This window comes from Brevundimonas mediterranea (genome assembly GCF_011064825.1).
In the GTDB taxonomy this organism is placed as follows: domain Bacteria; phylum Pseudomonadota; class Alphaproteobacteria; order Caulobacterales; family Caulobacteraceae; genus Brevundimonas; species Brevundimonas mediterranea_A.
The window spans coordinates 2,235,297-3,129,088 of record NZ_CP048751.1; the positions used below are offsets into that span (position 1 = coordinate 2,235,297).

General features: G+C 67.3%; 873 protein-coding genes, 14 tRNA genes, 3 rRNA genes, 1 other RNA gene, 2 pseudogenes, 5 riboswitches and 1 other annotated feature (2 of these 899 cut by a window edge). Of the genes and pseudogenes, 494 read left to right on the plus strand and 399 right to left on the minus strand.

All coding sequences use genetic code 11. From position 1 onward, the window contains the following. On the plus strand, window positions 1-127 hold the 3' portion of the coding sequence (locus GYM46_RS10940) for a monovalent cation:proton antiporter-2 (CPA2) family protein (RefSeq protein ID WP_008261974.1). The gene continues 1,736 nt to the left of window position 1, outside the view; only the last 127 of its 1,863 coding nucleotides appear in the window; the start codon falls outside the window, past its left edge; it ends in the stop codon at window positions 125-127. A gap of 4 nt (window positions 128-131) precedes the next feature. Here the strand turns inward: GYM46_RS10940 and GYM46_RS10945 are convergent, their stop codons facing one another. After that, window positions 132-758, minus strand: a complete 627-nt coding sequence (locus GYM46_RS10945) for a DUF4168 domain-containing protein (RefSeq protein ID WP_008264139.1) — start codon at window positions 756-758, stop codon at window positions 132-134. Window positions 759-976: 218 nt separating this feature from the next. Here GYM46_RS10945 and GYM46_RS10950 point away from each other — a divergent pair, with 218 nt between their 5' ends. From GYM46_RS10950 to GYM46_RS10965, 4 genes are read left to right on the plus strand one after another with little or no spacing between them, the layout of a single operon-like run. Continuing rightward, window positions 977-1,993, plus strand: a complete 1,017-nt coding sequence (locus GYM46_RS10950) for a hypothetical protein (protein WP_008264296.1) — start codon at window positions 977-979, stop codon at window positions 1,991-1,993. Then, window positions 1,993-2,691 (plus strand): tetratricopeptide repeat protein, encoded by a 699-nt coding sequence (locus tag GYM46_RS10955; protein WP_008263408.1) that lies wholly within the window; start codon window positions 1,993-1,995, stop codon window positions 2,689-2,691. The genes GYM46_RS10950 and GYM46_RS10955 overlap by 1 nt, the downstream gene beginning before the upstream one ends. A gap of 20 nt (window positions 2,692-2,711) precedes the next feature. Continuing rightward, complete coding sequence (locus tag GYM46_RS10960; RefSeq protein ID WP_008259056.1) at window positions 2,712-3,461, plus strand: sulfotransferase family protein; 750 nt, start codon at window positions 2,712-2,714, stop codon at window positions 3,459-3,461. Between the two features lie 10 nt (window positions 3,462-3,471). Then, on the plus strand, window positions 3,472-4,281 hold the full coding sequence (locus tag GYM46_RS10965; RefSeq protein WP_008260772.1) for an RNA methyltransferase: 810 nt from the start codon (window positions 3,472-3,474) through the stop codon (window positions 4,279-4,281). A 59-nt stretch (window positions 4,282-4,340) separates the two neighbouring features. Here GYM46_RS10965 and GYM46_RS10970 read toward each other — a convergent pair whose 3' ends face one another. Then, on the minus strand, window positions 4,341-5,177 hold the full coding sequence (locus GYM46_RS10970) for a hypothetical protein (protein WP_050771669.1): 837 nt from the start codon (window positions 5,175-5,177) through the stop codon (window positions 4,341-4,343). 377 nt (window positions 5,178-5,554) lie between these two features. Between GYM46_RS10970 and GYM46_RS10975 the strand changes: the two genes are divergently transcribed. Then, a complete protein-coding gene (locus GYM46_RS10975) occupies window positions 5,555-6,106 on the plus strand; it encodes an OmpA family protein (RefSeq protein ID WP_008263328.1) in 552 nt (183 codons plus the stop codon). A gap of 60 nt (window positions 6,107-6,166) precedes the next feature. On the opposite strand, the gene GYM46_RS10980 is transcribed toward GYM46_RS10975, so the two are convergent. Together GYM46_RS10980 and GYM46_RS10985 are read right to left on the minus strand one after the other, a co-directional pair. After that, a complete protein-coding gene (locus GYM46_RS10980) occupies window positions 6,167-6,868 on the minus strand; it encodes an NAD-dependent deacylase (protein WP_008259429.1) in 702 nt (233 codons plus the stop codon). A gap of 195 nt (window positions 6,869-7,063) precedes the next feature. Further along, on the minus strand, window positions 7,064-7,939 hold the full coding sequence (locus GYM46_RS10985) for a LysR family transcriptional regulator (RefSeq protein WP_008262851.1): 876 nt from the start codon (window positions 7,937-7,939) through the stop codon (window positions 7,064-7,066). A 165-nt stretch (window positions 7,940-8,104) separates the two neighbouring features. Here GYM46_RS10985 and GYM46_RS10990 point away from each other — a divergent pair, with 165 nt between their 5' ends. The 5 genes from GYM46_RS10990 to GYM46_RS11010 are packed head-to-tail and all read left to right on the plus strand — an operon-like array spanning window position 8,105 to window position 11,663. Continuing rightward, a complete protein-coding gene (locus GYM46_RS10990; RefSeq protein WP_008262056.1) occupies window positions 8,105-9,211 on the plus strand; it encodes an S-(hydroxymethyl)glutathione dehydrogenase/class III alcohol dehydrogenase in 1,107 nt (368 codons plus the stop codon). A gap of 18 nt (window positions 9,212-9,229) precedes the next feature. After that, window positions 9,230-9,616 (plus strand): VOC family protein, encoded by a 387-nt coding sequence (locus tag GYM46_RS10995; protein ID WP_008264038.1) that lies wholly within the window; start codon window positions 9,230-9,232, stop codon window positions 9,614-9,616. Beyond that, window positions 9,616-10,449, plus strand: coding sequence for an S-formylglutathione hydrolase (gene fghA, locus GYM46_RS11000; RefSeq protein WP_008259606.1), 834 nt, complete (start codon window positions 9,616-9,618; stop codon window positions 10,447-10,449). Before GYM46_RS10995 ends, fghA begins: the two co-directional genes overlap by 1 nt. Window positions 10,450-10,451: 2 nt before the next feature. Beyond that, complete coding sequence (locus GYM46_RS11005) at window positions 10,452-11,420, plus strand: DUF4350 domain-containing protein (protein WP_008262737.1); 969 nt, start codon at window positions 10,452-10,454, stop codon at window positions 11,418-11,420. A 15-nt stretch (window positions 11,421-11,435) separates the two neighbouring features. Continuing rightward, entirely contained in the window at window positions 11,436-11,663 is a 228-nt protein-coding gene (locus GYM46_RS11010) for a hypothetical protein (RefSeq protein WP_008259897.1), read from the plus strand. A 9-nt stretch (window positions 11,664-11,672) separates the two neighbouring features. Here the strand turns inward: GYM46_RS11010 and GYM46_RS11015 are convergent, their stop codons facing one another. Beyond that, window positions 11,673-11,963, minus strand: coding sequence for a hypothetical protein (locus GYM46_RS11015; RefSeq protein WP_008259730.1), 291 nt, complete (start codon window positions 11,961-11,963; stop codon window positions 11,673-11,675). 146 nt (window positions 11,964-12,109) lie between these two features. Between GYM46_RS11015 and GYM46_RS11020 the strand changes: the two genes are divergently transcribed. Together GYM46_RS11020 and GYM46_RS11025 are read left to right on the plus strand one after the other, a co-directional pair. Continuing rightward, window positions 12,110-12,721 (plus strand): superoxide dismutase, encoded by a 612-nt coding sequence (locus GYM46_RS11020; protein WP_008263343.1) that lies wholly within the window; start codon window positions 12,110-12,112, stop codon window positions 12,719-12,721. An 81-nt stretch (window positions 12,722-12,802) separates the two neighbouring features. Next, a complete protein-coding gene (locus tag GYM46_RS11025; RefSeq protein ID WP_008259315.1) occupies window positions 12,803-13,738 on the plus strand; it encodes an MBL fold metallo-hydrolase in 936 nt (311 codons plus the stop codon). A gap of 21 nt (window positions 13,739-13,759) precedes the next feature. Here the strand turns inward: GYM46_RS11025 and GYM46_RS11030 are convergent, their stop codons facing one another. After that, window positions 13,760-13,969: a hypothetical protein gene (locus GYM46_RS11030; RefSeq protein ID WP_008263434.1), complete on the minus strand. Its 210-nt coding sequence runs from the start codon at window positions 13,967-13,969 to the stop codon at window positions 13,760-13,762. A 252-nt stretch (window positions 13,970-14,221) separates the two neighbouring features. Between GYM46_RS11030 and rpsD the strand changes: the two genes are divergently transcribed. Together rpsD and GYM46_RS11040 are read left to right on the plus strand one after the other, a co-directional pair. After that, on the plus strand, window positions 14,222-14,839 hold the full coding sequence (rpsD, locus tag GYM46_RS11035; protein WP_008260153.1) for a 30S ribosomal protein S4: 618 nt from the start codon (window positions 14,222-14,224) through the stop codon (window positions 14,837-14,839). A 182-nt stretch (window positions 14,840-15,021) separates the two neighbouring features. Further along, window positions 15,022-15,396 carry a hypothetical protein gene (locus GYM46_RS11040; RefSeq protein WP_008262318.1) on the plus strand — a complete coding sequence of 125 codons (375 nt, stop codon included), beginning with the start codon at window positions 15,022-15,024 and terminating at the stop codon, window positions 15,394-15,396. Between the two features lie 7 nt (window positions 15,397-15,403). On the opposite strand, the gene GYM46_RS11045 is transcribed toward GYM46_RS11040, so the two are convergent. Further along, on the minus strand, window positions 15,404-16,501 hold the full coding sequence (locus GYM46_RS11045) for an NADH:flavin oxidoreductase/NADH oxidase (protein ID WP_008263042.1): 1,098 nt from the start codon (window positions 16,499-16,501) through the stop codon (window positions 15,404-15,406). 275 nt (window positions 16,502-16,776) lie between these two features. Here GYM46_RS11045 and GYM46_RS11050 point away from each other — a divergent pair, with 275 nt between their 5' ends. Beyond that, window positions 16,777-17,157 carry a hypothetical protein gene (locus tag GYM46_RS11050; protein ID WP_154726371.1) on the plus strand — a complete coding sequence of 127 codons (381 nt, stop codon included), beginning with the start codon at window positions 16,777-16,779 and terminating at the stop codon, window positions 17,155-17,157. On the opposite strand, the gene GYM46_RS11055 is transcribed toward GYM46_RS11050, so the two are convergent. The 7 genes from GYM46_RS11055 to map form a co-directional block, all read right to left on the minus strand. After that, a complete protein-coding gene (locus GYM46_RS11055) occupies window positions 17,141-17,578 on the minus strand; it encodes an acyl-CoA thioesterase (RefSeq protein ID WP_008258943.1) in 438 nt (145 codons plus the stop codon). The two genes, GYM46_RS11050 and GYM46_RS11055, sit on opposite strands and share 17 nt — an antisense overlap. Continuing rightward, the gene (grxD, locus tag GYM46_RS11060; protein WP_008264037.1) at window positions 17,578-17,931 is read right to left on the minus strand and encodes a Grx4 family monothiol glutaredoxin; all 354 of its coding nucleotides are present in this window, start codon (window positions 17,929-17,931) and stop codon (window positions 17,578-17,580) included. Before grxD ends, GYM46_RS11055 begins: the two co-directional genes overlap by 1 nt. 81 nt (window positions 17,932-18,012) lie before the next feature. Then, window positions 18,013-18,921 (minus strand): aldo/keto reductase, encoded by a 909-nt coding sequence (locus tag GYM46_RS11065; protein ID WP_008261640.1) that lies wholly within the window; start codon window positions 18,919-18,921, stop codon window positions 18,013-18,015. Between the two features lie 4 nt (window positions 18,922-18,925). Beyond that, a complete protein-coding gene (locus tag GYM46_RS11070; protein WP_035308550.1) occupies window positions 18,926-19,168 on the minus strand; it encodes a BolA family protein in 243 nt (80 codons plus the stop codon). Between the two features lie 56 nt (window positions 19,169-19,224). Then, window positions 19,225-19,749: a GNAT family N-acetyltransferase gene (locus GYM46_RS11075; protein ID WP_008262045.1), complete on the minus strand. Its 525-nt coding sequence runs from the start codon at window positions 19,747-19,749 to the stop codon at window positions 19,225-19,227. Continuing rightward, the gene (gene radC, locus GYM46_RS11080; RefSeq protein ID WP_008262272.1) at window positions 19,746-20,477 is read right to left on the minus strand and encodes a RadC family protein; all 732 of its coding nucleotides are present in this window, start codon (window positions 20,475-20,477) and stop codon (window positions 19,746-19,748) included. Before radC ends, GYM46_RS11075 begins: the two co-directional genes overlap by 4 nt. A 54-nt stretch (window positions 20,478-20,531) precedes the next feature. Next, window positions 20,532-21,350 carry a type I methionyl aminopeptidase gene (gene map / locus GYM46_RS11085; RefSeq protein ID WP_008263795.1) on the minus strand — a complete coding sequence of 273 codons (819 nt, stop codon included), beginning with the start codon at window positions 21,348-21,350 and terminating at the stop codon, window positions 20,532-20,534. A gap of 349 nt (window positions 21,351-21,699) precedes the next feature. On the opposite strand from map, the gene GYM46_RS11090 reads away from it, so the two are divergent. Then, entirely contained in the window at window positions 21,700-23,022 is a 1,323-nt protein-coding gene (locus GYM46_RS11090; RefSeq protein ID WP_008259723.1) for an OmpP1/FadL family transporter, read from the plus strand. 116 nt (window positions 23,023-23,138) lie between these two features. Here GYM46_RS11090 and GYM46_RS11095 read toward each other — a convergent pair whose 3' ends face one another. The 6 genes from GYM46_RS11095 to GYM46_RS11120 form a co-directional block, all read right to left on the minus strand. Then, window positions 23,139-24,671 (minus strand): DEAD/DEAH box helicase, encoded by a 1,533-nt coding sequence (locus GYM46_RS11095; protein WP_008258836.1) that lies wholly within the window; start codon window positions 24,669-24,671, stop codon window positions 23,139-23,141. 233 nt (window positions 24,672-24,904) lie between these two features. After that, window positions 24,905-26,542 carry a phosphoglucomutase (alpha-D-glucose-1,6-bisphosphate-dependent) gene (pgm, locus tag GYM46_RS11100; protein WP_008262077.1) on the minus strand — a complete coding sequence of 546 codons (1,638 nt, stop codon included), beginning with the start codon at window positions 26,540-26,542 and terminating at the stop codon, window positions 24,905-24,907. A 103-nt stretch (window positions 26,543-26,645) separates the two neighbouring features. Beyond that, a complete protein-coding gene (ypfJ, locus tag GYM46_RS11105; RefSeq protein ID WP_008260526.1) occupies window positions 26,646-27,500 on the minus strand; it encodes a KPN_02809 family neutral zinc metallopeptidase in 855 nt (284 codons plus the stop codon). Window positions 27,501-27,566: 66 nt separating this feature from the next. Beyond that, window positions 27,567-27,965 (minus strand): hypothetical protein, encoded by a 399-nt coding sequence (locus GYM46_RS11110; RefSeq protein WP_050771726.1) that lies wholly within the window; start codon window positions 27,963-27,965, stop codon window positions 27,567-27,569. Between the two features lie 55 nt (window positions 27,966-28,020). Beyond that, window positions 28,021-28,671, minus strand: a complete 651-nt coding sequence (locus GYM46_RS11115) for a class I SAM-dependent methyltransferase (RefSeq protein ID WP_008264375.1) — start codon at window positions 28,669-28,671, stop codon at window positions 28,021-28,023. Then, window positions 28,668-29,636 carry a fatty acid desaturase family protein gene (locus GYM46_RS11120; RefSeq protein ID WP_008262802.1) on the minus strand — a complete coding sequence of 323 codons (969 nt, stop codon included), beginning with the start codon at window positions 29,634-29,636 and terminating at the stop codon, window positions 28,668-28,670. The genes GYM46_RS11115 and GYM46_RS11120 overlap by 4 nt, the downstream gene beginning before the upstream one ends. A gap of 127 nt (window positions 29,637-29,763) precedes the next feature. Here GYM46_RS11120 and GYM46_RS11125 point away from each other — a divergent pair, with 127 nt between their 5' ends. From GYM46_RS11125 to GYM46_RS11135, 3 genes are read left to right on the plus strand one after another with little or no spacing between them, the layout of a single operon-like run. Beyond that, the gene (locus tag GYM46_RS11125) at window positions 29,764-30,171 is read left to right on the plus strand and encodes a hypothetical protein (RefSeq protein ID WP_035310980.1); all 408 of its coding nucleotides are present in this window, start codon (window positions 29,764-29,766) and stop codon (window positions 30,169-30,171) included. Next, the gene (locus tag GYM46_RS11130) at window positions 30,168-30,365 is read left to right on the plus strand and encodes a helix-turn-helix transcriptional regulator (RefSeq protein ID WP_008264044.1); all 198 of its coding nucleotides are present in this window, start codon (window positions 30,168-30,170) and stop codon (window positions 30,363-30,365) included. Before GYM46_RS11125 ends, GYM46_RS11130 begins: the two co-directional genes overlap by 4 nt. A gap of 39 nt (window positions 30,366-30,404) precedes the next feature. Next, window positions 30,405-31,337 carry an alpha/beta fold hydrolase gene (locus tag GYM46_RS11135; RefSeq protein ID WP_008258689.1) on the plus strand — a complete coding sequence of 311 codons (933 nt, stop codon included), beginning with the start codon at window positions 30,405-30,407 and terminating at the stop codon, window positions 31,335-31,337. Here the strand turns inward: GYM46_RS11135 and GYM46_RS11140 are convergent, their stop codons facing one another. From GYM46_RS11140 to GYM46_RS11160, 5 genes are all read right to left on the minus strand, one after another. Beyond that, window positions 31,338-32,171 (minus strand): DUF3298 and DUF4163 domain-containing protein, encoded by an 834-nt coding sequence (locus GYM46_RS11140; RefSeq protein ID WP_040349750.1) that lies wholly within the window; start codon window positions 32,169-32,171, stop codon window positions 31,338-31,340. Window positions 32,172-32,182: 11 nt separating this feature from the next. Further along, complete coding sequence (locus GYM46_RS11145; protein WP_040349749.1) at window positions 32,183-33,214, minus strand: UbiA family prenyltransferase; 1,032 nt, start codon at window positions 33,212-33,214, stop codon at window positions 32,183-32,185. Between the two features lie 729 nt (window positions 33,215-33,943). Continuing rightward, window positions 33,944-34,726, minus strand: a complete 783-nt coding sequence (locus tag GYM46_RS11150) for a GIN domain-containing protein (protein ID WP_008264122.1) — start codon at window positions 34,724-34,726, stop codon at window positions 33,944-33,946. After that, the gene (locus GYM46_RS11155) at window positions 34,723-35,328 is read right to left on the minus strand and encodes a DUF1700 domain-containing protein (RefSeq protein ID WP_008261069.1); all 606 of its coding nucleotides are present in this window, start codon (window positions 35,326-35,328) and stop codon (window positions 34,723-34,725) included. Before GYM46_RS11155 ends, GYM46_RS11150 begins: the two co-directional genes overlap by 4 nt. Next, window positions 35,325-35,711, minus strand: a complete 387-nt coding sequence (locus GYM46_RS11160; RefSeq protein WP_008261972.1) for a PadR family transcriptional regulator — start codon at window positions 35,709-35,711, stop codon at window positions 35,325-35,327. The genes GYM46_RS11155 and GYM46_RS11160 overlap by 4 nt, the downstream gene beginning before the upstream one ends. A 279-nt stretch (window positions 35,712-35,990) precedes the next feature. Between GYM46_RS11160 and coxB the strand changes: the two genes are divergently transcribed. The 12 genes from coxB to GYM46_RS11220 all read left to right on the plus strand — a co-directional run bounded on the left by coxB (window position 35,991) and on the right by GYM46_RS11220 (window position 45,576). Further along, window positions 35,991-37,031 (plus strand): cytochrome c oxidase subunit II, encoded by a 1,041-nt coding sequence (coxB, locus tag GYM46_RS11165; RefSeq protein WP_008264349.1) that lies wholly within the window; start codon window positions 35,991-35,993, stop codon window positions 37,029-37,031. 15 nt (window positions 37,032-37,046) lie between these two features. Next, a complete protein-coding gene (gene ctaD, locus GYM46_RS11170; RefSeq protein WP_008263055.1) occupies window positions 37,047-38,726 on the plus strand; it encodes a cytochrome c oxidase subunit I in 1,680 nt (559 codons plus the stop codon). Window positions 38,727-38,813: 87 nt separating this feature from the next. Further along, window positions 38,814-39,797 (plus strand): heme o synthase, encoded by a 984-nt coding sequence (gene cyoE / locus GYM46_RS11175; RefSeq protein ID WP_008261302.1) that lies wholly within the window; start codon window positions 38,814-38,816, stop codon window positions 39,795-39,797. A gap of 3 nt (window positions 39,798-39,800) precedes the next feature. After that, a complete protein-coding gene (locus GYM46_RS11180; protein WP_008261146.1) occupies window positions 39,801-39,971 on the plus strand; it encodes a hypothetical protein in 171 nt (56 codons plus the stop codon). Further along, window positions 39,968-40,516: a cytochrome c oxidase assembly protein gene (locus GYM46_RS11185; protein ID WP_008263478.1), complete on the plus strand. Its 549-nt coding sequence runs from the start codon at window positions 39,968-39,970 to the stop codon at window positions 40,514-40,516. The genes GYM46_RS11180 and GYM46_RS11185 overlap by 4 nt, the downstream gene beginning before the upstream one ends. Before the next feature lie 4 nt (window positions 40,517-40,520). Further along, a complete protein-coding gene (locus tag GYM46_RS11190; protein WP_040350181.1) occupies window positions 40,521-40,940 on the plus strand; it encodes an NUDIX domain-containing protein in 420 nt (139 codons plus the stop codon). A 265-nt stretch (window positions 40,941-41,205) separates the two neighbouring features. Then, window positions 41,206-42,114 (plus strand): cytochrome c oxidase subunit 3, encoded by a 909-nt coding sequence (locus tag GYM46_RS11195; RefSeq protein ID WP_008260260.1) that lies wholly within the window; start codon window positions 41,206-41,208, stop codon window positions 42,112-42,114. Next, window positions 42,111-42,569 carry a DUF983 domain-containing protein gene (locus GYM46_RS11200; RefSeq protein WP_008262962.1) on the plus strand — a complete coding sequence of 153 codons (459 nt, stop codon included), beginning with the start codon at window positions 42,111-42,113 and terminating at the stop codon, window positions 42,567-42,569. Before GYM46_RS11195 ends, GYM46_RS11200 begins: the two co-directional genes overlap by 4 nt. Continuing rightward, on the plus strand, window positions 42,566-43,279 hold the full coding sequence (locus GYM46_RS11205) for an SURF1 family protein (protein ID WP_164952701.1): 714 nt from the start codon (window positions 42,566-42,568) through the stop codon (window positions 43,277-43,279). The genes GYM46_RS11200 and GYM46_RS11205 overlap by 4 nt, the downstream gene beginning before the upstream one ends. 50 nt (window positions 43,280-43,329) lie before the next feature. After that, a complete protein-coding gene (locus tag GYM46_RS11210; RefSeq protein WP_008259728.1) occupies window positions 43,330-44,544 on the plus strand; it encodes a M16 family metallopeptidase in 1,215 nt (404 codons plus the stop codon). A 63-nt stretch (window positions 44,545-44,607) separates the two neighbouring features. Then, window positions 44,608-45,165, plus strand: coding sequence for an NADPH-dependent FMN reductase (locus GYM46_RS11215; RefSeq protein WP_008263781.1), 558 nt, complete (start codon window positions 44,608-44,610; stop codon window positions 45,163-45,165). 81 nt (window positions 45,166-45,246) lie between these two features. Beyond that, complete coding sequence (locus GYM46_RS11220; protein WP_154726533.1) at window positions 45,247-45,576, plus strand: hypothetical protein; 330 nt, start codon at window positions 45,247-45,249, stop codon at window positions 45,574-45,576. A gap of 93 nt (window positions 45,577-45,669) precedes the next feature. Here GYM46_RS11220 and GYM46_RS11225 read toward each other — a convergent pair whose 3' ends face one another. After that, window positions 45,670-45,882: a cold-shock protein gene (locus tag GYM46_RS11225; RefSeq protein ID WP_008260410.1), complete on the minus strand. Its 213-nt coding sequence runs from the start codon at window positions 45,880-45,882 to the stop codon at window positions 45,670-45,672. Window positions 45,883-46,119: 237 nt separating this feature from the next. On the opposite strand from GYM46_RS11225, the gene GYM46_RS11230 reads away from it, so the two are divergent. The 4 genes from GYM46_RS11230 (at window position 46,120) to GYM46_RS11245 (ending at window position 50,494) form a co-directional block, all read left to right on the plus strand. Beyond that, window positions 46,120-46,314 (plus strand): hypothetical protein, encoded by a 195-nt coding sequence (locus GYM46_RS11230; RefSeq protein ID WP_008262034.1) that lies wholly within the window; start codon window positions 46,120-46,122, stop codon window positions 46,312-46,314. Window positions 46,315-46,438: 124 nt separating this feature from the next. Then, window positions 46,439-47,041 (plus strand): GNAT family N-acetyltransferase, encoded by a 603-nt coding sequence (locus tag GYM46_RS11235; protein ID WP_008260583.1) that lies wholly within the window; start codon window positions 46,439-46,441, stop codon window positions 47,039-47,041. A 13-nt stretch (window positions 47,042-47,054) separates the two neighbouring features. Further along, window positions 47,055-48,722, plus strand: coding sequence for a putative bifunctional diguanylate cyclase/phosphodiesterase (locus GYM46_RS11240; protein ID WP_008264118.1), 1,668 nt, complete (start codon window positions 47,055-47,057; stop codon window positions 48,720-48,722). A gap of 65 nt (window positions 48,723-48,787) precedes the next feature. Beyond that, window positions 48,788-50,494 carry a bifunctional protein-serine/threonine kinase/phosphatase gene (locus tag GYM46_RS11245; protein ID WP_008262534.1) on the plus strand — a complete coding sequence of 569 codons (1,707 nt, stop codon included), beginning with the start codon at window positions 48,788-48,790 and terminating at the stop codon, window positions 50,492-50,494. A 64-nt stretch (window positions 50,495-50,558) separates the two neighbouring features. On the opposite strand, the gene GYM46_RS11250 is transcribed toward GYM46_RS11245, so the two are convergent. Both GYM46_RS11250 and GYM46_RS11255 read right to left on the minus strand, forming a co-directional pair. Then, a complete protein-coding gene (locus GYM46_RS11250) occupies window positions 50,559-51,011 on the minus strand; it encodes a chemotaxis protein CheW (RefSeq protein ID WP_008264018.1) in 453 nt (150 codons plus the stop codon). Window positions 51,012-51,136: 125 nt separating this feature from the next. Beyond that, window positions 51,137-51,706 (minus strand): YqgE/AlgH family protein, encoded by a 570-nt coding sequence (locus GYM46_RS11255; RefSeq protein ID WP_008264211.1) that lies wholly within the window; start codon window positions 51,704-51,706, stop codon window positions 51,137-51,139. A gap of 116 nt (window positions 51,707-51,822) precedes the next feature. Between GYM46_RS11255 and GYM46_RS11260 the strand changes: the two genes are divergently transcribed. Then, window positions 51,823-52,308: a peroxiredoxin gene (locus GYM46_RS11260; protein WP_008263696.1), complete on the plus strand. Its 486-nt coding sequence runs from the start codon at window positions 51,823-51,825 to the stop codon at window positions 52,306-52,308. Between the two features lie 63 nt (window positions 52,309-52,371). Next, window positions 52,372-52,806, plus strand: coding sequence for a very short patch repair endonuclease (locus GYM46_RS11265; RefSeq protein ID WP_008262989.1), 435 nt, complete (start codon window positions 52,372-52,374; stop codon window positions 52,804-52,806). Here GYM46_RS11265 and GYM46_RS11270 read toward each other — a convergent pair. The 5 genes from GYM46_RS11270 to GYM46_RS11290 form a co-directional block, all read right to left on the minus strand. Next, the gene (locus tag GYM46_RS11270) at window positions 52,779-54,671 is read right to left on the minus strand and encodes an ATP-binding protein (protein ID WP_008259082.1); all 1,893 of its coding nucleotides are present in this window, start codon (window positions 54,669-54,671) and stop codon (window positions 52,779-52,781) included. The two genes, GYM46_RS11265 and GYM46_RS11270, sit on opposite strands and share 28 nt — an antisense overlap. A 72-nt stretch (window positions 54,672-54,743) precedes the next feature. Next, the gene (locus tag GYM46_RS11275) at window positions 54,744-55,793 is read right to left on the minus strand and encodes a quinone-dependent dihydroorotate dehydrogenase (protein ID WP_008263371.1); all 1,050 of its coding nucleotides are present in this window, start codon (window positions 55,791-55,793) and stop codon (window positions 54,744-54,746) included. Continuing rightward, a complete protein-coding gene (locus GYM46_RS11280; protein WP_008261625.1) occupies window positions 55,790-56,134 on the minus strand; it encodes a DUF952 domain-containing protein in 345 nt (114 codons plus the stop codon). Before GYM46_RS11280 ends, GYM46_RS11275 begins: the two co-directional genes overlap by 4 nt. Continuing rightward, window positions 56,131-56,634 (minus strand): SixA phosphatase family protein, encoded by a 504-nt coding sequence (locus tag GYM46_RS11285; protein WP_008258782.1) that lies wholly within the window; start codon window positions 56,632-56,634, stop codon window positions 56,131-56,133. Before GYM46_RS11285 ends, GYM46_RS11280 begins: the two co-directional genes overlap by 4 nt. Window positions 56,635-56,693: 59 nt before the next feature. After that, window positions 56,694-57,443, minus strand: a complete 750-nt coding sequence (locus GYM46_RS11290) for a methyltransferase domain-containing protein (protein ID WP_008259778.1) — start codon at window positions 57,441-57,443, stop codon at window positions 56,694-56,696. Between the two features lie 46 nt (window positions 57,444-57,489). On the opposite strand from GYM46_RS11290, the gene gloB reads away from it, so the two are divergent. Then, complete coding sequence (gene gloB / locus GYM46_RS11295) at window positions 57,490-58,218, plus strand: hydroxyacylglutathione hydrolase (RefSeq protein WP_008260401.1); 729 nt, start codon at window positions 57,490-57,492, stop codon at window positions 58,216-58,218. Here gloB and GYM46_RS11300 read toward each other — a convergent pair. The 7 genes from GYM46_RS11300 to GYM46_RS11330 all read right to left on the minus strand — a co-directional run bounded on the left by GYM46_RS11300 (window position 58,208) and on the right by GYM46_RS11330 (window position 63,091). After that, complete coding sequence (locus GYM46_RS11300) at window positions 58,208-58,927, minus strand: DUF4908 domain-containing protein (protein WP_230307690.1); 720 nt, start codon at window positions 58,925-58,927, stop codon at window positions 58,208-58,210. The two genes, gloB and GYM46_RS11300, sit on opposite strands and share 11 nt — an antisense overlap. 99 nt (window positions 58,928-59,026) lie before the next feature. Next, window positions 59,027-59,752: an acetoacetyl-CoA reductase gene (gene phbB, locus GYM46_RS11305; RefSeq protein ID WP_035310400.1), complete on the minus strand. Its 726-nt coding sequence runs from the start codon at window positions 59,750-59,752 to the stop codon at window positions 59,027-59,029. Window positions 59,753-59,870: 118 nt separating this feature from the next. Continuing rightward, window positions 59,871-60,932 carry an NAD(P)-dependent alcohol dehydrogenase gene (locus GYM46_RS11310; protein WP_008262280.1) on the minus strand — a complete coding sequence of 354 codons (1,062 nt, stop codon included), beginning with the start codon at window positions 60,930-60,932 and terminating at the stop codon, window positions 59,871-59,873. 84 nt (window positions 60,933-61,016) lie between these two features. Continuing rightward, window positions 61,017-61,766, minus strand: coding sequence for a DUF72 domain-containing protein (locus GYM46_RS11315; RefSeq protein ID WP_008258846.1), 750 nt, complete (start codon window positions 61,764-61,766; stop codon window positions 61,017-61,019). Next, window positions 61,763-62,071, minus strand: a complete 309-nt coding sequence (locus GYM46_RS11320) for a type II toxin-antitoxin system RelE/ParE family toxin (protein WP_008263996.1) — start codon at window positions 62,069-62,071, stop codon at window positions 61,763-61,765. Before GYM46_RS11320 ends, GYM46_RS11315 begins: the two co-directional genes overlap by 4 nt. Continuing rightward, the gene (locus GYM46_RS11325) at window positions 62,068-62,361 is read right to left on the minus strand and encodes a type II toxin-antitoxin system ParD family antitoxin (protein WP_369733658.1); all 294 of its coding nucleotides are present in this window, start codon (window positions 62,359-62,361) and stop codon (window positions 62,068-62,070) included. Before GYM46_RS11325 ends, GYM46_RS11320 begins: the two co-directional genes overlap by 4 nt. Before the next feature lie 298 nt (window positions 62,362-62,659). Next, window positions 62,660-63,091, minus strand: a complete 432-nt coding sequence (locus tag GYM46_RS11330; RefSeq protein ID WP_008264126.1) for a hypothetical protein — start codon at window positions 63,089-63,091, stop codon at window positions 62,660-62,662. Window positions 63,092-63,285: 194 nt separating this feature from the next. Between GYM46_RS11330 and GYM46_RS11335 the strand changes: the two genes are divergently transcribed. Then, entirely contained in the window at window positions 63,286-64,311 is a 1,026-nt protein-coding gene (locus GYM46_RS11335) for an IS110 family transposase (RefSeq protein ID WP_008258776.1), read from the plus strand. Window positions 64,312-64,593: 282 nt separating this feature from the next. Here GYM46_RS11335 and GYM46_RS11340 read toward each other — a convergent pair whose 3' ends face one another. The 4 genes from GYM46_RS11340 to GYM46_RS11355 form a co-directional block, all read right to left on the minus strand. Beyond that, a complete protein-coding gene (locus GYM46_RS11340) occupies window positions 64,594-65,214 on the minus strand; it encodes a DJ-1/PfpI family protein (RefSeq protein WP_008263552.1) in 621 nt (206 codons plus the stop codon). 266 nt (window positions 65,215-65,480) lie between these two features. Continuing rightward, complete coding sequence (locus GYM46_RS11345) at window positions 65,481-66,218, minus strand: prephenate dehydrogenase/arogenate dehydrogenase family protein (protein ID WP_040349742.1); 738 nt, start codon at window positions 66,216-66,218, stop codon at window positions 65,481-65,483. Between the two features lie 145 nt (window positions 66,219-66,363). Beyond that, on the minus strand, window positions 66,364-67,695 hold the full coding sequence (locus tag GYM46_RS11350; protein WP_008259409.1) for a dihydroorotase: 1,332 nt from the start codon (window positions 67,693-67,695) through the stop codon (window positions 66,364-66,366). Between the two features lie 102 nt (window positions 67,696-67,797). Continuing rightward, complete coding sequence (locus tag GYM46_RS11355) at window positions 67,798-68,781, minus strand: glycosyltransferase family 9 protein (protein WP_008259003.1); 984 nt, start codon at window positions 68,779-68,781, stop codon at window positions 67,798-67,800. 100 nt (window positions 68,782-68,881) lie between these two features. On the opposite strand from GYM46_RS11355, the gene GYM46_RS11360 reads away from it, so the two are divergent. The 3 genes from GYM46_RS11360 (at window position 68,882) to GYM46_RS11370 (ending at window position 71,229) form a co-directional block, all read left to right on the plus strand. Then, window positions 68,882-69,112, plus strand: a complete 231-nt coding sequence (locus GYM46_RS11360) for a hypothetical protein (protein ID WP_008260114.1) — start codon at window positions 68,882-68,884, stop codon at window positions 69,110-69,112. Then, complete coding sequence (locus GYM46_RS11365) at window positions 69,109-69,654, plus strand: hypothetical protein (RefSeq protein ID WP_008258964.1); 546 nt, start codon at window positions 69,109-69,111, stop codon at window positions 69,652-69,654. The genes GYM46_RS11360 and GYM46_RS11365 overlap by 4 nt, the downstream gene beginning before the upstream one ends. 123 nt (window positions 69,655-69,777) lie before the next feature. Then, the gene (locus GYM46_RS11370) at window positions 69,778-71,229 is read left to right on the plus strand and encodes a hybrid sensor histidine kinase/response regulator (protein WP_008260926.1); all 1,452 of its coding nucleotides are present in this window, start codon (window positions 69,778-69,780) and stop codon (window positions 71,227-71,229) included. A gap of 41 nt (window positions 71,230-71,270) precedes the next feature. Here the strand turns inward: GYM46_RS11370 and GYM46_RS11375 are convergent, their stop codons facing one another. The 10 genes from GYM46_RS11375 to GYM46_RS11420 all read right to left on the minus strand — a co-directional run bounded on the left by GYM46_RS11375 (window position 71,271) and on the right by GYM46_RS11420 (window position 82,151). Further along, window positions 71,271-72,842 (minus strand): PAS domain-containing hybrid sensor histidine kinase/response regulator, encoded by a 1,572-nt coding sequence (locus tag GYM46_RS11375; protein WP_008261756.1) that lies wholly within the window; start codon window positions 72,840-72,842, stop codon window positions 71,271-71,273. Window positions 72,843-73,070: 228 nt separating this feature from the next. After that, window positions 73,071-74,432, minus strand: coding sequence for a glutamate--cysteine ligase (locus GYM46_RS11380; protein WP_008263221.1), 1,362 nt, complete (start codon window positions 74,430-74,432; stop codon window positions 73,071-73,073). Between the two features lie 102 nt (window positions 74,433-74,534). Beyond that, window positions 74,535-75,395: a 16S rRNA (uracil(1498)-N(3))-methyltransferase gene (locus GYM46_RS11385; RefSeq protein ID WP_040349740.1), complete on the minus strand. Its 861-nt coding sequence runs from the start codon at window positions 75,393-75,395 to the stop codon at window positions 74,535-74,537. 70 nt (window positions 75,396-75,465) lie between these two features. Further along, window positions 75,466-76,629, minus strand: a complete 1,164-nt coding sequence (locus GYM46_RS11390; RefSeq protein ID WP_008258988.1) for an acyl-CoA dehydrogenase family protein — start codon at window positions 76,627-76,629, stop codon at window positions 75,466-75,468. A 171-nt stretch (window positions 76,630-76,800) separates the two neighbouring features. Continuing rightward, window positions 76,801-78,585, minus strand: coding sequence for an acyl-CoA dehydrogenase C-terminal domain-containing protein (locus GYM46_RS11395; protein WP_008264142.1), 1,785 nt, complete (start codon window positions 78,583-78,585; stop codon window positions 76,801-76,803). 3 nt (window positions 78,586-78,588) lie between these two features. Continuing rightward, complete coding sequence (locus GYM46_RS11400) at window positions 78,589-79,068, minus strand: MerR family transcriptional regulator (protein ID WP_008261152.1); 480 nt, start codon at window positions 79,066-79,068, stop codon at window positions 78,589-78,591. A gap of 180 nt (window positions 79,069-79,248) precedes the next feature. Beyond that, window positions 79,249-79,665, minus strand: coding sequence for a DoxX family protein (locus tag GYM46_RS11405; RefSeq protein WP_008263834.1), 417 nt, complete (start codon window positions 79,663-79,665; stop codon window positions 79,249-79,251). 203 nt (window positions 79,666-79,868) lie between these two features. Continuing rightward, on the minus strand, window positions 79,869-80,090 hold the full coding sequence (locus GYM46_RS11410) for a helix-turn-helix domain-containing protein (protein WP_008264105.1): 222 nt from the start codon (window positions 80,088-80,090) through the stop codon (window positions 79,869-79,871). A 10-nt stretch (window positions 80,091-80,100) separates the two neighbouring features. Further along, a complete protein-coding gene (locus GYM46_RS11415) occupies window positions 80,101-80,619 on the minus strand; it encodes a DUF2975 domain-containing protein (RefSeq protein ID WP_156796459.1) in 519 nt (172 codons plus the stop codon). Window positions 80,620-80,738: 119 nt separating this feature from the next. Next, the gene (locus GYM46_RS11420; protein WP_008263973.1) at window positions 80,739-82,151 is read right to left on the minus strand and encodes a protein adenylyltransferase SelO family protein; all 1,413 of its coding nucleotides are present in this window, start codon (window positions 82,149-82,151) and stop codon (window positions 80,739-80,741) included. A 216-nt stretch (window positions 82,152-82,367) separates the two neighbouring features. Here GYM46_RS11420 and nhaA point away from each other — a divergent pair, with 216 nt between their 5' ends. From nhaA to GYM46_RS11435, 3 genes are all read left to right on the plus strand, one after another. After that, the gene (gene nhaA, locus GYM46_RS11425) at window positions 82,368-83,561 is read left to right on the plus strand and encodes a Na+/H+ antiporter NhaA (protein WP_008260132.1); all 1,194 of its coding nucleotides are present in this window, start codon (window positions 82,368-82,370) and stop codon (window positions 83,559-83,561) included. 264 nt (window positions 83,562-83,825) lie between these two features. Further along, a complete protein-coding gene (locus GYM46_RS11430; RefSeq protein WP_040349739.1) occupies window positions 83,826-86,462 on the plus strand; it encodes a TonB-dependent receptor in 2,637 nt (878 codons plus the stop codon). 209 nt (window positions 86,463-86,671) lie between these two features. Beyond that, on the plus strand, window positions 86,672-87,451 hold the full coding sequence (locus tag GYM46_RS11435; protein ID WP_008259880.1) for a hypothetical protein: 780 nt from the start codon (window positions 86,672-86,674) through the stop codon (window positions 87,449-87,451). A gap of 257 nt (window positions 87,452-87,708) precedes the next feature. On the opposite strand, the gene GYM46_RS11440 is transcribed toward GYM46_RS11435, so the two are convergent. After that, the gene (locus tag GYM46_RS11440; protein WP_008258646.1) at window positions 87,709-90,801 is read right to left on the minus strand and encodes an efflux RND transporter permease subunit; all 3,093 of its coding nucleotides are present in this window, start codon (window positions 90,799-90,801) and stop codon (window positions 87,709-87,711) included. A gap of 9 nt (window positions 90,802-90,810) precedes the next feature. Continuing rightward, complete coding sequence (locus GYM46_RS11445) at window positions 90,811-91,959, minus strand: efflux RND transporter periplasmic adaptor subunit (protein WP_008260095.1); 1,149 nt, start codon at window positions 91,957-91,959, stop codon at window positions 90,811-90,813. A 185-nt stretch (window positions 91,960-92,144) separates the two neighbouring features. Between GYM46_RS11445 and lepA the strand changes: the two genes are divergently transcribed. Then, complete coding sequence (lepA, locus tag GYM46_RS11450; RefSeq protein WP_040349737.1) at window positions 92,145-93,953, plus strand: translation elongation factor 4; 1,809 nt, start codon at window positions 92,145-92,147, stop codon at window positions 93,951-93,953. 328 nt (window positions 93,954-94,281) lie between these two features. Then, window positions 94,282-95,055, plus strand: coding sequence for a hypothetical protein (locus GYM46_RS11455; protein WP_156796458.1), 774 nt, complete (start codon window positions 94,282-94,284; stop codon window positions 95,053-95,055). 223 nt (window positions 95,056-95,278) lie between these two features. On the opposite strand, the pseudogene GYM46_RS17040 reads toward GYM46_RS11455, so the two are convergent. From GYM46_RS17040 to uvrB, 4 genes and pseudogenes are all read right to left on the minus strand, one after another. Next, a pseudogene (locus tag GYM46_RS17040) lies at window positions 95,279-95,495 on the minus strand (DUF559 domain-containing protein); the annotation flags it as partial. 151 nt (window positions 95,496-95,646) lie between these two features. After that, entirely contained in the window at window positions 95,647-96,546 is a 900-nt protein-coding gene (locus tag GYM46_RS11465; RefSeq protein ID WP_008260248.1) for a DUF3883 domain-containing protein, read from the minus strand. A 333-nt stretch (window positions 96,547-96,879) separates the two neighbouring features. Continuing rightward, window positions 96,880-97,755, minus strand: a complete 876-nt coding sequence (locus GYM46_RS11470) for a hypothetical protein (protein ID WP_083793387.1) — start codon at window positions 97,753-97,755, stop codon at window positions 96,880-96,882. A gap of 141 nt (window positions 97,756-97,896) precedes the next feature. After that, complete coding sequence (gene uvrB, locus GYM46_RS11475; RefSeq protein WP_008261817.1) at window positions 97,897-100,239, minus strand: excinuclease ABC subunit UvrB; 2,343 nt, start codon at window positions 100,237-100,239, stop codon at window positions 97,897-97,899. A gap of 404 nt (window positions 100,240-100,643) precedes the next feature. On the opposite strand from uvrB, the gene GYM46_RS11480 reads away from it, so the two are divergent. The 5 genes from GYM46_RS11480 to GYM46_RS11500 all read left to right on the plus strand — a co-directional run bounded on the left by GYM46_RS11480 (window position 100,644) and on the right by GYM46_RS11500 (window position 110,555). Beyond that, window positions 100,644-103,553: a TonB-dependent receptor domain-containing protein gene (locus GYM46_RS11480; protein WP_230307675.1), complete on the plus strand. Its 2,910-nt coding sequence runs from the start codon at window positions 100,644-100,646 to the stop codon at window positions 103,551-103,553. 254 nt (window positions 103,554-103,807) lie between these two features. Further along, window positions 103,808-107,062, plus strand: a complete 3,255-nt coding sequence (locus GYM46_RS11485; RefSeq protein WP_164952702.1) for a TonB-dependent receptor domain-containing protein — start codon at window positions 103,808-103,810, stop codon at window positions 107,060-107,062. 154 nt (window positions 107,063-107,216) lie between these two features. Beyond that, on the plus strand, window positions 107,217-107,549 hold the full coding sequence (locus tag GYM46_RS11490) for a PadR family transcriptional regulator (RefSeq protein ID WP_008261789.1): 333 nt from the start codon (window positions 107,217-107,219) through the stop codon (window positions 107,547-107,549). Between the two features lie 26 nt (window positions 107,550-107,575). Further along, the gene (locus GYM46_RS11495) at window positions 107,576-108,688 is read left to right on the plus strand and encodes an HAAS signaling domain-containing protein (RefSeq protein ID WP_008264212.1); all 1,113 of its coding nucleotides are present in this window, start codon (window positions 107,576-107,578) and stop codon (window positions 108,686-108,688) included. 91 nt (window positions 108,689-108,779) lie between these two features. Then, on the plus strand, window positions 108,780-110,555 hold the full coding sequence (locus GYM46_RS11500) for an SLC13 family permease (protein ID WP_040349734.1): 1,776 nt from the start codon (window positions 108,780-108,782) through the stop codon (window positions 110,553-110,555). A gap of 39 nt (window positions 110,556-110,594) precedes the next feature. On the opposite strand, the gene GYM46_RS11505 is transcribed toward GYM46_RS11500, so the two are convergent. Next, on the minus strand, window positions 110,595-110,924 hold the full coding sequence (locus GYM46_RS11505; RefSeq protein WP_008261145.1) for a hypothetical protein: 330 nt from the start codon (window positions 110,922-110,924) through the stop codon (window positions 110,595-110,597). 103 nt (window positions 110,925-111,027) lie between these two features. Continuing rightward, window positions 111,028-113,658, minus strand: coding sequence for a M14 family metallopeptidase (locus tag GYM46_RS11510; protein WP_040349733.1), 2,631 nt, complete (start codon window positions 113,656-113,658; stop codon window positions 111,028-111,030). 112 nt (window positions 113,659-113,770) lie between these two features. On the opposite strand from GYM46_RS11510, the gene GYM46_RS11515 reads away from it, so the two are divergent. The 5 genes from GYM46_RS11515 to GYM46_RS11535 all read left to right on the plus strand — a co-directional run bounded on the left by GYM46_RS11515 (window position 113,771) and on the right by GYM46_RS11535 (window position 116,801). Further along, window positions 113,771-114,472, plus strand: coding sequence for a hypothetical protein (locus tag GYM46_RS11515; RefSeq protein WP_008262521.1), 702 nt, complete (start codon window positions 113,771-113,773; stop codon window positions 114,470-114,472). Beyond that, window positions 114,465-114,674: a helix-turn-helix transcriptional regulator gene (locus GYM46_RS11520; protein WP_008260510.1), complete on the plus strand. Its 210-nt coding sequence runs from the start codon at window positions 114,465-114,467 to the stop codon at window positions 114,672-114,674. Before GYM46_RS11515 ends, GYM46_RS11520 begins: the two co-directional genes overlap by 8 nt. A gap of 69 nt (window positions 114,675-114,743) precedes the next feature. Beyond that, window positions 114,744-115,814 (plus strand): bifunctional transcriptional activator/DNA repair enzyme AdaA, encoded by a 1,071-nt coding sequence (locus tag GYM46_RS11525; protein ID WP_244304252.1) that lies wholly within the window; start codon window positions 114,744-114,746, stop codon window positions 115,812-115,814. Further along, window positions 115,807-116,337 carry a methylated-DNA--[protein]-cysteine S-methyltransferase gene (locus GYM46_RS11530; protein WP_232216254.1) on the plus strand — a complete coding sequence of 177 codons (531 nt, stop codon included), beginning with the start codon at window positions 115,807-115,809 and terminating at the stop codon, window positions 116,335-116,337. The genes GYM46_RS11525 and GYM46_RS11530 overlap by 8 nt, the downstream gene beginning before the upstream one ends. Before the next feature lie 65 nt (window positions 116,338-116,402). Further along, window positions 116,403-116,801 carry a host attachment protein gene (locus GYM46_RS11535; RefSeq protein ID WP_008259789.1) on the plus strand — a complete coding sequence of 133 codons (399 nt, stop codon included), beginning with the start codon at window positions 116,403-116,405 and terminating at the stop codon, window positions 116,799-116,801. Window positions 116,802-116,859: 58 nt separating this feature from the next. On the opposite strand, the gene ilvA is transcribed toward GYM46_RS11535, so the two are convergent. Next, window positions 116,860-118,374 carry a threonine ammonia-lyase, biosynthetic gene (gene ilvA / locus GYM46_RS11540; RefSeq protein WP_040350178.1) on the minus strand — a complete coding sequence of 505 codons (1,515 nt, stop codon included), beginning with the start codon at window positions 118,372-118,374 and terminating at the stop codon, window positions 116,860-116,862. A 207-nt stretch (window positions 118,375-118,581) separates the two neighbouring features. Here ilvA and nadA point away from each other — a divergent pair, with 207 nt between their 5' ends. From nadA to nadC, 4 genes are read left to right on the plus strand one after another with little or no spacing between them, the layout of a single operon-like run. Next, window positions 118,582-119,661 carry a quinolinate synthase NadA gene (gene nadA / locus GYM46_RS11545; protein WP_008263146.1) on the plus strand — a complete coding sequence of 360 codons (1,080 nt, stop codon included), beginning with the start codon at window positions 118,582-118,584 and terminating at the stop codon, window positions 119,659-119,661. Between the two features lie 22 nt (window positions 119,662-119,683). Further along, on the plus strand, window positions 119,684-120,574 hold the full coding sequence (locus GYM46_RS11550) for a metalloprotease (RefSeq protein WP_008260742.1): 891 nt from the start codon (window positions 119,684-119,686) through the stop codon (window positions 120,572-120,574). Continuing rightward, entirely contained in the window at window positions 120,574-122,106 is a 1,533-nt protein-coding gene (locus tag GYM46_RS11555) for an L-aspartate oxidase (protein ID WP_040349729.1), read from the plus strand. Before GYM46_RS11550 ends, GYM46_RS11555 begins: the two co-directional genes overlap by 1 nt. Continuing rightward, complete coding sequence (gene nadC, locus GYM46_RS11560) at window positions 122,103-122,963, plus strand: carboxylating nicotinate-nucleotide diphosphorylase (protein WP_008259434.1); 861 nt, start codon at window positions 122,103-122,105, stop codon at window positions 122,961-122,963. Before GYM46_RS11555 ends, nadC begins: the two co-directional genes overlap by 4 nt. Window positions 122,964-123,009: 46 nt before the next feature. On the opposite strand, the gene GYM46_RS11565 is transcribed toward nadC, so the two are convergent. Then, window positions 123,010-124,182 carry a cell wall hydrolase gene (locus GYM46_RS11565; protein WP_155988186.1) on the minus strand — a complete coding sequence of 391 codons (1,173 nt, stop codon included), beginning with the start codon at window positions 124,180-124,182 and terminating at the stop codon, window positions 123,010-123,012. 444 nt (window positions 124,183-124,626) lie between these two features. Here GYM46_RS11565 and GYM46_RS11570 point away from each other — a divergent pair, with 444 nt between their 5' ends. Continuing rightward, a complete protein-coding gene (locus GYM46_RS11570; protein WP_035310966.1) occupies window positions 124,627-124,812 on the plus strand; it encodes a hypothetical protein in 186 nt (61 codons plus the stop codon). Window positions 124,813-125,044: 232 nt separating this feature from the next. Next, window positions 125,045-125,401: a DUF6481 family protein gene (locus GYM46_RS11575; RefSeq protein WP_008263506.1), complete on the plus strand. Its 357-nt coding sequence runs from the start codon at window positions 125,045-125,047 to the stop codon at window positions 125,399-125,401. 87 nt (window positions 125,402-125,488) lie between these two features. On the opposite strand, the gene GYM46_RS11580 is transcribed toward GYM46_RS11575, so the two are convergent. Then, a complete protein-coding gene (locus tag GYM46_RS11580; protein ID WP_008264117.1) occupies window positions 125,489-129,226 on the minus strand; it encodes a PAS domain S-box protein in 3,738 nt (1,245 codons plus the stop codon). Between the two features lie 134 nt (window positions 129,227-129,360). Here GYM46_RS11580 and GYM46_RS11585 point away from each other — a divergent pair, with 134 nt between their 5' ends. The 4 genes from GYM46_RS11585 to GYM46_RS11600 all read left to right on the plus strand — a co-directional run bounded on the left by GYM46_RS11585 (window position 129,361) and on the right by GYM46_RS11600 (window position 133,542). Next, window positions 129,361-129,840 (plus strand): Dps family protein, encoded by a 480-nt coding sequence (locus GYM46_RS11585; RefSeq protein ID WP_035310050.1) that lies wholly within the window; start codon window positions 129,361-129,363, stop codon window positions 129,838-129,840. A 101-nt stretch (window positions 129,841-129,941) separates the two neighbouring features. Next, window positions 129,942-131,039: a cell wall hydrolase gene (locus GYM46_RS11590; protein ID WP_008263730.1), complete on the plus strand. Its 1,098-nt coding sequence runs from the start codon at window positions 129,942-129,944 to the stop codon at window positions 131,037-131,039. A gap of 88 nt (window positions 131,040-131,127) precedes the next feature. Beyond that, complete coding sequence (locus tag GYM46_RS11595; protein ID WP_197019796.1) at window positions 131,128-133,065, plus strand: PAS domain-containing protein; 1,938 nt, start codon at window positions 131,128-131,130, stop codon at window positions 133,063-133,065. A 69-nt stretch (window positions 133,066-133,134) separates the two neighbouring features. Further along, a complete protein-coding gene (locus GYM46_RS11600) occupies window positions 133,135-133,542 on the plus strand; it encodes a response regulator (RefSeq protein ID WP_008261670.1) in 408 nt (135 codons plus the stop codon). A gap of 45 nt (window positions 133,543-133,587) precedes the next feature. On the opposite strand, the gene trxB is transcribed toward GYM46_RS11600, so the two are convergent. Beyond that, the gene (gene trxB / locus GYM46_RS11605; RefSeq protein ID WP_008264248.1) at window positions 133,588-134,595 is read right to left on the minus strand and encodes a thioredoxin-disulfide reductase; all 1,008 of its coding nucleotides are present in this window, start codon (window positions 134,593-134,595) and stop codon (window positions 133,588-133,590) included. A gap of 70 nt (window positions 134,596-134,665) precedes the next feature. Between trxB and GYM46_RS11610 the strand changes: the two genes are divergently transcribed. Further along, entirely contained in the window at window positions 134,666-134,959 is a 294-nt protein-coding gene (locus GYM46_RS11610; protein WP_008262681.1) for a hypothetical protein, read from the plus strand. 196 nt (window positions 134,960-135,155) lie between these two features. On the opposite strand, the gene GYM46_RS11615 is transcribed toward GYM46_RS11610, so the two are convergent. The 6 genes from GYM46_RS11615 to GYM46_RS11640 all read right to left on the minus strand — a co-directional run bounded on the left by GYM46_RS11615 (window position 135,156) and on the right by GYM46_RS11640 (window position 138,362). Further along, window positions 135,156-136,142 (minus strand): mitochondrial fission ELM1 family protein, encoded by a 987-nt coding sequence (locus GYM46_RS11615; protein ID WP_040350176.1) that lies wholly within the window; start codon window positions 136,140-136,142, stop codon window positions 135,156-135,158. Then, window positions 136,139-136,561 carry a VOC family protein gene (locus tag GYM46_RS11620; RefSeq protein WP_040349726.1) on the minus strand — a complete coding sequence of 141 codons (423 nt, stop codon included), beginning with the start codon at window positions 136,559-136,561 and terminating at the stop codon, window positions 136,139-136,141. Before GYM46_RS11620 ends, GYM46_RS11615 begins: the two co-directional genes overlap by 4 nt. A 4-nt stretch (window positions 136,562-136,565) precedes the next feature. Continuing rightward, window positions 136,566-137,039 (minus strand): transcription elongation factor GreA, encoded by a 474-nt coding sequence (gene greA, locus GYM46_RS11625; protein ID WP_008260399.1) that lies wholly within the window; start codon window positions 137,037-137,039, stop codon window positions 136,566-136,568. A 146-nt stretch (window positions 137,040-137,185) separates the two neighbouring features. Beyond that, window positions 137,186-137,386, minus strand: a complete 201-nt coding sequence (locus GYM46_RS11630; protein WP_008259424.1) for a hypothetical protein — start codon at window positions 137,384-137,386, stop codon at window positions 137,186-137,188. A 53-nt stretch (window positions 137,387-137,439) separates the two neighbouring features. Next, window positions 137,440-138,105, minus strand: coding sequence for a glutathione S-transferase family protein (locus GYM46_RS11635; protein ID WP_008258644.1), 666 nt, complete (start codon window positions 138,103-138,105; stop codon window positions 137,440-137,442). A 56-nt stretch (window positions 138,106-138,161) separates the two neighbouring features. Further along, window positions 138,162-138,362, minus strand: a complete 201-nt coding sequence (locus tag GYM46_RS11640; protein ID WP_008264128.1) for a hypothetical protein — start codon at window positions 138,360-138,362, stop codon at window positions 138,162-138,164. 125 nt (window positions 138,363-138,487) lie between these two features. On the opposite strand from GYM46_RS11640, the gene GYM46_RS11645 reads away from it, so the two are divergent. Beyond that, entirely contained in the window at window positions 138,488-139,783 is a 1,296-nt protein-coding gene (locus GYM46_RS11645; protein ID WP_008260092.1) for a dicarboxylate/amino acid:cation symporter, read from the plus strand. A gap of 7 nt (window positions 139,784-139,790) precedes the next feature. Here GYM46_RS11645 and GYM46_RS11650 read toward each other — a convergent pair whose 3' ends face one another. Further along, a complete protein-coding gene (locus GYM46_RS11650) occupies window positions 139,791-141,110 on the minus strand; it encodes an amidohydrolase (protein ID WP_008262376.1) in 1,320 nt (439 codons plus the stop codon). A gap of 134 nt (window positions 141,111-141,244) precedes the next feature. On the opposite strand from GYM46_RS11650, the gene GYM46_RS11655 reads away from it, so the two are divergent. Further along, window positions 141,245-144,625: a class I SAM-dependent DNA methyltransferase gene (locus GYM46_RS11655; protein WP_008263410.1), complete on the plus strand. Its 3,381-nt coding sequence runs from the start codon at window positions 141,245-141,247 to the stop codon at window positions 144,623-144,625. A 54-nt stretch (window positions 144,626-144,679) separates the two neighbouring features. Here GYM46_RS11655 and carB read toward each other — a convergent pair whose 3' ends face one another. Next, window positions 144,680-147,979, minus strand: coding sequence for a carbamoyl-phosphate synthase large subunit (carB, locus tag GYM46_RS11660; protein ID WP_008260617.1), 3,300 nt, complete (start codon window positions 147,977-147,979; stop codon window positions 144,680-144,682). Window positions 147,980-148,004: 25 nt separating this feature from the next. Continuing rightward, window positions 148,005-148,379: a ribonuclease E inhibitor RraB gene (locus GYM46_RS11665; protein WP_230307711.1), complete on the minus strand. Its 375-nt coding sequence runs from the start codon at window positions 148,377-148,379 to the stop codon at window positions 148,005-148,007. A 213-nt stretch (window positions 148,380-148,592) separates the two neighbouring features. Here GYM46_RS11665 and GYM46_RS11670 point away from each other — a divergent pair, with 213 nt between their 5' ends. Beyond that, window positions 148,593-151,577: a TonB-dependent receptor plug domain-containing protein gene (locus tag GYM46_RS11670; protein WP_156796457.1), complete on the plus strand. Its 2,985-nt coding sequence runs from the start codon at window positions 148,593-148,595 to the stop codon at window positions 151,575-151,577. A gap of 82 nt (window positions 151,578-151,659) precedes the next feature. Further along, a complete protein-coding gene (locus tag GYM46_RS11675; protein ID WP_008259146.1) occupies window positions 151,660-152,454 on the plus strand; it encodes a hypothetical protein in 795 nt (264 codons plus the stop codon). A gap of 4 nt (window positions 152,455-152,458) precedes the next feature. On the opposite strand, the gene GYM46_RS11680 is transcribed toward GYM46_RS11675, so the two are convergent. After that, on the minus strand, window positions 152,459-153,157 hold the full coding sequence (locus tag GYM46_RS11680) for an HAD family hydrolase (protein WP_008262965.1): 699 nt from the start codon (window positions 153,155-153,157) through the stop codon (window positions 152,459-152,461). A 41-nt stretch (window positions 153,158-153,198) separates the two neighbouring features. Between GYM46_RS11680 and GYM46_RS11685 the strand changes: the two genes are divergently transcribed. Beyond that, complete coding sequence (locus GYM46_RS11685) at window positions 153,199-153,909, plus strand: SDR family NAD(P)-dependent oxidoreductase (RefSeq protein ID WP_008264106.1); 711 nt, start codon at window positions 153,199-153,201, stop codon at window positions 153,907-153,909. Window positions 153,910-153,950: 41 nt separating this feature from the next. Further along, the gene (locus GYM46_RS11690) at window positions 153,951-155,234 is read left to right on the plus strand and encodes a S41 family peptidase (RefSeq protein WP_008262583.1); all 1,284 of its coding nucleotides are present in this window, start codon (window positions 153,951-153,953) and stop codon (window positions 155,232-155,234) included. 1 nt (window position 155,235) lies between these two features. Here GYM46_RS11690 and GYM46_RS11695 read toward each other — a convergent pair whose 3' ends face one another. Then, a complete protein-coding gene (locus tag GYM46_RS11695; protein WP_369733635.1) occupies window positions 155,236-155,499 on the minus strand; it encodes a YbdD/YjiX family protein in 264 nt (87 codons plus the stop codon). Further along, complete coding sequence (locus GYM46_RS11700) at window positions 155,492-157,579, minus strand: carbon starvation CstA family protein (RefSeq protein WP_008259890.1); 2,088 nt, start codon at window positions 157,577-157,579, stop codon at window positions 155,492-155,494. The genes GYM46_RS11695 and GYM46_RS11700 overlap by 8 nt, the downstream gene beginning before the upstream one ends. Before the next feature lie 279 nt (window positions 157,580-157,858). On the opposite strand from GYM46_RS11700, the gene murC reads away from it, so the two are divergent. The 9 genes from murC (at window position 157,859) to lpxC (ending at window position 168,446) form a co-directional block, all read left to right on the plus strand. Then, window positions 157,859-159,271: a UDP-N-acetylmuramate--L-alanine ligase gene (gene murC, locus GYM46_RS11705; protein ID WP_008262028.1), complete on the plus strand. Its 1,413-nt coding sequence runs from the start codon at window positions 157,859-157,861 to the stop codon at window positions 159,269-159,271. Continuing rightward, window positions 159,268-159,753: a DMP19 family protein gene (locus GYM46_RS11710; RefSeq protein WP_050771667.1), complete on the plus strand. Its 486-nt coding sequence runs from the start codon at window positions 159,268-159,270 to the stop codon at window positions 159,751-159,753. Before murC ends, GYM46_RS11710 begins: the two co-directional genes overlap by 4 nt. Next, window positions 159,753-160,667, plus strand: coding sequence for a UDP-N-acetylmuramate dehydrogenase (gene murB, locus GYM46_RS11715; protein ID WP_008260935.1), 915 nt, complete (start codon window positions 159,753-159,755; stop codon window positions 160,665-160,667). The genes GYM46_RS11710 and murB overlap by 1 nt, the downstream gene beginning before the upstream one ends. Before the next feature lie 63 nt (window positions 160,668-160,730). Continuing rightward, a complete protein-coding gene (locus GYM46_RS11720) occupies window positions 160,731-161,999 on the plus strand; it encodes a hypothetical protein (RefSeq protein WP_008259308.1) in 1,269 nt (422 codons plus the stop codon). Between the two features lie 69 nt (window positions 162,000-162,068). Next, window positions 162,069-163,010, plus strand: coding sequence for a D-alanine--D-alanine ligase (locus GYM46_RS11725; RefSeq protein WP_008260748.1), 942 nt, complete (start codon window positions 162,069-162,071; stop codon window positions 163,008-163,010). Then, window positions 162,998-163,882 carry a cell division protein FtsQ/DivIB gene (locus tag GYM46_RS11730; RefSeq protein ID WP_040349724.1) on the plus strand — a complete coding sequence of 295 codons (885 nt, stop codon included), beginning with the start codon at window positions 162,998-163,000 and terminating at the stop codon, window positions 163,880-163,882. The genes GYM46_RS11725 and GYM46_RS11730 overlap by 13 nt, the downstream gene beginning before the upstream one ends. 59 nt (window positions 163,883-163,941) lie before the next feature. Then, window positions 163,942-165,234: a cell division protein FtsA gene (gene ftsA, locus GYM46_RS11735; protein WP_008263640.1), complete on the plus strand. Its 1,293-nt coding sequence runs from the start codon at window positions 163,942-163,944 to the stop codon at window positions 165,232-165,234. Window positions 165,235-165,761: 527 nt separating this feature from the next. Beyond that, the gene (gene ftsZ / locus GYM46_RS11740) at window positions 165,762-167,357 is read left to right on the plus strand and encodes a cell division protein FtsZ (RefSeq protein WP_008261244.1); all 1,596 of its coding nucleotides are present in this window, start codon (window positions 165,762-165,764) and stop codon (window positions 167,355-167,357) included. A gap of 189 nt (window positions 167,358-167,546) precedes the next feature. Then, the gene (gene lpxC, locus GYM46_RS11745; protein ID WP_008258678.1) at window positions 167,547-168,446 is read left to right on the plus strand and encodes a UDP-3-O-acyl-N-acetylglucosamine deacetylase; all 900 of its coding nucleotides are present in this window, start codon (window positions 167,547-167,549) and stop codon (window positions 168,444-168,446) included. 191 nt (window positions 168,447-168,637) lie between these two features. Here lpxC and pgeF read toward each other — a convergent pair whose 3' ends face one another. The 3 genes from pgeF to lgt are packed head-to-tail and all read right to left on the minus strand — an operon-like array spanning window position 168,638 to window position 171,356. After that, on the minus strand, window positions 168,638-169,408 hold the full coding sequence (gene pgeF, locus GYM46_RS11750) for a peptidoglycan editing factor PgeF (protein ID WP_008262105.1): 771 nt from the start codon (window positions 169,406-169,408) through the stop codon (window positions 168,638-168,640). Beyond that, complete coding sequence (locus GYM46_RS11755) at window positions 169,405-170,490, minus strand: class I SAM-dependent methyltransferase (protein WP_008262785.1); 1,086 nt, start codon at window positions 170,488-170,490, stop codon at window positions 169,405-169,407. Before GYM46_RS11755 ends, pgeF begins: the two co-directional genes overlap by 4 nt. Beyond that, window positions 170,487-171,356 carry a prolipoprotein diacylglyceryl transferase gene (lgt, locus tag GYM46_RS11760; RefSeq protein WP_008259759.1) on the minus strand — a complete coding sequence of 290 codons (870 nt, stop codon included), beginning with the start codon at window positions 171,354-171,356 and terminating at the stop codon, window positions 170,487-170,489. Before lgt ends, GYM46_RS11755 begins: the two co-directional genes overlap by 4 nt. 175 nt (window positions 171,357-171,531) lie before the next feature. On the opposite strand from lgt, the gene GYM46_RS11765 reads away from it, so the two are divergent. The 3 genes from GYM46_RS11765 (at window position 171,532) to GYM46_RS11775 (ending at window position 173,229) form a co-directional block, all read left to right on the plus strand. Continuing rightward, window positions 171,532-171,843 (plus strand): accessory factor UbiK family protein, encoded by a 312-nt coding sequence (locus GYM46_RS11765; RefSeq protein ID WP_008262205.1) that lies wholly within the window; start codon window positions 171,532-171,534, stop codon window positions 171,841-171,843. A 76-nt stretch (window positions 171,844-171,919) separates the two neighbouring features. After that, on the plus strand, window positions 171,920-172,423 hold the full coding sequence (locus tag GYM46_RS11770) for a YbjN domain-containing protein (protein WP_008260608.1): 504 nt from the start codon (window positions 171,920-171,922) through the stop codon (window positions 172,421-172,423). After that, window positions 172,423-173,229, plus strand: a complete 807-nt coding sequence (locus tag GYM46_RS11775) for a pyrroline-5-carboxylate reductase family protein (RefSeq protein ID WP_008260415.1) — start codon at window positions 172,423-172,425, stop codon at window positions 173,227-173,229. Before GYM46_RS11770 ends, GYM46_RS11775 begins: the two co-directional genes overlap by 1 nt. Before the next feature lie 48 nt (window positions 173,230-173,277). Here GYM46_RS11775 and GYM46_RS11780 read toward each other — a convergent pair whose 3' ends face one another. From GYM46_RS11780 to GYM46_RS11790, 3 genes are all read right to left on the minus strand, one after another. Further along, window positions 173,278-173,754, minus strand: coding sequence for a hypothetical protein (locus tag GYM46_RS11780; RefSeq protein ID WP_008260251.1), 477 nt, complete (start codon window positions 173,752-173,754; stop codon window positions 173,278-173,280). A 124-nt stretch (window positions 173,755-173,878) separates the two neighbouring features. After that, the gene (locus GYM46_RS11785; RefSeq protein WP_008264280.1) at window positions 173,879-175,246 is read right to left on the minus strand and encodes an ATP-binding protein; all 1,368 of its coding nucleotides are present in this window, start codon (window positions 175,244-175,246) and stop codon (window positions 173,879-173,881) included. Between the two features lie 16 nt (window positions 175,247-175,262). Beyond that, window positions 175,263-175,994 carry a response regulator gene (locus tag GYM46_RS11790; RefSeq protein ID WP_369733943.1) on the minus strand — a complete coding sequence of 244 codons (732 nt, stop codon included), beginning with the start codon at window positions 175,992-175,994 and terminating at the stop codon, window positions 175,263-175,265. 88 nt (window positions 175,995-176,082) lie between these two features. On the opposite strand from GYM46_RS11790, the gene GYM46_RS11795 reads away from it, so the two are divergent. Further along, a complete protein-coding gene (locus GYM46_RS11795; protein WP_008262906.1) occupies window positions 176,083-176,961 on the plus strand; it encodes a branched-chain amino acid aminotransferase in 879 nt (292 codons plus the stop codon). 7 nt (window positions 176,962-176,968) lie between these two features. Here GYM46_RS11795 and GYM46_RS11800 read toward each other — a convergent pair whose 3' ends face one another. Both GYM46_RS11800 and GYM46_RS11805 read right to left on the minus strand, forming a co-directional pair. Next, the gene (locus tag GYM46_RS11800) at window positions 176,969-177,604 is read right to left on the minus strand and encodes an NrsF family protein (protein WP_008261328.1); all 636 of its coding nucleotides are present in this window, start codon (window positions 177,602-177,604) and stop codon (window positions 176,969-176,971) included. Next, window positions 177,594-178,136: a sigma-70 family RNA polymerase sigma factor gene (locus GYM46_RS11805; RefSeq protein WP_008262768.1), complete on the minus strand. Its 543-nt coding sequence runs from the start codon at window positions 178,134-178,136 to the stop codon at window positions 177,594-177,596. The genes GYM46_RS11800 and GYM46_RS11805 overlap by 11 nt, the downstream gene beginning before the upstream one ends. A 152-nt stretch (window positions 178,137-178,288) precedes the next feature. Between GYM46_RS11805 and GYM46_RS11810 the strand changes: the two genes are divergently transcribed. The 7 genes from GYM46_RS11810 (at window position 178,289) to GYM46_RS11840 (ending at window position 183,266) form a co-directional block, all read left to right on the plus strand. Continuing rightward, window positions 178,289-178,582 (plus strand): BufA1 family periplasmic bufferin-type metallophore, encoded by a 294-nt coding sequence (locus GYM46_RS11810; protein WP_008261434.1) that lies wholly within the window; start codon window positions 178,289-178,291, stop codon window positions 178,580-178,582. Continuing rightward, window positions 178,582-179,430 (plus strand): MNIO family bufferin maturase, encoded by an 849-nt coding sequence (bufB, locus tag GYM46_RS11815; protein ID WP_008260307.1) that lies wholly within the window; start codon window positions 178,582-178,584, stop codon window positions 179,428-179,430. The genes GYM46_RS11810 and bufB overlap by 1 nt, the downstream gene beginning before the upstream one ends. Then, entirely contained in the window at window positions 179,427-180,191 is a 765-nt protein-coding gene (locus GYM46_RS11820) for an HvfC/BufC N-terminal domain-containing protein (protein ID WP_008259636.1), read from the plus strand. Before bufB ends, GYM46_RS11820 begins: the two co-directional genes overlap by 4 nt. Next, on the plus strand, window positions 180,188-180,616 hold the full coding sequence (locus GYM46_RS11825) for a DoxX family protein (RefSeq protein ID WP_008261438.1): 429 nt from the start codon (window positions 180,188-180,190) through the stop codon (window positions 180,614-180,616). The genes GYM46_RS11820 and GYM46_RS11825 overlap by 4 nt, the downstream gene beginning before the upstream one ends. 83 nt (window positions 180,617-180,699) lie before the next feature. Then, window positions 180,700-181,974, plus strand: a complete 1,275-nt coding sequence (locus GYM46_RS11830) for a NupC/NupG family nucleoside CNT transporter (protein ID WP_008261852.1) — start codon at window positions 180,700-180,702, stop codon at window positions 181,972-181,974. Between the two features lie 26 nt (window positions 181,975-182,000). Beyond that, window positions 182,001-182,621 carry a glutathione S-transferase family protein gene (locus GYM46_RS11835; protein ID WP_008258672.1) on the plus strand — a complete coding sequence of 207 codons (621 nt, stop codon included), beginning with the start codon at window positions 182,001-182,003 and terminating at the stop codon, window positions 182,619-182,621. 6 nt (window positions 182,622-182,627) lie between these two features. Continuing rightward, window positions 182,628-183,266 carry a YoaK family protein gene (locus GYM46_RS11840; protein WP_040349723.1) on the plus strand — a complete coding sequence of 213 codons (639 nt, stop codon included), beginning with the start codon at window positions 182,628-182,630 and terminating at the stop codon, window positions 183,264-183,266. Here the strand turns inward: GYM46_RS11840 and GYM46_RS11845 are convergent. Beyond that, window positions 183,250-183,684, minus strand: a complete 435-nt coding sequence (locus GYM46_RS11845; protein WP_008262173.1) for a PaaI family thioesterase — start codon at window positions 183,682-183,684, stop codon at window positions 183,250-183,252. The genes GYM46_RS11840 and GYM46_RS11845 overlap by 17 nt on opposite strands. 47 nt (window positions 183,685-183,731) lie before the next feature. Between GYM46_RS11845 and GYM46_RS11850 the strand changes: the two genes are divergently transcribed. The 10 genes from GYM46_RS11850 to flhA all read left to right on the plus strand — a co-directional run bounded on the left by GYM46_RS11850 (window position 183,732) and on the right by flhA (window position 193,912). Beyond that, a complete protein-coding gene (locus tag GYM46_RS11850; protein WP_035305639.1) occupies window positions 183,732-184,034 on the plus strand; it encodes a DUF3253 domain-containing protein in 303 nt (100 codons plus the stop codon). Beyond that, window positions 184,024-184,632, plus strand: a complete 609-nt coding sequence (locus tag GYM46_RS11855; protein WP_008262127.1) for a uracil-DNA glycosylase family protein — start codon at window positions 184,024-184,026, stop codon at window positions 184,630-184,632. Before GYM46_RS11850 ends, GYM46_RS11855 begins: the two co-directional genes overlap by 11 nt. After that, complete coding sequence (locus tag GYM46_RS11860) at window positions 184,629-185,672, plus strand: alpha/beta fold hydrolase (RefSeq protein ID WP_008264358.1); 1,044 nt, start codon at window positions 184,629-184,631, stop codon at window positions 185,670-185,672. Before GYM46_RS11855 ends, GYM46_RS11860 begins: the two co-directional genes overlap by 4 nt. Before the next feature lie 96 nt (window positions 185,673-185,768). Next, window positions 185,769-187,406: a flagellar basal-body MS-ring/collar protein FliF gene (gene fliF, locus GYM46_RS11865; RefSeq protein ID WP_008259645.1), complete on the plus strand. Its 1,638-nt coding sequence runs from the start codon at window positions 185,769-185,771 to the stop codon at window positions 187,404-187,406. Continuing rightward, entirely contained in the window at window positions 187,406-188,440 is a 1,035-nt protein-coding gene (gene fliG, locus GYM46_RS11870; RefSeq protein ID WP_008262778.1) for a flagellar motor switch protein FliG, read from the plus strand. Before fliF ends, fliG begins: the two co-directional genes overlap by 1 nt. Before the next feature lies 1 nt (window position 188,441). After that, on the plus strand, window positions 188,442-189,089 hold the full coding sequence (locus GYM46_RS11875; protein WP_008263439.1) for a hypothetical protein: 648 nt from the start codon (window positions 188,442-188,444) through the stop codon (window positions 189,087-189,089). Continuing rightward, entirely contained in the window at window positions 189,089-189,421 is a 333-nt protein-coding gene (fliN, locus tag GYM46_RS11880) for a flagellar motor switch protein FliN (RefSeq protein ID WP_008258919.1), read from the plus strand. Before GYM46_RS11875 ends, fliN begins: the two co-directional genes overlap by 1 nt. Window positions 189,422-189,490: 69 nt before the next feature. Then, window positions 189,491-190,909, plus strand: a complete 1,419-nt coding sequence (flbD, locus tag GYM46_RS11885) for a sigma-54-dependent transcriptional regulator FlbD (RefSeq protein WP_008260706.1) — start codon at window positions 189,491-189,493, stop codon at window positions 190,907-190,909. Between the two features lie 14 nt (window positions 190,910-190,923). Then, window positions 190,924-191,808 carry a class A beta-lactamase gene (gene bla / locus GYM46_RS11890; RefSeq protein WP_008260492.1) on the plus strand — a complete coding sequence of 295 codons (885 nt, stop codon included), beginning with the start codon at window positions 190,924-190,926 and terminating at the stop codon, window positions 191,806-191,808. 7 nt (window positions 191,809-191,815) lie between these two features. After that, window positions 191,816-193,912, plus strand: a complete 2,097-nt coding sequence (flhA, locus tag GYM46_RS11895; RefSeq protein WP_008260312.1) for a flagellar biosynthesis protein FlhA — start codon at window positions 191,816-191,818, stop codon at window positions 193,910-193,912. 18 nt (window positions 193,913-193,930) lie between these two features. Here the strand turns inward: flhA and GYM46_RS11900 are convergent, their stop codons facing one another. Further along, window positions 193,931-194,647, minus strand: a complete 717-nt coding sequence (locus GYM46_RS11900) for a hypothetical protein (RefSeq protein WP_008258917.1) — start codon at window positions 194,645-194,647, stop codon at window positions 193,931-193,933. Window positions 194,648-194,778: 131 nt separating this feature from the next. Between GYM46_RS11900 and GYM46_RS11905 the strand changes: the two genes are divergently transcribed. The 5 genes from GYM46_RS11905 (at window position 194,779) to GYM46_RS11925 (ending at window position 198,486) form a co-directional block, all read left to right on the plus strand. Beyond that, entirely contained in the window at window positions 194,779-196,305 is a 1,527-nt protein-coding gene (locus GYM46_RS11905; RefSeq protein WP_008263096.1) for a sensor histidine kinase, read from the plus strand. After that, window positions 196,302-196,727 carry a response regulator gene (locus GYM46_RS11910; protein WP_231492442.1) on the plus strand — a complete coding sequence of 142 codons (426 nt, stop codon included), beginning with the start codon at window positions 196,302-196,304 and terminating at the stop codon, window positions 196,725-196,727. Before GYM46_RS11905 ends, GYM46_RS11910 begins: the two co-directional genes overlap by 4 nt. After that, window positions 196,724-197,764, plus strand: coding sequence for a sensor histidine kinase (locus tag GYM46_RS11915; RefSeq protein WP_008260327.1), 1,041 nt, complete (start codon window positions 196,724-196,726; stop codon window positions 197,762-197,764). The genes GYM46_RS11910 and GYM46_RS11915 overlap by 4 nt, the downstream gene beginning before the upstream one ends. A 13-nt stretch (window positions 197,765-197,777) precedes the next feature. Continuing rightward, complete coding sequence (locus tag GYM46_RS11920; protein WP_008262403.1) at window positions 197,778-198,221, plus strand: NUDIX domain-containing protein; 444 nt, start codon at window positions 197,778-197,780, stop codon at window positions 198,219-198,221. 85 nt (window positions 198,222-198,306) lie between these two features. Then, the gene (locus tag GYM46_RS11925) at window positions 198,307-198,486 is read left to right on the plus strand and encodes a CsbD family protein (RefSeq protein WP_008260033.1); all 180 of its coding nucleotides are present in this window, start codon (window positions 198,307-198,309) and stop codon (window positions 198,484-198,486) included. 76 nt (window positions 198,487-198,562) lie between these two features. Here the strand turns inward: GYM46_RS11925 and GYM46_RS11930 are convergent, their stop codons facing one another. Genes GYM46_RS11930 through GYM46_RS11940 form a run of 3 tightly spaced genes read right to left on the minus strand, consistent with a single transcriptional unit; the run spans window position 198,563 to window position 200,836 of the window. Beyond that, a complete protein-coding gene (locus GYM46_RS11930; RefSeq protein WP_008263540.1) occupies window positions 198,563-199,063 on the minus strand; it encodes a hypothetical protein in 501 nt (166 codons plus the stop codon). A 46-nt stretch (window positions 199,064-199,109) separates the two neighbouring features. Then, entirely contained in the window at window positions 199,110-200,288 is a 1,179-nt protein-coding gene (locus GYM46_RS11935; protein ID WP_008262925.1) for a vWA domain-containing protein, read from the minus strand. 20 nt (window positions 200,289-200,308) lie between these two features. Further along, a complete protein-coding gene (locus GYM46_RS11940; RefSeq protein ID WP_008259783.1) occupies window positions 200,309-200,836 on the minus strand; it encodes a GNAT family N-acetyltransferase in 528 nt (175 codons plus the stop codon). Between the two features lie 197 nt (window positions 200,837-201,033). Between GYM46_RS11940 and GYM46_RS11950 the strand changes: the two genes are divergently transcribed. The 6 genes from GYM46_RS11950 to GYM46_RS11975 are packed head-to-tail and all read left to right on the plus strand — an operon-like array spanning window position 201,034 to window position 206,471. Beyond that, window positions 201,034-201,696, plus strand: a complete 663-nt coding sequence (locus GYM46_RS11950; protein ID WP_008258932.1) for a histidine phosphatase family protein — start codon at window positions 201,034-201,036, stop codon at window positions 201,694-201,696. 48 nt (window positions 201,697-201,744) lie between these two features. Next, window positions 201,745-201,996: an exodeoxyribonuclease VII small subunit gene (locus tag GYM46_RS11955; RefSeq protein WP_008260204.1), complete on the plus strand. Its 252-nt coding sequence runs from the start codon at window positions 201,745-201,747 to the stop codon at window positions 201,994-201,996. Beyond that, entirely contained in the window at window positions 201,993-202,334 is a 342-nt protein-coding gene (locus GYM46_RS11960) for a tRNA-binding protein (RefSeq protein ID WP_008261106.1), read from the plus strand. Before GYM46_RS11955 ends, GYM46_RS11960 begins: the two co-directional genes overlap by 4 nt. Window positions 202,335-202,339: 5 nt before the next feature. After that, a complete protein-coding gene (locus GYM46_RS11965) occupies window positions 202,340-203,245 on the plus strand; it encodes a polyprenyl synthetase family protein (RefSeq protein ID WP_008261771.1) in 906 nt (301 codons plus the stop codon). A 57-nt stretch (window positions 203,246-203,302) separates the two neighbouring features. Continuing rightward, entirely contained in the window at window positions 203,303-205,216 is a 1,914-nt protein-coding gene (dxs, locus tag GYM46_RS11970; protein WP_196066344.1) for a 1-deoxy-D-xylulose-5-phosphate synthase, read from the plus strand. 10 nt (window positions 205,217-205,226) lie between these two features. Next, window positions 205,227-206,471 carry an MFS transporter gene (locus GYM46_RS11975; RefSeq protein ID WP_008260513.1) on the plus strand — a complete coding sequence of 415 codons (1,245 nt, stop codon included), beginning with the start codon at window positions 205,227-205,229 and terminating at the stop codon, window positions 206,469-206,471. Here GYM46_RS11975 and GYM46_RS11980 read toward each other — a convergent pair. The 8 genes from GYM46_RS11980 to GYM46_RS12015 form a co-directional block, all read right to left on the minus strand. Then, on the minus strand, window positions 206,455-208,149 hold the full coding sequence (locus GYM46_RS11980; protein ID WP_008263515.1) for an alkaline phosphatase D family protein: 1,695 nt from the start codon (window positions 208,147-208,149) through the stop codon (window positions 206,455-206,457). The two genes, GYM46_RS11975 and GYM46_RS11980, sit on opposite strands and share 17 nt — an antisense overlap. Window positions 208,150-208,159: 10 nt before the next feature. Further along, window positions 208,160-210,640 carry a TonB-dependent receptor gene (locus GYM46_RS11985; RefSeq protein ID WP_231492440.1) on the minus strand — a complete coding sequence of 827 codons (2,481 nt, stop codon included), beginning with the start codon at window positions 210,638-210,640 and terminating at the stop codon, window positions 208,160-208,162. Window positions 210,641-210,859: 219 nt separating this feature from the next. Beyond that, window positions 210,860-211,900 (minus strand): LacI family DNA-binding transcriptional regulator, encoded by a 1,041-nt coding sequence (locus GYM46_RS11990; RefSeq protein ID WP_198004296.1) that lies wholly within the window; start codon window positions 211,898-211,900, stop codon window positions 210,860-210,862. Between the two features lie 66 nt (window positions 211,901-211,966). Beyond that, window positions 211,967-213,511: a tryptophan halogenase family protein gene (locus GYM46_RS11995; protein ID WP_008264259.1), complete on the minus strand. Its 1,545-nt coding sequence runs from the start codon at window positions 213,509-213,511 to the stop codon at window positions 211,967-211,969. Between the two features lie 8 nt (window positions 213,512-213,519). Further along, a complete protein-coding gene (locus GYM46_RS12000) occupies window positions 213,520-215,049 on the minus strand; it encodes a tryptophan halogenase family protein (RefSeq protein ID WP_008262805.1) in 1,530 nt (509 codons plus the stop codon). A gap of 71 nt (window positions 215,050-215,120) precedes the next feature. Then, complete coding sequence (locus tag GYM46_RS12005; protein WP_232216253.1) at window positions 215,121-218,282, minus strand: TonB-dependent receptor; 3,162 nt, start codon at window positions 218,280-218,282, stop codon at window positions 215,121-215,123. A 49-nt stretch (window positions 218,283-218,331) separates the two neighbouring features. Further along, window positions 218,332-220,620, minus strand: coding sequence for a beta-glucosidase (locus tag GYM46_RS12010; RefSeq protein WP_008260334.1), 2,289 nt, complete (start codon window positions 220,618-220,620; stop codon window positions 218,332-218,334). Between the two features lie 448 nt (window positions 220,621-221,068). Beyond that, window positions 221,069-221,860, minus strand: coding sequence for a PhoH family protein (locus GYM46_RS12015; protein ID WP_154725752.1), 792 nt, complete (start codon window positions 221,858-221,860; stop codon window positions 221,069-221,071). A 311-nt stretch (window positions 221,861-222,171) separates the two neighbouring features. Here GYM46_RS12015 and GYM46_RS12020 point away from each other — a divergent pair, with 311 nt between their 5' ends. Next, complete coding sequence (locus GYM46_RS12020; RefSeq protein ID WP_008259342.1) at window positions 222,172-222,699, plus strand: gamma carbonic anhydrase family protein; 528 nt, start codon at window positions 222,172-222,174, stop codon at window positions 222,697-222,699. 37 nt (window positions 222,700-222,736) lie between these two features. Here GYM46_RS12020 and GYM46_RS12025 read toward each other — a convergent pair whose 3' ends face one another. The 4 genes from GYM46_RS12025 to GYM46_RS12040 form a co-directional block, all read right to left on the minus strand. Continuing rightward, the gene (locus tag GYM46_RS12025) at window positions 222,737-223,666 is read right to left on the minus strand and encodes a bifunctional riboflavin kinase/FAD synthetase (protein ID WP_008260029.1); all 930 of its coding nucleotides are present in this window, start codon (window positions 223,664-223,666) and stop codon (window positions 222,737-222,739) included. After that, window positions 223,666-224,127 carry a MaoC family dehydratase gene (locus tag GYM46_RS12030; protein ID WP_008263736.1) on the minus strand — a complete coding sequence of 154 codons (462 nt, stop codon included), beginning with the start codon at window positions 224,125-224,127 and terminating at the stop codon, window positions 223,666-223,668. Before GYM46_RS12030 ends, GYM46_RS12025 begins: the two co-directional genes overlap by 1 nt. A gap of 39 nt (window positions 224,128-224,166) precedes the next feature. Further along, window positions 224,167-225,036, minus strand: a complete 870-nt coding sequence (locus GYM46_RS12035; RefSeq protein ID WP_008260392.1) for a TIGR01459 family HAD-type hydrolase — start codon at window positions 225,034-225,036, stop codon at window positions 224,167-224,169. Between the two features lie 77 nt (window positions 225,037-225,113). Then, entirely contained in the window at window positions 225,114-226,388 is a 1,275-nt protein-coding gene (locus GYM46_RS12040; protein ID WP_008258738.1) for an EAL domain-containing protein, read from the minus strand. Between the two features lie 108 nt (window positions 226,389-226,496). On the opposite strand from GYM46_RS12040, the gene GYM46_RS12045 reads away from it, so the two are divergent. Further along, the gene (locus GYM46_RS12045) at window positions 226,497-227,267 is read left to right on the plus strand and encodes an SDR family NAD(P)-dependent oxidoreductase (protein ID WP_008260395.1); all 771 of its coding nucleotides are present in this window, start codon (window positions 226,497-226,499) and stop codon (window positions 227,265-227,267) included. A 79-nt stretch (window positions 227,268-227,346) separates the two neighbouring features. Next, entirely contained in the window at window positions 227,347-228,276 is a 930-nt protein-coding gene (locus tag GYM46_RS12050) for a lysophospholipid acyltransferase family protein (RefSeq protein ID WP_008258824.1), read from the plus strand. Here the strand turns inward: GYM46_RS12050 and GYM46_RS12055 are convergent. The 6 genes from GYM46_RS12055 to GYM46_RS12080 form a co-directional block, all read right to left on the minus strand. After that, window positions 228,219-228,728: a response regulator gene (locus GYM46_RS12055; protein WP_035305571.1), complete on the minus strand. Its 510-nt coding sequence runs from the start codon at window positions 228,726-228,728 to the stop codon at window positions 228,219-228,221. The two genes, GYM46_RS12050 and GYM46_RS12055, sit on opposite strands and share 58 nt — an antisense overlap. Window positions 228,729-228,795: 67 nt before the next feature. Continuing rightward, window positions 228,796-229,671, minus strand: a complete 876-nt coding sequence (locus GYM46_RS12060) for a M23 family metallopeptidase (RefSeq protein ID WP_008260618.1) — start codon at window positions 229,669-229,671, stop codon at window positions 228,796-228,798. Next, window positions 229,668-229,865, minus strand: a complete 198-nt coding sequence (locus GYM46_RS12065) for a DUF2093 domain-containing protein (protein WP_008261088.1) — start codon at window positions 229,863-229,865, stop codon at window positions 229,668-229,670. The genes GYM46_RS12060 and GYM46_RS12065 overlap by 4 nt, the downstream gene beginning before the upstream one ends. A gap of 43 nt (window positions 229,866-229,908) precedes the next feature. Continuing rightward, window positions 229,909-231,177 carry a cation:proton antiporter gene (locus tag GYM46_RS12070; RefSeq protein ID WP_008259579.1) on the minus strand — a complete coding sequence of 423 codons (1,269 nt, stop codon included), beginning with the start codon at window positions 231,175-231,177 and terminating at the stop codon, window positions 229,909-229,911. Between the two features lie 702 nt (window positions 231,178-231,879). Beyond that, window positions 231,880-233,319 carry a hypothetical protein gene (locus tag GYM46_RS12075; RefSeq protein WP_008259884.1) on the minus strand — a complete coding sequence of 480 codons (1,440 nt, stop codon included), beginning with the start codon at window positions 233,317-233,319 and terminating at the stop codon, window positions 231,880-231,882. Between the two features lie 18 nt (window positions 233,320-233,337). Continuing rightward, complete coding sequence (locus GYM46_RS12080) at window positions 233,338-234,843, minus strand: tetratricopeptide repeat protein (protein ID WP_008259937.1); 1,506 nt, start codon at window positions 234,841-234,843, stop codon at window positions 233,338-233,340. Between the two features lie 250 nt (window positions 234,844-235,093). Between GYM46_RS12080 and GYM46_RS12085 the strand changes: the two genes are divergently transcribed. The 6 genes from GYM46_RS12085 (at window position 235,094) to GYM46_RS12110 (ending at window position 239,551) form a co-directional block, all read left to right on the plus strand. Further along, on the plus strand, window positions 235,094-235,591 hold the full coding sequence (locus GYM46_RS12085; protein ID WP_008260090.1) for a GAF domain-containing protein: 498 nt from the start codon (window positions 235,094-235,096) through the stop codon (window positions 235,589-235,591). A gap of 33 nt (window positions 235,592-235,624) precedes the next feature. Further along, window positions 235,625-236,302 (plus strand): SDR family NAD(P)-dependent oxidoreductase, encoded by a 678-nt coding sequence (locus tag GYM46_RS12090; protein ID WP_040350171.1) that lies wholly within the window; start codon window positions 235,625-235,627, stop codon window positions 236,300-236,302. Next, window positions 236,302-237,147, plus strand: coding sequence for an HpcH/HpaI aldolase/citrate lyase family protein (locus tag GYM46_RS12095; RefSeq protein WP_008261273.1), 846 nt, complete (start codon window positions 236,302-236,304; stop codon window positions 237,145-237,147). Before GYM46_RS12090 ends, GYM46_RS12095 begins: the two co-directional genes overlap by 1 nt. A gap of 68 nt (window positions 237,148-237,215) precedes the next feature. After that, complete coding sequence (locus GYM46_RS12100) at window positions 237,216-238,529, plus strand: Hsp70 family protein (RefSeq protein WP_008259600.1); 1,314 nt, start codon at window positions 237,216-237,218, stop codon at window positions 238,527-238,529. Between the two features lie 212 nt (window positions 238,530-238,741). Then, entirely contained in the window at window positions 238,742-238,885 is a 144-nt protein-coding gene (locus GYM46_RS12105) for a hypothetical protein (RefSeq protein WP_008261469.1), read from the plus strand. 285 nt (window positions 238,886-239,170) lie between these two features. After that, a complete protein-coding gene (locus GYM46_RS12110) occupies window positions 239,171-239,551 on the plus strand; it encodes a COG4315 family predicted lipoprotein (protein ID WP_231492527.1) in 381 nt (126 codons plus the stop codon). A 308-nt stretch (window positions 239,552-239,859) separates the two neighbouring features. Here GYM46_RS12110 and GYM46_RS12115 read toward each other — a convergent pair. Then, a tRNA-Ile gene (locus tag GYM46_RS12115) sits at window positions 239,860-239,935 on the minus strand. Between the two features lie 235 nt (window positions 239,936-240,170). Between GYM46_RS12115 and GYM46_RS12120 the strand changes: the two genes are divergently transcribed. Then, window positions 240,171-240,923 carry an SIMPL domain-containing protein gene (locus GYM46_RS12120; protein ID WP_035309072.1) on the plus strand — a complete coding sequence of 251 codons (753 nt, stop codon included), beginning with the start codon at window positions 240,171-240,173 and terminating at the stop codon, window positions 240,921-240,923. Window positions 240,924-241,021: 98 nt separating this feature from the next. Here GYM46_RS12120 and panD read toward each other — a convergent pair whose 3' ends face one another. Then, window positions 241,022-241,378 carry an aspartate 1-decarboxylase gene (gene panD / locus GYM46_RS12125; protein WP_008263195.1) on the minus strand — a complete coding sequence of 119 codons (357 nt, stop codon included), beginning with the start codon at window positions 241,376-241,378 and terminating at the stop codon, window positions 241,022-241,024. A gap of 221 nt (window positions 241,379-241,599) precedes the next feature. On the opposite strand from panD, the gene sppA reads away from it, so the two are divergent. The 3 genes from sppA to GYM46_RS12140 all read left to right on the plus strand — a co-directional run bounded on the left by sppA (window position 241,600) and on the right by GYM46_RS12140 (window position 244,590). Further along, the gene (gene sppA / locus GYM46_RS12130) at window positions 241,600-243,378 is read left to right on the plus strand and encodes a signal peptide peptidase SppA (protein ID WP_008263743.1); all 1,779 of its coding nucleotides are present in this window, start codon (window positions 241,600-241,602) and stop codon (window positions 243,376-243,378) included. A 115-nt stretch (window positions 243,379-243,493) separates the two neighbouring features. Further along, complete coding sequence (locus GYM46_RS12135; protein WP_008259396.1) at window positions 243,494-243,817, plus strand: hypothetical protein; 324 nt, start codon at window positions 243,494-243,496, stop codon at window positions 243,815-243,817. Between the two features lie 11 nt (window positions 243,818-243,828). After that, window positions 243,829-244,590: an N-acetylmuramoyl-L-alanine amidase gene (locus GYM46_RS12140; protein ID WP_008262983.1), complete on the plus strand. Its 762-nt coding sequence runs from the start codon at window positions 243,829-243,831 to the stop codon at window positions 244,588-244,590. On the opposite strand, the gene GYM46_RS12145 is transcribed toward GYM46_RS12140, so the two are convergent. After that, window positions 244,571-245,446, minus strand: a complete 876-nt coding sequence (locus GYM46_RS12145) for a hypothetical protein (protein ID WP_230307517.1) — start codon at window positions 245,444-245,446, stop codon at window positions 244,571-244,573. The genes GYM46_RS12140 and GYM46_RS12145 overlap by 20 nt on opposite strands. A gap of 118 nt (window positions 245,447-245,564) precedes the next feature. On the opposite strand from GYM46_RS12145, the gene rnpB reads away from it, so the two are divergent. From rnpB to GYM46_RS12210, 13 genes are all read left to right on the plus strand, one after another. Further along, window positions 245,565-245,954: RNase P RNA component class A (rnpB, locus tag GYM46_RS12150), an RNA gene on the plus strand. Between the two features lie 472 nt (window positions 245,955-246,426). Further along, window positions 246,427-246,903 carry a division/cell wall cluster transcriptional repressor MraZ gene (locus tag GYM46_RS12155; RefSeq protein ID WP_008263595.1) on the plus strand — a complete coding sequence of 159 codons (477 nt, stop codon included), beginning with the start codon at window positions 246,427-246,429 and terminating at the stop codon, window positions 246,901-246,903. Next, window positions 246,900-247,868: a 16S rRNA (cytosine(1402)-N(4))-methyltransferase RsmH gene (gene rsmH / locus GYM46_RS12160; RefSeq protein ID WP_008261132.1), complete on the plus strand. Its 969-nt coding sequence runs from the start codon at window positions 246,900-246,902 to the stop codon at window positions 247,866-247,868. Before GYM46_RS12155 ends, rsmH begins: the two co-directional genes overlap by 4 nt. Further along, window positions 247,865-248,296 (plus strand): cell division protein FtsL, encoded by a 432-nt coding sequence (gene ftsL / locus GYM46_RS12165; protein WP_050771666.1) that lies wholly within the window; start codon window positions 247,865-247,867, stop codon window positions 248,294-248,296. The genes rsmH and ftsL overlap by 4 nt, the downstream gene beginning before the upstream one ends. 38 nt (window positions 248,297-248,334) lie before the next feature. Then, window positions 248,335-250,065 (plus strand): peptidoglycan D,D-transpeptidase FtsI family protein, encoded by a 1,731-nt coding sequence (locus GYM46_RS12170; protein WP_232216286.1) that lies wholly within the window; start codon window positions 248,335-248,337, stop codon window positions 250,063-250,065. Beyond that, complete coding sequence (locus GYM46_RS12175; RefSeq protein ID WP_008261843.1) at window positions 250,062-251,519, plus strand: UDP-N-acetylmuramoyl-L-alanyl-D-glutamate--2,6-diaminopimelate ligase; 1,458 nt, start codon at window positions 250,062-250,064, stop codon at window positions 251,517-251,519. The genes GYM46_RS12170 and GYM46_RS12175 overlap by 4 nt, the downstream gene beginning before the upstream one ends. Beyond that, a complete protein-coding gene (locus GYM46_RS12180; RefSeq protein WP_008262827.1) occupies window positions 251,512-252,942 on the plus strand; it encodes a UDP-N-acetylmuramoyl-tripeptide--D-alanyl-D-alanine ligase in 1,431 nt (476 codons plus the stop codon). The genes GYM46_RS12175 and GYM46_RS12180 overlap by 8 nt, the downstream gene beginning before the upstream one ends. A gap of 10 nt (window positions 252,943-252,952) precedes the next feature. Continuing rightward, window positions 252,953-254,062, plus strand: a complete 1,110-nt coding sequence (gene mraY, locus GYM46_RS12185) for a phospho-N-acetylmuramoyl-pentapeptide-transferase (protein WP_008259852.1) — start codon at window positions 252,953-252,955, stop codon at window positions 254,060-254,062. 136 nt (window positions 254,063-254,198) lie between these two features. Further along, window positions 254,199-255,602, plus strand: coding sequence for a UDP-N-acetylmuramoyl-L-alanine--D-glutamate ligase (gene murD / locus GYM46_RS12190; protein WP_008261777.1), 1,404 nt, complete (start codon window positions 254,199-254,201; stop codon window positions 255,600-255,602). Then, complete coding sequence (locus GYM46_RS12195) at window positions 255,599-256,777, plus strand: FtsW/RodA/SpoVE family cell cycle protein (RefSeq protein WP_008262287.1); 1,179 nt, start codon at window positions 255,599-255,601, stop codon at window positions 256,775-256,777. Before murD ends, GYM46_RS12195 begins: the two co-directional genes overlap by 4 nt. A gap of 136 nt (window positions 256,778-256,913) precedes the next feature. Continuing rightward, window positions 256,914-257,603 (plus strand): DUF4870 family protein, encoded by a 690-nt coding sequence (locus tag GYM46_RS16845; RefSeq protein ID WP_008260020.1) that lies wholly within the window; start codon window positions 256,914-256,916, stop codon window positions 257,601-257,603. A 10-nt stretch (window positions 257,604-257,613) separates the two neighbouring features. After that, window positions 257,614-257,997, plus strand: a complete 384-nt coding sequence (locus tag GYM46_RS12205; protein WP_008261355.1) for a hypothetical protein — start codon at window positions 257,614-257,616, stop codon at window positions 257,995-257,997. 60 nt (window positions 257,998-258,057) lie between these two features. After that, window positions 258,058-258,342 (plus strand): GNAT family N-acetyltransferase, encoded by a 285-nt coding sequence (locus tag GYM46_RS12210; RefSeq protein WP_008260942.1) that lies wholly within the window; start codon window positions 258,058-258,060, stop codon window positions 258,340-258,342. A gap of 57 nt (window positions 258,343-258,399) precedes the next feature. Here the strand turns inward: GYM46_RS12210 and GYM46_RS12215 are convergent, their stop codons facing one another. From GYM46_RS12215 to msrA (GYM46_RS12250), 8 genes are all read right to left on the minus strand, one after another. Then, the gene (locus tag GYM46_RS12215) at window positions 258,400-259,386 is read right to left on the minus strand and encodes an SDR family oxidoreductase (RefSeq protein WP_008261767.1); all 987 of its coding nucleotides are present in this window, start codon (window positions 259,384-259,386) and stop codon (window positions 258,400-258,402) included. Window positions 259,387-259,453: 67 nt separating this feature from the next. Then, the gene (locus tag GYM46_RS12220; RefSeq protein WP_008263590.1) at window positions 259,454-259,771 is read right to left on the minus strand and encodes a hypothetical protein; all 318 of its coding nucleotides are present in this window, start codon (window positions 259,769-259,771) and stop codon (window positions 259,454-259,456) included. A 130-nt stretch (window positions 259,772-259,901) separates the two neighbouring features. Next, complete coding sequence (gene mdoH, locus GYM46_RS12225; protein WP_008262960.1) at window positions 259,902-261,866, minus strand: glucans biosynthesis glucosyltransferase MdoH; 1,965 nt, start codon at window positions 261,864-261,866, stop codon at window positions 259,902-259,904. 151 nt (window positions 261,867-262,017) lie between these two features. Continuing rightward, entirely contained in the window at window positions 262,018-263,865 is a 1,848-nt protein-coding gene (locus GYM46_RS12230; protein ID WP_198004295.1) for an acyltransferase family protein, read from the minus strand. Between the two features lie 63 nt (window positions 263,866-263,928). After that, window positions 263,929-264,228: a HigA family addiction module antitoxin gene (locus GYM46_RS12235; protein ID WP_008259525.1), complete on the minus strand. Its 300-nt coding sequence runs from the start codon at window positions 264,226-264,228 to the stop codon at window positions 263,929-263,931. Beyond that, a complete protein-coding gene (locus GYM46_RS12240) occupies window positions 264,228-264,515 on the minus strand; it encodes a type II toxin-antitoxin system RelE/ParE family toxin (protein WP_008260460.1) in 288 nt (95 codons plus the stop codon). Before GYM46_RS12240 ends, GYM46_RS12235 begins: the two co-directional genes overlap by 1 nt. A 58-nt stretch (window positions 264,516-264,573) precedes the next feature. Then, a complete protein-coding gene (locus GYM46_RS12245; protein WP_008261448.1) occupies window positions 264,574-265,896 on the minus strand; it encodes a VOC family protein in 1,323 nt (440 codons plus the stop codon). A 93-nt stretch (window positions 265,897-265,989) separates the two neighbouring features. Next, window positions 265,990-266,640 (minus strand): peptide-methionine (S)-S-oxide reductase MsrA, encoded by a 651-nt coding sequence (gene msrA, locus GYM46_RS12250; protein ID WP_008262798.1) that lies wholly within the window; start codon window positions 266,638-266,640, stop codon window positions 265,990-265,992. A gap of 138 nt (window positions 266,641-266,778) precedes the next feature. Here msrA (GYM46_RS12250) and GYM46_RS12255 point away from each other — a divergent pair. From GYM46_RS12255 to GYM46_RS12285, 7 genes are all read left to right on the plus strand, one after another. Further along, window positions 266,779-266,868, plus strand: a tRNA-Ser gene (locus tag GYM46_RS12255). A gap of 177 nt (window positions 266,869-267,045) precedes the next feature. Next, the gene (locus tag GYM46_RS12260; RefSeq protein WP_008261754.1) at window positions 267,046-268,125 is read left to right on the plus strand and encodes a LacI family DNA-binding transcriptional regulator; all 1,080 of its coding nucleotides are present in this window, start codon (window positions 267,046-267,048) and stop codon (window positions 268,123-268,125) included. A 92-nt stretch (window positions 268,126-268,217) separates the two neighbouring features. Then, the gene (locus GYM46_RS12265) at window positions 268,218-269,633 is read left to right on the plus strand and encodes a glycoside hydrolase family 30 protein (RefSeq protein ID WP_008264341.1); all 1,416 of its coding nucleotides are present in this window, start codon (window positions 268,218-268,220) and stop codon (window positions 269,631-269,633) included. Between the two features lie 121 nt (window positions 269,634-269,754). Next, window positions 269,755-272,670 carry a TonB-dependent receptor gene (locus GYM46_RS12270; RefSeq protein WP_008264324.1) on the plus strand — a complete coding sequence of 972 codons (2,916 nt, stop codon included), beginning with the start codon at window positions 269,755-269,757 and terminating at the stop codon, window positions 272,668-272,670. A gap of 93 nt (window positions 272,671-272,763) precedes the next feature. Next, a complete protein-coding gene (locus tag GYM46_RS12275) occupies window positions 272,764-274,722 on the plus strand; it encodes a glycoside hydrolase family 3 protein (protein WP_008261605.1) in 1,959 nt (652 codons plus the stop codon). A 19-nt stretch (window positions 274,723-274,741) separates the two neighbouring features. Continuing rightward, window positions 274,742-276,241: a tryptophan halogenase family protein gene (locus GYM46_RS12280; RefSeq protein WP_035305407.1), complete on the plus strand. Its 1,500-nt coding sequence runs from the start codon at window positions 274,742-274,744 to the stop codon at window positions 276,239-276,241. 228 nt (window positions 276,242-276,469) lie between these two features. Further along, window positions 276,470-276,706, plus strand: coding sequence for a HipA domain-containing protein (locus GYM46_RS12285; RefSeq protein ID WP_232216251.1), 237 nt, complete (start codon window positions 276,470-276,472; stop codon window positions 276,704-276,706). Between the two features lie 17 nt (window positions 276,707-276,723). Here the strand turns inward: GYM46_RS12285 and GYM46_RS12290 are convergent, their stop codons facing one another. Beyond that, window positions 276,724-277,233: a nuclear transport factor 2 family protein gene (locus GYM46_RS12290; RefSeq protein WP_197019686.1), complete on the minus strand. Its 510-nt coding sequence runs from the start codon at window positions 277,231-277,233 to the stop codon at window positions 276,724-276,726. Window positions 277,234-277,526: 293 nt separating this feature from the next. Between GYM46_RS12290 and GYM46_RS12295 the strand changes: the two genes are divergently transcribed. The 3 genes from GYM46_RS12295 to GYM46_RS12305 are packed head-to-tail and all read left to right on the plus strand — an operon-like array spanning window position 277,527 to window position 282,167. Next, a complete protein-coding gene (locus GYM46_RS12295; protein ID WP_008261505.1) occupies window positions 277,527-278,030 on the plus strand; it encodes a sigma-70 family RNA polymerase sigma factor in 504 nt (167 codons plus the stop codon). Beyond that, window positions 278,027-279,007, plus strand: a complete 981-nt coding sequence (locus GYM46_RS12300) for a FecR family protein (protein WP_008258647.1) — start codon at window positions 278,027-278,029, stop codon at window positions 279,005-279,007. Before GYM46_RS12295 ends, GYM46_RS12300 begins: the two co-directional genes overlap by 4 nt. A 46-nt stretch (window positions 279,008-279,053) precedes the next feature. Next, complete coding sequence (locus GYM46_RS12305; protein ID WP_008260040.1) at window positions 279,054-282,167, plus strand: TonB-dependent receptor; 3,114 nt, start codon at window positions 279,054-279,056, stop codon at window positions 282,165-282,167. Here GYM46_RS12305 and GYM46_RS12310 read toward each other — a convergent pair. The 11 genes from GYM46_RS12310 to GYM46_RS12360 form a co-directional block, all read right to left on the minus strand. Continuing rightward, window positions 282,151-282,768: a phospholipase domain-containing protein gene (locus tag GYM46_RS12310; RefSeq protein ID WP_035305330.1), complete on the minus strand. Its 618-nt coding sequence runs from the start codon at window positions 282,766-282,768 to the stop codon at window positions 282,151-282,153. The genes GYM46_RS12305 and GYM46_RS12310 overlap by 17 nt on opposite strands. Continuing rightward, window positions 282,765-283,646, minus strand: coding sequence for a glycerophosphodiester phosphodiesterase family protein (locus tag GYM46_RS12315; protein WP_008262132.1), 882 nt, complete (start codon window positions 283,644-283,646; stop codon window positions 282,765-282,767). The genes GYM46_RS12310 and GYM46_RS12315 overlap by 4 nt, the downstream gene beginning before the upstream one ends. After that, the gene (locus GYM46_RS12320; protein ID WP_164952703.1) at window positions 283,646-284,947 is read right to left on the minus strand and encodes a purple acid phosphatase family protein; all 1,302 of its coding nucleotides are present in this window, start codon (window positions 284,945-284,947) and stop codon (window positions 283,646-283,648) included. Before GYM46_RS12320 ends, GYM46_RS12315 begins: the two co-directional genes overlap by 1 nt. Before the next feature lie 65 nt (window positions 284,948-285,012). Further along, the gene (locus GYM46_RS12325) at window positions 285,013-287,937 is read right to left on the minus strand and encodes a TonB-dependent receptor (protein WP_008262745.1); all 2,925 of its coding nucleotides are present in this window, start codon (window positions 287,935-287,937) and stop codon (window positions 285,013-285,015) included. Window positions 287,938-288,058: 121 nt separating this feature from the next. Then, window positions 288,059-289,063, minus strand: coding sequence for an alpha/beta fold hydrolase (locus GYM46_RS12330; RefSeq protein ID WP_008261901.1), 1,005 nt, complete (start codon window positions 289,061-289,063; stop codon window positions 288,059-288,061). A gap of 41 nt (window positions 289,064-289,104) precedes the next feature. Beyond that, window positions 289,105-289,563, minus strand: a complete 459-nt coding sequence (locus GYM46_RS12335; RefSeq protein ID WP_008260774.1) for a hypothetical protein — start codon at window positions 289,561-289,563, stop codon at window positions 289,105-289,107. 76 nt (window positions 289,564-289,639) lie between these two features. Beyond that, entirely contained in the window at window positions 289,640-290,062 is a 423-nt protein-coding gene (locus GYM46_RS12340) for a DUF6491 family protein (protein ID WP_008259527.1), read from the minus strand. 67 nt (window positions 290,063-290,129) lie between these two features. Further along, entirely contained in the window at window positions 290,130-291,902 is a 1,773-nt protein-coding gene (mnmC, locus tag GYM46_RS12345; RefSeq protein WP_008259130.1) for an FAD-dependent 5-carboxymethylaminomethyl-2-thiouridine(34) oxidoreductase MnmC, read from the minus strand. 80 nt (window positions 291,903-291,982) lie between these two features. Further along, on the minus strand, window positions 291,983-292,306 hold the full coding sequence (locus GYM46_RS12350; RefSeq protein WP_008259486.1) for a hypothetical protein: 324 nt from the start codon (window positions 292,304-292,306) through the stop codon (window positions 291,983-291,985). Between the two features lie 149 nt (window positions 292,307-292,455). Further along, on the minus strand, window positions 292,456-293,322 hold the full coding sequence (gene motA, locus GYM46_RS12355) for a flagellar motor stator protein MotA (RefSeq protein WP_008260718.1): 867 nt from the start codon (window positions 293,320-293,322) through the stop codon (window positions 292,456-292,458). 86 nt (window positions 293,323-293,408) lie between these two features. After that, window positions 293,409-295,241, minus strand: coding sequence for a long-chain-acyl-CoA synthetase (locus GYM46_RS12360; protein ID WP_255343266.1), 1,833 nt, complete (start codon window positions 295,239-295,241; stop codon window positions 293,409-293,411). Between the two features lie 288 nt (window positions 295,242-295,529). Here GYM46_RS12360 and GYM46_RS12365 point away from each other — a divergent pair, with 288 nt between their 5' ends. Then, complete coding sequence (locus tag GYM46_RS12365; RefSeq protein WP_008258812.1) at window positions 295,530-296,114, plus strand: hypothetical protein; 585 nt, start codon at window positions 295,530-295,532, stop codon at window positions 296,112-296,114. Between the two features lie 53 nt (window positions 296,115-296,167). Here the strand turns inward: GYM46_RS12365 and GYM46_RS12370 are convergent, their stop codons facing one another. Beyond that, window positions 296,168-296,719: a lipocalin family protein gene (locus GYM46_RS12370; RefSeq protein WP_008261607.1), complete on the minus strand. Its 552-nt coding sequence runs from the start codon at window positions 296,717-296,719 to the stop codon at window positions 296,168-296,170. A gap of 168 nt (window positions 296,720-296,887) precedes the next feature. Here GYM46_RS12370 and cysD point away from each other — a divergent pair, with 168 nt between their 5' ends. Together cysD and cysN are read left to right on the plus strand one after the other, a co-directional pair. Then, complete coding sequence (cysD, locus tag GYM46_RS12375) at window positions 296,888-297,847, plus strand: sulfate adenylyltransferase subunit CysD (protein ID WP_197019689.1); 960 nt, start codon at window positions 296,888-296,890, stop codon at window positions 297,845-297,847. Further along, window positions 297,847-299,760 (plus strand): sulfate adenylyltransferase subunit CysN, encoded by a 1,914-nt coding sequence (gene cysN / locus GYM46_RS12380; protein WP_008264058.1) that lies wholly within the window; start codon window positions 297,847-297,849, stop codon window positions 299,758-299,760. The genes cysD and cysN overlap by 1 nt, the downstream gene beginning before the upstream one ends. A 22-nt stretch (window positions 299,761-299,782) precedes the next feature. On the opposite strand, the gene GYM46_RS12385 is transcribed toward cysN, so the two are convergent. Next, entirely contained in the window at window positions 299,783-300,760 is a 978-nt protein-coding gene (locus tag GYM46_RS12385) for an NAD-dependent epimerase/dehydratase family protein (protein ID WP_154725390.1), read from the minus strand. Further along, entirely contained in the window at window positions 300,757-302,073 is a 1,317-nt protein-coding gene (locus GYM46_RS12390) for a UDP-glucose dehydrogenase family protein (RefSeq protein ID WP_035305362.1), read from the minus strand. Before GYM46_RS12390 ends, GYM46_RS12385 begins: the two co-directional genes overlap by 4 nt. Window positions 302,074-302,298: 225 nt before the next feature. Between GYM46_RS12390 and GYM46_RS12395 the strand changes: the two genes are divergently transcribed. Both GYM46_RS12395 and GYM46_RS12400 read left to right on the plus strand, forming a co-directional pair. Beyond that, window positions 302,299-302,943 (plus strand): glutathione S-transferase, encoded by a 645-nt coding sequence (locus GYM46_RS12395; RefSeq protein WP_008262183.1) that lies wholly within the window; start codon window positions 302,299-302,301, stop codon window positions 302,941-302,943. Between the two features lie 95 nt (window positions 302,944-303,038). Further along, window positions 303,039-303,179, plus strand: a complete 141-nt coding sequence (locus GYM46_RS12400; protein WP_154725362.1) for a hypothetical protein — start codon at window positions 303,039-303,041, stop codon at window positions 303,177-303,179. Window positions 303,180-303,182: 3 nt separating this feature from the next. On the opposite strand, the gene GYM46_RS12405 is transcribed toward GYM46_RS12400, so the two are convergent. Further along, window positions 303,183-304,877, minus strand: a complete 1,695-nt coding sequence (locus GYM46_RS12405) for a lytic transglycosylase domain-containing protein (protein WP_008260649.1) — start codon at window positions 304,875-304,877, stop codon at window positions 303,183-303,185. A gap of 101 nt (window positions 304,878-304,978) precedes the next feature. Further along, on the minus strand, window positions 304,979-305,776 hold the full coding sequence (locus GYM46_RS12410) for a uracil-DNA glycosylase (protein ID WP_008261821.1): 798 nt from the start codon (window positions 305,774-305,776) through the stop codon (window positions 304,979-304,981). A 195-nt stretch (window positions 305,777-305,971) separates the two neighbouring features. On the opposite strand from GYM46_RS12410, the gene GYM46_RS12415 reads away from it, so the two are divergent. Next, a complete protein-coding gene (locus GYM46_RS12415; RefSeq protein WP_156796558.1) occupies window positions 305,972-307,627 on the plus strand; it encodes an electron transfer flavoprotein-ubiquinone oxidoreductase in 1,656 nt (551 codons plus the stop codon). Between the two features lie 19 nt (window positions 307,628-307,646). Here GYM46_RS12415 and GYM46_RS12420 read toward each other — a convergent pair whose 3' ends face one another. Together GYM46_RS12420 and GYM46_RS12425 are read right to left on the minus strand one after the other, a co-directional pair. Next, complete coding sequence (locus GYM46_RS12420; RefSeq protein ID WP_008264285.1) at window positions 307,647-307,982, minus strand: type II toxin-antitoxin system PemK/MazF family toxin; 336 nt, start codon at window positions 307,980-307,982, stop codon at window positions 307,647-307,649. After that, window positions 307,969-308,184 (minus strand): AbrB/MazE/SpoVT family DNA-binding domain-containing protein, encoded by a 216-nt coding sequence (locus GYM46_RS12425; protein ID WP_035305435.1) that lies wholly within the window; start codon window positions 308,182-308,184, stop codon window positions 307,969-307,971. Before GYM46_RS12425 ends, GYM46_RS12420 begins: the two co-directional genes overlap by 14 nt. A gap of 100 nt (window positions 308,185-308,284) precedes the next feature. Here GYM46_RS12425 and GYM46_RS12430 point away from each other — a divergent pair, with 100 nt between their 5' ends. From GYM46_RS12430 to GYM46_RS12455, 6 genes are all read left to right on the plus strand, one after another. Next, window positions 308,285-310,186 carry a tetratricopeptide repeat protein gene (locus GYM46_RS12430; RefSeq protein WP_164952704.1) on the plus strand — a complete coding sequence of 634 codons (1,902 nt, stop codon included), beginning with the start codon at window positions 308,285-308,287 and terminating at the stop codon, window positions 310,184-310,186. A gap of 5 nt (window positions 310,187-310,191) precedes the next feature. Beyond that, entirely contained in the window at window positions 310,192-311,064 is an 873-nt protein-coding gene (locus GYM46_RS12435) for a 4-(cytidine 5'-diphospho)-2-C-methyl-D-erythritol kinase (RefSeq protein WP_008260339.1), read from the plus strand. Between the two features lie 85 nt (window positions 311,065-311,149). Then, the gene (locus GYM46_RS12440) at window positions 311,150-312,043 is read left to right on the plus strand and encodes a glycine--tRNA ligase subunit alpha (RefSeq protein WP_008259607.1); all 894 of its coding nucleotides are present in this window, start codon (window positions 311,150-311,152) and stop codon (window positions 312,041-312,043) included. Next, window positions 312,043-314,415: a glycine--tRNA ligase subunit beta gene (gene glyS / locus GYM46_RS12445; RefSeq protein WP_008260445.1), complete on the plus strand. Its 2,373-nt coding sequence runs from the start codon at window positions 312,043-312,045 to the stop codon at window positions 314,413-314,415. Before GYM46_RS12440 ends, glyS begins: the two co-directional genes overlap by 1 nt. 453 nt (window positions 314,416-314,868) lie before the next feature. Further along, window positions 314,869-317,547 (plus strand): pyruvate, phosphate dikinase, encoded by a 2,679-nt coding sequence (gene ppdK, locus GYM46_RS12450; RefSeq protein ID WP_040349718.1) that lies wholly within the window; start codon window positions 314,869-314,871, stop codon window positions 317,545-317,547. Window positions 317,548-317,884: 337 nt separating this feature from the next. Beyond that, window positions 317,885-318,412, plus strand: a complete 528-nt coding sequence (locus GYM46_RS12455; RefSeq protein WP_008260069.1) for a porin family protein — start codon at window positions 317,885-317,887, stop codon at window positions 318,410-318,412. Between the two features lie 64 nt (window positions 318,413-318,476). Here the strand turns inward: GYM46_RS12455 and GYM46_RS12460 are convergent, their stop codons facing one another. Further along, on the minus strand, window positions 318,477-318,737 hold the full coding sequence (locus GYM46_RS12460) for a hypothetical protein (RefSeq protein WP_008260179.1): 261 nt from the start codon (window positions 318,735-318,737) through the stop codon (window positions 318,477-318,479). Window positions 318,738-318,970: 233 nt separating this feature from the next. Here GYM46_RS12460 and GYM46_RS12465 point away from each other — a divergent pair, with 233 nt between their 5' ends. Beyond that, complete coding sequence (locus tag GYM46_RS12465) at window positions 318,971-319,432, plus strand: DoxX family protein (RefSeq protein WP_164952705.1); 462 nt, start codon at window positions 318,971-318,973, stop codon at window positions 319,430-319,432. Between the two features lie 3 nt (window positions 319,433-319,435). Here GYM46_RS12465 and GYM46_RS12470 read toward each other — a convergent pair whose 3' ends face one another. From GYM46_RS12470 to ileS, 3 genes are all read right to left on the minus strand, one after another. Further along, window positions 319,436-320,587 carry a beta-ketoacyl-ACP synthase III gene (locus GYM46_RS12470; RefSeq protein WP_164952706.1) on the minus strand — a complete coding sequence of 384 codons (1,152 nt, stop codon included), beginning with the start codon at window positions 320,585-320,587 and terminating at the stop codon, window positions 319,436-319,438. Between the two features lie 28 nt (window positions 320,588-320,615). Further along, window positions 320,616-322,670: a capsular polysaccharide biosynthesis protein gene (locus GYM46_RS12475; protein ID WP_008262530.1), complete on the minus strand. Its 2,055-nt coding sequence runs from the start codon at window positions 322,668-322,670 to the stop codon at window positions 320,616-320,618. A gap of 510 nt (window positions 322,671-323,180) precedes the next feature. Further along, window positions 323,181-326,102 carry an isoleucine--tRNA ligase gene (gene ileS / locus GYM46_RS12480; RefSeq protein WP_164952707.1) on the minus strand — a complete coding sequence of 974 codons (2,922 nt, stop codon included), beginning with the start codon at window positions 326,100-326,102 and terminating at the stop codon, window positions 323,181-323,183. Window positions 326,103-326,445: 343 nt separating this feature from the next. Between ileS and GYM46_RS12485 the strand changes: the two genes are divergently transcribed. Beyond that, on the plus strand, window positions 326,446-327,315 hold the full coding sequence (locus GYM46_RS12485) for a hypothetical protein (RefSeq protein ID WP_035305393.1): 870 nt from the start codon (window positions 326,446-326,448) through the stop codon (window positions 327,313-327,315). Between the two features lie 138 nt (window positions 327,316-327,453). Here GYM46_RS12485 and GYM46_RS12490 read toward each other — a convergent pair whose 3' ends face one another. Next, the gene (locus GYM46_RS12490; RefSeq protein WP_008260386.1) at window positions 327,454-330,333 is read right to left on the minus strand and encodes a M16 family metallopeptidase; all 2,880 of its coding nucleotides are present in this window, start codon (window positions 330,331-330,333) and stop codon (window positions 327,454-327,456) included. A gap of 370 nt (window positions 330,334-330,703) precedes the next feature. On the opposite strand from GYM46_RS12490, the gene GYM46_RS12495 reads away from it, so the two are divergent. Further along, window positions 330,704-332,464, plus strand: a complete 1,761-nt coding sequence (locus tag GYM46_RS12495) for a hypothetical protein (protein WP_156796454.1) — start codon at window positions 330,704-330,706, stop codon at window positions 332,462-332,464. 156 nt (window positions 332,465-332,620) lie between these two features. Here the strand turns inward: GYM46_RS12495 and hfaD are convergent, their stop codons facing one another. From hfaD to hfaA, 3 genes are read right to left on the minus strand one after another with little or no spacing between them, the layout of a single operon-like run. Then, entirely contained in the window at window positions 332,621-333,877 is a 1,257-nt protein-coding gene (gene hfaD / locus GYM46_RS12500; RefSeq protein WP_198004293.1) for a holdfast anchor protein HfaD, read from the minus strand. Further along, window positions 333,804-334,820 (minus strand): holdfast anchoring protein HfaB, encoded by a 1,017-nt coding sequence (hfaB, locus tag GYM46_RS12505; protein WP_035310629.1) that lies wholly within the window; start codon window positions 334,818-334,820, stop codon window positions 333,804-333,806. The genes hfaD and hfaB overlap by 74 nt, the downstream gene beginning before the upstream one ends. Further along, complete coding sequence (gene hfaA, locus GYM46_RS12510; protein WP_008264276.1) at window positions 334,817-335,266, minus strand: holdfast anchoring protein HfaA; 450 nt, start codon at window positions 335,264-335,266, stop codon at window positions 334,817-334,819. The genes hfaB and hfaA overlap by 4 nt, the downstream gene beginning before the upstream one ends. 119 nt (window positions 335,267-335,385) lie before the next feature. Here hfaA and GYM46_RS12515 point away from each other — a divergent pair, with 119 nt between their 5' ends. From GYM46_RS12515 to GYM46_RS12550, 8 genes are all read left to right on the plus strand, one after another. After that, window positions 335,386-336,090, plus strand: a complete 705-nt coding sequence (locus tag GYM46_RS12515) for a rhomboid family intramembrane serine protease (RefSeq protein WP_008263420.1) — start codon at window positions 335,386-335,388, stop codon at window positions 336,088-336,090. A gap of 93 nt (window positions 336,091-336,183) precedes the next feature. Next, window positions 336,184-336,612 (plus strand): CBS domain-containing protein, encoded by a 429-nt coding sequence (locus tag GYM46_RS12520; protein ID WP_008261184.1) that lies wholly within the window; start codon window positions 336,184-336,186, stop codon window positions 336,610-336,612. A 631-nt stretch (window positions 336,613-337,243) separates the two neighbouring features. Then, window positions 337,244-338,704 (plus strand): 16S ribosomal RNA (locus GYM46_RS12525). A gap of 207 nt (window positions 338,705-338,911) precedes the next feature. Next, window positions 338,912-338,988 (plus strand) — tRNA-Ile (locus tag GYM46_RS12530). 88 nt (window positions 338,989-339,076) lie between these two features. Then, window positions 339,077-339,152 (plus strand) — tRNA-Ala (locus GYM46_RS12535). Between the two features lie 200 nt (window positions 339,153-339,352). Next, a 23S ribosomal RNA gene (locus GYM46_RS12540) occupies window positions 339,353-342,139 on the plus strand. 89 nt (window positions 342,140-342,228) lie between these two features. Further along, window positions 342,229-342,343 (plus strand): 5S ribosomal RNA (gene rrf, locus GYM46_RS12545). The 16S, 23S and 5S rRNA genes sit together here with 3 tRNA genes alongside, the layout of an rRNA operon. A 103-nt stretch (window positions 342,344-342,446) precedes the next feature. Then, window positions 342,447-342,523, plus strand: a tRNA-Met gene (locus GYM46_RS12550). Here GYM46_RS12550 and GYM46_RS12555 read toward each other — a convergent pair. From GYM46_RS12555 to GYM46_RS12565, 3 genes are all read right to left on the minus strand, one after another. Further along, window positions 342,509-342,829: a hypothetical protein gene (locus GYM46_RS12555; RefSeq protein WP_008263495.1), complete on the minus strand. Its 321-nt coding sequence runs from the start codon at window positions 342,827-342,829 to the stop codon at window positions 342,509-342,511. The two genes, GYM46_RS12550 and GYM46_RS12555, sit on opposite strands and share 15 nt — an antisense overlap. A gap of 175 nt (window positions 342,830-343,004) precedes the next feature. Continuing rightward, a complete protein-coding gene (locus GYM46_RS12560; RefSeq protein WP_008264056.1) occupies window positions 343,005-343,835 on the minus strand; it encodes an alpha/beta fold hydrolase in 831 nt (276 codons plus the stop codon). Window positions 343,836-343,891: 56 nt separating this feature from the next. After that, a complete protein-coding gene (locus GYM46_RS12565; protein ID WP_008259602.1) occupies window positions 343,892-344,683 on the minus strand; it encodes an alpha/beta fold hydrolase in 792 nt (263 codons plus the stop codon). A gap of 524 nt (window positions 344,684-345,207) precedes the next feature. Between GYM46_RS12565 and GYM46_RS12570 the strand changes: the two genes are divergently transcribed. Further along, on the plus strand, window positions 345,208-345,675 hold the full coding sequence (locus GYM46_RS12570) for a MarR family winged helix-turn-helix transcriptional regulator (protein ID WP_035309100.1): 468 nt from the start codon (window positions 345,208-345,210) through the stop codon (window positions 345,673-345,675). A gap of 35 nt (window positions 345,676-345,710) precedes the next feature. Here GYM46_RS12570 and GYM46_RS12575 read toward each other — a convergent pair whose 3' ends face one another. The 3 genes from GYM46_RS12575 to GYM46_RS12585 form a co-directional block, all read right to left on the minus strand. After that, window positions 345,711-347,840, minus strand: coding sequence for a TonB-dependent receptor domain protein (locus GYM46_RS12575; RefSeq protein WP_008261188.1), 2,130 nt, complete (start codon window positions 347,838-347,840; stop codon window positions 345,711-345,713). Window positions 347,841-348,003: 163 nt separating this feature from the next. Further along, window positions 348,004-348,483, minus strand: a complete 480-nt coding sequence (locus GYM46_RS12580) for a hypothetical protein (protein ID WP_008260144.1) — start codon at window positions 348,481-348,483, stop codon at window positions 348,004-348,006. A 221-nt stretch (window positions 348,484-348,704) separates the two neighbouring features. Then, window positions 348,705-351,680: a TonB-dependent receptor gene (locus GYM46_RS12585; protein WP_035309098.1), complete on the minus strand. Its 2,976-nt coding sequence runs from the start codon at window positions 351,678-351,680 to the stop codon at window positions 348,705-348,707. Between the two features lie 227 nt (window positions 351,681-351,907). Between GYM46_RS12585 and GYM46_RS12590 the strand changes: the two genes are divergently transcribed. Next, window positions 351,908-353,575 carry an FAD-binding dehydrogenase gene (locus GYM46_RS12590; RefSeq protein WP_035309095.1) on the plus strand — a complete coding sequence of 556 codons (1,668 nt, stop codon included), beginning with the start codon at window positions 351,908-351,910 and terminating at the stop codon, window positions 353,573-353,575. A gap of 9 nt (window positions 353,576-353,584) precedes the next feature. Here the strand turns inward: GYM46_RS12590 and GYM46_RS12595 are convergent, their stop codons facing one another. Further along, window positions 353,585-354,019 (minus strand): DUF2147 domain-containing protein, encoded by a 435-nt coding sequence (locus GYM46_RS12595; protein WP_008261622.1) that lies wholly within the window; start codon window positions 354,017-354,019, stop codon window positions 353,585-353,587. Continuing rightward, window positions 354,019-354,804: a Coq4 family protein gene (locus GYM46_RS12600; RefSeq protein ID WP_231492528.1), complete on the minus strand. Its 786-nt coding sequence runs from the start codon at window positions 354,802-354,804 to the stop codon at window positions 354,019-354,021. The genes GYM46_RS12595 and GYM46_RS12600 overlap by 1 nt, the downstream gene beginning before the upstream one ends. A gap of 60 nt (window positions 354,805-354,864) precedes the next feature. Here GYM46_RS12600 and GYM46_RS12605 point away from each other — a divergent pair, with 60 nt between their 5' ends. Together GYM46_RS12605 and GYM46_RS12610 are read left to right on the plus strand one after the other, a co-directional pair. Further along, complete coding sequence (locus tag GYM46_RS12605; RefSeq protein ID WP_008261603.1) at window positions 354,865-355,479, plus strand: TetR/AcrR family transcriptional regulator; 615 nt, start codon at window positions 354,865-354,867, stop codon at window positions 355,477-355,479. A gap of 80 nt (window positions 355,480-355,559) precedes the next feature. Beyond that, window positions 355,560-356,534, plus strand: a complete 975-nt coding sequence (locus GYM46_RS12610) for a bile acid:sodium symporter family protein (protein ID WP_008261800.1) — start codon at window positions 355,560-355,562, stop codon at window positions 356,532-356,534. On the opposite strand, the gene GYM46_RS12615 is transcribed toward GYM46_RS12610, so the two are convergent. Continuing rightward, on the minus strand, window positions 356,527-356,937 hold the full coding sequence (locus tag GYM46_RS12615) for a hypothetical protein (RefSeq protein ID WP_155988139.1): 411 nt from the start codon (window positions 356,935-356,937) through the stop codon (window positions 356,527-356,529). The genes GYM46_RS12610 and GYM46_RS12615 overlap by 8 nt on opposite strands. 178 nt (window positions 356,938-357,115) lie before the next feature. On the opposite strand from GYM46_RS12615, the gene GYM46_RS12620 reads away from it, so the two are divergent. Further along, entirely contained in the window at window positions 357,116-357,766 is a 651-nt protein-coding gene (locus tag GYM46_RS12620; protein ID WP_008262215.1) for a helix-turn-helix domain-containing protein, read from the plus strand. Between the two features lie 31 nt (window positions 357,767-357,797). Here the strand turns inward: GYM46_RS12620 and GYM46_RS12625 are convergent, their stop codons facing one another. Both GYM46_RS12625 and cydD read right to left on the minus strand, forming a co-directional pair. Further along, the gene (locus GYM46_RS12625) at window positions 357,798-359,456 is read right to left on the minus strand and encodes an amino acid ABC transporter ATP-binding/permease protein (protein WP_040349707.1); all 1,659 of its coding nucleotides are present in this window, start codon (window positions 359,454-359,456) and stop codon (window positions 357,798-357,800) included. A gap of 2 nt (window positions 359,457-359,458) precedes the next feature. Further along, window positions 359,459-361,063, minus strand: a complete 1,605-nt coding sequence (gene cydD, locus GYM46_RS12630) for a thiol reductant ABC exporter subunit CydD (protein ID WP_008258957.1) — start codon at window positions 361,061-361,063, stop codon at window positions 359,459-359,461. A 198-nt stretch (window positions 361,064-361,261) separates the two neighbouring features. Here cydD and GYM46_RS12635 point away from each other — a divergent pair, with 198 nt between their 5' ends. From GYM46_RS12635 to GYM46_RS12680, 10 genes are all read left to right on the plus strand, one after another. After that, window positions 361,262-362,854: a cytochrome ubiquinol oxidase subunit I gene (locus GYM46_RS12635; protein WP_035308384.1), complete on the plus strand. Its 1,593-nt coding sequence runs from the start codon at window positions 361,262-361,264 to the stop codon at window positions 362,852-362,854. A gap of 27 nt (window positions 362,855-362,881) precedes the next feature. Further along, entirely contained in the window at window positions 362,882-364,030 is a 1,149-nt protein-coding gene (cydB, locus tag GYM46_RS12640; RefSeq protein WP_008258857.1) for a cytochrome d ubiquinol oxidase subunit II, read from the plus strand. Between the two features lie 19 nt (window positions 364,031-364,049). Next, a complete protein-coding gene (cydX, locus tag GYM46_RS12645) occupies window positions 364,050-364,196 on the plus strand; it encodes a cytochrome bd-I oxidase subunit CydX (protein ID WP_008259678.1) in 147 nt (48 codons plus the stop codon). Beyond that, window positions 364,183-365,562 (plus strand): oxygen-independent coproporphyrinogen III oxidase, encoded by a 1,380-nt coding sequence (hemN, locus tag GYM46_RS12650; protein ID WP_008259457.1) that lies wholly within the window; start codon window positions 364,183-364,185, stop codon window positions 365,560-365,562. Before cydX ends, hemN (GYM46_RS12650) begins: the two co-directional genes overlap by 14 nt. A gap of 122 nt (window positions 365,563-365,684) precedes the next feature. Next, window positions 365,685-366,350: an OmpW/AlkL family protein gene (locus GYM46_RS12655; protein WP_008261548.1), complete on the plus strand. Its 666-nt coding sequence runs from the start codon at window positions 365,685-365,687 to the stop codon at window positions 366,348-366,350. Between the two features lie 152 nt (window positions 366,351-366,502). After that, complete coding sequence (locus GYM46_RS12660; RefSeq protein WP_008264144.1) at window positions 366,503-367,447, plus strand: DUF808 domain-containing protein; 945 nt, start codon at window positions 366,503-366,505, stop codon at window positions 367,445-367,447. 77 nt (window positions 367,448-367,524) lie between these two features. Beyond that, on the plus strand, window positions 367,525-369,234 hold the full coding sequence (locus tag GYM46_RS12665; RefSeq protein ID WP_008259564.1) for an alkaline phosphatase family protein: 1,710 nt from the start codon (window positions 367,525-367,527) through the stop codon (window positions 369,232-369,234). 150 nt (window positions 369,235-369,384) lie between these two features. Beyond that, window positions 369,385-370,830 carry a pyruvate kinase gene (gene pyk / locus GYM46_RS12670; protein WP_008262602.1) on the plus strand — a complete coding sequence of 482 codons (1,446 nt, stop codon included), beginning with the start codon at window positions 369,385-369,387 and terminating at the stop codon, window positions 370,828-370,830. Window positions 370,831-370,900: 70 nt separating this feature from the next. After that, a complete protein-coding gene (locus tag GYM46_RS12675) occupies window positions 370,901-371,938 on the plus strand; it encodes a DNA adenine methylase (RefSeq protein ID WP_008258884.1) in 1,038 nt (345 codons plus the stop codon). Between the two features lie 62 nt (window positions 371,939-372,000). Then, window positions 372,001-372,309 carry a hypothetical protein gene (locus GYM46_RS12680; protein ID WP_008263567.1) on the plus strand — a complete coding sequence of 103 codons (309 nt, stop codon included), beginning with the start codon at window positions 372,001-372,003 and terminating at the stop codon, window positions 372,307-372,309. A gap of 16 nt (window positions 372,310-372,325) precedes the next feature. On the opposite strand, the gene GYM46_RS12685 is transcribed toward GYM46_RS12680, so the two are convergent. The 7 genes from GYM46_RS12685 to GYM46_RS12715 all read right to left on the minus strand — a co-directional run bounded on the left by GYM46_RS12685 (window position 372,326) and on the right by GYM46_RS12715 (window position 377,371). Then, complete coding sequence (locus GYM46_RS12685; protein ID WP_008263979.1) at window positions 372,326-372,967, minus strand: ribonuclease HII; 642 nt, start codon at window positions 372,965-372,967, stop codon at window positions 372,326-372,328. Further along, the gene (locus GYM46_RS12690) at window positions 372,960-373,559 is read right to left on the minus strand and encodes a DNA-3-methyladenine glycosylase I (RefSeq protein WP_008262559.1); all 600 of its coding nucleotides are present in this window, start codon (window positions 373,557-373,559) and stop codon (window positions 372,960-372,962) included. Before GYM46_RS12690 ends, GYM46_RS12685 begins: the two co-directional genes overlap by 8 nt. Before the next feature lie 203 nt (window positions 373,560-373,762). Continuing rightward, on the minus strand, window positions 373,763-374,521 hold the full coding sequence (locus GYM46_RS12695; protein ID WP_008263650.1) for a 3-oxoacyl-ACP reductase: 759 nt from the start codon (window positions 374,519-374,521) through the stop codon (window positions 373,763-373,765). Between the two features lie 9 nt (window positions 374,522-374,530). Continuing rightward, window positions 374,531-375,349, minus strand: coding sequence for a YgfZ/GcvT domain-containing protein (locus GYM46_RS12700; protein WP_008261580.1), 819 nt, complete (start codon window positions 375,347-375,349; stop codon window positions 374,531-374,533). 57 nt (window positions 375,350-375,406) lie between these two features. After that, complete coding sequence (locus GYM46_RS16955; RefSeq protein ID WP_008259298.1) at window positions 375,407-376,354, minus strand: alpha/beta hydrolase; 948 nt, start codon at window positions 376,352-376,354, stop codon at window positions 375,407-375,409. Between the two features lie 34 nt (window positions 376,355-376,388). Next, window positions 376,389-377,069 (minus strand): SdpI family protein, encoded by a 681-nt coding sequence (locus tag GYM46_RS12710; protein ID WP_008258852.1) that lies wholly within the window; start codon window positions 377,067-377,069, stop codon window positions 376,389-376,391. Then, window positions 377,066-377,371 carry a metalloregulator ArsR/SmtB family transcription factor gene (locus tag GYM46_RS12715; protein WP_008263350.1) on the minus strand — a complete coding sequence of 102 codons (306 nt, stop codon included), beginning with the start codon at window positions 377,369-377,371 and terminating at the stop codon, window positions 377,066-377,068. The genes GYM46_RS12710 and GYM46_RS12715 overlap by 4 nt, the downstream gene beginning before the upstream one ends. Before the next feature lie 146 nt (window positions 377,372-377,517). Here GYM46_RS12715 and GYM46_RS12720 point away from each other — a divergent pair, with 146 nt between their 5' ends. The 3 genes and pseudogenes from GYM46_RS12720 to GYM46_RS12730 all read left to right on the plus strand — a co-directional run bounded on the left by GYM46_RS12720 (window position 377,518) and on the right by GYM46_RS12730 (window position 381,027). Further along, entirely contained in the window at window positions 377,518-379,752 is a 2,235-nt protein-coding gene (locus tag GYM46_RS12720; RefSeq protein ID WP_040349704.1) for a TonB-dependent receptor, read from the plus strand. Continuing rightward, window positions 379,662-380,848: pseudogene (locus GYM46_RS12725) on the plus strand (PepSY-associated TM helix domain-containing protein). The gene GYM46_RS12720 and the pseudogene GYM46_RS12725 overlap by 91 nt, the downstream one beginning before the upstream one ends. Next, entirely contained in the window at window positions 380,845-381,027 is a 183-nt protein-coding gene (locus tag GYM46_RS12730; RefSeq protein WP_008260908.1) for a hypothetical protein, read from the plus strand. Before GYM46_RS12725 ends, GYM46_RS12730 begins: the two are co-directional and overlap by 4 nt. A 6-nt stretch (window positions 381,028-381,033) precedes the next feature. On the opposite strand, the gene erpA is transcribed toward GYM46_RS12730, so the two are convergent. Next, a complete protein-coding gene (erpA, locus tag GYM46_RS12735) occupies window positions 381,034-381,351 on the minus strand; it encodes an iron-sulfur cluster insertion protein ErpA (RefSeq protein WP_039245694.1) in 318 nt (105 codons plus the stop codon). A gap of 142 nt (window positions 381,352-381,493) precedes the next feature. Between erpA and GYM46_RS12740 the strand changes: the two genes are divergently transcribed. From GYM46_RS12740 to scpB, 5 genes are all read left to right on the plus strand, one after another. Next, window positions 381,494-382,684 carry a deoxyguanosinetriphosphate triphosphohydrolase gene (locus GYM46_RS12740; protein ID WP_008264115.1) on the plus strand — a complete coding sequence of 397 codons (1,191 nt, stop codon included), beginning with the start codon at window positions 381,494-381,496 and terminating at the stop codon, window positions 382,682-382,684. 80 nt (window positions 382,685-382,764) lie between these two features. Further along, a complete protein-coding gene (locus GYM46_RS16960; protein WP_008258912.1) occupies window positions 382,765-383,547 on the plus strand; it encodes an SPOR domain-containing protein in 783 nt (260 codons plus the stop codon). Further along, window positions 383,544-384,593, plus strand: coding sequence for a beta-N-acetylhexosaminidase (gene nagZ, locus GYM46_RS12750; protein ID WP_008259475.1), 1,050 nt, complete (start codon window positions 383,544-383,546; stop codon window positions 384,591-384,593). Before GYM46_RS16960 ends, nagZ begins: the two co-directional genes overlap by 4 nt. Before the next feature lie 54 nt (window positions 384,594-384,647). Continuing rightward, window positions 384,648-385,469, plus strand: a complete 822-nt coding sequence (locus GYM46_RS12755; RefSeq protein ID WP_008260826.1) for a segregation and condensation protein A — start codon at window positions 384,648-384,650, stop codon at window positions 385,467-385,469. Continuing rightward, a complete protein-coding gene (gene scpB / locus GYM46_RS12760) occupies window positions 385,466-386,131 on the plus strand; it encodes an SMC-Scp complex subunit ScpB (RefSeq protein WP_008262461.1) in 666 nt (221 codons plus the stop codon). The genes GYM46_RS12755 and scpB overlap by 4 nt, the downstream gene beginning before the upstream one ends. Window positions 386,132-386,151: 20 nt before the next feature. Here scpB and ispH read toward each other — a convergent pair whose 3' ends face one another. Then, a complete protein-coding gene (gene ispH / locus GYM46_RS12765; RefSeq protein ID WP_008261647.1) occupies window positions 386,152-387,123 on the minus strand; it encodes a 4-hydroxy-3-methylbut-2-enyl diphosphate reductase in 972 nt (323 codons plus the stop codon). Between the two features lie 237 nt (window positions 387,124-387,360). Between ispH and GYM46_RS12770 the strand changes: the two genes are divergently transcribed. From GYM46_RS12770 to GYM46_RS12790, 5 genes are all read left to right on the plus strand, one after another. Beyond that, a complete protein-coding gene (locus tag GYM46_RS12770; RefSeq protein WP_008261665.1) occupies window positions 387,361-387,720 on the plus strand; it encodes an AtpZ/AtpI family protein in 360 nt (119 codons plus the stop codon). A 6-nt stretch (window positions 387,721-387,726) separates the two neighbouring features. Beyond that, window positions 387,727-388,512 (plus strand): F0F1 ATP synthase subunit A, encoded by a 786-nt coding sequence (locus GYM46_RS12775; RefSeq protein WP_008262197.1) that lies wholly within the window; start codon window positions 387,727-387,729, stop codon window positions 388,510-388,512. Between the two features lie 57 nt (window positions 388,513-388,569). Beyond that, entirely contained in the window at window positions 388,570-388,794 is a 225-nt protein-coding gene (locus GYM46_RS12780) for a F0F1 ATP synthase subunit C (RefSeq protein WP_008261286.1), read from the plus strand. Between the two features lie 68 nt (window positions 388,795-388,862). Further along, on the plus strand, window positions 388,863-389,435 hold the full coding sequence (locus tag GYM46_RS12785) for an ATP synthase F0 subunit B' (protein WP_008263958.1): 573 nt from the start codon (window positions 388,863-388,865) through the stop codon (window positions 389,433-389,435). After that, window positions 389,435-389,950: a F0F1 ATP synthase subunit B gene (locus GYM46_RS12790; RefSeq protein WP_008258724.1), complete on the plus strand. Its 516-nt coding sequence runs from the start codon at window positions 389,435-389,437 to the stop codon at window positions 389,948-389,950. Before GYM46_RS12785 ends, GYM46_RS12790 begins: the two co-directional genes overlap by 1 nt. 76 nt (window positions 389,951-390,026) lie before the next feature. On the opposite strand, the gene GYM46_RS12795 is transcribed toward GYM46_RS12790, so the two are convergent. From GYM46_RS12795 to gcvT, 6 genes are all read right to left on the minus strand, one after another. Further along, window positions 390,027-390,497: a DUF6789 family protein gene (locus tag GYM46_RS12795; protein ID WP_035309002.1), complete on the minus strand. Its 471-nt coding sequence runs from the start codon at window positions 390,495-390,497 to the stop codon at window positions 390,027-390,029. A gap of 133 nt (window positions 390,498-390,630) precedes the next feature. Then, window positions 390,631-391,035: a hypothetical protein gene (locus tag GYM46_RS12800; RefSeq protein WP_154725560.1), complete on the minus strand. Its 405-nt coding sequence runs from the start codon at window positions 391,033-391,035 to the stop codon at window positions 390,631-390,633. Between the two features lie 356 nt (window positions 391,036-391,391). Then, the gene (gene gcvPB, locus GYM46_RS12805) at window positions 391,392-392,960 is read right to left on the minus strand and encodes an aminomethyl-transferring glycine dehydrogenase subunit GcvPB (RefSeq protein WP_008261196.1); all 1,569 of its coding nucleotides are present in this window, start codon (window positions 392,958-392,960) and stop codon (window positions 391,392-391,394) included. 12 nt (window positions 392,961-392,972) lie between these two features. After that, complete coding sequence (gene gcvPA / locus GYM46_RS12810) at window positions 392,973-394,319, minus strand: aminomethyl-transferring glycine dehydrogenase subunit GcvPA (protein WP_008260361.1); 1,347 nt, start codon at window positions 394,317-394,319, stop codon at window positions 392,973-392,975. A 131-nt stretch (window positions 394,320-394,450) separates the two neighbouring features. Continuing rightward, window positions 394,451-394,816 carry a glycine cleavage system protein GcvH gene (gcvH, locus tag GYM46_RS12815; protein WP_008262168.1) on the minus strand — a complete coding sequence of 122 codons (366 nt, stop codon included), beginning with the start codon at window positions 394,814-394,816 and terminating at the stop codon, window positions 394,451-394,453. Window positions 394,817-394,949: 133 nt separating this feature from the next. Continuing rightward, window positions 394,950-396,062, minus strand: coding sequence for a glycine cleavage system aminomethyltransferase GcvT (gcvT, locus tag GYM46_RS12820; RefSeq protein WP_008262688.1), 1,113 nt, complete (start codon window positions 396,060-396,062; stop codon window positions 394,950-394,952). Between the two features lie 55 nt (window positions 396,063-396,117). After that, window positions 396,118-396,207, minus strand: a riboswitch (glycine riboswitch). A 4-nt stretch (window positions 396,208-396,211) separates the two neighbouring features. Further along, window positions 396,212-396,310: riboswitch (glycine riboswitch) on the minus strand. 167 nt (window positions 396,311-396,477) lie between these two features. Between gcvT and GYM46_RS12825 the strand changes: the two genes are divergently transcribed. Together GYM46_RS12825 and GYM46_RS12830 are read left to right on the plus strand one after the other, a co-directional pair. Continuing rightward, complete coding sequence (locus GYM46_RS12825) at window positions 396,478-397,449, plus strand: class 1 fructose-bisphosphatase (RefSeq protein ID WP_008259819.1); 972 nt, start codon at window positions 396,478-396,480, stop codon at window positions 397,447-397,449. After that, window positions 397,449-398,081 carry a nicotinamidase gene (locus tag GYM46_RS12830; RefSeq protein ID WP_008261932.1) on the plus strand — a complete coding sequence of 211 codons (633 nt, stop codon included), beginning with the start codon at window positions 397,449-397,451 and terminating at the stop codon, window positions 398,079-398,081. Before GYM46_RS12825 ends, GYM46_RS12830 begins: the two co-directional genes overlap by 1 nt. Before the next feature lie 7 nt (window positions 398,082-398,088). Here the strand turns inward: GYM46_RS12830 and GYM46_RS12835 are convergent, their stop codons facing one another. The 10 genes from GYM46_RS12835 to xseA all read right to left on the minus strand — a co-directional run bounded on the left by GYM46_RS12835 (window position 398,089) and on the right by xseA (window position 407,580). Then, on the minus strand, window positions 398,089-399,390 hold the full coding sequence (locus GYM46_RS12835) for a type VI secretion protein ImpB (protein WP_008262090.1): 1,302 nt from the start codon (window positions 399,388-399,390) through the stop codon (window positions 398,089-398,091). A 116-nt stretch (window positions 399,391-399,506) separates the two neighbouring features. Then, window positions 399,507-400,532 carry an adenosine deaminase gene (locus GYM46_RS12840; RefSeq protein WP_008264345.1) on the minus strand — a complete coding sequence of 342 codons (1,026 nt, stop codon included), beginning with the start codon at window positions 400,530-400,532 and terminating at the stop codon, window positions 399,507-399,509. Further along, window positions 400,529-401,053 carry a type II toxin-antitoxin system VapC family toxin gene (locus GYM46_RS12845; RefSeq protein ID WP_083793379.1) on the minus strand — a complete coding sequence of 175 codons (525 nt, stop codon included), beginning with the start codon at window positions 401,051-401,053 and terminating at the stop codon, window positions 400,529-400,531. The genes GYM46_RS12840 and GYM46_RS12845 overlap by 4 nt, the downstream gene beginning before the upstream one ends. Next, the gene (locus tag GYM46_RS12850; protein WP_008261351.1) at window positions 400,957-401,196 is read right to left on the minus strand and encodes a FitA-like ribbon-helix-helix domain-containing protein; all 240 of its coding nucleotides are present in this window, start codon (window positions 401,194-401,196) and stop codon (window positions 400,957-400,959) included. Before GYM46_RS12850 ends, GYM46_RS12845 begins: the two co-directional genes overlap by 97 nt. 46 nt (window positions 401,197-401,242) lie before the next feature. Further along, window positions 401,243-402,004, minus strand: a complete 762-nt coding sequence (locus GYM46_RS12855; protein ID WP_008262807.1) for an NYN domain-containing protein — start codon at window positions 402,002-402,004, stop codon at window positions 401,243-401,245. Window positions 402,005-402,125: 121 nt separating this feature from the next. After that, on the minus strand, window positions 402,126-403,928 hold the full coding sequence (gene argS / locus GYM46_RS12860; protein WP_008258648.1) for an arginine--tRNA ligase: 1,803 nt from the start codon (window positions 403,926-403,928) through the stop codon (window positions 402,126-402,128). After that, complete coding sequence (locus tag GYM46_RS12865; RefSeq protein ID WP_008260559.1) at window positions 403,928-404,605, minus strand: hypothetical protein; 678 nt, start codon at window positions 404,603-404,605, stop codon at window positions 403,928-403,930. The genes argS and GYM46_RS12865 overlap by 1 nt, the downstream gene beginning before the upstream one ends. Window positions 404,606-404,673: 68 nt before the next feature. Next, the gene (locus GYM46_RS12870) at window positions 404,674-405,240 is read right to left on the minus strand and encodes a DUF3035 domain-containing protein (protein ID WP_008261403.1); all 567 of its coding nucleotides are present in this window, start codon (window positions 405,238-405,240) and stop codon (window positions 404,674-404,676) included. Window positions 405,241-405,414: 174 nt separating this feature from the next. Then, entirely contained in the window at window positions 405,415-405,921 is a 507-nt protein-coding gene (gene lspA, locus GYM46_RS12875) for a signal peptidase II (RefSeq protein WP_008261136.1), read from the minus strand. Window positions 405,922-405,978: 57 nt separating this feature from the next. Then, window positions 405,979-407,580, minus strand: coding sequence for an exodeoxyribonuclease VII large subunit (gene xseA, locus GYM46_RS12880; protein WP_008261226.1), 1,602 nt, complete (start codon window positions 407,578-407,580; stop codon window positions 405,979-405,981). A 64-nt stretch (window positions 407,581-407,644) separates the two neighbouring features. On the opposite strand from xseA, the gene GYM46_RS12885 reads away from it, so the two are divergent. Both GYM46_RS12885 and purD read left to right on the plus strand, forming a co-directional pair. Continuing rightward, window positions 407,645-407,806 carry a hypothetical protein gene (locus GYM46_RS12885; RefSeq protein ID WP_008261803.1) on the plus strand — a complete coding sequence of 54 codons (162 nt, stop codon included), beginning with the start codon at window positions 407,645-407,647 and terminating at the stop codon, window positions 407,804-407,806. 56 nt (window positions 407,807-407,862) lie between these two features. Then, window positions 407,863-409,137, plus strand: a complete 1,275-nt coding sequence (gene purD, locus GYM46_RS12890) for a phosphoribosylamine--glycine ligase (protein ID WP_008259322.1) — start codon at window positions 407,863-407,865, stop codon at window positions 409,135-409,137. 3 nt (window positions 409,138-409,140) lie between these two features. Here the strand turns inward: purD and GYM46_RS12895 are convergent, their stop codons facing one another. Beyond that, window positions 409,141-409,824 carry a murein L,D-transpeptidase catalytic domain family protein gene (locus GYM46_RS12895; RefSeq protein ID WP_035307683.1) on the minus strand — a complete coding sequence of 228 codons (684 nt, stop codon included), beginning with the start codon at window positions 409,822-409,824 and terminating at the stop codon, window positions 409,141-409,143. Between the two features lie 114 nt (window positions 409,825-409,938). Between GYM46_RS12895 and GYM46_RS12900 the strand changes: the two genes are divergently transcribed. Beyond that, on the plus strand, window positions 409,939-411,264 hold the full coding sequence (locus GYM46_RS12900; RefSeq protein WP_008263301.1) for a metal-dependent hydrolase family protein: 1,326 nt from the start codon (window positions 409,939-409,941) through the stop codon (window positions 411,262-411,264). Here GYM46_RS12900 and lpxK read toward each other — a convergent pair. The 4 genes from lpxK to GYM46_RS12920 are packed head-to-tail and all read right to left on the minus strand — an operon-like array spanning window position 411,249 to window position 416,069. After that, window positions 411,249-412,265 carry a tetraacyldisaccharide 4'-kinase gene (lpxK, locus tag GYM46_RS12905; protein ID WP_008263960.1) on the minus strand — a complete coding sequence of 339 codons (1,017 nt, stop codon included), beginning with the start codon at window positions 412,263-412,265 and terminating at the stop codon, window positions 411,249-411,251. The two genes, GYM46_RS12900 and lpxK, sit on opposite strands and share 16 nt — an antisense overlap. After that, the gene (locus GYM46_RS12910) at window positions 412,262-413,566 is read right to left on the minus strand and encodes a 3-deoxy-D-manno-octulosonic acid transferase (protein WP_008262050.1); all 1,305 of its coding nucleotides are present in this window, start codon (window positions 413,564-413,566) and stop codon (window positions 412,262-412,264) included. Before GYM46_RS12910 ends, lpxK begins: the two co-directional genes overlap by 4 nt. Beyond that, complete coding sequence (locus GYM46_RS12915) at window positions 413,563-414,246, minus strand: lysophospholipid acyltransferase family protein (protein ID WP_008260632.1); 684 nt, start codon at window positions 414,244-414,246, stop codon at window positions 413,563-413,565. The genes GYM46_RS12910 and GYM46_RS12915 overlap by 4 nt, the downstream gene beginning before the upstream one ends. Further along, window positions 414,243-416,069: an ABC transporter ATP-binding protein gene (locus tag GYM46_RS12920; protein ID WP_008263308.1), complete on the minus strand. Its 1,827-nt coding sequence runs from the start codon at window positions 416,067-416,069 to the stop codon at window positions 414,243-414,245. The genes GYM46_RS12915 and GYM46_RS12920 overlap by 4 nt, the downstream gene beginning before the upstream one ends. 136 nt (window positions 416,070-416,205) lie before the next feature. After that, a riboswitch (FMN riboswitch) is annotated at window positions 416,206-416,349 on the plus strand. A gap of 97 nt (window positions 416,350-416,446) precedes the next feature. Here GYM46_RS12920 and GYM46_RS12925 point away from each other — a divergent pair. Next, on the plus strand, window positions 416,447-417,418 hold the full coding sequence (locus GYM46_RS12925; RefSeq protein ID WP_008262679.1) for a DMT family transporter: 972 nt from the start codon (window positions 416,447-416,449) through the stop codon (window positions 417,416-417,418). A gap of 31 nt (window positions 417,419-417,449) precedes the next feature. Beyond that, window positions 417,450-418,115, plus strand: coding sequence for a fused DSP-PTPase phosphatase/NAD kinase-like protein (locus GYM46_RS12930; RefSeq protein ID WP_008264112.1), 666 nt, complete (start codon window positions 417,450-417,452; stop codon window positions 418,113-418,115). Between the two features lie 119 nt (window positions 418,116-418,234). Here the strand turns inward: GYM46_RS12930 and GYM46_RS12935 are convergent, their stop codons facing one another. The 19 genes from GYM46_RS12935 to folE all read right to left on the minus strand — a co-directional run bounded on the left by GYM46_RS12935 (window position 418,235) and on the right by folE (window position 432,754). Further along, window positions 418,235-418,384, minus strand: coding sequence for a hypothetical protein (locus tag GYM46_RS12935; protein WP_008260331.1), 150 nt, complete (start codon window positions 418,382-418,384; stop codon window positions 418,235-418,237). 67 nt (window positions 418,385-418,451) lie between these two features. Further along, window positions 418,452-418,697, minus strand: coding sequence for a DUF4170 domain-containing protein (locus tag GYM46_RS12940; RefSeq protein WP_008262601.1), 246 nt, complete (start codon window positions 418,695-418,697; stop codon window positions 418,452-418,454). 92 nt (window positions 418,698-418,789) lie between these two features. Next, window positions 418,790-419,584 (minus strand): 3'(2'),5'-bisphosphate nucleotidase CysQ, encoded by a 795-nt coding sequence (locus GYM46_RS12945; RefSeq protein ID WP_008260397.1) that lies wholly within the window; start codon window positions 419,582-419,584, stop codon window positions 418,790-418,792. Then, on the minus strand, window positions 419,581-420,948 hold the full coding sequence (locus GYM46_RS12950; protein WP_008263313.1) for a TldD/PmbA family protein: 1,368 nt from the start codon (window positions 420,946-420,948) through the stop codon (window positions 419,581-419,583). Before GYM46_RS12950 ends, GYM46_RS12945 begins: the two co-directional genes overlap by 4 nt. Before the next feature lie 54 nt (window positions 420,949-421,002). Beyond that, the gene (locus tag GYM46_RS12955; RefSeq protein ID WP_008260162.1) at window positions 421,003-421,410 is read right to left on the minus strand and encodes an MAPEG family protein; all 408 of its coding nucleotides are present in this window, start codon (window positions 421,408-421,410) and stop codon (window positions 421,003-421,005) included. Window positions 421,411-421,413: 3 nt separating this feature from the next. Continuing rightward, window positions 421,414-423,246 carry a M14 family metallopeptidase gene (locus GYM46_RS12960; RefSeq protein WP_040349703.1) on the minus strand — a complete coding sequence of 611 codons (1,833 nt, stop codon included), beginning with the start codon at window positions 423,244-423,246 and terminating at the stop codon, window positions 421,414-421,416. A 38-nt stretch (window positions 423,247-423,284) separates the two neighbouring features. Next, window positions 423,285-423,734, minus strand: coding sequence for a hypothetical protein (locus tag GYM46_RS12965; protein ID WP_008259661.1), 450 nt, complete (start codon window positions 423,732-423,734; stop codon window positions 423,285-423,287). Further along, window positions 423,735-423,917 carry a hypothetical protein gene (locus GYM46_RS16865; protein ID WP_232216248.1) on the minus strand — a complete coding sequence of 61 codons (183 nt, stop codon included), beginning with the start codon at window positions 423,915-423,917 and terminating at the stop codon, window positions 423,735-423,737. An 86-nt stretch (window positions 423,918-424,003) separates the two neighbouring features. After that, entirely contained in the window at window positions 424,004-424,471 is a 468-nt protein-coding gene (locus GYM46_RS12970; RefSeq protein WP_050771661.1) for a hypothetical protein, read from the minus strand. A 71-nt stretch (window positions 424,472-424,542) separates the two neighbouring features. Then, window positions 424,543-426,072, minus strand: coding sequence for a UbiD family decarboxylase (locus GYM46_RS12975; RefSeq protein ID WP_008259916.1), 1,530 nt, complete (start codon window positions 426,070-426,072; stop codon window positions 424,543-424,545). A gap of 8 nt (window positions 426,073-426,080) precedes the next feature. Beyond that, complete coding sequence (locus tag GYM46_RS12980; protein ID WP_008264193.1) at window positions 426,081-426,743, minus strand: Pr6Pr family membrane protein; 663 nt, start codon at window positions 426,741-426,743, stop codon at window positions 426,081-426,083. A 15-nt stretch (window positions 426,744-426,758) separates the two neighbouring features. Beyond that, window positions 426,759-427,601: an aldo/keto reductase gene (locus GYM46_RS12985; RefSeq protein ID WP_008260052.1), complete on the minus strand. Its 843-nt coding sequence runs from the start codon at window positions 427,599-427,601 to the stop codon at window positions 426,759-426,761. A 32-nt stretch (window positions 427,602-427,633) separates the two neighbouring features. After that, window positions 427,634-428,518 carry an alpha/beta hydrolase family protein gene (locus tag GYM46_RS12990; RefSeq protein ID WP_008260673.1) on the minus strand — a complete coding sequence of 295 codons (885 nt, stop codon included), beginning with the start codon at window positions 428,516-428,518 and terminating at the stop codon, window positions 427,634-427,636. Window positions 428,519-428,575: 57 nt separating this feature from the next. Further along, the gene (locus GYM46_RS12995) at window positions 428,576-428,917 is read right to left on the minus strand and encodes an MmcQ/YjbR family DNA-binding protein (RefSeq protein ID WP_008259624.1); all 342 of its coding nucleotides are present in this window, start codon (window positions 428,915-428,917) and stop codon (window positions 428,576-428,578) included. Beyond that, entirely contained in the window at window positions 428,914-429,312 is a 399-nt protein-coding gene (locus GYM46_RS13000; protein WP_008263354.1) for a type II toxin-antitoxin system VapC family toxin, read from the minus strand. Before GYM46_RS13000 ends, GYM46_RS12995 begins: the two co-directional genes overlap by 4 nt. Continuing rightward, complete coding sequence (locus tag GYM46_RS13005) at window positions 429,309-429,551, minus strand: AbrB/MazE/SpoVT family DNA-binding domain-containing protein (protein WP_008263152.1); 243 nt, start codon at window positions 429,549-429,551, stop codon at window positions 429,309-429,311. The genes GYM46_RS13000 and GYM46_RS13005 overlap by 4 nt, the downstream gene beginning before the upstream one ends. Before the next feature lie 24 nt (window positions 429,552-429,575). Further along, window positions 429,576-431,405 carry a gamma-glutamyltransferase family protein gene (locus GYM46_RS13010; protein ID WP_008261056.1) on the minus strand — a complete coding sequence of 610 codons (1,830 nt, stop codon included), beginning with the start codon at window positions 431,403-431,405 and terminating at the stop codon, window positions 429,576-429,578. A 127-nt stretch (window positions 431,406-431,532) separates the two neighbouring features. Beyond that, a complete protein-coding gene (locus GYM46_RS13015; RefSeq protein WP_008260299.1) occupies window positions 431,533-431,967 on the minus strand; it encodes a biopolymer transporter ExbD in 435 nt (144 codons plus the stop codon). 157 nt (window positions 431,968-432,124) lie between these two features. Then, window positions 432,125-432,754, minus strand: coding sequence for a GTP cyclohydrolase I FolE (gene folE / locus GYM46_RS13020; RefSeq protein ID WP_008262458.1), 630 nt, complete (start codon window positions 432,752-432,754; stop codon window positions 432,125-432,127). A 129-nt stretch (window positions 432,755-432,883) separates the two neighbouring features. Here folE and cysS point away from each other — a divergent pair, with 129 nt between their 5' ends. Further along, window positions 432,884-434,293, plus strand: a complete 1,410-nt coding sequence (gene cysS / locus GYM46_RS13025; RefSeq protein WP_008263751.1) for a cysteine--tRNA ligase — start codon at window positions 432,884-432,886, stop codon at window positions 434,291-434,293. 3 nt (window positions 434,294-434,296) lie between these two features. Here the strand turns inward: cysS and GYM46_RS13030 are convergent, their stop codons facing one another. Then, entirely contained in the window at window positions 434,297-435,319 is a 1,023-nt protein-coding gene (locus GYM46_RS13030; RefSeq protein ID WP_008259500.1) for a DNA topoisomerase IB, read from the minus strand. Window positions 435,320-435,459: 140 nt separating this feature from the next. Between GYM46_RS13030 and rlmJ the strand changes: the two genes are divergently transcribed. Both rlmJ and GYM46_RS13040 read left to right on the plus strand, forming a co-directional pair. Then, a complete protein-coding gene (gene rlmJ / locus GYM46_RS13035; protein ID WP_008262539.1) occupies window positions 435,460-436,275 on the plus strand; it encodes a 23S rRNA (adenine(2030)-N(6))-methyltransferase RlmJ in 816 nt (271 codons plus the stop codon). Window positions 436,276-436,304: 29 nt separating this feature from the next. After that, window positions 436,305-437,036 (plus strand): GMP synthase, encoded by a 732-nt coding sequence (locus tag GYM46_RS13040; protein WP_008262549.1) that lies wholly within the window; start codon window positions 436,305-436,307, stop codon window positions 437,034-437,036. A gap of 195 nt (window positions 437,037-437,231) precedes the next feature. On the opposite strand, the gene GYM46_RS13045 is transcribed toward GYM46_RS13040, so the two are convergent. Then, a complete protein-coding gene (locus tag GYM46_RS13045; protein WP_198004291.1) occupies window positions 437,232-438,203 on the minus strand; it encodes a YeiH family protein in 972 nt (323 codons plus the stop codon). A 172-nt stretch (window positions 438,204-438,375) separates the two neighbouring features. On the opposite strand from GYM46_RS13045, the gene GYM46_RS13050 reads away from it, so the two are divergent. Further along, window positions 438,376-439,251: a LysR family transcriptional regulator gene (locus tag GYM46_RS13050; protein ID WP_040350153.1), complete on the plus strand. Its 876-nt coding sequence runs from the start codon at window positions 438,376-438,378 to the stop codon at window positions 439,249-439,251. Window positions 439,252-439,528: 277 nt separating this feature from the next. Here the strand turns inward: GYM46_RS13050 and GYM46_RS13055 are convergent, their stop codons facing one another. Both GYM46_RS13055 and hemF read right to left on the minus strand, forming a co-directional pair. Continuing rightward, window positions 439,529-439,720 carry a hypothetical protein gene (locus GYM46_RS13055; protein WP_040349701.1) on the minus strand — a complete coding sequence of 64 codons (192 nt, stop codon included), beginning with the start codon at window positions 439,718-439,720 and terminating at the stop codon, window positions 439,529-439,531. After that, window positions 439,717-440,598: an oxygen-dependent coproporphyrinogen oxidase gene (gene hemF, locus GYM46_RS13060; protein WP_008262465.1), complete on the minus strand. Its 882-nt coding sequence runs from the start codon at window positions 440,596-440,598 to the stop codon at window positions 439,717-439,719. Before hemF ends, GYM46_RS13055 begins: the two co-directional genes overlap by 4 nt. Window positions 440,599-440,742: 144 nt before the next feature. Here hemF and GYM46_RS13065 point away from each other — a divergent pair, with 144 nt between their 5' ends. Both GYM46_RS13065 and GYM46_RS13070 read left to right on the plus strand, forming a co-directional pair. Beyond that, complete coding sequence (locus GYM46_RS13065) at window positions 440,743-441,987, plus strand: dipeptidase (protein ID WP_008260400.1); 1,245 nt, start codon at window positions 440,743-440,745, stop codon at window positions 441,985-441,987. Between the two features lie 45 nt (window positions 441,988-442,032). Continuing rightward, window positions 442,033-442,094: a sequence feature (sul1 is cis-regulatory element that is thought to sense ions involved in sulfur or methionine metabolism; They are found in Alphaproteobacteria), on the plus strand. 58 nt (window positions 442,095-442,152) lie between these two features. Beyond that, window positions 442,153-443,634 carry a SulP family inorganic anion transporter gene (locus tag GYM46_RS13070; RefSeq protein WP_008263009.1) on the plus strand — a complete coding sequence of 494 codons (1,482 nt, stop codon included), beginning with the start codon at window positions 442,153-442,155 and terminating at the stop codon, window positions 443,632-443,634. A gap of 192 nt (window positions 443,635-443,826) precedes the next feature. Here GYM46_RS13070 and GYM46_RS13075 read toward each other — a convergent pair whose 3' ends face one another. From GYM46_RS13075 to GYM46_RS13090, 4 genes are all read right to left on the minus strand, one after another. Continuing rightward, on the minus strand, window positions 443,827-445,401 hold the full coding sequence (locus tag GYM46_RS13075; RefSeq protein ID WP_230307527.1) for an EAL domain-containing protein: 1,575 nt from the start codon (window positions 445,399-445,401) through the stop codon (window positions 443,827-443,829). Window positions 445,402-445,482: 81 nt separating this feature from the next. Next, on the minus strand, window positions 445,483-445,920 hold the full coding sequence (locus tag GYM46_RS13080; RefSeq protein ID WP_008259237.1) for a hypothetical protein: 438 nt from the start codon (window positions 445,918-445,920) through the stop codon (window positions 445,483-445,485). Continuing rightward, complete coding sequence (locus GYM46_RS13085) at window positions 445,917-446,228, minus strand: rod-binding protein (RefSeq protein ID WP_008263546.1); 312 nt, start codon at window positions 446,226-446,228, stop codon at window positions 445,917-445,919. The genes GYM46_RS13080 and GYM46_RS13085 overlap by 4 nt, the downstream gene beginning before the upstream one ends. Window positions 446,229-446,230: 2 nt before the next feature. After that, the gene (locus tag GYM46_RS13090; protein WP_035308278.1) at window positions 446,231-447,346 is read right to left on the minus strand and encodes a flagellar basal body P-ring protein FlgI; all 1,116 of its coding nucleotides are present in this window, start codon (window positions 447,344-447,346) and stop codon (window positions 446,231-446,233) included. Between the two features lie 184 nt (window positions 447,347-447,530). Here GYM46_RS13090 and GYM46_RS13095 point away from each other — a divergent pair, with 184 nt between their 5' ends. Together GYM46_RS13095 and dksA are read left to right on the plus strand one after the other, a co-directional pair. Further along, on the plus strand, window positions 447,531-447,962 hold the full coding sequence (locus GYM46_RS13095; RefSeq protein WP_008260169.1) for a flagellar assembly protein FliX: 432 nt from the start codon (window positions 447,531-447,533) through the stop codon (window positions 447,960-447,962). A 169-nt stretch (window positions 447,963-448,131) separates the two neighbouring features. After that, window positions 448,132-448,566, plus strand: coding sequence for an RNA polymerase-binding protein DksA (gene dksA, locus GYM46_RS13100; protein WP_081836181.1), 435 nt, complete (start codon window positions 448,132-448,134; stop codon window positions 448,564-448,566). A gap of 2 nt (window positions 448,567-448,568) precedes the next feature. On the opposite strand, the gene GYM46_RS13105 is transcribed toward dksA, so the two are convergent. Together GYM46_RS13105 and GYM46_RS13110 are read right to left on the minus strand one after the other, a co-directional pair. Then, complete coding sequence (locus tag GYM46_RS13105; protein ID WP_008260490.1) at window positions 448,569-448,961, minus strand: type II toxin-antitoxin system VapC family toxin; 393 nt, start codon at window positions 448,959-448,961, stop codon at window positions 448,569-448,571. Then, window positions 448,958-449,260, minus strand: a complete 303-nt coding sequence (locus GYM46_RS13110) for a type II toxin-antitoxin system VapB family antitoxin (RefSeq protein ID WP_156796453.1) — start codon at window positions 449,258-449,260, stop codon at window positions 448,958-448,960. Before GYM46_RS13110 ends, GYM46_RS13105 begins: the two co-directional genes overlap by 4 nt. A gap of 65 nt (window positions 449,261-449,325) precedes the next feature. Between GYM46_RS13110 and gltX (GYM46_RS13115) the strand changes: the two genes are divergently transcribed. After that, window positions 449,326-450,660: a glutamate--tRNA ligase gene (gene gltX, locus GYM46_RS13115; RefSeq protein WP_008260282.1), complete on the plus strand. Its 1,335-nt coding sequence runs from the start codon at window positions 449,326-449,328 to the stop codon at window positions 450,658-450,660. Between the two features lie 16 nt (window positions 450,661-450,676). On the opposite strand, the gene GYM46_RS13120 is transcribed toward gltX (GYM46_RS13115), so the two are convergent. Both GYM46_RS13120 and GYM46_RS13125 read right to left on the minus strand, forming a co-directional pair. Further along, complete coding sequence (locus tag GYM46_RS13120; RefSeq protein ID WP_035308281.1) at window positions 450,677-450,970, minus strand: CC_3452 family protein; 294 nt, start codon at window positions 450,968-450,970, stop codon at window positions 450,677-450,679. A 104-nt stretch (window positions 450,971-451,074) separates the two neighbouring features. Further along, window positions 451,075-451,680 carry a TIGR00730 family Rossman fold protein gene (locus GYM46_RS13125; RefSeq protein ID WP_008259935.1) on the minus strand — a complete coding sequence of 202 codons (606 nt, stop codon included), beginning with the start codon at window positions 451,678-451,680 and terminating at the stop codon, window positions 451,075-451,077. 110 nt (window positions 451,681-451,790) lie between these two features. On the opposite strand from GYM46_RS13125, the gene GYM46_RS13130 reads away from it, so the two are divergent. Next, window positions 451,791-452,534 (plus strand): hypothetical protein, encoded by a 744-nt coding sequence (locus GYM46_RS13130; protein ID WP_008263486.1) that lies wholly within the window; start codon window positions 451,791-451,793, stop codon window positions 452,532-452,534. Between the two features lie 122 nt (window positions 452,535-452,656). Here the strand turns inward: GYM46_RS13130 and panC are convergent, their stop codons facing one another. After that, complete coding sequence (gene panC / locus GYM46_RS13135; protein ID WP_008259248.1) at window positions 452,657-453,517, minus strand: pantoate--beta-alanine ligase; 861 nt, start codon at window positions 453,515-453,517, stop codon at window positions 452,657-452,659. Between the two features lie 120 nt (window positions 453,518-453,637). On the opposite strand from panC, the gene GYM46_RS13140 reads away from it, so the two are divergent. From GYM46_RS13140 to GYM46_RS13150, 3 genes are all read left to right on the plus strand, one after another. Beyond that, window positions 453,638-454,300 (plus strand): SPOR domain-containing protein, encoded by a 663-nt coding sequence (locus GYM46_RS13140; protein WP_008262580.1) that lies wholly within the window; start codon window positions 453,638-453,640, stop codon window positions 454,298-454,300. Window positions 454,301-454,427: 127 nt separating this feature from the next. Further along, complete coding sequence (locus GYM46_RS13145) at window positions 454,428-455,264, plus strand: division plane positioning ATPase MipZ (RefSeq protein WP_035308288.1); 837 nt, start codon at window positions 454,428-454,430, stop codon at window positions 455,262-455,264. A gap of 16 nt (window positions 455,265-455,280) precedes the next feature. Then, window positions 455,281-455,709, plus strand: coding sequence for a J domain-containing protein (locus GYM46_RS13150; RefSeq protein WP_008261021.1), 429 nt, complete (start codon window positions 455,281-455,283; stop codon window positions 455,707-455,709). A gap of 707 nt (window positions 455,710-456,416) precedes the next feature. On the opposite strand, the gene GYM46_RS13155 is transcribed toward GYM46_RS13150, so the two are convergent. Beyond that, complete coding sequence (locus tag GYM46_RS13155; RefSeq protein WP_008259957.1) at window positions 456,417-457,028, minus strand: TIGR02466 family protein; 612 nt, start codon at window positions 457,026-457,028, stop codon at window positions 456,417-456,419. Between the two features lie 229 nt (window positions 457,029-457,257). On the opposite strand from GYM46_RS13155, the gene GYM46_RS13160 reads away from it, so the two are divergent. Beyond that, entirely contained in the window at window positions 457,258-459,222 is a 1,965-nt protein-coding gene (locus tag GYM46_RS13160; RefSeq protein WP_008263534.1) for an acetyl/propionyl/methylcrotonyl-CoA carboxylase subunit alpha, read from the plus strand. Here GYM46_RS13160 and GYM46_RS13165 read toward each other — a convergent pair. Continuing rightward, window positions 459,219-459,509 carry a putative quinol monooxygenase gene (locus tag GYM46_RS13165; RefSeq protein WP_008259000.1) on the minus strand — a complete coding sequence of 97 codons (291 nt, stop codon included), beginning with the start codon at window positions 459,507-459,509 and terminating at the stop codon, window positions 459,219-459,221. The two genes, GYM46_RS13160 and GYM46_RS13165, sit on opposite strands and share 4 nt — an antisense overlap. Before the next feature lie 95 nt (window positions 459,510-459,604). On the opposite strand from GYM46_RS13165, the gene GYM46_RS13170 reads away from it, so the two are divergent. The 3 genes from GYM46_RS13170 to metG all read left to right on the plus strand — a co-directional run bounded on the left by GYM46_RS13170 (window position 459,605) and on the right by metG (window position 463,211). Then, window positions 459,605-460,003, plus strand: a complete 399-nt coding sequence (locus GYM46_RS13170) for a DUF1489 family protein (RefSeq protein WP_035311052.1) — start codon at window positions 459,605-459,607, stop codon at window positions 460,001-460,003. Between the two features lie 51 nt (window positions 460,004-460,054). Then, complete coding sequence (locus GYM46_RS13175; protein ID WP_156796452.1) at window positions 460,055-461,404, plus strand: MATE family efflux transporter; 1,350 nt, start codon at window positions 460,055-460,057, stop codon at window positions 461,402-461,404. Window positions 461,405-461,492: 88 nt separating this feature from the next. Next, window positions 461,493-463,211 (plus strand): methionine--tRNA ligase, encoded by a 1,719-nt coding sequence (gene metG, locus GYM46_RS13180; RefSeq protein ID WP_008262540.1) that lies wholly within the window; start codon window positions 461,493-461,495, stop codon window positions 463,209-463,211. Between the two features lie 88 nt (window positions 463,212-463,299). Here metG and GYM46_RS13185 read toward each other — a convergent pair whose 3' ends face one another. Continuing rightward, on the minus strand, window positions 463,300-463,632 hold the full coding sequence (locus GYM46_RS13185) for an ArsR/SmtB family transcription factor (protein ID WP_050771659.1): 333 nt from the start codon (window positions 463,630-463,632) through the stop codon (window positions 463,300-463,302). A gap of 44 nt (window positions 463,633-463,676) precedes the next feature. On the opposite strand from GYM46_RS13185, the gene GYM46_RS13190 reads away from it, so the two are divergent. After that, complete coding sequence (locus GYM46_RS13190; RefSeq protein ID WP_008258902.1) at window positions 463,677-464,024, plus strand: carboxymuconolactone decarboxylase family protein; 348 nt, start codon at window positions 463,677-463,679, stop codon at window positions 464,022-464,024. Here the strand turns inward: GYM46_RS13190 and GYM46_RS13195 are convergent. Genes GYM46_RS13195 through rlmB form a run of 3 tightly spaced genes read right to left on the minus strand, consistent with a single transcriptional unit; the run spans window position 464,021 to window position 466,084 of the window. Continuing rightward, window positions 464,021-464,350: a rhodanese-like domain-containing protein gene (locus tag GYM46_RS13195; protein WP_008259958.1), complete on the minus strand. Its 330-nt coding sequence runs from the start codon at window positions 464,348-464,350 to the stop codon at window positions 464,021-464,023. The two genes, GYM46_RS13190 and GYM46_RS13195, sit on opposite strands and share 4 nt — an antisense overlap. Further along, window positions 464,347-465,168 carry a TerC family protein gene (locus GYM46_RS13200; RefSeq protein WP_008262837.1) on the minus strand — a complete coding sequence of 274 codons (822 nt, stop codon included), beginning with the start codon at window positions 465,166-465,168 and terminating at the stop codon, window positions 464,347-464,349. Before GYM46_RS13200 ends, GYM46_RS13195 begins: the two co-directional genes overlap by 4 nt. A 31-nt stretch (window positions 465,169-465,199) precedes the next feature. Continuing rightward, window positions 465,200-466,084, minus strand: coding sequence for a 23S rRNA (guanosine(2251)-2'-O)-methyltransferase RlmB (gene rlmB / locus GYM46_RS13205; RefSeq protein WP_008261285.1), 885 nt, complete (start codon window positions 466,082-466,084; stop codon window positions 465,200-465,202). 148 nt (window positions 466,085-466,232) lie between these two features. Here rlmB and GYM46_RS13210 point away from each other — a divergent pair. The 3 genes from GYM46_RS13210 to tuf (GYM46_RS13220) all read left to right on the plus strand — a co-directional run bounded on the left by GYM46_RS13210 (window position 466,233) and on the right by tuf (GYM46_RS13220) (window position 467,714). Next, a tRNA-Tyr gene (locus GYM46_RS13210) sits at window positions 466,233-466,316 on the plus strand. Window positions 466,317-466,397: 81 nt separating this feature from the next. Continuing rightward, a tRNA-Gly gene (locus tag GYM46_RS13215) sits at window positions 466,398-466,471 on the plus strand. 52 nt (window positions 466,472-466,523) lie between these two features. After that, a complete protein-coding gene (gene tuf / locus GYM46_RS13220) occupies window positions 466,524-467,714 on the plus strand; it encodes an elongation factor Tu (protein WP_040349698.1) in 1,191 nt (396 codons plus the stop codon). Between the two features lie 141 nt (window positions 467,715-467,855). Here the strand turns inward: tuf (GYM46_RS13220) and GYM46_RS13225 are convergent, their stop codons facing one another. Next, entirely contained in the window at window positions 467,856-468,515 is a 660-nt protein-coding gene (locus GYM46_RS13225) for a COQ9 family protein (protein WP_008261005.1), read from the minus strand. A gap of 187 nt (window positions 468,516-468,702) precedes the next feature. On the opposite strand from GYM46_RS13225, the gene rpsU reads away from it, so the two are divergent. Continuing rightward, window positions 468,703-468,963, plus strand: a complete 261-nt coding sequence (gene rpsU, locus GYM46_RS13230; RefSeq protein WP_035310689.1) for a 30S ribosomal protein S21 — start codon at window positions 468,703-468,705, stop codon at window positions 468,961-468,963. 101 nt (window positions 468,964-469,064) lie between these two features. Here rpsU and GYM46_RS13235 read toward each other — a convergent pair whose 3' ends face one another. The 8 genes from GYM46_RS13235 to GYM46_RS13270 all read right to left on the minus strand — a co-directional run bounded on the left by GYM46_RS13235 (window position 469,065) and on the right by GYM46_RS13270 (window position 476,204). Then, on the minus strand, window positions 469,065-470,423 hold the full coding sequence (locus GYM46_RS13235; RefSeq protein WP_008260990.1) for an ABC transporter permease: 1,359 nt from the start codon (window positions 470,421-470,423) through the stop codon (window positions 469,065-469,067). Then, window positions 470,420-471,370: an ABC transporter ATP-binding protein gene (locus GYM46_RS13240; RefSeq protein WP_008263140.1), complete on the minus strand. Its 951-nt coding sequence runs from the start codon at window positions 471,368-471,370 to the stop codon at window positions 470,420-470,422. The genes GYM46_RS13235 and GYM46_RS13240 overlap by 4 nt, the downstream gene beginning before the upstream one ends. A 75-nt stretch (window positions 471,371-471,445) precedes the next feature. Beyond that, a complete protein-coding gene (locus GYM46_RS13245) occupies window positions 471,446-473,332 on the minus strand; it encodes a CocE/NonD family hydrolase (RefSeq protein ID WP_040349697.1) in 1,887 nt (628 codons plus the stop codon). 62 nt (window positions 473,333-473,394) lie between these two features. Beyond that, the gene (locus GYM46_RS16965) at window positions 473,395-474,030 is read right to left on the minus strand and encodes a M23 family metallopeptidase (RefSeq protein WP_008262584.1); all 636 of its coding nucleotides are present in this window, start codon (window positions 474,028-474,030) and stop codon (window positions 473,395-473,397) included. A 146-nt stretch (window positions 474,031-474,176) separates the two neighbouring features. Then, window positions 474,177-474,797, minus strand: coding sequence for an SAM-dependent methyltransferase (locus tag GYM46_RS13255; protein WP_008260655.1), 621 nt, complete (start codon window positions 474,795-474,797; stop codon window positions 474,177-474,179). A 64-nt stretch (window positions 474,798-474,861) separates the two neighbouring features. Next, a complete protein-coding gene (locus GYM46_RS13260) occupies window positions 474,862-475,086 on the minus strand; it encodes a YdcH family protein (RefSeq protein ID WP_008264154.1) in 225 nt (74 codons plus the stop codon). Between the two features lie 36 nt (window positions 475,087-475,122). Next, complete coding sequence (locus GYM46_RS13265; RefSeq protein WP_008259634.1) at window positions 475,123-475,608, minus strand: TIGR02444 family protein; 486 nt, start codon at window positions 475,606-475,608, stop codon at window positions 475,123-475,125. Next, complete coding sequence (locus GYM46_RS13270) at window positions 475,605-476,204, minus strand: UbiX family flavin prenyltransferase (protein ID WP_050771658.1); 600 nt, start codon at window positions 476,202-476,204, stop codon at window positions 475,605-475,607. Before GYM46_RS13270 ends, GYM46_RS13265 begins: the two co-directional genes overlap by 4 nt. Before the next feature lie 115 nt (window positions 476,205-476,319). Here GYM46_RS13270 and GYM46_RS13275 point away from each other — a divergent pair, with 115 nt between their 5' ends. Next, entirely contained in the window at window positions 476,320-476,493 is a 174-nt protein-coding gene (locus tag GYM46_RS13275; protein WP_008262715.1) for a YdcH family protein, read from the plus strand. Window positions 476,494-476,602: 109 nt separating this feature from the next. Here the strand turns inward: GYM46_RS13275 and GYM46_RS13280 are convergent, their stop codons facing one another. Next, entirely contained in the window at window positions 476,603-477,268 is a 666-nt protein-coding gene (locus GYM46_RS13280; protein WP_008263868.1) for a DUF1013 domain-containing protein, read from the minus strand. Between the two features lie 220 nt (window positions 477,269-477,488). Here GYM46_RS13280 and GYM46_RS13285 point away from each other — a divergent pair, with 220 nt between their 5' ends. Beyond that, complete coding sequence (locus GYM46_RS13285; RefSeq protein ID WP_008260432.1) at window positions 477,489-478,100, plus strand: beta/gamma crystallin-related protein; 612 nt, start codon at window positions 477,489-477,491, stop codon at window positions 478,098-478,100. On the opposite strand, the gene GYM46_RS13290 is transcribed toward GYM46_RS13285, so the two are convergent. After that, window positions 478,097-479,068 carry an NAD(P)H-quinone oxidoreductase gene (locus GYM46_RS13290; RefSeq protein ID WP_040349696.1) on the minus strand — a complete coding sequence of 324 codons (972 nt, stop codon included), beginning with the start codon at window positions 479,066-479,068 and terminating at the stop codon, window positions 478,097-478,099. The two genes, GYM46_RS13285 and GYM46_RS13290, sit on opposite strands and share 4 nt — an antisense overlap. A 91-nt stretch (window positions 479,069-479,159) precedes the next feature. Between GYM46_RS13290 and GYM46_RS13295 the strand changes: the two genes are divergently transcribed. Both GYM46_RS13295 and GYM46_RS13300 read left to right on the plus strand, forming a co-directional pair. Continuing rightward, window positions 479,160-479,363 carry a DUF1192 domain-containing protein gene (locus tag GYM46_RS13295; RefSeq protein ID WP_008263967.1) on the plus strand — a complete coding sequence of 68 codons (204 nt, stop codon included), beginning with the start codon at window positions 479,160-479,162 and terminating at the stop codon, window positions 479,361-479,363. 107 nt (window positions 479,364-479,470) lie between these two features. After that, a complete protein-coding gene (locus GYM46_RS13300) occupies window positions 479,471-479,986 on the plus strand; it encodes a DUF1465 family protein (protein WP_050771718.1) in 516 nt (171 codons plus the stop codon). Between the two features lie 185 nt (window positions 479,987-480,171). On the opposite strand, the gene GYM46_RS13305 is transcribed toward GYM46_RS13300, so the two are convergent. Together GYM46_RS13305 and rpmE are read right to left on the minus strand one after the other, a co-directional pair. Then, complete coding sequence (locus GYM46_RS13305) at window positions 480,172-481,734, minus strand: L,D-transpeptidase family protein (RefSeq protein ID WP_008262733.1); 1,563 nt, start codon at window positions 481,732-481,734, stop codon at window positions 480,172-480,174. A gap of 191 nt (window positions 481,735-481,925) precedes the next feature. Further along, window positions 481,926-482,150, minus strand: a complete 225-nt coding sequence (gene rpmE, locus GYM46_RS13310; protein ID WP_008258897.1) for a 50S ribosomal protein L31 — start codon at window positions 482,148-482,150, stop codon at window positions 481,926-481,928. Window positions 482,151-482,286: 136 nt separating this feature from the next. Between rpmE and GYM46_RS13315 the strand changes: the two genes are divergently transcribed. Further along, a complete protein-coding gene (locus tag GYM46_RS13315; RefSeq protein ID WP_008259192.1) occupies window positions 482,287-484,167 on the plus strand; it encodes an ABC transporter transmembrane domain-containing protein in 1,881 nt (626 codons plus the stop codon). Window positions 484,168-484,180: 13 nt separating this feature from the next. Here the strand turns inward: GYM46_RS13315 and GYM46_RS13320 are convergent, their stop codons facing one another. The 6 genes from GYM46_RS13320 to GYM46_RS13345 all read right to left on the minus strand — a co-directional run bounded on the left by GYM46_RS13320 (window position 484,181) and on the right by GYM46_RS13345 (window position 488,363). Continuing rightward, window positions 484,181-485,206 carry a glycerophosphodiester phosphodiesterase gene (locus GYM46_RS13320; protein ID WP_008263782.1) on the minus strand — a complete coding sequence of 342 codons (1,026 nt, stop codon included), beginning with the start codon at window positions 485,204-485,206 and terminating at the stop codon, window positions 484,181-484,183. Window positions 485,207-485,416: 210 nt separating this feature from the next. Then, the gene (locus GYM46_RS13325) at window positions 485,417-486,223 is read right to left on the minus strand and encodes an inositol monophosphatase family protein (RefSeq protein ID WP_008262938.1); all 807 of its coding nucleotides are present in this window, start codon (window positions 486,221-486,223) and stop codon (window positions 485,417-485,419) included. A gap of 117 nt (window positions 486,224-486,340) precedes the next feature. Continuing rightward, a complete protein-coding gene (efp, locus tag GYM46_RS13330) occupies window positions 486,341-486,907 on the minus strand; it encodes an elongation factor P (protein WP_008264088.1) in 567 nt (188 codons plus the stop codon). A 99-nt stretch (window positions 486,908-487,006) separates the two neighbouring features. Then, a complete protein-coding gene (locus tag GYM46_RS13335) occupies window positions 487,007-487,567 on the minus strand; it encodes a tryptophan-rich sensory protein (RefSeq protein ID WP_008261886.1) in 561 nt (186 codons plus the stop codon). Window positions 487,568-487,622: 55 nt separating this feature from the next. After that, window positions 487,623-487,865, minus strand: a complete 243-nt coding sequence (locus GYM46_RS13340; protein WP_035308935.1) for a helix-turn-helix domain-containing protein — start codon at window positions 487,863-487,865, stop codon at window positions 487,623-487,625. Then, window positions 487,866-488,363, minus strand: a complete 498-nt coding sequence (locus GYM46_RS13345) for a hypothetical protein (protein WP_008262565.1) — start codon at window positions 488,361-488,363, stop codon at window positions 487,866-487,868. Window positions 488,364-488,492: 129 nt separating this feature from the next. On the opposite strand from GYM46_RS13345, the gene GYM46_RS13350 reads away from it, so the two are divergent. Together GYM46_RS13350 and GYM46_RS13355 are read left to right on the plus strand one after the other, a co-directional pair. After that, window positions 488,493-489,395 (plus strand): ABC transporter ATP-binding protein, encoded by a 903-nt coding sequence (locus tag GYM46_RS13350; RefSeq protein ID WP_244304257.1) that lies wholly within the window; start codon window positions 488,493-488,495, stop codon window positions 489,393-489,395. Beyond that, entirely contained in the window at window positions 489,395-490,117 is a 723-nt protein-coding gene (locus GYM46_RS13355) for an ABC transporter permease (RefSeq protein ID WP_008259772.1), read from the plus strand. The genes GYM46_RS13350 and GYM46_RS13355 overlap by 1 nt, the downstream gene beginning before the upstream one ends. 7 nt (window positions 490,118-490,124) lie before the next feature. Here the strand turns inward: GYM46_RS13355 and bfr are convergent, their stop codons facing one another. Together bfr and GYM46_RS13365 are read right to left on the minus strand one after the other, a co-directional pair. After that, window positions 490,125-490,625, minus strand: coding sequence for a bacterioferritin (gene bfr / locus GYM46_RS13360; RefSeq protein WP_008259683.1), 501 nt, complete (start codon window positions 490,623-490,625; stop codon window positions 490,125-490,127). A 138-nt stretch (window positions 490,626-490,763) separates the two neighbouring features. Continuing rightward, window positions 490,764-490,949, minus strand: a complete 186-nt coding sequence (locus GYM46_RS13365) for a (2Fe-2S)-binding protein (protein ID WP_035308943.1) — start codon at window positions 490,947-490,949, stop codon at window positions 490,764-490,766. A 131-nt stretch (window positions 490,950-491,080) separates the two neighbouring features. Between GYM46_RS13365 and thiE the strand changes: the two genes are divergently transcribed. From thiE to GYM46_RS13380, 3 genes are all read left to right on the plus strand, one after another. Further along, window positions 491,081-491,734 carry a thiamine phosphate synthase gene (gene thiE / locus GYM46_RS13370; RefSeq protein ID WP_040349690.1) on the plus strand — a complete coding sequence of 218 codons (654 nt, stop codon included), beginning with the start codon at window positions 491,081-491,083 and terminating at the stop codon, window positions 491,732-491,734. Between the two features lie 73 nt (window positions 491,735-491,807). Then, window positions 491,808-493,490 carry a sensor histidine kinase gene (locus GYM46_RS13375; protein ID WP_008263986.1) on the plus strand — a complete coding sequence of 561 codons (1,683 nt, stop codon included), beginning with the start codon at window positions 491,808-491,810 and terminating at the stop codon, window positions 493,488-493,490. A 619-nt stretch (window positions 493,491-494,109) separates the two neighbouring features. Then, window positions 494,110-494,451 carry a hypothetical protein gene (locus tag GYM46_RS13380; protein WP_050771657.1) on the plus strand — a complete coding sequence of 114 codons (342 nt, stop codon included), beginning with the start codon at window positions 494,110-494,112 and terminating at the stop codon, window positions 494,449-494,451. A 6-nt stretch (window positions 494,452-494,457) separates the two neighbouring features. Here GYM46_RS13380 and GYM46_RS13385 read toward each other — a convergent pair whose 3' ends face one another. Then, window positions 494,458-494,799 carry a VOC family protein gene (locus tag GYM46_RS13385; protein WP_008261978.1) on the minus strand — a complete coding sequence of 114 codons (342 nt, stop codon included), beginning with the start codon at window positions 494,797-494,799 and terminating at the stop codon, window positions 494,458-494,460. Between the two features lie 99 nt (window positions 494,800-494,898). Between GYM46_RS13385 and GYM46_RS13390 the strand changes: the two genes are divergently transcribed. Continuing rightward, window positions 494,899-495,042, plus strand: a complete 144-nt coding sequence (locus GYM46_RS13390; protein ID WP_156796451.1) for a hypothetical protein — start codon at window positions 494,899-494,901, stop codon at window positions 495,040-495,042. 25 nt (window positions 495,043-495,067) lie between these two features. Here GYM46_RS13390 and aroC read toward each other — a convergent pair whose 3' ends face one another. The 4 genes from aroC to GYM46_RS13410 are packed head-to-tail and all read right to left on the minus strand — an operon-like array spanning window position 495,068 to window position 497,526. Then, window positions 495,068-496,153: a chorismate synthase gene (gene aroC, locus GYM46_RS13395; RefSeq protein WP_008263701.1), complete on the minus strand. Its 1,086-nt coding sequence runs from the start codon at window positions 496,151-496,153 to the stop codon at window positions 495,068-495,070. Between the two features lie 8 nt (window positions 496,154-496,161). Further along, entirely contained in the window at window positions 496,162-496,533 is a 372-nt protein-coding gene (locus GYM46_RS13400) for a type II toxin-antitoxin system VapC family toxin (RefSeq protein WP_008259808.1), read from the minus strand. After that, a complete protein-coding gene (locus tag GYM46_RS13405) occupies window positions 496,530-496,733 on the minus strand; it encodes a type II toxin-antitoxin system VapB family antitoxin (RefSeq protein ID WP_008258922.1) in 204 nt (67 codons plus the stop codon). The genes GYM46_RS13400 and GYM46_RS13405 overlap by 4 nt, the downstream gene beginning before the upstream one ends. A gap of 58 nt (window positions 496,734-496,791) precedes the next feature. Further along, the gene (locus GYM46_RS13410; RefSeq protein ID WP_008260444.1) at window positions 496,792-497,526 is read right to left on the minus strand and encodes a J domain-containing protein; all 735 of its coding nucleotides are present in this window, start codon (window positions 497,524-497,526) and stop codon (window positions 496,792-496,794) included. Between the two features lie 178 nt (window positions 497,527-497,704). Here GYM46_RS13410 and pdxH point away from each other — a divergent pair, with 178 nt between their 5' ends. Both pdxH and GYM46_RS13420 read left to right on the plus strand, forming a co-directional pair. Further along, the gene (gene pdxH / locus GYM46_RS13415; RefSeq protein WP_040349687.1) at window positions 497,705-498,379 is read left to right on the plus strand and encodes a pyridoxamine 5'-phosphate oxidase; all 675 of its coding nucleotides are present in this window, start codon (window positions 497,705-497,707) and stop codon (window positions 498,377-498,379) included. A 77-nt stretch (window positions 498,380-498,456) separates the two neighbouring features. Further along, window positions 498,457-500,052 (plus strand): carboxylesterase/lipase family protein, encoded by a 1,596-nt coding sequence (locus GYM46_RS13420; RefSeq protein WP_008260370.1) that lies wholly within the window; start codon window positions 498,457-498,459, stop codon window positions 500,050-500,052. Here the strand turns inward: GYM46_RS13420 and GYM46_RS13425 are convergent, their stop codons facing one another. Both GYM46_RS13425 and GYM46_RS13430 read right to left on the minus strand, forming a co-directional pair. After that, complete coding sequence (locus tag GYM46_RS13425; protein ID WP_040349685.1) at window positions 500,053-501,108, minus strand: L,D-transpeptidase family protein; 1,056 nt, start codon at window positions 501,106-501,108, stop codon at window positions 500,053-500,055. 46 nt (window positions 501,109-501,154) lie between these two features. Further along, entirely contained in the window at window positions 501,155-501,316 is a 162-nt protein-coding gene (locus tag GYM46_RS13430) for a hypothetical protein (RefSeq protein ID WP_008259259.1), read from the minus strand. Between the two features lie 173 nt (window positions 501,317-501,489). Between GYM46_RS13430 and GYM46_RS13435 the strand changes: the two genes are divergently transcribed. The 3 genes from GYM46_RS13435 (at window position 501,490) to GYM46_RS13445 (ending at window position 504,550) form a co-directional block, all read left to right on the plus strand. Further along, window positions 501,490-502,650 carry a GNAT family N-acetyltransferase gene (locus tag GYM46_RS13435; protein ID WP_008258735.1) on the plus strand — a complete coding sequence of 387 codons (1,161 nt, stop codon included), beginning with the start codon at window positions 501,490-501,492 and terminating at the stop codon, window positions 502,648-502,650. A gap of 10 nt (window positions 502,651-502,660) precedes the next feature. Beyond that, window positions 502,661-503,575 (plus strand): hypothetical protein, encoded by a 915-nt coding sequence (locus tag GYM46_RS13440; RefSeq protein WP_008259981.1) that lies wholly within the window; start codon window positions 502,661-502,663, stop codon window positions 503,573-503,575. A gap of 84 nt (window positions 503,576-503,659) precedes the next feature. Next, a complete protein-coding gene (locus GYM46_RS13445) occupies window positions 503,660-504,550 on the plus strand; it encodes a GIN domain-containing protein (RefSeq protein ID WP_008264255.1) in 891 nt (296 codons plus the stop codon). A 140-nt stretch (window positions 504,551-504,690) separates the two neighbouring features. Here the strand turns inward: GYM46_RS13445 and GYM46_RS13450 are convergent, their stop codons facing one another. Beyond that, window positions 504,691-505,446 (minus strand): porin, encoded by a 756-nt coding sequence (locus tag GYM46_RS13450; RefSeq protein WP_008258753.1) that lies wholly within the window; start codon window positions 505,444-505,446, stop codon window positions 504,691-504,693. A gap of 244 nt (window positions 505,447-505,690) precedes the next feature. Next, window positions 505,691-505,893, plus strand: a riboswitch (cobalamin riboswitch). A 107-nt stretch (window positions 505,894-506,000) separates the two neighbouring features. Here GYM46_RS13450 and metE point away from each other — a divergent pair. The 32 genes from metE (at window position 506,001) to GYM46_RS13610 (ending at window position 526,270) form a co-directional block, all read left to right on the plus strand. After that, on the plus strand, window positions 506,001-508,358 hold the full coding sequence (metE, locus tag GYM46_RS13455) for a 5-methyltetrahydropteroyltriglutamate--homocysteine S-methyltransferase (protein ID WP_008260122.1): 2,358 nt from the start codon (window positions 506,001-506,003) through the stop codon (window positions 508,356-508,358). Continuing rightward, on the plus strand, window positions 508,355-509,122 hold the full coding sequence (locus tag GYM46_RS16875; RefSeq protein ID WP_040349684.1) for an acyl-CoA thioesterase: 768 nt from the start codon (window positions 508,355-508,357) through the stop codon (window positions 509,120-509,122). Before metE ends, GYM46_RS16875 begins: the two co-directional genes overlap by 4 nt. A gap of 296 nt (window positions 509,123-509,418) precedes the next feature. Beyond that, the gene (gene rpsJ, locus GYM46_RS13465) at window positions 509,419-509,724 is read left to right on the plus strand and encodes a 30S ribosomal protein S10 (protein ID WP_003164367.1); all 306 of its coding nucleotides are present in this window, start codon (window positions 509,419-509,421) and stop codon (window positions 509,722-509,724) included. A 21-nt stretch (window positions 509,725-509,745) separates the two neighbouring features. Beyond that, a complete protein-coding gene (rplC, locus tag GYM46_RS13470) occupies window positions 509,746-510,495 on the plus strand; it encodes a 50S ribosomal protein L3 (RefSeq protein WP_008259444.1) in 750 nt (249 codons plus the stop codon). After that, on the plus strand, window positions 510,495-511,133 hold the full coding sequence (rplD, locus tag GYM46_RS13475) for a 50S ribosomal protein L4 (protein WP_008260438.1): 639 nt from the start codon (window positions 510,495-510,497) through the stop codon (window positions 511,131-511,133). The genes rplC and rplD overlap by 1 nt, the downstream gene beginning before the upstream one ends. Further along, window positions 511,133-511,435, plus strand: a complete 303-nt coding sequence (locus tag GYM46_RS13480) for a 50S ribosomal protein L23 (protein WP_008260292.1) — start codon at window positions 511,133-511,135, stop codon at window positions 511,433-511,435. The genes rplD and GYM46_RS13480 overlap by 1 nt, the downstream gene beginning before the upstream one ends. 4 nt (window positions 511,436-511,439) lie before the next feature. Then, a complete protein-coding gene (gene rplB, locus GYM46_RS13485) occupies window positions 511,440-512,276 on the plus strand; it encodes a 50S ribosomal protein L2 (protein ID WP_008259904.1) in 837 nt (278 codons plus the stop codon). Window positions 512,277-512,278: 2 nt separating this feature from the next. Then, a complete protein-coding gene (gene rpsS, locus GYM46_RS13490; protein WP_008262211.1) occupies window positions 512,279-512,557 on the plus strand; it encodes a 30S ribosomal protein S19 in 279 nt (92 codons plus the stop codon). A 3-nt stretch (window positions 512,558-512,560) separates the two neighbouring features. Beyond that, the gene (gene rplV / locus GYM46_RS13495) at window positions 512,561-512,941 is read left to right on the plus strand and encodes a 50S ribosomal protein L22 (RefSeq protein WP_008262904.1); all 381 of its coding nucleotides are present in this window, start codon (window positions 512,561-512,563) and stop codon (window positions 512,939-512,941) included. Next, window positions 512,941-513,696, plus strand: coding sequence for a 30S ribosomal protein S3 (rpsC, locus tag GYM46_RS13500; protein ID WP_008264251.1), 756 nt, complete (start codon window positions 512,941-512,943; stop codon window positions 513,694-513,696). Before rplV ends, rpsC begins: the two co-directional genes overlap by 1 nt. A 3-nt stretch (window positions 513,697-513,699) precedes the next feature. Next, window positions 513,700-514,140 carry a 50S ribosomal protein L16 gene (gene rplP / locus GYM46_RS13505; RefSeq protein ID WP_008259917.1) on the plus strand — a complete coding sequence of 147 codons (441 nt, stop codon included), beginning with the start codon at window positions 513,700-513,702 and terminating at the stop codon, window positions 514,138-514,140. Beyond that, window positions 514,140-514,337: a 50S ribosomal protein L29 gene (rpmC, locus tag GYM46_RS13510; RefSeq protein WP_008263673.1), complete on the plus strand. Its 198-nt coding sequence runs from the start codon at window positions 514,140-514,142 to the stop codon at window positions 514,335-514,337. Before rplP ends, rpmC begins: the two co-directional genes overlap by 1 nt. 10 nt (window positions 514,338-514,347) lie before the next feature. Continuing rightward, window positions 514,348-514,590 (plus strand): 30S ribosomal protein S17, encoded by a 243-nt coding sequence (gene rpsQ, locus GYM46_RS13515; RefSeq protein WP_008262472.1) that lies wholly within the window; start codon window positions 514,348-514,350, stop codon window positions 514,588-514,590. Between the two features lie 18 nt (window positions 514,591-514,608). Continuing rightward, on the plus strand, window positions 514,609-514,977 hold the full coding sequence (gene rplN, locus GYM46_RS13520) for a 50S ribosomal protein L14 (protein ID WP_003164378.1): 369 nt from the start codon (window positions 514,609-514,611) through the stop codon (window positions 514,975-514,977). A gap of 1 nt (window position 514,978) precedes the next feature. Further along, a complete protein-coding gene (rplX, locus tag GYM46_RS13525) occupies window positions 514,979-515,287 on the plus strand; it encodes a 50S ribosomal protein L24 (RefSeq protein ID WP_008263379.1) in 309 nt (102 codons plus the stop codon). Beyond that, window positions 515,287-515,847, plus strand: a complete 561-nt coding sequence (rplE, locus tag GYM46_RS13530; protein WP_008262588.1) for a 50S ribosomal protein L5 — start codon at window positions 515,287-515,289, stop codon at window positions 515,845-515,847. Before rplX ends, rplE begins: the two co-directional genes overlap by 1 nt. A 19-nt stretch (window positions 515,848-515,866) precedes the next feature. Then, on the plus strand, window positions 515,867-516,172 hold the full coding sequence (gene rpsN, locus GYM46_RS13535; RefSeq protein ID WP_008259854.1) for a 30S ribosomal protein S14: 306 nt from the start codon (window positions 515,867-515,869) through the stop codon (window positions 516,170-516,172). A gap of 15 nt (window positions 516,173-516,187) precedes the next feature. Then, window positions 516,188-516,586 (plus strand): 30S ribosomal protein S8, encoded by a 399-nt coding sequence (rpsH, locus tag GYM46_RS13540; protein ID WP_008262310.1) that lies wholly within the window; start codon window positions 516,188-516,190, stop codon window positions 516,584-516,586. 1 nt (window position 516,587) lies between these two features. Further along, on the plus strand, window positions 516,588-517,121 hold the full coding sequence (gene rplF / locus GYM46_RS13545) for a 50S ribosomal protein L6 (protein WP_035307166.1): 534 nt from the start codon (window positions 516,588-516,590) through the stop codon (window positions 517,119-517,121). A gap of 3 nt (window positions 517,122-517,124) precedes the next feature. After that, entirely contained in the window at window positions 517,125-517,481 is a 357-nt protein-coding gene (rplR, locus tag GYM46_RS13550; protein WP_008259637.1) for a 50S ribosomal protein L18, read from the plus strand. A 12-nt stretch (window positions 517,482-517,493) separates the two neighbouring features. Then, window positions 517,494-518,102 (plus strand): 30S ribosomal protein S5, encoded by a 609-nt coding sequence (gene rpsE, locus GYM46_RS13555; RefSeq protein WP_008262674.1) that lies wholly within the window; start codon window positions 517,494-517,496, stop codon window positions 518,100-518,102. Window positions 518,103-518,104: 2 nt separating this feature from the next. Continuing rightward, window positions 518,105-518,293, plus strand: a complete 189-nt coding sequence (gene rpmD, locus GYM46_RS13560) for a 50S ribosomal protein L30 (RefSeq protein WP_008258716.1) — start codon at window positions 518,105-518,107, stop codon at window positions 518,291-518,293. A gap of 260 nt (window positions 518,294-518,553) precedes the next feature. After that, window positions 518,554-519,147 carry a 50S ribosomal protein L15 gene (rplO, locus tag GYM46_RS13565; RefSeq protein ID WP_008260404.1) on the plus strand — a complete coding sequence of 198 codons (594 nt, stop codon included), beginning with the start codon at window positions 518,554-518,556 and terminating at the stop codon, window positions 519,145-519,147. 130 nt (window positions 519,148-519,277) lie between these two features. Continuing rightward, window positions 519,278-520,657, plus strand: coding sequence for a preprotein translocase subunit SecY (gene secY / locus GYM46_RS13570; protein ID WP_008262163.1), 1,380 nt, complete (start codon window positions 519,278-519,280; stop codon window positions 520,655-520,657). Between the two features lie 33 nt (window positions 520,658-520,690). Beyond that, complete coding sequence (locus GYM46_RS13575) at window positions 520,691-521,251, plus strand: adenylate kinase (RefSeq protein WP_008260031.1); 561 nt, start codon at window positions 520,691-520,693, stop codon at window positions 521,249-521,251. Window positions 521,252-521,281: 30 nt separating this feature from the next. Next, on the plus strand, window positions 521,282-522,016 hold the full coding sequence (locus GYM46_RS13580; protein WP_008259585.1) for an energy transducer TonB: 735 nt from the start codon (window positions 521,282-521,284) through the stop codon (window positions 522,014-522,016). 179 nt (window positions 522,017-522,195) lie between these two features. After that, entirely contained in the window at window positions 522,196-522,564 is a 369-nt protein-coding gene (gene rpsM / locus GYM46_RS13585; RefSeq protein ID WP_026108555.1) for a 30S ribosomal protein S13, read from the plus strand. 9 nt (window positions 522,565-522,573) lie between these two features. Continuing rightward, on the plus strand, window positions 522,574-522,963 hold the full coding sequence (gene rpsK / locus GYM46_RS13590; protein ID WP_008264180.1) for a 30S ribosomal protein S11: 390 nt from the start codon (window positions 522,574-522,576) through the stop codon (window positions 522,961-522,963). 91 nt (window positions 522,964-523,054) lie between these two features. After that, window positions 523,055-524,074, plus strand: coding sequence for a DNA-directed RNA polymerase subunit alpha (locus GYM46_RS13595; RefSeq protein ID WP_008260430.1), 1,020 nt, complete (start codon window positions 523,055-523,057; stop codon window positions 524,072-524,074). A gap of 104 nt (window positions 524,075-524,178) precedes the next feature. Continuing rightward, a complete protein-coding gene (rplQ, locus tag GYM46_RS13600) occupies window positions 524,179-524,598 on the plus strand; it encodes a 50S ribosomal protein L17 (RefSeq protein WP_035307159.1) in 420 nt (139 codons plus the stop codon). A 94-nt stretch (window positions 524,599-524,692) separates the two neighbouring features. Beyond that, on the plus strand, window positions 524,693-525,151 hold the full coding sequence (locus tag GYM46_RS13605) for a GNAT family N-acetyltransferase (RefSeq protein WP_040349681.1): 459 nt from the start codon (window positions 524,693-524,695) through the stop codon (window positions 525,149-525,151). A gap of 189 nt (window positions 525,152-525,340) precedes the next feature. Continuing rightward, complete coding sequence (locus tag GYM46_RS13610; protein WP_008263806.1) at window positions 525,341-526,270, plus strand: LysR substrate-binding domain-containing protein; 930 nt, start codon at window positions 525,341-525,343, stop codon at window positions 526,268-526,270. Here the strand turns inward: GYM46_RS13610 and GYM46_RS13615 are convergent. Together GYM46_RS13615 and GYM46_RS13620 are read right to left on the minus strand one after the other, a co-directional pair. Then, window positions 526,230-527,087, minus strand: a complete 858-nt coding sequence (locus tag GYM46_RS13615) for an ABC transporter permease subunit (protein WP_008263210.1) — start codon at window positions 527,085-527,087, stop codon at window positions 526,230-526,232. The genes GYM46_RS13610 and GYM46_RS13615 overlap by 41 nt on opposite strands. Continuing rightward, window positions 527,077-528,003 carry an ABC transporter ATP-binding protein gene (locus GYM46_RS13620; protein ID WP_008260680.1) on the minus strand — a complete coding sequence of 309 codons (927 nt, stop codon included), beginning with the start codon at window positions 528,001-528,003 and terminating at the stop codon, window positions 527,077-527,079. Before GYM46_RS13620 ends, GYM46_RS13615 begins: the two co-directional genes overlap by 11 nt. A 99-nt stretch (window positions 528,004-528,102) precedes the next feature. Between GYM46_RS13620 and GYM46_RS13625 the strand changes: the two genes are divergently transcribed. Both GYM46_RS13625 and GYM46_RS13630 read left to right on the plus strand, forming a co-directional pair. Next, a complete protein-coding gene (locus GYM46_RS13625) occupies window positions 528,103-529,359 on the plus strand; it encodes an ectonucleotide pyrophosphatase/phosphodiesterase (RefSeq protein ID WP_008264240.1) in 1,257 nt (418 codons plus the stop codon). Between the two features lie 755 nt (window positions 529,360-530,114). Continuing rightward, window positions 530,115-530,351 (plus strand): hypothetical protein, encoded by a 237-nt coding sequence (locus GYM46_RS13630; RefSeq protein WP_008258972.1) that lies wholly within the window; start codon window positions 530,115-530,117, stop codon window positions 530,349-530,351. Here GYM46_RS13630 and udk read toward each other — a convergent pair. Then, window positions 530,348-530,995 carry a uridine kinase gene (gene udk, locus GYM46_RS13635; RefSeq protein WP_008264107.1) on the minus strand — a complete coding sequence of 216 codons (648 nt, stop codon included), beginning with the start codon at window positions 530,993-530,995 and terminating at the stop codon, window positions 530,348-530,350. The genes GYM46_RS13630 and udk overlap by 4 nt on opposite strands. A 189-nt stretch (window positions 530,996-531,184) precedes the next feature. On the opposite strand from udk, the gene GYM46_RS13640 reads away from it, so the two are divergent. Together GYM46_RS13640 and GYM46_RS13645 are read left to right on the plus strand one after the other, a co-directional pair. Then, on the plus strand, window positions 531,185-532,819 hold the full coding sequence (locus tag GYM46_RS13640; RefSeq protein WP_008263562.1) for a long-chain-fatty-acid--CoA ligase: 1,635 nt from the start codon (window positions 531,185-531,187) through the stop codon (window positions 532,817-532,819). Window positions 532,820-532,834: 15 nt separating this feature from the next. Next, window positions 532,835-533,521: a DUF1499 domain-containing protein gene (locus tag GYM46_RS13645; protein WP_008263510.1), complete on the plus strand. Its 687-nt coding sequence runs from the start codon at window positions 532,835-532,837 to the stop codon at window positions 533,519-533,521. On the opposite strand, the gene GYM46_RS13650 is transcribed toward GYM46_RS13645, so the two are convergent. Continuing rightward, complete coding sequence (locus tag GYM46_RS13650) at window positions 533,518-534,420, minus strand: MBL fold metallo-hydrolase (RefSeq protein ID WP_008263654.1); 903 nt, start codon at window positions 534,418-534,420, stop codon at window positions 533,518-533,520. The two genes, GYM46_RS13645 and GYM46_RS13650, sit on opposite strands and share 4 nt — an antisense overlap. A 551-nt stretch (window positions 534,421-534,971) precedes the next feature. Between GYM46_RS13650 and GYM46_RS13655 the strand changes: the two genes are divergently transcribed. Together GYM46_RS13655 and GYM46_RS13660 are read left to right on the plus strand one after the other, a co-directional pair. Further along, a complete protein-coding gene (locus GYM46_RS13655; RefSeq protein WP_232216247.1) occupies window positions 534,972-538,049 on the plus strand; it encodes a TonB-dependent receptor in 3,078 nt (1,025 codons plus the stop codon). Window positions 538,050-538,181: 132 nt separating this feature from the next. After that, window positions 538,182-538,751 carry a hypothetical protein gene (locus GYM46_RS13660; RefSeq protein ID WP_008258839.1) on the plus strand — a complete coding sequence of 190 codons (570 nt, stop codon included), beginning with the start codon at window positions 538,182-538,184 and terminating at the stop codon, window positions 538,749-538,751. A gap of 42 nt (window positions 538,752-538,793) precedes the next feature. Here the strand turns inward: GYM46_RS13660 and metH are convergent, their stop codons facing one another. The 7 genes from metH to ettA are packed head-to-tail and all read right to left on the minus strand — an operon-like array spanning window position 538,794 to window position 547,616. Next, the gene (gene metH / locus GYM46_RS13665) at window positions 538,794-541,460 is read right to left on the minus strand and encodes a methionine synthase (RefSeq protein WP_008264160.1); all 2,667 of its coding nucleotides are present in this window, start codon (window positions 541,458-541,460) and stop codon (window positions 538,794-538,796) included. Further along, window positions 541,460-541,924, minus strand: coding sequence for a hypothetical protein (locus tag GYM46_RS13670; RefSeq protein ID WP_155988135.1), 465 nt, complete (start codon window positions 541,922-541,924; stop codon window positions 541,460-541,462). Before GYM46_RS13670 ends, metH begins: the two co-directional genes overlap by 1 nt. Beyond that, window positions 541,924-543,018 (minus strand): homocysteine S-methyltransferase family protein, encoded by a 1,095-nt coding sequence (locus GYM46_RS13675; RefSeq protein ID WP_008262470.1) that lies wholly within the window; start codon window positions 543,016-543,018, stop codon window positions 541,924-541,926. Before GYM46_RS13675 ends, GYM46_RS13670 begins: the two co-directional genes overlap by 1 nt. Then, complete coding sequence (gene metF / locus GYM46_RS13680) at window positions 543,018-543,971, minus strand: methylenetetrahydrofolate reductase [NAD(P)H] (RefSeq protein WP_040350142.1); 954 nt, start codon at window positions 543,969-543,971, stop codon at window positions 543,018-543,020. The genes GYM46_RS13675 and metF overlap by 1 nt, the downstream gene beginning before the upstream one ends. Beyond that, on the minus strand, window positions 543,971-544,945 hold the full coding sequence (locus GYM46_RS13685; RefSeq protein ID WP_008264168.1) for an ArsR/SmtB family transcription factor: 975 nt from the start codon (window positions 544,943-544,945) through the stop codon (window positions 543,971-543,973). Before GYM46_RS13685 ends, metF begins: the two co-directional genes overlap by 1 nt. A gap of 47 nt (window positions 544,946-544,992) precedes the next feature. Continuing rightward, a complete protein-coding gene (locus GYM46_RS13690) occupies window positions 544,993-545,919 on the minus strand; it encodes a 2-hydroxyacid dehydrogenase (RefSeq protein ID WP_008260277.1) in 927 nt (308 codons plus the stop codon). Between the two features lie 29 nt (window positions 545,920-545,948). After that, window positions 545,949-547,616, minus strand: a complete 1,668-nt coding sequence (ettA, locus tag GYM46_RS13695) for an energy-dependent translational throttle protein EttA (RefSeq protein WP_035308847.1) — start codon at window positions 547,614-547,616, stop codon at window positions 545,949-545,951. Window positions 547,617-548,084: 468 nt separating this feature from the next. Here ettA and GYM46_RS13700 point away from each other — a divergent pair, with 468 nt between their 5' ends. The 3 genes from GYM46_RS13700 (at window position 548,085) to GYM46_RS13710 (ending at window position 551,997) form a co-directional block, all read left to right on the plus strand. Continuing rightward, the gene (locus GYM46_RS13700) at window positions 548,085-549,032 is read left to right on the plus strand and encodes a mechanosensitive ion channel family protein (protein WP_008259530.1); all 948 of its coding nucleotides are present in this window, start codon (window positions 548,085-548,087) and stop codon (window positions 549,030-549,032) included. Then, window positions 549,032-550,048: a threonine aldolase family protein gene (locus GYM46_RS13705; RefSeq protein ID WP_008260021.1), complete on the plus strand. Its 1,017-nt coding sequence runs from the start codon at window positions 549,032-549,034 to the stop codon at window positions 550,046-550,048. The genes GYM46_RS13700 and GYM46_RS13705 overlap by 1 nt, the downstream gene beginning before the upstream one ends. A 125-nt stretch (window positions 550,049-550,173) precedes the next feature. Continuing rightward, window positions 550,174-551,997 carry an ABCB family ABC transporter ATP-binding protein/permease gene (locus tag GYM46_RS13710; RefSeq protein WP_232216246.1) on the plus strand — a complete coding sequence of 608 codons (1,824 nt, stop codon included), beginning with the start codon at window positions 550,174-550,176 and terminating at the stop codon, window positions 551,995-551,997. On the opposite strand, the gene GYM46_RS13715 is transcribed toward GYM46_RS13710, so the two are convergent. From GYM46_RS13715 to GYM46_RS13735, 5 genes are all read right to left on the minus strand, one after another. Further along, window positions 551,982-552,470 (minus strand): hypothetical protein, encoded by a 489-nt coding sequence (locus GYM46_RS13715; RefSeq protein ID WP_040349675.1) that lies wholly within the window; start codon window positions 552,468-552,470, stop codon window positions 551,982-551,984. The genes GYM46_RS13710 and GYM46_RS13715 overlap by 16 nt on opposite strands. Further along, window positions 552,467-552,949: a response regulator gene (locus tag GYM46_RS13720; protein ID WP_230307721.1), complete on the minus strand. Its 483-nt coding sequence runs from the start codon at window positions 552,947-552,949 to the stop codon at window positions 552,467-552,469. The genes GYM46_RS13715 and GYM46_RS13720 overlap by 4 nt, the downstream gene beginning before the upstream one ends. A gap of 136 nt (window positions 552,950-553,085) precedes the next feature. Then, window positions 553,086-554,033 (minus strand): acetyl-CoA carboxylase carboxyltransferase subunit alpha, encoded by a 948-nt coding sequence (locus tag GYM46_RS13725; protein WP_008263509.1) that lies wholly within the window; start codon window positions 554,031-554,033, stop codon window positions 553,086-553,088. A gap of 176 nt (window positions 554,034-554,209) precedes the next feature. Then, complete coding sequence (locus GYM46_RS13730; protein WP_008259650.1) at window positions 554,210-554,503, minus strand: DUF1902 domain-containing protein; 294 nt, start codon at window positions 554,501-554,503, stop codon at window positions 554,210-554,212. A 17-nt stretch (window positions 554,504-554,520) separates the two neighbouring features. Then, window positions 554,521-555,441: a tyrosine recombinase gene (locus tag GYM46_RS13735; RefSeq protein WP_008259312.1), complete on the minus strand. Its 921-nt coding sequence runs from the start codon at window positions 555,439-555,441 to the stop codon at window positions 554,521-554,523. Between the two features lie 125 nt (window positions 555,442-555,566). On the opposite strand from GYM46_RS13735, the gene GYM46_RS13740 reads away from it, so the two are divergent. From GYM46_RS13740 to GYM46_RS13750, 3 genes are read left to right on the plus strand one after another with little or no spacing between them, the layout of a single operon-like run. After that, on the plus strand, window positions 555,567-556,133 hold the full coding sequence (locus GYM46_RS13740; RefSeq protein WP_035309752.1) for a shikimate kinase: 567 nt from the start codon (window positions 555,567-555,569) through the stop codon (window positions 556,131-556,133). After that, entirely contained in the window at window positions 556,130-557,236 is a 1,107-nt protein-coding gene (gene aroB, locus GYM46_RS13745; protein ID WP_008261052.1) for a 3-dehydroquinate synthase, read from the plus strand. Before GYM46_RS13740 ends, aroB begins: the two co-directional genes overlap by 4 nt. Further along, a complete protein-coding gene (locus GYM46_RS13750) occupies window positions 557,236-557,823 on the plus strand; it encodes a GNAT family N-acetyltransferase (protein WP_008258780.1) in 588 nt (195 codons plus the stop codon). The genes aroB and GYM46_RS13750 overlap by 1 nt, the downstream gene beginning before the upstream one ends. Here the strand turns inward: GYM46_RS13750 and GYM46_RS13755 are convergent. Together GYM46_RS13755 and tadA are read right to left on the minus strand one after the other, a co-directional pair. After that, a complete protein-coding gene (locus tag GYM46_RS13755; RefSeq protein ID WP_008264014.1) occupies window positions 557,820-558,263 on the minus strand; it encodes an MliC family protein in 444 nt (147 codons plus the stop codon). The two genes, GYM46_RS13750 and GYM46_RS13755, sit on opposite strands and share 4 nt — an antisense overlap. Window positions 558,264-558,302: 39 nt before the next feature. Further along, window positions 558,303-558,761, minus strand: a complete 459-nt coding sequence (gene tadA / locus GYM46_RS13760) for a tRNA adenosine(34) deaminase TadA (RefSeq protein WP_050771716.1) — start codon at window positions 558,759-558,761, stop codon at window positions 558,303-558,305. 12 nt (window positions 558,762-558,773) lie between these two features. Between tadA and GYM46_RS13765 the strand changes: the two genes are divergently transcribed. Beyond that, entirely contained in the window at window positions 558,774-560,333 is a 1,560-nt protein-coding gene (locus GYM46_RS13765) for a pseudouridine synthase (protein WP_008259504.1), read from the plus strand. Window positions 560,334-560,336: 3 nt separating this feature from the next. Then, window positions 560,337-560,900 carry a 16S rRNA (guanine(966)-N(2))-methyltransferase RsmD gene (gene rsmD, locus GYM46_RS13770; protein ID WP_008260140.1) on the plus strand — a complete coding sequence of 188 codons (564 nt, stop codon included), beginning with the start codon at window positions 560,337-560,339 and terminating at the stop codon, window positions 560,898-560,900. Here rsmD and GYM46_RS13775 read toward each other — a convergent pair. Continuing rightward, complete coding sequence (locus tag GYM46_RS13775; protein ID WP_008261542.1) at window positions 560,887-561,477, minus strand: hypothetical protein; 591 nt, start codon at window positions 561,475-561,477, stop codon at window positions 560,887-560,889. The genes rsmD and GYM46_RS13775 overlap by 14 nt on opposite strands. Further along, complete coding sequence (locus GYM46_RS13780; RefSeq protein WP_008263309.1) at window positions 561,474-561,989, minus strand: RNA polymerase sigma factor; 516 nt, start codon at window positions 561,987-561,989, stop codon at window positions 561,474-561,476. The genes GYM46_RS13775 and GYM46_RS13780 overlap by 4 nt, the downstream gene beginning before the upstream one ends. Before the next feature lie 98 nt (window positions 561,990-562,087). Here GYM46_RS13780 and GYM46_RS13785 point away from each other — a divergent pair, with 98 nt between their 5' ends. After that, window positions 562,088-562,381 carry a hypothetical protein gene (locus GYM46_RS13785; protein ID WP_008261540.1) on the plus strand — a complete coding sequence of 98 codons (294 nt, stop codon included), beginning with the start codon at window positions 562,088-562,090 and terminating at the stop codon, window positions 562,379-562,381. Window positions 562,382-562,575: 194 nt separating this feature from the next. Here GYM46_RS13785 and GYM46_RS13790 read toward each other — a convergent pair whose 3' ends face one another. The 5 genes from GYM46_RS13790 to GYM46_RS13810 form a co-directional block, all read right to left on the minus strand. Further along, entirely contained in the window at window positions 562,576-562,905 is a 330-nt protein-coding gene (locus GYM46_RS13790; RefSeq protein WP_244304260.1) for an endonuclease domain-containing protein, read from the minus strand. A 197-nt stretch (window positions 562,906-563,102) separates the two neighbouring features. Then, window positions 563,103-563,582, minus strand: a complete 480-nt coding sequence (locus GYM46_RS13795) for a low molecular weight protein-tyrosine-phosphatase (protein ID WP_008264169.1) — start codon at window positions 563,580-563,582, stop codon at window positions 563,103-563,105. Between the two features lie 24 nt (window positions 563,583-563,606). Continuing rightward, a complete protein-coding gene (locus GYM46_RS13800; protein WP_155988189.1) occupies window positions 563,607-564,791 on the minus strand; it encodes a hypothetical protein in 1,185 nt (394 codons plus the stop codon). A 4-nt stretch (window positions 564,792-564,795) separates the two neighbouring features. Then, complete coding sequence (gene mutL / locus GYM46_RS13805; protein ID WP_164952709.1) at window positions 564,796-566,682, minus strand: DNA mismatch repair endonuclease MutL; 1,887 nt, start codon at window positions 566,680-566,682, stop codon at window positions 564,796-564,798. Window positions 566,683-566,745: 63 nt separating this feature from the next. Continuing rightward, the gene (locus GYM46_RS13810; RefSeq protein WP_008260206.1) at window positions 566,746-568,518 is read right to left on the minus strand and encodes a response regulator; all 1,773 of its coding nucleotides are present in this window, start codon (window positions 568,516-568,518) and stop codon (window positions 566,746-566,748) included. 103 nt (window positions 568,519-568,621) lie between these two features. Here GYM46_RS13810 and GYM46_RS13815 point away from each other — a divergent pair, with 103 nt between their 5' ends. Genes GYM46_RS13815 through GYM46_RS13825 form a run of 3 tightly spaced genes read left to right on the plus strand, consistent with a single transcriptional unit; the run spans window position 568,622 to window position 570,112 of the window. Beyond that, a complete protein-coding gene (locus tag GYM46_RS13815; RefSeq protein ID WP_008259369.1) occupies window positions 568,622-568,903 on the plus strand; it encodes a type II toxin-antitoxin system RelE/ParE family toxin in 282 nt (93 codons plus the stop codon). Window positions 568,904-568,910: 7 nt separating this feature from the next. Further along, window positions 568,911-569,192, plus strand: a complete 282-nt coding sequence (locus GYM46_RS13820) for a HigA family addiction module antitoxin (RefSeq protein WP_008261157.1) — start codon at window positions 568,911-568,913, stop codon at window positions 569,190-569,192. Between the two features lie 11 nt (window positions 569,193-569,203). After that, complete coding sequence (locus GYM46_RS13825; RefSeq protein WP_040349671.1) at window positions 569,204-570,112, plus strand: DUF5677 domain-containing protein; 909 nt, start codon at window positions 569,204-569,206, stop codon at window positions 570,110-570,112. On the opposite strand, the gene cobS is transcribed toward GYM46_RS13825, so the two are convergent. Both cobS and GYM46_RS13835 read right to left on the minus strand, forming a co-directional pair. Further along, complete coding sequence (cobS, locus tag GYM46_RS13830) at window positions 570,109-571,113, minus strand: cobaltochelatase subunit CobS (protein WP_008262747.1); 1,005 nt, start codon at window positions 571,111-571,113, stop codon at window positions 570,109-570,111. The genes GYM46_RS13825 and cobS overlap by 4 nt on opposite strands. 57 nt (window positions 571,114-571,170) lie before the next feature. Next, complete coding sequence (locus GYM46_RS13835) at window positions 571,171-571,599, minus strand: organic hydroperoxide resistance protein (protein ID WP_008263551.1); 429 nt, start codon at window positions 571,597-571,599, stop codon at window positions 571,171-571,173. Between the two features lie 137 nt (window positions 571,600-571,736). Here GYM46_RS13835 and GYM46_RS13840 point away from each other — a divergent pair, with 137 nt between their 5' ends. Both GYM46_RS13840 and prfB read left to right on the plus strand, forming a co-directional pair. Continuing rightward, window positions 571,737-574,148 (plus strand): penicillin-binding protein 1A, encoded by a 2,412-nt coding sequence (locus tag GYM46_RS13840; RefSeq protein ID WP_008260750.1) that lies wholly within the window; start codon window positions 571,737-571,739, stop codon window positions 574,146-574,148. A gap of 119 nt (window positions 574,149-574,267) precedes the next feature. Further along, a protein-coding gene (gene prfB, locus GYM46_RS13845) for a peptide chain release factor 2 (RefSeq protein WP_156796449.1) occupies window positions 574,268-575,393 on the plus strand; the annotation gives its coding sequence in 2 pieces (ribosomal slippage) (window positions 574,268-574,336 and window positions 574,338-575,393; 1,125 coding nt in all). Window positions 575,394-575,471: 78 nt separating this feature from the next. Here the strand turns inward: prfB and GYM46_RS13850 are convergent. From GYM46_RS13850 to tyrS, 4 genes are all read right to left on the minus strand, one after another. Then, entirely contained in the window at window positions 575,472-576,029 is a 558-nt protein-coding gene (locus GYM46_RS13850; protein ID WP_040350235.1) for a bactofilin family protein, read from the minus strand. After that, window positions 576,013-577,158, minus strand: coding sequence for a peptidoglycan DD-metalloendopeptidase family protein (locus tag GYM46_RS13855; RefSeq protein ID WP_008264420.1), 1,146 nt, complete (start codon window positions 577,156-577,158; stop codon window positions 576,013-576,015). Before GYM46_RS13855 ends, GYM46_RS13850 begins: the two co-directional genes overlap by 17 nt. 158 nt (window positions 577,159-577,316) lie before the next feature. Continuing rightward, window positions 577,317-577,784, minus strand: a complete 468-nt coding sequence (locus GYM46_RS13860; RefSeq protein ID WP_008264421.1) for a peroxiredoxin — start codon at window positions 577,782-577,784, stop codon at window positions 577,317-577,319. Window positions 577,785-577,919: 135 nt separating this feature from the next. Further along, window positions 577,920-579,173: a tyrosine--tRNA ligase gene (tyrS, locus tag GYM46_RS13865; RefSeq protein WP_008264319.1), complete on the minus strand. Its 1,254-nt coding sequence runs from the start codon at window positions 579,171-579,173 to the stop codon at window positions 577,920-577,922. Window positions 579,174-579,373: 200 nt separating this feature from the next. On the opposite strand from tyrS, the gene GYM46_RS13870 reads away from it, so the two are divergent. The 7 genes from GYM46_RS13870 (at window position 579,374) to GYM46_RS13900 (ending at window position 586,263) form a co-directional block, all read left to right on the plus strand. Continuing rightward, on the plus strand, window positions 579,374-579,880 hold the full coding sequence (locus tag GYM46_RS13870) for a DOMON-like domain-containing protein (protein WP_008261504.1): 507 nt from the start codon (window positions 579,374-579,376) through the stop codon (window positions 579,878-579,880). Further along, window positions 579,877-581,079, plus strand: coding sequence for an exo-beta-N-acetylmuramidase NamZ family protein (locus tag GYM46_RS13875; protein WP_008264397.1), 1,203 nt, complete (start codon window positions 579,877-579,879; stop codon window positions 581,077-581,079). Before GYM46_RS13870 ends, GYM46_RS13875 begins: the two co-directional genes overlap by 4 nt. A 128-nt stretch (window positions 581,080-581,207) precedes the next feature. Continuing rightward, window positions 581,208-582,146, plus strand: coding sequence for a hypothetical protein (locus GYM46_RS13880; RefSeq protein ID WP_154725771.1), 939 nt, complete (start codon window positions 581,208-581,210; stop codon window positions 582,144-582,146). Window positions 582,147-582,153: 7 nt separating this feature from the next. Then, window positions 582,154-582,711, plus strand: coding sequence for a hypothetical protein (locus GYM46_RS13885; RefSeq protein ID WP_035306922.1), 558 nt, complete (start codon window positions 582,154-582,156; stop codon window positions 582,709-582,711). Window positions 582,712-582,905: 194 nt separating this feature from the next. After that, window positions 582,906-583,469: an alkyl hydroperoxide reductase subunit C gene (ahpC, locus tag GYM46_RS13890; RefSeq protein WP_008260815.1), complete on the plus strand. Its 564-nt coding sequence runs from the start codon at window positions 582,906-582,908 to the stop codon at window positions 583,467-583,469. 159 nt (window positions 583,470-583,628) lie between these two features. Then, window positions 583,629-585,215, plus strand: coding sequence for an alkyl hydroperoxide reductase subunit F (ahpF, locus tag GYM46_RS13895; RefSeq protein ID WP_008259856.1), 1,587 nt, complete (start codon window positions 583,629-583,631; stop codon window positions 585,213-585,215). Window positions 585,216-585,303: 88 nt separating this feature from the next. Then, window positions 585,304-586,263 carry a DMT family transporter gene (locus GYM46_RS13900; RefSeq protein ID WP_040349668.1) on the plus strand — a complete coding sequence of 320 codons (960 nt, stop codon included), beginning with the start codon at window positions 585,304-585,306 and terminating at the stop codon, window positions 586,261-586,263. A 19-nt stretch (window positions 586,264-586,282) separates the two neighbouring features. On the opposite strand, the gene GYM46_RS13905 is transcribed toward GYM46_RS13900, so the two are convergent. Further along, a complete protein-coding gene (locus GYM46_RS13905) occupies window positions 586,283-587,569 on the minus strand; it encodes an NAD(P)/FAD-dependent oxidoreductase (RefSeq protein ID WP_008264127.1) in 1,287 nt (428 codons plus the stop codon). A gap of 32 nt (window positions 587,570-587,601) precedes the next feature. After that, window positions 587,602-588,252, minus strand: a complete 651-nt coding sequence (locus tag GYM46_RS13910) for an alpha/beta hydrolase (protein ID WP_008262115.1) — start codon at window positions 588,250-588,252, stop codon at window positions 587,602-587,604. Between the two features lie 158 nt (window positions 588,253-588,410). Here GYM46_RS13910 and GYM46_RS13915 point away from each other — a divergent pair, with 158 nt between their 5' ends. From GYM46_RS13915 to GYM46_RS13970, 12 genes are all read left to right on the plus strand, one after another. After that, window positions 588,411-588,893, plus strand: a complete 483-nt coding sequence (locus GYM46_RS13915; RefSeq protein ID WP_008264270.1) for an Rrf2 family transcriptional regulator — start codon at window positions 588,411-588,413, stop codon at window positions 588,891-588,893. Continuing rightward, window positions 588,890-590,029 carry a cysteine desulfurase family protein gene (locus GYM46_RS13920; protein ID WP_008261458.1) on the plus strand — a complete coding sequence of 380 codons (1,140 nt, stop codon included), beginning with the start codon at window positions 588,890-588,892 and terminating at the stop codon, window positions 590,027-590,029. Before GYM46_RS13915 ends, GYM46_RS13920 begins: the two co-directional genes overlap by 4 nt. Then, entirely contained in the window at window positions 590,029-591,495 is a 1,467-nt protein-coding gene (gene sufB / locus GYM46_RS13925; RefSeq protein ID WP_008263662.1) for a Fe-S cluster assembly protein SufB, read from the plus strand. Before GYM46_RS13920 ends, sufB begins: the two co-directional genes overlap by 1 nt. Then, window positions 591,492-591,941: a hypothetical protein gene (locus GYM46_RS13930; RefSeq protein ID WP_040349666.1), complete on the plus strand. Its 450-nt coding sequence runs from the start codon at window positions 591,492-591,494 to the stop codon at window positions 591,939-591,941. Before sufB ends, GYM46_RS13930 begins: the two co-directional genes overlap by 4 nt. Before the next feature lie 159 nt (window positions 591,942-592,100). Beyond that, a complete protein-coding gene (locus GYM46_RS13935) occupies window positions 592,101-592,361 on the plus strand; it encodes a hypothetical protein (protein WP_040349664.1) in 261 nt (86 codons plus the stop codon). Continuing rightward, window positions 592,358-592,660: a type II toxin-antitoxin system RelE/ParE family toxin gene (locus GYM46_RS13940; protein WP_008260743.1), complete on the plus strand. Its 303-nt coding sequence runs from the start codon at window positions 592,358-592,360 to the stop codon at window positions 592,658-592,660. Before GYM46_RS13935 ends, GYM46_RS13940 begins: the two co-directional genes overlap by 4 nt. A 6-nt stretch (window positions 592,661-592,666) precedes the next feature. After that, on the plus strand, window positions 592,667-593,416 hold the full coding sequence (gene sufC / locus GYM46_RS13945; protein ID WP_008260455.1) for a Fe-S cluster assembly ATPase SufC: 750 nt from the start codon (window positions 592,667-592,669) through the stop codon (window positions 593,414-593,416). Beyond that, window positions 593,413-594,435 (plus strand): Fe-S cluster assembly protein SufD, encoded by a 1,023-nt coding sequence (gene sufD, locus GYM46_RS13950; protein WP_008262359.1) that lies wholly within the window; start codon window positions 593,413-593,415, stop codon window positions 594,433-594,435. The genes sufC and sufD overlap by 4 nt, the downstream gene beginning before the upstream one ends. A 77-nt stretch (window positions 594,436-594,512) precedes the next feature. After that, a complete protein-coding gene (locus GYM46_RS13955; RefSeq protein WP_008259106.1) occupies window positions 594,513-595,724 on the plus strand; it encodes an aminotransferase class V-fold PLP-dependent enzyme in 1,212 nt (403 codons plus the stop codon). A gap of 4 nt (window positions 595,725-595,728) precedes the next feature. Beyond that, on the plus strand, window positions 595,729-596,118 hold the full coding sequence (locus tag GYM46_RS13960; protein WP_008261147.1) for an SUF system Fe-S cluster assembly protein: 390 nt from the start codon (window positions 595,729-595,731) through the stop codon (window positions 596,116-596,118). Then, the gene (locus GYM46_RS13965; protein WP_008260022.1) at window positions 596,118-596,507 is read left to right on the plus strand and encodes a HesB/IscA family protein; all 390 of its coding nucleotides are present in this window, start codon (window positions 596,118-596,120) and stop codon (window positions 596,505-596,507) included. The genes GYM46_RS13960 and GYM46_RS13965 overlap by 1 nt, the downstream gene beginning before the upstream one ends. 1 nt (window position 596,508) lies before the next feature. Then, window positions 596,509-596,865 carry a TfoX/Sxy family protein gene (locus GYM46_RS13970; protein WP_008262703.1) on the plus strand — a complete coding sequence of 119 codons (357 nt, stop codon included), beginning with the start codon at window positions 596,509-596,511 and terminating at the stop codon, window positions 596,863-596,865. On the opposite strand, the gene GYM46_RS13975 is transcribed toward GYM46_RS13970, so the two are convergent. The 5 genes from GYM46_RS13975 to GYM46_RS13995 all read right to left on the minus strand — a co-directional run bounded on the left by GYM46_RS13975 (window position 596,858) and on the right by GYM46_RS13995 (window position 601,985). Then, complete coding sequence (locus GYM46_RS13975) at window positions 596,858-597,607, minus strand: lysophospholipid acyltransferase family protein (RefSeq protein ID WP_008263754.1); 750 nt, start codon at window positions 597,605-597,607, stop codon at window positions 596,858-596,860. The two genes, GYM46_RS13970 and GYM46_RS13975, sit on opposite strands and share 8 nt — an antisense overlap. Before the next feature lie 27 nt (window positions 597,608-597,634). Then, window positions 597,635-598,687 (minus strand): GGDEF domain-containing protein, encoded by a 1,053-nt coding sequence (locus GYM46_RS13980; RefSeq protein ID WP_008263078.1) that lies wholly within the window; start codon window positions 598,685-598,687, stop codon window positions 597,635-597,637. Between the two features lie 80 nt (window positions 598,688-598,767). Continuing rightward, a complete protein-coding gene (locus GYM46_RS13985) occupies window positions 598,768-600,405 on the minus strand; it encodes a DEAD/DEAH box helicase (protein ID WP_008264252.1) in 1,638 nt (545 codons plus the stop codon). A gap of 219 nt (window positions 600,406-600,624) precedes the next feature. Next, on the minus strand, window positions 600,625-601,794 hold the full coding sequence (locus tag GYM46_RS13990; RefSeq protein ID WP_008262637.1) for an MFS transporter: 1,170 nt from the start codon (window positions 601,792-601,794) through the stop codon (window positions 600,625-600,627). Between the two features lie 23 nt (window positions 601,795-601,817). Continuing rightward, window positions 601,818-601,985 carry a hypothetical protein gene (locus GYM46_RS13995; RefSeq protein WP_008259443.1) on the minus strand — a complete coding sequence of 56 codons (168 nt, stop codon included), beginning with the start codon at window positions 601,983-601,985 and terminating at the stop codon, window positions 601,818-601,820. A gap of 97 nt (window positions 601,986-602,082) precedes the next feature. Here GYM46_RS13995 and GYM46_RS14000 point away from each other — a divergent pair, with 97 nt between their 5' ends. Further along, on the plus strand, window positions 602,083-602,979 hold the full coding sequence (locus tag GYM46_RS14000) for a LysR family transcriptional regulator (protein ID WP_008261683.1): 897 nt from the start codon (window positions 602,083-602,085) through the stop codon (window positions 602,977-602,979). Between the two features lie 61 nt (window positions 602,980-603,040). Here GYM46_RS14000 and GYM46_RS14005 read toward each other — a convergent pair whose 3' ends face one another. Then, window positions 603,041-603,661: a transcriptional regulator gene (locus tag GYM46_RS14005; RefSeq protein ID WP_156796448.1), complete on the minus strand. Its 621-nt coding sequence runs from the start codon at window positions 603,659-603,661 to the stop codon at window positions 603,041-603,043. A 97-nt stretch (window positions 603,662-603,758) separates the two neighbouring features. Here GYM46_RS14005 and GYM46_RS14010 point away from each other — a divergent pair, with 97 nt between their 5' ends. Genes GYM46_RS14010 through GYM46_RS14025 form a run of 4 tightly spaced genes read left to right on the plus strand, consistent with a single transcriptional unit; the run spans window position 603,759 to window position 607,524 of the window. Further along, window positions 603,759-604,625 (plus strand): 50S ribosomal protein L11 methyltransferase, encoded by an 867-nt coding sequence (locus tag GYM46_RS14010; RefSeq protein ID WP_008260451.1) that lies wholly within the window; start codon window positions 603,759-603,761, stop codon window positions 604,623-604,625. A gap of 18 nt (window positions 604,626-604,643) precedes the next feature. Beyond that, a complete protein-coding gene (locus GYM46_RS14015) occupies window positions 604,644-606,449 on the plus strand; it encodes an aminopeptidase P family protein (RefSeq protein WP_164952710.1) in 1,806 nt (601 codons plus the stop codon). A 2-nt stretch (window positions 606,450-606,451) separates the two neighbouring features. After that, window positions 606,452-606,835, plus strand: a complete 384-nt coding sequence (locus GYM46_RS14020; RefSeq protein WP_008259560.1) for a CidA/LrgA family protein — start codon at window positions 606,452-606,454, stop codon at window positions 606,833-606,835. Next, window positions 606,832-607,524: an LrgB family protein gene (locus tag GYM46_RS14025; RefSeq protein ID WP_008258778.1), complete on the plus strand. Its 693-nt coding sequence runs from the start codon at window positions 606,832-606,834 to the stop codon at window positions 607,522-607,524. The genes GYM46_RS14020 and GYM46_RS14025 overlap by 4 nt, the downstream gene beginning before the upstream one ends. Here GYM46_RS14025 and GYM46_RS14030 read toward each other — a convergent pair. The 3 genes from GYM46_RS14030 to GYM46_RS14040 form a co-directional block, all read right to left on the minus strand. Further along, the gene (locus tag GYM46_RS14030) at window positions 607,490-609,253 is read right to left on the minus strand and encodes a patatin-like phospholipase family protein (RefSeq protein ID WP_008260389.1); all 1,764 of its coding nucleotides are present in this window, start codon (window positions 609,251-609,253) and stop codon (window positions 607,490-607,492) included. The two genes, GYM46_RS14025 and GYM46_RS14030, sit on opposite strands and share 35 nt — an antisense overlap. 15 nt (window positions 609,254-609,268) lie before the next feature. Further along, the gene (locus tag GYM46_RS14035; protein WP_008259539.1) at window positions 609,269-609,823 is read right to left on the minus strand and encodes an FKBP-type peptidyl-prolyl cis-trans isomerase; all 555 of its coding nucleotides are present in this window, start codon (window positions 609,821-609,823) and stop codon (window positions 609,269-609,271) included. 194 nt (window positions 609,824-610,017) lie between these two features. Then, window positions 610,018-610,854: an alpha/beta hydrolase gene (locus GYM46_RS14040; RefSeq protein ID WP_008261104.1), complete on the minus strand. Its 837-nt coding sequence runs from the start codon at window positions 610,852-610,854 to the stop codon at window positions 610,018-610,020. Between the two features lie 383 nt (window positions 610,855-611,237). On the opposite strand from GYM46_RS14040, the gene rpoB reads away from it, so the two are divergent. Then, window positions 611,238-615,353, plus strand: a complete 4,116-nt coding sequence (rpoB, locus tag GYM46_RS14045) for a DNA-directed RNA polymerase subunit beta (RefSeq protein ID WP_008260904.1) — start codon at window positions 611,238-611,240, stop codon at window positions 615,351-615,353. Window positions 615,354-615,470: 117 nt separating this feature from the next. Then, a complete protein-coding gene (gene rpoC / locus GYM46_RS14050) occupies window positions 615,471-619,667 on the plus strand; it encodes a DNA-directed RNA polymerase subunit beta' (RefSeq protein ID WP_008263311.1) in 4,197 nt (1,398 codons plus the stop codon). A gap of 62 nt (window positions 619,668-619,729) precedes the next feature. On the opposite strand, the gene GYM46_RS14055 is transcribed toward rpoC, so the two are convergent. Next, complete coding sequence (locus tag GYM46_RS14055) at window positions 619,730-620,557, minus strand: hypothetical protein (RefSeq protein ID WP_008263034.1); 828 nt, start codon at window positions 620,555-620,557, stop codon at window positions 619,730-619,732. Beyond that, a complete protein-coding gene (locus GYM46_RS14060) occupies window positions 620,554-621,174 on the minus strand; it encodes a hypothetical protein (protein ID WP_008263485.1) in 621 nt (206 codons plus the stop codon). Before GYM46_RS14060 ends, GYM46_RS14055 begins: the two co-directional genes overlap by 4 nt. A gap of 471 nt (window positions 621,175-621,645) precedes the next feature. Between GYM46_RS14060 and rpsL the strand changes: the two genes are divergently transcribed. The 4 genes from rpsL to tuf (GYM46_RS14080) all read left to right on the plus strand — a co-directional run bounded on the left by rpsL (window position 621,646) and on the right by tuf (GYM46_RS14080) (window position 626,117). Continuing rightward, window positions 621,646-622,020, plus strand: a complete 375-nt coding sequence (gene rpsL / locus GYM46_RS14065) for a 30S ribosomal protein S12 (RefSeq protein ID WP_008260482.1) — start codon at window positions 621,646-621,648, stop codon at window positions 622,018-622,020. A gap of 81 nt (window positions 622,021-622,101) precedes the next feature. Beyond that, the gene (gene rpsG / locus GYM46_RS14070) at window positions 622,102-622,575 is read left to right on the plus strand and encodes a 30S ribosomal protein S7 (RefSeq protein ID WP_008260172.1); all 474 of its coding nucleotides are present in this window, start codon (window positions 622,102-622,104) and stop codon (window positions 622,573-622,575) included. Window positions 622,576-622,741: 166 nt separating this feature from the next. Then, entirely contained in the window at window positions 622,742-624,820 is a 2,079-nt protein-coding gene (fusA, locus tag GYM46_RS14075; RefSeq protein ID WP_008258868.1) for an elongation factor G, read from the plus strand. Window positions 624,821-624,926: 106 nt separating this feature from the next. Continuing rightward, window positions 624,927-626,117 (plus strand): elongation factor Tu, encoded by a 1,191-nt coding sequence (gene tuf / locus GYM46_RS14080; protein WP_008260274.1) that lies wholly within the window; start codon window positions 624,927-624,929, stop codon window positions 626,115-626,117. A gap of 87 nt (window positions 626,118-626,204) precedes the next feature. Here tuf (GYM46_RS14080) and GYM46_RS14085 read toward each other — a convergent pair whose 3' ends face one another. The 3 genes from GYM46_RS14085 to GYM46_RS14095 are packed head-to-tail and all read right to left on the minus strand — an operon-like array spanning window position 626,205 to window position 631,276. After that, the gene (locus GYM46_RS14085) at window positions 626,205-626,993 is read right to left on the minus strand and encodes a thioredoxin domain-containing protein (RefSeq protein ID WP_008263179.1); all 789 of its coding nucleotides are present in this window, start codon (window positions 626,991-626,993) and stop codon (window positions 626,205-626,207) included. A 31-nt stretch (window positions 626,994-627,024) separates the two neighbouring features. After that, window positions 627,025-628,425: a M48 family metalloprotease gene (locus GYM46_RS14090; RefSeq protein WP_164952711.1), complete on the minus strand. Its 1,401-nt coding sequence runs from the start codon at window positions 628,423-628,425 to the stop codon at window positions 627,025-627,027. Between the two features lie 58 nt (window positions 628,426-628,483). Beyond that, entirely contained in the window at window positions 628,484-631,276 is a 2,793-nt protein-coding gene (locus GYM46_RS14095) for an Rne/Rng family ribonuclease (protein ID WP_040349659.1), read from the minus strand. A gap of 517 nt (window positions 631,277-631,793) precedes the next feature. Here GYM46_RS14095 and GYM46_RS14100 point away from each other — a divergent pair. Both GYM46_RS14100 and GYM46_RS14105 read left to right on the plus strand, forming a co-directional pair. Beyond that, window positions 631,794-632,963 (plus strand): N-acetylmuramoyl-L-alanine amidase family protein, encoded by a 1,170-nt coding sequence (locus GYM46_RS14100; protein ID WP_008258855.1) that lies wholly within the window; start codon window positions 631,794-631,796, stop codon window positions 632,961-632,963. A gap of 42 nt (window positions 632,964-633,005) precedes the next feature. Further along, window positions 633,006-633,686 carry an SDR family oxidoreductase gene (locus tag GYM46_RS14105; protein WP_008263877.1) on the plus strand — a complete coding sequence of 227 codons (681 nt, stop codon included), beginning with the start codon at window positions 633,006-633,008 and terminating at the stop codon, window positions 633,684-633,686. A gap of 23 nt (window positions 633,687-633,709) precedes the next feature. Here the strand turns inward: GYM46_RS14105 and GYM46_RS14110 are convergent, their stop codons facing one another. Then, window positions 633,710-634,378, minus strand: a complete 669-nt coding sequence (locus GYM46_RS14110; protein WP_008261316.1) for a J domain-containing protein — start codon at window positions 634,376-634,378, stop codon at window positions 633,710-633,712. Between the two features lie 45 nt (window positions 634,379-634,423). Here GYM46_RS14110 and GYM46_RS14115 point away from each other — a divergent pair, with 45 nt between their 5' ends. The 9 genes from GYM46_RS14115 to selD all read left to right on the plus strand — a co-directional run bounded on the left by GYM46_RS14115 (window position 634,424) and on the right by selD (window position 644,425). Next, window positions 634,424-634,729 carry a BolA family protein gene (locus GYM46_RS14115; RefSeq protein ID WP_035306246.1) on the plus strand — a complete coding sequence of 102 codons (306 nt, stop codon included), beginning with the start codon at window positions 634,424-634,426 and terminating at the stop codon, window positions 634,727-634,729. An 85-nt stretch (window positions 634,730-634,814) separates the two neighbouring features. Then, window positions 634,815-636,632: a response regulator gene (locus tag GYM46_RS14120; protein ID WP_008263581.1), complete on the plus strand. Its 1,818-nt coding sequence runs from the start codon at window positions 634,815-634,817 to the stop codon at window positions 636,630-636,632. 121 nt (window positions 636,633-636,753) lie between these two features. Then, complete coding sequence (locus GYM46_RS14125) at window positions 636,754-637,266, plus strand: RcnB family protein (RefSeq protein WP_008262246.1); 513 nt, start codon at window positions 636,754-636,756, stop codon at window positions 637,264-637,266. 97 nt (window positions 637,267-637,363) lie between these two features. After that, on the plus strand, window positions 637,364-639,052 hold the full coding sequence (locus GYM46_RS14130) for a cisplatin damage response ATP-dependent DNA ligase (protein ID WP_008260322.1): 1,689 nt from the start codon (window positions 637,364-637,366) through the stop codon (window positions 639,050-639,052). Window positions 639,053-639,374: 322 nt separating this feature from the next. Beyond that, window positions 639,375-639,719 carry a hypothetical protein gene (locus tag GYM46_RS14135; protein ID WP_035306194.1) on the plus strand — a complete coding sequence of 115 codons (345 nt, stop codon included), beginning with the start codon at window positions 639,375-639,377 and terminating at the stop codon, window positions 639,717-639,719. 49 nt (window positions 639,720-639,768) lie between these two features. Beyond that, the gene (locus tag GYM46_RS14140) at window positions 639,769-640,416 is read left to right on the plus strand and encodes a hypothetical protein (RefSeq protein WP_008260233.1); all 648 of its coding nucleotides are present in this window, start codon (window positions 639,769-639,771) and stop codon (window positions 640,414-640,416) included. 435 nt (window positions 640,417-640,851) lie between these two features. Next, on the plus strand, window positions 640,852-641,361 hold the full coding sequence (locus tag GYM46_RS16705) for an integrase arm-type DNA-binding domain-containing protein (protein ID WP_008259432.1): 510 nt from the start codon (window positions 640,852-640,854) through the stop codon (window positions 641,359-641,361). Between the two features lie 91 nt (window positions 641,362-641,452). Beyond that, entirely contained in the window at window positions 641,453-641,851 is a 399-nt protein-coding gene (locus GYM46_RS16710; protein ID WP_040349657.1) for a hypothetical protein, read from the plus strand. 840 nt (window positions 641,852-642,691) lie between these two features. Next, on the plus strand, window positions 642,692-644,425 hold the full coding sequence (gene selD / locus GYM46_RS16880; RefSeq protein WP_008261363.1) for a selenide, water dikinase SelD: 1,734 nt from the start codon (window positions 642,692-642,694) through the stop codon (window positions 644,423-644,425). Window positions 644,426-644,454: 29 nt separating this feature from the next. Here the strand turns inward: selD and GYM46_RS14155 are convergent, their stop codons facing one another. Together GYM46_RS14155 and GYM46_RS14160 are read right to left on the minus strand one after the other, a co-directional pair. Continuing rightward, window positions 644,455-645,771 (minus strand): MBL fold metallo-hydrolase, encoded by a 1,317-nt coding sequence (locus GYM46_RS14155; RefSeq protein ID WP_008260588.1) that lies wholly within the window; start codon window positions 645,769-645,771, stop codon window positions 644,455-644,457. A gap of 50 nt (window positions 645,772-645,821) precedes the next feature. Continuing rightward, window positions 645,822-647,537, minus strand: coding sequence for a S8 family peptidase (locus tag GYM46_RS14160; protein ID WP_164952712.1), 1,716 nt, complete (start codon window positions 647,535-647,537; stop codon window positions 645,822-645,824). Window positions 647,538-647,884: 347 nt separating this feature from the next. Between GYM46_RS14160 and mobC the strand changes: the two genes are divergently transcribed. The 4 genes from mobC to GYM46_RS14180 all read left to right on the plus strand — a co-directional run bounded on the left by mobC (window position 647,885) and on the right by GYM46_RS14180 (window position 650,769). After that, window positions 647,885-648,406, plus strand: coding sequence for a MobC family plasmid mobilization relaxosome protein (gene mobC / locus GYM46_RS14165; RefSeq protein ID WP_008260944.1), 522 nt, complete (start codon window positions 647,885-647,887; stop codon window positions 648,404-648,406). Further along, window positions 648,403-649,404, plus strand: a complete 1,002-nt coding sequence (locus tag GYM46_RS14170; protein WP_198004289.1) for a relaxase/mobilization nuclease domain-containing protein — start codon at window positions 648,403-648,405, stop codon at window positions 649,402-649,404. The genes mobC and GYM46_RS14170 overlap by 4 nt, the downstream gene beginning before the upstream one ends. A gap of 148 nt (window positions 649,405-649,552) precedes the next feature. Next, the gene (locus GYM46_RS14175; RefSeq protein WP_156796447.1) at window positions 649,553-650,005 is read left to right on the plus strand and encodes a hypothetical protein; all 453 of its coding nucleotides are present in this window, start codon (window positions 649,553-649,555) and stop codon (window positions 650,003-650,005) included. Between the two features lie 311 nt (window positions 650,006-650,316). Beyond that, window positions 650,317-650,769, plus strand: a complete 453-nt coding sequence (locus GYM46_RS14180) for a DUF305 domain-containing protein (RefSeq protein ID WP_050771654.1) — start codon at window positions 650,317-650,319, stop codon at window positions 650,767-650,769. 149 nt (window positions 650,770-650,918) lie between these two features. Here the strand turns inward: GYM46_RS14180 and GYM46_RS14185 are convergent, their stop codons facing one another. From GYM46_RS14185 to GYM46_RS14200, 4 genes are read right to left on the minus strand one after another with little or no spacing between them, the layout of a single operon-like run. Beyond that, window positions 650,919-651,596 (minus strand): NnrU family protein, encoded by a 678-nt coding sequence (locus GYM46_RS14185; protein ID WP_008260452.1) that lies wholly within the window; start codon window positions 651,594-651,596, stop codon window positions 650,919-650,921. 51 nt (window positions 651,597-651,647) lie between these two features. Next, window positions 651,648-652,295, minus strand: a complete 648-nt coding sequence (locus GYM46_RS14190) for an anaerobic ribonucleoside-triphosphate reductase activating protein (RefSeq protein ID WP_008259894.1) — start codon at window positions 652,293-652,295, stop codon at window positions 651,648-651,650. After that, the gene (gene nrdD, locus GYM46_RS14195) at window positions 652,288-652,467 is read right to left on the minus strand and encodes an anaerobic ribonucleoside-triphosphate reductase (RefSeq protein ID WP_008261541.1); all 180 of its coding nucleotides are present in this window, start codon (window positions 652,465-652,467) and stop codon (window positions 652,288-652,290) included. Before nrdD ends, GYM46_RS14190 begins: the two co-directional genes overlap by 8 nt. A gap of 31 nt (window positions 652,468-652,498) precedes the next feature. Continuing rightward, complete coding sequence (locus tag GYM46_RS14200) at window positions 652,499-654,223, minus strand: ribonucleoside triphosphate reductase (RefSeq protein WP_008263442.1); 1,725 nt, start codon at window positions 654,221-654,223, stop codon at window positions 652,499-652,501. A gap of 270 nt (window positions 654,224-654,493) precedes the next feature. On the opposite strand from GYM46_RS14200, the gene GYM46_RS14205 reads away from it, so the two are divergent. After that, a complete protein-coding gene (locus tag GYM46_RS14205) occupies window positions 654,494-655,672 on the plus strand; it encodes an NnrS family protein (RefSeq protein ID WP_008261079.1) in 1,179 nt (392 codons plus the stop codon). A gap of 38 nt (window positions 655,673-655,710) precedes the next feature. Here GYM46_RS14205 and ftrB (GYM46_RS14210) read toward each other — a convergent pair whose 3' ends face one another. Continuing rightward, window positions 655,711-656,538 carry a transcriptional activator FtrB gene (ftrB, locus tag GYM46_RS14210; protein WP_008259927.1) on the minus strand — a complete coding sequence of 276 codons (828 nt, stop codon included), beginning with the start codon at window positions 656,536-656,538 and terminating at the stop codon, window positions 655,711-655,713. 587 nt (window positions 656,539-657,125) lie between these two features. Between ftrB (GYM46_RS14210) and GYM46_RS14215 the strand changes: the two genes are divergently transcribed. Beyond that, window positions 657,126-657,536, plus strand: coding sequence for a response regulator transcription factor (locus GYM46_RS14215; RefSeq protein WP_008262946.1), 411 nt, complete (start codon window positions 657,126-657,128; stop codon window positions 657,534-657,536). Here GYM46_RS14215 and fixJ read toward each other — a convergent pair. Beyond that, entirely contained in the window at window positions 657,511-658,149 is a 639-nt protein-coding gene (fixJ, locus tag GYM46_RS14220; RefSeq protein ID WP_232216245.1) for a response regulator FixJ, read from the minus strand. The genes GYM46_RS14215 and fixJ overlap by 26 nt on opposite strands. Next, window positions 658,112-659,629: a PAS domain-containing sensor histidine kinase gene (locus GYM46_RS14225; RefSeq protein WP_008258641.1), complete on the minus strand. Its 1,518-nt coding sequence runs from the start codon at window positions 659,627-659,629 to the stop codon at window positions 658,112-658,114. The genes fixJ and GYM46_RS14225 overlap by 38 nt, the downstream gene beginning before the upstream one ends. Before the next feature lie 171 nt (window positions 659,630-659,800). Here GYM46_RS14225 and GYM46_RS14230 point away from each other — a divergent pair, with 171 nt between their 5' ends. The 5 genes from GYM46_RS14230 (at window position 659,801) to nirK (ending at window position 664,229) form a co-directional block, all read left to right on the plus strand. Next, a complete protein-coding gene (locus GYM46_RS14230) occupies window positions 659,801-660,244 on the plus strand; it encodes a pseudoazurin (protein ID WP_008261193.1) in 444 nt (147 codons plus the stop codon). Between the two features lie 102 nt (window positions 660,245-660,346). Next, entirely contained in the window at window positions 660,347-661,036 is a 690-nt protein-coding gene (locus GYM46_RS14235) for a helix-turn-helix domain-containing protein (protein WP_008260097.1), read from the plus strand. Between the two features lie 33 nt (window positions 661,037-661,069). Continuing rightward, window positions 661,070-661,762 carry an alternative oxidase gene (locus GYM46_RS14240; RefSeq protein WP_008260472.1) on the plus strand — a complete coding sequence of 231 codons (693 nt, stop codon included), beginning with the start codon at window positions 661,070-661,072 and terminating at the stop codon, window positions 661,760-661,762. A 15-nt stretch (window positions 661,763-661,777) separates the two neighbouring features. After that, window positions 661,778-663,133: an oxygen-independent coproporphyrinogen III oxidase gene (gene hemN, locus GYM46_RS14245; protein ID WP_008263113.1), complete on the plus strand. Its 1,356-nt coding sequence runs from the start codon at window positions 661,778-661,780 to the stop codon at window positions 663,131-663,133. 94 nt (window positions 663,134-663,227) lie between these two features. Further along, the gene (gene nirK, locus GYM46_RS14250; RefSeq protein WP_008262185.1) at window positions 663,228-664,229 is read left to right on the plus strand and encodes a copper-containing nitrite reductase; all 1,002 of its coding nucleotides are present in this window, start codon (window positions 663,228-663,230) and stop codon (window positions 664,227-664,229) included. Here the strand turns inward: nirK and GYM46_RS14255 are convergent. Next, on the minus strand, window positions 664,223-665,323 hold the full coding sequence (locus GYM46_RS14255) for an NAD(P)/FAD-dependent oxidoreductase (protein ID WP_008260419.1): 1,101 nt from the start codon (window positions 665,321-665,323) through the stop codon (window positions 664,223-664,225). The genes nirK and GYM46_RS14255 overlap by 7 nt on opposite strands. Before the next feature lie 163 nt (window positions 665,324-665,486). Between GYM46_RS14255 and GYM46_RS14260 the strand changes: the two genes are divergently transcribed. Genes GYM46_RS14260 through GYM46_RS14280 form a run of 5 tightly spaced genes read left to right on the plus strand, consistent with a single transcriptional unit; the run spans window position 665,487 to window position 668,730 of the window. Then, window positions 665,487-665,999, plus strand: a complete 513-nt coding sequence (locus GYM46_RS14260) for a 6-pyruvoyl trahydropterin synthase family protein (RefSeq protein ID WP_040349654.1) — start codon at window positions 665,487-665,489, stop codon at window positions 665,997-665,999. Beyond that, window positions 665,996-666,511, plus strand: a complete 516-nt coding sequence (gene ubiT / locus GYM46_RS14265; RefSeq protein WP_008262680.1) for a ubiquinone anaerobic biosynthesis accessory factor UbiT — start codon at window positions 665,996-665,998, stop codon at window positions 666,509-666,511. The genes GYM46_RS14260 and ubiT overlap by 4 nt, the downstream gene beginning before the upstream one ends. Further along, the gene (gene ubiU / locus GYM46_RS14270; protein WP_040349652.1) at window positions 666,508-667,503 is read left to right on the plus strand and encodes a ubiquinone anaerobic biosynthesis protein UbiU; all 996 of its coding nucleotides are present in this window, start codon (window positions 666,508-666,510) and stop codon (window positions 667,501-667,503) included. Before ubiT ends, ubiU begins: the two co-directional genes overlap by 4 nt. A 5-nt stretch (window positions 667,504-667,508) precedes the next feature. Continuing rightward, window positions 667,509-668,390: a ubiquinone anaerobic biosynthesis protein UbiV gene (ubiV, locus tag GYM46_RS14275; protein WP_230307532.1), complete on the plus strand. Its 882-nt coding sequence runs from the start codon at window positions 667,509-667,511 to the stop codon at window positions 668,388-668,390. 31 nt (window positions 668,391-668,421) lie between these two features. Beyond that, entirely contained in the window at window positions 668,422-668,730 is a 309-nt protein-coding gene (locus GYM46_RS14280; RefSeq protein WP_008262817.1) for a chorismate mutase, read from the plus strand. Here the strand turns inward: GYM46_RS14280 and GYM46_RS14285 are convergent. Genes GYM46_RS14285 through GYM46_RS14295 form a run of 3 tightly spaced genes read right to left on the minus strand, consistent with a single transcriptional unit; the run spans window position 668,712 to window position 671,953 of the window. Continuing rightward, window positions 668,712-669,185, minus strand: a complete 474-nt coding sequence (locus GYM46_RS14285) for a membrane protein (protein WP_008259168.1) — start codon at window positions 669,183-669,185, stop codon at window positions 668,712-668,714. The two genes, GYM46_RS14280 and GYM46_RS14285, sit on opposite strands and share 19 nt — an antisense overlap. A gap of 50 nt (window positions 669,186-669,235) precedes the next feature. After that, window positions 669,236-669,679 carry a hypothetical protein gene (locus GYM46_RS14290; RefSeq protein WP_008263475.1) on the minus strand — a complete coding sequence of 148 codons (444 nt, stop codon included), beginning with the start codon at window positions 669,677-669,679 and terminating at the stop codon, window positions 669,236-669,238. Between the two features lie 21 nt (window positions 669,680-669,700). Continuing rightward, the gene (locus GYM46_RS14295) at window positions 669,701-671,953 is read right to left on the minus strand and encodes a TonB-dependent receptor family protein (RefSeq protein ID WP_198004288.1); all 2,253 of its coding nucleotides are present in this window, start codon (window positions 671,951-671,953) and stop codon (window positions 669,701-669,703) included. Between the two features lie 173 nt (window positions 671,954-672,126). Here GYM46_RS14295 and GYM46_RS14300 point away from each other — a divergent pair, with 173 nt between their 5' ends. Further along, on the plus strand, window positions 672,127-672,825 hold the full coding sequence (locus tag GYM46_RS14300; RefSeq protein ID WP_208861700.1) for a Crp/Fnr family transcriptional regulator: 699 nt from the start codon (window positions 672,127-672,129) through the stop codon (window positions 672,823-672,825). Window positions 672,826-672,836: 11 nt separating this feature from the next. Here GYM46_RS14300 and GYM46_RS14305 read toward each other — a convergent pair whose 3' ends face one another. Next, the gene (locus GYM46_RS14305; protein WP_008263563.1) at window positions 672,837-673,244 is read right to left on the minus strand and encodes a hypothetical protein; all 408 of its coding nucleotides are present in this window, start codon (window positions 673,242-673,244) and stop codon (window positions 672,837-672,839) included. Window positions 673,245-673,624: 380 nt separating this feature from the next. On the opposite strand from GYM46_RS14305, the gene GYM46_RS14310 reads away from it, so the two are divergent. From GYM46_RS14310 to cobA, 10 genes are all read left to right on the plus strand, one after another. Continuing rightward, on the plus strand, window positions 673,625-675,034 hold the full coding sequence (locus tag GYM46_RS14310) for a CmpA/NrtA family ABC transporter substrate-binding protein (protein WP_156796446.1): 1,410 nt from the start codon (window positions 673,625-673,627) through the stop codon (window positions 675,032-675,034). A 22-nt stretch (window positions 675,035-675,056) separates the two neighbouring features. Continuing rightward, window positions 675,057-676,154: an ABC transporter permease gene (locus tag GYM46_RS14315; RefSeq protein ID WP_008259493.1), complete on the plus strand. Its 1,098-nt coding sequence runs from the start codon at window positions 675,057-675,059 to the stop codon at window positions 676,152-676,154. Continuing rightward, complete coding sequence (locus GYM46_RS14320) at window positions 676,151-677,836, plus strand: ABC transporter ATP-binding protein (RefSeq protein WP_008259779.1); 1,686 nt, start codon at window positions 676,151-676,153, stop codon at window positions 677,834-677,836. The genes GYM46_RS14315 and GYM46_RS14320 overlap by 4 nt, the downstream gene beginning before the upstream one ends. After that, window positions 677,836-678,828, plus strand: coding sequence for a siroheme synthase (locus GYM46_RS14325; protein ID WP_008261796.1), 993 nt, complete (start codon window positions 677,836-677,838; stop codon window positions 678,826-678,828). The genes GYM46_RS14320 and GYM46_RS14325 overlap by 1 nt, the downstream gene beginning before the upstream one ends. A gap of 38 nt (window positions 678,829-678,866) precedes the next feature. Continuing rightward, window positions 678,867-679,460: an ANTAR domain-containing response regulator gene (locus GYM46_RS14330; RefSeq protein ID WP_008262932.1), complete on the plus strand. Its 594-nt coding sequence runs from the start codon at window positions 678,867-678,869 to the stop codon at window positions 679,458-679,460. After that, window positions 679,457-680,593: a CmpA/NrtA family ABC transporter substrate-binding protein gene (locus tag GYM46_RS14335; protein WP_008259029.1), complete on the plus strand. Its 1,137-nt coding sequence runs from the start codon at window positions 679,457-679,459 to the stop codon at window positions 680,591-680,593. The genes GYM46_RS14330 and GYM46_RS14335 overlap by 4 nt, the downstream gene beginning before the upstream one ends. A gap of 241 nt (window positions 680,594-680,834) precedes the next feature. Beyond that, window positions 680,835-683,324, plus strand: a complete 2,490-nt coding sequence (gene nirB, locus GYM46_RS14340) for a nitrite reductase large subunit NirB (RefSeq protein WP_050771652.1) — start codon at window positions 680,835-680,837, stop codon at window positions 683,322-683,324. Window positions 683,325-683,341: 17 nt separating this feature from the next. Further along, complete coding sequence (gene nirD / locus GYM46_RS14345) at window positions 683,342-683,656, plus strand: nitrite reductase small subunit NirD (RefSeq protein ID WP_008260425.1); 315 nt, start codon at window positions 683,342-683,344, stop codon at window positions 683,654-683,656. Next, window positions 683,628-686,228, plus strand: coding sequence for a nitrate reductase (locus GYM46_RS14350; protein ID WP_230307534.1), 2,601 nt, complete (start codon window positions 683,628-683,630; stop codon window positions 686,226-686,228). Before nirD ends, GYM46_RS14350 begins: the two co-directional genes overlap by 29 nt. A 14-nt stretch (window positions 686,229-686,242) precedes the next feature. After that, entirely contained in the window at window positions 686,243-687,091 is an 849-nt protein-coding gene (gene cobA / locus GYM46_RS14355; protein WP_008260222.1) for a uroporphyrinogen-III C-methyltransferase, read from the plus strand. Between the two features lie 21 nt (window positions 687,092-687,112). Here cobA and mobA read toward each other — a convergent pair whose 3' ends face one another. From mobA to GYM46_RS14410, 11 genes are read right to left on the minus strand one after another with little or no spacing between them, the layout of a single operon-like run. Continuing rightward, complete coding sequence (mobA, locus tag GYM46_RS14360; protein ID WP_008262656.1) at window positions 687,113-687,706, minus strand: molybdenum cofactor guanylyltransferase; 594 nt, start codon at window positions 687,704-687,706, stop codon at window positions 687,113-687,115. Continuing rightward, window positions 687,703-688,386, minus strand: a complete 684-nt coding sequence (locus tag GYM46_RS14365; RefSeq protein WP_008258838.1) for a carbonic anhydrase — start codon at window positions 688,384-688,386, stop codon at window positions 687,703-687,705. Before GYM46_RS14365 ends, mobA begins: the two co-directional genes overlap by 4 nt. After that, a complete protein-coding gene (locus tag GYM46_RS14370; protein ID WP_008263206.1) occupies window positions 688,383-688,964 on the minus strand; it encodes a hemerythrin domain-containing protein in 582 nt (193 codons plus the stop codon). Before GYM46_RS14370 ends, GYM46_RS14365 begins: the two co-directional genes overlap by 4 nt. Before the next feature lie 4 nt (window positions 688,965-688,968). Next, on the minus strand, window positions 688,969-690,192 hold the full coding sequence (locus GYM46_RS14375) for a hypothetical protein (RefSeq protein WP_008263836.1): 1,224 nt from the start codon (window positions 690,190-690,192) through the stop codon (window positions 688,969-688,971). Between the two features lies 1 nt (window position 690,193). Beyond that, window positions 690,194-691,306 carry a peptidylprolyl isomerase gene (locus tag GYM46_RS14380; RefSeq protein WP_154725584.1) on the minus strand — a complete coding sequence of 371 codons (1,113 nt, stop codon included), beginning with the start codon at window positions 691,304-691,306 and terminating at the stop codon, window positions 690,194-690,196. After that, window positions 691,303-692,022 (minus strand): respiratory nitrate reductase subunit gamma, encoded by a 720-nt coding sequence (gene narI / locus GYM46_RS14385; protein WP_008263174.1) that lies wholly within the window; start codon window positions 692,020-692,022, stop codon window positions 691,303-691,305. The genes GYM46_RS14380 and narI overlap by 4 nt, the downstream gene beginning before the upstream one ends. An 11-nt stretch (window positions 692,023-692,033) precedes the next feature. Next, on the minus strand, window positions 692,034-692,744 hold the full coding sequence (narJ, locus tag GYM46_RS14390) for a nitrate reductase molybdenum cofactor assembly chaperone (protein WP_008262296.1): 711 nt from the start codon (window positions 692,742-692,744) through the stop codon (window positions 692,034-692,036). A gap of 2 nt (window positions 692,745-692,746) precedes the next feature. Continuing rightward, window positions 692,747-694,273 (minus strand): nitrate reductase subunit beta, encoded by a 1,527-nt coding sequence (narH, locus tag GYM46_RS14395; RefSeq protein ID WP_008261108.1) that lies wholly within the window; start codon window positions 694,271-694,273, stop codon window positions 692,747-692,749. Then, the gene (locus GYM46_RS14400; RefSeq protein ID WP_008262730.1) at window positions 694,270-698,001 is read right to left on the minus strand and encodes a nitrate reductase subunit alpha; all 3,732 of its coding nucleotides are present in this window, start codon (window positions 697,999-698,001) and stop codon (window positions 694,270-694,272) included. Before GYM46_RS14400 ends, narH begins: the two co-directional genes overlap by 4 nt. 2 nt (window positions 698,002-698,003) lie before the next feature. Next, on the minus strand, window positions 698,004-699,395 hold the full coding sequence (locus GYM46_RS14405; RefSeq protein ID WP_008262382.1) for an MFS transporter: 1,392 nt from the start codon (window positions 699,393-699,395) through the stop codon (window positions 698,004-698,006). Between the two features lie 12 nt (window positions 699,396-699,407). After that, entirely contained in the window at window positions 699,408-700,745 is a 1,338-nt protein-coding gene (locus GYM46_RS14410) for an MFS transporter (protein ID WP_008259837.1), read from the minus strand. A gap of 296 nt (window positions 700,746-701,041) precedes the next feature. On the opposite strand from GYM46_RS14410, the gene ftrB (GYM46_RS14415) reads away from it, so the two are divergent. Then, complete coding sequence (gene ftrB / locus GYM46_RS14415) at window positions 701,042-701,827, plus strand: transcriptional activator FtrB (protein WP_040349641.1); 786 nt, start codon at window positions 701,042-701,044, stop codon at window positions 701,825-701,827. On the opposite strand, the gene moaA is transcribed toward ftrB (GYM46_RS14415), so the two are convergent. After that, window positions 701,828-702,820 (minus strand): GTP 3',8-cyclase MoaA, encoded by a 993-nt coding sequence (gene moaA, locus GYM46_RS14420; protein ID WP_008264188.1) that lies wholly within the window; start codon window positions 702,818-702,820, stop codon window positions 701,828-701,830. Next, window positions 702,810-702,944, minus strand: a riboswitch (molybdenum cofactor riboswitch). (Overlaps the previous gene by 11 nt.) A gap of 158 nt (window positions 702,945-703,102) precedes the next feature. Between moaA and modA the strand changes: the two genes are divergently transcribed. From modA to modC, 3 genes are read left to right on the plus strand one after another with little or no spacing between them, the layout of a single operon-like run. Beyond that, on the plus strand, window positions 703,103-703,906 hold the full coding sequence (gene modA, locus GYM46_RS14425; protein ID WP_008263547.1) for a molybdate ABC transporter substrate-binding protein: 804 nt from the start codon (window positions 703,103-703,105) through the stop codon (window positions 703,904-703,906). A 9-nt stretch (window positions 703,907-703,915) separates the two neighbouring features. Further along, window positions 703,916-704,611: a molybdate ABC transporter permease subunit gene (gene modB / locus GYM46_RS14430; RefSeq protein WP_008262437.1), complete on the plus strand. Its 696-nt coding sequence runs from the start codon at window positions 703,916-703,918 to the stop codon at window positions 704,609-704,611. Continuing rightward, window positions 704,608-705,675 (plus strand): molybdenum ABC transporter ATP-binding protein, encoded by a 1,068-nt coding sequence (gene modC / locus GYM46_RS14435; protein WP_008264113.1) that lies wholly within the window; start codon window positions 704,608-704,610, stop codon window positions 705,673-705,675. Before modB ends, modC begins: the two co-directional genes overlap by 4 nt. Window positions 705,676-705,681: 6 nt before the next feature. On the opposite strand, the gene GYM46_RS14440 is transcribed toward modC, so the two are convergent. Both GYM46_RS14440 and GYM46_RS14445 read right to left on the minus strand, forming a co-directional pair. Continuing rightward, a complete protein-coding gene (locus GYM46_RS14440) occupies window positions 705,682-706,866 on the minus strand; it encodes an NnrS family protein (protein WP_008260150.1) in 1,185 nt (394 codons plus the stop codon). A gap of 34 nt (window positions 706,867-706,900) precedes the next feature. Further along, a complete protein-coding gene (locus tag GYM46_RS14445; RefSeq protein WP_008263253.1) occupies window positions 706,901-709,162 on the minus strand; it encodes an adenosylcobalamin-dependent ribonucleoside-diphosphate reductase in 2,262 nt (753 codons plus the stop codon). Between the two features lie 69 nt (window positions 709,163-709,231). Between GYM46_RS14445 and GYM46_RS14450 the strand changes: the two genes are divergently transcribed. Further along, a complete protein-coding gene (locus GYM46_RS14450) occupies window positions 709,232-709,996 on the plus strand; it encodes a DUF542 domain-containing protein (protein WP_008262219.1) in 765 nt (254 codons plus the stop codon). A gap of 3 nt (window positions 709,997-709,999) precedes the next feature. On the opposite strand, the gene GYM46_RS14455 is transcribed toward GYM46_RS14450, so the two are convergent. The 5 genes from GYM46_RS14455 to GYM46_RS14475 are packed head-to-tail and all read right to left on the minus strand — an operon-like array spanning window position 710,000 to window position 712,931. Then, window positions 710,000-711,187, minus strand: coding sequence for a molybdopterin molybdotransferase MoeA (locus tag GYM46_RS14455; RefSeq protein ID WP_008259348.1), 1,188 nt, complete (start codon window positions 711,185-711,187; stop codon window positions 710,000-710,002). Further along, on the minus strand, window positions 711,184-711,675 hold the full coding sequence (gene moaC, locus GYM46_RS14460; protein WP_008261425.1) for a cyclic pyranopterin monophosphate synthase MoaC: 492 nt from the start codon (window positions 711,673-711,675) through the stop codon (window positions 711,184-711,186). Before moaC ends, GYM46_RS14455 begins: the two co-directional genes overlap by 4 nt. Then, window positions 711,672-712,211 carry a molybdenum cofactor biosynthesis protein B gene (gene moaB, locus GYM46_RS14465; RefSeq protein ID WP_008262424.1) on the minus strand — a complete coding sequence of 180 codons (540 nt, stop codon included), beginning with the start codon at window positions 712,209-712,211 and terminating at the stop codon, window positions 711,672-711,674. Before moaB ends, moaC begins: the two co-directional genes overlap by 4 nt. Continuing rightward, window positions 712,211-712,675, minus strand: coding sequence for a molybdenum cofactor biosynthesis protein MoaE (locus GYM46_RS14470; RefSeq protein WP_154725593.1), 465 nt, complete (start codon window positions 712,673-712,675; stop codon window positions 712,211-712,213). The genes moaB and GYM46_RS14470 overlap by 1 nt, the downstream gene beginning before the upstream one ends. Before the next feature lie 7 nt (window positions 712,676-712,682). After that, window positions 712,683-712,931, minus strand: coding sequence for a MoaD/ThiS family protein (locus GYM46_RS14475; protein ID WP_008263543.1), 249 nt, complete (start codon window positions 712,929-712,931; stop codon window positions 712,683-712,685). Window positions 712,932-713,358: 427 nt separating this feature from the next. On the opposite strand from GYM46_RS14475, the gene chrA reads away from it, so the two are divergent. Next, window positions 713,359-714,591, plus strand: coding sequence for a chromate efflux transporter (gene chrA / locus GYM46_RS14480; RefSeq protein ID WP_008259501.1), 1,233 nt, complete (start codon window positions 713,359-713,361; stop codon window positions 714,589-714,591). A 585-nt stretch (window positions 714,592-715,176) separates the two neighbouring features. Here the strand turns inward: chrA and GYM46_RS14490 are convergent. Then, window positions 715,177-715,252 (minus strand) — tRNA-Lys (locus GYM46_RS14490). A 155-nt stretch (window positions 715,253-715,407) separates the two neighbouring features. On the opposite strand from GYM46_RS14490, the gene GYM46_RS14495 reads away from it, so the two are divergent. After that, window positions 715,408-716,820, plus strand: a complete 1,413-nt coding sequence (locus GYM46_RS14495; protein ID WP_008261041.1) for an amino acid permease — start codon at window positions 715,408-715,410, stop codon at window positions 716,818-716,820. Beyond that, on the plus strand, window positions 716,820-717,173 hold the full coding sequence (locus GYM46_RS14500) for an Hpt domain-containing protein (protein ID WP_008259521.1): 354 nt from the start codon (window positions 716,820-716,822) through the stop codon (window positions 717,171-717,173). The genes GYM46_RS14495 and GYM46_RS14500 overlap by 1 nt, the downstream gene beginning before the upstream one ends. Here GYM46_RS14500 and GYM46_RS14505 read toward each other — a convergent pair. Genes GYM46_RS14505 through GYM46_RS14515 form a run of 4 tightly spaced genes read right to left on the minus strand, consistent with a single transcriptional unit; the run spans window position 717,170 to window position 718,836 of the window. Then, the gene (locus GYM46_RS14505; protein WP_040349638.1) at window positions 717,170-717,442 is read right to left on the minus strand and encodes a type II toxin-antitoxin system RelE/ParE family toxin; all 273 of its coding nucleotides are present in this window, start codon (window positions 717,440-717,442) and stop codon (window positions 717,170-717,172) included. The two genes, GYM46_RS14500 and GYM46_RS14505, sit on opposite strands and share 4 nt — an antisense overlap. Beyond that, window positions 717,435-717,623 carry an antitoxin gene (locus GYM46_RS16890; protein ID WP_008262014.1) on the minus strand — a complete coding sequence of 63 codons (189 nt, stop codon included), beginning with the start codon at window positions 717,621-717,623 and terminating at the stop codon, window positions 717,435-717,437. Before GYM46_RS16890 ends, GYM46_RS14505 begins: the two co-directional genes overlap by 8 nt. A 25-nt stretch (window positions 717,624-717,648) precedes the next feature. Continuing rightward, window positions 717,649-717,981, minus strand: a complete 333-nt coding sequence (locus GYM46_RS14510) for a chorismate mutase (RefSeq protein WP_008261936.1) — start codon at window positions 717,979-717,981, stop codon at window positions 717,649-717,651. Window positions 717,982-718,020: 39 nt separating this feature from the next. Further along, window positions 718,021-718,836 carry a ferredoxin--NADP reductase gene (locus GYM46_RS14515; RefSeq protein ID WP_008259687.1) on the minus strand — a complete coding sequence of 272 codons (816 nt, stop codon included), beginning with the start codon at window positions 718,834-718,836 and terminating at the stop codon, window positions 718,021-718,023. Window positions 718,837-718,944: 108 nt separating this feature from the next. Between GYM46_RS14515 and GYM46_RS14520 the strand changes: the two genes are divergently transcribed. The 6 genes from GYM46_RS14520 to egtB all read left to right on the plus strand — a co-directional run bounded on the left by GYM46_RS14520 (window position 718,945) and on the right by egtB (window position 727,108). Continuing rightward, window positions 718,945-721,194 carry a S9 family peptidase gene (locus GYM46_RS14520; RefSeq protein WP_008262801.1) on the plus strand — a complete coding sequence of 750 codons (2,250 nt, stop codon included), beginning with the start codon at window positions 718,945-718,947 and terminating at the stop codon, window positions 721,192-721,194. Next, window positions 721,128-722,636, plus strand: a complete 1,509-nt coding sequence (locus GYM46_RS14525; RefSeq protein WP_081836101.1) for an amidase — start codon at window positions 721,128-721,130, stop codon at window positions 722,634-722,636. The genes GYM46_RS14520 and GYM46_RS14525 overlap by 67 nt, the downstream gene beginning before the upstream one ends. A gap of 32 nt (window positions 722,637-722,668) precedes the next feature. Further along, window positions 722,669-722,947: a SemiSWEET family sugar transporter gene (locus GYM46_RS14530; RefSeq protein WP_008259199.1), complete on the plus strand. Its 279-nt coding sequence runs from the start codon at window positions 722,669-722,671 to the stop codon at window positions 722,945-722,947. Window positions 722,948-723,206: 259 nt separating this feature from the next. After that, window positions 723,207-723,512 (plus strand): SCP2 sterol-binding domain-containing protein, encoded by a 306-nt coding sequence (locus tag GYM46_RS14535; protein WP_008258997.1) that lies wholly within the window; start codon window positions 723,207-723,209, stop codon window positions 723,510-723,512. Window positions 723,513-723,616: 104 nt separating this feature from the next. Beyond that, window positions 723,617-724,828 (plus strand): acyl-CoA dehydrogenase family protein, encoded by a 1,212-nt coding sequence (locus tag GYM46_RS14540; RefSeq protein ID WP_008259750.1) that lies wholly within the window; start codon window positions 723,617-723,619, stop codon window positions 724,826-724,828. 117 nt (window positions 724,829-724,945) lie between these two features. After that, on the plus strand, window positions 724,946-727,108 hold the full coding sequence (gene egtB, locus GYM46_RS14545; protein ID WP_008262291.1) for an ergothioneine biosynthesis protein EgtB: 2,163 nt from the start codon (window positions 724,946-724,948) through the stop codon (window positions 727,106-727,108). A 938-nt stretch (window positions 727,109-728,046) separates the two neighbouring features. On the opposite strand, the gene GYM46_RS14550 is transcribed toward egtB, so the two are convergent. The 3 genes from GYM46_RS14550 to GYM46_RS14560 form a co-directional block, all read right to left on the minus strand. After that, complete coding sequence (locus tag GYM46_RS14550) at window positions 728,047-729,072, minus strand: IS110 family transposase (protein WP_008258776.1); 1,026 nt, start codon at window positions 729,070-729,072, stop codon at window positions 728,047-728,049. A gap of 241 nt (window positions 729,073-729,313) precedes the next feature. Then, window positions 729,314-729,532: a general stress protein gene (locus tag GYM46_RS14555; protein WP_035306217.1), complete on the minus strand. Its 219-nt coding sequence runs from the start codon at window positions 729,530-729,532 to the stop codon at window positions 729,314-729,316. An 80-nt stretch (window positions 729,533-729,612) separates the two neighbouring features. Then, window positions 729,613-729,813, minus strand: a complete 201-nt coding sequence (locus GYM46_RS14560) for a hypothetical protein (protein WP_008263693.1) — start codon at window positions 729,811-729,813, stop codon at window positions 729,613-729,615. Between the two features lie 109 nt (window positions 729,814-729,922). Between GYM46_RS14560 and GYM46_RS14565 the strand changes: the two genes are divergently transcribed. Beyond that, a complete protein-coding gene (locus GYM46_RS14565) occupies window positions 729,923-730,216 on the plus strand; it encodes a DUF883 C-terminal domain-containing protein (protein WP_040349637.1) in 294 nt (97 codons plus the stop codon). A gap of 1 nt (window position 730,217) precedes the next feature. Here GYM46_RS14565 and GYM46_RS14570 read toward each other — a convergent pair whose 3' ends face one another. Continuing rightward, window positions 730,218-730,919, minus strand: a complete 702-nt coding sequence (locus GYM46_RS14570; RefSeq protein ID WP_008258867.1) for an MBL fold metallo-hydrolase — start codon at window positions 730,917-730,919, stop codon at window positions 730,218-730,220. A 192-nt stretch (window positions 730,920-731,111) separates the two neighbouring features. Between GYM46_RS14570 and tig the strand changes: the two genes are divergently transcribed. From tig to GYM46_RS14585, 3 genes are all read left to right on the plus strand, one after another. Next, on the plus strand, window positions 731,112-732,455 hold the full coding sequence (gene tig, locus GYM46_RS14575) for a trigger factor (protein ID WP_040349636.1): 1,344 nt from the start codon (window positions 731,112-731,114) through the stop codon (window positions 732,453-732,455). A gap of 162 nt (window positions 732,456-732,617) precedes the next feature. Next, on the plus strand, window positions 732,618-733,265 hold the full coding sequence (locus GYM46_RS14580) for an ATP-dependent Clp protease proteolytic subunit (RefSeq protein ID WP_008264353.1): 648 nt from the start codon (window positions 732,618-732,620) through the stop codon (window positions 733,263-733,265). Window positions 733,266-733,337: 72 nt separating this feature from the next. After that, complete coding sequence (locus GYM46_RS14585; RefSeq protein WP_008260378.1) at window positions 733,338-733,658, plus strand: hypothetical protein; 321 nt, start codon at window positions 733,338-733,340, stop codon at window positions 733,656-733,658. Between the two features lie 3 nt (window positions 733,659-733,661). On the opposite strand, the gene GYM46_RS14590 is transcribed toward GYM46_RS14585, so the two are convergent. Continuing rightward, window positions 733,662-734,333 carry an HAD-IB family hydrolase gene (locus GYM46_RS14590; RefSeq protein ID WP_035306226.1) on the minus strand — a complete coding sequence of 224 codons (672 nt, stop codon included), beginning with the start codon at window positions 734,331-734,333 and terminating at the stop codon, window positions 733,662-733,664. A 194-nt stretch (window positions 734,334-734,527) separates the two neighbouring features. On the opposite strand from GYM46_RS14590, the gene clpX reads away from it, so the two are divergent. Then, window positions 734,528-735,796, plus strand: coding sequence for an ATP-dependent Clp protease ATP-binding subunit ClpX (gene clpX / locus GYM46_RS14595; protein WP_008260240.1), 1,269 nt, complete (start codon window positions 734,528-734,530; stop codon window positions 735,794-735,796). A gap of 231 nt (window positions 735,797-736,027) precedes the next feature. On the opposite strand, the gene GYM46_RS14600 is transcribed toward clpX, so the two are convergent. The 3 genes from GYM46_RS14600 to GYM46_RS16970 are packed head-to-tail and all read right to left on the minus strand — an operon-like array spanning window position 736,028 to window position 736,550. Next, a complete protein-coding gene (locus GYM46_RS14600; RefSeq protein ID WP_035306228.1) occupies window positions 736,028-736,219 on the minus strand; it encodes a hypothetical protein in 192 nt (63 codons plus the stop codon). After that, on the minus strand, window positions 736,216-736,425 hold the full coding sequence (locus tag GYM46_RS14605) for a hypothetical protein (RefSeq protein ID WP_040349635.1): 210 nt from the start codon (window positions 736,423-736,425) through the stop codon (window positions 736,216-736,218). The genes GYM46_RS14600 and GYM46_RS14605 overlap by 4 nt, the downstream gene beginning before the upstream one ends. Then, window positions 736,422-736,550 carry a hypothetical protein gene (locus GYM46_RS16970; protein ID WP_008261949.1) on the minus strand — a complete coding sequence of 43 codons (129 nt, stop codon included), beginning with the start codon at window positions 736,548-736,550 and terminating at the stop codon, window positions 736,422-736,424. Before GYM46_RS16970 ends, GYM46_RS14605 begins: the two co-directional genes overlap by 4 nt. A 987-nt stretch (window positions 736,551-737,537) precedes the next feature. Here GYM46_RS16970 and lon point away from each other — a divergent pair. The 3 genes from lon (at window position 737,538) to GYM46_RS14620 (ending at window position 740,442) form a co-directional block, all read left to right on the plus strand. Next, entirely contained in the window at window positions 737,538-739,934 is a 2,397-nt protein-coding gene (gene lon, locus GYM46_RS14610; protein WP_008262217.1) for an endopeptidase La, read from the plus strand. A gap of 109 nt (window positions 739,935-740,043) precedes the next feature. After that, window positions 740,044-740,319 (plus strand): HU family DNA-binding protein, encoded by a 276-nt coding sequence (locus tag GYM46_RS14615; protein ID WP_008260193.1) that lies wholly within the window; start codon window positions 740,044-740,046, stop codon window positions 740,317-740,319. Window positions 740,320-740,365: 46 nt separating this feature from the next. Further along, window positions 740,366-740,442 (plus strand) — tRNA-Val (locus tag GYM46_RS14620). A 56-nt stretch (window positions 740,443-740,498) separates the two neighbouring features. On the opposite strand, the gene GYM46_RS14625 is transcribed toward GYM46_RS14620, so the two are convergent. Then, window positions 740,499-743,798, minus strand: coding sequence for an autotransporter outer membrane beta-barrel domain-containing protein (locus GYM46_RS14625; RefSeq protein ID WP_040349594.1), 3,300 nt, complete (start codon window positions 743,796-743,798; stop codon window positions 740,499-740,501). Between the two features lie 324 nt (window positions 743,799-744,122). Here GYM46_RS14625 and GYM46_RS14630 point away from each other — a divergent pair, with 324 nt between their 5' ends. After that, the gene (locus GYM46_RS14630; protein ID WP_008259167.1) at window positions 744,123-745,373 is read left to right on the plus strand and encodes a glycosyltransferase; all 1,251 of its coding nucleotides are present in this window, start codon (window positions 744,123-744,125) and stop codon (window positions 745,371-745,373) included. 116 nt (window positions 745,374-745,489) lie between these two features. Here the strand turns inward: GYM46_RS14630 and GYM46_RS14635 are convergent. The 3 genes from GYM46_RS14635 to GYM46_RS14645 form a co-directional block, all read right to left on the minus strand. Further along, a tRNA-Asp gene (locus GYM46_RS14635) sits at window positions 745,490-745,566 on the minus strand. A gap of 81 nt (window positions 745,567-745,647) precedes the next feature. Further along, window positions 745,648-745,724 (minus strand) — tRNA-Asp (locus tag GYM46_RS14640). Window positions 745,725-745,820: 96 nt separating this feature from the next. Further along, window positions 745,821-747,452 (minus strand): AbgT family transporter, encoded by a 1,632-nt coding sequence (locus GYM46_RS14645; RefSeq protein ID WP_008263077.1) that lies wholly within the window; start codon window positions 747,450-747,452, stop codon window positions 745,821-745,823. A gap of 205 nt (window positions 747,453-747,657) precedes the next feature. Between GYM46_RS14645 and GYM46_RS14650 the strand changes: the two genes are divergently transcribed. The 24 genes from GYM46_RS14650 (at window position 747,658) to GYM46_RS14765 (ending at window position 768,591) form a co-directional block, all read left to right on the plus strand. Beyond that, window positions 747,658-748,035: an NADH-quinone oxidoreductase subunit A gene (locus tag GYM46_RS14650; protein WP_008262515.1), complete on the plus strand. Its 378-nt coding sequence runs from the start codon at window positions 747,658-747,660 to the stop codon at window positions 748,033-748,035. Then, window positions 748,005-748,628 (plus strand): NuoB/complex I 20 kDa subunit family protein, encoded by a 624-nt coding sequence (locus GYM46_RS14655; RefSeq protein ID WP_154725271.1) that lies wholly within the window; start codon window positions 748,005-748,007, stop codon window positions 748,626-748,628. The genes GYM46_RS14650 and GYM46_RS14655 overlap by 31 nt, the downstream gene beginning before the upstream one ends. Beyond that, the gene (locus tag GYM46_RS14660; RefSeq protein ID WP_008260708.1) at window positions 748,625-749,254 is read left to right on the plus strand and encodes an NADH-quinone oxidoreductase subunit C; all 630 of its coding nucleotides are present in this window, start codon (window positions 748,625-748,627) and stop codon (window positions 749,252-749,254) included. The genes GYM46_RS14655 and GYM46_RS14660 overlap by 4 nt, the downstream gene beginning before the upstream one ends. Continuing rightward, on the plus strand, window positions 749,254-750,528 hold the full coding sequence (locus GYM46_RS14665) for an NADH-quinone oxidoreductase subunit D (protein ID WP_035306242.1): 1,275 nt from the start codon (window positions 749,254-749,256) through the stop codon (window positions 750,526-750,528). The genes GYM46_RS14660 and GYM46_RS14665 overlap by 1 nt, the downstream gene beginning before the upstream one ends. Continuing rightward, window positions 750,525-751,202 carry an NADH-quinone oxidoreductase subunit NuoE gene (gene nuoE, locus GYM46_RS14670; RefSeq protein ID WP_008263733.1) on the plus strand — a complete coding sequence of 226 codons (678 nt, stop codon included), beginning with the start codon at window positions 750,525-750,527 and terminating at the stop codon, window positions 751,200-751,202. The genes GYM46_RS14665 and nuoE overlap by 4 nt, the downstream gene beginning before the upstream one ends. Beyond that, on the plus strand, window positions 751,202-751,483 hold the full coding sequence (locus tag GYM46_RS14675; protein ID WP_008263388.1) for a hypothetical protein: 282 nt from the start codon (window positions 751,202-751,204) through the stop codon (window positions 751,481-751,483). The genes nuoE and GYM46_RS14675 overlap by 1 nt, the downstream gene beginning before the upstream one ends. A gap of 393 nt (window positions 751,484-751,876) precedes the next feature. Further along, window positions 751,877-753,190, plus strand: a complete 1,314-nt coding sequence (gene nuoF / locus GYM46_RS14680) for an NADH-quinone oxidoreductase subunit NuoF (protein WP_008264145.1) — start codon at window positions 751,877-751,879, stop codon at window positions 753,188-753,190. 2 nt (window positions 753,191-753,192) lie between these two features. Next, window positions 753,193-753,684, plus strand: coding sequence for a hypothetical protein (locus tag GYM46_RS14685; RefSeq protein WP_035311073.1), 492 nt, complete (start codon window positions 753,193-753,195; stop codon window positions 753,682-753,684). Further along, window positions 753,684-753,929: a hypothetical protein gene (locus tag GYM46_RS14690; protein ID WP_035311070.1), complete on the plus strand. Its 246-nt coding sequence runs from the start codon at window positions 753,684-753,686 to the stop codon at window positions 753,927-753,929. The genes GYM46_RS14685 and GYM46_RS14690 overlap by 1 nt, the downstream gene beginning before the upstream one ends. Continuing rightward, entirely contained in the window at window positions 753,929-755,974 is a 2,046-nt protein-coding gene (gene nuoG / locus GYM46_RS14695; RefSeq protein ID WP_008263983.1) for an NADH-quinone oxidoreductase subunit NuoG, read from the plus strand. The genes GYM46_RS14690 and nuoG overlap by 1 nt, the downstream gene beginning before the upstream one ends. A 3-nt stretch (window positions 755,975-755,977) precedes the next feature. Beyond that, window positions 755,978-757,057, plus strand: a complete 1,080-nt coding sequence (nuoH, locus tag GYM46_RS14700; protein WP_008261920.1) for an NADH-quinone oxidoreductase subunit NuoH — start codon at window positions 755,978-755,980, stop codon at window positions 757,055-757,057. After that, window positions 757,058-757,291 carry a hypothetical protein gene (locus tag GYM46_RS14705; protein ID WP_040349591.1) on the plus strand — a complete coding sequence of 78 codons (234 nt, stop codon included), beginning with the start codon at window positions 757,058-757,060 and terminating at the stop codon, window positions 757,289-757,291. After that, on the plus strand, window positions 757,288-757,512 hold the full coding sequence (locus GYM46_RS14710; RefSeq protein WP_008262419.1) for a hypothetical protein: 225 nt from the start codon (window positions 757,288-757,290) through the stop codon (window positions 757,510-757,512). The genes GYM46_RS14705 and GYM46_RS14710 overlap by 4 nt, the downstream gene beginning before the upstream one ends. Further along, complete coding sequence (gene nuoI / locus GYM46_RS14715; RefSeq protein WP_008264332.1) at window positions 757,512-758,003, plus strand: NADH-quinone oxidoreductase subunit NuoI; 492 nt, start codon at window positions 757,512-757,514, stop codon at window positions 758,001-758,003. Before GYM46_RS14710 ends, nuoI begins: the two co-directional genes overlap by 1 nt. Before the next feature lie 72 nt (window positions 758,004-758,075). Further along, on the plus strand, window positions 758,076-758,702 hold the full coding sequence (locus GYM46_RS14720) for an NADH-quinone oxidoreductase subunit J (protein WP_008262516.1): 627 nt from the start codon (window positions 758,076-758,078) through the stop codon (window positions 758,700-758,702). Further along, window positions 758,702-759,010: an NADH-quinone oxidoreductase subunit NuoK gene (gene nuoK, locus GYM46_RS14725; RefSeq protein WP_008264046.1), complete on the plus strand. Its 309-nt coding sequence runs from the start codon at window positions 758,702-758,704 to the stop codon at window positions 759,008-759,010. The genes GYM46_RS14720 and nuoK overlap by 1 nt, the downstream gene beginning before the upstream one ends. Window positions 759,011-759,012: 2 nt before the next feature. Then, window positions 759,013-761,106, plus strand: coding sequence for an NADH-quinone oxidoreductase subunit L (gene nuoL / locus GYM46_RS14730; protein WP_008258936.1), 2,094 nt, complete (start codon window positions 759,013-759,015; stop codon window positions 761,104-761,106). Between the two features lie 4 nt (window positions 761,107-761,110). Then, window positions 761,111-762,595: an NADH-quinone oxidoreductase subunit M gene (locus tag GYM46_RS14735; protein ID WP_008259479.1), complete on the plus strand. Its 1,485-nt coding sequence runs from the start codon at window positions 761,111-761,113 to the stop codon at window positions 762,593-762,595. Between the two features lie 8 nt (window positions 762,596-762,603). Beyond that, window positions 762,604-764,046, plus strand: coding sequence for an NADH-quinone oxidoreductase subunit NuoN (nuoN, locus tag GYM46_RS14740; protein ID WP_008260532.1), 1,443 nt, complete (start codon window positions 762,604-762,606; stop codon window positions 764,044-764,046). Between the two features lie 4 nt (window positions 764,047-764,050). Beyond that, on the plus strand, window positions 764,051-764,800 hold the full coding sequence (locus GYM46_RS14745) for a biotin--[acetyl-CoA-carboxylase] ligase (RefSeq protein WP_008261559.1): 750 nt from the start codon (window positions 764,051-764,053) through the stop codon (window positions 764,798-764,800). After that, complete coding sequence (locus GYM46_RS14750; RefSeq protein ID WP_040349588.1) at window positions 764,797-765,576, plus strand: type III pantothenate kinase; 780 nt, start codon at window positions 764,797-764,799, stop codon at window positions 765,574-765,576. The genes GYM46_RS14745 and GYM46_RS14750 overlap by 4 nt, the downstream gene beginning before the upstream one ends. Next, window positions 765,577-767,250 (plus strand): ribonuclease J, encoded by a 1,674-nt coding sequence (locus GYM46_RS14755; protein WP_008262826.1) that lies wholly within the window; start codon window positions 765,577-765,579, stop codon window positions 767,248-767,250. It abuts the gene before it with no gap. Between the two features lie 54 nt (window positions 767,251-767,304). Continuing rightward, on the plus strand, window positions 767,305-768,213 hold the full coding sequence (locus tag GYM46_RS14760; RefSeq protein ID WP_008263175.1) for a hypothetical protein: 909 nt from the start codon (window positions 767,305-767,307) through the stop codon (window positions 768,211-768,213). Between the two features lie 39 nt (window positions 768,214-768,252). Next, entirely contained in the window at window positions 768,253-768,591 is a 339-nt protein-coding gene (locus tag GYM46_RS14765) for a DUF3088 family protein (RefSeq protein WP_008258985.1), read from the plus strand. A 24-nt stretch (window positions 768,592-768,615) separates the two neighbouring features. Here the strand turns inward: GYM46_RS14765 and GYM46_RS14770 are convergent, their stop codons facing one another. Next, window positions 768,616-768,969: a 5-carboxymethyl-2-hydroxymuconate Delta-isomerase gene (locus tag GYM46_RS14770; RefSeq protein ID WP_008259371.1), complete on the minus strand. Its 354-nt coding sequence runs from the start codon at window positions 768,967-768,969 to the stop codon at window positions 768,616-768,618. A gap of 76 nt (window positions 768,970-769,045) precedes the next feature. Between GYM46_RS14770 and GYM46_RS14775 the strand changes: the two genes are divergently transcribed. The 4 genes from GYM46_RS14775 to GYM46_RS14790 all read left to right on the plus strand — a co-directional run bounded on the left by GYM46_RS14775 (window position 769,046) and on the right by GYM46_RS14790 (window position 772,686). Beyond that, complete coding sequence (locus tag GYM46_RS14775; protein WP_008259708.1) at window positions 769,046-769,312, plus strand: DUF1467 family protein; 267 nt, start codon at window positions 769,046-769,048, stop codon at window positions 769,310-769,312. A 77-nt stretch (window positions 769,313-769,389) separates the two neighbouring features. Continuing rightward, entirely contained in the window at window positions 769,390-770,706 is a 1,317-nt protein-coding gene (gene proS / locus GYM46_RS14780) for a proline--tRNA ligase (RefSeq protein WP_008259431.1), read from the plus strand. Then, window positions 770,703-771,989: a lipoprotein-releasing ABC transporter permease subunit gene (locus GYM46_RS14785; RefSeq protein WP_008262947.1), complete on the plus strand. Its 1,287-nt coding sequence runs from the start codon at window positions 770,703-770,705 to the stop codon at window positions 771,987-771,989. The genes proS and GYM46_RS14785 overlap by 4 nt, the downstream gene beginning before the upstream one ends. Further along, window positions 771,982-772,686, plus strand: coding sequence for an ABC transporter ATP-binding protein (locus tag GYM46_RS14790; RefSeq protein ID WP_008262155.1), 705 nt, complete (start codon window positions 771,982-771,984; stop codon window positions 772,684-772,686). Before GYM46_RS14785 ends, GYM46_RS14790 begins: the two co-directional genes overlap by 8 nt. A 30-nt stretch (window positions 772,687-772,716) precedes the next feature. Here GYM46_RS14790 and msrA (GYM46_RS14795) read toward each other — a convergent pair whose 3' ends face one another. Further along, entirely contained in the window at window positions 772,717-773,355 is a 639-nt protein-coding gene (gene msrA, locus GYM46_RS14795) for a peptide-methionine (S)-S-oxide reductase MsrA (protein WP_008263724.1), read from the minus strand. A 484-nt stretch (window positions 773,356-773,839) separates the two neighbouring features. Between msrA (GYM46_RS14795) and dnaE the strand changes: the two genes are divergently transcribed. The 18 genes from dnaE (at window position 773,840) to lpxB (ending at window position 793,612) form a co-directional block, all read left to right on the plus strand. Beyond that, window positions 773,840-777,301 carry a DNA polymerase III subunit alpha gene (gene dnaE / locus GYM46_RS14800; protein WP_008262079.1) on the plus strand — a complete coding sequence of 1,154 codons (3,462 nt, stop codon included), beginning with the start codon at window positions 773,840-773,842 and terminating at the stop codon, window positions 777,299-777,301. A gap of 104 nt (window positions 777,302-777,405) precedes the next feature. Next, window positions 777,406-777,807, plus strand: coding sequence for a DUF3224 domain-containing protein (locus tag GYM46_RS14805; RefSeq protein WP_008264245.1), 402 nt, complete (start codon window positions 777,406-777,408; stop codon window positions 777,805-777,807). Between the two features lie 96 nt (window positions 777,808-777,903). Next, window positions 777,904-778,500, plus strand: coding sequence for a DUF4142 domain-containing protein (locus tag GYM46_RS14810; RefSeq protein WP_008263364.1), 597 nt, complete (start codon window positions 777,904-777,906; stop codon window positions 778,498-778,500). 223 nt (window positions 778,501-778,723) lie between these two features. Continuing rightward, entirely contained in the window at window positions 778,724-779,632 is a 909-nt protein-coding gene (gene rpsB, locus GYM46_RS14815; RefSeq protein ID WP_008264289.1) for a 30S ribosomal protein S2, read from the plus strand. Window positions 779,633-779,781: 149 nt separating this feature from the next. Further along, window positions 779,782-780,723, plus strand: a complete 942-nt coding sequence (gene tsf / locus GYM46_RS14820) for a translation elongation factor Ts (RefSeq protein WP_008260965.1) — start codon at window positions 779,782-779,784, stop codon at window positions 780,721-780,723. Window positions 780,724-780,852: 129 nt separating this feature from the next. Continuing rightward, the gene (gene pyrH, locus GYM46_RS14825) at window positions 780,853-781,587 is read left to right on the plus strand and encodes a UMP kinase (RefSeq protein WP_008263497.1); all 735 of its coding nucleotides are present in this window, start codon (window positions 780,853-780,855) and stop codon (window positions 781,585-781,587) included. Window positions 781,588-781,626: 39 nt separating this feature from the next. Next, window positions 781,627-782,184, plus strand: a complete 558-nt coding sequence (gene frr, locus GYM46_RS14830; protein ID WP_008263615.1) for a ribosome recycling factor — start codon at window positions 781,627-781,629, stop codon at window positions 782,182-782,184. Between the two features lie 37 nt (window positions 782,185-782,221). Next, on the plus strand, window positions 782,222-782,980 hold the full coding sequence (gene uppS, locus GYM46_RS14835) for a polyprenyl diphosphate synthase (RefSeq protein ID WP_008262574.1): 759 nt from the start codon (window positions 782,222-782,224) through the stop codon (window positions 782,978-782,980). Beyond that, a complete protein-coding gene (locus GYM46_RS14840; protein ID WP_008260129.1) occupies window positions 782,980-783,801 on the plus strand; it encodes a phosphatidate cytidylyltransferase in 822 nt (273 codons plus the stop codon). Before uppS ends, GYM46_RS14840 begins: the two co-directional genes overlap by 1 nt. Continuing rightward, a complete protein-coding gene (gene dxr, locus GYM46_RS14845) occupies window positions 783,798-784,994 on the plus strand; it encodes a 1-deoxy-D-xylulose-5-phosphate reductoisomerase (RefSeq protein WP_008262610.1) in 1,197 nt (398 codons plus the stop codon). Before GYM46_RS14840 ends, dxr begins: the two co-directional genes overlap by 4 nt. Window positions 784,995-785,018: 24 nt before the next feature. Next, window positions 785,019-786,236: a M50 family metallopeptidase gene (locus GYM46_RS14850; RefSeq protein ID WP_008264213.1), complete on the plus strand. Its 1,218-nt coding sequence runs from the start codon at window positions 785,019-785,021 to the stop codon at window positions 786,234-786,236. Window positions 786,237-786,274: 38 nt separating this feature from the next. Beyond that, window positions 786,275-788,680 (plus strand): outer membrane protein assembly factor BamA, encoded by a 2,406-nt coding sequence (gene bamA, locus GYM46_RS14855; RefSeq protein WP_197019730.1) that lies wholly within the window; start codon window positions 786,275-786,277, stop codon window positions 788,678-788,680. A gap of 36 nt (window positions 788,681-788,716) precedes the next feature. After that, on the plus strand, window positions 788,717-789,322 hold the full coding sequence (locus GYM46_RS14860; protein ID WP_008263651.1) for an OmpH family outer membrane protein: 606 nt from the start codon (window positions 788,717-788,719) through the stop codon (window positions 789,320-789,322). 7 nt (window positions 789,323-789,329) lie between these two features. Then, complete coding sequence (gene lpxD / locus GYM46_RS14865; RefSeq protein WP_008259881.1) at window positions 789,330-790,343, plus strand: UDP-3-O-(3-hydroxymyristoyl)glucosamine N-acyltransferase; 1,014 nt, start codon at window positions 789,330-789,332, stop codon at window positions 790,341-790,343. A 2-nt stretch (window positions 790,344-790,345) separates the two neighbouring features. Then, a complete protein-coding gene (gene fabZ, locus GYM46_RS14870; protein WP_008261247.1) occupies window positions 790,346-790,822 on the plus strand; it encodes a 3-hydroxyacyl-ACP dehydratase FabZ in 477 nt (158 codons plus the stop codon). Then, window positions 790,822-791,610: an acyl-ACP--UDP-N-acetylglucosamine O-acyltransferase gene (lpxA, locus tag GYM46_RS14875; RefSeq protein ID WP_008259983.1), complete on the plus strand. Its 789-nt coding sequence runs from the start codon at window positions 790,822-790,824 to the stop codon at window positions 791,608-791,610. Before fabZ ends, lpxA begins: the two co-directional genes overlap by 1 nt. Next, entirely contained in the window at window positions 791,607-792,446 is an 840-nt protein-coding gene (gene lpxI / locus GYM46_RS14880) for a UDP-2,3-diacylglucosamine diphosphatase (RefSeq protein ID WP_008264294.1), read from the plus strand. Before lpxA ends, lpxI begins: the two co-directional genes overlap by 4 nt. Beyond that, the gene (gene lpxB / locus GYM46_RS14885) at window positions 792,443-793,612 is read left to right on the plus strand and encodes a lipid-A-disaccharide synthase (RefSeq protein WP_008259241.1); all 1,170 of its coding nucleotides are present in this window, start codon (window positions 792,443-792,445) and stop codon (window positions 793,610-793,612) included. The genes lpxI and lpxB overlap by 4 nt, the downstream gene beginning before the upstream one ends. Before the next feature lie 79 nt (window positions 793,613-793,691). Here lpxB and gltA read toward each other — a convergent pair whose 3' ends face one another. Together gltA and gltX (GYM46_RS14895) are read right to left on the minus strand one after the other, a co-directional pair. Beyond that, complete coding sequence (gene gltA / locus GYM46_RS14890) at window positions 793,692-794,993, minus strand: citrate synthase (RefSeq protein WP_008261264.1); 1,302 nt, start codon at window positions 794,991-794,993, stop codon at window positions 793,692-793,694. Between the two features lie 66 nt (window positions 794,994-795,059). After that, window positions 795,060-796,475, minus strand: a complete 1,416-nt coding sequence (gene gltX, locus GYM46_RS14895) for a glutamate--tRNA ligase (protein WP_008258945.1) — start codon at window positions 796,473-796,475, stop codon at window positions 795,060-795,062. Here gltX (GYM46_RS14895) and GYM46_RS14900 point away from each other — a divergent pair. Next, entirely contained in the window at window positions 796,474-798,651 is a 2,178-nt protein-coding gene (locus GYM46_RS14900) for a ComEC/Rec2 family competence protein (RefSeq protein ID WP_083793363.1), read from the plus strand. The two genes, gltX (GYM46_RS14895) and GYM46_RS14900, sit on opposite strands and share 2 nt — an antisense overlap. Here the strand turns inward: GYM46_RS14900 and lexA are convergent. The 4 genes from lexA to GYM46_RS14920 all read right to left on the minus strand — a co-directional run bounded on the left by lexA (window position 798,632) and on the right by GYM46_RS14920 (window position 801,892). Further along, entirely contained in the window at window positions 798,632-799,333 is a 702-nt protein-coding gene (gene lexA / locus GYM46_RS14905; protein ID WP_008264265.1) for a transcriptional repressor LexA, read from the minus strand. The two genes, GYM46_RS14900 and lexA, sit on opposite strands and share 20 nt — an antisense overlap. 123 nt (window positions 799,334-799,456) lie before the next feature. Continuing rightward, on the minus strand, window positions 799,457-800,251 hold the full coding sequence (trpC, locus tag GYM46_RS14910) for an indole-3-glycerol phosphate synthase TrpC (RefSeq protein ID WP_008259229.1): 795 nt from the start codon (window positions 800,249-800,251) through the stop codon (window positions 799,457-799,459). Next, entirely contained in the window at window positions 800,248-801,285 is a 1,038-nt protein-coding gene (trpD, locus tag GYM46_RS14915; protein WP_008262568.1) for an anthranilate phosphoribosyltransferase, read from the minus strand. The genes trpC and trpD overlap by 4 nt, the downstream gene beginning before the upstream one ends. 16 nt (window positions 801,286-801,301) lie before the next feature. Continuing rightward, window positions 801,302-801,892 (minus strand): anthranilate synthase component II, encoded by a 591-nt coding sequence (locus GYM46_RS14920; protein WP_008259403.1) that lies wholly within the window; start codon window positions 801,890-801,892, stop codon window positions 801,302-801,304. An 88-nt stretch (window positions 801,893-801,980) separates the two neighbouring features. On the opposite strand from GYM46_RS14920, the gene GYM46_RS14925 reads away from it, so the two are divergent. After that, entirely contained in the window at window positions 801,981-802,187 is a 207-nt protein-coding gene (locus tag GYM46_RS14925; protein WP_035307384.1) for a hypothetical protein, read from the plus strand. Here GYM46_RS14925 and trpE read toward each other — a convergent pair. Then, window positions 802,184-803,716, minus strand: a complete 1,533-nt coding sequence (gene trpE, locus GYM46_RS14930) for an anthranilate synthase component I (protein ID WP_008261930.1) — start codon at window positions 803,714-803,716, stop codon at window positions 802,184-802,186. The two genes, GYM46_RS14925 and trpE, sit on opposite strands and share 4 nt — an antisense overlap. Continuing rightward, on the minus strand, window positions 803,713-805,620 hold the full coding sequence (locus GYM46_RS14935; protein ID WP_008259785.1) for a peptidylprolyl isomerase: 1,908 nt from the start codon (window positions 805,618-805,620) through the stop codon (window positions 803,713-803,715). Before GYM46_RS14935 ends, trpE begins: the two co-directional genes overlap by 4 nt. 138 nt (window positions 805,621-805,758) lie before the next feature. Here GYM46_RS14935 and tpiA point away from each other — a divergent pair, with 138 nt between their 5' ends. The 4 genes from tpiA (at window position 805,759) to GYM46_RS14955 (ending at window position 809,084) form a co-directional block, all read left to right on the plus strand. Continuing rightward, window positions 805,759-806,508, plus strand: a complete 750-nt coding sequence (tpiA, locus tag GYM46_RS14940; protein WP_008264231.1) for a triose-phosphate isomerase — start codon at window positions 805,759-805,761, stop codon at window positions 806,506-806,508. Window positions 806,509-806,583: 75 nt separating this feature from the next. Further along, window positions 806,584-807,030: a preprotein translocase subunit SecG gene (secG, locus tag GYM46_RS14945; RefSeq protein WP_008262390.1), complete on the plus strand. Its 447-nt coding sequence runs from the start codon at window positions 806,584-806,586 to the stop codon at window positions 807,028-807,030. A 123-nt stretch (window positions 807,031-807,153) separates the two neighbouring features. Beyond that, window positions 807,154-808,806 carry a CTP synthase gene (locus tag GYM46_RS14950; RefSeq protein WP_008263745.1) on the plus strand — a complete coding sequence of 551 codons (1,653 nt, stop codon included), beginning with the start codon at window positions 807,154-807,156 and terminating at the stop codon, window positions 808,804-808,806. Between the two features lie 116 nt (window positions 808,807-808,922). Next, on the plus strand, window positions 808,923-809,084 hold the full coding sequence (locus tag GYM46_RS14955; RefSeq protein WP_008258848.1) for a hypothetical protein: 162 nt from the start codon (window positions 808,923-808,925) through the stop codon (window positions 809,082-809,084). 4 nt (window positions 809,085-809,088) lie between these two features. Here GYM46_RS14955 and GYM46_RS14960 read toward each other — a convergent pair whose 3' ends face one another. Genes GYM46_RS14960 through hemB form a run of 4 tightly spaced genes read right to left on the minus strand, consistent with a single transcriptional unit; the run spans window position 809,089 to window position 812,438 of the window. Beyond that, the gene (locus GYM46_RS14960; RefSeq protein ID WP_008261654.1) at window positions 809,089-810,426 is read right to left on the minus strand and encodes a hypothetical protein; all 1,338 of its coding nucleotides are present in this window, start codon (window positions 810,424-810,426) and stop codon (window positions 809,089-809,091) included. Window positions 810,427-810,477: 51 nt separating this feature from the next. Further along, the gene (locus GYM46_RS14965; RefSeq protein WP_008259487.1) at window positions 810,478-810,831 is read right to left on the minus strand and encodes a hypothetical protein; all 354 of its coding nucleotides are present in this window, start codon (window positions 810,829-810,831) and stop codon (window positions 810,478-810,480) included. A gap of 39 nt (window positions 810,832-810,870) precedes the next feature. After that, on the minus strand, window positions 810,871-811,440 hold the full coding sequence (locus GYM46_RS14970) for a GNAT family N-acetyltransferase (protein ID WP_008264134.1): 570 nt from the start codon (window positions 811,438-811,440) through the stop codon (window positions 810,871-810,873). Further along, window positions 811,440-812,438, minus strand: coding sequence for a porphobilinogen synthase (gene hemB, locus GYM46_RS14975; protein ID WP_040349585.1), 999 nt, complete (start codon window positions 812,436-812,438; stop codon window positions 811,440-811,442). The genes GYM46_RS14970 and hemB overlap by 1 nt, the downstream gene beginning before the upstream one ends. Before the next feature lie 165 nt (window positions 812,439-812,603). On the opposite strand from hemB, the gene GYM46_RS14980 reads away from it, so the two are divergent. Further along, the gene (locus tag GYM46_RS14980; protein ID WP_198004280.1) at window positions 812,604-813,404 is read left to right on the plus strand and encodes a class I SAM-dependent methyltransferase; all 801 of its coding nucleotides are present in this window, start codon (window positions 812,604-812,606) and stop codon (window positions 813,402-813,404) included. Here GYM46_RS14980 and GYM46_RS14985 read toward each other — a convergent pair. After that, a complete protein-coding gene (locus GYM46_RS14985; RefSeq protein WP_008260443.1) occupies window positions 813,388-813,681 on the minus strand; it encodes a hypothetical protein in 294 nt (97 codons plus the stop codon). The genes GYM46_RS14980 and GYM46_RS14985 overlap by 17 nt on opposite strands. Before the next feature lie 756 nt (window positions 813,682-814,437). Beyond that, complete coding sequence (locus GYM46_RS14990) at window positions 814,438-814,980, minus strand: DUF924 family protein (RefSeq protein WP_008262047.1); 543 nt, start codon at window positions 814,978-814,980, stop codon at window positions 814,438-814,440. Between GYM46_RS14990 and ilvC the strand changes: the two genes are divergently transcribed. Then, window positions 814,979-816,013 carry a ketol-acid reductoisomerase gene (gene ilvC, locus GYM46_RS14995; protein WP_008259233.1) on the plus strand — a complete coding sequence of 345 codons (1,035 nt, stop codon included), beginning with the start codon at window positions 814,979-814,981 and terminating at the stop codon, window positions 816,011-816,013. The two genes, GYM46_RS14990 and ilvC, sit on opposite strands and share 2 nt — an antisense overlap. A gap of 68 nt (window positions 816,014-816,081) precedes the next feature. Here ilvC and GYM46_RS15000 read toward each other — a convergent pair. Further along, window positions 816,082-816,158: transfer RNA gene (locus GYM46_RS15000), tRNA-Pro, on the minus strand. 199 nt (window positions 816,159-816,357) lie between these two features. Between GYM46_RS15000 and GYM46_RS15005 the strand changes: the two genes are divergently transcribed. From GYM46_RS15005 to GYM46_RS15030, 6 genes are all read left to right on the plus strand, one after another. Continuing rightward, window positions 816,358-816,431 (plus strand) — tRNA-Gln (locus tag GYM46_RS15005). A gap of 115 nt (window positions 816,432-816,546) precedes the next feature. After that, the gene (locus tag GYM46_RS15010) at window positions 816,547-817,074 is read left to right on the plus strand and encodes an RNA polymerase sigma factor (protein WP_081836117.1); all 528 of its coding nucleotides are present in this window, start codon (window positions 816,547-816,549) and stop codon (window positions 817,072-817,074) included. Next, on the plus strand, window positions 817,071-818,036 hold the full coding sequence (locus GYM46_RS15015) for a FecR family protein (RefSeq protein WP_008263178.1): 966 nt from the start codon (window positions 817,071-817,073) through the stop codon (window positions 818,034-818,036). Before GYM46_RS15010 ends, GYM46_RS15015 begins: the two co-directional genes overlap by 4 nt. A gap of 137 nt (window positions 818,037-818,173) precedes the next feature. Continuing rightward, complete coding sequence (locus GYM46_RS15020) at window positions 818,174-821,092, plus strand: TonB-dependent receptor (RefSeq protein ID WP_198004279.1); 2,919 nt, start codon at window positions 818,174-818,176, stop codon at window positions 821,090-821,092. Window positions 821,093-821,099: 7 nt separating this feature from the next. Further along, window positions 821,100-821,708 carry a biliverdin-producing heme oxygenase gene (locus tag GYM46_RS15025; RefSeq protein ID WP_008261440.1) on the plus strand — a complete coding sequence of 203 codons (609 nt, stop codon included), beginning with the start codon at window positions 821,100-821,102 and terminating at the stop codon, window positions 821,706-821,708. Further along, the gene (locus GYM46_RS15030) at window positions 821,705-822,442 is read left to right on the plus strand and encodes an energy transducer TonB (protein ID WP_008261718.1); all 738 of its coding nucleotides are present in this window, start codon (window positions 821,705-821,707) and stop codon (window positions 822,440-822,442) included. Before GYM46_RS15025 ends, GYM46_RS15030 begins: the two co-directional genes overlap by 4 nt. A gap of 60 nt (window positions 822,443-822,502) precedes the next feature. Here GYM46_RS15030 and GYM46_RS15035 read toward each other — a convergent pair whose 3' ends face one another. The 5 genes from GYM46_RS15035 to GYM46_RS15055 form a co-directional block, all read right to left on the minus strand. Next, window positions 822,503-823,807 carry an aminotransferase class V-fold PLP-dependent enzyme gene (locus GYM46_RS15035; RefSeq protein WP_050771638.1) on the minus strand — a complete coding sequence of 435 codons (1,305 nt, stop codon included), beginning with the start codon at window positions 823,805-823,807 and terminating at the stop codon, window positions 822,503-822,505. Window positions 823,808-823,911: 104 nt separating this feature from the next. After that, window positions 823,912-826,578, minus strand: a complete 2,667-nt coding sequence (locus GYM46_RS15040; protein ID WP_208861701.1) for a TonB-dependent receptor — start codon at window positions 826,576-826,578, stop codon at window positions 823,912-823,914. 89 nt (window positions 826,579-826,667) lie between these two features. Then, the gene (locus GYM46_RS15045) at window positions 826,668-827,618 is read right to left on the minus strand and encodes a FecR family protein (protein WP_008260080.1); all 951 of its coding nucleotides are present in this window, start codon (window positions 827,616-827,618) and stop codon (window positions 826,668-826,670) included. Further along, entirely contained in the window at window positions 827,618-828,226 is a 609-nt protein-coding gene (locus GYM46_RS15050; RefSeq protein ID WP_052004839.1) for an RNA polymerase sigma factor, read from the minus strand. The genes GYM46_RS15045 and GYM46_RS15050 overlap by 1 nt, the downstream gene beginning before the upstream one ends. Before the next feature lie 284 nt (window positions 828,227-828,510). Further along, complete coding sequence (locus tag GYM46_RS15055) at window positions 828,511-829,026, minus strand: hypothetical protein (protein WP_050771635.1); 516 nt, start codon at window positions 829,024-829,026, stop codon at window positions 828,511-828,513. A 179-nt stretch (window positions 829,027-829,205) separates the two neighbouring features. On the opposite strand from GYM46_RS15055, the gene GYM46_RS15060 reads away from it, so the two are divergent. From GYM46_RS15060 to GYM46_RS15070, 3 genes are all read left to right on the plus strand, one after another. Then, window positions 829,206-829,721, plus strand: a complete 516-nt coding sequence (locus tag GYM46_RS15060) for a Dps family protein (protein ID WP_197019716.1) — start codon at window positions 829,206-829,208, stop codon at window positions 829,719-829,721. Window positions 829,722-829,803: 82 nt separating this feature from the next. After that, on the plus strand, window positions 829,804-830,172 hold the full coding sequence (locus GYM46_RS15065; RefSeq protein WP_008258840.1) for a hypothetical protein: 369 nt from the start codon (window positions 829,804-829,806) through the stop codon (window positions 830,170-830,172). Between the two features lie 60 nt (window positions 830,173-830,232). Next, a tRNA-Leu gene (locus GYM46_RS15070) sits at window positions 830,233-830,317 on the plus strand. Between the two features lie 146 nt (window positions 830,318-830,463). On the opposite strand, the gene GYM46_RS15075 is transcribed toward GYM46_RS15070, so the two are convergent. Then, window positions 830,464-832,038 carry an amino acid permease gene (locus tag GYM46_RS15075; RefSeq protein ID WP_008260640.1) on the minus strand — a complete coding sequence of 525 codons (1,575 nt, stop codon included), beginning with the start codon at window positions 832,036-832,038 and terminating at the stop codon, window positions 830,464-830,466. 166 nt (window positions 832,039-832,204) lie between these two features. Here GYM46_RS15075 and hrpB point away from each other — a divergent pair, with 166 nt between their 5' ends. Next, window positions 832,205-834,652 (plus strand): ATP-dependent helicase HrpB, encoded by a 2,448-nt coding sequence (hrpB, locus tag GYM46_RS15080; RefSeq protein WP_008264080.1) that lies wholly within the window; start codon window positions 832,205-832,207, stop codon window positions 834,650-834,652. 63 nt (window positions 834,653-834,715) lie between these two features. Next, entirely contained in the window at window positions 834,716-836,002 is a 1,287-nt protein-coding gene (locus GYM46_RS15085) for an MFS transporter (protein WP_040349582.1), read from the plus strand. On the opposite strand, the gene GYM46_RS15090 is transcribed toward GYM46_RS15085, so the two are convergent. From GYM46_RS15090 to GYM46_RS15100, 3 genes are read right to left on the minus strand one after another with little or no spacing between them, the layout of a single operon-like run. Then, window positions 835,999-836,808: a TrmH family RNA methyltransferase gene (locus GYM46_RS15090; protein WP_040349581.1), complete on the minus strand. Its 810-nt coding sequence runs from the start codon at window positions 836,806-836,808 to the stop codon at window positions 835,999-836,001. The two genes, GYM46_RS15085 and GYM46_RS15090, sit on opposite strands and share 4 nt — an antisense overlap. After that, window positions 836,805-837,716 carry a class I SAM-dependent methyltransferase gene (locus tag GYM46_RS15095; protein WP_008259027.1) on the minus strand — a complete coding sequence of 304 codons (912 nt, stop codon included), beginning with the start codon at window positions 837,714-837,716 and terminating at the stop codon, window positions 836,805-836,807. Before GYM46_RS15095 ends, GYM46_RS15090 begins: the two co-directional genes overlap by 4 nt. An 18-nt stretch (window positions 837,717-837,734) precedes the next feature. Further along, on the minus strand, window positions 837,735-839,120 hold the full coding sequence (locus GYM46_RS15100) for a glycosyltransferase family 2 protein (RefSeq protein WP_008260364.1): 1,386 nt from the start codon (window positions 839,118-839,120) through the stop codon (window positions 837,735-837,737). Between the two features lie 131 nt (window positions 839,121-839,251). Here GYM46_RS15100 and GYM46_RS15105 point away from each other — a divergent pair, with 131 nt between their 5' ends. Genes GYM46_RS15105 through GYM46_RS15120 form a run of 4 tightly spaced genes read left to right on the plus strand, consistent with a single transcriptional unit; the run spans window position 839,252 to window position 842,422 of the window. Further along, the gene (locus GYM46_RS15105; RefSeq protein ID WP_008263027.1) at window positions 839,252-839,881 is read left to right on the plus strand and encodes a TetR/AcrR family transcriptional regulator; all 630 of its coding nucleotides are present in this window, start codon (window positions 839,252-839,254) and stop codon (window positions 839,879-839,881) included. After that, complete coding sequence (locus GYM46_RS15110; protein ID WP_040349580.1) at window positions 839,878-840,684, plus strand: ABC transporter substrate-binding protein; 807 nt, start codon at window positions 839,878-839,880, stop codon at window positions 840,682-840,684. Before GYM46_RS15105 ends, GYM46_RS15110 begins: the two co-directional genes overlap by 4 nt. Next, a complete protein-coding gene (locus tag GYM46_RS15115; RefSeq protein WP_008259987.1) occupies window positions 840,681-841,670 on the plus strand; it encodes a FecCD family ABC transporter permease in 990 nt (329 codons plus the stop codon). The genes GYM46_RS15110 and GYM46_RS15115 overlap by 4 nt, the downstream gene beginning before the upstream one ends. Continuing rightward, a complete protein-coding gene (locus GYM46_RS15120; protein WP_008260235.1) occupies window positions 841,667-842,422 on the plus strand; it encodes an ABC transporter ATP-binding protein in 756 nt (251 codons plus the stop codon). Before GYM46_RS15115 ends, GYM46_RS15120 begins: the two co-directional genes overlap by 4 nt. Here the strand turns inward: GYM46_RS15120 and GYM46_RS15125 are convergent. Continuing rightward, entirely contained in the window at window positions 842,416-844,476 is a 2,061-nt protein-coding gene (locus tag GYM46_RS15125; RefSeq protein ID WP_008262878.1) for a lytic transglycosylase domain-containing protein, read from the minus strand. The genes GYM46_RS15120 and GYM46_RS15125 overlap by 7 nt on opposite strands. A 125-nt stretch (window positions 844,477-844,601) precedes the next feature. Between GYM46_RS15125 and dapA the strand changes: the two genes are divergently transcribed. Further along, window positions 844,602-845,486, plus strand: coding sequence for a 4-hydroxy-tetrahydrodipicolinate synthase (dapA, locus tag GYM46_RS15130; RefSeq protein WP_008260157.1), 885 nt, complete (start codon window positions 844,602-844,604; stop codon window positions 845,484-845,486). Further along, window positions 845,486-845,959 carry an SsrA-binding protein SmpB gene (gene smpB, locus GYM46_RS15135; protein ID WP_008259266.1) on the plus strand — a complete coding sequence of 158 codons (474 nt, stop codon included), beginning with the start codon at window positions 845,486-845,488 and terminating at the stop codon, window positions 845,957-845,959. Before dapA ends, smpB begins: the two co-directional genes overlap by 1 nt. Before the next feature lie 10 nt (window positions 845,960-845,969). Here smpB and GYM46_RS15140 read toward each other — a convergent pair whose 3' ends face one another. The 3 genes from GYM46_RS15140 to GYM46_RS15150 all read right to left on the minus strand — a co-directional run bounded on the left by GYM46_RS15140 (window position 845,970) and on the right by GYM46_RS15150 (window position 847,442). Beyond that, window positions 845,970-846,164 carry a hypothetical protein gene (locus tag GYM46_RS15140; RefSeq protein ID WP_035309522.1) on the minus strand — a complete coding sequence of 65 codons (195 nt, stop codon included), beginning with the start codon at window positions 846,162-846,164 and terminating at the stop codon, window positions 845,970-845,972. A gap of 100 nt (window positions 846,165-846,264) precedes the next feature. After that, complete coding sequence (locus GYM46_RS15145; protein WP_008260955.1) at window positions 846,265-846,903, minus strand: uracil-DNA glycosylase; 639 nt, start codon at window positions 846,901-846,903, stop codon at window positions 846,265-846,267. Beyond that, complete coding sequence (locus GYM46_RS15150; RefSeq protein WP_008260254.1) at window positions 846,900-847,442, minus strand: NYN domain-containing protein; 543 nt, start codon at window positions 847,440-847,442, stop codon at window positions 846,900-846,902. The genes GYM46_RS15145 and GYM46_RS15150 overlap by 4 nt, the downstream gene beginning before the upstream one ends. Between GYM46_RS15150 and folK the strand changes: the two genes are divergently transcribed. The 10 genes from folK to GYM46_RS15200 all read left to right on the plus strand — a co-directional run bounded on the left by folK (window position 847,441) and on the right by GYM46_RS15200 (window position 856,466). Further along, window positions 847,441-848,016 carry a 2-amino-4-hydroxy-6-hydroxymethyldihydropteridine diphosphokinase gene (folK, locus tag GYM46_RS15155; protein ID WP_008263120.1) on the plus strand — a complete coding sequence of 192 codons (576 nt, stop codon included), beginning with the start codon at window positions 847,441-847,443 and terminating at the stop codon, window positions 848,014-848,016. The two genes, GYM46_RS15150 and folK, sit on opposite strands and share 2 nt — an antisense overlap. An 84-nt stretch (window positions 848,017-848,100) precedes the next feature. Further along, on the plus strand, window positions 848,101-848,460 hold the full coding sequence (gene rpoZ, locus GYM46_RS15160) for a DNA-directed RNA polymerase subunit omega (protein WP_008259724.1): 360 nt from the start codon (window positions 848,101-848,103) through the stop codon (window positions 848,458-848,460). Window positions 848,461-848,579: 119 nt separating this feature from the next. Next, complete coding sequence (locus GYM46_RS15165; protein WP_155988154.1) at window positions 848,580-850,751, plus strand: RelA/SpoT family protein; 2,172 nt, start codon at window positions 848,580-848,582, stop codon at window positions 850,749-850,751. A 38-nt stretch (window positions 850,752-850,789) separates the two neighbouring features. Further along, entirely contained in the window at window positions 850,790-851,374 is a 585-nt protein-coding gene (gene pyrE, locus GYM46_RS15170) for an orotate phosphoribosyltransferase (protein WP_008264313.1), read from the plus strand. Between the two features lie 24 nt (window positions 851,375-851,398). Continuing rightward, a complete protein-coding gene (locus GYM46_RS15175) occupies window positions 851,399-852,139 on the plus strand; it encodes a pyridoxine 5'-phosphate synthase (protein ID WP_008264343.1) in 741 nt (246 codons plus the stop codon). After that, window positions 852,136-852,537 carry a holo-ACP synthase gene (gene acpS / locus GYM46_RS15180; RefSeq protein WP_008258744.1) on the plus strand — a complete coding sequence of 134 codons (402 nt, stop codon included), beginning with the start codon at window positions 852,136-852,138 and terminating at the stop codon, window positions 852,535-852,537. Before GYM46_RS15175 ends, acpS begins: the two co-directional genes overlap by 4 nt. 58 nt (window positions 852,538-852,595) lie before the next feature. Continuing rightward, on the plus strand, window positions 852,596-853,561 hold the full coding sequence (gene lepB, locus GYM46_RS15185; protein WP_156796436.1) for a signal peptidase I: 966 nt from the start codon (window positions 852,596-852,598) through the stop codon (window positions 853,559-853,561). Further along, a complete protein-coding gene (gene rnc, locus GYM46_RS15190; RefSeq protein WP_008260468.1) occupies window positions 853,561-854,271 on the plus strand; it encodes a ribonuclease III in 711 nt (236 codons plus the stop codon). Before lepB ends, rnc begins: the two co-directional genes overlap by 1 nt. Then, window positions 854,268-855,215 (plus strand): GTPase Era, encoded by a 948-nt coding sequence (gene era, locus GYM46_RS15195; protein WP_008260354.1) that lies wholly within the window; start codon window positions 854,268-854,270, stop codon window positions 855,213-855,215. The genes rnc and era overlap by 4 nt, the downstream gene beginning before the upstream one ends. Window positions 855,216-855,230: 15 nt before the next feature. Then, window positions 855,231-856,466 (plus strand): serine hydrolase domain-containing protein, encoded by a 1,236-nt coding sequence (locus tag GYM46_RS15200; RefSeq protein ID WP_230307629.1) that lies wholly within the window; start codon window positions 855,231-855,233, stop codon window positions 856,464-856,466. 7 nt (window positions 856,467-856,473) lie between these two features. Here GYM46_RS15200 and GYM46_RS15205 read toward each other — a convergent pair whose 3' ends face one another. Next, window positions 856,474-857,985: an acetyl-CoA hydrolase/transferase family protein gene (locus GYM46_RS15205; protein WP_008260237.1), complete on the minus strand. Its 1,512-nt coding sequence runs from the start codon at window positions 857,983-857,985 to the stop codon at window positions 856,474-856,476. 190 nt (window positions 857,986-858,175) lie between these two features. Here GYM46_RS15205 and GYM46_RS15210 point away from each other — a divergent pair, with 190 nt between their 5' ends. The 14 genes from GYM46_RS15210 (at window position 858,176) to GYM46_RS15275 (ending at window position 864,318) form a co-directional block, all read left to right on the plus strand. After that, a complete protein-coding gene (locus tag GYM46_RS15210; RefSeq protein WP_008259261.1) occupies window positions 858,176-858,676 on the plus strand; it encodes a nuclear transport factor 2 family protein in 501 nt (166 codons plus the stop codon). Beyond that, window positions 858,676-859,407: a DNA repair protein RecO gene (gene recO, locus GYM46_RS15215; RefSeq protein WP_008262763.1), complete on the plus strand. Its 732-nt coding sequence runs from the start codon at window positions 858,676-858,678 to the stop codon at window positions 859,405-859,407. The genes GYM46_RS15210 and recO overlap by 1 nt, the downstream gene beginning before the upstream one ends. Window positions 859,408-859,637: 230 nt before the next feature. Then, window positions 859,638-859,976: a RebB family R body protein gene (locus GYM46_RS15220; protein WP_008262254.1), complete on the plus strand. Its 339-nt coding sequence runs from the start codon at window positions 859,638-859,640 to the stop codon at window positions 859,974-859,976. A 39-nt stretch (window positions 859,977-860,015) separates the two neighbouring features. Further along, a complete protein-coding gene (locus GYM46_RS15225) occupies window positions 860,016-860,339 on the plus strand; it encodes a RebB family R body protein (protein WP_008259391.1) in 324 nt (107 codons plus the stop codon). A gap of 74 nt (window positions 860,340-860,413) precedes the next feature. Next, a complete protein-coding gene (locus GYM46_RS15230; protein ID WP_040349577.1) occupies window positions 860,414-860,779 on the plus strand; it encodes a RebB family R body protein in 366 nt (121 codons plus the stop codon). A gap of 17 nt (window positions 860,780-860,796) precedes the next feature. Further along, the gene (locus tag GYM46_RS15235; RefSeq protein ID WP_154726195.1) at window positions 860,797-861,111 is read left to right on the plus strand and encodes a hypothetical protein; all 315 of its coding nucleotides are present in this window, start codon (window positions 860,797-860,799) and stop codon (window positions 861,109-861,111) included. 27 nt (window positions 861,112-861,138) lie between these two features. Continuing rightward, window positions 861,139-861,363, plus strand: a complete 225-nt coding sequence (locus GYM46_RS15240; protein WP_008260453.1) for a RebB family R body protein — start codon at window positions 861,139-861,141, stop codon at window positions 861,361-861,363. 3 nt (window positions 861,364-861,366) lie between these two features. Then, window positions 861,367-861,702, plus strand: a complete 336-nt coding sequence (locus GYM46_RS15245; protein ID WP_008262017.1) for a RebB family R body protein — start codon at window positions 861,367-861,369, stop codon at window positions 861,700-861,702. A gap of 19 nt (window positions 861,703-861,721) precedes the next feature. Beyond that, window positions 861,722-861,955: a RebB family R body protein gene (locus tag GYM46_RS15250; RefSeq protein ID WP_008262209.1), complete on the plus strand. Its 234-nt coding sequence runs from the start codon at window positions 861,722-861,724 to the stop codon at window positions 861,953-861,955. Window positions 861,956-861,986: 31 nt separating this feature from the next. Next, window positions 861,987-862,370 (plus strand): hypothetical protein, encoded by a 384-nt coding sequence (locus GYM46_RS15255; RefSeq protein WP_008259273.1) that lies wholly within the window; start codon window positions 861,987-861,989, stop codon window positions 862,368-862,370. 23 nt (window positions 862,371-862,393) lie between these two features. Then, window positions 862,394-862,744: a hypothetical protein gene (locus tag GYM46_RS15260; protein WP_008263224.1), complete on the plus strand. Its 351-nt coding sequence runs from the start codon at window positions 862,394-862,396 to the stop codon at window positions 862,742-862,744. A 19-nt stretch (window positions 862,745-862,763) separates the two neighbouring features. Next, window positions 862,764-863,024, plus strand: a complete 261-nt coding sequence (locus tag GYM46_RS15265) for a hypothetical protein (RefSeq protein ID WP_035310421.1) — start codon at window positions 862,764-862,766, stop codon at window positions 863,022-863,024. After that, on the plus strand, window positions 863,021-863,350 hold the full coding sequence (locus GYM46_RS15270) for a hypothetical protein (RefSeq protein ID WP_008261577.1): 330 nt from the start codon (window positions 863,021-863,023) through the stop codon (window positions 863,348-863,350). Before GYM46_RS15265 ends, GYM46_RS15270 begins: the two co-directional genes overlap by 4 nt. A 428-nt stretch (window positions 863,351-863,778) precedes the next feature. Next, window positions 863,779-864,318, plus strand: a complete 540-nt coding sequence (locus GYM46_RS15275) for an RNA polymerase sigma factor (RefSeq protein WP_164952713.1) — start codon at window positions 863,779-863,781, stop codon at window positions 864,316-864,318. Here the strand turns inward: GYM46_RS15275 and GYM46_RS15280 are convergent. Beyond that, a complete protein-coding gene (locus GYM46_RS15280) occupies window positions 864,315-866,045 on the minus strand; it encodes a cytochrome c biogenesis protein DipZ (RefSeq protein ID WP_164952714.1) in 1,731 nt (576 codons plus the stop codon). The genes GYM46_RS15275 and GYM46_RS15280 overlap by 4 nt on opposite strands. 149 nt (window positions 866,046-866,194) lie before the next feature. Here GYM46_RS15280 and parC point away from each other — a divergent pair, with 149 nt between their 5' ends. After that, window positions 866,195-868,408, plus strand: a complete 2,214-nt coding sequence (parC, locus tag GYM46_RS15285) for a DNA topoisomerase IV subunit A (RefSeq protein ID WP_008263816.1) — start codon at window positions 866,195-866,197, stop codon at window positions 868,406-868,408. A gap of 172 nt (window positions 868,409-868,580) precedes the next feature. On the opposite strand, the gene GYM46_RS15290 is transcribed toward parC, so the two are convergent. Together GYM46_RS15290 and GYM46_RS15295 are read right to left on the minus strand one after the other, a co-directional pair. Next, a complete protein-coding gene (locus GYM46_RS15290) occupies window positions 868,581-869,318 on the minus strand; it encodes an arginyltransferase (RefSeq protein WP_040349575.1) in 738 nt (245 codons plus the stop codon). A 114-nt stretch (window positions 869,319-869,432) separates the two neighbouring features. Further along, entirely contained in the window at window positions 869,433-870,332 is a 900-nt protein-coding gene (locus tag GYM46_RS15295; protein ID WP_035310903.1) for a flagellar motor protein MotB, read from the minus strand. A 128-nt stretch (window positions 870,333-870,460) separates the two neighbouring features. Between GYM46_RS15295 and GYM46_RS15300 the strand changes: the two genes are divergently transcribed. Beyond that, entirely contained in the window at window positions 870,461-871,321 is an 861-nt protein-coding gene (locus GYM46_RS15300; protein WP_008258803.1) for an NAD(P)-dependent oxidoreductase, read from the plus strand. Between the two features lie 23 nt (window positions 871,322-871,344). On the opposite strand, the gene GYM46_RS15305 is transcribed toward GYM46_RS15300, so the two are convergent. Then, window positions 871,345-873,567, minus strand: a complete 2,223-nt coding sequence (locus GYM46_RS15305; RefSeq protein WP_008264101.1) for a S9 family peptidase — start codon at window positions 873,565-873,567, stop codon at window positions 871,345-871,347. An 89-nt stretch (window positions 873,568-873,656) separates the two neighbouring features. Here GYM46_RS15305 and GYM46_RS15310 point away from each other — a divergent pair, with 89 nt between their 5' ends. Continuing rightward, on the plus strand, window positions 873,657-874,460 hold the full coding sequence (locus GYM46_RS15310; protein ID WP_008258666.1) for a trypsin-like serine peptidase: 804 nt from the start codon (window positions 873,657-873,659) through the stop codon (window positions 874,458-874,460). Window positions 874,461-874,470: 10 nt separating this feature from the next. Here the strand turns inward: GYM46_RS15310 and GYM46_RS15315 are convergent, their stop codons facing one another. Then, complete coding sequence (locus tag GYM46_RS15315) at window positions 874,471-876,255, minus strand: acyl-CoA dehydrogenase (RefSeq protein WP_008261745.1); 1,785 nt, start codon at window positions 876,253-876,255, stop codon at window positions 874,471-874,473. Between the two features lie 119 nt (window positions 876,256-876,374). Between GYM46_RS15315 and GYM46_RS15320 the strand changes: the two genes are divergently transcribed. Both GYM46_RS15320 and GYM46_RS15325 read left to right on the plus strand, forming a co-directional pair. Then, the gene (locus tag GYM46_RS15320; RefSeq protein ID WP_008260517.1) at window positions 876,375-876,926 is read left to right on the plus strand and encodes a cytochrome b; all 552 of its coding nucleotides are present in this window, start codon (window positions 876,375-876,377) and stop codon (window positions 876,924-876,926) included. Continuing rightward, a complete protein-coding gene (locus tag GYM46_RS15325) occupies window positions 876,923-877,852 on the plus strand; it encodes an L-threonylcarbamoyladenylate synthase (protein ID WP_008264089.1) in 930 nt (309 codons plus the stop codon). The genes GYM46_RS15320 and GYM46_RS15325 overlap by 4 nt, the downstream gene beginning before the upstream one ends. Here GYM46_RS15325 and GYM46_RS15330 read toward each other — a convergent pair. The 7 genes from GYM46_RS15330 to metC form a co-directional block, all read right to left on the minus strand. Next, on the minus strand, window positions 877,849-878,913 hold the full coding sequence (locus GYM46_RS15330) for a patatin-like phospholipase family protein (protein WP_008264379.1): 1,065 nt from the start codon (window positions 878,911-878,913) through the stop codon (window positions 877,849-877,851). The two genes, GYM46_RS15325 and GYM46_RS15330, sit on opposite strands and share 4 nt — an antisense overlap. Window positions 878,914-878,937: 24 nt before the next feature. Then, a complete protein-coding gene (locus GYM46_RS15335) occupies window positions 878,938-879,807 on the minus strand; it encodes a 3-hydroxybutyrate dehydrogenase (RefSeq protein WP_008259939.1) in 870 nt (289 codons plus the stop codon). Between the two features lie 52 nt (window positions 879,808-879,859). Continuing rightward, entirely contained in the window at window positions 879,860-880,630 is a 771-nt protein-coding gene (yaaA, locus tag GYM46_RS15340; protein ID WP_040349574.1) for a peroxide stress protein YaaA, read from the minus strand. 720 nt (window positions 880,631-881,350) lie between these two features. Beyond that, a complete protein-coding gene (locus GYM46_RS15345) occupies window positions 881,351-882,763 on the minus strand; it encodes an FAD-binding oxidoreductase (protein WP_008260564.1) in 1,413 nt (470 codons plus the stop codon). A 47-nt stretch (window positions 882,764-882,810) separates the two neighbouring features. Beyond that, window positions 882,811-884,910, minus strand: a complete 2,100-nt coding sequence (gene parE, locus GYM46_RS15350; RefSeq protein WP_008258683.1) for a DNA topoisomerase IV subunit B — start codon at window positions 884,908-884,910, stop codon at window positions 882,811-882,813. Continuing rightward, entirely contained in the window at window positions 884,885-886,234 is a 1,350-nt protein-coding gene (locus tag GYM46_RS15355) for an O-antigen ligase family protein (protein ID WP_008261053.1), read from the minus strand. The genes parE and GYM46_RS15355 overlap by 26 nt, the downstream gene beginning before the upstream one ends. A 23-nt stretch (window positions 886,235-886,257) precedes the next feature. Then, entirely contained in the window at window positions 886,258-887,436 is a 1,179-nt protein-coding gene (gene metC, locus GYM46_RS15360; RefSeq protein ID WP_008260086.1) for a cystathionine beta-lyase, read from the minus strand. Between the two features lie 81 nt (window positions 887,437-887,517). On the opposite strand from metC, the gene GYM46_RS15365 reads away from it, so the two are divergent. Then, window positions 887,518-888,612, plus strand: a complete 1,095-nt coding sequence (locus tag GYM46_RS15365) for an amino acid ABC transporter substrate-binding protein (protein ID WP_322298616.1) — start codon at window positions 887,518-887,520, stop codon at window positions 888,610-888,612. Between the two features lie 33 nt (window positions 888,613-888,645). Then, window positions 888,646-890,007, plus strand: a complete 1,362-nt coding sequence (locus GYM46_RS15370) for a dicarboxylate/amino acid:cation symporter (RefSeq protein WP_040349573.1) — start codon at window positions 888,646-888,648, stop codon at window positions 890,005-890,007. Window position 890,008: 1 nt separating this feature from the next. Here GYM46_RS15370 and sseA read toward each other — a convergent pair whose 3' ends face one another. Genes sseA through GYM46_RS15385 form a run of 3 tightly spaced genes read right to left on the minus strand, consistent with a single transcriptional unit; the run spans window position 890,009 to window position 893,570 of the window. Beyond that, window positions 890,009-890,845, minus strand: a complete 837-nt coding sequence (gene sseA / locus GYM46_RS15375) for a 3-mercaptopyruvate sulfurtransferase (RefSeq protein ID WP_008262486.1) — start codon at window positions 890,843-890,845, stop codon at window positions 890,009-890,011. A gap of 15 nt (window positions 890,846-890,860) precedes the next feature. Continuing rightward, entirely contained in the window at window positions 890,861-892,081 is a 1,221-nt protein-coding gene (locus tag GYM46_RS15380; RefSeq protein ID WP_008261280.1) for an SAM-dependent methyltransferase, read from the minus strand. 22 nt (window positions 892,082-892,103) lie between these two features. Beyond that, window positions 892,104-893,570 (minus strand): cryptochrome/photolyase family protein, encoded by a 1,467-nt coding sequence (locus GYM46_RS15385; RefSeq protein WP_008259551.1) that lies wholly within the window; start codon window positions 893,568-893,570, stop codon window positions 892,104-892,106. A gap of 97 nt (window positions 893,571-893,667) precedes the next feature. On the opposite strand from GYM46_RS15385, the gene kdsA reads away from it, so the two are divergent. Then, window positions 893,668-893,792: the beginning of a 3-deoxy-8-phosphooctulonate synthase gene (gene kdsA / locus GYM46_RS15390; protein WP_369733378.1), read on the plus strand. The gene runs 754 nt beyond the window's last position; the window shows 125 of its 879 coding nt (coding positions 1-125); it begins with the start codon at window positions 893,668-893,670; its stop codon lies off the right edge, out of view.

Sequence of the window (893,792 nt, forward strand, 5' to 3'; positions counted from 1 at the left end):
GCGCGGCAATATGCCGACGCCGCAACCCGCTCCCTATGTGAAGCCGCGTCGCGAAGGCCGACTGCTGAATGAGGACGAGGCGGGTCCGGCCGCACCGGACACACGGCGCGAACCCGCCGAGACCTGACGCCCTATTGGGCGCCGGCCTCCTGTTGTCGCGCGCCGATCAACTCGGCCCGGGCCCGCAGGCCGGCGTCCTGGGACACGGCGGTGGCGACGGCGTTGAAACGGTCCACCGCCACGCCGGACCCCTCGACCGCCGCCGTCAGCTGGGCGCTCTGTTCCGGGGTGGCCTGGCCGTTCTGGACATTGGCGGTGACGGCGCGAATCTTGGTCATGGCTTCAACGAACTGGCGCAGTTCCGCGTCGCTGACGCCGGCCGCGACCGATCCGGGAGCAGGCTTCGGCGCCTTCATGGCGTTGATGCGGGCGTTGATCACCGGGCTTTCGGCGGCGGCGTTGGAGATGGCGTTGAAGCGCACGACCTCGAGGCCGGACTCCTGAACTGCAGCCGCCATTTCGGCCTGTTGTTCGGGCGTCGGCTGGGCGCCGTTCAGGGTGTCGCTGACCGCGCGGACGCGGGTGATGGCGACATCGTACTTGCGCAATTCGTCGTCGGTGAAGTCGGCTGCGCCCGGGGCAGGCGCCGCGGTCGGGGCGGTCTGGCCCGAGGCTTCATAAGGGGTTTGGGCGTGTGCGCCGGCGGCGGTCAGCAGAGCGGCGGCGGAAGCAAAAAGAGCGAGGCGGGGCGCGCGCATGGTGCGTGGTCCTTTCGATCTGGCGTCCACTTATGCCGTGCAAGGACGGCGACGACGCAATCACGTCATCGCTCCCCGATGGCTGTGGCGCCTGTAAGGATAAAGGAGCGGGGAGCCCGCTTAATCTAGGCGTTCGCGGCGTGATCGCCACCCCGGCGGGCTGGAGAGCCGATCAAGGATACGTTAGACGGGCGTGATCTCACTGAGGTTTGTCCGTCATGAAACGTCTCGTCATCGCCGCCCTGGCCCTCGTCGCCGTCGCCACTCCCGCCGTGGTCGACGCCTGGGGCAACACCGGCCACCGGCTGATCGGGATCGCCGCAATGCGCGCCCTGCCGGCCGACATGCCGGGCTTTCTGAAGACGCCCGGCGCCATCGCCGACGTCGGCGAGCTGGCGCGCGAACCCGACCGCTGGAAGGGCGCGGGCCAGCCTCACGACCGCGAACGCGACACCGCCCATTTCATCGACCTGGACGACGCCGGCCACGTTTTCGACCGGCGCGGCATGCCCCTGGCCGAGCTGCCCCGTCTGAAGTCGGAATACGACGCCGCCCTGACCAAGGCCGGCCTGGACGTCGATGACGCCGGCTATCTGCCCTACGCCATGATCGACGCCTGGCAGAATCTGGGCCGCGATTTCGCCTACTGGCGCGTGCTGAACGCCGCCGAAAGACGTGAGACCAATATGGAGCGCCAGGCCTGGTACCGGGCCGACCGCCTGCGCCGCGAGGCCCTGATCCTGCGCGACATCGGGGTCATGGGCCATTATGTCGGCGACGGGTCGCAACCCCATCATACGACGATCCACTACAACGGCTGGGGCGAGTTCCCGAACCCCGAAGGCTTCACCAATTCGCGCCAGACCCACGCCCTGTTCGAAGGCGCCTTCACCAACCGCGTCGCCCGCCTGGACGCGGTCGAGGCCGCCATGCCGGCCGCCGATCTGGACGGTTTCGACGTCAAGGCGCGCACCGTCTCCTATCTGACCACCACCCTGGGCACGGTCATCCCCTTCTACCGGCTGGAGAAAGCCGGGGCTTTCCGCGACAGTGATCCGCGCGGCGCCGCCTTCGTCAATGAGCGTCTGGCGGCGGGCGCGGCCGAGCTGCGGGACTTCATCGCCTCCGCCTGGACCGCCTCGGGCAGCGCCTCCATCGGCTGGCCCGCCGTCAAGGTGGCCGAGGTCGAGGCTGGAACCGTTGATCCCTGGATCGCCATGGTTGGTGAAGACTGATGTCCGACGCACGCCAAGTCCGCCTCGCGCAAGGCGCGACCCTCGAGCGCCAAGGGCGCATCCCCGAGGCCGTGGTCCTCTATCAATCCGTCGTGGCCGAGCGACCGGAACTGGGCGACGTCTGGTACGATCTCGGGCGGCTTCTGCGGCGCATGCGCCGCCTCGACGACGCCCTGGCCGCCTATGATCAGGCCCTGGCCCAGGGCGCGCGCGATCCGCAGGAAATCCATCTGAACCGCGCCGTGATCCTCGCCGAGGATCTGAACCGGCCCGACGCGGCCGAAGCCGAACTGAAGACGGCGCTCGAACTGGCGCCTGCCTATGCGCCCGCCTGGCTCAACCTGGGCAATCTGCATGAGGACGCCGGGCGACGCGACGAGGCGCGGCAGGCCTATGAGTCCGTCCTGGCCATAGATCCCGGCCATGGAACCGCCCTGGCGCGGCTGGCGGGCTTGCAGACGGCGACGACGCCGGACGATCCCCTGATCGGTCGGCTGCGATCCGCCCTGGCCGCCACCCCGGAAGGGCTGGAACAGGCGGACCTGGGTTTCGCACTGGGACGAATCCTGGATGTGGCGGGCGACTACGACGCCGCCTTCGACGCTATGTCGCCGCCAACCAGGCGAGCGCGGCCCTGGCTCGGGCCAAGGGCGTCATCTATGATCCCGCCAAGGCCGAGGCCTTTGTCGATCGTCTGATCGCCGCGACGCCGGCGCCGGTGACTGGGCTGGACGACGACGATCCCTCGGCCGCGCCGATCTTCATCTGCGGCATGTTCCGCTCCGGTTCGACCCTGGTCGAGCGCATCCTGGGCGGACACAGCGGCGTGCGCGCCGGTGGAGAGCTGGACCTGCTGCCGACCCTGGCCGCCAACGTCTTCAATCCCTTCCCCGAGGCCCTGGGCGTGTTTGACGACGCCAGCCGGCGCAAGATCCGCGACGTCTATCTGAACGCCGTGCGCGAGCGCGTGCCCGGCGTCGGCGTCGTCACGGACAAGCGGCCGGACAACATCCTCTACATCGGCCTGGCCAAGACCCTGTTCCCCAAGGCCCGGATCATCCACACCGTGCGCAATCCGATCGACAACGCCTTGTCGGTCTTCTTCCTGCACCTGTCCTACGACATGGCCTATGCGCTGAACCTGGAGCACGCCGCCCATTGGACGGCCCAGGAACGACGGCTGGCGGCGCACTGGAAGTCGGTCTGGCCGGACGACGTGCACGAGGTCGACTATGACGACCTGGTGGCGCGGGGCGAGCCGGCCGTGCGCGATCTGGTGGCGGCCTGCGGCCTGGCGTGGGAGCCGTCGGTGATGGACTTCCATCAGCGCCAGGGGCCGGTCCGCACCGCCAGCGTCTGGCAGGTGCGCGAGCCCCTGTACGCCCGTGCCTCAGGGCGGTGGAAGAACTATGCGCCGCGCCTGGACGATCTGCGCGCCGCTCTGGCCCGTTACGGTCTGGACGAGTAGGGAGGCGGCCATGTCCGCTTCTTCCGAATTCGCCCCCCCCGACCTTACGCCCCCCGCCGTCATCCTCGACAAGTCCCAGATGGCCGAGAATATCGGCGCCGTGGCGCGGGTGATGGCGAACTTCGGCCTGACGGACCTGCGTCTGGTGACGCCGCGCGACGGCTGGCCCCAGGAGCGGGCCTGGGCCACGGCCTCGGGCGCCGACTGGGTGCTGGAGGGCGTGCGGGTGTTCGACAGCGTCGCCGAGGCGGTGGCCGACCTGAACACCGTCTTCGCCACTACCGCGCGCCCGCGCGAGACGCGCCAGCCGGTCCGCACCCCGCGCGAGGCCGGCCGCATCCTGTATGACGACACGGCCTCGGGCCTGAAGACCGGCCTGTTGTTCGGCGGCGAGCGGGCGGGGCTGGAGACGACCGACATCGCCCTGTGCGCCGGCATCGTCACCATTCCCATCGACCCGAAACACCATTCGCTGAACCTGGCCCAGGCGGTGGCGATCAACGCCTATGAGTGGCGGACCCTGATCCTGGACGCCCCGCCGCCGCGCTTCCGCGACAGTGAGCCGCCGGCGTCGAACGACCTGCTGGTCGGCATGTACGAACATCTGGAGGCGGAGCTGGAGCTCGGCGGCTTCTTCTATCCTCCCGAGAAGAAGCGTTCGATGAGCCAGAACCTGCGGGTCATGCTGGGCCGCGCCGCCTTTTCCGAACAGGAGGTCGCCACCATGCGCGGCGCCATCCACGCCCTGGCCAAGGGACGGGGGCGTGTGCTGGCCAAGCTGGCGGCCGAGCGGGCGGCGAAGGGGAATACGAGCGAATAAGGAGTCGCTCCTTCTCCCCGTCATCCTCGGGTTAAGCCCGAGGATGACGCAAGAGGTCGTCACCCCGCCCCCAGCAGATCCGACCAGCGCCAGCTGCCCTTGCCCAGGGCGATGCGCGCGCCGTCGGCGCCGTCCTCAAGCTTCAGCACGGCCAGGCCTGTCATCCGCTGGGTCCTGCACTCGGCCGGGGCGAAGGCGACCTCCAGGGCGATGGCCTGGCGCACCCCGGCCAGACCCTTGCCGGACTGGTTGCGGCTTTGCAGCCAGTCGCCGTTCCAGACCAGGATGGCCCGGCCCGAGGCGTTCATCTCCTCGCTGGCGGCGATGACGGCGCGGCGCACGGCGGCGTCGTCACGCACGGCGTCCTGAACCCAGCGGACCATGTCGCAAGTCCCGCCGCCCGAGCCTGATCCGGCGCCGGATCCGCCCGTCCCGCCGGCTCCGCCCACGCCGTTTCCAGCGCCGCCGCCCGGACCCGATCCAACCGTGGCGGCGCCGGCCAACTGAGCCGCGCCCAGCAGGGGCAGGGGCGGTCCCGGCGGCGCGGGGGCGGCGGGCAGGGGCTCGACATCCGGCGGCGGCTTGGCGACGACTTTTCGGGGACGCGCTGCGGCCACGGCGGGCGGTCGAAGCTGGGGCGCGGGTTTGGGCGGCGCCGGGGTCTGAGCCGCTGCGGCCGGCGCGTCGGGCGTCGGCGCCGGATCGGGCGCGGGGATGGGGGTGGGCGGAGGCGGCGGCTCGACCAATTCGACCATCACCGGCGCCGCTTCATGGGGCGTCGCGAGCGGTTCCGGCCGCGCGGCTGTCATGACCAGCACCAGGGCCGCATGGCCAGCGACGACGCAGGCGGTCGCCAGGGGCCAGCGCCGGGTCCGGTCGGGCCGCGCGGCGCTCAATCGCCGATCCGTGATGTGTCGAAGATGATCGGTCGCATGGTCATCCGTCACCAATCCCTGTAAAAAATCACGACGCCCTGTTGAAAACATTCGGTCGCGGCAGGAAGGTGGCGTGGTTGCGAATACAACCGCCCGCTGTTCAAGATCAGCGATAGATCAGTTCATCCGCCACAGGGCGTAGCCTGTTGGCGGGCTAACGTGCCAGCTCGCGCTCCGGTTCCGATCTGACGCAATAATCATGCGAATTCGTTACGGATTATATGGCTAAGCTGACATTTTCCGGCCCAAAGCACGTCATTACTCCGCCTTGTCGCCTACGCCATTTTCATCTGGCGCATGAACTGGGTGTGGCGCCCCCGGCAAGAAGGAGACAGAACTTGAGCAGATCGAAACTCAGGACGGCGGTCGTCGGCGGCGCCCTCATCGCCCTCGGCTTTGCGGCCAGCGGCTGCGCCAGCCATCGTTTCGTGCGTGATCAGGTCGAGGTGGTGGACACCCGCGTCACCGGGGTCGAAGGCACTGCGGGCCAGGCCCTGCAACGCGCCAACGACGCCCACAAACTGGCCGAGGGCAAGTTCCTCTATCAGGTCGTCCTGTCGGACGATTCCGTGAAGTTCCCGACCGACGCCTCGGCCCTGTCGCCTGAGGCCGAGCAGCGCCTGGCCCAGTTCGCCCAACGCCTGCGCGACGAGAACAAGAACGTCTATCTGGAAATCCAGGGCTATACCGACGCCACCGGCCCGGTCGAACACAACAACCAGCTGGGCGAGCAGCGCGCCGAGGCCGTGCGTCGCTTCCTGAACCGCCAGGGCGTCGCCTTGAACCGGATGTCGACCATCTCCTACGGTCCGGAAGAGCCGGTCGCCTCCAACGACACCCCCGAGGGCCGGTCGCAGAACCGCCGCGTGACCATCGTGGTCCTCGCCTAAGCGCTTTCAGCCCTCAAGGCCTGAACGGCGGCCGCATCGCAGCGGCCGCCGTTTTCGCATCTACAGGGCGTCGAAGAAGGCGGGCAGGACTTGCGTCGCGGGGCCATAGACGCCTTCGTCGAACAGGTGCACCCCTTGCGTCGGCGCCAGGTTGATCTCGACCGTCCGCGCCCCCGCGTATCGCGCCGACTGCACGAACCCCGCCGCCGGATAGACCGCCCCCGAGGTGCCGATGGAGACGAACAGGTCACAGGTCTCCAGCGCCGTCTCGATCCGCTCCATGGCTAACGGCATCTCCCCGAACCAGACGATGTGCGGCCGCATCCGCCCCTGCGGATGATGCGGCGAGGCTTCGTCGGCCGCTATGTCGCCGGCCCAGTCCATCACCACCCCCGACCGGGTGCAGCGGGCCTTCAGCAGTTCGCCGTGCATATGGATCAGTTCGAACCCGGCGCCCGGCGGGGCCTCGGCGTGCGCCCGGTCGTGCAGATCATCCACGTTCTGCGTCACCAGCAGGAAATCCCCCTCCCACCGCGCCGCCAGCTCGGCCAGGGCGCGATGGGCGGCGTTCGGCTGAACCTGCGCCAACTGCCGCCGCCGCTGGTTATAGAAGTCCTGCACCAGGGCGGGATCCGCCGCATAGCCCTCCGGCGTCGCCACAGCCTCGACCCTGTGGCCGCACCACAGACCATCCTCGGCTCGAAATGTGGGCACGCCGCTTTCGGCCGATATGCCGGCGCCGGTCAGGACGACGAGGTTCATGATGCGATTGTTTGCCTGACCTGCGGCTCGGTCAGCAAGCGCCAAAATTCGCCAGAAAGGCGGCGTAGTCGGGCCGGCCAAGAATCCATCGGCGCGCGATGTTGTTCCAGCCGTTCCGGGTCCTCTGTCGGCGCAGGGACCCCCGCAGCTGGATCAGACGATCGTTGCGCGTGGACGATGCAGGCCCGTGATGTGTCAAGCCGCCAGGCTGGCGCGCAGATGGTCGATCATCAGCCGCACCTTGGGGGGGACATGGCGGCGGTGCGGATGGACGGCCCAGACGCCTTCATCGGGCGGACGGTGCTCGGTCAGCAGGGCGGTCAGGACGCCGGCGCGTAGCGGCTCGGTGACATAGAAGTCCGGCAGTTGGCACAGGCCCAGCCCCTGGATCGCAGCATCCAGCACGGCGGCGCCCGAGTTGCAGCGCCATCGGCCCTGGGGACGGAAACTGGTTTCGCGCCCCGCCTCGCTGAAGCGCCAGTGTTCCGATGATCCGGTCAGCAGATCGTGGGCCGGCAGTTCGGACAGGTCCCGCGGCGCGCCCCGCCGGGCCAGATAGGCAGGCGCGGCGCACAGGATCAGTCGCCGTGACGCCAGTCGTCGGGCGATCAGTCGCGAGTCCGTCAGATGCCCGAACCGGATCGCCAGATCATAGCCGTCGCCGACAAGGTCGCGCAGCCGATTATCCAGGTCCAGCTCGATCGACAGCTCGGCATGATCGCGGGCGAAGCGGTTGACCGCCGGGGCCACGAAGCGCTCGCCATAGGAGACCGAACAGGTCATCCGCAGCAGGCCGCGCGGGGCGCTGTCATCCGGCTGAACGGCCGCCAGGGCCTCGTCCCTTTCGTCGATCAGCCGGCGACAACGCGCCAGGAAATCGCGGCCTGCATCAGTCAGTTCGACCCGGCGGGTCGTGCGGTTCAGCAGCCGGGTCTGCAGTCGGTCCTCCAATCGCGCGATCTCTCGGCTGACCGCAGAGGTGGAAAGGCCCAGCCGCTTCGCCGCCGTCGAGAAACTGGCCTGTTCAGCCACCGCCGTGAATTCGTCGATCCCGTCCCAACGACTGCTCATACGGAAGGTCCAACACGATTGTCCCTGCCTGGCAATAATGTTTTGCGTTTATCGCCGTTTCATCGATGCCGGGAGCGGCCTAGAACAGGATCACATCATCCAGCCTGTTCCTCATGTAGCAAGCCGCGCGCGGCGAGCGGTAGGGACGTCCGAAGGACCAAAATTATGAAAACCCGCGCCGCCGTCGCCTTTGAGGCCAAACGTCCGCTCGAGATCGTCGAGGTCGATCTGGAGGGGCCGCGCGCCGGCGAGGTGCTGATCGAGATCAAGGCCACCGGCATCTGCCACACCGACGCCTATACGCTGGACGGCCTGGACTCCGAGGGCATCTTCCCCAGCATTCTTGGCCACGAGGGCGCGGGCGTGGTGGTCGAGGTGGGGCCGGGCGTGGCCTCGGTCGCCGTCGGCGACCACGTGATCCCGCTGTACACGCCCGAGTGCCGCCAGTGTAAGTCGTGCCTGTCGCGCAAGACCAACCTGTGCACCTCGATCCGCGCCACCCAGGGCAAGGGGCTGATGCCCGACGGCACGTCGCGCTTCAGCTACAAGGGCCAGGCCATCGCCCACTACATGGGCTGCTCGACCTTCTCGAACTTCACCGTCCTGCCCGAGATCGCGGTGGCGAAGATCCGCAAGGACGCGCCGTTCGACAAGGCCTGCTACGTCGGCTGCGGCGTGACCACCGGCGTCGGGGCCGTGGTCAACACGGCCAAGGTCGAGCCAGGCGCCAACGCCGTGGTCTTCGGCCTGGGCGGCATCGGCCTGAACGTCATCCAGGGGCTGAAGATGGTCGGGGCCGACATGATCGTCGGCGTCGATCTGAACCCCGACAAGGAAGAGTGGGGCCGTCGCTTCGGCATGACCCATTTCGTCAATCCGAAGGACGTGCCGGACGTGGTGGCCCATCTGGTCGAACTGACCGGCGGCGGCGCCGACTACACCTTCGACTGCACCGGCAACACGGTGGTCATGCGCCAGGCGCTTGAGGCCTGTCACCGCGGCTGGGGCGAGAGTATCGTCATCGGCGTGGCCGAGGCGGGCAAGGAGATCGCCACCCGCCCGTTCCAGCTGGTCACGGGCCGGGTGTGGCGCGGCTCGGCCTTCGGCGGCGCGCGCGGCCGCACCGACACGCCGAAGATCGTCGACTGGTACATGGACGGCAAGATCGAGATCGACCCGATGATCACCCACACCTTCCCGCTGGAAGAGATCAACAAAGCCTTCGACCTGATGCACGCCGGAGAGAGCATCCGGTCTGTGGTGGTCTTCTAGTTCAAGGGAGAGAGACGCATGTTCACCCACGTCACCGTCGGCGCCAACGATATCGAGGCGTCGCGCCGCTTCTATGACGCCGCTCTCGGCGCTCTCGGCATCGACTCCGCTCAGGGGCCGGATCCCAAGGGCCGCTACTGGTGGCGCACGGCGCACGGCGCCTTCGCCGTGGGCAAGCCGATCGACGGCGAGCCGGCCTGTCACGCCAACGGCGGCACCATCGGTTTTGCGGCCAAGGACACGGCCATGGTCGACGCCTTCCACGCGGCAGGCGTCGAGGCCGGCGGAGCCACGATCGAAGATCCGCCCGGCCTGCGCCAGGGCGCGTTCGGGAAACTGTATCTCGCCTATCTGCGCGATCCCTCGGGCAACAAGATCTGCGCCATGCACCGGGTCGTCGACTGATGCAGACCACCAAGACCCACATCGTCCACGGCGGAACCCTGCGCTATCTGAAGCACGACAGCGCCGTGACCGGCACACCGATGACCCTGTCGGTCTTCACGCCGGGCGGGCAGGGGCCGTTCCCGGTGCTGATCTGGCTGTCGGGCCTGACCTGCACCGAGGACAATTTCACCACCAAGGCCGGCGCCTATCGCGCCGCCGCTGAACACGGCGTCATCATCGTCGCGCCCGACACCTCGCCGCGCGGCGAGGGTGTGGCCGATGATCCGGCCTATGACCTGGGCCAGGGCGCGGGCTTCTATGTCGATGCGACCCAGACGCCCTGGGCTCCGCACTTCCGCATGGAGTCCTATGTCACGGACGAACTGATCGCCCTGATAGACGCCCAGTTCCCGACCACGGGCGCGCGGTCGATCAGCGGCCATTCCATGGGCGGCCACGGCGCCCTGACCCTGGCGCTGCGCCATCCCGACCTGTTCCGCTCGGTCTCGGCCTTTGCCCCCATCTGTTCGCCGACCCGCTGCCCCTGGGGCGAAAAGGCTTTCACCGCCTATCTGGGCGAGGACCGGGCCGAATGGGACCGCCACGACGCCGCCAGACTGATCGAGGCCGGCGCCGCCAAGTCTGTCTATGACGACATCCTGATCGACCAGGGCGACGCCGACAGCTTCCTGACCGACCAGCTCAAGCCCGAACTGCTCCAGGCCGCCGCCGACGCCGCCGGTCAGAAGGTCACCATCCGGCTGCAGCCCGGCTACGACCACTCCTACTTCTTCATGACCAGCTTCATCGCCGACCACATCGCCTTCCACGCTGAACGGCTGAAGGCCTGAGGATGATGCGCCTCGGCTCGGGCCTGATGCTGGGGCTGCTCGTGGCCTTAAACGCCTCTTTGGCCGCAGCGCAGGAACAGGCGGGCGATCTCGACTGGCGTCCGCAGGTCGCCGTTCCAGCCTATACGGCTGATGGACCCCTGATCCGTGTCGATCAGGGGCATGGAAGCCTTCAGACTATCGACGGCCGATATGCCGGGTTTGCCGCCCTCATGCGGGCCGACGGCTATGGGGTTGACGCGGGGCGCGGGCGACTGGATGCGCCGGGCGCGCTGGATGGGGTCGCGGTGCTGGTGATCGCCAACGCCGCCAGCCCCGAGAACGGCTCTCGCGTTTCGGCCTTTGACGAGGCCGAGATCGAGGCCATGGCGCGGTGGGTCGCACTTGGCGGTTCCCTGCTGCTTGCCGTCGATCACGCGCCGCATGGAACGGCGGCCGAAGCGCTGGGCGCTCGGTTCGGCGTGACGATGGGCAAGGGTTACGCCTTTCAATCTGTTCGCAACGACGTCACGGCCAATCTGGTCTTTCCGCGACAGGCGCTGGGGGATCACCCGATCATCGCCGGTCGTGGGGGCGGCGAGGGCGTGCAGATCGTCAAGACCTTCACCGGCCAGTCCCTCAAGGGACCCGACGGATCGACCGTGTTGCTGGCGATGAGCGACGACGCGTTCGAAGCGCCGGATCTCGCCACCCTTCAGGCCATTCGGCAGCGCCTGCGCGCGGGCGAGGATGTGGAAGTCGTGACGGCGGAGCTGGCGCGGCCCGCCCTGCCGGCCCAGGGGCTTGCCTTCCCGTTCGGCGCGGGCAGGGTCGTGGTGCTGGGTGAAGCCGGCATGCTGACCGCGCAGATCGTGCGTTTCCCCGACCAGCCGGACCGCACACCCTATCGTTTCGGCCTGAACACCGAGGGGCATGACGACCGGCTGTTCGCACTGAACCTGATGCACTGGCTGTCGCGTCTCATCCCCTGATGCTAGAGGGGCGCGATGAGCGCCACCGATCCCTATGAGCCGATGTTTTCCGCCCTGTGCCGCGAGGTGGGCTACTGTCTGCACGAGAAGGGACAAAAGCGCGTGATCGCCGCCCTGCCGAACGGGCTGGACGCCGCCGTGCGCGCCGTCTTCGCCGCCGAGGGCGTTGACGAGCCCAATGCGCCGGGCGACGTCAAGCGCGCCGTGCGCGAATGCCTGAAGGCGAACTTGCCCGTCGGCTGACTTTATCCCTTACGGCGTCGGCACGATCTCGGTCGTTGTTCCTGACGGCGTCGTGACGGTGCGGGTGGTGACGGGCTCCTTGCCTGTTTCCTCTACGGTCGTGGTCGTTGAGGACCGAACTGTGTGAGTGATCGTGCAGGTCTTGCCGCCATAGTTGTCGACGCCGACTGCGGGTTCCTGGGTGCAGGTCGGCGTCTGGTTGGCCAGATCGGTCGCGGCCTGATCCAGCGCCCGCAAACTGGTGCAACCGCTTCCCGAAACGGCCAGCGCCGTCAGGGCGATGAATCTGATGCGCGACATGACAGCCTCCGATTGACGTATGGACAATCGTTCGTCTTGTCAGGCAATGCAAATGGCCAAGCTGAACAAAAACTGGATTAATTCGCTTGGGTCAGACGCCACAGCCCCTAAATGGGGTTAAGAACAACCGTCTTCAGGAGACAGACATGGCCTTCACCTTGCCCCCGCTGCCCTACGCCTATGACGCGCTGGAGCCGGCCATCGACAAGGAGACGATGACCTTCCACCACGACAAGCACCACCAGACCTATGTCGACAACCTGAACAAGGCCATCGATGCGGCTGCGGATTTGCAGGGCAAGTCGCTGGAAGAAATCTTCACCAGCATTTCGACCGCCCCCAAGGCCGTGCGCAACAACGGCGGCGGTCACTGGAACCACAGCCTGTTCTGGGAACTGCTGGCCCCCGCCGATCAGACCGGCGAACCCTCGGCCGAGCTGAAGGCCGCCATCGACAGCGACCTGGGCGGCATGGACAAGTTCAAGGAAGACTTCAACGCCGCCGGCGCCGCCCAGTTCGGTTCGGGCTGGGCCTGGCTGATCGTCCAGAACGGCAAGCTGAAGATCACCTCCACGCCCAACCAGGACAATCCGCTGATGGATGTCGTGGAAGAGCGCGGCGAGGTCGTCCTGGGCGCCGACGTCTGGGAACACGCCTATTATCTGAAATACCAGAACCGCCGCGCCGACTACCTGAAGTCCTTCTGGTCGGTGGTGAACTGGAACAAGGTCAACGAACTGTACGCCGCCGCCGTCTAAGCCTGGCCTAAGCGACAAGACGACGCCCGCCGGAACCTCCGGCGGGCGTTTTCGATTCAGCCTGCACACAGGAGTGAAACGATGCGGATTCTTATGGCGACGGCGGCCGTGACGGCCCTGACCCTGGCGGCCTGCTCCCCGGCGGCGAACGATCAGAAATCCGGCGAGCCTGCGCCGCCGAATCCGACCCAGACGGTCGCCGCCCCGGCGGAGAAGCCTGTCTATCGGTTCAAGATCGGCGCCCTGGACGCTATCGCCCTGTTCGACGGCCAGAACCCCGTGCCGAACAACAACAAGGTCTTCGGCGTGGGCCTGACGCCCCAGGCGGTCGCCGCCCCCCTGACCGCCGCCGGACAACCGGCCGACCCCATCATGCTGGAGATTCATCCGCTGCTGGTGCGGAACGGCGCCCGGACCATGCTGTTCGACGCCGGTCTGGGCGCGGGCAAGGGTCAGTTGATGCAGAGCCTGCAGACCGCCGGCGTCGATCCGGCCAGCATCACCGACGTGATGATCTCGCACGGCCACCCCGACCATGTGGGCGGTCTGGTCGCCGACGGCGCCCCGGCCTTCCCCAACGCCGCGATCCGGATGTCGGAGGCGGAATGGGCGTTGATCCGCGCCAATCCGGAAATGGCGGACCTGGTCCGCGTGATCGCGCCCAAGGTCCAGGCCTTCCGTCCAGATGAAGAGGTCGCGCCGGGCGTGGAGGCCCAGGACACGGCCGGGCATACGCCGGGCCATGTCGCCTATCTGATCACCGACGGCCAGAACCAGCTGTTGTACACGGGCGACCTGATGCACCACTGGGTCCTGTCGGTCGAACATCCGGACTGGACCGTCGGCTATGACGACGATGCGACGGCGGGCAAGAAGGCGCGTCTGGATGAAATCACGGCCCTGCGGGCGTCGGGCGCACACATCTACGCCTATCACTTCCCCTTCCCTGGCCTGGGGAAGATCCAGACCCGGGAGGGCCGGGCGATGTTCATCAGCGAGGCGCAGCCGGCCGCCTGATCGTGGCCTGGCGTCGGGGGCTCAGCTCAGCGACGCCAGGCGCGCGCGTTCCGTCATGCGTTCGGCATGATGCTGCCGCAGGGTGCGTCGCTGACGCAGCAACTCGTGGATCCCATCGGCGAGATCCAGCAACTGGCTGTCGGACAGCGGTTCGACCAGGTCGATCAGCTTTTGCTTCAGCCTGTCAAAGGCCTCGTCGGTCAGGCCGGTCGTCGTTGTCGCATGCGCCATTTCGCCCTCCGCGAGGGGATCAGGAGATGTGCCTCCGACGACAAAAAGATCGGCCGAGGTCGTGGGGTTCCTGTCCATCGTGCTTAACGCTCACCACGGCTTGACTCCGGGGACCTGTGTGGCGATAAGCGCCGCCTTCCACGTTTCCGGTTCGCCGGAAGCGGGATTGATGACGGAAGATGCGTGGACCGCCGTTGAGATCGCATTCCCAATCGAGGGGATGCCGGGCCGTATCGTCGAAAAGAGAATAGAATGTCCAAGCGCCACAGCGCCAAATACAAGATCGACCGGGCCATGGGTGAGAACCTGTGGGGCCGCGCCAAGTCGCCGGTCAACAAGCGTTCTTACGGTCCCGGTCAGCACGGTCAGCGTCGCAAGTCGAAGGTTTCGGATTTCGGTCTGCAACTGAAGGCCAAGCAGAAGCTGAAGGGCTATTACGGCAACATCACCGAGAAGCAGTTCGCCAAGACCTATGACGAGGCGGCTCGCCGCAAGGGCAACACCTCGGAAAACCTGATCGGCCTGCTGGAATCGCGTCTGGACGCCATCGTCTACCGCGCCAAGTTCGTCCCCACCGTCTGGGCCGCCCGCCAGTTCGTCAGCCACGGCCACGTCCTGGTCAACGGCAAGAAGGTCGACATCTCTTCCTACCGCGTGAAGCCGGAAGACGTCGTCACGGTGAAGGAAAAGTCGCGCAACATGGCGCTGGTCATCGAAGCCCAGCAGTCGTCGGAACGTGACGTGCCGGATTATCTGGAACTGTCCGACCGTTCGTTCTCGGTCCGTTACGTCCGCGTGCCGGAACTGACGGACGTGCCGTATCCGGTGAAGATGGAACCGAACCTGGTCGTCGAATACTACGCTTCGTAATCGAAGCCTTCTCTGGCGCGGCGATCGTCCCTCGGGCGACCTGAGCGGCAGCAGAAAATTGAGTTGGAAGGGCCCCGGATCCGTCCGGGGCCCTTCGTTTATCGGCCTGTTCCCTTCCGGGGCGAACAGGCGCATTCTCGGGCTGTTCAGGGTTCGACGGAGCAGGGGAGGCCGCCTAAGCGATGCGCGCCGTCTTCAAATCTATGGCGTTTATCGCCGCTGTGTCGGGCGTATCCGCCTGCGCGGGGGTGGATGCGCCCAGTGTTTCGACCGTGGGCATGCCCGGCGCGCTTGAACCGATCCACGCCGCCGCCTTCACCAAGGACGCGGCCGTCTTCTGGGTCAGTTCCAACGGCTGCACCCGCAAGGAAGACCTGATCCCCATCGTCAGCATCAAGGGCGCCGATGCGGTCATCACCCTGCGCCGCCTCGATGAGGACACCTGCAAGGAGCCCCTGGTCGACGGGGTCGAGCTGAAGTGGTCGTTCGAGGAACTGGGCCTGGCGCCCGGCTCGCCCGTCAGCGTCAACAACCCCTATCAGTTGCCCCAGACCTGAGCCGCGCTTACCGGCCGTAACCCGGCCAGTGCGCCTTGCCCGCCCGCTCATATTGGGGCGGCAGACCCTCGCCCTGGCCCAGGGCCACGGCGGCGTGGTGGGGCCAGTTGGGGTCGTCCAGTGCTGCGCGGGCGATGGCGATGATGTCGGCCTGGCCCGAGGCGACGATGTCCTCGGCCTGTTGCGGATCGAAGATCATGCCCACCGCCATGACGGCGGCGTCCGGCACGGCCTGTTTGACCGCCTCGGCGAAGCGGACCTGATAGCCGGGCTCGGCGCCCGGAATGTCGGCGCGGGCGACATTGCCGCCCGAGGTCAGGTGCAGATAGTCGTAGCCCATCTCATGCAGGGCGCGACCGAAGGCGATCACCTCGTCCAGGGCCACGCCGCCCTCGATCCAGTCGGACCCGTTGAAACGCACACCCAGGGCCTTGGTCCTGGGCCAGGCTTCGCGCAGAGCCTGGGCCACCCGTAGCGGAAAGCGCATCCGCGCCTCGGCTGAGCCGCCGTACTGGTCCGCGCGGTGGTTCGACAGGGGCGACAGGAATTCGGTGAGCAGATAGCCGTGGGCGGCGTGCAGTTCGACCAGGTCGAACCCGGCGCGGTCGGCGCGGCGAGCCGCGTCCTCAAAGCCGGCGACCACCCGGTCCATGTCGGCCTCGGTCATTTCGGCGGGGGTGTGCCAGTCGTCGCGGAAGGGCAGGGCCGAGGGGCCATAGGTCCGCCAGGCGCCCGCGTCCGGGCCCAGGGCGCGGCCGCCCTTCCACGGCGCCGAGGTCGAGGCCTTGCGGCCGGCGTGGCCCAGCTGAACCCCGATGGGGGTGTGGGAATAGGTTCGGATGCCGCGCAGGATCTCGGCGAAGGCGGCCTCCTGTTCGTCGTTCCACAGGCCGGTGTCGTCGGGCGTGATCCGGCCGGCGGCCTCCACCCCGGTGGCCTCGATGATGACCAGGCCCGCGCCAGACACCGCCAGACGGCCGATATGCTGGACGTGCCAGGGCTGGGGCACGCCGTCGATCGCGGAATACTGACACATCGGCGCGATGACGATGCGGTTCTTCAGCGTCAGGGGGCCGATGCTGCGCGGCGAAAAGAGCTGGCTCATGGGGGCGTCCGGGGAGGGGAGAGGGACGGTAGCTATGCCGGTTGCAGTCGCGATCAAGGCCCGACCTTTCCGATTGTTCACCTGGCTTGCCGAAAATTCACGTGCCTGGCGCGTCGACGCGCGCCACAAAAGCGTCAAGCTCATTAGGGGATCACACCAATGCTTCGTCTCGCTCTCGCCATCGCCATCGCCGCCCCGCTGCTGTCGGGCTGTATCATCGTCTCGACCGAAAAGCCGACCACGCGGGTCATCACCGCCCCGGCGGCGGACCAATGATGCGCGGCCTGCTGAAGGGTCTGGCGGTCGCAGCGTGCGTCGCGCCGCTGCTGTCGGCCTGCGTCATCTATGACAGCGATGCGGGCGAGAACGTCTCGGTCAACGTGACCCGCAACGACGCCCCGCCGGCCGAAGCCATTCGCGAGGCGCGCTTTGCGGACGGCGCCCTGGTCGTCCGGGTCGATTCCAACGGCTGCACCCAGGCTTCGGACTTCGAAGTGTCCGTGGCCGAGAATTCGCCGACCGAGATCACCCTGCGTCGCACCAAGCCGGACCTGTGCAAGGCCCTGCTGCCCGACGGCGTGGAACTGCGCTGGACCTACGCCGACCTGGGCCTGGAGCCCGGCGCGCCGGCGCGGATCCTCAATCCGCTGAAGTAGTCTCGAACACCTTCAGCATCGACGACGGTATGCGCTGCGGCCTCAGGGTCGCAGCGTCCACCAGACACCATTCCGAGACGCCCTGGGCGCAGACCCGGCCCTCGGCGTCCTCGATGCGGACATAGCGGTTGAAGCGTGGTCCCTGCGGGTCGCCCACCCAGGTCCGGGCCACAATCCCGGTCGCGCCGGGCGCGATGGCGCGCAGATAGTCGATCTCGTGCCGCAGGGCGACCCAGGAGCATCGCGCCCGGGTCTCCGCGTCGAAGCGGGCGTTCCAATGGGCCGTGCCGACGTCCTGAAGCCAGCCGACATAGACGACATTATTGACGTGGCCGTTGGCGTCGATGTGTTCGGGGCGGACCTCCAGCGGCACGACGAAGACCTCGCGATCCTCGCGCGGCGTCAGGACCGGGCGAGCCATCAGGCTTCGCCGAGCGGCACGCCCTTCTCGGCCATCAGGGCCTGAAGTTCGCCGGCCTGGAACATTTCGCGGATGATGTCCGACCCGCCGACGAATTCGCCCTTCACATACAGCTGGGGAATGGTGGGCCAGTCGGTGAAGCTCTTGACGCCCTCGCGCAGGGCTTCGTCCTGCAGCACGTCGACGCCGACGAAGGACGCCCCGACATGGTCCAGGATCTGGACGGCCAGCGAGGAGAAGCCGCAGCGGGGCTGGTCCGGCGTGCCCTTCATGAACAGCACGACGTCATGCTGGGCGACAGTGTCGCCGATGAAGGCGTGGACGGGATCGGCGGCAGGAACGGTGTCGGTCACGGGAGAGGGCCTTTCGTGAAGGTCGTCAGCTAGGGAGAGGCGACGGCCGGGTCAAGGCGTGGTCGCGTCTATGCTTCGAGATCAGGCCGCAGCCGAGGCCGTGACCCGGCCCATTTCGATCTGGGCCGCCAGGCCCGGGGGCAGGTCGCGTTCCGGCGTCGAGGCCAGCATGCTCAGCCGTTCCACGTCATTGGCGCGTATGATGACGCTGGAGATGGTCGGATCGGTCAGGACATAGCTGAGGCAGATCGCCTCGGCCGGCCAGTTGGGCGTGCGATACAGGAAGCCGAAGGCGTCGCTTTGCCGCGATTGGGGCGGGCGTTTGGGCGCGCCGCCCAGGCCGAAGAAGCCCTTTTTCGCAACAGGCTCGGTTCCACGCGGTTTGGCGCGGCGGTCCGTGAAATAGTCGTAGGCGAAGACCGACATGTCCTGTTCGCGGGCGGCGCGGACACGATTGCGCAGCCTCCAGTCGGCGTTGATGTCGAACGGGGTCACCAGGGCGTCGAAGGCGCCGGTGGAGACATAGGTGTCCATGACCTCGCCGCCGCCCGCCACGCCCAGCAGCTTGATGCGCCCGGTGGCGCGCAGGGCCTTGAGCGCGTTCAGCGACGACTGCGGCAGCTCGTGTTCGCCCGGCTCGTGCAGCACCGCGACATCGATCCAGCCCAGGCCCGAGAAATGCAGCACCCGGTCGATGGCGCCGGTCATGCCTTCGGCCGAGAAATCGCGCGCCGCCTCGCGGCCTGCGCCGACGCCCAGGGTCAGGCTGACACAGACCAGCTTGCGATCCACATGGGCCAGGGCTTCGCCCAGCACCTCGGCCGCAACCGGATCGGCGGTCTCGAGCCGATAGGAATTCACCCCGGCTTCCAGGGCGGAATAAAGCAGGTTCAGCGCGCCCTCACGACCGCGCGCCAGATTGTCCAGCCCGAAGCTGAGGGTCAGGTTGGAAATGGCGGCGCCGGACACGCCGAAGGGGCGATAGCGCATGGGATCAAGCCTCCTTGGGCGGGGCGGCGGTTTCGAGCGCCAGGGCGTGCAGTTCGCCGCCCATCTGTCCCTTCAGCGCGGCATAGACCAACTGGTGCTGGCGCACGCGCGGCATGCCGGCGAAGGCGCTGGAGACGATGCGGGCGCGATAGTGGTCGCCGTCTCCGGCCAGGTCGTCGATGGCGATCTCGGCGTCGGGAAAGGCCTCGACCAGATGCTGGCGCAGGGTTTCGACGGACATGGGCATGGGCGGGGCTCTTGGATCGTTCTCCTTCAGCATGCCCGATAAACCTTAATGCCGGGCTACGCCTGTTTCGGCCGTTCAAAGAGCTGAACCGTACTGTCCTTGTAGGTCGTCGTCGCATAGGGGCGGTAGCCGACCCGTTCCGCCAGCCGAACGGAGGCGAGGTTCTCCGGCGCGATCATGCAGACAGTGCGTGCGGCCGGCAGGCGGACGTCCGCCCAGTCCAGAACCGCTTGCACGGCTTCAGAAGCGAAGCCCTGGCCTTGGAAGGCCGGCGAAAGGCCCCAGCCCAGTTCGGGGTCGGTCAGAGGCGGATCGATCAATCGTCGGTGATCCAGTATCGAGACGCTGCCCAGATAGGAGCCGTTGTCCGCCAGGCGGACGGTCCAGGCGCCGTAGCCGGCGACGCTCCACTGTCCCAGGTCGCGTAGCAGCCGAAACCAGACCTCCTCGCTCGTCAGGGGCCGACCCGTGATGTGTCGGGTGAATTCTTCGTCGGCCCAAAGCGCGATCAGGGAGCTTAGGTCGTTCACCTCGACCGGTGTCAGAACCAGCCTCTCAGTCTTGAGAATCTCAGCGTTCACATCAGGCCCAGTTGCTTGAAGCTGGCCACCCCGTCGCGGCCGACGACCAGATGGTCGTGAACCTCGACGTTAAGGGCTCGGCCGGCCTGCACAACCTGTTTCGTGATCTCGATGTCGGCGCGGCTGGGGGTGGGGTCGCCGGACGGATGGTTGTGGACCAGGATCAGGGCGCTGGCCGACAGCTCCAAGGCGCGCCGCACGACTTCGCGGGGATAGACGGGGGCGTGATCGACCGTGCCGCGGTTCTGCACCTCGTCCAGGATCAGCTGGTTCTTCTTGTCCAGATACAGCACCCGGAACTGTTCGCGCGGCTCATGTTGCAGGGCCACGCGGACATAGGCCAGCAAAGCGCTCCAAGACGAGATGACCGGCCGTTTCGCCGTCGGCTCGCGCGCGATCCTGCGAGTCACGTCGAAGATCAGCTGCAGGTCCAGCGCGACCGCCCGCGTCGCCTTGCCGGGCACATAGGCCAGGGTCCGCGCCACCTGGTCCTCGACGGCCTCGTGACTGGCGGCGCCTATGCCCTCCAGCCCGCCGAACCGGGCCAGCAGATCCTTGGCCAGCGGCTTGACGTCCTTGTAGGGGATGGAGCGGAACAGCAGCAGTTCCAGCAGCTCATAGTCGGGCAGGGCGCCCAACCCGCCCTTGGCGGCCCGTTCGCGCAGCCGGTCGCGATGGCCGCTGTGACGCGGCTTCGGTTTGGGTTCGGGTGTCAGGTCGTCCAGCATGTCCCCTGCCTCTCCTGCCGCAACCTGTGCGGAAGACGAGGGGGGATCAAGGGTTCAGTTGGGGCGGAACAGTCCGGCCGGGCTGACGGTGAAGATTTCCAGCCCGTCTTCCGTCACCCCGATGGTGTGTTCGCACTGGGCCGACAGGGACTTGTCGCGCGTCACGGCGGTCCAGCCGTCGGACAGGACCTTCACATGGGGCTTGCCCAGGTTCACCATCGGCTCGACGGTGAAGAACATGCCGGGCTTCAGCACGGCGCCCTCGCCCTTGCGGCCGTAGTGCAGGACATTGGGGCTGTCGTGGAAGACCCGGCCGATGCCGTGGCCGCAGAAGTCGCGCACCACGCTCATGCGCTGGGCCTCGACGAATTTCTGGATGGCGAAACCGATGTCGCCGAAGGTGTTTCCCGGCTTGACCTGTTCCAGGCCCAGGTCCAGCGACTGATAGGTCACGTCGATCAATTTCTTGGCGCGGGCGTTGATCTCGCCGACCGCATACATGCGGCTTGAGTCGCCGTGCCAGCCGTCGACGATGACCGTGTGGTCGATGTTGACGATGTCGCCGTCCTTCAGGACCCGGTCGCCGGGAATGCCGTGGCAGACGACGTGGTTGATCGAGGTGCAGACGGTCTTCTCGTAACCCTTGTAGCCCAGGCACGCCGGCAGGCCGCCGTGGTCCAGAGTGAACTCGCGGATCAGGTCGTCGATCGTGCTGGTCAGCACGCCCGGCTGAACATGGGGGGTGATCATGTCCAGCGCCTCGGCGACCAGACGGCCGGCCTTGCGCATCCCCTCGAAGTCCTCCGCCTGGTGAATGCGGATGGCGCTGGTGCGGACCAGGGCGTCGGTTTCGAGATCGGGCGTTTCGTACATGGTTCAATCAGCAGCGGCGGGTATTTTCAGATGACCATCCTATCATGGATACGCAAGGCGATTGTGCGGCGGTCAAGGATTCCTTACCCGACGTCATGCCAGACTGTGTGTTGCACGACACTGTCGCCTGACGGAATGAACCTGCCGCCGCGTAACCTCTCGCCGGTGTGATCGTGTGCGATTTTTCCGACACAGTTTCGCCCGTTTCCCGGCCGAGACCCGCCACGCATGCAACGTTTTCCTGACGAAAGCGCTGCCGTGCACAACCCTCCCCGATACCCACCGCCGCGTTTGATGGCGGGGGCAACACTATAGGAATGGCTTAATGACTCCCAGGAATCTCGCTCGTATGGGCGGCATCGCCCTGACCACCGTCCTGCTGGCCGGCGTCGCCGCGCCTGCCATGGCCGGTTCGTTCTACGTGCAGGAACAATCGACCCGCGGCCAGGGCCGCGCCAACTCGGGCGAAGGCGCCGACAAGGGCGTGCAGTCGCTGTGGTGGAACCCCGCCGCGATCGCCGGAACCCAGCGCCAGGTCTACACCGGCATGCACGGCCTGATCCTGGACTCAGACGTCAACGATCGCGGCTCCAGCCTGACCTACAACGTCCCCACCCCGGCCATCGCCAGCCGGACTGCGCCGGTCAACGGCGATCCGCACGTCCATAACGTGGTCGAAAGCGGCATCATCCCGAACTTCGCCGTCTCCATGCCGATCGGCGAGCGCTTCAACGTCGGCATGGCCGTCCAGGCGCCGTTCAACTTCACCACCAAGTACGAGCCGACCGATTTCGCCCGCTACGACGCCCTGACGTCGGAACTGCGCTCGGCCAACGTCAGCCTGGTGGCCGCCATGACGGTCACGGACTGGCTGGATATCGGCGCCGGCTTTGACGCCCAATACGCCAAGGCGACCCTGAGCTCGGCCCTGCCGAACGTGGCCATCCCCGGCGTCTTTGCTCCGACCTATGCCGTCTCGCCCAGCACCGACGGCCGCAACCAGCTTGAAGGAGACGGCTGGGATTACGGCTGGAACGCCGGCGCCCAGATGCATTTCGGCAAGCTGGACCTGGGTCTGTCCTATCGCTCCAAGATCGAGCACGAGCTGGAAGGCACCGTGAACCTCTCGGGCCTGACCGGCGTTCTGGCGGCCGCCAACGTCTCGGCTGACGGCGTCGCCAGCTTCACCACCCCCTGGTACGCCACCGTCTCGGCCCGTTACGCCGTCAATGACCGCCTGACGCTGAACGCCCAGGTCAACCAGATCGGCTGGAGCGAGTTCGACGCCATCCGCGTGACCTATGGAACGTCCGGTTCCTCGACCATCGTTCAGGACTATGACGACGTCACCTCCGGCGCGATCGGCTTCGACTACAAGATCGATCCGACCATGACGGTCCGCGCCGGCCTGGGCTACGACCCGACCCCGACGCCGGACGATCACCGCACCGCCCGTATCCCGGACGGCGACCGGTTCCTCTACACCGCCGGTCTGTCGAAGAGCGTGGGCTCCATGACCTTCGACGGCGCCGTGACCTATATCGACATTGATACGGCCACGATCAACGACACCCGCGACGTGTATGGCAACGGCCTGGTCGTCTCCACCCTGCGCGGCGAGGCCAAGGGCCACGGCGTCGGCTTCTCGATGGGCGCGACCTGGAACTTCTAAGGTCCACAGCCATCGGCTGAAACAAGAACGGCGGCTCCTGCAAAGGAGCCGCCGTTTTTTGTCGTCGATTTCCGGTCCGCCACCCTCGGGGCAAGCCCGAGGGTGGCGAGCGGGGATCAGGCCTTGGCCGCGCCGCCGTAGCCCTTGCCGCCGTTCGACGGACGGCGACGGGGACGGCGCTTCATTTCGCCTTCCGCAGGCTTGGCGTTGTCGTTGATCGAGGGCACGCGCTCACCGGCCAGGGGGTTGTAGGCGCGCTCGGGACGCGGAGCGGCCGGAGTCTCGCCGGGACGGGCGCGGCGCTGGCGATGCGGCTGGCCGCCGCCTTCCGGACGGACGCCGTCGCGGTGCGGCACGCGGCTGCGCCCACGACCACCCCGGCCGCCTTCATTGCGCTCGCCGCCCTCGCGTTCCGGCATGGTCGCCTTCTTGCCGACGCCGGTCGCCATGATGGTGGCGTCCAGCTGGCCCAGGGCCTTGTCGTTGCGGCGGTCGATGGCCGGGATCTTCTGGCGCGTGACCTTCTCGATATCCTTCAGCAGCTTCATCTCGTCGCCGGCGACGAAGCTGATGGCGGTGCCGTCGGCGCCCGCGCGGGCCGTCCGGCCGATGCGGTGCACATAGGCCTCCGGCACATGGGGCAGTTCGAAGTTCACGACGTGCGAGACGCCGTCTACGTCGATGCCGCGCGCGGCGATGTCGGTGGCGACCAGGACGCGCAGCTTGCCCTTCTTGAAGGCGTCCAGCGTGCGTTCACGCTGGGGCTGGGACTTGTTGCCGTGGATGGCGCCGGCCTCGACCCCGCCCGCTTCCAGATAGGCCGCGACCTTGTCGGCGCCGTGCTTGGTCTTGGTGAAGACCAGGCAGCGCGTGTACTCGGGATCGCTGAACATTTCGGTCAGCAGGGCGCGCTTGCGGCCCTGTTCGACGTGGACGACCGACTGGCTGATGCGCTGGACGGTGGTGGATTGCGGCGTGACCTGGACCTTGACCGGGTCCTTCAGCAGCTCGCCCGCCAGCTTGCCGATCTCGGTCGGCATGGTCGCCGAGAAGAACAGGTTCTGGCGCTTGGCCGGGATGCGGCTGACGATCTGGCGGATCGGCTTGATGAAGCCCAGGTCCAGCATCTGGTCGGCTTCGTCCAGGACGAGGATCTCGGTCGAGGACAGGTCCAGGTTCTTCTGCTGGATGTGGTCCAGCAGACGGCCGGGCGCCGCGACCAGGATGTCCAGACCCTGTTGCAGGGCCCGCTCCTGGGCGCCGTATTTCACGCCGCCGAAGATGACCGCGACCCGGAAGCCCAGGTGGGCGCCGTAAGCCTTGAAGCTGTCGCCGATCTGGGTGGCCAGTTCACGCGTGGGCGACAGGACCAGCACGCGCGTCGTGCGCGGCTTGGGGGCGATGCGGTTCTCGGCCAGGCGATGCAGGATCGGCAGGGCGAAGGCGGCGGTCTTGCCGGTGCCCGTCTGGGCGATGCCCAGCAGGTCCTTGCCCTGCATGACGTCGGGGATGGCCTTTTCCTGGATCGGGGTCGGCTTGGTGTAGCCTTCCGACGCCAGCGCCTGAAGAAGGGCCTTGTTCAGGCCCATGGATTCGAATGTGGTGCTCACAGCAGTGTCTTTCGCGTGCGGCAGGGCGCTTTCAGCCATGGCATGACGCCTTAGGGCCGCGCACCGCCAGTCCCGGCCGGGCTTCGGAATGAAGCCTGCGGGGTGGATCGGGCGCCGCCCCGCGTGTCCGGGCAGCGAATGAACTTGAGGGGCCGGCGGCTTCTACAGACAGGTCCGAGATGGACTTACACGCGCTGGAGACGCCGGAGATCGCGATTGTGCGACGCAGCGCAAATGGAGGTTCGCGGACATAAAGTCAAGCCTCAAGCCCTTCAGCCCGCCAGGGCGGCGGCCACGAGCGTCCTGGCCTCGGCCTGGACCTGGGCCAGGTGATCCGCTCCCAGGAAGGACTCTGCGTAGATCTTGTAGACGTCCTCGGTGCCCGACGGGCGGGCGGCGAACCAGGCGTCGGCGGTCACGACCTTGAGCCCGCCGATGGCCTCGCCATTGCCGGGGGCCTTGGTCAGGATGTCGGTGATCGGCTGACCGGCCAGGGTGGTGGCGGCGACGTCGGCGGAGCTCAAGGCGGCCAGACGCGCCTTCTGCGTCCGATCGGCGGGGGCGTCGATCCGGGCATAGGCGGGAGCGCCGTATTGTTCGGTCAGGCCGGCATAGAGCTGGCTGGCGCTCTGACCCGTGCGGGCCTGGATCTCGGCCGCCAGCAGACACAGCAGCAGGCCGTCCTTGTCTGTGGACCAGGCCGTGCCGTCGCGCCGCAGGAAGGTGGCCCCGGCCGATTCCTCGCCGCCGAAGCCGACGGTTCCGTCCAGCAGGCCCGGCACGAAATGCTTGAACCCGACCGGAACCTCCAGCAGGCGGCGGCCCATGCCGGCGACGACGCGGTCGATCATCGATGACGAGACCAGGGTCTTGCCCACCGCCACGTCCGGGCCCCAGCCGGGACGGTTGACGAACAGATAGGCGACGGCCGCCGCCAGGAAATGATTGGGGTTCATCAGGCCGCCGTCGGGCGTGACGATGCCGTGGCGGTCCGCGTCGGCGTCATTGCCGAAGGCCAGATCATAGGCCGATCCGCCCTGCATCATCCGGATCAGATTGGCCATGGCGCTGGGCGACGAACAGTCCATGCGGATCTTGCCGTCGGCGTCCAGCGGCATGAAGGCCCAGCGCGGATCGACGACGTCATTGACCACGGTCAGGTTCAGCCGGTGCCGGTCGGCGATCTCGCCCCAATAGGCCACGGCCGCTCCGCCCAGCGGATCGGCCCCCATGCGGACCCCGGCGTCGCGGATGGCGTCCAGGTCCAGCACGCTGGGCAGGTCGTCGATATAGGCGCCCAGGAAGTCGAACCGGCCCGCCGTGGCGTAAGCCCTGTCGAACGGGACGCGCTTCACCTCGGCCAGGCCGCCCTCGATCAGCTGATTGGCGCGGGCGGCGATGGCGCCGGTGGCGTCGCTCCCGGCCGGACCGCCGGAGGGGGGATTGTATTTGATGCCGCCGTCGCGGGGCGGATTGTGCGACGGGGTGATCAGGATCCCGTCGGCCTGGCGCGTATTGGCGCGGTTGTAGGCCAGGATGGCGTGGGACACGGCCGGGGTCGGGGTGAAGCCGTCACGGGCGTCGATCAGCACCTCGACGCCATTGCCGACCAGCACCTCCAGCGTCGTGCGCCAGGCGGGTTCGGACAGGCCGTGGGTGTCGCGCCCAACGAACAGCGGGCCGTCGATCCCCTGCGCCGCGCGATATTCGGCGACCGCCTGGGCGATGGCCAGGATGTGGCTCTCGGTAAAGGCGCCGTCCAGAGCCGAGCCCCGGTGTCCCGAGGTGCCGAACACCACCCGCTGGGCCGGGTCGGCCATGTCGGGCCGGCCGGATCCATAGGCGCCGATCAGGGCGTCGAGGTCGATCAGGTCTTCCGGTAGGGCCTGGCGGCCGGCGCGAGCGTGCATGGGAATGTATCCGTCGGTCTGTGCGTCGCGGGGGCGCGCGAGGCGGTGTTAGGGGCGCGGGACCACACCCGCAACCCGCAGAATCCATCACCGAAACCCTTGTTCAGGCGCCGCTGAAGGTGTCGCAGACGGCCGGGTCGCCCGACTGATAGCCGCGTTGCAGCCACTCGACCCGCTGGGCTGCGGAGCCGTGGGTGAAGCTCTCTGGCGAAACGCGCCCGCCGCCCCGGCGTTGCAGGGTGTCGTCGCCGATAGCCTGGGCGGTCTTCATGCCTTCCTCGATGTCGCCGGGCTCCAGGGCGACCTGGCCGTTCGAGACGGCCGAGGCGTTTCTGGCCCAGACGCCGGCGTAGCAATCGGCCTGAAGCTCCAGCGCGACGGAATACTGGTTGGCTTCGGCTTCCCCTTGCGCGCGCTGCTGGGCCTGACGGACCTGGGCCGAGGTTCCGGTCAGGGTCTGGACGTGGTGGCCGAACTCGTGGGCGATGACATAGGCGCGGGCGAAGTCGGCGCCCGAGGCGCCCAGTTGCGTCTCCATCTCCTGCCAGAAGCCCAGGTCCAGATAGACGGTCCTGTCGGTCGGGCAATAGAAGGGGCCCATGGCCGATTGGCCATAGCCGCAGCCGGTCGATGTGCCCTGTTCGTAGATGACCACCTTGGGCGGTTCGTAGCCGTTCAGCTTCTGGGTCCAGACGTCGTTGATATTGCCCCCGACGACATCGACGAACCGACCGGCCTGATCTTCAGGCGTCCCGACCTGACCCTGCTGCTGCTCGGCGCCGACGCCGCCGAACTGGCTGGCCAACTGGGTTGTGGTCGCCGGATCTATGCCGAACACGAGATAGCCGATGATCGCCAGGACCCCGACGCCGATCCCGCCGCCCGCCAGCGCCCCGCCGCCGAGACCGCGCCGATCCTCGACCCCGCCGCCGCCTGTCCGTCCGCCCTGCCAGCGCATGCCCGTTCCCTCCGCCTGATCCGTCTTGAAGCTAGGCCGGAACGCGGAGGAAAGGGAAGGGATGCGTCAGTTCGGCCGATCCAGCCAGTCGTCGATCTGGGTCACGCCCTGGCGGGTCTGTTGGCGACGAGCGGCGGCGCCTTCGCGCAGGCCGCGCTCCTGGGCGACGTCATACAGGGGGCGGGTGGGGACGGCCGGCGACACGGTCGGTTCGCGCGCGGCCTCGATCTGCATCAGTCGCTGACGGGTTTCGATCTGCTGCTGTCGGGCCAGGGCGGCGTTGGCCTCGGATTGTCGCCGCAGCCGGTCGTTTTCATAGCGATGCTGGTCGGCGATCGCCGCAGGACCGCCGCCGGGATAGGCGCCGTGGGGCGCGGCGTAAGGTGGGACATAGGGCGGGGTTTGCGCCACGGCGCTGGAGGCCATGGCGGCGATCACTACGGAAAAGGTCGCGATCGGTCTCATGTCCTTGAAGATGGGCGGCGACGGCGCGAGGGGCAAGCGCGGCCGCGCCGTGACCTCAGGGCATGGCCCAGACGGAGGACCGCTTGATTTCCAGGTCCTCCAGCTCTCTGGTCGTGGGCACGCTGTATTCGGCCAGGAAATCCAGGCCCGAGCGGGGAAAATAGGTGCGGCCGGGATCGCCGATCAGGACACGGGTTCCGGCGGCGCGAGCCTGGCCCAGCCAGGCCAGCACGGCCTCGGTCATCGGCTTTTCGTAGCAGATGTCGCCGGCGCAGATGACGTCCACGGCCGGCGGCGGGGCGTCCAGCAGATTGAGCGGTGTGAAGCCTAGGGCCACGCCGTTGGCCTGGGCGTTGGCGGCGACGGCGGCCTGGCAGAAGGGATCGATGTCGGCGCACAGGACCGAGGCGGCGCCCGCCCGCATAGCCGCCACCCCGACCAGGCCCGAACCGGTCGCGAAGTCCAGCACCCGCTTGCCGGCGACCTCTTGCGGGTGATCCAGCAGATAGCGGCTCAGCGCCTGGCCGCCGGCCCAGGCGAAGGCCCAGAAGGGCGGCGGCAGGCCCAGTTCGCCCAGTTCCTCTTCCGTCATGCGCCAGATCGGCGTGATCTCGTCCGCCAGCCACAGCGAGATTTCCGGCGCATGGGGCACGGGCTGGAGACGTGTGTTGGCGTGGATGAAGGCGGCCGGATCGGGGATGGTCATGCCCGGCGACGCGTCGCGGTCTTCAGCACGTCGGCATACCCGGGCGCGACCTCCATGCCGGCGGCCTGGGGACGGGTGTGGACGGCGCGGTGCAGGGCCGGCAGCTTCCAGCACGGCACATGCATGAACAGGTGATGTTCTGCGTGGAAATTGACCCAGTAGGGGGCGATGAAGGCGCGCTCCCACCAGGCGGCGCGGGTGGTTCGGGCGGCGCGGAAGGCGTCGGCGGCCGAGCCGTCGACGCAGGCGTGTTCGGCGATGTTTCTCAGCCGCGTCACCATCGGGAACCAGGTCGCCATCGGCAGCAGCCACAAGGCGAAGAAGGCCCACCAGACCCCCGCCGCGACGAAGCCCGCCAGCAGGAGGGCGTTGAAGGCGAGGAAGGGCAGGACCGAGCGGCCGGTGACGACGGCCTCATATTGGTGGGCGCTATCGCGCATTGTTTGTGCGCCATCGCCCTTCGGGCTGCCTGAGCGCCTTTGGGCCAGCGGCAGCAGCACCCGCTGCTTGAAGAAGGTCTGGCCGGTCAGGTCGCGGATCAGCTTGCGCCGCAGGGAGGCGGGCGAGACGGGAAAGGGCGCCGACAGCATCAGGTCGGGATCCTCCGGCTGCTGGGCGAAGCGGTGGTGGGCCAGGTGATAGGGGCGATAGGCGGTCAGGCTGGCGCCGATCGGCACGGCGCAAAGCCAGTGGCCGAGGAAATCGTTCAGCCGCAGGTTCCGGGACAGGCCGCCGTGCGCCGCCTCGTGCATCAGGATCGCCAGGCCCAGCTGGCGCGTGCCGATCACCATGACGCACAGCGGGATCAGCCAGGGGATCAGCACCCCCGCGACGACCGCAATCGCGATCACGGCCCAGCAGTGGGCGACCAGCAGCGGCCCGACCCATGCCGAGCGGGCCTGGAACGGAGCCCATTCCTCGGGCGTGAACAGGGCGGATGCGGCTAAGCGCGGGGCGGCGGGCATGGCGGCAGTCTAGTCCCTAAGGCGGGTCTGGACAAAGCAATGCGATGATGTGTGGTGTTCCTTACAAAAAGTCAGGTTGACATGACATTTGACCGATGTAAGGTTGGCCTTACACAAGGAGGCGGACATGCTGTCTTTCGGAAAATCGACCACCCCGGCGCACCGGCGATACGTCATTCGCACCATGGCCTTCACCATTCCCTATGTGGCCATTTGCGTGGCCATGATGACGACCGACGCCTTCGACGAAGTGATGGGAAAGCCGGCGGCCTGGGGGCTGGCGGCGGCGGTCTCGGGACCGGTGATCGGCCAGATCTGGGCCGTCTTGTCCTTGATGCGCGAAAGCGACGAGTTCGTCCGCAGCCTTACGGCTAAACAGTTCATCGTCGCTTCGGGACTGGCCATGGCGGTCGCCACCTTCTGGGGCTTCGGCGAGAGCTTCGCAGGCGCGCCCCATATCGAGACCTGGCTGATCGTACCCCTGTTCTGGGGCATGTACGGAATCAGCGCGCCCTTCATCCGGACCAGCCGATGAAGAACCGGCTGAAACTGCTGCGCGTCGAGCGCGGCTGGACCCAGGAGCAACTGGGCCAGGCGCTGGGCGTGTCGCGACAGGCGGTGATCGCCCTGGAGACCGAGCGGCACGATCCCTCGCTGGACCTGGCCTACCGCATCGCTGCGGCCTTCGACCGACCGGTCGAGGAAATCTTCGAGAACCCGCACGCCTGACGGCGGCGGACCAAACCTAAAACCCAAGGGAGACATCCGATGTTCAACGCCTTCTTCAAGGCGCGCCCGCGCCTGCGCGCCGCACTGTTCGGTCTGGCGGTCTGCACCCCGTCGCTGATGGTCGGCGTCACCGCCGCCTTCGCCCAGCCAGGCGCCCAGGCGTCCGCCTTCGTCTCGGACCGCCTGTCCGTGGAGGTGGTGGGGGCGGGCCCCGATGTGATCCTGATCCCCGGCTTCGGCTGTTCGCGGGAAGTGTGGCGGACCACGGCGGATCGGCTGAAGGCGACGCACCGGGTCCATCTCGTGCAGCTGGCGGGCTTCGCCGGCGAGGCCTGGAGTCATGGCGACGGCCCCTTCGTCCAGCCGGTGGTCGAGGAACTGGACCGCTACATCCGCAGTCAAGGGTTGGAGCGGCCGGCGGTGATCGGTCATTCGATGGGCGCCCTGGCGGGACTGGTGCTGGCCCAGCAGCATCCTGAGGCTGTCGGCCGGTTGATGAGCGTGGACAGCCTGCCCTTCTTCGGCGCGCTGCGGGGGCCGCAGGTGACGGTCGAGGCCATGAGACCGGCGGCGGAACAGACGGCGCAGACCCTTCTGGCCCTCTCGGACGAATCCTTCCGCGCCGCCCAGGTCGGCAGCGCCCAGGGCATGACGCGGGACGCGGCATTGCGGGTCAGGCTGGTCGACTGGACGACCGGGTCGGACCGCAAGGCCATGGCGGCGGCCATGCGGGACGTCCTGCTGACGGATGCGCGGCCAGGTCTTGCGAACCTGAGCGTGCCGGTGACCGCCCTCTACGCCTCGGATGCCGACGGCGGGGCGCCCGCCGCCCAGGCGGATCAGGCCTGGGGTCACGAATATGCGACCCTGCCCGGCGTCAAGCTGATCCGGGTCGACGGCAGCCGGCATTTCATCATGGCCGACCAGCCTCAGCGGTTCGCCGAACTGGTGGATCAGTTCCTGGCCGACTGATCAGCCGTTCTTCGGCGTCACGTCCCCCGCCTTGACCGGCGCGCCGGCGAACTCGTCGGCGTAGGCGGGGTTCAGCAGGGAGCGGAAGACCGACTGGGGCAGGGCGATCTGGTAGGGGCCGTCCGAATAGGGGCCGATCTGATAGGCGCCCAGCAGGAAGGTGATCCCGCCCGCCTTGCCCGGCGTCGTGCCCGGCGTCAGGACGAAGGGGGTGGCGACGGCCTTGGGGCAGGTCCACATCTTGCCGCCCAGGGTCGCGGTCTCCGACCCCGGCGAGCGGGCCTGTTTGGCGGCGTTGGCGGCGTCGCACAGGGCCTTGTCCAGGCCCGCCAGATCGGCGCCCGGGCGGAACAGGTCGGCGAAGCCCAGCCGCTTCTTCATCGCCTTGTCCCACAGCACGGCCGAGAAACTGGTGTTGGGATGGGCGCCGCCGGTGAACTCGAAATCGGTGCGGGCCAGGCTGAACAGCTTGCCGGTCTCGGCGCCGGGTTCGAAGGCGATGGTCTTCTCATAGCCGCCGGGGCCGCCGCCGGCCTCGGACAGGTCGGCCTGGGCGCCTTCGGAGAACTGGCGCAGGTCGCGCACGGCGGCGGCGTAGAGGGGGGCGTGCAGGTCGGGCTTGGATTTGACCGCGTCCGGCAGGGTCAGTTTGACCGTGGCGTACTGGGTCTTGGAATCGAAGCCCATCGGGGCGCCGGCGGCGGCGGGACTGACCGGGGCGGCGGCGGTCGGGGTCGGCGCGGAGGCGTCAGCCTTGTCCTCGCGCCTCTGGCAGGCGGCCAAGGTGGCGGCGACGGCGGCGGACAGCAGCAGGATGCGAACGGTGGAGGTCATGGGGGGCTCCTTCACAGGCCGAGGGATCCGAGGGCGAGGGCGGCGAGCAGGATGAAGCCCGCCTCTCGGTTGGACTTGAACAGTTTCAGCGCCAGGGCGCCGTCGGTGCGGTCGAGGCGGAGGACCTGGCGGGTCAGATGGGCCGCGTAGAGGGCCAGGCCCAGCCAGAACAGCGGGCCGAGACCCGCGGCGAGGCCGGCCGAGGCGGCCATGACTAGGCTGATCACATAGAAAACGGCGACGCCGGGGCGGACGGCCGAGGCCAGGCGCCGGGCGGAGGATTTGACGCCGACCATGGCGTCGTCCTCGATGTCCTGAAGGGCGTAGATGGTGTCGTAGCCCAGGGTCCAGAAGACGCCGCCGAGGTAGAGGAGGACGGCGGGGACATAGGCCTGCCAGACCAGGGCGACGGCGTGGCCGCTGTCGCTGGGGGCGGACCAGAGGAAGGGGCGGAACTCGCCGGCGATCTCTGCGGGCAGCAGAAGGGCGGCGGCGGCCAAGGGGAGGGCGGCGGCGAAGCCCATCAGGGCGCCCCAGTTGAAGGTCAAGCCCAGCCAGGCCTGGGGCCACCAGGTGATCCGCTTCATGAAGGGATAGGCGGCGACCAGGGCCAGGGAGCCGACGCCGAGGGCAATGGCGACGACGGGCAGGGTCAGCAGGATCAGCAGGCTGATCAGGCTGCAGCCGATCACGAAGGCCCAGGCCTGTTTGACGCTGATCAGGCCGGCGGGGATGGGGCGTAGGGCGGTGCGGGCGACCTGGGCGTCGAAGTCGCGATCGACGATGTCGTTGAAGGCGCAACCGGCGGCGCGCATCAGACAGGCGCCGATGCCGAAACCGACGAACAGCCACAGGTCATAGAGGCCGGGCGCCTGCCGATACTGGGCCAGGGCCAGGACGATCCCCTGCCAGCCGGGCAGGAGCAGCAGCCAGATGCCGATGGGCCGGTCGAACCGGCCCAGCTTCAGCCAGGGCTTCAGCCGCTGCGGCGCATGGCGATCCACCCAGTTGGCGCCGGCGTCGGGAAGAGGGGCGGAGGTCATGGGCATGGCTTAGCGGGAATGAAGGGCAGGGTGAAGGCGTGACGAAACGCTCCGTCCGTTCGGCGGAGTTTGGAGGCCCTTTGGAAGCGGAGGGCTGGGCGGGGCGCCGGGCCTTCGCCCGGAGTTTGATCTAGAAATACCGTTTCGACGAAGGTTTGACGCCCCGCGCGGTTGGTTGGCCTGCAAGCTCGGGGCGCCGAGCGGTGGCGGTCTTATCGCCTAACCCCATAAGCCTGCGACGGGTCGGCAGGGTCTGCGAAACCCCGTCCCGAGTGCGGCCGAGTATCCCCCTCGACCCTCCGGCGGCGTTTTGAGGCGCCGCCGGCGCGGAGGAGTTGCACCCCCGCTCCCGTTCCATCCGCTCTCGCCGCCGCAAGGTCGCAGGCCTTACGAGCCCTCCAAGCGACGAGACCGGGGAGGATTATAGGGGACGGGGAAACCCCGGCGGGGAAGTCGGGGCGAGAATCTGGCAAGCTGTTGGAATTGCTGGAGTGAGGCCAGCGTCATTGTGACAGTTGGACCCGTTCGGGCCCCCTCCGTCTCGCCGGCTTCGCCGGCGATCCACCTCCCCCAGAGGGGGAGGATTTCGGTGCTCGCATTCCTCCCCCCTTGGGGGAGGTGGATCGCCGGCGAAGCCGGCGAGACGGAGGGGGCCTGTAAGGTTCAGCCCCGCACCACGTTCATGCAGTCGCGGCCCCTCCCCCGCAAGCGAGGGAGGGGCTGGTCCTTTCAGTTCTGATAGACGTCGCCGGAGCCGGCGATTTCGCTGGTCAGCTTGGCGGGGCGGGTCGCCAGGCTGACGTCGCCGGAGCCCGCGATGCTGACCTGGACGTCGCCGGTGGGGGCGATGTCGGCGTCGCCGGAGCCGGCGATGTCGACCTTGGCGTCCTTGGCGTCCAGAGCTCGAAGATCGGCGTCGCCCGAGCCGGCGATGTCGAGGTCCAGGGCGTCGGTGCGGCCCGAGGCGGTGACATCGGCCGAACCCGAGATCGACAGGGCCATCGAGGGCTGGTCATAGCCGCTGATGTCCAGGTCGCCCGAGCCGTTGGAGGCGAAGCGGCGGACATTGGGCGCCGTGACGACGACGCGCAGCTCGTCGCGGTCCGACCGGGCGGAGAAGTTTCCGCCGTCCCAGCCGAACACGATCCGTGTGTCGCCGTCGCCCAGGGACAGGCGGCCATCCGTCAGGGTGACGCGGTCGGTCAGCCTCTTGGGGCCAGTGATGACCACGGTGTTGGCCGGGCCCTGGACGTATTCGACGTCGATGCTGGAATCGATGGTCAGGGCCTCGCCGCCGGTCCAGGTCAGGGTGCGGGTTGTGAAGGGGCCGAGATCGTCGGTCCCGCCGCTCTTGATCCGTTCGAAGCGGATCGACTCGCCGTCCCGGTCCTTGATGGTCCAGGCCCAGCCGTGGCGTTGCAGGTCGTGGCCGCCGAGGGCGATGGCCCCGCCCAGGGTGACCATGCAGAGCACCAGGGCGGCGCCGGCGATGATGAACAGTGTGCGGATCATAGCGAGCCTCCCGTGCTCGTAGCGTCAGACTGGGCGTCGGATTGGGGTTCAAGCGCCGGCTTGAGCAGCCGGTAGTGCAGGCGGGCGAACCAGACGATCCCGTTGACCAGCCAGATGGTGACGATGGTCAGAAGGGCGCCGATGAAGACGGCCCCGGCCATCAGGCCCAGACCCATCAGGACCGCCGCGAACGGGCCGCCGGGGAAGCCGGCGAAGGGGCCGGCCACCATGACGCCGCCGCCCGAGATGAACAGGGCGATGGCGGCGATGAAGAAGCCGAAGAGGGTCCCGACCACGCCCATCAGAATGGGCAGGAGGATCAGGATGTCGACTGCCCCCAGGCCCAGGACGGCGAAGACGGCGGCCGCGGCGGCGGAGGGGTTCTTCTCCTGGCGCCAGCGCTGGATCCCGGCCTCGGCCTTCAGTTCGCGGGCCAGCCGGCCCGGATCGCCCAGGGCGGCGGCCACCTCGGCCTCGGTGCGGCCGGCGGCCAGACCGTCGGCGAAATGGGTCTCATAGTCGGCGACGATGTCGGTCGCCGTGGCGGTCGGAAGGCCGACCAGGCCGCTTCTGAGACGGGCGATGAACTCCGCGCGCGTCATTGTTCCGTTTCCTCCGGTTGAGCCTCGGCCGCCTGGGGCGCCGAAGCCTGGATCGTGTTCGCGTCGCTCGCCAGGACGGCGTCGACGGCTTGGGTGAAGGCCGACCATTCGGCGGTCTGGGCGGCGAGGGCCGTCCGTCCGGCGTCGGTCAGACGATAGTATTTGCGGGACGGGCCGGACGAGGATTCGACCAGATAGGTCTCGACCTGTCCGTCCGACTGCATCCGCCGCATCAGGGGGTAGATGGTGCCTTCCCCCATATCGATCGCGTCCGACAGGCGGCTGGCGATCTCGTAGGCGTAGCTGTCGGCCCGGTTCAGAAGCGCCAGGACGCAAAGCCCCAGAACCCCCTTCTTCAGCTGTATCTCGATGGTTTCGGTCACCTCGATGTCTCCTTTGATGGAGATTGAGTACGACAAGGTACCTTGCGACGCAAGGTACCTGTTTAAACATGACGAAGGTTTAATCCAACGGGGTTCGATGAGGGGGCGGACGGGTTTGGGGCGAGTTTGCGGCGGATGGAGCGGGGATCGCTTGGCAAGCGAAGGGCGATCCGATAGGGACTCAAGGAAGTGACGGGTGGAGAACATGCCCGCGCGAAGACTTGAGATTCGTTCTCAAGTCTCTGCTGAAAAACGATATTGTGGGGACTTCGTATGGGAATGGGGACGCGAGCCCTGGGAAGAGCGAAGGCAGGAGCGACGGCGGCGACGACAGCCGTCGGGATCGCACTGTTCTCCGCCGCGCCGACGTGGGCGCAGGATCTGATGGGCCAGCCGACGCCGGGCGGCATCGATCTTCAGCCGGCCGCCGCGCCGCTGAAGCACGACGCCATCTGGTTCCATGACATCGTCCTGATGCCCGTCATCACCGGCATCACCCTGCTGGTGCTGGGCCTGCTGGCCTGGATCGTGTTCCGCTACAACAAGAGATCCAATCCGACGCCCGCGCGCTGGAGCCACAACACCACGGTCGAGATCATCTGGACCGTTCTGCCGGTGGTGATCCTGGTGGGGATTTCGCTGTTCTCCTTCCGCCTGCTGTTCGCCTATCACGACATGCCGGAACCGGATCTGACGGTGAAGGTGACGGGCAACCAGTGGAACTGGGCCTATGAATATCCCGACCAGGGCGTGGCCGAGTACATCTCCAACATGGTGCCGGAAGGCGAACTGGCCGAGCGCGGCCTGTCGCACGCCGTCTATCGCCTGGCGGCGGACGAGCCGATGGTGGTGCCGGTCGGCAAGACGGTGCGTCTGCTGATCACGGCGTCCGACGTCATCCACGCCGTGGCCCTGCCGGCCTTCGGCCTGAAGACCGACGCCGTGCCCGGCCGGGTCAACGAGACCTGGTTCAAGGCCGAGCGCACCGGCGTCTTCTACGGCCAGTGCTCGGAACTGTGCGGTGTCGATCACGCCTTCATGCCGATCCAGATCAATGTCGTGACCCAGGCCGAGTTCGAACGCTGGATCGCCTCCAAGGGCGGCTCCATGACGCCGAAGACGGCCGAGGCCGCGCCGGGCGGAACCGCCGCTCAGGTCGAGGCCGGCACGACCGGCGCCCCCGTGGTCGGTACGGCGACGACCGGCCCCGAAGCCGGCGCCCAGACCGGCATACCCACCGCCCAGACGGCGACGACGCCGACCGCGCCGACCGTTCAACCCGCTCCCGCCGCGGCCTCCGCCGCGCCGGCCGCCCAGTAAGAGGCGAGCAGTTCCATGGCTGACGCAACCGTTTCGACCCGCGACGTCCTTCCCGCCCACGACGCTCACCACCACGACGATCACAAGGTGGGCTTCTTCACGCGCTGGTTCCTGTCCACCAATCACAAGGACATCGGCACCCTGTATCTGATGTTCGCCATCATGGCGGGCATCGTGGGCGGGGCGCTGTCGGGCCTGATCCGCTGGGAGCTGGCCGAGCCGGGAATCCAGATCTTCAAGGAAGGCTCGTCGATCCAGCTTCTGGGTCTCGTGGAGCAGTCCAAGCACGGCTATAATGCGGTGGTCACCGCCCACGCCCTGATCATGATCTTCTTCATGGTCATGCCCGCCATGATCGGCGGCTTCGGCAACTGGTTCGTGCCGATCATGATCGGGGCGCCGGACATGGCCTTCCCGCGCATGAACAACATCTCCTTCTGGCTGCTGGTCGCCGCCTGGTGCCTGTTGATCCTGTCGATGTTCGTCGACGGCGGGCCGGGCAAGGGCTTCGGCGGGGGCTGGACGGCCTATCCGCCCCTGTCGACGGTGGGCCACGTCGGCCCGGCCTTCGACCTGGCCATCTTCGCCCTGCACGTCGCGGGCGCCAGCTCCATCCTGGGCGCGATCAACTTCATCACCACCATCCTGAACATGCGCGCGCCGGGCATGACCCTGCACCGGATGCCGCTGTTCGCCTGGTCGGTGCTGATCACCGCCTTCCTGCTGCTGCTGTCGCTGCCCGTCCTGGCCGGCGCCATCACCATGCTGCTGACCGACCGCAACTTCGGCACCCACTTCTTCGACCCGGCCGGCGGCGGCGACCCGATCATGTACCAGCACCTGTTCTGGTTCTTCGGCCACCCGGAGGTCTACATCCTGATCCTGCCGGGCTTCGGCATCATCAGCCACATCGTCTCGACCTTCAGCCGCAAGCCGGTGTTCGGATACCTGGCCATGGCCTACGCCATGGTGGCCATCGGCTTCGTCGGCTTCGTGGTCTGGGCGCACCACATGTACACGGTCGGAATGAGCGTGAACCTGCGCGCCTATTTCATCGCCGCGACCATGATCATCGCCGTGCCGACCGGGGTGAAGATCTTCAGCTGGATCGCCACCATGTGGGGCGGGTCCATCAGCTTCAAGACGCCCATGCTGTGGGCCATCGGCTTCATCTTCCTGTTCACCGTCGGCGGGGTGACCGGCGTGGTCCTGTCGAACGCCGGCATCGATTACAGCCTGCACGACACCTATTACGTGGTGGCCCACTTCCACTATGTCCTGTCGCTGGGCGCCGTCTTCGCCATCTTCGCGGGCTTCTACTACTGGTTCGAGAAGATGTTCGGGGTGAAGTACAACGAGTTCCTGGGCGCGACCCATTTCTGGATCATGTTCGTGGGCGTGAACCTGGTGTTCTTCCCGCAGCATTTCCTGGGCCTGCAGGGGATGCCGCGCCGCTATATCGACTACCCGGACGCCTTCACCCTGTGGAACCAGATCTCGTCGATCGGTTACGCGATCACGGCCGTGGGGGTGCTGGTCTTCCTGGTCATGCTGGCCGAGGCCGCCATTCGCCGCCGGCCGGGCGTCGCCAATCCGTGGGGCGAGGGCGCCACGACCCTGGAATGGACCCTGTCCTCGCCGCCGCCGACCCACCAGTTCAACGAACTGCCGGTGGTCAAGGGCGACGAGCACTGATCCCGGGCTGACATCCCGAACGGCGGGCCGCTCTTTCCACGGAAGGGGCGGCCTTCTGCTTTGGGGTATGCTATGCGGCCCTCACCCATGACACCCGAACCCATGACCCAGGACGTCCAGACCCGCCCCGCGATTTCGACCGCCCAGCCGGAAGACTTCTTCCAGCTGCTGAAGCCGCGCGTCATGTCGGTGGTGGTCTTCACCGCCGCGACCGGACTGGTGATGGCGCCGGGATCGATGAATCCGCTGGTCGCCGCCATCGCCATCCTGTGCATCGCCGTGGGCGCAGGCGCGGCCGGGTCGCTGAACATGGCGCTGGAAGGCGAGACCGACGCCCTGATGCGGCGCACGCGCGGCCGGCCGGTGGCGGCGGGGCGGGTGCGCAAGAATGACGCCATGGCCTATGGCGTCATCCTCAGCCTGTTCTCGGTCATGCTGCTGGGGATGAACACCAACTGGTTCGCGGCCGGGCTGCTGGCCCTGACCATCGTCTATTACGCCGGCTTCTACACCCTGTTGCTGAAGCGCAGGACGCCGCAGAACATTGTCATCGGCGGGGCGGCGGGCGCCTTTCCGCCGGTGATCGGCTGGGCGGCGGCGACGGGCCAGGCGCCTTGGCAGGCCTGGCTGCTGTTCCTGATCATCTTCCTGTGGACCCCGCCGCACTCCTGGGCCTTGGCCCTGTATTCGGCCGGCGACTACGCCAAGGCGGGCATACCGATGATGCCGGTGGCGCGGGGGGCCAGGTCCACCCGGCTGCAGATCCTGATCTATTCGCTGGTCTTCGTGGCCTCGGCCGTGGCCCCGGCCCTGGTGGGCATGGGCGGGATGATCTACGCGGTGGTGTCGGTCGCCGGCGGCCTGGGCTTCCTGGGCCTGGCCTGGCGGCTGTACCGCTCGCGCGCCGGCGACGAGCCGGACAAGGCCGACACCGTGGGACGCGAGGCCGCATTGTATGATGTGAAGGTCCAGGCCAAACCGGCGCGTGACCTGTTCGCCTTTTCGATCCTGTATCTGGTCGCCCTGTTCTCGGCCTTCCTGGTCGAGGCGGTGGCGGGCCTGGGAGCCTGAACCATGCGTCTGACGCCCGAGGAACTGCGCGCCCGCAAGCGCCGCAACGTCTGGATCGCGACGGCCCTGGTGGCCTTCATCGTCCTGGTCTTCACCACCACGGTCCTGCGCCTGCAACAGAACCAGGCGGCTGAGCGCGCCCTGTTGCAAGAGGCGACGGGGGCGCCGCGATGAACAATCCCGGCCGCAAGAACCTGATCGCCATCGTCTGCGTCCTGGGCGTGATGGGGATGACGGGCGCGGCCTTCGCGGCTGTGCCCCTGTACCGGATGTTCTGCCAGGTCACGGGCTTCGACGGCACGGTGCGCCGGGCCGACAAGGCGCCGGACACGGTGCTGGACCAGACGGTGCTGGTGCGATTCGACACAAACGTGCGCGGCCTGCCCATGACCTTCCGCGCCGAACAGACGACCCAGAGGGTGCGGATCGGCGAGACGGGCCTGGCCTATTTCGACGTCACCAACACCTCGGACCAGCCGATCCAGGTGCGGGCCGGGTACAATGTCGTGCCGGAATACACCGGCCCCTATTTCCAGAAGCTGCAATGCTTCTGCTTCTCGGATCAGACCCTGGCGGCGGGCGAGACGCGCCAATTCCCGGTCCAGTATTTCATCGCCCCCGAACTGGCCACGGATCGCGAAGCCAGGGGCGCGCGCGAGATCACCCTGAGCTACACCTTCTATCCGTCGGTCGATGCGCCGACGGGGCCGAACGCCTGATTTCGTGGCCCGACCGGGTGTGGACTTTCCGGGCGTCGGCTGCGGGCTGGTGATCCAGCGCGCCGACGGGCGGGTGCTGCTGTGCAAGCGGCTGAAGGCCCCTGAGGCGGGACACTGGAACATCGTCGGCGGCAAGGTCGATCACATGGAAATCTCCGCCGAGGCCGCGCGTCGCGAGGCCGAAGAGGAGAGCGGCCTGACGATCGGCGCGGTCGAGTTCCTGTGCGTGTCGGAAGAAATCATCGCGGCGGACCGCCAGCACTGGGTGTCGCTGATCTATCTGGCGCGCGACTTCACCGGCGAGCCGTGGCTGACCGAGCCGGACAAGCTGTCGGAGATCGGCTGGTTCGATCCGACCGATCCGCCGCAACCCTTGTCGGTGTTCTCGAAGACGGCCTTTGAGGCCCTGAAGGCGCGGGTGTAGCGCCGCAACCCCGTCACCCTCGGGCTCGTCCCGAGGGTCCACGCCTAATGCGATTACAAGCTGTGGAGTTTAGACACCGGACCCTCGCCCGACCTGAGGTGCGGCGGACAGGTGGACCCTCGGGACGAGCCCGAGGGTGACGCGTTTGGGGGCGGCCTGGAGATCGCGGCGGAAACACGGCGGCGCACTGGCGCGACGCAAAAGCGGCGGTTATAGCTGGGGGATAAGGCGAGTTCATCGCCAGCCCAATATAGAGATGAAACGCATGGCCGACGCGCACGCCGCTCCGCACCACGACTATCACCTCGTGCCGCCCAGTCCGTGGCCGCTGCTGTCGTCCATTGCGGCGACCATCATGTTCATCGGCGCCGTGATCTGGATGAAGGGGCTGGCGCCGGCCGAGAACGGGCCGATCGCCGCCAACTTCCTGGCCGAAGGCAAGCCGGGCGTCTTCTTCGCCGGTCTGGCGGGGGTTCTGCTCTCGGCCATCGGCTGGTGGTCGGACGTGATCAAGGAATCCAAGGCGGGCGACCATACGCCGGTCGTCTCGATCGGCCTGCGCTACGGCATGATCCTGTTCATCGCGTCGGAGGTGATGTTCTTCGTCGCCTTCTTCTGGATGTTCTTCGACATGGCCCTGTTCCATGAATCGCGGGCCCTGACGCCGGAAGTCGGGACCTGGGCGGACACGGCCAAGGCCTGGTCGACCTGGCCGCCCAAGGGGGTCGAGGTTCTGTCGCCCTGGCAGCTGCCGCTGCTGAACACCGTGACCCTGCTGCTGAGCGGCTGCACCGTCACCTGGGCCCACCACGCGATCCAGGTCGGCGACCGCAAGGGCGCCAAGATCGCCCTGATCATCACCGTGGCCCTGGGCGTCTTCTTCACCAGCGTTCAGGCCTATGAATACCAGCACATCCTGCACGAGCACCTGTTCTTCAATGAGGAAGCCGCCAACTCGGGCCTGTATGGGTCGATCTTCTTCATGGCGACCGGTTTCCACGGCTTCCACGTCCTGATCGGCACCATCTTCCTGGCGGTCTGCCTGATCCGCCTACTGGCCGGCGACTTCACCCCGCAGAAGCATTTCGGCTTCGAGGCGGCGGCCTGGTACTGGCATTTCGTGGACGTGGTCTGGCTGTTCCTGTTCGCCTTCGTCTACGTCGTCTTCGGTTGATCCCGGACACCACCGACAAGATCGCGGCGGCGGGGGACGAGGGATCGTCTCCCGCCGTCGCCGTTTCCGCCGTGCGGGCGGGACTGAAGGGGCGGTGCCCGCGCTGCGGCCAGGGGCGTCTGTTCGCCGGCTTCCTGAAGGTGCGGGCGGGATGCGAGGCCTGCGGGCTGGATTTCTCGACCATCCAGACCGGCGACGGGCCGGCCAGTTTCATCATGCAGATCGCGGGCTTTCTGGTCGGGTTTTCGGCCCTGGCGGTGGAGATCAAATTCCATCCGCCCATGTGGCTGCACCTGATCGTCTGGCTGCCGCTGGTCGCAGCCCTGTCGCTGGCGCTGATGCGGCCGGGGCGCGGGCTGATGATCGGCTTGCAGTACAGGAACCAAAGCGCCCCCTCCACCGCTGCGCGGTCCCCCTCCCCCGATCCGCTTCGCTCCACGGGGGAGGATATATGAGGCGGTTTCCCTGGATATTGACGCTGCTGACGGTCGCGGCCCTGGTCCTGCTGATCGGGTTGGGCCTGTGGCAGGTCGAGCGGCTGAAGTGGAAAGAGGGGCTGATCGCGGCGTCCGAGGCGGCGGCGGCCAAGCCGCCCGCGCCGCTGGATCAGGTGCTGGCGGCCGATCCGGACGGGGGCGATCTGGAGTTCCGCAAGGCGTTGATCGTCTGTCCGGGTCTGGCGACCGCGCCCTATGTCGAACTGCAGTCCATCCATGACGGCGTGGCGGGGGTGCGGCTGATCTCGGCCTGCCGGCCCGTCGATGCGGATTTCAGCCTGCTGATCGACCGGGGCTTCGTCGCCGACGAGATTTCAGGCCGGCCGCGCGTGGCGGAGTCCACCCTGCCGCTGGTGCTGATCGGCGAGTTCCGCCGCTTCGATCCGCCGGGCGGCATGACGCCGTCCCCGACGAACGGCCGCTTCTATGGCCGCGACACGGCGGCCATGGCCAGGGCCCTGAAGGTCCAGGGCCCGGTGCGGCCCGAGGCGGTGTTCGCCGTCAGCCCGACCAATCCCGAGTTCGGCGCCCTGAAGCCGTCCGCCCCGCCGGCGGCCTTTTCCAACAATCATTTCGGTTACGCCCTGACCTGGTTCGGGCTGGCGATTGTGCTGGCGGGCTTCTATGTGGCCCTGCTTCGAAGACGCCTGAAGAAAGACACCCCCTGACCGCCACCCTGCACACCCTGTCCAACGGCGTCCGCGTCATCTGCGACCCCATGCCCGGCCTGAAGACCCTGGCCGTCGTCGTCACCGTCAAGGGCGGGGCGCGGTGGGAGCCGCAGGATCGCTCAGGCTGGTCGCACCTGCTGGAGCATCTGGTGTTCAAGGGCGCCGGCGACATGGCCGCGCGCGAGATCGTCGAGCGGATCGAGGCCGAGGGCGGCACGATCAACGCCTCCACCGGCTATGAGCGGACCAGTTTCGAGGTGCGGGGGCTGGAAGGCACCCTGGCGCTGAACATGCAGGTGCTGTCGGACCTGGTGTTCCGGCCTGCCCTCGACCCCGCCGAGATCGAGCGCGAAAAGGACGTGGTGGCCCAGGAGATCGCCGAGGCCTTCGACACCCCCGACGACCATGTGTTCGAGATGGTCCAGACGCGCGCCTTCACCGGCCAGCCGCTGGGCCGGCCGATCCTGGGCTCGGTCGACAGCCTGAAGCCGGCGGACAAGGCCAGCGTCGAGGCCTGGCGCGCGCGGCTGTATTCGCCCGACCGGATGGTGGTGTCGGCGTCCGGCGCGGTGGAGGAGGGCGAACTGCTGGCCCTGGCCGAGCGCTGGTTCGGCGACGCGGTCGCGACCCCGGTTCCGGCCCCGGCGCCGGCGGCCTTCGTCGGCGGGCATGCGACCCTGACGCGCAAGATCGAACAGGCCAATCTGGTGTTCCAGCTGCCGGCCCTGTCGGCGACCGATCCGGCTCTGTCGTCGATGCGGCTGTTCGGCGAGATCCTGGGCGGGGGCATGGCCTCGCGCCTGTTCCAGAGCGCGCGCGAGGAGCGGGGCCTGGCCTACGCCATCGACGCCTATCAGGAGCCTTACGAGGACACCGGGGTGCTGGGCATCTATGCGGGCGCGGCGGCGGATCGGGCGAAGGAGCTGGCCCAGGTGGCGGCGGGCGAGGTGCGGGCCCTGGCCGAGACCGGGCCGACCGAAAAGGAGCTGTCGCGGGCCAAGGCGGTGATGAAGGCCGGTCTGTGGATGTCGGACGAGAACCCGATGAGCCGGGCGGGACGCAACGCGGCCCAGACCCTGATCTTCGGCGCGCCCCGGTCCAGCCTCTCCATGACCGAACAGCTGGAGGCCCAGACGGTCGAGGCCGTGCGGGCGGTCGGCGGTCGGATGCTGGCGGGGGGGCAGGCGGCCAGCGCCGTCCTGGGGCCGAAGTCGGCGGCGCCGGCGGGGGAGGCGTTCGCGGCGGCCCTGTTCGGGGGGTAGGGAACATCCACCCTCGGCATCTGTTATGCTGACGCTTGAACCATCCAAACCCGGAGCCGCCCCATGTCCGTCCGTGTCGCCCTGATCGTCGGCAGCCTGCGCGAGGGCTCCTATTCCCGCGCCATCGGGCTCGAGATGAAGGCCTTGGCCGCGCCCGAGCTGGAGCTGGACCTGATCGAGATCGGCGACCTGCCGCTGTATAATCCCGACCTGGATACGGAGACGCCGCCGGCGGCCTGGTCGCGGTTCCGAGAGGAGTTGGCGACGACCCAGGCCGTGCTGTTCGTGACGCCGGAATACAATCGCTCCGTCCCCGGCGCCCTGAAGAACGCCCTGGACGTCGGCTCGCGCCCCTACGGCCAAAGCGTCTGGGCGGCCAAGCCCGCCGCCATCGTCAGCGTCTCGCCCGGCGCCCTGGCCGCCTTCGGCGCCAACCATCACCTGCGCCAGCCCCTGGTCTTCCTGAACATGCCCACCATGCAGCAGCCGGAAGCCTATATCGGCAATGTCGCCGGTCTGCTGAACGAAGAGGATGGGACGCTGAAGAACGAGGGGACGCGGGAGTTCCTGAAGGGGTTCCTCGATGCGTTCGCGGGGTGGATCGAGACGACGAAGGGGTGAGGCTGTCGCCAGTAAAACCATGCGGAGCGAATGCTCGACATGGTTGATAGAGCGTGTAGCATCCGTTGTCGGAGGCGATTCATGCAAAAGTGGCTCACGATCCTTAGCGGCGTTGTCCTCGCTTCATGTGGCGATGGCTCATACTCATCCGCTGCAGAAGATACGTCGTCGGAATTTGTCCAAAGCACCTCAAGCACTGGCATGCCAACTGCGACCCGCTCTATGGACTTTGAATCGTGCCTCACTGCGATTCGCAGCATGGCGGACGATCTTGCGATCGCGCCGGTGAACATCGTCGAAAGCAACGAACTAAGAATTGTCCGCTTCAATACGAGCGACGGATCAGTGCTTGTGACCTGCTCGCGACCGGACCGAAAAATGATTGTCGTGCAAAGCCCGCATCAAGGATAGCTCGGCCATCTTTCCGGTTACATTGCGACGCCCCAATTGAAAACGGCGGCTCCTTTCGGAGCCGCCGTCGCCATATCAGCCGTGAAGCTGAAATCAGCCGATGGTTTGCAGCTGGCCAGCGGATTCCTTGCCCGAACGCTTGTCGCGTTCCAGCTCGTAGGAAACCTTCTGGTTTTCATCCAGGCCGCGCAGGCCAGCGCCTTCAACGGCGGAGATGTGGACGAAGACGTCCTTGCCGCCGTCGTCGGGTTGGATGAAGCCGTAACCCTTGGTCGGGTTGAACCATTTGACAGTGCCGGTAGCCATTTTGAGACCTCCGTTAGAAGTTGACCGAGGGAACGTCCCTTCGGCCTGTCGGGTCTGAATGGGAGCGGCCTTGACTCGTGCGTTCGCAGAGAGAGTGGGCGTTACGCAGAGAGATCGACGAAGTCTATGTACTCAGGTCTTCGTGACAAATGCAAGCGCGGCCGCAACAAGGATTTTACAGTCGGTGGAACGGTCCAGCTTGGAGCGCGTTAGATTGGTACACGCAAAGGCTCTACCATGAACCGCATCCACGTTGTGGAGCGCGCCTACCAGCTCGCCCGCACTCCTGACTGTCTGAACACCGGCGACGTCGTCAAGGCCCTGTCTGCCGAAGGCTATTCCGGCGCCGAGATGTCCCATTTCCAGGGCAGCTCGATCCGCGCCGATCTGAACCGCATCTGCAAGATCCCGGTCGAGACCGAGGTCGCCTGATCAAACCTGGCCGACGCCGTGATCGTCGGTCCGAGTGTAACGCCTCGGAAACAAAACTCCGTCGCGGATCAGATTCGCGTGCATCTGTCGCCAAGCGGGCGGCGGCGCGCTAGGTTGTGTTTCGATGGCCCTCCTGGACTGGATGAGCGATGTAGCCGGACCCGTGGTCCGGGGCGACGGCGTGCTGTTGAGGCCGCCGCGGGCGTCCGATTATGCAGCCTGGTCCGCCCTGCGCGACGGGTCGCGCGACTATCTTCAACCGTGGGAGCCGGCCTGGCCGGACGACGATCTGAGCAAGGGCGCGTTCCGGCGTCGGCTGTCGATCTATGCGCGGGAGATGGAGCTGGGCAACGCCTGGCCGTTTTTCGTCTTCGTCGACGGCGGCAAGACCCTGGTCGGCGCCGTCACCCTGTCGAACGTGCGCCGCGGCGTCGCCGAGACCGGCACCCTGGGCTACTGGATCGGCCAGCCCTACGCCGGGCGCGGCTATGCGACGGCGGCGATGCGGGCGGTGGTCGGCTACGCCTTCGACCGGCTGAAACTGCACCGGCTGGAGGCGGCCTGCCTGCCGACCAACCAGGCCTCGCGCCGGGTGCTTGAGAAATCGGGCTTCCAGAACGAGGGTCTGGCGCGGGCTTATTTGAAAATTAACGGCGAGTGGGCAGATCATCTGCTGTTCGGCCTCGTCGAGGACGAGATCGATCGCGGCGGCCGGACGCCGTCTTGAGAGGGCGACAGCTTTGACCGCGCGACCCCGATCCCTGGCCTGGGACGCCACGAGCGCCATCGAGGCGCTGGCGGCCGCCGACACGGCCCTGTGGGTCTGGACGCCGTCGCAGGATCAACTGCGGTTCACCGGCGCGACGCGCGTCCTGGGCCTGGGGCCGCTGGCGCCGGAATGTTCGGGCGCCGGCTTCGTCGCCTCGACCCTGCCGCAGGACCGGTCGCTGGCCGAGAAGATGCTGAAGCCCCAGGACGAAGGGACCGAGGTCGCCGTGCGCCTGCGCATGCGCGGATCCGACACCTGCATGTGGCGCGGGGTCTGGCTGGAGGACGGGCTGCGCGCCGCCGGGGTGGTGGCGCTGGAGACCAAGTTCGCCGGGTCGGACCGGGATGCGCTGACCGGCCTGCTGGATCGCCGGGCCTTCATCACGCGGGTCGGCGAGGTCCTGACCCAGGCCGGCGAATACGAGATCGTGGTCGGCGACGTCGACCGTCTGAGGCGGCTGAACGAGGCCCTGGGCCACGAACGGACGGATCTGGTGCTGTCGGCCCTGGGGTCGCGCCTGGCGGCCGCCTTCTCCAAGGAGGCCTCGCCTGCGCGGATCGGCGAGGACGAGTTCGCCGTCATCGTGCAGAAGACCGCCTCACACGCCAGCTTTCGCCTGCGCGAGGCGCTGGAGCAGCCGCTGCGGGTCGCGGGCTTCGACATCTATCCGACCGTCTCCATCGGGGCCGTGGTGGTCGAGGGCGGGCCGGACGCGCCGGACGCCTCCGAGCTGCTGCGCCGGGTCGAACTGGCGGTCGAATCGGCCAAGGGCGCCGGGCGCGGCGGATCGGCCGCCTATGGCCGGGCGCTGGAGAGCGACAGCCTGAGCCGTCTGGCGCTGGAGGCGGATCTGAGGAACGCCTTCGTGCGCGGCGAGATCGTGCCCTTCTTCCAGCCCATCGTGAACCTGAAGACCGGGGCGGTGGCGGGCTTCGAGGCCCTGGCGCGCTGGCGTCACCCCAAACGCGGCCTGGTCCCGCCGGACGAATTCCTGGGCCTGACCGCCGACCTGGGCATGATGAACGACCTGGGCCTGCTGATGATGACCCAGTCGGCGCGGCAACTGGCCGAATGGATCCAGCGCCACCCCCTGGCCGGCAAGCTGTTCTGCAGCGTCAACCTGTCGGTCGGCGAGATCGAGCGGCCGCACCTGTGCGAGGACGTGGCCCGGATCATCAAGGAAAGCGGCCTGCCCAAGGGGGCGCTGAAGCTGGAAGTGACCGAGGGCGACATCATGCGCGACACCGCGCACGCCGCCGAGGTGCTGCAGTCGCTGAAGGACGTCGGGGCGTCGCTGGCGCTGGACGACTTCGGCACCGGCTTCTCGTCGCTGTCGTATCTGGCGCGCCTGCCGTTCGATACGCTGAAGATCGACCGCTATTTCGTCCTGACGATGAACAAGGACGAGGGCTCGGCCAAGATCGTCAAGTCGGTGGTCAATCTGGGCCGCGACCTGTCGCTGGAAGTCGTCGCCGAAGGGGTGGAGAACGCCGAACTGGCCGCCCTGCTGCTGGAGGCCCAGTGCCACTACGGCCAGGGCTTCGGCTATGCGCCGGCGCTCCCGGCGCAGGAGGCGGAGGTCTATCTGGCCGAGAGCCTGGCGGACGGCACGGCGCCGCTGAAGCAGCGGTCGGCGTAGATTTCACTTTCCAAGTTTCGCACGCCTAGGCCTTGTGCCTAGGATGGCGGCTCGGGGAGGGGATCGTGACCGACGCCAGACTGGAGATCGCCGCCGGCTTCGCCACTGCGCAGGGGCCGAAGGCGGACAATCAGGATTTCGGCGGGGTGCATCTGGGCACCCCGGCCGAGCAGCGCGAGCATGGGGTCGTGGCGGTCATCGCCGACGGGGTGTCGGGCTCGAAGGCCGGGCGGATGGCGGCCGAGCTGACGACGCGCAGCTTCATCGACGGCTATCTGGACCAGAACCCGCTGAACGGCATCGCCGCCAACGGGATCAAGGCGCTGCGGGGTTTCAACCGCTGGCTCCATGCGCGGGGCAAGATCGATCCGGCCATGGAGGCGGCGGCGACCACCTTCACCGCCCTGATCCTGCGCGGACGGGAGGCGGTGGCGCTGCATGTGGGGGACAGCCGGGCGTATCATTTTCGCGACGGGGTGCTGACGCGCCTGACCGAGGATCACACCCGGGCGCAGCAGGGGCTGAGCCATGTGCTGTACCGCGCCGTCGGGATCGAGGCGGACGTCAAGCTGGACGTGCGTCATGTCGGCCTGGCGCCGCATGACCGGCTGCTGCTGACCACGGACGGGGTTCACGGGGTGCTGACGGACGAGGCGCTGGCGCGGCTGCTGGCGCGGCGCGGATCGCCCGACGCCGACGCCCAGGCCATTCTGGCCGAGGTGGCCGAGGCGGGCGCGCGCGACAACGCGACCGTCCTGGTCATCGACGTCATGGGGATCGGGGCGCCCGACTGGGAGGCGATCACCGCCGAGGCCGAGGGGCTGGCCATCCTGCCGCCGCCGAAACAGGGCGAGACGGTGGACGGGTTCCATCTGGAGCGGCTGGTGGCGGACGGCCGCTACACCCGGCTGTTCCTTGCGCGGTCCGGCGACGCCCGGTCCGGCGACGAGAGGGTCGTCCTGAAGTTTCCCAAGCCTGCGGCGGTGTCGGAGCGGGGGGCGCGGACCGCCTTCCTGCGCGAGGCCTTTATCGGGCGGCGGATCGACAGCCCTTTCGTCGGCAAGGTGCTGAGCCTGGATGCGGGGCGCCAGAGCCGGCTCTATATCGTCCAGCCCTTCTATCCGGGCCAGACCCTGCATGCGCGGCTGGCCGAGGACGGGCCGTTCGAGATCGCCGAAGGGATCGGCGTGGCCCTGAAGCTGGCGCGGGGCGTGGCGGCCCTGCACCGGGCGGGGGTGACGCACCGCGACATCAAGCCGGACAATGTGATCCTGGAGACGAACGGCGGGCTGAAGCTGGTCGATCTGGGCGTGGCGCGGCTCAAGCGGGCCGAGGAGTTCGCCGAGGCCGAGGCGCCCGGCACCCCCGGCTACAAGGCGCCCGAAATGTACGACGGCGAGAGCGGGAGCGCCGCCACCGATCAGTTCGCCCTGGGCGTGACCCTGTACCGGCTGTTCACCGGCGCCTATCCGTGGGGCGAGGTCGATCCGTCGGACGCGCCGCGCTTCGACCGCGCGCCCGTATCGCTCGGACGACGCCGGCCCGACATGCCCGCCTGGCTGGAGGCCGCCGTCATGCGCGCCGTTTCCGTCGATCCGGATGAACGGTTCGAGGACGTGGAGGAGCTGATCCATGTGCTGGAGACGGGCAGCGCCGCCGCCGCGCCCGCGCCCCGCCCCCTGTCGCTGATCGAGCGCGATCCGGTGCGGTTCTGGCAGGGGCTGTGTCTGGTCCTGGTCGTGCTGCTGATGGTGTCGCTGGCGACGCGATAGGCGCGGCTATGACACGCCGTTCGGCAATATCGCCGTCGGGTCAGGATTCCGGTCGGGTCAGGACTCAGGCGGCCTCGGCCAGCGGCGGCAGCACATTGTTCAGGTCCAGCAGGCTGATCATCTCGCCGTCGACGGCGAATATGCCGGCGATCACGCCGGGGCCGCCGTCGTCGCCCATGTCAGGCGTCTGTTGGCGCATCCCGTCGTCCAGTTCGACGATGTCCGACACCGCCTCGACCAGAAGACCGACCGTGCGCGAGCCGCATTTCACCACCATGATGGCGTGACGGGCCGAGGGTTCCTTGGTCGGCAGGCCGAGGCGCGCCGCCAGGTCGATGATGGGCAGGACGACGCCGCGAAGATTCACGACGCCCTTCATGTAGTCAGGCGCACGGGGCAGGGGCGTGGTGGGCGTCCAGCCGCGGATTTCCAGCACCGAGGTGATGTCGATGCAGAAGGCTTGCTCGCCGACGCGGAAGCCGACCAGTTCGCGACGATCACCCTTGGAAATCAGCATCACAAATTCCTCCCGACCCAGGCCAAACCGATTGGCTGATCCCGAGGCAGACCCCAGTCTCGCGCACCAGCCTAGCGATTTCGTTAATGCGGACGGAGTTTCGGATGGCGCGGCCGAAGCCGGGTTCAGGCCCGCCCGCCCTGGCTGGAAAGCCGGCCCGCATCGACGCCCATGCGGGCCAGGGCGCGGGTCCATTTGGACTCGTGGTCGCCGTCGAAAATCAGATCCAGGTCGGCGTCGGCGGTCAGCCAGACGTTTTCGGCCAGTTCGTCCTCCAACTGGCCCTCGCCCCAGCCGGCGTAGCCGAGCAGCAGGGCCGACCGGCGCGGGCCGGCCACGGCGTCGGTCATGGCGGCCAGGGCCTCGCGCGTTCCGGTCATGGCCAGGCCGTCGCCGAAGGGCAGGGTGTCGTCGCCCGTGCTCCAGTCGTCGGTGTGCAGCACGAAGCCCCGTTCACGTTCGACAGGCCCGCCCATCAGGACGACCCGACCGACCGAATCCTCCGGCGCCGGCGCGTCCAGCTTGTCCAGAACAGTCTTCAGATCGACGCCGGGCGCCGGGCGGTCGATCCGCAGTCCCATGGCGTGATCCGGCCCGTGCGCGCAGATCAGGATGACGGCGTGTTCGAACCGGGGGTCGCCGATGCCGGGCATGGCGACCAGGAGACGGCCCGTCAGGGATGAGGCGTCGGTCATGATGATCCTATCATCGGGCGTGAAACGGGCGGGCGCAAGGCGTTGCCGCTTGCGATGACGGCGGCGACGTCTATCTGTCGCGGGCGCACCCATCCAACCCGCGCGGAGAGAGCCCCATGACCATCCAGATCGGCGACCGGATTCCGAACGCGAGCTTCGCCCGGGCGACGGCCGAAGGCCCCAAACCCGTCAATACGGCCGACATCTTCGCCGGCAAGACCGTGGCCCTGTTCGCCGTGCCGGGCGCCTTCACCCCGACCTGCTCGGCCCGCCACCTGCCGGGCTTCAAGGACAATCTGGAGGCCATCAAGGGCAAGGGCGTGGACGTGGTCGCCTGCATCTCGGTCAACGACGCCTTCGTCATGAAGGCCTGGGCCGAAAGCCAGGGCATCGACGACGAGTCCATCGTCATGCTGGCCGACGGCAACGGCGACCTGACCCGCGAACTGGGTCTGGTGCTGGACGGCTCGGGCTTCGGCCTGGGTCAGCGGTCGCAGCGCTATTCCATGCTGGTCAAGGACGGCACGGTCACCCAGCTGAACATCGAACAGGGCGGCGAGTTCAAGGTGTCTTCGGCCGAGCACCTGCTGGCGCAGCTCTGATAGGGGTTGGTCCAGGCTGCCGCTTCGCGACTTGAGCTTCGTGACTTGAGTTCTGGACCGATCATGAGCACCGACGTCTTCAGTCCTGAACAGCGCAGCGCGGTGATGCGGCGCGTGAAGGGGCGGGACACGTCGCCGGAACTGGCCGTGCGCAGGATCCTGCGCGCGGCCGGGATCGGGTATCGGCTGGGCGGCCAGGGCCTGGCCGGTCGGCCGGATGTGACGATGAAGGGGCGCAAGGTCGCCGTCTTCGTCCACGGCTGTTTCTGGCATGGGCACGACTGCGCGCGGGGGGCGCGCAAGCCCAAGGCCAACGCCGAATACTGGAGCGCCAAGATCGACCGCAACCGCGCCCGCGACGCGCGGGTGACGGCCCAATTGCGGGATGACGGCTGGCGGGTTCTGACGGTGTGGGAGTGCGACCTGCGCACGCCGGGCTTCGCCGAACGGCTGGTCGCGGATGTCCGGGATCAGGCGGCGGCGATCTCGGCCGCCTGAGCGGAGTCGTCCAGCACATGCTGCAGCGCGCCCAGCAAGGCCGGGGGCGTCAGGGGTTTCGACACGAAATAGGCCATGCCTGCGGCCTGACAGGCGGCGACGTCTTCGGGGGCGGTGTCGGCGGTGACGGCGACGACGGGCGTCCGGGCGTTGGGGCCGCCCTCGGCGCGCAGGCGGCGGGTGGTCTCGCGCCCATCCAGCTCCGGCATACGGACATCCATGAAGATGACGTCGAAGACCGTCTCGGCGCAGCGCTCCAACGCGATCATGCCGTCGGCGGCCGTGACGATGTCGCAGCCGAGAGGCTGCAGGATCAGTTGGACGGCGCGACGGTTGATGTCGTGGTCGTCGACCACCAGCAGGCGCAGCGGACGGTCGTCGTCGGTCTGGTCGGCGGTTTCGGCCGTCGGGGAGACGTCGGCGTCCCGTGGGACGGCCGGCGACGTTCCGGCGTCCAGCCCCGCGGCCAGCGGCCGGGCCGCCAGGGCCAGGGCGATGTCCAGACGGCTGTCGTCGCCGGGAACCAGGATCGGCGCGGCGTTCTCGCCGAAGGGCAGGCTCAGGGAGACGGTGAAGCTGGCGCCCTGGCCCGGCGCGCTGCGCGCCGTCAGGCGGCCGCCCATCAACTCGACCAGGTCGCGGCTGATCGCCAGACCCAGGCCCGAACCGCCGTACCGGGCGCTGACTCCTTCGGCCGTCTGGTCGAACGGGTTGAACAGCCGCGCCAGCTGATCGCCGGTCATGCCGGGGCCGGTGTCCTGAACCTCAAGCAGAACACAATAACCGGAGGGCTCTTCGGCCCAGGCGTCCAGGCGCAGGGTGATCCGGCCCTGGGGCGTGAACTTCACCGCATTGGACATCAGGTTGTTCATCACCTGACGGATCCGCATGGCGTCGCCCTTGACGCTGCGGGGCATGCGCGCGGCGCCCTCGACGCGCAGCTTCAGGCCCTTGGCCTCGATCGGTCCGCGCCACAGGCGCAAGGTCTGGGCCAGCGTGGCGCGCAGGTCGAAGTCGACGGCCTCGACCGTCATCCGGCCGGCGCCGATCTTGGAGTGATCCAGCAGGTCGTCCAGCAGGGCCTTCATCATCAGCCCGGCGTCGGTGATCAGATGGGCGTTTGACCGCGAGTTCGCGTCCAGCGCCTGAAGCTCTGCGGCGCCGGTCAGTATGGCGCCGATCGGGGTGCGCAGATCGTGACCGATGGCGGCGAGGAAGGCGGTGTGGGCGACCAGGCTCTCTTCGGCCTTCACGCGCAGGCGCTCGGCCTCGGCGTGGGCGCGCATCTGGTTCTCGGTCGCCTCGCTCATCTTCTGCCAGCTGATGATGGTGAAGAAGATGACCAGGACCACGGCTGCGGCGGCCGTCATCACCAGGGGCGGCGGCGCCCCGAACCAGGCGGCCAGGAAGGGAACCGCCAGCAGATACAGCATCGGCGGCGTCAGGGAGGAGACCAGTATCGATTTCGAGCGCGGCGAATTGATCATCGAGAAGAGCATCAGGGCCGGCAGCATCAGGGCCGCGCAGACCCCGCCCAGCGGACCGCCGATCAGCCACATCGGAATCGACAGACTGCCGAACAGCGAGGCGCTGGCGAACAGGCTCAGGCAGGCCGTCACCCGGCCCCACAGGGGGATCTTCCCGTCGCCGTCACGATTCACGCGCGCGAAGGCGAGCAGTTCCAGACCCTGCATCAGGCCATAGGCCGCGAACCAGGCCAGGCAGATCCGCCAGCCGATCATGGGCGTCACGACAAGGGCGACGGCGGCCCCCAGTCCCAAACGCTGCAGCAGATTGCTGCGGCGATGGCGGGCGGCCACTGTCCAGCCGCTTGCGGCGGTGTCGACTGCGGTCGTCTTGGACATCCAGCTTCCCGGCAATACGAACCGTGGTCGTTCGCTTGGCGGTACTAGACGCAGATCGAGGCTAACGCTCTGTCAACGCGAGGCCCCGATAGCGGCCGAAATTGAGGAAAAACCATCGGCGCGCAGTCGCGCCGCCAGATCACGCTTGATGCGGGTGATCAAACCGGGCCCGTCGTAGATCAAGGCGGAATAGACCTGAACAGCGCTGGCCCCCAGACGGATGCGGGCATAGGCCTCGGCCCCGCTGTCGATCCCGCCGACCGCGATCAGGGGCAGGCGCCCCTGGGCCGCTTCGGCGGCGGCGCGCAGAGCCTTTTCCGCGAACGGGCGGATCGGGGCGCCCGACAGGCCGCCCGTCTCATGCGCATCGGGGGATCGCAAGGTCTCGGGCCGTTCCAGGGTGGTGTTGGAGACGATCAGGCCGTCGATCCGGTGCGCCAGCGAGGCCTCGACGATCATGCCGATCTCGTCGGCGATCAGGTCGGGCGCGATCTTCAGGAAGACCGGCACGCGGGCGGCGGGGTCGGCGGGGCGGGCGGCGTCGATCCGGCCCAGCAGATCGTCCAGCTGTTCACGCCCTTGCAGGGCGCGCAGACCGGGCGTGTTGGGCGAGGAGATGTTGACGGTGAAATAGGAGGCGCGGCCGGCCAGCCGCTGCAGGCCTGCGACATAGTCGGCGGCCTTGTCTTCCGTATCCTTGTTGGCGCCCAGGTTGGCGCCGACGACCACGTCCGTGGGGCGGCGATCCAGACGGGCGGCGAAGGCCTCCAGGCCTTCATTGTTGAAGCCCATCCGGTTGATGATCGCCCGGTCCTCGGTCAGGCGGAACAGGCGGGGCTTGAGATTGCCGGGCTGCGGGCGGGGCGTGACCGAGCCGCATTCGACGAAACCGAAGCCCAGCCGCGACAGGCCGCGCAGGGCCTCGCCGTTCTTGTCCAGGCCGGCGGCCAGGCCGACGGGATTGGGCAGGGCGAGCCCCGCCAGCGTCGTATGCAGGATCGGATCGTCGGCCGCCGGGGCGGGAAGGGGGGCGAGGGCCAGGCCCTTGATCGCCACCTGGTGGGCGGTCTCGGGATCGAGGCGGCGAAGGGCGGCGGCGCCCCAGTCGGCCAGCAGGCTCATGCCGGATCCTCGAACAGCATGGCTCCGTCCTCGGCGACCGAGAGGGCGCGCACGGCGGTGACGGCGGCGACGGGCAGGGGCGCGTACAGATGCGGGAACAGGTCGCCGCCGCGCGACGGCTCCCACACCAGATCCGCGCCGAACCGCGCCAGATCGACCGTCAGCAGCATCAGATCGTCGCGGCCCGCGTAATGGCGGCGCGCGGTCTCGACCAGTTGCTCGCCGGTGGACATGTGGATGTAGCCGTCCGCCAGATCGACGGCGGAGCCTTCGTAACGGCCCTCGGCCACGGCGGCGCGCCATTCCTCGGCGGCGAGGATCTTGTAGGCGGTCCCGGTCATGCGACCCCCAGGTCGCGCGGAGTCAGGAAGCCTTCGAAGACGCAGCGCCCCGCGACATCGACGGTGAACAGGGCGGCGGCGGCGGTCGGGAAACCCCCGGCCAGACGGTCCAGAATGGCCGGCGAGGCCGCGCTTTCGGACAGGTATTCGGTGGCCAGCACATGGACGCCGGGATTATGGGCCAGCAGCATCAGGCAGCCGGCCTCGTCCTCGCAGGACTCGACGAAGCGACGCAGCACGTCGGACGGCGCATTGTACAGGCGCGGTTCGTGGCGGACTTCGACGTCGCCGAAGGCGTCATGCATCTGGTCCCAGGTCTGGCGCGTACGGACGGCGGACGAGACCAGGGCCAGGTCGGGCTTCAAACCGCGCTCGGCCAGGGTCTGGCCCATCCGCACGGCCTCCTTGCGTCCGGTGTTGGACAGGGGGCGGGCTTCGTCGCCGCCGGACGGGCTGGAGGCCTCCGCCTGGGCGTGCCGCATGAGGATCAGTCGATGCATGAGGCTCGCCATAAGGCCGTTCGCGTCCGACGAACAGATGGGACGATCTCAACTCCCTGTCAGGGGTGCGGACGGGGCGTCGGGGAGGAGGTCGAGGCGGCGGGCTGGGGCGTCAGCGCCGGCCGGGCCGGAACGCGCTGGGCCAGGCCGCTGGGACGGATGCGCGCATAGGCCTGTCGCGACGCCTCCAGCAGGATCACGCCCGCGGTGTTCGGCGCGATGCGCCGCCCGACCTGTTCGAAACCGTCGGCCAGGGGCAGCAGCGGCGTCCAGGGCGGGACATACAGGGTCTGGGACCAGGCCGCCGGCTCCAGCCCCGCCTCGCGCACCAGCCGCTCCAGCTGGCCCCGGGTGAAGGGGCGGCCGTGGCCGAAGGGGGTGTTCTCGGCCCGCGCCCACAGGCCGCCGCGCGCCGCCGCCGCCAGGATGATGCGCCCGGTGGGGGCCAGGGCGCGCACCGCCTCCAGCAGCAGGGCGGCGGGATCGTCGGCCTCTTCCAGGGCGTGGACCAGCAGGATGCGGTCGAACGACCCGGCGGCGAAGGGCAGGCGGCGGTCGTCGACCAGAAGGGTGCGGTTGCGCCCCACGCTGGGCCAGTGTTCGACGCCCTGGCCGCTCGGCATGGCGGCGACCACGCGGCGGGCGCCGACGAAGGCGTCCAGCCAGGGCGTGGCGTAGCCGACGCCCAGAACGTCGCAGTCGGGGGCCTCGCCCCAGGCGTCGTCCAGGCGCCGGGCCAGCAGGCGGCGCACCAGGGCCCCGGTCGGCTCGCCGTAGAAGGTTCGAAGCTCGTCGATGCTGCGCCGCATGGGGTCCACCATAGGCCCGCCGGAGCCGTCCTGCTAGAATGACGTCATGACCCTGGATGTTCACCTGTTTCCGTGCCGCAGCGACAATTACGGCTTCCTGATCCGCGATACGGCGACCGGCGTGGTCGCGGCGGTGGACACGCCGGATGCGGAGCGAATCCTGCAAGAGTTGGAGGCCCTGGGCTGGGGGCGGCTGGACCTGATCCTGAACACCCACTGGCACCCGGATCACACCGAGGGCAACGAACGGCTGAAGGCCGAGACGGGCTGCGAGATCGTGGGGCCGGAGGAGGTGCGCCGCGTCGCGCCGCTGGACCGGGTGGTCGCGGACGGCGACGTGGTGATGGTCGGCGAGACGCGGTTCGAGGTCACGGCCACGCCCGGCCATACGCTGGGCCATGTGGTCTTCCGCTCGGTCGAGAACCAACTGGCCTTCGTCGGCGACACCCTGTTCGCCCTGGGCTGCGGCCGGTTGTTCGAGGGGACGCCGGAGCAGATGTGGGCCAGTCTTCAGGCCCTGGCCGCCTGGCCCGAGGCGACCGTGATCTGGTGCGCCCACGAATATACGGCCTCGAACGCGCGTTTCACCCTGACCCTGGACGACCGGCCCGAGACCCGGGCCCATGCCGAGGCGATCTTTGCGGCGCGGGCGCGGGGCGAGCCCACCGTGCCGACGACGATCGGGACGGAGCGGCGGTTCAATCCGTTCCTGACGGCGGTCGATGCGGCCCAGTTCGCCGCGCGGCGGGCCGCAAAGGACGGCTTCAGCGGCTGAGGACGTCGTCCGCGACCACGCGGACGATCAGGGCCGAGGACGGCCGGCCGGCCACGCCGGCGCGCGGCATGATCACGATGCGCAGGACGCCGCGTGAGAAGGTCGCCTGGGGGCCCCGGCCCTGATCGACGATCTCGATGCGGCGGATCTTGTCCGCCTCGCGGCGCAGGGCCGGTGATCGGGCCATGCGGGCGATGGCGTCCACGGCGGTCGACAGGGCGTCGGCGGCCACGGCTTCCGAGCCGGGCTGAATGTCCACGTCCACGACCACCAGTCGGCCCAGGGCGCGGCTGGCCCGGTCGCTCTGGCGGATGATGTAGTTCCACAGCTGGACGGCCGTCAGGGCCGGGGCCAGCAGGGGCGCGGCCTCGCCCGACGGCGAGACGGGCGAGCCCTGGGGCGCCGTGGTGGTGTACAGGGTCATGCCGCCGTCGGCCGTGACGCGCAGCACCTGGTCGCCGTTGTCGTTGCGATAGACGATGTCGCCGCGCGGGGCGGGGGCGGGACGCAGCACCCAGATCTCGGTCGAACGGTCGAACCGCAGCAGGGGGCGCGACCCGGTCACGTCCAGCACGAACCCCTGTCCCGTGCCGGCCACATAGCGGGCCGAGGGCGGCAGGTTGCGGCGCGACTGGGCGTGGCAGTCTGAGGGCAGGACCGCAGGCGCAGCCACGGACAGACCCACGGTCACGACGGCCGCCAGGGCCATCGCGGTCACGCGAGGCGACTTTTTCGCCCAGTCCGTTTCCGTCAACTTCATGAGACTGTGGATGAAACCGTCACGCGGCGGATTTTGGGCGAAGCCGCTTCACCCGACCAGGTACTGACCGCCGTTCAGAGACAGGGTGCAGCCTGTGACATATCCAGCACGCTCGCCCACCAGCCAGGACACCATGTCGGCGATCTCCTCGCCCTTGCCCAGGCGGCCCACGGGGATCTGGGCCACGATGGATTCCAGCACCTTGGGGTCCATGGCGCCGACCATCTCGGTGTCGATATAGCCGGGGGCGATGCAGTTGACGGTCACGCCCTTGCGGGCGTTCTCCAGGGCCAGGGCCTTGGTGAAGCCGATCATCCCGGCCTTGGCGGCGGAATAGTTGGTCTGGCCCACCTGGCCCTTCTGGCCGTTGATCGAGGAGATGTTGACGATCCGGCCGTGGCCGCGGTCGCGCATGCCGTTGATGACCTGGCGGGTGGTGTTGAAGACGCTGTCCATGTTCACCCGGATCACGTCGGACCACTGGTCATGGCTCATCTTGTGGAAGAAGCCGTCGCGGGTGATGCCGGCGTTGTTGACCAGGATGTCGACCGGACCCAGCTCGGCTTCGACCTCCTGCACCGCGCGCGCGCAGTCTTCGAAGCTGCCGACATTGCCCTTCACTACGAAACAGCCGGTGGCCCTGGCCGTGGCCTGGGCGGCTTCGTCATTGCCGGAATAGCCGGCGGCGACGCGAACGCCGTCCTCGCTGAGGCGCTGGACGATCGCCCTGCCGATGCCTCGGGTGCCGCCGGTCACGAATGCCACACGCGCCATGATCGTTTCCTTGTCCCTTTGGTCCGTCTGCTGCGGACCGTGGTTAAAGGTGTAGCGACGCCTCGGCCGCAGGCAAGCCCGATTTCCGCGGGGGAAACCGGGCTTGATGTCGCACGGATCAGGCCGCCAGCTTTTCCATGTCGATGACGAAGCGGTAGCGGACGTCGGACTTCAGCATCCGCTCATAGGCTTCGTTGATCTGGTCGGGGGCGATGGTCTCGATGTCGCAGGCGATGCCGTGTTCGGCGCAGAAGTTCAGCATCTCCTGGGTTTCGGCGATGCCGCCGATCAGGGAGCCGGCGATGCGGCGACGACGCCACAGCAGGGGCACGGCGAACACCGGCAGGCCCTCGGTGGTCAGGCCCAGCATGACCATGGTCCCGTCACGCGCCAGCAGCTGGACCTGGCTGGAGATCTCGTGCGTGGCCGAGACGGTGTTGATGATCAGGTCGAAGCTCTCGGCCGCGGCCTTCATCGCCGCCTTGTCCGAGTTGATCAGGAAATGCTTGGCGCCCATCCGCTCGGCGTCGGCCTTCTTGCGGTCCGAGGTGGACAGGACCGTGACCTCGGCGCCCATGGCCGCCGCCAGCTTGACCGCCATATGGCCCAGACCGCCCAGGCCGATGACCGCGACCTTGGATCCCGGTCCGACGCCCCAGGTCTTCAGCGGCGAATAGGTGGTGACGCCGGCGCACAGCAGGGGGGCGGCGACGTCCAGCGGCAGGCTGTCGGGGATGGACAGGACGAAATGCTGATCGACGGTGATGTGGTCGGAATAGCCGCCCTGGGTGATGGTCTCGGCCGTGCCGCCCTTCCTGTCCTTGCCGCCGTAGGTGCCGGTGAACCCGGGCACGCAATACTGCTCCAGCCCTTCCTGGCACGACGAACATTCGCGGCAGCTGTCGACCATACAGCCGACGCCGACGCGGTCGCCTTCCTTGAAGCGGGTGACGTTCGAGCCGACGGCCGCCACCACGCCGGCGATCTCGTGACCGGGCACCAGCGGGTACTGGGCCTGGCCGGTCTCGCTGCGGGCCATGTGCAGGTCGGAATGGCAGATGCCGCAGTATTTGATGTCGATCAGTACGTCGTCGGGGCCGGGATCGCGCCGTTCGAAGCTGTAGGGGGTCAGGGGCTTGTCGGCGGCGGTCGCGGCGAAGGCGCGTGTGGCGATCGGCATGGGAGGTCCTTCAGGCTTTCGGGCAGGCGGTGGGGCGTGGGGGGCAGATGTGGCCCGGCGTGACCGGTCGCAAGGCGGCGCGCGTCATTTCAACTGGGCGATCAGCGCCTGGGCGGCCGCCGGGTTCCGCACCTTGGCCCCCGAGATGAAATAGGCGAAGACCTCGCCGCGTTCGGCCCAGGCCTTGGCTTGGTCGGCGACGGCGGACAGTTCGGCGGCGGTCATGCCGGTGGGCTCGTCCTCGCGGCTGGACATCAGCCGGGCATAGGTAAAGTCGGCGGTCGCCTCGTCGATCTGGGGCCAGGTCGGCTCCTCGTCATCGACGGCGTAGACGATGGCGACGCCGTATTTGCGGGCCAGGTCGTAGAACTGCTCGGTGGCGAAGCTCGGGTTGCGGACCTCCAGGGCGTGACGCAGGCGGATGCCGTCCTTCTCCGGGGGCAGTAGTTTCAGGAAGCCCTCGAAATCCTCGGGGTCGAACTTCTTCGTCCCCATGAACTGCCAGTTGATCGGGCCCAGCTTGTCGCCCAGTTCGGTCAGGCCCTGGGACAGGAATTTCTCGAAACTCTCGCCGCCGTCCGACAGGATCTTGCGATTGGTGCAGTAGCGGCTGGCCTTGACCGAGAAGACGAAACCGTCCGGCGTCTCGTCGCGCCATTTGCGCCAGGAGTCGGGTTTGAAGGTCGAATAATAGGTGCCGTTGATCTCGATGCTGGTCAGTTTCGACGCCGCGTATTCCAGCTCGCGCTTCTGCACCAGACCCTCGGGATAGAAGACCCCGCGCCAAGGTTCGAAGGTCCAGCCGCCGACGCCGATGTGGATGGGGTGGGTCATGGCCAGTCGCTTCCCAGAGGTGAGGCCGTCCAGTCCTCGCGTGCGCTGCGGATGCGGAGGACTGCGACGATGTCGTCGATGTGTTCGTAGATGATGACGTGAGCGCCATAGGGCTGAACCCTGACGGGCGGCTGGATATCCGTGTGCAACCGGCCCGTATCGGGGAACAGGAGCAACTGCTGCAACTGGTCTTCCAAGCCTGAAATATAGGTTTCGGTCTGGCGGGCGCCGAACATTTCCAGGCCCTGCCAGAAAATCAGGCGCAGATCCGCTTCGGCGTCTTCGCTCAGCCGCAGGCGGGTCACGCCGCGCCCTTGCGTCTTTCGAATTCGGCGCGGACTTCCTCGAAGATCTCACGTGGGGTCTTTTCGCTGATCCCGCCGGCGCGCGCCTCGTCCACCAATCGCTGCATATGGGCGATCTTCTCGGCCTTGACCTGTTCGCGGCGGATCAGGTCACGGACGACGTCCGAGGCGTTGGCGTAGCGGCCTGATTTGGCCTGTTCCTCGACCCAGGCCTTCATCGGGTCGGGCAGGGAGATGTTCATCGTCGCCATGGGGTCTGCTCCTGTCCGGTCAGAATGGGAGTTTGGCAATCTTTGTCAATTGTCGCAGGGGATTTCAGACGGTGCGGCGAAAAAACAGTGTCTGAATAGTCTGAATTGTCTGAAATCGGGGTGGGACGAAATTGCGCGGAGCCCTCGAACCCAGGGCGAGGCGCCAGAGTCTGCAACTGAATGAGCCTCCCTTCCAATGCCGACGACGGAAGTATAGGCCCGCAGGGAAGGGCGGGGGGTGGCGACGGGATTTTTCAGTCAGGCGGTTGTTTCGTCGACAGAATGTCTGCGGAATTAGGATAGGTGGCGCCTGCGCCGACCGTCCGCGCGCCGGCCCTTATGATCGGCGCGCCATGGTCACGGCGCCGATATGGCCGCCGATGGGGAGCAGACGGACCCTCAGACTCGCGTCGCCCTGGAACCCGCCGCGCGACCGACCCGTCAGGGTGAAGGTCATGCGCACGCCGCCCGAGGCCATGACGACGACCAGCTTGCCGTCCCTTATGCGGCAGTCCGCCGGATCCCCGTCGAGGACGCACGAAAGCCGGCCGCGCGGCTGGGGCGTGACCGTCAATGGGAAATCCAGCTGGTTTCCGCTCTTGGACTTGAAGGAGATGTTGAGGTCCTGCCGCTCGGCCGGCGTGATCTTCAGCATCCAGTCGCCGGCCACCTCGCCACCGGTGATGGGCGGCGCTGCCTGAGCCAGGGCCGTTCCGCAAAGGGCGCAGGCCGCCAGGCCGCCCGCCAGGAACGCTCGCCGCTTCGCCATGCCCGCCTCCGACCGTTCAGCCTGGAGTAGGGTAGGGCGATGATGCTGGATTGCCGCGTGAATTATTGGAAAGGTTGGGGATCAGCGGACTGTGCGGAGGTCTTAAAGGGGTGAAAGGGGTGATGGGGTGGACGCCCCCCGACGGCATCTATGTGCCAGAGTGAGGTGTTGAACAGCACTCGAAGGAGGCGTCCGTGGAACAAGTTAGCACTGTCGGTCTGGATCTCGCCAAGAACATCTTTCAAGCGCATGGCGCTGATGCCTCGGGCGAGGTGGTGTTTCGCAAGAAGTTGGGTCGAGGCCGATTGCTGGCGTTCTTCGCTGGCCTGTCGCCCTGCGTGGTGGCGATGGAGGCCTGCGCCGGCGCCCATTACTGGGGGCGTGAGCTGGCCCGCCAGGGTCATACGATCCGATTGATCCCGCCCATCTATGTAAAGCCGTTCGTGAAGCGTCAGAAGAACGATGCGGCCGATGCCGAAGCCATCTGTGAGGCGGCGCAGCGCCCCAGTATGAGGTTCGTGCCGCTGAAGGAGGAGGAGCAGCAGGCCAGCAGCGTGGTCTTTCGGGCCCGCGACCTTCTGGTCCGGCAGCGAACCCAGACGATCAACGCCCTGCGCGGTCACCTGGCCGAATACGGCTGGATTGTTCCCAAGGGCGTTCCGCACGTCGATAGGTTGATCGCGCGCGTCGAAGATCCGGCAGAGGCGCTTCCAACCGCCGCGCGGACGATTCTTCTCGTCCTGGTCTCGACCCTCCGATCGCTGGACCAGCAGATCGCCGTGCTCGATGCGGAGATTGCTTCCCGGGCCAAGAACGATCCGGTTGCGCGTCGACTGATGACCATTCCCGGGATCGGTCCCATCACAGCTACAGCCTTGGTCGCACTGGCCCCGTCACCCGAAGCCTTCAAGAGCGGTCGGCACTTCGCCGCCTGGCTGGGACTGACGCCGCGACAACGATCCACCGGCGGTCAGCAGAAGCTCGGCGCGATCACCAAGATGGGCGAGCGAACGCTTCGACGGCTGCTGACCATCGGGGCCAGCGCGGTGATCAAACAGGCCGTCATTCGGGGCGCGCCAGCAGGTTCCTGGCTGAGCCAGATGCTGGAGAGAAAGCCCAAGATGTTGGTCATCGTCGCCTTGGCGAACAAGAACGCCCGCATAGTCTGGGCGCTCTTGGCCAAGGGCGATGTCTACCGAGCTCCGGTCGTGTCGGCCTAGCCAGCACGACCGCGAGACGTCGAAGCGTAGGGATGAGCGAAGGAGCGTATGGCGCAACAGTCGGCGAGACGGGATCAGGAAAACCAGGGCTTTCCACTGTGCTTCGAGCACGCCGTGGGTGATTTGGACCGGATCCGCGAACTCCCATACAGGCCAGCGGTCTTTGAGCGACCGCATCAACAGGCCGGACAGATGGCAGCATCCGACTACGTGTCAGAAATTCCCGAAAATCACTCTTGCGCTGAAGGGGGCGTCCACAGATGAGAAGCGGACGACCATGGATTATGCAGCCCGTGTTTCTCCGACGTTCAAAAACGGCGTCACCGCCGCCATCGCGCGCTGGACGTATTCAGCCTTCTCGCCGACGGGCGCGACGTAGTGAATGGCTTCTTCTGCGTCACGCAGGGTCGCCAAGCGCGCAATCATCCAAGCGGCAAGGTATTGCGAGGCTAGGCAACCGCCGGCGGTTGCGACATTGCCGTGCGCGACGAACGGCGCATCAACGACATTTACGCCCGCCTCGATAACCCAAGGCTTGGTCGTCAGGTCGGTGCAGGCGGGCAGGTCGCCGATCAGCCCCAGCTTGGCCAGTAGAAGCGTGCCGGAGCACTGAGCGCCGATTAGCTGGCGCGACGGGTCCAGCGGGAGGCGCGACAGGAACGTGGGATCGGCGGCGTAATCGCGGGTCTTGATCCCGCTGCCAATCAGCACCGCGTCGGCGTCGGCCAAGAACTCCAGCGGCTTCTGGCGCTGAATCGTCACCCCGGCCATCGAGGTGACCTCCGGCGTGGGGCAGGTGATGTGGGCCGCCCAGCCCTGTGATTTCATCCGGTTTAAGATGCCTGCTGCGATGAAGGAATCCAGCTCGTTGAAACCATCAAGGGTTAGGACGGCGATCTGCATGACGGGCACGGCGCTAGGAGATGATGAGGAAGACGGCAGGGTCGCCGAGTTATAGGGCCGCCGCAAGAGCGGACATTCTGGTTGCCCGGTTCGGGTCGTCTTGCGAAATCGCCGCCGGTTCGCAAAGCAGACTTGGGAGCAGGGCTCTCACCCGCTGCTCCGGTTGTGACCGGTATGTTCGATTACACCATCCCAGGCCCAGGTTCAGCGAACCGAGACGCCTCGTCAACCGATGTGAGGCATGGCGTGGTCGGATGCTTCCCCACTCACTCCCCGTCCAGTTCCCCCCGCGCCGCGTCCGCCAGGGCGAAGAAGCGGTTGCGGATTTCGGCGGCGAAGGGGTTGTCGCGTTCGATGGCGCGGAAGACGGCGGGGCTGTCGTGGCGGACCATGTCGACGGCCTGCATCAGCCGGTCGAAACTGGTGGTGGTCATGCGGGTCGGCAGGGGCTCCATGGCCAGCAGCAGGCGGGCGATCAGATGGGTCAGGCCCTGGACCGTGGCGGCCTCGCGGTCGTGATCCTCGGGGCTGACCTGAAACACCTTCAGGGCCAGGGCGCGGCGGCAGAAGGCGGCGACGCGGCGGGCGTCGCGTTTGCCGCGCACCTCGCAGACGGCGAGGCGCAGGCCGGCGATGCCGGCCTTGCCGCTCTGGGGGCCGAACAGGGGGTGGGTGCCGACGATCCGCACGCCGGGGGGCAGGAGCTCGGCCATCAGCCGGGCGGGTTTGACCTTCACCGAGCCGACGTCGATCACCAGAGCGTCGGGGCGCAGGTGGGGGCGGATTTCGGTCAGGGTGGCGGCCAGGGCCTCGACCGGGACGGCCAGGATGATCGTGGGGCAGGCGGCGGCGGCAGCCAGGTCGGTCAGGGTGGCGTGGCCGTCTGCGTCCGTAGCGGCCGGGTCATGGGCGTGGATGTCGAACCAGGGCGACAGATGCCGCGCCGTCAGCCGCCCGAAGGCGCCGAAGCCGATCAGGCCGAGTTTTTCCTTCTCCCCCGTCATCCTCGGGCTTGACCCGAGGACCGGGCGCGGATCGGGCTGTGCGCCCGCCGCTGACGCAATGCGGCGGACCCTCCGGTCCTCGGGTCAAGCCCGAGGATGACGGGGGTGGGGGTGGAGCGGGTGACGGATTGTGTAGAGGCCGACCTCACAGCGTCTCCATGAACCGCACCGGCCGACCATGGGCCGCGCCGATCAGTTCGCCGTCCTGCATCACCACCCGGCCGCGCACGAGGGTGGCCATGGGCCAGCCGGTCGCCTCGAACCCGTCGAACGGGGTCCAGCCGCAGCGCGACGCCTGCTGGTCGTGGGTGATCACGCGCTTCGCCTTCAGGTCGACGATAGTCAGATCGGCGTCATAGCTGACGGCCATCCGCCCCTTGTTGGCCGTGCCGAACACCCGCTGGGCGCCGGCCGAGGTCAGGTCGATGAACCGCTCCAGGCTGAGCCGGCCCTGGGCCACATGGGTCAGCATCAGGGGCACCAGGGTCTGGACCCCCGGCATGCCCGACGGCGAGGCCGGATAGGGCTTGGCCTTCTCCTCCTTGGTGTGTGGCGCATGGTCGGACCCCAGAACGTCGGCGACGCCCTGCTGCATGCCCCACAGCCATAGGGCGTCCACATGCTCCTGCGACCGGATCGGCGGGTTCATCTGGGCGTAGGCGCCCAGCCGCTCATAGGCCTCGGGCGCGGCCAGGGTCAGGTGTTGCGGCGTGATCTCGACGGTGGCGACATCCTTGTGGAAGCGCAGGAACTCCATTTCATCTTTCGTCGTGACGTGCAGGACGTGGATGCGGGCGCCCGTCTCCTGGGCCAGGCCGACCAGGCGGCGCGTCGAGCGGATGGCGCTCTCGGCGTCGCGGACCTCGGGGTGGCTGGTCCAGTCGCCGGTGCGGGCCAGGCCGCGCCGCTCGACCAGCCGGTATTCGTCCTCGGAATGGAAGGTGGCGCGGCGGCGCACGTTCGACAGGACCTTGCGCACCCCCTCGTCGTCGGCGATCAGCAGGTCGCCGGTCGAGGCGCCCATGAAGACCTTGACCCCGCAGCAGCCGGGCAGCCGCTCCAACTCGCCCAGATAGTCGGCGTTCTCGTGGGTGCCGCCGACATAGAAGGCGTGGTCGGTCCACATCCGGTCCTTCGCCCTTGCCAGCTTGTCGGCCATGGTGTCCGGGTCGGTGGTGTTGGGATTGGTGTTCGGCATCTCGAACACGGCGACGACCCCGCCCAGGGCGGCGGCGCGTGACCCGGTCTCCAGGTCTTCCTTCCACTCCAGGCCGGGTTCGCGGAAATGGACCTGGGTGTCGATGACGCCGGGCAGGACCGTCAGGCCCGTGGCGTCGAAGGTCTCGCCGGCCGAGGCCTGGGACAGGTCGCCGATGAAGGCGATCTTGCCGTCGATCACCCCGACGTCGGCCCGGCCGCGCCCCGCGTGATTGGCCACCTCGCCGCCACGGACGATCAGGTCATAGGTCTGGGTCATGGGGGCGGCTCCTGAGGCTGGCTATGCGAGCTTCTAGCGGATGCGGCACGGGTCGCGAAACGGCTAAACCTCTCCCTCCCCGGACGGGGAGGGAGATTGTCGTCAGCCCCGTTCCTTCAACAGCCGAACCGACGCCTTCAGCACCCGTTCCCACGGCAGGTCCATCATGTGCTGGATCGCCTGGTTCAGCCGGGGATCCAGCGCCTTGAACTCCTCGAAGCTGCGGGGGCCGCGCACGGCGACGCCGTTCCAGGGGCCGCGCGTCGCCTCGTCGGAGGGGCCGAAGGCGGCCACGACGGGGACGCCCGAGGCGACGGCCAGATGGGTCCAGATCGAGTCCGCGCCGACGTAGAGGCTGGCCTTCGACAGGGCGGCGACGGTCTGGAGCCGGGTGAGTTTGCCCTGGAGTTCGATGACGCGGGCGCGGGGGACGGCGTAGCGGATGGTGTGGGCCGCCTCGCGGTCGATCTCCTCGCCGACGAGCATCAGCCGGCCGCCCGCCAGGGGGCCGTCGTCGGCCAGCAGCTTGGTCGCCACCTTGGCGTAGCGTTCGGCGGGCCAGCGGCGGCCCATCCATTCAACGCCGGGGCCGATCGCCAGGATGGGCCGATCCTTTTCAGAATTGGCGCCGCCGGATGCGGGGATCAGGGCCTCGACCTGGGCGCGCGTCTGATCCGAGACATGGAGGCGGGGGGCCGGAACCTCATGCGGCTCCAGCTTCAGCACCGCGGCCGCCGCCTGGACCGCGTGCAGGCCGGGCTGAGCGGTCTTGTCGCGCACCGCCCGTTTCACACGGCGCAGCTTGCCCGACAGGTCCGAGCCGCGCATGTCCACGATCAGGCCCCACTTGGTCCCGCGCACCTGGTTCCACAGGGCGATCCAGTCGAAACGGCCTTCGCGCTCCAGCACCAGGAGGCGTTCCAGGCGCGGGGTGTCGGCGAACAGGGGGGCGCTGGCGGCCGAGCCGACGACGGTGAAGCCGGCCTCCGGCAGGCTGTCGACCAGATGCGCCAGAACGCCCGAGGACAGCACGGCGTCCTCGGCGTCGGCCTCGGCGATATAGAGGATGGGGAAACGCCCGATCATCCGTGGACCTCATACAGGGATTCTGGCCGGGGTTCAGCGTCAAACGCCCGTATCCACAGGCTGGTTTCCCCTGAAGACGCGATGGGCTAGAGCCACGGCCATGAGCAAGACCCCGAATTCGGCCCCCGATCCCGCCGCCCAGGCCGCCCTGGAACGGTTCAAGGCCCAGCGCGTGACGGCCATCTACCGCCTCGATCTGATCGCTCAAGGCGCGACCATCGCCTATGAGGACGGGACGCCGGTGGACATGGCGTCGGAGAAGACGCGGCTGGAGGCCGTCGTCGCCGACATGGATCGTCGCATCGCCCGGCTGGAGCGGGCGGGCGAGTGAGCCTGCCGCTGCTGCCCGACCGGACCTGCGGGGCTTGCGTCGAATGCTGTCGCGCCATTCCGCTGGACCTGCCCGAACTGGCCAAGCCGACCGGCGAGCTGTGCGCCTATTGCGTCGAGGCCGCCGGCTGTTCGGTTCATGAGATCCGGCCCCAGACCTGCCGGGTCTGGTTCTGCCTGTGGCGGGTGGTCGAGCTGTCGGACGACTGGCGGCCGGACCGCAGCGGGGTGATCGTGCGCCCCGACGGAATCGAGGACGGGGTCATCACCCTGTATGTCATCCGGCCGTCTGACTTCCTGGCCTCGCCGGACTTCTTCGCCACAGTGGCCGGCTGGATCGCCGAAGGGGTCGAGGTGGCGCTGAGCATTCCCGGCCCGGTCGGGACCTACCCCGCCCGCGCCGTCGTCACCGACTGGCTGCGGCCGGCGGTGGAGGCGGGCGATCCCGCCGCCTTCCTGGGGCGGGTGCTGCGGTCGCTGGACAAGCTGGCGGAGCATGATTTCCAGCCGGACGGGGTCGTGGCGCGCTACGCCGTGGCCTGAGCTGACGGCTTTGGGACGCGCGGCGCATACGGGGTTTCCGCAGGTTCGACTTAGCCGGTTCTTAACAGCGTTCCGTCAGTGATCGTCCTACAATAACCGTCGTCCAGAAAGGGCACCGCAGCTATGCACGAATGGGACGCCCTGCGTCGCCCGATATGGTTGTTCGATCCGGTCAGCCGGCGCGGCGTCTACGCCAATCCGGCGGCGCTGGAGCTATGGGAGGCGGACAGTCTGGAGGCCCTGCTGGCCCGTGGCTTCGGCCAGTTGTCGCCGGCGGCCGTGGCGCGCGTCGAACGGCTGGCGCGCGAGACCGCCGACGGGTCGGTCGTCTGCGACCAGTGGACCTTCTACCCCAACGGCCACCCGGTGACGGTGGCGGCGGTGATCTCGACCTATCTTCTGGAAGACGGGACGCCGGTGCTGCTGGTCGAGGCTTCGCCCATCGCGGCGGACGGCGACGAGAACCGCGCGGCCGAGGCCCTGCGCCATACCTCGACCCTGATCAGCCTGTTCGATCCCGAGGGGCGGCCGATCTTCTCCAATCCGGCGGCCTTCGCCGCCTACGGCACGGCGACCGACGGGTTCGAGGCGCGGTTCGCCGAGCCGGAGCGCGCGCCGCCGCTGCTGGCCGCCGCCCTGGCCGGAAACGCCGTCACCGACGTCTGCCAGGTCGTCACGCGTGACGGGCTGCGCTGGCATCAGCTCGACGTGCGGCCGGTCACGGATCCGGCGACCGGCCAGATGAGCGTGCTGCTGGACGAACGCGACGTGACCGCGCGGGTCCAGGCCCAGAACGCCCGCGCGGCGGCCGAGCAGAAGGCCGCCATGGCCGAGGCGCGCCAGGCCTTCCTGACCGAAATGTCGCACGAGCTGCGCACGCCGCTGAATACGGTGATCGGCTTCTCGGACCTGTTGGCGACGTCCAGTCTGAATGTCGAACAGGCCGACCATGTGGGGCGGATCAACAACGCCGGTCAGCGCCTGCTGTCGGTCGTCAACGAGATGATCGACCAGTCGGGCAGGGACGCCTCGGAAGGCGACGCCGCGCCCGCAGCGACCGGTCTGACCGTCGTCGAGTCAGAGGTCGGGGCGAAGGCTCCGGCCGAGTTTCCGGCCGAGGTTTCTGGGGCCTTCGAAGCCATCGAGACGGAAGGGTCGGGGCGGACGCCCAGGATCCTGTATGTCGATGATCACGACTGCAACCGGGCCCTGGTGGTCGCGGTGCTGGAGGTCCAGGGCATCGCCTGCGCCACGGCCGAGGACGGCGCCCAGGGGCTGGAAGCCGCCCGCACCGGCGACTGGGACCTGATCCTGATGGATATCCAGATGCCGGTCATGGACGGGGTCGCCGCCACCCGCGCCATCCGCGCCCTGCCGGGCCATCGCGGCGCCACCCCCATCGTGGCCCTGACCGCCAACACCCTGGCGGAACAGAAGGCCGAGTATTTCGCCGCCGGCATGGACGATTGCATGGCCAAGCCGATCAACATCGTCGAGCTGACCCACATGGTCCTGAGCTGGACCAGCAGCGACTGGCGCCGAAGCGGGCCGCCGCTGATCGCCGCCGTCGCCTGAAGGGGGCGCGCCGCGAGGCGCGCTTGTTTTTCAGGCGGTCTTCAGGCCGGCAGGACGGACTGGATGCCCGCCAGCAGACTGGCGGCGGTGATGGGCTTGGGCACATGGATGTCGGCGCCGGCCTGGATCGCCTGCTCGCGGTGCTGGGCCATGGCGTTGGCGCTCAGCATGATGATCGGCGTGTGGATGTTGGCGGCGCGCGTCGCTTCCAGTTCGCGGATCGTGCGGGTCGCCGTCAGCCCGTCCATGCCGGGCATCTGCATGTCCATCAGGATCACGTCGAAGCTGCCGGCCTGGAAGGCGGCGACGGCCTGGGCGCCGTCCTCGACCGTGATCAGTTCGACGGGGTGTCCGGCCAGGATCAGCTGAACCACGCGCTGGTTGGTCGGATGATCTTCCGCCAGCAGGACCCGGATCGTGTGCATCGGCGCCGGGACCTCGGCCGCCCGGGCGCGTTCGCCGGCGACATAGTCGGACAGGGAGGTGCTGCGGGCCAAGGGAATCTCGATCCTGAAGCGGCTGCCCTGTCCGGGCGTCGATTCGGCCGTGATCCGTCCCCCCATCATCTCCACCAGGGCGCGGCAGATCGACAGGCCCAGGCCCGTGCCGCCGAAGCGCCGGGTGATGGTGGCGTCGGCCTGGCTGAAGCGGTCGAACAGGCGGGGGGCGTGTTCGGCGTTGAAGCCGACGCCGGTGTCCTGGATATCCACGATCAGATGGGTCAGGCTGTCGTGGTCTTCGTCCAGGGCGATGCGGACGGAGACGCCGCCCTGGTGGGTGAATTTCACTGCGTTGGACAGGAGGTTGCCGATCACCTGGCGGATGCGGGTGCTGTCGCCGACGAAGACGCCGCGCGCCTCATCGTCGCGGATGACGTCGAATCTCAGGCCCTTTTCGTCGGCGCGGACACGCATGACGTCCAGCGGCGCGTCCAGGGCCTCGTCGAGGTCGAAGGGGCGGGTCTCCAGCGTCAGCTCGCCCGCCTCGATCTTGGAGACGTCGAGGATGTCGGACACCAGCCGTTCCAGGGTGACGCCGGACGCCCGGATCAGATTGACCATCTCGGTCTGGGCGGGATCCAGGGCGGTGCGGGACAGCGCATCGACGATGCCGATCACCCCGTTCAGGGGGGTTCGCACCTCGTGGCTCATATTGGCCAGGAAGTCGGACTTGGCGCGGCTGGCGGCCTCGGCGGCGGCCTTGGCCTCGATCAGGGCCTTTTCGGCGGCGACCTTGGCCGTCACGTCGCGCGCGACCGCATAGATTCGGTCGCCGAACCTCTGGGCGCGCCATTCCAGGGTGACGTAGTGGCCGTCCCTGTGCCGATAGCGATTGGTCTGACCCAGAACCGGGTCGCCGGGGCGGCGGTTCGTGACCTCCAGGATGGCCGTCTGTGTGGCGGGCTGGTCGTCGGGATGCACGAGACTGGGCAGAAGCTGACCGACCAGTTCATCGGGCCGATACCCCAGGACCGAGAACCAGGAGGCGCTGGCCTTGACCACCGGCCCGTCCAGTTCACGCACGACCAGAAGATCCAGCGACACGTCGAAGAAGGTGTCCAGATCCACGTCGGTCGGCGGTGGGCGCAGCGCCTCGGCGGGCGAACGGATCATTGCAGCAATTCCTCGCGAAGTGAATCAGCCACTACGCCAGATCGGTTAAGGCCGCATTTGCGCGCACGAGGTCGTTTCCACTGGGCTCATATGTCGCGTCGGTCTGGGTGAGGTCATGATCGCCGCACGGCTTGTCTTCGCCGCCCTCCGAACCGTCCCTGCGGCCTCGCTCAAAGATCGGCTTGAGAAGGGACAATGGGGCCGGTCCAGCGCGACGAGCCGCAGGTTTCAGTAGGCGAAGTCGGCGTAGATCCGTTTCACGTCGCCCTGCCAGACGCCGTGATACAGGTCCAGCAGGCGTTCGGCCGGAGTGATCCCGCTGTCGGCGATGTCTTCCAGTTCCGACAGATAGCCGCGCTCGTCCACCATGCCGCCCGAGAAGCGGGCGCGGTTCTTCAGGCCCTGTTTGGCGATATTGACCAGATCGACGGCGATGTCGCGCACGCTGCGGCCCGCCACCTCGGCCTTCAGGCCCAGACGGGTCACGTCGCGGCGCAGGCGCTCGTGGTCGGCGATGTCCCAGTCCTTGACCAGATCCCAGGCGGCGGCCAGCGACGGGGCGTCGTACAGGACCCCGGCCCACAGGGCGGGCAGGGCGCAGATCCGGCTCCACGGGCCGCCGTCGGCGCCGCGCATCTCCAGATAGGCCTTCAGCCGCACCTCGGGGAAGAGGGTGGTCAGATGGTCGTTCCAGTCCTTGATCGTCGGATATTCGCCCGGCAGGGCGGGCAGTCTGCCGGCCTGGAAATCGCGGAACGACTGGCCCGAGGCGTCGACATATTTGCCGTCGCGCTTGGCGAAATACATCGGGGTGTCCAGCGCATAGTCGGCATAGCGTTCGAAGCCGAACCCATCCTCGAACACAAAGCCCAGCATTCCGGTGCGGTCGGCGTCGGTGTCGGTCCAGACATTGGCCCGGGCCGACAGGAAGCCGTTCGGCCGACCCTCGGTGAAGGGCGAACAGGCGAACAGGGCGGTGGCGATCGGCTGCAGCGCCAGCGAGGTGCGGAACTTGGCCACCATGTCGGCTTCGGAATCGAAGTCCAGGTTGGCCTGGATGGTGCAGGTGCGCAGCATCATGTCCAGGCCCAGGGTGCCGACCTTGGGCATATAGGCGCGCATGATGTCGTAGCGGCCCTTGGGCATGACCGGCACCTGTTCGCGCGTCCACAGCGGGTCGAAGCCGGCGCCCAGGAAGCCGACGCCCAGCTGGTCGGCCACTTGCTTGACCTCCATCAGGTGCTGGCCGGTCTCGTTGCAGATGTCGTGGATGGTCTTCAGCGGGGCGCCGGACAGTTCGAACTGGCCGCCGGGCTCCAGGCTGACAGAGGCGATGAAGCCTTCGTCGTTGCGGCGCTCCAGCCCGATCAGGACGCCGTTCTCCTCGACCCGCGACCAGCCGAACCGCTGCAGGCCTTCCAGCATGGCCTTGATGCCGCTCGGCCCGTCGTAGGCGGGGCGGGCCAGGGTGGTCTTGTCGAAGCCGAACTTCTCGTGCTCGGCGCCGATCCGCCACTGGTCCTTGGGCTTGGCGCCCTTGGACATGGCTTCGATGAGGACGTCCCGGCTCAGCGGCGCGTTGTCGGTCATGCGTCAGATCCCCTCCGGCGCATCTGTGAGCGACCGTGTGTCGCGGCTAGATGGGCGAGGTTTGGGTCCGGCTCAAGGGGGCAGGAAATAGCGGAGTGAAAATCAACGCTCCCAATCGCCCACGGCCGCCTGCCACAAGGTCATGGCGGCGATGGCGGCGGTGTCGGCGCGCAGGATGCGCGGACCCAGAGAAACGGCGGTGGTGAACGGCAGGGACCGCAGGCGTTCGCCTTCTTCGGGCGAGAAACCGCCCTCGGGGCCGATCAGGATGGACCATTTTGGTTGACCTTCTCCCTCCCCGTCCGGGGAGGGGGGCGAAGGCGCAGCCGAAGCCGGGTGGGCAGGGCCAGGCAGGGCGTCCGGTTGCTCGGCCCGCCCCACCCCGTCGTCGCTGCGCGCCAACGCCCCTCCCCTGAGGGGGGAGGGAGAATAGGGTGCGAGCGCCCGCATCGCCGGCGCCCCTCCTGTCTCGTCGCAGAACATCAGCCGGCGTCCCGCCTCCCACTCGTCCAGCAGGGCGTCCAGTTTCACCGGATCATCGACCGGGGGCACGTCCAGCCGCCCGGTCTGTTCGGCGGCCTCTTCGGCGATGGCGTCCAGCCGGTCCAGGCGGATGCGGTCGGCGTTGGTCCGTTTGGTCAGGACCAGCCGCACCCTGCGCGCGCCCAACTCTGCGGCCTTCTCGACGATGGTCTCGACCCGGGCCTTCTTCACCACGGCGACGATCAGCTCCAGATCGGGGCCATAGGTCTGGGGCCGCGCCTGTTCCTCGGCGCGCAGGATGACGCCTTTCTTCAGGACTTCGGCGACGGTGCAGCGCCATTCGCCATCGCGGCCGTTGAACACCAGCAGTTCGTCCCCGACCTTCAGCCGCATGACCTGGGTCAGATAGCGCGACTGGTCGAGCGTGGGGGCGACGGCGGCGGCGGCGGCGAGGGGGGAAGGGACGTGAAGACGGATCATGTCCGCCTTCCTATCTCCGTCCCTTCCATCCGTCATCCTCAGGCTTGACCGAGGATGACGGAGGGGGCGATCAGAGGGTGCGCGCGATCAGCAGCTTCATGATCTCGTTCGTGCCGCCGTAGATCCGTTGCACCCGCGCGTCCTTGTACAGCTGGGCGATGGCGTATTCGTTCATGTAGCCATAGCCGCCGTGCAGTTGCAGCATCTCGTCGATGGTCTCGCCCTGGATGTCCGTGACCCAGTATTTGGCCATGGAGGCCGTGGCGGCGTCGAGCTGGCCCTTGAGGTGCAGGCCGATACAGTGGTCGACGAAGACCTTGGCGACCGTGAGTTTCGTCTTCACCTCGGCCAGTTTGAACTGGGTGTTCTGGAAGTCGATGACCCGCTTGCCGAAGGCCTTGCGTTCCTTGACGTAGGCGAGGGTCGCCTCCAGCCCGCGCTCGGCGGCGGCGACGCCCTGGACGGCGATGTTCAGACGTTCCTGGGGCAGTTGCTGCATCAGCTGGACGAAGCCCTGGCCCTCGGCGCCGCCGATGATGTTGTCGCCGGGGACCTTCACGTCGTTGAAGAACAGCTCGGAGGTGTCGTTCCCCTCCATGCCGATCTTGTGCAGGTTCCGGCCGCGTTCGAAGCCTTCGGCGCCGTCCGTTTCGACCACGATCAGGGAGGTGCCCTTGGCGCCCTCGGCCGGGTCGGTCTTGGCGACCACGATGATGAAGTTGGCCAGTTGGCCGTTGGTGATGAAGGTCTTGGAGCCGTTGACGACATAGCCGTTGCCGGACTTGACCGCCGTGGTCTTGACCCCTTGCAGGTCGGAGCCCGCGCCCGGTTCGGTCATGGCGATGGCGCCGACCAGTTCGCCGGACTGGAGCCGGGGCAGCCAGCGCGCCTTCTGCTCCTCGGTGCCATAGTGCCAGATGTAGGGGGCGACGATGGCGTTGTGCAGGCTGATGCCGAAATGGTCCGCGCCCTTCCAGCCCAGCTGGCGCATCAGCACCACCTCGTGCCGATAGTCGCCGCCCATGCCGCCGTCTTCTTCCGGCATGGACAGGCCCAGCAGGCCGTCGGCGCCGGCCTGGCTCCACAGGTCGCGCGGCACGGACGAGTTGGCGATCCAGGACTGGACCTTTTCCGGCGGCGCGTGCTCGTCGATCCATTTGCCGACGCTGTCGGAGAAGAGGACAATCTCCTCTTCACGCATGAAATCGGGGTCGGGGCTGTTGAGGATGTTCATGAGCGTTTCCTGGACGTCTCCCTCCCCGTCCGGGGAGGGGGGCCGCGAAGCGGCCGGGTGGGGACGGCAGGGTGAGCGGGCTCGGTCTTTGTGTCGCCGAGCCCTCCCCACCCGGTCGTCGCTGCGCGTCGACCGCCCTCCCCCGAGGGGGAGGGAGAGGTTAGCGCCGGCTCAGAACGCTTCGGCCGGCATGGCCATCAGCACGTCCGCGCCGGTCTTCAGCTTGGCCAGATGGGCGCCGGCGTCGGGCAGGATGCGCTCGACGAAGTAGCGGCCGGTCTGGAGCTTGGTGGCGTAGTAGGGGTCGGTCGAGCCGGCCTCGACCTGGGCCTGGGCGACCTTGGCCATCTGGGCCCACATATAGGCCAGCGCCGTCAGGCCGAAGACGTTCAGATAGTCGGTCGAGGCGGCGCCGGCGTTGTCCGGGTTGGCCATGCCGTTCTGCATCAGCCACATGGTGCCTTCCTGCAGCTTCTTCTTGGCGTCGGCCAGGCCGTCGACGAAGGGCTTGATCGCCTCGTTCGCGCCGTTTTCGGCCACGAAGGCGTCGATCTCGCCGAACCAGGTCATGATGGCGCGGCCGCCGTGGGCCGGCAGCTTGCGGCCGACCAGGTCCAGCGCCTGGATGCCGTTCGTGCCCTCGTAGATCATGGTGATGCGGGCATCACGCAGATACTGGCTGGCCGGGAAGTGTTCGGTATAGCCCGAACCGCCGTGAACCTGCATGGCCAGCGAGGCGACGTGGAAGCCCTTGTCGGTCAGATAGGCCTTCAGCACGGGCGTCAGCAGGCCCATGTAGTCCTTGGCCTTGGTTGCGACGGCCTCGTCTTCCGACTTCTCCAGATCGGCGTGCAGGGCGGTCCACAGGATGAAGGCCTGGCCGCCTTCGACGAAGGCGCGGGCCTCCAGCAGCATGCGGCGCACGTCGGGGTGGACGATGATCGGATCGGCCGGGCCTTCGGGGTTCTTGGGTCCGGTCAGGCTGCGGCCCTGCAGGCGGTCCTTGGCGAACTCGGCGGCGGCCTGATAGGCGGCGGTGCCGATGGCCAGGCCCTGCAGGCCGGTGCCCAGGCGGGCCTCGTTCATCACCACGAACATATTGTTCATGCCGCGGCCTTCCTCGCCCAGCAGCCAGCCCTTGGCGCCGTCATACTGCATGACGCAGGTGGCGTTGCCGTGGATGCCCATCTTGTGCTCGAGGCCGGCGCATTCGAGGGTGTTGCGCTCGCCCAGCGAGCCGTCCTCGTTGACCAGATATTTGGGCACGACGAACAGGGACAGGCCCTTGATGCCCGGAACCGCGCCTTCGATGCGGGCCAGGACGGTGTGGATGATATTGTCCGAGAAGTCGTGTTCGCCGGCCGAGATCCAGATCTTCTGGCCGGTGATCGAATAGGAGCCGTCGCCGTTCGGCACGGCCTTGGTGCGGACCATGCCCAGGTCCGTGCCGCACTGGGGCTCGGTCAGGTTCATGGTGCCGGACCATTCGCCCGAGACCATCTTGGGCAGGTATTTGGCCTTGATCTCGTCCGAGGCGCTGGCGTGGATGCCGGCATAGGCGGACGACGTCAGGCCCGGATACATGGAGAAGGCCGCCGAGGCGCCGGCGGTCATCTGACCGAAGGCCGAGGCGACGATGCTGGGCATGCCCTGGCCGCCGTAGGCCGGATCGGCGGCCAGCGCCATCCAGCCGGCTTCAGACATGGCCTTGTAGGCTTCCTTCCAGCCCTTGGGACCGGTGACGACGCCGCCCTCGGACCAGTGGCAGCCTTCCTTGTCGCCCGGATTGTTGATCGGGGCGATGACCTCGTCGGCGAACTTGCCGCCTTCTTCCAGAATCTGGCCGACCAGGTCCGAAGACACGTCCTGGAAGCCGGGCTGGTTGGTGTAGCGGTCGATCTCCAGCACTTCATTCAGGATGAAGGTGAAATCGCGGACGGGCGACTTGTAGGCCATGGGTCAGGCTCTCGCTTTGAAGGGGTGATGGTCGTGGTTGAGGCGTGCGCGCAGCAGCTTCTCATAGTCTTCGGCACCGGGCAGCAGGTCCGGCCGGTGTTCGCCCAGCTTGGACTCCATCCAGGCGCAGGCGTCTTCCGCCGTCTGGATGGCGCCTTCGATGTCTTCCAACTGCTGCTTCAGGGCGGCGATCTGGGCGCGGTGGCGTCTCAGGGCCACCGCCATCTGGTGGACGTTGTGATCCTTGCGGTCATACAGGTCCAGCATCTCCTGGATTTCCTGCAGGGTGAAGCCGATGCGGCGGCCTCTCAGGATCAGTTTCAGCCGCGCGCGGTCGCGGGAATCATAGACGCGCGTCTGCCCCTTGCGGGCCGGCGTCAGCAGACCCTTGTCCTCGTAGAATCTGAGGGCGCGGGCCGTGGCGTCGAACTCGCGGCACAGCTGGCGAATGGAATAGGTGCGGTGATCGTCGGCGGTGGCCATGCGGGCACCATAACTTTACGTGCGCGTAAAGGAAAGGCTTTACGTGCGCGTAAGGGTAAGCTTTCGCCGAGATGGACGGCAGGCAAAGAAAAGCCCGGAGCCAGGGGGGAGAAGGCTCCGGGCGCGACACACCGGGACAGGAGGGGGAGAGGGTCCCGGCGATCGATCTTCAGGGGCGGGTCAGGCCGTGCGGCGACCCAGCAGAACCGGGATGGTGAAGCCCAGCAGAATGAGGTTGACCACGGCCAGGCCGATGTCCTGGCTGAGGGCGTGGATGATCAGCATGGTCGATTCCAGCACGATCAGGCCGGCGGCCGAGGTCAGCAGCAGGGGGCGGCCGACGCGCCAGGAGATCAGCGGGGCCAGAACGCCCAGCGCCAGCACCAGCTCGACCACGCCCATGCCGCGCACCATGTTCTCGGGCGCGACGGCGGGCCAGCCCATCAGGGTGATGAGGTTGGTCATCGGCTCCGTCAGCTTGGCGTAGCCGGCGGCGATGAAGAACATCGCGATCCAGCCCTGCAGCGTCCACAGGGTGATGTTCTTGTAGGCGGCGCGGCTGCGGGCCTGGGCGACGGGCAGATGGGTTGTGGTCATCGGGAGGGGCCTGATTGGTAACAGTTGCGATATCGGATTGAGCGGCTCCGTTCGCAAGGGGGTATCTAGAGGCCCTTTCATCATTTGTCATCACGCGATGACATCAATTGATGACATCAGTTGATGACTTTGTGTTTCAGGGGCGGCGCGAGTGGCCCGATTCGCACCGACCCTGCAACGGGTTCTGACGATATTTCAGCCGATCAGGGTTCTTCCGATTGGGGCCCCGGCGTCTGGACGATCAGGTCGCCGGGCTGGCAGTCCAGTTCGCGACACAGGGCGTCCAGGGTGGAAAAGCGGACGGCGCGGGCCTTGCCGGTCTTCAGGATCGACAGATTGGCCAGGGTGACGCCGACGCGGTCGGACAGTTCGGTCAGGGACATGCGGCGTTCGAGCAGCAGCCGGTCCAGCTGGATCATGATCATGGCGCGTCTCTCAGACCGTGGTCAGTTGTTCGTCGCGCATGGCCGCGCCCTGGCGGAACACCTCGGCCAGGATGAAGACCACCAGGATGCCCAGCCAGGATCCGAGGTCGAAGTCATAGTCCGAGGCCGACTGGCCGATGGCCTGGGGTGCGACGATGGACAGCATCAGGGAGGTCAGCTGAATACCCAGCAGGCCAAACCCGACGGCCTGGAGCCGTTTGACATTGGCGAACTCGAAGGCGTCGCCCTGGTTCACCGAAAGCAGGATGCGGCGCAGCCGATTGATGACCCACCAAGTCAGGCCGCAGGCCAGGAAGCCCCCCAGCAGGGTCAGGCGACCGGTCAGCTCGTAGTTTCCGTCAGGATCCGCCGCCCCGTCGCGCAGCGGCTCCATCCAGTCGACGCCGATGATCATGCTGGCGACTAGGAGGACGCCCACGGCGACGGCTCCGATCGTGACGAAGACGTTGAAGAAGCCCAACAGCCAACGCAGTGCGCTGGCGGCCGAATATTTGCCCACGAGTTTCATCCGATAGCCCTCCATTGGGGTCGCCCTCCGCGACGCCTTCGTGACTATCGATATGGATTTATCGATAAACGGGCAAGAGCATTATCGATAAACGAGATGAAGCTTTCGTAAGGTTCGGCTCAGGCGGTGAACCCCCAGGCCGTGCGGGCGGCCTCCAGCCGGGCCAGCTTGGCGTAGAAGGGCGCCCAGTCGTCGGCGGCGTCGATGGCGGCCCAGATCGCCTCGACCTCGTCGATCAGCATCTCCTCCGGCTCGCGGGCGGCGAACATGGGATGCTCCAGCCGTTCGATCCGGTCGGGCTCATGTTCCATCAGGGCGAAGCGGAAAACGTCGAAGGCCTCGCCCTGGTACAGTCTGGCGCGCGGCCCCGACAGGGCGCGGGCCGAGGAGGCGAAGCCGCCGAACCAGTCGAAGAACAGAGGCTCCCACCGCAGGGCCTCGCCGCCTTCGCGCAACAGGGCCAGGGTCGCATCGACCAGCCGCTGGTCAGCCGCCTCGCCCAGGCTGAGCACGCCCAGCCGCATCAGGAAGGCGGCGCGCAGTTCGCGGATATAGGCCGGGCCGAAGCTGTTCAGGGCGTCGGTCAGGGGCTCGGCCCCGGCGACCAGTTTCAGACAGCCGGCCAGTTGCGTCAGGTTCCAGAACACCGCCTCGGGCTGGCGCGCGAAGGCGTAGAGGCCGGTCTGGTCGAAATAGGCGGCGGTGAAGGCCGGGTCGTATTCGGGCAGGAAGCGCCAGGGGCCATAGTCGAAACTCTCGCCCGTGACGTTCAGATTGTCGGTGTTCAGCACGCCATGGACGAAGCCGGCCGCGATCCAGCGGGCGGTCAGTCGGGCCGAGGCCTCGACGACGGCGCGCAGCAGGCCGGGCGCGTCCCCGGCGGCGACCGTCGGGTGATAAAGAGTGCGGACGTGTTCGATCAGGGTCTCGATCTGATCGGCGCGACCCAGATAGGCGGCGCGCTGGAAGGTTCCGAAGCGGATATGGGAGTGTGACAGGCGCACCAGGACAGCCGAACGAGTCGGCGACGGCTCGTCCCCCCGCTCCAGCGCCTCGCCGGTCTCGATCAGGGAGAAGGCCCGGCTGGTGGGGACGCCCTGGGCCTCCAGCATCGACGCGGCCAGCACCTCGCGCACCCCGCCCTTCAGCGTCAGCCGCCCGTCGCCGCCGCGCGACCAGGGCGTCGTGCCCGAACCCTTGGTGCCTAAATCAAGCAACCGGCCGGAGGCGTCGCGCATCTGCGCGGCCAGAAAACCCCGCCCGTCGCCCAGGTCCGGATTGTATTGGCGGAACTGGTGCCCGTGATAGCGCATGGCGAGAGGGCCGGGCTGACCGGGCAGGGGCGCGAACCGGCCGAAGGCGGCGATCCATTCGGCGTCGTCCAGCCCCTCCAGCCCCACATCCGCGGCGGCGCGGTCGTTGCGGAACCGCAGCACGGCCTGGGGAAAATCGGCCGCCTGGACGGCGTCGGCGAAATCGGGGCCCAGATCGAAGACGCGCGCTTCGGGGCGATAGGCGGGGGAGGGGGGCATGGGGGCTAGGTGCGACCGCCGCATCTGTTTCGCAAGTCGCCTATGGTGACGGTTTCGGTTGAACCTCTGGGCCCATGCCGTATTCTTGTCGGCAGACATCAGGCTGCGCTTGCGGCCAGGCTGGCGCCGTCTTCACACGATGAAGCGGCGAACCCGGTCCGACGCCCGTCGATAACCTGGCGTCACGACAGCTCATCCTTTCGATCGGAGGCCGCCGTGGCGCGCAAACTGACTCTCGACTTCCTCAAGACCGAGGCCGCGTCCGGCTCGGCCCTGGCCCTGGCGGCCATCGCGGCGGTGCTGGTGGCCAACTCGCCCTGGTCGGCGGACTATTTCACCTGGCTGAAGAGCTATCATGTGCTTCAGATCGGTCCGATCCGGCTGGAGGAATCGATCTCCGACTGGATCAAGGAAGGCCTGATGGCGATCTTCTTCCTCGTCGTGGGGCTGGAGATCAAATACGAGATCGTGCGCGGGGAGCTGAGCGACCCGCGCAAGCTGGCGACGCCGGTGCTGGCGGCCCTGGGCGGCATGGCCGGGCCGGCCGCCGTCTATCTGCTGCTGTCGGCGACGATGGGGGCGCCCCATGCGGGCTGGCCCATTCCGCTGGCCACCGACATCGCCTTCGCCCTGGCCATCTTCGGCTTCGTCGGCAAGGGCCTGCCGTCGTCGCTGCGGGTCTTCCTGCTGACCCTGGCCATCGTCGACGACCTGGGGGCCATCGCCCTGATCGCGGTCCTGTTCAGCGAGGGGGCCAACTGGGCGCCGCTGTTCTGGGCCCTGGGCCTGATCGCCGTGGGCGGCCTGGTGGCGCACCGGATCCGGATCCCGACGCCCTTCTGGGTGCTGGGCTTTGCGGCGGTCTGGTATCTGACGGTCCTGTCGGGGCTGAGCACCTCTCTGACCGCCGTGGCCTTCGCCATGATCGTGCCGATCGCGGCGCGCAAGGAGGATCACCAGAGCCCGCTGAAGGAGGCGATGCACGACCTGCATCCGTGGAACGCCTTCCTGGTCCTGCCGCTGTTCGCCTTCGCCAAGGCGGGAGTGTCCTTCGCCGGTCTGACGATGGATCAGGCCCTCGCGCCCCTGGTCGTCGCCATCGCCCTGGGCCTGTTCTTCGGCAAGCAGATCGGCGTGCTGGGCATGGCCTGGCTGGCCTCGGCCCTGAGGATCGGTGCCCGGCCGACCGACGCCACCTGGCTGCAGGTCTATGGGGTGTCGCTGCTGTGCGGCGTGGGCTTCACCATGAGCCTGTTCATCGGCGTCCTGGCATTCCCCGGCGCGGTCGATTCGCCCGAACAGGTCGAGGTCAAGCTGGGCGTCATCGGCGGCTCGATCCTGTCGGCCGTGGCGGCGGCTGTCGTTCTGGGTCTGGCGGGCCGGACCCGGTCGAAGGTCAGGGGCGAATAGCCCCCGATTTCGCCGCGAAAGCCGCGACTGCGGTGCAAAAACTGACCTAGCGTAAGCGTTTTCTGTCTCTTCCTTGTCACAGGAAGGTCGAACTGCGGCGAAAAATCGTCGCGGGTAACAACGCTCGCTTGTAGCTCACGCCCAAGCGGGCTTAGCCTCTGCGGTACTGAACGCGTCTCCACGCAGAGGCGCGTCGATTGGGAACTAGGAAACGCTGCGGTCTCGCTCCGCGTGACCGGGCTTCAGAGCCGGGAGGACGCTTTCATGCGCCACACTAACCGCTATCTCCGGACCACCGTGTCCGCCGCCGTCGTCGGCGCCGCCGTGTTCGGCTTCGCTGGGATCGCCGCCGCCCAGGAGGCGCCCGCCAGCGTGGACGACATCATCGTCACCGCCCAGAAGCGCGAACAGAGCCTGCAGGACGTGCCGATCGTGGTCACGACCCTGTCGCAGGAAGTGCTGGACGGCGCCGGGGTGCAGGACATCAAGGATCTGCAGATCCTGACGCCGGGCATGACCGTCACCTCGACCCAGTCGGAAGCCTCGACCACGGTCCGTATCCGCGGCGCCGGCACCGTCGGCGACAACCCCGGTCTGGAATCCTCGGTCGGCGTCGTGATCGACGGCGTCTATCGCTCGCGCAACTCGGTCGGCTTCGGCGACCTGGGCGAACTGAGCCGCATCGAGGTGCTGAAGGGGCCGCAGGGCACCCTGTTCGGCAAGAACACCTCGGCCGGGGTCATCAACATCATCACCGAACGCCCGTCGTTCGACCCGTCGGTTTCGGCCGAACTGACCGCCGGCAACTACGGCGCCATGGGCGGCTCGGTCTCGGCGACCGGCCCGCTCAGCGACATCATCGCCGGCCGCATCTTCGTGGCGCACCGCGAGCGCGACGGCTTCTATGACGTCAACGTCGGCGACGGCCCGCGCACCCTGACCGAGGACAACACCCAGGACTACTGGACCGGTCGCGGCCAGCTGCTGATCCTGCCCAGCGACGAGGTGTCGATCCGCCTGATCGCCGACTACACCAAGCGCGACGAATTCTGCTGCTCGGCGGTTCAGACCCGCGTCGGCCCGACCCAGGCCTTCATCGCCGCCCTGGCCGCGCCGAACGGCCCCGGCCAGCGGCCGCCCGTCGCCGGCTTCGGCACGGTGCCCTTCAGCCGCACCGCCTATTCGAACCGCGAGACGCCTCAAGAGATCGAGGACATGGGCCTGTCGGCGGAAGCCACCATCGACCTGCCCAGCCTGAACGCCACCCTGACGTCGCAGACCTCGTGGCGCGACTGGTCGTTCCAGCAGGGGATGGACCTGGACTATACGGGCGCCGACATCCTTCACCGCGAGAATGACGGGTCCAACGGCTACGGCGTCGACAACCTGACCCAGGAATTCCGTCTGGCCGGCGCGACGGACAAGTTCGACTGGCTGGTCGGCCTGTTCGCCACCAAGGAAGGCGTCTATCGCGACGACTCCTATTCCTACGGCGCGGACTACAACGGCTTCGCCTCCTTCCTGCTGACGGCGACCCTGCCGGCCGCCGTGGGGGGACCGAGCCCCAGCCGCCTGGGCTGTTTCACCAATCCGCAGGGCTTCCTGGTCACCGCCGCCGCGCCGAACACCCCGCTCTGCGTCGTCGGCGCCGTGGCGCCCAGCGCCGCCGCCCCGACCTTCGCGGCGGGCAAGGCCTATGAGGACCACTATTCCCAGCGGTCGGAATCGGTGGCCCTGTTCACCAACAACACCTGGCGGGTGACCGAGGCCTTCGACCTGAACCTGGGCCTGCGCTACACCTATGACAGCAAGCGTCTGCTGGGGGTTCAGGACAATCTGGGAAGCAATGGCGCGGCCTGCGGCGGCGCCCTGGCGAACCAGAATCCGGCCAACCGCGCGCCGTCGGCCATCCCCGGCACCGTCAATGTGGGGACCCCGGCCGCGGCTGTGGGCCTGCTGTGCCTGCCCTGGTCGAACCCGCTCTATGACAATCGCCGGATCCAGGAGAAGTTCAGCGACACCGACATCAGCGGCACGTTCAAGGGCTCCTACCGGTTCAACGACGCCGTCATGGCCTACGCCTCCTATGCGCGGGGCTACAAGGGCGCGGGCTACAACATGGACCGGGTGCAGACGGGGGTGACGCCGGACGCCTCGCTGTTCTTCGACGCCGAGACGGTGGACAGCTACGAGCTGGGGGTGAAGACGACCCTGTTCAACCGCTCGATGCTGCTGAACCTCACCTACTTCGATCAGAAGTTCGAGAACTTCCAGCTCAACACCTTCCTGGGCACCGCCTTCGTGGTGGAATCCATCCCGGAACTGACCTCGCGCGGCGTCGACGCCGACATGGTCTGGTTCACCCCGGTCGAGGGCCTGATGTTCCAGGGCGGCGTCACCTATACGGACGCCAAGTACAACGACTTCACCGCCGCCGACCTGTCGAACCCGGCGCGCTTCCCCGCCCTGTCCCTGCTGCCGGGCGCCCGCGCCTCGTTCGCTCCGGAATGGTCGCTGACCGGCGCCCTGGCCTTCGACCGCTCGCTGGGCGGCGGCCTGCGCGGCGGCTTCAACCTGTCGGCTAAATATTCGACCGACTACAACACCGGTTCGGACCTGCTGCCTTACAAGGACCAGGAGGCCTTCACCGTCGTCAACGGCCGCATCACCATCGGGTCGGAAGACGAACGCTGGACCATCGACGTCTGGGGCCAGAACCTGCTGCAGGAAGAATACACCCAGGTCGGCTTCGCCGCTCCGCTGCAGGGCACGGCCTTCACCAACACCACCACGCCCCAGGCGAACGGCACCTACTATAATATCGCCACCGACACGGCGACCTACAACGCCTACCTGGGCGCCCCGCGCACCTGGGGCGTGACGCTGAAGGTCAAATACTGATCGTCCAGCCGCCCGGGCCGTAAGGCTCAAAGGGGGGAACGACGAAGGGCCGACCGGGAAACCGGTCGGCCCTTTTTCTTGGGCCTTTCATACGATCGTAGAGGTTTGTTGGCTCTCTAACGGGAGTTGTCTGCGGTCCTTGGGAGGCCTGAAGTCGTGACCAGATCTGCACCGCCTTATGCGAGCTCGCGTGGCCTGGAGCGGGTTCGATGAGGGCGAAATCCGACCAGGGCGAAGGTCGAACCGGTCCATCAACGGGATTGCCGCGCCGGGCGGTGCTGGCCGGTCTGGGCGGAAGCCTGGCAGGCTGCCTCGATCAGGACAGGCCCCCGTCGGGCAATCAGCTGGGATCGCGTTTCCGTCTAACGCTGGAGGTTCTGATCGACGGTCGGCCGATCCGTGGCAGTTCGATCCGTCAGTTCAAGTATTTCAACGACCCCGGTTGGTTCCCCTCGGACGGCGCCGGTCAGTCGTCCTGGCAAGGCGACGCCACGCCGCTGGCGCTCCCGGGCGGCGCCTATCTGTTCGCCATGCTCGAGGGCTATGTGATCGTGGATGGCCATCGTCGGCGTTCCTATGGCCCGTGGACGGCCTACGGTGTGGTGCTGGGCCGCCTCGGTAAACGGGTCGTGACCCAGAGCGACTATGAAGCCCTGTCGGCGGGCGAGCGGCAGAACGTCGTCAGCCCCGCCCAGGCGCGGGCGCTCGTCGGTACGGCGCCCATCGTCCTCGCGCTGGACGAACTACCGATCCTCGCTCTGTTCCGGACGCCTAGTGTCCCGGGCAGCGGATTGATCCTCCTGCCCGAGGATTTGCCGAAGCAATTCCCCAGTCTGACCTGGGGGCGATGCACGGTGCAGGTCACCGACGAACCGCTCGACATCGGGCAGGTCGAGAAGATCATGCCGTGGACGAGCCAGAGGGGCCGGGGCGCCTATTCGCCCGACGGCATCGGATTCGTAGCGCAAGAATTTTCGAGGAATTGGTAGAGGGGCTACACGTTCCGCTCAGTCTGTTCCGGTCCGGATCAACGCGGGAAACTTGCCGCTTAAGCCCTTTTTAAAGCCGTCACCCTCGGGCTTGTCCCGAGGGCCCACTTTTCCGCCTCGCCCACGTGTGAGGGGGCGAGGCCGTAGATGCATCTCAAGTCCGCATCTGAAGCCGCCGTGGGCCCTCGGGACAAGCCCGAGGGTGACGGAGGTGGTGACGGAGGCGGGGGTGACGGAGGTGCGGTGAGCGGAAGCCGCTACTCCACCAACGGCGCCTGCCGCGGTTTCGCCAGTTCCCGCTGTCCCGCCGTCGAGCGGCGCAGGATGCGCCGCGCCCACTGGGCCACGTCATCGACGATGGTGAAGATGGCGGGGATGTAGAGCAGGGACAGGAAGGTCGAGGAGATCAGTCCCCCCAGCACGGCGATGGCCATCGGCGAGCGGAACTGGACGTCGGCCCCGATGCCCATGGCGATCGGCACCATGCCCGCGCCCATGGCGAAGGTGGTCATCAGGATGGGGCGGGCGCGCTTGTGCGCGGCGTCCATGATGGCCTCACGGCGCGGCATCCCGTCCTTCTCGGCCATGATGACATAGTCGACCAGCAGGATGGAGTTCTTGGCCGCGATCCCCATCAGCATCAGCACCCCGATCAGGGCCGACATGGAGAAGTTGGCGCCGCCGATGGCCAGGGCGATGAAGGCGCCGCCGATGGCCAGGGGCAGGGCCGCCATGATGGTGATCGGATAGGCGAAGCTTTTGAACAGCAGGGTCAGCACCGCATACATCAGCAGAATGCCCGAGGCGAAGGCGATGCCGAAGCCGGTCAGCATCTCCTGGATGAACTCCTCGTCGCCGGCCGGCACCTGGCGCACGCCGGCGGGCAGCTTCTGGACCGAGGCCAGGCGGTTGACCGCCACGCTCGCCGCGCCGGTGGTGATGCCGTCCAGTTCGGCGCTGATCGAGGCGATACGCGACCGGTCCTGACGGGTGACGGTGGCCGGACCGGCGCCGAACTGGATGTCGGCGACGGCGCTCAGCGGCACCGAAGCCCCGCCCGTCGCCGGCACACGCAGGTTCTCCAGCACGCTCAGGTCCTCGCGCGCCGCTTCGGTCAGCTGCAGCCGGATCGGGATCTGGCGGTCGCCCAGGTTATATTTGGGCAGGTTCTGATCGACGTCGCCGATGGTGGCGACCCGCACCGCCTGGGAGATGGCGCCGGCCGACACGCCCGCCAGGGCGGCCTCGTCCGGACGCGGCGTGACCAGGATTTCGGGACGCGCGATGGCGGCCGAGTTGACGACATTGGCCAGACCCGACACGCCGCGCATTTCTTCCTCCACCTTGCGCGCCGCGGCGTTCAGGGCGACGGGATCGTCGCTCAGGATCGAGAAGGTGTAGGTGGTGCCGTCGCCGGGGCCGCCGCCCTGCTGGCTGATGCCGGCGCGGATGCGGGCGCCGGGGATCTGTTTCATCTCGTCGACCATGACCCGCGCGAAGGCCTGCTGGCTCAGCTCGCGGTCGCCCTTGGGCACCATGTCGGCGTAGATATTGGCCTGGGTCACGTCCTGGCCGCCGACGGCGGCATAGACCGAGGTGACCTCGGGGCGGGCCTCCAGCTTGCGGGTGATCTGCTGCACCACGGCGTCGGTCTGGCGCAGGGTCGAACCCGGCGGCAGTTCCACCTGGAAGGCCGCGCGCGCCGTGTCGCCGGGCGACATGAACTCGAACGACATCTTGGCCACGATCGAGGTCGCGATCGACCCGACCAGGAACAGGATGCCGATGATGAAGACCTTCCAGCGGTTGCCCAGGCACCAGTGCAGGGCCTTCAGATAGCCGCCCATCCAGAACGGGTCGCGATCCTCGTGGTGGGAGTGTTTCAGGATGAAGGCCGCCATCAACGGCGTCAGGGTCCGCGCCACCAGCAGCGAGAAGGCCACGGAGACACAGGCCGCAAGCGCGAAGGCCTTGAAGAACTGGCCGATGATGCCGGGCATGAAGCCGACCGGCGCGAAGACGGCGATGATGGTGGCGGTGGTGGCCACGACCGCCAGACCGATCTCGTCCGCCGCCTCCAGCGAGGCGTCATAGGGCGGTTTGCCGTCGCGCATGTGGCGGACGATGTTCTCGATCTCCACGATGGCGTCGTCGACCAGAATGCCGATGGTCAGGGACAGGGCCAGCAGGGTGACGACGTTCAGCGACTGGTCCAGCGGGCCCAGGATGGCGAAGGTCGGGATCAGCGACATCGGCATGGCCGTCGCCGCGATCAGGGTGGCGCGCCAGTCGCGCAGGAAGATGAAGACGATGATGACGGCCAGGACGGCGCCCAGCAGCAGGGCCTCCAGCGAGGCCAGATAGCTCTCTTCGATCTCTTCGACGCTGGCCGTGACCTGGCTGATGGTCAGCTCGGGATGGGCCTCGTCGATCTTCTTGACCTCTTCGCGGACCTTTTCGGCGACCTTGACCTCGGACGCGGTGCGCGAGCGCAGGAAGTTGAAGGTGACGGCCTCCTGGCCGTTGTAGCGGGCCAGGCGGCGCGGTTCGCTCCACTTGTCCTCGACCGTGCCCAGATTATCCAGGCGCACGGTCTTGCCCTCGCCCAGCGGCACCAGGGTCTCGCGCAACTGCGCCACCGAGGTGGCGGCGCCCAGGGTGCGGACGGCGCGCTCGGACCCGGCGATGGTGACGCGGCCGCCGGGCAGGTTGTTGTTGACGTTGGTCAGGGCCTGGCTGACCTCGGCCGCCGTGACGCCGTAGGCGGCCAGCCGCTGCGGATCCAGCTCGACCCGCATTTCGCGGTCCACGCCGCCCGAGCGGTTGACCTGGCCCACGCCGCCCAGGGCCAGCAGGGCGCGGCTCATCTCGTTGTCGATGAACCAGCTGATCTGTTCCGGCGTCATGGTCGGCGAGCGGACCACATAGGTGATCAGGGCGTCGCCGGTGATGTCGATGCGCTGGACCCCCGGCTCCTGCATGTCCTGGGGCAGGCTGGCGCGCAGTCCGGTCATGGCGTTGCGCACGTCGTTGGTGGCCCGGTCGGTGTCCGTGCCCAGTTCGAACTCGATCACCGTCGTCGAGACGCCGTCGCTGATGTTCGAGGTGATGTGGCGCACGCCCGACAGGCCGGCCAGCGAGTCCTCGATCAGCCGCGTGACCTGGACCTCCATTTCCGCCGGGGCGGATCCGGGGCGGGCGGCGGTGACATTGACCAGCGGGAAGTCGATGTCGGGGTTGGAGTTGATCCGCATCCCCATGAAGCCGACCACGCCGCCGAGGGTCAGCAGCAGGAACAGCAGGATGATCGGAATCGGGTTCTTGATCGCCCAGGACGAGATCTGGTTCATGGGTCGGTCCTACTTGGCCGCAGGCTGGGCGGCGGCGGCGGCGGGGACAGCAGAACGGGCGCCGCCGGGGGCCTGGGCGACGTTGACGCGGTCGCCCTCGTTCAGGAAGCCCGCGCCGCTGACGATGACCTGGGCGCCGACATTGACGCCGGTGACGGCCGTCTGGGTGTCGGTCCGCGACAGGATGACGACCGGCTGGAAGTGAACCCGGCCGTCGGCGACCAGGGTGAAGACCCCCGGCTTGTTGTCGCGATACAGGACCGCGCCGGTGGGTACGGTGGTGGCCGGCTGGTCGCCGACGTCGATGTCGGCGCGGGCGAACATGCCCGGCCGCAGCTGGGCGCCGGGCGACAGCGAGATGCGGGCCAGGCCCAGGCGGGTGCTGGCGTTGACCTCGGGCGTGACGATCCGGACCGTGCCCGCGGTGGTTCCCGCCTCGCTGGAGGTCACGGTCGCCGACTGGCCGGCGCGAACCTGGGCCAGCTCGGTCTCGGGCACCTGGGCGTCCAGCTCCAGCCGGCCGTCGCGGACCATGCGGAACAGTTCGGTCCCGGCCGAGATGATCTGGCCCTTGGTCACGCTGCGGCTGATGATCAGGCCGGCGACGGGGGCGCGGATGGTGGCCTGGGCCAGATGGGTCTGGGTCTGGGCCAGGGTGGCGCGGGCGGCGGCCAGATTGGCGTTCGACGCCCGCTGGTTGGCCAGGGCGGTGTCCAGCGAGGCCTGAGACAGGAAGCCGCGCGCCTTCAGCTGCTGCGCCCGCTCCAGCGCCGCGTCGTCGCGCGCCACATTGGCCTCGCCCAACTGCACCTGGGCCTGCTGCTGGCGCAGCTGGGCGCGCAGCAGGACGTCGTTCATCTGCACCAGGGGCTGGCCCTGACGGACATAGGAGCCCTCATCCACATAGACGGCGACGGCGGTCAGGCCGCCGGTCTCGGCCGCGACCGGCACTTCCTCCCAGGCCGAGACGCTGCCCGAGGCGGTGACGGTGCGGCGCAGATTGGTCAGGGTCACGGTGGCGGCGGTGACGGTCTGGCGCGAGCCGCCGGCGGCCTTCTCCTCGGTCTTCTCATCGCCATGTCCGCCGCAACTGGCCAGCAGGAAGGCCGACAGGGCCATGGCGCCGAGGTTGAGAGCGTTTCGGGTCGTCTTGGACACGGGGAGTTCCTCGGTTGCAGGCCCCGGCTCGCGCCGGTTATCGGGAGGCGCGACCCATACCGCGTCCGCGAGCCGTTCTCAAACGCGGATACATATTGTTGCAAAGCCTTAATCTAGCACGGCCAGCGGGCGCGGATCGCCGCGCCCGCTGGTCCCGGACCTCTACGCGTGATAGGGCCGCGCGGATGACGACTCCCCCTATCTCGAACATTCGGAACTTCAGCGTGGTCGCGCACATCGACCACGGCAAATCCACCCTGTCCGACCGACTGATCCAGTTCACCGGCGGCCTGACCGCGCGCGAGATGTCCGAGCAGGTGCTCGACAATATGGATATCGAGAAGGAGCGGGGGATTACGATCAAGGCGCAGACGGTGCGCCTGAACTACCGCGCCAAGGACGGGCAGGACTATGTCCTGAACCTGATGGACACGCCGGGGCACGTGGACTTCGCCTATGAGGTGTCGCGCAGCCTGGCGGCGTGCGAGGGCTCGCTGCTGGTCGTGGATGCGTCGCAGGGAGTCGAGGCGCAGACGCTGGCGAACGTCTATCAGGCCATTGATAACAACCACGAGATCGTCCCCGTCCTGAACAAGGTCGATCTGCCGGCCGCCGAGCCCGAGCGGGTCCGCGCCCAGATCGAGGACGTCATCGGCATCGACGCCTCCGAGGCCGTGCTGTGCAGCGCCAAGTCCGGCATCGGCATCGAGGACGTCCTCGAGGCCATCGTCACCAAGCTCCCGGCCCCCAAGGGCGACCCCGACGCCCCGCTGAAGGCCATGCTGGTCGACGCCTGGTACGACCCCTATCTGGGCGTCGTCGTCCTGGTCCGCGTCTTCGACGGCGTGCTGAAGACCGGCATGCGGGTCAAGATGATGCGCAACGGCTCGACCCACCTGATCGACCGCGTCGGCGTCTTCCTGCCCAAGAACACCCCGGTGGACCAGCTCGGCCCCGGCGAGGTCGGCTTCATCACCGCCCAGATCAAGGAAGTCGCCCACGCCGCCGTCGGCGACACCATCACCGACGAGAAGAAGCCGACCGCCGAACCGCTGAAGGGGTTCAAGGAGGTCCAGTCGGTGGTCTTCTGCGGCCTGTTCCCGGTCGACGCCGCTGATTTCGAGGATCTGCGCGCCGCCATCGGCAAGCTGCGGCTGAATGATGCGTCATTCACCTACGAGATGGAATCCAGCGCCGCCCTGGGCTTCGGCTTCCGCTGCGGCTTCCTGGGCCTGCTGCACCTCGAGATCATCCAGGAACGGCTCAGCCGCGAGTTCAACCTTGACCTGATCGCGACCGCCCCGTCGGTGGTCTACAAGATCGGCCTTCGCGACGGCTCCGAGATCGACCTGCACAACCCGGCCGACCTGCCCGACGTGATGCAGATCGAGACCATTTCCGAGCCCTGGATCAAGGCCACCATCCTGACGCCCGACGAATACCTCGGCAGCGTCATCAAACTGTGCCAGGACCGCCGCGGCCAGCAGATCGAACTGTCCTACGTCGGCGCCCGCGCCATGGTGGTCTACGAACTGCCGCTGAACGAGGTGGTGTTCGACTTCTACGACCGTCTGAAGTCGATCTCGAAGGGCTACGCCTCGTTCGACTACGAGATCACCGAATACAAGGTCGGCGACCTGGTGAAGATGAACATCCTGGTCAACGCCGAACCGGTGGACGCCCTGTCCATGCTGGTCCACCGCGCCCGCGCCGAGACGCGCGGCCGGGGCATGGTCGAGAAGATGAAGGAACTGATCCCGCCCCACCTGTTCGTCATCCCGATCCAGGCGGCCATCGGCGGCAAGATCATCGCGCGGGAAACGGTGCGCGCGCTCCGCAAGGACGTGACCTCGAAATGCTACGGCGGCGACGCCACGCGCAAGAAGAAGCTGCTGGAGAAGCAGAAGGCCGGCAAGAAGAAGATGCGTCAGTTCGGCAAGGTCGAAATCCCGCAGGAAGCCTTCATCGCCGCCCTGAAGATGGACGAGGACTAAAAGACCTTCCCCCGCTTGCGGGGGAAGTGTCAGGTCGTGGCGCGTAGCGACACGCCTGACGATGGGGGGAGTTTTGCTTCTTTAAGAAGACTTCCCTCTCCGACCCTGGTTCGGCTGCGCCGAACGCCGGGCCACCTCTCCCGCAAGCGGGAGAGGGTCTTTCCAGCCCTGCCGTTCCCACCCGGTCTCGCCTCCGGCTCGACCCCCCTTCCCGGAACGGGGAGGGAGAGGAATTAGGAGCGCTGGCGGGTTTGAACTGACATATCGACTTGTGTGATTTCAGGCGCTTAACCCCGAATATCGCCGACTTTCCAGCCAGGGTTTCTCCATGGCCCATACTGGCGGCATGGAAAGACGCAAATACAAGATTCAACCCGCCGAAGTCTGGGACAAGGTGCGCCAGGACTATCTGGCCGGCCTGGGCGCCGAAGAGGTCGCGGCCAAATATGACGTGACCGCCCACGCCCTGCGCGCCCGCGCCACGCGCGACGGCTGGTCCCGCTATCTGCACGCTCCGGCCGAGCCGGTCGATCCGCCGCCCCCGCCGCCGAGCCTGTTCGACGTATCATCCGACGATGCGGCCGGCGGGGACCCGGCCGTCCTGGCCGAGGCCGCCGCCCAGGCCTCGGGCCGGGCCATGCGCGCCGGCCGGCTGTTGGAGGCGCGCGCCCTGGCGGGGCTGGCCGCCACCTATCGCAAGCTGGAGGCGCGGGGCGAGACGGCGCACGGGGCCATGACGGTCGAGAATGCGCCGCTGCAACTGGTGTACGACATACTGATGAACCCTCTGGCGGCGAGCGACCGATTGGCCATCCGCCCCGGCGCCGCCGACACCCATCTGGCGCTGAAAGAAGCCTACTGGACCCAGCAGCAGACCCTGGGTGAGAAGAACCAGGAGTTTCGGCACGCCCAGCTGCACCGGCGCGCGGCGCTGGACCGTCGGGTCGCCGCCCTGGAGGACCAGCTGAAGGCGGCCGGGATGGAGCCGGTCGCCGAGACGGAAAGCGCCCGACGCATCCGCACCGGGGTCGATATGGTCATCGACTGCTGCGGCAAGGTCATGTCCGCGAAGGACTGGGACAAGACGCTGGACGGGTTGTGAGCGGCGTCTTCCTTCTCCCCCTGCGGGAGAAGGTGGCCCGCAGGGCCGGATGAGGGGTCGGTTCGGCCTGAACCGTCAGGGCCGGTGAAACCCCTCATCCGTCAGCCTTCGGCTGCCACCTTCTCCCGCAAGGGGAGAAGGAAGGTTTAGTCGCGCGTCAGGCCTTCCTCCGTCGCCGCCACAATGGCCGACAGCACCTCTTCCCGCTGGTTCCCGATCATCCCATTCGCAAACCGCAGCACCCGGAACCCCTGTTCGCGCAGCCAGGCGTCCCGCTCGGCGTCCTCGATCCGGTCGTCATGCTGCGGCCCGTCCGCCTCGACGATCAGCCGATGCCTCAGACAGACGAAGTCGACGATATAGCGCCCGATCACCATCTGCCGCCGAAACTTCAGCCCCGCCAGCCGCCGATCCCGCAACAGCCCCCACAGCCGCCGCTCATAATGGACGGGCTCGCGGCGCATCTGTTTGGCGCGGGATTGCAGCCAGTCGTTCATATTAAGATTGTGCGGAACGCTCGTCAAGATTGCAACTCCTTCCTTCTCCCCCTGCGGGAGAAGGTGGCCGAGCGCAGCGAGGTCGGATGAGGGGTCAGAAGGACGCCCGCCACGCCTCCGGCGTCAGCACCACTGCTGTTTCCAACGGCGGCGCGAGGACGAAGAATTCCGGCCGGACGGGCAAGCTATGCACCCGGTAAAGCCGCCACGCGTCAGGCCGCTCCTGCGCCACCTCGCATTCCGTTCGCGTGAGGAAGAAGTCCGTCGATGGGCCGCCACGCGTGGCCTTCACCTCGATCAGTCGCTCACGACCATCCATGGGGTCGAAGCTGCGGATGTCGTATCCGGCCCCGTCTCCGCGTTCCTGCGACGTCCATTCAACCTTCGTCGCTAGATCCGCCCGGTCATGAGCGATCAGACGGGCGCGTTCGTGATGGAAGATGCGCTCTTCGCCTAACAAGCCAAGCTGCCGGTTCCGCTGATCGCGAGCCGCCGGATCGAATTTCCGAACCAGTCGCGACAGACCCGCGGGTCGTCGGGGCCTATCCGCGCCAAGGGGAGGGGCCGAGGTCATCAGCAGGGGCGCAGGCTCAAACGTGGTCGAGGGCTCCGACACTCCGCTTCCATACGTCGGCTGTTCGGTCGCTTGGGCCCGCAGGGAGTCGCGCAATGGCATCCCGATGTCCCAAGCGGCTGGATTCTGGTCGAGATGGCGTTCTAGTGCGGAGAAGATGGCCTCTTGGTAGTTCGGCCGACTACCGAAACCATTCAGCTTGGGCATGCCCAGTTCGGTCAGGACGGCGGAGATGTTTCCGTACTTCTGACCGACCGAGCCGACGGTTCGGCCGATCTGCTGTGACAAGGCCTTGGCATGGTGCAACTTGACCAGCGGACGACCAGAGACGGCGTCGTCGAGCATGGCGAAATAGTCGGCGACGATGAGGTCTAACTCCTCCTCATCCCAGTCGCGGCCATATTTGCCCTGATCGACCAACCCATTCTCCCCGCCAACCTTAGGTTAGTATGACGGCGACGGTCTTTACCAGGGCGCTAATCGCCCTTCCTTCTCCCCTTGCGGGAGAAGGTGGCCCGCAGGGCCGGATGAGGGGTCGGTTTGGCGTGGATCGTCAGGGCCGGTGTAACCCCTCATCCGACCTCGCTGCGCTCGGCCACCTTCTCCCGCAAGGGGAGAAGGGACCAGAACGGTGATGAAGGCCCAGGGCATGACCTGCACCACAGGGGCGCTAAAATGGCGATCAAGGTCGGCCAACTGACAACGTCCTCACTTTGGAGGCGTCAACCTTAGGCCTTTAGCACATAGCGATCCTCAGACGGCTGCACGCAACCTATCGGCTGTATCGTAGCCCCTGGCGGTCACTTCGAAGACCTCGCCTTTGACCCCTCTAGCTATCAGGAAGCCCTGATCTACCAGTTCCTCGATAGCATATTCCCATCTCGCATTCGATCGACGGTCACGAGGGTCTCCAAATGACTTCCCATTTGCTTGGACATAGCGACCGCCCAGTGTTGCCAGACGCATGATCATCCCATCATTGCCTGCTGTCGCTTCTAAAAGAAGCTCCTTGGCTTCGGCTGACATGAGCGATTCCGGTGCCTGGGCGGGAGGAGGTATTGCAGCGCTCTCTACTCCCTTAGCATCGGTGCTAGTTTGGGTGGATAAGAGTTCGACCAGGTAGGGATTTTTCCGAAGCTGGATTTGAAGTTGCCGTACGAACTTGTCTCTAAAATCTGAGTAGTTCGAATATGTTTCGATAATGCCTTTGGCTTTGCACCAATCCCGAAACTCACTTAAAGCAGCGTATTGAGTAGGATCTAAACTCTCAGGGGCTACGGGCGCAGAGGAAAAATACACCATGGCAGGCTTGCCGGCATCTAGGTGCTTCTGAATTTCTTCGACCGTGCCGCTGGCTGAGTCGCCAGTCGGAGTGCCGAGGCGAGTCCAAAAAATTCCGACTAAAAGATCGCAGTCTGCGAGCACGCGATCGTTTATGAGTTCTTGAGCGCGACCTCCTAGATCTGGTGCGGAATGAGTTTCCCAACCTACAGGCATTAAAGCGGTCTGTGTCGATAACGAATGTATATAGTTCCATTCGTGCATTGCATCTCTAGCTATGCTTCGCTCTTCTAGTACATCGCCCGGAGAAGCGAGCATTATTGGAATCATCGTTGCAGTGTAAGCCATCCAACCGCGCCTCAAAGCTCTCTAATTGAGCGTGTGCCCAAAGCACGTAAAGGATGTCTTTAGCCGCCGGAAGTCAACTAGCTGAGCTGCCTCGGTAATAGCCATTTAGCTTTGTCGCTGCACAACCTTAGCGATCCTCCCCTACAGCCGCCCCTTCCTAAACGCCTCCGCCTTCTCCGCCGCCGCTTCCGCGCGCCACTTCTTCGGCGCCGACCGGTCCACCTCTTCGCCCGCCCCCGTCAGGGCCTCGTTGGCGAATTCCAGGTCCAGCAGCTTCATGCGCTTGATCTCGTCGCGCAGGCGGCCGGCTTCCTCGAACTCCAGGTTGGAGGCGGCTTCGCGCATGCGGCCTTCCAGGTCCTTGAGGGCGGCCTGGAAGTTTGAGCCGACGAAGGGTTTGGAGGCTTCGGCGACGCCGGGGCGGGTCAGGCGGTCCATCTCGCGGGACTCATAGGGGCTGTCCATCAGCTCCTTGATGTCGCGCTTGACGCTTTCGGGCGTGATGCCGTGTTCGGTATTATAGGCCATCTGGCGTTCGCGGCGGCGGTCGGTCTCGGCGATGGCGCGCTCCATACTGCCGGTCATGCGGTCGGCGTACAGGATGACGCGGCCGTCGATGTTGCGCGCGGCGCGGCCGATGGTCTGGATCAATGAGGTCTCGGAGCGCAGGAAGCCCTCCTTGTCCGCGTCCAGGATGGCGACCAGGCCGCACTCGGGGATGTCCAGCCCCTCGCGCAGCAGGTTGATGCCGATCAGACAGTCGAAGGATCCCAGACGCAGGTCGCGCAGGATCTCGATCCGCTCAAGCGTGTCGACGTCGGAGTGCATGTAGCGGACGCGGATCCCCTGTTCATGCATATATTCGGTCAGGTCCTCGGCCATCTTCTTGGTCAGGGTGGTGACCAGGGAACGGTAGCCGGCGCGGGTGGTGGCCTTGACCTCGTCGATGACGTCGTCGACCTGGTTGCGGGTCTGGCCCGAGACCGGGCGGATCTCGACGGGCGGGTCGATCAGGCCGGTGGGGCGGATGACCTGTTCGACGAAGACGCCGCCGGCCTGGTCCATCTCCCAGGCGCCGGGGGTGGCGCTGACGTGGACGGTCTGGGGGCGCATGGCCTCCCATTCCTCGAACTTCAGCGGGCGGTTGTCGATGCAGGAGGGCAGGCGGAAGCCGTATTCCGCCAGGGTGGATTTGCGGCGGTAGTCGCCGCGGAACATGCCGTTGATCTGGCCGATGGTGACGTGGCTCTCGTCCACGAACAGCAGGGCGTTGTCGGGGATATATTCGAAGAAGGTGGGCGGGGGCTCGCCGGGGGCGCGGCCGGTCAGCCAGCGGGAGTAGTTCTCGATGCCGGCGCAGCTGCCGGTGGCCTCCATCATCTCCAGGTCGAAACGGGTGCGTTGTTCCAGGCGCTGGGCCTCGAGCAGTTTGCCGTTCTCGATCATCCAGTCCAGCGTCTCCTTCAGCTCGGCCTTGATGCCCTGGGTGGCCTGGTTCAGCGTCGGGCGCGGGGTCACATAGTGGCTGGCGGCGTAGACGGTGATCTCGGTCAGGTCGGCGGTCTTCTTGCCGGTCAGGGGGTCGAACTCCTGGATCGCCTCCAGCTCGTCGCCGAACAGGCTGATGCGCCAGGCGCGGTCCTCGAGGTGGACCGGGAAGATTTCGATGACGTCGCCGCGTTTGCGGAACATGCCGCGGTCGAAGTTCAGGTCGTTGCGCTTGTACTGCAGCGCGATCAGATCGGCCCGCAGCTTCGCCTCGTCGATCTGGTCCCCCACCTTCAGGGTGAAGGTCATGGCCGTATAGGTCTCGACCGACCCGATGCCGTAGATGCAGGAGACGGAGGCCACGACGATCACATCCTCCCGCTCCAGGATCGCCCGCGTCGCCGAATGCCGCATCCGGTCGATCTGCTCGTTTATGGACGAGTCCTTCTCGATATATGTATCAGTTCTTGGTACATATGCTTCAGGCTGGTAGTAGTCGTAGTAGCTGACGAAATATTCGACGGCGTTGTCCGGGAAGAATGACTTGAATTCGGAGTAGAGCTGGGCCGCCAGGGTCTTGTTGGGGGCCAGGATCAGGGCCGGGCGCTGGGTCTGTTCGATGACCTTGGCCATGGTGAAGGTCTTGCCCGAGCCGGTGACGCCCAGCAGCACCTGGTCGCGGTCGCCCGCCTCGGCCTGGGCCACCAGTTCGGCGATGGCGGCGGGCTGGTCGCCGGCGGGGGTGTATTGGGTCTCGAGCCGGAAGCGGCCGCCCTTCTTCTTGCCCTCGTGCGAGGGGCGGTGGGGCACCCAGTCGGCGGGGGCGGCGACGGGCTCCTCCGGCGTCAGGCGCGGGCCGGTGACCGGGGCGAACATCGGCATTTTCCCGGTGTCGCGCTTGAAGGCGGCGGCGGCCTCGCGCACGCCGGGGTCGGGCGTGTGCACGGGCTTGGCGGGCTTGGCGGCGGCGGGCTTCGGCGTCGAAGAACGGTTCATGAACAGAACTTAGTGCGCAGGAAGCGGCGGCGCCAGAGAGGGGGCTTGCGGCGGTGAACGGCCGGTTCAAGGCCTAAAAATGGCGACAAAGCGGCGTGATGTGGAAGTAAAATGCTTCAATACGCCGCAACATGTGACCTATCGCGCCCAATTCCTCCATTTTTCGTACAATTATGCGACTTTTTGGTTGCGGTGTGTAAAACGTATGCCTAACAAGGTCGTATAACGGATGTATTTAACATACCATCGGTATATATCCGCGATATCTAGCTGTTTCCCTAAGTATTGTTCAATACTGTTTGTGAATGAGGCGTATGCGTACTCGTAAAAATTACCTTCTGTCGTCGACTGTGGTCGGCGGAATTGTGGCGGCTTCGCTGTCCATGCTTTCAGCGCCTGTCGCGATGGCTCAAGACGCCACCGTTACTCAGGCCGATGAGTCCGCAAGCGTCGAAGACATCGTCGTCATCGGCTCCCGTATTCGCCGTGACAACTATAACGCCCCCTCGCCGACCCAGGTCGTGACGCGCGAAGAGGCGACCCTGCAGGGCTTCGCCTCGACCACGGAGGCGCTGCAGAGCACGGCCGTCACCGGCGGCACCTCGCAGATCAACAACTCGTACGGCGGCTACGTCACCAACGGCGGCCCCGGCGCCAACACCATCGGCCTGCGCGGCATGAGCCCGAGCCGCACCCTGGTGCTGCTGAACGGCCGTCGCGTTTCGCCGGCCGGTTCGCGCGGTTCGGTCGGCGCGGCCGACCTGAACGTGCTGCCGACCGCCATCATCGACCGCGTCGAAGTGCTGCGTGACGGCGCCTCGTCGGTCTATGGTTCGGACGCCGTCGCCGGCGTGGTCAACATCCAGACCCGCAACAACTTCGAAGGCGTCACCTTTGAAGGCCAGCGCAACGAGCCGTTGGAAGCCAATGGCGCGGGCGGTTCGACCCGTCTGTCGCTGACGGCGGGCGTCCGTGCCGACCGCTGGCGCGCCGCCGGTTCGGTCGAACGCTACGAGCGTGACGAACTGACCCTGCGCGACCGCGAGTTCACGCGCTGCCAGACCGACGGCTTCCGCAACGGCCAGGACTATATCGACCCGCTGACCGGCCAGTCGAAATGCTATCCGATCACCACGACCGGCTCGAACGGCGTGACGATCAACACCGTCGCCCTGGGCGTGGAGGGTCCGCCCAGCGCCAGCGGCGCCCGGACGTTCATCGGCACGGCGGGCGTCGGCGCGCCCGGTTCCGTCGGGACGGTGTTCAATCGCTGGCGTCCGAACGCGGGCGTCGCCGGCGGCGTGCCCGGGTTTGAAGGCGTGGGCGGCCCCGGCAACGACCTCAACGTCCGCGACACCTTCGAAGACCGGATGCTGAACGAGTCGCTGATCTCGCCGGTGGACATCACCACCCTGTACGGCGAAGTCGGCTATGACCTTCACGCCCTGGGGAACGCCGAGGTCTATGGCGAAGCCCTGTTCAACCAGCGCAAGTCTTCGCAGACCGGCTATCGCCAGCTCTCGCTGGACTACGCCAAGGGCAGCCCGCTGATCCCGGACAGCCTGGCGTTCAGCACGATCTCGGGCGATCAGGGCCTGAACAAGGGCCAGGATGTCGGCGCCCGCGCCTTCATCGGCTTCGGCAACGACCATTCCGAACAGGAAGTGGACTTCGGCCGCTATGTCGCCGGCATCAAGGGCGACCTGTTCCTGCCGGAATGGCGCTATGACGCCTACGTCAGCTATTCGCGGTCCAAGTCGACCTACACCAGCGAACAGTTCCTGACCGATCGCATGATCGAGTCGCTGGACGTGGTGGAAACGGCGCCCGGCCAGTTCCAGTGCGCCGAACTGGCTTCGAACCCCGGCTGCGTCGCCGCACCCGCCCTGAACGCGCAGACCATCCGTGGCGCCTTGCCGCAGGACTGGGTCGACTATGTCTTCCGTCCGGTGACCGGCACGACCGAGTTCACCGAAAAAGTGGTTAGCATCGGCATCGACGGCCCGCTGTTCAGCCTGCCTGCCGGCCGCGTCATGGGCTTCTTCGGCGCCGAATGGCGTGAGTCCGAAATCGACGACACGCCGGGCCTGGATAGCCAGCTGGGCAACACCTACAACTTCTCGACCTCGGCCATCACGCGCGGCTCGGATTCGGTGAAGGAAGTGTTCGGCGAAATCGAAGCGCCGATCCTGGTCGACCTGCCGGGCGTCCGCGAGCTGACCCTGAACGGGTCGTTCCGCTACACCGACTATGACTCGTACGGCGACGACACGACCTACAAGGTCGGTCTGGTCTATCGTCCGATCGACTGGGTCACGGTTCGCGGCACCTACGGCACCTCGTACCGCGCCCCGGCGCTGTTCGAACAGTTCGTCGGCGCCACCACCGGCTTCCTGTCGAACACCAACGACCGCTGCAACAACTACGGCGCGCCGGGCGTGAACCCGAACCGCGTCGCCAACTGCACGGCCGAAGGCCTGGCGGGCGACTTCCAGTCGACCAACAGCGTCACGGTGATCACCGCAGGCGGCGCAGACGCCGGCCTGGCGGCCGAAACCTCGACCAACATGACCGTCGGCCTGGTCGTCCAGCCGCCGCTGCCCTCGGGCTGGGGCGATCTGGCCTTCGCCGTCGATTATTACGAGATCGAGGTCGAGAACGGCGTGTCGCGCACCGGTGCAGCCCAGATCCTGACCCGCTGCTATGACTCCAACCCGGCCGACTTCGCGGCCGACGCCGGCTTCTGCCGACTGGTCACGCGCGATGCGGTGGACAACAGCCTCACGGTCCGCGACAGCTACGTCAACCTGGCGACGGACAATGTGAAAGGCCTGGATTACACGGTCCGTTATCGCAAGGACGTCGGCCCCGGCACGGCGTTGTTCAACCTGGCGATCACCCAGTACACGGAAATCTCGAACAAGCTGTTCGCCGAAGATCCGCTGGAAGACTACACCGGCATGATCGACAATCCGGAGTTCACCGGAACGGCCGACGTCTCCTACGCCTGGGACAAGTGGCGCGTGCGCTACGGTGTCGAATGGATCCAGGGCACCGACAGCTACGCCTACTACGGGGAAGATCCGGCTACGTCGGACTACGACCTCGCGACCGATGACTACTGGCTGCACAACACTTCGGTCCAGTATGCGTCCGATGGTTGGACCGCCACGCTCGGCGTTCGCAACCTGTTCAACGACAACCCGCCGACCATCTCGTCGGGCGTGTACAACCGGGTCGGCAACGCCCCGCTGTACTCGGGCTATGACTACCTGGGCCGCACGGCCTTCGTGAACCTGACCAAGTCCTTCTAGGGATCGCGGTCGATTCGAAATGAAGAGGGCGGCGGGCTTCGGTCCGCCGCCTTTTTCTTTGTCACTCGACTAAGTTGATAGCGGAACAATCAAAAGGCGCAAACTTGTCACCAAATTGATACGCAGGCGCCAAATATATGTCTGTTTTGCTGAAATGAGGTGGCGTCGCCTCGCTCTCATGTGCATTGCGGCGACTATTAGTCGCTCAATTCGGGGAGTTATGCATGCGAGTGAATTTGGACGCTGGACGGACTTTGCGTGGGGCCCTTCTGGCCGGAACAGTGCTGGCCGGAGTGATGGGGAGTGTCGGCGCCGCCGCCGCGCAGGAGGCCGAAGGCTCGCAGGCTGCCGAAGTTGGGGAGATCGTCGTCACCGGGTCGCGCATCCGCCGCGACGCCACCACCGCCGCGACGCCCCTGATCCAGATCGGCCAGGAAGAGGTTTTGCAATCGGGTGAATCTAACGTCATCGACTTCCTCGCCGACATTCCCGCGCTTTCATTCTCTCAAGTGCCGGAAGACACTACAGGATCGAACCTGAACGATGGCGGCCTGTCGCTGCTGAACCTGCGCGGCTTGGGCTCGGCTCGTACGCTGGTCCTGGTCGATGGCCGTCGCCATGTCGGGTCCTCGCCCGGTTCTCTGGCCGTCGATGTCGATACGATTCCGCGTCTTTTGATCGAGAACGTCGAAGTGATCACCGGCGGTGCTGCGGCCGTTTACGGTGCAGACGCCGTGTCGGGCGTGGTCAACTTCACGCTGCGCAAGGATTTCGACGGGCTCGAGGTCGATGCATCGCTGGCCGAGGTCAACCAAGACGGACAGATGAGCGAGCGGCTCTCCGCCCTGTGGGGGGGCAAGTTCCTGGAAGATCGTCTGAACGTCTATGTCTCTGGCGAGTATCAGCGCAGCGACGAGGTATTGGACCGCGATGTCGACTGGCGTCGGGAGGGCTGGGGTTTCATCAGCAACGACGCAGACCCGTCCTCAGCGTCCAGCGACGGCGTCATCGATCTGATCCTGGTCAACAACCTGCGCACCTATATTCGCGGCACAGACCGAGGCGGGATCACGATTCTGTCCACCGGCGTGCAACGTAGCCCCGCCAGCGATCCGGACGTGCCGTTCGCGACCTGCTCGGCCACCTCGTTCTCGGCGAACTGCTTCTCGGTCGCGCCGACCAACAATCCGAACAACAGCTATCTGTATACCGACGCCGGCGCCTCGCAGGCTGTGGTGTTCGGCCCGATTCGCCAGCAGACGGGTCTGTCGCGCACCGTCAGCAACGGGGGGCTGGGTCAGAACCCCAATACCGAGCAGGGCCAGAACAGCCGCCTTCCGGAATCGGAGAACTACCGCTTCCAGACCGGCTTCAACTTCAAGCTGACCGATTCCATCGAGGCCTTCGGAGAGGCCAAGTACGTCAAGGAAGAAACCTATGACGCCGGTCAGCGGGTATTCCACGACTTCAACATCCGCCAGTTCGCGCCGGGCACGGTCGGGGCGATCACGGCGACGTCGGCGTTCGAGATCGGGCTGGACAACGCCTATCTGGCGGAAGATGTGCGCCTGGCGATCACGAATAACCGCCGGCAAGTCTATAACTCGGCCGGGGTTCTGACCGGAACGGTCGCCGACCCGCGCGCCCAGCACAAGCTGTATGGCCCATCCCGGACTCAGGAAAACACCCGCGAACTGCAGCGTTATGTGCTGGGTCTGCGGGGCGATGCGCCGGACTTCGGCTTCGTGCGCAATATTCGGTGGGAAGCGGCCTATACCTATGGCCAGATGGACAATGAAAACGTCGAACTGGGCGTGGATATCGTTCGTTATCAGGCGGCCGCTGACGCGGTGGTTGACACCGCTGGCATCGTCAACGGCCGTGCGGGCGAGGTGGTCTGCCGCGTGCAACTGCTGAACGCCCAAGGCGTCGCCGTGCCGAACGCAAGCCTCACCAGCGGCGGCGTCACCACGACCTATTCGCGCCAGGGCGACGTCATCAGCGACTGCACCCCTGTGCGGGTGTTCGGCGCCGGCGGCTTCTCGCAAGAGGCGCTGGATTATATTCAGGCTTCGATCAAGGTCGAAGATCAGAACAAGCAGCACGATTTCGTCGCCTTTACCGGCGGCGATCTGTGGGACTTCTGGGGCGCCGGTCCGATCGGTGCGGTCGTCGGTTACGAGTACCGCAAGGAGATCACCAGCGGCATCGGGCGTGATCGGGACCGCGCAGGGCGTCTGCTGTTCCTGAACAGCGGCGCGGATTTCAAGGAAGCGTCGTATGACACCAACGAGATGTTCGCCGAGCTTCAGGTCCCGATCATGCGCGACACCTGGTTGGGCCGGTCTATGGACATCAACGGGGCTTACCGCTTCTCCGACTATTCCAACGTCGGCGAACAGGAGACGTATAGCCTGGGCGTAACCTATCGTCCGTTCGACCAACTGCTGCTGCGCGCCACCAAATCGACCGCGATCCGCGTGCCGAACCTCAGCGAGACCAACGAGCCGCTGGGGCAGACCTTCGCCAACGGCTTCTCGGATCCTTGCAGTGCGACCGTCATCAACAATCTGGCTGACCGCTCGATCGCGGCCAACCGGATCGCCAACTGCGGCGCGCTTGCCTCGGCTGCCGGTCTGGATCTGAACTTCGCCGACCTGGGCGCGACGAACGCCTATCTGCCGAACTACGGCAGCGGTTCGGTGCCCGGCCTGGCGGGCGGTAACCAATTCCTGCAGCCCGAGACTTCGGAAAGCTTCAGCTACGGCTTCGCCTGGACGCCGGACTACCTGCTGCCGAACCTCGCGATCACGATGGATTACTACGATATCGAGATCAACGACGCCATCGACTCGGTGAGCGCTCAGGCGGCCGCAAACCAGTGCGTCAGCGGCGATCAGGTCAATACTCTGGCCTGCTTGACCCAGACGCGGGACGCAACCAGCTTCCAGGTGACCAGCTTCATCCAGGGCTCGCTCAACTATGCGGCGTTGACGGCTAAGGGCGTCGATTTCTCGGCCCGATGGGGCGGCGATCTGTTCCGCTTCGGCGGGCGTGGATGGGGCTCGTTCCGTCACGCCATCCGCGGCAACTGGCTGATCGAACAGGTCGATTACGTGAACATCGACGATCCGGCGGACGGTACGGATTATCAGGACACCGTCGGTTCGCCGCGCGTGCGCTTCTTGTCCACCCTGACCTGGTCGCCGACGGACACCCTGTCGTTCAGCTGGGACTGGGACTGGCAGGCCAGCCAAGAAATCGAGGACATCGACAATATCCTGGCCAATCCGGACCGCTACGAGAGCCTGAAGTACATCGAGACGGGCGATTTCAGCCAACACGATTTCTCGGTGCGTTGGGATGTGCGGGACGACGTCACCCTGCGTGCAGGCGTGGTCAACGCCTTCGACGCGGAGCCGGCGCGCTGGCTCGGTAATACGACGGCGGATAACTTCGATCTGTTCGGCCGACGCTTCTTCATCAGCGCAAACTTCCGCAGCTTCTAAGCGGATCGACGCATCGTCGGCATTGGGGCGCGGAGGGGAAACCCTCCGCGCCCTTCTTCATGCGGAAACCATCGCTCGCTTGACTCTCTCGCACAGTATGTCTCATGCACTGTGCGTCACACACTATGCGACGTCGTGGATCGGGAGCGCGGGTTTGAGCCAGGATGAGGAACTGCTGTTCGAGAGTCTGCGGCTGGAGCTGCGGCGGGGGTCGTTGATCCTGGCCGTGCTGGCGAGCTTGCGGCGCGAGCAATACGGCTATTCGCTGCGGGTCGCCCTGGGCGAGGTCGGGGTCGAGATGGAGGAGAGCACCCTGTATCCGCTGCTGCGCCGGCTGGAGAGCCAGGGGCTGCTGGACAGCGAGTGGCGCGAGGAGGAGCGGCGCAAGAAGCGGTTCTACCGCCTGTCGCCGCGCGGGGAGGCCATGCTGGCGCGGCTGGCGGCCGAATGGCGGGGCCTGTCGGCCTCGCTGGAGAAGATGCTGTGAACATCGGGAAAGAGGGAGAGCGTGGGATGGACCTGGTTGAATCCTATCTGAAGGCCGTGGCGGCCCAGTTGCCGAAGGCGACGCGCGACGACATCGTCGCCGAGCTGCGCGACGAGATCATGGGCCGGCTCGAGGCGCTGGAGGACCGGCTGGGCCGGGCGCCGAGCGACGACGAGGTCGAGGCCCTGCTGCGCGAGGTCGGCCATCCGCTGACGGTGGCGGCGCGTTATCGGTCGGGGCCGCAGGCGCTGATCGGGCCGGAGCTGTATCCGTGGTGGCTGTTCGCGGTGAAGACGGCGCTGCTGGTGATGGCGTGCGTCACCCTGATCGGACTGGCGGCGCGGGTGCTGGCCGGCGACATCTACGCGGGTCAGGCCATAGGCCAGGCCTTCGCCAGCCTGTTCAGCGGGGCGGTGTCGGTGATCGGGGTCGTGACCCTGATCGGCTTCGTGCTGGAGCGGCAGGAGAAGAAGCCCGACTTCATCGCCAGATGGCGGGTCAAGGATCTGGGCCTGTTCGAACTGGGCGGCGATATCGACGCCGAGACCTGGGGCCAGAGGCTGGCGCGCGGCGGGGCGACGCTGCGTGAAGGCGCGGCCGCCAAGTCGGGGCCGGCGGTGCGCAAGAGCGCCGAGATGTCGCCGGCCGCGCGGGCGGTGTCCAGCGCCATCGCCTGGGGCGTGCTGCTGCTGTGGTGGACCGGCCTGTTGCCGATGGCCTCGATCCGGCCGGAGGAACTGGCCGGGGTGGTGGACGGCGTCGACTACGGCCGGATCCTGGTCCAGGTCGTCGATGCGGCCTACTGGCCCGTGACCCTGTTCGTCGTGGCGCGGATCCTGTTCGACCTGACGCGGGCGGCGTCGGGGGGGAATGTGCGGCTGACGGCCCTGGGCGACATGGCTTTCGGCGCCGCAGCGGCCTGGGGCGTGGCGTGGCTGTGGTTCTGGTCGCCGCTGACGCCGGTGATCTGGGTCGGGACGGTGACGGAGTTCGCCGAACGGGCGCGGGCGCTGTTCCATCCCACGGCGGACGACGCGGGCGGTCTGGCGGCGATCCTGATGATCATCGTGGTCTGGGCCTTCCTGGCCGAGATCTGGCGGATCCTGCGGGCGGCGGGGCGACTGGTCGTCGGCCGGTAAGGGACGCCGGCGCGGATGTGTTGAACCTCCGGCCGTTTCCGCCGTTGCTGTCCGTCGGCGGCGCTGGGCGGCCGGGGGCGAGAGCAACTGAGTGACACTACAACAGGGTTTGGCCTTCGGCCTGGTCGGCCTGACGGTGGCGGCCTTCATCTGGGGCCGGTTCCGCTATGACCTGGTCGCCGTGGCGGCCCTGGTGGCGGGTCTGGCCATCGGGGTGATCCCGGCCGAGGCGGCGTTCGAGGGCTTTTCCAACGATGTGACGGTGATCATCGCCTGCGCCCTGGTGGTGTCGGCGGCCTTCGCCAAGTCGGGCATCGTCGAACTGGCGCTGAAGCGGATCCTGCCGCACCTGAAGACCGAACGCAGCCAGGTGCCGGTGCTGACGGCGGCCGTGACCCTGTTGTCGATGGTGACCAAGAACGTCGGCGCCCTGGCCATCATGATGCCGGTCGCGCTGCAGGTCAGCCGGCGCACCGGGACCAAACAGTCGCGGCTGCTGATGCCCATGGCGTTTGGGGCCATGGCGGGGGGGATGGTGACCCTGGTCGGGACCGCGCCCAACATCCTGGTGGCCGAGGTGCGTCAGGACATGGTCGGGGCGCCGTTCCAGATGTTCGACTATGCGCCGGTGGGCCTGATCCTGACGGGGGCCGCCCTGGTGTTCCTGACGTTCGGCTATCGGCTGCTGCCCAAGGACCGGACGGGGACCATAGGTCTGTCGGCGGCCCTGTCGGCCAACGCCTATCTGACCGAGGCGCGGGTTCCCGACGACTGGACGCTGGCGACCAAGCCCATCAGCGCCCTGAAGGCCATGGCGCCGGACGAGATCCAGGTGATGGCCCTGATCCGCGACGGCAAGCGCAAGGCCCGGCCGCGCGGCAACACCCTGATCCGGGCCGGGGACACCCTGCTGATCAAGGGCGACCAGGAGGCGCTGGAGGAATTCATCGTCGCCACCAAGCTGAAGCTGGTGCGCGGCGACCGGCCGGTGCTGCTGGAGGAGGCCAAGGACGAGGTCCATCTGGTCGAGGCGGTGATCGGGGCGGACTCGTCCCTGACCGGACAGTCGGTGCGGTCGCTGGACCTGTACGGCCAGTACGGGCTGAACCTGCTGGGGGTGTCGCGCAGCGGCTATGAGCTGACGCAGCATCTGCGGACGGCCAAGCTGCAGGCGGGGGATGTGCTGTTGCTGCAGGGGTCCGAGGCCGGCCTGCCGGGGCGGCTGGCGACCCTGGGCCTGCTGCCCCTGGCGGAAAGGGACATGCGGCTGGGCGGCCAGCGGCGGAAGTTCCTGCCCGCCGTGGTTCTGGCTGTCGCCATGGTGATGGTGGGGTTCGGCCTGATCCCCGTGGCCATCGCCTTCTTCGGCGCGGCGGTGGTGATCGTGGCCCTGGGCGGGTTGAAGATGCGCGAGGCCTACGCCGCGCTGGACGGGCCGCTGCTGGTGCTGATCGCCGCCCTGATCCCGGTGTCGGACGCGATCCAGCAGACGGGCGGGGCGGATCTGATCGCCGGGGGGCTGAAGTCGATCTTCCAGGGCATACCGCCCGTGGTGGCGGTGGCCGGCATGATGTTCGCGGCCATGGCGGTGACGCCCTTCCTGAACAATGCGGCGACGGTTCTGGTGGTGGCGCCCATCGCCGCGACCCTGGCCCAGCAACTGGGCTATCGGCCTGACCCCTTCCTGATGGCCGTGGCGGTGGGGGCGGCGTGCGACTTCCTGACCCCCATCGGGCACCAGTGCAATACGCTGGTCATGGGGCCGGGCGGGTACAGGTTCTCGGACTATCCCAAGCTGGGGGCGCCGCTGAGCCTGCTGGTGCTGGTGATCGGTCCGCCGGCGATCCTGCTGTTCTGGCCCATGTGATCGGGCCCGGCCCCGGCGTATCCGGGGCCGGGGCGGGCGTCAGCGTGTGCGGGCGGCGGGCGCCGCGTCGCACGTCAGGCGGCCGTTGTCGTTGCGGACCTGGGCGCCGCGGCAGGCGCGGACGCTGAGGGTCGAGGCCACCGACTGGCCGTCCTTGGCGATGCAGCGTGCGCGCAGCCGATCCCCGTTCAGCGAGATGTTGCGGCAGGTCTCGCGATAGCTGCCGACCGGCAGGGCGCGGCCGGAAACGGCCGGCTGGGGATCGGGACGAGTTTGGGCGACAGCGACGGCGCCCACGGCGAACAGGGCGGCGGCGGCCCCGACCGAGGCGCCGATCGAGACGAGTTTGGAAACAGACAGACGAACCAAGGCGTAACTCCCATTTTTCTATTTGCGCCTCTGCGGGCGAAAAACGAGGTTATGCGCGTCTGAGCCTGTGTCCAGTCCTGATCGCGATCAGGCGTCTGGGACTTCACCAGCGCGGCGAGACGTGGGCCGGTCCCTTGAACACCGCATTGGCGAACAGGGGCTTCAGGCCTTCCAGATAGCCGCGCACCGTCGGATCCTGGGTGAAGGCGATCATCTGGCCCGACCCCAGGGACTCGACCATGACCACGGGCTTGAAGCCCAGCTGGGCCTGGTTCTCGGCCCACAGCTGGCCCGAGGCCAGCAGCCGGTCGGAGCCTTCGAACCGCACGGCGTTGGTCCCTTCGCCACGCTTCAGGGGGGCGTAGATGTCGGCCCCACGCACCAGGACGTTCAGCGTTTCGGGCAGGCCGGCGCCGATCCAGTGGTCGGGATCGACATGGGCGCGGGCCAGGACGCCGGCGACCGAGTCGGGGCCGTGGTCGCTGTGGGCCAGCAGGGCGGCGTAGTCGGTCTGGTTGGCGATCCGGGCGGGGGCGGCGGGCTTGTCCTCGTCCTTGTCCAAGGCGCCGTCCTCGCGGCGCGAGGCCAGCATGTCGCTGTCGGCGTCAGCCAGCAGGCGGGTGGCGGTTCCCAGACTGATCAGGGTGCCGCCGCGCGAGACCCAGTCGTGCAGGGCCTTGACCCCGGCCTCGCCCAGGACGGAGGCGTAGTCGCGGCCCTCTGGCAGGATCAGGACCTGATAATGGGCCAGGTCGGCCTCGCCGAAGCTGGCGGTGCGGATGGCGGTGACGGGATAGCCCAGGTCGCGTTCCAGCAGCCAGCGGGTCGCGCCGGCGGCGTCGGGGGCGGTCGGACTGTCCCAGGCCAGGGCGATGCGGGGCGCGCGGAGACGCACCACGTCGCTGGAGCCGAAGCCGGCGCCGCGCTCGACCCAGGATTCGTCTACGCCCACGACTTCGGCGCCCGTGTCGGCGGCGAGGCGGTTCAGGGTGGCGATCAGGTCGGCGGGCGCGCCCGCCTTCGGCAGGATCAGGGTTCCGGCGGGCCAGTCGCGGCCGTTCTGGGTGAAGGGCTGGTCGGCCGAATTGACCGTCAGTCCGGCCTGAAGGGCGGCGGCCAGGAAGCGGGGCTGGGCCGAGCCGGGCGCGACCAGGAATCCGTAGCGGGCCTCTGCGTTCCGGACGGCGGCGGGCGTGACCAGTTCGGGGCCGCGCGCCTCGACGGCGACGCTCGGCGCGCTGTCGCAGCGGGTCGCATCGACGCCGAACATCAAGGGCAGGGACCAGGCTGTGACGTCATAGATCTCGTCGCCCAGGCCGCGCGCGCGGCGCCGCTCCTGTTCGGCCAGGAAGTCGGGCGGGACAGGCACGTCGCGGGTCAGCAGCACCTCGGCCATCCGGCGCTGGGGCTGGGCCAGGTTGATCACATAGTCGCCCGCGCGGTGTTGGCCGGCGCAGGCGAAGGCCTGGCGCGCGACCCCGACCTCGATGCCCGATCGGACCAGAAGTCCAGCCAGACGGTCCGCCGCCGCCGGATCCGACGCACGCGACAGAACATAGGCGCCCCGTCCCGCCACGCCGTCGCGGTGATAGGCGTAGAAGTCGTTCAGCAACCGGTCGTGATTGCGCGAGGCTGTCTCGATGGTGGCCAGGGTGGCGGTCAGGTGGGCGCTCACGGTGTCGGCGTAGGTGAAGACCTCGCCCGAGCTGCGGCGGGCGGCCAGGCCCCGGGCCGACCCGACCTCGTAGGTCATGGAGACGGCGCCCAGATAACCCGGCCAGCCGTCGCCATAGCCGGGATAGAAGGCGTCGAAGACCTTGCGGTTGAAATAGGCCAGACCCGCCGCATCGAACCGGGCGCCGGTGTTGCGGCCGAACAGGGCGCGGTTCTCCAGGGTGCGCGGCCAGATCCACGGGTTCAGCGGCTCGGCCTCGGGCGGGAAGAAGAAGGTCTCGTCCGAGCCCATCTCGTGGCTGTCGACGACCACCTGGGGCCGCCAGTCGCGGACCAGAGCGGCGTGGCCCTGGGTTTCGGGCTGGGTCTGGATGAACCAGTCGCGGTTCAGGTCGAACAGATAATGGTTGTAGCGGCCGCTGGGCCAGGGCTCGTCCCGCTCGGCCGAGGCGGGGTCGGGATTGGGCAGGGAGCCGCGGCCCGAGGCGAAGCTGTTGAGGAAACGCTCGCGCCCGTCCGGGTTCTGGGTCGGGACGAAGACGACGACGGTGTTGGCCAGCCAGGCCTGGGCGGTCGGGTCGGTCAGCAGGCGACGGGCGGCCTGCATGGCGGCGTCGGCGGGGCTGATCTCATTGCCGTGGACCGAATAGGCCATCCAGACCAGGACCGGCTGATCCGCGATCAGGGCGGCGGCCTGCTGGGGCGAGGTGCGGCGCGGATCGGCCAGGGCGCGGGCGTCGGCCTTGATCTGGTCCAGCCGGGCGATGTTGGCGGGCGAGCCGACGGCGGCCCAGAACAGGGGGCGGCCCTCCCAGGTCGTCGCATAGTCGCCTATCGCCACCCTGTCCGGAGCGGCGGCGCGCAGGGCTTCGAAATAGCGGCGCACGTCGGCGGCGCGCGTGATCTCCTGACCGCTGTCATAGCCCAGGGTCTGACGCACCGTGGGGATGTCGGCGCCTGTCTGGCGCGCCGAGACGGGCTGGACCGCGAGCAAGGCGGCGGCGCAGGCGCCGGCCAGGCTGAAGGCGAGCGGACGCACGGAACGACGATGACTGGACATGAACTGACCCCCCGGGAGGCGGACACCTTAGTCGGGGCACGGAAAAAGAAAACGGTCTTGACGTGTAACCTATAGGTGATATGTAACCTCAAGGTTACGTCAGGAGGGCGACATGAGCAACAGCGACGATCAAGCGATCCAGCGCGTGAAACTGGAAAGAAGACGGTGCTGGTGGACGGCGCTCGCCCTGGCCGTCGTCGGCGCCGTAGCCATGGTCGGCGGCGCGGGGTTCGCGTTGGTTTCCGGCGTAGAAGGCGATGAGGCGACGGCGGCGGGCGTGGCGACAGGGATCGGATTTGCTCTGACGCTCATCGGGGCGATCTGGGCGTGGAGCGCGCGTCCAGGCCAGTCAATCATCGTGGCGGCGAGCGGAGAAGGGGCGCGGCGTGACAAGTTGGAGCGGGCGCGCACCCAACAGCTGGTGATGCTGCCCGTGGTGCTACTTCTCTTCATGGCTCAGGCGCATCGGGCGATGGAGCGGATCCTGGGTGGAGACCATAATCTGGGCGCCTATGTGCAGGTTCTTCTGCCGGTTCTTTACGGCTGGCTGATCCCGCTTATCGTCATGGGCTGGGACGCACACACACGCAAAAACCGCCGGTTCCTGGAAGACGAGCTGACCCAGCTCATGCGGGCCAGATCGATGATCCTGGCCTTCGTCGTGCTGATGACGGGCCTGACCGTGGCGCTGGGCCTGGGGCTGTGGCGTCCCCAGTACGGGATCATGGCCTTGCCCTATGTCCTGGCCTTGGGCGGGGCGTCGGCGGGGCTGCGATTCGCCTGGCTGGATCGGGAGGCCGGGCGCGATGGGTGATCCAAGGCTGGGTTCGCGGCTGAAGGAACTGCGCACGGCGGCTGGGTTCACGCAGCAGGGGCTGGCCGACAAGGCTGGCGTGTCGCGCAAGACGATCAACACGGTGGAGAACGGGGTCTTCATCCCCTCGACCATTGTGGCCCTGGATCTGGCGCGGGCGCTGAACACGACGGTCGAGGCGATCTTCTATCTGAAGGACTGAGCATCCATGTCCGAAAACCGCGAGACATCGCCGGGCTGAGCCGCCATCCTGCGGGTCATGGAACAGTCGTTGGATCAGGAGGCCTGCTGGCGGGCCTTGGGGGCGCGGGACGCCCGGTTCGACGGGCGGTTCTTCACGGGCGTGACCTCGACGGGGATCTACTGCCGGCCGGTCTGCCCGGCGCGGACGCCCCGGCGCGAGAATGTGGTGTTTCATCCCACGGCGGCGTCGGCGGAGGCGGCGGGGTTTCGCGCCTGTCTGCGGTGTCGGCCCGAGACGGCGCCTGAGATGGGGGCGTGGCGGGGGACGTCGAACACCGTCAGCCGGGCCCTGGCCCTGATCGAGGCGGGGGCGCTGGACGGGGGCGATGCAGACGCCCTGGCGGCGCGGCTGGGGGTGGGCGAGCGGCATCTGCGGCGGCTGTTCCGCCAGCACCTGGGCGCGGCGCCGGTCAGCGTGGCCCAGACGCGGCGCGTGCTGCTGGCCAAACAGCTGATCCACGAGACCGACCTGTCGATGGCCGAGGTGGCGATGGCGTCGGGCTTCGGCAGCGTGCGGCGGTTCAACGAGACCTTTCAGGCCCTGTATGGCCGTCCGCCGTCGGAACTGCGGCGGCGCAAGGCGGAAGGCGAGGGCGGAGGCCCGGTGAAGCTGGGCCTGGCCTATCGCCCGCCCTATGACTGGAGCGCGATGATGTCGGCCCTGGCGGCGCGGGCCGTCCCGGACGAGGCGGTGGCCGACGGGGTCTGGCGGCGCAGGCTGCGGACGGCGACGGACGGGACGGACGGCGAGGTCTCCGTGCGGTTGGGGTCTGAGGGCAAGGCGGCGGTCGAGGCGCGGGTGGACGAGCTCAAGGCTCTGCCCGGCGTGCTGGCGCGGGTGCGGCGGGTGTTCGACCTGGCCGCCGATCCCGAGGCGATCCGGCGCGATCTGTCGGCGGATCCGGACCTGCGAGCGGCGCTTGAGGCCTGGCCGGGACTGAGGCCGGCGGGCGACTGGATCGACGCCGGAGAGGATGCGCCCAGCGACCGGCTTGCGACCGTGGATGCGGCCCTGGCGGCGCGGGCCGAAGCCTGGCGCCCCTGGCGCGCCTATGGCGCCCTGTACTGGAACCGTGTGACGGAGACGGCCGATGCCTAGACAATCAACGCCGATGACCCTGACCCTGGATCGGATCGCCTCGCCGGTGGGCGAGGTGCTGGTGGCGACCGACGCCGAGGGGGCGGTGCGGGCGCTGGATTTCCATGATTACGAAGACCGGATGCGCCGGCTGCTGCACCGCCACTACGGCCCGGTCGAACTGGTCGAGGGGCGGGCGCCGGAGGCGGTGCGTCGGGCGGTCGAAGCCTATTTCGGCGGTGATCTGACGGCGTTCGACGCGGTGGTGGTCAAAACCGGCGGGACTGTGTTCCAGCAGGCGGTGTGGGCCGCGCTGCGGGCCATTCCGGCGGGCGAGACGCGCAGCTATGGGCAGCTGGCGGCGGCGATCGGGTCGCCCAGGGCGGTGCGGGCGGTGGGTCTGGCCAACGGCTCCAACCCGGTGGGGGTGATCGTGCCCTGCCATCGGGTGATCGGGGCGAACGGGACCCTGACCGGCTATGCGGGCGGGCTGGAGCGGAAGCGCTGGCTGCTGGCGCACGAGGCCGGCGGCCGGCTGCTCTGATCGGCGAGGCAACGGCATCGGTCCCCGACCGTTACCCAAGTCCACAGACCGAAAGAGTATCGACGATGAAACTATCCAATGGCGCCCTGGTGGCGGTGGTCGACGGCGAGAAGCTGGTCCTGTTCAAGAACACGAACGCCCAGGAAATCCGGCTGTCGCCGCTGGAGATTCCGGCGATGGAGGATCGGGTTTCCGGCTCGTCCGGCCGCCGTTCCAGCGAGGCCAACCCGGACAACGACACCCAGGCCGAGGACGGTTTCGCCATGGGCGTGGCCGAGGTGCTGAACAAATGGTCGGTCACGAACAAGATCGACGAACTGCTGGTGATCGCGGCGCCCAAGACTCTGGGGGAGTTGCGCAAGCACTGGCACAAGGATCTGGAATCCAAGCTGGCCGGCGAGATCGCCAAGGACCTGACCGGCCACTCCAGCGACCAGATCGCGGCGGCGATCGAAAAGGCCTGAGCTGAATCAGGGCGGGTTTGAGGGCGGCGGCCGGAGACGGCCGCCGCCCTTGGCGTGTCTAGACGCCGTCCAGGAACAGGCGGCAGGCGGGGTTGGCGGTTTCGTCGACATAGGGGTAGCCCAGGTCGGCGAGGGCGGCGAACAGTTGGGCCTGTTCTTCGGGGGGGACGCTGACGCCCGCCAGCACCCGGCCGACGTCGTCGCCGTGGTTGCGGTAGTGGAACAGGGTCAGGGCCCAGGCGGGCTGGAGGCTGTTGAGAAAGCGCAGGAAGGCGCCCGGCCGTTCGGGGAACTGGAAGCGCAGGATGCGTTCGTGGGGCAGGCCGACGGTGCGGCCGCCGACCATGTAGCGGACGTGCAGCTTGGCCGTCTCGTTGTCGCTCATGTCCTCGACGGCGTAGCCGCCGGAGCGGAGGGTCGCGATCAGGTCGTCACGCTCGTGCGGGCCGTTGCGCAGGGCGACGCCGACGAAGATCTGGGCGTGGCCGTCGCCGGACCAGCGATAGTTGAATTCAGTGACCGAGCGGCCGTCGAGACTGTCGAGGAAGCGGCGGTAGTCGTCGCGGTCGTCCTTCATCGCCACGGCCAGCAGGGCCTCGGCGCCCTCGCCGATCTCGGCCCGTTCGGCGACGTGACGCAGACGGTCGAAGTTCAGATTGGCGCCCGAGTTGATGGCGATCAGCGTGCCCGCGCCGGGGTGGGCGGCCGCCCAGGCCTTGAGGCCCGCAAGCGCCACGGCGCCCGAGGGTTCGGCGATGGCCCGGCTGTCGTCGAAGATGTCCTTGATGGCGGCGCAGATGGCGTCGGTGTCCACCAGGACGATCTCGTCCAGCAGGTCCTTGCACAGGCGGAAGGTCTCGGTCCCCGCGCGGCGCACGGCGACCCCGTCGGCGAACAGGCCGACCTCGTTCAGGGTCACGACCTCGCCGGCGTCGATGGCGGCCTTCATGGTGGGGGCGTCGACCGGCTCCACGCCGATGACGCGGGTGTCGGGGCGCAGGAATTTGATGATGGACGCGACGCCGGCGGCCAGGCCGCCGCCGCCGATGGGCACGAAGACGGCCTCGATGGGGTCGGCGTGCTGGCGGGCGATCTCAAGCCCCACCGTCCCCTGGCCGGCGATGACCTCGGGATCGTCGAAGGGGTGGATGAAGGCGGCGCCGGTCTGGCTCTCCAGATGGCGGGCGTGGGCGTAGGCCTCGTCGAAACTGTCGCCGTGCAGGACCACTCCGCCGCCCAGGGCGCGGACGGCGGCGACCTTGATGCCGGGGGTGGTGGTGGGCATGACGATGACAGCGGGGATGTTGCGGCGGGCCGCGGCCAGGGCCACGCCCTGGGCGTGATTGCCGGCCGAGGCGCAGATCACGCCCCTGGACAGTTCGGCCTGCGACAGGCCGGCGATCTTGTTGTAGGCGCCGCGAATCTTGAACGAAAACACCGGCTGCAGGTCTTCGCGCTTCAGCAGCACGGGCCGGTCCAGCCGCGCCGACAGGCGGCGCAGCGGATCAAGCGGGGTCTCCTCCGCCACGTCATAGACGCGGGCGGTGAGGATGCGGCGGATGGTGTCTTGCATCAAAATGTCGGTCGAGGCGTGGGTGAGGAAATGAAGTCGCCGTTCGTCTAGGCGATTTTGCCCCATTTGTGAAAGGTTCGTGCGCTCAAGACGGCGAGTCTCCCGTGCTTGGCGGGGACGCGATGATTTCTCTTGCGCGCGGCCTCCATCGGCCTACATTGGATGTGCTTATGCTAACTTTGAGCATAAGGGTCTAGGGAGACGGTCATGGCGGACGGCGCCTTTGGTCTGACGAAGGAACTGGAGCGGGAGACCGCCGGGGTGTGGGCGAAGGTCAAGGACCATGTCACGCCGCTGGAGTGGCCCGAACAGGCGCGGCTGATCAGCGAGATCAACCGGCTGAAGCGCGAGCGCGACGCCGTGATCCTGGCCCACAACTATATGACGCCCGAGATCTTCCACGGGGTCGGCGACTATGTCGGCGACAGCCTGGGCCTGGCCAAGGAGGCCGCGCGGTCGGATGCGAAGGTGATCGTCCAGGCGGGCGTGCACTTCATGGCCGAGACCTCGAAGATCCTGAGCCCGGAAAAGACGGTGCTGATCCCCGATCTTCGGGCGGGCTGTTCGCTGGCGTCGTCGATCACGGGGGCGGACGTGCGGCTGATCAAGCAACGCTATCCGGGCCTGCCGGTCGTGACCTATGTGAACACCACAGCCGATGTGAAGGCCGAGACCGACATCTGCTGCACCAGCGCCAACGCCGTGCAGGTGGTGGAATGGGCGGCCAAGGAATGGGGCGTGGATCGGGTCATCCTGATCCCCGACGAATATCTGGCGCGCAACGTCGCGGCCCAGACGACGGTCGGGATCATCGCCTGGAAGGGCCGCTGCGAGGTGCATGAACGGTTCACGGTGGACGACATCGCCGAGATGCGCGCCGCCTATCCGGGCGCGGAAATCCTGGCCCACCCGGAATGCCCGGAAGACGTGCTGGCGGCGGCGGACTTCGCCGGTTCGACGGCGGCCATGACCGACTATGTCGAGGCGCGTCGGCCGAAGCAGGTGGTGATGATCACCGAATGCTCGATGGCCTCGAACGTCGCCGGCGACGTGCCGGGGGTGCAGTTCATCGGGCCGTGCAACCTGTGCCCGCACATGAAGCGGATCACGCTGCAGAACATCCGCGACTGCCTGCTGCACATGCAGTTCGAGGTGACGGTTCCGGCCGACATGATCGAACGCGGACGGCTGGCGGTGCAGCGGATGATCGACCTGCCGCCGCCCGCCGTTCCGGCGCGCTATGACCTGGTCAAGGCGCGGCATCACGTCGATGTGGAGCTGATCTGAGCGAGACGCGGCGATCGGTCCCGTGGTCGGGACCGATTGCTGCGCCCATCTGGACGCCATGAGCAATATCGACACCCCGAACCGCACGCCTGATCGCATCCCCGGCCCCTGGGATCCCAAGCCCGAGGACCCGGCCGTGCGCGCCGCCCCCGCAGCCCCGGCCGAGATTCCGGTCGAGAAGGATCAGAGCCTGGTCTGGGCCCTGCTGTCCACGGCCCTGATGGGCGGCTTCCTGTGGTGGATCACCGGCAGCGCCATTGTGGCGGGCGCCGTGCTGATCGGCCTGTTCGTCCATGAGGCGGGGCACGCCCTGGCGATGAACCGGATGGGGATGGGGCCGGCGCGAATCTACATTATTCCGTTCCTGGGCGGGCTGGCCAAGGCGCGGCGGGAGCCGAAAAGCGAATGGGACGGGGTGCTGGTTTCGCTGGCGGGCCCGGCGTTCGGTCTGTTGGCCATGATCCCGTTTGTCGGGGTGTGGCTGGCGACCGGGCAGGGCGAATGGCTGATGGGCGCCTTCTTCATCGCCATGCTGAACCTGGTGAACCTGGTCCCGGCGCCGCCGCTGGACGGATCGAGAGCCCTGGGGCCGGTGCTGACGCGGGTGCATCCGCGGCTGGAGCAGATCGTGCTGCTGGTCATCGGCGTGGCCGTGGTCTGGTGGGGACTGTCCACCGGGCGATTCATCCTGGCCGCCTTCCTGGCCCTGTCGGTCTTCGCCCACTTGAAGCGCGGCGTCTGGCGCGCGGCCTGGGGCACGCTGAGCTGGCCCGAGGCGGGCAAGAGCCTGGTCCTGTACCTGCTGACCCTGGCCGTCTGCGCGGCGGCGGCCCTGGGCGCATTGCTGCCCATGGTCGGGGGCTATCCGGCCGGGGCGGTGAGCCTGGGCCTGAACTCTCTTGGAGTGCGCTGATGAACCGAACGCGACATGACGGGCCCTTGGTCGTCGGCGCCGGTCTGGCGGGCCTGTCGGCCGCGCTGGACGCGGCGCGGGCGGGGGCTGAGGTTCTGGTGCTGACGCCGGAGCCCTTGCTGAACGCCTGTTCGTCCGCCTGGGCGCAGGGCGGGATGGCGGCGGCCCTGACGGCTGTGGATTCGCCGGAACTGCACGCGAAGGACACCGAGGCGGCGGGCGCGGGTCTGGTCGAGCCGATGGCGACGCGGGCCCTGACCGATGCCGGGCGCGAGACGGTGGAATGGCTGGCGGCCCTGGGCGCGCCGTTCGACCGGGATGCGGACGGCGGCTTCGTGGTCAGTCTGGAGGCCGCCCATTCGGTGGCGCGGGTGGCGCGGGTCGGCGGCGACGGGGCCGGGCGGGCCATCCTGTCGGCCGTGGTCGCGGCCGTGCGGGCGGAAAAGCGGATCACGGTCTGGGAAGACGCGCGGCTGAAGGCCCTGTTGCTGGACGCCGACGGCCGGGTGGTCGGGGCGGTGGCGGCGCGCGGGCCGGGCGGGCGTCTGGTCGAGATCACGGCGACGGCGGTGGTTCTGGCTACAGGCGGGGCGGGCGGTCTGTTCGCGGCCACCACGACGCCGGCGGCCCTGAAGGGCGAAGGCCTGGCGCTGGCGGCGCGGGCGGGGGCGGAGATCCTGGATCCCGAGTTCGTGCAGTTTCACCCCACCGCCATCGACGTGGGGCTGGATCCTGCGCCCCTGGCGACCGAAGCCTTGCGCGGCGAGGGTGCGCGGCTGATCGACGGCGAGGGGCGGTTCCTGCTGGGCGAGGCTCCGGACGCGGACCTGAAGGCGCGCGACGTGGTGGCGCGGGCGGTCCATGCCGCGCGGATGGAGGGGCGGGGCGCCTATCTGGATGCGCGCACTGCCATCGGCGAGGCCTTCCCGCACGAGTTTCCGGCCGTGTTCGCCGCCTGTATGCGCAGCGGGCTGGACCCGCGCCTCAGCCCGATCCCGGTGATGGCGGCCTGCCATTATCATATGGGCGGGATCGCCGCCGATGCGGACGGGCGCACCACGGTCGCGGGCCTGTATGCGGTCGGGGAATGCGCCGCGACGGGCGTGCATGGGGCGAACCGGCTGGCGTCCAACTCCCTGCTGGAGGCGGCGACCTTCGGGCGGCGCGCGGGACGGGCGGCGGCGCTGGAGACCGGCGGCGGACGGCCATTGCCGGTCGAGGTCACGCCGGATCTGCCCGAGGCGGCCATGTCCGAACTGAGAACCGCGATGACGGCTCATGCGGGGGTGGTGCGGAATGAAGCGGGCCTGTCGGGCCTGATCGCCCTGATCGGCCGGCTGGAGGCGCAGCATGGCCGGGGCGCCGTTCTGGAGGCGGCGCGTCTGGTCGTGCAGGCGGCGCTGGATCGGCGTGAGAGCCGGGGCGGGCACTATCGCTCGGATTATCCGCAGACGGCGGCTGTGGCGGACCATACGCGGGTGCGGAATGTGCGCCCGGCGATGCGTCCGGCCGTGCTGGAGCCCGCCGCGTGAGCCGGTCCTTGCCGGATGTGCTGATCGAGCCGGTCGTGCGGATGGCCCTGGCCGAGGATCTGGGACGGGCGGGCGATGTGACGGCCATGGCCTGTATTCCCGCAGACGCCCGGATGAAGGCAGGATTCGTGGCGCGCAAGCCCGGCGTCCTGGCGGGTATCGACTGTGTGCGGCTGGCGGTGCTGGCCATGGATCCGCAGGCGTCGGTCGATCTGCGGCTCGAGGACGGCGACGCCTTCGAGGCCGGGGCGGTGCTGGCGGTGGTCGAAGCCGAGGCGCGGGCCTTTCTGTCGGCCGAGCGGACGGCGCTGAACCTGGTCGGGCGGTTGTCGGGCGTGGCGACCCTGACGCGGGCCTATGTTCAGGCGGTCGCCGGGACCAAGGCGCGGATCGCGGATACGCGCAAGACCACGCCCGGCCTGCGGGCGCTTGAGAAACATGCGGTGGCGTGCGGCGGGGGGATCAACCATCGCTTCGGCCTGGATGACGCCATTCTGATCAAGGACAACCATGTGGCCGTGTGCGGCGGGGTGGCCGAGGCGGTCCGTCGGGCCAGGGCCTTTGCGCCCCATCTGATGAAGGTCGAGGTCGAGGTGGACGGACTGGATCAGCTGGAGGCGGTGCTGGGCCTGATCGCCGAGGGAGCGGCGCCGGACGTGGTCATGCTGGACAACTTCAGCCTGGACGACCTGAGGACCGCCGTGGCGCGGGTCGCGGGGCGGCTGACGCTGGAAGCCTCGGGCGGGGTCGATCTGACGACCGTGCGGGGCATCGCCGAGACCGGGGTGGACGTGATCTCGGTCGGGGCCCTGACCCATTCCGCGCCCGTGCTGGACATAGGTCTGGACGCGCTTTGAGCCTTTAGAGCGGGAGCGGTCTCTCGAAGCCGCTCCCGTCCATGGATCAGACCGGGTTGGAGACGTCCGTGGCCTCGACCTTTGCGGCGGTCTTGGCCGACGTGACCGCAGGGCGGCTCGTGCGGGCGGCGGCGGTCTGGGCGGCCGGCTGGGGCGACGGCTGGGCGCGCGAGGCGGCTTCCGGTTGCGGCTGGGCTTGCGGGCGCGGCTGAGCGGCGGGGGCTGCCGGTTCCGGCGCGGACAGGCCTTCCTGGGCCAGGACCAGGGAATAGGCCACGGCCTGTCCGGCCTGGCGGGCGGCCTCGACCGGATCGAGCCCGGCCTGGATCAGACGGGGCTGGTCGCCCGCGGTCGAGGGACGCGCCGCGTAGGTGAAGGCCCCGCTGGCGCCCGAACGTCCGCCGAAGCGATAGAAGAGGTGGCTGCCGACCTGATTCACCCGGATCAGCGAGTTGCGCCAGACCGGCGAGACGCCGGTGGTGTGGAAATGGGTGGCGTTGCCGACGGCCGAATAGACCGATCCCGACAGGGCGCCCGAGGCGATGCTCTTGGCGCGGTTCCAGGCCCCCGAGTTGACGCGACCGCGCATCGCGCCGTTGCAGGTGAACGAGAACTGGCAGCCGGTGCGGCGCGCGGCGCCCTGATAGACGACGCCGCAGATGGTCTTGGGGAAGGCGGGGTGGCGGACGCGGTTCAGGACCACCTGGGCCACGGCCTTCATGCCGTCGCGGCCTTCGCCGCGGGCTTCGTAATAGACGACCTGGGTCAGGCAATCGAGATCGCGGCTGGCGTCCAGGGCGTTGGCCATGCGGAACGGCCGGGCGCCGACCGGCGTGGTCAGATTGGCGCGACGCAGGTTCGGATCGCGGTTGTCGTTCAACTGGTCGAGGCGGGCGGCCAGGAGTTCCGCCTGGCGGTCGCGCTGGGCGGCGCCCGCGCTGGTATAGGGATCGTGTCGGCGTGCGATCGAGAGCGCGCTGGCGTCCAGGCCCCCGGCGGCGGCCGAGAGCGCTTCTTCGGTGAAGCCGGCGGCGGTGGCGCCGTGAATCCGTTCGGCCTGGGCGCGCAGCGTATTCGCCTGCGCCAGGGTTCCGCCCAGATAGGCGCCGCCGATCGCCAGTCCCACCAGACCGCCAAAGGCCGCTGCAGCCGTCATGGGCTTGATCTTCGCCACACGATCGGCGCGCGACGCGGCGCGCGTCTGAGAGGAATGCGACAACGAGTTAGTCCTGTTCAGCAGGGCGAGAAACGCTGCCCCCGGGGTAGTCTCGCCTGCTGGGCGACTCTGACGGTCGCGTTCCAACTGCGGTCAACGCACGGCTCATGCTGCCCGGCGTCGAGGACGGGCCTATATAGCGAAGTTTGTGACCTGAATGTGGCTGATTCGCAAGCCTGCGGTTAAGGCGTCGAAACGATTAGGTATTTTCACTGTATCGCACGGGGGGAATGACAATCCGGGCCGGAATGTGACAGTCGTGACGACGAATACTGTATTGTATTGCAGTAGGTCTTCATTCGCAAATGTGACAGCCTGCGATATCAGCTAAAGCGCCTGCCGGGTTCTGTTCATTTTGCGATCATGGGCCGTATTCGCGACTTGACGCCAGGGAGGGAACCTGTGCGTTGCGGTCGCGTTGAAGCGTGACCTTTGGAGAGAAGCCCCATGTCGAGACCCCTTGTGATGGCGGCTGTCGCCGCCGCGACCCTGGCCCTGGCCGCCTGCGGAACCACGATCGAACAGAAGGCGGCGAGCGGCGCGGTGGCCGGGGCTGTCGTCGGCGGACCGGTCGGCGCGGCTGTCGGCGGCGCCGCCGGGGCCGTCGTCGGCCAGGCCCAGAAACCCAACTAGAACGCGTCGCGCCCTTGTTTCGGCAGGGGCGCGACCTATCTGCATCACTGGACGGGCGATGCGCGGCATATGCGCGTCAAATCGTGCGTCCGTCCGATTTCGCTGCGGTGAACCTTGCTTTTGGCGCGCGTATCGGCTTTGTGCGGCCCGCTTCTGGCCGTGCGTTTTTTCGTCGCCGCCTGATCCCCGATAGCCGCCCCTGGCTGTTCACAAGGAACCCTGACGCTTTCGCATGAAAGATCTGAAGACCGGATTTTCCGACCGCATTACCGCCCAGCAGGAGGCCAAAAAGGCCCTGCTCGCCAAATTCAAGCCGAAGGCCGCCGCCCCCGACCCTGAATTCGAACGCCTGGCTGAAAAGCGCGCCGCCGAAAAGGAGGCCCTGCGCCAGCAGCACGAGCTGGCCAAGGCCGAGCAGCGCCGTGAAAAGGCCGAGAAGGACGCCGCCCGCATGGCCGCCGATCTCGAAGCCCAGGAAGCTCTCGAGGCGGAGAAGCGCGCCGACCGCAAGGCGCGCAAGCAACTGACCAAGGAAGAGCAGAAGGCCAAGCGCGACGCCCGCTACGCCGCCCGCAAGGCGCGTCGCTAAGTCGCTCAAGGCCCTGCACTGAAGGATCGACGCGTCGCGGGTTTCTGCGGCGCGTTTTTCTTTGGCCGCCCTATTGGGCGGACGGACCTATTCAGCAGGAAGGCTGGCGCGGCCGTCGATGATGCTGCGCAACTGTTCCGTCGAATAGGGTTTGCGCAGGAAGGGCCAGGGGGTGTCGGCCAGCACCTGGTCCACGTCGTCGCCGACATAGCCCGAGGTCAGGGCGATGCGCATGTCCGGCCAGTCTCGGGCCGCCTGCCGGGCCAGATCGACGCCGCTCATGCCGCCCGGCATGACGATGTCGGTCAGCATGATGTCGAAGCGCGCCGCCTGTAGCGCCTTGAGCGCGTCGGGACCGCTTTCGGCCAGCACCACTTCGAGACCGAAACTCTCCAGAAGATCCAGAGCCACGGCCGCCACGCTGGCGTCGTCCTCGACCAGGAGCATGCGGCCGCCCTTGGCGAAGGCGACGTCCGCGCTGACGGGAACGGGGGCGGGGGCCGCGGTCTCCTGGGGCTGGAGGGGCGGCAGATAGAGACGGATTTCGGACCCGCGCCCGACCGTGGAGGCGATATGGACCCCGCCGCCCGACTGGCGTGCGAAGCCATAGACCTGGCTGAGCCCCAGTCCCGTGCCCTTGCCGACGGGCTTGGTCGTGAAGAAGGGTTCGAAGACGCGGTCGATGACCTCGGCCGGCATGCCGGATCCGTTGTCCGACACCGACACGCAGACATAGTCGCCCGGCGCCAGTTCGGCGACCTGACCGGGTTCGACCGAACAGGTCATCGTCTGGACGGTGATCCTCGCTCCCTCGCGGACCTGCGCGGCCGGGGGCGCGCCCATTGGGGCGCCGTCGCGCATAGGGCCGCCGGTGACGTCGCCCAGGGCGTCGCGGGCGTTGACGATCAGATTCAGCAGGGCGGCCTCGAACTGGGCCGGGTCCACGTTCGCGCGGACGCCCCCGCGCTTCAGCTTGACCTTGAAGTCGACTGCCTCGCCGACGGCGCGACGCAGCAGGGGCTCGCCCTCGCGGATCAGGCCGTTCAGGTCGATGGCTTCGGGGCGCAGGGCCTGGCGGCGCGAGAAGGCCAGCAACTGGTGGGTCAGGCTCTCGCCGCGCCGAGCGGCGGCCAGGGCGGCCTCGCCCAGCTTCTTCTTCTTGGCCGGGTCGTCCGAGCGCAGGATGATGTCCAGGGCCCCGATGACGACCGTCAGCAGATTGTTGAAGTCGTGGGCCACGCCTCCGGTCAGCCGGCCCACGGCCTCCATCCGCTGGGCATGCATCAGGTGGGCCTCGGCGGCGGCCTTTTCCGTCAGGGCCTCGGCCACCCGGTCCTCGAGCAGCTCATTGATGCGTTTCAGGTCGTCCTCGGCCCGTTTGGCGTCGGTGACGTCCAGGCTGGCGCCGACATAGCCCTGGAAGACGCCCGAGGCGTCGAAGCGCGGCACGCCCTCGGTGCGGATCCATCGCAGGCCCAGGGTGGGATGATTGACCCGGCTGAGCGCCTCGAACCGGTCCCGGGCCTGGAAGGCGCGGGCGAAGGCGGCGTCGAACACCGTTTCGTCGTCAGGATGGATCAGGCGCCGCCAGGCGTCGGCCAACTGCCGATTGGAGCGGATGCCGCAGAAGATGCGATAGCGCTTGTTGCCGAAGATGATCGACGGCGTGGCGTCCGTCATCCAGATCAGGGCCGGGGCGCTGTCGGCGACGGTGCGGAAGCGGACTTCCGATTCAGTCAGCCGCGCCTGGGCCTCGCGCATGTCGGTGACGTCGAAGGCGACGCCGACGAAACCGACCACCGCCTGTCCCGTCAGGCGGGGACGCGAAAAGGACTTGAGCCAGCGCCATTCGCCGTCATGGCGACGATAGCGGGCCTCCATGGAAAAGGGCTGGCCGGTCGCCTCGCCGTTGGCCGATTCCTGGACGATGCGGGCGACGTCGTCGGGATGGAGGGACGAACGCCAGTCTGCGGCCCGCGCCGATTCATAGTCGGCGCCGAAGAAGTCGACATAGGCCTGGTTGACGAAGGAGCGCTGGCGATCCTGATCCGTGACCCAGATCAGCACCGGCGCCGTATCGGCGATGGCCCGGAACCGTTCCTCGCTCTCGCGGGTCTGGGTCTCGGCGCGGGCGCGCTCGACCTCGGTCCAGGTGCGGGCGGCGACTTCCTCCAGAAGGCGCGCCTCGGCCTCGGTCCATCGACGGGGGCCAGAGGCGTGGGCGAACAGGAAGGCGCGCAGACGGCCTGCGCGGATCAGGGGCGCGCGGATCAGGGCCCGAGTGCCGATGGCGTCGAAGGCGCCCGCGACGTCGGCGGTGCGCGGATCCTCGTACACGTCGTCGATCCGGACGGTGCGGCCCTGGGCCAGGTCGGCGATCAGGCCCTCGCCAAAGGCGTCAAGGCTGATGCTGTCCCGAACGGCCCCGTCGTCGGCGGTCCACTGGCTGGTCACTGAGATGAGGCCGCTGTCGGGATCGATCTCGCCATAGCCGACGCGGTCGGCTGCGATCAGGCGTCCGATCGACGCCTCGACCTCGCGCATGATGAGACCCGGGTCGGACAGGTCGCGCAGCCGGTCGCTGAGGGCCAGCAGGAAAGCCTGCTGCCGTTGCGCGCGGGCGGCGGTTTCGAGCGCCTCCCGGTTCTCGGTGGTGTCGAAGGAGATGCCGGCGTAGCCGAGAAAGACCCCGGCCTTGTCAAAGCGCGGCTCCACGGCGACGCGCATCCAGCGCCACGCCCCGTCGTGACGCCGGAACCGAGCCTCGAACCCATAGGGGCGAAGATCAGGCCGGGCGCCGGCCTGGGCGGCCTCGACCTGCGGCTGATCATCGGGATGGATGGTCTGTTTCCAGCCGTGGCCGCTCAGGGAGGCGGCCGTGCCGCCGTAGAAGTCGGTCAGGGCGATATTGGCGAACTCGACCGCCCCATCGACATCCGTCAGCCAGATGGGCGAGGGGGCCGTGTCCGCCAGAAGACGGAACCGGGTTTCGCTGTCGCGCAGGGCGGCCTCGGCGGCGCGGGCCTCGGTGACGTCGATGTTGACCCCGATCATGCCCATGAAGCGGCCGTCGGCGTTCAGGCGGGGCCGGGCCTCGCTGCGCAGGACGCGCCATTCGCCGTCGTGGCGACGGTGACGCCCCTCGACGACATAGGCGACATGGTCCCGATCAGCCTGACGGCAGACGGACAGCACATGGTCCCGGTCGTCGGGGTGAAGGAAGGCGTCGGCGTCGAAATCGCTGGGATCGTCCAGCCCGCCCCAGAACAGGCGCTGGTCGTTGTTCAGATGGATGATGCGGCCGGTCTCGTCGGTCATCCAGAGCATGACGGGGGCCAGTTCGCTGACGATCTGCAACCGTCCTTCGGTCTCGTCGATGCGCGCGTTGGACAGGGACAGCGCCGAGACGACCGCGTCCAGCTGCGCCAGCGCGCCGCGCAGGCAGGCGCCCAGCCAGGCGCAGAACAGGCCGACCACGATGAAGTTGAAGGTCGCCACGACGCTGAGACCGGGGGGCATCCCCGGCTTCGAGCCGCTGCTGACGATCACCAGGGACCAGCCCCCGATCAGGCATGCCGCCAGCGCCGTGGCGCCCGAAAGCCGGCCCCCCGCCAGGGCCGCCAGGATGACGCCCGGCAGAAGGATCATGAAGCCGGTGATTTCGCCGTAGAAGGCCGCTCCGGCTGCGCGCAGCAACAGGGCGGCGCCGGCCCCGATCAGTCCGATGAAAATCCGGGTCCAGACCGAACCCGGCTTGAGCCGCGCAAGCGCCAGCAGACCTCCGTCGGCGTCCCGAAGTCGCTTGAAGACCACGCCTGGGTCCATGCTTCGCCCGCTCCCGACGCGTCGTTCTAAAGTGACGCTTGTCCATGCAACGCTCGCTCGCGCTTCGCGTTCCTGACAGCCATATTCGACCGGACCCGTTCCGGCGTAAAGTTAATCAACCCATGGAGCGCAACATGACTGACACGATCGACACCGGCCTGTCCCAGACCGAGCGTGGCGACGTCGCCCAACAGCTGACACGCGTTCTCGCCGACGCCTACGCCGTCTATCTGAAGACCCACGGCTATCACTGGAACGTGCGGGGGCCGGAGTTCTTCGCCCTGCACAATCTGCTGGAGCAGCAGTATCGCGACCAGTGGGAGGCGCTGGACGACATCGCCGAACGCATCCGGGCGCTGGGCGAGTTCGCGCCTCAGGGCTATGGCACCTTCGCCAATCTGACCAGCATCCGCGACGGCGACCCGGAAAAGGACGCGCCCGAGATGCTGCGCGAGCTGATGCGCGACCACGAGACCCTGATCGCCACCATGCGGGCGGCTCTGGACGTGGCCGACGGCGATGGAGACGACGTGACCGTCGATCTGCTGACCCAGCGCCTGGGCTCGCACGAAAAGTTCGCCTGGATGCTGCGCTCCACGCTCGGCGGCCGATAACATCGGTCTGCGGGCGCCCGAAAACGGCCCCGAAGTCCGCGCATAGGGCTGACGACGACGACGCTCCGGCTCCCGGAGCGTCGTCTCCTTCCTGGATTTGAATGACATTGGCCCACTGGAAGATGATCTGGACGGCGCTGAAGCGCTCGGCGGCGGCTCTGCCCGCGGCCGGCGCGGTGCTGGGCGTCGCCATGGCCGCCGGGTCCAGCGTGCGTCCCGACGCCGACCGCACGGCCGAGGCCGTGGCCCGGATCACCGGCGGGGACATGAGCGCTCAGGGGCTGGACGCCGTGAAAGGGCGACTGACGCCTTCGCAACTGGCCCTGGCGCAGCGTCATGACCCCAGCCTGCTGCAGCCGGCGGCCTATTCCACCGACGGGGCGATCCTGGCGACCGGCGCCCTGCGTCCCGCCCGGTCCTTCGTCTTCAAAGGCAGCGCCGAGGATCGGCGCCGCGCCCTGCGATGCCTGACCCAGGCCGTCTATTTCGAAGCGGCGCTGGAGCCGGGCGCCGGTCAGGCCGGCGTGGCCCAGGTGGTGCTGAACCGGGTGCGCGATCCCAACTACGCCAACACCATTTGCGGCGTCGTATTCGAGGGCGCCGAGCGGACCACGGGCTGTCAGTTCAGCTTCACCTGCGACGGATCCCTGTCCCAGGCGCCGGTCGCCTGGGCCTGGGAGCGGGCGCGCAAGGTGGCGGAGAAGGCGCTGAACGGCGCGGTCGCCCAGCAGGTCGGGACCGCCACCCATTACCACGCCGACTATGTGAACCCCTGGTGGTCGCCGTCGGTGGCCCGGGTCAACAAGATCGGCGTGCATGTCTTCTATCGCTGGAAGGGCCTGTACGGCGAAACCGCCGCCTTCCGCACCGTCTACAAGGGCCATGAGCCGGTGATCGACGAGGCGCGGTTCTCGCGGCCGCGGCCGGGCGTCCAGCCCGGTCAGGCGACCGGGGGCGCCGATCCGGACACTGTGGCGGCGCCGGGCGGGGATGCGCCGATCAAGACCGTCGAGATCAACGGCCAGCAACGCGTCGTCGGCGTGGTCAGTCTGGGCGGCCGTCGCCTGCCGACCCAGGAGGAAGTCGTCGCCATAAACGCCCGGCTGCGCACGCTGGAACAGCCCGCTGCAGCCGTCGCGGTCGCGCCCGAAGGCGTGGCGGACATGCCGGTCGAGGAAGTCGGCCGACCGGCGTCCTGAAACGAGCCGACCCGCGCTTTGCAACGCTTCGCGTGGGCAGAGCATTCACATGATCGGCCGGAACGACCGGCCCAGCGAGGACGCCTGCTTGACCCACGCCGATAAAGACAGTCCGCGGTGGGACGAGTCCAAGCGCCTGGCGATCCTTCGGGACTACGGGGTCCTGGACACCGACCGGGAGGCCGCCTTCGACGACATCGTCGCCCTGATCGCGCGGATCTGCGAGGCGCCCATCGCCGTGGTCAATCTGATCGATGCAGACCGCCAGTGGTTCAAGGCCGAGGCAGGTCTGGGCGTGCGAGAGACGCCTCTGGCCACCTCCTTCTGCGCCCATACGCTGTTGCAGGCGGACGGAATGGTGGTGCGCGACGCGTCCCTGGACCCGCGCTTCGCCGCCAATCCCCTGGTGACGGGCGAACCCCATTTGCGTTTCTACGCCGGGCGGCTGTTGAAGACGCAGGACGGCGTGCCGCTGGGCGCCCTGTGCGTGCTCGACACCAAGGCGCGTCCCGAGGGACTGACCGATCTGCAGCAGATGGCGCTGCAGACCCTGGCCGATCAGGTCATGTCCCAGCTGGAGCTGCGCCGCGTTCTGCGCCAGCGCGAGGAAAGCGAGGACACCACCCGCCGGGCGTTGCAGGCGTCGAACTATGTCGGCGCATGGGACTGGGACATCGTGGCGGACCGGGTCGTCGCCGACGAACGGTTCGCGGCCATGTACGGCGTCGATCCCGTCGTGGCCCGCGCGGGCGCGCCGATCGCCGACTTCACCCGATCCGTGGATCCCCAGGACGAAGCGCGGGTCCAGGCGGAGATTCAGGCCGCCATGTCGGGGGAAGGTCGTTTCCATAGCGAGTACCGGGTGCGCGACGCCCAGGGCCAGGCGCGCTGGATCGTGGCCCGCGGCCAGGTCTATTTCGATCCGACCGGCGCGCCCGTGCGGTTTTCGGGCGTCGTCGTGGATATCACCGACCGGAAACAGGCGGACGCCGAGTTGGAGGCCATCGCCGCGCGGCTCAGCGCCAGCGAGGCCCAGTTTCGGGTCCTGGCGGACGCCATGCCGCAGATGGTGTGGTCGACGCGACCGGACGGCTTCCACGATTACTACAATGCGCGCTGGTACGAGTTCACCGGCGTGCCCGCCGGATCGACCGACGGCGAGGGCTGGACCGACATGTTCCATCCCGAGGACCAGCCCAGAGCGATGGAGCGCTGGAGGCGATGCCTGGCGACCGGCGAACCCTATGAGATCGAATACCGGCTGAAACACCATTCCGGCGTCTATCGCTGGACCCTGGGGCGGGCGGCGGCCGTGCGGAACCCGGACGGCGAAATCAGCCGCTGGTTCGGCACCTGCACCGACATCGATGAGCTGAAGCGGCTGGAGCAGGGCCGCGAACTGATCAGCCAGGAGCTGAGCCACCGCATCAAGAACATCTTCGCCGTCATCACGGCCCTGGTGGCCCTGTCGGCGCGGCAGTACCCGGAGGCGCGGGCGTTCGCCGCCTCCTTGCGGACGCGAATCACGGCCCTGGCGCGCGCCCACGAGTTCGTGCGGCCGCACACCGAGACGTCGCAGCCGACGGTCGGCGCCAATACGCTGCACGCCTTCCTGTCCGACCTGTTCCAGGCCTATGCCGATGACGCAGGCGCGGCCCGGGTCCATCTCGCGGGCGACGACGCGGTTTTCGACGATCAGGCGGCGACGTCGGTGGCCCTGCTGTTCCATGAACTGGCGACCAACGCCGCCAAGTACGGGGCCCTGTCCCGGACCGGGGGGCGGGTGGATCTGGCGACGCGGCGGGAAGAGGACCGGTTCATCCTGACCTGGATCGAAACCGGCGGCCCCCCTGTTTCAGAGGCGCCGACACGAACGGGCTTCGGATCGTCCCTGGCATCGCTGTCCGTCGAAGGCCAGCTGGGCGGGCGGCTGGTTCGGGATTGGCGTCCCGAAGGCCTTCGAATCCTGGTGGATTTGCCGGCCACGGCGCTTTCCCGTCGCAGGGCGGCCGAAAAGGCGCATTAGATCGCCTTGGCCTGAAACCGATCCCTTCCATCTGCGTTGTGTTCGTTCCCGCACACAAGTTCAGTATCCATGACCGCGCGTATCCTCATCATCGAAGACGAAGCCCTGGTCGCCATGGAACTGCGCTTCGTCCTGGAGGATCTGGGTCATGAGGTCGTCGGCGTGGCCACGACGGCGAAGGGCGCGCGCGACATGGCGCGAGAGATCGATGTGGATCTGGCCCTCGTCGATATCCACCTCTCCGACGGACCCACCGGCATCAGTCTGGGTCGGGAACTGGGTCAGGACATGGGCGTGACCGTCCTGTTCATGACGGCCAATCCCGGCATGGTGCGCGACGGCGTGGCCGGCGCCATCGGCGTCCTGTCGAAGCCGACCGACGAGCGATGCGTCCAGAAGGCGATCGACTACGCCCTTCGCTGCAGACACGGCGAGCCGGTGGAATACGCGCCGCCGGGCCTGCAACTGTTCGCCTGACGTCCTCCCGGTCCCTGAGGTTTCAGGCGGCCGGGCGGCAGGCGTTCACCAGACCCCGATCTTTTCCGCTTCCTTGTGGCTGATCGGATTGTGAGCCTTGGCGTGGTCTTCCTCGGCTAGGAAACGGCTGACCTCCAGCGCGGCCATACAGCCCATGCCGGCGGCGGTGACAGCCTGGCGATAGATGTCGTCGGTCACATCGCCCGCAGCCCAGACGCCCTCGATGGCCGTCGCGGCCGTGCCCGGCTTGACCCGCAGATAGCCGCCCGAGTTGGTTTCGAGCTGGCCCTTGAACAGTTCCGACGACGGGGCGTGGCCGATGGCGATGAACACGCCGTCCGCCGGGATTTCCTGCGTCGAGCCGTCCTGGACGTTCTTCAGCCGCACGCCGGTGACGTTCTTGGCCATGCCGTCGACGACGCCGACGATCTCCTCGATCGCCGAGTTCCAGATCACCTCGACCTTTGGATTGGCGAACAGGCGGTCCTGCAGGATCTTCTCGGCGCGGAACTCCTCACGGCGGTGGACCACCGTGACCTTGGCGGCGAAATTGGTCAGGAACAGCGCCTCTTCCACGGCGGTGTTGCCGCCGCCGACGACCACGACTTCCTTGCCGCGGTAGAAGAAGCCGTCGCAGGTGGCGCAGGCCGAGACGCCGAAGCCCTGGTAGGCGGCCTCGGACTCCAGGCCCAGCCATTTGGCCTGGGCGCCGGTGGAGATGATGACCGTCTCGGCCAGGATCTCCTCGCCGCCGTCCAGCTTCAGCCGGAACGGGCGTTGCGACAGGTCGGCGGAGACGACGATGTCGTGGATGACTTCCGTGCCGACGTGCAGGGCCTGAGCCTGCATCTGCTCCATCAGCCAGGGGCCCTGGATGGTCTCGGCGAAGCCGGGATAGTTCTCGACATCGGTGGTGATGGTCAGCTGGCCGCCGGGCTGGATGCCGGCGATGACGACGGGGTTCAGCGAGGCGCGGGCGGCGTAGATGGCGGCGGTCCAGCCGGCGGGGCCGGAACCGATGATGGCGACGCGGACGGTACGAGCTTGGGTCATGACGCCTATTTAGGCGCTGATTCCCGTTTGCGCGATGCTAGTCTCGCCTCGGGTGCAAAGGGAGGCGGGGATGAGCGACAACAAGGCGGCTGTCTTTCCGGTCGGCATAGGCGTGGGGATAGCGATCGGGGTCGCACTGGGCCTGGCCCTGGACAATCTGGCTCTCGGGATCGCTCTGGGCGTCGCCATCGGCGCTGGACTGGGCGCAGCCTCCAGCACGAAAGCCAAATCCAAGAAGGGCGACGGGTCGGACGGCGGCGGGACGGTGACCCCGGCCGGCGACACGCATCGTCACGGAGCCAAGGACAGTAGCTCCGACGGCGGCTCCGACGGTGGTGGGGATGGCGGAGGCGGGGGCGACTGAATCCCTCCTTTCGTCATCCTCCGGCGAGCGTAGCGAGACCGGGGGACCCAGCGGCGCGCGTGAGCGCGAACCTGTCGCGGACCAGGTCTTCCCGCATCTTGCCGCGGAAAGATTTCGCCTTCGGCGCCGCTGGGTCCCCCGGTCTGCGCCGCGAAGACGCGGCTTGCCGGAGGATGACGAAGGTGAAGGGTGCGATTTACCGTGTCCCCATCGCTTCCAGCACAGCCCGCGCCGCGCGCTCGGTTTCGGCCAGGGGGTCGTAGGTCCAGCCGTCCAGTGTCCCGTCGAACGGACGGGTGGCGCCGCGTTCGGCCAGGTCGTCGTGCAGCCGGGCGAACTTGTCGCCGGACTTCAGCGGGATCATGGGCAGGACGTGGACGGGCTTTCCGGTCGAGGCGGCCTCGGCGGCCATATTGGCGCTGTCCTCGGTGACCAGGATATGGTCGGCGTAGTGCAGGAAGCCGAACAGGGGGTTGTCGCCGGTCCCGTCCCAGATCCAGCCCGGTAGGTCGGACAGGCGCGCGGTCATGACGGCCCTGGCGGCCTCGGGCGTGCGGCGCGAGAAGGTCAGCATCAGCGATCCCCCGGATGCGCGGACGGCGTCCGCGATCTGGTCGGCCAGGTCCGCCGCATGGGCCTCGGTCAGGTCGAAGGCCTTGGATATGCCGCCGATCAGCACCGCGACACGGGGATGGGGCAGGGGGGCGATCCGGTCGGCGAAGGCGGGCGCGGCCTGGGCGATCCGCGCGGGCGTGATGCGGTGGGGCGAGCCGGTGATCTCGAAGATATTGTCGCCCGACAGGCCGTCGTGTGCGGGGGCGACGATCATGTCGTAGCTGGTGTTCGACCAGCGCGGGTCCTGGGTCTGGACCACGAAGGTGCGGCCCTGGCTCCAGGCCTTGACGCGGGTCGAGAGCGGCAGGGTGGCGCGGCCGGTGGCGATCCACAGATCGGGCCAGGGCGCCGTCAGCGGGTCGGACGTCGGCGCCAGCATGGCCGGGGTCTTGAAGGCCGACGGCAAGCGGTCGAACAGGGGGCGCCAGCGGATGTGTTTGACGGCGATCTCGGCCGGGGTCAGGCGTTCCACCGCCTCGGCGAGGCCCAGGGCCTGGTTCTCGATCCCGGCGCGGCCGTCCGAGACGACCCAGATGGTCAGGGCGCGGGAAGACGAGGGGGCGGTCACGCGTCGATCGACGCCGGCCTGACCCATGTCATGGCCTCGAGCTTGTTTCCGTCAGGGTCGCGCAGGAAGGCGGCATAATAGCCCGGCGCGTAGTCGGGCCGGAACCCGGGGGCGCCGTCATCGCGGCCGCCTGCCGCCAGGCCCTGGGCGTGGAAACGATCAACGGCGTCCCGATCAGATGCGGCGAAACAGACATGCACGCCATTGCCTGCCGAGCATGGCTGGCGGTCATGGGGGATGGAGGCCCAGAATTCGGGAAAGGCGCGGCCATAGGCCATGCCCATGACATGGTCCATGACCCTGCCGATCCCCAACGCGCCGAGCGCGGCGTCATAGAAGGCGCCCGCCTTCTCCAGATCGGAGACGCCCACAGAAACATGCGACACCAGAGGCTGGTGTGTTTCTGCGGCGTCGGTCACGATCTTACTTCCACTCGACCTTGAGGATTTCGTAGGCCTTGACGCCGCCGGGGGTGTTGACCTCGACCACGTCGCCGACCTCCTTGGAGATCATGGCGCGCGCGATGGGCGAGGCGATCGAGACCTTGCCCTTTTTCACGTCGGCTTCGTGTTCGCCGACGATCTGGTACCGGGCCTCGTCCTCGGTGTCCTCGTCGACCACGGTGACCGTGGCGCCGAATTTGACCTGACTGCCCGACAGTTTCGACACGTCAATGACCTGGGCGCGGCTGATCTTGTCCTCGATCTCGGCGATCTGGCCTTCGATCCAGCCCTGACGCTCCTTGGCGGCATGGTATTCGGCGTTTTCGGACAGGTCGCCATGCTCGCGGGCCTCAGAGATGGCCGCAATGACGCTCGGCCTTTCGACCGACTTCAATTGCTTCAGTTGATCGTCGAGGACACGGTAGCCCTCGGCCGTCATCGGCACTTTTTCCATTGGTGTCGTGATTTTTCTGGTTCGCCCGGAGACTGGAAAGACGCGGAGTAGGCACACAAAAGGCCGCGGGGCGGGCGCGGCCGGGCATCAATATTAGGGTTTCTCGTTCAGGATTTCAAGAGCGAGCCCCGTTATCGATGGAGGCGTCAGGCGCGGGCAGGCGGTTCGGACTTGTCGTCGCGGTGCACGACGCCCTTGATCAGGCTGTAGGCCAGCCAAGCGACCGCCGCGAGACCGGCCAGCATGAAGAGGCCGGACACGAGGGCGGCGCCGGCGGCCATGAAGGCCAGAACGAAGGCTACCGCCGCCGTCAGGCCCGCTACGATCTGAATGGTTCGAAACTGCATGGGCTCTTAACGCCCGTGACGTCGCCGGGTTGCGTCCGAGCCGTGTCTTCGCCTCAGGCGTAGCTGTAGGCCCCGCCCCGTTCCAGTGCGCGGCGATAGGCCGGGCGGGCGTGGATCTTGTCGAGGAAGGCCCTCAGTCGGGGTTTGGTCGCCGGGTCGAAGGCCCGGTCGGCGCCGGCCTCCACCGGGAAGCTCATCATGATGTCGGCGGCGGTGAACTGGTCGCCTGCGAACCACTCCGACCGTCCCAGTTCGTCCTCCCAGAAGCCGACGTGGGCCCGCAGCTGCGGATCGACGAAACCGGTCAGGGCCTTGGCGGCTATGCTCTTGACCAAGGGTCTGACGAGGCCGGGCGCGCGCCGCGGCAGCATGGAGAACACCAGCTTCAGCAGCAGGGGCGGCATGGCGGAACCCTCGGCGTAGTGGAGCCAATAGGTGAAGCGTCGGGCGTCCTCGGAACCGGCGGCCGGGCGCAGGCGGCCCTCGCCATAGGTGTCCAGCAGATACTCGACCACGGCGCCGGTCTCGGCGACCGTGACGCCGCCGTCCTCGATCACGGGCGACTTGCCGAGCGGATGGATGGCCAGCAGTTCCGGGGGCGCAAGCCGGCTGGTCGCGTCCCGTTCGTAACGGACCACCTCATAGTCCAGGCCCAGTTCTTCCAGCAGCCACAGCACGCGCTGAGAACGGCTGTCGTTCAGATGATGGACTTTGATCATGGAGGCTCCGTTCAAACGGGTTCGACTATCCCCATCGTGAGGCCGGAAGTCGAGGCCTATCGCGGGGAGCGGCCGCTCCAGCGCGGACGGGGGCCGGGGCGGACCTTGGGGCGGGCGCCCTCGCGTCGGTTGCGCCAGACCTCATAGGCCAGGGTGGCCAGGGCCAGCTTGCCGGCGTGACGCCCGGCGACGCGGCGGCCGCCCCGGGACAGCAGCAGGCCGCCGAGCAGGGGAACGAGTTTGTGCAGACGGGACATGGAATCTCCTTCGTCGGCTCAACGCCTCGGCCGGCGGCGCGTTTCGACCTGCGACGACATGAACTGAAGGCCGATCACAGAAGGTTTGGCGCGCGCGACGGCGAAAGCGATGCTAGCCGTGCGTCATGAACAGATCTCGCGTCGCCGCCTTCTTCACCTCGCTGAGCTTTTTCGTCATCGCGGCCCTGGCCGCCGGCGTCGTCGTCGGCGCCCTGGCGCAGGAGACTGACGCCCCCTGGCTGACCGGCGCGCTGGGCGTGGTCGAGAGCCTGGGCCAGGTGTGGTTGAACGCCCTGCGGATGACCGTCATCCCCCTGGTGTTCAGCCTGCTGGTGACGGGCATCGTCTCCATCGCCGACGCGGCGGCGACGGGGCGGATCGCGGTGCGGTCGCTGACGGTGTTCGGCCTGCTGCTGGTCGGGGCGACGGTCTATGCGATCCTGGCGGGCCTGGGGCTGCTGGCGCTGTGGCCCATTGATCCGGAGGCGGGGCGGGCCCTGTTGGCCGGGGTTCCGGCGGATTCGCTGGCGACGGTGGGCGAGGCGGCGCGGACGGACGGCCTGCGCGCCTTCCTGGCCAGTCTGGCGCCGGCCAATCTGATCAAGGCGGCGGCGGACGACGGGGTGCTGGCCGTGGTGGTCTTCGCCCTGGCCTTCGGCTTCGCCGCGACCCGGATCAAGGCCGACCTGCGCCGACCCCTGGCCGGCTTCTTCGAGGCGGTGGCCGAGACCCTGGTGGTGATCGTCCACTGGGTGCTGCTGGCCGCGCCGTTCGGGGTGTTCGCCCTGGCGCTGGGCGTGGGCCTGAGAGCGGGCCTGGGGGTGGCGGGCACCCTGGCCCATTATGTCGCCATCGTCTGCCTGAGCCAGATCGGCCTGATCCTGCTCATCTATGTCGTGGCGACGGTCTGGGGGCGGATCTCGCTGGGCCGGTTCGCGCGCGCCGTGGCCCCGGCCCAGGTGGTGGCGGTCTCGACCCAGTCGTCGCTGGCCAGCCTGCCGGTGATGATCGAGCGGGCGCGCGACTGGCTGGGCGTGCCCCAGACCTCGGCGGGCCTGGTCCTGCCGCTGGCGGTGGCGGTGTTCCGCATCACCAGCCCGGTCGCCAATCTGGCGGTCTGTCTGTATGTCGCCCAGCTGAACGGGGTGGAGCTGAGCCTGGCCGCCCTGGTCGCAGGCGGGCTGACGGCCATAGCCGTGTCCATCGCCTCGGTCGGCCTGCCGGGCCAGGTCAGCTTCTTCGCCAGCGTCGGCCCCATCTGCCTGGCCATGGGCCTGCCGCTGGGGGTGCTGCCCCTGCTGCTGGCGGTCGAAGTCATCCCCGACATCTTCCGCACCGTCGGCAACGTCACCGGCGATCTGGCGGCGACGCGGATCGTGGCGGGGGAGGACGGGGAAGAAGCGGCGGCCGAAGCCGCCTAGTTGACCTCTAGTTCGTGCGGGGCATCAGCCCCTCGGCCGCCGCGACCGAGGCCTCGACGCCCAGGGTGACGGCCGGTTCCGGCGTGATCTTGAACAGGGGGGAGTGGTGGCCGGCGGCCTGTTCCAGCTCGGCCTCGGGCGTGCCGCCGACGCTGAAATAGACGCCCTTCACCCCGGTCTCGGGCTGGACGAAATAGGCGAAGTCCTCGGCCCCCATGCCGCCGCGCGGGGTGTCGCGCAGCACGTCAGGGCCGAAGGTCGAGGCGAAGATGTCGCGCACCCGCTGGGCGGTCTCGCGATCGTTGATGGTCGCCGGCGTGGTCTCGGTCGCCGAGCGGGTCACGACGGGCAGTCGGTCCTCGGGCACGTTCAGGGCCAGGGCCGTGTTGCGGGCCACCCGGTCGATGCCGTCCAGCAGGGTCGTGCGAACCTCGGGGCTGTCGGCGCGGACGGTCAGTTGCAGATCCACCTGTTCGGGAATGATATTGTGCTTGATCCCGCCGTGGATCGAACCGACGGTGACCACCGCCCCCTCCAGCGGATTGACCTCGCGGCTGCGCAGGGTCTGGAGCGAGACCACGATCTGGGACGCGACCAGGACGGGATCGACCCCCAGGTGCGGATAGGCGCCGTGGGTGCCTACGCCGCGCACCGCAATGTCGACGCTGTCCGAACTGGACGAGGTGATGTCCAGCGGGGCCTCGATCTTGCCGGTCGGGGTGTCGGCCGAGACGTGGAAGGCCAGGGCGTAGTCCGGCTTGGGGAAACGGGAATAGAGGCCGTCCTGCATCATGGCGCGGGCGCCGAAGATCCGTTCTTCCGCCGGCTGGCCGATCAGGACCAGGGTGCCGGACCAGTTGGCCTTGCGCGCCGCCATCTGACGCGCCGTGCCGACCAGGGCGGTGATGTGCACATCATGGCCGCAGGCGTGCATGACGGGCTTTTCGACCCCGTCGGCGTCCAGCTGGCGCGCCGTCGAGGCGTTGGCCAGGCCCGAGCGTTCCTGCAAGGGCAGACCATCCATGTCGGCGCGGATCATGACGGTGGGCCCGTCGCCGTTCTTCAGCACGGCGACCACGCCCGTGCCGCCGACGCCGGTCGTGACCTGATAGCCGAGCGCCGTCAGCTCGCGCGCCAGCCGCGCCGAGGTCTGGACCTCCTGCCCCGACAGTTCGGGATTGCGGTGGAACCAGTCGAACAGGGTCGCGAGATTGGCGTCATAATCCGCCTTCACCGCCGCCTTCAGACCGGCGTCCTGCGCCAGGACGGGCGTCCCGGCCGCCAGGGCCAGAGCCAGAGCGGCCGTCGTCAATATCGCGCGTTTCATCCGTGATCCCCTTGTTCCCTAAGGCCACCTTAGAGGATGGCGTCTGATCGGCAAGAAGGCGTCATTGGGGGTGAAGGCCGGTTCCTCCCCAAGAGATCATACTCTAGGGTGTGGCGCGGACACGGGGCGCATCATTGGATATCGACACCTTCATTGAGCGTTGGAGCGCCGCGCGGGGCGGGGCCGAGCGCGCCAACTATCAGATGTTCCTGACGGAACTGTGCGAAGCCCTGGATCTTCCGCGTCCCGATCCGGCCAGCGACGACACCCGCACCAACGACTATGTGTTCGAGCGAGGCGTGAAGCGGCGCGAGTCGGAGGGGCTAGCCTCGACCCTGCGGATCGACCTGTACAAGCGCGGCTGCTTCATCCTGGAGGCCAAACAGTCGCGGGCGGCGCATCGCGACGATGGCCAGGGCGCGCTGTTCAAGGCGGACGAAACCGCCTCAACCGCCGCGTCCCAGGGCAAGTGGGACGTGCTGATGCGCAACGCCCGGCGTCAGGCCGAGGACTATGTCTTCCGCCTGCCGGCCGACCACGCCGCCCCGCCCTTCATCATCGTCTGCGACGTCGGCTATGTGTTCGAGGTCTATGCCGACTTCTCGGGCAGCGGCCGGGCCTATTCGCACTTCCCCGACCGCAAGGGCTTCCGGGTCCGGCTGGAGGATCTGCGCGACGAGAAGATCGTCAAACGGCTGAAGGCGATCTGGACCGAGCCGCTTTCGCTGGACCCGACCCGCGAGTCGGCCCGCGTCACCCGCCAGATCGCCGAGCGGCTGGCCGAGGTGTCGAAACGGCTGGAGAAGAAGCATCCGGCGGAAGAGGTCGCCCATTTCCTGATGCGGTGCATCTTCACCATGTTCGCCGAGGATGTGGACCTGTTGCCGCGCGGGCGGTTCACCGCCCTGCTGAAGGACCAGCTGGACCATCCCGAGAGCTTCGCGCCGATGCTCCAGGCCCTGTGGAAGAGCATGGACGCGCCGGATTACGAGAGCCGGTTCTATGCCGGCTTCGGCCTGCACCTGAGACATTTCAACGGCAGCCTGTTCAAGAACGCCAAGGCCTTCCCCCTGGGACGCGAGGAGATCGGGGAACTGCTGGCCGCCTCAAGCCACGACTGGCGCTATGTGGAGCCGGCCATCTTCGGCACCCTGGTCGAACAGGCGCTGGAGCCGGGCGAGCGACGCAAGCTGGGCGCCCACTACACCCCGCGATCCTATGTCGAGCGGCTGGTCGAGGTGACGGTGATGGAGCCGTTGCGCGGCGACTGGAACGCCGCCCTGGTCAAGGCCGGGGATGCGCGCGAACGGGGCGAGCACAGGGAGGCGGTGGCGGCCGTCCGCGCCTTCCACCATCAGCTCTGCATGACCCGCGTGCTGGACCCCGCCTGCGGCACCGGCAACTTCCTGTATGTCTCGCTGGAGCTGATGAAGCGGCTGGAGGGCGAGGTGCTGGAGGCCCTGGCCGAACTGGGCGAGACCGAGGGCATCGGCTTCGAGACCGTCGATCCGCACCAGTTTCTGGGCATCGAACTGAACGTCCGCGCCGCCGCCATCGCCGAACTGGTGCTGTGGATCGGCTATCTGCAACAGCATTACCGCAACAGCGTCGAACACCCCGCCGAACCGATCCTGAAGGCCTTCGGCAATATCCAGCAGAAGGACGCGGTCCTGACCTGGGACGGCTATCCCGAACATCAGTTCGAGATGAGGGACGGGGTTGCGGTTCAGGTCTATCCGAACGCGCGACGGCCGGACTGGCCGGCGGCGGAGTTCATCGTGGGGAATCCGCCGTTCTTGGGCAAGGGAGCGGCGATGCGCGGCCCGCTTGGTGATGCTTACGTGGCGGCGCTGTCAGGTGCCAACCCATTGATGAACGAGAGTGCGGACTTCGTTCTTTACTGGTGGGACCGGGCTGCTGAATTGCTAGCCCGTAAGAAGAGTACAACGCGACGAATGGGTTTCGTGACTACCAATTCGATTGGTCAGTTTTTCAATAGGCGGATAATCGAGCGCCACCTCGGCGGCAAAACACCTTTGAGCCTGATCTACGCTATTCCTGATCATCCGTGGACCAAAGCCACAAGGGACGCGGCAGCAGTTAGAATTTCTATGACGGTCGCATCGCTCGGCTCGACCCAAGGCCGCGTCGAAGAGGTCATCCTTGAGCAAGGACTCGACACGGACGAACCTCGTATCGAGTTTTTGGAACGCGTCGGAACGATCAATGCCGACCTTTCGGTCGGCTCCAACATCAGCGCAACTTCTGCTTTGATGGCGAACAAGAGCATGGCGTCGATGGGACCGGCTCTTGGCTCTCGGGGGTTCCTGTTCACGCCTAAGGAGATTGATCATCTTTGGGAACTGATGAATTCATTTGAACGTCAATCTCTCGTTCCGCTCAGAAACGGCGATGATCTTCTCTATGGACCTCGAGAGGTCTTCGTATCCGACCTCCGATCGGTCAACAGCGAGGCGGCTCTGCGAATGAAAGCGCCGCAGATCTTTCAGGTCTTAAAGGAGCGCGTCTATCCGAAACGAGCCACGGATCGGGACCCAAAACTGAGAGAATTTTGGTGGAAGTTCCGGCGCTCCAATGAAGACTACTTCGCGCTTAAACAGGGCTTGCCGCGATACGTGGCCACTGTGGAGACGGCGAAGCACCGCTTATTCTTCTTCGTAGACGCCTCGATATTGATCGAGCACGGGACGATAGCTTTCGGGATGTCTGACGCCGCCAATCTCGCGATGCTGTCGGCGAGACATCACATTGTTTGGTCTCTCGCGTCTGGAGGAACACTGGAAGATAGACCGCGCTACAATAAGGTCCGGTGCTTCGACCCATTCCCCTTCCCCGAACCCACCGACGCCATCCGCACCACCCTCCGCGACCTTGGCGAGGAACTCGACGCCACGCGCAAGACGGTGCAGGCCGAGCATCCGGACCTGACCCTGACCGGCCTCTATAATGTGCTGGAGAAGATCCGCGCCGGGACGCCGCTGGACGCCAAGGATCAGGACGTCAAGGAACGCGGCCGGGTGCTGATCCTGAAGGATCTGCACGACCAGATCGACCGGGCGACTGCCGACGCCTATGGCTGGCCCCACGACCTGAGCGACGAGCAGATTCTGGAACGGCTGGTCGCCCTGAACGCCGAACGGGCGGCGGAAGAGGCGGCGGGCCATGTGCGCTGGCTGCGGCCCGACTATCAGATTCCGCGCTTCGCCAAGGGCGCCGCCGCCAAGTCCGGCCAACTGGACCTGGGCGAGACGGTCGTCGCCATCGACAAGAGCCTGCCGGTCTTTCCCAAGGACAAGGGCGAACAGGTCATGGCCATTCGCGCCGTTCTGGTTGCATCCGGCCGTCCGATGGACGCGGCCGCCGTGTCGCGCGCCTTCAAGGGCGGCGGCAAGAAGATCGAACAGCGGGTGGTCCAGGCGCTCAACACCCTGGTCCGCTACGCCGAGATCAGCGCCCTGCCGGGTGGAACCTACGCCGCGCGCCGCGCGGCCTGACGGTCGGTCATAGGGCGAAGTGGAGGGGCGTCTGCACGCCCCTCCGGTCCGTGATCAGGCGTAATCCTGGATCGGTCGGACATCCAGGTCGCCGGCCTTGATGGCGCCGATGGCCTGGGCCGCCGCGAGGGCGCCGGCGGTGGTGGTGTAGTAGGGGATCTTCATCATCAGGGCGGTGCGGCGCAGGCTGAAGCTGTCCTGCAGCGACTGCTTGCCTGAGGTGGTGTTGAAGACCAGGTGGACCTCGCCGTTCTTCATGGCGTCCACGATGTGCGGGCGGCCTTCCAGCACCTTCTTGACCAGGCCGACCTCGATCCCCTGGGTGGCCAGATAGTCGCGGGTGCCGCTGGTGGCGATGATGGAGAAGCCTTCGGACAGCAGGGTCTTCACCGCATCGACGATGAAGGGCTTGTCGTCCTCCTTGACCGAGACGAAGGCGCAGCCGGCGGTGGGCAGGGTGGTGCCGCCGCCGATCTGGGACTTGGCGAAGGCGCGGGCGAAGGCGGGGGCCATGTCGGCCTCGCCCTCACGCTTCCAGTCCAGGCCCATGACCTCGCCGGTCGAGCGCATTTCCGGGCCCAGGATGGTGTCCACCCCGGCGAAGCGGGCGAAGGGGAAGACGGCTTCCTTGACCGCGATATGGTCATAGGGCTTGTCGGTCAGGCCGAAGGATTTCAGCGGCACCCCGGCCATGACCTTGGCGGCGATGGAGGCGATCGGCTGGCCGATGGTCTTGGCCACGAAGGGCGCCGTGCGGGAGGCGCGCGGGTTCACCTCCAGCACGAAGATGCGCGGGTTCTCGCTGTGCGGCTCCTCGATGGCGAACTGGACGTTCATCAGGCCGCGCACCTTCAGGGCCTTGGCCATTTCGGTGGTCTGGCGCTTCAGCTCGGCCACCGTCTCGGCCGACAGGGACCAGGGCGGCATGGAGCAGGCGCTGTCGCCCGAGTGGACGCCGGCTTCCTCGATATGTTCCAGCACGCCGGCGACGAAGACCGTCTCGTCGTCGCACAGGGCGTCGACGTCCACCTCGGTGGCGCGGTTCAGATAGTGGTCGATCAGGACGGGGTCCGAGCCCGAGACGCGCATGGCCTCATGGACATAGCGGTCCAGCTGCTCGCGGTCGTGAACGATCATCATGCCGCGACCGCCCAGGACGTAGGAGGGGCGTAGGACGACGGGATAGCCGACCTCTTCCGCCTTTTGCGCGGCCTCTTCGGCGCTGCGGGCCAGGCCGTTGGGCGGCTGTTTCAGGCCGATGGCCTCCAGCATCTGCTGGAAGCGCTCGCGGTCCTCGGCCAGGTCGATGGAGTCGACGCTGGTGCCCAGGACAGGGATGTTGTCCTCCTGCAGCGCGTGGGCCAGCTTCAGCGGGGTCTGGCCGCCGAACTGGACGACGCAGCCGATGAGGTCGCCGTTCGAACGTTCGACCTCGATCAGCTCCAGCACGTCCTCGGCCGTCAGGGGCTCGAAATACAGGCGGTCGGAGGTGTCGTAGTCGGTCGAGACGGTCTCGGGGTTGCAGTTGACCATGATCGACTCGACGCCGATGTCGTCGAAGGCGAAGGCCGCGTGGCAGCAGCAGTAGTCGAACTCGATCCCCTGGCCGATCCGGTTCGGACCGCCGCCCAGGATGATGGCCTTCTTCTTGTTCGTCGGCTGGGACTCGCACTCGGGGATCTGGCCCAGGGCGCCGGTCTCATAGGTCGAATACATATAGGCGGTGGCGCTGGCGAACTCGGCCGCGCAGGTGTCGATCCGCTTGAACACCGGGCGGACGTTCAGGCCGCGACGGGCCAGGCGCACGGCCTTTTCGGTCGCGCCGGTCAGCTGGGCCAGACGGGCGTCGGAGAAGCCCTTGGCCTTCAGGCGACGGAACTCGGTCGGGTCGGTCGGCAGGCCCTTGACCCGGACATGGCCTTCCTCGCGCACGATGTCGGCGATCTGGCGCAGGAACCAGGGCTCATAGGAACAGGCGGCGTTGACCTCTTCCACCGTCAGGCCGTGGCGGAAGGCCTGGGCGATGACGCGGATGCGGTCGGGCGTCGGGATGCCCAGGGCGCGGACAACGGCGGCGCGGGCGGCGCCGGCGTCCTCGACGTCGGCGACGCCTTCGATCTCGATCTCGTCGAAGCCGGACAGGCCGGTCTCAAGCCCGCGAAGGGCCTTCTGCATCGATTCCTGGAAGGTGCGGCCGATGGCCATGACCTCGCCCACCGACTTCATCGAGGTGCCCAGCAGGGGCTCCGAACCGGGGTATTTCTCGAAGGCGAAGCGCGGGATCTTGGTGACGACATAGTCGATCGACGGCTCAAAGCTCGCCGGCGTGACCTGGGTGATGTCGTTCTGCAGTTCGTCCAGGGTGTAGCCGACGGCCAGACGCGCGGCGACCTTGGCGATGGGGAAGCCGGTGGCCTTGGACGCCAGGGCGGACGAACGCGACACGCGCGGGTTCATCTCGATCACCACCATCCGGCCGTCGGCGGGATTGATGGCCCACTGGACGTTCGATCCGCCGGTCTCGACGCCGATCTCGCGCAGGACGTTGATCGAGCCGGTCCGCATCCGCTGATATTCCTTGTCGGTCAGCGTAAGCGCAGGGGCGACGGTGATGGAGTCGCCCGTGTGGACGCCCATCGGGTCGATGTTCTCGATCGAGCAGATGATGATGCAGTTGTCCGCCGTGTCGCGGACGACCTCCATCTCGTATTCCTTCCAGCCCAGCACCGATTCCTCGATCAGCACCTCGGTGGTCGGCGACAGGTCGAGGCCGCGCAGCACGATCTCCTCGAACTCCTCGCGGTTGAAGGCGATGCCGCCGCCGGTGCCGGCCAGGGTGAAGGAGGGACGGATGACGGCGGGCAGGCCGACGTACTCCAGCCCCTCCAGCGCCTCTTCCATCGAGTGGGCGGCCTTGGAGCGGGGGCTCTCCAGGCCCAGCTTGTCCATGGCGTCACGGAATTTCTGGCGATCCTCGGCCTTGTCGATGACCTCGGCCTTCGCGCCGATCATCTCGACGCCGTATTTCTTCAGCGCGCCCGAGGCGTCCAGGGCCAGGGCGGTGTTCAGCGCGGTCTGGCCGCCCATGGTGGGCAGAAGGGCGTCGGGGCGTTCCTTGGCGATGATCTTCTCGACCATCTCGGGCGTGATCGGCTCGATATAGGTGGCGTCGGCCACCTCGGGGTCCGTCATGATGGTGGCGGGGTTCGAGTTGACCAGGATGACCCGGTACCCCTCGGCCTTCAGCGCCTTGCACGCCTGGACGCCGGAATAGTCGAACTCGCACGCCTGACCGATGACGATCGGGCCGGCGCCGATGATGAGGATGGATTTGATGTCTGTGCGCTTGGGCATCGCCAGCTCTTCTTCTTATTGAACGCTAATGGGTCACGACCGCGCATTCCCAGCCGTCGTACTCCAGCTGGAAGGCCGCGGCCCAGGTCTGCATCATGGACGAGACGGGAGCGAAACTCTCCGCGTCCACGGCCATGGTGGTCTCGAGAATCGTCATGTCGCCGTCGCCGCGCGCGATGAAGCCGGCGCGCCGCGCCACCTCGCACAGGTCGCCATGGGCGTCTTCGTCGCCGAGGAAGAAGAACAGCGTGTGGCGCGGAGTCACGCCGCTGTCGCCCTGTTCGGCCAGCGCCGCGCGCACCATGGCGTCGCGTTCGTCATGACTGATGTCCGAGGCGTCCAAGGGGCGACGTCTTCCTTCGTAGTTTGCGCGCGCGTAGCCGCCGCAGGGCGTCGCCATGCGGAGCTCGCGTCGGGTTGTCGGTTAAGCGGCCCGTTTAGAGAGGGAGGGGCGGGGGGGCAAGAGCTTTCGGGCTCTCAAATCAGGTCAAAAAAGTGATGCGAGTTTGCCACATCGTTGCGACAAGGTGTCGACTTTGCGTCATTGAGGTGGCCTGCGGTTCGAAATTCACATTTAGTAGGCAGTTCATTTAGAGCTGAACTGGGGAATTCCATGACTCGTCGGGTGGGACTTTTGAATGCTTCTGCCTTGGTTGGCGGCGCGTTCGCTACTCTGATGGCCGCCGCGCCGGCAATGGCACAGGAAACTCAGCCTACGGCTGCGGAGACTGAGGCCACGTCCGAAGTAGAGGAAATTGTAGTCACTGGTTCGCGCATCCCGAGGAACGAATACACGAGCGCTTCGCCCGTGCAGGTGCTGACCGCGCAGAACGCCCAAGCGCGTGGTCTCAGCGACACGGCGCAATTGCTGCAGCAATCGACCCTGGCCGCCGGCTCGCCCCAAGTCACCTCGACGATCTCCAGCTCTTTCGTTACCGACGGAGGACCGGGCGCGGCGACGGTTTCGCTGCGTGGCCTAGGCGCCAACCGCACCTTGGTTCTGCTGAACGGTCGTCGCGCCGGTCCGGCCGGCACACGTGGCGGCGTTTCGGCGTTCGACCTGAACGTCCTGCCGCAATCGGCCCTGTCGCGTGTCGATATCCTGAAGGACGGCGCCTCGTCGATCTACGGGTCTGACGCCGTAGCCGGTGTGGTGAATCTGATTACCGGCGTCGAGCAGGACGGCGGCGAGTTGACCGCCTATTATACCGCGCCCTTCGAAGGCGGTGGCGAGCAGATGAACTTCTCCGGCACCTTCGGCAAGACGTTCGAACGCGGCAGCTTCAGCATATCTGGCGACTACTACAAGCAGTTCGAGCAACTGCAGGGTGATCGCGACTACACCAGTTGCGCCGCACAGTATGTCTTTGACGCTCAAGGCAATCGTGCGGACCGGATCGATCCGCGTACCGGCAAGCCCGCGTGCCTAGACCTGTTGTGGGGCCATGTCTGGGCCTATGACAACACCTTCGCCTCGTTGCCGGGCCGTTTCCAGTATGATTATGACGGCGACCTGGGCAACTACATCCCGACCGTGCCGGGCAGCCTGGCCGGTCAGGTGCCGGTCCCGCCTCCAGGCTTCTATCTGGTCGGCTATGACGGCCCCAGCACGGCGGTCATGAACGGCAACCACCCGTTTGACGACGAACAGACCCTGATCCCCGAGGTTGAGCGTTACACGGTCTTCGCCGAGGGCAAATACCAGCTGACCGAGCACGCCGAGGCCTATGCCGAAGTCCTACTGAACCGCCGCAAATCCTCGACCAAGGGCTACCGCCAGTTCTGGAACTACGCCTACGCCGGCGACTGGTCTTACGGCGCTGGGTACGGCTATGAAAGCTGGGGCGGCGACTATCTGCTCAGCCCCACGCCGATCACGAACCACAACTCGGCCAGCCAGCAGGTCGATTACGCCCGCGTCGTCGGTGGCGTCCGGGGCGACTTCGTCGATCCGGGCAGCTTCCTGAACGACTGGAAGTGGGACGTCTTCTTCCAATACAGCCGTTCGGACGGCGACTATACCGCCGACGTCATCCTGAAGGACGCCGTCGACAGCCAGAGCTACCGCACCGATTCCTGCGCCGGCGAGATTATGGCGGTCAGCGGTCGGACCTGCATCGACATCAACTGGGCCGATCCGGACTTCCTGGCCGGTAATCTGACTGATGAACAGCGCGCCTTCCTGTTCGACGTGGACAAGGGCAACACTGTCTATGAACAGGCCTATATTGAAGGCTTCATGGGTGGCGAGCTGTTCGACCTGCCAGCCGGCCCGATCGGGGCGGCCCTCGGCTTCCATGTTCGTCACGACGAAATCAACGACGTCCCGGGCGAAATCACGCGCAGCGCCAACGCCTGGGGTTCGTCCAGCGCCGGCATCACCCAGGGCTCCGAGCGCACGGCCGAAATCTTCACCGAACTGTCGATCCCGGTTCTGAAGGATATGCCGTTCGCCTATGGCCTGGACCTGAGCCTGTCCGGCCGGGTGACCAACACCAAGACGTCGGGCAGCGCATCGACCTACAAGGTCGGCGTGAACTGGGAGTTCTTGCCGGACGTTCGCATGCGCGCCACCACGGGCACGTCGTTCCGAGCCCCGGCTCTGTTCGAACTGTATCTGGCCGACCAGAGCAGCTTCGCCAGCCAGCGCACGGTGGATCCCTGCATCAACTGGCAGCAGAACCTGACTGACGGCACCATCAGCCAACGCCTGGCCGACAACTGCGCAAATCCGAACGGACCGGGCGGCGGCGTGCCCGGGACCCACAACGGGGCCGGCAGTTCGGCGACGCTGTTCGAGGGCGGCGGATTGGGACAACTTGAGCCGGAAACGTCCACGGCCCATGTTATAGGTTTGGTCTGGACGCCGAAGTTCATCAACTTCAGCGCTGCGGTCGATTATTTCGAGATCGAGATCGAGGACCAGGTCACCAGCCTGGGCTCGAGAACCGTCTCGGCCTGCTACCTCTCGGACAATTTCCCGACCGACCCGGTCTGCAGCCAGTTCGTCCGTAACGAGGGAACGCACCGGATCGACACCATCTCCGGCAAGTTCATCAACATCGCCGAACAGACCAACCGGGGCATCGATTTCACAGCGCGTTACGCCCACGACCTGCCTTGGGGCGACCGGTTCTCGATCGACGGCCAGGCGACCTGGCAGTTGGAATCGCGAGAAGCCCTGTTCGCCGACAATATCGTCGACACCCTCGGCGAAGTCGGTAATCCGCAGTTCGTGGGCAATCTGAACCTGCAGTACGAACGAGGCCCCTGGACCGGCGTTTGGGCCGTCCAGATGATTGGGCACCAAGGCAACTACGCCTCTTATGGCAGCGACACCGCCACGGTCGGCGGACAGGAAGTCTATCTGAAGCTTGATGCGCCCTTCACGGCCTTCCACAGCTTCTCTGTTCGTTATGATGCCGAAAGCTGGTCGATCCTGGCAGGTGTAGCCAATCTGTTCGACGAACTGCCGCCGCAACTGACTACCCTGAACCTAGGCGAATTCAGCACCGTCGGCACCTCGGCCTTCACCTCGCAATATACCGAAGGCATGTACGGCCGCCGCGGCTTTGTCCGCATCAGCAAGTCGTTCTGATCGACAAACGGGCTATATGGTCTTGACGGGGCGGCGGGTTCTCCAACCTGCCGCCTCTTTTGTCTTGCGGAGAGTGTGAAATATGGCGGTCATCCTGGGCATGAAGGATACGCTGGACGAGGATGTGGCGCGCTTTGATCCCGCGCCACTGTCGACGCCCCTCTTCCTGAACAGCATTCCCAAGGGCGGCACTCACCTTATTCGCAACATCCTGCGGATGTTCGTGCCGGTGGGGCAGCACTATGGGCGCGAGTTCGTGCAGATTCCCAACCTGGCCCAGCATCGTCATCTGTTCGATCCGGCTCGGCCGATGATGAGTTGCGGCCATCTGCTGTTCAGCGATTCCGGCGTCCACGCCCTGGGCGCCGCGAGACATATCGTCCTGGCGCGCGATCCGCACAGTTGGGTGCTGGCGCGGGCGCGCTTTTATCTGTCCGACGAATTTCAGCAGGTCAATCTGGCGCATCTGAAGAGCGGCGCCATACCGGCCGACGAACTGATCAATATGATGATCTTCGGCATTCACGAGCGGACGCCGACGCTGGAAGACATGTACACCCATAATGTCGTCGCCTGGATGGGCACACGGGCGGTCCTCTACCGGTACGAAGACATCGTCGCTGCTGTGGAAGATCTGAACAGCAAGGCTTCGGAGGTCTTCTTCCTACGTTTGCTGGCGGATTGCGGCCTCGAGGCCGTGCCCGCCGATTGGCGCGAGCGGGTCAGGGTCGGCGCAGACAAACGACAGAGCCGAACGGCGCGCCAGAACCTGAATGTGTCCAGCGCGGTCGTCCTGCCCGACGAGATCTCAGAGGCGCAGAAGAAGCTGATCGAATTTCACGCTCCGGGCTTGCGCGCTCTCTTGGGCTACGCCTGAGGCGTCACGCCTCTATCGCCGCGATCCAGTCCGGCAGTTCGTCGATCCGGGCGAGCGAGACATAGCGCGGCTCGTTCACCGGGGCGTCGGCCAGTTCGTGGGCCCAGGTGACGTGGTAGGGGATGTGGACGCCGAAGGCGCCGGCGGCGATGGCGGGCAGGACGTCGGACTTCATCGAATTGCCGGCCATGACGGCCTCGGCCGCGCCGGTGCCGTGGCGGGCGAAGACGCGGTCGTAGGTGGCGCGGTCCTTTTCCGAGACGATCTCGACCGCCGCGAACCGGTCGCCCAGGCCCGACGCCGCCAGTTTGCGCTCCTGGTCCAGCAGGTCGCCCTTGGTGATCAGGACCAGGCGGTAGTGTTCGGACAGTTCGGTGACGACCTCGTCCACGCCGGGCAGGGTCTCGACCGGATGGGCCAGCATCTCGCGGCCGGCGGCCAGGATCTCGCGCACGACTTCGGGCGGGGCGCCGCCGTCGCACAGCTCCATCGCCGTCTCGATCATCGACAGGGTGAAGCCCTTAACGCCATAGCCGTAGAGGCGCAGGTTGCGCTGTTCGGTCTCGGCCAGGCGCGCCTCGATGGTCGCGGCGTCGCCGTGATCGTCCAGCAGATCGACGAACCGCGCATGGGTCAGGCGGAAGATCGTCTCGTTGTGCCAGAGGGTGTCGTCGGCATCGAGACCGACCGTGGTGATGTTCATGCCGCGCCCCTATCATGGGACGAAACGCGAGGGGAGACGGGATGAACGGATCGGCGGTGGTGATCGGGGCGACGGGCGGCCTCGGCCGGGCCCTGGTCGATCGCCTGATCGTGGAGGGCAAGCACCAGACCGTCTGGGCGATTTCGCGAACCGGGAAAGAGGTCGCGGGCGCACAGGCCCTGGCGGCCGACCTGGAGGACGAGGCCAGTCTGGCGGAGACGGCGCGGCGAATCGGCCAGTGCGCGGCGCCGACGCTGATCGTGCTGGCGACGGGCGTGCTGCATGACGGGTTCCAGCCCGAGCGGAGCCTGCGGCAGCTTGAGGCGGATCACATGCTGAGGGACTATCGCGTCAACGCCGTGGGGCCGGCGCTGGCGGCGAAACACCTGCTGCCGCTGACGCCGCGCGACCGGCGGGCGGTGTTCGCGGCCCTGTCGGCGCGGGTGGGGTCGATCGGCGACAACCGGTTGGGCGGATGGCACAGCTATCGGGCGTCCAAGGCGGCGCTGAACATGATCCTGCGCAATCTGGCGATCGAGATGGCGCGCAGTCATCCGCTGGCCGTGATCGCGGGCCTGCATCCCGGCACGGTGGATACGGGCCTGAGCGCGCCGTTCCAGAAGGGGGTGGCGGAGGGGCGGCTGTTCACGCCCGACTATTCCGCCGAGCGGCTGCTGGCGGTCATGGCGGCGCTGACGCCGGCCGACAGCGGCGGGGTGTTCGGCTGGGACGGGGCGCGTATCCCCGAATAACGCATATTCGTGACTTGAGGACGGGACCGGTCTTGCGTCACATGGCCGGCATGTCCGTCAAAGGTTCCGCCCGGCTTTTCAGCCTCTTGTTGCTCAGCTTGCCGCTTTGCGGCGGGCCGGCGGCCCTGGCCTACGCCGAGACCCCGGCGGCGGCGGTCGTGGCCGCGCCCAGCCGCGAGCGGGCGCGGATGAACCAGCGGGTGTTCGACACGGTCTGGAGCGAGGTGCGGCGCGGCTATTACGATCCTGATCTGCATGGAGTGGACTGGGGCGCGGCGCGCGACCGGTTCCGGCCCCAGGCCCTGGCGGCGGCCGACGACCGGGCGCTGTACCGGGTCGTCAATACGATGCTGGACCTGCTGGACGACGGCCATGCCGGCGCCAGCCCGCCGGCCGCCGTGCGCCGCCAGGACGCCCAGTATGCGCGCCGGGCCGTCATGGGCATGACCCTGATGCGGGGCGAGGATCCCGATCTGTGGACGGTGGAGCGGGTGCGCGACGGCTCTCCGGCCCAGGCGGCGGGGGTGCAGCTGGGCTGGACCCTGGACAGCGTCGATGGTCGGCCGTGGGGACCGGACGTGGAGGTGCAGGAGGGGACGCCGGTCCATCTGGTCCTGACGGACGAGACCGGGGCGCGCCGCGACACCATCCTGACCCCGCAGCTGATGGACGGGCCGCAGCCGTTCACGGCCGACAAGTCCCGGCCGGGGGTTCTGGTGCTGACGGTGGAGCAGTTCGATGCGGGGCTGGGGCGCTGGCTGGGCGGCGAGCTGGACGGTCTGCCGTCGGATGTGGACGTGATCCTGGACCTGAGAGCCAATCCCGGCGGCCGGCTGTGGGAGGCCGAGTCGGTGTTGACCTGTTTCCTGCCCCGCGACCAGGTCTGGGCGACCCGGACCGGGCGGAACGGGCGGCCCGTGATCCTGCGGGCCTCAGGCGACTGCGGCGACCGCAGCGCGCCGGTGGCCAATCCGGTCGCGGTCCTTGTGGACCGGGGCAGCCGCAGCGCGGCCGAACTGACGCCCGCCGCCCTGCAGGAGGCCGGGCGGGGCATAGTGGTGGGCGAGAAGACCATCGGCTCGGTCCTGATCGCCCAGGAGACGGACCTGCCGGACGGGGGCAAGCTGACGCTGAGCCGGGCGAACTTCGTCACGGCGGGCGGGGTGCGGCTGGAGAAACGCGGCGTCACCCCGGACATCGCGGCGCCCCGCACCGTGAGCCAGCGCCGCGCGGGCGAGGACCCGACGCTGGAGGCGGCCATCGCCGCGCTCCAGGCGCAGGGAGCGGACCGGGTCCGGTCGGCCGACCAGCCCGCCGGCCTTTAGATCAGCAGCATTTGAAGGCGCCCGAGCCGCCGAAGCGACGCTGTTCGTGCAGGCGGAAGAAGGCGATCTTGTCCAGCGGGGGCTGGTCGGGATGGGTCGTGGCCGCGTGGCGGACATAGGCGTCGTAGTCGGGCTGGCCGATCATGGCCCCCGCCGTCCGCTTGACGCCGCGACCCCACCGCAAGGCGGTGTCGCGGCACAGGCAGAGCAGGTCGTCCGGCGTGGCGGCGGGAGCCGGCCCGGACTGGAGCCCGGACTTAGGCACGGGCGATATCCGCCGCGTCGTCGGACGCCGTCAGCTCGTGCGCCTCGGGATATTCGCGCACGGTCGGCCGGTTGCTGCGATAGGCCTTTAGGCAGGCCAGGACGCCGTAGACCACCATGGTCACGACCACGAACAGGAAGGCCGCCGTCAGCGTCGAGTTGACGTAGTCGTTGACGATGATGCGGTGCATGTCGCCCACGGTCTTGGCCGGGGCGATCAGTTCGCCGGCGCCCAGAGCCTCCTGGTACTTGCGGGCGTGGGCCAGGAAGCCGATGCGGACCTCGGGATGAAACAGCTTCTGCAGGCCCGCCGTCAGGGTGCAGATCAGCAGCCAGGTCGCCGGGACGACCATGACCCAGGCGAACTTCTCGCGCTTCATCTTGAACAGGACGACCGTGCCCAGGATCAGGGCGATGGCGGCCAGCATCTGGTTGGCGATGCCGAACAGGGGCCACAGGCTGTTGATGCCGCCCAGGGGATCGACCACGCCGGTGTAGAGGAAATAGCCCCACAGGCCGACCGTCAGGGCGGTGGCGACGACATTGGCGCCCCAGGACTTGGTCTCGCGCATCTTCGGCACGGCCACGCCCAGCAGATCCTGGATCATGAAGCGGCAGACGCGGGTGCCGGCGTCGACCGTCGTCAGGATGAACAGGGCCTCGAACAGGATGGCGAAATGATACCAGAAGGCCATCATGGCCTTGCCGCCGATCACGCCCGACAGGATGTGCGCCATGCCCACGGCCAGGGTCGGGGCGCCGCCCGCGCGCGACAGGATCGAGTGCTCGCCCACGTCGCGGGCCAGTTGCTCCAGCTCGCCGGGGGTGATGTGGAAGCCCCACTGGGCCACGGCGGCGGCGGCCGAGACCGCGTCATTGCCGATGATGGCGACCGGGCTGTTCATGGCGAAATAGACGGCCGGGTCCAGGACTGTGGCGGCGATCAGGGCCATGACGGCGACGAAACTTTCGCACAGCATGGCGCCATAGCCGATCAGCGGAATCTGGCTCTCGTTCTCCAGCAGCTTGGGCGTGGTGCCCGAGGAGATCAGGGCGTGGAAGCCTGACACCGCGCCACAGGCGATGGTGATGAACAGGAAGGGGAACAGGGCGCCGGCGAAGACCGGGCCGGTGCCGTCGATGAAGGGGGTGACGGCGGGCATCTGCAGATGCGGACGGACGATCAGTATGCCGATGGCCAGGGCGACGATGGCCCCGATCTTCAGGAAGGTCGACAGATAGTCGCGCGGCGCCAGCAGCAGCCAGACCGGAATGACCGAGGCGATGAAGCCGTAGACCATCATCAGTATGGCCAGGGTCGGGCCCGTCAGGGTGAAGGCCGGGCCCCAGAACGGGTCGGCCGCCACATGGCCGCCGCCGATGATGGCGAGGATCAGCAGGACGACGCCGATGATCGAGACCTCGCCAACGCGGCCGGGCCGCAGATAGCGGGTGTACAGGCCCATGAAGATGGCGATCGGGATGGTGGCGGCGACGGTGAAGGTTCCCCACGGGCTTTCGGCCAGGGCCTTGACCACGACCAGGGCCAGGACGGCCAGGATGATGACCATGATCATCAGGACGCCGACCTGGGCGATGATGCCGGGGATATTGCCCATTTCGGTGCGGATCATGTCGCCCAGCGACTTGCCGTCGCGCCGGGTGGACATGAACAGGACCATCATGTCCTGCACCGCGCCGGCCAGCACCGCGCCGACCAGGATCCACAGCACGCCGGGCAGATAGCCCATCTGGGCGGCCAGCACCGGTCCGACCAGCGGCCCCGCGCCGGCGATGGCGGCGAAGTGGTGGCCGAACAGGACGTTCCTGGGCGTCGGCACATAGTCGAGGCCGTCGTCGCGACGGACGGCGGGTGTCGGGCGCGAGGGCTGCAGCTGCATGACCTTGTTGGCCAGGAAGCGGCTGTAGAAGCGATAGGCGATGGCGTAGGTGCAGACCGCCGCCACCACCATCCAGACCGCGCTGATGCTCTCCCCTTGGTGCAGGGCGATGACGCCGAGGGAGACGGCCCCCAGAATGGCGATGACGCCGAAGATGATAGGGGTGCTGAGTTTGCCCACGAAAATACTCCTGCCTGACCGCCTGGCGGTCACTCAACGCCTGTTTGCACGACAAGCTTCCGCAAGGCCAATCGACTAAAGTCGTAGGCGGCCGAGCGGCGGCCGTTTCAGACCCTGTGCCCGAAAAACAGGGTCTGAATAGTCTGAATAGTCTGAAATCGACCGAACCGCGTTCGCCGTCATGCCCGTTCTCCCGCGCGACGCCTATCACGTCCCGACGTCGGAATTGGACGCAGACACCCCCGTGCATTCCGCCCGATCCCTTGCTAAGCGCATTGGATGATCGCTCGCCTTCGCCCCGTCCCGTTCGACCTCGGTCCCGTCCATTTCGTCGGCGTCGGCGGCATAGGCATGAGCGGCATCGCCGAGATCATGCTGAAGATCGGCTATTCGGTTCAGGGCTCGGACGCCAAGGCCAGCGCCAACACCGAACGGCTGGAGAAGCTGGGCGCGCGGATCTTCATCGGTCACGACGCCGCTCACGTCAGCGAGGGCGTGTCGGCGGTGGTCTATTCGACGGCGGTCAAGGCCGACAATCCGGAGATGAAGGCCGCCCGCGAGCGCCGCATCCCCCTGGTGCGCCGGGCCGAGATGCTGGCCGAACTGATGCGTCTGCAATTCTCGATCGCGGTCGGGGGCACCCACGGCAAGACCACGACGACCTCGATGGTCGCGGCCCTGCTGGATGCGGCCGGTCTGGACCCGACGGTGGTCAACGGCGGCATCATCAACGCCTATGGCACCAACGCCAAGGTCGGCGACGGCGACTGGATCGTGGTCGAGGCGGACGAGAGCGACGGCAGCTTCCTGCGACTGAAATCGACGGTCGCCATTGTGACCAATATCGACCCCGAACATCTGGACCATTACGGCGACTTCGACGCGGTGCGGAAGGCCTTCGTCGATTTCGTCGAGAACATCCCCTTCTATGGTTTCGCCGCCGTCTGCCTGGACCACCCCGAGGTGCAGAAACTGGTCGCCTCCATCGATAACCGGCGGCTTGTGACTTACGGGATCAATCCCCAGGCCATGGTGCGGGCCGACAACTGCCAGATGGGGCCGGACGGCGCCCGCTTCGACGTCGTGATCCAGAACGGCGAGACCTACCGGATCGAGAACCTGCACCTGCCGATGGCCGGCTGGCACAATGTCTCCAACGCCCTGGCCGCCATCGCCGTGGCGCGCGAGCTGGACGTGTCCGACGAGGCGATCCGCGAGGGTCTGGCCGGCTTCGGCGGGGTCAAGCGCCGCTTCACCACCACCGGCGTCGTCAACGGCGTGCGAATCGTCGACGACTATGGCCACCATCCGGTCGAGATCGTCGCCGTGCTGAAGGCCGCGCGCCAGGTGACCGAGGGGCGGGTCATCGCCGTGGTCCAGCCGCACCGCTACACCCGGCTGCGCGACTTGATGAACGAGTTCTCGACCGCCTTTTCCGACGCAGACAGCGTGATCGTCGCCGACGTCTATCCGGCCGGGGAGCCGCCGATCGAAGGGGTGGACAAGCACGCCCTGACCGACGGCATCCGCCGCTATGGCCACCGCCATGTCCAGGCGCTGGAGAACGCCGCCGTCCTGCCGCGCCTGATCAAGGAAGAGGCCCGGCCGGGCGATGTGGTCGTGCTGCTGGGCGCCGGCGACATCACCAGCTGGGCCTATGGCCTGCCGGCGCAGCTGGAGGCGTTGGGGTGAAGTCCAAAACGCCGCCAGCCTATTGGCTTTTGATCGAACCCTACTGGGAGAAGATCAGCATCTACGATGGCCCCGAGCAATTTCTTCGAGAATTCCAGACGGCGCCTCTTACTGTCCGGAATCTGTTCGCATCGCACTGGTTGCAAAGCGAGGTGCTGAACGGCGGCTTTGGCCAGTTCTTCGACAACAGCACAGGCGTTCTTGCGCCCGAGGCCGCTGACGGGTTTCTCGCCATTGGAATGCCTGAGGCATCCAAATTCATTCGTCATGTAATGAGCGGGTTTGGTGAGATCTATCCTCGAGACAGGGACCAACGGTTCGAATTCCTGGAGGATTTTTACGACAATGCGGAAAGTGCTGGGAAGGAATACGCGGCAAATCCTCTGAGCAGCTACTTGGACGAGGATTTTTTCGAGCTTGTCGAGTCTGAGAACGGCGGATTCTGGGTTTCGGCAAATCGTTACGCGGAGCGAAGTGAATAATGACTTGGCGTGACAAACTTCCCACCGTGCGCGGCAAGCTGCTGCGGGACGAACCCTTGGCGCCTTTCACCTGGTTCCGGGTGGGCGGGACGGCCGAGGCGCTGTTCATTCCGGCGGACGCCGAGGACCTGGCTGACTTCCTGAAGGCGTTGGATGAAGCCGTACCCGTGACTGTGCTGGGCGTCGGCTCGAACGTCATTGTCCGCGACGGCGGGGTCGAGGGGGTGGTCATCCGCCTGGCCGGACGGCCCTGGGCGCAGGTGACGACGGACGGCGACGCCATCACGGCCGGCACCGGGGTGCTGGACTCCATGGTGGCCAAGGCCTCGGCCAAGGCGGGGATCGCCGGGCTGGAATTCTATGCCGGGATTCCGGGTACGGTCGGCGGGGCGCTGACCATGAACGCGGGTTGCTACGGCGCGGAGACCAAGGATGTGCTGGTCTCGGCCTGGGGGCTGAACCGCAAGGGCGAGCGGGTCGATTACGCCCTGGCCGACTTCGGCTATACCTATCGCCATTCCGAAGCGCCGGCCGACATCATCTGGGTCGAGGCCGTCTATCGCGGAACGCCGGACGAACCTGCGGCCGTCCAGGCCCGGATCGACGAAATCACAAGCCGCCGCGAAACCACCCAGCCGATCCGCGAAAAGACGGGCGGTTCGACCTTCAAGAATCCGCCCGGCCATTCGTCGTGGAAACTGGTCGACGAGGCCGGCTGGCGCGGCAAGCTGCACGCCGAGACCGGGGGAGGGGCCATGTTCAGCGACCTCCACTCCAACTTCATGATCAACCCCGGCGAGGCCACCGCCGCCGACATCGAAGGCCTGGGCGAGGCGGTGCGCGCCGACGTTCTTGCGAAGACCGGCGTTCAGCTGGACTGGGAGATCAAGCGGATCGGCCGGCCTCTGTCGTAAATCTGAGATTGATTGACGGGGCGACTTAGCGTTAGCGGAACGGGACTCGGGGGAGAACCGCAGATGAAACGCTTAATCGCCGCCGTGGGCGTCTTGGCCGCCGTGGCCGGTCCGGCTCAGGCTCAACTCGTCACGCGCGCGCCCGTCGGCGCGGCCGTCGGCAGCGAAGGGCCCCGTGTCGACATCACGCGATCCAGCGCCGGTTACGCCTATTTCAACCGCGCGGGCGCGGACATCGACCAGCACGACGCCGCCGTCCGCGCCTGTGTGGTCGAGGCGCGGCGGATGCGCCAGCCTGACGACAACGGAGCGGCGGGCGCTGCGGCGGCTGGGGGCCTGTTGGGCGCCCTAGTCGTCGGCGTCATCCAGGGCGCCGTCAACGGCATGCAGGAACGGCGGGGCGTCGCCGCCAATCTGGAAAACTGCATGGTCGTCAACGGCTGGCGCGTCGTGCGGCTGGAAGAGGCAGACGGCAAGACCCTGGCGGACTTGGAGCAGCCGGCCCTGCGCGCCGCACTGGCGACCCGCGTCGGCGCCGATCAGCCCGCAGGCGAGGTGGTTCGGGTCTACGACAATGACGCCGCACGCGGCACGACGGTGGTGATCGGTCGTTCGGGCGACCTCGACAAGCCGTCCCTCAGCCTCCAGTCCCTGGCGCCGGACACGACCGAGCCCGCTGCCGCGCGGAAGGGCCCCGAGGCGCCGCGCAGCGCCCGCCCCCCGCGCGCCCTGAAGCCCGAGGATGTCGCCCTGACCGAGGGGAGCGCCCTTGTGACCGTTCGGTTGACCGGAATGGCGGAGCAGGGCGGACGCACCCTGTTCTTCACCCGCGCGGGGCCGCGACCCGACGTCTATGGCTGGGAGGCCGACGGCCGGCCGGCGCTGTTCGCCGTCGCCTTGCCGACCCGTGGCGCGGTGCGCGGCGACCGCACGCGCGCCGTGACCCAGACCTTCTCCGTGCCGCCCGGCCGCTGGCGGCTCAGCGCCCTGAATGTCGGACAGTACATCACCCACTTCTGCCTCGGCGCCACCGGCTTCGACGTCAGGGACGGTGAGGCGGTCTACGCCGGCGCCTTTGACCTGTCGGGCGAGCGGCTGGCGCCGGACATGCGCGTGCCGGACGACCTGCTGGCGCCGTCGGCGCCCGCCGCCACGGCCGGAGTGCGCCATAGGGCGGCCGAATGGTCCTATGGCGACCGGGAACAGTGCCAGGGCGCCTATCTCTACGCCCTGGACGTGACTCCCGCCCCAGCGTCGCCTGCGCCTTCGGTCACGGTCGAAGCGACGCCGGTCGTCGTGGTGGAAACATCCCCAGCCGAGGCTTCGCAATGATGTCCGAGCCCGTTTGGTTGACGCGCTGTTAAGAACCTGCGCGGCATCCAGACAGCTCTGGAGCCGCCGATGACCCGCGCAATCAAAGACCTTCATGTCGCCGTCCTGATGGGCGGTCTTTCCGCCGAGCGGGAGGTGTCGCTGACCTCCGGCGAACAGTGCGCTCAGGCGCTGGAGCGGCAGGGCGTGCGCGTCAGCCGCGTGGATGCGGGGCGCGACCTGGCCAATGTGCTGTCGGGTCTGATCAAGCCGGACGTGGTGCTGAACTGCCTGCACGGCGCCTGGGGCGAGGACGGCTGCGTCCAGGGCGTGCTCGAGACCCTGCGGATCCCCTATACTCATTCCGGCGTGCTCGCGTCGGCCCTGGCCATGGACAAGAACAGGTCCAAGGCCGTGCTGAAGGCGGCGGGCGTCAAGGTGCCCGGCGGCGGCTTGTACGACCGGCATGAGGTGGCGTCGCGCCACGTGATCGAGCCCCCCTATGTGGTCAAGCCGAACGCCGAAGGCTCGTCCGTCGGCGTCTATCTGGTTAGCGAGGGCGCCAATCGGCCGGTCGCCGAGGTGGGCGAGCCCGGCTGGGCCTATGGCGAACAGGTGATGGTCGAACCCTATATCGCCGGCAAGGAGCTGGCCGTCGCCGTGATCGGCTATGCGGACGGACCGCGCGCCCTGACCGTGACCGACATCACCCCGACCAAGGGCTTCTACGACTACGAGGCCAAGTATGCGCCCGGCGGTTCGGTCCACGTCCTGCCCGCCGTCCTGCCGCCCGCCGTGTTCGAGGCGGCCCTGCGTCAGGCGGAGGCGGCGCACGTCGCCATGGGTTGCCGAGGCGTGTCCAGAAGCGACTTCCGTTATGACGATGTTAAGGACGATCTGGTTCTGTTGGAGGTCAACACTCAGCCGGGCATGACGCCGACCTCGCTCGCTCCCGAGCAGGCCGCCCATACCGGAATGAGCTACGAAGACCTGGTTCGGTGGATGGTGGAGGACGCCTCATGCCCGCGGTAGTTCGCGGCGGTCGGCGACAGAGTTCGGGTTCCTCGCGTGGCGTCGCCTCCAAGAAGGGCGGGCGGCCACGCGGCGGCGCGCCCAAGCCCGCGTCCGCCATCCCCGGCAAGATGGCCGCCATCGGCCGTATCGATGTTTCACCCCGCACCGTCATGATCGCCCTGGGCGCCAGCGCCCTGCTGGTGATCGGGGTTCTGGCGACCGGCGCCCGCGCCGAACGGATCGGCCAGTCGGTTTCGCACGGGATCGACGGGGTGACGGCGGGCATGGGGCTGACGCTGAAGCGGGTTCATATCACCGGCGCCTCGGCCGAGGCCGAGCCGGCGATCCAGCAGGCCCTGGGCCTGTATTCCGGCCAGCCGATCACCAGCCTGGACCTGAACGCCATCCGCGAACGCGTGCAGGGCGTCGGCTGGGTGCGCGAGGCGCGCGTGGTGCGCCTGTTGCCCGACACCCTGATCGTCGAGATCAAGGAACACGATCGTCTGGCCGTCTGGCAGGACGCCGGCCAGATCAAGGTCATCGACGCCCAGGGCCAGGTGATCCAGGGCGCCGACGCGCGCCGCTATCCGACACTGCCCCTCGTCGTGGGCAAGGGCGCCGACCTGGCCGCCGGCGAGGTCCTGCCCCTGCTGGCCCAGCGCCCGCGCCTGATGAGCCGGGTGGACGCCCTGGTGCGGGTGGACGAACGCCGTTGGGACCTGCGCCTGAAGGACGGCAGCCTGATCCAGCTGCCCGCCGTCGAACAGGAGGCGGCCCTGATCCGTCTCGACGCGCTGGATCAGCGCGAACGCCTGCTCGACCTGGGCTTCGCCCGGGTCGATCTCAGAACGCCGGACGAGGTCGCCGTGCGACCCGCCGCCGACGCTTAAAGGACCAGTAAGACATGGCGGGAAAGCAGCGCGGATCGGCGAATGACCAGGGCCGGGGCATGGACCCCCGCGCCGGCCGCGCCCCCGTGATCGCCGCCCTGGACATCGGCCAGTCCAAGGTCTCGTGCTTCATCATGAAGCCTGACGGCGTGCGGCACGCCGACCGCACTATCCGCGTCGCCGGCGCCAGCCATGTCCAGTCCAAGGGCGTGAAGGGCGGCGCCATCATCAATATGGACGAGGCCGCCCAGGCCATCGGCCACGCCGTCGAACGGGCCGAACGCGCGGCCCAGAGCCCGGTCTCCGGCGTCGTCGTCACCACCGCCATCGGCCAGATGGCCAGCCACCGCGTCCAGGCCCGGGTGTCTCTGGGCGCCAATCCGGTCGGGGACGCCGATCTGGCGCGCGCCATCGGCATGGCCCTGGCCCAGATCCGCCTGCCCAACCGCCGCCCGATCCACGTCCTGCCCATCGCCTGGTCGGTGGACGGCGCGCGCGGCGTGCATGATCCGCGTTCGATGCGCGGCGGTTCGCTGGGGCTCGACCTGCTGGTTGTGTCCATGGCCGAGAATGTCTTCACGACCCTGAGCCACTGCCTTGAGCTGGCGCATCTGGACCTGCAGGGCGTGGCCGCCGCGCCCGTCGTCTCGTCCCTGGCCGCGCTGGAAGAGGACGAGATGGACCTGGGCGCCGTCTGCATCGACATGGGCGGCGGCTCGACCAGCGCCGCCGTCTGGGGCGGCCGGTCCCTGTTGCACATCGAAAGCCTGAACGTCGGCGGCGACCATGTCACCTCGGACATCGCGCGCGGCCTGTCGACATCCAAGGCGGGCGCCGAACGGCTGAAGACCCTGCACGGCTCGGCCATGGCCAGCGCCAACGAGGACCGCGAAATGCTGGAGGCTCCGCCGCGCGGCGAGGACGCCTCGGCCGGCCCGGTCATCGTCCCGCGCGCCATGCTGAAGACCGTCATCGCCCCGCGCGTGGAAGAGACGCTGGAACTGCTGCGCGACCGGCTGAAGAACGCCGGCGTGGGCCTTGAGCCCGGCGCGGGCCTGGTCCTGACCGGCGGCGCCAGCCAACTGAACGGGGTGCGGGAGCTGGCTGTGCGGGTGTTCGACCGCCCGGTCCGCCTGGGCAAGCCTCAGCGCGCGCCACATTTGGCCGACGCCGCCTCCGGTCCGGCCTTCTGCGCCACCGCCGGAGTCCTGCTGCGCGCCGCCTACGGCCCGCGCGAAGCCGTGTCCGCCCGGAAGCTTATGGCGCGGCAGATCACGGCGGCGGACGCGCCGAGAATCCATCGGGGCAATGTGGTAGGGCGTGTCGCGGGCTGGTTGCGCGACAACCTATAAAAACGGGTGGTGTCGCTGTCAGAACTGGGCTTTCGCAGCAATACAGCGACCATCGAGAGCTTTGCGCCGTTGACCATTGGCGATCAGTATCTTCATGATCTGTCCTTGGCTTAAACTTGGGAAAACAGCTTCGGCATTGGCGCGCGTGATCGCACGCCCGTCTCCAAGTGTGCAATGCTCGACAGCGAGCCGCTCCTTGTGCACTAAGTGCACTAACTGCGTGGGCGTTTATGACCTCACCGGACGCTATTATCAGGTCGGCCTGACGGCTCGCTTCTAGGTCCAGTCTTTCTAAAATAAGGAAAGGGCTGCTCTCACGGGCCGCCCTTTTTCCTGAAGGTCGTCGTTTTTCGAAGAAACTGCAGCCAAGCTCGCAGTTTGTGCTTTCCTCGAGTCCGACTCACATTATCGCCGTAACCTTCTCTTAACCCTCATGGGTGCAATCCTTAACACGCTCATAACCAATGTGATTCGGCGGGGCGGTCGCATCGGTTTGAAGGGGTCAGGGTCGGAAGGTCGGAAAAGAAATGTCGCTCTCATTGGTCAAGCCGCAACACACTGAACTGAAGCCCCGTATCGTCGTGTTCGGCGTCGGCGGCGCCGGCGGCAACGCCGTGAACAACATGATCGACGCCGGCCTCGAAGGGGTCGAGTTCGTCGTGGCCAACACCGATGCGCAGCACCTCAGCTTCGCCAAGACGGATCGCCGCATCCAGTTGGGCGAGACCATCACCCAGGGCCTGGGCGCCGGCGCTCACCCCGAAGTCGGCATGAACGCCGCCGAGGAATCCGCAGACGAGATCCATCAGCACCTCGAAGGCGCGCACATGGTGTTCATCACCTGTGGCATGGGCGGCGGCACCGGCACCGGCGCGGCCCCCGTCATCGCCAAATGCGCGCGCGATCGCGGCATCCTGACCGTCGGCGTCGTGACCAAGCCCTTCACCTTCGAGGGCCGTCACCGGATGCGCCTGGCCGACGCGGGCGTCGCCGAGCTGCAACGCTATGTCGACACCCTGATCGTCATTCCGAACCAGAACCTGTTCCGCGTCGCCAACGAACGCACCACCTTCGCCGACGCCTTCGGCATGGCCGACCAGGTGCTGCACTCGGGCGTGCGCTCGATCACAGACCTGATGATCCTGCCGGGCCTAATCAACCTCGACTTCGCCGACGTCCGCGCCGTCATGTCCGAAATGGGCAAGGCGATGATGGGCACGGGCGAGGCGTCCGGCGACGACCGCGCCCTGCTGGCCGCCCAGAACGCCATCGCCAACCCGCTGCTGGACGAGACCTCGCTGAAGGGCGCCAAGGCCGTGCTGGTGAACATCACCGGCGGTCTGGACATGACCCTTCTGGAAGTCGACGAGGCCGCCAACGCCATTTCGGCCGAGGTGGACGGCGACGCCAACATCATCTTCGGCGCCGCCTTCGATCCGGCGCTGGACGGCAAGATTCGCGTCTCGGTGGTCGCCACCGGCATGGACGAGAGCGGCGTGCAACGCGCCGAACCCTCGGCCCCGGCCGCGCCCTCCCAGACCGCGCCCCTGGCGGATCACGGCGCGCGCCGTTCCGCCGGCGGCCTGTACGGAACCCAGGCCTCGCGTGCGCCCGAGCCCGCCCGCGAACCCTACCGGGAGCCGGTCCGCGCCGAACGCGCGCCGGAACCGCGTCCCGAGCCCCGGATTGAGGCCGCCCCCGTCGTCCCCAGCTTTCAATCCCCTCCCGCGCCGGAGCCCCGGCCCGAGCCGGTGATCCGCGTCGCGGAACCGACCCCGCGCGCCCTGGACCCGATCGTCGATCCGTGGGTCGAGGAGTACGAAACCACCCGCGCGCCGGCCACGCAGTCGAGCCGCGCGCCCGAGCCCCAGGGCGACCTGTACGCCGCCCGTTCGCCCGAGCCGGCCGTCGATGACTATGACGACCGTGACCACCGCCGCAGCGGCTGGAGCCTGTTCGGTCGCGGCAAGCGCGCCCAGCCGCAGCCCGAGCCGACCTACAGCCCCCGTCCGACCTCGCAGATGCGGTCGGCGGCCCAGCCGCAGGCCCAGGCCGAGCCCGAGACGGGCCATGCGGACGACGACCTGGAGATTCCTTCTTTTCTCCGCCGTCTCGCAAACTGACCGACTGAAATTCTGAAAGCCGCGCCCCGAAGCCACTGGCTTCGGGGCGTTTTCAATTGCGACGGTCCCATAACGAAACAATCCGAAACCCGACTTTCATTTCGCACTTGCGGGGGCAGGGCTAGATCACTCGAGGGGCGTAATCCGCACTTAGAGGCGGGACCCAATCAGATTGAAGCGAGTTTGAGTTTGTCGGTCAGAAACGACCATCACGAGCGCACCATCGTCGCGCCGGCCATCATCGCCGGCGTCGGGGTGCACACCGGCCGCCGGGTGCGGCTGGCGGTTCGTCCTGCGCCTGCGGGGGCGGGGATCGTCTTCGTGCGCACCGACGTGACCGACCGCGACAACCGCATCCCCGTCTCGGGCGAGGCCGTTGTCGACGCCCGCCTGAACACCATGATCGAGAACGCCGCCGGCGTGCGGCTGTCGACCATCGAACACCTGATGGCGGCTTTCTGCGCTCTGGGCGTTTCGAACGCCGTGGTCGAGGTGGACGGGCCGGAGCTGCCGATCCTGGACGGGTCGGCGCTGGAGTTCGTGCAGTTGCTGGACCGGGCGGGCTTCCGTCCCCAGGCGCAGCCGCAGCGCTATATCGAGATCCTGGAGACGGTTCACGTCACCGAAGGCGACAAGCACGCGGCCCTGTTGCCGTGCGACCGCTATGAAATGCGGTTCGAGATCGACTTCCCTTCGGCGGTGATCGGCAACCAGATCATCGATTTCGTCGTGGACGAGCCGACCTTCCGCAAGGAAATCATGGCCTGCCGCACCTTCGGCTTCGCCCATGAGGTCGAGGCCCTGCGTCAGGCGGGTCTGGCCCGCGGCGGCTCGCTGGAGAACGCCGTGGTCATCGACGGCGACGACATCCTGAACCCCGGCGGCCTGCGGATGGAACGCGAGTTCGTGCGCCACAAGGCGCTGGACGCGATCGGCGACCTGTATGTCCTGGGCGCGCCCCTGCTGGGCCGTTACGAAGGCTACAAGGCCGGGCACGCGGTCAACAACAAGCTGGTCCGTGCGCTGCTGGCTGCGCCCCATGCGTGGCGCGAGGTCACACGCGTGCCGGAGATGGCGCAGGCGGGCTGACAAGCGCATCAGCCTTTCCCTCCCCAGCGGGGGAGGGGGGCGAAGGCGCAGCCGAAGCCGGGTGGGACGGGCAGGGCGCCGGTCCACTGATTTATCTTTTCGGAAATAGTGCGTCCCTGCCGGGCCGCCCCCACCCCGTCGCTGCGCGACGCCCCTCCCCGGACGGGGAGGGAGAATTATCGTGCGCGCGCCTAAACCCCGATCACGCTGATCAATCGGCCGAAGTCCGGTTCGCCCTGCTGGAACGCCCGGCGGTTGGAGTAGAAGCGCGCCGCGTCGGCGCAGGTGTCGTGGCCGGTCCAGACGGCCTGGCCGACGCCGGCCTGTTGCAGGCGCCACAGGACGAAGCCGGGCAGGTCGAACCGGCGTTTGTCGTCGGTCTCGCCCGGATGGAAGAAGCGCTCGCTGCCCGGGTCGTGGTGGGCGAAACGGTCCTGGAAGTCGAGGCCGACCTCATAGCTGGCGGGGGCGATGCAGGGGCCGACGACGGCGCGGATGTGACGGGGATCGGCGCCCAGGGCCTGCATGGCCGCGACAGCGGAATGGACCACTCCGCCCAGGGCGCCCTTCCAGCCGGCGTGGACGGCGGCGACGATCCGCGTCTCGGGATCGGCCAGCAGAATCGGCGCGCAGTCGGCGGTCAGGACCGAGCACAACAGGTCGGGTTCCGCGGTGACGACGGCGTCGCCCTCGGGCCGGTCGCCCTGCCAGGGACCGTCGGCGACGCGGGCGACGGCGGAATGGATCTGGTAGCAGCCGTTCAGATGATCGACGTCGGCGCCGAAATGGGCGGCGACGCGACGGCGGTTCTCGGCCACGGATGCGGGATCATCCTTCGAACCGACGCCGGCGTTCAGGCCTTCATAGACGCCGGTGGAGACGCCGCCGGCGCGGGTGAAGAAGCCGTGGTCGAACCCGGCGGCGGTCAGCAGCGGATGGGTGATGGGGGCCAGGTCGCTCACAGGTCCCACCCCGGCACGATCAGCGCGCGGGGGGAGAAGATCGCGGCGGCCTTGAACAGGCTTCCCATCTGGTCCTCGGCGGTCAGGCGATGCAGTTGGCGGTCGATCACGGGGGCGGCGTCGGGCCGTCCCGCCTTCAACCGTTCAGCGCGCGCTTCGATCCCCAGCCGTCTCAGGAACTCGCCCTGGGTCAGGCAACCGGTGACATCGGCGCCGGCGCGGACGGCGGCTTCCAGCACGCGCGGAAAGTCGGCCCACTGGGTCAGGTCGGCCTCGCCGGGGCTGTCCAGCGGATCGACCTTCTGGTGGCGGCGCAGGGCCTGGAGGGTGTCGCCGGCCTCGGGCCGGGCGCGGCCGTAGTCGATGAGCAGGGCGGCGCCCGAGGCGGCCTTCAGCAGCCCGGCCAGGTCGCGGCCAAAGATCGCCTGCTGTTCCGAAATCTCGAACACCTCGCCGGGCTCGATGTCGAAGGCGGGTTTTTCGAACCCGCCCGAAATCGCGGTCAGGCCGAAGATCAGGTCATTGTCGTCTGTGACGCCGATGCGGCGCTCGGCCCAGCCGCCATCGGTGCGGACGAACTGGCGTGCGGGCAGACAGTCCAGAACCTCGTTGGCGATCAGGATGACCGGGGCGTCGGTCTCGATCCGCGTCAGGTCGCGCACCCAGCGCGGCGACAGGTCGGCGCCGGCCAGGGCCTTGGCCTGAAGGTCCCGCAACGGAGCGCTGGGCTCGATCAGGATCAGGTCGCAGGCTTCGAGGAAGCCGGGGACCAGGCGGGCGGCGCGCAAGGCGTCGCTCATCAGGGTTCCGTCGCCGGGGCCGACCTCGACCAGGCGGAACCGTTCGGGCGCGCCCAGCCGGTTCCAGGTCTCGACCGCCCACAGGCCGATCAGTTCGCCGAACATCTGGCTGACCAGGGGCGCGGTGATGAAGTCGCCGCCTTCCCCCAGAGCAGGGCGCGAGGCGTAATAGCCGCCCTTGGGATCATGCAGGCAGCGGGTGACATAGTCGGCGACCGTCATCGGCCCCGTCAGAGCGATCTCGCGCGCCAGACGGGTTTTCAGGGTTTCGGCGTCGCTCATGCCTGGACGGGCGGCCGGTTCCAGGCGCGCCAGATCAACCAGCCGCCGACCAGGATCATCGGGATGGACAGCATCATTCCCATGGTCAGGCCCAGCGGGAAGTCGGGCATGCCGAAGTCGGGCTCGCGCACATTCTCCAGCGCGGCGCGGCAGACGCCGTAGCCGACCAGGAACAGGCCGGTGATATAGCCCGGCTTCTTCAGCAGATCGAACTTCCAGATGCCCAGCGACAGGATGGACAGAAGCACGATCCCCTCCAGTCCCGCCTCATAAAACTGGCTGGGGTGGCGAGGCGCGTCGCCGGCGGGGCAGAAGCCGTACATCTGCTGGATACGGGCGTTGCAGAAGCGGACGGCCCAGGGAACGGTCGTCTCGCGACCCCACAGCTCGCCGTTGATGAAGTTGGCCAGGCGGCCGAACATCAGGCCTATGGGCACGACCGGGGCGATGACGTCGCCGAGGCGCAGCATGTCGATCTTCTGGGCGCGGGCGTAGAGGAAGATGGCCAAGCAGACGCCCAGGAAGCCGCCGTGGAAGCTCATGCCGCCGGTCCAGAGCTGGAACAGTTCGAACCGCTCGCCCAGGGTCTGACCCGTGAACAGCTGGACGTACATGATCGGCTTGTAGAACAGGGCGTAGCCCAGGCGGCCGCCCAGGATGATGCCCAGCACGATCCACAGGACCAGGTCGTCCAGCTGGGTGGTGTTGATCGGCGGCTTGCCCGGCGCCCACAGGCGTTCGGTCTTGACCAGACGGGCGGCGTACCACCAGCCCAGGACGATGCCGGCGACATAGGCCAGGGCGTACCAGCGGATCGGAAGCGGTCCGAGATGGATCAGGACCGGATCGAATTCGGGAAAGGGCAAGGGGCGTTCCTGTGCAAGCCTGTCTCAGAAGGGCGGTTTAGCAAGCGTCGCCGGCTGCGTCGCCTGTGAAGAAAGATCACGACGCCTTGATGGCGTCCGCGAAGCAGCAGAAAGAAAGGTTTCATTCACCATAGTCGGTGAAGCTTCGTTAACGACGTTGAAGTCGGAGACCGCCATGCAGACCCGCAATCCCATCCTGGACGAGTTCGCCAAACTGACCACCGGCGCCATGGGCCTGGCCCAGGCGGCGGGAGAAGAGGCCAAGACCGCCTGGCGCGCCCAGACCGACCGGATCGTCGCCGAGATGGACCTGGTCCGCCGCGACGAATTCGATGTGCTGAAGGACGAGATCGCCGCCCTGCGGGCCGAGATCGCCGAACTGAAGGCGGCCCAGAAACCTGCCAGCAAGCCCGCCGCCAAGGCTTCCGGCAAGCTCGCGACGGGAACGTCCACAGATGGAACTCAACCCGGGGACGCAGCCGGTTGAGCCGAATCCGCGAACAGGCTTACCACTCTGTTAACGGCCGCGATTCTCGCGGACGCAGCGCGAATCGAGAGACTTGATGGACATCGCCCGGCCCGAGGAAATGGACACGCCCTTCGACCCGCTTGAGGTCGTCGAGCATGTCCTCACGGCCGAGAACCTCCCGTTCGACCGCACCGACGACGGCGACCTGGCCTTCGCCCTGGCAGGGGACTGGAAGGATTACGAGCTGTGGTTCGCCTGGCGGCCTGAGGGGGATTGTCTTCAGCTGTGCTGCGCCCTGGATCTGCGTGTGGCCAAGAGCCGCAAGACGGCCGCCTATGAACTGGTCGGCCTGATCAACCAACGCACCTGGATGGGGCATTTCGAGGTCTGGGCCGAGGACGGGGAGATCGTCTTCCGTCATTCGCTGGCCTTGCCGATGGGCGAGCGCCCGACCCTGGCCCAGGCGGCCTCGATGATCGATGCGGCCATTGAGGCGGCGGATCGCTATTACCCCGCGTTCGACTTCATGGTGCGCGGGAACAAGAAACCGCAGGAGGCCATCGACGCCTGCCTGTTCGAGACCGTCGGCAACGCCTGATGGCGGGGTCCGTCCGGTCCGGGGGACCTGTCGTCCTGGTCGGCTGCGGCCGGCTGGGCTCGGCCATTCTGGAAGGCTGGCTGCTGACGGAGACGGTCGCGCCGGCCGATCTCATCATTCTCAGTCCGTCGGAAAAACCCGCCGCCGAAGCGGCGCGGGCCAAGGGCGCGCGGATCAATCCGCCGCTTGAGGCCCTGACCGAGGCGGGTGTGATCGTGCTGGCGGTCAAGCCGGCGATCTGGCGCGAGGTGGTGACGCCCCTGGCGCCCTTCCTGAACGACCAGGCCGTGATCCTGTCGGTCATGGCGGGAGTGACGGCGCCCACCCTGGCCGAGGGGATCGGCGGCTGGCCCATCGTGCGCGTCATGCCGACGACCGGGGTGTCGCGCGGGCGCGGCGTGGCCTCGATCTGGTCGGCGGATGATCGCGCCCAGGCCCTGGGACGGGCCTTGTTCGAGCCGATGGCTGAGACGGTCGTTCTGGCGGACGAGGCCCTGATGGATGCGGCCACGGCGGTGGCCGGATCGGGCGCGGCCTATTTCTACGCCTTTACCGAAGCCCTGGCCCGAGCGGGTCAGGCCAGCGGCCTGGACGCGGCGACCGCCGACGTCCTGGCGCGAGCGACCCTGCGGTCGGCGGCGGATTCGATGGGCGACGATGATCTGGAGGCCCTGATCGGCCGCATCGCCTCGCCCGGCGGCTCGACCCGCGCCGGGCTGGACGCCCTGGCGAAGGACGGCCGCCTGACGCGGATGCTGGACGAGACGGTCGCGGCGGCCGTGCGGCGAAACCGCGAGATGGGCTGAAACCCGGCGCCTCTCTTCCGTCGCGAAACGGGAGAGAGGCCTGCGGGATCAGAAGCGGCCCTGTTCGATCTGGTCGCCCAGACGTCCGAAGGCGCGGTCCGCGTCATGCCAGACGCCGTAGCCCCAGACGTCGCGGATGTTCGGCGAGAAGTAGGAGAAGTCCACTGGCCGGGACTGGCCGTTGGCAGTGACGATCTCGCCCTTGATCGCCGCGCCGCCGATGGACACGCTGCGGATCGGGTCCAGGCCCGGCGTCTGGCGGATCTGTTCGAAGGTGGGGCGGTTCGGCTTCAGGTCGACCAGGACCAGATTGGCGGTGGCGCCGGGATAGCGGTGCTCCAGCGCCTGACCGACTTCAGCCTTCAATTCGTCGATCTGTTCGTTGACTTCACGTTCGCCGAGTTTCTCGATCTGACGTTGCAGTTCGGGGCCGACGGTGACGTTGACTGTGGGGGTTTGCGCCTGGGCCATGGCGGCGACGGCGAGCGCCGCGGCCAGAGGGGCGAAGAAGGCGAGTTTACGCATCGTGTTTTGTCTCCATGCCCTGTCGGCATGAAGATGATCCTTCCTGCACGGTTCCGCTAGACGCCGGACATCCAAATCTCGCTCCGACCGCCCGTTTCAGCGCCCTGGTCCAAAAAATACGCCGTCAGGCGGCGGGAACGACGGTCGCCTGGCCCGGCACGCGGATGATCGCCTTCAGCCCGCCCAGGTCGCTGCGCTCCAGGGTGACGTCGCCGCCGTGGCCGCGCGCCACGTCGCGGGCGATGGCCAGGCCCAGGCCGACGCCCTTGCGGTTCTGGTTGCGGGACTCGTCCAGACGGGAGAAGGGGCGGAAGGCCTCGTCATACAGATCTTCGGGAATGCCGGGGCCGTCGTCCTCGACGGCGATCTCCAGCCCGCCCGAGGCCAGCGACCGCGCCGACAGACGCACATGCTCGCCGTGAGAGGCGGCGTTGCCGGCCAGGTTGACTAGGGCGCGCTTGAAGGCGAGCGGGCGAAGCGAGGCGGTCAGGCCCTGGGCGACCGAAAGTTCGACCTCGGCCCCGGCGCGCCTGGCGTCTTCGCCCGCCGCCTTCAGCAGGTCGAGGATCGACACCGGTTGGGGCGGTTCGCCGGCCTCGCCGCGGGCGAAGTCCAGATATTCGTCGATCATATGCTCCATCTCGTCCAGGTCGCCGCGCATGGCGGCCTGACGCTTGAACGGCGGGGCCAGGGCCAGTTCCAGCCGGAGCCGGGTCAGGGGGGTGCGCAGGTCGTGGCTGACCGAGGCGAGCAGGGCGGTGCGCTGGTCGATGTGGCGCTGGATCCGGTCGCGCATGGCCAGGAAGGCCACGGCGGCGGCGCGAACCTCGCGGGCGCCGTGCGGCTTGAACCGGGGCACTGTCTCGCCCCGGCCGAAGGCCTCGGCGGCGTCGGCCAGGCGTTCGATGGCGCGGACCTGATTGCGGATGAACAGGATCGCCACCCCCATCAGCAGGACGGTGGCGATGGTCAGCCACAGCACGAAGATGTGGGCCTGGGTGGCCACGGCGCGCTCGCGCGGGGCGATGATGCGCAGCACGCCCTGCGGCTCCTGCACCTGGATGTCGACATAGGCGGGGTAGCGGGTGGTGTCGAACCAGTAGGGGCGGTCCAGTCGGGCCGCCAGCGCCTTGTCCAGCACGCGGTCCACCACCCCGATGGGGCCGCGCCTCTGTTCCGTCGGCAGGGTCCGGCCCTCCTGCAGCGCGATCGACAGGGACATGGATCGCTCGGCCCGATCGGCCAGTCGCTCCAGATTGCGTTGGCTGGGGTCGTCCTCATAGCTCTCAACGGCCCAGGCGATATCGCCGGCCAGGCCCTCGGACAGGCGCGCCGTCACGGTCTGCCAGTGGGCGTCGAAGAAGATCCAGGTCACCACCACCTGCATGACCAGCACCGGCAGGACGATGATCAGCAGCGACCGCCCCCAGAGCGAGGTCGGCAGGCGCCGCTTCAGAAAGCGCGGCCACAGATAGGCGGGCAGCAGCCGCATGGTGTTCGTCGCCGGCTCAGTCGGGCGCGAGCATATAGCCCACGCCGCGCACGGTCTGGAGATAGCGCGGATTCTTGGGGTCGGCTTCCAGCTTGCGCCGCAAGCGGGTGACCTGAACATCGACGGCTCGGCCGGTGATGTCGGCCGTGTCGGGCGACAGGCTCATGCGTTCGACCGGGGCGTGGGCGTGAAGCGCCAGGGTCTTCAGCAACTGGGCCTCGGCCTCGGTCAGGCGTTGGGGCGCGCCGTCGCGGATCAGCTCCAGCCGCTCCATGTCGAACACGGCCGTGCCCAGCTTGATCTCGCGTGGGCCGATGGGCTTGCCGCCCGTGCGGCGCAGGATGGCCTCGATCCGCAGCACGAGTTCGCGCGGTTCGAACGGCTTGGACATATAGTCGTCGGCGCCCCGCGACAGCCCCTCGATCCGATCCTCGGGATCGCCGCGCGCGGTCAGCAGCAGGACCGGCGTCTTCGAGGTCTCGGCCTTGGCGCGAACCCAGGAGGTCAGGTCCAGGCCGCTTTCGCCCGGCATCATGACGTCCAGCACGACCAGGTCGAACTCGATCAGCTCCATCATCCGCTTGGCCGCCGCCGCGTGGGCGGCGCCGGTGACGCGGTAACCCTCGCGCGACAGATACTCCTTCAGCAGTTCGCGGATGCGGTCGTCGTCGTCGACGATCAGCAGATGGCGACCCACGCCCGGCCCGGCGATGGGACCCGAGCGGCCATATGCGCGCGTTTCGGCCATGCTCATCCGCGATTCTCCCGATCCCGGCCGTTGACCTGAGCGATTCGGGGAGCTCTAACAGACAGACTTCTGCAGGAGACGTGTTTCAATGGCCTTCGTTCCTTTCGACGATCGTGATGGATGGATCTGGTTTGACGGCGATTTCGTGCCCTGGCGGGAAACGAAGACGCATATTCTGACCCATGCCCTCCACTATGGCTCGTCGGTATTCGAGGGTGAGCGTATGTACGGCGGCGAAATCTTCAAGCTGACGCCGCATTCGGAGCGCCTGAAGCGGTCCGCGAACCTGCTCGATTTCGAGATACCTTACAGCGTCGCTGAAATCGACGCCATCTGTAACGAAACCTGCGCCAAAAACGGCTTGCAGGACTGCTACGTGCGCCCGGTCGCCTATCTCGGCCCGGAACAGACCAGTGTTTCGGCCCTGAACAACAAGGTCCATCTGGCGGTGGCCGTCTGGGACTGGCCCAGCTATTTCGACCCCGAGGTCAAGGCGCGAGGCCTGCGTCTGGAATGGTCCAAGTGGCGCCGCCCCGATCCGAGGACGGCGCCGACGACCGCCAAGGCGGCCGGCCTGTACATGATCTGCACCATGTCCAAGAATACGGCCGAGCGGAACGGCTTCGCCGACGCCCTGATGCTGGACTGGCGCGGCTATGTGGCCGAAGCCACCGGCGCCAACGTCTTCTTCGTCAAGGACGGCGTGCTGCACACGCCCAAGGTCGAGCACATCCTGGACGGCATCACCCGCCAGACGGTGATCGAGATCGCCCAGGCCAAGGGGATCGAGGTCGTGGTGCGCGACATCCTGCCGGAAGAACTGTCGGACTTCTCGGAGTGCTTCCTGACCGGCACCGCCGTCGAGGTGACGCCGGTGGCCGAGGTGGGCGACTATCGCTTCACGCCGGGCGCCCTGTCGCTGGACCTGATGGAGACCTACGGCCGGCTGGTGCGCCGCCAGGCCTGAGGCGGCGTCACCAACGCAGGGCGAAGCGGCCGACGGCGGCGCCGATCAGGCCGGCGGCCGCGACCCCCAGCGTATACCAGGTGGCGACGAAGGCGGCGGTCGCCTCGCCACAGTGCAGCAGACCATAGGCGGTGGCGGCGATGCCGCCCGTCGCCAGACCCAGCGCCAGACCGGCCGTCGTCGGCCGTGTCGGCGCCAGCCGTCGCGCCGACAGGAAGACCAGCGGCGCGGCGAAGGCCGAGACCAGCACGATGTTGCGGCCGCAGATGTCCCAGGTCTGGCCCAGCCAGCCGGCCATCCGTTGGCCCGGCGGCGTTAGAACCGTCTCGATCCCGCCCCAAGCCACGGCGATCCCGACCACAGCCAGCAGGGCGAACAGGGCCGGCCGCGGGTCCAGGCCGGGCCGTCCCAGCCGCGTCGCCAGCCAGATCGCCGTCTGGGCCAGGGCGGCCGTATAGATCGCCTTCAACCAAGGCGTGGGCGCCTGCAGCGCCTGGGTCAGGTCGGACCGCGCCCCCAGCAACAAGATGACCGCCACCGCAGCCGCGCCGCCGGCCCAGGCCAGCAGCGCCGGGTCCAGTCGGGCGGGGCGCACGGGCTCTATACCGGCGGCCAGGGCGTCGATCAGGTCTTCAGTCTTCATTTGGGTTCACGCTGGCGACCAGCGTCTTCATGGAGCGGTGGACGCTGACCTTGGCTGCGCCCTCGGTAAAGCCGTTGCGCTGAGCCGCTTCGGCCAGGCTGAACCCGCCGATCCGCACATCCTCGATGAGGCGGCGCTGGCGCAGCGGCAGGATGGACAGGACCTTCTTCAGATCCCGGCGGACGACGCCGTCCTCGACCGTGTGATCTGCCAGCAGGACCGACGCCTCCTCCAGCGGCACGTCGTGACGGCGGCCCTGGCGGCGGAAATGATCGATCAGCTTGTAACGCGCGATCGCATAGGCCCAGGCCGTGAAGGGCAGCGACCGGTCATAGGTCGCGCGCTTGGCGTGAATGGCGATCAGGCAGTCCTGCACGAGATCCTCCGCATCGGCTTCGCAGCCGGTCAGGCGACGTTTGAAGAAGGGGGTCAGGGCGCCGCGCATTTCGGTCAGCAGGGCGCGCCAGGCCGCGGGGTCGCCGTCGAGACCCCGCAACATCAGACGTTTGAGCTCGGCTTCCTTGTCGACCACGCAGCATCCCATTCGCGCCGGACGGGGCGAAGGTTACACGCCCGGCGGCGGACGACGACGAAATATTTCTCGTAACCTTCGCCGCGCCGGGACCGAAACCTCTGCTGTCAGGCCGCTCCGCCCCGGACGGCTGTCACACAGGAAATCGTCCCATGAATATCTCCGCCAAGATCCTGGTCGGCGCCGGCGCCTTGCTGGCCCTGGGCGCCAACGCCGCCGCCGCGCAGAACCGGCCCACGGCCCAGCAGGAAAACGCCATGGAGAAATGCTATGGCGTGGCCAAGGCCGGCCAGAACGACTGCGCCGCCGGGCCCGGCACCACCTGCGCCGGCACCTCGGTGCGCGACTATCAGGGCAATGCCTGGAAACTGGTCGCCAAGGGCACCTGCGCCTCGATCCAGACGCCCAAGGGCAACGGTTCGCTGACCCCGATCGCGAACCGCTGATGTCCGCCGCTCCGACCGCCGGACTGGGCCTGAAGCCCCAGCACTATTCGGAGGCCGCGGCCTGCCCGGCGGCCGGAGCCCAGCGCGGCCTGTGGTTCGAGGTTCATCCCGAGAACTACATGGTCGCGGGCGGCCCCCGCCTGTGCTGGCTGGAGACGGTGCGCGCCGTTCGCCCGCTGTCGCTGCACGGGGTAGGCCTGTCCCTGGCTGGAGATGAACGCCCGGACCGCGACCATCTGGCCCGTTTCCGCGCCCTGATCGACCGGTTCGAGCCCTTTGTGGTGTCCGAACACCTGGCCTGGTCGCGGCGGGGCGGCGTCTATCATCCCGATCTCCTGCCCGTCCCGCGCAGCCGCGAGATGCTGAACCTGGTGTGCGACCATGTCGACGAGGTGCAGCGCGTCCTGGGGCGGCGGCTGCTGATCGAGAACCCGTCCGCCTATCTGGCCCTGGCCGGTCATGAGTGGGACGAGGTCGAGTTTCTGGTCGAGATCGCGCGGCGGACCGGCTGCGGCCTGCTGATCGACGTCAACAATGTCCATGTAAGCGCCTCGAACATGGGCTTCTCCGCCGAGGCCTGGCTGGACGCCGTACCCGGCGAGCTGGTGGGCGAAATCCATCTCGCGGGCCATCGCCCCGATCCCGTCTGGGGCGAGGCCCTGCTGATCGACAGCCACGACGCCCCCGTGTCCGAGATCGTCTGGGCGCTCAATGACCGTCTGATCGCGCGCATCGGTCCCCGGCCGACCCTGGTGGAGCGTGACGGCGATGTTCCCGAATTCCCGGTCCTTCTGGCCGAACAGGCGCGCGCCGCCGCAGCGATGACCGCCGTGGAAGCCGTGGCGTGACCGGGTTTCACGCCGCTTTCGACAGGGCGTTGACCGGCGACCTGGACGCCCTGTGGCCGCACCTGGAGCCGGGCGACCGGACGCTGGGGGCGCTGTCCGTCTATCGCAACACGACGATCAAGGCGCGGATCGACGCCCTGGAGGCCAATTATCCCACCGTGTTGCAGATGGTCGGCGAGGACTGGTTCCGCGCCGCCGCCGCCGCCTGCGTCGCAGAACAACCGGGCGATACGCCGGTCCTGGCTGACTACGGCGCAGGCTTTCCCGACTGGCTGGCCCGCTTCGAGCCGGCGCGGGACATGACCTATCTGGCGCCCTGCGCCCGGCTGGACCGGGCCTGGACCCAGGCCCATCTCGCGGAGGATGCGACGCCGTTAAAGGCGCAGGAGGCCGCCGCGCTCGGACCCGCCCTGGCGGGGGCGACGGCGGCTCTGCACCCATCGGTCCGGCTGTTCTGGTTCGAGTGGACGGCGCCCTCGCTCTGGCTCGCGCATCGCTATCCGTCCCCTGACGCGTCTCTTGAATGGCGGGCCGAGGCTGAAGGCCTGCTGGTGCACCGCTCGGGCGCCGAGGTGCAGGCGCGGCGGTTGAGTCGCGCGGAATGGGTCTTTCTGGACGCCTGCCGCCTCAGCCGGCCGTTCGGCGTCGCTGCGGCTGCGGCCCAGGCCGCCTCGCCCGGCCTGGATCTGTCCGCTGTTTTCGCCGCCCTCATCGCGCTCGGCGTCTTCACTTCACCCTCAATCCCGAAGGACCGATCATGAACCGCATCGCGGATATTCACCGAGGCATCACCGCCGCCGTACCCGAGGCCGGTCTCGCCCTGTTGCTGCGCGTGGGCGTCGCCACGCCCTTCTTCCTGTCGGGGCGGACCAAGGTCGAGGGGCTGCTGACGATCACGCCCTCGACGCGCTACCTGTTCGCCGAGGAATACCGCCTGCCCCTGCTGCCCGCTGACCTGGCGGCGCATCTGGCGACCTATTCGGAACATCTGCTGCCGATCCTGCTGGTGCTGGGTCTGGCGACGCGGCCGGCGGCGGCGGGCCTGCTGTTCATGACCCTGGTGATCCAGGTCTTTGTCGAGCCGGGCGGGTGGCCTGTCCACCTGCTTTGGGCCGGACCGCTATCCTATCTGATCGCGCGGGGACCGGGCGCGATCAGTCTGGACCGTGTGCTGAAGATCGACTGATACGCGCACGCCCCTTGTCAGCCGCGTCACTTTGTCCTTGAAGCGGATGAAGCCGGCGCGGGCCGGTCAGGGATCCATCTTTCATGTTCAGCCTTCTGAACCTCCAGAGCCTGTTCGGCCTGGTCGTCATCATCACCCTGTGCTGGGCGATTTCAGAGAACCGCCGTGTCTTTCCCTGGAAGCTGGCCCTGGGCGCCGTGGCGGTTCAGGCCGGGCTGGTGCTGGCGCTGTTCGGCATTCCGGGGTCGCGCACGGTGCTGGCGGCGGTGACGGGCGCCATCGACGGGCTGGCGGTTGCGACGGCCCAGGGGACGCGGTTCGTGTTCGGCTATCTGGCCGGCGGGGACCAGCCCTATGCGGTTCAGAACGAGGGGGCGCTGTTCACCTTCGCCTTCAACGTCCTGCCGCTGATCATGGTGATCTCGGCCCTGTCGGCCCTGTTGTGGCACTGGAAGATCCTGAAGTGGCTGATCCGCGGCTTCGGCCTGCTGTTCCAGCGCACCATGGGCCTGGGCGGCGCCTCGGCCCTGGCGGTGGCGGCCAACATCTTCCTGGGCACGATCGAGAGCCCCATCGTCATCAAGGCCTATCTGGACAAGCTGAGCCGGTCCGAGATCTTCCTGATGATGACCGTGGGCCTGGCGACCGTGGCCGGTTCGACCATGGTCGCCTACGCCAGCATCCTGTCCCAGACCCTGCCCAACGCCGCCGGCCACGTCCTGGTCGCCTCCATCGTTTCGGCCCCGGCCGGGGTGCTGCTGGCGCGGATCATCGTGCCCGAGCCGGACAAGGAAGCCATCCAGTCGATCAGCTATGACTCGGCGCTGAAGTACGACAGCAGCATCGACGCCATCTCCAAGGGCACCTCGGACGGCCTGATGGTGGTGCTGAACATCTCGGCGGTGCTGATCGTCTTCGTGGCCCTGGTGGCTCTGGTCAACATCATGCTGGGCGGCTTCGTCGTCTTCGGCGAGCCGCTGACGGTCGAACGGATCCTGGGCGTCCTGTTCACTCCCTTCGCCTGGCTGATCGGGATCGAGGCGCGCGAGGCGGCCCTGGGCGGCTGGCTGCTGGGCGTCAAACTGACCCTGACCGAGTTCGTGGCCTTCATCAATCTGGGCAAGCTGCCGGCCGAGGCGATGAGCGAGCGGACGCGGATGCTGATGACCTACGCCCTGTGCGGCTTCGCCAATATCGGCTCGGTCGGCATCACCGTAACCGGTCTGTCGGTGCTGATGCCTGAACGCCGGCACGAGGTGCTGAGCCTGATCTGGAAGGCCCTGTTCGCCGGCTTCATGGCCACCCTGATGAGCGCGGCCGTCGTCGGCGCCTTGCCAGCGGCTGTGTTTGGGCAGTAGGTTTTTCAAAAGAACGGAGGCGCCCGATGAAGCTCTACACCTCGCACCGCGCGCCCAATCCGCGCCGGGTCCGCTGGGTCATGGCCGAGAAGGGCGTCGAGGACGTCGAACTGGTCGAGATCGACATTCTGACGGGTGATCACAAGAAGCCGGAATATCGCGACAAGGTCGGGGTGCCCCACCTGCCGGCTCTGGAGCTGGACGACGGCACGACCATTTCGGAATCCGTGGCCATCGGCCGCTACCTGGAGGCACTGTATCCGGAACCCAATCTGTTCGGTCGCGATGCGCGCGAACAGGCGGTGGTCGAGATGTGGACCCGCCGGTGCGAATTCTATCTGTCCAACCCGATCATGCTGAACGTGCGCCACTCGCATCCGGCCCTGGCGGCGCTGGAGGCGGTGCAGATTCCCCAGGTGGCCGACTACAACCGGCTGTCGGCCGAGCGGTTCATGAAGACCCTGGACCGGCATCTGGCCGAGCGGGAGTTCATCGCCCTGGACCGGTTCACCATCGCCGACATCGTCGCGGTGGTCGGCCTGGATTTCGCGCGGATGGTTCGCTATCGCCCCCCGGCCGAGTTCGAGAACCTGCACCGCTGGTTCGACGCCTGCCGAGACCGACCGGCGGCCAAGGCCGGGGTCTGAACGGCCTTGCGGTTGCTGACGCCGTCGGATCGTTGGCTGGCCCTGCTGCTGGCGGGGTTGGCGGGCTATGTGGACAGTCTGGGCTTTCTGCATCTGGGCGGCGTGTTCGTCTCCTTCATGAGCGGAAACTCCACCCGGTTCGCCGCCAGCGTGGCCGAGGGACAGTGGCCGGCGGCGGCGCATCTGGCCGCCATACTCGGCCTGTTCGTCCTGGGATCCTTCGCCGGCGCCCTGGTCGCGGGCGGCGAGGACGTACGCTCGCGTAGTCGGGTGCTGATGTTCGAGGCCTTGCTGCTGGCGCTGGCCGCCGCTGCGGCGGGCGCGGGGCTGACGCCTGCCGCCGTCGGCCTGATGGTCATGGCCATGGGCGCCGAGAACTCGGTCTTCCTGAGAAACGGAGAGGTCGGGGTCAGCTTGACCTATATGACCGGAACCCTGGTCAAGCTGGGGCAGGCCTTGGCCGGCGCTGTAAAGGGCGGAGACCGATACGCCTACAAGGCCTATCTGACCCTGTGGGCAGGGCTGAGCTTCGGGGCTGTGCTGGGCGCCCTGACCTTCGGCCGTCTGGGACTGGCGGCCCTCTGGCCCGCCGCCGGCTTCGCCGTGCTTATGGCCCTGATCGTGCGGCTCAACCGCGCGGCGTGAACTTGCGGATCACGCCCGAGAAGGTCATCAGCAGCCGTTCCCCCGTGTTGATCTGGCCGCGCACGAAGATCAGGCTCTTGCCCGCCTTGGTGACCTGGCCGGTCGCCTCGATCAGTTCGCCGACATAGGCGCCGTCGATGAAGGTGGAGTCCAGCTGGACCGTGACGCCCGAGGCGCCCTCCATCTCCTGATAGGCGATCTGGAACATGGCGATGTCGGCGAAGGTCATCAGGCATCCGCCATGCATCCGCCCGCCGGCGTTCATGTGCTTCTGCTCGGCGCGGAAGGCGCAGCGCATGTGACCGTCAGGATCGAGCTTGCCGTAGAAGGGCCCCACCACGACGTCGAAGGTGTCGTGGAGGTCATAGGTCTGCCAGCCGGCGAATTCGCCCTCGGTGACGGTGATTTTCTTCGGCATGACGACTCGGCCTTACTTCTGGTCTCGCTGTGCAGCATATAGGCGCAATGAGCGATCCGATCGAAACCGCAATCCTGAACAAAATCGCCGGGCTGGAGCCCGGCAAGAGCATCGAGCCGGCTGAAGTGGCCAAAGAGCTACAGCCGGAGCAGTGGCAGCGCATGCTGCCCAAGGTGCGCGCCCTCGCCCTGAGCCTGATGCGCCAGGGCAAGCTGACCATCACCAAGAAGGGCAAGCCGGTCGATCCGGACAATTTCCGAGGGGTGACGCGTCTGCGCCAGCCGACCGAGGAAGAGACGGCCCTGGCGCTGAGCCGCCGTCCGCCGGTCGTCGAGGATGATGACGACTGATCTCGATGCAGTCCTGAGCGACATCCGCGCCTGCCGCGCCTGTGCGGGCGTGCTGCCGCATACGCCGCGCCCGGTGGTGCGGGTCTTTCCCGAGACGCGGCTGCTGATCTGCGGCCAGGCGCCGGGGCGGCGGGTGCATGAAAGCGGCCTGCCGTTCAACGACCCGTCGGGCGACCGGCTGCGCGACTGGATGGGCGTGGACTATGACAGCTTCTACGCCGACCGCCGCATCGGCGTGGCGGCCCAGGCCTTCTGCTATCCGGGCACGGCCCCGAAAGGGGGCGACCATCCGCCGCCGAGCCGGTGCGCCGACCTGTGGCGGCCGCAGTTGCTGGACGCCCTGCCGCAGATGGAGCTGACCCTGCTGGTTGGCGGCTACGCCCAGGCCTGGGCGCTGAGCGAGCGGGCGAAGCGGAACATGACGGAGACCGTACGGGCCTGGCGAGACTATGCGCCGGACATTCTGGCCCTGCCGCATCCGTCCTGGCGCAATACGGCCTGGTTGAGGAAGAACCCCTGGTTCGAGGACGAGGTGGTTCCCTATCTGCGGGAACGGGTGCGTTCGATCCTGACGCCCCCCGCAAGGATGCGCGCATGAAAGCCGCCTTCCCCGCCGCCGCCATCGCTCTGACCTTGGGAGCGTCCGCCTGCGCCGCGCCCCACATCCAGCCGCCGCTGACGCCGCCGCCGGACTTCGCCGGCGCTCACGTCGAGGATCGCGCCCTGGTCATGTCGGACGGGGCGCGGCTGCCCTATCTGCGCTGGGGGCCGACCGATCGGGCGCCCTGGGCGGTGATCGTGGCCCTGCACGGCATGAACGACCACGACGCCAGCTTCCGTCTGGCCGGCCCGTGGTGGGCCGAGCAGGGGATCGAGACCTGGGCCTATGACCAGCGTGGCTTCGGCGCCGCGCCGGGGCGGGGCGTCTGGGCCGGGCAGGCGCGGATGACCGACGACCTGCGCGAGGTCACGGCCCTGGCCCGCGCCCGCTATCCCGACGCCGTCATCGCCGTGGTGGGCGAGAGCATGGGCGGATCGGTGGCGGCGGCCGCCTTCGGTTCAGACAATCCGCCGGACGCCGACCGGCTGGTGCTGCTGGCGCCGGGGGTCTGGGGGTGGTCGACCCAGGGGCCGCTGAACAGCGCGGCCCTGAACATCGCGGCGCGCGCGCTCGGCGATGTGGCGCTGGAGCCGCCCGAGTTCATCACCCGCGACATCCACGCCTCCAGCAATACGCTGGAGCTGATCCGCAACGGGCGTGATCCGATGAACATTCTCGCGACCCGGTTCGACACCGTCTACGGCCTGGTCGATCTGATGGAGACGGCGTCGCGCAGCCTGGGCCGCATCCGGGGCGACGCCGTGCTGATGTATGGCGCGCACGACGAGATCGTGAAGCGGGGGCCGATGCGTCTGGCCCTGGAGCGGGCGCTGGCTGACGGCGGCGCCCTGAAGACGGCCTGGTATCCGAACGGCTGGCATCTGCTGAATCGCGATCTGGACGCCGAGATCGTTTACCGGGACGTCGCCGCCTGGCTGAGGAATCCCGACGCGGCGTTGCCGTCGGGCGCGCCCGCGGTGCTGCCGGAGCTGGAGAAGCCGGCCGCTCCCGATGGCCGAGCGGCGAGCCGGCGGTGACCCCGTAAACGTCTCTTAACGTGACGTTTACCATCCAGGCGGCATTTTCTGCCTAGCGGGGCGTCAGTGTCTCCCGCGAGTTTGGGGCGGGAACGCGTGGGCGGCTTTACAGCGGCGTTGCAGAAGTTCGGGATCGGCCGTCTGGCGGCCGTCCTCGGCGTCGCCGCAGGCGTGACCGCCGTGCTGGTGGCCGTCATGCTGCGCATGGGTCAGGCGCCGGACGCCCTGCTGTATTCCAATCTGGATCTGCGCGAGGCCGGCGAGATCACCACGGCCCTGCAACAGGCCGGCATCAAATACACCTCGAAGGGCGACGGTTCGACCGTGATGGTGAACCGGGACGACGTCGGTACCGCGCGGATGCTGATTGCAGGAAAGGGCCTCGTGACCTCTGGGTCGGTCGGCTACGAAATCTTCGACAACCAGTCGGTGCTGGGCCAGACGGAGTTCCAGCAACAGCTGAACGAGCAGCGCGCCCTGCAGGGCGAACTGTCGCGCACCATCATGTCCATGCGCGGCATCACCGCCGCTCGCGTCCACATCACCATGCCGCGTCGCGAGATGTTCACCGCTGCGGCCGGAGATCCCACAGCGGCCGTTCTGGTCGGGCTGGGCGGTCGGGATCTGACGCCTGACCAGGTGCGGGCGATCCGCAACCTGGTGGCCTCGTCCGTGCCGAACCTGAAGCCTGACCGCGTCACCGTCGCCGATCAGAACAACCGCACCCTGGCGGCCGGGTCCGATGACGGAACCTTCTCGTCCGCCTCCGCCGCCGAGACCAAGGGCAATACCGAGGCCCAGCTGCAGTCGCGGATCAAGGATATCGTCGAAGGCGTGGTCGGCATCGGCGCCGCGCGCGTCCAGGTCACGGCCGACATCGATCAGAGCCGCTCCACTACCCAGGAGCAGAAGTTCGATCCCGACGGTCAGGTCGTGCGCTCGACCACCGCCAATGGCTCGCAATCCTCGGACACCACGGGCCAGAACGACGGCGGCGTGACGGCCGCCAACAACATCCCCGGCGGCGCGCCGCCTGCCACCACGCCGGCCGGCGCGACCAGTGCGGAAAACGCCGAGACGACAAATTACGAGATCTCGAACACCACCACCACGACGACCAAGGAGCCGGGCGAGGTCAAGAAACTCGCCGTCGCCGTCGCTGTCGATGGCAAGTGGACCCCGGCCGCAGACGGCAAGGGCGAGCCGACCTATGCGCCGAGAACCGCCGAGGAGATCGCCCAGATCAAGTCCCTGGTCGCCGCCGCCGCAGGCATCGACGAGGCGCGGGGCGACAAGATCGAGGTGATCAATGTCCGCTTCAACCACGACACCGGCATCGCCGGCGGTCTGGAAGGCAAGTCGTCGCTGCTGGACTTCTCCCGCACCGACGTGATGCGTCTGATCGAACTGGGCATCCTGGCCGTCGTGGCGTTGCTGCTGATCTTCTTCGTGCTGCGTCCGCTTTTGAAAACGGCGGGCGGCGCGGCGCCTGGGGCTGTGGCCGCAGCCCCCGCCGGCCTGCCCGTGGCCACGGTGACGACGACCGTCATCGGCGCCGACGGTCAGCCCCAGCTGGTGCAATTGCCGGCCCCGAACGAAATGGATCAGAAGATCGACATCGCCCGTATCGAGGGTCAGGTGAAGGCGTCTTCGGTCAAGAAGGTCGCGGATTTCGTCCAGGCGCACCCGGATGAGGCCGCCGGGATCCTGCGCAACTGGGTGGCCGAAGGCTGATGGCCAAGCTCGTGACCAAGAAGCTGTCGATCGACGATCCCAACAAGCTGACGGGGCCTGAAAAGGCGGCCGTCATCCTGCTGGCTCTGGGCGAGGAGCACACCGCCCTGTGGGAACGGCTGGACGACGAGGAGGTCAAGGAGATCTCCCAGGCCATGGCCACCCTGGGCAATGTCACCGCCGAGGCGGTCGAGGCCCTGATGATCGAATTCGTCTCGGGCCTGGCCGGCTCGGGCTCGGTCATGGGCAGTTATGAACAGACCCAGAGGTTGCTGGCCGCCTTCCTGCCCAAGGACCGCGTCGATGGCCTGATGGAGGAAATCCGGGGTCCGGCCGGCCGGACCATGTGGGACAAGCTGGGCAATGTGAACGAGGCGGTTCTCGCCAACTATCTGAAGAACGAATACCCGCAGACCGTCGCCGTCATCCTGTCCAAGGTGCGTTCGGACCACGCCGCCCGCGTGCTGACCGCACTGCCGGAAGATTTCGCCCTGGAATGCGTGCAGCGGATGCTGCGCATGGAGCCGGTGCAGCGCGAGATTCTGGACAAGATCGAGGCGACGCTGCGGACCGAATTCATGTCGAACCTGGCGCGCACCTCCAAGCGCGACAGCCACGAGATGATGGCCGACATCTTCAACAGTTTCGATCGCCAAACCGAGGCGCGCTTCATCGGCGCCCTGGAAGAACGCAGCCGCGAATCCGCCGAACGGATCCGCGCCCTGATGTTCGTGTTCGAGGATCTGTCCAAGCTGGACCCCGGCGGCGTGCAGACGCTGCTGCGGGCGGTGGACAAGGACTCCCTGGGCCTGGCCCTGAAGGGCGCCTCCGAGCCACTGCGCGAGATGTTCTTCTCCAACATGTCCGAACGGGCCTCCAAGATCATGCGCGAAGACATGGAATCCATGGGGCCGGTCCGGCTGAAGGACGTCGACACCGCTCAGATGGCCATGGTGCAGGTGGCCAAGGATCTGGCCGCCCGCGGCGAGATCATGCTGGCCGGCCAGGGCACCGACGACGAGTTGATCTACTGACATGAGCACTCCCTTCGCCTTCGATACCGAGTTCGACGCCGACGGTTCGGTGGTGCGCGAAAGCGCCTGGAAGCCGACCAAGCGCAGCTATCTGCCGGCCGAGGTGGACGCCCTGGTCGCCCATGCGCAGCTGGAGGCGCGCCAGCAGGCGCTGAACGAGATCGAGAACATCCGGGCCATGGCTCTGACCAATATCGCCCAGGGCGTGGCGGCGGCCTTGCCCTCGCTGAGGAACGTGGCCCAGACGCATCGTGAACAGTCGGCCGACCTGGCCCTGGCGGCCGCCCGGGCCATCGGCGGCGCGGCGCTGGAGCGTTTCCCCCAGGCCCCCTTGCGCGCCGCCCTTGAGGCGCTGGCCCAGGAGATCGACGCCTCGCCGCGTCTGGTCGTGCGCGCGGCCGGTCTGGACGACGAAGGCCGCGCCCAGATCGAGAGCGCCTGCGCCGACAGCGGTTTCACCGGCGTCGTCGCCTTCCGCGACGAGCCGGGCATGGGAGTTGCGGCCTTCCAGCTGGAATGGGCCGACGGCCGCGCCGACCACGATCCGGAAGGCTCGGCCACACGCGTGGCCGAAGCTCTGACCGCCGCCCTGGCCGCCGAGGCCGGGCACGCCGAACCCCCTATCAATACTGACCGGAGTGATTTCTGATGGCCTCCGACGATCTTTCGCTCGAGGAGTTCCCGGACTCCACCGCCCTGGCCGTGGTCGATGATCATGGCGACAAGACCGCCGCCGACCTGGCCACGGTCTTCGAGGTGCCGGTGAACATCTCGGCCGTGCTGGGCAAGTCGCACATGTCGGTGGCCCAGCTGCTGAAACTGAACAAGGGGTCGGTGCTGGAGCTGGACCGCAAGGTCGGCGAGGCCATCGACATCTTCGTCAACAACCGTCTGATCGCGCGTGGCGAGGTCGTCGTCGTCGACGACCGGCTGGGCGTGACCATGACGGAAATCATCAAGACCGAGGACTCGGGGGGCTGAAGCGACGCCGCGCAGGTTCTGCGCGGCTGAACAACGGCGACCCGGATGAAAGTTTAGAGGAGAAGAACAATGCGTCTTCTGGTGGTAGGCAGACTGAGCGGACAGCTCGCTTCGGCGGTGAAGATGGCCATGGCGCACGGCGCCAAGGTCAGCCACGTCGAGCGCGCGGATCAGGCGACCGAGCAGTTGCGACGAGGGCAGGGCGCCGACCTGCTGATGGTCGATTACCAGCTCGACATCGCGGCCCTGATCGCCGCGAACGAGGCCGAACGGATTACGGTGCCGGTGGTGGCCTTCGGCGTCGACGCCGATGCGCGTGAGGCTGCGGCGGCGATCAAGGCCGGGGCCAAGGAGTTCATCCCCCTGCCGCCCGACGCGGAACTGATCGCCGCCGTCCTGGCCGCTGTCGCCGACGACGAGAAGCCGATGATCTCGGCCGACCCGTCGATGAAGGCGGTGTTGCAACTGGCCGACCAGGTGGCGCGCTCGGAAGCCTCGATCCTGATCACCGGCGAAAGCGGCGTCGGCAAGGAGGTGATGGCGCGCTACATGCACGACAATTCGCGCCGGTCGGAACGTCCCTTCATCAGCGTCAACTGCGCCGCCATTCCCGACAATCTGCTGGAATCCGAACTGTTCGGGCACGAGAAGGGCGCCTTCACCGGCGCCGTCGCGCGCCGGATCGGCAAGTTCGAAGAGGCCGATGGCGGCACCCTGCTGCTGGACGAAATCAGCGAAATGGACGCCCGGCTGCAGGCCAAGCTGCTGCGCGCGATCCAGGAACGGGTCATCGACCGCGTCGGCGGCTCCAAGCCGGTGTCGGTCAATATCCGCATCATCGCCACGTCCAACCGCGACCTGGCCCGCGCCGTGTCGGAAGGCACGTTCCGCGAAGATCTGCTGTACCGGCTGAACGTCGTCAATCTGCGCCTGCCGGCCCTGCGGGAGCGGCCGGGCGACATCGGGGTTCTGGCCGAGCATTTCATCAAGAAATACGCCGCCGCCAACGGCGTGCCGGTTCGGCCGATCTCGGCGCGCGCACGCCAAGCCATCAGCGCCCACCGCTGGCCCGGCAACGTCCGTGAGCTGGAAAACGCCATGCACCGGGCGGTGCTGCTGGCGACCGGGCCGGAGATCGACATCGACGCCATCCGCCTGCCGGACGGTCAGCCCCTGACCCCGGCCTCGGGCATGATGGGCGCGGCCTCGACGGGTCAGGAAAACCCCTACGGCGGCGGCGTCGCGGCGCGGGCGGCCCAGGCGGCCGATGCGGTGACGCGCAGCTTCGTCGGTCAGACGGTGGCGGCGATGGAAAAGACCCTGATCCTGGACACCCTGACCCACTGCCTGGGCAACCGCACCCATGCGGCCAATATCCTGGGCATCTCGATCCGCACCCTGCGCAACAAGCTGAACGAATACGCCGACGAGGGCACGACCATCCCGGCGCCCCAGTCGGGCGTCTCCGCCTCGGGCTACGCAGCCTGAGCATGGGGCGCGGTGTGGACAGACGAAAGCTGATCGCCGGCGCCGGTGCGCTGGGCCTGGCCGCCTGCACGCCGCGCACACAGGACGAGATCCCGGCCGAAAAGGCGCCGGACTTCTTCCTGAGCGATCTTGAAGCGCGTCACGGCGGCCGGCTCGGCGTCGCGGCCCTGGACGTCGCCAGCGGCCGACGCGTGCTGTGGCGCGGCCAGGAGCGGTTCGCCTTCTGCTCGACGTTCAAGGCCTTTCTGGCCGCCGCCACCCTGGAGCGGGTGCAGCGCGACGAGGAGAGCCTGGATCGCGCCGTCGCCGTCACCCGCGCCGATATCGTCCCCCATGCGCCTGTGACCGAAAAGGCCGTGGGCCGTACGCTGACGATCCGCGAACTGATGCAGGCGACGGTGGAGGTCAGCGACAATCCGGCCGCCAACATCCTGATCCGCGAAATGGGCGGAATCGCCGTATGGCGTTCGTGGTGGCCGACCTTCGGCGACACCACCACCGTGATTTCGCGCCTGGAGCCGGACCTGAACACCGCCCTGCCCAACGACCCGCGCGACACCTGCCTGCCCGAGCAGACGTTGGCCAATATCCGCGAGATGGCCTTCAGCGAGCGGCTGACGCCGGAGAACGACGCCCTGCTGCACGGCTGGCTGACGGCCTCGCCAACCGGCCCGAACCGGATCAAGGCCGCTGCGCCCGAAGGCTGGACCGTGGCCCACAAGACCGGGACCGGCGCCAACGGCACGGCCAACGACATCGCCATGCTGACGCCGCTGAGCGGTTCGCCGGTCATCGTCGCCGCCTATTTCACCGGCGCGACCGAGGCGACCGACGATCAGCGCGACGCCGTGATCGCCGAGGCGACCCGCCGCGCCCTGAAGGCGCTGGGCCGTGACTGATACGCCCATGATGATGAAGGACGGCATGGCGCGCCCCACCGGGCGCGACGTCCTGGGCTGGGTCAACCGCGGCGAAGTGCTGATGGCCGTCGGCGTGATCGGCGTGATCATGCTGCTGATCCTGCCGGTCCCGAAGATGCTTCTGGACCTGCTGCTGGCGATCTCGCTGGTGTCCAGCGTGCTGATCCTGATGACGGCCGTGATGATGAAGCGGCCGCTGGACTTCGCCATCTTCCCGACGGTCCTGCTGGTCTCGACCCTGTTCCGGCTGGGCCTGAACCTGGCCTCCACACGCCTGATTCTGACCCACGGCCAGGAAGGCCACGACGCGGCGGGGCAGGTAATCAACGCCTTCGGCCAACTGATGATGGGCGGTAATTTCATCATCGGGGTGATCATCTTCGCCATCATCCTGGTGGTGAACTTCGTCGTCATCACCAAGGGCTCGACCCGGATCGCCGAAGTGTCGGCTCGCTTCACCCTGGACTCCATGCCCGGCAAGCAGATGGCGATCGACGCCGATCTGTCGTCGGGCCTGATCACCGAGGATCAGGCCAAGCTGCGCCGCAAGGAGCTGGAGCAGGAATCGACCTTCTTCGGCGCCATGGACGGCGCGTCCAAGTTCGTGCGCGGCGACGCCGTGGCCGGTCTGATCATCACCTTCATCAACGCCATCGGCGGCGTCCTGATCGGAACCCTGACACACAGCATGCCGGCGATGGAGGCCGCCAACACCTATGTGCAGCTGACCATCGGCGACGGTCTGGTGACGCAGGTGCCGGCCATCATCATCTCGATCGCCGCCGGCTTCCTGGTGTCCAAGGCGGGCGTCGAGGGTACGGCGGACAAGGCCATGGTGACCCAGCTGGCCACCAACCCGGTGTCGCTGGGCGTTGTGTCCGGCGCCGCCGGCCTGATCGGCCTGATCCCCGGCATGCCGCTGATCCCCTTCGCCGCCCTGGCCATCGGTTCGGGCTTCATGGCCTGGAAACTGGGACGCAGCCGGCTGAAGCCGCAGCCGACGGAGGCCGAGATCGCCGCCGCAGCGGCCAAGCCCAAGGAGGAGGTCGAAGAGCCGATCTCCAGCATCCTGACCATCGACGAGGTGAAGATCGAGCTGGGCTATTCGTTGCTCAGCCTGATCAATGATCTGGAGGGGCGTCGCCTGACCGACCAGATCAAGGCCCTGCGCCGGTCGCTGGCCCAGGAATACGGCTTCGTCATCCCGCAGGTGCGCATCCTCGACAATATGCGCCTGCCGACCCAGGGCTACGCCATCCGCATCAAGGAGATGGACGCCGGCGCAGGCGAAGTGCGTCTGGGCCATCTGATGGCGATGGACCCCGCCGGCCGCCAGGTGGAGCTGCCGGGCGAACACATGCGCGAACCCGCCTTCGGCCTGCCAGCCACCTGGATCAACGAGAACCTGCGCGAGGAAGCCACCTTCCACGGCTACACCCTGGTCGATCCCTCGACGGTGCTGACGACCCACCTGACGGAGATCCTGAAGGAAAACATGGCCGACCTGCTGTCCTACAGCGAGGTGCAGAAGCTGCTGAAGGAACTGGGGGTCGAGGAGAAGAAGCTGGTCGAGGAACTGATCCCCAGCGTCGTCACCGTCACCACCCTGCAGCGCGTGCTTCAGGCCCTGCTGCGCGAAAAGGTCTCGATCCGCGACCTGCCGGCGATCCTGGAGGGCCTGGCCGAGGCGGCGCCCCACAGCACGAGCGTCACCACCCTGGTCGAACACGTCCGCGCCCGCCTGGCCCGCCAGCTGTGCTGGCAGCACCAGGGCGGCGACGGCGCCCTGCCCATCGTCACCCTGTCGCCGGAATGGGAAAGCGCCTTCGCCGAGAGCCTGGTCGGCGGCGGCGAGGACAAGCAACTGGCCATGGCGCCGTCACGGCTTCAGGACTTCATCCGCTCCGTGCGCGAGACCTTCGAACGGATCGCCATGTCGGGCGAAAACCCCGTCCTGCTGACCGGCCCGCAGACCCGCCCCTATGTCCGCTCGATCATCGAGCGCTTCCGCGGGCAGACGGTGGTGATGAGTCAGAACGAGATCCACCCGCGCGCCAAGCTGCGCACCCTGGGGCAGGTTTAGACCAGACTGGATCGCGGCCTAGTTCGCCACCCTCCAGCCGCCGGCGGAGGCGTTGCGTGCGACGTCGTTGACGGGGCGGGCGACCAGACCCGACTGGGTGATCCAGACCTCGTAACGGGCGCCGTCGGCCATCGGCATATAGGCGGCCGAGCCGTACAGGGTGTCCGCAGCATCCACATAGCGCCGGTAGCGGCGGATGGCGTCCCAGGCCTCGACCTTGAAGGGGACGGCGCCGTTGCGGGCGTTGGCTTCGGCCGCCGCCAGGTCATAGGCGCTGCGTTCGCCGTGCAACTCCTGTTCGATGGCTCGATACCGGCCGGACAACCGGTCCAGCCGGTATTGCGCATCCAGCCCCAGAACATTGGCCCAAGGCTTCCACTTCAGGACCTGGGCCTCGATCCGCCAGTCGTCGCCGTGAACCGGATAGAGGGCGCCCGCAGCGGCGGCCTGGCCCTCGCGCGGGGGCTGGACCAGGTTGATCTCGTAATACTGCGGCCCGATCTGGCGCAGGGTCAGGGTGGCGACCGGACGCTCGTAGGTGAGGCGGGCGTAGGTCTGAATATTCATGCCGAACAGGGCGGCCAGGCAGGCGGCCCAGAGAATGGCCCCGCCGAAGACTGCACCCAGGCCCCCGCTCAGAGGCTTGCCGCCGAACAGAGCCCGCAAGCCCCGGATCAACAGAACCAGCCCGATCAGCGCCACCGCCGTCGGCAAAATCCACCACCACCCGATCATCGTCCCGTCCCCGATTAAGCCCCGCCCCCGCAAGGTCATGCCGGGCCATATTAACCACAAGCCGCGAAAAGCCCGCAGGTTTCGTGCAACAGGCGTTTGACGCACGCCCCGGCGCCGCTAATGCTCGTGGCATGACACCTCGACAAAGCCAGAACTGGTCGCGTTTCAGCACCTTCCTGCGGACGCCGTCGCTTGTGCGATCCGTCTCGGGTTTGCTGATCCTGGCCTTCGTCCTGCTGCTTACGGTGAATATCTCGACCTTCGTCATGATCCGGCGCACCGCGACGGTGAACGACACGATCGAACATGCACAGCAGATGCGGCGGGCGTCACGCACCGTCCTGATCTCCATGCTGGACGCCGAGACGGCGCAGCGCGGCTTTCTGCTGACCGGACGGAGCGACTTCCTTCAGCCCTTCGAGGCCGCAAGGGCGGAGCGGGAGCCGGCCCTCAGCTTTCTGGAGCAGGGCGTGGTCGGCGACCCTGTCCTGGAGGAGCCGGTGGCGCGCATACGACGCCTGGCGGACGCCAAGCTTCAAGAAATGGAGGGCACGCTGGCCCTGGCGCGCGCGGGTCGCATAGGGCAGGCGATCCAGTCCGTGCGCTCCGGCGAAGGCAAGCGCTACATGGACGAACTGCGCGTGGCCATCGACGACTTCGACGCCCTCAAGTCCGCCCGCATCGCCGACCGCACCCATGCATCCGAGCGATCCGCCTTCGTCACGGTATTGATGAACGCCATGACCGGCCTTCTGGTGCTGATTTTGGCCCTGCTGTCGGCCTGGATGGTGCGTCGCTACGTCGGCGAGATCCAGAGGGCGCGCGAGGAACTGGATGCGGTGAACGCCGGCCTGGAGGACACGGTCCGCGACCGCACCGCCGCCCTGACCCGCGCCAACGACGAGATCCAGCGGTTCGCCTATATCGTCAGCCACGATCTGCGCGCGCCCCTGGTCAATGTCATGGGTTACACCTCCGAACTGGAGCAGGCCGGCAAGGTGATCGATGCGGCGATCCGAGAGGCGGAGGCCGAAGGCCCTGTCAGCGCCGACGTCGTCACGGCCGTGCGCGAGGACATGCCGGAGGCCCTCGGCTTCATCCGGGCCTCCACGGAAAAGATGGACCGGCTGATCAACGCCATCCTGAAACTGTCGCGCGAGGGGCGGCGCAATCTGGCGCCGGAGCCGCTGGACATGACCGCTATGGCCCAGAACATCGCCGACAGCGTCCACCATCAGACCGAGGCCTCCGGCGCACGGATCGTCGTCGAAAGCCTGCCGCCGATCGAGAGCGACCGTCTGTCGATGGAACAGATCCTGGGCAATCTGATCGACAACGCCGTCAAATATCTGGACGCCGGCCGGCCGGGCGAGATCGTCGTCTCGGGAGAAGAGGTCCCCGGCGGCTGGATCGTCTATCGGGTCGCCGACAATGGACGCGGCGTCGCGCCCAGGGACCATGAACGAATCTTCGAACTGTTCCGTCGTTCGGGCAAGCAGGACCGCGCCGGGGAGGGACTGGGCCTGGCCTTCGTTCGCAACAGCGTGCGCAGGATCGGCGGGGTCATCGATCTGGAGTCCGAGCTTGGCAAGGGCTCGACTTTCCTTCTGAAATTCCCCAAACGACTGATCCTGTCGGAACCCGGAGGCGTGCTGTGACGCAACCCGTCAAAATCATCATGGTCGAAGACGACCACGGTCATGCCAAACTGATCGAGAAGAATATTCGCCGTGCGAATATCAGCAACGAGATCAAGCATTTCGACGAAGGCGGCGCGGCGCTCGACTATCTGTTCAGTGCGGAAATCCTGGCCAACGGCCCGCTGCTGATCCTGCTGGACCTGAACCTGCCGGATATGTCGGGCACCGACATTCTGGAGAAGGTGAAATCCGACGACCGACTGAAGCGCGCGCCCGTCGTGGTTCTGACGACCACGGACGACAAGGTCGAGATCCAGCGCTGCTACGATCTGGGCTGCAACGTCTACATCACCAAGCCGGTCGATTATGAATCCTTCGCCGGCGCGATCCGCCAACTGGGTCTGTTCCTGTCGGTGATGCAGGCCCCGGAGATCGAGTGACCGCAATCTCCGGCGCCATTCGACTGCTCTATATCGACGATGACCGCGGCCTGTCGCGGCTGGTCGAGAAGGAGTTGAGCCGCCACGGCTTCGCCGTGACCTGCGCGCCCGATGGTGACGCCGGGCTGGCGCTGCTTGCGGCCCATGAGTACGACGTCTGCGCCCTGGACCACTATATGCCCAGCCGCGACGGGCTGGACGTTCTGCCGGACATCCTGACCCTGAACGCGCCGCCTCCGGTCGTTTACGTGACCGGCGCCCAGGAGGGCCGGATCGCTGTGGCCGCCCTGCGTGCGGGCGCTGCGGATTATGTCATCAAGGACGTGTCGGAAGACTTCACCTCCCTGTTGCGGTCGGCCCTGGAAGACGCCGTGCTGCGTCGCCGGCTGCAGCGTGAGAACGACATCGCGCAGGAGGAAGTCCGTCTGGCCCGTGACCGGGCCGAGGCCATGTTGCGCGAGGTCAATCACCGGGTCGGCAATTCGCTGCAACTGGTGTCCAGCTTCATGTCCCTGCAGATGCGCCAGATCACCGACGAGGGCGCGCGCGAGGCCTTGCGGGAATGCCAGGCGCGGATCGAGGCCGTGGCCCACGTCCATCGCCGCCTCTACACCTCGGGCGACATGAGCCGGGTGGCCATGGACGAATATCTCGAAGGCCTGATGCACGAACTGTCCAAGTCCGTCGGTCCGGGCGAAGGCTCGCCGCGCCTGGTCGTGGACGCCGCGCCGATGTGGGTGACGACAGATCAGGCCGTGTCCCTGGGCGTCGTCGTCGCCGAACTGGTCACCAACGCCGTGAAATACGCCTATCTGCCGGGCCAGGGCGGCGAAATCCGCATCAAGCTGCAGCCCGAGGGCGAACATCGCGCCATATTGACGGTCGAGGACGACGGGCCGGGCCTGGGCGACGGCGCGCCCAAGGGCACGGGGCTGGGCGGCAAGATCATCTCGGCCATGGCCTCGGGACTGCGTTCGGCCGTCGAGTTCGACGCCGCCCACAAGGGCGTGCGCGCCCGGCTGGCCTTCGACCTCTAGGGTCAGTTTAGTCATGCTTCAGTTCGGCGTTCGCAATCCTGCAATCGACTACCGCCACCGGGCGACGGCGTTCGGCGTCGTCGAACGCGACGGCCTGATCGCCTGCGTGCGGGTCGAGCGGACGACCGGAGCCTATTTCGACCTGCCCGGCGGGGCCGTGGACGGGGACGAGAGCGAGGTTCAGGCCCTGGTGCGAGAATTCGTCGAGGAGACCGGCCTGGACGTCAAGCCGCTGAACCGCATCGCCGAGGCGGGCCAGTATCACCTGAAAAGCAATGGCGAGCCGTTGTGCAACATCGGCGGTTTCTGGACCGGCGTGGTCACGGGCGAAAATCCTGACGCCAAATGCGAGGACGATCACACCCTGGTCTGGCTGGACCCGACCGTCGCCCTGTCGCGCCTGCGGCATGACGCTCACGCCTGGGCGGTGGCGGTCTGGCTGCGTCGCGCAAGCTGAGCCTTACGGAACAAGCCCGACGGCTTTCCCGTTTCTTCTGTGAGTCGCGACGTCATGACGACGTCGCTCGAACAGGAGAATTAGCATGGCCGATCATGACCGTATCGAAGGCTCCGCCAAGAACATGGGCGGCAAGATCAAGGAAGGCGCGGGCAAGCTGACCGGCGATTCCAAGCTGCAGGCCGAAGGCAAGGCCGATCAGGTCGAGGGCAAGGTCCAGAACGCCGTCGGCGGCGTGAAGGACAGCTTGAAAGACGACAAGTAAGCCTTCCCCCGATCCGTAACCGCCCGAACGCCGTCCGCGAAAGCGGGCGGCGTTTCGGTTTGGGCGGACCCTGTTTTCAGTCGTCCTTGCCGCCCCAAAGACGTAGCGACAGACCCTTGTTTTTGGCCTCATCGACCGGCCGGCACTCGGAGCTGAAACCGCCTTCGACGGGACGGGGGCGACAATCCATTTCCTGCGGGGTGGACGACGCGGCGGGCGTCCGCGATTGCGGCCCGCATTGCAGGCCATAGGGCGATCCGCGCTCCGTCGCCTGCGTCATCTGGCAATCGCCCGCCATGCCGACGGGTCGCAGCGCATCCGGCAAATCCTCGCCCAGGGCCAAGGCGAGTTGTCCACGCACCTTGGCCTGACAGTCCTCCAGCGTCCTGGCGCCGCGCAGTTGGGGGCTGCAGCGCGCGCGCTCATAGCCGAAGGGATCCGCCAGGCCCCATTCCGGCACCGTATGTGAAGGCGCCGCGATCGGCGTTTCCGTCGCAGGTTCGGCGGCGGGCGCTTCCCACACGACGGAGGGGGCGGTCTGTTGCAGCAACAGCAGGGCGAAGGCGGCGGCGATCATCGGTCAGGCCCTTCGTAATGGGGCGCGTTCGCTTCGAACGCGAAATCTACCTTGTCAGGGCGCGCATCGCCTTGTCGAGGCCTTCCAGCGTCAGGGGGAACATCCGCTCGTCCATCACCTCGCGCAGCAGGCCGACCGAGGCGGTGTAGCTCCAGTATCGTTCCTGCACCGGGTTCAGCCAGATCGACTTCTCCCACTGCTGACGGGCGCGTTTCATCCAGACCGCGCCGGCCTCCTCGTTCCAGTGCTCGACCGAGCCGCCCGGCATGGTGATCTCATAGGGCGACATGGTCGCGTCGCCGACAAAGATGGCCCGCCAGTCCCCAGGATACTTGTGCAGCAGGTCCCAGGTCGGAATCCGCTCGGTGTGACGCCGCCGGTTGTCCTTCCAGACGCCTTCGTACAGGCAGTTGTGGAAGTAGAAGAACTCCAGGTTCTTGAACTCGGTCCGGGCCGCCGAGAACAGCTCCTCCACCAGCTTGATATGGCCGTCCATCGACCCGCCGATGTCGAGGAACAGCAGGACCTTGATCGTGTTGCGCCGCTCGGGCCGCATCTGGATGTCCAGCCAGCCCTGGCGCGCCGTGCCGTCGATGGTGCCGTCGATGTCCAGTTCTTCCGCCGCCCCCTCGCGCGCAAACCGGCGCAGGCGGCGCAAGGCCACCTTGATGTTGCGCGTGCCCAGCTCGACCGTGTCGTCCAGGTTCCGGAACTCGCGCTTCTCCCACACCTTGACCGCCCGGCCATGCTTGCCCGGCCCGCCGATCCGCACCCCCTCAGGATTATAGCCGCCGTGGCCAAAGGGGCTGGTCCCGCCCGTGCCGATCCATTTCGAGCCGCCGGAATGGCGTTCCTTCTGCTCTTCCAGCCGCTGCTTCAGCGTCTCCATCAGCTTGTCGAAGCCGCCCAGCGCCTCGATCTGCGCCTTCTCCTCGTCGGTCAGATATTTTTCGGTCAGCAGCCGCAGCCAGTCCTCGGGGATGTCGGTGGTCAGATCCTCGCCCGCGCCGACCGATTCCACGCCCTTGAACACCGTCCCGAACACCTGATCGAACCGGTCATAGTGTTTCTCGTCCTTGACCAGAACCGCGCGCGACAGGTGATAGAAGGCCTCGATCTCGCGCCCCGCCAGATCGCGATCCATGGCCTCCATCAGATGGAGCCATTCCTTCATCGACACCGGAACCTTGGCGTCGCGCAGGGCGGTGAAGAAGGGGAGGAGCATGGAAAGGATGTGAACCCGGATCAGCCGCGCCGCAAGATGAACTCGTGGTCGCGCCAGGCGCCGACCGGGTATTCGTATTCGCCCGCCTTCTCGAACCCATAGGCGGCGTACAGACGCTGGGCCTTTTCATTTCCGCTCCAGACGCCGATCCAAAGCGGCCCCTGGGTATGGGCCTCCATCCAGTCCAGCGACAGGGTCAGCAGTTTCGTGCCCAGGCCCAGGCCTTGCGCGGCCTTCGACACATAGAGGCGGCGCAACTCCATGTGCTCCGGGCGCGCCTCGGGGTGGGGCAGGCCGTTGGGACCCGCGTTGGCGAAGGCCAGCAGGGCGCCGTCCCGCTCGGCCACCCACCAGGCGCAGCCGGGTTCGGTCAGCTTCTTTCGCGTCGGCTCGGGGTCGAAACTGGCGTCCAGGAAGGCCTTCAGGTCCATCTCTGGATAGGGGATGGCGAATCCGGTCACGAAGGTGTCGATGAAGGTCCGGCGACCTAGGGCGCCCAGGGGTTCGGCGTCTTCGAGGCGGGCAGGGCGGATCAGAGTCTCGGTCATGATCCGGCTCTACAATGGGGCGAGACGCGCGTCACCGCCGACAGGCGGCGCGCAGACATGTTCGGGCAAGGTTGTGTCCGCGCTCGAGGGCGGTTACGACCTTGAAGGACTAGGCCGCTCCGCGGTCGCACACGTCGCCGCGCTCGGGGAGGAATAGGACGTCTAAAGCCTTGAAACTTAAGGGCCGTCCGATCGCCATGTCATCCCCCGCCCTGTCCCTCGATTCGACCGATCAGCCTGCGCCGCAGGCCGCAGGATCGACTGAGTCCGGCGCTGTAACGGCTCTGCGGCCGGGCGCCATCACCCTGACGCGCCACGGCGAGCCGGCCCTGTCGCGCAAATGCCTGATCACCGCGCGTCAGTACGGCGACTGGTGGGCCAAATACGAGATCGGCGGCCTGCTGGCCGGCCAGACTCCGCCGCCCGAACTGGTCGCCACCGCCCAGGGCGCCGGCGCCATCTACGCCTCGACCCGCCAGCGCGCCCAGGAGACCGCCGCCGCCGCCGCCGCCGGGCGTGAGGTCATGTCGGACGTCCTGTTCATCGAGGCGCCCCTGCCGCCGCCGCCAATTCCCGACTGGATCAAGCTGTCGCCGAAATGGTGGGGCGTGGTGTCGCGCTTCTGGTGGCACGCCTTCGACCACCACGGCGGCCAGGAAACCCGCGCCGAGGCCGAGGCCCGCGCCGAACAGGCGGCGCGCAAGCTGATCGCCCGCGCCGAAACCGGCCAGGACGTGCTGGTCTTCGCCCACGGCTATTTCAATCACATGGTCGGCGCCCGTCTGAAGGCCGACGGCTGGAAACTGGTGCATAATCAGGGCTTCAAATACTGGTCCCAGCGCCGCTACGAGAAGCGATAGCCGCATCCACCGTTGATGCAGGCTTCGACCCCCTCTAGGGTCCGCGCCATGACCGATACCGCCGCCGCCATCCCCGCCGACCTCAGCTTCGAAGACGCCCTGCAGCGCCTGGAGACCATCGTGTCACGCCTGGAATCAGGCCAGGCTCCGCTGGAGGAATCCATCGCCCTGTACGAAGAGGGCGCCAAGCTGAAGGCCCATTGCGAGGCCCGTCTGAAGGCGGCCCAGCTGCGCGTCGAGAAGATCGTCGTTGGACCGGACGGCCAGGCCAAGGGCGTCGAGGCGGCGTCGTTCGAATGACGCCGACCATCGCCTTCGACGACTTCATGAAGGTCGATATTCGCGTCGGCCGGATCGTCAAGGCCGAGCCGTTTCCTGAGGCGCGCAAGCCGGCGTTCAAGCTCCAGATCGATTTCGGCCCCGAGATCGGCGTCAAGAAATCCTCGGCCCAGATCACCCGCCACTACACGTTGGAAGAACTGGAAGGCCGCAAGGTCGCCGCCGTCGTCAACTTTCCGCCGCGCCAGATCGGGCCGGCGAAGTCCGAGGTTCTGACCCTCGGCTTTCCCGATGCGGACGGCGAGGTGGTGCTGGTCGGGGTGGACCGCGACCTGCCGCTGGGCGGGCGACTGTTTTGACCCCTATGCTCGCCGCCAATTCGCCCGAACAGGCCGTGATCGACCGGGTGGCCGAGGTCGCAGATCTGGTCACGGTCGCGCTGGACCAGTTGTTGCCGCGCGCCGACGGACCGGAAGCCCGCCTGACCGAGGCCATGCGTTACGCGGCCCTGGGCCCCGGCAAACGGCTGCGCCCCTTCTTCGCGCTTGAGGCCGCGCGCCTGTTCAATATCGACGAACGGTCGGTGCTGCGCGCCGCCTGCGCCCTGGAATGCGTCCACGCCTACAGCCTGGTGCACGACGACCTGCCGTGCATGGACGACGATGACATGCGGCGTGGGCGCCCAACGGTCCACCGCGCCTATGACGAGGCCACGGCGGTCCTGGCCGGCGACGCGCTTCAGACGGCGGCCTTCGACATCATCCTGCACGAAGACACCCACGAGGACGCGGTCGTGCGGTGCGAACTGGCGGCGCGGCTGTCGATGGCCTCGGGCGCGCGGGGCATGGCCGGCGGTCAGATGATCGACCTGCTGGGCGTGCGCGACGATCTGGGCGGCGTCGCCCGGATGCAGCGGCTGAAGACCGGCGCCCTGTTCGCCTACGCCTTCGAGATTCCGCTGATCATCGCCGAGGCCTCGGCCCAGCACCAGCACGCCCTGATCAGCTTCGCCCACGATGTCGGCCTGGCCTATCAGATCGTCGATGATCTTCTGGATGCGGAAGGTTCGGCCGAAGAAATGGGCAAGGCCGCCGGCGGCAAGGATGCGGCCTTGGGCAAGACCAATTTCGTCACCCTGCTGGGGCTCGAGGCGGCGCGACAGAGGGTCGCGCACCTGTCTGACCAGGCCAGGGCTCACCTGGAGCCGTTCGGGCACGAGGCGGAAATCCTCAAGGCGAGCGTGGACTTTGTGCTAAAGCGCCGGTCCTGATACGAAACATTGATCTCCCCCAGGGGTTGATTGATCAGACTTTCAAGGTTTTCCCGGCTGATGCCCGACACCCCGCTTCTCGACACCGTCAAGTTTCCCGCCGACATGCGGGGCTTCGACATCGCCCAGCTGAAACAGCTGGCGCAAGAAGTGCGGGCCGAGACCATCGACGCCGTCTCGGTCACGGGCGGCCACCTGGGCGCGGGCCTGGGCGTGGTCGAGTTGACTACGGCGCTTCACCATGTGTTCGAGACGCCCAAGGACATCCTGATCTGGGACGTCGGCCACCAGTGCTATCCCCACAAGATCCTGACCGGCCGTCGCGACCGCATCCGCACCCTGCGCCAGCCCGGCGGCCTGTCGGGCTTCACCAAGCGCAGCGAGAGCGAGTACGACCCCTTCGGTGCCGCCCACGCCTCGACCTCGATCAGCGCCGCCCTCGGCTTCGCCGCCGCACGCGACCAGAAGGGCGAGAAGAACAAGGTCGTGGCGGTCATCGGCGACGGCTCCATGTCGGCCGGCATGGCCTATGAGGCGATGAACAACGCCGCCGAGGCGACCAATGGTCAGCTGATGGTCATCCTGAACGACAACGACATGTCCATCGCCCCGCCGGTCGGGGGCATGAGCGCCTATCTGGCCGGTCTGGTGTCCGGCGGCGCCTATCAGAACGTCCGCCGCCTGGGCCGCTCGGTCGCCCAGCACCTGCCGCGCCCGTTCCGCAACGCGGCCAAGAAGGCCGAGGAATACGCCCGCGGCATGGTCACCGGCGGCACCCTGTTCGAGGAGCTGGGCTTCTACTACGTCGGCCCCATCGACGGGCACGACATGGAGAATCTGGTCCCGATCCTGAAGAAGGCGGCGGCCATCGAGGACCGGCCGGTGCTGGTCCATGTCGTGACGCAGAAGGGCAAGGGCTACGCCCCGGCCGAGAGCAGCGCCGACAAACTCCATGCGGTGGTCAAGTTCGACGTGGTCTCGGGCAAACAGGCCAAGTCCGTGTCGAACGCGCCCAGCTACACCAAGGTGTTCGGGACCGAGCTGATCAAGCACGCCGCCCTGGATCCCTCGATCGTGGCCATCACCGCCGCCATGCCCTCGGGCACGGGGCTTGACCTGTTCGGCCAGGCCTTCCCCGACCGCACCTATGACGTCGGCATCGCCGAACAGCACGCCGTCACCTTCGCCGCCGGCCTGGCCGCTGACGGGATGAAGCCGGTCTGCGCCATCTATTCCACCTTCCTTCAGCGCGGCTATGACCAGGTGGTCCATGACGTGGCCATCCAGTCGCTGCCGGTGCGGTTCGCCATGGACCGGGCCGGTCTGGTGGGCGCAGACGGCGCGACCCACGCCGGGTCGTTCGACATCGGCTTCATGGGCGCCTTGCCCGGCATGGTGCTGATGGCCGCCGCCGATGAGGCCGAACTGGCGGGCATGATCTCGACCAGCCTGGCCATCGACGACCGCCCCAGCGCCTTCCGCTATCCGCGCGGCGACGGCGTCGGGGTCGAGATCCCGGAACTGGCCGCCCCGTTCGAGATCGGCCGGGGCCGGATCGTGCGCGAGGGGACCTCGGTCGCCATCCTGTCCCTGGGCACCCGCTTGCAGGAATCGCTGAAGGCCGCCGATCTGCTGGCCGCCCGGGGCGTGTCCGCCACCGTCGCCGACGCCCGCTTCGCCAAGCCGCTGGACGCCGACCTGATCCTGCGCCTGGCGCGGGAGCACGAGGCCCTGATCACGGTGGAGGAGGGGGCCATGGGCGGCTTCGGCGCCTTCGTGCTGCAACTGCTCGCCGAGAAGGGCGCGCTGGATCGCGGTCTCAAGGTCCGCACCCTGAACCTGCCCGACGTCTTCCAGGACCAGGACGCCCCCGCCGCCATGTATGCTCTGGCGGGGCTCAACGCGGACCATATCGCCGCCGCCGCCTTGCGCGCGCTGGGCGTCGAGACGGCGCGGGCCGCCCGGGCCTGAGACCCGCAGCATGACCGCCGGCGTGTCTCCCCGGCCGGTCGGGTCGGCCTTCCTGATCGGTTACGCCGTCGCCTATATCGGCGCCTTCATCGGCGTGGCGCCCCTGCTTCAGGTGCTCGCGCCCCTCCACGCCGAGATGATCGACGGTCAGGCCAAGGGGCCGTTGCTCAGCCAGGCCCTGTTCTGGGGCTGTATGGCCGCCGGGCTCGGCAATATCATCGGCGGCGCCCTTAGCGACCGGACACGGTCGCGGCACGGCCGGCGGCGGCCGTGGATCGTGGTCGGCGCCGTTCTGACGGTCGGCAGTTACGCCGCCATCCAGCAGTCCTCGACCCCTCTGGGACTGATTTTGGGCCTGGTCTGTTTCCAGCTGACCTTCAACATCCTGCTGGCCCCGCTGATCGCCCTGTTCGCCGACCGGGTGCCCGAGAACCGGCGCAGCGCCATGTCGGCCGTGATGGGCATGGCCTATCCGCTGGCCGCCATGATCGGTTCGGTCGTGATGGCCTGGGGGCCGCAGGGCGAGGTGGCGCGCTTCGCGACCCTGGCCGCCGTGGTCCTGGCGGCGACCGTGCCCTTCGCCCTGCTGTCGCGCGAGGATCCGGCGCCCGCCGACCGGGTGCGGGCGCCCTTGTCAGGGTTTTCTCTGCCCAGCCTGCTGCACCCCTTCGCCGTTCGCGACTTCACCCTGGCCTGGACCTATCGGTTCCTGGTGGTGACCGGCTATTCGCTGGTGGCCTTCTATCTGCTCTTCTACATCGCCGACGCTATCGGCTTTCCGATCCTGTTTCCCGGCCGCTCGGCCGAGGCCGGCCATTCGCTGCTGACCGCCATCGCCGTCGTGGGGGTGGTCGGGGTCAGCACCGTCGTCGCCATGGGCGGCTCGCGCATCACGCGGCGCAAGCCGCTCGCCATCGCCGGCGGGGTGCTGCTGGCCATCGCGGCGGCTGTGCTGGCGACCACTCAGGACTGGACCACGGTGGTCGTCGCCTTCGCCCTCTATGGGGTGGGCCAGGGCTGCTATGGCGCGATCGACATCGCCCTGATGACCGATGTCCTGCCCTCGGTCGAGGACCGGGGCAAGGATCTGGGCCTGATCAATCTGGCCGTGACCCTGCCCCAGGCGATCGCGCCCCTGATCGCCCTGGTCCTGCTGGAGAACCTGGGTCTGGACTTCCGCAGCCTGTTCCTGGCCGCCGCCGCCTGTTTCGGCGGGGCGACCCTGGCGGTGGCCTCGATCAGGCGGGTTCGGTGACGTCTTCCAGCGGACCCAGACCGGTCGCGGTCTGAGCCAACCGATAGCGTTTCACCGTCTTGTTCTGATACGGCTTGGCCAGGATGGTCGAGACGGCGCGCAGTTCGCCCACCGCCTGATCCCGGTCCAGGGTCAGCAGGACATAGCCCTTGGACGCCTGGTCGCAGAACTTGACCTCGGGATTGGCGGCTTCCAGCGCCAGGCCCAGCGGCAGGCCGCCGACCATGTCGCCGGGCGACGGACTGGAGATGGCCGAGGTCCCGAACTCCACCGCGCGACGCTGGCCGCCGTTGTCATACAGTTCGTTGACCCAGAAGGCGTGGCTGTCGCCGGCCAGGACGATCGGCTCGACGCCCGCCTGTTTCATCGTCTCGTACAGACGCTCGCGACCGGCCGGATAACCGTCCCAGCTGTCCAGGTTGAACGGCAGGCCTAGCTTGAACAGCTGGATCGCGGCCTCGACCTGGGGCTGGATATCGGCCGGCAGGCTGGCGATCATCTGCGCCACCTGGGCGGGCGGCAGCATCTGTTCGATGTTCGGCCCCTTGACCCGCGCCATGACCACCTGGTTGCCCAGGATCTGCCACGGACGACCGGCGCCCTTGGACTGGCTCATGGCCTCGCCCAGCCAGCGGCGTTGACCCTCGCCCAGCAGGTCGCGCGACGGCTCCTGACGCTGGGCCTCGAAGGCGGCGATGTCCGGGCGGCCGTCGGCGGTCTTGGGGATGTTGGCGAAGTCCATCTGTTCGGCGCGGGCCGTCAGACGGGTTTCGACCATGTGCAGGCTGGCCAGATCGCCGAAGTGGAAGCTGCGGTTGATCGCTTCCTTCATGGCGCCGGCCTTGGCCTCGCGGATCGGCATCCATTCGTAATAGGCGCGAAGGGCCGCCGCCTTGCGCGTGGCGAAGTCGCCTTCGGTCGCCGGCTGATGGTTCTCGGCCCCCATCATCCAGACGTCGTTGGCGACCTCGTGGTCGTCCCAGACGCAGATGAAGGCGGCGCGGGCGTGGGCGGCCTGCAGATCGGGATCGGTCTTGTATTGGGCGTGGCGCGTCCGATAGTCGGCCAGGCTGATGATTTCGTGGGGCGGCAGGGGCGCCCGGTTCAGCGGCGCGCCCGTCGCCATGCCGTAGTCGCCCGGCGCCGCGCCGTATTCGTAGATGTAGTCGCCCAGGTGAACGACGGCGTCCAACCGGTCCAGCTGCGAGATGGCCTCATAGGCGTTGAACAGGCCGCCCGGATAGAGCTGGCAAGACACCACGGCCAGGTTGACCTGCGGCGTCGCGCCCTGGGGCAGGGTGCGGACCCGACCCGCCGGCGAGGTCACGCCATTGGCGATGAAGCGATAGAAATACTCCCGACCCGGCTCCAGGCCGCGACCGTTCAGGTCGTGCTTGACGGTGAAGTCGCGCTCGGCCCGGGCGGTCAGGTCGGTAAAGCGACGCACCATGTCGGTGAAGTCGGCGTCCCTGGCCACTTCAAGAACCACCGCAATCTCCCCGACCGACGGATCGGCCGGGGTGACGCGGGTCCAGAAGACCGCGGAATGCTGATCCGGATCGCCGCTGGCCACCCCGTGAAGGAAGGCGACCTGACCGGCATGGGCGGTCTGGGCGACGGCGGGCGTCGCCGCCCCCGCGCCGATCAGTCCCAGAAGGCTGCGGCGATCCAGATTCATCGTTCGATCCTCAGAGTTTCAGTTTGAACACCAGGCCGTACGCCGCCGGGCGACCGGCGATGAAGGTCGGCATGCCCAGGGCGTCGCCGGTGTTGCCGGCGTCCTTGATGTATTCCTCGTCGAGAATGTTCTCGCCGAAGGCTTCGACGCCCCAGTTGGTCGAGTCCGGGGTGTAGCGGATACGCAGGTTCAACAGACCGTAGGCGTCCTGATATTCGTCCTGGATCAGGTCGGCGACGAAGTTGGCCGTCTGCAGCGCCGGGATGTCGTTGTCGTCGCTGAAGAAGACCTTGGACTGCCAGGTGTAGGTCGGCTGGACCTCGATCTCGCCGCCGGTCACCGGCAGGCGCCAGGTCGCGCCGATCGAGGCGGCGTTGTCTGGCGACAGGCGGAACTGGTTGCCGTCGTAGATGCCGTTCTCGAAGCGCGAGTGGTTGTAGGCGTAGGTGGCGAACAGGTCGAGCATCGAGGCCACGGCGAAGTTGGCCTGGCCCTCGAAGCCGTAGGACTTGGCCTCGCCGGCGTTGGTGGTGATGAACTGCGTGCCTTGCTGGATCGTCGTCTGGAAGTTTTCGTAGTTGTACATGAAGACCGCGCCGTCCACGCGCAGGCGCCCGTCCAGCAGGGCCGATTTGGCGCCGATCTCGTAGCTGTCGACGGTTTCCGCATCGACCGGGCTGAAGCGCGCCGCGCCGCCGGGGGCGGACGGACCCGAGGCGCTGATCACTTCCGGACGACGGCCCCGTGCATAGTTGGCGTAGAGATTGGTGTCGTCGGTCAGTTCGTAGCGGGCCGTGACCCGCCAGGTGACGCCGTCGTCTTCCGAGTCATAGTAGGAGAAATCGCCGTTGTTGGCCGTCGGCTGCGATGTCAGGCCGAACAGCGGGAAGACGCTGGCGGGCAGGTTGGCGAAGGCCGGATTGGCCATGGCGGCCAGGAAGGCCGGCACCTGGGCCGCCGGGATCGCGCCGGCCTGGATCGCCAGCAGGGCGCCGAGGGCCGACCGGCTATCGACCGAGCTGGCATAGCCGGTGGTCTTGTCGTCGCGGGTGTAGCGGACGCCAGCCGACATTTCGAACTTGTCGGTGAAGGCGTAGGTGGCGTCGGCGAAGACGTCATAGGACGTCAGTTCCGAGCTGTTGGTCGAGGTCTCGATATGGTTCGAGTCGAGATTGGCGGTGATCGGAGCAGCGTAGGCGCCGGCGCCCAACGGCGTCAGCATAGATGTCAGCACGTTACGCGCCACCGTCGGATAGACCGACAGCGGCAGGGTGTTGTCGCCGACCGCCGTCGGCGATCCGTCCAGCAGCCCGGCCAGTTGTGCCAGAACCAGACGTTCGTCGAACTGGGCCGGGGCGCGCTGGTAGCCTTCCTCGTGGAACCAGCCGGCGCCGACGAAGCCCGTCAGGCGACCGCCGTTGTCGAAGCCCAGGCGCAGGTCCTGGCTCCATTGTTCGCCATGGGTCTCTTCCGCCGCCGTCAGGATGGGCAGGGAGACGCCGTCCGCGTCGAAGGTCTCGTAGTTGTCGAACTCGCGATAGGCGGTGGTCGAGTTCAGGGTCCAGGCCGAATTCAGATTGATCCGGGCCAGACCCGTCACGCCCCAGACTTCGCGGCTCAGGCCCAGCGTCTTGCCGCCGTCGAAATCGCCGCCCGGCGTCAGGGCCGCGCCCTCCCAGGGCTCCTTGCCGCCCAACACCGCGCCGGTGTTCGGATCGGCCGGTTCGTAGGCGATCGACTTGAACGAGGTGCCCGAGGCGTGGTCGTTCTGATAGTTGCCGATCACGTCGAACCGCATGGCGTCCGACGGCGCCCAGGCGCCCGACAGACGCACGGCCTTGGTCTCGATGGCGTTATAGTCTTCGCCGCCCAGCAGGTTCTCGACCGAACCGCCGCGCGTCTTCAGGCGGGTGGCGAGGCGCAGGCCTCCCGTCTCGCCGACGGGCAGGTTCAGCGCGCCCTCGACCATCCGATAGTCTTCGTTGCCGGCCTCGATATTGGCGTAGGCTTCGGTCTCACCCGGCTGAGCGCGGTTCTGGACCAGGTTGACGGCGCCGATCAGGGCGCCGCGGCCGTACAGGGTCGATTGCGGACCCTTGGCGATCTCGACGCGCTCCAGGTCGAACAGTTCGACATAGGAGCCGCGCGACTTGGAGATCGACACGCCGTCCTGGAACACCGAGACGCGGGGTTCGGCCGTGGCGGCGCCCGAGTCGGAGGTGATGCCGCGCATCACGAAACCGGGGTTGTTGGGCGACTGGTTCTGCACCAGGAAGCCGGGCACGAAGGCCGACAGCTGTTCGAACTCCTGAATGCCCAGGTCTTCCAGGAACTGGCCGGAATAGGCGGTCAGGGCGAACGGGACCTCAATGGTCTTCTGTGCGCGCAATTGGGCCGTGACGATGATCTCGTCCAGCGTCGCCGGCTCCGCCGACTGGGCCTGGGCCCCGTGCGCCGCCGCCATCACGCCGGTCAGCGCCGCGGCAGCCATAAGCCGCGTCTTGAATTCACTCGCCATCGTTTTTCCCCAAGCTTGGCCTGAACGGCGATCAGTAACCGGCGGTGATGTCGCCGAGGCGACACTGCGAACGCCGATGCATGACGTTGAGGCGGCGGATGAAAGACAATTAAGCCGTGTACGTTTCATTAACCGCCCAGGCCGCGACGACAGCGGCGTCGGGCGTTTGGCCGAGCGGGTCCGGACGACGGATCAGGTCGTCGGCGGCGCCGTGGAGCCTCTGGGGGCGAAGCCGAAATCGACCATGCTCTGCCGGGGCAGTTCGGCGTCGCCGGCCGTGGAGCGGATCAGCAGTTCGGCGGCGACCGCGCTCATTTCGGCGATAGGCTGAATGACGGCGGTCATGTCGGCGAACCGGGCCAGGGGCGTGTTGTCGAAGCTGATGACCGACAGGTCGGCAGGGACCGCCAGGCCGTTCCGTCTGGCCGTGCGCAGGGCCGCGTGGGCCATGCGGTCGTTGCTGGCCAGAACGGCGGTGGGCCGCGACGGCAGGGCCAGCAGGGTCTCCATGGCGGCGACGCCGGACTCGTAGGAAAAATCGCCGCGCGCGACCAGCGTCTCGTCCAGGCCGTGCGCCGAGGCCGACATGGCGCGGCGATACCCCTCCAGCCGCGCCCCGCTGACCGCATATTCCTCGCTGCCGGTTATGAAGCCGATGCGGACATGGCCCAGGCCCAGCAAATGGTCGGTCGCAAAGGCGGCCGCCTTGGCGTCGTCCATCGACACCGCGAATCCGTCCCCTTCTGCGATCGAGGCGATCCGGGCGAAGGGCAGGCCCAGCTGGCTCAGCAGGCCGGTGATGGCCGGGTTCTCAGAGTGGGGAGGGGTCAGGATGACGCCGTCGGGGTGCAGGGCGGCGATGGCCCCGCGCACCGCCGCATCGACGTGGTCCGAATGGGTGTCGACCAGTTCGAAGATCATCCGATAGCCGTGGGCCTCGCACTTCAGCATGCCGCCCATCAGCATCTGATCGACCCAGTCGGTGCCCTCGCCGGACTTCCAGCCCTCGATGGTCCGGTCTCGGTCGTTCAGCGCCATCAGCAGATAGGAGCGTGATCCCCCCATTCGCCGCGCCGCCAGACTGGGAACATAGCCCAGCTTGGCCACGGCGGCGCGTACACGCTCCTGCACAACCGGTCGAACATTCGGCTCGTTGTTGATGACCCGCGACACGGTCTGCAGCGAAACGCCCGCCTCGGCGGCGACGTGTTTGATGGTGACGGCGCGACGCAAACTCTGATCCCTTATCCCCTGCGCCATTGTGTCAGCCTTGGCCGCGCGAAGGCAAGCACGCCGGTATCAGGCCGGCACGGCCAATGGGGCGGGCAGGTCCACCGACGGGGCTGGACAATGGGTGTCGATGAAGGCCTGATGCGTCGGCAGGTCGGCGACGAAGGCGTTCAGAATATTGGCGGCGCGGTCCATCTCGTCGGTCAGGCCGGTGGAATCGATCCGGTCCACCAGCGGCGGATAGGACCGGGGCCTCACTCCCATGCCGTCCATCACCGCATACCAGCTGACATTGCGGAACAACGGGTCCAGCGCCTCGACAAGGCTGCCGTTGGCGCGGAAGACCTCCAGCTTGTGCTGCAGCCCTTCGGGCAGGACCATGTCGCGGCATTGCCGCCAGAAGGCCGTGTCGTCCCGCCGCGTCAGGGCGTAGTGCAGGATGATGAAATCGCGAATCTCCTCGTAATCCACCGTCATCCGCCGATTGTACTCGGCCGCCAGGTTCGGATCGCAGTCCAGGTCCGGCATCAGGCGGAACAGGAAGTCCATGCCGCGATAGATCAGGTGGATGGCCGTCGATTCCAGCGGTTCGATAAACCCGCTCGCCAGACCCAGCGACAGGACGTTCTTGTCCCAGATCTTCTCGCGCACTCCGGTCTTGAACGGCACCACCATCGGATTGACCACCGGCCGCCCTTCGACCTGCGCCAACAGGCGCGCCGTCGCCTCGTCGTCCGACATGTAGCGGCTGCAGAAGACATGGCCGTTGCCGGTGCGGTGCTGCAACGGGATGCGCCAGCGCCAGCCGCAGTCCTGAGCCTGAGCCAGGGTATAGGGTGTGGGCGGCCCCACATTCTCGGTCTGGACGGCGATGGCCCGATCGCACATCAGCCATTCGGACCAGTCCGTATAGCCGACGCCAAGGGTCTTGCCGATCAGCAGGGCGCGGAAGCCGGTGCAGTCGATGAAGAAGTCCGCCTCGACCGTCTGGCCCGATTTCAGCTTCAGCCCGCTGACGAAGCCGTCGGGCCGCGTCATCACATCCTCGACGATCCCCTCGGTGCGTTTGACGCCCCGCGCCTCGGCGAAGTCGCGCAGATAACGGGCCACCCGTTTCGCATCGACATGGACGGCGTAGGACGCGCCACCGATCGGGGTGCGCTGGGCCTTGAACGGCAGCATGAAACGCCCTTGGGACGCCATCCGGGCCGCAGCGGCGAAATCCATCAGCGGCCGGTCATAACCGTTCATCCGCGCCTTCAGCCAGACCGGATAGAAGTCGCTGATATCCACCGGAACCCCAACGGCGCCGAACGGGTGGAAATAGCTCTCGCCCTTCTGCGTCCAGTCCTCGAACTGGATGCCCAGCTTGAAACTGGCCTGGGTCTTCTGGATGAAGTCGCGCTCGTCGATGCCCAGCCGCTTCAGCATTTCCAGAAAGGGCGGCACGGTGGACTCGCCGACGCCGATCGTGCCGATGTCGTCGGACTCGACCAGTTCGATCTCGGCCATCCGCCCCTTGAAATGTTCGGCCATCAGGGCGGCGGCGACCCAGCCGGCGGTGCCCCCGCCGACAATGCAGATCTTCTTCAGGGGGCGGCGGGGCTGGTCCATGTCGGGTCTCATGCGGCGGAGGCGGCAGGGTCTAGCCCCGCCAGGAATTGGGCGTGTTCGGGGGTGCGGGCGACCAGATCGGCGATATTGGCGCGCATCTCGGCCAGGCTGCGCGCCAGATAGGCCGGGTCCATGGCGTCCACGGCGGGATCATGATGGTCGGGGTACAGGCCGAAGCCGTCATAGATGGCCAGCCAGCTGGCCGGGTGGAACATTTCCCACCGATAGCGGACGAACTGGCCCCGCGCGGTCCACAGGGCGATCTTGCGCTCCAGCGTCTCGGGGACCGGCATCTCGCGACAGTCGCGCCAGAAGTCCGTGTCGGTCCGCCGGTTCAGCTTGTAGTGCAGGATGATGAAGTCGCGGACCCGCTCCATCTCGCGCGCGGTCTGGTCGTTGAACTCGTCCAGGATCGGCTGGGCGAAGCGGCGGTCGGGGAACAGGGCTTTCAGCCGTTCGATCCCGGTCTCGATCAGGGCGATACTGGTGCTCTCCAGTGGCTCCAGGAAGCCGGACGACAGACCTATGGCGACGCAGTTCTTGGCCCACGCCTGCGATCGCCGACCGGGGCGGAAGGGAATGCGGCGCGGCTCCGTCAGCGGATCGCCCAGCAGGTGTGGCATAAGCTCGGCCAGGGCCTGATCGTCGCTCAGATGGGCGCTGGAGAAGACCAGTCCGTTGCCCGCCCGGTGTCGCAGCGGGATCCCCCACTGCCAGCCGGCCGATCGGGCGGTGACGCGGGTGAAGGGCGCCGGCGCGTCGCCGGGCCGGTTCTCGCTCTGCACCGCATAGGCGGCGTCGCACGGCAGCCAGCGGCCCCAGTCCTCGAACCCGACGCCCAGCGCCTCGCCGATCACCAGCCCCTTGAAGCCCGAGCAGTCGACGAAAAGATCGCCCTCGACCTCGCGTCCGTCGTCCAGGGTCAAGGCGCGCACGAAACCGTCCTCGGGCCGCAGCTCGACCGAGCGGATGCGGGCGTCGATCCGGGCGCAGCCCCCGGCCTCGGCATAGGCGCGCAGATGCTGGGCGAACAGGCCGGCGTCCAGATGAAGCGCCCAGTCGAACACCGACAACTGCGACGGCGGATGGGGCGAGGGCAGGGTGAACTTGCCGCCCGCGGCCAGCGCCGCCCCCAGCGAATAGGCCGCCAGCGGAGCGGCGTCGCCCGCGCGGCGCTGTTTCAGCCAGTAGTGATGAAAGCCGATCCCTTTGACGTCCTGTCCATACAGGCCGAAGGGATGGATGAAGTCCGAGCCCGGCCCGGACCAGTCCAGAAAACGAATACCCAGTTTGCAGGTCGCCTGGGTCGCGCGCATCACGTCGTCGTCGCGCAGCCCCAACTGGCCATAGAAGCGACGGATGGTGGGAATGGTCGCCTCGCCCACGCCGATCGTGCCGATGTCGGACGACTCGACCACGGTGATCTTCAGCGGCGCAGTGCGGAAATGCTGGACCAGGGCCGCAGCCGTCATCCAGCCGGCGGTGCCGCCGCCGACGATGACGACAGAACGGATGCGAGGATCGTCGATCTCATCCATGGACGAATACCAATACGCGAAAAAAGAGGCCGGCGACACGAATGTCGCCGGCCAGTCTGCTCAGGAAGAGATCAGAAGCGAGCGCGCACGCCGAGCATGTAACGGGGCTCGAACTGATTGCGGCTGTGGAACTGCTTCTGGCCGGGTTCGAACTCGAAGTAGTATTCCTCGATTTCACCGAAGACGTTCGAGCCGTTGGCGTAGACGGTCACCATGTCGTTGACGTCATAGGTGATGTTGGCGTCCACGTACTGCGACGTATCCTGGTAGATCGGGATTGCGCCAAAGGTGTTGGCCAGTCGCGGCGTGCGATAGTTCCACGCCACACGAACCTGCAGACGGTCGCCCTGGTACCAGACGGCGGCGTTCATCGAATGCTCGGAGTTGTCGGGGAAGGGCAGGTCCTCGCCCGACAGGTTCTGCGCGTTCTGTGAACTGTCCGAATAGGTATAGCTGCCGTCGAAGCCGAAATCGCTCCAGATCGGCGTGTCGATGAAGTCCGACAGGCCGATCTTGGCGCCCAGTTCGACGCCCTGCAGTTCGCCACCCTCGCCCTGGACTGGGCGATTGACGTCGACCATGCGGCGAATGATGCCGTCGCCGTCAGGATAGGAGCCGCTCAGGGGCACGGTTTCGCGCTTGACGAAGCTCTCGATGTTCAGGCGGAAAATGCCCGCATTGAACATGGTCGCCGGGCCGAAATAATACTCCAGCGCCAGATCGTAATTCGTCGAGCGCCAGGGATCGAGTTCGACCGTGCCGCCGATGGTCGCGCCGGTGACGCGTCGGATGCCGAGGGGCGGGGCGCTGGGATCGTCTGGCGTCGGACCCAGGGAGTCCACCGTCGAGATCGTCACGCCACCGCCGTAGTTGCCGAGATCCAGAGGGATCATCGTCTTGGCGTAGGACGCGCGAAGTTTCAGCTTGTCGGTGAAATCGTACCGGAAGTTCGCCGTCGGCAGCCAGTCCGTATAGCTTCGGCTCGAGATGGTGTCGCCGACGTCGTTGTTGGTGTCGCCATAGGCACGCGTATCACCCGTCAGATTTTGGCGAGCCCGCAGTTCCGTGCGCACCATCCGCACGCCCAGGTCTCCGGTCAGATTGCCGAAGCCCAGGGCGAAGTTGGTGTAGGCGCTGTCCTCGTACAGATCGACGTCATAAGTGTTGCCCGGAATGATGACCTCGTAGGCGTTGCCGAACACGCGCTCCTGGAAAGCGCGCACGTCGTCGAAGTCGCGCGGATCAGCCACCCACACGCCCGGCAGGCCTGAGGTGATCGAGCCGTAGTCGGACATGAAATAGGTGTTGTTGTTCTCGCGCAGCAAGGTCGGACGGTTGACCGTATAGCCTTGGAAGCAGGTCGGGGTGTTCGCGACGGTCCCAGCGGTGCAACTGTTTGGCGTCGCATCGACCGGAAGCGACGCGTTGAAGCCGGGGTTGGTGACGAACTCACCCGACTGGCACTGCGTGTTGTCCATCACGACGTCGATGGCTTTCCACTGGGCCGCGCAGCCCGCCTGGTTCCCTGCGCCTTGTCCGGCGTAGAAGTCGGAGAACAGGTGGAAGTTGCGGATTTCGACCTCTCGGCCGCTGTGCCGGACGCCGACGTCGATCTTGTTGACGAAGCCGAACAGCGGCGTGTCCTGGAACTCATAGCCGCCGTCGAAGCGCACCACGGTAAGGTCGGAGTTGTTGCGCTGGTTGCCTTCCGACGAATAGGCGCCGACCGTGTAGGAATCGAGATTGGACATGTAGTCGGTCAGCGGCACGGTCCCCAGACCGCCCGGCAGCGGCGTGTCGAAACCGCTCCAGGCCAGACTGGAGCCCGTCTGGCTGATGTGCAACTGCGGGTCCGCGCCATAGCCGAACGGGTTGGGCGAAATGTAACGTCCGCCCTGGCTGCCGACGACGCCGTTGGAATAGCGCGAGGCGGGATAAAGCGCCGCGATCGAGGCGGGATAGAAGGTGCCGCGCGTCCGGTCCGCGCCTTGGCGGAACAGGGTGAAGGTACGATCAGGACCGTATTCCCAGTTGGACAGATCGCCCTGGACCTGACCGTTCATACTCTCCAGGTTGGCTTCGGCCTTGATGGCCCTTGCGCTGAAGGTGAACGGGCCGCCCTTGTCGTAATCCAGCTCCAGATTGAAGTTCTTGGACTCGTTCTCGGTCGCCCGGTTCACGGTGAATGAGTTCATCCACCAGACGTCGAGGTCGTATTCGCTGACATTCAACCAGGGCAGACCATTGGGGCCGCCGTTCACGCCGGTCTCGACGAAGTCTGTCGGCGTCGTCCAACCCAGCCCGCTCCAGCGGTTCGAGATGTTCAGGCCGGCGGCGCGGTTGTATTCCTGCTGGTGGGTGTAGAAGACCTCGGCCGTCAGGCGGACGCCGTCCTCGATGTCGAACTGGAAGGCGCCGTTCAGGCTGTAGCGTTCGCGCTCAACGGCCCGGCTGAAGCTGTCGTAACCATGAGGCGAAATCCAGTTGGGATCGGTGGAATCAGGACCGCTCCAGTCGTTGTTGCCCAGAACGCTCTGGCTGATGCCCGAATAGTTATTGCCCAGGTTCGACTTGCTCATCACCCCCGAGATCATCACGCCCAGCCGGTCGCCGCGCCAGTTCAGCAGGCCGTTGACCAGATAGTCGTCTTCCGCCGTGCGTTCGCCGGTCTGATACTCGGCGGCGGTGAAGACGGTCGGGCCGTAGTCGAAGTCCATCGGGCGGCGCGTCCGCAGGTCGATGGTGCCGGAGATGCCGGAAAGGGCGTTCGACACGTCCTGCGACTTGAACACGACGATCGAGTTCATCAATTGCGACGGCACGTCGTTCAGGTTCGGCTGGGCCGTACCCAGGTTGCCGGGCGCCAGATATTGTTCACCGTTCAGCAGGGTGATCACCTGAGGCAGGCCGCGGATGTTGACGGTCGAACCCTCGCCCGCGGACCGCTGCACCTGGATGCCCGGAATACGCTGCAGGGCGTCGGCGACGGTGACGTCGGGCAGTTTGCCGATGTCTTCCGCCGAGATGGCGTCGACCAGAGCGGATTCGTTGCGCTTGATGTTGATGGCCTGGGCCTGCGACGCCCGGATGCCGGTGACGACGATTTCGCCGACCTCGGTCGGGTCTTGGGGCGCCGGGATCGGCGCCTGTTCCGGGGTCTGGGCATAGGCCGGCGCGACAAGCGCCGAACTCGCCATCAAGGCCGCCAGCATGGGCCTCTTGTGGATTCTCATCTCGTTTTCCCTCCTCATTGGCGCCGCGTTTTTGTTGTGCGGCATTGGCTCAAGGCTTGATGATCGACCCTGAAAGCGTGACGTTCGCGCTCAACCCCGCCTCGGCGGCGTCGCGGGCGACGGTGATGCGGTAATCGCCCGGCGCGATGCGCCAGCCGGGCAGTGCGGTGTCATATTCGGCCAGGATGCGCGGCTCGGCCTTCAGCACGATGCGACGCGTCTCGCCCGGCGACAGCGTCATCCGCGCAAAGGCGGCCAGACGCCTGGGCTGGTCGGCCGAGGCGACATACAGCTGGGCCACCTCGGCTCCCGCCCGGTCGCCACTGTTGGTCACATCGACGGCGACGCTCAGACCCTGGGTGTTCGAGACCGCCAGGTTGGAATAGGCGAAGCTTGTGTAGCTGAGGCCGTAGCCGAACGGGAACAGCGGCTTGCGCCCCTCGCGTTCGTACCAGCGATAGCCGACGTCCGACCCCTCGACATAATCGACGGCGAAGGGCTGCAGCACGGCCGCCTGCGGCGCCCCGGGGTTGGAGGCGGCGGCGGCGTCCACGGCCTTCATCTCGGCCAGGCCTGGCACGGTCGGGCGCGGCGCCTGATCGGCCGAGGCGGGGAAGGTGATCGGCAGGCGGCCGGACGGATTGACCTCGCCGAACAGGATGCGGGCGATGGCTTCGCCGCCGCGCTGGCCGGGGTACCAGGCCTGGATCACCGCCGGGGGCTTCTCCAGCCAAGGCATCAGCACCGGCCCGCCGGTCTCCAGCACCACCACCGTCCTGGCGTTGGCGGCGGCCACGGCCTCGATCAGCCCGTCCTGGTCGTCCGGCAGCGACAGGCTCTCGACGTCCTGGGCCTCTGTGGTCCACTGGGTGGCGAAGACGACGGCGATGTCCGCCGCGCGCGCCGCCGCAGCCGCCGCCGCAGGATCCCTGCCATCGACATAGGTCACGGTCGCGTCCGGCGTGACGGCGCGGATCGCGTTCAGCGGCGAGGACGCATGCCAGGTCATCCGCGCGAAAGACGCCGCAGCGCCTGAGGTCAGCGGAATCTCGACCGGCGCGCCGCCGACCGACCGCACCTGGGACGATCCTCCGCCCGACAGCACGCCGACATCGGCATGGCCGCCGATGAGCACGATCCGCTTCGCCGTCCTGGCCAGGGGCAGGACCCCGCCCTCGTTCTTCAGCAGCACGATCCCCGCCTCGGCCGCGCGCTGGGCGATCTCGGCGTTCCGGGCGTAGTCGATGGGCTGCGGGGTCGTGACCACCGGCGCGTCCAGCACCCCGGTCTCGATCAGGCCGACCAGCAGGCGACGCACCATGTCGTCCAGCCGCGCCTCGGGGATCCGCCCGGCGTCCAGGGCTTCACGGAAGGGGGCGTCGAAATACAGGGCCCGGTCCAGCTCCTGGCCCGAGGCCTGGTCCAGTCCCGCCAGGGCCGCCTTCTCGGTCGAATGGACCGCGCCCCAGTCGGACATGACCCAGCCGTCGTATTTCCAGTCGCGCTTCAGCACCTGGTTTAGCAGGAAGTCGTTCTCGCAGGCCCAGTCGCCATTGACCTTGTTGTAGGCGCACATGACCGAGCCGGGATTTCCCCGCTCGATGGCGATCTGGAAGGCCAGCAGGTCGCTTTCGCGCAGGGACGCCTCGTCCAGGCGCGCGTCCATGATCATTCGCCCGGTCTCTTGCGCGTTGAAGGCGAAATGCTTGATGGTCGAGACGATCTTGTTCGACTGGACGCCGCGGATATGGTCCCCGGCCATGACCCCGGCCAGCAGCGGATCCTCGCCCAGATATTCGAAATTCCGCCCGTTCCACGGGTCGCGCGTCAGGTTCACCCCGCCGGCCAGCAGGATGTTGAAGGTCTTGGCTCGCGCCTCGGACCCGATCATGGCCCCGCCGGCATAGGCGATCTCGGGATCGAAGGTGGCGGCCGTCGCCAGGCTGGAGGGCAGGGCGGTGGCGACGTCGCCCTTGCGCTGTTCGACCTGGTTGGCGACGCCCAGGCTGGCGTCGCTTTCGCGCAGGGTCGGTATGCCCAGGCGGGGTATGCCGGGGATATGGCCGGCCGAAGGAATCATGTCGGCGACGGGAGCGCCGGGCGTCTGCGCGGCCATCGGCGGGAAATAGCCGTGGATCAGCTGCAGCTTCTCGTCACGCGTCATCCGGGCCAGCAAGGCGTCGGCCCGGGCGGCGGCTTCGGTTGGGACGGGGGTGGCCGAGGCGGGTTCGCTCGAGACTGCCCGGCCGTCCGTCTGGGCGAAGACCGCGACAGGCGTCATGCCGATGGCCGTCGCCAGGGCGAGACGACTGATCAGCGACAACGAGAGGAAATTCATACCGGCTCCCAAACTCATCCAGGGACGGCGACGGCCGTCAGAACAGAAGTTGGGACGCGGCGCACACCATCGGGGATGACGGCGGGCAGCCGACATCGTTGCTCGCCGAGGCGAGCTTTTCGATCATGTTTGCGGATGGCGTTTGTCGCGCCGTGGTTCGCCGGCCCGAATGGCCGATGATCGTTCCGCTCCCTGCACGGAGGATCTTCGTCCTCTCGCAAGCAAAGGAAAGCACGGATTGAGAGCGTTCACAATACGAAATGGATGTAATGGAACGGCGTTATGCCTGATGGGCGGATCACAAGTCGTTTCAGTCAGAGGTCCAGTCAAACGCCGCAGCGCAAGTCCGCCCGGGCGCACCTAAGCGTAAAACCCAGGCGCGCACTGCGCCTGGGTTCGCCGGTCCGTCTGACGACATAGAGAAGCTTGGATGCAGGGCGGTTCGGGCTCAGATCACCCCGATCATCGAGGCCACCAGCGGGTGGCGCACGATGTCGCGTTCGGCGAGGCGCACCACGGCGATTTCGTCGATGGCCTCCAGACGGGCCGAAATATCGGCCAGGCCGGAAATGCCCGGCAGCAGGTCGGACTGCTGCGGGTCGCCCGTGACCACCATGGTCGAATGCCAGCCCAGCCGCGTCAGCAGCATCTTCAGCTGGACGTAGGTGCAGTTCTGGGCCTCGTCGACGACGATGAAGGCGTTGTTCAGGGTGCGGCCGCGCATATAGCCGATGGGCGCGATCTCGATCAGGCCCTCCGCCATCAGGGCCTTGACCCGCTTCATGCTCAGCCGGTCCGAAAGGGCGTCGTAAAGCGGGCGCAGATAGGGGGCCAGCTTGTCCTCCATGTCGCCGGGCAGGAAGCCGATCGACTCCCCGGCCTCGACGGCGGGGCGGCTCAGCACGATGCGGCCGACCTTGCCGGCCTCCAGCGCCTCGACCGCCTTGGCCACGGCCAGATAGGTCTTGCCCGTGCCTGCCGGGCCCAGCGCCATGACCAGATTATGCGCGTCGATGGCCGCCATCATTTCCGTCTGGCCCTCCGACTTCGGCTTCAGCGTCTTCAGATAGCCCTGCTCGCGGTCGTCGTTCGAGGAATGGGGCGACCATCCTGACCGTTCGTTATGGGGGGCGTGGAGCCGACGCACCTTCGACTCCTCCATGAACTCCCGCGAATCCAGGATTCCGTTTTCACGGGACTGACGCTTCATTGCCGCACGCTTTGTCATGGACGTCTCCAGGGCATGAAAAAAGGCGGACCCATACGGGTTCCGCCTTGGCTGGTCTTGGGGAGGAAAAGGCCGTGGCCCGTGTCGTGACGGCCGCCCGGATCGACAGCTTGGCCGTCAGAAACGGGACTGACCCGCCGCCCAACAACCGAACCCGGATCCCAACGCGCCACGCGAAGCCCCGACTAATGACCGGATCGGGCTTGATCCGGCTTCGGATCCGGGGCCGAAATGGCGACCCACGAATCGCATCAACACTCTGATGCTAACGTGGTTAGAAATCTGTTAAAGCCCTCGTTTTTAGAAGATTAGGCGGCGTTCTGATGACCATTTACACATTGGGCGACAGCAAACCGCAGTTTCCCGCGCCTGGCGAATACTGGGTCGCGCCGAGCGCATCGGTGATTGGGAACGTGATTCTGCACCCCAACGCCAGCGTCTGGTTCGGCGCGGTGCTGCGTGGCGACAACGAGCCGATCGTTGTGGGGCCCGACAGCAACATCCAGGACGGCAGCGTCCTGCACACCGACATGGGCTCGCCCCTGACCCTGGGCCGGGGCGTCACCGTCGGCCACCAGGCCATGCTGCATGGCTGCGAGGTCGGCGACTACAGCCTGATCGGCATCGGGGCGGTGGTGCTGAACGGGGTGAAGATCGGCCGCAACTGCATCATCGGCGCGAACGCCCTGCTGACCGAGGGCAAGATCATTCCCGACAACAGTCTGGTCGTGGGCCAGCCGGGCAAGGTGGTGCGAGAGCGCGATCCCGACCAGATCGCCGTCCTGCAGATGTCGGCCGAACATTACGTGCAGAACTGGAAACGGTTCGCGGCGGATCTGCGCGCCCTCTAGTCTCCGCTCAACCCGGCTAGCGCCGGGATGCGCGGGATCAGGAGGCTAGAATCCTTCGCGCCGCGTCGGCGTCCTTGTCGATCTGGGCCTTCAGGGCGCCCAGCCCGTCGAAGCTTTCCTCGCCGCGCAGCCAGGCGACCAGTTCCGTCTCGATGACCTGGCCGTACAGGTCGCTGTCGAAATCGAACAGCCAGACCTCGAGCAGCGGGGTCTCCAGCGCATACATGGGCCGCACGCCCAGGCTGGCGACGCCGTTGACGACCCGCCCGTCCGCCAGACGGCTGCGGGTCGCATAGACGCCGTAGGCGGGGCGCATGTAATCGCCCAGCGCGATGTTGGCGGTCGGCACGCCGATGGTGCGGCCGCGCTTGTCGCCGTGGATCACCTCGCCCTGAAGAGCAAAGGGGCGGCCCAGGATGGCGGCGGCCCGGTCCATGTCCCCGGCCTTCAGGGCTTCCCGCACGGCGCTGGATGACAGTTTCAGCCCGTCGGCGTCATCCAGCCGCTCGGCCACCGAAACCGTGAAGCCCAGCCGCTCGCCATAGGTCTTCAAGGCTTCGGGCGAGCCGGACCGCCCCTTGCCGAAGGTGAAGTCGAAGCCGACGGCGGCATGGCGCACGCCAAGCCCCCGCGCCAGCACCTTTTCGGCGAAGTCCGCATCGCTCATGCCCGCCATCTCGCCGTCGAACGGCAGCAGATACAGGATGTCGACCCCCAGGGGCGCCAGGGCCTGGGCCATCTGGTCCGCCGTCATCAGGCGAAAGGGCGCCGCCTCGGGTTGGAACCAACGGCGCGGATGGGGATCGAAACTGACCACGCCGAGCGGCGCGCCCAGCCGTTCGGCGGCGGCCTTTGCGCCCGCAATGACCGCCTGATGCCCCCGGTGCACGCCGTCGAAGGCGCCGACCGCGACCGCTGCGCCCCTCAGGGCGTTCGGCAGGTCGCGCCAGTCGCGGACGATCTGCATCAGCGCTGGGAGGGCTTGCGCCGGCGCGGAACGCGGACGACGGCGACGCCGTCCATGATCATGGTCTCGCCGACAAAGCCTTCGCAGCTCAGCTTGACCCGTGCGCTCTCGGCCTCGACCTCGATCACCGTAATCAGGATGCGGACGACGTCGTCGATCCGCACCGGCTGATGAAAGGCCAGGGTCTGGGAGATGTAGATCGACCCGGCGCCCGGCAGGATGGTGCCGACCACGGCCGATCCGAACGAGGCGCTCAGCAGGCCATGCGCGATCCGGCCGCGATAGGCGGTCTTGGACGCAAAGGCCTCGTCCAGGTGGACAGGGTTGAAGTCGTCGGACGCCTCGGCGAACAGCCGAATCCGGTCCTCCGTGGCGACCACGATTTTCTCGGCGGCCATGCCGACGTGAAGTTCGTCCAGGATGTAACCACCGGACGGATGCTGCTGTACCAATTCGACCATGCTGCAGGCTTTAGCTGCGGTGCGACAAAATGGCGAGCCTTACCAGGCGAGTTCGAGCGCGGCGTATCGCGCATATGTTGTTTCAGCCTTCAGCAGATCGCCGGCGCGGGCGGGATCCAGCGTCCCGTCCTGGCCCCGGGCCTGGTCGCCGTGGATGCCCTGGGCGATGAACAGGCAGTCCAGGGCCTGGGCGTTGGCCCCCATGATGTCGGTGACGACGCCGTCGCCGATGCACAGGACGCGCGACCGATCGACCGGTCGGCCCAGCAGCGTCTGCGCCTCCTTGATCGCCAGATCATAGATCGGGGCATAGGGCTTGCCCGCCATGACGACCCGGCCGCCCAGCGACTCGTACAGGTCGGCCAGCGCCCCGCCGCAGTAGATCAGCTTGTCGCCGCGCTGAACCACCCGATCGGGGTTGGCGCAGATCAGCTCCAGATCGCGCGCCGCGCCGACCGCGAACCGCTCGCGATAGTCCTCAGGCGTTTCGGTCGTGTCGTCCACGGGGCCGGTGACGGAGATGAAGGCGGCGTCCTCTGCGCCGGCGGCGCGGTCCAGCCCCAGCCCGGCGTAGAGGGGGGCGTCACGCTCTGGCCCGACGATCCAGGCCGGGCCAGGCGCCCGCTTGGCCAGTTCGGCGCGCGTGGCGTCCCCGGAGGTGACGAAGGCCTTCCAGGCCTCGCGCGGCACGCCCAGGCCGTCCAGCTGGGCGATTACGTCCGAGGCCGGCCGGGGCGAGTTGGAGATCAGCACCACATGCCCGCCCTCGCGGTTGAACCGCGTCAGAGCATCGCACGGGGTCGCCCAGCTTTCGCGCCCGTTGTGGATCACCCCCCAGACGTCGCAGAGCAGGATGTCATAATCGCCGGCGACGGCGCCGAGGTGGGGCAGGGCGTGGGGGAGGGTCATGGGCGTCTGAGTAGCCGCTCGGACGCCATGACGAAAGTCTCCTCCCCATCAAATGGGGAGGAGGCAGACAGGCCGGTTCAGCTGAACCGACGCCTTTGTTCGGCGCTGCGCAGGGTGGAGCGCAGGAAGTCGGCGGGGGGGTCGGTCTCGGCCAGCACCTGTTCCTTGATGGCGCGGGGTTCGCCGAACAGGTGGCCCTGGCCCATCGCGACGTCCAGCTCGAGGATGTCGACGACCTGACGCTCGTTCTCGACCTTTTCGGCGATGACCTCGACGCCGTAGCGGCGGGTCAGGGCGGCGAAGTCGGCGGCCTGGATGTCGGGCATGGAGCGCAGCGGCGCTCCGCCGTCGAGATCCAGAAGCTGTTCGATCAGCAGGTCGGCCGACACCTTGATGAACTTGACGTCCGCCCGCTGCAGGTCGGCGAAGTCGAGGTCCAGCGTCTGGACCTTGTCCAGCGAGAAGCGGAATCCCATGTCGGCCAGCCGCGCCATGTTGCGCGCCTCCACGGCGCCGCGCGCGTCGAAATTGGCCTGGCCCAGCTCGAAGATCAGGGCCTGGTTCAGATCGCGGTTCTCGCTGAGGAACTCCAGGAAACGCGGGAAGAAGGTCTCGTCGCCCAGCGAGGTCAGGGCCACGTTGCAGAAGACCCCGACCTTGCGGTCCTGGCGCGCCAGCCGGCGCACGATCTGGGCGCAGCGGAACAGCAGCAGATTGTCGATGGCGGGCACCAGGCCCTCGCCTTCGGCCAGCGACAGATATTCGGCCGGCATCATGACCCGGTCGGTCGCGTCGCGCAGGCGGGTGAAGCTCTCGTAAAAGATCGTGCGGCGCTGGGGCAGGGATACGACGGGCTGAAGATAGAGGTCCACCCGACCCTCGCTGAGCGCCTCGTGGATGGTGCGCAGCAGGACGTTCGACTGGGCCTGGCGCCGGCCTTCGAAGGTCTCGACCCCGATGCTGGGGGCGGCCGACAGCCGGTGGTCGATGCTCTCGCTCATCTGCTGGACCAGGGTCTCCAGCATTCGCACTTCGCCGGTCAGGGCGTCTGTGTCTGACAGGGCGCCGCTCTCGATGGCGTGGGCCAGTTCGGTCAGGGCGCCCTGGGTCGACTCCATCGCATCGGCCAGCAGGCGGTGGGCCTCGCGGACCTGGTCGATCTCCTTCTTCAGGGCGCGACGGGCGGCGACGCCCGTGACGATGCCATGGAAGGCACCCAGCAGACCCAGCGCCCCGAGCGCGCCCGCCACGCCCGCGCCGGCGCCCAGGCCCGCACGCCACAGGAAGGCCCCCACGGTCATGCCGAGGAACAGATAGGCGAAGTACAGAAAGCCCGTGGTCAGGTTACGCATCGGCTGGCGGTGGCCACTCCCGGATGGAATCGCCTGAGTATCAGGCTATCAATGTCGTTCGGCTAGAGCCGGGGCGCAAATAACCCGGCGGAACTCAAGGGAAACCCAATGGAACTGTTCGATCTCACCGGCAAGGTCGCCATCATCACCGGCTCGTCGCGCGGCATAGGCAAGGCGATCGCCGAGCGGCTGGCCGAACACGGGGCCAAGGTGGTCATCTCCTCGCGCAAGGCCGGGCCGTGCGACGAGGTCGCCGCCGAGATCAACGGCAAGTACGGCGAGGGGCGCGCCATCGCGGTTCCCGCCAATATCGCCTCCAAGGAGGATTTGCAGCGGCTGGTGGACGAGACGAACGCCGCCTTCGGTCAGATCGACATCCTGGTCTGCAACGCCGCGACCAATCCCTACGCCGGGCCGATGGGCGGGATCGCCGACGATCAGTTCGAGAAGATCCTGCAGAATAACGTCATCTCGAACCATTGGCTGATCCAGATGGTCGCGCCGCAGATGGTGGAGCGCAAGGACGGGGCGATCCTGGTGATCTCGTCCATCGGCGGCCTGCGCGGCAACGCCCTGATCGGCGCCTACAATATCTCCAAGGCGGCCGACATGCAACTGGTGCGGAACCTGGCGGTGGAGTGGGGCCCGTCGAACGTGCGGGTCAACTGTATCGCCCCGGGCCTGGTCCAGACCGATTTCGCCAAATATCTGTGGGAGAATCCCGAGCTGCTGAAGACGGTGACGGAGCCCGCGCCGCTGAAAAGGATCGGCCAGCCGGATGAAATCGCCGGCACGGCGGTCTATCTGTGCAGCCCCGCCTCGGCCTATGTGACGGGGCAGACCCTTGTGGTGGACGGTGGATTGACGATTGCCTGGTGAAAACACGCGAGAAGAGCCGAAGTTTGAGCGCGCCACAGAGGCGCGCTCAAACAGCCCGAGGGGCGGCAGCGCCACAAGCGTGCGGCAGGATCTGATCTGGCGCCTGCAGGCCGTCGCCTTCCAGGCGCTGTTTTCGTTCCTGCGCCTGCTCGGGGTCGAGCGCGCCTCGGGCCTGGGCGGCTGGCTGTTGCGGACGCTGGGACCGAAGACGGGCACCCAGAAGACGGTGATGCGCAATCTGCGGATCGCCTTCCCCGACATGACGGACGCCCGGCGCGAGGCCCTGGCGCTGGAACAGTGGGACCGGACGGGGCGGACCTTCGCCGAACTGGCGGTCATGGATCAGCTGACGCCCGAGGGCGGACGGGTCGAGGTGGTCGGGATGGAGCGGCTGCACGCCCTGCGTGACAGCGGCAAGGCGGCGGTGCTGATCTCGGGCCATCTGGCGAATTTCGAAGTCATGGCGGCGGTGATCATGGCCTCCGGCCTGCCGTGCCAGGTGACCTATCGGGCGGCGAACAATCCCTATGTGGACGCCCTGATCCGCCAGAGCCGCGAGCGCTACGGCATCCGCCTGTTCGCGCCCAAGGGCGACGGGACGCGCGAGCTGATGGCGGGGATGAAGCGGGGCGATTCCATCGCGCTTCTGGTCGATCAGAAATACAATCAGGGGCCGGAGGTCGAGTTCTTTGGTCAGCCGGTCAACGCCTCGCCGGGGGCGGCGCGACTGGCGCTGAAGTTCGGGGCGGTGATCCAGCCCCTGTCGGTGGTGCGTCTGCCTGGCGTCCGGTTCCGGGTGACGGCGCATGAGCCGATCATGATCCCCGAGACTGCGGACAAGGCGGCTGATGTGCTGGCGGGCGTCCAGGCGGTGAACCGCTTCGTCGAGGATCGGGTTCGCGAGGTTCCGGAGGACTGGTTCTGGGTTCACCGGCGCTGGCCGGACAGGGTCTATGCGGCCCTGGGCGATCGCCTGGAATCGGCCGCGCGGCGGAACGGCCCGGCATAGGCCTCGACGTCGCGACGTCGGCGGCAGGGACCGCAGTAGGCGCTCGTCTTGATGAAGGCGCGGGGCTTGAGGATGACCGCGTTTATCCGGTCGAGGATGGCCTTGGCGGTGATCGGCTTGACCAGGAATTCGGTGACGCCGGCGTCGCGGGCCGCATAGATGCGGCTCTTTTCGGCATGGCCGCTCATCATGATGATGGGCAGGTAGATGTTGGCGCTGTCCGGGCCGGTGCGGACCAGCCGCGTGAACTCGACGCCGTCCAGCGGGAACATGTTGTAATCGACGATGGCCAGATCGACGGGCTGGTGGCTGAGAATGTCCAGGGCCACGGCGCCGTCGGGCGCTTCGTGAACCTTGTGGATGCCGGCGGAATTCAGCACGGCCGAGGTGATGGCGCGCATATGCTGATTGTCGTCCACCAGCAGAACGGCCAGCGATTGAAGCGATGACATCGGAGCCCCCGAAGCGAGGCGGGGAAACTACGTGTTTATCCTTACTATCGCAAGCTGAGCCATAAAATCAGGCCAGACGCCGGGGCGCGCTGGCGCCGACCAGCAGGGACGGGTCCAGATTGCGGTCGCGCCATTTCAGGCGCCAGCACAGATGGGGGCCGGTGGCGCGGCCTGCCATGCCGACGCGGCCCAGGGCATCGCCGCGCCGGACGGGCTGGTTCGGGGTCACGTCCAGTTGCGACTGGTGCAGATAGGCGCTGATCAGGCCCTGGCCGTGGTCGATCAGGGTCAGGCCGCCCTCGAAATGCATGTTCGGGCGGGTGAAGACGATGCGGCCGTCGGCCGGGGCGCGGATCACGGTCCCGGCCGGGGCGGCCAGATCGACGCCGTAATGGGGCCGCGCCGGCGTGCCGTTCAGGATGCGCTGGGCGCCCCATTCGCTGGAGATGCGGTAGGTCTCGAGCGGCCAGATGAAGCCGTCGCGGAAGTCGTCGGCGTCGGCCCGGCTGGCGAAGGCCTCGGTCTTGAGGGCGACCTCCTGGCGGATGCGGTCCAGAAGCGCCGGATCGCTGGGTTCGACCGTGGCGGGGGGCAGGCCGTCCACGCGGGTCGAGGGGAAGGCGTAGGGCGCGACGTCCAGGACGCGGCGGGTGGATCGGGCGCCGGATCGGGCCTCGATCTCGGCCAGGGCGGGGGCGTCGCGGTCGAAGCCGACGATGAAGAGGCCGTCGGTCGAGGCGGTGGACAGGGCCTCGCCGTCCACGAGGATCAGGGCGCGCGGCTCGGTGCGGCCCAGGGCGTAGCCGCCCTGACGCCAGGCGCCGTTCAGGACCAGATCGACCGCGCCCTGAGCCGCGCCCTGGGGCAGGGCCGAGGCGCCCAGCATCCGCGGAGTCGCCAGGGCCGCGCCGAAGCCGAGCAGCAGCGGGCGGCGGCCGATCAAGGGGCGGTCATCCGGGCGATGAATTCGGCCGGGCCGAAATAGGCCTCCTGCCGGGTCGGGCTCCAGTAGCGCAGCACCTCCAGCGGGATCGGCTTTTCCGTGACGGCGCAGCGCACGAACCGTCCCGGCTTCAACACCGCGAATTCGCCGTCGCCATAGTGGAGGGCGGCCTGTGTCGTGTTCGTCGCGTCCATGGGGTCAGTTAACGATGATCGGGGTTCGAGGCCAAGGACAGTTTCACGCCGTCGCCGGGTTGGGGCCGGCCATTTCGGCCTTGTGATCGATGGCGGCCTGTTTGGCCTCGGGCGAACCCGAGACCGGCGGGCGGGGCCGGCCGCCCATCCGGTCGGTGAACAGGAAGACGAAGGGGTTCAGCGAGATCGACAGCAGGGCGGCGGCCAGGATCAGGTCGTGGGTCTCGCGGCTCATGGCCCCCAGGCTGACGCCCAGGGCGGCCAGGATGAAGGAGAACTCGCCGATCTGGGCCAGGGAGGCGGCGACGGTCAGGCCGGTGGAGCGGTCCAGCCTGAAGACGCGGGCGATGGCCAGGGCGGCCAGCGACTTGCCGATGATGACGATGCCGAGGACGCCCAGAACGGCCCAGGGCTGGCGCACCAGGATCATGGGGTCGAACAACATGCCGACCGAGACGAAGAACAGCACGGCGAAGGCGTCGCGCAGGGGCAGGGACCGTTCGGCGGCGTTGTGGCCCAGCGGCGAGGCGTTCATCACCAGGCCGGCCAGGAAGGCGCCGAGCGCGAACGAATGGAACAGATAATAGGCCAGCCAGGCGATGCCGAGGGCGATGGCCAGGACGCCCAGGGTGAAGAGCTCGCGCGACCGGGTGTGGGCGATGCGGACCAGCAGCCAGGGGATCAGTTTGCCGCCGACGACCAGCATGCCGGCGACGAACAGGCCGACCTTCAGCAGGGTCCAGCCGATGCCCATGCCCAGGGCGGCGAGGTCGGTCTGGGTTCCGGCGGGCACGATGATCATGGGCAGCATGACCAGGGCGATGACGATGACCATGTCCTCGACGATCAGCCAGCCCACGGCGATGCGGCCGACCTCGCCCTTGACCTGTTTGCGCTCTTCCAGGGCGCGCAGCAGGACCACGGTGGAGGCGACCGACAGGGCGAAGCCCATCAGCAGGGCCTCGACATCCCCCAGGCCCAGCACCACCCGGCCCAGGGCCCAGCCCAGGACGGTGGCGACGGCGATCTGGACCAGGGCGCCGGGCACGGCGACCTGGCGCACTTGCATCAGATCCCGGGGCGAGAAGTGCAGCCCGACCCCGAACATCAGCAGGATGACGCCGATCTCGGCCAGTTGCGGCGCCAGTTCGGTGTCGGCGACGAAACCGCCCGTATAGGGGCCGACGGCGACGCCCGCGACCAGATAGCCGACCAGGGGCGACAGCTTCAGCCGATTGGCCAACATGCCGAACACGAAGGCGAGGACGAATCCTCCGACCAGGGTGAGAATCAGGCTGTCGGCATGCGGCATCGAGGCTCCTGTCGCGGGCGAAGGGGTGATTTTTGGATAGGTTCAGGTGGGGCGCTTTGCCCCGTCTGACAAGATGACGCAGTGTCGCGTCGGGTCGAATTGGCGTCGTCTTCGCGCTTTCGTTGCGAAGTTTATGGAGGGCTGGGCGGGGCGCCGGGCCTTCGCCCGGAGTTTGATCTAGAAATACCGTTTCGAAGGTTTGACGCCCCCGCGCGGTTGGTTGGCCTGCAAGCTCGGGGCGCCGAGCGGTGGCGGTCTTATCGCCTAACCCCGTAAGCCTGCGACGGGTCGGCGGTCCCTGCGAAGAACCGTCCCGAGTGCGGCCGAGTATCCCCCTCGACCCTCCGACGGCGTTTTGAGACGCCGTCGGCGCGGAGGGATTGCACCCCGCTCCCGTTCCATCCGCTCCCGCCGCCGCAAGGTCGCAGGCCAAGCGAGCCCTCCAAGCGACGAGACCGGGAGTGATTATAGGGGGTGGGCGAACCCAGGCGGGGAAGTCGGGACGAGAATCTGACAAGCCGCTGGAATCGTTACGGCAGGACCAGCGTCATTGTGATAGTTGGACCCGTTCGGGCCCCCTCCGTCACGGCGCTCTGCGCCGCGCCACCTCCCCCAAGGGGGGAGGATCTCCGTCATCCCATTCCTCCCCCCTTGGGGGAGGTGGATCGCCGGCGAAGCCGGCGAGACGGAGGGGGCGCGGACCTAGAACCAGCCGCCGCGGCGCCAGCGGTCGTCGCCGCGGTAGCGGTCGTCGGGGATGTAGCGGCCGGCGCGGTCGTACCAGCCATAGCCCTGCTGGTAGCGGTCGTAGCCGTCGAGGACGTAGGCCTGGTCGAAATAGGGACCGTCTTCCGCCTCCCACCAGTCGCGGGGGTAGGGGGTCTGCTGGCAGTCGTACCCGCCGTCGTTGCCGTTCCAGGACGGGGCGTAGCGGTCGCGGTAGCGGTTCTCGAAGCGGGGGCGGCACAGATCGCGGGACCAGACGCTGTTGCCGCGCGCCTGGATGGTCGCGCGTTCCTCGGCGTAGATGGCGTCGCGGACCCCGGCGAAACTGTTGCCCGTGACCACGGCCCGGCCCGAGGCGGCCGCGACCCCGACCTGGTTCACGCGGACGCGGTTCTGATCGAACAGCAGCTCGCCGTTATAGAGGACCGCCCCCTTGTCGCCCTTGCAGATCCGGCTGTTGGAGACCGAGACCGAGGCGCCCTCGACCGCCACGCCCTCGACATAGCCGCAGATCTTGGCGTTGCTGACGGCCACCTGGCCGTAGTCGCGCGCGGCGCGGACGATCAGGCCGATGGCGCGGGGGCCGAAATTGTTCGGCTGTTCCGAGCCGATCAGGGTGACCGAGGTCAGGGTGGACGGGGCGCCTGATCCCGGCGTCAGGTCGACGCCCGACTGGGCCCCGGCGACGGCGGTCTCGTACAGGGTCACGGCGGCGCCGTCGGCGACGATGGCGGCCGAGACGGTGCGGGCGTCGATCAGGACGTCGCGCAGGTCCAGCAGGCCGCCGTCGACATAGAGGGCGGCCTCGTCGCCGACGTGGCGGAAGCCGACCCGGCTCATGACGATCTCGGCATTGTAGCCGACCACGCAGGCCGCATCGCCGCCGCGGGGCGAGGCGAAGACCAGGTCGCGGACCTCGACCCGGACGCCGGGCGCGACGGTCAGGCAGGGCAGGCCGTCCGGCGCCTGAAGGGTCGGCGTCGCCGCATCCCAGCGGCGCGGATCGAAGCCGCTGTCGCCGATGACGGTCATCGGCTTGTCGATGTTCAGCCAGCCGACGCAGGCGCCGGCCCGGGCGCGGATGATCAATGTGCCGCCGGGGCGCACGCGCTGGACCGCGCTTTCGATCGCGCCGGAACCGGGATTGCCGCCGCAATCGACCAGGACGACCTCTTCCTGGTGCGGCGGACGGGGCAGGGGGCGCCAGTCGGGGCCGCGATACCGGCCATAGTCATAGCGGCGATGGGCGCGCGGCCGGCTGCGGGTCGGCGGGTCCAGCAGGACGCCGAAGTTGGGCCGGGTCTGGGCCTCGACCTTGGCGGCGACTTGAGCCTGAACCGGGTCGGGCAGGGCCGCCAGGGTGGATAGGGCGAAGGCCGCGAGGAGCGAGACTTTCGCGAGCGAGCGGATGTTCATGCGACCAGACCCTCCCTGTTAACGGCGCTGTTGTTGGGCGCGGGACACCTGGGACAGCAGGGCCTGCAGGCGCGAGGCCGAGGGGCCGAAGCCCGACAGCGCGGATTCGATGCGGTAGGCGACGGCGTCGGCCTTGTCCTGGTCCGCCACACCGGCGACGCCGAGGGCGAAATAGGTGGACATGGCGAACTTGGCCTCGGGGCTACCCTGGCGGGCCGCCTCTTCGAACCACTTGAACGACCGGGCGTAGTCGGCGGGCAGGCCGATGCCCTCGGCGTACATGACCGCCAGCACCAGCTGGGCCTCGGACGAGCCGTTGACGGCGGCCAGCTGGATGGCGCGGACCCGTTCGACCGGGGACAGCCGGCTTTCGGTCGCATGGCCGATCATGGCCTCGAAGGCCTCGATCTGCTGACGGGACAGTTGCTCGGGCGCGGTGACGGCCTCGGGGGTCACGCCCAGATAGCGCAGGGCGCGGCCGACGTGGACGAAGGGTAGTTCGCCCTGCATCCGCGACAGGGCGTATTCATAGGCGTCGCCGCGCGGGCGGCTCTCGTCCGAGAAGGGCACGCCGGAAGCCGGGGCCTCCAGCGGATAGAATTCGAACGGCGGCGTCCACTGGCGCGCCTTGGCCTCGACGAAGCCGGCGTACTGGGCGCGGCCGGGCGAGGAACGTTCGAAATCCTTCATCAGCACATAGGCGCCGACGTCGCCGGTCTGGACCGCCAGATAGTTGTACAGATAGGCGTCGACGTCGTTGCGCTGGAACAGGTTGATCGCGGCCCAGTAGCCGCCGCGCGGACGCTTCTGGCCGAGGCCCTGGCCGTCGGCCGCGCGGCCCAGGGCCTCGCGCGCCTCGGGATTGTCCTCGGGCTCGCCGAACGGGCCGTACAGACCGTCATGCAGCCGGGCCAGGGTGCGATAGCCCTCGGCGTCCTGGGTCGAGAGGACGTAGATGACCCGGTCGCGCACCGCCTCCTGCTCCTCGCGGCTCATCCGCGACAGCTGGCGGTCCAGCACCTGATAGGCGCGGTGGCGTTCGAAGGCGCGGCAGTCGTCGTAGCGCGACAGCGGGCGCCAGCCGCCGCCGAACAGTCCGCCCCTGTTGCGTTCGACCCGGTTGATCGGGGCGTAGCCCTCGTCATTGGCCAGGGCCATGGCGTACCAGACCGCGCTTTCGATCGGGTCCTCGATATTCTTGTCGGTGGCGCGGACGGCGGCGTAGCGCGAACCCAGCTCCAGCTGGGCGAAGACGTCGCCGCGGAAGGCGGCGCGGCGCAGGGCCCGCAGACCGGCCTCCTGGGCGTTGAACTCGGACCCCGTCACCGAGGCGGGGCGGGGGCAGGAGAGGGTGGCGTCATTCTGGCCGCCCCGACGCCAGAAGCCCGGCCGGCCGTCGCCGCAACTGGCCAGGAGCAGAACGGCGATCAGAAGGACCACGATCGCCAGGGCGCCGCCGGCCAGGGGCGTGCGATGCCGCTGGAGACGGAAGGGGTCGTGCGCCGTTTTGTCGTGCTCCTTCATCAGTCGCTGTCGCCCCCGGTAATCCTGTGTACGCCATGACGCAGGACGACGCCCACGTGCGCCGACAGGTCCGATCGTTCATCATGGTTAACGCTGTTTTGCGACAAAGCTGTGCGGCAGCAAGCCCCTATTTTCAGGCCGGAGAACCTTGTTGTTTGATTTCCGATGCTTAGAAAATTCGGTCCTGAGACGAAAGCTCGCGTCGGAGACGACCGCCCCCTATATCGGCTGCGAATCGAAGGAGCCGCCCATGTCCTACGTCGCCCGCGACGACCGCCCCGCCGACAAGGCTGACCGTTACGCCGAGGTCGAGGCCGAGGTGCTGGCCGTGCTGGAGGGGGAGCCCAATCTGACGGCGCGGATGGCGACGGTGGCCTCGATGCTGGCCGACGCCTTCGACGACTTCTTCTGGACGGGCTTCTATGTGGTGGCGCCGGACAAGGCCGACGAACTGGTGGTCGGGCCGTATCAGGGCACGCTGGGATGCCTGCGCATCGCCTTCGGGCGCGGGGTGTGCGGGGCGGCGGCGGCGACGCGGCGGACCCAACTGGTCGAGGACGTTCACGCCTTCCCCGGCCATATCGCCTGCGACAGCCGTTCGGCCAGCGAGATCGTGGTTCCGGTGCTGGACGCGGCGGGCGAACTGATCGCCGTGTTCGACGTGGATGCGACGACGCCGGCCGCCTTCGACGTCGTGGACCAGGCGGGGTTGGAGCGGCTGATGGCCAAGGTCTTCGCCGCCGGTTGAGCTGAAAAACAGGGGGAAGGGATGGAGGACGAGATGACGCAACGGGTGATGGTGATTACCGGCGGGCACGGGGTGCTGGGCCGGGCCGTGCTGGAGGCCGCGCAGGCGGCGGGGCTGGCGGTGGCCGTCATCGACCACGCCGAGGGTCATCCGGTCCCGGCCGGGGTGCTGGAGATCGGCGGGGTGGACCTGACCGACCCGGCCCAGGCCGAGGGGGCCGTGGCCTCTGTCATCAGCCGGTTCGGGCGGCTGGACGTGCTGGCCAATATCGCCGGCGGCTTCGTGTGGCAAACGACGGACGACGCGGCGCCGGCCTGGGACCGGATGCAGGCGCTGAACCTGACCACCGCCCTGAACGCCAGCCGCGCGGCCCTGCCCTATCTGAAGGCGGCGGCCGACGGGCGGATCGTCAATGTCGGCTCGGCCGCGGCGCTGAAGCCCGGCGCGGGCATGGGGGCCTATGGGGCGGCCAAGCTGGGCGTTCACGCCCTGACCCAGGCCCTGGCGGAGGAGCTGAAGACGACGGCGGTGACCGTCAACGCCGTCCTGCCCTCGATCATCGACACCCCGACCAATCGCAAGGACATGCCGGACGCCGATCCGGCCGCCTGGGTGGCGCCGGCCGATCTGGCGGCGGTGATCCTGTTCCTGGCCTCGCCCGAGAGCCGGGCCATGACCGGGGCGCTGGTGCCCGTGACCGGGCGGGTCTGATGCGGGGCGAGCTGGTCCGCAGCGTGCTTTATCTGCCGGCGTCGAACGCGCGGGCGGTGGAGAAGGCGCGGACGCTGGACTGCGATGTGGCCATTCTGGACCTGGAGGACGCGGTGGCGCCCGAGGCCAAGGCCGAGGCGCGGGCGGCGGCGGTGGCGGCGGTTCGCGCCGGAGGTTTTGGGCCGAGGCTGGGGGTGCGGATCAACGCGCTGGACAGCGACTGGGGCGAGGATGATCTGGACGCCCTGGCGGAGGCCGGCGCCGGCCTGATCGTGGCGCCCAAGGTGGAGACGGTGGAGACGGTCCATGCGATCTCGGTTCGGGCGCCGGGGGCGGCGCTGTGGGCCATGATCGAGACGCCGCGCGGGTTGATCGGGTTGAACGACATTGCTGCGGCCGGCGGGCGGCTGGACGGGCTGATGCTGGGGGTCAACGACCTGGCCAAGGCGCTGGGAACCGGGGCGTCGCCGGACCGCGAACCGTTCAAGCCGTGGCTGGCGGCTCTGGTGGTAGCGGCGCGGGCGCAGGGACTGCTGGCCATCGACGGGGTGTTCAACCGGATCGAGGATGCGGACGGACTGGCGGCCGAGGCGGTGCAGGGGCGGCTGTACGGGTTCGACGGCAAGAGCCTGATCCACCCGTCGCAGATCGCCTGCGCCAACGCCGCCTTCTCGCCGTCGGAGGCCGAGGTCGCCCGGGCGCGCGACATTGTCGAAGCCTTCGCCGCGCCGGAGGCCGAGGGCCGTGGCGCGATCCGGGTCGGGGGCGCCATGGTCGAACGTCTGCACCTGGACCAGGCCGAAGCCTTGCTGGCGCGACACGCCGAGGCGACGAACCGCCGGTAAAGCGCCGATCCGGCGTTTCCTATTGCGCCCGGACGCTGTAGGAAGCCCGCCCTTCGAGGAGCCGGGTCATGACCACGCCACAGCCGCTGACGATCGGCATAGATTTCGGTACGACCAATTCCGTCGTCGCCCTGGCCGATCCGAAGACGGGCGCCGTCCTGGTGCAGTTCGCGATCGAGGGCGGCGAGACCGCCACCTTCCGCTCGGCCCTGAGCTTCCAGTTCCACGCCGCCGAGGGCGAGGGGCGGCCCGAACGGATCGTCGAGGCCGGGCCCTGGGCCATCGAGGCCTATGTCGAGGATCCGCACGACACCCGGTTCATCCAGTCGTTCAAGACCTTCGCCGCCAGCGCCGCCTTCACCGAGACCCGCATCCACGACCGCCGCTATACGTTCGAGGACCTGCTGTCCGCCTTCCTGCTGAAGCTGCGCCACCATGCGGGGGCGGCCATGGCCGACCTGCCGCCGCGCGTCATCGTCGGCCGGCCCGTCACCTTCGCCGGCGGGCGGCCGGACGAGGCCCTGGCCCTGGAGCGCTACGAGACCGCCTTCAAACGGCTGGGGTTCGAGGACGTCCGCTACGCCTATGAGCCGGTCGGCGCCGCCTTCTATTTCGCGCGGACCCTGAAACAGGATGCGACGGTGCTGGTCGCCGATTTCGGCGGGGGCACCAGCGACTTTTCGATCATCCGTTTCGAACACACGCCCGACGGGCTGAAGTCCACGCCCCTGGCCCGGTCGGGCGTGGGGGTGGCGGGCGACGCCTTCGACTACCGGATCATCGACAATCTGGTGTCGCCGGAACTGGGCAAGGGCAGTTTCTACACCAGCCTGGGCAAGACCCTGCCGGCGCCCCAGCGCTATTATTCCGCCTTCGCCCGCTGGGACCAGCTGGCCCTGCTGCGGGCCTCGCGCGACATGCGCGACATCCGGGGCCTGGCCTCGACCTCGCTGGAGCCCGAGAAGATCGAGCGGCTGATCGAGGTGCTGGACGACAACCACGGCCACGCCCTGTACCGCGCCGTCTCGACGTTGAAGCAGGACCTGTCGCGCGCCGAGACGGCCCAGTTCTCGTTCGTCGCCGGCGGGGTGCGGATCGAGGCCCCGGTCGCCCGCGCCCAGTTCGAGGCCTGGATCGCGCCGGAGCTGACCGCCATCGAGACCGCCCTGGACGAGGCGCTTCAGGCCTCGGGCCTGCCGCTGGAGGGGATCGACCGGGTCTTCCTCACCGGCGGCACCTCCCTGACCCCGGCCGTGCGCGCCCTGTTCCACCGCCGCTTCGGCGCATCGCGGATCGAGACCGGCGGCGAGTTCGAATCCATCGCCGCCGGCCTGGCCCTGATCGGGCTCCAGCCCGACGTGGAGCGCTGGACCGAGGGCTGAGCCGCCGCCGCGGTGCGGGAACATCGGCGGCGCGCGGGTCTTATTTCCTGAAACCCAGGAGATAGACCATGACCGACCGCAACCGCGAGCAACAGGCCTAGGACGCCCTGCCCCAGGGCGTCGCCCGGGGCCGATCGCTGAACACCCCGCCCGAGGAGCTGCGGCTGCGCGCCGGCGGAATCGGGCCGGGCGGCCAGATCGGGCCCGACCCCATGACGCAGCGGCTGCAGGAAGGCCCGTCGTCCAGCCGCCAGCCCGAAGGCGACCTGCCCCAGGGCCCCCTCAGCGCCGACCCCCGCACACCGGTCCCGACCACCGCGAAGGATGAGGACGTCGACGACCTGGACCAGAGCTGAGGCCGATGGGGGCGGGGAGGCGGCGTCGCCTCAAGCGGAACCCTTGCCGCCGCCCTGCGGCTTGAGCTGAAAGGGGGGCGGACGGTTGGGCTGACGTCGGGTGCGAGCGCTTGTGGAGCTCCACGCCGGGTCTCGCCATGGAGGTGAACAGCCGGCGGAAGGGGATTTCCCGGCAGCTCTCAAACCTCTGTCGACCCGTCCGCGCGAGATTTAATCAGGGGGTCGGGAATAATCGCCGTGCGTGGGCTGTCTATTGCAGGTCCAGCCCACAGAAGGAGTTGACCTGTGATAACCCGCGCCATCATCGCAACCGTGCTCGCGCTGTCCGTATCCACCGCCGCGCTGGCCGCTGATCCGGCCAGAACGGGGGAAACCGCAAAAGGTCCCGCGCTCACGAACGCGCAGGGCATGACCCTCTATACGTTCGATAAGGACAGCGACGGCAAATCGGTCTGCAATGGACCCTGCGCCGCAAACTGGCCGCCCTTCGCCGCCGATGCGGATGCGCAAGCGAGCGGAAGCTATACCGTCGTCATCCGGGACGACGGCTCCCGTCAATGGGCCTACCAGGGCCGCCCCCTCTACACCTGGACCAAGGACGCCAAGCCGGGCGACATCACCGGCGACGGCGTCCTCAACGGCGCTTGGCGCATCGCGCAGCCCTAGGCGCTCTAGGCTGCGGACGCGAGATTAGCAGCTGGCGTGACGGCTGTCCGGACACGACCTCGCCGTTGCGACTATCGGCAGCGGCCGGGGCTCGTTCGGAGCCGCACGGACCTGGCCTCGCAATGGCTCAGCTGAGCCTTCGCAAGCGACTTTGCCTTCCGAATGAGCCCTGTTCGCCGAAAGCGGACTTTCTCGATGTCCCTTAGAGTCAGGCGCGGACAGCCAGCCGGTGCATGGCCGATGACTCCAGTCGCTGAGCCGCTCTTAACCGAATTTGACCCACCTCTTAAGTGGTCTCGACACAGAGTTGGTAGGCCCGGAGGGACTCGAACCCCCAACCAGACCGTTATGAGCGGTCGGCTCTAACCATTGAGCTACAGGCCCCCAGGACGCGACGGGACCGGCGGTCCTGGCGCGCGGTGCGGCGGGAGGAACCGCCTAGCAGGGGTTGGCGCGGCTTGCCAAGGGGCGCGGGGTCGTCGGACGGTTTTCGGCGAATTCATCAAGATGAACGGAAACCGACGGGGAGGCGCGGACGTTGGTTCAGGTGTAAAAGGCCAAGGTTGCGGCCATGGATCGACGAACCCGTCGGTCGGGATCGTTCTACGGAGACTTCTGCATGAAACGCGCGTTCAAAACCCTGATGCTGGGCGGGGCCCTGACGGCCGCTGTCGCCCTGGGCGCGGCCGCGCCGACGATGGCCCAGACCCTGCAGCCGGGCGCGATCCAGATGATGCAGCCGGCCCCGTCGCTGAACCTGTCGGCCTATGGCGAGGTCAAGGCCGCGCCGGACATGGCCACCATCAGCTTCGGCGTCCAGACCGAGGCGGCGACGGCCCAGGAGGCCATGCGCGACAATGCGACCCGGATGACCCAGGTCATGGCCGCCCTGCGCCGCGCCGGGATCGCCGAGCGCGACGTCCAGACCTCGGGCCTGAACCTGTCGGCGCAATATGACTATGTGCAGAACGAACCGCCCAAGCTGCGCGGCTATCAGGCCGTGAACCGGGTGACGGTGACGATCAACGACCTGAGCAAGGTCGGAACCACCGCCGACGCCGTCGTCGCCGCCGGGGTCAACCAGATCGACGGCATCAGCTTCGGCCTGAAGGATCCGAGCGCGGCCGAGGATCGCGCGCGTCAGCTGGCCGTGCGCGCCCTGCAGGCCAAGGCGCAGCTGTACGCCCAGGCCCTGAACGTCCAGCTGGCCGGCATCCGCAACCTGAGCGAAGGCGGCGGCTATTCGCCCGCGCCGCCGCAGCTGTTCGCCGTGCGCGCCATGGCGATGGAAAGCCGCGACAGCACCCCGGTCGCCGCCGGCGAACTGACGGTCCGGATCGACATCACCGGCGTCTACGACATCGCCCGCTGATCCGCGGTTCGGAATGAAGAAAGGCCCGCCGGCGACGGCGGGCCTTGTTGCATTCGGCGTGAGGGTCGATTGTTTCCCTGGTGGGAAAGGGGCGGGCGTCAGCCGGCGCGCTTGATCTCGTTGGCGTCGTCCAGCAGCACGACGTTCGGCGTCCACTGGCGGGCTTCTTCCTGGGGCAGCTGGCCGTAGGTGACGACGATCACCTTGTCGTTCTTCTGGACCAGGCGGGCGGCGGCGCCGTTGACGCCGATGACCCGGGAGCCGCGCGGCGCCTCGATGGCGTAGGTGGTGAACCGCGCGCCGTTGGTGATGTTCAGCACATCGACCTGTTCGTGCGGAAAGATGCCCGCCGCGTCCAGCAGGTCCATGTCGATGGCGATCGAGCCTTCGTAATCGAGGTCGGCCTGGGTCACCGTGGCGCGGTGCAGCTTGGATTTCATCAGGGTGACCAGCATGGGGCGGTCTCCGGTCTATGGCGCGGGCGACAGGCCCCCGCTCGCTTGCGGCTCATATAGGGATTTCCGGGACGCGCATCAATCGTCACGCGGCGCCGCAACATGGTGGATCCGGGGCGATCCGACGCGCCTACGTTGCGGGACGTTCATTTGACGGTGACCGTTCCGAGGCTATGGTGAAGCCGAGCCATTTTCGGCCCCTTGCGAGCGCGCCTTCTCCCATGAAGCAATTCTTCCTGACGGTCCTGGGTGTCTTCACCGGACTGATCCTGTTCGTCGTCGTCATTCCGGTGGTGCTGCTGACCGTGGCGATCGCCGGCTCGTCCAAGCCGACGGCGCCCGCGACCTCGGTGCTGGAGCTGGACCTGCGCGAGGGCGTCAGCGACCAGCCCTCGACCAACCCGTTCGCGGCCTTCGGCGGGTCCGGCCTGTCGGTGACCCAGGTGGTGGACGGCCTGGCCCAGGCCGAGGAGGACAAGAGCGTCAAGGCCCTGCTGATCCGCCTGCCGGAAAGCGGCATGACCCCGGCGACGGCGGACGAACTGCGCCAGGCGGTCCGCCGCTTCCGCGCCTCGGGCAAGCCGGTCATCGCCCACAGCCAGGGCTTCGCGCCCATGGGGGCGGTGATGTCCACCTATATGGTCGGGGCCTCGGCCTCGGAACTGTGGATGCAGAACACGGCCGGCTTCCAGGCGACGGGCTTCTCGGCCGACAGCGTCTTCCTGGGGCGGGCGTTCGAGAAATACGGGGTGCGCGCCGATTTCGAGCAGCGCTACGAGTACAAGAACGCCGTCAACGAATACACCCAGAGCGACTATACCGGCCCGCACCGCGAGGCCATGACCGCCTGGATGACCTCCCTCTATGACAGCGCCCTGGCCAATGCGGCCCAGGACCGCAAGACGACGCCGGCGGCGCTGAAGACCGTGATCGAGGCCGGCCCCTATTCGGCCGAACAGGCCCTGGCGAACAAGTTGATCGACAAGATCGGCCAGGTCGAGGAGGCCGAGGCCGAGATCAAGCGCCGCGCCGGCAAGGGCGCCGAAATCGTCGAGTTCGACCAGTACACGTCGGACAAGGGCGAGCGGACCGGCTCGGGCAAGAACGCCATCGCCATCGTCGGCGGCGAGGGCGCCATCGTGACCGGACGCAGCGACGGCGGCGGCTTCGGCGGCGGCTCTTCGATCCATTCGGACGACACGGCCGAGGCCATCTATGACGCCATCGAGGACAAGGGCGTGAAGGCCATCGTCTTCCGCGTCTCTTCGCCGGGCGGATCGCCCGAAGCCTCGGAACAGATCCTGGCCGCCGTGCGCGCGGCCAAGGCCGCCGGCAAGCCGGTGGTGGTGTCCATGGGCGCCTATGCGGCCTCGGGCGGCTACTGGATCAGTTCGGAAGCCGACTGGATCGTGGCCCAGCCCTCGACCCTGACCGGCTCGATCGGCGTGTTCGGCGGCAAGTTCGTGATCGCCGACGCCCTGGGCCGGTTCGGCGTGGACATGCGTGAACTGACGGTCGGCGGTCCCTACGCCGACGCCTTCTCGCCGACCCAGTCCTTCACCAACAGCCAGCGCGCCGCCTTCGCCGGCTCGATGGACCGGATCTACGACGACTTCATCACGCGGGTGGCCACGGGCCGCAAGCTGGAGCCGGCCCGCGTGCGCGAGATCGCCAAGGGCCGGGTCTGGACGGGGGCCCAGGCCCTGCCGCTGGGCCTGGTCGATCAGTTGGGCGGCCTGACCGAGGCGGTGGCCAAGGCCAAGGCTCTGGCCAAGATCCCCGCCGGGGAATCGGTCCGCTTCAAGCATTTCCCCAAGTCGAAGTCGCCGTGGGAAGCCCTGTCCGAGATGTTCGGGGTCCAGAGCGAGGCGGCCCAGGCCCTGGTCATGCTGGGCGGCGTCATGGCCGATCCCCAGGCCCAGGCGGTGATGCGCCGCATCGAAGGCGAGCGGATGCGCAGCGAGGGCGCGGTGGTCCTGGCCGACCAGCCGATGTTCTGAGGCCGGCAGTGACGATCCATCGCACGCAGGCTTGAAGGCGGATCCATTGACCGCGAGGCCCGATGGACCGACATTGTGGAATGGGCGTTCTTCGGGACGCCTGAAAGGATGACCCATGTTCCAGCCTGAACGTCTCGCCACCATCGGCTTCGCCGCTCGCCGCCGGCCCAACGGCCTCGTGGCCTCCGTGATGTGGATCGCCGGCATGATCGCCGCCGTCGCCGCCATGGCCGTGGGCGCGGTCCTGGCCGTCTTCACCGCCGCCGCCGTCGCGGTGATCGCCCTGTTCGCCGGGGTGCTGGTCTTCCTGGCCGGTCTGGCCATGCGCGCGCGCCGCAACCTGGCGCCCCGCCGCCGCGCCGGGGATCCCGACGTGATCGAGGCGCACAAGGTGGACGGGACTTGGGTCGCCTACGGCTGGGAACGCCACGGCCGCTGAGGCCTGAAGCCATGATTGACCTGATTGCGGCGCCCTCGCCGAACTTCGACACGCGTCGGGCGCCGCCCGACATGCTGGTGCTGCACTATACCGGCATGGAGACGGGCGAGGCCGCCCTGGCGCGGCTGCGCGACCCCGAGGCCAAGGTGTCGGCCCATTATCTGGTCGAGGAGGACGGCCGGATCTTCCAGCTTGTGCCCGAAGAACGGCGCGCCTGGCATGCCGGGGCGGGGGGCTGGCGCGGCGAGGACGACTGCAACGCCGCCTCCATCGGCATAGAGATCGTCAATCCGGGCCATGAGTTCGGCTATCGGCTGTTTCCCGAGGCCCAGATCGCGGCGGTCATCGCCCTGATCGGCGACATCCGCGACCGCTGGACCATTCCCGACAACCGCATCATCGCCCATTCCGACCTGGCGCCGGCGCGCAAGACCGATCCCGGCGAGCTGTTCCCGTGGAAACGCCTGGCCGAGGCGGGCCACGGCCTCTGGTTCGAGCCCGCCGCCGACCGGATCAAGGCCCTGGGCGGCCTGTTGCAGAAGGGCGACCAGGGGATCGGGGCCGTGGTCCTGCGCGCCGGCCTGCACCGGCTGGGCTATGGGCTGACGCCCGGCGGCGACTATGACGCCGAGACCGAAACCACTGTCCGCGCCTTCCAGCGCCACTGGCGCCCCGACCGCATCGACGGCGTCGCCGACGGCGAGACGCGGGCGCGGCTGGTCGGCCTGCTGCAACTGGCCAGCGTCGAAAGCGTCACGGGCGTGCTGGACTAGGGGGCGGCCTGCGGTGCAGGGCCGCCAGCAGGCCTACGCCCAGCCAGGCGCCAAGAATGGGGCTCATGCCGATCCCGACGAGAGGGACGGGGAAGGCGCCGAACATCGGCGTGACCGCCCACAAGGCCAGGCAGAGGCTCAGCGCCGCGCCGGCCAGAGCCGATCCGGATTTGGATGGACTCAGGGCGGCCGGAACCGCAACGACGCCGATCAGGGCGATCAGCGCCAGGCCGCCGATGACGGGCGACAGTCGAAAGGCCATCCCGACGATCTCCTCCACTTCGGCGACCGGTTGCAGGGGATCGGGCCGCATCCAGGCCACAGTGGTCAACAGACCGGCGCCCGCGATGGCCAGCGCCTTCATCACGCGGGTCTTCAGCGAAAAGGCGGCGACCAGCCCGATCACCCCGGCCATCGCCGTGGCCTGGGACGCGTCCGGCTGGGCGACCAGGAGCGCCAGGGCGACGAAGGCCGCGATCCAGACCGTCAGGCGGTCCGCCGCCATCGCCAGAGCGACCGCTGCGGCAGGCGAAACGACCATGGCGACATTGACGTGAAGGGGACCGACGTCGATCCAACGATGAACGCCCTCCTGGGCCGGATTGAAGAAGGTGGTCGCCAGCCCTGCGCCCGCCAGCCAAGGCACGATAGGCAGGACCGCAGGCCGCGCCGTCGCCGCCAAACCCGCCGCAGCCAGCCCCCCAACCATCCAGGCCGCCAGATTTCGCACCCAGGATCCTGTCGGCACGCCGCTGGCCGCGCACACCCACGCCCCCACGCCGACCGCCGCCAGCGAGGCGGCTCCGAAGATCACCAGCAGCCGCGCGCGCCCGTTGGCCGCCCCATACTTCATCATGTCCGCCATCCTCCGACAGGCTTATCAGCCATGGCGGTTCTGTCTCGTCAATCAGCCGCGCAGGGCCTCGCCCAGCTAGTTGTTGACCTGCGCGACGTGGCGGCGCATCTAGCCCCCGCCAGACGGCTGGGCGGTCGCGGCGGGACTTGATCTCGTCGAGGAAAGTCCGGGCTCCACGGTGAAAAGGCGGCGGATAACTTCCGCCCGGGGCGACCCGAGGGATAGCGCCACAGAAAGCAAACCTCCGGCCTCGCGAGACCGGTAAGGGTGAAAGGGTGGGGTAAGAGCCCACCGCGTGCCTGGCAACAGGGACGGCATGGCAAGCCCCGCCTGGAGCAAGACCAAATAGGGACATCGCGCGGGGTTCGCCTCGCGGGGCTCACCGCCTCAGATGTCCGGGTAGGTCGCGAGAACCGTTCAGCAATGGACGGTCCAGAGGAATGATCGTCGTCGTTCCAGGTTTCGGCCTGGGGCGGAACAAAACCCGGCTTACAGGCCGTCTGGCATATTTTCCCAAGGCCTATCGCGCTTCGCGCTGCTTGAGGCGGTTTTCTTGGGCCTATCGCGCTTCGCGCTACTTGAGGTCGAATTTTCTCGGGCCTATCGGCCTTCCTGAGCCCGTGGGGTGGGACGCCGGCGCCTCCCCATTGCGCGTCGCCTGGTCCGAGTTCGGATTATCCCCGCATTTCAGTGTTCTGACGACGCTCCCGCAGTTTTGCGGTCGTTAACCTGTTGACGGGGCAGGGAAGGTTAGAACGCCCCACAGCCTGTGAATACTAGGCGTGTTCCGTGTATGTTCTGTATGTTCAAGCGTGCCTAAGTCGTCACATGTCAAAACATGGTTAAATCTTGGCTTCGATCCCATTGAGACCCATTTCGTCCCATGCTATCCCAGTCGCATGATTTGGGGCTGAGAGGCGGGCGCGTCGGGCGTTCGTCGGGCATCTAGGGACGGGCCGAAGGGTTCGATTGGGCAGAGCGTGTTTCTCTCGACCTACGAGAAGCAGCTGGACGGCAAGCGCCGTCTCCTGATCCCGAACGATTTCCGCACGACCGAAAACGGCGCCGCCGGCGGCGTCTTCATCTTTCCCTCCATCGAGGCCGACTGTCTGGAAGCGGGCGGCGACCGCCTGTTCGCCGTCTATGCCGAGATGATCGAGTCCCTGCCGTTCGGCTCCGAAGAACGTTCGGCGCTGGAGTGGCAGGTGATGGGCGAACAGGTGCGCCTGGCCTATGATTCCGGCGGTCGCATCACCCTGCCGGAAGGCCTGTGCGCCGAGGCGGGGCTGGAGGACACGGTCGTCATCGTCGGCCTGAACGACCGGTTCCAGATCTGGTCGCGCGAGAAGTGGGCGGCCCGTCGCGCCGAACAGCGCGCCCTGGCCAAGGCCGGCATGGCCCAGATCGGCGCCCTGAAGCTGGCGGCCCAGATGAAGCTGGCGGGAGGCGGGTCTTGACCGAAGCGCCCCACGCCCCCGTCCTGCTGGCCGAGGTGATCGAGGCGTTGAAGCCCGGTCCCGGCGACGTCGTGATCGACGCCACCTTCGGCGCCGGCGGCTACACCCGCGCCATCCTCGCGACCGGCGCCCAGGTCATCGGCCTGGATCGCGATCCGACGGTTCAGCCGCACGCCGACGCGGTCGCCAAGGACTTTCCCGGTCAGTTCCAGTTGATCCGCACGCCCTTCTCGGGTCTGGCTCAGGCCTTCGCCGACAGCGGCAAGGCGAAGCTGGACGGCGCCGTGTTCGACATCGGCGTCTCCTCGATGCAACTGGATCAGGCCGAGCGCGGCTTTTCCTTCATGCGCGACGGGCCGCTGGACATGCGGATGTCGGATGAGGGCGAGACGGCCGCCGACATCGTCAACAGCTGGGACCACGGTCCCCTGGCCCATATCTTCAAACTGTACGGCGAGGAGCGCCAGTCGGGCCGCGTCGCCACCGCCATTCTGCGCCGCCGCGTCGAGCAATCCTTCACCCGGACGCTGGACCTGGCCGAGGTGGTGGAAAAGGCGCTGGGCGGGCGTCGCGGCGCGCCGATCCATCCGGCGACGCGGGTGTTCCAGGCCCTGCGCATCGCGGTGAACGACGAACTGGGCGAGCTGGAGCGCGGGCTGGAGGCGGCCGAGGCGACCCTGGCGCCCGGCGGCCGCCTGGCGGTGGTCACCTTCCATTCGCTGGAGGACCGGATCGTCAAGGCCTTCCTGACCGAGCGGACCGGCAATACGCCGGCCGGATCGCGTCACGCCCCCATCGCCGTCGATCCGCGCAAGCCCAGTTTCACGCTTCAGTTCAAGGGCGCGCGCGAGGCAGGGGAGGGGGAACGCTCGACCAATCCTCGCGCCCGCTCGGCCAAGCTGCGCGCCGCCGTCCGCACCGAGGCGCCGGCCTGGGGCCGGATCGGCGGGAGGGCTGCGGCATGACCACGGCGCCCTTCTTCACCTATTCCCGCACCGCGCTGCATCGCCTGTTCGACTGGAAGGTGCGCGGCGTGCGCTGGATCGAGATCATCGGCGTGGCCCTGGTGGCCGTGATGATCGTCTCCGTCTATGCGGCCAAGGCGGCGGCGGCGCGCGAGAGCAGCCGCATCGCCCAGCTGGAGCAGGACATCCGCGAGAACGGCCAGCGGGTCCGCCTGCTGCGCGCCGAGGTCGCCCGGCTGGAGCAACCGGCGCGGCTGGAAAGCCTGTCGCGGCAGATCGGCCTGGCGCCGGTCGAGGTGCATCGCCAGGCCAAGGAAGACCAGCTTCCTGCGCTGAAGGCTGCGCCCGCCCCGGCTCCGGCCACGCCCGCCGTCGCGCAGGCGGCCCCCGCCGAAGTCGCCGCCGCTGCGCCGGAGGCGGTGCAATGAGCGTTCAGGACCATCGCTATCACCGTCCCGCGCCGGGCATGGACCTGCAGGGCCGGCTGTCGCCCTTCTGGCGCGGCCTGTCGGAGCTGGTCTGGCGGCTGGAGCACGGATTCGAGCGGGCGCGCGCCGATGGGCGGCCCGAAGAGGACACGCGGGTCCGCATCTTCCTGATCCTGATCGTCTTCTCCTGCGTCTTCGCCGGTCTGGCCATCGGCGCCTCGTACAAGGCTCTGTTCGGCGAGGCGGGCGGCCGCTGGGCCGGGGCCAATCCCGACGCCCTGGTGCGCGGCGACCTGACCGATCGCAACGGCGAACTGCTGGCGACCAATATCGTCCACTACGGCCTCTATCTGGACCCGGCCGAGATCTGGGATCGCGACCTGGCCTTCCGTCAGCTGCGCCGCGCCCTGCCGCGATTGCAGGCGGCGCGGCTGCGCAGGGTGCTGGACGGGGACCGTCGCCTGATCGTGCTGACCGGCCTGACGCCCCAGGAGAAGGCGGCGGTTCACGACCTGGCCCTGGGCGGCGTGACATTCGAGCCGGAAGACCGCCGCGCCTATCCGCTGGGAACCTCGGCGGTGCATCTGATCGGGGATGCGGACACGGGCGGCCAGGGCGTCTCGGGCGCCGAACTGGCGTTCAACGACGAGATCCGGGCGGCGGGTCAGCGGGGCGAGAGCTTCCCCCTGTCCATCGACCTGCGCGTTCAGGGCGTGCTGGAGAACGAACTGGCCGCCGCCGCCGTCAAGAACCAGGCCAAGGGCGCGGTCGGCATCGTCACCGACGTCCAGACCGGCGAGGTCCTGGGCATGGCCAGCTGGCCGAACTTCAGCCAGTCCAATCGCGGCGCCGCGCCCGACGGGGCGACGCTGAACCGCGCCGTCTCGGGCCACTATGAGATGGGGTCGGTGTTCAAGACCTTCACCGTCGCCGCCGGGCTCGACACCGGTCGCGCCGACATGAACACCCTGTTCGACGCCTCGCAGGCCTTCCAGATCGGCGACCGCAAGATTAAGGACTTCCACGCCCAGAACCGGGTGATGACGCTGGAGGAAGTCTATCTGCACTCGTCCAACATCGGCACGTCGCAGCTGGCGGTGCAGATGGGGCCGGACACGATGCGCGACTATTTCCGCCGTCTGGGCCTGCTGGACGCCGCCGGGATCGAGCTGAAGGAATCGGCGCGTCCGGTCGTGCCGCGCCGTTGGGACAGTTCGACCCTGGCCTCGCTGTCGTTCGGCTACGGCATCATGATCACCCCGGCCCAGATGGTTCAGGCCATGGGCGCGCTGACGAACGGCGGGCGGATGGTGCCGCTGTCCCTGCGTCGCGGCGGCGCGCGCGGGGCCCAGCCGCACCAGATCGTCACCGAGGAGACCTCGCGCGCCATTCTGGAGCTGATGCGCAGCAATGTGGTCAAGGGGTCGGGCGGGTTCGCCGATGCGCCGGGCCTGCGGGTCGGGGGCAAGACGGGTTCGGCCAACAAGCTGGTCAACGGCCGCTATGATCCCAGCCGTGCGCTGGGGTCTTTCGCCGCCGTCTTCCCGGTCGACGGGCCGCTGGAGGCCAAGCGCTACGCCGTCTTCATCCTGATGGACGAGCCGGGAACCTATCCCAAGACCGGCGCCTATGTGGCCGCGCCCGCGGTGCGCAATGTCGCTGACCGGATCGCCGGCTTCCTGGGCGTCGAGCGCCGCGCCGACCGCTGGCGCACGGCGACCGGCGAGAAGATTCCGGAATATCAGGACGTGCAGGGAGACGGCCTGTGAGCGCCCTGCACCTGTCCGATCTGCTGCGCCGCGACGTGGCCAGCGATCCGATCATCACCGGCGTGACCTCCGACAGCCGCAAGGTCGCGCCCGGCGCCCTGTTCGTCGCCCTCCCGGGCACGGCGGCGGACGGCCGCGCCTTCATTCCCCAGGCCCTGGCCCAGGGGGCGGCCGCCGTGCTGGCGCCGACCGACACGCCGGACAGCGCCGCGCCGGTGCTGGTGACCTCGGGCGACGTGCGCCGGGCCTACGCCATCGCCGCGCGCGGCTTCTACGGCGCCCAGCCCAGGACCTGCGTGGCGGTGACGGGCACCAACGGCAAGACCTCGGTCGCCGCCTTCTGCCGCCAGATCTGGGCCGGCCTGGGCCACAAGTCGGCCAGCATGGGCACCCTGGGCGTCGTCGGCCAGAAGGGCGACAGGACCTACGCCCTGACCGGCCCCGGCCTGACCAGCCCCGACGCCGCCGAGGCCGCGCGCCTGATGGCCGAGCTGGCCGCCAAGGACGTGACCCATGTGGCGGTCGAGGCCTCGTCCCACGGCATCGACCAGCGGCGTCTGGACGGGGTGGCGCTGAAGGCGGCCGCCTTCACCAACCTGACCCAGGACCACCTCGATTATCACGGCACGATGGACGACTATCGCGCCGCCAAGATGCGTCTGTTCGAGGCCCTGCTGCCGCGCGGGCGGACGGCGGTGCTGAACGCCGATTCCGACGCCTATTCCGCCTTCGCCGCCGCCTCGATCATGGCCGGGCTGGGCGTGATGGGGGTGGGCGAGCGCGGGCGCGACCTGGCCCTGATCGGCCGCCAGGCGACGCCGGAGGGCCAGCGCCTGACCCTGGACGTGCGCGGCGATGTCCGCGACATCCTGCTGCCGCTGGCCGGCGCCTTCCAGGCCTCGAACGCCCTGGTGGCGGCGGGTCTGTGCATCGCGGCCGGCGACCGTCCTGACGAGGTGATCAGCGCCCTGGAAGGCCTGACCGGCGCGCAAGGCCGCCTGCAACGGATCGCCGCCGAGACGGGACGCGGCGAGGTCTATGTCGACTACGCCCATACGCCTGACGGGCTGGAGACGGTGCTGACCGCGCTGCGGCCCCATGCGACGGGCCGGCTGATCGTGGTCTTCGGCGCCGGCGGCGACCGGGATCGCGGCAAACGGCCCCTGATGGGCGAGATCGCCGGCCGTCTGGCCGACGTGGCCATCGTCACCGACGACAATCCCCGCAGCGAAGACCCCGCCTCGATCCGCGCCCAGGTCCGCGCCGGCTGCCCCGAGGCGCTGGAGATCGGCGACCGTCGCGCGGCCATCGAGGCGGCGATCGAAATGATGCGCGACGGGGATGTGGTGGTCATCGCCGGAAAAGGGCATGAACAGGGCCAGATCGTCGGCGGGACGACTCATCCGTTCGACGACGCCACCGTCGCGTCCGAGGCCCTGTCGCTGAATGCCTGAATCCACCGCCCGCCCGCTCTGGACGGCCGCCGAAGTCGCCGCCGCCACGGGCGGCGTGCTGCACGGCGACGACCGCCCGATCACGGGCCTGACCTACAACAGCCGCGAGATCGTGGCCGGCGACCTGTTCCTGGCCCTGAAGGGCGCGCGCGACGGGCATGAGTTTGCGGCGAACGCCTTTGCGGCGGGCGCGGCGGCGGCCCTGGTCGAACGGCCGGTCGAGGGCGGGGCCTCTGTCGTCGTGCCCGACACCCTGCACGGGCTCGAAGCCCTGGGCGTCGCGGCGCGCGAGCGGGCGCCTCATGTGAAGCGCGGCGCCGTCACCGGCAGCGTCGGCAAGACCAGCGTGACCCAGGCGATCAAGGCCGGCCTGGATCTCGCCGGGCCTGCCCACGCCTCGATCAAGAGCTACAACAACCATATCGGCGTGCCCCTGACCCTGGCGCGGATGCCGGTCGAGACCCGGCGCGCCGTGTTCGAGATCGGCATGAACGCGCCGGGCGAGATCGCGCCCCTGTCGCGCTTCGTCGCCCCGCACGCCGCCTGCGTCACCACCGTGGGTCCGGTCCATATCGAGGCCTTCGCCGACGGCGAGGCGGGGGTGGCGCGCGAGAAGGCCGCCATCTTTCAGGGCCTGGTTCCCGGCGGGACGGCGGTCGCGAACGGCGACGTGGCCTTCTCCGGCGTCCTGTGCGACGCGGCCAGGGCGGTCGGGGCGCGGCTGGTCGTCTTCGGGACCGATCCGGGCCACGACGCCCGGCTGCTGGACTTCCGCCCGGACGCCGAAGGGGCGGCGGTCGCGGCCGAGCTGTTCGGACGGCGGATCGACTACCGGCTGGCCCAGTCCGGCGCCCACTGGGGACTGAACAGCCTGTGCGTCCTCTTGATGCTGGATGCGCTGGACGTGGCGCTGGAGACGGGGCTTCAGGCCCTGGCCGGCTTCCAGCCGCTGGCGGGGCGGGGCCAGACGCGCACGGTCGCCGTGCCCGGCGGCGCCTTCACCCTGATCGACGAGAGCTACAATGCCAATCCCCTGTCGATGACCGCCGGGTTCAAGAGCCTGGGCGCTCGCCCGACGGCCGGCCGGCGGATCGTGGTCCTGACCGACATGCTGGAACTGGGCGACCAGAGCCACGCCCTGCACGAGGGTCTGGCCCAGCCGATCGAGGCCGCCGGTCTGGATCTGGTCCATGCGGCCGGCCCCGAGATGCGGCGCCTGTACGACGCCCTGCCAGCCTCGCGACGCGGCCTGTGGCGCGAAACCGCCGTCGAACTCGCGGCGGAGGCGTCCGCGCTGGCGGAGGCCGGCGATATCGTCATGGTCAAGGGATCGAACGGATCCAGGGCGTCCCTGATCGCCAGGGCCCTGGCCGACCTGCAAACCGCCTCTTCAAGCCCAGACGCGCCGCGCGCGACCCGATAGAGACCCCCGCATGTTCTACCTTCTGTATCTCTATTACGCCGACGTCGCGCACCAGTATCCGCTGCTGAACCTGATCCAGTACCAGACCGTCCGCGCGGCCCTGGCCCTGGCGACGGCGGCCATCGTGGCGGCGGCCATGGGCAGCCGGTTCATCAACTGGATCCGCGCCAAACAGGGCAAGGGCCAGCCGATCCGTGACGACGGCCCGGTGTCCCACCTGTCCAAGGTCGGCACCCCCACCATGGGCGGGCTGATGATCCTGGCGGGCATCGGCGTCGCGGTCTTTCTGTGGGGCGACCTGACCAATCCCTATATCTGGATCGTCTCGGGCGTGACGGCGGCCTTCGGCGTGCTGGGCTTCATCGACGACTACGCCAAGGTGACGAAACAGACCTCGGCCGGCCTGACCTCGAAACAGAAGCTGGCGGCCCAGACGGTGGTGGCGGTGATCGCGGGCGTTCTGACCGTGCTGTGGATGAAGGTCTCGCCGACCTCGCCGGGGCTCGAGACCTCGATCGCCTTCCCCTTCTTCAAGGCCGTGCTGCTGAATATCGGCTGGTTCTATGTGGCCTTCGCCGCCTTCACCATCGTCGGCTTCTCCAACGCCGTGAACCTGACCGACGGCCTGGACGGACTGGCGACGGTGCCGGTGATGATGGCGGCGGGGGCGTTCGGCCTGATCGCCTATCTGGCCGGCAACTTCGTCTTCGCCCAGTATCTTCAGGTCCACCATGTGCCGGGCGCCGGCGAACTGGCCATCTTCTGCGCCGCCATGATCGGCGGGGGCGCGGGCTTCCTCTGGTACAACGCCCCGCCGGCCAAGATCTTCATGGGCGACACCGGTTCGCTGGCCCTGGGCGGGGCCCTGGGCGCCATCGCGGTCACGACCAAGCATGAGCTGGTGCTGGGCATCGTCGGCGGCCTGTTCGTGATGGAGGCCGCCTCGGTCATGATCCAGGTCGGCTATTACAAGCTGACCAAGAAACGCATCTTCCTGATGGCCCCGATCCACCACCATTTCGAGAAGATGGGCTGGCCGGAGTCGACCGTGGTCATCCGCTTCTGGATCATCGCCGGGGCGCTGGCGCTGATCGGCCTGTCCACGCTGAAGCTGAGATGAGCGGGCTCCCCCATCCTCCGTCATCCTCGGGCTTGACCCGAGGATCGGGCGCCGGTCGGGCTGTGCGCCTGGCCGTTCGCACCAGCGGCGGATCCTCCGATCCTCAGGTCGAGCCCGAGGATGACGGGGGGCAGAGATGATCCCCGTTCCCGGTTTCGAGGGCAGGCGGGTCGCGGTCTTCGGCCTGGGACGGTCGGGGATCACGGCCGCGCGCGCGCTCAAGGCCGGGGGCGCCACGCCCATCCTGTGGGACGACGGCGTCTCGGGCCGGCTTCAGGCCCAGGCCGAGGGCTTCGTGGTTGAGGATCTGACGACCGCCGACTGGTCCGGTTTCGCCGCCCTCGTCCTTTCGCCCGGCGCACCCCTGACCCATCCCAAGCCGCACTGGACCGTGGACAAGGCGCGCGCGGCGGGCGTGCCGGTCGTCGGCGATATCGAACTGTTCGCCCGCGCGCTGGACGCCCTGCCGGAAGGCCGGCGTCCCTGGGTGATCGCCATCACCGGCACCAACGGCAAGTCCACGACCACTGCCCTGATCGGATGGGTGCTGCAGCAGGCGGGTCTGACCGTCCATGTCGGCGGCAATATCGGCATCGGCGTCCTGGCCCTGCCCGAGCCGACGCCGGGCGCCGTCTATGTGATCGAGGTCTCCAGCTATCAGCTGGACCTGACGACCGGCTTCGCGCCCGACGCGGCGATCCTGACCAACATCAGCCCCGATCACCTGGACCGTCACGGAGGGATGGAGGGCTATGTCGCCGCCAAGCGGCGTATATTCCAGTCGCGAAAGACCGCGCCCTATGTGGGGATTGACGATCCCTACGGCTTCGCCATCTGGCAGGAACTGAAAGCGGAGGGGAGAGCTGTCGATCCTGTCTCGGTCGAGCGGCCGATGGATGACGACCTCGGCATGTATCTGATGGACGATTGGCTGACCTATAATGCGGGCGGTCGTCCCGCCCCCATCGTCGATCTGTCGAAGGCTCGTTCCTTGCCGGGTCGGCATAACGCCCAGAACGCAGCCTTCGCCTTTCTCGCCGTGAATGACATGGGCATTCCCGAGGAGACGGTGGTCAAAGGCCTGCTGACCTTCCCCGGCCTGGCCCACCGGATGGAGGCCGTCGGCCATATCGGCCACGTTCGCTTCATCAACGATTCCAAGGCCACCAACGCCGACGCCGCGCGTCAGGCCCTTGCCTCCTATCCCAAGGTCTTCTGGATCGCGGGCGGCAAGCCCAAGGACGGCGGCATCGACGACCTGGCCGATCTCTTCCCGCGCGTGGCCAAGGCCTATCTCATCGGGGAGGCGGCCGAAGCCTTCGCCGCCACCCTCGGCGACACGCCCCACGTCATCTCAAAGACCATGGACGCCGCCGTCGTCGCCGCCGCCGCAGACGCCGCGTCCGCAGGCGGCGACCAGATCGTGCTATTGTCGCCCGCCTGCGCCAGCTTCGACCAGTACCCCGACTTCGAGGTGCGCGGCGAAGCCTTCCGCGCCGCCGTGCTGAACCTCGGCGCAACCCCGGAGACAGCCCGATGAGCGCCTCCTACACCCCCGCCTTCTCGCGCAACGACCAGAGCCCGGTTGCCCAGTGGTTCTGGACCGTGGATCGCGGCCTGCTGGGCGCGGCCCTGGCGCTTATGGGCCTGGGGGTGGCGCTCAGCTTCGCCTCCAGCCCCGCCGCCATCCTGGCCGATGAATCGATCACCGATCCCTTCCACTATTCCTGGCGGATGATGGTCTTCTCGGGCGCGGGCCTGACCCTGATGCTGACCAGTTCGCTGCTGTCGCCGCGCGGGGTGCGGCGGATCGCCGTCCTGGCCCTGTTCGGCGCCATTGTGGTGATGATGGCCCTGCCCTTCATCGGCGACACGGTGAAGGGCGCCGCCCGCTGGGTGAATTTCGGCCCCTTCAGCCTGCAGCCGTCCGAGTTCGCCAAGCCGGGCCTGATCGTCTTCGCCGCCTGGATGTTCGCCGAGGCGCAGAAGGGGCAGGGGGTGCCCGGCGTCACCATCGCCTTCGGCTTCTACGCCCTGACCGTCTGCCTGCTGCTGATCCAGCCGGACATCGGCCAGACCCTGCTGATCACCACCACCTTCATGGCCGTCTTCTTCATGGCCGGGGTGCCGTTCAAGTGGATGGCGGTCCTGGCCAGCGCCGGGATGGCGGGCCTGGTGTCGCTGTATTTCGTGTTCGGCCACATGCGCGACCGCCTGAGCCGCTTCTTCTCGCCCGAGACCACAGACACGCATCAGATCGACAGCGCAGCGGAGGCCATTCGCGCCGGCGGCCTGGTCGGACGCGGCATCGGCGAAGGGGTGATGAAGCGCCATGTTCCCGATCTGCACACCGACTTCATCTATTCGGTCGGCGCCGAGGAGTTCGGCCTGGTGCTGAGCCTGACGATGATCAGCCTGTACGCCTTCATCGTGGTGCGCGGCATGCGCCGGGCGATGAAGCTGACCGATCCGTTCGAACAGACGGCGGCGGCGGGCCTGTTCATGCTGATCGGGCTTCAGGCCTGCATCAATGTGGCGGTGAACCTGAACCTGATCCCGACCAAGGGTATGACCCTGCCCTTCATCAGCTATGGCGGCTCGTCCATGCTGGCCATGGGCCTGACCATGGGCTTCGCCCTGGCCCTGACGCGGCGCCGGCCGGGGGCCTATGAACCGGGGGCCAGCCTGTCGCGACCGGGGCGGCGGCTGCTTTAGACCCCGCCGCCGTCCAGAGCCCGCCTTGCCCGGATTGACGAAAGGGCGAGGGTCAGGTTGCGTCCATGGCCGCGCACGGCCATTGTCGGTCGCGAATCCAGTCGCTGCTGCGGCGTGAGAGAAGCGTTCGAGAGTCATGGCCGAACCCGGCGATCCGACAGGCCCAGGGGCTGCGCAAGACGACCACGATCACGACGCCCATGTCGGCTTCGTCTCGCCCGCGTCGCTGGCGGGTCGTCCCAGAGCGCCAGAGCCCGCGCCCGCTGTGTCCAAGCCTTTGGAGCGTGAGCCGGACCTGTTCGACCCGCCGGAACCTGCGCCGGTGTCGCCTGTGTTCGCTGCGGAAGCCCGCCCGGAGCCCAGGCCTGAACCGGGACCTTTCGACCGCACCGAGCCCTTCACCGCTGCGCGCGAGACGCGGTTTTCGGCGGGGCGCGAGCGGGCGGCCAAGGACGTTCAGCCCCCCCGACGCGAACCCGCGGGCCGCAACGCGCCGCAGACCGCGCCCATGAGCCTGTACGCCGTCTATGTGCTGATCCTGCTGGCGGTGCCGACGCTGGGCGTGGCGGCCGTCCTGGCCCTGCTGGCGGTGACGGGCCGCGACGGGCCGCAGGAGCCCGTGGCCGCCAGTCACTTCATCTATCAGCAGCGCACCCTGTGGAGCGCGGCCGTGGCCGTGGTGCTGGGCGCCCTGCTGGTGATCGTCAATATCGGCGTCTTCGTCCTGTTCCTGCTGGCCCTGTGGGTGCTGGCGCGCGGCGTCTTCGGCGTCATGCGGCTGAAGGCCGGGCGGCCGATCGACAATCCTCGCACCTGGCTGTTCTGAAAGGACGATCATGACGACCGAGCCGAACTTCACTGCAGGCCAGGAGCCGGAAGGCAAGGTCGCCGCCCTGATCGCCTGGGCCCTGTTCATCCTGTCGATCCCCAGCGCCAATGTGCTGGTTCTGGTCGGTCTGGTCGTGTCCTATGTGGCGCGGGGGACGGCCGTGGGCGTGGCGCGCCAGCATATCGAGGCCCAGATCAGCCTGTTCTGGTCGGTCTCCTGGTGGACCATCGCCGCCTGGATCGGCATCGCCGTCAGCGCCCTGGCTTCGGTGTTTCTGGTCGGCATTCCCTTCCTGCTGCTGTTCGTCCTGATCTGGTTCCTGCTCAGCGTCTGGTTCACCGTGAAGAGCGTCCTGGGCCTGATCAATCTGCTGCAGAACCGGCCGATCTGACGCGATCCGCCGATGGAACATCCCGCCTCCCAAGCTGTTGAAGGCAAAAGGGAGTTGAGTATGGGACCGTTCAAGGACGCGACGCTGGAAAACCGCTTCGAGCAGGAGTTCGACAGCGAAAACGGACATGGCCGGGTCTGGGCCGACTACGCCGTGCGCGGCGGGGCGCGGATGATCCTTCATGTCGAGGCCGAGCAGGGGCTGCGCGGCACGGGCGCGGCCGGCCGTTTCATGCAGTCGATGGCCGAATATGCGCGGGAGAAGGGGCTGAAACTGTTCCCGCGTTGCAGCTACGCCGTCGCCTGGCACAAGCGGCATCCCGACTACGACGACGTGCTGGCCTGAAACCTTTCAGCGCGGCCGGGACGCCGCCCCCTCGCGCGAGGGGGCGGCGTCTTCAATTCAGCCGCCCGAATAGCCGCCGATGATGGGCAGGATCTCGCCGGTGATGAAGCTCGACATCTGGGGCGAGGCCAGGAAGACGTAGGCGGGGGCGATTTCCTCGGGCTGGGCCGGGCGTTTCATCACCGTCTGGGCGCCGAACTGCGACGTGGCCTCGGCGTCCTTGTCCGCCGGGTTCAGCGGGGTCCAGACCGGGCCGGGGGCGACGACGTTCACCCGAATGCCGCGTGGCGCCAGATGCGTCCCCAGCGAGCGGGCGTAGGCGTGGATGCCGCCCTTGGTCATGGAATAGTCCAGCAGGGCCTGGCTGCCCATCAGCCCCGTGACCGAGCCGGTCATGACGATGGCGCCGCCGGGCTTCATGTGCGGGACCGCCGCCTTGGTCATGTTGAAATAGCCGTAGAGGTTGGTCTTCAGGGTCCGGTCGAAATGCTCGTAGGTCAGGTCCTCGAAGGTGTTGACGTGTTCCTGAAAGGCGGCGTTGGGCACCAGGACGTCCAGGCGGCCGAAGGCGTCCAGCGTGGCCTTCACCGCCGCCTCTGCGAAGGCCGGATCGGCGACGTCGCCCTTCAGCACCACGGCGCGACGGCCCTCGGCCTCGACGGCCGCCTTGGTGGTCTCGGCGTCATTGTCCTCGTCCAGATGGCAGATGACGACGTCGCAGCCCTCGCGGGCGAACAGGACGGCGACCGAACGGCCGATGCCGGAATCGGCGCCGGTGATCAGGGCCGCGAAACCCTCAAGCTTGCCCGAGCCCTTCCAGAAGGGGGCGTCGTACATCGGGGCCGGGTCCAGCGCGGCCTCGTCGCCGGGCTTGGTCTGGTGCTGTTTGGGGAAGGGCGGCGCGGGATAGGCGCGGGCGCCGGCCTGGACGCCGCCGGAGGCTTCATCGCCGCCGGACTGCTGGTCCTTGGCGTCGATGTCGCGCTGGATGGCGCGTTCCTGGTCGGCGATGTCGTCGGCGCGGGCGTTGAAGCGGTCGTCCATGACGGGTCTCCTGAAGACTGGGGGGTTCTTCAGGAGAGCGATCCAGGCGGCGAGCCGTTCCCCGTTTTTAGCCGACCCGGCCGACGATGGTGCGGATGGTCTCGGCCCGGGGCGGCAGGTCGGCGGCGAGGCGCGCAGCGATTTCACGCACGCCGACCGGATAGGCGTCGCCGCCCGAGGCGATGTCTTTCGCCTTTTCCGCAGCCTGGGTCAGCAGTTTCTCGAACTGTTCGATCTCCTCCAGGGCCAGGGCGTGGGCTTCGAGCTGGAGGCGTTTGACCCGTTCGGCGTTGCTCTGGGGCGCGCGCATCAGGTCATAGACGGCGGCCTCGGTTCCGACGAGCCGCAGGTCGGGTTTGGAATCGGCGCCGGTTTTCTTGGTCATGGAATCGGGTCCCCAGCAGAGCTGAGGATCGAAAATGGCGGCTGCGCCCCGGCGCGTCGAGCTTGACCGTAGCGGTTATGACGGCGCTGTGGCCGCCATGCATCGGTTTTCGCTGGCTTAAAGCCGGGACCTACAGTTCCGGGGCGCGGGCGGGGACCATGGCCGGGGCTGCGACCGGGGCCAGGACGCCGCCGGCGACCGCCCGCAGGGGCGAGCGCGGCGCGTGCAGGACGGCCGGGTTGACGCTGACGCCGTCCTGAACCGGGGTGACCAGGAAGCCCTTGGCGGCCAGGGCGTCGCCCGAGCGGACGCGCGAGGTCCAGACCGCGATCGGGGCGGCCAGCAGCAGCGGCAGGACGATCGGGGCGAACCAGGTGGCCAGGTCGGGGCGGACGCACAGGGGCAGGATGAAGCCGACGCCGGCGACCATCTGCCAGCGCATGGCGCGGAAGGCGTCGGACCAGGCCAGGCCGTCGGCCTCGCGCTGCTGGGTGGTCCAGCCGGTGTCGTGGCCCGACAGGATCTGGATGAAGGCCTTGGTGTTGGCGACCATCAGGATGGGGGCCAGGATGGCCGACAGGGCGATCTCGGCGGCCATGCCCTTGGCGATGGCGCGACGCCCGCCGAAGGCCCGCAGCTCGGCCGGACGGCTGAGGACCAAGGCGGCGCCCATGAACTTGGGTCCGATCAGCAGCACGCCCGACAGGAAGGAGGCCAGCATGAAGGGGGTGAACTGGGGGTTCAGGATGTAGAAGAAGCTGGTCCAGTCGACCGGATAGAACATCTGGATGAACAGGCCGACCATCAGCGACGCCAGCCACAGGGGCGAGGACAGATAGGCCATGCAGCCCATGGCCAGCTGCAGGCGGCTCATCGGCGACAGGCCCTTGGCGCCGATCAGGCCCAGGTGCTGCAGATTGCCCTGGAACCAGCGGTGATCGCGGCGGATGAAGTCGGTGATCGACGGCGGGGTCTCTTCCCAGGATCCGTCCAGCGCGGCGGTGACATGGACGGCCCAGCCCGCACGGCGCATCAGGGCGGCCTCGACGACGTCGTGGCTCATGATGTGGCCGCCGAAGGGCTTGCGACCCTTCAGGTGGGGCAGGCCGCAGCAGGCCGCGAAGGCGCGCGTGCGGATGATGGCGTTGTGGCCCCAGTAGCTGGATTCCGAACCGGTCCAGTAGGCCAGGCCCGCAGCGGCGACGCGGCCGTACAGGCGCACTGAATACTGGGATACGCGGGCGAAGATGGTGCGGGCCTTGATGATGACCGGGGCGGTCTGGATCAGACCGACGCCGGGATTGCGCTCCATGGCGTCGACCATGCGCAGCAGGGTCTCGCCGGCCATGGTGCTGTCGGCGTCCAGGACGATCATGTTTTCGTAGGCGCCGCCGAACCGACGGACCCATTCGGCCAGGTTGCCGGCCTTGCGCTCGGCGTTGTCCGAGCGGCGGCGGTAGAAGGACTTGCAGCCGGCGGCCAGGCGGAAGGCCTGGAAGACCGAACGTTCGGAGGCCGCAGCCTCTTCCTTGGTGGAATCGCTCAGCACGAAGATGTCGAAGGCCGAGGCGGCGCCCAGGCGGGTCAGCGACTGGTCGATCATCGCCAGACGGGCGAAGGAGGCGCGGGCGTCCTCATTGTACAGCGGCATCAGCAGGGCCGTGCGCGTGCGCGGCAGGGCCGGGTGGGGGGCGAAGGCCAGATCGGCCTGATCCTTGCCGCGCAGCATGACGGCCAGGCCCATCAGGCCGCTGACGAACCAGCAGGAGATGGCGGTGATCAGCAGCATGAAGATGCCGAAGGCCAGCATCTCGGTCGGGTCCCAGCCCTTGCGGGCGTACAGGTAGAAGGGGGTGATGGCGGACAGGCCCGTCAGGGCCACGGTGCCGGCCAGCAGCATCAGGCGGCGCAGGGCGACCGTGCGCGGGGCGGTGGCCGGGGTCGTATCGGCGACGGCGTCGGGCGCGGCCAAGGATTGAACCGGCATGGCCAGCGGCGCCTCGTCAGGCAGCCAGGACCACGACGGCCCTTGAGCCGCCTGGTTCGTCGTCTCGAAATCAGCCTGTTCGACAGGCCGGATCGCCAGCTTGTTCATGCCGCTCTGGACGCCCCCGTGTTGACCGACCCCGCTTCCGAAGGCAGGAAGGGGGCGGCGCGCTGCATTGCAGCACGAGCCCTATAGTCGATCACATTCGCGCGACTTTCAATCACGCAATGTTGATATGGGCAAAAAATATCGGGAATCTTTACCCAGGTTTGACCGCCGGGGCGGCGTCAGGCAGGCGCTGCGGGAATTTCACCGCGTCCTGCAGCAGTTTACGGTCCAGAACCCAGGCCGCGATCCCCACCCAGCACACCAGAACAATGGCGTAGGCGCGCTCCCACCAGCCGACATTGTCGTCGTTGACCGTGCCGGGGAAGACGAGGTGTTTTGTAACAACCGTCAGAATCGCCATGATGACAAAAGTGGCGGCCAGGAAGATTTTCAGCCGGGGCGCGTCCCGGCGCGACGCCAGCCCCCACAGCAGCAGAACCGGCGCCAGCTGGATGCCCAGGGCCAGGTTGATGATCATGTGGCGCGGATCGGGCCAGGGATACAGGGTCGAGGCCGACATGCCCGCCCCGGCCAGGACGAAGACCACGGCGATCACGGCGGCGGCGATCCGCTTTTCCGTCAGGGCGTAGACGGCCAGGCCGAAGCCGATCCCCGCCAGGGCCGCCATCACCCCGGCGACGAAGACCCCGCCGTTGAAGATGATCGGCGCCGGGGCCGTCGCCCCGCCCAGTTCGCTCAGATACTGGGTGGCGTTGTCGAAACCGGGATAGGCGGCGATGGCGGCGGCCACCACCGTCAGGGCCAGCAGCGGTGCGGCCACGCCGATGGCCAGCAGACGCCGGCGGCGGTGATAGCGGGCGGTCGGGCGTCGCAAGGCCGCCAGGTCCACCGGCCAGGGCCGGCCGTCCAGCGGCTTCAGCCCCCACAGGGGGCGGATGGCGGGGATTCGCTTGACGACCTCGAAGACGGCGAAACTGCCCGCGAAGGTGATCAGCAACAGGGACAGGGCTTCCAGCCCGACGGGCAGGCGGGCGGGCCGGATGATCCAGACGGCGGCGACCAGGATGGTCTGGTGCGCCAGATAGAGGGGGAAGGTGGCCTCGGTCAGGTATTTCAGCACCGGTCCGCCGCGCGACCGAAGATGTTTGCTGCCGAAGCCCAGGATGGCGACGATCGTCGCCCACTGGTCCAGGCCATAGACCATGGCCTTGGGCACGCCCCAGAAGGCCCGCCCGCCCGGATGCCAGACCTGGGCCATCATGACCGGCAGGGCGACCGCAGCCAGACCCAGGGCGACCCAGCGATACCGCTCCATGTCGCGCCAGATCGTCTCGCGCCCGACGATGCAGAAGCCGAAGACGAAGGCGCCCAGCGACAGGGCGTGATTGTACCAGTCCCAGTGCAGGATGTTCGTCACCCCGAACCAGGGGAACAGCAGGATGCGGATGGCGATCAGGTAGAGGATCGGCAGGATCAGCACCCGCGGTCCCGCCAGCGCCTTCTCCAGCCACGCGCCCATCTGGTCGATCAGGCCCGGCCGACGCCACAGCAGCACGGTGACGACGCTGTAGGCGGCGATATAGACGATGAACCACAGGTGGTTGACCGGAACCCCGTCGGCTAGGCCGCTCCAGCTGAACTCATGCACCATCCAGGCGGCGAAACCCGCCAGGCCGCTGGGCCAGCCGGCCTTGTCCATCGCCTCGATCCACGACTGGATCGGCACCAGGATCACGGCGCCGAACAGCAGGGGCGGGACCAGTCGCGCGAACCGGGCTCGCGCCACCTCGCGCGGACTGCGCCGGAAGGTCATGAACCGCAGCGCCGCCCCTGACACCAGGAACAGCAGGGTCAGCCGCCAGGGATTGGTGATCAATATGGCTTCGCGCATCCACTCGAAGGTGTGGACGCTGTGCACGTGCCAGCCATAGACCCCGTAGACCAGGCCGACATGGTACAGGATCAGCAGGCCAAAGGCCCCGACCCGGATCCAGTCCAGATCATAGCGGCGCGTGGACGAGGGAGCAGAGGGGGGCACGGCCGCGTCTATGATCCGGTGCGCGGCGTCAGGCAATACGGGTATGATCTGGAGAGGGGTTCGTCAGGCTGCGGCCAGCGGACGCACCCGGATGTCCTGCTCGTGGGCGCGGGCCTTGGCGAGGTCATGCCTGGCCTGCATGCGCACCAGGGTGTCGGCGCTGACGCCGAACAGTTTTTCGAAGCGGATGGCCATTTCGGCGGAAACGCCCGACCGGCCATTCAGCAGGTTGCTGGCGGCCTGACGCGTCACGCCGAGCGCGTCGGCCAAGGCCGTGACGCTGAGATTCCGGGGCGTCACAAGCTCGTCCCGAAGCCAGGCGCCCGGGTGGACGGCGAAGGCGGAATGAAGTCGGATAGCCATCAGTGATAATCCTCCAAGTCCATGTCCTCGACCGCGAGGGCGTCGTTGATTCGGAAGGTGAGCCGCCAGTTCCTGGTGAGGGTCAGGGACCAGACGCCCGCGCGATCCCCCGTCAGCCGGTGTGCGCCAAAGTTGGGCGGCGCCAGCAATTCATCTTCTGTGGCGATGGCGTCGAGATAGGCCAGGATATTGGTGATCCGGCCTACCAACGCGGCGGGCAGACCCTTGGCTTTTCCCGTTTCCGCGAAATGCCGCAGAGCCTTGTGCCTGATGCTTTCGATCTCCACGTGGCAATGTCACGTCCGGCGTGATAACTGTCAAGTGACAGTTGACGGATTTCGAGGTTCAGGCCGGCGCCGTGGTCAGTCCCAGGGCCTTCAGCGTCGCGGCGATCGACGCGTCCTGCTCCGCCTGATACAGGGCCATCTCGTCCAGCACCGACCGGCCCAGGGCCTGTTCGAAATCGGCCTTGGCCGGGTCGACGGCATAGGCTTCGCGCACCTCGGCCCCGAGGTTGGACTGGAAGATGCCGGCCGCGCTGACGGGCAGGAAGTCCTCGTAGGTGATCGGCTCCGCGACGACGTGTCCCAGGGCGATCAGGGCCTCCAGATCGGCGGTCTCGGCGCGGGCCGCCTGGCCCTGGGGCGTCGCGCGATAGCGGAACCAGGCCAGGCCGTCCCGGCGCAGGGCGGCCCAGTCGTCGGGCAGGGCCGAGAAGTCCTTGTTCGCCAGGGCCGCATCGTACAGGGCCCGGCCGACAGGGGTCAGGGCGCAGCCGCGCTGTTCGATCTCGCCGAAGCGGGCGGTGTGGACGCCCTGGGTCGTCCCGTCCGCGTCGGGGAAGGCGATGGCCTCCTGCAAGGCTTTGAAACTGGTCTGGCGCAACAGGATGGCGCAGGCGCGGTCGGGCGGACCCTCGATCGTCTCCTTGGGCGTGATGCCGCGTTCGGGCATGGCGGCCTGGGCGGCGTCGATGTCGAGCGTGCGCGGGGTCAGGTGGTTGATGTGCGGTCCCTTGAAGCTGACCACGTCGGCGATCAGCCGGTGGGCGGCGACCAGCCGCTCATAGGTTGGTGCGCTGACCGTCGCCTGGGCGTGCCAGCGGAAGGTCTCCAGCAGCTCGGAGACGAACCGGTCGGTCTGAGCCTCGTCCAGGCCGCCGGCGGTCTCGGCCGTTTCGATCAGGGTGCGGGCGCCGGGGGTGAAGATGTCGCGCCGGGCCAGGGCGGCGGCGGCTTCCGCCCTCAGGGCCTCGTCCTCGATCAGCTCCAGCCGCAGCAGGGAGCAGAAGACCCGGAAGGGATTGCGCGCCAGGGCGGCCGGATCGACCGGGCGGAAGGCCGTCGAATGGACCGGCACCCCGGCGGGCGCCAGATTGTAGTAGCTGACCGGCGCCATGCCCATGACGGCGAAGGCGCGGGCGATGGTGGCCAGTTCATCGGCCGTGCCGACGCGGATGGCGCCGTGACGTTCTTCGGACAGCCGCGCCAGTTCGCCCGAGGCCGCCAGACGGTCCGCCGCCGCCGGATCGGCCTTCAGAACCCCGGCGTTGATCTCGGCCACCAGGGCCAGAAGCTCGCCGTACTGGGGCACCTCGGCCCGGTACATGGCGGACAGGGCGGCCGAGAAACGGCTGCGAATTTCATCGGGGTGGACGAAGTCGGACATGAGGGCTCCCTGGACCTTTTCGCCGTTCCCTACGCCTGTCGGCCGCCGACGCCTAGCCGGCGGCCACAGGACATTTCGCCCGATAACGGGGGATCAGGCCTCGACGCCGACCCCGATGGGGCAGACCACGCCGGTGCCGCCGATGCCGCAATAGCCGGCCGGGTTCTTGGCCAGATAGCCCTGGTGATAGGCCTCGGCGTAGAAATACTCCCCCGCCGGTTCGATCTCGGTGGTGATGGTCCCACGCCCCGCCGCCGTCAGGGCCGCCTGATAGGCGTTGCGCGACGCCTCGGCTTCGGCCTGTTGTTCGTCGTTCAGGGTGTAGATGGCCGAGCGGTAGGTGGTGCCCACGTCATTGCCCTGGCGCATGCCCTGGGTCGGGTCATGATTCTCCCAGAAGGCCTTCAGCAGTTCGGCGTAGGTGATCACCTTGGGGTCGAACACCACCTTGACCACCTCGGCATGGCCGGTGCGGCCGGTGCAGGTCTCCTCGTAGGTCGGATTGGGCGTGATCCCGCCGGAATAGCCGGCCGAGGTCACCCAGACGCCCGGCAGGCTCCAGAAGATCCGCTCCACGCCCCAGAAACAGCCCATGCCGAAGATCGCCGTCTGGAACCCGTCCGGATAGGGGCCCTTCAGCGGATGGCCGCTGACATAATGGACCTCGTCGGTCGCCAGGGGCTCTGCGCGGCCGGGCAGGGCGGTCTCTGCGGTGGGCAGTTCCGCGCTTTTCTTGAACAACATCGGGGCTCCTCGGACGAAAAATGACTTCGACGCCTATATGGGGATGTCAGAGGCGCTTGCCGAGGGGGCGAGTGTGTTCTATCAGGCCCGCCTCCCGCCGGATCGACCTCCGGCGGCGCGCAAGACGTGGCGTGAAACGGACAGGTGGCGGAGTGGTCGATCGCGCACGCTTGGAAAGCGTGTGTAGGTGAAAGCCTACCGAGGGTTCGAATCCCTCTCTGTCCGCCACGCGTTGCAGCCTGTGAAATACTAGGCTCTGTAGACAGCGGAGTGAGAGCGCCCAGATCCGCACCAAAAACAAGTTTGGGCGAATTTGGGTTCAGCGGATCCCCGCCCCTCCAAAAGAAGCGTGGATTGGGTGTTGCGGATAGGAAGCGCTTGCGGCTGCTTGCAGTCGCCGGCGCCATGGGTCATCCAGAGATCATGTGGAGACCGGATCAGGGCCTGTCGGCCAGAAAACCCACGATCGACGATGTGGCGCGTCTGTCGGGCGTGGGGCGGACGACCGTATCGCGGGTGCTCAACGGCGGGCCGAACGTCCGGGAGCCGGTGCGGCGCAAGGTGCTGGAGGCGGTGCAGACGCTCGACTATCGCGTCAATCCGCAGGCGCGGTCCCTGGCGGGCGGCGGCAGCCGCATGCTGGCGCTGGTTCTCGCATCGGATCTGGATGCGGAGCCCAACTCCTTCTACGCCTCGGCGCTGGAACTGGGGGCGGTGCGGCAATGCCTGCATTCGGGCTTTCAGCTGTTCACGCGCCATGTACCGCAGGACGATCCCGCAGCAATCCAGCAGGTGATCGACATCGCGCTCAACCAGAGATGCCAAGGGGTGATCCTGACGCCGCCGTTCTCGGACAACGCCGACCTGATCCAGCAATTGAGAGCGAGAGGCGTACACTTGGCCGCCATCTCGCCGGGCGGCGGCGGGCTGGGGCTGGTCGACGCCGTCGGCATCGACGACGAGGCCGGCGGGCGCGACATCGCGCGGTATCTGTTGGAGCTTGGCCATCGCCATCTCGCCTATCTCGGCGGCATCGCCGGGCACCTGTCGGCCGAAAGTCGGCTGGACGGCGTGAGGCGGGCGATGCGGGAGGTGGGGCTGCCGGACGACGCCCTCACGGTGGAACGCGGGGATTTCACCTTCCGGTCTGGAAGCTTGATCGCCGCGCGAATGCTGGCGCGTTCACCACGTCCCACGGCGCTGATCTGCGCCAACGACGACATGGCGGCGGGCGCGCTGTCGGTCGCCCATGCGCGCGGCCTCCAGGTGCCGGGCGATGTGTCGATCTCCGGCTTCGACGACACGCCGGTCTCGGCCATCGTCTGGCCGCCCCTGACGACCGTGCATCAGCCGCTGAAGGCCATGGGCGGGGAGGCCGTTCGACTGCTGTCCGAGCGGATCACCGGTGGGGGCGGGGATTGGGCCTTCCGCACCTTGCCCCATTCGGTCGTCGTGCGGGAATCCGCCGGCGCCTGGGAGGCTTAAGACGGTCATCGCTTGACGCCCCGGTCTGCGGCGTCATTATGGAAGCGCTTCCAATTAAAGGGCGCGTGCGAGACGCCTGTAGGGAGGATGGCATGAAACGACGGGATCGGCTGTGGGCGAGCGCCTGCGCCATGGCTTTGGCCGCGCTGGCGGCGGCCGGATGCGCATCGGCGCCGGACGGCGGCTGGGTGACGTCGGGCGATCGGTCGCGGCTGCTCACGCCGGAGCGGCTGGTGATGAAAGCAGAGGTCGCCGGCTCCGGGGCGCCGACGATTCTCCTCGACCCCGACGCGCCGCTGCAAACCATGGTCGGCTTCGGCGCCGCCGTGACGGATGCGACCGCCCATCTGATCCAGACTCGAATGACGCCGTCCCAGCGCGACGCCTTGCTGCGTGATCTGTTCGGACGGGAGAACGGCGGCCTCGGGTTCGATTTCACGCGGGTGACGATCGGGGCGTCGGACTTTTCGCTGAACCATTACAGTCTGGCGGACGCCGAGGATCCGTCGCTGGCCGGCTTTTCGGTTGCACCCATGGCGGCTGAGGTCTTTCCGACGGTGCGCCAGGCGCTGGCGATCAATCCCGAGCTCAAGGTCATGGCCACGCCTTGGAGCGCGCCGGGCTGGATGAAGACCACGGGCTCGATGATCCAGGGCGAACTGAAGCCTGAATACTATTCCACCTACGCCGACTATCTGACGCGCTACATCTCGGCTGCGGCCGACGCGGGCGTGCCGACCGACTATATCAGCATCCAGAACGAGCCGGACTTCGAGCCTGACTCCTATCCTGGCATGCGCTGGGGCGCCGAGGGACGGGCGCGGTTCATCGGACGCGACCTGGGGCCCCGGTTGGAGCGGGCGGGTCTTGAGACGAAGATCCTCGACTGGGATCATAACTGGGACAAGCTGGAGCAGCCCCTGGGCGTGCTGAACGACCCTGTGGCGCGGCCCTATGTCTCCGGGGTGGCCTGGCACTGCTACGCGGGCGACGTGGCGGCCCAGTCCCGGGTGTTCGACGCCTATCCTGACAAGGACGTCTTCTTCACCGAGTGCTCGGGGGGCGACTGGGCGTCCGGCTTCAAGGACAGTTTCGTCTGGACGATGAAGTCCCTGATCATCGGTTCGGTCGAGAACCATGCGCGCGGCGTGCTGATGTGGAACATCGCCCTGGACGAGAACCATGGCCCCCACGCCGGCGGATGCAGCGATTGCCGCGGCGTGGTCACGATCGACAGCCGCACGGGCGCGGTTCAGAGGAACCAGGAATACTACGCCTTCGGGCACGCCAGCCGGTTTGTGCGTCAGGGCGCGCGTCGCGTCGCCGTTTCCAAACCGGAGGGGCTTGAGGCGGTCGGTTTCGTCAATCCCGACGGCCGACGGGTGCTGGTGGTCCTCAACGCGTCTGACGTCGAGGCCCGGTTCCAAATCGGCGAAGACCGGCTGCGGGCTGTGGTCGCTCTCCCGCCAGCAAGCGCTGCAACCTACGTGTGGAGCGGACCCCGCTAAAGCTCGTATTGCCAAAGACGAATAAGGCGGTATGGTGTTGGAAGCGCTTCCAATACGGCGCCAAAGAGATGGACGCCGGGCTCAAAGGGCCCGCGCCAAGGGAAACGTGAGGGGAGATCACATGCGCAGCGCATTTGCTGGGTTTCATTCAATTCGTCCGCGCGCGAGCGCGCTTCATCTGACGGCCTCGGCCCTGGCGCTGGCCATGGCGCTGCCGGCGGTCGCCGTCGCCCAGACGGCGTCGCAGACCGAAGACGGCGCGACGGAGGTCGAGGAGATCGTCGTCACCGGGCTGCGGCGCGGCCTGGCGGACTCCATCGCCACCAAACGCCGGGAGACCTCCATCGTCGAGGCGGTCTCCGCGGAGGACATCGGCAAGCTGCCGGACGTCTCGATCGCCGAATCCATCGCCCGTCTGCCGGGGCTGGCGGCGCAGCGTGTCAACGGCCGGGCTCAGGTCATCTCGATCCGCGGCCTGGCGCCGGACTTCACCACCACCTTGCTGAACGGTCGCCAGCAGGCCAGCTCGGGCGACAATCGCGCGGTGGAGTTCGACCAGTATCCGTCCGAGCTGCTGTCGGGCGTGGTGATCTACAAGACGCCGGACGCCGAGGTGTCGGGCATGGGTCTGTCGGGCACGGCCGACCTGCAGACCGTGCGGCCGCTGGCGTTCGGCCAGCGCGCCCTCGCCGTGAACCTGCGCGGAGAGATGACCGAAGGCGACAAGCTGAACGACGACGTCCGCAACTACGGCGGTCGCTTCTCGATCAGCTATATTGATCAACTGGCCGACGGCACGCTGGGGCTGGCCCTGGGTTATGCGCATCTGGATTCGCCGTCGCAGAACAAGCATTACAAGGCCTATGGCTACGAGGCTTTCGGGGGAGTCTGCGAGCCCATCGCACCGCAAACGGTTTGCGTTCGCGAGGACGGAACCGAACGCGAGGAGTCGGTGCAGCCCGACAGCGCCGATGCTGCTCTGCTGCTGAACGGCCAGGAGATATTCGCGACCTCGCGTCTGAACCAGCGGGACGCCGTCATCGGCATCCTGGAATGGCGTCCGACCGACCAGCTTCACTCTACCCTGGACGTCTACTACTCCAAGTTCGAGCAGGAAGAGACGACGCGGGGCGCCCAGTGGTTCTCCAACGCCTGGGCTGACGACGCCTATTTCACCGACGTTGTGACCGAAGACCGGGGCGGTTCTCTGATCGGGCGGAGCGGTACGATCCACAACGCCACGCCGATCATCCGAAACGACCACAACACCCGCGAAGACGAGATCTTCTCGATCGGTTTGAACACCGAATACGAGATCAACGACCGGACGCGGATCGTTGCGGACCTGTCCTATTCGAACAACCGTCGCCGCGAGACCATTCTGGAGACCTACGCCGGATATGGACGGGGGACGGGCGGGGTCACGCCGGGAACTCCGAACATCGGCCGGACCCTGGACGTCATCGACTTCACCGTGAACGACGACGGCTATCCGACCTATTCCGAGGGCCTGAACTATGCGGACGCCTCTCAGGTGACGCTGGGCGATCGCGCGCCGTGGAACGGCTGGGGCCATGACGGCGCCATTCGGTTCCCGGACGTCGAGGAAACCATCAGCTCGGCGGATCTGAAGATCCAGCGCGACATGGACGGCTTCTTCAACACCTTCACCGCCGGCGTGAATTACGCCAAGCGCGAGAAGTCCAAGCGCGTCGACGACTATGATCTGTTCCTGAAGAACGGCCGCCAGCAGGTCTATGTCGACGCCCAATATTTGGAGGCGCCCGTTTCGCTGGCCTGGGCAGGCTTCGGCGACGTGCTCGCCGTGGACATGAGCCGGGCGCTCGACGTCTATTACGACCGCGCCCCGATCCTCGACGCCAACTATTTCGACAAGAACTGGGACATCGAGGAACAGGTCACCACGGCCTTCGTCAAACTGGACTTCGAGGGCGGTCGCTGGCGCGGCAACGTGGGCATGCAGGCCGTCGTTCAGAACCAGGAATCGACCGGCGTCGTCATCAACGGCACCGAGCCGGGCGCGCCCATTGATCCGATCTCGGTCACCAAGGGCGCCGACTATCTGGACATCCTGCCCAGCCTGAACCTGATCTACGACCTGGGCGGCGGCCACCGTCTTCGCTTCGCCGCCTCGCGCACCATGGCGCGGCCGCGCATGGACGAGATGCGGGCCAATGTGACGCCGGGCTTCAACGCGCTGGTCTGTTCGACCCAAGCTTGTCCGCAGGGATCGACGGTCAACCCTTGGTCAGCCTCAGGCGGCAATCCGGAGTTGGAGCCATGGCGCGCGAACGCCTTCGATCTGGCCTACGAGTGGTATGTGGATTCCACCACGTATCTGTCGATCGCAGGCTTTTACAAGGACCTGGAAACCTACATCTACGTGCAGAACGGCACGTTCGACTTCACCGGAATTCCCTTGCCCAAGGGCGGACAGGCTCTTCTCGATGAAGGTCTGATTATCAGCCCTATTGGCCAGATCAGTCTTCCCGCAAACGGCGACGGCGGCACGGTGCAGGGGCTGGAAGTCAGCGGCGCGCTGAACTTCGGCACCGTCTGGGAACCGCTGGACGGTCTGGGAATGCTGGGCAGCATCTCCTTCACGGAGTCGGATTTGAATCCTGATGCGGAGGGAAGGGAGGTCCGGATTCCGGGCCTGTCGGGCATGGTCTACAACATCACCGGCTACTACGAGCGCGGCGGCTTCCAGGCGCGGATCAGCAAGCGGTTCCGCGAGGCCTTCAAGGGCGAGGTCGTGCAGTTGTTCGCCACGCGCGGCTACACCGAAATCCTGGACGACGAACAGATCGACGCCCAGATCGGCTACACCTTCGAACAAGGCCCGCTGGAAGGCCTCGGCGTGCTGTTCCAGGTCAACAATCTGACCAACTCGCCTTACCGGACCCGCCTGGGACTGGACAGCGGCGGCACGACCACGGCGGACGGCGGTTCGCTGCCCGAAACCTATGAAGAGTACGGCCGGCAGTTCCTGTTCGGCGTCAACTACCGATTCTAGGGCGTCACTCTCCAAGCCCTTAGCCTCCGGGGCGAGGCGGCCATGCCGTCTCGCCCTCTTTTTTTGATCGATACCTGTAACCGAGAGACGGCCATGACCTTCCGCAAGACCAAGCTTCTCCCGCTGCTGCTGCTGCTGGCCGGATGCGCCCTGGCCCCGATGAGCGCCGCCGCTCAGCAGGAGCGGACGGAGTGGCCGGCCCTGACTGCGGCCCACGCGCCCGACGCCGCCATGGAGGCCCGGATCTCCCGCATCGTCGCCGGCATGACCCTGGCGCAGAAGGTGGGTCAGATGACCCAGCCGGACGTCCGCTACATTACGCCCGAAGAGGTGACACAGTATTATATCGGCTCGGTCCTGAACGGCGGCGGCGCCTGGCCCGCCATGAACAAGCATGCGACCGTGGCCGACTGGGCCGCCCTGTCGGACCGCTATCATGACGCCGCTCTCGCCGCAGACATGACGGTGAAGATTCCGCTGATCTGGGGCACCGACGCGGTCCACGGGCACAACAACGTCTCCGGCGCGACGCTCTTCCCGCACAACATCGGGTTGGGCGCCGCCCATGATCCCGAACTGATTGAGCGGATCGGCCGGGCCACCGCGCGTCAGGTGCGGGCCACCGGCATCACCTGGGTCTTCGCCCCGACCCTGGCAGTGGGCGAGAACCGCCGCTGGGGCCGCACCTATGAGAGCTATTCCAGCGATCCTCAGCTGGTCGCCGAATACGGCGAGGCCCTGGTGCGCGGGCTGCAAGGGAATCTGACCGGCGACGGCGACGTGGTCGCCACGGCAAAACACTATATGGGCGACGGCGGCACCTTCAACGGCCAGGACCAGGGCGAGGCCCGTGCGAGCCTCAGCGAGATGATCAATCGCCACGGCGCCGGCTATTATTCGACCATCGAGGCCGGCGTGCAGACCGTCATGGCCTCCTACAGTAGCTGGAACGACGTCGCCGCCGGTCATGACTACGGCAAGATGCACGGCAGCCGCGAGATGCTGACCGACGTGCTGAAGGACCGACTGGGCTTCGACGGTCTGGTCGTGTCCGATTGGAACGGGATCGAGCAGGTCCCCGGCTGCACCAAGGCCGAATGCGCCCAGGCGATCAACGCCGGCATCGACATGATCATGGTCCCCGAGGACTGGAAGGCCTTCATCGGCAATACCATCGCCGACGTCGAAGCCGGGCGCATCCCGATGTCCCGCATCGACGACGCCGTGACGCGGATCCTGCGGGTCAAGATGCGCTCTGGCCTGTTCGACCGTGCACCGTCGGAAAGCCGCTACAACGGGCAGGCCTCGGCCGTGGCCGCGACCGATCTGGCGCGCGAGGCGGTGCGCAAGTCGGTCGTCCTGCTGAAGAACAACGACCGCGCCCTGCCGCTGGTCCAGGGCGAGAAGATCCTGGTCGTGGGCGACAGCGCCGACAGCCTGTCCAACCAGACCGGCGGCTGGTCTCTGACTTGGCAGGGTACCGAGAACGTCAACGGCGACTTCGCCACCGGCGCCACCCTGTTGCAGGCTCTCACAGCGCAGTTCGGCGCGGACAACATCGTCTATTCCAGAGACGCCGTCGGCGTGGACGTGACCCGGTTCGCCAAGGTCGTGGTCGTGCTGGGCGAGACGCCCTATGCCGAATATCACGGGGATGTCCGCTTCCCCGCCCCGATCCAGTACAGCCATCGTCGCCCCAACGACCTGGCGCTGCTGTACGCGGTCTCGGGCAAGGGGGTGCCGGTGGTCTCGGTGCTGTATTCGGGCCGGCCGGCCTACGCCAACGACCTGATCAATCTGTCGGACGCCTTCGTCGCGGCCTTCCTGCCCGGCACCGAGGGCGCGGGGCTGGCCGATGTGCTCTCGGGCGGTCGTTACGACTTCGCCGGGCGGCTGTCCTTCGCCTGGCCCGGTTCGGCCTGCAGCACCGGCGAACATGCGGGCGACGTGGTGCAGTTCGCGCGGGGCTTCGGACTCAGCTACGCCCGGCCCGCGACGACGGGTGAACTGCCCTTGCCGACCACCCCCGGCGTCTGCGACGCTGTCGACTGACAGCGTTTTGGGGGCGGATGTGCGGCAACTGAAGACAATCCTGATCGTCGGCGGCGGTTCCGCCGGCTGGATGGCCGCCGCCCTGTTCTCCAAACTGTTCAAGGGGCTTTATGACATCACCCTGATCGAGTCCGAGGCCATCGGCACGATCGGGGTGGGCGAGGCGACGATCCCGGCGATCAAGACGTTCAACGAACTGATCGGCCTGGACGAGAACGACTTCATGCGCCGCACTCAGGCCAGCTTCAAACTGGGCATCCAGTTCGTCGACTGGGACCGGGTCGGATCAAGCTATATCCATGGCTTCGGCGTGATCGGCCGGGATCTGAAATGGCTGCGCTGCCATCAGTACTGGCTGAAGATGCGGGCTGAGGGGAAGGTGTCCGACCTCGCCGCCTATTCGATCAATACGGCGGCGGCCCTGCAAAACCGCTTCATGCGCGCCGACCCGAAACGACCGGGCTCGCCGCTGGGCCATATCGCCCACGCCTTCCATTTCGACGCCGGCCTCTACGCCAAATATCTGCGCGGGATGTCCGAGGCGGCGGGCGTGCGCCGTCGCGAAGGCAAGGTCGTCTCGGTCCAACTCAGGCCCGAGGACGGGTTTGTGGACTCTGTCACGCTTGAGGATGGAGCGGTCGTATCGGCCGACCTGTTCATCGACTGTTCGGGGTTCCGCGGTCTGATCATCGAGCAGGCGATGAAGACCGGGTACGAGGACTGGTCGCACTGGCTGCCGTGCGACCGGGCGATGGCCGTGCCCTGCGCGCGGACCGAGCCCTTTACGCCCTATACCCGCTCGACCGCCCGCCCGGCCGGCTGGCAGTGGCGTATTCCGCTGCAGCACCGCACGGGCAACGGGCACGTCTATTCCAGCCGCCATATGGACGACGGAGAGGCCGAACAAATCCTGCTGTCGAACCTGGACGGCGCCCAGATGGCGGAACCAAATCGAATCCGTTTCGTCGCCGGCAAGCGTCGTCAGATCTGGAACCGCAACTGCGTGGCGGCGGGCCTGGCCTCCGGTTTTCTCGAGCCGTTAGAATCGACCAGCCTGCACCTGATCCAATCCGTGCTGATCCGGCTGGTGCGCCTGATGCCGGACGCCGGTTTCGATCCGGCGACCATCGCCGAGTTCAATCGTCAGACCGATTTCGAATACGAGCGGATCCGCGACTTCATCATCCTGCACTACAAGGCTACGGAACGCGACGACACGCCGTTCTGGCGCTATTGCCGCGACATGGATGTCCCTGTGACGTTGGAGCGGAAGATCGACCTGTTCCGCGCCAACGGCCGGATATTCCGCGAAGACGACGAACTGTTCGCCGAGGAAAGCTGGATACAGGTGCTGCTGGGGCAGGGGATCATCCCGGTCGGCTATGACCCGCTCGTCGATGTGACGCCGGAACCGGACATTGAGCGGTACCTGGCGGATGTGGAGACCGTCATAGGCAAGTGCGTCGCCCTGATGCCGTCTCATGCGGACTATGTCGCCAAGGCGTGTCCGGCTGCGTGAAGGGCGCGCTGTCGCTTGCCTCGCATTGGGAATACGGACTGCCGCGATCCCTTGAGAACGGCTTCGGCGCCAGAGCAGCCCGATGCGGCGCAAGCAGGGCGATCCATAAGTGAGCCAGGCTCAGAGCGTCTCAAAAGCCGTTGCGAGCCGGGGCAGGCGTGATCGTATCGCGCTCTAGATCGACGCGTGCAGGGGCTCGTGAAAATCGGCGGCATCGGGGCGAGGGCCGTGTCCGTCGCGCTGTCGGCCATCGGCGGCACGGACGTCCACGCCAAGAACTACGCGTTTCTCATTGCGGAGGAGGGCCAGGTGCGGCTGGCGCCGCTCTACGACATCTCCAGCGCCCTACCGTATGACGGGCTGCAGTATCAGCGTCTGAAGCCGGCGATGAAACTCGGCGGCGAATATTATCTGCGCGACATCGGCCCCGTCAGGTCGCCAGGTTGGCGACCGAACGCCAAATGAGATAGCCGCGTCGTTGCCTAGGGCAAAGGTCCGTGATCGTAACTGAAGACGCGGGCCAGTTTCCAAGAACCGCCTTCGAGCTTCCACATTTGAGCAAATCGAGCTCGGCCGACACGGCTCTCTTCGCCGTCGCCCTGACGTTCATAGAAGACATGCTCGCCGGTTTCGACGGCGCCATACTGCTCTATCGGGAAGACGGCGACGGTTTCGTCCAAGGCTTCCCGGCGCGACCGCCACGCGTCCGGAGCATCTCGACCCTTACAGCGCGTGGCGTACTGGGCGACGAAAGCGTCACCGTCTGTCGCGACCAGGCCGCCGCGGTCATCAAAGAATTCGAAGTCGTCGGTCACCATGGCGCGGAGGGCGGCGGGGTCGCACCGCTCCATGAACAACTCGAAGAGACGGGCGTCCGCTGCAACGACCTGGGATCGCAGGTCAGGGCGACCTGCTGCCATGGTAGGGGCCGCGCCCACCGTCAAACCGAGCGCGATAAAGCCTGCAACAAGCGTCTTGATTTCAGAGCTCACGAAACACTTCTCCAAAATGGGCGGGTGGACTCTTCGCCGGTCAGGCGCCGGCAGCACAACTGCAGAAGGCGATCCTGTGTCGCCATGGGCCTGGGAAAATGGCGAAGGTGAGCAACAAAGCCCGCGTCAGCCCCATGACGGTATTCACATGCCGTCTGCGGCGCGCCCCTATCAAGTTAAGCTTAGGCAATGCTCCAGGTCGTTCCGCCGCTCGATTATTCGTCGGACTGTTTTCGCACCGTCATCGTTGAGCCGTAAAAGCGCGGCCCAACGGGTGCGCCCGCGGGGGTAGGATGTCTGTTCAGGATCTGAGTGCGGGGCGATTGCTGGCGAAGAACGCCGTGCGTCTGCGCGCCTTTGTCCGCAGCCGGGTCCACAACGACGCCGACGCCGACGACATCAGCCAGGAGGCCTACGCCCGCGTCCTGGCCCGATCCCGGGCCACGCCGCTGAAGGATCCGGTGGCCTACGCCTTTCGGGTCGCGCTCAATCTGCTCAGCGATCAGAGGCGCCCCGGCGCCCCGGATGTGAACGAACCGATCGACGACGCGGCGGCCTCGGACGCGCCCTCCCCGTTCGAAGTTCTCGACATGAAGCAGAGAGCGGACCTTTTCACCCGCGCGCTTCAGCGCATGCCCCGGCTCAGGCGAGAAGTCTTTGTTTTGCGCCAGTCCGCCGATCTCAGCTATCCGGAGATCGCCGCGCGGCTGAACATCTCGGTCGAGGCCGCCCAAAAACACTTCAGTCGCGCCGCCCTCGAAGTGCGCAAGGCTGTGGACATGGAGCGTGCGCGATGAAGAATTCTGCGCGCGTCTCCGAAGAACAGGCCGCCCTTTGGGCCGACCGTCGGCGTCACGGCGAAATGGACGACGCGGCGGACGAGGCGCTGCGCGCCTGGCTGGCCGCAGCGCCGGAGCGCGCCCGACTGCTGGAGGCCCAGGAGCGGTTGCTCGCCGATCCGGCCCTGGCGGCCGCCAGCGCAACACTGGCGGCTGAAGCGGGCCGGCGTCGGCGCGCCTGGCGGGTTCGGCCCCTTCCACTCTCGCCATCCCTCTGGGCCGGCGGCATGCTGGCCGCGGCCTCCGTGATGCTCGCCGTGCTGATATGGCCGTCCCAGCCCGCCCTGGTCGAACAGAGGCTGGAGGGAACGGCGGGACGCAGCCTTCAAGCGGCGCTGGACGACGGCTCTTCGGTCCAGCTGAACGGCGACAGCCGGGTCCGCACGGCCTTCGGCCCGGAACGGCGGGACGTCTGGCTGAGCGGGGAAGGCTTCTTCTCGGTGGCCAAGGACGCCAGACGCCCCTTCTCGGTCATCACGGCCACACATCGGATCACGGCCCTGGGCACGCGCTTCAACGTCGATGAACGCAGCGGCGGCGCGGTGGAGGTGACGGTCCTGGAGGGCCGGGTCGAGGTGGTGCCTTTGAACCACCCCGAGCGCGGCCAGGTGCTGAACGCAGGCGGTCGATTGCTGAGCGACGGCGCGACCGCCCGAGCCGGAGCGATCGAACGCCTGGACCCGGAGGTCAGGGCGCCGGATTGGACCGAGGGATGGATCGACGCGGACAATATGAGCCTGGCCGACCTGCTGATCGAGTTGAAACGCCGATCGCCCGGCCTGGAGGCCGAGTTCGCCGATCCCGCCCTGAGCCGGCGCCGGATCAGCGGGCGGTTCGCCGCTTCTCGACCGCAGGACGTCCTGACCGTGGTCGCGGACATGCAGGATCTGACGCTTCGCAGGGACGCCTCCGGCCGTCTGCTGATCGATCGGTGAACCCAGGATGTGGGCGGGCCGCGCAAGGTTTTGGAGCGCAGCAGCGGTGACGAGCCTGTGGCTTGCCGCGGGCGGCGCCGCAGCTCAAGCCCATGCCCCGGCCCCGTTCGCCGCCGCCGCCGACCAGACCCCGCACAGGTTTCGGATTTCCAGCGGCCCTCTTGCCCAGGCCCTGCGTGATCTTTCCCGGCAATCGGGCATGGCCGTTCTGGCCGACGCCGATCTGATGAACGGACGTCGCACAGCGCAGTGGCAAGGCCGAACCACCGCCTGGAACGCCCTGACCCGGCTGCTGGCCCCCCATCCGGACCTGCAAGGCCGCATCGTCGGGGAGACCCTGATCATCGAGCGGGCGCAGGCTGCGCCGGCGCCGACGACCGTGACCCAGCTCGAGGAGGTGGTGGTCCTGGGCCGCAAAGGGGCCCTCCAGGAGGCTCTGGAGATTAAACGGGCCTATGACGGCGTCAGCGATGTGGTCAGCGTCGACGACCAGGGCCTGTTGCCGACCAATAATCTGGCGGAAAGCCTCGCGCGCCTGCCCGGCGTCAACGCCGTCAGAAACCACCAGACCGGCGAAGGCGATCGCCTGACGATCCGCGGCATGTCGACCGAATGGAACGCTTATCGGATCAATGGCGTGCGCCTGGGCGGCGCCGGGTCGCGGGCGGACAAATTCTATCGTGGCGTCCGCCTCAGCTATCTGCCGCCCGAAGGAATCCAGAACCTGATCGTGCGAAAGACCCTGACGCCCGATCTGGACGGAGACGCCCTGGGCGGCCTGATCGACATTCAAACCCCGACGGCCTTCGACGCGGACCACGACTATGTGCGGCTGTCGGCGGAAAACGGCTGGTTGACCCGGTTCGACCGACCGAAGTCGGGCAAGTTGGCCTTGGCCGTCTCGCGCCGTCTCTCGGATCAGCTGGGCCTCTTCGTCGCCGCCAACTGGAGCGACGCCCGCTCGCAATTCGAGATGGTCGGCGGCGAGAGCGACGACCTGCCGCCCGTCTGGTTCGACACCTTCTATTCGACCGGCTGGGATTTCGACCGTTTCATCATGAGGGGCATGGAACTGGCCATCGGCGAGACCCAGGTGCGCCGCCTTGGGGTGAACGGGAGCCTGGATTGGCGAGGCGGGCAGCAGGAGCTTCACCTGCGGCTTCAGTACAACCGCTACGAGGGCGAGGAGTACCGGAACCGTCTGAATTTTCGGAACGACGGCCTGGCGGGAACCGAGCGGCTGGTCCAGGTGGACAGCGGTCGAACCGGTCTGGCGCAGCCGGACGCGATGGTGGTCGGTTCGGATCCGGATTTGGGGCGCATCTACGGCTACTCGACTGCGGACATGAAGGATGTGGACGGGGATGGGCGGATCACCGACGCCGACCGCGACGTCCGCTCCGTCTATAGTCTGGCTGGCGCATCGGGCGTGTGGGATCCAATGGGCTTCCGACTGAGACGGTTCTGGGAAGCGACGCGGGAATCCGGCCTGTTGTCGTCCATCACCCTGGGCGGACGGCGGTGGGACGGGCCGTGGCGGATCGACTATGATGTCTCGCTGTCGCGCTCTCAGGATGATCTGGACGAGGGCGCGCTCCTGGAATTCAGGACCGACGCCGTCGAATGGCTGGGCAATCGCGGCGTCCGGGTGATCGAGACCGACGATCCGCGCTTTCGCCTGTGGGGGCTCAATCCCGCCGGCATGGCGGCGGTTCAGGATCCGGCCGCCTATGATTTCAGACATCTGGGCGATGAGTGGGAACAGACGTCCGAGACCCTGGCCCAGGCCCAGTTCGGTCTGACCTATACGCTGACCGGCGGCTGGCTGGAGTCGGTCCAGGCCGGAGGGCGCTATATGCACTCGAACCGCCGCAGCGCGGGAGGCGCCCGCCCCGATCTGATCGGTCCGGAGACCCTGGCCGATCTGGAAGGGCTGTTCGGCGCGCCGGTCACGGACTTGTTCGACGGCCGCTATGTCGGGGACCACCGGCTGGGCGTGGTCTTGGACAGCCGACGGATGTCGGCCGAGATCGAACGGGCCTATCGCGGCGACAGCGCCTATTTCACCGTAGACCCCGCGTTCGAGCCCCAGGCCGACGCCGAGAGGTTCCGGCTGAAGGAACAGGCGGCGGCCGGCTATGTCATGGCCGCAGCCCGATGGGCCGGAACCGAGATCACGGGCGGCGTGCGGGTCGAGCACACCCGATCAAAGGTGAGTTTTCCCATTCTGGATGCGCTCCGTGGCGACGGACGGGATCAACGTCGAAACAGTTTCACCAATGTCCTGCCCTCGCTGCATCTGCGGCGCGCCCTGGAGGGCGACAAGGTCTTGCGGGCGGCGATCTGGACCAGTTTCGCCCGACCGGACATCGCCCGAATGACGTCGGCGCGGCAGTATGTCTACGATCAGGATCCCGACCGCGACGGCGAGGTCAATCCCGAGGCGGACTGGATCCTTCAGGAAATCCGCCAAGGCAATCCGGACCTGAAGCCTATGGAAGCCATCGGCTATGATCTGTCGCTCGAACACTATGGCCGATCGACAGCCTGGTCGGCGGCCCTGTTCCACAAGGACATTCATAATTTTCTCTATAGGGCCTCAACCAGTTCGATCCGCGACGGCGGACTGATTGACCGCGGGGATGAGAACGGGACGCCCGTGCGGGCCTACGCCAACGGTCGGCGGGCGCGGATCAGCGGGGTCGAACTGGCGATACGCCACGGCCTGGACTGGGCGCCCGCCCCGCTGGATGGGCTGGGCGTCACGGCCAATCTGACCTGGCAGGTCAGCCGCGCCGACGCCAACATCGTCTGGCGCGTCGGCGATCGGCTTCCCTTTACGGAGACGCCCGAGACCCTGGCGTCCGTCGAACTGTTCTGGCAGGGCGGCGGATGGGAGGCGGCGGCCGGCTGGAGCCGCCAGGGCGGCTTCCTCGAAGGTATGGATAGTTTCGCCAACGACCCCTACGAACAGGCCTACAGTTTTGTGGACATCAGCCTTCGACGACGGTTGGGCGGCGACGGCTTGGCGTCGATTCAGATCCGCAACCTGCTGAACAGCCATACCTATTGGTACACCTTCGGCTCGGGGCCGGAGGATTTGCGGGAGTACATCCGCACCGGGCCGACGGTGACCCTGGCGATCAGCCGCAGCTTCTGAGCGGATCCTGCGACGCCAGGCGGCCCGCGAACCTTCGGCTGAAGGCGCCGCCGAGGCGCGAGACGGTCAGGTCGTAGGCGCCGTCCGGCAGGACCGGAAGTCGCAGGCGCAAGGGCGCTCCAGCGCTCAGCCTGTAGCGACGCGTGGGACACAGGCCCGTCTCGTCATTGACGCAGAACCAGGCGTCCTCGGCCGGGACGATCTCCAGGATCAGGCCCCGACCTCGGCGCGGCTCTTTCAGGCGCGCCGCGACAGGGCCGTCTTCGGCCAGACAGCCGGAGAAGCGCCTGCAGAAGCCGTCGGGTCCAAGCAGGCGCAGATCATAGGGGGCGGCCGTCCGGATCAGTTCGACCTGATCGCCGGGCGACAGGCTGAAGGCGTCCATGGACGCCGACGGCTGATGCGCATCGAGGATCTGAAGATGCGCCACATCGCCGCCGGCCGCGTTGCACACCGTCAGCAAAAGCTCATCCTGGGCGAAGTCAAAGCGATCCGTCACGGAGAGGCTGCACGCCCCGGAAAGATCGCGCGTCTTCGTGGTCAGACGGGGATTGAAGGCGCCGCCCGCTCGGCCCCCGCGCCTTTGCATGGCTTCGATCATGGCAGCGCCGCGAGCCCGCAGTCGCTCACGGCGCGCCGAAGGCCCCGTGGCCGATCCGTCTGAATCACATTGGCGTCCAGGACCAGCAGTCCCTCCAGCCGGGAACACAGGTCGGTCGCCCGGACCGCCAAGGCCTCATCGACATCGCCCAGACTGTTGACCCAGATCCGCGCCGGCAGGGCCCGCGCCCCGTTGCGGAGCTGCGGGGTCAGAGACTCGGGGTCGCCGTGAATGATCGTCGCCGCCGGCAGCCCCTCGACGGCGGCGGCCAAGCCGTCGGAACGGCTGACGCGCGGCATGAGCAGGGCGCGCGGCGCGAGCTCACGCACCGCCCGCAACACCGCCCCGTCGGAGTCGAAGAAGACGACCTGGTCCGTCATTCCCAGCCCCTGCACCGCCGCGACCACGGGGCCGATGCGATCCGTCTTGAGGTCCAGATCAACCAGCACCCGTCCGCACGTCTTGCGAAACGCCTCGACCAGGGTCGGGGGCGGCTCGGAACTGTCTTCCAGCCGCAGGCGACGCAGTTGGGCGTAGGTCAGGCTCTCGGCCTCGCCGGCGCCGCCGGTGGTCCGAGTCACCGTTTGATCGTGCATCAGAAAGGGCACGCCGTCGGCGGAGACCTTGACGTCGATCTCCACGATGTCGGCGCCCTCGCGCACCGCTTCGTCGATGGCGGCCAGCGAGTTCTCGGGCGCTTCGAGATGGCCGGCCCGGTGCGCGGCGATCAGCAGGGCGCCGCGCGGCTTCGCCAGTTCGGCCTGAAGGCGCGACATGACGGCGGTCTGCCCGCAGACCGGATCGGCCAGGGCCGGCGTCGCCGCCAGCCCCGCCGCCCATGCCGCGAGCAGCCCGACGATCGCGGTACGCGCTATCACTACTGGTCCTCGCGCCGCAGGATCAGTTCCGGCGTCGCCGGCTTCAGATCGGTCAGGCGCGCCGGACCCGCGCCGGGCTTGTCCAGTTGGAAGGCGTCGTACAGGGCGCCGTCCATGGTGAAGGCCCGCATCGTCAGTCGGGCCGCAGAGACCTCGACCTGCTGGAACACCTGCACGCCGCTGGCCTTGCGCTCCGTCCAGTTGAGGTCGCCCAGCGGATACTGCTTCGGCCCGACGTTGGAGACCATATAGACCGGGCCCTGATCGTGGGGGCGGCCGCGTCCATAGGTGTGGTCATGGCCGGCCAGCACCAAGTCGACGTGATAGCGGTCGAACAGGGGTTGCAGCACGGCGCGCAGTTCCTCGCCGCTGCGGCCCCGGGCGGTGGAATAGAGGGGGTAGTGCAGGAAGACGACCGTCCAGCGCGACGGGTTGTCGGCCAGTTGCCGCTCCAGCCAGGCCACCTGATCCCGCGCGGCCTGGGGGTCTTCGTCGATCATGTCGGCGTCGAGCGAGATGATGCGAACGCCCTGATAATCGACCCGATACACGGTCTCGGTCAGCATGTCGGACGGGCCGTTCTCGGGCAGGGTGAATTGCAGCCGCCACTGGGGCGCCAGCATTTGCGGGGTCGAGCCCTGGGGCTTCATGTATTCGTGGTTGCCCGGCGTCATCAGCGACGGGGTCTCGGCCAGACGGTGGGCGTCCATATCGAACCATTCGCCCCATTCCGCGTCGTTGTCGGCCCGGTTGATCAGGTCGCCGGCGAACAGCATGAAGGCCGCGTCCGGGGTCTGGCGCAGGGCGCGGCGCACGGCCAGGCCGCCCATGGAGCGGATGTCGTTCTGGACGTCGCCCATATAGAGGAAGGTGAAGGGACGAACCTCGGCGGCGGCGGTCTTGACCTGGCGCCCGGGCGACCAGGCGCCTTCCTTGCCCACGCGATAGACGTATTGGGTGTCGGGGGTCAGGCCGGTCAGCCGCACGCTGTAATAGTCGGCGGCGACGTTCTGTTCGTCCCGCGTCGTGAAGGCGGCGGAGGTGCGCTGCGCCGGCAGGCGGACGGCTTTGGCAGGGTAGGCCGGCCCCGGCGTCAGAATCGCATATTCGATGAAGCCGTCGCCCGCACCCGCTTCGGCGCGCCAGTTGAAGGCCAAGCTGGTCGACGGCGTCTCGGTCAGATTGACGATGACGCGTTCGGGCAGGGAAGCCGTCTGGGCTTGCGCCGGGACGGCCTGGAGGGCGGCGAAGGCCAGGACGCTGCAGGACAGGGTCGCGGCGAGGCGCAGGGACAGGCGCATGAGGTATCCTCGATGTCTGGAAAAGGCGCCGCTCGCGGGAGATCTCCCGCGAGCGGCAGGAACGGTCAGAGCCGCCAGTTCAGGTTCAGGCTCAGGTAACGACCGTTCTCGATGTAGTCGCGGACGCCGCCCTTTCCTTCACCGAAGGTGTAGAAGTAGGTGTAGTTGTCCAGCAGGTTCTGCACCTTGAAGGTGGCCGTCAGGTTCGGCGTGATCTGACGCCGCGCCATCAGGTCCACGAAGTGGTAGTCCTGCTCATAGGGATCGTTGCCGAAGTCCTCGATGTCTTCCAGAGACACGTCCTGATAGTTGTAGGCCACATAGGCCTCCCAGCCGTTGCGCTCCCAGAACAGTTCCAGGTTCACGATGTGGTCGGGGGTTTCCATGAAGGGCAGGGTGTAGCCTTCAGGGTGCCAGGACAGGCCGGTTTCGGCTTCCGAGCGCTGGATGGTGGCGTTCGCCGCCACGCCCAGCCCGTCGAACGGCGCCGGCAGCCAGTGGAGCTGCTGGCGGGCGTTGATCTCGACGCCGCGGATCTCGGCCTTGCGACCGTTCATCGGCATGGAGACGGGCACGCCCGACGGATCGTCGAACTCGCCCTCCGTGCCGTCCCGAATGACCGACGACGAGGAGCGGAACAGGAACTTGTCCAGATCCTTGTAGAACAGCGCGACGGAGTAGGCGCCCGTGCGTCCGTTGTAATATTCCGCCGACAGGTCGTAGTTGACCGAGGTCATCGGCTCGAGATCGGGATTGCCCTGGACGATGCCGGTCAGCACCCATTCGCTGGTCGGGTTGGTCACGCCGTCGCCGTCGGGATCGCCGTCGTAGCTGTATTCCTTGACCGAGGTCATCCGTTTGATGTCCGGACGCGAGACGCTGGTCCAGATCGCCGCCCGCAGCTTGGCGTTCCAGCTCACGTCATAGTTGACGTGGATCGAGGGCAGCCAGTTGGTGAAGCCCGAGGTGTCGGTGGTGTAGTCCTCGCCCCGCACCGGGTTTTCGGTCCAGGCGCGGATGTCGTTGCTGGTGTCCTCGACCCGCACGCCGGCGATCACTTCGGCCGCGCCGAAACGAGCCGTGCCCATCACATAGGCAGACACTACCTGTTCGTCGTAGAACCAGGTGGAGGCGTAGTCGATCGAGTCCGCCTCGTTCAGCGTCAGCAGGGTCGAATTCCCCGCCTTGGCGCGTTCGATCTCGGCCATCATCTTGTCGGTGTCGATGACGGGGCCGAGTTGGTACTGGCCGGTGTAACGGCCGTCGAACATGTCGGTGATCGCTTCGCCGAACAGGGCGGAATAGTCGGCCATGGTGCCCCGGGGCTCCAGGTCGATCAGCGAACCTTCCAGGCGTTCACGCTCGGACTTGTAGTATTTGGCGCCGGCGCGGACCTCTTGCAGCCAGGAGCCTGTCGGCTGGTAGCGCAGGTTGAACTGGGCCTGGTTCAGGGTTTCCTTGGCGCCGCCGTAGCTGCCGCTCAGGCTGGAGGCGGTGTACTGGGTCAGGTCCTGGACGCCCGCCATGCCGGCGGGGTTCAGCACCCATTTCAGGTACTGCGGATCCCCCTGGCTGACGATCTCGACGCCTTCATTGCCCTTCCACAGATAGGCGTTGCGGCCGAAATACATCTCGTAGCTGTCGACGATATTGTCCTCGGATTCCGAGTGCGACAGGTCGTAGTCGAGGGTGAACTCGCGGAAGCGGCTTTCGCCGCCGAAGTTGACCATCTGCAGCACGCCTTCGGTCGTGCCGCCTTCCCAGTAGCGACGCAGGCGGAAGCCTTTGGGATCCCACGAGCCCGACGAGCCGTTCAGGCTGTAATAGCTGTTGGAACCCTTGTCCGCGTCGGTGATCTTGTCGTCCTTGTCGCGGTCGACGATCTGGGCGGTGGTGTAGTTGTAGATGGCGCCCTTGATGTCATCGTAGCCGATGACGGCGTTCGCCGGCTGGATCAGGTCGCCGCGCGACTTGTCGACCTGCTCCAGGCGCGCCGAGGCGCTGGTGCCGGCCTCGTTGCGGAAGTTGAGGCGGTTCCTGAACTGGGTCTCTTCATACTCATTGTACTGACCACGCAGGTGGAAGTCGTGATTGTCGCCGCGCCAGTCCAGCGAGCCGTTGAAGCCCCAGCGCGTCACGTCCGTGTCGCCGGTGGACATTTCCAGACCGCGGGTCACGAAGGTCTGGGGATCGAAGTCCAGGCTCTGGGCCTTGCTGTACCAGTTACGGGGCATATTATCCCCGGAGTTGCCGATCTGCTCGAACTGCGAGGCGCGTTCCGAGTAGTTGCCGGTCACGAACAGGCCCAGCCGATCGGAGAACTGCTTGCCGAAGGCCACATCGGCGGCCCATGAGGTCCGGTCGTCGCGCTGTTGCAGCAGGGTGCCCTCGATCGAGCCCGCCACATGGGTCGGATCATAGTCGAAGGCCGTCGGCGTCTTGATGTCGATGGTGCCGCCGATGGCGTCGCCGTCCATATAGGGCAGCAGGCTCTTGTAGACGGTGATCGCATCGACGCCCGACGTCGGCAGGAAGCTGAGGCGCACGCCGCGGAAGAAGTTGTCGCCCGGCGATCCGGTGCCGCCCATGCGCACGCCGTTGACGGCGTAGGCGTTGTATTCGGTCGCCATGCCCCGGATCACCACCCGGTCGCCTTCGCCGGTGAAGTGGTTGCGGACCGCCGACACGCCCGGAATGCGCGATGCGGCCTCGGTCAGGTTGGACGACGGCAGCTTGCCCATGTCGTCGGCGCTGACGCTGTCCGAGATCATGTCGCTGTTGCGCTTCTCGTCGATCGAGCGGCGCAGGCCCTGCAGATAGCCGGTGACGACGACTTCATCGAGGACGGCGGGGTTGGGTTGCGCCGCCGTTTCCGCCTCGGACGAGGTCGATTGCGACTGCGACTGCGATTGGGCCGCCGCCCATTGCGGAAAGGCCGCGATCAACGCCAGGCCTCCGGCCGCCGCCAGATAGCGAGATTTGGTTTTCATGATGTAGTCCCCCGTGGTCTGCCAAGGCGCAGACGACAGAGAGACTGAACGACCCGAACAAGCTGACAGGCGTCGTCAATATTTCATACGCACGTCGTCAATCTGTACTGGACAATCAACCTCAGATACACAGATCCGCCCCGTCATTGACGAACCGGCAACCTTCTTCGGCTCCGTGCCGAGGCTTTGCGCCGCGATGCCGCACGGGCCGCAAGGGTAGGGGGATCATCCAGCCCGGACCGCACTGAGCCTTCGGCGTAGGGTGCGGCGCTGAATGTTGAAGCGGCGCCGCGCTCCGTCCCGGTCGAGACCCGGCCGGTTCAGCCGGAGACCGGCATTGGACGGCGGCGGGGAGGCAGACGCTTGCGGCCTGGGGCAGGGCGTCGCCCCTGGCCATTGTTCTCGCGTCCATTCCGTCTGGCGCGGCGGGCACGGTCTCCGCCGTGTCCGGCGCGTATCCGGCTGACTTCAGAAACCGGATCATGGACTGGTTGAACAGTTCCGGGCTCTGCCAGGGCGCGAAATGCCCGCTGTCCGCCAGATACTGAAGACTGGCGCCCGGGATGGCGTCCGCAATATAGGCGGCATGCTGCGGCGTTATGAATTCATCCTCCGAGCCCGCGACGATCAGAACCTGGGGCGCCCGGATCAGGGCGAGTTGACCGGGGCCGTAGTGAAGTCGCGTTGTCTGCATGGTCCTGACCGCCTGGGTCAGCCCGGAGAAATCCGGGGCGGGCGAGAGCTCGGCATAATCGGCGGCGAGGCGGGGCCCTACCTGCCGCAGGATCGGCGCATCGCCGGCGTCCTTGCGGACACCCTGCAGATCCATATTGGCGCCGAACGCATAGATGGGGCCGAGTTGATCGCCTCGGTCCATGCCGAGCACGAGCGCCGTTATGGCGCCGTCGCTCCAGCCTATGATTGCGGGTCGGTTCAACTGCAGATGATCGATCACCGCTCCGACATCCTCGGCCAACTGATCGTAGCTCAGAGGTGTCGAACCCAGGGTGCTGCGACCGTGGCCCCGGCTGTCAATGAGGATGACCTGATAGCCGGCGTCAAGGAGAGCGGGGACCTGTCGGCCCCAGGCCTGATGGCTGGACAGTCCTCCGTGCAACAGGATCACAGGGGGACCGCTGCCGATCACGCCGTACCAGAGATGGGCCCCTAGCCCCCGCGCCCGCCGGCGATGAAGGCGGCGATGGTCGGCCAGGGCGCGCCCTGGGGGCGCATGTCGTCGCAGGCGAAGGACTTGAGGGCGCCGTACACGCCGCCGGAGGGGGTGGCGTCCCAGGGGGCGTCTTCGGCGATCCGTTCCGCTTCCGCGCCGTCCGGGCCGTGGACGATGGTGGCGACGGTGCGGGACTGGCCGTCCGAGCAGCGGACCGCCAACTCCTCGACCTCATGGCTCTGATCGGCCGCGTCGCCGTGTGCGGGAACGCGGGCGAAGCGGGCCGTAGCGACGCCGTCGACCGGCGTCAGGGTGTCCTGATCGATCAGATAGACGGTTCGGTCGCTGGCCGAGAAACGGGTCCAGGTCTCGGCTGCGGCCGGCGTCGCCGCCGTCAGGGCCGCGACGCCGACAACCGTCAGTGTGGCAAAGGTCAGTTTGGCGATTCCGCGCATGTCTTCCTCCCGTGAATGAGAGGATTTGATACCCGTGGTCGCCCGATTTCAAGCCGCCCCTGCGACCGGCGGCGGATCAGGGTCTGGCGCGATCCGGCAGGGCGGCCACCTCTTCCGCGGTCAGCGACTTGGTGACGAAGGCCCGGCAGGTGCGGCGACCCGGGTCGGCGTTCGGCACGATGATCTGGACCGGATCGCCGACGCAGACGGTGTCGGATCCGCCGAGGGTCGGCGTCACGGCGATGGACACCGCCGAATCCAGATCCCAGCAGGCGCCGCTGGTGTTGATCTGGAACACATCGTCGCGCAACGACCGGATATAGAGGTCGGACTGGCGATCGGTGCGGAAGTTGCGCACGCTGTCTGTACGGAAGCAGCGGGCGACGGACTTTTCGCCGTCGGCGGCGGCCGCGGCCCTGGTTGCGGCGGGCGCGCAGGCGGAAAGGCTCATGGCCGCCACCGTCGAGGCGGCGAGCGCGGAGGTCAGCAGGATACGCATCGAAGTCTCCAATACGGAATCTGGAACAAGGAAGAGACGCCGCACATGAACACAGCCTGAAGGCCGATCAAGCCGGCCCCAGACGGTCAGGATCGATCCGTCCAAAAAGCGTTGCAGGAAGCGGCGAAGGCGTACCGGCGATCAGGGCGGCGACATGTTCGCCCAGCAGGGGCGCCACGCAGAAACCGCGTGAACCCAGGCCCGACAGCAGATAGAGCCCGTCCGCTCGACGCCCCGCCAACGGCAGCCGGTCGCGTGTCGTGGCCCGGATGGCGACCCGACGATGGCGGACGCCCGTCTCAGCCTGGGCGGCCAGATGCGGCAGGCGCGCGCGCAGGGCGTCCAGGTTCCGGGCGCTGTCCGCATCGCGCGCCTCCAGGGTCACGTCGCCGCGGTCGTGGGTTGCTCCGAACAGGACGCCCGTGCCGGTGGGCGCGACATAGCCGCCCCAGGCCACGCCCGGAGACGCCGGACCCTCGACCCAGTCGGCCTGGCCCCGGACGGGCGACAGGCCGGCGTCCGCCAGCAATCCGGCCGTTCCCCAGCCGGCCGTCACCACCACCGCGTCCGCCTGGGCCAGGATCCGGCCCTCGGCGTCACTCAGGGTCCAGCCGGCGTCGCCGCGCTCGATCCGGGCCACGGTCGCGGTGATCATGGGCACGGCCTTCAGCCAGGCCGACAGGATGGCGGCGGCGTGAATCACGCGGGCGTCGGCCATCATCAGCCCGCCCTCGGCGGTCGGTTCGCCCAGTCGGTCTGCAGCGGCCTCGGCGTCGATCACCGACATGGCGCCGTCGCGCCACAGGGACTGGGCGGCGATCTTGTCGAAGCGCGCCGGATCGCGCGCCGCCTGGGGCAGTTGCAGGACGCCCCGGCTCAGAACGGCCCCCGGCGTGGCGTCATACAGATGCCGCGCCCGTTCCAGCGCCTGGGCGTACAGGCCGGCGATGGCCGCATCCCCGGCGTCGAGGCGCGGCGTCGCCAGTCCGGCCGGAAACCCCGATCCCCCCGCGCCGGGCCGCTCGCCCTCGATCACCACCGGCGTGATTCCTGATGCGACCAGGGCGCGGGCCACGGCCGCCCCGGCCACTCCGGCCCCGATGACGGCGACGCGGGGGGCCTGGTCGGGCGCAGGGGCGCCGTCCCGCCGCGCCTCCAGCCGTTCACGCTTGCGGCCGTGGCCGGGCTTCTTCTCGACCACGAAGCCGCGTTCCGACAGGCCGCGTCGAACCGCGCCGGCGACCGTGAAGGTGGCGACTCGCGCGCCGGGGGCCGACCGGGCGGCGATCCGGTCCATCACCGTTTCGGACCACATGCCGGGGTTCAGGGCCGGCGAGAAACCGTCCAGGAACCAGGCGTCGGCCGCTCCCGACCACTGGTCCAGGGCCCAGTCGACGTCGCCGACGGCGACGTCGAGCACCGCGTGGAACCCCGGCAGATCGACCCGGTGAAAGCCCGGCGTCCGCTCCGGCCACGCTTCAGTCAGGGCCAGGGCCGCCTCCGCCAGTTCGGGCCAGGCGCCCAGGGCGCGCCGCGCCTCGTCGGCGGTCAGGGGAAACCCCTCGATGGAGAAGACGTGCAGCCGCCCGCCCTCGGGCCGGGTCCGGCTCCACAGGTCCAGCAGGGCGGCGATGTTCAGCCCGGTGCCGAACCCCAGCTCGGCCACGGTGAAATGGCGTCGCCCGGCCCAGGCGTCCGGCAGGCCGCAGCCTTCCAGGAAGACGGCGCGGGTCTCGGCCAGACCGTCGTCGCGTGAGAAATAGACGTCGCCGAACCGGCCGGAGCGCGGTTCGTCGTCATCGGTCCAGGTCAGGTGCGGGGCGGTGTCGTCGGTCGTCATGGCGCGGCTCTAGCACCTCCGCCGCCGATACGAAAAAGGGCCGCCCGCGGGGCGGCCCCTTTGTGGGTCGGGGGAAGGACTCAGTGGCCGGCGGCCTCGGCCGATCCGTGGTCGGTCGCCGGGGCGGCGGCTTGCCCGGCCGCCGTGTCTGTCGCCGCAGGCGCGCCTTCGGGGGGCTGTGCGGAGGCGGAGGCGGTGGCGGCGCCGGCGTCCTGAGCGGCCTCATTGGCGGCGGCGGCGGCTTCCGCAGCGGCCTGGTCGGCGGTCAGGGCGGCGTCGGCGGCGGTTCCGGCCGCTTCGACCGCGTCGCTGGCGGCTTCCTGAGCCTTTTCTTCCGGCGCCTTCTGGCACCCGGCGATGATCAGGGCGGCGGCCGAGGCGGCGATGAGGGCGGTGATGCGCATGGGACAATCCTCCGAAGGCTGTTCGCGAGGCCGAAAGCCTCGCTGGAAACGATAACGCCGCCGTGAACCTCGGGGCAAGCCGGGATCACGGCGGCGTCATGCCGCGTCTGAAACTCGTCGCGCGGCCGGACGTTCCGGCCCGCTCAGCTTCAGTCGTTGCTGATATTGTTCAGCGCTTCTTCCATTTCGGCGAAGGACGGCTGGGAGGCGGAGGGAATGTCGCCGCGGCCGATCTCGACCGAGATCTGGGCGGCGTTGCCGTGCAGGTGGGCGATCAGCACGGACTGGATCATCTTGTAGTAGGCCGCTTCCTCATTGATGATCGAGGTCAGGCGCGCCGCGAACGGGCCGACCAGGCCATAGGCCAGGAACACGCCCATGAAGGTGCCGACCAGGGCGCCGCCGATCATGCCCCCCAGAACTTCCGGCGGCTCGGTGATCGAGCCCATGGTCTTGATGACGCCCAGCACGGCCGCGACGATGCCCAGTGCGGGCAGGGCGTCCGCCAGGTTCTGCAAGGCGTGGGCGTTGTCGAGATGCTCGTGGTGATGCTTCTCGAGCTGCTTCTCCATCGCATCCTCGACCTGGTGCGGATCCTCCAGGTTCATCGTCATCATCCGCAGGGTGTCGCAGATGAAGTCGACGGCGAAATGGTCCTTCAGCACCTTGGGGTACTTCTGGAAGATGGTCGATTCCTTGGGCTTTTCGATATGGCTTTCCAGCGCGACGACGCCCTTGGATTTCATGGTCTTGGTCAGCTGGAACAACAGGGACAGCAGGTCCTTGTAGTCCTGCTTCTTCCATTTCGGACCGGCGAAGGCCTTGCCCAGACCCGCCAGCGAACCCTTGACCACCGTCATGGAGTTGGAGATCAGGAAGGCCGCGATGCCCGCGCCGCCGATCGCCATCAGTTCGTGGGGCGCGGCGTGCATGATGACCTCGAACTTGCCGCCCGAGATGGCGTAGCTGCCGAACACGAGGCCGAACAGCAGTACGATGCCGATGATCTGGAACATGGAGACGCGGTATCCTGACGCGAGAGGCGTCAAGTGATGACCGTTATTGATTAAGACGGCGTTTCGGGAAACGCCGTCTTATACCGTCACAGCCGGCCTTCGCCGTTCAGAATGGCCGTCCGCCCTGCCGTCGTCAGCTTCTGGTAGCCGGTCTTGCCGCCGCGCACATACAGGGTCGCGCCGGTTTTTTCCGGATCGAACCCGTCGGCCACCAGATCGGCCTTGCGGTATTTGAAGGTGCCGGTCGTTTCGGCCGCCTCGATCAGCCGCACGAAGACGGGCTGGGCGTAGGCGGGCAGGCGGGCCTCGACGTGTTCGGCGAAGGCCTTGGGGTCGAACTTGGCGTCCGTCACCAGGGCGGCCATCCCCGCCTTGCCGTCCTGGCCGGGCACGGGGACGCCATAGACGATGGCCTCGGACACGCCGGGGCCTTCCATCAGCACCTGTTCGACCTCGGAGGTCGAGACGTTCTCGCCCTTCCAGCGGAAGGTGTCGCCCATCCGGTCGACGAAGTAGAAATAGCCCTCGGCGTCCTGTTTCATCAGGTCGCCCGTGCGGAACCAGCGGTCGCCCTTCTTGAAGACGTCGGTCAGGATCTTCTTCTGCGAGGCGGCCTTGTCAGCATAGCCCGAGAAGTCGTGGCGGATGTCGTTGCCGATCTCGCCGATGGCTTCGCCGATCTCGCCGACGCGGGTCAGGCGGCACAGGCCGTCCGGGCCGCGGATCGGCTGTTCGCTGTCCACGTCGAACTGGACCAGGCGGATATTGATCTGTTTCTTCAGGTAGCTCGGCACCCGGCCGATGGCGCCCTGTTTGCCGTCGAAGTTGAACAGGGAGACATTGCCTTCGGTCGAGCCGTAGAACTCCAGCACCTCGGGAATATGGAACCGGCTCTGGAATTCGGGCCAGACGTCGGCGCGCAGTCCGTTGCCGAAGGCCAGACGCAGCTTATGCTTCTGCTCATAGGCCTGGGGCTTGCTGTTCACCAGATAACGGCACAGCTCGCCGATATAGACGAACATGGTGGCGCCGGACGCCACCACGTCGGGCCAGAAGCTGCTGGCCGAGAACCGCTTGCGGATCACCAGACGCGCCCCGTTCAGCAGGGCCGCGCCGACGCCGACCAGGCCCCCGGTCGAGTGATACAGCGGCAGGACGTTGAAGATCCGGTCCTTGGGCGTCGAACGGGTCGCGCCGGCGAAAGCGCGCATATAGGTGCGGGCCCGCGAATGCGGGATGCGGGCCGCCTTGGGCAGGCCGGTGGTGCCGGAGGTGTAGATATACAGGGCCGTGTCGCGGTTCGTCAGGCCTTCGCGCACCGACCGGGACGGCCGCACGGAGGAGGCGCCGCGCACCGGCTTGTCCAGGCCGCGCCGGTCGCTGGATTCGTCCTCGTCGCCCAGGCCCAGGACCCACAGCATCAGGGTGTGGCCGACCAGGGGGCGGGTCGCCTCGACCTGGCGCCAGCAATCCTCGTCCGCCACCACCTGGAAGGCGTTGGAGATGGTCAGGCAGTGGGCCAGCCCCTGGCCCGTCAGATTCGTGTTGATCAGGGCGGTGGCGATGCCGACCTTGGAGAAGCCGATCCAGGCCGCCAGATATTCGACGCGGTTGGTCATCATCAGGGCGATGGTGTCGCCCCGGTTCAGGCCGCGCCCCTTGGCCCAGTGGGCGTAGCGGTTGGCCATGGCGTCCAGGTCGCGATAGGTCAGGCTGCGGCGCTCGTCCTCGACGGCGACGTTGTCCGCGAACTTGTCGACGGCTTCTTCAAAGTCGTCGCACAGCAGAATGTCGCTATCCAGCTCGATCGGCTTGATACGCTTGAGCAGGCGGAACAGTCCGCGCGCGAAGCGCACGTCCCTGCGGATATTGGCTACAAAACCCATGCTCGCCGTTACTCCGGTCTTTGCGTGTTCCACCCGCGCTCGTGATGAACGAAAGGAGCCTGTTCGGTCAACCGCGAGGCGGACAAACGCCTTAGAAACCACCGCGATCAGACAAGGCCGTGTCCCATTTGTTTCGGTGACGTCGGGGAAATCCAGAGCGAAACGCGCATTTTTCGCCTTATTCGTTCTTTTCTGGCCTATAATAGATCTGATTTCGCCTTAGCCGGGGCCGTATCAGTGCTTCTTCAAGGTCATTGACCGTTTATCGGAACGACCTCGAAGAACAGCGTGTTTTCCTGCCGATCTCATGGAGGACACATCATGTCGATGACTTATGCAGACGTTACGACCAACACAGCCGCCGTCGATGCGACGGGGCGTTCCGCCGACGAGGTCTTCGTGCCACGCTATGCTCAGCGTCGCAGCCGAAGCAACAAATCCGTCAAGACCTGGATGATCATCGCCCCGATCGGCGCCCTGGCGGTGATCGGCACGGCGGCGGCCCTGATGATGGGCGGCGACGCGCCGGCCGCGCCGGCGTCTTCGGCGCAGCCGCTTTCGACCCCGGCGCCGCAGATGCAGACCGCGCCGACGGCTTTGACGCCGGTTGAGACTCCGCTCGCCCAACCCGTCCCTGTCCAGACGACGCCGCAGACGACGCCTGCCCCGGTTCCGCGTCGCGCCGAGCCCGCTGTGCGCCGGGCGGCCCAGTCGGCGCCACCTGCGGAACGTCCGGCCCCGCGTGTGGATAGGCCTGTCGAGCCGACCGGCCCGCGTCCCTACAGCGCCGCCACGGCGGCCTTGAACACGGCGGCCTTGAACACGGCGGCCAGCCCTGCGGCGTCCGCCCCGGCCTCGGTTCAGATCCAGCCGCCCCCGACCGTGTCCGTCGAGCCGGTCAACTGACGCCGTCACCCATGAAAAGGCCCCGGCGTTCGCCGGGGCCTTTTGCTGTCGGCCTATCGCCTGGGCAGGGCGGGAAACTCCAGCCGACTGACGTCATAACCCAGGGCCCGCGCCCGATCCGTCAAGGCGCGCACCTCCGCCTCGCTGGGAACCTCGCGGGTGTAGATGAACAGCCGCTCGAAGGTCGGATCCGCCGAAATGAACCAGCTGTAGTCGTCCGCCCGGTCCAGCACCCAGTAGTCCCAGGTCACCAGACCATGCAGGTACCGGACCCGCAGCTTGGCGTTCATGCCGGGGTCCAGAATACGGCCGCCGCCCTCGATGGCCTTTTCCTTGCCTTCCGGCGAGCCGACCTGACAGGTGTCGCGCACATGGATGCGGTCCGCCTTGACCGGAGTGTAGATCGAGGCGCCGGCGACGCAGCCGGCGGTCAGCCGGTCGGGCAGGCGGGCGACCTCATGCCAGCGCCCGGACCACAGACGATCCACGTCGACGGCCTTGATCGGCTGGGGCGCACGGTATTCGGCGGGGGAGGGGGCTGTGACGCAGGCCGCCAGCGCGGCCGAGGCGACGACGGCGGCGATCAGGGATTTGACGATGGGCATTGCGACTCCATTTCAACGCCATAAAGTCGCCACACGCGGCTCAGTTCCACAAGGCGGACGCCGCCCCTCGACCGCCAGGTCCGAAAATCTCACAGTGTGTGGCAGTATCAATCGCTTGCGACCCGTCGCACACTGGCGTTTCACGTCAGCGTTCGATGGAGACCTGACTTGGTGGACGCCGCTATTCTGACCGAAACCCCGACCCCGTCCGCGCCGCCGCCCGGTCCCGAGCGGCTGACCCATCTTCAGCGCCTGGAGGCCGAGAGCATCCACATCATGCGCGAGGTGGCGGCCGAGGCCGAGCGCCCGGTCATGCTGTATTCGATCGGCAAGGATTCTGCGGTGATGCTGCACCTGGCGCGCAAAGCCTTCTATCCGTCCACGCCGCCTTTTCCCCTGTTGCACGTCGACACGACCTGGAAGTTCCGCGCCATGTACGCGATGCGCGAACAGGCCGCCGCCGACCTGGGCGTCGAACTGCTGGTCCACCAGAATCCTGAGGCCCTGGCGCGCGGGATCAATCCCTTCGATCACGGCTCGGCCCTGCACACCGACCTCTGGAAGACCGAGGGGCTGAAACAGGCCCTGACCTTGCACGGCTTCGACGCGGCTTTCGGCGGCGCTCGCCGCGACGAGGAGAAGTCGCGGGCCAAGGAGCGGATCTTCTCCTTCCGCACGGCCGAGCATCGCTGGGACCCCAAGAACCAGCGCCCGGAGCTCTGGCGGCTCTACAACACCCGCAAACGGCCGGGCGAAAGCATCCGCGTCTTCCCCATCTCCAACTGGACCGAGCTGGACGTCTGGCAATATATCCATCTGGAACAGATCCCCATCGTGCCCCTGTATCTGGCCGCTGAACGGCCGGTGGTCGAGCGCGACGGCGCCCTGATCATGGTGGATGACGACCGCTTCCGCCTGCGGCCCGGCGAGGCGCCGCAGATGAAGTCGGTGCGGTTCCGCACCCTGGGCTGCTACCCCCTGACCGGGGCGGTCGAGAGCACGGCCGCGACCCTGCCCGAGGTCATTCAGGAAATGCTGCTGACCACCACCTCCGAACGCCAGGGTCGGATGATCGACCACGACCAGTCCGCCTCGATGGAGAAGAAGAAGCAGGAGGGCTATTTCTGATGGCTCACCAGTCGGACCTGATCGCCCGCGACATCGACGCCTATCTGGACGCCCATCAGCACAAGAGCCTGCTGCGCTTCATCACCTGCGGCAGCGTCGACGACGGCAAGTCCACCCTGATCGGCCGGCTGCTGTACGACTCCAAGATGATCTTCGAGGATCAGATGGCGGCGCTGGAGGCCGACAGCCGCCGCGTCGGCACGCAAGGGGGCGACATCGATTTCGCCCTTCTGGTCGACGGCCTGGCCGCCGAGCGCGAGCAGGGCATCACCATCGACGTGGCCTATCGCTTCTTCTCGACCGAAAAGCGCAAATTCATCGTCGCCGACACGCCGGGCCACGAACAATACACCCGCAACATGGTCACGGGCGCCTCGACCGCCGACGCCGCCGTCATCCTGATCGACGCGCGCCGGGGCGTCCTGACCCAGACGCGCCGTCACGCCTATCTGGTCAGCCTGCTGGGCATTCGCCACGTCATCCTGGCTGTGAACAAGATGGACCTGATGGGCTGGTCCCAGACCGTCTTCGACACCATCGTCGCCGACTTCTCCGCCTTCGCCGACCAGATCGGGCTGAAGACCTTCGACGCCATCCCCATGTCGGCCCTGCGCGGCGACAATATCACCGAGGCCAGCGCTCATTCGCCCTGGTACGCCGGTCCGTCGCTGATGAGCCTGCTGGAGATGCTGGAGGTCGGCGACGATCTTCAGGCCGACCCCTTCCGCCTGCCGGTGCAGTGGGTGAACCGACCCAACCTCGACTTCCGCGGCTTCTCCGGCCAGATCGCCGCCGGGACCGTGCGCCCCGGCGATCCCGTCCGCGTCCTGCCGTCGGGCAAGACCTCGACCGTCGCCCGCATCGTCACCGCCGACGGCGATCTGGCCCAGGCGGTCGCCGGCCAGTCGATCACCCTGACCCTGGCTGATGAGATCGACGTCTCGCGCGGCGACGTCCTGGCCAGCGCCGACGCCCCGCCCGAGGCCGCCGACCAGTTCGAGGCCACAGTCGTCTGGATGGACGACGAACCCCTGCTGCCGGGCCGTCCCTATCTGCTGAAGATCGGCGCCAAGCTGGTGGGCGCCACCATCACCGAGCCCAAGCACAAGGTGAACGTCAACACCCTGGAGCAACAGCCGGCCAAGCGGCTGGAGCTGAACGAGATCGGCGTCTGCAACCTGTCGCTGGACGCCCCCGTCGCCTTCGCCCCCTATGCCGAGAACAAGGACCTTGGCGGTTTCATCCTGATCGACCGGATCTCGAACCGCACGGTCGGGGCGGGCCTGCTGCACTTCGCTCTGCGCCGCGCCCACAACATCCACTGGCAGGCCCTGTCGGTGGACAAGGCCGCGCGCGCGGCCATCAAGAACCAAAAGGGGCGCGTCATCTGGCTGACCGGCCTGTCGGGCGCCGGCAAGTCCACCATCGCCGATCTGGTTGAAAAACGTCTCTACGCCGACGGCCGCCACACCTATCTGCTGGACGGCGACAATGTCCGCCACGGCCTGAACCGCGACCTGGGCTTCACCGAGGAGGACCGGGTCGAGAATATCCGCCGCGTCGCCGAGGTGTCGAAACTGATGGTGGACGCCGGCCTGATCGTCCTGGTCAGCTTCATCTCGCCCTTCCGCGCCGAGCGTCGCCTGGCCCGCGACCTGCTGGGGCCGGGCGAGTTCGTCGAGGTCTATGTCGACACGCCTCTGGCCTTCGCCGAAAAGCGCGACGTCAAGGGCCTCTACAAGAAGGCCCGCGCCGGCGAACTGAAGAACTTCACCGGCATCGACAGCCCCTACGAAGCCCCCGAGGCCCCCGAGATCGTCGTGGACACCACCACCATGTCCGCCGAGGACGCCGCCGAACGGATCGTCGCCTGGCTGGACGGCCGGTTCTCGACCGAGGATTTCAGCATCTGATCCGGTGGGGGGAGGGCGGCGGTCAGCCGTTCTCGTATCCCCGCCACCATTTGACAAAGCGCGGCAGGCCCTCGGCCAGGGTGACCTTGGGTTTGTACCCGGTCAGGGCGTTCAGCTTGGAGACGTCGGCATAGGTGGCGGTGACGTCGCCGGGCTGCATGGGCCGCATGACCTTGTCCGCCTCGGCGCCCAGGGCGTCTTCCAGGGTGGTGATCATCTCCATCAGGCCGACGGGCGAACTGTCGCCGATGTTGTAGATCTCGTGCCCGCCCTGCGCGGGCGGATGGTCCAGCACCCCCACGATCCCGTCGACGATGTCGTCGATATAGGTGAAGTCGCGCGCCATCTCGCCTTCGCCATAGACCTCGATCGCCTCGCCGCGCGCGATCTTCCGCGTAAAACTGAAATAGGCCATGTCGGGCCGGCCCCACGGGCCATAGACGGTGAAGAAGCGCAGGCCCGACTGGGGAAAGCCGTACAGCTTGGCGTAGCTCTGGCTCAGCAGTTCGCACGAGCGTTTGGTCGCGGCGTACAGGGACACGGGATCTGTCGTCGGATCGTCTTCCCGAAAGCCCGAACCTTCCAGCGGCCGGTCGCCATAGACCGAACTGGACGAGGCGTAGACCAGGTGTTTCACGCCGTTGTGGCGCGCGGCCTCGAGCATCGACAGATGGCCGGCCAGGTTGGACCGCTCATAGGCGAAGGGGTTCTCGATCGAGTAGCGAACCCCGGCCTGGGCGGCGAGATGGACGATCCGCTCCACGCCGTGGTCGCGCACCAGGGCCAGCATCCGCTCGTGGTCGGCGATGTCCGCCCGCACCATGGTGAAGCCCTCGCGGGCCTCCAGACGGGCGGCGCGGGCGTCCTTCAGGGCAGGGTCGTAGTAGTCGTTGAAATTATCGACCCCGATCACGGTTTCGCCGCGATCCAGCAACCGTTCGGCCGTGTGCATGCCGATGAAGCCGGCCGCGCCGGTGACCAGGATCGGCGCCGCCATCAGCCGCGTCCGATGCCGGAATATCTGAAGCCGCGCTTCAGCATGTCCTCGGGGCGATAGACGTTCCGCAGATCCACCAGCACGGGCTGGTTCATCAGCAGCTTGACCCGGTCCAGGTCCAGGGCCCGGAACTGGTCCCATTCGGTGATGATGACGACGGCGTCGGCGCCTTCGACGGCGTCATAGGCGTTGGCCTTCATGATCACGTCCGGCAACAGCTTGCCCGCCTCGTGCATGCCTTCGGGATCAAAGGCCTGGACCCGTGCGCCGGCGGCGATCAGGGCCGGGGCGATGTCCAGCGACGGGGCGTCGCGCATGTCGTCGGTGTTCGGTTTGAAGGTCAGGCCCAGCAGGGCGATGGTCTTGCCCGCGACGCTGTCGCCCAGGGTCGTCTCGACCCGGCCGGCCATGGCCTTCTTGCGCGCGTCGTTGACCTCGACCGTGGTCTCGATCAGCCGCACTGGTGCGCCGTACTGCTGGGCCGTGCGGACCAGGGCGATGGTGTCCTTGGGGAAGCAGGAGCCGCCGTAGCCGGGGCCGGCGTGCAGGAATTTCGAGCCGATCCGCTTGTCCAGGCCGATGCCGCGCGCGACCTGCTGCACATCGGCGCCCACGGCCTCGCACAGGTCGGCCATCTCGTTGATGAAGGTGATCTTCATCGCCAGGAAGGCGTTGGCCGCATATTTGATCAGCTCGGACGTGCGCCGGCCGACGAACAGCAGGGGGCTCTCGTTCAGGTTCAGCGGACGATAGAGTTCGCCCATCACCTCTCTGGCGCGCGGCGCCGTCTCGCCGTCGTTGACGCCGATCACGACCCGGTCGGGGCGTTTGAAGTCGCCGATGGCGGCGCCTTCGCGCAGGAACTCCGGATTGGACACGACGGCGAAGTCGGCGTTCGGATTGACCCGGCGGATGATGGCCTCCACCTCGTCGCCGGTGCCGACCGGGACCGTGGACTTGGTCACCACCACGGTGAAGCCGTCGATCAGGCCGGCGATCTCCTCGGCCGCCGCATAGACATAGCTCAGGTCCGCATGGCCGTCGCCGCGGCGGGTCGGGGTGCCGACGGCGATGAAGACGGCGTCGGCGTTGCGGATGGCCTCGGCGCTCTCCAGCGTGAAGAACAGCCGGCCTTCCTCGACGTTGGCGGCGACCAGATCGTCCAGGCCGGGTTCGAAGATCGGGATTTCGCCCCGCTCCAGCCGTTCGATCTTCGACGGGTCCTTGTCGATGCAGGTCACCACATGGCCGAAGTCGGCGAAACAGGCTCCAGACACCAGGCCCACATAGCCTGTGCCGATCATTGCGACGCGCATCTAGAAAATCCCGTTCATCGTTGTGCAGCCTTAGAATCCGGCACGTTTCAACGCAACGGCGCGGGAGGCCCATGCGTCAAACGCAGTGTCGGGCGCCCCCCTATATACGGCCGGGCTTCCTGGCGGGTCAGGCCGGATGCATAAATTCGCCGGATGGGGCAAAACGCCATCCCATCAGACGCGCCGCCCGGCGTGTCCGCCTGCGAATCGAGCGAAGGACGCGACATGGAACTGATCATCGGCCCCCGCACCTATTCGACCTGGTCGCTGCGCGGCTGGTTGATCCTGAAGCACACGGGCGCGGACTTCGGCGTCATCGACGTGCGCTACGACACAAAGGCCCAGAAGGCGGCGCTGCGGGATCTCTCCCCGTCCGGATTCGTGCCCGTGCTGCGGGTGGACGGCGAGATGATCTGGGACACCCTGGCCATCGGCGAATGGGCGGCTGAACACTATCCCCAGGCGCGGATGTGGCCTGCCGATCCCGTCGTCCGCGCCCTGGCCCGGTCGGCGACGGCCGAGATGCATTCCGGCTTTTCCGCCCTTCGGACCTTCTGCGGCATGGGACCGGACCGGCCCATGGTCGGCGACGCCCGGTCAGAGACCCCGTCCGACCCGGTGCTGGACCGGGATCTGGCGCGGATCGTCGCCCTGTTTCGGCAGATGCGGCGTCGGTTCGGCGGGGACGGTCCCTGGCTGTTCGGCGACTGGTCGATCGCCGACGCCTTCTTCACTCCGGTCGCGGCGCGTGTCCGCCATTTCCAGATCGATCTGGCCGACCACGGCGACGACGGCGTCGCTGCGGCCTATGTCCAGAGCCTGCTGGCCCACCCGGACTTCCGCCTGTGGGAGACGGAGGCTCTGACTTAAAAGCCGGGAAACCAAGCTTTCGCACCGGGTGTTAAGGCGACGTCGTTATCCCGGATGTGAACGCGGATCGCGCGTCTCGCCGGGGAGAAAGACCGATGCCGACCCGCTTAGTCGTGGCGAAACAGGGGGCGGAGGTCCCGGTTCAGGCCCGCCCGCTTAATCCCGTCATGGCCTATGTGCTGGCCGCCGTCGTCGGCGCCGCCTTCTGGGCGATGCTGCTCACCGCCCTGTTCTGAACCCTATCGACCGCCGCCGACGGTGGCCGCCTGGGCGACCAGTACGGGTTCGGCGACCGGCGCGGGCGGCACATAGTCCAGCGACACCGGAACCAGTTTCGCGCCCGAGGCCACGGCGTCCAGGGTGTTCAGCGGTCCGCCGAACATCCGCTGATAGATCCAGTAGCTGGCCACGACCTTTTCCACGTAGTCGCGCGCCTGGGGCACGTCGATCGTCTCGATCAGCAGCAGGGGATCGGCGTCCGGCCCCAGCTTGCGCACCGCCGTCAGCATCGGCCCCGGTCCGGCGTTGTACGAGGCCACGGCCCGCAGCAGGTCGCCCTGGAAGGCCGGCAGCTGGAGCATCCGGTTGATATAGGCCTGGCCCAGCCGCATGTTGGTCGCGGGAACCAGCAGTTTGGACGGATCGGTGACGAAGGTCCGGTCCCCGGTCATCTCCGCCGCCGTCGTCGGCATCACCTGCATCAGCCCATAGGCGCCGGCGCTGGACCGGGCGTCGGGATTGAAGTCGGTCTCCTTGCGCGCCAGGGCGTAGACCAGCGCCTTCTCGATGACGAAGCCGCCCTCCGGCTCCAGCACGGGCATGGGGAAGCGCATCGCGTCGATCCGGGTCGCGTCGCCCCCATTGCCCGACATCATCACCCGCGCCAGAGCCGTCCACATGCGCGCGGCGTCGCCCACGGCGGTGCGCAGGCCCGAGCGCAATTCGCTTTCGCCCTCGGTGCGTCGGCCCACTTCATAATAGGCGACGGTGCGTTTGGCGCGGGCGTCGGTCTGGACAAAGGCTTCCAGTTCGCCGGTCTCGACCCGCGCGCCCTGGGGCACATAGGCGGCGCGTTGCAGGCGCGGTTCCGCCTGGTAGGCGCGCGGCCCCATGTTCTCGATGGTCGGCTCCTCGCCCAGCTGACGCAGGGCGATCTGGCCGTAGAAGGTGGCCGGCCACTGTCCGGCCAGGCGCAGATAGTCGTTGACCCGGTCCTGCCGGCCCGACTGCGAGGCGGCGCGCGCGGTCCAGTAGGCGGCGCCGGCGCGGACCCAGGGGTCTTCGGTCGGATCGTTGGCGACGCGTTCGAAGGCGGCGAAGGATTCGTGGAACTGGCCCAGCCGCCATTCCGCCAGTCCGACCGTCCACCAGTCGCCGATCTCGCGCCCGACGGCCGAGGCGCCGGTCAGGTCGTCATTGTTATAGGCGATGCGCGCCGCCTTCATCGGATCGACGGCCGGGCCGCCCGAGACGGCGGAAACGACGCTGTTCCAGGTCCGACCCAGAAGACCGCCGGGCTTGACCGGTTCGGGCGCTCCGTCGGGCCGGCGGCGCAGGGCCAGGGTATAGACCCGGTCGGCGCAGGGCAGGTCGGAATAGGTTTCAAGCCAGGCCGTCAGTTCGTCATAGGTGGCGACGTGATCGGGGTGGAACAGGCTTTCGAACTCGACCTGGCCCAGCAGGACCCGGTCCTGGGCCTGACGGGCCGAGGCGCGGGCGGCCTCGATGTCGCCGCGCCGCAGGGCGTCGAAGGCGGTGGTGTAGGACAGGCGGTCGGCCGAACTCAGGGCCGTGGGGCGGGCGGAACCGGACGCGGCGCCGGACATTCCGTCAAAAGGCGTTTCCGCCAGGGCCGAGCCTGCGGCGGCCCAACCTGAAGCGGCGAGCGCAAAAACCAGCGTCGAGGCCAGACTAGCCCGGCGGAACATATTCATACGCGGCGGCCCCGTTGGCGTCACCCTGCCCGTTCTCGTCAGGCGGGGATCGTTTGGCGTTGGTCGTCAAACGACCAGCATGCCTTAAAGCGGCGCTAACCTCAACCTGAGCCGTCCAGTTTTGCTGCAAATGCGAGAAGATCGGCCCAGACCTGCCGTTTGGCCTGGGGCTGACGCAGCAGGAAGGCGGGGTGCAGGGTCGGCAGGGCGGGGGCGGACACGCCCCCTTCAGCCAGCCGCCATTCTCGCCACTGGCCGCGCATCTTCATGATCCCGTCTTCGGTCTGCAGCACCGACTTGGCCGCCGCCGCGCCCAGCAACAGGACCGCCTTGGGCTGCAGCAGGGCGAAGGCGCGTTCGACGAACGGGGCGCACACGGCCTGTTCCTGCGGGGTCGGGGTGCGATTGCCGGGCGGGCGCCAGAAGACGGTGTTGGTGATGAAGACCTTGTCGGTCAGGCCCGCCGCCGCCAGCATCCGGTCCAGCAGCTTGCCGGCCCGACCCACGAAGGGCTGGCCCAGCCGGTCCTCGTCCGCGCCGGGGCCTTCGCCGATGACCATGACGGGGGCGTTGGGATTGCCCCGCCCGAACACCGACTGGCTGGCCCCCATGCCGCGCAGGGGACAGCCCTCGAACGCCGCCACCGCCGCCGCCAGATCCTGCAGGGTCGAGGCCCCCGTCGCCAGACGCCGCGCCTCGGCCAGGGCGTCCTGGGCGCTGGGTCCGGCCAGGGGCATGACGACCGAGGCGGTGGCCTTCTGCACCGCCTTCAGGGCCGGGGGCGGGGCCAGATGGGTGTGATCGACCGGCGCATCGCCATAGCAGGCGTCCACGCCCGCATCCCGCCAGAAGGCGAGCAGGCTTTCGACTGCAGCTATGTCATGGGGTTGCGCGTTCATGTCTAAGGTACCGATAGGCCTTGACCGCCCTCGCGTCACCTTCCGATAAGCGGCATAACCATACGAACAAGCTGGATTTCAGGGGAAGACATGGCCGAAGAAGCCATCGAGGGCGGCGCAGAGAACGCCCGCCAGGAAGCGATCATCGACAATCTGCCGCCGCTGGAGGCGCTGCAGGGCGTCGAGCGCGAGGTGATGGAATACGACGTCGTCGTCGTCGGCGGCGGTCCCGCCGGCCTGTCGGCGGCCATCCGCCTGAAGCAGCGGGCGGAAAAGGACGGCAAGGAGATCACCGTCGCGGTGCTGGAAAAGGGCGCCGAGGTCGGCGGCCATATCCTGTCGGGCGCCGTGATCGATCCCAAGGCGCTGAACGAACTCTTCCCCGACTGGAAGGACCGTGGCGCGCCGCTGGAGACCCCCGTCACCAGAGACAAATTCCTTCTGCTGGGGCCGCAAGGGTCGGCGTCCCTGCCCATGCCCCTGCTGCCGCCCTTCATGCACAACCACGGCTGCTACATCGCCTCGCTGGGCAATGTCGCGCGCTGGCTCGGCGAACAGGCCGAGGCCCTGGGGGTCGAGGTCTATCCCGGCATGGCCGCCAGCCACGTCGTCTGGGAAGAGGGCACCGGCCGGGTGAAGGGCGTCGTCGCGGGGGTCTTCGGCATCGACCGCGAGGGCAAGCCGACCGGCGACTTCCAGCCGGGCATCGAACTGCACGGAAAATATGTCTTCATCGCCGAGGGCGTTCGCGGCTCCCTGGCCAAGACCATCATCGCCAAGCACAGGCTCCAGGACGGCAAGTCGCCCCAGAAATACGGCATCGGCCTGAAGGAGCTGTGGCAGGTGCCCGCCGAACAGCATCAGCCCGGCCTGGCCCAGCACACCACCGGCTGGCCGCTGGACGAACACACCGGCGGCGGCAGCTTCCTGTACCATTTCGGCGACCGCTACGTGGCCATCGGCTATGTGGTGCACCTGAACTACAAGAACCCGTTCCTGTCGCCGTTCGACGAGTTCCAGCGCTTCAAGCACCACCCGTCCATCGCTTCGCATCTGGAGGGCGGCACGCGCATCTCCTACGGCGCCCGGGCGATCACCGAGGGCGGCCTGCAGTCGATTCCGAAGCTGTCGTTCCCCGGCGGCGTCCTGATCGGCTGCTCGGCCGGCTTTGTGAACGTGCCCCGCATCAAGGGCAGCCATAATGCGATGAAGACCGGCATGCTGGCCGCCGACGCCGCCTATGACGCCGTTCAGGCCGGGCGCGGCGGCGACGAACTGGTCGAATACCAGACCGCCTTCGAAAAGAGCTGGGTCCACAAGGAGCTGTCCCTGGTCAGGAACGCCAAGCCCCTGCTGTCGAAGTTCGGCACCACCCTGGGCGGGGCGCTGGGCATGTTCGACATGTGGTGCCGCACCCTGCTGGGCGGCTGGTCGCCGATCCCGACGCTGAAGCACGACAAGACCGACGCCGCCTCGACCGAACTGGCGGTCAAGCACAAGCCCATCACCTATCCCAAGCCGGACGGGAAATTGTCGTTCGACAAGCTGTCGTCCGTCTTCATCTCCAACACCAACCACGCCGAGGACCAGCCGGCCCACCTGAAGCTGCTGGACCCGTCCAAGCCGATCCAGGTCAACCTGCCCAAATACGGCGAACCGGCCCGGCTGTACTGCCCGGCGGGCGTCTATGAGGTCGTCTATGCGGACGAGGTCGCCAAGACCGATCCGCGCTTCGTCATCAACGCCCAGAACTGCGTCCACTGCAAAACCTGCGACATCAAGGATCCGTCGCAGAACATCGTCTGGGTCACGCCCGAAGGCGGCGGCGGCCCGAACTATCCGAACATGTGACGCAACACCGGCGCTGGGGTCATAGCCAGCGCCGGATCGTCTCCATGACGACGGCCAGTCGCGCCTCGTCCAGCCGGCCGATCCTTTCGGCGGCTGAGGCTTCAATAGTGGCGATCTTCGAGGGGCGCACGACCGAAGGGGCGGGCAGCCCTGCCTCCCCGTAACGGTCCTCCAGGTCCAGATCATCGGGCCAGCGTCGGTTGGCGGCGCTGGTGATCATCACCACCCAGATCAAACCGGCCTGATCGCCGATCCCGCCTGCGGACACCACCAATCCCGGCCGATGCTGGCGGGTGTTGCGGTCGGTATAGGGAAAGGGGATGCGGACGACGTCGCCGCGTTCAAAGTCCGGCATAGGCCTTGCGGTCCGCCTCGCTGTCCCATTCCTCGAAGGTCGCAAAGGGATCGTCGGCCGCCGTTTTGCGCGCCTTTTTCAACAGAACCCGTTCTCCCTCGATCTCGTAGATCAGCTCGTCGCCGTCCTGCAGTTTCAAGGCGGCGCGCACCGGCTGGGGGATGGTGGTCTGGGCCTTGGACGTCAGGCGGCTTGTGATCATCATCGCCTCGGTAAGGATTTTCCTTACGATACGCCGTCGCCCGCCCTCGTCAACCATCTGTCCTCTTGCGGGGGCAGGGGAAACCGTGAAGGGTCGCGGCATGATCGCCTCCCGTTCGCGCCTGCTCGCCGCCTCCCTGACCGTCCTCGCCCTGGCCCTGGCCCAGGGGGCGGCGGCGCAGGACATGGGCCCCGCTTCGGCGCCCGCCAATCCGTCCGACACCCATCCGCCCGCCGTCATACTTGAACCGGACCAGGTTCAGGAGGCCGCGCCGTTCGAGGACGAACCGGAAGACGGCGCGCCCCAGACGCCCGAGGGCGATGTCCCGCCCCATATCGTCATCGCCGACGACCCGGCCGAGCCCGCCATTCCCGAGGTCTGGGCGCCGGTCCCGCTGAACGCCCAGGGCCGCAGCGCCTATGGCCTGTACCTGGCCGGCAAACTGGCCCTGATGACGGGCGAGGGGGCCAAGGGCGCCGATTGGCTGGCCCAGGCCGCGGCCCTGACGCCCGAACAGCCCCGCGTGCGCGAACAGGCCTTCACCTCGGCCCTGCTCAGCGGCGATCTGGACGTGGCGGGCCGACTGGCGCCGACCGCCGACGCCGCGCCCGCCTTCACCGAGATCGGCCGGCTGATCTCGGCCGTCCAGACCTTCGTCCACGGCGACGCCCGCGCCGCCAACGCCGCCCTGGTCGCCCGGCCCATCGCCGCGCCGCACAGCCGCGCCGGTCTGATGGTCGCGCCCTGGATCGCGGCGGCCGCCGGCGACTGGACCCGCGCCCTGGCCGCGCCTCCGGCCCAGGGCGACGTCCTGACCCTGGCCTTCGCCCGCCAGAACCGGGCCCTCCTGCTGGAGAAGCGCCGCAACTACGCCGAGGCGGAGGCCGAGCTTAAGGCCCTGTCCGACATGCCGACCATCGGCGCCCTGTTCCACCGCCCCTATGGCGAGTTCCTGGAGCGACGCGGCAAGCGGGACGAGGCCCTGGCCGTCTATCAGGCGGCGATGCAAGGCCAGCAGGTCGATCTGGCCACCGCCCGCGCCCTGGCGCGGCTTCAGGCCGGCGGCCGCGCGCCGGCGGCGCCCGACTTCCGCCAGGGCGCGGCCCAGGCCCTGACCACGGCGGCGGCCCAGGCCGTGGCCGAGCGCGGCAATGAGTTCGCGGTGGTCTATCTGCGCCTGGCCCTGAACCTGAAAGAAGACGCCGCCACCCAGATTCAGCTGGCCCAGGTGCTGGACCGGGTCGGGCTGAAGGCCGCCGCCCGCACCGCCCTGTCGCGCGTCGGGCCGGAGGATCCGGTGCTGTACGCCAACGCCCGCGCCCAACTGGCGCTGAATCTGGAAGAGGACGGTCAGTCGCAGGCCGCCCTGACCGAGCTGCGCGCCGCCGCGGCCGCCGAGCCTGACGATCCCCGTATCGCCCTGGTCATGGCCAGCCAGCTGATGCAGCTGGAGCAGTATGAGGCGGCCCTGGCCCTGTTGAGCGGCCCGCTGCTGAACACGGCGACCCAGGGCGCCCAGATCCATTTCCTGCGCGGCGCCGCCCTGGAATCCCTGGACCGCATCCCCGAGGCCGAGGCGGAGCTGTGGGCCGCGCATCTGGCCGATCCGAACAACGCCAACACCCTGAACTATCTGGGCTATCTCTGGGTGGACAAGGGGCTGCGCGTCGATCAGGGCGCGGGCCTTCTGGCCCAGGCCTACGCCATGGAGCCCGAGAACGGCAACATCCAGGACTCCCTGGGCTGGGCCCAGTTCAAACAGGGCTATTTCGACACCGCCGTCGTCACTCTGGAGGAGGCGGTCGACAAGGAGCCCGCCAATCCCGAGATCAACGACCACCTCGGCGACGCCTATTGGCGGGTGGGCCGCCAGCGCGAGGCGGTCTGGCTGTGGAACCGCGTCCTGAGCCTGGATCCCGAGCCCGAGCGCAAGGCCGAGGTCGAGCGCAAGATCGCCAACGGCCTGGACGACGCGGCGCCCGCGACCGGCGGGTCGCACTAGGCCTCATGTCCGCGCTCACGGCCCTGGCTCCGGCCAAGATCAATCTGTTCCTGCACGTCGGCCCGGTGGACGCCGATGGCTATCATCCGCTGTCCAGCCTGGTCGCCTTCGCCGATGTCGGCGACCGGGTGACGGTCGAACCGGCGGCGCGGCTGTCCCTGACCGTGACCGGCCCGTTCGGCGCGGGCCTGGCGGCCGAGGGCGACAATCTGATCCTGCGCGCCCTTCGAACCCTGGGCGAGGCGACCGGCGCAGGCGAACCGCCGCTGAGGGTCACGCTGGACAAGCGCCTGCCCATCGCCGCCGGCCTGGGCGGGGGCTCGTCCGATGCCGGGGCGACGTTGAAGCTGGCGCGTCAGGCTCTGGGGCTGGACCTCGACGATGCGACGCTGGAGGCCGTGGCGGGGGTGATCGGCGCCGACGGCCCCATGTGCCTGCGGATGCGCACCGCCTGGGCCGAGGGCCGGGGCGACGTCCTGACCGACGAGCCGCGCCTGCCGCCGCTCCACGCCGTCCTGTTCAATCCGGGCGTTCCGTCGCCCACCGGCGCCGTCTACCGGGCCTATGACGCCAGTCCGCCGCGCGCCGCCGACCGGCCTGCGCCGCCTGCCGACTGGAGCCCCGCGGCCGTCGTCGACTGGCTGGCCGGCCTCCGCAACGATCTTCAGCCGCCCGCCGAGGCCCTGACCCCGGCCATAGCCGACGGGATTCAGGCGGTGGCGGCGACGCCCGGCGTGGCCCTGGCGCGCATGTCCGGCTCGGGCGCCACCGTCTTCGGCCTGTGCCGGTCCAGCGCGGACGCGACCGCCGCCGCCGCCGCTCTGTCCGCCGCCCATCCGGCCGCCTGGGTCGCCGCAACCCGGCTCGCCGCCGCCTGAGCCATAAATCCCCAGCGCGTGTTGAAGCGCGCGGCGCCGGGCCCTATGGTCCGCCGTCCTTTTTCCAGCCCCTCCCGAGCCCGATTTGACCACCTCGACCGAGCCGCTCGCCTTCCAGGATCTGATCCTGACCCTGCACCGCTATTGGGGCGAGCAGGGCTGCGCCATTCTCCAGCCCTATGACATCGAGGTCGGGGCCGGCACGCTGCACCCCGCCACCGTGCTGCGCGCGCTCGGCTCAAAGCCGTGGAAGGCCGCCTATGTCCAGCCCAGCCGCCGCCCCGGCGACGGCCGCTATGGCGAAAACCCGAACCGCCTCCAACACTATTACCAATACCAGGTCATTCTGAAACCGAACCCGGACAATCTTCAGGAACTGTACCTGGGGTCGCTGGCGGCGATCGGGATCGATCCGAAGCTGCACGATATCCGCTTCGTCGAGGACGACTGGGAGAACCCGACCGTGGGGGCCTGGGGCCTGGGCTGGGAGGTCTGGTGCGACGGGATGGAGGTGACCCAGTTCACCTATTTCCAGGGCGTCGGCGGCATCGAGGTGGACGTCGTCTCGGGCGAGCTGACCTACGGGCTGGAGCGTCTGGCCATGTATGTCCAGGGCGTGGACAACGTCTATGATCTGAAGTTCACCAAGGAAGGCCTGACCTATGGCGAGGTCTTCCTGGAGAACGAGCGCCAACAGTCGGAAGCCAATTTCCACGGCTATGACGTGGACGGGCTGAAGCGCCGGTTCGAGGACATGGTGTCGGAGGTTTCGCGACTGCTGGACATGACCGGACCCCAGGGCCAGCCCCTGGTCCTGCCGGCCTATGACCAGGTGCTGAAGGCCAGCCACCTGTTCAACCTGATGGACGCCCGCGGCGCCATCGCCGTCGCCGAGCGCCAGAGCTACATCGGCCGCATCCGCGAACTCTGCAAAGCCTGCGCCCTCGCTTACGTTGAACAAGAGCGGAAAACCGCCTGATGCCCCAACTCCTCCTCGAAATCTTCTCCGAAGAAATCCCCGCCCGCATGCAGCAGGGCGCCGCGCGCGACCTTGAGCGCATGGTCTCCGACCGGCTCAAGGCCGCCGGCCTGACCTGGGACGCCCTGACGACCTACGCCGGGCCGCGCCGCCTGACCCTGGTCATCGACGGTCTGCCCGCCGCCACGCCCGACCGCGAGGAAGAGGTCAAGGGCCCGCGCGCCTCGGCCCCGGAACAGGCGCTGGAAGGCTTCCTGCGCAAGACCGGCCTGACCCGCGATCAACTGACCGAGCGTGACGGTGTCCTGTTCGCCGTCCTGTCGTCCAAGGGCCGGGCCACCACCGATCTGGTCGCCGAGACGGTGGACCAGGTCATCCGCACCTTCCCCTGGCCCAAGTCGATGCGCTGGGGCTCCGGAACCCTGCGCTGGGTCCGTCCGATCAAGCGCATCCTGTGCCTGTTCGACGGCAAGGTGGTCCCGTTCGAGATTGACGGGATCCCATCCGACGCGATCACCGAGGGCCACCGCTTCCTGGGCTCGGGCCAGTTGCTGAAGGTCAGCGACTTCGTCGACTACCGCACCCAGCTGGAACAGAATTTCGTGCTGCTGGACGTGGCCGACCGCAAGCTGCGCATCCTCGATCAGGCCAAGGCCGCCTGCGCCGCCAAGGGCCTGGTCCTGGTCGACGACGACGGCCTGCTGGACGAGGTGGCGGGCCTGGCCGAATGGCCGACCCCGATCCTGGGCGACATGGACCCGCAGTTCCTGGCCCTGCCGCCCGAGGTCGTGCGCCTGTCGATGAAGGTGCACCAGAAGTATTTCGCCGTCCGCGATCCGTCGAAGGACGGCCTGGCTCCCAACTTCCTGGTCGTCGCCAATGTCGAGGCGACCGACGGCGGCAAGGCCCTGGCCGCCGGCAACAGCCGCGTCCTGTCCGCCCGCCTGAACGACGCCCGCTTCTTCTGGGACGAGGACCAGAAGGTCGGCTTCGACGCCTGGAACGCCAAACTGTCCGGCGTCACCTTCCACGCCAAACTGGGCTCCTTGGCCGACCGGGTCGAACGCATCGCGGCGCTTGCCCGCGAGATCGCCCCCTTGGTCGGCGCCGACCCCGACGAAGCCGAGACCGCCGCCCGCCTGTCCAAGGCCGACCTGCTGTCGGGCATGGTCAGCGAATTCCCGGAACTGCAGGGCGTGATGGGCGGCTATTACGCCCGCCTGGCCGGCAATTCCGACGCCGTCGCCGACGCCGTCCGCGACCACTACAAGCCGCAAGGCCCCGCCGACACGGTCCCGACCGCGCCCGTCACGGTCGCCGTCGCCCTGGCCGACAAGCTGGACACCCTGGTCGGCTTCTTCGCCATCGACGAAAAGCCCACGGGGTCTAAGGATCCGTTCGCGCTCCGGAGAGCGGCGTTGGGGGTGATCCGGTTGGTGCTGGAGAATGGGGTGCGGGCATCTCTGGGCGCGCTATTAGCGGCTTTTGTGAACTCGGTTCTCCGCGCTCATGAAATGCACAAACTGTCAGACTGGCTTGTCGATTTAAACGAGACGCCAAGTCTCGATGGATTGAAACGGCTCGCCAGCGCTACCGCTCGCTTAGGTTACGTGGCCGGATTTGCCGGGCTTACAAATGAAGAAGCTGCTCTGGTTGCTCGATCAGATAGCATTGTTGCTCAAGAATATTTCAAAGATGCTGCTTGGATTGATCGTCTCGACACCTACTTGGTTTGGCGAGGGCTCGAAGATGATCTCTCTCGCTATCCAGATGATGAGTTCGTGGAGAGCCGCACACGAGACTGGACAGGTTTTGATCTCGAACTTCAAGCTTGGGTTCAGGGCTTAGTCGGCGATTTGGTCGCCTTCTTCGCCGATCGCCTGACCGTCCTCCTCCGCGACCAGGGCCAGCGCCACGACCTCGTCGCCGCGGTCTTCGCCCTGGGCGACGACGACCTCGTCCGCATCGTGCGCCGGGTCGAGGCCCTGGCCGCCTTCCTCGCCACCGACGACGGGGCCAATCTCCTGGCCGGCTACAAGCGCGCCTCCAACATCCTCCGCGCGGAGGAGAAGAAGGGACCGGTTCCGACCGGCATGGTCCAGACCGGCCTGCCGAACCAGCCCGAGCCCGAGACCGTCCTGGCCTTCGCCGTCGGCGCCGCCCGCACCGCCGTCGAGGCCGCGCTGGAGACCGAGGACTTCGCCGCCGCCATGACCGCCCTGGCCCGTCTGCGCGCGCCGGTGGACCGGTTCTTCGAGGACGTGCTGGTCAACTCCGACGTGCCCGCCGAACGCGACAACCGCCTGAAACTGCTGGGCCAGGTGCGCGACGTGATGGGCCAGGTCGCGGACTTCGGCCAGATCGCCGGCTGATCTCCCGTCTCCTCTCCGCTGTGCGGGGAGGAGACGACGACTCGGGCGGGGTGAAGGCCGCGAAGGCCTTGCCCTCTCAATTCCGCCTGTCCGGTTCCAGGGATTCCAATGGCTTGCAACAATCTTGCCCACCTGATCCCGGCGCCCTCCAAAACCATGCGATCCTGGTTTCGCCTCCGGCCCGGGGGCGGGGCAGGGGGATTTCAGACTAATTAGACTCTTTAGACGGTGTTTTTTCGACGCCGAGTCTGAATCCGGACGACTCGACCGCCCTGTCGGCGCCCCGGCGACCGCTGTTTTCCGCCCACAGGCGCATCCGACCCCCAAGGAAACCGGTTTCGTGCTCACGCTTTGTTACATGCGCCATGGTCAAGCCGGTTTCGCCACGCTAGTCATGCCGCGTGCGAGCGGGGCGAACCCGCCGGACCTTATACAAAGCTCAGGGACTGCAAGATGACTCAGTGGGTGTACGGCTTCGGCGGAGGCTCCGCCGACGGCGATGCGTCGATGAAGAACCTTCTCGGCGGAAAGGGCGCCAATCTGGCGGAAATGTCTTCGCTGGGTCTGCCCGTCCCGCCGGGCTTCACCATCACCACAGAGGTCTGCACCCACTATTACGCCAACGGCGAGACCTATCCCGCCGATCTGGAAGCCCAGGTGAAGACCGCCCTGGACAAGGTCGAGGCGATCGTCGGCAAGACCTTCGGCGACGTGAACAATCCCCTGCTGGTCTCGGTCCGTTCGGGCGCCCGCGCCTCGATGCCGGGCATGATGGACACGGTGCTGAACCTGGGCCTGAACGACCAGACGGTCGAGGGTCTGGCCAGGCTGTCGGGCGACCGGCGCTTCGCCTTCGACAGCTACCGCCGCTTCATCACCATGTATTCGAACGTGGTGCTGGGCCTCAGCCACGACGATTTCGAGGAGGTGCTGGACGCCCACAAGGACCGGCTGGGCGTCAGCGTCGACACCGACCTGAAGGCCGAGGACTGGGAGCGGGTCGTCGAGGACTACAAGGCCGTGGTCGAACGCGAACTGGGCCATCCCTTCCCGCAGGACCCGCGCGACCAGATGTGGGGCGCGGTCGGCGCCGTCTTCGCCAGCTGGATGAACGAGCGGGCCAAATTCTATCGCCGCATGCACGACATCCCCGAAAGCTGGGGCACGGCCGTCAGCGTCCAGTCGATGGTGTTCGGCAATATGGGCGAGACCTCGGCCACCGGCGTGGCCTTCACCCGCAACCCCTCGACCGGCGAGGCGCGGCTGTATGGCGAGTTCCTGATCAACGCCCAGGGTGAAGACGTGGTCGCGGGCATCCGCACGCCGCAAAGCCTGACCAAGATCGGCCGCGAGGAGATGGGCGAGACCGCCCCCTCGATGGAAGAGGCCATGCCCGAGGTGTTCGGCCAGTTCGTCGAGGTGGTGAACAAGCTGGAGAGCCATTACCGCGACATGCAGGACATCGAGTTCACGGTCGAACAGGGCCGGCTCTGGATGCTGCAGACCCGCAACGGCAAGCGCACCGCCAAGTCGGCGCTGAAGGTCGCCGTCGATCTGGCGGCCGAGGGTGTGATCACCCAGGAGGAAGCCATCAGCCGGGTTGAGCCCTCCGCGCTCGATCAACTGCTGCACCCGACCCTGGACCCCGAGGCCGCCCGCACCGTGGTCGCCGCCGGCCTGCCCGCCTCGCCCGGCGCGGCGACAGGCAAGATCGTGTTCGACGCCGACGAGGCCGAGCGCCTGGCCGGTCTGGGCGAGGCGGTCATCCTGGTGCGCGAGGAGACGAGCCCCGAGGACATCCACGGCATGCACGCCGCCCGCGGCATCGTCACGGCGCGCGGCGGCATGACCAGCCACGCCGCCGTGGTGGCGCGCGGCATGGGCCGGGCCTGCGTCTCCGGCGCCGGGGAGATCCATATCGACGAGGCCAAGGGCGTCTTCACCGCCCGCGGCCGCACCTTCAAGGCCGGCGAGATCATCACCATCGACGGGTCGAAGGGCGAGGTGCTGGACGGCGCCGTGGCCATGATCGAGCCGGAACTGACCGGCGACTTCCAGACCCTGATGGCCTGGGCCGACAAGGTGCGCCGCCTGAAGGTCCGCGCCAACGCGGAAACGCCGCTGGACGCCAAGACCGCGCGCGGCTTCGGCGCCGAGGGCATCGGCCTGTGCCGGACCGAGCACATGTTCTTCGACGACACCCGGATCGCCGCCGTGCGCGAGATGATCCTGGCCGACGACGAGGCGGGACGCCGCACGGCCCTGGCCAAGATCGCGCCGTTCCAGAAGTCGGACTTCGTCGAACTGTTCGAGATCATGACCGGCCTGCCGGTGACGGTGCGCCTGCTGGACCCGCCGCTGCACGAGTTCATCCCGCACACGGACGAGGACATCGACGCCCTGGCCGCCTCGTCGGGCATCGACGCCGAGAAGCTGAAACGCCGCGCCAAGGAGCTGCACGAGACCAACCCCATGCTGGGCCACCGCGGCTGCCGCCTGGGCGTGGCCTATCCCGAGATCTACGAGATGCAGGTTCGGGCCGTGCTGGAGGCCGCGCTGGAGGTGAAGAAGACCTCGGGCCAGGCGCCGATCCCGGAGATCATGCACCCGCTGGTCGCCCTCGGCCTGGAGATGAAATATCTGCGCGAACTGACCGACCGCACGGCCAAGGCCGTGTTCGCGGACGCCGGCGACAGCGTCGAATACCTGGTCGGCACCATGATCGAACTGCCCCGCGCCGCCATCCGCGCCGGGGACCTGGCCGAATACGCCCAGTTCTTCAGCTTCGGCACCAATGACCTGACCCAGACGACCTTCGGCATCAGCCGCGACGATTCGGGCCGGTTCCTGCAGGCCTATCTGGACAAGGGCATCTTCGAGACCGATCCCTTCGTGCGTCTGGACCAGGACGGCGTCGGCGGCCTGATCGAGATCGCCGCCGAGCGCGGCCGCGCGGTGCGGCCCGACGTCAAGCTGGGCATCTGCGGCGAACATGGCGGCGATCCGTCGTCGATCGCCTTCTGCGAGAAGGCCGGCCTGGACTACGTCTCCTGCTCGCCCTACCGCGTGCCCATCGCCCGTCTGGCGGCGGCCCAGGCGGCGCTGAACGTGGAACGTGAAAAGGACCGCTAGGCCCGCACCGTCATCCTCGGGCTTGACCCGAGGATCGGATGATCCGCCGCTGGTGAGATGCCGTTGACGCACAGCTGTCCAACGCTCGATCCTCGGGTCGAGCCCGAGGATGACGGAGTGAAATGAAATCAGGGGCGGCGCCGCAGGGCGACGCCCCTTTTCCTTGCGCGTCGCATTTCTGTCGTGATTGACGGAACGCAGTATGTGTCTCACCGCGCACAGACGGCGTCATGTGACGGCCGCCTATGGAACAGACGAAGGCGTCACCTATTTAAGCATTCGCTGGATGGGGCTGATGATCCAACCGGTCATCACATCTAGGAGTTAATAAGAAACAATGCGTAACATTCTTCTCGCCGCTGTCGCCGTCTCCGTAATCGCCGCGCCGGCTTTTGCTCAAACCAATCCCGAACCGCGTGGTTACGGATCGCTGGGTTACACTCATCTTGAAGGCGACAATGCAACCACGGGCGCCGTCACCGGTCGTCTGGGCGTAAACCTGAACCGTTACCTGGCCGTCGAGACCGAAGCCTCGGTCGGCGTCAAGGACGACGACTTCACCGTCGCGGGCGTCGACGGCTCGATCAAGCACGAGTGGGACGCCGCCGGCTATGTGGTCGGCAAATACCCGGTGTCCGACAAGCTGGAGCTGTTCGCGCGCGGCGGCTACGGCCACACCGAGCTGAAGCAGGAGTTCCCGGGCGCCAACACCGACGTGGGCGGCGACAGCTGGAACTATGGCGCCGGCGCCAACTACTATCTGGATGGCGTGAACGGCGTGCGGGCCGACTGGACCCGTCGCGACTATCGCGACGATGCAGGCGAAGCCGACGCCTATTCGGTCAGCTACATCCGCCGCTTCTGATCCCCACGATCAGGCGAAAGAACAAAGGCGCGCTCCGCAAGGGGCGCGCCTTCTGCTTTGTGGTTTAGGCGAAGTCGCCGGCGAGGGCCCAGCGCTGCGAGCCTTCGCCGAACGGACGCACGAACCAGTCGCGATACTGTTCGAAGGTCTCGATGATCTTCTGACGCAGGTCCGGCGTGTTGACCGCCTCGCCGCGCTGACGTTTCAGGGCCGCGACGCAGTCCACGACCAGATTCTGATGGGCCGAACCGCCCATGCTCTTGAGCACGGCGGCGATATCCTGAGCCAGGCTTTCCAGCACCGTCTTCGGTGTCGTCTGAGCCATCTGGGAACTCCCCTGTTCTCGACAATCAAAGGCCTCGCAAAATCCAGTACAGGATTCAAGCGTAGCCTGAGCAATTATCTTCTCAGATCAGGATTAACCTGACGTAACGGCGGTCGAACTTTTTGGTTCTCTCCCGTCGGGTCCATTTCTCCGGCTTCTGTCGGCGGGGCTCGCGTCGGCAACCGACCGCGCGCCGAGGCATTGATGAACCCTGCCTGCGGAGCCTTTGTCCTATGATCGATCTGTATCGCGCCCTGGGCCTTGGCGCGCCTGCGCTGATGGATGTTGCGCTGCTGGTCGCGCGGATCGTGGTCGGGGGAATGTTCTTCCTGTCGGGCTTCTACAAGCTGTTCGCCCCCTCCCAGGCGGAGAAGATGCAGCAGACGATGGTGGAGGCGGGCGTCGTCGCGCCACGTCAGACCGCCCGGTTCGTGTCGGTGTGCGAGTTCGTCTTCGGAGGCCTGCTGATCCTGGGCCTGTTCACCAGCCTGTCGGCCCTGGTGCTGATCGTGATCTGCATGGTTGCGCTGGCGACGGTCGCCGCCAAGTCGGTGGAGGGCGCCAGCCTTGGCTATCGCCTGTCGAGCTATTTCGACCTGCCCGAGACCCTGCTGATCGTCATTCTGTTCGGGCTGATCGCCGGTGGGCCGGGGCGGTGGAGTCTGGACGTCGTCCTGTTCCTGCCCCGGCCCTGATCGTCAGGCGCGCTTGCGCACGAACACCGTCCCGGCCGAATAGCCGGCGCCGAAGCTGCAGATCAGGCCGGTCTCGCCGGGGGCGAAGCCGTCGTTGTGCAGGTGGAAGGCGATGATCGAGCCGGCCGAGGAGGTGTTGGCGTAGTCGTCCAGGATGATGACGTTCTCGTCCGACGAGGGCTCGCGGCCCAGTACCTTCTTGCCGATCATGGTGTTCATGTTGATGTTGGCCTGGTGCAGCCACAGCCGCTTCAATTCGTGCGGATCAAGGCCCAGCTCGCCCGCATGGTCGACGATCATGTCCGACACCATCGGCACCACGTCGCGGAAGACCTTGCGACCCTGCTGGATAAACAGCTTGTCGTTCTGCACGCTGTCATCGGCGACCGGCGAATCGAGATGGGCGGTGTCGCGGGCGTTGCGGTTCAGGAAGCCGAAATTATTGCGGATATTGTTCGAGAAGACCGTCTTCAGACGCGTGCCCAGTACATCCCAGCCGCCCGGACCGGCCGTCTCGGCCGATTCCACGATCACGGCCGTGGCCACATCGCCGAAGATGAAATGGCTGTCGCGGTCGGTGAAGTTCAGGTGGGCCGAGCAGACCTCCGGGTTGACCATCAGCACGGCCTTGACCGACCCGCCGGCGATGAAGTCGGCCGCCGTCTTGACGCCGAAGGTGGCCGAGGAACAGGCCACATTCATGTCGAAGGCGAAGCCCTCGATCCCCAGGGCCTGCTGCACCTCTATGGCCATGGCCGGATAGGGGCGCTGCATGTTGGAGGCGGCGCACAGGACGGCGCCGATCTCGCTGACCGGCTTGCCCCAGGCCTCGATCGCCTGGCGGGCGGCCTTGACCGCCATCTCGGCCAGGATCGACAGTTCGTCATTCGAACGTTCCGGCAGGTTGGGCGCCATCCGTTCGGGGTCGATCACCCCGGCCTTGTCCAGGACGAAGCGGCTCTTGATGCCCGACGCCTTCTCGATGAACTCGGGCGAGGAGTGCGCCTTGGCCTCCAGCTCGCCGGCTTCGATCTGGGCGGCGTGACGGGCGTTCCAGCCGTCGGCCCAGGCGTTGTAGCTGTCGACCAGTTCGGCGTTGGAGACCGATTGTTCGGGGGTGAAGAGGCCGGTGGCGGCGATAACGGCGTGTTGCACGGGTAGACAGTTTCCTTTGCGAACGCCTTCAATAGGACGGCGGCGGCCTGCGGTCGAGAGAGGCGATGATCCCGGCGGCCCAGCGCTGGACCTGGCCGCGCGGCGCCTTGGGCGGGGGCTGATCGCGGGCGGCGATCAGGGCCTGGACCAGATCCTCGGCCTCGCAGGGCCAGCCCGTCGGGGTGACATAGAGGGGATAGTGGATCAGGGCGGCCAGGATCAGATGATCGACCGTCGCCCGGCGGCTGCGACGTTCGAAGGCCAGCCGGTCGTCGGTCAGGCCCCATCCCGCATAGAAGGGCCGGCCATAGACCGACACCGCCTTGCCTCGCATCAGGGCCTCGAACCCGGTTAGGGAGGTCAGGGTCGCCACCCGACGGCAGGCGTTCAGGCAGTCGATGATGTCTAGCCCGTCCGCGCTGGCGTCCACCGAGGCCAGGGCCGAGGCCTCCAGCCGTCCCGGCCGATTGCCGGCCAGGACGTCGGGGTGGTTGCGATACACCAGGAAGGCGTCGGGGTGATCGGCCCGTGCGGCCTCGACCAGGGCGGAGTTGGTGGCCAGATCGGGTTCGCAGCCCAGCAGAATCGACTTGTCGTTCTCGACCTGGCCGACGACCAGCAGGATGTCGCGATCCGCAGGCCAGTCCGCCGGCGCCTGGCCCTTCAGGTTATATTTCGACAGGCCCGCCTCGACGATGCGGGACCGCAGGGCGGCGGCGCGGGCCAACTGGGCGGGCGTGGCCTCGGTCGTCTCGATCAGGGTCTCCAGCCGCGACGGGCGCGACGGGTCGTAATAGACGCCCTGATCGTCCAGGGCGACCGACAGGGCGCCGACGAAGTCCGACCCCAGGCCGCGCGAGCGGATGAAACCGTCCTCCATGCGGACAGTCGGGCCGCTAAAGTCGGCGGCGGCCTGGCGCACAGCCTCGCTCTCCTTGCCCGCCCACCAGATCAGCCGGCCGTTGGTCGCGGCGGCGTGGGCGGCGGCGCGCGACGGCGACATGAAGTATCGCATCCGCGCCTTGGGCGAGTTCAGCAGGCGACGCACCGGCGGGCGTTTGGCCGGGGCGAAGCCGACGGCCGCCCAGTCGCCGGCCAGACGGTCGGCGCGGTCCCGCAGGGCGATCAGCCGCTCCAGCGCCTGTTCGGCCTCGCACCGTTCGCCGGTGACGGGATCGACATAGCGGCTGTAGGCGATCAGGGCGGCGGCGGCGACCTGTTCCACCGTGCGCGCCACGCCGCGGCGGCCGGTGTCCACGGCGTCGGTCGTCAGGCCCCAGCCGGAATAGAAGGGCGCGCCGAAACAGCGCACCGGCAGGCCGCGCAACAGGGCCTCGAATCCGAGCGCGGACGTGACGCAATAGACGGCGTCCACCGCCGCCAGCAGGTCGGCGGGCCGCACGTCGGCGTCCACCAGGGTGACGCCGGCCAGGTCTGTTATGCACCCCCGCTTCTTGCCCGCCGCCACCGCCGGGTGGCGTTTGACGATCAGCTGGGCCTCGGGTTCGTCGCGGCGGGCGGCGGCGACCATGGCGTCGAAACTGTCTTGCGTCGCCAGCCCATAGCCGATGGAGGCGTCGCCGAAGGTCTGGTCCACGATCAGGACGCGGCGGCCGGGCCGCAGCAGACCGGGGTCCAGCGGCCCGCCCATATTGGTCTTGGACACGCCCGAGGCGGCGATCCGGTCGATCAGGGCGCGGGCGCGGGCGATGGTGGCGGCGTCGCACCAGGCGTCGGCGGTCTGGATAAGCTCTTCCAGCCGGCTGGGCCGGGTGGCGTCATAATAGACGCCCAGGTCATCGACGATCAGGCTGAGACTGGCCGCCCCCGCCTCGCCGATGCCGACGGAGCGCAGGAAGCCGTCCTCCAGCGCCACATAGGGGCGGTCGTTGGCTGCGGCCCAGCGTCGCCCGGCGGCGGCCGTCGGCTTCATCCCCCAGCCCAGCACGGCCTGAACCTGATCACCCGGCAGGCGGTGCAGGGCGTAGTCCGCCAGGAAAACCTCGAGGAAGGGGACCTTCAGCACGCCGGGCGCGCAGACCCAGGCGGGGGTTTTGGCGGCGATGTCCGAGGCTGGGGTCAAGGCGGGTCCGATTCAGACGCGAAAAACAGGGTCTGAATAGTCTGAATAGTCTGAAATGGCCGCGCTGAAATTGAACGGCGCAGGGGGAAACCGGTGCAACAGGCGAAACAGTGCAATTCGGCGACGCCTCATCCCTTCGACCTCCGGCGGTTTCAACGGCGACCATCCTAGCAGGGTTTTGACGGGCGCCAGGTCGATGGGGGCCGGCGATGGGCAAGACGTTGGAAACGCGGGGATTGGGGCAGCGTCATTAGGAGGGTTGGGAGGCCCGCCGCCACGCGTGACACTTCCCCCGCAAACCGGGGAGGGGCTGAGCATCAGCCCCGCGTCACCTCCCTGCGCGCGCAGGCGCGCGGGGAGGACAGGTCGCGTAGCGACCAGGAGGGGGCGACTCTGACGATGGTGATGACCACAGCGGCTTCAGGCGCCGAGTCGCCCCCTCCTGGCGCTCGCTGACGCGATCGCCTGTCCTCCCCGTCGGCCTTCGCCGACGGGGAGGTGAACGCGCGGTCAGGCGTGCGTCTGGTCCCAGTATCGGACCGCATCGGCGTCGCGGGCCGAGAGGTCGGGGTAGGCGGGGTCCGAGCCGACGTCGGGGACGCGGCGCCACGAGCGGGCGCATTTGGGATAGTCGGCCAGGGCCACAGCCACGGCGAGCGCGTCGCCTTCGACCAGTTCGGCGCCCGAGGTGCGGAAGATCTCGGCCGCGTCCAGACCGTCGAAGGGGGCGAAGGTTCCCGCCGGCGCCGTGACGGTCGGCCAGGCGTCCAGCGCCCCGCCGATCAGCTTATCTCGACGCGCGGCTTCCAACGATTCATTGACCACTTCGAGGACGGTGTTGATCGCGGCCCAACGCTCGGCCTCGGCCGGGTTGTTCCATTCCGCCGGCGTCTCCGGGATCACCCGGGCGCAGTTCGTGCCCGCATCCGGGAAGCGCGTCGTCCAGGCCTCTTCCATCGTGAAGGGCGTCAGCGGCGACAGCCAGGCGGTCAGGCGCATGAAGACCGCGTCCATCACCGTGCGGGCGGCGCGACGGCGCAGGGCGTCGGGGCGGTCGCAGTAGAGGCTGTCCTTGCGGATGTCGAAATACAGGGCCGACAGGTCGTTGGAGCAGAACTCCAGCACCGGGCGGACGACGTCCTGGAAGCGGTATTCGACGTAGGCCTGGCGCACATGGGCGTCCAACTCCCACAGCCGGTGCAGGATGAACTTCTCCAGCGGCGGCATCTGCTCCAGCGGCAGACGTTCAGCCTCGTCGAAGTCGGCCAGGGCGCCCAGCAGATAGCGGACCGTGTTCCGCAGCTTGCGATAGGCGTCCACCGTGGTCTGCAGGATCTGTTTGCCGATCCGCTGGTCTTCCGAATAGTCGACCAGGGCCACCCAAAGACGCAGGATGTCGGCGCCGCTTTCCTTGATGACCGTCAGCGGATCGGTCGTATTGCCCTTGGACTTGGACTGTTTCTCGCCCTTCTCGTCGAGGGTGAAGCCATGGGTCAGGACCGCCTTGAACGGGGCGCGGCCACGGGTGCCGCAACCTTCCAGCAGCGACGACTGGAACCAGCCGCGGTGCTGGTCCGAGCCTTCCAGATAGAGGTCGGCGGGCCAGTGGGCCGGGCGGTCGCCCGTATAGCCATGCTCGGGCAGGCGCGGGTCAAGAACGAAGGCGTGGGTCGAACCCGCGTCGAACCAGACGTCCAGGATGTCCTCGACCTTCTCGTACCGGGCCGGGTCGTGGGCGCCCAGGAAGTCGCTGTCGGGCGCGGTGAACCAGATGTCGGCGCCGTGTTCGGCCACGGCCTTGACGATCCGGGCGTCGACCTCGGGATCGTGCAGGGGCTGGCCGGTCTGTTTGTCGATGAACATGGCCAGGGGCGTGCCCCAGGCGCGCTGGCGGCTGACCAGCCAGTCGGGACGACCCTCGACCATCGAGCGGATGCGGTTCTTGCCCGCCGCCGGGTGGAAGGCCGTGTCGTCAATGGCGGTCAGGGCCATCTCGCGCAGGGTGTCGCCCGACTTCAGGGGCTCGTCCATGCGGATGAACCATTGGGGCGTGTTGCGGAAGATGACTGGCGCCTTGGACCGCCAGGAGTGCGGGTACGAGTGTTCCAGCCGGCCGCGCGCGAGCAGATTGCCGGCCTCGATCAGCTTGTCCATCACCGCGCCGTTGGCGGGACCGAACTTGCCGGTCTTCTTGCCCTCGGTCTCCAGCACCTTCAGCCCCGCGAACAGGGGGACGGTGGGGTAGTAGGCGCCGTCGGGATCGACCGTGTCCGGCACCTCATGATGACCATGGGCCTTCCACACCTCGAAGTCGTCGGCGCCGTGGCCCGGCGCGGTGTGGACGAAGCCCGTACCCGCGTCGTCGGTGACATGGTCGCCGGCCAGAAGCGGCACCGAGAAGCCATAGCCGCTGTCCAGCGCGGCTAGCGGGTGGGCGCATTCCAGGCCCGACGGATTGATGTCGTAGATGCGGGTCCAGGCGGCGATCTTGGCGGCCTTGAACACCTCCTCGGCCAGCTTATCGGCGACGATCAGCCGGTCGCCCGGCTTGGCCCAGGGCGCGAACTCCAGACCCTCTTCCATGGCCGTGACCTCATACAGGCCATAGGCGATCTCGGGGCCGTAGCTGATGGCGCGGTTGGCCGGGATGGTCCAGGGCGTGGTCGTCCAGATGACGATGGACGGGGTGCTGGTGCGGAAGGCCAGCAGGTCGTCGGGGTGGTCGTCGGACACGCCCGTGACCGGGAACTTGACCCAGATCGTCGGCGACACATGATCGTGGTACTCGATCTCGGCGTCGGCCAGGGCGGTGCGCTCGACCGGCGACCACATGACGGGCTTGGAGCCGCGATACAGCTGGCCCGAGTTCTTGAACTTGTGGAACTCGGCGATGATGGCCGCCTCGGACGTGAAGTCCATGGTGGCGTAGCGGTTGGCGAAGTCGCCGGTGATGCCCAGGCGTTTGAACTGGTCGCGTTGCAGGTCGATGTATTTGCCGGCGTATTCGCGGCAGGCAGCGCGGAACTCGTCCTTGGAGACCTCGTCCTTGCGGCGGCCCTTGGCGCGGAACTGTTCCTCGATCTTCCACTCGATCGGCAGGCCGTGGCAGTCCCAGCCGGGGACATAGTCGACGTCATAGCCCAGCAGGAACCGGCTGCGGACCACGAAGTCCTTCAGCGTCTTGTTCAGCGCATGGCCGATGTGGATGTCGCCGTTGGCGTAGGGCGGGCCGTCGTGCAGCACGTAGAGCGGGGCCTTCTGCGCCTGGCGCTCGGCGCGCAGGGTCCCGTACAGGTCGCCCCACTGCTCCAGGATCAGCGGCTCCTTCTGCGGCAGGCCGCCGCGCATGGGGAAGGGCGTCTCGGGCAGGAAGACGGTGTCGCGATAGTCGCGGCCGGAGGGGGTGTCGGTGGTGTCTGTGGCGTCGGCCATGGGTCGTCTCGGCGTCGTGAAAGTGATGTCGCTGTCTTCGTTCGCCCTGTCGCGCTTCGCGCTGCTCGAGGGCGGCTTCGTTCGCCCGAACAGAGGGCGGTCTTCCCGGCGTGCACGGGGCCACAGGGCCCGGAAGCGCTACGCCGGGCGGCTAATCGAAATCAGGCGAATGGAGACGCGGACGGTCATGATGCGGGCGGTCTAGCAGACGGATGCGGCATTGCGCCATCCCCGAAGACTTTCCCATCTCAACGGAAACGAAAGGCTTTTGTCGTCTTGGTTAAGGTTGGATCGTCCGGAAGTCTGTCCAGGCGACGTGAGAATTCGTTCGGGAGTCCCGCCGATGCGGCAGCGGATCAGGAATTGGATGCTGGGTCTGGCGGCCGGCGGGGCCATGTTGGGCGTCGCGGGCGCGGCGACGGCCCAGAGCTGTGGCCAGCCGGCGTGCGAACCGCCGCCGCCGCCGTGCTGCGAGCCTCCGCCTCCGCCGCCTTCCTGCGGGGGTGGATCGTGCGGGGGCGGGAACGGCGGCTGGAACTCGAACACCAACGTCAATGTGAACGTCAACGTCAATGCGGGGGCCAGCGCCAATGCGAACGCCGGGTCGCGGGCCTTTGTGAATGCGCGGGCCGGCGGCTTCTCCGGCGGTTACGGCGGGGGCGGCGGCGCGGCCTATGTGACCGTGGACCAGCCCTATCCGACGACCATCCAGGGCCTGGCCGTCGAAGGCCTGGCCCAGACGGTGCGGACGCCCTTCACCGCCTGGCGTCGGTCGATGAAGCGGGTGGTGATCCAGGCGGTCTGCATCGACGACCGCCAGGTGCCGCACCCCGCCTCTCAGGTAAAGCCGGATCGCGAGATCGCCGACGGCTATGACGGCGAGATCTATCGTTGCCTGGCCGGCACCTGGCTGCAGGCGACGATCGCCGACTATGAGGGCGACATCAAATTCGACCACGGCACGACCCTGACCTGCAGGAAGCACGAGGCCCTGTGGTTCGGCGGCGAAGGCAAGCTGGAATGCCGCCCCGAAAAGCCCGAGCGGGACTGCAACGAACGCTCGCTGCTGCGTCGCTACGGGGCCGGGGTGAAGATCCTGACCATGTACCGCGAGGAAGAATACACCGAATACCGCGAGGAACAGGTCCAGAGCGCGACCGTCATCACCGGCGCCATCACCCTGGACGGCGGCGTCGGCGGCCGGGTGTTCTGAACCGGACCTGACGCGACCCGTTCAGGCGCGGCTCAGGCCGTGTGACGCAAGACAAGATCGTCGGCTCTCCGTCGACGATCCTGAAGACTGGCCCCAAAAAGGCTCGGCCCCGGTTCCTGCGAACCGGGGCCGTTTTTCTTACTGGGCCAGCTTGTCCGAGACGACCTCGGCGCGCCAGGCGGCGTCGGGCTTCAGATACTGCCGGGCCAGGCTTTGCAGGTCGGCTGCGGTGACGGCCTCCAGCACCGCGATATTGTTGCGGGTCTGGTCCAGCGAGGCCGGGTCGGACTGGGCTTCGGACAACTGGGTCAGCCAGTAGCCGTTGTCGGCCATGCTGCGCCGCAGCCGCTCCACCGCCGGACGGCGGGCGCGGTTCAGTTCATCCTCGCTGACCGGATTGTCGCGCAGGTCGGCGGCGATCACGTCCACCGCGTCGAACAGTTTCGTCAGGGACTCGGGGGGCGTTTCGGCGCCGACGGCGATATAGCCGTAGCCGGGGAAGGCGTCGGAGCTGGTGGCGCTGGCGCTGGGCGAATAGGCGATGCCCTGTTTCTCGCGGATCTCCTCGTTCAGGCGCAGTTGCAGCACGGCCGACAGGATCGCCAGTCGCCGGGCCGTGGTGCGGTCTTCGATCTGGTCGGTGGTGGGCCAGGCGACGAAGCCCAGAGCCTGTTCAGCCTGGCCCGTGTGGGTCAGACGGATCGGGGTCGCGGTCGGGGCGGGGAAGCGACGCTCGGCCGATCCAGGCGGCGGGGTCGGGGCGGGACCGCGCGCGGGCAGGGCGCCGAAGGTCGAACCCACGGCGGCGATGACCGCGTCCACGTCCACATCGCCGACGACCGTGATCTCGATCGGGCCGGAGGCGAGGGCCGCCTTGATCTGTTCGCGCAGGGGTTCGATCTCGACCGACTGGAACTGTTCGTTGGTCGGGGTGGCCGCGCGCTTGTCGCCCCCGGCCAGCAGTTCCCCGGCCTTCAGACCGAAGGCGCCGCCGGGCGTGGCGGCCTGTTGTTCCAGCGCCTGCGGATAGGAGGATTTGGCGCGTTGCAGCGGCGCGGCGCGCAGACCCGGATCCGTCAGGAAGGCGGCCAGAACCTGAAGTTCCAGTTGCAGGTCCTCCGGGCGGGTGGAGCCGCCGAAGCTGTAGCTGTCCGTACCCTGGCTGACGCTGGTGTTGACGACGTGGCCGGCCAGGACGCGGTCGGCCTCATCCACCGTCAGCTTGCCCAGGCCGCCGGCGTTCAGCACGGTGTTGGCGGCGAACAGGGGCGAGAAGCGGTCGGCGGGAAGACCCATGCCGCCGATGCCCGTATTGGCGCGGATCAGGATCTGGTCATCGCGGAAGTCGGTCTTCTTGATGTTCAGCAGGGTCCCGTTGGGGAAGCGGACCAGGGTGGCGCCCAGATCGGCCACCTCGGTGCGCGCGGCGGGAACGGCCGGCGCGCCGAAGTTCGTGTAGGGCCATTCCAACGCCGACTGATCGCCGGGCGCGGCGACGGGAACCTGACGCGAGGCCTCCAGCGCGGCGGTGACGGCGGCCTCGCCGCCCTCGACCGGGACCGGGCTGGTGAACAGGACCAGAGGCCCCTGGCCTTCGAACACCGGACGCACGGCGGCGTTGACCTGTTCCGGCGTCAGATCGGCGACGATCTTCTCGAACTGGTCCAGGCTTTCCTGGGGCGAGGTGAAGACCGTGTCGCCATTGACCGCGTTCAGCAGGGCGCCGGCCAGGGCGGGGGTGGAGCGGGTCGCCTCCGTGGCCACCGCATTCTGCAGGCTGGTGCGATATTCGGTGATCTCGCGCTGCAGCTCGGGGGCGGTGACGCCGTACTGGGTCAGACGGCGGGCCTCCTGCTCGGTGGTCTCCAGCGCGCGTTTCCATTCGCCCGGCGTGAAGGCGACCGACAGGATTCCGGCGTCCAGGCTGTCGAACAGCGACTGATAACCGCCGCCGGCGCCCAGGAAGGGCGGATTGTCGGCCCGCGCCATCTCGCCCAGGCGACGGTTCAGCACCGCCAGGCCCAGGCTGCGGCGAACGGCCTCGGTGCGTTCGGCCAGGCTGTCGGGGTCGAGGTCCGGCGCCTTGATCCAGTTGATCTGGATCGACGACTGGACGCCCGGCTCGACGATGATGCTGGTCTCCGGCTGGCGCGCGGCGACGGTTCCCAGGTCGGGCTCGGGCCCGTCGGCGGCCTTGGGCGTCCAGTCCGCGAAGGTCGTGCGGATCTTGGCCTCCATCGCGTCCAAGTCGAAGTCGCCGACAGCGATGAAGGTCGCGCGCGAGGGCCGGTAGTAGGCGTCATAGAAGTCGACGAACCGTTCGCGCGGCGCGGTGCGGATCACCTCCAGGTCGCCGATCGGCAGGCGTTTCGACAGGCGCTGGCCCGGCGCCAGCAGGGCCAGCTGGGTCTTCAGCACCCGCATCTGCGGCGAGTTGCGGGTCCGCTCCTCCCCGACGATGACGCCCCGCTCGGCGTCGATGGCGTCCGACGCCATCAGGGCGTCGCCCATCATTTCCCGCATCACATGCAGGGACGTATCGACCGTCTCGTCCTGGGTGTTGGGCAGTTCCAGCATATAGGCCGTCTGCTCGAAGCTGGTGAAGGCGTTGGTGTCGGCGCCGAAGGCCAGGCCCAGGCGTTCGAGAATGCGCAGCATCTCGTTCTCGGGGATGTCCTTGGTCCCGTTGAAGGCCATGTGCTCCATGAAGTGCGCCAGCCCCTGCTGGTCGTCCCGCTCCATCAGCGAGCCCGCGTCGATCCGCAGCCGGAACGAGGCCTGACCCGGCGGGGTGGCGTTGTGCATCAGGGCGTAGCGCATGCCGTTGGGCATCAGGCCGTAGCGGACGGCGGGGTCGGCCGGAACGTCGCTGGTCGCCTGCGCCCAGGGATCGGAGGGTGGGACCTGGGTCTGGGTTTGGGCGGCGGGCGCGAAGGCCAGGACGGGGACGGCGAAGGCCCCCGTCGAAAGAGCCAGGCCAGAGGCCGCGACAAGCAGAAGGCGACGCGCAGAACGCATGAGTTTACTCCGAAACGCCGCAACCCCCGATGGAACGGCTGATGTCTGGAGTAGGGGAGGGCGGGGGCGAGGGCAAGGCGACCGTTTGGCAGGCGCCTCAGGAGAAGGGCGCGAGTCACCATCGCGTCTCTTTCCAGATCGTATCGCGGCCAACGCGAACGACTCTTGCATAACAATGGTTTTTGGAGTTCCTTCTGACAGGCGGAGACATGAGAAGACAGCCATAGCGTTCCGTACAGTATCTCTCGTGGTCTTTGCTGGCGGCGTGCCGGGAGGATGCTTGCACAGGCGTTCACACTCACCGGCTTGCAATCCGGCGTAGATTTTTGACCCAACCTAGTTCGTCCGCAGCCGTATGGAGACATTTGACATGTACGCTTCCACATTGATGGCCGTCGCGGCGATCTCGTCGATTCCGGTCGTGGCGTCCGTCCCGACGGCGCCTGCTTCGGTCCCGGCCACAGCGGGCCTCCAGAACACCCTTAGCTCCTTCGTAAACGGGGAGTTCAAGGAAGTAGGAAAGACTTGTTTGCCTGCACAGGCCGCGCGTCGTTTTGGCTTCCTAACGGGGCGCCGCTCTGCAACGCCTGCTTCATATGTGCCCTCTGACGTACAGGGATGGTCGGTGCTCAAGGATCACTGGGATGCGCCGGTCGAGGTGCAGTCAGCCCAGTCGTTGAACGCCGTCTTTGCGCAGGTTTTTGAGGTCATTGGTGAAGGCGAGGCCGCCACCCGCAGACCTCTCGCGCAGAGGCTAGGCGTTGCTTGGCCATCCACGGACAGGCCGATCCTCTACGAGCACGCCAGCAATGCGCAAAGGCAGCATAATTGTGTCACCATGCTCGGCAGCAATGCGCAGCTTTCGGCGGGTCTGTCGGCGGCGGATCTGCGGGCGGCTTTTACAGCCACTACCACCCGTGCAGATACAGAGACCGCGTTCGCCTATGCAGGCGTTATGGTCTCGCCTATCGCAGCCGTGCTTGGCCTCAACACGACGACGGTCGATGCGCCAACAGGCGTTTCCAGTTTCCGGATCGCCTCGGCCATCTGGCAGTGGTACCGGCGGACGAAGCCTGCTCCCGGTGCCCATTTACAGATACGAAATCAGGTGGAGGGTCTTGCCGTTTACCGAGTGATCGGACTCACCCAGACCGCTCTTTTGACGGCTGAAGGCGCGGCCGGATTGAATGTGCCATTCTTCTCTGCGCGGGCGACTGTTTCCGGCAACACGCAGACCAGCACTACGAGCTCGGAGCGCAGCTATGCTGTAGCCTATTGGGTTGGGGAGAGTGATTTTATCGACTTGCCGGACAAGGCTCAAATCGAAAGGCACATGCGTTCGGCTGCCGATTTTTCTGCAACCCAAGGGCAAAACCTGTCGGTGCAAAGCAACTCCCGCGTGGAGTTTTCAGCTGACTTGGCTGACCTTCCCTCCAACTACTGCCGTACCGCTGAATGGGGGCTTGCGGCGCCACAACAGCACGCGGGAGAGCCGAGCAACTTGGGCGAGGCCAGCGATCTGCGGGTGGCGCCCGCGCCGGGCACGCCGGGGTCATGTAGGTTTACGGTTAGTGTCACGCCAAAGAGCACATCGCGTTCCGTCGTCGGCGCCGTTATCGCCGTCCGCGCCGCCGAGGACACATCGGGGCCGCCCCTGTTGGAATCGCGACGTTACGATATCCCAGACTATCGGGCCGACCTGGTCATAGGGAGTGGCGATGGCCCCCGTTTCGTAGCGTTCACGGCGGCCTCGACGCCGCTAAACTATATGATTTCCTACTCTGTCCGATCCAAACACGGCCGGTCGATCACTCTGGACGGCGCGACGCGTGTCACCGTCTCATGCCAGGGGCGACCTGAGCGGGCGATACTGCTTCAAACCACGGATGTCGAAGTGCCCAAATCGAACGATCGGATCTCACTGAAGGTGCCTTTGCCGGGGGATCTAATCGATGCCTCTACCTCGTCTGTCAGCTGCACTCTTGGTGGAACCACCCATCTGAAGGGCGGTAACACGGCGACTGAAGAACTCCAGTTTCCCAGCTACGACATCTCTGTGACCCGATCTGCGGCGACTCCGCTGCCGGCACCCTCGGTGACGCCTCTGCCTTCGGCGGCTCCGGCCGCTTGAAATGCGGTTTTTCAAGTGCACGCTTGCGTTCGTGTAGCTGCCTTGGGCACAGAACGAGACCTTGCCCCTATATCGAGGCGGTCGCTGACGCGGGATGTTGGGAGGATGCGTTTCAACATAGAAGTTTCGACCGCCTTTCGGGGTCGAATATCCGCCTCACCCGCCCGGACGGCTCACATAGAAGGTCGCGCTGTTGCCGACGGCGGTGGTCCCGATCACGGCGGCGCGGCCGGAGCCGATGGTGGCGTTGGTCGTGGCGGTGACGGCGGCGTTGTTGGTCTGATTGTTGGTGATGTTGACCTCGCCGCCGCACTGGGAACAGGCGGAACCGGTGACGCTGTTGCCGACGGCCTCGGCGCCGACATAGGCGTCATAGCCGCTGACGCCCGTATAGGTCGCCGTCGCCTCGACCCCGCCGGTGTTCAGCTGGGTGTTGTCCAGCGCCAGATAGATGTCGGTGTTGCCGGCGATCACTTCATTGGCGACGGCGCGGGCCGAGACGGTGGTCTGGCCCTGCAGATTGGTCCGGGCCCGGGAGACGGCGCGGACCCGGCCCTGGTTGGTCTGGTCGGTCGCGGCGACCAGGGAGCCGCCGGCGTTGGACAGGACGGTCTGGTTGGCCCCGGCCTTGGCGCGGGCGGCCAGGTTCCAGGCGTTGTCGACATAGACGTCGGTGCGCGCCTCAATCGTCGAGGCGGCGTTGGTCTGGCGCACCGTCAGATCCTGGTGAGAGGCGCCGGTGGTCGAGGCCTGGACGGCGTTGGCCACGGCCTGGGACGAGAAGTCGGCGGGGGCGGGGATGTACTGCACGTCGGCGACCGTCTCGGCCAGGACGGTGGTCTGGGCCGACTGATCGACTGCGCCGGTGATGGAGGAGGACGGACCGCCCAGGGCGACGCTGTTGGCGACGGCCGCCGTGCCGGCGAAACCGCCGGCCAGCATATGGCCGGTCGGCGACTGGACGACGGTGCGGGCGGTGACGTCATCGCCGGTCGCGACCTGGGCCGCATCAAGGGCGAAGGTCGCGCCGTCAGTGGAGACGCCCAGATAATCGCCGCGCGCCAGGGTCGTCGATCCGATCACCCCGTCCGACTCGCCGTTCAGGACGAGGGTCGTGTCAGCGCGTGTCGCGCCGGTCATGGTCTGGCGCGCCGTCAGGGACCCGGACGAATCCTCGATCCCGCCCGCGAGCGAATTGCCCGTGGCCGAATTGGTCACCTCGAGCTGATCGACCGTGACGTTCAGGTTCACCGACCCGGTCACGTCGCCGGACTGGGTCTGGGTAGTGCAGGTCGGGTCGGTCTGCGGATCGCAGAGCGGCGTCTCCTGCGCCGTCGTCTCAGTAGCGGCTAGGGCGAACGTCGCCGTCGCGGCGATCATGCCAGCGAGACGGATCGGCGCGGGTCTGGCCATTGTTCGTCTCCGTGGTGGGGTAGGCCGGATAATAGCCGCCGGTCGGACCGACAGCGGAATCGCCAAGCGGGTCGTTGGCGGCGTTGAGGCAGATTTCGGGGCCGGGCGCCCCATAGAGATTGGCCATGAACTCGACCGTGGCCCGTTCGACCAGGGCGCGCACGGCCAGCTGCGTCGGCTCCATCCCGCCGGACCCGGCCGAGATGTCGAAGACATTGCCGTTCAGGAAGTCGAACACCCCGGCCGAGATCTCGCGGCCGATGATCTGCTTCTGGTACGAGACGACGTCCACGACCTCGAGGGTGGTGGTCTGAACCAGCCGCAGATCCATGGCGATGTTCATCACATAGGTGCGGTAGGTGGCGATGCCCGAGCCGGGACGGTCGCTGTCCACCTGGCCTCCAGCGGCGTCGAAGCCGCCCGAGCGGATGTTGTAGTTCACCTCGGTGACGCCGCCGACGATGTAGAAGTCCGAGCCGGGCACCTGGCCGGCCAGGATGCGGCGGTACTGGGTGTCTTCCGGTCCCTGGGCGCCGGGGGTGTTGTCGCCGATCAGCTTGTTGTTGGCGTAGCGCAGCTCCAGCTCGGACACCGAGGTGTCGTAGCGTTCGACGATCCGGGCGCCGGCCTTGGCCAGGGCCGAGTTCGCCATCAGCGAGGCGCCGCCGGTGATCTGGCGTCCGCCGTCCGAGGAGACGGTGCCGGTGTAGTCGCTGATCCGGCCCACGGCCATGCGCGGCGAGGGCAGGTTGTAGCGGCGGGCGTAGTCGGCCAGGCAATAGAGCGCCGCCGAATAGGGGGTGGGGTTGGCCGTGACCGGCGCATTGCCGATCGGCGTCGCATATTGACCCGACGGCCCGGCCACCGGGCTGACGCAGCCGGCGAGCAGCAGGGCCGCAGCGGTCACGACGGCGCCGGTGCGAAGGAGAGGAGGGCGGCTCATGGCAGGGTGATGTTTCCGTTCAGGGCCGTGCCGGCGTTGATGTCGCCGTTGTTGGTCTGTTTCGAATTGACGATGACGGTGTTGTGGCTGCCCTGGACCACGACGTTCAACTGATTGCCGATGGCGGTGGAGCCGCCGATGGTCGTGCCGTTGCCGGAAGACGAGCCCGCCCCGGCATAGGCCGAGGCCACGCCGCCGGACTGGCTGGAATAGGAAGAGGCGCCGGACTGGATGAGGCCGTTGACGATCAGGCGATTGCCGTTGGCGTCGCGGGTCAAACCGGTGGCGGCGGTGTTGGTCAGGTTGCGCGCGGAGCCATAGCCCTGCTGGAAGCGGGCGGCGCCGCCGGAGCCCGTCGTCTGGGCCATGGCGATAGACGGGGCGGCGGCGACGAACAGGGTCGCAAGCACGGTCGGCAGGGTGGCGATCAGCCTCTTGACCGGCATGGATAATACTCCTGGCGCGCAAACGGACGACGGACCGAAACCACGATCCGCACCCCAAACTGCGTTAAGGTTATTAAGAAGCGCTTGAGATCGCAGAAATCGTTGCGCATTGGTGAGGCATGTCCGACCCCGATGGCCGATTCGCAGCGCCCCCGAATTCAGAAGGGCCAAAGTCCGAAAGACTGTTCAACGCCCCGGTCGCGGTGGTGCTGATCGCCCTGTCGATGCCCGTGCTGTTTTTCTTCCAGCGCCAGTTGCCGGACATGGGCGCAGCCATGGCCTTCGCACCCATCGATCTGCAGAACGGGCGGTGGGGCGGCTTGTTCACCGCCATGCTGCTGCATGGCAGTTGGACCCACGCCCTAATGAATGCGATCGGCGCCCTGGCCTTCGGCGCCCCCGTGGCCCGGCTGTTCGGCGACCGGATCGGGCCGACCGTCTTCCTGCTCTTCTATATCGGGTGCGGCGTGGTTGCGGCCCTGGGCTACGGCCTGGTCCACTGGGGCTCGACCGAGGCCATGGTGGGAGCGTCGGGGGCCGTGTTCGGCCTGATTGGAGCAGCGACCCGCCTGATGGGCGGACGGGGCAGGGTGCTGAACCTGTTCGATCGGCGCGTGATCGGGGCGTCCATCGCCTGGATGGCGGTCAACGCCGTCACCGGGCTGATCGGCTATGCTCCGGGAGCGGAGGGCGCCCGCATCGCCTGGGAAGCCCACGCCTTCGGCTTCATCGCCGGATTGCTGGTCATCGGCCCCTTGGGCCGCGCCTTCGGCAAGGGGCCTTTGCCCATGGGGACGTCGGCCCGGCCCGAATCGGACGTTTGATTCCGGGGCGCGGCTGCGCGATCATGGTTATCGAGCGGCCCTGTCGCCATCCCGGCCCGGCGGTCGTCTCCTAACCATAGAGAAGGAGCCGCGATGTTCGTCGCCGAGATCCTCAAGACCAAGGGAAACGCCGTCTTCTCCATCGCGTCCGACCTGACGGTGGCGCAGGCGTGCGGAGAGCTGGAGCGCAAACGCGTCGGCGCCCTGGTCGTCCGTGACGGCGAATCCGTCGCCGGCGTCTTTTCCGAAAGGGATGTGGTGAAGGCCCTGGCGGTCGACGGACCCAACGCCCTGGGCCGTCCCGTCTCCGATTACATGTCCGCCCGGGTGATCTTCGCCGAACCGGGAGAAACCCTGTCCGCCGTGATGGGGCGGATGACCGACCGGCGGATTCGCCATCTGCCGGTTCTGAGCGAGGGCCGGCTGGTCGGCGTCATCTCCATCGGCGACGTCGTCAAATGTCAGATCGCCGATCACGCCCGCGAGGCCGAAAGCCTCAGAACCTATATAGCGACGGGCTGAAGCGGGCGCCGGCACGGGTTCGAAGAGTCCGACTCCGCGAGAATTTTCATGGTTTGGTCAGAATCCGGTTGCGGCGGAAAAGAGCGGCCCGTATAGGACCGCCTCGCTCGGAAACGGGCCGGCCCTGAGGGCTTCGGAGCTTTGGTTTCGGAGGTTTTGAGGGGAAGAAAGAGTTGAGAAACTTCTTGCTTTCCTGGGTTGGTTTCAATAGGTTCCGCGCTCCAATCGAATCGCCGAACGGTTAAGAGGAAAGCCTCTGCGTTTTCCTCCGGTGGTTTTTTGTGGTTTTGAGGCTTCGGTCTTAGTTCTGCAAAATCTCTGAAAAGAGCGGTTGACACGAGGTTCGCGGTTCTCTAAATCGCCGCCTCCGCCGACGACGAGGCGCTAAACAAGTCGGGCCGCTGAGGCGGTTCTGGGTCTTTGACATTGTTGATATGGAAAGAGAAACGCAGGCGGCGGTGTTCTAGCGATGACCTTCGGGTCATTATACGACACTGACTATCTGCGGTCTTTTTGAAAAGATACCATGCGTCGGTCTTCGGATCGATGACGTGGGAACTCGTCAATAAAATACGTAGAACTAATGCCAAGATCACTTCGGTGGTCTTCAAGCTTAGGTCAGAAGTCAACTCAACCTGAGAGTTTGATCCTGGCTCAGAGCGAACGCTGGCGGCAGGCCTAACACATGCAAGTCGAACGAACTCTTCGGAGTTAGTGGCGGACGGGTGAGTAACACGTGGGAACGTGCCTTTAGGTTCGGAATAACTCAGGGAAACTTGTGCTAATACCGAATGTGCCCTTCGGGGGAAAGATTTATCGCCTTTAGAGCGGCCCGCGTCTGATTAGCTAGTTGGTGAGGTAAAGGCTCACCAAGGCGACGATCAGTAGCTGGTCTGAGAGGATGATCAGCCACATTGGGACTGAGACACGGCCCAAACTCCTACGGGAGGCAGCAGTGGGGAATCTTGCGCAATGGGCGAAAGCCTGACGCAGCCATGCCGCGTGAATGATGAAGGTCTTAGGATTGTAAAATTCTTTCAGTAGGGACGATAATGACGGTACCTACAGAAGAAGCCCCGGCTAACTTCGTGCCAGCAGCCGCGGTAATACGAAGGGGGCTAGCGTTGCTCGGAATTACTGGGCGTAAAGGGAGCGTAGGCGGACATTTAAGTCAGGGGTGAAATCCCGGGGCTCAACCTCGGAATTGCCTTTGATACTGGGTGTCTTGAGTGTGAGAGAGGTATGTGGAACTCCGAGTGTAGAGGTGAAATTCGTAGATATTCGGAAGAACACCAGTGGCGAAGGCGACATACTGGCTCATTACTGACGCTGAGGCTCGAAAGCGTGGGGAGCAAACAGGATTAGATACCCTGGTAGTCCACGCCGTAAACGATGATTGCTAGTTGTCGGGATGCATGCATTTCGGTGACGCAGCTAACGCATTAAGCAATCCGCCTGGGGAGTACGGTCGCAAGATTAAAACTCAAAGGAATTGACGGGGGCCCGCACAAGCGGTGGAGCATGTGGTTTAATTCGAAGCAACGCGCAGAACCTTACCACCTTTTGACATGCCTGGACCGCCAGAGAGATCTGGCTTTCCCTTCGGGGACTAGGACACAGGTGCTGCATGGCTGTCGTCAGCTCGTGTCGTGAGATGTTGGGTTAAGTCCCGCAACGAGCGCAACCCTCGCCATTAGTTGCCATCATTTAGTTGGGAACTCTAATGGGACTGCCGGTGCTAAGCCGGAGGAAGGTGGGGATGACGTCAAGTCCTCATGGCCCTTACAGGGTGGGCTACACACGTGCTACAATGGCGACTACAGAGGGTTAATCCTTAAAAGTCGTCTCAGTTCGGATTGTCCTCTGCAACTCGAGGGCATGAAGTTGGAATCGCTAGTAATCGCGGATCAGCATGCCGCGGTGAATACGTTCCCGGGCCTTGTACACACCGCCCGTCACACCATGGGAGTTGGTTCTACCCGAAGGCGCTGCGCTGACCGCAAGGGGGCAGGCGACCACGGTAGGGTCAGCGACTGGGGTGAAGTCGTAACAAGGTAGCCGTAGGGGAACCTGCGGCTGGATCACCTCCTTTCTAAGGATGCTTCTCCAGGCCGTCTCTCACGAGGCTGTCTATTGAGGCTCCGATTTAGCGGAGCGCTTCACAGCGCCGAGCACTATGCGGAATGCCGCCGTCTCCGTTTCTCTTTCCACTTTCGTCATCGACGCATCGACCATACGGGTTGATGTATTGGTGACGCGATCGCGAGCCTGGGTCTCTTGACCTGGCTGTCGCTGCCATAGGCCCGTAGCTCAGGTGGTTAGAGCGTACGCCTGATAAGCGTAAGGTCGGCAGTTCGAGTCTGCCCGGGCCTACCAGCTCATGCTGGTTGCTGGGGTTGGCCTCCAGCCCACAGGCAGTATCGTATGACAGCTCTCCTGGGCTTTGCACCATTCCTGTTGAAATGGGGCCATAGCTCAGTTGGTAGAGCGCCTGCTTTGCAAGCAGGATGTCGTCGGTTCGACTCCGTCTGGCTCCACCAGGATCTTGTGATCGCATTCAAGTTTGCCGTTGGCCGTAAGGCCGGCGTGCATTGAAATCGTAAAGGAAGAACGTGACCGGCTCCCCTGAGCTTGTAGGTCTTGTTCGAGAAGAAGACATTGTCTGACAAAAATCAGGCTCGGTCCCCCGGCGACTTTCCAGTCGGGCGGAATAAACCGAGCATGAGTTTTGCTGAGAAACGATCAAACGTTGAAGGGCTTCTGACGGATGCCTTGGCGTAGAGAGGCGATGAAGGACGTGGCAAGCTGCGATAAGAACCGGGGAGGCGCTAGCACCCTTTGATCCGGTTATTTCCGAATGGGGAAACCCACCTTTACAGTCTTCCAACTCTGCTTCGGTTTCGGCCGGAGCGGCGATTGGCGGATTGTTGAAAGGTATAATGAGCTGAATACATAGGCTTCATTAAGCGAACCCGGGGAACTGAAACATCTCAGTACCCGGAGGAGGAAAGGACATCAACCGAGACTCCCGTAGTAGTGGCGAGCGAACCGGGACCAGGCCAGTGCTCTTGTGAAATAAAGACGAACGATCTGGAAAGGTCGGCCATAGTGGGTGAAAGCCCCGTAGTCATCAAACAGCAAGAGACTCGAGTAGGGCGGGACACGTGAAATCCTGTCTGAACATGGGGGGACCACCCTCCAAGCCTAAGTACTCCTCTACGACCGATAGTGAACAAGTACCGTGAGGGAAAGGTGAAAAGCACCCCGACAAGGGGAGTGAAACAGATCCTGAAATCGGAAGCCTACAAGCAGTCGGAGCCCCCAAGCGGGGTGACGGCGTACCTTTTGTATAATGGGTCAGCGACTTCATGTGTCGAGCAAGCTTAAGCCGTTAGGTGTAGGCGCAGCGAAAGCGAGTCTGAATAGGGCGCTAAGTTCGACGTATGACGACCCGAAACCAGGTGATCTATCCATGAGCAGGTTGAAGGTTGGGTAACACCAACTGGAGGACCGAACCCGTGAATGTTGAAAAATTCTGGGATGACTTGTGGATAGGGGTGAAAGGCCAATCAAACCTGGACATAGCTGGTTCTCCGCGAAATCTATTTAGGTAGAGCGTCCGACGAATTCCTTGGGGGGTAGAGCACTGGATGGTTGCGGGCTGCGCGAGCGGTACCAATACTAACCAAACTCCGAATACCCAAGAGAACTATCGGGCAGACACACGGCGGGTGCTAACGTCCGTCGTGAAAAGGGAAACAACCCTAACCATCATCTAAGGCCCCCAAGTCACGGCTAAGTGGGAAACGATGTGGGATTGCTTTGACAATCAGGAGGTTGGCTTAGAAGCAGCCATCCTTTAAAGAAAGCGTAACAGCTCACTGATCAAGCGATCCTGCGCGGAAAATGTAACGGGGCTCAAGCCGTGCGCCGAAGATATGGGTTTGCAGTTTACTGCAAGCGGTAGCGGAGCGTTCCGTAGGCCGGTGAAGGTCAGGCGTGAGCCTGGCTGGAGGTATCGGAAGTGAGAATGCTGACATGAGTAACGATAAGAGTGTGAGAGACACTCTCGCCGAAAGACCAAGGGTTCCTGCGTAAAGCTAATCTGCGCAGGGTTAGTCGGCCCCTAAGGCGAGGCTGAAAAGCGTAGTCGATGGGAAGCAGGTAAATATTCCTGCACCAGCTGGAAGTGACGGATGGCTTAACTCGTACCCACTTATTGGATTGTGTGTGCGGGGGCGTTGTCCCAGGAAATAACTCCAGCAGAGACCGTACCCGAAACCGACACAGGTGGTCAGGTAGAGCATACCAAGGCGTTTGAGAGAACTATGCTGAAGGAACTCGGCAAATTGCACGCGTAACTTCGGAATAAGCGTGACTCACCCTGGGCAACCAGGACTGAGTGGCACAAGCCAGGGGGTAGCGACTGTTTAGCAAAAACACAGGGCTCTGCGAAGCAGCAATGCGACGTATAGGGTCTGACGCCTGCCCGGTGCCTGAAGGTTAAAGGGAGTTGTGAAAGCGACGAACTGAAGCCCAGGTAAACGGCGGCCGTAACTATAACGGTCCTAAGGTAGCGAAATTCCTTGTCGGGTAAGTTCCGACCTGCACGAATGGCGTAACGACTTCCCCACTGTCTCCAGCATAGGCTCAGTGAAATTGAATTCCCCGTGAAGATGCGGGGTTCCCGCGGTCAGACGGAAAGACCCTATGAACCTTTACTATAGCTTCGCCTTGGCGTTAGCGACCGTATGTGTAGGATAGGTGGGAGACTATGAAACCGGGGCGCCAGCTCTGGTGGAGTCGTCCTGAAATACCACCCTTACTGTCGTTGACGTCTAACCGAGGGCCGTTATCCGGTCCCGGGACATGGCGTGGTGGGTAGTTTGACTGGGGCGGTCGCCTCCTAAAGTGTAACGGAGGCGCGCGATGGTGAGCTCAGAGCGGTCGGAAATCGCTCGTCGAGTGCAATGGCATAAGCTCGCCTGACTGCGAGACTGACAAGTCGAGCAGAGACAAGTCGGCCATAGTGATCCGGTGGTCCCGAGTGGAAGGGCCATCGCTCAACGGATAAAAGGTACTCTAGGGATAACAGGCTGATTTTGCCCAAGAGTCCATATCGACGGCAAAGTTTGGCACCTCGATGTCGGCTCATCACATCCTGGGGCTGGAGCAGGTCCCAAGGGTATGGCTGTTCGCCATTTAAAGTGGTACGTGAGCTGGGTTCAGAACGTCGTGAGACAGTTTGGTCCCTATCTGCCGTGGGTGTTCGAAGCTTGAGAGGATCTGTCCCTAGTACGAGAGGACCGGGATGGACATACCTCTGGTGTACCTGTCATGGCGCCAGCTGTGCAGCAGGGTAGCTAAGTATGGAATAGATAACCGCTGAAAGCATCTAAGCGGGAAACTAACCTCAAAACAAGGCTTCGCTGAGGATCGTGGAAGACTACCACGTTGATAGGCCAGGTGTGGAAGTGGGGCGACCCATGCAGCTTACTGGTACTAATAATCCGATCGGTTTGATCGTTTCTCAGCAAAACTCATTCGATGATCATCCTTGACCCGATGATCGTCACGACAATGTCTTCTTCGCAATCTCTCTGTCCGCCCCGTTGACCCGGTGGCTATGTCGGAGGTTCCCCACCCGATCCCATTCCGAACTCGGTCGTTAAGCCCTCCAGAGCCAATGGTACTTCGTCTCAAGGCGCGGGAGAGTAGGTCGCCGCCGGGTCTACCGGGCGGACAGAGTGATTGCTAAATACATGGGCTATCGCGCTTCGCGCTACTTCAGCCCAGGCTTCTCGAACCGTTCTTCCTTCACGACTACCGCTTGCCGCGGGATGGAGCAGCCCGGTAGCTCGTCAGGCTCATAACCTGAAGGTCGTAGGTTCAAATCCTACTCCCGCACCCAAACAAAACAGCCGCTGAGCACTACGCTCAGCGGCTTTTTGCTGGCCGAAGTCCAGACCCCTCGAAAATCCACCGTCGAAGCCACGTGGAAGCTCAGCTGGGTGGAAAAGCCCGCCCCGTTCTGCTGTGCTTCGATCAGGCCTTCGCGGCCTGTGATCAGGTGCCGGATTGGTTCGATGAAAGAGAACTGACCGACATACTGCTGATTGAAGCTTCGGGCGGTATCCACCGATATCGTCTCGTTAGCTCCGTCGAACTTGCCGATCGCCGGGGAGATCCGCGCGCGCCCATGATCGAGGCGACACACGGCGCGGCGTGAACGCCAACTTCGGGCAGGCTGGCTAGCTGGCGGGTGTGCGGGTCAACCCCGGGGGCCGTGGAGGACACGCTCAACATCATTCCGGGCCTGGAGTCTGTGACCCCCGGCCCGGAAGCCGAATGCCGAGAGGCCCGGTTCCCTGCATTCGGCCGCTAGACCCTGCCTATCCTTGAATGAACGCCAGCAGGTCGGCGTTGACGACGTCCGGATGGGTGGCGAACAGCCCGTGGGACAGGCCGGGATAGGTCTTCAGCGTTCCGTTCGACAGCAGCTTGACAGCCTGGCGCGCGGACGCGTCGATCGGCACGACCTGATCGTCCTCGCCATGCAGCAGTAGCACCGGCAGGGACACGGCCTTCAGGTCCTCGGTGAAGTCGGTTTCGGAGAAGGCGGTGATGCAATCGTATTGGGCCTTTGCGCCGCCCGCCATGCCCTGGCGCCACCAGTTGCGGATCAGGCCTTCGCTCACCTCCGCCCCTTCTCGGTTGAAGCCGTAGAAGGGACCCGACGGCACATCGAGGAAGAACTGCGCGCGGTTCTGCTTGAACGCGTCGCGGAACCCGTCGAACACCGCCATCGGCAGACCGCCGGGATAGGCCGCCGTAGCCAGCATGATCGGCGGCACGGCGCCGATCAGCACGGCCTTGGCGACGCGGCCGGGCCGGCTGCGGGCGACGTAGCGGATGACCTCGCCCCCGCCGGTGGAGTGACCGATATGGATGGCGTTCTTCAGGTCGAGCGCCTCGGCCAGTTCCGCGACGTCCGCGGCGTAGGTGTCCATGTCATTGCCCGTGTCGGTCTGATCCGATCGACCGTGGCCGCGGCGGTCATGGGCGATGACGCGAAATCCCTTGTCCAGGAAGAACAGCATCTGGTTGTCCCAGTCGTCGGCGCTGAGCGGCCAGCCGTGGTGGAAGACGATCGGTTGGGCGTCCTTGGGGCCCCAGTCCTTGTAGAACAGGCGGGTGTCGTCGGAGAGGGTCAGGTAAGTCATGGCTATGTCCTTTGAGAGGGTGGTTTGAGGCGAGGGTTTCGGTGGGTTTGCAGGCGTCAGTTCGGCCGGTCGCCGGCGCTGCGGGCGGCCTGGTCGATCACGTCGGCGACGGCGTGCGGTTGTGAGATCATCGGGACGTGGCTGGCGCGAATCTCGACCTTGACGGCGCCGATCTTCTCGGCCTGCTGACGCAGCATGGCCGGGGCGATGGCGGCGTCCTCGGTGGCGACGATGAACCAGCTCGGGCGCGTCCTCCAGGCGGCCTGGGTGACCGGCGTGGCGAAGGCCGACATGGCGATGGACACTTGAGAGTCGCGCATGAAGGCGGCGTCCGCGTCGCCGACGTCGGCGGCGAACCCCTCCTGGAAGCGTTCGGCGCTGATGAAGCCGAATCCGTCGGCCTGTTCCTCGATCACGAAGGTCGAGGGGATGCCGAAGCCCTTATACTGGTCCCCGGCCGTCTCGCCGACATCGGCGGTCAGGGCGGAGACATAGACCAGGCCCTTCACCTTTTCGTCGACGCCGGCCTCGGTGATCACCACGCCGCCCCACGAGTGGCCGACAAGAATGGTTCCGCCGTCCTGGCGGGCGAGGGCGCGCCGCGTGGCGGCCACGTCGTCGGCCAGGGAGGTGAGGGGGTTCTGGACGATGGTCACCCGGTATCCGCGAGCGGTCAGGTCGTCATAGACGGCCCTCCAGCCCGAGCCGTCGGCGAAGGCGCCGTGGACGAGAACGACGTTGCGGACGGTCTGAGCCGCCGGAATCGTCTGGACGGACTGGGCCTGAGCGGCTCCGCCGATGCTGGCGGCGCCGACGGCGGCGAGGAGGATGTTGCGAAACTTGATCATGGTCGTTTCCTTTGGAGCTGGGTTGGGACGGTGGTGGCGGACGTGAGAGTGAAGGTGGTATCGCGATAACAGTTATCGCGCTAAAAGAAGATGCGTGAAGCGCCGGAGTTCTGTCAAGCCAATATTTATCGCGATATATAACTTTCTGTCGCCTCCCGGTCTGAGGCGGGGCGCCGGGCATGGCGTCAGCCCTCCGTGAGGGTCGGAATGAACGCCAAGCTGGCCAAGAGCGGCGGCTGGTCCACCACCCGTCGCAGGACTGCGAGGGCCGCCGCGGATATGCACAAGTAAGGTGTTCGGCATGGTCGGCTTTGGCTCGGGCGGGCGGCTCTGACGTTAGACGTCTCAAGAGGGCCAATTATTCCCGCCGGCTGCCCCTTTCGCGCGTCCACTTCGAAGCGCGCCGCATCCAATCCCGGGACCGGCCCACGATGAGACGGGCCTGGCGAGGCAGGCCATCGGTCTTGTTAAGAGAATAATTATCGCGATATACTCTCGTCCTGTGCAGGAGCGAGTAGGTCGGAATGTCCAAATCCAAAGGTCCGGTCCCGATGGAGGACCAGCTTTGCTTCACCGTCTATTCGACCGGCATGGCCATCCAGCGGGCGTACAAGCCCCTGTTGGACGATCTGGGCGTCACCTATCCGCAGTATCTCGTGATGAACGTCCTGTGGCGGGAGGACGGCCGGACGGTCGGCGATATCGCCGACGAATTGGCGCTGGAGCCCAGCACCATGACGCCCTTGCTGAAACGGCTGGAGGTCGCCGGCCTTGTCCGGCGGGCGCGCAACCCCGCGAACGAGCGCCAGGTGGTGATCACCCTGACCAGCGAGGGCCAAGCCCTGCGTGAACGCGCGGGGTGTCTGGGCGAGGCCCTGCTGGACGCCTCAGGCCAGACCATGCCGGAACTCAGCGACCTCAACATCCGCCTCAAGTCTCTGCGCGACGCCGTCTACGAAAGCCTTGCGTCGCGCAAGTCGACGCAAGGCTAGGGGCCGGGGCGCCTCGGCGGGGCTGGGCTCGAGGCTCAGAAGCGTCGGCTGAGGCTGAGGCGAATGACGCGGCCCAGGGGGTCCTGATCGTCGCGACCATAGGCCGGCGCCGGGCGACCATCTCCCAGGGTCGCGGTCGGCCGCGCGTCGAAGAGGTTCTCCACCCCCAGTTCAAGCCGCAAGCCCTGGGTGCGACGGCGCGGCCCCGTGTCAGAGGCCTCGCTCCTGGGCGACGACAGGACGGTGCTGAGGGTGAAGCCGATCAGGGTCAGGGGCGACAGAAGCAGATCGTCAGGGCCGTCCTGCCCCAGATCGCGACGAAGGCGCGCGCCGCTTCGCCAGGTCGCCGCAAGGTTCAAACCCCATCGCGCGTATCGTCCGTCGAGCCGCAACGCCAACTGATGACGCGACAGGCCGCCGCCGTCTCCGGCGAGTTGATCAAGGCGGGGTAGGGCTTCGTTTATCGTGATGCGATCCTCCAGCCGCCAGGTGTGGTTGAAGGCGACCTGGACGGAGCCCCGCCTGGACGCCTCCGGCGCCCCGCTCCCGAGCGGAATATTGGCGGTCAGGCCCGACGAGAGGGTTTGGGACGAGATCGCCTTGAGATTGATCGGCCGCTGGTCGATGCCCGTCAGGCGACCTGAGGCGTCGCGCAGGATACGGTCCGGAAAGGCCGTCTCGGTCGCCGGCGTCAGGGCGGGAAGGGCTCCGATCGCATTCGTCGCCCGCGTGTTCTGAAGATCGACACTGGCCTGAAGACCCCACGCGCCGAAGGGGCCCGTCGATCCCGAGAGGGACAGGGTTTGCGTCTCCTGGGCCTGAAGATCCGGGGCGCCGCCGAGAATCGGCTGGATCTCGACGGCCTCGCCGCGGCGGAAGTCATAGAAGGTGCGCGGCGGCCCATAGCGGATCGGGTCGAACCGCTGTTCACGGGTGGGCGCATCGGTCGCCTGAGCGAATTGCGCGCCCAGACGGACTCTCCCGGACGGCGACCAGGCGACGCCGGCGTTCAGCCCCGTCCCCTGGGCGTCGGCCTCGTCGAGCAGTCTGAGGCGGCCGCCCAGATTGAGCGCCAGGTCGCCGAGCAACCGCCGGGGTCCGCCCCGGTCTGACTGCGAGGACGTGACCGGCAGCGTCAGGCCGGATCGGAGCTCGAGCGCGCGGGACGAGGGGGTTGCGGTTACGCCGGCGGCCCTGATGTCGGATCTGGAGCGAAGATACTGCGTATCGACCGTCATCTGGGCGGGCCCCGCCGGCAGGTCGATCAGGGTCCGGTCGGCCGAGAGTTTCGCGACGGCCGACACCGTGCGGGCCGTCACATCCGTCGCGCCCCTTTGCCGGCCTTCCGAGACCAGACCATCGAGCCCCCATCTCACCGACCATCCCAGGGCGCGCCCCGCCAGGCCCCCGGCCATGGTCAGGGCGTCTGTTTCCTGTCGGGTCTCCGCCCTGTCCGCAGCTGCGACCGAACTTGAGACGAAGCGGTCCTGCCGGGTCTGCAGATTTGCGCTGAACGAGGTCGACCAGTCTGACAGGGTTCCGGTCGCCGATAGATTCACCGAGCCCGTCTGCGCCTGCGGGCGGAGCGTGTTTCCGCCGCCGCCCGGATGGTCTCGACCATAGCCTGGCCGCTCGTCCGCCCAGAGCGGCGTGGTCCTCGCGCCCTGAAGGCCCATCTGGAAGGTCGAGGATCCCTGGATTTCTGATTGGCGTGCGTCGAGCGAGAGGGTCGTCGTTCCGCCGGCTGTCGGCCGGGACGCCTTCGCCAGAGCGTCACGGCTTCTGAACTCGGGCTCAAGAACGATGTTGACGACCCGCCGCCCAGGATCGCCGCCGTAGAGGGCGCCCGCCTGCGGCGGCAGGGCTTCGACGCGGACCAGGGCGTCGGGTGGGAAGCCCGTGAAGTTTCGGGCGTCCACGACCGGGCGGCCGTTCACGATCACAACGGGCGGTTGCTGGAAGCCCAGACGTTCGCTGAGGCGAGCGATCACCTCGCCTATGTCGTAGGCGCCGAGGTTGTCGATTTCTTCGGGCCCAAGCTCCTGCTCTGGCGCGACCCTGGCCGCACCGCGTCGCCCGACCACTTCGACCTCTTCTAGCTGGGCGGGCGAAGGCGAAGCGGGCGGCGCTTCCTGGACGGGGATGAGAGCCAGAAGGGCCAGCATGGACGATCAACCCCCGTCCTGGATCGTAAGTCCCATGAAATACGCGACCTCGATCACGGCATGACGATCCAGCTCGCCTCGCCGAGGGGGAAAGCGAAAAGGGCCGGGCGTCAGAGACGCCCGGCGAGGTTTTTCAGGTTTGGGATCCAGGGGAGCGCCGGGCTTAAAGGATCTGCAGGCCTGGAATGCGGATCGAGCCGCTGCGGATCGTGCAGCTGCGACCGCCGGCGTTTACGGGCGGCAGCACATTGTTGCTGAAGGTGGCCGTGCTGGTCGCATTGTTCCAGGCGGCGACGACAGTGCCGTAGCAGGGGTCGTTGGCCACGGTGTTGGCGCCGATGGTCAGGGAGATCGACGTGGTCGATCCCGGCACCACGGCGGCGCTCCAGGATCCGTAGGGTCCGACGGCGAAGCAGAGGGCGCTGCCGGGCGTGATGCTGCGGGTCGGAATGGGCGCGCTGGTCGCGCTCAGCGGGCTTGCGGTGATGGAGACATTGCAGGTCACGACGGTCGTCTGAGACAGGACGACCGAACCTGATCCCGATACGCTGCCCGAGCTGGGCGAGAAGGATTGGGCGAAGCTGGGGGAAGCCAGAGCGACGGAAGCGAGCGCCGCGGCGGCGATGGAAAGCGTCTTGATCATGATAGTCCTCCCTTTGAGTGGGTCCTTGGATGGACCCGTTGAGCGTGTGTTCACCCGCTAGGGGCAACCTACTTACAGCGCCGTTAGCAACCTGGAGTCAAGGAAAAATACGTATACTTTTCAATAGCATAATGCCACATGAGGCCGTCCGCTCGGCGTCTTTCGACGCCGGGGGGACGGCCTTGCAGGGCGGCCGGTCGTCGACCGGCCTGTCGGCGATCTCAGAACGACTTGGTCAGCCGCACGGCGAACAGCCGCGGGTCCAAGGTGAAGACGTTGGTCGTCAGCCCGGTGTCGTCCGAGTTGGTGAAGGCGTCGACGATGGGCGCATCGTCGAAGACGTTCTTGACATAGGCCTGAAGCTTCAGGCCCCGCGCCTCGTTGGTCAGGGACACTGAGAGGTTCAGATTGTCCCAGCCCTCCAGCCGGTCATATTCCGTGTTGTAGACGCGGAAGAAGCTCTCGCCCTGGCGATAGTAGTCGCCGCGCAGGGTCAGGTCCCAATCGCCCAGGAACCAACTGTACTGGGCCCCGATGTTGGCGGTCCAGTTGGGCGAGTTGGGCAGTTCGTTGCCGCTCAGGTCGGCCTCGAAGCCCCGCCCGCCGTTCGGCGCCTCGGTGAGCGGATCGTAGGTGAAGCCGTAGAACTGCCAGAAGGGCAGGCTGGAGGCCAGATCGGGATTGAAGGTCCCGAACCGCGACGACCCGGCGCATAGGGCGCTGAGAGAGAAGATCGCGAGTTCAGTTCCGAACGGGCTGTTGAGGATCTGCTCGGCCAGGTCTCTGGGCGCGATACAGTTCGACGGCACCTGGATCCACGGCCGCAGGGTGATCCAGTCTTCGTTGCCCTGCGTCCGATTCATCACGTCGATCGAACCCTCGCCATCTGCAACGCGGGTTTTCAGATACCCGAAATTGGCGTCGATCTGGAAGTTGGGCGTGGGCTTGTAGACGGTCTCGAGTTCAAGCCCCCAGATCTTGGCGTCGAAGTTTTCGTTCAGCGAGATGCGATCGACGATCTGGGAGACCTGGTAGTCCTTGTAGTCGTAGTAGAAGGCGGTGGCGTTCAGTCGGAGCATGCCGTCCAGAAGCGAGTTCTTGGTCCCGATCTCGAACGCGTTGACGTATTCTGGCTCAAAGGTGCCGGCCAGCGGCTGGTACTGGACCACGGTCGGGTTCAGGTCCAGGCGGGGCGGATTGGTGCCCCCGCCCTTGTAGCCGCGCGACAGCGACGCATAGACCAGGGTGTCGTTGGTAAAGGACAGGTCCGGCGTCCAGTCCAGCACGATCCGACCGGTGACCGCCTCCCATTTCTGTTCGACGTCGGGCAGGGCGTAATAGCCGCTGCGCACATAGCCGCCCGTGGCCAGGCCCGGATCGCCATTCAGATTGGCGCCCAGCAGCAGTTGGCTGGGATAGGGGGTCGTGTCCTTGCGATCCTCGGTATAGCGCAGGCCGGTGGTCAGCCTCAGCTCAGGCGTCAGATCCCAATATCCTTCACCGAAGACGGCCCAGGACCGGGTGTGAATGACGTTCTTGCTGCGGAAGTAGTTGTGCCCCTCTCCATTAATCTCGCTGAGCGGATTGGGATCGACATAGACGCATTCGAACGGCTGGGTGTCGTCGCACGGCCGCGTCCCGATTCCGCCGTTCGGTAGGTAATCGAAGTTGTAGAAATATTCGGCGATCAGCGAGAAAGTGTTGTTTAAGACGTAATAATCGTCCTGAGATTTGAAATCGAGATAGTTGGCGCCGAGGCTGAAGTTGAATCGACCTTCGCCCTTCGACTGAAGCCGGAACTCCTGATACCATTGCCGATTGTCCGATTGGCTGATGTCCACCGCCAGGATGCGGTCTGACGGACCCAGTTGAGGGTCGGTGTAGACCCCGCCCGGCGTCGCGGTCGACGGCGCGGGATCGCCGAAGATGTCTAAGACACTGTTGCTGTCCACAAAGGCGGGGTTGGAGACGTAGCGGGCATAGTCCTGGGACGCATAATAGTCGTCCTTGGCGTAGGCGGTCTGGGAATAGAGTGTCAGGGTGTCGCTGAGATCGAATTCCAGATTGACCTGCACCACATCGTTTTCGGCGCGGAACACCGGATCATAGCTGGTGGCGATCTCTCTCAGATCGCGGGACTGGACCACGCCTTCATAGGGGTCGAAACCGAGGGGGATCAGGTTGATCGATTCAAAATTGGGACCAAAGCCGAGGTTCGGCGCCGTGCCGAGCAGGCGAACCGGCCCGAAGGACCCGCCGTTTGGCGCGCCATAGGCGGCGTCGGCATAGAGCGAACCGGGCAGGCAGCCCTGGCTCAGCTGGTCCTGGGTGTAGGCCGTGGTGATGGACGCCGAACCGACCTGGGTCGGACCCGGATCGGTGGTGCACAGCTGTTTGCCGGTGCGCGAGCGATTGTCGTCTTCCTCGAAATGCTCCCAGATCGCATTGGCGCGGAACCGCGCTGTCGGTTCCCAGCGGGCCGACAGACGAGTGGTGAACAGGTCGCGGTCGTTCACATGGGTGTCGTTGAAGCTGTTGTAGTCGAAGCCGTCGCGCTGGGTGAAGCCGAAGGCGCCGCGCACGGCGAATGTGTCGCCGAAGGGGACGTTGAGCATGGCCTGGCCGCGCCGGCTGTCATAGTTGCCCAGTTCGCCCGCGGCGAAGCCTTCGGATCGGAACTTGGGCAGTTCGGGGAACATGTTGACGACGCCGCCGGTGGCGTTGCGGCCGTACAGGGTGCCCTGCGGCCCGCGCAGCACCTCGACCCGGGCGACGTCCAGATATTCCTGCTCGAACAGGCGGTTGCGGATAAGGGGCGTGTTGTTGAAGCTGACGGCCACCGCCGGATCGCTGGAGGCCGAGACGGCCTTGGTCCCGATCCCGCGGATCGAGAAGTTGTACATGCTGAAGTTGGACTTGGAGAAGGTGACGTTCGGCACGGCGCGCAGCAGTTCCGAACCCCCATCGATCTGACGCGACTGCAGGGCCTCGGCCGACAGGGCGGTGACGGCGATGGGGACGTCCTGCACGGATTGTTCGCGTTTCTGGGCGGTGACGATGATGTCGTCCACGACGACGGGAGCAGAATCCGGCTGAGGTGGGGTTGTCTGCGCCAGCGCGGGCGCGCCGGTCATCAGGAAGGCTGTCGCCGATACCGAGAGCGCGAGGCGCGCGCGAATGCTGACCGCTGAAGCCATGAAATCCTCCCGAAGCGCGCCGGTCTGTCGGCGGCGCGTGATGTGCGTTTCCTCCCGCCTGATGTTTCCGCTCGACGGGGCGGGGCCACCGGCGGTTGTCGGCAACTTCGCACTACTCACCGTCATGTCAATACATATTGACAGCAGTGTTGGTTGACGGTCATCCGGAACGGGGGAGTTCGGATGTCGATCTTCGCCCGCGCGCGTCGCGAAAAAGGGGAAACAGGATGGACTGTGATGCCGTGATCGTCGGCGCCGGACTGGCGGGCCTGGTCGCCGCCAACGAGCTGGTTCAGGCCGGCCGCAGAGTGGCGCTGGTGGATCAAGAGAACGCCGCAAACCTGGGCGGGCAGGCCCACTGGTCATTCGGCGGCCTGTTCCTGGTCGACAGCCCCGAGCAGCGTCGCCTGGGCGTCCGCGACGGCTTTGATCTCGCCTGGTCGGATTGGCGGGGCAGCGCGGGCTGGGATCGGCTGGACGGCGCGCTTGCCGAGGATGAGTGGGCGGTGCGGTGGGGAAAGGCCTATGTCGAATTTGCGGCCGGCGAGAAACGCGCCTGGTTACGGCGTCACGGGATACGACTGACGCCTATGGTCGGCTGGGCCGAGCGGGGGGACGGTCGCGCCGATGGTCACGGCAACTCGGTCCCCCGGTTCCATGTCGCATGGGGCACCGGGACGGGCGTGAGCGGCCCGTTCGCGGCTCGCGTGCGCGATGCCGAGACACGCGGCAGGCTGGCGTATCACCCGCGCTGTCGCGTCGACGACCTGATCGTTGAAGCGGGGCGGGTCACAGGGGTGTCAGGCGTTCGACTGGCGCCGGACGCGGCGGGGCGCGGCCGGGCCTCCAATCGGGATGCGGTGGGGTCCTTCACCCTGCGGGCTCCGTCGGTGCTGATCGCGACGGGCGGGATCGGCGGGGATCATGACAAGGTGCGGCGTCTGTGGCCCGCGCGCCTGGGAAGTCCGCCCCGCGAGATGGTCAGGGGCGTGCCCGCCTATGTCGATGGACGGGGGCTGGACATCGCCGAGGCGGCCGGGGCCCGCGTCGTGAACCGTGACCGGATGTGGCACTATGTCGAGGGTCTGCGGAATTGGGACCCGATCTGGCCAGGGCACGGCATCCGCATCCTGCCCGGCCCGTCGTCCCTCTGGCTCGACGCCCTTGGGCGCCGCCTGCCGTTCCCGGCCCTGCCGGGCTATGACACGCTTTCGACTCTTCGCCACCTGCGCACCACGCCCGACCTGGCGGCGCACGATCACTCCTGGTTCGTTCTGACCCAGGCGATCATCGAAAAGGAGTTCGCGCTTTCCGGATCGGAGCAGAATGGCGACATCACCTCTGGAGACTGGCTGAGAGTGCTCAGAACCCGGTTGGGCAAGGGCGCGTCGCCGGAGGTCGAGGCGTTCAAGGCGCACGGCGCCGACTTCGTGGTCGCCGACGCACTCGGCGACCTCGTCGCCGGGATGAATGCTCTGACCCCGACGCCCCTGCTGGACGTCGAGGGGGTGCGGCGGGTGATCGCGGCCCGGGACGCGCAGATCGACAACCCCTACGCCAAGGACCTCCAGATCCAGGGCGTTCACAATGCCCGCCGATACCTGGGCGATCGTCTCGCCCGGGTCGCAAAACCGCATCGCCTTCTGGATCCCCGGTCCGGTCCGTTGATCGCCGTCAAGCTGCATGTCCTGACGCGCAAAAGCCTGGGCGGGATTCAGACCGATCTGGACAGTCGCGTTCTCAAGCCTGACGGAACAGTGCTCGAAGGCTTGTACGCGGCCGGCGAAGCTGCGGGGTTCGGGGGCGGCGGCGCCCATGGGTACAACGCCCTGGAAGGCACCTTCCTGGGCGGATGCCTCTTTACGGGTCGCGCCGCCGGTCGGGCCATGGCCTGACCGGCGGCCCTAGGGCAGCCGCACCCAGGTCTGGGTTCGGCAGAGCAGGGGAGCGATGCAGCCTCGCACCGCAAGGTGATCGGGATCGATGAGGACCAGACGCCCGCTGGCGGCGCGCCGCCCGCTGTCCGGGTCGTAAAGCGGCCCGCCGGTCCAGGTCGTCGGGCCGCCGCGAAATCCCTCCAAAACCCTCAGCCCGCGCAGCGGACGGTCGCGCAGCGCGGGATCGTGATTGCGAACGTCCCTTTGGTCCGGATTGCGCCGGAGCGGCGCTGCATCGACCAGCCGACCGCACAGGGCCGAGCCGCAGGCGTGGATCTCGACCACGCCCCCCTGGGCGGCGGTGCGCCATCGTCCCAAAAGCCGACTGTCCGCCGCCGCAGCCGGCCCCGCAACCGCCGTGCACAGAAGTCCGGCGATCAGGACGGCTGAAAGGGGCGCCATCAAGCCGCGACCAGGAGGCTGTTGCGAAGTTCGACCGGAATCCGGTCGTAGAGGGTCGGACCGGACAGGCCGAGACGGGCGCGGGCCTGCTCCAGCGGCACCGACATCAGCGCCTCGTAGTCCAGCGCCGGCAGCCAGGCCGCCCGGCGGCCCCGAAGCCAGGCCTGAAGAACGGCGCGCGCACACGGGTGGCCCGTGCGGGCCCGGGCGGCTTCGATCGCAACACCGGCCGCGATGAGACCAAAGCCCGCGCTTCGCGTCTGCGGGAGAGAGAAGGCGACCACACAGGCTTCTCCGAGCGCGTCGGTGCGATAGCCGGTGAGAACGTGCCAAAGATCGTGCACGTCGCGCAGTCGACGCGCATACCAGGCGTAGGGGTGAGCGGCTTCGATCTCGGAGTCCGCGACCTTGCGGCTTTCCCCGGCCAGACCGTAGGCCGAGAGGTTCCGCTCGTCGATGAAGTCCAGATAGGCGCGGCCGACCGTGCCCGGCGGGAGCGACTCCAGCCACGCCCGATCATGCAGGCGGTCCGCCAATTCCACCATCATATAGGCCTGCCGAGCGCCTTCAGGCTGTTCGAGCATCTTCTCATAGCCCCGGCGGACGGAACGCCCGGCTAGAGCGTTCATGATCTCGAACACCTGAGTCGTGTCTTCCTTGTCGGCGATGAGACGGCGCAAGGCGCGAAGCGCCCGGAGCGGCTCGACGCGTCGGGGACGCAGCCGGCTGGGCGTGCGGGTTTGCGGATCGAATTTGGCGTCCGCGACCATTAGTTCGGCTGTCACTTGCTCTCTCCCAGGACTGAGCTTAACCAGTTGCTATCTACATGGATGTAACTAACACTAATGTCAATAGAGCGCGTTCGTCGTCGTCGTCGCACCCCTGATGAAGCCCGTCTGGAGGCCCTGGTCTGCGCCCGTGCGCGACTGCTGTCCGGAGGGCCGGACTCCGTCACCCTGAAGGCCGTCGCCGATGACCTCGGAATGACCCACGCCAATCTGATCCATCACTTCGGGTCGGCCGAGGGGCTTCAGTCGGCCTTGATGGGTTCGATGGTGGCGGATCTGTCTCGCGACCTCGAGGCGGCGATCGCGCGCCTGCGTACCGATGAGGGGGCGCCGCTGGAATTGGTCACCGCCGTATTCGACGCCTTCGCCGAAGGCGGGGCGGGCAAGTTGGCGGCCTGGATCGTGCTGAAGGGCGATCTCTCACATCTCGAACCCGTTCGGGACGCCGTCAACGGGCTGGTCCACGTGATTCAGGAGAAACTGGGCGACCCGTCCGACGCCAGCCGGGACCGACTGTCTTCGGCGGTCCTCTTCATCGCGCTGAGCGCGTTCGGCGAGGCCCTGATCGGAACTCCGCTCAGGAACATGCTCGACCAGGACGAGGACGCCAGTCGGCGGGTGGTGGCGGGGCTGTTGCCCTATTTTGTCGCCCGATCCGAGCGTGCGAACTGAACGATCAGAATCGGTTCGCCTCCGATGACGATCTGATGCGGGGCTTGCCGTTCGCCTGAGGCGCGGCCTAGGACCGGGCCATGAACGCGTTGCGCCGATGGATCGACCCTTACCTGCTGATGCTGATCGGCACGGTGGTTCTGGCCGCCCTGGCTCCGGCTCGCGGCGCGGGCGCGAACGTCGCCGAAGGGGCGGCGACGGCGGCCATCGGCCTGTTGTTCTTCCTCTATGGCGCGCGTCTGTCGCCCGGCGCCGTCTGGGCGGGACTGTCGCATTGGCGGTTGCAGGGGATGGTGCTGTCCTCCACCTTCCTGCTGTTCCCGCTGATGGGCCTGGCCGTGTTCTGGGCGACGGGGCCGTGGTTGGCTCAGGATCTGAGGATCGGCCTCTTCTATCTGTGCCTGCTGCCGTCGACGGTCCAATCCTCCATCGCCTTCACCGCCATCGCGCGGGGCAATGTGCCGGCCGCCCTGTGCGCCGCCTCGGTGTCCAATCTGGCCGGAGTGGTCATCACGCCCCTGTTGGTGATGCTGCTGCTGCCCGTGGGCGGCGCGGGCGTGTCGCTGTCGTCCATCGAAGGCATCGCCTTGCAGATCCTGGCGCCCTTTGTCGTCGGGCAGGCCGCGCGGCCCCTGATCGGCGGCTGGCTGACGCGGCACGGCCGTCTGACCTCGGTGGTGGATCGGGGTTCGATTCTGCTGGTCGTCTATGTCGCCTTCAGCGCCGGGGTGGTGTCCGGGGTCTGGACCCGCCTGTCTCATCTGGACCTGGGGCTGGTGGTGGTTCTGGACGTTCTGATCCTGGCGGTCGCTCTGGCGGTTACGACCCTGGTCAGCCGGCGGCTGGGCTTTTCGCGTGAGGACGAGATCGCCATCGTCTTCTGCGGCTCGAAGAAGAGCATGGCCAGCGGCCTGCCCATGGCCGCCATCCTGTTTGCGGGGCAGAGCGTCAGCCTGATCGTCATTCCCCTGATGCTGTTTCACCAGATCCAGCTGTTCGCCTGTGCGGTCCTGGCGCGACGCTACGGCCAGGCTGCGCAGGACGGGATCAGATGACGCGGTGAAGCACGGCGGCGTCGGATATCTGGCGCATGACGGCGTCATAGCCCGGCGCGTCGATTCGGCTGGAAAGGCCGATGGAGCTGCACCCCTTGCGCGCCAGATCGCAGGCGGCGGCGACGAGCGGTTCGATCAGCTTTTCCGGCCGCAACAGGTCGAAGGCGACCAGGGTGTCGACCATGAACTGCCGCTCGCCCGAGGACGTCGTCGAGATGGAATAGGCCAGTATGGCCCGGACGCAGTCATTCGCCACGGCCGCGATGACCCCGCCGACGGCCGGGGCCGAATCCACGACAGCGCGCCAGGATTCCAGAGTCAGACTGGGGTTCCCCATGTGGGCCAACACATAGGCTTGGTCGGCTTCGTCGCTGTTCAGGCGGCGATACTGGAGGGCGCTCATTTTCGCCGCCATAAGCCGTGGACGAAATGGCCGCCTTGATCTCCATCAATCCGTTTGCGTGCGTCGGTGACGAAGTCTAACCTCCTTCGTCATGCTCGAACTCCGATCCCTGCCCACGGACTGCGCCAAACGCCGACAGGAGTCGGTGTGTTCCGCTTGTGGCGCGCGGGCCTTCAGCGTGTGCAGCAGCCTGGATTCCTCCGATCTGGCCGGTCTCGACGCCATCGCCGAACGGGTGACGCTGAAGGCGGGCGAGGCCCTGATCCGCGAAGGCGATCCGGCGGTCCATCTGTTCAACATCACCTCGGGTTCAGTGCGGATCTACAAGCTGCTGCCGGATGGGCGGCGCCAGATCACGGGCTTCCTGTTCGCCGGCGACTTCGTCGGTCTGGCCACGGGCCAGGACTACGCCTTTTCCGGCGAGGCCATCGAGGACGCGACCCTGTGCCGGTTCCGCAAGACCGACTATCGCGCCCTGATCCGTGAGCGGCCCTTGCTGGAAGAGGCCTTGCTGGACCGGGCGACCCACGAACTGGCGGCGGCGCAGAATCAGATGCTGTTGCTGGGCCGCAAGACGGCCCAGGAACGGATCGCCTCCTTCCTGCTGGACCTGCCGACGCGCGATCCCCTGCGGCCGTCGACCGAGGATCAGGTCCGGCTGCCGATGACCCGGTCTGAAATCGCCGACTATCTGGGTTTGACCATCGAGACCGTCAGCCGGGTTCTGACCAAGCTGAAGACGACCGGCGTGATCCGCCTGTTGTCGCTGAACGAACTGCGGATCGAACAGCCCGACCGCCTTCGCGACATCGCCGAAGGCGAAGTCTGAAACCCGTTTCGTCGTCCAGCGATAGAACCGTCTAGACCGGCGCCAGCTGACGCGTGACGGTCAGGCGGACCTTTCCGTCTTCGGCGATCCCCTCCACCCGGATGACCCGGTCGCACAGCTGTGTCGGGGCGGGGCGGTGGCTGACGACGATCAGGCCCTGGCCCGAGTGTTTCAGACGCCGGTCGAGCGCGGCCAGCACCTGGGCCTCGGTCGTCGGGTCCAAGCCTTCGGTCGGTTCGTCCAGCACCAGCCAGGGCGCGGACCGAAGATAGGCGCGAGCCAGGCCCAGCCGTCGCCGCTCGCCGCCAGACAGTCTCTCGCCATTGGGGCCGACGCGGGCGTCCAGGCCGGCCGGATCGGCGCGGACCCGTTCGGCCAGGGCCGCATCCTCCAGCGCGCGCCACAGCGCGCCGTCTTCGGCGGGGCCGGCCAGCAGCAGATTGTCGCGGATCGTGCCGTCGATCAGGCGGATGTCCTGGGCGGCGTAGGCGAACAGGGGGCGGCGGTCGTCCGGGGCGACGCCGGCGATGTCCAATCCGCCCAAGCGCGCCTCGTCCGCCAGGGCGTCGCGCAGGCCGACCAGTCGTTCAGCCAGCGTGGTCTTGCCCGACCCGGACGGGCCGATCAGGCCCAGGCGCATCGGCGGGGCCATTTGAACGCCGTCCGCCGACAGGACCAGGCTCGCCTCCGAGGGGGCGGGCGAAGACGCAAGCGACGGGGCCGAGGCCAGGGCGTCCAGCCGCCGGGCGGCTTCGACGGCGGCGCCGTTCTGTTGCAGGGCGCCGACCAGTCCGGCGGCGGCCTCGATCCCCATGGCGGCGGCCAGGGCGGCGAGGGCCGTCATCGGCAGGGCGGCGCCCAGGGTGGCGGGTACGACTGCGGCGACGGCCAGGCCCGTGACCGTCGCCTGCCAGGCGGCCATCCAGCCGCCGGCCTGGCTGAGGACGATCTGGCTTCGGTCGAGACGGGCGGCGGCCTGGGCCGCCTCGCCGGCCGCCCAGCGGTCCAGGCCATAGGCCTTCAGTTCCGGAGAAACGGCTTCCAGGGCGGTCAGCCGATCCTTCAGAACGCCCGTGGCGATCTGAACCTCTCGTCCGGCGGGGGCGGCCAGGCGACGGGCGATCAGCACCGAACCCGCCGCGCTCAGTCCCATGGCGAGCAGCAGCATCAGGCCCGCCATGGGGCTGGCCATGCCGGCCAGCAGGGCGGCCGAAACGGCGCCCGCACCCAAGGCCCAGGGCGCCGACAGACGCACGAACAGGGTCTGGACCGCATCCACGTCCTGCACCAGTCGGGCCGAGGCCTCGCCGGACGACAAGGCCAGGGCCTGGGCGGGCGGGGCGGAGGCGAGGGCGTCGAACAGTTGCGGACGCAGCCGCGCCAGGGCTTTCAACGCAGCCTCGTGACCGGCGACCCGTTCGATATAGCGGGCGCCGGTGCGCAATATGGCCAACATGCGAATGGTCGCGCTGGGCATCATATAGTTGAAGGCCTGGACCGCCGCCGATCCGGCGACGCCGGCGATGGCGGCGCCCGTGATGAACCAGCCCGAGAGACCTAGCAGGCAGGTGGCTGCCACCGCGACGAACGCGCCGCCGGCTGCGGCGATGCGCAGGCGGCCGCGCTGGGCGCGCCGCTGGGCCGCGATCAGTTCGCCGATTCGCGAGGGCGAGGTCGTGTTCACAGTCATGGTCACAGGCGCACCACGCGGTCGGCCATCGCCGCGACAGCGGCGGAATGGGTGGCGATCAGGGTCGTGCGGCCGCGCGTCGCCTGACGAATCAGGTCTAGCATGGCCTCTTCGGAGGCGGGGTCCAGATTGGCCGTCGGCTCGTCCAGCAACAGGATGGGCGCGCGTTTCAGAATGGCGCGGGCCAGGCCCAGCCGCCGACGTTCGCCGCCCGACAGGCCGCCGCCGCGTTCGTCGATGGGCCGGTCCAGATCGCCGAACAGGCCGGCCTCGCCGGCGGCCACCAGGATACGGCCGGGACAGGCGGACGGGTCGGCCAGGCGGATATTGTCACCGAGACTGCCGGGCACGACGATGGGGTTCTGGCTGGCCCAGGCGATCTGGCCGGCGAAATCGCCCGCCTCGCTCAGGCGCGCCCCACCGACCTCGACCTCGCCGGCCGTCAGGGGCGACAGACCCAGGAACAGATGCAGCAGGCTGGACTTGCCGGAGCCGCTGGCGCCCATCAGGGCCACGATCTGACCGGGACGGACCTCCAGGTCGAAATCGGCGATCACCGGCGCGGCCTCGCCATAGGCGATGGCGACCTTGGTGAAGCGAATCGCCGGCGCCTCTTCGGGCAGGATGTGGCGATCCCGCGTGGGGCTTTCCGGCGTGACCAGGGCGGGCACGGCGGATTCGGCGGCCTGGCGGTCGTGATAGGCGGCGGCCAGTCGGCGCAGCGGCTGATAGACTTCTGGCGCCAGGGCCAGAACGAAGAAGGCGCGCGGCAGGTCCAGCGTTTCAGGCGCAGGGAAGGGCAGAAGCTTCAGCAGGTTGAAACCGCAGTAGACGGCGATCAGGGCCACGGCCAGGGCCGAGAAGAACTCCAGCACGCCGGACGACAGGAAGGCGATCCGCATCACGCGGTTGGTGCGGCGCTCCAACTCGTCGGAGGCGCGGGCGATGTCGGCGGTGGTGCGGGCGCGGGCGTCGAAGGCCAGAATGGCGGGCAGGGCGCGCACCCGGTCGACGAACAGACCTGACAAACGCTCCAGCGCCTGGAACTGGCGGCGGCTTTCACCCGCCGCAGCCGTGCCGGCCAGGATCATGCCGAAGATGAAGGGCAGCAGGGTGAACAGAAATATGCCGGCCGAAAACGGGCTGGCGACGGCGGCCACGGCGATGATCAGCAGTGGCGAAAGACCCGCCGCCATCTTCAGAGGCGTGAACCGCGACACATAGCCGTCCAGCGCGCCGACGCCCTCGACCACGGCGGTCAGCCGGTCGTCGGCGCGGCCGCCGCGTCCGAACAGGTCGGCCAGCAGCCGGTCGCGCACGTCTGTCTTGATCGACCGGCCCAGGCGCGCGCCGACCACCACCGCCGCCTGGCCGATCAGGCCGCGCGCCATAAGACTGAACACGGCCAGCAGCAGCCAAGGCGCGGCGGCCAAGGGCGAGGATCCGAAGGTCGCGACCGTCATGGCCAGGCCGCCCGCGAAGCCCACGGCCGGCGCCACGTCAGCGACAGCCAGAAGCCCCGCCAGGACCGTCAGTCGACGCCAAGGCGCCGCCGTCTGTTTCAGCCAGGCCGCAGGGGAGGAGGCTGTGATCGGCGCCGATGTCATTTGCGGACTCCAGCCGTGGGACGGCCCCAAAAGCCATTGGACAAACCGTCGTTGGGCGAAATGTCCAAGGACGATCAGTCCACTACGACCTGGGGCTACAGAGGGCTTTGATCGAAATCAAGGCGACCGCCCCGCCTTCGTTTAAGGGCGTATGAAACGTCGGTCGTCGGGGCCGGCTACAAGGAGCCTTGAGCCATGATCGACCTCGCGGTCGTCGACCTATCCAGGCTGCAGTTCGCGCTGACAGCCCTTTATCACTTCCTCTTCGTGCCCCTGACCCTGGGGCTGTCGTTCATGCTGGTCATCATGGAGTCGATCTATGTCATGACCCGCCGGCCGATCTGGCGCACGATCACCCGCTTCTGGGGCGTGCTGTTCGGCATCAACTTCGTGCTGGGCGTCGCGACCGGCATCACCATGGAGTTCCAGTTCGGCATGAACTGGAGCTATTACAGCCACTATGTCGGCGACATCTTCGGGGCCCCGTTGGCCATCGAAGGGCTGATGGCCTTCTTCCTTGAAGCCACCTTCGTCGGGCTGATGTTCTTCGGCTGGGAAAAGCTGAAGCCGTCGGCGCACCTGTTCGTCACCTTCATGGTGGCGCTCGGCACCAACCTGTCGGCTGTGTGGATCCTGGTCGCCAACGGCTGGATGCAGAACCCGGTGGGCTCGGCCTTCAATCCGGACTCCATGCGAATGGAAGTCACGGACTTCATGGCCGTGGTCTTCAACCCGGTGGCCCAGGCCAAGTTCGTCCACACCGTCAGCGCCGGCTATGTCTGCGCCTCGGTCTTCGTTCTGGGCGTCTCGGCCTTCTATCTGCTACGCGGCAAGCACGTCGGCTTCGCCAAGCGCTCGATGACCGTGGCCTCGGCCTTCGGCCTGGCGGCTTCGCTGTCCGTCGTCGTCCTGGGCGACCAGTCGGGCTATAACCTGACCGATAACCAGAAGATGAAGCTCGCTGCGCTCGAGGCCATGTGGCACACCGAGCCTGCGCCGGCTGGCCTGACCCTGATCGGCATTCCCAGCATGAAGGATCGCGAAACCCACTACGGCGTCCATGTGCCGTGGGTCATGGGTCTGATCGCGACCCGCACCATCGACAAGCCGGTCGAAGGCATCTTCGAACTGGTCGCCACCGCCGAGGACCGTATCGAATCCGGCGTCATCGCCTATGACGCCCTGGAGAAGGTCAAGGCCGATCCGGCCGATCCCGTCGCTCGCGGCGTGTTCGAAACCCATCGTCGCGACCTGGGCTATGGTTTGCTGCTGAAGCGTCACGTCGCCGATCCGCGCATGGCCTCGCCTGAGCTGATCCAGAAGACGGCGTGGGAAACGGTGCCGAACGTGCCGGCCCTGTTCTGGAGCTTCCGCATCATGGCCGGCATCGGCATGTTCATGATCCTGTTCTTCGCCACGGCCTTCTACCTCTGCACCGTGCGCAAGCATCAGACCCGCTGGTTCCTGCGTCTGGCCGTCCTGTGCCTGCCGCTGCCGTGGGTGGCCATCGAGTTCGGCTGGATCCTGGCCGAGTTCGGACGTCAGCCCTGGGCGGTCGAAGGCGTGCTGCCGACCTTCCTCGGCGCCTCGTCCCTGAGCGTGCCCCAACTGTGGGCGACCATCATCGGCTTCACCGCCCTGTACGGCGCCCTGGCTGTGGTCGAGGTCCGGTTGCTCCTCTACGCCATCAAGAAGGGGCCGTTCCACGAGCAGGAACTGTTCGGCGAACCTACGCCTGAAGCCCCGGCCCAATCGCCCAGCCAGCGCCCCGCCGCGCCCGCCGTGGCCTGACCCAGAGAGATTTTAGGACATCCGACCATGGATCTTCCCCTCGACTTCGCCACCCTACGTCTGATCTGGTGGGGGCTGCTCGGCGTACTGCTGATCGGCTTCGCCCTGACCGACGGTTTCGACCTGGGCGTCGGCTCGCTCCTGCCCTTCGTCGCCAAGACGGATGAAGAGCGCCGTATGGTGATCAACACCGTCGGCGCGACCTGGGAGGGCAACCAAGTGTGGTTCATCCTGGGCGGCGGCGCCATCTTCGCCGCCTGGCCCTTCGTCTACGCCGTCAGCTTCTCCGGCTTCTACCTGGCCATGTTCCTGGTCTTGTCGGCCCTGATCCTGCGGCCCGTGTCGTTCAAGTATCGCTCCAAGCGTCCGTCGCCCAAGTGGCGGTCCTTCTGGGACTGGGCGCTGTTCACCGGCAGCTTCGTTCCGGCCCTGGTGTTCGGCGTCGCGGTCGGCAACGTCCTGCTGGGCGCGCCCTTCCGCCTGGATAGCGACCTGCGCTCCTTCTACGAGGGCAATCTGCTGGGCCTGTTCACCCCCTTCAGCCTGATCGCCGGCCTGTTGTCGGTGGCCATGCTGCTGCTGCACGGCGCGGCCTGGCTGTCGATCAAGGCTGAAAAAGGCCCCGTGCTGGACCGGACGCGCCTGATCGGCACCGTCGCCGGCGTTCTGGCCCTGGTCCTGTTCGCGGCCGGCGGCCTCTATATGGCCTACGGCGGCGTGGGCTTCCGGATCGCCGGCGCCGTTGACATGCAGGGCTTCTCCAACCCGCTGCGCACGACGGTCGAAGCCGCGCCGGGCGCCTGGCTGGACAACTACAGCCGCTATCCGTGGATGATGATCGCCCCGACTCTGGGCTTTGTCGGCGCGGTGGTCGGTCTGGCGGGCATGTGGCTTCGGTCGGCCCCCCTGGCCTTCGGCGGTTCCTCGCTGTCGACCGTGGGCATCATCTCCACCGTCGGCCTGTCGATGTTCCCCTTCATCCTGCCCAGCTCGGTCGATCCCCAGTCCAGCCTGACCGTCTGGAACGCCTCGTCCAGCCACCTGACCCTGTTCATCATGCTGATCTGCACGGCGATCTTCCTGCCGCTGATCCTGATCTACACGACCTGGGTCTATTCCGTCCTGTGGGGCCGCACCTCGACCGCCGCCCTCAAGACCAACCCCGACCTCTACTGAGCTCAAGGAGCATCAAGCCATGTGGTATTTTTCCTGGATCCTGGGTGTCGGACTGGCGGTTGGCTTCGGCGTGCTGAACGGCCTGTGGCACGAGTTCCACCTGTTCGACGAGGGCGACGAGGGCCTGTCGGTCGATGCGTCGAAAGAGGTCGATGTCCCTCTCTAGCCCCACCGGCGCGCTGACGACGCGCGAGCTTATCGCCCGCTACGACGCCCACGCGCCGCGCTACACCTCCTATCCGACGGCGGCGCAGTTCACGCCCGCCGTCGGGGCCGCCGATTGGGGGGCGTGGCTCGGCGCCGCGCCCCTTGATCGTGCGGCGTCGCTGTATCTGCACATCCCCTTCTGCAAGCGGCTGTGCTGGTACTGCGGCTGCAACACCCGGGCGATGAACCGCGTCGGGGTCATGACCAGCTATGTGGACCTGCTGCTGAAGGAAGCCGATCTCGTGCTCGAACGGATCGGCCGCCCCGTGCGGGTCGGTTCGATCCACCTGGGCGGCGGCACGCCCAACATGCTGCCCCCCGAGGAGCTGGAGCGGCTGTTCGCCGGTCTGGCCGCCCGGTTCGACCTGGGCGACTGTTTCGAGATCGCCGCTGAACTGGATCCCGAAGTCCTGACCCAGGCATGGGTCGAGGCGGCCGGTCGTATCGGTCTGAGCCGCGCCAGCCTGGGGGTTCAGGACCTGTCGCCCAAGGTGCAGGCGGCGGTGAACCGGCCGGAATCCTTCGAGACCATCCGCTGGGCGGCCGAGGCGCTGCGCGGCCAGGGGGTCACGTCGCTGAATCTGGATCTGATGTACGGCCTGCCGCTTCAGGGGGCCGAGCATGTCGTCACGACCGTGGCGCAGATCGCTGTCTTGCGGCCCGAACGGATCGCCCTGTTCGGCTACGCCCACGTGCCGTGGATGAAACCGCACCAGAAACTGATCAAGGAAGCCGATCTGCCCGGACCCGAGGAGCGCTTCACCCAGAGTCAGGCGGCGGCGCGGTATCTGGTGCAGAAGGGTTGGCAAGCCATCGGTCTGGACCATTTCGCCCTGCCGCATGATTCCATGGCCGCGGCCGTCCGCGCCGGTCGGCTGCATCGCAATTTCCAGGGCTATACGACCGACGAGGCCCCGGTGCTCATCGGCCTGGGCGCCTCTTCGATCAGCCGCACCCCCCAGGGCTTTGTCCAGAACCATGCGCAGGAGCGGGATTGGCGCGCGGACGTCGCGGCCGGAACCTTGCCGGTCGCGCGCGGCGTGGCCCTGAATCCGCGCGACGCCTTTTTGGGCGAAATCATCGAACGGCTGATGTGCGACTTCACGGTCGACGTGGCCGAGATCGCCCGCATGCGCGGTCGTGATCTTGCGGAAGTCGCTGCGGTCTGGCCGCGGCTGCAGCGGTTTCAACTGGACGGCTTGATCGAGGTGAACGGGACGACCGTGACCGTCACGGATCTGGGCCGGCCGTTCGTTCGCGCCGTCTGCGCCGCCTTTGATCCGGGCGCCGCCGACATCGAGAAACGCCACGCCCGCGTGGTCTGAATGGACAGATTGTCCAACCCTTGGCGGGGTTTGCGCTAAATCAAGGCCGAGGCGGGGCAGGGCGCGCATTTCCCCGTCAAGACGCTCGGACAAGTCGCATGAGGCGGCAGCGGGCGTCGGGGATGAGCAAGATGAAACTGAAAACCCTGATCCTCTCAGCCGTCGCCGCCGCCGCCTTCGCTGCGCCGGCCCTGGCGCAGAGCCCGGCCGCCTGGGAGATGCCCAAGAAGGGCGACTGGATCATCACCGGCCGCGTGACCGATGTCTTCTCTGAGGCTGACAACGCCATCACCACGGCCGCCGGCGTCGATTCCGGCCTGAAGGTCGATGTGGGCGACAGTGTCATGCCGACACTGGGCTTCACCTACTTCCTGACCGACCATCTGGCGGTCGAGGCGATCTTGGGCACGACCAAGCACGAAATCCGCGCCCAGGGCGGAGCCACCGACGTCGCCGTGCACGAAACCTGGGTTGTGCCGCCGATCGTGACCCTGCAATACCGCCCGCTGACCGAGGGTCGTTTCAGCCCCTATGTCGGCGCGGGCGTCAACTACATGCTGTTCTACAGCGGCGAAGACAAGAACGGCTTCAAAGTCGATCTAGATGACAACTTCGGCTACGCCCTGCAGGCGGGCGCCGACATCGGCATCCAGGGGCCGTGGAACCTGAACGTCGACGTCAAGAAGGTCTGGGTCAATATCGACGCCGACATCAACGACGGCGCTCTGAAGAGCGATGTGGATCTGGACCCGTGGGTCGTTTCTGTGGGGGTAGGCCGTAAGTTCTAAGAAAAATCGACATCGGAAATGCGTTCGAAATGGAAGCCCCGCCGGTTCGCCGGCGGGGCTTTCGCTCTTGTGCGGATGCGCTCGACAAAACGGGCGGCGCGCCCTAGGCGGGAGACGAGCCGTTTGTTGCGGCGCAATCTCGGGATTTCCGCATGCCTTCCGGTCTGATCGCCCTGCTCGATGATGTGGCGGGGATCGCCAAGATGGCGGCGGCGTCGATCGACGACGTCGGGGCGGCGGCGGGCAAGGCCTCGACCAAGGCCGCCGGGGTCGTGGTGGACGATGCGGCGGTGACGCCGCGCTATGTCACCGGCCTGTCGCCCAGCCGCGAACTGCCGATCATCGGCAAGATCGCCCTGGGGTCGTTCCGTAACAAGCTGATCTTCATCCTGCCGGCCGCCCTTCTGTTGAGCGCCTTCGCTCCCTGGGCCATCACGCCGCTGCTGATGTGCGGCGGGGCCTATCTCTGTTTCGAAGGGGCGGAGAAGTTGATGGAGGCCTTCGGGCACGGCGGCCACGCTGACGCCGCCCCGGTCGTGGGCGACCCGGCGACCCTGGAGAAGACGACGGTGGCGGGGGCGGTTCGGACCGACCTGATCCTGTCGGCCGAGATCATGGCCATCGCCCTGGCCGACGTCTCCGCCCAGCCGATCCTCACCCAGGCGGCGGTTCTGGCCGTGGTCGGGATCGCGATGACGGTCGCGGTCTATGGGGCTGTCGGCCTGATCGTGAAGATGGACGACATCGGCCTGCATCTGGCCGAGCGCCCCAACGGCGGAGTGCGCGCCCTGGGCCGCGGCCTGGTCAAGGGGATGCCGGTGGTGATGGACGCCCTGTCGGCCATCGGCACGGCCGCCATGTTGTGGGTCGGCGGCGGCATTCTGGTTCACGGAACCCATAAGCTGGGCCTGCACTGGCCGGCCGAACCGCTTGAGCATCTGGCCCATGCGGTCGGGGCCGCGACCGGTCCGCTTCATGGGATCGTCAGCTGGTTCGTGACGGCCCTGGGGTCGGCGATCATCGGCGTGATCGTCGGCGGCCTGATCGCCGTGCTGGTCCATCAACTGGGCCGGCTGCGGGCCAAGCCCGCGCACTAAATCTCCCAGGGCCGTAGCTGTCACGCTGTTGCAATCCCGGCCCGCTAGACCCCCACGCCTGTCTCCGGAGTAAGCTCATGTCCCTGTCGCGCACCGCCCTCGCGGCCCTGGCCGCTGTTTCGCTTGTCGGCGCCGCCGTTCCAGCGATGGCGCGACAGAGCCAGACGCCGACCCCGGCTCCACAGGCCTCCGTTGCGGCCCTGACGCCTCCGAAGCTGATCGTCACCATCGTGGTGGACCAGTTCAGCGCCAATCTGTTCGACCAGTACCGCGGCCGCTACACGGGCGGCCTGCGCCGGATGGCGGACCAGGGGCTGGTGTCGATCAACGGCTATCAGACCCACGGCCTGACCGAGACCTGCCCCGGCCACTCGACGGTTCTGACCGGCATGCATCCGACCGAGACCGGAATCCCGGCCAACGACTGGATCGACGGCAAGACCGGCAAGGAAGTCTATTGCCTGGCCGCGCCCGCCAACCACCTGGCGAACGGACGCGACGACGTCGACAACGGCCCGGTCGGCCCAGAACAACTGCACGCCACGACCCTGGGCGACTGGCTGAAGGTCGTCAGCCCGCAAAGCAAGGTCTTCGCCGTCTCGGGCAAGGACCGGGGCGCGATCAACCTGGCCGGCCATCAGGGTCAGGCCTTCTGGTTCACCGAGGGCTTCGGCCTGACCACCTATGTCGAGCCGGGCGAGACGGCGCAGGCCAAGCTGGCGCCCGTGGCGGACTTCAATCGCGACTTCCGCCTGGGCATGAGCTTGGCGCCGGTCGCCTGGAACTACACGAATGACCAGTGCCGGGCGCTGGCCAGGGACTGGACCATTCGCGGCCAGACCTTCCATTCGACCCTGCCGCCGGCGGGGCTGAAGTTCGACACCTCGCCCCTGCTGGACGAGCAGACGCTGAAGGCCGCTGAATACCTGCTGGACACCCAGAAGCTGGGCCAGGGCGCGACGACCGACATGCTGGGCGTCAGCCTGTCGGCGACGGACCGGATCGGCCACATGTACGGCACCCAGGGGCCGGAGATGTGCGAGCAGATGCACCGGCTGGACGCGGCCCTGGGCGAGTTCCTGGACCGGCTGGCCCAGGTTCCCGGCGGCGCCCTGGTGGTGCTGACGGCGGACCATGGCGGTTCGGACTTCGTCGAGCGGCTGCACGACCACGGCTATCCCCACGCGCGCCGCGCCGACCTGTCGGAGATCCAGGGCGTGAACGACGCGCTGAAGGCCCGCTTCAATCTGGACGCCGATCCGCTTCAGGCGGGCGGCAGCGGCCTGATGGTCGCAGACGCCCAGCATCGGTCGCTGCCCGATCCGCTGCGCACCCAGGTGGCCGAGGCCGCCGTCGAACTGCTGCGCGCGCTGCCGGACGTCGGTTTCGCCGAAACGCGCGACCGTCTGCTGGCTGAACCCCTGCCGGACAGCCGCGAGCCCGAGATGATGAGCCTGCGCGAGCGGATGCGTCTGTCCACCGTGGCCGAGCGGTCGCCCGACATCCAGTTTTCCTTCGCCCAGAACGTCGTTGCAGGCGGCCGCGTCGGCAGCACCCTGGCCGGCCACGGCAGCCCGTTTGAATATGACCGCCGCGTGCCGATCATCTTCTGGTGGCCCGGCGCGACCGGCGAAGAGCGCTTCCTGCCGATCCGCACCATCGACATCGCCCCCACCCTGGCGCATGTGATCGGGGTGCCGGCGCCCAAGGTCGAGGGGCGCTGTATCGACCTGAACGGCTTCGCCGTGGCCGACTGCCCGGCGACGGAGGCCAGCCCGGCGCGATAAACTCCTGTTTCGCGTCGTAAACTCGTGTTTCCCAGCGGGGGCGTGACCTTACGTCGGGGACGTTTCATCGGCAGAAGGGGACAAATCGTCCAACCGTCCCTTTTCGGGGCGTGATTTGGGCGGCCTCGGAAGCGAACAGGAAACGTCCCCATGAACAGAGCCCGCCGCGCCCGCATCGTCGCGACCCTGGGTCCCGCGAGCCGCGCCCCCGGCACGGTCAAGGCCCTGGCCCAGGCGGGGGTGGACGTCTTCCGCCTGAACTTCAGCCACGGCACGCACGAGGACCACGCCGCCGCCCTGAAGGCCGTGCGTGGGGCCGAGATGGCGCTGCAGCGTCCGCTGGGCGTTCTGGCCGACCTGCAGGGCCCCAAGCTGCGGCTGGGCCGGTTCAAGGATGTCGAGATCGCCGTCAAGCCGGGCCACAAGATGCGGTTCGACCTGGACCCGACGCCCGGCGACGAGACCCGGGTGCAGATGCCGCACCCCGAGATCTTCAAGGCCCTGCGCACCGGCATGCTGCTGTTGCTGGACGACGGCCGGGTGCGGCTACGGGTCAACGACCGGACCGACGACTGGGCCGATGTGACGGTCGAGAGCGGCACGAAACTGTCGGACCGCAAGGGCGTGGCCGTGCCTGAGGCCGTCATCCCCGTCTCGGCCCTGACCCCCAAGGACCGCGAGGACCTGGCCTTCGCCCTGCGTCAGGGCGTGGACTGGGTGGCCCTCAGCTTCGTGCAGAAGCCCGAGGACATGGCCGAGCTGAAGCGGATCGTGAACGGTCAGGCGGCCTGCCTGGCCAAGATCGAGAAGCCGGCGGCCCTGGCCGATCTGGAGGCCATCCTCGACTACTGCGACGGGGTCATGGTGGCGCGCGGCGACCTGGGCGTCGAACTGGACCCCGAGGACGTGCCGGTGGCGCAGAAGCAGATCGTCCGTGCGGCGCGTAATCGCGGCGTGCCGGTGATCGTGGCGACCCAGATGCTGGAGTCGATGACCAGCGCCCCGTCGCCCACCCGCGCCGAGGCCACCGACGTCGCCAATGCGGTCTATGAAGGCGCGGACGCCCTGATGCTGTCGGCCGAGACGGCGTCGGGCGACTATCCGCTGGAATCGGTCGAGATCATGAGCCGGATCATCGAACGGGTCGAACGCGATCCGATGTGGCCCAAGCTGATGGGCGCCGAACACGCCGGCATGGACGAACATGACGTCGACGCCCTGGTCGGGGCGGCGGCCATGGCGGCCAGCGCGCCGTCCACCGGTTGTCTGGTGGTCTTCACCACCCTGGGTGGCACGGCCCGGCGGATGGCGCGTGAGCGGCCGCTGAAGCCGATCCTGGTGCTGACGCCCAATCCGAATACGGCCCGTCGGCTGGCCCTGGTCTGGGGGCTGGAGCCGCGCCTGGGCGACCAGCCCGATTCGCTGGAAGCCGTCACCGACGACGCCGTGGAAGGGGCGGTCCGATACGGTTTGGCCGAGCCCGGCCAACGCATCCTGATCCTGGCCGGCACGCCCTTCGGGGCGCCCGGGGCCGCCAATCTGCTGCGTCTCGCCCATGCGCCGGCGACCAAGGCCAAGGGGCGCAAGAAGGGCTGAGGGGGCTTTTTCGGAAGGCTGGCGCGGGCGAACTATAACGCTACTGTGCGCTGATGAATCGGCGGCCCGAATGATCAAATACATCGGCTCCAAGCGCGCCCTGCTGGGGCATGTGACCGGCGTGGTCGCGGGCCTTCTGCCGCAGGGCGGCCAGGTCTGCGACCTGTTTTCCGGCACGGCCCGCGTGGGTCACGCCCTGAAGAAGCAGGGGTTCCAGGTCTGGTCCAACGACCACAACGCCTATGCGCACATCCTGGCGACGGCCTATGTCCAGGCGGATCGCGAGCGCTGGGTCGAGCGGGCGGAGACGGTGCTGGGCGAGTTGCGGGCGGTCACGCCCCAGGCCGGCTGGTTCACCCAGGCCTTCTGCCACGACGCCCGGTATTTTCACCCGGACAATGGCGCGCGCATCGACGCCATGCGCGACCGGATCGAGGCCATGGGTCTGGAGCCCGAACTGAAGGCCGTCGCCCTGGTCAGCCTGATGGAGGCGGCCGACCGGGTGGATTCCACCGCCGGGGTTCAGATGGCCTATATGAAACAGTGGGCCCCGCGCGCGCTGAAGCCGCTTGAACTGCGCATGCCCGATATCCTGCCTTCAGTGGGCGGCGTCTGTCGCGCGACCCAGGGGGATGCGGTCGAAATGGCTGAACAGGTGGAGGCGGACCTCGTCTATCTCGACCCGCCCTATAACCAGCACTCCTATCTGGGCAATTACCATTGCTGGGAAAGCCTGGTCCTGTGGGACCGGCCGGAAACCTACGGCGTCGCCAACAAGCGGGTGGACGTGAGGACGCGCAAGAGCGCCTTCAACAGCCGGCCCGGCATCGGCCCGGCCCTGCGGTCCGTGATCGAACGGTTGCGCGCCCCCAACCTGATCGTCAGTTTCAACGACGAAGGCTATCTGAGCCGGGCCGACCTGGTCGAGATGCTGTCGTCGCGCGGCCATGTTCAGGTGGTTGAAATCGCCCACCCCCGCTATGTCGGCGCCCGGATAGGCATCCATAATCCCAAGGGGGTCAAGGTGGGCCAGGTGGGCCGGCTGAAGAACGTCGAACACCTGTTCGTCGTGACGGATCGGCCGGTCGAGCTTCCCGTGGCCGCCTGATTACAAATGGGTTTTGGCAGACTCTGTCGGGAACCCGACACAGCCGGTGTCGTTGAAGAGACATGCAACCGCTCGTCTCTCACACCCCGGCCTCCACGCGCGAAGAGGATTACCGCCTGCGGTCCGCGCCCGAGCCGAAGTCGTGGATTTCGGCTGAACCGGTCATAGAGATTTCGTCGGACCGGCTGGCGTCGCGCATCTATACCCACAACGCCGAACGGTATGGACGGCGCGAGCCGGTGGCGGTCGAGACCGCTCAGGATGACGTGGAGCCCAGCCTGGGGCAGCCGCCCCACTGGATGATGATGTTGGCGGGCGCCGCCGTCGCTGCCCTGATGGGCGCATTGCTCGGCGGCTTCATGCACATCTGACGCGCGGTTCCGCGCTTCAGACCTGTTCCAGCAAAGCCCTGATGGGCGACCAGCCGCGTCGGTGGGCGGGGCACGGACCCAGTGTCTTCAACGCCGCCTGATGAATGGGGGCGTTGTAGCCCTTGTGCCGCGCAAAGCCGTAGCCGGGATACTGCGCGTCCAGATCGATCATCAGCCGGTCGCGCGCCGTCTTCGCCAGGATCGACGCCGCTGCGATCGACAGGGAGAGGCCGTCGCCGCCGACCACAGTCTGTATTTCGCACGGCAGTCTGAACCGGTAATTGCCGTCCACCAGAGCCGCCGCCGGCTGGACCGCCAACTGCTCCACCGCCCGACACATGGCCAGGCCGGTGGCGTGCAGGATGTTCAGGTCCTCGATCTCCTCCACCGAGGCAAATCCGACGCCCCAGGCGACGGCGCGGGCCTTGATCTCGGGCTCCAGCGCCGCGCGGCGCTTTTCGGTCAGGGCCTTGGAGTCGTCGATGCCCGGCGGCAGATCGTCGGGGTTCAGGATCACCGCCGCCGCCGACACCGGCCCCGCCCAGGGCCCGCGCCCCGCCTCGTCCACGCCGCAGACGGGGCCGTTGACGCGCTGGATCAGCACGGTCTCGAGCGCCAGGGTGGGGAAGGCTTTCGGATTCGCGGGGGCTTTAGCCATGGCCCGCCATCGCACGAACCTGGGCGTGACGGAAGCAGGTCGTCTGGTGGTCGTTGACCATGCCTACGGCCTGCATGAAGGCGTAGACGATGACCGGGCCGCAGAAGTTGAAGCCGCGCTTCTTCAGGGCCTTGGCCATGGCGACGGACTGTTCGGTCTGGGTCGGGGCCTGGCGGAAGTCGGCGAAGGGGGTGTGGATCGGTTCGCCGCCGACGAAGGACCAGAGCCATTCGGAGAAGTCCTCTCCGTTGTCGCGCATCTCCAGCCAGATCTGGGCGCCGCGGATGGCGGCGTTGATCTTGGCGCGCGAGCGGATGATGCGGGCGTCGCCCAGCAGGCGCTGGATGTCGGCCTCGTCATAGCGGGCGACGATCTCGGGGTCGAAACCGTCGAAGGCGTCGCGGATGCCTTCGCGTTTGCGCAGGATGGTGATCCAGGCGAGGCCGGCCTGGAAGCCGTCGAGGACCAACTTCTCCCACAGGGCGCGGGGGTCGCGTTCCGGTACGCCCCATTCGGTGTCGTGATAGGCGATGTAGAGCGGGTCTGTGGTCCCGCACCAGCCGCAGCGGCTCGAGGCGTGTGAGTCTGTCATCTAGCGATGTTGCCGGTTTGTTCGATGAGGGGGAAGGGGCGCGACCCTCTCCCGCTTGCGGGAGAGGTGGCCCGGCGTCCGCGCAGCGGACCAGGGTCGGAGAGGGAAGTCTTACTCAGAAAGAGGACTTCCCCCATCGTCAGGCGTGTCGCTTCGCGCCACGACCTGACACTTCCCCCGCAAGCGGGGGAAGGTCTTGCGGCTCAGTCGCGCACCAAACCCCCGTCCACCACCAGGTTCTGACCCGTCACCGCCCGGCTCCAGGGCGAGGCGAAGAACAGGACGGCGTCGGCGAATTCCACCGGCGTCGTCACCGACCGCAGCGGGGTCATGCCGGCGATGAAGTCGAAGACGGCTTCCGGGGTGGCGGCGCTGGCGTCGGTGGTGCGCAGCAGGCCGCCGGAGACCATGTTGACGGTGATGCCGTCGGGGCCCAGGTCGCCAGCCGCCGTGCGGGTGAGTGACAGGAGCGCGGCCTTGGCGGCGGTGTAGTCGTGATAGGGCACGACCGGGTTCTGGAACAGGTTGGTGCCGATGTTGATGACGCGGCCGAACTTGCTGGCGGCCATGCCCGGCGCCGTGGCCTGGATGGTGTTCAGGGCGCCGCGCACCACGGTCGAGAACTGGGCCGCCAGATCGTCCCAAGCGATGTCGGTCATCTGCGACCGTGCGTCGCCGTTGAAACTGTAGTCCAGGGCGTTGTTGACGACGGTGGTGACGGGGGCGCCGAAATGGGCCTGGGCGGCGGCGACCAGGGCGTCGACGGCGGCGCGGTCGGTCACGTCAGCCTGGAGGGCGATGGCGCGGTCGCCGATCTCGGCCGCCAGGGCGGTCGCGGCCTCGCCGCTGGCGCGCCAGTTGATCACCACGCGGGCGCCTTCGCGCGCGAAAGCGCGGACGGCGGCCGCGCCGACGCCGCGTGCGCCGCCGGTGACGAGGACGATCTGGTCGGCGATCTTCATGGGAGGGTCTCAGTCGGTTGATGCGGGGAGGACGTCCTGGCCCATCCATGAGGGTTTGCGCAAGCGCACCGGGCGGCCCTCGACGGTCAGGTCGCCGTCGAGACGGTCGATGCGCAACAGGGCCATGGCCGAGCCCCCGCCATCCGACCTCTGTCGGCCCGACAGCACCTCGCCCGCGCGCAGTTCGCCCTTCAGAACCTCAGCGCCGAAGGGGGGCGGGGGACCGTCGAAGTCGATGGCCAGCATACGGTTCTTGATCGCGCCCCGGCGTTTCATGCGCGAGGTGGTCTCCTGGCCGACGAAACAGCCCTTCTGGAAGTCGATGCCGTTCAGCAGGTCGAAATCGGCCTCGATCGGATAGATCTTGTCCTGAGGGGCGTCGGCGGTCGGATCGGGGACGCCCACCGAGAGGCGGTGCTGGTCATAGTCGGCCTCGGTCGCGTCCGCAGCCGCTTCGCCGTACAGGCGGCCGCCCATCAGGGGCGTGCGGGGGTCAAAAATGAAGCCGGCGGGGGCGTCCGGCCAGGCGGCGAAGACCGGGCGGTCGTCGGCGGCGACCTGGACCTTGGCGCGGAGCTTGTACATCGACAGCCGCTGGATCAGGGCCTCGCGGCGCTCGGCGGCCACGTCCAGCAGAACCCCTTCGGCCTCGCCCAGGATGAACAGGTCGAACAGCAGCCGGCCGGGCGGGGACAGCAGGGCGCCGAACCGCAGCTCGCCGTCGCCCAGCGTCTCCACATCCTGGGTCAACAGATTGTGCAGGAAGGGCCGGGCCTCCTCGCCCGTGATTGAGATGAGGGCGCGGGAGGAGAGGCGGGCGATGGGCATGGCGCCAAGATAGGGAGGCGGACGCCCGGGCTCCAGACCTGTTGTCGCCGCAAGCCGTCAGTGCGGCGTTCGGGCCTGGATAAAGGCCGCCACATCCTCGACCACGTCGGGCGCCAGGGGCAGGTCGGGGTTGGAATAGGCGGCGATGTTTGCGGCCCGGTCTGCGGGGGCGGTCTTCAGCACATGATTGACGCCGTCCCACAGTTTCAGCGTCGCCTGCGGGGCGGCGGCGGCGGCGGCGGCGGCCAGGGCTTGGGCGTCGGCGACGCCGACCTGAATGTCGGCGGTCCCCTGGCCGATGAAGACGGGGCCGCCGTAAGCGGCGATCAGGACGGCGGGGTCCAGAGGCAGCCACGAGATCAGATAGGGCTGGACCGAGGGACGGAACAGGGCCGCCAGGGCGGGCGGCGTATCGGCCACGGTGCGGCCGGCTTCCAGTTCGGTCAGGGCGGAAAAGGCCTGGGCCTTCATTGGTTCGGGCAGGGCGGCCAGTTGTTCGCGGATGACCGCGCCCGCCGGACGACCGGCGCCGGACAGCAGGATCAGGCCGCAGACCTTGCTGGATTCGGGGCCGTCGCCGCCCTCGACGGCCTTCAGGGCGATCAGGGCGCCCTCGCTGTGGCCGATCAGCCAGGCGCAGGGCTTGCCGGCGCGGCCGGCGGCCTCGTCGGCCCAGGCGCGGGCGTCGGCGACATAGGCGTCAAAGCGCAGATCGGTCTCGGCGGGACCCGCTGCAGCACTGGCGGCGATACCCCGCTTGTCGATGCGGACCGTGGCGATTCCCTGCGCCGCCAGTCCCTCGGCCAGCAGGCGGTAGGTCGAGGCGGAAACGCCGATTGGGCTGTTCCCATCGCGATCCGTCGGGCCGGAGCCGGGCAGGATGACGGCGACGGCGGTCGCGGTGTCGGGCGCCAGCAGGGTTCCGTGCAGGGGGGCGGGCTGGGCGGGCAGGGCGATCTCGGTGGAGACCGGGCCGGCGAGCAGGGCGAGGGTCAGCATCAACATGGAGTCTCCGTGTCGGATCTGGGGCGGATGAGGTTCAGAAGGGCTGGCGGTCGGGATCGCTGCGCCAGACGCGCCAGCTCTCGAACACCGACAGGGCGGCGACGATCAGGGCGGCCCCCGTCAGCGACAGGGCGCCCAGCGGCTGGGGCGCCACGGGTGCGGCGATCAGACCGATGAGGCCCAGCAGGAAGAACAGGCGTCCCGCCAGTCGGTTGGAGCGGTCCCAGGCCAGGCGGCTCTTGTAGCTCCAGGGCGTGCGGACCCCGACCACCGGATTGGGCGCGACCCGGCCGAGGAAGGCGCCCAGGACCAGAAGGATCAGCGACACCCCCGCCATGGTCACCACCGGCCCGGTCTCGATCGTGGCGTCGCCCAGGCCCGTCCAGCTGATCAGCAGGCCGATGACGGTGAAGACGAACAGGCTTATGCCCTGGCCGATCCGCAAGGAACGACCGCCCGAGGCGTCGCCTTCCGACACGGCGCGCAGGGCGGCCAGGCCCAGACCGGCTGTGGCGATGAAGCCGATCAGGGTCATGCCGCCGAGGAAGGTCGCGAACTCGACCCGGCTGCCCCACCGATCCACCTGGAACTGGCCGTTCCAGTGCATCGGCATCGGCGTGGTCGGGCCGTTGAGGCCGACATGCAGGGCGAAGGCCGCCTGGAGCGCGAAGACGGCCAGGGTCAGATAGTCCAGCAGCGACAGGCGGTCTTTCATCGACGGGGCGCCTTTTGGGCCACGGGCAGGACTTGGGCGGTCTCGCCCGTCCCGGCGATGTCCATCAGAAAGGCCATGGCCTCTTCCACCGCCGAGATCTCCAGCCGGTAGCGAATGGTCTGGCCCTCGCGCTCGGGACTGACGAGGCCGGCCTCCTTCAGGGCGTTGAGATGACCGGTGATCGTCGGCCAGCTCATGTCGAAGCCGGCGGCGATGTCGCCCGACGCCAGGGGACCGGCGCGCAGCATGGCGATGATGCGGCGGCGCACCGGATGCGACAGGGCTTTGAACAGGGCGTTCATAGGTTTCACCATAATTAGGGAGATAGCTAATTGCAAGTCGGGTGCGGCAAGACGCGCGGCCACGAGAAGGCGTTCGCCATTGCAAAGCAATCGCATCGGGGCGTATGCAGCCGCCACTCGCTGATTTTGAGAATATGTTGCAATTCATGACTCGCCCGACCCGCCGTTTCGCCTGCGCCGCCAGCCTGCTGGCTCTCGCGGTCGCCGCGCCCGCCCTGGCGCAGGAGGCGCCGTCCGCGCCTGCCGAACTGGACGAGATCGTCGTGACGGGATCGCAGGTGCGACTGACTTCGGCCTATGCCGGCGGGCAGGTGGCGCGAGGCGGCCGGGTCGGCCTGCTGGGCAATTTGGACGTGATGGACACGCCCTTCTCGACCAGCAACTACACCGAGGCGCTGATCCGCGATCAGCAGGCGCGCGGCATCGGCGACGTGCTGCAGAATGATCCGACGGTGCGGGTGTCCAAAGGGTTCGGCAATTTCCAGGAGCTGTATGTGATCCGGGGCTTCCCGGTCTTCTCGGACGACATGAGCTACAACGGCCTGTACGGCGTGCTGCCGCGCCAGTTCGTGGCGGCCGAACTGATCGAGCGGGTCGAGGTGTTTCGCGGCGCCAGCGCCTTTCTGAACGGCGCCGCGCCGGGCGGGTCGGGCGTGGGCGGGGCCTTCAACCTGACGCCCAAGCGCGCCGGCGAACCCCTGACGCGTCTGACCGCCGGGGTGTCGGGCAATGACGAGATCTACGCCGCCGCCGATCTGGCCCGTCGCTTCGGCGCAGAAGACCAATGGGGCGTTCGCCTGAATCTGGTCAGCCGCGACGGCGAGGGCTCGGTGGAGAACGAGAACGGCCAGCTGCGCGTCGTCGGCCTGGGCCTGGACCGCCGGGGCGAGCGCGCCCGCTTCTCGGCCGACCTGGGCTGGCAGGACCACCGCATCGACGCGCCGCGTCCCAGCGTGACGCCGGGGGCCGCCATCCCTGACGCCCCGTCGGCCGACAAGAACTTCGCGCAGCGCTGGACCTACACCGACGAGGAGCAACTGTTCGGCGCGGTGCGCGGCGAGTTCGACCTGTCGGACAAGGTCACAGCTTGGGCGGCCTTCGGCGGTCGTCAGGGCAAGGAAGACAATAGCCTGGCTAATCCGGGTGTAGATGCTGACGGGAATCTAAACGCAGCCCGTTTTGACAACATTCGAGAAGACACCGTCTGGTCGGGCGACGTCGGCGTTCGAGCCGACGTGACGACCGGGCCGCTCAAACACCGTTTGGTCGCCTCGGCTTCGCAGGTGCAACTGAAGTCACGCAACGCCTACACTTATTCCGACACCACTGTTTCCTGGAATTTGTACACTCCCACCTTCGCTTCAGCTCCGACCAGCTACTATGATGGTGGTGGCGACATGAACGACCCGCAGGTGACTGAGCGTTCGAAGACTTCTAGCGTCGCTATTGCTGACGTGATGTCGCTTCTGGATGGTCGTCTGCTAGCGACAGTTGGGGTTCGCTATCAAGAGATCCAGACGAGTTCATACAATTATGTCACCGGCGCCTTTGGGTCGGGCTACAAAGGCGACGCAACCACTCCAGCCTTTGCCCTAGTCTATAAGCCCAGCGACAAGATCTCGCTGTACGCTAACTACGCCGAAGCTCTGGTGCCTGGAAAGACAGCCCCCATGCTGGCTAATGCAGTCGTGGCAGGCTGGGGAGATGTCGCCGTTCCCGTCACGGTTACCAATGGTGGCGAAGTACTAGACCCGTTCCGCGCCGAACAGGCCGAGATCGGGTTGAAGTATGACTCGGGTTCGTTCGGCGGCACGCTGAGCGTCTTCCGCACGACCCTGCCCAGCGCGCTGGTCTCGATCACATCCAACGGAGATCCCGTTACGGGCGCCCGGCCTACAGGCGTCTATACCGACGGCGGCGAGCAGGAGAACCAGGGCGTCGAACTGACCGTCTATGGCGAGCCGGTCTCGGGCCTGCGCCTGATCGGCGGGGCGACCTGGCTGGAGGCCGAGATCAACCGCTCGCTGACTGCGGCCAACGCGGGCAAATCCGCCATCGGCGTGCCGGACTTCCAGATCAACGCCAATGTCGAATGGGACGTGCCGATGGTCAGCGGCCTGACGCTGGAGGGCCGTGCGGTCCATACCGGCGCGCAGCCCGCCAATGCGACCAACACGCTGGAGCTGGAAGAATGGACCCGGTTCGACGCCGGCCTGCGCTACGCCTTCGTCGCCGGCGGCAAGGATCTGACGGTGCGGGCGCGGGTCGAGAACCTCGCGGACGAGGACCAGTGGGTCGCCGTCGGGGGCTATCCGGGTTCGAACTATCTGACCCTGGGCGCGCCGCGCACCTTCCGCCTGTCGGTCTCGGCGGAATTCTGATCGGATGAAGACGCGGACCATCCGCGCCTGGTCCTGGACGCACAAATGGTCGAGCCTGGTCTCCACGCTCTTCCTGCTGATGCTGTGCGTCACGGGCCTGCCGCTGGTCTTTTCCCATGAGATCGAAGAGGTCCTGCTGGAGCAGGCGTGGACGCCGGCCAATCCAGACGGACCGCTGCTGAGCCTGGACGAAGTGCTGGCCGCAGGCCTGGCGCTTCATCCCGGCGAGGTCCCCGCCTTCATGAGTTTCGACGAGGATCGGCCGGTGGTGAACGTCACCAGCGTGGATCCGAACGGTCCGGCCGGCGCCTACAGCTTCGAGCCGATCGACCAGACCAGCGGCGCGGTCGCCCCGCCGGTGGCGGGCCATCCGGTGATGGAGTTCCTGCTTCAGCTGCACACCGACATGTTCCTGGGCCTGCCGGGCATGCTGTTCCTGGGGCTGATGGGCCTGATGCTGGTCGTGGCGGTGGTGTCGGGGGTGGTGCTGTACGCCCCCTTCATGCGGCGGTTGCCGTTCGGCACGGTGCGCGCAGCCAAGGCGGCGCGGACGCGGTGGCTGGACTATCACAACCTGCTGGGCGTGGTGGCCGCGGCCTGGCTGTTGGTCGTGGGGGCGACGGGCGTGGTCAACACCCTGGCCACGCCGATCCTGGCCTATTGGAAGAACACGGCGCTGAAGGAACTGACCGTCGCCTATGACGCCCCGGCGCCGACCGGCGAGCGAGCCTCGCTGGATGCGGCGGTGGAGCGGGCGAAACAGGCGCTGCCGGGCAAGACGCTGCAGTTCGTCGCCTTCCCGGGCACCGACTATTCGACCGACCACCACTACGCCGTCTTCTTCCACGGCGACACGCCGCTGACGACCCATCTGACCACGCCGGCCCTGATCGACGCCCGGACCGGGGCGCTGGCGGCCGTGGCTCCGACGCCCTGGTATGTGAAGGCCCTGTCGCTGTCCCAGCCGCTGCACTTCGGCGACTATGGCGGGCTGGGGCTGAAAATCCTGTGGGCGCTGCTGGACCTGGCGACCATGGTCATCCTGGGGTCCGGCCTCTACCTCTGGCTGGTCAAGGGACGGCGGAAACCGGCATGAGCCGCAAGGACCTGAATCTGTTGGCCATCTTCGGCGCGCCCGTCGCGGTCTTCGTGCTCAGCCTGACGGGGCTGATCGGCGCCCTGCTGGGAGACGGCGTCTGGGATGCGGTCTTTTCGACCCTGCTGGCCTCGACCGTGATCGTCACCGTCTGGGCCTTGATCCGACGCCGACGCTGACCGGGTTCAGATCGAGAAGCTGACGCCGCAGCCGCAGCTGGAGGCGGCGTTTGGATTGCGGACCACGAACTGGGCGCCGGCCAGTTCGTCGACATAGGCGATCTCGGAATTCTTCAGGAAGGGGACCGAGACCGGGTCGATTAGGGCGGTCTGGCCGTCGGCCTGGATTCGCAGGTCGTCGTCCTCGGCCGTCTCGACCAGTTCGAACCGGTACTGGAAGCCCGAACAGCCGCCGCCATCGACGGCGACGCGCAGCATCAGGGTCTTGCCCTCGGCCGCGCCCAGTTTGGCCAGGCGTTTGGCGGCGCTGGCGGCCAGGACAATGCCTTCCGGCGCGCGCGTGGCGACGCTGAAGGCGGGTGTGGACGGTTCTGTGGATTGGACGGTGCTCACAGCTGTCTATATGAGGCGCGCAAGGGCGTTCGCAAAGGGCCGCCCGCATCAAAGCAGCCTCAAAGTTGATGACTTGAGCCAGACACCTCTCGCCCCGTACGCCGAACGCGCCGATCTGACCAAGGGGCGCCGCTTCTTCGAGCCGCCCAGCCGGACCCGCACGGCATTCGCGCGCGACCGCGACCGGATCATCCATGCGACCGCCTTCCGCCGCCTGAAGGAAAAGACCCAGGTCTTCGTGGCGCACGAGGGCGACCACTACCGCACCCGCCTGACCCATTCGCTGGAGGTGGCGCAGATCGCCCGGTCGCTGGCCCATGCGCTGCGGCTGGATGACGACCTGGCCGAGACGGTGGCCCTGGCCCACGACCTGGGCCACCCGCCCTTCGCCCACGCCGGCGAGGACGAACTGGTGATCCAGATGACCGACCACGGCGGCTTCGACCACAACGTCCAGAGCTTCCGCGTCGTCACCGAGCTGGAGAACCGCTATCCGCAGTTCGACGGCTTGAACCTGAGTTGGGAGACGGTCGAGGGGGTCATCAAGCACAACGGCCCGGTGTCGCACCGGCTGGACGAGCCGGCCTGGTCGGTGGTGCGGCCGTATCGGACGGGCGGGGAGGCGGGTTGGGACCTGCGTCTGGGCACCTTCGCCTCGCTGGAGGCCCAATGCGCGGCCATCGCCGACGACATCGCCTATAACAACCACGACGTGGACGACGGGGTGCAGGCGGGGCTGATCACGCTTCAGGATCTGGACCAGGTGCCGCTGATCGGGCCGATGCTGGCCGAGGTGCGGCGCGACTGGCCCGCCATCGACGACCGGATGCTTAGGATCGAGGCCGTGCGGCGGATGATCGGAGTCATGGTCGAGGACGTCCTGGCCGAGACGGCGCGGCGACTGGAAGAGGACCGGATCGGCTCGACCGAGGATGTCCGCACGGCGACACGGACCATGGTGGACTTCTCGCGGTCCATGCACGCGGACCTGGCCGTCCTGCGCAAGTTCCTGTTCGAACGGATGTATCGCCATTACCGGGTCAACCGAACCCGCAGCCAGGCGCGGCGGGTGCTGTCGCAGTTGTTCGAGCTGTTCATGGCCGAGCCGGAGGTGATGCCGCCGGAGTGGGCCGTGCCGGCGGCCACCGAAGACCGGACCCAAAGGGCGCGCGCGGTGTGCGATTACATCGCCGGGATGACCGACCGCTACGCCATAGAAGTCCACCAGAAACTGTTCAGCCTCGACCTGGCCCTCGATCTGTGATTCGAAAGACGGCGGCGGGGCGTTAAACTCATTATTCGGCGCGCCGATTCGCAGCGCCGGACCCACGGCGGAGTGCGACCATGTCTTTCGATGACGAAAACCGACCGGGCCGGGGCGCCTATACGCCCCCGACCGACGACGACCTGCCCTTCCGTCGCAACTCCTATGATCCGCGCAGCGGCCGCAATGTCGGCTCGGGCGGGGGCAAGGCGCCGCCGGTGACTTTGATCATCAGCGCGGTGGTCCTGCTGGTCCTGATCATCGCCGTGATCTTCTTCTATCGTTCGGGCATGCGCGCCTCGACCGACGCGCCGCCCGCCGTGGGCCAGCCCGTCGGCGAGATGAAGACCGCCCCGCCCGTGGACGCCCAGCCGGTGGATCCGGCCGACGGGGTGCGGGTCTATCGCGACGAGGCCGAGACGACCGACGCGCCCGTCACCTTCACCCCGCCGCCCGAGGCGCCCCAGCCGCGTCCGGCCGCGCCGCCCGCCGCCGCCCCGACCGGACAGGGCTTGCCGCCGGCCAAGGCCGCCCCGGCTGCAACCCCGGCCGCCCTTGCGCCCCGTCCGGCCGCCCCGGCCCCCGCAGCGGCGACGCCTGCGCCGGCCGCCGGCGCCGCCACGGGTTCCGCCTCGGTCCAGATCGGCGCCTTCTCCTCCACCGAGATCGCCGACCGCGAATACGCCGCCGTCGCCGGTCGCTTCGGCCAGTACGCCTCGGGCGCCCAGAAGCGGGTGACCGAAGTCACCTCGTCCAGCGGTTCAACCCTGTACCGCACCACCTTCTCGGGCCTGTCGCGCGAGCGGGCGGTCGCCTTCTGCAACGCCCTGAAGGCCGCTGGACGGGATTGCATCGTTCGGTGACCTCCGCCGCCATCTACGGCTGTTCGGGCCACCGGCTGACGGAGGAGGAACGCGCCTTCTTCGCCGAGGCGCGGCCCTGGGGCTTCATCCTGTTCCGGCGCAATATCGACACGCCGGAACAGGTGCGGGCCCTGACCGACGAACTGCGGGCCGCCATCGGCGACGCCGACGCCCCCATCCTGATCGATCAGGAAGGCGGCCGGGTTCAGCGGATGGGGCCGCCGCACTGGGCCAAATACCCGCCGGGCAATGCCTATCTGAAGGCGTCGAACGACCCGATGGACGCGCGCGAGTTGGTCCGCCTGGGCGCGCGGCTGATGGCGCACGATCTGCGCGAGGTCGGGATCAACGTCGATCTGCTGCCGGTGCTGGACGTGCCGGTGCCCGGGTCCCACGATATCGTCGGCGACCGCGCCTATGGCCAGGACCCGGCGACGGTCGCCCTGCTGGGCCGGGCGGCGGCGGAGGGCCTGCTGGCCGGGGGGGTGCTGCCCTGTATCAAACATATGCCGGGCCACGGCCGGGCCTTCGCCGACAGTCACAAAGACCTGCCGACGGTCCATGCTGATTTCGACACCCTGGACGCCTGGGACTTCGCGCCGTTCAAGGCGTTGTCCGACATGCCCTGGGCGATGACGGCCCATATCGTCTTCACCGCCGTCGACAAGAAGCGCCCGGCGACCCAGTCGAAGAAGGCCGTGCGGATGATGCGCGAGCATCTGGGCTTTTCCGGCCTGATCATGACCGACGACCTGTCGATGCAGGCGCTGAGCGGATCCCTGGGCGAGCGGGCGCATCAATCCTTGAAGGCGGGCTGCGACATCGTACTTCACTGCAACGGCGACATGGCCGAGATGCAGGCCGTGGCCGAGGCGACGGGCAAGCTGAAGGGCAAGGCGAAGGCCAGGGCCGAGGCGGCTATGGCGCGGATCGTCCGCAGTCCCGAACCCCTTGATCCTGTCGCGGGGCATAAACGCTTCTTCCGGGCGATGGCGGGCAAGATGGACGCGGCCAAGGGGCCGGACGTGGGCGAGGCGCAGGCATGAGCCGCCTGGACCCGATCGGCCCCAAGCCGCGCGAAGCGCGGTAGGCCGACAAGGATGACCGACGCCTTTCAGCCCAATCTTGATTTCAGCGCCGCCGCCGAGGTCGAGGAGCGCGAGGCCTTCGTCGTCGATCTGGACGGCTACGAGGGGCCGCTGCACGTTCTGCTGGCCCTGGCGCGGACTCAGAAGGTTGATCTGCTGAAACTGTCGATCACCCGGCTGGCGGAACAATATCTGGCCTTCGTGCACGAAGCGCGGCGCAGGAATTTCGCCCTGGCGGCGGACTATCTCGTGATGGCGTCCTGGCTGGCCTATCTGAAGTCTCGCCTGCTGTTGCCGCGCACCGAAAAGGACAAGGGCGAGGAGCCGCCGGCCGAGGCCATGGCCGCCGCCCTGGCCTTCCGGCTGCAAAAGCTGGAGGCCATGCGCAAGGCGGTGGACCAGCTTTTGGCGCGGCCCCAGCTGAAGCGCGACGTCTTCACCCGCGGCGATCCCCAGGCGACGGTGATCGTCCCCTCCGACCGGATCGACGCCAGCCTGTATGACCTGATGAGCGCCTATGTGACACAGCGCCGCCGCGAGGAGGGGCGGCGCTATTCGCCCGGCCAGCGGGTCGAGGCCTTTCCGCTGGAGGCGGCGCGCGACTGGCTGCGCGAGATCATGCCGCGCCTGGCCGACTGGACCCCGCTGGACCAGGTGGCGCCCCATCCCGAAGACCCGGACGGCCCCAGCCAGGCCAGCTATACCGCCTCGACCCTGTCGGCCAGTCTGGAGCTGGTGAAGGAGGGGGCCATGGACATCCGCCAGACGGCGCCCTTCGCGGATCTGTATCTGAAACGCCGGGGAGGCGGACATCCGCTGGAGCTGACGCCGTGAGCGACCTCTCCTTCCAACCCGACGATGGCGAGATCGAGCGCCGGGTCGAGGCGCTGTTGTTCGCCGCCGCCGGGCCGCTGAGCGCCGCCGAGATCGCCGGCCGTCTGCCCGAAGGCGCCGACGTCGCCCGCGCCCTGTCGGGTCTGCGCGCCCGATACGAGGGGCGGGGCGTGGAGCTGGACTGCGTCGCCGACCGCTGGCGGTTCCGCACGGCGGCGGATCTGGCCTTCATGATGACCGAGGAGCGAGAGGAGCCCCGCCGCCTGTCCAAGGCCGCGCTGGAGACCCTGGCCATCATCGCCTATCACCAGCCCGTCACCCGCGCCGAGATCGAGAGCGTGCGCGGCGTCACCCTGTCGAAGGGCACGCTGGACCTGCTGCTGGAGATGGGGTTCGTGCGTCTGCGCGGGCGCCGACGGACGCCGGGTCGGCCCGTCACCTACGCCACCGCAGATCGGTTCCTTGAACATTTCGGCCTGGCGACCCTGTACGACCTGCCGGGCGTGCAGGAAATGAAGGCGGCGGGCCTGCTGGACCTGTCGCTGCCCGTCGGCTTTGAACTGCCGGATCCCGGACGAGGCGCGGACGTCGACGAGGACAGTCTGACGAACGAAAACGACGCGCCGGAGTTCGCGCAGGACTTTGTCGGCGAGGAACGCTAGGCGGGATCGATAGAGGGGCGTCAGGTCGTCAGCAGCCGAGGCAGCTTGAAGGTCACGGTCTCGCGCGCCCCCCCGTCCTCGGTGACGGTGGCGTCGAACCGTTCCGCGATGGCGTCCACCAGGGCGGCGATCAGCGGTTCGGGGGCCGAGGCGCCGGCGGTGACGCCCACCGTCTGGACCCCGTCGAACCAGCTCCAGTCCACCTGGGAGGCGTCGTCGACCAGCCGGGCGTCACGGGCGCCGGCGCGCATCGCCACCTCGACCAGCCGGGCCGAGTTGGACGAGTTCTTGGACCCGACCACCAGCACCAGCTCGCACCCTTCGCCCAGCACCTTGACCGCGTCCTGGCGGTTGGTGGTGGCGTAGCAGATGTCTTCCTTGTGCGGGTCGGGCAGTTCGGGGAAGCGCCGCTTCAGCACCTTCAATATGCCCGCCGTGTCGTCGACCGACAGGGTGGTCTGGGTCGCATAGGCCAGGGGGGCGTCGCCGGGCCGTTCGAACGATTCGGCGTCGGCCTCGGTCTCGATCAGGCTGATGGCCCCCGGCGGCAGTTGACCCATGGTGCCGATCACTTCCGGATGGCCGGCGTGGCCGATCAGGATGATATGGCGGCCCGCGTCATGATGACGCTCCGCCTCCACATGGACCTTGGACACCAGGGGGCAGGTGGCGTCGAGGAACAGCAGTTGTCGCGCCTGGGCGTTGGCGGGAACCGACTTGGGCACGCCGTGCGCCGAGAAGACGACCGGCCGGTCGTCCGGGCATTCGTCCAGCTCCTTGACGAAGATCGCGCCCATGGACTTCAGCCGCTCGACGACATGGCGGTTGTGCACGATCTCGTGCCGCACATAGACGGGCGCGCCGTATTTCTTGATCGCGCGCTCGACGATCTGGATCGCCCGGTCCACCCCGGCGCAGAAACCGCGCGGCGTCGCCAGCCGCACCGCGATGGGGCGGCGTTCGGGCGAGGGGGCGGGGACGTGCATGTTCATGGCCGCAACCTAGTCGTTCGCGCGACATATCGCCATGCAGGGCGACCGAATCCCTGGTCTTGAACAGCGACGCATCGCCACGGTCAGGCCTTATCCGGCGAAAATCGAGTTCGAACAAAGATTTAACCTCCGTTCACGACGCCTTGACCTCTTGGCCGCTCACGATTAGTTTCCGCGCCGAATTCAGACCCGCCCAAACACATTGTTTGAGCGCTGAGAGCACAGGTCCTGTCCCCCATGTCGGAATCGCGCGAAGAGGCGATCAAACGCCTCCAAGACAGCGCATCCGCATTGGAGGCGCGGACCACGGTGGAGAAATCCGCCGAGCTGACCGGCCATCAGGTGTCGGGTCAGGCCTACAAGATCATCGCCGAGCTTCTCGGCGGCGTCTTCGTGGGTCTTGCGGCGGGTTTCATCGCGGACTGGGTCTTCGGGACCCGTCCGTGGGGTTTGATCGGCGGGGTCCTGTTGGGCTTCGCCTTGTCGATTTACATGGCGCGTCGCACAGCCAACCGGCTGATGGCGCAGGCCAAGGCGTTAGGTACGTCGGCTCCGGCCGATCCTTATGTCGAGGCCGACGAAGACGGGGAACGATAGGGCTTCATGGCCGATCCGATTCATCAGTTTCAGATTCAGAAGGTCATCGATCTTCCTGACGTGACCCTGCCCGTTCTGGGTACGGTCGATTTGGCCGTGACCAATTCGCACATCGCCATGACGGCCGCCTTCGTCGTGATCGTCGGCTTCCTGGCCGCCGTGACCTCGAACGCCCAGGTCGTGCCCGGCCGATTGCAGGCCGCAGGCGAGGGCGTGTTCGGCCTGATCGACAATCTGGCCGATTCCATCATCGGTCATGAAGGCCGCAAGTATTTCCCGTTCGTCTTCACCCTGTTCATGCTGATCCTGGGCATGAACATCCTGGGTCTGTTCCTGACCTTCACGGCGACGTCGCAGCTGGCCATCACCGTCACCTTCGCCCTGATCACTTTCGGTCTGGTGCTGGTGGTCGGGTTCGCCAAGAACGGCCTGGGCTTCTTCAAGCTGTTCTGGCCGATGGGCGCGCCGCTGGCGCTGCGTCCGGTCGTCGGTCTGATCGAGTTCGTCTCCTTCCTGCTGCGTCCTGTCACCCTGGCGCTTCGTCTGTTCGGCAACATGCTGGGCGGCCACGTGGCGCTGAAGATCTTCGCCGGCTTCGTCGTCTCCCTGGGCCTGCTGGGTCTGGGCGGCGGCGTCGGCCTGCTGGCCTTCCCGGTCGCGGCCCTGTCGCTGGGCATGGTCGTCGCCCTGACCGCCCTGGAGTTTCTCGTGGCCTTCCTTCAGGCCTTCGTCTTCGCCGTTCTGGCCTGCATCTATCTGAATGATGTGGTCAACCTGGATCACGCCCACTAAGGGCAGGACCAGTCTCTTCACCCCAACCACCAACGACTTAAATCTAGGAATACAATCATGGACGCTGAAGCCGCCAAGTACATCGGTGCCGGTCTCGCAACCCTGGGCATGATCGGTTCGGCCCTGGGCGTGGGCAACATCTTCGGTCAGTTCCTGGCCGGCGCCCTGCGCAACCCGTCGGCCGCCGCCGGCCAGGTCGGCAACCTGTTCGTGGGCGCCGCCCTCGCCGAAGCCCTGGGCATCCTGGCCTTCGTGCTCGGCATCCTGATGATCTTCGGCTGATATCAGCCGATACCGGCGCGCGGGGCTCGCCCGCGCGCCGTTTCATCTGATCCTGCAGCAGACGGTTCATGGCCAGCACCCACACCAATCATGCGGTTCCGGCTTCGGTCGAAGCGGACCTGCACGCCGAGACGGCGACCGCCGCCGAGCACGGCTCGGGCGGCCTGCCGCAATTCCAGTTCGAACACTGGGCGGGACAGATCGGCTATCTGCTGATCCTGTTCGTCATCCTGTATGTTCTGGTCTCCAAGGTCTTCGCGCCGCGCCTTCGCAAGGTGATGGACGAGCGGGCCGATACGATTTCCAACGCCGTCGCCACCGCGCGTCAGGTTCAGGCCGAGGCCGCCGACCAGGCAGCTCAAGCCCAGGCTGAAGTCGCCAAGGCCCGCGCCGACGCCCGCGCCATGGCCGCCGCCGCCAAGGCCCGCGTGACCGAAGACGCCGCCGCCCGCCAGGCTGCGGAAGAAGCCGTCGTCAACGCCCGCATCGCCGAGGCCGAGACCGCCATCGGCAAGACCCGCGACGCGGCCATGGCCAATGTCGCCGTGATCGCCTCCGACGCCGCCGCCGCCATGGTCGAGCGCCTGACCGGCAAGGCCGCCACCTCGGGCGAGCTGGCTACGGCCAAGGGAGCCGTCTGATGAACCTGATCTTCGAACACGGCATCTGGAGCTTCGCCAATGCGGAGATTTGGGTCGGGATCGGCCTGCTGATCTTCTTCGGCATCCTGATCGCCGCCGGCGTGCCCAAGATCGCCGCCGCCCAACTGGACGCCAAGGGCGCCAAGATCCAGGCCGACCTGGACGAGGCCGCCCGTCTGCGCGCCGAGGCCGAGGCCCTGCTGGCCCAGATCCGCAAGGAAAAGGCCGAGGCCGAGGCTCAGGCCGCCGAGATGATGGCCCAGGCGGAAGCCGACGCCCGTCGTCTGGAAGTCGAATCCAAGGCCAAGCTGGAAGAGACCCTGGCCCGTCGCCAGAAGATGGCCGAGACCCGCATCGCCCAGGCGGAGGCCCAGGCCTCGGCCGAGGTCAAGGCGGCCGCCGCCGACCTGGCCGCCAAGGCCGCGGAACAGATCCTGGCCGCCCGCCTCGCCGGCGGCGCCAAGGACCCGCTGCTGGACGCCGCCATCGCCCAGATCGGCGATCGCCTGAACTGAGGCCGGCCGGCTTAGCCGAACGAAAAAAGGCCCCCGGCGTCGCTGGGGGCCTTTTCTTGTGTCTAATGCCCCGCTGTCAGTGGGCGGTGGCGCCGCCCATGAAATGGGCCGCCTGGCGCTTCTCGCGTGTCACCAGTCGGGCGTAGACATTGCCCAGCACGATGCCGAACACCGCATGGGTGATCAGCAGCCAGCCGATGGTGCCGAAGCCGGCGGCGGCCGAGAAGGTCCGGTAATCGCCCAGCATCAGGATGGCCCCCATCATCACCACCCAGGCGCCGACGGCGAAGACGATGCCCTTGGTCTCGGGGGTGTCGGTGGGCAGGCGGGGACACATCAGACCGAACAACGGCCCCAGGATGAAGACGCCGCTGAAGGCGTGGATCGCCCAGCCGACGGCCATGTTTCCAGGCATGCCGATCATGGTGGCGATGACCCCCTGGAACGGGTCGAACCAGTTCAGGAACAGGTTGGGTATTTCAAGCAAGGAAACGGCGACGGTCGCGGCGACGCCCGCGATCATGCCCTTTTGTACGCGTGACATCATGACCTTAGCGCCTCCCAACGCATTTGGTGGTTCTCTGATAACGCCCAGACAGAATACGCCTGTAGAGGGAGAAGGGCGTTCACGATGATGTGGTTAGCAGTTGCGACAACGCAACCGCGAGACGGTCTGTCAACTAGCGGAAAAGCTTCCGGAAATAGCGACGAAGCATCTTCCGCAACCGCGTCAGACGTCGGCGGGGTCTCTTAAGCACGACCTTCTCGGCGCGCAGGGCCTGCTGCCAGAAGACAGGAGCGAACTCCGGCTTTTTGCGCATGAGCCGCCGGAACGGATAGACCCATTTGGGCCGGGCGTATTGGGCACGAATGAACAGCCGCTTGGCCCAGAAGGAGCTCTTCAGGATCAGCATCAGGCCGACGGCGATGACGGGAATGCCGCCTGGACCCGGCAGGGGCGCGATCAGAATTCCCAGAAGCACCACGAACAGCCCGCCCGCCATCAGCGCCCATCGCTTCAGCGCGCGAAGCGTACGGCTGCGCGCGCGGTAGGACGGAAGGCGGATCGCGGTTGCGAAGGTCAAGTCGGCGCCAGACAGAGAGGAGGGAGGTCCTGTGACAACGATCGTCACGACCGCCCGATCCCGACTCGGGAGAGGAAAGAGCGACCGTGGCCAGCCTGCCACAGGCTCGTTAAGACCGTGTGTCCATGGCCGATCCGTGTCTACGGCGTGAAGCTTTGGTCATGATTGATCAAGGGCTTCTGGCTGTTGCCTCCAGGACACAATAGGGGGAGGTCACCCCTCTTCAACCTTCGTCATCCTCGCCCTTGCGGCGAGGATCCATACTCCCGGTGTTTCCGCAGAATGCGCCTTCGTCTGGCGCTGGGAGTATGGATCCCAGGGACAAGCCCTGGGATGACGGGGCCTATCCGTCGCCCTTACGCCGCCTGGTTCGACCCTGCCGGCGCGGTCCAGCGCAGCACCGGCGAGCGGGCGGCGCGGGTTTCGTCCAGGCGGCGCAAGGGGGCGTGGAAGGGCGCGCCCTTGAAGCGATCGACGTCGCCGGCTTTCGCGGCCTCGGCCAACAGGCGCATCGCGTGGATGAAGCGATCCAGTTCGGCCTTGGACTCGGTTTCCGTCGGCTCGATCAGCATGGCGCCGTGGACGACCAGCGGGAAATACATGGTCATCGGGTGGAAGCCCTCGTCGATCATCGCCTTGGCGAAGTCGAGCGTGGTGATGTCCGTGCCCTTCAGCCATGCGTCGTCGAACAGGGCCTCGTGCATGCAGGGGCCATCGGGGAAGGCCGCCGACATCAGGTCCGACAGCCGGGCCTTGATATAGTTGGCGTTCAGCACTGCATCCTCGGCGACCTGACGCAGGCCGTCGGCGCCATGCGACATCATGTAGGACAGGGCGCGCACATACATGCCCATCTGGCCCTGGAAGGCGCACAGGCGGCCAAAGGCCTGCTCGGCCTCGTCTTCCTCGCGCTCGATCAGGCGATAGCCGTTGTCATCATGCACGACCCAGGGGGCCGGGGCGAAGGGCGCCAGGGCTTCCGACAGGACCACCGGACCCGCGCCCGGACCGCCGCCGCCGTGCGGCGTCGAGAAGGTCTTGTGCAGGTTGATGTGCATCGCATCGACGCCCAGATCGCCCGGACGAACCCGGCCGACGATGGCGTTGAAGTTGGCGCCGTCGCAATAGAAGTATGCGCCGGCCGCGTGCGTCAGGCGGCTGATCTCCAGGATGTCGCGCTCGAACAGGCCGCAGGTGTTGGGGTTGGTCACCATGATGGCGGCGACGTCGTCGCCCAGCTTGGCGGCCAGGTCGGCGACGTCCACGCGGCCGTCCTCAGTCTGGGCGACCTCGACGACGGTGTAGCCGACGAAGGCGGCGGTGGCCGGGTTAGTGCCGTGGGCGCTGGTGGGCACCAGAACCTTGCGGCGCTTCTCATGCTGGCCCGAGGTCTCGTGGGCGGCGCGGATGGCCATCAGGCCGCACAGCTCGCCGTGCGCGCCCGCCTTGGGCGACAGGGCGACGGCGGGCATGCCGGTCAGGGTCTTCAGCCAGTGCGCCAGCGTGTCCATCAGCTCGAGCGCGCCCTGCACCGTCGAGATCGGCTGTAGCGGGTGGATGTCCGAGAAGCCGGGCAGGCGGGCCATCTTCTCGTTCAGGCGCGGGTTGTGCTTCATCGTGCACGAGCCCAGCGGATAGATGGCCAGGTCGATGGCGTGGTTCTTCTGGCTCAGGCGCACATAGTGGCGCATGGCCTCTGGCTCGGACAGGCCCGGCAGGCCGATCGGATCCTTGCGGACCAGGTCGCCCAGGTCAGAGCCGTCCGTCTTGGGCTCGGCCAGATCGACGCCGGTCTTGCCCCAGCCGTCGCCTTCGAAAATCAGGGCTTCGTTCTGCAACAGGCCGCGGCCGCCGGTCAGGGTGGCGGGCTTGGTCGTCACGGCGTTCGGAGCGGTCGGACGGCCGACGGTGTTCATGGTGCTCATGGTCGTTATCCCTTACGCGCCGAGGACTTTGGAGAGCGACTTGGCGAGGATCTGGATGTCCACATCCAGCGTGGTCTCGGTCGCGGCGACCAGCAGGACGTCGTCCATGCCCGCATCGGGGGCCAGACGGCTGTAGGGCACGCCGGCCAGAACATGGTGATCGGCCAGGGTCGAGACGACTTCGGCCGCGTTCCTGGGCAGGCGCACCGCGAACTCGTTGAAGAAGCGGTCGGGGAGGATTTCGACGCCCGGAATGGCCGCCAGGGCGTCGCGGGTGGCGACGGCCTTCTCGTGGTTCAGCAGGGCCAGTTTACGCAGGCCCGTCTCGCCCAGCAGGCTCATGTGGATGGTGAAGGCCAGGGTGCAGAGGCCGGAATTGGTGCAGATGTTCGACGTCGCCTTGTCCCGGCGGATATGCTGTTCGCGCGTCGACAGGGTCAGGACGAAGCCGCGCTCGCCGTCGGCGTCCACCGTCTCGCCGGTCAGACGGCCGGGCATCTGGCGGATCAGCTTTTCTCGCGTGGCGAACAGGCCGACGTAGGGGCCGCCGAAGTTCAGGGCGTTGCCGATCGACTGGCCCTCGGCCGCGACGATGTCGGCGCCCATCTCGCCGGGCGACTTCAGCAGCCCCATCGACACCGCCTCGGTGACCACGACGATCAGCAGGGCGCCGGCGGCGTGGGCGGCCTCGGCGATCTTGGTCACATCCGTCGCCGTGCCGAAGACGTTGGGGGTCTGAACCACGACGCAGGCCGTGTCGGGACCGATCTGGTCGATCACGGCGGCCTCTGCGTCGACGGCGGCGGCCAGGACCTGGGTCTCGACGCCGACGGCGTGGACCACGGTTTCGGTCGCCTTGACGTAGTGGGGGTGCACGCCGCCCGAGATCACCGCCTTGTTGCGGCGGGTCACGCGGGTCGCCATCAGCACGCCCTCGGCCATGGCGGTCGAGCCGTCATAGAGGCTGGCGTTGGCCACCGGCATGCCGGTCAGGTTCGCGACCTGGGTCTGGAATTCGTACAGGTACTGCAGGGTCCCCTGGGCGATTTCCGGCTGGTAGGGGGTGTAGCTGGTCAGGAACTCGGACCGCTGGATCACGTGATCCACCGTCGCCGGGACGTGGTGCTTGTAGGCCCCTGCGCCGCAGAAGAAGGGCACCGCGCCGGCCGTCGCGTTCTTGGCCGCCATGGCGGACAGGGCGCGCTCGACCTCCATCTCGCCGGCCACGCGGGGCAGGTCCACCGGCCCGTCCAGCCGCGCCGCCTCGGGCACGTCCACGAAAAGGTCGTCGATCGATTTCGCGCCGATGGCGGCGAGCATCGCCGTGCGGTCGTCGGGCGTCAGGGGGAGGTAACGCATGTTCTTCTCACTCCGTCATCCTCGGGCTTGATCCGAGGATCGGATGCGGTGCGGGCCGTGCGTCGAAGTCTTCGCACAAGCGGTTGATCCTCCGGCCCTCGGGTCAAGCCCGAGGGTGACGGAGTTTGATACTAGAGGGTGGCGAGGAAGGCGTCGTAGGCGGCCTGGTCCATCAGGGCGTCCAGTTCCGAGACGTCCGACACCTTGATCTTGGCGAACCAGCCGTCGCCTTCCGGGGCGGCGTTGACGGTTTCCGGGGCGGTCGACAGGGCGTCATTGGCCTCGACCACCTCGCCCGAGACTGGGGCGTAGACGTCGGAAGCGGCCTTGACGCTCTCGACCACGGCGAAGCTGGCGCCCTTGGCGACGATCTTGCCGACTTCCGGCACTTCAACGAACACCACGTCGCCCAGGGCGTCGGCGGCGTGTTTGGAGATGCCCACGGTGGCGATGTCGCCGTCCAGGCTGACCCACTCGTGATCCTTGGTGAATTTCATTTCTATTCTCCTCTCCCGTCATCCTCGGGCTTGACCCGAGGATCGGATGTTGTGCGGTCCGTGCGTCGATGTCTTCGCACGAGCGGTTGATCGCCCGGCCCTCGGGTCAAGCCCGAGGGTGACGGGATGAATGTTACGCCTTCGGCTTCCGGTAATAGCGTTGCGCCACGAAGGGCATGGCGACGACTTCGGCGGCGGCGGACTTGCCGCGCACGACGACCTTCAACTCCGTACCCAGCGCGGCATAGGCCGGCGGCACGAAGCCCATGGCGATGTTCTTGCCCAGGGTGGGGGAGGGGCCGCCCGAGGTGACCTTGCCGATGACGTTCCCGTCAGCGTCGGCGATCTCGGCGCCTTCGCGGGCCGGGGCGCCTTCCTTGACGATCAGGCCGATGCGGATGCGCGAAGGACCGTCGGCCAGTTCCTTCAGGATGCGGTCGGCGCCGTTGAAGTCGGCGCGCTCCTTGCGTGACTTGGACAGGGCGAAGGTCAGGGCGCCTTCGACCGGGCTGGTCGTCGGGTCGATGTCATGGCCGTGCAGCGGCAGGCCGGCTTCGAGCCGCAGGCTGTCGCGGGCGCCCAGGCCGATCGGCTTGACGCGGGCGTCTTCCAGGATGGTGTTCCAGACGCGCTCTGCCTGATCCGCCGGCACCGAAATCTCATAGCCGTCCTCGCCGGTATAGCCCGAACGCGAGACGTAGCAGTCGACGCCGAACAGCATCAGCCGGGCGCATTCCATGAAGCCCATCTCGGCCAGGATCGGCTCATGCGCGGCCATGACTTCGGCGGTTTCCGGCCCCTGGATGGCGATCAGGGCGCGGTCCAGCACGGTCAGCTTGGCGTCGCCTTCGAGGTTTGCGCTCCAGAAGGCGAAATCCTCGTCCTTGTTGCCGGCGTTGACGACGACGAACAGGCCGTCGTGATCCGGGCGGCCGGCCATCAGGTCGTCGATGATCCCGCCGTCCTTGTTCAGCAGCAGCGAATACTTTTGCTTGCCGGCCTTCAGGATTTCATAGTCGCCGGGCACGAACCGCTCGAACTGGGCGGTCGCGTCCTCGCCGGTGATCTTGCACTGGCCCATGTGCGACACGTCGAACAGGCCGGCGTGTTCGCGGGTCCAGCGGTGCTCGGCCAGGACGCCCTCATACTGGACCGGCATGTCATAGCCGCCGAAGCCCACCATCCGGGCTCCCAGAGCGCGGTGCGCGGCGTTCAGGGGCGTGGTCTTCAGGGCTTGGTCGGTCATGGTTCAGGCTTTCACGGTCGCGTTTGGTGGCGGAGCTCCGCCGTCTTCGCGCCCCCGCTGTCCTGAAGCCTGAGAGATTCCGGCGGTCAGACCACCTTGCTCCGTCGGCGCGCCCTGATCCCGAGAAGGGGGCGACTTTCCAGCGTCCGTATGCTGTCGCGGTCCGTTTGCCTGAGCGTTTCCGGGGCGGTTGCGCCTTCGGCGTCGGGGGCCGGCCTGCCGGTCCCGAACTCTCCCGCGAGAGCATCCGACCTAAGCCACCGACTCCGGGCCCAAGTCAAGCGTTGGCGGCTTTCGGAGGCCGTCCGGCGGCGTCATTGTCGCCGTTCGCATCGCCTGTTGTTGAGTCGCCCTTGCCCTCGCGCCGTTGGCCCGCCAAGAACGGGAACCGCCTCAGCCGCACCGGACCGACCGCATGACCGCCGACCGCACCCGTCTCGACGCCCATATCGCCGCGCTCGACGCGCCCGAGGGTCTGAAAGCGGTGCTGACCGTCGTCGCCGCCACCTGCGCCGACATCAGCAAGGTCGTCGCCGGCGGCGCCCTGGCCGGGGCTCTGGGCGCCTCGGGCCAGATCAATGTCCAGGACGAGGAGCAGAAGAAGCTCGACGTCATGACCAACGACATGCTGACCGACGCCCTTCTGGCCAGCCCCGCCGTCGCCGGCGTCGCCTCCGAGGAAATGGACGAGGTCCAGCCGGCGACCCATTCGACCGGCCAATATCTGGTCCTGTTCGACCCGCTGGACGGGTCGTCCAACATCGACATCAACGCCATGGTCGGGACCATCGTCTCGGTGCTGAAGTCCACCACGCCGACGCCGACCGAGGCCGACTTCATGCAGCCGGGCCGCAACCAGGTCGCGGCCCTCTATGCCCTGTACGGTCCCCAGACCATGCTGGTCCTGACCACGGGTGCGGGCGTGAAGGGCTTCACCCTGTCGAACGACGGCGACTGGATCCTGACCCACGACGACATCGCCATATCGCCGGACACCAAGGAGTTCGCCATCAACATGTCAAACCTGCGCCACTGGTCCGAGCCGGTGCAGACCTATGTGGGCGACCTGCTGAAGGGCGACGAAGGCCCGCGCGGCAAGAACTTCAACATGCGCTGGGTAGCGGCCATGGTCGCTGACGTCCACCGCATCCTGATGCGCGGCGGGGTCTTCCTGTATCCGTGGGACAAGCGCGAGCCGAACAAACCCGGTAAGCTGCGCCTGATGTACGAAGGCAATCCGATGGCCTTCCTGGTCGAACAGGCCGGGGGCAAGGCGACGACGGACGGGACGCAGCCCATCCTGGACATCCAGCCCGAGCATCTGCACCAGCGCATCCCCGTCGCCCTGGGTTCGGCCAACGAGATCGACGCCTACGCGGGCATGTGATGCAGATTTTCGAGACCGACGCTCTCCTGGTTATCGACCCGCAGAACGACTTCTGCGAGGGCGGCGCTTTGGCGGTCGCGGGCGGGGCGGGGATCATGCCCCTGATCAACCGGCTGGCGGACCGGTTCGACCGGGTGATCCTGACCCAGGACTGGCACACGCCGGACCAGATCAGCTTCGCCTCCAACCACCCCGGCGCGGCCCCCTTCACCGAGATCGAGGTCGCCTACGGCCGCCAGATGCTGTGGCCCGATCACTGTATCCAGGGCGCGCCCGGCGCCGACTTCCATCCCGACGCGGCACCCACGGTGCAAAAGGCCCTGGCCGTGATCCGCAAAGGCTACCACCCGGCGGTCGATTCCTATTCCGGCTTCTTCGAGAACGACCATCGCACCCCGACGGGCCTGGCCGGCCTGCTGCGCGACCTGGGCGTGACCCGGGTCTTCCTCGCGGGCCTGGCCTTCGACTACTGCGTCCGCTTCACCGCGGAGGATGCGGTGCGCGAAGGCTTCGAGGCCGTGGTCATCTCCGACGCCAGCCGCGCGATCGCGCCTGAGACGGCGGCGGCGGCGCGGGACAGTTTCCGGGCGCTGGGGGTGTCGGACATTGAGGCTGCGGCCCTGCTGGGTTGATCTCAGCTCACTCCCAGAAATCCTCCGCCTCCGGAATGCGGGTGAAAGCGATCTTGGCGCCGATGAATTCGGGCAGGCCCGCCTTGGGACCGATGCTGACGGTGTCCTTGCCATAGCGGCGATTGAGGGCGTCCAGCGCCTGGGACAGGCGCAGGGACGGGGCCTCGCCGCCCTGATCCGGCCCGGTATCGAACAGGTCCGTCTCGAAGGCGTCACGGGATTTCAGCCCGTGAACCCCGACACCCACATAGCTCAGCCGTCCGGCCTCCAACTCAGGCTCGACCTTGCGCCACAGGACATCCAGCGCGGTCAGCAGGGCGAAGGTGTCCTGCGTCGGCGCGACGGGGCAACTCATAGCCGCCGTCTCCCAGCCTCGCCGGTCGCTTCTGGGCGTCGCCTTCGGTCCCATGTCCAGATGCAGGGTCAGGCTCGCCCCCGTCAGGCCCATTCGCCGCAGCCGCGCCCCGCATTTGACCACCAGCCGCCGCGCCAAGGCGCGCGCCTTGTCCGGGGTCCGCATGGCCTGGGCCAGGACGTGGCTGTGGCTGATGGAGGCCGGGGGCTTCTCCGGCGTCGGCTCGCTGTCCAGGCCATGCAGGCCACGCCAGATGCGTTCGCCCTCGATACTGTTCCAGACCGCGCGCGCCTGCCGGGCGCTCATGGTCCACAGGCCTGCGGTGTCCGCGACGCCCGCCGCCTCCAGCCGCAGTCGCATCCGCGGGCCTATGCCGGGATATTTCGACAGCGGCAGGTCCAGCAGCGGGCCGGGCAGTTCGTTCGCTCTCAGGATGGTCAACCCGGCCGGCTTCTTCATGCCGCAGGCGGTCTTGGCCAGGAACCGCGACGGGGCCAGCCCGATGGACGAGCGCAGACAGTCGCCGACATTCTCCAGGATGCCGGCCTGAATCCGTCGAGCCAGGGCGACGGCGTTCGCCTCCTGCCGTTCGGGGCCGAGCAGTTCGCACGAACATTCGTCGATGGAGCCGACCTTCCACACAGGCACGTGGCGGTCGATCTCGGCCATGATCTTCTTGTGGACCGCGACATAGAGGTCCGGCCGCGCCTCGGCGACGATCAGGCCGGGGCACAGTTTGCGCGCCTCTGACACCCGCATCCCCGTGTGGACGCCCCAGGCCTTGCTTTCATAGCTGGCGGCGATGGCCCCGGTGTATTCGCTCATCGCTGGCCGGACGATGACAGGTCTGCCCTGCCAGTCCGGGTTCATCTGCTGCTCGACGCTGGCGAAGAAAGCGTTCAGATCGACGAACAGCCAGCGTAGGCCCGCGCTGTCTTCGTTCGCCTGTTCCATAAACGGAACATATCAGGAACATTTAGCGTCGGGAAGATAAAGTGATGTTTGGCGCACTCTTTGATCCGTCATCCTCGGCACAAGGCCGAGGATGACGGGTGGGGGATGGGATGGCGTCAGACCGCCGCGTAGGCATCCACCTCAGCCAGGAACGCCGCCTTTTCAGTCTCGCCCAGGAACGACCCCTCGAAACTGTTCCGCGCCAACAGCGTCACCTGATCCTTCGTCAGCCCCACCGCCGCCGCCAGCCGGCTGTAGTTGTCGTTCACATACCCGCCGAAATAGGACGGGTCGTCCGAGTTCAGGGTGACGTGCAGGCCCCGACGCAGCATCTCCGGCACGGGGTGGTCCTTCAGGTCATTCACCACGCACAGTTTCAGGTTCGACAGGGGGCAGACGGTCAGGGTCATCTGCTCGCGCGCCAGTCGCTCCACCAGGGCTTCGTCCTCCATTGAGCGATTGCCGTGGTCCATCCGGTCGATGTGCAGCAGGTCCAGCGCCTCGTGGACATAGGCCGGCGGGCCTTCCTCCCCGGCGTGGGCGCACAGTTTCAGGCCCAGCTCACGCGCGGCGGCGAAGACGCGCTGGAACTTGGAAGGCGGATGACCGACCTCCGACGAATCCAGCCCCACCCCGATGAAATGATGCAGATAGGGCTTGGCCGCCTCCAGGGTCGCGAACGCCTCCTCCTCGGTCAGGTGGCGCAGGAAGCTGAGGATCAGCCCCGAACTGACGCCCAGTTCCGCCTTGGCCCGGTCCATCCCCGCGATCAGCCCCTCCACCACCACGCCGAAGGCCACGCCCCGGTCGGTATGGGTCTGGGGATCGAAGAAGATCTCGGCGTGGCGCACATTATCGGCGGCCGCCCGCTGGAAATAGGCGAAGGCCAGATCCTCGAAATCCTTGCGCGTCAGCAGCACGGCCGCCCCGGCGTAGTAGATGTCCAGGAAGTCCTGCAGGTTCGAGAAATCATAGGCCGCCCGCACCGCCTCGACGCTGTCATAGGGGATGGACACCCCGTTGCGCTGCGCCAGTTCGAACATCAGCTCCGGCTCCAGCGAGCCTTCGATGTGCAGGTGCAGCTCCGCCTTGGGCAGGCCGGCGATATAGGCGTCGAGGTCGGTGTCAGGTGCCAGATTCATAGGTCATTCTTTCGTGCATAGTCATCCAGACCCATGATCTCGATGTTTGTCGCGTCGGACGCCCGCGTCTTGGCGATGAGTTTCTTGTCCGCCGTCAGAAGGGGCGCGCCCAACTGTTCGGCGTGGGCGATGTAGAAGCAGTCATAGGCCGGATGGTCCAGCGCGATCGCCAATTCCACCGCTCGTTCGATCAGCCTGCGACCGGGCTCTACATCCAGGTTCATGGTTTCGATCAGTGTGACCGCCTGCATCGCCTGATCGCGAGTGATGTCGCCCATCCGACAGCGCTTCCAGATGATGTTGGCGCATTCCGACAGGATCAGATCAGGCGCCGACCAGGGCTGAGCGCGCAGGGCGGCGACGGCGATGGGGCTGTCGGGTTCATAGAGCGCGACCTTGATCGCCACGCTCGCGTCCACGACGATCAACGAGAATCCCGATCTTCGCGGATCAGGATTTCGGAGGGCGTGCTGAGCTTTCCCTTGGTGGCGTCGCGAAGGGCGGCGGCGCGGCGCTCCCACTCCGCGTCGATACGAGGCGTCAAAGCCTTGCGAAGGATCTCGCGATGCTCCGCCTCGGCCGAGCGATTGTTTTCCTGGGCGCGCTTCTTCAGGGCGATGGCGATGTCATCGTCGATGTTGCGGACGTGGAGGTTGACGGGCATGGTCGCTCCTTGTGCTAGCACATATAGCATGAGGCCCTCGTCGCCACTAGGCGTTCGACACCACCAGCCGCAGATGTCCAGCCTTGGTCTTCCCTGCGTCGTCGGTCGGCGGTGGATCGGGCGGCGGAGGCAGGCTGGGCCGGGCGCTCCAGGCCTCGGGCCGTTCGATCCAGCCCTTGGCCGTCTTCAGTCGGTCGGGCAGCATCGACTGGGCCAGCAGATTGGAGCCGATCCCGACCAGTTCGTCGGTCCAGTTGGCGATCTGGCGGTTGTGAAGCCGGCCGGGTGGGGCGACGCTGACGATCCGCTTGTCCGGATAGGCCTCGCGCACGAACCGCACCGTGGCCGCATGGTCCCCGTCGGTGGTCAGCAGATAGACGCTATCGACCCGGTTCGCCGCCACATCGTCCGCCACCGCCAGGGCCAGGTTGACGTCGCTCTGCTTCTCCGTCGCCGAACTCCAGCCGTGGCCACAGGCGCGGCAATGTTCGCCGTGGACGACGAAATGGCCCATCAGACAGCGCACGCGCCGGGCTCTCAGCGCCGTCTCATAGCGGAACTGCGCCTCCATCCGCGCCCGGGCCTGGGGCTTGTGTGCGCTGACCCAGACGACGCCAGTCAGCCGCTCCATCGGATCGATCAGCCCCCGCCCCAGGGCCCGCAGATCCAGCCACAGCCATTCGCGCCGCTTCTGGTCCAGCAGGGCGTGAAACAGGTTATAGCCGTCGACATAGAGGACGGCGCGGCGTTTCAGGAACGGCGGCGTGAAATCGCCGGGACCGAAACCACGAATGGCCCCATCGGCCATGCGAATGCGCCCGTGATGCTGACCGTAGGGTTTCCCCATCCGTCGTCCGCCCCCTGTCCCCCGTAAAGGTTAATCAGAGGAGCGCAGCGGAGTCCGCGTCTTTCAGGTCACAGAACGGCGGTCACATCCGTTCGGGCGTCTCGATCCCCAGCAGGGTCAGGGCCGTCTCGAGCTGACGCAGGGCCGCGGCCGACAGGGCCAGGCGCGAGGCGCGCGTCGCCTCGTCCGGCGCGACCAGCACCGGGCAGGCGGCGTAGAATTTCGAGAAGGACTGGGCCACCCGATAGGCGTGCTCGGCCACCAGATGCGGCATCCGCTTGTCATAGGCGTCCGACACGGCGGTCGAGAAGGCGTCCAGCGTCAGGGCCAGATCGCGTTCCGCCTGCTCGGCGATGACGATGGCGCCGGGCGTCGCGCCCTGTTCGGCGGCCTTGCGCAGCAGGGATTTGATCCGCACCGACTGGTACAGCAGATAGGGGCCCGTCTTGCCCTCGAAGCTCATGAACCGGTCCAGATCGAAGACGTAGCTGGTGGTGCGGGCGTTCGAAAGATCGGCGAACTTCAGGGCGGCGATGGCCACCTTGTGCGCGATGGCCTCGAATTCTTCCGGCGACAGGTCGTCGCCCAGCTTGGCTTCGTGCAGCCGTTCGCGCGCCTTGTCCGTCGCCTGGTCGATCAGGTCGCGCAGCTTCAGCACCCCGCCGGCCCGGGTCTTGAACGGCTTGCCGTCCTGGCCGTTCATGGTGCCGAAGCCCAGATGCTCCAGCGACCCTTCGGCGGCGTAGCCGGCCAGATAGGCCGCGCGGAACACCTGTTCGAAATGCTCGGCCTGACGTTCGTCGACGACATACAGGGCCAGGTCCGGCGCCAGGGCCTTCTTGCGGTCCAGGATGGTGGCCAGGTCGGTCGTGCCGTACATGGCCGAGCCTTCCGAGCTGATCACCAGCAGGGGCGGGGGCGAGGGGGCCTCGATCACCGAACCGTCGGCCAGCTTCTTCTTGCGGGTCTCGCCGGGCTTGGCGACATGCACCACCTGGGCCCCGTCGTCCTCGACCAGCAGACCGGTCGCCTTCAGATGCGCCAGCATTTCCGGCATCAGGGGATCGGCGTCGCTCTCGCCGTTCCACAGGTCGAAATCGACCGACAGGTCGCCGTATTCCCGCTTCAGCGCCTCGCGGCTGACGGCCACGAAATGGGTCCATAGGGCGCGATAGCCGGGACGTCCGTTCTGCAGCTCCGCCGTCGCCTTGCGGGCGCGGTCGCGGAAGGCCGGGTCTTCCTTGGCCTTGCCGGCCGCCAGCGGATACAGCCGGTCAAGATCGGCCAGGGTCACCGGACTGTCGGCCGGGAACGGGCCGTCGCCCTCGGCCAGGAAACCTTCCGCCAGGCCTTCATCGCCACAGGCGACGATCAGCAGACCCATCTGGAAGCCCCAGTCGCCGAAATGGGCGTCGCCGGTGACGTGGTCGCCGCGGAAACGGAACAGCCGCTTCAGGCTCTCGCCGATGATGGCGCTGCGCAGATGGCCGACGTGCATCGGCTTGGCCACGTTCGGACCGCCGTAGTCGATCACCACCTTGCGAGGATCGGCCACCACGGCGGAGCCCGCATGCTCGGCGTCGGCGGCCACCTCTGCGGCGCGTTCGGCCAGCAGCGCATCGGCCAGCTTCAGATTGATGAAGCCCGGTCCCGCCACCTCGACCGAGGCGAAGCGCGGGTCGGAGCTCAGCCGCTCGGCGATCCTGCCCGCCAGCTCGCGCGGATTGGCCTTCAACGCCTTGGCGGCGGCCAGGGCGCCGTTCGACTGGAAGTCGGCCAGATCGGGGCGGTCGGACGGGGTGACGCGGGCCAGGGCCGCATCCACGCCTTCGGCGGCGAAGGCGGCGGCGACCGCTTCGCTGAGGACGGTCTTCAGATCAGCCATTATTGGTTCGGCGCAGAGGCTTGGGCCGGCACGCCGGCGTTGACGCGGAAGCGGCTGCCCGAGCGGTTGAACTCGGCCATTTCCGGCGTGACGTCGAAGCCGATCAGGACTTCGAAATTGCCGCCGCTGGTGTCGATACCCGCGCGGGGGATCACGATGGTCCGCTGTTCATGAACCGAGGCGGTGCGTTGGCCGTCGAAATCCACCGGCAGGTCGAAATATTCCTTGGCCAGGATGGCGTTGTTGCGCTCGGTCACGGCGACCCAGTAGCGATAGGTCTTCTGGTCGCCCGCCGCCTTTTCGCCACGGCCCAGCTCGAACAGGATGTCCATATCCAGGCGGATCGGATCGGCCTCGCGGTATTCGCAGTCGGCGGACACGCCTTCGATCTCGCCGGTGTAGCCGACGTTGGAAACGGCCGCGCGGCCGCCTTCCAGCTCGACGTAGCGGGCGGCGTCGTACAGCACCTTCACAAAGGGGCAGGGGCCGGCGTTGGCGCGACGGCGCAGGGGCGCGATGCGCGGCGCGCGGCTGGAGGGCGCATTTTCAGACCCATCGGCCTGCTGGCCGCTGGAACCGCGATCACGCTGGCGCTGCGAGGTCTGCGCCTCGGCGGCGACGGGCAGGACAGCGGCCGCAATGGAGACGGCGGCCAGGGCGGAGAGCACGCGACGCATCAGTTATCTTCCGACAGCGAGAGGACCAACGCCGTGGCAGGCGTCCTTAGAAAAGAGGCGAAGAGGTCTTAGAGACCGGGCAGCTTGAAGCCGCCGCTGCGACGCGGGGTGATGGTGATGGCCTGTTGGCCGCCGGTCAGGGCCTGAAGACGCGCGGCCTCGGTCGTGGCGTCGATCGTCGTCTGACCTTCCGAGGTCTGGCGAACGGTCGGCGCCTGGGTCGATGCGTCATCCTTGCGCCAGAACATCAGGCGGTTGGCGAAGCTTTCGTCCTTGTGTGCGATGTCGCCGAACTCGTCGTCGACGACGTAACGGGCCAGGGGATCGGCCTGGTCGGCGCCGGCCTGGGCGACCAGGACCTGCTCGCCCGGGGTGCGGGTGACGGCCTGGCGCTGACCCAGCAGAATCTGACGGGCGGCGCTTTCAGGCGCGAGTTCCTGCGGACGCGGCTGGCCGGGTGCGGGCGGGCGAAGGCCGTACTCGGGCGGGACGCTGAGCGGGGCGGTGGAGACGGTCACGAACTCGTCCGGCACGACCTTGGTCAGGCCGATGCCTTGCTTGAGGCTGCCGCAGGCCGACACGGCGAGCGCGGCGGAGGCGGCGAGGGTCAGTACGGCGACGCTGCGGATACGCATGGGTTCAGGCTCTGATCGGCTGATGCTCGAAACGCCTCTACGGGCGTTGTTGGCATAGTGAAGACGGGGTGATTACGACTTTTCGGGGGCCGCGCCAACCTTCGAGCCTGATCCGCTGCGCCGGCGATCTCGCCGAGGCCGTGAAACGGGCTTTGGATCAGTCGAAAGCCGGTTTCAGGCCTTGGCGGCCTTGTCGGACAGGAAGCTGTCCAGAATCAGCAGAATGACGCCGATGGTGATGGCGCTGTCGGCGATGTTGAACACCCAGGGGAAGACGCCCGTGCCGGAGAAGTCGATGAAATCGACCACATAGCCGAAGCGGACCCGGTCGATGACATTGCCCAGGGCCCCGCCCATGACGAAACCGATGGCGGTGATCAGCAGGCGGCGATTCGACTGGGTCGCCCACCAGGCCAGGCCGGCCGAGACGATGACCGAGAAGATGGTCAAGCCCCAGCGCGCCTCGCCCCCGCCGAACAGGCCAAAACTGACGCCGGTGTTCTGAACAAAGGTGAAGCGCAGGATCGGCGGCAGCACCTCGGCGAAGACATAGCCGGGCGGGATCTGGCTGATCGATGCGACGTCGGGCAGGCCCAGAATCCAGGCCTTGGTCCACTGGTCCAGCACGATGATCAGAACGGCGAAGCCATAGGCGGCTAGGGCGATGCGAGGGATCTTCATGGGGCGGCGGTTAGCAGGAAGCGCCGCCGGGGCGAAGCGGAAAACGGACGGAACCGGTCAGAACAGGTCGCCTTGCCCCGGCGCGGCAGGCTTGGGCCGAGGCGCCGGCCGCGCCGGGGCGGACGCTGTACGGCCGTCGCCGCCGTCGATGATCGCGCCCCTTGCGCCGTCACCGAACACAAGACGCACCGCCTGGCCCGCCTCCAGCGTCGCCGCGGAAGTGATCCAGTCGCCGTCCGGATTTTCCACGCGGGCGAAGCCGGGCTTGGGCCGGCCGGGGTCCAGCGTGGCCAGGGCGCGCGTCAGGCCCGCCAGCCGATCCGCGTCCCGTTCCAGCCGACGCGGCATGACGCCGTCCAGCCGCGCCCCAAGCGCCTGCAACCGCGCCTCGCGCTGGTCCAGCCGACGATGCAGGGGGGCTGGCGACAGTCGCGCCGAAACCTGAAGCAGCCGCCGCTCGCCGCGCGCCACGCCGGCTTGCAAGGCGGCGCCCAGCCGGTCGCCCGCGCCGCGCAACCGGTCCTGTCCTCGCTCGATCCGCGCCCGCAACAGGGCGGGGCTCAGCTTGCCGCCCGTCACGGCCAGATGCCGTTCGTGCAGGGCGACATTGCGTTGCAGGCCCGACCCCAGGCGGCTGGCGGCGTTGTCCAGTCGCTGCTGCGCCAGGGCCAGCAGATCCTCCGGCCGCGCCGGCAGACCCCGCGCCACGGCGCGCAGCCGCGTGCGCCGATCCTCGATCAGCCGCCCGCCGGCGAGGACCATCCGCCGGTCCAGGTCGGCGACCGCATATCTCAGGTCCGCCAGCACCGGCGTCGCGATCTCGGCCGCCCCGGTGGGGGTCGGCGCGCGCCGGTCGGACACGAAGTCGATCAGGGTGGTGTCCGTCTCGTGCCCCACGGCCGAGATGATCGGGATCCGCGCCGCCGCGACCGTCCGCGCCAGCCCTTCGTCGTTGAAGCACCACAGGTCCTCGACCGAGCCGCCCCCACGGGCCACGATCAGCAGGTCGGGGCGGGGGATCGGCCCATCGACGGTCATCGCGTCGAAGCCGCGGATGGCGTTCGACACCTGGCCGCACGCCGCCTCGCCCTGGACCACGACGGGCCAGACGATCACCCGGCAGGGCCAGCGTTCGGCGATCCGGTGCAGGACGTCGCGGATCACCGCCCCGGTCGGGCTGGTGATGACGCCGATGGTGCGAGGAAACTGGGGCAGGGGCTTCTTGCGCCCCGGCTCGAACAGGCCCTCTTCGCGCAGCCGGACCTTCAGCCGCTCGAGTTGCGCCAAAAGGGCGCCGGCGCCGGCCGCCTCCATGCTCTCGATCACGATCTGGTACGACGACCGCGCCGGATACGAGGTGATCTTGCCGGTGACGATAACCTCCAGCCCCGCCTCCGGCTGGACCCCCAGGCCGCGCACCGATCCCTTCCAGATCACCCCGTCGATGGCCGACTTGTCGTCCTTCAGGGTCAGATAGATATGGCCCGAGGCGTGACGATTGACCTTGGACACCTCGCCCCTCAGCCGCACATGGCCGAATCGCTCCTCCAGCGTCCGCTTCAGGGCGAAGGACAGTTCGGAGATCGACAGGGGCGGATTGTTGTCGCGCGGGGCGGCGGCCTCGGCCGGGCCTTCGAACACATAGGAGTCGTCGCTCATCGGCCCATCCTAGCCTGCGTCGCCTCTTGCGGGAACAGGATCGACGCCGCCCCGTTCGGCTTTCATGGCCGCCGACCCCCAAGGAACCGATCCGGACGACCGCGACCCTCGCGAGCGCGACCTCATGCGTCGCAGCGGGGCGGGCGGCGCCTTGAGCCCTTGGCTGATCATCGGTGGGATCGCCTTGATCGGCCTGGTCGTCTACGTCCTTTCCGCCCTGTTCTGACGCTTCAGCCCGGCGGGCGCTTGACCGCCCGGCGCAGGCCCGTCATTGCCGACTTCATGATTATTCTTCTCGTCGGATCGGGCGGGCGCGAACACGCCCTGGCCTGGAAGATCGCCCAGTCGCCGCTGGTCACCCGCCTCGTCGCCGCCCCCGGCAATCCGGGCATCGAGAAGCTGTGCGAGCTCCGTTCGGTCAAGGCCGACGACGCGGAGGGCCTCGCCGCCCTGGCCCGCGAGATCAAGGCGGACCTCGTCGTGGTCGGGCCGGAAGTCGCCCTGGCCGCCGGTCTCGCCGACCGTCTGGCCTCGGCCGGCATCCCTTGCTTCGGCCCCACCGCCAAGGCGGCCCAGCTGGAGGTGTCCAAGGCCTTCTCCAAGGCCTTCCTGGAACGCCACGAAATCCCCACCGCCGGCTACGGCGTCTATGACACGGTCAAGGACGCCAAGGCCGCGCTGGACGTGTTCAAGCCTCCCTATGTCATCAAGGCCGACGGCCTGGCCGCCGGCAAGGGCGTGGCCATCAGCCCGGATCGCGCCGACGCCGAGGCCGAGATCGAACGCATGCTGGGCGGCCGCTTCGGCGCCGCCGGCGCCCGCGTCGTGATCGAGGAGTTCATGGACGGCGAGGAGGGCTCGCTGTTCGCCCTGTGCGACGGCAAGCAGGCCGTCCTGTTCGGCGGCGCCCAGGACCACAAGCGCGCCTTCGATGGCGACACCGGCCCCAACACCGGCGGCATGGGCGCCTATTCGCCCGCCCCGGTCTTCACCGCCGACCTGGTGCAGCAGGCCGATGAACGGATCGTCCAGCCCACCATCCGCAAGATGGCCGAGGAAGGCGCTCCCTATCGCGGCGTTCTCTACGCCGGCCTGATGGCCACGGCCGACGGCCCCAAGGTCGTCGAGTTCAACGCCCGCTTCGGCGATCCCGAATGCCAGGTGTTGATGATGCGGATGGCCGGGGACATCGTCCCCTATCTGCTGGGCTGTGCGCGGGGCGACGTCTCCGGCCTGCCGTCCCCGGCCTTCAAGCCCCAGACGGTGATCTGCGTCGTCATGGCGGCGAAGGGCTATCCCGACAGCCCGCTGGAGGGGTCGATCATTCGCGGCGTCGATCAGGACTTCGGCCCCCACGTCCAGGTCTTCCACGCCGGGACCCGACGCCGCGAAGACGGCCTGCTGTGCGCTGCCGGCGGCCGCGTCCTGAACGTCTGCGCCGAGGGCGACGACATCGCCCAGGCCCGCGAACGCGCCTATGCCGCCATCCGGAAGATCGACTGGCCCGGCGGCTTCAACCGCTCTGACATCGGCTGGCGGGCCCTGGACCGGGGCTGAGCCCTACGCCCAGGCGAACAGCAGCCGGCCTTCGCCCATGCGTTCGCGCAGTTCGGGCAGATCGGTGTGGGCGACCGAGAAACAGCCGTAGCTGCGACCCAGCTTGCCTTCGCGCGCCAGGAAGTCCGGGTCGGCGTAGTCGGCGCCGTGGATGATGATGGCCCGCTCGCGGGCCTTGTCGTTTGAATACTCCAGCCCGTCCAGCAGGACATTCGGCCCCTGTTGCGACCCCCAGCTGGCGCCGGCGGTGGCGTAGGCGCCGACCGAGGACATGTTGGAATCCGGCGTATTGGAGAAGCGCTGGGCGTAACCTGAGTGGCTGGGGTCGGAACCGCGACCGTGGCAGGTGCGCAGGACCTTGACCTCGCCGGCGACCAGATCGACCTCGTACAGCCGCTCTTCGCCCGAGAATTTCTGAAAATCGACCAGATACATGCGGTCGCGAAGCGGGATCTTGTGGTGGTGGACGTCCAACGCCGTCATGGCGCGTTCCATCAGTTCCTTGCGGACATGACCGCGCGGATCCAGCGGCGGAGGCGTCACGCTTACGGTCTGGATCGGCGCCGCAGGGGGGACGACCGGCGCGACTGTCGCGGCGGTGGTGAGCGGGGCCTTGGCGCTCGCGCTGGCGCAACCCGCCAACATGGCCGATCCGCCCAGAATAAGCCCTCGTCTCGATAGCCGCATGCGACGCCCTCGTTGCGGTTGGTCTTCAGGCGTGTTTGTTTCAAATGGTTACGGGCGAAGCAACCTTGGCCTTGTGGGGCGATTTTGCGGCGCACCTGTTTGGGGGAGAAATCGATGAAGCGTTTCGGTCTGGCTATGGCGGCATGGGGGGCGTTGGCCGCAGGCGCGGCGGCGCAGCAAAGCCCCGCAGGGGTTGGGGTTTCTCCAGAGCCGACGACGATGTTCGTCGAGGCCGGGCGATTGCTGGCCGACCCGTCGAACGGCGTTGTGCAGCGCGGTAAAACTCTCGTGATCAGAGGGAACCAGGTCGTCGAGGTGCGTGACGGCTTCGTCGGCGACCCGGCGCAAGGGCAGGTCATCGACCTGCGGACCGCCTTCGTCCTGCCGGGACTGATCGACAGCCACGTCCATCTGACGGGCCAGCAGAACCCCAATTCCCGTCTGGAAGAGGTCACCCTGTCCGACGCGGATCAGGCCATGGTCGGCGCCCGCTACGCCCGCCGCACCCTGATGGCGGGCTTCACCACCGTCGCAGACCTGGGCGCGGGCAATCAGGCGATCTTCGCCCTGAGAAACGCAGTGCGGAACGGCGACGTGCCGGGACCGCGCATCATCGCAGCCGGATCCTCGGTCTCCATCCACGGCGGCCATGGCGACATCAACGGCTATCGCGACGACGTCATGCATTTGCTGTCGTCCGAGAGCATCTGTTCGGGGGTGGACGACTGCATGCGCGCCGTCCGCACCCAGGTCCGGGCCGGCGCCGACATCATCAAGATCACGGCCACGGGCGGGGTCCTGTCCAACACCGCCGCGGGTCTGGGCCAGCAGTTCAGCGACCCCGAACTGACCGCCATCGTCGACAGCGCCCACCGCATGGGCCGCCAGGTCACGGCCCATGCCCACGGCGTGGACGGGATCAACGCCTTCCTGCGCGCGGGCGGCGACTCCATCGAACACGGCACCTATCTGGACGACCAGTCGATCCGCCTGTTCAAGGCCAACGGCGCCTGGCTGGTGCCCACGCTGTTGGCCGGCGATTTCGTCGCCCGCATCGCCTCGGGCCCCAACAACTTCTTCACCCCGGCCCAGACCGCCAAGGCGCTGGAGGCGGGGCCAAAGATGCTGGACATGGCGCGCCGCGCGCATGAGGGCGGGGTAAGGATCGCCTTCGGCACGGACAGCGGCGTCTCGGCCCATGGCGACAATGCTCAGGAGTTCGCGCTTCTGGTCCGGGCCGGCCTGACGCCCCTGGAGGCGATCCAGGCGGCCACCGTCGGGGCCGCCGAACATCTGCGGATTTCCAGCGAGGCCGGAAAGATCGCGCCCGGCATGCCGGCCGACATCGTCGCGGTGTCGGGCGATCCGCTGACGGACGTGACCGAACTGGAGCGGATGAAGTTCGTGATGAAGGGCGGGGTGGTCTATCGCGCCGACTGAAGCCGCGCGTTCAGGAAGGCGGCGAACCCCGCCTGATCCTCGAAGCGGGCGACCACCGGCCAGGCCGTCACATCGGCCCGCTGGTCGGGCGTCAGCCGGACCCAGTCCTTTTCCGTTGTGACCAGACCGGCCTGGAACACCGCCGCCCGCGCCCGCAGGAAGGCCATGTCCTCGGGTCTATAGGCCGCATGGTCGGGGAAGGGGACGAAGTCCGCCAGGTCGCAGCCCGCCGCCTTCAGCGACCGCTCGACCTTCCAGGGCTTGGCGATGCCGGCGAAGCCGACCTGCGGCCCGGCCGGCGGCGGACCTTCGGGCGTCAGGCGGCACAGGAAGACGGGCAGGGCGCCGAAGGTCGCCACCAGTTCGGGATCGGCCGTCTCGACATCGGCGGGCAGCATCACCACCACGGCGTCGGCGCGCGCCAGTCCCGCCGCCAGGGGCTCGCGCATAGGGCCGGATGGAAACACCGAGCCGTCGCCGAACGGCCATTCGTCCTCGCGTGTCTCGCCGTCCACGACGATCAGGCTGACGGTCTTCTTCAAGGCGGGGTTCTGATGGCCGTCGTCCAGCACCAGCACCTGCGCGCCCTCGGCCGCCGCCGCCCGCGCGCCCGCGACCCGATCCCGCGCGATCCAGGCGGGCGAGGCTTGCGCCAGCATCAGGGGCTCGTCGCCTACGTCCTCGGCGGTATGGATCTGCAGATCGACGCGCACCGGCCCCTCCAGCCGCCCGCCGTAGCCGCGCGACAGGGCCTGGGCCTCTACGCCCGCCGTCCGCAGCAGTCGCAACACCTCGCGCGCCACCGGCGTCTTGCCCGATCCGCCCACCGTCAGATTGCCGACCGAAATCACCGCACAGCCGGGATCGACCGGGACCGTCCGCGCGATCCGCCGCGCCGTGACGCCGGCCCAGATCCAGCCCAGGGGCTTCAGCAGGGTGCGGGTCAGCCGGGCGTGGCTGCGGTCGCGGACATACCACCAGCGGGGGGTGTTCAGCTTCATCGGCCCGACCCCGTCCTGGTCGCCGTCTTCGGCGTCAGCGGCGACAGGAAGGCCCACAGCCGGTCCAATCCGCCGCCCGCTTCGGCGGCGGCGCGCCGGGCGCGCTCGCCCATGGCCTTGGCCGCCGCAGGATCGGCCAGCAAGGGCTCGACCGCGCCGGGCAGGTCCCAGGGCGCCTGAACCAGGACCAACCCTCCGGCCTGGGCCAGGGCCGAGGTCACGGTGGCCCAGTTGGAGGCGTCGGGTCCGGTGATGGTCGGCCGCGCCAGCCGCGCCGGCTCCAGCGGATTGTGCCCGCCCACCGCCGGCAGGCCCAGGGCAGGGGCGAACGATCCGCCCATCACCACCACATCCGCCAACCGCAGGAACAGCCCCATCTCGTTCAGGGTGTCGGCCAGATAGACGTCGGTGTCTCGACCGATGGTCTCGCCCCGCGACCGCATGGCGAAGGCCACGCCCTCTCGCTGCAGGGCTGTGGCGATATGCGGTCCCCGTTCCGGATGGCGCGGCGCCAGGATCAGGCAGGCGCGGTCCGCCAGCTTATCCAGGGCGCGGACAATGGCGATCTCTTCGCCTTCATGGGTGCTGGCGGCGACGACCACCGGCCGGTCCCCGATGGCGGCGCTCAGGCGGCTGAAGGCGGCGGCGTCATGGGGCAGGGCGTCGCCCGCCAGCTTCAGATTGACCAGGCCGTCGATCCGCGCGCCCAGGCGCTCCAATCGCTCACCCGACGCCTGATCCTGGGGCAGGACCAGGTCGAAGACCCCGGTCAGCGCCCGCGCCGAGGCCGGAAACCGCGCCCAGCCCTCGACCGTCTTTTCGGTGATCCGTGCGCTGACCAGCGCCAGTTTGACGCCGCGCCGATGCGCCTCCAGCAGCATGTTCGGCCACAGTTCGCTCTCGACGAAGATCGCCAGGCTGGGCCGCCAATGATCCAGAAACCGCGCCACGACGCCGGGCCCGTCGACCGGCGCATACTGGTGGATGACGCCCCTGGGCAGCCGTTCGGCCAGGATCCGGGCCGAGGTCACGGTGCCCGACGTCACCAGCACCGTCAGGTCCGGCCGGGTCTTCACGAACCGTTCGACCAGGGGCAGCAGCGACAGGGTTTCGCCCACGCTGACGCCGTGCAGCCAGACCAGATCGCCGGCGGGTCGTTCGGCGCGGGTGAAGCCCAGCCGCTCGTCAACGCGCGCGGGGTCTTCCTTGCCCCTGTGCGCGCGGGTGTCCAGCAGGCGCGGGGCGAGCGGCTCCAGCGCGCGGGTCAGCAGTCGATAGGCCAGCAGCGGCAGGGGCGTCACGGCTTCAGCCCCGTGATCGCGTCAGCCCGCGCCTCGACCGCGTTCATGCGGGCCGTCCAGTCCTCGATGACGGCGGTCATGTCGCCGCCCTCGGGGAATTCGGCGCGGTCCCAGACGATCGCCCCCTTGCCGAAGGGCAGGGGCAGGACGGCGCGGTCCCAGCTGTTCAGGCGGATCGCCGGATTGCACGACAGGCCGATGAACAGGGCCGGCGCCTTCGACAGTTTCGCCATCAGGGGCAGGCCTTCGGCCATGGTATTGGCCGGGCCGCGCGGCCCGTCGGGCGTCACGGCCAGGGCGCCGATCTTCAACTGTTTCAAGCCGTCGCGCAGGGCCTGCGACCCGCCCTTGGCCCGGTCGGCCTTGTCCTTGTTGGCCGACGAACCGCGGACGGCGGGAAAGCCCTGACGCGCCACGGCCTTGGCGATGAACTCGCCGTCGGCCGACAGCGAGATCAGCCCCTTCGCCGGTTGCGCCCGTTCCAGCGGCCACGACGCCGGGGCCAGGCCGATCCGCGAATGCCAGAAGACGCAAAGCACGCCGCCGCCCTGAGCCCAGACCTGTTCGGCGACCGTCTGGTTCTCGTGGGTCCAGCGGATGGTGGCGAAGCAGAACTGCATCCACTGCGCCAGCGTCCAGGCCAGGACGGACTGGATCACCGGGTTGCGCAGCGGCCTCACGCGACGGTCTCGACCGTGGGCGGCGTCCCGTCCAGAGACTGCTGGCGGGCCAGTCGGGAATAGAGGCCGCCGCGCGCGACCAGGACGACGTGCGGCCCTTCCTCCACCACGCGCCCGGCCTCGATCACATAGATGCGGTCGGCGTTGCGAACGGTCGACAGACGGTGGGCGATCATCAGGGTGGCGCGCCCTTCCATCAGCCGCTCCAGCGCCGCCTGGACCAGGGCCTCGCTCTCGGTGTCCAGGGCGCTGGTCGCCTCGTCCAGCAGCAGGATCGGCGCGTCCTTCAGGAAGGCGCGGGCGATGGCGATCCGCTGGCGCTGCCCGCCCGACAGCCGCAGGCCCGCCTCGCCGGCGCGGGTCTCGTAACCTTCGGGCAGGGCGGTGATGAAGTCATGGGCGGCGGCCGAACGCGCGGCCTCCTCGATCTGGGCTTGCGTGGCGCCCGGCCGCCCATAGGCGATATTGGCGGCGATGGTGTCGTCGAACAGGAAGGGCTCCTGCGTCACCAGGGCGATATGGTCGCGCAGGTCGTTGATCCGCAGCCCACGCACGTCCCGCCCATTGATCGTCACCGCCCCGCCCGTCACGTCATAGAAGCGCGGCAACAGGCTCAATATCGTGCTCTTGCCTCCGCCCGACGGGCCGACCAGGGCCACGGTCTCGCCGGGGGCCACCCGCAACGACACCTGATCCAGCGTCGGCGCGCCGCCCGGCCCATAGGCGAACGACACCTGGTCCAGCACCACCTCGACTGGCCCGGGGGACAGGGGCGCCGCATCAGGCGCCTCACGGATCTCGGCCTCGATGTCCAGGGCGCCGAACAGGCGGCGCGCGGCGGTGAAGCCCTCGCTCATGACCGTCGCCAGGTTCGTGACCTGCCGCAGGGCCTGACCGGCGGCCAGCAGCATGCCGATGAAGGCGGCGAACCCGCCGACCGTCATCTCGCCCGACTGCGCCCGCCATCCGGCATAGGCCATGACGGCGGCGACGACGATGTAGGAGATCAGATCGCTGGACGGCCCGGCGAAGGCGCGGGCGTTGGCGCCCTTGATGACATGGCGCTGGCGGCGGGCCACCACCTCGGCGACCCGGTCCTGCTCGGCCGCCTCGCGGTTCTCGATTTTGATCAGCCGGACCCCGTCCAGATTCTCCATCAGGGCGGTGGACAGGTTCTCTGTCTCGGCCATGGCCCCTTGCGCCGCCTTGCGCGTCTTGCGTCCGAACCGGCGCAGCACCAGCGCCACCAGCGGCACCCCAAGCAGCACCACGACGGTCAGCTGCCAGTCGATGAACCCCATATAGATCAGCACCGCGATCAGGGTCAGCAGGTTCTGGGTGTAGTTGACCACGCCCGAGGTGAAGGCCTCGCGCACCAGATTGGCGTCGAACAGCACCGAGGAGACGAAGCCGCCCGAATGCTGGCTGCGCAGCCGGGCCAGGTCGGCGCGGATCATGGCCCCGAACAGACGGATCTGGATGTCGCCGACGATGGTGTGGCCCAGCCGGTTGACCAGGGCGGCCTGCCCCAGGGCCGCCAGGGTCCGCACCACCGCCACCGTCAGAATGGCGGTGGGAATGACGATCAGGGCCTCGTCCGCCGGGAAGCGGAAACGGCCGAACAGGACGATCGGCTGGTCGCCGTCCAGGAACAGGCCGTTCACCGCCGGCTGCACCAGCTGCAACAGCGCGGCGGTCAGCAGACCCGTCGTGGCCGCGCACAGGATCGACAGGATCAGCGATCCCTTGCGGCTGCTCAGATAGTCTCGCCAAATCCGCGCCAGCAGGGCGCGCAGGGGCATGGAGGGGGCGGGCTCGGTCATCGGCCTTCGGTCGTCCGAGCCGCCCCTCAAGTCAAGGCTTGTAAGGCGACGGCGGAAGAGACCCCCCTCCTCGTCGGCCCGGATCAGGTTGAAGATCGAGCGGCCTTTTTCTAAGTAGGGTGCGCAGGTTCGCCTGCAGTGTTCTCAGGGCGGGGTGCGATTCCCCACCGGCGGTAAGGCGGCGACGCCAAGCCCGCGAGCGCTCCCCCGGCTTGGGGAGGTCAGCAGATCCGGTGTGATTCCGGGGCCGACGGTATAGTCCGGATGAAAGAGAACGGGACCCAACGCCTCGCGGCGTTCGTCGCTCATGCTTGAGCGGCGGGCGCGGCGCGTCGTCGCCCGTAACCCTGGAAAACTGGTTACGGAAAGGACGACCATTGAACCAGATTTCCTCGCCTTCCTCCCGCGCCGCCGCCTGGGGCGCGCTGTTGATGCTGTCGGCCAGTCTTGTCTTCGCCGGGGGCAACGCCCTGCAATCGGTCCTGCCGCGCCAGTTCGGCATGAGTTCGACGGGCATGGCCTTCTGGCAATATCTGATCGCTTCGGTCCTGATGCTGCCGATCGTGGTGCGGATCGGACTGGACAAGCTGAAGACGCGCCGGCCCTTGGCGCATCTGATCCGCGCCTTTGCATCGGCCCTGGGTGTGCACGTTTTCGTCTACGGCTTCGTGTCGGGCGTGCCGATCTGGCAGATGGTGACGCTGTTGGCGACCGGCCCCCTGTTCGTCATCATCGGCTCGACCCTGTTTCTGGGGGAGCGGGTGTCGGCCTCGCGGATCGGCGCAGCGGTGATCGGCTTCATCGGCGCCGTCATTGTCTCAGGCGTCGGAGCCGAAGGCTTGGGATGGGCCGCCCTGACCCCGGTCCTGGCCGCCGCCCTTTGGGCCGTCACCGATGTGATGACCCGCTGGTTGGCTCGGGAGGAGACGCCCGAAACCCTGACCGTATCCCTGCTGGTCCTGATCACGCCCAGCCATCTAGCGCTTCTGCTCTTGGCGAACGCCTTCTCCTTCGCCCTTCCGGCCGGGGTGGCGACGGACCTGGCCTTCGCCCTGCCGCAGGGCGCGGGTCTGCTGCTGTTGCTGGCCCTGGGCGGCCTGACGGCCGCTGCGCAATATCTCCTGGCCTCCGCCTACAGGCTGGCCGACGCGGCCTATCTTCAGCCCTTCGCCGATCTGAAAGCGCCGCTGGCCGGTCTCGTGGGCTGGCTTCTGCTGGGCCAGACGCCCTCGATCTGGTTCTGGCCGGGCGCCGCCCTGATCGTCGGCGCCTCGATCTTCATCTTCTGGATCGAGGGTCGGGCGCCGCAGGGCGGGGCCGCCACGGCCCCCGTCGCAAGCGGAGGATGACGCGGCGGCTCAGGATCGCTATCTGGCGGCCATGGCGCGCTTTGATCTTTCGACCGCGATGGGCCGTTTCCGGGCGCATTGGCATTATTTCTGGGCGGACCACGCCTTCCTGCGCCTGGCGTTTTCCAACGCCCACTGGCTGGGGCCAGACCTTGTGCGCACCAACCAGCCGTCGCCGCGCCAGTTGGCCTATTGGAAGAAGAAGGGCGTCAAGACCGTCATCAATCTGCGCGGTCAACGCGACGAGGGCTATTACTGGCTGGAGAAGGAAGCCTGCGAACGCCTGGGCCTGACCCTGATCGACGCGCCGCTGGATTCGCGCGACCCGCCCGAGACAGACCGGATTCACCGCGCGCGTCGCCTGTTCACGACCATCGAATACCCGGTGCTGATCCACTGCAAGTCGGGTGCGGACCGGGCGGGCATGATGGCCGTCTTCTATCGCCACTTCCATCTGGGCGAACCGATCTCGGTCGCCATGGCGGAGCTGTCGAAGAAGTACCTCCACTCGCGCGAGGGCCTCACCGGTGTGCTGGACTATACGCTGGAGAAATACGTCAGCGAGATCGAGCCGCGCGGGATCAGTTTCATCGACTGGATCGACAGCCCCGACTACGACCCCAAGGCGATCCGCGCCGAGTTCAAGGCCGGCTGGTGGGGCACGCTGCTGACCGAGAAGTTGCTGAAGCGGGAGTAGGCCACGCTGTCTCTGCATCCGTCACCCTAGGAACAAGTCCGGGTTACGGGCGTGAAGGAGCGGCGGCTCAGCCCCAGGGGCCTTTCGGGGGCTGGTCTCCGCGTTCGCGGGCTTCCGCATCAAGCTCGGCGTCGCCGCGCCTTGCGGTCGGCCTCCCACTTCTTGAACCAGCGCGCATACCCGATCTGCCCGCGCAGCGAGATGCTGAAGAGGGCCAGCACCGCCAGCAGGCTGACCAGTTGGAAGATCTGTTGCGGTTCCAGGTTCATGTTCTTCCTCGCATCCAGACTTCAACGTCGGATCAGGGAGCCGGTTCGGCTCCCTGATGTCGCAGGATCAGGCCGCGTCGCCGCGCGGGTCGATCAGCTTGTGGGCGTGCAGGATGAAATAGCGCATGTGGGCGTTGTCGACCGTCGCCTGAGCGCGGGCCTTCCAGGCCTTCTTGGCTTCGTCGTAGCTGCCGAAGGCGCCGACGAATTCGATTTGCGAAAGATCGCGGAACGTCGGCTCGCCCAGGTGACGCAGTTCGCCGCCGATGACGAGGTGAAGCAGCTGGGGCGGGACGGAGGATTGATCGACCATCGGGTGTCCTTGAAGTCTGGGGAGGGCTTTGCCGGGGCATAGGCCCAGAACGCCTAAGGATCAATGTATGACAGGGTTTTTCAACCCAAGCCTTAGGTCGATAGCGGCACGTTTTTACAGCGCCGAACGATCAGCGGGTGCAGGGCCGGAGCGGCGCAGACCAGGCTGGCCTGACGCGGATCGGGTCGGTTGAACCGCCACGGCCGGCCGTGATGGTCGGTGACGCGGGCGCCGGCCTCTTCGGCGATCAGGCTGCCCGCGGCCACGTCCCAGTCCCATTTGGGCGTCAGGGCCAGGGCGGCGTCAAAGGCGCCGGCGGCGACCAGGGCCATCCGGTAGGCCAGGGCGTTGCGCTTGGCGAACCGCAGCACCGGCCAGGGCTCGTCCCAATGCGACCCCTCGATCATCCGCGCATCGCCCAGCACCGAGGCGTCGTCCAGGGTCTCGGCGTCGGACGCCCGGATCACGGCCCCATTGCGCTGCGCGCCGCCGCCGCGCGCCGCCGCATAGGTTTCCTGAACCTCGGGCGCATGGATGGCGGCGGCCACCACCTGGCCGTCCTCGACGACCGCGATGGGCACGCACCACCAGGGCTGGCGCTTCATATAGGCCACCGTGCCGTCCACCGGATCGACGACGAAGATTCGGCGCTTCGACAAGCGTTCGGGCGTGTCCGCCGTCTCTTCCGACAGCCAGCCATAGTCGGGCCGGGCGGCCAGCAGCCGGTCCTTCAGCATGGCGTCCACCGCCAGGTCGCCGCTGGTGACGGGCGACCCGCCGACCTTGGACTCGATCCTCAGCCCGGCCTCGCGCTCTGCGACCGCCAGCGCCCCGGCGTCGATCGCCGCCTGGCGGATCAGCTCCAGATCTGAGGCTAGATCGATCATTTGCCCGCTATGGCCACCGCGTCGAACATCAGGCTGGGCACATTGAACCCGCCCCGGAACTCCAGGTCCGACCCGCGTTGGAGGCGCAGATAAAGCTCGGGCAGCTTGCCGGCCACCGTGACCTCGTTGACCGGATAGGCGATCTCGCCGTTCTCGAACCAGAAGCCGGACACCCCGGCGGACCAGTCGCCGGTGTTTCCGTTCAGCGACGGCCCGAACATCGACGTGACCAGCAGACCCGTCCCCGCATCGGCCATCAGGCCGGCCAGATCGCGGTCGCCCGGCTCCATGTGCAGATTGTGGGTTCCGACCCCCGGCGGTCCCGCCAGGCCGCGCGAGGCGTGACCGGTGGACTGCAGGCCCAGTTGGCGGGCCGAGGCGCAGTTCAGCAGCCAGGTGGTCAGGACGCCGTCGTCGAACAGGGCGCGCCGCTCGACCGCGACCCCTTCGTCGTCGAACGGCGTCGATCCCAGGCCGCGCGGCCGGAACGGATCGTCGATCAGGGTCACCCCTTCGGCGAACACCCTCTGGCCCATCCGGTCCTTCAGGAAGGAGGTGCCCCGCGCGATCGACGGGCCCGAAATGGCGCCGATGGCCGGCGAGACGATCTGGCCGGCCATGCGGTTGTCGAAGATGACCGGGGCGGTGGTCGAGGCGATCTTGCGCGCCCCGGTTCGGGCCACGGCGCGCTCGCCGGCCGTGCGCCCGATGATCTCGGCGCCCGGCAGGTCGACCAGATGCCGGGTCGAACGGCTCTCGCCGCCACGCTCCATGGCCCCGTCCTTTTCGGCGATCACCCCGACGCCCAGCGAAAAGGCCGAGCCCCGATAGTCGCCTTCGAACCCGTGCGAGGTGACCAGTCGCCATTGGCTGGACGACCAGGACGCATGCCCGCCCTCGGATCGGGCGACGCCCTCGACCGCCAGCGCCGCTGTCTCGGCCTCGGCGGAAACCTGTTCCAGAATCAAGGCGGTCCGTTCGCTGGGATCGAACAGGTCCAGATCGACGAAGGGCCCGCGCGCCAGCCGATCTTCGGGGGCGAAACCGGCGTGGGGATCTTCCGGCGCCAGGCGCGCCATGGCCACGGCGCGTTCCACCAGGCGGGTGCGGGTTTCGGGCGACAGGTCCGACGCCGACACCGAGGCCTGACGCTGGCCGACGAAGACCCGCAGGCCCAGATCGCGCGATTCCTCACGCTCCACGTCTTCCAGCTTGCCGTTGCGCACCCCGACCGACAGGGACCGACGATCGGCGCTGACCGCCTCGGCGGCGTCGGCGCCGGCCCTCAGGGCCGCCTGGACGATGTCATTCAGAAGATCGGGCAGAAGATCGGTGGAAACAGGCGCATCTAGGGTGTCGGTCATGCCCCGATATGGCGGACGCCCCGCCGCGCCGCAACCTGTTGCGCTGCAACAGGATCAGACGACGGCGAAGGCGATCAGGCCGACGGCGGCGGTCAGCAGCGCGACCCAGGTCAGCAACATGCCGATGACACGGCCCAGCGACGGCCCTGTCTGGAACAGCAGGCCCAGGGCATGGACCACGCGCCCGACCAGCAGGGTCGCGCCGACGGCATGCACCATCCACGCCGGAGCGCCGACGGCGGCCAGCAACAGCATGGCGATCATGCCCGGCGCCGCATATTCGGCGCAGTTGCCGAAGGCGCGGGTCGCGGCCGCCAGATCGGGGTTCCCGCCGTCGCCGAACGAGACCATGTGCTTGCGCCGCCCGCTGACCACTATCCCCGACAGGACCAGCATCAGCAGGATCAGCAGGCCGCTCCACAGGGCGGCGGCCTGGACGGCGTGCATCAGGGGTGTGGTCATCGATCAGTCCTCGCGGCCGACGGGATAGAGCAGATAGCGGTCGTCGTAGAAGGGCGTCCGCTCATAGAACCAGGCCAGCCGCGCCTGCGGATCGGCGGCGAACGCGGGCTCGGCGGCCAGCTTGGCCTCGAACTCGGCCTTCAGCGCCGGGTCGGCGGCCAGCATCTTCTCCGCCAGGGGCGCGATGGCGTAGGCCTCGATATATTCGACCCGGCTCATGACCTCGGGGAACATGCCCCAGGCGAAGAAGCTCTCGCTGGACTGCGGCTCAAGCAGCAGCACCACGATGTCGCCCAGCGGCTGGTCGGTCGGCACGCGCACCGAACCGGTCGGGAAGGTCCAGTCGCGCCGCTCGACCTCGACCGTCTTCACCGAGGCCTGGACGTGGCCCTCGTTGGCCCGCGTCGCCAGCTTGGGCTCGACCAGGCGCAACATCGACAGGTTGACCGTGCGCGGCGCCTCGACCGTTTCCATCTCGACGCCGTGGATCTTCAGCCGCTCGATGATGTCGGTGCGATAGCTGGGAATCCAATAGGCCGTCGGGCGCTTCAGGGTCAGCGTCGGCTTGGACCCATAGAAGGGCATCGACCACAACTCGGGATCGGGCCGGCCCAGCCAGCGCACCTCGTCGCGACCCGAGGCCGGGCTGTGGTACATCTCGTAAAGAACGCCCTTGAACGGCCGCGTGGAGGAGGGGGCCTCTTCCGCCTCGAAGTTCGCCAGGATTTCGGCGGGACGCAGGGCCCGGTCCTGATCCGTCGCCGCCTTCAGCGCAGCGCCCTGATCCGCCAGCAGCCGCATCGCCTCCTCGATGAAGACATAGGTCCCCAGCACCCGCTGCTCGTGCGGCTTCAGGCTGTGGTTCTCGATCAATATGGTCGGCACATGGGCCGCCGAACCCCAACCGTTGGAGAACCGTTCGCCCAGGCCGCCGTCCGACAGCCCCTTCTTCGGCTCGTCGTCGTCGATGCCGAACACCAGCTCGCCGGGGATATGACCCTCGCGCTCCAGCGCTCCGTTCATCGCCGGCTTGAACACCGTGTCCAGCCAGGCCGAGCCGTTCGGCGACCGGCTGAACGACCCGTCCTCGCCGTTGAAGCCGTAGGTGACGTCGTACTGGTAATCCAGGCCGTCGGTGACGTGGACGTCGACATACAGGTCCGGCCGGTATTTCAGGATCAGGCCCCGAACGCTGCGCATCTCGGGCTGGTCCAGCTTCAGATAGTCGCGGTTCAGGTTCTGGTTCGTCGCCGTATTGCGCCAGCCCTGAATGCGCGGCCCGCGCTGGTTCGGGCGGGAATAGGTGCTGGCCCGCTCATGGCCATCCACGCTCAGGATCGGGATCAGGATCAGATTGACCCGGTCCAGCAGGGCGTCCTTGCCGTAGAAGGCGATGTCGCGCAGCACCATCATGCCCGCGTCCTTGCCGTCGATCTCGCCGGGGTGGATGCCCGCCTGGATCATCAGCACCGGCTTGGCCGGATCGAAGGTCGCGCCATCCTTGGACGCGATCACTGCATAGATCGGCCGCCCCTCGGGCGAGACGCCGAACTGTTCGATGCGGATCAGGTCGCTCGCCTGATCCAGCCGGTCGAACCAGGCGCGGGTGTCGGCGTAGTTGGGCGAAAAATCATGCGCCGGATCGGCCTCGAACGCCGTGACCCACGCATCGCTCGCGGGACGCAGCAGGGCCTTTGACGCCCCGTCCCAGGCGGGCGCCGGCGGCAGGAAGGCTTGGTCCCACGGCGCGGTGTTGGAAAGCGTCTGGGACATGGCGGGGCTCACGCTACAGGCTAGGGCGGCAAGAAGGGCCGAAAACAGGGAAGTGGATCGCATGGCCTTTCGTGAGCCGATTGCCTCGGCCTGACAAGGCGTCAACCGCCGCCGCCCAGCGCGGGCGCCCACCCGCCGGCCTTGACCAGCAGGGCGGCTGAGTTGGCCATGCCCCACAGGCTGTAGAGCAGCACCACGATCAGGGCGCCCACGGCGACCCTGCGCCACGGCGCGAACGCCGCCGTTGCCGTCCCGGTCACGAAGATCGTCACCCCGACCCACAGCCTTGCCGACCCGGCCAAGCGGCCGAACTCCGCATTCATCTGCGCCAGGATGATCACCACCACCGCCACGATCAGATTGGCCGCCAGGACACAGCCGAACACCAGCCGCCGGTGGGCCCAGAAATGGTCGTCCAGGTCGATCCGCTCGTCGCCGCCCTCGGCCGAAACGCGCGGAAAGGTCACGCTGGCCGCCACATAGAAGGTCGCCGCAATGCTCAGCGAGACCAGTAGGACGAAGGTGTTGAACGGCGCGCCTCGGAAGATCACTCAGGCCTGGTTCCAGAAGGTGGCGATGTCGATAGCCACGAACAGGGCCAGCAGCGGCGTCAGCCAGCCGAACCGGATTCGCCGTTTCTCATGCAGGACTCGCGCAAATCCGCCGACCAGTTCAGCGACCGACAGGCCCAGCAGCAGGCCGTAAAAGCTGAAGAAGAATTCGAACGCGCTCACATGGCCCCCGGCTGAGTCGTGCTAACCTATTGCCAGCTCAGCAGCCTGTCGCTCCCAAATTCACCGCGCCATGCCGAGCGCGAATCTTAAGCTGCTCGCCGAAAATCCATGACCCAGTTCAGCTCCCAAGCCCGTCCGTCGTCGTACGAGAAATGTTGGGCCCAGCGCGGCGTCTCCGTGTTCACACGCGACCACTCGAAGCGTGCAAGGATCGGCCGCTCGCCGTCTATGTCGGGTCCTTCGAGGCGGCAGCCCTCGTCGTGAAACCGGCCAACGACCGGCGGCGTCAACCGGCCATCGCGGTCGCTTATCCAGTAGATCGACCACTCGTCGGTCGCCAGATTTAGCGTTCGCAGAGAAACGCCACGCCAACCGCGTTCGGGACAGTCGTGCTGTTCGATATTGGCGATTCCACCCATGCGGGGCTCTGTGAACGCCGTCCCGTGCGCGATGTCCCAATCATCTGAGCCGACGCCCCGGCTTACCAGTCTGCGGTGTTTAACCTCCCAGTGGCCAAACAGGAAGTCGAAGTCATGGATGTGTGAACGTATCATGGCGGCAGCTCCAGCTATGCCGCATCCCTAAAGCGCCCAATTGCCAAATGCTGTCAGCATTCGCAGGCCGTCTACTTCCAGATCGGCGTCCCGTCGCCCGGCAGACCCAGCCGGCCCCACAGGTCGTTGACCCGCTCGACTACTGCCTCGTCCATGCGGATTTCCTCGCCCCATTCGCGCTTGGTCTCGGGCGGCCATTTGTCGGTGGCGTCCAGGCCGATCTTGGAGCCCAGGCCGCTCTCGGGGCTGGCGAAGTCCAGATAGTCGATGGGCGTCGACTCGATCACGGTGATGTCGCGGGCCGGATCCATCTTGGTCGATATGGCCCACATGACGTCCTTCCAGTCGCGGGCGTCGATGTCGTGATCCACGACGATGACCCATTTGGTGTACATGAACTGGCGCAGATAGCTCCAGACGCCCAGCATCACCCGCTTGGCGTGGCCCGGATAGGCCTTCTTCATCGACACCACGGCGATCCGATAGCTGCACCCCTCGGGCGGCAGCCAGAAGTCGACGATCTCCGGGAACTGCTGGCGCAGCAGGGGAATGAAGACCTCGTTCAGCGCCTCGCCCAGCACGCTGGGCTCGTCCGGCGGTCGGCCGGTGAAGGTCGTCAGATAGATCGGGTCGCGCCGCATGGTGATCGCGCTGACCTGGAAGACCGGGAACTTCTCGACCGAGTTGTAATAGCCGGTGTGGTCGCCGTACGGACCCTCGTCCTCGAATTCGTTCAGCAGGACATGCCCTTCCAGCACGATCTCGGCCTGGGCCGGAACCATCAACGGCACGGTCTTGCACGGGACCAGCTCGGCCTTGGCCCCCCGCATCAGGCCGGCGAACTGATATTCCGACAGGGTGTCCGGCACCGGCGTCACCGCCGCCAGGATGGTCCCCGGATCGGCGCCCAGGACCACGGCGCAAGGCAGGGGCTCCTTGGGCCGAGCCTTCTTGTGCCGCGCATAGTGTTGCGCCCCGCCGCGATGCGCCAGCCAGCGCATGATCGCCCGGTCCTTACCCAGAACCTGCATCCGATAGATGCCCAGGTTGAAGTCGTCCTCGCGGTCCTCGCTCGGCCCCTTGGTGACGACCAGCCCCCAGGTGATCAGGGGCGCCGGCTCGCCGGGCCAGCACGACTGAACGGGCAGGGCGGTCAGGTCGATCTGGTCGCCTTTCAGCACCACCTCCTGCACCGGCGCCTTCTTCACCGTCTTGGGCCGCATCGACATGACGGTCTGCGCCAGGGGCAGCATTTCCATCGCGTCGCCCAGGCCGCGCGGCGGGGTCGGATTGCGCAGGAAGGCCAGCAACTCCCCGACCTCGCGCAGCTCGCCCGCTGTCGTGCGGTTCTTGCCTTCCAGCGTCACCCCCATGGCGACCCTTTTCACCGTGCCGAACAGATTGGCCAGGCAGGGGATGGGGCTGATCGTCCCGTCCGGCATGACCGGCTTCTCGAACAGCACCGCCGGCCCGCCGTTTCGCAGCAGCCGGGTCTGGATCTCGGTCATCTCCAGCACGGTCGAGACCGGCTCGGAAACCCGCACCAGCTCGCCCTGGGCTTCCAGCTGGTCGATGAAGTCACGCAGGGATTTGTAGGCCATGCCTCCGCCTAAAGCGCCGGGGCCGAACTGTCACGCCTCGTTCGACTGAAGGCCCGATCCAGCCCGACCAGCGCCAGCCCGACCAGCAGGAAACAGACCAGCAGGCCGGCGAACACCGCCAGGACCCGGCCCAGGCCCAACTCGTCCACATTGACGAACCCATAGGGCCACCAGTGGGTCATAAGTCCGTGAACCAGCGTCCAGACGCCGAAGATCAGCGGGAACCCGAGGGCCTTCACCGGATCGATCCATCGCAGTCGGCCTCTCGGCGTGAACCACAGCCAGTCCAGCAGGAAGGCGGCGGGCATGACGTAGTGCAGCACCAGATTGACGCCCAGGGTCAGCCCCTCGGGGCTCCAGTAGGGGGCGATCATGAAATGATACACCACCCCGACGATCAGGATGTAGGTCGTCACGGCGGCGCGGAAGGCCGGCGACGCCGTCCAGCGCGCCAGGGGTCTTGTGGGCTTCAGCAACGGCCCGGTCAGCGCCAGGGCGACCAGGATGTTGGTCAGTATGGTGAAGAAGCTGAAGTACTGGACGGTGCGCGTCACCACCGCCCAGCCGTCCGCCGGCCCCGCCATCAGCAGGTACTGCAGGACCAGCGCCGCCCAGCCGGTCACGGCGAAGGCGGCGCGCCAAAGACGCGGGCGATCCCGGTCACGCAACATGCGCGCCTCCCCTGATCAAGCGGCGGCCTTGTCCCACTGGTAAGCCGGATCCAGCCAGTCGCCCAGCCGCTCGCCGCGATCCAGGGCGTCCATCCGCTGCATCTCCTCGCCCGAGAGTTCGAAGTCGAAGATGTCGAAATTCTCACGCGCCCGGCTTTCCTTGGTCGTGCGCGGAATGGCGATGATCCGGTTCTGGATCAGCCAGCGCAGGGTGACCTGGCCGTTGGTCTTGCCGTGAGCCTCGGCGATTTCGGAGATCGTCCTGTCGTCGGCGATCTTGCCCTGGGCCAGGGGCGACCAGGCGGTGATCGACGACCCCAGCTCGGCCGCCGTCGCCACCAGTTGGTCGATCCCCAGATAGGGATGGTGTTCGACCTGGTTGGTGATCAGCCGCGCCTTGGACAGGCTCTGCGCCTGCCGGAACTCCTTGGACGGGAAGTTCGACAGGCCGATCGACTTGGTCAGACCCTGGTCCTTCGCTTCGTTCAGCGCGCCCAGAGTCTCTTCGAACGTCGGCGTCGGCTTGGGCCAGTGCAGCAGCAGCAAATCCGGCGTCGTGCCCAGGCTTTCGGCGGATTTCTTCGCCTGTTTCAGCAGGGCGTCATGGGTGAAATGCTCGACCCAGATCTTGGTGGTCAGGAAGATGTCCTCGCGGGCCACGCCCGAATCGACGATGCCTTCGCCGACCGCCTTCTCGTTCTTGTAGATCCAGGCCGTGTCGATGTGGCGATAACCGATCCGCAGGGCCTCCGCGACCATCCGGCGCGCGTCCGCCGGCTCCAGCTGCCAGGTGCCGAAGCCGAGCAGGGGGATCTCGACGCCATCGACGGTGATTGTGGGCTGATCGCCGTAAGCCATGGGGAAATCCTTCGTTTTCGGGAGCAGCACAGTTAGGCGCCGGCTCCGGTCTTCGTAACCCCTGCGTCGAACCAATCCAGGATTTCCTGCCACAGCGGCTCCAGCCCCTTGCGGAAGGCGCCCTCGTGGCCGACCCGTCGCACCCCATAGTCGGGGCCGTCACGCACCACGACCTCGGACGGGGCGTTGGGATAGGCTTTCAGCAGGGCCGCCCCTGTGCCCGGCGTGGCGATGGGGTCGTCCGGAAAGATCCAGGATCGGATCGGCGCCCGGACCGCATCGAACCCCTGGGGCTCCAGCGCGCCGGACTTCAGCTCGTCCAGGAAATAGGACGGCTTCAGGCACCACCGTTTCCAGGTCTCGAACACCCCGCGCGGCAGGTCGGTCCCCCGCCACAGTCTGCCGGCGCGGACATAGCCGTGGCGTCGCAGATGGTGCGGCCCGAAACCGAACCAGAAGAACAGCTCGATCGGATTATAGGTCCGGTGGTGTCCGCCCCACCATCCGGTCCCGACCGAGACGAAGGCGTGCCGCCCGATCTCGGCCTGGTTCGGCATGAAGCCGACGAAATGGCCCCCGACGCTGTGCCCGACGTGGAAGATCGGCAGACCCGGCGCCGCCTTCTTCAACGCCTTCAGCGCGGCCGGCATGTCCAGCCGACCCCAGTCGGGATAGTCCATCTCCATCGCCGCCAGATCCTCGGGCCGCGACCCGCCGATTCCGCGATAGTCATAGGTCAGGACCACGCAGCCCCGCTCGGCCATCCAGCGCGCGAACCGCGCATAGAAGCCGCGCGGAAACCCCGTGCCCGCCGAGACCAGCACCGCCATCCTCGGCGCGTCGCCGCGGAACAGCGTCGCCTCCAGCGGCCAGCCGTCCAAGGCCTTGATGACCCGATCCTCAACCGCCCGCCCCATGTGGTTTCTGTCCGTTGTTATTTTCAACGGACCCTGCATGGTTTCCCCGACGTCAGGTCAAGCGGCGTCGTAGACCTTCACCAGGCGCTTCGGCGCCACCTTGCGCCACCGCCTTTCCAGCGCCGCCTTCAGCCAGACGGGATCGACCGCAGCGATCCGCGCCAGCACGATCGGGTGGTCGCGGTAGTGGTCGGTGAAGTGAAAGGTCGCGGGGTCCATCTCGATCAGCAGTTCGCGCTCATCCAGGTTATCCAGATGCACCACGATACTGTCGTCCAGCTTCGGACGCAGCCAGGTGAAGAACTTCCCCGCCACCTTGAACGATGGCTCGCCATAGGAGACGCCGTCCTCGACGCCGGGAAACGACAGCAGCAGGGCGCGCACCTCGTCACGGGTCATGGCGCGATCAGCTCAAGCTCGGGAAAATAGGTACGATACCGCGCTCCGTCGCGCGTCAGCAGCCTGTATCCGGCGACCAGGGCGTGGGCGCCGATGAAGAAGTCAGGCAGGGGCGAAGTCCGAACACCGCCCCGCCGACGATAGGCCTGAAAAGCCTTGCCGGCCAGAAAGGCGGCTTCGAACGGCAGGCCTTCGCGATCAAACGGAGCCAGCAGTGCTTCCACCGTGTCTGCATTAAGAAACGGAATTGAGACCTCCGCATAGATGATCGGATTGATCACCAGCGCCCCTTCCGCATTCAGGATCGCTGAGGCTTGGCTCGCTGACCAGTCATGCCAAGACAGCGTCTCGTCGATCAGGTCGATCAGCACATTGCTGTCGATCAGAACCCTCATTCGCCCCGCGTCATCGCCATGACGTCGTCCGTCGTCATGTTCAGGGCGGAACGATACCGTTGCATATGCTCAATCAGTGCGCGCCCGCGGTCTTTCGCCGCGTGCGGTCGGTCGTTGGCCGCACGAATGGTCAGGACGCCGCTGTCGATCCGGACCGACAACTCGTCGTCAGGCCCGAAACCGGCCTGTTCCACCAGTTCCGCCGGAATAACGACCTGACCCTGAGCGCCGATCTTCATGACCCGATCATAACATCCCCGCCCTCAATAGGCGATGGCGATCCCGTCCTTGCGCATCTCGGTCGCCGCGCCATAGGTCCAGCGTCCGCCGGGGTTCATCTGCTTCATGATGTTCTGATAGCCGCCGAACCCGCCGTCCGGCTCGCCCAGGGTCCAGCCCATCGCTCGCAACTGCGCCTTGGTCGCCTCGGGCACGCCGCTCTCCAGGTGCAGCACCCCGGTCCCCTCCTGCGCCTGGCCGGTCGGTTCGGACGAGCCATAGTGTTGCCAGCGCGGCGCATCCCCCGCCGCCTGGGGTTCAAGCCCATAATCGACCATGTTGATGATGATCTGGGCCTGGCCCTGGGGCTGCATGGCGCCGCCCATGACGCCGAAGGCCATCCAGGGCTCGCCGTCCTTGACCGCGAAACCGGGGATAATGGTCTGGAACGGCCGCTTGCCGGGCGCATAGACGTTGGGATGGCCGTCGCTCAGGGCGAACAGCTCGCCCCGGTCCTGGAACATGAAGCCCAGCGGTTCCGATCCATTGTCCGGCGCCAGGCCCGAGCCCATGCCGCGATAGTTGGACTGGATCCAGCTGACCATCATCCCGTCGCTGTCGGCGACGCTGAAATAGGTGGTGTCGCCATGGTGCGGGGCGTCGCCGGGCATGACGCGGTCCATCACCCGGTCCGGCCGGATCAGCCTGGCCCGTTCGGCGGCATAGGCCTTTGAGTTCAGCCATTCGACCGGGGTCTTGGAGAATCGGTCGTCGGCGAACCAGCGCGCCCGGTCCTCGAACGCCAGCCGCTTGGCCTCGGCCTGGACGTGCAGCGAGGCGGCGGACTGGAAGCCCATGGATTTCAGGTCGAACTGTTCGCAGATGTTCAGGATCTGGTTGGTCGACAGGCCCTGGGTGTTGGGGCCCAGGCCGAAGACGTCCACGCCGCGATAATTGGTCTGGATCGGCTCGACCCATTCGGTGCGGTGGGCGGCCATGTCGGCGCGGGTCATCCAGCCGCCGATCCGCTTGAAATAGGCCTCGATGCTGTCGGCGATGGGGCCGTCATAGAAGGCGTCGCGCCGGCCCTCGGCGATCATCCGCAGGGTCCGGCCCAGGAAGGGGTTGGCGAAGACCTCCCCCACCTTGGGCGTCGCCCCGCCGGCGGCCCAGATGCGCTTCCTATTGTCGTTCTCCTCAATGGGGATCACGCCCCGGTCGAAGACCGCCATATTGCGTTCCAGGTAGTAGGCGATGACCTGGGGCACGGGCGCGCCCTGTTCGCACAGCTCGGCGACCGGCAGCAGGACATCCTTCCACGGCAGCTTGCCATAGCGTTGGTGCGCGCTCCACCAGGCGTCCACCGTGCCGGGCACATTCACCGTCACCGCCCCATAACGCGGCAGATAGCCTTCGATGGCCTTGGACCGCGCGGTTTCCAGGCTGAGGCCCCGCGGACTGGCGCCGGACCCGTTCAGCCCGACCACCGTCTTCTGTTTCGGGTCCCACAGCAGGCAATAGGCGTCGCCGCCGATGCCGTTGGCCACCGGCTCCAGGAAGCCCAGGGCCGCATTGATGGCGATGGCCGCGTCGATGGCCGATCCGCCGCGCCTCAGGGTGTCGATCCCGATCAGGCTGGCCGCCGGGTGCGCCGTCGCCGCCGCCCCGTTCGCGCCCCAGACGGTCGAGCGGCCCATGAATTTCGGTCCCGTCACCCGGTCGCCGATGCCGACCCCGGCGTAGGGATCGGCGGGACGGGCAGGGGCGGGGGCCGCCTCGGTCGGCTTGGCGGTCGGAGACGACTGTCGCGCCTGGACGGCCGTCGCCGCCAGGGCTCCGGCAGGCAGGGCGGACAGGAAGGTGCGACGACGCATGGGCGGACTCCTCGAACAGCCGATTTGGCATCAAGGCGGTCAGCGTGCGCGGGAGCAAGCCTCGCCGCAAAGAAAAAGGCCGCGTCCCTTTCGGAACGCGGCCCTGATCCGGGATAGAACCTCGGTCCTATTCGATGTCTTCGTTCAGCAGGCCGACCTTGAAGAAGCCGTTCTCCTGCATCTTGTTCATGACTTCCATGAACTGAGAATATTTCACTTCCGGCTGGGCGCGCACGAAGACGCGCTCTTCCTGGCAGGCGCCGCCGCCCAGGGCGGTGCAGACGTCGGTGGCCAGGTTGTCGATCGAGGTCTGCTTGTCCGACAGGAACAGCTGACCGTTTTCCTGGATGGTGATGTACACTGGCTCTTTCTCAACCGTGTTCGGCTGAGGCGGCTGCGCCGGCGGCAGGTCGAGGCGGATCGACACGGTCGCCATGGGCGCGGCGACCATGAAGATGATCATCAGCACCAGCAGAATGTCGATGAACGGCGTGATGTTGATATCCGCCGTCTGTTCGATCGTGTGCTTGTCCCCACCGGAACCGCCGATCTTCGCAGCCATGCCTAATCTCCGTTACCGCCGGCCGCGATCCGCGCCGACATTTCCCTATGGATCGCCCGAGAGCTTGTTCGGTTCTTGGCGTCCCGATGCGCGCTTGTAAAGCGGTTCTAAACGATCCGGCGTTCCGGAACGTCAATTACCCGCGACAGGCGAGGCTTTACGCCTTCGCCAGCTTCAGGAAACGGTCCATCAGGGCCGGATCGGACTTGAAGGCGCCGGTGAACCGGGTGGTGACGGTCGAAACATGCCGGTGATGCACCCCGCGCGTGGTCATGCACTGGTGCGCGGCGTCGATCATCACCGCGACGCCCCTGGGCTGCAGGTGCGATTCGATGGCCTCGATGATGTCGTTGGTCAGGGTTTCCTGATTCTGCAGACGTCGGGCGAAGATCTCCACCACCCGCGCCAGCTTCGAGATGCCGACAACCTTCTCGCCGGGCAGATAGGCGACATAGGCCTTGCCCAGGAAGGGGGCCAGGTGGTGCTCGCAATGGCTCTCCACCTCGATCTCGCGCAGGATGACCATGTCGTCATAGCCGGTCACGTCCTCGAAGGTGCGCGACAGCTCCTTGGCCGCGTCGGCCTCATAGCCGTCGAACCATTCGCCGTAAGCGTCGACCACCCGCTTGGGCGTGTCGATCAGGCCCGGACGGTCCGGATTGTCCCCGGCCCAGGCGATCAGGGTGCGCACGGCCTCCAGCGCCTGCTCGCGCGACGGGCGGCCAGACTCCTGAACCGTGGCGGTTTCGTCGCTGACGAGGACGGGCTTGGCGGGGATGACGCTCATGAACTCGATTTTCCGGCCGGGGCGGTCGGAGCCGCCCGGTATAGCTTCTACAATCCGTCGGGACTGTATATCAGGCCGCTATATGGGACGGACCCTCCGTCCTGCAAGAAAACGAAGTCCACCTATCTTATGCCGCTGCACATCCACGACACCCTGCACCGTGAAAAGCGCCTGTTCGAACCGCGCGATCCGAACCGGGTGACCCTCTATGTCTGCGGCCCGACGGTCTATGACTACGCCCATATCGGCAACGCTCGCCCGCCGGTGGTGTTCGACGTCCTGGTGCGGCTGCTGCGCCGGACCTATGGCGCGGATCATGTGATCTACGCTCGCAACGTCACCGACGTGGACGACAAGATCAACCAGAAGGCCGCCCGCGAGGGCGTGCCGATCGGCGAGGTCACCGCCCGCTACGAGGCCGCCTATCTGGCTGACATGGGCCTGCTGAACGTCTCGCCGCCAGACCTCGCCCCCCACGTCACCGACTATATCCCGGCCATCGTCGCCCAGATCCAGGCCATCGTCGACGCCGGCTGCGCCTATGCCGCTGAAGGCCATGTCCTGTTCGACGTTTCGTCCTATCCGTCCTACGGCGCCCTGTCGGGCCGGAACCTGGACGACATGATCGCCGGCGCCCGGGTCGAGGTCGCGCCCTACAAGAAGAACCCCCACGACTTCGTGCTGTGGAAACCGTCCAAGCCGGACGAGCCGTCCTGGCCGTCGCCCTGGGGCGAGGGGCGTCCAGGCTGGCATATCGAATGCTCGGCCATGATCGAACAGGCCCTGGGCCTGCCCATCGACATCCATGGCGGCGGCATCGACCTGGTCTTCCCCCACCATGAGAACGAGATCGCCCAGGGCGTCTGCGCCCACGGCCATGCTCAGGGCGACAAGGCCCACGACGAATACGCCCGCTACTGGATGCACAACGGCTTCCTGACCGTGGACGCCGAGAAGATGTCCAAGTCCGTCGGCAACGTCCTGCTGCTGCACGACCTGGTCCAGGCCATGCCGGGCGAAGTCGTCCGCTGGGCGCTTCTGTCGGCCCACTACCGCCAGCCGCTGGACTGGAACCAGGGCCTGCTGGACCAGTCGAAGAAGTCGCTGGACCGCCTGTACGGCGCCCTGCACCGCTCCAGCGGCGTCGAGGTTCTGGATCTCGATCCACCCGCCGACTTCATGAAGTCGATCGAGGACGACCTGAACACCCCCGGCGCCATGGCCAGCCTGTTCGCCCTGTCCAGCGAGATCGAGCGCGGCATGACGGCGGGCGATCTGGACGCCGTGGCCCAGGCCCGCGCCCGCCTCATGGCCTGCGCTTCCATTCTGGGGGTGCTTCAGTCCGACCCGGCCGCCTGGCTGGAGGGCGACGTCTCCGACGCCCTGCGTATCGAGGTTGAGGCCCTGCTGGAGCAACGCGCCGCCGCCCGCGCCGCCAAGGACTGGCCCGAGGCCGACCGCATCCGCGACCGCCTGAACGCACTGAACGTCGTCGTCATGGACGGTCCCGACGGCGCGACCTGGCGGATGAAGGGCTGACGCTCAGGCTGCGGCCAACTGCCGGATCAGCGCCGTCTCGAACCCCTTGGCGTCTGGGCCGGGCAGGGCGGTCTTCAGCTCGCCGCTCTCGTACAGCGCCATCACCTTCGGATGGACGTAGGAGGTCCGGCACACCGTCGGCGTATTGCCCAGCAGGCCCGCCACCGCCTTGACGCAGACGGTGATCTTGCGTTTGGCGTCGCTCGGCGAGGTCGGAGGCTCCATCTCGCGCAGGGCCCGCGCCGCCGAGACCGTGCCCGCCCAGGTGCGGAAATCCTTGGCCGAGAACTGGTCGCCCATGGCCGCGCGGATATAGGCGTTCACATCGTCCGAGGTGACGGGGCACAGCTCCCCGTCGGCCGTGCGGTATTTGAAAAGGTGCTGGCCCGGCAGTTCCTCCAGCGCCCGCACCACCCGCGCCAGCCGCCGGTCGCGGACGCTGACCCGGTGGTCCTTGCCGCTCTTGCCCCGGAACTCGAAGGTCAGGGCCGCGCCGTCCACCTCCAGATGCCGCTTGTTCAGGGTGGTCAGCCCATAGCTGCGGTTCTCCCGCGCATAGGCCGCATTGCCGACCCGGATCAGGGTGATCTCCAGCAGACGCACCGCGGTCGCCAGCACCTTCTCCTTCACCGGCCCCCTCAGACCCAGATCATGCTCCACCTGGGCGCGCAGCCGGGGCAGGGCGCGCGAAAAGGCCGGCAGCTTGTCGAACTTGTTCTCCGACCGGGCCGAACTCCAGCCGGCGTGATAGCGGTACTGTTTGCGCCCCTTCGCGTCGCGCCCGGTCGCCTGGATATGGCCGTTGGCCTTGGGGCAGATCCAGACGTCGGTCCAGGCGGGCGGAATGGCCAGGGCGCGGATACGGTCCAGAACCTTCGCGTCCTTGACCGGTTGATCCTTGGCGTCGCGATAGGACCAGCCCTTGCCGGCGCGGCGGCGGGTCAGGCCGGGGTTGTCGTCGCTGCACCAGCTCAGCCCCTGCGGAACCTCGACCGCAATATCCACGCCGTGCGATCCGTCCGCCATCAGCGGCCTTCCTTTTCATTGGTCTTTCAGCGGCTTGCCCCAGACCCGCCCCAAGACCAGCAACGAACGCCGGGTGGGGTCGCCGGGTTCCAGCCGCCGCTTCCCCTTGACCCCGCGCGCCCGGCGCGACACGAGGCGGCATGAATTATCGCCACAGCTTCCACGCCGGAAACTTCGCCGACCTGGTCAAACACGCCCTGGTCCTGTGGCTGGTGAAGACCCGCGCGGCGGCGGGCCCGCTGACGGTGCTCGACACCCACGCCGGCGCCGGCCTTTATGACCTGTCCGGCGACGCCGTGCGGTCCAAGGAGGCCGAGGCCGGAGTCGCGCGTCTGATGACCGACCCGGACCTGCCGCCCCTGATGCAGGCCCTGGCGGATCGGGTGGCGGCGCTGAACCCCGACGGCGGCGCCCGCTTCTATCCCGGCTCGCCCCTGCTGATCGCCGACGCCCTCGGGGCGGGCGGAACCTATGTCGGCTATGAGCTGAACCCGCCCGTCCGCGCCCTGCTGGATCAGGCCCTCGCGGATCGCCCAAACGCCGAGGCGCGCGAGGGCGACGGCTACGCCCTGGCCATGGCCGAGGCGGCGCGGGTCAAGGCTCCCCTGATCCTGATCGATCCCCCGTTCGAAAAGCCCGACGACTATGTCCGCTCGGCCGAAACCGCTCTGGCGGTGGTCCGCCGCGACCCCGCCGCGACCGTCGCCGTCTGGACCCCGCTGAAGGATCTGGAGACCTTCGACGCCTTCATCCGCCGGCTGCAGCCCAAGGCCGGCCCGACCCTGGTCGCCGAGGCCCGCCTGCGTCCCCTGACCAATCCGATGAAGATGAACGGCTGCGCCCTGGTGGTCGTCAATCCGCCGCCTGGCGCCGAGGACGCGGCGCGCCAGGTGTGCGGCTGGGTCGCCAACCGTCTGGGCGATCCGGGCGGCCGGGCTGAAATCTGGTCCTTCTGATCGGCGCGCCCCTTGTCTATGGTCGGGCCATGACCCGTATCGCCATTCTGGAAACCGGCCATCCGCCCGAGGCCCTGAAGGACAGTTTCGACGACTATCCGGCCCGGTTCCGCGCCCTGCTGGGCGAAAACGTCCCGACCACCCGGTTCGACGTCCAGTCCGGCCATCTGCCGTCCGACCCCGCCGCCTTTCAGGGGGTGATCGTCACCGGCTCGGCCGCAGGGGTCTATGACGACCTGCCGTGGATTCCCCAGTTGATCGACTGGCTGCGCGCCGCGCGGGGCCGGACCCGTATCGTCGGCATCTGTTTCGGCCACCAGGTCCTGGCCCACGCCTTCGGCGGCGCGGTCGAGAAGTCCGACAAGGGCTGGGGCGTCGGCCTGCACCGCTACGACGTGCACGGGACCGAGCCGTGGATGCACCCCCGCGCCCGCACCCTCGCCATCCCCGTCTCGCATCAGGATCAGGTCGTGGCCGTCTCGCCCGACGCCCGCGTCATCGCCTCCAGCGGCTTCACCCCCTACGCCGGCCTGGCCTGGGGGCAGGACGCCATCTCCTTCCAGTGCCACCCGGAGTTCCAGCCCGACTACGCCGCCGCCCTGGTCGAGGTCCGGCGCGGTTCGCGCATCCCCGAAGCCCTGGCCGAGGCCGCGCTCGACAGCCTGAAACGCCCCAACGACCGCGCCGTCCTCACCGCCTGGATCCGCGCCTTCCTGCTGCTCACCCCGCCGCCCGTGGAAGAGCAGGGCAGCGGGATCTAGCCTCTACATTTCTTTCGTCATCCTCCGACAAGCCGCTGCTTCGCGGCGCAGATCGGGGGACCCAGCGGCGCCGAAGGCGATGCGTCCGCCGCTCGATGTTTGAACACCTCGTCCGCGACAGGTTCGCGCTCGCGCGCGCCGCTGGGTCCCCCGGTTCCGCTTCGCGGCCCGGAGGATGACGAAAGTGGAGGCGATCTAAACCCCCAACACCGCGATCAGCCCCAGGCTCAGCCCCACCAGGGCCGCCAGCGACAACACCACGGCCGCCACCACACGCCCACCGGCCCGCGCCACGGCCCGGATGTCGGTTTGCAGCCCCAGCGCCGCCATGGCCGCCACAGTCAGCAGGCCCGACGCCGCCGCCATGGGCGAAAGCGCCGCCTGTGGGATCAGCTCCAGGTTCCGCAGCGCGATCATGGCCAGAAAACCGACGATGAACCACGGCAGGAGCCGGTGCAGTCCCGGCCCCTTCGCCCCCTCCGCCCGATCCCGAAAGATCAGCGACAGCACCAGGATCACCGGCCCCAGCATCAGCACCCGCGCCAGCTTGACCACCGTCCCCGTCTGGGTCGCGACGGCGCCGAACGGGGCGGCGGCCGCCAGCACTTGCGGCACGGCGTAGACGGTCAGCCCCGCCAGGGCGCCGTATTGCAAGCCGCTCATCGACATCAGTCCGCCCAGCAGGGGCAGGGTCAGAACCACCACCACCCCCAGCACGGCGGTAAAGGCGATGGAGGCGGCGACCTCCTCGCCATCGGCGTCGATCACCGGGGCCACGGCGGCGATGGCGGAGTTGCCGCAGATGGCGTTGCCGCACGCCACCAGCAGGGCCATGCGCGGGTTCAGCCCCAGCAGACGCCCGATCCCGAACCCGGCCAGAATGGCGGCGGCGACCAGGGCGAAGACCCCCGCCACGAACCCCAGCCCCAGCGACGACAGGGTCGCCGCACTGACCGAGGCGCCCAACAGGACCACGGCGACCTCCAGCAGGATCTTGGCGCTGAAATCGATCCCGGCCCTGAACCGCACGTCCGGCGTCCAGGCCGCCCGCACGCCGGCGCCCAGCAGGATGGCCAGCACCAGCGGCTCCAGCCAGACCTTGCCGACCGCCCCGCGTTCCAGGCCACCCAGGCCCACCGCCGCCAGGGCGACCACCAAGCTTATCATCAGGCCGGGCCACACCGCGCGCCCGAACGCGCCCAACCGTATCATGCGGGGCAGGGGAGGACTCAAAACGGCGTCAGGGGCAGCGGATTTCATGGTCCAGCTTGATGGGCGGCCCCTCGACCTCGGTCCAACGGATTGTTATGGTCGTTTCAATCCGATTTGGAGATTGATCGTGACCCTGGAACGCCTGCGCATCTTCGTCGCCGTGGCCGAGCGCCAGCATGTGACGGCCGCCGCGCGGGCGCTGAACCTGACCCAGTCGGCGGTCTCCAACGCCATCGCGGCGCTGGAGGCCGAGCACGACGTTTATCTGTTCGACCGGGTCGGCCGGGGCGTGGTGCTGAACCAGACCGGTCTGGCCTTCCTGCCCGAGGCCAGGGCCGTGCTGGCCCGCGCAGCGGCGGCCGAGGCGGCGCTGGCGGACATGAGCGCCCTGCGACGCGGCCGCCTGACCCTCTTCGCCAGCCAGACCATCGCCAGCGCCTGGTTGCCCCGCCGACTGGCCGCCTTTCATGCGGCCCATCCCGGCGTCGAACTGGACGTGGCCATCGGCAATACGCGCGAGGTGGCCGAGGGGGTGTTGAGCGGCGCGGCCGAGCTGGGTCTGGTCGAGGGCGAGATCGACCAGCCCTTGCTGGATCAGACGGTGGTGGGCTCGGACCGGCTGGCGGTTCTGGTCACGCCCGACCATCCCTGGGCCGGACTGCGCAGATTGGAGGCCCAGACCCTGGCGACCCAGGCCTGGGTCCTGCGCGAGGCGGGATCCGGCACCCGCTCGACCCTGGAGGCGGCGCTGCGAAACGCGGACGTGGACCCCGCCGCCCTTTCCATCGCCATGACCCTGCCGTCGAACGAGGCGGTGCTGGCGGCGGCCGAGGCGGGGGCGGGGGCCACGGCCCTGTCCGAAAGCGTGGCCTATGGATCGGTCGCCGCCGGCCGTCTGGTCACCGCCGCCTTCAGCCTGCCGGAACGCCCGTTCCGCCTGTTGCGGCATCGCGAACGCTATCGCAGCAAGGCGGGCGACGCTTTTGTCGCCGCCATGGAATGAGCCGACGGGGGATGCGCCCCTAATCCCGCTCCACCGCATTCTGAATTCTAAGGGCTTTCAATGAAATCCCCACAATCGACCCATCGCCCTTCCGGGCGCGGTTAGACTGGCCGCCAGGTCTTTGACAGTCGAACGGAAAACACGCCGCCAAACTGCACGCTTTTGCGCATCGCACCGGTTTTCGCCGGCGCAGTGCAATTCGGGGACGCGGTTTCAAGGGCGGGCGGGCCGCCGAATTCAGACGATTTAGACGATCTAGACTGTCTTTTTTTTTCGATCAGAGTCCGAACCGGGGAAACACGAACCGCTCCAGCAGCAGCGAGGCGGCGAAATAGAAGCCGATCACAACGAACAGGGTCAGCGGGATCTGCGGCTGGTGCGACAGGGTCAGATAGATCCCGTACAGCACCGCAAACAGGACCGAGGTGGCCAGGGGGCGCAGCAGGATCTTCGCAAGGGGGGACTTCACGGCCATTTCACCACCGGGGGCATGGAGCTGAGGATCGAATCGACGTTGCCGCCGGTCTTGAGGCCGAACATGGTGCCACGGTCGTACAGCAGGTTGAACTCCACATAGCGCCCGCGCCGCACCAACTGCTCCTCGCGCTCCTCCGGCGTCCAGGCCTCGCCCATCCGCCCGGCCACGATCTTCGGATAGACGTCCAGGAAGGCCAGGCCCACGTCGCGGGTGAAGGCGAAGTCGCGGTCGTGGTCGCCGCTGTCGTGGTGGTCATAGAAGATGCCGCCGGTCCCGCGCGGCTCCTGCCGATGCGGCAGGAAGAAATACTCGTCGCACCAGGCCTTGTACTTGGCGTGCCAGTCGGGATCATGGGCGTCGCAGGCCGCCTTCATCGCCGCGTGGAAGGCCAGGGTGTCCGGGTGGTCCTGGCGCCGATCCGCGTCCAGCACCGGCGTCAGATCGCCCCCGCCGCCGAACCAGCTCCGGGTCGTGGCGATGAAGCGGGTGTTCATATGCACCGCCGGAACTCTGGGGCTGACCGGATGGCAGATCAGGCTGATCCCGGTGGCGAAGAAGCGGGGGTCCTCCGCCGCGCCGGGCACCGTCTTGGCGTAGTCGGCCGGAAAGGATCCGTGGACGGTCGAGACATGGACCCCGACCTTCTCGAACAGCCGCCCGTGCATCATCCCCATGACGCCACCGCCGCCGTCCTTGCGGTCCCAGGCCGTCCGCACGAACCGCCCCGGCTCCCCCGGAAACAGCTCGTCGGGCGCCGCATCCTCCAGCGCCTCGAAGGCCGAATGGATACGGTCGCGCAGATGCTCGAACCAGGCGCGGGTCTCGACCTTCTTCAGGTCGAGCGGATCGGAAAAGGCGGCGTCGCTCATGCCGTCTCTCCTAGACGCTCGCTGCCCCGCCGGGAAACCTCTTCCTTCTCCTTGCGTGAGAAGGTGGGCCCGAAGGGCTCGGATGAGGGGTTGCCTGACCCTCTCCGTCTGTCAGTGTGCGTCGCAACATCAGGGAGTCGCATCATGATCCGTCATCTGCTGGCCGGCGTCGCCGTCGCCGCCTTCGCCACCGCCGCAAACGCCCAATCCGCCGGCGAGGCCCGCGTGCTGGAGATCCTGAAGACCACCCCCCTGATCGACGGCCACAACGACCTGCCCTGGGCCTTGCGCCAGCAGTACGGAAACGACGTCTACGCCGTTGATCTGACGACCGATCTCGAGGCGACGACCCGGCTTCACACCGACATCGCCCGCCTGCGCGCCGGCGGCGTCGGCGGCCAGTTCTGGTCCGTCTACGTCCCCGCCAGCCTGACCCCGCTGGAAGCGGTCGAAGAGACCTTCGAACAGATCGACACGGCCAAGCGGATCATCGCCGCCCACCCCGACGTCTTCGGTCTGGCGACCACGGCGGACCAGGTCGACGCCGTCTTCGCCTCGGGCCGGATCGCCAGTCTGATCGGCATGGAGGGCGGCTATTCCATCGACGACTCCCTGGCCCTGCTGCGCGAGTTCCACCGCGCCGGCGCCCGCTACATGACCCTGACCCACTCCAAGACCACCACCTGGGCCGACAGCGCGACCGACGCCCCCAAATGGGGCGGGCTCAGCCCCTTCGGCGAGGACGTGGTGCGCGAGATGAACCGCCTGGGCATGATGGTGGATCTCAGCCACGTCTCGGAGGACACCATGCTGGACGCCATGCGGGTGTCCGACGCCCCGGTCATCTTCTCCCACTCCTCGGCGCGGGCGATCACGGCCCATCCCCGCAACGTCCCCGACCGGGTGCTGCGGATGATGCCTGAAGACGGCGGGATCGTGATGATCAACCTGGCTCCGGGCTTCGTCTCCGAACGGGTCCGCGCCTGGAACGCCGACCGCGCGGGCGAGGAGGCGCGGCTGAAGACCCTGAACCCCGGCGATCCGACCGCCGTCGAGGCCGGGCTGACCGCTTGGTCCGCCGCCCATCCGACGCCGGAGGCGACCCTGGCCGACGTCGTCGCCCACATCCAGCATGTGCGTCAGGTCGCGGGGATCGACCATGTCGGCCTGGGCGCAGACTTCGACGGCATCGGCAGCCTGCCCGAGGGCATGACCGGGGTGGACGCCTATCCGCGCATCCTCGCCGCCCTGATGGACGCCGGCTGGACCGAGGCCGACATCCGCAAGATCGCCGGCGAGAACCTGCTGCGCGTCATGCGCGCCGTCGAAGCCACCGCCGCCGCCAAGGCGTCCGAGCGACCGTCGCTGGCCAAGCCGACCGCCGGATAGGCGGCTTGCCTTTAGGGCCGGGACCGGGCATCAGGCGCGCCTCACCTTGGACCCGGCCTGTTTGAAGCGTCGGGTGGCTATCCCGGCCGCCGATCCGCCGGGAAACCCGCCGCATACGATCATGGCCGCGCGCCAAGTCGGCGGCAGACCCCAGATGAACCCCACATGTCCCTTATCGCCTCCGCGCGCCAGCAATGGCTCGCCAACCCTCGCCGCGACCTGCTGGCGGGGACCGTCGTCGCCCTGGCCCTGATCCCCGAGGCCATCGCCTTTTCCATCATCGCCGGCGTCGATCCGGCCGTCGGCCTCTACGCCAGCGTCGTCATCGCCGTGACCATCGCCTTCGTCGGCGGCCGTCCGGCCATGATCTCGGCCGCCACCGGGGCCATGGCTCTGCTGATGGTCGGTCTGGTCCGCGACCACGGGCTGGAATACCTATTCGCCGCCTCCATTCTGTGCGGCGTGTTCCAGATCATCATCGGCCTGCTGAAGCTGGGCCGCTACATCAGGTTCGTCAGCCGCAGCGTGATGACCGGCTTCGTCAACTCCCTGGCGATCCTGATCTTCCTGGCCCAGATGCCCGAGCTGATCGGCGCCAACTGGCAGACCTTCGCCCTGGTCGGGGCCGCCCTGGTCGTCATCTACGGCTTCCCGCGCCTGACCAAGGCCGTGCCGTCGCCCCTGGTCGCCATCGTCCTGATCAGCGCCTTCGTCATGATGACCGGGCTGGACGTCCGCACCGTCGGCGACATGGGCCAGATGCCCTCGACCCTGCCGATGTTCCACCTGCCGGTCGTGCCCCTGACCTGGGGGACCCTGGCCATCATCGCCCCGATCTCGGCGACCCTGGCCTTCGTCGGTCTGCTGGAAAGCCTGCTGACCGCCAATCTGCTGGACGACATCACCGACACCCCCTCGGACAAGGACCGCGAGACGCGCGGCCAGGGCATCGCCAACATCCTGTCGCCCCTGTTCGGCGGCATGGCGGGCTGCGCCATGATCGGCCAGTCGATCATCAACGTCACCTCCGGCGCGCGCGGGCGGCTGTCGACCCTGTGGGCCGGCCTGTTCCTGCTGTTCCTGATCCTGGTGCTGCGCGACTGGGTGGCTCAGATCCCGATGGCGGCCCTGGTCGCCGTGATGATCATGGTCTCCATCGGCACCTTCGACTGGGGCTCGGTGCTGAAGCTGCGCTCGACCCCGTTCCAGTCGTCCGTCGTCATGATCGCCACCACCGTCACCGTGGTCGCCACCCATGACCTGTCGAAGGGCGTGATCCTGGGCGTGCTGCTCTCGGCGGTCTTCTTCATGCGCAAGGTCGGCAAGACCATCGCCGTGACCGAGATCGAGACCCCGGAGGAGGGCGTGCTGCGCTACCGCGTAACCGGCCAGCTGTTCTTCGCCTCGGCCGATCTGTTCGCCGCCAGCTTCGAACACCACGGCCATCCCAAGCGCGTCGAGATCGACATGACCGACGCCCATCTGTGGGACCTGACCGGCGTCGCCGCCGTGGACAAGGTCGTCTTCCGCTATCGCCGCCAGGGCGCCCAGGTGGACGTCATCGGCATGAACCAGGCCGCCAGGACCCTGGTGGATCAGGTGGGCCGGTTCGAGAAGGAACACCTGCCGACGGCGGCGGCCCACTAAGGACGGCCTTGTGAAACAAGGGGTCTGTGAGGTCATGCAAAACGGCCCGCCCCGGAGCCAATGAAGGTTCGGAACGGGCCGTTTTCAGGCCTGCATCCAACCCGGACTTGGCCGCGCATACCGATGGTATATGGAGCGATTCGCGTCAAGCCCGATGAAGACTGATCAGGTCAATACGTCATATCCCTGATCTCAGCCCCAGGCTTCGACCGCCCCACGGCGGCGGACGGGCGCGGCGCTGGCCAACTGGGTGCGGGGCTCCGCCTCGGCCCGGCCGAACAGCCAACCCTGGCCGTATTCCACGCCGAGCGCCTTCAACTCGGTCACCACGCCTTCGGTCTCGATCATTTCAGCGATGGTCTCGAGCTTCATGGAACGGCACAGCTCCACGATATTGCGCAGCAAGTCGCGGCCCAATTCGTCCGTCTCGAGATCGCGCACCAGGGAGCCGTCGATCTTGACCGCATCGACCGTCAGCTTGCGGAGATAGTCGTAGGAAGCGGCGCCGGAGCCGAAGTCGTCGATACAGACCTTGATCCCGGTTTCGCGCAGGGCGGCCAGGCGGCGGTTGGCCGCCTCTATGTCGGCCAGGGCTGACGTCTCGGTGACCTCGACGATCAGGCGTTTGCGCTCTGCCGGCGATCCGGCGGTCATGTGCAGCAACTGTTCGACATAGGTGTCGTCGCCCAGGGAGGATCCGGAGACGTTGATCGCCATCTTCAGCAGGCCGGCGCCCGGCGCCCGCATGCGTTTCAGCACCTTTTCGGCGACGGCGAGATCGAAGGATTCGATCAAATCCAGCTCCTCGGCCATGCGGATGGCGTTGGCCGGGCCGTTGTTGTTGGAGCTGAACCGCGCCAGGGCCTCGAAATGGTGGACTGAGCGAGAGGCGAGATGAACGATGGGCTGGTAGTGGACCTGGAACTCACGCGACTTGACCACGCTGCGGAAGGCCTCGGCGTCGCGGAAGGTGCGTTTCAGCGAGTCCGAGAAAGCGATCTGCGGATTGGCCAGGCCGTCATCCTTGAGGCAGCCTTCGATGGCGAACCGCATCGCGCGCAACACGCAAAGGGTGTCGGCGCCTTTGGGAACGCTGGAGATGAAGGACTCGGCGCCCAGGTCCACGCCTTCCGCGCGGCCAGCCTCGACGATCTCGGCCGCCAGGTCACGCGTGTCGCCGCTGGGGCGCAGGACGGCGAAACGTTCAGGCGTGATCTGGGCGGCTGAGGAGCCCTGCGCGGCGGCGGACTGCAGCGTCGCCTCGATGCGGCGATACACCTTGTCGGCGACTTCGCCGCCGAGGCATTCGAGGCCTCTGATATCAAGAAAGGCCAGAGACAGGCCTGGGGCGCCCTCGACGATACAGGCCGCCTGAGCCAGAAATCCTTCCGCATCCGACAGGGGCGGGGTCTCGACGTCCGCCAGTGCGATGGCGGGACCTTCATAGGAGATCGAGCAGGATATGGCGGGGGCCAGCTGAGGCAGGATGAAGGCCCGGAGCGAGGCGCGTCGAACCCGGTCCGTTCCGACGCGGATCAGGATCTGTGTGGCGGGACTGCGCCCGCCCGGCTTGGTGGCCAGCAGAGTTTCGACGGCCCCTGCGCCTTCATGCAGGAAATCGAGCAGCGGCTTGCCGGTCCACAGGGCGCCGACATCCTGGCCCGGAGACGGTCCGGCCCCCAAGGCGAAGGCCACGGAGCCCTTGGCGTCGATCTCGACGAGCGCATCCGCAGATGCAAAGGCCAGACCCAGGAGGCGAGCAGTCATCGACATGCCGACAGCATGCATGGCGGCGCTTAAAAAATCGGCAACGGCGACAACGACCGCGGTTGTCGAAACGCGCCGAAGTCAGGCCTTGCGGTTGAAGGCGACGGCGCGACCATCGCCCTGTGCGGCGCGGCCGTCGGCGGCATAGGCCGAAGCGGGCGTGCGGGCGGCGGCGACCTCATGGGCGATGGCGCGCACCAGGCCTTCCGATATCTTCCGCGCCGCCTCGACTGCGCTGGCGTGGCGAGACAGAACGGCGTCAAAGGCGCGCGTGGCTTCGATCAACGCCATCCGATCAGTCGCCAGGCCGCCGCTGAGCAGGGCGGGATTGGCCTTCACATGGCCGGAGTCGCGACGATAGAGGTTGGCCATCTCCTGTGTCTCGGCCAGGCTGGCGGCGACGTCCTGGGGCCTGCCTTCTTCGAAGGCCCGCGTTTCGGCGGCCAGGCGATCCGTCAGGCGGCGCGTCAGGTCGAGCAACTGGCGGACGCGGGCGGTAGCGAGTTCGGCGTCGCTCATTGCGCGCCCTCCTGCATCTTCAGCATTTCGTTCATCACCGGCCCCGCCAGGCCGATGCCGCCCGCTGCGACCGTCTTCTTGGCCATCTCGTCCAGCAGGAAGCTGCGCCAGGTCGCTTCGCCCTGACCGCCGCCGAACAGGCCGTCGGTCGACAGGCCTTCGAACATCGGCTTCAGCATCTGCGACAGGAAGGACGCTTCGAAGGCCTCGGCGGTTTCCTTGATCTTGGCCTTGGTCGCATCGCCGACGCCGGCGGCCAGGCCCTGGACGGGGCGGATCAGGTCGGTAGGGACAGACAGGTCGGTCATCGTCACATCACCTCGATGTCGGCCTGCAGGGCGCCCGACGCCTTGATGGCCTGCAGGATGCTGATCATGTCGCGCGGGCTGACGCCCAGGGCGTTCAGGCCGTTGACCAGGGTGGACAGGCTGGTTCCACCGCCGACGATCCGCATCTGGGTGCCCAGATCCTCTTCGACGCTTACCTGGGAGTCGGGGATGACGGCGGTCTGGCCCTGGCTGAAGGGCGCAGGTTGACTGACGGACAGTTGTTCATCGACCGATATGGTCAGATTGCCCTGGGCGATGGCGACGCGCGAGATCCGCACCGCATCGCCCATGACGATGACGCCGTTGACCTCGTCGATGATCACCTTGGCCGGCGAATCGACCGTGACCGCCAGGTTCTCCACACGGCTGATGAAGCCCGCCATGCCCAGCTGGCCGGGGGCGCGCAGGGTGACGACCGTGCCGTTCTCGGCCAGGGCCGTGCCGGGATAGGCGGCGTTGACCACGGCGGCGACGCGTTGGGCCGTGGTGAAGTCGGGGTTGCGCAGGTTCAGGCGCACCTCGTTCATATTGGACATCTCGAACCCGGTCTCGCGCTCGACCGAGGCCCCCGAGGCGATGCGGCCGGCGGTCGGCACGCCGCGCGTCACCGACGAGCCTGAACCGCCGGAAGCCGAGACGGCGCCGGTCTGAACCGAACCCTGGGCGACCGCATAGACCTGGCCGTCCGCGCCCTGGAGGCTGGTGACGACCAGCGCCCCGCCCAGGAGGCTCTTGGCGTCGCACATGGATGACACATTGACGTCGATGCGCGAGCCGGGCGTGGCGAAGGCCGGCAGCTCGGCCGAGACCATGACGGCGGCCATGTTCTTGGTGTTGGCGTTGGCGCCGCGGATATTGACCCCGAGACGCTCGGTCATGCCTTCCAGCGATTGACGGGTGAAGGGGCAGTTGCGGAGCGAGTCGCCGGTTCCGTTCAGCCCCATGACCATGCCGTATCCGACCAGCTGGTTGCCGCGAACGCCCTCGACGGCGGCGATATCCTTGATTCGTGACTGGGCCAGGGCTGGAGACGCGACGAGGCCCAGCGCAGCAAAGGCGGTGAGAGGCGCGACAAGGCGGGCAAGCAGATTCTGCATCGGTCGGACGTCCCAAAGGCGTTTCATTCATTATGATGCGAAGATCGTGCCGTGGCTCAAGTTACTGAAATAACTGACTTCGTTCTGTGGTGAGAGCGGGAGCGGCGGCAGTTTTTGCCTGGGCGTTAACCAAAAGGTCATTCCGTTCGCCAAAGGGTGGCCTCATGAGACGGAGCCTCCGCCGATGAAGGTCACAGGGACTACGGGACCCAGCGCGCCGACGGGCGGCAAGCCTGCGCGCGCCAGCGCCGGATTTTCGCTAGGCCAGACCGGCGCGACCGCCGCGCCGTCCGCCGCCTCCGCCAGTGCGGCGACATCGGGGGTCAATGACGTCTCGGCCCTGATGGCGCTCCAGGGGATCGAGGGACCGCTGGAGAAGCGACGCCGCGCGGTGAAACGGGGCGCTGGTCTGCTGGACCGGCTGGACGAGATGAAGATGGCCCTGTTGTCCGGCGAGCCGGACGAGGCCGTGCTGCAGCAACTCTCCCGGACGTTGCGCGAGGATCGGCCCGATGACGGGGATGCAGGACTGAACGACCTGCTGGACCAGATCGACCTGAGAGCATCGGTGGAACTGGCCAAGGCGGAGATGCGCCGCCGCAGCTCCGAAAGCTGAAAGCTTCAGTATTTCAAATCGGAGCGCGAAAACTGCGCGCCAAATGTCACGCGGTTCAACGCTTCGCCTAATCATGATCACGGAATCGCGAACGCCGTTGCCGGGACTCGCGGACCCCACTATACGGCCCATACGCCACAGGGGGGCGTGCTTAGAGAGCGTGAGTGCGATGAACGCTTTGGCGTCCGTTGTGTCCGACGAAACCGGTCCGTATCGGCCGTCTGACGACGAGCCGTTCATGAGTGAACGGCAGCTTGCCTATTTCAAGAAAAAGCTTCTGGACTGGAAGGACGACATCCTTCGAGAGTCCAAGGGCACGGTGGTCAATCTGAAGGCCGAGACCGAAAACCACCCCGATCTGGTGGATCGGGCTTCGTCGGAATCAGATCGCGCGCTTGAGTTGCGCACCCGTGATCGTCAACGCAAGCTGATCTCCAAGATCGATGACGCCCTGCGTCGGATCGAGGACGGGTCCTACGGCTATTGCGAGGACACCGGCGAACCGATCGGCCTGGGACGTCTCGAGGCCCGCCCGACGGCGACCCTGTCGGTCGAGGCCCAGGAACGCCACGAACGCCGCGAACGCGTCCACCGCGACGACTGATCTCAGACGGGCAAGGCCGGTTCGATGTCGGTCCGGCTGAAATCGTCGCCCTTGTAGAGCAGGGGCAGGTTGCGTTCCTTCGCCAGGGCGTAGGCGAAACAGTCGCCCAGGTTCAGCCTGGCTGGCGTGCGTTTGCCGAACCTTGTCTCGGCCTCCACCGCGATCCGCGCCGTCTCTCCGCCTGCGGCAGTGATCTCAATGCGAAGAGCATCCATCAGCGCGAGCAGACTTTGCTGGCCGTCGGGGCCGAGGACGCGGCGCGCGGCGACTGTCGTCTCCCAAAACCCAAGCGGCGACAACAGCGACGGTGTTTCAACCAGCAACTTTATAAAAGCGTCTGCCTCCGGCTCGCCGGCCAGGATTGCGACCAAAGCCGACGCATCCACGACGATCACTTTGGAAGGCCGTCCTCGTCATAAAAATCGTCGTCCGTTGGCCATGTCGCCAATCTCGGCATCGCGCTGACGCGAGCCAGGATGGCTTCGACCGCCGCGCGACGGCGCGCGGCGTCTTCGGATGTTTGAGCTTCGTCCGCCGCGATGCGCTCAGCCAGCATCGTCTCCACCAGTTCGGTGATCGACTTGCCTTCGCTCTTGGCGCGTTGGCGTAGTCGTTCGGCGACTTCGGGCTTCCTGATCTGCACGGGAGCGTTCATGACGGCGATAAGTCTATCATGACGGGTGTTTCGATCCAACCCGCGCCTTGACTTCGCCGGGTTGCGGCGCGACCTAGCCGCCTCGCTTTCAAGGTCGCTATCCCATGTCCGTCAAGGTTCGTTTCGCCCCGTCGCCGACGGGTAAGTTGCACGTCGGCAATGTCCGCACCGCCCTGGTGAACTGGCTGTTCGCCAAGGGGCAGGGCGGCTCGTTCGTGCTGCGCATCGACGACACCGATCTGGCGCGCTCCACGCCCGAGTTCGAACAGGGGATCGAGGACGACCTGTCCTGGCTGGGTCTGACCTGGGACGAGCGTTACAACCAGTCCAAGCGGTTCGACCGCTACGAAGAGGCCGCCGCCAGGCTGAAGGCGTCCGGCCGGCTTTATCCCGCCTATGAGACCGCCGACGAATTGGATCGCCGTCGCAAGGTGCAGTTGTCGCGCGGCCTGCCGCCGATCTATGACCGCGCCGCGCTTGAGCTGACCGAAGATCAGAAGGCCGCCTACGAGGCCGAGGGCCGTCGCCCGCACTGGCGTTTCAAGCTGGAGGGCAAGCGGGTCGCCTGGGAAGACCTGGCGCGCGGCCATGCCGAGGTCGACACCGCCTCCATGTCCGACCCGGTCCTGATCCGCGAGGACGGCCTGTTCCTCTACACCCTGCCGTCCGTGGTCGACGACATCGACATGGCCATCAGCCACATCATCCGGGGCGAGGACCACGTCACCAACACCGGCGCCCAGATCGAGATCTTCGAAGCCCTGGGCGCGACGATTCCCGGCTTCGCCCATATGCCGTTGCTGGTCGGCGCCGACGGCGCGGCCCTGTCGAAACGTCTGGGTTCGCTGTCGATCAGCGACATGCGCGACCAGGGCTATGAGCCGATCGCCATCACCAGCCACCTGGGCCGGATCGGCACCTCGGACCCGCTGGAAGTGGCCGAGTCGGTGCAGGCTCTGGGCGCCAGTTTCGCCTTCACCAAGATGGGACGTTCGCCGGCGCGCTACGACACGGCGGACCTGGACCGGCTGAACGCCCAGGCGCTGCACGTCATGGACTACCTCACGGCCCAGCCGCGGCTACAGGCGCTGGACGCCGACCTGGGCGAGGCCTTCTGGTCGGTGGTGCGGGGCAACCTCAGCAGGTTCGCCGATGTGGTTGAAATGGCGAAGATCGTGCGCGGGCCGATCCAGCCGGTGATCGAGGACGCCGCCTTCATCGACGCCGCCGCCGCCTTGCTGCCGGAAGTGATCGACGACACCGCCTGGTCCGCTTGGACCAACGCCGTCAAGACCGAGACCGGCGCCAAGGGCAAGGCCCTGTTCATGCCGTTGCGTCTGGCCCTGACGGGTCAGGCGCATGGGCCGGACATGGCGGCCATGGCGCCGCTGATCGGTCGTGAGACCATTCAGCGGCGGCTGAAAGGCGAGGCGGCCTAAGGCCGCCCCCGCCCGATCAGGCGTTGCAGACCGCCAGTTCTTCGGCGCTCAGCTCGGTTCCCTTGTAGGTGAAGGCGGTCACGGGGCCGAACTTCTGCACCACGCGGCGGCAGGCGCGCGTCGCCGGCTGTTCCGTGCCGCCCGAGGCGGTGCAGGCCGCGCCTTCGCAGGACCAGCGGGCGCCGTCGATGATGGTGGCGCGGGCCGGCGCTTTGGCCGAATCGGCCAGGGTCAGGCGGGTGGCGGCGGGGGCCTGGGCCACGGCCGGGGCAGCCGCGAACAGGGCGGCGGCGATGAGCAGGGCGCGCATGAGCAAGTCTCCGGATTGAAGAACGGCGTCGTGCCGTCGCGCCAATGTCAGTTTTCGATAAAAACTGTCAAGACGCGCCCGCATTATTTGTTAGCGCCGATCACCTATCGGCGATCATATTGCTGCACGGCCGTGTCGGGGGCACCCTGGATCAGCACCATGGCCTCTTCCACCGACTCCGCCACCGTCCAGGCGTCAAGGAAGGAGGCGGGGGTCATGCCTTCGTCCACGCTGTGACGCATCAGGGCGAAGAAGCCTTCCCAGAAGCCGTTCAGGTTCAGGAAGACAACCGGCTTCTGGTGCAGGTCCAGCCGTTTCCACGACAGCAGTTCCACGACTTCTTCCAGGGTGCCGATGCCGCCGGGCGCGACGACGAAGGCGTCGGACTGATCGTACATCAGCTGTTTGCGCTCGTGCATCGAGGTGACGACGACGGTCTCGACCTCGTCGAACAGGCGTTCGCGGCTGCGCAGGAAGGCCGGCATGATGCCGACGACACGGCCGCCGGCGTCATGGGCGCCGCGCGCCGAGGCGCCCATCAGGCCCACGCCGCCGCCGCCATAGACCAGACGCCAGCCCGCCTCGGCGGTGGCCCTGCCGAAGGCGCGGGCGGCCTCGGTGTAGGCGGGATCGGCGCGGTCGGAAGAGCCGCAGAACAGGCAGACGGACGGGCCGTCGAAGGGCTGGATCAAAACGGGGGGCAGGGACATGGAGCCTCAACTGAACGAATGCTGGGTCGGCCCATGGCCAAACCGGCGGCGGTCGGGGTAACAGAATCCCCGGGCGCTTGGCCGCCAGCCTTATATCGTCGGGACGCAGGATGAAACGTCGGATCATCGCCATGGCCGCCGTATCCGTGACTATGGTCGCGGCCCTGTCGGCCTGTTCCCGGGACGGCGAGGGCGCGCCGCGCGCGGCGGACGCCGAGGCGACCTCCCCCTGGGTGCAGCCTCCTCATGTTCAGACCGCAAGGCGCGACGGGGCGATGATCCTGGTTCAGGGCCGGGCGGGGCCGGACGCCCGCGTGGTGCTACGCGGGGCCGACGGGGCGGCGGTGGCGGTCGGCGCCGACGCTACGGGACGATTCGAGCTGCGCGTTCCGGCCGCGCCGGGGGACATCCGGCTGACGCCCGAGGTTCAGGTCGGCGAGGACGCCGCGCCGTCTCCCGAGACTCTGGTGCTGATCCGGGGCGGGGCGGGGCCTATCGTGCTGGTCGCGGCCGGCGAGCCGACGGTGCGGCTGGACGGTCAAGGCGCGCTTGACGCGGTCGATTCCGATGGATCGGCGGTCATCGTGTCCGGCCGATCGAACGGCGCGCCCCCGGTCGTTCTGATTGACGGGGAGCGCGCGGAGGTCATGCGCGGACCGGGCGGGCGCTGGCGGGCCAGGGCGCCGGGCGGCGGGGCCGCCACGATCGACGTCGACGGGACGCGGTTCGCCTTTCCCGGATTGGGCGCCCAGTCGGACTTCACCCCGGTGCGGGCAGGCGAAGGCTGGCGACTGACCTGGCCGACGGGACCCAGCGGCCGTCAGACCGTCTGGCTTCCGGATCGCGGCGCCTAGGGCGCCGAACTTAGGAAGTTGTTAACCGAAGCGTCCAATGAAGGACCTGTCCCTTTTTGGGACGCACCATCACCGAACCTTTTTCAACCCGGCGTCCGCGTCGGGTTCTTTTTGTCTTGAGCTCAGACGGCGCGGTTGTCGATCAGCCGGGTCTTGCCCAGCCAGGCGGCGGCCAGGATGCGCGCCGGGGCGTCGACGACGCCGTCGCGGAACGGCGACAGGTCTTCGGCATGGCGAACGGCGACATAGTCGATCCGTTCGAACCCGGCCTTGAGGATGGCGGAATAGGCGTCCCGTTCGACGCCGGGCAGGGGGCGGCCCGCGGCGGCGCCGGCGGCGGCCTCGGCCAGGATCACGTTCAGGCGGCGGGCGACGGCCAGTTCGGCGTCGGACAGATAGTCGTTGCGCGAAGACAGGGCCAGACCGGTCTCATCCCGCTGGGTCGGGGCGCCGATGATCTCGACCGGCAGGTCCAGGTCGCGGACGAAGCGACGGATCACCATCAGCTGCTGATAGTCCTTCTCGCCGAACACGGCGACGTCGGGCTGGACCTGGTTGAACAGCTTGGTCACGATCAGGGCGACCCCGCCGAACATCTGGGGCCGGAAATCGCCTTCCAGCCCAAGCGCAGGCCCGGCCACGGCGACGCTGGTGGCGAAGCCCTGCGGGTACATTTCCTCCGGCGTCGGGGCGAACATCAGATGGCAGCCGGCGCCGGCCAGCAGCCGGGCGTCCTCCTCCTGACGGCGAGGATAGCGACCCAGGTCCTCGTTGGCGGCGAACTGGGTCGGATTGACGAAGTTGGAGGCCACGACGCGGTCGGCGCGGCGGCCGGCCTCGTGCACCAGGGTCAGATGGCCTTCGTGCAGGGCGCCCATGGTCGGAACCATGCCGACGGTCAGGCCTTGTCTTTTCCAGTCACGCACGACGGCGCGCAGTTCCGCCACGGTGCGGACGACGGGGAGGGACGCAGGCTCGGTCATGGTGAAGCGGTTAACCCTTTGGCTTAAGCGTGTTGATGCACCAGACTTCAAACCCTGGCGGCTAGGGTCGTGTTTATGACGCCAGCACGAGCGACCCGTCCAGTTCTGATCGCGCTTACCTTGGCCCTTCCCGGCTGTGGGGCGGCCGAGGGCGACCGCCAGAGTTTCCAGGCGATGGCCGAGCGCGTGGCCGCCATCGACATCCCGCTGGATCCCAAGGCCATCGGTCCCGGCGCGGCGTCGCGTCAGACAGCGCAGGCCCAGGGCTTGCGTCCCGCCAAATTCTCGCCCGTCCATGTGGCGGTGCTCACGCCGCATCAGATGTGGGATGCGCGGGACGTCCTGAGCCGGGGCGGCTCTCTGGCGTTGGCCGAAGACAAGAGCGAAGACGGCCTGCGCGGCGCCGTGACGCGTATGGCGGAGCCGGCGGTCGAGCCGGCCCTGCGCGCCGCTGCGCCGGTCGTGGCCAGGGCCATGGTCGAACAGGCTGTCGCGCGGAGCGAGCCGCCCAAGCTGCGCCCCGCCGTCGTTGGCGCGGGGCCGCGCGCCGAAGGCCGCATGGTCCAGCTGGGCGCCTATTCCAGCCGGGCCGGGGCGCAGGCCGCCTGGACGCAGCTGAAGGCCCGCGCCAGCCTGTCGAACCTGTCGCCGGTGTTCGAGGGCGTCGAGGTCAACGGCCGCAGCCTGACGCGGCTGAAGGTCGGGCCGATTCCGGTCGAGGCCGCGTCCGCCCTGTGCGCCGCCGCCCAGGTGGCGGACCCGTGGTGCCGCCGCGCCGGCTGAACTTGGGGCTGAAGTCCACAGCTACGCGTTAACGCCTCGTTGACGTTTGCGGCCGGTGCGCCGACTCTGCCCCGTCCGAAGGCCGCGCAGTGTTGAGTCGCGTCGGTCGCCACAGAGGGTTTCCTCCATGACGCAGCCTCACGTGATCGTCCTCGGCAACGAGAAGGGCGGGGCGGGCAAGTCCACCCTGGCGATCCATATCGTCACCGGCCTGCTGCATGCGGGGCGCTCTGTCGCGATCATCGATCTGGACCTGCGCCAGCGGTCGATGCAGCGGTTCTTCACCAATCGCCTGGCCTGGCTGGCGGCGAACAGGCAGGAATTGCCCCAGCCCTTCATGCCCGACATGGGCGACGGCAAGGCTCTGGCCAAGGGCGGGGTGGACGAGCAGATCGCCGCCTTCGAACGCGCCTTCGACGAGGCCGTGGCGGCGGGCGTGGACGCCATCCTGATCGACACCCCCGGCGGCGACACCGCCGTGTCCAGCGCGGCCCACGCGCGGGCCGACCAGATCGTGACGCCGATGAACGACAGTTTCGTCGACTTCGACCTGCTGGGCGAGGTGGACCCCGTGTCGCTGGATCTGCTGAAGCCCTCGATCTATTCCGAAAGCGTCTGGGAGGCGCGCAAGGTCCGGGCGATCAGCCAGGGCCGGAACGCCACCATCGACTGGCTGGTGGTGACCAATCGCCTGGCCGTGGCCGAGGCGCGCAACCGCAAACGCCTGGAAGAGCGGATGAACAAGCTGGCCAAACGGGTCGGCTTCCGCGTCGGGCCGGGCCTGCGCGACCGGGTCATCTATCGCGAACTGTTCCCGTTCGGCCTGACCGTCGCCGACCTGTCGAACGACATCCGTCCGGTGGCCGTGTCCCTGGCCCATGTCGCGGCGCGCCAGGAACTGCGCAACCTGATGAAGGCCATGGGTCTGGAACAGGCCCTGGCGCCTCTGGACGTGGCCGCCTGAAAGGCGATTTGACCGCATGAGCCTGATCTGGCTGGCCCTGGCGGCGATCGCCGTCTGGGCCCTGGTGCGGCTGGGCCGCCAGACCGAGCGGCGCGGCCGGGCCCATTGGCGCGTGACGGCGACCCTGCTGGGATCGGTGCTGCTGGCCGGAGGCGCCTTGTCGGCGTTTCGCGGCGCCTGGCTGTGGGCGGGCGTGCTGGCGACGGCGGGGCTGTATCTGGCCTGGTCGTCGCGCATCCGGCCCGTGGTGCGATCCGAACCGATCAGCGAAGCCGACGCCCGCGCCGTTCTGGGCGTGCGTCCCGGCGCGACCGAGGCCGAGATCCGCACGGCCTGGAAAAAGGCCATGGGCCGCGCCCACCCCGACCAGGGCGGAACCGAGGGCCTGGCGACGCGGGTCAATGCGGCGCGGGACAGGCTGTTGAGAAAGACCGGACGCGACTGATCGTCCCCGCGCTTTCGCTGCGAAGTTCATGGAGGGCTGGGCGGGGCGCCGGGCCTTCGCCCGGAGTTTTGTGTTTTGGTTACCGTTTCGACGAAGGTTTGACGCCCCGCGCGGTTGGTTGGCCTGCAAGCTCGGGGCGCCGAGCGGTGGCGGTCTTATCGCCTAACCCCATAAGCCTGCGACGGGTCGGCAGGGTCTGCGAAACCCCGTCCCGAGTGCGGCCGAGTATCCCCCTCGACCCTCCGGCGACGTCCGGAGACGCCGTCGGCGCGGAGGAGTTGCCCCCCCCGCTCCCGTTCCATCCGCTCCCGCCGCCGCAAGGTCGCAGGCCTTACGAGCCCTCCAAGCGACGAGACCGGGCGTGATTATAGGGGGTGGGGAAACCCTGGCGGGGAAGTCGGGGCGAGAAACTGACAAGCCCTTGGATTCACGGGGATGGACCCAGCGTCATTGTGACAGTTGGACCCGTTCGGGCCCCCTCCGTCTCGCCGGCTTCGCCGGCGATCCACCTCCCCCAGAGGGGGAGGATTTTGGTGTTCGCATTCCTCCCCCCTTGGGGGAGGTGGCGCGGCGCAAAGCGCCGTGACGGAGGGGGCAAACGCTTCGGAAAAGTTGGTGGGGCGCCAAGAGCCCCTCCACCCCTACGGGGGTCCCGAGACAGCGCGCCATTCAATCGGGGCGACGCTGGAATGGGGCGGAAGTTCGTCTCAGGCGTAGTTGAAGCTGATCGAGATGCGGTCGGACTTGGCCTGGTTGGTCGGGACCTCGTGGCGCAGCCAGCTTTCCCACATCAGGATCGTGCCGGGGCGGGGCGTCAGATAGACGAAGGGGCGTTCGGCCTCGGTCGCGTCCTCGGTGACGGAGGGGCGGGCCATCATGAAGGGCAGGCGGGGGTCTTCCAGTTTCAGCGACGAGGCGCCGTCAGGGATGTCGATATAGACGGTGCCCGACAGGAAGGCGTGAGGGTGGATATGGCTGGTGTGGCCGCCGCCGGGCTTGAGGATGTTGACCCAGAGATTGTCGAGCCGGGGCTTGCGGGCCAGGTCGAAATTCAGGGCCTTGGCGTAGGCGACGGCGTGCCGGTCGAGGTGCCGTTTCAACTCGGCGAACTCGGGGAAGCGCTGGGGCAGGTCGTTCAGCGAGGCGTAGGAGGTGTAGCCGCGATAGGCGTTGTCGCGGCACCAGCGGCGGCCGGCCGCATCCTCCTCGGCCATCATGCGGACGACGTCGATCAGTTGCTCGTTGAACTCGGCCCAGCCTCGGCCCTCGGCGAGGGAGGCTTCATAGACCTGGGTGACGAAGAGGGGGCGCAGGGACATGGGGGAGGGATAGCGGAAGGCGAGGGAAACTTCACCTCCCTGTTCGCGAAGGCGAACGGGGAGGACCGGCGGCCGTAGGTCGCCAGGAGGGGGCGAAGGGGTGGTGAAGGCGTAGGTCTGTCTGAGACCGAGGCACCCCCGCTTGATCGCTGCGCGATCTGTCCTCCCCATCGGCCTTCGCCGATGGGGAGGTGAAGACACAGCCGCCGCGCCTCGCTAAGAACGCGTCATGTTCAAGTCCGTCCTGGTCGCCAATCGCGGCGAAATCGCCTGTCGTGTCTTCCGCACCGCCAAGCGGATGGGGTTACGCACCATCGCCGTCTATTCCGAGGCCGACGCCCAGGCCCTGCATGTGCGCGAGGCCGACGAGGCGGTGCGGATCGGGCCGGCGGCGGCGCGCGAGAGCTATCTGGACGGCGCCAAGGTGCTGGCGGCGGCCAAGGCGACGGGGGCGGAGGCGATCCATCCCGGTTACGGATTCCTGAGCGAAAACGCGGACTTTGCGGAAGCTGTTGCAGCGGCGGGTCTGATCTGGATCGGACCGGACCCGGCCTCGATCCGGGCCATGGGGCTGAAAGACGCGGCCAAGGAACTGATGATCCAGGCCGGGGTGCCGGTGACGCCGGGCTATCAGGGCGCGGACCAGTCGGAAGCGACCCTGACGGCCGAGGCGGCGCGGATCGGCTATCCGGTGCTGATCAAGGCGGTGGCGGGCGGCGGCGGCAAGGGGATGAAACGGGTCGATGATCCGGCCGATTTCGCCGCTGGTCTGGCCAGCGCCAAGCGCGAGGGGGCCGCGGCCTTCGGCGACGACCGGGTGCTGATCGAACGCTACATCACCCGCCCGCGCCATATCGAGGTGCAGGTGTTCGGGGATCGGCACGGGGATGTGGTTCATCTGTTCGAGCGGGACTGTTCGCTGCAACGCCGCCACCAGAAGGTGATCGAAGAGGCGCCGGCGCCGGGCATGAGCGAGGCCGTGCGGGCCGCCGTGACGGGCGCGGCGATCAAGGCGGCCAAGGCGGTCAACTATGTCGGGGCCGGGACCATCGAATTCATCGCCGACGCCTCGGACGGGCTGAAGGCGGACGGGATCTGGTTCATGGAGATGAACACCCGGCTGCAGGTCGAGCATCCGGTGACGGAAAGCGTGACCGGCGTCGATCTGGTCGAATGGCAGTTCCGCGTGGCGGCGGGCGAGCCCCTGCCGCTGAAGCAGGATCAGATCAAGCTGAACGGCTGGGCCATGGAGGCGCGCCTCTATGCCGAGGATCCGGCGAACGGTTTCCTGCCGTCGATCGGGCGGCTGGAGCATTTCGTCATGCCGGACGGAATTCGCGTCGATACCGGCGTGGAACAGGGCGGCGAGGTCAGCCAGTTCTACGATCCGATGATCGCCAAGCTGATCGTGCATGAGGACACGCGCGAGGCGGCGGCGGCGCGGCTGGCCGAGGCGGCGGGCGAGGTCGAGGTCTGGCCGGTCAAGACCAATGCGGGCTTCCTGAAACGCTGTTTGGACCATCCGCGCTTCGTGACGGGGGATGTGGATACGGGGTTCATCGCGGCGGAGGAGGCGGCGCTGCAGCCGGTCGAGACCGCCGAGGCGACGCTGGCGGCCCTGACCCTGATCGCGGAGGCGGCGAGCGATGGAGAGGCGGCCGGGTCTGACCGGTTCAGCCCCTGGGGCGGCCAGCCGGGCCTGTCGTATGGGGTTCGTCTGAACGCGCCCGCTCAGACGATGGTCTGGGCGCATGTGGACGGCCGGGGCGTGTCTGGGGCCGTGACCCCGGTCGAGGCGGGATGGCGCGGCGCCGAGGGAAGGACGGCCCAGATCGGATTCGACCAGGTGCAGGCCGGCGAGGCGCTGTTCGGCTATCAGGTGATCGATGACGGCTTCGTCCTGTTCGTGGACGGCGAGGCGCGCCGGGTGACTCCGCATCGCGCCGCCGTGGGCTCAGGCGCCGGAGCGGTCTCCGACGGCGCCCTTCGCGCCCCCATGCCCGGCAAGATCGTCGCCGTACCCGCGAAGGCGGGTGACGTCGTCGCCAAGGGCCAGCCCGTCGTGGTGCTGGAGGCGATGAAGATGGAGCATGCCCTGACGGCGCCCTTCGACGGGGTCGTCGAGCATGTGGCGGCTGTGGGCGATCAGGTGGTCGAGGCGGCGGTTCTGGCGGTGGTGAAGGCGGCGGACTAAAGCCCGATGCCGCCGAGAGGCCGCGTCTGGATCGAGTCGTCCATCTTGGCCATCAGGCCGTAGATGGGGCGCCAGGCGCCGCTTTGACGCAGATCCTCGCTCCAGGACAGATGGGTCGGCTGATCGGCCCAGACCTCCGTGACCCAGAGGACGTCGGCGTCGACCAGATCGTGCGCGACGATATAGGAATGACAGCCGTGCTTCCTGACGGCGGGGTCCATCAGGAGCAGAGCGAGTTCGTCGCGGCGACCCGGGTATGCGGTCAGGCGCGTGATCAATCCGTACATACTGGTTCCGTGGCGTCCGGTAGCGCGCGGGCCATGATCCGGCTTCGTCGTTAAAGAATCTGGCCAAGGCGGATAAGGGCGACTACGTGGGCGCCATGCCGCTTCACATGATCAAACTGGGCGTCGGGGTTCCCGACGTCGACTGGCTGGAGGCCCGTGCGGCCAAGGGCGGGCCGCTGGTGGTCCATACCCGGATGACGCCGAAACGCGCGCCCGAGATCGAGGACGGCGGGTCGCTGTACTGGGTGGTCAAGGGCGTGATCGTCTGCCGCCAGCGCGTGCTCGACATCGCCACCCTGGGCGAGGGCAAGCAGAGCCGGTGCGAGATCACGCTGGAGCCCAAGGTCGTTCGCACGGCGCCAATGGCGCGCCGGCCTTTCCAGGGCTGGCGCTATTTCGAGCCCAAGGACGCGCCGGTCGATCTGACCGACCTCGACGCGGGCGAGGCGCCGGAGGAACTGGTGCGCCAGCTTCGCGAACTGGGCGCCTGGTAGGCCAGAGCCACACGGTTTTTGGGTGTTGACCGGGGCGGTCGGGCGTGGCCTGTGCCGGCTCCGATGATCGCGCTCAGTTTCCAGACCCGTTCCGCCTTTCGCGACCTGCTGCACCTGGCATGGCCGGTGATCCTGGCGCGGATCGGCATCATGACCATGGGGCTGACGGACGCCATCGTGGTGGGGAATTTCTCCAGCAAGGAACTGGCCTTCCATTCGCTGGCCTGGGCGCCGACCTCGATCGTGGTGACGACGGCGGTGGGCCTGATGCTGGGCGTGCAGGTGATGACCGCGCGGATGCTGGGCGAGGGACGTCGGCACGCGGTCGGGTCTGTGCTGCGGCGGGGCATGACCTATTCGCTGCAGATCGGGGTGGTGTCGATGATCGCCCTGATCGCCGTGGGGCCGTGGGGCCTGGGCAAGATCGGGCTGGAGGACGGACTGGCCGAGGGGGCGGGGCCGGCCCTGGTGGTCTTCGCCCTGTCCATGCCCTTCTATCTGATCTCGGTGACGGGCCAGTTCTTCCTGGAGGCCCTGGGACGGCCCAAGCCCGGCATGGTGGCCATGTGGATCGCCAACGGGGTCAATCTGGCGCTCAATATCGTGCTGGTGCCGGACCTGCTGGGCATCGGCTTCGACGGCGCCTTCGCCTCGGCCTGGGCGACGTTCGGGGCGCGGGCGGCGCTGGCGATCTTCCTGGTGGTCTATATCCTGCGCCTGCCCGAGGCGCGGGCGCTGGGTATCTTCGACAAGCCCGAACGCGACCCCAAGGCGGCGCGTGAACAGGTCAAGGTAGGGCTGGGCGCCGGCGCGTCCTATTTCATCGAGGTCGGGGCCTTTTCCGGCTTCACCTTCTTCGCCGGCCAGATCGGCGCCGCGGAGACGGCGGCCTGGGCGGTGGTGCTGAACGTCTCGGCCATCGTCTTCATGCTGCCCATGGGGCTGTCGTCGGCGACGGCGGTGCTGGTGGGCCGCAGCTATGGGGCGGGCGACGGGCGAGGGGTGTTGCGGGCGGGTCTGGTCGGGCTGGGGGTGGTCAGCGCCATGACCTTCATCGTCGCCCTGCTGGTGTGGCCCAGCGCGCATCTGATCGTGGGCGCCTACAATCGCGATCCGGTGCTGCTGGCCATCGCCGCCCCGGCCCTGGTGCTGGCGACCCTGTTCTTCGTCGCGGACGGAATCCAGGTGGTGGCGGCCCAGGCGAACCGGGCGGCGGGCGACGTCTGGTGGCCCACGATCATGCATTTCGTGGCCTATGGGGCGGTGATGATGCCGCTGGGCTGGATTCTGGCGCACCGGATGGGCGTCGACGGTCTGGTCTGGGCGGTGGTGATCGCCAGCCTGGCCTCGTCTGTCCTGCTGACCGGGCGGTTCGTCAGGGTGGCGCGGCGCCTGCCATAGAATCTCCCTCCCCATGTAGGGGAGGGAGAGGTGACGTCGCCGCTTCCGCTCTCTATATCCCTGCGCTTCCCCGAACTCCTGGACGATCATGGCCCGCATCCTCATCACCTCGGCGCTGCCCTACATCAACGGCATCAAGCACCTGGGGAATCTGGCGGGCTCGATGTTGCCGGCCGACGTCTGGGCGCGGTTCAAGCGGGCCCAAGTTCTTCCTGATGGAAGCCGGCATGAGGTCCTCTACATCTGCGCCACCGACGAGCACGGCACCCCGGCCGAGCTGGCCGCCGCCGCCGCCGGCCAGGACGTGCGCACCTATTGCGACGAGCAGCACGAGATCCAGAAGGCGGCCGGCCAGGCCTTCGGCCTGAGCTATGACTGGTTCGGCCGGTCGTCGAACCCGCAGAACCATCGCCTGACCCAGCATTTCGCCGAGGCCCTGGAGAAGAACGGCCTGATCGAGGAGCGGGTGGATCGGATGATCTATTCGATCGACGACGCCCGCTTCCTGCCCGACCGCTATGTCGAGGGCACCTGCCCGCACTGCGGCCATGTCGGGGCGCGGGGCGATCAGTGCGACAACTGCGGGCGGCTGCTGGATCCGACCGACCTTATCGATCCCTATTCGTCGGTGTCGGGCTCCAAGAACCTGGAGGTGCGCGACACCCGCCACCTTTACTTGCTCCAGACCAGGATCGAGCCCCAGATCCGCGCCTGGGTCGACAGCAAGACCGGCTGGCAGGTGCTGGCCAAGTCCATCGCCTACAAGCATCTGGACGAGGGGCTGATCGACCGCGGCATCACCCGCGACCTGGCCTGGGGCGTGCCGGTGCTGAAGGACGGCTTCCCCCGCCCCGGCATGGAGGACAAGGTCTTCTACGTCTGGTTCGACGCCCCCATCGAATATATCGCCGCGACCGAGGAATGGGCCGAGGCGACCGGCGGATCGTGGCGCGACTGGTGGCGTCTGGACGAGGGGGCCGAGGACGTCCGCTATGTCCAGTTCATGGGCAAGGACAATGTCGCCTTCCACACCGTCAGCTTCCCGGCGACCATCATCGGCTCGGGCGAGCCGTGGAAGACGGTGGACCAGTTGAAGGCCTTCAACTGGTTGAACTGGTACGGCGGCAAATTCTCGACCAGCCAGAAACGCGGCGTCTTCATGGACCAGGCGCTGGAGCTGCTGCCGGCCGACTACTGGCGCTGGCGCCTGACGGCCTATGGGCCGGAACACGCGGACTCGGCCTTCACCTGGGAGGATTTCCAGGCCTCGACCAACAAGGACCTGGCCGATGTGCTGGGGAATTTCGTCAACCGGATCGTCAAATTCGCCGAGTCCAAGTTCGACGGCGTCGTGCCCGAGGGCGGCGAGGCGGGTCCGGTCGAGATCCAGCTGGAAGCCGACATCAAGGCGGGAATCGCCGAGGCGACCGAACAGTTCGAGGCCATGGAGTTCCGCAAGGCCGCGTCCGCGCTGCGCGCCGTCTGGGTGCTGGGCAACGAATATCTGCAGGTCGCGGCGCCCTGGACGGCGTTGAAGACCGACCGCGACCGCGCGGCGGTGGGTGTGCGGACCGGGCTAAATCTGGTGGCCCTGTTCGCGCGTCTGGCGGCGCCGATCCTGCCCTTCTCGGCCGAGAAGATCGCGGCGTCGGTCGGGTCCAGCGACCTGAGCTGGCCCGGGGCTGACGAGGATGTGCTGAACAGCCTGGCCGTCGGTCAGGCCGTGGCGGCCCAGGGCGTTCTGTTCGCCAAGATCGAGGACGCCCAGGTGGCCGAATGGTCCGAACGGTTCGGCGGGGCGGACTAAGCCGAACGGCCGGTTCCCCCTGAAGGCAGGGACAACGGATTAAACTCTACGCTTGAGCGCCCTGGGGGCGGCGCAAAGCCGCGCCCGGTCAGGCGTCGTCGCGCGCGCAGAAATGGTCGTACAGCACGGCCATGATCTGGATCGTCGCGGGATGGGCGATGAAATAGGTCAGGGTGCGGTGGTCGCGGCGGCAATCCACCACCCCCTCGTCCTTCAGCTTGGACAGATGCTGCGACATGGAGGCGGGCGCCACGCCCGTTTCGGCGATCAGGGCCGAGACGTTCCGCTCGCCCTGGGCCAGGGCGCACAGGATCATCAGCCGGTGGGGATTGGCCAGACCCTTCAGAAAGGCGGAGGCGTCGTCCACGCGCTGCGGAAGAGCGTGGGACAATTTCACCGTCAAGGCGTCTTTACATTCCATGCTCGTCTCATATCGTAAAAATATGAATTGAGAAGGAGGCTGTCATGGCCAAGGACTATGCGGCGCTGACCCGCGACATCTCGACCTACATCGGCGAACTGCGCCGGCTGCAGCCCGGGCCGATGCAGGCCTTTTCGGAACTGGCGAAGTCGGCCACGGCCGAAGGGGCGCTGGACAAGAAGACCAAGGAACTGATCGCCCTGTCCATCGGGGTGACGCAGCGGTGCGACGGCTGCATCGGCTTTCACGCCAAGGCGCTGAAGGATCTGGGAGCCACGCGCGACGAGATCGCCGAGGCCATGGCGATGTGCGTCTATATGGGCGGCGGGCCGGCCCTGATGTACGCGGCCGACGCCCTGAGGGCGTTCGACCAGTATTCCGAAGCGGCCTAGGCCTCGATGATCGGCAGACCGGCGGCGCGCCAGTCCTGGATGCCGCCGGTCAGGTTGAACAGGGGCTGGCCCTCGGGGCCGGTCGGGCCGACGAAGGCGCAGACCTGGTGACTGCGGCCGCCGCGCAGGCACATGACGATGATCCGGCGATCCGCCGGGAGGTCCAGCGCCTCCCAGGCGGCGGGCATGGCGCTGAGGGGGGCCAGAATCGCGCCGTCGATGCGGGCGGCGGCGAACTCGTCCGCCTCACGCACGTCGATCAGAACGGCCTCGCCCGCGCGCAGCCAGGCGGCGGCCGTTTCGACATCGACCGTGGCGACGGTCATGGCGCGGGCGTCGGCGCAGGCGCGGCGGGTTCGGCCGGGGCCGGGGTCGGGCTGGTCTCGGTGCGCTTGTGGCCCAGGTGTTTGGCGGCTTCCTCGGGACTGATCTCGATGAAGGCCGGGGCGGAGGCGTTGAACTCATCCATATTGCCGGTGCGGACCACCACCTGGCGGGCGCCGTCCCAGATCATGTGGAGGGCGACATACAGCACGACGACCAGGCCGATATAGCCGATCCAGCGGAAACGGTGCAGCAGTTTGGCGATGAAGGTCGCCGCCACCCCCATCAGGGCGATGGACAGGATCAGGCCGAAGACCATGATCCACGGATGTTCATGAGCGGCGCCGGCGACGGCCAGCACATTGTCCAGCGACATGGTGATGTCGGCGACCATGATCTGGAGCAGGGCGGCGCCGAACGACTTGCGCTTGAGCCCCAGTTCTTCGGGCGAGGGGCCGGTGCCGTGCTCGATGCTCATGGCGAGCTCGAGCTCCTTCTCCGCCTCGGCCTGGTCGTGGGTGCGCTGCTCCTGCAGTTCGCGCCACATCTTCCAGCAGACCCACAGCAGCAGCAGCCCGCCGGCCAGCAGCAGGCCGACCAGGGCCAGAAGCTGGACCGTGATCAGGGCGAAGCCGATGCGCATGACGACGGCGGCGGCCAGACCGATCAGAATGGCCTTCTTGCGCTGATCCTGGGGCAGGGCGGCGGCGGCCAGGCCCACGGCGACGGCGTTGTCGCCGGCGAGGACCAGGTCCATCAGCAGGACCTGGCCCAGCGCCGTGGCCTGGCTGGCGAGTTCGGGAGACGAGAGAAATTCCATGTCCGCTCCTTAACGCCGGTGCGGCCGTCTGTCAGCCGCGTTGCGCGCGCGCGGCTTCATAAAGTGCGACGGCGGCGGCGTTGGAGACGTTCAGGCTCTCGAATCCGCCGGGCATGGGGATCTTGGCCAGGACATCGCAGTGTTCAGCCACCAGTCGGCGGATGCCGTCGCCCTCCGACCCCATCACCAGGACGGTCGGCTGGCGGTCCAAAGCCTCCTCCAGCGTCTGTTCTCCCGTTCCGTCCAGGCCGACGGCGCGCCAGCCCAGGTCAGCCAGTCGTTCCAGCGCCCGCGACAGGTTCGTCACCCGGGCATGCGGCAGGCGTTCGGTGGCGCCGACGGCCGCCTTGGCCAGGGCGCCGGCCAGGGCGGGGGCGTGGCGGTCCTGGACGACGATGCCCCGCGCGCCGAAGGCCAGGGCCGAGCGGAAGATGGCGCCGACGTTCTGGGGATCCGTCAGTTGGTCCAGCATGACGATGACGCCCTGGGCCGGCTCGGCCAGCTCTTCCAGCGAAACGCCCTCCAGCGGCTGAACCTTGAAGGCCAGGCCCTGGTGGACGGCGCCGGCCGGCAGCATCCGGGTCAGGGCCTGAACCTCGACGACCTCGATCTTGTGGCCGTGGGCCAGTTGGCCCTGTTCGATCTCGGCGGCGCGCTCGGCCGTGGCCAGCAACCGGCCCATGCCGCGACGCGCGGGATTCGCCAGCGCGGCCAGGACCGGATGACGGCCCCAGAGAAAATTATCGGCGTCGGACTTGCTCCGGTCCGCCGAACGGGGCGCGCGAGGGGGCTCCTCGCGGCTGGAAAAGCCTTGTGTGACGGGCTTTTGCCCCTTTTCGCGCGGGCCGGAAGACCGGTTTCCGAAGACCGGTTTTTTACCGCTTTTACGGTCGTTGCGTTCTGTTTTCGACGACACTATAAGACGCCCTCCGATTTGGAGCCCCAAGGGCTTTCGGGTCTGGGCGCCCCCTCTATCCTAGAGGAGGCGACAAGCCGAAGGCTTTTGTTTCGTCCCGCTTGATTAAGGGCGGAACGAGGGGTCCATCGGTTCGACAAGGCGCGCTGGGGGAATGTCCCGAGTGGCAAAGGGGGGGGACTGTAAATCCCCTGCGTAAGCTTCGAAGGTTCGAGTCCTTCTTCCCCCACCACGCGCCTTGACGGATACGATGGATCAGGACGACGGAGAGGAACCGGCTGCGGCGTTCCCCAAGAACTTCCGCAGTCTCCGCGCGGGTATAGCACAATGGTAGTGCAGCAGCCTTCCAAGCTGAGGATGTCGGTTCGATCCCGTCTACCCGCTCCAGGTTTTTTGATCAGCATCGCGCCCCTCAACCCGGGCCATCAGGAGTTTGGCCATGGCCAAGGAAAAGTTCGAACGCACGAAGCCGCACTGCAACATCGGCACGATCGGCCACGTTGACCACGGCAAGACGACGCTGACGGCGGCGATCACGATGACGCTGGCGAAGGCCGGCGGCGCCAAGGCTATGGCCTATGCGGACATCGATGCTGCGCCGGAAGAAAAGGCCCGCGGCATCACGATCAACACGGCGCACGTCGAGTATGAGACGGCCAACCGTCACTACGCCCACGTCGACTGCCCCGGCCACGCCGACTATGTGAAGAACATGATCACCGGCGCGGCGCAGATGGACGGCGCGATCCTGGTGGTTTCGGCCGCCGACGGCCCGATGCCGCAGACCCGCGAGCACATCCTGCTGGCCCGTCAGGTCGGCGTGCCGGCCCTGGTGGTCTTCATGAACAAGGTCGACCTGGTCGACGACGAAGAACTGCTGGAACTGGTCGAGATGGAAGTGCGCGAGCTGCTCTCGTCGTACCAGTTCCCGGGCGACGATATTCCGATCACCAAGGGTTCGGCCAAGGCCGCGACCGACGGTGTGAACCCGGAAATCGGCGAACAGCGCGTTCTGGCCCTGATGGAAACCGTCGACAGCTACATCCCGCAGCCGGAACGTCCGGTCGACCTGCCCTTCCTGATGCCGGTCGAAGACGTCTTCTCGATCTCGGGCCGCGGCACCGTGGTCACGGGCCGCGTCGAAAAGGGCATCGTCAAGGTCGGTGAAGAAGTCGAGATCGTCGGCATCCGCCCGGTCCAGAAGACGACCTGCACCGGCGTCGAAATGTTCCGCAAGCTGCTGGACCAGGGTCAGGCGGGCGACAACGTCGGCGTTCTGCTGCGCGGCACCAAGCGTGAAGACGTCGAGCGCGGTCAGGTTCTGTGCAAGCCGGGTTCGATCACCCCGCACACCAAGTTCCTGGCCGAGGCCTACATCCTGACCAAGGAAGAAGGCGGCCGTCACACCCCGTTCTTCACCAACTATCGCCCGCAGTTCTACTTCCGCACGACCGACGTGACCGGCATCGTGCAGCTGAAGGAAGGCGTCGAAATGATCATGCCCGGCGACAACGCCGAGCTGAACGTCGAACTGATCACCCCGATCGCCATGGACCAGGGCCTGCGCTTCGCCATCCGTGAAGGCGGCCGCACCGTCGGCGCCGGCGTCGTCGCCAAGATCATCGAGTAATCATTCTTTTGGCCTAACGCGCTCACGCGCTACTTGAGGCCAGACGGATGTCGTCGCCTAACAGAACGGCCCCCGGAGCGATCCGGGGGCCGTTTTGCTGTGGGGCGGGGGCTGGCGGCTTTGGCGCGGCCGACGCGCGAATCAGGACGCGGGCTGGTCCTTCGCCCCGTAGCGCATCCGACTCAGGGCGTCGCTCACCCTGCGGAACGGCGCCTCGAAATCCTTGCCGGCCTTCCATTTCTCGAAGGCCATGACGTTTTCGATTCGACGGGCGACGAAGGCCTCGGCCGGCGCGCGACCGTCGAACCAGCGCATCGTCAGGGCGGGGATCAGGATGCCCGACAGGATGGTGCGCTTGGAATAGTGGTTCCAGTCCGTGGTCTCGTCGCCGGCCCAGCGCCACAGGTGGTCGGCGCTCTCCCAGGCCAGTTTCAGCCCCAGGTCGGCGTTGGTCGGCAGGGCGAGGAAGGCGGCGCAGCGACGGGTCGCCTCCAGGTCGGCGGCGCCGGCCTCCATCCGCTCGGACACGGCGCGGGCGATTCTCTCACGTATCTTCAAGGACTTGGCGTCGACTACGCCCAGGGCCTCAAGCGCACGGGCGTCATGGCGGCGCGAGAGCAGGGCGGCCAGATCGCGCGCGCCATTGGGCAGAAGCAGTTCCTCGTCGCCGCGCGACAGGCCGCAGGCCTCGCAGGCTTCCCGCACCAGACGGGCGTTCCAGCCCAGGGCGGGGGCGCGCGCGACGGCTGCATCCAGCACGGTCTGTTCGGTCCGGTCGGCCCAATCGTCGTTCTGTGTCATGGGCGGATCATACGCCCGTCTCATCGGGCTTTCGAGCCTCGAAGAATGGTTGCGACGAACTGGACAGAATGGGGCGGCTCGTGTATCAGCGCGCCTTCATCCGGGAGCCCGACTTTCGGAAGACAATTTTATTTTGTTCGCCCGTCTCCCTCACAGGACGCGGCGGGCGGCCAAAGGAGAGTTCAACCTGGTACAGATTTTCGTTCGCGATAATAACGTCGATCAAGCGCTGAAAGCCCTCAAGAAGAAGATGCAACGCGAAGGCAGCTTCCGTGAAATGAAGCGCCACGTGCATTACGAAAAGCCGTCGGAAAAGCGCGCCCGTCAAAAGGCCGAAGCTGTCCGCCGCGCCCGTAAGCTGGCCCGCAAGCGCGCTCAGCGCGAAGGCCTGCTGCCCCCGCCGAAGCCGCGGGTTCCCGGCCCCGGCGCCGCTGGCGGCAGCCGCTAAGGCTCACGCTCAGGCCAAAAGATTCGAGGCCGCCTCCGCAAGGAGGCGGCCTTTTTCTTTGTCTCCTCCCTGCGAAGCGGGGAGGAGACCGCGTCTCGCCCTCATCCCCGGCCGGTGATCGCCCGGCCGAAGGTCTTCCAGCTCAGTTTGACGTCCGACAGGGCGCCGGCCCGGAAGGCGCGGCCGGCGATCCAGACCATCAGGGCGGCGGTGGCGAACATGCCGATCAGGGTCAGGACGATCTCGACCAGAGGCGGATCGCTGGGCGCGCGGGCGCTCATCAGGAAGGGGGTGAAGAAGGGAATCCACGACAGGACCTTGACCACCGGCGCGTCGGGACTGGTCAGGGCCATCTGCATGACCAGCATGGGCACGACCAGGATCATCATGATCGGTCCCATCAGGGTCTGGGCGTCGCGCGGCGTCTCGCAGAAGGCGCCGATGGCCGCGAACAGCACCGCGTACATCAGATAGCCGCCGACCATATAGGCGATGAAATAGAAGACCAGGCCGTCGTGCATCAGCACCTGTCCGACCGTCGCCGCCGTCTGGGGCGAGGCGGACAGCAGGCCGAACGTTCCGATCCCGCCCCAGACCACCAGCACGCTCAGGGTCAGCATCGCCACGCCCAGCACCTTGCCGGTCAGGATTTCGGTCGCCGAGGCCGACGACAGCAGGACCTCCAGGATCTTATTCGACTTCTCCTCCATCACGCTGTTCAGCAGGATGGAGGCCCCGGTGATGACCAGGGACCATAGCAGGAAGCCGGCGGCCAGGCCGATGAAGGAGGGGATGCGGTCGCGCATCGAGACCTCGCCTCCGCTGGCGGCGTTGGGCGAGAAGGCCTTCACCTCGGGGCGGAAGCTCTGCACCTCCTGGGCCACGGCCGGGGCGACCCCGGCGGCGGTCAGCAGTTCGGTGCGGCGGGCGTCGCGCAGGGCGCCGCGAATGAAGCCGGAGACGTCGTTGTCGTTGGCGCGGCCGGTCCAGACCTGGGCGGCGGGCTTGCCGTCGACGCGGCTCAGGAAGACGACCGCGTCCAGGCGGCGGTCCTTGGGCGTCTCCTTGTCCAGGGCCGTCTTGATGGCGGCGTCGCGGGCCGGGCCGGTCGCCTCGGCGATGGCGGGCGGCGGGGCGACCAGGCGGATCTTGGGACCGCTGATGGAGGCGACGGCGCGGCCGGCGCCGGCCTGTCCCTTTTCGGCGGCTTCGCGCAGACGCTCGTTCTGACGGTCCAGATCGGACTGGAGCGAGGCGCGCACGGCGGCGGCCAGGCCCGTGGCGGTCGGACCGTCCTCGACGACGGCCACGGCCTTGATCGGTTCGGCCGACTGGATCAGCAGGGGAATGCCGCCGCCCAGCACGGCGAACAACGGCAAGGCCAGCAGCGACAGCCAGAAGCCCACGGTCTTGGCGTAGGCGACATATTCGCGCCGGGCGATCAGCAGGGTGCGCTTCATTGGACCGCCTCCGAAAGGGTGACGGCTTGATCGGGATGGTCCCCGGTCAGGCCGATGAAGGCGTCGTGCAGGGTCGGCTCCTTCAGGGCGAAGCCGCGCACGTCCAGCCCGTTCAGGAAGGCCGCCTTCAGCGTCTCCTGGCCGCCGGCGCCGGGCGCCAGGGCGATCTTCAGCCGTCGCACCCCGTCCTGGTCGGACAGGGTCTCGACCCCCGCCACGCCGGGCAGGGCCGCCGCCGCCTCGGGGGTGATGGCGCCGTCCAGATCAAGAAAGCGCGGCGAGGTGGCCTTGGCCTCGTCCACCGAACCCTCGAAGGCCTTCTTGCCCCGGGCCAGCAGCACGACCTTGTCGCACAGCCGTTCGGCGTGCTGCATCACATGGGTCGAGAACAGGACGGTGGCCCCGTCCGCCGCCAGCCCCCGGATCATCTCTTCGAGCCCCTGCTGGTTCATCGGGTCAAGGCCGGAGAAGGGCTCGTCCAGGATGACGAACTCGGGCTTGTGGACCACGGCGGCGATCAGCTGGACCTTCTGGGCCATCCCCTTGGACAGCTCCTTCATCATCTTCTTCTGCGCCGCGCCCAGGCCCTGCTGCTCCAGCAGCAGTTTCGCGCGTTTCTTGCCCTCGTTCATGGGCAGGCCCTTCAGGGCGCCGAAGAAGGCGATGGCCTCGACCGGGGTCATCTTCTTGTAGAGGCCGCGCTCCTCGGGCAGGAAGCCGATCCGGTCGCGCACGAACCGCCCATTGGGCGCGCCCAGAATATCGATCCGCCCCGCGGTCGCCTCCTGCAGCCCCAGGATCATCCGCAGGGTCGAGGTCTTGCCCGCCCCGTTCGGGCCCAGAAAGCCGCAGATCGAGCCCTTGGGCACCTGAAAACTGAGATCGCGCACGGCGTCGAACCCGCCATACCGCTTGCTTACGCTCTCCAGCGTCAACGCCGCCGTCATCTCGTCTCCCCCCACAGTTGCAGTCAGCCTAGCAAGGCCGAAGCGGTTCAGGCCAGCCGCTTCGCCGTCGCGCCCCTACTTCAGGACGGGCAGGTCGATATAGGAGGCGTCCTCGCCCGCGTGGTGGAGGGCGTTGTCTGCGATCACGCTCTGGGTTTCCGTCTCGTTTGGGCCGCCCGTATTCAGGTTGCGGACGAACTTCGGGAAGTTGGAGCTGGTCACCTCCACGCGGATCCGGTGGCCGGGCTGGAAGGTGTTGCTGACCGTCATCGGTGTGGGCTGCACCGTCGCCACCTGGCCGGGGACCAGGGGCGTCGGCCGCGCATAGCCGTCGCGGTAGCGCGCCCGCATGATGGTGTCGCCCAGAATATAGGCCGTCCCGTCCGGCGCCACGTCCACCAGCTTGACGGCGAAGTCTGTATCCGCCGCCGAGGATGACACCTTCAGCACCGCATCGATGAAGCCGGTCACCTGCATCGGCGCCGTCAGCGGCTCGGACGTATAGACCAGCACGTCGTTGCGCGCCTCGATCGGTCGCTGGTCGAAGGCGCCGGCCGTGACCAGGCCGCCGTTGCAGCAGTCGCCGCCGCCGATGGTCTGGACCGGGTTCATCGGATCATAGCGATAGCGGTCCGCCGCTTCGCCGACGGGCGGCGCTTCGAGGCTGAGCCGGCCATCCCCGTTCAGGCTGTTGGCCTCGCCGGCCGAGCGCAGATACATCCGCACCGTCTCGACCCCCTGCGGCGGCCACTGGGCGGCGGTGCGCCACCTGTTTTCGCCCATGTTGAAATACTGGACATGCGGGGTGGTGGCGGGGAAGGCGCGGGCCTCGCCCTTCAGCCAGCGGTCGAACCAGGCGGCGACCAGGGCGTCGCTGTCAAAGCTGGCGTCGCCCAGGTCCCGGTCGCCGGAGCGGAAGTTCGGCCCCAGGCCGCCGAAGGCGCAGTGGTTGTTCGGCCCGACCACCATATACTGGTTCTCGGCCGCCTCGCGGTCCTGAGTGGTGGAACGGGCGTGGTTGAACAGCTCCATGTTCGGTCCGATGGACACGTCGTACCAGCTGTTGAACCACAGCGACGGCACGCCCCAGCCCATGTCGTCATGATACAGGCCCCCTTCGCGCCAGGCTGGATCGTCCGGCGTCCGCGCGATCAACGCCTCGAAGGTCGCCGGCGGCTCGCCTAGGTCCTTCATCATCTCGTTGACGGGCAGGTGGCGGATCTGGCTGGGCCAGTTCACGTCCGGCTTCTCGGCGTCCAGATCGTTGTAGCGGACGATCCGGGCGCGGGTTTCCTGATCGATATCGCCGGGGATCTGGGCCCGCTGCGGATTGTCCACGCCGTACAGCCAGACGAAGAACAGGTTGCGGGGCACGCCGCCGGTGTACCAGTTGCCCTGTTCCTGGAACCGGCCGACCTTGCCGATGCCCGCGCCAGACGCTTGGGGGACCATGGCGGCGTGGGCCGGGTGGTTCTGGGCGGCCAGGGCCAGCTGCCACTCGGCCGAGGAGGAACAGCCGAGGGTGCCGACCTTGCCGTTCGACCAGGGCTGGGCCGCGATCCAGGTCAGGGCGTCATAGCCGTCGGTCTGGGGATAGCCCAGGATTTCGTAATCGCCCTGCGAGAAGTAGCGCCCCCGTTCGTTCTGCATCACCAGGGCGTAGCCCCGGCTGACCCAGGTCAGGGCGCTACGCGTCGTGCGGGCGTTATTGGCCAGTTCGTTATAGGGCGTCCTGACGAAGACGGTGGGCAGGGGCCCCTTGGCGCCCTTGGGCCGATAGATGTTGGTCGCCAGGCCCACCCCGTCCCGCATCGGAACCATCACCGCCATCTCGACATCGGCGATGCGGGACAGTTCGGACTGGGCCGCCGCGTCGCTGTAGCGGTTGTAGTTCTGGGCCGAGGCGGCGATGGGGGCGGCTGACAAGGCGGTCGCGACAACGGCGGCGACAAATCTGTTCATATCCAGTCCCTCCACAGAAAGGGGAGGTTAGGACGATCTCGGCCCGCGTCGCAACGGATTGCTCAGGCCTTGGCCTTCACCGCCACGTCGAAATGTCGGCCCATGACCTTGGTCGGGTTCACCTGGCCGCCGTTGCGGCGGACCTCGAAATGAAGGTGGGGACCGGTGGAATAGCCGGTGGAGCCGACAAGGCCGATGCGCTGGCCGGGCGTGACCGCGTCGCCGCTGGCCACGTCGATGCGGCTGAGATGGCCATAGACGGTGCTGAGGCCGTTGGGGTGGCGGACTTCGATGAAGTTGCCGTAGCCGCCGGCGTCATAGCCGGTGCGGACGATCCGGCCTTCTGCGGCGGTGAAGACGGTCGTTCCCTTGGGCGCGGCGATGTCGACGCCCTTGTGGGCGCGGGCGCGGGCCTCGATCGCCAGTTTGCGCAGGCCGTAGGGCGAGTTGATCGCATAGCCGCGCACCGGGGCCGAGAAGACGATCTGGCGCATCACCGGACCGGGCGCCTCGACCTGGGCCTTGACCGGCGGGGCCACGGGGGCGGCGGCCAGGGCGGGCGGCGGGGTCTCGCGCGTCACGCCGGGGGCGGCGGCGGCGGCCAGCACGGCCACGGCGGCGAAGGCGACCGTCTGGCCGGAGTGGATCAGAAGGCTCTTGCAGCGCGCCAGGGGCGCGTCGGTCAGCAGGCGTCGCATTCGGCGGCGTCTCCAGCGTATTCACGCTCTGGATTTGAAGGCGCGGCGGCGCGGTCTCGCGGCGGCCGTCCCAGGGGAGGCCGGCTTATGCCCGGCGGCTGGGGCGACTTTTGGGCCGTCGTCTGGCGGCGGATGGTCGCAGAGCGTCAGCCCGGGGGACGGCGTGCGATCAGATCGATCAGGGCCGAGCGGCCATGGTGGCCCGAACCTTCGTGAAGATCGGCGTCATAAGCGTCCAGCGTCTCGATCTCGAAATCCCCGAAGGCCTGGCGCAACAGCTCCGGCGTATAGAGGTGGTCCACCTGGGGCGGACCGCCGGTGCCGTATTCGATCTGGCGCGGGGTATAGCCGTGCAGCAGGATCAAGCCGCCGGGTTTGACGGCCCTCTTCATGCCCTCGAAAATCTGGTGTCTGAAATCAGGGGCGGCGAACTGGATGAAGACAGCGACGACGGCGTCATAGGCGGCCTGGGGCCAAGCCCAGTCCTGCAGGTCCTGCACCCTGAAATCCACCTCCACGCCCGCTTCGCGAGCCAGGCTTCGCGCCTTGTCCTGGCCGGACGGCGAGATGTCGGTCGCCACCACATCGTGACCCAGAGACGCCAAATACACGGAGTTGCGACCCTCGCCGTCGGCGGGGGCGAGAATTCGACTGCCCGGTGTCAGAGCCTTCGCGTGGTTCAGCAGAAAGCGGCTGGGGGCCGTGCCGAACACATAGTCGTCGGTCGCGGCATAGCGCGCGTCCCAGCCGGTGCTTGCAGTCGCCATGATCGTCCTCGTTATTTTGCGAGTCGTTATCAACATTCCGCGCCCGGCGCAATCCGCCGAAGGGTCAGGCGATGATGTCGGGCAGGATCTGGTCCTCGATCTTCACGATCTCGTCCTTGATAGCCAGTTTCTTGCGCTTCAGCCGGGCGATCATCAGCTGGTCGGGAACGGCGGCTTCGGTCAGGGCGTCGATGGAGGCGGAAAGGTCGGAATGTTCGAGGCGCAGCAGTTTGACGCGGGCGTGAAGCGCCGCCTCTTCCTCGCTGTATTCCGGAACGTCGTCATTCATCGTGCAATCCCCGAAACGATTATAGCCACAGGCGTCTCAGGCCGGAAGGGCGTCGGCCAGCCGGATCAGGGCGGGACGCGGCGTAACCTGGGCCCAGACCCGCGCCGTCGCGACCAGGGCCTCGACAAAGGGGCGAGGCGAGCCGGTCGGCGCCTCCGACGCCAGGGCCTCCAAGGCCTCGAGCAGGTGTCGCTCCGCCAGCAGCTCCAGCGCCTTGACCCGGTCGCGCACGGCCTGGCGGGGTTCGTCGTCGATGTCGGGGATCGGCGCCTTCAGGGTGCGGCGGATCGCACGCAGCGGCGCCACCACGACGCTGTCCCAGGCGCGAGCGGTGTCGCAGGCGGCCTCGATGGTCTCGGCGTCCGGATTGCGACCCGTGGCCGCGATCCAGGCGGACCACAGCAGGACCGGCACATTCTGCTCATGATTGTCCTGCAAGGCCACACAGGCCTCGCTGACGCCCGGCGCGGCATAGGCGGCGACCGCCCAGTCCCACAGGGGTGTGGATTGAGCGGCCGTCACTTGAGCCCCTCCCAGCGCCGCACGGCGCTCCAGTCCAGGCCGAACAGGTCCAGGGACCGGCCGACCGACTGGTCCACCATCTCCAGGATCGACGCCGGCCGGGCGTAGAAGGCGGGCAGGGGCGGGGCGATGATCGCCCCCATCTCGGTCAGGGCCGTCATGGTCCGCAGATGGCCCAGATGGAAGGGCGTCTCGCGCACCATCAGCACCAGAGGCCGACGTTCCTTCAGGGTCACGTCGGCGGCGCGGGTCAGAAGGGACGAGGTCACGCCGGTGGCGATCTCGCTCATCGTCTTCACCGAACAGGGGGCGACGATCATGCCCAGGGTCTTGAACGAGCCGGAGGCGATCGTGGCCCCGACGTCGGCCATCTTGTGGACGACGGTCGCCTTGGCGGTCAGCTCGGCAGGCGACAAATCCGTCTCCTGCGACAATGTGAGCAGGGCCGCCTTGGACACCACCAGATGGCTTTCGACGCCGAGATCCTTCAGGGCGTCCAGCACCCGTGCGCCATAAATCGCTCCGGAAGCCCCTGAAATTCCTACGACCAGCCGATAAGGAGGGTTCCGTATGGCTCCGTTCACATCATGGACCATTTTAAGGGTCAGCCTCCGTGGGTCCGGCGAAACCGGCTGTCACTGGAATGTGATTCCACAGCCTGCCGAACCGGGCGCTCACTCTACTGGTCCCTAACCTACGGAGGCGCAAGCCATGACCATCGAGGCTCGTATTCGCGAACTGGGTAATCGTCATCGCACCCTGGATCAGACGATCCAGAAGGAGCTCACCCGTCCGTCCGTGGACACGTTGCAGGTCAGGGAGCTGAAGCAGAAGAAGCTCCGGCTGAAGGAAGAAATCACCAGTCTGGAGGCGCGGGCCCACTAAGGGGCGCACGACCTCCCGAAAACGACGACGGCCCCGGAGCGCGATCTCCGGGGCCGTTTTTCGTTCTGTCTCCGCCCTGTCGCGTAGCGATGGGAGGAGGCGACGCGTCTCAGTCCTTGGTGCCGAACACCGACGCGGCGGTCGGTTCGGCGCCGGGACGCTGGCGGGCTTCCGGCACGAACTCGGGTTCGGCCTCGACTTCCTCCACCGGCTGGATGGTGCCGCCGCCCTTCTTCAGGTCGTCCTTGGTCTTCTTGTCGGCGGCCTTCTTGACGATTTCGTCCAGCACCAGCTGGCCGACCAGGCCCAGGGTCACGGGATCGACCGGCTTGATGTTGGCGCTGTTCCAGTGGGTGCGGTTGCGCACGCTTTCGATCGTGGACTTGGTGGTGCCCAGCAGTTTGGCGATCTGGGCGTCGGTCACTTCCGGGTGGTTGCGCACGAACCAGGCGATGGCGTCCGGACGGTCCTGGCGACGCGAGACCGGCGTGTATTTGGGCGCCGGCTTGGCCGACTTCATCAGTTCGGCGTGACGGCTGACGATGGCCTTCAGGCGATAGTTCTCGTCGGCCTGGGCCTTGTCCAGTTCCTCGCGGGTCAGCTGGCCGCCGGTGACGGGATCGACGCCGCGGATGTCGCGGGCCACGTCGCCGTCGGCGATGCCGCGCACTTCAAGCGGATGCAGGCCGCAGAAATCGGCGATCTGCTCGAAGCTGAGGGAGGTGTTGTCGACCAGCCAGACCGCAGTGGCCTTCGGCATCAGAATGTCGCTCATGGGGCGTTCGTCCCGGAATGGTGGGGCCGCCGAATGGGGGTTCGGCTGGCGTTGGATACGACGGCGCCCGGCCTTTCGACCGGGCGCTTATGGTTTCGATATAGGCCTATTCGCCCGAAAAGAAAACGCCGCCGAACATTCACGTACAGCCACGGTTCATGTGCGCCGAGGCAACCTTCGCGGTAGTCGAGGCTTTCGCCTTCGGGAGAGGAGAAACATCATGTCCATTCTGCTTGGGGCCGCCATGGCCGCAGCCCTGGCTTCGGGCCAGGACATCACCGCCCAGCGGGTCGCGCCGCGCGGCAGCTACGCCCGGTCCTGCACCGAGGCCTATACGCACCGGGGCCGCCTGTACGCCGATTGTCGCGACATGCGCGGCCAGATTCGCGGCACCTCGATCGAGCTGGCGCGCTGCGGCGATGAGGAGATCAACAACGACAACGGCCTGCTCGTCTGCGGCCGGTTCCGCGGCGACTACGAGGATCGCCAGCCCGATCGGCCCGGCGGCGGGCCCGGCAATGGGGGTGGTTGGAACGGCGGAAATGGCGGCGGTTGGAACGGCGGCGGCTGGGGCCGGTCTTCGATCACCGTCTATGAGAATTCGAACTTCCGCGGCGCCTCGCGGGAATTCGTCGGCGAGGACCGCAACCTGGGCCGCACGCCTTTCAATGACCGGATCAGTTCGGTGCGTGTCCAGGGGCGCTGGGAAGTCTGCACCGACGCCGAGTTCCGGGGCCGTTGCCGTATCGTCGAAGGCGATATCCGCAATCTGAGCGGCGGCTTCAACGACAGCATCTCGTCGATGCGCCCGGTGCGGGGCGGTCGCTACTAGGCCGTCAGCACGAACTTGCCGACGTGATCGCCCGCCTCCAGCGCGCGATGGGCGTCGGCGGCGCGCTCCAGCGGGAAGGTCGCCTGCACCGGCGGCCGGACCGCGTCCGAGACCACCCAGGGCCAGACCGTCGCCTCCACGGCGGCGGTCAACCGGGCCTTCTCGTCGGCTGAACGGCTGCGCAGGGTCGAGCCGGTCAGCACCAGCCGTTTCAGCATCACCCGCATCAGGTCGATCTCGACCTTGGACCCCGACAGCGAGGCGATGACCACCCAGCGCCCGCCGGCCTTCAGCGCCTTCAGGTTCAGTTCGGCGTAGTCCCGCCCCACCATGTCCAGCACCACATCGGCCCCGCCCGCCTCGGCGATGGCGGCGGCCAGATCGTCGGTTTTGGCGTCCAGGCTGACGTCGGCGCCCAGGGCGCGTGCGGCGGCGGTCTTGTCCGCCCCGCGCGAGGTGGCGATCACCGTCGCGCCGGCGGCCTTGGCCATCTGGATGGCGGTGACGCCGATGCCGCTGGTTGCGCCGTGGATCAGCAGGTTCTGGCCGGCCTTCAGCCCTCCCGCCTCGAACACATTGGCGAAGACGGTGAAGACCGTCTCGGGCAGGACCGCCGCCTGCACATAGTCCAGTCCATCCGGGATCGGCAGCAGATGCCGGGCGTCCACCACGACCCTGTCGGCGTAACCGCCCCCGCCCAGCAGGGCGCAGACCCGGTCGCCGACGGCCCAGCGCGTCACGCCCTCGCCCAGGGCCTCGACCTCGCCGGCGACTTCCAGCCCCATGATGTCCGAAGCCCCCGGCGGCGGCGGATAGACGCCATTTCGCTGCAACAGGTCCGGCCTATTGATTCCCGCCGCATGAACCCGAATCATCACCTCGCCGGCGCGGGCCACAGGGTCGGGCCGGTCCGCCGGCCGCAGCGCCTCGGCCGGTCCTGAACCGCCTTCGATCTCGATGACCCGCATAGTCGCTCCGCTTGCAATCGTCCGTGTCCGGGCGTTCAGATAGGCGCCCCGGCCGCGCGCGGCCATGGCAGGATGAAGAAAGGCGACGACGATGTTCGAGGATATCGAACCCCGCCCCCGGCGCGGCGAGGCCCTGACGGCCCTGGGGCGCGAAGATTTGGACCTCTATTCGATCGACGACCTCGAGGAGCGGATCGAGGCGCTGGACCATGAGATACAGCGCGCCCGCTCGGCCATAGAAGGCAAGAAATCCAAGAAGAGCGCCGCCGACGCCCTGTTCAAATTTGGAGCGTGATCGCGCAAGGATCGAAACCGTGGCATGACGGTTGCAGTCCTGACGACACGGGCGCCGTCCTTGCCCAAAGTCAGAACAAGCGTCCACTCTCGATGATGATGTCCACCATGACCCTGAGCGACACCCAGAGCACGGGCTCCAAGGCCGACCGCGGTCGCAAGGTGCAGGACTTCGCCCGCTCGGAACTGTTCGACCGCACCTTCCGCGAGGGGATGGAGCTGGTCGAGGAGACCGCCGCCTATCTGGACGGGGAGGGGCGCCGCGATTCCAAGATGCTGTCCCGCGCCGCCGCCCTGGCCTATGCCGCCGAGAGCATGAAGCTGACCACGCGCCTGATGCAGATCGCCTCGTGGCTGCTGGTCCAGCGGGCCGTGCGCGAGGATGACATGACGCCGGACGCCGCCTGCGAGCCGCGTTATCGCCTGAACGACCGCAAGATCGAGAGCGAACCCAGCCACGCCGAACTGCCCATCGCCCTGGTGGAATATCTGGTCCGGTCCGAAAAACTGTTCGACCGGGCGCTGTATCTGGACCGCCGCATGTATCTCGACGTTCAGGAAGAGCAGCCGCAAAATCCGGTGCTGAGCCAGCACGGCCTGCTGGAAGCCGCGTTCAAGGGCTGAAGCGACCCACTTCTCCCTCCCCCTGCGGGGGAGGGGGGCGAAGCGAAGCGGAGCCGGGTGGGCAGGGCAGGGCGACGTCCCACAGGCCTCGGTCTTAATAAAATCAGTGCGGCTTAGCCTAGCCGCCCCCACCCCGTCGCTACGCGACGCCCCTCCCCCGCAGGGGGAGGGAGAATATTATCCCCTTACGGCCCGACGTCGTTGACGTCGCGGCGGCCGTCGTCGACCGGTTTGGGCAGGCTGACGGCGATGCCCAGGGCCTGGGCCAGCTTGTCGTCGCGGCCATAGACGTCCTCGCGGAACGCCACCCGGCCCTGACCGTCCACGAAGGCGGTCCAGTACAGCAGTCGCACCGAGATCTCGCGGCCGGTGGTGACGCGGGTCGTCTCGCGCGTGTCCTGGGCCGTGTCGAACTGCGCCAGCTTGACCGGGTCGGGCGACAGCAGCAGCCGCGCGAACTCGACCGCATTCTGCACCCGCACGCAGCCGTGGCTGCGCTGGCGCATTGACAGGTTGAACGCCGCCTTGGACGGGGTGTCGTGCAGGAAGATGGCGTAGCTGTCGCGCAGCTCGAACTTCACATAGCCCAGTGCGGCTTTCGGCCCGGCGCGCTGGATCACCGTGCCGTTCTGAACATACATGTCGTTGGCGGCCAGATAGGCCGGCCCCTTGGGCAGGATCTCCCGGCGGGCGATGCTGGCCGGGACATACCAGGGCGGATTGGCGACCACCGAGGCGAAGGGCTTCTCCAGGCTGGGCGTCTGGTTTTCGGCCGAGCCGACGATGACGCGGTTGGAGTGGACCGGCTTGCCGTCCTTCCAATAGACCATGATGGCGGCGGCGGTGTTGACCTCGATCCGCTCGGGCGCGACGTCGCGCTTCAGCCAGCGGCGGCGTTCCAGGTTCAGGGCGATCTGGCGGGCGCGGTCCTCGGCCGAGGCCGACAGCGAACGCTGGGTCCCCGTGCCGATGCGGCCGTCGGCGCCCAGACCGTGGCGGACCTGGAAGCCCTGAACCGCCTGTTGCAGCTCCGACCCATAGGTCAGGCCCTCGGTCTTCAGCCGCGCGCCGTTCGCCGCCGTCAGGTCGCCTTCGGCCGTCAGCCGGTCGATCAGGGCCGGGATGCGCCGGTCGCTCATGTTCGGCTCGATCGTCGGGCCGGCCGGGAAGGCGGGCCAGCCGCCCTGGGCCGCCAGGCGACGATAACGGACATAGCCCGCCGACAGATTCTGATAGCCGATGTCGGTCGGCGCCAGACCCTCGAACCAGTCCAGCAGGATGTTGCGGGCCAGGGCGTCGCTCAGGCCGCGCGGCAGGTCCACGCGGTTCTTCTGCATCTCCCACAGGTCCTCGACCGTCTCGGGCCGGACCTTGCCCTCGGCCAGGACGCGGCCATAGGCCAGGGCTGCAGCCGTGGTGCGCAGATCCGACGAGGCGGGATCGGCGGCCAGGCCGACGAAGTCGAAATAGTCGCCGGCCGACAGGCCGTGCCGCTCGGTCCGACCGGCGACGGCGTTCAGGGCGCGCAGCTGATCGGCGGTCCACACCGGCCGCCAGCCGTTCATTTCATAAAAGGCGCGGACGTCGGCCTGTTGCGTCTCGGGCAGACGCGAAATCTGGTCGTTGAAACTGTTGTAGAAGGCGGTCGCCTGCGAACCGCGCTGCACGGTCACCTGCTGCGCGCGCGCCGTGGAGGCGAGGGTCACGGTCGCCGTCGCGACGCCCAGACCCAGTTCCCGTCTATTCATAACCCGTCCGCTTCCCGATGGGTCGATCCCCGTGGATCGACGCCCTTGCTTCGCCGTATGTGCGAACGCCGCTTATGTTACCGATGTTCCCGGCAAACAAAAAGCGCCGGTCCCGGGACCGGCGCTCTTCGTGAGCCGATTGCTGCTCAGATGCTGCCCAAATGCTGCAACGTGTCGCAGCCGGGACGCGCTTACTTCTTGATGAAGCCGGCGAACTTGTTGTTGAAGCGCGAAACGCGGCCGCCGCGGTCCAGCAGGTGGGCGTTGCCGCCGGTCCAGGCCGGGTGGGTCAGCGGATCGATGTCCAGGTTCAGCGTGCCGCCTTCCTTACCGTAGGTCGAGCGGGTCTGGTACGAGGTGCCATCCGTCATCACCACGGTGATGAAGTGATAGTCGGGGTGCGTATCGGCCTTCATGGTCGTCGTCCGGTCTCTGGCGCGGTGACGATGCCGACCGTCGGTGCGCGTGAAATTGAGAATCTCGCCGAAAGAGTCAGCGGGAAAGAGCGGGGCGTTTACACCGGGGGGCGTTCCGGGGCAAGAGGCGGGCGCAATGACCGATCAAACCGCCGCTCCCGCCCGTTCCGCCGCCGTTTCGGGGCGCGCCTCCGGCGTCGGAACGGCCGAAGGCCGACCCAGCGCCGGGGCCCTGTTGATGGAGCAGATGTCCGAGGCGGGCGAGAAACGCGCCAAACGCCGCGACATTCGCCCCCTGGCGCGCCTGATCCCCTTCGCCATGCGCCACAAGGGCCATGCCCTGATGGCGGTCTTCTGGCTGCTGCTGTCCACCACCGCCTCGCTGGGGCTGACGGTCCTGGCCCGCGGGGCCATCGACCACGGGTTTGAGGCCGGCGGCGCCAATCTGAACCGGTGGTTCCTGCTGCTGGGCGCCAACGCCCTGTTCCTGGGCCTGGCCACCGCCGCCCGCTATTTCTACGTCACCCGCACGGGCGAGCGCGTCATCGCCGATGTCCGCAAGGGCTTGTTCGGCCGCATCCTGACGCTGGACCCGTCCTTCTACGCCCATATGCGCACCGGCGAGGTGCTGTCGCGCCTGACGACCGACATCGCCCTGGTCGAGACCCTGATGACCACCTCGGTCTCCTATGCCCTGCGCAACTTCCTGACCCTGATCGGCGGGGTCGCCCTGTTGTTCTTCGTCAGCCCCAAGCTGACGGGTCTGGTCATGCTGATCGTGCCCTTCCTGCTGGGCCCCATCTTCATCTTCGGCCGCCGGGTGCGCAAACTGACCGTCGCCTCTCAGGACCGGTTCGCCAACGCCGTCGGCTTCGCCGGCGAGAGCGTGGACGCGATCGAGACCGTCCAGGCCTTCGGCCGCGAACGCAGCGCCATCGCCCGCTTCGGCGCGGCGGTCGAGGACGCCTTCGCCGCCTCCCTGACCCGGATGCGGGCGCGGGCCTGGATGACCGCCCTGATCATCATCGTCATGTTCGGCGGCGTCACCCTGGTGCTGTGGCTGGGGGCGCTGGACGTGGTGGCGGGGGTGATGACGCCCGGCGCATTGCTTCAGTTCGTGCTGCTGTCGGTCTTCGCCGCCGGGGCGGTCGGCGCCCTGGGCGAAAGCTGGGGCGATGTCCAGAAGGCCGCCGGCGCCATGGAGCGGATCGAGGAGCTGATGCAGGCCACGCCCGACATCGCCCCGCCGGCCCAGCCTGTCACCTTGCCGTCGCCGCCGCGCGGCGAGGTGTCCATGTCCGCCGTCGGCTTCTCCTATCCCGGCCGTCCCGACCTGCCGGCCCTGAAGGGGTTCAGCCTGACCGTCCGTCCGGGCGAGACCGTGGCCCTGGTCGGTCCGTCGGGGGCGGGCAAGTCCACTGTCTTCCGCCTGTTGCTGCGCTTCTATGATCCCCAGACCGGCGTGGTCTCGGTCGACGGCGTCGATGTGCGCCAGGCTGATCCCGTCGCCGTGCGCGACCGCTTCGCCTGGGTGTCGCAGGAGACGCCGCTGTTCTCGGGTTCGGCCCTGGAGAACATCCGCTTCGGCCGCGAGACCGCCACCCTGGAAGAGGCCCGCGCCGTCGCCGACAAGGCCCAGGCCCTGGGCTTCATCGACGCCCTGCCGGAAGGTTTCGACACCCCGCTGGGCGAACGCGGCAAGAGCCTGTCGGGCGGTCAGCGCCAGCGTCTGGCCATCGCCCGCGCCCTGGTCCGCGACGCCCCCATCCTGCTGCTGGATGAGGCGACCAGCGCCCTGGACGCCGAAAGCGAACGCCTGGTCCAGATCGCCCTCGATCAGGCCATGGAAGAGCGCACCACCATCGTCATCGCCCACCGCCTGGCCACCGTGCTCCGCGCCGACCGCATCGTCGTCATGGACGACGGCCGCGTGGTGGAGGAGGGGACCCACGACCAACTGGTGGCCAAGGGCGGGCTTTACGCGCGGTTGGCCGAACTGCAGTTCCGCGCCGGATAGACGCGCGGTCCGGCTACCTGGATCGCGCCAGGGCCGGGAAGTCGGAGAAGACGGCGTCCACACCCGCCTCCGCGAAGGCGGCGGCGTAGCCCGCCATGTCGCCATGGTCGGCGAACCCTTCGCCCCGCCGCCGCTCGGCCGGGAGGAAGGCGTTCTCGGCCCGCAGGGTCCAGATCACCACCTTCAGCCCCGCCGCATGGGCGTCCGTGACCAGGGCGCTGGGCGCGGTCGTGCGGCCTTCGGCGTCGCGCGGCAGGACCAGGGTCATCTCCGGCGCGATCCAGTCGGCATAGGCGGCCATGGCCTTCAGGCCTTCGGGCGTGATCATCTGGGCGTAGGTCTGCGACGGCCGGTCCTCCGGCGCGCCGGCTGCGCTGACCAGTTGCGCCAGCGGGACGTCGATCCTCTGCGACAGCCGCTTCAGCGGTCCGACCTCGAAACACTGGACGATGACGGGCGCGTCGGCGCCGGTCAGGCCCAGCCGCTCCAGTTCGCCCACGAAGGCGTCCTCCATCGGCAGGCCGATGGCGGCGAAATAGGTCGGGTGTTTCAGCTCGGGGGCCACGGCGATGGGGCGGCCGGTCCGGGCGGAGGCTTCGCGCGCGACGGCCACGACCTCGTCGAAGGTCAGGATGGGTTCTTGCCCGTCATAGGCGACATTGCCGGGCCGGAACTCGGGTAGCCGCTCCCTGGCCCGCAGGGTCTTCAGCTCGGCCAGGGTGAAGTCCTCGGTGAACCATCCGGTGATGGCCGCGCCGTCGATGGTCTTGGTGGTCTTGCGATCCGCGAACTCGGGCCGGTCGGCCACGTCGGTCGTACCGCTGATCTCGTTCTCGTGCCGGTCGATGAAGACCCCGTCCCTGGACATCACCAGGTCCGGCTCGATTACATCGGCGCCCTGTTCGATCGCCAGTTCATAGGCTGCGCGCGTATGCTCCGGCCGTTCGCCGGACGCGCCGCGATGGGCGATGATCAGAGGCTGGGCCACGGCGGGCGTTCCAACGAGCAGGGCGAGGGCGGTGACGATGGCGCGGATCATGCTCCTTGGATAGGGGCGCCGCGCGACAACCGAATGACGACGGCGTTTCTCCCTCCCCCTGCGGGGGAGGGGGGCGAAGCGCAGCGGAGCCGGGTGGGACGGGCAGGGCGAAGTCCCCCAGACCTGATCGCGCGCCAGCCTTGCCGCCGCCACCCCGTCGCTTCGCGACGCCCCTCCCCGGTCGGGGAGGGAGAGGCGGCTGTGCGACCGTCAGGACGCCTGCAGCACCTTGCGCAGCTGCGGATGCAGTTCGCTGTTGCTGGCCAGAACCGACACGCCCGTCTTGGGATCGCCGTCCGCCTCGATGGTGGTCACCGACCCGCCGGCCTCGGTGACGAACAGGATGCCCGCCGCCACGTCCCAGGGCTTCAGGCCGCGCTCGTAATAGGCGTCGTAGCGGCCGGCCGCGACCCAGGCGAAGTCCAGGGCGGCCGAGCCGAGGCGGCGGATGCCGGCGACGCGCTGGCCGATGGCGTGGATGTCCTTGATGGCCTGGGCGTGGCCCGGCTTGCCGATGAAGGGCAGGCCCGTGGCGACCAGGCTCTCCGACAGGTCGCGACGGCCGGCGACGCGGATCCGCTGGTCGTTCAGATAGCAGCCCTTGCCCTTCTCGGCCCAGAACAGCTCGTTCATCACGGGGTTGTAGGTCACGCCGGCCACGATCTCGCTCGAACCGTCGGGCGCCCTGCGCTCCAGCCCCACCGTGACGGCGAAATGCGGCATGGCGTGCATGAAGTTGGTGGTGCCGTCGATGGGATCGACGATCCAGGTGTGGGACTTGTCGGTCCCCTCGATCATGCCGCGCTCTTCACCCAGGAAGCCGTAGCCCGGGCGGGCCTTCATCAGCAGTTCGTACAGGGTGTCTTCGGCGCGCAGGTCGGCGGTCGTGACGAAATCGCCCGGCCCCTTCCTCGACACCTGAAGCTGCGACACCTCGCCGAAGTCGCGCAGCATGGGGCGTGCGGTCTTGCGCACCGCGTCGAGCATGACTTGGAGCAGGGCGGAAGCGAGGGCCATCGGCGGATCTCCTGGTCCGCATGTCCTGAAAAGGCCCATTCTTCAGTAGGATGGGAGCCCGGACATGCGGAGAAGTGCAAGAAAGGGAACGGCCCCGGATGAGGCCGGCAGTGTGTCTTAGTCCGCGCGGCGGACGTATTCGCCGCTGGTCGTGTCGACGATGATGCGTTCACCGGCCGACATATAGGGCGGGATCATGATCCGCACGCCGTTCGAGGCGATGGCGGGCTTGTACGAGGACGAGGCCGTCTGTCCCTTCACGGTCGGCTCGGTTTCGGCGACTTCCAGCACGACCTGATCCGGCAGCTCCAGGCCGATCGGACGCTCTTCGTGCATCTCGATGATCACCTTCATGCCCTCTTGCAGATAGGGGATCCGCTCTTCGCCGACCCAGTCCTTCTGCAGCTCGATCTGCTCGTAGGTGGCGTCGTCCATGAAGACCAGGCTGTCGCCGTTGTCGAACAGATAGGAGAAGTCCTTCTGCTCCAGCGTGACGCGCTCGACCTTGTCTTCCGACCGGAAGCGTTCGTTCAGCTTGTTGCCGGTCTCGAGGTTCTTGGCCTCGACGTTGGCGAAGGCGCCGCCCTTGCCGGGCTTGACGTGGCTGGCCTTGGTGACGACCCACAGGCCGCCATTGTGCTGCAGGACCATGCCGGGCTTGATGGTGTTGCCGTTGATCTTCATGGGGTCACATCGGGAATGGGGTTGCGCCCACGCGCCCGGATGGGGCGTGGCGAATAGGGCGCGATCCCTAGAGGAAGCCCCGGCAAAGGGCAAGGCGGCCTAATGCAGGCTGCGGCCGCCCGAGACGTCGTCCGCCTTGCGATGAAGCAGATTGCCCATCCGTACGCCCGATCCGGTCGGCGCCGCCATCTTGCCCGCCCCTTCGTCCAGCTTGCGCGCCTCGTGGGCGAAGGCGGCGGCCAGGCCCGCGGACGACATGGCCGCCAGCACCTGTTTCCACATCGACGACGGGCGCAGGCCCAGCCAGACGGCGTTGACGGTCTGGGCCGCGACCCACAGGCCCATGGCCCTGGTCCGCTCGCGCGCCGGCGGGGCGTTCCAGACACGCACGGCCGACAGGGTGGTGGCCGAGAACACCGCAGGAAGGATCAGACTGAAGGCGCCGTGGGGCTTCTCGGTGATCGGCAGGTCGCGGTCGCGAACCTGTCTCAAGGACCGTTTCGGCCTCAGCGCGCCAGAGGCTATGCCCGTCGCCAGCAAGGCGAACCCCACCGTCAGGGCGACGCCCATGGCCACATGCCCGGCGCTGCGCCCCTCGCTGTTCAGCAGGTCCACAGCTGCGTCGCGCACATCATCAATGGCGTCGTCGATGTCAGTCATGGTCCGCTCCAGCTTGCCCGTCGAAATCTAATGGCCGGGACCGGACGCGGTTCCGTCAGACCTCTTCCGGCTCGACCGGTTCCATCTCGCGCGGATCGAAATCATAGTCCAGCAAATCGCCGGGGCGACACTCCAGAACGGCGCATAGTCGCGACAGGGTGCTGAAGCGAATGCCCTTCACCTTGCCGGACCGGAACAGGGAGAACTGGGTTTCGCTCAGGCCGACCTGGGCGGCGACATCGCGCGCCTTCAGGCCCTTGCGGACCATCAGATCATTCAGGGTCACGCGAACGGGCATTCAGATCATTTCGTCCATCTCGGCCTGCAGCAGGCCCGCCTGATCGATCACCCGTCCCAGAAGGAAGAGGGCGCCGCCGATCATGCCCAGGGTCATGCCGGCGACGTCGAAATAGGCCCAACTGCTCCGCTCGTCGCCCAGAAGCCGCATCAGATTGGTGACGCCGAACACGCTGAGCAGCCCGCCGAAGCCCAGCGCCAGCCCCACACGACGCAGGGCGGACGACAGGGTCGGCTGGATCAGCCGCCCCTTGGCCAACTGCCCCAGCGCCGACCCGATCGACCAGACGGCGAACAGGTAGAGAAGCGTCGGCGAGGCCCAGACGATCTCCCGAAGCAGGAGGGTGAGGTCTCTGTGTTCTCCGCGTGCTGCGAAGACCGCCGGCACGATCACATACATCAGCGCCAGGATCGCGCCGACGCTGCAAACCATGAAAACCGCGAGCCAGCGAAACTGCCGGCACATGCGGCGAAAACGGGCGAGATCGTCGGCGGTCATGGGCTTCCCTGCGGAGTTGAACCTGTCGAGTCTTTAATCTTGACTTAAAAATCCTCCTCGCGCAACTTTATCTAAGAGTTAAATGCGGGGTGGGTTATGGCGGCCATAGAGACAGTAGGGCTGACGCGCATGTTCGGCCGTCGTTGTGCGGTGGACTCGGTGTCCATGACGGCGCCCAAGCATGCGGTCTATGGGTTCCTGGGGCGCAACGGCGCCGGCAAGACCACGACGATGAAGATGCTGATCGGGCTGTTGCGACCCACCTCGGGCGTGGCTCGGGTCTGCGGCGTCGACGTCGCGCAGGATCGCAGGGGTGCGGCCCGCAAGATCGGCGTCCTCCTGGAGGCGCACGGCTTCTACGCCCACCTGTCGGGACGAGAAAACCTGGACCTCACGCGCCGGCTTCTTGGTCTTGCGGCGACCGAGATCGACAGGGTGCTGGAGGTCGTCGGCATGACACGCGACGGCGGACGCCGGGTCGGCGACTATTCGCTGGGCATGCGTCAGAGGCTCGGCATAGCGCGCGCCCTGCTGGGGTCCCCGCCGGTGCTGATGCTGGACGAACCGACGAACGGGCTGGACCCCGACGGGATCGCCGACATGCGCCTGTTTCTGCGCGAACTGCCGATCCGCACGGGGGCGACCGTCCTTCTGTCCAGCCACCTGCTCGGCGAGATCGAACAGACCGCCACCCACGTGGGCGTGATTCACGAAGGCCGACTGGTGGTCGAGGGCGAACTGGCCAGGCTGAAGGCCGAACTGGCGCCCGAGATCGGCTTGCGCGTCGATGACCCGGCGCGCGCGCGGGCGGTGCTGCAGTCGCTGGATCTGACCCTGAGCGAAGACGCGGAGGGCCTTGTGGCGCGGCTGCGTCCCGGCAACGATCACGACCAGGTCTGCGCTGCTCTGAACCGCGAGCTGGTGGCCGCAGGCGTGGCTGTGTTCGCCATCGGCGCCCGCGCCCGTTCGCTGGAGGGCGTCTATCGCGCCGCTTCCGCCCTGTCCCAATCCCGCTTTGCGGAGTCCGTCTGATGCTCGCCGTTCTGTCCGTCGAAATCCGCAAGCTGAACCGGTCACTGGCCCTTGTGTTGGCCGCGACCGCTCCGGCTCTGATCGCCGTCTTCGCCTTTTCAATGCTGCTGCGGTCCGAGACGCCTTGGGAATGGGAGAGGTGGATCGGCAGCGCCACGGCGATCTGGGCCTATTTCATGATGCCCATGTGCGTCACCGCCCTGACCGCCCTGGTCGCCCATATGGAGCATGGGCCGCGCAGCTGGGATCACCTGCGCGCCCTGCCTGTCCCACGCTGGACCCTCTATGCGTCAAAGGCGGTCTGCGTGATCGGCCTGGTGCTGATCATGAGCGCGGCCGTGCTGGCCATGACGATCGGGGCCGTGATCCTCGGCGGCCTCATCAAGCCGGAGGCGGCGGCGGCTGGAGGACTGGACCTCGCGGCTCATGCCTGGATCCTGGCCAAGATCGCGGCGGCCGCCGTTCTGATGATCGCCCTTCAGTTCTGGACGGCGATCCGGTTCGCCAGCTTCGTGCCCGGCCTTGTGCTGGGCATCGGCGGAACCTTCTTCGCCGTGGTGGCGACCTCGGCGAAAGAGGGCGTATTCATGCCCTGGCAGATGCCGGTGAACATCCTGGCGACCGAGGCGTGGCGCGTTCAGACCGCCTTGACCCTGGGCGGCGGTCTGGGTCTCGTCGTCCTCGCGGCGGCGGTGATCCACCTGGCCCGCCGCGAGGGCTGAGGATCGATCAGCCGCCGGTGGCGCTGTTGTCGGTGACGATTTCCTTCATGGCCGACTGCAGATAGTTCTGCGCGCCCATCAGTTCGATCAGCTTGTGCTGGTTTTCCAGGAAGTCGATGTGTTCCTCGGTGTCGGCCAGGATCTTCATCAGCAGGTCGCGGCTGACGTAGTCGCGGGTCTCTTCGCACAGGGTCACGGCGGCGGCGGTCGCGACGCGGCTGTCCAGCTCGAGTTGCAGGTCGGCGCCCAGGCATTCGATCGGATCCTCGCCGACCTTCAGCTTGTGCAAATCCTGCAGATTCGGCAGGCCGTCCAGGAAGAGGATGCGTTTGATCAGCATGTCGGCGTGTTTCATCTCGCCGATCGATTCTTCGTAGATGACGTGGCCCAGATGAGCCAGGCCCCAGCTTTCGAACATGCGCGCATGCAGGAAATACTGGTTCACCGCCGTCAGCTCGTTGGTGAGCACCGCGTTCAGCGTGCGGAGGATAGCGGGGTCGCCCTTCATGGCCGTGTCCTTGGTCTTGCGACGGCGCCTTCGCCATCTGTCGAGCGACGCAATACCACAGTAAAATCGACCCTGCTTATTTGCGAGTTTTTATCACTGCATTGATAGTGCGAGTGATTTTCGGCAGCAAGCAAGGGGCTATTCAGCCGCCATAGCGAAGGCTTCGCGGCTGTCCTGGATCATCTGGCGCATCTCGCAGACGCATTTGGCGCATTGGGCTTGGCACTGGTGGCTGGCGAAGATGTCGCGCGGCCGACAGGCGCCGGCCTCGATGGCCTGGGCCACATCCCGCTTGCGAAGACCATTGCAGTTACAGACGTACACGAGAGTTCTACGCGTTCCACCGACTGAGAATGGTTCGCTATAGCACCCCTTAAGGCGATTGCAAGTCGTTCGCATGGGTGTGCGACGACGGACCCGTTGACGAATGGTCGCAGGAGGGGGAAGTCAGCCCCATGGCCAGAACCCCGACCGTTCCCGACCGCCCGCCCTGCCGGCTGTATCTGATCACCCCGCCCGCGATTCCCGATCTGGACGCCTTCGCCGCGACCCTGGACGAGGCCCTGGGCGCCGGCGACGTGGCCGCCCTGCAGATTCGGCTCAAGCCCGCCGACGACGCCGCCATCTGCGCGGCCGTTGAGCGACTGGCGCCGATCGCGCGGCGTCATGGGGTGGCGGTCCTGCTGAACGACCGACCCGATCTGGCGAAGGCCGCGGGCTGCGACGGGGTTCATATCGGGCAGGAGGACGGTTCGCTGGCCGAGGCGCGGCGCATCCTGGGGCCGGACGCCATGATCGGCGTGACCTGCCACGACGACCGCGACCTGGCCTGGGACGCGGCCGAGGGCGGGGCGGATTATGTCGCCTTCGGCGCCTTCTATCCGACCGACACCAAGACGACGGTCCACCGACCCGGTCTGGAGATCCTGACGGTCTGGCAGGAGACCGTCGAGACGCCCTGCGTCGCCATCGGCGGAATCACCGTCGAGACGGCGGCGGAGGTGGCGCGTGCGGGCGCAGATTTCATCGCCGTCAGCGCCGGGGTCTGGTCCTATGACGCAGGTCCAGCTTCAGCGGTTAAGGACTTCAATCATAGATTGAATAATTAGCATGTGACCATGTTTCAGGGGATATTAGGAACCGCATGGTTTGATGGCGCGATCAATTGCCTCGAGACCCTGCATGCCCCTGAGCCGTGTGCTCGACATCGATGTCGCGGCGCCGCCGACGCAGCCGTCGGCCGCGCGCATGCGCGCGGCTGAGCCGAGCAGCGGCGATGTCTTCGCCCACCCCTTGATTCCCGTGATGACCGGCGTGGCTGTCGCTGTTCTGGCGGCGGTGTCCATCGGCTGGGCCCATAGTCTGGGGCTCATCTCGGGACTTTGGGGCGTGTGCGGGGTGGCGGTCGCCGTCTGGCTTCGGACCGGGCGGGGGCGGCGTCACGACGTGGCCTTCGCCACCGTCCTGATGATCAGCATCCTGATCGGCGAGTTGATCGCCGGCTACAAGCCCATGCTGTCCCTGCTGTTCGCCCTGGCGAACATGGTGGAGATCATCGGGGCGGTTCTTCTGGCGCGCCGCTTCGCCCCGACGCTGAACGTGTCCAGCCTGAACGGCGTGGCGCGGTTTCTCATTTGCACCGCGGCTCTCGCGCCGATCCCGGCGGGCGTGTTCGCGTCGATCGCCTTGGCGCCGTTCGGCTCGGGCGACGTGCTGGAGACGTTTCAGACCTGGTGGTTCGGTCATGCGCTGGGTCTGGCCGTCATAGGCACGCTCGGCTTGTCTCTGACCTGGTCCACCCTGGCCCGTCTCACCCGCCCCGGCGCGCTGTTGGAGGCCGGCCTGTTGCTGGCGGGCGTGCTGGCTGTCCAGTTCTTCGGCCTGACCGGCCGTGCTGAGATCGGTGTGGCGATGATCCCCTTGTTGCTCGGGGTCGCGGTCCGACTCGGCGTCGCGGGCACGGCCTTCAGCCTGCTGGTCGTCACCCTGCTGTCGGTCGGGGGCGCCATGCTCGGCTACGGTCCCCATATCGAGACCCTGAGCCGGTCGGAACAGGTTCTGGCGGCCCAGCTCCAGGTTCTGGTCGGCTATATGCCGATCCTGCTGGTCGCGGCCCTTCTGGAGGAGCGCGACCGTCTGTCCGAACGGGCGCGATCCGGGCAGGTCCGGGCGGAGCAAGCCTCGGAGGCCAAGTCGCGCCTGCTCGCCAATGTGGCGCATGAGATCAAGAGCCCGGTCGCCGGCGTGATCGGCATCGGCAATCTGTGGTCGACCGGCCAACTCGGGCCTGTCACGCCCCAGCAGACGGAAATGGCGGACGTGCTGGTCAAGACCGCGCGACAGGTGGAGGCGCTGGCCCACGACCTGCTCGATGTGGCGCGAGCCGAGTCCGGCGCGGTCAAGGTCGATCTGCGGCCGACGGATATTCCCGGCCTGCTGGAAGACGTCAGGCGTGCAGCCATGCTCAGGTCGGAAGCCCAGTCGGTGGATGTGCAGGTGGTCTGCGAGGGCGACGGTCTGATCGCGGTGGCCGATTCCCAGCGACTGGCGCAGGTGATCGACAATCTGACCAGCAACGCCCTCAAATACGGCGGCTCGGGCGGGCGGGTGATTCTGCGGGCGCTTCGTGCGGACCAGCATATCCGCATCGAGGTGGTCGATTTCGGCCCGGGCCTGTCCTCGCAGAAGCAATCGCAGCTGTTCGAGCCCTTCAACCGTCTGGGACTGGAGCGATCCAGCGTGGAGGGCCACGGCGTCGGTCTGGCCATCGCCAAACGACTGGTCGAACTGCAGGGCGGCGCCATCGGCGTGATCTCGAGCCCCGGCGAGGGCGCGACCTTCTGGGTGAATCTGCCGCACGCCTGACCGCACGCTTGCGGTTCCTTCGGCGCCGGGTAATGGTCCGGCCATGGTCGTCATCGCTCTCGCCGTCGCTCTTGTGTCCGGGCAGGACACGTCCACGCCGCGCTCGGCCTCGGATCTGACGCGCGATCTCAACAGCGGACCGCCGTTCGCGACCTCCGCCCCAACCTCGGCTCCTGTTTCTGCTCCCGCGCAGGCCGTCCCGGCGCCTGCGCCTGCGCCCGTCCGGGTGGAGCCGGCCCCGCAGTCCAGGCCTGCGCCCCAGCCCTCGACCTTGACCCGCGACCTGAACAGCGCGCCGGCCTCGACCGCCCGGCCCGTGACGCCCGGGGCGCAGACGCCCGCTGCCCAAACGCCCGCTGCCCAAACGCCTGTTGCCCAAACGCCTGCTGCCCAGACGCCCGCTGCCCAGAGGCCGGTTACGCCGCCGCCTGCGCAGACCCCTGTCCGGTCTCCATCGACCGCCCCCGTCGTCCAGCGCCCCACCGCCGCGCCGACCCCTGCGCCGGTTCAGGCCAGTCCCGTGCGGCCCGCGCCTGCGCCCGCGCCAGCCCAGACGCCGTCAACGGTCGCTCCGGCGCCTGCGCCGCCCGTCGGGCCTCAAGGATTGGACGCTGCGGCCATGGCCGCCTTGCCGTTCACGCTGGACCTGCCGTCCGGAACCGTGCTGACCCAGTCGCGCGCCGGCGCTGACGCCCGAATCTACGCCGTCCGTCGCGGGGACACGGTTCTGGTCATGATCTACGCGGGTCCGGCGTCGCAGTTTCCCATCTATGACGGCCAGATGATCCAGGCCGGCGGACGGGCCTCCATCGTCGTGACCGAGGGCGGACGCCGCCTGGCCATCGAGCATCTGTTCCAGCGTGCGACCGCGCCGCTGGAAATCCACGTCTGGGTGGCGTCGCCGGACGGCGCCGACCGCGAACAGGGCGAACGGATCGCCCAGTCGGTCGACGCCCGCTAGGCGATCTCAGTTTTCGGACCAGACCGCCATTTCGGTTCCCGCCGGATCGGCGAAGTGGAACCGCCGGCCGCCGGGAAAGGCGTAGATCGGCTTCAGGATCACGCCGCCCGCCCCCTGGACCTTGGCCTGCATGGCTTCCAGATCGTGGGCGTAAAGGATGGGCAGGGGCGTCTTGGTCCGCTCGGCTTGGTCGGCGTCGAACCCTCCATCCAGTCCCTGGTCGAAGGCGGCGTAGGTCGGGCCGTAGTCGACGAAGGTCCAGCCGAAGGCCCGGCTGTAGAATTCCTTGGTTTCGGGCAGGCTGGCGGCGGGCAGTTCGAGGTAGTCCAGTTTTCCGTCTTCACGCACGGGTGATCTCCTGGGGTACGGCGCCACCGACGAACCTCTCTTGCACGCCGCCCGGATGTGCGCAAACCTGCAAACGGTTCGCAGTTGCAGGAGTCGCTGATGATCGTGATGACGACGGGTCTAACCGGCCTGATTGCTCTGATGCGACAGGATGAGAAGACGGCCGCACGAACGGAAGAGCGCGCCCCTGTCCGCCCGACAGTGGTTTCGGACGGTCAAAAGCTGCGCGCCCGACCAGGCTGATCGACCCGCCCTCAGTCCTTGGCCGTCAGCCCACCTGGGCGCGGTGGCGCAGCAGGGCGTCGGCCAGGACGCAGGCGGCCATGGCCTCGACCACCGGCACGGCGCGAAGGGCGACGCAGGGGTCGTGGCGGCCCTTGGTGCGAAGGTCGGTCTCCTCGCCGTCGCGGGTGATGGTCTGGCGCGGCGTCAGGATCGAGGAGGTGGGTTTGAACGCCACCCGCGCCGTCACCGGCTGGCCCGTCGATATGCCGCCCAGAACCCCGCCCGCATGGTTGGACAGGAAGACCGGCTGCTTGTTCAGGTCCAGCCGCATCTGGTCGGCGTTGTCCTCGCCCGACAGTTCAGCGGCCGCGAAGCCGGCGCCGATCTCGACGCCCTTGGCGGCGTTGATCGACATCAGGGCGGCGGCCAGTTCGGAATCCAGCTTGCCGTACAGGGGGGCGCCCCAGCCGGCCGGCACGCCTGTGACCTCCAGTGCGACCACGGCGCCGATGGACGAGCCGGCCTTGCGGATATCGTCCAGATAGGCCTCCCACGCGGACACGACGGCGCGCGACGCGGCGAACAGGGGATTGTCGTGGACGGCGTCGAAATCGATGTCTTCGGGGGCGATCCTGTGCGGGCCGATCTGGACCACGCCGGCGCGGATCTTCACGCCGTCGCCCAGCACCTTGCGCGCCACGGCGCCCGCCGCCACCCGGCTGGCGGTTTCCCGCGCCGAGGACCGTCCGCCGCCGCGCGGATCACGAACCCCGTATTTGGTCTGATAGGTGAAGTCGGCGTGGCCCGGCCGATAGGCGCGGGCGATCTCGCCATAGTCCTTGGACCGCTGGTCCTCGTTCTGGATCAGGATCGAGATGGGCGTGCCGGTGGTCACCGGGCCTTCGCCGTCGTCGAACACGCCCGACAGGATCTGGGCCGTATCGCTCTCGCGCCTCTGGGTCACGAAGCGCGAACCCCCGGGCTTGCGCTGATCCAGCCAGGGCTGGAGATCGGCCTCGGTCAGCGGGATCAGCGGCGGACAGCCGTCCACGACGCAGCCGATAGCCGGCCCATGGCTCTCGCCCCAAGTGGTCACGCGAAACAGATGGCCGAAGGTGTTGTGCGACATGGCCGACCCTAATGGTCGAGGACGGCGGCCAGGTCCAGTGTCCGGGCAGCCTCCTGTAGCCGACGATCCCGTGTCCACAGCCGCGCGCCGGGCGTCAGTCGGGTGGAGGCGAGGAGGTGAAGATCCAGATAGCCGACGCCAATCCCGAAAAGCCGGTTTTTTTCGATCAGGGTCAGCACCTCTTGGTGCGAGGCGGCGACAGCGGTCGGCAATCGCGAGAGTTGGTCGAGAAAGGCGCGGCGGTTGGCGAGGTTTCCAGCGGCCAGTTCGCCGATGATGGCGGGATGGCACAGGATGCCCTCGCCACGAAGCCGCTCAACCAGGGTCTGGTCTGTTGATCGCAGGTGCGCGATCCATACCGAACTGTCGGCCAGGATCATTCCTCGACCAATTCGGGGCGTCGCCGAGGCGCGGCTGTGGCTTTGGGGTCAGTTCCGCCCATGGCGGCCAGGCGACGCGCCGCCTCGCGGGCGACGAACGCCTTGAGGGCTTCACGAATGATCGCGGACCGCTCGGACAGACCGGAGTATTCCGCCGCCATTTCCATCAGTTCGTCATCGAGTGTCACGGTGGTTCGCATGGCGTGCCTCATCAAAAACGTCACCAGATGATGCGCTCAATGATGTGACGCTTCAAGATCAGGCCGCCAGACGCTCCGGCGCCCAGGCGCGGGTGAACCGGACCAGCATATCCTCGGCGGCCGAGGGCGCCTCCGACGACGGGGTCAGGGTCACGAACAGATGGCCCGCAGGATGGGGACCGCGCGCCGGCAGGCCCATGTCCTTGAACCGCACCCGCGCCGGCGCCGCCATCTCCGGCGTGATCCAGGCCGAGCGGGCGCCCGCATGGGTTTCGATCTCGACCCGGCCGCCTTCGTCCAGCAGGCGCGAGGGGGTGGGCCAGGTCATGAACAGGTCGTCGCCCATGACCGAAAGCCCGTCCTCGGGCCGGATCAGCACCGCCAGATACAGGTCCGAACCGTCCGTCGCGCCGCCGCGCAGCCGCAGATGCTCGCCCGTGCGCAGGCCCGCCGGGACGGCGACCCGAACCGTGCGTGCGCCCAGCCTCAGTTCGACCCGCGCGCCGGCCAGGGCCTGCATCGGGCTGAGCCCCAGCACCGGCCGCGGCGCGGGGCGTTCGGCGGGCGCCGCCAGGCTCGGACGGGCAGGGGCGTGGGCCTGGATCAGGCGGTAGGCGGCGATCACCCGCCGGAACCGTTCGGCGTCTCCGCCGGCCTGGTCCGGACGCGCCGCCTTCACCGCTGCACGGAAGGCGGTTTTCAGGGCGGCGGCGTCGGTCGCGCCGTGCAGACCCAGGATCGACAGGGCTTCGCGAACGGCGGCGGCGTCGGAGGTGGAACGGATGGCGCTCATTCCCGTACCGTTCGCGCCTTAGGGTCAATGCCGGGTTAACTTAACTTTTCGGGCTACCGCGCTTCGCGCCCCTTGAGGCCATTCATGTCGGGCTACCGCGCCTCGCGCGACTGGAGCCCGGGGGGCCGTTTTGATCCCGATCATTTCCACCGCCTCTGTCCCGCGCTAAGTCAGGCGCATGACCCCCCCCGTGATCCCGCCCAGCCCGTCGCGCGAAGAGTACGCGCGCGACTATGCCGCCGCCCTTGCCGTCAATGGCGACGAGACGATCTTTGACCGGGTCGAGCCCATCGGCCTGTTCGTCGAATGGCTGGCCGAGGCGGGGGCGCACGAGGTCAATGATTCCAACGCCATGACCCTGTCTACGGTGGACGCCGACGGCATGCCTGACGCCCGGATCGTCCTGCTGAAGGATGTGGATGGGCGCGGCTTCACCTTCTATTCGAACCGCGAGAGCGCCAAGGGTCTGGAGCTGGACGCCCGTCCGGTGGCCGCCCTGACCTTCCACTGGAAGTCGTTGCGGCGTCAGGTGCGGGTGCGCGGCCAGGTGCAGCCGGTCAGCAAGGAAGAGGCCGACGCCTATTTCGCCAGCCGCGCCCGCGAGAGCCGGGTCGGGGCCTGGGCCTCGGACCAGTCTCGTCCGCTGGACACGCGTGCGACGCTGGAAGGCGCCGTGGCGCGCGAGACCGCCCGGTTCGAAGGCGACGAGGTGCCGCGCCCCGAACGCTGGACCGGCTGGCGTGTGACGCCGCAAAGCGTCGAATTCTGGCGCGACCGTCCATTCCGCCTGCACGACCGGCTGCGCTTCACGCGCGACGGCGACGCCTGGAGCCGCGAACGCCTCTGGCCTTGATGTCGCGGCCGTTCGGCGCGAACGAAACGCTCTGGCTTCGGCCGCGTTAAGCTCGCTCGTCTCGGCCAAGGGTCTTCATGCGTTTTCTGTCGCTTCTGTTTGCGTCCCTGCTGCTTGCGGCCTGCGCCACCCATCCCGGCAAGGTCGATCATGTCCGGTTCGCCAGCGACGCCCGGTCCGTGCTGGCGACGACCCAGGCCGGGACGGTGCGCGGCGTTCAGGGCGCGGGGGTTCGCGCCTTTCTGGGCGTGCCCTTCGCCCGTCCGCCGGTCGGCGATCTACGCTGGCGCGCGCCGCAGCCGATCCAGGCCTGGACCGGCGTGCGCGATGCGACCCGGCCGGGATCGGACTGCACCCAGGCCATTGGGCGCAAGGCCATTCTGGGCGGGGGCGGCGGCCTCGTCGTGGGGGGCGAGGACTGTCTGTATCTGAACATCTATATGCCCGCCGGAGACGCCGCCGAGCTGCGGCCGGTGATGGTCTATATCCCCGGGGGCGCCTTCACTGTGGGCTCGGGCGTCAACTATGATCCGTCGAAACTGGCCGCCGATCAGGATCGGGTGGTCGTCACCCTGAACTACCGCCTGGGCGCCCTGGGCTGGCTGGCCCATCCGAAATTCCAGGCGGAGAGCGAAGGCTTCGGCGGCAATTTCGGCCTGATGGACCAGCAGGCGGCCCTGCAATGGGTGAATCGGAACATCGCGGCCTTCGGCGGCGATCCGGCCAATGTGACCCTGTTCGCCGAGAGCGCAGGGGCATGGACGGCCTGCTACCTGATGGCCTCGCCCAAATCCGAGGGTCTGTACCAGCGGGTCATCATGCAAAGCGGCGGATGTCTGGAGCCGTCGTCCCTGGTCAGCGCGGAGGAGGCGGCCAGGACCGGGGCGAAGTTTGCGGAAAACCTGGGGTGTGGCGGCTCCGATCAGATCGACTGTCTGAAGGCCCTGCCGGCCTGGCGGTTGGCGCGCGCGCCGTCCCTGCGGGCGGGGATCAATGGGCCTGGATCCTGGGGACCGGTTCATACCGACGCGACCGTGCCGGAAAACCCGGCCCTGGCGATCCATGAGGGCCGCTTCACCCGCGTGCCGGTCATCGTCGGCACGAACCTGGACGAGGGGCGGCTGTTCGCCAACGAGGTCAAGGATATGGATCGCTACCAGAAGGAGACGATCTGGATGTACGGCGATGTCGGCCCGCGCGTGCTGGACCGTTATCCGGTCGGTCCTGAGGGGCCGGCCTACGCCATCGCTGCGAACTTCACCGACCAGAGGTTCGCCTGTCCGTCCCAGGCCCTGCGCCGTCAGTTGTCCCGGTATGTGCCGGTCTGGGGCTATGAGTTCGCGGATCGCGGCGCGCCCTTCGTCCTGCCGGACTGGCTGGTCGGCCTGGACCTGGGCGCCTATCACGCCAGCGAACTGGCCTATGTGTTCGGGACCAGTTGGGTCTTCACCGATGTGAAGCGGTTCACCCCCCGACAGAAGGCCCTGTCGGATCGGATGCAGCGGCTGTGGGCCGGTTTCGGCCAGGGCGACTTCGGCCCCGAATGGCCCCGCGTCGAGGGTGCGGGGCCGGTGCGGGTGTTCACGGCCCAGGGCGACCGACTGGATAAGGACTTCTTCGGCCGCCACCACTGCGACTTCTGGGACGGAACGCCTTTCGGCGCGGTCCAGTAGTCAGACGAACCGCACGGTCACGCCGGGCTTGACCTTGTCGGCCAGCATCCAGGCGTCCCAGTTGGTCAGGCGGACGCAGCCGTGCGAGGCGGTCTTGCCGACCAGATGCGGGTCGGGCGTGCCGTGGATGCCGTAGCTGGGCTTGTTCAGATCGATCCAGACCACGCCGACCGGATTGTTCGGTCCCGGCTGAACCATGACCTTGCGGCTTCCTTCGCCAAAGCTCAGCTTGGACGGGTCATAGGTATAGTTCGGATTGCGGGCGACGCCGTTGACCTTGACCGTGCCGGTGGGCGTCGGATTGTCGCCGCTGCCGATGGTGGCCGGGAAATAGGCGATCAGCTTGCCATCGGCGGCGAACGCCTTGACCGACCCCTCGGCCTTGTTGACGTCGATATGGTCCACCTCGGCGGGCAGGGGCTTGGTGTTCACCGCCGGAACCAGCAGGGGCTGACCGACACGGTTGAAGTCTGCGCCCGGATTCATCGCCCGCAGCAGGCCCTCGGTCACGTGGAAACGTTCGGCCAGGGCTTCGACGATATTGGCGTAGCCCATCGCGGCCGCCTCGCCCTGGGCTTCCAGATCAGTCGGAACCACGCCGATATAGGGGCCGGCGACGTCCTCCTGCGTGATCCGATAGGTCGAGGTCACGGCGCCGATCCCCACGGCGCGAAGCCGGCCCATGATGTCGGCGTCCAGTTCGCCGGTGACGGGCAGACCCTGCGCCTCCTGGAAGGCCGAGATCGCCTGACGCATGTTCGAGCCGGCCAGTCCGTCGATGGCGCCGGGCGAAAACCGCGCCCGTTGCAGCAAAATCTGGGCGCGGATCAGGGCCGGTTCCGGTTGAGCCGGATTTTGCGCCGTCGTCGGGGGCGCGTCGGGTGCGGGGGGCGAATAGGCGCTGTTCTCGATGGCGTCGCGCGACAGGGGGCCTGACTGCCCGACTTCGGCGGCGGGGGACGTCGCCGCATCTCGGTCATTGTCGGCGGGCGGGGAACAGGCGGCCAGGGTCAGGACGGCGAGACTGGAGGCGAGGCAGGCGAAACGGCGGTTCATTCGGGAGCTTTCGGAGGCGACAGACAAGGGCGTGGTAGCGTCGGGTTCAGTTCTCTTCGCCCGTCGCGGGATCGGTCGCGGTCTCGCCCGAGTTGCTGGAGCCTTCCGAGCCCTTGGGTTCGGTCGCGGGGCGCGGCGGTTCGCCGTCGTGGTCCGGACGCAGGTTTTCGTTCTCTACGTTGCGATTGTCGGGGCGTGCGTCTGTCATGGGGGTCTCCTGGCGGAGCAGGCCTCCGCAGGATGGCAACGCGCGCGGGCCGGCGGGGCTCCCGGCTGTGGCGATATCACCCCGTTCACCATGACGATGAACCATACCGAAACGGGCCATGGCGCATGGTTTCTGGAATGGACCTTGCTCCCAAGGGTCGCATGAGGACGCGCATGGCCGAAACGCTGCAGGTCGAGATCATGAGCGCGGAGGCGATGGACGCCGCCGCGATCGCCCTGTGGCGCGACTGGACGACGACCAATCCGGCCCTGACCAGTCCCTATTTCCGCTGGGACTATACGCAGATCGCCGCCCGCGTCTGTCCAGGCGCGGCCGTGGCCGTGTTTCGGCGCGGCGGGCGGATCGTCGGCTTCTTCCCGCATCAGAAACGCGGTGGATCGGTGCAGCCGCTGGGTGCGCCGATGAACGACTATCATGGCGTGATCGCCGCCGAGGGCGAGACCATCACGCTGGAACAGGTGGCGCACCTGCTTCATGCACGCCGGTTGAACGTCCCCGGCTGGATCGGCGCGGCCGAGACCGGCCAGGCGCGTGAGACCGTTCAGGTCGCCATGCCGGACGCCGGCTTCGACGCCTGGTACGCCGAGCGTCGCGTGACCTTCGGCAAATATTTCAAGGACAAGGAACGGGCCCGCCGCAGCCTGGAGGCCGAGCTGGGCCCCGTTCGGGTCGAACGCGGCCTGCACGACCCCGCCCTGCTGGACCAGTTGATTGAACTGAAGGCGGCCCAGTATCGCCGCTCGGGCCTGCATGACATTTTCGCCTGCGGCTGGACGCGCGACCTGCTCCACGCCCTGATGGCGGACCCCCGGCCTGACTTCGGGGCCTCGATGGCGGCCATGCATGCGGGGGACAAGCTGGTGGCGATCGAGTTCTCGCTACACGCTGGTCGGCATTATCATTTCTGGTTCCCGGTGTATGAGCCCAGCCTGGCGCGTTGCTCGCCGGGGATATTGCTGAGCATGGACACGATGCGGCTGGCCTCGGCCGAGGGTTTCCGGGTCTTTGACTTCGGGTTCGAGGGCGAGAGCTACAAGAAGTATTTCGTCAACGCTCGCCAGACGGTGCGCGAGGCGGTGGTGATGCGGCCCGGCCTGACCCAGGCCCTGGGCGACGCAGCGGTAGGGGTGCTGGACAAGGCGGGCGGCCGGGGCGAGGCGCTGCGGGCGTCGCTGCGCCGTCGCTGGTCCACTATCGAGGCCTGCGAGGCCTCGCCGGTCGGGCGGCTGCGCGGCGCGGCCGTCGCGGTTCGGTCCGCCGTCAGCAAGGCCGCCGCCCGCAAGAAGACGCCCGCGCGCGTCGCCCATGTCTGAGGATAGGATCATGAGCGGCCGCCGCACCCGCTATCCCGGCCCCATCGCCGAGGCCAATACCCATCCGCACAGCCTGGTGGAACAGGGCTTCGCCGAGGATGCGGCCCTGGCCGCCATGCTGGACCGCTATCCGGCCGAACTGTTCGACATCAATCTGTACGATTACGACGACGCGGGCCAGGTCAGCCTGCGCACCGGCGCGCGGGGGCGGCTGTCGGGCGAGGATCTCCTGGAGGCGATCAAACAGGGCCGGCTCTGGGTCAATCTGCGCGGGGTCGAGACGGCCTGGCCCGAATTGTGGGCGGCGGCGATGAAGGATTTCGCCGCGATCCAGGCGACCTATCCGGGCTTGCGGGCGGTGCGGAACGCCGGTCAGCTGATCCTGTCCTCGCCCAAGGCGCGGGTGCCCTATCATTTCGATGCGGCGGGGGTGGTTCTGTTCCACCTGCGCGGGCGCAAGAGGCTGTTCGTCTATCCGGGCGACGAGCGGCATCTGCCCGAGCGCAGCATGGAACAGGTCGTCGCGCGCCAGACGACGGAGGAACTGCCCTATGATCTGGCGTTCGAGAACGACGCCCAGATCATGGATCTGGAGCCCGGCCGCGCCCTGACCTGGCCCTTGTACGCGCCGCATCGTGTGGAGAACCTGGACCGGTTCTGCGTCAGCCTGTCGATGGATTTCCAGACCTGGCCGTCGCGGTTCAGAAACGGCGCGCTGTTCACCAACGCCGTGATCCGCAGCCGGGGCGGCGAGCCGCGCCTCACCGACGGCATGGCGGCGCCGGAGTTGGCGGCGCGCTGGGCCGCGTCGCTCGCTTTGAAGCGGGCCGGGGCGATGAAGAGCCGGATCGCGACCTTCGAGCGCGACTTCCAGCCCGAGGTCGGGGCTGCGGACGGCGCGGGCGCCTTGAACGCCACCCGTTAATTCGAGTTCATGACCTCGAGTTAAAATGACTCGCGGGTCGCCAGCGCGCACCTTTTCCTCATATCCGGGAAAGGGAACGCCTCCATGAAAACCGCTCTGATCGCCGCCGCCGCCGTCGCCGCCCTGACGGGGTTGGCCGCCGCCGCGCCCGCATCGGCCGGCGAAGTCGAGATCCGCAACGCCGTGGCGCGCGTGGTCGTCATCGTCGAGGACCGCCAGGACATCGCCGTCGAGGTGACGCAGGGCCGGTCACGGCTGCCGGCCGTACAGGTGCGGCGCAACGGCCGTGACGTGGAGATCGACGGCGGGCTTCGCCGCAATGGCCTCTGGGGTCGTGGCGACGGCATACGCAACTGCAACTCGGGCCGCGCAGACGCAGCCCAGCCCGGCCAGGGCGCGACGGTCGAGGTGCGCGATCTGGGCCGCATCCGGCTGGAGGACGCGCCCCTGATCATCCTGCGCACGCCGCGGAACGTGGATGTCAGCGCCGGCGGCGCCGTATTCGGCGCCGTGGGACGCGGCGCGCGCTCGGTCGAACTGGACAGCGGCGGCTGCGGCGGCTGGACCATCGCCAATGTGGACGGCGACCTTGAGCTGGGCGTCGGCGGTTCGGGGTCGATCCGCGCCGGGACGTCGCGGACGCTGGACGCCAGCGTCGGCGGTTCAGGCTCGGTTTCGGCCGGCGGCACGGGCGACCTCAAGGTCGCCGTCGGCGGCTCGGGCAATGTGGAGGTCGCCAGCGCCAATGGTCAGGGCGACATCTCCATCGGCGGCTCGGGCGGGGTGAACGTCCGCCAGGGTCGGTTGGACAAGCTGTCGGTCGCCATCGGCGGGTCCGGGGACGTCCGCTACGGCGGAACGACCCGCGACCTCAGCGTCGCCATCGCCGGCTCGGGGAACGTCCGCGTCGCCGCCGCCACAGGCTCTGTGTCCCGCACCGTCGTCGGATCAGGGACGCTTCATATCGGGCGTTAAGACCCGTATCTCGCCGCGAGAGGAAAGGCCCCCGGTCGTGGAACCCTGGGGGCCTTTTTCGTGCGTCGATCCGGACATGAAAAAAGCCCCGGCGGATCGCTCCGCCGGGGCTCTTCTCATCCCGTGAGGGAGGCCGTTGCTTACAGGCCGCCCAGGACGCTCGTGATCGACGAGACGTTCAGGCCGGCGCCGGCGCGGTCACGCGCTTGCAGACCGCCGCCGAAGCTGTAGCGCAGGCCCAGCGACCAGGTGTCGACGTCGATCGAGTCGACGTCGGCGCGGGTATAGGCGGCGCCGACCGAGAACGGGGTGTTCTCGATTTCGTACTCGGCGCCCACGCCATAGGTCCAGGCGTCCACGTCGCCGCCGGCCACGTCCACGTTGTTGTAGCTGACGCCGGCGTTCAGGCGCAGGTTCGGCATGACGTAGAAGGCGGCGTCGCCGCCGACGGTCCAGATGTCGGCGTCGCTGTCGTCAGACGTGGTGTAGGCGACCAGGCCGGTCAGGGTCGCGTTGGACAGGTACTTCTGGGCTTCGGCGCCGACGGTCCAGACGGGATCGTTGCCCGAACCGATGTCGTTGGCGGCGACGAAGGCGCCGGCGCGGACGTCCGAGGTCCACATCTTGGTCAGGTGAGCGGCGGCGACGCCGGTGACGTCTTCTTCACCGAAGGCCTTGGTGTAGTCGACGGCGCCGTTCAGGGTCACGGTCCAGTCGGCGGCCGGCAGGGCGACCGTGCCGTCCACGGTCCAGACGTCGGCGTCGACGTCATCGCCGGCGACTTCGATCGACGGGTTGGAGTAGGTCACGCCGACCGAACCGATGGCGTTCTGGGCGAAGGCCGGGGCGGCGAACAGGGTGGCGGCGGCGGCCGAGGCGAGGAGGAACGTCTTCATTTTCTTTTGTCCTTAGCAGTCTGTGCCCGGGTGGAGGCCCGGGGAGGGCGGCTGCTACCAGCCGGCGCTAGAAGCTGAGCAATAAACCGTCGTTACATAAGTGTCTTGAAACTGACATGTGGCTCATCCGCCACGCCTTGTGGTCGAAATGTGTCACGCGCGCGCGTTTCCTGCGGCAAGGGGTTAACGAGCCGCAATCATATAAGGATATCCTTATATGTATTGACGGCTGCGCTTGATTGCGGTCATGTGCCCGGGTCGTGGTCTGCACGCGGTCTTCGGGGCGCGTGGAGCTAAGAGGGAAGCCGGTGTGAAACCGGCGCTGCCCCCGCAACTGTAAGCGGCGAGTCGAGGGTCCATCTCGTGTCACTGGCGTTCGCGCCGGGAAGGCCGGATCCGAGGCGTCGACCCGTGAGCCAGGAGACCTGCCCCGACAGATAACGTCCTCCGGCGGGGTGTCCGGTCAGGCCGCATGCGCGCCGCCGGACCCTTGTTCGCGTCGGCGTCCGCGCGACCCTGTCCGAAGCCTGGCCATAATACAGGTTTCGAACGTCATGACCCGCCACACTGTCCAGGTCGCCACCCTCGGCTTTCCCCGCATCGGCCCCAAGCGCGAGCTGAAGACCGCGCTTGAGGCCTATTGGGCCGGCAAGATCGACGGGGACGCCCTGCTGTCCACCGCCGCCGAGCTGCGCGCCCTCACCTGGGCCCGCCAGCGCGATCTGGGCGCCGACATCGTGCCGTCGAACGACTTCTCTCTTTATGATCAAGTGCTGGACCTGACCGCCATGGTCGGGGCCGTGCCCGCCGCCTATGGCTGGAGCGGGGATCGGGTCGATCTGGCGACCTATTTCGCCATGGCCAGAGGGTCTGGGGCGCCGGGGTCTCGCGGCGGCGACAGTCCGGTCTGCGAACACGGTCATGTCCACGGCGGCGGTGAGGGCGCGCCGGCGATGGAGATGACCAAATGGTTCGACACCAACTACCATTATCTCGCGCCTGAGTTCACGGCGGATCAGGTCTTCCGGCTGGGCTCGACCAAGGCGCTGGACGAGTATCTGGAAGCCAGGGGGCAGGGGATCGACACTCGACCGGTGCTGCTGGGGCCGGTCAGCTATCTGCTGCTGGGCAAGACGCGCGGGGCCGACTTCGACGTCCTCAGTCTGCTGCCTCGCCTGTTGCCGGTCTATGCCGAGGTGCTGCGGTCGCTGGCGCGCGCGGGCGCGACCTGGGTGCAGATGGACGAACCCTGCCTGGTCACGGACCTGAGCGACGAGGCCAAGGCCGCCTATGATCACGCCTATCGCGTGCTGGCCGATGTGACGCCGCCGATCAAGCTGATGTTGACCCCCTATTTCGGGGCGCTGGGCGACAATCTGCATACGGCGTTGAAGCTGCCGGTGCATGGCCTGCATCTCGACCTGATCCGCGCCTCGGAGCAACTGGCCCCGGTCGCTTCGGACATGCGTCCCGATCAGGTGCTGTCGCTGGGCGTCATCGACGGCCGCAATGTGTGGAAGGCCGATCTGAACGCCGTATTGGACCGGGTCGAGCCCCTGGTCGCCTCGGGCCGCCGGGTGGTGCTGGCGCCGTCCTGCTCGCTGCTCCACACCCCCATCGATCTGGAGCGTGAGACGGCCCTGGAGCCGGAGATCAGGAACTGGCTGGCCTTCGCCGTGCAGAAGGTGGCCGAACTGGCGACCCTGGCCCGCGCCCTGAACCAGGGCCGCGATGCGGTGAAGGCCGAACTGGACGCCTCGACCGCCGCCGTCGCCTCGCGCCGCACTTCGCCGCGCATCAATGATCCGAAGGTCCAGGCGCGCGCCGCGGACGCCGACCCCGCCCTGTCGAACCGCACCTCCAGCTTCGAGATCCGGCGCACGGTGCAGCAGCGGCGGCTGAACCTGCCCGCCTATCCGACCACCACCATCGGCTCCTTCCCCCAGACGGCCGAGGTTCGAAAGGCGCGCGCCGATCACGGCAAGGGCGTCATCGACGACGCCGCCTACGCCGCCTTCCTGCGCGAAGAGACGGCGCGGACGGTGAAATGGCAGGAAGACCTGGGTCTGGACGTGCTGGTCCACGGCGAGTTCGAGCGCAACGACATGGTCCAGTATTTCGGCGAGCAGTTGTCCGGCTTCGTCTTCACCAAGGCCGCCTGGGTCCAGTCCTATGGCTCGCGCTGCGTGCGGCCGCCGATCATCTATGGCGACGTGTCGCGGCCCAGGCCGATGACGGTGGAATGGTGGCGTTACGCCCAGGGCCTGACCGATCGGCCGATGAAGGGGATGCTGACCGGCCCGGTGACGATCCTGAACTGGTCCTTCGTGCGCGACGACCAGCCGCGCAGCGAGACCTGCCGCCAGATCGCCTTCGCCATCCGTGACGAGGTGATCGATCTGGAAACCGCGGGCGCCGTCGTGATCCAGATCGACGAGGCGGCCCTGCGCGAGGGCCTGCCCCTGCGCCGCGCCGACTGGGCGGCCTATCTGGACTGGGCGGTCGAGTGTTTCCGCATCACCGCATCGGGCGTGCGGGACGAGACCCAGATCCACACCCACATGTGCTATTCCGAGTTCAACGACATCATCCAGTCCATCGGGGCCATGGACGCCGACGTCATCTCCATCGAGACCTCGCGGTCCAGGATGGAGTTGCTCGACGCCTTCTCCGACTATCGCTATCCGGCCGAGATCGGACCGGGCGTCTATGACATCCACTCGCCGCGCGTGCCGTCAGTGGACGAGATGGCGGCCCTGCTGACGGCGGCGGCGGGCAAGCTGCCGGCGGACCGGCTGTGGGTGAACCCGGACTGCGGCCTGAAGACCCGCGGTTGGGCCGAGACCGAGGCGGCGCTGACCAATATGGTCTCGGCCGCGAAGGCCGCGCGCCTGGAGGCCGTAGGGGGATGAGCGTCACGCTTATAGACATGGTGTTCCCCGGCGACGCCAACCACCACGGCACATTGTTCGGCGGCGTCGGTCTGGCGCACCTGGACAAGGTCGCCTTCCTGGCCGCCGCGCGTCATGCGCGGCGGCACACGGTCACGGCGGGCTGCGAGCGCATCGACTTCGCCGCACCCGCCCGGATCGGCGAAATGGTCGAGGCGACGGGCCGGGTGGTTCGCGTGGGGCGAACCTCCATGGGGGTCGAGGTCGAACTGTGGGCCGAGGCGCCGGTCAGCGGCGAGCGCCGCCTGTGTACGCGCGGCGTGTTCAACATGGTGGCGCCCCGCGAAGCGGGGCAGGGCGACCTGCCGCCGGTTCCGGACAAGGGGGAGGAGCCGGGGGACGGCTGGCTGCGGACGGCGGAGATGGTCTTCCCGACCTGGACCAACCACTATGGCACCCTCTACGGCGGCGACGCCCTGAAGCTGATGGGCAAGGCCGCCTTCATCTGCGCCACGCGACGGGCCAGGGGCGTCATGGTCATGGCGGCGTCGAACCGCATCGACTTCTCGTCGCCTATAAGAGAAGGAGACATGATCGAACTGGCGTCGCGCGTCACGCGGGTCGGCCGCTCCTCCGTCACTATAGAGGTGGAGCTGTGGGTCGAGGCGCTGTTGACCGGCGAACGACGGCGGTCGGCCGTGGCCGAATTCGTCATGGTGGCGGTTGATGAGGCGGGGCGTTCTGCGCCGATTTCGAAGCCTGCGGCGACGCTGGAACCGGCCTGACGGAATCCTGTCGCCGCCACGGTTTCGCCGCTTGACGAAAATGGAATCGGTAGGCATAAGCCCCACTCTTGTTGGACCGGCTGTGCATCCCCGGATGCAGACGCGGTTCGCAGGAACGACCTGAGACCCTGTTCTTTGCAGTGACCCAGGACTTTAGCGGCCTTCGCAGGCGACTGCGTGGGCCGATCGTTTTTGCGGATTTGCGTTCCCTGAGGGCTCTATGCCCGAAGGCCTTCGGTCTTTGAAATGGTTCACAGGGACGCGGTCCTCCGACCGCATTGGAAGTAAGCACCGATATGGATCAAAGCATCCGCATCAGGCTCAAGGCCTTTGATCACCGCGTCCTCGATTTCTCGACGCGCGAGATCGTCAATACAGCCAAGCGCACCGGCGCGACCGTTCGCGGTCCGATTCCGCTGCCGACCCTGATCGAGAAGTTCACCGTGAACCGCTCTCCGCACGTCGATAAGAAGTCGCGTGAGCAGTTTGAAATCCGCACGCACAAACGCGTGCTCGACATCGTCGACCCCACCCCGCAGACCGTGGACGCGCTCATGAAGCTCGACCTGTCCGCCGGTGTGGACGTCGAGATCAAGATTTAAAGTAGAAAGAGGCGGGATCCGATGCGCACGGGCGTGATCGCCAAGAAGCTGGGCATGACCCGCGTGTTCGCCGATGACGGCGCGCACGTACCGGTCACTGTGCTTCAGCTCGACGGCTGCCAGGTCGTCGGCCAACGTACCCAGGAGCGTGACGGCTACGTCGCTCTCCAGCTGGGCGCTGGCACGAAGAAGGCCAAGAACACCAACAAGGCTCAACGCGAGACCTTCGCCAAGGCGGAAGTCGAACCGAAAGCCTATGTGACCGAGTTCCGCGTCGATGCGGAAGGTCTGCTGGACGTGGGCGCCGAGCTTTCGGCCGAACACTTCGTGGTGGGTCAGAAGGTCGATATCCAGGGCGAGACCATCGGTAAGGGTTTCGCCGGCGCCATGAAGCGCTGGAACTTCGGCGGCCTGCGCGCCACGCACGGTGTTTCGCTGTCGCACCGTTCGCACGGTTCGACGGGTAACCGTCAGGACCCGGGTCGGACCTTCCCTGGCAAGAAGATGGCCGGCCATTACGGGGCCGAAACCGTCACCACCCAGAACCTGACCGTCGTCCGCGTGGACGCCGAGCGTGGCCTGATCCTGATCAAGGGCGCTGTCCCCGGTCATGACGGCAGCTACGTCAAGGTTCGTGACGCCATCAAGAAGGCTCGCCCGGCTGACGCTCCGTTCCCCGGTGCGCTGAAGTCGAGCAAGTCTGCTGCTCAACCCGCCTCGACCCCGGCTGAAGAAGCCCCCGTCGAAGCGACCGAAGGCGGTGAAGCGTAATGAAACTCTCTGTCATCCAACTCGACGGCAAGGCCGCTGGCGACGTGGAACTGTCGGACGCCGTCTTCGGCATCTCCGACATCCGCGGCGACATCCTGGCCCGCACCGTCAACTGGCAGCTGGCCAAGCGCCGCGCCGGCACGCACAAGGTTCAAACCCGCAACGAGAACTCTCGTACGGGCAAGAAGATGTACAAGCAAAAGGGCACCGGCGGCGCTCGTCACGGTTCGCGCCGTGCACCGCAGTTCGTCGGCGGTTCGCGCGCCTTTGGTCCGGTCGTTCGCGACCACGGCTTCTCGCTGCCGAAGAAGATCCGCGCGCTCGCTCTGCGTCACGCCCTGTCCTCCAAGGCGAAGTCGGGCGACCTGATCGTCGTCGACACCGTCTCGGTCAAGGAAGCCAAGACCGCCTCGCTGCGCGAGACGCTCGGCAAGCTGGGCTGGACCAAGGCTCTCATCATCGCGGGTCCGGAAGTCGACACGAACTTCGGCCTGGCCGCACGCAACATCCCGCACATCGACGTGCTGCCGAACGCCGGCCTGAACGTCTATGACATCCTGCGGGCTGACAAGCTGGTGCTGACCAAGGCCGCTATCGAGGCGATCGAAGCCCGCTTCAGCGATAAGGAAGCCGCGTAATGGCCGCTCAACCTACCGCCAAGCACTACGACACCATCCTGGCTCCGGTGATCACCGAAAAGGCCACGATCCTGTCCGAGCAGAACAAGGTCGTCTTCCGCGTCGCCGACACGGCGACCAAGGACGAGATCGCCGCGGCGGTCGAAAGCCTGTTCAAAGTCAACGTCCTGAAGGTCAACACCCTGGTTCAAAAGGGCAAGACCAAGCGCTTCCGGGGTATCCTGGGTCGTCGCGTGGACATCAAAAAAGCGATCGTGACCCTGGCCGACGGCCAGTCGATCGACGTCACCACGGGGCTCTGATCAGATGGCCTTGAAACATTACAATCCGACCTCGCCGGGCCGTCGCGCCCTCGTGCTGGTCGACCGTTCGGAGCTCCACAAGGGCCGTCCGGAAAAGTCGCTGACCGAAGGCCTGACCAAGTCGGGCGGACGCGGGCAGGGCGGTCGCATCGCGGTCCGCTTCCGCGGCGGCGGCGCCAAGACCCTGTACCGCAAGATCGACTTCAAGCGTCGCAAGTGGGACATGGTCGGCACGGTCGAGCGTCTGGAATACGATCCGAACCGCACGGCCTTCATCGCCCTCGTGACCTACGAAGACGGCGAGAAGACCTACATCATCGCGCCGCAACGCCTTAAGGCCGGCGACACGGTGATCGCGGGCGAAAAGACCGACGTGAAGCCGGGCAACGCCATGCCGCTTCGTTCGATGCCGGTGGGTACGATCATCCACAACATCGAGATGAAGCCGGGCAAGGGCGCCCAGCTGGCTCGCTCGGCCGGCGCCTACGCCCAGCTGGTGGGTCGCGATCAGGGCTACGCCCAGATCCGTCTCGGCTCGGGCGAGCTGCGCATGGTCCTGGACGGCTGCATCGCCACTGTGGGCGCGGTTTCGAACCCCGACCACATGAACCAGAACCTGGGCAAGGCCGGTCGCAAGCGTCACATGGGCTTCCGCCCGCACGTCCGCGGCGTCGCCATGAACCCGATCGACCACCCGCACGGTGGTGGTGAAGGCCGGACCTCTGGTGGTCGCACCCCCGTCACGCCGTGGGGTAAGGACACCAAGGGCACCCGTACCCGCAAGAACAAGGCTACGGACAAGTACATCATCCGTACCCGCCACGTTAAGAAGGCTCGCTAAGAATGGCCCGCTCCTCCTGGAAAGGCCCGTTTGTCGACGGGTATCTGCTCAAGAAGGCCGACGCCGTTCAAACGTCGGGCCGCAAGGACGTGATCAAGACCTGGTCGCGCCGCTCCACCATCCTGCCGCAGTTCGTCGGTCTGACGTTCGGCGTCCATAACGGTCAGAAGCATGTGCCCGTGTCGGTCTCGGAAGAGATGGTCGGCATGAAGCTCGGCGAGTTCGCCCCGACCCGGAACTTCCCGGGTCACGCGGCGGACAAGAAGGCCAAAAGGAAGTAACTGATGGCCCAGACCAAGAACATTCGTCGGGTCGCCCCGACCGAGGCCCGCGCCAAGCTGGTCAACGTGCGCATCAGCCCGCAAAAGCTGAACCTGGTCGCCGCATCGATCCGCGGCATGCCGGTTCAGAAGGCGCTGAACGAGCTGGAATTCAGCCGTAAGCGTATCGCGACCGACGTCCGCAAGGTCCTGTATTCGGCGATCTCGAACGCTGAGAACAACCACAACCTCGACATCGACAACCTGGTCGTCGCCGAGGCCTTCGTGGGCAAGAACCTGGTGATGAAGCGTTTCGCGAGCCGTGCTCGTGGCCGTTCGTCGCGCATCCTGAAACCGTTCAGCGAGATCACCATCGTGGTCCGTGAAGCCGGCGAGGCCGCCTGATGGGTCAGAAAATCAATCCGATCGGTCTGCGCCTCGGCGTGAACCGTACGTGGGACAGCCGTTGGTTCGCCGCCGGCGCCGACTATTCCCGCCTGCTGCACCAGGACCTGAAGCTGCGCGAGTGGCTGCGGGAACGTCTGGCCGCCGCCGGCGTGTCGCGCATCATCATCGAGCGCCCGCACAAGAAGTGCCGCATCACCATCTACGCCGCCCGTCCGGGCGTCGTGATCGGTAAGAAGGGCGCTGACATCGAGAAGCTCCGCAAGGACATCTCGGCCCAGACCGAAGGTGAAGTTCACCTGAACATCATCGAAGTCCGCAAGCCGGAAACCGATGCGCAGCTGATCGCCGAGAACATCGCCCAGCAGCTCGAGCGTCGCGTGGCCTTCCGCCGCGCCATGAAGCGCTCGATGCAGTCGGCCATGCGTCTGGGCGCCAAGGGCATCCGGATGAACGTCTCGGGTCGTCTGGGCGGTGCGGAAATCGCGCGGATGGAATGGTATCGCGAAGGTCGCGTGCCGCTTCACACCCTGCGCGCCGACATCGACTACGGCTTCTACGAAGCCAAGACGACCTACGGCATCATCGGCGTGAAGGTCTGGGTGTTTAAGGGTGAAGTGCTCGAGCACGATCCGATGGCCCAGGACAAGCGTTGGGCCCAGGAAGCGTCGGGTCCGTCCTCGAACGAAGGCCGCGAACGCGGCGGCCCCCGTGGCGACCGCGGTCCGCGTCGCGACCGGGGACGTGAGAACTAAGTCATGTTGCAACCGAAGAAGACCAAGTACCGCAAGGCCTTCAAGGGCCGCATCCACGGCTCGGCCAAGGGCGGCTTCTCGCTGAACTTCGGGTCGTACGGCCTGAAGACGCTGGAGCCGGAACGCATCACTGCGCGTCAGATCGAAGCGGCTCGCCGCGCGATCACCCGCCAGATGAAGCGCCAGGGCCGCGTCTGGATCCGCGTCTTCCCCGACCTGCCCGTCACGGGCAAGCCGGCCGAAGTCCGGATGGGTAAGGGCAAGGGCGCCGTGGACCACTGGGCCGCGCGTTGCCACCCCGGCCGCATCCTGTTTGAAATCGACGGCGTGACGGACGAAGTGGCCCGTGAAGCGCTCCGTCTCGGCGCCGCCAAGCTGCCGGTCCGCACCAAGGTCGTGACCCGTATCGACGCCGGCGTCGCCCATGTCGAGGTAGCCGCCTAATGACCAAGATCGCCGATCTGCGGTCGCAAACGACCGACCAACTGTCCGACGAGCTGCTGAAGCTCAAGAAGGAACAGTTCAACCTGCGTTTCCAGGCGGCCACCGGCCAAATGGAAAAAACCCACCGCGTGGGTGAAGTGCGCAAAGACATCGCCCGCATCTCGACGCTTCTGCGCGAGAAGCGTGCGGCCTCGTAAGGAAACGAATATGCCCAAGCGAATTCTCGAAGGCGTGGTCGTGTCCGACAAGGGCGAAAAGACCGTCGTCGTGAAGGTGGAGCGCACGCTGCTTCACCCTGTTCTGAAGAAGATCGTTCGTCTTTCGAAGAAGTATCACGCGCACGACGAAGCCAACGCGCTCAAAGTCGGCGACATCGCTCGCATCGTCGAGTGCGCCCCGAAGTCCAAGTTGAAGCGCTGGGAAGTCCTTTCCAACGCCTCCGCCTCGTAATCAGAAGGATCTGATCTTATGATCCAGATGCAAACTAACCTGGAAGTGGCCGATAATTCGGGCGCCCGCCGGGTCATGTGCATCAAGGTGTTGGGCGGCTCCAAGCGCCGCTACGCCTCGATCGGCGACACAATCGTCGCCTCCGTGAAGGAAGCCATCCCGCGTGGCCGCGTGAAGAAGGGCGACGTTGTTCGCGCCATCGTCGTGCGCACCGCCAAGGACATCCAACGCAAGGACGGCTCGGTCATCCGTTTTGACAAGTCGGCCGCCGTCATCGTCAACAAGCAGAACGAGCCTGTCGGCACGCGGATCTTCGGCCCGGTTCCCCGCGAACTGCGCGCCAAGAACCACATGAAGATCATCTCGCTGGCTCCGGAGGTCCTGTAACATGGCCGCCAAGATCAAAAAGGGCGACCGCGTCGTCGTCCTCACCGGCAAGGACAAGGGCCGCACGGGCAACGTGCTGAAGGTCCTGCCCACCGAAAACCGCGTCCTGGTTGAAGGCGTCAACATGGTTCAGCGCCACACGCGCCCGAGCCAGGCTGACCCGCAGGGCGGCATCAAGAACAAGGAAGCCTCGCTTCACCTGTCGAACGTCGCGATCGCCGACGCCAACGGCAAGGCGACCCGCGTCGGCTTCAAGATCGATGGGGACACCAAGGTCCGCATCGCCAAGACGACGGGAGACGTCATCTGATGGCTACCGAGAAGTACACCCCGCGCCTCAAGGGCGAGTACCAGGCGCGCATCCGCCAGGTGCTGAAGGAAAAGTTCGGCTACACGAACGAAATGCAGGTGCCCAAGCTGGACAAGATCGTCCTGAACATGGGCATCGGCGAAGCCGTCGCGGACTCCAAGAAGGCGAACGCCGCCCTCAAGGATCTGACGGCCATCGCCGGTCAGAAGGCCGTCGCCACCAAGGCCCGTAACTCCATCGCCGGCTTCAAGCTGCGCGAGGGCATGGTCATCGGCGGCAAGGTCACCCTGCGCGGCGACCAGATGTACGAGTTCCTGGACCGGTTCATCACGATCGCGCTGCCGCGCGTGAAGGATTTCCGTGGTCTGAAGGGCACGTCGTTTGACGGTCGCGGCAACTACGCCACCGGTCTGAAGGAACACATCGTGTTCCCGGAAATCAACTACGACCAGATCGACCAGATGTGGGGCATGGACATCATCGTCTGCACCACGGCCAAGACCGATGAGGAAGCCAAGGCTCTCCTCACCGAGTTCAAGTTCCCGTTCGTGAAGAACTGAGCGGGAAGGGAAGAGAACAATGGCTAAGAAGAGCGCCGTAAACCGCAACGAAGCCGTCAAGGCCCTGGTTGCGAAGTATGCCGCGAAGCGGGCCGCCCTGAAGGCGACCGCCAACGACGAAAACCTGCCGCTTGAGGAGCGTTTCGACGCGCGCCTGAAGCTGGCTGAACTGCCGCGCAACTCCGCGCCGACCCGTATTCGCAACCGTTGCGAAGTGACCGGTCGTCCGCGTGCGTTCTATCGCAAGCTCAAGATGAGCCGGATTGCGCTGCGCGAACTCGGCAACCAGGGCCAGATCCCTGGCCTGACCAAGTCCAGCTGGTAAGGGGAGCGAACAGACATGATGATCAACGATCCCCTGAGCGACATGATCGCTCGCATCAAGAACGCGGCGACCCGCAAGCGTTCCAAGGTGCTGACCCCCGCTTCCCGTCTGCGTCAGCGCGTCCTCGACGTGCTGCAGGACGAAGGCTACATCCGCGGCTACAACCTGGTTCAGAACCCGGGTGAGTTTCCGCAGTTCGAGATCGAGCTGAAGTACTTCGACGGCCAGCCCGTCATCGCCGAGATCGCGCGCGTGTCCAAGCCGGGCCGCCGCGTCTATTCGGCGATCGGCGATCTGAAGCCCGTCAAGAACGGCCTCGGCATCTCGATCCTCTCGACTTCGAAGGGCGTCATGTCCGACGCTTCTGCCCGCGACGCCAACGTCGGCGGCGAAGTCCTCTGCAGGGTCTACTGATATGTCCCGTATTGGCAAGAAAACCATCGCTGTGCCGAAGGGCGTGACTGTCACGCTCGACGGTCAGACCGTCTCCGTGAAGGGCCCCAAGGGCGAGAGCTCCTGGACCGTCGCCGAGGAAATCGAAGTCACCCGGGAAGGCGACGAACTGTCGCTGGGCCTGCGGTCGGACACGCAACGCGGTCGCGCGATGTGGGGCCTGTCGCGCACGCTGGTCGACAACATGGTCGTCGGCGTCACCACCGGCTTCGAGAAGTCGCTTGAGCTGGTCGGCGTCGGTTACCGCGCCGCGATGAAGGGCAACGCCCTGTCGCTGCAGCTCGGCTTCTCGCACGAAGTCGACATCGATCCCCCGGCCGGCGTCAGCTTCGCTGTTCCGAAGCAAACCGAGATCAAGATCTTGGGTTCGGACAAGCAGGCCGTCGGTCAGATCGCCTCGGTCATCCGCAAGCTGCGTCCGCCGGAGCCCTACAAGGGCAAGGGCGTCCGTTACGCGGGCGAGAAGGTCCGTCGCAAGGAAGGCAAGAAGAAGTAAGTCATGGCTCTTTCTCTTCGACAACAAGCCAAGCGCCGCTCGGAGCGCACCCGTCGCCGCCTGAAGGCCGTCGCCAACGGCCGTCTGCGCCTGTCGGTGTACCGTTCGGACAAGAACATCTCGGCCCAGATCATCGACGACGCCCAGGGCGTGACCGTCGTTGCGGCCTCGTCGCTGGAAGGCGGCAAGGGCAAGCGCGGTTCGGACACGGCCGCAGCCGCAGCGATCGGCAAACTGATCGCCGAACGCGCCATCGAGAAGGGCGTCAAGGACGTCGTCTTCGACCGTGGCGAGTACATCTATCACGGCCGGGTCAAGGCGCTGGCGGAAGCCGCGCGCGAAGCCGGCCTGAACTTCTAAGGGACGCGAAGCATGGCGCATCAACCCCAGCGCGGCGGCGGCGGTAACGATCGCAACCGTCGTGACAATCGCAACGGTCCCGCTGTCGACGGTCCGGATTCGGACATCGTCGAGAAGCTGGTTCACATCAACCGCGTTGCGGCCACCGTCAAAGGCGGCCGTCGGTTCTCCTTCGCCGCCCTGATGGTCGTCGGCGACGGCAAGGGCCGCGTCGGTTTCGGTCACGGCAAGGCGCGTGAAGTGCCGGAAGCCATCCGCAAGGCGACCGAAGAAGCCAAGAAGACCATGATCCGCGTTCCGCTTCGCGAGAACCGCACCCTGCATCACGACGGCAACGGCCGTTGGGGCGCCGGCAAGATCATGATGCGCGCCGCCCCTCCCGGGACCGGCGTCATCGCGGGCGGTCCGATGCGCGCCGTGCTCGAAACCCTCGGCGTCCAGGACGTCGTGGGCAAGTCGACCGGCTCGTCGAACCCCTACAACATGATCCGCGCGACGTTCGAAGCGCTGAAGGTCCAGTCCTCGCCCCGTCAGGTCGCGTCCAAGCGCGGCAAGAAGGTCGCGGATCTGATGGGCCGTCGCAACGACGGCGCCTCGGCGCCCGAAGCTGTGGAGTCCTAATCATGGCCGAGCAAAAGACCGTCACCGTCAAGCAGACCGGTTCGCCGATCCGCCGCAAGAACGACCAGCGCGCCACCCTGGTGGGCCTGGGTCTGAACCGCCTGGGTCGCGAATCGACCCTCGTGGACACGCCTTCGGTTCGTGGAATGATCGCCAAGGTCGCCCACCTGACCGAGATCGTCGAAAAGTAAGACGAAAGACTCTCCCTCCCCCTCGGGGGAGGGCAGGTCGCGCAAGCGACCAGGTGGGGGCGGCTCGCAAGAGTCGCCTTTACTGCTGTTCGGGGAGCCGCTATAGCGCCCGACCTTGAGATATCCGGGACGGGCTCGCCGAGCCCTTCCCACCCGGTCGGCTCCGCCGACCACCCTCCCCCGAGGGGGAGGGAGACGATAGACTTTGAACGCCGAGTCCGGACGATGTCCGGGCGCTAGCACCCGAAAGGATCAGGCATATGAAACTGAACGAAATCCGCGACAACGAAGGCGCGCACAAGAAGCGCATGCGTGTCGGCCGTGGCCCCGGTTCGGGCAAGGGCAAGACCTCGGGCCGCGGCGTCAAGGGTCAGAAGTCGCGTACCGGCGTCAGCCTGCTGGGCTTCGAAGGCGGCCAGATGCCGCTGTACATGCGTATGCCCAAGCGCGGCTTCAACAACCCGAACGCCCTGAAGCTGGCCGAAGTGAACCTGTGGCGCCTGCAAGACGCCATCGACGCCGGCAAGCTGGACGCCAAGTCGGAACTGAAGGGCGACGCCCTGGTCGCCGCTGGCGTGATCCGTCGCGTCAAGGACGGCGTGCGTCTGCTCGGCACCGGTGAAGTCAAGCAAGCCCTGAATCTGGTCGTCTGGTCGGCCACCGCCGGCGCCAAGAAGGCCATCGAAGCCGCTGGCGGCACCGTGCTGGAACAACGTATCGAAGCCGAAGCCAAGGCCGCTGCGCGCGTCGAGAAGCGCAACGCCGCCAAGGGCAAGGCTCCGGCTCCGAAGGCCCCGCGCGGCGACGAGAACAAGATCTCGGCCCGCACCAAGCGCGCCGCCGCCAAGGCCTAAGCAACGCGTCGTCGCGGCTGGACTAGGCCGTGGCCTGATTACACCTGCGACGACGAAACAACGGAAGCGGCCCTCGCATGAGGGCCGCTTTCCGCCTATCTGACGACTCTGTCAGTCGTGGGGACGCATAATGGCTTCGGCCGCAGAACAACTCGCCGCCAATATGAACATGGGCTCGTTCGCGAAAGCGACCGAGCTGCACAAGCGCCTGCTGTTCACGCTGGGCGCCTTGCTGGTTTATCGCATCGGCACCTATGTGCCGATCCCGGGCATCAATTCGCAGGCCTTCCTGCAGTTCTTCCAGGACCCCTCGGGTCAGCGCGGCATCCTGGACATGTTCAACATGTTCTCGGGCGGCGCGGTCGAGCGGATGGCCATCTTCGCGCTGAACGTCGCGCCCTATATCTCGGCGTCGATCATCGTGCAGCTGATGGGCACCGTGTATCCGCCCTGGGAGAAGCTGAAGAAGGAAGGCGGCGAGAGCGGCCGCAAGCAGCTGAACCAGTACACCCGCTATCTGACGGTGTTCCTGGCCCTGGCCCAGTCGCTGGGCATCGCGGCGGGTCTGAACGCCCAGCCGGGTCTGGTCGACAATCCGGGGATCTTCTTCCTGGTCTCGACCGTCGTGACCCTGACGGGCGGCACCATGTTCCTGATGTGGCTGGGTGAGCAGGTGACGGCGCGCGGCGTCGGCAACGGCATCTCGCTGATCATCTTCGCCGGCATCGTGGCGGTCCTGCCGTCCACCATCGCCCGCATGCTGGGCCTGGCCCAGCAGGGTCAGATGTCCGCCTTCGCCCTGTTGTTCATCGCCGTTCTGGCCGTGGCGACCGTGGTCTTCATCGTCTTCATGGAACGCGCCCAGCGCCGGCTTCTGATCCAGTATCCGAAGCGCCAGGAAGGCAACCGCATGGCCGGGGGCGAACGCTCGTTCCTGCCGCTGAAGGTCAACACCGCCGGGGTCATCCCGCCGATCTTCGCCTCGTCCCTGCTGATGCTGCCGACCACGGTGGCCAGCCTGACCGCCAACGCGGACCTGCCCGACTATCTGGGCTGGCTGCCGCTGGTCACGTCGCAGCTGACGCACGGCCAGCCGCTGTTCATGGCCCTGTACGCGGCCCTGATCATCTTCTTCTGCTTCTTCTACACCTCGATCACCTTCAACCCGGAGGACACGGCCGAGAACCTGCGCAAATATGGCGGCTTCCTGCCGGGCATCCGTCCGGGCAAGCGCACGGCAGAGTATCTGGACTATGTCCTGACCCGTCTGACGGTGATCGGCGCGGCCTATATCACCGCCGTCTGTCTGCTGCCCGAGTTCCTGGTCGCCCAGATGGGCAACAGCCTCTACTTCGGCGGAACGTCTATCTTGATTGTCGTGTCGGTCACGATGGACACTGTGGCCCAGATCCAGTCCCAACTGCTGGCGCACCAGTACGAGGGCCTGATCAAGAAGGCCAAGCTGCGCGGTCGCGGCGGTCGTGGCGCGCCCACTCCGGTGCGGCGCTGAGTTGACTACAAGAAGCCTGGGGAGGGCCTACGCGTGAACTTGATCCTGTTCGGACCGCCGGCGGCGGGCAAGGGGACACAGGCCAAGCGGCTGGTCGAAGAGCGGGGCATGGTCCAGCTCTCGACCGGCGACATGCTGCGGGCCGCCATCGCCTCGGGCTCGGAACTGGGGCTCAAGGTCAAGGACGTGCTGGCGCGCGGCGATCTGGTGACGGACGAGATCGTCATCGCCCTGATCGAGGATCGCCTGCCCGAGGCCGAGGCCGCCGGCGGCGCCATCTTCGACGGCTTCCCCCGCACCGTGGCCCAGGCCGAGGCCCTGGACGCCATGCTGGCCAAGCGCGGCGCCCAGATCGACGCCGTGGTGCGGCTGAAGGTCGATGATTCCGCCCTGCTGGAGCGGATCGCCAAACGCTATGCCGAACAGGGCCGTCCTGACGACAATCCCGACACCTTCGTGGTGCGTCTGGACGCCTACAACCGCAACACCGCCCCGCTGCTTCCCTATTATGAAGCCCAGGGCAAGCTGACCGAAGCGGACGGCATGGGCTCCATCGACTCCGTCGCCAAGGCGATCGACGAAGCTCTGGCGTGACCAAACCGGGCGTCGGGCGTTAGACGACCGATGCCTGACGCCAAGACCCCTCATGAAAGAAGGCGCGCCCGCAGACGCTGGCGCGCCTTCGTCGTTTTCGTCGGAGTGGCCGGCGCCGAGCTGGGCCTCGCCCTGCTGCTGGGCCAGGTGAAGGGCAGGGCGCCGGAGACCTTGGGGACGCAGCCCCGCCCGGTCGAAGTCCTGCTCTATGAGCCGCCGCCGCCGATCTCGCTTGAGCCGCCTGCGCCGGAGATCGGGGGAGGCGCCCCAGCCGCGCCGTCGCGCATCCACACGCCCCCGCCGCTGAAGCAGCCACGTCCTGTCGAACTGCCCGCCCCGCCCAAACAGGCGCCTGAGCCGGCCCCGGTCGTCGGCGTCGCGCCCGCGGCTTCGCCGGCGGCCGGTTTTGGCCAGGGCGGGCAGGGGAGCGGCAGCGGATCCGGGGTAGGATCGGGCTCAGGGCCGGGCGCCGGCTCCACCCGGGCGCGGGTGCTCCGCTCTCCGCCCGTGTCGGAAATCCGCGCCAACCACCCCCGGGCGGCGCGCAGCCGATACGGCAATGCGGCCCTGTCCTGTGTCGTTCGCCTGGACCAGCGGCTGGAAGACTGCCGGGTGATCAGCGAGACGCCGGCGGGTCTGGGCTTCGGCGAGGCGGCCCTGCGCCTGGTCGATCAGTTCCGCGTCCTGCCCCCGACAGAGGGCGGCCGTCCGGTGGAGGGCCAGAGGCTGGTGGTGGGAATCGACTTCGGCAATCGGCCGCGTTGACGTCCGCACGCACGCCGGGCATTCAAGTCGCAGCGGCCTTCGCTTGTCTTCGATCCACCCAGGCGTTGACGCGATGTGAATCATCTGTATAAGGGCGCCTTCCCGCGAAGGGCGCCACGCTCCTGGTTTGTTAACCGGAGCGTTTGTTGCGTCTGACTAACGCGTATCTGGAGAATTTCGTGGCCCGTATTGCTGGCGTCAACATCCCGACCAACAAGCGCGTTGAAATCGCGCTTCAGTACATCCATGGCATCGGCCCCGCCGCCGCCAAGGACATCACCGAGAAGGTCGGCATCGAGCCGGCTCGCCGGGTGAACCAGCTGACGGACGCCGAAGTCCTGTCGATCCGTGAAACGATCGACAAGGATCATACGGTCGAGGGCGACCTGCGCCGCGAGACGTCGATGAACATCAAGCGTCTGATGGACCTGGCCTGCTACCGCGGCCTGCGTCACCGCAAGGGCCTGCCGGTCCGTGGTCAGCGCACGCACACCAACGCCCGCACCCGCAAGGGTCCCGCCAAGCCGATCGCCGGCAAGAAGAAGTAAGACAGACACATGGCCAAGGAACCGGGTCGCGTAAAGAAGCGCGAGCGCAAGAACATCACCTCGGGCGTCGCCCACGTGAACGCCAGCTTCAACAACACCATGGTGACCATCACCGACGCGCAGGGAAATGCGATTTCCTGGTCGTCGGCCGGTCACATGGGCTTCAAGGGCTCGCGTAAGTCGACCCCGTATGCGGCTCAGATGGCCGCTGAAGACGCCGGCAAGAAGGCGCAGGAACACGGCGTGAAGACGCTGGAAGTGAACGTCTCGGGTCCGGGTTCCGGCCGTGAATCGGCCCTGCGCGCGCTGCAGTCGGTCGGTCTGACGATCACCACCATCCGCGACGTCACGCCGATGCCGCACAACGGTTGCCGTCCGCCCAAGCGTCGTCGCGTCTAAGCGACACCGCCTAAAGCACCCCCATCTCCGTCGGCTCCACCATGGCCTCGTCGACAAGGCCGGAGTCTACGAAACCCGTTCGAGGGACAAAATGATCGAAAGAAACTGGCAAGAGCTGATCCGTCCCGAGAAGCCGCAGATCGAGATCGGTTCCGACGCCCAGCGCAAGGCGCGCCTGGTGGCCGAACCTCTCGAACGTGGCTTCGGCGTGACGCTCGGCAACGCGCTCCGTCGCGTTCTGCTGTCCTCGCTGCAAGGCGCGGCCGTCACCGCCATCCAGATCGACGGCGTCGTTCATGAATTCTCGTCGCTGGAAGGCGTTCGGGAAGACGTGGTCGACATCGTCCTGAACATCAAGCAACTGGCGCTGCGCATGCACGCCGAAGGCCCCAAGCGCATGACCCTGCGCGCCACGGGTCCCGGCGCCGTGACGGCCGGCCAGATCGACGTGTCGGCGGACATCGAGGTCCTGAACCCCGATCACGTCATCTGCACCCTGGACGACGGCGCGTCGGTCCGCATGGAACTGACCGTCCAGAACGGCAAGGGCTACGTCGCCGCCGAGCTGAACCGTCCGGAAGATGCGCCGATCGGCCTGATCGCCGTCGACGCCCTGTATTCGCCGGTCAAGCGCGTCGCCTATCGCGTCGAGCCGACCCGTCAGGGCCAGTCGCTGGATTACGACAAGCTGCTGCTGGAAGTCGAAACCAATGGCGCGGTCACGCCGGTTGACGCCGTGGCCTACGCCGCGCGCATCCTGCAAGACCAACTGCAGATCTTCATCACCTTCGAAGAGCCCAAGAAGGCTGTCGAGCAGTCGGACGGCAAGCCCGACCTGCCCTTCAACCCGGCCCTGCTGAAGAAGGTGGACGAGCTGGAGCTGTCGGTCCGTTCGGCCAACTGCCTGAAGAACGACAACATCGTCTACATCGGCGACCTGATCCAGAAGACCGAGGGCGAAATGCTTCGCACCCCGAACTTCGGCCGTAAGTCGCTGAACGAGATCAAGGAAGTTCTCGCGACGATGGGCCTCAGCCTCGGCATGGACGTGCCGAACTGGCCGCCCGAAAACATCGAAGATCTGGCCAAGAAGTTCGACGACCAGATCTAAGTTCAACCCTCCGCCCGTCTCCCTCGGGAGAATGCCGGGGCGGTTAGAAGATTACGGTTCCAGGTCCCTGTTGGGATACCGGTTCCGGAGTAGGAGAGACCCAGATGCGCCACGGCGCCGCCCATCGTAAACTCGGTCGCACGACCAGCCACCGCACCGCCATGTTCGCGAACATGGCCGCCTCGCTGATCAAGCACGAGCAAATCACCACGACCCTGCCCAAGGCGAAGGAACTGCGTCCCTTCGTCGAGAAGCTGGTCACCCTGGCCAAGAAGGGCGATCTGCACGCCCGTCGTCAGGCCATCAGCCAGGTTCGCGACGTGCCGCAAGTCGGCAAGCTGTTCGAAACGCTCGGCCCGCGCTACAGCGAGCGTAACGGCGGCTATATCCGCATCATGAAGGCGGGCTTCCGCCACGGCGACAACGCCCCGATGGCCGTGATCGAGTTCGTCGATCGCGACGTCGAAGCCAAGGGCAAGGACTCCGGTCCGGTCCTGGCCTTCGAAGGCGACGACGAGGCCTGAGCCTTTCGTCTCTGACGAGACTGATGTTCGAAAGGGCGGCCGGAGCAATCCGGCCGCCCTTTTGCTTTGAGCGGACATGGGGCAAGAGGCGCGGATGTCCGTCGCCATCGTCGATTACCGCCCCGACCACGCCGCCGCCTGGGCCCGGCTGAACGAGGCCTGGCTGGCCGAGGGCGGCTTCGCCATCGAGGCCAAGGACCGGCGCTCCATAGACGATCCGCACGGGGTCTTCATCGCCGGCGGCGGGCGGATCTTCATCGCCGAACGGGACGGAGAGGCGGTCGGCTGCTGCGCCCTGATCCGTATTCCTGACGGCTTCGAGGTGTCGAAGATGACGGTGACACCGGCCGCCCGCGGCCTGGGCCTGGCGCGGCGCCTGCTGGAGGCCTGCGAGGCGGCGGCGCGCGAGGCGGAGGCGACGCTTCTGTATCTCGAGACCAACAGCGCCCTGACGCCGGCCATCGCCCTGTACGAAAGCTTCGGCTTCATCCACCTGCCGCCCCGCCCGACCCCCTACGCCCGCGCCGACGTCTTCATGGAGAAGCGGCTTTAGCTGGTGAGGATCTCGCCCAGGGCCAGGATCCATATGAGCAGAACGCACAGGCCGTAGGCCCATTTGTCCAGACGGGTGCGGCGGGGCGGGCGCGGCGGCGGGTCGAACTGAGGCATGGGCCGGGTTGGAGCCGATTTCCCTGGAGCCCGAAATCGATTAAGCGGGCAGGGGTCTGTGAGGGGAAGTCACATGAAGCCCGCCGCGCCGCCGCCGCTGAACGCCCTGCGCACCTTCGAGGCCTTCGCCCGCCACGGCAGCATGACCCGCGCCGCCGCCGAGCTTTGCGTCACCCATGGCGCGGTCAGCCGCCAGATCGCGGCCTTGCAGGCCTCGCTGGGCGTGGTGCTGGTGTCCGGCCCGCGTCACGCCCTGGTCCTGACCGAGGCGGGGTCGCAGTTGGCCGAGCGCCTGACCCCGGCCTTCGGCGCCATAGCCGACGCGGTTCAGGCGACCCGTCACGGCGCCGCGCGCGAGATCGAGATCTCCTGCCTGGGCACCTTCGCGCTGAAATGGCTGATCCCCCGCCTGCCGGGGTTTCTGGAAGCCCATCCCGAGGTGCGGGTGCGGTTGTCGGAATCCTACCAGCGGGTCGATTATCGGCGGGACCGGTTCGACGGCGCCATCCGCATCGTCGAGCCGGACGAGGTTCATCCGCGCGCCCAGGCGACACGTTTTCTGCCCCAGCATCAGGGACCGGTCGGGGCCCCGGAGGTGATGGCGCGGCTGCCGACCCTGGCGGCCGTGGCCGGCGCCCCGCGTCTGCGCTCGGCCACCTTCCGTCGCGCCTGGCCGGCCTGGGCCGCCCTGGTGGGCCTGGACCTGCCCCCGGCCCGGGTGGAGCGCGAGTTCGCGCATAATCATTCGATGGTCGAGGCCGCCGTGTCCGGCATGGGCGTCGCCATCGCGCCCTGGGCCTTTGTGGCGCCGGACGTCGTGGCGGGGCGGCTGGCGGCCCCCTTCGGCTTTGTCGAACGTCCGTCCTGGTTCGCCTTCCTGCGCCCCGAGGGCCGCCGGGACGCCGCTGTGGACGCCTTCCGCGACTGGCTGGTGGTGGAAGGCGCGCGCAGCCCGCCTCCGCCTATTCCTTCGACAGATCCTGACGCTGGAACCAGGCGATAGAGGCCGCGACCGGCACGACGCACCACAGGGTCAGGCTGACGATCGCCTTCATGACCGCGCCTTCGGGCATGGGCATGGGGCCGGGAGAGACGGCGGCCTTCAGCGTATCATAGGCCAGGCCCGGCAGAAGCAGCTGGGCGGCCCAGTCGGTCGGCGCCCAGCCGATCACGGGCGTCAGCGGTCCTCCGAGGATGGACTGGGCGAAACCCAGGGCCCAGGGCACGAACAGGGCCGCCAGCAGCGAGCGACTGACCACCGCCGCCAGCAGGGCGATCAGGCCGTACTGGACGATGCGGATGAGGGACAACAGCCACAGCAGCAGGAACCGGCCCAGGTCGAAATCGGTCAGGTCGAACGCCATCGGCCGCCCGGTCACCACCGCCTGGGAGATGAAGAAGACGAAGGCGGCGATCAGCATGGCCAGCATGGCGATCATGGCCAGGGCCTTCATCACCCCGATCTTGCCCAGGATCAGCCAGGGCCGGCCGTTGCGGGCGCTGATCAGACGCCAGGTCTCCCAGCGATAGTCGCCGGCGTAGACGGTCGCCGCCGCCAGCAGCATGAAGGCCAGCAGCACGCCGTTCGCGCCGTAGGTGGCCGTAAAGCCCAGGGCGTCCGCCAGATTGACCGGCTGATTTCCCATCTCGACGGGCAGACTGGCCTTGGCCGCCAGGGCGTCGCCCTTGGTCTTGGTGATGATGTGGAAGGCCACGCCGCCGATGATGAACAGCAGCGGCGTCAGCAGGACGCTGCAGAAGACCGCCGTCCGGTTCCGCGAGACGCGATAGGCCTCGGATTTCAGCGCATCAACCAGCATGATCGGTCCCCTTCACAGGCGCGCCCTGCACCCCGGTCCAGCCGGTCTCGCTCATGAAGACGTCTTCCAGGTCGGCGCCGATCCAGCGGGCCTCCTCGATCTCGACCCCCGCCTCGACCAGGGCGCGGATCGTCGCCGCCGCCTCGGCGCGCGGCACGGCGGCGATCAGGGCGTCGCCGTCCAGCGTCGCCCGGTCGCCCAGCACGCCCAGGGCCCTGGCCAGGGGCGTGACCGACAGGCGCAGCCGCTCGCCCGAGGCGGTCAGGTCCGAGACCCGCCCCTCGGTGATCACCTTGCCCTTGTTGAAGATGGCGACGCGGTCGCAGACGCGCTGGACCTCCTGCAACTGGTGGCTGGCCAGGATGACGGTCACGCCGTCGTCGTCGGCCAGGCTGCGGATCAGGGCCCGCATCTCCTGAATGCCGGGCGGATCCATGCCGCTGGTCGGTTCATCCAGGATGACCAGGTCGGGCCTGGTCATCAGGGCCGCCGCCACGCCCAGCCGCTGCAGCATGCCGACCGAGAAGCCGCGCACCCGCCGGTCCGCCGCCTCGGCCAGGCCGACCCGCTTCAGCCAGGCCTCGATCTCGGCGGTCGGCACGCCGCCGTGGGCGTAGCTCAGCCAGACCAGCACCTGGCGCGCCGTCATGAAGGGGGGAAAGCGCGGGGTTTCGATCATCGCGCCCATGCGGCGCGTCGCCGCCGGATCGCCGATCCGCCCGCCCATGACTGTGGCCTCGCCCGCGGTCGGGCGGATCAGGCCCAGCAGGGTGCGGAACAGGGTCGACTTGCCGGCGCCGTTCGGCCCCAGAATGCCATAGACCCCGCCGCGCGGGATCGACAGGGTCAGACCGTCCAGGGCCCTGACCGTCCCATAGGTCTTGGTCAGGCCGCGGATTTCGATGACGGTTTCCATGAGGCGAGCTTGGCCCGCGAACGCCGTTCCGACAAGCCGTCGCGCGGTTGTCGTCCATTAAGTTTAGGCAATGGTTCCATGTCGCTTCGGAGTTCGCCCATGTCCCGCTTCCTGGTTTCCGGCCTGGCGCTCGTCGCCGCACTGGCGGTTGCGTCCTGCGCCGGGGCGCCGGCCTCGACCGCGCCGGTCACGCAATCCCCGGTCGTTTCGGCCGTTGCGACTCAGGCCGACCGTCCGGACCCGGTGATTCTGATTTCCATCGACGGCTTCCGCCCCGACTATCTGGGCCGGGGGGCGACCCCGGTCATGGATGGCCTGGTCGCCGGCGGCGCCTTCGGGCCGATGCGTCCGTCCTTTCCCAGCGTGACCTTCCCCAACCACTATACGCTGGTGACGGGCCTGCACCCGGACCACCACGGGATCGTCGGCAACCGCTTCACCGACGCCGAACTGGGCGTCTTCACCATGGCCAGCAAGGAGAGCGGCTTCTGGGACCAGGCCGAGCCGATCTGGGTCTCGGCTGAAAAGGCGGGCGTCCGCACCGGGACCATGTTCTGGCCGGGCTCCGAGGTCGAGATCCACGGTGTCCGGCCCAGTCGTTGGGAGCCCTTCGACCAGTCGATGTCGGGCGACGCCCGGGTGGACCGGATCCTGTCCTGGCTGGACCTGCCCGCCGATCAGCGGCCGAGGTTCGAGACCCTCTATTTCGACATCGTCGACAGCGCCGGTCACCGTCATGGGCCGGATGCGGCCGAGACCCGCGCCGCCGTCGCCTCGGTGGACGCCTCCATCGGTCGGCTGGTCGAGGGTCTGAAGGCGAGGGGACTCTATGACCGAACGCTTCTGGTCCTTGTGTCCGATCACGGCATGGCCGCCACCTCGCCCGACCGGGTGGTGTGGATCGACGACATCATCGACCCGGCGGCGCTCCAGATCGGTTATGGCGGCGCCGTCCTGACCGCCGACCCCGCGCCGGGCCGCGAGGCCGAGGTGCAGCAGAAGCTGGTCGGGCGTCACCCCCACATGGAATGCTGGAACAAGGCCGATGTCCCCGCCCGCCTGGTCTATGGCTCGAATCCGCGCGTGGCCCGGATCGTCTGCCTGGTCGAGACCGGCTGGCTGACCGCCACGCGCGACCGGCCCGTCACGCGGCCCGGCGGCGCCCACGGCTATGACAATCAGGCGCCCGAGATGCAGGCCCTGTTCATCGCCCACGGCCCCGGCGTCATCCCTGGCCGCCGCCTGACCGACCTCGACAGCGTCGATGTCCAGCCCTTCCTGGCCCGCGTGCTGGGCGTCACCGCGCCCCAGGGCGACGGCCGGGCCGAGGACACTCTGCCGGTCACCACGCATTAGAACGCCGGCTCCGCGCCCCAGACCCTCTCCCGCTTGCGGGAGAGACCATCCCCGGCGTCCGCGCAGCGGACCAGGGTCGGAGAGGGAAGTCTTCTTCCAGAAGCCAGCAAGGGTCATCATCACCGCCGGAGTCGCCCCCTCCGTCACGGCGCTCTGCGCCGCGACACCTCCCCCAAGGGGGGAGGATCTCCGTCACCCCATTCCCCCCCCCCTGGGGGAGGTGGATCGCCGGCGAAGCCGGCGAGACGGAGGGGGCCCGAACGGGTCCAACTGTCACAATGACGCTGGTCCTGCCGTAACGATTCCAACGGCTTGTCAGTTTCTCGCCCCGACTTCCCCGCCTGGGTTTCCCCGTCCCCTATAATCACGCCCGGTCTCGTCGCTTGGAGGGCTCGTAAGGCCTGCGACCTTGCGGCGGCGGGAGCGGATGGAACGGGAGCGGGGGTGAGATCCCCCCGCGCCGACGGCGTCTCAGGACGTCGCCGGAGGGTCGAGGGGGATACTCGATCGCACTCGGGACGGGGTTTCGCAGACCCGGCCGACCCGTCGCAGGCTTATGGGGTTAGGCGATAAGACCGCCACCGCTCGGCGCCCCGAGCTTGCAGGCCAACCAACCGCGCGGGGCGTCAAACCTTCGTCGAAACGGTACTCAAAACACAAAACTCCGGGCGAAGGCCCGGCGCCCCGCCCAGCCCTCCATGAACTTCGCAGCGAAAGCGCGAAGATGATCAGACCTGTCCTGAAAGGAGCCGTTGATGGCCCGTCCCAGACCCCCTCGTCCCAGACCCGGCCGCGGCCTGCCGCCGCCGGAAAGGCGCAGTCCTGAAGAACAGGCGGAAGACGACCGCCTGCGGGCGGAACTGGTCATCCAGTGCGCCCGGATGGACGCCATACTGGCCGACAAGTGGGCTGAGGCGGCGGAGCAGGTTCGCATCCAGGCCGAACGGGCCGCCGCCGGCGCCGTCTTCGCGGACGACGATCCCTGGTTCTAGGCGTCCAGCAGCGGCTGAAGCAGCGGATGGGCCAGGACCGGCGCGGCCAGGCGCACCACGGCCTGCGGATCCTCCAGCCGCACCGCCGCCGTGGCGTCGGCGATGATGAAGTCGGCATGGGTGCGCGACGGCTCGGTCAGCCGTTCGTGGCCCGGCCGCACCGTCGCCAGATACTGGGCCACGACCGAATCCGCCGAACGGCCGCGTTCGGACTGGTCGCGCAACAGGCGGCGAATGAAACGGATGTCGGACGGGGTGTCGACGAAGACCCGGATGTCGAACAGGGCCGTCAGTTCGGGGGTGCACAGCACATGGGTGCCCTCGACGATCACCACCTCGCTGGCGGGGATCGGCTCGCCGCCCGGCTCGCGGCCGTGATGGATGAAGGAATAGACCGGCGCCGTGACCGGCCGCCCGGCCTTCAGGTCCATCAGGTCGGCGATCATCAGGGCGTGGTCGCGCGCCGCCACATCGTCGAAGTCGAAGGTCGCCGCGTCGAAGCCGGGCAGGGAGGCCGCGTCGCGATAATAGGAATCCTCGCGCACCAGCACCGCCTTGCCCTCCGGCAGGGCCGAGACCAGGGCCTCGGCCAGGGTGCTCTTGCCGGAGCCGGAGCCCCCCGTGATCGCGATCAATATGGTCATGGCCGGCCTTCTAGAACGTCGGCGAAGCCTGCGCCACAGCGGCTTGCGCGAGCAGCCCCCACCAGACGATCCGGGGACGATCCGTCGCGCCGGACCTTCCCTCGGTCACGTTGCTTATCGCCGATAACCAAGTTAGCGTCCGGGCAAGCGTCGCCTCGAGCAGACGCATCCATAGGAACAGGAAACGACATGCTGGGCTTGATGCAGGACTGGCCGCTGACGGTCGACAAGATCATCGACCACGCCAAACACTGGCACGGCGACCGCGAGGTGGTGACGCGCTCGGTCGAGGGGCCGATCGTCCGCACCACCTACGGCCGGATTCACGACCGGGCCAGGCGCGTCTCCAACGCCCTCAAGGCCTGGGGGATCGCGCCCGGCGACCGCGTCGCCACCCTGGCCTGGAACACCGACAAACATATCGAGACCTGGTACGGCGTCATGGGGATCGGCGCGGTCTGCCACACCCTGAACCCGCGCCTGTTCCCCGAGCAGTTGGTCTACATCATCAACCACGCCGAGGACCGGGTCATCTTCACCGACCTGACCTTCGTACCGTTGCTGGAAGCCATCCTGCCGCACCTGCCCAAGGTCGAGCGCGTCATCATCATGACCGACGACGCCCATATGCCGCAGACGACTCTGCCCAAGGCCGAGGCCTATGAGACGGTGATCGCGGGTCAGTCGGCCGAGGTGGTCTGGGGCGATTTCGACGAACAGACCGCCTGCGGCCTGTGCTACACCTCGGGCACCACGGGCCATCCTAAGGGCGTGCTCTATTCGCACCGCTCGAACTTCATCCATACCCTGCTGGGCCTGCAGTCCACCGTTCTGGGCGCCACGCCCAACGAGGTGATCCTGCCCGTCGTGCCGATGTTCCACGCCAACGCCTGGGGCATCGCCTTCGGCGGACCGGCGGCCGGCGCCAAACTGGTCATGCCGGGCGCCAAGATGGACGGCGCCTCGATCTACGAACTGCTGGAGAGCGAAAAGGTCACCTTCTCCGCCGCCGTGCCCACCGTCTGGCAGGGGCTGCTGGGCCATATGAAGCAGAACGACCTGCGGCTCTCGACGGTCAAGCGCGTGTTGATCGGCGGCTCCGCCGTGCCCGAAAGCCTGATCCGCGCCTTCCACGACGACTATGGGATCGAGGTGCTGCAGGGCTGGGGCATGACCGAGACCTCGCCCATCGGCACCCTGTCGAACATGACCCCCGAACTGGCGGACAAGCCGTTCGAGGAACAGCTGAAATGGCGCGTCAAACAGGGCACGCCGCCGCTGGGCGTCGAGCTGAAGCTCAAGAACGACGCCGGGGCGGCCCTGCCGCACGACGGCGTGACCTTCGGCCATCTGATGGTCAAGGGTCCGACCGTCGCCCGCGCCTATTTCCGCGAGGAGGGCGACATCGTCGACGACGAGGGCTTCTTCGACACCGGCGACGTGGCGACGGTCGACGACCTGGGCTTCATGCAGATCACCGACCGGTCCAAGGACGTGATCAAGTCCGGCGGCGAATGGATCAGCTCCATCGAGATCGAGAATATCGCCGTCGGCCATCCCAAGGTCGAACTGGCCGCCGTCATCGGCGCCGCCCACGCCAAATGGGACGAACGGCCGGTCCTGATCGTGCGGCTCAAGGACGGCGAGACCCTGGACAAGCAGGAGCATCTCGACTTCCTGCACGGCAAGATCGCCAAATGGTGGATGCCCGACGACGTGGTCGCCGTGGACGAGATTCCGCTGGGCGCCACCGGCAAGATCGACAAGAAGCTTCTGCGCGAGCGGATGAAGGACTACCGCTTGCCAGAGATCCAGCCTGGTTGAAGATCCGGAGCGCCGATGTCGTCGAAAAAGCCTGTCCCCGCCCTGATCCCGGGGTTGACCGCCCTGACGGCGGTCGCCCCGGTCCTGGTGGTCGCGGCCATGGCGGCGACCCTGTTCGGCGGCGTCGATCGAGCCGTCACCTATGACCTGCTGACCTGGACCGTGGCGCGAGGCCTGGCCTGGGTCGGGATGGCGGCGGCCCTGCTCGTGCTGGCCCTGGCGCTGCGAGACCTCGGCCGGCGCTGGATCTTCGCCGTCGTCGCCCTGGCCCTGGCCGGCGCGACCCTGGCGGTGTTTCTGCATCAGGGGCAGCGGCTGGCCCAGCCGACCCCGCGCGACATCAGCACCAATGTGGCCGAACCCCCGGCCTACAGTCGCCTGTCGGCCCTGCATCCGGACGCCTCCGGCGTGACCGGCCCCGAATCCTGTTCGGCCGCCCGTTCGATCCCGACCCAGGTCCTGGCCCAGCAGGCCGTCTCGGCCCTGGTCGACGCCGGCTTCCCGATCGTCCGCGCCTCGACCTTCGAGGTCGAGGGCGTTCACGAAGGCGCCTGGTTCGGCTTCGCCTATGACGCCGTCGTCCGCATCCGCCCCGGCCGAACCGACATCCGCGTCGCCGCCCGCGACTCCCGCCCCGACGGCGGCGCGACCTGCCGCCTGATGAACAGGATCGTCACCGCCCTGGAAGAGGAGATCCGCTAGGCCAGGTGGAACACGGCCCTCAGGCCCGGCTCCGGTTCCGCCGTCGCCGCCCCGTCCTCCACCAGCTTGATCAGATGGGCCAGGACCGACAGCGACGCCGCCGGCCACAGCCGCTGATCCACCGCCGCATAGAGCACCGGCACCATCTCCGCCACGCTCCGGTCCCCCGCCCGCAGCCGCGCCAGCACCTGGGCCTCCCGCTCCAGCCGGTGCGCGCGATAGGCGGCCAGGAAGGGGGCGGGCTGCGTCACCGGCGCCCCGTGCGTCGGCCACAGCGTGGCGAAGTCCCGGGCGATCACCGCATCCAGGCTGGCCATGTAATCGCGCATGTTTCCGTCCGGGGGCGCCACCACCGTCGTCGCCCAACCCATGACGTGATCCCCGCTGAACAGGGCGTTCTCCTCTTTCAGCACGAAGGCCATGTGATTTGACGCATGGCCGGGCGTGAACATCGCCTCCATCGTCCAGCCGTCGCCCTCGATGATTTCGCCGCCCGTCAGAACCTGATCGGGCGCAAAGACCGCGTCCTCATCCTCGTCCAGCCCGCCCGAGGCGTGCGTCTCCTGCGCCGGCGGCCGGGCGGCCAGGATTACGGCGCCGGTCCGCTCGGCGAAGGGGCGGGCGAGGGGGGCATGATCGCGGTGGGTGTGGGTCACCAGAACATGGCTGACCGTTCGCCCTTCGATAGCCGCCAGCAAGGCGCTCAGATGCGAATCGTCGAGTGGTCCGGGATCGATCACCGCGACAGTTGCTCCCGCCTGCGGCCGGCCCACGATGTAGGTCCCCGTTCCCGTAAAGGTGAAGGGCCCCGGATTTTCAGCGATCACCCGATGCACAAGCGGGGAGACCTGGTCCCGGCGCCCGTAGGCGAAGTCGAAATCAAGGACGAAAGGAATCACGGTCGATTGCTCCGAAGCTGGCCTGCGCCTTGCCTTAACGCCTCGGTAACCTCTGTCGGAGCGCCGGTCATGGCCCGTTCTATCGCCTTCGCTGTCTCAAATCGGCTCCAGCCCGTCGCGGCCGCCTTTATCTGTCTGATGGCGGCGCAGATGGTCACCGCCTCCTGCACGCCGGAGCCGGCGCCTTATGCAAGCAGGGTTGAGATTGAAAGGTAAGACGCTTGAACCGGGAGCGTTGCAAGCGGAGCAGCGGAGCGTGTAACTTCCCCAAACCCTTAATTTTATAAAAAAATGTCCCGAGTTGCAACCTATTTGAGCATCGTCTGGGTCGCCATGGTCGGATGCGACGCAATTGTGTTCCGATAACGACGCTTCGGCCCTCATGTGGCCATATTGCGACAGGTCCGCGACTAAAGGGTTACGGGGCTGTAATAGTCGTAGCGTGCCGCCTTAGCCTGATTAAGGTCCATCCTAATCTACGCGCATGGGGGCGTGGAGTTGTGCAGCTGGCGTCCATGTGTGGTGCTGGTTGCGTTATGGAGGACTTGATTTTGAAGATCCAAACCATTCGAGAGCGCCTGTTGGCGGGCACGATGATTGGGGGCGTGGCCCTGGCGGCTGCGGTCGCTCTACCCGTAGCGGCTGTAGTGTTCTCGCCGACGTCGGCGAGCGCGCAAGACTTTTCGTCCGGCACGCTTACTGGGGCGGTGACCGACGCATCGGGCAGCCCGGTTGCTGGTGCCTCGGTCGAGATTCGTTCGACCGCTCAGGGCTTTGTTCGGAATGCAACCACTGACGCGTCCGGGTCTTTCCGTGCCGCCCTGGTTCCGATTGGCTCATACGTGATCACCATAACAGCGCCTGGTTATGGTCCCATTGCCCAAAGCGCTAGCGTTGGGCTTGGGGGGGCTTCGGCCTATGAGTTCACCCTGGAGAGTGCGAGTTCTTCTGACGCCGCCAGCCTTGGTGAGATCGTTGTCACAGGCGCACGTCGCACACTCGATTTCAACGAAACGACCACCGGCCTGACGGTAGATTTGGAAGAGTTGGTTAAGACCACTCCGATCGGGCGGAGCATTGCTGCGGTGACGCTCTTGGCACCCTCGGCTGTGGCGGGCGATAGCACCTTTGGTGACGTTCCGTCGATCGGCGGATCGTCGGTCGCTGAGAACGCGTTCTATGTGAATGGTCTTAACATTACGAACTTCGATAATTATATCGGCGGCGCTACTGTCCCGTTTGATTTCTATCGTTCGGTGGAAGTTAAGACCGGCGGCTATGCTGCTGAGTTTGGTCGCGCAACAGGCGGGATCATCAACGCCGTGACGAAGTCTGGCTCCAACGAATTCATGCTCGCCCTTCACGGGAACTTCGCGCCAAATTCGCTTCGTGACCAGTCGCCGGACACTTTCTCCACCCGCAACCAATTTGCTGAATCCGACAGTTCCAGCGCAACGATCGAAATCGGTGGGCCGATCATTCGCGACCGGCTGTTCTTTTATGGTTTGACGGAATTCCGCGATAACGAGAGCGCTTCATTCGGGAAGTTGTCCAACTCAAAAACGGTAGACAAAACCGATGACCCGTTCTATGGCGCAAAGATAGACGCTTATATTACAAGCGATCATCGTCTTGAGTTTACGTGGTTCGATACCACGCGTGAAACCAACCGGACGATTTATGCCTATGATCCGTTGACCGACGAAGTCGGGGCTCAGGTCGGTAGTAATCTTTATCAGTATGGCGGCGAAAGCTGGATCGGACGCTACACCGGCACATTCACCGATTGGCTGACGCTGTCAGCCGCCTACGGCGTGACTGAGGATCGGAACGTCGCCCTCGCCGGCGACGTCGTATCCAACTATGCGGCTGATGTTCGCGATGGCACTAGCAATCGCGTGTCACAACAGACGTCCGCAAGCTTCACACCGGAGCGGGCAACCAAGCGAGAAGCATTCCGTGCTGATGCTGACATTTATTTCAACCTGCTGGGCGATCACCACGTTCGGGCCGGCTATGACCGCGAAGACCTGACCCTCACCCGGTTCACGGAACGCACTGGCGGCTATTCTCTATTCTACCGCAGGGCGGCTGCCGGAACGCTGCAGGCCCAAGGTGGGAATTTGGCACCTGGTCAAGACTACCTCGAAGTGAATGTGTATCGTTCGGGGGGCAATTTCGAGAACACGAACGAGGCCCTCTACATCCAGGACAGCTGGGATGTTAACGATCAGTTAACGTTGAATCTAGGTGTTCGTCTCGATAAGTTTGAACTGAATAACGCCGACGGTGACTCGATCGTTAGCTTTGACGAGGAGATCGGTCCTCGATTTGGCTTCACCTATGACCCTGGGAATGACGGACGTAGCCGGATATTCGGTTCTTATGGCCGTTATTACCTGCCTGTAGCTTCGAATACCGCATACCGCATGGGCGCATCGGAGCTGTATTACAGGGAGTATTTCTTGCTCGGTGGCTACACGCCTAACCCTACAAACCCAGAGGCAGTCGCTGCCTATGATCAGTTCGGACAACCTCTCGCTCTCGGTGCTCAAGTTGTTGGCTGGAATGGTGCTGCAATTTGCCCAGACGCTACGCTTGGAACCGCTGGCGTGCAGGGGTGTACAGTTACAGGCGACGGCACCGCTTCGAGCACCGAAAGTCTCATCGCCCAAAATCTGCAATCGACGGCGGAAGATGAGTTCATCATCGGTTACGAGCGTCGATTTGGAGATCTTTGGACGATGAGCGCGACCTTGGCTTATCGTGACCTGCTGCGGAACGCCGAAGATGTCGCCATCGATGCTGCTGTGAACGCTCTTTGCGAAGACGAAGGCATTGCTGGATGTGAAGACATTTGGTCCGGCTTCCACCAGTATGTGATCGTCAATCCCGGAAAGGGCTCGACGATAACCTTGTCTGATCCGCTGCCAGGCGAAACCGATGTCCGCACGGTGAACTTCTCTGCAGCGTCATTGGGTTACCCGGAAGCGACCCGTACCTACACCTCTTTGACTTTTGAGTTTGAGCGTGCGTTTGACGGCATCTGGGGTCTCAACGGTTCTTATACGATCTCGGAGAGCAAGGGTAACACCGAAGGCTATGTCAAATCGGATGTCGGTCAGGCTGATGCTGGCATTACTCAAGACTTTGACCAGCCCGGTTTGACAGACGGTGCGGATGGCTTGCTACCGAATCACCGCGGACACGTGTTCAAGGTGTATGGTTCCTACCAACTGACGCGGGATTTGTTGATTGGTGCGAATGTCAATGTCTCTTCGCCCCGTAAGTTTGGTTGCATGGGCTTCCACCCCACTGATGACTACGCATACGAGTATGGTGCGGCGTCGTGGTACTGCAACGGGCAGTTGACGCCGCGCGGAACTGTGGCTGAGAGCGACTGGACCAAGCAGATAGACGTTGCTCTGCGGTATAACGTTCCCGTCGGAATCCCTGGAGATTTGGTTCTGCGCGCAGATATCTTCAACATCTTTAACTTCAAGGGCGTCACTGATATTTACGAATTCGGTGAGTCCAATGGTGTTGGCGATGCGGACCCGAACTTCAGGGCCCCCATAGGCTATCAAACGCCCCGGTATGTTCGGATCGGCTTCGACTGGACGTTCTAATAACTACTGATGTGTAAGCTGGGCGGCGGACTTCGGTTCGCCGCCCTTTTTTGTGCGCCCCACTGGCGCCATTTTAGCCGTGGAGCGTTGGGCATACCACTCGCGCGCCAGCGCCCTCGCAACTGGAATACCATGCTGAAATTTGCCGCCGCCGCGATTGCGGCGACCCTGTCGTTATCGAATACCGCCTTCGCTCAAGATCAGGACGGGCCGATCATCACTGGAAATCGAGGCGCTGAAACGGTTGACGCCCTGAAGGTGCGCGAGGCCATCGCCTATGCCAATCCGCTGCCGCGCGGCGCGCCGACGCAGGATTATCCGCTGGTGGCCTGGTGCGATGCGCTGGTCACAGGCCATGCGGATCTGGGCGAGACCCTGACGGACCGTGCGCCCGAGGACGTCGAACTGGTGCGGTTGGGGCGGCTGGAGGAGCAGGACTTCCGCAGCGCTCTAGCGGCGGCGGAGCCGCGCCAGACGGCGGCGGCGAAGGCCGCTGCGCAGCAGGCGGCGGCGGCTGTGAAGGCTCAATGGGCGCCCCTGTTGGCCAGCGAGGACGAAGCGGCGCGGAGTCAGTCGTTTGGGCTGTTTTACGGTCTGCCGGGGCGTTGCGAGCATGCGGCGCGGCGTATTCGGAACAACATCACGACCCCGCCGGCGACCCCCGCCGAAGTCGGGCTTGAGGCGCCGGCGCCCGCCAACTGATCGGCGGATGATGGACTATGGAACGGCGGCCTGAGCTTCGGGTCAGGCCGCCGTTTCGCGTTTGGCGGCGTAGGGATCGTAGTTGAGGATGGGGGCCAGCCAGCGTTCGCAGGTCGCGACGTCCCAGCCCTTGCGGCGAGCGTAGTCTTCGACCTGATCGCGGTCGATCTTGCCGACGCCGAAATAGTGACTGCCCGAATGGCCGAAATAGAGGCCCGAGACCGAGGCGGGGGGCGTCATGGCGAAGCTTTCGGTCAGGGCCATGCCGGCGTTGGCCTCGGCCTGAAGCAGGCGGAACAGGGTGGCCTTTTCCGTGTGGTCGGGCTGGGCCGGATAGCCGGGGGCGGGGCGGATGCCCTGATATTGTTCAGTGATCAGGTCGTCGATGTCGGTCGCCTCGTCGGCGGCATAGCCCCAGAGCTGGGTGCGGACTTCCTTGTGCAGCCGCTCGGCGAAGGCCTCGGCCAGGCGGTCGGCCAGGGCGGTGGCGAGGATGGCGGAATAGTCGTCGCCGGCGTCCTTGAACCGTTTGGCGATCTCCAGCTCGCCATGGCCGGCGGTGACGGCGAAGGCGCCGATATAGTCCTCGCCCTCTTCGGCGATGAAGTCGGACAGGGCCAGGTTCGGCTTGCCGTTCGACTTCTTGATCTGTTGGCGCAGGGTGTGGAACCGGGCGATCTCGGCGTCCCTGCTCTCATCGGCGAAGACGATGACGTCGTCGCCGTCGGCGCGGGCGGGCCAGAAACCGACCACGCCCTTGGCCGTGAACCATTTCTCGTCGATGACCCGCTTCAGCATGAGCTTGGCGTCCTCGAACAGGTCGCGCGCAGCCTCGCCGACGATCTCGTCCTCCAGGATCAGCGGATAGCGGCCGATCAGCTCCCAACTGGCGAAGAAGGGGGTCCAGTCGATGTGGTCGGCGAGGTCCTTCAGGTCCCAGGCGTCGAAGGCCTTCACGCCGATGAAGGACGGCTTGCCGGGCATGGGCTGGGTCGGGTCGATGCGGAAGCGGTTCTCGCGCGCCTGGGCCAGGGTGGCGCGGGCCTTGACCTCCTGGCCGCGCGCATACTGCTCGCGGATGCGGATGTATTCGTCGCGGGTGGCGGCCTCGTTCTTGGCCCGCTCGGTCTTGGACAGCAGGCCCGAGACGACGCTGACGGCGCGCGAAGCATCGACGACATAGGTGGTCGAGCCGCGGCGATAGGCGGGTTCGATCTTGACCGCCGTATGGGTGCGGCTGGTGGTGGCGCCGCCGATCAGCAGGGGGATGTCGAAGCCGCGCCGTTCCATCTCGGCGCCGACGAAGACCATCTCGTCCAGCGACGGGGTGATCAGGCCGGACAGGCCGATGATGTCCACCTTGTGCTCGACGGCGGCGTCCAGGATCCGGTCGGCCGGGACCATGACGCCCAGGTCGATGACCTCGTAGTTGTTACATTGCAGCACGACGCCGACGATGTTCTTGCCGATGTCGTGGACGTCGCCCTTGACCGTGGCCATCAGGATCCGGCCCGCCTGTTCGCGCGGCTTGCCGGCCTTCTCGGCCTCCATGAAGGGTTCCAGCCAGGCGACGGCCTGTTTCATCACCCGGGCGGACTTGACCACCTGGGGCAGGAACATCTTGCCCGAGCCAAACAGGTCGCCGACCACGTTCATCCCGTCCATCAGCGGACCTTCGATGACGTGCAGCGGACGTTCGACGCCCAGGCGGGCTTCTTCGGTGTCGGCCTCGATGAACTCGGTGATGCCGTTGACCAGGGCGTGTTCGATCCGCTTGCCGACCGGCTGGTCGCGCCATTTCAGATCGACGACGCGGGCCTGACCCTTCTCGCCCTTGTAGCGAGGGGCCATGTCGACCAGCCGCTCGGTGTTCGAGACATTGGTCCGCTGGGGGCGGTTCAGGATCACGTCCTCGACCGCCTCGCGCAGCTCGGGGTCGATGTCGTCATAGACCGGCAGGTCGCCGGCGTTGACGATGCCCATGTCCATTCCGGCCGCGATGGCGTGATACAGGAAGACGCTGTGGATCGCCCGGCGCACCGGCTCGTTGCCGCGGAAGCTGAACGAGACGTTCGACACGCCGCCCGAGATGCGGGCGTAGGGCAGGGCACCCTTGATGACCTTGACCGCCTCGATGAAGTCGACGGCGTAGTTGTCGTGCTCCTCAATCCCCGTCGCCACGGCGAAGATATTGGGGTCGAAGATGATGTCCTCGGGCGGGAAGCCGACCTCGTTGACCAGGATGTTGTAGGCGCGGGTGCAGATCTCGATCTTGCGGGCGGCCGTGTCGGCCTGGCCCACCTCGTCGAAGGCCATGACCACGACGGCGGCGCCGTAGCGCAGGCATTTGATCGCATGATCGCGGAAGGCTTGCTCGCCCTCCTTCATGCTGATCGAGTTGACGATGGGCTTGCCCTGGACGCACTTCAGGCCCGCCTCGATCACCTCCCATTTGGAGCTGTCGATCATCACCGGCACACGGGCGATGTCGGGCTCGGCCGCGATCAGGTTGAGGAAGGTCCGCATGGCGACGGCGCCGTCCAGCAAGCCCTCGTCCATGTTGATGTCGATGACCTGGGCGCCGGCCTCGACCTGCTGGCGGGCGACGTCGAGCGCGGCGGAATAGTCGCCCTCGACCACCAGCTTGCGGAATTTGGCCGAGCCGGTGACGTTGGTCCGTTCGCCGACGTTGATGAAGGTGGGGCGCATCAGGCGAGTGCTTCCTGCCAGCCTGTGATGGGATAGGAATGCACTTTTCGTGGCCCCGCCTTGATCAACCGTTGTCCTGTCTCGCCTTGTCCGATCCAGGAGAATTCGTTCAGGCCCCTCGTCGTCAACATCACTGCAAAGGCAGGCATTAAGCTCGACTTCATCGTTACATATCGAACCCGGCCATCACGGCAGGCGTCCAAGACGGCCAGTACCCAGCGGGCGTTGGCGGAAGTCATCGGAATTTCATCTTCACCCGCGCTGCCAAGAGAAAACGATAAGTCCGTCTCGGATGCGCTTACTTCAAGTCGGGGGTGTCTACGGTCGACTGGGTTGGTCCAGATGAGGATTGCATCATGGGAGCGACGAAAGCGTGCTCGAAAACCAGTATCCAGGCTGGAAACAAACTTTTCGAGTTCGTCAGAAAACGCTTCGAAATCCTCTCGAGAAATCTCCACCTTCATCACGCCACCATCTCGAAGGGCTCTAGCCCCGAGAGCCGCAAGGCCACCGGGCGTTCCGGGATGGCGCGCGGCTTCAGCGGCGCGACCTCTTCGGCGACATGCTTGATGTGGTCCGGCGTGGTGCCGCAGCAGCCGCCGACGATGTTGACCAGGCCGGAGGCGGCCCATTCCTCGATGAAGTGGGCGGTCTCGTGCGGCTCCTCGTCGTACTGGCCCATGGCGTTGGGCAGGCCGGCGTTGGGGTAGGCGGCGACCAGGGTGTCGGCTACGCGGCTGAGTTCGGCGATGAAGGGCCGCATCAGGTCGGCGCCCAGGGCGCAGTTGAAGCCGATGGCGAAGGGCTTGGCGTGACGGACGCTGTTCCAGAAGGCCTCGGCCGTCTGGCCCGACAGGGTGCGGCCCGAACGGTCGGTGATGGTGCCGCTGATCCAGATGGGCAGGGCGTCCATGCCCTCGTCCTCCAGGTCCTTGATGGCCTTGATCGCGGCCTTGCAGTTCAGCGTGTCGGTGATGGTCTCGATCAGATAGAGATCGACCCCGCCCTCGTTAAGCGCCTTCACCTGATGGCGATAGGCCTCATGGACCTGGTCGAAGGTCACGCTGCGGGCGCCGGGGTCGTTCACGTCGGACGACATCGACAGCATCTTGTTCAGCGGGCCGATGGAGCCGGCGGCGAAGCGCGGCTTGTGCGGCTCCTTTTCCGTCCAGCGGTCGGCGGCGGCGCGGGCCAGTTTGGCGCCTTCCAGATTGATGTCCCACACCGCCTGGGCGTCCAGGGCGTAGTCCTCCTGGGCGATGGTGGTGCCGGAGAAGGTGTTGGTCTCGGAGATGTCGGCGCCGGCGGCGTAATACTGGTCGTGCAGGTCCGAGATGATGTCCGGGCGGGTGATGCAGAGGATGTCGTTGTTCCCCTTCATCTGCTGCGCCTCGTCATAGCCGTTGGCGGCGACGAACCGGTCGGCGCGGAAGTCGGCTTCGGACAGGCCCCGACGCTGGATCATCACGCCCCAGCTCCCGTCGAGAACGAGGATGCGTTCCTTGGCCGCCGCATGCAGGGCGGCGATGCGTTCGGCGCGGGTGAGGGGAGAGGTCATCAGGCGGCTGCCTTCTGTTCACGCACGCCCAGCACGCGGCAGATCGCATAGACCAGATCGGCGCGGTTCAGGGTGTAGAAGTGGAAGTCGGAGAAGCCTTCTTCGTGCAGGCGGGCGCAGGTTTCGGCGGCGACGGAGGCGGCGAGCAGTCGGCGGGTTTCGGGATCGTCGTCCAGTCCGTCGAAGTGAGCCTTCAGCCAGTCGGGGATGCTGGTCCCGCAGGCGCCGCACATGCGGGTCAGTCCGGCGAAGTTGGACACGGGCATGACGCCGGGGATCAGCGGAATGGTCACGCCCGCAGCCCGCACCCGGTCGCGGAAGCGCAGGAAGGCGTCGATGTCGAAGAAGAACTGGCTGACCGCGCGGGTCGCGCCGGCGTCCACCTTGGCCTTCAGCACATCGATGTCGTGGTCGATGGAGGGGCTTTCGGGGTGTTTTTCGGGATAGGCGCCGACCGTGACGTCGAAACCGCCGACGCGGCTGATGGCGGCGGTCAGTTCGGTGGCGTTGGCGTAGCCGTCGGCGCGGGGTTGATAGACGCCGCCGATGCCGCCGCCGCCGGGTGGGTCGCCGCGCAGGGCCACGATGTGATCGACGCCGATGGTCTTGTAGCCGGCGATGACCTCGTCGACCTCGTCGCGGCTGGCCTCGACGCAGGTCAGGTGGGCGGCGGGACGCAGCGAGGTCTCGGCGATGATGCGCTGGACGGTGCGGTGGGTGCGTTCGCGGGTCGAGCCGCCGGCCCCATAGGTGACGGAGACGAAGGCCGGATTCAGCGGCTCAAGGCGGCGGATCGCCGTCCACAGATTGGCTTCGGCCTCGTCGGTCTTGGGCGGGAAGAATTCGAAGGAGACGCGAACGGCGTCGTGGTTCGAGCCGGCGCGGGCGACCGGACCCAACGGCGACAGCAGCAGGGCGCGGGCTTCGGCGAGATTGGTGGAGGACGCGGCCATCATGCGGTCTTTCTGGCCTGGGCCAAGGATGCGTTGACGGGACGTTCCGCCGTCCAGATCGTCACGGTCAGGCCCTCATTGTCGGGCGGCAGGGCGATCGGCGGGGAGGGCGTCAGACCGCTGTCGGTCAGCCAGCCGTTGATTTCGCGGTCGGCGAAGCCCAGGCGGCGATGCTGATGCGCCTCGCGCATATGTTCGAAATCATGGGGCGCGAAATCGACGATCACCAGCCGACCGCCGGGGCAGACCAGGCGCGCGGCCTCGGCCACGGCGGCGAAGGGGTCGGCCAGATAGTGCAGCACCTGATGCACGATCACCAGATCGGCGCTGCCGGCGGGCAGGCGCGTGGCGAAGATGTCGCCATGACGCAGTTCGACCTTGTTCAGCCCGGCCTTGGAGACATTGGCGCGGGCGATGTTGAGCATGTTCTGGCTCAGATCCAGCCCGACCGACATCTTGGCCTTCTTGCCGAACAGGGTCAGCATGCGGCCGGAGCCGGTGCCCAGATCGACGACCCGCTTGAACGGGCCAGGGCCGACGGCCTTTTCCAGGGCGGCCTCGACGGCGGCTTCGCTGACATAGAGGGAGCGAAGACGGTCCCATTGCGGGGCGATCTGTTCGAAATAGCTTTCAGCCGCCTGTTCGCGATCCTTGCGAACCTCGTCCAGGCGACGATGGTCCGCCTCCCCGGCGTCGTCGGCCAGGATGTCCAGAACAGTGTCGATCAACCGGCGGGCGTGGGCGTCGTGGGACAGGCGATAATAGACGCGGGCGCCGTCGGGGAATCGTTCGATCAGGCCGGCGTCGGTCATCAGTTTCAGATGGCGTGAGACGCGCGGCTGGCTCTGGTCGAGGATGCGCGACATCTCCATGACCGAAAGCTCCTCGCCGGCCAGCAGCGACAGGATGCGCAGACGGGTCGGCTCGCCGGCGGCGCGCAGGGCTTCGACAGTCTGGTCGGCGGTAAGGCTCATGAGATCATATAAGGATATCCTTATATGATTATGCAAGTAAAAACCGCCTAGAGGACGGGCGTTTTCAGCGGTTCCCCGGCGAAATGCGCCTGAAGGTTCTGCATCAGCAGCATCAGCATGCCCTGAACGCCGGCTGTCGTGGCGCCGGCGGTATGAGGCGTCAGGACCATATTGGGTACGTCGGCCCAACGGTTCGGGTCGGTCGGCTCCTCTGCGAAAACATCAAGGGCGGCTTGGCCCAGGGCGCCGGATTTCAGCGCGGCGATCAGGGCGTCCTCGTCGATCACCTGGCCCCGCGAGACATTGATCAGCAGGCCGTCGGGGCCGAGCGCCTCAAGCACCTCGCGCGAGATCAAGCCGCGGTTGGTTTCGTCGGCCTTGCAGGCGACCACGAGGATGTCGCTCTGTTTCGCAAGGCTGAGCAGAGATTCTGCCCGGGGCCATTCGGCGTCGCGGGGGCGGGGGCCCCACCACGCCACCTCCATTCGGAAGGGCGCGCAGCGAGCGGCGACGGCCTTGCCGATGGCGCCCAGGCCGACGACGCCGACCTTCTGGCCCCGGACGGAAGGGGTGAGGGTGCGGGTCTCGGCGGTCCAGTCGCCGGACCGGACCTGACGGTCGCCCGAGACGATCTGGCGGCGGGCGGCCAGGATCAGGCCCAGGGCGTGGTCGGCGACATCCTCGTGATTGACGCCGGGCGCGTGGGTGACCGGCAGGCCGCGTTCACGGCACCAGTCGACGTCGATCCCGTCGTAGCCCGAGGTGAAACAGGCGATCAGGTCGAGGGCGGGGAGTTGTTCGATCAGCGCCTTGTCCAGCGGCGCCTCGCCGGCGACGACCAGGGCGCGGATGTCATGGGCGGCCTCGATCGGCGGGCCTTCCCAGAAGCGGTAGACATCATAGGCGCTCTCGAGGATCGGCGAGAGCGGGGCGAGATGCCGCTGCATGATGAGAACGGCGGGGCGTTGGGTCATGCAGCGGCTCCTCTGTTGGGATCAGGCGATCAGCGCCCGAACTTCTGGTGCTGGATACGTTTGGGGATGATGCTGTCGGCGCCCAGGCGGCGCATCTTGTCCTGTTCGTAGGCTTCGAAGTTCCCCTCGAACCATTCGACGTGGCCGTCGCCTTCGAAGGCGAGGATGTGGGTGGCCAGACGGTCCAGGAACCAGCGGTCGTGGGAGATGACCACGGCGCAGCCGGCGAACTCTTCCAGTGCCTCTTCGAGGTTCTGCAGGGTTTCGATGTCCAGGTCGTTGGTCGGTTCGTCGAGCAGGATCAGATTGCCGCCCGAGGCCAGGGTCTTGGCCAGGTGGACGCGGTTGCGCTCACCGCCCGACAGCTGGCCGACCTTCTTCTGCTGGTCGCCGCCCTTGAAGTTGAAGCTGCCGACATAGGCGCGGGTGTTGATCTCGCGCTTGCCGACCATCATCACATCGGTGCCGCCGGAGATGGCCTGCCAGATGGTCTCGTCCGGTTTCAGGTCGTCGCGCGACTGGTCGACATAGGCCAGCTTGACCGTCTCGCCGACCTTGATCGTGCCGCCGTCGGGGGTTTCCTGACCGGTGATCAGCTTGAACATGGTCGACTTGCCGGCGCCGTTGGGGCCGATGACGCCGACGATGCCGTTGGGCGGAAGCTTGAAGGTCAGGTTGTCGAACAGGGTCTTGTCGCCATAGGTCTTGGCTAGGCCTTCGACTTCCAGCACGACATTGCCCAGGCGCGGCCCGGGCGGGATCTGGATGTGGGCGTGGGTCTGGGCGCCGCGCATCGATTCCTGCTCGTCGACCATCCGCTCATAGGCGGCCAGACGGGCCTTGGACTTGGCCTGACGGGCCTTGGCGCCGGAACGGACCCATTCCAGTTCGCGGGTGAGGGCGCGCTGGCGGGCTTCGGATTCGGACTGTTCCTGAATGACGCGCTTGGTCTTGGCTTCCAGCCACGAGGAATAGTTGCCCTCGTGCGGGTGGCCCTTGCCGCGGTCCAGCTCCAGCGTCCACTTGGTGACGAGGTCCAGGAAGTAGCGGTCGTGGGTCACCAGGATGACGCAGCCGGGGAAGTTTTCCAGGTGGTGCTGCAGCCAGGCGACGGATTCGGCGTCCAGGTGGTTGGTCGGTTCGTCGAGCAGCAGCATGTCGGGCTTGGACAGCAGCAGGCGGGCCAGGGCCACGCGGCGCTTCTCACCGCCGGACAGGTTGGCGACCTCCCAGTCGTCGGGCGGGCAGCGCAGGGCGCCCATGGCCATTTCGATACGGCTGTCGATGTCCCAGACGTCGCCGGCGTCGATCTTCTCCTGGAGGGCGGTCATCTCCTCCATCAGCTCGTCGGTGTAGTTCTCGCCCAGTTCGGCGGCGACGGCGTTGAACCGGTTGACCCACTGCTTCTCTTCGCACCAGGCCTCGACGTTCTCGCGCACGTTCAGGGCGGGGTCGAGCTGGGGCTCCTGCTCCAGATAGCCGCGTTTGATGCCGTCGGCGGCGCGGGCCTCGCCGGTGAACTCGTTGTCCAGGCCGGCCATGATCTTCAGCAGGGTGGATTTACCCGAGCCGTTGACGCCGACGACGCCGATCTTGGCGTCGTTGTAGAAGCTGAGCCAGATGTTCTCGAAGATCTTGCGGCCGCCGGGGAAGGTCTTGGTCAGACCCTGCATCTGGAAAATATATTGCTGCGCCATGAGGTGCGGTTTCGCCCTTCGGGTTTCGTCGGATTGGGAGGTTTGGGCGGATGTAGCGATCCTGGCGCCAGAGAGCAAATAAGGCGAGCGGCGAACGACGGCGCCTCCGCCGTTTTCGCGGCGGAGTTGGAGGCCCTTTGGAAGCGGAGGGCTGGGCGGGGCGCCGGGCCTTCGCCCGGAGCCCTGGCGGGAAAGTCGGGGCGAGAAACTGACAAGGGGTTGGAATCATTGGAGTGAGACCAGCGTCATTGTGACAGTTGGGGCCGTTCGGGCCCCCTCCGTCTCGCCGGCTTCGCCGGCGATCCACCTCCCCCAGGGGGGGAGGATTTCGGTGTTCGCATTCCTCCCCCCTTGGGGGAGGTGGCGCGGCGCAGAGCGCCGTGACGGAGGGGGCGTGTCGCGTCGGCGTCGTGGTGAAATTGCCTTGAGCGGGCTTCCATTCGGAGATCGAGACGTTAGACCCCCCTTATGTCGAATGCCTCCCCTATAGCCGAAGCCGTCGCCGCCGGGCGTCAGGCCGTGGCGGTCGATACCGTCATGATCGCCAAGATCACCGACATGGCCGGTGATTTCGCCATCAATCTGACGATCGCCGCCCTGATTTTTGCGGCGACGGTGATCGCGGCCAAATGGTCGGCCCGGCTGGCGCGCAACGCCCTGTCGCGGGTCGGCGCCTTCCGGCACGACCAGACCGTGCTGAGCTTCGCCGTTCAGGTCGTGCGGGTGGTGGTGTTCATCATCGGCATGATCGCCGTGCTGCAGCGGCTGGGGGTGCAGACCACCTCGATCATCGCGGTGCTGGGGGCGGCGTCGCTGGCCGTGGGCCTGGCCCTGCAGGGGACCCTGTCGAACGTGGCCTCGGGCATCATGCTGCTGGTGCTGAGACCCTATCGTGTCGGCGACGTGGTGGACGTCGGCGGCATGGCCGGCACGGTGCAGCGGCTGGACCTGTTCACGACCCAGTTGTCGAACGCCAACAACCACAAGATCGTCATTCCCAATTCCAAGGTTCTGAGCGATCCCCTGACCAATCTGACCGGTCAGCAGACGCGGCGGATCGAGATCAATTTCGGCGTGGGCTATGGCGACGACCTGAACAAGGCGCGTTGCGTCCTGGCCGACATGGCGGCGGCGCACGAGAAGGTGCTGGACGACCCGCATCCGTGGACCGGGGTGACGGGACTGCTGGACAGTGCGGTGCAGGTGACCCTGCACGCCTGGGTCAAGGTCGAGGACTGGTGGCAGACCCAGGCCGATCTGATGCAGGGCGGCAAGGAGGCGCTGGACGCCGCCGGGATCGAAATTCCCTTCCCGCATCAGGTCGCCGTGCCCTATGGCGATGAAGATGTCATGCCGGTCGTCCGTGTACGGACGGTAGAAGACGGCGGGCATGACGTGAAGGTGAAGACGCGCTGATGCGATACGATTTCGGATCCGACAACACCGCCGGCATGGCGCCGAGCGCCGTCGAAGGTCTGGCGCGGGCCAACGCCGGATACGCCCGGTCCTATGGTTCAGACGAGATCACGGCGCGGGCCGCCGATCAGATCCGCCAACGGCTGGACGCCGACGCCGAGATCCGGTTCGTCTTCAGCGGCACGGCGGCCAACGCCATCGCCCTGTCGATGCTGGCCTTTCCGTTCGAGGCGGTGCTGGCGCACAACGCCGCCCATGTCTGCACCGACGAGACGGGGGCGCCGGGCTTCTTCGGCCAGGGCGTCGGCCTGATCGGCCTGCCGGGGTTTTCGGGGCGGATCGATCCGCTGGCGCTGAAGGCGCAACTGGCCGAGCCCGAGGTCGGCCATCGCCAGCCGCCGGCGGCCCTGTCCCTGACCCAGGCGACCGAGTACGGCGCGGTCTATACCGAGGAAGAACTGCGCCATCTGATCGAGCCGGTGAAGGCCAGGGGATACGGCGTTCATATGGACGGGGCGCGTCTGGCCAACGCCGTCGCGGCCGGGTTCGACCTGAAGGATATTCCGCGCCTGGGCGTGGATGTGCTGGTGTTCGGCGGGGCCAAGGCAGGGGCGAACTGCGTCGAGGCCCTGGTCCTGTTCGACAAGAGCCTGGCGCGGCGGCTGGACAACCGGCTGAAACAGGCGGGGCAGGTGGCGTCCAAGGCGCGGCTGCTGGCCGGGCCGATGCTGGGCCTGCTGGAAAGCGGCGACTGGGAATCGGGCGGCGCCCACGCCAATCTGATGGCGAAACGGCTGGCGGCGGGGGTGGCGACCCGCTCGCCCTATGTCCTGGCCCATCCGGTCGAGGCCAATACGATGTTCGTGCGAATGCCGGCCGAGGCGCACCAGAGGCTGAACGCCCTGGGCTGGGCCTGTTATCGGTTCGACGACGGATCGGTGCGGTTCGTCTGTTCCTGGGCGACCCAGGCAGAGGCCGTGGACGAACTGATCGAGGCGATCGCGGGCCTGAACTGAGCCCTTGTCGCGCGTGCGGCCTTTCCCCGGTCGCATAGTCTGTCCATATGCGGATCATGGCGATGCGCGGAGAGCGCTCCGGCGGCCGGCGCGACCCTATGGTCAAGGCGCAACAGGCGGGGAGCATGCAGGAAAAGACAGAGGGTCCCCCGACGCTGCAGGCGTTGGCGGACCTGGTGCGGCTGGTGGGCCGGTCGGGCGCGCCGCAGCTGCGGGTGCGGCTGGTCTCGGCCGTCGGTCTGACGCTGGCGGGCAAGGCGCTGGGGGTGCTGGCGCCCCTGATGCTGGGTGCGGCGGTCAATCGGCTGGCGGCGGGGCAGGGGGCGGCCGTGGCGGTCGGCTGGGGTTTTGCAGCCTTCGCCGTGGGCTGGGCCATAGTGCGCTTCCTGTCGTCGGTGGCGCCCCAGGTGTCGGACGTGGTGTTCGCCCCGGTCCGGTCCGCGGCGCAGAGAAAGACGGCGGCCGAGGTGTTCGCCCATGCGCTGAGCCTGTCGCTGGATTTCCACCAGACCAAACGCTCGGGCGCCCTGTCGCGGACCATGGATCGCGGCTCGCGGGCGGTGGATTTCCTGTTGCGCATCCTGGCCTTCAACCTGGTTCCGACCGGGGTGGAGCTAGCGCTGGCGGCGGCGGTGCTGGGCGGCAAGTACGACTGGCGGTTCGCGGCGGTCGCGGTGGCGGTGGTGGTGGTCTACACGATCGCGACCTTCGCCCTGTCCAACTGGCGGCTGGAACATCGCCGGGTCATGAACGCCGCCGATTCAGAGGCGGCCGGCGTCTCGGTCGACGCCCTGCTGAACTATGAGACGGTCAAGTCGTTCGGGGCCGAGAGCCGGGCGGCCCAGACCTATGACCGGGCCCTGGGCGACTACGCCCAGGCGTCGCTGAAGGCCAACAGTTCGCTGGCCCTGCTGAACGGCATCCAGGCCCTGATCATGAACCTGGGTCTGGGCGTCATGGCGGTGATGGCCGGGTTCGAGGCGGCCGCCGGGCGGATGGGGCCAGGGGATGTGACGGCGGCGGTGCTGATCATGATCTCGCTGTATGCGCCGCTGAACATCCTGGGCTTCGCCTATCGGGAAATCCGCCAGTCCTTCATCGACATGGAGGAGATGCTGAAGGTGACGCGGCTGACGCCCCAGGTGGCGGATGCGGCCGACGCCGTCCCTTTGCCGCGACCGGTCGATGCGCGCGGGGCCTCGGTGGAGTTCCAGCAGGTCGGCTATCGCCACGACGCCCGGACCAGCGGGCTGGAGGACGTCAGCTTCGTCGCCGCGCCGGGCACGACCACGGCCCTGGTGGGGCCGTCGGGAGCGGGCAAGTCCACCATCGTCAAACTGGCGCTGCGGCTGCTGGATCCGCAGGAGGGGCGGGTCCTGATCGACGGGCATGACGCGCGGACGGTGACCCAGGCCTCGTTGCGGGCGGCGGTGGCCCTGGTGCCGCAGGACGTGGCCCTGTTCAACGACAGCCTCTACGCCAATATCGCCTTCGCCCGGCCGGACGCCGATGCGGCCCAGGTATGGGCGGCGGCGGCGGCGGCGGAACTGTCCGACTTCATCCAGGGTCTGCCCGACGGGATGGAGACCCGGGTCGGGGAGCGGGGGCTGAAACTGTCGGGCGGAGAACGCCAGAGGGTGGGCATCGCCCGCGCCCTGCTGGCCGATCCCTGCATCCTGATCCTGGACGAGGCGACCAGCGCCCTGGACAGCCGCACCGAGGCGGCGATCCAGAAGACCCTGCGCCGGGTCAGCCAGGGGCGGACCACCCTGGTGGTGGCGCACCGGCTGTCGACCGTGGCCGACGCCGATCAGATCCTGGTGCTGAAGGCCGGGCGGATCGTCGAGCGGGGCGCGCACCATGAGCTGGTGGCGCGGCTGGGCGGGGAATACGCCGCCCTGTGGCGCAAGCAGACACGGGCGGGCAAGGCGGCTCAGGCCGGGGACTGAGGCGACATCGGCAGTTTGCGTTTCAGGACTTCGCTCAGATTGGCCATGATGGCGATGCGAGCCTCGGCCGTGCCGGGGGCGTCCGGGGTCAGGCTGAGCAGCAGTTTCATCGCCTGGGCGTGGACCGTGGCGATGCGCCAGTCGAACCCGCCCTGGCGCGGCGCGGCGTCCAGCAGATCGCACAGACCCTTGGCCGCCGTGCACAGGTCGTCCAGGGCGAAGGGGCTGGCGGCGTCGATGACCTGGCTGGAGGCGGCGTAGGCGCTGTCCAGACGCAGGGCTTCGGGGATGTCCGGCGTCGGGGGCGCCAGCAGGGCGCCGATGTTCTCGGATATGATGGCCAGGGCCTGGTCCTTCAGCCCGTCCAGATTGGCCTTGGCCTGGGCCAGGGCGACCCCCACGCTGACGCCGCCGGGACGATCCACCATCTCCGCGAGACGGGATTTGCGCTGGACATGGGTGATGACTGTCATGCGAACTCCATGGTCTTCTTGCGGATCATGTCGGCCCGCCGTTCTTCGCCGTCATAGTCGTCGTGCCGGAACCGGCGATCCGGTCCCAGATAGTCCCCGACCTCGAGGAAGGGCCGGCTGTCGCGCGCGACCCACAGGATGCGCTCCAGCAGCATGGCGGCGCTGAACGGCTTGGTGACGACGAAATTGGCGCCGCAGTCGCGCGCTTCGGTGACGCGTCCGCGCCGAATATGGCTGGCGGTCATGATCACGGGCGTGAAGGCGTTGGGGTTGGGCCCTGACCGACGCAGCCAGCGCACCAGTTCGAAACCGTCGATGTCCGGCATGTCGGTATCGACCAACAGCAGATCGACCGGCTTCTCCTGAAGAATGCGGCGCGCCTCGGCGCCTCTGCCGACCGTGAAGGCGGGGCGAATGCCGAAACCGGCCAGGGCGCCCGCCGTCAGGGTCAGGGAGAAGGGCGAATCATCGACGACCATGGTGATGGCGCCGCTGAGGTTGAAAACCGCGCTTTCTCGAAGAGAATCGCCCTGTGTCGCCATGATTGGTCAGATTTCGCCCCGGTCAGGGGAGAGCTTCGCCTGATTTCATGGATTCGGGGTTAACGCCGTTCGGTCAAAGCGCCCCGATGGCGTAGAAGCGGTCGGCGCGCTGTTTGCGGATCTGCTGGGGCGACAGGCCTTCGAAGGCCTTCAGCTCCTCGGCCAGGACGTCGCCGACGTTGGCCATGGCGGCGGCGCGGTCGGTGTGGGCGCCGCCGACGGGTTCATCGATCAGCCGGTCCACGATCTTGAGCGCCAGCAGGTCCGGGCCGGTGATCTTCATGGCCATGGCCGCGTCGCGCGCCCGGGCGCCGTCGCGCCACAGGATGCCGGCCGCGCCTTCGGGCGAGATGACCGAATAGATCGAATGTTCCAGCATCAGCACGCGGCTGGCGGCGGCGATGGCGATGGCCCCGCCCGAGCCGCCTTCGCCCGCGATGGTGGCGATGGAGGGGACGCCCAGGGTCAGGCAGCGTTCGGTCGAACGGGCGATGGCCTCGGCCTGGCCGCGCTCCTCGGCGCCCAGGCCCGGATAGGCGCCGGCGGTGTCGATGAAGCTGAGCACCGGCAGGCCGAACTGTTCGGCCAAGTCCATCAGGCGCACGGCCTTGCGATAGCCTTCGGGCCGGGCCATGCCGAAATTGTGGGTGATGCGGGTGGCGGTGTCGTGGCCCTTTTCCTGGCCCATGATGACGACGGGCCGACCGCGGAACCGGGCCAGGCCGCCCAGTATGGCCTGGTCGTCGCCGAACTTGCGGTCGCCGTGCAGCTCGTTCCAGTCGGTGAACAGGCTCTCGACATAGTCGATGAAATGCGGCCGCTGCGGATGGCGCGCCACCTGGGTCTTCATCCAGGGATCGAGACCGGCGTAGGTCTTCTTGCGCAGCTGTTCCGCCTTCTTGCGCAGGCCCGCGACCTCGGCGTCGAAACCGCCGGAGGTCTCGGACAGGGCCGACAGTTCCTCGATCTTGGCTTCCAGATCGGCGATCGGCTTTTCGAAGTCGAGATAGTGCGTGGCCATAAAGGCGTCCGGGAACTGCAGGCGGGAAAACCGCCCCTAGGGAAGGCGGGGGAAACTAGAGAGGTCGAGGCCGCCGGGCAAGCGGGGTTCAGAGCCGCTTCCTTCTCCCATGGGGGGAAGGTGGCCCGCAGGGCCGGATGAGGGCCTGTCGGTGGGCGAGTTCGCACCCATACCCCTCACCCTTTCGCGCAAGACCGATCGCTGCGCTCTCGGGCGCTCAAGCCCTCTCCCGCTGGGAGAGGGAAGGGAAGAGCCGCGACTGTGAAATGTGCTGCAGCCTCGAACCTAATGAGGGTGTCGCCGATAACGTTCATATTCTCGGCCAGAAGCTCTGCGGCGAAATGCCGGGCCAGCACTTCGAACTCGGTCAGCGTCGCGGTTTGGATCACGAGGCCAACGATGTTGGAGTCGCTGAACCAGACTTCGGCCTCGGGATCCCAGATCGCCTTGACGTAGAAATCCTCGGCCATGGCTCGAATATGCGCCGTCAATCATCCCGCGCCAAGGGGTGGTTTTGCTGGACGACCTGGGCCAGGCGGTCGGTGGCGACGTGGGTGTAGATCTGGGTCGTGGCGATGTCGGCGTGGCCGAGCAGGGTTTGGACGACGCGCAGGTCGGCGCCGCCTTCCAGCAGGTGGGTGGCGAAGGCGTGGCGCAGGACGTGGGGGCTGACGCGGGCGGGGTCGATGCCGGCGACCGGCGCCGCCTCGTCCAGCAGCTGGGCGAACCGGCGCGGCGTCAGATGGCCGGTGCGGCCGGACGAGGGAAACAGCCAGGGACTGTCGGGCGCCTCGGGCTTTCGCCCATCTTTGCCCTTGAGCCTGGCGTCGCGCGCGGTCAGCCAGGCCTTGATCGCCTCGCGGGCGGCGGTGTTCAAGGGCGCGAGCCGTTCCTTGCCGCCCTTGCCGCGCACGATCAGATAGGCGGGGTCGCGACGCACCGCATCGACCTTGAGCCCCAGCAGCTCCGAGACCCGCAGCCCCGAGGCGTAGGCCATCTCGACCAGGGCGACCAGGCGCAGCCCTCCTGCGGCGTCGCGCGCGGCGGCGGCGGCCAGCAGGCGGTCGATCTCGTCGCGGCTGAGCAGTTTGGGCAGGGGGCGGCCTTGCTTGGGCGCGTCCAGGCGGCGCGACGGATCGTCCGTGCGCCAGCCCTCGGCCAGGGCGAACCGGTAGAACTGGCGCGCCGAGGAACGACGTCGGGCGGCGGTGGCGGCCGACAGGCCGCGCCGCGACAGGTCGGCGAACCAGACCTCAAGCGCTTCCTGGTCGGCCTGCATCAGGCCGCCGGCCTCGGCCAGGGCGGCCTCGGCGTCCGCCAGGTCGCGGCCGTAGGCGGACAGGGTGTGGGGCGAGGCGTCGCGTTCGACCGCCATCATCTCCAGAAAGGCCTCGATCTGGGGCGTCATGACGCGATCCGGTCCCTGGGCGGCTGGCGCGCGGGCGGGCTTGGTGTAGAGGTTTGATCGATCATGCCTGCCCGTTCCGCCGCCTTCGCCGTCCTTTCGACCGTCCGTTCCGCCGGAGCCGCCGGATGAGGCGGCGCGCGAATCCGGGCCCGAGCCGCACCATAGCCCTGGTCGGGCTGATGGGGGTGGGCAAATCGTCGGTGGGGCGGCGGCTGGCCAACCGGCTGAAACTGCCCTTCGCCGACGGCGACGTGGAGATCGAATCGGCGGCCGGGATGACGGTGTCCGAAATTTTCGCCGCCCTGGGCGAGGAGGAATTCCGCGCGGGCGAGGCGCGGGTGATCCGTCGCCTGCTGGAAGGGCCGCCCATTGTCCTGGCCACCGGCGGCGGGGCGATGATGAATGCGGAAACCCGCGCCCTGCTGAAGGAACGGGCCGACACGGTCTGGCTGAGGGCCGATCTGGCGGTGATCGCCGAACGGGTGGCGCGGCGCGACACCCGGCCGCTGTTGCGGGGCAAGGATCCGCTGGCGGTGCTGACGACCTTGGCCGAAGCCCGCTATCCGATCTATGGCGAGGCGGATGTGACCGTGGACGTGGGCCAGGGCTCGCACGGCCAGGCGGTGGACGCCATTCACAAGAACCTGCGCCGGCACTGGCGCCACAGACGGCGCGCGGAGACGAGGCGATGACGATCATTCCGGTCAGCGGCGGGGCCTTTGCGGCCTATGAGGTCGTGGTGGGGCGTGGGCTGCTGGCCCAGGCGGGCGAACGGATCGCACCCCTGGCCAGGGGACGGACCGTCATCGTCACCGACGAGACCGTTGCGGCGATCCACGCCGCGGCCCTGACCGCGTCCCTGTCGGCGGCGGGCGTCAAGAGCGAGATCGTGGCCGTGCCGGCGGGCGAGGCCTCCAAGTCCTTCGCCGAGCTGGAGCGGGTGCTGGACCGGCTGCTGGAGATCGGGCTGGACCGCAAGGACGTGGTCGTCGCCCTGGGCGGCGGGGTCGTGGGCGATCTGGCCGGTCTGGCGGCGGCGCTGTACATGCGGGGCGTCGACTTCGTGCAGATTCCGACCACCCTGCTGGCCCAGGTCGATTCGTCGGTCGGCGGCAAGACGGCGATCGACACGCCGCGCGGCAAGAACCTGGTCGGCGCCTTTCATCAGCCGCGTCTGGTGCTGGCCGACATCGACGTTCTGGCGACCCTGCCGGCGCGGCAGGTGAAGTCCGGCTGGGCCGAGGTGCTGAAGCACGGGCTGATCTGCGACGCGGGCTTCTTCGACTGGCTGGCGGGCGAAGGGTCGGCGGGCGCCGAGGGCGATCCGGCGGCGCTGGAACGGGCCGTGATCCGCTCGGTCGAGATCAAGAGCGCCGTGGTTGGCGAGGACGAGAAGGAGGCCGGGCGTCGCGCCCTGCTGAACCTGGGCCACACCTTCGGTCATGCGGTCGAGACGGAAGTGGGGTTTGACGAAGACGCCCTGGCCCATGGCGAGGCGGTGGCTTTGGGCTGCTGCATGGCCTTCCGGTATTCGGCGCGCGAGGGCCTGTGTTCGGCCGAGGATGTGGCGCGGGTCGAGGCGGTGGTCGCGGCGGCGGGCCTGCCGACGCGTCTGGATCAGGCGGGCGTGTTCGGCGCCGACCGGCTGCTGGCCCTGATGGCCGGCGACAAGAAGGCCGAAGGCGGGGCCCTGACCCTGATCCTGGCGCGCGGGATCGGCCAGGCCTTCGTGTCCAAAGGCATGGACGCGGACAAGGTGCGCGCCTTCCTGATCGAGGAAGGTGCGACGGCGTGATGCGGATCGTCCCGGTCCCGCTAGAGGATCGGTTCGTGCGGCTGGAGCCGTTCGAGGACGGTCTGAAAGACGAGGTTCGTGCGGCGCTGAACTGCGATCCCGAGGCCTGGGCCGCCATGGTCGGCTCGGCCCAGGGCGCGCATTTCGACGGCTGGTGGGACAGCGCCCTGACGGCCATGCGGTCCGGGACGCGGATCGCCTATGCCGTGCGGCGGCGTTTGGACGGGGCGGTGGTCGGCACGACCAGCCTGTACGAGATCAACCCGGCCTATCGTCGCTGCGAGATCGGCTCGACCTTCTATCGGCCTGAGGCGCGGGGCGGGGCGATCAATCCGGCCTGCAAACGGCTGTTGCTGGGCCATGCGTTCGATGCAGGCGCCGTGCGGGTCGAGATCATCACCGACGCCGTCAACGCCCGAAGCCGGGCGGCGATCCTCAAACTGGGCGCCAGGGCCGAGGGCGTGCTGAGGAAGCACAAGATCACTTGGACAGGGCGTGCGCGTGACACTGCGATGTTCGCCGTGATCGACGAAGACTGGCCCGAGGTGCGGGACGGGCTGGATCGAAGGCTGGCGGCGCTGGCCTAATCCACCGCTCGGCATTGCGTCGGCTGGCGGCCCTGGACGGACCAGGTGGCGAGGACGCCCTTGCCACGCAGATCGACGTTGGAGGCGCGGTACCAGATGCCGTCGGCGGCGCGTTCCTGGTACAGGTCGATGGCCTCGCCGGACGAGTTGCGGATGGTCGCCATCTGGCGCGGATTGTCGAAGTCAACCGACAGGCGTTCGCCGTTGTCGCACAGATAAACGGTGTGGACGACGCGGTTCAGGGTGCGGTCCTGCACCTCGGCGCCGGTGCGCTGGCGGGCGGTCTGGGCCTCGATGGCGCGTTCCTTGACCTCGTCGCCGGTGCTGGGGGCCTTGTCGGGATCGGGGCCGCAGGCGGCCAGAAGCGCCAGGGCGGCGACAAGGGCGGGGGCGGCCAGGCCGCGGTGGACGAGGGACGACGGCGGAACCGGCTTGAACAAGACGCTTATCCTCACAACGGCGCCGCTTGGCGCGCCGGTCTAACGTGCGCCGCTCGCGGCCGTTCCCCTCCGTTGACGGAAGAAGGATTTGAGCAGGCCGGACGACTCGTCAGCCAGAAGACCCCAGTCCGTCGTCGGGCGCCAGTGGCATGTGGGCTGTTCGAACAGGCGGGGGCCGTGGAGCACGGCGCCGCCCTTCGGATCGTCGGCGGCCCAGACCACGCGGCCGATTCGGGCATGGCTGATGGCGCCGGCGCACATGGCGCAGGGCTCCAGCGTCACATAGAGGGTCAGGCCGGTCAGTCGGTAGTTGTCCAGCGCCGTCGCCGCGCGCCGCATGGCGACGATCTCGGCGTGGGCGGTGGGGTCGTGCGCCGCAATCGGACCGTTGGCGCCGGTCGAAATTACCTCACCTGAGGCAGGATCGACAAGAATTGCGCCCACAGGCACCTCTCCTGCGTCCGCCGCCGCTTGCGCTTGGTCCAGCGCCATGCGCATGAACCGCTCATCATGGTCCGCCATACAGACGACAACGACAAGAAGCCCCGCGCCCGTCAAGACGAACGGTCGCCCCGGCCCTTTAAATCCTCCGGTCCTCGCAAGAGCGGCGACGGGAAGACCTCCTTCGGCGACAAGCCGCGCAGCCCTCGCGAAGACGGCCCCAAGCGGTTCGGCGACAAGCCGGACCGGGGAGATCGGCCGCGCGCCGGCAAGGACGGCAAGCCGTCGTCCAATGCGGGCAAGAGCGACACGCCGCTGCGCGCCGAGCGAATCGCCAAGACCATGGCCCGCGCCGGCATCGCCTCGCGCCGCGAGGTCGAGCGGCTGATCGGCCTGGGCAAGGTGGCGGTCAACGGCCGCATCCTGGACACGCCGGCCACCCTGGTGACCCGCGACGACGTGATCACGGTCGACGGCAAGCCCATCGGCTCGACCCAGGCGACGCGCGTCTGGCGCTATCACAAGCCGGCCGGTCTGCTGACCAGCCACAGCGATCCGACCGGACGGCCGACCGTGTTCGACGCCCTGCCGGCGGGTCTGCCGCGCGTGATCTCGGTCGGGCGGCTCGACCTGGCGACCGAGGGCCTGCTGCTGCTGACCAACGACGGCGAACTGAGCCGGGCGCTGGAACTGCCGGCGACCTCGCTGGTGCGTCAGTACCGGGCGCGGGCGCGGGGCAAGATCACCCAGGAACAGTTGGACAAGCTGAAGGACGGCGTGGTCGTGGACGGCGTCTCCTACGGTCCGATCGAGGCGACGCTGGACAAGGCCAAGGAAAGCAAGTCCGAGGATGGTCGCGCGCCGGCCAACCTGTGGATCTCGGTCTCGATCACCGAGGGCAAGAACCGCGAAGTCCGCAAGGTGCTGGAATCGGTCGGGCTGACGGTCAATCGGCTGATCCGCCTGGCCTATGGTCCGTTCCGCCTCGACGTCCTGCCCATCGGCTCGGTCGAAGAGGTCGGGCCGCGCGTAATCCGCGAGCTGCTGGCCGACTACATCCGGCCCGAGAACCTGCCGACCGGCAATACGGTCGAGACGCCCGCGCCCATCCCCGGTCGCCGGGTCTCGACGCCGATCGTCAAGGGACGCTCGGGCTCGGCCATGTCTGACCCGTCGCGCAAGCCCAGCCGCGTCCGCGCCGCCGAGACGGCCCAGGCCGATGCGGTCGAGCGCCGCGAGCGGCCGCCGAAGAAGGAAGGCTGGGCCAAGGCCGCGCCCAAGACCGGCCATCCGAAGAAGAGCTTCAAACCGCGCGAGGGCGCGCCGACCGACGGCGAACGCCCGGCCCGCACCTACAAGCCGCGCGAGGAGGGTGATCGTCCCGCACGGGCCTTCAAGCCCCGCGAGGGGGCTCCGGCCCGCAGCAGCGACGGGCCCAAGCGCGAGTACAAGCCGCGCACGGCGGGCGCTGACGCCGGCAAGCGCGAGTTCAAGCCGCGCGGCTTCGGCGCAGCCTCGCCCAGCGGACGCGAAACCCGGCCGCCACGGACCGGCGGCGGCAAGCCGGCCGGGCCTTCGGGCACCAGCGGCCGCGCGCCGGGGGGCAAGCCCCGCACGCCGCGGAGCTGAGGCTTGCGGATCGTTGCGGGAAGCCTGAAGGGGCGGGCCATCGTCGCGCCGGAGGGGCAGGGCACGCGCCCGACCTCCGACCGCGCGCGGCAGGCGGTGTTCAACGTCCTGGAACACGCCGCCTGGGCCGAGAGCCTGAACGGCGCGCGGGTCATCGACCTGTACGCCGGATCGGGCGCCCTGGGGTTCGAGGCGATCAGTCGGGGGGCGGGCTTCTGCCTGTTCGTCGAGACCGATGACGGGGCGCGGGGCGCGATCCGCGAGAACGCCGACGCCTATGGGGTGATGGGGCGCACGCGGGTGCATCGGCGCAGCGCGACGGACCTGGGCGTTCGGCCCGGGTCGGACGGCGAGGCCTTCGACATCGCCTTCCTGGACCCGCCCTATGGCAAGGGGCTGGGGGAGCAGACGTTGGTTCGGCTGATCGAGGGCAACTGGCTGAAGCCCGGCGCCCTGGTGGTGTTCGAGCGCGGGTCGGACGAGCCGGACATCGACACCCCCGGCTATCAGCGGCTGGATGCGCGGGATTATGGCGCGGCGCGGGTGCTGTTCCTCAAGGTCGCATAGCCGGGTCCGGCGCCGTTTCCGTCAGGGCCTCCAGCGCCGCCTGATGGGCGGCCATGCGGCGGCGGCACAGCCGGGCGTGACGCAGGTAAAAGCCGATACAGACCGCCAGAAAGACGCCGGCGCCGGCGACCACGGCCCCCGGCTGATCCCGTGCGGGCTCAACGACCCACAGCATGAGGATCAGGAAGACCATGCCCGCCAGGCTGATGGCGACGCCGGACAGGGCCCAGCGATAGCCGGTGCGGGCCTGGCCCAGGGCCGAGCGCAGCACGGCCTGGGGCGTGTCGGTCAACAGGCCGGGATCGCCGCGCCGCGACCAAAGCGTCATCCCCAGGGCGAACAGGGCGAAGGCCAGGGCGGCGCCCACGGCGGGCAGAGGAATCCCGCGATAGGCGGCCCAGCCCATGGCCGCCAGCACGACCACCCCGCCGCCCATCTCTAGCCAGAAGTTGAGCCGCGCCATCCGGTCGCGGCGGCGCAGCGACCGGATGAAGCCGGCGTCCAGCCGGGGTTCGGGGTCGGGGGTCTCGGTCCAGGCCTGGGTCAGGTCGGTCCAGTCGTCATCGGGGCGGGTCATGGGCGGACCTCTTGGGACGGTGTGGGGTTCAGGGCCTCCCGCAGCGCCGCCTTGGCGCGGGTCAGGCGGATGGAGACGGCGTTGGGGTTCAGGCCCAGCATGTCGGCGATCTCGGCCGGGGCGAAGCCTTCCAGGGTCAGAAGCGCCGGCTGGCGCAGCGACAGGGGCAGGGCGCGCACCGCCTGGCCCAGCCGGTCGTGCAGATCCCGCGTCTCGGCCGCCTCGTGCGGGGTGGGGGCGTCCGAAGGGGCGGCCTCGTCCAGAGGCTGGCGACGCGGCTCGGCCGCCTCGCGCGCCACATGGGTGACGGCGCGGTTGTGGGCCACGCGGGCGATGAAATGGCGCAAGGGCGCATCGCCCCGGTGTTTGGGCAGGGCGCGCCAGACGGCCAGCAATATGTCCTGCTCCAGCTCGCGCCGCCGCTCGCGATCCGCCTCATAGGCCGAGGCGATGCGGCGCAGCATGCCGCCGTGCTCGGCCAGCAGGGCTTCAAAGGTCTGGTCGCGTCCCAAGCGCGGCGGTCTCCGTGAAAGAATCGTCGGTCGGGATGAAAGACTCAAGGAAGGGCCGAGACTTTCAGGTCAGGCGTCGAAAAACAAAGGAGTTCGCCATGACGATCGAAACGGGGACGGTGGAGACGCCGAAAAAGGGCGTGCTGACGCGGGGCAAGGGGTTCCTGAAGGCCCTGGCGGCGGCCCTGCTGGTGGCGGCGGTATGCGCCTGGGCCGGGTTCGGGCTGGGCCTCTATCTGGATCTGGATCGCGGCGCGCGCATCACCCTGGTCCTCGTCGCGGCGGTGACGACCGAGGCCCTGTTCTGGACCACGGCGGCCCTGCTGGGGGTGTCGGTGGTCGAGGCGCGCAAGCGGATCTGGCGCAGGATCACGGGACGGGGCCGCGACTGATCGTCGAGGCCGACGGCGGGTGCGACTGCTTCGGGCGCCGGCCGCGCGCCCAGCCCCCTCCACCACCGCGCGAAGAGGCGCGGCGGTCCCCCTCCCCCAAGGGGGGAGGAATGCGAACGGCGATGACGACCGAAATCCTCCCCCCTTGGGGGAGGTGGATCGCCGGCGAAGCCGGCGAGACGGAGGGGGCAAGTCTAGCCCCTGAGCCGCAACCCGATCCCCTCCAGCACCCCGGCCATATCCGCCAGCACATCCCGCGCCGGTATCCGCAGCACGGCGACGCCCCTCTGGTTCAGCCAGTCGGTGCGGCGGGCGTCATGCCGCGCCTGATCGGGGGCGTCATGGCTGGACCCGTCGATCTCGACCGCCAGCCGGGCCGCGTCGCAGTAGAAGTCGAGGATATAGGGGCCGATCGGATGCTGACGCCGGAACCGCGCCCCGCACAGCCCGCGTTTGCGCAACGCCTGCCACAGCAGGACCTCGGGCAGGGTCAGGCTGCGGCGGAGTTCACGGGCGCGATCCACGGTTTTGCGCGATGCATCCATGGCGGGAATGTGCGTCGAGACCCGGTGCGCGGCAAGCCCCCTCCACCACCGCGCGAAGAGCGCGGCGGTCCCCCTCCCCCAAGGGGGGAGGAATGCGAACGGTGACGACGACCGAAATCCTCCCCCCTTGGGGGAGGTGGATCGCCGGCGAAGCCGGCGAGACGGAGGGGGCGCGGTCAGTCGCGCGTGCGGCGCAGTCTCCCGGCCAGCTGTTCCGCCGCCGCCGTCACCTCGGCCCAGGTGACCTCGAACCCGGCGTCGTCGCCGAAATAGGGATCGGTCACGGCCTGGCCCTCGCGGCCGGGCACGTGGTCGAGCAGCAGGCTGAGTTCGGCGACGGCGCCGCCTTCGTCGTCCCTGGGGGCGATCCGGCGCAGATCAGCCAGGTTGTCGTGGTCCAGGGCGATGACGTGGGTGAAGCGGCGGAAGTCGGCCGGCGTCACCTGCCGGCCCTGATAGCCGGAGATATCGATCCCATGTTTGCGCGCCACGGCCTGGGCGCGCGGATCGGGCGGATGGCCGACATGCCAGTTCCCCGTGCCGGCGGACTCGACGATCAGGTCGAGCCGCAGGCGTTGGGCCTCGGCGCGGAGGGCGGCCTCGGCGAGGGGGGAGCGACAGATGTTGCCGAGGCAGACGAAGAGGATGGAGGGCATGGGGAACCTTTAAGTGTTCCGGGGTTAGTTTTTCGGAACCACCTCATCGGCAGGTTTTAGAAATTGAGTGCGGAAGATTTCTGCGCCCGTTTCCTTGATGAAACCTCTGGCTGATAAAAGCGTCGAGCCGTTGAGTTCAACTTCCGCCCAAGACAAGAAGTGGCCGTTTACTTTGATAGCCAGCTTGCTGGTCGGTTTTGTGCCCGGAACCTCGAAATCCATCGCCCCGGTGCGTTGGCGTCCGTCATCGTCGATAAAGTGGAACTGCACCTTGATCGTCATCGCCGCTCCTTGAGATTTTGCATCGGTCATGAACCTCGGACCAATATCTGGCTCGAACATCGCAGAGGCGTGAGCCGCCGCGATCTGCCCGGCAAGATCAACGACGATTTCCGCAACTGGTTTGGCCTCGGCTTGACGGTCGGGATGCCAAGCGTCCTGCCGCTTCAGATTGCCGTGGAAATAAAATCCACGACGGTCGAGTAGGTGTTTGACTAAAGCATCCGCAGTGGAATGTGTGGTGAGGGTAGGTTTAGCAGCCGAACGATTGTCATCAGGATCATTTGTGATCGAAAAGATCGTTTGATCTAGCATGCTTTTGAAATCAGCGTTCCCAACCAGTTCGCGCATCAAATCGCGAGTTTGAAACTTACCGTTTCCGTACAACGCTTCGATAAGGAGAAATCCAAATCGGAAAGCGTCTATGTATTGTTGGCTGATAAGCGCTTCGCGCGCCAAGCGCGTCATGTGAGAAGCAAACGACGGATCGTCGTTACTTTCGACGGCATAAAAAGCTTGCGCCATCATATCGAAGGGAAGTGGCGGGTTTGGCCTTACGGTCTTGGAGCTGAACCCGAACATTTGTATGGATTCGCGTTCTTCATCGTTGGCAGGTATATAATCCGCTTCCATTGCATTTATATCGATTGGAACGGCGAAATATAGATTGATGTAATCGCTAAAACGTTGTGCGATGCGGCGTCCAATTGCCTCTATGCTTCCGTTGATGATAATCTCAGCCTTTATGGGGCCGTCGAGTTTTTTTACTGATGGCGCAAGGCTGGTTGGTTGGTTCTTGAAAAATAAGACAAGTGCCGTAGCTTCACCATTGGTGAACTCAAACGACATCTCGGCACCCGACCCATTTAAGATCCAGGCGTCATCCAGCTTTAATGGACGCAAGATTGGGAATTTGAGCCGGACGTCCATCCCTCTATCGCCTCCCGAACAGCTTCTCCAGATCGTGCAGCTTCAGCTCCACATAGGTCGGCCGCCCATGGTTGCACTGGCCCGAATGCGGGGTGGCCTCCATCTGGCGGAGCAGGGCGTTCATCTCGGGGGCGCTGAGGATGCGGCCGGAGCGGACGCTGCCGTGGCAGGCCATGGTGCCGCAGACCTCGGCCATCCGCTCCTTCAGCGACAGGGCGGCGCCGTGTTCGGCCAGGTCGTCGGCGATGTCGCGGATCAGGCCCTGGACGTCCGTGTCGCCCAGCATGGCCGGGGTTTCGCGCACCAGGACGGCGCCGGCGCCGAAGGCCTCGACGATCAGGCCCATTTCGGCCAGTTCCTCGGCGCGCGAGGCGACGCGTTCGGCCTCGGCCGGGTCCAGGTCGACCACCTCGGGCGTCAGCAGGGCCTGGCGGGTCACGGACCCCTCGGCCATCTGGGCCTTCATCCGCTCATAGACCAGCCGCTCGTGGGCGGCGTGCTGATCGACGATGACCAGGCCGTCGCGGGTCTGGGCCACGATATAGTTGGCGTGCAGCTGACCCCGCGCGGCGCCCAGGGGGTAGTCGAGGGGGTCTAGGGGAGTGGCGAGTGGCGAGTGGCCAGTGGCGAGGTCGTTGGCTTGGGCGGGGTGCGAGGGCCATGAGGGGCCGTCCCAGCGGGGTTCGACGCGGGCGCTGCGTTCGTTGAGGCCGGGCAGGACTTGCGCGGCGGCGGCGGGCTGGGACCAGCTGGTCCAGCCGCTGAACCCCTGGGCCGAGGGGGAACTGGGGCTGTAGGCCGGTCCGGTGGAGACGCCCGTGTGGGGCTGGAACCCCGCCATGGCGTCGGCGGCGACGGTGGTGGAGGCGCGGTGGCCGGCGGCGTGCAGGGCGTGGCGCAGGGCGCCGACGATCAGGCCGCGCACCAGGGCCGGGTCGCGGAACCGGACCTCGGCCTTGGCGGGGTGGACGTTGACGTCCACGTACAGCGGGTCGATGTCCAGGAACAGGACGGCGGCCGGGTGCCGGTCCCGCGCCAGAAAGTCGGCATAGGCGCCGCGCAGGGCCCCTTGCAGCAGCCGGTCCTTCACCGGGCGGCCGTTGACGAACAGATACTGATGCGCCGCATTGCCGCGCGAATAGGTGGGCAGGCCGGCGTAGCCCGACAGGCGCACCCCGTCCCGCGCCTGATCGATCAGCAGGGCGTTGGCCTCGAAGTCGCGACCCAGCAGGGCCGACAGCCGTTTCAGCCGGCCCTCGTCGCCGGGGTGTTCGGCGGGCAGGCGAAGCGCGACCTTGCCGTCCAGCGACAGGGTGAAGGCGACGGCCTCGTGCGCCATGGCCTGGCGTTTGATCTCCTCCGAAATGGCCATGGCCTCGGACCGTTCGGACTTCATGAACTTGAGCCGGGCGGGGGTGGCGTAGAAGAGGTCGCGCACCTCGACCCGCGCGCCGTGCGGGCCGGGGAAGGGGGCGGGGGCCAGGGGACGGGTCGCGCCGCCCTCGACCTGGATGACCCAGGCTTCGGCCTCGTCACGCGACCGGGTGGTGATCGACAGGCGGGCGACCGAGCCGATGGAGGGCAGGGCCTCGCCCCTGAAGCCCAGGGTGTGGATGCGCAACAGGTCCACGTCGCCGGCGTCGTCGGGTTCCAGCTTGGATGTGGCGTGGCGCTCGATGGCCAGGGGCAGTTCGTCTTTCGGGATGCCCTTGCCGTCGTCGGCGATCAGGATGCGCGACAGGCCCCCGCCGTCGGCCTGGATCTCGATATTGCGCCCGCCCGCGTCCAGGGCGTTCTCGACCAGTTCCTTGATGGCGCTGGCCGGCCGCTCGACCACCTCGCCGGCGGCGATGCGGTTGACGGTTTCGGGGGAGAGGCGGCGGATGGGCATGTTCACCCAAGATAGGGCGGCGAAGGGATTCGCGCCACGACGGCGTGTGGGGACGCGGCCCCGTCAGGCGTCGGCGTGCTGGGGGGCGGCCGAGAGAACGGCCTGGAGGGCGGCGATCTCGATGGGCTTGCGCAGAACGCCGTCGGCGCCGGCCGCCATGTAGCGGGCCACGTCCTCGTCGAACACATTGGCGGTCAGCATCTGGATCGCTGTGCGGGGGCGGCCGGTGGCGGCCTCCTCGGCGCGGATCGCCGTCAGGGCCTCGACCCCGTCCATGACCGGCATCATCACATCCATCAGGACCAGATCGAAGGGCGTCGCGCGCAGGACCTCGACCGCCTCGCGCCCGTTCTCGACCAGCACCAGGTCCAGGCCGAAGGACTGGAACAGCAGGGCCAGCAGCTTGCGGTTCGCCGCATGATCCTCGGCGGCCAGGACGCGGGGCGCGCGCGGGGCGGCGACGGAGGCGCTCGGGGCGTGGGGCTGGACGGCGGCGGTCGAAAGCGTCGCCCGCTCGGCCGTGAAGCGGAACCAGAAGACCGCGCCCCGGGGCTGGGCCGCCCGCACGCCGAGGGCGCCGCCCAGGGCCTGGACGCTGGCGCGACACAGGGCCAGACCCAGGCCGGCGCCGCCCGCCGCGCGGCCGGCGTCCAGTTGTTCGAACGGCAGGAAGATGCGTTCGCGCTGATCCTCGGGCACGCCGGGGCCCTGGTCGTGAACCTCGAAATCCAGGTCGATGCGGCCGTCGGCGGCGGGCAGGGCGCGGATCCGGATGCAGATGGTCCCGGCCGGCGTCAGCTTCAGCGCATTGGACAGATAGTTGATCAGGACCTGCTCGACCCGACCCTCGTCCGTCATCACGACGAAATGCTCGCGCGCGCCCTGAAGCTCGATCTTCAGGCTCAGGCCCAGTTCGTCCACGCGGGATCGCCAGACGCGCGCGATGGCGTCCAGCCGCTCGCCCAGATCGACCGGGGCGAGGCGCAGATCGATCTCGCCGGACTCGATCTTGGAGATGTCCAGGGCGCCGTTCAGCAGGCGCAACAGCATCCCCCCGGCCTCGGCCATGTCGTCGATCACGGCGGCCTCGGCCTTGGGGCGACGACGGCCGCGCAACACCTCGGTCAGGCCCAGGATGACGTTCAGGGGGGTGCGGACCTCGTGGCTGATCATGGCCAGGAAGCGGGACTTGGCCTTGTTGGCCCGTTCGGCGGCGGCGCGGTCGGTCTCGGCCTGGGCCAGGGCGGTCTGAAGCTCGCGCGAGCGTTCGGTCAGGGCCACCATCAGTTCGACCGTCTGGCGATCGCTGCGCCATTGGCGCCAGGAGGCGGCGATGACGCCCAGGACGAACACGCCGACGGCGACCTTGATCCCCGTGGTCGCCTGGGGCTGGTTGGAGGCGAGGATCATGGCCGCGATGGACGGCGGGACGACGGCGGCGGCGAAACTGCGCCGGCTGATGTGCACCTGAAGGGCGCCGACCATCAGATTGCCGGCCAGCAGCAGGCGCAGATAGTCGAGATAATGGGGCTGGGAATGCCAGACGGCGAGGATGAACAGGGCGTTGTGCGTGGAGAGGCCGAGGGTGACGGCCTCGGTGCTGAGCCTGAAACGTCGCTCGGCCCCCGGGGCGCGGGGGCGGGCGCGAGCGGTCTGGACGACGTTCCAGAGCACCAGGTAGAGGCCGAACTGGAAGACCGCGAAATTGGTCGCCCAACCCCAGCCGATCACCCACCAGCCCACGATCACGATCGCGGCGATAGTGACCAGCCGCACCGGGAACATGTCCCGGTAACGGTCGGCATAGGCTTTTAGGTAATCTGTACTGTCGGCCACTACGCCAAGTCCCCGCTTCAAGCGTGGCCTTACGCGAGGGAGCTTAACGAGGCCTCAATCGTGCTTGATTGATCGGCATAACGCCGTACGTTATGCTGCCGCCATGATCCGCAGTTTCCGTGATCGCGAGACGGAGCGCTTCTGGAACGGCGTCGCCATACGGCGACTGCCGCCGGATATCCGACGCGCGGCGCAGCGGAAGCTGGAGCTGATCGATGCGGCCTCGCGGCTGGACGACCTGAGATCGCCGCCGGGAAACCGGCTGGAGGCCTTGTCAGGCGACCGGAAGGGACAGCATTCGATCCGGATCAATCAGCAGTGGCGGATTTGTTTCCGCTGGACAGACGGAGGCGCCGAAGATGTCGAAATCTGCGACTACCACTGAGGAACTGATGGAACCGGTGACGCCGGGTGAAATCCTGCTGGAGGAGTTCATCCTTCCCGCGGGCCTGAGCCAGACTGCGCTGGCCAAGGCTATCGGGGTGCCGCCGCGCCGGATCAACGAGATCGTCCTGGGCAAGCGCGCGATCACGGCCGACACGGACCTGCGCCTAGCCCGCTACTGGGGAGTGAGCGAGGGGTTCTTCCTAAACCTGCAGAAGAGCTACGACCTGCGGATGCAGCGGGCGAAGATGGGCGATGCGCTGGAGATGATCAGGCCGAGGGCGGCTTAGCCGAGACGGTATTGATCGACCGCCTTCTGGCTATTGAAGAGCTACTCATGACCAATGATCGTGAACTAAGGGACGCCGCGTGGACCCTCCTCATCACGCAGCGAAATGATCTGCTCGACGAGGTTGAGCGCTGGGCAGAGCCGACGCCAATCCAGCGCGTCTTGCTTGCATTGTTCCAACTATTGGGGGACCGAGGTCGAGGTGTTCTGGCCTTGCTGAACGCGGGGCTGGACTGGGATGGCGAGATTGTCCTGCGATCCTTTTACGAATGTGCGAGCAAAATCATGTACCTCGCCACATCGTCGGAGTCAGACCGGCCCCGCCGCATCCATGAGTTCGAAGTGATATTGGCGGAAGCATCGGACAAGCGCCGGTCCCGCAAGGCTGCCTTCGCAGAGGCAGTATTTGACGACCACTCCGCTACCGACCGCGATGTGTTCCGGGCGCTTCAGCATCCCGATATGGTCAGAAACTCAGAGAGCGTTTCGAAGAAGGAGCGGCAAGCGATTGAGGGGAGATGGTCATTTAGCGGCATCATAGAACAACTCGCCGCGGGCCAAAACTGCGATCCCGTCCCGGAGGCAACTAGCCTTCTCCACATCTACGGCATGGCTAGTCACCTCGCGCATTCCGATGCTGGGGCGTTGGACATGATGGAGGATCGTGCGCGGCGCGGAAGCGACGAGAGAGAATTACTGGAGGCCGCTCACCGTGCTCGCATTGTCAGCGATCTAGCGAGCCTCTCATTCTATTGCGGGTTGCTGATGGAAACGCCCTTGGGGGCTACCCGCGATTGGAAGAATGGTTGGATCGCCCCGTACAAAACGGTCATGGCTCTATCTGCGGCGGCTAGAGACAGTTTCTACCCGACACAGAAGGAATTTTACGATCAAATGCTGAGGGGCGGAAAGAAACCCTAGCCCACTTTCACCCGCGTCGCCGCTTCCGGCAGGTCTTCGCCGAAGGCCCGCTGGTAGAACTCGGCGATGGTGGGGCGTTCCAGTTCGTCGCACTTGTTCAGGAAGGTCAGGCGGAAGCTGAGCGCCAGGTCGCCGCCGAAGATGATGGCGTTCTGGGCCCAGGTGATGACGGTGCGGGGCGACATGACGGTGGAGATGTCGCCGTTCATGAAGGCGTTGCGGGTCATGTCGGCGACGCGGACCATGGCGGCGATGCGGCGGCGGCCCTCGGCGTCCTTCCACTCGGGCACCTTGGCGGCGACGATCTCGGCCTCGACGTCGTGGTCGAGGTAGTTCAGCGTCGTGACGATGTTCCAGCGGTCCAGCTGGGCCTGATTGATCTGTTGCGCGCCGTGATACAGGCCCGTGGTGTCGCCCAGACCGATGGTGTTGGTCGTGGCGAACAGGCGGAAATGCTTGTTGGGGCGGATGACGCGGTTCTGGTCCAGCAGGGTCAGGCGGCCCTGGGCCTCGAGCACACGCTGGATCACGAACATCACGTCGGGACGGCCGGCGTCATATTCGTCGAACACCAGGGCGACGGGGCGTTGCAGCGCCCAGGGCAGGATGCCCTCGCGGAATTCGGTGATCTGCTTGCCGTCCTTCAGGACGATGGCGTCCTTGCCGATCAGGTCGATCCGGCTGACATGGCTGTCCAGGTTCACGCGCACCAGGGGCCAGTTCAGGCGGGCGGCGACCTGTTCGATATGGGTCGACTTGCCCGTGCCGTGATAGCCCTGGACCATGACGCGGCGGTCGAAGGCGAAGCCGGCGCAGATGGCGATCGTCGTCTGCGGATCAAAGCGATAGGCCTCGTCGATCTCGGGCACATGGCTGTCGCGCTCGGCGAAGGCGGGCACGGTCATGTCGCTGTCCACGCCGAAGGCCTCGCGCAGGGTCACGCGGCGGGCGGGTTCGAGCGTCAGCAGGGGGTCGGGAGTGGCGTCGAGCGGGGAGGTCATGCCTCCATCTAGAGGCGCCGCGCGCGCGGCTCAACACGCGCGCGGCCCTTCATGCGGTTATTTCGCACTGAGACGCACATCGACGTTGCCGCGCGTGGCGTTGGAATAGGGACAGACCTGGTGGGCTTTCTCGATCAGGTCGTCGATGACCGCCTGGTCCAGGCCATGGTCGGTGACGGTCAGGTCGACGTCGAGGTTGAAGCCCTCGCCGCGCGTATTCTTGCCGAAGCCGATTCCGGCGGTGATCTTGGTGTCCGGGCCGACCGGGGTTCCGGCCTTGCCGCTGACCAGACGCAGGGCGCCGAGGTAGCAGGCGGCGTAGCCGGTGGCGAAGAGCTGTTCGGGATTGGTGCCGTCGCCGCCCTTGCCGCCCATTTCCTTGGGCGTGGACAGTTTGACGTCGATCTTGCCGTCGTCGGTGGCCGAGCGGCCGTCCTCGCGGCCGCCGCCGGAGGCTGTGGCCTGGGCGCGATAGAGAACTTCCATGGTGGGCTCCTGGGGTTGCGAAGGCTTCAGATGGGGGCTTAACGGGAGACGGTAAGGGGGCGTTGCATCCGCGCCCTAGCCTTTAGGGGGCGACGCGGTCTAAAGCACCCTTTCGGGGCGCGTCGTCGGAGTACGCAGTGAAGATTGCCGAACGCTGGTTCGTGTGGGCGGGCATGGTTCTGCTGGGCGGCATCGCCCTGGCGGGGTTGGTGGTCGCCGTCTATGCGGCGTGGCTGTTTCACGACCTGCCGGACGCGTCCGAGCTGGCCGATTATCGGCCGCCGACGGCGACGCGGGTCTATGCCGGCGACGGCACCCTGATCGGCGAATTCTCGGACGAGCGGCGAATCTATGTCTCCTATGACCAGATTCCCCTGACCGTGGTGCAGGCCTTCCTGGCCGCCGAGGACCGCAACTTCTTCCAGCACGGCGGGATCGACGTGGGCGGCATCGGCCGGGCCTCGATCAAGAACATCTTCAACCTGGTGCAGGGGCGCCGGCTGGAAGGCGGATCGACCATCACCCAGCAGGTGGCCAAGAACGTCCTGCTGACCAACGAATCGAGCCTGAACCGCAAGCTGAAGGAAGCCATCCTGGCCAATCGCCTGGAGGCGACCCTGTCCAAGGAGCAGATCCTCAACCTGTATCTGAACGAGATCTTCCTGGGCTATCGCTCGTTCGGCATCGCCTCGGCCGCCTATAATTATTTCGGCAAGTCGCTGGCGCAGCTGACGCCGGACGAGGCGGCCTTCCTGGCCTCCCTGCCCAAGGGACCGAACAACTACCACCCCAAACGCCACCCCGGCGCGGCCAAGGGCCGGCGGGACTGGGTGCTGGGCGAAATGGAGCAGAGCGGCTGGCTGACCGAGGCCCAGCTGGTCGAGGCGCGCGCCCGGCCGCTGGTCACGCGCGATGCGCCGCAACGGTCGGAGTACAAGGACGCCGACTTCTTCGTGGAAGAGGCGCGGCGCCAGGCCGCCGCCAATCCGGACTTCGGGGCGCAGCTGCGCGCCGGCGGCTTCTATATGCGCACCACCCTGGATCCGACGCTGCAGACGGCGGCGCGCCAGGCCCTGATGCAGGGGCTGGAGAACTACGACCGACGCCACGGCTGGCGCGGGGGCTGGGGCACGACGGACTTCGCCGAGGGGTGGCAGGCCGCCGCCCTGAAGGAACAGGCGCCGCCCGAACGCCGCACCTGGCAGGCCGCCGCCATCGAGAGCGTCAGCGGAAACACCGTCCGCATCCGCACCGCCAAGGATGACGAGACCGGAACCCTGATCGCCGCCGACGCCGCCTGGGCCAACGCCAACAAGCAACTGCGGCGCGGCGAACTGATCTTCGTCGAGCGGAAGGGCGGTCAGTACGCCCTGAAACAGGTGCCGCGCGTCAACGGCGCCCTGGTGGCGATCGAGCCCCAGTCGGGCCGGGTGCTGGCGATGGTGGGGGGCTATTCCTACGCCCTGTCCAGCTTCAACCGGGCGACCCAGGCGCGGCGCCAGCCGGGTTCAGCCTTCAAGCCCTTCGTCTATGCGACCGCGCTGGAAGGCGACTTCACCCCGGCCTCCATCGTGCTGGACGCGCCGATCAGCTTCGCCGGCGGGGCCAACGGCCAGCGCTGGACGCCGGAGAACTACAGCCGCGAATACTATGGGCCGCAGAGCCTGCGGCGCGGGCTGGAGCTGTCGCGCAACGTTATGACGGTGCGGCTGGCCCAGTCGGTGGGCATGAAGAAGATCGTCGATCAGTCGGCCCGGATGGGCATCCCCGGCCTGACGCCCAACCTGTCGGTGTCGCTGGGCGCCGGCGAGGTGACGCCGCTGGAGATCACGGCCGCCTATTCCGCCTTCGCCAACGGTGGGCGGCGGGTCACGCCCTATCTGATCGACTATGTCCAGGATCGCGACGGCGAGACCATCTTCCGCGCCGACACCCGCAGCTGCCGCGACTGCGCCAGGGGTTTCTCCGGTCAGGAATCGCCGCGCCTTCAACCGCGCGGAACCCAGGTCATCGATCCCATCACCGCCTATCAGATGAGTTCGATGCTGGAAGGCGTGGTCCAGCGGGGCACGGCCGCCAGCGCGCGCGGCCTGGGCCGGTGGGTGGCGGGTAAGACCGGCACGACCAATGAATATCGGTCGGCCTGGTTCGTCGGCTTCACCACCGACATCGTGGTGGGCGTCTTCATCGGCTTCGACGACAACCGGTCGCTGGGGTCGGGCGAGGCGGGCGCCTCGGCCGCCGTGCCGGTGTTCACCGAATTCATGCAGACGGCGCTGAAGGAACGGCCGGCGCGGCCCTTCGTGCGGCCCAAGAACGCCGTCTTCCGCATGGTGAACGGCATCGAAGAGGCATTCCGTCCGGGTACGGAACGTCAGGCCCCGCGGCCGGTCCAGGCCCCGACCCAGCCCGTCGGGCCCCAGAACTATTATGAGGTGATCCGCCGCGAGCAGGAGGCCGCCGCCGCCGCAGCCGCAGCGCCACCGCCGCCCGCCGCCGCCCCTCCGCCGAAGAAGGCGCCGGCCGAGGACTTGAGCGGATTGTATTGAGGCTCTAGGTAGGCCTTTCGAACGGCGCGTCCTCGTGGCGCGCCGTTTTCCTTTAATCCGCCCTGTCGCGCGGCCTGCGGGTCTCGCTGCTTGAGGGCTTTGTGTCGCTGGAGAATGCGATGAGACCGGATGTCGAGGCCATGAAGGCCGACATCGAGCAGAGCGTCGCTCTGCTCAGGAGGCGTCTTTGACTGGGATGTCGCTCTAAGAAAGCTCGATGAGCTGAACGCGCGGGTCGAGGATCCGACCCTGTGGGACAAGCCCGAACAGGCCCAGGCCGTCAGCCGCGAACGCTCGCAGCTGGAAGCCAAGATCAACACCGTCAAGGCGATGGAGCAGGACCTCGAGGACGGGGTGATGCTGGCCGAGATGGCGGACGAGGAGGGCGACGAGGGCGCGCTGGAAGACGCGCGTGCGTCTCTGCGCGGCATCAAGGATCGCGCCGCGCGGGCCGAGCTGGAAGCCCTGCTGTCCGGCGAGGCCGACGGCAACGACGCCTATCTGGAAGTCAATTCCGGCGCCGGCGGCACCGAGTCGAACGACTGGGCCGGCATGCTGCTGCGGATGTATTCGCGCTGGGCCAAGGCGCATGGGTACGAGGTCACGATCGAGGCCCACGAGGAGGGCGAACAGGCGGGGGTCAAGTCGGCCACCATCCTGATCTCCGGCCCGAACGCCTACGGCTGGCTGAAGTCGGAATCAGGCGTTCATCGCCTGGTGCGCATCAGCCCCTATGACGCGGCGGCCAAGCGGCACACCAGCTTCGCCTCGATCGGGGTGTCGCCGGTCGTGGACGACGCCATCGAGATCGACATCAATCCGTCGGACGTGCGCACCGACACCTACCGGGCCTCGGGCGCGGGCGGCCAGCACATCAACAAGACGGACTCGGCCGTGCGTCTGACCCACGTTCCGACCAACACCGTCGTGGCCTGCCAGGCCGGCCGGTCGCAGCACCAGAACCGCGAACAGGCGTGGAAGATGCTGCGGGCGCGGCTGTATGAGCTGGAGCTGCAGAAGCGCGAAGCCGTGGCCCAGGCCCTGGCGGACGCCAAGACGGACATCGGCTGGGGCCACCAGATCCGATCCTATGTGCTGCAGCCGTATCAGATGGTGAAGGACCTGCGGACCGAGGTCGAGACCTCGGACACCCAAGGGGTTCTGGACGGCGATCTGGACGCCTTCATGGGCGCGGCCCTGGCGGCGCGGGTCGGCGAGACGCGCGGCTCCAGCGCGGACGCCTGATCGGCGCCGGGACGACCGCGGACAAGAAAAAGGGCGGCCCGGACACCGGGCCGCCCTTTTGACTTCAGGGCCTCGGGGTCAGACCGTTTCCTTCCCCTGGACGACCGGAGCGGTTTCCGGCTTCGGAGCGAGAGGGGCCGCCGCCTGCACGACCGGCGCGACCGGGGTCACGGCGGCGGGGGCGGGCGCCTGACGCTGGCCCTGGGCGACGCGGCCCTGGAAGAAGGCGCCGACGTCGATCGACAGCTGTTCGGCCGTGATGTCGCCGTCCACATAGGCGGTGGCGACCAGTTTGACCTGCTTGCCCTGGACGCCGCCGACGACCCGGCCGCGCACCTCGACATAGTCGGCCTGAACATTGCCTTCGACGGCGCCGGTCTCGCCGACGATCAGGCGGCCGACGCGGACGTCGCCCTTCACCTGGCCGTCGATCTGCAGATCGCCGGCGCCCGAGACATTGCCTTCGAACACCAGGTCGGACGACAGGGTCGACAGACCGCGGCCGGTCGGCACGGCCGAAGGGGCGGCGCCGCCGGCGCGCGGCGCGGCGGGCATGTCCGGCAGCGGCGGGATGACCGGAGCGGTCGGGCGAGCCGCCGGGGTCGGGCTCGAGGGTTTGCTAATTTTGTTGAACAAGTTGGTCTCCTGCTCTGAGGAAGCGTGCGGGGTTCTGGGGTCGGCCGTTCAGCCAGACTTCGTAATGGAGGTGGACGCCGGTGGAGCGGCCCGTCGTGCCCATCCCACCGATACGTTGGCCGAGCGCGACCGACTGGCCGGGCTGAACCCCCAGGGTGTTGAGATGGGCGTAACGCGTCTTGAAACCGCGACCATGGTCTAGCTCTACAGTATTGCCATAGCCTGAACGGACGCCGGCGTAGGCGACCACGCCCGGGGCCGTGGCGTAGATGGGCGTGTTCAGGGGAGCGGCGAAGTCCTGGCCCTGGTGGACGGCGGGCCGGCCGTTGAACGGATCGAAGCGGACGCCGAAGCCCGAGGTGGTGCGGGCCTGGGTCGGGCGTTTGAACGGCAGGCCCCCGGCGGCGTCGGTCAAGGCCCGCATCTCGTTCAGGTTGGTGGCGGCGTGGCGGATGCGGACGGCGAAGGGCTCGTCCACGTCCAGGATGGCGGCCAGGGCGCGCGGGTCGCGCGCCTCGACCAGGGGGCCGCCCAGGGGTTCGGACGCGGCGACATAGGCGGCGGGGTTCAGACCCGCCAGACGGAAGGCGAGGCGCAGGCGTTCGGCCCGGGTCTGGGCGAAGTCTTCGGCCCGGTCCAGCAGCCGCTCCTGATCCAGCCGCACGGCCAGGATCCGCTGGATCGGGCTGGCGCTGTCGGGGATGGCGGCGGGCGCGAGGGCGCGCTGGGCTCCCTCTACGCCATGGAAGTCGGTCATCACCGTGGTCAGGGCGGCGTGGCGCCGTTCGATCATGGCGGCGGTCTGTTCCAGCGAGCCGTTGGCGGCGGACATGCGGACCACCGCGCTTTCCAGCCGGGCCTGAAGGTCGGCGTTCAGACGTTCCGACGCGGCGCGTGCGCGCACGACCTCGGCGTCGGAGCGGTGCTGGGCGATGAGGTCGAACAGGAAGGCGCCGGAGGCCACCAGGGACCAGAGGACGACAGCCACGGCGACGGCGCCCAGAACCAGCTGTCTCTGCGCGGTCAGGGCATAGGCCCGGATATCGTCACGGCTGCGCAGGTAAAGGTATCGAACGGGCAAAAAACGTTCGAACCAAGATGATTCCGGCGACTGATCTTGCACGGTCATTACGCAACGCCCCCACGTCGAGGTGAGGTTTATCCGGTGCAACGATGACACGGGCAAGACTGTTCATGCCCTGTTAACCACGATTGATGCCGTTTTGCCGTCTCATCACGCGATTGTTGATTGAGATTCTCGCATTTGGCGAAACTCAGAATCGGAATTCAACCCAATGAACGGGCGGCCTCCAGAACCGCGGCTGCGTGGTCGGCGACCTTGACGTTGCGCCAGGCCCGGACGACCCGGCCGTCGGCGTCGATCAGGAAGGTCGCGCGCTCTATGCCCATATATTCGCGGCCGTAGAGCTTCTTCTGCACCCAGACGCCCCAGGCCTCGCAAGCCGCGCCGTCCTCGTCCGAGGCCAGGACGACGGCGAGGTCGTATTTGGCCTTGAATCGATCGTGCTTCTTCACCGTGTCCCTGGACACGCCGATGACCGGGACGCCCAGGGCGGCGAAGTCGGGCGTCAGGGCGTTGAAGTCCTGGGCCTCGCGGGTGCAGCCGGTGGTGTCGTCCTTGGGATAGAAATAGACGACGGCGGGCTTGCCCTTCAGGGCGGAGAGGGAGACCCGGCCGCCGTTGTCGGTCGGCAGGTCGAGGGCGGGGGCGGGGTGGCCTTCGGCAGCGGACATTCAAACTCCGATCATCCCGGCGAAAGCCGGGACCCAGTTCTTTCGAGACAGTACGTTGGATCAAGCGCTGCGGACGTCGGATGCGGCGGAGCGCCCAAAGCACTGGGTCCCGGCTTTCGCCGGGATGAGCGGAAATCAAATCGGGCGAACCAGGACGATCTTCTTCTTGCCGGCCGCCAGCTTGATGACGCCGTCCTTGAGGTCGGCCTGGGTCAGCAGCTGGGCGCCGTCGGCCACGGCGGCGTCGTTGAGGCGCAGGCCGCCCCCCTGGGCCAGGCGGCGCGCCTCGCCGTTCGAGGCGGTCAGGCCGGCCTTGGTCACGACGGCGGCGATCATGGCGCCGTAAACCTCGGCCACCGGCAGTTCGACGGTCGGCAGATCGGCGGAGACCTGACCCTTTTCGAAGGCGGTCTCGGCGGCGGCGCGGGCCTTGGCGGCTTCCTCGGCGCCATGCAGCAGGGTGGTGGCGGCGTCGGCGAGGGCCTTCTTGGCGTCGTTGATGGCCGCGCCTTCCAGGGCCTCGTATTCGGCGATCTGCTCCAGGCTCAGGTCGGTGAACAGGCGCATGAAGCGGCCGACGTCGGCGTCTTCGGCGTTGCGCCAGAACTGCCAGTAGTCATAGGGGCTGAGCTGTTCGGCGTTCAGCCAGACGGCGCCCTGGGCGGTCTTGCCCATCTTTCCGCCCGAGGCCGTGGTCAACAGCGGGGTGGTCAGGCCGAAGGCGGCCTTCTGGTCCACGCGGCGGACCAGATCGACGCCCGAGGTGATATTGCCCCACTGGTCCGACCCGCCCATCTGCAGCGTCACCTTCAGGGCGCGGTTCAGCTCCAGGAAGTCCACCGACTGCATCAGCATGTAGTTGAACTCGAGGAAGGTCATCGGCTGCTCGCGCTCGAGCCGCAGCTTGACCGAGTCGAAGCTCAGCATCCGGTTGACGGTGAAATGGGTGCCGAAGTCGCGCAGGAACTGGATGTAGCCGTAGCCCGACAGCCAGTCGTCGTTATTGACCATGACCGCGTCGGTCGGGCCGTCGCCGAAGGTCAGGAATTTGGCGAAGACCGTCTTGATGGAGTCGATGTTCGACTGGATGGTCTCCTCGGTCAGCTGGGGGCGCGACGTGTCCTTGCCGGTCGGGTCGCCGACCTTGGTGGTGCCGCCGCCCATCAGGACGATGGGCTTGCCGCCCGCCTGCTGGAGCCGGCGCAGCATCATGATCTGGATCAGGCTGCCCACGTGCAGCGACGGGGCGGTGGCGTCGAAGCCGATGTAGCCGGCGACCACGCCGTCGGCCGCCGCCGCATCCAGCTCGACCGGGTGGGTGATCTGATGGATGTAGCCGCGCGCCTGGAGGGTGCGGAGGAAGTCGGATTTGAAGGCTTGATCGGTCATGGCGGAGGCTCCGTTAGCAGGGATGCCGGCGGTCGTCTTCCATTTCCGAAGAGCGCGTCGCCAGCGAAGGCGGCGCGTGTTCGCGGGCCGCTCGCTTACAGCGGGCGGTAATACAGGCCGGCGATGGCGCGGGCGGCGAACATGGGGCCTTCGATAAGGCGGAGCGTTGACCGGCGTCAAGCCTTCGCTACGAAGGACGGATGCGTCTGCCCCTGATCCCACACCCGAGTTCGCCGCCCGCCGGGCTGACGCTGGAGGTCGAGGCGCGGCGGGCGGGGCGGATGTTGAGCCTGGAATATGTCGTGGCCGGGCCGGTTGAAATGGTGCGCTGGCCGCAGGCGGCGGCGCGGGCCAGAACGGACGAGCTGTGGCGGACGACCTGTTTCGAGGCCTTCGTGCGGACGGCGGACGGCTATGTCGAATACAATCTGTCGCCGTCGGGGGCCTGGGCGGCCTATCGGTTCGACGGCTATCGCGAGGGAATGCGAGCGCTGGAGATCACGGCGCCCTTCATCGTCACGCGCATGGCGCCCGGGCGGTTCGGGCTGACGGTCGATGTGGACCTGCCGGAGGATGCGACGGACGCGGTCGGGCTGACGGCTGTGGTCGAGGGGGTGGGCGGGGCGATCGCCTATTGGGCCCTGGCGCATCCTTCGGATAAGCCGGACTTTCATCATTCCGACTCGTTCGCGCTGGAACTGCCATGAATTTCGGTCTCGACCGCCTGCTGTCCGACGACGCCCTGAAGGCCCAGTTGAAGGGGCGGCGCGTGGCCCTGCTGGCGCATCCGGCCTCGGTGACGAAGGATCTGGGCCATGCGGTGGACGCCCTGGCCGCCTGTCCCGAGATCGAACTGACCGCCGCCTTCGGGCCGCAGCACGGGATGAAGGGCGACCTTCAGGACAATATGATGGAGAGCCCGGATTATCGCGATCCGGTGCACGGCTTCCCGGTCTTCAGCCTGTACGGCGAGGTGCGTCGGCCCAGGGACGAATGGATGGAGACGTTCGACGTCGTCCTGATCGACCTGCAGGACCTGGGCTGCCGCATCTACACCTATGTGACCACGCTTCTGTACGTGCTGGAGGCGGCGGCGAAACACGGCAAGTCGGTGTGGGTGCTGGACCGGCCCAATCCGGCGGGGCGGCCGGTCGAGGGGCAGACGCTGAAGCCCGGCTGGGAGAGTTTCGTCGGGGCGGGGCCGATGCCGATGCGGCACGGGCTGACGATGGGCGAACTGGGCCTGTGGTTCATCGACCAGTTCAAGCTGGATGTGGACTATCACGTCGTGGAGATGCAGGGCTGGGCGCCCGAGGCGGGGCCGGGCTTCGGCTGGCCGCTGGGCGAGCGGGCCTGGGTCAATCCCAGCCCCAATGCGCCGAACCTGAGCATGGCGCGCTGCTACGCCGGCACGGTGATGCTGGAGGGGGCGACCCTGTCGGAAGGCCGGGGTACGACGCGGCCGCTAGAGCTGTTCGGAGCGCCGGACATCGATGCGCGGGCGGTGATCGCCGAGATGCGCGCTCTGGCGCCGGAGTGGCTGGGCGGTTGTACCTTACGCGACATGTGGTTCGAGCCGACCTTCCATAAGCATGTCGGCAAACTGTGCAGCGGGGTGCAGATCCATGTCGATCACCCCGGCTATGACCACGCCGCCTTCAAGCCGTGGCGGGTGCAGGCCCTGGGGTTCAAGGCGATCCGGCGGCTGTATCCCGACTACGACCTGTGGCGGGATTTTCCGTATGAGTATGCGTTCGGGAAACTGCCCATCGACGTGATCAACGGCGGGCCGGGACTGCGGGAATGGGTGGACGACGCAGCGGCGGGGCCGGGGGAGCTGGATGCGGCGGCGCGGCCGGATGAGGCGGGATGGGAAGAGGTCAGGCGACCGTTCCTGCTGTATTGAGCCGCACAGGCCGGCCTGTTCGGTGGAGTGGCTGGAGCTGGGTGATCGGTTGAGGTCCGGCGGGCTTGGCGCGAAAACAGGGTGACAAAGCGCCAAGGTGCCAAACGGTGAGGGGCTGCGGGGCGAATATGACTGAACACCTGGACTACGAAGTCGAAGAGCATCGACGCGCGTGGGTGGACCGAAAAATAGCTTCCGTGATGGGAGATGATCACAAAGCGCGACACGGTGAATATGGTCGACTTTTGGACGGCGTGACACGAACGGCGGCCTTGGAGGCGGTTGCTGCGGGTCATAGGCACAACGACACGACTGGCCGGTATGGTCGGAACGTATTCGACGAGATGTTGGCTGCTGCGTCCGTCCCCATCGACCATCTCCGCTATGCTTTTGCTCCTTCGTGGGACGACAATAGCGGACGCGTCTGGAGCCACCGCCATTACGTTTTAAGCGATGTCACTGCCAAGCCGGAGCAACGGGCGAAGATGGTCCCGCAGTTTCAGCGTCCGGAGATCGAGGAAGTGGTCGGGCGGTACGTCGCCGGGACGGTTAAATCGGCCGAGGCCGACCGGGTGTTCGTGGACGTGATGGTGGCTATGGAGTTCTACCAGTTTGCAGATAGCGTCCTGAACGCTCCGCACATCCCGATTCTCGCTCCTAGCGCATGGAAGCGTCGGCCGATCACCGACTGGATTTTCGGCCGGTTCATGTCGGCGGTCGCTGGCTATCTCGGCTACTTGCTATTCTGGTTTGCTTCGAAGGCGTTCTTCCCCGAACGCTGGCTCTGGATCGTAGGCTTCATACTGACCGGGCTATTTTTCCTCGAAGCGACCTGGTCGCTGATCATGCTCCCGAGCGAGTGGATCAAGGTGCGGGCGCACCAAAAGAAAGTAACCCTCTATCTGGACCAGATGAATGGCCTCTACAGGTCGTTGGCGTCGGATGGTCCGATCAGCGCCAGACATATTTCGGAGTTGGTGGCCAAATCGACCGATGTCGGTGTGATCTGGCCCGCCACGCTGCACGTTTTGCTGGAGGACATCATGGCGCGAGGCGGTCGGTTCTAGCGATAAGATGATCCAAGTCCTGAACTGCACAAGAGATCAGATCACCGAGATCGCGGTCGATGAGGCGATCCGACGCCTTGGCTTGCTGCATCCATCGGCTCGCACTGCGATCATGACAATGATGAAGGATGATCAAGGTCAGCACCCCCGTTCGCTCTGTACGGCCTACCGCAAGGCTGGAGACCAGATCACGAAGGAAGAACTCAAGGCCATCGGTTTACGTGCCAGTGCTTTCATGAGCCGAGAAGCTTTGGCCGATCTGACCGACCTCGGATTGGAGAAACCGCTGGAGGCACATGTGGATACCCTCTTGCGATCCTATTTCACGGTCTCCCGCTGGCGTTCGTTTCAGGCAACTGACGAACTGGTGAGGCAAGGCGTCTCGCGTGAAGCTATCGTCTACAAATACTCCATGCTTCCACCTGTTTGTGACTGTTGCAATGCGTTGAATGGCGAGCCGACCACACCGGAGACGGCGCACATTCTCGCTCCCGATGATTGCGAGTGCGTGACCGCAAACTACTCGATCCAACAGCGAATAGACTGGTTCTACGATCTGGACTGATCGCCAGACTCGTTGGTCGATTTCAGTCTACAGGAAGGCGAAAAAAAGGGGAGTAACGGCGTTGGGCAGGGTAGCAGCGGCGTATCGTTATAACCAAAATCTATCACGCATCTGCAAATAAGTGATTGGGCTTATCTGCTGCGGTGCGGTAGGAAGCGGGCCTCCCCAACCTCCCAACGGAATGGAAGCCCTGCATGGCCCTCATCAACACGACCCTCAAACCCTTCACGGCCGAGGCCTACAAGGACGGCAAGTTCCTGACCGTCACCGACGCGGACGTGGCGGGCAAGTGGGCGATCTTCTTCTTCTATCCGGCGGACTTCACCTTCGTGTGCCCGACCGAGCTGGAAGACCTGGCCGACCACTACGCCGAGTTCCAGAAGCTGGGCGTCGAGATCTATTCGGTGTCGACCGACACCCATTTCTCGCACAAGGCCTGGCACGACTCGTCGCCGGCCATCGGCAAGATCACCTACACCATGCTGGGCGACCCCTCGGGCCTGGTGACCAACAACTTCGACGCCATGCGTCCGGGCGTGGGCCTGGCCGACCGTGCGACCTTCCTGGTCGATCCGGACGGCGTGATCCAGTTCACCGAGACCACCTCGGAAGGCATCGGCCGCAACGCCGCCGAACTGCTGCGCAAGGTCAAGGCCGCCCAGTATGTGCGTTCGCACCCGGGTGAAGTCTGCCCGGCCAAGTGGGAAGAAGGCGAAGCCACCCTGGCCCCGTCGCTCGACCTCGTCGGCAAGATCTAAGACTGACGCGACCCATCGGGTCCGGCCCGGCGCCGGACCCGTCCGTCGGCGGGGGCGCGTTGCGTTTCCAGCCCCCGCCGACATCCTTCTTCATGTCTCGCCTCGCCCGCGGTCGGGCTTGCAGGCGTCATGAGTTCAACTGTTTCAAGGACCTCTCCCATGCTGGACGCCAATCTGAAATCTCAGCTCGAGGCCTATCTGAAGAACATCGTCCATCCGGTCGAACTGGTCGCCTCGCTGGGCGCCGGGCCGAAGTCGCAGGAGCTGAAGACCCTGCTGGAGGAGATCGTCTCGGTCTCGCACGGCAAGGTCGAGATGGGCCGCGACTATGACGACGAACGCCAGCCCAGCTTCCTGATCCGCCGCAAGGGCACGGACATCGGCGTGCGGTTCGCGGGCATTCCGCTGGGCCACGAGTTCACCTCGCTGGTGCTGGCCCTGCTGCACGTCGGCGGCCATCCGTCCAAGGCGGCGCAGGAGGTGATCCAGCAGGTCAAGGACCTGGAGGGCGACTATGTGTTCGAGACCTATTTCTCGCTGTCGTGCCAGAACTGCCCCGACGTGGTGCAGGCCCTGAACCTGATGAGCGTGCTGAACCCGCGCATCAAACACGTCGCCATCGAGGGCGGCCTGTTCAAGGACGAGGTCGAGGAACGCAAGATCATGGCCGTGCCGACGGTCTTCCTGAACGGCGAACTGTTCGGCCAGGGCCGGATGGAGCTGGAGCAGATCGTCGCCCGGCTGGATTCGGGCGCCGAGGCGCGGGCCGCCGAACGGCTGAAGTCCAAGGACCCGTTCGACGTTCTGGTGGTCGGCGGCGGCCCCGCCGGGGCGGCGGCCGCCATCTATACGGCGCGCAAGGGCATCCGCACCGGCATCGTGGCCGAGCGGTTCGGCGGCCAGGTGCTGGACACCATGGCGATCGAGAACTTCATTTCGGTGCCGCACACCGAGGGGCCGAAACTGGCCGCTCATCTGGAACAGCATGTCCGCGAGTACGAGGTGGACATCATGAACCTGCAGAAGGCGGCCAGGCTGGTTCCGGCTGAGGTTCCCGGCGGTCTGCACGAGGTGGTGCTGGAGAACGGCGCGAGCCTGAAATCGCGCACCGTGATCCTGGCCACCGGCGCCCGCTGGCGCCAGATGAACGTGCCGGGCGAGGACCAGTACAAGAACAAGGGCGTGGCCTATTGCCCGCACTGCGACGGGCCGCTGTTCAAGGGCAAGCGGGTGGCCGTGATCGGCGGCGGCAACTCGGGCGTCGAGGCGGCCATCGATCTGGCGGGCATCGTGGCCCATGTGACCCTGATCGAGTTCGACAGCGAACTGAGGGCCGATGCGGTGCTGCAACGCAAGCTGGCGACCCTGCCGAACGTGCGGATCGTCACCTCGGCCCTGACGACTCAGGTGCAGGGCGACGGCGAGAAGGTGACGGGCCTGTCCTACAAGGACCGCAACTCGGACGCCCATCATGACGTCGATCTGGAAGGCGTCTTCGTCCAGATCGGCCTGGTGCCGAACACCGAATGGCTGCGCGGCGCCGTGGCCCTGACGGCGCGCGGGGAGATCGAGGTGGATCATCGCGGCGAGACCTCGCAGCCGGGCATATTCGGCGCGGGCGACGTGACCACCGTGCCCTACAAGCAGATCGTCATCGCCATGGGCGAAGGCTCCAAGGCGGGGCTGTCGGCCTTCGACTATATGATCCGCACGATTCCGGCCGAAGAGGCGGTCGAGGCGGCTTAGGGGGCGGTCGTTCCTTCGGTCTGGGGGCCGGTGTTCGCCGCCTGACAAACCGTGTAAGCGCGGCCGGGGTTGAAGGCGGAGCGCGACAATGACGGCATCCTCGGACCGGCTGTGGGGCGTGGCTTCCGGCCTGGGGGCAGGCGCGATGTGGGGGCTGGTGTTCCTGGCGCCCAAGTTCGCGCCGGAGGCGTCGCCCCTGTTGCTGACCGCCGGACGATATCTGGCCTACGGGCTGATCGCGGTCGTTCTGATCGCCCCGCGCTGGCGGCGGCTGGCGCCCCTGATCGAAGCGGGCACGTGGCGCGCCCTCGTCTGGCTGAGCCTGGCGGGCAATCTGGTCTATTTCGCCTTTGTGGTCGTCGCCGTTCACCTGGCCGGGGTGGCGGCGTCGGCCCTGATCGTGGGCATGGTGCCGGTGGTGGTGGCTCTGTGGGGGCTGAAGGATGGAGGCGGGCCGCCGGCGTCTCGAACGGCGCCGCCCATCGTCCTGGCGGCCGTGGCGGTGGGGCTGATCGGCTGGCGCGCCCTGTCGCACGGCCATGGCGTTTCCGGCGGACCAACCGGGATTCAGACTTTGATCGGTCTGGGCTGCGCCCTGGGCGCCCTGATCTCCTGGACGGTCTATGCGGTGGGCAACAGCCGCTGGATGGCGCGGCTGACACAGGTGTCGCCCCACGACTGGTCCCTGCTGACCGGGGTGGTCACGGGCGGTCTGGCGCTGCTCCTGGCGGTTCCCGCGGCGCTGACGACCCAGGGCTGGACCGGCGGCGCGTGGCTGAAGCTCGCCGGCGTCTGCCTGGGCGTGGCCCTGTTCGCCTCCATCATCGGCAACGCCCTGTGGAACCAGGCCAGCCGCCGTCTGCCGCTGACCATGCTGGGGCAGATGATCGTGTTCGAGACCGTGTTCGCCTTCGTCTACGGCTACATCTGGGAGGGACGGGGACCGGCTGTGATCGAGATCCTGGCCATACTGATGATGATCGTCAGCGTGATCTGGTGCGTGCGCGCCCACGGTCCGGCCCCAATCGCCGAGGAACCGCTGCACTGAGCCCTGGGCCGCGCGCGCCTCAGTGCAGCTTCAGCCGTCCGGAGACACGGCGGTGCAGCAGGCGCGACAGGGCCAGGATGGCGGTGCGGCGGACGCCCAGGATGGCGCGGTGATGGTCCAGGTGCAGGGCCATATAGGCCCATTTGGCGATCAGGCCCTCAATCAGGAAGTTCGGGCCGCCCAGATTGCCCATCAGGGAGCCGACGCCCCGGTCGCCGCCCAGGGACACCAGCGAACCCTTGTCATGATAGACGTAGGGGCCGGGATCACGCGACGGGTCTGACCGAGCCATGGCCAGGGCCTTGGCCAGATAGGCGGCCTGCTGGGCCGCCGCCTGGGCGCGGGCGGGGACCGGACGCCCCTCGGGCCCCGGCGCCTCGGCGCAGTCCCCCATGGCGTAGATGTCAGGGGCCGAGGTGCGCAGGTGGTCGTCCACCACGAACTGATTGAGGCGGCCGGTGGTCAGGCCCAGGTCGCGGTTGGTCTCGGCCGCCTTCACCCCGGCCGCCCAGACGATCAGGTCGGCGGGCACCTCGCCTCTTGAGGTGTCCAGCCGGCCGGCGTGGACGGCCTTGACCTTGGCGTCGGTCAGCAGGCGCACGCCCTTTTCTTCCAGGGCATGGGCGGCCTTGGCCGAGACCCGTTCGGGCAGGCCGCCCAGGATGCGGGGCGCGGCCTCGACGAGGGTGACCGCGAGGTCGAACTTCTGACCCTCGGTCAGGCCGGCCGACAGTTCGTCATGCCCCTCGATCAGTTCGGTGGACAGTTCGACCCCGGTGGCGCCGGCCCCGACGATGGCGATGTTCATCGTCTGCCCGTCGGAATAGGCGGTCGCCAGGAAGGCGGCGGTCAGCCGTTTGTTGAACGCCTCGGCGTCCGCCACGTCTTCCAGCAGATGGGCGTGTTCGGCGGCGCCGGGCGTGCCGAACAGGTTCGACCCGCTGCCGATGGCCAGGACGAGGGTGCGGAACTTCACCGTGCGGGGGCGAACCAGGACGGCGTCGTCCTGATCGCGGATTTCGCCCAGGGTCAGGGTCTTGTTCGTCGGATCGAGGCCGGTCAGATCGCCGAAGGCGAAGCTGAAATGATTGCGCCGCGCCAGCACCGGGTAGGACAGACCCTCCTGGTGGCTGTCCAGAGACCCCGCAGCGACCTCGTGCAGGCTGGGCTTCCACAGGTGGAAGATGGAGTGATCGATCAGCAGGACGCGACGGCGGCCCTCGCGCGGGCCGAACCGACGGCCCAGGCGGGCGGCGAGCTCAAGCCCGCCCGCGCCGCCGCCGATAATGACGATGTCATGTTCCATTCGGGTCTCCAACGCGCGACCCGAGGATCGGATCAGGCCGGCTTTTCTTCCAGACGCTTGTCCAGATAGGCGCCGACGCGGCGTTCGACGGCGCTGATGTGGTCCTGCCAGAAGTGGCTGGCGCCCTCTTCCAGCTCATAGTCGATGATGATGCCCTTCTGGGTGCGCAGCTTGTTGACCACGCGTTCGACCTCGGCCGGGGGCACGACGGTGTCGGCGGTGCCGTGCAGGAACAGGCCCGAGGCCGGGCAGGGGGCCAGGAAGCTGAAATCGTACATGTTGGACGGGGGCGAGACCGAGATGAAGCCGTCCGTCTCGGGGCGGCGCATCAGAAGCTGCATGCCGATATAGGCGCCGAACTGATAGCCGCCGACCCAGGTCTGGCTGGCGCCGGGGTTGTTCGACTGAAGCCAGTCCAGGGCCGTGGCCGCATCGGCCAGTTCACCGATGCCCGAATCGAATTCACCCTGCGACTTGCCGACGCCGCGCGAATTATAGCGCAGGGTGGCGAAGCCGCGCTGCTGGAACAGCTGGTGCAGGGTGACGGTCACCGGGTTGTTCATATGTCCGCCCGCCTTGGGATGCGGATGCAGAATCAACGCGATGGGGGCGTTCGGGCGCTTGCCCGGGGAATAGCGGCCTTCGATGCGACCGGAGGCGCCGGGCAGGATGACTTCAGGCATAGGGGCTCTGGAATCCGTTCAACTGTCGTTTCGCGTGTGCGTAATACTTGACCGCTGAGGTGGGACTTTCTAAGTCCCTCCGCAAGCGAGGCGCCTTTGCGAAGGCGCGGGTTCTAGCACAAGAGCCCCGAAAAGCGCGCAATTTTTGAGGCTGCAATATGCGTCTGTCGACCAAGGGACGATACGCCGTGATGGCGATGGCCGATCTGGCGAAAAACGGACGCGGCGAAAGCGGCGAGATCCGGGCGGTTTCGCTGGCTGAAATCGCCGCGCGCCAGGAGATTTCGCTGAGCTATCTGGAGCAGTTGTTCGCCCGTCTGCGCAAGAGCGACCTGGTCAAGAGCGTGCGCGGACCCGGCGGCGGCTATCGTCTGGCCAAGGGGGCGCATGAGACGGTGGTGGCCGAGATCGTGCTGGCGGTGGACGAACCGATCCGGGCGACGCGCTGCGTGGCGCATGGCTCGCCCAAGGGCTGCATGATGGCCGGCGAACGCTGCATCACCCACGATCTGTGGGAAGACCTGGGCGACGAGATCCATCGCTATCTGGCCGGGGTGTCGCTGGAAGACGTGGTGATGAACCGCACAGGCCAGCGTCGGCGTAATGTCGAACCGCCCCAGGCTGTGGGGGTGGCGGCATGAGCGCGATTTATCTGGATTACAACGCCTCGGGCCTGGTGCGGCCCGAGGTCCTCGAGATCATGACGCGGGCCCTGGCCGACAACGGTAATCCGTCGGCGGTCCATGCGGCCGGACGGCGGGCGCGGGCGCGGGTCGAGACGGCGCGGGCTCAGGTCGGTGAACTGGTCGGCGCCGATCCGACGGCGGTGGTGTTCAACAGCGGCGGCACGGAAGCCAACGCCCAGGCCATCGCCAGCGCGCTGGCGGCCGGATGCGAGCGGCTGATCGTCTCCGCCACCGAACATCCGTGCGTGGCCGAGGCCGCGGCGAATGCGGGCGCGCCCGTCGAGGTGCTGCCGGTTGATGCGAACGGCGTCGTCGATCTGGACTGGTTGGCGCAGGCCTTGGCGCGTCCGGGCCGGGCTGTGGTCGCCGTCCATCATGCGAACAACGAGAGCGGCGTGATCCAGCCGGTGGTCGAAGCCGCAGCTTTGGTGCGTGCAGCAGGGGGCTGGCTGCACGTCGATGCGATCCAGTCGGCGGGCAAGATCCCGGTCGATATGCGGGTTCTGGACGCGGACAGCCTGACCCTGTCGGCGCACAAGCTGGGCGGGCCGCAGGGCGTCGGGGCCTTGATCCTCAAGGAAGGCGTGTCGGGTGTTCGCATCCTGCACGGGGCGGGGCAGGAGCGGGGCCTGCGCGCCGGGACCGAGAATGTTCCGGGCATCGCGGGTTTCGGCGTGGCCGCCGACTGCGCCGCACGGGACCTGAAGACGATGGCTTCGCATGTCGGCTGGCGCGATTCCGCCGAGGCCAGGGTCAAGGCCGCCGGGGCGACCGTGATCGGCGCTGACGTGGCGCGCCTGCCCAACACCCTGTTCATGGCGGTCGAGGGTTGGGACAGTCCTCAACAACTTATCATTCTTGATCTGGCCGGGGTCATGGTGTCGGCGGGCTCGGCCTGTTCGTCCGGCAAGGTCAAGCCGTCCAAGACCATCAGCGCCATGGGATTGAACGCTCTGGCCACCGGGGGCGTGCGCGTCTCCGGCGGCTGGGGCACGACCGAGAGCGACTGGGTGCGGTTCGCCGACGCCTGGATCGCCGCCTACGACAAGCACAAGACACGCGCCGCCGCGCGCGTGAGAGAGGTCGCCTGATGGCCGCCGTCAAGGAAACCATCGACGCCGTCGCCGCGCTGGAGAAATACGCGCACGGTTTTACGTCGGACATCGAGCAGGAGTTTGCACCGCGTGGGCTGAACGCCGACATCGTGCGCTTCATCTCCGAGAAGAAGGGCGAGCCGGAATGGATGCTGGAATGGCGTCTGGCCGCCTATGAGCGCTGGCTGGCGATGGAGGAACCGACCTGGGCGGCGGTGAAGTATGAGCCGGTCGACTATCAGGACCTGTTCTACTACGCCGCGCCCAAGCAGAAAGAGGGGCCGAAGTCGCTAGACGAGGTCGATCCCGAAATTCTGGAAATCTACAAGAAGCTGGGCATCCCGCTGAAGGAGCAGGAGGTGCTGGCGGGGGTGCAGGGCGCGCCGCGCGTGGCCGTGGACGCCGTGTTCGACAGCGTCTCGGTGGTCACCACCTTCAAGGAGGAACTGGCCAAGGTCGGCGTGATCTTCATGCCCATTTCCGAGGCCTTGCGCGAATATCCTGAGCTGGTGCGGCAATATCTGGGGTCGGTGGTGCCGGTCTCCGACAACTATTTCGCGGCCCTGAACAGCGCGGTCTTTTCGGACGGGTCGTTCGTCTACATTCCGCCGGGCGTGCGCTGCCCGATGGAGCTGTCGACCTATTTCCGCATCAATGCGAGCCAGACGGGCCAGTTCGAACGCACCCTGATCATCGCCGACAAGGGCAGCTATTGCTCCTATCTGGAAGGTTGCACCGCGCCGATGCGCGACGAGAACCAGCTGCACGCGGCCGTGGTCGAGATCGTGGCCCTGGACGACGCCGAGGTTAAATATTCGACCGTCCAGAACTGGTATCCGGGCGACGCCGAGGGCAAGGGCGGCATCTACAACTTCGTCACCAAGCGGGCGGATTGCCGGGGTGATCGGTCCAAGGTGTCCTGGACCCAGGTCGAGACCGGTTCGGCCGTCACCTGGAAATATCCGTCCTGCATCCTGAAGGGCGACGACAGCTCGGGCGAGTTCTATTCCATCGCCATCACCAACGGCTGTCAGCAGGCCGACACCGGCACCAAGATGATCCACCTGGGCAAGAACACCAAGTCGCGGATCATCGCCAAGGCGGTGTCGGCGGGGAAATCGGACTCGACCTATCGCGGCCTGGTCTCGGTGCATCCGAAGGCGACGGGGGTGCGCAACTTCACCCAGTGCGACAGCCTGCTGATCGGCAAGGAATGCGGCTCGCACACCATCCCCTATATCGAGGCCCGCAACGGCTCGGCCCAGCTGGAGCACGAGGCGACCACAACGCGGCTGTCGGACGACCAGATGTTCTACGCCCAGCAGCGTGGGCTTTCGCAGGAAGAGGCCGTCGCCCTGCTGGTCAACGGCTTCGTCCGCGACGTCATGCAGAAGCTGCCGATGGAGTTCGCCGTCGAGGCGCAGAAGCTGGTGGCGATCAGCCTGGAAGGGAGTGTGGGGTGAAGCGGGCCCTGTTTTCTGTCACGGCGCTTCTGGCGGGGTGCGCGGGCCTCGGTCAGAAGGACATGTCCACTGATGCAGATCGCGCGACCTTTCTTGCTACCTTGCCTGCAGAGGATCGGGAGACCTTTGAGCTTTATTTTTGGGCATTGGAGGTCGATCCAGAGCCCATCAAAGACCGTTTTGGAAATTGTCTTAATGATCGCATAGGCCGGGCGACAGGTCAGGAACCTGCCGCGATAGCGGAAGAGGCCCTAGATGAGTGTTTTCCAATCGTCGATCCCTTGATCCGTGGAACGGCGATGCGCGTGTCCGCTTTGGCCACCGGCGTGACCGCAGCTGACATGAGATATTGGTCCGAACATCAAGTTAGGGAGCAGCGTGCCGAACTGCTGGTCGATCTGACCAAGCGTATCGAGAACAGTCGCTTTGGGGCGGGCCGAGATTGATATGTTGAAAACGGAGAATATCGGCGCCTGCGTCGGCGGAAAACCAATCCTCAAGGGTCGGACGCTCGAAGTTCCGGCAACCGAGGCTTACGCTGTCACGGGGCTAGATCGTGGTATCGTCGATAAATCTGGGCTGATCCTATCGTCGGGGACATTCTGATGGAAACAATCGCCGTTCCTTTCCGAGAAGACACCGCTGACCGCCTGAAGCGTGCGGCGGCCGAGATCGGGATGCCGGTCGGCGAATTTATCGCCTCGGCGGCCGAAGGTTTCATGATGGACAATGAGGCTCATCGTGGCTCGCCGTTGTCGGCGGACCAGATCGCGCAGATCGAAGCGGGACTGGCCGCGGAGCGTGAGGGGCGGATTATTTCGAACGAGGAAGCGGAGGCCCGGCTTGCGGCGCGTCGTACGCGGTGAAGGATTTCGAATGGTCTGAGCCCGCGCTGACGGCGTTCTCCGACTTTCTGGATCACCTTGACGCGCACAGTCTTGCAACTGCGGACAAGGCGGAAACGGAGATCAAAGCCACGCTCTGGCGTCTGGCCGAGCATCCTCATCAAGGTCATCTGTCCCGCTGGCCTGGGCTTCTCGAATGGAGCGCAGCCGACTGGAAGAAGATCATCGTCTATCGCGAACGCCCGGACGGCATTCGTGTCATCGCCTTCTACGACGCTCGACAGGATTTGAGCGTCGTTCATCCCACTCCGAACGACTGATTGAACATGCTCTCCATCTCCAACCTCCACGTCTCCGTCGGCGACAAGCCGATCCTCAAGGGCCTGACCCTCGACGTTCCCGCCGGCGAGGTGCACGCCATCATGGGGCCGAACGGGGCCGGGAAGTCGACCCTGGGCTACGCCCTGTCGGGTCGGCCGGGCTATGAGGCAACCGAAGGCGCGGTCGAATGGGCGGGCGAGGATCTGCTGGCGCTGGACCCGGCCGAGCGTGCGGCCAAGGGCGTCTTTCTGTCCTTCCAGTATCCGATCGAGATCCCCGGCGTGCCGGCGCTGACCTTCGTGCGGACGGCGCTGAACGCGCAGAAGCGGGCACGGGGCGAGGAGGAGGTGGCGGCGCCGGCCTTCCTGAAGCTGGTGCGGGAGGCGTCCAAGGCGCTGAAGATGGACTTCGACATGCTGAAGCGGCCGCTGAACGTCGGCTTCTCCGGCGGCGAGAAGAAGCGGATGGAGATCCTGCAGATGGCCCTGCTGGAGCCGTCGCTGCTGATCCTGGACGAGACCGATTCGGGCCTGGACATCGACGCCTTGCGGATCGTGTCGGAAGGGGTGAACGCCCTGCGTCGCCCGGACCGGGCCATGCTGGTCATCACCCACTATCAGCGCCTGCTGGACTACATCAAACCGGACCGGGTCCATGTTCTGGCCGGCGGCCGGATCGTGGCCTCGGGCGGGCCGGAGCTGGCGCATCAGCTGGAGGCGGAAGGATATGACAAATATCTTCCGGAACCCGCATGAGCGCGACCTTCGCCATCGACCTGACCGACGCGGCCACCTTCCCGTCGCGGCGGGATGAGGCGTGGAAATACAGCGACCTGAAGCGTCATCTGCGCGAGGCGCCGACGCCGTCGGGCACGGCCGCCGTGGGCGCGCCGGGGCCGTTCTACGCCTTGGGTGGAGAGGCCATCGTCTTCGCCAATGGGCGACCGGTGGGCGTGACCGACTTCATCGCCTCGGGCGAGCAGACGCTGCGGCTGCGCTATATCTCGAACGCCGTCGGGACGGGGCATACGGCCAGGGCGCGGGTCGCCGTGCGGGCGGGCGCCAAGCTGCTGCTGCTGGAGACGCACGAGGGCGCCGGCTCGGCCTATGTGGCCCACAATACGCTGGAGCTGGATGTGGCGGCCGGGGCCGAGGTGACGCGCGTCGTCCTGGTCGAGGAGCCGGAAGACGCCATTTCCATCGCCGAAGCCCATGTGAAGGTCGAGGCGGGCGGCGTCTATCGCCAGACTATCATCGCCACCGGCGCCAAGCTGCAGCGGATCGAGACCCGCATCGCTCACTTCGCCCAGGGGGCGCAGGTTCAGGCCGACGGCCTGTATTTGCTGAATGGATCGCGGCAGGCCGACCTGACCAGCGTGGTGCGGCACATGGAGCGCGACGGCGCCACGTCGCAATTGATCAAGGGCGTGGCGCGCGATACGGCGCGGGGCGTCTTCCAGGGCAAGATCGTGGTCGAGCGCGGGGCCGACGGCACCGATGCGCGCATGGGGCACCACGCCCTGATCGCCTCCGAGCGGGCCGAGATCGACGCCAAGCCCGAACTGATCATCTATGCCGACGATGTGCAGTGCGCGCACGGAAATACGGTGGGGGCGCTGGACGAGAGCGCCCTGTTCTACATGCAGCAGCGCGGCATTCCGGCCGAGGAGGCCCGCGCCCTGTTGACCCAGGCCTTCCTGATCGAGGTCATCGACCGGATCGAACATGAGGGCGCGAGAGAGGTGGCGCGGGAATGGCTGACGGCTCGGTTGTGACTGATCTTGCCCCCTCCGTCGCGGCGCAGGAGCGTCCCGCCACCTCCCCCAGGGGGAGAGGCTTTGATCCCTATGCTGTGCGGGCGCAGTTCCCGATCCTGTCGCGACAGGTGAACGGCAAGCCGCTGGTCTATCTGGACAATGCGGCCTCGGCCCAGAAGCCGCGCGCGGTGATCGACGCCCTGGTGGCGACGATGGAGGGCGGATACGCCAACGTCCATCGCGGCCTGCACACCCTGTCGAACGAGGCGACCGAGGCCTTCGAGAAGGCGCGCGAGATCGTCGCCCGTTTCCTGAACGCCGAGAGCCCCGAGCAGGTCGTCTGGACCAAGGGCGGCACCGAGGCGATCAATCTGGTCGCCAATGGGCTGGGGTTGAGCATCGAACCGGGCGACGAGATCATCGTCTCGGAGATGGAGCATCACTCCAACATCGTGCCCTGGCATCTGCTGCGCGAACGGCGCGGCGCGGTGCTGAAATGGATTCCGGTGCTCGACGACGGTTCGCTGGACATGGCGGCCTATGCGGACCTGCTGTCGCCGAAGACGCGCATGGTCGCGGTCACCCATATGTCGAACGTGCTGGGAACCATCAATCCAGTGGCCGAGATCACGCGACTGGCGCATGCGGCCGGCGCCCCCGACTCCCGGATCAAGGTGCTGATCGACGGGTGCCAGGGGGCGGTCCATGCGACGCCGGACGTGCAGGCCATCGGCTGCGACTTCTATGTCCTGACCGGTCACAAGCTGTTCGGGCCGACCGGCATCGGCGCCCTGTACGGCAAGGCCGAGGCGCTGGAGGCCCTGCCGCCCTATCAGGGCGGGGGCGAAATGATCGAGACGGTCGAGATGGATCGCGTGACATACGCCAAGCCGCCCCATCGGTTCGAGGCGGGAACGCCGCCGATCCTGGAGGCCATCGGCCTGGGCGTGGCGCTGGAATGGCTGGCCCAATACGATCGGGTGTCGGTTCAGGCGCATGAGCATTCGCTTTACCAGCACGCTGTCGATCGGCTGCAGGGGCAGAACTGGCTGCGGATCCTGGGGCAGGCGGAAGGGAAGGGTGCGATCCTGACCTTCGCCGTCGAGGGCGCCCACGCCCATGACGTGGCCCAGATCATGGATCGTTACGGCGTGGCCGTGCGGGCCGGACAGCACTGCGCCGAGCCGCTGGCGAAAAGAATGGGCGTGACGTCGAGCACACGCGCCTCCTTCGCCCTATATAACACCGTGGAGGATGCCGACGCCTTCGTGGACGCGCTGATCAAGGCGCGGAACTTCTTCGTGTAAGCCCATGACAGACGACACCATTCAAGACACCGACGCCTTCAAGAACGCCTGGGACGAACCCCAGAAGAGCGCCTTGTCCCAGGTCGAGCTGGACAAGCTGACCGAGGAGCTGATCGCGGCGCTGAAGTCGGTCTATGACCCGGAAATCCCGGTCGACATCTATGAGCTGGGCCTGATCTACCGGGTCGATGTCTCCGACGACCGTGATGTGGTGGTCGACATGACCCTGACGGCGCCCGGCTGCCCGGTGGCGGGCGAGATGCCGGGCTGGGTCGAGACGGCGGTCGAGAAGGTGCCGGGCGTGCGCAGCGCCAAGGCCAATCTGGTGTTCGATCCGCCGTGGGATCCCTCCAAGATGAGCGACGAGGCCAAGCTGGCCCTGAACATGTTCTGATGACCGAACTTCAAGCCACATCCCGTCCACGCCGCCCGCGTCCGAAGGCCGTGACCCTGACAGACGCGGCCGCCGAACGCGTGCGCGAGATCCTGGACAATGCCGAGAACGACCACATCGGTCTGCGGATCGGGGTCAAGAACGGCGGCTGCGCCGGGCAGGAGTACACCTTCGCCTATGCCGACGAGATCGGCCCGCTGGACGAGGTGGTCGAGGACAAGGGCGTCACCATCCTGATCGAACCCAAGGCCGTGCTGTTCCTGATCGGCACCGAGATCGATTACGAGACGACCCGGCTGGCGTCCAAATTCGTGTTCAACAATCCGAACCAGACCGACGCCTGCGGTTGCGGCGAGAGCGTCACCATCATTCCGGCCGCCGCCGTCTGAGATGGCGTATGACGCGGCCTTCGGCGAATGGGTGCGCGAGCATTTCGCGGGCCTGGGTCTGCTGGAGATCAAGCGGATGTTCGGCGGCGCCGGGGTCTACGCCTCGGGCGTGATGTTCGCCTTGCTGGATGACGGGGTGGTCTGGCTGAAGGGCGACGAGGCGCTGGGCGAGGCCTTCGTCGAGGCCGGGTGTAGGCAATTCAGATATCCGACCAAGGACGGGCGGACGATGTCCATGGGATACTGGACCCTGCCGGAGACGGCGCTGGACGACCCCGACGAGGCGGTCGACTGGGCGCGACGGGCCCTGGAGGTGGCGGTGCGCAAGGCGTCCGGAAAGAAACCGAAGCCTATTTAGGCGTATCCATCAGAACCGCCGGCGTGACCGGCTGGCCCGTGGCCTCGGCGATCAGTTCGGCCGTGCGGGTCTCAACCACCGCCTCCAGGCGCGCCAGGAATTCGTCCTTGGGCAGGCCAACCGGGATGGGGTCCAGGAACTCCAGCGTCGCCGTGCCTGCGTGCTTCTCGTACTTCTCCTCGGGCCAGAACAGGCCGAGGTTGGTGGCGAGGGGCACGACCGGCATGTCGAAGTCGCGGTACATGTGCCAGACGCCGGAGCGGTAGCGGTACTTCTGACCGACCGGCGCCAGATGACCCTCGGGGTAGATCAGGATCTTGCGGTTCTCGGCCTTGGCCTCGGCGGCGCGGGTGGCCAGGGCCTGGCGGGCTTCGTGGCCGCCGCAGCTGTTGACGACGATGGCCCCCAGCTTCTTCAGCACCCCGCCCAGCAGGGGAAACTTCTCCAGGTGATCGCCGGTGACGAAGGCCAGGTCGTCGAACTGGTCGTAGGTGGCGAATCCGTCGCCCCAGCTTTGATGTTTCGAGGCGATGATGAAGGCGCCCGGGGGCAGCCGTTCCTTGCCCCGCACATCCAGCCTGATGCCGGCGAAAACCGCCATGGCCTGGACCATCCGCCTGACATAGGCGCGGATGACCCGGCTGGTGGCGCCGCGTCCCGGCGCCAGGGCGGCGAAGGCGGCGGTCAGGCCATAGCTGATCGACAGGATCCAGTAGGCGATATTGAAGGCGAGGCTGCGCATGGGCCGACTATGGCAGAAAGTCGCGGCTCAGGCGGCGTTTTCAAGCGCGCGCGCGCTGGTGACGCGATTGCGGCCGCCGCGCTTGGACGCATAGAGGGCCTCGTCGGCGCGTTCGAGCAGGGCGGCGGCGCCTTCACTGGGCAGATGTTCCGCAAATCCGGCGGAAAGAGTGACGGCGCCGAGATCGTCGTTGGTGGAGCGCCGCCGCAGGGAACGGGATGAGACCTCTTCGCGGATATGCTCCAGCGCGGCCATGACGGCGCCAGGGCTTTCGCCCGGGAAGATGATCGCGAACTCCTCGCCGCCGAACCGCGCCACGAACCGATTGCCGGAACAGACGCGTGACAGGATGGTGGAGACATACCGCAGCACCTGATCACCGGTCTGATGCCCCCAGGTGTCGTTGAACCGCTTGAAATGATCGATGTCGAGGATGGCCAGGGTCAGGGGCGTGCGGCCGGCGTCGGCGCAGGCCTGTTCCAGGCGCTCGTCGAAGGCCTTGCGGTTGGCCAGATTGGTCAGGGCGTCGGTCATCGCATCGCGGCGCACCTGTTCCAGATGCTCGCGAAGACGGGCGACTTCCTTGTTGGAGCTTTCCAGGCGTTTTTCGAGGCTGGCGGTCTCGCGGCGAACGCGTTGGGTGGCCGTGGACAGTCCGCCGACCAGGCTCTTCAGGGCGGAGGCGTCCTCGACGGCGGTGTCCATGGTCTGCGAGGCGTCGGCCAGAGTCTCGCCAAAGTCGGTCTGGGTCTTGTGGGCCTTGGCGATGGCGGCGGAGACACTGGCCAACTCGCGATCCAGCACGGCGCCGGCGTCGCGAATCTCTTCCGACAGACGGCCGCGGGGCAGGAATTCGGCGGCGAGCATTTCCGAGGTCTCGTCGGATATGACGGCGTCTTCAGCCAGTAGACGCTTAATCTCGATACCCAGAGGACCTTCGGGGTCGCCGAGATAATGAATCCAGAGTTCGAAATTCAGCGGCGTGGGCCAGACGCCGGCCTTCTCCATTGCGGCGATGGCGTTGCGCGCAAGAGAATAGGCTTCCGGTCCCCGAACCGCCGTTTCGACCTGCGCTGTCATTCGCTTCTCCCGAAGTCCCGTTCTGGAACTTCGGGGAGATTAGAGGCCTATCCGTAATACCGGGTAAACGGCGTTACAAATCAGGCGCGGATGACGACGGGGCGACGCAGGAAGGCGGGGATGTCGTCGCCGAAACCCTTGACGCCCGAACGTTCGCGTTCTTCCGGACGACGCTCGCCGCGACGGTCCGACTGACGGAGCTGAGGCTCGCGGTCCGTGCGAGCGGCGCGGGCTTCTTCCGAGGGAGCGGGCTCAGCCTCGATCCGGGATTCGATCCGGGGTTCGATCTTCGCTTCGGGCCGGGGTTCAGACCGGGCGCGGCTGCGGCCGCGGCCCGCGGGCTTCTCAACGACAGGAGCCATCTCGGGTTCGACGACGGTCTCGACGGAAACCTCGGGCTTGGCCTTGCGGCGGCTGCGCGAGCGCGTCGGCGCCTCGGCGGCGTCCGTCTCGGCCAGAGCGACGGCGGGCGCGGGGGCCTGGGCCGGTTCGGCGGCGCGTGAACGGCCGCGACCGCCCGAGCGGGTCTCGTTCGACCGGGACGAACGCTTGTCGTCACGCCCGCCGTCCTTGATCGCGTCGAAGTCGATGTCGTCGAGGACCAGCTCCTGCGGATCCATCTTGATCAGCTTCAGCACCTTATCCAGCGACTTGTCGTCGGCCGGGGTCACGATCATGAAGGCCTGACCCAGCTTGCCCGCGCGACCGGTGCGGCCGATGCGGTGGACATAGTCGTCGGCGTGGTGCGAGACGTCGTAGTTGAAGACGTGGCTGACGTCCGGGATGTCCAGGCCGCGCGCGGCGACGTCGGAGGCCACCAGGATCTTCAGCGCGCCCGAGCGGAAGTCCGCCAGGGTCTTGGTGCGATGCGACTGGTCCAGGTCGCCGTGGATGGCGGCGGCGTCGAACCCGTGGGTCTTCAGCGACTTGGCGACGATATCGACTTCAGACTTGCGGTTGCAGAAGACGATGCCGTTGCGCACGTCGGTGCGGCTCATCAGGGCGCGGAGGGCGGCGCGCTTGGCCTTGGGGTCCGAGGTCGGGATGCGGACGATATATTGGGTGATGGTGTCGGCCGTCATGGCCGGACGCGAGGCCTCGATCCGGGTCGGATCCTTGAGGAAGGCGGCGGTCAGACGCGTGATCTCGGGCGGCATGGTGGCCGAGAAGAACAGGGTCTGGCGACGCGGCGGCGTCAGTTTGAAGATGCGCTCGATGTCGGGGATGAAGCCCATGTCCAGCATGCGGTCGGCTTCGTCCACCACCATGATCTCGACGCCCGTCAGCAGCATCTTGCCGCGTTCGAACAGGTCCAGCAGGCGGCCCGGGGTGGCGATCAGGACGTCGACGCCCTTGTTCAGCGCCGCCACCTGGTCGCCCATGGAGACGCCGCCGATCAGCAGCACCCAGGTCAGTTTGGTGCCCTTGGCGTATTTGGCGAAGCTCTCGGCGACCTGGTCGGCCAGTTCGCGGGTCGGGGCCAGGACGATGGCGCGCGGCATGCGGGCGCGGGCTCGGCCCGACGCCAGGCGTTCGACCAGGGGCAGGGTGAAGGCGGCGGTCTTGCCGGTGCCGGTCTGGGCGATGCCCAGGACGTCGCGGCCGGCCAGGGCCACAGGGATCGCCTGTTCCTGAATCGGAGTGGCGGTCGTGTAGCCGGTGTCGGCGACGGCCTGCAGGGTCGTGGGCGAGAGGCCCAGTTGGGAAAATTCGGTCATGAATCCTTGGGAGAGAAAGCGTCTGCGTGCGTAACAGCAACGGAACCGCCCCTCTTTGGGCGAGCGGGCGGCGCGTATCGCAGACCTGTCCCGAGGCTGGACGCGATATAGAAGTCCCCTCGCAAAAGTCAACTATTATCGATATTCCGCCGTCGCTACGCGATGGAGGATGCGACCCCGGCGTCGGCCGAGGTCGCATCTTTTCCAGGGGCTGAGCCGTCAGCCTATGGCCGGAGCCGTGGCGGGGGCGCGCTTGCGGGTCAGAAAGAGCACCAGAACCAGACCCAGGGCCGCAGAGGCGGCGCCGGCCAGGGCGACCGCCGGATAGCCCAGGCCCCCGGCGATCACCGCGCCGCCCACGGCCGCGCCGACGGCGTTGCCCAGGTTGAAGGCGCCGATATTGACCGACGAGGCCAGGTTGGGCGCATCCGAGGCGGCGGCCATCACCCGCACCTGCAGCGGCGGCACCAGGGCGAAGCTGGCCACGCCCCAGATGAAGATCACGAACGGGGCGGGAACGGCGAACGGCATGGTGAAGGCGAACAGAGCCAGGATGGCCGTCAGAGACGCCAGGGTGATGATCAGGGTGCGATCCACCGACCGGTCGGCGAACTTGCCGCCCAGCCAGTTCCCGACCGTCAGGCCCAGGCCGTAGACGACCAGCATGGCGGTGACGAAGCCGATGGAGGCGTGGGCCTCTTCATGCAGGATCGGGGCGATATAGGTGAAGACGGTGAACATGGCGCTGGAGCCGATTACGGTCAGGGCCAGGGCCGACAGAACGGGGCCGCGACCCAGGACGCGCACCTCCGCCAGGGCGTCGCCGCCGACCGGCGCCGGCAGTTTGGGCAGGGTCAGGCGCAGGGCGGCCATGACGATCAGGCCGATGCCGGCGATGGCCCAGAAGGAGGCGCGCCAGCCCAGGACGTCGCCCGCCCAGGCCGCCAGCGGCACGCCGACGACGGTGGCGATGGTCAGGCCCATGAACATGGCCGCGACCGCGCCGGCCTGTCGGTTGGGCGGCACCAGGCTGGCGGCCACGATGGAGCCGACGCCGAAGAAGGCCCCGTGGTTCAGCGAGGTGACGACCCGCGCGACCAGCAGCATGGCGTAGTCGGTCGAGACGGCCGCCATCAGATTGCCCAGGGTGAAGACGGCGGCCAGGCCGATCAGCAGGGCGCGGCGCGGCACGCGACCCGTGGTCAGGGTCATCAGGGGCGCGCCCAGCATGACGCCCAGGGCATAGGCGCTGATCAACAGACCGGCCGTGGGAATGGAGACGCCCAGGTCCGTGGCGATGACCGGCAGCAGGCCCATCGGGGCGAACTCGGTCACGCCGATGCCGAAGGCCCCGGCCGCGAGGGCGAGAAGGGGAGGATTGAGTTTCATGGGGGAGGAGACCTTCTGGACGGTCAGACCAGCGGCGGGTTCCGGCGCGCGAACCCTTCCTGCTGGCGACAGGGGCTGTGGGGATAGGGCGGCAGGACGGCGCTGGCGGCGTCGAGCGCCGCGAATGCGCCCGTGCCGAAGCTGAGGACGGGAACCCGCAGGCCCGATGATCCAAGTTGGCGATAGTCCATGACTGTCCCTCGTCTGTGTTCGGACGCACAGATGGACGCCGCGCCGCAGCGGCGGTAGGCAGGCGGGAGGCCAAGGATTTTTGATCTGGACGCAAAGATGCAGATGAATGGCGCGGACCGGGCGCGGGAGATGGAGATCTTCGTCGCCGTGACTAAAAGCGGCAGTTTCTCCGCCGCCGGGCGGGTCCTGGGCCTGACCCCGTCGGCGGTCAGCCGGACTATCGACCGGATCGAGGCGCGGCTGGGGGTGCGGCTGATGCTGCGCACGACGCGCGTCCTGACCCTGACGGCCGAGGGCCAGACCTATCTGGGCGCGGCGCGTCGCATCCTGGCCGACCTGGACGACGCCGAACAGGGCATCGCCGATCAGGGGGCGCCGCGCGGGCGGGTGCGGGTCAGCGCCTCACTGGCCCACGGACGCCAGCATGTGGTGCCTCTGCTCGGGGATTTCGTGCGTCGCTATCCGCATATCCTGATCGACATCAACCTGACCGATGTCGTGGTCGATGTGGCGGCGGGGCAGGCGGATGTGGCGATCCGGTTCGGGCCGCTGGCCGACAGTCCGCTGACGGCGCGGCGGTTGGGCGACACGGGGCGGACTATCGTCGCCTCGCCCGACTATCTGGCCCGCCGCGGGACGCCGACGGTTCCGGAAGACCTGCACGATCATGATTGCCTGAACTTCAACTTCCGCCGCGCCGAGCCCGTCTGGCCGTTTCGCCGGGACGGCCGCGACTACGCCCTGACGGTGCGGGGGCCGATCGAGGCGAACAACGGCGAGACCCTGACTCAGCTGGCGGTGGCCGGGGTCGGGGTGACGCGGGTCGGGAATTTCAGCGTGGCCGACGCCATCGACGCGGGGCGGCTGGTTCCCTTGCTGGAGGACTTCAATCCGGGCGACCGGGAGCCGATCCATGCGGTCTTCGTCGGCGGCGCCAATATGCCGGCGCGCGTGCGGGTGTTCGTGGATTTTCTGGCGGAACGGCTGCGCTGAAACGAAAATCGCCGGACGGGGCGAACCGTCCGGCGACTTCAGTCAGGCTTATGAGCCGTGATCAGCGCTTGCCGAAGATCATGTCGCCGAGCTTGGCGAAGAAGCCCTTTTCCTCAGCCTTGGGCGCAGGCGCGGCGGCCGGCGCGGGCTTGGGCGTTTCGACCGGCTTGGGCGTCGGCGCGGGAGCCGGTGCAGCGGCGGCGGGCTTGGGAGCCGGAGCGGCGACGGGTTCAGCCGGCTTGGACGCAGCGGCCGGAGCCTTGGGCGTCGGCGCCTTGGCTGCGACAGGCTTGGCCGTGGCGGGCTTGGGCGCAGACGTCTTCGGTGCGGCCTTGGCGGCGGTCTTCGTCGTCGCCTTGGGCGCGGCGGCCTTCACGGGGGCAGACTTGGAAGCGGCGGGTGCGGCCGGCTTGGCGGTCGGCTTGGCGGCCGGGGCGGCCTTGGGCTTGGCCGGCGACGTCTTGGCGACAGCGGCCTTGGGCGCGGTCGTCTTGGCGGGCGTCTTGGCCGCAGCCGGTTTGGCGGCGGCGGTCTTCACGGCGGTGGGCTTGGCGGCCTTGGGCGTGACGGTTTTCTCGGCGACGGCCTTCGCGGCGCTCGACTTCGGCGCAGCTTTAGGCTTGGAAGCGGCGGTCGCCGGCTTCGGCGACGCAGTTTTAGACGTAGACGGTGACTTGGCCATGTATTCCCCGACCCCTCGGTTCGTTAAAAAGCCCGGCGGCGTCGGGAAGACGAAGCGCCGGATCGCAGTGATTCGTCATCTTAGCGGTGTTTGAAAAATGTCCGAGTCTGCAGTTCAGATAATCGCACGGGGTCCGCGCGAAAACGCAGAGGCCGCCGCCGCCGCCATCGACGCCGATCCCACGCTTGAGGGCGCGACCTATTCCATCCTGGAAGAGGACGAGGATCGCAACATCTGGCGCATCGACGCCTTCCCGACCACGGCCGATGAGGTCGAGGGGCTGAAGGCGACGCTGGCCGGCTATCCGGTCACCGTCACGGTCGAGAAGCTGGCCGACGCCGACTGGCTGGCCATGTCGTTGTCGGGCTTGCCGCCGGTGCGGGCCGGGCGCTTCTTCGTCTATGGGGCGCATGACGAGGGACGGGTGCCGCCCAACGCCGTCAATCTGAAGATCGACGCCGGCGCCGCCTTCGGCACCGGCCACCACGGCACGACGGTCGGCTGTCTGGAGGCCTTCGACGACCTGCTGAAGCGCGAGCGGTTCGAGCGGGTTCTGGATGTCGGCTGCGGCACGGGCGTCCTGGCCATCGCGGCGGCGCGCACGGGCAGCCGGATCGCGGTCGGCACCGACATCGACGCCCCTTCGGTGCGGATCGCCAACGAGAACGCCGCCCTGAACCAGGCCCACGCCAGTTTTGTCCACGCCTCGGGCCTGAACGACCAGCGGGTGCGCCGTCATGGGCCCTATGACCTGGTCTTCGCCAATATCCTGGCCCCGCCGCTGGTGGCCCTGTCGCAGGACATCAAGATGGCGCTGAGCCTGGGCGGGGTCGCCATCCTGTCGGGCCTGTTGCGGACCCAGGAGCGCCGGGTGACGGCGGCCTATACGTCGCGCGGCTTCCGGCTGGAGAAGCGCATCCATCACGACGCCTGGAGCGCCCTGGTGCTGCGGCGGATGGGCTGAGGAACGAGAGACGAGACGATGCGCCAGACCTTTGATGAGACCACCGATCCGTCCTTCGGGGCGAAGCACCTGCCGCTGCTGCGCGCCCGAATGGCGGAGCAGGGGCTGGACGGCTTCCTGATCCCGCACGAGGACGAGCATCAGAACGAATATCTGCCGGACGCCAACGAGCGGCTGGCCTGGGCCACCGGCTTCACCGGCTCGGCCGGGGCGGCGGTGGTGTTTCAGGATCGGGCCAGCATGTTCACCGACGGCCGCTATACGGTCCAGGTCAAGGCCCAGACCGATCCGGCCCTGTTCGAACGGCGTGATCTGAACGACGTCGCCGCCTATCTGGAGACGGCGAGCGCGGGTCAGGTGATCGGCTTTGATCCGAAGCTGCACAGCCCGGACGCCCTGGTCGCCCTGAAGCGGGCGGCGCAGAAGGCCGGGGCCGAGCTGAAGCCGGTCGAAGCCAATCCGCTGGACCTGGCCTGGGGCGCGGAGCGTCCGGCCCAGCCGACCGCCCCGGTGGTTCCTCACGAGGACGTCTATTCCGGCGAAAGCCATGCGGCGAAGCGGGCGCGGATCGGTCAGGCCGTGGCCGACGCCGGCGCCGACGCCGTGGTTCTGACCGCGCCCATGTCCATCGCCTGGCTGTTCAATGTGCGCGGCGGCGACGTGATCCGCTCGCCCCTGCCCATCGGCCAGGCCGTGCTGGAGGCCGACGGCAGGGCGCGGCTGTTCCTGGACGGGGCCAAGGTGACGAATGAACTGCCGGCCTGGCTGGGCGACGACGTTCAGCTGGAGGCGCCGGAACGGCTGGCCGAGGCGCTGGACGGTCTGGCGGGCAAGAAGGTGATGATCGATCCGGCCTTGTCGTCCGCCTGGTATTTCGACCGGCTGGAGCAGGCGGGGGCGACGGTGGTGCGGGCGGCGGACCCCTGCGCCCTGCCTCGCGCGACCAAGAATGCGGTCGAGATCGAGGGCAGCCGACGCGCCCATATCCGCGACGGCGCGGCCCTGGCCAACTTCCTGCACTGGGTCGATACGACGGCCCAGCAGACCCTGCCGGACGAGCGCGAGGTGGTGGAGACCCTGGAGCGGTTCCGCGAGGCGACCGGGGCGCTGAAGGACCTGAGCTTCGACACCATCGCCGGGGCCGGTCCGAACGGCGCCCTGCCGCATTACAAGCCGGTCGGCGCCACGATCCGCCGGATCGAGAACGGCTCCCTGCTGCTGGTGGACGGCGGCGGCCAGTATCTGGACGGGACGACCGACGTGACCCGCACCATGGCGGTGGGCGAGCCGACGGCGGACCAGCGTCACAAGTTCACCCTGGTGCTGAAATCCCATATCGCCATGGCGACGATCCGCTTTCCGGCGGGGACCAGCGGCATGGCGTTGGACGCCATCGCTCGCGCCCCGATGTGGGCGGCGGGGCTGGATTACGATCACGGCACCGGCCACGGCGTCGGCTCCTATCTGGGCGTCCACGAGGGGCCGCAGGGGATCGCCAAATGGGGCACCAGCCAGCCGCTGCTGGAGGGGATGATCCTGTCCAACGAGCCCGGCTATTACCGCGAAGGCCATTGGGGCATCCGCATCGAGACCCTGCAGGTGGTGACGCCGGCCGTGGTTCCCGAGGGCGGCGAGCGGCCGATGCACGGGTTCGAACAGCTGACCTTCGCGCCCATCGATCGCAAGCTGATCGCGGTGGATCTGCTGACCCCGCCCGAACGGGCTTACGTCGACGCCTATCACGCCGAGACCCTGGCCAAGGTCGGGCCTCTGGTCGAGGGCGAGGTGCGGGCCTGGCTGGAGCGGGTCTGCGCGCCGCTGTGACCATGCTCGCCGCCATAGCCCTTCTGATGACCTGCCAGTTGATGGGCGAGGTGATCCACAGGGTGACGGGTCTGCCGCTTCCGGGGTCCGTTATCGGTCTGGTTCTGCTGCTGGGCTGGCTGGCGCTGGTCCCGCGCGAGCGGCCCACTCTGAAGGCGGTGACGGCGTGGCTGACGGCGCACCTGTCGATCATGTTCGTGCCAGCGGCGGTCGGACTGATTGACGAGGGCGAGCCCTTGTCCCGCTACGGGATCGGTATTCTGGCGGCCACTGCGGTTTCAACGCTTCTGACGATGGTGGTGACCGCGCTGGTGTTCCGGTGGGCGGTCACGCGGTTTGGGCCTGAAGACGCAGGGGACAAAGAGGGCGGGGAGGCGATGTCGTGAACGCCTTGATGACGACGCCGCTGTTCTGGCTGGCGGTTACGCTGGTGGTGTTCGAGGGCGCCGACCAGTTGTCGCGTCGCAGCGAAAGGCATCCGCTCTGCCATCCGGTTCTACTGGCGACGCCGGTTCTGATCGGTCTGTTGCTGATCACCCGCACCGGCTACGCCACCTACAGGAGCGCGACTGAGGCGCTGAGCTTCCTGCTGGGACCGGCGGTCGTGGGCCTGGCGGTTCCGGTTTGGGCGCAGCGGGCGCTGATCCGGCGACTGGCTGTTCCGATCAGCCTGGCGCTGGCGGCGGGGGCGACGACGGCGGTGGTCAGCGCGGTGGGTGTTCTGACCTTGTTCGGCGCGCCGCGTGAAATCCTGGCGTCGATCGCGCCGCGGGCGACGACGACCCCGGTGGCGATGGCCGTCGCCCAGCAACTGGGCGGGGTTCCGGCCTTGGCGGCGGTCATTGTGCTGATCGCCGGGGTGATCGGAGCCATGACCGCGACCCCCTTGTTCAATGCTCTGAAAATCCGGGATTTCCGCGCACGCGGTCTGGCGATCGGGGTGTCTGCCCACGGATTTGGCGCGGCGCGCGCGTTTCAGGTCGATGCGACGGCGGGCGCGTTCGCCAGCCTGGGCATGGCCTTGAACGCCGTGGCGACAGCTACGCTCCTGTCGGTTCTGGCCCTGCTGCTATAGCCCCTGAGCCGGGGCGATTGCGGATGCGCCCCACCGGACAGGGCAGGTCCGCCAGCGCCGCCTTGGTCGCCTCGTATCCCGCAGCGACCGGTTCGTCATAGGCTTTCCAGTCGCGGATGTCGGTTCCTCCGATCTTGGGCAGGATCAGGACGTCGGCGGCGGCGCGCGACTGGTCCATCTCCGCGTCGGTGGTGATGGTCGCCGAGCGCATCAGGATGGAGACGATGGGCGGCCCGGCCTTCCAGGCGCCCGACAGCACCCATTTCCACCAGGAGGGCGGATTTTCCAGCGCGGCCGGATCGACGCCGCGGGTCTGGGACATGTCCACGCCGATGATGGGGCCGCTGTTCAGCTGGCGCATCACGCTGGTGGGGAAGTTCTTCAGCACCGCCCCGTCGACCAGCACCTGGCCGTCCATGACCACGGGCGGCAGGACGCCGGGAATGGCGATGGAGGCGCGCATGGCCCGGCGCATCAGGCCGGTGCGATGGACCTCAATGCGACCCGAGGTCAGGTTGGACGAAACGGCGAAGAAGGGCAGGGCCAGATCGGCCAGATCTATGTCGCCATAGGCCCGCTCCAGCAGGCCCGCCACCTTGCGGGCGCGGGACATGGCGATGATGGGAAAGGCCAGGTCGGACAGGGGATCGGACTCGACGAAGGCGCGGCGGATCTCGTAGTCCAGCCGTTCGAACGACCAGCCCAGGGCGGGGCCGGCGGCCACGACCGCCCCCATGGAGGCGCCGCCCACGAAGTCGATGGGCACCCTGGCCTCTTCCAGCGCCTTGATCGCCCCCATGTGGCAATAGGCCCGTGCGCCGCCCCCTGAAAGAACCAGACCCACGGCCGTGCCGGTGATGACGCGGGCCATCCGCTCGGTGTCGGCCGCCACGCCCGAGACGCAGTGGAACCAGCGGTCGGGCTGGAGCACGTTCAGCCAGACCCGGGTGTTGGCCGGCTGGTTCATGCGTGGATCGCGCAGCAGGATCAGGTCGGTAAGACGCCGGCCGTCGCCGAAGCCCATCCGGCGGGGCAGGTCGGCGGGCGGCGCCAGGAGGCCGCTGCCGACGATGAACAGCCGGTCCACCTGGCGGGCGCACAGTTCGGCCCAGGCCGGCTGGCCCTGTTCGGCGACATAGAGGACATAGTCGTGGCCGTCCTCGACCCGGCTGAACCATTCGGCGGCCGAGGTCAGGGCCGACTGGTCGATGACCCGGCAGGTGAAGCCCATGGCCTGGATCGCGGCGGCGATCCGTTCGACGAAGGCGCGGATCGGACGAGGGCGGGCCGAGACGAAGCCGAAGACGCTGGGTTCGGCCGCGCCGCCCGCCCGCTCGCGGGCGCGGTGGATCATCAGCCGCGACAGTTCGACCATCAGGTCCGGCTCGGTCCGGGCGGCCTCGAAGAAGGCTTCGCGCGGCAGGGCCAGGATTTCGGTGTCGCGCAGGGCCACGACGTCGGCGGTGTGCGGCGTCCCCGCCAGCATGGCCATTTCACCGACCGGCTCGCCGGGACGCACGACGCCGAGCAGATGGACGGGCTGATCCGGTTCGCTGTGGAAGACGCCCAGACGGCCCGAACGGACCAGATACAGGGTGTCTGACGGATCCCCCGCCGTGAACAGCCGCTCGCCCCCGGTCAGGGCGAACCAACTGGCCCGATCGATCATCGGCCCCTCGAAGATGCGCGACAGGGCCGAGGCGAGGGTGTCGGAACGAAGCGGAGCCATGAGGGGATTGTCCGATCAGGCCGCCGGCTTCACGTCCAGAAGTTCGACCGAGAAGCGCAGGGTCGAGTTGGGCGGCAGTTCGTCGCCGCCGACCCAGCGGCCGCCGTAGCCGAGCGAGGCGGGGATGACGAACTCATAGATCTCGCCCACGCGCATCAGGGCGACGCCCTCGGTCCAGCCCTTGATGACGCGGTTCAGCGGGAACTCGGCCGGCGCGTTGCGGGCGTAGGAGCTGTCGAACTCGCGTCCGTCGATGAAGGTGCCGCGATAGTGGACCTTGACCGTGTCGGTGGCCGACGGCTGGGCGCCCTCGGGATGAGCCTTGCCGACGCGACGGTACTGCAGGCCGCTTTCGGTCGTGGTCCAGCCGCGCCGGGCGCCGTTCCAGGCCAGATAGGCGGTGTTGCCCGCGTCCCAGGCCTGTTGCGGCGTCAGAGAGGCCTGACCCTCCACCTCGGCGGCGGCGCGGGCGGCGGCCGAGGCGGTCTCGGCGTAGGTGACGGGCTGGCCGCGCGAGGCGCAGGCGGCGAGCGAGAGAGCGGCGAGCAGGGGGAGGGCGATGCGAGTCATAAGGCGACGCTAGCAGGGTGTCACGCTGTGCGGCAGAGGGATTTTCCCTTCTCCCGTTGGGAGAAGGTGGCCCGAAGGGCCGGATGAGGGAGCGCCGGTGGGCCAACTCGCACCATCTTGCCCCTCACCCTTTCGCGCTAAGGACGATCGCTGACGCTCTCGTGCGCTCAAGCCCTCTCCCGGCGGGAGAGGGTTCACAGGCCTAGCGCCGCCGCGACCCTGGTCTGGAAGTCGGGCTGTTCGCCGACGTCGTTGTGGCCGGCCTGAGGGAAGCTGAGGTGCTCGACCTTGACGCCTTCGGCCTCAAGTTCTCGGGCCAGGCGGCGACTGAGCGACGCCGGCAGGGTGTCGTCGCGGCCCGCCTCCAGCACCACCACCTTGCCGGAGTAGCCCTGAAGCGCGGCCGGGATGTCGATGCCGTTCAGATTGGGGGCGATGTGGATCCGTACGAAGGGGCGCGCCCAGCCGACCATGGTGTCCACGGCGGCGCGGGTGCTGGGGGTCGTCGTCTCCAGCACCAGGGCGTCGGCGTGCATATATTGAGCGGCCTGGGCGCAGACGGGGCCGCCCAGGGAATGGCCCCAGGCGATCAGCTTGCGGCCCTCGGCGTCGGCCTGGGCGCGGGCGGCGTCGGCGACGGCCGTGCCGGCGGCCATAAAGCTCGCGTAGTCCGCCTGGCCCGCCGTGCCGCCATAGCCGGGATAGTCGAACATCAGGGCGTCGCCGAACGGCGCCAGCTTGGCGGCGGTCCTGCCCGCGCCGGCGCTGCGCCGGAAGAGATTGCCGCCGCAGAACAGGATCAGGGGCGCGTCGGCGCGACCGGTCCGAACGCGGGTGACGCCCACGGTTCCGCCCGAATAGGGAAGGCTGAGGACGTCGGCCTCAAAACCCATGGGGATGTCGGCGGGCAGGGTGATCTTCTCGGCGGCCAGCCGGGTGTCGGGATAGAAGAAGGCGTCCTCCGGGACGTTCATCGACAGACAGCCGGACAGCAGAACGGCGGCGGCCAGGATCGTAAGGCGTAGGTGCATGTTTCGCGCTCCCCTGGAACGATCATGCGGAGGTCGCCGGGGTTGTCAATCGGGTGCGTAGGCGCCGGTTTCTCCATGCCGTCGTCTGGTTCCCGAAAAACTGCGACCCAGGTCTTTATTTCGCCGTGGAAGCGAGTATATGTCCGCGTTCCGCAACACTCCTAAAGAGTCTGCGCGCAAGCGCCGAGGCCCGGTCCGTCGCCCTCCGACCGGAGCGAAGGCGCGGCTCCTTCCCCAGGGAGCCGGTACATTTCAGGCGTCCTGGCCCGGCAGCGGGCCGAGGGTGGACGCCGAAAACCTGGCTGCGGACGCTTAAAACGCGCGCCGTGGCTGCTGCATTTCACGCGCGATTTCCCCGGATTGCGCGCCATGGGAAACACTGAATGACTGACGTCGCCCACGATCTCGCCATCAACGGTCAGATCGCTTCCGCCACTTCGTTCACCGGCAAGAAGCGCATCCGCAAATCCTTCGGGCGCATCCCCGAAGCGGTCGCGATGCCGAACCTGATCGAGGTCCAGCGCGCCTCCTACGAACAGTTCCTGCAACGCGAGGTCCGTCCGGGCCAGCGCAAGGAGCAGGGCATCGAGGCGGTCTTCAAGTCGGTGTTCCCGATCAAGGACTTCAACGAACGCGCCATCCTGGAATACGTCTCGTACGAGTTCGAGGATCCGAAGTACGACGTTGAAGAGTGCATCCAGCGCGACATGACCTATGCCGCGCCGCTGAAGGTCAAGCTGCGGCTGATCGTGTTCGAGACCGACGAGGAAACGGGAGCCCGTTCGGTCAAGGACATCAAGGAGCAGGACGTCTACATGGGCGACATCCCGCTCATGACGGACAAGGGCACCTTCATCGTCAACGGCACCGAGCGCGTGATCGTCTCGCAGATGCACCGTTCGCCGGGCGTCTTCTTCGACCACGACAAGGGCAAGACGCACAGCTCGGGCAAGCTGCTGTTCGCCGCCCGCGTGATCCCGTACCGCGGTTCGTGGCTCGACTTCGAGTTCGACGCCAAGGACGTGGTCTACGTCCGCATCGACCGCCGCCGCAAGCTGCCGGCCACGACCTTCCTGATGGGTCTGGGCATGGACGGCGAAGAAATCCTGAAGACCTTCTACGAGACCGTGCCTTACGAGAAGCGCGGCGAGGGCTGGGTCACGCCGTACAAGGCCGAGCGCTGGCGCGGTGTGAAGCCGGAGTTCGATCTGGTCGACGCCGACACCGGCGAAGTGATCGCCCAGGCCGGCCAGAAGATCAGCGCCCGCGCCGCCAAGAAGCTGGGCGACACCACGACCTCGCTGTCGCTGGCCGCCGACGCTCTGGTCACCAAGTATCTGGCCAATGACGCCGTCAACTTCGAAACCGGCGAGATCTTCGCCGAGGCCGGCGACGAGCTGGACGCCCCGACCATCGAAGTGCTGGAGCAAAACGGCTTCACCACCATCGAGGTGCTGGACATCGACCACGTCACGGTCGGCGCCTACATGCGCAACACCCTGCGCATCGACAAGAACGACACCCGCGAGGACGCCCTGTTCGACGTCTATCGCGTGATGCGTCCGGGCGAGCCGCCCACCCCGGAAGCCGCCGACAACATGTTCAACTCGCTGTTCTTCGACAGCGAACGCTATGACCTGTCGGCCGTCGGCCGGGTCAAGATGAACATGCGCCTGGAGACCCCCGAGGTTTCCGACGAGATCCGCGTCCTGCGCAAGGACGACGTGCTGAAGGTGCTGCAGATCCTGGTCGGCCTGAAGGACGGCCGCGGCGAGATCGACGACATCGACAACCTGGGCAACCGCCGGGTCCGTTCGGTCGGCGAACTGCTGGAAAACCAGTACCGCGTCGGCCTGCTGCGGATGGAGCGCGCCATCAAGGAGCGCATGTCCTCGGTCGATATCGACACGGTCATGCCGCACGACCTGATCAACGCCAAGCCGGCCGCCGCTGCGGTTCGCGAGTTCTTCGGTTCGTCGCAGCTGTCGCAGTTCATGGACCAGACGAACCCGCTGTCGGAAATCACCCACAAGCGTCGCCTTTCGGCGCTTGGCCCGGGCGGTCTGACGCGCGAGCGCGCGGGCTTCGAAGTCCGCGACGTTCACCCGACCCACTACGGCCGCATCTGCCCGATCGAAACGCCGGAAGGCCCGAACATCGGCCTGATCAACTCGCTGGCCACCCACGCGCGCGTCAACAAGTACGGCTTCATCGAGAGCCCGTACCGTCGCGTGAAGGACGGCGTGGCCCAGAACGAGGTGGTCTACATCTCGGCCATGGAAGAGTCGAAATACACGATCGCCCAGGCCAACATCGAACTGAAGAACGGCAGCATCGTCGAGGACCTGGTCCCCGGCCGGATCAACGGCGAATCCCAGCTGCTGAACCGCGACGCCGTGGACATGATGGACGTGTCGCCGAAGCAGGTCGTTTCGGTCGCCGCCGCCCTGATCCCCTTCCTGGAAAACGATGACGCCAACCGCGCACTGATGGGCGCGAACATGCAACGTCAGGCCGTGCCTTTGGTGCAGTCGGACGCGCCGCTGGTCGGCACCGGCATGGAAGCGGTCGTGGCCGTGGACTCCGGCGCCGTCGTGGTCGCCCGTCGTGAAGGCGTCGTCGAACAGATCGACGGCACCCGGATCGTCGTGCGCGCCACCGGCGACGTGGACGCCGCCCGTTCGGGCGTCGACATCTACCGCCTGTCGAAGTTCCAGCGTTCGAACCAGTCGACCTGCATCAACCAGCGCCCGATCGTGCGCGTGGGCGATCAGGTCAAGGCCGGCGACGTCATCGCCGACGGCCCCTCGACGGACCTGGGCGAACTGGCCCTGGGCCGCAACGCCCTCGTCGCCTTCATGCCCTGGAACGGCTACAACTTCGAAGACTCCATCCTGATCTCGGAGCGCATCGTGCGCGACGACGTCTTCACCTCCATCCACCTCGAGGAATTCGAAGTGATGGCGCGTGATACGAAGTTGGGCCCGGAGGAAATCACCCGCGACATCCCCAACGTCGGCGAGGAAGCCCTGCGCAACCTCGACGAAGCAGGCATCGTGGCCATCGGCGCCGAGGTCCAGCCGGGCGACATCCTGGTCGGCAAGGTGACGCCGAAGGGCGAAAGCCCGATGACCCCGGAAGAGAAGCTGCTGCGCGCCATCTTCGGCGAGAAGGCTTCGGACGTCCGTGACACCTCCCTGCGCCTGCCGCCCGGCGTCGCCGGCACGATCGTTGACGTTCGCGTCTTCAACCGTCACGGCGTGGACAAGGACGAGCGCGCCATGGCGATCGAACGCGCCGAGATCGAACGCTTGGGCAAGGACCGCGACGATGAGCTCAAGATCCTTGAGCGCAACGTCTATGGCCGCCTGAAGCCGCTGATCCTGGGCAAGAACGCCGTCTCGGGCCCGAAGGGCATCGGCCGCGGCGAACTGACCGAAGAGAAGCTGGCCGAGGTCAGCCGTGGTCTGTGGTGGCAGATCGCCCTGGACGACGAGAAGGCCATGGGCGAGCTGGAGGCGATGAAGCGCCAGTTCGAGGATGCGCGTAAGCAACTGGACCGTCGTTTCGAAGACAAGGTCGAGAAGCTGCAACGCGGCGACGAACTGCCCCCCGGCGTGATGAAGATGGTCAAGGTCTTCGTGGCCGTGAAGCGCAAGCTTCAGCCCGGCGACAAGATGGCCGGCCGTCACGGCAACAAGGGCGTCATCTCCAAGATCCTGCCGATCGAGGACATGCCGCACCTGGAAGACGGCACCCACGTGGACGTCGTTCTGAACCCGCTGGGCGTGCCTTCGCGCATGAACATCGGCCAGATCTTCGAAACCCACCTGGGTTGGGCCGCCGCCGGCCTGGGCAAGCAGATTTCCGGTCTGCTGGAAGCCTGGCAGCAGGGTGGTCAGAAGCAGGCGCTGATCGATCGTCTGACCCATATCTACGGCCCGGAAACCCCGTTGCCGCAGGATGAGGAAGAGCTGATCGAACTGGCGAAGAACCTGTCGAAGGGCGTGCCTTTCGCGACCCCGGTCTTCGACGGTGCGCACATCGGCGACATCGAACGCCTGCTGGAAGAGGCGGGGCTGAACAAGTCGGCCCAGTCGATCCTGTACGACGGTCAGACCGGCGAGCAGTTCAAGCGTCCGGTCACGGTCGGCTACATCTACATGCTGAAGCTGCACCACCTGGTCGACGACAAGATCCACGCCCGCTCCATCGGCCCGTACTCGCTGGTCACCCAGCAGCCGCTGGGCGGCAAGGCGCAGTTCGGCGGTCAGCGTTTCGGGGAAATGGAGGTCTGGGCTCTGGAAGCTTACGGCGCCGCCTACACCCTGCAGGAGATGCTGACGGTGAAGTCCGACGACGTGGCCGGCCGGACCAAGGTCTACGAGGCCATCGTCCGCGGCGACGACAGCTTCGAGGCCGGCATTCCCGAGAGCTTCAACGTGCTCATCAAGGAAATGCGTTCGCTGGGTCTGAACGTGGAGCTGGAGAATTCGTGAGGCGTGACGCGTGAGTCGTGACTGGGCCGACGCCCGTCACGACTCACCAATCACCAATCACGGCGCTGTTCTCCCTCTGAATAATTTTCGCGGCTCTAGCCGCAGCAAGGAACCAAGATGAACCAGGAAGTCCTGAACATCTTCAACCCGGTCCCGGTCACCCCGACCTTCGACCAGATCAAGATCGCTCTGGCCTCGCCGGAGAAGATCCGCTCGTGGTCGTTCGGCGAGATCAAGAAGCCGGAAACCATCAACTACCGCACGTTCAAGCCCGAGCGTGACGGCCTGTTCTGCGCCCGTATCTTTGGCCCGACCAAGGACTACGAATGCCTGTGCGGCAAGTACAAGCGCATGAAGTACAAGGGCATCATCTGCGAGAAGTGCGGCGTCGAAGTCACGCTGGCCCGCGTTCGCCGCGAGCGCATGGGTCACATCGACCTGGCCGCCCCGGTCGCCCACATCTGGTTCCTGAAGTCGCTGCCGTCGCGCATCTCGCTGATGCTGGACATGGCGCTGAAGGACGTCGAGCGCGTCCTGTATTTTGAGAACTACATCGTCACCGAGCCGGGCCTGACCCCGCTGAAGCAGAACCAGCTGCTGACGGAAGACGAATTCTATCGCTATCAGGAAGAATTCGGCGATGACGGCTTCACCGCCGAGATCGGCGCCGAGGCCGTCCGCAACCTGCTGATGGGCATCGACCTGCACGCCGAGGCTGAAAAGCACCGCGGCGAGCTGGCGGACAGCCCGTCGGAAATGAAGGCCAAGAAGGCGTCCAAGCGCCTGAAGCTGATCGAGGCCTTCCTGGAATCGGGCAACAAGCCCGAGTGGATGATCCTGACCATCGTGCCGGTCATCCCGCCGGAACTGCGTCCGCTGGTGCCGCTGGACGGCGGTCGTTTCGCGACCTCCGACCTGAACGACCTGTATCGCCGCGTCATCAACCGGAACAATCGCCTGAAGCGCCTGATGGAGCTGCGGGCGCCGGACATCATCATCCGCAACGAAAAGCGGATGCTGCAGGAATCCGTCGACGCCCTGTTCGACAACGGCCGTCGCGGCCGGGTGATCACGGGCGCCAACAAGCGTCCGCTGAAGTCGCTGGCCGACATGCTGAAGGGCAAGCAGGGCCGCTTCCGTCAGAACCTTCTGGGCAAGCGCGTCGACTATTCGGGCCGTTCGGTCATCACCGTGGGACCGGAACTGAAGCTGCACGAGTGCGGCCTGCCCAAGAAGATGGCGCTGGAGCTGTTCAAGCCGTTCATCTACGCGCGCCTTGACGCCAAGGGCCTGTCGGGCACCGTCAAACAGTCCAAGCGCATGGTCGAGCGCGAACAGCCCGCCGTCTGGGACATCCTGGACGAGGTCATCCGCGAACACCCGGTCCTGCTGAACCGCGCGCCGACGCTTCACCGTCTGGGCATCCAGGCGTTCGAACCCAAGCTGATCGAGGGCAAGGCCATCCGCCTGCACCCGCTGGTCTGTACGGCGTTCAACGCCGACTTCGACGGCGACCAGATGGCTGTGCACGTCCCGCTGAGCCTCGAGGCCCAGCTGGAAGCGCGCGTCCTGATGATGTCGACCAACAACATCCTGTCGCCCGCCAACGGCAAGCCGATCATCGTGCCGTCGCAGGACATCGTCCTGGGTCTGTACTATCTGTCGCTGGTCAAGGACGGCGAGCCGGGTGAAGGCAAGCTGTTCGCCAATATGGGCGAGATCGACGCGGCGCTGGACGCCAAGGTCGTGACCCTGCACAGCCGCATCAAGGCGCGCTGGACGGAACAGGACGCCGAAGGCAAGGAGGTGACCAAGGTCATCGACACCACGCCGGGCCGGATGAAGCTGGGCGCCCTGCTGCCGCGCAACCCGAACGTCGGCTATCGCCTGCTCGAGAAGAACCTGACCAAGAAGGAAATCGGCAATCTGATCGACGTGGTCTATCGCCACTGCGGTCAGAAGGCGACGGTCATCTTCGCCGACCAGATGATGGGCCTGGGCTTCCGCGAAGCCGCCAAGGCCGGCATTTCGTTCGGCAAGGACGACATCGTGATCCCGGCGAAGAAGGCCGAACTGGTCGCCGAAACCCGCACCCAGGTCGAGGAGTACGAGCAACAGTACGCCGACGGCCTGATCACGCGCGGCGAGAAGTACAACAAGGTCGTCGACGCCTGGGCCAAGGCCACGGACCGGATCGCCGACGCCATGATGGGTGAGATCGCGCAGCCGCGCGTTCTGATCGAGGGCGAAAACCCCGACATCAACTCGGTCTTCATGATGGCCAACTCCGGCGCCCGGGGTTCGCAGGCGCAGATGAAGCAGCTGGGCGGCATGCGCGGCCTGATGGCCAAGCCCTCCGGCGAGATCATCGAAACGCCGATCACCTCGAACTTCAAGGAAGGCCTGACCGTCCTTGAATACTTCAACTCCACCCACGGCGCCCGTAAGGGTCTGGCCGACACCGCGCTGAAGACCGCCAACTCGGGTTATCTGACCCGTCGTCTGGTGGACGTGGCGCAGGACTCGATCGTCACCGAAGACGACTGCGGCTCGACGCGCGGCATCACCCTGCGCGCGGTTATGGAAGGCGGCGACGTCCTGGTCTCGCTGGGCGCCCGCATCCTGGGTCGCTATGCGGCCGAGGACATCAAGGAGCCGGGCACGGACACCGTCCTGTTCCCCGCCGACACCTATCTGGTGGAAGAAGTGGTCGAGGCGGTCGACGCCGCCGGCGTTCAGTCGGTCAAGGTCCGTTCGGCCCTGACCTGCGAGGCGGAAGCCGGCATCTGCGCCCACTGCTACGGGCGTGACCTGGCGCGCGGCACCAACGTCAACATCGGTGAAGCGGTCGGCGTCATCGCCGCCCAGTCCATCGGCGAGCCGGGCACCCAGCTGACGATGCGGACCTTCCACATCGGCGGTACGGCCCAGGTGGCGGAAACCTCCTTCATGGAGGCGACCAACGCCGGCGTGGCCAAGATCACCGGCCCGACCGTCACCGCCGCCCACGGCGACCTGGTGGCGATGAGCCGCAACGTCATCGTGACCGTGGTCGTGGACGGCAAGGACCGCGAGACCCACAAGGCGCCTTACGGCGCCCGGATCCGGGTCAAGGAAGGCAGCGAGGTCAAGAAGAACCAACGTCTGGCCGAGTGGGACCCCTACACCACCCCGATCCTGACGGAAGTCGGCGGCCTGATCCGCTTCGAGGATCTGGTCGAAGGCCTGTCGGTCAAGGAAGAAACCGACGAAGCGACGGGCATCGCCCAGCGCGTCGTCAGCGACTGGCGCGCCAGCCCGCGGGGTTCGGACCTGCGTCCGGCCATGGGCGTCACTCTCGGCGACGCCTACGCCAAGCTGGCCTCGGGCTCTGACGCCCGTTACCTGCTGCCCGTGGGCGCGGTTCTGTCCGTGTCGAACGGCGACGAGGTCAAGCCGGGCGAGATCATCGCCCGCGTCCCGACCGAAGGCGCCAAGACCCGCGACATCACCGGCGGTCTGCCGCGCGTCGCCGAACTGTTCGAAGCCCGCCGTCCCAAGGACTGCGCGGTCATCGCCGAGATGGATGGTCGCGTCGAATTCGGTCGCGACTACAAGAACAAGCGCCGCATCAAGATCACGCCGGAAGTCAACGCCGACGGCGTGCAGGGCGAACCGGTCGAGTTCCTGATCCCGAAGGGCAAGCACATCTCCGTCCACGACGGCGATCTGATCCAGAAGGGCGACTACATCATCGACGGCAACCCGGATCCGCACGATCTGCTGCGCATCCAGGGCGTCGAGGCGCTGGCCGAGTATCTGGTGAACGAAGTGCAGGAGGTCTATCGACTGCAGGGCGTGCCGATCAACGACAAGCACATCGAGGTCATCGTCCGTCAGATGCTGCAGAAGGTCGAAGTCCTGGATTCGGGTGAAACCACCCTGATCCGCGGCGACACCGTCGAAGTGGCCGAAGCCGTTCTGGAAAACCTGAAGGTCGAGAAGCGCGGCGGCCGCCAGGCCACCACCCAGCCCGTCCTGTTGGGCATCACCAAGGCGTCGCTGCAGACCCGCAGCTTCATCTCGGCGGCGTCCTTCCAGGAGACCACCCGCGTCCTCACCGACGCCTCGGTCCACGGCAAGAAGGACATGCTGGAAGGCCTGAAGGAAAACGTCATCGTCGGCCGCCTGATCCCGGCCGGTACGGGCGCCTATCTGCGGGCCCTGCAGAAGATCGCCAACGATCGCGACGCCGAGCTGACGCAAGCCCGCGAAGACGCGATCGAGCCGTTGCCGGCCGATCTGCAACTGGAGCTGGAGAGCAGCGAAGGCTGATCTCCGGGTTCGGATGTGATGAAATGAAGAGGGCGGCGCCGGCGACGGCGCCGCCCTTTTTTCTATTCGTCCTTCCCGCCGATCTGCAGACCGCCGATGCTAGCCGAAAGGCCCTGAGGGCGGCGTTCGCCCCGGTTGATCGTCGTCTCTGCGCCCTGGCGCATGTCCACGCCCGGTACGTCGGGCAATTGCGCCCCGGCGCAGCCTGTACCGAAGTTGGATCCTGGGCAGTCCGCCGGGCCGACCACGCCGACGCCGCCGGACAGGGGGCGACGCTTGGCTTCCCATTCCGCCAGACGGCGAGCGCCCTCGCGGGCGAAGGCGGCGTCGCGCTGGGGATTGCCTGAGCCGGTGATCGGGGCGGCGTTCTCGCCGCGCCGGGCGAACGCGTCACGGCAATGGCGACGTTCGGCGTCGTTCAACAGGTCGGGCGAGGCGCAGCCGGGCAGGCCCTGGCGCAGCGACCGCGCCATGGCCCCGGACCGATTGGCGGGATCGACCCGCCAGACGTCGGCCGGCGGCGGCGCGCCTGGCGGGGCCGGTGCGGCCAGACGGGGACGCAGAGGCGCGGGCCGGGGCGCGGCCTCCGTCTCGGGCGTCCGCACCGACGGGGCGGGCGAGGCGTTCGAGGCAGAGGCGGCGACGGGGGCGACTTCCGGTCGGGTCACGGTCGGGACGCGCGGTCGCTCATCGGGCAGCAGGGGGCGGGGCTCGATGTCGAGATAGATCGGCGGCGGGGCGGCGACGATGTCGCCCCCCTCGATCCCCAGGGCCGTGAAGGACAGGGCGGCGATCAGGGCGGTGTTGATGGCGACAGCCGCCGTCGCCAGACCCGCCTTGCGCCAGTCGGGGCGTCGTCGATTCGGACGGGGCAGGGCGGACACGCTCATTCACGACGCTTTCGCAGATTGGGCAGGAGACCGTCCCGCGAAGAGAAGAGATCGACTTCGATATTGACGCCCTCGCACCCTGCGACCGGGTGGGGCGTCTCGCAAGCTGGATCGCCGCGCGGCGGTTCAGCGCGCTGCGCCTCCCATGCGGCCAATCTCCGCGCGCCGTGCCGGGCGAAGACAGCGTCGCGTTCGGCGTCGCCCGAGCCGGCGATGGGCCGCGCCGCGCCTGCGAATCGTCGCGCTCGATCTTCGCAGTAGCGACGCGCCTCGACCGACAGTCTGTTCGGTCCCTCGCAGGACAGGGGCAGGCCGCGCGTCGCCGCACCGGGGCCGACCCGCCAACGCGAATCGATGGCGTCGCCTAGGGTGGGGGCAGGAACGGCGGAAGGCTCAATGCGGCTGTCGTCGGGGCGCGGAACGCCGTCGGCGTCCTGCAGGATGCGGTGCGAGGCCGTGCGGGAAGCCGAGAAGGGCCTGACGGGCGCGCGCTCCTGGGCCAGGCGCGGGCGCGGCTCGATATAGAGATACAGGGGCGCGGCGGCCGGGGCGCCAAGATGGCCGGAGCGAGTGTCGCCGACGGACAGAAGCGCGATCAGGCCCGCATTCAGGCCCATGGAGACAACTACCAGCCCCGCCCTTCGCCCTCTCGACGGCCAGCCGCTCTCGGTCCGCATCCTGACCCCCCCCGTCACCCGAAAACGAGGCTCGGCTGCAAGCGTGGCCGCTTTCGGGCGCAGGTTGGGTTTGTTCGCGTCTTGGCTGTCGGCCAGCGCCAGGGGGCCGCCGCCGCACTTGACCAATCCCCCTATCGCGCGTAGAAGCCGCCCACTTTCGAGGCGTGGCCGGTTCGCCGGTCGCTGAGATCGTGACAATTGAACGGACGGGCTGTGCCCGCCGGAACGCCCAAAGCGCGCGTTCCGGCCCTTTGTGTTTTCCGGTGCGCCGGAGCGAACCAGGGACTGTTCGGGTCACGCGATCAGTCTCGATGACACCCGGGCGAGGGGATGGTCCCCCGTTCACAAGAAGGCGAGAGGCGCTTCGGTCGAAAGACACACGCCTCCATCAGAAGTCGAGATAAGTTTCGAATGCCTACGATCAACCAGCTGATCCGCAAGCCGCGCAAGCCCAAGCCCACCCGTAACAAGGTGCCGGCTCTGGAGGGTTCGCCCCAGCGTCGCGGCGTCTGCACCCGCGTTTACACCACGACCCCGAAGAAGCCGAACTCGGCTCTGCGTAAGGTCGCCAAGGTCCGTCTGGCCAAGAACGGCTACGAAGCCGTTTGCTACATCCCCGGTGAAGGCCACAACCTTCAGGAACACTCGGTTGTTCTGATCCGCGGCGGCCGCGTGAAGGACTTGCCCGGCGTTCGCTACCACATCCTGCGCGGCGTGCTCGACACGCAGGGCGTCAAGGACCGCAAGCAGCGTCGTTCGCACTACGGCGCCAAGCGTCCGAAGTAAGCCATTCGCGTCCGGGCCCTCGCGCCCGGAGGCCTTTTCGAGATCTTCCCGGCGAGCGCCGGGCACTGCAAGGAATACTCCATGTCGCGTCGTCACCGCGCCCAGAAGCGTGAAGTTCTGCCGGATCCCAAGTTCGGGGACCTGATCGTCACCAAGTTCATGAACTACGTCATGTACGAAGGTAAGAAGGCCGTCGCCGAGAACATCGTGTACGGCGCCTTCGACATCCTGGCCGACAAGAAGAAAGACCAGGAGCCGGTCGCCACCTTCCACGCCGCCCTGGACAATGTCGCCCCGTCGGTCGAAGTCCGTTCGCGTCGCGTCGGCGGCGCCACCTATCAGGTGCCGGTCGAGGTCCGTCCGGACCGTCGTCGCGCCCTGGCCATCCGCTGGCTGGTCAACGCCGCGCGCAAGCGTGGTGAAAACACCATGACCGAGAAGCTGGCCGCCGAGCTGCTGGACGCCTCGAACAATCGCGGCACCGCGGTCAAAAAGCGCGAAGACACCCACAAGATGGCCGAGGCGAACCGCGCCTTCAGCCACTATCGCTGGTAAGCGTCTTAAAACCGTCTCCCTTTCAAAGGTAATGGGCGGTTCCTATCTAAGACTATCCGGCGCGGGCGGTTTGAGCTAAATCGCCCGCGCTTGCTTATCCGCTGCATCGACGATCATCCCGAGGGCGCGACCCGCGTCCTAGACCTACTTCTCAAGGCACGTTTTCATGGCTCGTACGCACAAGCTCGAGGACTACCGCAACTTCGGCATCATGGCCCACATCGACGCGGGCAAGACGACGACGACCGAGCGGATTCTCTATTACACCGGCAAGAACCACAAGATCGGCGAAGTGCACGACGGCGCTGCGACCATGGACTGGATGGACCAGGAGCAGGAACGCGGCATCACGATCACTTCGGCCGCGACGACCGCCTTCTGGCAGGGCAAGCGCCTGAACATCATCGACACCCCCGGACACGTGGACTTCACCATCGAAGTCGAGCGTTCGCTTCGCGTCCTCGACGGCGCCGTGACCGTGCTGGACGGCAACGCCGGCGTTGAGCCGCAGACCGAAACCGTCTGGCGCCAGGCCGACAAATATTCGGTGCCGCGCATCGTCTTCGTCAACAAGATGGACAAGATCGGCGCCGACTTCGACGCTTCGGTCCAGTCGATCCGCGACCGCCTGGGCGCCAAGGCCGTGCCGATCCAGTTCCCGATCGGTTCGGAAAACACCCTGTCCGGCCTGGTCGACATCGTCGAGATGCGCTCGGTCGTCTGGGACAACGACGCCCTGGGCGCCAACTTCACCGTTGGCGAGATCCCGGCGGACCTGGTCGACAAGGCCAATGAAGCCCGCCAGTACCTGATCGACAACGCCGTCGAACTCGACGACGAAGCCATGCAGGCCTATCTGGACGGCGTCGAGCCTTCGGTCGAAGTGCTGAAGAAGTGCATCCGCAAGGCCGTGCTGACCGGCGCCTTCTATCCGATCCTGTGCGGCTCGGCCTTCAAGAACAAGGGCGTGCAGACGCTGCTGGACGCCGTGGTCGACTATCTGCCGTCGCCGCTGGACATCCCGCCGACGCCGGGCATCGACTTCAAGACGGAAGAGCCGATCACCCGCAAGGCCTCGGACGACGAGCCCCTGTCGGTTCTGGCGTTCAAGATCATGGACGACCCCTTCGTCGGCTCGCTGACCTTCTGCCGCCTGTATTCGGGCAAGATGGAAACGGGCATGAGCCTGCTGAACTCCAGCCGCGACAAGAAAGAGCGCGTCGGCCGGATGCTGCAGATGCACTCGAACAACCGTGAAGACGTCAAGGAAGCCTTCGCCGGCGACATCGTCGCCCTGGCCGGCCTGAAGGAAACCCGCACCGGGGACACCCTGTGCGATCCGCTGAAGTCGCCCGTCATCCTCGAGAAGATGGAATTCCCGGCTCCGGTCATCGAGATCTCGGTCGAGCCCAAGACCAAGGCCGACCAGGAGAAGCTGGGCGTCGCCCTGGCCAAGCTGGCTTCGGAAGATCCGTCCTTCACCGTCTCGACCGACCATGAGTCGGGCCAGACCATCCTGAAGGGCATGGGCGAGCTTCACCTGGACATCAAGATCGACATCCTGAAGCGCACCTACAAGGTCGAGGCCACCATCGGCGCGCCGCAGGTCGCCTATCGTGAATCCCTGGGCCGCAAGGTCGACATCGACTACACCCACAAGAAGCAGACCGGCGGTACGGGCCAGTTCGCCCGCGTCATGATCACCTTCGAACCGGGCGAGCCGGGTTCGGGCTTCGTGTTCGAGAACTCGATCGTCGGCGGCGCGGTGCCCAAGGAATATATCCCGGGCGTCGAAAAGGGTCTGAACTCCATCAAGGATTCGGGTCTGCTGGCCGGCTTCCCGCTGATCGACTTCAAGGCGACCCTGACGGACGGCAAGTACCACGACGTCGACTCCAGCGTGCTGGCGTTCGAAATCGCGGCGCGCGCCGCCTTCCGCGAACTGAAGGAAAAGGGCGCGCCGAAGCTGCTCGAGCCGATCATGGCGGTCGAGGTCGTGACCCCCGAGGAATACCTCGGCTCGGTCATCGGCGACCTGAACGGCCGTCGCGGGATGATCCAGGGTCAGGACATGCGCGGCAACGCCACCGTGGTGAACGCCTTCGTGCCGCTGGCCAACATGTTCGGCTATGTGAACACGCTGCGCGGCATGTCGCAGGGCCGCGCCCAGTTCACGATGCAATATGACCACTACGAGCCCGTGCCGCAGCACGTCGCCGACGAAGTGATCAAGAAGTACGCCTAAGCTTTTCCTTTCGGAGAAGCGGACCTAAAAGCGCCCGGCCCGAAAGCCGGGCGCCCTTAACCCCCAGACTGCAGGAACCCCGGTTCGGGGACCTAGGAGCTAGAAAATGGCCAAGGAAAAGTTCGAACGCACGAAGCCGCACTGCAACATCGGCACGATCGGCCACGTTGACCACGGCAAGACGACGCTGACGGCGGCGATCACGATGACGCTGGCGAAGGCTGGCGGCGCCAAGGCGATGGCCTATGCAGACATCGACGCTGCGCCGGAAGAAAAGGCGCGCGGCATCACGATCAACACCGCGCACGTTGAATATGAGACGGCCAACCGTCACTACGCCCACGTCGACTGCCCCGGCCACGCCGACTATGTGAAGAACATGATCACCGGCGCGGCGCAGATGGACGGCGCGATCCTGGTGGTTTCGGCCGCTGACGGCCCGATGCCGCAAACCCGCGAGCACATCCTGCTGGCCCGTCAGGTCGGCGTGCCGGCCCTGGTGGTCTTCATGAACAAGGTCGACCTGGTCGACGACGAAGAACTGCTCGAGCTGGTCGAGATGGAAGTGCGCGAGCTGCTCTCGTCGTACCAGTTCCCGGGCGACGATATTCCGATCACCAAGGGCTCGGCCAAGGCCGCGACCGACGGCGTGAACCCGGAAATCGGCGAACAGCGCGTTCTGGCCCTGATGGAAACCGTCGACGCCTACATCCCGCAGCCGGAACGTCCGGTCGACCTGCCCTTCCTGATGCCGGTCGAAGACGTCTTCTCGATCTCGGGCCGCGGCACCGTGGTCACGGGCCGCGTCGAAAAGGGCATCGTCAAGGTCGGTGAAGAAGTCGAGATCGTCGGCATCCGCCCGGTCCAGAAGACGACCTGCACCGGCGTCGAAATGTTCCGCAAGCTGCTGGACCAGGGTCAGGCGGGCGACAACGTCGGCGTTCTGCTGCGCGGCACCAAGCGCGAAGACGTCGAGCGCGGTCAGGTTCTGTGCAAGCCGGGTTCGATCACCCCGCACACCAAGTTCCTGGCTGAAGCCTATATCCTGACCAAGGAAGAAGGCGGCCGTCACACCCCGTTCTTCACCAACTATCGCCCGCAGTTCTACTTCCGCACGACCGACGTGACCGGCATCGTGCAGCTGAAGGAAGGCGTCGAAATGATCATGCCCGGCGACAACGCCGAGCTGAACGTCGAACTGATCACCCCGATCGCCATGGACCAGGGCCTGCGCTTCGCCATCCGTGAAGGCGGCCGCACCGTCGGCGCCGGCGTCGTCGCCAAGATCATCGAGTAATCGATAGTCGACCTAGTCGCGTAACAGAACGGCCCCCGGAGCGATCCGGGGGCCGTTTTGCTGTGTGGACTGCCTTGCGGCTTCAGATCAGCGCTTGGCGGCCTCGATCATCCGGGCGATCTCGGCGGGGTCGATGCTGGCGGCGGCCTTGCCGTTGACGAAGAAGGTGGGGGTGCCCTGCAGCTTCAGCGCCGCCGCCGCCGTGTGGATGTCGGCGATGTGGCGGGTGGTTTCCGGCGCGACCAGGGTCTGTTTGGCGCGCGCCATGTCCACGCCGTGTTGGGCCAGGATGCGGTCGGTGGATTCGGGCGTCAGGGCGCGCTCGGACATCAGGGCGTCGTAGACCTCCAGATACTTGCCCTGCTGGTGCGCGGCCAGCGCGGCGCGGGCGGCGTACTGGGACGCGACGTCCTCGCCTCGGTCCAGGATGGGCCAATCCTTGAAGACGAAGCGGACGTCAGGGTGGGCCGCCATCAGGGCGCGGAACTGGGGCGCCACGGCCTTGCAGCCGGGGCAGCGGAAGTCGAAGAACTCGATCACCGTCACCTTGGCGTCGGCCGGGCCGAACGCGGGGTCGCGGGCGTCGGGGGCCAGCAGGGTGGCATTGGCGGCCGCCGCTGTATTGGTGTCGTCGACGCGGGCCTGGCCCTCCTTGGCCTGAAGCGCCAGGCTGGCCTCCTGCAGCACCTCGGGGTGGGCCAGCAGATAGGTGCGGACGTCGTCGCCCGAACCGCCGCCGAAATAGGGGGCGGCGGCCAGGCCCAGGGCCACGACCGAGACGCCCAGCGCGACATAGCCGGCGACCGCGCCCGTGAGGCGGCTGCTCTTGGCGGGCGGCGGGGTGTGGGGCTCAGGCGCGGGGGCGTCGTCGGTCATGAAGGCTCGCAGTCAGTAGGGGGGCAGGGCGTCAGTTCAGCGTGGTCGGCTTGCGCGCGGCGTCGCGACGATCAAGGTCCAGCAGATCGTCGGGCGTGGCGCCTGACGCCAGGACGATGTCCACCGCCCGGCGCCATTCGATGGAATTGGGGTCCAGCATGCTGCGGGCCCGCAGGGCGAACTGGGTGGCTTCGCGCTCCTGGCCGGCGGCGAAATAATACTCGGCCGTCGCCAGACGGGCCTCGCCCTCCTTGCCCTGGGCGGCGTAGGCCTGGCCCAGCAGACGCCAGGCCATGGTGTTCTCCCGCTCGGCGACGGTGGCGTGCTTCAACTGGTCGATGGCCTCGTCCAGGTTCTTGGGATCGTCCGTGCCGATCAGGGCGTGGGCCAGGTTGATGCGCAGCAGGGGGGCGTCGGGCTTGAGCCGCACGGCCTCGCGGTGGGCGGCGACGGCCTCGACCGGACGGCCCTCCTCGAAATAGATCTGCCCCTTCAGTTCGGCGAAATAAGGGTTCTGCGGGTCCTCGGCGATCAGGGCGTCCACCGCCGACAGGGCCTTGTCGGTCTGGCCGTCGCGATACCAGGCGATGGCGCGGGCGTAGCGGGCGGGCAGGGCCGTGTCTGTCGAGGGATAGGCGCGCAGGGTGGTGTTCGGCGGATCCATGAAGGCGTGGATCTTGGCCAGGATCAGGGCGTGCTGGGCCATTCGCTCGGGGCTGTCGCGATGATCATAGTGGGGCTGGTCCTGCACGAAGCGGCGCATGGATTCGATGCGCTGCGACGACAGGGGATGGCTGCGGAAATAGGGATAGCGGCGGGCGTCGGAGAAGACTTCCTGGGCGCGGAAATTCTCGAAGAAGGAGACCAGGCCCGCGCCGGATTCGCCGGCGCCCTCCAGGGCGCGGGCGCCGGTCAGGTCGGCTTCGCCCTCCTGGCCCTGCATATACTGAAGCGCGCCGATCGTGCCGAAATACTGGCTGGAGCCCAGCAGGGCGAGGCCCGCGTCCGGCGCGCCGGCGGCGATGGCCAGGGCCCCGAGGGCCATGGTCATGAACATCGGCTGTTTGGCGGCGTTCTGGGCCCCGTCGCGCAGGGTGTGGCGGTTCTTGATATGGCCCGCCTCGTGCGCCATCACCCCCAGCAGTTCGTTGGGGTTCTTGGTCCGCAGGATCAGGCCGGTGTTGACGCCCATGATCCGCCCACGCGTGGCGAAGGCGTTCAGCTCGTTGTCATTGACCAGGAGAACTTCGACGTCGGTCGGGTTCAACCCCATGGAGACGAAGACCGGATCGACCCATTCGCGGATGATGCCCTCGATCTCGGTGTCGCGGATCAGGCTCTGGGCCGAGGCCTGGCCGGCGGCGGCGAGGGCTGCGAAGCCCACCGCCGCCGCGGCCAGAACACGAGATGCGGAACGGGGAAGCCACGTCATGGCGTACTCCAGTAGCGGCCGACCCCCGTCTGCATCCTCACAGTCTAATCGTGACCGATCAGCGGCGCCACCACCCACGTTTGGGCTTTTCGGGCGGGGCCGAGATCTGGTTCGGGTCTTCGGCGATGATCGCCTCGACGTCGATCTCGGGCGTCGGGGCGACGAACGGTTCCGGCAGAGCCGCCGGTTGGGGTTCGACAGCGACCGGCGGGACAGGCCGTTCGACCGGCGAGACCATGACCGGCTCGGCGGCCAGGGCCTCTTGCGGCGTCACGTCCAGTTCGACCGGCGCGCCTTCAAGCGCCGCCTCGTTCGGCTCGATGGCCGTGTCGGGGTGAGGCTCGACGTGCGGCTCGGCGGCGGTCTTGACCGGTTCCGGCGCGGCTTCGGTTTCCCGTGCCGGTTGGACCACGGCGTCGGCGCTGGCCGACTTGCGGCGAACGCGACGACGCTGGGGCTCGGGCGCGACGGCGGGGGCGTCCGTCTCCGGCGTCTGGGCCTGGACGGCGTCGGCCCCGGCTCCATCGGCTACGGCCATCGGCGTCAGGGGCGAACCGTCGGGCGGCATGCCCTCATTGGTGGCGCGGTTCTCGACCTTGATCTCCTGGCCGATGGCGTCGCCGCCCCGACCCCGGCCACGACGACGACGGCGACGCGAACGGCCGCCTTCCTCGCCCGAGCCTTCGGACGCCGTGGCGTCCAGACCTTCGACCTCGGCCTGTGCGGCCTGGGGACGCTCAGCACGATCCGGACGTTCGGCGCGCGCCTCGGGACGGCCCGGGTTCAGCGGGTCGAACCAGACATAAGGATCGTCCAGCGACGGGGTGCGGCCGCGGACCCAGGTGTAGACGTCACGCTCGCCGTCCTCGCGGACGCGGCGACCGCCACGGCGACCCCGGCGACGGCGACGGCCGTTCTCGTCCTCTTCGTCGTCCGAGGCGTCGTCGATGTTCAGCGTATCGGCGGCTTCGACGGTTTCGGCGACATCGGCGGTTTCGTCGTCACGACGCCCGCCGCGACGGCGACGGTTGCGGCCCCGGCCACGATCACGACCGCCGGACTCGGCGCGTTCAGCGCGTTCGCGCGGCTCGTCGTCGTCGCTGTCCTCGCGGTCCAGCGCCTCGACGTCTTCCTCGTCCTCGTCGTCGCCGACGATTTCCTCGTCGTCGTCCTCATCCTCGTCTTCGTACAGCGAGGCGTCGAAGTCGTCGTCGAGGTTGGGCATCTCGATCTCGGGCGCGACGAAGTCCTCGTTCGTCTCGGTCCGGTCGATATTGTGCTCGCCCTGGCCCAGGCTGTCGTCGATCTGGACGATGACGTTCAGGCCGCGACGTTCCAGCAGCGACTGCAGATAGGCGCGCTTGTGGTTCAGGATATACAGGCCGACGGCGGTGCAGACCTTCAGCACCACGACGCCCGCGCCGTTCTTGCCGGCCTCGATATCGACCGCGCGCAGCGTCATCAGGGCGGCGGATTCGGCGGAGCGGATGCGGCCGGTGCCCTGGCAGTGCGGGCAGGCCTCGGTCGCGCCCTCGATCACGCCCAGGCGGCGACGCTGGCGGCTGATCTCCATCAGGCCGAAGGGCGAGATGCGGCCCATCTGGATGCGGGCGCGGTCGGACGACAGGGCGTCCTTCAGCACGCGCTCGACCGTGCGGTTGTTCTTGCCCTCATCCATATCGATGAAGTCGATCACGACCAGGCCGGCGAGGTCGCGTAGGCGCAGCTGGCGGGCGGCTTCTTCCGCCGCTTCCATATTGGTCTTGAACGCCGTCTGTTCGACGTTGCGTTCCTTGGTGGCGCGGCCGGAGTTGACGTCAATGGCCACCAGGGCCTCGGTCTGGTTGATGACCAGATAGCCGCCGGACTTCAGCGGTACGACCGGCTGGTGGATCTGGGTCAGCAGCTCCTCGATGCCGTTGGCCGCGAACAGGGGGCGCGAGCCGCGATACAGGTGAACCTTCTTGGCCTGCGACGGCATCAGCACGCGCATGAAGTCGCGCGCCTCCTTGAAGCCCTCGACGCCCTCCACCTGGATGCCGTCGAAATCCTTGTCGAACATGTCGCGCACGGCGCGGCGGACCAGGTTTTCTTCCTCGTAGATGACCGAGGGGGCGTGGGAGGCGAGGGTGGTCTCGCGGATCGTCTCCCACAGCCGCAGCAGATATTGATAATCGCGCTTGATTTCGGCCTTGGTGCGCTTGGCGCCGGCCGTGCGGATGATCAGGCCCATGCCCTTGGGCACTTCCAGGGCCGAGACGGCGCTCTTCAGGCGGCGACGGTCGGAGGTGTTGGTGATCTTGCGGCTGATGCCGCCGCCCTTGCCCGTATTGGGCATCAGGACGCAGTAGCGGCCGGCCAGCGACAGCCAGGTGGTCAGGGCCGCGCCCTTGGCGCCACGCTCGTCCTTGACGACCTGGACCAGCAGGATCTGGCGGCGCTTGATGACGTCCTGGATCTTGTAGCGGCGCATCAGGCGGCGCTTCAGCCGCTCCTCGTCGGCCAGGGCGGCTTCGGGATCGGCGTCGTCGTCGGATTCGCGGCCCAGATCGTCGTCATCGTCGTCGTCATGCGCTTCGGCCATGATGGCTTCGCGGTCGGCGACCGGAATCTGGTAGTAGTCCGGGTGGATTTCGTTGAAGGCCAGGAAGCCGTGGCGGTTGCCGCCGTATTCAATGAACGCAGCCTGCAGGCTGGGCTCTACGCGGGTGACCTTGGCCAGGTAGATGTTGCCGCGAAGCTGGCGCTTCGCACGGGATTCGAAATCGAATTCCTCAATCTGGCGTCCGTCCACGATGGCGACCCGGGTTTCCTCCGGGTGGGCCGCGTCGATCAGCATTGTCTTTGACATGGAAAGTCTCTCTCTGGCGCGCACGGGCCGGCCCTTCCAGAACTCTGGACAGGGTCACGGCGGCTCGCCGAATGGGGGGAGGGGCCGGGGCGCGCGAAATCCCCTCGCCGAAAACGGCGAAGCGGGCTTGGTCAAGCCGTAGGGGGACGCAGGCGGAAAGGCCCATGGAGGTCGTCGGTCCTGAACCGTGCGCGCCAATCCGTTGGAACGGGTAAGGCCGCGACACTGGTCCGCTCTTCGAACCACCGGCGACGCCGGCGCGGTTCTCGGATTGGTGAAAAGTCAGCGCCGCGAGGAGGGCGCGCCGGGTTCCGCTGAGGCGAAGAAGGCGCGATCGGTTCGCGAGCAGTCACATCATAGTCACGCCGGACGCGAATTAAAAGGTGTTCGGCCTTAACCCCCTGAATACGAGCATCTGGCATCATGGCGACCAGGTTCCAGTAGGATTGGGTTCGACGTCGTTATGGGCGGTCGTGTTTTGACAGGTGTAGAGCGCTGGGGCGCGAGGGAATGGGCGATGACCGCCTTGGCCTTCGTCGTCATCTGCACGGTCGCCCTGTTTTCGACGCGGGGTTTCGCCTGGGGCGCCCAGGGGGATGTCCTGGGCGTGCGCTTCGGTGCGGACGGCGACCGGACCCGCGTGGTCATCGATCTGGACAAGTCGACACAGGGGCGCGTCATCGATACAGGCGCCGCGGGCCGGGTCACCCTGGCCCTGAACGGCGTCGCGCCCGGCCGCGGCCTGAACGGCGGCGGTTCGGGCCTGGTCCGCTCCTATCAGGTCAGCGCCTCGGGCGGGGCGTCACGGATTGAGCTGGAGCTGGCGCGCGGCAGCGAGATCGAGCGCCGCTTTCTGCTGCCCCCCGGCGACGGGGTGGCCCATTATCGCTATGTCGTCGATCTGAAGGCTGTCGGTGGAGCTATAGCCGCGTCACGACCCGCGCCGCGGACGACGCCGGCGCCGCGTCGCGCCGAACGCCCGCTGATCGTCATCGACGCGGGGCACGGCGGCAAGGACCCGGGCGCCAGCGGAGCCCTGACCCGTGAGAAACAGGTCACCCTGGCCGCCGCCCTGGTTCTAAAGACCGAGCTGGAGCGCACCGGCCGCTATCGGGTTCGCCTGACGCGGGCCGATGACACCTATGTCGATCTGTATCGCCGCGTTTCCATCGCCCGCCAGTCGGACGCCGATCTGTTCATCTCGCTGCACGCCGACGCCGGGTCCGATCCGGCCCTGCGCGGCGCCAGCGTCTATACCCTGTCGGAACAGGGCGCCGGACGGGCCGTGCGCGAGTTCACGCGGACCGACAATTGGCACCGCGAACTGCACCTGCCGGGGCGGGACCCGTCGGTGGACCGTATCCTGCTGGACATGACCCAGCGCGCCACCCAGAACCGTTCGGCCCAGTTCGCCCGCGTCCTGCTGACCCATCTGGAAGGCTCCGACCATCCGCTGCTGCGCCGCAGCCACCGTGACGCCGGCCTGGCCGTGCTGCTGGCGCCCGATGTGCCGGCCGTGCTGCTGGAGATGGGCTTCATCACCAATCCCGAGGACGAGCGTCTGCTGACCGACGAACGCGCGCGTCGCCGTTTGATGAAGTCGGTCGCGGACGGCATCGACCGCTATTTCCGGGAGCCGACGGCCCCGTTGATGACGGCGTCGACTGATGGAGCCGGGCAGCCCTGACTTCGGCTGCAACCAGGCTTCGGCTCAGCGGTTTGCGTGACTATGAAAAAGAGAGCGATCATCACCGGGGGCGCAGGCCTGATCGGCGCCGGACTTTGTCAGGCCCTGACGGATCGGGGCTGGGAGGTCGCCGCCTTTGACCTCAAGCCCGCCTCGTCCGGCGCTCGGTCGGTTCTCTGCGACGTCGGTGATGAGGCCTCGGTCACGGCGGCCTATGCCGAACTGGGATGGTCGGAGCTGGATCTTCTGGTCAACAACGCCGGCGTCGCCGATCCGACCAACGGCCCCCTGGCCGAACTGTCGCTGGAGGCCTGGCGCCGGACGGTGGACAGCCACCTGACGGGCGCCTTCCTGATGTCTCGCGCCGCCATCCCGATGCTGCGGGAAGGGGCCAGCATCATTCACATGACCTCGACCCGGGCGATCATGTCTGAGCCCCAGACCGAGGCCTATGCTGCGGCCAAGGGCGCGCTGTCCGCCCTGACCCATGCGATGGCGATCAGTCTGGGGCCGAAGATCAGGGTCAATGCGATCGCGCCGGGCTGGATCGCCGCGCCGGAAGGTCTGAGTGAAAGCGATCACGCCCAGCATCCCGTGGGGCGTGTCGGACGCGCCGAGGACATCGCCGAGGCCGTCCTCTATCTCGTCGAGGCCGGATTCGTCACCGGACAGGTGCTGACGGTGGACGGCGGCATGACCCGCAAGATGATCTACGCCGACTGAAGGCGCGGATCCGCCAGCCTGGTTTAGGCCAAGCCCGCCTTTTTCAGTGTCTTCCAGGCCTTGATGACGCGTTGCAGCTTGGCCTCGGCGCCGCGGTCGCCGCCGTTGGTGTCCGGATGGAAGCGTTTCAGAAGGTCGTGGTACTGAGACTTGATCTTGGCCTTCTCGGCGCCGGGATCGAGATCGAGATCGGCCAGGGCGGCGCGTTCCAGCTTGCCGATTCGGCGGTCCTCGGTCGGGGACTGCGGGGCCTGGTCGCCGCGACGGCCGAACAGGCCGAAACTGTCACGCCAGGAGCCGGCGCCGGTGTTGTTCGCTGTGCCCATCTTGGCGGAGAAGGCGGCGGCCTCGCGCGTGAACTTGCCGGCCTTCATCTCCCAGGTCGGACGACCGCCGGTCATGGCCTCGTTCTCCTGGACGGCGCGGACCTGGCCTTCGCTCATTCCGGCGTAGAAGTTCCAGCCCTTGTTGTATTCGCCCGCATGCCCCTGGCAGAACTCGTAGAAGTCGTTCAGCCGCTCGCGCGACTTGGGCGCCCTGGCGGTCGCGGCCTTGCGGCAGTCGGGCCATTGGCACGGTTTTTCGCCCGGCTTCAGGTGCAGGACGTCCGCCTTGGCGGCTTCCTCCTCGGGCTTCGGCGGCTTGACCCGAATGTCGGTGAAGCGCGGCTTGTATTGAAAGGAAGCGGACATCGCCCGAAGTGTAGTGTGGAATTGGACCTCTTCAAGGAAACGATCATGTCAGACGGCCCTGTGGCGACGATTATCCGTGAAAAACTGAACGCCGCGCTTTCGCCGCAACGGCTGGAGATCGAAGACGACAGCGGACGGCACGCCGGCCACCACCACGAAGGCGGCATGGACGCAAAGCCCGGCGGCGAAAGCCACTTCAATCTGGTGGTCGTTTCTGCGGCGTTCGAAGGACAGTCGCGGCTGGAGCGGCAGAGGACGGTCAACGGGGTGCTGAAACAGGAGCTGTCGGGCCCGATTCACGCCCTGTCGATCCGGGCTCTCACCCCCGTCGAAGATTCCCACAGCGCCTGATTGCGAAGAAAACCAGCGTTCACTCCGTCTTAGAACCTTCGTCCTAGCGTCACGCGACCAAACAGAACGTGGGGACGGCTGGAACATGGTGGAATCTGACGGCGTCGCGAAGGCCTTTGCGGGCGACCGGCGCGCGGGCGATCCTGCTCAGGCCCTGACGGCCATCCTGCAGACCCAATATCTGCGGTACCTGATCATCGCCAGCTGGGCCCTGGGTCTGCTGGGCACGGTGGCGTGGTGGCAGGCCATGATATGGTTCGTGGTCACTTTGGCGGCCGGTTCCATCCGCGGCGTCGTCGAACACAAGCTCAGCCACCGCGTCGATGTCGGTTGGGGCATGGTTTTCCCCGCCGTGGCGACCGTCACCACCGCCGCATGGGCCGCTGCGCCGCTGATGGCCTGGTTCTCGAATTCGGCGTTCGGTCAGACCCTGGCCGTCGCCCTGATCATTTCGGGCTATGTGCTGGTCTTCGCCCAGTTGCGCAATTCGCCGCGGCAGGCCGTCATCATCTCTTCGCCCTATGGCGTCGCCGCCTGTATTATCCTGTTCAGCCTGTGGGGGACGCCGCAGTTCTGGTCGATGTTGGCCGTCCTGCCGTTCACCATGGCCTGTCTGTTCGTCCTGGTCACCATGACCATGCTGCGCGAGCGTCGGATCGACGCCTTCCAGGCGCATCAGGCCCATCTGATCGAGGAGCTGGAGGCTGCACGCGACAAGGCGGACGCCGCCAACGACGCCAAGTCGAACTTCCTGGGCGTCATCTCGCACGAGCTTCGCACGCCGATGAACGGCGTCCTCGGGGCGGCCCAGCTGCTCAGTGCGACGCGACTTGAAGGGGCCCAGCGCGAATATCTGTCGATCATCCGCAATTCCGGGGACAATCTTCTGTCCCTGCTGAACGACATCCTCGACATGACCAAGATCGAGGCGGGAAAGATGACCTTCGAAGTCGTCGATGTCGTCGTCGATGACCTGCAGCGCCGGATTTCCGGACCCTTCGAGGCCCAGGCCGAGGCCAAGGGGCTGACCTTCGTGTCCGAACTGGAAGGGGACATTCCGGCCGTGGTGCGCGGGGATCCGCTACGGGTCTGCCAGGTCGTGCAGAACCTGCTCTCGAACGCGGTCAAGTTCACCGACGTCGGCGAAATCCGCTATGTCGTGCGCGGCCGACGTATTTCCGACCGCAGGGTCGGGTTCGAGTTCTGCGTCACCGACAGCGGAGCCGGCATTTCTCCGACCGATCTCGAGCGGTTGTTCCAGCCCTTCACCCAGGTGGACGCCTCCTCGACGCGCCGGTTCGGCGGCACGGGCCTGGGGCTGACCATCGCGCGACGCATGGCCAACATCATGGGCGGCGACATCAGCGTCGATTCCTCCGTGGGCCGCGGGTCGAGCTTCACCCTGACCGTCGAAGCCGAGGTGGTGGAATGGAGCCGCCGTGTCTCGATCGAACGGGTCGAGACCGAGATAGAATGCTGTGAAAGCCTGCGGGTGCTGGTGGTCGAGGACCATCCGGTGAACCGCATGATTCTGGAGGCCTGGATGAGCACGGCCTCGCATGTCACCGCCACGGCCGAGAACGGGCAACTGTCCCTGGAGGCGGCGAGCGAGCAGCAGTTCGACCTGATCATCATGGACGTCAACATGCCGGTGATGGACGGCCTGACCGCCACCCGCAGGATCCGCGAAGGCCAGGGGCTCAACGCCGACACGCCCATCGTCGTGCTGTCCGCCTCGGCGCGCAGTGAAGATCATCAGGCCGGCCTGGACGCGGGCGCGGACGCCTATCTGACCAAACCCATCGATTTCGGGGCCCTGGCCGAGATGATGAGCCGTGTTCCGGGCGGACGCGAGGCCGTGGGCCGCGCCATGTCGCCTGCGGAACAGTCGGTCGCCGCCTGATTGAGGCTGAAAGGCGGTCCTGGTCTGAACGGCAGGCGACCGCGCCGGTTCAGACCCGCCTCAGCCGCCGGTCTCCATAGTGTGGGCAGTCGAATGGTTCGGCCGCAGATGGAGACATCCCATGAAGAAGATTCTCACCGCCACGATGGCCGCGGTCCTGGCCGCCACCGCCGTGGGCGCCGCCGGAGCCGCCTCGGCCCAGTCTCGTGACGACCGCCGCTACGAACAGCGCCAGGACAACCGCCAGCACAATCGCCATGACGGGCGTGACGAAAGACGCGATGACCGCCACGACCGCCGGGATGATCGCCGCGACTTCCGTCGGGACCAGCGTCAGGATCGCCAGGAGTATCGCCAGGATCAACGGCAGTACGGCCGCTGGCAGCAGGCCCAGCGTCGCTATCATGCGCCGCGCTATGTCGCCCCGCGCGGCTATGCGGTTCGCACCTGGAGCTATGGCCAGCGCATGCCGTCCTATTACCGCAGCAACGGTTATGTGGTGAACGACTACGGCCGCTACGGCCTGCGCGCGCCGCCGCGCGGCTATCAGTATGTCCGGAGCGGCAATGACGTGGTGCTGGCGGCGGTCGCGGGCGGTCTGATCACCGCCGTCATCGCCGGACTGTTCAACTGATCATCGCGTGATCCGATCTGCGCCCCGGAGGGAAACCTCCGGGGCGTTTTTCGTTCTGGGCTGACGGCGACGTCTCGAGCGCCCCATATGGATGCCCATGCGCGCCTTCGCCGAACTTCTGGACCGCCTGTCGCTGACCGCCTCGCGGAACGCCAAGCTGGTGCTGGTGCGGGACTATCTGAAGACGACGCCCGATCCGGATCGGGGCTGGGCCCTGGCGGCCCTGACCGGCGACCTGACCTTCGATGCGGCCAAGCCCGCCATGATCCGCAAGGCGGTCGAGGCGCGGGTGGACGGGGTGCTGTTCGGCTGGTCCTATGACTATGTCGGCGACCTGGCCGAGACGGTCGCCCTGATCTGGCCGGCGCCGTCCGACCGCCGGCCCAATCGCGAGCCCGAACTGGGCGAGGTGATCGAGGGGTTGCGGACCGCGACCCGCGCCGAGGTCAAGGGCCTGCTGGAGGGCTGGCTGGACGCCCTGGAGCCCAAGGGACGCTGGGCCTTGTTGAAGCTGATGACCGGCGGGTTGCGGGTTGGGCTGTCGGGCCGGCTGGCCAAGACGGCGGCGGCGATGATGCGGCCCGAGACGCGTCTGACGCCTCCTTCACCGGACGGGGCGGAGACGATTACGCCGCTTGAGCCGGTGGACGTCTCGGCCATCGAGGAGGTCTGGCACGCGGTCCCGCCCCCCTATGGCGATCTGTTCGCCTGGCTGGAGGGACGGGCCGAACGGCCCAGCCCGGATGCGCCAGGGCGGTTCCGCCCGGTGATGCTGGCTGTCGCTGTCGACGAGGCGGTCGATTTTCCCAAGATGGACCCGGCCGACTACGCCGCCGAATGGAAGTGGGACGGCATCCGGGTTCAGGCGGTGGTCGAGGGCGCGGTCCGCAAACTGTGGTCCCGCACCGGGGACGAGATTTCAGGCGCCTTCCCCGATGTGATGGAGGCCCTGGCGTTCGAGGGCGCGCTGGACGGCGAACTGGTGGTCTGGCGCGACAGCGCCATCGCCCCCTTCGGCGACCTGCAGCAACGGCTGAACCGCAAGACGGTGGACGCCAAGACCATGGCGGCCTTTCCGGCGGCGGTGGTCGCCTATGATCTGCTGGCGGACGGCGCGACGGATCTGCGAAGCCTGTCGCTGCGTGAGCGGCGGGCGCGACTGGAGACCCTGGTCCAGGGCCATGGGGGCGGGCGGCTGCATCTGTCGCCCCTGGTCGAGTATGCGGACTGGGACAGCCTGGCCCGGCTGCGGGCCGATCCGCCGGTCGGGGCGGCGGCCGAGGGGCTGATGCTCAAGCGGTGGGACAGCCCCTATGTGGCGGGCCGCCCCAAGGGGCCGTGGTTCAAGTGGAAGCGGGATCCTCACGTCATCGACGCCGTCCTGATGTACGCCCAGCGCGGGCACGGCAAACGGTCCAGCTTCTATTCCGACTATACCTTCGGGGTCTGGACGGAGGAGGGGGCGCTGACCCCCGTGGGCAAGGCCTATTTCGGCTTCACCGACGAAGAACTGAAACAGCTCGACAAGTTCGTGCGCGACCACACGGTGGACCGGTTCGGCCCGGTGCGGTCGGTGCGGGCCGAGCGGGATTTCGGCCTGGTGCTGGAGATCGCCTTCGAGGGGCTTCAGCGTTCGACCCGGCACAAGTCGGGCGTGGCGATGCGTTTTCCCCGCGTCAGCCGCATCCGCTGGGACAAGCCCGCACGCGAGGCGGACACCCTCGACGCCGTCATGGACTTGCTGGATGCGATAGAGACCGGAGGGGGGCGCATCGCCAAGGTCTAGCGCCTTGCCGCGGGTGAGACCGCGACGCGGCTTTGACCGGGTCGGGGCAAGCCCTCGCCGAACGGGGCCTTCCGGCGTAAAGACTTCGGCCTGGAAATAGGTCGAGTGCGTCTGGCTTCAGTAGCGTTGAACCAGATGATTTACTCATATCTGCCGAGCGATCAGCCAATTGCAAAGCGTTGCAGTAAAGGCCGCCGCCGTTGTCGTAGTGCAGGCGGTCGTTACGACTCTATTGCGCGGATGATGGCCCTAATTGGCGTTTCTTTCGGAACGATTTGAGGCGGCGGCCACTTCAAATCTGTATCTCGAAAGGACACGCATCATGATCAAGCCCATCTTCGCGCTCGTCGCCGCCAGCGCTCTGCTGGCCGCTTGCGGCGACAATGCCGAGACGACCCGACCGGTCGAAGGTCCGGCGGTCTCCACGTCGGAAACGCCCCGCAATCCTGCGGTGGATATGGACGACACCACCCAGACCACGGCGCTGACGCCCGGCGCCAATTCCTTCACCGAAGGCCAGGCCCGGGAAGCGATCGAGAAGCAAGGCTACACGGACGTCGGACCGCTGATGCAAAACGAGAACGGCGTCTGGTCCGCCACGGCCATGAAGGACGGCGCTCAAGCCACCGTCTCGGTCGACTACAAGGGCGTCGTCACCGCGCAATAGGCGCGCGCGTCTTCCCAGATTTTCAAACCATCAGATTCAGGAGCGCCCAATGGCGACCGTCACCCGTCTCTTCGACAGCCACACCCATGCCCTGCAGGCCGTGTCAGACCTGGAAGCCGCCGGCTTCAAGCCTGACGACATCAGCATCGTGTCCAACAACGCCGACAACTGGCACGCCGGCCATTCGCATCCCCACAAGGACGGCGCGGGCCCGCTCGGCGACCGCAACGGCGACGGAGAGAATGATGTCGCCGACGGAGCCGGCACGGGCGCGGCGACCGGCGGCCTGGCCGGGGCCGGGGCCGGTCTCCTGGCCGGTCTGGGAATGTTGGCCATCCCCGGGCTTGGGCCGGTCGTGGCGGCAGGCTGGCTCGCCTCGACGGCGGTCGGCGCCGCCATAGGCGCGGCGGCCGGGGGCGCTACAGGCGGCCTGCTCGGCGCCCTGAAGGAGGCCGGCCACTCGGACGAAGACGCCAATGTCTACGCCGAAGGGGTCCGGCGCGGCGGAACCCTGGTCAGCGTCAAGTCAGACGGTGACGATGAAAGCCGGGTCGAGGCCATCCTGAACGGCCGCCAGGGCTTTGACGCCGTGTCGCGGGGCGAAGCCTATCGCGCCTCCGGTTGGAGCCGGTTCGACAGCGATGCTCAACCCTACAGCAGTGAAGACATCTCGCGAGAGCGGGCCCTCTACCGCTAGGGGGGAGGCCGGATGCGACGCCCGCCAGCCAATACGCTGGCGGGCGAAGACGGTTGAGGGCGAGATGCGAGTTGCTGACTCTCAACCCAGCGACGCCGCGGAACCGTGATTTCGCAGTCGGTTCGACAGCCGTCTCGTTCCGGAGAACGGCTGAATTTTCTGATTTCTAAAGGGAAAGACGATGGTGGGTGATGTAGGGTTCGAACCTACGACCCGCTGATTAAGAGATGCCGATGTACGGCGTTCCGAACACCGCGAAATCAGCGAAAGTGTGCGATTCAGCCTATTGATATAATTGAGTATTTTCGCGCTACGGCGTGGGCTATCGTAGATTTACGGGTTGAAACCATGCTGCCTCCGGGCGTCAATTTCACCGTTTTTCTCACCGTTTTTCTGGCCCCGATCTCACCGTTTTTCACGCGAAAAAGTCAGCAAATGTCGAACCTGCGTTTGACCCTCACAGACAAGAATCTGATCGGCCTGCCCCTGGCCCGCGATCGCCCCTATATCGCCCGCGACACCGACCTCGGCGGCTTCTTCGTGGTCGTGGGCAAGACCTCCAAGACCTTCACGATCCAAGCCGATCTTCATGGTGAGGACGGCGCGCGGACCACCATCCGGATGGCGGTCGGCGAGGTGGGGTCCATCAACTCGCGCGAGGCGCGCAGTCGGGCCAAGGCGCTCATCGGCCGGATCGGGAAGGGCGAGGATCCTCGACCGCCCAAGGCCAAGAAGGTCAAGCCGCTCCCCGCCGAGATCGACGGAGCGCCGATCACCTCGCCCGATGGCGTGCCGACCCTCGGCGAGGCCTGGCGTCGGTTCAGGGCCTCGCATCTGCTGCGCAAGAAACGCGCGGAAGGCACGCTGCGGGGCTATCTATCCGGACAGCGGACGGACTTGGCTCTTTCCGAGCGACGCGCCGAGCGGTCATCTTCAGGAGCATAAGGAAAAGCGCGGGGTCCTGAGCCACTGGGGAAACGATCTGCGCCAGACCTATCGTACCCTGGGTCAGGCGGCGGAGGTGTCGGAGGTGGACATGCACCTCTTGATGAACCACTCGCTGCCCGGCGTGAACGCCGGCTACATCACGCGCTCCAAGCTGATGCGCGATCATCTGCGCGCCCAGCAGGAAAAACTGTCCCGGTTTATCCTGGGCGCCGCCGTCGGACGCGGCAGACGCCCCAGCGACGATCTCAGCCGTTGGCTCAACAGCACAAGCCGCGCCTTGCTCGAAGACTTGATGGCGGAGAACCCTGACGTGGCGCGGTTGAAGGGCGGATCGCGCGCCGCATTGCGCAAGCTCGAGGTTCAGGCCGCCCGGCTTGCGGTTCACGCTCTGCCGTCAGTTCTGATCGACGCTCCCTCGCGGCGCAGTCGGGCCGGGCGAACGCGCCTGGGAAGAGCCGCGGCTGAGACCCAGCGCGTCACGAGATGAGGAGAACCCAGGGAGAGCAGGCTAGCCAGGGGGGCGGCGACATTCTCCTTCTCGCAAACCTGAGGCGCCGAGATGCGGCGTCCGAATGGGGGGGCGGGCCAGGAACTTCTGCGACGAAGCCCGGCGTTTCAGCACCGGCCGCCGCCGACGTCACAGACGTCCCCCGGCTCCCGGTCGGCCCCTATCGTTCCGGAGCCCGCCGTTGATCAGTCTTGCGGACTCAGGCGGCGCGCGTCACTCGGTCCGATAAAAGCCCGTCCCCAAATGCCTCAAGCTTTGCTAGTGTGGCGGTGTCAGGGCGCGCCGACCTCGTGCCTCGACCTGCGGCCCGGCGCGCTCATCCCCCTGAGGCCGGGCCGCACCCTTCGCGCCTTGTGGACCTGCGGGCGAGACCCGGGCCTTTTACGCATCAAAGAGGCAGGGCGCCGCCAAAACCGCAGCCGCCACGGACCCGAGATCTCGACGTTGTCCTTTGACGGATCGCTGTTCCCAGCCCTCCTGTCCCGTGCTTTGCTGAAGCGCTGCGGCGTCGCCCGACGCCTCGGCAGGCGGCCGGTCATTGCGAGGACATTTCACGGGCCGGTCGCCGACCCTGCGCCCTGATGCGCCGGCCCAGCCGCGAACTTCGACCTTCTGGCGGAGGGGGGGCTTCGCGGTGAGCCTAGCGCCCCTTTCGGCGTCTGTGGGGGCGGGGAGCCAGGATGACGGGCTGCGCCACGTCGGTGTCAAGGTCAAGCTAACCCCAGGGCGCTGGTCGCCGCTGGATGAAAACTCAGAGGCAGGACATCGGCATTCGAGCCTGGAGGTTGACGTGGCCGCTGTGACGCGAGACGGCAAATCATGAAATCACCTGAACCCAAACTGACCTCCCTGGCCCATGGCGGCGGCTGCGGCTGCAAGATCGCCCCGGACGTCCTTCAGTCCATTCTGGCGGAAACGCCGCAGGCCGCACCCTTCGCCGCATTGATCGTCGGGGCCGAGACCTCCGACGACGCTGCGGTCTGGCGCCTGAACGACGGCCAGGCGCTGGTCGCGACCACCGACTTCTTCATGCCCATGATCGACGACCCGTTCGACTTCGGGCGGATCGCAGCGACCAATGCCCTGTCCGACGTCTACGCGATGGGCGCCACGCCGATCTTCTCTCTGGCCCTGGTCGGGATGCCGATCGGCAGATTGTCAGTCGAGGTGATCGGTAAGGTGCTGGAAGGTGGGGCGGCGGTCTGCGCCGCCGCCGGCGTCCCCATCGCTGGCGGCCATTCGATCGACAGCCTCGAACCGATCTACGGCTTAGTGGCGCTGGGTCTTGTTCATCCCGATCGGGTTCTAACCAACCGCGGCGCCAGACCGGGCGACGTGCTCATCTTGACCAAGGCGCTGGGCGTCGGCGTCCTCAGCGCGGCTTTTAAACAGGGGCGATTGGGGGCCTCGGGCTATGACGCCTTGATCGCCTCGACCACCCAACTGAATACGCCCGGTCCACAGCTTTCCGCCTTGTCCGAGGTTCACGCCGTCACTGACGTCACCGGCTTCGGCCTCCTCGGCCACGCCCTGGAGATGGCGCGAGGCTGCGGAGCGACCGTGGAGATCGACGCGGACGCGCCCGACTGGCTTCCGGGCTCCATCGACTTGGCGCAGGCCGGCGTACGCACCGGCGCGTCGGTTCGGAACTGGTCCGCCTATGGCGGTGATGTCTCCCTGGCTTCGGGGATATCGCCTGCGCCTTCTAGCCGGATCACTCAATCCATCGTCGCCCAGCTTGAAGCCGGGGTCCGCCCCTGGGCCCAGCCCTGGAAGAGCGCAACCTCCGTAAGCCGCCCGCTCCGGCATGACGGAACGCCGTACAACGGCATCAATGTCGTCCTGCTCTGGGGCGAAGCCGCCAGCAGGGGATTCACCCGCTCGACCTGGATGACCTTTCGCCAGGCGCTGGCGCTCGGGGCTCATGTCCGAAAGGGCGAACGCGGTTCCACCGTCGTCTACGCCAACCAGATCGTCCGCGAGGAAACCGACGAGACCGGGGAAGGCGTCGAACAGCGCATTCCCTTTCTGAAGGCCTACACCGTCTTCAATGTCGACCAGATCGAAGGTCTGCCGGATCGCTATGGTGAGCCGGACGTCCAGGACGTCAATCCGGATGAGCGAATCGCCCGCATCGACGCCTTCTTCCGGAACTGCGGCGCCGACATCCGCCATGGCGGCGGGAGCGCCTATTACGCGCCCGGCCCGGACCATGTGCAGATGCCGCCGTTCGAATGTTTCGAAGACGCCGACGCCTATTACGGCACCCTCGGTCACGAGATGACGCACTGGACGCGCCATCCCACCCGTCTTGATCGGGACTTCGGCCGTCAGCGCTTCGGCGATCCGGGATACGCCCGCGAAGAGCTGGTCGCCGAATTCGGCGCCGCCTTCCTCTGCGCGGATCTCGGTCTGGCGCTTGAGCCGCGCGAGGATCATGCCGCCTACATCGGCCACTGGCTGCAGGTGCTGAAGAACGACAAGAGGTTCGTCGTTTCCGCCGCCTCTCATGCTCAGCGGGCGGTGGCTTGGTTGCACGGCCTTCAGGGCTGATGGCCCCGCAGCGGCGCCTCGTCCGGCTTTTAACCTGGGCGAGGCGGGCCGCCGGGCTTGAGCTTGTAATCGCTCGAAGGTCTGAGCGTCGACTTGGCGACGGGGCGAGGGGTGTCGCTGATCGGGCGCGGGCGCGGGTGGTGCGGACGGGGCGGCGCATCGCCCGGGAGTTGGATGGAGACGACGTCTTCCCGAACCTCGATCGAGGGGCTCTTCTTCCACCGGTCAATGATGTCGGAGATGCCGTCCTGAGCCGGATCGAAAGACCGTTGGCGCGCCTGCTTCCAGTCGCGGTGCGTTTGGTCGCAGTGGGCTGCCGAATAGGTCAGGTGGACGACGAAACCGCCGTCCGGACGGGCGCGCTCCAGCATTTGAAGCGTTTCGCGGTCGGGGTTGCCATGGGTTCCGTCGCCCGAGACCACATAATGATCGGCATGGATGGCCTGGAAGAAGTCGTCATCAAGATTTCGGCTGGAGCCGTGGTGGGGGAGCTTGAGAATATCGACCTTAAGGGGCTGAACCCCGCCCAGACGGCCTCCCGCCCGCAGGCCGTCGAGGATTTTGTCACCGCGGGCGTCGCCGGTCAGAAGGATGGAGACGTCGTTCTGTTCGACCAGGACCACCAGGCTCGACAGATTGGGGATCGACTTGTCGAGATAGGCCGCCAATGCGGCGCGCCCGTCCGGCTTTTTCACCTCGGTCGCCCATTTGCGGCGCAACGCCTCGACCTCGGCTTGCAGTGGGCCAAAGAAGGTGAGGGTGGCCGGACCCAGACGACGAACAGGCGCGGTGACGCCGTCGAACATCAGCACGGCGGCGTCGGGCGGGTTGCGCCGGATCTTCATGGCTGCAGCAAGCGAGGCGAGGCGGCTGCCTTGCCCATAGCTCTGAAGCACCAGCAGAGCGGACGGATCGGGACTCGAAACGCCCTGAAGTCCGCCCATAGAGGTTCCGACAGCGGCGAGCACATCGGACGCCTGGAGGTTCCGGGCGGCGCCGCCTTCCCCCTCGCCGATCAGGGCGTCGAAGCTGTTGTGGAACAGCCATCGGACCTCGCAGAGCGGACCGCCGGGCGAGCGGTCATCCCGAACCTCTTCGAGGAGATCCAGTATGCCAAGGATATGATCCTCATCAATATGGCTCACCAGAACCGCATCGAGGGTCACCGGAGCCTCGCCGGGATGCGCCCTGAGTTCGGCCTCAAGGCGCGTCTTCAGGGCGTTCTGGAACACTGTCCCTGGACCGCCATCGACGAGGAGCCGGGTCGGCTCGGCGCCCGCCATTGCGCCATCGAAGGTCAGGAACAGACAGTCGCCATAGCGGGCCTTAAGCGCTTCGAACCTCATGATAGACCTCCGCCTTAAGCCCGCGCCGATCCGGCGGGGGGTGATGATGCTCAAACCGACTGGAGGGCGCGCAGGGCGTCCACCAGACCCGCTCCTTGGAAATGACGCTCGCGCCCCAGGTCTGTGGCGGTCGAGATGATGATGGCCTTCACCCGACGAGGATCGCTCACCAGTTCCGGGTGGCGCGCCATCAGAAGGGCGGCCACTCCGGAGACATGAGGAGCCGACATGCTCGTCCCGTCGAGGCGCCCAAAGCCGAGATTGGGCAGGGGGCCGTCGATCCGCTCCCCTGGCGCCACGACATCGGGCTTGGCGCGGCCATCTCCGGTCGGTCCTCGCGACGAGAAGAAGCTGACCCCGTATTCGTGAGGTCGTTCCCGATGGGTCGCGCCGACCGTGATCACGGCTTCCGCATTGCCGGGATCCGAAATCGACATGGCGGCGTAGCCTTCGAAGGCGCCTGCGGCCGTGGTGAAACTGTGCGACCCCCAGTTCCCGGCCGCGGCGACGACGGTCACGCCTGAGGCCACCGTCGTCTCGCACGCCAGGCAGACCGGCGTGCGGCCACAGGCGTAGTTCGCCTTATCGTGCAGCAGGCCGATCGAAAGATTGACGCCGTGGATCGCAATATGGCGGTTGCGGGTGTTCATCCACCGGACGAACTCGAGGGCGGCGATCACGGCGAATTCGGTGGCGTCAACACTGTTGCCCAGGACGCGCAGATCAATGAGCCTGAGGTCCGGGCAAACCCCGCGATAGATCGTCTTGTCGCCGTCCCGCCAGTCGCCGGCGAGCACCCCGGCGACATGGGTGCCATGGCCTTCGACCCGGCCGGCGGCGTCCGACTGCAGCTTGTCCGGGGCGGTCTCGAGGAGCCGGGACAGCGCATCCCAGTCGTACGGTCGGCCCCGACGCGCGTCCGCCTGCAGTCGTCCAAGCCAGTCGCTCGCTTCTGAGGTTGAAACCTGCAGGCCGCTCGCCACCTCCGCGAGGATGGCGTCATAGGCGGCAGGGTCCAGCAACGCATCATAGGACGCCAGGTCGCGGAGGCGTGTGAAGTCGAACGCTTGGTCGATCCGGGTCGCGAAGCCCGCCTTGCCATGGTCCCGAAAAGCGGGATGGGCGCCGTCGATGCCGGAATCGACGACCGCCCAGGTCAACGCGCGGCAGCTGATGTCGAACACGCGTTGAGCGGCGTCGGCCTTGATGGTCTCGACCGACACGCCAAGCGTCTCTACGGGCCGGTTCAAGGACACCCGCCAGATGAGCGGCGGATCCGCCTTCGGCTGCTGGCGATTGGGATCGGGAAAATCGACCGGCGTATCCTCCTGCGCCAACTCGGACCAGACGGGGCGGCGCGCAGTCTGGATGAGTAGGACGACGAGGGCCGTCCGCAGCGTCGGGGACAGCCGGCCCGCATTCGCAAGGCCGAAATCGAGAAGCTCCCCTATGCTCACCTGTCCTGGCGACAGGTCTCCCAGGGTCATGAGGTGTGTCCTCAGCAGATCGAAGAGCTCGCTCGCCGCATGACTGAAATCCAAGCCCGTCGCAGGAAGGACGACCTGGACGAAGGCGTCGAACGTGAGCCTGACGGCGACGGCGCCTTCGAGGGGAAACAGGCCCGAGCCTCGCGCGGCCTCGCGTTCGGACAGCGCCTTGAAGATGTGGGCGGCGAGGCTGGAGGCTTCGGTCGCGTCATACGGCGCGAGCAGCAGGTCCGGCCGCACTTCCCCCTTGGCGTAGGCTGACCAGACATCAATCGCCACCGAGTTTTCGTTCAGCAGGCGCGGTCCGGCTCGGCCCGCAAGAAGCAGTTGCCTGACAACGTCCGGATCAAACCTGGCCATGCAACCGCCCTCCGACTGGAAGGGCTAAGCTTAACGCGGCTGGGTTGCAACCGTGATCTAAAACCCTCTGTGTCGCGGGATCGCGCTCGCACCCACGAGATCGCCTCCGCCATCCGGCTGGGGCGCCCTTCAGGGCGGCGGGCGAGCGGCCGGTTTTGGCCGCCGAGGGGAGGGCGGGCAGCCCCGTAGGCCTACGGGGCGAAGGGAGGGAGGGTCTAGGGCAGGATAGGCTTTGCGCCGGCAATGTCAGACAGGCTCCTCGCCCCATGGACCGCATCACCCTCCGTCTTCCGACCGATCTCCTGGCCCGCTTCGACGCTGCAGCGACCGGGCAAGGCGGACGCTCGCGGTTGCTGCGCAAGCTTATGGAAGGGGCCGCCCAGGCGTCCTTACCAGCCCCGTCTGCAGCCCCGCTGACGGCCTCGGCGGCGAAACTGACCGTACGGTTGACGGGCGTCGATCTCGCGCGCCTGGAGGCCGAGGCGGGCGCTGTGGGCCTGTCCCGCACCCAATGGACGGTGGCGCTGATCCGGGCGCGGCTGCACGGCCGCCCCCAGCTTGGCCGTTTGGACGGGACGGCCTTTCTGGACGCGCGGCGCGAGCTGCGACGCATCGGCGTCAATATCAACCAGATCGCCCGTGCGATGAACACGGCGGTCCTGGAAGGCCAGGTGCTCGATCTGGAGGTGGCGCAACTCGCCGCCTTCCAGGTCGAGATCGCGGCCTGGATCGACGCCCTGGGCGACGCCTTCCGGGGCAATCTCGACTATTGGCGGAGGGGCGGGTGACGGAGTTCTACGTCCTGCGCGGTTTCGAGGAGGCGCTGCGGCCGCCGGTCGATGTGCGTCGCGCCCGGATCACCCCGGCGGTGCTCGGCAAGGCCGGGATGCGCGGCGAGGGCGAGGCCGCCGCCCGGGTCGCGCGGCTGGCGCGCCGCGTTCCGGAGGTGATGGTCAAGATCACCGGACGCACCCGCGACGCCGGTCATCTGAAGGCGCATCTGGACTATATCAGCCGCAACGGCGCCCTTGATCTGGAAGGCCCCGACGGCGAGCGGCTGAAGGGCGCGCGCGACGTGGCAGGGCTGTCGCGCGACTGGGCCGAGGAGGCGGCCATGGAGCCGGGCCGTCGCTGCAACTCGCCCCTGTCCTTGTCCATCATCCTCAGCATGCCGGCCGGCGTGCAGCCGACGCGGGTCCGGGATGCGGCCCGGGCCTTCGCCGTCGCCACCTTCGGCGAACGTTTCGCCTATGTGTTCGCCCTGCACGACGAGGGGCGTCATCCGCATGTTCATCTGACCGTGCGTGCGCTCGGCCGGGAAGGCGAACGGCTCAATCCCCGCAAGGCCGATCTGCAGGCCTGGCGCGAGGGGTTCGCCCGCGCCCTGCGGGATCGCGGCGTCGAGGCCGAGGCCACGCCGCGACGCGCGCGGGCCGTGACCCGCAAGGCCGAGCGCGGTCCGGTCCGGCGTATGCGCGAACGCTATCTGGCGGGGCGGGGGCCGCTGCCTCGGGTGTTGGAGGCGGCGTACCGGCAGGCCTTGCGCGATGATGCGCGGCCGACGCCGTGGCGGGCAGCGATCCGAGCGCGGGAATTGGCGATCCGACGCGCGCTCGTGGCTGAGAGCCTGAGACTTCAGCGATCTGGAAAGGTCGAGGACCGGGTTCTCGGCGCGCTCGTCGAGCGGTTCACCCGATCGCGCCGCGAGCCGGAGACCCGGGAAGAGAGCCTGGTCCGGCGGCGGACGGATCCGGTCCGAGACGACAGAAGGGACCGGGAGCGGTAGAGAGACACGGCGTGGCTGGAGATCCAGGATAGGGTATCGGCGTGGAGAGGATGCTTTTCACAACTGATTTTGGTTGTTAATGGTCTGTACAACCGAATTTGGTTGTATTGTAGAGCGTCGCAGCGACGGCGTATGGAGACGGCGGAGCATGAAACACCCGACGATCAGTCTCATAAGCCTCTTGGCTTTCGGGTCCGGTCTGGCCGGCTGTATGCCCGAAGAGGCGCTCAAACCGCCGGCGCAGGTGCAACTGGCCTGCGCCTTTGCGCAAGGCCAACCGACCATGGTTCTGGTCCTGGATACCGGGCTCGAGACGGCGCAGTGGCTCAATCTCCCGGAGCCGAGGCAGGGGACGGTCCGCGCCGCCGCCCATCAGTATCAGCTGGAGTTTCCGGCGGTCGGACGCACGCCGGCCGTTCGCGCCCGGATTGATCGTTATGAGGCGACGATCATGCGGACCGTGGGCGTAGGCAAGACGGCCGTGTCGCAGTCGGGACGGTGCGCGAAGCAAAAGACGGGACGCCGTCTCTCCGTCCACCGTCAGGCGGACGACTTGGCCGTCGCTGTTGAACAGGACGGCGGACCGGCCCTGGGCGACTAGTCTGGCATCCGGCGCGATCTTCAGACGGCGCGGCGACGGCCCAGCCTGGAACCAGGCGTCGACGGAGCCGGCGCGGCCCTTGAACAGGGGCGAGGCCCCCGCCCAGCCCCCCACGGCCGTGGCCATGCCCTGAAAATCCACAGGCGTCGTCGGATGGACCCCGGGCGGGGTGACGTCCTGGACAAGGCCGTTCGGGGCGATCGCCAGCAGCCGGGCCGGGTCCCCTACGCGACCAGGCTCTGGAAATCGCGCCGCGCCGCCGTCGCGCGCTGTTCGTCCCCGCAGGTCTCGCCGTCGCCCTGGCGATGACCATGGGGTCCTACGTCGGCCTGCACCATTTGATCTATGAGAGCACCGACCCGCATGTCGCGACCCTGCTGCGCGCGGAGTCCTCTAAACATCCTGAAACCGGAGCGGCGCCCGGAGCCTTCTGGCGCGGGCAGACCCACTACCACGGCAAGGCGGGCGCCACCCGAGCGCCTGGCGCCGGAGCGGCTGCGGCGATGCTGGCTCAGATGCAGCACATGCACGACGCCACCAACGCCGTGCAGGTGACCGGCGATCTCGATCACGATTTCACCGCCCTTATGATCCCCCACCACCAGGCCGCGGTGGATATGGCCAACACCTATCTGGAAAGCGGCGCCGATCCGGAACTGCGCCGACTGGCGCAACATATTGTGGAGACCCAGCAGCAGGAGATTCGCCAGATGCGGGCCTATGGTGGAACACCGGCATCCGCGTCCTCGGCCCACGCCCATTGAGGCCCCCGATGGAACCCGCCGCCGGCGTCTTGGGACCGAACCTGAGGAATGTCGATTCGCGCCCACGACGGCGCCGGTCTTGACGACAGTCGCGCCTGAAGCCCGCCGTCGGTCTGGACCTCGGCGCCGGCTCCAGGGACGCGCGACGCTCAGCCCGACAGGCCGGCGAGAGGATCGACGCCGATCAGCCGGGGATGGAGCAGGATCAGGGTCCCGTAACAGACCAGGCCGGCCAGACCGCGCCACAGATCCGAGGGTCGAAAAAGGCTCAGGAACGGGGTGTCCCGGGTCGCTCTTCGCATGTCGCGCCACAGGTTTAGGCGTCTTGCGCCCTCGCGACGATCAATCATGGTCTGGCCGATTAGGGCCATGGCGCCGAGCAGCCCGAAGAGCGCGACATGGGCCAGATCGCCATTGGCGACGAGATGGGCCAGGGCCCACAAGGCCAGGGCCGTCAGGATGGGGTGGCGGATCCACCGGGTCAGGCCGGGGCGGGTCGGGTCGAAAGGCGCTGGGCCGCCGCCGCCTCCGAAGGAGAAGGGATTGGGCCGTCCGAGCGTCAAGGCGAGGATCAGAACCGCCGCGGCCATCGCCCCGAGGACCAAGAGGTTCTGCCAGGGGGCCCAGGGCCAGATCATCAGGCGCGGCGCCCGGTTCGTCGCCATAATCAACCAGGCCAGAAGGCCCAGAGACAGAACCGAATAGATCCAAGTGAACCCCGTCTGTCCAAGCATCCGCTTCAGAGGCGCCCGAAGCCTCGGTCGAAGCGGTGCCCAGTGCGCGATGAAGAACGCCGCCAGGGCGGCGATGAACTCAATCCAATCCACGACAGGCTCCTGATCGAAGTCCGGGATCGGGCTCGGTCCGGCCCGTACGGGTCAGGCCGGGCCCCATTCCATCTCCTCATCCGTCACCTGCAGCCCGGAGTCCAGACAACCTGTGGACCGAAAAGCCTGAAGCCGCGACGGACCGGCGCCTTCCTGTTCCAGGTCCTCGCGCAGACGGTCGAGACGCGACGCCGGATGCAGCCGAGGGTGGATCGTGGTGCGCAGATCGTGGGGTTTTCCACTATCCAACAGCAGCTGCAGGCTGGCGCGGGCGCGACGGCCGCTGCCGCGGGCGCGGGTCAGGTCGTCATAGTCGTCGAAGGCGGTCTTGACGTCGAAACCCACCCAATCCACCAGCGGCAGAACCCGCGCCAACCGCGACGGATAGGCGCCGCCGGTGTGCAGGCCGATGCGGAAGCCCAGAGATCGAACCTGGACGACGGCCTCGACCAGGCCTTTCTGCAATGTGGGTTCGCCGCCGCTGAAGACGACGGCGTCCAGCAGGCCGCGCCGACGACGCAGAAACTCGAGCGTCGCCGGCCAGGACAGAAGGGCGGCGCCTCTGACGGGCAGGAGGTGGGGATTGTGGCAGTAGCCGCAGCGCCAGGGACACCCCTGGCAAAAGACCGTCGCCGCCAACTGACCGGGCCAGTCGCAGACCGACAGAGGCTCGAACCCGCCGACGAGCAGCTCACTCAAGACCGGCGGCCCGTTCGCTGAAATAGAGACGCTCGCGGAACTCGCCCTTCTTGCCGAGATTGAACGACGAAACGGGGCGGTGATAGCCCATCACCCGCGTCCATACCTCGCAGGGTTGACGCTCGCTCTGGGGAATACGGTCCGCAGCTGAGGCGGGACGGTTCTGAGACATGATAAGCTCCTGGCTTTCGAAGGGGACAGCGTCAGGCGGCCGCGCGGGCGCGACGGGCCAAGATCACTTCGTCGCATTTGGGGCAGAACGGGTGCTCGCCGGCGAGGTAGCCGTGCGTGGGGCAGATGGAATAGGTCGGGGTGACGGTGATGTAAGGCAGGCGGAAATTGGCCAGGGCGCGCTGGACGAGTTTGCGACAGGCCTCGGCGCTGGAAAGGCGCGCGCCCATATACAGGTGGAGCACCGTGCCGCCGGTGTATTTGGACTGCAGGATCTGTTGGCGGTCCAGAGCCTCGAACGGGTCGTCGGTGTAGCCGACCGGAAGCTGGCTCGAGTTGGTGTAATAGGGGTTTTCGGGCGTTCCGGCCTGGAGGATGTCGGGCCAACGACTCCGGTCTTCCTTGGCGAAACGATAGGTGGCGCCCTCGGCCGGCGTGGCTTCCAGATTGTACATGTGGCCGGTCTCGTCCTGGAAGGCGAGGATCCGGGCGCGCACATGGTCCAAAAGCCGCTCGGCCAGGGCGTGGCCCGCCGGGGTGGTGACGTCCTCCACGTCGTCGGTGAAGTTTCGGATCATCTCGTTGATCCCGTTCACCCCCAGGGTCGAGAAGTGGTTTCGCAGCGTGCCCAGATAACGCCGCGTGTAGGGAAACAGGCCGTCGTCCATCAGGCGCTGGATCTCCGTGCGCTTGATCTCCAGACTGTCGCGGCCCAGGTCCAGCAGCCGGTCGAGATCGGCCAGAAGCGCGGCCTCGTCGCCCTTGCGCCTGTAGCCGAGCCGGGCGCAGTTGATGGTGACGACCCCGAGCGACCCGGTCTGTTCGGCGCTCCCGAACAGACCGTTGCCGCGCTTGAGCAATTCCGTCAGGTCGAGCTGAAGTCGGCAGCACATGGACCGGACCATGTGCGGCTTGAGATCGGAGTTCAGGAAATTCTGAAAATAGGGCAGGCCGTATTTGGCCGTCATGGCGAACAGCCGTTCGGCGTTCTCGTGATCCCAGGGAAAGTCCGGCGTGATGTTGTAGGTCGGGATGGGGAAGGTGAAGGCGCGGCCCAGGGCGTCGCCTTCGCTCATGACCTCGATGAAGGCGCGGTTGATCATGTCCATCTCCGGCTGGAGGTCGCCATAGGCGAAGGGCATGGCCTCACCACCGATCATCGGAATCTGCGCCTTCAGATCATCAGGGCAGGTCCAGTCGAAGGTCAGATTGGTGAAGGGCGTCTGCGTGCCCCACCGAGAGGGCACATTGAGATTGAACACCATCTCCTGAAGACACTGACGCACCGCCTCATAGGGCATGGCGTCCTTACGGACGAACGGCGCCATATAGGTGTCGAACGAGCTGAAGGCCTGGGCGCCCGCCCATTCGTTCTGCAGGGCGCCCAGGAAGTTGACGACCTGGCCGACCGCGCTGGACAGGTGGCGAGGCGGCGCCGACTCGATCTTGTTGGCCACGCCGTTCAGACCTTCCGTGAGCAGGTTTCTGAGCGACCAGCCCGCGCAATAGCCGCTGAGCATGTCCAGATCGTGGATGTGCAGGTCGCCCTCGCGGTGGGCGGCGCCGACGGCGGGCGGATAGAGGTGGGACAGCCAGTAGTTGGCGATCACCTTGCCGGAGACATTCAGGATCAGGCCGCCCAAGGAATAGCCCTGGTTGGCGTTCGCGTTCACCCGCCAGTCCTGCCGGTCCACATATTCGCGAACCGTTTGAACGACGTCGATGGACGGGGCGGCGGGGCGGATGACGGTCAACATATGGTGTATCACTTCTGGTGGATGACTACATGTTGGGTTTTTCCTTGGGGTCGGGTCAATGCGGCGCGGTGCGGCATCGGGCCGCGCGGCGCCGTCCGATAAGCCGAATTCAGATGTCGTCTCCGGGATTGATCGCCATCAAGACGAGGACGGCGACTCCGGCGACGGGCGATGTGACGCGCCGAAACATCGATCAGAGAACAGGAGTTTGCGCCAAGGCAAGGCGCCCGTCGCCGGGCGGCGCCAGAAGGGAGAGCAAGGAGTTCCGTCATGACCACCGATCGCCCCCTTCGCGCTCTTTCAACGCCCGTCCTGTTCAGCTTAGGGCTTCGGCCCTTCTTCCTGTTCGGCGCCCTGTGGGGAGCGATGGCGGCGCCGCTCTGGGTCTATGTTCTGGCGCATGGCGACGGACGGATCGCCGGTCGCGCGGGGATGGACTGGCATATCCACGAGATGCTGTTCGGCTATGTCGGCGCCGTCATCGGCGGTTTTCTTCTGACCGCCGTGCCGAACTGGACCGGTCGCGCGCCACTCGCGGGAACGCCGCTGGCGGTGTTGTTCGGGCTCTGGGCCGTCGGACGTCTGGCCCTGTCGACCCCCGGAGCCGACGCCTTCACCCTGCTGATCCTCGACGGCCTCTATCTGACAGGGCTGAGCCTGGTCGTCTGGCGCGACGTCCTGGCGGCGCGCAACTGGCGCAATCTCGGCGTCGCCCTGGCCGTAACCGGACTGGCCGCCGCCAATCTGGCCTTCCACCTCAGGTCAGGAGAGGCCGGCGGTCTGGACGCCGTGGTGCGCGCCGGTCTAGGCCTGATCGTCATGCTTCTGGTCCTGATCGGCGGCCGTGTGACGCCGAACTTCACCCGCAATTGGCTGGCGCGCCAGGGAAGCGGGCGGCTGCCCGCCCCTGCCTCGCGGTTCGATCTGGGGGTCATGGCGTTTACCCTGACGGCTCTCGTCGCCTGGGTGTGGCGGGCCGACCATCCGGCGGTCGGAGTGGTCCTGGCCTTGGCGGGGCTCTTGAACGGCGTGCGGCTGGCCCGGTGGTGCGGCTGGCGCACCGCCGGCGAGCCGCTGGTCTGGATTCTGCACCTCGGCTACGCTTGGCTCGCCGTCGGCCTGGTCCTGCTGGGGCTGGCCGCCATGGGGGCGAGCTTTGCGCCTTCGGCGGGCGTCCACGCCCTGACGACCGGGGCCATGGGGGTGATGATCCTGGCGGTGATGACCCGGGCCACGCGCGGCCATACGGGACGGCCGCTGGAGGCGGACCGGGCCACGGTGGTCTTGTATGGGCTCGCCAATCTCGCCGCCGTGGTGCGGGTGGCGGGCGGGCTGTGGCCGGAGGTCTATGGCGCGGCCCTGATCGTCGCGGGCGGCCTTTGGGCGGCGTCTTTGCTCGGCTACGCCCTTGTCTACGGGCCGATGTTGCTAGGACCGCGCTTGAGGTGAGGCGCCGCGGCTTGACCGGTGGATCGTTCGGCCTGAACTCAGGCCGTGCGCGGCGCGGCGGAGACGCCGGAGGGGGCGGGCGGCGGAGGCGCGCCGGGCGTCGTGGTCAGGCTTTCGGTCCCCGCCCGTCCGATCGGAAGCGGGCCGGCCTTGACGTGGTTGTCGATGAGCGGCGAGGGGCGGGCCAGGCGCTCGAGCGCGCGAGGGCGCGCCAGATGAATTTCCGGGCCTCGCACCTGAACCCCGTAGTCCGCCAGTTGGGCGAAGGCGCGCGACAGATTCTCGGGCGTCATGCCGAGGAGAGAGGCCAGGACGCGTTTCCCATACGGCAAGACGATATGATGAGGGTCGCCCTGCCGGGCGCTTTGCGCCAGAAGATAGTTGGCCACGCGTTCCAGGCAGCCGCGCAGCTTGTGAGCCTTCACCATACGCACCACGCCGCGGTAGCAGCCGGCCAATTCCTGCACTACGGCGAAACCGAAGGCGGGGTCTTGCCGCGTGGTCCGGCGCAACGCCTCGCCGGACAGCATCAGCACCTCCGACCGCTCCAGGGTCCGTGCGGACATCAAGGCCGGCGCCTCGAGCATCACGGCCGCCAGAATAAAGGTCGAGACGGGGCGCAGAACGGCGAGAACCGCCTCTTTCTCTTTCCAACTCCCCTGGAGCTCCACAGCGCCGTCCAGCAAGACATATAGAAAGTCGACCGGATCGCCCTCCATCAGCAGGGTGGTGCCGGCGGGGAACCGTTGCAGAAAAGCCCCGGCCGTGGCGTCGCGGAAGACGCTCGGGGTCATGTCCGCGAACAGGGGCAGGGTGCGGATGCGGTCAAGGTCTGTCTGACGAATGGACATGACCCACAGGATCACGTCGGACGAGGTTTCCGATTGATCCCGATCAAATCGCCTTCAAAGGCGTGAAGACTCCGCCCGTCGGTGTTCAAAGGCGTCCGATTTGCGCAAAGGCAAGGCGGGCGACGCCGAGACCGGTCATTCTGAGGCGCACGAGATGTTGCGGCGGACCGGACGGCCATGGCCCCACGAGCGGAGAAGACGGGAAAGACCGGGATCCGCGCGGCCGCGTGGGCCCTGTCTCACGCCGTTCGCCTGGCGGATCGGCTGGAGCCGGTTCATGCGGCCGACGACAACTGGCCCCATGGGATGGGCGATCTACTCGCCGAATTGCAGGACGGCCTGGACCTCTGTCAGGCGCGCGAGACCGGGCGGTTCGCACAGGATCAGGCCCCGGCCTCCCGGGCGCGGCGTCGCGCTGAGATCCTTCACCGCGCTCGAGCTCTGGGGGCGGTCGAGCGCGCCATGGTCCAACTCTCGGCGTCCGCCTCCGCACCCGCAGACTGGCTTCGTCTTCAGGCGAGCTGCCGGGTCGTTACGCGCGCTCTGCGCGATTGCTGGGCGCTCGAAAGGCCGAGCGGCGGCTGCGCTTGCGCTGAGGCGGCATGATGGTCGCGCCCCTCGTCCTTCTGGTCGATGACGACCCTGCGGTGGCGCAATCCGTCGCCTTTGCGCTCGAAACCGAAGGCTTCAGGGTCCGACGATATGGCAGCGCCGAGGCGCTGCTCGAGGCCGTGGAAGATCGCGTCGGGGAGGGGGCGGGATTGCGGGCGGCGCGCTGCCTCGTCCTCGACTATCATCTGCCGGGTCTGGACGGGCTGGCGCTTCTGAATCGACTGAGAGCCGCGTCGCTCGCCGGCGGCGCCATACTGATCACCACCCACCCGCGCCGCGGGGTCTGCGAAGACGCCGCCCGCGTCGGCGCGGTCCTGCTCGAGAAACCCCTGATCGGAGGCGCCCTGCTCGAGGCCGTCAGGGACGCCTGCGGCCTCAGCCGCCTCGCGTCAGAACCGTGACGCGAACCAGCTCGGACAGGCTGCGCACCTGCATCTTGGTCATCACATTGGCCCGGTAGACCTCGACGGTGCGCGGACTGATGCCGAGATCATAGGCGATCACCTTGTTGGCATGGCCGGCGACGAGCCCCTCCAGAACCTCTAGCTCGCGTTGGGACAGCGAAGCGAGGCGCTCGGCGACGAGAGGGTCCCGTGCGGCGGTGCGGGCGCCGTCGGGTTCCGCGAGCGCGCGCTGGAGCGCCTCGATCAAGACGGCGTCGTCGAACGGCTTTTCGATGAAGTCCTGGACGCCGGCGCGCATCGCCTCCACGGCCAAGGCCAGGTCGGCGTGTCCCGTCATCACCACGATCGGAGTGGTCGCGCCGCTCGCGCGCAGACGCCGCGCCAGATCGATACCGCTCATCTCGGGCATGCGCACATCAGTGAGGATGCAGCCCGACAGGGGTTCGCGGCGCGCCGCCTCCAGCAGTTCGAGCGGTGAGGCGTAAAGCCGCGGCTCCAGGTCGTTCGTCGAGATCAGAAAGGCGAGGGAGTCGCGCAGGGCCGCATCGTCATCGACCACGTGCACTGTCGTGTCAGCCTGGATCATCGTCGCCATCGGTGTCGTCTTCATCTGCGGTCTTCAAGGTAAAGGCGAACTGCGCGCCGCCCTCCGGACGCGGGGTCGCCCAGATGCGTCCGCCATGCGCTTCGACGATGGTTCGGCAGATCGACAGACCCACGCCCATTCCCGTTCGCTTGGTGGTCACAAAGGGCTGGAAAAGCATATCCGCCACCGACGGGTCCAGTCCCGATCCCGTATCGGCGACGGTGACGCAGGCCTCGTCGGCGCATCGCGTGAGCGATATGGTCAGATCCCGCCGGGGCTGGTCTTCCATGGCTTCGATGGCGTTGCGGATCAGATTGAGCACGACCTGCTGGATCTGGACACGATCCGCCAACACCAGATCGACGTCGGGCGGGAAATCGAGCGTGACGCGCACGCCATGCTCTTTGGCGCCGACCAGCGCCAGGGCGCCGGCCTCCTCGATCAGCTTGGGCAGGCTTTCGACGCGGCGTTCCACCTCGCCGCGCGCGACGAAGTCGCGCAGCCGGCGAATGATGTCGCCCGCGCGCAAGGCCTGGGCTCCGGCCTTGCGAAGCGCGTCCTTGAGCACCTCGCGCGGCAGTTCCTCACGATCGAGCAGACGCGCCGAGCCGTTGAGATAGTTGGCCATGGCGGTCAGGGGCTGGTTCAGTTCGTGGGCGAGGGCCGAGGCCATTTCGCCCATGGCGGTCAAGCGCGAGATATGGATCAGCTCGGTCTGCAACTCCTGTAGCCGGGTCTCCGTGGCCTGGCGGTCCGTCAGGTCGCGAATAAAGCCGGTGAAGTAGCGTTCCTCGCCGGACTGCATCTCGCCGACCGCCAGTTCGAGGGGAAAGGTCGCCCCATCGCGCCTTTGACCGACCACGACCCGACCCTGGCCGATAATCCGTCTTTCGCCCGTCCGCCGATAGCGCTCGAGATAATCGTCGTGTTGCGCCTTGTAGGGCTCGGGCATCAGCCGTTTGACATTCTCCCCGACGACCTCGCTGGCCGTCCAGCCGAACATCCGCTCGGCCGCCGGGCTGAAGGACCTTATGACGCCCCTTTCGCTGATCACGACCATGGCGTCAGGGACCGTGTCCAGGATGGACTGCAGATGCGCCTCGCGCGCGCGTAGGTGAGCGTTGGCCGCGACGACGCCGCGGCGGCCCCGGTGAAGAAGTTCCCCGCCCACGCTCAAGCCGATTCCGACAGCCAGAAAGACCAGGGCGGTGGCGATGTCGCCGCCGGTCCTTGGCCCAGCCTGCCAGGTGATCAGCAAACCCCCGGCGGCGCCGAGCAAGGCGGCGAGGGCGCCGGCGCCGAATCCGCCCACGGCGGCGGCGGCCGCGACGGCAGGGACGAAGAAGAGAAAAGCGATCCGCTCGCCCAGCATGGGCGCCATCGCCCACCGCGCGGCATAGGCCAGGCCCACTCCGCCCAGAGCGATCGCGGCGCCGACCAGATGCCGGTGCGGTCGCACCCGTTCGGCCCAAAAGAGCGGCGCGCTGATTCGGCTGGTTTTCATCGGCCTCCATCCGCCTGTTCAGGCGAGTCTGGCACGTCCGCCGACGAAGAACCATCCGGGGGGAGGAGGGAGCCTTGTCCTTTGCGCGCGCGCAAAGGCGCCAAGGGCGCCGGTTGCTAAGAGACCGGCGGCGGACGGGACCGGGCCGCCGCCTGCGACGGGGAGATTTCGATGACCACGCGACGGGCGCTGCTGACGGCGGCGGCGGGATGGGGGCTCGGCGGCGCGGCCGCCGCGCGCGTCCACCGCGTTCAGATGCTGAACCGCGGGCCGGGCGGAGCCATGGTGTTCGACCCGGCCTTTCTGCGCGCCGAGATCGGAGATCTCGTTCGCTTCGTGCCGACCGATCCCGGACATAATGCGGAGGTCATCGTCGGGCTTGCGCCGACGGGAACGCCGCCGACGCGCGGCGCCATGGGGGCGGTGTTCGACCTTCGTCTCGAACGACCCGGCCTCTACGGCGTCAAGTGCGCGCCTCATTTCGGCATGGGCATGGTGGCTCTGATCGCCGTTGGCGATGTCCGCGCCAGCCGCTCCGGGTTTGAAGCCGGTGTGGCGCGCCTTCCAGGGCTGGCCCGACGACGCATGATCGAGGCGCTGACGAGACTGGGTTGATCCGAGACGGCAACTCGGGTCTTTCCCCTAGGCGACACACCCGAGTACCGAAATCGGCCTGTCCCCCGTAGCGTCACGGCGTCGAATAAACCCGAGGTCGCCATGTCCGCAGCCCTTCTCGCGATGACCCCCGAGCCGCTCGCGCGTCCGCTCCCGACGCCCGAGCCCGAAGCCATGTGCCCGCTCAACGCCGCCTTCGCCGACAGTCAGGCTCTTCGCACCACCGTCGATCTGGGCGACGACCTGTTTCTCGCCGGCGCGGCCGCCGACTACGCCTATCGCGTGGAGGCGGGCGTCTTGATGAGCTATCGCCTGCTGCGGGACGGTCGTCGCCAAGTCGTGGACTTCCATTTGCCTGGCGAGTTCCTCGGGCTTGACGCGGGCGTGGACTATACGACCGCTGTGCAAGCCGTCACGCCGGCCGTCGTGGCCGGGATGCGGCGTCGGCGTCTTTCGGCCTTGGCGGCGACCGATGTCCGCCTGACCGGCGCCCTGTGGGCGGCCTCGGTGAGGGTCTGCCAACGCAGTCAGGATCATGCCGCCATTCTCGCTCGCCAAAGCGCCACCGAACGGGTCGCCGCCTTTCTTCTCGCCTACGCCCGACGAGTCAGATCGCTCGACGACATGATCTTGCCGATGAGCCGCCAGGACATGGCTGACTTCCTGGGTCTGGCGATCCACACCGTCTCGCGCACCCTGACCCAAATGGAAGGCTCCGGCCTGATCTCGGCGCGCTCCAGTCGGCACGTCCGGCTGGTCCGCCGCGACCGGCTTGAAGCCCTTTGTTCCTAATCCGGTCTGTGAAGACCTGAAACGAGAAAGCTGATGAATATGACTGACCTTCTGAGTGATATCGACGTCCATCATGCGCCGCGTTCGGTGTCTGATCGCATCGCCTGGGGTTTTGTGAAGTCGCTCCGCTTCTGCGCGGACACCTTCTTCGCCAAGCGTTACGGCCACCGGGCCGTGGTGCTGGAGACGGTGGCGGCCGTGCCCGGCATGGTCGGAGCCACCCTGACCCACCTGAAAGCCCTGCGGCGCATGAGCGACGACCGCGGCTGGATCCGCACCCTGATGGACGAGGCCGAAAACGAGCGCATGCACCTGATGACCTTCATCGAGGTGTGCCAGCCGACCCTGTTCGAACGTTTCATCGTCATGGCCGTGCAATGGCTGTTCTATCTCTTCTTCTTCGGCCTCTATCTGGTCTCGCCCCGCACCGCCCATCGGGTCGTCGGCTATTTCGAAGAAGAGGCGGTGATCAGCTACACCCATTATCTCGCTGAGATCGACGAAGGGCGTAGCGAGAACGCCCCTGCGCCTAAGATCGCCCGCGACTACTGGGGTCTGCCCGCGTCCGCAACGCTGCGCGACGTGGTTCTGGTGGTCCGCGCCGACGAGGCGCATCACCGTGACGTCAACCATGGCTTCGCCGATGAACTGGCCGGCGGACCGGTCAAGGCCGTGCGGCCGGGTCCCGCGCATGTTCCGCTTCAACCGCATTGGACGGTTGCCTGAGGCCGGGGATCGCGCATGTCGACCTCCCTGCCTAAGGCCTGGATGACGCATGCCCGTCGGACCCTGCCGCGCTACACCAGCTATCCCACCGCAGTCGCTCTGCGGCCCGGGACGCTCGAAGAAGTCGAGACTTGGTTGATCGCGGATGAGGGGGAGAGCCTCTCGGTCTATGTCCACATCCCCTTCTGCGATCGACTGTGCTGGTACTGCGGCTGCCACACCAGCATTGTCTCGGACTATGAGCGGGTGGCGGCCTTCCAGGCCCAGTTGTTGCGGGAGATCGCGCTCTGGGCCGAACGGCCCGGGGTGCGGCGCGGGGTTGTGCGCCATCTGCATTTCGGCGGCGGCAGCCCCAACATCCTGCGGCCTGCGGATTTCGTCGCCGTCGTGGACCGGCTGAGGTCGATCTTCCGCTTCGCGCCCGACGCGGAGGTGGCGGTCGAACTCGACCCGGCCCGACTGGAGATCGGTTTCATCGCGGGCCTCGCGCAAGCCGGGGTCACGCGGGTAAGCCTTGGGGTTCAGACCTTCGACCCGGCGGTCCAGGTGCGGGTCAATCGACCGCAGCCCTATGCTCAGGTGGCTGAGGCCGTCGAGGAATTGCGGCGCGCAGGGATCGCGGGCGTCAATTTCGATCTGATGTATGGCCTGCCCGGTCAGACGCCGGACAATGTGGCCGAGACGGCGGACCTGGCGGCGGGGCTCGCGCCCGACCGACTCGCCGTCTTCGGCTATGCGCATGTGCCCTGGTTGAAGAAGCACCAGAGCATGATCGCCGAGACCGAACTCGCCGACGCCGCCGGACGTTGGGCCCAAGCCGGGGCGGCCCACGACCGACTGGTCTCGGCCGGTTACGAGGCGATCGGTCTGGACCACTACGCGCGTCCCGACGATCGTCTGTCGCGCGCCCTGGCGCAGGGCGGGCTGCGGCGCAATTTCCAAGGCTATACCGACGATCCCGCGCGGGTGCTCGTGCCGCTGGGGCCGTCGGCCATCGGTCAGTGGCCGACGGGACTGGTGCAAAACGCCGCGGATGCGCGGGTCTGGCGGCAGGCGATCTCCGATGGCCGGCTGCCGGTCGCACGGATACTGCCCCTGACATCCGAGGATCGGCTTCGGGGGGCGGTGATCGAAGCCCTGATGACCGGGCTGTCGGCGGATGTCGATCAGATTTCCCAGAACCACGGGCAGTCTTCCGATCACCTCGACGCCTGTCTGGACCGGCTTCGGGAGGCGGCGGACGCGGGCTTGTGCCGGATCGACGGGCGGCGCGTCTGGATCCCGGACGCGGCGCGGCGGCTGGTTCGCACCGTCGCGGCGGCGTTCGACGCGGCGGGCGAGCCGCCGCAACGCCATGCGCCGGCGGTTTGACGACGCCGGGGCTTGAGGGGCGTCAAGCCATTGAGCGCGAGGGGTCAAGGCGCTCGCGGTCGGGCGGGCCTAAATTCCAGACAAAGGAGACCCCATGCGCCCTCATCCCCTGGCTCGACTGGCCGCGCTCGTCGCCCTAGCGGCGGGGCAGGCCGCAGCCCAGACGCCCGCCGCGGACATCGTCCGTCGCGCCGACGACCTGCCGGCCCCGCTCACGGCCAAATCCCCGCGGACGCATCAGGTGCGGTTGGAGGCGATTGAGCGTGACGGCGCGCTGTCGGACGGACAGACCTATCGCTATTGGACCTTCAACGGTCGTACGCCCGGCCCCTTTTTAAGGGTGCGCGTCGGCGACAGGATCGAACTGACCCTCGCCAACGCCGCCGACAGTCAGATGATGCACAATATCGATCTGCACGCCGTGACCGGGCCGGGAGGCGGGGGCGGGGTCACGCGGGTCTATCCCGGCGAGAGCGCCAGCTTCCGCTTCAAGGCCCTGGCGCCGGGCCTCTATGTCTATCATTGCGCCGAGGCGATGGCGGCCCAGCACATCGCCAACGGCATGTACGGCCTGATCCTGGTGGAGCCCGAAGGCGGACTGCCGCCGGTCGATCATGAATTCTATGTCATGCAGGGCGAAATCTACGCCGAGGCGGACGGCGAGGGCCGTCTGATCGAGGATCTGGATCGGCTTCTGGAGGAGCGGCCGTCGCATTACGTGATGAACGGCGCGGTGCGCGGCCTGACGGGCGAGCGTCGCATGCGGGTGCGGGTGGGCGACACCGCCCGCCTCTATTTCGGGGTCGGCGGTCCCAACAAGACCGCCAGCCTGCATCTGATCGGCGAGATCATGGATCGCGTCTATCCCAACGCCGCCTTGACGGACGCCCCCTTGCACAATGTCCAAACCGTCAGCGTGCCGCCTGGCGGCGCGACCGTCGTCGAGTTCACCTTCCAGGTACCCGGAGACTACGCCCTGGTCGATCACGCCCTGACCCGGGTCGATCTCGGCGCCTTGGCGGTCATCCAAGCCGAAGGTCCGTCGTCGCCCGAGGTGTTCGACGGACGAGACCCGCACGGCCCTCACAGTCACTGATCCCCGATAGGGACGCGTCGAAGCCTTTGCGGAGACAGGAGGGCGGCGGTCAAATCCTCGGCGACGAGCGCCTCTGGCCAGGGGGCGCCGCCCAGCATCGCCGCGGCCGCCTGACCGAGCGCGGGCGCGCACTGGACCCCGGACCCGCCCAAGCCCGCGATCCAGAAATAATCCGCCGCATCGGTCGCCCAGCCCGCCACCGGATCGCGATCGGCCGCGAAGCTCCTCAGGCCCGCCCAGTGCGCCGTCGGCGTCCACTCGGTCCGCCCGGTCAGATCGTTCAGGCTTTCGCAGGCCAGAGCGACGGAGAGGGGATCGGACTGGGCGTCGCAGGGCGGGGACGGCGTCTCCTCGCAGGCGCTCGCCCAGACGGCGTCCCCGGCAGGACGCAGATAGCCCTGTCCGTTCGCCTGTTTGAGGATCGGCCAGGTCCGCACTTCCACGGCAGGCGGGGGCGCGGCTTCGATCAGGGTCCGCCGGTACGACTGCAGCCCCAGGGGCTGAACCCCGGCGAGACGCGCCGTCTCGTCGGCCCAGGGGCCAGCGGCGTTGACCAGGACCGCGCCGGCAAGGGTCCGCTCCGCCGATCGAAGCCGCCAACAGCCCTGACGCCGTTCGATCGTCTCGGCCTCGAAGCCGGTGACGATCGGGCCGTGCCGCAAGACGGCCCGGCGCAAGCGATCGACCAGGCCGGCCAGGTCGATCAGGCCGGCGTCCGTCTCCAGGAAGCCCAGAGCGGTCGCCCCTGCCCGGAGGCCGGGCGCGAGCTTCGCGATCTCGGCGGCGTCGATCCGTCGTCCCCGTCCCCATTGCTGGACGGCGGCGAGATCCGTCTCTTCGGACGCCAGATGGAGGGCCGCGCGCGGCTCCAGCAGATCAGGAGCCAGAAGGCCCCGAGACGCGCGCGCCAGCCTCGAGACGACGGGGCCGCCATAGGTGGGGATGAACATGGCGGCCGCCCGGCCGCTGGCGTGGCGACAGAGCCAGGCCTCGCGCTCGACCAGGCAGAGCCGGCGGTGCGGCGCCAGGGCGGCGGCGACGGCCAGACCCGCAAGGCCCCCGCCCAGGATCAGAAACTCGAATCTGTCTTGCATGGCGGCTCCCGTGGCCGGGACAGCCTATCGGCGACGGCGGCCGCAAGGATTGAGGCGGATCAAGCCCCGAAATGACGCCGGGCAGGGCGGCGATTGAGACCGGTTCAGCCCGATCAGACCCGGCTGGGTTAGGAGCCGGGGCATCCGCGACGCAGGACGCCCCATGCCCTTTTATTCCACCAAGACCTATGGCCCCGAGCGCGGCCTGTCGTGCGCCTATCGTCAATGGGACGCCGGAACCGATTGCCAACTGCTGCACGGCTATGCGCTGGGGTTTCGGTTCGTCTTTGCCGCCGAGCAACTCGATCGGCGCGGCTGGGTCGTCGATTTCGGCGACGGCGGTTTCGGCAAGATCCGGCGGTGGCTGCACAAGATGTTCGATCACACCCTTCTGGTGGCGGTCGACGACCCGGCCCGCGACGTATTCGAATCGCTCGCTGCGGCCGGGCTGGCGGACCTGCGCACCGTGCCCAGCACCAGTTGCGAGCGGCTGGCGCAGCATGTCCACGACGCCGCTCAGGAGATTCTTCACGACGCCACCCAGGGACGTTGCTGGCTGAGTTCGGTGGAATGTTTCGAGCACAGTGCGAACAGCGCTCTGTTCGAGGCGCCTGATGCGGTCCAGCGCCAGACGGTCGCGGACGTCCTGCAGGCGGTGCTGCGGGAGATGAAATGAGCCCGCGCCTGAACCGGATTGTCGAAAGCGCGGCGGCGGAAGCGGCTCTGATGGCCCTGCGCGCGATCCCCGAGGCGGTGCTCGGAACGGCCATTCGCCGTCTTCGGCAGCGACGACCGGATGTGTTCGAACGCCTCGGGACGGCCGCGTCCGCGACCGTCGTCCTGGCGCCCACGGACCTGCCGGTCCTGTTTCGACTGACCCCGGACGCCGAGCGTCCTGTTCGCGTGGCGCGCCGGGACGATGATCGCCCCAGCGCGGCCCGGATCAGCGGGCCGCTCGTGCTGTTGCTGGGGGTTCTGGACGGCGGGCTTGACGCCGATGCGGCCTTCTTCTCGCGCGAGATCCGCGTTTCGGGCGACACCGAGACCGTGGTCTCTCTGCACAACACCCTGGAGGCGGCGGCGCTGTCGCCGTCGGATCTGCTCGGCGCGCCCGCCTGGCTGCGCGGCGTCGCCGATGCGGCGGCGCGCGGGGCGCTCTCTTGGGGTCAGGCGCGAAGGACATCATGATGGGGTCCATCGAACTCGTCTGTCCCGCCGGTTCGCCGGCGATGTTGAAAGCGGCCGTCGAGGCCGGCGCTGACAGCGTCTATTGCGGGCTGCGTGACGAAACCAACGCCCGCAATTTCCCCGGACTGAATTTCTCGCCCGAGGAACTGGCCCAGGCTGCGACTTGGGCCCACGCGCGCGGGCGAAAACTCCTCGTGGCGGTCAACACCTTTGCGCGGGCGGGACAAAGCGCCCGGTGGCGCGCCTCCGTCGACGCCGCCGCGACCTCGGGCGCCGATGCAGTGATCCTCGCCGATCTGGGGCTTTTGGCCTATGCGCGGGAGCGATGGCCGGATTTGCGACTGCACTTGTCTGTTCAGGCCGCGGCCGGATCCCCTGAAGCGGTCCGGTTCTACGCCCAGGCCTATGGCGTCCGCCGCATCGTCCTGCCGCGCGTCCTGAGCGTTCAGGAAGTCGCCGCTCTCGTTCGCGAGACAGAAGCCGAAACCGAAGCCTTCGTGTTCGGCGGCCTGTGCGTGATGGCTGAAGGGCGCTGCGCCCTGTCGTCTTACGCCGCCCGCCGCTCCCCCAATCTTTGCGGCGTCTGCTCGCCGCCCGAGGCGGTGTCCTATACCGAAGAGGACGAAGGCCTGGTTTCGAGACTGGGGGGCTTCGCGCTAGACCAGTTCGCCCCGGGCGAGAAGGCCGGATATCCCACCCTGTGCAAGGGACGGTTCGAGGCGCGCGGCCTGCTCTCCTATCTGTTCGAAGACCCCGTCAGTCTGAACGCCATGAGCCTTCTCGCCGGATTGAAGGCGGCGGGGGTCACGGCCGTGAAGATCGAAGGCCGCCAGAGGGGCAAGGCCTATGTCGCCCGTGTGGCCGGGGCCTTCCGCCAAGCGATCGACGCCCTGGATTCGGGCGCCGATCCCGAGGCCTTCGCCCCTCTGCTGACGGACCTCGCCGAAGGCGGGCGGGAGACGGCCGGCGCCTATAGAAAGTTGTGGAGATGACGGCCATGCGGATCGCGCTGGGGCCCTTGCTGTTTCACTGGGCGCCGGATCGGATTGAAGCCTTCTATGCCGAGGTAGCCGACGAGCCGTCGATCGACAGGGTCTATCTGGGCGAGGTGGTCTGCGGCAAACGTTCGCCCCTCACCCAATATGCGCTCGCGGCGGCGGCGGAGACCTTGAGCGCGGCAGGCAAGGACATCGTCTGGTCGGGCCTGGCCCTGCCGGCGACGGTCCGGGATCGCAAGGGACTGGCGGCGCTCGCCGCCCTGCCGGACCTCATTGAGGTCAACGACGTCTCCGGTCTGTCGGAGCGGCGCGACCCCTTCGTCGCCGGACCTTTGTTGAACATCTACAACGAGGGGGCGCTTGGGGAGCTGGCGCGACGCGGCTGTGTGCGCCTGTGTCCCAATGTGGAGCTTTCTCTGGAGGCGATTTCGCATCTTTCGGCGGCGCAGCCACAGGTCGAGATCGAGCTGTTCGCCTTCGGTCGGCTGCCGCTCGCCCTGTCAGGGCGCTGCTACCACGCGCGCAGCCACGGCCTGCACAAGGACGCCTGCCAGTTTGTCTGTGATCGCGATCCCGACGGGATGGATCTGAGGACCCTGGAGGGCCAGCCCTTCCTCGCGGTCAACGGCGTGCAGACCCTGTCTTGGGCGATGCAATGCGTCGATGCGCCGGTCGCCGCCCTGCGTGCCGCCGGCGTCGGAGCGTTGCGCCTGTCGCCCCATTCCGGCGATATGCCGGCCGTCGCGCGGGCGTTTCGCGCCTATGCCGACGGCCTGTGCGATCCCGATGGGCTCCTCCAGCGACTGCAGGAATTGAACCCCTCCGTCGCCTTCGTTAGCGGCTATCTGCACGGTCTCGCCGGTGTCGCCGGGACCCGCTGATCCGGGAACGGCCGGGCTTGACCCGCCCGGCGTGCGCGCAATCCTTGACCGGCTCGATCGTCGGCTGGTGATCCTGCTGGCCCTGCGCCTGAAGGTCGCCGACGCCATGGCCGCGTTCAAGTCGCCCGGGACGGTGCGCGATCCCGCCCGTATCGCGGCGGTGATCGATCATGTCCGTCAGCTGGCCGAGACGGTCGATCTGTCGCCGGACTTGGTCGAGGCTCTATGGCGGCAATTGATGCAAGCCAGCGCCGTCCGCCAGGCGCGGCTTGTGGCCTTGCACCGAAAAGCCGGCGACGCCGCCGCCGGCCTTCCTGTGCATCAGAACAGCCAGCCATGACTGCCGGCGACCGCCCCGAACACCGTCGTCAAGGCCAGGACCAGCAGCACCATATGGGCGGCGTGCAGCAGGCGGAACGCCTGATCCGGCGCGCGCTTGGCCCAGGCCGGAAAGAAGCGGTGGAGCAGAAAGGGCTCCACCACAAACAGCAGCAGGACAAACACGGCCCAGACGCACACCATGGCGTGCATCCACCAGAAGCGTAGGTCGCTGAATCGGTCCCACAGCGCCATCCGCTCAACGAGATAGACGCCCGACAGGCCGACAAGCGCTACGGCCGTGCGCGCCTGCCAGATGAAGCGACGCTCGAAGGCTTCGAAAGCCGCCAGGCGGTCGGCGCCGAGAAGCCCCCTGCGAATGGCGGGAAGCGCAACGGTGGTGGCCATCGATACGCCGCCGATCCAGATCACCACGCCCAGCACGTGAATCACGCGCGCGAGAGCCAGGTCGTCCATGGGAGTTTGTCCTTGTTCTGATCGTCAAGCTCGGTCGGGCGCGCCTCTGGTCAAGGCGCTTCTCTGGAGGGGTCAGGGGCAATGGACCCGTCGCGCAGGGGCGTGATCTGGAGCAGCACATCGTCCTGGCGCGCAGCGGCCCAGTGTTCGCCCCCGACCACAGGCAGCAAGATCAGGCTGCCGGGACCAAACACCCGCTCCGCCGCCGGATCGACGATCCCGCCGTCGCCCCAGGACAGATGGCCGGACACGACCGTGATGAGCCGCAGTCCCCCTTCGCCGCCGTGCGGCGGCAGAAGTTGACCTTTTTCGATCCAAAGGAGCATGACGGCGGGACGGCCCTGAGCGTCGAGGGCGACGAGGGTGCGGCGTGCGCCGGCGACATCCGAAGACGGCAGGCGATCCACGTCCAGCCGCCGGGCCTGGGCGGCGGCGGAAAGGGGCAGGGCGGCCGATGCGACGGCGGCGAAGGCGAACAAAGACAAGCGCTTCATGATAGGGTCTTTCTTGCGAGGTTAGAATTTGAGGCTCACGCCCGCGCCGAAGGCGCGACCGTCGCCGGGAAGGAAAACCGCCTGATCGGCGCGCGCCTGGTCGACGACGAGGGTGGAGGCGGCGTAGGTTTCGTCGAACAGGTTCAGGCCTTCGGCGAAGACGACCAGGCCGTCGCGGATCTCGCGCTCAGCCCGCAGGTCGAAGACGGCGTAAGGGTCGCTGTAGAGGGTGTTGAGGTTGTCGATCGGCGTTTTTTCCGGAACCCAGCGCACCCCGCCTTGCAGCAGCCAACCCGGCCCAGGCCGCCAGTCCAGACCGGCCTGGACCCAATGCGGCGGCGTGCCGGCCAGATGATTGTCGCCGCGCAGAGGATCGTCGTGGAAGCGGAAGTCCTGCCAGGTATAGGCGAGGCGTCCGGTCAGGTCCGGCGTCATCCGTAAGCTCAGTCCCAGCTCCAGCCCCAGGTGACGGGTGCGAGGCGCATTGACCGCGCCCAATGACACGCCGGTTTCGTCGCGCAGGCTGAGGAGCTCGTTGCGCACCCAGGCGTGATAGGCGACGGCGTCCCAGGTCCAGGCGCCGGCTCGAGCGCGCCAGCCCATTTCTACGGTCGTCGCTCGCTGCGCCTTGAGCGCGGGGGTGGCGAAGACGGCTGCGGCCTGATTGGGCGCGGCGGGATTGGGGCGTCCCGGACTGCTGTTGGGCGTGCCGTTGACGGTGGCGAACAGATCATCGTGCGTCGGCGGTTCGAAGGTCTGATTGGCCGAGACGAAGACGGTTTGCCGGTGGTCCGGCCGCCAGGTCAGGCCGAGGGCCGGGCTCCAACCCTCGTAGGTTCGTTCATAGCTGGACCCGACCGTTGGGACGGCGCCGAACGGCAGAGCCAGGCCGGGATTGGCGGGACTATAGGCCGCCGTCGGCCGCGTGGACGGCGCGTAGCGGTCCTGGTTGTCGCGCGTGGCGCGCGACCAGGCCGCCGAAGGCGACAGGGTGAGCGTCCGTCCGAGCGGGAGGTTGAAGCCGCCGTTCAGGGACAGGGTGTCCGCCTTCAGTCGATTGCGGCCGAACTGCGCGCCTCGGCGTCCTGAGAGATTGAGATAATAGTCGCGGTCGGCGGTTCCGGTCACCCATTGCAGCGTGCCCTCGAACAAGGGGATGGCGCGCGCGGGATCGGGCGCATATGCGTAACGGGCGACGACGGTGGCGTCGTCGCCGCGGGTGTCGCGCACGCCCGCCGAGATCGGAAACCGGAACATGTCGTCGGTCTGGGCATAACCCAAGGCGACGTCGATCAGATGGGCGTCCATCACGCCCGTGGCCCGAACCCCCGCATGGAATTGCGTGGCTTCGCGACGGGGCTGGTCGCGCACCACATTGGGGCCTGGATTGACGGCGCCCGTCGGCGTCACGGTCGGGCCGGTGAAGACGCTGCGCGAGCCGCTGTCGAGCAGGGCGCGGGTCAAGGGACCGGCGACGTCGAAGCCGAGGTCGGCGTAGCTGGCGAAGGCGCGCACTGTCACCCGATCCGACAGTCTCACGCCGAAGTTGGCGCCCACAGCCGATCGACTCGAGCCGTTATAAGTCCGGGAACCGTCCCGCTCGGTGTGGTCAACGCGCAGCAGAGCGTCGATCGTGTCGTGGACATAACCGGCCGAGGCGCCCGTCCCGATCTGGCCGAAGTCGCCGGCGGAGGCCTTGAGGCGCAGCCCGGGCGCGCTTCGTCCCGTCGGAGAGATGAGGTTCAAGGCGCCGCCGAGCACCGTCGCGCCGAGCCGGTTCGCGGCGTGACCGCGAAAGATCTCGATCGACTGGGCCTCGGCGGGGTTGGCGAAACCGACGATATAGGAGCCGTCGGCGCGATTGACCGGCAGGCCGTTGCGCAGCATCAGCACCCCGCGCTCGACGGGGTTCTGCTGCAGGCCGGATCCGCGAATCTGGATGCGGGGCTGATCGTTTCCGCCGAAGAAGTCCTGCACGACAACGCCCGGCGCGAAGGCGAGGGCGCGTGAAATCGTCAGATTGGCGCTTTGCGGCAGGTCATCCGCCTCGATCAGCCCTGTTGCGCCGGCCGTGGCGTTCAAGCGTTCGGCGGCCGAGGCGCGGCGGCCGATGACGACCACATCTTCCACAAAGCCCGGCGTGGCGGACTGCGCCTGGGCGGGCGCGGTGACAAGGCCCGGAGCGAAGCCGAGCGCGAGAGCGCTGCAGGTCAGAGCGAGACGAGCGACGCCGTGCGGTAAGAACGGCTGGGAGAGCGGAACGGGGAGGGGCACGGCGGGTCTCGATTTGCTAATGCGACCCGTTTTCATCTAAAGCATGCCGAACGGCGCTTTATTGCGCCAGCGCAAACTGCGGCGAGAAGTCCGCCCGATCCGGTGTCGATCCGGGCCCGCAGGAGAGGAACAGGCCCATGTCCGACCCCGTCCGGAGCGAGACCATCGCCGGTTTGGATCTGTTCCGGGGCGCCGCTTCGGCGACGTGCGCCGATCTCGCCGAGACTGTCCGGGTCGATCATCATCGAGCCGGAGCCTATGTCGGCGAACAGGGCGCGAAGGTGGAGCGGGCCTATGCGCTGAGCCGCGGCAGCGCCCGTCTGATCCAGACCGGCGCCGACGGCGGGCAGGCGCTGATCCGATTTCTGGGACCCGGCGACATGTTCGCAACGGCCGCGCTCTTTGCGCAAGGGCGCTTTCCGGCGGACATTGTGGCTCTGGAGGCGGTCGTGGTTCTGAGTTGGCCCCGCGAGGTGCTGTTCCGCATTATGGAACGCGACCCCGTGGTTGCGGTGAACGTCATTCGTATTCTGGGGACGCGCTTGGCGCAATTGCAGGAGCGGATAAGGGAGAAGTCCTTCTTGCGTGCTGACCAGCGCATCGCCCTGGCCCTTCTGCGGCTTCTGGACCCGTCCGGTCGTCCTCAAGACGCCGCCGCCATCACGATCCCGCTGCGCCGCCAGGACGTCGCCGAGTTCGCCGGTACGACCCTGTATACGGCGAGCCGCATCATCGCCGGATGGGAAAAGTCCCGTTGGCTAAAGACGACAGGACGCCGTCTCATGGTGCTGGATCCCGCCGCGCTGAGACGCCTCGCCGAGGACGGCGTGAACGGGTCCAGCGCCGCAACGCACGCTGCGGCGAGCCGATAGCCGCATCCGATTCAGTCGAAAACCACGGGGTCGCCGGCGGTGTCGAAGGCGAGGAAGCGCTGGATGGCCCCGGTGTTGACAGCCTCGACCATGTTTTCGAGCGCCCGGTCTATGTCGGGCTTGGCAGGGGCGTATCCGTCGCGCCCGGCAAGGGCCGCGGCGAACACCAGGCCCCAGGGCGGTCCGGCCGTCGCCGCTTCGGCGGCGAAAACGTCGAAGCCCGCCAGGTCCTCTGGCGCCTTGTCCACGCACATCAAGGGGGTCAGGGTTCCACCCCGACCCAGGCGATGACGCTCGCGCTGCTCGGGCGTCGGGGCGTCCGGCAAGGCCACGGCGGCGAAGACGAAAAGCAGGCGGTGCGGGGTCTGCTGGGCCAAGGCGGCGGCGACGAGTTGCTGAAAATGAGAGGTCTGGGTCATCCGAGCAGAATGCCGCCTGATCCCCGCGCTGGGCTTGCGCCTGAACAAATCACGTTCGATTTGATCCTCAGCTCCATGGCGGGGTCTGTCCCGTTGGCGAACCCGAGCCCCGGTTTTCGCGCTTCGGCCAGCGCGCCCCGACAAATCTCGCTGACCCCTTGTGCGATGCAACATTCCATGCCAGCAATGTCAGGCGGCGTCCTAAAGCGCTGCGCGTAACGGGGCGTCCTCAATGAGGGGAGACGCGCCGGACATTCAGCAGATTTCGGCAATGAAGCCGCCCGGGGCGCTCTGACATGAGCGTGTCGAGGCGGCTTTCGTGCGTCCGCGATCCGCACCGGGTTTGAACAAGCCACCAAACATGGCGGGGGATGAAGGTGATGGACAAGCGCAGATTCCTGATGGCCGGCGGCGCGCTGCTGGCCGGCGCCGCAGCGGGCCTCGCCGGATGTGGCGAGAGCGAGCCGCGTTCGAACGGGGCCACGGCGCCGGCGGGGACGGTCGAAAAACCCAATCTCAAACTCGGCTTCATCAAGCTGACGGATATGGCGCCCCTGGCGATCGCCAAGGAGAAGGGCTTTTTCCTTGAGGAGGGCCTGAACGTCGCCCTCGAACCCCAGGCCAATTGGAAGGTCCTGCTGGACGGCGTGATCGGCGGCCAGCTGGACGCCGCCCACATGCTGGCGGGGCAGCCGATCGCGGCGACCATCGGTCTGGGCACCAAGGCCGATCTTATCGCGCCGCTCAGCCTGGACCTGAATGGAAACGCCATCACGGTGTCGAACCGGATCTGGGCGCAGATCGCGCCGACCCTGCCCAAGGGCGCCGACGGCAAGCCCTTGCATCCGATCTCGGCCGCCGTCCTGAAGCCGGTCGTCGAGCGTTTCCGGTCCGAGGGGCGTCCGCTCAAGTTCGGCATGGTCTTCCCGGTCTCCACCCACAATTACGAGCTTCGCTATTGGCTGGCGGCCGGCGGGATCCATCCCGGCTTCTATCTGCCGCGCGACGTGGCGGGCACGACCGGCGCGGACATCCAGCTGTCGGTCACGCCGCCGCCCCAGATGCCCGCCACCCTCGAAGCCGGCACCATCGAGGGCTATAGCGTCGGCGAGCCTTGGAACCAGGCGGCCGTCAAGAAGAAGATCGGCGTGCCCCTCATCGCCGATCACGACATCTGGCCCCGCAATCCCGAGAAGGTCCTGGGCATGACCCGGGCCTTCGCCGAGACCTATCCCGCCACCACCACCGCCCTGATCCGCGCCCTGATCAAGGCCCAGCAGTGGCTGGACGCCGACCAGGGCGCCAATCGCCCGGAGGCGGTGCAGATCCTGGCCCGCTCCAACTATGTCGGGGCCGACGCCGACGTGATCGCCGCCTCCATGACGGGGCGGTTCACCTATGCGCCCGGCGATGTCCGCCCCGCCCCGGAGTTCAACATCTTCTTCGGAAGCTTCGCCGGCTATCCGTTCGCTTCCGACGCGGTCTGGCAACTGACTCAGATGCGCCGGTGGGGCCAGATCGCCGAGGATCGTCCCGACGCCTGGTACCTGGAAACCGCTCAGGCGGTCTATCGCGCCGACCTCTATCTGGCCGCCGCGCGCGCGCTGGTCGCCGAGGGGGTGATCCCGGCCGAGTCCGTCCCGGAGACGGACGGCTTCAAAGAGGTGCAGACCGGCTTCATCGACGGCGTCGCCTACGACGGGCGCGCGCCCAACGCCTATCTGGCCAAGTTCGCCATCGGTCTGAAACAGGGTCAGCGGGTCGCCGCCTCCGGCGTCTCGCCGGCCTGATCGCGCAAAGGGGAGAAGATTGATGCTGACGAACCAGGTCGCGCCCGACGGTGAAACGCCCACCAAGGTCATCGGTCGCATACCGTCCGAGACGGCGCCGCGTCGGACGCCGTCCGAGGACGCCGCGTCCGACACCCGTTCGGCGTCGGAGGAGGGGAGAGCGTCCAGGCTCGTCCGTTTCGCCGCCGGGCTTGGAGTCAAGCTGGGGGCCAGATTGCGCGCCCTGGTTCCGCCCCTGGCGGGCATCGGGATTTTCATCCTGTTGTGGGCCATGGCGGCTCCTATGGTGAAGACCTCGTTGGGCGCCCTTCCCGGGCCCGTGGCGGTCGCGGCGCAGGGCGTCGCCCTGGCCGAGGAGTGGCAGGCCGGCCAGGCCGATCGGGCCGCCTTCTATGCGGCCCAGTCCGAGCGTAATGCCGGACTGGAAGCCGCCGGACGGGGGGGCGAGGTTCGCGATTTCCGTTACGCCGGATCGCCCAGTTTCATCGATCAGATCTTCACCTCCCTGTTCACGGTGGCCTTCGGGTTCGGCTTGGCGACGGTGGTCGCCGTGCCGCTCGGCCTGGTCTGCGGCCTGTCCAAGGGGTTCAACGCCGCCTTCAATCCCCTGGTGCAGATCTTCAAGCCGATCAGTCCGCTGGCCTGGCTGCCGATCGTGACCATGGTGGTGTCGGCGACCATGACCCGCCCGGATCCGGCCCTGCCCAAGAGCTTCGTCATTTCGGCGGTCGTGGTGATGCTGTGTTCGCTGTGGCCGACCCTGATCAATACGGCCGTCGGCGCCGCCTCGATCGACCGGGATCTGCTCAATGTCGGACGGGTGCTTCGCCTCAGCCCCTTCGCCCGGCTGAGACGCCTGATCCTGCCTTCGGCCCTGCCCTATATCTTCACGGGCATGCGGCTGTCGCTGGGCGTCGGCTGGATGGTGTTGATCGCCGCTGAGATGCTGGCGCAGAACCCCGGACTGGGCAAGTTCGTATGGGACGAGTTCCAGAACGGCAGCGAGCAGTCGCTGGCCCGCATCATGTTCGCGGTCATCGTCATCGGCCTGATCGGCTTCTTGCTGGATCGGTTGATGATGGCCCTGCAAGCCCTCGCCTCGCGGAACCACGCCAAATGAGCGCGCCGATCCTGTCCTTGCGGGGACTGAGCAAATCCTACCTGGGGGCCGACGGCGCGCGCACCGACGTCCTGTCCGGCGTGGAACTGGACGTTCAGGAAGGCGAGTTCGTCGCCGTTCTCGGCTTCTCGGGCGCGGGCAAGACGACCCTGGTGTCCGCCATCGCCGGGCTGATCGAGGCGGACAGCGGCGACATCCTGATCAAGGGCCGGCCCTGCGCCGGCCCCGGACCGGATCGCGGGGTCGTCTTTCAGAGCTATTCGCTGTTTCCCTGGCTGACTGTGGAACAGAATGTCAGGCTGGCGGTCGACGCCGTTCACCTGACGATGCCCAAGACGGAGCGGGTCGAACTGGTGCGCGCGACGGTCGCCCTGGTGGGACTGGCCCATGCGCTGGATCGCAAGCCGGCGCAGTTGTCGGGCGGCATGCGCCAACGCGTGGCGGTGGCGCGGGCTCTGGCGACAAAACCCGAGATCCTGCTGCTGGACGAACCCCTGTCGGCGCTGGACGCCCTGACCCGCGCCAAGCTCCAGGACGAGATCGAGCGGATCCGGCGCCAGGAGAAACGCACCATCGTCCTGGTGACCAACGACGTGGACGAGGCCCTGTTGCTGGCCGACCGGGTCGCGGTCCTGACGCCGGCGCCCCACGCCCATATCGGCCGAATCTTCGAGGTGGCCCTGGCTCGGCCGCGGGACCGCACCGAGCTGAACCATGACGAGGCCTATAAGACGCTGAGAAACGAGATCGTCGGCTATCTGGGGCGTCTCGCCGGCGGGGCGCGCGAGGCGGCGGCTTCGAACGTGATCGACCTGCCGACGGTGGCGCCGCTCGATCTCTTGGCGCCGCCCAAGGCCTATCAGGACGCCGCCTATAGTCCGATCCATCGCCGCTATCTCGAGTTCTACAACCTGTCCAAGGTCTATCCGACGCCCAAGGGCCCGCTGACGGTGGTCGAGAAGGTCAATCTGCTGATGGACCGCGGCGAGTTCATCTCGCTGATCGGGCATTCGGGGTGCGGCAAGTCCACGGTTCTGACCATGGCCGCCGGTCTCAATCCGATCTCTGACGGCGGCATCGTGTTGAACGGTCGGGAGATCGAGATCGCGGGACCGGACAAGGCGGTGGTGTTCCAATCGCCGTCCCTGATGCCCTGGTTGACGGCGCGCCAGAACGTGGCCCTGGGGGTCGAGCGTGTCTATCCCCACGCCACCCGCGCCGAGAGAGCCGACATCGTCGCCTATTATCTGGAACGGGTCGGCCTGGGCGACGCCATGAACAAGATGGCCGCCGATATGTCCAACGGCATGCGCCAGAGGGTGGGCATCGCCCGCGCCTTCGCCCTGTCGCCCCGACTGCTGCTGCTGGACGAGCCGTTCGGCATGCTGGACAGCCTGACGCGCTGGGATCTGCAGGACGTGCTGGTCGAGGTCTGGAACCGCACCAAGGTCACGACCGTCATGGTCACTCATGACGTGGACGAGGCGATCCTGCTGGCTGATCGGGTGGTGATGATGACCAACGGGCCGAACGCCACCATCGGCAAGGTGCTGGAGGTCGATCTGCCGCGTCCGCGCGACCGCCGCGCCCTGCTGGATCATCCGCAATTCTACGCCTATCGTGAGGAAGTGCTTCAGTTCCTGGCGGACTACGAGCACGGCGCTCACGCCGACGCCGCCTGATGCGGGTCTTTCTGGCCGGCATACCCTTGCATGACGCGCTTGTCGTCGTGGTCGGCGACGGGGAGGCGGCGCTGGCGAAACTGCGGCTGTTCGTCGGCTCGCCCGCCCGACTGGTCTGGTTCACCCCCGGCGGCCCCCCCGACGCGGATCGCCGGCCGGCGAACGCGCCCACGCCCAGGGCTCGCGCGCCGACGCGGGCGGATTTTCAGGAGGCGCGGCTGGTCTTCATCGCTCTGGAGCAGGAGGATGAGGCCGAGGCGGTCGCCCGCGATGCGCGGGCGGCGGGCGCCCAGGTCAATGTGGTGGACCGGCCGGCCTTGAGCGATTTCCAGACGCCGGCCCTGATCGACCGGGATACGATCGTCGTCGCCATCGCGACCGGCGGCGCCGCGCCGATCCTGGCGCGGGACCTGCGCAGCCGTATCGAAGCCATACTGCCCCAAGCGCTCGGCCCCCTCGCCGAGATCGCCGGCGAGATTCGTGACCAGGTCAAGACGGGCATTCCGGACTTCATGGCGCGGCGACGGTTCTGGGAACGGGCGTTTCGCGGTCTGGCCGTTGATCTGGTCGGACAAGGGCGGATATCGGCCGCCCGCGCCGAGATGATGCGGCTTATAGAGGCGGCGGCGCCGGAGGCGGGGAGTCTGTATGGTCTGGGGGCCGGATCGGGCGATCCGGAACTTTTGACGCTCAAGGCGCTGCGGATCATGCAGGACGCCGATGTCATCCTTTACGACCCGGAGGTCTCGGAGCTCGTCCTGGCGCGGGCGCGACGTGATGCGCCTCGGCGAAACCTGGCGGACGCCGGCCCCGCCGAAGCCTGCCGTCTGATGGTCGAACATTGGACTCAAGGCGAACGCGTCGTGAGACTGTATGCCGGCAATCCTGCGGCGTCTGAGCGGGCGAGGCGCGAGCAGGATGCCCTGAATGCAACAGGTTGCGAAATGATCGTCGTCCCGGTCGCGCTCGACGCGGCCCGTCTAGACTCTTGACGGAGGGCGCCGCTTACTCGCGTCGGGGAACATCACAATTGCGTATCGCCATCGTCGACGACACCGGCCTGCGCGCGACCATCCTGAAAGAGGGGCTGGCCGAGGCGGGCTACATCGATATCGAGGTCGTGGCGCCCCACGGCGGTTTCGTCGCGCGTCTGGAACGGATGGCGCCCGACATCGTGCTGATGGACCTGGGCGATCCCAGCCGCGACACGCTCGAGGAAATGCTGACCGTCAGCCGCGCTCTGGCTCGACCCATCGCCATGTTCGTCGACCGGTCGGACGATGCGATGATCGGCGCCGCCATTGACGCAGGGGTATCGGCCTATGTCGTCGATGGTCTCAGGAAGGAAAGGGTGAAGCCGATCCTGGAGCTGGCGATCCGCCGGTTCAACGCCTTCAACATCCTGAGGGCGGAGCGGGACGACGCGGTCACGGCCCTGGCCGACCGCAAGACCATCGATAAGGCCAAGACCCTGCTGATGCAGGGTCGCGGTCTGTCCGAGCCCGATGCCCACGCCCTGCTGCGCTCCACCGCCATGAACCAGAGCCGCCGCATCGTCGAGGTTGCCGAAGCCTTGATCACCGCCTACGCCCTGATCGACCCACCCAAGGGAACCGGACGATGACGCCGCTTTCAATCGCCTTTCTGCCCCTGACCGACAGCGCGGTGCTGGTCGCGGCCAAGGAGATGGGTTTCGCGGAAGCGGCCGGGCTGGACCTGACGCTGGTCCGCAACACCTCCTGGGCCACGGTTCGAGACCGTCTGGTCTACGGCCAGGTTCAGGCGGCGCACATGTTGGCGCCTCTGGCCGTGGCGGTGACCTTGGGGCTCAGCCAACAGCCGACCCGGCTGGTGGCGCCCTTCCGGCTGGGGATGAACGGCAACGCCTTGACCCTGTCGCATGAGTTCGCCGCCGCCCTGGACCCGGTGCTCGCGCATCGGGTCGAGGATCCTGTCGCGACCGCCCATGACTTCGCTTCGGCCATCGGCATGCACCGTCGCAAGCCGATCATCGGCGTGGTTCATCGGTTTTCCAGCCACGCCCTCATGCTGCGCTACTGGCTGGCGTTCGCGGGGGTCGATCCCGATCGGGACTTGACCCTGCGGGTGGCGCCGCCGTCCTTGATGGTGGAGGCGTTGCGGACCGGCGAGATCGACGGCTTCATGGCGGGCGAACCCTGGAGCAGTCTCGCCGTGGACGAAGGCCTGGGCCAGATCGCCGCTTTCGGATCACGGCTCTGGCGCCGGGGGGTGGAAAAGGTCCTGGCCGCGCGCGCCGACTGGGCCGAGGCCAATCCGGAGGTTCTGAACCGGCTCTTGATCGCCTTGGACCGTTCCGCCGCCTGGTGCGACGCGCCGGAAAATCGCCCCGCCCTGGCCCGGCTGCTGGCGGCGCCCAATTATGTGAACCAGTCGGCGGCGGTGATCGAGCGCGCCTTGGCCGGGCGACTGGTGCTCGGCCAGGGGGAAGCGCCCGTGGCCGAGGCGGACTTCCTCATGCTGCACCGCGAAGCCGCCACCGCGCCGGCGATCGATCATGGCCTGTGGATCTACTCGCAGTTCGTGCGTTGGGGCATGATCGAGGCGTCCGAAACGGCGCGCGCGGCCTCTGCGGCCGTCTTCCGTCCGGACCTGTATCGTCGCGCCGTTCCAGGCGGGGACGGGGCCGGAGCGGTCGGGAACTTCTTCGACGGCCGGCCCTTCGATCCCGACCGGATCGAGGCCTATGTCGAAAGCTTCGCCGAGGCCGCCGCATGATCGCGGACAAAAACCTCTTTGTGCGATGCAAAATGACCCCTTGCCGAGCAGGGAGAAACGAGTCAACCTCATCGAACTGAGGCAAGGACGCCTCGGATTGGTCGGAACCCTCCATCGATGGGGAGTCCCGGCTTTCGCGCCCTGACCGGATCGGTGGGGGTGATCGAGATTTGGCAAAGCCGCCATGCAGGCGCTGGGAAACCAGCGTCTGCATGGCGGCTTTTTTCGTTTGGGGCGTCGAATGGACGGTTTTGCAAAGGTCTTGGCGCGGTCCACGGGCGCGACCCGGGACACCCGGGAGCATCTGGTCGTCGTCGGCAATGGCATGGCCGGCTGCCGGGCGGTGGAGGAAATTCTCGCGCGCGACGCAGACCGATACCGGGTGACCATCTTCGGGGCCGAACCCCATGTGAACTACAACAGGATCATGTTGTCCCCCGTGCTGGCGGGCGAGAAGACCTTCGATCAGATCGTCATCAACGACCGCGCCTGGTACGCCGACAATGACATCGAACTGATCGTGTCGGATCCCGTCGAGGCGATCGATCGCGCCGCCCGGACCGTGACCGCGAAGTCAGGCCGCACCGTCGGCTATGATCGTCTGCTGATCGCCACCGGATCGGACCCCTTCATCATCCCCGTGCCGGGTCACGACCTCGACGGCGTCATCAGCTTCCGCGACATGGCCGACGTCGACCGGATGGTCGCCGCCGCGCAGCAGGGCGGGGACGCGGTTGTCATCGGCGGCGGCCTTCTGGGCCTGGAGGCGGCGCACGGCTTGAGCCTGCGGGGCATGAAGGTGACGGTCATCCATCTGATGCCGAACCTGATGGAACGGCAGCTGGACGAGGCCGCCGGCTGGCTGCTGAAGTCGGCGCTGGAGGCCCGGGGGCAGACCATCCTGACCGGCGGCGATACGGCGGAGATCGTCGGCGACGTCGGCGTCGAGGGGGTGCGACTGAAGGACGGTCGGCTGATCCCGGCGTCCCTCGTCGTCATGGCGGTCGGCATCCGACCCAATATAAGTCTAGCGCGTGCGGCCGGACTGGCCGTGGGGCGCGGCATTCATGTGGACGACCATATGGTCACCTCCGACCCGGCGGTTTTGGCCGTCGGAGAATGCGTCGAACACGCCGGTCAGGTCTATGGCCTGGTCGCCCCCCTGTGGGACATGTGTCGCGCCCTGGCCGATGGACTGACGGATCGTCATACGGGCTATCGTGGCTCGGTGACCTCGACCAAGCTCAAGGTGTCCGGCATTGACGTGTTTTCCGCTGGGGATTTTTCGGGCGGCGAGGGGGCGCAGGACATCGTCCTGAGGGACGCGTCGCGCGGCGTCTACAAGCGGGTGGTGGTGCGCGAGGACCGGATCGCGGGCGCGGTCCTGTACGGCGACACCGCCGATGGCGGCTGGTATTTCGACCTGATGAAACGGGGCGAGGACATCTCGTCGGTCCGCGACATGCTGATCTTCGGTCAGGCCTTCGCCCTGGGAGGAGGGCCGCCGGACCCTAGGGCGGCCGTTGCAGCCCTCTCGGACGAAGCCGAGATCTGCGGCTGCAACGGCGTGTCCAAGAAGACGGTTGTCGCCGCAATCGAGGGCGGCGCGGCGACGCTGGACGCCATTCGCGGCGGCTGCAAGGCTTCGGCCTCCTGCGGGTCCTGCACCGGTCTGGTGGAAACCCTGCTGGCCGTGACCCTGGGCGACGACTATGCGGGCGAGCGCGCCGTTCGGACCCTGTGCAAATGCACCAGCTTCGGTCACGACGACGTGCGTCGGGAGATCGTGGCCCAAGGGATGCGGACAATCCCTGAGGTCATGCAAAGACTCCATTGGACGACGCCCGACGGCTGTTCGTCGTGCCGTCCGGCCTTGAATTATTATCTGCTGTGCGCCCTGCCCGGAGACTATGTGGACGACCAGCAAAGCCGGTTCGTCAACGAACGTCTGCACGCCAATATCCAGAAGGACGGGACCTATTCGGTAGTGCCGCGGATGTGGGGCGGGGTCACCAATCCGCGCGAACTGCGCGCCATCGCCGATGTGGTCGAGAAATACGACGCCCCCCTGGTCAAGGTCACCGGCGGCCAGAGGCTGGATATCTTTGGCATCAAGAAGGAGGATCTGCCGGCGGTCTGGGCGGATCTGAACGCCGCAGGCATGGTGTCGGGCCACGCCTACGGCAAATCACTCCGCACGGTGAAGACCTGCGTCGGGTCGGACTGGTGCCGGTTCGGCACCCAGGACTCCACCGGTCTGGGCATCCAGGCCGAGCGCATGACCTGGGGCAGCTGGATGCCCCACAAGTTCAAGATCGCGGTGTCGGGCTGCCCCCGCAACTGCGCCGAGGCCACCATCAAGGATTTCGGCGTCATCTGCGTCGACAGCGGTTATGAACTCCATGTCGGGGGCAACGGCGGCATCCATGTTCGGGTCACCGATCTGTTGTGCAAGGTCGCGACCGAGGCCGAGGCGCTGCACTATTGCGCCGCCTTCATCCAGCTTTACCGCGAACAGGCCCGCTATCTCGAGCGCACCGCGCCCTGGATCGAACGCGTCGGACTGGAGTGGATCAAGGCCCGGATCGTCGAGGACGCCGAGGGGCGCGACGCCCTGGCCGCACGCTTCCTCTACGCCCAGAGCTTCAGCCAGGAGGATCCCTGGGCCGCACGAGTGAGCGGGGTCGATCGCGAACTTCACCAACCCCTGGTCCTGGCGGAGACGGCGTGATGCGGGCGGAGCGATGGATGGATGCGGGGGCCGTCGAGGAGATCCCCCTGCGCGGCGCCCGCACGGTGACGGTGGGTGAAGACGCGATCGCGGTGTTCCGCACAGGCGACGGCGCCGTCTTCGCCCTGATCGATCGTTGCCCCCACAAGGGTGGCCCGCTGAGCCAGGGTATCGTCCACGGCCACAGCGTCGCCTGCCCGCTGCACAACTGGAGCATCGCCCTGGCCACCGGCGAAGCGCAGGCGCCGGATCGCGGCTGCACCCCGACGATCCCGGTCAGGATCGAAGCCGGGCGGGTGCTGATTGCGACGTCCAGCCCGGTCCTCGCCTGAGGTGACCCGGCCCGTCTGCACCACCTGTCCCTATTGCGGCGTCGGCTGCGGCGTGGTCGCGCGCGTCACGGGCGAGCGCACGGTGGACATCGCGGGCGACCGCGACCACCCCGCCAATAGGGGGCGGCTGTGTTCCAAGGGCACACATCTGGGCGAGACGGTCGGACTGAACGGCAGGCTGCTGCACCCGATGATCGGCGACCGGCGCGCCGCCTGGGACGAGGCGCTGGATCTGGTGGCGGACCGTTTCGCGACCGCCGTCGCCGAGCACGGCCCTGACAGCGTCGGCTTCTATGTCTCGGGCCAGCTTCTGACCGAGGACTATTATGTGGCCAACAAGCTGATGAAGGGGTTTATCGGCTCGGCCAATATCGACACCAATTCAAGACTTTGCATGTCCAGCGCGGTGTCGGCTCATCTGCGGGCCTTCGGCGAGGACGTCGTGCCGGCCTGTTACGAGGACCTGGAGGCGGCCGATCTGATCGTGCTGGTCGGCTCCAACACCGCCTGGTGCCATCCCGTGGTCTGGCAAAGGATCGAGGCGGCCCGGTCGCGGAGCGGCGTCAAGCTTGTCGTCATCGATCCGCGCCGCACCGAGACCGCTGAGATGGCGGATCTGCATCTGCCCCTTCGCGCCGGAACAGACGTCAGACTTTTCAACAGTCTTCTGGCGGCGCTTCGTGCACGAGGGCAGGTCGATGAGGCCTATATCGCGGCCCATGTCCTCACCCCTGAAGGCTTTTGGGAGGGGATTGCGGAGGACGCGGACCCGGGCGCCGCCGCGGCGGCCTGCGGTCTCGATCCTGTCGTCCTCGACGCCTTCTTCGATCTGGCGGCCCGTCATCCCCGCACCGTCACCCTGTTCAGTCAGGGCGTGAACCAGTCGACCCAGGGCGCCGACAAGGCCAACGCCATCATCAATTTTCATCTGGCGACCGGTCGGATCGGAAAGCCCGGCGCGGCGCCCTTCTCCATCACCGGACAACCGAACGCCATGGGCGGGCGCGAGGTCGGGGGGCTGGCCTCCACCCTGGCCGCCCATATGGATTTCGCCGAGGACAATCGGGATCGGGTCGGGCGGTTCTGGGGCGCTCCGGCCCTGGCGGCCGCGCCCGGATTGAAGGCCGTGGATCTGTTCCGGGCCGCCGGCGACGGTCGGCTCAAGGCCCTGTGGATCATGGCCACCAATCCGGCCGTCAGCATGCCCGACGCCGGCGCGGTCCGCGACGCCCTGGCGGCCTGTCCCTTCGTCGTCGTCTCGGACGTGATGGCCGACACCGACACCGGCCGCCTGGCCCATGTGCGGTTCCCTGCGGCGGCCTGGGGGGAGAAAGACGGGACGGTCACCAACTCCGAGCGTATGATCAGCCGCCAGAGACCTTTCTTCCCTCCGCCGGGCGAGGCGCGGCCCGACTGGCGGACCCTCGCGGACGTGGGGCGTCGGATGGGGCACGGGTCCGGTTTCGCCTGGACCACGCCGGCCGAGGTGTTCGACGAACATTGCCGTCTGACCGCCTTCGAGAACGACGGGCGTCGGCGTCTGGACCTGTCGCCGCTGATCGGTCTGGATGCGGCGGCCTATGACCGGATGACACCCGTCCGTTGGGGCGCCGATCGCGTCTTCGCGGACGGTTCTTTTTCGACGCCGGACGGCCGGGCCCGTCTGGTGGCGGTGCGCCAGCAGCCGCTGGTGAACCACGACCTGATCCTGAACACCGGACGCTATCGGGATCAGTGGCATACGATGAGCCGCACCGGATTGTCGCCGCGCCTGTCCCAGCACCGTCGCGAACCCCTGGTCGAGCTACACCCCGACGACGCGGCGCGGTTCGGCCTGGCTGACGGGGATCTGGCCGTCGTGCGGACGGCGCAGGGCGAGAGCGTCTTCCGTCTTGCAATCACCGACGCCCAGCGACCGGGCGAGGCCTTCGCGCCGATCCACTGGACGGACCGGACGGCGTCAGGGGGGCGGACGGGGCGGCTGGCCGATCCTGCGGCGGACCCCGTGTCGGGCCAGCCGGGGTTCAAACGAACGGCCATGACCGTGACCCGGCTTCACACCGACTGGCGCGCCTTCTTGATCCTGCGGGGGGAGACCGGGGTTCAGCCGGACTGTGTCTGGTGGGCGGCGGTGACGGCCCCCGGCGGCCGACTGTTCGAACTGGCGGGGAACGGCGATCCGCACGCCCTGGAGGCCCTGCTGCCGGACGGCGAGCGGATGACGGCCGTGGACCCGGCGCGCGGGACCTTGCGGATCGGCGTCCTGAAGGACGGGCGGCTTCAGGGCGCGCTGTTTGTCGCGCGCGACGGGCGACTTCCGGCCCGGGACTGGCTGCTGGCCCAGCTGTCGGAGACGGTTGAGACCGCCGGGCTCCTGGCCGGGCGAGCGCCGGGGGCGGCCGTGGATCGCGGGCCTGTCGTCTGCGCCTGTTTCGACGTGCGCGCCCGGACCATCCTGACCGCCATCGCCGAACAGGGGCTGACGAGCGTGGCCGAGGTCGGCGCAGCCCTGTCCGCCGGCTCCAACTGCGGCTCGTGCCGCCCCGCCATCGCCAGACTGCTTGCCGCCTAGGAGAGCGACCGTCCATGACCCGCAAAGATCCGTCTCACGCCGCCTTTCCCCGTCGAACCTCTATCAAGGCTGGCGGGTCCATCGGGGGCGAGGTCTGGCTGGTCGGGGCCGGGCCGGGCGATCCCGACCTGATCACCCGACAGGCCGAACGCCTGATCCGCGCCGCCGACGTCGTCTTTTATGACGCCCTGGTCGGGCCGGGGGTTCTGGCGCTCATTCCCGATGCGGTCGAACGCGTTTGCGTGGGCAAGCGGGCCGGCGTCCATTCCAAGCCCCAGGGCGGCATCAACGATCTGCTGCTGGCGGCCGCCCTGGCAGGCCGACGGGTGGTGCGGCTGAAGGGCGGCGACCCGTCAATGTTCGGCCGGTCCGCCGAGGAATTGGCTCATCTTCAGGCGCATGGGGTGCGCGTCCATGTGGCGCCGGGGGTTACGACGGCCAGCGCCGCCGCCGCCCGCGCCGGCGTCTCTCTGACCCTGAGGGGCGTGGCGCGGCGGGTTCAGTTCGTCACAGCCCATGCCCGCGCCGGAGAAGCCCTGGACATGGACTGGGCCGCGCTCGCCGATCCCAGCGCCACCCTGGCCGTCTATATGGGGCGAGCCGCCGCGCCGGAACTGAAGCGACGCCTGATGGCGGAGGGCATGGCGGGAGATACGCCCGTGCTGGTCGCCGTCAATGTCAGCCTGGCGGACGAGAAACTGCTGTTCACGCGGTTGGACCTGTTGCCCCTGACCGTCGGCGCCCTGGCGGAGGACGCGCCGACCCTGATGCTGATCGGCCAGGCGGTCGGTCGGCAAGCCGCTGTGGCGGAAACGCCCGTCGGCGCCGACGTCGCCGCAGCCGGTTCGGCGCGGCCGTGGTGAGCGACCGTGTGTCCGTCTGGATCAGCCGTGTTCGGGCAGGGCGGCTTCAGCCAGGGCCAGGTCGTCAATCGTATTGATGTTCACGAAGGCGTCGTCGTCCTCCGCAGGCCAGTCCACGATGACGCGGCCCACGGCCTCGCTGAGGCCCTGCAGGGACAGCCGGCCCTCGTCGGCCCGGCGCCTTAGGACCGGGACGGCGGTGGTGCGCCACAGGGCGCAGACCGGATGAAGCCGGCCCCCGCTTGCGGCCACGGCCACGCCCGACTCGGCCGTCAGGGCGGACTGGAGCCGCGATAGCAGATCGCCCGGCACGCGGGGCATGTCGCAAGCCAGGGTCAGAACCTGGTCGAAGCCGGCGTCCGCCGCCCAGACCAGGGCTGCGAGCAGGCCCGCCAGGGGGCCGTCGATATCCGGCGCATCGAGCACGATCGTCTCGGCGAAACCGTCCGCCTGGGCGGGATCGCGCACCACCAGGATCACCGGCCCGGCCAGGGCGTGAGCCTTGTTCAGCGCATGGTCGAGCAGGCGCAGCCCGTTAAGCCGCCGACGCGGCTTGTCGCCCCCCATTCTTCGGCCGGCCCCGCCGGCCAGGACCGCGACAACGACGGGGCTCATGGGACCTCGCGCGGACGGGGCCGAGGCGGCTTGGCGCGCCGGGTGCGAGGCACGAGCGCAGGCGGCGCGGTCAGACTTGCGGCCTCGGCGGGACTGCTGACCGTCGTCTCGAGATCGCGCACCAGTCCGTCGCGTATGGAATAGATCCAGCCGTGAATCGACAAGACCTGGCCGCGTCGCCAGGCGTCGGTGACGAAGGGATTGCGCGACAGAGCACGGACCTGAGCCAGGACGTTCTTCTCGCAGATGAAGTTCACGCGGGTCTCGGCGTCATGGATAGCCTCTAGGTCTGTGGCGTGGTCCTCGCACAGTCTCTGGACTCGTTGCATCCAGTGATCGAGCACCCCGTGCCTCTGGCCGTCGAGCACGGCGCGAACCCCGCCGCACCCGTAGTGGCCGCAGACGATGATATGCCGGACCTTCAGGGACTCCAGGGCGAACTGGAGTACGGCGAGCAGGTTCATGTCCTGGGCCGGCGCCAGATTGGCGACATTGCGATGGACGAACAGTTCGCCCGGCTGCAGTCCGACCACCTCATTGGCGGGCACCCGGCTGTCGGAGCAGCCGATCCACAGATATTCCGGCGACTGTTGCGCCGACAGGCGACGGAAATACTCTGGATCCAGTCGGGTTCGCGTCGCCGCCCAAGCCAGATTGTTGCGAAGCAGATCCTCGATCATGATGCGGTCTCGCCCATTGGCGCCTCCAGCAGGACGCCCCGGCGCGCCGCAATACGGATGCTGAGCGATCGGAGGTCCGCCGCCGTCAGACGCAGGCGGGCGATGGGCAGGACCACGGCGTTCTCCAACGCAATATGGCGACGTTCACGCGCGGCGAAATCGACGAACAGCTGTCGCGTCTGCAGATCATGGCCAGGCGCCCGACCGTCCATCAAGGCCTTTTGCAGCCGGTCGATCAAGGTCTGCGCATGGGTCAAGTCGTCGCGATGTTCGGCGGACAGGGCGCCCAGGACCGCGTCGAGTTCGTCGGCGGGCTGACACCGCCGACGCAGCAGCGGAAAAAGGTCGTCCTCCTCGTCGATGACGTGCAGCGGCATGTCGTGGCGCAGGAAGTCCAGGATTTCCTGCGCCTCGTCGCCCAGCAGGACGGTCGCGGTACCGACGCGCTCGATCAGTTGGCAGAGCTGGCGATGGCGATAGTGTTCGGCGAACAACCAGTTCAACGGTTCATGGACCAGCTCGGGAGGCAGCCGTTCGATCAGAGAGGTCTGGCTTGTCCTCGCGTCCTGTCCCGTCATGGGTCTAGAACCGGTAGTCGACGGCGGCCCAGACCTTGTCGCGGTCGGCGAAGGCGACCTGGCTTCCATCGAAATGGGCGGCCTTCACCTCCAGAGCCCACCGCGCGTCCAGCGTCAGTCTGGCCGATACGTCGAGCTCCCGACCGTAGCGGACCGAGGCGTCTGCGTCCTGGAAGTCGCGCCAGGCGGCGGTCAAGACGGCGCTGCGCCCCAGCGGCGGTCGGGTCACCGTGTAGCTGATGGTGGCGGAAACGTCGCGCAGACCGTTGGGAGGCGTGGTCAGGAAGACGTCGGCCCAGCCCTGGAAGGCGTGCAGGGTGGCCAGGGGCGTCTGGAAGGCCTGGACGCCGTCGCCATCCAACCGCTCGAGCGCCAGCGTTCCCGTCACAGGGCCGCGCTTCAGTCCTGCGGAGATCTGCCCGTAGTCGAGATCGAACCGGGCTGGATTGGCGCCATATTCCGACTGGCGCGCGTATTCGAGGGCGAAAAGGGCAGACCATTCAGGAGACAGGGGCCGACTCCCTTCCAGTCGTGCGCCCCAGGTCGCCGAGGATTGAGCGGGCGCGTCGGCGAAGTCCAGCAGATAGCCATAGGTCGTGAGCCGTCCCACCGGAGTGGGGGCCTCGATATTGATCAAATGACTGTCCGAGCGCCATTCCCCGACAGGACTGTCGTCGCCGAAGACGCGATGAACCTTGTCAATCCAGGCCCAGGTGACGGTCAGGGGCTCGAACGCCTTGGTCGTCACCTTGACGGCGTCGAATGTCTGTTCGTTCTGGCGGAAACCGACATTACCGACGAAGCGGGCGGCGCCGAGCACGATCCGCTGGCGGCCGAGGACCACCTCGGTGTCGGGCAGGCCGGTCCAGGCGACCTGCAGCCGGTTCAGCTCAAGGGCCTCCGGATCGCCCACGACCGCCCGGTGCGCAGGGCCGTGAATCGTGTCGTTATAGTCGTCGACCAAGGCGGTGACCGCCTCGCCCTCGACCAACAGGCGAAAGCCCGAATAGACCGGACTTTGCCAGCCGAGGCGCGCGCGCAGGGTCAAGGCCGTGGCGTCGTCGAGCCCGTCTTGGCCGACGTCTTCATAGCGCAGGCGGCTATCGAACAGGATGTCGCCCGCCGGACTGGAGGCGGCCGCCGGTGCTGCGGGGGACTGGGCCTGCGCCACGGCGGGCGCCGCTGTCATCAGCAGGCCGACGGCCCAGGCGCGTCCGGTCAAAGCCATGTCAATGTCTCCGGATCAGGGTGAAGGTGCGTGCAGGCTCCACCAGTTTCGATTTCAGAATGGCGCGGACGCAGGCCAGGGCCGGGTCATCGGCGCCCTGGGCGGCGGAGATCAACCGGGTCCATCCCTCGTCGTCGGCCTCGCGGATGAAGTTGGTGATTTCCCCCTGGACGAACTCGGCGGTCGCCACGCCCGCCTGGGCCGCCGTGTCGCGGGCTCGGGCGGCCAGGCCCGGATCCGCTTCGTCGAGCCAGGCTTCCAGCCGCGCCGTCACGGCGGACTGGTCGTTCAGAAGGTCGCCCAAGGACAGGGCCGCCGAAGCGACGGCGCCGTCCTCGGTCACGCTCAGCCTCACACCGCCTTCGCGGGCCTCAGCGGCCAGACCGGAGACATAGCGGGCGGCGGCCGCCGTCCAGGCGCGGCTTTCCAGGTGCAGGGCGATGCGCGGCAGGACGTGCTCGAACGGCAACTGGCGGCCCTCTATGCGCCGATCCAGGCGCAGGACATGCCAGCCGAAGCGCGACCTGACCGGTTCGGACGCTGTTTCGCCGTCCTGAAGCGCATCGAGACCCGCTTCGACCTCGGCGGCGAGATCGCCCGGCGAGATCTGACCCAAGGATCCGCCAACGCCCTTGGACGGGCAGTCGGACAGGCGCTGGGCCAGGTCGGCGAACCGATGCGGATAAGCGGCCAACTCCGTGATCGCAGCCTTGGCCGCCGCCTGCGCTTCGGCCCAGGCGGCCTCGTCCTGAGTCTGGGGCGCCAACAGGATGTGGGAGGCCTCGGTCAGGGCCGGTGTGCAAAACCGTTTCGGCGCATGGTCATAGACGCGACGGCATTCGTCACGGCTGGGCGCGTCCACCAGGATTTCAGCCTCCAGGACCGCGCGGATCAGGGCTTCCTCGGGCGTCTCCTCGCGGCCGTCTTCATCGCACTCCGGGGCCGGGGTCAGACCCAGTTGATCGGCCCGGTCCAGCAGCAGGGCCTTGATGGCCAGGGCGTGGGCCGCCGCCTTGCGCGCCTCCTCGGCGTTCGGCGCAGGATGGTGCTGGGCCTCCTCGGCGACCAGACGCTCTGGCAGGGCCACGCCGTCGATGACGATCATAGCGCTCATCGTGCGGAGCCTCCGATGCGGCGCGTCACGGGCATGCGGCGTTTGCTGCGAACAAGCTGCCAACCGCGGCGGTTGAGATACCAGACCGGCGCGGACAGCATGTGGACGAGCCGTGTGAAAGGGAAGACCAGCAGGATCGTCAGACCCAGCGTCAGATGCGCCCGGAAGATCCAGTGGACATCGGCGATGAAGTTCGCGCTGTTCGGATTAAGGGTGAAGATGCCCTGGGCCCAGCTCATGAACTTGACCATCTCATGCCCGTCGCGGTGGCCCAGCGACAAGGGAATGGTCGCCAGCCCGAGGCAGAGCTGGGTCATGAGGATGATCAGTATGGCCATGTCGCCGAAGCTGGATGTCTGGCGGATTCGCGGATCGAACAGGCGCCGGTGGAGCAGCAACAGGCCGCCCACCAGACAGGCCGAGCCGGCCAGGCCGCCGGCCACGATCGCCAGCATCTGCTTGAAGCCATGGCTGACGCCCAGGAAGTCCCAGACGGCGATCGGGGTCAGCAGACCCACGAAATGGCCCGCGAAGATGGCCAGGATTCCGACGTGAAAGAGAACCGAGCCCACCATCAGCTGTCTGCGCCGCAGAAGCTGGGAGGAGCCGGTGCGCCAGGTGTATTGTTCACGATCGAACCGCAGCACCGAGCCGATCACCAGCACGGCCAGAGCGATATAGGGATAGACGCCGAAGGCGATGAAATTCAGGTCCATGGTCTCGATCCTCAGGCCGCAGCGTCGGCGCGGCGACTATTGTCAGGGGACGGGGCGGCGTTCATGGCGGACAGGATGGCGTCGGCCTTCGGACACCCGGCCTCGGCGGGGCCGAAGGTGACGGCGGTCTCTTCCCAAGCCTTGTCGAGGGTCTCCAGATCGTCCGGATCGTCGTCCGGCTCCTGCATCAAGGCGGCCACCGCGTCGGAATCCGGCACGGCGCCCGTCATGGCCGCCAGCGCACCGAACACGGCGCGATAGGGGCTTTCGCGCTTGTGAAGCCGCTCGGCCAGCGCCGCCAGGACATGGGCGCCTTCGCCGAGCAGAGATGCGGCGTCCTCGTCCGGCAGGGTGGACAGGAAGTCCAGGAACACCGGCAGATGGTCCGGCAGCTCATTGGCGGTCAGCTCCAGGCCGTAAGAGCCGTAGAGCTCGATCAGAGCCGCCATCGCTTGGCCCCGGTCGCGGCTCTCGCCGTGAATATGCTCATAGAGATTGAGCGACAGGGAGCGCGTTCGGTCGAAGAGGTGAACAAACCCCTCCTGAAGCTCGTACAGATCCTCGTGCTCCAGCTTGCGGGCCAGCTTGTCCAGGGCGCTGACGATGGGCGGCGGGACCAGGCCTTCCGAGCGGATGGCGGCCATGATCGCCGGGGCGGCGGTCTGGATGTCCGCCGTCGGATAGGTCAGCAGAAGGGCGAGGGCGCGATAGGTCAAAGCCATGGTCAGGCCACCTCTGCTGTGGGTTTGGCGCGTGAGCGTTTGTCGGGCCCGAATAGCCCCAGTTCGGTGCGGCCGCCGGAACAGCCGTTGCCGAAGGTGAAGCCGCAGTTGCCCCGCAGGTCATAGGCGTCTTCGACCGTCTCGCGGTGCGTCGAGGGAATGACGAACCGGTCCTCGTAGTCGGCGATGGCCATGATCTTGTACATGTCGTCGATCTGGGCCGCCGTCAGGCCGACCGTCTCGGCGAGCCCGTGGTCGATGCGGCCGTCCACCGTCCGGGCGCGCATATAGGCGCGCATGGTCAGCATGCGGCGAAGCGCCAGGGTCACCGGCTCCTCGACGCCTGCGGTCAGCAGGTTGGCGAGATATTTGACCGGGATGCGAAGCGCCTCCACGTCCGGCATGTCGCCGTCCATCTCCAGGGCGCCGACAGCGGCCGCGTTCTGGATCGGGGAGAGGGGCGGCACGTACCAGACCATCGGCAGGGTCCGGTATTCGGGGTGCAGCGGCAGGGCCACCTTCCAGTCAATGGCCATCTTGTAGACCGGGCTGCGCCGCGCGCCCTCGAGCCAGGCCTCGGGCACGCCGTCCGCCCGCGCCTGGGCGATCACCGCCGGATCGTGCGGATCCAGGAAGAGGTCGAGCTGGGCTTGGTACAGATCCTTCTCGTCCGGGGTTGAAGCGGCCGCCTCGATGCGGTCCGCATCATAGAGCAAGACGCCCAGATAACGGATCCGGCCGACGCAGGTCTCCGAACAGACCGTCGGCTGCCCCACTTCGATCCGGGGGAAGCAGAAGGTGCATTTCTCGGATTTTCCCGAGTCCCAGTTGTAATAGATCTTCTTGTAGGGGCAGGCCGAGACGCACATCCGCCAGCCGCGGCATTTGTCCTGATCGATCAGAACTATACCGTCCTCCTCGCGCTTGTAGATGGCGCCGGAAGGGCAGGCGGCTACGCACGCGGGGTTGAGGCAGTGTTCGCACAGCCTCGGCAGATACATCATGAAGGTGTTTTCGAACTGGCCGTAGATCTCCTTCTGGACGTCTTCGAAATTGACGTCCTGCGAGCGCTTGGAGAACTCGCCCCCCAGGATTTCCTCCCAGTTGGGCCCCCATTCGATCTTCTCCATCCGTTTGCCGGTGATCTGCGACCGGGGCCGGGCGGTGGGGAAATGCTTCATTTCCGGCGCCGTCTGGAGATGACCGTAGTCGAAGTCGAACGGCTCGTAATAGTCGTCGATCTCGGGCAGGTCGGGGTTGGCGAAGATCTTGGCCAGGATGCGCCATTTGGCGCCCATGCGGGGCTCGATCTTGCCGTTGGGCTTGCGCCGCCAGCCGCCGTTCCACTTCTTCTGGTTTTCCCATTCCTTGGGATAACCGATGCCCGGCTTGGTCTCGACGTTGTTGAACCAGGCGTATTCCACGCCCTTGCGGCTGGTCCAGACGTTCTTGCAGGTGACGGAACAGGTATGACAGCCGATGCATTTGTCCAGGTTCAGCACCATGCCGATCTGTGCGCGGATCTTCATTGGCCGAACTCCTTGGATTTCAGAGGCTCATCGAGCCAGTCCACCTTCTTCATCTTGCGCAGCACGATGAACTCGTCCCGGTTGGAGCCGACGGTGCCGTAGTAGTTGAAGCCGTAGGCGAGTTGAGCGTAACCGCCGATCATGTGGGTCGGCTTGAGGACGGTGCGGGTCACGGAGTTGTGGATGCCGCCGCGCCGGCCGGTGATCTCCGAACCGGGCGTGTTCACGATCTTTTCCTGAGCGTGGTACATGAAGGTCGTACCCTCGCGGATCCGCTGGGACACCACGGCCCGGGCCGTCAGGGCGCCGTTGGCGTTGAAGACTTCGATCCAGTCGTTGTCGACGATCCCGGCCTTGCGGGCGTCGACTTCAGAAATCCACACCACCGGGCCGCCGCGATTGAGCGTCAGCATCAGCAGATTGTCTGAATAGGTCGAGTGGATGCCCCATTTCTGGTGCGGGGTGATGAAGTTGAGCACGATCTCGGTCTCGCCGTTGGGCTTGAGACCCTTCACATGCGTCGTCTTCAGATCGACCGGCGGCTTGTAGACGCACAGCGCCTCGCCGAAGGCCCGCATCCAGAGGTGATCCTGATAGAGCTGCTGGCGGCCGGTGAGCGTCCGCCAGGGGATCAGCTCATGCACATTGGTGTAGCCGGCGTTGTAGCAGACCGTCTCGCTCTCGATGCCCGACCAGATGGGCGAGGAGATGATCTTGCGCGGCTGGGCGAGCAGATCGCGGAAGCGGATCTTCTCGTCCTCCTTGGCGAGCGCCAGGTGAGCGTGTTGTCGCCCCGTCTGTTTCTCGAGCGCCGCCCAGGCCTTGACCGCCACCTCGCCGTTCGTCTCCGGCGCCAGCATCAGAATGGTCTCGCAAGCGTCTATCGCGCTGTCGATCCCCGGCATGCCCTCGGTCAGCCCCGGTTCAAGCACGGCGCCGTTGAGGGCGCGCAGTTCGTCGACCTCGTGACCGGTCTTCCAACCCAGGCCCTTGCCGCCGTTCCCGAGCGTCTCCAGCAGCGGGCCGAGGGCTGTGAACTGCTTGTAGAGGTTCGGATAGTCCCGCTCGACGACGGTGATCTGGGGCATGGTCTTGCCCGGAATGGCCTCGCACTCGCCGAGGTACCAATCCTGGACCTCGAAGGGCTGAGCCATTTCACCGGGGCTGTCGTGCTGGATCGGGGTGAGCACCACGTCGTGCTCGCGGCCCAGCACCTCGGGCGCGACCGCCGAGAACTTCTTGGCGATCGTCTTGAAGATGTCCCAGTCTGATTTGGACTCCCAGGCCGGGTCCACCGCCGCGGACAGCGGGTGGATGAACGGGTGCATGTCGGAGGTGTTGAGGTCGTTCTTCTCGTACCAGGTGGCCGTCGGCAGAACGATGTCGGAATAGACCGCCGTGGTCGACATGCGGAAATCGAGCGTGACGAGGAGGTCCAGTTTGCCCTCGGGCGCCGCGTCATGCCAAACCACGTCGACAGGCTTGACCTGTCCGGCCTCGCCTAGATCCTTGCCCTGAACGCCATGCGAGGCGCCGAGCAGGTGTTTGAGGAAATACTCGTGCCCCTTGCCCGACGAGCCCAGCAGGTTGGAGCGCCAGATGAACATGTTACGCGGCCAGTTCGCCGGGTCGTCCGGATCCATGCAAGAGAGCTCGATCGAGCGGTCCTTGAGGCCATTCACCGTGTAGGTCTTGGGATCGACGCCCGCCGCCTCGGCGGCCTTGACCAGGTCCAGCGAGTTGGTCTTCAGCGCCGGCGCCGAGGGCAGCCAGCCCATGCGTTCAGCCCGGACGTTGAAGTCGATCATCGAGGCCTTCCACGGCCCTTCCGGCGCCGTCGGCGACAGCAGTTCGTCGACGCCCACGGTTTCGTAGCGCCACTGATCGGAGTGGGCGTAGAAGAAGGAGGTGGAGTTCTGCTGACGCGGCGGACGGATCCAGTCCGTGGCGAAGGCCAGCGGCGCCCAGCCGGTCTGCGGCCGCAGCTTTTCCTGACCGACATAGTGGGCCCAGCCGCCGCCGGATTGACCGACGCAGCCGCACATCACCAGCATGTTGATGACGCCGCGGTAGTTCATGTCCATGTGGAACCAGTGATTCATCGCCGCGCCGATGATCACCATTGACTTGCCGTTGGTCTTTTCGGCGTTGGTGGCGAAGCCGCGCGCCGTGGCGATGATCTGATCCCGCGGGACCGAGGTGATGGCCTCGGCCCAGGCCGGGGAATAGGGCTCCAGGTCGTCGTAGGAGCGCGGCATGCAATCGCCGCCGAAGCCCTGGTCGACGCCGTAGTTGGCCAGGAACAGGTCATAGACGCAGGCGACCAGCGCCTCGCCGTCCTTCAGCTTGACCCGGCGGACTGGGACGTTGCGCGTCAGGACGTCAGGGTGGTCGGTGGAGGCGAAGCCGTTGCTGGCGGTATTGGCGAAATAGGGGAAGCGCACGCCGGCGACCTCATCGTGCGCGTCCTTCAGGCCCAGCTTCAGCGTGGTCTCGCGCCCGGCGGCGTCTCGCTCTTCAAGGTTCCAACGCCCGTCCTCGCCCCAACGGAAGCCGATCGAGCCGTTCGGGACCACGATCTCACCGGTGGCCTCGTCTATGGCGACCGTTTTCCAGTCCGGATTGTTGGCCTGATCGAGATCCCCGACGAAATCCGACGCCCGCACCAGGCGTTCCGGCACATAGCCGCCCTCCTGGGGGACCAGGCGGACCAGCATCGGCAGGTCGCTGTATTTGCGCAGATAGTCGCGGAAATACGGTACCTGCTTATCGATATGATACTCCTTGAGGATCACGTGGCCGAAGGCCATGGCCAAGGCTGCGTCGGTGCCCTGTTTGACGGGAAGCCACAGGTCGGAGAATTTCGACGCTTCGGAATAGTCGGGGCAGATGACGACGGACTTGGCGCCGCGATAGCGGGCCTCGGTGTAAAAGTGGGCGTCCGGGGTGCGGGTCTGGGGGACGTTCGACCCCCACAGCAGCATGAAGCTGGAGTTGTACCAGTCGGCGCTTTCGGCCACGTCGGTCTGCTCGCCCCAGGTTTGAGGCGAAGCCGGCGGCAGATCGCAGTACCAGTCATAGAAGGAGCCGGTGACCCCGCCCAGCAGTTGCAGATAGCGGGCGCCGGCGGCGTAGGACACCATGGACATGGCCGGGATGGGCGAGAAGCCGAACACCCGGTCGGGGCCCCAGCGCTTGGCCGTATAGGCGTTGGCGGCGGCGATGATCTCGGTGACTTCCTCCCAGTCGGCCCGCACGAAGCCGCCGGCCCCGCGCATGCTGGTGTAGGATTTGCGCGCGGCGGGATCGTTCTGGATCGAGGCCCAGGCCGCGACCGGTTCCATCGTCTGGCGGGCCTTGCGCCATGCCCGCAGCAGGCGCGAGCGGATCAGCGGATATTTCACCCGGTTGGCCGAATAGAGATACCAACTGTAGCTGGCGCCGCGCGCGCAGCCCCGGGGTTCGTGATTGGGCAGGCCCGGTCGGGTGCGAGGATAGTCGGTCTGCTGGGTCTCCCAGGTGACGATCCCGCCCTTGACGTAGATCTTCCAGGAGCAGGAGCCGGTGCAGTTCACGCCGTGGGTCGAGCGCACGACCTTGTCGTGACGCCAGCGGCTTCGATAGGCCTCCTCCCAACCGCGATCCTCGTCGTTCATGACGCCGTGGCGATCGGAGAACAGTTCGGTCTTGCGCGTGAAGAAGGCGAGACGGTCTAGGGTATGGCTCATGATCAGGCCGCCTTGGGTGCGAGGTTCAGGATCGAGCGCCGGCGGGCGTAGAAGGCCCAGTTGACGACGGCGCAGCTGCAATAGAAGGCGAGGAAGAGGTACAGGGCGATCAGCGGATCCCCGGTCGCCTTCATCGAGTTGGCGAAGGCCAGCGGGATGAAGAAACCGCCATAGGCGCCGATGGCCGACGAGAAGCCGACGATGGCCGCGGATTCCAGCTCGGCCTGCTTCAATCGCTCCGCCGCCGTGGCGCGGGGCATCAGCCGGGGCATGTCGGCGCGGACGAGGGCCGGGATCATCTGGAAGGTCGAGGCGTTGCCGACGCCGGTCCAGAAGAACAGCCACAGGAAGCTGGGGAAGAACAGGCTGAAGGACGGTTCCGCGCCAAAGGCGCCGACGCTCTGAAGCACCGCCAACACCCCCAGGATCAGGGCGTAGAAGACGATCTGTGTGACGTTGTGCCCGCCCCAGCGATCAGACACCCAGCCGGTCAAGGCCCGAGATGCGGCGCCGACCAGGGGGCCGAGGAAGGCGATCTGCAGGATGTTCACATCGGGGAAGAGCGTCTTGCCGAGCAGGGGGAAGGCGGCCGAGAAGCCGATGAAGGACCCGAAGGTGCCGATGTAGAGAAAGCAGATCAGCCAGTTGTGCTTGCGCTGGAACACCACGGCCTGCTCGCGGAACGACGCGCGCGCCGAGGCGACGTCGTTCATGCCGAACCAGGCGGCGGCGGCGGCGATCAGAATGAAGGGGACCCAGACGAAGCCCGCATTCTGAAGCCAGACCTGATGCTGAACACCGTCTTCGACAAAGGTCTGAGGCGCGCCTAGCAGGGGGCTGAACAGGGCCACGCCGGTGATCAGAGGCGCGGTGAACTGGAGGACGCTGACCCCCAGGTTGCCGAAGCCGGCGTTCAGGGCCAGGGCGTTGCCCTTCTGGGCCTTGGGAAAGAAGAAGCCGATATTGGCCATGGACGAGGCGAAGGCCGCGCCACCCAGGCCGCAGAACAGGGCCAGGACGACAAAGACCCCATAGGGCGTCTCAGGGTTCTGGACGGCGACCCCTATGCCGATGGCGGGGATGGCCAGGGACAGGGTCGACAGGGTGGTCCATAGCCGCCCGCCGAAAATGGGGACCATGAAACTGTAGAAGATCCGCAAGGTTGCGCCCGACAGGGCCGGCAGCGCCGTCAGCCAGAACAGCTCGGCGGTCGAAAACTTGAAGCCGACCGTGTTGAGACGGGTCGCCGCCGTGGACCAGAGCATCCAGATGGAAAAGGCCAGCAGCAGATTGGGGATCGAGATCCAGAGATTGCGGCGGGCGATCCGGTGTCCGGAAGCGGCCCAGAACGCGGGGTCCTCCGGACGCCAGTCATGCAGAATGTGACGAGACATATGCGTCTTTCTCTAATGCGAACGCAGGGATGAGGAGGCGGCCTTGTCCGGGCCGACGCCCGCCAGTTCGGGGAACTCCGGCAGGTCCGCCAGAATGGGCGCGCGGCGGCGCTCCATCCGGCGCACCGCGAAGTGCATCCAGACGAGGGCGGTCAGGACCAGGAGGAACAGCAGCATGAAACAGCTGGTCCAGACGCCGGTCAGATCATTGAGGGCACCGAAGACGATGGGCATGATGAAGCCGCCCAGACCGCCGATCATGCCCACCAGACCGCCGACGGAGCCGACGTGGTCGGGGTAGTAGACGGGGATGTGCTTGTAGACGGCGGCCTTGCCCAGGCTCATGGCGAAGCCGAGCACGAACACCAGGGCCGTGAAGACCGGCAGGCTGATCGCCAGGCGGAAGCGGATCGGGCCTTCGATCCCATCGACCACATAGGCGGTCGCCGGATAGGACAGGATGAAGGTGCAGATCACGCTGATGGCGAAGGTCAGATACATGACCTTGCGGGCGCCGATCTTGTCCGACAACCAGCCGCCGAAAACCCGGAACAACGAACCCGGTATCGAATAGGCGGCCGCCAGCATGCCGGCGACGCCGATCCCCACCCCATAGGCGCCGGTGAGATAGTGCGGCAGCCATAGGGCGAGGGCGACAAAGCCGCCGAAGACGAAGAAATAATAGAGGGCGAAGCGCCAGACCCGCAGATCCTTCAGCGGGGTCAGTTGCATCCAGGCGGCGGCGGCCCTTTCACCACTGCGGCGACGCGCGACCAACTGCGGCTCGTCGCGGGTCAGCAGGAAAAAGCCAAGAGCGATGATCAGCAGGGCGCCGGCCCAGATCTGGGCGACGGCCTCCCAACCCAGGGCCAGCATCACAAAGGGCGCGGCGAACTTGGTCACCGCTGCGCCGACGTTGCCGGCGCCGAAGATGCCGAGCGCCGTGCCCTGACGGCCGGCGGGATAGAATTTCGAGACATAGGCGACGCCGACGGCGAAGGCGCCCCCGGCCATGCCGACGCCGAGGGCGGCGATCAGAAACTGGCCGTAGGTCTGGGCGTAGGACAGCAGGAAGGTCGCCGCCGCCGCCAGGACCATGACGATCAGATTGACGCGCCGTCCGCCGAACTGCTCGGTCCAGACGCCCAGAAAGACCCGAACCAGGGATCCGGTCAGGATCGGCGTTCCGACCAGCAGGCCGAACTGGGCTTCGGAGAGGCCCAGGTTGGTCTTTATCTGGACGCCAATGATCGAGAAAATCGTCCACACCGCAAAACAGGCGGTGAAGGCGAAGGTGCTGACCCACAGGGCCGATGCGGCGCCTGGGGCGGGGTTTTCGGCGGATGCCAACGGACTGCTCCCTTCACGGACGGCGTCTCAGCGGCCGCCGCTCAGCTGTCCTAGCTGGCGTCTCGTCAGTCTTATTTGATGCGTATCAATTCGCGTCTTTGTAAAAGCGGTCGTGTGGCGAATTTATACATGATTTTCTAAGTAAAGCGACATTTGGCAGTTGTTGTCTTGTCTTAGGTCGGGGCGTGGATTGATGTTTGTCAATCGACGGCCTATCGAACGGGGGCGTCGCCTAGATGGAATCAACCTGTTCCGTCGAGGAGACGACTGTCCCGACCGCATCAGGAGCCATAGCCATGACCATGCGCGCTTCCGATCTCGATCGCGTCCGAGCCCTGCCGTTGTTTTCGCGGGCCTCGCCCGAGGTCTTTCGCGACGTGACGGCGGGGGCCTTTCTTCAACGGTTTCCTGCCGGAACCACGCTTCTGATGGAAGGCGACACGGTCGACTTCCTCTATGTTCTTCTGGAAGGCGCGGTGGAGCTTCAGGGCTCGTGGAAGGAGAAGGAGACGACGCTGGCGCTGCTGCGTCCGGTCTCGACCTTCATCCTGGCCGCAGTCGTGCTTGATGCGGACGCGCTGATGTCTGCGCGCACCCTGGAGCGATCTGAAATCCTGATGCTGTCGGGCGAGGCTCTGCGTCGCACCATGCGCCAGGACGCGGACTTCAGCTTCGCCGTCGCGGAGGAAGTGTCCGGCTGTTATCGGGGATTGGTCCGGGCCGTAAAGAACCAGAAGCTGCGGGGCGGGGTCGAGCGGCTGGCCAATTATCTGATCACCCAAAGGGCGCGTCAGGGTTTGCGTGATCCGATCGTCTTGCCGCACGAGAAGCGCGTACTGGCGTCACTGCTGGGCATGTCGCCCGAAAATCTGTCCCGCGCCTTCGCTGGTCTGTCCAGCTACGGGGTCGTGGTGCGCGGCGCGGAAGTGAGCCTGGGACGTCCGGACGCCCTGGAACGACTGGCGCGCCCGCACCCGCTGATCGACAACCATATGCCCGCGCCCGCCGGCGGCGCCGGCAAGGCGGAGATCGAGCGGTGGACGACCCGCTCAGGGCGCACCTGCGGCTCCAGCCTGGCCTGATCAGCCGCCGAGCTGGGCGAGGTTTTTTAGGTCGCCCGAACGACCCGACGCCAGGTCGTGGCCGGCGGCCTTGCCGCCGAGCGAGGAGACGATACGACGGGTGAGGGCTTCGCGGTCGTCGTCGTTCTGCAGCAGTTCGCGCAGATCGACGCCCCCGTCGCCGAACAGGCAAAGCCGCAGCTTGCCTCGTGCGGTCACGCGCAGCCTGTTGCAGCTGTCGCAGAACCCCGGCGCATAGGGGGCGATGAAGCCGAGCGCGCCGGCGTGATCGGGATGGCGGTATTCGAAAGCCGGGCCTGCGTCGAAGGCGCGCGGCGTCGGCATCCAACCGTTGTGATCCAGCCAGGCGCGGAATCTGTCGGCCCTGACATGATGGCGGGTGAAGAAATCGTCGTTTTCGGTCGTCTTCATCAGTTCGATGAAGCGAACGGAGACGGGGCGGTCGCGCACGAAACGCGCCCAGTCGTCGAATCCCGCCTCGGCCGTTTCGCGCAACAGGACGGCGTTGACCTTGACGGCGGAGAAGCCCTCCTCAAGGGCGCGGTCGAGCCCCGTCAGAACCTGGCCCAATTTGTCGTGGCCGGTGATCCGATGAAAAACCTGCGGATCGATGGAGTCGATGCTGAGGTTGATGTGGGTCAGTCCTGAGGCGCGCCAGCCCTCGACCTGGCGCGCCAGGTTCCAGCCGTTAGTGGTTACGGCGATCTTGGCCACGCCGGGCGAGGCGGCGACCGTCCGCAGGATCGCGTCGAAATCCTTGCGGACGGTCGGCTCTCCGCCGGTCAGACGCACCTTGCTGAGGCCCAGGTCCGAAAATCCGGCCACCAGCCGACCGATCTCCTCGACTGTCAAAAACGACAGAGGGCCCGTCTTCTTCCAGCCGTTCGGCAGGCAATAGGTGCAACTGAAGTTGCACACCTCCGTGACCGAGAGGCGAAGATAATGGAACCGGCGGCCAAAGCCGTCGGTCATGGCAGCGGCGTCAAACGCCATGGAAGCTCCTTTCCAGAGGCGGGAGGCGGAGGGATTTCTCCCGCCGCCCTCGATCCTTGCGGATCCGGCCGTCAGACCTTGGCGCGATTGCTGTAGGTCGGACGGCTCGGAGCGAATACTGACTGATGTGTTACACGATGAACCTGCACCCGACTATGATGGGCGCGTGGAATGATCTTGACGAAGATCAAGTCGAAACCCTTCAAGTCTTGTGCGGCCGGGCGGACGACCATGTTAATCGGCCGAAGCGATGCCCGGGGCGCCGCGTGGAGAGACGAGCCCATGTCGATGAAAGAAGGCGATGTCGGACGGCGTCGCGTGCTGGCCCTGATCGGGGCGACGGCTCTGGCGGGATGCGCGCCCCGCTCATCCGAAGACCGGCCGCTCGACCTGTTCGCGGCGGCCAGCCTGCGTGAAGTGCTCGACGCCGCCGCCGCCCAGTATGATCGGTCCTCGGGGCGGCGCGTTCGCGCGACCTATGCCGGCAGCGCCCAGCTCGCGCGTCAGATCGCGCAAGGCGCCCCGGCCGATCTGTTCATCTCGGCCGACGAAGACTGGATGGACTGGCTGCAAGGCCGCGGCCTGGTCGAGATCGCCGCGCGCCGCCGCCTCGCCGCCAATCGGCTGGTGTTGGTCGCGCCGGCCTCGGCTGCGGCCGGCATGGTCGATCTGGCCTCGCCAGACGCCGTGGCTCAGCGACTAGGGGAGGGCCGTCTGGCCATTGCCGAGGCCTCAGTGCCGGCGGGCCGTTATGGGCGACAGGCGCTTATGCGTCTGAACCTCTGGTCCCAGGTCAAGGATCGCCTGGCGCCGACAGCGGATGTACGCGCCGCCCTGGCGCTGGTGGCGCGAGGAGAGACCCCGCTCGGGGTGGTCTATGCGACCGACGCCCGCGTCGAGGCGAAGGTCCGGGTGGCGGCGGTCTTTCCAACGGACGCCCATGTGCCCATCCTCTATCCCGGCGCGCCCGTCCGACGCCTTGACGGGGCCGGGGATATTCAGGGGGCGCAGGTCTTCCTCGATTTTCTGACCAGCCCCCAGGGTCAGGCTTTGTTTAGGGAATTCGGCTTTGCCCCGCCCGTTTGAGCCCGTCCGGTGATCCCGTTCAGTCTCGAGGAACAGCAGATCATCGGTCTGTCGCTGAAGGTCGCGGCGACCGCGACCCTGTTCAGCCTGCCGCCCGGCGTCGCCCTGGCCTATCTCCTGTCGCGCGGCGACTTCCCCGGAAAGGGCCTGCTGTCGGGCCTGACCCATTTGCCGCTGATCCTGCCGCCGGTCGTGACAGGTTATGGGCTCTTGCTGCTGTTCGGACGCAGCGGTCCGCTTGGCGCCTGGCTGGAGCCGCTGGGAATCGTCTTCGCCTTCGATTGGACGGGGGCGGCGCTGGCCGCCGCCATCATGGGGTTTCCGCTGCTGGTGCGGGCCGTCCAGCTGTCGTTCGACCTTGTCGATCCCCGAATCGAGCGGGCCGCTGAAACCCTGGGGGCCAGCCCCTTCATTCGTTTCCTGACCGTCACTCTGCCGCTCGCTCTGCCGGGTCTCGCCGCCGGAACCGTGCTCGCCTTCGCCAAGGCCTTGGGCGAGTTCGGCGCCACCATTACCTTCGTCGCCAACATACCCGGCGAGACCCGCACCCTGCCGCTGGCCATCTATAGTCTGACCCAGGCGCCGGGCGGCGAGGCCGCTGCGCTGCGGCTCGTCCTGATCTCCATCGGCGTCTCGATTACGGCGCTCCTGATCTCCGAGTGGGGCGCCCGGGTCGCCGCCCAGCGGATCGGGGCGACGCGATGACCCTGGACGTATCCTGTCAGATCGAGCGCGGCGATTTCTCGTTGGAGATCGATTTCTCGAGCGACGCCCGCATCACCTGCCTGTTCGGCCGCTCGGGCAGCGGAAAAACCACTCTGGCCGAGGTCGTCGCCGGCCTGATCCGCCCCCGTAGCGGCCGGGTGGCGCTGGACGGAGAGGTCTTGTTCGACGACTCAACGGGTCTGTCGATTCCGACCTGGAAGCGGCGTATCGGCTACGTGTTCCAGGACGCGCGCCTGTTTCCGCACATGACGGCGCGGGACAATCTTCTGTACGGCCCGCGACGGGCCGGCGATCCTCGGCCGGATCTGGAGGAAATCGTCGCCCTGCTGGGGCTTGAAGCCCTTCTGGAGCGGCGGCCGGGCGTGTTGTCGGGCGGCGAGGCGCGCCGGGTCGCGATCGGGCGTGCGCTGTTGACCCGCCCCCGGTTGCTGATCCTGGACGAACCCCTTTCGGGCCTGGACGGCGCCCGACGCGGCGAAATCCTGCCCTATCTCGATCAGTTGTCGCGAGCGGGACCGCCCATTCTCTACGTCAGTCACGCCGTCGAAGAGGTCGCGCGTCTGGCCGATCGTGTGGTGCTGGTCGGTGACGGTCGCGCCGTGGGCGCCGAGCCCCCGGACCAGGCTTTCGACCGGCCGGAGGCCGAGACCGCCGCCGGGCTCAGTGCGCCGCTGTCCATCCTCGACGGGCGGGTGAGCGGGCACGACCCGGCCGGCTGCGCCACGCGGATCGACCTGGCCGGAACCCCCTTCCTGTCGCCGCTTCTGGATGTCGCGCCGGGCGAGCGGCTGAGGATCGTGGTCGATGCGCGCGACGTGGCCCTGGCCCTGACCGACCCGATCGACGCCAGTTTCCAGAACCGGCTGCCGATGCGGGTGGCGAGCCTTGAAACCCGAGGAGACGGGGTTCTGACGCGGCTGGAGGCGGGCGGGCTCACGCTGAAAGCCCTGGTCACGCCTCAGGCCTGTCGCCAGCTCGATCTGACGCCCGGCTTGCCCGTGATCGCCCTGGTCAAGGCGACCGCCGCCGCGCGCTACGCCTGACAGGGATCACGGTCGGGCCAGGCGCGGCGTCGCCAGCATCGGCCCATAGGCGAACACGAATGTGAAAAAGGCCGCCGACCAGAGGGCGGCGGAGACGGTCAGCAGCAGCGGATAGAGGCTGGGCGTCAGTCCGCCCGCCACGCGGGACAGGGCGGCGGCGTTGATCAGTCCGTAGATCGCGACCTCGGTTCGCCCGGCGACCAGGGGCCGTCCGGCATGGCCCCGGCTGGCGCGGGTCATGACGGCCAGGGTCATGACGCCGACCGCCCCCGCCGTCAGGGCGTGCACGCCGACGGACGGTGACATCAGGCGCGGCGCGGTGATCGAGAGACCCATCAGGATCAAGCTCGCAGCAAGCCACATATAGCCGAGGTGCAGGATCCACACGAGCGGTTCGGTCAGGGTCGCGTGACCGCGCCATCGCCCCAGACGCAACAGCGTCAGGCCGCCCGCCGTCAGAAGCGTCGCTCCGGTCCCCGGATGCGCGGGACTGACGCACCAGGCGGTCAGGGCTGCAGCGGTGACGATCAGGGCTGCGGCGTCAAAACGACCCGCGACGGCGGGCAGCGGCCCGCCGCGTTTGATCTGCCAGTTGCGAGTGAAACTGGGCGTGATCCGGCCGCCGATCACGGCGATGAGCAGGGCGACGATTCCGAGCCCCAGTCGGGTGGACAGGGAGGCGACACCGCTCGCCTTCGCCTCAAGGTGGAAGCCGATATTGGCGAGGGCGAAGAGACTGACCATGACGGCGACAGGAAGGTTGCGGCCGTTTCGGCCCGCCGCCGCCTCTCGCCAGATCAAGCCCGCCATGACCGACAGGAACAGGCTGTCGATAATCCCGGGCCAGGCCGCGTCGGCCAGGCTGGGGGCCAGGGCCTTGGCGAGCATGGCGGCCCGACCCGCCGCCCACAAGGCGAACAACTGGGCCAGCGGACGGCCAACGACGGGCAGGCGGCCGGTCCAGTTGGGCACGGCGGTCAACAGAAACCCCGCCACGACGCCGCCCGTATAGCCGAACAGCATTTCATGGATGTGCCAGCCAAGGCCGACCGGACCTCCGGCGAGAAAGGCGTAAAGCCAGAGGGGCGCGGCCACCGCCGACCACAGGGCGCCGAACAGGAAGAAGGGGCGCAGACCCAGGCTAAAGACGGCCGGCCCCCGATAGGCCCGAAGCGCGGCGGCCGTATTCACCGCGGCCTCGGAACGACGGATTCAGCCCTGACCCTCATCCGCATTTGGAGTGGCCGCACTCGAGACAACTGTCGCAACCCTCCTTGCGCACCAGGCCTGGCGCGCCGCAGCGGGGGCAGGCCGAGGGCGCCGGCCCGGGCGCTGTGGAAACGGGGTGAGGTTCGATGGATTCGGCGGACTCGCACCCGCTTTCTGCGGCGAGGCCAAGGTGCCGCTCAATCACTGCGCCGATCGCTGCGGGAAGCGACGGCGTGTAGCGCCCTTCCATCCAGGCGCCGCCGCCGGGATCGAACACCGCCTTCAACTCCTCGGCGACAAAGGAGACGTTCCCGCCGCGCCGGAAGACCGCCGAGACCATCCGGGTCAGGGCGACGGTCCAGGCGTAGTGCGCCATGTTCTTGGAGTTGACGAAGATCTCGAACGGCCGCCGCGCGCCTTCGTCATCGGGGTCCGCGTCATTGATGGTGACGTAGACGGCGTGGGCGTCCAGCGGCCAGCGGATCTTGTAGGTCGCGCCTTCGAGCCGACCGGGGCGCGGCGTCAGAGGATCGACGTCGGACGACGGAGCCGCCGCGGGAACGGAGGCCGGCGACTCGACGCTGAGCACCGAGCCGGTGATGGCGTTGGGGCGATAGGTGGTCAGCCCCTTGCAACCCATCCGATAACCTTGACGATAGACATCCGAAAACGCCTCAAAGTCGATGTTTTCCGGGCAGTTGATCGTCTTCGAGATCGAGCTGTCGATCTGCGCCTGCGCCGCCGCCTGCATCCTCAGGTGATGCTCCGGGGTCAGGGTCTGGGCGCTGACGAAGGCGTCGCCGGGCGCGCTGTCGAGCGGCGCGTCAGGGCCTTTGAGCGTCTTCCATAACGCCAGGGCGTAGTCTTCGACGGCCTCCTCACGTCGCGTCCCATCGGGCTGCATGACCTTGCGCGTATAGGCGAAAGCAAACACGGGCTCGATGCCGGACGAGACATTGCCGGCCAGGAGGGAGGTGGTGCCCGTCGGCGCGATCGAGGTCAGACAGCCGTTGCGCAGGCCGTGAAGCCCGATCAGTTCCCGAGTCTCCGCATCCAGGCTTGCGAGATTGGGCCGCTGCAGCATCGCGGGGTCATAGAGGGGGAAGGCGCCCTTTTCGGCCGCGAGTTCAGCCGAGGCGCGATAGGCTTCTCGCCGGATCAGGCCCAGCCACCGCCCGGTCAGGGCGACGGCGCGGTCTTCTCCATAGCGGGCGCCGCAGAAGATCAGGGCGTCGGCCAAGCCGGTCACGCCGAGGCCAAGCCGGCGTTTGGCGCGGGCTTCGGCCTCCTGGGCGGGCAGAGGAAAACGGGAAATGTCGATGACATTGTCCAACATCCGCACGGCAGTGCGGGTGAGGTCGGCCAACTTCTGTTCGTCCAGCGCCGCATCGGGCTCGAAAGGCGCCGAGACGAGGCGGGCCAGATTGATCGACCCGAGAAGACAGGCTCCATAAGGCGGCAACATCTGTTCGCCGCAGGGATTGCTGGCCGCGATGACTTCGCAATGCGCCAAATTGTTCGCAGCATTGACCCGATCGATGAAGATCACGCCCGGTTCCGCCGCGTCATAGGTGGCCTGCATCAGTCGGGTCCAGAGATCCGTGGCGCGGACCGTGCGTCGGATTTCGCCGTCGAACACCAGGGGCCAGTCCGCATCCGCGTCCAATGCGGCCATGAAGGCGTCGGGAACCAGAACCGAGAGATTGAAATTCCTGAAGCGGACCGCGTCGCGTTTGGCGTCGATGAAGGCCTCGATGTCCGGATGGTCGATGCGCAAACAGCCCATCATCGCCCCGCGCCTCTGACCGGCGGACATGATGGTGCGGCACATCGAATCCCACACGTCCATGAAACTGAGCGGACCCGAGGCCTCCGCCCCGACCCCTCGCACGAGAGCGCCGGAGGGGCGGACTGTGGAAAAGTCCATGCCGACGCCGCCGCCCTGCTGCAGGGTGACGGCGGCTTCGCGCAGATGCTGGAAGATGCCGTCCAGATCGTCCGGGACGACGCCCATGACGAAACAGTTGAACAAGGTCACGGCGCGACCAGTGCCGGCGCCGGCGAGGATTCGTCCAGCGGGCAGGAACCGGTAGGCGTCCAGCGTCTCGCGGAACCGGGCCCGCCATCGCGCCCGGGTCTTGGTCGGCTCCGCTTCGGCCAGGGCGGCCGCCACACGGTCCCATGTGGCTTCGACGGTAGCGTCTCCCGTCCCCTCGTGCGGGCGGAAGCGATATTTGCTGTTCCAGATTTCTCCGGCCAAGGGACTGTCGAACGCCATAGCTGCACCCTGTCAAAACGTGGCGCTCAGACTCGGTGATTCCCTGCGGCGTGCGGAACAGGCTGCGGCATGTCGCAGGCGCCGACGAGCGTCAGCATCGCCCTTGACGCCGATCAAGCCGAGCGCGGCCTCAGCGGCCTAGAAGGAGCGAAACCCCAGGCCGGGGCGCAAAAAGGGACCCTTCGCCGCATGGCTCTTCGACATCAATCCATCGCCGCGATCGCCGCCTCTCTTCCGGGCGCTTGCGACGTCCTGCTGCGCCACAAGATCGATTTCTGCTCCAAAGGGGAGGCGACCCTGGCCCTGGCGGCGGAGGCGCGTCGTCTGAATCTCGCTGAGCTCCAAGCCGAACTATCCGCCACCGCACGCCAGGCCGAGCCCTATCCGACCGAACCCGCAGCGCTCATCGCCCACATCATCGAGCGCTACCACAAGGTCCATCGCCTCGAGTTTCCGGGTCTCATTGACACCGCGCGCCGCGTCGAAGCGACGCATAAGGATCGCTGCGACTGTCCACGCGGCTTGCACGACCTGCTGTCGCGCATGTTCGAGGACCTTGAGGACCATCAGCACAAGGAGGAGGCGATTCTGTTTCCCATCATGCTCAACGGCGGGGAGCCGAGCTTGCACCAGCCCATCGCTCGAATGCTCCAGGATCATGTTGAGTTGATCGACGCCCTCGATCTCATGGCCGATCTGACGGGCGACTTTGCTCCGCCCGCCGACGCCTGTGGCTCCTGGCGCGCGCTCTATGTCGGTTGTCGGAAGCTGGACGCGGACCTGCGGGTCCACGTCCATCTGGAGAACAACCTGCTGTTTCCGCGCTTTTCCTAGGCTTCAGAAGTCCAGAACCGGGACCATGTCGCCGGGGGGCAGGCCTGGCGCGCCTGGGCGCCGGCGGATCAGGAGGTCGGCGCCGGCCAGCGCCTTCTGGGTCGCCGAATCCTGGACCTTGAGCCCGGCGACGCCATCGCCGTCGGGACGCCCCCGTTCAAAGGTCTCGCGGTCGCCGCAAGGCTTGAGGGCTTCGGTCAGGATCATGTCCCGCCAGGCCAGCCGTTCGGCCGGATCGCGGCCCGCCAGGCCCGCGATCAAGGGCGCCAGAAACAGACGCGCCGTGACCATGGCGGATGTCGGATTGCCTGGCAGGCCCATGACCAGTTCGCGACCGGCGCGTCCGAACCAGACCGGCTTGCCTGGCTTCATGGCCACCTTGGAAAAAATCAGGTCCAGGCCGAATCCGGCGAACATCGAACGGGCGTAGTCCTTGTCGCCCACCGAGGCCCCGCCTGTGACCACGACCACGTCGGCCGTATCAAGGGCAAGACGGGCGGCGGCCTTGAGCTGGTCGGGGGCGTCGGCCAGACGACGGCGGTCCAGGACCTGGCCGCCGCTGGCTTCAACCAGGGCGGCGACGCCGAACGACACGCTTTCGGGAATACTGCCGGCTGTCTCCAGAGACTGGCCCGGCGCCGCCAGTTCATCGCCGGTGCTCAGAATGACGACCCGGGGTTGGCGCACGACGGAAAGGGCGGCGACATCGGCGGCGGCGGCGGCCACCAGGGCGCGGTAGCCGAGCCGGGTCCCCGCCGCCAGCAGCACGTCGCCGGCTTCGAAATCAGAACCGGCGGCCCGGATGTGACGTCCTGGTCCCGGCGCCGTCGCAAATAGGGCCAGTTCGCCGTCGCGGCCGACTTCCTCCTGGACCACGACGCGGTCGGCTCCGGTCGGCACAGGGCCTCCCGTGAAGACCCGCACGCAGGTCTTGGACGGCAGGACGGGAAGGTCGCCGCGCCCTGCGAAGGCCACCGAGGCGATCGGCAAGCGCGCCGGCAGGATCGACAGATCGACGTCGCGAACGGCATAGCCGTCCATGGCCGAGACCGCCGTCCGCGGCGCGGCGCCACGCGCCTTGAGATCGGTCGCCAGCACGCGTCCGCTCGCCGCTTCGAGCGCGACGACTTCGGAACCGAGCGGATTCGCCTGGGCTAGGAGGCGGGCCAGGGCCGTATCGAAATCCGTCACGCGGCGCTGTCCTCCTCGACGGTCCAATCGCCCGAGCGTCCGCCGGACTTGGACAAGAGCCTCACCTGGCTGATAATCATGCCGCGGTCGGCGGCCTTCAGCATGTCGTAAAGGGTGAGGCAGGCCACCGAGACGGCGGTCAGGGCCTCCATCTCAACCCCAGTGGAGCCGCTGACACGGGCCTCCGCCGTTACGACAAAGCCGGGAAGATCGTCGTCGACCGCCACCTTCACCGACACCTTGTCTAGGCTCAACGGATGGCACAGCGGGATCAGATCGGCCGTACGTTTGGCGCCCATGATCCCCGCCAGTTCCGCAGTGGTGATGACGGCGCCCTTGGGCGCCTTGTCGTCGCGCACCAGGGCGAGGGTGGCTGGCGCACAGAAGACCCGCCCTTCGGCCACGGCGCGTCGCGCCGTTACAGCCTTGTCTCCGACATCGACCATGTGCACCCGGCCTGCGGCGTCCAGATGGGTGAGGCCGCTCATGGGCAGATGCCCCGGAAGCGCGGAATTTGGCCGACGAGGGAGCAGGGGCGAAAGCGGCTGTCCAGTTCCTCGGCCAACACCAGGTCCCAGGCGTCGCGACAGGCGCCGGTGGAGCCGGGCACGCAAAAGACGAAGGTGTCCTCGGCCTGACCCGCCAGGGCGCGCGACTGCAGCGTCGCCACGCCGACCGTCCCCAGACTGGCCAGGTGGAACACCACGGAAAACCCTTCCAGCTCGCGTCGGAACAGCGGCTTGACGGCTTCCGGGGTCACGTCACGCGGCGAAAAGCCGGTGCCGCCCGTCGTCAGGACGACGTCCACTTCGGGGCCAGAGATCCAGACCTTCAGCTGGTCTCGGATCGCATCGACATCGTCGTGGACGATCGCCTTCCCGGCCAGCCTATGGCCGGCACCGGTCAGCCGTTCGACCAAGAGGCCGCCGGAGGTGTCCGTGGTTTCGTCGCGGGTGTCCGATATGGTCAGAACCGCGATGTTCAGGGGGTGAAACGGCAGAGTTTCATCGATTCTTCCGGCCATCAGGGGGTCTTGTCCTTCCAGCGCGCCAGGGCGGCGCGATCTTCGTCCACGGGCTCGATCCAGCGCGCGCCGGCGGGGCCGGTCTCGCGCTTCCAGAATGCGGCCTCGGTCTTGAGCCTGTCCATCAGATAGTCCGCCGCCTCGAAGGCCGTGCGCCGGTGCGGCGACGCGGTGGCGACGAAAACAATGGTTTCTCCCGGCGTAATCTCGCCGCAGCGATGCGCCACGATCAGGTCCTCGATCTGAAATCGCGCCGCAGCGGCTTCGGCGATGTCGCGCATAGAGCGCTCGGTCATGCCGGGATAATGGTCCAGCGTCAGGGCGGCGACGGTCGATCCGTCCCTGGACGTCCCGCGCGCGAGGCCGGTGAAGGTCACCACTGCGCCGTCGCCCGTCCGACCGGCCAAGAACGCCTCCAGCTCGGCCGCCGGAGACAAGGCGCCGAAGACCAGTCTAACGTCCAAGGCCACCTCATCCCCCCGAAAAGATGGAGAAGAAGGCGATCTCTTGGTCCGGTCGGGCCAGGGCGTCCTCGCCGGCGATGACCTGATCCACCGAGGCGCGCACGTCGGAGCGTATCAGGGCGTCGGCGGCGACCTCGTCCTGATCGGCGAGGCGGCGTCTTATCTCACGTACGGTCAAACCTTCGGCAGGCAGCTCCAGGGCGCCTTCTGTGCCCAGCTTTTCAGCGACGCGGCCAAAATAGAGGATGCGGGTCATGGCTATTCAGTATCCGGCCGTCGAAACGGCTCTGTTGAGGTTGCGCGGCGCGCAGAGGCGGAACCCGGCCCTGGAAGAGAAGACATCAAGCCGCTCCTTCCAATCAATAGCCAGAGCGAATCTTGGGCGAGCGAATGGGGGAGGGACAAGTTGGCTGCTCGGGTCGGCTTCGGCCATCGAGATCGACCCTCCGGCCGATCACTTTGGCGATTTCACGTCCCTTACAACACGCAGCGATAATCAGAATTGTCTTCCGTCAAATGGTGCGCTGACTCTCGTCATGCGGCGGCGGTCGCCAGAGTTCGATTTGCGTTTGATGGGCTGTTCATCGCTAAGGCGGGCCCGATGCCCCGCCGTTCGCTTGACGCTTGATGATATCGAAGATTGAACGGCCTGCTACCCTGACAGCCAACGGTGACCCGGCCAAGTGATCCATCCAGCACCAAAAGGAAACGCCGCCGAAGGCGCGGCGCAGGGTTCGGCAGGCGAGGTCTTCTTTACCTTTCTGAAGTTGGGCCTGACCGCGTTCGGCGGACCGATCGCTCATCTCGGGTATTTTCGCGACGAGATTGTTTTGCGTCGTAAATGGCTCAACGAGGCCGCCTATGCGGACCTTGTGGCGCTTTGTCAGTTCCTGCCCGGACCTGCGTCTAGTCAGGTGGGATTTGCGCTGGGTCTGATGCGGGCGGGCCCCTTAGGCGCCCTGGCGGCCTGGGCCGCATTCACGCTTCCCTCGGCAGCAGCTCTGGTTCTGTTTGCCTATGGCGCACAGTCCTTGGGTGGCCCGATCGCGCTCGCCTTAGTCCATGGGCTCAAGCTCGTCGCCGTCGCTATCGTTGCGCAAGCCGTGGTGGGCATGGCGATGACGCTCACGCCGGACGCTCAGCGGGCAGGCATCGCTGTTGGAGCGACGCTGATTGTATCCTTGGCGGCGGGGGGACTGACACAGGTCGCCGCGATCACCATGGGCGCGATCTTGGGGCTCGTCGTCTGCCGTGGCGCACCCCAGGCTCCCGTTCAGCCGCTTCCCTTTCCTGTCAGCCGGCGGGCCGGCGCTGCGGCTCTGTTGGTCTTCGGCGTCTTGCTGTTGGGCTTGCCTTTCCTCGTCATCGCCACGGATTCTCACGGCTGGGCGCTTTTCGAAGCCTTCTATCGCTCAGGAGCAATGGTGTTTGGCGGTGGCCATGTCGTCTTGCCCTTGCTGCAGGCCGGCGTCGTGGGACCGGGCTGGGTTGGCGAAGACGTCTTCCTTGCCGGCTATGGCGCCGCGCAGGCCGTGCCGGGACCGCTTTTCACCTTCTCCGCCTATCTGGGTTTTATAGGTGCCCCTGCGCCCAACGGCCTGGGCGGCGCGTTCATCGCCTTGATTGGCGTCTTCCTGCCCGGTCTCTTAATTTTGGTCGGCGTGGTCCCTTTCTGGGGCGGCGTGCGGACGCGGCCCGCCGCGCAAGCCGCACTGCGAGGGGCCAACGCCGCCGTCGTGGGTATTCTTGCGGCGGCGCTCTATGATCCGGTTTGGGAGAGCGCGGTCCTATCGCCTATCGATTTGACCTTGGCTGCTGCTGGCTTCGTTCTGCTCGTTCCCTTTCGGACGCCGCCCTGGCTCGTCGTCTTGAGCCTTGTCGCTTCCAGCATGGCGGTCTCTCTCGTCGTCGGCTGAAGCCGAAGCCCTCCAATCCAATTAGCCGACCGGACGGCCATGGCTGGGTGGCGGCGTCTTGGGGAGGGCGGCTGGATCTGAAGTGGACAGTCTCAGCCCCGCGTCCGCCCACGCAAGCAATTCATTCTCCGCATAGACCACTCGACCGCCCAGTTTTCTGTACCGGGGGCCTGTGCCACAGGTCCTATGCTTCTCCAGCGTTCTGCCGGACAAGCCAAGCAGTCGGCCAGCTTCCGGCGTCCTCAGAAATCGGCCTGGAACGCGTGTTGTTTCTTCCATGACGCAGATCCTCGATCAGTTTGGACCTGTGAGTCTCCAAACAGGATCGAGAAGACTAAATACCGATCCCTACGGTCGGAGGTTCTCGGTCCTGAAGCGGTCGGGCGGGTTGGGTCCTGCCTTAATGACGAGTCTCGTCATCATGACGGAGCATAGATTCAATCTATCGTCAGAGAACGGCTTGCGACCTTCCGGATCGGCTTTCAAAGACCTCGAAATCGACCGTTTTTTTCACCGTTTTTCTCTGGCCGAGAAACGGTGGCCCGGGAGGTTGGGTAAAAATGTTCAATGAAATCAATAAGACGATGGTGGGTGATGTAGGGTTCGAACCTACGACCCGCTGATTAAGAGTCAGCTGCTCTACCAACTGAGCTAATCACCCGACCGGTCGTCTTCGTCTTCGGGGGCGAGAGGCCTTGCCGAAGGGCGCTCCTACTACCCAGCCCTTGGGGGGTTGGCAAGCGCTTTCGCAAACTTTCTTTGACGGGCATGGTCCGCACGGAATCGGTCGCGTGGGGCGGCGGGGGAGCAAGCATCATGGCCTTCTGGAACCGGCGTCGTTCGATCGACGTCATGACGGCGCCGCACGACGGACCACGCCTGAAGCCGACGCTCAGCTGGCCGCACCTGCTGGCCCTGGGCGTGGGCGCCATCGTCGGCACCGGCATTCTGACCCTGATCGGGGTCGGGGCGGGGCTGGCGGGGCCGGCGGTGCTGATCAGTTTCGGCCTGGCCGGCCTGGTCTGCGCCTGCGCCGCCCTGGCCTATGCCGAACTGTCGACCATGATGCCGGCGGCGGGCAGCGCCTATACCTATTCCTACGCCGTCCTGGGCGAGATGATCGCCTGGGTGGTGGGCTGGAGTCTGATCCTGGAATATTCGCTGGTGGTCAGCGCCGTGGCGGTGGGCTGGTCCGGTTACGCCGTCGGCTTCCTCAGCGGTCTGGGCGTCGATCTGCCGGCCGCCCTGGTCGCCGGGCCCCACGCCGGCGGGATCATCAACCTGCCGGCCGTGGCCATCATCGGGGTGGTGACGGGCCTGCTGCTGCTGGGCACCAAGGAGAGCGCGACGCTGAACGCCGTGCTGGTGGTGATCAAGATCGCCGCCCTGGTGGTCTTTGTCGCCATCGCCCTGCCGGCCTTCAAGCCCGAGAACTTCACCCCCTTCATGCCCAACGGCTTCGGCGCCCCCTTCGTCCAGACCGGGGTGATGGCGGCGGCGGCCATCATCTTCTTCGCCTTCTATGGGTTCGACGCCATTTCGACGGCGGCCGAGGAGACCAAGAAGCCCGAGCGCGACCTGGCCATCGGCATCGTCGGCTCCATGCTGGTCTGCACGGCCCTGTATCTGGTGGTCGCGGCCGCCGCCATCGGCGCCCGGCCGGTGGCGGATTTCGCCGACAGCCCCGAGCCCCTGGCCCTGATCCTGCGCCAGATGGGGCAGGGGACGGCGGCCCAGTGGATCGCGGCGGCGGCGGTGATCGCGCTTCCGACCGTGCTGCTGGCCTTCCTGTTCGGCCAGAGCCGCATCTTCCTGGGCATGGCGCGCGACGGCCTGCTGCCGCGCCGCCTGGCCAAGGTGTCGGCGCGCGGCGTGCCGGCGGTGGTGACGGTCTTTACGGCTGTGGTGGTGGCGATCCTGGCCGGCCTGCTGCCGCTGGACGAACTGGCCTCCCTGGCCAATGCGGGCACCCTGGCGGCCTTCTGTTCGGTGGGAGTGTGCCTGGTCGTGCTGCGGATTCGCGAGCCGAATCGCAAACGGGTGTTCAAGGCGCCGCTGTGGCCCCTGGTCGGCGCGATCAGCGTGATCGGCTGCATCGTCTTCTTCCTGAGTCTGAAGCCCGTCACCCAGGTGGGCTTCGTCGTCTGGAACCTGATCGGCGTGGCCATCTATCTGCTGTGGTCGTCGAAGAACTCGCGCCTGGCCAAGGGTGAGGAAGAGGCCGCCTGATGGCGCGCCGCGATCTGACCGGCGCCGTCGACTTCAGCGTGCTTGAGGCCATGACCGGCGGCGACGCGTCGATTTCGGAAGAGGTGCTGGGCCTGTTCGTCGAACAGGCCGCCCTCTGGTCTGTGCTGCTGAACCCCAAGGCCGACGGCTGGCGCGACGGGGTGCACACCATTCGGGGCGCGGCGGCAGGGATCGGGGCCGGCGACCTGGCGTCGATCTGCGCCGAGGCGGAAGCGGCGGAACAGACCCTGGCGGCGCCGGCGCTGGACCGGGTCAAGACGGCGCTGGATGTCGCCCTGGCCGACGTGGCCGCCTATCGCCACGAGCTGATGCTGCGAGGGCTGCGAGGCTAGTCGAGGTCCTGGGCGGAATGTCTGATGTCGAGTATCACCACCATGTCTCCCACTACGCGGTAACGCAGCAAATAGGGTGGGACATGCGTCAACTGGCGGCGACCGCCGCCTATCGGCGCTCCACGTTCGGGGAAATCAGCCAGACTATCGCCGGCGGCCTTGAGCCGACTTGCTATGCGCTGACTGGCCAGCGGGTTGAAGTGGGAAATATAGGCTTGGATCGACCGGAGGCTCCGAAGGGACCTGATCGTCCAAACCACCCTAGTCATCCAGGCCCCAAGACTCCGGCGGCGGGCCTTCCTCAGGTGTGCCCCAGGTCAGAAGCCACTTTGCGACCTCTTCATGCGGGACGACCCGGCCGGCCGCGAAATCGGCCTCCGCCTCTTCCAGGGATCGGGCGTCCGCCTCGGGGTCAGGCTGGCTGAAGACAGAAGGTTCCTGATGCGCCATGTCAGGAGAATACCACTGTAAGGCGTTAGCTCCGAGTCCGGTCGTAGACCGCGAACTCGTGGGCGATGCAGCGGTCGATCAGCAGGCGCCAGACCGGCTCGGCGATCTCGGGCGCCAGGTGGTGGGTTTCGGCGGCGGTCAGGACCTTGGCCACGACGTCGTCGATGCGGGCCTGGTCGAAGACGGCGTCGCGGTCGGGCTTGATGCGGGCGGCCGCCTCCATATAGCGCTGGCGTTCGGCCAGCAGGGCGACCAGGGCGCGGTCCAGGGCGTCGACGCCCTGGCGGACCTCGGCCATCGACTGGCATTCGGCGGGATCGACGCGGGCGTCGACGGCGACAAGGGCAGGGTGGTGCATGGCCCCGGCTTTCGCCGGGATGGGCGGACTTTTCAACCCCTAGCCGACGAAGGCGCGTTCCAGCACATAGTCGGCAGGCTCGGCGTTGGAGCCTTCCTTGAGCCCATAGGTCTCCAGCAGTTCGCCCGCTTCCTTGATCATGGCCATTGAGCCGCACAGCATGGCGCGGTCGCGGGCGGGGTCGAAGCCTTCGGGCAGGCCCAGGTCGCGGAAGAAGTCGCCCGACTTGATGCGGTCGGTGATCCGGCCGGGGGTCACGAATTCCTCGCGCGTGACCGTCGGATAATAGGTCAGCTGCGCCCTGGCCTCGTCGCCGATCAAGGGATCGTCGTGGATCTCGCGGGTGAAGAAGTCGCGGTAAGCTAGGTCGGCGACGCTGCGCACCGTGTGGATCACATAGACATGGCCGAAGCGGGAATAGGTCTCCGGATCGCGCGCCACGCTCAGCCAGGGGGCCAGGCCCGTGCCCGTGCCGATCAGGAACAGCCGCTCGCCGCCGGTCAGGGCGTCCAGGACCAGGGTGCCGGTGGGCTTCTTGCCCATCAGCACTGTGTCCCCGGCCACGATCTTCTGCAGCCGCGAGGTCAGGGGACCGTCGGCGACCTTGATCGAGAAGAACTCCAGCTCCTCGGCCCAGCAGGGGCTGGCGATGGAATAGGCGCGCAGCACCGGCTTGCCGCCGTCTTCGCCCGGCAGGCCGATCATCACGAACTCGCCCGAACGGAAGCGGAAGTCCTCGGGCCGTTTCACGCCGAAGCTGAACAGGCTGTCGGTCCAGTGGCGGACCCACAGAACCTCCAGTTCGTTGAACGGGCTGGCTTTGACGGGAGCGGGGGAGAGGGCGGCGTCGGTCATCGTACGCCTCTCTAATCTGAGACCCGCTCGCAGGGAAGGAAAAGCCATCGTCCCAACGGCGACTTTTCCTCGTGACGGCTTGCAGAAGCGCCGCTAGCGTCGCCGACCATGCGCACAATTCTTCTCGCCTCGACCATCCTCCTCTCGGCCGGTTCAGCGGTCGCCCAGGAGTCGCCCTCCAATATCCTGACGCCCGAGCGGGTCTTCTCCAGCCCCAGCCTGAACGGCCCGGTGGCCAAGGGGGTCAGCCTGTCGCCCGACGGCCAGCTGGTGGCCTTCCTGCGCTCTCGCGAGGACAATGTGGACGTCCAGGACCTGTGGGCCGCCCCGACCGGCGAGGGCGAACCATACAAGCTGATCGACGCCCGCGCCCTGGTCCCCGACGCCGGCGAACTGTCCGAGGCAGAAAAGGCCCGGCGCGAGCGGATGCGGATCAGCGCCCGTGGCGTGGTCGACTATTCCTGGGACCAGCAGGGCCGCTACATCCTGGCGCCGCTGGAAGGCGACATCTTCCTGGCCAGCCGCGCCGACGGCAAGGTGCGCCGCCTGACCGAGACCGCCGCCGACGAGATCGACGCCAAGGTCTCGCCCAAGGGCAATTATGTCTCCTGGGTCCGCGACCAGAACCTGGTCATCTATGATCTGGCGACCGGCCAGGAGACCCCGATCACCGACGACGGCGCAGGCCTGATCGCCTGGGCCACGGCCGAGTTCATCGCCCAAGAAGAGATGGACCGCGACACCGGCTATTGGTGGAGCCCCGATGAACGCTACATCGCCCTGACCCGTGTGGACGAAAGCCCGGTGGACATCGTGCCGCGCTTCGAGATCACCGGCGCCGGCGCCACCATGGTCGAGCAGCGCTATCCCCGCGCCGGCCGCCCCAACGCCCTGGTCGAACTCTATGTCCGGGATCAGCAGACCGGCGCACGGGTCAAGGTGGACCTGGGGTCCAACACCGACATCTATCTGGCGCGGGTCGACTGGGCCGACGACGGCAAGACCCTGTACGTCCAGCGCCAGTCGCGCGACCAGAAGACGCTGGATCTGCTCAGCGTCGATCCGGCCACCGGCGCCTCTCGCGTGATCCTCAGCCAGAAGGCCCAGGCCTGGGTCGATCTGAACAACGACTTCCATGTCCTGGCGGACGGCCGTTTCATCTGGTCGAACGAGGACAGCGGCTGGCGCCACCTGTATCTGTACGACCGTAACGGCCGTCAGCTACGCGCCATCACGCGGGGCGACTATCCGGTCAAACATCTGGACGGCGTCAACGAACAGACCGGCGAGGTCTATTTCACCGCCTCGATGCGCGACGGCAAGGAACTGCCGATCGAACAGCAGATGTTCCGCGCCAGCCTGAACCGCACCGTCGATCCGGTGGCGGTGACCCCGGCCGGCGGCTGGTGGAACGTGTCGGTCAACGGGCCGGCGACGGCCTATGTCGGCAACTATTCCGATCCGAAGACCCCGCCCCAGTCGGCCCTGTACCGGATCGACGGCACGCGCGTGCGCTGGATCGAGGAGAACAGGCTCGACGCTGACCACGCCTTCGCCCCCTATGTCTCGCGGCTGCGCACGCCCGAGTTCGGCACGATCCAGAGCCACGGCGAAACCCTGGTCTGGCGCATGACCACCCCGCCGGACTTCGATCCGTCGAAGAAATATCCGGTGGTGATGCAGGTCTATGGCGGCCCCGGCACCGGCGCGGGCGTGCAGAAGAGCTGGCAGCCCCTGACCAACCAACTGCTGACCGAGGCCGGCTATATCGTCTTCCGCGTCGATAACCGCGGCGAGGGCGACCGGTCCCAGGCCTTCGAAACCAGCCTCTATCGCCGCCTGGGTCTTCCTGCGGTCGAGGATCAGGCCTTGGCCGCCAAATGGTTGAAGACGCTGCCCTATGTCGATCCTGACCATATCGCGGTCATGGGCTGGAGCTTCGGCGGCTTCCTCAGCCTGCTGACCCTGACCGACAAGAATGCGGACCTGGCGGCCGCCCTGGCCGGCGCGGCGCCGACGGAATGGAGCCTCTACGACACCCATTATACCGAACGCTACATGTCCACGCCGCAGGACAACCCCGAAGGCTACGCCGCCACCGACGTCCTGCCGCGCCTCGACGACCTGACCGGCCGGCTGCTGATCCTCCACGGCATGGCCGACGACAATGTCATATTCGGCAACGCCACCCGCGTGATCGACGCCCTTCAGGCCAAGAGCACGCCGTTCGAGATGATGCTCTATCCCGGCCAGAGACACGGCGTCCGCGGCGAACCGAGGCAACTTCAGCAATGGCGCACCTATCTCGACTTCCTGGACCGCATGATCGGCAAGCGGGCGGAACCGGCCGCCGACTGATCCTCGCGGCTGCGGTCGCGCTGTCCCTGGCGGGATGCGCGGCCGGGGCGGGCGGTCAGGCCGGGGAATATCCGTCCGCCGCAGCGGTGGTTGTGGCCGGCCGCCTGAACGACAGCGCCCACGCCGTCCTGCGCTGGAGTGACTCTTCGCCGACCGGCCGCGGCGTGTCCGCCGTGTCCGGAATGCCGATCCTGCTGAAGGACAATATCGAGACGACGGACATGCCGACCACGGCCGGGTCTCTGGCTCTGGCGAACAATGCGCCGGGCCGCGACGCGCCCCTGGTCGCCCGTCTGCGCGCCGGTGGCGCGGTCATCGTCGGCAAGACCAATCTGTCGGAATGGGCCAATATCCGCTCGTCGGACTCGATCAGCGGCTGGAGCGCGGTCGGCGGCCAGACCCTGAACCCCTATGATCTCGCCCGCACCCCCTGCGGCTCCTCGTCCGGCAGCGGCGCGGCGGTGGCCCTGGGCCTGACGCCGGCGGCCATAGGCACAGAGACGGACGGTTCGATCACCTGTCCGGCCTCGGTCAACGGGATCGTCGGGTTCAAGCCCACGGTCGGCCTGGTCTCGCGCACCCACATCGTGCCGATCAGCCATTCCCAGGACACCGCCGGCCCCATGGCGGCGACCGTTCGCGACGCCGCGCGGGTGCTGACCGTCATCGCCGGTTCGGACCCTGCCGACGCCGCCACCGCCGAGGCCGACGTCCGCAGGACCGACTATGTCGCCGCCCTCGACGCCGGGTCGCTGCGCGGCGCGCGCATCGGCGTGATGCGTTTCCTCAAGGGCTATTCGCCCGAGACCCAGGCGGTGTTCGAACAGAACCTCCAAGCTATGCGCGACGCCGGCGCCGTCCTGGTCGATCTGCCGGAGGGGCCTGACGGCCGCACCCTGGGCGAGGCTGAGTTCAAGGTGCTGCTGTACGAACTGAAGCACGATCTGAACGCCTATCTGGCCTCGACCGACCCGACCCAGGTCAGGACACGCACCCTGGCCCAGGTCATCGCCTTCAACGCCGCCGAGCCGCGCGAGACCGTGCTGTTCGGCCAGGACGTCTTCGAACAGGCCCAGGCCATGGGCGGGCTGGACGACCCCGCCTATATCCAGGCCCGCGCCACCTCGCTGCGACTGGCGGGGGAGGAAGGGATCGACCGGCTGATGCGGGCGCACAGCCTGTCCGCCCTGGTCGCCCCCACCACCTCGCGCGCCTGGACCAATGACCCCAAGGACGACGACGACATGCAGGGCGCCGCCAGCCGTCTGGCCGCCGTCGCCGGCTATCCCCACCTGACCGTGCCGATGGGGTTTGATCAGAATATGCCCGTAGGTCTCAGCTTTATCGGTGGAAAATGGGATGACGCGCGCATCCTTTCCCTTGGTTACGCCTTCGAACAGGCGACGCAGGCGCGGCGGCCGCCGCCTGTATCCCGGCCCTGACATCGGGCGGTCGCGGCCGCTGGGAATGCGGCATGAGCGACCTGATCGCCAATATCGTCGGCTCGGCCGCAGCGGTCTGCTCCGTGACCAGTTTCGCGCCCCAGGCGATCAAGATCTGGAAGGAACGCGACGCCTCGTCGGTCAGTCTGAAGACCTATTCCCTGACCGTGACCTGTTTCGCCCTGTGGGTCGTCTACGGCGTCATGACCCAGGCCTGGCCGGTGACCATCGCCAACTCATGCGCCCTGGTCATGGCTTCGGGGGTCCTGGCGATGAAATGGCGCTTCCGGAACGGCGATCCCGAAGCGTGACGGTTTGATCCGGATCAAGGCGAACCCTGTCTGACGGCGCAATCGTGGGCGGAGGAGATTTCGCATGCCCCAGGACGCAGTTCCATTCGTCGCCGCTATCGTCGCGGCCTTCGTCTTCTTCATGGCCGCGCTGGCCCTGGCCGGTCTGTATTCGCGCTCGTCCGACGACAAGTGACGACAGCTTTACCCGACGTGATCTTGGCGCCCTGCGCGATGCGGGTTACGGCATGTGTTCCAACGTCCAAGGGAGACGCCTCCAATGCCTGATCTCGCACAAGTCACAGAACACATCCGCGGCGCCGTCGGCGACAACTCCGGCCTCGGCAAGACCGTGAAGCTCGACCTCGGCGACGAGGGCAAGATCTTCATCGACGGCGCCTCGGTGCCGAACACCGTCACCAACGAAGACAAGCCCGCCGACGCCACCATCTCGATGAAATGGGATGACTTCATGGCCCTGTCGGAAGGCAAGCTGGATCCGATGATGGCCTTCATGCAGGGCAAGCTGAAGATCGCCGGCGATATGATGATCGCCCAGAAACTGGCCCCGCTGCTGAAGCGCTGATGGCAGGCTGAGCAACAGTTGATTGCGGCGCGGCTCCCCTCGGGGCCGCGCCGTTTTCGTCTTCAGCGCCCGTCAGAGACGCGAACGAAAAACGAGGAAACGACATGGACTTCAGACATTCCGACCGCGCCCTGGACTGGCACGCCCGCGTGCGCCGTTTCCTCGACGAACAGGTCATCCCGCGCGAGGCCGAATATTTCGCCCAGGTGCGCGAGAACCCGAACCGCCAGCCCCCGGTCATGGAGGCCATGAAGGCCGCCGCGCGCGAGGCGGGCCTGTGGAACATGTTCCTGCCGGGCGAGCATGGCGCCGGCCTGACCAACCTCGACTACGCGCCTCTGGCCGAGATGATGGGCGCCCATCTGTGGTCGTCGGAGGTGTTCAACTGCAACGCCCCCGACACCGGCAATATGGAAGTCCTGCACATGTACGGCGACGCGGCCCAGCAGGACCGCTGGCTGAAGCCGCTCATGGCGGGCCAGATCCGCTCGGCCTTCCTGATGACCGAGCCCGAGGTCGCCTCGTCCGACGCCACCAATATCCAGACCCGGATCGAGCGCGACGGCGACCACTATGTCATCAACGGCCGCAAATGGTGGTCGACCAATATGGCCCACCCGAACGTCGCCGTGACCATCGTCATGGGCAAGACCGACCCGGACGCCGCGACCCACGCCCAGCAGTCCCAGATCATCGTCCCCGTCGACACGCCCGGCTTCCGCGTCGAGCGGATGCTGTCGGTGTTCGGCTATGACGAACGCCCCATCGGCCACGCCGAGGTGGTGCTGGAGAACGTCCGCGTCCCCGCCTCGAACCTGATCGCCGGCGAGGGCCGGGGGTTCGAGATCGCGCAAGGCCGCCTCGGCCCCGGCCGTATCCACCACTGCATGCGCGTGATCGGCGCGGCCGAGCGGGCGCTGGAGCTGATGGTGAAGCGCCTCTTGAACCGCACCGCCTTCAGGAAACAGCTGGCCGAACATTCAGTCTGGGAGCAGCGGGTCGCCGACGCCCGCACCAATATCGAGATGTGCCGCCTGCTGGTGCTGAAGGCCGCCTGGATGATGGACGAGGCGGGGGCCAAGAACGCCCGCTCCGAAATCGCCCAGATCAAGGTCGCCGCCCCCCGCATGGCGCTTCAGGTCATCGACGACGCCATCCAGGCCTTCGGCGGCGCCGGCGTCTCGGGCGACACGCCCCTGGCCGAACTCTATGCGACGGTGCGCACCCTGCGGATCGCCGACGGCCCGGACGAGGTTCACAACCGCAGCATCGCCCGGCTGGAGTACGCCAAACACGGCGGCAAGCCGGTGCGTTGAATTCACCGTTACGCTTCCTAGATCAGGGGAACTCCGGCTGAGGCGTGACGTTCGTTCTGCTTGGACGACGCGACGCCCGCCGGGGCTTCGGGGCTGAGGCGGGACGGAACGGCTGACATGAATGCTCGCTTCGAGCCCGATACGCGGGCGGCGTCGGATGTGGCGCGTTTCAGGGAGACCCGGGTCGCCATGCCCGCCCTGGCCGACGGCCTTTCGCCCGAGGACCTGTCGGCCCAGTCCATGCCGGATTGCAGTCCCGGCAAATGGCACCTGGCCCACACCAGCTGGTTCTTCGAGGCCATGATCCTGTCGGCCGATCCGGACTACCAGCCGGTCGATCCGCGCTTCCAGCAGCTGTTCAACTCCTACTACGAGGCCCTGGGCGAACGGGTGCCCCGGCCCCAGCGCGGTCTGATGACCCGCCCCTCGGTGGACGAGGTCCTGGCCTATCGGCGCGAAATCGATCGCCGCATGGCCGCCTGGCTGGCCTCGGGTCCGTCCAGCGGTCAGCAACTCTATCTGTTCGAGCTGGGCCTGCACCACGACCAGCAGCATCAGGAGCTGTTCCTGATGGACCTGCTGAACCTGATGTCCCGCTCGCCGCTGGACCCGGCCGCCTATGGGGTCGAGCCGCGACAGGCCCCGTTGGAGCCCCCGCGCGGCGGCGTCGTCGCCTTCGACGGCGGCCTGGTCTCAATCGGTCACGACGGCCCCGGCTTCGCCTTCGACAACGAGGGGCCCTCGCACCGGGTCTGGCTGGAGCCCTTCGCTCTGGCCGCCGATCTCGTGACCAACGGCGACTGGCTGGGTTTCATCGCCGACGGCGGCTACGCCCGACCCGAGCTGTGGCTGTCCGACGGCTGGGCGACAGTCAAGGCCGAGGTCTGGACCGCGCCCCTCTACTGGCGCCGCGACGGCGACGACTGGAGCGTCATGAGCCTGACCGGCCGCGTTCCCGTCGACCCGGCCGCCCCGGTGCGTCATGTCAGCTTCTACGAGGCCGACGCCTACGCCCGCTGGGCCGGCAAACGCCTGCCGTCCGAGGCGGAATGGGAGCACGCCGCGACCACGGCCCCCGACGCCTTGTCCAACCTGTCGGGCGAGGTCTGGCAGTGGACGTCCAGCGCCTACGCCCCATACCCCGGCTTCCAGCCGACGCCGGGCACGGCGGCCGAGTACAATGGCAAGTTCATGGCCAATCAGATGGTCCTGCGCGGCGGCGCCTTCGCCACGCCGCCCGGCCATGCCCGCATCACCTATCGCAACTTCTTCTACCCCCAACAGAGGTGGGCCTTCATGGGTCTGAGACTGGCCGAAGACGCCCCGCACGAGCGCAAGGTTTCCCCCGAGGACGACCCCCAGACCGCCGCCTTCCGGCGTGACCTGGTCCAGGGCCTGTCGCGTGGCCAGAAGGCCGTGCCGCCCAAATGGTTCTACGACGCCGAGGGCTCGCGCCTGTTTGAGGACATCACCGCCCTGCCGGAATATTATCCGACCCGTCAGGAGACGGCCCTGCTGCGCGACCGCGCCGCCGCCCTGACCGCCGACTTCGGCCCAGACGCCGTCCTGGTCGAGTTCGGATCGGGGGCCAGCGAAAAGACCCGTCTCCTGCTGGACGCCGCGCCCGACCTCGGCGCCTATGTGCCGCTGGACATCAGCGAGTCAGCCCTGCTGGACGCCGCCGCCCGTATCCGCGCCGACTATCCCCGCCTGCGGGTCCAGCCGGTCCCGGGCGACTTCGAACATCTCGCGCCCCTGCCGGACGATTTGCCGCACGGCCGGCGCATCGGTTTCTTCCCCGGCTCCACCATCGGCAATCTGGAGCCCGAGGAGGCGGTGCGGTTCCTGGCCTCGGCGCGCCGGATGCTGGGGGAGGGGGCGCTGTTCATTCTGGGCGTCGATCTGGTCAAGGATCCCGCGACCCTGGTCGCCGCCTATGACGACAGTCAGGGCGTCACCGCCGCGTTCAACCTGAATCTCCTGGCCCGCGCCAACGCCGAACTGGACGCCGATTTCGACCTCGACGCCTTCGCCCACCGCGCCGTCTGGAACCCGGATCAGTCGCGCATGGAGATGCACCTCCAGGCCGTGCGCCAAACCGCCGCCCGCGTCGGCGACAGCGCCTTCAACTTCATGGCCGGAGAGACCATCCACACCGAAAGCTCGCGCAAGTTCACGCAGGATTCGGTCGCCGCACTGGCCAAGGAGTCCGGCTGGTCCACGGCCGGTTTCGAGGTTTCGCCCGAACCCCGCGTAGCCCTGGCCTTGTTGCGAGGTTGAGACCCTGTGGGGGCGTACACCCCCACGCCCGTCACCTCGGGCGAGCGTTGACCCAGGACGACAGTTTCCTGCAGTCGCGATCTGAAGGTCGGCTTTCTTACGGCGGGTCTATTTCGGTTTGCGACCCATTTCGGACGTCAGGCGGCTACCTAGTGAAGCTGCTTAGCGGTCCGCGCCAACCGAGTTTATGGACAGCATCCAACCGACCATCACATTGAACACAATCCTCGCCATCCCGGCTTCCCGTGGCGATCCAGATTTCTCCCTTCACGGGTAGAACGGACCAACGACAGGGCGGTCCTCCGAACAGCTCCGGATAAAGCGTAGCGTCGAAACGAACGGACGTTCGCGTGGCCTCCCCCTGGCCTTTCAAGGTCGCGAGAGGCGTCAGCTCGAACGTTCCGCGCATCAGTTCCGTCTCATCTGCGGGCAATGGGTCGGTATCCACCACCACTGCCGTAACGACGTAGAGCACCACCCTCTCAGACACTTCCATGGCTACTGGTAGGCTTGGCGACCCAGCGCTGCAGAGAGCTTCATCTGCTGGCGGGTCGGCAGACACATTGCCAGCCGCGAGCATGATCCCAGCTAATGCGAAGGCGATGCCTGCCCGTTTCATCGTGATTGGCCGTCCCAGCGATTTTAGCGAGACTGCCTCGCGTAGCTTCCGCTTTCCATCTGTGGACGCCCCCTTCAGCGCAAGAGTGATTTTCGGGAATTTCTGACACGTAGTCGGATGCTGCCATCTGTCCGGCCTGTTGATGCGGTCGCTCAAAGACCGCTGGCCTGTATGGGAGTTCGCGGATCCGGTCCAAATCACCCACGGCGTGCTCGAAGCACAGTGGAAAGCCCTGGTTTTCCTGATCCCGTCTCGCCGACTGTTGCGCCATACGCTCCTTCGCTCATCCCTACGCTTCGACGTCTCGCGGTCGTGCTGGCTAGGCCGACACGACCGGAGCTCGGTAGACATCGCCCTTGGCCAAGAGCGCCCAGACTATGCGGGCGTTCTTGTTCGCCAAGGCGACGATGACCAACATCTTGGGCTTTCTCTCCAGCATCTGGCTCAGCCAGGAACCTGCTGGCGCGCCCCGAATGACGGCCTGTTTGATCACCGCGCTGGCCCCGATGGTCAGCAGCCGTCGAAGCGTTCGCTCGCCCATCTTGGTGATCGCGCCGAGCTTCTGCTGACCGCCGGTGGATCGTTGTCGCGGCGTCAGTCCCAGCCAGGCGGCGAAGTGCCGACCGCTCTTGAAGGCTTCGGGTGACGGGGCCAGTGCGACCAAGGCTGTAGCTGTGATGGGACCGATCCCGGGAATGGTCATCAGTCGACGCGCAACCGGATCGTTCTTGGCCCGGGAAGCAATCTCCGCATCGAGCACGGCGATCTGCTGGTCCAGCGATCGGAGGGTCGAGACCAGGACGAGAAGAATCGTCCGCGCGGCGGTTGGAAGCGCCTCTGCCGGATCTTCGACGCGCGCGATCAACCTATCGACGTGCGGAACGCCCTTGGGAACAATCCAGCCGTATTCGGCCAGGTGACCGCGCAGGGCGTTGATCGTCTGGGTTCGCTGCCGGACCAGAAGGTCGCGGGCCCGAAAGACCACGCTGCTGGCCTGCTGCTCCTCCTCCTTCAGCGGCACGAACCTCATACTGGGGCGCTGCGCCGCCTCACAGATGGCTTCGGCATCGGCCGCATCGTTCTTCTGACGCTTCACGAACGGCTTTACATAGATGGGCGGGATCAATCGGATCGTATGACCCTGGCGGGCCAGCTCACGCCCCCAGTAATGGGCGCCGGCGCAGGCCTCCATCGCCACCACGCAGGGCGACAGGCCAGCGAAGAACGCCAGCAATCGGCCTCGACCCAACTTCTTGCGAAACACCACCTCGCCCGAGGCATCAGCGCCATGCGCTTGAAAGATGTTCTTGGCGAGATCCAGACCGACAGTGCTAACTTGTTCCACGGACGCCTCCTTCGAGTGCTGTTCAACACCTCACTCTGGCACATAGATGCCGTCGGGGGGCGTCCACCCCATCACCCATAATAGCCGTTTGAAAAGTCCGCTTTCGGCGACGGCGCCGTCCGGCCCTTTGCTGGTGTCGGTGTATCCTCGTCTTTTCCTGGCTTGTCCGAGGATGACGGGGACCAGAAAAAGGGCGGCGCATCTTTGACGCGCCGCCCTGCAGAATTTCACTGAAGCCGTATCACTCGGCTTCGTTCGAAGCGTCCTTCTTCGGCCCGTGCGAGGCCTCGCCGCCCTTGCGTCCGGCCTGGGCGGCCAGACTGCGATCCTGGGAGAAGCTTCTCTTTTCGCTGGGGACGCTGGCGCCCCCTTTGCGCGCGATCTCGCGCTGCCGTTCCGGATCCATCGAGGCGAAGCCTCGCTTGGAAACGCCGGAGGGTCGCGTGGGTTGGCTGTCCATCGGTGTTCCTTTCAGTGCTGCGGTTGCGCTTGCCGAAGTGAACCCTGTGACTCGGTGACGGTTCCGTGCGGAACTTCGTTTTACTGTCCCGCCTCTGAACGTCTTTGTGGTTTGACTTCAATCGGCTCCGTAGGGGCGGGATCGCCTTCGTCGCCGCCGCCGGGCTCCATCGGCGGCATTTCGTCGGGCGTGTCGGACGGATCGATTTCGGGCTGGGGCGTCGGGTCCGGCTGGATCTCGGGTTGCGGCGTTCCGGGGGGCGTGGGTTCGACATAGGTCATGGTCTTCTCCTTTGAGGCTGAAAGAACGCCACGCGACCCGCAATGTTCACGGCCGGGTTGGAACTGGATCGGGGCGCGCCGGTTCAGTGTCCGAACCCCGGAGATCACCATGACCCAGACCCCCATCACCCCCGCATCGCCCGACGACATCGTCCTGGAAGACGACACCCTGACCCAGCGTCTAGACCGTCAGGCCGACGCCATCCTGGCCGAAGGCGAGCGCCGCAGCTTCGAAGACACGACCTCCCTGCGTCAGGCGCTTCGTGAAGACGCCGAACTGATCCGCAGCAAGGTGGTCGGCCGGGTCGAAACCGCCCGCGACGGCATCCGCGATGAACCGATGAAGACCACCCTCTACGCCCTGGGCGTCGGCGTGATCATCGGCATGCTGCTGCGCCGCTGATCTAGGCCGGCCCCACCGGTTCCCGCTGGATCGGCGCCCTTTGCAGCGCCGCATCCGACACGAAGGGATTGGTCCGCCGCTCCTCGCCGAAGGTCGAGATGGGCCCATGTCCCGGCACGAAGGTCACGTCGTCGCCCAGCGGCCACAGCTTCTCGACCACGGCGCGGATCAGGGCGGGCGGATCGCTCATCGGGAAGTCGGTGCGGCCGACTGATCCCTTGAACAGAACGTCCCCCACCTGGGCGAATCGCGCCGCGCGATTGAAGAAGATCACATGGCCCGGCGTATGGCCGGGGCAATGCCGCACCTCCCAGGTCGTCTCGCCCAGGCTGACCGTATCGCCGTCCTCCAGCCAGCGGTCGGGGGTGAAGGGCCGCGCATCGGGCAGGCCGTACATCCGGCCGCTCTCCACGATCCGGTCGATCCAGAACTGATCGGCCTTCTGCGGCCCGGTGATCTGGACCCCGGTCTTCTCCTGCATCTCGGCCGCGCCGCCGGCGTGGTCCAGGTGGCCGTGGGTGATCCAGATCTGATCGATGGTCAGCCCACGCCGCTCGACCTCGCCCAGAACCGCATCGACCGCGCCGCCCGGATCGATCACCGCCGCCTTGTTCGTCGCGGTGCACCAGACGGTGGTGCAGTTCTGCTGAAGCGGGGTGACGGGCGTGACGAAGACGCCGATGGGGGAGGCGGGCTGGCTCATTCGGCCAACATAACCCCCGATGCGGCGTGAAACCACCGTCCGAGGCCACGCTCACGTTGACCTTTGGAGCCCTTCTCGACATAAGGGCGGGCTTCGAGGCGCCGCTCCCAACGGGGCGGCCTTCTTGCTTTATCCATTCCGCGCCGGCCGTCTCGACGGTCCATGCGCCCCAGAGCGTCAGAAATCCCGACCATGCAAGTCGTCGAAAAGTCGAACGAAGGCCTCAGCCGCGTGTTCGCGGTCACCATTCCCGTCGCGGAGCTGAACGAGAAGCTCGAAGCCCGCGTCAAGGAAGTCGCCCCGCAGGTGAAGCTGAAGGGCTTCCGTCCGGGCAAGGTGCCGGTCGCCCACGTCAAGAAGACCTTCGGCCGCGAGTTCATGGGCGAGATCATCAACGCCGAGCTGAACGAAACCAGCCAGAAGGCCCTCGACGAGGCCAAGATCCGTCCGGCCGCTCCGGCCGAGATGAAGCTGACCTCCGACATGGACAAGGTCATGGCCGGTCAGGAAGACCTGGCCTATGAAATGGCCCTGGAAATCATGCCGGACTTCACCCCGGTCGATCCCAAGACCCTGAAGCTGGAACGCCCGACCTACGAAGCCTCGGACGCCGATCTGGACGAGGCCCTGACCGAGCTGGCCGGCCAGGCCAAGTCCTACGAGGACAAGAAGGGCAAGACCGTCAAGGCCGCCGAGGGCGACCAACTGACCATCGACTTCCTGGGCAAGCTGGACGGCGAGCCCTTCGACGGCGGCGCCGCCGAGGACGCGGACCTGGTCATCGGCTCGGGCCGTTTCATCCCCGGCTTCGAAGAACAACTGACCGGCGCCAAGGTCGGTGAAGAAAAGACCATCGAGGTCACCTTCCCTGAGAATTATCAGGCCGCCCACCTGGCCGGCAAACTGGCCACCTTCGACGTCAATGTGAAGGCCATCAAGGCCGAGGTCGAAGCCAAGGTCGATGAGGACTTCGCCAAGCGCATCGGTCTGGAATCGCTGGACAAGCTGAAGGAACTGCTGAGCCAGAACCTGAACCAGCAATACGCCGGCGCCGCCCGCTTCAAGCTGAAGCGGGCCCTGCTGGACCAGCTGGACGCCGCCCATGACTTCCCGCTGCCGCCGAAGATGGTCGAGGCCGAGTTCGACGGCATCTGGCAGCAGGTCGAGGCCGACAAGGCCGCCGGCCGCCTGCCGGAAGAGGACGCCGCCAAGTCCGACGAGGACCTGAAGGCCGAATACCGCAAGATCGCCGAGCGCCGCGTGCGCCTGGGTCTGGTCCTGGCCGAGATCGGCCGCGCCAACAACGTCCAGGTCACCGACCAGGAGCTGAACGCCGCCCTGCTGCAGGAAGCCCGCAACTATCCGGGCCAGGAGCAGGCCGTCCTGAACTTCTACCGCCAGAACCCCAACGCCGCCGCCCAGATGCGCGCCCCGATCTACGAGGAAAAGGTCGTGGACCTGATCGTCGGCCTGGCCGAAGTGACCGACAAGCCGATCACCAAGGAAGAGCTGCTGAAGGAAGACGAAGAGGGCTGATCGCTCCCCGAGTTTGATGTTCCAAAAGGCGGGGGCCGCAAGGCCTCCGCTTTTTTCGTGTCCAGGGCCGGCCTTGTAAGGAGGTCTTCATGACGCGATATGCAGACTAACAAGGCGTGCGATCACTGATTCGCCCGTCCCCCGCATTATCGAGAAGGCCATATGCGCGATCCGATCGAACTGATGAACATGAACCTCGTCCCCATGGTGGTGGAGCAGTCCAGCCGGGGCGAGCGCTCCTTCGACATCTTCTCGCGCCTGCTGCGCGAGCGGATCATCTTCCTGACGGGGCCCTTCGAGGACACGATGGCCTCGCTGATCTGCGCCCAGCTGCTGTTCCTGGAATCGGAGAACCCCAAGAAGGAGATCTCCATGTACATCAACAGCCCCGGCGGACAGGTGTCCTCGGCGCTCGCGATCTACGACACCATGCAATACATCAAGAGCCCGGTCTCGACCGTGGTCATGGGCATGGCGGCCTCGGCCGGTTCGCTGATCCTGACGGCCGGCGCCGCGGGCCAGCGCATCGCCCTGCCGAACGCCCGGATCATGGTGCACCAGCCTTCCGGCGGCTTCCGCGGCCAGGCCTCGGACATCGAATTGCACGCCGCCGACATCCGCTACACCAAGAAGCGTCTGAACGAGATCTACGTCCACCACACCGGCCGGACCTACGAAGAAGTCGAAAAGACCCTGGACCGCGACCACTTCATGTCGGCCGAAGAGGCCAAGGCCTGGGGCATCGTCGACCACGTCTACGACAAGCGCGAACAGGCCGACGCCGACGGCGTCAAGACGCCCGGCCACTAAACCGCCGGATGATATGGCGAAAGGGCGCGCCGTCTCGGCGCGCCCTTTTCATTTTGTGCTATCGGAACCGTCATGCAGTTCACACGAGATCCCAGCGGCACGGTCGAGGTCGACGGCGAGACCTATGTTTGGGAAATCCGTCGCCAGCCTCAACCCAAGGGCGGCAACGTCTGGGAGGGCATGGCCGTGTCTTTGCGCCACGTCGATTTCAAGCGCGAAGCCATCGTGCAGTTTCCGCCGCCCTTGCGCCCCAACGGCCGGCCCGACGTCGAGAAGCAGCGCGTCAATGTCGATGCGGTCCGCAACGCCGTCGCCTCGGCCATTGAGGCGGGATGGGACCCGACCTCGCGCGGCAAGGCGGTCGTGTTTGATGTTGACGCGGACGGCGCCTGACTGTCACGGCTTCTGGCGGAACACCCTGAATCCGGGCTGCTGCGCCATGGCCAGCATCTCGCGGTCGCCCGAGGTGTCGCCATAGGCGGCGGTCAGCACCATGTCCTCGCCATAGGCGGCCTTCAGACGCCGCACCTTTTCCAGCCCGCGACAATTCGGCCCAGCGAATGCGCCCGTCACCCTCTGTTCCGAATCAAACACCAGCGGGGTGCCCAGCAAGGCCTCGGCGCCCAGTCTGAGTGCAAAGGGCGCCACCGTGGTCTCGGGCGAGGCGGTCACAATCACGCGATGGGCGCCGCGTTCGCCCCACTCGTTCCAGACCTTCAGCGCGTCGGGCCGTATGAAACGATCCCAGACGGTGTCCGCGAATTGCGTCGCCTCGGCCTCCAGGGCCGTCTTCGTCTCGCCGGCCAGGAATTCCTTCACCGAGGCGGCCTTGATCCGACCCCGATCCCGGTCCCGCGCATAGACGGCCAGGGCGGGCGCCAGCTTGACCAGGCCCAGGGCCCAGCCGCCCGGACCGGCCCGCCAGCGCAGGAATTCGGTGAAACTGTCGCGAATAGTCAGGGTGCCGTCGAAATCAAAGGCCACGATGGGCGCCGCGCCCCGGTCCGGCGCGTCTCCCGACTTCGTCCGGGACTGGCGCAAATCCTGCAAGCTCCCCATGTCAGACATTCGCCTTGATCCCCACCGACACTGATCCATCCCCGCCTTGCAACATTCCCCTGCCGCCTTCGGGGTTGTCGTTGAACGTGGGATGGGTGATTGTCATTTTTTGAAGACCTTTGCGTCCAGAGTGCTGGAATCAACGTGGAGGAAGCGCGTTTCGGGCCATTTCGGTCCGCTCCGCGGGAGTGAGATAAGGGTCTATGACCAAAGCAGCCGGCTCTGACGCCAAAAGCACCCTGTACTGCTCGTTCTGCGGAAAGAGCCAGCACGAGGTCCGCAAACTGATTGCGGGCCCGACCGTGTTCATCTGCGATGAATGCGTCGAACTGTGCATGGACATCATCCGTGAAGAGCACAAGATCGGGTTCAAGAAGACCACCGACGGCGTCCCCACGCCGAAGGAGATCCGCGACGTCCTGGATGACTACGTCATCGGCCAGTCGCACGCCAAGAAGGTCCTCTCGGTCGCCGTTCACAATCACTACAAGCGTCTGAACCACGCGACGAAGAACAACGACGTCGAGCTGGCCAAGTCGAACATCATGCTGATCGGCCCGACCGGGTCGGGCAAGACGCTGCTGGCCCAGACCCTGGCCCGCATCATCGACGTGCCCTTCACCATGGCCGACGCCACCACCCTGACCGAAGCCGGTTATGTGGGCGAAGACGTCGAGAACATCATCCTGAAGCTGCTTCAGGCCTCCGACTACAATGTCGAACGGGCCCAGCGCGGCATCGTCTACATCGATGAAATCGACAAGATCAGCCGCAAGTCGGACAATCCCTCGATCACCCGCGACGTCTCGGGCGAGGGCGTGCAGCAGGCCCTGCTGAAGATCATGGAAGGCACCGTCGCCTCCGTGCCTCCGCAAGGCGGCCGCAAGCATCCGCAGCAGGAATTCCTGCAGGTCGACACCGCCAACATCCTCTTCATCGTCGGCGGCGCCTTCGCCGGGCTGGAGAAGGTGATCTCGGCGCGCGGGGCAGGGGCCTCGATCGGCTTCGGCGCCCAGGTCAAGGAAATCGACGAGCGTCGCACCGGCGACATCCTCAAGGGCGTCGAGCCCGACGACCTGATGCGTTTCGGTCTGATCCCCGAGTTCATCGGCCGTCTGCCCGTGCTGGCGACCCTGGAAGACCTGGACGAAACGGCCCTGGTCACCATCCTGACCGAGCCCAAGAACGCCCTTGTCAAACAGTACAAGCGCCTGTTCGAGATGGAGAATGTCGAACTGACCTTCACCGACGACGCCCTGATCGCCGTCGCCAAGAAGGCCATCACCCGCAAGACCGGCGCGCGGGGCCTGCGTTCGATCCTGGAAGGCATCCTGCTGGAAACCATGTTCGAACTGCCGACCTTCGAAGGCGTCGAGGAAGTGGTGGTCAACGCCGAGGTCATCGACGGCAAGGCCCAGCCCCTGCTGATCTATTCCGAGGCCTCCAAGAAGAAGGCCGACGGCGCCGCCTGATCGGGCATCGCCTCCGCACTGAAATGAAGGGCCGGAGCGACAACGCTCCGGCCCTTTTTCTGTCTCCGCTCAGACCCTCTCCCGCTTGCGGGAGAGGTGGCCCGGCGTCCGCGCAGCGGACCAGGGTCGGAGAGGGGAGGCTGGCTTGCTGGAAGAAGACTTCCCCCATCGTCACGCGTGTCGCTTCGCGCCACGACGCGACACTTCCCCCGCAAGCGGGGGAAGATCTGATCAGCCGCCCAGCACCAGCATATGACCGGGATGGGCTTCCGCCTCGGCCCGGGCGCACTGAACGGCGCTCTTGGCGTCGGTGAAGACGCCCTCGAACAAACCGTCGCTCGAGGTGACAAGCCAGCGGCCGTTCGCGGGCTGGATCGTCAGGGTTTCGACAGCGGGCGGCGAAGGGGGAGGGGCGGCGATCATTGCGCCCGCCTGTGCTGGTCGCGGTTCAACCGATCGGCCTCGGCCTGCAGCCGCGCCGCAAGCTGTTCGGCTGCGGCCCGATCAGGCAGGGGACGGGTCGCCGCGCCGTTGACCGCGACGGCCCATCCGGCCGCGCGTGCCACGACCCTGTATCGTCGCGGCGGGACCGGCTCGGCGGCCCCGCCTTCCAGATGGCCCTGCATCATCGCGACGGCCCCCGGTGAATCGGCGCACCGAACAGAGCGCCGATGACGGTCCAGGCCATCTTCAGTGTGGACGGTTTGTCGGCGGATCGTTTCAGCGACTCCGCCAGTAGATGTGAACGGCTCATGGTCTCTCCTTCGCCGACCAGAAGACGCCCAAACCGCGTAAAGCCGCCATGTCGAAAGCGCGGGCCGGCGTAATGCGGACGTAAAGCGCTACATTCACCTCGCCGCCCTCCCTCTTTCGTCATTCCGGGCGAAGCGCAGCGGAGACCCGGAACCCAGCGGCGCCAAAGGCGAAATCCATCCGCCGCACAATGCCGGACGACCTAATCTGCGACAGGTTCGCGCTCTCGCGCGCCGCTGGGTTCCGGGTCTGCGGGCCAAGCGGCCCTCCGCCCGGAATGACGAAAGTGATGATCGACAACCTAGGCCAACACCCACAATGACGCTGGTCTGAATCGCACGATTTCAACGGCTTGCTAGATTCTCACCCCGACTTCCCCGCCATACCCGCCGGCGCCCGTATCATCCTCTCATCCCCGCCGATGGGGAGGGCGTCGGATCCAGCGCCCTGACGGCGGCGGGGCTGTGGTCGAGCGATGAAGCCGGTGGGGAGGAGACCGCCGGGGTCCTTAGGGGCGGCGATGGATGCCGCCTCCTGCTCGCCGCACGCCTAGGAAAGCGGGCCGCTGTCGATCCTTGTCGGCATGTCCGCCCCGGCGAAGCCGTCGCAAGACGGCCCGCCGATCCGGCAAGGCTCGAAGAATAGGGCCGCCAGCCGGAGCGCGTGTGGAAAACGACCGCGTGGGACGACGACTGCGCCGAAACGGTACTTAAAATCTCAAACCCCGGGTGCAGACCCGGCGTCCCACGCCCTCCCCGAACTTCGCCGTGAGAACGGCGAGGACAAGGCCAATTCCGCATGTGCGTGCGGCGTCCAAACCACGCAGGTGTGGGCCGTTCGCCAGCCACGCTTGAACCACGGCTCTTTCAAACCACATACTCATCCGAACGCCGTCGGAATCGACGGGCTGTCATGCGCTGGTCGGACCTCTTGTCCGGGCGACCGTGGCGGCGGGCCGGAGATCATCAATGGCCCAGGAGTACGCATCATGACTGAAACAAAGATCCTGCCCGTCCTGCCGCTGAGAGACATCGTCGTCTTCCCGCATATGGTCGTGCCGCTCTTCGTCGGCCGCGAGAAATCGGTGAAGGCCCTCGACGAGATCATGAAGGGCGAAAAGCAGATCCTTCTGGCGACCCAGAAGAACAGCGTCGACGACGATCCGTCGCCCGACGCCATCTATCCGATCGGCGTGCTGGCCAGCGTGCTGCAGCTGCTGAAACTGCCCGACGGCACCGTCAAGGTTCTGGTCGAGGGCAAGGGCCGGGCGCGCCTGACCCGCTTCACCGACCGCGAGGACTATTTCGAGGCCGAGGCCGTCGAGATCGAGGACGAGCCGGGCGACGCCTCCCAGACCGAGGCCATGCTGCGCGCCGTGGTCGAGCAGTTCGAAAACTATGTGAAACTGAACAAGAAGGTCCCGCCCGAGGCCCTCAGCTCCATCCCCCAGATCACCGACGCCTCCAAGCTGGCGGACTCGGTGGCCGCCCACCTGTCGGTCAAGATCATCGACAAACAGGGCCTGCTGGAAACCTTCGACGTGCCCAAGCGGCTGGAGAAGGTCTATGGCCTGATGGAGGGCGAGATCTCGGTCCTGCAGGTCGAGAAGAAGATCCGCTCGCGCGTGAAGCGCCAGATGGAGAAGACCCAGCGCGAATATTATCTGAACGAGCAGATGAAGGCGATCCAGCGCGAGCTGGGCGAGACCGACGACGCGCGCGACGAGATCATGGACCTGGAGAAGCGCATCCGGAAGACGCGCCTGTCCAAGGAAGCCCGCGCCAAGGCCGAGGCCGAGGTCAAGAAGCTGCGCAACATGTCGCCGATGTCGGCGGAATCGACCGTGGTCCGGAACTATCTCGACTGGCTGCTGTCCGTGCCGTGGGGCAAGGCCAAGCAGAAGCCGATCGATCTGGTCAAGGCGGAGGAGATCCTCGAGGAGGACCACTTCGGCCTGGAGAAGGTCAAGGAACGGATCATCGAATATCTGGCGGTCCAGGCCCGTACCGGCAGCCTGAAGGGGCCGATCCTGTGCCTCGTCGGCCCTCCCGGCGTCGGCAAGACCTCGCTGGCCAAGTCCATCGCCAAGGCGACCGGGCGTGAATATGTCCGCATGTCGCTGGGCGGCGTGCGCGACGAGAGCGAGATCCGCGGCCACCGCCGGACCTATATCGGCTCCATGCCCGGCAAGATCATCCAGTCGATGAAGAAGGCCAAGACCACCAACGCCTTCGTCCTGCTGGACGAGATCGACAAGCTTGGGTCCGACTGGCGCGGCGACCCGTCGTCGGCCCTGCTCGAGGTGCTGGACCCGGCCCAGAACTCGACCTTCGGCGACCACTATCTGGAGGTGGACTACGACCTGTCCCAGGTCATGTTCGTGACGACCGCGAACAGCCTGAACATGCCACAGCCGCTGATGGACCGGATGGAGATCATCCGGGTGTCGGGCTACACCGAGGACGAAAAGGTCGAGATCGCCAAGCGTCACGTCCTGCCCAAGCAGCTGACGGACCATGGGCTGAAGGCCGACGAACTGATCGTGCCGGAAGATACGATCCGCGACCTGATCCGTTACTACACCCGCGAGGCCGGGGTGCGGTCGCTGGAACGCGCCCTGGGCGGCCTGGCTCGCAAGGCCGTGCGCGAGATGGCCAAGACCAAGGTCACGTCGATCACGGTGGACGCCGAGAAGCTGGCCGAATACGCCGGCGTCCGGAAGTTCCGCTATGGCGAGACGGACGAGGAGGATCAGGTCGGCATCGTCACCGGCCTGGCCTGGACCGAGTTCGGCGGCGACATCCTGACCATCGAGGCCATCAAGATGCCGGGCCGCGGCCGCATGACCGTGACCGGCAACCTGAAGGACGTGATGAAGGAGTCGATTTCGGCGGCGGCCTCCTATGTGCGGTCGCGGGCCCTGGCCTTCGGCGTCAAGCCGCCGGTGTTCGAGAAGACCGACATCCACGTCCATGTGCCGGACGGCGCGACGCCCAAGGACGGCCCGTCCGCCGGCGCCGCCATGACCGTGGCCATGGTCTCGGTCCTGACCGGCATCCCGATCCGCAAGGACATCGCCATGACCGGCGAGATCACCCTGCGCGGCCGGGTCACCGCCATCGGCGGTCTGAAGGAGAAGCTGCTCGCGGCCCTGCGGTCCGGCGTCAAGACGGTGCTGATCCCGCAGGAGAACGAGAAGGACCTGGCGGACGTGCCGGACAACGTCAAATCGGCGCTCGAAATCGTGCCGATCTCCACGGCGGACGAGGCCCTGCACTGGGCCCTGACCGGTCCCCTGACACCGGTCGAATGGGATGAGGCGACGGATCCTCTGCCCGCGCCCGTGCCTCCGCTTGACGGCGCTGCAGCGACCGTCAGTCACTGAACCGCGACCTAGGTCGCAGACGAAACGCCGCCGACACGCCTGTCGGCGGCGTTTTCGCTTTTGACGCAACCGCCGATCCGCCCTTTACTGGTTCGCTTGGGAGGATGACATGACGAAAGCCGAACTTATCGGCCGTATGGCGACGGCCGCGAACATCAGCCGCGATCAGGCCAAGACGGCGCTCGAAGCCTTCACCGACGGCGTGGTGGAAGCCCTGACCCAGGGTCGGGACGTCAAGCTGATCGGCTTCGGCAGTTTCACCCCTGTCGATCGCAAGGCCGGCGTCGCCCGCAACCCCCAGACAGGTCAGGCCGTGGCCCGGCCCGCCTCCCGCACCGCGCGCTTTCGCCCCGGCGAAGGCTTGAAAAGCGCCTTGAACGGTTGAAGCCCAACGGGCATAAGCCCCGCTCCGGTTTCCACTTCGGTTTCTTGGGCGGCTAGCTCAGCTGGTCAGAGCATCTCGTTTACACCGAGAGGGTCGGCGGTTCGAACCCGTCGCCGCCTACCAAACAAAAAGGCCGCCGGAGCGATCCGGCGGCCTTTGTCTTTTGGCGATCGCCCCGGTCAGAACCGGAAGCTGGCCCGCAGCAGCAGCGAATAGCGGACGTAATCCTCAAGCAGTTCCGCGTCGCCCGTCAGGGACAGCATGCCCAGGTCGTTGCCCAGGTTCATGCGGAAGCCCAGGATCAGGCCGCCGCCCTCGACCCCGTCCGGCGACAGGACGAAGTCCGGGCCGCCGCTGGCGAAGCGGGCGATGGTCTCGCCAGCGTCGACGGACAGGTTCTGGCGATAGCCGATGCGCAGTTCCGGACGGATCCAGCCGTCCTTGCCGAAGCCGTAGCCGACGTTCATCGCCGCAACGGCCGAGAAGATGTGGCTGTCGCGCGAGTCGATATCCAGATCGAAGCCGCTGCCGCCGCCCGATTCGGAGCGGGCGCCTTCCGACAGGCGGAAGTACTCGGCGTACACCTCGGGACGGACGTTCAGGCGACCGTAGTTGCGCTCGTAGGAGGCGCCGCCGGCTGCGGCTGCAGTCCAGCCGTGCCAGTCGGATTTGTTGTTCAGATAGACGCCGTTGGCGACCAGCGACCGGTCGGCGTTGAAGCTGGCGTAGCCGCCGGCCGCGCGCGCCCAGGTCGTCCAGTACTGGCCCTGCGCACGCCAGTAGAGGCCCAGCTCCAGCAGGTTGGCCGACAGGACTTCCTCTGCCTCGGACTCGGGGTCCTTGATGTCCGACGAGGTGAAGGCGGCGGTCAGGCCGAAGGCGCCCGCGCCGGTGCCCTTTTCGACGCCGCCCGCGACGCCGAAGCCCTCAGAGCGGAAGCCGTAGGAATCGGTCTTGTCCTTGTCGGCGTAGAAGTTGATCTCCTGCACCCAGGCGCTGGTCTCGCCGGGGGCGGCGGAGGCGTTGCGGCCGGTGAGGGCGCGGGTCACCGCGTCGACGCCGGCCGACAGGGACATCAGAGGCCCGCCCGAGTGGTCCGGCAGCATCTGCTCATAGGCGTCGATGAAGCCGTCCCGGTTCGTCTGGCTCAGGAACAGGTTCCGGATCGTCTCATTGCTGCCTAGGGCGGCATAGACGGCGTCGAAGGCCGAGGCCTCGACGGGGATCAGATCGGCCTCCTGGGCGGTGCGGCGACGGGCGTCGACGTAGACCTCCCCTGCGGCTTGATCGACACCCGCCTGAACGACGTAAAGATAGGGGGAATTATCGGTCAGCAGGCTCTGGTTGATGTCACCGACGTTCAGGGCGCCAGCCTTGATCACGCTGAACCGCTCCGGCGACTCCAGAAGGGACGAGAAGCGGACGCCCAGTTGCGCGCCCGTGGCCAGGGTTGCGGCGCCGCTGACATTGAATCCGCCGGCGCGATCGCCTTGAGGGTCGACGGCGACGATCAGGACGCCCTCGGCCCCGACGTTCAGGCTGGAAATGGAAGTGGCGGTCGTCTGGGTCGCGTTCAGCGTGCCCTTGGAGACGTTGATGTCCAGAGCCCCGTCGCTGTCGGTGACAGCGCCGCTCACCGCCGCGCCGCCGCTGATGGACAGGCGGTCGGCGCCGGCGCCGAAGGACATGTCGCCGATGACCGTGCCGTTCTCGACGTTGAAGGCATCCGCGCCCGAACCGAATTTCACCGCGCCGACGATGACGGGTTCGCTGGCGTCAGGGACCCCGTCCTTGTCCGTATCGGTCGCCGTGCTGCCGGCGGCGGCCGGGATGCCGTACTGACGAACCGTGACGCCGCTGGTGTTGGCCGTCAGGTCGATGGCGGTCACCGTGCCGTCGATCGCCGTAGTGTCGGTGGAGTCCGCCGACAGCGAGCCGATGATGGAACCGGCGTTGCTCAATTGGGTCAGGGTGCCGGACTGGTCGCGGATGACCGTCGCGGCGCCGTGGTTTCCGCCGAACGAGGCCACGATATTGCCAGTGTTTGTCAGCGAACCGACATTGGCGCCGGCGCCGATGAGCACGCCCGTGGCCGTATGGGCCTGTTTGCCGGAGGCGACGGCCTGGATATTGCCCGTGTTCGAGATGGCCGGGGCGGTGACGCCGGCGCCGATCCAGATAGCGGTGGCGTTGGCGTCCACGGCTGTGGAGGCGATTCCGCCTTCGTTGCGCACCCCGCCCGCGACGGTGACGGTCTGGCCGCCGGCCACGCCCAGCTGCAGGGCGCGCGATTCGACGCCGGAATAGACGCCGGTCCCGGTGATGGAGCCGCGGTTGATCAGGCCATAGGCGGCGTCGCCGGCGCCTACGGCGCCGAGGGTCACCGCATTGGTCGCGGAGCCGATGAGCAGGACGGGCGCGCCGCCTACCGATGTCAGGGAGGCGGTCGTTTCGCTGGCGTCCGGCACGCCGTCGCCGTCGCGATCCGCATCGTCGCGGTTCTTGACGCCGTCGCCGTCGTCATCCTCGTCGCCGTTCTTGACGCCGTCCTTGTCGTCGTCGCCGTCGATCCCGGCCGAGGAATAGGCCGGGCCCGTATCCAGCAGGACGCCGCCGGCCACATTGGCGGCCACGCGCACAGCCGGACCGCCCTGCAACAGATCGTCGGCGTCCAGTTCGTCCAAAAATATGGTCGAGGCGTTGTCGTAGGTGCCCGTCGTCGGGCGGACGGGGGGCGGGGAGGTGTACCGGTAGCCCGTGGTCGTCACGGCCGAATGGATTTTCAGGGCGCCGCCGACGTTCCCTTCGATCGACACGCCCGAGGCGCCGGCTCCGGTCGCGGACACCGAGCCCGCAAGGTCGACATTGCCCGAGATCGGGCCGGTCGTGCGGATGCCGACGCTGTTGTCGCCGACGACGCGCACAGTACCGAGGCTCTGCAGCTTGCCGGTCAGTGGCGCTTCGACCGCGAGGCCGTAGGAGTTGTTGCCTTCCACGGAGATCGAGCCGCTGGATTCGACCAGGACATTGCCGACGAAGGGCGAGGCGCCCGTGACCCGAACGCCGTAGCGGCCGGTCCCGGTGGCGAATGGCCCGTCAAGGTCGCCGTCGCCGTCCGTGTCCTTGATGTCCGCCGTTTCCTGGCTGTCCGTGATGTTGATCGTTCCGCCCATTGTGACGGAGCCGGTATTGCCGCCGTTCACTAGGACGCCCGTGGCGCCGTCGGCCGCCTTGGCCATGGTGATGGAGCCGCCGCTGTCGATATCGACCGTATTGTTCGAATCTAGCGTCATCGCTGCGCCGGAGGTGACGGCGATCGAGCCGCCGCTGGCGATGCGGACATTGTCAGCCGCGGTGCCGGTGGCGTTGGACGTCTGGATCGGCGTGGTGCGGGCTGTCGAGACGACGACCTCGGCCTGAACGCCCGTAACAGCCAGCAAGGGGGCGATCGCTACGGCGGTCGCGAGTAGAATACGCATTCGGAAGAAAACCCCTGATGGTCACGCGATCACGAAGCAGACGGTCCTTTACAGGATCGACGCTAACCGTGCCCAAGTTTATCGAATTTGAGGCGAATGCAAGGCCGTGTCCAGTCTGTTGCAAGAGCGTGTCGCAACCGTAGCTTGGATAAGGGGCTGATTTCGCGGTCTATTAGGTGGGGTGCGGAAGGTTTTGGCTCAGAGGTATTGAGGTTTCCGACGGCGGGGTTTACGGGCGGAAGAACGGTCCACCGCGTTTCCCCGCGACGCATCCAACCCACGCCCCCCGGCGTTGGTTAGCCCAGACCCGGCGAGAACCTCTTCATGACACTGACCGACCTCGACGTTCACGAAAGCGAACTCCGGCTGATTCCGGGGTTGGACGTCGAGGTCGCCGACACGTTGAGAGCGCTGAAGCTGGCGTCGATGGACGACCGGCCCAGGCTGGTGGACACCACCATGCTGTATGCGCCGCGCTCGGGCGGGGTGAAGCGCTATCTTCTGTCGAAGAAGGCCTGGATCGAGGAGAATCGGCCGGGCGTCAGCCATTCGCTGATCGTCCCGGGCGCGCGGCACAAGGCGCGGGCCGACGGGATCGTGCAACTGCGGGCGACAAAACTGCCGTTCGGCGATGGCTATCGCTGGCCCAGTTCGGTCAAGCGCTGGAGCGCCTGGGTCGCGGCGATGAAGCCGTCGATCATTGAGGCCGGCGACCCCTATACGCCGGGTCAGGGCGCGCTGGAGGCCGGTCAGCGGGTCGGGTGTCCGGTCGTCGGCTTCTGTCACTCGGATCCCGCCGGGCTGGCGGCGCTGCATTTCGGCGAATGGGCCAAGAAGCCGGTTGAGAAACGCTGGGCGCGCCTGTTTTCCCAGTTCGACCGCGTCATCTCGCCCAGCCGTTTCATCGCCCGTCGACTGGAAGAGGCGGGCGTCACCAATATCGTCATCCGGCCCCTGGGGGTGGAGATCGACACCTTCCGACCCGAACGCCGGGATCGGAAATGGCTGTTGGGAGAACTGGGCCTGGGCGAGGACGCCCGCCTGCTGTGCTTCGCCGGCCGTCCCGCCAAGGAGAAGAATGTCGATATTCTCATCGAGGCGGTCCAGAAACTGGGCGCGCCCTATCATCTGGTCCTGGTCGGGGCGGGTTCAGGCATGCCCGCCGAGGACCGGGTGATCTCCATGCCCTATGAGAAGGATCCGCGCGCGGTGGCGCGGATCATCGCCAGCTGCGACGCCTTCGTCCACGCCAATGACAAGGAGCCCTTCGGTCTGATCGTGCTGGAGGCCATGGCCTGTGGCCGCCCGGTCGTGGGCGTCAACGCCGGGGGCGTGGCCGAGACTGTGGATGACACGGTCGGCCAGCTGGCGACCAGCGCCGACGCCGACGCCTACGCCCAGGCGGTCGAGGCCCTGTTTGCGCGCGACATCGAGGCCATCGGCCGCGCCGCCCGCGAAAAGGCCGTCAGCCAGTTCGCCTGGAGCCGCGTGTTCGAGGACCTGTGCATGGTTTACGGCGAACTGACGGGCGAGGCCGCCTTTGTTCAGCCCGAAGAGGCGTTCGCCGTTCACTGACGCGTTACGTCGTGATTTCGGGTCGATATCTGGACGCGAATATCCGGGCCGTCGCGTCAGGTCTGAAGATAGTCGGGAAATGAGGGGCGGCGCGCCACTTCTTCGTCTGGAAGAAGTGGCGCGAGTGACGGGGCTCGAACCCGCGACCTCCGGCGTGACAGGCCGGCACTCTAACCAACTGAGCTACACCCGCGTATCAGGTCGAAACTTTTGAGTTGTTTCGAAAACTATGAAGGGAAGGCGGTAGCGCCACTCTGTCTATTTCTAGAAAGAGTGGCGCGAGTGACGGGGCTCGAACCCGCGACCTCCGGCGTGACAGGCCGGCACTCTAACCAACTGAGCTACACCCGCGTTTCCCGGCCGAAGCGGCTGTGCGCCCCGGCGAGGGGCGTCGTTTAGGCGGGCTGACCCAGCGCGTCAAGCGGCCTTTTCCGAGAAAGACCCGCCTCAGCGCGGAAGGGGCGTGGACGGAGGGACTGCGGCCGCCTGGGGCGGGCTGTGCGGGCCCGACAGGCCGCCCGTGGCGGGCTCCTGAGCGGCGACGGCCGGGGCGGGCGGCTCGTAATGAACGCCCACGCCGGGCCCCACCGGCAGGTCGAAGGCCACCCAGGCCGCCACCATGGTCAGGCCGGCCACCAGGAAGGCCCCGGCGTAAGGCAGCATGGTCGCCATCAGGGAGCCCAGGCCGAAGCGCGGATCCCAGCGCTGGGCGAAGGTCAGGATCAGCGGGAAATAGCTCATCAGCGGCGTGGCGATGTTCGTCACCGAATCGCCCATGCGATAGGCGGCCGTCGTCATCTCGGGCGAAATCCCCAGCAGCATGAACATCGGCACGACGATGGGGGCCAGGGCCGACCATTTGGCCGAGGCCGAGCCGATGAACAGATCAAAGAAACAGGACACCAGGACGACGCAGATCAGCAGAAGGGGCGCGGGCAGGGCCAGGCTCTTCAGCTCGGCGGCGGCGTTGACCGCCAGGATCGGCCCCAGGCCCGACCAGTTGAACATGGCCACGAAATGGGCGGCGAAGAAGGCCAGGACGATATAGGGCGCCAGCTGGGCGATGCCGTCACGCATCATCCGCACCAGGTCGCGATGGGACTGGATCGAGCCGGATCCCGCCCCATAGGCCGCGCCCGTGACGAAGAAGACCACGGCGAAGAAGGCGACCAGGGATCGGTACAGGGGATTGAACCTCTGTTCCGGATCGGCGTCGGGGTCCACGAAGGGCGAACCGGGCAGCAGGGCGATCAGGGTCCACAGACCGATCATGGCCAGGAGGGCCAGGCCGGCGAATTGGAGACCGCGTCTCTGGCCCGCGGTCAGGGGCTCCTTTTCCGAGGTCGCAGGGGCGGCGACGCCTTCGGACGGGGTCCATTTGCCCAGCCGGGGCTCGATCACCCGGTCGGTCAGGAACCAGACGATGGGGGTGAAGACGAACACCACCCCGACGATGAAGAACCAGTTGCCGGCGATGTTCACCGAATAGGACGGATCGATCAGGTGGGCGGCGGGCTCGGTGATGCCCAGGATCAGGGCGTCGCTGGCGCCGGGGAACAGATTGCCGGCGTAACCGCCCGACACGGCGGCGAAGCCTGCAGCCAGGCCGGCCAGGGGATGACGCCCCGCCGCCGCGAAAATCACCGCCGCCAGGGGAATCACCACCACATAGGAGGCGTCGGATGCATGGTGCGACACCATGCCGGTGATCACGACGACCGGCGTCAATATGGCGCGGGGCGCATTCAGAAGCGCGCCGCGAATCGCCGTGGAGAACATCCCGGTTCTTTCGGCCACCGCCGCGCCGTAGATGATGGTGATGACGATCCCCAGCGGCGGGAAGTCCGCCAGGGTGCGCGGCATGCCGATGATCAGCCGTTCCAGATTTTCGGGCGACAGCAAGCTTTGCGCGACCAGCTGGTCCCCCGTCACCGGATTGACCGCCGACCAGCCCAGTCCGGCCCCGACCAGACTCAGCGCGATCAGGCCCGCGATCAGCCACAGAAACAGGAAGACAGGATCGGGCAGGCGATTCCCGACCCGCTCTACGGTGTTCAGGACACGGGCGCCCAGGCTCATGCGGATGACTTTCGGTTGGGATTTCAAGGCGGCAGTAGGGCCGGGAAGGGGCCAGAACCGCAAGCGTCGGGGCTGCGACATATGGCCCGGGAACTTGCGATCCGTTCTCAACAAAAAACCAATGGACGCAGGGGTTTGAACCTCGCGAACGTTGGGTCTAAGAAGCGCCGAATCCCGCCTCTCCCCGGCGGCCGAGGTTCTTTGAATGAACGCATTTCTGCTCGAATATCTGCCGGTCATTATCTTCGCCGGCATCGCCGCCTTCATCGGCGTGCTCTTCATCGCCCTGCCGATGCTGCTGGCGCCCAAGAGCCCCGATTCAGAGAAGCTGTCCGCCTATGAGTGCGGGTTCAACGCCTTCGACGACGCCCGGATGAAGTTCGACGTGCGCTTCTATCTGGTGTCGATCCTCTTCATCATCTTCGATCTGGAAGTCGCCTTCCTGTTCCCGTGGGCGGTGTCGATGTTCGACCTGTCGCACGCCGGAATGATCTTCGCCTTCTGGTCGATGATGGTCTTCCTGGGCGTCCTGACCATCGGCTTCATCTACGAATGGAAGAAGGGAGCCCTGGAATGGGAATAGTCGCGCCTTCCTCGCCGCTGCCCGGCGTTTCGGCGGGGCCCCTGGTTCCCGCAAATTCGGCCGCGCGTTCGATGGTCGAGGGGTATGACCCCAAGATCCACGACAAGTTCTTCGAGTCGGTCAACATGGAGCTGGGCGAGCGCGGCTTCCTGACCGCCTCGCTGGACGACGTCATCACCTGGGCGCGCACCGGCTCGCTGATGTGGATGACCTTCGGCCTGGCCTGCTGCGCCGTCGAGATGATCCAGATGTCGATGCCGCGCTTCGACGTCGAACGGTTCGGCATGGCTCCGCGCGGCAGCCCGCGTCACTCGGACCTGATGATCGTGGCCGGCACCCTGACCAACAAGATGGCTCCGGCCATCCGCAAGGTCTACGACCAGATGCCCGACCCGCGCTATGTCGTGTCCATGGGCAGCTGCGCCAACGGCGGCGGCTACTATCACTACAGCTACAGCGTCGTTCGCGGTTGCGACCGCGTGGTGCCGGTGGACGTCTATGTCCCGGGTTGCCCGCCGACGGCCGAGGCCCTGCTGTACGGGCTGCTGCAGCTGCAGAAGAAGATCCGCCGCACGGGGACCATCGACCGATGAGCTCGCTGGCTGTTCAAGAACGGTTCGAGGCCGCTTTGACGCCGATGGGCGCCGAGATGGTCGGGGCTCTGGGCGTCGAGGCGCAGGTCGCCTTCGGCGAACTGACCCTGCTGGCGCCGCGCGAGCGGATCGTCGAGGTCATGACGGCGCTGCGCGACCAGTTCGGCTTCCAGCAGCTGCTGGATCTGTGCGGCGCCGACTATCCGGATCGCGAGGAGCGGTTCGAGGTCGTCTATCACCTGCTGTCGATGACCCGGAACGCCCGGGTCCGCGTCAAGGTCGTGACCGACGAGGTCCAGCCCGTCGCCACCGTGACCGGGGTCTATCCGTCGGCCGGCTGGTTCGAGCGCGAAGCCTACGACATGTACGGCGTGATCTTTTCGGGGCATCCGGACATGCGCCGTCTGCTGACGGACTATGGCTTCGAAGGCCATCCGCTGCGCAAGGACTTCCCGATGACGGGCTATGTCGAGGTCCGCTACGACGAAGAGCAGAAGCGGGTCGTCTATGAGCCGGTCAAGCTGACGCAGGAATTCCGGACGTTCGACTTCCTGTCGCCGTGGGAAGGCGCCGACTACCCGGCGCCCGTGCTTCCCGGCGACGAAAAGGCTGGAGTGAAGGGCTGATGGCTGACGGAGCCCCCGTAACCGCGCCCGTGAACGGCGCTGTCGATCCGTTCGAGGACATGCCGGTCGATCACCGCACCGCGCACGCCAAGGACATGGACGACCGCAAGTTCACCATCAACTTCGGCCCGCAACACCCGGCCGCGCACGGCGTGCTGCGGCTGGTGCTGGAGCTGGACGGCGAGATCGTCGAACGCGTCGATCCGCACATCGGCCTGCTGCACCGCGGCACCGAGAAGCTGATGGAGGCCCGCACCTATCTGCAGAACGTGCCCTATCTGGACCGGCTCGACTATGTCGCGCCGATGAACCAGGAACACGCCTTCTGCCTGGCCATCGAGAAGCTGCTCGGCGTTGAGGTTCCCTACCGGGCCCAGCTGATCCGGGTGCTCTATTCGGAAATCGGCCGGATCGGGAACCACCTGCTGAACGCGACCATGCAGGCCATGGACGTCGGCGCCCTGACGCCCCCGCTGTGGGGCCACGAAGAGCGCGAAAAGCTGATGGTCTTCTACGAGCGCGCCAGCGGGGCGCGTCTCCACGCCAACTATTTCCGTCCCGGCGGCGTCCACCAGGATCTGCCGATGGACCTGATCGACGACATCGGTCGCTGGTGCCACGAATTCCCCAAGGCCCTGACCGATATCGAGAGCCTGGTCACCGAAAACCGCATCTTCAAGCAGCGCAACGTCGACATCGGCGTGGTGTCCAAGGAACAGGCCCTGGCCTGGGGCTTCACCGGCGTCATGCTGCGCGGCTCCGACATCGCCTGGGATCTTCGCAAGTCGCAGCCCTATGAGTGCTACGCCGAGCTGGAGTTCGATATTCCGGTCGGCAAGAACGGCGACTGCTGGGATCGGTACCTCTGCCGCATCGAGGAGATGAAGCAGTCGGTGCGGATCATGGAGCAGTGCATCCACAAGCTGCGCAACTGCCCCGGCGAACCGGTGATGCTCGAGGACAACAAGATCGTTCCGCCGCGTCGCGGCGAGATGAAGCGGTCGATGGAATCCCTGATCCATCACTTCAAACTGTATACCGAAGGCTTCAAGACGCCTGAGGGCGAGGTCTATGCCTCGGTCGAGGCGCCCAAGGGCGAGTTCGGCATCTATCTGGTGTCTGACGGCACCAACAAACCCTATCGCGTCAAGATCTCGGCGCCGGGCTTCCGTCACCTGCAGGCGATGGACTGGATCAACAGCGGCCACCAGCTGGCCGACGTCTCCGCCATCCTGGGCTCGCTCGACATCGTTTTCGGAGAAGTGGACCGATGAGCGTTCGTCGTCTCGCCAAGGAACAACCGGCCTCGTTCGCCTTCTCGGCCGATACGACGGCCAAGGCTGAATGGTGGATCAAGAAGTATCCGGAAAGCCGTCGCCAGTCGGCGGTGATCCCGATCCTGTGGCTGGTCCAGAAGCAGGAAGGCTGGGTCTCCGAGCCCGCCATCCGCGCCATCGGCGAACTGCTGGGCATGCCCTTCATCCGGGTGCTGGAGGTCGCGACCTTCTACACCATGTTCATGCTGGAGCCGGTCGGCAAGACCGCCCTGATCCAGGTGTGCGGCACGACGCCCTGCATGCTGCGCGGCGCCAATGAGCTGATGAAGGTCTGCAAGGAGAAGATCGGTCCCAAGGACCATCTGTCCGCCGACGGCCGCTTCACCTGGCAGGAAGTCGAATGCCTGGGCGCCTGTTCGAACGCGCCCATGGCCCAGATCAACGACTATTATTTCGAGGACCTGACGCCCGAGTCCCTGGCCCAGATCATCGACGACTTCGCCGCCGGCAAGACGCCCAAGCCGGGCTCCTATCAGGGGCGCGCCACGTCCGAGCCGGCCGGCGGGGCCAAGACCCTGCTGGATCCGAAACTGTACGACGGTTCGGCCGCCCAGCCGATCGCCAAACTGCCCAACAGCGACCCGGCGCCGGTCGAGAAGGCCCCCGCCTGATGCCTGCGCCCGACCTCGACAGCGACGAAGGCCGCGCCGCGTACCGCAAGGAGCTGCGCCTTGTCGCACGGCCCCTGCGCGCGGGCGGGCTCGCGCTGGTGGTCGGCGCGGCCATGCTGATTTTGCTGACCCGTCAGGGGACGCCGGGCCTGGGCGACTGGGCCTTCACCCTGTCCTACGTCATGCTCGGCGCCGGCTGGGCCTGCGTCATCGGCGCCATCTACGCCCGAAACCGGCACCACAAACGCCGGATGCGCCAGTTGGACGTCATGTCGTCATGACGCCGTTGATCGATTGTGGTTCCATGAATTCGATGCAGCGTGCCGGGGGGCGCCATGTCGATGGATCAGAAACGGGCAGGGCGCCGCGCGCCCAAGCGCGGCCGGGGCGGGTGGAGCCCCGCCGGGACGGGCCGATTGCTGGTCAATCTGGCCGGCGCAGCCAGTCTGTCGCTGAGCGCCGGCCCCGTATCGGCGCAAACCCCGCCAACATCACCTTCGGTCGCCCCCGCGCCCGCGTCCTCTACGCCTTCACCCGGTCCTGCTGATGCTTCCGAACCGCGTAACAACCCCAGCCCTGAACCGCGTCAGCCGCCGCCCGGCCAACGCGATCTCGGCCTCGAACGCCAGTCCGCTCTCGGTCCCCCCCGTCGGCGTAGACGGAGGAGCAGCCTGATGGTCGGCATTCTCGAAGACAAGGACCGGATCTTCACCAACCTGTACGGCTTCCAGGATTGGACGCTGGACGGGGCGAAGACCCGCGGCGCCTGGAACGCCACCAAGGACATGCTGGACCTTGGCCGCGACTGGATCATCAACAACGTCAAGGCCTCGGGCCTGCGCGGCCGCGGCGGCGCGGGTTTCTCGACCGGGTTGAAGTGGTCCTTCATGCCCAAGGAAGTGAAGGATCGTCCTCACTACCTGGTCGTCAACGCCGACGAATCCGAACCCGGCACCTGCAAGGACCGGGAGATCATGCGCCATGATCCCCAGCTGCTGATCGAAGGCTGCCTGATCGCCAGCTTCGCGATGCAGGCCCACGCCTGCTACATCTATCTGCGCGGCGAATATGTGCTCGAGCGCGAGCGGATGGAGGCTGCGGTCAAACAGGCCTATGAGGCCCGTCTGATCGGCAAGGACAATGTCCACGGCTGGGACTTTGACGTCTATATCCACCACGGCGCCGGCGCCTATATCTGCGGCGAAGAGACCGCCCTGCTGGAATCCCTGGAAGGCAAGAAGGGCCAGCCGCGCCTGAAGCCGCCGTTCCCGGCCGGCGCAGGCCTGTACGGCTGCCCCACCACGGTGAACAACGTCGAGTCGATCGCCGTCGTCGGCACCATCCTGCGTCGCGGCGCCGGCTGGTTCGCGGGCTTCGGCCGTCCGAACAACACCGGCACCAAGCTGATGGCCATCTCGGGCCATGTGAACGCGCCCTGCGTGGTCGAAGAGGCCATGTCGATCCCGCTGCGGCAGCTGCTGGAAGAACACTGCGGCGGCGTGCGCGGCGGCTGGGACAATCTGAAGGCCATCATTCCGGGCGGCTCGTCCGTGCCGCTGATCACGCGCGAAATGTCCGAGACGGCGCTGATGGACTTCGACAGCCTGCGCGAAATGCGCTCGGGCCTGGGCACCGCCGCCGTCATCGTGATGGACAATTCCACCGACCTGGTGAAGGCCATCGCCCGCATCAGCTATTTCTACAAGCACGAGAGCTGCGGCCAGTGCACGCCTTGCCGGGAAGGCACCGGCTGGATGTGGCGCGTGCTGGAGCGGATGTCGGTGGGCGAGGCTGATCCGTCGGAAATCGACCTGCTGCTGGACGTCGCCGGTCAGGTCGAGGGCCACACCATCTGCGCCCTGGGCGACGCGGCCGCCTGGCCGGTGCAGGGCCTGATCCGTCACTTCCGTCACGAGATCGAAGAGCGTATCGCCAACTACCGCAGCCGCCGCGCGAACTTCGCCGGCCACGCGATCGCGGCGGAGTAGGCATGCGCCTTTCACCCGCCATCGTGATCGGAGCCTTCGCACTCGCCGCCTGCGGCGAGCGTGAAGCTGCGCCCACGCCTGCGGAAAAGGTTGCGGCTGCGGCGAAGCCTTCCGACGCCGTGCAGACGGCGCCCGAGGCCCTGAACGCCGCCGACCTGCGTCGCGTCTGCCGCGCGGGTCTGGCCGCTGTTCACGGGCAAGAGCCGATGGCGATCAACGTCGACGGCGTCGACGGCGGAGTGGTTCACGCCTCGTGGCGGGCCCCGGTCGACGGCGGCCGGATGCGCGCCGATTGCCGCGTCGAGAAAGACCTGATCGTGTGGAAACCGCTCGATCTGCCCGATCCCACCCTCGTTCGCTGGATGAACCAGTCGGACGATCCCGTGATCCGCTACGTCATGGACGGTCAGGCGATCACCATCACCCAGACCCTCCCGGATGGGACGAAGGAACAGGCCGAGTTGGCCGTTCCCGCAGAAGAGGAGGCGCGGTGATGGCGGATGAACCCGACAACCTCGTCCTTCAAATCCAGCGTCGCGTCGAAGGGCTTTTGACGTCGATGGAAACCAAGATGGATCGCCTCGGTGAGGACATGCACGACCTGAAGGTCCGCATGACTCACGTGGGGGAGGGCCTTGCAGGCGTCAATCGTCGCCTGGATCGCCTGGATCAACGTATCGAACGGGTCGAGACACGTCTGACCCTGGTAGACAGCCCTTACGGCGGAGTTCGAGAATAATGCCCATCGCCAAGGTCAACGGCGTCGAAGTCGAGTTCGAGCCCGGGATGACCGTGCTCCAGGTCGCCGAGCGCGCGGGGCAGGAAATCCCGCGCTTCTGCTACCACGAACGCCTGTCCATCGCCGGCAACTGCCGCATGTGCCTGGTCGAGGTGAAGCCCGGACCGCCGAAGCCCCAGGCTTCGTGCGCCCTGCCGGCCGCCGAAGGTCAGGAAATCTTCACCGACACCCCGATGGTCAAGAAGGCCCGGGAAGGCGTGATGGAATTCCTGCTGATCAACCACCCGCTGGATTGCCCGATCTGCGACCAGGGCGGCGAGTGCGATCTGCAGGATCAGTCCATGGCCTATGGCCGCGACGGCTCTCGCTATGCCGAGAACAAGCGCGCGGTCGAAGAAAAGAACATGGGTCCGACGATCAAGACCTTCATGACGCGGTGCATCCAGTGCACCCGTTGCGTCCGCTTCATCACCGAGGTCGCCGGCGTGCCGGACATCGGCATGATCTCGCGCGGCGAGGACGCCGAGATCACGACCTATCTGGAGAAGTCGGTCGCGTCGGAACTGTCGGGCAACGTCAATGACCTGTGCCCGGTCGGCGCCCTGACGCACCGCCCCTGGCAGTACCACTATCGTCCGTGGGAACTGAAGAAGACCGAGACCATCGACGTCATGGACGCCCTGGGCTCGAACATCCGCGCCGACTTCCGCGGCTCCGAGGTCATGCGGGTCCTGCCGCGCGTCAACGAGGGCATCAACGAGGAGTGGCTGTCGGACAAGAGCCGCTATGTCGTCGACGGCCTGACCGCCCGCCGCCTGGACCGCCCGTGGATCCGCGAGAACGGCAAGCTGCGCGCCGCCTCGTGGAACGAGGCCCTGGACGCCGTCGCCGCCAAGCTGAAGGCCGCCCCTGCCGACCGCATCGGCGTGATCGCCGGCGACCTGCAGGACGCTGAGTCGATGAAGGCGACCCTGGACCTGTTCCGCGCCCTGGGCTCGAAGAACACCGACTGCCGCCAGGACGGCGCTGCGCTCGGCTATGGCCCGCGCGAGAGCTGGCTGTTCAACTCCGGCCTGGAAGGTATTGAAAAGGCTGACGCCATTCTGATCGTGGGTGTGAATCCGCGTATCGAGGCGCCGCTGCTGAACGCCCGCCTGCGCAAGAGCTGGATCAAGGGCGGGGTCGAGATCGGCGTCATCGGCGAACAGGCCGACCTGACCTTCGACTACGCCTATCTGGGCGCCGGTTCGAAGACCCTGGCCAAGCTGCCGAAGTCGGCGATGGACTTCCTGACCAAGGCCGAGCGTCCGGCGATCATCGTCGGCTCCGGCGCGCTGAACGGGGAGGGCGGCGCCGCCGTCCTGAACGCCCTGGGCGCCCTGGCCAAGAAGGTCGGCGTCATCGGCGAAGGCTGGAACGGCTTCAACGTCCTGCACCACGCCGCCGCGCGCGTCGGCGGCCTGGACATGGGCTTCGTGCCGGTTGAAGGCGGTCTGACGGTCTCGGACATGCTGAAGCCCGGCGCGCTGGACGTGCTGTTCCTGCTGGGCGCCGACGAGGTCGATCCGACCGGTTCGAACGCCTTCCGTGTCTATCTGGGCAGCCACGGCGACCGCGGCGCGCACGGCGCCGACGTCATCCTGCCCGGCGCGGCCTATACCGAGAAGTCGGGCCTGTACGTCAACACCGAGGGCCGGGTGCAGATGGCCGAACGCGTCGTCTTCCCCAAGGGCGAGGCCAAGGAAGACTGGGCCATCATTCGCGCCCTGTCCGCCCGCGTCGACCAGACCCTGCCTTACGACACCCTGGATCAGCTGCGCGCCCGGCTGATGGCCGATCATCCGACCTTCGGCCGGATCGACTATCTGCCCGCGCCGGCCGCCTTCGATCCGTCCAAGCTGGGCGTCAAGGGCGACCTGGGCGACCGGGTCTTCGCCTCGGCGATCACGGACCCCTATCTTTCCAACCCGATCGCGCGCGCCAGCGCGACCATGGCCGAGCTGTCCGCCCTGCGGATCGCCCCGGTCGCGATGGCGGCGGAGTAAGTCATGGACGCTGCTGTTTCCTTTTGGGCCACGCCGGGCGGCTGGACGCTGATCACCGTCGGTCAGATCCTGCTGATCACGGTCGGCGTGCTGATCGCCGTCGCCTTCCTGCTGCTGGCCGACCGCAAGGTCTGGGCTTCGGTGCAGATGCGCAAGGGGCCGAACGTCGTCGGCCCCTTCGGTCTGCTTCAATCCTTCGCGGACATGATCAAGTTCGTGCTCAAGGAGGTGGTCATCCCCTCCGGCGCCGACAAGGCGGTCTTCATCCTGGCGCCGATCATCACCGTGGTCCTGGCCTTCATGGCCTGGGCGGTGATCCCGTTCGCGCCGGGCTGGGTGGTGTCGGACCTGAACGTCGGCATCCTGTACATTTTCGCCGTCTCGTCGTTGGGCGTGTACGGCATCATCATGGGCGGCTGGGCTTCGAACTCGAAGTATCCGTTCCTGGGTTCGCTGCGTTCGGCGGCGCAGATGGTGTCCTATGAAGTCTCGCTGGGCCTGATCATCATCAATGTGATCCTGCTGGCCGGCACGATGAACCTGTCGCAGATCGTCGAGGGGCAGAGCGGCTATTTCTGGAACTGGTACGCCTTCGGCGGCGGGCAGGGCACCTGGCCCCTGATCGTGGTCCTGTTCCCGATGTCGATTGTCTTCTTCGTTTCGGCCCTGGCCGAAACCAACCGTCCGCCGTTCGACCTGCCTGAAGCCGAGTCCGAACTGGTGGCCGGCTATCAGGTCGAATACAGCTCGACGACCTATCTGCTGTTCATGATGGGCGAGTACGTCAACATCGTCTTCATGTCGGCGATGATCAGCATCCTGTTCTTCGGCGGCTGGAACCCCGGCTTCCTGTCGCAGGAGACGCTGGACGGCCTGCCGGCCTGGATCGCCTACACCATCTATCTGCTGACCTTCCTCACCAAGACGGTGTTCTGGTTCCTGGCCATCGCCCTGGTGAAGGCCTTCGTGCCCCGCTACCGCTACGACCAGCTGATGCGCCTCGGCTGGAAGATCTTCCTGCCCGCGTCGCTGGTGGCCGTGGTCATCACCGCCGCCTGGCGCGTCTTCGCGGTGGGTGCGTAGATGAGCCCACGCACCGTCATCCTGGCCCTGGTCGCGTCGTGGGGCCTCGCCGCCTGCACATTCGCGCCCATCGCCGCTCCGGCGCCGACCGATCCGGCCGCGTCCCTGGAGCGGCGCGAGGATGACGCGCGCCGCGGCGGCGAACGGGTCAACCTGTGCCGGATGATGAACCGGGACGATCCGCGCTATAAGGACATGGACTGCAAGGACGTGCTGCGGGGAGGCGGGGCATGAACCGTCTGAGCCTCATGCTGCTGGCGTTCGCCCCCCTGACGACGGCTTGTGCGCCCGATACGCGCATGCCCGAGTCCGGCTATCAATGGGAACGCCGCCAGGAGCGCATCGAGCGTGAATGGCGCGACGGCCAGGCCAAAGGCCAGACTCAGGGAGCGGCCCCGGCCGCGCCCGCCCAGACTTCAACCAACGGCGCCCCGGCGCCAGAGGATCGCTTCTGATGTTCACTCGTATCGCCCAGGCCGCCAAGGGCGCGATGATGCTCGACGCCATCGGCGCCATCGGCCTGACCCTGAAGTACATGGCCCGCCCCAAGGCGACCGTGAACTATCCGTTCGAGCGGAACCCGCAGTCGCCGCGCTTCCGCGGCGAACACGCCCTGCGCCGTTATCCGAGCGGCGAGGAACGCTGCATCGCCTGCAAGCTGTGCGAGGCCATCTGCCCCGCCCAGGCCATCACCATCGAGGCCGAACCGCGCGCCGACGGCAGCCGCCGCACGACCCGCTACGACATCGACATGGTCAAGTGCATCTACTGCGGCCTGTGCCAGGAGGCCTGCCCGGTGGACGCCATCGTCGAGGGGCCGAACTCCGAATACGCCGTCGAAACGCGCGAGGAGCTGCTGTTCGACAAGGCCCGACTGCTCGACAATGGGGATCGCTGGGAACGGCAGATCGCCAAGAATCTGGAACTCGACGCGCCTTACCGCTAAGGCGCTCACGCTAACGGGTCGGCGATTCCCAAACGGGGGTCGCGGCCGCTACGAAAGGGGCTTCGTCCCGACATGCTGCAAGGCATAGCCTTCTATCTGCTGGCGGCGACCGCCGTGGTGTCCGGCCTTCTGGTCGTGACCGCGCGCAATCCGGTGCACAGCGTGCTGTGGTTGATCCTCGCCTTCTTCTCGGCGGCGGGTCTGTTCGTCCTGCTGGGGGCCGAGTTCCTGGCCATGCTGCTGGTCGTCGTCTACGTCGGCGCGGTCGCCGTGCTGTTCCTGTTCGTCGTCATGATGCTGGACGTCGACTTCCTGAAGCTGCGCGAGGGCTACGCCCGATACCTGCCCATCGGGGCCGTCATCGCCGCCGTTCTGCTGGCCGAGATGATCCTGGTGTCCAGCGCCGTCATCCAGGGCGGGGCGACCGCCGGTCTGGCCGGGCCGGGCGCGCCCGATCCCGACATGAGCAATGTCGAGGCCATCGGCCGGGTGCTCTACACCGACTATATCTACTTCTTCCAGGCGGCCGGGATCGTGCTGCTGATCGCCATGATCGGGGCCATCACCCTGACCCTGCGCCACAAGCCGCATATCAAGCGCCAGAACATCACCGACCAGGTCAACCGCTCCGCCGCCAAGGCGATGGAGGTCAAATCGGTCCAGACCGGGCAGGGCGTCTCGCCCGAGGAGCTTCTCTGATGGACATCGGTCTCATCCATTATCTCAGTGTGGCGGCGATCCTGTTCACCATCGGGGTCTTCGGCATCTTCGTGAACCGCAAGAACGTCATCATCATCCTGATGTCTATCGAGCTGATCCTGCTGGCCGTGAACATCAACTTCGTCGCCTTCTCGACCTATCTGAACGACATCAGCGGGCAGATCATGGCCATGTTCGTCCTGACCGTCGCCGCGGCCGAGGCCGCCGTCGGCCTGGCCATCCTGGTGACCTTCTTCCGTAACCGCGGCGACATCGCCGTCGACGACGCCTCCGTGATGAAGGGCTGAGCGTGAACCTCCACACCCTTATCATTCTCGGGATTTTCGCCCCCCTGCTGGGCGCGACCGTCGCCGGCCTGTTCGGCCGCCGCATCGGCGACATCCCGTCGCAGACCCTCACGACCGGTCTGCTGTTCTTCTCGTGCGCCGTCGCCTGGACGGTGTTCGGCCAGTGGACCTGGGGCCATCTGGAGCCCTTCACCATCCGCCTGGCGCCTTTCATCAATGTGGGCGACTTCCAGTCGTCCTGGTCGATCCGCATCGACGCCTTGTCGGCGACCATGCTGATCGTGGTCACCAGCGTCTCGTCGCTGGTCCACCTGTATTCCTGGGGCTATATGGCCGAGGACGACAGCCGGCCGCGCTTCTTCGCCTATCTGTCCCTGTTCACCTTCATGATGCTGGCGCTGGTGACAGCCGCCGACTTCATGCAGCTGTTCTTCGGCTGGGAAGGCGTGGGTCTGGCCTCGTATCTGCTGATCGGTTTCTGGTTCAAGAAGCCGACCGCCAGCGCCGCCGCCATCAAGGCCTTCGTCGTCAACCGCGTCGGCGACTTCGGCTTCGTGCTGGGCATCATCACCATCTTCTGGATGTACGGCACGATCGAGTTCTCGGAACTGTTCCCGTTGGTGGCCACAAAGGCCGGCACGACCTGGGAGTTCCTGGGCGTCCAGTGGTCCGCGCTCGACCTGGCCGGCTTCCTGCTGTTCATCGGCGCCATGGGCAAGTCGGCCCAGTTCTTCCTGCACACCTGGCTGCCGGACGCGATGGAAGGCCCGACCCCGGTCTCGGCCCTGATCCACGCCGCCACCATGGTGACCGCCGGCGTCTATATGGTCTGCCTGCTGTCGCCCATCTATGAGTATGCGCCGGGCGCCTCGCAGATCATCGCCATCATCGGCGCGATCACGGCCCTGTTCGCCGCCACGGTCGGCCTGACCCAGAACGACATCAAGCGGGTCATCGCCTATTCGACCTGTTCGCAACTGGGCTACATGTTCTTCGCGGCGGGCGTCGGCGCCTATCAGGCGGCCATGTTCCACCTGTTCACCCACGCCTTCTTCAAGGCCCTGCTGTTCCTGGGCGCCGGTTCGGTGATCCACGGCATGCACCACGAGCAGGACATGCGGAAGATGGGCGGGCTGTGGAAGCTGCTGCCGATCACCTATGCCGTCATGACCATCGGCACCATCGCCATCACCGGCCTGGGCATCCCCGGCGTCGGCGGCTTCGCGGGCTTCTATTCGAAGGACTCGATCATCGAGAGCGCCTTCGCCTCGGCGGCCTCGGGCCATTCGGCGGTAGGCATGTTCGCTTTCTCCATCGGCCTGATCGCGGCCGGTCTGACGGCCTACTACTCCTGGCGCCTGATCTTCATGACCTTCCACAACAAGCCGGTGTGGAAGGAAGAGGGCGACGCCCATCATGCCGACGATCACGCCTCGCACGCCCAGCTGGAAACCCATTCCGAGCCGGTCTCCGATGCGCACGCCCATGACGACCATGCGCATGACGATCATGGCCATCACGGCCCGCTGCAACCGCACGAGAGCCCCTGGGTCATGCTGGTTCCGCTGATCCTGCTGTCGGTCGGCGCCGTCGCCGCGGGCTTCGTGTTCGCGCCACACTTCATCGGCCATCACGAGCATGAGTTCTGGCGCGGGGCCATCTTCACCGGCGAGCACAACCATGTGCTTCACGAAAGCCACGACGTCCCGACCTGGGTGAAGTGGTCGCCGCTGATCCTGACCCTGACCGGTACGGCCTTCGCCTACTGGATCTATGTCGCCCGCGAAGGCATGGGCCGTCGCATGGCAGAGCGGGGCGGGTTCCTGTACAACTTCCTGTACAACAAGTGGTATTTCGACGAGTTGTACGACTTCGTCTTCGTGCGCGGCTTCAAGGCCGTGGGCGACGTCTTCTGGAAGATCGTCGACGTGAAGATCATCGACGGCCTCGGCCCGAACGGCGCCGCCTGGGCGTCGCTGAAATCCGCCGCACGACTGGGCAAGCTCCAGTCCGGCTTCGTCTATCATTATGCCTTCGTGATGCTGCTCGGGGTGGCCGGTCTGCTCACCTTCGCCATCCTCGCGTGGGGAGCCTGAGCCCGTGCCCTACATCCTGAGCCTCGTTACATTCCTGCCGCTGGCCGGCGCCCTGGCGATCTTCCTCGCCCGGCTGGCGTCCAAGTCCCAGGACGCCGCCGCTCCGGCCGCGCGCTGGATCGCCCTGATCACGACCCTGGTCGTGCTGGCGGTCTCGGTCGTGCTGGTCGCCGGTTTCGATCCGTCGAACCCCGGATATCAGTTCGTTGAAATGGTCCCCTGGTTCGCCGGGGCCAGCTATCATCTGGGCGTCGACGGGATCTCGATCCTGTTCGTCCTGCTGACCGCCTTCCTGATGCCGATCTGCATCCTGGCCAGCTGGAAATCGGTCGAGACGCGCGTCGTCGAATATATGATCGCCTTCCTGGTGCTGGAGACCCTGGTCATCGGCGTCTTCACGGCGCTGGACCTGTATCTCTTCTACATCTTCTTCGAAGGCACCCTGGTGCCGATGTTCCTGATCATCGGCATCTGGGGCGGCGCCAACCGGATCTACGCCGCCTACAAGTTCTTCCTCTACACCCTGCTGGGGTCGGTGCTGATGCTGCTGGCCATGCTGTGGATGTCGCACACCGCCGGCACCACCAGCATTCCCGAGCTGAAGCAGTACGCCTTCGACCCGGCCGTTCAGCCCCTGTTGTGGCTGGCCTTCTTCGCCTCCTTCGCGGTGAAGATGCCGATGTGGCCGGTCCACACCTGGCTGCCCGACGCCCACGTTCAAGCGCCGACGGCGGGTTCGGTCATCCTGGCCGGCATCCTGCTGAAGCTGGGCGGTTACGGCTTCATCCTGTTCAACGTGCCGATGTTCCCGGTCGCGTCCGAGATGTTCCGCCCGCTGGTCTTCACCCTGTCGGTCATCGCCATCGTCTATACCTCGCTGGTCGCCTGGCGTCAGACGGACATGAAGAAGCTGATCGCCTATTCGTCGATCGCCCACATGGGCTTCGTCACCCTGGGCATCTTCTCGGGCAACTATCAGGGCATGCAGGGCGCGGTGTTCCAGATGATCAGCCACGGTCTGATCTCGGGCGCGCTGTTCCTGTGCGTCGGCGTCGTCTACGACCGGATGCATACGCGTGAGATCGCCTTCTACGGCGGCCTGACCTCGCGCATGCCCTGGTTCGCCGCCATCTTCCTGATGTTCACCATGGCCAACGTCGGCCTGCCGGGCACCTCGGGCTTCATCGGCGAAGTCCTGACCATGACGGGCGCCTATCAGGCCTCGACCTGGGCGGCCCTGGTGGCGGCCTCGGGCGTCATCTTCTCGGCCGTCTATGCCCTGACCCTGTATCGGGCGGTCATGTTCGGCGAGATCACCAATCCGAAGCTGATGACCATCGCCGACATCGACAAGCGTGAGCTGCTGCTGTTCGTGCCGCTGATCCTCGGCACCCTGTGGCTGGGCGTCCATCCGGCCGCCGTCCTCGATTACACCGGGCCCGCCGTCGAGGCCCTGACCAATGCCTATCGCGTCGCGATCGGCGGGTGAGACCAAGCATGCCTGATCTGTCCTCCGCCCTGCACCTCGCCGCCTCGGAGCTGACCCTCGCGGTCGGCGCCCTGGTCCTGCTGATGGTCGGCGCCTTCATCGGCGACAAGAGCGCCCGGCTGGTGTCCATCCTGTCGGTCCTGCTGCTGATCGCCGCCGCCGTCCTCGCCTTCATGGGACCGTGGGGCGTCGCCTTCAACGGCGCCTATGTGGCCGATCCGCTGGCCATCTACGGCAAGAGCGTCATCTATCTGTCCGCCGCCGTGGCCATCGTCCTGGGCGACGGCTGGATGAAACGCACCCACATCGCCAAGTTCGAATATCCGGTCCTGATCGTGCTGGCCTCGGTCGGCATGGGGATGATGGCGTCCTCGGGCGACCTGATCTCCATGTATGTCGGCATCGAGCTGCATTCGCTGGCTCTGTACGTCCTGGCCGCCTTCCACCGCGACGACGTCAAGGCGTCGGAAGCGGGCCTGAAGTATTTCGTCCTCGGCGCCCTGTCGTCGGGCCTGCTGCTGTACGGCTCCAGCCTGATCTACGGCTTCGCCGGTTCGATGCGGTTCGAGGACATCGCCGCCTTTGCCGTCGATCACCCCAGCCCCGGCCTGGTGTTCGGTCTGGTCTTCCTGATCTGCGGTCTGGCGTTCAAGGTCTCTGCCGCGCCCTTCCACATGTGGACGCCCGACGTGTACGAAGGCGCCCCGACCCCGGTCGTGGCCCTGTTCGCCACGGCGCCCAAGGTCGCCGCCATGGTCCTGATCGCCCGCGCCCTGGAGGGCGGCTTCAGCGAGGCCCACGCCCAGTGGTCGCAGGTCCTGGTCGCCATTTCCCTGATCAGCTTCGTCGTCGGCGCCTTCGGCGGCCTGGTGCAGAAGGATGTCCAGCGCCTGCTGGCCTATTCGTCGATCGCCAACATCGGCTACGCCCTGCTGGGCATCGCGGCCGGCACCAGCGAAGGCCTGCAGGCCATGCTGATGTTCATGACCCTGTATGTCATCGACCAACTGGGCTTCTTCGCCATCCTGCTCAGCCTGTCCAAGTCGGGCCGGCCGATCCGCCGCATCGCCGATCTGGCGGGTCTGAAGAAGGATCGTCCGGTCACGGCCGTGGCCCTGACCGTCCTGTCGCTGTCGGTCCTGGGCATGCCGCCGTTCTCGGGCTTCTGGGGCAAGTATTATGTCTTCGGCGCCGCCGCCGACGCCGGCCTGTGGCCGGTGGCTGCGGCCGGTCTGGTCGCCTCGGTCGTCGCCGCCTTCTATTATCTGCGCATCATCAAGCTGATGTGGTTCGACGCACCCGTGGACGACATCCAGATGGACAAGTCCTCGCCGGAGACCAGCATCATCGGCTGGGCCTGCGCCGCCTTCGCCTTCCCGCTGGTGATTGTCGGTCTGACCTGGCTGGAGCCGCTGACCAAGGTTGCGAGCGCCGGCTTCGGGAACGGTTAGGGCGTTGACGCCCGCCCCTCTGGTCATCCTCGACGAGATCGACTCGACGCTGTCGGAAGCCCGGCGGCTGGCGGAGGCGGGCGAGGTCGGCCCGAAGTGGATCATCGCGCGCCGCCAGACGGCGGGGCGTGGCCGGCGCGGCCGAAGCTGGGTGGACAAGCCAGGCAATCTGGCCGCGACCTTGCTGATCCGGGTTCATGCGTCGCCGCGCGAGGCCGCTCAGGCGACCTTCATCGCCGCCCTGGCCGTCGCCGACCTGCTGGACGTCTTCGTCTCGCCGGCCCTGGTCTCGATCAAATGGCCGAACGACGTCCTGCTGGACGGCCGCAAGGCGTGCGGCATCCTGGTTGAAAGCGGCGCGCATGCGTCCGGCGGGCTCTGGCTGGCCGTCGGCATCGGCGTCAACCTGGCCCATGCGCCCGAGGGAACCGAGAAGGCCTCGGCGGCGATCGCGGAAAGACTGCGCGAGGACCTCGCCTTCGCCCCGCCGGTCGAAGCCGCCGCCGAGATCCTGGCCGAGACCTTCGCCGTCTGGTGGGGGCGCTGGCAGACGATGGGCTTCGAGCCGGTGCTGGACGCCTGGACCAGCCGTCTGACCGGGCTGAACGGCCCGTGCACCGCGCGTCTGGACAACGAAACGATCGAGGGCCTGGCCGAGGGTGTGGAGCCTGACGGGGCCTTGCGCCTGCGCCTCGCCGACGGCTCCGTGCGATTGATTTCCGCAGGCGACGTCTTCTTCGGCAAGGCGGCCTGATGCTGCTCGCCATCGAACAGGGCAACACCAATACGCTGTTCGCCGTCCACGACGGTTCGGACTGGATCGCCCAGTGGCGCGCCGCCACCGAGGCCAGCCGCACCGCCGACGAATACGCCGTCTGGCTGAACCAGTTGATGGTCATGAAGGGGCTGGAGTTCGCCGCCCTGACCGGCTGCATCATCTCCAGCGTCGTGCCCCAGTCGATCTTCAACCTGCGCAATCTGTCGCGCCGCTATCTGAACATCGAACCCCTGGTGATCGGCGAGAACGCCCAACTGGGCATAGAGGTGCGGATCGCCAAGCCCAGCGAGGCCGGCGCCGACCGCCTGGTCAACGCCATCGGGGCCAAGCTGGTCTATCCGGGCGACCTGATCGTCATCGACAGCGGCACGGCCACCACCTTCGACATCGTCGCCGATGACGGCGCCTTCGAAGGCGGCCTGATCGCCCCCGGCATCAATCTGTCGCTCCAGGCCCTGCACGAGGCGGCGGCCAAATTGCCGCGCATCGCCATCCAGCGCCCCGACCACGTCATCGGCAAGGGCACGGTCGAGGCCATGCAGTCCGGCGTCTTCTGGGGCTATATTTCGTTGATCGAAGGCCTGGTCGCGCGCATCAAGGCGGAATGGGCGCGGCCCATGACCGTCATCGGCACCGGCGGCGTCGCCAGCCTGTTCGAAGGCGCGACCGACAGCATCGATCACTTCGATCCCGACCTGACTATTCGCGGCCTCCTGGAAATCTGGCGTCGTAACGCCCAAATGACTGACTGAATGAAAAAGCAAAACCAAGACGAACTCGTTTTCCTGCCGCTGGGCGGCTCGGACGAGGTCGGTATGAACCTCAACGCCTATGGCTTCGGGCCAGAGGCTGATCGTGAATGGCTGATCGTCGATGTCGGCGTCACCTTCGGCGACCTGTCCACGCCCGGCGTGGACGTGATCGTGCCCGATCCTTCCTATCTGGAAGGCGAGACGATCAAGGGCATCGTCCTGACCCACGCGCACGAGGACCATATCGGCGCCCTGGGCTGGCTGTGGCCGCGCATCAAGGCGCCGATCTACGCCACCCCCTTCACCGCCTATCTGATCCGGGACAAGCTGCGCGAGCGCGGCATCCTGGACGAGGTGCAGTTGATCGAGGTGCCGCTGGGCGGCACGGTCGACATCGGCTCGTTCGGCGTGACCTTCGTCAACATGAGCCACTCGATCGCCGAGCCGAGCGGCCTGGCCATCGACACCCCCCTGGGCGTGGTGTTCCACACCGGCGACTGGAAGATCGACGACCAGCCGATCATCGGTGAGAAGACCGACGCCCCCGCCATTCGCGCCATGGGCGACGAGGGCGTGCTGGCCATGGTCTGCGATTCGACCAATGTCTTCGTGCCGGGCGTCGCCGGGTCCGAGGGCGATGTGGCCGTCGCCATCACCAAACTGATCTCCAGCCTCAAGGGCCGGGTCGCCGTGGGCTGTTTCGCCTCCAACGTCGCCCGGATGGACAGCGTCATTCGCGCCGCCGAGGCCTGCGGGCGTCGCGTGTCGCTCGCCGGCCGCTCGATGCACCGGATCACGGCTGCGGCCAAACACGTCGGCATGCTGCAGGACGTGAAGCCCTTCCTGTCGGACGAGGAGGCCCGCGTCTGGCCCGCCGACCAGATCCTGTACCTGTGCACCGGCAGCCAGGGCGAGGCCCGCGCGGCCCTGTCGCGCGTCGCCGACGGCACCCATCCGGTCGTCAAACTGGGCCTGGGCGACCACTGCATCTTCTCGTCGCGCCAGATCCCCGGCAATGAACTGGCCATCGGCAATCTGCAGGACCGCCTCGCGGACCGGGGCGTGCGCCTCTACACCGAGAAGGATCACCCCGGCATCCACGTCTCGGGCCACCCGTGCCGCGACGAGCTGAAGCAGATGTACGAATGGGTGCGGCCGCAGATCGCGGTGCCCACCCATGGCGTGCGTCGCTTCCTGCTGGAACACGCCAATCTGGCCAAGGACATCGGCGTCAAGGAAACCGTCACCCCGCGCAACGGCGACATGGTTCGCCTGGCCCCCGGACCGGCCAAGATCATCGACGAAGTGCCCAACGGTCGCCTCTACGTCGACGGCGGCATGCTGGTGACCGAACAGGGCGAGGCCCTGAAGGAACGTCGCCACGCCTCGACCAACGGCGTGCTGATCGTCAGCTTCGCCCTGGACAAGCGCGGCCGCATCGCCAGCGACATCGACATCCGCAGCGTCGGCCTGCCCGGCGACACCGCCACGCCGCTGGGCGACGCCCTGGATAATCTGGCCGAGCGCGTCGAGCAGGTGATCAAGAGCCTGAAGGGCGACGCCCTGGACGACGAAATGGTCATCGAACAGGCTGTCGCCCGCGTGCTGAAGAAGGCAAGCCAGCAGATCTGGGACCGACGCCCCATCGTCGAGACGGTCGTCCTGCGGGTCTGATGCAACCTTGACCGTTCAGGCGCATTTCTTGCGCCTGAACGGTTGGGGAAACTCATGTCAGACAAGCCCACGCGCGGCCGCCGTCTGCTGGAACGGGTGCGCCACGCCCGTTATCCGTTGCACGGTTGGCGGCGCTGGGCTGTGATCGCAGGGCAGGGGACGGCGGGCTTCGTCGCCCTCTTCGCCGCAGTGAACCTGGCGCTCAGCCTTTCGACCTTTCGCGGCGACGAGCCTTTGTCGCGCACCGTCCACGAACTGCGCGTCCTGTGGTTCAGTCCGCCGGACGGACAGCCGATGTCGCCGACCGCCTTTCCGACCGTCTATGGCCGCGACCTCGGCCCCGCGCCCGACACCGCCGCCATCCACGCCTATCTGGAACGGGAGGCCGAGGACGGGGTCTTTCTGCTGGACCATGTGATGGTGGACCGGATCCTGACGCTGAACGGACGGATCGACGCGCGCAGCCTGCCGTCCGGCGTCTATGTCGGCGCCCACGCCCTGGGGCCGGACCGCCCGCCGCTGGTGCCCGTGACCAAATACATGGGCCACTATCTGCTGTTCCCGCGCCACGCCTATATTCTGGTCGTGCCGCAGACGGGCCCGGCCATCGCTTTTTCCGCCAGCCAGAACGCCAAGTTCGGCGTCACGGATCACCCCGACCGTCTCTCGGCCGAGATCGCCCCCTATACGCCCGACGCCTATGACTTCCCCAGTTCGGGCGAGGCCCTGCACGAGATGACGCGGATCACCAGAGACCCAGCCCGCGTCGCCGAGGCGGTCGAGGCCCTGAAGGGCGCCCAGGCCCGACTGGAGGCCGAGGGCCTGACCTACGGCCTGCTGGCCCCGAACTCGAACACCGCCGTCGGCTGCGTGCTGGAACGGTCCGGCTCCATCACCCAGGCGGAGCGGTCATCCATCCTGTTGGCGTTACGCGCGCCGGGCTTCGGCGCAGCCTGCGAATAGACGTCTCGGAATCCGGCGGAGGTCCGCTATATCCCGTCCATGACCGAACGACTCTTCCTGCTGAATCCCGACTGGCATGACGACCAGGGCGGTCCCTGGTTCTGCCCGGCCGGCGCCTATGTGGAGGGCGTGCTGGCCTTCTATCCCCGGCTGAGGGACGTTCTTGATATCGTCTATCTGGACCACCCCCGGCCGCGCCCGCTGGTCATCGCCGAGGTCGGCGAAGCGCATCAGAGCTGCCCCATCCTGATCCTCGACGGCGAACTGGACTGGCCCGAGGCTCAGGTCAGCGAAACGACGGGGCGTCGCTTCCTGCAGGATCACGCCATCGCCCCCTATCTCGCGGCGCGCTACGGCGTCGGCCGGCCGCATCCCTGAGGCGCGACCGACCGCGATGTCGTCTCAGCCGAGCGTGGCCTTGCGATAGGTCTCGTTCAGTTCGAACACCTCGGCCGACACCTCGACCTTGCCGGCCGTGCGAGCCAGGGCGGCGGTCAGGATCTCCAGCACCTTTTCGCTCAGCGCGCTCTTCTGCTGCGGCGTGCGGCCCAGCATCAGGCCGACGCGGCAGGCCAGCATGGCGGTCTCGGGCGCGCCGTCGGCGATGACGACGTGATCCAGGGCGATCAGCCGGGTCTTGCAGGCCGACAGGGCGGCGCCGGCGATCTCGACTGCGGCCTGATGGATCTCCAGGGCGACCGGGGTCCAGTCGGCGTCCGCCAGGTGGCGGGTGTATTCCAGGGTGATCTGCGGCATGTCGGGGACTCGTCCAGAGGAGGCCGATCCTCTAGACCGGTTTCAACCGGGCGCCAAAGCCCGGACAGGAGGTCCCATGCCCATCGGCCCCATCACCATGTTCGGCATCTACATCATCGTCTGGTGGACGGTGTTGTTCGGCGTGCTGCCGCTGGGAACCTCCCGCGAGACCCACGAGCCGCCGACGGACGGCGCCCAATGGGGTGCGCCGACGACGCCGAACCTGAAGCGCAAATTCATCACCACCACCTGGGTCGCGGCCCTGGTTTGGGTCTTCGTCATGGTGCTGATCTTCACCGGCTGGCTGCCCCTGCCGGACTTCTCGCGCGCGCCGGCGGTCTAATCCCCATCCCGGCCTAGCTTTCGCCCCGGTCCAGCGGCTAAAGCCTTGGTCTGTCTCTACGCCTAGGATTCCCCATCATGCGCCTGTCGCGCTTTTTCCTGCCCACGCTGAAGGAAGCCCCTTCGGACGCCCAGATTGTTTCGCACCAGCTGATGCTGCGCGCCGGCATGATCAAGCAGGAGGCCGCCGGCATCTACGCCTGGCTGCCGCTGGGCCTGCGGGTGCTGCGCAAGATCGAGCAGATCGTGCGCGAAGAGCAGCAGCGGGCTGGTGCGGTCGAGCTGCTGATGCCGACCCTGCAACTGGCCGACCTGTGGCGTGAGAGCGGCCGCTATGACGCCTACGGTCCCGAGATGCTGCGCATCACCGACCGGCACGAGCGCGAGCTTCTGTACGGGCCCACCAATGAGGAGATGATCACCGACATCTTCCGGGCCTATGTGAAGTCCTACAAGTCGCTGCCGCTGAACCTGTTTCACATCCAGTGGAAGTTCCGCGACGAGCGCCGCCCCCGGTTCGGCGTTATGCGCGGCCGTGAGTTCCTGATGAAGGACGCCTATTCCTTCGACGTGGACGAGGCCTCGGCCCGCAAGGCCTACAACCGCATGTTCGTGGCCTATCTGAACACCTTCGCCCGCATGGGCCTGAAGGCCGTGCCGATGCGCGCCGACACCGGCCCGATCGGCGGCGACCTGAGCCACGAATTCATCGTCCTGGCCGAGACGGGCGAGAGCGCGGTCTTCTGCGACAAGGCCCTGGTCGAAATGCCGGCGCCCGGCGCGGATGTGGACTGGGACGATCTTCAGTCAATCGTTGATCAACGAACCGCGCTCTACGCCGCAACCGAGGAAATGCACGACGAGGCCCGGTTCGAGGCCGAGACCGCCGAGGGCGACCGCCTGTCGGCGCGCGGCATCGAGGTCGGCCACATCTTCTATTTCGGCGAGAAATATTCGGCCCCTATGAAGGCCAAGGTCGCCGGGCCGGACGGTCAGGACGCTGAGGTCCATATGGGCAGCTACGGCGTCGGCGTGTCGCGTCTGCTGGGCGCCATCATCGAGGCCAGCCACGACGAGGGCGGCATCATCTGGCCCGACGCCGTGGCCCCGTTCGACGTGGTGGTGATCAATCTGCGCGCCAATGACGCCGCCGTCTCCGCCGCCTGCGAGGACGCGGTGGCCCAGCTGGAGAAACTGGGCAAGGACGTGCTGTACGACGACACCGACGAACGGCCGGGCGGCAAGTTCGCCACCGCCGACCTGATCGGCGTGCCGTGGCAACTGACCATCGGTCCCAAGGGCCTGGCCGACGGCGTGGTCGAGCTGAAGCGCCGCGCCACCGGCGAGAAGGTCTCCGTGCCCCTGGCTGAAGCCATCGAAAGGTTGACTGCTTGAACCTGCCGTCCCGTCCTTCCGGCGCCTTCTCCTCGTGGGAGATCGGCCTGGCCCTCCGCTACCTGCGCGCCAAGCGCAAGGAGGGCGGGGTGGCGACCATCGCGGTGATCAGCTTCATCGGCATCATGCTGGCTGTCGCGGTCCTGATCAGCGTCATGAGCATCATGGCCGGCTTCCGCTCGGAACTGCTGGGCCGGATGCTGTCGTTCAACGGCCATATGTACGTCCAGGGGCCGGTGCTGGCGTCGGAAGACCGGGACGCCGCCCTGAAACGGATCGCCGCCGTGCCCGGCGTGGTCAGCGTCACCCCGCTGAACGAGAGCCAGAGCCTGGTCCGGGTCGGCAACTTCACCACGGGCGCCATGGTGCGCGGCGTGCGGCCCCAGGACCTGGCCACCACCAAATACGTCTTCGACAGCCTGACGCCCAAGGAACGCGCCGACTTCGGCAAGGGCGCATACGGCGGCGACCGCATCCTGATGGGCGCGGCCCTGGCCAACTCCCTGGGCCTGCGGGTCGGGGATCCCGTCACCCTCTATTCCCCGACAGGCGCCGACAGCGCTTTCGGCAATCTGGGCGGTCTGGAAAAGACCTATTTCGTCGGCGGCCTGTTCCGCTCGGGCACGGCCGACTTCGACCGCGCCTTCCTGTTCATGCCGCTGGAGCAGCAGCAGCTGTTCTTCGGCAAGGAGGGGGTCTGGGACGCCATCGAGATCAAGGTCGACGACCCCGACCGCGTCGGCGAGCTGACCCCCGCCATCCGCGACGCCGCCGGCCCCGGATCTGTCATCAGCGACTGGCGCGAACGCCTGGCCGCCTTCTACGGCGCCCTGCGGGTCGAGCGGGTGGCCATGAGCATCATCCTGGGCCTGGTCGTCGCCATCGCCGCAATGAACATCATCTCCGGCATCGTCATGCTGGTGAAGAACAAGACGCGCGACATCGCCATCCTGCGCACCGTGGGCGCCAGTCCGTCGGCCATCCTGCGCATCTTCTTCATGTCCGGCGCCATGATCGGCGTGGCGGGCACCCTGGCGGGCCTCGCCCTGGGCCTGCTGTTCTGCTGGAACATCGGCACGATCCAGCATGCCATCGAGGCCGTGTTGGGGGTGCAACTGTTCAACGCCGACGTCTATCAGCTGGACGCCATCCCGGCCCTGGTCGATCCGATGGACGTGGCCTGGGTCGCCCTGCTGTCCTTCAGCATGAGCTGCCTGGCCAGCCTGCCGCCGTCCTGGACGGCCTCTCGCATCGATCCCGTGGAGGCGCTCCGCTATGAGTAGGTCTCCGATCCTGTCGGTGCGCGGCCTGACCCGAACCTATGACACCGCCAACGGCGGCCTGACCGTGCTGAAGGGCGTGGATCTGGACGTCATGCCGGGCGAGATGGTCGGGCTGATCGGCCCCTCCGGCTCGGGCAAGTCCAGCCTGCTGCACGCCGCCGGCCTGCTGGAGAAGCCGACCGAGGGCACGGTCGCCATCGACGGCGAAATGGTGGGCGACCTCGACGAGCGCGCCCGCACCCGCCTGCGCCTGTCGCGCATCGGCTTCGTCTATCAGTTCCACCATCTGCTGGCCGAGTTCGACGCCCGCGACAATGTCGCCCTGCCGATGCGGATCGCGGGCATGAGCCTGGCCCAGGCGCGCCGTCAGGCCGAGGAGACGCTGACGACCCTCGGTCTGGGCGAGCGGCTGACCCACCAGCCGGCCCAGCTGTCGGGCGGCGAGAAGCAGCGTGTCGCCATCGCCCGGTCCCTGGCCAACAAGCCCCGCCTGCTGCTGGCCGACGAACCGACCGGCAACCTGGACCCGACCACCAGCCAGTCGGTGTTCGAATCCCTGCGTGACCTGGCCAAGACCACGGGCGTCGCCGCCCTGATCGCCACCCACAATATGGAGCTGGCCGGCCACATGGACCGCGTCTTCGCCCTGAAGGACGGCCATCTGGAAGAACGGGCGGCCCAAAGTCAGGCTTATTGAGCCAGGCCTAATGACATCTGGCGGACGCCGTCACCCAACGGCCGCGTCGCCCCAGATGGCGCGCAGCTGCTGGGGCCGGCGGCAGCCCTGGCGATAGGCCTCGTAATGGGCGCGGTTGCGGCGGGCGTAGTCCTGATGCTCAGGCCCGGCGGGCCAGAACCGCTGGACCCCGACGACCGGGGTGGTGAAGCTCTTGCCCAGAACGCGCATGGCCGCATCCCGTGACGCCACAGCGGCCGCCCGCTGATCCGCCGTGGCGAAGACCGCCGCGCGATAGGACGGCCCCTGGTCGCAGAACTGCCCGTTCGGATCGGTCGGGTCTATGGTGCGCCAGTAGCGGTCCACCAGGGCGCGATAGCTGACGACGCGGGGATCGAACGTGACCTGGACCGCCTCCATATGGCCGGTCCCGCCGCGCACCACCTGCTCATAGGTCGGGTTGGCCGTCTGGCCGCCGACGAAGCCTGATACGGCGGAGCGCACCCCCGGCAGGCCGTCGAACGCCTTTTCCTCGGACCAGAAACAACCGCCGGCGAAGACGGCCGTCTGAAGCACTGACCGGGCGGGCTGGGCCTGGGCGCGGTCGGTCCGGGGCAGGGCGGCGGTCGTCACGACGACCAGGGCGGCCGCAATCGCCGCGCCAGCCAGGAATTTCAGAGACTTGGGCATGGGGACATCTCCCTTTCTCCACAGGCATACGATGCGCCGCTGCAAATGGTTTCAGACCGTCTCGCCCCTTGGGATAAGACCGGGGTTGACGAGAACAATGAGCGAACATAGAACAAGGCAAGAACATTCATGTCTGGGGATAAGTCGCCATGCCGCGTTTGATGAGAGATATGCTGTCGCTGGCCTCGTGCAGCGGTTTCGTCTGGATGGTCTGGACCCTGGCCATCAGCGTGACGGCCGCCTGATTTTCAGACTCGCACCGACAGAGTCTGAATTCGCATTATGTAAAATCAATCGCTTATGAATAATTCTAGACTATTTGGACTGTGTTTTTTCGCCGTGACGGTCTGAAGCCTCTATCCACAGCGGATCGATGATCGCGCGGCCCGGCTGAAGGTTTGCGGTGTTCCGGCGGGCGGTGATGTGAGACTCGGTCCAGGATGATGCGCGGCCTCCCTCCGGAGGCGCGACAGGCGGAGGTCCAGTGAGCGAACCGGTCAACAGTCAGGGTTTCGTCCATCTGCGGGTCCGCTCGGCCTATTCGCTGCTGGAAGGCGCGATCAAGGCGGGCAAGCTGGGCAAGCTGGCGGCGGACGCGGGCATGCCGGCCGTGGCCATCGCCGACCGGACCAATCTGTTCGGCGCGCTGGAGTTCAGCCAGTACACCCGTGACGCCGGGGTCCAGCCCATCATCGCCTGCGCCCTGCCGGTGTTCGGCATCGGCGGACACCAGGCCGTGCGCTGGGCCAAGACCCCGACCGTGGTCCTGCTGGTCCAGAACGAGGCCGGGTGGCGCAACCTGTGCGCCCTGTCGTCCTCGGCCTATCTGGACGCGGGCGAAATGGCCGAACCGGGCGTGGCCTGGGATCAGGTCGTGGCGCGGTCCGAGGGGCTGATCCTGCTGTCGGGCGGCCCCGACGGTCCGGTCGATCCCCTGTTCGCCCAGGGCAAGACGAACGAGGGGGCGGCCGCCCTGGCGACGATGAAGTCCGCCTTCGGCGACCGCTTCTATGTCGAGCTGCAGCGTCACGGGCTGGAGGACGAAAAGCGGGCCGAGCCGGGTCTGGTCGAATGGGCCTACGCCCACGAGACGCCCCTGGTCGCGACCAATGACGTCTATTACGCCAAGGCGGCCCAGGCCAAGTCGCACGACGCCCTGTTGTGCATCGCCGACGGCGCCTTCACCGGCCAGGAAGACCGCCGCCGCATCACCGGCGAACACTGGTTCAAGTCGGCCGAGGCGATGCGCGACCTGTTCGCCGACCTGCCCGAGGCCTGCGACAACACCATCGACATCGCCCGGCGCTGCGCCTTTCTGGTCAACACCCATGCGCCCATTCTGCCGCGGTTCGACACCGGGGCAGGGCGGTCCGAGGCCGACGAACTGGCGCACCAGGCGCGCGAGGGGCTGAAGGTGCGCCTTGGCCAGATCACCCCCGCTGTGCCCGAGGCGGAATACTGGAGCCGGCTGGAATGGGAGGTCGGCATCATCCAGCAGATGGGCTTCCCCGGCTATTTCCTGATCGTGTCCGACTTCATCAAATGGGCCAAGGAGCACGGCATCCCGGTGGGGCCGGGGCGGGGCTCGGGGGCCGGCTCTCTGGTCGCCTGGTCCCTGACCATCACCGACCTCGACCCGCTGCGGTTCGGCCTGCTGTTCGAGCGGTTCCTGAACCCCGAACGGGTCTCCATGCCCGACTTCGACATCGACTTCTGCCAGGAGCGGCGCGAAGAGGTGATTGACTATGTCCAGGACCGCTACGGCAAGGACCGTGTGGCCCAGATTATCACCTTCGGCACCCTGCAGGCGCGGGCCGTGCTGCGCGACGTCGGCCGGGTGCTGCAGATGCCGCTGGGCCAGGTGGACCGGCTCTGCAAGATGGTGCCGAACAACCCGGCCAATCCCGTCACCCTGGCCCAGGCCATCGACCTGGAGCCGCGCCTGAAGGAAGCCAGGGACGCCGAACCTGCGGTCCGCACCCTGCTGGAGACGGCGCTGGAGCTGGAGGGGCTGTACCGCAACGCCTCGACCCACGCCGCCGGCATCGTCATCGGCGACCGGCCTCTGGTCGAACTGGTGCCCCTGTACCAGGATCCGCGCTCGACCATTCCGGCCTCCCAGTTCAACATGAAATGGGTCGAGCCGGCGGGTCTGGTGAAGTTCGACTTCCTGGGCCTGAAGACCCTGACCGTGCTGGACCGCGCGCGCGGCTATCTGGAACGGCGCGGCGCGGCGCAGGACTGGAACGGCCTGCCGCTGGACGACGCCCGCACCTATGAGCTGATGGCCTCGGGCCAGACCGTCGGGGTGTTCCAGCTGGAATCCCAGGGCATGCGCGACACCCTGCGCAAGATGCGCTGCGGCTCCATCGAGGAGATCACCGCCCTGATCTCGCTGTATCGGCCGGGGCCGATGGAGATGATCGACACCTATATCGACCGGAAGTTCGGTCGGGCCGAGGTCGATTATCTGCACCCCAGTCTGAAGGAGGTGCTGACTGAGACCTACGGGGTCATCATCTACCAGGAACAGGTGATGAAGATCGCCCAGATCCTGGCGGGCTACAGCCTGGGCGAGGCCGACCTGCTGCGTCGCGCCATGGGCAAGAAGAAGAAGGAGGAGATGGACTTCCAGCGGGCGCGCTTCGTCAAGGGCGCGCTGGAGAAGACCGTCCCCGAGACCCAGTCCGGCTCGATCTTCGACCTGGTGGCCAAGTTCGCCGGTTATGGCTTCAACAAGTCGCACGCCGCCGCCTACGCCCTGATCTCGTTCCAGACCGGCTGGCTGAAGGCCAATCATCCGGTCGAGTTCTTCGCCGCCTCGATGAGTCTGGACCTGTCGAACACCGACAAGCTGGCGGTCTTCTATCAGGACGCCAAACGGTTCGACGTGCCGGTGCTGCCGCCCGATCTGAACCGGTCCTCGGCCGACTTCGACGTGGCCTGGGACGACAGTCGTGGGGTGGTCCTCTACGCCCTGGGCGCCATCCGCAACGTCGGGCTCGAGGCGATGAAACACGTCATCGAGGTGCGCGAGACCGGCGGTCGTTTCGCAGACATCTTCGACTTCCTGGAACGGGTCGATCCGCGCAGCGTCAACAAGCGCGCGCTGGAAGGCCTGGCCAAGGCCGGCGCCTTCGACAGCATCCATCCGAACCGCCGCCAACTGGTCGAACAGGCCGATGTCCTGATGGCCTATTGCCAGAGCGTTGCGGCCGAACGCGCCTCGTCCCAGGTCTCCCTGTTCGGCGGGGATCAGGCCCATGTCGGCCGGCCGCGGCTGAAGAGCGTCGAACCCTGGGTCGGGCCCGAGCGGCTGGACCATGAGCTGTCGGCGGTCGGCTTCTATCTGTCCGGCCACCCGCTGGACGAGATGACCTCGGCCCTGAAACGCAAGCGCGTCACCTTCGTCGCCGAGGCGATTCCCCTGGCGGAATCGGGCCACGAGGCCTTCCAGATGGCCGGGGTGGTGCGCCGCAAGCAGGAACGCGCCAGCGCCCGCACCGGCGAGAAATTCGCCTTCGTCACCTTCTCGGACCCGACCGGCGAGTTCGAATGCCTGTTCCCGCCCGAACAACTGCGCAAATGCCGCGAGGTGCTGGAGCCCGGCGCCTCGGTCATGGTGCGGGTCCGCGCCAAGGCGTCGGAAGGGGAGGTGCGGTTCTTCGGCGACGACGCCAGCCAGATGGACAATCTGCTGGATGACGCCAACATCGGACTGCGCATCCATGTCTCGGCCCGCACCGCCGACGCCGAGGCCCTGAAGGCCCGGCTGGAACGCGCCCGCTCCGGCGCCATCGGCAAGGGCGGCGAAATCTCCCTGGTCGCCTCGCTGGAAGGCCGTCAGGAGGTCGAGGTCAAGCTTCCCGGCCGCTATCGGCTGGACGGCGCCCTGCGCGGCGCCCTGAAGTCGGCACCGGGCGTCCTGATGCTGGAGGAGGCGTGATGACCGCGCTTGTGCTGGCCGCCGCGCTGGCTTCGTCTGTGATCGGACCCCAACCCGCCCCCCAATCTGCCGCCGCTGCTGCGGCCGTCGTCCGGAGCCCCGCCATGTCTCACGCCGCCGGAACCTTCGAGGTCAAGATCACGCCGGTCGCGCCCGAGCCGGACGCGCCTGCCGACGCCCCCGCCGACGTCCACGGCCGAATGAAGCTCGCCAAGACCTTCCACGGCGATCTTGAAGGAACCGGCGTGGGGGAGATGCTGGGGGTCATGGCCGGCCAGTCCGGCGCCTATGTCGCCCTGGAGCGGGTGACGGGCGTGCTGAACGGTCGCCAGGGCGGTTTCTCCATGGTCCATCGCGGCGTCATGAACGCGGGGTCGCAGGAGCTTCTGATCACCATCGTGCCGGGCTCAGGCAGTGGTGATCTGGCGGGAGTAAGCGGGGTCTTCCACCTGACCATCGCCGACGGGGAGCATCGTTATGTCCTGGACTACAGCCTGCCTGAATGACGCTCCGAGGGTGGGTTGCATATGGTCAAGCTATTGTAATTGCGGAACCGCATGAGCCGTGAAGGGTTGGTTCAGTCTACAAGGGAGACTGTTCCAATGAAAAATCTCGTTCTCGCCGGCGTCGCTTCGGTCGCTTTGCTCGGCGCCTGCAATCAGGGCGGCGACACTGCAGCCCAGAACGCCGACGAAGCCGTCAATGCGACCCAGGACGCCGCTTCCGGCGTCGTCGGCCAGACCTCCGCCACCACCATGGGCGCCAACACCGTCGAGGGCTTCGTCACCAGCCTTGCGGTCGGCAACATGTATGAAATCGAGGCCGCAAAGGTCGCCGCCGCCAAATCGACCAACGCCGACGTCAAGGCCCTGGCGGCCATGATCGACAAGGATCACACGGCTGCGGGCGAGAAGATGACCTCGGTCGTCGCGACGGCGGCTCCGAACGTCACGGTTCCCACCACGCTGGACGAACGTCGCCAGGGGCTGATCGACAATCTGAAGGCCGCCACGCCGGCTGATTTCGACAAGGTCTATCTGGAGCAGCAGGTCGCCGCTCATAACGAGACCCTGACCCTGCTGAACGGTTTCGACGACAACACCGACGCCCCGGCCCTGGCCGGTCTGGCCCGGGAGCTGATCCCGACCATCACGGCCCACCGCGATCGCGCCCAGGCCCTGATGGATGCGATGAACTAAGGGCGACGAATTTCGCCCACGAAAGGCGGTCCCGAAAGGGGCCGCCTTCTGTGTTTTGTCAGGCGGCGCTTGCTATTCGGGCCTATCCCGCCTACATGGCCCCCGCATTTCGCAACGCGGGCGAGGCGCGTTTCGGGGAGACATCCCGATCCGCTCCATTCCGAGGGTCTTGTGACCTTTAATCCCCCGCGCCACGTTTGATCGGAAAAAGGACTGAACGATCATGGCTCTGCCTGAATTCTCGATGCGCACCCTGCTTGAAGCGGGCGCCCACTTCGGCCACCAGACGCACCGGTGGAACCCGAAGATGGACCGCTACATCTTCGGCTCGCGCTCGAACATCCACATCATCGACCTGTCGCAGACGATGCCGCTGTTCCACCAGGCTCTGGTGGCCGTGCGCGACGTCGCCGCCAAGGGCGGCCGCGTCCTGTTCGTCGGCACCAAGCGCCAGGCCTCCGAGCCGGTCGCCGAAGCCGCCAAGCGCTGCGCCCAGTACTACATGAACAACCGTTGGCTGGGCGGCACCCTGACCAACTGGCGCACCGTCTCGGGCTCGATCGCCCGTCTGCGTGAACTGGAAGGCATCCTCGAGAACGGCGGCGAAGGCCGCGTCAAGAAGGAACTGCTGAACCTGCAGCGCGAGAAGGACAAGCTGGAGCTGTCGCTGGGCGGCATCAAGGACATGGGTTCGATCCCGGACATCATGTTCGTGATCGACACCAACAAGGAAGCGATCGCGATCCAGGAAGCCCGCAAGCTGAACATCCCGATCATCGCCATCCTGGACACCAACTCGGACCCGGACGGCATCACCTATCCGGTCCCCGGCAACGACGACGCCGCCCGCGCCATCCAGACCTACTGCGACCTGATCGCCGACGCGGTCCTGGACGGTCTGGCCGCCGGCGCCTCGGCCTCGGGCGTGGACCTGGGTGCTGCGATCAATCCGGAAGAGCCCATGCTGCGTGAAGCCTCGACCCCGGTCGAAGCCGACGCCGCTCCGGCCGGCACGGAAGACGTCGCCGCTGAACTGGTCGCCGCCGCTGAACCGGCTGTCGCCGATGAAGCTGCTCAGGCCGCCACTTCGGAAGCGAACGACGCCGTCGAAACCGAGAAGGCCACGGGCTGATCGCCCGACGGCCCTCCTTTTGACGCTAAGCTTGCCGCGCGGCGGCTCGCTACTTGAGCGTCAATCCGAAGGCCGTGCGTTGAACTGACACACGGCCGGGCTAAATCAGCCCGGCCGTTCCCACATACGAATCCCCCAAGGAGAAGAACATGGCCGAGATCACTGCCGCCCTCGTGAAGGAACTCCGCGAGCGTTCGGGCGTCGGCATGATGGACTGCAAGAAGGCGCTGGTCGAAAACGACGGCAACATCGAAGCAGCAATCGACTGGCTCCGCGCCAAGGGCCTGTCCAAGGCCGCCAAGAAGGCCGACCGCGTCGCCGCCGAGGGCCTGGTCGCCGTGGCGTCCAAGGAAGACGGCAAGGGCGAAGTCGCCGCCGCCATCGAGTTCAACGCGGAAACCGACTTCGTCGCCCGTAACGAACTGTTCCAGAACGCCGCCAAGTCGTTCGCCCAGCTGGGCCTGGAGCATCACACCGTCGAGGCCCTGCACGGCGCCGAACTGGAAGCCGGCAAGACGGTCCAGGACGAAGTGACCAACATGATCGCCACCATCGGCGAGAACATGCAGCTGCGCCGCGCCGCCCGCCTGTCGGTGTCGGAAGGCGTCGTCTCGACCTATGTCCACAACGCGGTTTCGCCCGGCGTGGGCCGTATCGGCGTGCTGGTCGCCCTGGAAGGCGAGGGCGACAAGACCGCCCTGCGCGAACTGGGCCGCAAGATCGCCATGCACGTCGCCGCCACGGCGCCGCTGTCGCTGAACACGGACGACCTGGACCCCGCCGCCATCGAGAAGGAACGCACCGTCCTGACCGAAAAGGCCAAGGAAGAAGGCCGTCCCGAAGCCATGATCGCCAAGATCGTGGAAGGCCAGATCAACAAGTTCCAGAAGGACGTGGTGCTGTCCAAGCAGCCCTTCGTCATGGACCCGGACGTGACCATCGAACAACTGGTCGCCAACTCGGCCAAGGAACTGGGCTCCTCCAACCTGCACCTGGCCGGCTTCGTCCGTCTGGCGCTGGGTGAAGGCGTCGAGAAGGTCGAAGGCCCCGACTTCGCGTCGGAAGTCGCCTCGATGATGGGCGGCAACTAAGCAGTCTTCCCCTCATTCGTGAGGGTTTTGTATCAGAAGGGCGCGTTCGGCTTTGATGGCCGGCGCGCCCTTCGTCTATAAGAAGTCGCCTGATTCAAAAGGCGCCGCATTCAAACGGACCCCCGCCGCATGCCCGACGCCCCCGCCAATTTTCGCTACAAGCGCGTCCTGCTCAAGGTTTCCGGCGAAGTCCTGATGGGCGATCAGGCCTTCGGCGTCGACATGAAGACCGTGGACACCGTGGCCAAGGCCGTGGCCCAGGTCGCGGCCGAGGGCGTGGAAATCTGTCTGGTGATCGGCGGCGGCAACATCTTCCGTGGCCTGTCCAAGGCGGCGGCGGGCATGGAGCGCGCCCAGGCCGACTATATGGGCATGCTGGCCACCATCATGAACGCCCTGGCCATGCAGTCGGCGCTGGAGAAGATCGGCGTCTCGACCCGCGTGCAGAGCGCCATTCCTATGGCCGCCATCGCCGAACCCTACATCCGCCGCCGCGCCCTGCGTCATCTCGAGAAGGGCCGCGTGGTCATCTTCGCCGCCGGCGTCGGCGCGCCCTTCTTCACGACGGATTCGGGCGCCGCCCTTCGCGCGGCCGAAATGGGCTGCGACGCCCTGCTGAAGGGCACCAGCGTTGACGGCGTCTATACTGCGGACCCCAAGAAGGATCCGACCGCGACCCGCTACGAGACCCTGACCTATCAGGAAGTTCTGGCCCAGGATCTGCGGGTGATGGACGCTTCCGCCATCGCCATGATGCGCGACACGGGTATTCCGATCGTGGTCTTCTCGATCCGCGAAGACGACTCCCTGCGCCGCGCCCTGACCGGCGAGGGCACCTGCACCATCATCCAGGACCGCGCCTGATCGTTCGACGATCCGTTCAAGACAAGAGAGACCAAGACCATGGCCAAGCCCGAAGTGAAAACCTATCGCGACCGCATGGAGAAGGCGGTCGTGGCGCTGAAGGAAGAGTTCAGCGGCCTGCGCACCGGACGGGCCAACGCCGGCTTGCTGGAGCCCGTGCGGGTCGAGGCCTATGGATCGGCCTCGCCGCTGTCGGCCGTCGCCGCCATCAGCGTGCCCGAGCCGCGGATGATCTCCGTCAACGTCTGGGACAAGGGCATGGTGGTCGCGGTCGAAAAGGCCATTCGCAACGCCAACCTGGGCCTGAACCCCATCGTTGACGGACAGACCCTGCGCATCCCCGTGCCGCCGCTGACCGAGGAGCGCCGCAAGGACCTGGTCAAGCTGGCCGGCAAGTACACCGAGCAACAGAAGATCGCCGTGCGCAACGTGCGCCGCGACGCCAACGACGATCTGAAGAAGGCCGAGAAGGCGGGCGAGATCAGCCAGGACGAACAGAAGAAGCTGGAGGCGGACATCCAGAAGGAGACGGACGCCGCCATCAAGCGCATCGACGAGGCCTTGAAGACCAAGGAACAAGAGATCATGCAGGTCTGAGGCGGAACGGCTTGGGCCTGAAGGGACGGAACGACAGATGACGGCAGACCGCGCCGCGCCTTCGAGCTCGCGTTCCGATGGACCACGCCATGTCGCCATCATCATGGACGGCAACGGCCGCTGGGCGAGCGCCCGGGGCCTGCCGCGCACCATGGGACATCGCGAGGGGGTCCAGGCGCTGAAGCGCACGATCCAGGCCGCGCCCGATTTCGGCATCCAATGCCTGACCGTCTTCGGCTTCTCGACCGAGAACTGGAGCCGTCCGGCCGAGGAGGTCTCGGACCTGATGGGGCTGGTGCGGACCTATGTGGCCAGTGATCTGGCGCGGCTGGAGAAGGCGGGCGTGCGCCTGCGCATTCTCGGCCGCCGCGACGGACTGCCGTCCGACATCGCCGCCATCATCGAAAAGGCCGAGCGCCAGACCGCCCACAACGACCGGTTCATGCTTCAGGTCGCCTTCAACTATGGCGGCCGGGCCGATCTGGTCGACGCCGCGCGTCGCCACATGCAAAGGCTGCTGGCGGGCGAGACGGTCGAGCCGATCGATGAAGACACCCTGGCCGCCGGCCTGGCCACGGCGGGATCGCCGCCGCTGGATCTGATCGTCCGCACCTCGGGCGAGCAGCGCCTGTCGAACTTCCTGCTGTGGGAAGCCGCCTACGCCGAACTGGTGTTTCAGGACATCCTGTGGCCCGACTATGGGCCGAAGGCGCTGGGGGAGGCGGTCGCCGCCTTCGCTCAACGCGAACGCCGCTACGGCGGGCGAGAGGACGCGCCTGCGCGCGTGTCGGCCTGATGGCGGTCAAGGGGCGGGATATCGCCTTGAGGGCGGCCTCGGCCGCCGTCCTGGCGCCGGCGGCGGTGGCCGCCACCTGGTTCGGGGGCGTCTGGTTCCTGGCGCTGATGCTGGCCGCCTGCGTCGTCCTGGCCTTCGAATGGGGCGCCATGAGCGCGCCCAAGGCTCCGCGTCCCGTCGGTTTCGCGGTGGCCCTGGCCGTCGTGGCCGCCGTCGTCAGCGCCTATTTCGGCGTCATGTCCGTGGCCTTCGTCATCCTGGTGTTCGGCGCCGCCGCTGCGGGGCTCTATGCCCGAAGCCGAGGCCAGCAGGCCGTGGATGCGGCCTATGGCGTGCTTTATCTGGGTTGGCCCTCGGTGCTGCTGATCTGGCTGCGCGACGGGGACGGCGCGGTCGGTCTGCACTGGACGGCGCTTGTCTTCGCTGTGACCTGGTCGGCGGACATCCTGGCCTATCTGGCGGGTTCGACCCTGGGCGGGCCGAAGCTGTGGCCGCGTTATTCGCCCAACAAGACCTGGTCCGGCTTCGTCGGCGGCATTCTGGCGGGCGCGGTCGCCGGTGCGGCGCTGACGGCCTGGTTCGACATGGGCCGCCTGACCATCTTCTGGGGCGCGATCCTGGGCCTGGCGGCCGCGCTGGCCACCATGGGCGGCGATCTGTGGGAGTCGGGGCTGAAGCGCCGGTTCGGCGTCAAGGACGCGGGCAACACCATCCCCGGCCACGGCGGCCTGCTGGACCGGGTGGACGGGTTGATGTTCGCGGTCGTGGTGGTGGCGGCGGGACGTCTGCTGGTGGTTCTGCTGGAAAAGGGCGCGTCTTGATCCGTCGCCGCGTCACGGTTCTGGGCTCTACCGGCTCGGTCGGCTCGTCGACCCTGGACCTGATGGAACAGGCCGAGGCCACCGGCACGGGGGCCTTCGAGGTCGAGGCCCTGACGGGCGGCGCCAATATCGCCAAACTGGCCGAACAGGCGCGGCGCTGGAAGCCGAAACTGGCGGTGACGGCCGACCCGAAGAGGCTGACCGATCTGCGCGACGCCCTGGCGGGAACCGGCGTGGCGGCGGCGGCGGGCGAGGACGCCATTGTGGAGGCGGCGACGCGGCCGGCCGACTGGATCATGGCGTCCATCGTCGGGGCCGCAGGGTTGAAGTCGGCCTGGGCGGCGGCCGAAACGGGCGCCATCCTGGCCTTGGCCAACAAGGAAAGCCTGGTCTGCTGCGGCCCGGCCCTGATCGAGCGCGTTCGACGGGCCGGGGGGCGGCTGATCCCGGTCGATTCCGAACATTCCGCCATCTTCCAGGTGTTTCCGGCCGATGCGCCCGAGCAGGTGTCGAAACTGGTGCTCACCGCCTCGGGCGGGCCGTTCCGCCAGACCCCGCGCGCCCAGATGACCGGGATCACGCCCGAACAGGCCGTCGCCCATCCGAACTGGAGCATGGGGGCCAAGATTTCGGTCGACAGCGCCACCATGGCCAACAAGGGCCTGGAGATGATCGAGGCGGCCTATCTGTTCGCCATGCCTGCGGATCGGATCGACGTCGTGGTCCACCCCGAATCGATCATCCACAGCCTTGTGGAATATGTGGATGGTTCGACTCTGGCCCAGATGGGGCCGCCGGACATGCGCACGCCGATCGCCTGCGCCCTGGCCTGGCCCCATCGCATCGCCTGGCCCGCGCCGAAGCTGGACCTGGCGGCTCTGGGTCGATTGACGTTCGAAGCGCCCGATCTGGCGCGGTTCCCGGCCCTGGATCTGGCGCGTCAGGCCTTGCAGGCAGGGGGGGCGGCGCCCGCCGTGTTCAACGCCGCCAACGAGGTCGCGGCCTTTGCATTTCTTGACCGCAAGCTGGCCTTTCTCAATATTGCCGCAGTCGTCGCCGAAACCCTTGATCGTGCGACGAAGGCGGGGATGGTTTTCGGCTCTGGAGACGCCTGTGGCGCGGCCCTTTCGGTCGACGCCCAGACCCGTCTGATGGCCGGAACCATAATCGCCGGACTGGCGAACGCGGCCTGATCGGCCAGGGGAGACGATTTTACAATGCTGGGCGCTCTGGGTCAGATCCTGATCTACATCGTGCCGTTCCTGCTGGTGCTGACCTTCATCGTCACCATTCATGAGCTGGGTCACTTCCTCGTCGCCCGCGCCTTCGGCGTGAAGGTGGACCGTTTCGCCATCGGTTTCGGCAAGGCGATCTTCAGCCGCACCGACCGGCACGGCATCGAATGGCGGCTCGGCTGGATGCCGCTGGGCGGGTATGTCAAATTCTCGGGCGATCTGGACGCTTCCAGCGTGCCGGATCAGGCGGGCCTGGCCGAACTGCGCCAGCGGGTGATCGCCGAGGGCGGGCCGGGGGCTGAGCGCGACTATTTCCACTTCAAGCCCGTTTGGCAGCGCGCCCTGATCGTCGTGGCCGGGCCCGCCGCCAACTTCCTGCTGGCCATCACCATTTTCGCGATCGTCTTCATGAGCGTGGGCACGCAACTACGGCCCGCCCGCGTGGCCCAGGTCCAGGCCGGTTCGCCCGCCGCCGCCGCCGGCTTCCAGGTCGGCGACCTGATCACCGGGGTGAACGGCAAGGCGATCAAGGACGGCGGAGAGGTGACGCGCACCGTCATGCTGTCGACCGGCGATCCCGTCCGATTCACCGTCGAACGTGCGCAGCAGGTGGTGGAGCTGACCGCCGTTCCCGAGCGTCGCGAAGAGAACGATCCCATCGCCGGGCGGGTCAAGGTCGGCCGGATCGGCCTGGGGCTCGCGCCTGCGCCGGGCGATCTGCGTCATGTTCGCTATGGGCCTGTGGACGCCGTGGTCGAAGGCGTGCGCCAGACCCGCGACGTCGTCGGTTCGACCCTGACCTACCTGGGGCGTCTGGCGACGGGTCGGGAGTCGGGCGACCAGTTCAGCGGTCCGTTGGGCATCGCCAAGGCGACCGGTTCGCTGACGACGGCGGCGGTGGAGGCCAATCCGGCGCCCGAGGCCATCGCAATCAACCTTCTGCTCACCCTGACAACCTTCGCCGCCATACTTTCGATCGGAATCGGCTTTCTAAATCTCTTGCCCATCCCTGTGCTGGACGGCGGACATCTGCTTTTCTACGGCTATGAAGCCATAGTGCGGCGGCCCGTTGCGGCGCGGTATCAGGAGATGGGCTATCGCGCAGGTCTTGCGCTTCTGGCGGGATTTATGTTGTTCGCGACGTGGAACGACCTACAGAAGCTCAACATCTTCCAATTCCTCGGCGGGCTCGTCTCGTGAGCCGACGCCAGCCCCCGATGGTTTCCAGAATGAACGACATGACATCACGCGCCGCCGTCCGACTGGGCGCCCGATCCAGCCTCCTCGCGCTGGCTGTCGCCGCAGGCTTCGCCGCCCCGGCCCTGGCCCAGACCGCAGGGGCTCCTGCGGCGCCCGCGCCCGCCGGCGAACAGCCGCCGCGCGTCGAGATCGCCGCGCCCCAGTCGCTGACGGTCAATCGCATCCTGGTTCAGGGCGCGCAGCGGATCGACCAGACCACGGTCCTGTCCTATCTGCCGATCCGCCCCGGCGACACGGTCGACGCCGCCGTTCTGGATGTCGCGGTTCGCACCCTGTCACGCACCGGCCTGTTCGCCGACGTGCAGCTGGGCGTGCAGAACGGCGACCTTATCGTCCAGATCGTCGAGAACCCGATCATCAACCAGGTGGTGTTCGAGGGGAACAGCGCCCTGTCGCAGGACAAGCTGACCAAGGAAGTCACGCTTCAGCCGCGCGGCATCTACACCCGCGCCAAGGTGCAGGAAGATGTCGGCGCCATCGTCGAACTGTATCGCCTGCAGGGCCGCATCTCGGCGACCGTGACGCCGAAACTGGTTCAGCTGGAACAGAACCGCGTCGATGTGATCTTCGAGATCAACGAAGGCCCCCAGACCGGCATCAGCGCCATCAACATCCTGGGCAACCACGCGTTTTCCGACAACGACGTGCGCGGCGTCATGGTGACCGAGCGGTCGCAGTGGTGGAAGTTCTTCTCCAGCAACGACAACTATGATCCGAACCGCCTGGATTACGACCAGGAGCAGCTGCGGAAATTCTATACGAACCGCGGCTACTACGACTTCCGCATCGTCTCGTCGGTGGCCGAGCTGCAGCCTGACGATCAGGCGTTCCAGCTGACCCTGACCCTGAACGAGGGCGACAAGTACAACTTCGGCAAGGTCGACGTCATCACCCAGAATGACCGCCTCAACGCCGAATTCCTCAAGGCGCTTGTGCCGATCCGCGAAGGCCAGCTCTACGAGAGCGACAAGATCGAACAGGCGGTCGACGCCCTGACCTTCGCCGCCGGTTCGGCCGGCTACGCCTTCGTCGAGATCAATCCGACCTATCGCGCCAACCCCGACACCGACACGGTGGATGTGACCTTCAATGTGTCCGAGGGCCAGCGCGTCTATATCGACCGCATCAATGTGGTCGGAAACACCCGCACCATCGACCCGGTCATCCGCCGCGAACTGATGCTGACCGAAGGCGACGCCTTCAACCGCGCCCTGATGGAGCGCTCGCGCAACAATCTGCGCGCGCTCGGCTTCTTCAAGGACGTGACGATCGAGGAAACGCGCGGCAGCGCGCCCGACCGTTCGGTCATCAACGTCAACGTCCAGGAACAGCCGACGGGGGAACTGTCCGTCGGCGCAGGCTTCAGCTCGGTCGACTCCTTCACGGTCAACCTGGGCATTTCCGAGCGGAATTTCCGCGGGCGCGGCCAGAACGTCGTCGCGCGTCTTGAATGGGGCTCGCTGCGTCAGCAGGTCGATTTCCGCTTCACCGAACCCAAGTTCCTGGGGCGCGACCTTCGGGCGGGCTGGGATCTGTTCCACTCGCGATATGACCTGAGCAAATATTCGTCCTACGACTACCGTTCGACCGGGGGCGGCCTGCGCCTGTCCTATCCGTTGAACGGCAATATGCTGCTCAGCACCCGCTACTTCCTGAAATCGGACGAGATCATCGTCCCGACCGGCTACTGCAACGCGACCGGCAGCGGCTCTTCGGCCCTGTGCGACCAGGTCGGCAGCTATATCAACTCTTCCGTCGGCTATACGCTTCAGATGAACTACACCAACGACCCGGTTCGCCCGACGCGCGGCTGGTCGGGCTCGCTGCGTCAGGACCTGGCCGGTCTCGGCGGCGACGTGAACTATGTGAAGACCGAAGCCGACGCAGCCTGGTACTATGGCTTCTCGCCGCGCTGGGTCGTCAGCGTCCAGGGCTCGACCGGCTATGTCAGCGGCTGGAACGGCGATCCGATCCGGATCAACGACCGCTTCTTCAAGGGCGGCAACAGCTTCCGCGGCTTCGAGACCGCCGGGATGGGGCCGCGCGACCTGCGGACGACCGACGCCCTGGGCGGCAACTTCTACGCCATCGGCACCGTCGAACTGACCCTGCCGAACTATCTGCCCGAGCAGTACGGCATCAAGACTTCGCTGTTCGCCGACGTCGGCACCCTGGGCGTGCTGGATGATCGCTACAAGTTGACAACGACCGGCACGGTCAACACCAATATCGCCGATGAGTTGTCTCTGCGGGCGTCGGCCGGCGTCAGCATCCACTGGAAATCGCCGATGGGCCCCATCCGGTTCGACATCTCCAAGGTCCTGTCCAAGGAAGACTACGACAAGACGGAATCCTTCCGCTTCTCGACCTCCACCCAGTTCTAAGCCCGCGACGCAAAAGCGCACGCACGAGGAAGTCCCATGAAAGCTCTGATCATCGCCGCCACGGCCGCCGCCACCCTGGTCGCCACCGCCGCCTCGGCCCAACAGGCCGCTGCGCCCGCCAACCCCGGTCCGGTCATCCCGGGCGTCTGCGTCTATTACAACGCCCGTCTGCTGGCGCAGTCGGCCGCCGGCCAGGCCGTCGAGGCGCGCATGCAGCAACTGGCGCAGGAAGTTCAGGGCGAACTCCAGCCCTACGCCACCGCGCTTCAGACCGAAGCCCAGCAGCTTCAGACCTCGGGCGCCAGCCTGCCGGCCGACCAGTTGCAACAGCGCCGTCAGGCCCTGCAGCAGCGCGCCCAGGAAGCGCAACAGCTGGAAGGCACGCGCGAAAACGAACTGCGCTACACCCTGGCCATGCAACGCCAGGCCATCACCGAGGCCGTGTCGCCGATCCTGACCGCCCTGTACCAGGAGAAGGGCTGCGGCCTGCTGCTGGACCGCGAGAGCGTCTTCATGATGAACCCGGCCATGGATCTGACCGATACGGCGATCCAGCGCCTGAACACGGCCCTGCCGACCCTGTCGTTCAACCGTATGGCCGTCCCGGCCCAGCAGCCGCAACAGCCGGCCGCCGCCAACTAAGTTCGACATGCCCGACACCCGCTTCTTTCAAACCCTGTCTCCTCTGACCGTCGCCGAACTGGCGGCCCAGATCGGGGGCGAGGTCGAGAGGGGCGGGGACCGGACCATCGCCTCGGTCGCGCCCCTGTCCTCTGCGGACGGGGGCGCGATCGCGTTTCTGGGCGACCGCAAATTCGTCGCGGCGCTGGCGGGGACCCGAGCGGGTTGCGTGATCGTGCCGGCCGAAGCCGTGGCGTCGGCGCCTGCGGAAGCCGCCGTCATCATCTCACGCACGCCCCAGGCGTCCTGGGCCATGGCCTCGGCCTTGCTGCACCGTCCGGTGACGCTGGACCGGGCTATCCAGGCCTCCGAGGCGGCCGAGGACGACAGCGTCGTCATCGAGCCGGGCGTCGTGCTGGGCGAGGGCGTCCGCATCGGACGCGGCACGCGCATCTGCGCCAACACCGTCATCGGTCCGGGCGTTCAGATCGGCCGCGACTGCGTCATCGGTTCGAACGTCACCGTCGGCTTCGCCCTGATCGGCGACCGGGTGAAACTGTACGCCGGCGCGCGGATCGGCGAGGCGGGCTTCGGCGCCACCGGCACGGCCGCCGGCGCCATGGATATTCCCCAGCTGGGCCGCGTCATCCTGCAGGACGGGGTGACGGTCGGCGCCAACTCCTGCATCGACCGCGGGGCCTATGACGACACGGTCATCGGCGAAAACACCAAGATCGATAATCTGGTCATGGTCGGCCACAACTGCGTCATCGGCCGCAACAATCTGATGGCCGCCAACACCGGGATTTCCGGCTCCGTGACCAGCGGCGACAACGTCATCTTCGGCGGCAAGGCGGGGATCGGCGATCACATCACCATCGGCGAAGGCGCGCGGGTCGCGGCCGGCGCCGGGGTGCTGGCGAACATTCCGGCGGGCGAGACCTGGTCCGGTTATCCGGCCCGTCCGATCCGACAGTTCTTGCGCGAAACCATCTGGCTCGCCAAACAGGCCTCTTCAAAGAAGGCCCCGAAGGAATCATAGGGATGAGCGCAGACGGCAAGATCGATTACGCCGAGGTGATGCGGCGGCTGCCGCACCGTTATCCCTTCCTGCTGGTGGACAAGGCTGAGGCCTTCGTGCCCCGGACCTCCATCGTGGGCATCAAGAACGTCAGCCATAACGAGCCCTTCTTCCAGGGGCATTTCCCGATCGATCCGGTCATGCCCGGCGTGCTGATCGTCGAGGCCATGGCCCAGACGGGCGCCCTGCTGATGTCCAAGACCCTGGACGTGGCCGTGGCCGACAAGGTCATCATGTTCATGTCCATCGACGGCGTGCGCTTCCGCAAACCGGCGCGGCCGGGCGACCAGCTGCGCATGGAGGTCAAGGTGATCAAGGCGCGCGGCGACGCCTACAAGTTCCGCGGCGAGACCTTCATCGACGGCAAACTGGCCGCCGAGGCCGAATTCATGGCCATGGTCGTGACCGTGCCCACTCCAGCGACAGAGCCCGCCGCCTGATGACCATTCACCCCACCGCCCTGATCGACGCCACGGCGAGCCTGGCCGACGGGGTCGAGGTCGGGCCCTGGTGCACCGTCGGGCCGAACGTGGTCCTGGGCGAGGGCGTGCGTCTGGTCAGCCATGTGGTGGTTCAGCAGGATACGACCGTCGGGGCGGGAACGACGATCCATCCGTTCGCCGTCATCGGCGGCGACCCGCAGCACAACGGCTACAAGGGCGAGCCGGTGCGGCTGGAGATCGGGGAGAACAACCTGATCCGCGAGCATTGCACCTTCAACCGGGGCACGCCGCAGGGGACGGGCGTGACCGTCGTCGGCTCCAACAACCTGTTCATGACCGGCGCCCACGTGGGCCATGACTGCGTGGTCGGAAGCAATCTGGTCATGGCCAATAACGCCACCCTGGGCGGCCATGCTCATATCGGCGACAAGGTCTTCCTGGGGGGGCTGTGCGCCGTCCACCAGAACGGCCGTGTGGGGCAGGGGGCGATCATCGGCGGTCTGGCCGCCGTGACCCGCGACGTCATCCCCTATGGCTCGGCCTGGGGCAATCATGCGCGGCTGCGCGGGCTGAACCTGATCGGACTGAAGCGCAAAGGCTACGGCAAGGACCAGGTGCGGCGGCTGTTGGCCGCCTATCGCGACCTGTTCGAGGGCCAGGGCGAGTTCGCCGGCCGGATCGACGGCGTGGCCCAGGCCTATGCCGACCTGCCCGAGATCATGGAGATCATCGCCTTCATCCGCGACGGCGGGCGGCGTCCGCTGTGTCTGCCGAACGCGGAATGAGCGCGCCCGGCAAGCTGGGCCTGATCGCCGGCGGCGGCGACCTGCCGGCGGCCGTCGCGGCGCGGTGCGACGCCGAGGGGCGGCCAGTCTTCATCATCCGTCTGGCCGGGTTCGCCGCCCCCCATCTGACCCGCTGGCCGGGCGCCGAGTTCGGCATGGCCCAGATCGGGGCCATACTGAAGGCGCTGAAGGCCGAGGCCTGCACGACCGTCTGTCTGGCGGGAATCGTCAACCGGCCGGATTTCAAGAGCTTGAAGCCGGACTTCAAGGGCGCGACCCTGCTGCCGGGGATCGTCGCTGCGGCGACGCAAGGCGACGACGCCCTGTTGCGCAAGATCCTGTCGGTGTTCGAGGCCGAAGGGTTTGCGGTGGAAGGCGCCGATGACGTCCTGGGCGGCGAAACCCTGGCGTCGGGGGCCTTGGGCGCGGTTTCGCCGACGCCCGACCAGATCGCCGATCTGAAGAAGGCGCTGCATGTCGCCGAAAAGTCGGGCGAACTGGACATCGGTCAGGGCGCGGTCGTCTGCGACGGTCTGGTGCTGGCGGTCGAGGCCCAGGAGGGCACAGACGCCATGTTGCACCGGGTGGCGGGCCTGCCGGCCGATCTCCGCGGTTCGGCGTCAGCCCCCAAGGGGGCGCTGGGCAAGGCGCCCAAACCGATCCAGGACCTGCGTGTGGACATGCCGGTGATCGGGCCGCGCACGGTCGAGCTGGCGGCGGCGGCGGGCCTGGCGGGCATCGCCGGCGTGACCGGGCGGCTGATCCTGATCGACCGTCCGGCTATAGTGGCGGCTGCGGACCGGCTGGGTCTGTTCGTCTGGGGGGAAGACCGATGAGCCGTCCATTGAAGATCATGCTGGTGGCGGCCGAGGCCTCGGGCGATGCGCTCGGCGCCGGTCTGGCCCAGGCGCTCCGGAAGCGGCTTGGCGACACGGTGAGTTTCGTCGGCGTCGGCGGGCCCCGCATGGCGGCGGAGGGCGTCGTCAGTCCGTTCGATATCGCCGAGCTGTCGATCCTGGGCTGGATCGAGGGCCTGCGCGCCTATGGCATGGTCCGGCGCCGGGTTCGGGAGACGGCGGCCCTGGCCGCGCGCGAACAGCCGGACGCGGTGGTGCTGATCGACAGCTGGGGCTTCACCATCCGGGTGGCCGAGGCGATCCGCGCCGCCCGGCCGGACGTGCCGCTGATCAAATATGTCGGCCCCCAGGTCTGGGCGTCGCGCCCCAGTCGGGCCAAGACCCTGGCGGGCGCCGTGGATCACCTGCTGGCGCTGTACAGCTTCGATGCGCCCTGGTTCGAGCGTGCGGGCCTGCCCACGACGGTCGTCGGCTCTTCGGCCCTGCATGTGGATATGGACAGCGCGGACGGCGCCGCCTTCCGCGCACGGCGGGGAATCGCCGCCGATGCAAAACTGCTGCTGATCCTGCCGGGCAGTCGGCCCGCCGAGATCGCGCGCATGACGCCCGTCTATGAGGCGACGATCCGCAGGTTGAAGGCCGCCGATCCTGGCCTGGCTGTGGCCGTGGTGGCTGCGGGCACCGTGGCCAAGGATGTCACCAGCCGCGTCGCCGCCTGGCCGTTTCGGGTCCATCTGGTCGATGAGGCCGAGAAATATGACGCCATGCGGGCCGCGACGGCCGCCCTGGCCACAAGCGGAACGGTCTCGACGGAACTGGCGCTGGCCGGAACGCCGATGGTCATCGCCTATCGGATCGGCGCGCTCAGCTATGAGCTGATGAAGCGGGTGGTGACGGCGAAACACATCACCCTGTTCAATATCGCCGCCGACGCGCGCATCGCGCCCGAGTTCATCCAGAACGAAGCGTCGCCGGATATCCTGGCGCCTGCGGTCCAACGGCTTCTGGCCGACCATGAGGCGGCGGCCGATCAGGCGCGGCGTCAGACCGCGGCGCTGGATCTGATGGGCCGCGGCGGCCCGGATCCGTCGGCCCTGGCCGCTGACGCGGTCCTGCAGGTCATTGAAGCCAAGCGGGGCGGCTGATCTCGGGGCGGCCGCCCCACAAACAAAAACGCCGGGGATGTCTCCCCGGCGTCTTGCATTTCAGGCCTGTGGCGCTCGATCAGCCGCGCTGGTCGATCGCCACATAATCGCGTTGGGTCGGGCCCGTGTAGAGCTGGCGCGGACGGCCGATCTTCTGCGACGGATCCGCCATCATTTCCTGCCACTGGGCGATCCAGCCCACGGTGCGGGCCAGGGCGAACAGGACGGTGAACATGGTGGTGGGGAAGCCCATGGCCGACAGGGTGATGCCCGAATAGAAGTCGACGTTCGGGAACAGCTTGCGCGAGGTGAAGTATTCGTCCGACAGGGCGACCTTCTCCAGCTCCTTGGCGACCAGGAACAGCGGGTCGTTCTCGCGGCCCGTGGCGGCCAGGACTTCATAGGCCGACTGCTGCATGACCTTGGCGCGCGGGTCGTAGTTCTTGTACACGCGGTGGCCGAAGCCCATCAGCTTGTACTTGCGGTCCTTCACGCCCTGGATGAACTCGGGAATCTTGTCGGGCGTGCCGATTTCCTTGAGCATGTTGAGCGCCTCTTCATTGGCGCCGCCGTGCGACGGGCCCCACAGGCAGGCGATGCCGGCGGCGATACAGGCGAACGGGTTCGCGCCCGACGAACCGGCCAGGCGGACGGTCGAGGTCGACGCGTTCTGCTCGTGGTCGGCGTGCAGGGTGAAGATGCGGTCCATGGCGCGAACCAGGGCCGGATCGACGTTATAGTCCTCGGCCGGCACGGCGAAGCACATGCGCAGGAAGTTCTCGGCGTAGGACAGGTCGTTGCGCGGCGAGATGAACGGCTGGCCGACGTGGTACTTGTAGGCGCGGGCCGCGATGGTCGGCATCTTGGCGATCAGGCGGATGGCCGAGATGTCGCGCTGGACCGGATCATGGATGTCCAGGCTGTCATGATAGAAGGCCGACAGGGCCCCCACGGTGCCGACCATGATCGCCATGGGATGGGCGTCGCGGCGGAAGCCCTCGAAGAAGCGGTCGAACTGGGCGTGCAGCATCGTGTGCATGGTGATGCTGTTTTCGAACTTTTCGTACTGCGCCGCAGTCGGCAGTTCGCCGTGCAGCAGCAGGTGGCAGACCTCCACGAAGTTCGACTTCGACGCCAACTGGTCGATCGGGTAGCCGCGGTGCAGAAGCACGCCGGCGTCGCCGTCGATATAGGTCAGGGCTGACTCGCACGCGGCGGTGGAGGTGAAGCCCGGGTCGAAGGTGAAGGCGCCCGTACCCGCGTACATCTTGCGGATATCGATGACATCCGGGCCGGTGGAGCCCGAAAGGACCGGAAGCTCGATGGTCTTGCCCTCGAAGGACAGGGTCGCCGAGCCGGCGGTTTTGGCTTGTTCAGTCATGAATGCCCCTTTGCATCACACGTCCAGGCGCGGGGAGGCGTCGGCCGCTTTTTTGGTTGTGGGTGATCACTTAGTCTGTTGCAGCGCATCATCCAAGCGCCCGAGACTTTCGTCGCGCCCAAGAGCGGACAAAGTTCGCGCGATATCGGGTGAAGTTGACCCTGCGGTAAGGGCCGTTCGCACCGGCGGACCGATCTTGCCGAAGCCGACCTCTTCGGATTCGGCGAAGCTCTTGAGCTCGGCTTCCAGGGCGAAGACATCCCAGGACTGGAACAGCGTCAGCCGGTCCCGCAGACGGCCGAGGCGGTCCAGGGTTTCGCCCGAGAGCAGGACGCGCGCCTTGTCGTCCAGCGCGAGGGGGCGGCTCTTCAGCACGAATTCGGTCTGGTCGGCCAGGTCCAGCACGGTCTTGGCGCGGTCCTTGACGAAGGGCATGGCGCGTTGGAGCCTGGCCTCGTCGTCTTCGGCGATGACGCGACCGCGTTGCAGGTGGACATCCAGGGTCAGCTTGGCGAGGCGTTCGTCCGCCGCGAGACGCAGCCAGTGGGAATTGACGTGGGCCAGCTTGTCGAAATCGAGCCGGGCCGGGGCCTTGCCGATGCCGGCCAGGTCGAACCATTCCACCGCCTGGGCGTCGCTGAACAGTTCGTCGTCGCCATGGGCCCAGCCCAGCCGGGCCAGATAGTTGCGCATGGCCTCGGGCAGATAGCCCATCTCGGCGTATTCATGAACCGCCTGGGCGCCGTGGCGCTTCGACAGTTTGGCGCCGTCGGGGCCGTGAATCAGCGGGATGTGGGCGAAGGTCGGCCGGGTCCAGCCCAGGGCGTCGTAGATCAGGCTCTGGCGCGCGGCGTTGTTCAGGTGGTCGTCGCCGCGGATGACGTGGGTCACGCCCATATCGTGGTCATCGACCACGACGGCGAGATTGTAGGTCGGGGCCCCGTCCGAGCGCAGAAGGACCAGGTCGTCGAGATCGTTCGTCGACCAACTGACCGCGCCCTGAACCTCGTCCGCCACGGTGACGGTCGTGGACTGGGGGCGGCGAAAACGCACGACGTGAGGCAGGGCCAGGTCGTCGACGGTCGGCGCGCGGTCGCGCCACGGCGACTCGAAGGCGCGACGTTCGGCCTTGGCGGCGTCCCGCAGTCGGCCGGTCTCCTCGGCCGTGGTGAAATCGCGATAGGCGTGGCCGGTCTCAAGCAACTGGTCCACCACCTCGCGGTGGCGGTCGGCGCGGCTGTACTGGAAAACCGGTTCCTCGTCGGCGAACAGCTCCAACCAGCTCAGCCCGTCGAAGATGGCCTTGACGGCGTCGTCGGTGGACCGCTCGCGGTCCGTGTCCTCGACCCGGATCAGGAAACGCCCTGCGTGTCGTTTGGCGTACAGCCAGTTGAACAAGGCGGTTCTCGCCCCGCCGATATGCAGATAGCCTGTCGGCGAGGGGGCGAAGCGCGTGACGACAGTCGAGGAAGGTGAGGTCATGGGGGAAGGGTCCGTAAGCGAGGCCCTTATACGCCCCGAGACGACAAAGCCTACCCCCGGCGCGCGATTGCGGGCCTGGTTGGAGGACGAGGCTGCGGCGCAGAGGCTGAGATGGCGGCTGTGGGCGCCGGTGGCCTTTGGCGGAGGCGGGGCGATCTATTTCGCCCTGCGGTCGGAGCCGGCCCTGTGGCCGCTGCTGCTCGGGGCGATCGTCTCCGGCGCGGGCTGGCTGGCGGCGCGACGGCGGGGATGGGCGCGGCGCCTGACCTGGCCGCTGATGATGCTGGCCTGTCTGGCCGGCGGGCTGGCGGCGGCCAAGATTCGCACGGAGATGGTGGCGGCGCCCATCGCTCCAGCCCTGGGTGAAGCGACGGTGATCGAGGCCTGGGTGGTGGATGTGGACAGCCCCGGCCAGAGGGGCGCGCGGATCGTGGTCGCGCCGGTCAGGATTCGGGGGCTGGCGCCGGACCGGACGCCGGTTCGGCTCAGGGCCACGGTGCGGGGTGATCCGCCCCGGCCCGGCGAGGCGGTCCGTCTGTTCGCCATTCTCAATCCGCCGCCCGCACCGGCCAGCCCCGGCGCCTATGACTTCGGCCGCAACGCCTTTTTCCAGGGCATGGGCGGGATCGCCTTCGCCCTGGGGGAGACGCGACGGCTCGACCTGCCGTCGGCGCCGTGGCGGCTGCGCCTGGAAATGGCGGTGAACAGCGCCCGCTACGCCCTGGCCGAAAGGATCGTGGCGCGGCTGGGCGAACGGACGGGCGGGATCGCGGCGGCCATGACCACCAGCCATGAGACCTGGATCAGCCAGGAGGACATGGACGTGATGCGGGATTCGGGCCTGGCGCACATTCTGTCGGTGTCGGGCCTGCACATGGCCATCGTCGGCGGCTTCGTCTTTTTCGCGGCCCGACTGGGCGTGGCGGCCTGGCCGTGGCTGGCGTTGCGGGTTCCCGGCAAGAAGGTCGCGGCCCTGGCCGGACTGACGGCGGTCGGCGCCTATCTGGTCGTGTCGGGCGCGCCGCCGCCGGCCGAGCGGGCCGCGATCACGGCCTCCATCGCCTTTCTGGCCATACTGCTGGATCGGCAGGCGGTGACGATGCATGGCCTGGCTGTGGCGGCCTTTGTGGTGTTGGCCATCCAGCCCGAGGCCATCGTCACGCCGGGCTTCCAGATGTCCTTTGCGGCCACGGCGGCCCTGGTGGCCCTGGTCGAGGTCTGGCCGCAGCGGATGCGAGAGATTTCGGCGCCCTGGCCCATCGTGGCGGTGCAGAGGTTCGGCGGCTGGTTGACGGCGGCGGTGGCGGCCAGCGTCGTGGCCGGACTGGCGACGGGGCCGTTCGCCATGCAGCATTTCAACCGCACGGCCATGTACGGGCTTCTGGCCAATCTGGGCACGGCGCCGGTCGCGGATTTCGTCCTGATGCCGGCTCTGGCTCTGGGAGCGGCGTTGGAGCCCTTGGGCCTTGGCGGGCCTTTCCTGGCGGTGGCGGGGTGGGGCGTCGATCTGATGCTGGCGATCGGGGCTTGGACGGCGGGGCTGCCGGGTGCGGTGCAGACGGTGGCCAGCGCGCCGGACTATGTGCTGCCCATGGCCTTTCTGGGGGTGTTGTTCGTCTGTCTGTGGCAGGGGCGGCTGAGGTGGCTGGGCCTGCCGCTGGCGGCGGCGGTTCTGGTCTGGCCCAGGGCGCCGACGCCGGATCTCTGGATCGGGGACGGCGGGACCAACGCCGCTTTTCATCACCAGGCCCAGGCTGTCGTGATCCGGCCCGGCGTGCGCGCCTTCGCCGTTGATCTTTGGTCGCGGCGGCGGGGCCTGACGACGGCGGATCGGCCGGAGGCGGGCTGGACGTGCGACCGGTCTTCCTGTCGGCCGGAGACGCCGGAAGCCGGGCCGGTCGCCCTGTGGTGGGGGCGCGAGGCCCCGGATGCGGAGCAGATGGCCGACCTGTGTCGGGCGGCGTCCGTCGTCAGCGTGCGGGCTGCGGTCGCCGCCCTGCCGGCCTCATGCGACGGCCGTCTGGTGCTCGACGGCGTCGATTTCACGCGCGGCGGGGCGGTGGAGTTGTGGCGGGACGGAGTGGACCGCTGGAAGGCGGTGTGGACGGCCGACGTGCGCGGGGATCGCCCCTGGGCGCGTCAGCCGGATCCGGACCTCAGTGATAGCGGCGCATGAGGCCGACCAGCTTGCCCTGGACCTCGACCTGGTCGGGACCGAAGATTCGGGTCTCGTAGTTGCGGTTGGCGGGCTCCAGGGCGATGGAGCCGCCCTTGCGACGCAGACGCTTCAACGTGGCCTCTTCGCCCTCGACCAAGGCCACGACGATCTCGCCGTTGTTGGCCGTGTCGCCGCGACGGATGACCACCAGATCGCCGTTCAGGATGCCGGCCTCGATCATCGAGTCGCCCTCGATCTCGAGGAGGTAATGATCGCCCTTGCCCAGCATGGATTCGGGCACCGACAGGCGCTCCTGCTCGTGCTGGATGGCGGCGATGGGGGTGCCGGCGGCGATCTTGCCCAGCAGGGGCAGTTCGCGGGTGTCGTTGGCGGCCGAGACCGCAGCGGGGCGTGGCGCGCCGCCGCCGCCTTCGATGACGTCGGGTTTGAAGCCGGCCCGGCCGCGCGGTGCGCCGGCGGTGGCCTGTTCCGGCAGTTTGGTCACTTCCAGGGCGCGGGCGCGGTGGGCGAGGCGGCGGATGAAGCCGCGTTCCTCCAGCGCCGTGATCAGCCGGTGGATGCCCGACTTGGACGCCAGATCCAGCGCCTCCTTCATCTCGTCGAACGAGGGGGAGACGCCGGTCTCCTGGATCCGTTCGTGGATGAACATCAGCAGTTCGTGCTGCTTGCGCGTGAGCATCGCCAGGCCCTCATGAGCCCTTTCCTCGAATCGGAACGGGCCGTGAACATTGACGATGTTCTGTAAGTGTTCCTTCCTAATGTCAACTTAACGGCGTCGCTTCACCGCGCGCGTCGGGTTGAATCAGGCGGCCAGCAGTTTGCGCGTGGCGGCTTCGACGTCGGCCTGACGCATCAGGCTTTCGCCCACCAGAATGGCCTGGGCGTGGGCGGCGGAGACGCGTGCGACGTCCTCGGGCGTGGAGATGCCGCTCTCGGCGACCAGCAGGGCGCGGACGGGGCTGAGCATCGACAGGCGCTCGGTGACCTCCAGATCGACCTCGAAGGTGCGAAGCGAGCGGTTGTTGATCCCCACCAGATCGCCGCCCAAGGCGCAGGCGCGCGCCATTTCGGCCTCGTCGTGGGTTTCGATCAGGGCGTCCATGCCGAATCGTTCGGCCTCGGCCAGCAGTTCGGCGGCGAGCCGATCGTCGATCATGGCCAGGATGATCAGGATACAGTCGGCGCCCAGGGCCCGGCTCTCGGCCACCTGCCAGGGATCGACCAGGAAGTCCTTGCGCAGGCAGGGCAGGGCCGTGGCGGTGCGGGCCTGGCCCAGATAGGCGTCGTCGCCCTGGAAACTGGGGCCGTCGGTCAGGACCGACAGGCAGGAGGCGCCGCCGGCCTGGTAGGCGATGGCCAGGGCGGTCGGGTCGAAGTCAGGACGAATCAGGCCCTTGGACGGGCTGGCCTTCTTGATCTCGGCGATCAGGGCGGGGCGGCCGGTGTCCTCGACAGTCCGGTCCAGAGCGGCGCGGAAGCCGCGCGGCGCCGAGGCGGCCCGGGCCAGGGCCTCGATGGCGTCCTGGGTGGTCGCGGCCTTGCGGGCGGCGACATCCTCGCGCTTGTAGGCGGCGATGCGGTCCAGGACGTCGGTCATGCTTTGTCTTCGGTATCCAGCGGCGTGGAGGTGATGCGGGCCAGACGCTCCAGCGCCTGGGCGGCCCGACCGTCGTCAATGGCGGCGGCGGCGAGGACGGCGCCTTCCGCGAGGCCCGTCGCCCGATCCGACACCACGAGGGCGGCGGCGGCGTTCAGCAACACGATGTCGCGATAGGGGCCGGTCTGACCCGCCAGCAGGGCGCGCAGGGCCGCGGCGTTCTCCTCGGCGTCGCCGCCGCGGATGGCGTCGATGGAGGCGCGGGGCAGGCCGGCGTCTTCGGGCGTGACCTGGAAGCGGCGGACGGCGCCGTCTTTCCATTCTGCGACTTCCGTCGGGCCGGAGGTGGCCAGTTCGTCCAGGCCCTGGCCATGGACCGTCCAGGCGCGGGTCGCGCCCAGCCGGCCCAGCACCTCGACCAGGGGCTCCAGCAGACGCGGGTCATAGACGCCCATGACCTGGCGTTTCGCCTGGGCCGGGTTGGACAGCGGGCCGAGCAGGTTGAACACGGTGCGGAAACCGATCTCGGCCCGTACCGGCCCGACGTGGCGCATGGCGCCGTGATAGGCGGGGGCGAACAGGAAACAGATTCCGGCCTCGTCCAGCGCCTTGCGCTGCTGATCCGGGCTGGCGGCCAGGTTGACGCCCAGGATCGACAGGACGTCGGAAGAGCCGGATTTCGAGGATATGGCCCGGTTGCCGTGCTTGGCGACCTTCAGGCCTGCGCCGGCCAGGACCAGGGCGGCGGCGGTTGAGATGTTGTAGGTGTGCTGGCCGTCGCCGCCGGTGCCGCAGGTGTCAATCACCTCGTACGGATGGTCCAGCGTCAGGGCGGCGTCGCGCATGGCCTGGGCGAAGGCCGCGATCTCGTCCACCGTCTCGCCGCGGATCCGCAGGGCGGTGACGGCGGCCGCGACCTGTGACGGGGTCGGTTCGCCGCGCAGGCAGGCGGCGAAGAAGTCGTGCGCCTGCTCGGACGTCAGGGGGTGCCCCTCGACCAGGCGGGCGAGGATCGGCTTGAAACCGTCGGCCATGATCAGGCGGCCACGATCAGGCGGCCGCGAGGCGCTTCACGCCGGCGATCTCGAGGAAGTTGGCCAGCATGTCGTGGCCGTGTTCGGTGGCGATGGATTCCGGGTGGAACTGGACGCCATGGATCGGGCGGCTGCGGTGCTGGAGCCCCATGATCTCGCCGTCGGCGGTCCAGGCGGTCACCTCGAGGCAGTCAGGCAGGGTTTCGCGCTTCACGGCCAGCGAATGATAGCGGGTGGCGGTGAAGGGCGACGGCAGGCCGGCGAAGACGCTCTTGCCGTCGTGCAGAATCGGCGAGGTCTTGCCGTGCATCAGGGTCTTGGCGCGGATCACGTCGCCGCCGAAGGCCTGGCCGATGGCCTGGTGGCCCAGGCAGACGCCCAGGATCGGCATGGAGGCCGGGGCGCTCTCGATCAGCGGCAGGCAGATGCCGGCCTGGTCCGGCGCGCAGGGGCCGGGCGACAGCAGGACGGCGGCGGGGTTCAGCGCCCAGGCCTCGTCCGCGGTCAGGTCGTCGTTGCGCACCACATGGGTCGGCGCGCCCAACTCCGCGAGGTAGTGGACGAGGTTGTAGGTAAAGCTGTCGTAGTTATCGACGACGAGGATCATGATCTGGCTTCTAGGCGTGACAAGCCGCCGCGCCAAGCGTGCGCGGCGTTAAAGCGCATCTTAACATTGGTGCGGGCAGATGGGGGTCGTGAAACTGAGCGCCGAAAAAGACATCGCCGACAAGATCGCCGCCGCCAAGGCGAAGCTGGTCGTGGTCGAACCGAAGCCGATCAGCCCCTATGCGGCCCTAGGCGCCGCCGCCCTGGCCGCCACGGCGGCCGTGGTCATGGCCGGCGTGGTGGTGCTGGGACCGGGCGTCCGCTTTGACGAACCCCCGGCGACCTACGGGCCCTAGCGATTGCCTGTGCGGAAGCGCCAGGCGTCGTCGGCGGCCCGCATCGGCGCGCGCGCCTTGTGCTGGGTCTCGGCGTATTCAGCCGCTGGATCACTGTCAGAGACCACGCCCGCGCCGGCCTGGACGAAGATCTGGTCGTCCGCAAACAGGGCGGTGCGCAGGGTGATGCAGATGTCCGCCTCGCCGCCCGCCGAAATATAGCCGACGCCGCCGCCGTAACCGACGCCGCGCTTCTCGGTCTCCAGCTCGTCGATGACTTCCATGGCCCGCACCTTGGGCGCGCCCGACAGGGTGCCGGCGGGAAGGGCGGCCAGCAGGGTGTCGACGGCGTCCAGTTTCGGATCGGCCTTGCCGCGCACATTGGAGACGATGTGCATGACCTGGCTGTAGCGTTCGACGACGAAGCTCTCGGTCACCTCGACCGTGCCCGGCGCGGCGACGCGGCCGACGTCGTTGCGGCCCAGGTCCAGCAGCATCAGATGTTCGGCCCGCTCCTTGGGATCGGCCAGCAGCTCCGCCTCCAGGGCCTTGTCCGCCTCGGGCGTGGCGCCGCGCCTGCGGGTTCCCGCCAGCGGCCGGATAGTGACCTGGCCGTCCTTGAGCCGGACCAGGATCTCCGGGCTGGACCCGGCCAGCTGGAAGCCCTCGAAGTTCAGATAGAACAGATAGGGCGACGGGTTCTGGCGACGCAGGGAGCGGTAGAAGGCGAAGGGATCTTCGGTCCAGGGGGCCGAGAAGCGGTGGCTGAGCACGACCTGGAAGATGTCGCCGGCGGCGATATAGTCCTTGGCCCTGGCCACCATCTCGCCGAAGCCGGCCTCGTCCACGGGCGAAGCGAAGGTCGGGGCGGGCGTCGGCTGCGGCGCGGCGCGCACCGGCAGGGGGTCGCGCAGGCCCGTCTCGAACGCGTCCAGCCGGGCGACGGCGGCGTCGAAAGCCTCACGCGGCGCGGCGCCAGCGTCGGGATAGGCGGCCGAGACCAGGATGATCTCCTGCCCGACGGAATCGAAGATGGCGACCAGGGACGGACGGGTGAGCACGGCGTCCGGCAGATCCAGCGGATCCGGATTGGGCTCGCCCAGCGGCTCGAGCAGGCGCACCATGTCATAGCCGAAGACGCCGAACAGACCGGCGGCCATCGGCGGGAGGTCCTGCGGCAGGTCGAACTTCGACGCGGCGATCAGGGCGCGCAGGGACTGAAGCGTGGGCAGGGGCTCGGCTATGAACCGCCCCTCGACCACCGCCGGGCCACGCGCCAGTTCCGCCGCGTTCGCCCGGCAACGCCAGACCACGTCCGGGTCCAGCGTCAGGATCGAATAGCGGCCCTTCACGGCGCCGCCTTCGACGGATTCCAGCAGACAGGCGTAGGGGCGATGGCGACCCAGCTTCAGATAGGCCGAAACCGGCGTCTCAAGGTCGTCGATGACGCGCCGGACCAGCACCTGCGGCCGACCGGCCGAAAGGCCGGCGGCGAAGGCGTCGTAGTCGGCCCCGTTGAAACCCGAGGCGTCTTGGCCGGCCGTGGTCATTGCGCCGGTGCGGCGGGAGCGGTCGGCTCGGCGGACAGGCCCAGGGCCTGACGCGCCAGGGCGACGTCGTTCTTGGCCTTGGAGCGCTGGGCGCCGGCGGTCATCTCGGTCTGGACCATGGCCTGGACCAGTTCCTGGGTGATGCGCGGACGGGCCTGTTCAGCCAGAGGACCGGCGACGGCCGGATTGGCGGCGTGGACGCCATCGACGCGGCCAACCAGATAACCGCCTTCACCCGGTTGGGAGAAGACCTGGCCCTTGGCCTGACCGAACAGGCCCTGAAGCACGCCCTGGCCCAGCGATTCCTGGGTGGCCTGGTCGCGGACCACGCCGGTCCGGACGGTCAGGGGCGCGTTCACCGAACGGGCCACGGCGGCGATGTCCTGGCCCTGGCGGACGCGGCTCGCCAGCTCTTCAGCCTTGGCGGCGAGACGGCGCGAGATTTCGCGCTGGGTCCACTGGGCGGCCAGGGGCGCGCGGACTTCGGCCAGGGTCGGCAGGGCCGAGGGACGGATGTCGTTCACACGGACGGCGAAATACTGGCCCTGGCCGGCGTCGATCACGTCGCTTTCACCGCCCTTGGTCAGGCTCCAGGCCGTCTCGAAGACTTGCGGGGGGGCGTTCAGGGCCTGGCCGTTGGGCAGTTTGCCGTCCTTGGTGAAGGGGGGCAGGTCGATGACGCGGCCGCCGGCCTCGCGGGCGGCGTCGGCCAGGTTCTTGCCGGCGGTGCGGGCGGCCTCATACTTCTCGACCTTGGCGTAGGTCTGGCCCTTGACGTCCTCGGCGCGCAGTTCCGCGACGATCTGCTCACGCGAGTTTTCCAGGGTCGCGGGCTGACCGGGCTGGATGGCGGTGACCTTGGCGACGGCGAAGCCGACGCCGGCCTGGACCGGGTCTGAGACCTGGTTGACCTGCAGGCCGAACACGGCGGCGGCGGTGGCCGCGTCGCCGACCGCGGCGCGGGGCGTGACGTTGAAACTCGCCGGCTGGATGCTGTTGGCGCGGCCGACATCGGCGGGCGACTGGCCGGCGCGCAAGGCGGCGGCGATCTTCTGGGCCACGTCGCGGCTGGGCGCGGTCAGGGTCACGAAGGTGCGGGTCTCGGGCTTGCCCAGGCTGTCCTTCTTGAACTCGAAACGTTCGCGGATACGCTCATCCGACACGACGGGGGCGGCGCCCGGGTCCGGCGTGAACAGGACGACGGACACCATGCGGAACTCCGGCGCGCGCAGACGTGCGGCGTTTTCCTGGATGAAGGCGTTCAGCTGGGCGTCGGTCGGGGCGGGGATTTCGCCGGCCATGGCGGGCGTGACCTCGAACCAGCGACCGTCGCGGGTCTCGAAGGCGGCGCCGGCCAGCAGGGCGCCGTAGATGCGCGGCGCACGGGCGCCGGCGAAGATGGCGGCGCCGAAATGCTCCGTCGCATACTGGTCGCGCAGGTCCTGCTCCAGCATGGCGGGGGTCAGGTTCTGTTGCGCCAGGGCGCTCTCATAGGCCTGCTGATCGAACTGGCCCGTGACCGAGTTGAAGAAGGCGGGGATCTGGCGGATCTGCTTGACGATCAGTTCCTTGCCGGGGCGGATGCCCGCTTTCCAGGCCCAGTTCAGGAAGCCGAACTGTTCGGTCTGGCTGTCCAGGAAGCGGGTGTGGATGTTTTCCGCGATCAGGTCCTCGTTGGTCACGGGACGACCGGCCTGTTGCTGGATGTTTTCGCGCACACGCCCGAAGGCGGCGCTGAACTCGGCCTCGTTCATCGAACGGTCGCCGGCGTCGATCACATGTTTCGGGCCCAGGTTGGCGAAGACATCCATCCGCGCGCCCACGATCACGAAACTGATGGCGATCAGGACGAGCAGGGCGGCGGCCCACTTGGAGCGCGAGAAGGCGCGGAAGGCGGTGATCATTCGAAGACCCGTAGACTTGCCGACGTTGGCGTCACCCGGCGTATAGTCGGGCCGGGCGCGCCCCCGCAAGGACGGCGTGATGGCCAGATTGCGGCGGCCCCTCTTGGCTTGCCGGTTTGAGGCCCCTAGACAGGGGGCATGAAACAATCCGTGAAGTTGATCGTCGGCAACTGGAAAATGCACGGCGTCTCCGCAGACGTATCCGAGGCCCTGGCTTTGAAGGAAGGCCTGGCGGGGGCGCCGCCCTCATGCCGCATCGCCCTGTGCCCGCCCGCCACCCTGACGGATCGGCTGCGCCGCGTCCTGGCGGACAGCGCGGTCGAAGTGGGGGGACAGGATTGCCACGAAAAGGCGTCGGGCGCCTTCACGGGGTCGGTGTCGGCGGACATGCTGGCGGACGCCGGCGCCACCCTGGTGATTCTGGGCCATTCCGAGCGACGGGCGGCCTTCGGGGAAACAGACGCAGACGTCGCCGCCAAGGTCGAGGCGGCCATGGCGGCCGGTCTGGAGCCGATCGTCTGCGTCGGCGAGACCCTGGAGCAACATGAAGCGGGCCAGGCGGTCGCCGTCGTCAGCGCCCAGATCGCAGGCTCCCTGCCGGACGGTTTGTCCGAGCGTGACTTCGCAGTCGCCTATGAGCCGGTGTGGGCCATCGGCACGGGCCTGACGCCCACTCTGGAACAGATCGCGGAGGTTCACGCCGCCATACGGACCGCCATGATCCAGCGCCTGGGCGAGCCCGCCCGCCGCGCGCCCATCCTGTACGGCGGCTCGGTCAAACCTGACAATGCGGCCGAGATTCTGGCCGTGCCGGAAGTGGGCGGCGCCCTGGTCGGGGGCGCCTCGCTGAAGGCCGATGATTTCCTGAAGGTCGTCCACGCCGTCTGACGGGCGCTTCCGGTTTGCCCCCCGGCGGCTTCGGTGATAGAGGCCGCCGCTTGATCGGCGCAGCTCCGCGCCCACATGAATGACGCCATGCTCCAGACCATCCTGCTCGTCGCCATCATCCTGGTCGCCGTCTCCCTGACGGGCGTCGTGCTGCTGCAGCGGTCCGAGGGCGGCGCCCTGGGCATGGGCGGCGGTCCTTCGGGCTTCATGACGGCGCGGGGCGCCGGCAATCTGCTCACCAAGATCACCTGGGTGCTGGCGGCCCTGCTGTTCGGCCTGACCATCATCCTGACGGTCGTCGGCAATATGGACCGCGCCTCGGTCTCGGTGATCGACGCCGACGCCGTGGGCTCTCTGGCCACGACGCCGCAGACCCAGACGCAACAACCGGCCCAGCAACAGCAGCCGGCCGCGCCCGCCCAGCCGACCGCGCCGTCGCTGGACGATCTGGAAGCCAGCCTGCCGTCCGCCTCGGCGGCCCGGTCGCCGGCGTCCGCTCCGGCCCAGCAGCCCGCCCAGTAACGGGCAGGCGACCGACCCGACTTCCGAAAGCGCGCCGCAGGGCGCGCTTTCTTCTTTTGATCAACAGTTCGATTCGCGGCGGCCCATGCGTCGTTCGCGAATCATGGAGTAAGGTGTCCGCCCATGGCTCGCTATGTGTTCATCACCGGCGGCGTGGTTTCCTCGCTAGGAAAAGGCCTCGCCTCCGCCGCTCTCGGCGCTCTTTTGCAAGCGCGCGGCTACAAGGTCCGGCTTCGCAAGCTCGATCCCTATCTGAACGTCGATCCGGGCACGATGAGCCCTTACCAGCACGGCGAGGTCTTCGTGACCGACGACGGCGCCGAGACCGACCTGGACCTGGGTCACTACGAGCGGTTCACCGGGGTGTCGGCGGCCAAGTCCGACAATATCACTACCGGCCGCATCTATTCGACCATCCTGGAGAAGGAACGTCGCGGCGACTATCTCGGCGCGACCGTCCAGGTGATTCCGCACGTCACCGACCAGATCAAGTCCTTCTGCCTGACCCCGGCCCTGACTGACGACGGCGAGGATGTGGACTTCGTCCTGGTCGAGATCGGCGGCACGGTCGGCGACATCGAGGGGCTGCCCTTCTTCGAGGCCATCCGCCAGCTGGGGCAGGATCTGCCGCGCGGCCGGTCCTGCTTCGTCCATCTGACCCTGCTGCCTTTCATCAAGACGGCCGGCGAGATGAAGACCAAGCCGACCCAGCACTCGGTCAAGGAACTGCGCTCCATCGGCATCCAGCCGGACATCCTGCTGTGCCGCTGTGAATTCCCGATCCCGCCCGAGGAAAAGCGCAAGATCGGCCTGTTCTGCAATGTGCGCGAAAGCGGCGTGATCCAGGCGATGGACTCGGCCGACATCTACGCCGTCCCGCTGGACTACCATCGCGAAGGCCTGGACCGCGAAGTCCTGGCCCATTTCGGCATAGAGGATGCGCCGGAACCCGACCTGACGCGCTGGCAGGAGATCGCGCGCCGCCGTCTGCACCCGGACGGCGAGGTCACCATCGCGGTGGTCGGCAAGTACACGGTTCTGAAGGACGCCTATAAGTCCCTGATCGAGGCCCTGCACCACGGCGGGGTCGCCAATAACGTCAAGGTCAATATCGACTGGGTCGAGGCCGACACCTTCGAGGGCGACCCGGAGGCCTGCGAGGAGCGGCTGCAGGGCGCCCACGCCGTTCTGGTGCCGGGCGGCTTCGGCGAGCGGGGCTCGGAAGGCAAGATCGAGGCGGCGCGGTTCGCCCGCGAGCGCAACATTCCCTATTTCGGCATCTGTTTCGGCATGCAGATGGCGGTGATCGAGGCGGCGCGGAACCTGGCCGGCTATCCCAAGGCCTCGTCCACGGAGTTCGGTCCGACCGCCGAGCCGGTCGTGGGCCTGATGACCGAATGGACGCAAGGCAATCAGCGCGTCCTGCGCCAGCAGGGCGGCGACCTGGGCGGCACCATGCGGCTGGGCGCCTATGATTCGACCCTGGCCGAAGGCTCCAAGATCGCCGAGATCTACGGTTCCACCGCCATCAGCGAACGGCACCGCCACCGTTACGAGGTCAATATCAACTATCGAGAGGCGATCGAGCAGAAGGCCGGCCTGGTCTTCGCCGGACTGTCGCCGGACGGGGTTCTGCCCGAGACGGTGGAGCGGCCGGACCATCCCTGGTTCATCGGCGTCCAGTATCACCCCGAACTGAAGAGCCGACCGTTCGCGCCGCACCCGCTGTTCGCCAGCTTCATCGGCGCCGCCGTGGTTCAGAGCCGTCTGGTCTGATCAAGGCCTGGGATCAAACCGTGTTCACGGACCTGCGATTACTATGGGTCCGCCTTTTGCAGTAAACTGTCCTGAACGGATCGAATTGGCACGACCTGACGGGACACGAACGATCGATGATCGGCGAGTTGCTCTATCATCTGCACCGGCATTTTCGCCTGCTGCTGATCGCAGGGGGGCTCGTGATCGCCGTGTCTGCAGTCGCGCTCGGCTACGAGGCCGTGCGGCACATGGGGACGCCGTCGTCGGCCCGCCCGGCCGAAACCGGACGGGCCTGAGCCGTCAGTCGATCTTCAGGCGCATGAAGATCATTCCGCCGTCCGGATCGCCGCCGTAGATCGGCTCCAGCGCGTCCGGCACGCGGTTCACCGCATAGAGGGCGCCGAGGCCGAAGCGGACGCGGGAGGCGATCCGCCAGTCGCGGACGGCGCCCAGCGAGGCCTTGCCGACGGTGTAGAGCGGGCCGTGGCCGCCATGGTCGCCGGGGACCAGTTCGTCCGTCTCGATCCGTTCAGCGCGGGCGAAGACGGTCCAGCGGTCGTTCGGATGGACGGCGGATTCCAGCAGCCAGCCGTCTTTCGACTCGTCGTGACTGTTGGTCTTGCGCCCCCAGGCCAGGGTCGAGGACCACCAGCCGGCTTCGCCCAGTCGCCGGGTGTGGATGGCGCTGGCTGACCATTTGGTCTCGTCCTCGTCTGGCTCCAGCTGTTCCGGGGCCGAGACGTCGGCGTAGGAGGCCTGGAAGGACCAGTCGGCCGTCGGATTCCACGAGCCCCGCACCGACCAGCTGTCCAGTTTGGGCGAGTCTATGCCCCAGCGTTCCTCGTCGGGTTCACGCCCCTTGAAGGCCGAGGTCTCGATCTTGAAGCGGTCGTGGGCCCAGCCCAGGGTGGTGACGCCGAAGACGATATGGGTCGAGTCCAGCCAGTGGTGGGTGATGGGCGCCTCTGGACTGTCCATCGCGCTCATCCGGTGCATGAAGGCGGGCGGGCCGAAGGCCGGCTCGCCGGGCAGGCCGATGTAGCCGTAGAGGCTGTCCTTTTCCGACAGGCGCTTCGAATAGCTGGCCGACAGCTCCATGAAGAAGTCGTGCGGGTGCTGGCGGTCGACCAGGGGATCGACGCCGTTCGCCGTTTCGCCGGCCGCCAGCAGCAGCGGGTAGCCGGACTTGCCCATCAGGGGGTCGGGGCTGAGCATGGCGCGCAGGTTCAGGGTCGAGCCTTCATCGAAGTCACGACGCGCCGTGGTCATCAGCATGCCCGAGACGAAGGTCTTGTCGCCGCCGCGGGGGCCGGACTGGGTGTCGTAGGTCAGGTTCAGCAGGGCGTGGGTCATCACCGTCCAGTCGCCCCGGACGGTGTGGATGCCGGCGTGTTCGCCGGAGTCGGGCTGCCAGCTGGTGCCCGAGGCGTCCCGGCTCATGGGCCAGGGGCCGTAGGGGCTGGTCATGGCGTGTGCCGGGGCGTGTGAGGCGGCCGGCATGTCGGCCATGTCGTGGCCGGCGTGAGGATCGGCGGCCGGTGCGGCCGAGTGGTGGGAATGGTCCTGCGCCGTCGCCACCTGAGCGAGGGCGAGCAGGGAGACGCCGGCGAGGGCGCCGACGAGGGTATGGGGAGCCATGATGGCCTCCTGGAATGATCGTGACTGAAGGCGCCGCGAACGGCGCAGGGCTCAGGCGATCAGGAGGCGGGGCGGGCCGGGTTCGGGCGAGAGCAAAAGTCCGGCCGGGACATCGAACAGGGGGGCGGTGAGGCGGGCCGGGGCGACGGTCGGGCCGGGACGGGAAACGGGCTCCAGCGCCGGCGCCGTGACGCAAGCGGCGCAGCAGGCCATGGCCTTCATCGCCTTGTTCTGGTGAGCGGGCGTCTGGTCCGGCGCGGCGTGACGGGCGTCGGGGCGGGCCTCGGCGCTCGTTTCGTGGCAGGGCGCCTCGGCCATGGCCGGTCCTGCCGAGACGCCGAGGGCGCCCAGGGTCAGCACCGCCAGGGCGCCGATCAGCAGCAGAAGGGACGAGACGATCTTCACCGCGTCAGGATAGGGGCGGGCGCGGAGCGCGGCAATGGATCATCGCGCCGGCTTCTTGTCGACCAGCGGCAGGCCCGGGGCGTCCGGCGGCGTCTGCCCGCCGGCGCCCAGTTCGCGCTGCATGAAGACGACGTCGCGCCAGTCGTCATGTTTCCAGCCGGCCGCCTTGAAGACCCCGGCGTCGGCGAAGCCGCGTGCGCGGTGCAGGGCGATGGAGCCGGCGTTGTCGGAATCGCCGATCACGGCGACCATCTGGCGCAGGCCCAGGGCTTCGCAAGCGACGATCAAGGCGTCCAGCAGGGCGCCGGCGACGCCGCGGCCGCGGGCCTCGGGGGCGACATAGATCGAGTCCTCGACCATGTAGCGATAGGCCTGGCGGGTGCGGAACGGGCCGGCGTAGGCGTAGCCGACCACGGCGCCGTCGATCTCGGCGACCAGCCGGGGCAGGCCCAGGGCCTGGACGGCGGCGAAGCGGGCCGTCATCTCGATCTCGTCCGGCGGCTCCAGCTCGAAGGTGCCGCGTCCGTTGGCGACGCTTTCGGCATAGATGGCGGTGATCGCCGCCATGTCGGCCGGGGTCGCCTCGCGGATCTGGACCTCAGACCGCATCAGCCCAGCAGCCGCGCGGCCTGGGGCGCGAAATAGGTCAGGACGCCCGCGCAACCGGCCCGCTTGAACCCGTGCAGGGTCTCCAGAACGGCGCGGTCGTGATCGAGCCAGCCGTTGGCGATGGAGGCCTGCATCATCGCGTACTCGCCCGACACCTGATAGGCGAAGGTCGGGACGCGGAAGGTCTCGGACACGCGGCGGACGATGTCGAGATAGGGCATGCCCGGCTTGACCATGACCGCGTCGGCGCCTTCCGACAGGTCCATGGCGACCTCCTTCAGGGCCTCGTCCGAGTTGGCGTAGTCCATCTGATAGGTCTTCTTGTCGCCCCTCAACGCAGTCGAGGAGCCTACGGCGTCGCGGTAAGGGCCGTAGAAGGCCGAGGCGAACTTGGCCGCATAGGACAGGATCAGGGTGTCGTGGAAGCCGTTGGCCTCCAGCGCCTCGCGCACCGCCTGGATGCGGCCGTCCATCATGTCCGACGGGGCGACCACGTCGGCGCCGGCGTGGGCGTGGATGAAGGCCTGTTCGGCTAGCCGATCCAGCGAGGCGTCGTTGACGATCCGGTCGCCTTCCAGCACCCCGTCGTGGCCGTGGTCGGTGTAGCAGTCCAAAGCGACGTCGGTCATGACGCCGATCTCCGGCGCGGCGTCCTTGATGGCCTTGATACAGTCGGGGATCAGGCCGTCGGGATCGGTGGCGCCCGTGCCGACCGCGTCCTTGATCGCGCCGTCCACATTGGGGAACAGGGCCAGCATCGGAATGCCCAGGTCGCGCGCTTCGACCGCCGCTGCGGCGGCCGCCTTGGGCGACAGGCGGAAGACGCCTGGCATGGAGGCGACCGGCACGCGGTCCTCGGCGCCGTCGTGGACGATAAGGGGCCAGATCAGGTCGGCGGGGGTCAGGACGGTCTCGGCGACCAGACGACGCACCCAGGGGCTGGCGCGCAGACGCCGGGGACGGGCGAGCGGGAAGGGGGCGGGTTGGTAGGGAAGCATGGACGGATGACCTTGAAAACCTGGCGACGGACTAGCGCCGCCGGGGCGGAGGCGCAAATCGCGTGATGCGTCAGATCGTTTCGCGCGTGATACCGGCTTGCGCGGAGCGACGAAATGCGAGCCTATCGCAACGAAATCAGGCGCGACGAAATCAGGGAGACGGCGATGATGAAGCGGTTGGCGGCGGGCGCGGCGGTTCTGGCCCTGGCGGCGGGGCTGTCCGGCTGCATCATCATCGCGTCGGAGGGCGGCGAGCGGACGGTGGTCGTGGACAGCGCGCCTCTGGCCGCCCCGGCCTATGTCTCGCTTTATACGGACGCGGTGGCTGATCCGAAACGCCCGGCCGAAGAAGTGGCGCGCGATCCCCTGCGTCATCCGGCCGAGATCCTGGCCTTCGCCCAGCTGGCGCCGGGCGACAAGGTGGCCGATGTGCGCCCCGGCGCCGGCTATTTCACCCGGCTGTTCTCGGACGTGGTCGGGCCGACGGGGCGGGTCTACGCCTTCGTGCCCGAGCGGACCATGGCGCGGGAGAACCCGATGGCCGACGCCCTGGTCGCCGCCTATCCCAATGTGACGCGGGTCAACGGCCTGCTGGACGCCATGACCTATGACCAGCCGTTGGACATGGTCTTCATGAGCCAAGAATATCACGACTTCCATATCCCCGGTTTCAACACCGATGTGGCCCGGATGAACGCGGCCGTGTTCGCGGCCCTGAAGCCCGGGGGGCGCTATATCCTGATCGACCACCAGGCGGCGGCGGGGACCGGGATCTCGGCGGTCCAGACCCTGCACCGGATCGAGGGCGATTATCTGAAGCGCGAGGTCGAGGCGGCGGGCTTCGTCTTTGAGGGCGAGAGCGCGGCCGTGGCCAATCCGGCCGACGACCACAGCCTGAACGTCTTCGACGTCGCCATTCGCGGCAAGACCGATCAATTCGTCTATCGCTTCAGAAAGCCGGGCTGAGGTCTTCAGGTTCGGGAGCGTCGGTCGAGCGGGCGCTCGCCTCCCGCGCCTCCCGCGCCCGTCTGAGGGCGCCGGTCTCGGCCCGGAGAAGCGGGCCGGGGACGATATAGTCGGCATAGGCCGGACGGCGACGGGCCTTGACCTGCCGCAGGAACAGGCGTTCGCGCTCCGTCAGGGGTTCGGCCTCGCCCGAGGCGATCAGCTCCAGCCGATGTCGCTGAAGCGTATAGACGAAGGCGTCGTCATGGCGGGCGCTGGACGGACGGCGAGGGCGCATCGGAGGCTCCTTCCGGGGCTCGGGTGAATTGGCTCTGTCTTCGCGGCGGACCAGCGAAGTTCGGGGAGGGCTCGGGACGCCGGGACTGCGCCCGGAGTGGATATGTTTTTACCGTTTCGGCGCAGGCGTCGTCCCGAGAGGCCGTTTTCCACACGCGCTCCGGCTGGCGGCCCTATTCTTCGAGCCTTGCCGGATCGGCGGGCCGTCTTGCGACGGCTTCGCCGGGGCGGACATGCCGACAAGGATCGACAGCGGTCCGCTTTCCTAAGCGTGCGGCGAGCAGGAGACGGCATCCATCGCCGCCCCTAAGGACCCCGGCGGTCTCCTTCCCGCCGGCTTCATCGCTCGACCACAGCCCCGCCGCCGTCAGGGCGCTGGATCCGACGCCCTCCCCATCGGCGGGGATGAGAGGATGATACGGGCGCCGGCGGGTATGGCGGGGAAATAGGGTCGAGATTCTTTTAGGGCGTTGAAATCGTTCGATTCAGACCAGCGTCATTGTGGGCGTTGGCCTAGGTTGTCGATCATCACTTTCGTCATTCCGGGCGGAGGGCCGCTTGGCCCGCAGACCCGGAACCCAGCGGCGCCGAAGGCGAAATCTATCCGCCGCACCGCTTCTGGAGGCTGAGTCCGCGACAACTTCGCGCTCTCGCGCGCCGCTGGGTTCCGGGTCTCCGCTGCGCTTCGCCCGGAATGACGAAAGAGGGAGGGCGGCGTCACCTCTCCGCGCGCGAAGGCGCGTGGGGAGGTGAGACGTCAGCCGCCGAAGCCGCCGTCGTCGAGGAAGGCCTGTTCCTCGGGCGTGGTGGCGCGGCCCAGGGCGGGGTTGCGGTGGGGGAAGCGGCCGAAGCGGACGATGATGTCGCGGTGGAGGCGGCCCCATTTCTCGAGCTCGGCGTCGCCGGCGACCAGGGCCATGTAGCGGTCCTGATCCTCAAGCCGTTCGGAATGTTCGAAGGGGAGGAGGAGGAAGTTCTTCAGTTCCGGCGCGACCCGGAGATGGTGGCCGCGCGCCACGGCCTGGTTCGCGAACATCAGGGCCAGAGGATCGGTGGCGAACTGGTGCGCCGTGCCGCGGAAACTGTTCCTCGGATACTGATCGAGCAGGATCAGGAGGGCGAGGGCGGTCTCCGCCGTCTCGATCCAGTCGTCGCGCTCGCGCCGGGCGGCGGACAGGTGCAGATCATGGCCCCGCGTGCGAAACGCGGCGTCGAAAGCCTCGTCCTTGGCGAACCACTTGTCGGGACCGGCCGCTTTCCAGAAGGCGACGACGTCGGATGGGGCTATGAAGGCGGTCATGACACAGATCTTAGCCAATCCGTTGCCCGTCTTCCATGACCGCGACTGCGACCTTTCGATCATTCGCGGCAAGCGCGTGGCCATGATCGGCTACGGCAGCCAGGGGCGGACCCATGCGCTGAACCTGCGCGATTCGGGCGTGACCGACATCGTGGTGGGCCTGAAGGCCGGGTCGAAGACGCGGGAACGGGCCAAGGCCGACGGATTCGCCGTGATGACCGCGGGCGAAGCGGCGGCGGGCGCGGATGTGGTCGCCGTCATGACCTCGGACGAGGCGCACCGCGACCTGTGGCGCGACGAACTGGCGCCGAACGTGCGGCCAGGGGCGGCCTTGGTCTTCGCCCACGGCCTGTCGGTGCGGTTCGGCCTGGTGGAGCCGCGCGCCGACCTGGACGTGATCCTGGCCTCGCCCAAGGGGATCGGGCCGCGCATCCGCGACCTGTACGAGGCCGGGGAGGGGGTCTTCTGCCTGTTCGGGGTGCATCAGGACGCCACGGGCGGCGCCCACGCCCTGGGCCTGTCCTATGCGGCCGCCCTGGGGTGCGGGCGCAAGGGCATCCTCGAGACGACGATGAGGGACGAGTGCGAGAGCGATCTGTTCGGCGAACAGGTGGTGCTGTGCGGCGGGATCGCCGAACTGATCGATTCGGCCTTCATGAAACTGGTCGAGGCCGGCTATCCGCCCGAGGTGGCCTGGTTCGAATGTTTCTACGAGGCCAAGCTGGTCACCGACCTGATGTACGAACGCGGCATAGCCGGCGCCTTCGCCAAGATTTCCAATACGGCGGAGTACGGGGCCTATCTGACCGGGCCGCGCATCATCAACGCCGCCTCGCGCGCGGCGATGGACCAGGTGCTGGCCGAGGTGCAGGGCGGGGGGTTCGTGCGCGCCCTGATGGCGGATTACGACGCCGGCTCGCCCGACCTGCTGGCGCGGCGCAGCGCCCTGGGCCGGCGGCCGATCGAGGCGGTGGGGACGCATCTGAACGAAGTGGCGCGCAAGGCCCGGGAGTCGGCGGCGAACGACGACTGACGTCTGGCCGCGCGGGGAGGCGGCGGGTCTGAAACCCGCCGTCCTGCCGTCGATGTCAAAAGAGAAGATGGTCGGAGTGAGAGGATTCGAACCTCCGACCCCTGCGTCCCGAACGCAGTGCTCTACCAGGCTGAGCCACACTCCGACCGTGGGGGCTGGCCTGGCGGCGTCGCCCCGAAGTGAGGACGCGGCTTATAGCCATGGGTTTCGGACCCCGCAAGCATCCATTTCGACCTTCTTCGCACGGGGCGAAAATAGTCCTGAAAGAGGGTGTTGCATCCGAAAACGGTTTGGCCTATCTGACCGCCTCCGCCGCGCGAGAGCGCTGCGGTCGCCGGACCTGCTGGGGAATGGTGTAATGGTAACACTCCGGTTTTTGGTACCGTCATTCTAGGTTCGAGTCCTAGTTCCCCAGCCATCCGCCCCATAAGGGTTTAAGCCCTTTCGGCGCCGAGTCACCTTGGCAGGCCGAGTTCGACCCACGCGCCTCACGCTGTTGCGAGCAATTCGCAGGGCGTGTATCGCGCTGGACAATGGCACAGTCAGACTCACAGCCGGGGCAGAGTTTCGCGCAATTGCTGATGATCGAACGTCCGTCGCTGGTGCGGCTGGCGCGACGTATTCTGGGCGACTCCAGCTTGGCCGAGGACATCGCCCAGACCCTGTGGCTGCGTGTGCAACGGATCGCCGACCCTGCGGCGATCCAGGACAAGCGCGCCTATCTCTATCGATTGGCCCTCAACCTGGCCTCGGACCAGATGCGCCGCCGCAAGCGTGGCGCGGTCCTCTTCGAGGGCCAGATCGAGGATCCCGGCGTGATCGACGCCGCCCCCACGACCGAGGCCCGGATCATGCATCGGCAAAGGCTGGACCTCCTGGCGGAAGCCATCGACGAGTTGCCGCCGCGTTGCCGCGAGGTCTTCCTGCTGCGGCGTATCGAGGAGCTGTCGCCGGCCGAGGTCGCCGAACGGTTGGGCATCACGCCGAACGCCGTAGCCAAACACGTCCGCCACGCCTTGCACCACTGCCAAACGCGACTGGCGGAACGGGAGGCTGGATGATGTCGCGAGCGCCCAGACACGTCGCCCCCATAGACCGGGAGGCCGCACGCTGGCTGGCTGAGCAGGACGGCGGCCTGCTGGACGCCGTCGGCGAGGACCGGCTGAAGACATGGCTGGAAACGCCGGCGAACGCCCGCGCCTTCGCACGTGCGCAGTCCCTTTGGCGGGACATGGGCCAGGCGGCTCGCCCCGCCGCGCCCGCATGGCGCGCGAGGTCGGAACGGCGTTCGCGACGCACAGCGATTCCGCGCATCGGCCGGTCAGGACTACCGATCGCAACCGGGCTGGCGGCCGCCGTGGTTCTGGCCTGCATGATGCTGGACGTTCCGACCCGTCTGCACGCCGACGTGCTCACCCGGCCGGGGGAGCAAAGGACGGTGAGGCTGGACGACGGCTCGGTCGTGCAGGTGAACACCGACAGCGCCATCGACGTGGCCTATGCGCCTGACCGCCGAACGGTTCGACTGCTGCGCGGAGAAGCCGCCTTCACGGTCGCGCCCGACGCCCAGCGGCCCTTCACGGTCGAGGCCGGCGGCGGCTCCGCCACAGCCCTGGGCACGCGGTTCGTCGTTCGCCGTCGCGCCGCCATGACCCAGGTCTCGGTGACCGAACACAGGGTTCGAATTGCGACCCGCTCGGGATCGGTGACGACGCCCGAGACCATGACCTCGACCTACCGTCCGGATCAGGCGCCGTCCGCCCCGACGCCGTCGTCGCCGGACGTCGACGCCTGGACCCAGGGCTGGCTGGTGTTCGAAGATCGCCCCCTGGCCGAGGTGGTCGAGGAGATCGCCCGCTACTCGCCGACGCCGATCACGGTGTTTGGACGCGCCGTTCGAAACCGTCGCGTCAGCGGCGCCTTCGGGATCGATCAGCCGTCCCGCACCCTCGCGCGATTGGAACAGACCCTGGGTGTTCGCGCCACGCGCCTGCCCGGCGGCGCGGTGATCATTCACGGCTGAGCGGATCTCCAGGATTTTTTTTGAATTCGGACAGTCCCGGTTCGGCCTCCTAGTGCGTCTATCTAAAGAGAACCATTCTCATTCGCATGGCTTGCGAACCAACCGGACCGGCGCGGAGCGCGCCACGAGAGACGAAATTGACTAAGGCGAGACACGAACTGGGGGCCCTGCGTCTCTTCCTCATGGCCACGGCCGCCGTGGTTCCGGCCATCATCCTCGCACCGGCCGCCCAGGCGCAGTCTGCAGCGACGCAGTTCGACATACCGGCCGGCCCCCTGTCGCCGGCCCTGGCCGCCTTCGCCCGCCAGGCTGATATCGAAATGGCCTACGACGCCGGCCTGACGCGCGGCGTTTCGACACGCGGACTGCGGGGGCGATACGGCGCGTCAGAGGGGCTGTCGCGTCTGCTGTCCGGCACCGGCGTGACCTATCGTCTGTCGGGCCGCACGGCGACCCTGTCCGCCGCCCCCGCCATCGCCGACGGAACCCTCGCCCTGGGTCCGATCAGGGTGCAGGGCGCGACCGAAGGCGGCGCAGGCGGGCTCAGCGCCACCGGCGCCGGCGAGGCGGGCGATCCTGTGGAAGCGCCCTACCGCACGACCGGATCCAGCGCCTATATCGCGCAGGACACCATCGAACGGTTTCGCGGCGCCTCGACCGCCGACATCATCAAGGGCGTGGCGGGCGTGACCGCCGGCGACCCGCGCGTCGCCAACGCTCTGGACGTCAATATCCGCGGCATTCAGGGCCAGAGCCGGGTGCCGATCATCATCGACGGCGGCCAGTCGACCATGGACGCCTACCGCGGCTACGCCGGTCAGTCGCAGTGGACCTATCTGGATCCCGATCTGATCTCCAGCATCACCATCAACAAGGGCCCCAGCCTGGAGGCCAACGCCTCTGGCGGCATCGGCGGCGTGGTCGTTATGGAGACGCTGAACGTCGACGACGTCCTGAGCGAAGGCCGCGACCTGGGCCTGCGCGTCCGCACCGGCGTGTCCGACGCCAGCGCCCGCAGCCTTCCGGCCTATAGCGACAAGTCGCGGACCGACCGGGGCGACCTGACCCGTCCGGGCGGGCAATTCTTCAACATCGCCGGCGCGGGACGCTGGGATCGGTTCGACCTGGTCGCCGCCTACGCCTGGCGCGACACGGGCAACTATTTCTCGGGCCACCGGAACTACAACGACTTCCCCCAGGGACGGCGGGTCCTGGCGACGCTGAACCCCACGAACGCTGAGGTTTTCAACACCTCGTCCCAGTCGGAATCCCTGCTGCTGAAGGGAACCTGGCGCGTCACCGATCACCAGACGCTGGAGGCCGGCTATCGCCGCTATCAGGGCGAGCAGGGCGAGATCATGGCCTCGCAGATCATTCGGGTAGATCGCGACCAGGTCCCGCAATGGGACCTGGGGACCGTCGATATGGACGCCTATAGTCTGCGTTACCGCTACAAGCCCCAGGGCGATCTGATCGATCTCAAGGTCAACGCCTGGTACACCCACGCCGACAGCCTGATGTACAACGGCCTGACCGGCATCACTCCCTGGTATTATGACCGCCGCACCGAATGGTACGACGGCCCCTCCTTCAACACCGACCCGGGGTACAAGGAGGCCTATCGCAACGAACTGACCCAGAAACGGTTCGGCGGCGACCTCACCAATACCTCGCTCCTGTTCACCGGCGCGGGCAAGTTCACCTTGAACTACGGCCTGTCCTTCAGCGACGAGGACATCGCTCCCGGTCCGAACTCGCCGATCATGCACGACGATCTGGTGAACAACCGCTTCCTGCGCAACGCCGAACGTCAGGAATACAGCGCCGTCGCCTCGGTGAAGTGGGAGCCCGACACACACTGGGAGCTGATGGCCGGCGGGCGCTTCAACCGTGTCGAGGTCAAGGACCGCAACCGTCTGGCCACGCCCGCCACCTACGAGGTGATCGGTCAGTATCGCTATACCGAACTGCTGAACGGCGACCCGAGCCGCCCCGCCTACCTGGCGAAACGGATCGCCCTGCTGAACTGGTATCCCGACGCCAGCGGCCAGTTCACCAAGGCCTCGCTGCTGGCCTCGCCCTACGAACACGGTACGGTGGCCGATATCGTCGGCTGGAACTTCTACGACGCCGACGCGCCCGAAGATCTCAAGGTCCCGGCCACCTGGACCTGGTCCGACCCCATCCGGCGCACCGACGACGCCTTCATGCCGACCGGCAGCGTCACCTACCACTTCGACGAGGACACCCTCGTCTATGTGAAATACGCCGAGGGTGTGAAGCTGCCCAGCCTGTTCGAAACCACCCTGGGCCTGTTCAGCGCCGCGCGTCCGACCGAGGGCATGAAGCCTGAGCGCGGCCGAACATGGGAAGTCGGCGCCAGCGCCATCCGCCGCGACCTGCTCACCGGCGGCGACCGCACCGCCTTCAAGGTCGCCTATTTCAACACCGTGATCGACGATCTGATCACCCGCGACTACCGGAGCATTTCGGCGGGCCTGATCCGCAACATCGACACGTTCAAGGTGTCGGGCGTCGAACTCCAGTCGAACTACGACAACGGCGTCGTCTTCGGCGACCTGTCGGCCCACTATTATTTCGAGGCCAAGACCTGCGCGCCCGACATCGCCGCCGAACGCCGCGCCTATGGCGCCAGCCGCAAGAACGCCGAACTGATGGCCACGCCCGACTGCGTCGACGGCGGCTTCGTCGGCGCCTACACCAACACCCAGAACCCGCCGCGCTTCAATCTGAACCTGACTCTGGGCGCGCACCTGTTCGACGACCGCCTGACCCTCGGCGGTCGGGCGGTCCACAACTCGGGTCCGATCAGCAAGCTGGACAAGGCCTGGAACGTCGGCCTGTCGGCGATCCAGCAACTGTATCTTGAGACGACCGTCTATGACGCCTTCGCAAGCCTGAAGGTGACGGACCAGACGGCGCTGGACCTCAACATCGACAATGTGATGGACGAATACTACCTCGACCCGCTGGCTCTGGGCGTCATGCCCGCGCCCGGCCGCACCGTTCGCCTCGCCCTGACCTATCGTTACTGAGGCCGCCATGATCCAAGTCGAAACAAGCCGCGCGAAACGTCTGAAGTCCGCCAGCCATGGCGTCCACGAAGGGCTGGACAAGGCCATCATGGCCGCCAAGCCGTTCAGCAGCCGCGAGACCTATGCCGTGTTCCTGCGTATCCAGCAGATGTTCCACCGCGACATCGCCGCCCTGTACGCGGCGCCGGAATTGGCGGCCCTGTTCCCGGATCTGTCCGGACGCCGCCGCTACGAACAGGTGAAGGCCGATCTCGCCGATCTGGGCGCTGCGCCGGCCGATGAAACGCCGGTCCCGCGCTTCGTGGAGGGCGCATCGGTGGATCTGCCGACGGCCCTGGGCTGGCTCTACGTCGCCGAAGGGTCGAACCTGGGCGCCGCCTTCCTGATCAAGGCGGCGGCGGCGCTGGGCCTGTCGGCCCAATTCGGCGCCCGCCATCTGGCCGCCTCGCCCGAAGGCCGCGCCAACCACTGGCGCAGATTCACCGCCGCCCTCGACGCCCCGGATCTGACAGACGAGGAAGAGGCCCGCGTCATGGCCGGCGCCTCGGCCGCCTTCACCCGCGTGCGCGGCCTGGTCGATGTCGGCTTTCGCCATGGAGCCGCCGACCCGGCATGACAGCCGCGCCGCGCGCCACGATCCTGAACGACGTCGGGGGCCTTGCCCCCCGGCGTCCCAGGGCGCGCGCCCGTCGCGCCCTGGCCCTGGGCGCCGCCCTGGCCCTTCACGCCGCGCCCCTGCTGCTTCTGATCCATTTCGTCGTCCCGGCGCCCATGCCGCTGGAGGAGCCGCCCGTAATCGTCGTGGCTCTGGTCCGCAGCAACGCCGCACCGCCCCGACCGCCATCCGAACAGGTCGATGGTCCCAAGCAGATCCAGGCCGCGTCCAGCCGCCCCCTCCCGCGCCCGCCAGTCCCGCTCCGCGTTCACGCCGAGGCGCCCGAAGCCGTGGCCATCCCGGTCGCGCCTCCCGTCCCGCGCGCAGCCGAACGCCAGACGCCGGCGCCCGCCACCACGGCCCCCGTCTCGCGCCCTGCGCCGCCTTCGCCCAGCGCCTCGACCGCCCCGCAAGACTGGAAAGCCCGCCTCCTGGCCCATCTGGACAGCAAGAAGCGCTATCCGCCCGGTGCCCAGCGCCTGCGTCAGGAGGGCGTGGTCCATGTGCGGTTCACGATGGACCGCGCCGGCCGCGTCCTGGCCTCAAGGATTGAACGCAGTTCCGGCCGCGCCCTGCTCGACCGCGAGGCCCTCGCCATGCTGGCGCGGGCCCAACCTCTGCCCGCGCCCCCGCCTGAAATCTCCGGCGCCACGATCGAGCTCACGACCCCGGTCGAGTTCTTCCTGTCGCGCTGAGCGGCAGCCCCAAGACGTGTCCCGCGCCTGGACATCTTTCGACAACGCGCCAGTTCATCTTCAACCCCTGGAGTCCCGCGACGCTTTCGGAGTTGGCAAGTCGGGAAGGGTGCGAACGACATTGGCGATCGCGCCTGCCAGGAAGTCCATCTCCTGCATGGTGTTGAACAGGTTGGGGGTCACCCGGACGCAGCCGCCTCGATCGACGCCTCCTCGAGCCACGGTGAAGATGCGGTGGCGATCCAGCAGCTGGCGCGCGATGGCCTCATTGGCGCGCATCGAGGTCTGTCCTGTGATTCTGAAGGCTGTGATCGCGCCATACAGGCCGGGCTCGTCAGGGGTGAGAATTTCGATTCCTGGAATAGCCCGTGCGGGTTCGACCCAGCGATCGCGCAGGGCGCGCAGGCGCGCGCTCTTGCGGTCCAGGCCGATGCGGGTCTCGAACGCGAGGGCCGATGGCACGGTCAGGAAGGCGGCGGCGTTCAGCGTGCCGGTATGGATCCGTTCGCTGATGACGTCCGGAGCGTCGGACGCTGTCGCCAGGTCATGGTCGATGCGATCAAGGGCGCTCTTGCGAATGTGCAGGACGCCGACGCCCAGGGGCGCGGCCAGCCATTTGTGCCCGTTCAGGCCGACGAAGTCGCAATCCAGGTCCGGCAGGGCGAAGTCGAGTTGACGCCAGCTGTGGGCGGCGTCGACGATCACATCGATGCCGCGTTCACGCGCCAGGGCCGCTATTTCCCGGACAGGCAGGACGAGACCGGTTCTGTGACTGACATGGGTCAACAGCACCAGGCGCACGTGCGGATGTCTGTCGAAGGCCTCGGCATAGGCGTCGATCAGCCGCATTCTTGTGGCCGGTTCGGGCAGGGCGATCCTCACGACCTCGGCCCGCTCGCGCAGGGCCAGTCGATCCATGCAGTGCTGCATGCTGTCGTAGTCCAGATCCGCATAGAGGACCGCGTCGCCGGGGGTGAGACGGTTGTAGCCGCCGATCAGCGCCTTCAGCGCCTCTGTCGCATTCCGCGTGAAGGCGATCTCGTCGTCGGGGACCCCCAGGGTCTCGGCGAGGCGGCTTCTGACGTCCATCAGATCCCGCCCCATGCCGCGGCGGGCGTAGTAGCTCGTCTCGCGGTTCACACGGGACAGGACCTCGACATAGTGCGCGTGGACCGGCCTGGGCATCATGCCCCAGTTGCCGTTCTCGAGCTGGATGACGTCCCGGGTGACGTCGTACTCGGCGGCGATGTCGCGCCAGAAGGCGTCGTCGTCGGAGGCTGCGCGGGCCGGCGTGGGCGTCAGTGCGGCTCCGGCGGGGAGGACGACGCCGCCAGCCAGCAGCGCACGACGGTTGAGCTCAAGCATGGAAATCTCGGCGATGGCCCGGACGCTGCTGCAACGTCGGGAAGAGCGGGAAGGGCGTGGCGGTCCAGCCGCCACGCCCCATGGGATCCTGATCGGGATCTGCGTCAGAAATTATAGCCCAGACGCATCCAGTATTGCCCGCCGTCGGTGTCGAACGGGGCGTTACGCGAGTAGAGCAGGCCGCGATTGGCGTCGAGCGTCGCCCGGTCGGGATAGGAATCGAAGATATTCTCCCCCCCGACTTTGACATTCACGCCGTTGGCGAAATCGTACGAGACACTGAGATTGGCCAGCACCATCGGATCGAATTCCTGCCACAGGCGGTCGGCGTCGTCCGGGTCGGTGCCCATGTCGATCCAGGTCCCGTAGTAGCGGATGCGCGACGAGACCGAGAGCGAACCCAGGTCATAGCCGAATCCAGCAGAGACGCCCGCGCCAGGCCGCGAACGGCGGGCGAACAACTCCTTGTTGAGCGGGTTCAGCGGCGCGAGACGGTCATCGAGGATCTCGGTCTCATTCTGATTGTAGGACAGGCTGGTGTTGAACCGACCCGGACCGATGTCGCGGCGGTAGGCGGCGACGATGTCCACGCCCTGGGTGCGCGCTTCATAGGCGTTCATGAAGTAGCTGAGGGACGTGAAGTTCTGGGGGTTCGGCGTGCCCGCCGGAACCGACATCGAACGGGTCGTGAGGCGGTCCTTGGAGTCGACACGATAGACGTCGATGCTGAGCGTCAGCCCGTGGTTGTTGTAGACGACGCCCAGGGCGCTGTTCTTCGAAGTCTCGGGCTTCAGCGGCTGGGCGCCGAGCGAGATCGCCAGCGGATCGTTGACGTTCAGGCGGCCGCTGTTGTTCACCGAACCGTTGGTCAGGTTCAGGCTCTGGGTAAAGGCCGACGAATACAGGTCGAACGGCTTCGGGGCGCGGAACCCGGTGGAGTAGGTGCCGCGGACCGCCAGACCGACCGGCAGTTCATAGCGGGCGGCCAGACGGTAGTCGAAATTGCCGCCGAACGAATCGTGGTCCTCGTAGCGGCCGGCGGCCCCGAGCGTCAGCGCTTCGACAGGCCGCCATTCCAGGTCCACATAGGCGGCGTAGCTGCGGGCGTCCCATTCCCCGGCGCGCGCCGGGCTGTAGCCCGGCATGCCGTTGGATCCCACGGCCAGACCGTAGGCGGCCCCCGGTCCGATCTCCCACGAGGCCTTGTCGCCGACCTGTACGCCATAGGTCACGACGCGGGCCTCGGCGCCGAAGGCGATGTTCAGCGGCTCGCTGCCGCCAACCGGAAGCCGATAGACGAAGTCGGCGTTGGCGACGAAGTCGTCCTGATACTCGCGGCCGAGGAAGAAACTGGTCGGGCTCTTCGGACCGAGCGAGGCGTTGACCGTGTCGTCCAGGCTGAAGGCGACGCGGCTGGTGCCCCAGGTCAGGGCGAGGTCATAGGTCAGGCGATCCGACAGGTCGCCCCGGACGCCGCCTGACAGATGGTAGTCCTCGATCTTCGACCCGAACTGGGGCGTGAAGCCGCCCGGGAAGATCGACAGGAAGGAGAAGCCCGGGAAGGCGGCCGTCGCCTTGTAGACGTTGCTGGTGGCGTCCGGATTGCGCCAGTTGAAATCCGTCATCCCCTCGCTGTCGTTGAACAGGCCGAACGCGTAGAGTTCGTGGTTGCCGGACAGGCGATAGTTGGCGTTGAGCGAGCCCTTGAGCCGTTCCTCTTCCGGCTGGCCCCACTTCTGCACCGGATCGCGCAATTCAACGCCGGGGTGGGCGAGTTCAAAGGCGAGGGCGTCCGGCCGCTGGACCTGCCGGCCCGTGCGGCCCTGCCGGTTGTACTCGAGAGCGCCGCTGATCGAGCCATTTTCGCCGAGCGCGAGACCGCCGCCGAGACCGAAGCGATACTCTTCGCCGTCCCCCTGATAGTAGCGCGAGAACTGGCTGAAGGCGCGCAGCCCCGGGCGGTCGTCGAGGATGATGTTGATCACGCCGGCGATGGCGTCCGAGCCGTACTGGGCGGACGCGCCGTCACGGAGGATTTCCGTGCGACGGATCGAGGCGGAGGGGATGGTGGACAGGTCGGGGGCCTGACCCTGCGCGGAGTTGTGGTAACGCCGGCCGTTCACCAGCGCGAGGACGTATTTGCCCGGCATGCCGCGCATGGTCGTCGGGCGCACGAAGGCCGGCGGGTCGGCGTGCAGGCGCTGCACGTTGAAGGACGGGGCGAGCAGGGTCAGCGTGTCCTGAAGATCGCCGGACACGCTCTCGCGGATCTCTTCCTGGGACAGGACGTCGACGGGCGACAGGGTCTCGGCGGCCGTGCGCGAGGCTTGTCGGGTGCCGGTCACGATCACTTCGTCCAGCGCCTCCACGCCGCCCGGGGTTCCCAGCGGGGGCGGCGCAGACCGGGTCGCGGCGTTCGCAGCCGGTCTGGCGGGTGCCGCGCGGACCGGCGCCGAGGGAGCGGCTTCGATCAGCACAGCGTCGCCGACGATGCGGGCGGTCAGTCCACTGCCGCCGACCAGTCGGGCGAGGGCGTCAGCCTGGCTGAAACGACCTTCGACGGCCTGGCTGCGGCGACCCTGGAGCAGGGCGGGGCGCGCCGCGACCTGAAGGCCGGTGGCGCGCGAATAGGCCGTCAGCGCCCGGCCCAGATCCTGGGCGGGAATAGAGAAGGCCTGGTGCGCGGCCTGGGCCGTGGCCACGGCCGGCGTCACGGCCAGAGCGGCCGCGAGTGCGAAAACGGAGGCGCTGAGCGCCCGTGTGGAAGTCATGTCGGTATCCCCCGGTGAATCGTCGACTGTGATCGACATCGGTTCGATGTCCGGCCAGGGCCGAACCCGACATTTCTTTTTGTGAAACCTTAGCGACGGTCCGGCTGGCGAGATCCGCTGCGGACGACGATCGTCTCTCCCGTCGTGTCAATGCGCACGTCATAGGCTCTCTCGATCAGCGCCAGCGTGGCAGGCGGGTCCGTCAGGCGGAAGCGTCCGCTGACCGGGATACGGCTGGCCTGGCCATCAATGACGACGGGCGTTCTCGAGAAGCGGTCGATTTCGGCCACGAGGCGTCCCAGGGTCGTTTCCTCCGCGTCGAACCAGCCGTCGGTCCAGTCGGGCCGGGTCGAGAGACTGTGTGTCGTCGGGCGGATACGGCCGTGTTCCAACATCGCGCGGTCTCCAGGCTCCAGGTCGAGGATCTGGCCTCCGCGCGTACGCAGTCGGACCGCGCCTCGATAGAGAGTGACTTCCGCCCGACCGCAGGCCATCCGATCCACATTGAAAGCGGTCCCCATGACCCGTACCTCGCCTTCGCCCGCGTCGATGACGAACGGCCGACCGTCGTGCCGCACTTCGAACCAGGCCTCGCCGCGCTCGAGCGTCGCGGCGCGCCAGAGAGGGCTCTGCCGGATCGACAGGCGGGCGTCGCCATTCAGCCGGATCGAGGTGCCGTCCGCCAGCGCCACCGTCCGGGTCTCGCCGCGCCGGGTCTCCAGGGTTCGGTGGTCCATCCAGGGCGCGACAAGCACGGCGGCGATGCAGACGGCCGCCATCGCCAGGGCGGAGGGCGCCGCCAGACGCCACGGAACCCGAAGGGGGCGCCGGAGATCGGCCCGCTGCTCCACCTCAGCCGCCGCCTGGCTCAAGGCGTCGGAGCGCCACAAGCCGATCATCTCGGCGAAGGCCGCGCGGTGAGCGGGACTCGCGTTCATCCAGCTCTCGAACGCTGCGGCGTCATCGAGATCCGCATCCGGGTGCGAGGCTCGGTCCGCCCAGGCGGCGGCCTCCGCCATGATGCGTTTGTCATTCGTCATCAGAGCGCCGTCCTCCGCCCGCGCCGCTTCTGACCGCAGGCCTCATTCAGGTCCAGCAGACCTCGGGTCACATGTTTCTCCACCGCCTTGACGCTCAGGCCAAGGTCCTCGGCGATGGCGGCGCAACCCTGGCGGTGGATGCGTCGCCGGATTATGATCTCTCGACGCAGGCGCGGCATGCGCTTGAGCGCGCGTTTCAGGACCTCCACGGCCTCGCGGCCCTCCACAACCCTTTCGGGCGAAGGTTGGCCGCTGGCGAGCGTTTCGCTCAACCCTTCGACCCTCCAACGTCGCTCACGCCGATACTCCTCGTTCACGAGATTCTCCGCGATGCGCGTGGCGAGGCCGTACAGGTTGTCGATCCGGCCGCCGCGTTGGTACTCGATAAGCCGCAGCAAGGTTTCCTGCGCCACATCGTCCGCCATATCCGCGCGCCCCAGCCGTCGATGGGCCAGTCGACGGACGAAGTCGCGGACCGGCGACCACGTAACCGTCGCCAGCTTCTGATCCCCGTCGTACGCCACGTCCGCGCCCCCGCCGAAAGGCGTGCCTGCTGTCTGTTCGGCGCGGTGTAGCGGGGTCCTGTGAAGCTTGAGTGTCCCGGACATGTCCTGTTGGCGACACACCGCAGCGCCCACGAGATCTCCTGCTGGTTCAGCTGGCGTCGAACAACGCCAGGCGCGCCGCTGGCCTGTTCCGTTGCGTGAACCGGTCGATCGGCGTCAGCAGGGGAAGCGCCGGCACATACCGCTCCAGCGATAACCGAGCCGACTGGTCGATTGGTCGGTCGTCCATCATCGCGGCCCGCCGGCTCCCCGCCGCGGCTCTAGGTTCAGGACTTGGGACCAACGGCTGCTAGGGGCAGAACCCGGCGAAGCTTGTGAGCGGCGGGTCAGGCCTTTCCGTATTTCCCCAAAGGCGTATGGATCAGTTTGCCGGACGCCGGCCAGTATTCCACCTTGCATCCGGAACGCCCGCCGCAGATCGAATCGACGATCTCTATGCCCCGGTCAGCGAGGAAACCCTCGGCGAAGGCCACATTGTGCGCCCCCACATTGTAGAACGAATCGCCGGGACTGGCGCCGCCGAACACCATGGCTTCGAGACAGTGGGGATTGGCTCCGGCTTCCAGCAGGCCATCGACCAGACGCTGCATGAGGTAGGAGCCGTAGCGCGACGGGTCGTCCTGTTCCGAAAGCGGCGTCGGAGATTCGGGGAGAACGAAATGGTTCATGCCGCCCACGCCTCGCTTGGGATCGCGAATACAGGCTGCGACACACGAGCCGAGGACCGTCGTGATCACCGCGTCCGGGTCGTCGCTGATGCTGTATTGGCCCTGCGATATGGAGGTAAGGTGGACGGGCCGCTCGCCCTGGTCCCAGGTGCGACTGCAAATATTGTATCTCATGACGATCTGAGCCGGGATCTGGACCCAGTCCGGGGTCGTGTCTGAAGTCGCAAGATTTCGACTGTAGCGAACATTGGTATACGGACAATGTACGCAACGGCAAAAATGAAGGGCGCCGGGACTTTCGCTGGGACCTCACGCTCCCTAGCTAAGCAGTGCTTCAGCTGAGGAGAATGACCATGGCCACCGCCCACGAGAAACGTCTGGCGCCGTTGAAAACCCCCACCAGCCTGTCGGAGGCCGCGACGCGGGATATTTCCGCCGCTCTGACGACCCTGCTGGCGGATGTCTTTGCTCTCTATATCAAGACCAAGAATTTCCACTGGCACGTGTCCGGCCCGCATTTCCGCGACTATCACCTGATGCTGGACGAACAATCGGCCGAGATCCTGGCCATGACCGATCTGATCGCCGAACGGGCGCGCAAGATCGGCGGGACCACTCTGCGCTCTGTCGGTCAGATCGCCCGCGAATCGCGCGTTCTCGACAATGACGCCGAGTTCGTGGATGCGCTCGACATGCTGGCCGAACTGCGGGACGACAACAACGACCTGGTCGGGCGTATGCGCGAGGTCCACGATCTTTGCGACGAGCACAACGACGTGGCGACCGCCAGCCTGCTGGAGAACTGGATCGACGAGAGCGAGAAGCGCGTCTGGTTCCTGTTCGAATCGAGCCGCCGCGGCAACGTCTGATCCGACGCACGGACCGTCCGGAACCCTCCGGCTTGCAAAGTCTTAACGATCGGTAATATCTGGTCGGAAAGACGCGGAGGGGATGATGCGGACGGTCCTGATCGGTTGCGGCCTGGCGCTGGGCGTCGTCGTCGCCTCTACGGCCCCGGCGCGGGCCGATATGGCGGAGGCCTTTGGCAACACCATCGTGTCTCACTATCCCAACGGCCAGTGGGTGAAGCATTTTTTCGAGCCGGACGGCCGCTATGTGTCCCAGTTCTCGGACGGGCGTCAGTTGAGCGCGCGCTGGAGCCGGGAGGGCGACAAGATCTGTTTGACCGGGTTCAGGCCACGCCAGATTCTGCCACGCTTCTGTAGCCGCATGGTCGAGGCCGACATCGGTCAAAGCTGGCAGGCTCGCGATCCCCTGGGACGGACGATCCGCAACGAACTGGTCGCCGGACGCCGCTGAAGGCCGCTGGAGGCTCTTGTCAGGCGACGTCCGGCCCTCTAGAGCCCACCACCTGCCCAAGCGGATGTGGCGGAACTGGTAGACGCACTGGATTTAGGTTCCAGCGCCGCAAGGCGTGGAGGTTCGAGTCCTCTCATCCGCACCAAAGCAAAAAGGCCCCGGATCGCTCCGGGGCCTTTTCTTGTTTTGGCCTATCGCCCTCGCGGGCCTACTTGAGGCCGGTTTTGGGCTGGTCGCCCTCAGGACTTATGGCCGTTTTGGTTGGCCTGCCTGAGGACATCAGCGCGTGTCTCAGCTGATCGGCGGGACAGGCGGCGGCGGCAGGTCGCTGTCGGTCTCGTGGACCTCGATCAGGCCACGGCCCAGGTGGCTCTTGCGATAGCCATACAGGAAATAGATCAACAGGCCGAAGCCGCCCCAGATCGGCAGCACCATCTTGGCGTCGTGCGGCAGGTTCCAGAACAGGAAGGCGCAACCGAAGGCGGACAGGGGCGCGAAGAGCCAGATCAGCGGCGTCCGGAACGGACGTTTGCGGTTCGGTTCCTTGACCCGCAAGATCAGCACCGCGATCGACACCATGAAGAAGGCGAACAGGGTGCCGGAGTTCGAGATGTCCGCCAGTTTGCCGACCGGGAACAGGGCGGCGCCGATGGCCACGGCGATGCCTGTGAAGGCGGTGACGATATAGGGCGTCTTCCACTTGGGGTGCATCTTGGTCAGGCCTTCCGGCAGCAGGCCGTCGCGCGCCATGACGAAGAAGATACGGGTCTGGCCGTAGATCATCATCAGGATGACCGAGGGGAGGGCCAGCAGGGCGGCGGTGCCGAGGGCGTTGCCGATCTGGGGATGACCGATCACGCGCAGGACGTGGGCCAGGGCCTCGTTGGAGCACACCAGGGCTTCGGCGTTGGCCGGCAGGGCGCAGGCGGCGACGAAGGCGGGCGAACCGGGTTGGACGGCTTCGCCGGCGGCGCCGAGCACCGGCTGTGCGCCGATGGCGCCGGCCGCACCAAGCGCGACCAGAAGATAGAAGACCGTGCAGATGGCCAGCGAGCCGATCAGACCGATCGGTACGTTGCGTTGCGGGTTCTTGGTCTCTTCAGCCGCCGTCGAGACGGCGTCGAAGCCGACATAGGCGAAGAAGATCGAGGCGGCGGCGCCGACGATTCCCATGCCGGAAGACGCGCCGAACAGCCCGTTGGGGGCGAAGGGCGACAGGTTGGCCGTCTTGATCACCGGCAGGGTGATGACGATGAAGACGGTCAGGGCGGCGACCTTGATCAGGACCAAGACCGCGTTGACCCGGGCTGATTCCGTCGTGCCCAGCATCAGCAGGCCGGTGACCAGCAGGGCCACGACGATGGCCGGGATGTTGACGATCCCCGCCGAAAAGTCGGGCATCGGAATGAAGCCGTTCATGGCCCAGGTCGGTCCGGCGGATAGGAGGTCAGGGAAATCGAACCCGAGCCCCTGTTCTATCAGTCCGAGGACATAGCCCGACCAGCCGACCGAGACGGCTGCAGCCGCGACGGCGTATTCCAGGATCAGGGCCCAGCCCACGCACCAGGCCAGAAGCTCGCCCATGACGGCGTAGGTGTAGGTATAGGCCGAGCCCGAGACCGGGGCCATGGCGGCCAGTTCCGAATAGCAGAGCGCCGCGACGGCGCAGACCGCGCCGGCGATGACGAAGCTGACCATCATGCCGGGGCCGGCCTTCTGCGAGGCGGCGGCCGTCAGCACGAAGATGCCGGTGCCGATGATGGCGCCGATGCCCAGCAAGGTCAGTTGAATAGGTCCGAGCGACCGATGAAGCGATTTCTTCTCGGCCGTGGCCAGAATCGCGTCGAGCGACTTAACGCGCCACATAGAATACCCCCACGTTTACAGCGGCCCCTCGGCCGCGTTGGGCGGACGCTAGCGGCGGATCGAATGGCGCGCAACGCGCATGACGAGGCGGTAAAGCCCTCACGACGCTTTCGTGATCACGGCGCATCGGTGGCGCATCGGGGGCGCATCGGGTTAGAGGCGGGTGATGTTGCCGATCCACGCTGTTCTCGAACCCCTGAAAGCCGTCCTTGCGGCCGGAAATACGGCGGTGCTGGCCGCGCCGCCGGGGGCGGGCAAGACCACGGTCGTGCCCTTGGCCCTGCTGGATCAGGCCTGGCTGGGCGAGGGGAAGATCCTGGTGCTGGAGCCGCGCCGTATCGCCGCACGGGCGGCGGCGGACCGGATGGCCAGCACCCTTGGGGAGACGGCGGGCGGGACCGTCGGCTATCGCACCCGGCTGCAAAGCCGGATCGGACCGAAGACGCGGATCGAGGTGATCACCGAGGGCGTCTTCACCCGGATGATCCTGGACGACCCCGGTCTGGAGGGGGTGGGCGCCGTCCTGTTCGACGAATTCCACGAGCGCAGCCTGGACGCCGACCTGGGGCTGGCCCTGGCGCGGGAGACGCAAGGGGTGCTGCGGGAGGACCTGCGGCTGCTGGTCATGTCGGCGACGCTGGACGTGGCGGGGGTGTCGAGACTGCTGGACGGCGCGCCGGTGATCGAGGCGGAGGGGCGGGCCTATCCGGTCGAGACCCGCTATCTGGGGCGCAATCCGGCCGAACGGTTCGAAGAGGCGATGGCGCGGGGGTGTCTGACGGCGCTGGGCGAAGAGACCGGCTCGGTGCTGGCCTTCCTGCCGGGGCAGGGCGAGATTCACCGGGTAGCGCGGCTCGTCAGCGAGCGGCTGCGGTTGCCGAATGTCGATGTGGTTCCGCTGTACGGCGGGCTGGACCGGGTCGAGCAGGATCGGGCTATCGAACCGGCGGTGGAGGGGCGGCGCAAACTGGTGCTGGCGACTTCGGTGGCGGAGACCAGTCTGACCATCGACGGGGTGCGGGTGGTGCTGGACGGCGGTCTGTCGCGCGTGCCCCGGTTCGAGCCGTCCAGCGGCCTGACGCGGTTGGCGACGGTGCGGGTCAGCCGGTCGTCGGCGGAACAGAGGCGGGGCCGGGCCGGGCGGACCGAACCGGGCGTCTGCTATCGCCTGTGGGACGAGGAACAGACGCGGGGCCTGGTCCCGCACCAACGGCCGGAGATCCAGGAGGCGGACCTGACCGGTCTGGCGCTGGATCTGGCGCGGTGGGGCGCGCGGTCGGTCGAGGGGCTGGCCCTGCTGGATCCGCCCCCGGCCGGGGCCATGGCGGAGGCGCGCAAGGTGTTGAGCCGTCTGGGGGCGCTGGACGCCGAAGGCGGCCTGTCGGATCATGGACGACGTCTGACGCGCATCCCGCTGTCGCCGCGGCTGGCCCATATGGTCGCCGTGGCCTCGGACGCCGGGGACGCCATGACCGGGGCGCGGATCGCGGCGGTGCTGAGCGAGCCGGGCCTGGGCGGCTCGGGCGTGGACCTGGCGGATCGTCTGGTCGGGCTGGAACGGGATCGGTCGCCCCGGGCGCGGGATGCGCTGAAACTGGCCGACCGGTGGGCGAAGGCGGCGGGCGGCGGCAAGGGCGAGACGGTCGAACCGGGCCTGTTGCTGGCCGAGGCCTTTCCCGAACGCATCGCCAAGGCGCGCGGCAAGACGGGCGAACTGTTGCTGGCCAGCGGGCGCGGGGCGGCGCTGGACGCGGCCGATCATCTGGCGCGAGAATCCTGGTTGGCGGTGGCGGAGCTGTCAGCGGGTGGGGGCGGCGGCGAGGCGCGCGACCGGGTGCGGCTGGCGGCGGCGCTGGACGGGACGCGGATCGAGGCCGACCTGGGGCGATTGATCGATGTCGAGGATCGGCTGGTCAAGGAGCCGTCCGGCCGGATGGTGATCCGGCGTGCGCGACGCATCGGCGCCCTGGTGCTGGATGAAAAGGTGATCGGGGCGCCGGACGCCAAAACCATGACGGCGGCCCTGCGCGCCGAGATCGAGGCCGAGGGCCTAGGCGCCCTGCGTTGGGGCGAACAGGCGACGGGGTTGCGGGCGCGGCTGGCCTTTCTGCACGGGTTGGATGCTGGCTGGCCGGATGTTTCGGACGCCGCTCTGCTGGAGGCGCGGGCGGACTGGCTGTGGCCGGTGTTGGAGGGGGCGAAGTCGCTGGAAACGATCAGCGACGGGCGGCTGGCCGAGGCCCTGCGGGGGCTGGTTCCCTGGGATTTGCAGCGCAAGCTGGATGATCTCGCGCCCGGTCGGCTGGACACGCCCCTGGGGTCGGCGGGGATCGACTATGGCGCCGAAGGCGGGCCGCGCGTGGAGATCCGCGTGCAGGAGCTGTTCGGCGTCGTCACCCATCCGACCGTCGGCGGCGGACGGGTTCCCCTGACCCTGTCGCTGCTGTCCCCGGCGCGGCGACCCGTTCAGGTGACGAAGGACCTGCCGGGGTTCTGGGCCGGGTCCTGGGCGGCGGTGCGGTCGGACATGCGGGGCCGTTATCCGCGCCATCCCTGGCCCGAGAACCCGGCCGATGCCCAGCCCACCAACCGGGTCAAGCCGCGCGGGACCTGAGCGCCGGACTTGACCGCGCGGGACGGGCAAAGCATTGGCTTTGCTCCCAAGCAGGATTTCACCGTGTCTGACGCAAAGAATGTTTCGCCGACCGCCCGGAAGGGGCGGGTTCTTTTCGCCAGCCTGATCGGCACCACGATCGAATTCTACGACTTCTACATCTACGCCACGGCGGCGGTGTTGGTGTTTCCGCGCCTGTTCTTCCCCGGCGCCGATCCGACGACGGCCATGCTGTCGTCCTTCGCCACCTTCTCCATCGCCTTCTTCGCGCGGCCGGTCGGCGCCCTGGCCTTCGGGCATTTCGGGGACCGGGTCGGGCGCAAGGCGACGCTGGTGGCGGCCCTGATGACCATGGGCGTGTCGACCGTGGCCATCGGCCTGCTGCCGACCCATGCCTCGGTCGGGATCATCGCGCCCCTGTTGCTGGCCCTGTGCCGGTTCGGACAGGGGCTGGGCCTGGGCGGAGAATGGGGCGGCGCCGTGCTGCTGGCCACCGAGAACGCCCCGCCCGGCAAGAAGGCCTGGTTCGGCATGTTCCCGCAGCTTGGCGCGCCGATCGGCTTCATTCTATCGACCGCCTCCTTCATCGTGCTGACCTCGACGATGAACGAGGCTCAATTCGAGGCCTGGGGGTGGCGTCTTCCCTTCCTGGCCAGCGCCCTTTTGGTGTTCGTCGGTCTGTGGGTGCGGTTGAAGATCACCGAGACCCCCGAGTTCCAGAAGGCGGTGGACCGCAACGAGCGGGTCAAGGCGCCGGCCGTCACCCTGTTTGCTCATCACAAGATGGCGCTGTTCCTGGGGACGTTCAGCGGGGTGACGACCTTCTCGCTGTTCTATCTGATGACCGTCTTCGCCCTGGGTTGGGCCACGACGGGCATGGGATATGAGCGGGCGGACATCCTGCCGATCCAGTTGATCGGGGTGCTGTTCTTCGCCGCCTTCATTCCGGTGACGGCCCTGCTGGCGGACAGGTATGGGCAGGTGAAGGTGTTGATCGCGTCGTCGGTGGGCATCGGCCTGTTCGGCGCCCTGTTCGCGCCCCTGTTCGGCGCCGGTCTGACCGGACTGCTGATCTTCTTCGCCCTGGGGTTCGGGCTGATGGGCTGCACCTATGGCCCCATCGGCGCGGCCATGGCGCGGCCCTTCCCGACGACGGTCCGCTATACGGGGGCGTCCATGGCCTTCAATCTGGCGGGCATCGTCGGGGCGTCGCTGGCGCCCTATCTGGCGACCTGGCTGGCGCAGAACTATGGGCTGGCGGCGGTCGGCGGTTATCTGGCCCTGTCGGCGGTGGTGACCATCCTGGCCCTGTGGGGCATGGGACGGGTCAGCCCGGAGACCGAGCTTTAAGCCTCGTCCGTGGCGGCGTAGACCATGATGCCCGTGGCGATGGCCAGGTTCAGGCTGTCGGCCCGGCCGCGCATCGGGATCTTGACGTTGACGTCGCAGGCGGCGGCCAGTTGGTCGGTCAGGCCCGCCTGTTCATTGCCCATCAGGATCAGCGACGGCTTTTGCATCACCGCAGAGCGGTGGCTGACGGTCGCGTCCAGGCGGGTGCCGACGACGCTGCCGGGCCAGGTCTTGCGCCAGGCCAGGAAGGCCTCGGGGTCGGTCCTGGTGATGGAGACGGCGAAGACCGAGCCCATGGTCGCGCGCACGGCCTCGACCGAATAGGGATCGACGCAGTCGCCGATCAGGATGACGCCGCCGCATCCGGCCGCGTCGGCGGTGCGGATGATGGTGCCCAGATTGCCGGGATCGCGCACCTGCTCCAGGGCCACCCAGCAGGGCGCTGACGTCGGGTCCAGGCTGTCCAGCGGCGCATAGGCCTGGTCGAACACGCCCAGCACGGTCTGGGGATTGTCGCGGCGGCTGATCTTTTCGAGGATGGCGTGGGTGACGATGATGATGTCGCCGCCGGCCTTGCGCGTCTCGGCCTTGGCCCGGTCCAGCAGGGGGTGGGGGCGAGCCTCCTCGCCGACCAGCAGCATGCGCGGCGCGCGACCCAGGTCCAGGGCCTCGCCGATGAACTTCAGACCTTCGGCCAGGAAGGCGCCGGTCAGGTCGCGCTCCTTGCGCATATGCAGGGCGCGGACGCTCTTGATCGTGTCGTTCGTCAGGGAGGTGATGACGCGATATTCGTCTCTGGCGCTCATCGGCTCCACCGCGCGAAGAAGGACAGGCCGATGGCGCGGGCGTCCGGGCCGTCTTCGGACAGGGCCAGTTCGCCCCAGTCGATGCGGCCGCCGCGATCATGCGTCGCCTCGGCCATCAGATGGGCCAGGGACAGGCCCGAGACCCGGGCGGCATAGGCGTTCAGCAACAGGAAGTCGGCGTCGTCGGCCAGCAGGGCGGCGCAGTCCTTCAGCAGGAGCGGCATGTCCTCGAACAGGCGCCAGACCTCGCCGGTCGGGCCGCGCCCGTATTTGGGCGGGTCGAGGATAATGCCGTCGTATTTGGAGCCGCGACGAACCTCGCGGGCGACATATTTGCGGGCGTCTTCGACGATCCAGCGGATCGGGTGCTGGGACAGGCCGGACTGTTCGGCGTTCTCGCGGGCGTAGGCGACCGATTTCTTCGAGGCGTCGACGTGGGTGACCTCGGCCCCGGCGGCGGCGGCGGCCAGGCTGGCGACGCCGGTGTAGCCGAACAGGTTGAGGATCTTCGGGGCTCTGCCGGCTTCGCGCGAGAAGCTGCGCACGCGGTTGTCCAGCCATTCCCAGTTGGCGGCCTGTTCCGGGAAGAAGGCCAGGTGGCGGAAGGGGGTGAAACGGCCGGTGAATTTCACGTCGCGCCATTTCAGGGGGAAGGCGTCAATGGGGCCGTGCTGGTCGAACCGCCAGCGGCCCGAGTCTTCCTCCTCCTGCTGGGGATCGAAGGTGGCCGTGGCGTTCTCGAAGGCGGCCGGATCGCGCGGGGACCAGAAACACTGGGGCTCGGGGCGGACCACGGTGTAGCGGCCGTAGCGCTCCAGCTTCTTGCCGTCGCCGCTATCCAGCAGGGCGTAGTCGGACCAGCCGCGGGTCACGAGGGTTTCGGGGGTGGGGGAGAGCAGGGGCGCCATTGTGCGGCTGATAGGCGGTCAGGCGGCCTCGCGTCCAGCGTCCACCGTCATCACGGACGTGCATTCGGCGTCGATCTCGGCGTCGTGGGCCGTCTTGTCCCATGCATAGGGGGCGACGATCAGCCGCCAAAGGGCATGGATGAAGGCCAGGCTGAGCAGGGACCAGTAGGCGGGCGCGGCCAACATGTCGGTCAGCCTGTAGTCCTGCCCGGCCCGTCTTGCGCCCACCGCACAGCCCATCCAGGCGGCGATGACGCCCACGGCCAGGACGGCGAAGGAGGCCAAAGGCACGACTGGAGCCATGCCGATGTTGAGGGCGACCATCAGGGCCGCAATGAGCCAGGCCAGGGTGGGCGCGTGGGAAGCCGCCGAGACGATGGCGGCGCCCAGCGTCATGGCCAGCGACAGCTGGCCGCGCCGGCCCAGGGCCCGAGGCGCACGCGTGTGGACGCCCCAGGTCTGCATATAGCCTTTCAGCCAACGGGTGCGTTGCGGCAGCCAGCGTTCCAGCGCCCCCGGCGGCGCTTCCCAGGTCGGGCTTTCGAGCACCCCCAGCCGCCATCCCGCGGACCAGAGCTTGAAGCCCAGATCGGCGTCTTCCGTGACGTTGTAGGCGTCCCAGCCCCCGACCCGACGAAGGGCGGCGGTTCGCAGGTGATTGCTGGTGCCCCCCAGAGGAAAAGGCAGGTTCAGCTTCGCCATGCCGGGCAGGTTGACCTCGAACAGGGCGGCGTATTCGAAGGCGAACTGGCGGTCGAGGAAGGTCGAGAGTTCGGCGTTGCGCCGGCGAATCCGCAGGGGGGCCTGAAGGCAACCCAGTTGCGGCTGGCCGGCGAAACGTGAGGCCGCCTCGCGCAATTGGCCGGGATCCGGTTCGTCTTCGGCGTCATAGATGGTCAGGAGCTCGCCTGTCGCGAAAGCCAGGGCGTGGTTCAGTGCGCGGGGTTTGGTCTTCGGAGCGCCTGGCGGGACCACGAGGATCCGGAGCCAGCCCGGCCGGCGCGCGGCCTTGGCCGCATCTATGGTGGCCTGATCATGGGCTTCCAGCACGAGAAAACCTTCGAGTTGACGCCGCGGATAGTCGATTTTCGACAGGCGCTGGATAAGCTGGGGCACAACGGCCGCCTCGTCATGAAGGGCGGCCAGAATTGTGTAACGCGGCCACCGGGAGGGTTTGGGCGACGACGGGGTAGGACGAAGACAGGCGATGACCAGGGCCGCGCGCCACAGGGCCGAGGCGACGAAGCCCATCTGAATCCCGATGAACGACGCCGAAAGCGTCGAGCGGGGCCAGACGATTCCTGCGGCCACAAGCGCCGTCGCCAGGCTCGCGACCATGATCGCCTGCCCCAAGGTCGGCATTCGCCGCGCCGCGCCGGTTTGCGCCGCATCCCTCGTCGTCATGTCCGTTCGCCCCCGCGCCCGGCGCAACACAACTAGAAATACGCATTTCGCGCAACCTTGTTCTTCGAGGCGGCGATTGGCGTCGATGACAGATTGTCGCTATTCAGGGCGGGCAAGATCCGGAGTCGCCGTTGCCCGTCGTTTCGCCATCCTCGCGTTCCAGTCGCAAACCCAAGGGCGAGGGCCATTCACGGCGTGGCGAGATCCTCGCTGCGGCCGAACGCATCTTCGTCGAGTACGGCTATGAAGGGGCGACGATCCGCAAGATCGCCGACGAGGTCGGCCTGTCTTCGACCGCCCTCTATATGCATTTCTCCGACAAGGGCGCGATCCTGCAGGAAATCTGCCGCCACGCGTTCGGTGAGCTGATCTCGGCGGCTGAATCCCTGTCCGCCCTCGATGGGCCGCCCGAGGTCCGCCTTCGGCGCATGATCGAGGTCTACGTCGATTTCGGGTTCGCCAATCCGAACGCCTATCGCCTGATCTATCTGACCCGCCCCGTCGAGGCCCGGGACGGCGCCCAGAGCCTGTCGCAGGAACTGGGGGCGGGGGTCTTCGCAGCCTTCGAGACCCTGGTCGGTGAAACCGTGGCCGCAGGGCGAATGGAAGGGGATCCCCGCATGATCGCCCAATCGATCTGGGCCTCGGCCCATGGCGTCGTCTCCCTGATGATCACCAAACCCTATTTCCCTTGGGCGGGGCGCGAGGTGTTGGTGAAGACCACCCTGGACGCCGTCTTTTCCGGCCTGCTGAAATCGTGAACCGTGCTTGGGGGTTGGCGGCGGCGGTCGCGGCCATGGCCGTCGCCGTCGCCCAGGGCGCGCAGGCGCGTCCTTTGCGGGTCATGGCCCTGGACCAGTGCGCCGACCAGTATGTGCTGGCCCTGGCCCCGGACGCCGATCTGGCCCTGTCGCCGCGCGCCGACGATCCCGACGCCTGGTTAAGGCGCGAAGCGGCGGGCCACAGGCGTCTGCGGCCGACGCTGGAGGCGGCTGTGGGATTCAGGCCGGATGTGGTCGTGCGCTACTGGGGCGGGGAGCCCAGGCTGCTGAACTTTCTGCAAACCCAGGGCGTCACGGTGGTCACCATCGCGGACGCGACCGATATGGACGGGGTCCGGGCCAATATCCGCACGGCGGCCCGGGAATTGGGCCAGGTGGAACGCGGCGCACGGCTGGAACGGGCCATGCAGGCCAAACTTGACCGGGCGGCGGCGGCGGACCGCCCCCGGCCGGGCGCGGTCTATCTGACCTCGGGCGGGTTCACCTCCGGACCCGGCACCCTGATGGATGCGATGATCCGGGCCGCCGGGTTTCGCAATCTGACGGCCGCGCCGGGGTTCGGCGCCATCAGCGTCGAGCGGATCGCGATGGAGCCGCCGATCCGGTTCGTGCTGGGCTTCTTCGATCAGTTGCGGGCCGACTGGCGCGGGGCGGGGCGGCATCCGGTGGTGCGGCGCGCGGCCCAGGGACGGACGGCGGCGAAACTGCCGGCGGCGGTGCTGACCTGTCCGGCCTGGTTCGCGGCTGACGGGGTCGAGATGATGGCGAGAGGGCGGCCATGAGCCGGATGTTTAGGCTTTGCCTGATCCTGGGACTGGTCATCCTCGCGGCCCTGGCGGCCGCTGTGCTGATCGGCGAGACGCCCTTTGACGCCGCCCAGTATGCGGCGGCCTTCAGCGATCCGTCGTCCGGTCCATGGGTCGTCCTGTGGCAGGTGCGCGCGCCGCGCGCGGTCTGCGCCCTGGCGGTCGGCGCCGCACTCGGTCTGGCCGGGGCTGTGATGCAGGGCCTGCTGCGCAATCCGTTGGCCGATCCCGGCGTTCTGGGTGTGTCGGCGACGGCGGCCCTGGGGGCGGCCCTGGCCATTGTCCTGGGCGGCGCCGGGGTGGCGGGCGTGGTCGAGATGTCCGCCCTGTTGGGGGCGGCGGCGGCGGGCGGTCTGCTGATCGTCGCCTCGGGCCTGATGCGGGCGCCGGAGGCTCTGATCCTGTTCGGGGTGGCCCTGTCCAGTTTCGCCGGGGCGGTCACCGCGTTGATCTTCAACCTGTCGCCGTCGCCCATCGCCCAGGCCGAGGTCATGTCCTGGCTGCTGGGGTCGGTGCAGAACCGCAGCTGGGTCGATGTGGCCTGGGTCACGCCCGCAGTGGTCGTCGCGGCGGTCTTCGCCGGCCTGTCGGCGGGAGGGCTGCGGATGCTGACCCTGGGCGACGAGGCGGCGGCCGCGTCGGGTCTGTCCATGGGGCGGGTTCGCGCCTTGGCTCTGGTCGCGGCGGCGGTGGCGACGGGGGCGGCGGTGGCCGTGGCCGGCGTGATCGGCTTCGTCGGTCTGGCGGCGCCCCATCTGGTGCGGGCGGCGGTGCGGGGCGATCCGGGGCGGATCCTGGCGCCCTCGGCCCTGGCCGGTGGCTTGATGCTGGTGGTCGCCGACCTGCTGGCGCGGTTGACGCCGACGGATCAGGAACTGAAGCTGGGGGTGTTCACGGCCCTGATCGGCGCGCCCCTGTTCGCCCTGATCGCCTGGCGGGCGGCGCGGGAGTGGCGGCTGTGAGCCTGTTGTCGTTGAACGCCGTCCGGGCCAGGATCGGGCGTGAGCAGGTGCTGGACGGTGTCAGCCTGACCGTCTCGGCCGGCGAAGTCGTGGCCCTGTGCGGCCCGAACGGGGCGGGCAAGAGCAGCGTGATCCGGGCGGCGGCGGGACTGCTGGCGGCAGAAAGCGGCGAGGTGCGACTGGGGGACGACGACATCGACCGTCTATCGCCGCGTCAGAGAGCCGAACGCCTGTCCTATCTGCCGCAGGAGCGGCGGATCGCCTGGAATCTGCCTGCGGTTGAGGTGGCCGCCCTTGGCGCGCCCTTCCTGGCGGGAGAGGCGGCTCTGGATCGGGCCAAGGAAGCGCTGCTGGCCGTCGGGGCGGGCCATCTGGCGGATCGAGGGGTGGCCGAAATGTCGGGCGGCGAGCGGGCGCGGGTTCTGCTGGCACGGGCCCTGGTGGTCGATGCGCCGCTTCTGCTGGCGGACGAGCCGACGGCGGGTCTGGATCCAGACGCTCAGCGGCTGGTGCTGGAACAACTGCGGGCGCGGTCTAGAGCCGCCGCCGGGGTGCTGGTCAGCCTGCACGATCTGACCCTGGCCGCCGCCTTTGCGGACCGGGTGGTCGTGCTGGACGGCGGACGCATCGTCGCCGACACCGCGCCCCTGGACGCCCTGGCGCAACCCGTGTTGCGCCAGGTCTTCGGCCTGGACGGGACCTGGATCGAGGGGCCGGACGGGCCGCTGCTGGCGGCCCGTCGGGCTCAGTAGGCGGCGTAGGGGCGGGGACCGGCGGCCGCGCCGCGTGCTATGTCGGACGAAGTCGTCAGCGGGGCCGATCCCCCGTTCAGCCGGGCCTTGTAGACCGCCATATTCTCCATCACCCGCATCATATAGTTGCGCGTCTCGGTGAAGGGCGCGCATTCGATGAAGTCGATGGCCGCATTGGAATCGCCGCGTGGGTCGCCACAGCGGGCGATCCACTGGCTCGGACGGGCCGGGCCGGCGTTGTAGCCGACCGTCGCCAGCAGCATGGAGCCGTTGTTGGCCGCCATAAGCTCGCCCAGGTGATAGCTGCCCAGGGTCATGTTGTAGTCCGGATCCCACAGCTGCTCGGCCGAGAAGCCCATGCCCAGGCGACGGGCGACGCCCGAACCCGTGGCGGGCAGGAACTGCATCATGCCGCGCGCATCGGCGCCGGAGCGGGCGCGCGGGTCGAAGCTGGATTCTTGGCGGGTGATGGCCTGGGTGAATTCCAGCGGCGCGGCGCCGGCGACCTGGGGCGGGACGCGCACGGGGTACATGCGTTCGGGCAGGACGAAGCCGCGCTGGCTGGCGGCGCGGCCGACCATCATGGCGGTGAAGCCTTCGCCATAGCTGCGGGTCAGGTCCATCAGCAGGGCCAGATCCTCGATGGTCGGCAGGTCGTTGTCGAGCTGATAGGCGAAGACCCGCAGCAGGCTGGTCTCGCCGGTCTCGCCCAGGATTCGCATGGCGCGGACGAGCTCGTTGGATTCGAACCGGGCGATGTCGGCCTGGGTCGGGGCCGGTTCGCCGGGCAGGGTCAGGGTGGTCATCCCGGCTTTCTCGGCCGCCAGTTGGCCGTAGAAGGTCTGCCAATGCTGGGCGCCGTTGCGGTAATAGCCGAGGGCGGCGTCGCGCTCGCCGCGGGCCTCGGCCGCCCGGCCCAGCCAGTAATAGGCCCGACCCTGGGTGATCGGGGTGGAGGAGGCGGTGCGCAGGGCCTCGAAATGGCGGGCGGCGACCTCGGGCTGGTTCAGCTTGGTCAGGGCGACCCAGCCGGCGAAGAACTCCGCGTCCACCATCCGGTCGCCGGAGGTGAAGCCGTGGCCGTTCATGGCGTCATAGGCGGCGCGCCAATTCCCCTGTTGCAGGGCGTCGAGGTAATAGTTGCGGCGCTCGGTCCACAGGGTGTTGTCGCCTGCGGTATGAGCCGGGGCGGGCGGCAGGTTGGCCAGCAGGGGGAAGGCTTCCGACTGGCGGTTCTGAGAGCGCAGGATTCGCACCCGTTCCAGCGTCACCGCCGGATCGGCGGCCTGGGCGGGCGTCAGGGCGGCCACCACGGCGTCCGGGCTGTAGGCGGTGCGCAGGCTCATGACCGCATTGGCGACGGCCGCCCGTTCCGGCGAGACAAGATCGAGCATGGCGCGCGTCGCCGGGCCGTGCGGACCGAGCAACAGCATGTTCAGCCGCGCCTCGTGATCGGCCGGGGTCAGTTCCCCGCCCCAGCGCGCGAGGATGCGCGATTGCGGCTCGGCGTCGAAGGATCGGGTCCGCCACCAGTCGCGAATCAGGGCGCGGGCCTCGCGGTGACGTCCGCGCTGTTCGAGCGCCGAGGCGTTGGCGATGGCGCCTTGGACGGTTTCGGGCGGGTGGTCGGAGAAGAGGGCCATGACGGCGTCCGGCGTGGCGCCGACGCGGTCCAGAACCGATTCTGCGGCGGCGCGACGTGATTCGGCGCGCGGCCAGCCCTTCAAGGCGGTCTGGGCCTGGGCGAGTTCGGCGTAGGAGAGTTGTTCGCCCGAGGTGTCGATCAGGGCCCACTCGATCAGCTTGCGCGCCGTGGGGTCGCGCATCTGCGAGATCGCAGCCTGGGCGCCGGGGATGTCGCGCGCCCGCGCCGCCGCCAGGCCCTGACGGAACAGGGCCGTGTCCTGGTCATCGAGCACGCGGCCCTGATAGGTGGGGCTGTAACCCGGCACGGATTGTGAAACGGCGGAATAGGGAACAGGTTGGCCGGGAAGGGCGTCCTGCGGGGTCGGGGCGATGACGGCGAGGGCCGCAGCCAGACTGGTCGCGATCATGATATTTCCTGTTCTCATTCATCCCGGTTGCGGCGAGGCCGCTGGCGACCTAACGTCCCGCGCTCTCAAGACAGAGGTTCTGGACATCCGTCCATCGCCCCTCCCCACGCAGGCTAGCTAGTCCCATGACCGCCCCCTTGTTCAAGGGCGTGATCACCGCCCTGATCACACCACTTCATGACGGAAACGTGGACGAAGCCGCATTCGCCACGCTCATCGAAAGACAGATCGCCGCAGGCGTCGACGGGCTGGTGCCCGTCGGCACGACGGGCGAGGGCGCCAGCATGGACCTGGACGAGCACAAGCATGTGATCGATCTATGCGTGCGGCTGGTGGCGGGGCGCGTCAGCGTCATCGCTGGAACCGGATCGCCCTACACCAAGGAAGCCATCGACCTGACCCGGCACGCCAAGGCGGTGGGTGCGGATGGGGCGTTGATCGTCACCCCCTATTATATCCGCCCCTCGCAGGCGGGCATGGCGGCGCATTTCGAGGCTATCGCTGACGCCGTTCAGCTGCCGATCCTGCTCTACAACGTCCCGTCGCGTACGGGAGTCGATCTGGCCAATGAGACGGTAGCGCGGCTGGCGGCCCATCCGAACATCGTCGGCGTCAAGGACGCCACCGGCGACATGAGCCGGGTCAGCTGGATGCGCGCCAATATCGACGGCCAATTCGACCTGATCTCGGGCGATGATTCCAGCTATCTGGGTTATCACGCCTGTGGCGGGGTCGGACTGATCTCGGTGGCGTCCAATGTCGCGCCCGAGGCCATGGTCGCCCTGCACAATGCGGCGGCGGCCGGCGACTACGCCACCGCCCGCGACTGGCAGAATCGACTGATCGGCCTGTGCAAGGCGCTGTTCCTCGACAATTCTCCGGCTCCGACCAAATACGCCCTGGCCCGGTTGGGCCTGTGCAGCGAGGAGGCGCGGCTGCCGTTGTCGCCGACGTCGGAAGGGGTCAAGCCGCTGATCGACCGCGCCATGGCGGATGCGGGCGTCGTCTGATGGCGCCGCAGCCGCAGTCGAAGTCCAAGGTCATCGCCGAGAACCGCCGCGCGCGGTTCGACTATTTCCTTGAGGACAATATCGAGGCGGGTATTCAACTGCTCGGCACCGAGATCAAGGCGCTGCGGGACGGACGGGCCAATATCGCCGAAAGCTATGCGGCGGTGGAGGGGCGCGAGATCGTCCTGATCAACGCCGACATCCCGCCGTACAAGCAGGCGAACCGCTTCAATCACGAGCCGCGCCGACCACGCAAACTGCTGCTGCACAGAAAGCAGATCGACCGGTTGATCGGGGCGGTGCAGCGCGACGGTCAGACGATCATTCCGCTGAAGCTGTATCTGAACGACGCGGGCAAGGCGAAGCTGGAGATCGCCCTGGCCAAGGGCAAGAAGCTGCACGACAAGCGCGAAGCCTCGGCCGAACGAGACTGGCAGCGCGACAAGGCCCGTCTGATGCGCGACAAGGGCTGAGGCCCGAGCACTACCCCAGCGGCCGGGCGTCCGTGACCCCCGGCAGATCGGCGAAACCATAGCCGCCCGCGCCTCCGGTCCCTGTGGACGGATGGAAAAGGCCGCCTGTGATCAGGGCCAGGGCCGTGATCACAATCACGAGGACCGCGGCCAGGATCGCGATCCTGCGCTCGCGTCGCGTGAATAATCCGTCAGTGCGTCGCATCGTCCAGCCTCCCGCTGGGAGACGAACGCCGAACGCTCGCCTCTGTTCCGCCTTATTTCAGCATGGCAGAGTCGTGCGACACGCACGCAACAGTAGAGGGTTAGCGGGCGATGATCTCGCGCGCCCGATCAAACACCGCCTCGAACATGGCCGGGGTCAGCCGGCCGGTGTTCGTGTTCAATCGGGAGCAGTGATACGAGTTCAGGATGACGTATCCGCCGGCCTCGCCCTCTGCGCCATGGCCGGCCGGCATGGCCGAGGCCGGCCGGCCGAACGCCTTGAGGATGTTGCGGCGAGAGACGTCGCCCAGGGTCACGATGACCTTCAGATTGGGCAGCAAGGCCAGGCGGTCGATCAGGAAGGGGCGGCAGGTCGTCTCTTCGATCGGCAGCGGCTTGTTGCCGGGCGGGGCGCAGCGGACCGCGTTGGTGATCATGCAGTCCACCAGCGTCAGGTCGTCGTCGCCGTTCGGATCATAGTGGCCCTGAGCAAAGCCCGCCTTTTTCAGGGTGTCGTACAGCAGCCAGCCGGCGTGATCGCCGGTGAAGGGCCGCCCCGTGCGATTGGCGCCGGTGCGGCCGGGCGCGAGACCCGCGACCAGCAGCCGGGCGTTCGGATCGCCGAAGGACGGGGCGGGGCCGTTCCACCAGTCGGGGTTCTGGCGGGCGTTCTCCTGGCGATACTCGACCAGGCGCGGGCACAGGGGGCAGTCGCGGGGGGGCTCGGGTCTCAGGCTCATTGACCGGCGCCCGTCTTGGGACGACAGAACTCGGCCATCAGGTCGTTCAGATCAAGGAAGGCGTCGGCCTGGCGACGCAGTTCGTCGGCGATATGCGGCGGCTGGGTCTTCTGGGTCGAGACGACAGTGACGCGCACGCCTAGCGCCTGCACCGCCTGCACCAGTCGCCGAAAGTCCCCGTCGCCGGAAAACAGCACGGCGTGATCCAGGCGGGGGGCCAGTTCCAGCATGTCCACCGCGATCTCGATATCCATATTTCCCTTGATCCGGCTGTGGCCCTGGCCGTCGGTGAAGCGCTTCACCGGCTTGGTCACGACCGAAAAGCCGTTGTAGTCCAGCCAGTCCACCAGAGGCTTCACCGGCGAGAACTCTTCGCCCTCGACCACCGCCGTGTAATAATAGGCGCGCGTCAGGATGGATTTCTCGCGGAACCAGTCCAGCATCCGCTTGAAGTCCATATCGTGCTGCAAGGCGCGGGCGGCGGAATACAGGTTCGAACCGTCGATGAAGATCGCCAGGCGGTCGGTGGAATGAAACATGGTCGAGGCCGTCAAAAGAAATGAAGAAAATGGCGCCCGGCCGGACGCTGCGGTCGATGTGGGAATCGACGGCGCGCCCGATCTGGACGCTGCAGTCATCGTGGCGCTGGGCTGCAATGACAAGGGGGTCTGGGCCTCCTGCCGCGAGGCGCTGGAAGCCGCCTTGGCGCGTTTTCGCAGCGAGGGGATTGATGTGGTGGCGCGGTCGTCCTGGTGGTCGTCCATGGCCTGGCCCGATCCGCAGGACCCGCCGTTCCTGAACGGGGTGGTCATTGTCGCCACGCGCCACGATCCCCACGCGCTGATGGCGGCCCTAGGGCGGATCGAGGATGTCTTCGGCCGTCAGCGGTCGGTCCGCAACGCCCCGCGCACGCTGGATCTGGACCTGATCGCCTATGGTCGACTGAGCGGGGACCTGGACGGGCTGATCCTGCCGCACCCCCGCGCGGCCGAGCGCCGCTTCGTGATGGGGCCGATTGCGGAGATCGCGCCGGACTGGGTCCATCCCCACGGCGGGGTCGCCCAGGCCCTGGCGGCTTCGGCGACGGTGGGGCGCGACGCCCATCCGGTCTGAGGCCGCACTTTCGCCGCTCTGGCGTTGCAAAAGTCAGTCCCTATCTGTATTTCACGCGGTTCTCCCCCGCGTTCGAGGAATTTCATGGCCCGCGTCACCGTCGAAGACTGCATCGAAAAGGTACCGAACCGCTTTGGTCTGGTGCTGATGGCCGGCCACCGCGCCCGCAGCATCGCCAACGGCGCCGCCCTGACGATCGACCGCGACAACGACAAGAACCCGGTCGTCGCCCTGCGCGAGATCGCCGACGACACCGTCGTGCCGGATGAACTGCGCGAGACCATCATCACCACGCTGCAACGCGTCGATGAGCGCACCGAAGCCGAGGACGAGGCGGAAACCGTCGCCCTGCTGGCCGAACCGCAACACATGAACATGGCCGAGGCCGAGCTGATCCGCGCGCTGCAAAGCGACCGCGACGGCGGTCAGGAGGAGCGGTACTGACGCCCGAGGGAGCCCCTGGCGTCACTATCCTGCCGGCGCGGACCGAGACGGTTCCGCCGGCGCCCCAAACTGCAAACAAAAACGAACCTGTTTCAACGACTGCAGAACCGGCCCCCGCCATCAAGCGTGCGCCGGTTCTTCGTCAGTTCGAGCTGATCGAGGCCGTCAAGGCCTATGACCCTACCGCCGACGAAGCGCTGCTGAACCGCGCCTATGTCTATGCGATGAAGATGCACGGCTCGCAGATGCGGGCCTCGGGCGATCCCTATTTCGCCCACCCGATCCAGGTCGCGGGCATACTGACCGACTACAAGCTCGACACAGCCACCATCGTCACAGCCCTGCTGCACGATGTGGTCGAGGACACCTCGGCGACGCGCGACGACATCGCTCAGATGTTCGGCGAGGAGGTCGCGGTCCTGGTCGAAGGCGTGACCAAGCTGAGCCGGCTGGAGCTTCAGGCGGAACACACCCGCCAGGCGGAGAACCTGCGGAAATTCATCCTGGCCATCAGCCGGGACGTCCGGGTGCTGCTGGTCAAGCTGGCGGACCGTCTGCACAACATGCGCACGCTCCAGTACGTCAAGCCGGAGAAGCGCGAACGGATCAGCCGCGAGACGCTGGAAGTCTATGCCCCGCTGGGACGGTCGATCGGCATCCACTCGATTGCGTCCGAGTTGGAAGAACTGGCCTTCACCTATCTGAATCCGACGGCGAAGACGGCCATCGAACGGCGGCTGGAGGCGCTGAAGCTGGAGCATGGCCGCGCCATCGAAGGCGTGTCCGGCGAGGTCGAGCGGGTTCTGTCCGAGGCGGGCGTGGGCGCCCATGTGTTCGGGCGGCAAAAGACCCCCTATTCGATCTGGCGCAAGCTGCAGCGCAAGTCGGTCGGTTTCTCGTCCCTGTCCGACATCTATGGTTTCCGCGTGATCGTGGAAGCCGAGGACGACTGCTATCGCGCCCTGGGCGTCATCCATCGCGAATGGCCGATGGTGCCTGAGCGGTTCAAGGATTTCATCTCGACGCCCAAGTCGAACAACTATCGTTCGCTTCACACCACTGTGGTGGGGCCGCGCGGCCTCCGGATCGAGATGCAGATCCGCACAGAGGCGATGGATCGCGTGGCGGAAGACGGGGTGGCGGCCCATTGGCGCTACAAGAACCAGTCCTATGGATTCGACCACGAGGCCATGGCCAAGGGCGGCGGACGCGATCCGCTGCAGAACCTGCGCCATCTCGTTCAGGTGATTGAGCACGGCGAGGGCGGCGAAGATTGGGTCGAGCACGCCAAGCTCGAAATGTACCTGGACCAGGTGTTCGTCTTCACGCCCAAGGGGCGGCTGGTGACCTTGCCGCGCGGCGGCATGCCGCTGGACTTCGCTTATGCGGTCCACACCGAGGTCGGGGACACGGCCGTGGGGGTCAAGGTCAACGGCGAACTGAAGCCGATGCGGACGCCGCTTCAGAACGGCGACGTGATCGAGATCATCCGCGGGGCCAAACGCGAAGTGCCCGCCGACTGGCGCAGCCTGACGGTCACGGGCCGGGCCCGTTCGGCCATCCGCCGCCACATCCGGACTTCGGAACGCGAGGAGTTCGTCAAACTGGGCCGAATCGCCCTGCAGCAGACCCTGGCCCGAATAGACAAGACCCTGGCCGAGGTGTCGCTGAAGCCGATTCTGGAGACCCTGGCGGTCGCCGGTGACGATGATGTGTTCGAAAGCCTGGGGCGCGGCCGACTATCGCCGACGACGGTGGCGGAGACCCTGTTCCCCGCCATGAAGGGGCGGCTGAAGGCCGGACCCGAGAAACAACGGATCGAAAGCGACACCGCCCGTCTGTTCGTGCGCGGCGGCGGACTGACGCCGGGCGTCAGCGTTCACTTCGGGCAGTGCTGCACCCCGGTGCCGGGCGATCGGATCGTCGGCATCCTGGAGCCGGAGATCGGCCTGACGGTCCATACGATCGACTGCCAGTCCCTGGCGGCCTTCGCCGATGACGACTCGGTCTGGCACGACCTGCAATGGACGCCCCAGGCCGAGACAGACGCCGTGGCGGCGGTTCGTCTGAACGCGACCATTCGCAACGCGCCGGGGGTGCTGGGGCAGGTGACGACCCTGATCGGCGAGGCGGGCGGCAATATCATCAACCTGTCCATGGCCTACCGCCAGCAGGACTTCTTCGATGTGACCATCGACGTCGAGGTCGAAGACGCCAAACACGCGACCATGCTTATGGCGGCGCTGCGGGCCAATCCGTCCGTCGACAACGTCGATCGCGGTCGAGGCTGAGCCTTTGACTCGAGGGGCCGAGGCGCTAAGACCGCGCCATGAACACCCAAGACGTCCTCAACGAATTCCGTGACGCCGGCGCCCTGCGCGAAGGCCATTTCGTCCTGTCGTCCGGGCTGCACAGCCCGGTCTTCCTGCAGAAGAACCTGGTCTTCATGCAGACCGACCGCTGCGAACGCCTGTGCAAGGCCCTGGCGGACAAGATCGTCGCGACCGTGGGGCCCGTGGATGTCGCCATTTCGCCGGCCGTGGGCGGGATTATCCCCGGATATGAGACCGCGCGTCACCTGGGCGTGCCGTCGATGTATGTCGAGCGGGAAGGCGGGCAGTTCAAGCTGCGGCGCGGGTTCTCGGTCGAGCCGGGGCAGAAGGTGGTGATGGTCGAGGACATCGTCACCACGGGCCTGTCGTCGCGCGAGTGCATCGCCGCCATCCAGGCTGCGGGGGGCGAAGTGGTCGCGGCCGCCTGTATCGTGGATCGGTCGGGCGGCAAGGCGGATGTGGGCGTGCCCCTGATCGCCCTGGCCTCGCTGGAAGTGCCGGCCTATCCGGCCGACGCCCTGCCGCCGGAACTGGCGGCTCTGCCAGTCGAGGATCCCGGCAGCCGCAGACTTTCGAAGTGATGTTCGGTTTGGCGAGGAGCTGAGATGCGCGAACGGGTCAGGCTGGGCGTCAACATCGATCATGTCGCCACCGTGCGGAACGCGCGGGGCGGGACGCATCCTGATCCGGCCCGTGCCGCCGAGGCGGCGCTGGCCGCCGGCGCCGACGGCATCACGGCCCATCTGCGCGAGGACCGTCGCCATATCACCGACGCCGACATCGATGTTCTGAGCGCCCTGTGCGCCCGGGCGGGCAAGCCCCTGAATTTCGAGATGGCGGTGACGGAGGAGATGCTGGCCATCGCCCTGCGCCATCGGCCCCACGCCGCCTGTCTGGTGCCCGAACGGCGCGAGGAGGTCACGACCGAGGGCGGTCTGGCCGTCGCGGGGCACGAGGCGCGGATCGCGCCGGTGGCCCAGGCCCTGGCCGAGGCGGGCATCCGGGTGTCCCTGTTCATCGAGCCGTCGGAAGACCAGGTCGAGGCCGCCGCCGCCGTCGGCGCGCAGGTGGTGGAGTTCCACACCGGCCGCTACTGCCTGCTGACCGATCCCGGCGAGCGGGAGGTCGAGTTCGAACGGATCGCCGCCGCCGCAGCCCAGGCCGACATCCTGGGGCTTGAGGTCCATGCCGGCCATGGGCTGGATTACGACACGGCGCCGCGCATGCTGGCGATCCCCGAAGTTCGAGAGCTGAACATCGGCCATTTCCTGATCGGCGAATCCATCTTCGTCGGCCTGGATTCCGCCATTCGCCGCATGCGGGCGGCGATGGACGCCGCCCTGTGATCCTCGGCGTCGGGGCGGACCTGTCCGATATTCGGAGAATCCAGGCCTCGCTGGATCGGTTCGGCGAGCGGTTCAAACAGCGCTGTTTCACCGATCTGGAGCGGACGCGATCGGACCGCAAGCCCGATCCCGCCTGGAGTTACGCCAAGCGGTTCGCCGCCAAGGAGGCCTGCGCCAAGGCCCTGGGCACCGGGATGAGAGCCGATGTCTACTGGCGCGACATGGGGGTGGTGAACCTGCGCTCCGGCCAGCCGACCCTGGCCCTGACGGGCCACGCCTCCGACCATCTGGCGCGACTGACGCCGGCGGGTCATGAGGCGAGGATTCACCTGACCCTCAGCGATGAACACCCCTATGCACTCGCCTTCGTGGTGATCGAAGCCTTGCCGCTGTCGTAATCGCGATATACCCGTCACGGGACGACCGCGCAGACGCGGCAAGGGGATGCTTGATCGCATGAGCGAAGACCAGAAGCCGCACGACGCCGATGCTGCCCAGACCAACGCGACCGACGCCACGCCGGAGGAAGTCTTCGCCGCGTCCGAGGCCGATGCGCCTGTGGAGGCGGTGAAGGATCCCGCCGCCGAAAAGCGCCCGGTCTGGAGCGACAAGGGGGATGCGCCGTTCGAGGACGAGCCGACGACTCCGGTCTATGCGCGCAAGCCCGCCAAGAAGGCCAAGGGCGAACAGAGCGCCGGCGACGAAACGGTCGAGATCGTCAAGACGATCTTCTTCGCCCTGCTGATCGCCATGGTGCTGCGGATCTTCCTGTTCCAGCCCTTCACCATCCCGTCGGCCTCGATGGAGCCGAACCTGTACGAAGGCGACTATATCGTCGTGTCGAAATGGTCCTACGGCTATTCGAAACACTCGATCCCGTTCAGCCCGCCGCTGTTCGACGGCCGCATCATGGGTTCGGCGCCCAAGCGCGGCGATATCGTGGTGTTCAAGCTGCCGCGTGACGACAAGACCGACTTCATCAAGCGAGTGATCGGCCTGCCGGGCGACCGCATCCAGATGATCGCCAACAAGCTGTATATCAACGACAAGCCGGTTCAGGACGTCGTCGTCAGCCAGGGTGAGATCGACGACATCTTCGGCGCGCACACGATCGCCGAGGTCCGCGAGACCCTGCCGGAAGGCAAGAGCTTCATGACCCAGGACTTCGGCCCCGGCAACGACCTGGACGACACCCCGGTCTATGAGGTGCCGGTCGGCCACTACTTCATGATGGGCGACAACCGCGACAACTCGATCGACAGCCGTGTCGAACAGTCCAGCGGCGTGGGCATGGTCCCGGCCGAGAACTTGGTCGGCAAGGCGCAGATCATCCTGTTCTCGTGGAAGCCCGGATCGTCGCTGTGGAACCCCGTCAGCTGGTTCAACGTGCGGCTCGACCGGTTCTTCAACGTCCTGCACTGATGGCCAATTTACGGGCCGAGGCGGTCGCGGCGCTTCAGACACGCATTGGTCATGCCTTTAGGGATGCGGCCTTGCTGGAACGCGCCCTGACCCACGCCAGCGTGGGCGAGGGCGCGCCGGTCGGCGTGCATGGCCCCCGCGACAACGAGCGGCTGGAGTTCCTGGGCGACCGGGTGCTGGGCCTGCTGGTGGCCGAGAAGCTGTCGCGGGACTATCCCACCGCCAACGAGGGTCAGCTCTCGTCCAGCCTGCACGCCCTGGTCGACAAGACCGCCTGCGCACGGGTGGGAGAGGCCCTGGGCGTCGGCGCTGCGCTGCGGCTGTCGCCGGGCGAGACCAAGACGGGGGGGCGCCGCAAGGCCGGGGTGATCGCCGACGCGGTCGAGGCCATCCTGGCGGCCGTCTATCTGGACGGCGGGCTGGAGGCGGCGCGAGCCTTCTTCGACAAGGCCTGGGCGGAAGAGTTTTCCGCCCCGCCGTCACGGACCGTGACCAACCCCAAGTCGGCGCTGCAGGAGTGGGCCCAGGCCAAGGGCCGACCGCTTCCGACCTATCGCGTCGCGGATCGGACGGGTTCGGATCATGCGCCGACATTCACCATCGAGGTGTCCGTCGAGGGCGTGGAGCCCTTGACCGCACAGGGGCGTTCGCGTCAGGAGGCGGAGAAGGCGGCCGCAACGGCTCTCCTCAAACGTGAAGGCGTCATTTGACCGATATCGAAAACCAGCGCGCGGGCTTCGCCGCCATCATCGGCGCGCCGAACGCCGGCAAGTCCACGCTGGTCAACCGGCTGACCGGATCCAAGGTCTCCATCGTCACCCAGAAGGTGCAGACGACACGGTTCCCGGTGCGCGGCATCGCCATGGAAGGCGACGCCCAGATCGTTCTGGTGGACACCCCCGGCATCTTCACCCCGCGCCGTCGGCTGGACCGGGCCATGGTCGCCTCGGCCTGGGGCGGAGCGCAGGACGCGGACGTGGTCGTCCACCTGATCGACGCCCAGTCGCACATCAACGCCGAGGGCCGTGAAGGCACGGCGGCGGACCGCCGCTCGGCCGAGGACACCGAGACCATCATCGCCAATCTTCAGTCCACCGGGACGAAGGTGATTCTGGCGCTGAACAAGATCGACGGCATGCGCCGCGACACCCTGCTGGCCCTGTCGCAGACACTGTTCGAGAGCGGCGTCTATGACGAGGTCTATATGATCTCCGCCGCCAACGGCGACGGGGTCGAGGACCTGAAGCAGCGTCTGGCGCGGTCGATGCCCAAGGGGCCGTGGCTGTATCCAGAGGACCAGGCGGCGGACGTGCCGGTGCGGGTTCTGGCGGCCGAGATCACGCGCGAGAAGGTCTATCTGCGCGTCCACGAGGAACTGCCCTATTCGGCGGCGGTGGAGACCACCAGTTTCGAGGACCGCGCCGACGGCTCGGCCCGGATCGAACAGACCATCTATGTCGAGCGCGAGAGCCAGCGGCCCATCGTCCTGGGCAAGGGGGGCCAGACGCTGAAATGGATCGGCCAGAAGGCGCGCGAGGAGCTGAACGAGATCCTCGGCCGCCAGGTCCACCTGTTCCTGACCGTCAAGGTTGATCCGAAGTGGCAGGATTCGCGGGCGCTTTACGCCCAGTTCGGTCTGGATTTCGACGTCTGAGTTCCCGTGTTTGAAGTGCCGCGTACCCCTGGGGGCCATCCCCGGCTCGTTCTGGGCGTCCTTGGGGCGCTGATCCTCGGCGGCGCGGTCTGGGCGGGCTTCTCCACGGCCGTGAAACCCGCCAGCGATGCGGTTCTGGCCTCCATACGTCCCGACACGCCGCCGCGTCCGCCCCTGGTGGTGGTCGAGGACTTGCCGCAACTGGCCGCACGGCTGGACCGTGAGGCCGCCGCCGGGCGTTTCATGGGGGCGGTGCTGGTGGCCAAGGGCGACCGGGTGCTGTTCCGTCAGGTCTATGGCGAGGCGAACTATGAGCAGGATCGGCCGCTGAAGCTGGATTCCCGGTTTCGCCTGGCCTCGATCTCCAAACAGTTCACCGCCACGGCCATCCTGCGTCTTCAGGACGAGGGAAGGCTGCGCATCTCCGACCCCGTGTGCAAATGGATCCAGCCGTGCCCGAAGGCGTGGGAGCCGGTGCGGATCAGCCACCTGCTGTCGCACACCTCGGGGATACCGGACCTGATGGCGCGGCCGGGCTGGGGCATGCGTCGGACCACGCCGGCGACCCTGAACGAGCTGACCGAGGATTCGAAACGTTTCGGCCTGCAGTTCGCGCCGGGAACCAAGGTCCGTTACGACAATGCGGGCTTCAACCTGGCGGCGGCCATCGTCGAGCAGGCCAGCGGCCGGCCCTATGACGCCTATATGCGCGAGACCTTCTTCGGCCCCTTGGGCATGAAGGACAGCGGGCTGGACCTGGACGGCGGCGACCATGGGGTGATCATGGGCTACGCCAACTTCCCGGCCGGGCTGGCGGCCCAGCCGAACGCCAACACCTCCATCGTCGCCGGGGCGGGTGCGGTCTATTCGACCCTGGACGATCTGCTGGTCTGGCAAAGGGCGCTGCACCGGGGAGCGCTGCTGAAGCCGTTCAGCTATCAGCAGATGCTGGCCGACCACGCCCCGGCCGACACGCCCAAGGAGCGGGGCCGTCCGCGCCGCGACTGGGGTTACGGGATCTTCTCGAACCGGCTGGGCGATCAGGTTCGGCCCAGTTTCCAGGATCGCCAGATCTATCACACCGGCAGCTGGGGCGGGTTCCGCAACCTGATGCTCTATCAGCCCGAGGCCGATGTGACGGTGATCGTGCTGTCGAACAATTATCACCTCCGCGACCAGGTCTTCCTGATCAGCCAACAGGCGATGGCCGAGGCCCTGGGCCGGGAATTCCCCACGACCCTGGCCCGCTGACCGCCCGTCAGGTCGGCAGCATGGACCCCGTGTCGATGTAGCGCTGGTGCCAGGACAGGGCCTCGTTCAGCAGGTGCGGCGACTGGAGGCCGTAGGAGCCCTTCAGCGCACGGTCGTAATAGTCGTTCAGCGCATCGCGGTATCTGGGGTGGGCGCAGTGGGCGATGATCAGCTTGGCCCGCTGTTTCGGCGACAGGCCGCGCAGGTCGGCAAGGCCCTGTTCGGTGACGATGACCTGGACGTCCTGGGTGATGTGGTCGACGTGGCTGGCCATGGGCACGATGGCCGAGATGGCGCCGCCCTTGGCCGTTGAAGGCGTCACGAAGCAGGAGATGAAGGCGTTGCGCGAGAAGTCCCCGGAACCGCCGATGCCGTTCTGGATGCGTGAGCCCATGACCTGGGTCGAGTTGACGTTGCCGTAGATGTCGGCCTCGATCAGGCCGTTCATGGCGATACAGCCCAGGCGGCGGATCAGCTCGGGGTGGTTGGAGATTTCCTGCGGGCGCAGGATGATCTTGCCGCGGAACTGCTCCATGCGACTGTTCATGTCCGCCGCCGCCTCCGGGCTGAGGGAGAAGGCGGTGGCGGAGGCGACCGTCAACTTGCCGGCGTCCAGCAGGTCCAGCATCCCGTCCTGGATCACCTCTGTATAGGCGGCCATCCGCTCGAACGGACTGTCCATCAGGCCCGCCAGCACGGCGTTGGCGACATTGCCGACGCCCGATTGCAGCGGCAACAGGGCGGTCGGCAGGCGGCCGACTCGGACCTCGTGCTTGAGGAATTCGATCAGGTGGCCGGCGATGGCGCGGGCGTTGGCGTCGGGCGCGGCGAAGGGCAGGTTGCGGTCGGGGGCCTCGGTCTCGACGATGGCGACGATCTTGGCCGGATCACAGCGGAGGGTCGGCTGGCCGATCAGCTGATCGGGCCGGGTCAGGGGGATGGGCACACGGTTGGGCGGCAGGGCGGTGCCGTAATAGATGTCGTGCATCCCCTCCAGCGCCGGGTTCTGCCAGGCGTTGACCTCCAGGATCACGCGCTCGGCCCGGTCCAGCCAGGTCTTGTTGTTGCCGATGGAGGAGGAGGGGACCAGGCTGCCGTCGGCGTTGATCGCCGAAACCTCGACCACGGCGGTGTCCAGCGGACCCAGCACGCCCTGCCAGACCATGGGCGCCAGCTGGCTGAGGTGCATGTCCAGATAGTCCATCTGGCCCGAGTTGATCTTCTCACGCGCGATGGGGTCGGAGTTGTAGGGCAGGCGGCGTTCGATCCCGTCGGCCTTGGCCAGGGCCCCGTCCAGTTCCGGCCCGGTGGAGGCGCCGGTCCAGAGATTCAGCCGGAAGGCGTCGCCGGCCGCGTGGGCGGCCTCGATCCGCGCCGCGAGAGCCGAGGGCACCGCCTTGGGGTAGCCCGAGCCGGTGAAGCCGCTCATGCCCACGGTCGAGCCGGCGGGAATCAGGGCGGCGGCGTCCTGGGCGGACATCAGCTTGGAGCGCAGGGATTGGCTGCGGATACGCGACATGGAGCTCTTCAAGGTTACGGCCGGGGAGGGCCTGCAAGGCGGGGCTGGACTTGGGCGTCGCGGTCTCGACGGTCCATTAGACCTTGGTCGAGCTTGCCCGCTTCGTCCATGATCCTCGTCAAATATTCAGAGGGCCGGCTCCGGCGGCTAGCCTGTTTTCGAAAATCGAGAACAGGAGTAGAACGAACCCATGATCGCCGCTCTCGCCGCCCTGGCCCTGATGTCCGTCCCCCTGCAATCTACGGAGGACCCCGTGGTCGCGGCCGAGGCCGTGGTGGATCGGATGCATGCGGCGGCTTCGCATGCTGACGCCGACGCCTATTTCGGCCTGTTCACGCCCGACGCCCGCTTCATCGGCACCGACGCGACCGAGCGATGGTCGCTGGCTCAGTTCAAGGCCTATGCGGCGCCCTATTTCTCGCGGGGGCAGGGGTGGACCTATCGGCCCCACGACCGGGTCACGACACTGGCGCCCGGCGACTGTCGCTGCATCGTCTGGTTCGACGAACTGCTGGACAACGACGCCTATGGGCTGACGCGCGGTTCCGGCGTGCTGCGCCGAACCGAGGACGGCTGGAAGATCGAGCAGTATGTGTTGAGCATGCCCATTCCGAACGACAAGGCGAAGGCAGTGGTGGCTCTGGTTCAGTCTCCGGTCGAGGCCCGGCCTGACGCGGATCCCGCGCACTGATGGATTTTCATGAAGAGGCCTTTGTCCTGTCGGCGCGCGCCCATGGGGACACCGGCGCCGTGGTGGATCTGTTGACCGAAAGCCATGGACGGCGCGCGGCCTATGTGGCCGGCGGGGCGTCCCGCAAGATGCGACCCTTCCTGCAGGCCGGGGCGCGGGTCGTGGCCGACTATCGCGCGCGGACATCGGATCATCTGGGCGGGGCGCGGCTGGAGCCGGTGGGCGAGGGGCCCAGCGCCCTGTTCGACGACGCCCTGGCCCTGACCGGCCTGGCGGCTGCTGCGGGGGTGGCGCAGGGGGCCTTGCCTGAGCGTGAGCCGCATCCCGGCGTCTTCCTGGCCTTTGAGGCCCTGATGGCCGCCTTCGCCCTTCCGGACGTCTGGCCGGCCATCTTCGTGCGGTTCGAGGCGGGGCTGCTGGAAGACCTGGGCTTCGGCCTCGATCTGTCGAAATGTGCGGCGACGGGGACGGCGGACGACCTGATCTATGTCAGCCCCCGCACCGGGCGGGCGGTCAGCCGCGAAGCCGGCGCCCCCTATGCCGACAAGATGCTGAGCCTGCCGCCCTTCATGCTGGGGGCGCAGGCGGGGCTGGTCGAGGGCGACGTCAGGGCGGGGTTCGACCTGACCGGCCATTTTCTGGAACAGTTCGTCTTCCACCCGCAGAACAAGCCCTTGCCGGCCGCGCGGGTCTGGATGCTGGACCGGCTGGCCGAGACGGGACGTCTCTAAGCGACGGCTTCGGGTTCAAGCCCCATAGCCAATTCGGCGCGGGGCTCGCTTTCTTGGGCGCCTTGCAGGCCTGACGCCGCTGCGTCGCCTGAGCTGTGCTTCAGATCTCGAAAAACAACCGCGGGAAATTCACGCCACGCCCCATGGCGCGTCATGGTTGTGGGGGTCGACTTTCAACGGGGCCACGCGACCCTCCATCCGAGGCCTCAATCGAATGGAAGGAGACAAGCATGGCTATTCCGACCCCGGTGAACGGTCAGATCACCGACGCCGTCACCCAGGCGAATGTGAAGGTCCTTGGCGACGCCCCGGCGATGGCCATGGGCGCGATCTATCAGTCGCTCGCCCACTCCACCGGCATTCTCTACGAGAACGCGACGTCATCGCAGCAGCAGCTGGCGATCGCCGCCCAGGCCGCGACCAACCAGGGCGTGATCCAGATCTACAGCGTCGACACCATGGCCGGCGCGGTCGCCACGTCGAAGATCGCCCAGTCCGATACGCCCGACAACATGATGGCCCTTCTGACGGCCCTGCGCGCCGTCGGTCCCACGGCTGCGGTTTCCTGATTTTCCGTCCCGCAAACCCAAAACAGAAGGACTTGAGACATGGCGCTTCCGACACCCGTCAACGGCATGATCACCGACGCCGTCACCCAGGCCAACGTCAAGGTGCTGGGCGACGCTCCGGCCATGGCCATGGGCGCGATCTATCAATCGCTCGCCCACTCCACCGGCATTCTCTACGAGAATGCAGCCTCTTCGCAGCAGCAACTGGCCATCGCCGGCCAGGCCGCGACCAATCAGGGGGTCATCCAGATCTACAGCGTCGACACCATGGCCGGCGCTGTCGCCGCCAGCAAGATCAGCCAGTCGGACACGCCTGACAATCTGTTGTCCCTGCTGACGGCCCTGCGCGCCACGGCGGCCTGACGCCGAACCCTGGATATCCGTGACGGCCGCGGCGGGAGACTGGCGCCCGCCGCGCCAACCCCTGGAGGACGACCATGGTCGAGGCGAAGATGAACGAGAAGACGGCGGAAAAATCCGCCCAGACCCTCGGCGACTTCGAGGAGATTCTGAAGCTCATGCTGGAGCTCAGCAAGAACCCCGCGACGGCCCCCACGGCGGAATCAGCCGCCAACACCCTGCTGACCGTCATCGGCTCGGGCCCCAGCTTCGCGGCGATGCAGAGCCTGGTGGCCGCCAATCAGGCCAGCGGGATGATGTACCACAACGCCGTCGCCAACCAGCAGACCACCAACATCCTGGGCATGGTCGCGACCATGAACTGCGTCCAGGCGCTGATGGACAAGCCGTCCGTCATTCCGTGGCCGGACATCGGTCCGCGCCGTGAGGAGCCGTTCGAATGACACGCGAGGAAAAGCGATTGAGAACCGAAGAAGGGCTGGCCGTCGCGGCCTGTCGCGACGACGCCCTGCTGCTGTGCGCCGGAGCCGGCGTGTGCAACGCCGGTCTGATCACCATCATGGCCTCGGCGGACGCTTTTGCTGCGCGCCTGGCCGCCTCAACGCAGCATGCGGCGGAACTGTCGACGCTGCAGATCCGGCAACTGGCGACCAGCCTGGCCGACATGCAGCAAATCCGCACGGTCCGGACCGCCGACGTCGGCGTGCGGTCGGTGTCGCAAGTTCGTCAGGAGCCTGCGCCATCGGCCTTCTACGGCGCGCCGGTCGTCACCTGAGCATCAAGAAAAGGGGGAGGCTTCGTCATGAGCGACACCGTCAACGCACAGATCACCGACGCCGTCACCCAGACCAACGTCAAGGTGCTGGGCGAGGGGCCGGCGGAAGCCATGGCCGTGTCGGTCCAAGCGGTGGCGCACGCCACCAGCCTGTCGGTCGAGAACGCCAGCCAGACCCAGGGGGGCATGCAGCAGATCAACAACGCCGCCGTCGGCGCCCTGATCGCCAAGATCCTCGAAATCGCGGTCTGAGCGATGGCCTATCCGACCGCCGTGAACAGTCAGATCACCGATGCGGTGACGCAGCAGAACCTGATGGTCCTGGGCGCCGCCTCTACGATCGCCATGGGCTCGATCTACCAGAGCGCGGCCCATTCGACGGCGATCGTGTTCGAGAACGCGGTCCAGGCCCAGCGCCAGGCCTCGATCTGCGCCCAGGCCGCCACCAATCAGGGCGTGATGCAGGTCTATGAGATGGGCAGCATGGTCTCGGCCATCGCCACCACGCGGATCGCCGCCAGAGCGCCGCCCCCCAGCCCGCTCGAAAACGCCCTTGTTCTGCTTATCGCCGCCAAACTGCTGAATCTCTAGAATTGTCAGGATCTGAACCATGGCCGCCGACACGCCCGTCAACTCGCAAGTCACCGACGCGGTCACCCAGACCAACGTCAAGGTGCTGGGCGAAGCGCCGGCCCAATCGATGGCGCTGGTCTATCAGAGCATGGCCCATTCGATTTCCCTGGCCATGCAGAACGCCCAGCAGGCGCAAGGGGGACTGCAGCAGATCGGCAACGCCGTCACCTCCAGCGCCGTCACCATGATCATGAACGCGGCGCAGAAATAGCGCCTTCATCTGAAACGAGAGCTTTCGCGCCGTGACCGAACCGACTGTCAACAGCCAGATCAAGGACGCCGTTCAGACTTCGACGAACTGGGCGCTGGGCTTCGCGCCGCTCGAGCAGGGCACGCCCTCGACCTCGACGCGCGTCTCGGCCGGCGGCGCCATCGCCTACGACAAGGCCACCCAGGCGGCGGCTCTGTCGGTGCAGGACGCCGCCGATTACCAGCGCAACATGCTGTCCATCAGCACCACCGTCCAGGGCAAGGCCATGGCCATGATGCTGGCGTCGGGCGGGATGAACGAACCGGCGCTTGTCGCCTACGCCATGGCCCTGGTCAGTTCGTTCGCGGCGCCGATCGCGGCGGGCCTGGCGGCCGAATCCGTCACCACGGCGGTCAAGACCTTTCCCAGAAACTAGTCGAAGAGAGAGAAGGAGCAGCCATGTCCCGTTTGACCCTATCGAAGATGAGCGACGCCGAGGCCGTCGTTCAGGAAGCGCAGACGCTGGAATGGGAGACGCGATGCGAGACCGAGCGGTGGAGCGACGCCGCAGAAGACAGATCCTCGGCCGAAGGGTTTGAGGAAAGCCAGTCCAGATATCGGGAACTGCGTGCTGCGGCGGAGGCGATGGTCGCCATCCTGTACCGGATGCAGGAGCCGTTGTTGACCGATCCCTATGCGCCCTGGGCGGCGAAGCTGATGGTCAAGGCGCGGGGCCTGCTGACCGATATCGAAGACGGCGAGCGGGTCGAGAAGATCTCGTTCGTCTCCGCCGGCTCCGACAAGGAATGAGGCCGGAAAGGAGGGTTTGATGACAGACGATTCTCCCTCGCCTGAGGCCGCCGCCGGCGAGCCGCAGGTTCCGGCTGTAGATCCCATTGTCGTGGCGGCTCGGCGGATGGTCGCCGAGGTCTTCAGGACCTCGGCCGCGCGTCTGCCCGAGTTGCTGGCGGCTCAGTCGCCGCCGGACACGCCGATTCCCCAGTTCACCGAGGCCATGATCGAGCAGCTTCAGGCGCAGCTGACGCGGGCTCTGGGGCTGCCGCCCGATGAAGACGGATCCGCCCGATGACGGATGCGCAAGGGGCGACGGGGCGGCATCTCTATGACTCCATATCGGAGCAGAAGCACACGGTCGTCGACAGTTTCGCCGATCAGCGCGAGCTGTTGAAACGCGCCGTGGCCGAGCAACGCCTGGCGGCCATGCCCGAGGACATGCAGCGCGCGGCGAGGGGGCCTTCCGCCCAGGTCAGTCTCGAGATCGTCGAGGCCCTGCAGAAGATCATCGCGCGCGAGGTGACGCGGCAGTTGGACCTCGCGATCTGCGCAATGATCGAACGGACCGCCGCATCGCCATCGGCCGCCGCACCGGCTGACGGGGCGTCAGGCGGCCAGTAGCCGTCAGTATTTTCCAGCACCGCATCAAACGGCTTCACAAAAAGCAAATACACCCGTCTAAGTAGTGATAACGGGGTTCTTGCAAACTTTGGTTGATGCGACGTCGGCGATCCGGAATCGCGACAAGACCTCGACCGATACGCCCCGTTGGTTCTGCCAGGCCAAGCGTAGGGGGATGAGCTCGCTTTGGGCTTGACGGTCGCTCCCCACGCCGAGGGGGAGTGACGAATATGAATGTCGTCCGGTTGTTTCCGGATTGGGAGACGCAAGGCGAGAAAGAGAGGGCGCCCGCGACGGTTGCGCCGCCTGAGCGGCGTTCTGCTTCCCATCCTTCAGCGCCGCGCACCCCGTCTCCGGTCGAGGTTCTGGCCCGAGCGGCCGGCGGCGATCGGGGCGGGATTCCAAAAGCCGGGTTGACGCCTGCGGGCGTGATCGCGCGCGCTCTGGACCGGCCGCCGTCGATGGACCGTTTCTGGGCGATCTGGATGGTGCATCAGAACAGTCTGCGGCATCGAAGCCTGCGGCTCTCCGGTGGGAATCGGGCCGACGCCGAGGACGCGTTGAGCGCGGCCATGGTGCGGGCGGCCCAGGCCTTTGACCGCCAGCCGGTGCAGAACCCCGGGGCCTGGCTGGTGCGGATCCTGCACAACGCCTGCATGGATCAGCACCGCCAGAACGCCAATCGCATTCCCATCGTGGCAGAGGACGCCGATCTGCCGCCGCCGTCCGCCGCCGCCTGGGTCAAGGCGGCGCCCTCGCCGGAAGAGGCGCTGTCGCAACAGGAAAGCGACGCGGCCTGGGGGCGGGCCATGAACGCTCTTCCGGCCGCCCTGGTCGAGCCCTTGCGGCTCCATCTCGACGACTGGAGCGACGAACGGATCGCCGCCCATCTGAACATCAGTCGGGAACTGGTGCGCAAGCGGCGTCAACTGGCCAAGAACCGGCTGAGACTGCTGCTGGATCTCTAGCCGAAGGTGAAGGCGAAGACCTGGACGCCGGGGTCGAGGAATTCGATCTCGAAGGTGCGTTCGCGAACGGCGCCGGACTGGCGGATCAACTGATACAGGCGCTGCTGGTCGATGCGTCCCACGCCCTGGGCGTCGATGTCGGACCCGGCGTCCGCGCCAGGCGCCTGGCCGTCGATCAGGACGCGGAAACGCGGCAGGGCGCCGTTGGACCCGGGCCCCATGACCAGGTGCAGGTCGCGCGCCTTGAAGCGGAAGGACAGCCGGCCGCCAGCCGCCGCCAGTTCGGCGTGTTCGCGCGTCACGCGCCAGCGCCCGACCAGGCTCCAGTCGTTGAGGTCCAGCGGGCTGGCCACATAGGTTTTGACGGCGTCGCGGGCGAGGCCGCCCGGCGAACGGAAGTTCTCGGCGCGGGCGTAGCCGACATAGGTTTCGGGCGAACCGAGCTGGTCCATGGCGGCGGCGGCCTCGGCGCCCTGGGCCTGGACCTGGACCACGTCGGCGGCGACATCGGCGGCCCCGGCCTCCTTGAGCAGTTGCTGGATGACCCGTTCCGAGCCCTCATAGTCGCCCTCGCCGAAATGGTGGTGGCGGATGCGGCCCTGGGCGTCGATGAAATAATGGGCGGGCCAGTACTGGTTCTTGAAGGCGCGCCAGATGGCGAAGTCGTTGTCCATGGCGACCGGATAGTCGACGCCCAGGCGGCGGACGGCGTCGCGGACGTTGGCCTCCGACTTCTCGAAGGCGAATTCGGGCGTATGGACGCCGATCACGACCAGGCCCTGATCCTTGTACTTTTCGGCCCAGGCGCGGACGTAGGGCAGGGCGCGCAGGCAGTTGATGCAGGAGTAGGTCCAGAAATCGACCACCACCACCTTGCCGCGCAGCTGTTGCGGCGTCAGGGGCGGGGAGTTGATCCAGGTGGTGGCGCCGGTCAGGGGCGGCATGTTCCCCTCGACCGGCAGATTGGCCAGATCCGTCGGCGCCGCGTTCATCGGCGCGCCGCGACCGATGCCGCTCAGCAGCGCCTGTTCCAGACGGCCGGTGCTTCCGGCCGAAATCCGGGTCAGCAGGCCCGTGTCCAGGCCCAGACCGATGGCGACCACGCCGATCAGCACCAAGGCGCCCAGGCCGCGCCGCACCCATTCGCCGAGGCCCAGCGCGCCCTTCATGGCCTTGAACACCCGTCCGCCCACCAGCAGGGCCAAGGCCAGGGAGGTGGCGGCGCCCGCCGCATAGGCCAGCAGCAGAACGGTCGAGCCGACGCCTGCGCCCTGCAAGGCGGCGCCGGTCAGGATCACGCCCAGTATGGGGCCTGCGCAGGGCGCCCACAGCAGGCCGGTGGCCACGCCCAGCAACAGGGAGGCGCGGACGTCGCCCTGGTCTGCGGAGCGGCGCTCGACGCGATCGGTCAGCCAGGAACCGGCCGCCACGAAGGGTCGCATCAGCCGGTCGCCGATGGAGGGCACGAGCAGGCTGAGGCCCAGGACGGCCATGACCGCAAGCGCGATCCAGCGACCGACCTCATTGGCGCGCACGGCCCAGCCGCCGCCCAGGGCCGCCAGGGTCGCAACCCCGGCGAAGGTGACGGCCATGCCGACCAGCAGGGGCAGGCCGTTGCGCACGAACGGCCGACCGGCGCGGGCGAAGACGAAGGGCAGGACCGGCAGGATACAGGGGCTGACGATGGTCAGGGCGCCAGCGAGATAGGAGAGCAGGAACAGGATCATGAAGGCGGGCCTGACGTGACGGGCGTCACTCACATACGAAGCCGGGAGGCGTTCGGTTACCCTTCGGCGTACGATCTCCCACAGATAGACGCCCTGTCCCTGCTCGAACGGGCTAGACTTCGCGCTTCCGATCCCCGATTCGCTGGCCCATGACGATCCACGCTCCGCCGCCGGAAGGCGGCCGTATCATCGACGAGCCGATGGAGACGGCCCTCAGCCGTCGCTATCTGGCCTACGCCCTGTCGACCATCACCAACCGCGCCCTTCCCGATGTTCGGGACGGGTTCAAGCCCGTGCACCGGCGCATCCTGTACGCCATGCACCAGATGCGGCTGAACCCGCAGGCGGCGGCGCGCAAATGCGCCAAGGTCGTCGGCGAGGTCATGGGCGGATACCACCCGCACGGCGACGCCTCGATCTATGAAGCCCTGGTGCGTCTGGCCCAGGATTTCGCCCAGCGCTATCCGCTGGTCGACGGCCAGGGGAACTTCGGCAATATCGACGGCGATAGCGCCGCGGCCATGCGCTACACCGAGTGCAAGCTGACGCCGGCGGCCGTGCTGCTGCTGGACGGGATCGATCAGGACTCGGTCGATTTCCGCGCCACCTACGACGATCAGGACGAGGAGCCGGTGGTTCTGCCGGCCGGTTTCCCCAACCTGCTGGCCAACGGCTCGTCCGGCATCGCCGTGGGCATGGCGACGTCGATTCCGCCGCACAATGTCGGCGAACTGATCGACGCCTGCCAGATGCTGCTGGACCGGCCCGAGGCGACGACGGCTGAACTGGTGCAACTGGTCCCCGGACCCGACTTCCCGACCGGCGGGGTCGCCGTGGAGGGCCACGCTTCGATCCTGGACGCCTATGAGACGGGCCGGGGCGGGGTGCGGCTGCGGGCGCGCTGGGAGACCGAGGACCTGGGGCGCGGCGTGTGGCGGATCATCGTCACCGAGATGCCGTACCAGGTGCAGAAGTCGCGCCTGATCGAGGCGCTGGCGGACCTGATCGAGCACAAGAAGGCGCCCCTGCTGGGCGACGTGCGCGACGAGTCGGCCGAGGACATCCGCCTGATCCTTGAGCCCAAGAACCGCACCATCGAGCCCGAGATGCTGATGGAGAGCCTGTTCAAGCTGTCGGATCTGGAAGTGCGCTTCCCGATCAACATGAACGTGCTGGATGCAGACGGCACCCCGCGGGTCATGGGGCTGAAGGCCTGCCTGAGGGCCTTCCTGGATCACCGCCGCGAGGTTCTGAACCGCCGGTCGCAATGGCGGATCGCACGGGTCGAGAAGCGGCTGCACCTGCTGGAAGGCCTGCGCATCGTCTTCCTCAACATCGACGAGGTGATCCGCATCGTTCGCGAAGAGGAACAGCCCAAGGCCGTCCTGATCGCGCGGTTCGGCCTGACCGAGGTCCAGGCCGACTTCATCCTCGACACCCGGCTGCGTCAGCTGGCGCGTCTGGAAGAGATGACGATCGAGAAGGAGTTCAAGGCGCTGTCGGAAGAACTGGCGCACCTGCAGGCCCTGACGTCTTCGGAAGGCAAGCAGTGGAAGGCCATCTCCAAGGAGCTGGAGGCTGTGCGCAAGGCCCTGATCTCGCCGCGCCGGACGACCATCGCCGACGCCGTCGACACCTCGGCCTTCGTCGCGCCCGAGGCTTTTATTCCCCGCGAGGCCATCACCGTCATCCTGTCAGAGCGCGGCTGGATCCGCGCCGCCAAGGGCAAGGTGGAGGATCCGTCGGAGCTGAAGTTCAAGGAAGGCGACCAACTGGCCTATCTGGTTCCGGCCTATACGACCGACAAGCTGCTGGTGGGCGCCTCCGATGGGCGGATCTTCACCATCGGGGCCGACAAGCTGGCGTCCGGTCGCGGGCATGGCGAGCCGCTGCGCCTGATGATCGATCTGGACGAGAAGGCCGAGATCATCAACGTCCTGGCGCACCAGCCGGGCGGGAAGCTGCTGATCGCGTCGAAGGCCGGCTATGGCTTCATCGCGCCGGAAGACGACACCCTGGCCCAGAAGCGGGGCGGCAAACAGGTGCTGAACGGCGACATGCTGGCCATGCTGCGCATCCCGCAGACGCCGACGGCCGACCATGTCGCGACCATCGGCGAGAACATCAAGACCCTGATCTTCCCGCTGGACGAACTGCCCGAGATGGGGCGCGGCAAGGGGGTGCGGCTGCAGAATTTCAAACAGGGCGGTCTGGCCGACGTCACCGTGTTCAACGCCGAACAGGGGCCGGAATGGGCCGACGGTGGCGGACGCCGCCGCAACTGGCCCGACTGGAAGGACTGGCTGGGCAAGCGCGCCGGCGCCGGCCGTCAGGGGCCGCGAGGCCTGAGGAAGTTCAGGTAGAGTTGGCCTCTCCCTCCCCCTGCGGGGGGAGGGGGCGGAGGCGTAGCCGAAGCCGGGCGGGAAGGGCCGGGCGATACTTCGCTGTTGCTCCGTTGGTGCGCTGCTGCCGTGCCGCTCCCACCCCGTCGCTGCGCGACGCCCCTCCCCGGACGGGGAGGGAGAGGCGGTTCGCCTAGTCCTGCAGCCGCGCCCAGCCGAGCTTGCCCAGCACTTCCATCGGGCGAAAGCCCGACTTGTAGTCCATCTTGTCGGAGCCCTGGACCCAGTAGCCCAGATAGACGAAGGGCAGGCCGACCTGGGCCGCCTGGCGGATGTGATCGAGAATGGCGAACCGGCCCAGGCTGCGGCGCTCCATCGTCGGATCATAGAAGCTGTAGACCATCGACAGACCGTCCTTCAGCAGGTCGGTCAGGGTGACGGCGACCAGATCGCCCGGTCCGCCGTCGGTCGAGGCCAGGCGATATTCGATCAGATGGGTGCGAACCGTCGTGTCCTCGACCATGGCGACATAGTCGAGCCAGCCCATGTCGCTCATGCCGCCGGTCGGGTGGCGGGTGGTCAGATAGCGGCGCAGCAGCTGGAACTGTTCGGTCGTGGCCTCGGCCTCGACCAGGCTGCGCGACAGATCCGCGTTGCGGGTCAGAACCTTGCGCTGCGACCGGGTGAAGGCGAACTCGGGCACGGGCAGGCGGACCGAAACACAGGCGTCACAGGCTTCGCAGGCCGGGCGATAGGCGATGTTCTGACTACGGCGAAAACCGGCGATGGTCAGTTCGTCATTGACGTGGGCGCCGTCCGAAAAGGGCAGGTTGGCGAAGACCTTGCGCTCGGTCTTGCCGGGCAGATAGGGACACGGCGCGACCGAGGTCATGAAGAACCGGAGCTGTCGTGTCGGAACATGCTGCGTCACGGCGCTAGATCCGCACCCGATCTTGCCGAGAGTGTGACGGTCGAAGGCTCATTCGTGGATTTGGCGTCATTCCTCGCCGGGCCGCAAGCGCGTTCGCGCCACAGCCGAGCGGGATCACAGCGAGGTGTCCATCGGCAGGACCGGCGCCTCGCGCAGCAGGACGATGGCGATGCGGCGGTTGCCGGCCAGGGTCGGGTCGTCGGGATAGAGGGGGTCCGAACCCGCTTTGCCGGCGACGGAATAGACCCGGTCGGCGTCCACGCCGGCGCTCTGAAGCACCAGACGCGAGCCGTTGGCCCGTTCCGAGGACAGGGTCCAGTCGGCCGGACCGCTGGCGCGATTGGAGCCGGGCGTGGCGCTGGTGTGGCCGGTGATGGAGATGCGGTTCGGCAGTTGGTTGATGACTTTGGCCACGGCGCGCAGCAGGACCTGAGCCCGGGCGTTCGGCCGGGCCGAGTTGTTGTCGAACATCGAGCGGCCCTCCTGATCGACCAACTGGATGCGCAGGCCCTCGGGCGTCTGATCGACGATCAGCTGTTTCGACAGCTCGGCCAGTTCCGGCATCGACTGCATGGCCTGACGCAGGGATTCGGCGGCGCTGGCGAACTCCGCCGCCTCGCGCTTCTGGATCTCGGCCTGGAGCGCGGCCTCGCTGGCCGATGCGAGATTGGTGCTGGATCCGGCGGTCGTGGCGTCGGCCGGGGCCTCGGGCGCGAGTTGCTCAAGCACCGACTGGGATCCGGAGCTCTTGGGGCCGTCGTCGCCCAGGGCCGTGCCGCCCAGTATGCCGCCCGATCCGGAGGTGGTTTCGGAAACGCTGGCCGGAGCGAAATACTCGGCTATGCCTTTCTTCTGCTCCGGATCGGTCGTGTTGATCAGCCACATCAGCAGGAAGAATGCCATCATGGCGGTCACGAAGTCCGCATAGGCCACCTTCCAGGCGCCGCCATGGTGGCCGCCGCCGGAGACCTTCTTGACCTTCTTGATGAGGATCGGACGATCGCTCACGGACATGGACGCACCCCGGGAATTTACTGTCCCAATGTGGGGCGCCGAGGTTAACCGGGCGTTGATCCGCGCCACAGCGGCTTGAACCCCCGCTCGACCCGGCCTAGTCCGTGCCCTGAAACAGGGAGCCTGTCATGAAGATCGCATTCGCCGGCCTGGGCGTCATGGGCGCCCCGATGGCGCGTCACCTGGTGCAGGCCGGCCATGATGTCGTCGGCTTCAACCGCACCATATCCAAGGCGCAGGCCTGGGCCGAGGCGACGGGCGGCCGTTTCACGAAGACGGTGGCCGAGGCGGCGCAGGGCGTCGATCTGTTCATCCTGTGCGTCGGCAATGACGACGACGTGCGCGCCGTCGTGACCGAGGGGCTGCCGCATCTGGCTGAAGGCGCTGTGATCGTTGATCATACGACGACGTCGGCGAAGGTGGCGCGCGAGATGGCGGCGTTGGCCGAAGGGCAGGGGCGGCGCTTCGTCGACGCCCCGGTGTCGGGCGGCCAGGCGGGCGCCGAGAACGGCCAGCTCAGCGTCATGGCGGGCGGCGACGCCGGGGCTCTGGCCAAGGCGGAACCGGCGCTCCAGGCCTATTCCAAGGCGATCAAGCATATGGGGGCGGCCGGATCGGGCCAACTGACCAAGATGGTCAATCAGATCGCCATCGCCGGGGTGGTCCAAGGCCTGGCCGAGGCGGTGCATTTCGCTCAGGTCGCGGGCCTGGACACCGACGCCGCCTTTGACGCCGTCTCCAAGGGCGCGGCCCAGAGCTGGCAGATGGACAACCGCTGGAAGACGGCGGCCAGGGGCGAGTTCGAATTCGGCTTCGCCGTCGACTGGATGCGCAAGGATCTGGGCCTGGTGCTGGACGAGGCCCGGTCGAACGGCGCGCGTCTGGCCCTTACGGCTTTGGTCGATCAGTTCTACGCCGAGGTCCAGGCCATGGGCGGAAATCGCTGGGACACCTCCAGCCTGGCGGCGCGACTTCAGTCGAAGGACTGAAGTCGCGCAAGGGAAGTGGCGGATCAGGCCGCTTCCCAGCCCTTTTCGACGGCCCAGACGGCGAAGGCGTAGTCGTGGGCGACCTCTTTCAGATAGTCGAACCGACCGGCGGCGCCGCCGTGTCCCGCCTCCATGTTGATCTTCAGCAGCACAGGCTTGCCCGAGGTCGTCGCCGGACGCAGCTTGGCGACCCATTTTTCAGGCTCCCAATAGGTCACGCGGGGATCGGACAGGCCGCCGGTCGCCAGGACGGCCGGATAGGCCTTCGGCCCCACCTGATCATAGGGGCTGTAGCTCATCATATAGTCGTAGGCCTCCGGGTCCTCGATCGGATTGCCCCATTCGGGCCATTCCGGCGGCGTCAGCGGCAGGGAGACATCGCTCATGGTGTTGATCACGTCGACGAAGGGCACCTGGCCCATGACGCCGGCCCACAGGTCGGGCCGCATGTTGTTGACCGCGCCCATCAGCAGGCCGCCGGCCGAACCGCCCTGGGCGACGATGTGTCCGGCGGTCGCGTATTTCCGGTCGATCAGGTGTTCGGCGGCGGCGATGAAGTCGGTGAAGGTGTTCTTCTTCGTCATCCGGCGGGCGTCCAGGAACCAGCCCCAGCCCTTGTCCGAGCCGCCCCGGATATGGGCGATGGCGTAGATCCAGCCGCGATCGACCAGCGACAGCCGGTTGGTGGAGAAGCTGGCCGGCATGGGGATGCCGTAGGAGCCGTAGCCGTAGAGCAGCAGGGGCGCCGAACCGTCCACCGGCGTGGATTTTCGACGCAGCACCGTGACCGGCACCAGCTGTCCGTCCGAAGCGGGGGCGTTCAGTCGCTCGACCACATAATCCGCAATATTGTGGCCCGACGGAATCTGCTGCGTCTTGCGCAGGGTCCGCTCGCGCGTCGCCATGTCGTAGTCGAAGGTCTGGGTCGGGGTGGACGGCGAATTGTAGCTGTATCGTGTGTGGGTCGTCTCGAACTCGGACGCGCCGGACAGCGACAGGGCGAAGGCGGGTTCATCGACGGCGATCTCGTGTTCGGCGCCGGCGCGGTCGCGGATGATGATCCGGGTGTTGGCGTCGGCCCGTTCCTGGCGAGCCAGGTGATCCATCGTCAGGTCCAGGCCTTCGATGAAGCGGCCGGGCGTGTGCGGCACCAGGTCGGTCCAGTGGGCCTTGGCCGGCGTTGCGGTCGGCGCCTGGACGATCTTGAAGTCGATGGCGTCGTCCGCATTGGTTCGGATCACCCAGCGGTCGCCCCAGTGATCGGCGTCGTAGCGGAGGGCCACCACGCGGGGCTCAAGAATAACGGGTTCGGCCGTGGGCGTCGCGGCCGGAATGTAGCGCGCTTCCGACGTCTCCTGGTTCTGGATGCCGATGACGATGAACTGGTCGTCGGCGGTGCGGCCGACGCCGATGAACATGCCGTCGTCGGCCTCTTCATAGACCAGGGTGGCTTCGCCGCCGCGCGCCGGGCGACGGAAGATCTTGTCCGGGCGACCGTTGTCGTCGCGATTGGTCCAGAAGATCCACTGGCTGTCGGGCGAGAAGACGAAGTCGCCGGTGGCGCTGTCGATCACGTCGGGCAGAACTTCGCCGGTCGCCAGGTCCTTGACGTAGATCTTGTGGACCTCGGAGCCCTGGGCGTCCTCGGCATAGGCGAACAGGCTGTGGTCCGGGCTGTGGCTCGCGGCCGACACTTCCGAATAGGCCTTGCCCTTGGCGAGTTCGTTGGCGTCCAGGAGCAGTTGAGGCGTGGGCGCGACGACGAAATTCTTCGTCACCGGCTGACCGTCCACCATCCACGCGCCCTGGCGTTCGACGCGCATGTAACGGGGATGCTGGTCGCCGGTGCGGTATTCGACGTAGTAGTTCCAATCGCCGTCCGGGGCCGGAACCGAGCTGTCGTCTTCCTTGATGCGACCGCGCATCTCGGCGAACATCGCCTGCTGCAGCGGCAGGGTGGAGGCCATCATGGCCTCGCGGTAGGCGTTCTCGGCCGTCAGATGTTCCTTGACCTCGGCCTTGATCAGGGTCGGGTCGCGCAGCACGGCCTGCCAGTTGTCGTCCTTCATCCAATGATAGTCGTCGGTCCGCGTGCGGCCCAGTTGTTCGATGACGACGGGGATCTTCTTGGCGACGGGGGGCTGGGGCATCGAGGGTCCGGTAGTCTGAGCGGGCTTGGCGAGGGCGGGGGTGGCGACCGCGACGGCGGTTGCGGCGGTCGAGACGATCAGTTGGCGACGGTTCATCGGCTAGGCCCCCTTATTCGGACCCGAACCTTGTGCGTGGCCCACGGCGGCGTCAAATGAAGAAAAGCCGGGGAAGGCGCTTTGCCTTGATGTTCGACCTCCAGACCCTGCCGACGACCTCCGCCGAGGCGACGCAGACCGTGTCGCGTTCGGCCAGAGACCTGACCGTGACCATGATCCGTGCGACGGTCCAGATCGACCAGCCGAACGGCGACGGCACGCGAACCGTGGGCGCGGGTTTTCTGTTGAATGCGCCCCGCGCGGACGGCACGCCGCGCACCGTCCTGGTCACCGCCGATCACGTGCTGAGCCGCATGCCCGACAGCGAGGCGCGGATCGGATGGCGCGTCGAACTGCCGGACGGGGGATGGCGTTTCGATCCCCAGCCGCTGATCATTCGGGACGCAGAGTCTGACCCGCTATGGACCAAGCCGGGCGACCGCGACATTGCGGTCATGGAGATCAGCGCGCCGGCCGCCTTCGCCCGTGACGCCATTCCGATCGCATGGCTGGCGGACAGGGAGGCGTTCGACGCAGCCGCGGTCGGGCCGGGCGACGCTATGCGGACGCTGGGCTTTCCCCGGGGGCGGTCAGCCAACCGCGCCGGGTTTCCGATCCTGCGCGTCGGGCGGATCGCATCCTGGCCGCTGACTCCGATCAGCGCCTTTCCGACCTTCCTGCTCGATCTGGCCGTCTTTCCGGGCGACTCGGGCGGACCGGTGTTCTGGACGCCGCCGACGCAGGTGTCGCCGGTCCATCCGTGTGTCGCGGGGGTTCTGACCCAAGAAGTCATCGTCCAGGACGAACGTCTGAGGATCGGCGTGGTGGTCCACGCCGACTATATCCGTGAGGCGGTGGACCTGCTGGACCAGAAGGCCGCGCCGGCGCCCTGACGCCGCCGCCTCAGCCCGTCAGGGCTTCGGCCGTCAACCGCTTCAACAGATCGCCGCCCTGGCCTACGGCCGCCAGGCGGCTGGAGACATGGCCCAGCACATTGGCGGCATAGACCTCATACAGGTCCAGCTTGCCCTGCAGCCACACGGGGTCGCCCTCGCCGGCGTCGAGTCGCGCCTTGGCCGCCAGGGCGCCCTTGGCCAGCATCCATCCGCCGACCACGTCGCCCAGCAGTTTGAGATAGGCGTCGGCGGCGGCCAGGACATCGGCGGCCGCCTCGGCCTCGGCCTTGCGATCAAGCAGCCACAGGGTGGCGTCCTGAACCGCCTCGATCCCCGTGGCGAACCGTTCCAGCGGCTTGCCGGAATAGAGGTGGGCCAGGTCCGCCAGGGTCGCCTTCATGTCGGCGATCAGAGCCCGGGCCGCTTCCCCGCCGTCCATCGACAGCTTGCGGCCCACCAGGTCCATGGCTTGGATGCCGTTGGTGCCTTCGTAGATCGGTGCAATCCGGGCGTCGCGGTAATATTGGGCGGCGCCCGTCTCCTCGATGAAGCCCATGCCGCCGTGGATCTGGACGCCCAGCGACGCCACCTCGCAGCCGACGTCGGTGGACCAGGCCTTGGCGATGGGGGTGAACAGGTCCTCGCGGGCCTTCCAGCGCCGACGATCCTCCTCAGTTCCGGCATGACGAGCCAGGTCGGCGGCGACGCCGGTCGACAGGCAGATGGCGCGGGCGGCCGAGGTCTTGGCCTTCATCACCCCCAGCATCCGCCGCACGTCGGGATGGTCGAAGATCGGGGCGTTGGCCTCGCCGGTCCAGACCGAGCGGCCCTGGCGACGGTCCAGCGCATAGGCCAGGGCGTGCTGATAGGCGCGTTCGGCGATGCCGACGCCCTCGACGCCGACGGCGAGGCGGGCGGCGTTCATCATCACGAACATATGGGCCAGGCCCTCGTTCGGTCGGCCGACCAGTTCGGCGCGCGCGCCTTCATAGCTCATGACGCAGGTCGGAGAGGCGTGGATGCCCAGCTTGTGTTCGACCCCGACCGGGCGGAAACCGTTGCGGTCGCCCAGGCTGCCGTCGTCATTGACCGCGAACTTGGGCGCCAGGAACAGGCTGATGCCCTTGGGGCCCTTGGGCGCGTCGGGCAGGCGGGCCAGCACCAGATGGATGATGTTGTCGGTGGCGTCGTGGTCGCCCCAGGTGATGTAGATTTTCTGGCCGTTCAGGGCGTAGGTGCCGTCGCCGTTCGGCGTGGCCGTGGTGATCAGAGACCCCAGGTCCGAGCCGGCGCCCGGCTCGGTCAGGACCATGGCGCCGGTCCATTCGCCGCTGACCAGCTTGGTCAGATATTTGACCTTCTGTTCCTCGGTCCCGACCTGGTCCAACGCCTCGATAGCCGCCAGCGACAGCATGGGGCACAGGCCGAAGGCCATATTGGCGGCGTGAACGGTCTCATAGGCCGCCAGCTCCAGCGCCTTGGGCAGGGCCTGGCCGCCGACCTCGACCGGAGCCGACAGGCCGGTCCAGCCGCCGGCGGCGAACTGGCGATAGGCGTCGGCGAAACCGGGGGCGGCCGTGACTGCGCCGTTCGCATAGTGCGAGCCCTGCTGGTCGCCGATGCGGTTCAATGGGGCCAGCACCTCCTCGGAAAACTGTCCGGCCGCTTCCAGCACCGCGCCCGCGACGTCGGAATCATAGTCCGGGAAGGCTCCGGTGGCGGCGACGTCGGCCATGCCGGCGATGGCCTCCAGGGTGAAGGCCAGATCACGAACGGGTGCGCGGTAGCTCATGGGTTTCCTCGATGCATATTCAGGCCTAAGTGCCTCGTCATCGCCCCTCGTCGCAAGCGGCTTGGCGCAAGGCTCTTCGTCGGGGCACAGTGGCGCCCTGCCGCCACGGAAGGGAAGTCATGGCCGAACCTCGCAATCGCTATTCGACGGTGTCGCTGGCGCTGCACTGGATCATCGCCCTGGGCGTGCTGGCCCAGGTGCTGCTGATCACGGCGCATGAGAAGACGGAAGGCGTCCTGTCGGGCCAATTCGTCATGCTGCACAAGTCGGTGGGTATCACCATCCTGGTCCTGACCCTGGCGCGAATCGGCTGGCGGCTGGCGCATCCGGCCATCCCCCTCCCGGGCCACCTGCCGCGCTGGGAAAGACTGGCGGCGCGTGCGACCCATGTGCTGTTCTATGTCGTCCTGATCGCCATGCCGATGACCGGCTGGCTGGCCTCATCGGCGGCCGGGCGGGAGATCGCCTGGTTCGGTCTGTTCGACTGGCCCCTGCTGCCGGTCGGCGGCGGTCGCGAGACGGCGGGTCGGTTCATGGAGGTCCATGAGGTGGTGATGAAGGGCCTGTATGTCCTGATCGCGCTTCATGTGCTGGGTGCGCTGAAGCATCAATTCATCAATCGTGACAATGTGCTGCACCGGATGATTCCGCTGATCCCGCGTCGGCCATGACCCAAAGGTCCGGCGATACGGCCGATCAGGCGGCCACGGCCCTGCGCCGGGGCGAGTTGATCCTGCTGCCGACCGAGACCGTCTATGGCCTGGGCGCCGACGCGGGCAACGCCGAGGCGGTGGCCGCCATCTTCCAGGCCAAGGGAAGGCCGCGCTTCAATCCCTTGATTTCTCATGTCGCCGACGCCGTCGCGGCCGAGGCTGTCGGGGTGTTCGACGTCTCGGCCCGGGCGCTGGCCGAGGCCTTCTGGCCGGGCCCCTTGACCCTGGTGACACCGGTGCGGGACGGAGGGCGGGTCTGTGATCTTGCCCGGGCCGGGCTGGACAGCGTGGCCATCCGGGTTCCGGGCCATGCGGCGGCGCGGGCGGTGCTGTCGGCCTTTGGCGGGCCGGTCGTGGCGCCCTCGGCCAATCGGTCGGGACGGCCCAGTCCGACGAATTTCGCCGATGCGGTGGAGGAGACGGGGTTCGCCGTCACGGCGGCCGTGGACGGCGGGCCCTGCGCGGTGGGGCTGGAGAGCACGGTCGTGTCGGTGCTGGGCGGGCGGGTGTCGCTGCTGCGGCCGGGCGCGGTGACCCGCGCCGAGATCGAGGCCGTGGTCGGGCCGCTGGCGGACGGCGGCGACGGGCACAGGTCGCCGGGCCGGCTGGCGGCGCATTACGCCCCCGACGCCCCGGTTCGGATCGACGTCGTCGCGCCGCGTGACGGCGAGATCCTGCTGGGCTTCGGACCGGGGGCGGGCGATCCGCGCTGGAGCTTGAGCGTCTCGGGCGATCTGCGAGAAGCGGCGGCCAACCTGTTCAGATTGTTCAGGGAAGCGGATCGCACGCATCCTGCCGGAATCGCCGTGTCGCCGATCCCGTCACAGGGTCTGGGCGAGGCGATCAACGACCGTCTGCGCCGCGCCGCCGGCTTCGTCGGCTAGCCGAACCGGGCCTGGAGATCGACGCTGGAGTGCCGCCCGACGCAGGGCAGGCAGGTCTCCAGCCAGTCGTCGGCGGCGGCCCGTCCCCGCGCCTTCAGATCATTGAGGAAGCTCCATTCGGTGTTGAACTTGGACCTCAGCGACAGGTCCGAGAGCCAGCCGTCGGCCTCGATGGCGTGCAGCCGGACCTGACGATAGGACCCGCCGCCGTGTTTCAGCTGGCCCCCGGCGATCATCTCGGCGGCCATGGCGATGGCGCGCAGCTCGGCGACCAGGGGGGCGTTGAAGACGATCTCGTTCAGCCGTTCGACGATGTCGCCGGCGCTGCGCGGCGTCTCGTCGCGAACCATGGCGTTCAGCGTCACCAGCAGGACGTCGTCGGGCGTGTCATCGCCGGTCAGGGGCCACAGCGGCGGATTGGTCAGGTAGCCGCCGTCCCAATAGGGTTCACCGTCGATCTCGACCGCCTGGAACAGATGGGGCAGGCAGGCCGAGGCCATCAGGACGTCGGCGGTGATCTCGCCGGATTCGAAGATGCGGGCCCGGGCCTGGCGCACGGCGGTGGCGGCGACGAACATCTTTATATCGGATGCCTGAACCGCGCCGAAATCGACCGCCGCCTTTAGAACCCGTGTCAGAGGGTTGTGATTTAGCGGATTGAATTCATAGGGGCTCATGGACATGGCCAAGGTCTCGCCGGCGCGCCATAGCGGGGTGTCCTTGATCCAGTCCGGTGTCTGGGCCGGGTTCCACAGGGTGCTGTCGCCGAAGACGTTGCGGCCGCCCGACTGGTTGATCTCGCGCCACAGTTTGTCGAGGGCGGCGCGGGCGTCGCCGGCGGCGAGACCCGAAACCAGGGCCGCGCCGTTCATGGCCCCCGCCGAGACGCCCGAGACGGCGCGAACCTCCAGCCGGCCGTCCTCCAGCAGCCGGTCCAGAACGCCCCACTGGAAGGCGCCGTGCGCTCCGCCGCCCTGCAGCGCCAGGGACAGGGGCCGTCGTCCCGAGGTCGACGGGACGATGTCCGCCGGTTCGGCGGCCTTGCGTCTGAAGATCGCCATGCCGCCGTCCCCTAGGTCATTGGTCTATTGCGCGGTCCAGCCGCCGTCGATGGAGAAGCTGGCGCCATTGGCCGAGGCGCCCAGGTCGCTGACCAGATAGAGGAAGAGGCCCGCCAACTGGTCGGTCGTCACGAATTTCTTGGTCGGCTGGGCGGCCAGGATGACGTCGTGCAGGACCTGTTCCTTGGAGATGCCGCGGGTGCGGGCCTGGTCGGCGATCTGTTTCTCGACGATGGGGGTCTCGACGAAGCCGGGGCAGATGGCGTTGCAGGTGATATTGTCCTGGGCCAGTTCCAGGGCGACGGTCTTGGTGAAGCCGACGATCCCGTGCTTGGCCGCGACATAGGCCGACTTGAACGGGCTGGCGACCAGGCCGTGGGCCGAGGCCATGTTGACGATCCGGCCGCGCCCCTGGGCCTTCATGATCGGAATGGCCGCCCGTGTGGCGTAGAAGGCCGAGGACAGGTTGATGGCGATGATCTGCTCCCACTTGTCGGTGGGGAATTTCTCGACGGATTCGACGTGCTGGATGCCGGCGTTGTTGACCAGGATGTCGAGGCGGCCAAACTCGTGTTTGGCGAAGGCGACCATGTCGGCGATCTCATCGCCACGCATCATATTGGCCGCGTGATAGCGGACCCGGCCGCTGGAGCCGGCTTCCAGCCCGGCGCGGGTGCGTTCGATCTCGGCTGGATCGCCCAGCCCGTTCAGCACCACGTCGCCGCCGCGCGCCGCCACGGCCCGCGCCAGGGCCAGGCCGATGCCCGAGGTCGAGCCCGAAATGACGGCGACCTGACCCTTCAGGTCGCCGATGTCGCGAAACACCGGGGCGTCGCCGTGTGCGGCGGCTGGTGCGGCGCTGGGGCCCTTGGATGACTTCGACCAGTTGAACATGAATCCGCCCTTCGTGTTTTGTCGAGAGACTAGCGGCAGGACGGGGCGGGGATCAAGAATTTCCCGACCTGATGAATATCCACTCGTTGTCCGTCGAGGCGGCCTTGTCGAACCTGTAGCCGTCGCGGTCGAAAGCCTTCAAGTCCTCGACCCGTTCCACCCGCTCGTCGATGGCGAACCGGGCCATGGCCCCGCGGGCCTTCTTGGCGAAGAAGGAGATGATGCGGCTCTCGCCATTCTTCTCTTCGCGGAACTGGGGGGTGACGACCGGCAGTTTCAGGGCCTTGGCGTCCACGGCGCCGAAATATTCCTGGCTGGCCAGATTGACCAGGGTCGGGTCGGCGTGGTCCTCGGCGTCCGCGTTCAGCTGTTTCGAGATCCGGTCGCCCCAGAAATCATAGAGGCTGGACCCGCGCCGGGTCTTGAGCCGCGTGCCCATTTCAAGCCGATAGGGCTGGATCCGGTCCAGCGGGCGCAACAGGCCGTAGAAGCCCGACAGGATGCGCAACCGGTCCTGGGCGAAGTCGAGGGCCTCGGCGTCGAGCTCGCGCGCCTTCAGGCCTTCATAGACGTCGCCGGCGAAGGCGAAGGCGGCCTGTACCCCGTCGGTCGAGTCGGAATCAAAGGCCTTGAACCGTTCCAGGTTCAGGGTGGCCAGGTCGTCGGAAATCCCCATCAGACGACGCAGGTCCGCCTTGGTCTGACGCCGCGCCGTCACGGCCAGGCTGGCCGTGTCGTCCAGAAAGCGGCGGTCCGTGCCGGGAATGGCGGGGTCGGCTTCGGTGAAGTCCAGCCGCTTGGCGGGAGAAAGAACGATCAGCAAGAGGCGGCTCCGTGGTGGCCCGCTGACATAGGGCGCCTTGGTGACGATTTGAACCGGGCGCGATGACGGCGTGGGGGATCGTCCTCGCGCTTTCGATGCGAAGTTCATGGAGGGCTGGGCGGGGCGCCGGGCCTTCGCCCGGAGTTTTGTGTTTTGAGTACCGTTTCGACGAAGGTTTGACGCCCCGCGCGAATGGTTGGCCTGCAAGCTCGGGGCGCCGAGCGGTGGCGGTCTTATCGCCTAACCCCATAAGCCTGCGACGGGCCGGCGGTCCCTGCGAAGAACCGTCCCGAGTGCGATCGAGTATCCCCCTCGACCCTCCGACGGCGTCCTGAGACGCCGTCGGCGCGGAGGGATTTCACCCCCGCTCCCGTTCCATCCGCTCCCGCCGCCGCAAGGTCGCAGGCCTTACGAGCCCTCCAAGCGACGAGACCGGGCGTGATTATAGGGGGTGTGGGAGGGGTGATGGGTCGGAGGGGGTGAGAATCTGGGAAGGTGTTGGAATCACTGAAGTGAGACCAGCGTCATTAGGATAGTTGGACTCGTTCGTTCGGGCCCCCTCCGTCTCGCCGGCTTCGCCGGCGATCCACCTCCCCCAAGGGGGGAGGAGTGGGGCGATCACCTCCCCAGGGGGAGAGGAATGGGATGACGGAGATCCTCCCCCCTTGGGGGAGGTGGCGCGGCGCAGAGCGCCGTGACGGAGGGGGCGTGTCGCCGAGGTTAGAACAGCACCGCCGGGTTCATGATCCGCTTCGGGTCGATGGCGCGGCGGAGGGCGGCCATGGTTTCGATCTCGAGGGGGGATTTGTAGCGTTTGACCTCTTCGGTCTTCAGCCGGCCCAGGCCGTGTTCGGCGGAGATGGAGCCGTCATAGGTTCCGACAACGTCGTGAACCACTTGCGAGCCTTCCTTCCAGCGACCGATGAAGGCGGGGATGTCCTGGCCCACGCCGGGCAGGATGTCATAGTGCAGATTGCCGTCGCCGACGTGGCCGAAGACCGAGATCCGGGCGCCGGGGTGGAAGCGTTCGACGGCGGCCGAGGCTTCGTCGATGAATTCGGCGATGCGGCTGATGGGGACGGAGACGTCGTGTTTCCAGCCGCCGCCCTCGGGCTTCAGCGCCGCCGAATGTTCTTCGCGCAGGCGCCAGAAGGCGGCGCGCTGGGCGTCGTTCTGGGCGATGGCGGCGTCGGTTATCAGGCCTTGCTCGAAGGCGACTTCCAGCAGGGCCTCCATCTGGGCCTCGGCGCCGCCGGGCGTCCCGGAGGCGATCTCGATCAGGACGTACCAGTCGGGCGTCGAGTCCAGCGGTTCACGGGTGTCGGGGATGTTCTTGAGCACCAGTTCCATGCCCAGACGCTTCATCAGCTCGAAGGCCTCGACCCCGCCGCCGGTCTCGGCCTTGGCGCGGGCGAGGAGTTCGACGGAGGCGGCGGCCGTCTCCAGGCCGACGACGGCGACGGCGCGCGAACGCATGATGGGGAAGAGTTTCAGGGTGGCGGCGGTGACGACGCCCAGGGTGCCCTCGGCGCCGATCAGCAGCTGTTTCAGATCGTAGCCGGTGTTGTCCTTCCTGAGGCGTTTCAGGCCCCGGAAGATCTCGCCATTGGGCATGACGGCCTCAAGGCCCAGCACCAGGTCGCGCATCATGCCGTAGCGGAGCACCTGGGTGCCGCCGGCGTTGGTGGAGATGACGCCGCCGATGGTGGCCGACCCCTCGGCCGCGAGGCTGAGCGGGAAATAGCGGCCGGCGGCCGTCGCCGCCTGTTGCGCCTCCAGCAGGGTCAGGCCGGCCTCGACCGTCATGGCGTCGTCCAGGGGGGTGACGTCGCGGACGGCGCGCATCTTGCGAGTCGACAGCAGGACTTCACCGAAGGGGATCTGGCCGCCGACCAGGCCGGTGCCGCCGCCCTGGGGCGTGATGGCCACGCCTTCGCGGGCGCAGATGGCGACCGCCCTGGCCGTCTCCTCGGTCGAACGCGGGGTCAGCAGGATCGGCGTATGGCCGGTCCAGCGGTTGCGCCATTCGGTCAGGGCCGGGGCGATGACCTCGGGATCCTGGGTCCAGCCGCCCGGACCCAGGGCGGCTTTCAGTTCGTCCAGAACGGCGGGAGAGGGGGCGGGCGTCTGCATGGCTCCCTTTTGTCAGGCGCGAGGGCGAGGTGGAAGGGCCGTCGGCCTCAGACGTCCAGGTCTTCCTTCACGAACTGGGCGTTTTCCTGGATGAACTGGAAGCGGGCGTCGGCGCGCTTGCCCATCAGGCGTTCGACCAGATCCTCGACGCTGGTTTCGGCGTCGGGGACGGTGATCCGGGCCAGGGTGCGCTTCTTCGGGTCCATGGTGGTCTCCTTCAGCTGGGAGGCCATCATTTCGCCGAGGCCCTTGAACCGGCCGATCTCGGTCTTCTTGCCCTTGAAGACGGTGGCCAGCAGTTCGTCGCGGTGGGCGTCGTCGCGGGCGTATTCGCTCAAGGGACCGGCCGAGATCCGGTACAGCGGCGGCAGGGCCATGAAGACCCGGCCCTGACGGATGGTCTCGGGCATGACCCGGTAGAAGAAGGTGATCAGCAGGGCCGCGATATGGGCGCCGTCCACGTCGGCGTCGGTCATGATGACGATCCGCTCGTAGCGCAGGTCGTCGATATTGAACCGATTGCCGGGCTGGACGCCCAGGGCCAGGGCCAGGTCGGACAGTTCGATGTTCTGGCGCAGCTTGTCGGCGGTCGCGGAGGCGACGTTCAGGATCTTGCCGCGCAGGGGCAGGATGGCCTGGGTGGTGCGGTCGCGCGCCTGTTTGGCCGAGCCGCCGGCCGAATCGCCTTCGACGATGAAGAGTTCGGTGCCCTGGGCCGACTGGCGGCTGCAGTCCGACAGCTTGCCGGGCAGGCGCAGCTTGCGGGTGGCGGCGGCGCGCTGGACCTCCTTGTCCTTGCGGCGGCGCAGCCGGTCTTCGGCGCGATCGACGACGAAGCCGAGCAGGGCGTTGGCCTGTTTGGGACTTTCGGTCAGCCAGTGGTCCAGCGGGTCGCGCAGCAGCTGTTCGACCAGGCGGGCGCCCTCGGGCGAGGACAGGCGGTCCTTGGTTTGGCCCTGGAATTCGGGATTGCGGATGAAGACGCTGATCAGGGCGCCGGCGTTGGCGGTGACGTCCTCGGCCGTGATGATGGCGGCGCGCTTCTCGTTGGTCAGTTCGCCGTAGGATTTCAGACCCTTGACCAGGGCGGCGCGGAAGCCGGCCTCGTGGGTGCCGCCGTCGGGGGTGGAGACGGTGTTGCAGTAGGACTGGATGAAGCCGTCCGCCTCGCCGAAGCCGATGGGGGACCAGGTGACGGCCCATTCGAAGGCGCCCGCCTCGCCCTGACGCTCGGCGCGGCCGGCGAAGGTGGGGGTGACGGTCTCCAGCTCGCCGATTCGATCGATCAGGGCGTCGGCCAGACCGCCGGGGAAGTGGAGCAGGGCTTGGGTCGGTGTGGCGTCGGTGATCCGCTCGGGCGCGCAGGTCCATTTGATCTCGACGCCGCGGAACAGATAGGCCTTGGAGCGGGCCATGCGGAACAGGCGGGCGGGCTTGAAGGCCGCGCCCATGCCGAAGATTTCGTCGTCCGGCTTGAAGCGGATCTGGGTGCCGCGCTTCCTGGACGGCTGGACCTGCTGGATCGGACCCAGGACATTGCCGCGCGAGAAGGACTGTTTCCACTCGAAGCCGTCGCGCCAGACTGTGACGTCCAGGTGCTCGGACAGGGCGTTGACGACCGAGACGCCGACGCCGTGCAGGCCGCCCGAGGTCTCATAGGCCTTGCCGGAGAATTTGCCGCCCGAGTGGAGGACGGTCATCACCACCTCCAGCGCCGACTTGCCGGGATGTTTGGGGTGGGGATCGACCGGGATGCCCCGGCCGTCGTCGCGGACCGACAGATAGCCGTCGGCGTCCAGTTCGACGGTGATCAGCTTGGCGTGACGGGCCACGGCCTCGTCCATCGCATTGTCGAGGACTTCGGCGAACAGGTGGTGCAGGGCGCGTTCGTCGGTGCCGCCGATATACATGCCGGGGCGTTTGCGAACGGGCTCGAGCCCTTCCAGCACTTCGATGGAGGAGGCGGAATAGGCGTTCTGGGCGCCTGCGGTCGGGGCCGGGGCGGTCGGGGCTGCGGCGACAGGCGTCGGGACTGGTTTTGGCGCAGGGGCGGGCGCAGCCTGGGGCGGCGTCACCGCGACAGGTTTGGGCGCCTCGGGCTTGGGCGCCTCGGGCGTGTCGTCAAAAGCGAAGAGGTCGTCGGCCATTCACATAGTCTGAGGCGATTCGGAGCCGGTTCTGGTAGGCGCGTGTCGCCGGTCGAGCAAGCGGCGGTCGCACCGGAACCGGATCGAAGGTCACGGCGCGGGCCAGAATCGCCAGCATCAGCACCCAGGGCAGGTTGGCGTGGGTCAGCAGGACGCTCTCGGACAGGCTGAGGGCGAAGAAGACCGCCAGATAGCCGACGCTCCAGAACCCCTCGCGCGCGCCCAGGCCGTTCATACGGATCAGGATCATGACGGCGGACACGGCCATCAGGGTTCCGACGGCGACCGCGCCGGGCCAGCCCAGCTGGACCAGCAGGTCGATCCAGCCGTTGTGGGCCGAGGGGACGGGCCACTGGGTCTCCAGCCGGATCTCGCGGGCGGGAATGGAATCGACGCCCCAGAAGGCGCTGAAGCCGTAACCGGTCCAGGGGCGTTCGGCGACCTTGCGCATCAGGGCCTCCCAGATCAGGGTCCGGCCGGTCAGGGACGGGTCCTTGCCCAGGGCTTCGAGAATGGCGGCGGAATCGGTGTTCCAGAACCAGGTCCCGACGGCGGCGATCACCACGCCCAGCCAGACGGCCGCGACGGTCACGGCCGCGCCGCCCTGTTTCAGCGTCCACCAGCCGCCGACCATGCCGACGCCCAGCATCCAGCACAGCAGCGAGGTCTTGGACTGGGTGGCCACGACCAGAAGCGTGGTCAGGGCGAAGGTCAGCAGGGCGACCCAGGGCTTGCGCCCGTTTCCGGCCAGATGGTCGGCGGCCAGGCTGGCGGCGGCCGAGACCGCGCCGACCACCATGACCAGGCCCATCTGGTTCTTCTCGTACCAGAGGCCGCGCCACAGACCGGCGTTGTCGTACTGGTGAACCCCGATGCGGGGAAAGGCGAAGACCATGATCAGGCTGCCGACCGCCATGACCAGACAGGTGTGCATCAGGACGCGGGGCAGGGCCGCGTCCCGGAAGACCGCGCCCAGATAGACGGCGAAGGCGCTGTTGATCGCCAGGGCGATGACGCGCCGGTCGGTGACGCCGGGATCGATGGACCAGTACTGCGAGACATAGGCCAGGCCGACGAGGCCGCCGACCATCAGCCAGGCGGGCCAGGCGCGGATGATTTTTTCGAAGCGAAACACGATCAGGCCGGCGGTGACGGCGTAGACGGGCAGCCAGATCAGGCGAAGGATCGGGGTCTCGCCCTGGTCCGGGGCGATGACCGGGGCGATCAGGGCGCCGGTCAGCATGAAGACGACGAAGCCCGCCGCCCACTGTTCCCAGGCGGGCGGGGCGTCCGAATCATCGATCTGGACGGGCGAGGCGTGCACGGGGCGACTGTCGCCCCGGCCGCTTAAGGAAGGGTGAGCGCCGCGCGGAAGGCGGCGAAGCCGTGTTCGAGGTCGGCGATCAGGTCGGCGGGGTCTTCCAGCCCGATGTGAAGGCGGATCAGCTCGCCCTCCAGGATCGGCGGATGATCCCGATAGGCCATCTGGTGGGTTTCGTGAGTGATCAGGCTTTCGAACCCGCCCCAGGAATAGCCCATGCCGAACAGGGAAAGGGCGTCGAGGAAGGCGCAGGCTGCGGCCGTGTGTCCGCCCTTCAGCACCACGCCCATCAGGGAGGCGGCGCCGGTGAAGTCCCGCGTCCACAGGTCATGGCCGACCGCGCCGGGCAGGGGCGGATAGAGGACGCGGGCCACCTCGGGCCGGGCCTGCAGCCACTCGGCGACGATCAGGCCCGACCGCCCCTGTTCGGCATAGCGCAGCGGCAGGGTGCGCAGGCCGCGCAGGGCCAGCCAGGCGTCGTCGGGCGAGACGTGCCAGCCCAGATCCTCGATCGTGTCGGCGACGGCGCGCAGGCAGGCGGGGACGCTGGCGGCGATCCCGCCCATCAGGACGTCGGAATGGCCGGAGACATATTTGGTCAGGGCCTGGATGCTGACATCGACGCCGTAGGCCAGGGGCTTGAAGGCCAGGCCTGCGCCCCAGGTGTTGTCGATCACGGTCAGGACGCCGCGGTTGCGACAGGCGGACGCCACGGCGGCCACATCGATCATCTCGAAGGTCAGGGAGGCGGGCGATTCCATCAGGACCAGACGGGTGCGGTCGCCGAGGGCGGCGATCAGGCCCGCCGCATCCGTATCGGCGGGCAGGAAGCGGGTCGTGACCCCGCGCGCGGCCTGGTAGCGGGCCAGGAACCGGCGGGACGGGCCATAGATCGCGTCGCTCGTGATCACCTCGTCGCCCGGCCGGGTCAGGGCCAGCAGGGGCACGGTCACGGCGGCGAGGCCGGACGGGACGATGAAGGCGTCGGCCGCGCCTTCCAGATCGGCCAGGGCGGCGCGCAGCTGGCGCGCGGCCGAGCCGCCGTCCAGGCCGTAGGTCGGACCATCGGCGTCGTCCCGCATGGTCTCCGCCCGGTCGCTGAGCATGGTCGAGGCGCGTTCGATGGGTGGGTTGACCGGGCGGCGTCCCTGGCCCCGCCGGGTGGCGGACGAGATCAGACGGGTGCGGTCCGAATGCGGCGACATGGCCTCTCCGATGGGTTGCGGATCAGGGCCTAAAGGCCTCTAAAGTCAGCGGGGCGCAAGCGGCGGAGGATGCGAAACGCGATGCGGGTCTTGACGATCGGAGTTATGGCGGCGGCCCTGCTGACGGCGGCCTGCGGACGCGGGAACCCCGACCCGACGCCGGAAACCGCCTCGCAGACCCTGCCGACGCCCAGCGTGGCCACGGATCGCCCCGACAGCCCGACCCTGATCGCGGTCAAGCGACGCGGGCGGCTGAACTGCGGCGTGCATCAGGGGCTGGTCGGCTTCGCCTATACCGACAACCGCGGTCAGTGGCGTGGGTTCGACGCCGACTTCTGTCGCGCCATGGCGGCGGCCATCTTCGGCGACGGGAACGCGGTTCGGTTCGTGCCCCTGTCTGCGTCCGACCGGTTCGCGGCGCTGAAGGAAGGCCGAGTGGACGTGTTGTGGCGCAATTCGTCCTGGACCATGAGCCGGGACGCCGGCGAGGGCTTCGTCTTCGCGGGAATCAACTATTACGACGGCCAGGGCTTCCTGGTGCGGCGGTCTCTGAGCCTGGCCAGCGCCACGGAACTGAACGGCGCCCGGATCTGCGTCCAGGCGGGATCGACAGCCCAGGCCAACGCCGACGACTTCTTCCGCTCGCGCGGCATCGCCTATCGCCCGGTGGTTCTGCCCAGCGAGGAGGCGGCGCGGGACGCCTATGGCCGGGAAGACTGCGACGCCTTGAGCGCCGACATATCGGCCCTGGCCGCCGCCCGCACGGTTCTGGCGGATTCTCAGGCGCACACGATATTGTCAGACGTGGTGTCTAAGGAGCCGCTGGGGCCCGTCGTCAGGGCCGGGGACGAGCGCTGGGCCGACGTGGTGCGATGGACCCTGAACGCCGTCGTCCTGGCCGAGGAATTCGGGGTCACGCAGGAGAACGCCGAAGCCTTGTCGAAGACGTCGAACGACCCGCGCATCAAGCGTTTGCTGGGGTCTGAGGGCGAATACGGCGCCCTGCTGGGCCTGTCCGACGACTGGGCGAAGGACGCCATACTGTCGGTCGGAAATTACGGCCAGATCTTCGACCGGAACCTGGGTTCGCAATCGCCGCTCGACCTGGCGCGCGGATTGAACGCACAGTGGAACGCGCGGCCGGCCGGCTTGATCTATGGATTGCCGATCCGTTAAGCGCCGCAGCTTGAGTCTTTTCCTGGGGGATGGATGACCGAGACGAAACCTGGGGGCATAGCCCTCCACTGGCTGATGCTGATCGGCTTCACCGTCGGCCTGGGCGGGGGGCTGTGGGTCAATCTGGCGCTGGGCGCCGATACGGCCTGGGTGGTCTGGGTCACCGACAACATCACAGGACCGGCGGGGCAGATCTTCCTGCGCCTGCTGTTCATGATGGTCATCCCGCTGCTGTTCTCGGCCCTGGTGATCGGGGTGGCCGAGATGGGCGACCTGAATTCGCTGGGACGGGCGGGGATCAAGACCCTGCTGCTGACCATACTGGTTTCGGGCATCGCGGTGGTGATCGGCCTGGTCATGGTCAATCTGTTGCAGCCCGGCCGGGGCGTCGATCCCGCCATGGCGCAGCAGTTGCTGGAACAGGGACGCGACGGCGCCGCCGGCATCGTCCAGAACGCGCCGGAGACCATTCAACTGGGCGACTTCTTCCTGGGACTGGTGCCGTCCAACGCGGTCACGGCGGCGGCGGAGAACCAGATCCTGCCCCTGATGGTCTTCGCCCTGTTCTTCGGCATCGGCCTGGTCATGGCCAAGAGCCCTGCAACCGACCGCCTGCAAGAGGTGATCGAGGGGCTGCTGGAAGTGACGATGAAGCTGATCAACCTCTTCATCAAACTGGCGCCCTTCGCCATCGCCTGCCTGATGTTCAACCTGGCGGCCCTGTTCGGCTGGGATCTGCTGGTGCGTCTGGCGGCCTTCGTCGGCGTCGCCGTCGGGGCCATGGCGATCCACATGTTCGTCGTCTATCCGCTGGTCATCTGGCTGCTGGGCGGGCGTTCGCCGATCGCCTTCTTCAGGGCCGTGCGCGAGCCGATGGTGGTGGCCTTCTCCACCGCCTCGTCCAACGCCTCGCTGCCGGTGTCGCTGAAGGCGGCCGAGCAGGAGCTGAAACTGCCCAGGAAGATCGCCCGTTTCGTCCTGACGGTCGGCGCTACCGCCAACCAGAACGGCACGGCCCTGTTCGAGGGGGTGACGGTGCTGTTCCTGGCCCAGTTCTTCAACGTCGAACTGAGCCTGACCCAGCAGGTCATCGTCATGCTGGTCTGTATCCTGGGCGGGATCGGCACGGCCGGGGTGCCGGCGGGTTCGCTGCCGGTGGTGGCCATGATCCTGGTCATGGTGAAGGTGCCGCCGGAAGGGATCGGCCTGATCCTGGGGGTCGACCGTTTCCTGGACATGTGCCGGACCACGCTGAACGTCACCGGCGATCTGGTGCTGGCCACGGTGGTCTCGCGCGGCGAGAAGGACGATCCGGTCGAGCCGGTCGAGCCTGCGGCGCCCGAAGATCTTCCGGGGGCCGCCCGACGCGGCCTGAAGCACGGAACGGCGGGCTGAGTCAGTCGAGAACGACGGGGGTGTCGGTCCGGGACCCCCATTCGGCCCATGAGCCGTCGTAGAGACTCGATGGCGCGTCGAGCGTGGCCAGGGCCAGGGTGAGGATCGCGGCGGTGACGCCCGAGCCGCAGCTGGTGATGATCGGGCGGTCGAAGGTCACCCCGGCGTCGCTGAACCGGGCGCGCAGGGCCTCGGGCTCCAGAAGTCGTCCGTCCTCGCCGATCACGGAGAGGAAGGGCAGGTTCAGCGCGCCCGGCATATGGCCGGAGCGGAGGCCGGCGCGGGGTTCCGCCGCCTGACCGGCGAACCGGGCCGCCGGCCGCGCATCCAGAATCTGCGCCTCGCCGGTCAGGGCCGCCAAGACGGTCGGCAGGTCGGCGACCGCGTCGCTGCGTCGTGATGCGTTGAACGACGCCGGGGTCGGCGTCTGCGCCGGACCCGAGACCAGAGGCCGCCCTTCGGCCCGCCAGAGCGGCAGGCCGCCGTCCAGCACCCGCACGTTCGTCGCCCCCATCAGCCGGAAGGTCCACCAGACGCGCGGGGCGGAGCGCAGGCCGATCGTGTCATAGATGACGATGGTGTCGGTCGCGGCGATGCCGAGGGCTCCGACCGCCTCGGCGAAGGCGGCGGCCGTCGGCAGCATGTGCGGAAGGTCCGAGCCGTGGTCCGAGACCGCCTCGAGATCGAAGAAGACCGCGCCGGGCAGCCGGGCCTGGTCGAAGTCCGCCTGGGCGTCGCGGCCGTCCAGATGCCAGGACCCATCGACGATCCGCAGCGTCGGATCCTCCATCAGGGCGGCGAGGTCGGCTGTCGAGATCAGGGGCGAAGACTGGGTCATGCCCCCAGCCTAGTGTCAGGCGCGGTCCAGCACCAGTTGCACCACATCGGTCCGGCGCGAGCGGAAGCCCGCTTCGCAATAGGCCAGATAGAAGCGCCACAGACGGCGAAACCGCTCGTCGAAGCCGACGATGCGACGGATGTCGGCCCAGGCGGCCTGGAATCGGTCGTCCCAGAGTTTCAGCGTCTCGGCATAGTCCAGGCCGAACCGTTCGATAGGGCCCCAGTTCAGGCCGGCGGCGGCGACGACCGGCTTCAGCCGCTCTTCCGACGGCAGCATGCCGCCGGGGAAGACGTATTTCTGAATGAAGTCGGTGCGGGCGTTGTATTCCTCGAACAGGGGCTCCTGGATGGTGATGATCTGGAGACCCGCCCGGCCGCCGGGGTTCAGGACGTCGTGGATCTTTTCGAAATAGGTCGGCCAGTATTCCATGCCGACGGCCTCGAACATCTCGATCGAGGCGACGCGGTCGAACCGGCCCTGGACGTCGCGATAGTCCATCAGGTCGATGGTCGCGCGTTCCGACAGGCCGGCGTTGAACAGATGCTGGCGGGCGAAGTCGTGCTGTTCCTTCGAAATCGTCACGCCGGTGACCTGGGCGCCGATCTCGCGGGCGGCGAACTCGGCGAAACCGCCCCAGCCGCAGCCGATCTCGAGCACCGACATGCCCGGCTTCAGGTCCATCATCCGGGCCAGGGCGGCGTATTTGGCCTTCTGCGCGGCCTCGAGAGGGGCGTCCGCCCGCTCGAACCGGGCCGACGAATAGGTCATCGAGGGGTCGAGCCAGGTCTGGTAGAAGGCGTTGCCCAGGTCGTAATGGGCGTGGATGTTCTTCTTCGACCCGGTCCGGCTGTTGCGGTTGCGGCGGTGGGCCAGCCAGTTGACCGCCATCATCAGCCAGTTGCCGTCGAACAGGCGGCGGATGTGGTCGTAGTTCTCGACCAGGGTCTCCAGCAGGGCGGCCAGATGGGGGCTGTCCCATTCGCCGGCCATATAGGCTTCCGCGAAGCCGATGTCGCCGGCGGCCAGGACGCGGCGGGCGAAGCCGTAGTCCTTGATCTCGAGCACGCCGCTGGGGCCGGGGCGTTCGCCGTCCAGCACATGGGTCTCGCCATTGGGCAGGTGAACGGTCAGGCGGCCGAAGGTCCAGTTCGACGCCAGCAGACGCAGCAGCATGGCGAACATGCGCGGGGTGCGGGCGGCGGCGGCCTCGATATCGACGGTGGCGACACTCATGCGGGACCCTCTTTGGACGTCGTCAGTCATGGCCGGCCTGTTCGTCTCGTCCAGTGACGGTCTTCAGGGCGTCGAGGGCGCGGGCGCGGGCCTGGGCATGATCCAAGATGGGGTGGGGATAGTCTTTGCCAAGTCGCACGCCGGCGTCGCGCAGCACTTCGGGCGGCGCGGTCCAGGGCGACGGGAGCCAGCGATCGGGCAGGCGGCGCAGTTCGGGAACCCAGCGGCGGACATAGCCGCCCGTCGCGTCGAACTTCTCGCCCTGGGTGATGGGGTTGAAGATGCGGAAATAGGGGGCGGCGTCGGCGCCCGAACCGGCGACCCACTGCCAGTTCTGCACATTGCTGGCCAGGTCGGCGTCGACCAGAGTGTCCCAGAACCAGGCCTCGCCCTCGCGCCAGTCGATCAGCAGATGTTTGACCAGGAAGGAGGCGACGACCATCCGCACCCGGTTGTGCATCCAGCCGGTCGTCCACAGTTGACGCATGCCGGCGTCCACCAGCGGATAGCCGGTGCGGCCGCGCTTCCAGGCCTCCAGACCCTCGGGATCGCCGCGCCAGGGCATGGATTCGTATTCCGGGCGGAAGGCCCGGTCGGTGATGGTGGGGAAATGGTGGAGCAGATGGGCCGAGAAGTCGCGCCAGCCCAGTTCCGCGACGAACTTGTCCGCCTCGCCCGCCGGGACCGCGCCCGCGTCCGCCGCGCCTCGCGCCCGCTGGGCCGCACGCCAGGGACTGATCTCGCCCCAGTGCAGGTGGGGGGAGAGGCGGCTGGTGGTCGGAAGGGCGGGATGGTCGCGGCCCTTGGCGTAGGTCTTGAGGCCCCGTGCGAGGAAATCGGACAGGGCGGCGTCGGCGCCGGCCTCGCCTGGCGTCCAGTCGAAACCCTTGGACCAGTCGGAGCGGGTCGGATGCAGGCGCCAGTCGTCGATCGATTCTGTCTGGACCGCGTCGGGCGTGGCGATGCGGCGCGGGGCGGTCGTGGGCGGCGGCGGCTCGGCTGTCGCCAGCAGGGCCTTCATGAAGGGGGTGAAGACCTTGTAGGGCGCGTCCGATCCGTTCAGCACGGCGCCCGGTCGGGCCAGCAGGGATCCGTTGAAGCCCCGGCAGTCGACGCCGGCCGACTTCAGCTCATGGGCGATCTCGGCGTCGCGGGCGAAGGCGGCGGGTTCGAACAGCCGATTCATAAACAGGGCGTCGGCCCCGGTGTCCTCGATCAGGCTCTGAAGTTGGGTCAGCGAATCGCCGCGCCGCAGGATCAGCCGCGAACCGCGTTCCCTAAGCGAATCGTCCAGGGCGCGCAGGGACTTGTCCAGCCACCACAGCGAGGCCGCGCCCGCCGGACGGTCCGGGTCGCGGTCCAGGATGAAGACCGGCAGGATCGGACGGCCGGTGGCGACGGCGTGATACAGGGCGGGATTGTCGTTCAGGCGCAGGTCGCGGCGAAACCAGAGGACGACAGGCTTGGTGGCCACGCAGGCGAACTCCATGATAACTTGCGCTCACACAAAACGAGCGCCACCTGATGGCCTCATAGCTGCGGCAAACGCCGCCCCCATAACGCCCGAACTTCGAAAGAGCCGCCTCGTGAGCCGACCCAACGCCGTCATTACGTTGTCCGAAGGTCTTCGGACGCCTGTCGTCATCGGCGGCGGCGCACGAATCGCCTTCATCGCCGGTCCCTGCCAGATGGAGAGCCGTCAGCACGCGCT

Bases quoted from the DNA above. Each gene is read 5' to 3' on its own strand.
- flhA (WP_008260312.1), top strand. From the start codon at position 191,816: ATGATGATGAAGGACGGCATGGCGCGCCCCACCGGGCGCGACGTCCTG.
- GYM46_RS14755 (WP_008262826.1), top strand. From the start codon at position 765,577: ATGAAAAAGCAAAACCAAGACGAACTCGTTTTCCTGCCGCTGGGCGGC.
- GYM46_RS11455 (WP_156796458.1), top strand. From the start codon at position 94,282: ATGGCCCATACTGGCGGCATGGAAAGACGCAAATACAAGATTCAACCC.
- GYM46_RS13030 (WP_008259500.1), bottom strand. From the start codon at position 435,319: ATGGCGGACGGATCGCACGGCGTGGATATTGCGGTCGAGGTTCCGCAG.
- GYM46_RS14950 (WP_008263745.1), top strand. From the start codon at position 807,154: ATGGCTCGCTATGTGTTCATCACCGGCGGCGTGGTTTCCTCGCTAGGA.
- GYM46_RS12835 (WP_008262090.1), bottom strand. From the start codon at position 399,390: ATGGAACAGGCGAACGAAGACAGCGCGGGCCTACGCTGGCTGTTCGTC.
- rpsC (WP_008264251.1), top strand. From the start codon at position 512,941: ATGGGTCAGAAAATCAATCCGATCGGTCTGCGCCTCGGCGTGAACCGT.
- GYM46_RS13980 (WP_008263078.1), bottom strand. From the start codon at position 598,687: ATGACAGCGCAGGTCGAAACGGCGGTTCGGGGACCGGAAGCCTATTCT.
- nuoE (WP_008263733.1), top strand. From the start codon at position 750,525: ATGAGCGTTCGTCGTCTCGCCAAGGAACAACCGGCCTCGTTCGCCTTC.
- GYM46_RS14115 (WP_035306246.1), top strand. From the start codon at position 634,424: ATGTCAGACGGCCCTGTGGCGACGATTATCCGTGAAAAACTGAACGCC.
- metE (WP_008260122.1), top strand. From the start codon at position 506,001: ATGACCCGCCACACTGTCCAGGTCGCCACCCTCGGCTTTCCCCGCATC.
- GYM46_RS14540 (WP_008259750.1), top strand. From the start codon at position 723,617: ATGGACTTCAGACATTCCGACCGCGCCCTGGACTGGCACGCCCGCGTG.
- GYM46_RS11905 (WP_008263096.1), top strand. From the start codon at position 194,779: ATGACACCTCGACAAAGCCAGAACTGGTCGCGTTTCAGCACCTTCCTG.
- tig (WP_040349636.1), top strand. From the start codon at position 731,112: ATGCAAGTCGTCGAAAAGTCGAACGAAGGCCTCAGCCGCGTGTTCGCG.
- GYM46_RS12565 (WP_008259602.1), bottom strand. From the start codon at position 344,683: ATGATCAAGTTTCGCAACATCCTCCTCGCCGCCGTCGGCGCCGCCAGC.
- sppA (WP_008263743.1), top strand. From the start codon at position 241,600: ATGAAGCAATTCTTCCTGACGGTCCTGGGTGTCTTCACCGGACTGATC.
- GYM46_RS14840 (WP_008260129.1), top strand. From the start codon at position 782,980: ATGGCGGTCAAGGGGCGGGATATCGCCTTGAGGGCGGCCTCGGCCGCC.
- GYM46_RS11755 (WP_008262785.1), bottom strand. From the start codon at position 170,490: ATGAGCGACGCCGAAACCCTGAAAACCCGTCTGGCGCGCGAGATCGCT.
- GYM46_RS11955 (WP_008260204.1), top strand. From the start codon at position 201,745: ATGACCGATACCGCCGCCGCCATCCCCGCCGACCTCAGCTTCGAAGAC.
- GYM46_RS12560 (WP_008264056.1), bottom strand. From the start codon at position 343,835: ATGACTTACCTGACCCTCTCCGACGACACCCGCCTGTTCTACAAGGAC.
- GYM46_RS10980 (WP_008259429.1), bottom strand. From the start codon at position 6,868: ATGAACCTCGTCGTCCTGACCGGCGCCGGCATATCGGCCGAAAGCGGC.
- GYM46_RS11960 (WP_008261106.1), top strand. From the start codon at position 201,993: ATGACGCCGACCATCGCCTTCGACGACTTCATGAAGGTCGATATTCGC.
- GYM46_RS11720 (WP_008259308.1), top strand. From the start codon at position 160,731: ATGAAACGCTTAATCGCCGCCGTGGGCGTCTTGGCCGCCGTGGCCGGT.
- ftsL (WP_050771666.1), top strand. From the start codon at position 247,865: ATGACCACGGCGCCCTTCTTCACCTATTCCCGCACCGCGCTGCATCGC.
- rpmD (WP_008258716.1), top strand. From the start codon at position 518,105: ATGGCCGAGCAAAAGACCGTCACCGTCAAGCAGACCGGTTCGCCGATC.
- sufC (WP_008260455.1), top strand. From the start codon at position 592,667: ATGCTCTCCATCTCCAACCTCCACGTCTCCGTCGGCGACAAGCCGATC.
- GYM46_RS14675 (WP_008263388.1), top strand. From the start codon at position 751,202: ATGCCTGCGCCCGACCTCGACAGCGACGAAGGCCGCGCCGCGTACCGC.
- GYM46_RS12020 (WP_008259342.1), top strand. From the start codon at position 222,172: ATGACCATTTACACATTGGGCGACAGCAAACCGCAGTTTCCCGCGCCT.
- GYM46_RS14770 (WP_008259371.1), bottom strand. From the start codon at position 768,969: ATGCCGCAGATCACCCTGGAATACACCCGCCACCTGGCGGACGCCGAC.
- GYM46_RS11155 (WP_008261069.1), bottom strand. From the start codon at position 35,328: ATGACGCGCGCGGAGTTCATCGCCCGTCTCAGAAGCGGCCTGGTCGGC.
- GYM46_RS14625 (WP_040349594.1), bottom strand. From the start codon at position 743,798: ATGCGTATTCTACTCGCGACCGCCGTAGCGATCGCCCCCTTGCTGGCT.
- GYM46_RS13985 (WP_008264252.1), bottom strand. From the start codon at position 600,405: ATGACCGAATTTTCCCAACTGGGCCTCTCGCCCACGACCCTGCAGGCC.
- GYM46_RS15090 (WP_040349581.1), bottom strand. From the start codon at position 836,808: ATGAGCGCCAGAGACGAATATCGCGTCATCACCTCCCTGACGAACGAC.
- GYM46_RS16960 (WP_008258912.1), top strand. From the start codon at position 382,765: ATGTCTTTCGATGACGAAAACCGACCGGGCCGGGGCGCCTATACGCCC.
- GYM46_RS11055 (WP_008258943.1), bottom strand. From the start codon at position 17,578: ATGGCTCGCCCGGTCCTGACGCCGCGCGAGGATCGCGAGGTCTTCGTC.
- tsf (WP_008260965.1), top strand. From the start codon at position 779,782: ATGGCCGAGATCACTGCCGCCCTCGTGAAGGAACTCCGCGAGCGTTCG.
- GYM46_RS13280 (WP_008263868.1), bottom strand. From the start codon at position 477,268: ATGAGCGACATTCTGATGCCGAAGGCCACTGCGGTCTGGCTGGTCGAC.
- GYM46_RS11355 (WP_008259003.1), bottom strand. From the start codon at position 68,781: ATGATCGGGCGTTTCCCCATCCTCTATATCGCCGAGGCCGACGCCGAG.
- GYM46_RS13880 (WP_154725771.1), top strand. From the start codon at position 581,208: ATGACTGAACACCTGGACTACGAAGTCGAAGAGCATCGACGCGCGTGG.
- GYM46_RS13240 (WP_008263140.1), bottom strand. From the start codon at position 471,370: ATGACGGCGGCGTTGACGCTGGAGAGCGTAAGCAAGCGGTATGGCGGG.
- GYM46_RS14140 (WP_008260233.1), top strand. From the start codon at position 639,769: ATGGCGACCGTCACCCGTCTCTTCGACAGCCACACCCATGCCCTGCAG.
- GYM46_RS15075 (WP_008260640.1), bottom strand. From the start codon at position 832,038: ATGTGGCGCGTTAAGTCGCTCGACGCGATTCTGGCCACGGCCGAGAAG.
- GYM46_RS12900 (WP_008263301.1), top strand. From the start codon at position 409,939: ATGAAGCGTTTCGGTCTGGCTATGGCGGCATGGGGGGCGTTGGCCGCA.
- GYM46_RS11850 (WP_035305639.1), top strand. From the start codon at position 183,732: ATGAGCGATCCGATCGAAACCGCAATCCTGAACAAAATCGCCGGGCTG.
- clpX (WP_008260240.1), top strand. From the start codon at position 734,528: ATGACCAAAGCAGCCGGCTCTGACGCCAAAAGCACCCTGTACTGCTCG.
- bamA (WP_197019730.1), top strand. From the start codon at position 786,275: ATGACATCACGCGCCGCCGTCCGACTGGGCGCCCGATCCAGCCTCCTC.
- GYM46_RS14450 (WP_008262219.1), top strand. From the start codon at position 709,232: ATGTCGCAGGCGCCGACGAGCGTCAGCATCGCCCTTGACGCCGATCAA.
- fliN (WP_008258919.1), top strand. From the start codon at position 189,089: ATGGCCTCCGACGATCTTTCGCTCGAGGAGTTCCCGGACTCCACCGCC.
- GYM46_RS13580 (WP_008259585.1), top strand. From the start codon at position 521,282: ATGCCTGACGCCAAGACCCCTCATGAAAGAAGGCGCGCCCGCAGACGC.
- GYM46_RS11145 (WP_040349749.1), bottom strand. From the start codon at position 33,214: ATGACCTCCGCCCCTCTTCCCGACGCCGGCGCCAACTGGGTGGATCGC.
- GYM46_RS11270 (WP_008259082.1), bottom strand. From the start codon at position 54,671: ATGTCCAAGACGACCGCAGTCGACACCGCCGCAAGCGGCTGGACAGTG.
- GYM46_RS14860 (WP_008263651.1), top strand. From the start codon at position 788,717: ATGAAAGCTCTGATCATCGCCGCCACGGCCGCCGCCACCCTGGTCGCC.
- GYM46_RS14515 (WP_008259687.1), bottom strand. From the start codon at position 718,836: ATGACCGACGCCGCCCTCTCCCCCGCTCCCGTCAAAGCCAGCCCGTTC.
- bfr (WP_008259683.1), bottom strand. From the start codon at position 490,625: ATGAAGGGCGACCCCGCTATCCTCCGCACGCTGAACGCGGTGCTCACC.
- GYM46_RS14000 (WP_008261683.1), top strand. From the start codon at position 602,083: ATGCAGATGAATGGCGCGGACCGGGCGCGGGAGATGGAGATCTTCGTC.
- GYM46_RS11395 (WP_008264142.1), bottom strand. From the start codon at position 78,585: ATGGCCTACAAGTCGCCCGTCCGCGATTTCACCTTCATCCTGAATGAA.
- GYM46_RS14520 (WP_008262801.1), top strand. From the start codon at position 718,945: ATGCGCACAATTCTTCTCGCCTCGACCATCCTCCTCTCGGCCGGTTCA.
- GYM46_RS12310 (WP_035305330.1), bottom strand. From the start codon at position 282,768: ATGATCGAAGCCATGCAAAGGCGCGGGGGCCGAGCGGGCGGCGCCTTC.
- proS (WP_008259431.1), top strand. From the start codon at position 769,390: ATGCGCCTGTCGCGCTTTTTCCTGCCCACGCTGAAGGAAGCCCCTTCG.
- hemN (WP_008259457.1), top strand. From the start codon at position 364,183: ATGTCCCTCTCTAGCCCCACCGGCGCGCTGACGACGCGCGAGCTTATC.
- GYM46_RS12985 (WP_008260052.1), bottom strand. From the start codon at position 427,601: ATGGCTTACGGCGATCAGCCCACAATCACCGTCGATGGCGTCGAGATC.
- GYM46_RS14650 (WP_008262515.1), top strand. From the start codon at position 747,658: ATGAACGCATTTCTGCTCGAATATCTGCCGGTCATTATCTTCGCCGGC.
- cysS (WP_008263751.1), top strand. From the start codon at position 432,884: ATGCCGCTGCACATCCACGACACCCTGCACCGTGAAAAGCGCCTGTTC.
- GYM46_RS13960 (WP_008261147.1), top strand. From the start codon at position 595,729: ATGACAGACGACACCATTCAAGACACCGACGCCTTCAAGAACGCCTGG.
- GYM46_RS13775 (WP_008261542.1), bottom strand. From the start codon at position 561,477: ATGACCCGCCCCGATGACGACTGGACCGACCTGACCCAGGCCTGGACC.
- folE (WP_008262458.1), bottom strand. From the start codon at position 432,754: ATGAGCGTCATCCCCGCCAAGCCCGTCCTCGTCAGCGACGAAACCGCC.
- argS (WP_008258648.1), bottom strand. From the start codon at position 403,928: ATGGCTGATCTGAAGACCGTCCTCAGCGAAGCGGTCGCCGCCGCCTTC.
- GYM46_RS12070 (WP_008259579.1), bottom strand. From the start codon at position 231,177: ATGCCGCATGCCGACAGCCTGATTCTCACCCTGGTCGGAGGATTCGTC.
- GYM46_RS14955 (WP_008258848.1), top strand. From the start codon at position 808,923: ATGATCGGCGAGTTGCTCTATCATCTGCACCGGCATTTTCGCCTGCTG.
- GYM46_RS12580 (WP_008260144.1), bottom strand. From the start codon at position 348,483: ATGATCAAGACGCTTTCCATCGCCGCCGCGGCGCTCGCTTCCGTCGCT.
- GYM46_RS14035 (WP_008259539.1), bottom strand. From the start codon at position 609,823: ATGACTCGCATCGCCCTCCCCCTGCTCGCCGCTCTCTCGCTCGCCGCC.
- cyoE (WP_008261302.1), top strand. From the start codon at position 38,814: ATGACACCCGAACCCATGACCCAGGACGTCCAGACCCGCCCCGCGATT.
- ftsA (WP_008263640.1), top strand. From the start codon at position 163,942: ATGGACCCCCGCGCCGGCCGCGCCCCCGTGATCGCCGCCCTGGACATC.
- GYM46_RS15385 (WP_008259551.1), bottom strand. From the start codon at position 893,570: ATGGAGTTCGCCTGCGTGGCCACCAAGCCTGTCGTCCTCTGGTTTCGC.
- GYM46_RS13420 (WP_008260370.1), top strand. From the start codon at position 498,457: ATGCGTTTTCTGTCGCTTCTGTTTGCGTCCCTGCTGCTTGCGGCCTGC.
- fusA (WP_008258868.1), top strand. From the start codon at position 622,742: ATGGCTCGTACGCACAAGCTCGAGGACTACCGCAACTTCGGCATCATG.
- GYM46_RS15260 (WP_008263224.1), top strand. From the start codon at position 862,394: ATGTCCCGTTTGACCCTATCGAAGATGAGCGACGCCGAGGCCGTCGTT.
- GYM46_RS11260 (WP_008263696.1), top strand. From the start codon at position 51,823: ATGACCATCCAGATCGGCGACCGGATTCCGAACGCGAGCTTCGCCCGG.
- GYM46_RS14090 (WP_164952711.1), bottom strand. From the start codon at position 628,425: ATGACGTGGCTTCCCCGTTCCGCATCTCGTGTTCTGGCCGCGGCGGCG.
- GYM46_RS11015 (WP_008259730.1), bottom strand. From the start codon at position 11,963: ATGTCGCGCATCAGATTCATCGCCCTGACGGCGCTGGCCGTTTCGGGA.
- GYM46_RS13815 (WP_008259369.1), top strand. From the start codon at position 568,622: ATGATCCGCAGTTTCCGTGATCGCGAGACGGAGCGCTTCTGGAACGGC.
- GYM46_RS13615 (WP_008263210.1), bottom strand. From the start codon at position 527,087: ATGCTGGTTGATGCGCTGAAATCCGAGGCCTATCGCGTCTCGCGGAAC.
- GYM46_RS11985 (WP_231492440.1), bottom strand. From the start codon at position 210,640: ATGGCTGCCGCGGCGCTGACCGGCGTGATGGCGGCGGCGCACGGGGCC.
- GYM46_RS11855 (WP_008262127.1), top strand. From the start codon at position 184,024: ATGACGACTGATCTCGATGCAGTCCTGAGCGACATCCGCGCCTGCCGC.
- nadA (WP_008263146.1), top strand. From the start codon at position 118,582: ATGGCGGACGGCGCCTTTGGTCTGACGAAGGAACTGGAGCGGGAGACC.
- GYM46_RS12980 (WP_008264193.1), bottom strand. From the start codon at position 426,743: ATGTTGCGTGACCGGGATCGCCCGCGTCTTTGGCGCGCCGCCTTCGCC.
- metF (WP_040350142.1), bottom strand. From the start codon at position 543,971: ATGGCCGCGTCCTCCACCAATCTCGCCGAAGCCCGCGCCCTGCTGCTG.
- GYM46_RS13165 (WP_008259000.1), bottom strand. From the start codon at position 459,509: ATGTACGGATTGATCACGCGCCTGACCGCATACCCGGGTCGCCGCGAC.
- GYM46_RS13040 (WP_008262549.1), top strand. From the start codon at position 436,305: ATGACCCGTATCGCCATTCTGGAAACCGGCCATCCGCCCGAGGCCCTG.
- hfaB (WP_035310629.1), bottom strand. From the start codon at position 334,820: ATGAGCCGCCCTCCTCTCCTTCGCACCGGCGCCGTCGTGACCGCTGCG.
- nirD (WP_008260425.1), top strand. From the start codon at position 683,342: ATGGATGCGGGGGCCGTCGAGGAGATCCCCCTGCGCGGCGCCCGCACG.
- cobA (WP_008260222.1), top strand. From the start codon at position 686,243: ATGACCCGCAAAGATCCGTCTCACGCCGCCTTTCCCCGTCGAACCTCT.
- GYM46_RS13290 (WP_040349696.1), bottom strand. From the start codon at position 479,068: ATGCGGGTCATCGAGATCGAAGGCGGTTCAGGACCGGCCGAGGCGCTG.
- GYM46_RS13380 (WP_050771657.1), top strand. From the start codon at position 494,110: ATGGCCGCCTTGCCGTTCACGCTGGACCTGCCGTCCGGAACCGTGCTG.
- frr (WP_008263615.1), top strand. From the start codon at position 781,627: ATGGCCAAGCCCGAAGTGAAAACCTATCGCGACCGCATGGAGAAGGCG.
- GYM46_RS13345 (WP_008262565.1), bottom strand. From the start codon at position 488,363: ATGACCGCCGACGATCTCGCCCGTTTTCGCCGCATGTGCCGGCAGTTT.
- hfaA (WP_008264276.1), bottom strand. From the start codon at position 335,266: ATGCCGGTCAAGAGGCTGATCGCCACCCTGCCGACCGTGCTTGCGACC.
- GYM46_RS12275 (WP_008261605.1), top strand. From the start codon at position 272,764: ATGACCTTCCGCAAGACCAAGCTTCTCCCGCTGCTGCTGCTGCTGGCC.
- folK (WP_008263120.1), top strand. From the start codon at position 847,441: ATGGTCGAGGCCGTCAAAAGAAATGAAGAAAATGGCGCCCGGCCGGAC.
- GYM46_RS11235 (WP_008260583.1), top strand. From the start codon at position 46,439: ATGGCCCTCCTGGACTGGATGAGCGATGTAGCCGGACCCGTGGTCCGG.
- GYM46_RS11400 (WP_008261152.1), bottom strand. From the start codon at position 79,068: ATGGCCACCGCCGACGATCACCGCACCTATTCCATTCGCCAGCTGTGC.
- msrA (WP_008262798.1), bottom strand. From the start codon at position 266,640: ATGTTGTTCAAGAAAAGCGCGGAACTGCCCACCGCAGAGACCGCCCTG.
- coxB (WP_008264349.1), top strand. From the start codon at position 35,991: ATGGGGACGCGAGCCCTGGGAAGAGCGAAGGCAGGAGCGACGGCGGCG.
- GYM46_RS13715 (WP_040349675.1), bottom strand. From the start codon at position 552,470: ATGACAGTCATCACCCATGTCCAGCGCAAATCCCGTCTCGCGGAGATG.
- GYM46_RS15065 (WP_008258840.1), top strand. From the start codon at position 829,804: ATGATGCGGACGGTCCTGATCGGTTGCGGCCTGGCGCTGGGCGTCGTC.
- GYM46_RS12425 (WP_035305435.1), bottom strand. From the start codon at position 308,184: ATGATCACAAGCCGCCTGACGTCCAAGGCCCAGACCACCATCCCCCAG.
- GYM46_RS13150 (WP_008261021.1), top strand. From the start codon at position 455,281: ATGAGCCTGATCTGGCTGGCCCTGGCGGCGATCGCCGTCTGGGCCCTG.
- GYM46_RS14555 (WP_035306217.1), bottom strand. From the start codon at position 729,532: ATGGACAGCCAACCCACGCGACCCTCCGGCGTTTCCAAGCGAGGCTTC.
- GYM46_RS14215 (WP_008262946.1), top strand. From the start codon at position 657,126: ATGATGGTCGCGCCCCTCGTCCTTCTGGTCGATGACGACCCTGCGGTG.
- nuoG (WP_008263983.1), top strand. From the start codon at position 753,929: ATGCCCATCGCCAAGGTCAACGGCGTCGAAGTCGAGTTCGAGCCCGGG.
- GYM46_RS14775 (WP_008259708.1), top strand. From the start codon at position 769,046: ATGCCCATCGGCCCCATCACCATGTTCGGCATCTACATCATCGTCTGG.
- GYM46_RS13075 (WP_230307527.1), bottom strand. From the start codon at position 445,401: ATGACTGCTCGCCTCCTGGGTCTGGCCTTTGCATCTGCGGATGCGCTC.
- GYM46_RS12850 (WP_008261351.1), bottom strand. From the start codon at position 401,196: ATGCCCGTCAACCTCCACGTCCGCAACATCGACGATGACATCGCCATC.
- GYM46_RS12410 (WP_008261821.1), bottom strand. From the start codon at position 305,776: ATGAACGCGCAACCCCATGACATAGCTGCAGTCGAAAGCCTGCTCGCC.
- rpsL (WP_008260482.1), top strand. From the start codon at position 621,646: ATGCCTACGATCAACCAGCTGATCCGCAAGCCGCGCAAGCCCAAGCCC.
- GYM46_RS11340 (WP_008263552.1), bottom strand. From the start codon at position 65,214: ATGCAGATCGCCGTCCTAACCCTTGATGGTTTCAACGAGCTGGATTCC.
- GYM46_RS11030 (WP_008263434.1), bottom strand. From the start codon at position 13,969: ATGGCGCATGCGACAACGACGACCGGCCTGACCGACGAGGCCTTTGAC.
- sufB (WP_008263662.1), top strand. From the start codon at position 590,029: ATGGCCGCCGTCAAGGAAACCATCGACGCCGTCGCCGCGCTGGAGAAA.
- GYM46_RS15055 (WP_050771635.1), bottom strand. From the start codon at position 829,026: ATGAGATACAATATTTGCAGTCGCACCTGGGACCAGGGCGAGCGGCCC.
- GYM46_RS11480 (WP_230307675.1), top strand. From the start codon at position 100,644: ATGGCTCAAGACGCCACCGTTACTCAGGCCGATGAGTCCGCAAGCGTC.
- GYM46_RS11350 (WP_008259409.1), bottom strand. From the start codon at position 67,695: ATGACCCAGACCTATGACCTGATCGTCCGTGGCGGCGAGGTGGCCAAT.
- GYM46_RS14985 (WP_008260443.1), bottom strand. From the start codon at position 813,681: ATGCGCCCTCGCCGTCCGTCCAGCGCCCGCCATGACGACGCCTTCGTC.
- GYM46_RS13905 (WP_008264127.1), bottom strand. From the start codon at position 587,569: ATGGAACATGACATCGTCATTATCGGCGGCGGCGCGGGCGGGCTTGAG.
- GYM46_RS12430 (WP_164952704.1), top strand. From the start codon at position 308,285: ATGATCGCCTCCCGTTCGCGCCTGCTCGCCGCCTCCCTGACCGTCCTC.
- GYM46_RS11590 (WP_008263730.1), top strand. From the start codon at position 129,942: ATGACATTGGCCCACTGGAAGATGATCTGGACGGCGCTGAAGCGCTCG.
- rlmJ (WP_008262539.1), top strand. From the start codon at position 435,460: ATGAATTATCGCCACAGCTTCCACGCCGGAAACTTCGCCGACCTGGTC.
- GYM46_RS11150 (WP_008264122.1), bottom strand. From the start codon at position 34,726: ATGATCCGCACACTGTTCATCATCGCCGGCGCCGCCCTGGTGCTCTGC.
- GYM46_RS12695 (WP_008263650.1), bottom strand. From the start codon at position 374,521: ATGAAGATCGCCGACCAGATCGTCCTCGTCACCGGCGGCGCACGCGGC.
- GYM46_RS16955 (WP_008259298.1), bottom strand. From the start codon at position 376,354: ATGTTGATGCTGACCCTCGCCCTGCTCGCCGGCCCGGTCTCCACCGAG.
- GYM46_RS12000 (WP_008262805.1), bottom strand. From the start codon at position 215,049: ATGGATGAGATCGACGATCCTCGCATCCGTTCTGTCGTCATCGTCGGC.
- GYM46_RS15220 (WP_008262254.1), top strand. From the start codon at position 859,638: ATGGCTATTCCGACCCCGGTGAACGGTCAGATCACCGACGCCGTCACC.
- panC (WP_008259248.1), bottom strand. From the start codon at position 453,517: ATGACCGAGCCTGCGTCCCTCCCCGTCGTCCGCACCGTGGCGGAACTG.
- GYM46_RS12005 (WP_232216253.1), bottom strand. From the start codon at position 218,282: ATGAGAATCCACAAGAGGCCCATGCTGGCGGCCTTGATGGCGAGTTCG.
- GYM46_RS14585 (WP_008260378.1), top strand. From the start codon at position 733,338: ATGCAGTTCACACGAGATCCCAGCGGCACGGTCGAGGTCGACGGCGAG.
- GYM46_RS11470 (WP_083793387.1), bottom strand. From the start codon at position 97,755: ATGGCTTACACTGCAACGATGATTCCAATAATGCTCGCTTCTCCGGGC.
- GYM46_RS15145 (WP_008260955.1), bottom strand. From the start codon at position 846,903: ATGAGCCTGAGACCCGAGCCCCCCCGCGACTGCCCCCTGTGCCCGCGC.
- GYM46_RS13660 (WP_008258839.1), top strand. From the start codon at position 538,182: ATGCTGAAATTTGCCGCCGCCGCGATTGCGGCGACCCTGTCGTTATCG.
- GYM46_RS12975 (WP_008259916.1), bottom strand. From the start codon at position 426,072: ATGGCCTACAAATCCCTGCGTGACTTCATCGACCAGCTGGAAGCCCAG.
- GYM46_RS12260 (WP_008261754.1), top strand. From the start codon at position 267,046: ATGGGTCATCCAGAGATCATGTGGAGACCGGATCAGGGCCTGTCGGCC.
- GYM46_RS12595 (WP_008261622.1), bottom strand. From the start codon at position 354,019: ATGGCGCCCCTTTCAGCCGTCCTGATCGCCGGACTTCTGTGCACGGCG.
- GYM46_RS11690 (WP_008262583.1), top strand. From the start codon at position 153,951: ATGGCCGGCATGTCCGTCAAAGGTTCCGCCCGGCTTTTCAGCCTCTTG.
- ahpF (WP_008259856.1), top strand. From the start codon at position 583,629: ATGCTGGACGCCAATCTGAAATCTCAGCTCGAGGCCTATCTGAAGAAC.
- GYM46_RS14010 (WP_008260451.1), top strand. From the start codon at position 603,759: ATGTCCGAGTCTGCAGTTCAGATAATCGCACGGGGTCCGCGCGAAAAC.
- GYM46_RS12625 (WP_040349707.1), bottom strand. From the start codon at position 359,456: ATGACTGTGAACACGACCTCGCCCTCGCGAATCGGCGAACTGATCGCG.
- GYM46_RS16710 (WP_040349657.1), top strand. From the start codon at position 641,453: ATGCACCTCTTGATGAACCACTCGCTGCCCGGCGTGAACGCCGGCTAC.
- rpsJ (WP_003164367.1), top strand. From the start codon at position 509,419: ATGGATCAAAGCATCCGCATCAGGCTCAAGGCCTTTGATCACCGCGTC.
- GYM46_RS14130 (WP_008260322.1), top strand. From the start codon at position 637,364: ATGCGCGCCTTCGCCGAACTTCTGGACCGCCTGTCGCTGACCGCCTCG.
- pyrE (WP_008264313.1), top strand. From the start codon at position 850,790: ATGAACACCCAAGACGTCCTCAACGAATTCCGTGACGCCGGCGCCCTG.
- GYM46_RS14505 (WP_040349638.1), bottom strand. From the start codon at position 717,442: ATGACTAGGGTGGTTTGGACGATCAGGTCCCTTCGGAGCCTCCGGTCG.
- GYM46_RS13855 (WP_008264420.1), bottom strand. From the start codon at position 577,158: ATGACCGTGCAAGATCAGTCGCCGGAATCATCTTGGTTCGAACGTTTT.
- GYM46_RS12485 (WP_035305393.1), top strand. From the start codon at position 326,446: ATGCGGCAGCGGATCAGGAATTGGATGCTGGGTCTGGCGGCCGGCGGG.
- GYM46_RS12895 (WP_035307683.1), bottom strand. From the start codon at position 409,824: ATGCGGCTATCGAGACGAGGGCTTATTCTGGGCGGATCGGCCATGTTG.
- GYM46_RS15310 (WP_008258666.1), top strand. From the start codon at position 873,657: ATGTTCGACCTCCAGACCCTGCCGACGACCTCCGCCGAGGCGACGCAG.
- GYM46_RS13720 (WP_230307721.1), bottom strand. From the start codon at position 552,949: ATGGTCGTCGATGATTCGCCCTTCTCCCTGACCCTGACGGCGGGCGCC.
- GYM46_RS11900 (WP_008258917.1), bottom strand. From the start codon at position 194,647: ATGATCGGGTGGTGGTGGATTTTGCCGACGGCGGTGGCGCTGATCGGG.
- GYM46_RS13325 (WP_008262938.1), bottom strand. From the start codon at position 486,223: ATGGCCCTCGCTTCCGCCCTGCTCCAAGTCATGCTCGACGCGGTGCGC.
- GYM46_RS11640 (WP_008264128.1), bottom strand. From the start codon at position 138,362: ATGTCCCGTCTGCACAAACTCGTTCCCCTGCTCGGCGGCCTGCTGCTG.
- GYM46_RS12790 (WP_008258724.1), top strand. From the start codon at position 389,435: ATGAACCTGATCTTCGAACACGGCATCTGGAGCTTCGCCAATGCGGAG.
- GYM46_RS14445 (WP_008263253.1), bottom strand. From the start codon at position 709,162: ATGGCGTTCGACAGTCCCTTGGCCGGAGAAATCTGGAACAGCAAATAT.
- GYM46_RS11285 (WP_008258782.1), bottom strand. From the start codon at position 56,634: ATGCATCGACTGATCCTCATGCGGCACGCCCAGGCGGAGGCCTCCAGC.
- GYM46_RS13160 (WP_008263534.1), top strand. From the start codon at position 457,258: ATGTTCAAGTCCGTCCTGGTCGCCAATCGCGGCGAAATCGCCTGTCGT.
- GYM46_RS16845 (WP_008260020.1), top strand. From the start codon at position 256,914: ATGGCCGAACCCGGCGATCCGACAGGCCCAGGGGCTGCGCAAGACGAC.
- GYM46_RS11965 (WP_008261771.1), top strand. From the start codon at position 202,340: ATGCTCGCCGCCAATTCGCCCGAACAGGCCGTGATCGACCGGGTGGCC.
- GYM46_RS13390 (WP_156796451.1), top strand. From the start codon at position 494,899: ATGATCGTGATGACGACGGGTCTAACCGGCCTGATTGCTCTGATGCGA.
- GYM46_RS15100 (WP_008260364.1), bottom strand. From the start codon at position 839,120: ATGACGACGAGGGATGCGGCGCAAACCGGCGCGGCGCGGCGAATGCCG.
- GYM46_RS13725 (WP_008263509.1), bottom strand. From the start codon at position 554,033: ATGGCCACGCACTATCTCGACTTCGAAAAGCCGATCGCCGATCTGGAA.
- GYM46_RS14475 (WP_008263543.1), bottom strand. From the start codon at position 712,931: ATGACCCGCATCCTCTATTTTGGCCGCGTCGCTGAAAAGCTGGGCACA.
- GYM46_RS11920 (WP_008262403.1), top strand. From the start codon at position 197,778: ATGCTTCAGTTCGGCGTTCGCAATCCTGCAATCGACTACCGCCACCGG.
- lexA (WP_008264265.1), bottom strand. From the start codon at position 799,333: ATGCTCACGCGCAAGCAGCACGAACTGCTGATGTTCATCCACGAACGG.
- GYM46_RS11390 (WP_008258988.1), bottom strand. From the start codon at position 76,629: ATGAACATCCTCAACAGCCCCGACCCCGATTTCATGCGTGAAGAGGAG.
- GYM46_RS12350 (WP_008259486.1), bottom strand. From the start codon at position 292,306: ATGCGCATCACCGCCCTCATCGCCGCCTCGGCCGCCGCCCTGATCATC.
- GYM46_RS12170 (WP_232216286.1), top strand. From the start codon at position 248,335: ATGGACCTGCAGGGCCGGCTGTCGCCCTTCTGGCGCGGCCTGTCGGAG.
- GYM46_RS14135 (WP_035306194.1), top strand. From the start codon at position 639,375: ATGATCAAGCCCATCTTCGCGCTCGTCGCCGCCAGCGCTCTGCTGGCC.
- ileS (WP_164952707.1), bottom strand. From the start codon at position 326,102: ATGGCCGACGCCACAGACACCACCGACACCCCCTCCGGCCGCGACTAT.
- recO (WP_008262763.1), top strand. From the start codon at position 858,676: ATGGATTTTCATGAAGAGGCCTTTGTCCTGTCGGCGCGCGCCCATGGG.
- GYM46_RS14030 (WP_008260389.1), bottom strand. From the start codon at position 609,253: ATGGCTCCGCTTCGTTCCGACACCCTCGCCTCGGCCCTGTCGCGCATC.
- GYM46_RS11185 (WP_008263478.1), top strand. From the start codon at position 39,968: ATGAACAATCCCGGCCGCAAGAACCTGATCGCCATCGTCTGCGTCCTG.
- GYM46_RS13795 (WP_008264169.1), bottom strand. From the start codon at position 563,582: ATGCCCTCCATCCTCTTCGTCTGCCTCGGCAACATCTGTCGCTCCCCC.
- GYM46_RS12855 (WP_008262807.1), bottom strand. From the start codon at position 402,004: ATGGCCGATGGGGCCATTCGTGGTTTCGGTCCCGGCGATTTCACGCCG.
- GYM46_RS16965 (WP_008262584.1), bottom strand. From the start codon at position 474,030: ATGCGACGCCTGCTGACCGACGCGCCCCTGGCGCGCTGCAAGAGCCTT.
- GYM46_RS11995 (WP_008264259.1), bottom strand. From the start codon at position 213,511: ATGGACCAGCCCCGCCGCCCCCTGAAGAAGATCTGCATTGTCGGCGGG.
- GYM46_RS14015 (WP_164952710.1), top strand. From the start codon at position 604,644: ATGCGCCAGACCTTTGATGAGACCACCGATCCGTCCTTCGGGGCGAAG.
- GYM46_RS13710 (WP_232216246.1), top strand. From the start codon at position 550,174: ATGCAGGAAAAGACAGAGGGTCCCCCGACGCTGCAGGCGTTGGCGGAC.
- GYM46_RS15225 (WP_008259391.1), top strand. From the start codon at position 860,016: ATGGCGCTTCCGACACCCGTCAACGGCATGATCACCGACGCCGTCACC.
- GYM46_RS12920 (WP_008263308.1), bottom strand. From the start codon at position 416,069: ATGACCGAGCCCGCCCCCTCCATGCCCCTGCGCGCCCTGCTGGCGCGG.
- GYM46_RS15050 (WP_052004839.1), bottom strand. From the start codon at position 828,226: ATGTCCGGGACACTCAAGCTTCACAGGACCCCGCTACACCGCGCCGAA.
- GYM46_RS11180 (WP_008261146.1), top strand. From the start codon at position 39,801: ATGCGTCTGACGCCCGAGGAACTGCGCGCCCGCAAGCGCCGCAACGTC.
- nuoK (WP_008264046.1), top strand. From the start codon at position 758,702: ATGGACATCGGTCTCATCCATTATCTCAGTGTGGCGGCGATCCTGTTC.
- GYM46_RS12395 (WP_008262183.1), top strand. From the start codon at position 302,299: ATGGAACTGATCATCGGCCCCCGCACCTATTCGACCTGGTCGCTGCGC.
- GYM46_RS11810 (WP_008261434.1), top strand. From the start codon at position 178,289: ATGAATATCTCCGCCAAGATCCTGGTCGGCGCCGGCGCCTTGCTGGCC.
- GYM46_RS11600 (WP_008261670.1), top strand. From the start codon at position 133,135: ATGACCGCGCGTATCCTCATCATCGAAGACGAAGCCCTGGTCGCCATG.
- GYM46_RS12970 (WP_050771661.1), bottom strand. From the start codon at position 424,471: ATGATACGTTCACACATCCATGACTTCGACTTCCTGTTTGGCCACTGG.
- fabZ (WP_008261247.1), top strand. From the start codon at position 790,346: ATGAGCGCAGACGGCAAGATCGATTACGCCGAGGTGATGCGGCGGCTG.
- GYM46_RS13405 (WP_008258922.1), bottom strand. From the start codon at position 496,733: ATGCGAACCACCGTGACACTCGATGACGAACTGATGGAAATGGCGGCG.
- GYM46_RS11570 (WP_035310966.1), top strand. From the start codon at position 124,627: ATGTCGAGACCCCTTGTGATGGCGGCTGTCGCCGCCGCGACCCTGGCC.
- GYM46_RS12490 (WP_008260386.1), bottom strand. From the start codon at position 330,333: ATGCGTTCTGCGCGTCGCCTTCTGCTTGTCGCGGCCTCTGGCCTGGCT.
- GYM46_RS11875 (WP_008263439.1), top strand. From the start codon at position 188,442: ATGAGCACTCCCTTCGCCTTCGATACCGAGTTCGACGCCGACGGTTCG.
- GYM46_RS12400 (WP_154725362.1), top strand. From the start codon at position 303,039: ATGCCGACCCGCTTAGTCGTGGCGAAACAGGGGGCGGAGGTCCCGGTT.
- GYM46_RS13610 (WP_008263806.1), top strand. From the start codon at position 525,341: ATGAAGCCCGCCGCGCCGCCGCCGCTGAACGCCCTGCGCACCTTCGAG.
- GYM46_RS15035 (WP_050771638.1), bottom strand. From the start codon at position 823,807: ATGCTTGAGCTCAACCGTCGTGCGCTGCTGGCTGGCGGCGTCGTCCTC.
- GYM46_RS13275 (WP_008262715.1), top strand. From the start codon at position 476,320: ATGACCATCGAGGCTCGTATTCGCGAACTGGGTAATCGTCATCGCACC.
- GYM46_RS14600 (WP_035306228.1), bottom strand. From the start codon at position 736,219: ATGATCGCCGCCCCTCCCCCTTCGCCGCCCGCTGTCGAAACCCTGACG.
- GYM46_RS11360 (WP_008260114.1), top strand. From the start codon at position 68,882: ATGAGCAAGACCCCGAATTCGGCCCCCGATCCCGCCGCCCAGGCCGCC.
- GYM46_RS12340 (WP_008259527.1), bottom strand. From the start codon at position 290,062: ATGCGTATCCTGCTGACCTCCGCGCTCGCCGCCTCGACGGTGGCGGCC.
- GYM46_RS11215 (WP_008263781.1), top strand. From the start codon at position 44,608: ATGTCCGTCCGTGTCGCCCTGATCGTCGGCAGCCTGCGCGAGGGCTCC.
- bufB (WP_008260307.1), top strand. From the start codon at position 178,582: ATGTCCGCCGCTCCGACCGCCGGACTGGGCCTGAAGCCCCAGCACTAT.
- GYM46_RS14720 (WP_008262516.1), top strand. From the start codon at position 758,076: ATGCTGCAAGGCATAGCCTTCTATCTGCTGGCGGCGACCGCCGTGGTG.
- GYM46_RS14315 (WP_008259493.1), top strand. From the start codon at position 675,057: ATGCTGACGAACCAGGTCGCGCCCGACGGTGAAACGCCCACCAAGGTC.
- GYM46_RS13740 (WP_035309752.1), top strand. From the start codon at position 555,567: ATGAGGCGGCGCGCGAATCCGGGCCCGAGCCGCACCATAGCCCTGGTC.
- GYM46_RS14375 (WP_008263836.1), bottom strand. From the start codon at position 690,192: ATGGCTTTGACCGGACGCGCCTGGGCCGTCGGCCTGCTGATGACAGCG.
- GYM46_RS15365 (WP_322298616.1), top strand. From the start codon at position 887,518: ATGCGGGTCTTGACGATCGGAGTTATGGCGGCGGCCCTGCTGACGGCG.
- GYM46_RS12755 (WP_008260826.1), top strand. From the start codon at position 384,648: ATGACCGACGCCTTTCAGCCCAATCTTGATTTCAGCGCCGCCGCCGAG.
- GYM46_RS11950 (WP_008258932.1), top strand. From the start codon at position 201,034: ATGTCATCCCCCGCCCTGTCCCTCGATTCGACCGATCAGCCTGCGCCG.
- GYM46_RS11315 (WP_008258846.1), bottom strand. From the start codon at position 61,766: ATGACCCACCCCATCCACATCGGCGTCGGCGGCTGGACCTTCGAACCT.
- GYM46_RS13430 (WP_008259259.1), bottom strand. From the start codon at position 501,316: ATGACAGACGCACGCCCCGACAATCGCAACGTAGAGAACGAAAACCTG.
- GYM46_RS13765 (WP_008259504.1), top strand. From the start codon at position 558,774: ATGGTCCGCCATACAGACGACAACGACAAGAAGCCCCGCGCCCGTCAA.
- GYM46_RS11005 (WP_008262737.1), top strand. From the start codon at position 10,452: ATGATGCGCCTCGGCTCGGGCCTGATGCTGGGGCTGCTCGTGGCCTTA.
- gltX (WP_008258945.1), bottom strand. From the start codon at position 796,475: ATGACCTCACCTTCCTCGACTGTCGTCACGCGCTTCGCCCCCTCGCCG.
- GYM46_RS12220 (WP_008263590.1), bottom strand. From the start codon at position 259,771: ATGACCAAGAAAACCGGCGCCGATTCCAAACCCGACCTGCGGCTCGTC.
- GYM46_RS12990 (WP_008260673.1), bottom strand. From the start codon at position 428,518: ATGGGGCGGGCGGTTGAGGATCGGGTCATCAAGGCCTTGGACGGCTGG.
- GYM46_RS14960 (WP_008261654.1), bottom strand. From the start codon at position 810,426: ATGGCTCCCCATACCCTCGTCGGCGCCCTCGCCGGCGTCTCCCTGCTC.
- GYM46_RS13605 (WP_040349681.1), top strand. From the start codon at position 524,693: ATGTCCGTCGCCATCGTCGATTACCGCCCCGACCACGCCGCCGCCTGG.
- gloB (WP_008260401.1), top strand. From the start codon at position 57,490: ATGACCCTGGATGTTCACCTGTTTCCGTGCCGCAGCGACAATTACGGC.
- GYM46_RS12035 (WP_008260392.1), bottom strand. From the start codon at position 225,036: ATGACCCTCCCCCACGCCCTGCCCCACCTCGGCGCCGTCGCCGGCGAT.
- lepA (WP_040349737.1), top strand. From the start codon at position 92,145: ATGACGACTCCCCCTATCTCGAACATTCGGAACTTCAGCGTGGTCGCG.
- GYM46_RS13410 (WP_008260444.1), bottom strand. From the start codon at position 497,526: ATGAGCGCCATCCGTTCCACCTCCGACGCCGCCGCCGTTCGCGAAGCC.
- GYM46_RS13875 (WP_008264397.1), top strand. From the start codon at position 579,877: ATGAATTTCGGTCTCGACCGCCTGCTGTCCGACGACGCCCTGAAGGCC.
- GYM46_RS14810 (WP_008263364.1), top strand. From the start codon at position 777,904: ATGAAAAATCTCGTTCTCGCCGGCGTCGCTTCGGTCGCTTTGCTCGGC.
- GYM46_RS11635 (WP_008258644.1), bottom strand. From the start codon at position 138,105: ATGATCAAAGTCCATCATCTGAACGACAGCCGTTCTCAGCGCGTGCTG.
- GYM46_RS11535 (WP_008259789.1), top strand. From the start codon at position 116,403: ATGAAACTATCCAATGGCGCCCTGGTGGCGGTGGTCGACGGCGAGAAG.
- GYM46_RS11120 (WP_008262802.1), bottom strand. From the start codon at position 29,636: ATGCCCGCCGCCCCGCGCTTAGCCGCATCCGCCCTGTTCACGCCCGAG.
- GYM46_RS12320 (WP_164952703.1), bottom strand. From the start codon at position 284,947: ATGCGCCTGTCCCTGCGCCTCGCCGCGACCCTGTCCTGCAGCGTCCTG.
- moaA (WP_008264188.1), bottom strand. From the start codon at position 702,820: ATGGCGTTTGACGCCGCTGCCATGACCGACGGCTTTGGCCGCCGGTTC.
- GYM46_RS15380 (WP_008261280.1), bottom strand. From the start codon at position 892,081: ATGAGTGTCGCCACCGTCGATATCGAGGCCGCCGCCGCCCGCACCCCG.
- GYM46_RS11210 (WP_008259728.1), top strand. From the start codon at position 43,330: ATGCCCGGCCTGAAGACCCTGGCCGTCGTCGTCACCGTCAAGGGCGGG.
- murD (WP_008261777.1), top strand. From the start codon at position 254,199: ATGATCCCCGTTCCCGGTTTCGAGGGCAGGCGGGTCGCGGTCTTCGGC.
- GYM46_RS11925 (WP_008260033.1), top strand. From the start codon at position 198,307: ATGGCCGATCATGACCGTATCGAAGGCTCCGCCAAGAACATGGGCGGC.
- GYM46_RS12730 (WP_008260908.1), top strand. From the start codon at position 380,845: ATGAGCCGCAAGGACCTGAATCTGTTGGCCATCTTCGGCGCGCCCGTC.
- GYM46_RS12140 (WP_008262983.1), top strand. From the start codon at position 243,829: ATGATTGACCTGATTGCGGCGCCCTCGCCGAACTTCGACACGCGTCGG.
- gcvPA (WP_008260361.1), bottom strand. From the start codon at position 394,319: ATGCGTTACCTCCCCCTGACGCCCGACGACCGCACGGCGATGCTCGCC.
- GYM46_RS15245 (WP_008262017.1), top strand. From the start codon at position 861,367: ATGGCCTATCCGACCGCCGTGAACAGTCAGATCACCGATGCGGTGACG.
- GYM46_RS11930 (WP_008263540.1), bottom strand. From the start codon at position 199,063: ATGATCGCCGCCGCCTTCGCCCTGCTGTTGCTGCAACAGACCGCCCCC.
- GYM46_RS12090 (WP_040350171.1), top strand. From the start codon at position 235,625: ATGACGCAACGGGTGATGGTGATTACCGGCGGGCACGGGGTGCTGGGC.
- GYM46_RS12055 (WP_035305571.1), bottom strand. From the start codon at position 228,728: ATGTCATCGCTTCAATCGCTGGCCGTTCTGCTGGTGGACGACAATCAG.
- efp (WP_008264088.1), bottom strand. From the start codon at position 486,907: ATGAAGATCAACGGCAACACCATCAAGCCCGGCATGGTCCTGCAGCAC.
- GYM46_RS13690 (WP_008260277.1), bottom strand. From the start codon at position 545,919: ATGACCCAACGCCCCGCCGTTCTCATCATGCAGCGGCATCTCGCCCCG.
- mobA (WP_008262656.1), bottom strand. From the start codon at position 687,706: ATGAGCCCCGTCGTTGTCGCGGTCCTGGCCGGCGGGGCCGGCCGAAGA.
- GYM46_RS14370 (WP_008263206.1), bottom strand. From the start codon at position 688,964: ATGACGGGACAGGACGCGAGGACAAGCCAGACCTCTCTGATCGAACGG.
- GYM46_RS13015 (WP_008260299.1), bottom strand. From the start codon at position 431,967: ATGGCTGCGAAGATCGGCGGTTCCGGTGGGGACAAGCACACGATCGAA.
- GYM46_RS13645 (WP_008263510.1), top strand. From the start codon at position 532,835: ATGTCGTCGAAAAAGCCTGTCCCCGCCCTGATCCCGGGGTTGACCGCC.
- GYM46_RS11440 (WP_008258646.1), bottom strand. From the start codon at position 90,801: ATGAACCAGATCTCGTCCTGGGCGATCAAGAACCCGATTCCGATCATC.
- GYM46_RS12775 (WP_008262197.1), top strand. From the start codon at position 387,727: ATGGCCGATCCGATTCATCAGTTTCAGATTCAGAAGGTCATCGATCTT.
- GYM46_RS12945 (WP_008260397.1), bottom strand. From the start codon at position 419,584: ATGATCGATCTAGCCTCAGATCTGGAGCTGATCCGCCAGGCGGCGATC.
- rpsH (WP_008262310.1), top strand. From the start codon at position 516,188: ATGATGATCAACGATCCCCTGAGCGACATGATCGCTCGCATCAAGAAC.
- GYM46_RS14105 (WP_008263877.1), top strand. From the start codon at position 633,006: ATGAAAAAGAGAGCGATCATCACCGGGGGCGCAGGCCTGATCGGCGCC.
- GYM46_RS11845 (WP_008262173.1), bottom strand. From the start codon at position 183,684: ATGCCGAAGAAAATCACCGTCACCGAGGGCGAATTCGCCGGCTGGCAG.
- narJ (WP_008262296.1), bottom strand. From the start codon at position 692,744: ATGGCTTTGACCTATCGCGCCCTCGCCCTTCTGCTGACCTATCCGACG.
- GYM46_RS11090 (WP_008259723.1), top strand. From the start codon at position 21,700: ATGGGCGGCATCGCCCTGACCACCGTCCTGCTGGCCGGCGTCGCCGCG.
- mobC (WP_008260944.1), top strand. From the start codon at position 647,885: ATGGACCGCATCACCCTCCGTCTTCCGACCGATCTCCTGGCCCGCTTC.
- GYM46_RS13000 (WP_008263354.1), bottom strand. From the start codon at position 429,312: ATGAGGGTTCTGATCGACAGCAATGTGCTGATCGACCTGATCGACGAG.
- GYM46_RS10955 (WP_008263408.1), top strand. From the start codon at position 1,993: ATGTCCGACGCACGCCAAGTCCGCCTCGCGCAAGGCGCGACCCTCGAG.
- msrA (WP_008263724.1), bottom strand. From the start codon at position 773,355: ATGCCCAAGTCTCTGAAATTCCTGGCTGGCGCGGCGATTGCGGCCGCC.
- GYM46_RS16890 (WP_008262014.1), bottom strand. From the start codon at position 717,623: ATGGCGCATCAGGAACCTTCTGTCTTCAGCCAGCCTGACCCCGAGGCG.
- GYM46_RS12955 (WP_008260162.1), bottom strand. From the start codon at position 421,410: ATGACCACACCCCTGATGCACGCCGTCCAGGCCGCCGCCCTGTGGAGC.
- ilvA (WP_040350178.1), bottom strand. From the start codon at position 118,374: ATGCAAGACACCATCCGCCGCATCCTCACCGCCCGCGTCTATGACGTG.
- GYM46_RS15300 (WP_008258803.1), top strand. From the start codon at position 870,461: ATGAAGATCGCATTCGCCGGCCTGGGCGTCATGGGCGCCCCGATGGCG.
- GYM46_RS12215 (WP_008261767.1), bottom strand. From the start codon at position 259,386: ATGGACGACCGCTTCAACGCCCGCGCCGACGACATCGCCGACCAGGAA.
- GYM46_RS14710 (WP_008262419.1), top strand. From the start codon at position 757,288: ATGAACCGTCTGAGCCTCATGCTGCTGGCGTTCGCCCCCCTGACGACG.
- trxB (WP_008264248.1), bottom strand. From the start codon at position 134,595: ATGACCCAAGCTCGTACCGTCCGCGTCGCCATCATCGGTTCCGGCCCC.
- GYM46_RS13130 (WP_008263486.1), top strand. From the start codon at position 451,791: ATGAAACGTCGGATCATCGCCATGGCCGCCGTATCCGTGACTATGGTC.
- GYM46_RS12825 (WP_008259819.1), top strand. From the start codon at position 396,478: ATGACCGCCGACCGCACCCGTCTCGACGCCCATATCGCCGCGCTCGAC.
- GYM46_RS14060 (WP_008263485.1), bottom strand. From the start codon at position 621,174: ATGGGCCTGAATGCGGGCCTGATCGCGCTTCTGTCCGTCGGCGACACT.
- moaB (WP_008262424.1), bottom strand. From the start codon at position 712,211: ATGGCCGGAAGAATCGATGAAACTCTGCCGTTTCACCCCCTGAACATC.
- GYM46_RS11515 (WP_008262521.1), top strand. From the start codon at position 113,771: ATGAGCAACAGCGACGATCAAGCGATCCAGCGCGTGAAACTGGAAAGA.
- dapA (WP_008260157.1), top strand. From the start codon at position 844,602: ATGACCGCCCCCTTGTTCAAGGGCGTGATCACCGCCCTGATCACACCA.
- map (WP_008263795.1), bottom strand. From the start codon at position 21,350: ATGTACGAAACGCCCGATCTCGAAACCGACGCCCTGGTCCGCACCAGC.
- GYM46_RS11835 (WP_008258672.1), top strand. From the start codon at position 182,001: ATGAAGCTCTACACCTCGCACCGCGCGCCCAATCCGCGCCGGGTCCGC.
- panD (WP_008263195.1), bottom strand. From the start codon at position 241,378: ATGCTGGTCACCCTGATGAAATCCAAGCTGCACCGCGCCACGGTGACC.
- GYM46_RS14040 (WP_008261104.1), bottom strand. From the start codon at position 610,854: ATGCACCTACGCCTTACGATCCTGGCCGCCGCCGTTCTGCTGTCCGGC.
- GYM46_RS13750 (WP_008258780.1), top strand. From the start codon at position 557,236: ATGCGGATCGTCCCGGTCCCGCTAGAGGATCGGTTCGTGCGGCTGGAG.
- GYM46_RS16705 (WP_008259432.1), top strand. From the start codon at position 640,852: ATGTCGAACCTGCGTTTGACCCTCACAGACAAGAATCTGATCGGCCTG.
- dksA (WP_081836181.1), top strand. From the start codon at position 448,132: ATGAACGCTTTGGCGTCCGTTGTGTCCGACGAAACCGGTCCGTATCGG.
- modA (WP_008263547.1), top strand. From the start codon at position 703,103: ATGTCGATGAAAGAAGGCGATGTCGGACGGCGTCGCGTGCTGGCCCTG.
- GYM46_RS15175 (WP_008264343.1), top strand. From the start codon at position 851,399: ATGCGCGAACGGGTCAGGCTGGGCGTCAACATCGATCATGTCGCCACC.
- GYM46_RS12710 (WP_008258852.1), bottom strand. From the start codon at position 377,069: ATGAAAGACCGCCTGTCGCTGCTGGACTATCTGACCCTGGCCGTCTTC.
- GYM46_RS13870 (WP_008261504.1), top strand. From the start codon at position 579,374: ATGCGTCTGCCCCTGATCCCACACCCGAGTTCGCCGCCCGCCGGGCTG.
- GYM46_RS13080 (WP_008259237.1), bottom strand. From the start codon at position 445,920: ATGAGCGACGCCGAACTCGCTACCGCCCGCGTCCGCCAGTTGCTCGAC.
- GYM46_RS12935 (WP_008260331.1), bottom strand. From the start codon at position 418,384: ATGAACCTGGAACCGCAACAGATCTTCCAACTGGTCAGCCTGCTGGCG.
- GYM46_RS12780 (WP_008261286.1), top strand. From the start codon at position 388,570: ATGGACGCTGAAGCCGCCAAGTACATCGGTGCCGGTCTCGCAACCCTG.
- GYM46_RS11115 (WP_008264375.1), bottom strand. From the start codon at position 28,671: ATGACCATCCCCGATCCGGCCGCCTTCATCCACGCCAACACACGTCTC.
- GYM46_RS16970 (WP_008261949.1), bottom strand. From the start codon at position 736,550: ATGAGCCGTTCACATCTACTGGCGGAGTCGCTGAAACGATCCGCCGAC.
- GYM46_RS11020 (WP_008263343.1), top strand. From the start codon at position 12,110: ATGGCCTTCACCTTGCCCCCGCTGCCCTACGCCTATGACGCGCTGGAG.
- GYM46_RS11010 (WP_008259897.1), top strand. From the start codon at position 11,436: ATGAGCGCCACCGATCCCTATGAGCCGATGTTTTCCGCCCTGTGCCGC.
- metH (WP_008264160.1), bottom strand. From the start codon at position 541,460: ATGCGCCCCACCTTCATCAACGTCGGCGAACGGACCAACGTCACCGGC.
- GYM46_RS12610 (WP_008261800.1), top strand. From the start codon at position 355,560: ATGAACGCGTTGCGCCGATGGATCGACCCTTACCTGCTGATGCTGATC.
- GYM46_RS13005 (WP_008263152.1), bottom strand. From the start codon at position 429,551: ATGAAGATCGGCGCTCAGGGTCAGGTCGTTATTCCGGCGGAACTGGTG.
- GYM46_RS11255 (WP_008264211.1), bottom strand. From the start codon at position 51,706: ATGACCGACGCCTCATCCCTGACGGGCCGTCTCCTGGTCGCCATGCCC.
- cydB (WP_008258857.1), top strand. From the start codon at position 362,882: ATGGATCTTCCCCTCGACTTCGCCACCCTACGTCTGATCTGGTGGGGG.
- GYM46_RS12040 (WP_008258738.1), bottom strand. From the start codon at position 226,388: ATGCGTAACCTGACCACGGGCTTTCTGTACTTCGCCTATCTGTTCCTC.
- GYM46_RS11495 (WP_008264212.1), top strand. From the start codon at position 107,576: ATGGACCTGGTTGAATCCTATCTGAAGGCCGTGGCGGCCCAGTTGCCG.
- rpsQ (WP_008262472.1), top strand. From the start codon at position 514,348: ATGCCCAAGCGAATTCTCGAAGGCGTGGTCGTGTCCGACAAGGGCGAA.
- GYM46_RS11435 (WP_008259880.1), top strand. From the start codon at position 86,672: ATGAGGGCGAAATCCGACCAGGGCGAAGGTCGAACCGGTCCATCAACG.
- GYM46_RS13125 (WP_008259935.1), bottom strand. From the start codon at position 451,680: ATGTCCCTGCCCCCCGTTTTGATCCAGCCCTTCGACGGCCCGTCCGTC.
- GYM46_RS13010 (WP_008261056.1), bottom strand. From the start codon at position 431,405: ATGCGTCGTCGCACCTTCCTGTCCGCCCTGCCTGCCGGAGCCCTGGCG.
- radC (WP_008262272.1), bottom strand. From the start codon at position 20,477: ATGCTGGACGACCTGACACCCGAACCCAAACCGAAGCCGCGTCACAGC.
- GYM46_RS12435 (WP_008260339.1), top strand. From the start codon at position 310,192: ATGTCCGCGCTCACGGCCCTGGCTCCGGCCAAGATCAATCTGTTCCTG.
- ppdK (WP_040349718.1), top strand. From the start codon at position 314,869: ATGACTCAGTGGGTGTACGGCTTCGGCGGAGGCTCCGCCGACGGCGAT.
- GYM46_RS11225 (WP_008260410.1), bottom strand. From the start codon at position 45,882: ATGGCTACCGGCACTGTCAAATGGTTCAACCCGACCAAGGGTTACGGC.
- GYM46_RS13375 (WP_008263986.1), top strand. From the start codon at position 491,808: ATGCCCCTGAGCCGTGTGCTCGACATCGATGTCGCGGCGCCGCCGACG.
- GYM46_RS13670 (WP_155988135.1), bottom strand. From the start codon at position 541,924: ATGAAGGTGGAGATTTCTCGAGAGGATTTCGAAGCGTTTTCTGACGAA.
- GYM46_RS12295 (WP_008261505.1), top strand. From the start codon at position 277,527: ATGTCTGTTCAGGATCTGAGTGCGGGGCGATTGCTGGCGAAGAACGCC.
- GYM46_RS11250 (WP_008264018.1), bottom strand. From the start codon at position 51,011: ATGCTGATTTCCAAGGGTGATCGTCGCGAACTGGTCGGCTTCCGCGTC.
- ahpC (WP_008260815.1), top strand. From the start codon at position 582,906: ATGGCCCTCATCAACACGACCCTCAAACCCTTCACGGCCGAGGCCTAC.
- GYM46_RS12570 (WP_035309100.1), top strand. From the start codon at position 345,208: ATGTCCAAATCCAAAGGTCCGGTCCCGATGGAGGACCAGCTTTGCTTC.
- GYM46_RS12465 (WP_164952705.1), top strand. From the start codon at position 318,971: ATGATCGATCTGTATCGCGCCCTGGGCCTTGGCGCGCCTGCGCTGATG.
- GYM46_RS13235 (WP_008260990.1), bottom strand. From the start codon at position 470,423: ATGAAGCGCACCCTGCTGATCGCCCGGCGCGAATATGTCGCCTACGCC.
- smpB (WP_008259266.1), top strand. From the start codon at position 845,486: ATGGCGCCGCAGCCGCAGTCGAAGTCCAAGGTCATCGCCGAGAACCGC.
- rplB (WP_008259904.1), top strand. From the start codon at position 511,440: ATGGCCTTGAAACATTACAATCCGACCTCGCCGGGCCGTCGCGCCCTC.
- GYM46_RS13095 (WP_008260169.1), top strand. From the start codon at position 447,531: ATGAAGGTCACAGGGACTACGGGACCCAGCGCGCCGACGGGCGGCAAG.
- GYM46_RS14530 (WP_008259199.1), top strand. From the start codon at position 722,669: ATGAGCGACCTGATCGCCAATATCGTCGGCTCGGCCGCAGCGGTCTGC.
- mraY (WP_008259852.1), top strand. From the start codon at position 252,953: ATGTTCTACCTTCTGTATCTCTATTACGCCGACGTCGCGCACCAGTAT.
- GYM46_RS14565 (WP_040349637.1), top strand. From the start codon at position 729,923: ATGACCCAGACCCCCATCACCCCCGCATCGCCCGACGACATCGTCCTG.
- GYM46_RS12680 (WP_008263567.1), top strand. From the start codon at position 372,001: ATGCAACCGCTCGTCTCTCACACCCCGGCCTCCACGCGCGAAGAGGAT.
- GYM46_RS12865 (WP_008260559.1), bottom strand. From the start codon at position 404,605: ATGCGTCGCGTGCTCTCCGCCCTGGCCGCCGTCTCCATTGCGGCCGCT.
- GYM46_RS12420 (WP_008264285.1), bottom strand. From the start codon at position 307,982: ATGCCGGACTTTGAACGCGGCGACGTCGTCCGCATCCCCTTTCCCTAT.
- GYM46_RS11195 (WP_008260260.1), top strand. From the start codon at position 41,206: ATGGCCGACGCGCACGCCGCTCCGCACCACGACTATCACCTCGTGCCG.
- phbB (WP_035310400.1), bottom strand. From the start codon at position 59,752: ATGGCGCGTGTGGCATTCGTGACCGGCGGCACCCGAGGCATCGGCAGG.
- rpsB (WP_008264289.1), top strand. From the start codon at position 778,724: ATGGCTCTGCCTGAATTCTCGATGCGCACCCTGCTTGAAGCGGGCGCC.
- pyrH (WP_008263497.1), top strand. From the start codon at position 780,853: ATGCCCGACGCCCCCGCCAATTTTCGCTACAAGCGCGTCCTGCTCAAG.
- GYM46_RS12370 (WP_008261607.1), bottom strand. From the start codon at position 296,719: ATGCCCATCGTCAAATCCCTGATCGCCGCCGTCGTCGCCTCGGCCGCG.
- GYM46_RS14180 (WP_050771654.1), top strand. From the start codon at position 650,317: ATGGGGTCCTACGTCGGCCTGCACCATTTGATCTATGAGAGCACCGAC.
- motA (WP_008260718.1), bottom strand. From the start codon at position 293,322: ATGTTCCAGATCATCGGCATCGTACTGCTGTTCGGCCTCGTGTTCGGC.
- GYM46_RS15370 (WP_040349573.1), top strand. From the start codon at position 888,646: ATGACCGAGACGAAACCTGGGGGCATAGCCCTCCACTGGCTGATGCTG.
- GYM46_RS14665 (WP_035306242.1), top strand. From the start codon at position 749,254: ATGGCTGACGGAGCCCCCGTAACCGCGCCCGTGAACGGCGCTGTCGAT.
- GYM46_RS14155 (WP_008260588.1), bottom strand. From the start codon at position 645,771: ATGAGGTTCGAAGCGCTTAAGGCCCGCTATGGCGACTGTCTGTTCCTG.
- GYM46_RS12195 (WP_008262287.1), top strand. From the start codon at position 255,599: ATGAGCGCCTCCTACACCCCCGCCTTCTCGCGCAACGACCAGAGCCCG.
- GYM46_RS14765 (WP_008258985.1), top strand. From the start codon at position 768,253: ATGACCGAACGACTCTTCCTGCTGAATCCCGACTGGCATGACGACCAG.
- GYM46_RS13350 (WP_244304257.1), top strand. From the start codon at position 488,493: ATGTTCGGCCGTCGTTGTGCGGTGGACTCGGTGTCCATGACGGCGCCC.
- rpmC (WP_008263673.1), top strand. From the start codon at position 514,140: ATGACCAAGATCGCCGATCTGCGGTCGCAAACGACCGACCAACTGTCC.
- GYM46_RS11310 (WP_008262280.1), bottom strand. From the start codon at position 60,932: ATGCCGATCGCCACACGCGCCTTCGCCGCGACCGCCGCCGACAAGCCC.
- lpxD (WP_008259881.1), top strand. From the start codon at position 789,330: ATGCCCGACACCCGCTTCTTTCAAACCCTGTCTCCTCTGACCGTCGCC.
- GYM46_RS15325 (WP_008264089.1), top strand. From the start codon at position 876,923: ATGACCCAAAGGTCCGGCGATACGGCCGATCAGGCGGCCACGGCCCTG.
- rpoB (WP_008260904.1), top strand. From the start codon at position 611,238: ATGACTGACGTCGCCCACGATCTCGCCATCAACGGTCAGATCGCTTCC.
- GYM46_RS11230 (WP_008262034.1), top strand. From the start codon at position 46,120: ATGAACCGCATCCACGTTGTGGAGCGCGCCTACCAGCTCGCCCGCACT.
- GYM46_RS14980 (WP_198004280.1), top strand. From the start codon at position 812,604: ATGATGAAGCGGTTGGCGGCGGGCGCGGCGGTTCTGGCCCTGGCGGCG.
- GYM46_RS10990 (WP_008262056.1), top strand. From the start codon at position 8,105: ATGAAAACCCGCGCCGCCGTCGCCTTTGAGGCCAAACGTCCGCTCGAG.
- tadA (WP_050771716.1), bottom strand. From the start codon at position 558,761: ATGCGCATGGCGCTGGACCAAGCGCAAGCGGCGGCGGACGCAGGAGAG.
- tuf (WP_040349698.1), top strand. From the start codon at position 466,524: ATGGCCAAGGAAAAGTTCGAACGCACGAAGCCGCACTGCAACATCGGC.
- GYM46_RS14100 (WP_008258855.1), top strand. From the start codon at position 631,794: ATGACCGCCTTGGCCTTCGTCGTCATCTGCACGGTCGCCCTGTTTTCG.
- GYM46_RS15315 (WP_008261745.1), bottom strand. From the start codon at position 876,255: ATGAGCTACCGCGCACCCGTTCGTGATCTGGCCTTCACCCTGGAGGCC.
- GYM46_RS13620 (WP_008260680.1), bottom strand. From the start codon at position 528,003: ATGGAAACCGTCATCGAAATCCGCGGCCTGACCAAGACCTATGGGACG.
- GYM46_RS13355 (WP_008259772.1), top strand. From the start codon at position 489,395: ATGCTCGCCGTTCTGTCCGTCGAAATCCGCAAGCTGAACCGGTCACTG.
- GYM46_RS13480 (WP_008260292.1), top strand. From the start codon at position 511,133: ATGGCCGCTCAACCTACCGCCAAGCACTACGACACCATCCTGGCTCCG.
- flbD (WP_008260706.1), top strand. From the start codon at position 189,491: ATGCGTCTTCTGGTGGTAGGCAGACTGAGCGGACAGCTCGCTTCGGCG.
- GYM46_RS11220 (WP_154726533.1), top strand. From the start codon at position 45,247: ATGCAAAAGTGGCTCACGATCCTTAGCGGCGTTGTCCTCGCTTCATGT.
- rplD (WP_008260438.1), top strand. From the start codon at position 510,495: ATGAAACTCTCTGTCATCCAACTCGACGGCAAGGCCGCTGGCGACGTG.
- rnc (WP_008260468.1), top strand. From the start codon at position 853,561: ATGGCCAATTTACGGGCCGAGGCGGTCGCGGCGCTTCAGACACGCATT.
- GYM46_RS13065 (WP_008260400.1), top strand. From the start codon at position 440,743: ATGATCCGTCATCTGCTGGCCGGCGTCGCCGTCGCCGCCTTCGCCACC.
- secG (WP_008262390.1), top strand. From the start codon at position 806,584: ATGAATGACGCCATGCTCCAGACCATCCTGCTCGTCGCCATCATCCTG.
- nuoN (WP_008260532.1), top strand. From the start codon at position 762,604: ATGCCTGATCTGTCCTCCGCCCTGCACCTCGCCGCCTCGGAGCTGACC.
- parE (WP_008258683.1), bottom strand. From the start codon at position 884,910: ATGGCCGACGACCTCTTCGCTTTTGACGACACGCCCGAGGCGCCCAAG.
- GYM46_RS14005 (WP_156796448.1), bottom strand. From the start codon at position 603,661: ATGGCCAAGTCACCGTCTACGTCTAAAACTGCGTCGCCGAAGCCGGCG.
- GYM46_RS13260 (WP_008264154.1), bottom strand. From the start codon at position 475,086: ATGAATGACGACGTTCCGGAATACAGCGAGGAAGAGGCGGCGCTTCAC.
- ypfJ (WP_008260526.1), bottom strand. From the start codon at position 27,500: ATGCGCTGGCAGGGCGGACGGACAGGCGGCGGCGGGGTCGAGGATCGG.
- GYM46_RS12105 (WP_008261469.1), top strand. From the start codon at position 238,742: ATGACGCAGCGGCTGCAGGAAGGCCCGTCGTCCAGCCGCCAGCCCGAA.
- GYM46_RS13800 (WP_155988189.1), bottom strand. From the start codon at position 564,791: ATGGACGTCCGGCTCAAATTCCCAATCTTGCGTCCATTAAAGCTGGAT.
- GYM46_RS13900 (WP_040349668.1), top strand. From the start codon at position 585,304: ATGACGGCATCCTCGGACCGGCTGTGGGGCGTGGCTTCCGGCCTGGGG.
- GYM46_RS10985 (WP_008262851.1), bottom strand. From the start codon at position 7,939: ATGAGCAGTCGTTGGGACGGGATCGACGAATTCACGGCGGTGGCTGAA.
- GYM46_RS13595 (WP_008260430.1), top strand. From the start codon at position 523,055: ATGATCGAAAGAAACTGGCAAGAGCTGATCCGTCCCGAGAAGCCGCAG.
- GYM46_RS13820 (WP_008261157.1), top strand. From the start codon at position 568,911: ATGGAACCGGTGACGCCGGGTGAAATCCTGCTGGAGGAGTTCATCCTT.
- GYM46_RS13700 (WP_008259530.1), top strand. From the start codon at position 548,085: ATGTCGAATGCCTCCCCTATAGCCGAAGCCGTCGCCGCCGGGCGTCAG.
- aroC (WP_008263701.1), bottom strand. From the start codon at position 496,153: ATGTCGCACAACACCTTCGGCCATCTGTTTCGCGTGACCACTTGGGGC.
- GYM46_RS14560 (WP_008263693.1), bottom strand. From the start codon at position 729,813: ATGACCTATGTCGAACCCACGCCCCCCGGAACGCCGCAACCCGAGATC.
- GYM46_RS12690 (WP_008262559.1), bottom strand. From the start codon at position 373,559: ATGACAGACTCACACGCCTCGAGCCGCTGCGGCTGGTGCGGGACCACA.
- lpxB (WP_008259241.1), top strand. From the start codon at position 792,443: ATGAGCCGTCCATTGAAGATCATGCTGGTGGCGGCCGAGGCCTCGGGC.
- GYM46_RS12585 (WP_035309098.1), bottom strand. From the start codon at position 351,680: ATGGCTTCAGCGGTCAGCATTCGCGCGCGCCTCGCGCTCTCGGTATCG.
- murB (WP_008260935.1), top strand. From the start codon at position 159,753: ATGACTTGGCGTGACAAACTTCCCACCGTGCGCGGCAAGCTGCTGCGG.
- GYM46_RS15295 (WP_035310903.1), bottom strand. From the start codon at position 870,332: ATGTCCGTGAGCGATCGTCCGATCCTCATCAAGAAGGTCAAGAAGGTC.
- gcvH (WP_008262168.1), bottom strand. From the start codon at position 394,816: ATGAAATTCACCAAGGATCACGAGTGGGTCAGCCTGGACGGCGACATC.
- GYM46_RS15140 (WP_035309522.1), bottom strand. From the start codon at position 846,164: ATGCGACGCACTGACGGATTATTCACGCGACGCGAGCGCAGGATCGCG.
- GYM46_RS14655 (WP_154725271.1), top strand. From the start codon at position 748,005: ATGGAAGAAGGGAGCCCTGGAATGGGAATAGTCGCGCCTTCCTCGCCG.
- GYM46_RS11725 (WP_008260748.1), top strand. From the start codon at position 162,069: ATGACCCGCGCAATCAAAGACCTTCATGTCGCCGTCCTGATGGGCGGT.
- GYM46_RS12120 (WP_035309072.1), top strand. From the start codon at position 240,171: ATGAAACGCGCGTTCAAAACCCTGATGCTGGGCGGGGCCCTGACGGCC.
- GYM46_RS14335 (WP_008259029.1), top strand. From the start codon at position 679,457: ATGACGCCGCTTTCAATCGCCTTTCTGCCCCTGACCGACAGCGCGGTG.
- GYM46_RS14095 (WP_040349659.1), bottom strand. From the start codon at position 631,276: ATGTCAAAGACAATGCTGATCGACGCGGCCCACCCGGAGGAAACCCGG.
- GYM46_RS11610 (WP_008262681.1), top strand. From the start codon at position 134,666: ATGAGCGACAACAAGGCGGCTGTCTTTCCGGTCGGCATAGGCGTGGGG.
- GYM46_RS11975 (WP_008260513.1), top strand. From the start codon at position 205,227: ATGACCGCCGGCGTGTCTCCCCGGCCGGTCGGGTCGGCCTTCCTGATC.
- purD (WP_008259322.1), top strand. From the start codon at position 407,863: ATGATTATTCTTCTCGTCGGATCGGGCGGGCGCGAACACGCCCTGGCC.
- narI (WP_008263174.1), bottom strand. From the start codon at position 692,022: ATGGACCTGAATTTCATCGCCTTCGGCGTCTATCCCTATATCGCTCTG.
- GYM46_RS12210 (WP_008260942.1), top strand. From the start codon at position 258,058: ATGGGACCGTTCAAGGACGCGACGCTGGAAAACCGCTTCGAGCAGGAG.
- GYM46_RS11330 (WP_008264126.1), bottom strand. From the start codon at position 63,091: ATGGCGAAGCGGCGAGCGTTCCTGGCGGGCGGCCTGGCGGCCTGCGCC.
- egtB (WP_008262291.1), top strand. From the start codon at position 724,946: ATGAATGCTCGCTTCGAGCCCGATACGCGGGCGGCGTCGGATGTGGCG.
- GYM46_RS11415 (WP_156796459.1), bottom strand. From the start codon at position 80,619: ATGAAACTCGTGGGCAAATATTCGGCCGCCAGCGCACTGCGTTGGCTG.
- GYM46_RS11405 (WP_008263834.1), bottom strand. From the start codon at position 79,665: ATGACCACAACCCATCTGCCCGTCGCCCAGGCCCGCAGCCGCGCCGCC.
- rpsD (WP_008260153.1), top strand. From the start codon at position 14,222: ATGTCCAAGCGCCACAGCGCCAAATACAAGATCGACCGGGCCATGGGT.
- GYM46_RS13735 (WP_008259312.1), bottom strand. From the start codon at position 555,441: ATGACGCCCCAGATCGAGGCCTTTCTGGAGATGATGGCGGTCGAACGC.
- GYM46_RS14120 (WP_008263581.1), top strand. From the start codon at position 634,815: ATGGTGGAATCTGACGGCGTCGCGAAGGCCTTTGCGGGCGACCGGCGC.
- GYM46_RS14235 (WP_008260097.1), top strand. From the start codon at position 660,347: ATGTCCGCAGCCCTTCTCGCGATGACCCCCGAGCCGCTCGCGCGTCCG.
- GYM46_RS12520 (WP_008261184.1), top strand. From the start codon at position 336,184: ATGTTCGTCGCCGAGATCCTCAAGACCAAGGGAAACGCCGTCTTCTCC.
- GYM46_RS15320 (WP_008260517.1), top strand. From the start codon at position 876,375: ATGGCCGAACCTCGCAATCGCTATTCGACGGTGTCGCTGGCGCTGCAC.
- GYM46_RS13335 (WP_008261886.1), bottom strand. From the start codon at position 487,567: ATGACTGACATCGACGACGCCATTGATGATGTGCGCGACGCAGCTGTG.
- GYM46_RS12870 (WP_008261403.1), bottom strand. From the start codon at position 405,240: ATGCGTATCCGCAGCGTCGCCGTACTGACCCTCGCCGCCTCCGCCGCG.
- rpsK (WP_008264180.1), top strand. From the start codon at position 522,574: ATGGCCAAGGAACCGGGTCGCGTAAAGAAGCGCGAGCGCAAGAACATC.
- fliG (WP_008262778.1), top strand. From the start codon at position 187,406: ATGGCCAAGCTCGTGACCAAGAAGCTGTCGATCGACGATCCCAACAAG.
- GYM46_RS13245 (WP_040349697.1), bottom strand. From the start codon at position 473,332: ATGAACAGATTTGTCGCCGCCGTTGTCGCGACCGCCTTGTCAGCCGCC.
- GYM46_RS12065 (WP_008261088.1), bottom strand. From the start codon at position 229,865: ATGGACGCGACGAACACGACACAGGCCGCCCTCCACTATGGCGACGGC.
- GYM46_RS11795 (WP_008262906.1), top strand. From the start codon at position 176,083: ATGGCCTTCGTTCCTTTCGACGATCGTGATGGATGGATCTGGTTTGAC.
- GYM46_RS12720 (WP_040349704.1), top strand. From the start codon at position 377,518: ATGACTCGCCCGACCCGCCGTTTCGCCTGCGCCGCCAGCCTGCTGGCT.
- GYM46_RS13070 (WP_008263009.1), top strand. From the start codon at position 442,153: ATGTCCCTTATCGCCTCCGCGCGCCAGCAATGGCTCGCCAACCCTCGC.
- GYM46_RS15125 (WP_008262878.1), bottom strand. From the start codon at position 844,476: ATGATCGCGACCAGTCTGGCTGCGGCCCTCGCCGTCATCGCCCCGACC.
- GYM46_RS15265 (WP_035310421.1), top strand. From the start codon at position 862,764: ATGACAGACGATTCTCCCTCGCCTGAGGCCGCCGCCGGCGAGCCGCAG.
- selD (WP_008261363.1), top strand. From the start codon at position 642,692: ATGAAATCACCTGAACCCAAACTGACCTCCCTGGCCCATGGCGGCGGC.
- GYM46_RS11785 (WP_008264280.1), bottom strand. From the start codon at position 175,246: ATGCGGCTGCTGCCCGCCTATCTGTGGCCGCGCTTTCTGAAGCGGCGC.
- GYM46_RS11045 (WP_008263042.1), bottom strand. From the start codon at position 16,501: ATGAGCCAGCTCTTTTCGCCGCGCAGCATCGGCCCCCTGACGCTGAAG.
- GYM46_RS14380 (WP_154725584.1), bottom strand. From the start codon at position 691,306: ATGAGCGCTATGATCGTCATCGACGGCGTGGCCCTGCCAGAGCGTCTG.
- GYM46_RS14200 (WP_008263442.1), bottom strand. From the start codon at position 654,223: ATGTTGACCGTCATCCGCCCCGCCGCCCCGTCCATCGACGTCGTTCAA.
- GYM46_RS14685 (WP_035311073.1), top strand. From the start codon at position 753,193: ATGCGCCTTTCACCCGCCATCGTGATCGGAGCCTTCGCACTCGCCGCC.
- GYM46_RS11430 (WP_040349739.1), top strand. From the start codon at position 83,826: ATGCGCCACACTAACCGCTATCTCCGGACCACCGTGTCCGCCGCCGTC.
- hemF (WP_008262465.1), bottom strand. From the start codon at position 440,598: ATGAGCGACGCCGCCTTTTCCGATCCGCTCGACCTGAAGAAGGTCGAG.
- GYM46_RS12145 (WP_230307517.1), bottom strand. From the start codon at position 245,446: ATGATGAAGTATGGGGCGGCCAACGGGCGCGCGCGGCTGCTGGTGATC.
- GYM46_RS10950 (WP_008264296.1), top strand. From the start codon at position 977: ATGAAACGTCTCGTCATCGCCGCCCTGGCCCTCGTCGCCGTCGCCACT.
- GYM46_RS14705 (WP_040349591.1), top strand. From the start codon at position 757,058: ATGAGCCCACGCACCGTCATCCTGGCCCTGGTCGCGTCGTGGGGCCTC.
- GYM46_RS12030 (WP_008263736.1), bottom strand. From the start codon at position 224,127: ATGGTCGAATTGGTACAGCAGCATCCGTCCGGTGGTTACATCCTGGAC.
- GYM46_RS12265 (WP_008264341.1), top strand. From the start codon at position 268,218: ATGAAACGACGGGATCGGCTGTGGGCGAGCGCCTGCGCCATGGCTTTG.
- GYM46_RS12325 (WP_008262745.1), bottom strand. From the start codon at position 287,937: ATGAAAACCAAATCTCGCTATCTGGCGGCGGCCGGAGGCCTGGCGTTG.
- GYM46_RS14790 (WP_008262155.1), top strand. From the start codon at position 771,982: ATGAGTAGGTCTCCGATCCTGTCGGTGCGCGGCCTGACCCGAACCTAT.
- GYM46_RS12245 (WP_008261448.1), bottom strand. From the start codon at position 265,896: ATGTCCGACTTCGTCCACCCCGATGAAATTCGCAGCCGTTTCTCGGCC.
- glyS (WP_008260445.1), top strand. From the start codon at position 312,043: ATGCCCCAACTCCTCCTCGAAATCTTCTCCGAAGAAATCCCCGCCCGC.
- GYM46_RS13400 (WP_008259808.1), bottom strand. From the start codon at position 496,533: ATGATCCTGGCCGACAGTTCGGTATGGATCGCGCACCTGCGATCAACA.
- metC (WP_008260086.1), bottom strand. From the start codon at position 887,436: ATGTCGCCGCATTCGGACCGCACCCGTCTGATCTCGTCCGCCACCCGG.
- GYM46_RS14525 (WP_081836101.1), top strand. From the start codon at position 721,128: ATGGCGCACCTATCTCGACTTCCTGGACCGCATGATCGGCAAGCGGGC.
- GYM46_RS11050 (WP_154726371.1), top strand. From the start codon at position 16,777: ATGCGCGGCCTGCTGAAGGGTCTGGCGGTCGCAGCGTGCGTCGCGCCG.
- GYM46_RS11665 (WP_230307711.1), bottom strand. From the start codon at position 148,379: ATGGCGACGCCCTGCGGCGGCTACGCGCGCGCAAACTACGAAGGAAGA.
- GYM46_RS13640 (WP_008263562.1), top strand. From the start codon at position 531,185: ATGCTGGGCTTGATGCAGGACTGGCCGCTGACGGTCGACAAGATCATC.
- GYM46_RS12335 (WP_008260774.1), bottom strand. From the start codon at position 289,563: ATGCGCGGAATCGCCAAACTGACCTTTGCCACACTGACGGTTGTCGGC.
- GYM46_RS13435 (WP_008258735.1), top strand. From the start codon at position 501,490: ATGGCCGAAACGCTGCAGGTCGAGATCATGAGCGCGGAGGCGATGGAC.
- GYM46_RS13915 (WP_008264270.1), top strand. From the start codon at position 588,411: ATGCGTCTGTCGACCAAGGGACGATACGCCGTGATGGCGATGGCCGAT.
- GYM46_RS12995 (WP_008259624.1), bottom strand. From the start codon at position 428,917: ATGACCCGTGACGAGGTGCGCGCCCTGCTGCTGTCGTTTCCCGGCGTC.
- GYM46_RS12235 (WP_008259525.1), bottom strand. From the start codon at position 264,228: ATGGCTATCCGACTTCATTCCGCCTTCGCCGTCCACCCGGGCGCCTGG.
- GYM46_RS14500 (WP_008259521.1), top strand. From the start codon at position 716,820: ATGGCGCGCCGCGATCTGACCGGCGCCGTCGACTTCAGCGTGCTTGAG.
- GYM46_RS13155 (WP_008259957.1), bottom strand. From the start codon at position 457,028: ATGTCCCTGCGCCCCCTCTTCGTCACCCAGGTCTATGAAGCCTCCCTC.
- hemN (WP_008263113.1), top strand. From the start codon at position 661,778: ATGTCGACCTCCCTGCCTAAGGCCTGGATGACGCATGCCCGTCGGACC.
- GYM46_RS13340 (WP_035308935.1), bottom strand. From the start codon at position 487,865: ATGCCCGTTCGCGTGACCCTGAATGATCTGATGGTCCGCAAGGGCCTG.
- lon (WP_008262217.1), top strand. From the start codon at position 737,538: ATGACTGAAACAAAGATCCTGCCCGTCCTGCCGCTGAGAGACATCGTC.
- GYM46_RS13195 (WP_008259958.1), bottom strand. From the start codon at position 464,350: ATGACCGTCGCCACGGTCGATGTCGAAACGGCCGCCGCCTGGCTGCGC.
- GYM46_RS13730 (WP_008259650.1), bottom strand. From the start codon at position 554,503: ATGGCCGAGGATTTCTACGTCAAGGCGATCTGGGATCCCGAGGCCGAA.
- ilvC (WP_008259233.1), top strand. From the start codon at position 814,979: ATGACACAGATCTTAGCCAATCCGTTGCCCGTCTTCCATGACCGCGAC.
- GYM46_RS11765 (WP_008262205.1), top strand. From the start codon at position 171,532: ATGCAGACCCGCAATCCCATCCTGGACGAGTTCGCCAAACTGACCACC.
- GYM46_RS11520 (WP_008260510.1), top strand. From the start codon at position 114,465: ATGGGTGATCCAAGGCTGGGTTCGCGGCTGAAGGAACTGCGCACGGCG.
- GYM46_RS14660 (WP_008260708.1), top strand. From the start codon at position 748,625: ATGAGCTCGCTGGCTGTTCAAGAACGGTTCGAGGCCGCTTTGACGCCG.
- thiE (WP_040349690.1), top strand. From the start codon at position 491,081: ATGGCCAGAACCCCGACCGTTCCCGACCGCCCGCCCTGCCGGCTGTAT.
- GYM46_RS12685 (WP_008263979.1), bottom strand. From the start codon at position 372,967: ATGGCTAAAGCCCCCGCGAATCCGAAAGCCTTCCCCACCCTGGCGCTC.
- modC (WP_008264113.1), top strand. From the start codon at position 704,608: ATGACCCTGGACGTATCCTGTCAGATCGAGCGCGGCGATTTCTCGTTG.
- GYM46_RS11135 (WP_008258689.1), top strand. From the start codon at position 30,405: ATGTTCAACGCCTTCTTCAAGGCGCGCCCGCGCCTGCGCGCCGCACTG.
- GYM46_RS14605 (WP_040349635.1), bottom strand. From the start codon at position 736,425: ATGATGCAGGGCCATCTGGAAGGCGGGGCCGCCGAGCCGGTCCCGCCG.
- mnmC (WP_008259130.1), bottom strand. From the start codon at position 291,902: ATGACGACCGACGACACCGCCCCGCACCTGACCTGGACCGATGACGAC.
- GYM46_RS11065 (WP_008261640.1), bottom strand. From the start codon at position 18,921: ATGCGCTATCGCCCCTTCGGCGTGTCCGGCGCCGCCATTTCCAACCTG.
- GYM46_RS15345 (WP_008260564.1), bottom strand. From the start codon at position 882,763: ATGCAGACGCCCGCCCCCTCTCCCGCCGTTCTGGACGAACTGAAAGCC.
- GYM46_RS12605 (WP_008261603.1), top strand. From the start codon at position 354,865: ATGTCAATAGAGCGCGTTCGTCGTCGTCGTCGCACCCCTGATGAAGCC.
- GYM46_RS12390 (WP_035305362.1), bottom strand. From the start codon at position 302,073: ATGCGCGTCGCAATGATCGGCACAGGCTATGTGGGCCTGGTGTCTGGA.
- GYM46_RS11385 (WP_040349740.1), bottom strand. From the start codon at position 75,395: ATGATCCGTCTTCACGTCCCTTCCCCCCTCGCCGCCGCCGCCGCCGTC.
- GYM46_RS11775 (WP_008260415.1), top strand. From the start codon at position 172,423: ATGGCGGGGTCCGTCCGGTCCGGGGGACCTGTCGTCCTGGTCGGCTGC.
- GYM46_RS12080 (WP_008259937.1), bottom strand. From the start codon at position 234,843: ATGAAGGAGCACGACAAAACGGCGCACGACCCCTTCCGTCTCCAGCGG.
- GYM46_RS14690 (WP_035311070.1), top strand. From the start codon at position 753,684: ATGGCGGATGAACCCGACAACCTCGTCCTTCAAATCCAGCGTCGCGTC.
- GYM46_RS11825 (WP_008261438.1), top strand. From the start codon at position 180,188: ATGAACCGCATCGCGGATATTCACCGAGGCATCACCGCCGCCGTACCC.
- GYM46_RS13990 (WP_008262637.1), bottom strand. From the start codon at position 601,794: ATGAAACTCAATCCTCCCCTTCTCGCCCTCGCGGCCGGGGCCTTCGGC.
- GYM46_RS11580 (WP_008264117.1), bottom strand. From the start codon at position 129,226: ATGGACCCAGGCGTGGTCTTCAAGCGACTTCGGGACGCCGACGGAGGT.
- rpoC (WP_008263311.1), top strand. From the start codon at position 615,471: ATGAACCAGGAAGTCCTGAACATCTTCAACCCGGTCCCGGTCACCCCG.
- GYM46_RS15030 (WP_008261718.1), top strand. From the start codon at position 821,705: ATGACAGCCGCGCCGCGCGCCACGATCCTGAACGACGTCGGGGGCCTT.
- GYM46_RS12615 (WP_155988139.1), bottom strand. From the start codon at position 356,937: ATGAGCGCCCTCCAGTATCGCCGCCTGAACAGCGACGAAGCCGACCAA.
- GYM46_RS11510 (WP_040349733.1), bottom strand. From the start codon at position 113,658: ATGTCCAGTCATCGTCGTTCCGTGCGTCCGCTCGCCTTCAGCCTGGCC.
- GYM46_RS14805 (WP_008264245.1), top strand. From the start codon at position 777,406: ATGTCTCACGCCGCCGGAACCTTCGAGGTCAAGATCACGCCGGTCGCG.
- GYM46_RS11770 (WP_008260608.1), top strand. From the start codon at position 171,920: ATGGACATCGCCCGGCCCGAGGAAATGGACACGCCCTTCGACCCGCTT.
- rplC (WP_008259444.1), top strand. From the start codon at position 509,746: ATGCGCACGGGCGTGATCGCCAAGAAGCTGGGCATGACCCGCGTGTTC.
- GYM46_RS11830 (WP_008261852.1), top strand. From the start codon at position 180,700: ATGTTCAGCCTTCTGAACCTCCAGAGCCTGTTCGGCCTGGTCGTCATC.
- GYM46_RS12785 (WP_008263958.1), top strand. From the start codon at position 388,863: ATGGCCAGCACCCACACCAATCATGCGGTTCCGGCTTCGGTCGAAGCG.
- greA (WP_008260399.1), bottom strand. From the start codon at position 137,039: ATGGAAAAAGTGCCGATGACGGCCGAGGGCTACCGTGTCCTCGACGAT.
- GYM46_RS13705 (WP_008260021.1), top strand. From the start codon at position 549,032: ATGCGATACGATTTCGGATCCGACAACACCGCCGGCATGGCGCCGAGC.
- cydD (WP_008258957.1), bottom strand. From the start codon at position 361,063: ATGACATCGGCGCCGATCACAGCCTCCTCCCCTGCGGCCTGGCTGAAA.
- rplR (WP_008259637.1), top strand. From the start codon at position 517,125: ATGGCTCTTTCTCTTCGACAACAAGCCAAGCGCCGCTCGGAGCGCACC.
- GYM46_RS13935 (WP_040349664.1), top strand. From the start codon at position 592,101: ATGGAAACAATCGCCGTTCCTTTCCGAGAAGACACCGCTGACCGCCTG.
- GYM46_RS11375 (WP_008261756.1), bottom strand. From the start codon at position 72,842: ATGATCCGTTCGCCCGCCGAGGCGCTGCGCCCACCGCCGACCGACGTG.
- GYM46_RS11410 (WP_008264105.1), bottom strand. From the start codon at position 80,090: ATGATCATGATCCAGCTGGACCGGCTGCTGCTCGAACGCCGCATGTCC.
- GYM46_RS11205 (WP_164952701.1), top strand. From the start codon at position 42,566: ATGAGGCGGTTTCCCTGGATATTGACGCTGCTGACGGTCGCGGCCCTG.
- pdxH (WP_040349687.1), top strand. From the start codon at position 497,705: ATGACCCCCCCCGTGATCCCGCCCAGCCCGTCGCGCGAAGAGTACGCG.
- GYM46_RS14570 (WP_008258867.1), bottom strand. From the start codon at position 730,919: ATGAGCCAGCCCGCCTCCCCCATCGGCGTCTTCGTCACGCCCGTCACC.
- rplE (WP_008262588.1), top strand. From the start codon at position 515,287: ATGGCTACCGAGAAGTACACCCCGCGCCTCAAGGGCGAGTACCAGGCG.
- GYM46_RS11345 (WP_040349742.1), bottom strand. From the start codon at position 66,218: ATGACGGGGGAGAAGGAAAAACTCGGCCTGATCGGCTTCGGCGCCTTC.
- GYM46_RS15330 (WP_008264379.1), bottom strand. From the start codon at position 878,913: ATGGCGATCTTCAGACGCAAGGCCGCCGAACCGGCGGACATCGTCCCG.
- GYM46_RS13860 (WP_008264421.1), bottom strand. From the start codon at position 577,784: ATGTCCGCTGCCGAAGGCCACCCCGCCCCCGCCCTCGACCTGCCGACC.
- GYM46_RS11790 (WP_369733943.1), bottom strand. From the start codon at position 175,994: ATGGCCGAAACGCGCGCATATGGCCGCTCGGGTCCCATCGCCGGGCCG.
- GYM46_RS12300 (WP_008258647.1), top strand. From the start codon at position 278,027: ATGAAGAATTCTGCGCGCGTCTCCGAAGAACAGGCCGCCCTTTGGGCC.
- GYM46_RS11980 (WP_008263515.1), bottom strand. From the start codon at position 208,149: ATGAATCTGGATCGCCGCAGCCTTCTGGGACTGATCGGCGCGGGGGCG.
- rpsN (WP_008259854.1), top strand. From the start codon at position 515,867: ATGGCTAAGAAGAGCGCCGTAAACCGCAACGAAGCCGTCAAGGCCCTG.
- GYM46_RS12270 (WP_008264324.1), top strand. From the start codon at position 269,755: ATGCGCAGCGCATTTGCTGGGTTTCATTCAATTCGTCCGCGCGCGAGC.
- GYM46_RS11290 (WP_008259778.1), bottom strand. From the start codon at position 57,443: ATGCGGCGCAGCATCGACGAGCTTCGAACCTTCTACGGCGAGCCGACC.
- GYM46_RS13045 (WP_198004291.1), bottom strand. From the start codon at position 438,203: ATGATAAGCTTGGTGGTCGCCCTGGCGGCGGTGGGCCTGGGTGGCCTG.
- GYM46_RS11780 (WP_008260251.1), bottom strand. From the start codon at position 173,754: ATGCGTAAACTCGCCTTCTTCGCCCCTCTGGCCGCGGCGCTCGCCGTC.
- GYM46_RS12715 (WP_008263350.1), bottom strand. From the start codon at position 377,371: ATGAACGCCCTGTTCAAAGCCCTGTCGCATCCGGTGCGCCGCCGCATC.
- GYM46_RS12840 (WP_008264345.1), bottom strand. From the start codon at position 400,532: ATGAATCTGGCACCTGACACCGACCTCGACGCCTATATCGCCGGCCTG.
- GYM46_RS15045 (WP_008260080.1), bottom strand. From the start codon at position 827,618: ATGACGAATGACAAACGCATCATGGCGGAGGCCGCCGCCTGGGCGGAC.
- secY (WP_008262163.1), top strand. From the start codon at position 519,278: ATGGCTTCGGCCGCAGAACAACTCGCCGCCAATATGAACATGGGCTCG.
- fixJ (WP_232216245.1), bottom strand. From the start codon at position 658,149: ATGAAGACGACACCGATGGCGACGATGATCCAGGCTGACACGACAGTG.
- GYM46_RS12100 (WP_008259600.1), top strand. From the start codon at position 237,216: ATGACCACGCCACAGCCGCTGACGATCGGCATAGATTTCGGTACGACC.
- ubiT (WP_008262680.1), top strand. From the start codon at position 665,996: ATGAGCCCGCGCCTGAACCGGATTGTCGAAAGCGCGGCGGCGGAAGCG.
- GYM46_RS11685 (WP_008264106.1), top strand. From the start codon at position 153,199: ATGAACGGATCGGCGGTGGTGATCGGGGCGACGGGCGGCCTCGGCCGG.
- GYM46_RS12495 (WP_156796454.1), top strand. From the start codon at position 330,704: ATGTACGCTTCCACATTGATGGCCGTCGCGGCGATCTCGTCGATTCCG.
- moaC (WP_008261425.1), bottom strand. From the start codon at position 711,675: ATGAGCGGCCTCACCCATCTGGACGCCGCAGGCCGGGTGCACATGGTC.
- GYM46_RS13440 (WP_008259981.1), top strand. From the start codon at position 502,661: ATGAGCGGCCGCCGCACCCGCTATCCCGGCCCCATCGCCGAGGCCAAT.
- GYM46_RS11670 (WP_156796457.1), top strand. From the start codon at position 148,593: ATGACTCGTCGGGTGGGACTTTTGAATGCTTCTGCCTTGGTTGGCGGC.
- ubiU (WP_040349652.1), top strand. From the start codon at position 666,508: ATGATGGGGTCCATCGAACTCGTCTGTCCCGCCGGTTCGCCGGCGATG.
- GYM46_RS13445 (WP_008264255.1), top strand. From the start codon at position 503,660: ATGAAAACCGCTCTGATCGCCGCCGCCGCCGTCGCCGCCCTGACGGGG.
- GYM46_RS13995 (WP_008259443.1), bottom strand. From the start codon at position 601,985: ATGGACTATCGCCAACTTGGATCATCGGGCCTGCGGGTTCCCGTCCTC.
- GYM46_RS14020 (WP_008259560.1), top strand. From the start codon at position 606,452: ATGCTCGCCGCCATAGCCCTTCTGATGACCTGCCAGTTGATGGGCGAG.
- GYM46_RS11555 (WP_040349729.1), top strand. From the start codon at position 120,574: ATGAACCGAACGCGACATGACGGGCCCTTGGTCGTCGGCGCCGGTCTG.
- GYM46_RS13120 (WP_035308281.1), bottom strand. From the start codon at position 450,970: ATGCGCGCCCTGCTCATCGCCGCCGCCCTGTTCGCGGCTGCCCCGGCC.
- cobS (WP_008262747.1), bottom strand. From the start codon at position 571,113: ATGACCTCCCCGCTCGACGCCACTCCCGACCCCCTGCTGACGCTCGAA.
- trpC (WP_008259229.1), bottom strand. From the start codon at position 800,251: ATGACCGACGTCCTGGACCGCATCGCCGCCTACAAGCGCGAGGATGTC.
- GYM46_RS15210 (WP_008259261.1), top strand. From the start codon at position 858,176: ATGATCGCCGCTCTCGCCGCCCTGGCCCTGATGTCCGTCCCCCTGCAA.
- mdoH (WP_008262960.1), bottom strand. From the start codon at position 261,866: ATGAACAAGCTGGCGATCCGGCCTGTCGAACAGGCTGATTTCGAGACG.
- GYM46_RS12655 (WP_008261548.1), top strand. From the start codon at position 365,685: ATGAGCAAGATGAAACTGAAAACCCTGATCCTCTCAGCCGTCGCCGCC.
- gltX (WP_008260282.1), top strand. From the start codon at position 449,326: ATGTCCGTCAAGGTTCGTTTCGCCCCGTCGCCGACGGGTAAGTTGCAC.
- GYM46_RS11860 (WP_008264358.1), top strand. From the start codon at position 184,629: ATGAAAGCCGCCTTCCCCGCCGCCGCCATCGCTCTGACCTTGGGAGCG.
- GYM46_RS13675 (WP_008262470.1), bottom strand. From the start codon at position 543,018: ATGACCTCTCCCCTCACCCGCGCCGAACGCATCGCCGCCCTGCATGCG.
- nirB (WP_050771652.1), top strand. From the start codon at position 680,835: ATGGACGGTTTTGCAAAGGTCTTGGCGCGGTCCACGGGCGCGACCCGG.
- GYM46_RS13425 (WP_040349685.1), bottom strand. From the start codon at position 501,108: ATGAACCGCCGTTTCGCCTGCCTCGCCTCCAGTCTCGCCGTCCTGACC.
- GYM46_RS12205 (WP_008261355.1), top strand. From the start codon at position 257,614: ATGACGACCGAGCCGAACTTCACTGCAGGCCAGGAGCCGGAAGGCAAG.
- GYM46_RS14285 (WP_008259168.1), bottom strand. From the start codon at position 669,185: ATGGACGACCTGGCTCTCGCGCGCGTGATTCACGTGCTGGGCGTGGTG.
- GYM46_RS12940 (WP_008262601.1), bottom strand. From the start codon at position 418,697: ATGGTCGATCAATCCTCCGTCCCGCCCCAGCTGCTTCACCTCGTCATC.
- GYM46_RS12045 (WP_008260395.1), top strand. From the start codon at position 226,497: ATGGAACTGTTCGATCTCACCGGCAAGGTCGCCATCATCACCGGCTCG.
- GYM46_RS14365 (WP_008258838.1), bottom strand. From the start codon at position 688,386: ATGATCGAGGATCTGCTTCGCAACAATCTGGCTTGGGCGGCGACGCGA.
- GYM46_RS13785 (WP_008261540.1), top strand. From the start codon at position 562,088: ATGACGATCGAAACGGGGACGGTGGAGACGCCGAAAAAGGGCGTGCTG.
- GYM46_RS15335 (WP_008259939.1), bottom strand. From the start codon at position 879,807: ATGTTCAACTGGTCGAAGTCATCCAAGGGCCCCAGCGCCGCACCAGCC.
- GYM46_RS12515 (WP_008263420.1), top strand. From the start codon at position 335,386: ATGTCCGACCCCGATGGCCGATTCGCAGCGCCCCCGAATTCAGAAGGG.
- GYM46_RS11130 (WP_008264044.1), top strand. From the start codon at position 30,168: ATGAAGAACCGGCTGAAACTGCTGCGCGTCGAGCGCGGCTGGACCCAG.
- GYM46_RS13300 (WP_050771718.1), top strand. From the start codon at position 479,471: ATGACCCTGAGCGACACCCAGAGCACGGGCTCCAAGGCCGACCGCGGT.
- GYM46_RS14110 (WP_008261316.1), bottom strand. From the start codon at position 634,378: ATGTCCGCTTCCTTTCAATACAAGCCGCGCTTCACCGACATTCGGGTC.
- ftrB (WP_040349641.1), top strand. From the start codon at position 701,042: ATGACCATGCGCGCTTCCGATCTCGATCGCGTCCGAGCCCTGCCGTTG.
- pgm (WP_008262077.1), bottom strand. From the start codon at position 26,542: ATGCACGCTCGCGCCGGCCGCCAGGCCCTACCGGAAGACCTGATCGAC.
- GYM46_RS14055 (WP_008263034.1), bottom strand. From the start codon at position 620,557: ATGAGCGTGTCCGCCCTGCCCCGTCCGAATCGACGACGCCCCGACTGG.
- GYM46_RS11730 (WP_040349724.1), top strand. From the start codon at position 162,998: ATGCCCGCGGTAGTTCGCGGCGGTCGGCGACAGAGTTCGGGTTCCTCG.
- GYM46_RS12885 (WP_008261803.1), top strand. From the start codon at position 407,645: ATGGCCGCCGACCCCCAAGGAACCGATCCGGACGACCGCGACCCTCGC.
- rpsE (WP_008262674.1), top strand. From the start codon at position 517,494: ATGGCGCATCAACCCCAGCGCGGCGGCGGCGGTAACGATCGCAACCGT.
- lepB (WP_156796436.1), top strand. From the start codon at position 852,596: ATGAGCGAAGACCAGAAGCCGCACGACGCCGATGCTGCCCAGACCAAC.
- tuf (WP_008260274.1), top strand. From the start codon at position 624,927: ATGGCCAAGGAAAAGTTCGAACGCACGAAGCCGCACTGCAACATCGGC.
- GYM46_RS15025 (WP_008261440.1), top strand. From the start codon at position 821,100: ATGATCCAAGTCGAAACAAGCCGCGCGAAACGTCTGAAGTCCGCCAGC.
- cydX (WP_008259678.1), top strand. From the start codon at position 364,050: ATGTGGTATTTTTCCTGGATCCTGGGTGTCGGACTGGCGGTTGGCTTC.
- GYM46_RS14310 (WP_156796446.1), top strand. From the start codon at position 673,625: ATGGACAAGCGCAGATTCCTGATGGCCGGCGGCGCGCTGCTGGCCGGC.
- GYM46_RS14760 (WP_008263175.1), top strand. From the start codon at position 767,305: ATGTCAGACAAGCCCACGCGCGGCCGCCGTCTGCTGGAACGGGTGCGC.
- trpD (WP_008262568.1), bottom strand. From the start codon at position 801,285: ATGGCCGACGGTTTCAAGCCGATCCTCGCCCGCCTGGTCGAGGGGCAC.
- GYM46_RS12795 (WP_035309002.1), bottom strand. From the start codon at position 390,497: ATGATGTCACGCGTACAAAAGGGCATGATCGCGGGCGTCGCCGCGACC.
- GYM46_RS13305 (WP_008262733.1), bottom strand. From the start codon at position 481,734: ATGAATAGACGGGAACTGGGTCTGGGCGTCGCGACGGCGACCGTGACC.
- rplF (WP_035307166.1), top strand. From the start codon at position 516,588: ATGTCCCGTATTGGCAAGAAAACCATCGCTGTGCCGAAGGGCGTGACT.
- GYM46_RS11300 (WP_230307690.1), bottom strand. From the start codon at position 58,927: ATGGCCCTGGCGGCCGTCGTGACCGTGGGTCTGTCCGTGGCTGCGCCT.
- GYM46_RS15010 (WP_081836117.1), top strand. From the start codon at position 816,547: ATGGCACAGTCAGACTCACAGCCGGGGCAGAGTTTCGCGCAATTGCTG.
- GYM46_RS11585 (WP_035310050.1), top strand. From the start codon at position 129,361: ATGACTGACACGATCGACACCGGCCTGTCCCAGACCGAGCGTGGCGAC.
- GYM46_RS12675 (WP_008258884.1), top strand. From the start codon at position 370,901: ATGATCAAATACATCGGCTCCAAGCGCGCCCTGCTGGGGCATGTGACC.
- GYM46_RS14175 (WP_156796447.1), top strand. From the start codon at position 649,553: ATGAAACACCCGACGATCAGTCTCATAAGCCTCTTGGCTTTCGGGTCC.
- GYM46_RS11800 (WP_008261328.1), bottom strand. From the start codon at position 177,604: ATGAAGACTGAAGACCTGATCGACGCCCTGGCCGCCGGTATAGAGCCC.
- GYM46_RS13835 (WP_008263551.1), bottom strand. From the start codon at position 571,599: ATGGAAGTTCTCTATCGCGCCCAGGCCACAGCCTCCGGCGGCGGCCGC.
- GYM46_RS15305 (WP_008264101.1), bottom strand. From the start codon at position 873,567: ATGAACCGTCGCCAACTGATCGTCTCGACCGCCGCAACCGCCGTCGCG.
- GYM46_RS11940 (WP_008259783.1), bottom strand. From the start codon at position 200,836: ATGACCGAGACTCTGATCCGCCCTGCCCGCCTCGAAGACGCCGAACCC.
- GYM46_RS13145 (WP_035308288.1), top strand. From the start codon at position 454,428: ATGACGCAGCCTCACGTGATCGTCCTCGGCAACGAGAAGGGCGGGGCG.
- GYM46_RS14990 (WP_008262047.1), bottom strand. From the start codon at position 814,980: ATGACCGCCTTCATAGCCCCATCCGACGTCGTCGCCTTCTGGAAAGCG.
- lspA (WP_008261136.1), bottom strand. From the start codon at position 405,921: ATGAAGATCCCTCGCATCGCCCTAGCCGCCTATGGCTTCGCCGTTCTG.
- sseA (WP_008262486.1), bottom strand. From the start codon at position 890,845: ATGACCCAGTCTTCGCCCCTGATCTCGACAGCCGACCTCGCCGCCCTG.
- GYM46_RS14645 (WP_008263077.1), bottom strand. From the start codon at position 747,452: ATGAGCCTGGGCGCCCGTGTCCTGAACACCGTAGAGCGGGTCGGGAAT.
- GYM46_RS13090 (WP_035308278.1), bottom strand. From the start codon at position 447,346: ATGCAGAATCTGCTTGCCCGCCTTGTCGCGCCTCTCACCGCCTTTGCT.
- nuoH (WP_008261920.1), top strand. From the start codon at position 755,978: ATGGACGCTGCTGTTTCCTTTTGGGCCACGCCGGGCGGCTGGACGCTG.
- GYM46_RS13200 (WP_008262837.1), bottom strand. From the start codon at position 465,168: ATGGAATTTCTCTCGTCTCCCGAACTCGCCAGCCAGGCCACGGCGCTG.
- parC (WP_008263816.1), top strand. From the start codon at position 866,195: ATGACGATCCACGCTCCGCCGCCGGAAGGCGGCCGTATCATCGACGAG.
- GYM46_RS12025 (WP_008260029.1), bottom strand. From the start codon at position 223,666: ATGCAGATCGTCCGCGACTGGCGCGACCTGCCGAACGCCCTGAGGGGC.
- uvrB (WP_008261817.1), bottom strand. From the start codon at position 100,239: ATGAACCGTTCTTCGACGCCGAAGCCCGCCGCCGCCAAGCCCGCCAAG.
- GYM46_RS16875 (WP_040349684.1), top strand. From the start codon at position 508,355: ATGAGCGTCACGCTTATAGACATGGTGTTCCCCGGCGACGCCAACCAC.
- GYM46_RS11140 (WP_040349750.1), bottom strand. From the start codon at position 32,171: ATGACCTCCACCGTTCGCATCCTGCTGCTGTCCGCCGCCGTCGCCGCC.
- GYM46_RS11645 (WP_008260092.1), top strand. From the start codon at position 138,488: ATGAACAGATCTCGCGTCGCCGCCTTCTTCACCTCGCTGAGCTTTTTC.
- gcvT (WP_008262688.1), bottom strand. From the start codon at position 396,062: ATGACCGACCAAGCCCTGAAGACCACGCCCCTGAACGCCGCGCACCGC.
- GYM46_RS14535 (WP_008258997.1), top strand. From the start codon at position 723,207: ATGCCTGATCTCGCACAAGTCACAGAACACATCCGCGGCGCCGTCGGC.
- GYM46_RS15040 (WP_208861701.1), bottom strand. From the start codon at position 826,578: ATGACTTCCACACGGGCGCTCAGCGCCTCCGTTTTCGCACTCGCGGCC.
- GYM46_RS12770 (WP_008261665.1), top strand. From the start codon at position 387,361: ATGTCGGAATCGCGCGAAGAGGCGATCAAACGCCTCCAAGACAGCGCA.
- GYM46_RS13270 (WP_050771658.1), bottom strand. From the start codon at position 476,204: ATGGTCCATGATGTGAACGGAGCCATACGGAACCCTCCTTATCGGCTG.
- rplV (WP_008262904.1), top strand. From the start codon at position 512,561: ATGGCCCAGACCAAGAACATTCGTCGGGTCGCCCCGACCGAGGCCCGC.
- hemB (WP_040349585.1), bottom strand. From the start codon at position 812,438: ATGCTTCCCTACCAACCCGCCCCCTTCCCGCTCGCCCGTCCCCGGCGT.
- GYM46_RS11575 (WP_008263506.1), top strand. From the start codon at position 125,045: ATGAAAGATCTGAAGACCGGATTTTCCGACCGCATTACCGCCCAGCAG.
- GYM46_RS13255 (WP_008260655.1), bottom strand. From the start codon at position 474,797: ATGGCGACTGCAAGCACCGGCTGGGACGCGCGCTATGCCGCGACCGAC.
- lpxI (WP_008264294.1), top strand. From the start codon at position 791,607: ATGAGCGCGCCCGGCAAGCTGGGCCTGATCGCCGGCGGCGGCGACCTG.
- GYM46_RS14085 (WP_008263179.1), bottom strand. From the start codon at position 626,993: ATGACCGACGACGCCCCCGCGCCTGAGCCCCACACCCCGCCGCCCGCC.
- lpxK (WP_008263960.1), bottom strand. From the start codon at position 412,265: ATGAAGCTGAACACCCCCCGCTGGTGGTATGTCCGCGACCGCAGCCAC.
- ftsZ (WP_008261244.1), top strand. From the start codon at position 165,762: ATGTCGCTCTCATTGGTCAAGCCGCAACACACTGAACTGAAGCCCCGT.
- murC (WP_008262028.1), top strand. From the start codon at position 157,859: ATGATCGCTCGCCTTCGCCCCGTCCCGTTCGACCTCGGTCCCGTCCAT.
- GYM46_RS14325 (WP_008261796.1), top strand. From the start codon at position 677,836: ATGCGGGTCTTTCTGGCCGGCATACCCTTGCATGACGCGCTTGTCGTC.
- GYM46_RS12010 (WP_008260334.1), bottom strand. From the start codon at position 220,620: ATGAATTTCCTCTCGTTGTCGCTGATCAGTCGTCTCGCCCTGGCGACG.
- uppS (WP_008262574.1), top strand. From the start codon at position 782,222: ATGACGGCAGACCGCGCCGCGCCTTCGAGCTCGCGTTCCGATGGACCA.
- GYM46_RS15280 (WP_164952714.1), bottom strand. From the start codon at position 866,045: ATGATCCTGTTCCTGCTCTCCTATCTCGCTGGCGCCCTGACCATCGTC.
- GYM46_RS14615 (WP_008260193.1), top strand. From the start codon at position 740,044: ATGACGAAAGCCGAACTTATCGGCCGTATGGCGACGGCCGCGAACATC.
- GYM46_RS13685 (WP_008264168.1), bottom strand. From the start codon at position 544,945: ATGAGCCTTACCGCCGACCAGACTGTCGAAGCCCTGCGCGCCGCCGGC.
- rplX (WP_008263379.1), top strand. From the start codon at position 514,979: ATGGCCGCCAAGATCAAAAAGGGCGACCGCGTCGTCGTCCTCACCGGC.
- GYM46_RS15095 (WP_008259027.1), bottom strand. From the start codon at position 837,716: ATGGCGCCCCTGCTCTCCCCCACCCCCGAAACCCTCGTGACCCGCGGC.
- GYM46_RS14400 (WP_008262730.1), bottom strand. From the start codon at position 698,001: ATGAGCCATACCCTAGACCGTCTCGCCTTCTTCACGCGCAAGACCGAA.
- GYM46_RS14630 (WP_008259167.1), top strand. From the start codon at position 744,123: ATGACACTGACCGACCTCGACGTTCACGAAAGCGAACTCCGGCTGATT.
- narH (WP_008261108.1), bottom strand. From the start codon at position 694,273: ATGAAGATCCGCGCACAGATCGGCATGGTGCTGAACCTGGACAAATGC.
- rpoZ (WP_008259724.1), top strand. From the start codon at position 848,101: ATGGCCCGCGTCACCGTCGAAGACTGCATCGAAAAGGTACCGAACCGC.
- mutL (WP_164952709.1), bottom strand. From the start codon at position 566,682: ATGCCCATCCGCCGCCTCTCCCCCGAAACCGTCAACCGCATCGCCGCC.
- GYM46_RS13885 (WP_035306922.1), top strand. From the start codon at position 582,154: ATGATCCAAGTCCTGAACTGCACAAGAGATCAGATCACCGAGATCGCG.
- hrpB (WP_008264080.1), top strand. From the start codon at position 832,205: ATGTTGCCGATCCACGCTGTTCTCGAACCCCTGAAAGCCGTCCTTGCG.
- ubiV (WP_230307532.1), top strand. From the start codon at position 667,509: ATGCGGATCGCGCTGGGGCCCTTGCTGTTTCACTGGGCGCCGGATCGG.
- GYM46_RS13295 (WP_008263967.1), top strand. From the start codon at position 479,160: ATGTTCGAGGATATCGAACCCCGCCCCCGGCGCGGCGAGGCCCTGACG.
- GYM46_RS11675 (WP_008259146.1), top strand. From the start codon at position 151,660: ATGGCGGTCATCCTGGGCATGAAGGATACGCTGGACGAGGATGTGGCG.
- GYM46_RS14255 (WP_008260419.1), bottom strand. From the start codon at position 665,323: ATGCAAGACAGATTCGAGTTTCTGATCCTGGGCGGGGGCCTTGCGGGT.
- GYM46_RS14510 (WP_008261936.1), bottom strand. From the start codon at position 717,981: ATGCACCACCCTGCCCTTGTCGCCGTCGACGCCCGCGTCGATCCCGCC.
- GYM46_RS15150 (WP_008260254.1), bottom strand. From the start codon at position 847,442: ATGTTTCATTCCACCGACCGCCTGGCGATCTTCATCGACGGTTCGAAC.
- GYM46_RS12950 (WP_008263313.1), bottom strand. From the start codon at position 420,948: ATGACCGACACCCTAGATGCGCCTGTTTCCACCGATCTTCTGCCCGAT.
- GYM46_RS14590 (WP_035306226.1), bottom strand. From the start codon at position 734,333: ATGTCTGACATGGGGAGCTTGCAGGATTTGCGCCAGTCCCGGACGAAG.
- GYM46_RS11420 (WP_008263973.1), bottom strand. From the start codon at position 82,151: ATGCCCCCCTCCCCCGCCTATCGCCCCGAAGCGCGCGTCTTCGATCTG.
- GYM46_RS15015 (WP_008263178.1), top strand. From the start codon at position 817,071: ATGATGTCGCGAGCGCCCAGACACGTCGCCCCCATAGACCGGGAGGCC.
- GYM46_RS12135 (WP_008259396.1), top strand. From the start codon at position 243,494: ATGTTCCAGCCTGAACGTCTCGCCACCATCGGCTTCGCCGCTCGCCGC.
- GYM46_RS11095 (WP_008258836.1), bottom strand. From the start codon at position 24,671: ATGGCTGAAAGCGCCCTGCCGCACGCGAAAGACACTGCTGTGAGCACC.
- sufD (WP_008262359.1), top strand. From the start codon at position 593,413: ATGAGCGCGACCTTCGCCATCGACCTGACCGACGCGGCCACCTTCCCG.
- GYM46_RS14495 (WP_008261041.1), top strand. From the start codon at position 715,408: ATGGCCTTCTGGAACCGGCGTCGTTCGATCGACGTCATGACGGCGCCG.
- GYM46_RS14850 (WP_008264213.1), top strand. From the start codon at position 785,019: ATGCTGGGCGCTCTGGGTCAGATCCTGATCTACATCGTGCCGTTCCTG.
- metG (WP_008262540.1), top strand. From the start codon at position 461,493: ATGGCCCGCATCCTCATCACCTCGGCGCTGCCCTACATCAACGGCATC.
- GYM46_RS11935 (WP_008262925.1), bottom strand. From the start codon at position 200,288: ATGCTCCTCCCCTTCTTCACCGCCCTGCGCGACGCCAAGGTTCCGGTG.
- GYM46_RS15240 (WP_008260453.1), top strand. From the start codon at position 861,139: ATGAGCGACACCGTCAACGCACAGATCACCGACGCCGTCACCCAGACC.
- GYM46_RS12700 (WP_008261580.1), bottom strand. From the start codon at position 375,349: ATGCCCATCGCCCGCCTCTCCTCCCGCGCCCTCATCTCAATCACGGGC.
- GYM46_RS13225 (WP_008261005.1), bottom strand. From the start codon at position 468,515: ATGACACAGAACGACGATTGGGCCGACCGGACCGAACAGACCGTGCTG.
- gcvPB (WP_008261196.1), bottom strand. From the start codon at position 392,960: ATGAGCACCATGAACACCGTCGGCCGTCCGACCGCTCCGAACGCCGTG.
- GYM46_RS11125 (WP_035310980.1), top strand. From the start codon at position 29,764: ATGCTGTCTTTCGGAAAATCGACCACCCCGGCGCACCGGCGATACGTC.
- rplQ (WP_035307159.1), top strand. From the start codon at position 524,179: ATGCGCCACGGCGCCGCCCATCGTAAACTCGGTCGCACGACCAGCCAC.
- GYM46_RS14970 (WP_008264134.1), bottom strand. From the start codon at position 811,440: ATGCGGTCTGAGGTCCAGATCCGCGAGGCGACCCCGGCCGACATGGCG.
- GYM46_RS10995 (WP_008264038.1), top strand. From the start codon at position 9,230: ATGTTCACCCACGTCACCGTCGGCGCCAACGATATCGAGGCGTCGCGC.
- GYM46_RS12660 (WP_008264144.1), top strand. From the start codon at position 366,503: ATGCCTTCCGGTCTGATCGCCCTGCTCGATGATGTGGCGGGGATCGCC.
- GYM46_RS12365 (WP_008258812.1), top strand. From the start codon at position 295,530: ATGTCGATGACTTATGCAGACGTTACGACCAACACAGCCGCCGTCGAT.
- GYM46_RS14900 (WP_083793363.1), top strand. From the start codon at position 796,474: ATGGGGGAAGGGTCCGTAAGCGAGGCCCTTATACGCCCCGAGACGACA.
- GYM46_RS12460 (WP_008260179.1), bottom strand. From the start codon at position 318,737: ATGGCTCAGACGACACCGAAGACGGTGCTGGAAAGCCTGGCTCAGGAT.
- GYM46_RS10945 (WP_008264139.1), bottom strand. From the start codon at position 758: ATGCGCGCGCCCCGCCTCGCTCTTTTTGCTTCCGCCGCCGCTCTGCTG.
- GYM46_RS11265 (WP_008262989.1), top strand. From the start codon at position 52,372: ATGAGCACCGACGTCTTCAGTCCTGAACAGCGCAGCGCGGTGATGCGG.
- trpE (WP_008261930.1), bottom strand. From the start codon at position 803,716: ATGACCACGGCCGGCCAAGACGCCTCGGGTTTCAACGGGGCCGACTAC.
- GYM46_RS14260 (WP_040349654.1), top strand. From the start codon at position 665,487: ATGCCCTTTTATTCCACCAAGACCTATGGCCCCGAGCGCGGCCTGTCG.
- GYM46_RS11040 (WP_008262318.1), top strand. From the start codon at position 15,022: ATGCGCGCCGTCTTCAAATCTATGGCGTTTATCGCCGCTGTGTCGGGC.
- GYM46_RS13965 (WP_008260022.1), top strand. From the start codon at position 596,118: ATGACCGAACTTCAAGCCACATCCCGTCCACGCCGCCCGCGTCCGAAG.
- GYM46_RS12075 (WP_008259884.1), bottom strand. From the start codon at position 233,319: ATGAACATCCGCTCGCTCGCGAAAGTCTCGCTCCTCGCGGCCTTCGCC.
- GYM46_RS14580 (WP_008264353.1), top strand. From the start codon at position 732,618: ATGCGCGATCCGATCGAACTGATGAACATGAACCTCGTCCCCATGGTG.
- GYM46_RS14405 (WP_008262382.1), bottom strand. From the start codon at position 699,395: ATGTCTCGTCACATTCTGCATGACTGGCGTCCGGAGGACCCCGCGTTC.
- GYM46_RS11110 (WP_050771726.1), bottom strand. From the start codon at position 27,965: ATGAGACCGATCGCGACCTTTTCCGTAGTGATCGCCGCCATGGCCTCC.
- GYM46_RS11280 (WP_008261625.1), bottom strand. From the start codon at position 56,134: ATGACCGGGACCGCCTACAAGATCCTCGCCGCCGAGGAATGGCGCGCC.
- GYM46_RS11275 (WP_008263371.1), bottom strand. From the start codon at position 55,793: ATGAGCCTGCTGGCCGACTGGGGCGCCGCCGCCCTTCGCCGCCTCGAT.
- GYM46_RS14320 (WP_008259779.1), top strand. From the start codon at position 676,151: ATGAGCGCGCCGATCCTGTCCTTGCGGGGACTGAGCAAATCCTACCTG.
- GYM46_RS12575 (WP_008261188.1), bottom strand. From the start codon at position 347,840: ATGCTGGCCCTTCTGGCTCTCATCCCCGTCCAGGAAGCGCCGCCCGCT.
- rpmE (WP_008258897.1), bottom strand. From the start codon at position 482,150: ATGAAGGCCGATACGCACCCCGACTATCACTTCATCACCGTGGTGATG.
- pyk (WP_008262602.1), top strand. From the start codon at position 369,385: ATGAACAGAGCCCGCCGCGCCCGCATCGTCGCGACCCTGGGTCCCGCG.
- GYM46_RS13190 (WP_008258902.1), top strand. From the start codon at position 463,677: ATGGCCAAGGACTATGCGGCGCTGACCCGCGACATCTCGACCTACATC.
- fghA (WP_008259606.1), top strand. From the start codon at position 9,616: ATGCAGACCACCAAGACCCACATCGTCCACGGCGGAACCCTGCGCTAT.
- GYM46_RS15230 (WP_040349577.1), top strand. From the start codon at position 860,414: ATGGTCGAGGCGAAGATGAACGAGAAGACGGCGGAAAAATCCGCCCAG.
- GYM46_RS12180 (WP_008262827.1), top strand. From the start codon at position 251,512: ATGCCTGAATCCACCGCCCGCCCGCTCTGGACGGCCGCCGAAGTCGCC.
- GYM46_RS13910 (WP_008262115.1), bottom strand. From the start codon at position 588,252: ATGCCTGAAGTCATCCTGCCCGGCGCCTCCGGTCGCATCGAAGGCCGC.
- GYM46_RS11070 (WP_035308550.1), bottom strand. From the start codon at position 19,168: ATGCCCATGTCCGTCGAAACCCTGCGCCAGCATCTGGTCGAGGCCTTT.
- aroB (WP_008261052.1), top strand. From the start codon at position 556,130: ATGACGATCATTCCGGTCAGCGGCGGGGCCTTTGCGGCCTATGAGGTC.
- GYM46_RS13185 (WP_050771659.1), bottom strand. From the start codon at position 463,632: ATGGAATGTAAAGACGCCTTGACGGTGAAATTGTCCCACGCTCTTCCG.
- GYM46_RS12415 (WP_156796558.1), top strand. From the start codon at position 305,972: ATGGAATACGACGTCGTCGTCGTCGGCGGCGGTCCCGCCGGCCTGTCG.
- GYM46_RS13630 (WP_008258972.1), top strand. From the start codon at position 530,115: ATGGCCCGTCCCAGACCCCCTCGTCCCAGACCCGGCCGCGGCCTGCCG.
- ispH (WP_008261647.1), bottom strand. From the start codon at position 387,123: ATGAACATGCACGTCCCCGCCCCCTCGCCCGAACGCCGCCCCATCGCG.
- GYM46_RS15250 (WP_008262209.1), top strand. From the start codon at position 861,722: ATGGCCGCCGACACGCCCGTCAACTCGCAAGTCACCGACGCGGTCACC.
- GYM46_RS11025 (WP_008259315.1), top strand. From the start codon at position 12,803: ATGCGGATTCTTATGGCGACGGCGGCCGTGACGGCCCTGACCCTGGCG.
- gltA (WP_008261264.1), bottom strand. From the start codon at position 794,993: ATGACTGAACAAGCCAAAACCGCCGGCTCGGCGACCCTGTCCTTCGAG.
- GYM46_RS12665 (WP_008259564.1), top strand. From the start codon at position 367,525: ATGTCCCTGTCGCGCACCGCCCTCGCGGCCCTGGCCGCTGTTTCGCTT.
- GYM46_RS13170 (WP_035311052.1), top strand. From the start codon at position 459,605: ATGCCGCTTCACATGATCAAACTGGGCGTCGGGGTTCCCGACGTCGAC.
- nrdD (WP_008261541.1), bottom strand. From the start codon at position 652,467: ATGTCTCAGAACCGTCCCGCCTCAGCTGCGGACCGTATTCCCCAGAGC.
- cysN (WP_008264058.1), top strand. From the start codon at position 297,847: ATGGCTCACCAGTCGGACCTGATCGCCCGCGACATCGACGCCTATCTG.
- tpiA (WP_008264231.1), top strand. From the start codon at position 805,759: ATGAAACAATCCGTGAAGTTGATCGTCGGCAACTGGAAAATGCACGGC.
- GYM46_RS14240 (WP_008260472.1), top strand. From the start codon at position 661,070: ATGAATATGACTGACCTTCTGAGTGATATCGACGTCCATCATGCGCCG.
- carB (WP_008260617.1), bottom strand. From the start codon at position 147,979: ATGCCCAAGCGCACAGACATCAAATCCATCCTCATCATCGGCGCCGGC.
- GYM46_RS12095 (WP_008261273.1), top strand. From the start codon at position 236,302: ATGCGGGGCGAGCTGGTCCGCAGCGTGCTTTATCTGCCGGCGTCGAAC.
- ctaD (WP_008263055.1), top strand. From the start codon at position 37,047: ATGGCTGACGCAACCGTTTCGACCCGCGACGTCCTTCCCGCCCACGAC.
- rplP (WP_008259917.1), top strand. From the start codon at position 513,700: ATGTTGCAACCGAAGAAGACCAAGTACCGCAAGGCCTTCAAGGGCCGC.
- GYM46_RS15115 (WP_008259987.1), top strand. From the start codon at position 840,681: ATGAGCCGGATGTTTAGGCTTTGCCTGATCCTGGGACTGGTCATCCTC.
- GYM46_RS10965 (WP_008260772.1), top strand. From the start codon at position 3,472: ATGTCCGCTTCTTCCGAATTCGCCCCCCCCGACCTTACGCCCCCCGCC.
- GYM46_RS15060 (WP_197019716.1), top strand. From the start codon at position 829,206: ATGGCCACCGCCCACGAGAAACGTCTGGCGCCGTTGAAAACCCCCACC.
- GYM46_RS14290 (WP_008263475.1), bottom strand. From the start codon at position 669,679: ATGAAGCGCTTGTCTTTGTTCGCCTTCGCCGCCGTCGCATCGGCCGCC.
- rplN (WP_003164378.1), top strand. From the start codon at position 514,609: ATGATCCAGATGCAAACTAACCTGGAAGTGGCCGATAATTCGGGCGCC.
- GYM46_RS13625 (WP_008264240.1), top strand. From the start codon at position 528,103: ATGTCCCGCTTCCTGGTTTCCGGCCTGGCGCTCGTCGCCGCACTGGCG.
- GYM46_RS11370 (WP_008260926.1), top strand. From the start codon at position 69,778: ATGCACGAATGGGACGCCCTGCGTCGCCCGATATGGTTGTTCGATCCG.
- GYM46_RS13085 (WP_008263546.1), bottom strand. From the start codon at position 446,228: ATGACCGACCTGTCTGTCCCTACCGACCTGATCCGCCCCGTCCAGGGC.
- xseA (WP_008261226.1), bottom strand. From the start codon at position 407,580: ATGAGCGACGACTCCTATGTGTTCGAAGGCCCGGCCGAGGCCGCCGCC.
- GYM46_RS12590 (WP_035309095.1), top strand. From the start codon at position 351,908: ATGGACTGTGATGCCGTGATCGTCGGCGCCGGACTGGCGGGCCTGGTC.
- GYM46_RS11630 (WP_008259424.1), bottom strand. From the start codon at position 137,386: ATGCAGTTTCGAACCATTCAGATCGTAGCGGGCCTGACGGCGGCGGTA.
- GYM46_RS12830 (WP_008261932.1), top strand. From the start codon at position 397,449: ATGCAGATTTTCGAGACCGACGCTCTCCTGGTTATCGACCCGCAGAAC.
- GYM46_RS12960 (WP_040349703.1), bottom strand. From the start codon at position 423,246: ATGCGATCCACTTCCCTGTTTTCGGCCCTTCTTGCCGCCCTAGCCTGT.
- GYM46_RS12405 (WP_008260649.1), bottom strand. From the start codon at position 304,877: ATGAATATGTTCCGCCGGGCTAGTCTGGCCTCGACGCTGGTTTTTGCG.
- GYM46_RS14205 (WP_008261079.1), top strand. From the start codon at position 654,494: ATGACCACCGATCGCCCCCTTCGCGCTCTTTCAACGCCCGTCCTGTTC.
- hfaD (WP_198004293.1), bottom strand. From the start codon at position 333,877: ATGGCCAGACCCGCGCCGATCCGTCTCGCTGGCATGATCGCCGCGACG.
- GYM46_RS15205 (WP_008260237.1), bottom strand. From the start codon at position 857,985: ATGTCGCGTATCCGCAGCCAATCCCTGCGCTCCAAGCTGATGTCCGCC.
- nirK (WP_008262185.1), top strand. From the start codon at position 663,228: ATGCGCCCTCATCCCCTGGCTCGACTGGCCGCGCTCGTCGCCCTAGCG.
- GYM46_RS12455 (WP_008260069.1), top strand. From the start codon at position 317,885: ATGCGTAACATTCTTCTCGCCGCTGTCGCCGTCTCCGTAATCGCCGCG.
- GYM46_RS14230 (WP_008261193.1), top strand. From the start codon at position 659,801: ATGACCACGCGACGGGCGCTGCTGACGGCGGCGGCGGGATGGGGGCTC.
- lpxA (WP_008259983.1), top strand. From the start codon at position 790,822: ATGACCATTCACCCCACCGCCCTGATCGACGCCACGGCGAGCCTGGCC.
- GYM46_RS13920 (WP_008261458.1), top strand. From the start codon at position 588,890: ATGAGCGCGATTTATCTGGATTACAACGCCTCGGGCCTGGTGCGGCCC.
- nuoI (WP_008264332.1), top strand. From the start codon at position 757,512: ATGTTCACTCGTATCGCCCAGGCCGCCAAGGGCGCGATGATGCTCGAC.
- udk (WP_008264107.1), bottom strand. From the start codon at position 530,995: ATGACCATATTGATCGCGATCACGGGGGGCTCCGGCTCCGGCAAGAGC.
- GYM46_RS12930 (WP_008264112.1), top strand. From the start codon at position 417,450: ATGGCGCGCTTTGATCTTTCGACCGCGATGGGCCGTTTCCGGGCGCAT.
- GYM46_RS11680 (WP_008262965.1), bottom strand. From the start codon at position 153,157: ATGAACATCACCACGGTCGGTCTCGATGCCGACGACACCCTCTGGCAC.
- ettA (WP_035308847.1), bottom strand. From the start codon at position 547,616: ATGGCGCAGCAATATATTTTCCAGATGCAGGGTCTGACCAAGACCTTC.
- rplO (WP_008260404.1), top strand. From the start codon at position 518,554: ATGAAACTGAACGAAATCCGCGACAACGAAGGCGCGCACAAGAAGCGC.
- GYM46_RS15270 (WP_008261577.1), top strand. From the start codon at position 863,021: ATGACGGATGCGCAAGGGGCGACGGGGCGGCATCTCTATGACTCCATA.
- GYM46_RS11650 (WP_008262376.1), bottom strand. From the start codon at position 141,110: ATGAAACGCGCGATATTGACGACGGCCGCTCTGGCTCTGGCCCTGGCG.
- GYM46_RS13315 (WP_008259192.1), top strand. From the start codon at position 482,287: ATGACCGATCAAACCGCCGCTCCCGCCCGTTCCGCCGCCGTTTCGGGG.
- GYM46_RS12085 (WP_008260090.1), top strand. From the start codon at position 235,094: ATGTCCTACGTCGCCCGCGACGACCGCCCCGCCGACAAGGCTGACCGT.
- GYM46_RS14935 (WP_008259785.1), bottom strand. From the start codon at position 805,620: ATGATCACCGCCTTCCGCGCCTTCTCGCGCTCCAAGTGGGCCGCCGCC.
- GYM46_RS11530 (WP_232216254.1), top strand. From the start codon at position 115,807: ATGCCTAGACAATCAACGCCGATGACCCTGACCCTGGATCGGATCGCC.
- tyrS (WP_008264319.1), bottom strand. From the start codon at position 579,173: ATGACCGATCAAGCCTTCAAATCCGACTTCCTCCGCACCCTCCAGGCG.
- GYM46_RS11380 (WP_008263221.1), bottom strand. From the start codon at position 74,432: ATGACCGACAACGCGCCGCTGAGCCGGGACGTCCTCATCGAAGCCATG.
- nuoF (WP_008264145.1), top strand. From the start codon at position 751,877: ATGGTCGGCATTCTCGAAGACAAGGACCGGATCTTCACCAACCTGTAC.
- rpsS (WP_008262211.1), top strand. From the start codon at position 512,279: ATGGCCCGCTCCTCCTGGAAAGGCCCGTTTGTCGACGGGTATCTGCTC.
- GYM46_RS13320 (WP_008263782.1), bottom strand. From the start codon at position 485,206: ATGATCCGCGCCATCGTCACCGCCCTCGCCCTGCTCGTTGGAACGCCC.
- GYM46_RS13975 (WP_008263754.1), bottom strand. From the start codon at position 597,607: ATGCGCAGCCTCGCCTTCAATATCGCCTACTGGATCCTGTCGATCAGC.
- GYM46_RS14225 (WP_008258641.1), bottom strand. From the start codon at position 659,629: ATGAAAACCAGCCGAATCAGCGCGCCGCTCTTTTGGGCCGAACGGGTG.
- GYM46_RS13450 (WP_008258753.1), bottom strand. From the start codon at position 505,446: ATGAAGACGTTCCTCCTCGCCTCGGCCGCCGCCGCCACCCTGTTCGCC.
- GYM46_RS14125 (WP_008262246.1), top strand. From the start codon at position 636,754: ATGAAGAAGATTCTCACCGCCACGATGGCCGCGGTCCTGGCCGCCACC.
- GYM46_RS14920 (WP_008259403.1), bottom strand. From the start codon at position 801,892: ATGATCCTCGTCGTCGATAACTACGACAGCTTTACCTACAACCTCGTC.
- GYM46_RS13285 (WP_008260432.1), top strand. From the start codon at position 477,489: ATGTCCATTCTGCTTGGGGCCGCCATGGCCGCAGCCCTGGCTTCGGGC.
- GYM46_RS14305 (WP_008263563.1), bottom strand. From the start codon at position 673,244: ATGACCCAGACCTCTCATTTTCAGCAACTCGTCGCCGCCGCCTTGGCC.
- rpsG (WP_008260172.1), top strand. From the start codon at position 622,102: ATGTCGCGTCGTCACCGCGCCCAGAAGCGTGAAGTTCTGCCGGATCCC.
- GYM46_RS13970 (WP_008262703.1), top strand. From the start codon at position 596,509: ATGGCGTATGACGCGGCCTTCGGCGAATGGGTGCGCGAGCATTTCGCG.